This is a genomic window from Streptomyces sp. SudanB25_2051, assembly GCF_964272635.1.
GTDB lineage: Bacteria > Actinomycetota > Actinomycetes > Streptomycetales > Streptomycetaceae > Streptomyces.
The window spans coordinates 1923951-2846696 of sequence record NZ_OZ186787.1 but is presented as its reverse complement, the minus strand read 5'-3'; the positions used below and the strand labels follow the sequence as shown (position 1 = coordinate 2846696).

The window sequence follows — 922746 nt, the reverse complement described above, 5'->3', positions numbered from 1 at the left end:
CGGGGCGCCGCCCTCCGCCTCGGCCCAGGCGGGCGGGGCGCGCCCGTCGGCGTCGCCGACCTGGTCCGCCGCAACCTCGCCGCCCTCCGCACCGGCTATCCGCCCGGCCTGCCGCGCCGCATCTCCGGGTACGCCCTCGACGCCCTCCTGCCCGAGCGCGGCATGGACGTCGCCCGCGCGTTCTGCGGCAGCGAGGGCACCCTCGGCGTGGTGAGCGAAGCCGTCGTACGGCTGGTGGACGCGCCCGCCGCCCGCGCGCTCGCCGTCCTCGGGTACGCCGACGAGAGCGCCGCCGCCGAGGCCGCGCCCGGACTGCTCCCGCTCGGCCCGCTCACCGTCGAGGGCATGGCCGAGGACCTGGTGCGCGACCCGGCCGCCCGCGCCCGGCTGCCCCGCGGCGCGGCCTGGCTGTTCGTGGAGACCGGCGGGGCCACCCCCGCGGAGGCCGCCGCCCGCGCCCGCGCCGTGCTGCGCGCCGCCGACGCCCTGGACGGCGCCGTCGTCGCCGACCCGGCCGGGCGGCGCGCCCTGTGGCGGGTGCGGGAGGACGCCGCGGGGACCGCCACCCGCACGCCCGACGGCGCCGAGGCGTGGCCCGGCTGGGAGGACTGCGCGGTGCCGCCGGCGCGCCTCGGCCCCTACCTGCGGGACTTCCGCGCCCTGCTCGCCGCGCACGGGCTGCGCGGCACGCCGTACGGGCACTTCGGCGACGGCTGCGTCCACGTGCGGATCGACTTCCGGCTGGCCGAGCCCGACGGCGTACGGCGGTTCCGCCGCTTCTCGGAGGAGCTCGCCGACCTGGTCGTCGCGCACGGCGGCTCCCTGTCGGGCGAGCACGGCGACGGGCTGGCCCGCGCGGAGCTGCTGCCGCGCATGTACGGGGACGAACTGGTCGCGCTGTTCGGCGAGTTCAAGGACCTGTGGGATCCCGACGGCGGTCTCAACCCGGGCGTCCTGGCGCGCCCCGAGCCCCTCGACGCGCACCTCCGCTTCGACGTGCTGCCGCGCACCCCCGTCGACGTGGCGTTCGGATACCCCGACGACGGCGGTGACTTCGGGACGGCCGTGCGGCGCTGCGTCGGCGTCGCCAAGTGCCGCGTGGAGGGCCCGGGTGCGGGGCCGGGCGTGATGTGCCCGTCGTACCGGGCGACCGGCGAGGAGCGGCACTCCACGCGCGGCCGGGCCCGGCTCCTGCACGAGATGCTCGCCGGGGAGGTCGTCACCGGCGGCTGGCGCTCCGAGGAGGTGCGCGACGCCCTCGACCTGTGCCTGTCCTGCAAGGGCTGCCGCTCCGACTGCCCGGTCGGCGTCGACATGGCCACGTACAAGGCGGAGTTCCTGCACCACCACTACGCGGGCCGCCTCCGCCCGGCCGCCCACTACGCGATGGGGTCCCTGCCCGCCCTGCTGGACCTCGCCGCGCCCGCCGCGCCGCTGCTGAACGCCGCCGCGCGGGTCCGCCCGCTGGCCGCCCTCGCCAAGCGGGCCGCCGGGATCGCCCCGGAACGGGACCTGCCCGTACTGGCCCGGCGGACGTTCCGCGCGTGGGCGGCACGCCGTACGGCTCCGGGCGCGTCCCCCGGTACGGCTCCGGGGGCGTCCTCCGGTACGGCTCCGGGGGCGCCGGGCGGCACGGCCCGCGGGGAGGCGCCGCGCGCGTACCTCTGGCCCGACACGTTCACCGACCACTTCACGCCCTCCGTCGGCCGCGCCGCCGTCACCGTCCTGGAGGCGGCGGGCGTCCCGGTCGCGCTGCCGCCGGGGCGGGTGTGCTGCGGGCTCACCTATGTGTCGACGGGCCGCCTCGACCGCGCCCGTACGGTCATGCGCCGCACCCTCGACGCGCTCGGCCCCGTCCTGGAGGCGGGCGCCCCGCTGGTGGTGCTGGAGCCGAGCTGCGCGGCGGCGCTGCGCACGGACCTGCCCGAGCTGCTGCCCGGCGACCCGAGGGCGCGGGCCGTGGCCGGGGCGGTGCGGACGTTCGCCCAGGCCCTGGAGGAGCTGGCGCCCGACTGGCGGCCGCCCCGCCTGGACCGGCCGGTCGCCGGGCAGACCCACTGCCACCAGCACGCCGTCCTGGGCGACGCCGCCGAGCGCCGCCTGCGGGAGCGGGCCGGGCTCGTGGGGGAGCTGAGCGGCGGGTGCTGCGGCCTCGCCGGGAACTTCGGGTTCGAGCGCGGCCACTACGAGGTGTCGGCGGCGTGCGCGGAGGACCAGCTGCTGCCCGCCGTGCGGGCCGTGGCGCCCGGCACGCGGCTGCTGGCGGACGGCTTCTCCTGCCGCACCCAGCTCGCGCAGCTGGCGGGCCTCCGCGCCCGGCACCTGGCGGAGGTGCTGGCGGAGGCGTTGGCGGACCCGCGGCCGTGACCTCGGCCGGACCGCGGGCGGGACCTCGGCCGGGACCTCGGCCGGACCGTGGGTCGGGACCTCGGCCGGGGCCTCGGCCGGGACCTCGGCCGGGCCCGCCGGCCGAGGGCTGAGCGCGCCCCGGCTGCCATAGCCGTACCCCGCTTTCACTGCTTACCGTGGGAGGGGTCATCCTCGTAGCGGAACGACCCCTTCCAAGGGGTCGTCCCGCGCACCCGGCACGACGCACCCGCACGATTGAAGAGGTCCCGGTGAACCACGCCGACGCCCGTACCGCAGACGCTTCGGCGGTCGCCCTCCCCGAGACGGCGGCGGCCCATCCGTCAGGCGCGGCGGGCCCCGCGCGCAAGGGCGCCGCGGGGCCGGTCGCCCTCGTCGTCGGCGGGGCGCTGTCGGTGCAGTTCGGCGCCGCCCTCGCGGTCCTGCTGATCCCGCGCGCGGGCGTCCTCGGCGTGGTCACCCTGCGGCTGACGCTGGCCGCGCTGGTCCTGCTGATTGTGTGCCGCCCCCGGCTGCGCGGCTACAGCCGGTCCGACTGGGGCACCGTCGTCGCGTTCGGCGCCGCGATGGGCGGCATGAACCTGTGCATCTACCAGGCCATCGACCGCATCCCGCTCGGCGCCGCCGTCACCCTGGAGGTCCTGGGCCCGCTGGCCCTGTCGGTCATCGCGTCCCGGCGCCTGGTCAGCCTCGTGTGGGCGGGCCTGGCCCTGGCGGGCGTGGTGCTGCTGAGCGGCGGCGGGTTCGACCGGCTGGACCCGGTCGGCGCGGGCTTCGCGCTGGCGGCGGGCGCGATGTGGGCGACGTACATCGTCTTCAGCGCCCGCACCGGCCGGCGCTTCCCGCAGGCGGACGGACTGGCGCTGGCCATGGCGGTCGGCGCGGTGCTCAGCCTGCCGCTGGGGCTCGCGGAGGCCGGTACGCGGCTGGCCGTGCCGTCGACGCTGGCGCTGGGCCTCGCGGTGGCGCTGCTGTCGTCGGTGCTGCCGTACACCTTGGAGCTGATCGCCCTGCGGCGCCTGCCCGCGGCGACGTTCGCCGTCCTGATGAGCCTGGAGCCCGCGGTCGCCGCGCTGGCCGGGTTCCTGGTCCTGCGGCAGGCGCTGTCGGTGACGGACGCGGCGGCGATAGCGCTGGTCATAGCCGCCAGCGTCGGCGCGATCCGCTCCCGCACAGCCCCCGCCTGACCCCGAGCCGCCCCGTGCGGCGCCCCGGGCAGGCGGGGCGCTGGGGGTGGAGGGTCAGGCCAGGGCCTGGTTCAGGAGGTGGGACCAGTGGGCCACCACGCGGGCGCGACGAGGCGCGTCGTCCGTCAGGAGCGTCGCCAGCCCCAGCCCCCGCGCCATGTCCAGCAGCCCCTGCACCGTCTCGCGCACCCCCGGCACCGACTCGTCCGCGCCCAGCAGCTCCACCGCCATCCGGTGCGCCTCCCGGCCCACGCGGGCCTCCAGCTCCGTGACGCGCGGGCGCAGCTGCGGCTCGTCGGACGCGGCGACCCACAGGTGCAGGGCCGCCCGGAACAACGGGCCCGTGTACAGCGCGACCAGCGCCTCCACCACCTCGGCGCGGCTGCGCCCGCCCAGCTCCCGCAGCGCCTGCGACCGCTCCTCCGCCACGTACTCGACCGCCGCGAGGAACAGGTCCTCCCGCGTGCGGAAGTGGTGCTGCGCCGCCCCCCGCGACACGCCCGCCCGCTCGGCGACGACCGACACGGTGGAGCCCTGCCAGCCGCGTTCCGCCAGGCACGCCACGGCGGCTTCGAGCAGCCGCCGCCGCGTGGCGCGGCTGCGGTCCTGCTTCGGAGCCGGGGCGGCGGTGGTGGTCATATCGCCCATGCGGGGTCCCGTCGTTCCAGGAAGGCCGTCATTCCCTCGCGCGCCTCCGCCGAGGCGAAGAGCGACGCCGAGCGCTGGACGAGGTCCTCCGCGTCCCGCTCGAAGGTCTCCAGCACCCTAGCCGTCACCAGCCGCTTCGACGCCGCCAGCCCCTGCGGCGACCCCTTCCGCACCGCGTCGAGCAGCGGTACGAGCGCCTCGTCCACGTCCGGCGCGGCCGCCGTCACCAGCCCGATCCGCGCCGCCTCCGCCGCGCCGAACCGCTCGCCCGTCAGGTAGTACCGGGCCGCCGCCCGCTGGTCGAGGCGCGGCAGCAGCGTCAGCGACACCAGCGCGGGCGCCACCCCGATCCGCACCTCCGTCAGCGCGAAGTCGGAGGCGTCCGACGCCACCACGAGGTCGCACGCCGACACCAGCCCCACGCCGCCCGCCCGCACCCGCCCCGCGACCCGCGCGACGACCGGTTTCGGCAGCTCCACGATCCGCCGCAGCAGCGCCACGAACGCGTACGGGCTCGGCGGGGCCTTCAGGTCGGCGCCCGCGCTGAACGTGGCGCCGCTGTGGGTGAGCACCACCGCCCGTACCGCCGGGTCCTTCGCGCACCCCTCCAGCGCGTCCGCCAGCTCCGCGACCAGCTGCGCGGAGAGGGCGTTGCGGGTGTCCGGGGCGTTCAGGGTGAGCGTGGTGACGGCGCGGTCGTGGGCGGTGGTGATCAGGGCCATGGTGCTCGCCTCCGGTGGAGTGGTCAGTACGACTTGGGGAGTCCCAGGGACTGGTGCGAGACGTAGTTGAGGATCATTTCCCGGCTCACGGGTGCTATGCGGGCCACGCGCGAGGCGGTGATGAGCCTGCCGAGTCCGTACTCGCGCGTCAGGCCGTTCCCGCCGAGGGTGTGCACCGCCTGGTCCACCGCCCGTACGCACGCCTCGGCCGCCGCGTACTTCGCCATGTTCGCCGCCTCGCCCGCGCCCGCGTCGTCGCCCGCGTCGCACAGCACGGCCGCCTTCAGCGTCATCAGCCGGGCCAGTTCCAGCTCGATGTGCGACTGGGCCAGCGGATGGGCGATGGCCTGGTGGGCGCCGATGGGCGCCTGCCACACCTGCCGCTCCTTCGCGTACGCCACCGCCTTCGCGACCGCGTAGCGGCCCATGCCCAGCGCGAACGCCGCCGTCATCACCCGCTCCGGGTTGAGCCCGGCGAACAGCTGGAGCAGCCCCGCGTCCTCGTCGCCGACCAGCGCGTCGGCCGGCAGCCGCACGTCGTCCAGGACCAGTTCGAACTGCCGCTCGCGGGCCCGCAGTTCCATGTCGATGGGCGTGCGCTGGAAGCCGGGCGTGTCGCGCGGGACGACGAACAGGCACGGCTTGAGCGCTCCTGTCCGGGCGTCCTCCGTACGGCCGACGATCATGGTCTCCTCGGCCATGTCCACGCCCGACACGAAGACCTTGCGGCCCGACAGCACCCAGTCCCCGCCGGGCGCGCGGCGGGCCGTGGTGGTGATCCGGTGCGAGTTGGAGCCCGCGTCCGGCTCGGTGATCCCGAACGCCATGATGCGGCTGCCGTCGGCGAGCCCCGGCAGCCAGCGCCGCTTCTGCTCTCCGGTGCCGAACCGGGCGATGACCGTGCCGCAGATCGCCGGCGACACGATCATCAGCAGCAGCGGGCAGCCCGCGGCGCCCAGCTCCTCCAGGACGATGGACAGTTCGGCGATGCCGCCGCCCCCGCCGCCGTACTCCTCGGGCAGGTTCACGCCCAGGTAGCCGAGCTTGCCCGCCTCCCGCCACAGCACGTCGGGGTCGGCGTCGTGCCCGTCGGCGTGGCGGCGCCCGAGGGCGGCGACGGCGGTGCGCAGCGCCCGCTGCTCGTCGGTCTCGAAGGGGATCGCGGTGGCGGGGGAGGTGGTGCCGGTGACTGCGGTCATGCCTGTTCCTCCTGTGCGGATCGGACGGGCGGGGCGTGCTGCCCTGCAACGGCGGGGCTGTGGCTGCGGGGCCGGGGACTGCCGCGGCTACCGGTCAGCGGCGGGCCTGGCGACGGCGTCGGGGCCCGGTCCGGGCACGGTGTCGGGCCCGGCCACGGCGTCGGCCCCGGGCGCGGCATCGGCCTCAGCCTCGGTGTCGGCGCCGGCCCCGGGCGCGGCATCGGCCTCAACCTCGGTGTCGGCGCCGGCCCCGGGCGCGGTGTCGGTCTCGGCCACGGCATCGCCCTCGGCTCCGGTGTCGGCCTCGACCACGGCGAGGAGCGCGCCGACCTCGACCTGGCGGCCCGGCTCGGCGTGGAGGGCGGTGAGGACGCCGGAGGCGGGCGCGGTGACCTGGTGCTCCATCTTCATCGCCTCCAGCCACAGCAGCGGCCGCCCCGCCTCGACGCGGGCGCCCTCCGCGAGGCCCTCGGCGACCCGTACGACGGTGCCCGGCATGGGCGCGAGCAGCGAGCCGGGCGCGGTCCGCTCGGCCGGGTCGGTGAAGCGCGGGCGGCGCGTGAGCCGGTGGGCGCCGGTCGGCGTGTCCACGTGGACGGTGTCCGAGCCGGGGCGGACGGTGACGCGGTACGGGCGGACCACCCCGGCCACGTCGAGCCGCACCTCCCGCGCGTCCGCCGCCACGACCCGCACCCCGGGGTCGTCCGGCAGGTCGTAGCCGTCCCGGGTGCGGGCGTAGCGCACCTCGTGCTCGGCGCCCCCGGAGCCGTACTCCTCCCCGTAGACGCGCAGGCGCGGCTGCGACGGGACGTTCCGCCAGGCGCCGGGTCCCGGGCGGGCGGCCGCCTCGGCGAGCGCGGCGGCCACGGCGGCGTACCGGCCGCCGGGCGGCGGGGCCGTCAGGGCGTCCAGGTGGCGGTCGTAGAAGCCGGTGTCGGCGCGGCCGGGCTCGGCGAACTCCGGGTGCCGCAGCGAGCGGACCAGCAGGTCCCGGTTGGTGACCGGCCCGTGCACGCGGGCCCGCTCCAGGGCGCCGGCCAGCAGCCGCAGCGCCTGCGCGCGGGTGGGCGCGTGGGCGACGGCCTTGGCGAGCAGCGCGTCGTAGTGGACGCCCACCGCGTCCCCGGCCGCGTAGCCGGTGTCCAGGCGCACCCTGGGCACGTCCAGGGCGTGGAGCGTGCCGGTCTGCGGGGCGAAGCCGCGCGCCGGGTCCTCCGCGTACAGCCGGGCCTCCACGGCGTGGCCGCGCGGTGCGGGCGGCTCGGCCGGCAGGGGCGCGCCCTCCGCGACGCGCAGCTGCAGGGCCACCAGGTCGACGCCGTGGACGGCCTCGGTGACGGGGTGTTCGACCTGGAGCCGGGTGTTCATCTCCAGGAAGTGCGCGGCGCCGTCGGGGCCGATCAGGAACTCGACGGTGCCCGCGCCCCGGTAGCCGATGGCGCGGGCGGCGCGCACGGCCGTCGCGTGCAGCTCCTCGGCCAGGGCCCGGGGCAGGCCGGGCGCGGGTGCCTCCTCGATCACCTTCTGGTGGCGTCGCTGGAGGGAGCAGTCGCGGGTGCCGAGCGCCCACACCGTGCCGTGCGCGTCGGCGAGGACCTGCACCTCCACGTGGCGCCCGCGCTCCAGGTACGGCTCGGCGAACACCTCGTCGTCGCCGAAGGCCGACAGCGCCTCGGCCCGCGCGGCGGCCAGCTCCGCCTTGAGCGCCCCCATCTCCCGTACGACGCGCATGCCCCGCCCGCCGCCGCCGGCGGCCGCCTTGACCAGCACGGGCAGGTCGGCCTCGGTGAGCGCGTCCGGGTCGAGCGGTTCGACGCCCATCAGCCGCTTGGCGCGGGTCTTGGACGCCATGGCCTCGATGGCGTCCGGCGGCGGCCCCACCCAGGTCAGCCCGGCCGCCTCCACCGCGCGGGCGAAGGCGGCGTTCTCGGAGAGGAAGCCGTAGCCGGGGTGCACGGCGTCGGCGCCCGCCGCGAGGGCGGCGGCCACGACGAGGTCGCCGCGCAGATACGTGTCGGCGGGCGCCGCGCCCGGCAGCCGCACCGCCGCGTCGGCCTGCCGTACGTGCAGTGCGCCGGCGTCCGGGTCGGAGTGCACGGCGACGGTGCGGATGCCCAGGTCGCGGCAGGTGCGGAAGATACGGCAGGCGATCTCGCCCCGGTTGGCGACGAGCAGGTTCTCGATCACGGGAGCCTCACATCGGGAAGACGGGCGGGAGCCACGGGGACCACGGCGGCCACGGGCGCCTCACATCCGGAAGACGCCGAAGCCGCCGCGCGCGCCCTCGACCGGCGCGGTGTGGATCGCGGACAGGCACAGGCCGAGGACGGTGCGGGTGTCGCGCGGGTCGATGACCCCGTCGTCGTACAGCCGCCCGGACAGGAACATCGGCAGCGACTCGGCTTCGATCTGCTGCTCGACCATGGCGCGCAGCGCGGCGTCGCCCTCCTCGTCGTACGGCCGGCCCTTGGCCCGCGCGGACGCGCGGGCGACGATCGACAGGACACCGGCGAGCTGCTGCGGGCCCATCACGGCGGACTTGGCGCTGGGCCAGGCGAAGAGGAACCGCGGGTCGTACGCCCGGCCGCACATGCCGTAGTGCCCGGCGCCGTACGAGGCGCCCATGAGCACCGACAGGTGCGGGACGCGGCTGTTGGAGACCGCGTTGATCATCATGGCGCCGTGCTTGACGATGCCGCCCTGCTCGTAGGCGCGGCCGACCATGTAGCCGGTCGTGTTGTGCAGGAACAGCAGGGGGATGTCGCGCTGGTTGGCGAGCTGGATGAACTGGGCGGCCTTCTGCGACTCGGCGCTGAACAGCACGCCCCGCGCGTTGGCGAGGACCCCGACCGGGTAGCCGTGCAGCCGCGCCCAGCCGGTGACCAGGCTCGGCCCGTACAGCGGCTTGAACTCGTCGAAGTCGGAGCCGTCCACGATGCGGGCGATCACCTCGCGCGGGTCGAACGGGGTGCGCAGGTCGCCCGGCACGATGCCGAGCAGCTCCTCCGCGTCGTACTTCGGCGGCTCGGCGGGGCCCGGGTCGGGGTGGGCCTTGCGGTGGTGGAGGCGGGCGACGATCCGGCGGGCCTGGCGGATCGCGTCGGCCTCGTCCAGGGCGTAGTGGTCGGCGAGTCCGGAGGTGCAGGCGTGCATCTCGGCGCCGCCCAGCGACTCGTCGTCGCTCTCCTCGCCGGTCGCCATCCGCACGAGCGGCGGCCCGCCGAGGAACACCTTCGACCGCTCCTTGATCATCACCGTGTGGTCGGACATGCCGGGGATGTACGCGCCTCCGGCGGTGGAGTTGCCGAACACGACGGCCACCGTGGGGATCCCGGCGGCGGAGAGCCGGGTGAGGTCGCGGAAGAGGGCGCCGCCGGGGATGAAGATCTCCTTCTGCGACGGCAGGTCGGCGCCGCCCGACTCGACCAGCGAGACGACGGGGAGCCGGTTGGTGTACGCGATCTCGTTGGCGCGCAGGGCCTTCTTCAGCGTCCACGGGTTGGACGCGCCGCCGCGCACGGTCGGGTCGTTGGCGGTGATCAGGCACTCGACGCCCTCGACGGTGCCGATCCCGGTGACGAGGGACGCGCCGACGGCGTACTCGGAGCCCCAGGCGGCGAGCGGGGAGAGCTCCAGGAACGGCGTGTCGTCGTCCAGGAGCAGTTCGATCCGCTCGCGGGCGAGGAGCTTGCCGCGCGCCCGGTGCCGGCCGACGTACTTGTCGCCGCCGCCCGCGAGGGCCTTGGCGTGCTCGGCGTGCAGCGCGTCGAGCTTGTCGAGCATGGCGGCGCGGTTCGCCCCGTAGCCGGGGGACGCCGTGTCGAGCGCGGACGCGAGGACGGTCACAGCGGGACCTCCTGGATGGCGTGGGCGGTCACGGCGGGGCCCCGCGTCGGGCGGGCGGCCTGGGCGGGGCCTCCGGTCGGGCGGACGGTCACAGCAGGGCCTCCGGGATGTCGAGGTGGCGGGCGCGCAGCCATTCGCCGAGCGCCTTCGCCTGCGGGTCGAACCGGGCCCGCGCGGCGGCGCCCTCGCCGAGGAGGCCGGCCACGGTGAAGTTCAGGGCGCGCAGGTTCGGCAGGACGTGCCGGGTGACCGGCAGGGCCCGGGTCTCGGGCAGCAGGTCCCGCAGCCGGTCGGCGGTCAGGGTGTGGGCGAGCCACCGCCAGGCGGCGTCCGACTCGGCCCAGACGCCGATGTTGGCGTCGCCGCCCTTGTCGCCGCTGCGGGCCCCGGCGACGAGCCCGAGCGGGGCGCGCCGGGCGGGCCCGGGCGGCAGGGGCTCGGGCAGGGGCGGCTCGGGGACGTCCCGGAGGGGCGCCGTCGCGGGCGCCGCGGGTACGGGGACGCGCCGCCCGTCGGGCAGTACAGCGGTGTGGGTGACGGCGCCCGGCTCGACGTACACGGCCTGGAACACCCCGTAGGGCTCGCCCTTGCCGGGCGGGGCGGTGACGTGGAAGCCGGGGTAGCTGGCGAGGGCCAGTTCGACGGCGGCGCCGGTCACGGCCCGGCCCACCGCGTGCGGGTCGGGGTCGCGCACGACGAGCCGCAGCAGGGCGCTGGCGGTCTCCTCGGTGTCGGCGTCGGCCCGCCCGGTGCGGGCCAGCTCCCACCGCACCCGCGCCGGACGGACCCCGGCCCGCCCGAACGCGTCCTCGACCTGCTCCCGCACGAGCCGCGCCTTGGCGTCGGTGTCGAGGCCGGTCAGGACGAACACGACCTCGTTGCGCCAGCCGCCGAGCCGGGTGACGCCGGCCTTGAGGGCGGGCGGCGGTGCCTCGCCGCGCACGCCGCTGATCCGCACCCGGTCGGGGCCCTCCTGGTCGAGCCGTACGGTGTCGAGGCGGGCGGTCGCGTCGGGCCCGGCGTACCGGGCGCCCTGCGTCTCGTACAGGAGTTGGGCGGTGACGGTGGAGACGTCGACGGCGCCGCCGGTGCCGGGGTGCTTGGTGATGACGGCCGAGCCGTCGGGGTGCAGCTCGGCGAGCGGGAAGCCGGGGTGCCGTAGGTCGTACCGCCGGAAGAACGGATGGTTGCCGCCCGTGGCCTGCGTGCCGCACTCCAGTACGTGCCCGGCGACGACGGCCCCGGCGAGCGCGTCGTACGCGTCGGGGGCCCAGCCGAAGTGCGCGGCGGCGGGCCCGGTGACGAGGGCGGCGTCGGTGACCCGCCCGGTGACGACGAGGTCGGCGCCCGCGTCGAGGCAGGCGGCGATCCCCGCGCCGCCGAGATAGGCGTTGGCGGTCAAGGCGCCGTCGGGGAGCGGCAGTTGGTCGCCCTCCACGTGGGCGATCCGCACGGGTACGCCGAGCCGTCCGGCCAGCTCGCGCAGGTGCGCGGCCAGCCCGGCGGGGTTGAGCCCCCCGGCGTTGGTGACGATCCGCACGCCCCGCTCGTGGGCGAGGCCGAGGGTGTCCTCCATCTGCCGCGGGAACGTCCTGGCGTACCCGAGGGAGGGGTCCTTCAGCCGGTCCCGGCCGAGGATGAGCATGGTCAGCTCGGCCAGGTAGTCGCCGGTGAGCACGTCGAGGGGCCCGCCGGTGAGCATCTCCCGCACGGCGGAGAACCGGTCGCCGTAGAACCCGGAGCAGTTCCCGACCCGCAGCACGCCGCCGCTCACGCTCCCGCCTCCCTCGGCGGGCGTCCGGCGCCGGGCGGCCCGGCGAAGGCCTGGGCGATGTCCAGCCACCGGTCGGCGTCGGGCCCGTGGGCGCGCAGGGCCAGGTCGGCCCGGTGGGCGCGCCGGGTGACGAGGAGGCAGAAGTCGAGCGCGGGCCCGGTGACGTACTGGGCGGCGTCCTCGGGGCCGTAGGTCCAGACGGTGCCGTCCGGCGCGTCGAGCACGACGCGGAACGGCCCGTCCGGCGGGGTGAGCCCGCGCACGGCGTACGCGTAGTCGCGCGCCCGCCAGCCGATCCGCGCCACGTGCCGCAGCCGCGCCGTCGGCTCCCGTACGACCCCGAGGGCGTCGGCGACGTCCTGCCCGTGCGCCCAGGTTTCCATGAGCCGAGCGGTGGCGAGCGAGGCCCCGCTCATCGGCGGCCCGTACCACGGCACGCGGGCCCCGTCGGGCAGCCCGCGCAGGGCCTCCCGCAGCAGCCGCCGCCCCGCCCGCCACCGCTCCAGCAGCACGGCGGGCTCCTCCCGGGCCCCGGATTCGGCGGCCCGGTCGACGAAGTCGTAGGCCCCGCGCGCCACTTGGGCCACATGCGCGGCGAAGTCGTCCGGCGCGGCGACGGCCATCAGCGCGACCTCGTCGGTCCAGGCCAGATGGGCGACCTGGTGGGCGACGGTCCACCCGGCGGCCGGCGTGGGCCGCCCCCAGTCCCCGTTCCCGGCCGCGGCGACGACCCGGTCCAACTCCTCGCTCTCGTCCCGCAGATCATCGAGCACGGGATGGTCCACAGCACACTCCCTCGCTAGCCGCTCGGCGACGCGCGGCGAGCATCCCACCGCCCCACAAAACAAGCAAGCGTGCTTGCTTGTTCTTTTCCCTCACGAGGCGACTCCCCACCGGAGCGCCCTACGGCCCCCGATCCCGCAACGCGCGGACCGGCTTTCCCGTTATGGAAAGGATCAGTCCTTGACCCGGCCGTGAGCGGGTCGGGAGCATCGACCGTGACGGGTTCGTCACCGCGAGGGGGACTCATGGGCGCACCGCTGCTGAAGTTGTCCGGAAACCCGGACTGCAAGAACGGAACCTGCCCGACGCTGTGGCGGACCCCTGATGGCAGGGACTATGTCGTACAGGGCTACGTGATCACCGACGTCGAGCGGCTGGCGCAACTGGACCTGCCCGCGGGTGAGTCGGCCGTCATCGTGCCCGCCGCCGTGCTGGAGGGGTTCTTCCGTGCTCGGCAGTGAGGAGTTCGGGCGGCTCTTCGAGACCTTCGAACGGACGGCGTTCCGGCTGGAGACCCTGGCCGTCTACGACGTGGAGGAGGAGCGGGAGGAGATCGGCCGATTCCTCGCGGGGGAGGACATGGGACCGGAGTGGGACGACAACCCCTGGGTGCGTTCCATCACGGAGCGGGGAAAGCACCTGTCCCGCGTCCACGTCCTGTGCTCGCCGCTCACCGACTACCTGCGGTACGAACTGTCCGCCTACCCGGGCAACATCAGGGCCGGTGAGGTCATCGGCATCGTGGACCTCGGCGAACAGCCGGTGACGGGGCTGCCCGGTCACGACTTCTGGCTGTTCGACGACCGGGACGTGTACCGCATGCACTACACCCAGGAGGGGCGGTTCACCGGAGCGGAGCTGCTCCCCCCGGACAGGCTCGCGGAGTACCGGGGCTACCGCGACCTGGCGCTGCGCCACGCCGTACCGTTCGCCGCCTACTGGGAGCGGCACCGCTGACCGCTGATTCCATCGGCAAGGCCCTGCGGGCGCTGCGCACGGCATCGGGGCTGACCGGTGAGACGGTCGCCCGCAGATCGTCCATGTCCGCTGCCAAGCTGTCGAAAATCGAGAACGGGCGGACCATGCCCACGGTGCGGGACGTGGAGCTCATTCTTTCCGCGTTGAACGTTTCCGAAGCGGCGAAAGAGCAGTTCCTCGCCACAGTCCGCGCGGAGGTGACAGAGGCCACCGCATGGCGCCTCCTGCGCCGTATGGGCCCCTGGAAGCATCAGCAGGCGATCCGGGCCATCGAGAAGACCACTGTCACGCTCCGACTCTTTCAAGGGCAGCTCATTCCCGGTCTGCTCCAGACTCCGGAATACGCGACGGCTGTCTTCTCGCTGCCGCCCGCGCTGCCGGCCGAGACGAGGGCACGGACCGTCGCGGCGCGGCTGGAGCGTCAGGCCGTGCTCTACGAGGGGATCCGGGCGTTTCACTTCGTGGTCTGTGAGCACGTCCTGCGCTGGCTGATCTGCGAACCGGCCGTCATGGCCGTCCAACTGGACCGCCTGGTGTCCCTGTCCCGGCTTCCGGGCGTGACCATCGGCGTCGTACCGCTGTCGGGCCGGATGCCGGATTTCCCGATGACGTGCTTCAGTCTCCACGACGACCGCCTCGTGATGATCGAGACATTCCATTCGGAAGTCACGACGAGGGACCCCAAGGATGTCCGGCTTTACCTCGACACATTCGAGCGGTTCTCCGAAGCGGCTCTGTACGGCGATGAAATGCGCGTGCTTGTCGAGGAAATCCGCGATGGATTCTTGCCCTGACGGGAAAGATCCTGTACCCCTCGCGGCGGCGCCGCAACGATAAGCCCTGGCCGCATTCGCGGCCGCGTTCCCGCTCCGGCCGTCAATTCCCTGGCAGGACCACGTCCGGAGCGGGGCAGGGGGCCGCCCGGAAGAGGGCGGCGCGGCCCCTCCGCGCTCAAACGCGGATCGGCACCCGGACGGACCGCGTGCCAAGGGCATACCCGGAGGTCACCATGCGCCACGCCATGAGTGAGGTCAAGACCGCTCCAGGCGAGGACGACGGACAGGGCGGCAATCCGTCTGGCGGATGTGGAGACGGCGACGGCTGCGGTCGTCGGTAGGCCGCATCCGCCAACGAGGGCGGGCGGCGGCGATACGCGCCGGCCGCCCGCCCGGCAGGGAGATCTCTTCATGCATCATCACGGCTACCTGTGGCTCGGTACCGGCCTCGACCGGGTCCACGACGGCGTGCGCCGGGCCGACCACCCGGACTTCGCCGTCAGTCCCCTGCCTCCGCTGGAACTGGCGCAGTGGCTGCTCAAAGGCGCCCGATTCGTACGGGGAACCTGGCACGAGCCACGGGAGGCAGCCGCCTGGTTCGGGGAACAAGTACGCCCCCATGCCGCTGCGTTCGAACACGGCCATGACCGTGGCGTACTGGAGGAGCGCGTGCATTCCGCCGCCGAGGCGGTGGCGGGTGGTGAGGATGTGGCGGGCGGATGGTGGCTCGTCGGCCGGCGGTACCTGGGCGTCTACCTCATCTCCTGCACGCCACACCGCTTCCGACCCGCGTACCCGTGCCCCGCGCCCCCGCAGCCTCCAGGACTCGTGCCGCAGGCGGCCGCAGGAGCTCCGGTGGAGACGTGACCCGGCCCGGAGGGGCGAGGGGCGAACGGCACTCCAGTCTCCGCGGTGCGCGGGGTGGCAGAAGCCCGCCTCCAGGACCGACCGGCCCGGCGGAAGCCGCCATCCGGTCGGGGGGTCCCATGGCAACGAAGGCGAGGGTCCCGCCCGCAGTGCAGGCAGGGCCCAGGAGGTCCCCAGGCGTCCGGGCCGGGCAGCAGCCTGTGCGGGGCGCTGGACCGGGCGGGACCGCCCCGTGACGCGGACCCCGCGACGCGGGCCGCTCCCGACGCGGACCGCCCCGCCTCCCGGCGCGCGGGGCCGGGAAGCGGGGCGGTGCGGTGGGACGGGCGCGGGCCAGGGCCCGCGCGGCTCAGCGAGGCCTCAGCACTTCCGCGAGGCCTCAGGACGCGATGTCCTCGTACCCCGCGATCTCGCGCGGGTCGCGCGGGCCGGGGCCGACGTAGCGGGCCGACGGGCGGACCAGGCGGCCCGTGCGCTTCTGCTCCAGGATGTGCGCCGACCAGCCGGCCGTGCGGGCGCAGGTGAACATCGACGTGAACATGTGCGCCGGGACCTCAGCGAAGTCCAGGACGATCGCCGCCCAGAACTCCACGTTCGTCGCCAGCACCCGGTCCGGGCGCCGGTTGTGCAGCTCCTCCAGCGCGGCCTTCTCCAGCGCCTCCGCCACCTCGAAGCGCGGCGCCGCAAGCTCGCGGGCCGTACGCCGCAGCACGCGGGCGCGCGGGTCCTCCGCCCGGTACACGCGGTGGCCGAAGCCCATCAGCCGCTCGCCCTTGTCCAGCGCGCGCTTCACGTACGCCACGGCGTCGCCGGTCCGCTCGATCTCCTCGATCATGCCGAGCACCCGCGACGGCGCCCCGCCGTGCAGCGGGCCCGACATCGCGCCGACCGCGCCCGACAGCGCCGCCGCCACGTCCGCGCCGGTCGACGCGATGACCCGCGCGGTGAACGTGGAGGCGTTCATGCCGTGCTCGGCGGCCGAGGTCCAGTACGCGTCGACGGCCTTCACATGCTTGGGGTCCGGCTCGCCGCGCCAGCGGATCATGAACCGCTCGACCACCGACTGCGCCTTGTCGATCTCGCTCTGCGGCACCATCGGCAGGCCCTGCCCGCGCGCGCTCTGCGCCACGTACGACAGCGCCATCACCGCCGCCCGCGCCAGGTCGTCCCGCGCCTGCTGCTCGTCGATGTCCAGCAGCGGCTTCAGGCCCCACACGGGCGCCAGCATCGCCAGCGCCGACTGCACGTCCACGCGGATGTCACCGGAGTGGACCGGGATCGGGAACGGCTCCGCCGGCGGCAGGCCGGGGTTGAACGCCCCGTCGACCAGCAGGCCCCACACGTTCCCGAAGGACACATGGCCCACCAGGTCCTCGATGTCGACGCCCCGGTAGCGGAGGGCGCCGCCCTCCTTGTCCGGTTCGGCGATCTCCGTCTCGAACGCGACGACTCCTTCGAGCCCGGGTACGAAGTCGGACATCTGGCGGCTCCTCGTTGTGAACGTATACGGCGTGTGTGTCGTAGATCAGAGCGTCTGGACGAAGCGGCCCGGAAACGGACCGGCCTGCGGAGATCCGGTTCCGCGATGAACCGGATCTGGAGAGAACGAACAGTGGCCCGACCCAAGAGTCTGTCGGGTTCCCCCGATGCGGGGAAGCGTGACATCAGGCACACTCCGCCGTTGCGGTCCGACGTGGTTAAGGCGGCCGTCCGCCGGGCAGACTGATGCGGCCCACCAGGCGGACCGGTGCGGCAGGGACGCCCTGAGGCAGGATGGACGCCGTGACCGACGCCCTCGATCCAGCCCTGGACCCCGCCCTCGATCCGGCGCCCATGCGCGAGCAGTACCACACCTCCGAGCTTGCCGAGGAGGACCTCGCCGCGCATCCCCTGGAGCAGTTCGCGCACTGGTTCAAGGAAGCGGCGTCCTGCGGCGACATCCACGAACCGAACGCCATGGTCGTGGCCACGGCCACCCCGGAAGGCCGCCCCTCCGCCCGCACGGTGCTGCTCAAGCACGTCGACGCGCGCGGCTTCGTCTTCTTCACCAACTACGACTCCCGCAAGGGCGCCGAGCTGGCCGCGAACCCCTTCGCCTCGCTCCTCTTCCCCTGGCACCCCATCGCCCGCCAGGTCATCGTCACCGGCCGCGTCACCCGCGTCGGCCGCGACGAGACCGCCGCGTACTTCCGCACCCGCCCGCACGGCTCCCAGCTCGGCGCCTGGGCCAGCGCCCAGTCCTCCGTCATCGCCTCCCGCGCCGAACTGCTCGCCCGGTACGAGGAGCTCGCCGCCCGCTACCCGCAGGGCGCCCAGGTGCCCGTGCCGCCGCACTGGGGCGGCTTCCTCGTCGTCCCCGACACGGTGGAGTTCTGGCAGGGCCACGAGAACCGCCTCCACGACCGCCTCCGGTACGTCCGCGAGGGCGCGGGAGACGGCGAGGCGGCCTGGCGCGTGGAGCGGCTCGCCCCGTAGCGCCCCGTGCCCGCATCCGCACCCGGGTGCGGGCACGCAGAAGCCCGCGGGCTCTGCTGCTCTCCTGCTGGCAAGAGAGGTCGGCCGGATGTGCCGACGAGCCCGCGGGCCGGTGACTGCTTGGGTGTACGGCAGGAGGCCTGCCGTCATGTGACGACAGGCCTCAGCCCGCAGTCACCTCACGCATCCGAAAAGAAACCACTTCCGGATCACCTCCTTTCTCGTGTGACCCACACACTAGGAACGCCCCGCGCCACGCACAATCGAATTTTCCGAACCCCGTGTGTCCTGGGTCACGTTCCAGTTGAATGGCCGGGCGCGCTGAGGGTGCAGGCGCGTATACGGCTCATGTCTCGCAGGGGGTGCCGGGATGAGTGCGTCCAGGAGCGGAACGGCGCGGGCGGACGGGGACCTGCTCAGCGCGCTGCTGGACGGGATGGACGCCGCGCTGTGCGCGTTCGACGCGGACGGTGTGGTCACCCACTGGAACCGCGAGGCCGAACGGATCCTCGGCTGGCCCGCCGCCGAGGCCGTCGGCCGCCGCGGCCTCGCCGGATGGGCCGCCCGCCCCGCCGACGCCGCCGTCATCGAGGCCCGTCTGATGGCCGCCATGGACGGACCCGGGCGCGGCCTCCACGAGTTCGCGCTGCTCCGCAAGGACGGCGGCCGGGTCCTCGTACGCACCCAGGCGTCCGGGGTGCGGGGCACCGACGGCCGCCCCGCCGGCGTGTACTGCGCCTTCGGCGAGGTCCACGCGCAGCTGGACTTCGAGCGGTCCGTCGCCCTCAGCGAGGCCCTGTTCGCCGACGCCCCGTGCGCGCTCGTCGTCGTGGACGCCGACCTGCGGCCCGCCGTCGTCAACACCGGTGCCGCCCGGGCCCTCGGCGCCTCCCGTACGGCCCTGCTGGGCCGCCCCTTCGGTGACTTCCTGCTCCAGGGCGCCGACCAGCTGGAGGCCGCCCTGGAACACGTACTCGCGGAGGGCGACCCCGGCGCCCCGGCCGACCTGTGGACGACCGTCCGCACGCCCGAGGGCGAACGGCGGCGCTGCTGGCGCAGCGGCTTCCTGCGCCTCGCCTCCCCGCTGTCGCGGGAGCCCGCGCCGCTGGGCGTGGCGTGGCTGTTCGAGGACGTCACCGAGGTCCGGCTCGCGGAGCAGGAGGCCGACCGGCTGCGCTTCCGCGCCAGCCAGCTGCACCGCGCGGGCGCCGCCGCAGCCGAGTGCGAGGACCCGATGGAGGCGGCGACCGTGTACCTGGACTTCGCGCTGGCCGGGTTCGCGGACGACGCGCTGCTGGACGTCGTACGGGGCGACGGCACCCGGCTCGTCCGGGTGGCCGCCACACCCGCCGGGGCGCCCGGACCGGTGGCCCCCGTCGCGGGCGGCGGCCTCCCCGTCCCGTACGCCCCCGGCCACCCGGCACTGCGCGCGCTGGAGCGGGCGGGCGCGGTACGCGCCAGCACCTGGACCTCTGGTCCCGCGCGGGCGTGGGCGGCGGAACGCCTCTGGCCCGCGGGCGCGGCGCACGCCCTGTGCGCGGTGCTCCGGAGCCGGGGCCGCACGCTGGGCGTGGTCACCTTCCTGCGCTCCGCCAGCCGGCCCCCGTTCGAGCGCCCGGACGTGGCCTACGCGGAGAGCGTCGCGGTGAGGGTGGCGGCGTCCCTGGACCTGCGGGGCGACTGACGCCCGCACACCGCTGTCCGCCCCGCCCCCGGCCGGTGCGCGGGGGCAGCGCGCCGGGCGGTGCGCGGGGGCCGCGCGTCCGGGCGGGGTGCGCCGGGGCGGAGGCTCAGCGGCGGTAGAAGATGCGGTCCGCGTACTCGTCCATGACGCGGGTGTTCCACTCGTGGCCGCCGTCGACGTTGCCGGAGCGCAGCAGCGGGGGCTCGACGCCGCGGCGGACCAGTTCCCCGGCCGCCGACGCCATGACGGCCTGCATGAGGGCGCTGGTCACGACGGTGGAGGCGGGGGCGAACGGCGCGGCGATGCCCTCGTGGGTCAGCTCGGCGTCGCCGACGGGGATCTTGGAGTCGAGGACGATGTCGCAGTGGTCCTTCAGGAAGGTGCCCGAGGCGTTCCGGGGGCGGGTCTCCTTCGTGTAGGCGACCGAGGTGACGCCGATGACCTTCAGGCCCAGCGCGCGGGCGTTGACGGCCATCTCGACGGGCAGGGCGTTGCGCCCGGACAGGGAGACGATCACAAGGAGGTCGCCGGCGCGGGCGGGGGAGGAGTCCAGGACGGCGGCGGCCAGGCCCTCGACGCGCTCCAGGGCGGAGCCGAGGGTGGCGGGCGGCTCGACGCCGACGGCGCCCGGCACGGGCAGCAGGTTCATGACGGCCAGGCCGCCGGCGCGGTAGACGACGTCCTGGGCGGGCAGCGACGAGTGGCCGGCGCCGAAGGCGAAGAGGCGGCCGCCCGAGGCGATCGTGTCGGCGACGGCGGCACCGGCCGCGGCGATCCGCTCGGCCTCCTCGTCCCGGACGCGCTGGAGCAGTCCGATCGCGGCGTCGAAGAACTGATCGGCCAGCGTGCTGTCGCCCATCGGCGGCCTTCCTCTCGTCGTGTCGCGGATCACGGTGCGGTCTGGACCATTCCCGTGTCAATACGGCGTCCGCCCCCCGCCAGGTCGGCCGCGGCACGGTAGCCGACGGGATGCGCAACAATTGAGTCGGGGCCGCGCACACTGGAAGTCACGCATCGAGGGGCACGTATGTCCGGACTGATCGACACCACGGAGATGTATCTCCGCACCATCCTCGAGCTTGAAGAGGAAGGTGTGGTGCCCATGCGCGCCCGCATCGCGGAACGGCTCGACCAGAGCGGTCCCACGGTCAGCCAGACGGTGGCCCGGATGGAGCGCGACGGCCTGGTGACCGTCGCCGGGGACCGGCACCTGGAGCTGACGGAGGAGGGCCGCCGGCTCGCCACCCGCGTGATGCGCAAGCACCGCCTCGCGGAGTGCCTCCTCGTGGACGTGATCGGCCTGGAGTGGGAGCAGGTCCACGCCGAGGCGTGCCGGTGGGAGCACGTGATGAGCGAGGCCGTGGAGCGGCGCGTCCTGGAGCTGCTGCGGCACCCGACGGAGTCGCCGTACGGGAACCCGATCCCGGGCCTGGAGGAGCTGGGCGAGCAGGCCGAGGCGGACCCGTTCCTCGACGAGAACATGGTGGCGCTGTCCGAGCTGGACGCGGGCGCCGAGGGCAAGACCGTGGTGGTGCGGCGGATCGGCGAGCCCATCCAGACGGACGCGCAGCTGATGTACACGCTGCGGCGGGCCGGCGTGCAGCCCGGTTCCGTGGTGAGCGTGACCGAGTCGCCCGGCGGGGTGCTGGTCGGCAGCAGCGGCGAGGCCGCCGAGCTGGACGCCGACGTGGCGTCACACGTCTTCGTCGCCAAGCGCTGAGGCCCCGTCCCGGCGCCGCCCGCCCGTCTCGCCCGCGCCGACGCGGGCCCGGCGGGCGGTGGTGTTCCGTTCGCGGCGCGGCGGCCGTACCGTACGGGGTGCTTTCGCGCGGAACGGCAGCGGGGCGGCTTCGCGCGTGCCACTCTGGGCTTCAGGCCGGGACCTGTCCTGGGAGGGGAGCCGCGCGATGCGTCGCCGTCACCGTCATCCTCGTCGTCCGGCGTCCGCGTCGCCGGAACACACGTCCGCACACGGGGAAGGTCCCGGTGCCTTACGGCACCGGGACCCGTCCTCCCCTGTGCTGACCCGGAGCCCCGAGCTCTCAGGGTCAATCCCGTCGGACCCTTTTCCCCGAGTGGTCCGCCTCCCGTTGAAGATCTCCCCTCGGTCGTGCCCGTCAATCCTTGAGCGGGGTCACTCGAACGAGCGGTGTTGTGGCGCATATCCCCGTGTTCGAATGTGAGTTCGATACTCTGGTGGGGTTGTCCAGCGTGACAGAAGGGGGTGCCAGGGCACATGGTGCGACGAATCGACCTGACCGGAGCCGACGGCGTACGCCTTGCCGCCTGGGAGTTCGCCGAGCCGCCGAAGGCGCTGGGCGACGACGGCACCGAGCCCGGCGGGGGCGTCCTGCTGCTGCACGGCCTGATGGGCCGGGCCGCGCACTGGGCGGAGACGGCCAAGTGGCTGTCGCAGCGGTACCGGGCGGTCGCGCTGGACCAGCGGGGCCACGGCCAGAGCGGCAAGCCGGCGGCGGGGCCATACACGCGTGAGGCGTATGTGGCGGACGCCGTGGCCGCGATCGAGCAGCTGGGCCTCGGGCCGGTGACGCTGATCGGCCACTCCATGGGCGCCCTGACGGGCTGGCAGCTCGCGGCGGAGCGCCCCGACCTGGTGAACGCGCTGGTGATCTGCGACATGCGGGCCTCCGCGCTGGGCGCCTCCTCACAGCGGGAGTGGGAGGAGTGGTTCCGCAACTGGCCGCTGCCGTTCGCGACGCTGGCCGACGCGCGGAAGTGGTTCGGCGAGGACGACCCCTGGGTGGAGCGGCCGAACCCGGCGCGGGGCGCGTTCTTCGCGGAGGTGATGGCGCAGGCCCCGGACGGCTGGCGGCCCGTGTTCTCGCCGCACCAGATGCTGGCGGCGCGGTCCACCTGGGTCCACGACGCGCACTGGGACACGCTGGCGCAGGTGCGGTGCCCCACGCTGGTGGTGCGCGGCCTGGACGGCGAGCTGGGGCGAGCCGAGGCGCACGAGATGGTGCGGGTGCTGCCGCAGGGGCGGTACGCCGAGGTGCCGGACGCGGGCCACTACGTCCACTACGACCAGCCCGAGGGCTGGAGGTCCGTCGTGTGGCCTTTCCTCACCGACACGATGCCCTGACCAGGGCCTGACGGGGCCTCCGGCTCGGCGCTCCCGTGGGGCGGCGCCTCACTCGGGGACGGTGCGGAAGCGGCGCCGGTACTCGGTCGGCGTCGTGTCGAGCCTGCGCCGGAAGGCCCGTACGAGCGTGTCGACGGTGCCGAAACCGGTGGCGGCCGCGACGCGTTCCAACGTGGCGTCGGTGGACTCCAGCTGGTGGCGCGCCTGTTCCACGCGCACCGACTCGATGTAGGCGTGCGGGGTCGTGCCCAGCTCGTTCTTGAAGACGCGGGTGAGCTGCCGGTCGCTGACGTGGGCGTGCTCGGCGAGCCGGGCGACCGTGAGCGGCTCGGCGAGATGGCGCAGGACGTAGTGGCGGAGGTCCTCCACCCGCCGGGTCGTGGAGACCTGCTCCAGGGGGACGCTGAACTGGCTCTGGCCGCCCGGCCGCTTCAGATACATCACCAGCTGCCGGGCGATCCGCAGCGCGGTGGCCTCGCCGAGGTCGTCGGCGATGAGCGCCAGTGACAGGTCCAGGCAGGCGCTGATGCCGGCGCCGGTCCACACGTTCCCGTCGCGGACGAAGATGGGGTCGGCGTCGACGTCGACCTCCGGGTGGTCGGCGGCGAGCCGCTGCGCCGTGGACCAGTGGGTGGTGGCCCGCCTGCCGTCCAGCAGCCCCGCCGCTGCGAGGACATGGGCGCCGACGCAGACGGACGCCACCCGTCGGGCGCGCGGCGCCAGTTCGGCCACCCGCTTCACCAGCGCCGGATCGACCAGCGGGTGCACGCGGCGGTCCTCGCCGACCTCCACGGCGCCCGGCACCACGAGCGTGTCGATGCTCCGCTCCCGGAGCTGCTCGAAGGTGACGTCGGGCAGGACGCGGACCCCGGCGGCCGTGACGACCGGCTCCATCGCCTCCGCGGCGAGGACGACCTCGTAGCCCGCGGCCTCCTCCGTCTCGCGCCGCGCCAGATGGAACACCTCCGGCGGCCCCGTGACATCGAGCAGGTCGACCTCCTCGAACAGGACGATGACGATCAGCCGTCCGGTGGTGTCCACACGTCCCCCCTGGCCGCGCCGTCCACGGCGGCGGCGATGTCGGTTTCTGCATGTTAGACGACATTGCCGACGCACCGGGCCGGGCCATAGCGTCATAGGCGCAGGTCACCGCATCGACGCGACCGCTTCCCGACCCCGACACCCTCAGGCGGTACCCCATGCCCAGAACCACGCTGCGCCAGCTGTCCGGCCTCTCCGACGCACCCGCCAAGCTCGCCGACTCGACGCTGGTCCTGATCGACTACCAGAACACCTACACCACCGGCGTGATGGAGCTGGAGGGCTGGCGGCCGGCCCTCGACGCCGCGGCGGCGCTGCTGGAGCGCGCCCGCCGCGAGGGCGCCCGGATCATCCACGTGGTCAACGACGGCGGCGAGGGCACGCCGTACGACATCCGGGCCGAGATCGGGCGCATCCATCCCGACGTGGCGCCGGCCGACGGCGAACCGGTCGTCGTGAAGAAGGTCCCCGACGGTTTCCGCGACACCGAACTGGGGCGGCTCGTCGACGAGGCGGGCAGGGACGAGCTGGTCATCGCCGGGTTCATGACGCACATGTGCGTGGCGTTCACCGCGCAGGGCGCGTTCCTGCGCGGCCACCGGGTCACGGTCGTGGCCGACGCGTGCACGACGCGGTCGCTGCCGGTCGGTGGTGCGGAGGTGGGGGCGCGGGAGGTGCACCTGGGTGCGCTGGGGACCGTCGCGGATCTGTACGGGGTCGTCGTCATGTCGCAGGCGGAGCTCGCCTGAATGAGCCGGGGGGCCCGGTGGCGCCCGTGACCGCCCCGGACCCCCCTCCCCCCAGGGGCCCCCGCCCCCTGCACCCCCCTGCGCCCGCTCCCCGACGAGGCCCGCGTGCTGACGGGCCCCCGTGCCTTGTGGGTCACCCATGTGCGGCGCCTGCCGCGGCTGCTGCCGCTGTGGGCATGCGTTCCGCCCCGTTGTGGGCAGTCGTTCCGCTGGGGCGATGGGGGTCCCCCCTGCTCGAGCGAAGCCGAGAGCTTGGGGGAGGGTGGGCACAACGGGGTGCCCCGCCCGGGAGGGTGCCCCCTTGTACGGTGCGCGCGGGAACGGGCACCCGCCAGGTTCCGCTGTGCCCACCCGTTCCGCCCCAAGCGGAACGACTGCCCACAGCGGCGGCCCGCAGGGCACACGGCCTCGTAAGGCAGCCGGGCCAAGGGACCGCCCCTGGGAAAGTGCGGGATCAGCCGAAGCCCAGGGGGCCGCCCTCCGCATGGGTGCGGGTTCAGCCGAGGCCCAGGGACCGCCCCCTGGATGGGCGCGGGTTCAGCCGGGGCGCAGGGGGTGGCCCCCTGGAGGGTGCGGGTTCTGTCGGGGGTTCAAGCGGCGGGCGTTACGCCTTGCTCACCGCTGTCAGGATTTCCGGGAGGCGCTGGTGCGTGCGGGTCGCGGCCACCCGCAGGCCCGCGAAGACCAGCAGCGCACCCCACACCACACCGGCCGGCAGCAGCGCCCACGGCGACGCCGACGCCACCCGCACCCACACCGCCGCCCCGATCAGCGGCGCGCACAGCACCACCGCCAGCAGCATCCCGCCCATCATCGAGCCCCACGCCAGCCCGCCCTGCCCGGGCGCCGCGTTCTTGTACGCGCTGTCCTGCGGGATCGAGTACGGCAGGTACGCCGACGCCCACGCGCCGACGCCCAGCATCGCGCCGAGCAGCCCGTACGACAGGCCCAGGCCCTCCGGCAGCGCCCCCCAGTCGCCGAGCACCGCGACGGTCACGAACACCACCAGCGTCGCGTACGGCAGGGTCACCAGCAGCAGCGCCAGCGCCCGCGCCCGCAGCTCCAGATACGCGTCCCGCCTCGACGAGATGGTCATGGCGACGATCCAGAACGCCGAGGTGTCCTGCCCGAACTGGTTGTACATCAGCGAACCCAGCATCGCCGCGGCGAAGCACGCCCAGTACACCGAGCCCGTCCCCTGCACGGCGTTGAACACCGGCACGATCAGCCCCAGCGCCAGCGCCGTCACCCAACCCGACTTGGCCTTCGGGTCCCGCCACGCGTACCGCAGCGCCCGCTGCACGACCGCGCCCGTACGGCCCTCCGGCAGCAGCCGCGCCCAGCCCGCACCCGCACCGGGACGCTTCCGGTCCGCGTCCCGCGCGGCCGCCGCGACCGTCGATCCGTCGGGCGCCGTCATCAGCTTCGTCAGGCTCCGCTGCCACCAGTACAGCAGCGCCGCCAGCGCCCCCGCCGACAACAGGAGCTGCGCCACCGCCGTCCCGTACTCGCCCCGGCTCGCCGCGTCCACCGCGCCGACCGCCGACGCGGGCGGCACCCACCGCACCAGGTCCGCGACCGGCTCCAGCCGGGAGAGGCCGCCCGCCTGGCCGAGCCGCTGCGCGCCGAAGTTCACCACCTGGATGCCGATCGCCACGACCAGCCCGCTCAGCAGCGCCAGGTCCCGGCCCTTGCGGGACGTCAGCAGCCGGATGTTCGCCGCCGCCACCGCCCGCGCGAGCGCCAGGCACACCAGTAGCACCAGCGGCACCGCCACCACGGCGACGGCCACCGCGAACGCCCCGTGCGCCACGGAGATCCCCGCGCCCACCGCCAGACACAGCGTGAACAGCGGGCCGATGCCCACCAGCGACGCCACCAGCAGCGCCCGCACCAGCGGCCCCGGCCGCAGCGGGAGCATCACCAGCCGCGACGGGTCCAGCGTCTCGTCACCGCTCGGGAAGAACAGCGGCATCACCGCCCAGCCCAGCGCCGTCACGGCGGTCAGCAGCACCGCCAGCGTCGCCGCCTGCGCGTGCCCCCGCAGCAGCACAAGGCCGAGCAGCTGCCCCGCCGCGAACAGCAGCGCGAACACCATGGAGACGACGAACATCGCCGTGCGGCCCGACGACTGCCGCAGCCCGTTGCGCAGCAGCGACAGTTTGATCCGGACGAACGTGGAGGTCAGCGTCCCGGCGGGCGCGCCGGCCGGGTGCGCCGCCCTCATCCCCGTACCGAAGGCACCCGACTCGTACGTCACCGGGCACCGCCCAGCCAGTCCAGGGACTCGCCCGTGTCCCGGCCCGACGCGCCGACCAGCTCCAGGAACGCCTGCTGGAGCGTGGGCGCCTCGCCCCGGACCTGTGCCAGCGGGCCGTGCGCGCGGATGCGGCCCGCGGCCATCACCGCGACCCAGTCGCACAGCGACTCCACCAGCTCCATGACGTGGCTGGAGAAGACGACCGTCGCGCCGGAGGCCGTGTACCGCTCCAGGACGCCCCGGATGGTCTGCGCCGACACCGGGTCCACGCCCTCGAACGGCTCGTCCAGGAACAGCACCTCGGGGTTGTGCAGCAGCGCCGCCGCCAGCCCGATCTTCTTGCGCATGCCGGTCGAGTAGTCGATGACCAGCTTGTGCTGCGAGCCGGCCAGGTCCAGCACGTCCAGCAGCTGCGTCGCCCGCTTGTCGACCTCGGCGCCCGGCAGCCCCCGCAGCCGGCCCGTGTACGCGAGGAGTTCACGCCCCGACAGCCGCTCGAACAGCCGCAGCCCCTCCGGCAGCACACCGATGCGGGCCTTCACGGAGGCGGGGTCCTGCCACACGTCGTGCCCGGCCACCTCGACGCGCCCCTCGTCGGGGCGGAGCAGCCCGGTCACCATCGACAGCGTCGTCGTCTTGCCGGCGCCGTTCGGTCCGACGAGGCCGATGAACCGGCCCGCGGGCAGGACCAGGTCCACCCCGCCGACCGCGATCTGGTCGCCGAAGCGCTTCCACAGCCCTTCCACCCGCACGGCGGGCGGCGTCGGCGTCCCGTCCGGGCCGCCCGCCGCGTCGTCTCTCCGGCTCTGCTCCGGCATGGTCACTGCCGCCTCCCGCTGCCCCGTCGGTCATCTGTACGAGTGCAGCCTATAAATCCGCAGGCAGGGGGCGCGTGGGGCGATTCCGGCAGTGTGCGGCGGCCCGGCGTTGCCGGGGTCCGCCACGAGGGGCGCCTCAGCGGGCGCGCGCCGCCGCCGCGTCCCGGCCGCACGCGTACGCCAGCGGACTGATCAGCTCCTCCGCGTCCGGCAGCCACCGGTTGGCGTGCGTCGGGCGGCGCACCCACTGCACCGCGCCCTGCCCGGCCACGCGCGTCGGCGGCGCCACCACGTACCCGCCCTCGCCCTTCGCGACCAGGTCGAGACCGGCCGGCGACCAGCCGAGCCCGCGGATCAGGCCCTCCGCCTTCGCGGCCGCGCCCGGCAGGGCGAAGAACACCATCCGCCGGTCGGGTCCGCAGGCCACCGGGCCGAGCGCCACGTCCATCCGCTCCATCCGGGCCAGCGCCAGGAACCCGGCCGACTCCGGCACGTCGAACGCGTCGAACGTCCGGCCCGTCGGCAGCAGGATCGACGCGCCGGGGTGCGCACCCCACAGGCGCCGCACCGCGGCCGGACTCCCCGTGGCCTGCGCCGCCCAGTCCGGGCGGAAGGGGTGCGCGCCCGGCGCGGCGCACGCTTCGTCGCCGCAGGAGCAGCGCTCCAGGCCGCCGTCCGTCTCCAACCACGTGCCGGGGAACACCTCCCAGTGGCGTTCCTCCGCGTACCGCACGGCGTTGTCCAGCAGCGGTTCCCCGCGCTGCTGGGGGATGTGTGCGGCCTCCGTGACTCCCTTGGTCTCTTCCACGGACAGCACAACTGTCCACCCCACGGGTGGTTACGGGGCGCAGAAGTGAACCGGGTGGTGCATCGGACGGGCACGCGGGGCGCATGGGTGCATGTGCGGGGGCGCGCGGGGGCGGCGGGAGCGGCGGGCGGGTAGGCAGGGTCGGGGACGTGGCCTCAAGGGCGTCGAATCCGGTCACAGCCGGTCATCGACGGTCATTGCGGTCCACCTACGGCAAAGCCTGAGGAAAGTGGCGATTGCCGTTGATCTGGTATGACAGCGTCGCGTTCCGCATTCTCCGGACATCAGCCGGGCAGTGATCGGGCGACTGATCGCCACCGGCACCTCAGGGGGTAGTCATGGCAGCGAGGCCGCTCGTCGCCCGTCAGCCGAACGAACGGCTGCAGGCACTCATTCAGGAGGCAGGGTGCTCCAACGCCGGGCTCGCCCGCCGCGTCAACATGGTCGGCTCGGAGCGCGGGCTCGACCTGCGGTACGACAAGACGTCGGTGGCGCGCTGGCTGCGCGGACAGCAGCCGCGCGGCCGGGCGCCGGGCATCATCGCGGAGGCGCTCGGCCGGAAGCTGGGCCGCACGGTCACGATCGACGAGATCGGGATGGCCGGCGGCAGGAACCTGGCCGGCGGCGTGGGCCTGCAGTTCTCGCCGACCGTGGCGGGCGCCGTCGAGCAGGTCTGCGAGCTGTTGCGCAGCGACGTGGGGCGGCGGGACTTCCTGTCGGGCTCCGCCGTCGCGGCGTCCGCGCTGGTCGAGCCCAGCCGTGACTGGCTGATCACCGGGCCCGACCCGCAGGTGGCCCGCACGGCGGGCGCCCGCGTCGGGCTGGCGGACGTACGCGCCGTACGGGCCATGACGGAGGCGCTGGTCGAGCTGGACCACAAGTTCGGCAGCGGCCATGTGCGGCCCGTGGTGGTCCACTACCTCAACAGCGTCGTGTCGGGGATGCTCGCCGGGTCGTACCGGGACACGGTGGGGCGCCAGTTGTTCGGCGCCGTCGCGCGGCTGACGGAGCTGGCGGGGTACATGGCGGTCGACACGGGCCAACCGGGCCTGGCGCAGCGGTACTACATCCAGGCGCTGCGGCTCGCGCAGGCGGCCGGCGACCGCGCGTACGGGGGTTATGTGCTGGCCGCGTCGATGAGCCATCTCGCCGCGCAGCTCGGAAACCCGCGGGAGATCGCCCAGTTGGCGCGCGCCGCGCAGGAGGGGGCGCGCGGGCACGTCACACCGCGCGCGGAGGCGATGTTCCTGGCGGCGGAGGCGCGGGGCCACGCGCTGCTGGGCGACGCGCGGACCTGCGAGGAGGTCGCGGGGCGGGCCGTCGCGGCGCTGGACCGGGCCGACCCGGAGTCGGGCGACGACCCGGCGTGGATCGCGCACTTCGACCACGCCTACCTCGCGGACGAACTGGCCCACTGCCACCGGGACCTGGGCCGTGCGGACGCGGCGGCGCGGGCGGCGGCGGAGGCGCTGGAGGGCCACCCGGCGACCCGGGCGCGGCGGCGCGCGATCGGGCTCGCCCTGCTGGCGGCGGCGCAGGTGCAGCAGCGGGAGGTCGAGCAGGCCTGCCACACGGGGGCCCGCGCGGCCGAACTCCTTTCCACCGTGCGGTCGTCGCGCGGCGCGGAGTACCTGGAGGACCTCCAGGCGCGGCTCGAGCCGTACCGGGACGAGCCGGCGGTACGGGAGTTCGCGGCCCGGCTCGAGCCGCAGGCGGCGTAACGATCACACCCGTGTGCGAGGGCGGCGGGGCAACCGGTAGCGTGAGCCGACGCTTCCGTAGGTTCACATGTAGGAGTCCCGGTGACGCAGAGCGGACACGGCCAGGAGGGCCAGTCGTGGGGCCAGGCCCCTGGCCAACCCTGGGGGCCGCCGCCCCCGCGGCCCGCGCCGGACGAGGACCCCGCCACGCAGTACCTGCGGCCGGTTCCCCCCGCGTCGGCGCCGCTGCCCCCCGAGCGGGGGCCGGTGCCTCCGGAGAGCCCGGCGGAGTCGACCGCGTTCCTGGGCACCGGTTTCGGCGCCCAGCCCGGCCAGGGTCAGCCCCAGCCGCCTCAAGCGGCCCCGCAGCCTCCGCAGTACCAGCAGCCCCAGCCCCACCAGGCCCCGCAGCCGCCGCACTTCCCGCAGCCGCAGGCCCCCCAGCCGCCCCACCAGGCGCAGTACGGCTACCCGCCCCAGCAGCCCCAGGGGTATGGCTACCCGCCCCCGCAGGCGCAGCAGCCCGGCTACGGCTATCCGCCCCAGCAGCCCGGCTACGGCTATCCGCCCCCGCAGGCGCAGCAGCCCGGATACGGCTACCCGCCCCCGCCCCAGCAGCCGTACGGCCAGCAGCCACCGCACCAGCAGCCCGGCGGGCCGCAGGGCCACCCGCAGCAGGGCCACGCCCAGCAGCCCGGTGGGCAGCGGCAGCCGGACCCCGACTCGGAGGCCACGCAGTTCATCGCGCCCGTGCCGGGCAACAGCGGGCCCCCGGCCGAGTTCGACAGCCTGTTCCGCGACGACCGGTCCGGCGCCACGCAGCAGATGCCCCGCATCGACGCGCACGCCCCGCAGCCGCCGTACGGCCAGGCCCACCAGCCCCGCCCGCCCCACGGGCACCAGCCGCCCCACGGGCACCAGCCGCCGTACGGGGGCCCGCAGCACGGCGGTTACGACGACTACGACGAGCCGCCGCGCCGGTCCTCGAAGCTGCCGCTCGTCGCGGCCGTGGTGGTCGGGTGCGCCGTCGTCGGGCTGGGCGCGGGCGCCCTGCTGAGCGGCGGCGACGACAAGGCCGACGACAAGGCCGACGTTGCCGCCGTCTCGTCCCCGGTGCCCGCCTCCTCGGCCCCCGCGTCCTCCGAGCCCGCCCCGGACCCGGCGAAGGCGCAGGCGGAGGAGTTGGACAAGCTGCTCGCGGACAGCAACGACAGCCGCGACGCGGTGATCCGCTCCGTCGAGAACATCAAGAAGTGCCAGCAGCTGGACAAGGCCGCAGCCGACCTGAAGGCGGCCGCGGGCCAGCGGCGGGAGCTGGTGAACCGGCTCGGCGCCATCCGGATCGACAAGCTGCCGGACCACACGAGCCTGTCGGCGTCGCTGACCAAGGCGTGGCAGGCGTCCGCCACCGCGGACGACCACTACGCGGCCTGGGCGCTGCAGGTGAAGAAGCCCAAGAACTGCAAGGACGGCAAGGCCCGCAACACCGGCAGCACCGCGCAGGCCGCCGTGGCCAGCGGCGAGGCGACCACCGCCAAGAAGGAGGCCGCACGTCTCTGGAACGGCATCGCCGAGACGTACGGCCTGACCAAGCGGCAGCCGACCCAGCTGTAGGCGGGGCTCAGTGACGGTCCGGGTCCGGGGCGCCCGCCCGCACGGCGGGCGCCGCGGACCGCTACGACGAGTGGGCGTCCAGCAGGGTCTGGCCGACGTCCACGAAACCGGTCCGCTGGGCGACCAGGCGGCCCTTGCGCACCACCTGGAAGGTCACCTCGTGGTTGACGAGCCGGGGGAAGCCCGGCGTGCCGAGCATGTCCTCGTACCGCCAGCGCAGCGTCGGTGTGAGGCCGCCGGTGTCCACCCGCAGACCGCGGTCGAGGGTGAGCGCGATCTTGCCGGGGGTCACCTCCTCGTCGCCGATCTCCTCCACCACCCGCTTGAGGACCGTGTACGCGATCCAGGTGGTCTGCACCCCGGCGTCGGCGGGGTCGATCCGGTTGTCGCCGAAGGCGTGCTCGCGGATCACCCGCCGCATCGGCTCCCAGCGGGTGTCGCCGGGCTCCGGGTACCAGCCGGTGATGTAGGCGCCCTCGAACGGGCCGGACGCGCCGCCGGTGCGGTCCACCAGCAACTGGTCCACGCTGCCGAGGACGGACGAGATGCGGATGTCACGGCCGTCCGACGAGAGCCGGCGGAACGAGTCGAAGAAGTGCGCGGTCCGCTCGCCGAGCGCGGCGGTGACGCAGCCGCGCTCCTCGCCGGCCCGCGAACGGGAGCGGGTGGCGACCGCCGTGTACTCGCCGGCGTCCTCGGCCGCCGGGATGTCGTAAGCCTCGCGCTGCTTGGCCTGCGCCAGCCCGGAGTTGAGGAGCCGGTGGAGGTTGTCGCCGGCGATCGTGTCGGGGCGGACCAGGGAGACCCGCTCGCAGGTGGCGGCGAGCTGCATGCCGTTGCCCGCGAGAAGGGCGACCTGGCCGCCGTTGACGGGATAGGAGAGGTAGCTGGTGAACTCCTCGTCGGACAGGCCGTAGCCGCCGATGTAGGGGATGTTCGCCGCTTCCAGGGACGCCATGAAGGCGCGGCCGTGCTGGCTGTACGAGCCGACGACGGCGGCCACGCCCTCCTTGACGGCCTTGCGGGCGCAGTTCGCGGCGCCCGTCGCGCTGTTGCCCTCGTTGCACGTGATCACGCGCAGTTCGTGCCCGGCCAGGCCGCCCTGGCTGTTGGCCCAGCGTGCGTACGCCTCGGCCATGGCGGGCATTCCGGGCATGTTGGTCGCTTTGGTGTCTTGGGGTGCCCAGGTCATCACTGTGATGGGCTCCCTGGAGCCCCCCGTGGCTCCAGGGAGAGCACCACAGCCGGCGAGGAGGGACGCCGCGACGAGAGCCGTCGCGGCCCTGGACGTGAGAGTGGTGGCAAAGCGTCGCCTGCCGTTACCGGTCATGGTTCCGCACACTTCCCGCTCATGGGTAACGCGGGAGTGAGGGTGGTTCAACGGTCGGTGACGTGGAGGTGAATTGCGGGGGCCGTCGGGCGCGTACGGTGGAAGACGTACGATCCCCGCGCCCCGGCGTCCCGTCCGGTGCGCGCGTCCCATAGCTCGTCCGGGCCGGGTCCGCTAGGACCGAGCCCACAAGGTGAACGCAGATGAACTCTTCCCGTCGCGGCCGTCGCTCCTCCACCATGGGCGGCATGCCCCTCACTGACATGCCGTGGTGGCGCTGGCGCGCCAATGTGCGCTCCGCGCTCCACATGCTCTCCGATCCGCGCTTCCACCAGGAGTGCTGGCTGGCGGGCGCCGACGGGTACGGGGACGTCACGGACGCGGTCTACCGGCTCGTCGAGGACACCTGGCTCGACAACTGGTCGGCGGAGAAGTACGTCGGCGCGATGTTCCGCGACTCCGGCGAGGCCCAGCTCGTGGACCTGGCCGTGCTGCGGGTCCTGCGGATCATGCACCAGGTCGGCCCGGACGCGCCCGTCTCCGCGTACCTGGACCACCCGGGCTGGCCCGAGGCCGTGCAGGCGGCGCGCGACGCCCATGTGCGGCTCTCCGTCAACGACGGCGAGGACCCGGACGTACCGCCCAGGCCGCTGCACGAGCTGCGCACGCTGACCGGCGCGGCCTAGAGCCCGGCGGGCGCCCCGCGACGGGGCGTCCCGGCGCGCGGGCGACCGGGGGCGGAGGGGTCCGGGTGGCGGACGCGGTCGCCGGCCGTCGTGCCCGGTATGGCATCCTGCCAGGATGACCGACCAGTATGTCCTCACCCTTTCCTGCCCCGACAAGCAGGGCATCGTGCACGCCGTGTCGAGCTACCTGTTCATCACGGGATGCAACATCGAGGACAGCCAGCAGTTCGGAGACCGCGGCACGGGCCTGTTCTTCATGCGGGTGCACTTCTCCGCCGAGGCCCCCGTGACGGTCGAGAAGCTGCGGGCCAGCTTCGCCGCGGTCGGCGACTCCTTCGGCATGGACTGGCAGATCCACCGCGCCGACGAGCGGATGCGCGTCGTGCTGATGGTGTCGAAGTTCGGCCACTGCCTGAACGACCTGCTGTTCCGCACGCGGATCGGCGCGCTGCCGGTGGACATCGTGGCCGTGGTGTCCAACCACACGGACTTCGCCGAGCTCGTGGCGTCGTACGACATTCCCTTCCACCACATCCCGGTCACCAAGGACACCAAGGCGGAGGCCGAGGCGCGGCTCCTGGAGCTGGTGCGCGGCGAGAACGTCGAGCTGGTGGTGCTCGCCCGGTACATGCAGGTGCTCTCCGACGACCTGTGCAAGGCGCTCAGCGGGCGGATCATCAACATCCACCACTCGTTCCTGCCGAGCTTCAAGGGCGCCAAGCCCTACCACCAGGCGCACGCGCGCGGTGTGAAGCTGATCGGCGCGACCGCGCACTATGTGACGGCCGACCTCGACGAGGGCCCGATCATCGAGCAGGAGGTCGAGCGCGTCGGCCACGAGGTCACCCCGGAGCAGCTGGTGGCCGTGGGCCGCGACGTGGAGTGCCAGGCGCTGGCGCGCGCGGTGAAGTGGCACGCGGAGCGCCGGATCCTGCTGAACGGCAGCCGCACGGTCGTCTTCGCCTGACGGACGGTCCCCGCGCGCGTGTCACAGGCGGCCCGGCCGTCCCGTCCCAGGGGATGACATCGGATCGTCCTGTCGGGAGAACGCCGTGAACCTCGCTCTGTGGATCGTCGCCGGACTGCTCGCCCTCGTCTACGTGACCGGTGGCGTCGGCAAGCTCGTCGTGCCGAAGGAGAAGCTGGTCGCCATGGGGCCCAGCGCGGAGTGGGCCGAGGACTTCAGCGCCGGCGCCATCAAGGCCATCGCCGCCCTCCAAGTGCTGGGTGGTATCGGCCTGGTCCTGCCCGCCCTGCTCGGCATCGCGCCGGTGCTGGTGCCGCTGGCCGCAGTCGGCCTGGTGCTGATGATGACGGGCGCGGCGATCGTCCGGCTGCGGCGGCACGAGAACAAGCTGGTGCTGGTGGACCTGGCGTATCTCGCCCTGGCCGCGTTCGTGGCGTGGGGGCGCTTCGGTCCGGAGGCGTTCACCGCCTGACACCGCGGCGGGACGCGCGGCCGGGCTCGTACGGCGGCGGGGCGCGGTGGGGCTCGTACGGCGGCGGCGGGGCGGGCGGCCGGGCTCCGGTCTACATCCGGCTCAGGGACGCCGCGGTCTGCAGCACCTCGCGGATGGCCTGCCGGTCGCCGTCCTGGCCCGCCGCGACCTCCTCGGGCGTGAGGTGCCCGGCCACCAGCTGGCAGAACTCCGGTCCCTCCAGCACCACCAGGGCCACCTGGCGGCTCCGGGCACGCCAACGCCGCCGGGGAGTCCAGCGGCACGTACCACCGGCCGCCGCCCGCGCCCTCCACCTCCAGCCGCAGCGAACGCCCCGGCGCGCCCGCCTCGACCAGCGCGTGCGCCGGGCCCGCGAGTCCGGCGCGGCGCCGGTCGGCCAGCGCGGCCGGCAGCAGCCGCACCGCCAGGTCGATCATGCCGTGCAGATGCGCCCCGGAAGGCGGCTCGTACGGATAGGCCACGGCCGCCGCGATGTCGTCGGCGTGCACCCAGCACTCGAAGGCCCGCTCGATCAGCGCGTCGCGCAGCGGCAGCGAGAACGGCCCGTACGGCACCGACAGGTCCGTCGCCCCGTGCCCGGCGAACGACACGGTCCGCACCAGCGTGTGCGCCTGGTCCCGCCACGGGTCGCGCATGCACCCCACGCCGCCGTCCTCCGCCAACGCCCGCCAGAACGCCTCCGTGCGCTCCACGGGACCGGCCGCCGTCCGCACCCGCTCGTAGCGCGCCGCCGGATCGCCGAGGCCGACGGCGGCCGCCACCAGGCCGTCCACCGCGAGGAGATGGCTGATCACCCCGGCGACGGTGGTGGGCCGGCCGGTCTGTGCGCCGTCCGCGTACCAGCGCAGCGTCACCGGCGTGTTCCACTCCGCGGGGCCGATGTCCTGGAGCAGGGCGTCCAGCCGCGCGGTCTCCGCGTCGTACGGGCTCACCCAGTCCGGCACGGGGATGCGCGCCGGACGGCGGCCCAGGCAGTTCTCCAGGACCCGCGAGCGCAGCAGCGGGTCGAGGTCGAGATCCCGCTCGTGGTGCAGCAGTCCCACCGCGTCCCGCAGCCGCAGCGCCTCCTCCGCGCACGGCGCGCACTCCGTCAGGTGCGCCTCGACGGCCGCGGTCTCCTCGGCCGAGCACGCCGACAGCGCCCACGCGCCGAGCAGCGACCGCAGCAGCGGATGGGGCAGCGGCTCCGCCTCGCGGGCCGCCGCGTCGGGCTCCCGCAGGGCGCCGTGCGCGCGGCCGCCGCCCGACTCGCCGCCGGTGGGCGCGGTCACAGCGGTGACCCTCCGCACCCCGGCGGCGATCCGTCCGCCGCCCGGGTCTGGTGCGCGGTGGCCAGCAGCTGGAGGCCCAGCCGCAGCCGGCGCCGCGCCTCGTCCTCCGTCACGCCCAGGTGCGCGGCGGTCTGCCGGTAGTCCCGCCGCTGGAAGTACGCCGACTCCAGGGCCGTGCGCAAGGGCGCCGGCATCGCCGTCACGATGTAGTCCGCGCGGGCCGCGACGGCCGCCCGCCGCACCCGCTGCTCCAGCTCCTCCGCCGAGCCCCCGCCGCCCTCCGCCAGCGCCCGCGCGCCGCTCTGCCGCAGCCGGTACACCGACTGGTGGCGCGCCAGCCGCGCGATCCACGCCCGCAGCGAGCCCTCCTCGCGCGGGTCGTACGCGTCCGGGTTCTCCCAGACGTATCCGAACACCTCGCGGGTGACCTGGTCGGCGGCCCGCTGGTCCTCCAGCACGCGGTGGGCGGTGTTGTGGACGAGCGAGGCGAAGCGGTCGTACAGCTCGCCGAGCGCGGCCGCCTCTCCCCGCGCCAGCCGCTGCTGCATCTTGCGGTCCCAGCGAAGCGGTGTGTCCATGGGCATTCTTCGAATGTAGTGCGAGTGCCACGCGACGCACCGGCCTTTGGGCAAGTGCTGGCATCTCGGCCGGGGCGATGGTAAGGAAGCCGCCAACCTCGGCCCCGGGTGTTTCAGACGTGGTGGATGGGGCAGCTGCGACGGGAAGAACATCCTCCGGATGGTCCGTTTCCCGGCGAGGAGAGGTCGCGGCGCGTGATGCTGAGCGTGGAGCGAGCCGAGCGGGGCGCCTGGACCGTGCTCAGCGTCTCCGGTGAGCTGGACCTCGTGTCGTCGCCGGTGGTGCGGCGGCTGGTGCACGACGCCGTCGCGGACGGCCGCCACGATGTCGTACTGGACCTGTCAGGGGTGCGGTTCTGCGACTCCAGCGGCGTCGGCGTGCTCATCGCCGCGCGCCGCCTGCTGTACTCCTGCCGCGGCCGGCTGCGGCTGATCCTCCCGGCGCGCGGCGCGGTCGAGGGCTCCCACGTGAACCGGGTGCTGGCGGCGCTGGGCGTGCGACGGCTGTTCGAGGTGTACCCGGACGTGGAGTCGGCGGCGGGCCCCGGCGGGGCGGCGCCGGCGGGTGCGGACCGGGTGCCGGGGCCGGGTGCGGACGGCGCGCGGGATGCGGGCGGGACGCCGGTGGCGGATGCGCCGCGAGGTCCTATCGGCGCGGGACGGGTGGTCGCTCCCCGTACCGCCGCCGACGCACGTCACGTTCGGTGAGCGGATCGAGGTGTACGGAGGGCGGGACCGCGGGTAGACCACGCGGGGGCCGCTCACGTCGTCCGGCGTGCGGGGCGGTCTCCATGGTCGCGACCGAGTGCTGGTGAGGCGGCTGTTGCGGTTGCGCGCTCGCGTTCGACTGGGCGGAAAGTGCGTCGCACAGTATGCACCAGCCGTACTCCTTCGCGCTGGAATATGCCCGAAGCGCTTGTTCCGGTGACTGTACGTCAACCATGCTGAGCGCCCAAGGTTCGCTGTGGCGCGAGGCGATGTGTCCGCCGGTTCGGATGGTGTGAGCGGTGCAGGTGCTTCAGGTTGAGTTGGAGATCGGGCCCGACCCCGCGGAGGTGGGGCGGGCCCGCAGGTGGGCGCGGTCACGACTGGCCTGCCCGGGGATAGCGGTGGACGAGTCGCTCGCCGACACGCTCGTGCTGCTGATCTCCGAGCTCGTCACCAACGCCGTGGTGCACACCGGTTGTCCGGCCGTGCTGTCCCTGCTGTTCGGCCCGGGGGGCGCGGGCGCCGGGATCGTCCGGGTGGAGGTGGCGGACCGCAGCGACTGCCCGCCCCAGCAGCGCAGGGCCGACGGGGCCGACACCCACGGCCGGGGGCTGGAGTTGGTGGACGGGCTCGCCGACCGGTGGGGCTGGCAGCCGGAGGGCCGCGGCAAGCGCATCTGGTGCGAGGTCGACCGCGCGGCTCCGGCGGTCGCCCCGGCGGCGGTCCGCGAGCCGCAGCCGTACCGGGCGCCGCGTGCCGTGACGAACACGGCGTAACGGGCTTTTGTGTGCATACCAGTTGACGGAGCGGCGGTCGTCTGCCCACTCTGGGATCAGTGACCCGTGGCGAGGGGACGCCGAGGGCGTGCCGTCACGCCCTCGGCGAGTGCGGGTCGCCGGTCCGGCGCCGTAGCCGGTGCCCGGGTGCCAAGTGCCGCGCACCGGCGCCCGGTCGCCAGGCCGCCGACGCCGGGCGGGGTGGCGGCCGCCGTGCCGCGCTCGGGGCGGACACCGCGGACCGCCACCCGCAAGGCCGTCAGAGCCGCCCCGCCCGAGCGCCGTTCGGCGGACAGGAGGAGGATCGCCACGAGAGGGGAGATCCTCATGGACGCAGAAACGTGGCAGCGCCTCTACGGTCCGCCCCAGCCGGCCCGCCGCCGGCCCCCGCGGCCCCGCCCCGCCCCACCTCGGTCCGCCTCACCCCGGTCCGCGCAGCCGCCGCCGGTGCCCGGCAGTACGGGCTGGTATGCCCGCGGTGCCCTCGTCGCGACGTTCGCCATGGGCGCCGAGATCGTGGTGCTGATCCTGCTGCACCAGATGTCGCTGTCCACCGGGGAGTCGTGGGCCCTCCCCGTCAACTACGGCTTCGGGCTGGTCGTCCTCGTCCTGCTGAGCCCGCTCCTGCTCCTGCTCTGCGCCGGCCTCGCCCTCGGGGCCGCCGTGCCGCTCGTCGAGCTCGCCGAGTGGACCGCGAGGCGGCTGCGCCACCGGGACGCCTGGTGGTGGCTGCCGCTCGTCGCGGCCGTTCCGTGCGGCGTGCTCGTCATGGCGGTCGCCCTGCCGTTCGGCGCGTGGCGCGGGGGGCTGTGGTGGTGGGCGGGACTGACGGTGTTCGTGACCGTGCCCGCGCTCACCGCCCGGTGGGCGCTGCGCCCCGAGCCGCGCCATCCGGTGTACGCCCTGGGTCTGACGACCCTGGGCGGGGTCGGGGCGGTCGTCCTGACGATCGCCGGCGGGTACGCCGCCTTCGCCACGGGCCTGGTGGACACCTACAGGCCGCCGGAGCTGACGCGGGAGACCGTCGTCGGCACCTGGTCCGACGGGGAGGGCGGCACGCTGCGGATCGCCGCGGACGGCACGGCGACCGCGAGCGGTGTCCACCGCTACGAGGAGGACCGGCCCGGCCGGTGCGCCGGGGCGGGGACCTGGAGGGTGTCCGGCGGCGACACCCTGAAGCTGCGCATCCCCGACTGCGGCGACCTGGAATGGGAGGCCCTCGGCACGCCCGAGCAGCCGAGGCTGTACTACTTCATCGGCGACCCGGACGCGTGGAACCTGTACGAACTGCGCCGCGCCGACGACTGAGCCCCGGCCACCGGGGCGTTCAGCCGTCGGTGGGCGGGTGGCATACCGCGCGGGCGCCGAGTGCGACGGCGCCCTGGCCCCGTTCCCGTACGACCAGGGGGTCGACGGCCAGCTCCGCGAGGTCGGCGCCCAGTTCGAGGGCGATGCGCTGGACCCGCAGGACGGCCTCCACCAGGGCGTCCACGTCGAGCGGCGGGCCGCCCCGTACGCCGTTCAGCAGGCGCCGCACCCGCAGCCCGTCCAGTGCGGTCCGCGCCTCGTCCTCCCCGAACGGCGGGACGCGCACCGCCGAGTCCGGGTCGGCCTCCGCGAGGATGCCGCCCGTCCCGACCGTCACGGTCGGCCCCAGCAGGGGGTCGTGGGCCATCCGGACGGCCATCTCGACGCCGCGCTCCACCATCTGGCAGACCAGCACGCCGTCCAGCTCGACGCGTTCGTACCGGGCGATCTCCGCGAGGTCCCGGTAGGTGTCGCGGACCTGGCTGGCGGAGGTCAGGCCCACCCGGACCAGGCCCAGTTCGGCGCGGTGCGCCAGGTGCGGGGCGGACGCCTTCAGCACGACCGGGTAGCCGACCTGCGCGGCCGCGCGGACGGCCGCCGCCGCGCTGGTCACCAGCTGCTCGCGCGGCACGCGGATGCCGTACGCCCGCAGCAGCTGCTTCGCCGCGTGCTCGCTCAGCCGGTGCCCGGGCCGCAGCAGGCTCCCCGCCTTGCGGGCCGAGGGCGACGGCGTCTCGGGCAGGTCCGCGTAGGGGGAGCGGTAGGCGGCGCGGCGCCGGTGGTGGGCGGTGTACGCGGTGAGCGCCGACAGGCAGTTGGCGGTGGCGCGGAAGGCCACGACGCGGGGCGAGCCGAGGAGCGTCTCGCGGTAGGCCGGCTCGGTGCCGGACGTGGAGCCCCAGACGACGCACACGGGCTTGCCGGACGCCTCCGCCGCATCGACGAGGGCGCGGGCGAGGCGGTCGGTGTGCGGCGGGTCCGCGGCCGGCACGGGGCAGACGAGGACCCCGACGGCCGGGTCGGCGAGCACGTCGGCGGGTGTCCCTCCGGGGCCGCGGGTCTCGGCGGGGAGCCCGGCGGCGCGGGCGAGCGCGGTGAAGGGGGCGGCCGCGCCGCCGCGGCCGTCGTCCCACACGGCGACGCCTTCCGCGCGGGGCGGCCGGGCGCGGGCGAGGAGCGTCGCCGTGTCGCGCAGCTCGTCCGGCGAACCGACCGTGACGACGCCGTACTGGCGGAGGGCCGCCTCCAGGACGGGGGTGACGGGCGCGGCGAGGGCGACCACGGGCACGCCGTGGCGGGCGGCCCGGTCGGCGGCCCGCAGCAGGGCGGGCGCGTCCCGGACGGGGCCCAGGTGCAGGGCGATGGCGCCGACGTCCGGCCGCGCGGCGCAGTACGCGACGAGGTCGGCGGCCGTCAGGTCGGCGGCGGCGCCGGTGAGCGCCCAGTGCGAGACGCGGACGCCCTCCTCCTGGAGGGCGAGCAGATGCCGCGCCTGCGGGCCCGTCTCGGCGACCACGGCGATGCCGGGTCCGTCGAGGTCGTCCCGCATCGGGGTGAACTGGTCGGCGCCGGTCGGCCCGAGGACCCGTGTCGTGCCGCCGCGCAGCCGGTCCGCCGAGAGGGACGCGCCGAGGACCACGGCCAAGGGGACCTTGGCGTCGCCCAGTTGCCGTACGACGGGTAACGCGTCGCCGCCGAGCACGACGGCCAGCTCCGCGTCCCCGGGCAGTTCCGCGATGGACGGCACGGCCGTGACCCCGTCCCCGGACGGGCCCCGCACGGCGTACACCCGCGCCCCGATCCCGGCGGCCCACCGGATGACGGCGTCCCGCCCGTCACCGGACCCGAACAGCGCGACGGCGCGCGGCCGGAACAGCGCCCCCAGCTCCGGCACCGGGCCCTCCGGCACCGGTCCGGGCACCGCCGCATCCGGCGCTCCGGCGAAGCCGCCCCGAGCAGACCCAAGAACCACTTCGCCGCCTCCCGCCCGTCGCACAGCCGACCCCGAATGACGCCCGGTCAGGTTACTCACGAGTTGGCATGGGGGGAACGGGCGTGACGGGCGATTGTCGGCGCACGTACAACCATGGGGCGTAACTGCTGGTCGTCATGGGTGCGTTGTCCCTGAAGAGAGAGGCTCCCCGTCCCATGAAGCAGTCTGCCGCCACGCGTGCGCTCGCGCGTGGCCTCTGTGTCGCCGTCGTCGCCTCCGTGGTGGGCGCGGCGCCCGCGTTCGCCGAGGAGCCGCAGAGCGACCAGCTGTGGATCAGCGCGCCGTACGAGGCGACGCTGCCCGTCGGCGCCGGCGGCGCGGCCGGGCCGGAGCGGCTGGTCGAGGTCGGCCTGTCGCACGACAACGGCAACTTCGCCGTCACCGACGGGCGGATCACCGTCGACGTGTCCGGTCTCGCCGGCGTCGCCGAGGTCACGTGGCCCGACAACTGTGCGCCCACCGGTACGACGGCCGTGTGCACGGTGCCGTCGGTGGCCCTCTCGGGGGACACGGGGGAGCGCGTGCGCCTCCAGGTCCGCGCCGCGGCGGGCGCCGCCGCCGGGGCGACCGGCCGGATCGCGTACACCGCCCGTGCCGCCACGAACCAGCCCGGCGTCGGGGAACTGGTCGCGCACGAGGCGGAGACGCCGGTCACGCTCGGCTCGGGGCCCGACCTCGTGGTGCGCGGCACCGTGCCGTCCGGCGAGATCCGGCCGGGCGACAGCGTGTCCGTGCCGTTCAGCGTCGTCAACGAGGGCGGCGAGGCGGCGCGCGGGGTGCGCGTCACTATGTACGTGACGCGCGGCCTGGACGTCGGCGCCGTCGACCCCCACTGCACCACGACGCCGCTCGACGGGACCGACGGGTACGTCCCGCTCAGCCGCGTCGACTGCGCCTTCGACGACGTGATCCAACCGGGCGGCACGTTCCGCCTGCCGGCCGTGCTGACGGCGAAGGCCGCCCCGTACGCGTTCCACGAGCGGCTGGACGTGACCGTCGAGCCCGGCGGCGGCGCGCAGGACCTGTCGCCGTACGACAACGGCCTGTACGGCGCCGTCCGCGTCGCCAACACGAGCGACTTCGCCGTGCGGGGCGCCGACGTTTCGGCCGCCGCCGGCGAGAGCGTCACCGTCGGCCTGACCTTCCAGAACAAGGGGCCGGGCTGGGTCGCGAACCTCCGGTCCGGCGACCCGGTCGGCTCCGTCGACTTCGTCGTCCCGCGGGGCGCGACCGTCACCCGCGCGCCCGGGAACTGCTTCGGCCTCACCCTCGACGGCGACTGGTACGAGGGCCCGGCGGGCGCGCCCCGCTACCGGTGCGAACTGCCCATGTGGGTGGGCGAGAAGCAGACGGTGACGTTCCCCTTCACCCTGCGCGTCGACACCGTCGTCCCGGACGCCACCGGCACGCTGACCCTGCGCGGCGGCTGGGGCGAGGCCCGTCCGACCGACCCGGAGCCGAAGAACGACACCGCGAAGCTCGTTCTCAACGCGGCAGGCTGACCGGGGGCATCGCCCCCGGCGCCAGGAAGTCCGGGGGGCTGTCGGGGCCCGGCGCCGTACCGGTCGGGCCGTCCGGCCCGCCGGCCGGCCCGGCCCCTGCGGCCGGGGCCCCGGCCGCCGGCCGCCGGGGCGTACCGGCCCGGCCCCTGCGGGACTTGCGGGGCCCACGGGGTGCGGCGGGCAGCTCGGGGCCGTGGTCGCCGTGGACGCCGTACGGGGCCGGGGGCTGCGGGGTGGCCGCTATCGCGCGGGCCACGCGGCGGGCCTCCGCCGCCAGTTCCCGCAGCAGGCCGCTCGGCGGCTGGTGGAAGCCGACGAAGTACAGGCCCGGCGCCGCCGACAGCGTGCGCGCGCCGCGCACCCTCGGGCGGCCGCGCCCGTCCAGCACGCCCAGGTGCCCCACCAGGCCCTCCAGGCCGCCCCGGTAGCCGGTCGCCGCTATCACCGCGTCGGGGCGCACCACCGAGCCGTCGGCCAGCGTGACCTCCCCGTCGCGCCCGAAGCCCGTCACCGCGGCCACCGGCTCCACCCTGCCGCGCCGGACCGCGTCGACGAGCCCCGTGTCGTGCACCGGCACGGCGCCGTCCCGCCGCAGCCGCCGGTACGGGCCGGTGCCCGCGCGCGGCAGCCCGTACGCCGTCAGGTCCGGGACCGTCACCCGCTCCACCGCCCGCAGCAGCCGGTCCGCGGGCCACACCGGCAGGCGCCGCACCAGCACCCCGGTCGCCTGCGCGGGCCAGCCGGCGACCGAGCGGCGCACCACGTGCGGAGCGGTCCGCACCGCGAGCCGCACCCGCGCCGCGCCGCCCTCCGCCAGGTCCACGGCGATCTCCGCCCCGCTGTTGCCGGCGCCCACCACCAGCACGTCCTTGCCCGCGTAGGGCGCGGCCGAACGGTACGCGGCGGCGTGCCGCAGCTCGCCCGGCCACCCGTCGCGCCCCGGCCAGTCCGGCAGCACGGGCACGTGCGCGGCGCCCGTCGCCACGACGACGGCCCGCGTGGACAGGCGCCGCCCGCCCGTCGCGTGCAGCACCCACCCGTCGCCGTCGCGCTCCACCCGGTCGACCTCGACGCCCGTGACGACCTCCAGGCCGTTCACCTCGGCGTACTTCTCCAGGTACCGCACGAGGTCGTCGCGCGACACCCAGCGGCCGAACGACCGGGGCATCGGCAGCCCCGGCAGCGCCGACATGCGGCGCGTCGTGTGCAGCCGCAGCCGGTCGTAGTGGCGCCGCCAGGTCGCGGCGACGGCGGGCGCCTTCTCCAGGACGACGGCCCGCACCCCCCGCCCGCGCAGCGCCGCCGCGACGGCGAGCCCGCCGGGGCCGCCTCCGATCACGTAGACGGGCGGGCCCAGCACGGGGGCGGGAGAGGGGGCGTTCGCACAAGCCATGGACGCCGAGCGTAATCGCCGCCCGCGTTGTTGGGTCCCGGTCAAGCCGGGAAACGGTTGCGAAAGGGTCACGAAGGGGGCGTGACGGCCGCCTCCACCTCCGCGAAGGTGCGCGCCTCCACCAGTCCGGTGTCCTCCAGGACCTCCATGTGGTCGAGGACGGTGTCGTTGGCCACGCGGGCGTGGCGGCGGATGAGGTCGTTCTGCGTGGCGGCCCTGACCTCGCCGATGGTGGCGAAGATCTTGCCGTGCGACGAGCGCAGGATGTTGGCGAAGATCCGGTCGAACTCCGCGCCCCGCGTGGCCTCCAGCTGCCGTACGAAGCCCTGCTGCTCCTCCGTGGCCTCGTTCGGGATGTCCACGCCCAGGATGCGGGCGTCCTCCCTGACGAGCTGGTCGAGCTTGCTGTGCCCGTCGAGCAGGTGGAGCCCGGCCCGCTTCACCGCCTCGCTCTGGCCGTGCGTCTGCGCGAGCCGCCCGGCGGGGATCTCCCACAGCCCGGCCTGCCGCACCTTCACCAGGAACGTCCGGTCGATCTCGGTCACCGGCTGCGGCCCGCCCGCGGCCCCGGCCGCGCCCCCGTAGCCGCCGTCCGCCGCGACGACGGTCGCCGCCTGCCCGGCCCGCGCCTCCTCGCCGCCGCCCCGCACCAGCAGGAACAGCGCGAGCAGCGCGGCACAGGACGCGGCGACGGCGGCGAACGCGGCACGGGGGACGCGGCGCAGCGGGGTGGGCAGGGCGCGACGGTTCGGATGCATGGTCCCTCCTCGATCAGCTTGCGGAGGGATACGTACGGGGCGGCCCCGCGTGCTCACACCGATCCGGCCAATCCGGCGTCCGGTGCGGCCGGTTCGGGACGGGCGTGCGCTCAGGGCCAGAGCAGGCCGCGGGTCCACGGGGCGGTGGGCGACGGGCGGCGGTAGCGGAGGCGGACGTGGCGGCGCCGCGCGTCGCCCTGGAAGAACTCCGCCTCTTGCGGGACCAGTCGGTAGACCGTCCAGGTCGGGGCGTGGGCGGCCGGGTCGGACGCGGCCCGCTCCCAGGCGGCCTCGCTCGCCTCCGCCAGGTCGCGCGTCGACGCGAGCGGTTCGCTCTGGCGGCCGGTGAGGGCCGCCGCGAGGGCGCCGGTGGTACGGGCGTGGAGGTCCTCGTACGCCTCCTCGGCCGTGCCCGTCTCGACGGGGCCGCGCAGGCGGATCTGGCGGGCCCGCAGCGGCCAGTAGAAGTGCAGCGCCGCGTAGGGGCGGGCGGCCAGCTGGCGGCCCTTGGCGCTGGTGGCGTGCGAGGCGAACCGCCAGCCGCGCTCGTCGGCGCCGTGCAGCATCACCGTCCGCACGTCGGGGAGGCCGTCCGCGCCGGCCGTCGCCAGCTGCGCCGCGTGCGGCTCGGCCTGCCCGGCCGCGGCGGCGTCGAGGAACCAGGCGCGGAACAGCTCCAGCGGGTCGTCCGGGGCGTCCGCCGGGTCGAAGGCGGGCAGTTCGGTGTCCCACACCCGCAGCGCGCGCAGCGCCGCGTCGAAGGCGCCGGCCGTGGAGGCGGGCGGGGTGGCGGGGGCTTCGGTCGCGTCGGGCGCGGAGTGGGGGCGCGGGGCGTGCGTCATGCCGACATCATCCGCCGCGCGGCGGGGTGTGCGGGGCCCGGGCACGGGGTGCCGGCGGCGGTCGTCGCGGGACGGCCGCCGGCGGCGTGACAGGACGTGCCGTGCCCGGGGCGCCGGGAGCGGGCGGACGGGCGCGCCGGAGCGCGGGGGAGGGGGGCCGTACGGGCCGCCCCGTACGCGCCGCGGCCAGGGCCCGTACGGGAGGTCCCGTACGCACCGCCGCAGCGGGTGCCGCTACTTCGCCGGCTTCTTGCCCGTGATGCCGAGGTGGACCAGCAGCGCGAGGCTCGGCCGCAGCTCGGCCTGCTTGACGCCCCACGTCTGGAAGCCCTTCTGGTGGGACGCCACCGACGACAGCATCGTCACCAGCGCGCCGGCCATCGCCGCCGGGTTCACGTCCTTGTCGACCCGGCCCTTGGCCTGGAGTTCCTTCACCGCTTCCGTGAGGGAGCCGGTGACCGAACCCAGCACCTTCATACGGATCTTGTAGAACCGCTTGTCGCCTTCGGCGGCGCCCAGATCGACCACGCGCAGGATCGCGTCATGGCGCCGCCAGAAGTCGAGGAAGCCCTCCACGAGCTCCTCCGACGCCTGCTTCGCCGCCTTGCCGACCCAGGACCGGCCCGACACCAATTCGGTCAATCCTGCGCCATCCTTGGCCATTTCCTCGGCGATCTCGAGGACAGCGCCCTCCACGTCGGGGAAATACTGATAGAAGGTCGCAGGTGAAGTGCCCGCCTTCCGGGCCACGTCGATGACTTTGACGTCCCGGTACGGCGAGGAGCTGAGCATCTCGCTGAGGCAGTCGAGCAGCTTCTGCCGCGTCGCCTGGCCGCGCCGACCGGCCACGCGGCCGTCGACGGTGCGTACTTGTCCTGTCATGCCGTCAGCTTACCGAGGGGTGTTCGGCGCGCGATTCGGCCGACTGCAAATGGGTGCGAGGCCGTGTGCGCGCTGTTCCGGACGGGTTTTGCGCGGCGTACGGAAGAGGTTCCGCAAACGGATGCGCGGGTGACTGTCCGTGTTCCCGTGGGGGCCCTCGGCGGCCCTTTGCGTCCTTCCATCCTCCGCTATCTCGGTATTTTTCCGTTCAAGAAGATTATCAACAGGCTGTGGAAAACATCGGTGGACAACTCCGCCCCGAGAACTTCCCGGCAGCCGGAAACCGTGCCGCGACCGATACCGCCGATCAGTTCGGCGGAAGCCTCCGCCGTGCCGATAACCACCGGGCCGCCGGAAAACCCCTCGCGGGGAACGCGCACCCGCGAACGCCCGCCGTCGGAGCCTCTTCCGGCGGGTCGCCTCCGGCTGGATCGCCTCCGGCTGGATCGCCTCCGGCTGGATCGCCTCCGGCTGGATCGCCTCCGGCGGGACTCCCTCCGGCGGGACCCGCGCCGGGCGGCACCCCCTCCGGGGCACCCGGACGAACCGGCCGGGGCTGCGGCCCGCCCGCACCCGCATTAGCGTGGCCGTGACGGGCGACCACGCCCGGTGCACGCCCGTGCACACCCGTGCCCCGCCCGTGCGCAGCGAAGGGACCACGCCCATGGCCGCGACCACGGCACGCACCCCCGCAGGCGCCCCGGACGAGCGGCCCGAGGGCACGCCGTGCTGGGCAGACGTGCTGCTCCCCGACCTGGAGGCCGGCAAGCGCTTCTACGGCGAGCTGTTCGGCTGGACCTTCACCGACAGCGGCGAGACGTACGGCCCGTACGCCACCGCCCTCAGCGACGGACTGCGCGTCGCCGGGCTCGCCCCCAAACGCGACGGGCGCATGCCCACCGCCTGGGGCGTCTACCTCGCCACCGCCGACGCCGTCGGGCTGGCCGCCCGCGTCCGGGAGGCCGGCGGGCAGATCATCACCGAGCCCATGCGGGTCGGCGCCGCCGGCATCACCGCGCTCGCCGCCGACCCCGGCGGGGCCGTCTTCGGCATCTGGCAGGCCCAGGGGCGCGCCGGCTTCGAGAAGGAGGGCCTGCCCGGCTCGTACTGCTGGACCGAGGTGTACACGCGGGCCCGCGACAAGGACGCCGTCGACGCCTTCTACGCCACCGTCTTCCGCTACCGCACCCGCGACCTCGACGACCCGTCCGCCGACTTCCGCGTCTGGTCGCCCGCCGGGGAGGGCGAGCCCACCGACGCCGACGCCATCGGCGGGCGCAGCGTGATCGGCGGGGCCTTCCCCGCCGAGATGCCCGCCCACTTCCTCGTGTACTTCGCGGTCGCCGACTGCGACGAGACGGTCGCCACCGCCGTGCGCCTCGGCGGGCGCGTCACCGAGGACCCGTTCGACACCCCGTACGGCCGGATCGCGCTGCTCGCCGACAACCAGGGCGCCGCCTTCGCCGTACTCGCCGAGGCGAAGGCCGCCTGACCGGCGACCGGCCGCATGGCCGGAAAACGCCCGTTCCCGTCCACATCGTGACGTGCCCGTCCCTCACACGGGTGTCCCCTTACGGGTGAGACACCCCGATCCGCCCCCGGGTTCGCAACCACCGCCCCGGACAGGAAGAATCAGGGTGCACAGGGTCGTACCCCCATGGCCCTGACGGGGAGGTGGCAGGCAAGTGGAGCAGCTGACGCAGCACGACCCGAGACGGATCGGCCCGTTCGAGGTGCTGGGACGGCTCGGCGCCGGCGGCATGGGCCTGGTGTATCTCGCGCGGTCGGCGTCCGGCCGCCGCGTGGCGATCAAGACCGTACGGACCGAGCTCGCCGAGGACCAGCTGTTCCGTGTCCGCTTCACGCGGGAGGTCGAGGCCGCGCGGGCCGTGTCCGGTTTCTACACGGCCGCCGTCGTGGACGCCGACCCGCGCGCCGCCGTGCCGTGGCTCGCCACCGCCTACGTGCCGGCGCCCTCGCTCGAGGAGATAGTGAACGAGTGCGGGCCGCTGCCCGCGCCCGCCGTGCGCTGGCTCGCCGCCGGCGTCGCCGAGGCCCTGCAGTCCATCCACGGCGCGGGCCTCGTCCACCGCGACCTGAAGCCGTCCAACGTCCTCGTCGTGGAGGACGGCCCCCGCGTCATCGACTTCGGCATCGCGTCCGGCGTCTCCAACACCCGGCTGACGATGACCAACGTCGCCGTCGGAACGCCCGCCTACATGTCGCCCGAGCAGGCGCGGGACTCGCGCAGCGTCACCGGGGCGAGCGATGTGTTCTCGCTCGGCTCCACGCTGGTGTTCGCCGCCACCGGGCACGCGCCCTTCCACGGCGCCAACCCGGTCGAGACCGTCTTCATGCTGCTCCGCGAGGGCCCCGACCTGGAGGGCCTGCCCGACGAGCTGCGCCCGCTGATCGAGTCCTGCATGCAGATGGACCCGACGCGCCGCCCCACCCCCGCCGACCTGCAGGCGCAGCTCGCCCCGCACCTGTTCGCGGGCGGCGACGACAGCGGCACGGCGTCCGCGTGGCTGCCGGCCAGCGCCACCGCCATGATCGAGCGGCGCCGCGGCGGCCGCCCCTCCGCCCCGCCGGCCCCCGCCGCCCCGCCCGGACCGCCGCCCGCCCCGCCCGGCGCCCACGGCTCGCCCGGCGCGCCCGCCCCCGGCGCCCCGGCGCCCGGCCAGGACTGGGACCCGGCCTGGCGCGGCAACGACCCCCGTACGGGACACGGCCCCGGCCACCCGCCCGCGCAGCCGCCCGCCCCCGGACCGCACGACGGCGCGCCCGTCCGCCTGCCCGGCGCCAAGGTGCCCATCGGCCCCGGTCCGCGCCGCCCCGACGGCCGCTCCGCCGCCGCACCCGACCCGGCCGGCCCCGCCACCGGCTGGGTGCGCCCGCCGGCCGGGCTGACCGGCCCCGACGCCCCGCCGCCCACCGGCCGCCCGCTGCCCGGAACCGGCGCCCAGGGCGGCCCGTCCCAGCCCGCGGCCGACGGCGGCCCGACCGTCGCCGCGCCGCCGCCCGCGCCCGGCCACTGGCGGCCGTGGCGGTTCCGCATGTCCAACGACGTGTGGGGCACGCCTGTCGTCGAGGGCGACCTCCTCTACGTCACGTCGTTCGAGGTCCACGCGCTCGACGTGGGCACCGGCCGACGCCAGTTCAAGACCCGCGACGTCGCCTGGTCCATGGCGGTCGCCGCCGGGCGCATCCACGCCTCCGACGGGCCCACCCTGTACGCGCTCGACGCCCTGGACGCGGGCGAGCTGTGGCGGCTCCAGACGGACGCGTGGGTGTACTCCCTCAAGACCGACCGGGGCACCGTCGTCACCGGCACGCGCGGCGGCGGCGTCCAGGCGTGGGAGGCGTCCAACGGGGCCAAGCTGTGGGAGCTGACCGGCGCCCAGACCGACTTCGAGACCCCCGAGGCCGGTCCGGCCGTGCACGGCGACACGGTGTACGTGTGGCAGGACGCCCGGCTGCGCGCGCTCGACGCCCGCAGCGGCACCGAGCGGTGGTCGTACCCCATCGGGGACGCCGCGTCCTGCGGGGGCGTCCCCGTGCGCGTCACGCCCGCGGAGGACGGCTATGTGTACGTCGCCGCCGGGACGCGGGTGCTGTCCGTCGACATCATGTCCGGGCACGTCCGCTGGCACTTCGAGGCGCCGGCCGTGTTCCTGTCGCCGCCCGCCTTCGCGCCGGGGCCCTCGGTGACCGGCGGCGGGGTGTACCTCGCGGACTACCTCGGCACGGTGTACGCCCTCGACGCGACGACCGGCAAGGACCGCTGGCGCATCGCCACCGAGTCCCGGCAGTCCATCGAGCCGGTCCTCGTCGTCAACGGCGACGTCCACGTCGGCAGCGGCAGCGCCCTGTACACGCTCGACGCGGTGACCGGCACGCCGAAGTGGCGGTTCGCGGCGGGCGGCGAGATCGTCGGCGCGCCCGTCGTGGCGGAGGGCCGGCTGCACTTCGGCTCCGCCGACCACGTCCTGTACACGCTGGACGCGGCGGGCGGGCAGCTGCGCTGGAAGCTCACGACGGGCGGCGAGATCACCGGCTCGCCCGTGGCCCGCGCGGGCGTCGTGTACGCGTGCAGCAAGGACCGGTGCGTGTACGCCCTGGACGCGGCGAAGGGCACCGCGACGGGGCCCCGGCCCACCGCGTGAGCGGGTCCCGCGCCTGCGGGCCCGCCGGGCCCTAGTACCGGCGGTCGTCCGGGTGGTCGCCCCGCCCCGGCGGCCGCTCGTACGGGCGGGTCTCCTGGTCGCGCGGGTCCCGGTACCGGCCCTGGTCCTCGTATCCGCCCTGGTCCTGGTACCCGCGCTGGTCGTGCGGGTCGTGCGGGTCGTGCGGGTCGGCGTATCCGCGGCCGTCATGGGGATCGGCGTATCCGCGCTGGTCGTGCGGGTCCGCGTATCCGCGCCCGTCATGGGGATCGGCGTATCCGCGCTGGTCGTGGGGGTCCTGGTAGCCGCCGCCCCGGTGGGGGGTGTCCTCCGGGTAGCCCGGGTACGCCGGGTCGTCCGGCCCGGGGATCGCGTCGGGCGCCGGCTGCCCGCGCCGCCGCCGTCCCCGCAGCCGCCCCTCCCCGGCGGCGTCCCCGGCGCCCGCACCGGCCCCGGCGTACGCCGCGCCCCCGTGGTGGTCCCTGCCGTCCCGGTCGCGGCCCAGCATCCGGCCGCGCAGCCGCCCCGCCATCACCGCGGCGGCCAGCAGCAACAGCAGCCCGCCGCCGAGCGCGAGACCGGCGCCCGAGCCGACACCCCGCTCGTCGCCGCTCACCGTGAGGCTTCCGGCCGCCCGGCCCTGCTGCACCATCCACAGGACGGTGAACCCCAGGACCACCAGCCCCGCCAGCGCCACCGCGAGCCGGGACCGCAGCATCAGCCCCACCAGCGTGAGCAGCGCCGCGAAGGCCATCGGCAGGAACAGCGACGTCCACAGATCGGCCCTGCCGGAGGTGATCCCGCCGAACAGGTCGCCGATCTCGTAGTGCCGCCCCAGGCGCCCGTCGTACCAGGCGCGGAAGACGCTCCAGACGGCCGCGACCGCTCCCACGACGGCCAGGACGGCGCCGATGACATTGCGGATCATCCTCGGCCTCCCTCGGCTCCGGGTGCCGGACCGCCCGTTCCGGGTCCGGTCCGGCGGTCCGAGTACCCGGCTGCGGCCGGGGAAATCACCCGCGGCGCGAACACCGGGCGCCGGGCGCTGCTAGGGTGACGTGCGCTCGTCAGAACGAGCCTTCTATTCTTCCACTTTCAACGGGGGTTGAAACGTGAAAATGCGTCACGTTCGCGCGGTCGCCGTCTTCGGCGTGGTCCTGGTCGCCCTGACGGGCGCGCGCGGCTCCGGCGGCGGCAGCTGCGGCGGTTCCTCCAGCTCCGGGAGCAGCTCCAGCTCCAGCGGCGGTTCCGGCAGCCACAGCGACACGGACGGCAGCGGCTCCAGCAGCAGCGGCGGCGGCGTGTCCGTGCCGGGTGGTTCGAGCTCCAACTCGGCGATGCGGGACATCAAGATCGCCGAGTGCAAGATGGACGCGTCCGGCAAGAACCTCGTCGCCCGCCTGACCGTCACCAACGACGGTTCGGTCGACTACTCGTACGACGCGACCGTCCACTTCAAGGGCGCGGCCGGCTCGGGCACGCCGACCGCGATCGCCCTCCTCGACGACCTGGTCGTCCCGGCGAACGGCACGAAGACCGCCGAGGCCACCGCCCCGTACTCGGGCACGCAGAACGGCTCCGAGTACAGCCAGTGCGTCGTCACCAAGGCCAGCCGCAACCTGAGCTGACCCCGACACCACCGCAACGCCGTGTGGGGCCGGCCCGTGACGGGCCGGCCCCACACGGCGTTGGGGACCGCGCACATGCAGCGGCCGCGGTGGCTCCCCCTCCGCGCCACCGCGGCCGCACCCCGTGCGGGTTGGCTTACTTCGCCGGCGGCGCCGGGACGTGGTTGTCCATGGTGACGATCCCGTCCAGCGGCGGAGCCGGGACGTGGTTGTCCATGGTGGTGACGACGTCCTCGGCGGTCACGCCGTCCTTGGGCGGGGCCGGGACGTGGTTGTCCATGGTCACGAAGCCGTCCCGGGGAGGGGCGGGGACGTGGTTGTCCATCGTGGTGATGATCTCTTCGGGCTTCTTGTCACTCATGCGCGTCTCTCCCCTTGACGTATGACTGGGCAACGCCCGTTCGGCGACTCCCCCGATGGCCGTCGAACGGGCGTCCAAGGACGGCCCACCCTAACGGTGGCCGCCTCCGGCCCGTGTGCCCCCCGACGCGACGGACCGTGTACGAAGAACCATGCCGGACACGCATAAACGAATGCTGAACGCCCGTGCCCCGGCCGCTCAGGCGGCGGCCGACGGGGCCAGCAGGGCGCGGACGTCGTCCGCCTCCGGCGCACCCACCCGCTCGTACAGGGCGAGCGCCTCCCGCAGGCAGGCGCGGGCCCGGTCGGTCTGCCCGAGCACCCGCAGCGCCTTCCCGAGCAGCACCAGGATGTTGCCCCGCATCTGGTCCCCGCCGATGCAGCCGAGCGCCAGCGCCTGTTCCGCGTGCTGGGCGGCGCGCGCGGGCTGCCGGGACCTGAACCGCGCCTCGGCGATGCGGAAGTGCGTCGCGCCCTCCCAGAGCCGCTGCCGGTTCCTGGTGAAGATCCGCAGCGCTTCGGCGAACTCCTCCAGGGCCTCCGTGTGGCGCTCCGCGTGGCTGAGGGCCACGCCCAGCGCGTAACGGCCGTTGGCCAGGCGCATCGTGAGGCCGAGCCGGTCGTAGATCTCGATGCCCTGGCGGGCCAGGTCGATGGCGCTGGACGAGCGCCCGGTGAGCAGGTGCACGCGGGACAGGTTGCACAGGGCGGTCGCCACGCTGGGCAGGTTGCCGACCTCCCGGGAGCCGTCCGTGGCCCGTACGAGGTGCTCCTCGGCGTCCTCGTACCGGCCCTGCATGATGGCGATGATCCCCCGGTCGTTGTCCGCCCAGTACACCGGTGCCGGGTCGCCCGCCGCCACCGCCAGGTCGCGGGCCACGCGGGCCTCGCGGTCGGCCTCGTCGTAGCGGCCCGCCACCAGGTGGACGTTGCTGAGCGTCGTACGGGCCCGGCCCTCCGCGCGGGCGTCCCCGGCCGCCCGCGCGGCCTCGCAGGCGGCGACGGCGGCCGACTCGTACTGCTTGGAGTTCGCGCCGGACTCGGTCAGGTCCTTCGCCGCCCACAGCAGGTCCACCGCGCGGCGCAGGTGGCTGCCGGGCGTGGCGCACGCGGTGGCCTGGCGGACGCACGCCAGCACGCAGTTGGCCTCCCGGTACAGCCAGTCCTGTGCCTCGTGCCGGTCCGTGAAGGCCAGGCCCTCGTACGTGGTGGGTTCCAGGTGGTCGACGAGGCGGTCGCCGGGGCGTTCGATGGCGTACACGCGGGCCACCGTCGCCAGGTAGAAGTCCAGGAGGCGGGAGCGGGCGGCCTCGCGTTCGGCGGGGGGCTGCTCGTCGCGTTCGGCGCACACGCGGGCGTACAGCCGGACCAGGTCGTGGAAGCGGTAGCGGCCGGGCGCGGCCGACTCCAGCAGCGACGTGTCGACGAGGCTCTCCAGCAGGTCCTCGGTCTCCTCCGGCGGCAGGTCCAGCACCGCCGCGGCCGCCGCCACGGAGATGTCGGGCCCGTCCGCGAGGCCCAGCAGCCGGAACGCGCGGGCCTGCGCGGGCTCCAGCTGTCCGTAGCCGAGCTCGAACGTGGCCTTCACCGCCAGGTCGCCGGCCCGCAGCTCGTCCAGGCGGCGCCGTTCGTCGGCGAGCTTCGCCGCGAGCACGGACACCGTCCAGGTGCGCCGGGCGGCCAGCCGGGACGCGGCGATCCGGATGGCCAGCGGCAGGAACCCGCACGCGGCGACCACGTCGAGGGCCGCCTCCCGCTCCGCCCGCACCCGCTCGGCGCCCACGATGCGGGTGAACAGCTGGAGCGCCTCGTCCGGGGACATCACGTCCAGGTCCACCAGGTGCGCGCCCGCCAGGTCGAGCATCCGGACGCGGCTGGTGACGAGCGCCGCGCAGCCTTCCGTCCCGGGCAGCAGCGGACGCACCTGCGCGGCGTCGCGGGCGTTGTCCAGCAGGACGAGGACGCGGCGCCCCGCGAGCGTGGAGCGGTACAGCGCGGCCCGCTCCTCCAGGGTCTCCGGGACCTGGTCGTCCGGCGTCCCCAGGGCGCGCAGGAACGAGCCGAGGACGGTCTCCGGCTCGGCGGCCCGCGAGCCGGCGCCCATCAGGTCCACGTACAGCTGCCCGTCCGGGAAGCGGGGCCGCGCCTGGTGCGCCACGTGGACGGCGAGGGTGGTCTTGCCGACGCCGCCGATGCCGGCGAGCGCCGACACGGCCATGACGGAGCCCTCGGCGGTGGCGAGCAGATCGCCCAGTTCCCGCACGAACGCCGCCCGGCCGGTGAAGTCCGGCACCGAGGCGGGCAGTTGGGCGGGGCGTGCGACGGCGGCCTTGGCGGGTGCGGGCTGTTCGACGGGCTGGGCCAGTTCGCTGTCGGCCTGCAGGATGCGCTGCTGGAGCCGGGCCAGTTCGGGGCGCGGGTCGACGCCCAGTTCGTCGGCGAGGAGGCGGCGCGTGTCGGCGTACACGGCGAGCGCCTCGGCCTGGCGGCCGCTGCGGTACAGGGCGAGCATCAGCAGCTCCCGCAGCCGCTCGCGCAGCGGGTGCGCGGCGGTCAGCGCGGTCAGCTCGGACACGGCCTCCGCGTGCCGGCCGCACTCCAGGTCCAGGTCGAGGCGGGTCTCGACGAGCTGGAGCCGCCACTCCTCCAGGCGGGCGCGCTGCGTCTCGGCGTACGGGCCCGGCACGGAGGCGAGGGGTTCGCCGTCCCACAGGCCGAGCGCCTTGTTGATCAGGGCGACCGCCTGGGCGCGGTCGCCGCCGGCGCGGGCCTTCTCGGCCTCGGCCGCCAGCTCCTGCGCCACGTTCAGGTCGAGGGCGTCCGGGGCGCCCCGGATCGCGTACCCGCCGGACTCGCTGACCAGCACGTCGGGCGGGAGGACCTTGCGGAGGCGGGAGGCGTACGTGCGGAGCGCGGCGAGCGCCTGCGAGGGGGGCTCCTCGCCCCAGATGGCGTCGATCAGCTCGGCGGCGGTGGCCGTGCGGCCCTCGCGCAGCAGCAGCGCGGCGAGGAGGGCGCGCTGCTGGGGGGAGCCGGAGGGGAGCGGTTCGCCGTCGCGCCAGGCCCGTACGGGGCCGAGCACCGCGAAGCGCAGATCGGCGCGGGTCCCGGAGGTGTCGGCGCCGTGCGCTCCGCGCCGGTCCGCGTCGTCCGCGGGGACGGTGCCGAGCCGGCCGGCGCGGTCCTCCGCCCCGCTCTCCTGCTCCGGCGCGGCGCGGGGCACGTCGGCGCCGGCGGCGGGGCGCGGCTCATCGGAGGCCAGGCCGTCGTCCGGTGCCTGACCGCCCGGTGCCTGCGCCTGCCGTGGAACACGCTGCTCCGGCACTCGCGGCCCGTTGCCACGGCCCATAGCTCCCCCTGCCCGTACCGCTGGTATCGCCGCCCACAGTCTGCCTTGTGAACGGCGGGCGCGTCAGCATCGGGCGACGCTCCGCACAAGGTCGTGACACATCCCGACGACACCGACACATGTGACGTGTCGTCATATCGCGGCTTGTGCGCTTGGATCGGGGAATGCCGATCACACGTGACCTCGTCGTACGGGGCGAGGACTGGTACGGGCGCGAACTGGGCGCGGGCGACGTGTTCGAGGAGTGCGTCTTCTACGACACGGACTGGACGGAGGGCGTCAGCGAGGGGGCGTCCTTCGACCGCTGCGCGTTCTCCGGGGTGCGGTTCAACGCGTCCCGGCACGCGGGGTCGGCGTTCACCAACTGCTCGTTCCGCCGGTGCGTCTTCTTCGACGCGCGGTTCGAGGGGTGCAAGGCGGTCGGCAGCCGCTTCCAGGAGTCGGAGTTCCGCCTGTTCGCGGTGGACGGCGGCGACTGGTCGTACGCCGCGCTGGGCGGCGCCGACCTGCGCCGGGCCGAGCTGACCGGGGTGCGGCTGCGCGAGGCCGATCTGGCGGGCGCCCGGCTGGACGACGCCGAGGTCACGCGGTGCGACCTGTCCGGCGCGCGGCTGCGGGGCGCCGTCCTGCGCGGCGCCGACCTGCGGGGCAGCGACCTGTCGGCGCTCGACCCGAGGGCGGTGGAGGCGGCGGGCGCCCGCATCGACCTCCAGCAGGCCGCGGTCCTCGCGACGGCCCTCGGCTACCGGGTGACCTGACCCGGACGCCGCGCCGCACGCCCGCGCCCCCCGTGCCCCCGCGCCACCCCTGGAGTGGGCGGCCTCAGCCGAGCCCGCCCGTCGCGCGGATGTTCTGGCCGGTGACCCAGCCGCCGTCCGGGCCCACCAGGAAGGCCACCACCGCCGCGATGTCGGACGGTTCGCCGAGGCGGCCCAGGGGGGTCAGGCCGACGGCCATCTCCAGGGCCTCCGGCGGGTTCGTGCCGCGCAGCAGGGCGGTGTCCGTCGCGCCGGGCGACACGGTGTTCACGGTGATCCCGCGCGGGCCCAGCTCCACCGCCGCGGCGGCCGTCAGCTGCTCCAGGGCGCCCTTGCTCATCATGTACGGCACGATGCCGCGCCCCGGCCGGGTCGTGTTGAGGGTCGACACGTTGACGATCCGGCCGCCCTCGGGCATGAACCGGGCCGCGTACCGGACCGTCAGGAACGCCGCCCGCGCGTTGACCGTCATCGCCCGGTCGAACAGCTCCTCGCCCGTCTCGTCCAGCGGCGTCGGGGTGAAGCCGACGGCCGCGTTGTTGACCAGCACGGAGACCTCCCCGGCGGCCGACTCCTCCGACGCGGTGCGCATCAGCTCCTCGGCCGCGCCCGGTTCCGCCAGGTCCAGCCGTACGGCGCGGGCGCTGCCTCCGGCCGCCTTCACCTCCCGTACGGCGTCGTCGGCGGCCTCCCGCTCGTGCGCGTAGTTGAAGAAGACCTCCGCCCCGTCCCGCGCGAGCCGTTCCACGATGCCCCGGCCGATCCCCCGCGAACCTCCGGTGACGACGGCGGTCCTGCCCCGTAAGACGTCCATGGCCCCTCCTTGTGCTTCCCGCCCCTGCGGCGTCCGACAGCCTCAGAATCTAGGGGCCGCCCGCCGGGCGCGGGGCGGTTTCCCGCAAGCGCCCGTACGGGCCGACGGAAACCGGACATGCGGGCCGGAAGGGGCCGCCGTATGGTCGAAAACACGCCGTATGTCCTCCATCCGAGGGAGGCGACATGGCCTCAGCACCGACCAGGCCGACCAGGCCCGCCGCCCGGGGTGTCCGGACCACGCCCGCCCCGCCGGCCGGCGGGGACCCGCTGTTCACCGCCGTGGACGCGCCGGCGTTCACCGCCCGGCACCTCGCCCGGCTCGCGAGCGGCACGCTCGCCGCCGTACGCGTCCCCCGGTTCCTCGGGCCCGCCGGCTGCCGGGCCGTCACCGAGGCGCTGGACCGGCTGCCGACGGCACCGTACGACCCCGGCCGGGTGCCGACGCCCGTGCTGCGTTTCGGGCCCGCGCTCAACGACCACCGGCTGCCCTCGGGCGGCCTGGACGCCGAGCGCTACTGGGCCGAGGCGGACGCCGCCCGCACCGCCTGGGAGCGCGCCGCGATCAGCCCCGACCCGGTGGCGCACGCCCTGGACCGGCTCGGTGAGGCGTGGGGTGCGCCGGTGGAGCCCGCGACGATCGGCGGCCGCGCGGCCTTCGGCGGCACCGCGCGGGAGATCAACGCCGGGCTGCTGATGCACTACGACGACATCAACCGCGAGTTCCCCTGCGGCCTGTTCGACCAGGACGTCATCGCGCAGCTGGCGTTCAACCTGTACGTGAGCGTCGCGTCCGGCGGCGGGGCGACCACCGTGTGGCGCCACCGCTGGGACCCGGCCGACGAGGAGCACCGCGACGCGTACGGCTACCGGCCGCGTGCCGTCGAGGGCGGCCAGTGCGTGGAGCTGCCGCCGCACCTCGGCGACGGGCTGCTGTTCTGCCCGGCCCACTTCCACGCGGTGGCGGCCAACGAGGGCGCCGGGCGGCGCATCGCCTTCGCGTTCTTCCTCGGCCTCACGAGCGGCGGCCGGCTCGTCGTATGGTCCTGACATGGATGACCTCAGGTACGAGGACGTGAAGGCCGCGACCGGGCGGGTCGAGGGCCGGGTCAGGCCCCTCGCGGTCGCGCCGGGCGACTTTGGCGGAACCTGGTTCGCGCTGGAGTTCCTCCAGCACACGGGATCGTTCAAGGCGCGCGGCGCCATCAACTTCATCCGCTCCCACCAGGAGGCCGGCACCCTGCCCGAGGCGGGCGTCACCATCGCGTCGGGCGGCAACGCCGGACTCGCCTGCGCCTGGGCGGCCCGCGCGCAGGGCGTGCGGGCGACGGTGTTCCTGCCGGAGACCGCGCCGCCCGTGAAGGTGGCCCGGCTGCGGGGGTACGGCGCCGACGTGCGGCTGTCCGGCCGGGAGTACGCCGACGCGCTGGACGCCTGCCGCGCGTACGCCGCCGAGAGCGGGGCGCTCGCCTCCCACGCGTACGACCATCCGCTGATCGCGGCGGGCGCGGGCACCCTCATGGAGGAGCTGCACCAGCGGCTGCCCGGCCTGGACACGGTCGTGGTGTCCGTGGGCGGCGGCGGGCTGTTCGCCGGGGTCGCCGCGTCGGCGCACGAGCACGGCGTGCGGGTGGTGGCCGTCGAGCCGGAGGAGTGCCGGGCGCTGAACGCGGCGCTGGAGGCGGGCGAGGTCGTGGACGTGCCGGTCAGGTCGGTCGCCGCCGACGCGCTGGGCGCCCGGCGGGTGACGCCGCTGGCGCTGGACGCGGCGCTGCGCTACGACGTGCGCTCGGTGCTCGTGCCGGACGAGGAGATCGTGCGCGCCCGGCAGGACCTGTGGGACGGGCACCGGATCGCCGTGGAGCACGCGGCGTCCACGGCGCTGGCGGGGCTGCGCGCGTACGGGCCCGCGGAGGGGGAGCGGGTCGCGGTCGTGCTGTGCGGGGCGAACACGGACCCGGGGGACCTGACGCGCCCCGCGTGAGGCGGCCCGCGCGGCGTCGGCGTGGGACGGCCGGCGCGTCGGAAAACGGCACGGGAAATTTTTGAAACGGGCAAAACAGACATGGCTGCGGTTCCCGCATACCGAACACCTGCCGCTGCGGCTAAGAGATACATGATTCAAAACTGAACAGACCATGAAATCCTTGCTGCGGGTCCGTTTCATCCCGCAGAACTGAAGGCGGAGATCGCGGAGTTCCATCCTCCGGATGTGGAAACCGCAGCACCTAACGTCCTGGGCATGACTCAGGTGGAAGCACGGCCCCAGGCCGGAGACACGGTAAGGAACGTCGACGCGACGGGCGAGAACGGCGGCGTACGCACCAAGGGCCTCGGCGGGAACTCCGTCGGGCTGATGGGTGGTGCCGTCATCGGCATCTCGACCGTCGCCCCCGTCTACTGCCTGACCTCGACACTCGGCGCCACGGTCGGCGAGGTCGGCCTCCAGATGCCCGCGATCTTCCTCGCGGGCTTCCTCCCGATGCTGCTGGTGGCCTTCGCGTACCGCGAGCTGAACAAGGCCGTCCCCGACTGCGGCACCTCCTTCACCTGGTCGGTGAAGGCGTTCGGCCCCAAGGTCGGCTGGATGTGCGGCTGGGGCCTCCTCGTCGCCACCGTGGTCGTCCTGTCCAACCTGGCCGGTGTCGCCACGTCCTTCTTCTGGCTGACCGCGGGCGAGATCACCGGTGATCCCTCGATCGCCGCGCTCGACGGCAACAAGGCCGTCCACATCCTCACGACCCTCGCCTTCGTGGCCGTCGCGACCTTCATCAGCTACCGCGGCATCACCGCCACCAAGTCGCTCCAGTACGCCCTGGTCGGCCTCCAGCTCGTCGTGATCGTGCTGTTCGCCGGGATGGCCGTCACCAAGGCCGGCGACATCGCCGGGTCCCTGTCCTTCTCCTGGACGTGGATGAACCCCTTCGCGGTCGACTCCTTCGCCGCGTTCACCGCGGGCCTCTCCCTGTCGATCTTCATCTACTGGGGCTGGGACACCTGCCTGTCGGTGAACGAGGAGAGCGTCGGCAGCGCCCGCACCCCCGGCCGCGCCGCCATGCTGGCCATGGTCGTGATCGTCTCCTCGTACCTGATGGTCGCCGTCGCCGTGCAGATGTACGCGGGCGTCGGCGAGAAGGGCCTCGGCCTGGGCAACCCGGAGACCTCCGACAACGTCTTCGCCGCCCTGGCCTCCCCGGTCATGGGCTCCGGCCTCGGCATCCTGCTCTTCGTCGCCGTCCTGGCGTCCGCCGCCGCCAGCCTCCAGACGACGTTCATCCCGGTCGCCCGCACAGCGCTCGCGATGTCCACGTACGAGGCGTTCCCGCCGGCCTTCGCCAAGGTGCACCCGGTCCACAAGACCCCCGGCCGCGCGACCGTCGTCGCCGGTGTCGCCACCGGCGTGTTCTACTCGGTGATGACCCTCGTCAGCGAGAACGTCCTGGTCGACACGATCTACGCGCTCGGCCTGATGATCTGCTTCTACTACGCGATCACCGCCTTCGCCTGTGTCTGGTTCTTCCGCCGCGAGCTCACCGGCTCCGTCCGCGACCTGCTGGTCAAGGGCGTCCTGCCGGGCCTCGGCGGGCTGATGCTGACGGCCGTCTTCGCCCAGACCCTCACGGACATGTGGGACCCGGCGTACGGCAGCGGCTCGTCCGTCTTCGGCGTCGGCTCGGTCTTCGTGATCGGCGTGGGCCTGCTGCTGCTCGGCGCGGTCCTCATGCTGGTCATGCAGCGCCGCAGCCCGGCCTTCTTCCGCGGCGAGATCCTCACGAAGGAGACCCCCGCGCTGGTCGTCGAGGACTGACCCCGGCGCATCCCGCCCACCCCCCACCTGAGCCACCCGCGGCCGGAGCCCCACCAGGGCTCCGGCCGCGCGCGTCTCCGGGCCCCTCAGCCGTCACAGCCCCATGACCATGGACCAGCCGGCCAGTTCCCGCCCGGACCCACGCGTACATCGGCCGGTCCTCGCGGCCCAGTACACCCGGCAGCCGCGCGCCCGCGTACAGGGCGAGCCCGAGGTCGGGAAGCCGGGCGGGGACGGGCAGATGCCCGTCGCCGTGGACGGGCACGCACCGGTCGGGGCCCTGCCTCCACACCCGTCGGGTGAGAAGTCCTCGCGCGGTACGCGCTGCCAGACGGCGCCCCAGGTGTCGTCAGGCAGGCCGCGCCGCTGCCTCAGCTCGCCGGGGCGGACACGGCGTGTGCGGCTCCCGCACACCGGCGGCCCGAGGGTGCCGCTGGGCCGGCTGTCCGGCGACATCCGGCGCGTGATGCCGCCAGGATGAACCGGGTGACGACCACAGACCTATGGCACCACTACGGCCGTGTCCGTGCCGAGCAGGACCACGCCGTCCCCGACACCTTCCACTGGTCCTGGAGCCAGGACGGCGGGCCGGGCCCGGAAGTCCTCGGCGACCTCACCGGCAAGACCCTGGCCGACCTCGGCGCCGGAGCCGCCCGCCACGCCGCGCACCTGGCCGCGCACCACACCCCGGCCCGGATCGACGCCGTGGACGCCTCCCCGGCACAGCACGACATGGCGACCGCGCTCTACGCCTCGCTCGCCCCGCGCCTGCACCTCGTCCACCAGGACGCGGTCGCCCACCTCCGCGCGCACGCCGGTGCCTACGATGTGCTTTACAGCGTCTTCGGGGCGGTGGACTTCACCGACCCACACGAGCTGCTGCCGGCCGCCGCTGACGCGCTCCGCCCCGGCGGACGCCTGGTCTTCTCCACCCTCGCCCACCACCTGTCCGGCGAGCCCGCTCAGCCCGACGTCACCGCCGCCGAGGTGCCGGCGAGGACCCCGGGTGGCGAGAGCACCACCATGCGCCGGTGGGTGCTCCAGGAGCACGTCTGGACCAAGGTCCTGGACCAAGCCGGGTTCACCGCGATCCGCGTCGAGGAGCTGCCCGCCGGGGAAGGCCCAAGAGCCGCCGCCACCTTCCTCGTCACGGCCGAGCACCCCGCGACCTGAGTCCCGCGCCGTACTCGCCCAGGTGCCGGAACACCAGGGTCACGGGGCCGATGACCTGGGCCCGGCGGCGATCCGGGCCCTGACCGCCGAGCCGCCCAGGACCACGGCGCCCTCCTCGGCGGGCGCGGCCGCAGTTACCAGGCCGAGGTGACCACCGCTGCGTGACCGGCGCGAGCACGCGTCCGCCATGGCTGCGGGGCCCCGCCCCGGGGACGTACCGGCTCCCGCACAGGGGGCCCCGGCCGTGCGGCGTCGCCGGGGCCCGTCGGGTGGCGTCTCGGGGGCCATGGGGTGTCCGGGCCCCCGCCCGCACGCGCTTCCCGTGCGGGGTGGGCGGCGTGGGTGCAGGGTGGAGGAATGTACGACCTCTACGCCATCGCCGAGGAACACCTGGTCGCCGCCCACCGCTCCGAGCACGGGCGCAGCGCCAACCTGCTGCTGAGGGAGCGGCCGCTGCGGCAGACCGTCATCGCGCTCACCGCCGGCACGAAGCTGGACGAGCACAACGCCCCGCCCGCCGCCTCCCTGCAGGTGCTGCGCGGGGTCGTCAAGCTCAAGACGGCGTCGGACGACATCGAGCTCACGATGGGCGACCTCTTCCTCATCCCACCGGAACGGCACAGCCTCACGGCGGTGACGGACACGGCGTTCCTGCTGACGGCCGTCAACGACTAACCGTTCGACACGGGAAGGCGCGGCCGGAAGCATGCGGGCATGACACGCACCGACATGCCCGCCGCGCCCGACGAGCGCGCGCACCTCGTCACCTTCCTCGACTACGTCCGCGACACCGCGATCGCCAAGTGCGACGGCCTGGGCGCCGACGGCGCCCGCAGCGCGCCGCTGCCGCACTCCCCGCTGATGACCGCCGCCGGACTGATCAGCCATCTGCGGTGGGTCGAGCACTACTGGCTGGAGGCGGTGTTCCTCGGCGAGGAGGACCGCACGCCGTGGACCCGCGAGGACCCCGACCGGGAGATGCGGATCGCCCTCGACATCCCGCTGCCCCGGCTGATCGCCGAGTACCGCGAGCAGAGCGACCGCCTCCGCGACGTGATCGCCGGACACGACCTCGACGCCACGGCCCGGCGCCCGGTCCGCGACGGCGTCCACGTCTCGCTGCGCTGGATCCTCCTGCACCTCATCGAGGAGACGGCCCGCCACAACGGCCACCTCGACGCCATCCGGGAACTCACCGACGGCACCACCGGCACCTGACGGGCGCCCCGCCCCGCCGTACGACCATGCCGCCGCCTCGCGGCTCGCCCCACCCGGCGGAGGACCCCGCTCCGGCAGGGGCCGGCCGTACGGGGCCCGGCTGTGACGGTCCGGGCGCCGGGCGCGCCCCGCGGGACGCACCCGGCGGCCGTAACTACGACGCGGGGGTGACCCGCAGGAAGCCCGCCACGCACAGGCGCTTGACCAGGCGGGTCTGGAGCGGGCTCAGGCGCGGGGCGATCTCGCCGTACTTCACCGGGCCCGCCTCCAGCAGCGACCACAGCTCGTCCACCCCGTCCACGCGCGGGTCAGCCGCCACGCTCGGGCCGTGCGGGTCGTCCCGCGAGTAGATCCGCCGGCACGGGACCGTGTCGCGCAGCGGCGACGGCGCCGCCTCCGAGCGGGTGAGGGGGTTGCGCCAGTACTCCGTCATCCCCTCCAGCACGGCCGGCGGCAGCTGGACCGTGGCCGGCGGGTGGGTCGCCTTGAAGCCCGGCACCGTCAGCGTCACGCTGTCGCGGATCGCCGCGCCCGGCGCGAGCGCCACCACCGCGTCGTCGGTCAGGTCCGCCGGGTCGGCCAGCGCGGTCGCCGCCAGGTACGGGCCCGCCGCGTCGAGGTCCTCGATCCTGCGGGTGCCGTGCGTCAGCACCTCCAGCAGCGTCGGCTGGAACGACGTGTTCAGCAGCGCGTCGAAGGTCTGCTCGCGGATGCCCAGGTCCGCACCGGTGCCCCGGGTGTTCCAGTACACGCTGCCCGGGTTGTTCTTCGCGATGGCGTGGTACCACTGGTCGATCATCAGGGCGAACGTCTCCGCAGTGCCGTGCCACTTGTCGTTGTAGTCGCGCCACAGCGCGCGCCGGTCCGCCTCGTCCAGCTCGCCGCCGACCGTCTTCTGCAGGAGGAGCGCCGCGGCCGACGCCTGCGTCAGCGCCACCGCGACACCCGACGAGAACAGCGGGTCCACGAAGAACGCCGCGTCGCCCACCAGCAGATGCCGCTCGTCGTAGTCGGCGAACTCCTCGCTCACCCGCGAGTAGTTGGTCGCCGTCAGCATCTCCGGCGCGACCGGCACCGCGTCCCGGACCAGCTCCTTCAGATACGGCACCTGCCGCACCGTCTCCAGGAACGTCTTCTGGTCGGTGAAGTCCCGCCCCGGCTCCTTCAGCACGGCCGGGTTGGTGACGATGCCGACCGAGTGGGTCAGCACCCGCTTCCCGCCGATGACCTTCGGGACGGGGATGAACCAGCACCAGCCGTCGCGGAACGCGAAGCAGCCGATGGGGGAGAGGTTGTCGGCGCTGAAGACGTTCCAGTCCTCGGCGAGGTTCTGCGTCAGCTCGCAGCCGGTGAAGTGCTGCCAGATGGCGATGTTCTTGAAGTTCGACAGCCAGCCCCGCTTGTTGCGGGCCGCCGACACGCTGCTCTGCCGGCCCGACGCGTCCACGAAGTACCCGGCGCGCACCGACCGGCCGTCGCCGAGGCGCACCACCCCGCCCTGCCCGTCCGGCTCGTACGCGGTGACGGCGACGCCCTGGAAGACCTCCGCGCCCACGTCGGCGGCGTGGTCGAGCAGGATGTGGTCGAACTCGGCGCGGTCGACGTGCATCGTCCACCGGTGCACCCCGTCCTTCTCGAACGGCGCCTGGTCGAAGAGGGCCACGCTCGGCTGCCCGGGGTCCCAGGCGTACACCCCGCCGAACTTCTTCACCCAGCACGGGCTGGACAGCACCTTCGCCAGCGCCCCGCTCTCCTGGAGCGCGGGCACGACCGGGTGCGCGAAGGACTCGCCGATGTGCTCGCGCGGGAAGACCTCCCGGTCGAAGAGGGCGATCCGCAGGTCGGTGCGCTGGGCCAGCAGGGCGCCGAGGGTGGACCCGGCCGGGCCGCCACCCATGATCACGACGTCGTAGTACTCCCGCACGTTCTGAACCTCTCGTCCGCTGGTACGTGGGTACGTGGAAGTGCCGCTGTTCTGGTCGGGGGTGAGGGGGGAGCGCGTCCCGACGGTACGTCCGGGCCCTCCCGCGGTCCACGTCCCACCTGAACACCCGTCGCCCGGGCGGCACCCGGGCCCGCGCGCCGGCCGCTGGGACGGACGCGCGGACACCGCCGGGAAACCGCTCGTATCCTCGGGGAATGACCTCCACGGGAACCGGAAGCCGCCCCACCGACAACGCCATGCGCCGCGCCCTGAAGCGGGCCGGGGACGGGGTCGCGCTGGATGTGACCGAGGCCGCCGTCCTGCTCCGGGCGCGCGGCGCGGACCTCGACCGACTCGCCTCGTACGCCGCCCGGGTGCGGGACGCCGGGCTCGCCGCCGCCGGACGGCCGGGGGTCATCACGTACTCGAAGAGCGTCTTCGTCCCGCTGACCCGGCTGTGCCGCGACACCTGCCACTACTGCACGTTCGCGACCGTCCCGGGCAAGCTGCGCCGCGCCGGGCACGGGATGTTCCTGTCCGTGGACGAGGTCCTCGACATCGCCCGCAAGGGCGCCGCGCTGGGCTGCAAGGAAGCCCTCATCACCCTCGGCGACAAGCCGGAGGACCGCTGGCCCGAGGCGCGCGAGTGGCTCGACGCGCACGGCTACGACGACACGCTCGCCTATGTGCGGGCCGTGTCCGTCCGCATCCTGGAGGAGACGGGGCTGCTGCCCCACCTCAACCCGGGCGTCGTGTCGTGGACGGACTTCCAGCGGCTCAAGCCCGTCGCCCCGTCCATGGGCATGATGCTGGAGACCACCGCCGAGCGCCTCTGGTCCCGTCCGGGCGGCCCCCACTACGGCTCGCCCGACAAGGAACCGGCGGTGCGGCTGCGGGTGCTGGAGGACGCCGGCCGCTCGTCGGTGCCCTTCACCAGCGGACTGCTCATCGGCATCGGCGAGACGTACGAGGAGCGCGCCGAGTCGCTGTTCGCGCTGCGCCGCGTCTCCCGCGCCTACCACGGCATCCAGGAACTGATCATCCAGAACTTCCGCGCCAAGCCGGACACGGCGATGCGCGCCGCGCCCGACGCGGAGCTCGACGACCTGGTCGCGACGGTCGCCGTGGCACGCCTCGTCCTCGGCCCGTCCGCCTGCCTCCAGGCCCCGCCGAACCTGGTGGACGACGCCCACGCGCGGCTCATCGGCGCGGGCATCGACGACTGGGGCGGGGTCTCCCCGGTCACCATCGACCACGTCAACCCGGAGCGCCCCTGGCCGCAGATCGAGGAGCTGGCCGAGCGCTCCGCGGAGGCCGGGTTCGAACTGCGGGAACGGCTGTGCGTCTACCCGGAGTTCGTCAGGCGCGGCGAGCCGTGGCTCGACCCGCGGCTGCTGCCGCACGTCACCGCGCTCGCCGACCCGGAGACGGGCCTCGCCCGCCCGGACGCCGTGCCGCGCGGGCTGCCGTGGCAGGAGCCCGACGAGGCGTTCACCGCGAGCGGCCGCACCGATCTGCACCGCACCGTCGACACGGACGGCCGCACGGGGGACCGGCGCGGCGACTTCGACGCGGTGTACGGCGACTGGGACGCCCTGCGGGAGGCCGCGGCGCCCGGACTGGCGCCGCAGCGCGTCGACGGGGACGTACGGGAGGCGCTGCGGGTCGCGGCGGACGACCCGACGCGGCTGACCGACGCGCAGGCGCTGGCGCTGCTGCACGCGGACGGGCCCGCGCTGGACGCCCTGTGCGGGATCGCCGACGACGTGCGCAGGGCGGCCGTGGGCGACGACGTCACGTACATCGTCACGCGGAACATCAACTTCACCAACGTCTGCTACACGGGCTGCCGGTTCTGCGCCTTCGCCCAGCGGCGGACCGACGCCGACGCGTACACGCTCTCCCTGGAGCAGGTCGCGGACCGGGCCGCGCAGGCGTGGGACGTGGGCGCGGTCGAGGTGTGCATGCAGGGCGGCATCCACCCGGACCTGCCCGGCACGGCGTACTTCGACATCGCGCGGGCCGTGAAGGAGCGCGTGCCGGGCATCCACGTCCACGCCTTCTCCCCGATGGAGATCGTCAACGGCGCCTCCCGCACCGGCCTGTCCGTCCGCGACTGGCTGACCGCGGCGAAGGAGGCCGGGCTCGACTCGATCCCGGGCACGGCGGCGGAGATCCTCGACGACGAGGTGCGCTGGGTGCTGACCAAGGGCAAGCTGCCCGCCGCCACCTGGATCGACGTGGTCCGCACCGCCCACGAGCTGGGCATCCGCTCCTCGTCCACGATGATGTACGGGCACGTCGACCAGCCACGGCACTGGCTCGGGCACCTGCGCACCCTGGCCCGGCTCCAGCAGGAGACCGGCGGGTTCACCGAGTTCGTGACGCTGCCGTTCGTCCACACCAACGCGCCGGTGTACCTGGCGGGCATCGCCCGGCCGGGCCCGACCGTCCGCGACAACCGGGCGGTCACGGCGATGGCGCGGCTGCTGCTCCACCCGCACATCACCAACATCCAGACCAGCTGGGTGAAGCTCGGCGCCGAGGGCGCGGCGCGGATGCTGCGCTCGGGCGCCAACGACCTGGGCGGCACGCTCATGGAGGAGACCATCTCCCGCATGGCCGGCTCGGCGTGGGGCTCGTACAAGTCGGTGCGGGACCTGGTGGCCATCGCGGAGGCGGCCGGCCGCCCGGCGCGGCCCAGGACCACGCTGTACGGCGAGGTGCCCGAGGAGCGGCGGGCGGCGGCCGAGGCGTCGGACGGGCACCTGCCGCGGCTGCTGCCCGTCCTGACGGACTGACCTCCGGCGCGCACCGGGGCGCCCCGGCCGTGCGTACGGGCACGGGGCGGCGGCCGTGGCGCACGGGGCCGGGCGGTGGCCGCCGGGTAGGGAGGGGAGGGGCGGCCGGGGTTCGTCAGGGGCCCCGGCCGCCCCCGTTCAGGCGGCGCTCTCCGCCGACTTCAGCAGATGCGTCAGGTTCTGCCGAGCCCGGTTGACGCGGGAGCGGACCGTGCCGATGGGGCAGCCCGCGATGGACGCGGCCTCCTCGTACGACAGGCCCTTCACCTGCGTGAGGATGAACGACTCGCGGCGCGGGGTGTCGAGCGACTCCAGCAGGTCGAGCAGGGCCACGCCCTCGTCGAAGCCGGGCAGCCCGGTCTGCTGGGTGCGCTCGGCGGCCGCCTGCCAGTCGGCCGTGTCGGCCAGGCGCGGGCGGGCGGCGTTCGACCGGTAGCGGTCCACGACCACCCGGCGGGCGATCGACAGCAGCCAGGTCCGGGCGTGGCAGCGCGCCGCGAACCGGGGGAGGCTGCGCAGCGCCCGCAGATAGGTCTCCTGCGTGAGGTCGTCCGCGCTGTGGGCGTCACCGCAGGCGCGGGTGATGAACCGCCACACGTGCGGATGGGTCGCGGCGATGAAGTCCTCCGTCGCCGCCGTGTCGCCCCGGGCGGCGGCCAGGGCCCAGTCGGTGATCTGGTCGTCGTCGGTGACGGCGGCACGGTCGCGTACACCACTGAGGTGGGTGGGCATGGGAAAGTCCTTCGTTGCTGGCCGTGGCCGGGCGCACGCGTCCGGCCACGCGTGCCCGCCGCGCGGCTCGGCGGCCGGCGCGGTGGCGCACGTGGGAGGGGGTGTCAGACGCTGGCGGTCCGCGTGCCGCCCCGCCGCGTCCGCGGCCGGGTCAGCAGGGGACCGGGCACCCCCGTGGCGGGCCGCGCCGGGAGACGGCGTGCCGCAGCAGCAGATCCCGCAGCGGGCGCGGAAGTACGGCGACGGGCGCGCCGCGCGGGACGGAGACGGGCCGCGGGTGGGCCAGCCCCGCGAGGGCGAGCCGCAGCGGTTCGAAGAGGGCGCCGTGCAGGGAGCGGGCGATGGTGAAGGAGGCGGCCTCGCCGCGCCACATCCACAGTCCGCACACGACGGCGGCCAGGACATGGGCGGAGAACATGGTCCAGGAGCCGTGGGTGAGGAGCTGCACCACATAGGCGAGCGTCGACTCGGGTCCTGGCGGCGCCGGCGGCGCGGCGGTGGTGTGCGCCTGCCATACGGCCTGGGCGACGGGATCGGTGGCCCCGCCCATGCACACGCTCTGCGGGAGGGCGGCGGCCTGCTGCTGGTGCTGGCCGTGGTGTCCGCCGCCGCCGGGGACGGGCGCGAACGAGAAGATCGTGTGCAGGGCCAGCTGGACGCCGACGGTGCTCGCCGTGATCGCGAGGGCGCCGCGCTCGGCGCGCCCCAGCCACCAGGCGGCGGCCGTGGTGGCGGCCATGGCCCCGGCGAGGAAGCCGGCGGGTAACGGGTAGTCGGCGGCGAGGGTGTGGCCCACCGCCGCGGTCAGCACGCACACGGCGGCGAAGACGACGGCGCGCACCAGCCGCAGAGCGGGCCCGGGGCCCGCGGGTGTCACCAACGCACGTCACCCCGCCTCGGAGTCGTGGGGTCCGGTCTTCCGCGTGCTGTCGAGCGTAGGGGTCGCGGCGGCGGACTGTCCTTCGGTTGCCCGCACCCGGCGGCGCTGCCGGGGCGGTTCTGCGTCAAGGGATACGCACGGCACGCCGGTTCAGTTCACCGGCAGGCGGGCGCACTGGCGGCAGGTGCGGGCGGAGGAGGCCACCACGGCGTGCGAGGCCGCCGCGAGCGCCCCCGCGGCCACGGCGAGCGGCCAGTTGGTCACGACGACGGAGAGGGTGACCAGGACGAGCGCCGCGACGGCCATGGCGATGCTCGCCGCCGTGCCCGTCCAGGCGACCGCGAGGGGCAGCCGGTGCGGGGTGGGAAGCCAGCGGGCGAGCCGCCCGGTCGCGGCCAGCGTGGCGGCGGCGAGGACCGAGGCGACGGCGGCCACGGCGACCAGATGGACCGTCAGCAGCGAGGTGGTGCGCGGCAGCTGCCAGGTGGCGCTGTCGTGGCTGGCCGTCCAGATGAGCAGCCAGCACGCGACGGCGAGCGGCACGGTGAGCGCCGCGGCGCGCGCGGTGTGCCGGGCCTGGGCGATGGTCAGCTCCCGCTGGAACGTCGGCGCGAGATGGTCCGGCGAGCCGAACTCCCGTACCGCCAGCTCGGCGGCCCGCTCGTAGGGCACGCCGGCGCGCAGGTGGGCCGAGACCGTGTCGTCCAGGCCGTCCCGTATCTCCGCGACGAGGCGGGACTTGGCGCGGTTCGGGCCCTGGAGGGACTCCTCGAGGGCGGCCACGTACGCGTCGATGGGGTCCTGGGGCGCGGCGGGACGCCGCTTGCCGGACGCCGTGGCGCCGATGCTCGTCTCCATGCCCGCCCCGGTGCTCATGTGGCCAGTCCCGTCGAGGGGTTCGCCGGGTTGAGGACCGAGCCGATCGCCGTGGTGAACTCCCGCCAGGCGGTCCGCTCATGGGCCAGGCTACGCCTGCCGGCCTCGGTCAGCTCATAGCAGCGGCGCCGTCGTTCGCCGACCGAGTCCCAGCTGCTCTTGAGCAGGCCGAGGCGCTCCAGGCGCTGGAGCGCCGGGTAGATCGTGCCCGTGCGCAGCTCCAGCGCGCCGCCGCTGCGCTGCTGGACGGCCGCGATGATCGCGTACCCGTGCAGCGGGCCCGGTTCCAGCACGGCCAGGAGGAGTCCGTCCAAGTGGCCGCGCACCGCGTCTGTCCTCATGACCAGCGATTCTACCCAAGCGTGATGTAGGCGTGCTATCTATTGGTAGCCAACTTATCGAGGGTCTCTCGGTCCCGCTTGGAGGCACTGTCGTGACCAAGCTCCTCCTGTCCGTGCACGTGCTCGCCGCCATCCTCGCGGTCGGGTCGATCGCAGTGGCGGCCTCGCTCTTCCCGCGCTTCGCCAAGCAGGCGGTGGCGGAGGGCCCGCAGGGGGAAGGGGGTGACGAGAAGGGGAAGGCCGTCGGCATCGCCGCGTTCCCACCGCATCTGCCGGGTCTACGCCGTCGCCGGGCTGGTCGTGCCGGTGTTCGGCCTGGCCACGGGCGCGCAGATGGGCGTCCTGGGCGACGCCTGGCTGATCACCTCCATGATCCTCACCGCCCTCACCGCGTTCCTGCTCGCCATGGCGATCATCCCCGGCCAGGAGCGGATGCTCACCATGGCCCGGCAGGGCGGCGCCGCCGTCCAGGGGCTGAACGCCGCCGCCGCCCGGCTCGGCATGCTGACCGGGATCTTCAATCTGCTGTGGGCGATCGTCGTCGTGCTGATGATCGTCCGCCCCGGCTCCACGACGGGCGCGTGATCCGATGAATCTGAAGGTGCTGCGGGTCGCCGCGGCGGTCGAGGCCGTCTCCGTGCTGATCCTCTTCGTCAACCTCTTCACCATCCACGCCAAGCCGATCACGTCCCTCGGCGGGCCGACGCACGGCACGGCGTACCTGGTCACCATCGTGGCGACCTTCTCGCTGACGGTCGCGGGCGCGGCCGGCGCGGCGCGGGCGCTGGCGTTCGTCCCCGGCATCGGCGGGATGCTCGTCCTCAACTGGCTGCGGCGCCACCCGGAGGCGGTCAAGGCGCCCGCCAAGGACCCGGTGGGGTGAGCGCCGTGGCCGACCGCACCCGCGCCATGGCCCCGCCGTCCGGCCCCGCCATCGAGGCGACGGGCCTGGTGAAGACGTTCGGCGGCAACCGCGCCGTCGACGGTGTCGACCTGACCGTCCAGCCGGGGACCGTGTACGGCGTCCTCGGCCCGAACGGGGCGGGGAAGACGACGACCGTGAAGATGCTCGCGACCCTCTTGCGGCCCGACGGCGGCCGGGCCCGGATCTTCGGGCACGACGTCGTACGGGAGGCCGACACGGTCCGCGGCCTGGTGAGCCTCACCGGGCAGTACGCCTCGCTGGACGAGGACCTGACCGGCCACGAGAACCTGGTGCTGCTCGGCCGGCTGACCGGCCTCGCGAAGCGGGCGGCGCGCGAGCGGGCGGACCGGATGCTGGAGGCGTTCGCCCTGGTCGACGCCGCGGGCCGGCAGGTGAAGAACTACTCGGGCGGCATGCGGCGCAGGCTCGACATCGCCGCGTCGATCCTCAACACGCCCGCCCTGCTGTTCCTGGACGAGCCGACGACCGGACTCGACCCGCGCTCGCGCAACCAGGTGTGGGAGATCGTCCGCGCCATCGTGGACCTGGGCACCACCGTCCTGCTGACCACGCAGTACCTCGACGAGGCCGACCAGCTGGCCTCCCGGATCGCCGTCATCGACAAGGGCCGGGTCATCGCCGAGGGCACCAAGGGCGAGCTGAAGGCGTCCGTCGGCGCGGGCTCCGTCCATCTGCGGCTGCGCGACCCGGCGCAGCGGGCCGAGGCCGAGCGGATCCTCGCCCTCCACCTGGCCGCCGAGGTCCAGCTGGACCCCGACCCGGTGGCGCTGACCGCCCGCGTCGACAACGCCGACGGGGACCGGGGCGCCGCCGAGCGGGCCTCGCAGGCGCTGGGCGAACTGGCCCGGCGGGGCATCACGGTCGACACGTTCTCGCTGGGGCAGCCCAGCCTGGACGAGGTGTTCCTCGCCCTGACCGACCGGAGGGCGGACGCCGACGGCGCGAACGCCGGTGTGAAGGAAGGGGCCGCGGCATGAGCGCCACCACGTCCGGCGCGGCAGCCCCGCGCGGCGACGAGCTCGCACCCGTGTCGGCCCGCACCCTCGCCGAGCTGCTGTCCGCCGGGGAGCGGCCGCCGAGGCCCGGCCCGTGGGCCGCGTCCATGGCGTTCGGCTGGCGGGCCATGCTGAAGATCAAGCACGTGCCGGAGCAGCTGTTCGACGTGACCGTGCTGCCGGTGATGCTGGTGCTGATGTTCACCCACCTCTTCGGCGGCGCCCTGGCCGGCTCCCCGCGCGAGTACATCCAGTACCTGCTGCCCGGCGTGATGGTGATGTCGGTGGTGATGACCACCATGTACACGGGCATCGCCCTCAACAACGACATCGACAAGGGCGTCTTCGACCGCTTCCGCACCCTGCCGGTCTGGCGGCCCGCCACGGTCGTCGGCTATCTGCTGGGCGACGTCCTGCGGTACTCGATCGCCTCCACGGTGATGCTCACCGCCGGTCTGCTCATCGGCTTCCGGCCGGGCGGCGGCGCCACCGGGGTCGTCGCCGGGGTGCTGCTCCTCATCGTCTTCGCCTTCTCCTTCTCGTGGATCGGCACGATGTTCGGCCTGCTCGTGCGGGACGAGAAGACGGTGATGGGCGCCTCGATGACGGTCATCTTCCCGCTGAACTTCCTCAGCGACATCTTCGTCGACCCCGCCACCATGCCCGGCTGGCTGCGGACCCTGGTCGACCACAACCCCGTCACCCATGTCGCGTCGGCGGTCCGGGGCCTCATGGACGGGCGCTGGCCCGGCACCGAGGTGGCGTGGACCCTCGGCTGGTCGGCCGCGCTGGTGGCCGTGTTCGGCTCCCTGACCGTGCGCCTCTACAACCGCAGGTGACCCCGCGCGGACCGGCGTCCGTGGCCGGTTCGCGCACCCCCCGTTCCCCCCTCAACTCCCTTTGCGAAAAGGGGATTTACGCCCTCCGGGGGGCCGCCGCGCACGCTGCGTGAACTCCTTGCTCTGGCCGGTTGCCGGTTGCTAACGTGCCGACGTAGCACCATCGATCATGGCGGGGGAACGCGGGGGATTCGATGAGTAGCGCAGATGTCGACGGCATTCGTCCTTTATCGCCCACTCTGAGCGCGGCGGTCCGGACCGACCTCCCGGTGGACGAGCTCCTCCCGGCGGACTCGCCGCGCACCGACGGCCTGGACCAGGAGTACGTCGGCGCGCTCGTCGCCCTTGACGGGGAGCTGCCGCCGATCGTCGTCCACCGGGCCAGCATGCGCGTCGTGGACGGCATGCACCGGCTCGCCGCGGCCCGCTCCCGGGGCGACCGCTCCATCAGCGCCTTCCTCCTCGACGTGCCCGAGCACAGCCTCTTCGCGGTCGCCGTCAGCCTCAACATCGCGCACGGCAAACCGCTCACCCACACCGACCGGCTCGCCGCCGCCGGGCGCATCCTGCGCGAGAACCCGGCGCTCTCCGACCGGTACGTCGCCTCCGTCACCGCGCTGTCGCCGCGCACCGTGTCCCGGGTGCGCCGTTCAACCGCCGAGGTTGCGCAGTCGAACACCCGTATAGGGCTGGACGGCAAGCGGCGCCCCGCCGACCTGGCGGGTGTCGCCGGGGGCCGCCAGCGGGCCGGCGAGCTGATGCTGGAGCGGCCGGAGGCGAGCCTGCGCGAGATCGCCCGCGCCGCCGGGATCTCCCTGGGCACCGCGCACGACGTGAAGAAGCGCCTGCTGCTCGGCCGCGACCCGGTGCCGGAGGGCCGCGGCGGGACCCGCGCGGCCGACCGGGCCGGGCACACCGCCGAGGCCCGTGTCCCGGGACCGCGCCGGCCCCGCCGCGACCCGGCCTCGCCGCGCGAGTCCGGCGAACTGCTGGAACGGCTGCGCAAGGACCCCGCGCTGCGGCTCTCCCAGTCCGGGCGGTTCCTGCTGCGCTGCCTCGCCGTGCACGACGTGGACGGCTCCGTCTGGGCGCGGCTCGCCACGACCGTCCCGCCGCACTGCGCCGAAGGGGTCAGCAAACTGGCCCGCGAGTGCGCCGACATGTGGCTGCGCTTCGCCGAGCAGGTCGACCGGGAGGCCCGCGGCGGCCGCACCGGGCAGCGCTCCCACACCAGCGCCTGACCCCCGCCGCCGCCTCGCGGGACGCCGTACGCCCTCGGCCGCCGCGCACCGGGCGCCCTACCCCTTGTGGCCGCCGCGCCACCGGAAGGCCGCCGCACCCCTTGTGACCGCCGCGCACCGGGCGCCGTACCCCTCATGGCCGCCGCGCACCTGGCGTCGCGCCCCTCATGGCCGCCGCGCACCTGGCGGGGCCCCGTACCCGTACGGAAGGCGCCGTGCCGTCCGTCGGGCCGGGCCGCGCGGGGGCCCCTCCGGCGGCCGCGGGCGGACGTCGAACACCCCTGCGGGCAGAGGCCGTTGTGAGAGGATCTCGGCAACGAGAGGCCGGTCGGCGAGCGGCAGACGAGACGAGACGAGCGCCGTCCGCAGCACGAGCGCCCGACCGCGGCACCGGCGCCCCGGCAAGGCCGCTGTCCGCAGCACGACCGCCCCGCCCGCACCAGCACGCCCGCATCTCTTCTCCCACCGTCGAACCGCCAGGACCCGCCCGGACCCGCCGGGTCACGGACCGCCGGGCATCGGCTCCGCACGCGCGCCACCGCGGCCCGGCCGGCCCGGCCCTCCTCCCGGTGCGATGGACGACTCGCAGAAGGTGGCAACCATGACCGTCGCAGAGACCGCCGGGCCGCCGAAGTACCCCTTCGGACCCGTCGTACGACTCGACCTGCACCCCCGGTACGCCGAGCTGTGCCGCAACGAACCGGTGTCCCGCGTGACCATGCCGTACGGCGGCGAGGCCTGGCTCCTCACCGGCTACCACGAGATCAAGGAGTTCCTCGCCGACCCCCGGTTCAGCTCCCACGCCGCGACCGCGCCCGACACGGCCCGCGTCACGCCGCTGCCGCTGCGCCCCGGCAACCTGCTGAGCATGGACCCGCCGGACCACGGCCGCATCCGCAAGGTCGTCGCCCACGCCTTCCGGCCGCGCATCGTCTCGCAGCTCGCCGACCGCATGCGCGACCTCGTCGACTCCGAGCTGGACGCCATGGAGGAGGCCGGACCGCCAGGAGACCTGGTGCAGCGGCTCGCGATCCCGCTGCCGGTCCGGATGATCGTGGAGCTGTTCGGCGTCCCGTACGAGCAGCGCGCCGAGTTCCGCCGCTACTCCGACGTCTTCGTCGCCACCTCCGCGCACACCAAGGAGGAGATCGACGAGGCCCGCGACGGTCTCGAGGAGTTCCTCCGCAGGCTCATCGCCACCCGCCGCTCCAGCCTCTCCGACGACCTCATATCCGTGCTGATCGAGGCGCTCGACGCGGGCGAGCTGTCGGAGATCGAGGCCGTGCGCACCGGGATCGGGGTCCTCATGGCGGGCCACGAGACCTCGCTCAGCATGATCTCCAACGTCTCCTTCCTGCTCCTCGCCCAGCGCGAGCTGTACGGGCAGCTGTGCGCCGACCCGAAGCTGCTGGACCCGGCCATCGAGGAGATGCTGCGCTACATCCCGCTCCGGTCGGTGGGCAGCTTCCCGCGCCGCGCGACCGAGGACGTCGTCATCGGCGGAGTCACCATCCGCGCCGGCGACACGGTGATCTTCCAGCGGGCCCAGGGCGACCGCGACGAGCGGGTCTTCGACGACCCCGACACCATCCGCTTCGACCGGGAGCGCAACCCGCACCTCGGGTTCGGCCACGGCATGCACTACTGCCTGGGCGCCAGCCTCGCCCGCGCCGAGCTCAAGGTGGCCCTGGAGGGGCTGATGGCCCGCTTCCCGTCCCTGCGACTGGCGGGCACCCCGCAGGACGTCCCGTGGAAGCCGGGCCTCATCGCGCGCGCCCCGGAGTCGCTTCTCGTCACCTGGTGAACCGCCCCGGCGCCCGACGACCGGGGCCGCGCGTACCGATGTGAGGGAGACCATGGCACCCAGCCACACCACCACCTGCGCCATCGCCGGAGCGGGGCCCGCGGGACTGATGCTCGGCATGCTGCTGGCCCGGGCGGGCGTCGACACCGTGGTCCTGGAGAAGCACGACGACTTCCTGCGTGACTTCCGGGGCGACACCGTGCACGCCTCCACCCACCAGCTCATCGACGAACTGGGCCTCGGCGACACCTTCCGCGGCCTCGCCCACCAGCGGATCGAGCGCCTCCAGGTCGTCACCGACGACGGGCCGCACACCCTCGCGGACTTCACCCGCCTGCCGGGGAGGTTCCCGTACATCACCTTCCTCCCGCAGTGGGACTTCCTCACCTTCCTGCAGGACGAGGCCGAACGCTTCCCGAACTTCAGGCTCGTGAAGAACGCCGAGGTCACCGGGGTCACCACCGCCGGGGCTCGGGTGACGGGGCTGCGCTACAAGGACGCCGACGGCGTCGAGCACACGCTCGCCGCCGACCTGACGATCGGCGCCGACGGCCGCCGCTCCGCCGTCCGCGACGCGGCGGGCATGCGGCCGCGGGTCTTCGGCTCGAAGATGGACATCCTGTGGTTCCGGCTCAGCAAGGAGGACGGCGACCCGGGCGGCATGGTCGGGCGGCTCTCCGACGGCCAGCTGTTCGTCCGCATCGAGCGGGTCGGGCACTGGCAGGCCGCCATCGCCGTCCGCAAGGGCGGGTACGAGGAGCTGCGCGCCCGCGACCTGGACCGCTTCAGGGACCAACTCGCCGCGCTCACCCCGTTCCTGGCCGGCCGGCTGGCGGACGACCTGCGCACCTGGGACGACGTGAAGGTCCTGGACGTGCAGATCGACCGGCTCACCCGCTGGTGGCGGCCCGGCCTGCTGTGCATCGGGGACGCCGCCCACACCATGTCCCCGATCATGGGCGTCGGCATCAACCTCGCCCTCCAGGACGCCGTCGCCGCCGCCAACATCCTCGCCGGGCCGCTGCGCGACGGCACCCTCGCCGACGAGCACCTGGCGCGGGTGCAGAAGCGGCGGATGCCGCCCACCGCCGCCACCCAGCGCATCCAGCGGTTCCTGCAGACCCGGTTCCTGGAGCCGTGGGTGCGCGGCGAGGGCAAGTCCACCACGCCCGTCGTGCTGCGGCTGCTGAAGCGCTTCCCGCCGCTCCAGGGCGGCCCGGCCCGCGCCATGGCCATCGGCCTGCGCCCCGAGCACCCCGGCCCGCTGCTGCGCTGAACCACCGGCCGCCGCCCGGCCCTTCGCCGTACCGGGCCGTGCCGTTCGCGTACCGGGCCCGGCCGTTCGCCGTGCCGCCGCCCGGCTGCCGGACGGGCCGCCGCCCGGTCGCGGGCCGTACCGCCGCCCGCCCCTCGCTTCCTGACGAAACGGAGAGACGCCACCCATGCGCGTACTGATGACGATCACGCCGGGCACCGGCCACACCTATCCGATGGTGCCGCTGTCCTGGGCGCTGCAGACGGCCGGCCACGAGGTCCTCGTCGCGTCCTGCGGGCCGGGTCTCGCCCTCGGCGAGGCGGGCGCCCGCACCGTGGACGTGGCGCCCGGACTGTCGCTGGACCGGATGGTCGGCGAACTGATGCGCAACCACCCGGAGGTCGCCGCGAAGCTCCTCCAGGAGGCGTCGGGCGTGCCGTACCTGGAGGTCGTCGGCGGGGCCGTCGCGGCCGCGCTGCGGCTCCAGCCCGAGCTGGTCGACGCGGTGATCCGCACCGCCGAGGAGTGGCGGCCCGACCTGGTCGTCCACTCGCCGCTGTTCACCCCCGGCATGGTCGCGGCGGCCAAGCTGGGCGTGCCCGCCGTGCAGCACGGCTTCGGCTTCGTGAACCCGTCCGCCGAGATGATGGGCGAGCTGCACAAGGACCTGTTCGACGCGCACGGCGTCGCCCTGCCGGAGGCGCGCGCGACCATCGACATCACCCCGCCGAGCGTCGTGGCGCCCGAGCCGGGCATGTGGTCGGCGCGCTTCGCCCCGTACAACGGCAGCGGCCCCCTGCCGAAGCCGCTGTTCGACCTCCTCAACTCCGCACCCGGCCGGCCCCGCGTCGCCGTCACCCTCGGCAGCGGCCCCGTGCCGGGCGAGGCGGCGCTCGTCCTGGAGCGGATCGCGCAGTCCGCGCCGAAGACGGACGCCGAGTTCGTCGTCGTCCTGCCGCGCATCGACCTGGAGCCGTTCGGCCCGCTGCCCGACAACGTCCACACCTTCGACTGGGTGCCCTACAGCGCACTGCTCGCGACCTGTTCGGCCGTCGTCCACCACGGCGGACCCGGCACGGCGCTGGGCGCGATGGCGCACGGGCTGCCGCAGATCATGCCGGCCCTCAAGGGCCTGGGCCGGCCGGTCGTCGCCAAGGCGATCGCCGACCGGGGCCTCGGGCGGGTCGCCGAGCCCGGCGAGATCGGCCCGGAGCTGCTGGAGTCCGTCCTCGCCGACACCTCGATCCGCGAGGCCGCGGCGGAGGTGCGGGAGGAGATGCGGGCCATGCCGGCCCCGTACGACCTGGTCCCGCGCCTGGAGGAGCTGGCCGCACGCTGACCCGCGGCGGCGGCGTCGGGCGGGAACGGGCCGCGGGCGGGGGCGGGGGCGGGGCGGGGCGTCGGGAGAGGGCGGGGCGTCGTGGAGGTGCGGGAACTGCGGACCGCCGGGGCCTATCTGTTCGTGCCCCGGACGCTGCACGACGCGCGCGGGTACGCCGCCTCCCCGTACCGGGAGGCGGCGTTCCGCGCGGCGACGGGCGGGCCGCTGTTCCCCGTGCGGCAGGCCGACCACCGCCGCTCGCTGCGCGGCACGGTCCGCGGGGTGCGCTTCACGCGCGTGCCGCCGGGCGCCGCGGCGTACGTGCACTGCTCGCTGGGCCGGGCGCTGTACATGGTGGTCGACGTGCGGGTGGGCTCGCCGACGTTCGGCGCGTGGGAGTCGCTCGTGCTCGACGCCGCCTACCCGAGCGGGGTGTACGTGCCCGCCGGGGTGGGCCACGCGTGCGTGGCCCTGGAGGACACCGTCCTCACGTCCCTGCTGTCCGCCGAGTGCGCGGCGGGCGACGAGGGGACGGTGTCGGTGCTCGACCCGGATCTGGGACTGCCGGTGCCCGAGGGCGCCGGCCTGGTCGTCCCGGACCGGGACCGGGGCGCCATGACGCTGGCCGAGGCGCGGCGGCGGGGCCTGCTGCCCGGCTACGAGGACGCGCTGGCGGTGGAGCGGTCGCTGCGCGAGGCCGCCGCCCGCGCCGCGTCCGGTCCGGCGCCGGACGACACACGAGGGTGAGAGGGAGACAGGGACATGGACCGGAAGACACAGGGCGACACGGGGACCGGGACGCGGGAGGGCGGACCCGCCGCCGCGGGGGCGTGGCGGATCGAGGTGGACCGGCTCGTCTGCGCGGGCACCGGTCTGTGCCTCGGCACCGCCCACGGCCGGATGCGGCTGGACGGCGGCCGGGCGCGCCCGGTGGACGAGGTGATCGACCCGGACGACGCGGTGCTGGACGCCGCGGAGACCTGCCCGATGGAGGCGATCACGGTACGCGAGACGGGCACGGGGGAGGTGCTGGCGCCACTGCGGTGAGCGGGCGCGTCCGCGCCGCCGGGTCCCTGCGCGGCTCGTGCTCCTTCGCGCCGTGCGGGTCGTCGCCGTGGGCGCGGGCGTGCGCGATGCCGTCGAGGGCGAGGGCCAGTTCCCGGCGCAGGCCCGCCTGCTGGGCCAGGCGGCGGGCCTTCTCGTGGTGGCCCTCGCCGCGCTCGTACTCGCCGCGGTCGCGGTGGACGGTGCCGATGACGTTGTGGACGGCCGCCGCCAGCGCGGGGCGCCGTATCCGGCGCAGCAGCTGCAGCGCGGCGTGCCCGGCGCGCAGGGCCTCGCGGTGGCGGCCCTGGCGGCGGTAGACGTCGGCGTACTGGACGAGGACGGGCGCCTGGCCGTCCGGGGTCGTGGTGCGGCGGGCCAGCGCGGACGCCTCGGCGAGCCGGTCGAGCGCCGCGTCGAGCCGGCCGGCTCCGGCGTACGCGGTGGCCTCGCCCAGCAGGCCGGTCAACTCCCCGTACGCGTCGCCGTTCTGCCGGCTGTGCAGGACGACGAGGCGGCTGGTCTGGAGCGCCTCGGCGTGCCGGCCGAGGGCGGCCTGCGCCTCCCCGAGCGAGGCCAGCACGGCGCACTCCTCGTCGTGCGCGTCGGCCCGGCTCAGCAGGACCAGCGCGCGGTGCAGGGCGGCGATGGCGTGCTCGTACTGGCCGAGCGCGTTGTGGAACATCCCGATGCGGCCCAGGCAGAACGCCGTACGGCTCCGGTCCCCGGCCCGCTCGGCCAGCGCCAGCGCCTCCCGCGCGCACTCCAGGCCCTCCCGCACCCGGCCGAGGTGCCCGTAGGGGGAGGCCATGCCGGTGAGGGCGGCGGCCTCCAGCGCGGGGTCGCCGACGCGGCGCGCGGCGGCCACGGCCTTGCGCAGGACGCCGAGTTCGTCCTCCATGTGGCCGCGCGCGTGCAGATACGGGGCGAGGGCCAGGGGCAGGCGGGCGGCGTGGTGGTCGTACCCGGCGTCCTCGGCGTGGGCCAGCGCGGCGAGCAGACCGGTCCGCTCGGCGTCGAACCAGGCGAGCGCGTCGGCCGCGTCCCGCAGCGGCGGCGCGGCGGCGGGGGCGGCGTCGGGGGCCGCGCCCGCGGGGTGCGCGGCGTCCGGGCGGTGGGCGTCCGGGCGGTGGGCGTCCGGGCGGTGCGCCCCGGGGCCGGGGGCCTGCGGACGGGGGCGTTCCCCGCGGGGGCGGAGCAGGCCGGCGGCCCGGTCGGCGGCGTCCAGGTAGTAGCCGAGGAGCCGGTGCCGCGCGTCGCGGGTCGGCTGCGGCTGCTGTTCGGCGGCCTCCCGCGCCAGGGCCCGGACGAGGCTGTGGAAGGTGTACCGGCCCGGGGTGTGCTGCACCAGGAGCCGCGCGTCGAGCAGGCCCTCCAGCAGCGTCTCGGCCGCGTGCGGGGTGAGCCCGGCGAGCGCGGCGGCCCCGTACCCGTCGAAGTCCGCGCCCGGGTGGGCGCCCAGCAGCCGGAACAGCTCCTGGTGGCGCGGCGGCACCGTCGCGTACGACAGGTGCAGCGAGGTGCGGACGCTCCGGTGCTCGACGGTCAGCTCGTCGAGGCGCCGCCGCTCGTCGCGCAGCCGGCCGGCGAGGTAGGCGAGGCTCCAGTGGGGGCGGTTGGTCAGCCGGGAGGCGGTGATCCGCAGGGCGAGCGGTAACCGGCCGCACAGGGCGACCAGTTCGGCGGCGGCCTCCTGCTCGGCCGCGACCCGCCGGTGGCCGATGACCTGCCCGAGCAGGGCCAGCCCCTCGGCGGTGGACGGCAGTGGCAGCGGGAGCGGCACGGCCCCGTCGAGCCCGGCGAGGCGCGGGCGGCTCGTGACGAGGACCAGGCAGCCCGGTCCGGCGGGGATGAGGGGGCGCACCTGCTCGGAGGCGATGACGTTGTCGAAGAGGAGCAGCAGCCGGCGGTCGGCGGTCATGCCGCGCCAGAGGCTCGCCCGGTCGGCCGGGTCCTCGGGCAGCGCGTCGGCGGGGACGCCCAGGGCGCGCAGCAGCGTGCCCAGCGCGTCATGCGGCTCGACGGGTTCGCAGTGCGGGCTGAAGCCGTGCAGGTCGAGGAAGATCTGCCCGTCCGGGTAGCGGTCGGCGACGCGGTGCGCCGCGTGCACGGCGAGGGCGGTCTTGCCGCTGCCGGCCATGCCGTCGACCGTGATGATGCGTACGGCCTGGCGGCCGGTGCGGGGACCGTCCTGGCCGCCGTCGCCCCGGGCGTCCGGGCCGGGTCCGGTGCCGTGGACCTCCGGGGGCGGGCCGGGCGGCGGCGGGACGTGCGCGAGCAGCTGGTCGAGCTCGGCCTCGCGCCCCGTGAAGTCGGGCAGGTCGTGCGGGAGGGACCGGGGCGGGGGCGCGGCGGCGGGCGGCCCCGCCGGCCGGTCCGGGCGGGCGGCGGGCGGGGTGTCGAGCGCCGGTTCGCTGCGGAGGATCTGCTGGTAGCGGTAGTTGACCGCGCTGCTCGGGTCGATGCCCAGCTGCTCGGCGAGGAGGTTGCGCAGGTCGTGGTAGACGCGCAGCGCGTCCGCCTGCCGGCCCACCCGGTAGAGGGCGACCATCAGCAGGGCGCTGAGCGACTCGCGCAGCGGGTGCTCGGCGACGAGCGGCATCAGTTCGCTGACGGCGTCGTGGGCGCGGCCCTGCTCCAGGCGCAGCTCCAGGAGCCGTTCGCGCGCCCCCAGGTAGCGGTCCTCCAGGGCGGCCGCGGCCGAGGTGAGGGCGGGACTGCGGCTGTCGGGCAGGACACGTCCCCGGTACAGGGCGAGGGCGCTCTCCAGAGCGGCCACCTCGCCGTCGACGGTGGCGCGGCGGCGCGCCTCGTCCAGGGCCTTCTCGAAGCGGATCAGGTCGAGTTGGTCCTCGTCGACGACGATCCGGTATCCCGGCCCGTCCGTGACGATCATTTCCTGTCCGTGCGGAATGCGTGAACGCAGATCGGCGACGATCTTACGAATCTGGTGTTCCGCGGTGGCGGGCGGTACGCGTTCCCACACGGCTTCCACGAGATGGGAAATCGGGACCAGCCGATTGGCCTCCAGCAGAAGGGCGCCGAGGACCGCCCGGGCACGTGGTCCGCCCAGGTGGAGCTGCTGATCTCCGACCGAAACAACCAACGTGCCCAGAATACTGAACCGGACAGCGCTCCCCCGTGAGGCCATCATGGAAACTCACTCTATGGGATGAACCCGGCGTTCGCCTCGGTCATTTTGGCCAGTTGTTTGATCGATTCCGGTCAGAGTCGAACGAGTTGATGATTGAACAGTTCTCGCTTGACATCTTGACCAGTGGCCAAGAATACTCGCCGACGGTTGGTGACTTGTACGCGTTGACGGTCGACGGCCCATCCCGCGAAGGCGCGGGGACACCGTCGTAGACGCCCCCGACGGCCCGCCGGAAAGCCGGTCCGCGGACCACCGCCACCGCTGCCCCCACCGGAACACACCCACCACAGCACCCACCCGGCCGCCCGGCGCCCCGCCGCGTCCGGGCGCGCCCCGCCACGCCCGCGCGCCCGAGGGCGGCCCGCCCGGCAGAGCCGCGACCCCCTGTCCACCCGCCCGTACGGCACTCCCGTGCCAGCCGGGCCGGCACCCACGCCGCCCTCCGGACCGTGCCCACATCCCGCCCGCCCACCCGGGCCCTCCGGACCGTCCACGCCCCCGCCCGCCGGGCACCCGCGCGCCCGCCCGGCCGGCGGGCCCCGCACCAGCGCCGCACCCGTACCAGCGCCCGCACCCGGCCGGCCCCGTACCCGCGGTGAACCGCGCCCCCCACCGCCCCCGTACCGGGGGCAGAACCGCCCACAGGAAGGAAGCCCCACGCCATGCCGAGTCCCGAACCGCTGCCGCTCTACGGCAAGGAGTACAAGACCGACCCGTACCCGCTGTACCGGAAGCTCCGCGAGGAGGGCCCCGTCCACCGCGTCAACTTCCCCAGCGGCGTCAACGCGTGGCTGGTCACCGGGTACGAGGCGGCGCAGAGCGCCCTCACCGACGACCGCCTCGGCAAGAACCACGACCTCGGCAACAGCGCCTGGCGCGAGCGCGCCGCGATCATGCCGGAGCCGCAGCACTCCCAGCTGCAGGTGCACCTGCTCCACCAGGACCCGCCGAAGCACACCGTGATGCGCAAGCTGGTCACCGAGGCGTTCACCCCGCGCAACGTCGAGCGGAAGCGGGCCCGCTTCGAGCAGCTCGCCACCGAACTCCTCGACGCCGCGCTCGGCCCGGCCGCCGACGACCCCTCCGGCACGCCCGGCGGCGGCGTCGTGGACGTCGTGGCCGCCTTCGCGGCCCACTTCCCCTTCCGCGTCCTCGCCGACGTCATCGGCCTGCCCGACGAGATCGCCGTCCGTTTCGACCGCGACTGGGGCAAGGTCGTCCAGCCCGTCGGACCCACCGACCCCCAGCGTCCCGTCTACGAGGGCCGCCTGCGCGGCCTGCAGAGCTACATCGCCGAGGTCGTCGAGCACAAGCGCGCCCACCCCGAGGACGACCTGCTCACCAAGCTCGTACGGGCCTGCGAGGCCGGCGAGATCACCAAGGAGGAGCAGGACTCCATCGTCTTCCAGCTCCTCGTCGCCGGACAGGAGCCGGTCACCAACCAGATCACCACCGCCCTCGTGGCCCTGCTGCGCCACCCCGCCGAGCTGCGCCGCCTCCAGGAGGCCGTCACCGGCGAGATGAGCGCCGCCGACCAGGCGCTCCTGGCCCGCGCGGTGGAGGAACTCCTGCGCTACGACAGCGCCTTCGAGCTCACCACCTGGCGGTTCTTCGCCGAGGACTCCGACCTCTTCGGCACCACCGTCCCCGCCGGCGACTCGGTGATCGTGTCGCTGTGCGCCGCCAACCGCGACCCCGAGCGGTTCCCCGACGCCGACACCCTCGACCTGGACCGGACCCCGAACCCCCACATGGCGTTCGGCCACGGCATCCACTTCTGCCCCGGTGCCGCGCTCGCCCGCGTCGAACTGCAGATCGCCCTGCGGGCGCTGCTCACCCGGCTCCCGCAGATCCGCCTCGCCGTCCCGGACGAGGACCTGGTGTGGGTGGGCGCCGTCCTCGCCCGCGGCGTCAACGAACTGCCCGTCGCCTACGGCCCGCCCGGGGCCGCTCCCGGCGGCGGCTGCCCCGTACGGCACTGAGCGGCGGACCCCCGCATGCCGCACCGGCCAAGCCCGGCGCCCGCCGCCGGGCCGCCCCCCGGACCACTGCTCCCAGCCCCACGACACACGGAAGCGAGCCGATTACCCATGTCCGAGTCCGCCACCACCACCGCCCTGACGCCCGAGGTCGCGCGCATCAGCGAGGAGATCGTGCGGCTCCTCATCCCGCACCGCCGCACGGTGGAGCCCGACACCCACCTCGACACCCCCGACCACTTCCCCGAACAGCTCCGGCAGATAGCCGACTTCGTCGCGCGCGGCGAGCAGGTCATCTTCAGCCTGCCCGGCTTCCCCTGCAAGTCGCCCAACCCCGACAAGGTCTTCGGGCACCTGCCCGACCAGGGCGAGCGGCTCGCGCTGCGCTTCCTCGACTCGCTGTGCGCCGACATCGAGAAGGTCCACGCCCCCGGCGCGCGCGTCCTGATCTGCTCCGACGGCCACATCTTCGGCGACGTCATCCGCGTCCCCGACGAGCACATCGACGCGTACAACGACGCGCTGCTGGACATGATCCACGCCGAGGGCCTCGCCGACCACCTCGACACCTTCGACCTGCGCGACTGCTACGGCCCCGACCTCACGTACGACGAGAAGCGCAAGCTCGCCGCCGAGACCCTCGGCCCGACCCTGGAGGAGCTGCGCGCCGAGGTCCGGGAGGACGAGGCGTCGCTGCGGATGTACCGCGGCATCACCCGGTTCCTCGTCGAGGACACCGCCGACTGGGAGGGCTCCCGCTCCGCGCTGCAGCGCGACTGCCGCCGCCGCGCGTACGAGGTCATCCTCCGCAGCCGCGCGTGGAGCGAGCTGATCGCCCAGAGCTATCCGCGCAACGTCCGCCTCTCCATCCACCCGCAGAACCGCGGCTCCGTGAAGTTCGGCATCCGCCTGCTGGGCGCCGCCGACGCCTGGACCACGCCGTGGCACGCCGTCCTGCTCCACAAGGCCGACGGCACGTGGGAGTTGATGCATCGTCGCGATGCCGAGAAGCTGGGCCGCGAAGTCCACCAGGACGGCCGCCCCAGCCACTTCGAGGCGGTCGGCGACGGCAGCGGCACCGGCGCCGACCCGCGGCCCGGCGCCCGCTCCGCCCAGGCGGCCTGACGCACGACCGGTCCCCTCCGGGGACCCCACCGCACCACGGCACCTCCGCACCACCGCACCACGGCACCACCGCGGTCCGGCCGGCGTGACGAGCCCCGTCACCCGGCCGGACCGCGCGTCCGAGACGTCGTACGGAAGAAGGAGTACCGCCCATGTCCGTGGCCGCCTCGGTGGTCCAGCCCCTCCCCAGTCACGCCCTGATGCTGCTGCTCCTCCAAGTGGGCGTCCTGCTGCTGTGCGCGCTGCTCCTCGGCCGCCTGGCCGAACGGCTGGGCATGCCCGCGGTCGTCGGGGAGCTCACGGCCGGCGTGCTCCTGGGCCCGTCCCTGCTCTTCCACGTCGCGCCCGGCGTCGGGAACTGGCTGTTCCCGCAGAGCACCGAGCACATGCATCTGCTGGACGCCGTCGGGCAGTTCGGCGTGATCCTGCTCGTCGGCTTCAGCGGCATCCACCTCGACCTGAAACTCGTCCGCAGGCAGGGCGCGCGCGCCGCGGGCGTCGGCGCGGCGGGCCTGCTCGTCCCGCTCGTCCTCGGCGCCTGGCTCGGCTTCGTCCTGCCCGAGCAGCTGCGCGCCCCGGACGCGGACCCCACGGTCTTCGCCCTGTTCGTCGGCGTCGTCATGTGCGTCAGCGCGATCCCCGTCATCGCCCGCACGCTCATCGACATGAAGCTGATCCACCGGGACGTCGGCCAGATGATCCTGGTCGCCGTCACCATCGACGACGCGGTCGGCTGGGTGCTGCTGTCGCTGATCGCGGCCATGGCCACCACCGGCCTCTACGCCGGGGAGGTCCTCACCACGCTCGGCGAGGTCGGCGTGCTGATGCTCCTCACGGTGACGGTGGGCCGCTGGCTGATCGGCGCCGCGATGCGCGCCTCGGCCCGCGCCGACGTGCCGGGGCTGCCCGTCGTCACCGCCGTCGTCCTGATGATGCTGTCCGCCGCCGGCACCCACGCCCTCGGCCTGGAGGCGGCGCTCGGCGCGTTCTTCTGCGGCATCCTCATCGGCGGCACAAAGGAGTTCGACACGGCGACGCTCGCCCCGCTCAACACCACCATCATGGCCGTCCTCGCGCCGCTGTTCTTCGCGACCGCGGGACTGCGCATGGACCTCACCTCGCTCGTCGACCCGGAGATCGCCCTGTGGGGCCTGGCCGTCTTCGCGGTCGCCGTCGTCGGCAAGTTCCTCGGCGCGTTCCTGGGCGGGCTCACCACCCGCATGAACCGGTGGGAGTCCCTCGCCCTGGGCGCGGGGATCAACGCGCGCGGCGTCATCGAGGTGATCATCGCCCTGATCGGCGTACGGCTGGGCCTGCTCACCGTGGAGATGTACTCGATCGTCGTCCTCGTCGCCGTCCTCACCTCCCTGATGGCGCCGCCGGTGCTGCGCTACGCCATGAACCGGGTGGAGCAGACGGCCGAGGAGGAGCTGCGCGGCAACCGCTTCCTGACGCAGACACAGGCGCAGGCGCAGGCGCCGACGCGGACGACCCCGGCCCCCAGCACCACCGCCGACCCCTGACCGACCCGCCCGCACACCCCGGCCCGGCCGGCCCCCGAACACCCGGAACGGAGGACACATGCCCGCCACACCCCCGTCCCGCACGGCGACGCGCATCGCGCTCGACGCCGGCGGCCTGCCGCTCTCCGGCCTGCTCGCCGAGCCGGCCGGGGAGCCTCGGGGAACGGTGCTCGCGCTGCACGGCGGGGGGATGACCGCGGGCTACTTCGACGGCCGGGCCCACCCGGGCGTGTCCCTGCTCGACCTGGGGGCACGCCTGGGCTTCACCATCCTGGCCGTCGACCGGCCCGGCTACGGCGCGTCCGCGCCCTACCTGCCGGACGGCGCCGACCGCGCGGAGCAGGCCGATCTCGTACGGGCGGCGTTCGCCGACTTCGCCGCCCGGTACGAGACCGGGCCCGGCGTGCTGCTGCTCGGCCACGCCTTCGGGGCGCAGGTCGCGCTCGCGGCGGCCGCGCGGGGCTTCCACGACCGGCTGGCGGGCCTGGACCTGTCCGGGTGCGGGCACCGGTACGTGTGCGCGCAGAGGGAGGCGCCGTCGCTGTGGGGGCCGCCGAGCCTGTACCCGCCGGGGACGTTCGCGGCCGGGGTGGACCTGATGTGCGAGCCGCCCGCGGTGGAGGCCGCGCAGGCGGTGCGCTGGCCACGCGACTTCCCGGGCGTCGCGGCCCGCACGGCGGTGCCGGTACGGCTCACGTTCGCCGAACACGACGGGCGCTGGCGGCACGACGCGGAGGCCCTGGCGGAACTGACCGCCCACTTCACGGCGGCGCCGCGGGTGCAGGTGGCGCGGCAGCCGGCGGCGGGGCACTACATGAGCCTCGGGTGGGCGGCGGGCGCGTACCACCGCCAGGCCCTGACCTTCTTCGAGGAAACCCTGCCCCCCTGACCCCCGCACCCTCTGCTGCGGCTGCGCCCCGCGAGCCACCTCGCCCTGCGGGCCGCGCCCTCTGCTGTGGCTCCGCCCCGCGTGGGGCAGTTTCGCTCTGCGGGGCCGTGTCCACACCGCTGTGGGCATGCGTTCCGCCTGGGGCGGAACGGGTGGGCACAGCGGAACCCTGGCGGGTGCCCCTTCCAGCGCCTGCCGCACCAGTGGGCACCCTCCCGGGCGGGGCACCCCGTTGTGCCCACCCGTTCCGCCCTGCGGAACGTCTGCCCACAACGGCGGCGGGCCCGGACGTTGGGTGCATGTGTCGCGGGGAACGGCGGGGCGGGCCCGCGGGTTGGGGGCGTGTGTCGGGGAGGGGGCTCGGGCGGGGCCCGCAAGAGGGGCTAGCGGTAGGACCATTCCGAGTGGCGTACCACCAGCGCTTCGACCTCCAGCGGCGCACTCTCCCGGAAGTGCAGCGTGAACGGCACCCGCTGCCCCAACCGCACCGGCGCCCGCAGCTCCACCATCACATCCGTCCCGTACGGCGTCATCTCCAGCTCCCCCCGCGCCGGCACCGGCACCGAGGAGATCATCTGCATCCGCGCAGCCGACCGCCCCGCGTCCGCGTCCTGCGACAGCATCGCGGAGTCCACCGCCGGTGACGTCACCGACAGCAGCCGGTCGTCGGCGTTGCCGGAGTTGCGCACCGTGAACACCACCGCCGTCGACTCCCGCCCCGGGAACGGCTGGAGGAGCCGCGCGTGGGTGACGGAGAGCCGCGCCGGGCTGCCCGCCGCGCCCGCCGCCGTCCAGGCGGTGAGCCCGCCGAGGGCGAGGGCGCTCGCCAGGACCGCGGACAGCGCCGGAAGGAACGGCTCGACCCGGTCCCGCAGTGCCCTCACGCCGCCGCCTCCGAGACGCGCCGCGCCGGCCGCGAGGGCCGCGCGGGACGGGCGGACCGCCTCGGCTGCCAGCCGCGCAGGCGCAGGCTGTTGGTGACGACGATGACGGAGCTGACCGACATGGCGGCCGACGCGACCATCGGGTTGAGCCAGCCGGTCGCCGCCAGCGGAATGGTCACCACGTTGTACCCGAACGCCCACACCAGGTTCATCCGGATCGTGCCGAGCGTGCGGCGGGCCAGCAGGACGGCGTCCGCGACGGTCTCGATGTCCTCCCGGACCAGCGTCACGTCGGCGGCGCCGATCGCCGCGTCCGTACCGCTGCCCATCGCGACTCCCAGGTCCGCCCCGGCCAGGGCGACCGTGTCGTTGACGCCGTCGCCGATGACGGCGACGCGGCGGCCGTCCGCCCTCAGCCCGGCGACGAGCGCCGCCTTGCCCTCGGGGGTGCACCGCGCGTGGACGTCCGCCTCCGGGATGCCCAGCTCGGCGGCGACCGCCCGCGCCGTGGCGTCCCGGTCCCCGGTCGCCAGCACGGGCCGCAGGCCCAGGCGCCGCATCCGCTCCACCGCCCGGTAGGCGCCGGGCCGCAGCGTGTCGCCCAGCGCGATCACCGCCCGGGCGGCGCCGTCCACCTTCACCAGGACCGGCGTGTGCGCGGCCTCCTCGGCGGCGGTGAGCGCCCCGGCCAGCGACTCGGGCAGGGCCTCGTCGCCCGGCGCGCACACCTCGACGCGGCGCCCCTCGACCAGGCCGGCCACGCCGACGCCGGTCGTGGACGCGAAGTCCGCCACGGGCGGCAGCGCGTCCTCGCCGAGCGTGCGGTGCGCGTACGCCACGACGGCCCGGCCCAGCGGATGGTCGGAGCCCCGCTCCACGGCGGCCGCGAGCCGCAGTACCTCGCGCCGTTCGTCGTCGCGGTGCGCCCCGCCCAGCGGGGTCACGCCGGTCACCTTCAGCTTGCCGGTCGTGAGCGTGCCGGTCTTGTCGAGGACGACCGTGTCGACGTTGCGCAGGGTCTCCAGGGCGCGCGGCCCGTTGACGAGGATGCCCAGCTGCGCGCCGCGCCCGGTGGCGGCGAGCAGCGCCGTCGGCGTGGCGAGGCCCAGCGCGCACGGGCAGGCGACGACCAGCACGGACACGGCGACGGTCACGGCGATCTGCGCGTCGGCCCCGGCGCCCAGCCAGAAGCCGAGCACGGTCACCGCGAGCGCCAGCACGACCGGGACGAACACGCCGGCGACCTGGTCGGCGACGCGCTGCGCCTTCGCCTTCCCGGCGAGCGCGTTGGTGACGAGCTTGGTGATGCGCGCCAGCTGCGTGTCCTCGCCGACGGCGGTGGCCCGTACGAGGAGCAGCCCGCCGGCGTTGACGGCGGCGCCGACCGCGGGGGAGCCGGGGCCCACCTCCACGGGGTCGCTCTCGCCGGTCACCAGCGACAGGTCGAGCGCCGAGCTGCCCTCGACGACGACGCCGTCGGTGGCGACCTTCTCGCCGGGGCGTACGACGAAGACCTGCCCGACGGTCAGCTGCTCGATCGGGATGCGCCGCTCGCGGCCGGACTTCTCGCAGCGTACGGCGACGTCCTTCGCGGCCAGTTCGGCGAGGGACCGCAGCGCGGCGCCTGTGCCGCGCTTGGCGCGGGCCTCCAGATAGCGCCCGGTCAGCACGAACATCGGCACGGCGACGGCCGCTTCCAGGTAGACGTGCGCCACGTCCGCCGACGGGGAGGGCAGCAGACTGAACGGCATCGTCATGTCGGGCATGCCCGCGCCGCCGAGGAACAGCGCGTACGTCGACCAGGCGAACGCCGCGATCGTGCCCAGCGACACCAGCGTGTCCATGGTGGACGCGGCGTGCCGCAGACCCCGCGCCGCCTTCACGTGGCACGGCCAGGTGCTCCAGAAGACGACCGGAGCGGTCATCGCGAAGCACAGCCACTGCCAGTTGCTGAACTGGAGGGCGGGGATCATCGACAGGGCGAGGACGGGCACGGAGAGCGCGACGGTGATCCACATGCGCTGCCGCTGGGCGGCCAGGTCGGCCGCGGCCTCCTGTTCGCGGCGCTCCTGCCGGGCGGCCTCGGGCTCGTCCTCCTCGGCCTTCGGCGGGGCGGGCGGCTCGGCGGTGAAGCCGGACCGCTCGACGGCGGCGATCAGGTCGGGGACGGTGTACGTCGGCGGGTGGGTGACGCGGGCGGTGTGCGTGGCGAGGTTGACGGACGCCACCACGCCCTCCAGCTTCGCGAGGCCCTTCTCGACGCGGGCGACACACGCCCCGCACGTCATGCCGCCGATCAGCAGGTCGGTGGTGATCGTGGCGGAGGCCACGGGTCCGGGCGCGGTCATCGGTCCATTCCCTCCATGTCCATGCCTCCCATGTCGCCCATGCCGCCCATGCCGCCCTCGTCGCCGCCCGAGGTGTCGGCGGGGGCGCTGTCGCCGGGACGCAGGCCGGGCGCGACCGGCCCGGCGGTGGTCCCGACGACGTACGACACGGCGAACAGGGCGACGAGCAGCACCAGGAACCCGCCCAGGCCCAGCAGTGGCCCGCGCGGGGAGGCGGTCGGGCGGTCGGGGGCGGCCTGTCCGGGCCGGGCATCCTTCATGGGGTTCCGCTCCTGAGACAAGCGCCCGCCAGCCACGCATCCCGCTACGGGGGATGGCCCGGATACACGGCTGACGGGCCGACAAGGGAAGGGCGACTCGGGGGAATCGGCGATTTCCCCGGGCCCGTTCCCTCATGCTGGCATGGAAATCCGGGGAATCCACCCGGCACGGCGCGGAAGCCGTACGTGAGTATTCTCCCGTTCCGCTCCGGGAACCCGTGCGTGCCGCGGGCCGACTACCTGGAGAAAGTCTCCGCCGTTTTTCCGGCCAACCCCGGCCCTGCGGCGGCTGTTTCCGGCCGCCGTGTCCGATAAGACCTGCCGGATAAGACCCGTCCGGTAAGCGGCCCGGTATGCGGGGACACCGGTACGCCGATGTGCCCGTACGGCAATGCTGCCCGGCACATGGCTGTTCGGCACATGCCTGCCCGGCACGAGTGTGCCGGGCACACGCCTGCCCGGCGGCCCCCCGCCGCGGGAGCCCCTGCCCGGGGACCCGCGCGGGCGCCTCGCCGACCGGGCCGGGGAAACCGTCACGCACCAGCTGTGACCACGGAAAGAAGCCGCCGGCGACGGCGGAGAGAAAGGACCGAGCAATGCGGCACGACCAACCGGATTCCGCAGTGGGCCGGGAGAAGCCGGACAGGCCGGAGAACGCGTTGACGGGCGGGCGCAGTCCGTGGGTCCTCGTCGCCATCGCCGGCGCGCTGGCGTTCACGGCGATGCTGGATATGAACGTCGTGAATATCGCACTGGCGACCATATCCACCGACCTGGACGTCTCCCCGTCCATGGCGCAGTGGGCGGTGCTCGGCTATCAGCTGGCCGTGGTGTCGCTGCTGCTGCCGGCGGGCCGCTGGCTGGACGGCGGCAGGGGCGGGCCGGCCGGGGACGGGGGCCGCGGCGTGGGACTGAGGCCGGCGCTGCTGCTGGCGGTGTCCGGTTTCTCGCTGTGCGGGCTGCTCGCGGCGCTCGCCCCGTGGATGGCGTGGCTGGCCGTCGCGCGGGTCGCCCAGGGCGTCTTCGGCGCGCTGCTGTTCGTGCTGATGCCGGTCCTGGTGATGCGGGCCGTGCCGCCGTCGATGCGGGGCCGCGCGATGAGCGTGCCCGCGACGCTCGGCCCGCTGGGCGCGGTGACCGGTCCGGCCGTCGGCGGGGTCCTGCTGGACGCGTTCGGATGGCGCGCGGTCCTGCTGGTCAAGCTGCCGGTGTGCCTGATCGCGCTGGTCGTCGTGGCGCGCGTACTGCCCCGGCGCGGCGGGCTCACGGCGCCCGGCCGGCAGCCGCTCGCCGACGCGGCGCTGGTCGGCGGTGCCGTCGCCGCGCTGCTGCTGGGGCTGACCCTCGCGCCGGAGGTTCCGGCGTGGCTGCTGCTCGGTCTCGCCGCGGTGCCGCCGCTCGTCTGGTGGTCGCGCCGCCCCGCCGCGCGGCCCGTCCTGGACGTGGTCCGCGCGTCGGGCGTGGGCGGGGTGTACGGGGCGGTGTTCGCGCTCGCCGCCGGGTTCGCCGCGATGCACTACGTGGTGGCGTTGCGGCTGCAGAGCGACAGCGGCCTGTCCGCGACGGCGACCGGCCTGACCGTACTGGCGTTCCCCCTGGCCATGGGCCTGATGGGGCCGCTGGGCGGGCGGCTCGCCGACCGGGTGGGGGCCCGCCCCACGGCGCTGGCCGGGGCGTGCGTCACCGCGCTGGGCCTGACGCTGCTGGCGTTGAGCGGCGACCACTGGACGCAGGCGGACATCGCCTGGCGGCTGGCGCTGGCGGGTGCGGGGATGGGCCTGTACGGCGGGCCGACGCAGACCCTGGTGATGACGGCCGCCCCGCCCCGCGCGGTGGGGGTCGCCGGGTCGCTGGTGCAGTTGTCCCGGAGCCTCGGCTTCGCGATGGGCCCCGCGCTGGCGGGCGCGGCGTGGGGCCTCGCGGGCCGCGCGCAGGGCACGGACGGCGCCCGGTACGGCCTGTACATCGCGGCGGGCGCGGCCTGGCTGTGCGTCCTGCTCCTGGCGGCCCGGCGTACCCGCCGCCCCGGCCCGCCCGCGGACACCCGCCCCCCGGGCCCGGCAGCCCGGAAACCGGAGACGGAGCCAGCGGCACGCTGACCCCCTGAAGGACCACCGTGCCCGGCCGTCGGGCCGGGTGATGAGGGGTGCCCCCCCAGAACCGCGAGCGGAGCCGAAGGGGCGCGCGGGTGTCGAGAGGGCGTGGGGGTCCCCCCGCTCGGGCCAAGCCGAGAGCTCGGGGGAGCGCGCAGGCCCTGAGGAACGAAGGGGGCGCCCCCGGACGGAGTCTGGGGGCGGCTGAGCGCGGACGTCCTCTCGGCACCCGCTCAATGCGCCCCGGAGGCGGGGACGAGCCTCAGGAAAGGGGTGCGTAGCGCCCCGGTGAGAGGATCCCGTCCGGGTCGAGGGCGCCCTTCAGGAGGGATATCGCCTCCCACGGCGCCGTGTCCCACTCCGTCAGCGTCTCCATGGTCTCGACGCCGACCCGGTAGAAGCGGAAGCCGTCCTCGTACAGCCGCCGGTGCAGTTCCGTGTTGCAGGCGCGGGCGGACTGCTCCTGCTCGGGGTCGTCGCGGTCGAAGTAGAGGTTGACGACCGACTCCAGGTAGTCGGGGCCGGTGGGGTTGACCGCGATGGCGGGGACGAGGCCGTGGTCCGCGCAGGTCTTCTCGATGACGGCCACGAGGTCGGCGACGGTGCGGCCGTCGACGGCGGCGACCGGCATGCAGGCCAGGTAGCCGACGGACGTTCCGTCGAGCACGTCCGGGTCGGCGGGGACCTCCTTGCCGGGCACCGACTGGTACAGGCCGTGCAGGAACGCCGTGGTGGGGCGCCCGGAGTGGACGTCCCACATGGCGGTGACCATCGGGTCGGCCCCGGGCTGGGCGGCGTCCTCGCCGGTGACGACCCGCACGGCGGCGCCGGCCGCGGCGAGGGTGCGTTCGGCGTCGGCGACGGCCAGGGCGACCTGCTCGGCGGTGCCGTCGACGGCGACGGCGCCCGTCCACGTCGGCACGCGGTCGCTCGCGGTCATGGCGAGGATGCGCTTGTCGTTGAAGATGTGGGTGATCGACCGGATCGTGCCGCGCAGGAAGAGCGTCCGCACGGCGTCGACCACGCCGGGCAGCGCCGTCTCGGACAGGGTGAACATCAAAAGGCGCAGCTGCTCCTGGCGGGGCAGCAGGTCCACGGCGGCGGCGGTCACGATGCCCAGGCCGGACTGGACGAACAGCCCGTCGAGCTGCGGGCCGATGCCGTACGGGTAGTGGTGCAGCTGCCGGGTGCTCTCCCCGGCCCACAGTCCGGTGCGCAGCCGCTGCCCGGTGCCGAGCACGACCTCCAGGCCGCGCACCTCCTCGGCGCGGTGGCGGCGGAAGCCCGTACCGCGTTCCAGGAGGTTGCCCAGCACGGAGGAGTGCGGGGAGGAGCCGGTCACGTTGAGGACCAGGTCCGGGTGGTGGGCGGCCAGGTGGTCGGCGAGCTGGAGCTGGGTGACGCCCGGTTCGACGATCGCGTACCGGCCGGCCGTGTCGACCTCCCGGATGCGGTTCATCGCGGACAGGTCGAGCAGCGCGCAGCCGTCCCGTACGGGCAGGCGGGAGCCGAGCCCCCAGTTGCGGCCCGTGCTGTACGGGTGGAGCGGCACCTTCTCCTCGCGCGCGATCCGCACGATGTCGGCCACCTGGGCGGCGTCGTGCGGCCGCAGGACGGCGACCACGCGGCGCGACGGGAACGCCGAGGTGTTGTGCGCGGCCTCCGCGAGGGCGGTCTCGTCGTACGCGACGGCGTCGGATCCGATGGCGTCCCGCCATCGCGTGACCGCTGACTCGTCGGCTGCGCTGCTGTTCTGGCCCATGCGACCCTCACCAATCTGCTGGTACGTGGATGGCGCCGCGCGCCGCCGCCCGCACCGCCCGGGTGGGCGGCGCGGGCGGCGGCGGCACGGCCTTGCCGGTGTACGGGTGGTGCCGGTGGTACAGGTGGTGCGCGCGACACCCGGAGCGCGAAGCCCCCGGGTGAGGCGCCCCGAAGCGCGAGGCCCCCCGGGCGCCCCGGGAGCGGCGTCCCGGAGCGCGAGGCCCCCAGGCGCCCCGGGTGAGGCGCCCCGAAGCGCGAGGCCCCGGGGTGCGGGCCCGTCAGGCCGCGTGGGTGCCCAGGTCGAGCATCCCGGCGTGCAGCAGCCGCTTCAGCAGCCGCTGCTGGCCGTCGTGGAGGTCCTGGACCAGCTCGCGCCAGAGCACCGGGCCGCCGCGCAGCCGCTCCCACAGGTCGGCGGCGCCCTCCCGCTCGTCCAGCCCGCGGACCTGGGCGCCCTCGGGGTCGTCGGTGAAGTGGAACCGGTGCGCGGCGAGCGTCCGGTCGAGCGGCGACTCCACCAGGCCGCCGTTGGCCACCGGGTCCGCCCAGTACGCGGCGATGGCCTTCTGCTCCTCCTCCGGCATGAGGTCCGGGTCCGGCGGGATGGCCGCCTTGAAGCCGGGGATGTCGAGGGCGGGGCCCTTCAGGACGGCGACGTTCTGCTTGAGGGCGACCTTCGTGTCGGCGTCCAGCGCCAGGTCGTTGGCCTCGGCGTACGCGGCCATGAACGGGCCGTCCACGTCCAGCCCCGCCAGGCCCTCGCCGCGGGTCAGCACCTGGAGCAGGTCCGGCGTGAACGCCGTGTTGAGCAGCGCGTGGAACGTCGACTCGTGGTCGGGACCGGCCGGCCCCTCGGTGCCGCGGCTGTTCCAGTAGACGCTGTCCGGGTTGTCCTTGCCGATGGCGTAGTACCACTGGTCGATGGAGAGCGCGAACGACGCGGCCATGCCGTGCCACTCGGTGTCGTAGTCCCGCCACATGCCCCGCACCTCGTCCTCGCCGAGGCCCTCACGGCGCGTCTCGCGGATCAGCGCGGCGGCGGCCCGGGCCTGGTTGGTGGCGAAGGCGACACCGGAGGAGAACAGCGGGTCGACGAAGTACGACGCGTCGCCGAGCAGGATCCAGCGCCCGTCGTAGTCCGCGAACTTGTCGTTGATCATCGAGTAGTTGGTCGCGGTCAGCATCTTGTCGCCGACCGGGGTGACGTCCTGGATCAGCTCCTTCAGCTTCGGCACCTGCTTGACCGTGCGGAGGAACACCTCCGGGTCGGTGAAGTCGGAGCCGGGCTGCTTGAGGATGGCCGGATCGGTGACGATGCCGATCGAGTGGGTCGTCACCCGCTTTCCGTCGATGATCTTCGGTACGGGGATGTACCAGCACCAGCCGTCGCGGAAGGCGAAGCAGCCGATCGGCGACATGTCGTGCTCGCGGAAGATGTTCCAGTCGCCTTCGAGCGACTGCGTCGTACGGCCGCCGAGGTAGTGCTGCCAGATGGCGATGTTGCGGTACCCGGACAGCCAGTCGCGGCGCTTCTTGGTGACGATGCTGTTGCGGCGGCCCGAGGCGTCGACGAAGAACCCGGCGCGGACGGTCCTGCCGTCCTTGAGGGTGACCTCCTGCCCCTGGCCGTCCGGCAGCAGCGTGCAGTCCGACACGGCCGTGCCCTCGAAGACCTCGGCGCCCAGCTCGGCGGCGTGGTCCAGCAGGATCTTGTCGAACTCGGACCGGTTGACGTGGATCGCCCAGCGGTACGCGCCGTCGCGCACCGTGTTGGAGTGGTCGAAGTACGCCACGTGCGGGTCCTGCCCGCGCCATTGGAAGATGCCGCCGAACTTCTTCACCCAGCAGTCGCTCGCCAGGACCTTGTCCAGCGCGCCCGTCTCCTCCAGGACGGGTATCAGCGGATGGGCGAAGGACTCCCCTATGTGCTCGCGGGGGAAGTCCTCCTTCTCGAAGACGGCGACGCTGAGGCCGCCCTGCTTCATCAGCAGCGCGGCGAGCGACGACCCTCCCGGGCCGCCACCCATGATCACCACGTCGTAGTACGGTCGCATCAAGTCTCGCCTCTCGGAAGTCCGGTTCTGATTCGGATGGTGCGAGTGGTGCTGATGGTGCGGGTCGTACGGGTGGTGCGGGCCGCACCGGTCGTGCCGGCCGGGCCGGCCGTACCGGTGGAGCCGGTCGTGGGGATGGTGCTCGCGGGTCCGGCGGACCCGGGCCTCACAGGACGTGCACGCGCCGCAGATGGCGCGGCGAGCCCTGCGTGAACGCGGTACGGCCGTGCAGCAGCGCGTGGTTGTCGGTGATGACGTAGTCGCCGTCCTCCCACGCGTGCTCGTACATCACGTCCGCCGCGTACAGGCGCTCCCGGATCTCGGCGAAGAACTCCTCCTGGCCGGTGCCCTCCGGCAGCCCCTCCACCTCCAGGAACAGCGGGCTCAGGAACTCCTCGGGCGCCAGCGGCTCGGCGTACCGGATGACCGGCGCCCCGGTGTGCGGGTGCGGCTGCACCAGCGGGGCGGTGATGTGCCCGCCGTAGTGCGCCGTCTTCTCCTTGCGGTACGTGACGCTCAGCGCCTCCCACTCGGCGCGCTTGGCGGCGGGCAGCGCGTCCAGCACCATCGTCGTGTCGCAGAACGTCGTACGTCCGCCGGTGCCGCGCGCGGGCGCCTTCACGCACTGGAACACCTGGTGCGTGGGCGTCCGCTCGGCGAACGCCCCGTCCCAGTGGTACGGCACCGGGCCCGGCGTGAACACGTAGTCCTTGGGGTCGGCGTGCACCTCCAGGTCGAGGACCTCGCCGAAGTTCCAGGACAGCAGGTCGCCCCAGCGCCGGGCGTACTCGACCAGCTGCTCCTTGTGCTCCCAGGGGCGGAACCCGCGCAGCACGACGATCCGGTGCTCGCCGACCAGCGCGCGCACGGCGTCGATGTCGAGGTCGCCGAGGTCGGCGCCCTCCTGCCGCGCCTCGACGACGGCGCCGAACGGCTTGACGGCGGTCAGGGTGTAGTCGGGGGACGGGGACAGGGTCATGACGCGACCTCCTCGATCAGGGGCTTGGCGGATGCCGTGACGTTCGGGGCGATGTAGTGGCTGACGCGGCCGCCGCGCATGACGAGCGTCGCGCCGAGCTGCTCGGCCTCGTGGCGCTTGACCAGGCGGATGCCGTCGCCGTCGTCCAGCGCCACACCGTGCCAGGGGGTCAGCCAGTTGTCCTTCGTCCGCATCATGTGGATGCCGATCTTCGGGGAATGGCTGACCTGCGGGTGGATGGAGAGCCGCAGCGCCTCGGGGAAGAAGTCCTCGACCAGCTGGCTCCACGCGTCACTGCGCTGGATCACCTGGTACGCCAGGGACTTGGTCTCCTCCCGGACGCTGTTGCGGCTGCGGCCGGTGCTCAGGGCCATCCGGTCCTCGAACAGGAACCGGTGGATGCCGCCGAAGATGTTCCGCGCGGCCGGCTCCGCGAGGGCCCGCGCCCGCACCTCCTCGACGGGGACGGCGTACTGGCTGGTGAGCATCGCCCGCTGCTCGTCGAAGGGGAAGCCGGGGAACGCGTCCTCCAGGCCGTAGGTGTTGATCGCGTCCGCGCCGATCGCCGCCAGTAACGACTCCAGTTCGACGCCGTACGCGTGGACGGTCTCGTCGGGCACGCCGACGAGGTCGCTGAAGACATGGCCGTCGGAGCAGATGGTGATCCGCGCGCCGGGCTCGTAGTAGTGGCGGGTGTAGTCGCACAGCTCCTGGAGGAACTCCAGCGACACCCGCTCCGCCATGTCGGGCAGCGTGCCCAGCACCTTCTGCGGGTTGGGCGACTTGGCCGGGAAGGCCGGGATGACGAAGTGGACGGGAACGCCCTGCTCGATGAAGCGCTCCACCTTCGGCCGGTGCAGCGCGAAGCACTCCTCGCACGTCCCGGCGGCGCAGTCGCCGTCCGCGGGTCCGTGGGCGAGGCGCCGGAACGAGAAGACCAGGCGGAGAATGTCGTCCGCGGGTGAACCGGACATCGTTCCCTCCTCGAGGGATAAGTGGGATGCGGTCATCGGATCGCGTGGAAGCTGATGCGCGCGGCGCGCGCGGCGGACTCCAGCGCGTCGAGGCGGGCCACCTCGACGTCCGGCGCCTGGGCGGGCCCGGGCCGGCCGTACCCGAAGCTCACCCAGGCCGCGGGCATACCGGCGGCGCGGGCGGCGGCGAGATCGTGCCGGCTGTCGCCGACCATCAGACCGGCGGTGCCGCCGGCGAGCCTCAGCGCGTGGTGCAGCGGTTCGGGCGAGGGCTTGCGCCCGGCGGGGCCGTCCCCCGTGACGACCGCGTCGAACCAGCCGTCGAGGCGCAGCGCCTTCAGCAGCTCGCCGGTCACGCCGCCCGCCTTGTTGGTGCACAGGGCGGTGCGGACGCCGGCCGCCCGCAGCCGCTCCAGCAGTTCGACGGCGCCGGGGTACGGCCGGGAGTCCTCGGCCGGCGACGCGGCGTACCCGCTCAGGTACGCCTCCTGGGCGCGGGCCGCGACGGCGGGGCCGACGGCGCGCCCGGACTTCCGTACGGACGCCTCGATCAGCGCCGTACCGCCCTCGCCCACCCGGTCCCTGACCTCGGCGCGGGACAGGACCGGAAGGCCGTGGTCGCGCAGCGCCGAGTTCACCGCGCGGACGATGTCGTCCAGGGTGTCGACCAGGGTTCCATCGAGATCGAAAAGGACTGTGTCCACGGTCCGGAAGCCGGTTTCCGTGGTTTCCGTGCGCGTAGTGATGACGGCCTCAATTCATCGGTACGAGTGCGGAGCCGGCGGAATTCCCCCCCACCGCCCCGGCGGTTTTCGGCCATGCCGAAGCAACACCTGGGCGGCGCCCTTGTCAAAGGGGCGCGCCGGGCGTGGCGGAAGTGCTTGCCGGGGACGGCGAAAGGGGCGCCGAAGCGCCCCGAGTGCATGGCTGGCAGCCCGCTTGACCTGGGCAGATGTGCTGAAGAAATATCAACGGGAGAGGTTCATCATCGTTTTACGCGTTGTTTACGCGAAAAGCTTGGAGATCTCCCGTGAGGTGCTGCCCGAACTGGGCATGAAACGCCAACCTGAGGCCCATCTTCTTGGTGGTCTTGGGCTTTTGTCAAGGGTCGTCCCCGGCGGTCCCCGAGCGGGAACGGATTGGTATCGACCTGGTAGCCCCGACCTTCAGGCTCATTGCTGCTGTCGTCATACGCCTGCAGAGGATGCCCTATGCCATGTGCCTCAATTCCTGCCTATAGCACGAGTGCGCAGGTGACCCGTCGGCGGATCACCAGGAACCTGGTGACGCTCGCAGAGCTGTACAACGAACTGACCCACTCCCTGAGCGCGGCGCGGACCTCGCGGGCGGTGGTGGAGCGGGTCCGTGAGCGCGGCACGCCCGGCATCCCGCTGAACAGCCGGGCCGTCGAGGTCAGGGACCGCATCCGGGGCGTACTGGCGAGCTGGGCGGCCGTGGTCCGCGAGGGCCGGGGCGTCGCGGCGCCCACCCGCAACGCGGTCGCGCTGCTGGCGTTCCTCAGCCACCACTCCGGCTGGCTGGCCGGGCACGAGGCGGCGGAGGACCTGGTCGCCGAGACCGACGAACTCGTCAAGTCCGCGTGGGGCGTGCTGTCCGGGCACACCGACCGCAGCATGCCGGTCGGCCCGTGCGTACGCCCCGGCTGCCCCGGCACCCTGGTGGCCCACCTCGGCTCGGGCACCTCCGGTACGCCCGCCTCCGGCGCGGCGCCGTCCGGACGGGCGGCGATCACCTGCACGGTGGAGCGCGGCCACACCTGGTCGCCGGAGCTGTGGCACACCCTCCACGAGACCCCGCCCCGCGCCGGCCGGGCCACGGCGGGCCTGACCGCCCGTGACATCTCCGTCGGCTGGCGCATCGCGTCGGGGACGGTGTACTGGCTGGCCAACACCCACGGGTGGCGGCGGCGCAAGGCGGGACGCCAGGTGTACTACGACCGCGACGACGTCCTGGCGACCATGCGCACCCGGACGGCCCCCGCACCAGCCACCCCCTGACCCCCACCCCGCAGGCCCCCGAAGCACCCCGGACCCGTGACGGCCAGGCGCGCCGCCCCCGTTGCGGGCAGTCGTTCCGCCCGCTGGGCGGACCAGCTGCCCGCGGCGGGGCAGATGCGCGCGCGGCCCGCAGGGCGGCACGGTCCCGCATGGGGCTGTGCCCGCCGGGCTGAGCGGGCTCATGGGGTCGCCGCCCTGGTCAGGGGGGACGGGGCATGGTGGTCGAAGGCGATCAGGGGGTCACCCGTCAAGGGGTGCTCCAGCACCGCCGCCCGCACCCCGAACACCTCCGCCAGCAACTCCGGCGTCAGCACATCCCGCGGCGTCCCCGACGCCACCACCCGCCCCCGGTGCAGCACGTGCAGCCGGTCGCACACGGACGCCGCCGCGTTCAGATCGTGCAGCGACACCAGCGTCGTCCGCCGCTGCTCCCGCAGCAGCGCCAGCAGTTCGACCTGGTGCAGCACGTCCAGGTGGTTGGTCGGCTCGTCCAGCACCAGCACCTCGGGGTCCTGCGCCAGCGCCCGCGCCAGCAGCACCCGCTGCCGCTCACCCCCCGACAGCGCCGAGAACGGCCGGTTCCGCGCGTCGCCCATCCCGACCCGCTCCAGCGCCCCAGCCACCACCGCCCGGTCGGTGGCGTCCTCACCGGAGAACGGCCCCTTGTATGGCGTGCGGCCCATCATGACGATGTCGCCGACCGTCAGCTCGAAGTCGCTGGTGCGCTCCTGCGGCAGCGCCGCCACCTGCCGTGCCGCCTGCGCGGGCGTCAGGTCCCACACGTCCCGCCCGTCGACCAGGACCCGCCCGGCCGCCGGCCGCAGATGCCGGTACACGGTGCGCAGCACGCTCGACTTGCCGCTGCCGTTCGGCCCGACGAGCCCCGCGATCTCCCCGGCGGCCGCGATCAGGTGGACCCCGGACACCACGGTCCGGCCCGCGTACGCGACGCTCAGCCCCTCGACGGCGATGTTCACGCGTTCCTCCCGAGCCGCCGGTCCAGCAGGTACAGCAGCGCGGGCGCCCCGATCAGCGAGGTGACCACCCCGACGGGCAGCTCCTGCGAGTCCAGCGCCGTACGGCACACGAGGTCCACCACGACCAGCAGCACCGCGCCGAACAGCGCCGACACGGGCAGCAGCCTCCGGTGGTCCGCGCCGACGAGCATCCGGCACGCGTGCGGCACCATCAGCCCGACGAACGCGATCGCCCCGGACACGGCGACCAGCACCCCGGTCAGCACGCTCGTCACGACGAACAGCTCCCGCCGCAGCCGCGCCGGGCTCACCCCGAGCCCCGCCGCGGTCTCGTCGCCCATCATCATCGTGTTCAGCGGCCTGGCCCGCGCCATCAGCAGCAGCAGCGTCACCGGCACCGCCACCGCCGGCACGGCGAGCGACTCCCAACTGGCCCCGCCCAGGCTGCCCATCAGCCAGAACAGCACGCCCTGCGTCTGCTGCTCGTCCCCGGCCTGGAGCACCAGATAGCTGGTGAACCCGGTCAGGAACTGCCCGATGCCCACACCGGCCAGCACCAGCCGCAGCGGCGAGAACCCTCCGCCGCGCCGGGCGATCAGCCACACCAGCGCGAACGTCGCCAGCGCCCCGGCGAACGCCGCGCCCGACGTGTCGAGCCCCAGCGCCCCGCCCGCCCCGAGGCCCAGCACCAGCGCGCCGACCGCGCCGAGCGACGCCCCGGAGGAGATGCCGAGCAGATACGGATCGGCCAGCGGGTTGCGTACGAGCGCCTGCACCGCCGTACCGACGAGGCCGAGCCCCGCCCCGACGACGGCGGCCAGCAGCGCCCGCGGGACCCGCAGCTGCCACACGATCAGGTCCGACGTGCCGGGCCGCGGCGGCTCGCCGGACAGCCGCCGCAGCACCACCGTCCACACCTCGCGCGGAGCCACGTCCGTCGACCCCCACGCCACGGCGAAGGTGAGTGCGGCGAGCAGCGCCGCGCCCAGGACGGCGGAGAGGACCCCGGCCCGCACGTGCCTGACCCCGGGCGCCCTGCCAGGCGAGTGGTCCGGGCCCGTGCGGGCGGGGGTGGTCTGCTTCTCGGCTTCCGCTATCGGCATCTAGCGCCCGGCCTTCACCTTGCTCGGGTACAGCGCCGCGGCGATCTTCTCGACGGTGTCGGCGTTGCGCACCCCGGCGATCGTCGTCGCCTCGGAGCCGATCCGCAGGAACCGGCCCTCCTTGACGGCCTTGAGGCCGCGCGTCGCCGCGTTGCCCTCCAGCCAGGCGCGGGCCTCGTCGAACGCCTTCTCCGTCGCGGCGGCGTCACCGCGGTCCCGCACGGCGAGCTGGATCCAGTCCGGGTCGGCGGCGACCACGTCCTCCCAGCCGACCTGCCGGAAGGTGTCGTCGCAGTCGGCGAAGACGTTCCGCGCGCCGGCCAGGGTGATCACCGCGTGGGCGATCTGCCGGTTGCAGACCGCGATGGGCTGCTTGGTGCCGGCGTCGTAGTCGAAGAGGAAGTACGTGGGCCGCTCCTTCTCCGGCGTCGTGCCGACGGCCTTCCGGACGGCGTCGGTCTTCCGGTTCATCCCGGTGACGAGTTCCGCCGCCTTGTCGCCCGTACCCGTGACGGCGCCGAGCGTCCGGATGTCGTCCGCCACGGCGGTGAGGTCGGTCAGCGGCTTCTTCGCCGTGCCCGAGCAGGCGGTGGACTTCAGATACATGTGGGTGATGCCCGCCGCCTCGAACTCCTCGGGGGTCGGCTTGTCGCCCATGCCGTGCCCGCCCCGGTTCGCGGACGCGAACGTGTCGATGTACAGATCGGCGCCCGACCCGAGGAGCTTCTCCTTGGGGATGACCGTCTTGCTCAGCACGGGGACCTTCAGCGCCCGCTCGCCCAGCTCCCCGGGGAGGGTGCCCTTGCCGGGCGGGAAGCCGGTGCCGACGACCTTGTCACCCGCGCCGAGCCGCAGCAGCAGCTCCAGGGCGGAGGCGTTGCTGGTGACGATCGCGCGGGGCGGCGCCGTGACCGTCGTACGGCCGCCCTCGCAGTCCGTCACCTCCACGGGGAAACCGGCGCCGCCCGCACCCCCCTGGGGCGCCTTGGAGGACCAGGCGGAGTCGGCACCGCCCGCTCCGCAGCCGACGGCGGCGGCCGCCAGCACCGCCACGACACCGCACCACACGCGAGGTTGCCTCACCACTGCTGACCCTTCCTGCCGTTCCGGACCGCCGCGAGCGGCCCGGGAGCCGAAGAACGACCCCGGACAAGTAGTCGGCGCGGCTTCCCCCCGAGTTCCCGGACGGTTCGCCCGGAAGAGGAAACCGTCCCCGCAAGGCCCCTGCGGCGGGGGGCCGTTCGATTACAGTGCTGCGCCGGAGCCACGTCGTGGGGGAGGGGCCTTACGGTGAGTACCACAGCGGCAGCCGTCTGGGGCCGGGCCGAACAGCAGGACTACCGCGCCCGCGTACGCGGCTGCCTCCTCGGCGGGGCCATCGGCGACGCCCTGGGGGCCGGCGTGGCCCGCCTGCCCGTCGAGGCGATCCGCGAGACGCACGGCGCCGACGGGCTCACCGACCTGGCCCCCGCCCACGGCCGGCGCGGGGCCGTCACCTACGCCACCCAGCTCGCCATGTTCACCGTGGACGGGCTGATCCGCGCCCAGGTGCGCCGCGACACCGGCGCCTGGCACCCGCCGACCGATCTGCACCGGGCGTATCTGCGCTGGGCGGCCACCCAGCGGGACTGGGGCCCCGACGAGCGGCGCAAGGACAACGGCTGGCTGGCCGCCCAGGAGTGGCTGTACACCCGCCGCGACCCGGCCCGCGCCTGCCTGACGGGCCTGGCCGACGAGGTGCTGGGCACCCCCGCCGAGCCGAAGAACCCGGCCGTACGGGACGCCGGCGCGCTGGTGCGGTCCGCGCCGTTCGGGCTGCTGGTCGGCTGGGAGCCGCACCTGGTGTGCCAGCTCGCCGTGGAGTGCGCCACGCAGACGCACGGCCACCCCGTCGCGTACCTGGCGGCGGGGGCGTACGCGGTGGTGGTGCACGCGGTGGCGCGCGGCCAGGACATCGAGTCGGCGGTACGGGCCGCGGCGGCCCAGCTCGCCTCGCGGCCCGGCCACGAGCCCGTCACGGCCGCCCTGGAACGCGCCGCGGCCGCCGTACGGGAGGGCGCGCCGTCGCCGGACCGCATCGCGTCGCTGGGCGACACGGACGGGGAGTCGGCGGAGGACGCCCTGGCCATCGCCGTGTACTGCGCGCTGGTCGGCGAGGACGTACGGCACGGGCTGCGGCTCGCGGTGAACCACGACGGGCCGTCGGAGGTCACGGGCGCGCTCACCGGGGCGCTGCTCGGCGCGCTGCACGGGGAGACCGCCCTGCCTCCGGCGTGGCTGGCCGAACTGGAGGGCCGGGGCACGCTGCTGGAGCTGGCCGACGACTTCGCGCTGGAGATGACGCAGGGCCCGGCGCTGCACGGCCCCGCGACGGCGGCGCCGGGCTGGCTCGCCCGCTACCCGCGAGGATGAACGGTACGGAACCCGGCGGGCGGGCGCGGAAGGGCGTGCGGTGCCGCGGCGGGCGGGCCGGGGGTCCGTGAGCGGGGAGGCGGGACCCGAGGCTCGCTCATGGGCCACCCTGCCGGGTACTCGCGGGTATGTCGACGGGCCCGCAGGGAAAGGGCCGGAAAAGGAACAGGGAGGAGCCCCCTCGGCCGGGACGGCGGACCAGTCGAGAGGGCTCACGCGTGGTGCGGGAAACGCGGGGGCGGGGCTCAGAGGGAGCCGGCGCCCACCTCGCGGACGAAAGCATTCCACGCGCCCGGCACGAAGGTGATGGACGGGCCCGCCGGTACCTTGGAGTCGCGGACCGCGATCGACGCGACGACGGGGGACTTGACCTCGACACAGGCGCCGTTCCCGCCCGAGTACGAGGACTTCGTCCAGGTGTCCGTGGCGCCCTGAATAATGGCCATGATGTAGCTCCGGTTCTGGCTGGTGATGCTGGTTGGCGATCACGCCAACCCGTCAGGCTGGCGTGATCGACGCTACCGGCCCAACCTATGCGCCCCGCATGGCCGTTCACTCGTCCGAATGGCTTCTGGCGGCATGGCCTTCCGCTCGCCTCCGGCCCCGGTGTACCGTGCGGGCCTCCCCGATGGCGTATCGGTCAGATCCGGCCGAACCCCGGCAAGGAGGGCGGCTCGCTCTCCGCGTGGTCCTTGGCGATCCGCGCGATGAACTGCCGGCTCTGCTCCACCCCCAGCGCCTGGGCGCGCAGATGCTCGTACATCACCGTGTACCGCTGCACGTCGTTCGGCTTCTCCAGGTACAGGTCGCTGGTGACGCCCTCGATGTAGACGACCGACGAGTCCGCCGCGTCGGGGAACTCCAGGATCGCGTAGTGCCCGCTGATCCCCGGGTGGGCGCCCATCTCGAACGGCAGCACCTGCACCGTGACGTGCGGCAGATGCGACTGCTCGATCAGCGCCTCCAGCTGGGCCGCCATCAGCTCACGGCTGCCGACGACCCGGCGCAGCGCCCCTTCGTCGATCACGGCCCAGAGCCGCAGCGGCTTCTCGGCGTCGTGGATGCGGTCCTGGCGGCGCGTGCGGACGTTGACCCGCTTCTCGATCTCCGCCGCGGACACCTCGGGGAGCGCGCCGGTGATGACGGCCTCGGCGTACTGCCTGGTCTGGAGCAGTCCGGGCACGATCTGCGGCTCGTACACGCGCAGCGAGGCGGCGTCCGTCTCCAGACCGATGTAGACGCTGTACGGGATGTCGCCGAAGGCGTGCCACCAGCCCTGCTGGCGCGAGTCCTTGGCCATCTGCATCAGCGACTCGACGACCCGCTGGTCGGCCACCTCGTACACCCCGCACAGGTCGCGGACGTCGCGCTGGCTGATGGAACGGCGGCCGTTCTCCAGGCGGCTGATCTTCGACTGCGAGACCAGCAGGCGCTCCGCCACCTCCTCCGCGGTCATGCCCTTCTGTTCGCGCAGCCGGCGGAGCTCCATGCCCAGTCTGCGTCGCCTGACGGTGGGGTTGACATTGGACGCCACGGGAACTGCACCTCCGGCTGCCTGGCCTGCTGGCGTTGCTCTGCGTATCTGATGTTCAGCAGACTGCCACCAAAGGGCGTGCCGCGCTGGAGAATTGCCACACGGGTGAGGGAACGGGTACGGAACGGTCGGGCCGGGGCCGGACGCCGTTCAATGCTTCCCGGGAACGCCGACGCGCGGGACGGCCGGGCCGGCCGCCCCGCGCGCCCGGTGCGCCACCCGCCCGGCCGCGTGGGGGCCGGGCGGGCGCGCGGTGGTGCGTGGTGCGCGTGGTGCTGGTGTGCGTGGCGCACGTGGTGGTGCGTGGTGCTGGCGCACGTGGTGGTGCGTGGTGCTGGTGTGCTTCGTGCGCGTGGTGCCGGTGCACGGCGTACCCGTGCGCGTGGAGCTGGTGCGCGTGGTGCCGGTGCGCGTGGTGCCGGGGCCGTGCGTGAGGTGCTGTGGGTGGTGCGTGCCGGGCGCTCTCGCGTGTGCGCTGCCGCGCGGTGCGGCGACGCGTCGTGTGGTGACGCGCCGTGCGGGTGTGCGCGGTGCGGCGTGCCGCGTGGTCGCTCAGCGGGCGGCTGCGCGGGCCATGGAGCCGGGCCCGGGCCGCGAGGGGGTGCGCAGCGGGACCGCGGCGGCCTGGCGGCCGGCGCCTCCCGGTGCGGCGGTACGGCGGGGCTGCGCGCCCACACCGTTCTGGACGTCCATCACGGCGTGCGCCACGAGGCCGCCCATGGGGTCGTGCCGGATCAGATCCCGGAGCCGGGAGCGCGAGGAGCGCCCCTCGTTCCCGGGGTACAGGTGCTTGCCGAGACCCACCGCGTGCGCGAGCGCGGCCAGTGCGGCGGTCCGCGGGTCCGGCGGCACACCGGTGCGGATCGCGCTGTCCAGCCGGGCCCTGATCTCCCGGCTGATGGCCGTGTCCGTCGCCTGGTAGCGGGTGGTCGGCAGTACCCCGCACATCTGGCTCTCGACGGCATGGACCATGCCGCATCGCTCCAGATGCGAGAGGTACGTCTGACGCAGCCCCAGCCGGGGCCCGCCTATCCAGTGGACGGCCCGTACCGGGCTGCCGCGCCTGCGCAGCAGTTCCAGTGCGGAGTCCAGCGTCGGATCTCCTGTCGGCCGTGGCATCACCACGGCGATACGATCCCCGTCAGGGGCTATCCGCCCTGCCAGAGCCAGCTCCACTAGCTGTGCTCCGGCGAGGCCGAGGTCGAGCGACTGCGGCTGCGCTGTGGTACCCGTGGCCGGGTCCAGAGCGAGCAGCAGAAGCTCCTCCGGAAGTGTTCTGCGGCTCCTGCCCATCCATGCCTCCCCGCGTGGATGAATGACAGGGTGACCCCTCTCACATTCATCTGTCGAGAGCGCCTGGGCGCTTCGTACGGGAACCGGTAGGTATGTCGTTCTCGTCTTGCACCCGGGCCAAGGGCTCACACAGGGACACTGGTACATGGTTCGGACAACGCGTTGGTTGAGGAGGCACGGTGGCGGGCGAGTCCCCCGACAAGTCGGAGCAGCGTAGGTCTCCGGGGGAGACGGCTGCGGGCGGCCGAGATCCGCGGCTCGCCGCCTTCGGCGACGCGGCGCCGGCTGGGGTGGACCAGCCGACTGCGGTCTTCAAGGCACCGAAGCCTCCCACGGACACGGCGGAGCCGGAGCCGGCGAAGCCGTCGCTCGTCGCCCAGCGCCAGGAGGTCGTGACGACCGGACCGGCGAAGAAGCGGGACGAACAGGACGACTCGGACCAGTCGAAGAAGTCGGACAAGACGGCCCCGGCGACCGGAGCGGCGCGCTCCGAAGGGGACGAAACGGACGCCTCGCCCGAGGGTGACGACGCCGACGCCGCGCGCGCCGAGACGGACGCGAAGCGGAAGACGGACGCGAAGCCGGAGACGGACGCGAAGCCAAAGGAGGCGCGCGCCGTCGAGGCTGACGAGGACGCCGACGAGGCTGGCGCGGTGGCCGGGGACGCCTCGGACGCCGCCGACGGGGCTGCCGAGGCCCCGAACGAGCCCAAGGCCCCCTCGCCCTCCTCCGCCCCCACCGTCTCGTCCGGCGAGCCGGAGCCCGAGCCCGAGAAGCCGCAGGCTGGATCGACTCCCGAGCCGAAGCCGAAGGCGGACGGCGCCCCCGCAACGACCGCCGACGCCGACCCCGACGCGGGGTCCGGGCTGTCGCGGCCCGTGGACCAGCCGACCGCCGTGTTCAAGGCGTTCGGGAAGCGGACCGACGCCGCCCCCGCCGTCGACCAGCCCACCACCGCGCTCAAGCTGCCCGTGGACGCCGCGGCCCCCAAGCCCGCCGACGGCGAGCCGACCGGGGCCAAGCCGTCCGAGGCCCAGCCGACCGGGGCCAAGCCCGCCGACGGCAAGCCGTCCGAGGCCAAGCCGGCGCCGAAGTGGGCGGCGGGCGCGGACCGCGACGGCGAGCGCCCGGGCAGGTTCGTACCGCTCCGCTCGGACGCGCCCGGCACCGGCGCGCCCGCGGGTTCCACCGGGGCGGCCACGGCGAACGCGGCCCCCGCCACGGCAGCCACCCCCGAGCCCCGCAAGGGCGCCGGGTCCGGCACCGCCACCGACTCCCGTCCCGCGTCCGCGCCTGCCCAGGCCACCGGCAAGGCGGCGACGGCCACCGCGGGCACGGCCACGGGCACGCGCTCGTCCACGGGGGCGGGCACAGGCGTGGGTACCGCGCCGGCCGGGGACGCGGAGACCACCGCGGCCGTCGCCCCGCCGTCCCTCACCGAGGCCGAGCGGACCAAGCAGCAGCCCCTGCCGCCGCGCCCGCCGCTGGACATGCTGGCGGAGCTGACGAACACCCCTCCGCCGCCGGAGACCCCGCTGCGCACCCTGGTCCGCCGGGTCAAGATCTGGACCCCGCTGGTGGTCCTGCTCCTGATCATCTTTGCGACCGTGCAGTTGCTCCGCCCGCTGCCCGACCCGGCGCTGACGCTGTCCGCCGAACCGACGTACACCTTCGAGGGCGGTGAGCTGAAGATGCCGTGGCCCACCGAGGGCCAGGGCGCCGTCGAGGTCGAGGGCGTCGGCGTGATCGGCACGTACGGCCCGCAGCAGCCCGCGCCGACCGCGAGCGTCGCCAAGGCGATGACCGCGTACGTGATACTCCGCGACCACCCGATCAAGGACAAGGACGCGGGCGAGAAGCTGACCATCGACCAGAAGACGGAGGACCAGGCGAGCAACCCGGACTGGTCCACCGCCCCGGTCAAGGAGGGCCAGCAGTACACGCAGGGCGAGCTGCTCCAGCTGCTGATGGTCCGCTCGGCGAACAACGTCGCGCACTTCCTGGCGCGTTGGGACGCGGGCTCGGAGGAGGCGTTCATCAAGAAGATGAACGCCGCCGCCAAGGACCTCGGCATGACCGACACGACGTACACGGACGCCAGCGGCTTCGACAAGGGCACCGTCTCCACGCCGAAGGACCAGCTGAAGCTGGCGAAGGCGGCGATGAAGTTCGACGCGTTCCGCGAGATCGTCGACATGCCGAACGTCGAACTCCCCCAGATCGGCCGCCGACTCGAGAACGGCAACACCATCCTCCTCAAGGACGGCGTCTCCGGAATCAAGACCGGCACCTCCACCCCGGCCGGCGGCAACCTCCTGTGGTCCGCCAACACCGTGGTCGACGGCGAGGTCCGCCGCGTCATCGGCGTCGTCATGAACGTCAAGTCCGGTACGACGCTCTCCGAGAAGACCAAGCTGGCCGTCGAGACGTACAGCTACGGCCTCATCAAGGCCGCGCAGGACGGTGTGGTCTCCGCGGTCGCGGTGAAGAAGGGCGACGTCGTCGGGTACGTGGACGACGGCCTCGGCGGCCGCACCCCGGTCGTCGCCACCGAGGACCTGAAGCCGGTCGGCTGGGCCGGGCTGAACGTCGAGCTGACGCTCGACCCGGGCAAGGACGGCAAGGGCGGCCTGCCGCGCACGGCCCCCGCGGGCACGGTCGTCGGCGAACTGGCGGTCGGCACCGGCGAGGGCCGGGTCAGCGTGCCGGTCGCGGTCCAGCACCAGCTGGAGGAGCCCGGCTTCGGCGCGAAGCTGACGCGCCTCGGCTGAGGCACACGCCCGAGTACGACACCACACGGCGCCAGGGCGTCCCGGACACCGGGGCGCCCTCGCGCGTACCGGACAGGGGGCCGCCCAGTGACCAGCACACCACCCCACCACACCCCGGCCAGCCCCACCCCCGCCCCCGTCCCGGCGGGCCGCCCAGCCCCCGCCGCCCCCTCCACCCCCACCCGTCCCCTCGGGGTCATCGCCCTGGCCACGGGGCTCGCCGCCCTGCTGCACATCGCGTGGTTCCTGTTCGTGGCGAACAGCGGTGGCGACCTGGCGGCGCAGGACGCGTGGGCGGACTTCGCGGCACGGCACCCCGGTTCGGCGTACAACCTCGCCTGGTACGGCGGGATGCACACGATGTCGTACAGCGTCCTCTCCCCGTACGTCATGGCCCTGCTGGGCGTGCGCACGACGATGATGGTCGCCGGCACGGTGTCCGCCGCGCTGACCGCGCTGCTGCTGGTGCGGACGCGGGCGGTCCGCAACCCCTTGGCCTGCTCGCTGGCCGCCGTGTTCGGCCTGATCTGCAACGCCGTGTCGGGGCGGGTCACGTTCGGCCTCGGCCTGATGTTCGCGCTGGCCGCGGTCGCGGTCGTCTTCTGCGGCCCGTGGCCGTGGCCGCGCGAGGTCCGGGCGGGGCGGCTGGTGCGGGGCGCGTCGGCGGCGCTGTCGGCGGGTACGGCGACGGCGGCGAGCCCGGTCGCGGGACTGTTCCTGGGGGTGGTCGCGGCGGCGTTGTTCCTGCGGGGGCGGCGGGCGGCGGCGTACGCCCTGGGCGTGCCCCCGGCGCTGGTGGTCGCCGCGTCGGCTCTGCTGTTCCCGTTCTCCGGTACGCAGCCGAACGCCCTCGGGACGGTCCTCCTGCCCCTGCTGTTCGGTGTGCTGTGCCTGCTGGCCTCCCCTCGATCGTGGCGGACGGTACGGGCCGCGGCCGCCGTGTACGCGGCCGGCGCGGTACTGACATGGCTGGTGGACTCCCAGGTCGGCTCGAACGTGACGCGGCTGCCGATGCTGTACGCCGGCGTGGTGCTGCTCGCGGCCCTGCCGTACGCGGGCTCACGGCGGGCGCGGTACGGGCTGCTGGCCGCGCTGGTCGTCTTCCACGGATGGGTGGGCTTCAAGAGCGTGGACGACGTACGGCTGACGACCCCGCACCCCTCGTGGGCCGCCGACTCCGCACGGCCGCTCCTCGCCGAACTGGAGCGGCGCGGCGCCGCCGGACGGGCCCGTGTGGAGGTCGTACCGGCGCGCAGCCACCGCGAGGCGAGCGCCCTCGCCCCGTACGTCTCCCTGGCCCGCGGCTGGAACCGCCAGGCCGACCTGGAACGCAACCCGCTCTTCTACGACGGCTCCCTGAACGCCGCGAACTACCGCTCCTGGCTGGACCGCTGGGCCGTCCAGTACGTCGTCCTGCCGACCGGCACCCCCGACACGGGCGCCCGCGAGGAAACCGCCCTGATCGAGGCCGGCCTCCCGTACCTGGAACCCGTCTGGTCCGACACCCACTGGCGACTCTTCGCCGTCCGCGACGCGAAACCCCTGGCCGGCCCGGCCGCGACCGTGGAACGCGCCGCCCCCGACCGGATCACCCTGCGCGTGGACAAACCGGGCACAGTCCTCGTCAAAGTCCCCCATTCCCCGTGGCTGTCCCTCGTGGACCAGCACGGCGACCGCCTGCGCCCGCCCCAGGAGGGCACGTCCACCAACGCCCCGTGCCTCCGCAAGGCGGCCCGCACGGCGGACGGCGACGAATGGACCGAACTCCACGCCCCCACCCCCGGCACCTACCACCTGGCCTCCCCCTACACCCCCTTCCCCCGAGGCACCCCCTGCGCCCACCCGCGCCCATGACCCCGGCACGCCGCCGTCGGGCGGCCCGCCTCCACGACGCTCGCCCCGCAGCGCTCCTTACCGCGGTGGGGTGGCCGCCGCGCCGTGAGGAACATCCCCGGGTACAGCCCGGCTCAGCAGCACCACGGATGTAGAGACGCACATCGTCCAGGACACGCAGCGCGAGGCGATCAGTCACCTGGACGGCCTGTTCAAGAGGCGGCCCGCCCGTCCCGGACCGCCGCCGCTGATGCCGACCGCACACGTCAAGGGCCGCACCTGAACGTTCAGATGCGGCCCTTGACCTGGTGCCCCGGCAGGATTCGAACCTGCGACACCCGCTTCAGACGAGAGGCTGGGTGACCTCGTGCCTGACCTGCGGCTTCGCTGGCTGCGGAGGTAAGCGGCTACTCGACCACGGGGCACCGGTGTTGACCGCAGCTGACCGCTGCATCTGGCACGGTTGTGGCACAGGCTTCGCTCGTCAGCCGGTGGTCGTGCCGGTCGTGCCGTGGCGGGGATCGGCCGACCGGATGCAGTCACCGAGGGCAGCAAAGGGCACTGGCGGGCCCGCCGCCGCGCGAACCGTGCCAAGGCTGGCGCTGTCCGTGTCCAGGGCGGCGACAACTTGGTGGGGGAGTACGTAGAACTCCCACTGGGTCGTGTCGAGCGGGTTGTAGTAAGCGTGTTCACGGGCAGTCTGGACGGCGAAAACGTAGACGTCCGCGTTGTACGACTTCGCCTCTGAGTAACCACTGCCTGGTGACCATGTGCGAGCGCGGAGCCCACTGAAGCGGAGCGGGGACGGTGCTCGTTGATCCCAGGCTTGCAGGTATGCGCCGGCCTTGACTTCGATGCGCAGTCCGTCGTCGGTCTCGACATCGTGGCTTGCCCATTCCACACGAGGCTTGTGGGAGCCGACCGCCTGGTGGACCAGAAACTCCGCGAACAGTCCGCGTGTGTTGTTCACACGGAGGTCCGGCATGGCGAACCGCCAGAAGTCGACCACGGTCGCGTCCGGGACGCCGACGATTAACTCGTCGCCGAGCAGCGGGGACATGGTGCGCGGAGTCAAAGGCAGATGAGCAGACCGCTTCATGCATCGCAGTCTGCCAGGTCGGCGCAGCGTGGGTTCCTGTACATCAACTGTCGACAGACCTTGCCGAGCGTTGGTTGGGTGGCCGCAAGGGGTGGAGTCGAGCCCATGCTCTCAGCTTGGGCATCACGGGCTCTCTGCATCGCGACATCGCTCTGACCAGGCAGGATAGCCGTTTACCCTGTCATGCCTACCGCCCGGGCAGCACCCCTGCTGACCGCTGCTAGCCCCTCCATCTGGTGTGCTTCTGGTGCGCAGTCGTGCGGAACCCGTGAGATAGGACGAATTCGAAACGCTGCATCAATACTTGCTAACTCCTGACCAAATGCTGCAGCAGCAGCCAAGCTAGACCTCATGGTGGCACCACAAGAGGACCTGAGCCCGTACCTCGGGCCGACAGCAACTCCACGGATGTTCAACCGACCGTGGCACCGATACGCCTGGGCCATCCTGCCGCTGGTCAGCGTGTCGGTCTTCGCCTGCGTTCCCTTCATCATCGCCTCGTATCGAGGCGTTCTGAGGTGGCCGATCACGGCGCTCTACACCGCCTTGAGCGCGACGGTTTTCGGCTTCGCCGTCGTGCAACCTGACGTGAACGGATGGTTCGCAGTAGCTGTTTGGGCTTTCATGATCACGACTGTCGTGCACGTCTTGTTGCTTGACCGCGGGAAGCCGCGTGGCAAATTGATCACCTAAGGTCGACAGAGCCGAGGGACCCGGTGCAGGAGTCGCAGCACTGCTCCGTGAGGCGACACGCCGACGAGGCATGCATCACAGCAGGGTCTTCCTGAAGGACGGAACAGGCTCAACGTCGCCAAGCTCGTGGAGCCTCCGCGCACCGACAACCGTGAGTTGAGGCCCTGGAGCCTGGACGAGACGCTCGACTTACTGGCCGCTTCGCGCCAGGACCCGCTGTACGCGGCCTTCGTGCTCACCATCGCCATGGGCTTGCACCGGGGCGAGATCGCCGGCCTTCGTTGGTCGGACCTCGACCTCGACGGGCGTGTCCTCTACGTCCGGAAGCAGCCGCAGCGGCGCCGGGGCGTGCTGTACGACGACGCCCCCAAGAGCCGTCGCCGCGCGCCGTCCCGCTGCCCGCTCTCTGCATCGCGCCGTTGCGCTGGCACCGGATGCGGCAGGCGGCGGCTCGGGCGAAGGCGGGGAGTCCTGGCAGGAGTCGGGTCACGTCTTCACCACCCGTACCGGCCGTCCGGTCGAGCCGAGGGACGTCTACCGCTCCTTCACCCGCGTCGCCGAATCCGCCGGCCTTCGCGTGATCCGGCTGCACGACGCCCGGCACGGCACGGCGACGCTCCTCACGGCGGCCGGGGTCGCGCCCCGCGTCGTGATGAGGATTCTGGGCCACTCCCAGATCAGCATCACCATGGACGTGTACACGCACGTCGTGCAGGACACGCAGCGGGAGGCCATGAGCCATATGGACCGGCTGCTCAGGAAGCGTCGTCCCGGTCGTCAGTGACCGACGCCGTTGATGTCGGAAGTGGATGTCAAAGGCCCCGGACCATGATCGGTCCGGGGCCTTTGTGCTGGTGCCCCCGGCAGGATTCGAACCTGCGACACCCGCTTTAGGAGAGCGGTGCTCTATCCCCTGAGCTACGGAGGCGAGGCGTGTGGACGCCCGGGTCAGGGGCTGTCCGGCGGCGGGGCGGGACCTGGGGCCCGAGGTTGCGCCAGACGGCCGACTGACCGGTGACAGCGTAGCGGATGGGGATTGCCGGGGTGTGCCTATGGCCCCCATTGCGTGCGCGGGTGCGGTCCAGCGGTGTGGGCGTTCGGCCGTGTCCGGGGGAGGGGCTTCGGTGGGCCGGGTCAGAGGCGGGTCACCGCGCGGGTGATGGCCGCCACCAGGGCGAAGACCGCCAGTGCGGCGACGACGAAGGCCACGTCGGCCATCGCTGCTCCCAGAGGTTGGGCGGGAAACCGGACTCTACGAGGAAAGCCGCTCGCCGCCGCCCCGCCGCAGCCTTTGACGGGCTCCATACGCGGTCCCTCCCGCCCTTGACGCGACATTGACGCACGCGCTGCCCGCTCCGCCGTCCGCGGCGCCTCGGCTCCCGGCACGTCGACGCCGGGCGCCTCGAATCACGGGCGCCTCGAAGCCAGGGCGCCTCGAAGCCAGGGCGCCTCGGATCACCGCGCCTTGATCCCGTGCCCGGATGCCGTTGCCTGACCCTGATCCTCGACCTGCCCCTGCCTCTGCGCCTGCGCCTCCGCCCTGCGCCTGCGCCCCCGCCCTGCCCCTGCCCCTGCCCCCGCCCCCCCCGCCCTGCCCCTGCCCCTCGCCCAGCCCCGCCTCCCCGTCCCGTATCCGCCCTCGCCCCCAGCGCCTCCACCCCTCCCAGCCCCCTGTCCCCGTCGGGTCCGGTACCGTCCCCGCGTGTCGTACGTCGAGAGTTCGTCGCGGGTCGAGGGCCTGCTGACCGCGCCCGGTGCGCCGTTCGCTGTGGTGCGGGGGGACGACGGGCGGCTGGAGTACGCCTCCGGCCCTCGGACGCTGCGCGAGTTCGTGGAGGCGACCTGGGCGTACGGCGACGCGCCGTTCCTCGTCGGTGAGGACGGCGTGGCGTACACCTACCGGCGGTTCCTCGCGGCCGCCTGCGGGCTCGCGCGGCGCCTGGCCGACGAGTACGGGCTGCGTCCCGGCGACCGGGCCGTCATCGCGGGGCGGAACCATCCCGAGTGGCAGGTGGCCTTCTGGGCGGCGCAGCTCGCCGGGCTGGTCGCCGTGCCGCTGAACGCCTGGTGGACGGCCGACGAGTGCGCGTACGCCCTGGACGACTGCGCGCCGGGCGTGCTGTTCGTGGACGACGAGCGGGCCGCGCTGCTGGGCGGCTGGGCGGCGCGCAACGGCGTGCCCTGCCTCGACTTCCGCGCCACGGCGAGCGGTGACGCCGCGCCGCCCGCCGTGGACGTACGGCCCGACGACGACGCGACGATCCTGTACACCTCCGGCACCACCGGCCGGCCCAAGGGCGCCGTCGCCACCCATCGCGCGCAGGTCGCCGCCGCGATCAATCCGCGCTACCAGGCCGCGGCGGCCGCGCTGGAGCGGGGTGCCGTGCCGGGTACGGGACGGCCGCCGGTCTCGCTGACGACGTTCCCGTTCTTCCACGCCGCCGCCTTCACCTCCGTGTACGCCGTCATGGCCGCCGGCGGCACGCTCGTGCTGATGCGCAAGTGGGACGCGGCGAAGGCCCTCGACCTCATCGACCTGCAGCGCGTCACCCACTACGCGGGCGTCCCGACCACCGCCCTGCAGCTCCTCGACGCGGCCGGCGGGCGGCGGCTGGCCACCCTCACCAACCTGAACACCGGCGGCGCCCCCGCACCGCCCGCGCTGGTGCGCCGGCTCACGGAGGCGTACGGCGACCGGATCGAGCCGCGCAACGGCTACGGGCTCACCGAGACCTGCGGCGGCGTCCTCGCGCACTACGGCGAGGCGTACCGCCGCAGGCCCGACAGCGTGGGCCGCCCCACACCGGTCACCGAGACGCGGGTCGCCGGGCCCGACGGGCGGCCGCTGCCCGACGGCGAGACCGGCGAGCTGCTGCTGCGCGGCCAGAGCCTCGTGCGCGGTTACTGGCGCGACCCGGAGGCGACGGCGGCGGCGTTCACGGCGGACGGCTGGTTCCGGACCGGCGACCTGGCCGTGGTGCGCGAGGACGGGCGGGTGAGCGTCGTGGACCGGCTCAAGGACGTCGTCATCCGGGGCGGCGAGAACGTGTACTGCGTGGAGGTCGAAGCGGCCCTGTACGGGCATCCCGCCGTCGCCGAGGCCGCCGTGCTGGGCGTCCCCCACCCCGTACTGGGGGAGGAGGTCGCGGCGGTCGTACGGCTCCGCGGCGGGCCGGGCGCGGCCTCGGCCGACGAGCTGCGGGCGCACGCGGCGCGGGGGCTCGCCGCGTACAAGGTGCCCGCGCACATCGTCGTACGGGACGAGCCGCTGCCGCGCAACGCGGGCGGGAAGGTGCTGAAGGACGAGTTGCGGCGGGTCTACGCGCGCGTGGCGGGGAGCGGCGGCCGGCAGGCCTGATCGCCGCGGCGGCCGGGCGGAGGCCGCCTGGACCGAGCGCCTGGCCGGTACGCACCTCAGCCGCGTGTCACCCGCACCCGGTAGGCCCCGTTCCGCTCGCGGGACAGGACCGTGACGCTGACCCCGGCCGCCCCGTCGTGAAACGTTTCTCCAGGGCCGTACGGCGCGTCCGACAGCTCGGCGTGCACATTGGGGCGGCGGGTGCAGCCGCCGCTGTCGCGGTCGCCGTCCTCGACGGTCACCGGGCCCTGGCCCGTGTCCACGTCCGCCCGCACCTGGTAGATCAGCACGCCCGGATCGCACACCGCCTCGTCGTTGCCCTCGCGGGTGCGGACCTCCATCGCGTAGCCGGCCAGCTCGCCCAGTGGTACGACCGCCAGCTTCACGCCGCGCCCCGGCCGGGCGAGCGGCGTCAGCGTGTACTCGCGGGTGCCGCGTTTCGAGGCGCAGCGGACCTGGTCGGCGTCGAGCCAGCCGAGCTTCCACTTGTGCCAGCCCAGCAGGTCGTTGTTGGCACCCCAGTCCTCGGACATGATGTCCCAGTGGCCGACGGCGGCTCCGCCCTCGGCGGTGTACAGGTCGGGCAGGCCGAAGACATGGCCGTTCTCGTGCGGCAGCACCCGGTAGCCGGTCTCGTGGAACGAGCCCGAGCCGTCGTCCTGGCGGCTGTACACGAACGAGGTGTTGGACAGCGTCACGCCGTCCGCGCTGGGCGCCTCGCCGTTGCCGGAGAACGTGACGGACAGGACCGTGTCCAGCGCCGAGGGACCCGCGTTCGGTGTGACCAGTACGTTGACCAGGTCGTACGCGCTGAAGTCGACGCGCTCGTCGGCGGCCTCCACGATGTGTTCGACCAGCTTGCGGTAGCCCGGTTCGTAGGGCGCGCCGCGGTCGATGCCGTAGGCGGGGAACGGCTGGGGCATCCGCAGCCAGTCGGATACGGGCGCGTAGGGGATGTAGCGCAGCCGCCCGTACGAGCTGACGCGGAACCAGTCGGCGGTCTGCGGGAAGAACTCCGCGAACCGGCGCATCGCGGGGCCCTCGCCCTCGGCGTCCGGGAAGTCGATCATCAGGTTGAGGGCGCGGACCACGCCGGTGGAGCGGGCGTAGCCGGGCGGGGTGGGGATGCCCTCGGACATCTGCACGCCCTCCTCCGGCCGTATGCGGCAGGCGGCCAAGCTCCCCGAGTCCGCCGACTCGGCGAGCGCCCGTGCGGCCGGGTCGGATGCCGCCGGGCCCGCCGTCGAGGGGACGGGGCCCTGCAGTGTGGCGCTCGCCGTGGCGAGCGCGGCCACGGCCAGCGCCGTGACGGTTCCGATCGCGGCCGTCCTGCGTATTCGCCGTCGTCGGCTGGTCGGCTGCTGCATGGCAAACAGCCTGTTCCGGCCGGTGCGGGGGCGCTCGCCGGGTGGCCCGATCGTGGGACACCGGACGTGCAGTGACGCAGGTCACATTCGATCGGGAACAAGCGGGGAGGGGTTCCCCGTTTGGAGGAGTGTCGTCACGAAACGGGGAGCGTCTCCCCGGATGTGGACGGCTTCCCTTCAGCATTCGGTACGAACGAGGAGTCCCGCTGTGACCGCCAAGACCACCCCCGCGGAGGGCGCCGTTCCGGCGGCGCGCGCTGCCGTCCCGGGCGCGTCCGCGGACTTCCGTGACACCGATGCGTCCGCCGCCCGCGCCGTCTCGCGGACGCACCCGGTCTCCGGCGCATGCGCGGTCTCCGCCGCATGCGGTTCCGGTGCCCGCCGGACGGGCCGGCCCCGCGCGGACGCCCTGCGCAACCGGGAGCGGATCGTCGCCGCCGCGCGCGAGATGCTCGTCGAGTCCGGCGCGGACGTCCCGCTGGACGAGATCGCCCGCCGCGCCGGTGTCGGCAACGCCACCGTGTACCGGCACTTCCCGGACCGTACGACCCTCGTCCACGAGGTCGTGGTCTTCGTGATGGGCCGCGTGGCCGACAGCGCCGAGCGCGCCGCCGAGGAGGAGCGGGACCCGTTCGCCGCGGTGCGGCGCTTCACCCACGAGGCGGCCGACGAGCGGATAGGCGCCCTCTGCCCCATCCTGGCCGGCGTGTTCCACCCCGACGAGCCCTGTGTCGCCGCCGCGCGCGAGCGGCTGGAGAACGCCGTGCGGTCGCTGTTCGACCGGGCCCAGTCGGCGGGGCGGATGCGTCCCGACGTCGCCGTGGCCGATCTGCTGGTCGCGCTGTCCCAGCTGACCCGGCCCCTGCCGGGCACCGCCTGTCCCGCCAACGACCAGTTCGTCCACCGCCATCTCCAGCTGCTGCTCGACGGCCTGGAGGCCCCTGCCCGGTCGGAGCTGCCCGGGACCCCCGCGACCCTGGAGGGTCTTCGGCACCCCGCACCCCTGGAGGCCGCCCGGCAGTGAGCCGCCCCTGACCGGCACCACCCGGCGCCTCTGACGCCGCTCCATGACGGGGCGGGCCGGCCGTCGCCCGACGCGCGGCGCTCGGACACCCGAGCGCCCCGCCCTGCCCCTGCCCCGCCCTCCTCCTCCCTGTTTCCTCGCGCCTTCCCCACGCACACGCACGTCCCTCACGACCCATTAGGTGGCCACACCCATGTCCCAAACCCCCGAAACGGCGGCCGCGGCGCTGCCCGATCCGCGTCGCTGGAGAGCTCTCGTCTTCATCGCGCTCGCGCAGCTGATGGTGGTGCTCGACGCGACCATCGTGAACATCGCACTGCCCTCCGCCCAGCAGGACCTGGGCATATCCGACGCCAACCGCCAGTGGGTCATCACCGCGTACGCCCTCGCCTTCGGCGGACTGCTGCTGTTCGGCGGCCGGATAGCCGACCTGTGGGGCCGCAAGCGGACGTTCGTCGTCGGCCTGCTCGGCTTCGCCGCCGCATCCGTCCTGGGCGGAGCGGCGACCGGCGAGGCGATGCTGCTCGGCTCCCGCGCCCTGCAGGGCGTCTTCGGCGCGCTCCTCGCGCCCGCCGCGCTGTCGCTGCTCGCCGTGATGTTCACCGAGGGCCGCGAGCGGGCGAAGGCGTTCGGCATCTACGGCGCCATCGCCGGCGGTGGCGGCGCGGTCGGCCTGATCCTGGGCGGCTTCCTCACCGAGTACCTGGACTGGCGCTGGACCTTCTACGTCAACGTCCCCTTCGCCGTGGTCGCCGCCGCGGGCGCGTACTTCGTGATCCGGGAGCCCGCCGGCAGCCGCAACCGCTCGCCGCTGGACGTCCCCGGCGTCATCCTCTCCACGCTGGGCCTGGTCGCCCTCGTGTACGGCTTCACGCGCGCGGAGACGAGCGGCTGGACCGACGAGTGGACGCTCGGCGTGTTCGCCGCCTCCGCGCTGCTGCTGGGCTCGTTCGTCGCCGTCGAGCGGGTCGTGCGGCACCCGCTGCTGCCGCTGCGCGTCCTGGCCGACCGCAACCGCGCGGGCGTGTACCTCTCGCTCGGCCTGGCGGTCATCGCCATGTTCGGCCTGTTCCTCTTCCTCACCTACTACCTGCAGGTGGTGAAGGGCTTCTCGCCGCTGAAGACGGGCTTCGCGTTCCTGCCCATGGTCATCGGCATGATCACCGGTTCCACGCAGATCGGCGCGCGGCTGATGACCCGCGTCCCGCCGCGCCTGCTGATGGGTCCCGGCTTCCTGACCGCCGCCGTCGGCATGCTGCTGCTGACCCGGCTGGAGATCGACTCCTCGTACGCCGGTCTGATCCTGCCCGCGGAGCTGCTGCTCGGCCTGGGCATGGGCACGGCCTTCATGCCGGCGATGTCCCTGGCGACGCACGGCGTGCAGGCGCGTGACTCGGGAGTGGCCTCCGCGATGGTGAACACTTCGCAGCAGGTCGGCGGCGCCGTCGGCACGGCCCTGCTGAACACGATCGCCGCCTCCGCGACGACCGCGTACATCACCTCGCACGCCGCGTCGGCGGCCACCCCCGAGGCGCTGCGGCTGGTGCAGCTGCAGGCCATGGTGGAGGGCTACACATCGGCCATCTGGTGGGCGGTCGGCATCCTCGCCGTCGCCGCCTCGATCGCGGTGGCGCTCGTCAACACCGGCCGCCCGAAGGCCGCGCCGCGTGGTGCCGCCGAGGACGGCACGCCGGGCGACGAGGTCAAGGTGCCCGTCCTGGCGCACTGAGCCGCACCGCCACACGCGGTCCGACGCGTCCGGCACGGGTGCCGGCCGGCCCCTGAGACGGGCCCGGCTGGCATCCGTACCGGACGCGCGTCGGTCTACGCGGCCGGACCGCCCGGCTGAGGCCGGCGCGAGCGGCTACGCCGGGCCGCCGCCATCGGGTCAGCGGTCATCGGATCAGCGGCCTTCGAGGCAGCGGTCACCGGGGCAGCTGCCTTCGGGTCAGCGGTCACCGGGGCAGCGGCCTTCGGGGCAGCTGCCTTCGTGGGTCGCCACTCCTGCCCTGGTTCCGCGCCTCAGCGGAGCCAGGGCAGGTCGGCGTTCGGGTCCGAGGGCTCCAGCGCGTCGGCGACCACGCGCATGATCTCGCCGAGCTGGTCGACCTGCTCGGCCGTGAGCCGGTCGAACATGGCCTGCCGCACGGCCTCGACGTGGCCCGGCGCGCTGCGGCGGAGCACCTCGAAGCCCTCGTCCGTCAGATAGGCGTTCTGGCCCCGCTTGTCGGAGGGGCAGTCCTCGCGGCGCACCCAGCCGTTCTTCTCCAGGCGCGCGATGGCGTGCGAGAGCCGGGAGCGGGTGATCTTCGCGCCCTTCGCCAGTTCCGTCATCCGCATCCGGCGGCGGGGCGCCTGGGAGAGCTGGACGAGCAGTCCGTAGTAGATGTGCGGCATCCCCGCGTCGCGCTGGAGCTGCCGGTCGAGGTGGTCCTCCAGGAGCATGGTGGCGTGGACGTACGACCGCCAGACGCGCTGCTCGCGGTCGGTGAGCCAGCGCGGCTCGGGCGCGGGGCCCGATCCCGGTGCGCCATCGCCGTCGATGGATGCGGTGTTCATGCATCCACTCTACTTCTTCTTGAATCTTCAACTAACTCCCGCTACGGTGGGCCCCATGCAAGCTTGAAAGTTCAAGCTTGAGGTACCCGTGATGCGAAGAGGACCCGCCATGACCGACACCGTCACCGCCGGGCGGATGCCCGCCCTGTACCTCTCCCATGGCGCCCCGCCGCTCGCCGACGACCCCGTCTGGCCCGGCCAGCTCGCCGCGTGGGCCGCCGACCTGCCCCGGCCGAAGGCGGTCCTGATGGTGTCCGCCCACTGGGAGGAGGCCCCGCTCGCGCTCGGCGCCACCGAGGCGGTGCCGCTGGTGTACGACTTCTGGGGCTTCCCCGAGCACTACTACCGCGTCCGCTACCCGGCGCCCGGCGCCCCGGCGCTCGCCGAGGCGGTCCGCAAGCTGCTGCGCGCCCCCGGCATGCCCGTGCAGGACATCCCCGACCGGGGCCTGGACCACGGGGCGTACGTGCCGCTGGTGGAGATGTTTCCGGAGGCCGACATCCCGGTCCTCCAGGTCTCCCTGCCGACCCTCGACCCGACCCGGCTCATGGAACTCGGGCGCAGGCTGGCGCCGCTGCGCGACGAGGGCGTACTGATCGTCGGCAGCGGCTTCTTCACCCACAACCTGGCCGCGCTGCGGCAGGGCGGCATCCCGGCGTGGTCCGCCGAGTTCGACGAGTGGGGCCGCCGCGCCCTCGCCGAGCGGGATGTGGACGGCCTGCTGGACTTCCTGCACAAGGCGCCGGCGGGACGGCTCGCCCATCCGCGTACGGAGCACTTCGCGCCGCTGTTCGTGACGCTCGGCGCGGCGGACGCGGCGGGCGAACTGGACACGGGCCGGAGTGTGATCGACGGCTTCTGGATGGGCCTGGCGAAACGCTCCGTGCAGTTCGGCTGAGCGGAAACCGCCCCGCAGCGGGACCGGGCGCCCCGCAGCAGGACCGGGCGCCGAACCGCCCCGCAGCGGAAGGGGCATCGCGCCGCGGCGGGCCGGTACGCCGCTTTCTCGGGGCGTGGTGTTCAGCCGTCCTCGCGGTCGATCAGCTCGACGGCCCGCAGCGCGGCGGTCAGGGCCACCGGGTCGCCCACGTCGAGAGCGGTGTCGGCGAACTTGATGACGTGGTCGTCGCCGTGCGCGGCGGCCCGCTCGAACACCTCCTCGGCCGTCGGGGTGCCCGCCTCCTGCCCGGCCGTGTACGGCGCGGGGCCCGGCGGCGTGTACGCGGCCGTGACCGCCCCGCTCGCCGCCCAGGCCGCGCCGACGCTGGGCGCCCACAGCGCGCGGGGGAGCGCGGGCAGGGTGCGCAGCACGGCGTTGGGCGCGGTCGCCGCGTGGACCAGCATGACCGGCTCGCCGTGCGCGTGGGTGGCGTACCGGTGGGTGGCGGCGGTCACGAGCTCGGCCAGGCGGTCGCGCGCCGTCTCCGGCTCCATGCCGTCGGCGCCCCACCGGGGCAGGGCGGACAGCTGCGCCAGCCGGTGCCGGATGCCCGCCGACTGGTCGGGAACCGCCGGTACGGCGTCCAGGGCGGCCGCCGCGGTCGGCGCCGCGCCCAGGTCGGTGAGCGGCGGCAGCGGCTGGTGGCGGGCCGCCCAGTAGCCGAGGGCGTGTGCCAGCTCGGTCACCCGCGGCGCGGTCTCCTCGGAGGTCAGCAGCGTCCGTACGGCGTGGCCGACGCGGATCACCGGGTGGGTGGCGCCGCCCGCGATGCCGGGCAGCAGCCGGGGCCACCACTCGGCGAGCACGTCCCGCCAGGGCCGCTCGGCGGTCTCCCGCTCGAAGTGGTCCGCCCAGTCCGCGATGCGGGCCGGGTCGCCGAGCGCCTCACGCCAGTTCTCGGGCGTCACGCGCGCGTAGGGGGCGGGCATGTCCTCCAGCTTGTCCCGGTACGCGTCGATCCACCGGTGGACGCGCGGTGCGTGACCGTGCCGTACGAGGGCCTCGACCGCCATCGGCGCGTGGTTGCTGAGCCACCCCTGCCGTTCGGGTCCCGCGGCGTGCAGCCGCTCGAGCGCCTCGTCGAGCACCCCGGTCGTGTCAGCTGTGTGGTCGAAGTCGTCCATACCGGGGACCCTAGGGATGCCGGCGTGCGGCCGTAACGGCCTGAAGACCCAGCGCGGCCACCGCCCCGGACCTACGCCTCCGGCCGCCTCCCGGCCTACTCCTCAGGCCCCTGGCCTCCCGGCCGCTGTGCGGGCCCTCGAACGGTGATTCCCGGCCATCGGGCGGGGCTTCGGGAGCCGCGCCGGAACATTCCGGGGGGTCGCCCCGTTGTTCGGGGCAACCGCGCAAGCGCTGGAGCGGTCCTTCCCACCGTGGACGCCCGGACGTCCACGGGGGACAACGGGGCGACCACGAGGGGCGGGGCCGGTCGGGATGGGTACACCGTGACGCGTGTGACGGCCGTCTCACGCCACGGCGGCACGCGGAGCCGCGCGGACCGCCGAACCGGCCGCCGGCACCGTCCCTACCTGCGCTTCTGCCGTGTCGATCAGCGGACACCCTGCCTCGCGGGCCGCACAGGGTACTGCATGATCCGCGAAATTGATGGGCGGCATGGGAATTCTGTCCGGATTCCAGTCGTTGTTTCCGTCGGATGCAGGGCACCCGGAAGGGTGTCGCGACCTACTCAGTAAGGGAGCTCGCATGGCAACCCGTGCCGTCGCCCGTCCGGAGTCCGCCACCACCGGGACCGATCGGGCCAACAGCGTTCGCGCCGTGGGCGGGGAGATCGCCGACCGCGACCTGGTCGGCATGTACCTCGACGAGATCGCGCGCACGCCGCTGCTCGACGCCGCCAAGGAGGTCGAGCTGTCCCAGATCATCGAAGCCGGTGTCTACGCCCAGCAGATCCTGGACGGCGAGGTGGAGACCGACGCCGGTGGCGCGACCCGCGAGGAGCTGGAGCGCCTGGTCGCCGAGGGCGAGCGTGCGAAGGACGTCTTCATCCGCTCCAACCTGCGTCTGGTGGTCGCCGTGGCCCGGCGCTACCCGCGCAGCGGGCTGCCCCTGCTGGACCTGATCCAGGAGGGCAACGCCGGCCTGGTGCGCGCCGTGGAGAAGTTCGACTACACCAAGGGCTTCAAGTTCTCGACGTACGCGACGTGGTGGATCCGCCAGGCCATCACGCGGTCCATCGCGGACCAGTCGCGCACGATCCGGCTCCCCGTCCACCTGGTGGAGGAGCTGGGCCGCATCCGCCGTGTCCAGCGCGAGTTTAACCGCGAGCACGGCCGCGACCCGGAGCCCGCCGAGATCGCCGCGGAGCTGGGATCCACCCCCGAGCGCGTGACCGACGTGCTCGACTGGGCCCGCGACCCGGTGTCGCTGAACATGTCCGTGGACGACGCCGGTGAGACCCAGTTCGGCGACCTGCTGGAGGACACGTCGGCGGTGTCGCCCGAGCAGTCGGTGCTCACCCTGCTGCGCAGCGAGGAGCTCGACGACCTGATCGGCCGCCTCGACCACCGCACCGCCTCCATCATCCGGATGCGCTACGGCATCGAGGACGGCCGCGAGCGGACGCTCACGGAGGTCGGCAAGGAGCACGGCCTGACCCGCGAGCGCATCCGCCAGATCGAGAAGCACGCGCTGCTGGAGCTGAAGCGGATGGCCCGCGACACGGGCTTCGACGCGGCGGCGTAAGCCGGAAAGCCCCCGCCCTGCTTCCACAGAGGTGCGCGAGCCCACGGGCCGCGCCCCACAGACCCACCGTCCCGCCCGATTCCCCCCAGGGGCGGGACGGTGGCCACAGACCCGCAGCCCCCCGCCTCCCCCCCCCCGGCGAGGGGCTGCGGCCTGTCCGCGTCCGGGCCTCTTTCACCCCGGAACGCCGCTGCCTCCCTCCTTCCGTGATCTCCGGCCCGTCGGCGCAGCGGCACACCGCATGCCCGTTCATGCCCGCTTTTCTGCCCGAGTCTGTTTACTTCCTCCGATCCCGTCCGTACGGTGGTGTGGGAACCACAGGTTCGGTCATGAACGGATGTAAACGGACATGTACGCCCCGGAGCGCCAGCAGGCGATCCTCCGCCTCGCCCGTGAGGGCGGCCGCGTCGACGTGCTCTCCCTCGCCGACGAGTTCCAGGTCACCGCCGAGACCATCCGGCGCGACCTGAAGGCCCTCGACCGGGCCGGCCTCGTCCGCCGCGTCCACGGCGGCGCGATCCCCGCCGGCCGCCTCGACTTCGAACCGGACCTCGCGGAGCGCGAGTCGACCTCCGCCGACGAGAAGGACCGCATCGCGCGGGCCGCCCTCGCCGAACTGCCCGAGGACGGCAGCGTCATCCTCGACGCGGGCTCCACGGTCGGACGGATCGCCGCCGCCCTGCCGCCGGACCGCTCCCTCACCGTCGTCACCCACGCCCTCACCACCGCCGCGCGACTCGCCGACCATCCCGGCATCGCCCTCCACCTCGTCGGCGGCCGCGTCAGGCACCGCACCCGCGCCGCCGTGGACGCATGGGCACTGCGCTCATACGAAGAGGTCCGCGCGGACGTCGTGTTCATAGGGGCCAACGGCTTCTCCCTCGCCCACGGTCTCACCACTCCCGACCTCGCCGAAGCAGCCGTGAAGCGGGCCGTCGTCGCCGCCGGGCGCCGAGTGGTCCTCGTCGCGGACTCCGCCAAGCACGGCCAGGACCACTTCGCCCGCTTCGGCGACCTGACCGACGTCGACCTGCTCATCACCGACACGGGGCTCGACCCCCGGCACGCGGCCGCCATCGAGGCGGCGGGAACGGAAGTCGTACGCGCATGATCCTCACCGTCACCCCCAACCCCTCCCTGGACCGGACCTACGACATACCGGCCCTGGAGCGCGGCGAGGTGCTGCGGGCGACCGGCGAGCGCACCGACCCCGGCGGCAAGGGGGTCAATGTGTCGCGGGCCCTCACCGCGGCCGGCCACGCCACCCGCGCCGTCGTGCCCCTCGGGGGAGCCCCCGGCGCGCTCGTCGCCGAGCTGCTCGCGGCGCAGGGCATCGACGTCGTCCCCGTGCGGATCGGCGGGCACACCCGCTCCAATGTCGCCGTCGCCGAGCCCGACGGCACCCTCACCAAGATCAATTCTCCGGGTCCCAAGCTCACCCCCGGCGAGTCCGAGGCGCTCCTCGCGGCCGTCGGCGAGCACGCCACGGGAGCCGACTGGGTCGCCTGCTGCGGCAGCCTCCCCCGGGGCGTGGCGGACACCTGGTACGCCGACCTCGTCACCCGCGCCCACGGGCACGGCTCCCGCACGGCGCTCGACACGTCCGGCTCGTCGCTGCTGGTCGGCCTGCGCGGGCGGCCCGACGTGGTGAAGCCGAACGCGCGGGAGCTCGCCGAGGCGGTCGGCCGGCCCCTGTCGACCGTGGGCGACGCCGTGAAAGCCGCCGAGGAGCTGCGGGCCGCCGGCGCCGGCGCCGTGCTCGCCAGTCTCGGCGCGGACGGGCAGCTCCTCGTGTCGCCCGGCGGCGTCTGGTACGGCTACGCCCCGGTCGCCGCCGTCCGCAGCGACGTCGGCGCGGGCGACGCCTCCCTCGCCGGGTTCCTCGCCGCCGGGGGAGAGGGACCGGCCGCCCTGGCCGCCGCCGTCGCGCACGGCGCGGCCGCCGTGCGGCTGCCCGGCAGCCAGATGCCGGCCCCCGCCGATCTGGACCCGTCGGCGGTCACCGTCACCACCGACGTCCCCCTCGACCGCCCCCTCGCCCGCGCCACCACCGACTGACGAGCCCGAGCCCCGAGGAAGCCGCGATGAGCGACATGATCACAGCGGACCTGGTCGACCTGGACCTGGCCGCGCGGACCAAGCAGGCAGCGGCACGCTCGCTCGCCGAACGCATGGTGGCCCTCGGGCGCGTCACCGACCTGGACGGCTTCCTCGCCGACGTCGAGGCCCGCGAGGCCCAGATGCCGACCGGCCTCGACGGGGGCATCGGCATCCCGCACTGCCGCAGCGCCCATGTCGTGGAGCCGACCCTGGCGTTCGGCCGCGCGGCCCACGGCATCGACTTCGGGGCGGCGGACGGGCCCGCGGACCTGGTGTTCCTGATCGCCGCCCCCGCCGGCGCGGACGACGCGCACCTGGCCATCCTGTCGTCCCTGGCGCGCAGCCTGACCGACCCGGAGTTCACCGCCGCGCTCCGGGCGACGAACTCGGCGACGGCCGCCGCCGCGATGCTCCGAGGCGAAAAGCCGCCGCAGGCCGAACCCGAGGTGCCCGGGACGGGCGGCGAGTCGGCCGGAGGCCCGGCTTCCGAGGTGACCGCCGCGCCCGGCGGCGGAGCGCCGGCCGAGCCGTTCCGGATCGTCGCGGTGACCTCCTGCCCCACGGGCATCGCCCACACCTACATGGCCGCCCAGACGCTGGAACAGGCCGGGCGGGACGCCGGGGTGGAGATCAGCGTGGAGACCCAGGGCTCGGCCGGGTTCACCCGTCTCGACCCGGCCGTCGTCGCCGCCGCCGACGGCGTGATCCTCGCCCATGACGTCCCCGTGCGGGACCGCGAGCGGTTCGCGGGCAAGCCGACCGTCGACGTCGGGGTGAAGGCCGGTGTGAACCGCGCCGCCGACCTGATCGCCGAGGTCCGGGCGAAGGCCGCGCGCGGCGAGGCGACCGCCCCCGAGGACCAGGACGCCACCGCGCCGGCCCCGAACACCGCCACCGCGCCGGCCCCGGGCACCGCCCCCGCGCCGGCCCCGGGCACCGCCGCCCCGGTGGACCGGGGCGGCGAGCCCGGCGAGGGCTACGGGGCGCGGCTCCGGGCGTGGCTGATGTCCGGGGTCGGCTACATGGTCCCGTTCGTCGCCGCGGGCGGACTGCTCATGGCGCTGGGCTTCGCCGTCGGAGGCTGGGACATCGACAAGGCCCCGTCCGTGGCGGAGCACTTCGCGTGGGGGCAGGCCGACAGCTGGGCGGCGCTGATGTTCCAGACCGGCGGCCTGGCGTTCCAGTTCCTGGTCCCGGTCCTCGCGGGCTACATCGCGTACGGGATGGCGGACCGCCCCGGACTCGTGCCCGGTTTCGTGGGCGGCGCGGTGGCGCTCACCATCGACGCGGGCTTCCTCGGCGGACTGGCGGCCGGTCTGCTGGCGGGCGCGGTGGTGCGGGGCGTCCAGCGGCTCAGGGTGCCGTCCGCGCTGCGCGGGATCATGCCCGTCGTGGTCATCCCGCTCGTCGCGTCGGCGGTGGTCGGCTTCCTGATGTTCCTGGTGGTGGGCAAGCCGATCGCCGCCCTGCAGGGGGCGCTGACCGACTGGCTGGCCGGCCTCACGGGCGCGAACGCCGTCCTGCTGGGCGCGCTGCTGGGCCTGATGATGTGCTTCGACCTGGGTGGGCCGGTCAACAAGGTGGCGTACGCGTTCGCCGTGGGCGGGCTCACCACGCCGACCGACGGCTCCCTGAAGGTCATGGCCGCCGTGATGGCCGCGGGCATGGTGCCGCCCCTCGCCATGGCGCTGGCCACGACCGTGCGGGCCCGCCTGTTCACCAGGGCCGAGCGGGAGAACGGCAAGGCGGCGTGGGTGCTGGGCGCGTCGTTCATATCGGAGGGCGCGATACCGTTCGCGGCGGCCGATCCGCTGCGGGTCATCCCGTCCGTCATGGCGGGTGGAGCCGTCACGGGAGCGCTGTCGATGGCCTTCGAGGCGACCTTGCGGGCCCCGCACGGCGGCGTGTTCGTCGTCCCGCTGATCGGCAACCCGTTCCCGTACCTCGCGGCGGTCCTCGTCGGCACGGTGCTGAGCGCCGCCCTGGTGATCGCCCTCAAGAGCCACCGCGGGCGCCCCGCGGCGGGCGGGGATCCGTCGCCCTCCGCCACGGACCACAAGGTGGCGGTCACCGCCTGACGGGCGCGGGCGACGCGGGGCGAGGCCCGTACGTGCCGCGCCATCCAGGGCGCCCGGCCCCCGACCCCACCAGCCCCGGCCGCCAGTCCCGCGGACGCACCGCCGGGGGCCCTCAGCCCCGCGCCGGCCGCCGTCCAGTATCAACTGGGTCAGCCGCCGTCCAGGGCCAACCGGGCCAGCCGCCGTCCCAGGCCGAACCGCGTCGTCAGCCGTCCTCCAAGGCCAACCGCGCCAGCCGCCCTCCAGGGCCGGCGCCGGCCGCCGGCTCCCGGGACGCACCGCCCGGGACGGTCAGCCCCCGGGCTGCCTGCGCCGACCCAGACCGTGCCGTCCCGGGCGGCGGGCCCCGCTCAGGCGTCTGCCGCCTGCGCGGAGCCGGCCCGCCGACGGGTGTCGTCGCCGGCTCAGCGGGCGCGGGTCGCGCGGACCTCCATCGCCGCCCGTGCCGTGCGCTCGTCCTCGTAGACCTCGCACATGTGCCGGCCGTCCGGCGTCGCCGTGTGCTCGACCTCCCACACGCTCATCTCCGTCCCGTCCAGCAGCAGGAACGCGTGCTCGTACAGCGAGAAACCGGCGTCCCGGCCTCCCGCCACCCCGCACTGCCGCCCGAACACCTGCTGGATGTGGTGCGCGAACGCCCCGCGCAGCCGGGCGGCGACAGCCTCACCGGGCCGGTCGGCGTTCTCCGCGCGGCGCAGCACCCGGCGGGCGTGGTCCGCGGAGTTCTCCGGGACGTAGCGGCGCGGCGCCGGTGTGAAGGGCCGCACCAGCAGGGAGCTCAGCAGCTCCAGGTCCGCGTCCAGGTCGTCGTCCAGCGGATCGGCCCGCCCCACGGCGCAGGGCTGGCCGAACGCCGCCGACAGGCGTGCCGCCGCGAGCCGCACCTCGGCCTCGTCCGCGTACAGCTCGTGGTGGTCCCGGCCGTCCGCGCCCGTGTGGTGCACCAGCTCCCACAGCGTCAGCGAGTCGCCGTCCGCGAGCAGATACGTGTGCCGGTACGTCGCCCGGTGCAGGGCGGCGCTGTGGTGCGAGGAGTGCAGGGCGCTCGCGTGGGCCAGCGCGGAACGCAGCCGCTCGACCAGGGCATCGGGCAGGTCGAAGGAGTTGAGCGCCCGCCCCAGGAGCCGCTCGACATGCAGCTCCGTGGTCTCGTACGGATCGTTCCGATCGATCGGATCGTTCAAGAGGGTCTCCAGGCCGTCGCCGCGTGTTACTCGATGCTTGCTCAAGGTAGTGCCTCGGTGCGACAACGCGACCGGCTTCCGGGAAACGAAGGGCGCGCGAGGCGAGTTCCCGCGCGCCCCCCACCGGAGCCGTCAACGACCCGGCACACGCCCGATGTTCGAGCTGCCTGCGCCGTCCCGGCTCGGTCGCTCAGGTCCCGCGCAGACCGGGCAACGTGCCGTACAGGCCCCGGTATGACGGGAAGTCGCCACCTGGGCCGGACAGGGACTCCGCGGCCAGGACGGCCCGTACGATGGAACGCGCCACGACCTCCCCGGCCGCCGCCAGCACGGGGTTGAGCGCCAGCGGTTCGCGCCCCCGCGCGAGCGGGCGTGCGCCGGTCGCCAGGGCGAAGACCGTGTCCCCGTCGTTCAGCAGGTGCGCGGGCCGTATGGCGCGCGCGATGCCGTCGTGCGCCGCCCCCGCGACCTTCCGCGCCTCGGCCCTGGTCAGCTTCGCGTCCGTACCCACCACGACGAGTGTGGTGTTCATCAGCGGCGTACGGCTCCGCTCACGCGCCTGGGCCAGCCGCAGCGAGGCCGCCGCGTGCACGTCGGGCGCCGGGTGCGCCGGCCGTCCCGGTGCGCCGTCCGCCGCGAAGACCGGATCGCCGTACGCCCCGTAGAGGACACCCGTCGACGGGTCGAACGGCGAACCCACCGCGTTCACCACCACCAGTGCGGCCACCGTCACCCCGGAGCCCGCCAGCACCGTCCCGGCCGTGCCGACCCCGCCGCGCAGCCCACCCGCGACCGCGCCCGTGCCGGCGCCCACGTTCCCGCACTCCACCGGGGCGTACGGCTCCGTCGCCGCGGCCGCCTCCACCGCTGCCCGCCCGGTCGCCGCGTCGGGCCTGGCCCGCCAGTCGCCGCCCCGCCCCAGGTCGAAGACGCACGCGGCGGGCACCACCGGCACCACCTGGCCGGGCGCCGGCCCCACGCGGACGCCGCGGTCCCGTTCCTCCAGCCACGCCATCACGCCACCGGCCGCCTCCAGCCCGTACGCGCTGCCGCCCGTGAGGACGACGGCGTCGATCCGGTCGACCAGATTGCTCGGGTCCAGCGCGTCCGTCTCCCGCGTCCCCGGCCCGCCGCCGCGCACGTCCACGGCCGCGACGGCGCCGCCCTCCGGCGCGAGCACCACCGTCGTCCCGCTCAGTGCCCGCTCGCCGTGCAGCCGCGCGTGCCCCACCCGCAGCCCCGCCACATCCGTCAGCCCGCCCACCGACGCCCAGGAGTCCATCCCCCCTGCCTAGCACGGCCGCCCCCGCCCCGGCACCCCCTGGTCCAGCCCTCCCGGCCCGGGCACGCCCTGGCGGCGGCCCGCCCCTACCAGTGGTTGCGTTCGTCGGCCGCTGCCCCCGTGCGGCCGCCCCCGTGGGCCGTCAGGGCCACCCCCGTCGCCACCGCGGCCGCCGCCACCAGGCCCGCGGCGGGAACCGCCCAGTCACCGGCGAAGGTGCAGAGCAGCACCCCCAGCGCGGCCGCCGGCAGCACCACCTGCTGGGCGATGCCCACCTTGAAGTAGCGGGCGTGCAGCACCCACACCAGCAGCAGGTACAGCGCCGAGGGCATGGTCACGGCGGCGGCAGCGGCCGTGGCGGAGATGTGCGCCTTGCCCACCGCGTGCTCCACGGCGACCTCCAGGCCCGCGCCGATCGCCGCCGCCGAGGAGAAGATCAGATAGTGCCCGTATCCCCAGATGAAGCCCTCCTTGCTGGAGCGCAGCCGGGAGTGGGCCGGGACGACGAAATACACCCACCACGCGGCGAACACCAGCAGGAGTCCGCCCGCCGCGATCGGCATCAGCTCGTCCAGCGCGTCGTTCTCCTCGACGCCCGACTTCACCGCCACCGTCGCCGCCGCGATCGTCTCGCCCAGGACGATGATGGTGAACAGCCCGTACCGCTCCGCGATGTGGTGCGGGTGCCAGCTGGTCGGAAGCCGCCGCTCCGCCCACACGGGCACCGCCAGCTCCAGGAGTGCCATCACGAGGAACACCCACGGTCTGACCCCCTCGGGCGCGAACAGCAGCGCGCTCCAGCCGGCCTGGCAGGCGAGCACCCCGCCCGCGTACCGCATCGACGTCGCCCGCTCCGGGCCCGACGCGTGCCGGGCGGCGCGCAGCCACTGCACGACGAGCGCGAGCCGCATCACCACATAGCCGAGCCACACCAGCAGGAAGTCATGGCCCTCGAACGCCTCCGACACCCCGGCGGCGAGCACCAGGACCCCGGCGATCTGCACCAGCGTCACGACGCGGTACAAGGCGTCGTCGTTGTCGTAGGCCGAGGCGAACCAGGTGAAGTTCATCCACGCCCACCAGATCGCGAAGAAGACCATCGCGTAGTCGAGGACGCCCTGGTCCGCGTGCCCTTCGGCGACGGCGTGCACCAGACCGATGCCCGCCTGGGCGACCGCCACGACGAAGCAGAGGTCGAAGAAGAGCTCAAGGGGTGTCGCGGCGCGGTGCTGCTGGTGGCGGTCGCGCGACACCAGCGGGCGCAGAGGCCGCGCGTGGGGTGCCGGGTCGTGTGTCATCGCCCCAGCACAGCAGAGGCGGGGCGGCGCCGGCGGCTGTGACCCGCCACGCCGTGACCCGTGTCGGCGGCGGGCCGGGGGCGGACGGCGCCGGCGGCGGTGCGGCGTACGCTGAACGTATGAGTACCGCCCCCGCCCCCGGCCCGCGCGCTTCGGAGAACCGGCCCGAGTCCGAGAAGAAGAAGCCCGTGCTGGACTTCGACGATCCGCTGGACCAGCAGTCCGCGGACGATACGGACCGCGGGTGGGGCGAGCGGGCTCCCGGTGGGGACGGCGCGGCCGACGACCTGGCCCGCTTCCTCGACGAGAAGCCGCCCCACCACATCTGAGCCGTCGACGCGGGCCGTGTCGGCGCGGTCCGCGTCTGGGCGGGCCGCCCTACGGGGTGCGGACGCCCGTCCCGGCGGCGGACTCGTCGCCGCGCTGGCGGACGAGCGCGTCGCGGATGTCCTTCAGCACGTCCAGCTCGGTGATCTCCACATCGTCCTGGCCGCCGTGCAGCTCCTTCTCGCGGGCCGCCTTGCGGGCCAGGTACTTGGCCATCGGCAGCACCATCAGGAAGTACACGACCGCGGCCGTGATCAGGAAGCTCAGCGTGGCGCTGAGCACCGAGCCCCACAGGATGGCCACACCGCTGGTGACCTCGCCGTTCTGCACGACACAGGGGCCCTTGAGGCAGGACTGATAGACGTCCAGGTTCTTCGTGCCGAAGGCGCCGACGAGCGGGCTGATGACGCCCTTCACGATCGAGTTGACGATGTTGGTGAAGGCGGCACCGATGACGACGGCCACCGCCAGATCCACCACGTTCCCCCGCATGAGGAACGCCTTGAAGCCTTCCAGCAGGCTCGTCTTGTTCTCCTGGCTCACCTGGGTGCCTTTCGTCGCGTGTGCAGTGGGCGCAGTCATTACGCCGTGCGCGGCACGGGACCGTCCAATCGGTACACACGGACCGGTGACGGCACTGTCCGTACGTGCGAGTCAGCACAGGACCACCGCCAGCCGCGAGGTGGCGGCCGCGGCGACGAGGCCCGCGGCGGCCGTACGCGGCACGGCCAGCACCAGCAGCGCACCGCCACTCTGCCCCGCGTCGCCCCACGCGTCCAGAGGATCCGGAGGATTGCCCTCCCCTCCCATCGCCGGTACGGATCCGTCCCCTTCCCCGGCCGGTACGGACCCCACGCCGTCGGTCGAGGCGTCCCAGGGGCGCGCGGAGCCCTCGGCTGCTCCCGAAGCCCCGCCCGGTCGCTGACCCGCGCCGGGTACGGCCCTCACCCTGGCCCCCGTCGCCACCACCCGCGCGGCGGGCCCGCCGTCATCCGCCGCCGTCCCGGCCGGGGCGAACGGGACGGCGATCACGTCCACCCGGTCACCGGGCCGCAGCAGCCGTACGGTCGCCCCGTCCGCGATGCGCACCGGCACGGCGACCACGTCGGGCGACGCCCGCCGTCCCGGACGGGGAGCGCCCACCGGGGTCGCGGCCGAGCCGGGCGGAGCCGCCCGCACGGCGACCGGATCCACCACCCGCCGCGCCTCCGGGCCCGCGCCGGACCCCGCCTCGCGCAGACCGGAGGCGGCCAGCGCCGCGGCCGTCATCGCCAGCCCGGCCGCGGCGGCGCGCCGCCGGTTCCACGCCGTACGCCGTAACCGGAACCGCCCGTCCCGTACCCGTAACGGCGCGAACTGCGGCACCGCGCTTGTCTCCGGCACGTACGACGCCGGAGGTCCGGACGCGGAACGGCCCGGCGGGGCCGACGGCAAGGGCGCCCGCGACGGACCGGACGAAGGCGAAGCGGAAGGGGAAGGAGAGAGGGAGGAGGGCATCTGGGCATGCGCACGGGACGCCATGGCTCACCGCCTGTCGTGAGGACCGTCGCCGGCCGGGTGCCGACGCACCTCACCATCGCGCTTTTCCGCCCACTCCGCCCGGCCCTGTGGACAGCGCTGCGCCCTGTGGAAAACCCCGTCACACGGGGGAGTGAGCAGCCCCGCTCACGGCAGGTCCTGCTCCGCCCACACCACCTTCCCGCCGGGTGTCCGGCAGGATCCCCAGCGGCGGCACAGCGTGTTGATCAGTTGCAGGCCGCGCCCGCCCTCCGCGCTGAGCTCGGCGTGCTGGATCTGCGGCAGGTCGGGCCCGTTGTCCGACACCTCCACGCACAGCCTGCTGTGGCGCAGGAGCCGCAGACTGCCCGGCCCGCCCCCGTACCGCAGGGCGTTGCCGACGAGCTCGCTGACGACCAGCTCCATGATGTCGGTCAGGTCGGCGAGCTCCCACTCCTCGAGCTGGGTCCGCACCAGCCTGCGCGCGGTCCTCGCGGCGGTGCCGTCGGCGGGCAGCGCCCACTCGCGCATCATCCCGTCCGCCAGGGCCTGCGGCTCCGCCGCGAGCATGATCGCGTCGTCGAACCGCCGCCCTTCCCCGTCGGCCGTCCGCGTCCAGATCGCGTCGAACGCGTCGGAGAACGGCGGCTGCGGACCCGAGGCGGCGACGCGCAGGGTGTCCAGCCACACGCCGGCATCGGTGGTGCGGTTCTTGATCAGGCCGTCCGTGCACATCATGATCCGGCTGCCGGGCGGCGCCTCCACGGTCACCGGGTCGTACGGGATGACCCCGGCGCCCAGGGGAGCGCCCACGGCCACGTCCACGAATTCGGCGTTCCCCGCCGGGTCGATCAGCAGCGGCGGCAGATGCCCGGCGCTGGCCACGCGGTACGTCCCGAGGGCCGGGTCGTACAGGACGCACAGGCAGGTGGCGACCTGGTCCTCCTCCAGGTCGCGGGCCGCGAGGTCCAGGCGGGCCAGCACCCGTTCGGGTGAGACGTCCAGGTTCAGCAGGGTCCGGGCGACCGAGCGCAGCCGGCCCATGGTGGCGGCGGCCTCCAGGCCGTGCGCCATCACGTCGCCGACCACCAGGGCGGTCCGGCCGCCCGGGAGGGGCACGATGTCGAACCAGTCGCCTCCCACTCCGCTGGGGTCGACGGCGGGGCGGTAGCTCGACGCGACCTCCAGCCCCAGGGTGGGCGGGGCGGCCTTCGGCAGCAGCGCGCGCTGCAGCGTGACGACCGTCTCGCGCTCCCGGCCGTAGAGCCGGGCGTTGTCGAGCAGCACGGCGGCCTTCGACGCCAGCTGGCCCGCCAGCGCCATGTCGGCGGGCGTGAAGGCGGGGCGGCCGGCGCAGCGGATGAAGTCGGCGATGCCGATCAGCACGCCGCGCGAGATGAGCGGCACGACCATGTAGCTGTGGACGCCCGCCTCCTTCAGGAGCCGGGCCGCGTGCGGGGTCGGGGCGATGCTCTCGTACTGGTCCGGGGCGATGTGCCGCACCAGGTGGGCGCGGCCGGTCACCAGGCACCGGTGGGGCAGCTTCGGTGCCGGATGGAGGGTGGACAGCTCACCGACCGGGTCGGGTTCGAGATGGGCGAGCCGGTCGATCGCGGACACCGCCATCGCGCGGGCGAGCGGGACCTTGGACCCGGTCGGCCGGCTCGCCCCGCCGCCGCGCAGCACCGATTCCAGCAGGTCGACGGCGGCCCCGTCGGCGAGGGTGGGCACCATGAAGTCGGCCAGTTCCTGGGCGGTGCGCTGGAGGTCGAGGGTGGTCCCGATCCGGGAGTCCGCCTCGTTCAGCCATGCCAGGCGGCGCGCGTCGGCCAGCGTCGTGACCGTGTGCACGGCACGCCGGAACGTTTCACCGAGCCGCTCGAGCCCTGACATGCCGGCCACGCGGGTCCGAGCGAGGGGGGCCATGCAGTGCACCTCCGTTGTGGGTCAGCTCCGCGGTGACACTCCGATTCTGCTCTCGTGCGCGTCTCACAGCCTTCCGGCCGTGCCGTGCGGGGAGCGGGCCCGCCCGCCGGGAGCGCTCGCGCGGCCGGCCCGGCAGGCGTTCGGGAGATCCACCGGCAGGTCGCGGACGCTACCCGCCCACAGCGGAAGCCCGCTACCGGTTGTGCGGTCCTTGCCGTGCGCCGCCACCGTCCGGACCCCGCGGCGGGCACGGCTCACGGACGTGTGCGGGAGCGCCGGCGCACCGGCGCAGACCCCCGGCCACGCCCCGGCGGATCGGCGCAGGCCCCCGACCACGTGTCGGCCGGACCGGCGCATACGCGCAGGCAGAGGGACCCCGCATCGGCAGACCGGCGTATACGCACAGGCCCGGCGGACTCCGCACCGGCGGACCGGCGCCACAGGTAGGGACACCCGGCAGCGGATCGGCGCCACAGGTAGGGACACCCGGCAGCGGATCGGCGCCACCGGTAGGGCCGCCCGGCGGCGGATCGCGTTACGGCAGTTCGATGCCCAGGTCCCACCCGTCGTGGGCGTGGGTGCACAGGCACGACCTGCTGTCGGTCGCGGGCAGTGCGGCGACCGCGTCGAAGAGCACGGCACGCAGCCGCTCGACGTTCTCGCCGAACACCTTCAGCACCTCCGTGTGGGACACGCCCTCGCCCGTCTCGGCGCCCGCGTCCAGGTCCGTGACCAGGGCCATCGACGTGTAGCAGAGGCCCAGCTCACGGGCGAGGACCGCCTCGGGGTGGCCGGTCATGCCGACGACGGACCAGCCCATCGCGGCGTGCCAGCGGGACTCCGCGCGCGTGGAGAAGCGCGGGCCCTCGACGACGACCATGGTGCCGCCGTCCACGGCGTCCCAGCCCCGGGCGCGGGCGGCCTTCAGCGCGACCTGCCGCCCGTCGGGGCAGTACGGGTCGGCGAAGGTGGTGTGGACGACGTTGGGCACCGTGCCGTCCGGCAGCGGCTCCCCGTCGAAGAACGTCTGCACCCGCGCCTTCGTGCGGTCCACCAGCTGGTCCGGTACGAGCAGGGTGCCGGGGCCGTATTCGGCGCGCAGCCCGCCCACGGCGCACGGGCCCAGGACCTGGCGGACGCCGACCGAGCGCAGCGCCCACAGGTTGGCCCGGTAGTTGATCCGGTGCGGCGGCAGCCGGTGGCCGCGCCCGTGCCGGGGCAGGAAGGCGACCCGGCGCCCGGCCACCTCCCCGACGAACAGGGAGTCGCTGGGGCTGCCGTACGGGGTGGTGACCTCGACCTCGGTCACGTCCTCCAGGAACGAGTAGAAACCCGAACCGCCGATCACGCCGATCTCTGCATGCGTCGCCATGCGGCACACCCTAGACGCGTCTCAGAAACCCCCAGAAGCCCCCCTGGCCCCGCACGCCCTCGGCCGAGTGCCCCGGGCACGCCGAAGGCCCCGGGCACGCCGAAGGCCCCGCCGTGGGAACGGCGGGGCCCTGGAAGGCGTGCTACGGGGTGGCTCAGGCGGCGGAGCCGGTGGCGCTGCCGCCGCCCGTGCTCGACGCCGCCGGCTTCGCGTCCGATGACGAGGAAGACGAAGAGGACGAGGAGGACGACGCGGCGGACTTCGACGACGCGGGGGAGCTGCTGGAAGAGGCTCCGCGGCTGTCGTTGCGGTAGAAGCCGGAGCCCTTGAAGACGATACCGACCGCCGAGAACACCTTCTTCAGGCGTCCCTTGCAGCTCGGGCACTCGGTCAGGGCGTCATCGGTGAACTTCTGCACCGCCTCGAGGCCCTCGCCGCACTCGGTGCACTGGTACTGGTACGTCGGCACTTGTCTTCCTCCTGGCACTCTCACTCGATGAGTGCTAACGACGAACAATAGTGACGCATTCCGTCGCGTCAGTCCACCGCCACCGGCACGCGGTGACCGATGCCACGCGCGACGGCGCGGCTCCCGGCCGCCTCGGCGGGCGCCGACAGACGGGACCGCAGGGCCACGAGAGTGACCAGCGCCAGGGCCGTGCCGCCCAGCGGCACCAGGAACCCGGCAGCCGAGCCGAAGGCGTCCGCGAGGCGCCCGGCGACCGTGACGGCGGCGGCCTGGCCCAGCGCGACGGCGCCGGTGAGCCAGGTGAACGCCTCCGTGCGGGCGGAGGCCGGCACCAGCGACTCGACCAGCGTGTAGCCGGTGATCAGCGCGGGCGCGATGCACAGGCCGACCAGCAGGCCGAGCGCGCCGAGCAGCAGCACCGACTGGGCGGTCCACAGCAGCGAGGCGGCCGCGGTGAGGGCCGCGTACCCGACGAGCAGACGGCGGCGGGGCCCGGACTTCCAGGCGATCGCGCCGACGGCGACGCCGGCCAGCATGTTGCCCGCGGCGAAGAGGCCGTACAGCAGGCCGTTCACGCCGGGGTTGCCGATCTCCTCGGTGAACGCGGTCAGCGAGACCTGCATGCCGCCGAAGACGGAGCCGATCCCGAGGAACGCCACCACCAGGACGCGTACGCCGGGCACGGACAGCGCCGACGTGCGGGGCCGCGCGCCGGCGCCGGAGTGCAGCCCGTGGGCGGGCTGGGTGCGCTTCTGCGCGGCGAACAGCAGACCGCCGAACAGGGTCAGGGACGCCTCGGCGATCAGACCGGCGGCCGGGTGCACGCCGGTGCACAGCGCCGTGGCGAGGACGGGGCCCACGACGAAGGTGAACTCGTCCGTCACGGACTCGAACGCCGCCGCCGTCGACATGAGCGGCGAACCGTCGAGGCGCGCCGCCCAGCGGGCCCGCACCATGGGGCCGACCTGAGGGACGGACGCGCCGCTCGGCACGGCCGCGGCGAACAGCGCCCACAGCGGGGCGCCGGCCAGCGCGAGGGCCGTCAGCAGCGAGACGGAGGCGGCGTGCACGAGGACGCCCGGAACGAGGACGGCACGCTGTCCGAAGCGGTCGGCGAGCTTGCCGCTCTGCGGGGCGAACAGCGCCATGGAGACGCCGGTGACCGCCGCGACGGCGCCGGCGCTGCCGTACGAGCCCGTGGTGTGCTGAACCAGCAGGACGATGCCGATGGTGAGCATCGCGAACGGCTGCCGCGCCGCGAATCCGGGCAGCAGGAACGTCCACGCGCCGGGAGTGCGCAGCAGCTGCCCGTATCCGGGACGCTTCACAGCGTCGGAGGTGACCGTGGATGCCACGGCCCGTGCCTTTCTGCCGCCTGGTAGCGCTCACCGGTGTGCCGGGAGCCGCCGAGGGCTGTCCTCTTGCGCGGAAGCGCGGTAGATACCGGAGCCCCGCGGAAGGGGGCTCGGCCGCCATACGGTCGCGCCAGCCCTGCATCAGGCAGAGTTGGTTCGATCAGTGTGCCTTCATGGTACAGGGAGCGCACCGTGTGGTCCCTGTGAAATGTGCTACGCGCCACTTCGGCGCCTGTGAAACCACGCCCGTACGGCACCGGGGCCGGCCCTGGGCCCGCGCACCGCAGCAGCCGCGCCCCCGGACCGGCCGTGCCGCACCGGTCCGGACCACCCCGGTCCGGACCGCGCACCCGACCGGCCCCGCATCGGACCGCCGTCCCGCGCCCGACCAGCCCGCCCCGCCCCTCCGCACCGCCGTCAGGCGGCTCAGCCGCCCGTGCCCAGCCAGCCCGCGAGCTTGCCGCCCTTGCCGACGGCCCGCAGGCGCCGCTCCGCCGCGTCCCGCACGGGGTCCGTCGCGACGACCAGCAGTTCGTCGCCGCGCCGCAGCACCGTCGTGGGCGACGGCACGAAGCTCTTGCCGTCCCGTACGACGAGGGTGACCGCCGCGCCGGACGGCAGCCGCAGTTCGGCGACCTCCACGCCGTGCATCAGCGAACCGTCCGGGATCGACAGCGACAGCAGATGGCCGCGCAGCCGCTCCAGGGGCGCGGACTCGACGCCCAGGTCGGTCGCCCCGGCCCCGTCGCCCAGCCGCAGCGCCTTCGCCAGCCACGGCAGCGTCGGCCCCTGCACCAGGGTGTAGACGACGACCAGCACGAAGACGATGTTGAACACCTTCCTGCTGCCCTCGATGCCCGAGACCATCGGGATCGTGGCGAGGATGATCGGCACCGCGCCGCGCAGCCCCGCCCACGACATCAGCGCCTGCTCCTGCCACGGCACGCGGAACGGCGTCAGGCTCAGCAGCACGGAGACGGGACGCGCCACAGCGGTCAGGACGAGACCGATCGCCACCGCGGGCCAGAAGTCCCGCAGCAGTTCGTGCGGCGTCACCAGCAGGCCCAGCAGGACGAACATGCCGATCTGGGCGATCCAGCCGAGCCCCTCGGCGAAGCCCCGGTTCGCGGGCTGGTGCGGCAGCCTGGCGTTGCCGAGCACCATGGAGGCCAGGTACACCGCGAGGAAGCCGCTGCCGTGCGCGAGGGCGCCCGCCGCGTACGCGGTGACCGCGATGGCCATGACGGCGATCGGGTACAGGCCGGACGCCGGCAGGGCGACCCGCTTCAGCCCGTACGCGCCGCAGAAGCCGACCGCCAGGCCGATGGCCGCGCCGATGGCCAGCTCCAGCGCGATGGTGGCGACCAGGACGTACCAGCTGTCCACGGGACCGGTCGTCGAGAACGCCACGACCAGGATCACCACGGGCGCGTCGTTGAACCCCGACTCGGCCTCCAGCGTGCCGGTCACCCGCGACGGCAGCGGCACCTTCCGCAGTACGGAGAAGACCGCGGCGGCGTCCGTGGAGGAGACGACGGCGCCGATCAGCAGCGCCTGCCGCCACTCCAGGCCGATCAGGTAGTGCGCGGCGGCGGCCGTGATGCCCACGCTCACCGCGACGCCCGCGGTCGCGAGGACGGACGCGGCGGGCAGCGCGGGCCTGATCTCCTTCCACTTCGTGCCCAGACCGCCCTCGGCGAGGATCACGACGAGCGCGCCGTATCCGATGACCTGGGTGAGTTCGGCGTTGTCGAAGGTGATGTTGCCGATGCCGTCCTGGCCCATGGCGACACCGATACCGAGGTACAGCAGCAAGCTGGGAAGGCCGCTGCGCGAGGACAGGCGCACCGCGACGACGGCGACGAGCAGCACGAGCGAGCCGATGAGCAGCAGTTCGTTGAGCTGGTGGACAGTCAGGGGCCGAACCTTCCCGGGAGATACGTGGGCAGACCTCTTCAGTTGTTCCGGGCCTCTGCCGCGCGGCGCTCCCGCGCCCCGCTCGCCCGACCCGCTGTGCGGCGCTTGCGCGCCCGGGTCGTACAACCCGCTGTGCGGGACTCGCGCCCCGCGTCCCGACCGCCGCGCGGCGCGTCCGCGCACCGCTGCGGCGCCGCGCGCACCGGTCGTGCGCCCCGCTCGGCGCGGGGTGGGCCCCGGCGGGGCCCGCTCCTGCGGTCCGGCTCCGCGCGCGCGGACGGGCGTTCCCGCCGGCCCGCGACGCCCCGCACGCGTCCCGCGACGCCCCGCACGGCATTCCGCGATGCCCGAAAGAGCGTCCCGCGGTGTCCCGCGATGCCCCAAAGGGCCTCCCGCGGCGCCCCGCAGGGCGACCGGGCGGTGCCCCTCAGGCGCCGATCGCGCGCCGGAGGCAGGGATATGCCGGGTATGTCCGGCAGAGTGTGCCGGGCGCGACAGCCGGTACTTCGTTACCTTACCTAATCTTTAACGTTTCCCTTACGCGGGAGCCGCCGCCCGTGGAGCGTCCCCTTACTGACACCGCGTCCGGGCCGCCCGACCGCTGCGCCTATGGTTGCTCCCAGCACTCCTGGACCAAGCCTGCGCCTCGAAGGACAGCGATGCCCGCCAACACCACCGACTCTTCCCCCAAGAAGAAGGGGCGACGTGCCCGCTTGCTCGTGATCGCCCTGGTGCTGGCGCTCGTCGCGGGCGTCGGGTACGGCGCCTACTGGAGCGTCAGCACCGTGCGGGCGCCCTTCCCGCAGACGACCGGCACGCTCCAGCTCGCCGGCCTGTCCGGACCGGTCGACGTCAAGCGCGACGGCTACGGCGTCCCGCAGATCTACGCCTCGACGGACGCGGACCTGTTCCGCGCCCAGGGCTACGTCCAGGCGCAGGACCGCTTCTGGGAGATGGACGTCCGCCGCCACATGACCGCCGGCCGCCTCTCCGAGATGCTCGGCAAGGACATGGTCGACACGGACGCGTTCCTCCGCACCCTCGGCTGGCACCGGGTGGCGCAGGAGGAGTACGACAAGGTCCTCTCGGACGAGACCAAGAAGAACCTCCAGGCGTACGCGGACGGCGTCAACGCCTACCTCAAGGACAAGGCGCCGCGCGACGTCTCCGTCGAGTACGCGGCGCTGGCGTTCTCCCACGACTACACGATCGAGCCGTGGACGCCGGTCGACTCGATCGCCTGGCTGAAGGCGATGGCCTGGGACCTGCGCGGCAACATGCAGGACGAGATCGACCGCTCGCTGATGACGAGCCGGCTCGACGCGGGGCAGATCAAGGACCTGTACCCGGCGTACCCGTACAAGGAGCACCGCCCCATCGTCGAGGGCTTCAAGGCCTCCGGCGGCGACGGCGAGAACGGCGACGGCGGGAACGGCGACGGCACGGGCGGGGACGCCGGCCTCGGCGACGGCCTCCAGGACGGCTCCCAGGGCGCCGGTACGGGCTCGGGAGGCGGCACGGGCACCGGAACCGGCCAGGGCGCCCTGAACGGCGTCCAGGCGCAGATGGCGGCCCTCTCCGAGGCGCTGGACTCCGTCCCCGCCCTCCTGGGCCCCAACGGCGACGGCATCGGCTCCAACTCCTGGGTGGTCTCCGGCGAGCACACGACGACCGGCAAGCCGCTGCTCGCCAACGACCCGCACCTCGCCCCGCAGCTGCCGTCCGTCTGGTACCAGATGGGCCTGCACTGCCGTGCCGTCTCCGACAAGTGCCGCTACGACGTCTCGGGCTACACCTTCGCCGGGATGCCGGGCGTCATAATCGGCCACAACCAGGACATCGCCTGGGGCTTCACCAACCTCGGCGCCGACGTCACCGACCTGTACCTGCAGAAGGTCACCGACCGCGGCTACCTGCGCGGCACCAAGGAGGTGCCGTTCGAGACCCGCGACGAGGTCATCAAGATCGCCGGCGGCGGAAGCCGCACCATCACCGTCCGCACCACGAACAACGGCCCGCTGATCTCCGACCGCAGCAATGAGCTGGAGAAGGTCGGCCAGAAGGCGCCCGTCACCAACTCCGCGCCGGACCGCGGCGACGGCTACGCGGTCTCGCTGCGCTGGACCGCCCTCATGCCGGGCAAGTCGATGGACGCGGTGTTCAAGCTGAACCGCGCCCGCGACTTCAAGGAGTTCCGCGCCGCCGCCCGCGACTTCGAGGTGCCCTCGCAGAACCTCGTGTACGCCGACGCCAAGGGCGCCAAGGGCCACATCGGCTACCAGGCCCCCGGCCGGATCCCCGTCCGCGCCAAGGGCCACGACGGCACCCTGCCCGCGCCCGGCTGGGACCCGAAGTACGACTGGAAGGACGAGTTCGTCCCCTTCGACGAGCTGCCCTACGAGGAGGACCCGGAGCGCGGCTACATCGTCACCGCGAACCAGGCGGTGGTCGACGCCTCGTACCCGCACCACCTCACCGCCGACTGGGGCTACGGCTCCCGCAGCCAGCGCATCAACGACCTGATCGAGTCGAAGATCAAGGACGGCGGCAAGATCTCGACCGACGACATGCGCACCATGCAGATGGACAACAGCAGCGAGATCGCCAAGCTGCTGACGCCGCTCCTGCTGAGGGTCGACGTGTCCGACCCGTACGTCCGCGAGGCGCAGAAGCTGCTGGAGGGCTGGGACTACACGCAGGAGGCCGACTCCGCCGCCGCCGCGTACTTCAACGCGGTCTGGCGCAACGTCCTGAAGCTCGCGTTCGGCGACAAGCTCCCCAAGGAGCTGCGGGTCAAGGGCGAGTGCCTCAACGTCCCGAACGTCGACCCGAACGTCCCGGACGACCAGCGCGGCCGGCTCGTGCGCGAGTGCGGCCAGCGTGACGCGGACAAGGCGCAGCCCGACGGCGGCGACCGCTGGTACGAGGTGGTCCGCCCGCTCCTGAACGACGAGGACAACCGCTGGTGGCACACGCCGGCGAACCGTCTGGACGACGCGACGCAGACCCGCGACCAGCTGCTGGCCCGCGCCATGAAGGACGCCCGCTGGGAGCTGACCGCGCAGCTCGGCAAGGACGTCTCCACGTGGAGCTGGGGCCGTCTGCACCAGCTCAACCTGCGCAACCAGACGCTCGGCACGGGCGGCCCGGACGTGGTGAAGTTCCTCCTCAACCGGGGCCCGTGGAACCTGTCGGGCGGCGAGGCCGCGGTCAACGCCACCGGCTGGAACGCGGCGGGCGGCTACGGCGTCGTCTGGGTGCCGTCGATGCGGATGGTCGTCAACGTCGGCGACTGGGACAAGTCCCGGTGGATCAACCTGACCGGCGCCTCCGGCCACGCCTACCACCCGCACTACACGGACCAGACCGACCTGTGGGCCAAGGGCGAACTGCTGTACTGGCCGTTCAGCGACAAGGCGGTCGACGCGGCGAAGGCCGACCACCTGGTCCTGAAGCCCTGATCAGACCGGACGGGGCGCGGCGAAGCGCCGCACGCCGTCCGGGGTCACCACCGCGTGCACGGGGTGGTCGTGCGGTTCCTCCGGGACCCGGGCGACCACCTCGTGCGCGTAGAGGAGCACCACGAGAGCCGGGTCGGCCCCCGCGCGCGCGAGGCGGGCCAGTACGCGGTCGTACGAGCCGCCGCCCCGGCCGAGCCGCATGCCCCGCCCGTCCACCGCGAGGCCCGGCAGCAGGACCGCGTCCGCCTCCGTGACGGCTTCCGGGCCGAGGCGGGGCCCCGCGGGCTCCAGCAGGCCCAGACGCGCCTTCGCGAGGCCCTCCACGCCCGCGTAGAGCGCCCAGTCGAGGTCGTTGTCGGCCATCAGGACCGGCAGCAGCACCCGTACGCCCCGCGTGTGCAGCGCGTCGATCAGCGCGCGCGTGCCGGGCTCGCGCCCCACGGAGACGTACGCGGCGACCGTGCGCGCCCCGGCCAGCTCGGGCAGCTCCAGCGCGGCGGCGGCGAGGGCGTCCGCGGCCCGCTGGACGTCCTCGGTGGTCAGCAGGGTCCTGGCGGCCAGCAGTTGGGTCCGCAGCCCCGCCTTGTCCGGCACCCGCCGCCCGCCCTCCGGATCCCGCTCCACGCGCGCGTGCGCCGGGCTTCCGCCCTCCCCCCGCACACGCGCGCGGGTCCCGCCTTCCGCGTCCCGCTCCCCGCGGGTGTGCTCCGGTTCCTCCGCCACGACACTCGCCCACCTCTCGTACTCGCCTATATGCGGAGGAAGTTAACCGAAGGCTCATCTTCCTCCCATACCGACCGGATATGGTGCTGGCCATGACTCAGTCGCACCCCGGGATCAGCAAGGCTGTCATCCCCGCCGCGGGACTCGGCACCCGGTTCCTGCCTGCCACGAAGGCCACTCCCAAGGAGATGCTGCCCGTCGTCGACAAACCCGCCATCCAGTACGTGGTGGAGGAGGCGGTGGGTGCCGGGCTGCACGACGTGCTGATGATCACCGGGCGGAACAAGCGGCCCCTGGAGGACCACTTCGACCGGAACTACGAGCTGGAGGAGGCCCTCGACCGGAAGGGCGACCACGAGCGGCTGGACCGGATCAGGGCCTCCAACGACCTGGCGACCATGCACTACGTGCGCCAGGGCGACCCGCGGGGCCTGGGCCACGCCGTCCTGTGCGCCGCCCCGCACGTCGGCGACCAGCCGTTCGCGGTGCTGCTGGGCGACGACCTGATCGACCCGCGCGACCCGCTGCTGTCGCGGATGGTGGAGGTCCAGGAGACCCAGGGCGGCAGCGTCGTCGCGCTCATGGAGGTCGACCCGGCGCAGATCCACCTGTACGGCTGCGCCGCCGTGGAGCCCACCGTCGAGCCCGACGTCGTCCGGGTCACCGACCTCGTCGAGAAGCCCGACCGCGCCGACGCGCCCAGCAACTACGCCATCATCGGCCGGTACGTCCTCAACCCGGCGATCTTCGGGATACTGCGCGAGACCGAGCCGGGCCGGGGCGGCGAGATCCAGCTGACCGACGCCCTCCACAAGCTCGCCGTCGACGAGTCCGTCGGCGGTCCCGTCCACGGCGTCGTCTTCAAGGGCCGCCGCTACGACACCGGCGACCGCGGCGACTATCTGCGGGCGATTGTCAGACTCGCGTGCGAACGTGAAGATCTGGGACCGGAGTTCCGATTCTGGCTCCGCCGTTACGTCACCGAGGAGATGCAGGCGCCGTGAGTTCAGTGAGCCCGGAGGACCGGGAGAACACCGTCTGGACGGTGGACGAGCACCTCGAGGACATCCTCGCGGCCGTCCACCCGCTGGACCCCATCGAGCTTCAGCTGCCCGACGCCCAGGGCTGCGTCCTGGTCGAGGACGTCACGGTGCCCGTCGCCCTGCCGCCCTTCGACAACAGCTCCATGGACGGCTACGCGGTCCGCGTCGCCGACGTCGCCGGGGCGAGCCAGGAGTTCCCCGCCGTGCTCACCGTCATCGGGGACGTCGCGGCCGGCAGCGACGGCCTGCCCGAGGTCGGCCCTGGGCAGGCGGCCCGGATCATGACCGGCGCGCCCCTGCCGCCCGGCGCCGAGGCGGTCGTCCCCGTCGAGTGGACCGACGGCGGCACGGGCGGCGGCGCCGCCACGGCGATGCTCCCGGCCGGCGCGGCGCCCGAGGGCGCGGGCGGCGAGGTCCGCGTCCACCGCCCCGCCGAGGCCCGCGCCCATGTCCGCGCGCGCGGCAGCGACGTGCCCGCGGGCGCGCTCGCCCTCGCGGCGGGCACCGTGCTCGGCCCGCCGCAGATCGGCCTGCTCGCCGCCATCGGCCGCGGCACGGTCAAGGTCAGGCCCCGCCCGCGCGTGGTCGTCCTGTCCACGGGCAGCGAGCTCGTCCAGCCGGGCGCCGAGCTGGGACCCGGCCAGATCTACGACTCCAACAGCTTCGCCCTGGCCGCCGCCGCCCGCGACGCCGGGGCCATCGCCTACCGGGTCGGCGCCGTCACGGACGACGCGGACACGCTGCGCGCCACCATCGAGGACCAGCTGGTCCGCGCCGACCTGCTGGTCACCACAGGCGGCGTCAGCGTCGGCGCGTACGACGTGGTCAAGGAGGCCCTGTCGGGCGCGTCCGACGCCGACCAGCCCGGCGGCGGCGTGGAGTTCCGCAGGCTCGCCATGCAGCCCGGCAAGCCCCAGGGCTTCGGCTCCGTGGGCCCCGAGCACATCCCGCTGCTCGCCCTGCCGGGCAACCCGGTCTCCTCGTACGTCTCCTTCGAGCTGTTCGTCCGCCCCGCGATCCGCGCCCTCATGGGCCTGCCGGACCTCCACCGCCCGCGCGCGCGTGCCGCCCTGTCCGCCGACGCGCCGCTGTCGTCGCCCGCCGGGAAGCGGCAGTTCCTGCGCGGGACGTACGACGCCCAGGCGGGTACCGTCACTCCTGTGGGTGGTGCCGGGTCGCACCTGGTCGCCGCCCTCGCCCGGGCCGACGCGCTCATCGTCGTACCGGAGGACACCACGCGCGTGGAGCCCGGCGACGCGCTGGAGGTGGTGCTCATCGGCTGAACCGGCGGGCCCTGCGGGGCGGACGTGGCGGTACGGTGTCTGCCGCCGTGCCGGACAAGACGACCGGCGCCAGGACGCGAGGCGGAGAGAGTTGAGTACGCAAGGCAGCCTGACCCACATCGACGAGGCGGGGGCGGCCCGCATGGTGGACGTCTCCGCGAAGGACGTCACCACCCGCACGGCGCGCGCCAGCGGCCGGGTCCTCGTGTCGCCGCGCGTCGTGGAGCTGCTGCGCGGCGAAGGCGTGCCCAAGGGCGACGCGCTGGCCACGGCCCGTATCGCCGGGATCATGGGCGCCAAGCGCACCCCGGACCTGATCCCGCTGTGCCATCCGCTCGCCGTGTCCGGCGTGAAGGTCGACCTGGCGGTCGCCGACGACGCCGTGGAGATCACCGCCACCGTGAAGACCACGGACCGCACCGGCGTCGAGATGGAGGCCCTCACGGCGGTGTCCGTGGCCGCGCTGACCGTCGTCGACATGGTGAAGGCCGTCGACAAGGCCGCCGTCATCACCGATGTGCGGGTGGAGGAGAAGACGGGCGGCAAGTCCGGGGACTGGAGCCGGCCGTGACGTACCGCGCCCTCGTCGTCACCGCGTCCAACCGCGCCGCCGCCGGCGTGTACGAGGACAAGGGCGGCCCCATCCTCGCCGAGGGCCTCGCCGCGCTGGGCTTCGCGGTCGACGGCCCGCGGGTCGTCCCCGACGGCGACCCCGTCGAGGCGGCGCTGCGGGACGGGGTGCGCGCCGGGTACGACGTGATCCTCACGACCGGCGGCACCGGCATCTCGCCCACCGACGCCACCCCCGAGGCCACCCGCCGGGTCCTCGACCACGAGGTGCCCGGCATCCCGGAGGCCATCCGCGCCCACGGCCGGGGCAAGGTCCCCACGGCGGCCCTCTCGCGGGGCCTCGCGGGTGTCGCGGGCCGCACCCTGATCGTGAACCTGCCCGGTTCCACCGGCGGCGTACGCGACGGCCTCGCCGTCCTGGAGCCGCTCCTCGTCCACGCCGTGGACCAGCTGCGCGGCGGCGACCACCCGAGACCGGCGTCATGAACCCCGCCTGGCCCGTCGTCCTCGCGGACGGCGACGTGGTGCTCCGCCCGATAAAGGCCCGCGACCACCGGGCGTGGCGGGAGGTGAACGGACGCAACCGCGACTGGCTGCGCCCCTGGGAGGCGACCGTCCCGCCGCCCGCGCCCGGCGCGCCCCCGCTGCAGCGGCCCACGTACCGGCAGATGGTCCGCCACCTGCGCGCCGAGGCGAACGCGGGGCGGATGCTGCCGTTCGTCATCGAGTACCAGGGCCGGCTCGTCGGCCAGCTCACCGTCGCCGGGATCACCTGGGGCTCGATGTGCTCGGGGCACGTCGGCTACTGGGTGGACCAGGAGGTGGCCGGCCGGGGCGTCATGCCGACGGCGGTCGCCCTCGCCGTCGACCACTGCTTCCGGGCGGTCGGGCTGCACCGGATCGAGGTGTGCATTCGCCCGGAGAACGGCCCCAGCCGCCGCGTCGTGGAGAAATTGGGATTCCGGGAGGAGGGGCTGCGTCCGCGCTACCTGCATATCGACGGCGCCTGGCGCGACCACCTCGTCTTCGCGCTGACGGCGGAGGAGGTCCCGGACGGGCTGCTGCGGCGCTGGCACAGGTCGCGGCGGGAACGCCAGCCAAAATAATTCATGTGTTCGAATTAAGCGCTTTCGCGGACGGAAACGATCTGACCAATCACAAAAAATGTCAGTGATATCAGCCAGATCGTGCGACACACCGGCCCAATTGGCCGATGCCCTCAGGCGAACCCCTCTACCGTGTGGGATGTGAGCAGCAGCGGCCTCATCTACGCAGTCATCGTCGGAGCCTGGGCCGCCTATCTGGTGCCGATGTGGCTCCGCAGGCAGGACGAGCTGAACGAAGCCCGCCCGACCGAACGCTTCAGCACCGCCATCCGGCTCCTGTCGGGAAGGGCGGGGATGGAACGCCGGTACGCCAAGGAGCTGCGCGCCCGCGGCGCCGAAGAGGACTGGCGGGTGCCCGACGTGGACCCGGACGCCGAGACCGAGCAGATCGACTCGGTCGACGTCCGGGCCTTCGCCGCGCCCCCGGCCCACACGGAAGCCCGCCTGGAGCTCCCCGACGCCCGCCCCGCGCCCCCGGAGGCGCCCGGCACCCCGGGAGGCCGGCACCCCGCGGTCTCCCGCGCGGCCGCCGAGCGCGCCCGCCGCACCCGCGTCCTGGCGCGCCGCCGCCGTACGACGGTCCTGCTGTTCCTCGCGTTCACGGTCGGCGCGATCGTCGCCGCGGTCGGCGGCCTCGCCTTCCTGTGGGCACCGGGCGTCCCGGCGGTCCTGCTCAGCGCGTACATCGTGTACCTGCGCCGCCAGGAGCGGCGCCGCTTCGTGTACGTGATGGACAGGCGCCGCGCGGAGGCCGCGGCGCAGCGCCTCCGCGAGAACCGCCCCCGCCGCGGGCGCCCGCAGGCCCCCCTCCACGACGAGGAGCCCGCCGCCCACCCGGAGCCGTCGGCCCCGCCCGTCTCCCCGGCGGAGGCGGACCGCCGCGCGCTGGTCGAGCAGACCGACCACGCCGAGTGGGTCGACCAGCAGCGCGACCGGGGACCCGCCCGCGGCGACAGCTGGGACCCCGTACCGGTACCGCTGCCGACCTACGTCACCGCCCCCGTCGCCCCGCGCGCCACGGGCGGCGTCGACGTCACCGACCCGGAGACCTGGAGCGCCGCCCGCTCCTCCCCGGCGGAGCCCACCCCGCCCCCGCCGACCCGCAAGAACCCCAACCCCTCGCCCCACGCCCCGCGCCGCCCCCGCGACCACGGGCGGACCCCGCTGTTCGACCAGTACGCCGACGACGACCGCCCCCGCGCGGCCAACGAATGACGACGTGACCCACCTCTCGCCCGCCCTCCGGGGATCGGATTTCCGAGCAGGGCGATCGGGATGCTAATGTTTCACACGTCGCAAGGGCCTGTGGCGCAGACTGGTAGCGCACCTCGTTCGCATCGAGGGGGTCAGGGGTTCAAATCCCCTCAGGTCCACGCACATCAAAGCCCCCGCCGGGTTCTCCGGGTGGGGGCTTTGTCTTGTCCGCGCGCCGGGGACGCGGCAGCGCTCGCGGCGGTGTGCGCGGTGCCGTGGTGCGGGGCTTTGCTGTGCCGGCTAGTCGATCGCCGCTTCGCGGTGTGGTTCCGGCGTGGGGGCGGCGGCGGGTGAGGCGGACGGGCCGTGGCATTGCCGGACGGCGGCCTCGCCCTGGTCGAGGAGGTCCTCGTACACCCCCACCTTGTACCTGATCAGGTCCAGGGACTCGGTGAGCCTGCCGATCCGGGCGGTGACCCGCTCCTCGTGCTCCCGCATCAGCGCCAGCCGCTCCCGGGCGGTGCCGGCGCCTTCCCTGACCAGTTCGGTGTACCGGCGAAGCGCCGTCAGGGGCATGCCGGAGGCGCGCAGGACGATGCAGACGGTCAGCCAGTCCACGTCCTCCTGGCGGTAGACGCGGCGCCCACCAGGCCCGCGCCGCACGCCGTTGGGGAAGAGGCCCTCCTGCTCGTAGAAGCGCAGCGCGTGGACGCTCAGACCGGTGCGTTCGGCGACCTGACCGATGCTCAGGTTCTCGGGGACCTCGACCATGCGGCTCAGCGTAACGGGGGTTGATCTAGAGAGGGCTCTAGTTCCTAGGGTGCCTCGTGCGGCCGACGCCCCTGTCGCCCCGCGTGATGGCCAGTAAGGGAGCCCCACCATGCGCTACCGCACCCTCGGCAGGACCGGCATCGAGGTCAGCGTCCACTGCCTCGGCACCATGATGTTCCAGAAGGCGTTCAACTCCGACCACGACGACTGCGCCCGCATCGTCCACACCGCCCTCGACGGGGGCGTCAACTTCATCGACACCGCCGACATGTACGGGCAGGGCGAGTCCGAGGAGATCGTGGGGAAGGCGCTGCGCGGCCGCCGTGACGACGTCGTACTGGCCACCAAGGTCCACTTCCCGATGGGGGAGGGGCCCAACCGCGGCGGCAACTCCCGGCGCTGGATCCTCAAGGCGGTCGAGGACAGCCTCCGCCGCCTCGACACCGACTGGATCGACCTGTACCAGATCCACTTCCCCGACCACACCACCGACATCGAGGAGACCCTCTCCGTCCTCGACGACCTTGTGCGCCAGGGGAAGATCCGCGCCTTCGGCTGCTCGAACTACCAGCCCGACGAGATCGTCGAGGCGCACCACGTCTCCGAGCGCCGCGGCCTGGGACGCTTCCGCACCGACCAGCCGCCCTACTCGATCCTGGCCCGCGGCATCGAGACCGCGCTCCTTCCCGTCTGCGAGCGCTACGGCATGGGCGTCCTGGTCTGGAGCCCCCTCGGCTTCGGGTTCCTCACCGGCAAGCACCGCAAGGGCCGGCCCGCCGACCTGTCGGGCGGCCGGGCCGCTTTCCGGCCGGGGAACTTCGACCCGGCGAGCGCCGCGAACGCCGCCAAGTACGACGCCGTGGAACAGCTCCTCGAACTCGCCGAAGGCATCGGCTGCACGCTCCCCCAGCTGGCCGTGGCGTTCACCGTGGCCCACCCGGCCGTCACCTCGGCCATCATCGGACCGCGGACCCAGCGGCAGCTGGAAGACCTGCTCGAAGGCGCCGCGCTCACCCTGGACGACGCGACCCTCGACCGGATCGACGAGATCGTGCCGCCCGGGACGAACCTGTACGACCCCGTCGCGTTCATCCCGCCGCGCTCGCTCACCGAGACCGCCCTGCGGCGCCGCCCCCTCGCCGAACGCGCCGCGGCCTGACCCCGGCGCTCGGCGGTGCCCCGCCACCGACTGGCGCGGTTCGGCGGCCCCGGGGAAAGCGGGAGCCCCGCCGACTGGGGGTCGGCGGGGCTCCCGCGGGGTGGTGGGTCAGTGGAGCTGGGTGTACGTGTTCCAGCCCGTGCCCATGTTGGTGCGGGTCGTGAAGGGGTTCGCCGTGCCCGTGTGGGTGGTGATGTAGCGGTAGAGCGTGCCGCCCGACGTGACCGCCAGGAGGTCCGCGCGGCCGTCGCCGGTGATGTCACCGGGGGCGACCAGCCTGGAGTACGTCTGCCAGCCCGTGCCGACCTTCACCCGTGCCTTGAACGGGGCGCCGGCGTTGCCCGTGCCCGCGTACAGGTACAGCGTGCCGCCCGACGTGCGGGCCAGCAGGTCCGCGCGGCCGTCGCCGGTGATGTCGCCCGCGCCGACCAGGGAGTTGTACACGCCCCACCCGGAGCCGACGCTCGTCCGGCCGGGGAAGCCGTAGCCCTGGCCGTCACCGCGGTACAGGTACAGCGTGCCGCCCGAGGTGCGGGCCAGCAGGTCGCCCTTGCCGTCGCCCGTCAGGTCGCCCGCGCCGGTCAGGACGTTGAACGCGCCCCACCCGCGGCCCAGCGGGTACGGGCCGTCGGAGAACCGGTCGTAGTTGTACAGGTAGCCCTCGTAGACCTCCAGGAGGTCGGCGTGGCCGTCGTTGTCCAGGGAGCTGGGGAAGTGCACGCGGGCGCCCGCCCAGCCGCCGACGTCGCTCCACTGGTCCCGCGCGGTGAGCGTGCCGTTGTTGCGGGAGTAGTACGCCCACAGCGTGCCGTTGCGGTCGAGGCCGAGGATCTCGGACTTGCCGGTCTGCGGGTTGCCGCCGAAGTTGATGAGGTGGTCGGCGGTGTTCCAGCTGCCGTCGGACCACAGGACGCGGGTGGTGGGGCGGCCCGTGGCGGCGTCCGTCTCGTAGTAGTACATCGCGCCGCCCGTGGTGCGGGCGAGCAGTTCGGGACGGCCGTCGTCGGCGGGGTTGGTGGAGCTGTCGTCGGAGATGGACAGCTGGTTGTAGATGTGCCAGCCGGTTCCGACCTTGACGCGCGCCTTCAGCGGCGCGGCGGCGTTGCCCGAGCCCGCGTAGAAGAACAGGTCGCCATTGGGGGTGCGGGCGTACAGGTCGCCCTTGCCGTCGCCGTTCGCGTCGTTCGCGCCGACCAGCTGGTCGTAGATGTGCCAGCCCGTGCCGACCTTGGTGCGGGCCTGGAGCGGGGCGCTCGGGACGCCCGTGCCGCGGTACAGGTACAGGTCGCCGGAGTGCGTCCGCGCCAGCACGTCGACCTTGCCGTCGCCGGTCACGTCGCCGATCGACAGGACCTTGTTGTAGATGTGCCAGCCGGTGCCGGACCAGTACGGGCTGGACGTGCCGGTGGCGCCCGCGTACGTCTCGCGGAACGACAGGGTGCCGTACTGGGAGAGTGTCAGGACGTCGGCCGTGCCGTTGGCGGTGAGGTCGCCGACCGGGATGACGTCCTTGAACTTCTCCTCCGTGTCGCCGTAGAGGCCGAACTCGGTGTCGTTCGACGGGTCCTCGTAGCGCTTGAGGTAGTACGTGCCGCCGAGCGTGCGGTACAGCAGGTCGCTCGTGCCGTCGCCGGTGAAGTCGTGGCGGCTCGGCACGCCCGCCGTCGTGTTCTGCGTGGTGTCCGTCGACAGGCGGTTGCGCTTCCTCGGCAGCTGGCCCTGCGGCCGCTCCTCGGCCGGGGCGACTCGCTCGGTGAGCGAGCGGTCCGGTGTCGGGGCCGGGGTGTCCGCTGCCGTCGCCGTGCCGGCCGTGCCCGTGAGCAGCAGGCCGGAGGCGAGGGCGAGAGCGGTGCACGAAGCGAGTCTGCGGGCGCGCGCGTGGGCGCGGCCCGTGCGGTGGAATGCCATGCGGGACCCCCCCTGGGGTGAGTGATGAGAGGCCGCGGGCACAGCGCCGGCGCCCGGTCGGGCGCTGTCGGGCGCGTGTCGGCGGCGGATGGAGCATACAACCGCCTTCAGCGGGCCCGTAGAGATTTGTTGATACGTCGTCGGTCGCTCCCCGCCAGCCGGTAGGGTTTGGACTTGAACGTGTTCAATGTCCGTGGCGGACAGGTGGGGGAGGGGCCGTGCGCATGCGTGGACGTGCCGGTGCGGCGGGGGTGTATGTCGGTCTCGTGGCGCTCGCCTCCGTCGCGTACGGGGCCGCCGGGGCGCCCGACGGGTGGGGAGCCCCGCTGACGCTCGCCGCCTTCCCCGGCGCCGTGCTGGTCGCCTTCCTCGGCTACTACCTGCTGCCCGCGCTCCTGGGGACGGGGGAGGCGGACACGGCGGACGGGAGCACCGGCGCCCTCGACTTCCTGCCGCAGTACGCGGGCGGCGCGGTCGTGAACGTGCTGCTCGTGTGGGCGGCCGTCGCCTTCGTACGGCACTTCGCGCGCGAGGCGCGGCGCAGCCGGGAGCGGGCCGGCCGCTAGGGGCCTGTCTTTCGGATCGGCCCGACTCCGTGGCGCGGTGTCTTTGCCCGCGGCCCCGGGAAGATCCGAAAGGCAAGTCCTAGTCGACCGGGAGGCCCTTCGGCTCCTTCACGCGCTTCATGATGATCTGGGAGTTGACCTCCTTGACCCCCGTCAGGGCCGTCAGCTTCTCGATCCACAGCCGCTCGTACGCCCGCAGGTCCGCCACCGCGATCCGCAGCAGGCAACCGGGGCTGCCGAACAGGCGGTACGCCTCGATGACGTCCGGGATGTCCTGGAGCGCCGCCTCGAACGCCTCCACCACGTCGCGGTCCCGCTCCACCTCGATCGAGACCAGCACCTCGAAGCCCCGGTCCACCGCCTCCGGGTCGATCACCGCGCGGTAGCCCTGGATCACCCCGTCCTGCTCCAGCTGCCGCACCCGGCGCATACAGGGGGAGGGGGTCAGGCCGACGCGGGCGGCCAGCTCCTGGTTGCTGAGCCGGCCGTCCGCCTGGAGCTCACGCAAGATAGCCCGGTCGATCGCGTCCATGGCGCAATTATCCACCAACGGATCGGCGCTTTCGCGGGCAACTTCGCGATCTTCTTGCGTGGGGATTCTTTTATCATTGCTCATTCGAACGTATGGCGGGGTGAGGTCGAGGAGAGGGCGGACAGCGTGGGACGGGTCGTCGTCATCAGCACCGGCGGGACGATAGCGAGCCGCTGGCAGGGCTCCGGGTTCGCCGCGGAGGCGCACGGGCGGGAGGTCATGGCGACCGCCGCCGTGCCGGAGGGCGTCACCGTCGAGGTCGTGGACCTCTTCAGCGTCAACAGCCCCCGGCTCACCACCGCCCACCAGCTGACCCTGCTGCGCACCGTGCACGAGGTGCTGGCCGACCCCGGCGTCGACGGGATCGTCGTCACCCACGGCACCGACACGCTGGAGGAGTCCGCGTTCCTCGTGGACCTCCACCACGACGACCCGCGCCCCGTCGTGTTCACCGGCGCCCAGCTGCCCCTCGACGCCGAGGACGGCGACGGGCCCCGCAACCTCCACGACGCGCTGCTCACCGCCGCCCGCTGCCGCGACCTCGGCGTGCTGATCGCCTTCGACGGCAAGGTCCACGCCGCGCGCGGCACGGTGAAGACCCACACCCTGGACGCCGACGCCTTCGCCGACCCGTCCGGCGACCGGCTCGGCACCATCGGGTTCGGCAAGGTCACCGTGTCGCGCCGCCCCGAGCGGCCGGCCGCCCTTCCCCTGCCCGCCGCGCCGGACGGGGCGCCGCCGCGCGTCGACATGGTCATGCACCACACCGACGGCGACCCGCTGCTGCTGAACGCCGCCGTGAACGCGGGCGCCCGGGGCGTCGTCCTGGTGGCCACCGGCGCCGGCAACGCCACCCCCGAGACCGTCGCCGCCGTCGCCGAGGCCACCGCGCGCGGCGTACTCGTCGCGCTCACCACCCGCGTCCCCGCCGGGCCCGTGGCGCAGATCTACACGCACGGCGGCGCCGTGGACCTCGTCGCCGCGGGCGCCGTCCCGACGGGGACGCTGCGCGCCGGGCAGGCCCGTATCGCCGTACTCGCCGCGCTCCTCGCCGCCCCCGGCCCGGCCGACGCCGCCGAACGCGTACGGCTGCTGCGGCACGCCCTCGGGGACGCCGTACCCGCGCCTGACCTGGCGAAGGTGTAACCGGCGGTACCCGTCAGGGCCAAGGCGCCTTTATCGCAAGGGTGTTGGCAGAACCCCTCTGGAAGTCTTGTTCCGTGCAGGGCCGTTGTGCCAAGGTGAGGCCCCTCGCAGCCCATCAGGCCGTCGCCCGCACCGCGTGGCAGGCCCCGTAAAACGGGGCCCCCGCGCAGGTGTTCACCAATTGGTGTCCTCTCCTCTCCCCTGTCCTGGAGGAAAAGACGCCCATGCGCCCCACTCCACACGGGCCGGTCCCCGCGGGCTCCGACGCCCAGCTGCTCGCGGCGCTCCGCGCCGGGGCGACCCCGCCCGGCGCCGACCCGCTGCCCGTCGCCGCGCTGATGCACCGGCACTGGCGGCCCGTCCACGACTACGTGTCCCTTTTCGCACCGCCCTCCGCCTTCGGCCAGAGCGCCGCGCTCGTCACCGCCGCCGCGTTCGCCGAGGCGCTCGACGCGCTGCGTGACGCGCGTATACCGGCCGGCGGGAGGGACACCGCGCCTTCGGGAGGCGGGGCGGGAGGCGGCGCGGAGCCGGGCGGGGGCGGCGGGGGAGCCGGGGCCGGATACGACGGGGCGCTGCGGGTCGTCTTCCTGACGGCGGCCGGGCGGGTGCTGCGCCGCTGGGCCGGGGACGAGCGGGTCGCCGCGCTGCTCCCCGGTGTGCGGCGGCCCGCCGAACCCGCCGACGACCGGCGGCTGACCGCCCTGGCGTTCCGGTCCCTGCCCGCCTTCGCGCAGGTGCTGCTCTGGCACCGGGAGGTCGAGGCCGAGGGCCTGTCCATCCCCGCCGCGCTGCTCGGCACCGACCCGCGCGCCGTCGCCGAACGCCTGGGCGAGGCGCGGGAACTGCTGCGCGCCCGCTGCGTGAGCGCCCACCACGAACTGGCCCCGGACGACGAGTGCCGGCACTACGGGCGGCTCCTCGACATCTCGCTGCGCCGTACGGGCCCGCTCATCCCGGACATCCAGCGCCACCTCGCCGGGTGCGCGCACTGCCGCCACGCCGCCGACCAGCTGCGCCGGTTCGACGCGCGGCTTCCGCTGCTGCTGGCGGAGGCGGTGCTCGGCGAGGGCGCCGGCCGGTACGTGGACTCGCGCCCCGCGCGGCGCCGGCAGCGGGGCGGTGCGGACGGCGGGCGCGGGCGCGGGTGGCGCGGGGGAGGCGGCGGGCGCAGGGCGGTGCGCCGGTCGCGCGCGATGGGCGGGCGGCTCGCCGCATGGGCGCGCCGGGCCGGGGTGCGGTGGCCGGGCGCGGTGCGGGAGGGGATGCGGCGGGTGGGCGGGGCGCGGGCCGGTGGCGGCCGGGCCTGGGTGGGCCGGGGGCGGTGGCCCGCCGGTGCCGTGGCCGCCGCCGGGCTGGCGGCCGTGGTGGTGACCGCCGCGCTGGCGGCGGCGCTGTGGCCGGCCGGTGGTCTGGAGCCGTCCGGGCGGCGCGCGCCGGGGCCCGGGATCTCCGTACCAGGTGATGCGGGGGCCTCCCGGCTGCCGGGGCCCGGGGCTTCCGTGCCGGCGGGGCCCGGCGCGCCGGCGGATGGCGGAACTTCCGTACCCGGTGCGCCGCAGCCGGGCGGTTCCGGTGCCACGCCGCCCGCGGGTGCCGGGCCGGCGGGTGCCGGGGCCCTGCCCCCGGCCGAGGGCGCCCTGCGGACACGGCTGCGTCCCGCCGCGGCGGCCTGGCTGTGCCTGGACGTGCGGGGCGGCGCACCCCGGCCCGGCGCCGAGGTCACGCTCGCGCCCTGTTCGCGCGCGCTCACCCAGGTCTGGTCGTACGACCCGGACGGCGCCCTGCGCAACGCGGCGGCACCGCGGTTGTGCCCCGACGCTGGCCGCCTCGACGGGACGGTCGCCCTCGTCGCCTGCGCGGCGGACGGCGCGGCCGTACGGTACGACCTCACCGTCCGGGGCCTGATCGCCCCGCGCCACGGCGCCACGGCGCTGGCCCTCGCCCCGCTCGGCCGGGCGGCCGGAACACCCGTCGTCGTACGGCTCCGCGACGGCGGGCCCCTGGAGCGGTGGCTCACCGATACCCCGGCCCGGTAAAGGCGCTCAAACACGCGCCGGGTAAACATCGGTGAAAGAGTTGATCAATCGCGCGCAATTCGACGGCGATACCGGCGAGTAGCATGTGATCTAGATCACATAAAATGCCACTCGCATATCCACGAGTCCCATGGGTAAGGTCTTGGCCGAAGCTTCACCCTGGTTCATACAGGGGAAATACGGCACCTTCCTTTGCTGCTGGACAACAATCACTTTTAGGGGAGTATTGTGTCCTTGGCTCCGCGGGGGGAGAAGACGTTCGCGTCCTCTCTGGAAGGCAGACTCGACCGCAGATCGAGAGCGGTCATCCAGGCATGCATCGACGAGCTGACCGCCCTGCTCCAGGGCGACGCCGACGGTGCCGGAGAGCTGGTGCGCGCATCCGACGAGGCGGTGAGCGGCGGGGCCTTCCCCCTCACCGACCTCCAGCAGGCGTACTTCGTCGGCGAGCAGGGCGTCGGCCGGCAGGCCGCCCCCGCCCTCTACATCCACGAATACGCCTTTCCGTCCGGCGCTGTCCCGGATTACGGCAGACTCGATGACGCGCTCCGCAGAATCCGGCGCGCCAGATCCGCCATGAGACTCCGGATCACACCCGACGGAATGCAGTCCGTGGACCCCGTCCCGGAATCGGCGGAGGAATTCGGGAAAGCCGAAATCCTGGAGCTGCGGGACCTCTCCGGATTACCCGGGGAGAAAGCTGGTGAAGAACTCTCCCGGCTTCGCGAATCCCTCACCGACGACATTCCCCCGCATGACGCGGGACGCCCCTTCCTGTTACGCCTCGTCCTCCTCCCGGACGGCACGGCCCGCCTTCAGACGGCCCTCCGGCTGACCGCCTTCGACGGCGTCACCATCCAGCTCTTCTTCGCCGAACTGGCCCGCTGCTACGCCGACCCGGCCCACCGCCCCGAGCCCGAGACGCTCACCTTCCGCGACTACGTCCTGAAGCAGCGCGACCGCGCCGCAGCCGCCGCCCGCGAGGCCGCCCTCCGCGCCTGGGAGGACCGGCTCGACACCCTGCCGCCCGCCGCCGACCTGCCCCGCGCCCCCGGCGCCGCCGAGCACCGCGAAGGCACCGGCGGGCCCCTGCGACGCACCGCGCACCGCCTGGGCCCCGACGCGTGGAAGCGGTTCCGCCACCACGCCGCCGAGGCCGGGCTCTCCGCGGGCGCCGCACTCGCCGGCCTGTACGTCGAGACCCTGCTGCGCTGGTCCGGCGGACGCCCCGGCACCGTCACCGTCCTCGCCTCCGAGCGCGCCGCGGGACCCGCCGGCGCCGACCGGGTGTGGGGCAGCGGCGCCACCACCGTGCTCGTCGGCTTCGAGGCGGGCGACGGCACGTTCGTCGAGCGCTGCAGGGCGTTCCAGGACCGGCTGTACACCGCCATGGAGGCGGGCGAGGTCTCCGGCGTCGAGGTCGGCCGCATGCTCAACCAGCGGCGCGGCACCACCGGCAACCCCGTCCCGTACGTCTTCAGCAGCGGACTCGGCCTGGTCGACGGCATCGAGGACGGCTTCCGCCTCAAGCTGCCCGGCGCGACGCTCGTCCACAGCGCGATCAGCACCCCCGAGGTGCTCCTCGACCACCAGGTCTACGAGCAGTCGGGCGACCTGGTCTGCAACTTCGACCACGACGCGTCCGCGTTCCCGCCCGGCCTCGTGGACGACCTCGCCGCCTACCACCACGAGCGCCTCCAGCGGCTGGCCGCCGACCCCGCCGAGTGGACGCGCGGCGGCCCCGACCCGCTCCCCGAGGACCAGGTGCGCGACCGCAGGCGGGCCAACGACACCGCCGAGGCCGGACTCGAGGGCGAACTGCACGAGGCCGCCATGGAGCGGTTGCGCCGCGCCCCGGACGCCACCGCCGTCATCGACGCCGAGCGCTCCCTCAGCCACGCCGAACTGGACCGGCTCTCCGGTGCGCTGGCCGCGCGGCTGCGCGCCGCGGGGATCGGCGCCGACCCGGCGCGGACCGACCTCGTCGCCGTGCGCGTACCCAAGTCGTGGCAGCAGACCGTCGCCGTCCTCGGCGTCCTGCGGGCCGGCGCCGCCTACCTGCCGACCGCGCCCGGCTGGCCGGCGTCCCGCGTCGCGCAGGTCCTGCGGCAGAGCGGCGCGGCCGCCGTCGTCGCCCCCGCGGGCACGGGCCCCGACGGCCTCGCCGAACTCCGCGACCTCCCGGACCTGCCCGTCGTCCCCGTACCCGGCGCCGACGATCCGCGGGCCGCGAAGGACGCGCCGGAGGCGGCGCCCGACGGGCTCGGCGGCGACCGCGGCCGCACCGCGTACGTCATCTACACCTCCGGCTCCACCGGCACCCCCAAGGGCGTCGTCATCTCCCACGGGGCCGCCGCCAACACCCTGCGGGACCTCGACCGGCGGTTCGCCCTCGGGCCCGCCGACCGGGTCCTGGCCGTGTCGTCGCTCGCCTTCGACCTGTCGGTCTTCGACATCTTCGGCACCCTCGGCGCGGGCGGCACCGTCGTCGTCCCGCCCGACAGCGGGGTACCCGACCCCGAGACCTGGGGCGAGCTGTGCCGCCGCCACGGCGTCACCGTCTGGAACTCGGTGCCCGCGCTGCTCCAGGTCACCCTGGAGTACTTCGGGGACCGGGCCGCTGAAACGTTCCGCTCGCTGCGGCTCATCATGCTCAGCGGCGACTGGATCCCGCTGCCGCTGCTCGACCGGATCGCCCGCGTCTGCCCGGACGCCCGCGTCATCGCCATGGGCGGCGCCACCGAGGCGTCCATCTGGTCCAACCACTTCTGGGCCGACGAGCAGCCCGAGGGCTGGTCCAGCGTCCCGTACGGCTATCCGCTCGCCAACCAGACGATGCACGTCCTCGACGAGCGGCTCGCCGACGCGCCCGTGTGGGTCCCCGGCGACCTGTACATCGGCGGCGCCGGGGTGGCCGACGGCTACCACCGCGCGCCCGCCCTCACCGAGGCGTCGTTCCTCACCCACCCCGTCACCGGCGAGCGGCTCTACCGCACCGGCGACCGGGCCCGCTACCGGCCCGGCGGCATCCTGGAGTTCCTCGGCCGCGAGGACGCCCAGGTCAAGGTCGGCGGACACCGCATCGAACTGGGCGAGATCGAGGCCCGGCTCGCCGCCCGCCCCGAGGTGGAGCACGCCGTCGCGCTCGTCGCGGGCAGCCGCGAGGAGCCGTACCTGGCGGCCTTCGTCACCCCGGCCGCCGGCGCGGGCGCCGACGCCGACGCCGGCCCGGCCTCCGGCGGGACGCCCGCCCCCGCCACCGGCCCCGACCCGGAGGCCCTGCGGGCCCACCTGGCCGCGGAGCTCCCCCCGTACATGGTCCCGCCGGTCCTCCAGGTCGTGGACGCCGTGCCGCTCAGCTCCAACGGCAAGGTCGACCGCAAGGCGCTGCTCGCCCGGCTCGCCGGGGCCGCGGTGCCGGACGCCCCCGGCCGCACCGCAGCGGGCGTCGCCCCCCGCACCCCCGAGGAGGCGACCCTGCTCGGACTGTGGCGGGAGCTCCTCGGGCCCGAAGTGCGGGGCGTCACCGACGACTTCTTCGCCCTGGGCGGCAACTCCCTGCTCGCCGTGCGGCTGTTCCACCGCATCAAGGCCGCGTTCGGCCGCACCCTGCCGCTCGCCGCCCTGATGCGCGGCAGGACCGTCGCCGAACAGGCCGCGCAGCTCGGCCGCGACGACGACGAGCGCCAGTCCGCATCGCCGCTCGTCCGCATCAGGGACGGCGCCCCCGGCATCACGGGCGCAGCCCGGCACCTGGTGCTCGTCCACCCCGTCGGCGGCGACGTCCTCTGCTACGACCGGCTGGTCCGCGAACTGGCCGCGCACCCCGCGGCCGCCCGCGCCGCCGTGTACGGGCTGCGCGCCACGGGCCTCCTCGCGGGGGAGCGGCCCGCACCCGACATGGACGCCCTCGTCGCGGCGTACGCCGACGCCGTGCTGGAGGCCGTACCCGCCGGTGAACTGCACCTCGCCGGCTGGTCCATGGGCGGCACGGTCAGCGTCGACCTGGCCGCCCGGCTGGAGGAGCGGGGCCGGACGGTCGCCTCCGTGACGGCGCTCGACTCCTTCACCGGCGACCCCGGCGCCCCGGCGCCCACCTTCCGGCAGCGGCTCGCCGGCTTCTTCGCCGACCTGGCGCAGGGCGCCGACGTCACCGGCCGCATCCCCGGCGACGTGCCCGCGGCGGCACCCGGCGACCCGGCGGACCTCGCCGCCGCGCTGCGCGCCGTCCAGGACGCCCTGCTGGGGGCCGGACTGCTCGCCGGGCCGCTCCACGACGACGACCTGGTCCGCCTGTTCACCGTGTACGCCGCGCACTCCACCCTCCTGGAGGCGCACGAACCGGCTCCGGCCCACCCCCGGCTGCGGCTGCTGCGCGCCCGGGGCACCGACCGGGGGGCCTTCCCCGCGCTCGTCCCGCTGGAGGAGCGCCTCACGGGGGCGGCGCCGCCGCAGTGGCTGGACGGCGACCACTACTCCGTCATGGCGCCCGAGGCCGCGCCCGGCCTCGCCGCCCTCATCGCGGGCCGCCTCCCCGGCCGCCCGGTGGACGAGTCGTACCTCGACTCGACCCTCTGGTGCTGAACGGCGCCCCGGCCACCCGGCCGACGGCGCGGCGCCACCCCGGCCGCGCCCGGAGCCGGCCCGGCCGGGCGCCCCCACCCAGGACAGACCGACGACGTTCCGACCTGCTCAGCCGACGAGACGAAAGAGGCCACGCACATGACGAGCACCGCGGGCAAGAACGAGATCTGGAACTCCGGCACGTTCGACTCGATGCGCCGCAAACTCATCCCCTCCTTCGACCTGATCTACTCGACCGGCGTGTACGCGGTCGTCGAGACCGTTCCGAGCCGGGCCCGCGTCCTCGACCTGGGCGCCGGCACGGGCCTGCTCGGCGGCGCCATCCTGGAGCGGCTCCCCGAGGCCGAGCTGGTCCTCGTGGACCACTCCGACGCGATGCTGGCCAAGGCCCGCGAGCGGTTCGCCGGCAACCCGCGGGTGACCATCGAGGTCGCCGACATGAAGGACCCGCTGCCGCAGGGCCCCTTCGACGCGGTCGTCTCCGGCCTCGCCATCCACCACCTCACGCACGCCGAGAAGGAGGACCTCTTCCGGCGCATCCACGAGGTGCTCACCCCCGACGGCGTCTTCGTCAACGTCGAGCAGCTCGCCGGGCCCAACGCCCGCATCGAGGCGATGTACGACGCGCAGCACGAGGCGCACGTCCAGCGCTCCGAGTGCCCGCCCGACGAGTGGGCCGCCGGCCGCGAGCGGATGAAGCTCGACATCTGCGCCACGACCGAGATGCAGCTGGAGTGGCTGCGCAAGGTCGGCTTCAGCCAGGTCGACATCCTCGCGAAGGACTGGCGCTACGGCACCTACGCCGCCTGGAAGGCCGCATGAGCGGCGTCCTGACCCGGGCGGTCGCCGACGTGGCCGCCCGCCACCCCGGCAAGACCGCCATCCGCGACGTGGACGGCACCGACGTCGCCTACGGCGACCTCGTCGCGCGGGTGGAGCGGCTGGCGGCGGGGCTCCACGCGCGGGGCGTGCGGGAGGGCGACACCGTCGCGTTCGCCCTGCCGAACAGCGCCCGCTACATCGCCCTGATCCTCGCCCTGGCGTCCCTCGGCGCCCGGTACGTGCCGCTCATGGGCGACTTCACGCCCGAGGAGACCGCCCGCGCCCTCGACCAGGCCCGGCCCGTGCTGCTCGTCGCGGCCCGCCCGCACCACGCCGCCGGGGCCGTGCCGGAGGTCGCGCCCGAGGCGCTGGAGGCCCCGGCGCCGCCCGCGCCGGTGCCCCCGGAGCCGTACGCGGGGCTGTTCCGGCAGCTGTGGACGTCCGGGTCGACGGGCTTCCCGAAGATGATGGTGTGGCGGCAGGACCGGTTCGTCACCGAGCGGCGCCGCTGGCTCGCCGACACCGGCATGACCGACGCCGACACGTACTACTGCCGCCACCCGCTCGACGTCGCGCACGCCACCGACCTGCACGTGTTCGCGGCGCTGCTCAGCGGGGCGCGGCTCGTGCTGGCCGACCCGGCGGCGCCCGCCGAGGCCCATCTGGAGCGGCTGCGCGCCGAACGGGCGACCGTGATGAGCGCCCTGCCCGGCCACTACGCGGACCTCGTCGAGGCCGCCGTGCGCGCCGGGGACGGCGGCGGACTGCCGGACCTGCGCAGGCCGCTGTGCGGCGGCGCCTATCTGCCGCCGGCCGTCGTCCGCGACGCCGCCGAGGTGTTGGGCGTCCGCATCCGGCAGATCTACGGCTCCACCGAGTTCGGCATCGCGCTCGGCAACATGGCCGACGAGGTGCAGACGAGCGGCGCCATGGTCCCCGTCGAAGGGGTGGGCGCCCGCGTCGCGCCGCTGTCGGACCGCGCGCCCGGCACGGGCGAGCTGGTGCTGCGCTCCGACTGCACCAGCGAGGGCTACCTCTTCGCGGACGAGGCGAACGCGCGGACCTTCCGGGACGGCGAGTTCTGGACCGGCGACGTGGCCGAGCGGCTGCCCGGCGGCGCGTTCCGGATCATCGGGCGGGTCACCGAGGTCCTCGCCACCCCGGCCGGGCCGCTCCTCGCGCCCGTCCTGGACGCCGAGATCGCCGACGCCTGCCCGGGCACGGCCGCCGTGGCGCTGCCCCTCGACCCGGGCGGCTTCACCGGCCGGGTCGCCGTGGCCGTGTGCCCCGCGCCCGACGCGGCGGCGCAGGACGTGGTCAAGCAGGTCGAGGCGCTCCTCGCGGGCCACGGCCTGGACGGGGCGGCGCACCTCGTGGACGCCATTCCGCGCACCCCCGTCGGCAAGGTGGACAAGCCGCGCCTGCGGACCCGCCTCGGCCTGGCCGGGAAGCGGTGAGAACCGGTGGACAGGACGGTGAGACAGCAGTGCTGACGTACGAACGGCGCGGCTCGGGCCCCGCGGTCGTCCTCGTGCCCGGACTGGGCGCCACCCGCGACTTCTTCGCCCCGGTGGCGGCCGACCTCGGCCGCGACCACACGGTCGTCGCGGTGGACCTGCCCGGCCACGGCGCGACCGCCCTCGGGGACGGCGCCGAACCGACCCTCCGCGACGCGGCGGCCGGGCTGCGCGCGGTCGTGGAGAGCCTGGGCCTGACCGACATCGCCCTCGTCGGCTGGTCGCTGGGCGCCACGGTCGCCTGGACGTACCTGGAGGAGTACGGGACCGGCGGGGTGCGCGCGCTGGTCTCCTGCGAGCAGACGCCGTGGTTGCTGGCCGACGGCGGCTGGGAGTACGCGGCGTTCGGCAGCCTCGACGCGGCCGCCGCGAAGGACCTGCTGGAACAGGTGCGGCAGGACCCCGCCGGCTTCGCCGAGAACCTGGTGCGCGGCTCCTTCGCGACCGGCTCCGAGCCCGACCCGGAGCTCGCCGCCGCCCTGGTGCGCAAGGCCCGCCGCACGGCGCCGGCCGCGCTCACGGGACTGCTCGCCGACGTCCTGCGGCAGGACTGGCGGGAGCGGGTCGGCTCGCTGGGCGTCCCCACCCTGCTCGTCCACGGCGCCCGCAGCGGCGTCTACCCGCCGGAGGTGGGGACCTGGCTCGCCAAGGCGGTCCCCGGCTCCCGGCTGGAAGTCTTCGAGGACTCCGGGCACCTCCCCTTCCTGGAGGAGCCGGACCGCTTCTGCGCGGCCGTCCGCGGCTTCCTGGCGCCCGCCGGGCCGGACACGGCCCCCGCCGGCCCCGGCACGGCAGCCGCCCCGAACGGCTCGACGCCCGCCCCGCACGACACGAACGGAAGGTGACGACCTCCATGTCCACATCCACCGAGCAGTTGGCGCAGCGGCTGTGCTGGATCTACCCGGACCGGGGCACCGTGCGCCAGCGCGCCGCCGAGGCCGACGCCATCTGGACCACGTACACGAAGATCGCCGCCGACTGCGGGCTGCGGATGTCCATCCACAAGTCCGAGGCGCTCGCCGCCGAGATGCTGGACGAGGGCGAGCCGCGGGTCTTCCTGGACGGCGAGCGGATCACCCCCGAGGACACCATCCTCGTCACGTCCCTGTGGTCGCTGCCGCACCAGGTGAACGAGGTGTGCAACCAGCTGTTCGCGTACTCGATCGTCGAGCAGGCCGGCTTCTACCTCCCGATCCACCCGCGCATGTCGTACATCACCACCGACAAGCTCGCCACGATGCTGTACCTGAAGGACAGCCCCGTGCGGCGCGTGCCGACCGTCCGGATCGGCACCGGGCGCGACGCGATCAGCCGCCACTACGAGCCGGCGCTCGCCAACCTGGAGTACCCGCTGCTGGTGAAGCCGGCCTACTGGGGCATGGGCATCGGCGTGTGCCTGGTGCGCAACGAGCACGAACTGCGCGGCGTCATCGGCCTCGCGGGCGGCGCCGACACGGCCCTGGTCGTCCAGCCGTACCTGGGCGAGGGCGTCGAGGACTGGCGCGTGTACGTCATCGACGGCGCCCCGCACACGGTCCTGCGGCGCATCCCGCAGGGCGCGTCCCTGACGGCGAACCTCGTCAACGGCGGCCGCCTGGAGTACCCGCCGGTGCCCGACGAGCTGAAGGGCGCCATCGACTACATCGCACGGCAGCTCGACATGCCGTACTTCGCGGCCGACTTCCTGTGGGACGGCAAGCAGTTCTGGCTCTCCGAGGTGGAGCCGGACGGGGCCTGCGGCTACGCGCCGACGGAGGAGGTCGCGGCCATCCAGAGGCCCGTCATCGAGGGCCGCTTCCGGGCGTACATCGCGGCGCACGCCCGGTGGATGGCCGAGCGGAAGGGGGGCGACGCCGCATGACCGCCACGACCGGAACCGAGACGGCGGGCACCGGGGCGGCCGGCACCGGGGCCGCGGCGGGATCCTCGGGCACCATCCCCGCCCAGCCCGGCGGCGGCGCGGTCGAGACGATCGGCCACCTGCCCTGGGAGGACGTCCTCGCGCAGGCCCGCGCCCTGGAGGACCGCGGCGGCGCGCCCGTGCCGCCCGGCGCGTCCCGCCTCACCGACCTGCCCGTGACCGGCCCGGACGAGATCCTGGCCGTCACCAGGACGGCCGCCGCGGGCCCCGGAGCCGTCCTGATGTCCAGCGGCGGCACCACCGGCCGCCCCAAGCTCACCTATGTGCCCTACCACCAGGCGGTGGACCGGCTCCTGGAGCAGTGGCGCCCGCTGTCACCCGACAGTGTGATGCTGAACCTCTTCAACCCGGGCCGCATGTGGGCCTCCCACTACTACATGCAGACCTTCGCGGAGCGCTGCCGCTGCACGGTCATCCCGTCCGGACCGTTCGCGCCGGACGACGTGGCGAACTGGGTGCCGATGCTGAAGGAGGTCGGCGTGGACACCCTGTGCGGCACCCCCACCGCACTCGCCGACTTCGCGGAGGGCCTGCTCGCCGCCGGGGAGACCCTGCCGGTCACCACGGTCATCTGGATGGCCGAGCCGTGGACGGAGGCCAAGCACCGCGTCGTGGTGAAGGCCCTCCCCGAGGCGGGCTTCTGGGCCAACTACGGCTCCGTCGAGACGTACATCATCGGCACCAACACCCCCGCCTGCGACCTCCAGACCGTGCATCTGATGCCCGACCAGGTGCTGGAACTGGAGGAGAAGGGCGCGCTGCTGACCCGGCGCGGCACCGGCTGGACCATGCCCGCCGTCCGCTACCGGCTCGGCGACCGGCTCGCCCGCGCCGAGTGCCGCTGCGGCCGCCCCGACGCGCTGCGGGTGGTCGGCAGGGCCGACGACTCGGTCAGCCTGCGCAGCGCCCTGTTCAGCGTCGGCGACGTGATGCGGCACGCGCGGACGTTCCCCGGCGTGGACGAGGCGCAGCTGGTCCTCACCCGCTCCACCGACGATCTGAAGGCCGCGACCGCGCTGACCCTGGAGTACACCGGGGACGCCGAACCCGACGCCGTACGGGACCACCTCACCGCCGAGTTCTACCACCTGGCCGCCGTGCACCACCGGTTCCCGGGCGCGATCACGGCCCGGCGGGTGGGCAGACTGAGCCGGGTGGAGCGCACCAACAAGGTGCCGCCGGCCGTGTGGAGGGATTGAGTGACCCCGGTGCAGCAGGAGACCGACCGCCGGAGCGGATGGCGGGCAAGCCCGTGGACGAGCCTGATCGTGCTCGCCCTCGGCTTCTTCCTGACGATGCTCGACGTGTCCATCGTCAACATCGCCATCCCCGACATCCGCGACGACTTAGGCGCGTCGCTGTCGGACGTCCTCTGGGCGGTCAACGCCTACGTCCTGGTGGTGGCGGTGCTGCTGATCACCGCCGGACGGCTCGGCGATCTGTACGGCCCGCGCCGGCTGTTCCTCGCCGGCGTGGTCGTCTTCACGGTGTTCAGCCTGGCCTGCGGCCTGGCGCGCGACCCCGGGGAGCTGATCGCCGCGCGGGCCTTCCAGGGCCTGGGCGCCGCGCTCCTGCTGCCCCAGACCATGGCGATGATCGTCAGCCTGTTCCCCGCGGAGCGGCGCGGTCTCGCCCTGGGCGTCTGGGGGGCCGTCGGCGGTGTCGCCGCCGTCGTCGGCCCCTCCCTGGGCGGACTGCTGGTCACCGCCCTGGGCTGGGAGTGGATCTTCCTCGTGAACGTCCCGGTCGGTGTCGCGGCGGTCGTGCTGACCCTGCTGGCCGTGCCCGACCTGCGGTTCGACCGGCGGCACCGGCTCGACTGGGGCGGGATCGCCCTCGCCTCGGCGGGCCTGTTCTGCCTGACGTTCCCGCTCATGGAGGGCGAGCGGTTCGACTGGGCGTGGTGGATCCTGGCGCTGCTCGGCGCGGCCGTACTGACCGGCGCCGCCTTCTACGCGCAGCAGCGCCGCCGCCAGGACGCCGAACCGCTGGTGCCGTTCGCGCTGTTCCGGGACGGCGACTACCGGGCGATGATCGTGGTCGCCGCGTCCGTGGCGTTCGGGATCATCGGGCTGATGCTGCTGCTCACCCTGTTCTTCCAGTCCGCGCTGGGCTTCAGCGCCCTGAGCGCGGGTCTGGCGCTCGCCCCGCCCGCGGTGATCTCGACGGTGCTCGCGCCCTTCGCGGGCCGCCTCACCGACCGGTTCGACGCGAAGGCGATCCTGCTGGCCGGGCTGCTCCTGACCGCCGCGGGCATGGTCTGGACCGCGGCGATCATGGAGGTCGGCGCCGCGTGGGCGGCGTTCCTGCCGCCGATGATCGTCATCGGCCTCGGCAACGGCCTGCTGATCGCGCCCATGGCGGCCGTCGCCATGCGCGGGATGCCGCCGCAGCTGGCGGGCGCCGCGTCCGGGGTGCTGAACACCGTGCGGCAGCTGGGGCCCGTCACCGCCGTGACCCTGGTCGGCCTGCTGGTCCAGCGGCGGGTGCCGGGCGGTGAGGCCGCGTCGGCCGCCGAGTACGCCGACACCCTCCAGCTGGGCATGGCCCTGCCGATCGCCGCCATCGTCGTCGGCGCCGTCGCCTGCGGGCCGGGGGCGCTGCGCGCCCTGGTGGCCGGCCCGCGCCGGGAGGCGCCGTGACGCCGTAGCCCGCGGCCGGGGCGGGGCGCGGTCATCCCGGCCGCGCCCCGCCCCGGTCCGGGGCCGTCGCTCCAGGCCCGGGGCCCGGTCCGGCCCCCGGTGCCCGGCCGGGTGCGGCCTGACGCCCGCCGCCGGGGCCGTCAGGGCCCGCCGTCCGCCGTCCGCTGTTCCGATCGAGCCGTGTTTCAGGAGGCACCGCCCCATGAGCAAGGAAACGTTCCCCGCGGACTACTCCGGGCAGCGGGCGAGCACGCTGCCGTACGGGCGCTACCGCCCCGCCCCCGAGGTCGACCTGCCCGACAGGGCCTGGCCCACGCGCCGCATCACCAAGGCGCCGCGCTGGCTCTCGACCGACCTGCGCGACGGCAACCAGGCCCTGCCCACCCCCATGGACCTCGACCGCAAGACCCGGCTGTTCCGGCTCCTGGTCGAGCTGGGCTACAAGGAGATCGAGGTCGGCTTCCCCGCCGCCAGCGAAACGGAGTTCGCCTTCGTCCGCAGCCTGATCGAGAACGACGAGATACCCGACGACGTCCTCATCCAGGTCATCGTCCCCGCGCGGGAAGCGCTCATCAGACGCACCTTCGACGCGCTGGCCGGCGCCCCGCGGGCCATCGCCCACCTGTACAACTCCACCTCGCCCGCGCAGCGGCGCGTCGTCTTCGGCATGGAGCGGGCCGAGGTGGAGAAGCTCGCCGTGGACCACGCGCGGCTGTGCCGCGACCTCGCCGAGGCCCATCCGGGCACGATCGGCTTCCAGTACAGCCCCGAGTCGTTCTCGCAGACCGAACTCGACTTCGCGCTCCAGATCTGCGAGTCCGTCATGGACGTCTGGGAGCCCGGGGAGAACCGCGAGATCATCCTCAACCTCCCCTCCACCGTGGAGTGCTCGACGCCGAACGTCTTCGCCGACCAGGTCGAGTGGATGAGCCGGAACCTGTCCCGCCGGGAGCACGTGTGCCTCTCCCTGCACCCGCACAACGACCGGGGCACCGGCGTCGCCTCCGCCGAACTGGGCCTCCTCGCGGGCGCCGACCGCGTCGAGGGCTGCCTCTTCGGCAACGGCGAGCGCACCGGCAACGTCTGCCTGACGATCCTCGCGCTGAACCTGATGAGCCAGGGCGTCGACCCGCAGATCGACTTCTCCGACATCGACGCCGTCCGGCACGTCGTGGAGACCTGCACCGGCATGCGCGTGCCCGAGCGCTACCCGTACGCGGGCGACCTCGTCCACACCTCGTTCTCCGGCTCCCACCAGGACGCCATCAACAAGGGCCTGCGCGCCCTGGAGCGGGACGCCGCCGAGAAGGGCGTGCCGCGCGACGCGTACCCGTGGGACGTGCCCTACCTGCCGATCGACCCGAAGGACATCGGCCGCTCGTACCAGGCGATCATCCGCGTCAACAGCCAGTCGGGGAAGGGCGGTGTGGACTACCTGCTGTCCACCGGGTACGGGCTGAAGCTGCCGAGGGGCCTGCAGACGGAGGTGGCCGCGCTGGTGCAGCGGATCACCGACGGGGAGGGCCGGGAGGTCGCCCCGGACGAGCTGTGGAGCCTGTTCCGGGCGGAGTACCTGCCCGAGCGCCCGCGCCTGGCCCTGCTGGGCCACCGGATCGCGCCGGGGGAGCGGGGGCAGACCACGCTGAAGGCGGAGATCGCCGTGGACGGCGAGTCGCGGGCGCTGAGCGGAGCCGGCCCCGACCTGCTGGCCGCGTTCGCCGACGCGCTCGCCGAGACGGGCGTGGAGCCGGTCGTGCTGGAGCACGGCGAGCAGGAAGCCACCCTCGACGGCACGTCCGGCACGATGGCGTACGTCAGGTGCCGCGTCGGCCGCGACGCCTTCTGGGGCTGCGGCTTCGGGCCCGACGCGCCGACGGCGTCGCTGCGGGCCCTGTGCGCGGCGCTCCACCGCCACGACCGCGCGCGGTGACACGCGACGGGGGAGCGGCACGGGCGCCGCGCGCGGGGCGGGCCGACGGGCCGGGCGGCCGCGCCGCCGGCGCGGGGCGTCCGGTGGTGCGTGCGCTGACGCTGGACGGGATGTTCGCCGCGGCGGCCCGCCGCCACCCGGACGCGGTCGCCGTACGGGAGGGCAGGCGCGTCCTGACGTACGGGAGGGCCGAGGAGCGGGCCGCGCGCCTCGCCTCGGCGCTGGTGCGGTACGGGCTGCAGCTGGGCGACCCGGTCGTCGTGCACTGCGCCGACCACCGGCAGGCGGTCGTGGCGCAGCTGGCCGTGCTGAAGGCCGGCGGGGTGTGCGTGCCCGTACCGCCGGACGTACGCGGCCCGGCGGCGCTGCGGGTGTCGGCGCTGACGGGGGCGCGGGCGGTGCTGTGCGGGGGCTTCGCGCTGCCGCTGTGGCGCCACCACGAGCTGGTCGTCGACCTCGACGACGCCGAGGTGTGGCGGCGGGTGTGCGCGCTGGAGCCGGAGCCGTCGCTGCCGCACTCGGCGCCCGTGGACGCTGCCTACCTGCTGGTCCCGGCCGCCGAGGCGAACGGTTACCTGACGGACCACCGGGCGTGGCAGTACCACCTGTCGACCCGCGTCCGGGCCGCCGGGACCGCCGGGCAGGCGCTCACCGCCACCCGCGGGCCGGGCACGCCGGCGGCCCTGTCGGCGCTGTGGTGGGCGGTCGCGGGCGGCGGCACGTACGTCCCGTGGCGCCCCGGCCTGCCCGTGCCGGCGGCCGGGCCCGCGGGGGCGGCGGGCGGCCGGGTGGGGGTGTTCTCGCCCGAGGAGTACGCCCGCGTCCTGAAGGCCGTACGGGGCGGGAACGGCCCGCGGGCCCTGGAGGCGGCGCGGAGCGCGGTGGGCGCGCGGGACGTGCGGGGCTCCGGGGCCGTGCCGGGCGGGCTGCCGCTCGCGGCGACGGTGGTGCTGGGCGGGGCGTGCCCGCCGGAGCTGGTCGCGCACCACTTCGACGTCCTGCCCGGGGTGCGGCTGCGTGCCGAGTTCGCCCCGGCGGGCGGTGCGCTGCCGTGGACGGCGCGGGACCTGTCGCCGCTGGCCGACGGGGACGCGTCCGGCGTCGGGGTCGGCCGGGCGCTGCCGCACGTGCGGGTGTGGGCCGTGGACGGGGACGGTGCGCCGCTGCCGCCCGGATGGGTGGGCGAGCTGGTGGCGTCGGGCCCGGCGGTGCCGTACGAGAGCCTGCGGGCCGGCCTGCTGCCTCCCGGCGACGGGGGCGCGGAGCCGATGCGCTCGTCGTGGCTGGGCCTGCGCCGCGCCGACGGCAGGGTGGAGGTCACGGGGCGCGGCGGCGCCCACCGGGCCGGTGCGGCACCGGCGCGGCAGGCGGTGGGCGCGGGCTGAGACGCGGACCGGGTCGGCTCAGGGCGCCGGGCCGGGGCGGCTCAGAGCCCGGACCGGGGTGATGGACGTGCGGACCGGGGCGCGGCCCGTGGACCGCGCCCCGGCCGCCCGCGTGTCCGCTCAGGACGCCTGGGCCGTGCTGTACAGCGCCTGGGCGTCGTTGCCGAAGTACGGGCCGAACATGCGGTTCGGCAGGAACGTGTAGCCGAAGCTGTTCACCGACACCTGGAGCCCCGTCCCCGACGCCTCGCTGAAGCCCGTGAACCACGGGCCGCCGCTGGAGCCGCCGGTCATGTTGCAGCCCAGGCTGTGGTCCTGCGAGAAGAGGAAGTCCTTGGAGGAGTTCCCGGCGCAGTAGATCAGCTTGGACCCGTCGTACGGGGAGGCCGCCGGGAACCCGAAGGCGTACATCGCCTTGTTGTACCCGCCGTTGAACTGCACGCCCTGCGCGCCGGTGACGGCCGTCAGCCTCTGGCCGTTCAGCGGGGCGAGGACGGCGGCGCCCACGTCGTGGTTGATGTCCTCGCTCGCCTCCCACTGCGGCGTGGTGAGCGTCCTGGTCGCGGTCCACTGGCCGTACGGCGCCTGCCCGTCGGCGTACGCCGGGACGAAGACCCAGTTGGTGTGCCAGCTGCCCTGGTACTTCACGCAGTGCCCGGCCGTGAGGACGGTGGACTGGTTCTGGCTGGTCACGGCGTTGGCGGAGCAGGACGCCGTGCGCCCGTCGAAGGTGAAGAAGACGCGCCCGGAGGTCTTCACGACCGCGCCGCCGCCGGTCCAGGCGCCGCCCGCCTGCGGAAACGCGAGCGTGCCGAGGGGACCGGAGGCGGGCGTGGGGGCGACCGTCCTCGTCGGCCCGTCCGGTTTCGGCGCCTTCAGCTTGCCGAGCTGCGCGGGGGTGAGGCGCAGGTCGAGCGGGGTGGCGGCGCGCATCCGCTCCGGCGTCCAGAACCGGGCCGCGCCCCGCTGCTCGGCGGCGGGCACCGAACGCGCGGCGACGGCGTCCCCGGCCGCGGGGGCCGGGCCGGGAGCGGGGGCGGCGGTGGCCGGGGCGGCGGCCAGGGCGCCGGTCACGAGGGCTGCCGTGGTGAGCAGAGCGGCCGCGGGCGAGCGATGACGCTTCACACGTGTCTCCTTCTGCCGCGCCCGGACGACCGTCGACGGCCGCCCGGGCAGGGGGCGGTGGGGGGATCGCGGTACGGGTTCGAGCTGCGTGCCTCGCCTGATGAGACGAGGAGCAGAGTGCCACGCCCACCACGGATTGTCAGGAGCGCGTCACCACTTGTTCACTGGCCGGTCAGCGGTTTGGCGAAACACCGGCTGTCCTCGTGGTGCCGGTACAGGCCGAACTTGGCGCACGGCTCGTATCCGCTCGACAGGTACAGCGCGATGGCCTCCGGCTGCTTGGTGCCGGTCTCCAGGACCATGCGGCGCCGCCCGGCCGCGCGGGCGTCCTCCTCCAGGCGGGCCAGGATGCGGCGGGCCAGGCCCAGGCCGCGCGCCTCGCGCACGACGAACATCCGCTTCAGCTCGGCGTCGCCGTCCTCGTAGCCCTCGCCGTTGGCGTCCATGGCGCGCCAGCCGCCCGTCGCGACGGGGCGGTCGAGCGCGTCGTACGCCATCAGGTACAGGCCGCGCGGCGGCTGGAACATGGCCGGATCGAGCGGGGTCTCGTCCCCCTCGCCGTCGTACCGCTCGGCGTACTCGAGCTGGACCTCGTCGTTGAGCTTGACGGCGTCGGGGTGGTCGAACGGCATCGGGCGTATATTCATGCGGGGCATCGTACTTCTATGCAGGAGGCGGGTGTGGGTCTGTCGTATTGTGCCGGGATGCTCACTGTCACCACCGCCAATGTCAACGGACTCCGCGCCGCCGCGAAGAAGGGCTTCGTGGAGTGGCTGGCCGGGACGGCCGCCGATGTGCTGTGCCTCCAGGAGGTGCGGGCCGAGGAGTCCCAGCTGCCCGAGGCGGTACGGGCGCCCGAGGGCTGGTACGCATACCACGCCCCGGCCGCCGCGAAGGGCCGCGCGGGTGTGTCCCTGTACACGCGGCGGGAGCCGGACGCGGTGCGGGTCGGCTTCGGGGTGGACGAGTTCGCCGCGTCGGGCCGCTACCTGGAGGCCGACCTTCCCGGCGTGACGGTGGCGAGCCTGTACCTGCCGTCCGGGGAGGTCGGCACGGAGCGGCAGGACGAGAAGATCCGCTTCATGGACGCGTTCCTGCCGTACCTGAAGGGGCTGAAGGAGCGCGCGGCCGCCGACGGGCGGGAGGTGCTGGTGTGCGGCGACTGGAACATCGCGCACCGCGAGGCGGACCTGAAGAACTGGCGGGCCAACCGCAACAGCTCGGGCTTCCTGCCGGAGGAGCGGGAGTGGTTCGGCCGGGTCGTCGACGAGGCGGGGTACGTGGACGTGGTCCGCGCCCTGCACCCGGACCAGGCGGGCCCGTACTCCTGGTGGTCGTACCGGGGCCGGGCGTTCGACAACGACTCGGGCTGGCGCATCGACTACCACATGGCCACGCCGGGCCTGGCGTCCCGCGCGCTGAAGGCGTGGGTGGAGCGCGCCGAGTCCCACCCGGCCCGCTGGTCGGACCACGCCCCGGTGACGGCGGTGTACGGCACCTGAGCCCCGGCGGCCCGCGGGTGGCTCAGCCGAGCCAGTGCTGCCAGCGGGGCGCGGGCGGCGCGCAGCGCCCGGAGGCGACCAGGTCCTGGTAGGCCTGCTCGTCCAGGTCCTCCCAGGTCACGTCCTCCCCGTCGACGGGCAAGGGCTCCCCGGAGCCGTCGGTGAACGCGACGACGGTGACCTCGCAGCCGGGCGGGCGCACGGTCTGCCCGGCATGCCACGCGAAGGCGACGAGGGCGGCGACGCACCACCAGGCGAGCGGTATCCGGGGACGTTGGCTGAGTTCCACCGCCGCATCGTAGGCCCCGCCTCACGACCGCCCCCGGACCGCCCGCTCGGCCGTCCGGCAGCGGGGACAGGGGCGGAAAGGTCCCCCCGCTCCCACGCCCCGCCCCGTAAGACGGCCAACGCGGCGCAGTCGGCACACCCGCCGACAGGCGCCGGCCACCGCTGGGGCAGCGGGAGGTCCGCCATCACCTCCGAGTGGCTCCACGTCTCGTCGTTCATCTCGCTCCTCGGTCGTCGGACCCCGTGCCTTTACGTTCGGTCGGCCACCGGCCGCGCAGTAGGGGCATCGATAGGGGCAAGTGGTGTCCTGCCGGCTCAACTCCCCGTCCGGGCAGGGGGACGGGGGCATGATGGGCTCATGGCCATCGGGGAGTTGATCAGGGACCTGCGGAAGGCCCGCGGCTGGTCCCAAGGGCGGCTGGCTTCGGAGATCAACGCGGAGTTCGGTACGAACCTCGACCGGGAGTATGTGAGCCGCTGGGAACGTTGCAAGGTGTCACCCGGGCCCTACTACCTCCGTTGTCTGTCGGCCGTCCTCGACGTGCCGCTAGCCGTGCTTGAGGGTGAAGTGAAGCGCCGTACGTTCATCAACGATGTCGCCGCAGCCGCCATAGCCCCCTTCGTGGCGTCCGACCTGCTCAGCGCGGGGTTCGCCGCGCGGCTCGGCAAGGGGCCGTCCCCTGACGACTGGGAGGCGAAGCTCGCCACGTACGGGACCGAGTACATGAGCCTCGGCGCCGCCGACATCCAGCGTCGGGTGGCGGGTGAGCTGGTGGTGGTGCAGCAGCAGGCGGACAGCCCCCGGCTGTGGTCGGTCGCCGCGCGGCTCATGACCCTGTACGCCAAGACGTTCCCCGGCTCCGACGGCACCAGGGCGGTCAACTGGTACCGCATGGCCGCCCGTGCCGCCGACGAGTCCGGGGACGCCGACGCACGGGTGTGGGTCCGGGGCCGGGCCGCCATCGCGCTCGGGTACGAGGGCGCTGCCCTCGGCGTCGCGGACATGCTGGCCGACCAGGCCATGGCCATCAGCGACCGGCCGTCGCTCGGCCTGCTGAACGCCGTCTTCGGCAAGGCGCACGCCGCCGCCCTCCGGGGCGACGCGGACACGGCGCGGCGGCTCATGGACGAGGGCCGCCGCGTGTTCGACAAGGCGGGTTCGTACGAGCGGACCAGCGACTACGCGGTGCCGTGGTGGCGGCTGAACGTCTTCGTCTCCCTGCTCGCCGCCCGCCTCGGCGACGAAGCCACGGCGGTGGCGGCCCAGGACGCCGCCCGCCGCGAACTGCCCGCCGAACTGCCCCGCTTCGCCACGCACCTGGACCTCCACCGCGGCCTCATGCTCGCCCGATCCGGGGACGTGTCCGGGGGAGTGGCCCAGGCCCGCGCCGCCCTCGACGCCCTGCCCCCGGACAAGCACTCCCTCACCCTGCGCCTGCTGATGGCCGAGGTGGAGCGGGCTTGAGGGCGTCGAGCTGCGCCCGGCCGGTCCGCGGAACGCGTTCCGGTGGCAGTCGCCGGTGGGGCGGCGAAGTCACCGCAGCCGTGCCCCGGTCGGGAGCCCGCGCCCTCTGACTTCTGCAGGGACGTCCGCCATCTGGAGTATCGTACTGATGGCGGAGCGTTACTGCTCCGGCACACGTAGGTGATCTCGCTCGCGGGGCATCACTGTTCCCGCGCGGCCGGCACTAGAGGAGCGCAATCTCCCGTGGTAGACGTTCATCCCCGCTGCGCTTTCGTGCGGGATGTGGCCCTGCCCCCGCGCCGGGGCGGCGAGGGCTGCGCGGCGTCCGTCCGTGAGCGAGGGTGGTAACCGCATGGTAGGGAGCGAGCTCAACCCCTCCGATCACCCGAAGAAGGAGGTCCGCCGCGCCTTGGAGCGGTGGACGGGCGAGGGGTGGACATTACGCAAGGAGGCGCATTGGGGTCGGCTGTACTGCCCGTGTGAAGCGCGGTGCACCACCATCCCGATCTCCGGCTCGCCCCAGAATGAAGGGGCGCACGCGCGTCGAATAAACCGGATGGCATCCCGTTGCCCCCTGCCGCCGGACGCGGTGAATCGCAGCCTCGCCGGGCGGCCGCGCGACTAGCGGCTGGAACGTTTGTCCATATTTCACACGATTCTCTTGTTGACGAAAGTCAACGGGTCTGCGACTGTGGCGAAGGACTAGGGGGCCCAACCATGGACTACGACTTCACCTTTGTCGTCTCCGGCGTGGACGTGGATGACCAAGCAGCCGTCGCATCCTTGGAAGAGAGGTGCGACGCACTGTTGGCCCGAGCCGGCGGCGTGGACCTGCTCAGCATCACCGGCTCCGGCGCCTCGGCCTTCGAAGCGGCGCTGAACGCCGTGTCCTCCGCCCGCGCGGCCGTTCCGCAACTGAGGGTGTGCCGACTCGACCGTGACCTGGTCGGTGTCCACGAGATCGCCGAGCGGACCGGGCGCACGCGGCAGAACGTCAGTCAGTGGATCGCCGGCGCCCGCAAGGGGCAGGGTGACCCGTTTCCGGCCGCCGAGGGCACCGTGGGCAGATCGCAGGCCTGGCTGTGGAGCGAGGTCAACCAGTGGCTCGCTGCCCACGGTCTCGACGACGGCGCCGCGTACCCGACGCGTGCCGAGATGGCCGAGATCGACGTCGCCCTCGCCAACGCCGTCACGCTGCACTTCACGGTCGCTGACACACCGGGCTTCGACGCTGGGCGGGACAGGGTGGTGCAGGAGCTCGAAAGCAAGCACCTCTCACGGTTCATGAAGTACCTGGCCGGCCTCGATCTGACGACCGGCGAGCGAGGAGCCCATGTGCTGCTCGTCGCCGACGCGGGGGAGCCTGCGCACGGGGTGATGGAATGCGTGTCGAGCTTCGCCCATGACGTGATCCTCGTGACAGCGACGGACCAGTTCACGGCCACCGTTCTGTCCACGCGCGCTCCCCTGCGGCCGACCCCCGTCATCACCGTCCCTCAGGAGTCGACAGTCGGTGACTGGCTGCGCCTGGTGCAGGAGAACCCTCAAGCGGCGTTCGCCCCTGAGGGTTCGGAGGCGGTCGAGAAGGAAGTCCCCACCATTCGGCGCCGCCTCGCCATCGCCGCGTAGGCGCCGCAGCGAAAGCGGCTCTGAGGCCGTACGGGCTGATGTCGTGTCGGCGCGGGCGCGGGGCGGGCGTGCCGTGACGATGTGGCGCGCTTCAGGTGGCATGTTGGCCGGGTGATCGCTGGGGCTCTCGCTGTCGTGTTCGCGTTGCTCGCCGGAGGCGGTGCCGGTCCCGGAGGCGGTGCCGGTCCCGGCGGGGGTGATGTCGTCGTCACCGAGCAGGCCTCCCGGCGGGTCGTCGTGTACGACGGGGCCCGGCGGGTGTGGGGGCCGCCCGCCGAGCGGTGGGCGTTCTCGCCGCTCGGGGACCCCCGGTACGCCGATCTCGTGCCCGAGCGCAGCTGGGTGCACCCCGACGAGGCCAAGGTGCGGCGATGGCGGGGGCGCACCTATCTGCTGACCACCGCGTCGTACGGGTTCGCCGCCGTCGTCGCCTACCCGTCAGGTGACCGCTACTGGGCCGCCGCGCTCGCGCCCGGCACCCTCCGCGTCAACCCGCACAGCGCGGAACTGCTGCCCGACGGCTCCGTCGTGGTCGCCGGCAGCACCGGGGACCTCGTCCGGCGGTACGAGGCGCCGCCCGGCCGCCGGTACGCGGACTTCCGCCTCGACGACGCCCATGGCGTGCAGTGGGACGAGCGGCTGCGCGTCCTGTGGGCGCTCGGCCGGGACCGGCTCGTCGCCCTGCGGCCGTACGGGAGCGGGCTGCGCCAGGTGGACGCGGTGCCGCTGCCCAGCCGGGGCGGCCACGACCTCGGCCAGGTCGCCCGCGACCCCGACCGGCTCTGGGTCACCACCAACACGGCCGTCTACCAGTACGTCAAGAGCCGCCGCGCCTTCGTGCGGGACGCCCGTGTCAGCCGCCCCCTCGTGAAGGCCGTCGGCGACGACCCGCTCACCGGCCGGGTCCTGTCCACCGCCCCCGAACCGGGCCTCGCCGAGCCCTGGTGGACGACCACCGTCGACGTCCACCCCTCGGGCGCCCACCGGCTGCCGGGCGGCGGGATCTACAAGGCCCGCTGGTGGCGCCCCCTCCCGTACCCGCCGTACCCGTCCTGAGCGCCCCGGCGGCCGCTCCGGGGTCCGGGGAACTTTCCCGGTGCGCGGCGGTGTTCTCCGACACGTGACGTGCGCGGCGCGAGTGGCTGGGGGAACGAGGCGTGATCGCTGAGCAGTTGACGGGCGGACAGTGGTGGATCGTGGCGCTCGCCGTGTCCGCGCTGGTCCCTGTGGCGTTCTTCTTCTGCCTCAGGAGTACCAAGGGCGCGGTGCTCTCCCTGCTCGTACCCGCCATCGGGGCGTTCTCCGTCGTCGGCCTCAGCACCGGGCAGGGCGGCGGGGAGAGGGAGGCGCTCGTCATCCACAGCGTGTCGATGCTGGCCCTGGCCCTCACGGTGACCGCTCTCAGGCCGGAGGTCGTCCGGTACGCGGAGCTGACCCGGCGCGGCGAGGAGTACGAGGCCCCCAAGTGGAAGATCAACCTCTACGCGGTGCTCACCCTGGCGTTCGCGATCGGCCTGATGGTCCTGCTGCTGGCGTGAGGGCGTGCCGTACGGGTACGTGCCCGGCGTCCACCGCCCCGTACCCGTACCGCCGTGCGACCCTCAGCCGCCGCTCAGTTCGCGCAGCCTGCGGTCCAGCGCCAGCGACAGCTCCGCGTCCACCACGCTCTTGGCCAGCGGGCGCAGGCGCTTCGCGTCCTGGTCGCGGGCGTGCTCGTGCAGCAGGTCCGTGAACAGCTTCGCCAGCGCGTCCGCGTGGGTGCGCACGTCCCGCGCCGCGCCCAGCACCGCCGCCAGCGGCACGCCCTCCCGCACCAGCGCCGACGACACGTCCAGCAGCCGGCGGCTCACATGGACGATCAGCTCGCCGTCCATCGCGAGATAGCCCAGGTCCAGCGCGGCGGCGAAGTTCTCCGCGGTGACCTGGTCGCCGAAGTGGTCGGCCAGCTGCTCCGGCGTGAGCCGTACGGGCTCCTCCTCCGTCGGCTCGCCGAGCCCCAGCACCTCGCCCACGTCCCGGCCGCTCTCGAACGCGGCGGCCAGGTCCGCGATGCCGTTCAGCGTGTGGCCGCGCTCCAGCAGCGCGGCGATCGTCCGCAGCCGCGCCAGGTGGTGCGGGCCGTACCAGGCGATGCGGCCCTCGCGGCGCGGCGGCGGTATCAGCCCGCGCTCACGATAGAAGCGGAGCGTCCGGGGGGTGATGCCGGCCGCCTCGGCCAGCTCCTCCATGCGGTACTCACGGTCCTCACCCTCGTTCGCCACGCCCGCAAGCCTATGTCGTACCAGGGGTAACTTCCTCGTCCCGACCTCTACCGCTCAGTAGGGAGCTGTCCTACCCTCCCAACAGTGCCAGTGATTGCTGGCAGAGTCTTGGGAGGCGGCATGAGCGACCACGCGCGCGAACATGTACGAGTGGCGGTGATCGGTTCCGGTTTCGGCGGCCTCGGCGCCGCCGTCCGGCTCCGCCGCGAGGGGATCACCGACTTCGTCGTCCTGGAGCGGTCCGACTCGGTGGGCGGCACCTGGCGCGACAACAGCTACCCCGGTTGCGCCTGCGACGTCCCGTCGCACCTGTACTCGTTCTCCTTCGCGCCCAACCCCGACTGGCCCCGCACCTTCTCCGGGCAGCCCCACATCCGCGCGTATCTGGAGCGGGTCACCGACACCTTCGGGCTGCGCCCCCACCTCCGCCTCGGCCACGAGGTGCTGATGGCGCGCTGGGACGCGGACGCGCTGCGCTGGGAGATCGAGACCTCGCGCGGCACCCTCACCGCCGACATGGTCGTCTCCGCCACCGGCCCGCTCTCCGACCCCCGGATCCCGGACGTGCCCGGCCTCGACGGCTTCCGCGAGGCGGGCGGCACGGTCTTCCACTCGGCCCGCTGGGACCACGACCAGGACCTGACCGGCAAGCGCGTCGCGATGATCGGCACCGGTGCCTCCGCCATCCAGATCGTCCCCTCCATCCAGCCGAAGGTCGGCCGCCTCACCCTCTTCCAGCGCACCCCGCCGTGGGTGATGCCCCGCATCGACCGGGCGGTGACCGCGCCCGAGCGCTGGCTCCACCGGCAGCTGCCCTTCACCGGCAAGGCCCGCCGGGGCATCCTGTGGGGCATTCGCGAGCTCCAGGTCGGCGCGTTCACCAAGCGGCCCGAGGTGCTGTCCCTCGTCGAGGCGCTCGCCAAGGCGAACATGCACCGCGCCGTCAAGGACCCGGCCCTGCGCGCGAAGCTGACCCCCTCGTACCGGATCGGCTGCAAGCGCATCCTCCTGTCCAACGACTACTATCCGGCCGTCGCCCGCCCCAATGTGGACGTCGTCGCCGCCGGCCTGTCCGAGGTGCGCGGCCGGACCGTCGTCGGCGCGGACGGCACCGAGGCCGAGGTCGACGTGATCATCTTCGGGACCGGATTCCACGTCACCGACATGCCGATCGCGCAGCGCGTCGTCGGCGCCGAGGGCATCACGCTCGCCGAGGCGTGGAAGGACGGCATGGAGGCGCTGCGCGGCGCGACCGCCGCCGGGTTCCCCAACTTCATGACGGTCATCGGCCCCAACACCGGGCTCGGGAACTCCTCGATGATCCTCATGATCGAGTCGCAGCTGAACTACATGGCCGACTTCGTCCGCCAGCTGGACCTCCTCGGCGGCGGCCGCGCCCTCGCCCCGCGCCCCTCCGCCGTCGCCGCGTGGAACCGGCGGGTGCAGGCGCGGATGGAGCGCACCGTGTGGAAGTCCGGCGGCTGCGACAGCTGGTACCTCGACGCCAACGGCCGCAACACGACCCTGTGGCCGGGCACCACGTCCGAATTCCGGCGCGCGACGCGCGTGGTGGACCTCGGGGAGTACGAGGTGGTCCGCCCGCCCGGCGAGGCCGCGGGACCGGGCGCGGCGGGCACTGCGGCCGCGGCGTCCGGAACCGGCTCAGCGCCCCGCACCGGCTCCGGCAAGGCGCCGCGCGGCCGCGAGGGGGCGGCGGCGTGAAGACCACCCCGTACGCGGCGGCCACGCCCCGCACCCTGACCGCCGTCTCCACCGACGGCCAGTCCCTGCACGTCGAGGTGTACGGCCCCGAGGGCGCCCCCGCGGTCGTCCTGGCCCACGGGTGGACCTGCTCCACCGACTTCTGGGCCGCGCAGGTGCGGGACCTCGCCACCGACCACCGGGTCGTCGTCTACGACCAGCGCGGCCACGGCGCGACCCCGCCCGCCGCCGGACCGTCCGGCTACAGCACCCGCGCGCTGGCCGACGACCTGGAGGCGGTGCTCACCGCCACGCTCGCGCCCGGCGAGAAGGCCGTGCTGGCAGGGCACTCCATGGGCGGGATGACCCTGATGGCGGCCGCCTCCCGCCCCGCGCTGCGCGCCCACGCCGCGGCCGTCCTGCTGTGCAGCACCGGACCGTCCCGCCTGGTCCCCGAGGCGCTCGTCCTCCCGCTGCGCGCGGGCGCGCTGCGGACCCGGATCACCGGCGCGATCCTCGGTGCCCGCGCCCCGCTCGGGCCCGTCACGCCCGTGTCGAAGGCGATCCTCAAGTACGCCACGATGGGGCCCGGTTCGGCGCCGGACAGGGTCGCCGAGTGCGCCAGGATCGTGCACGCCTGCCCGCGCGCCGTGCGGGTCGCCTGGTCGCATGTGCTCGCCGGGCTCGACCTGGAGGCGGGCGTGCGGGAGCTGGACGTGCCGACCGTGGTGGTCGCGGGCACCGCCGACCGGCTCACCCCGCCCGTCCACGCCCGCGCCCTCGCCGACGCCCTGCCGCAGTGCGTGGGCCTCGACATCCTGCCGGGCATCGGGCACATGACGCCCGTGGAGGCACCCGAGGCCGTGACGGCACGGCTGCGGGAGCTGACCGCGACGTATCTGCGGGACGCGGAGACCTCTCGTACCGCCGCCGGGCCGGAGGCCGAGCGGGACCGGGCCGTGCCCGCCCCCCGCACCGAAACCCCGCGCGACACCGACACCACGCCTCAGGCCGACACCAAGTCTCAGGCCGGCACCAAGTCTCAGGCCGAGATCAAGTCTCAGGCCGGCACCAAGTCTCAGACCGAAACCAAGCCTCAGGCCGAGACCAAGCCTCAGAACGACACCCCACACAGCGACCTCCCCCGTACCGACGCGCCTCACCATGAGGACCAGACAAAAGAGGAATCCGTATGAGCAGGGTCAGCCTCGAAGGGCAAGTCGCCGTCGTCACGGGCGGCGCGCGCGGTGTCGGCGAGCTGCTGGCCCGCAAGCTGTCCGCGCGCGGCGCGAAGATCGCGCTCGTGGGCCTGGAGCCGGACGAGCTGAAGCGGGTCGCGGAGCGGCTGCACACCGACAGCGACTGGTGGCACGCGGACGTGACCGACCACGAGACGATGGCGCGGGTCGCGGCCGAGGTGAAGGAGCGTTTCGGCAAGGTCGACATCGTCGTCGCCAACGCCGGTGTCGCGACGGGCGGTCCGTTCGCCGACTCCGACCCGGTCGCGTGGCGCCGCGTCATCGAGGTCAACCTCATCGGCGGCGCCGTCACCGGGCGGGCGTTCATGCCCGTACTGCTGGAGAGCCGGGGGTACTTCCTCCAGATCGCCTCGCTCGCCGCGATCACGCCGGCGCCGATGATGACGGCGTACTGCGCGTCCAAGTCGGGCGTGGAGGCGTTCGCGCACAGCCTGCGCGCCGAGGTCGCGCACCGGGGCGTGAGGGTCGGCGTCGGCTACCTGTCGTGGACCGACACCGACATGGTGCGCGGGGCCGACCAGGACGAGGTGATGCGGGAGTTGCGGCAGCGGCTGCCGTGGCCGTCGAACCGCACGTACCCGCTGGGGCCGGCCGTCGACCGGCTGGTGCAGGGCATCGAGCGGCGCTCGGCCCATGTGTACGCCCAGTGGTGGCTGCGCGGGATGCAGTCCGTACGGGGGTATCTGCCGTCGCTCATCACGGCGGTGGGCCAGCGCGAGATGCGGCGCTTCGAACCCCGGCTGGCGGGTGTGTCCAGGGGGCTGGTGGGCGCCGGGGGCGCCGCCGACGAGCGGGCGCGTGCGGAGCGTGACTGATCGAAATGCGCGGTATGTCCGCTCATGCCAGGCTGGTCGGCGCGGGGCCGCTCAGGGCTCCGCGTTCCCCCCTCCCGTGTAGGAGTGACACCCGCTATGGGCATCTCTGACCAGTTCAAGGACAAGGCCGAGCAGCTTCAGCAGCAGGGCAAGGAGCGCGCTCAGGGCATGAAGGACGAGGCGCAGCAGCGCATGCAGCAGCGCAAGGGCAAGAAGCAGGGCGAGTCCGAGCGCGGCCGCGAGGACATGTCCATGCGCGACAGGCAGAGCGCGATGGACGAGGACTACGAGGTCTGACGTCCCGCCCCGGCCCCTTCCCCGGCGCCCCGCCCGGCCATCACGGCCGGCCGGGGCGTCCGGCTGCGGCGGTGCGCCGAACGCGCCGTGTGCACACAGGACATGGACCCGCCGCCCCAGGCGAGGGCTCCGCTCCCGGCCGGTGCGATGGGCCGCACGGCGCCGGGCGGGCCAACTCCCCGCCGGACGCGGGGTCGTACGCGCAGAGGCGCATGCTCCGGGCGTACTCTCGGTGTGTGGCTGCTCACTTGGGTAACCGGCTCAGGGACGTGCGGAAGCGGCGCGGGCTGACGCAGCTGGGGCTTGCGCGCGAGTCCGGGGTGTCCGTGTCGCTCATCCGGAAACTGGAGCAGGGCGAGCGGAGGGACGCGCGCCTGGAGACCGTACGGCGGCTCGCCGCGACGCTCCGGGTGCCCACCTCGTCCCTCGTGGTGGAGCCCGCCGAGGAGGGGGCCGGCGCCGCCGTACTCGACGCGTGGGCGCCCGTCAGGCAGGCTCTCGCCGACCCGGCCGGTGTCGCCGCCGAACCGGACGAACCGCCCACCGCGCAGGGCGTCGCCGCGGCACTCGGCGCCGCTCTGCCGCTGTTCTCCGGCGACCGGTTCGAGGAATTGCGCGCGGTCCTGCCCGCCCTGCTGCGTGACACCGACGTGCTGGCCCGGCTCGACCCGCAGGGGCACCCCCTGCGGGTACGGCTTCTGCAGCTCACGGGCTGGCTCCTGACGCAGACCCGCCAGTTCGACGCCGCCGAGTCGGCTCTCGGGGCCGCGCTCGACGGTTCGGCGGACCGGCTGCAAGGGGCCTCCACCGTGAGCACCATGTGCTGGCTGCTCCTGCGGCAGGGCCGTCTCGGCGAGGCGCGTGAGCTGGCCATCCGGTGGGCCGACGAGACGGAGCCGCGCCTGTCACGGGCGACGCCCGACGAGCTGAGCGCGTGGGGCTGGCTGCTGCTGCGCCTGTCGGCGGCCGCCGTACGGGACAACAGGTCCGACGAGGCCGAGGACGCCCTGCGCCTCGCCCACGCCGCCGCCGTCGCCATGGGGAGGGAGTTCGCCCCGGACGGCGACTTCCTCAGGGCGTTCGGCCCCGTCACCGTGACCCTGAAGCGGACGGAGAACGCCATGGTCATGGACCGCCCCGACGTGGTGCTGAGTCTGGCGGCCCGGATCCCGAAGGGCGGCATGCGCCCCACCTCCAACAACCGCAACCGCCACCTGCTGGACGTGGCCAACGCGTACACGGCCACCCGGCAGTACGGGCCCGCCGTCGAGACGCTGACCGCCATCCGCGCCGCCGCCCCGCAGTGGCTGCCGAACCAGCGCTACGCCCGCGACATCCTCGGCCGCATCGTCGCCCGGCGGCGGACGCTCACCGACACGATGCGCTCCCTCGCCGACACGGTCGGCCTGCCCGTGTGACACTGCGTGGCACTACGCGCGAGGCGGCGACAGAACTGCCATTGTGGCTGGTCAGCGCCGCCTCTAGCGTCGGTTCACATGATCGAGGAACCCACATGTGACAGCGCCCGGACGGTCGTTTCCGGGCTCTGGCCGCCCCCCGAGCCCGTCCCCGTCGCCGGGTGTGCCGAGTGCGCGGGGCTGGCCGGGTTACGGGGCGGGGCGCGGGCGCGGGGCGACATGTCCGCCGTCTCCGACTGCAACGTCCTGCTGCGGCGCCACCAGCAGGCCCACCGGTGACCGCGCCGGAGCCCCGCGACGAGCGCCCGCTGCTCACGCTGCGGGTGTCGCGGGACGGCGGGCGGACCTGGGGCGACCGCACGGTCGTCCACAGCCGTGACCGGCTCGCCCCCCTGCACACCTCCGTCTGGCCGCCCTGCGCCTGCCCCCGCTGCCGGGCGAGGGGTGACTGAACCGCACGTCCCCCGGGCTCACAGCCTCGGGGGCAGTGGCGGGCGGGAGAGGTCGGGGGTGGCGGAGTAGTCCGGGGGGCTCGACGGGGGGTGCTTCTTCAGCAGCTCCAGCGCCAGGTCCACCGCGTCCGCCAGCTGGCGGTGGCGGCCCTCCGCCCAGTCCAGCGGGGTGCGCTCGATCTCGATGTCCGGTTCCACGCCGTGGTTCTCCACGCCCCAGCCGTACGCCTCGAACCACGCCGCGTTCATCGGCACCGTGATCACCGTGCCGTCGCCCAGCCGGTGGCGGCCCGTCATGCCGACCACGCCGCCCCAGGTGCGCAGGCCCACCACCGGCCCGAGGCCCTGGAGTTTGAACACCGCCGTGATCATGTCGCCGTCCGACGAGGTCGCCTCGTCCGCCAGCGCCACCACCGGGCCGCGCGGCGAGTTCGACGCGTACGACACGGGCTGCGCGTTGCGCGTCAGGTCCCAGCCCAGGATGCGGCGCGTCAGCTTCTCCACGACCAGTTCGCTGATGTGCCCGCCCGCGTTGCCCCGCACGTCCACGATGAGCGCCGGCCGCGACACCTCCAGGCGCAGGTCCCGGTTGAACTGCGCCCACCCCGAGCCGCCCATGTCCGGGATGTGCAGGTAGCCGCACCGCCCGTCGCTCAACTCCCGTACGACCTCCCGCCGCTTGGCCACCCAGTCCTGGTAGCGCAGCGGGCGCTCGTCGATCAGCGGCACCACCGCGACCCGCCTCGGCCGCCCCGACTCGCCGTTCCCCGGCGCGAACGTCAGCTCCACCGTCGTCCCGCCGGCCGCCGCCAGCAGCGGGTACGGCCCCGTCACCGGGTCCACGGGCCGCCCGTCCACATGCGTCAGCACCGCCCCCTCCCGGATGCCCGTGCCCGCCAGCGGCGAACGCGCCTTGGAGTCCGACGAGTCACCCGGCAGGATCCGCTTGACGACCCACTTGCCGTCCCGGCACACCAGGTTGGCGCCCAGCAGGCCCATCGCCCGCTGGTAGTGCGGCGGGCCCTCGTTGCGCCGCGCGGGCGTCACGTACGCGTGGGACGTGCCCAGCTCGCCCAGCACCTCCCGCAGCAGGTCGGCGAACTCGTCCGGCGACGCGACCCGTTCGACCAGCGGCCGGTACTGGTCCAGCACCCCGTCCCAGTCGATGCCCGCCATGCCCGGCTCCCAGAAGTACGCGCGGGTGATCCGGCCCGCCTCGTCGTACGCCTGCCGCCACTCGGCGCCCGGGTCCACCTCGTGCTGGATGCGCCGCACGTCCACGTACACCGTCGTGTCCGCGTCGCCGATCTCGTTCGCCGGGACGGCCCGCAGATCGCCCTCGTCGACGACGACCAGCCGCGTCCCGTCGCCGCTCACCGCGAACCAGTCCAGGTGCGCCACCAGCTCGGACTTGCGGGCCTTCGTGAGGTTGAAGTGCTCCAGCGTCGGCCGCTCGGAGGGGTCGGACGGGTTCACGAACGTCTCGCCCAGCGCGCCCGAGATCGGCCACCGCAGCCACACCAGTCCGCCGCCGCTCACCGGGTGCAGCGACGAGTACTTCGACGCGGCGACCGGGAACGGCGTCACCCGGCTCTCCAGGCCCTCCACCTCGACCAGCACGGTCCCGTCGCCCGCCTGCTCGTCGTCGCCCAGGTCCAGGCCGCCCGCCGCCGGGCGCCCCTCGGGCGACAGCGCGAACGGCGACGGCGTGGTCGACGCCAGCGGTACGAGGTAGGGGCGGCAGCCCAGCGGGAACGACAGGTCCCCGGTGTGCACGTCGTACACCGGGTCGAAGCCGCGCCACGACAGGAACGCCAGATACCGGCCGTCCCGTGTGAAGACCGGGCTCTCGTCCTCGAACCGGCCGTCCGTCACGTCCACGACCATGCGGTCCTTGATGCGGGCCATCTTGATCTGCCGCAGCGACCGGCCGATGAACGGATGCGACCAGGTCAGCCACTGCCCGTCGGGCGAGAACGCCATGTCCCGCACGGGGCCGTTGTCGGAGCGGACCAGCTCCGTGACCAGGCCGTCGCCGGGCGCCGAGCCCCCCGCGGCGGGACCGGCCGGACCGGCGGGGTCCGTGCCGGGCGTAGGGGGTTCCGCCGGGGCCGGGTCGTCCGGGGGCGGGGCCTCCGCGCCGAGCGGCTCCGGGGTCACCGGCGGGTCCACGATGTCCGTCGCCCCGGTCCCGGCCGGCGCCTCTTCCGCCCCGGCCGCCCCGGGCCCACTCGCGCCCGCGCCCGCGTCGCCCGCGCCCGCATCGGCACCCGTGCCCGCGCCCGCGTCGCCCACGCCCGCATCGGCGTCCGCTCCCGCTTCCGGCAGCGTCAGCTTCCGCAGCCGGCCCTTCCTCGGCGGCTCGTCGGCCGGCTCGCCCGCCGCCTCCACCGCCTCCTCCGACGCGTCGAGCAGCAGCAGCCGCCCGTCGTGCGAGGCGATGGCCAGCCGGTTGCCGTCCGGGTCCGAGACCATCTCCAGTACGCGGCCCAGCCGGCCGGCGGCCAGGCGGCGCGGCGGGCGCTGGCCGCTGGCGCGGGGCAGGTACGCGATCTCCACCGCGTCCTCGCCCTCCGCGTCCGTCACGTACGCGACCCGGCCCCCGTCCAGCATCTCCGGCAGCCGCACCCGTACGCCCGGCGTGTCCGCGATCGACCGCGCCGGGCCGTCCCGGTGCGTCAGCCAGTACAGGCTGCCCCGTACGCACACCGCGCTCGCCCGCCCGGTCTCGTCCACGGCCACCGACTGGATGTGCTGCGCGGCCGGCACCTGGTAGGTGCGCCGTCCCGCGCGCGGCCCCCCGAGGCGCACCGCCAGCTTCCGGGGCCGGGCGTCCGGCGTCAGCGCGTCCACCATCCACAGGTCGCCCGCGCACTGGTAGACGACGCGGCGCCCGTCCGACGAGGCGTGCCGGGCGTAGAAGGCGTCGTGGTCGGTGTGGCGCCGCAGGTCGGAGCCGTCGGGCAGGCACGAGTAGAGGTTGCCGACGCCCTCGTGGTCCGACAGGAACGCGATCCTGCCGCCCACGAACATCGCGCAGTCCAGGTGCCCGCCCAGATCGGGCAGCAGCCGCTCGCCGTGGAGCCACAGCCGGCCGGTCGCCCCGCCCCGGTAGCGCTTCCACGCGGCGGGCTCGTGCGGCGGCTTGCCCGTCAGCAGCAGCGTGCGGTGCTCGCCGTCGACGTCCGCGACCTGGATGTCGGCGCACGGCCCCCACGGCAGGCGGCGCCCGGGGCTGCCGTCCACGGACACCTTGTACGCCCAGGAGAAGTGCGAGAACGGCTGCCCGTGCGAGGCGACCGCCAGGATGTTGCCGTCCGGGTCCCAGCCGCAGACCCGCGTGTCCAGCGACCCCCAGTACGACAGGCGGCGCGCCGGGCCGCCCTCGACGGGCAGGAGGTGGATCTCCGGGTCGAGGCTGCGCCAGCTCGTGTACGCGATGTGCCGGCCGTCCGGCGAGAAGCGCGGGTGGCCGACTCTGGTCCGGTCGACGGTGAGCCGCCAGGCGCGGCCGGGGGACTCGCCGTCGGCGACGAGCGGGGCGATCCAGAGATCGTCCTCCGCCGCGAAGCACAGCAGATCGTCGTGGACGTGGGGATACCGGAGGTACGCGCCGTCACTGCTCACGCTTTCATGCTTTCCGCGTGCGCCGGGCGCGGCAACTCGACCGGCCCACCGGTCAGATGTTCCCGCCGACCTGTCATCCCGCCCGCCTTCCCCCGGACCCGCACCCCACACCCCCTCGCTACCGTCCCCGAGGCCCGCCCCGCGCCTGGCCGCACGCCCGCCGACCGCACGCCGCCGGCCACCGCCCGCGCGGCCGCCCCGGCCCGGCCGCACGCCCCGGCCCGCACGCCCGCCCCCGGCCACGCCCCCCGCACCGACGCGTGACCCAGGACACGTACGAAACGGTTTCGTTTCGCTCAACCCCTCGCCTACCCTGAGCTGTACGAAACCGTTTCGTTCGGATGGACACGCCCATGGCCCGCAGCAGACTCACCCCGGAACGCGAGTCGGAGCTGTACGAGACCGTCATCGACCTCCTCGGCGAGGTCGGGTACGACGGGCTCACCATGGACGCCATCGCCGCGCGCACGCGCTCCAGCAAGGCCACCCTCTACCGCCAGTGGGGGAGCAAGCCCGAACTGGTCGCGCAGTCGCTGCGGCACCACAAGCCCGTCGATATCGCGGAGATCGACACCGGAACGCTCCGGGGCGACTTCCACGAGATCATCGGGCGCTCCGACGACTGCCGCATGGCCAAGGACTCCGCGATGATGCAGGGTCTCGCCCACGCGGTCAGCGAGCATCCGGAACTGCACCAGGCGCTGCGCGAGCTGCTGATCGAACCGGAGATGACCGGGCTCGACCAGGTGCTGCGCCGCGCCGTGGAGCGGGGCGAGGTCGCCGCCGACAACCCGGCGCTCGGCCTGGTCCCGCACATGATGATCGGCGCCTTCGTCGCCCGGCCCCTCATCGAGGACCGGCCGGTCGACCAGGCGTACCTCTCCGCCTATGTGGACGCCGTCGTGCTCCCCGCCCTCGGCGCGCCCTAGCCCCCCGCCCCGCGAGGGGCGGACCACCGGACCCCGGCCCGCCAGGGACGGGGGCCGTACGGGCCGGCCGGCCCCGGCGCTCCCCAGCCGGACCGCGCCGCCGCCCGCGACCAGCACCACCAGCACCACCAGCACCTGACACGTACCGCTCACGCTGTCGGGCCGACTCCCCATGTCCTGCCCCGTCCACTCACCTCGGGAGTACGCCCCAGTGGCCACGTTCCTCTACAGACTCGGCCGGTTCGCCTTCCGGCGCCGCCACCTCGTGACCCTCCTGTGGGTCGCGCTGCTGGCGGTCGCCGGGGCCGGTGCCGCGACCGCGCCCGCAGCCACCTCCAGCTCCTTCTCCATGCCCGGTACGGAGGCCCAGAAGGCCTTCGACCTGCTGGAGGAACGATTCCCCGGCGGCAGTGCCGACGGCGCCACCGCGCGGGTCGTCTTCAAGGCGCCCGACGGCCAGAAGATGACCGACCCGGCGAACAAGGCCCGCGTCGACAAGGCCGTCGCCGATCTGCGCGCCGGCTCGGACCAGATAGCCAACGTCACCGACCCGTACGCCGCGCAGGCCGTGTCGCGGGACGGCGCGACCGCGTACATCCATGTGTCGTACAAGGTCAACGGCATGGAGCTGACCGACGCGACGCGCGACGCGCTCACCGAGACCGGTGAGGAGGCGCGGGACGGCGGACTGACCGTCGAGATCGGCGGTGACGCCCTCCAGGCGATGCCCGAGACCGGCACCGGCGAGATCATCGGTGTGGTCGTCGCGGGGATCGTCCTCGTCATCACCTTCGGCTCGCTCGTCGCGGCCGGGCTGCCGCTGCTCACCGCGATCATCGGTGTCGGCATCGGCGTCTCGTCGATCACCGCCCTCGCCAACGTGCTGGACCTCGGCTCCACCACCGGCACCCTCGCCACGATGATCGGCCTCGCCGTCGGCATCGACTACGCCCTGTTCATCGTCTCCCGCTACCGCGCCGAGCTGGCCGAGGGCCGCGAGCCCGAGGACGCGGCCGGACGAGCCGTCGGCACGGCGGGCTCCGCCGTCGTCTTCGCCGGCCTGACCGTCGTCATCGCCCTGGTCGGCCTCGCCGTCGTCAACATCCCGATGCTGACGAAGATGGGCGTCGCCGCCGCCGGCACGGTCGCCATCGCCGTACTGATCGCGCTCACCTTCATCCCGGCGCTGCTCGGCTACGCGGGCAAGCGCATCCTCGGCCGCAAGGCCCGCAAGGCCCTCGCCGAGGGCGGGAACGCCGCCGGCGCGGTCGCCGAGGCCGCCGACGCGGCCAAGCCGAACGCGGGCACCCGCTGGGCCCGGTTCGTGCTGCGCCGCCCGGTCACCGTCCTGCTCATCGGCGTCGTCGGACTCGGCGCGCTCGCCGTGCCGGCCGCGTCGCTGGAGATGGGCCTCCCGGACGACGGCGCCCAGCCGACCTCCACCACCCAGCGCCGCGCGTACGACCTGCTGTCCGACGGGTTCGGGCCCGGTTTCAACGGTCCGCTGATGGTCGTCGTGGACGGCGACAAGGCCGCCGCCGCCAAGGCCGCGGACACGATCAAGGGCCTCGACGGCGTCGCCGCGGTCACCCCGCCCACGCCGAACAAGGCCGGCGACACGGCCATGATCACCGTCGTGCCGAAGGACCGCCCGTCCTCCACGGCCACCGAGGACCTCGTCCACGACATCCGCGAGAAGACCGGCGACGACATCCTCGTCACCGGCCAGACCGCGATGAACATCGACTTCTCGCAGAAGATGAACGACGCGCTGCTGCCCTATCTGGCGCTCGTCGTCGGCCTCGCGTTCCTGCTGCTGATGGTCGTCTTCCGGTCCGTGCTCGTGCCGCTCAAGGCCGCCCTCGGCTTCCTGCTGTCGGTGGTCGCCGCGCTCGGCGCCGTCGTCGCGGTCTTCCAGTGGGGCTGGCTCGGCTCGGTGTTCGGCGTGGAGCAGACCGGCCCGATCATGAGCATGATGCCGATCTTCATGGTGGGTGTCGTCTTCGGCCTGGCCATGGACTACGAGGTGTTCCTCGTGACGCGGATGCGCGAGGCGTACGTCCACGGCGAGCGGCCCGGCGAGGCGGTCGTCACCGGCTTCCGCCACGGGGCGCGGGTGGTCACCGCCGCGGCCGTCATCATGATCGCGGTGTTCGCCGGGTTCATCGGGGCCAGCGAGCAGATGGTCAAGATGATCGGCTTCGGTCTGGCCGCGGCCGTCCTGTTCGACGCGTTCGTCGTGCGCATGGCCATCGTCCCGGCCGTCCTGGCCCTCCTCGGCCACAAGGCCTGGTGGCTGCCGCGCTGGCTGGACCGGGTCCTGCCGAACGTGGACGTCGAGGGCGAGGGGCTGCGCAAGCGGCTCGGCGACGAGGGCGGGCGACCGGGCGAGCCGGAGCGCGAGCTCGTACGCGCCTGACGCCGTTCACCGGGGCGGGGCGTCCCCGGACGAGGTGCCGCACCGCGCGGCCACCCCGTCCGGGCGGCGCCCCGCCCCGCCGCGTGCGGCACGCGCGCGCCCGGGACCGGAACGGGGCACGGGCCGGTGCGGGACGCTCAGTACGGGTACGCGGGCCGGTGCGGAGGCCCAGTGGGGCACGCCGGGCCGGTGCGGGCCGTTCAGTAGGGCGCGGGGCCCGTGCGGGCAGGGTCAGTGAGGGACCGGCGTCGCGGCGTACGTGCGCCGCAGGAAGCCGCGCAGGGCCGACGTGTCGAACTGGACCAGCACGGCCGTGCCGTCCGGGGAATGGAACTCGACCACCGTCTGCACCCGCCCGCACGGCCACACGTCCACGTCACCGTCGTGGGCGGGCGCCCGCAGCCCCGTCTCCAGCAGCTCGCGCGGAAACGTCCAGCTGCCGCCCGGCAGCGCGAAGCGCACACAGCCGGGCTCCACGTCCGGCCCGTAGCGCAGCGCCACCGGCACCGGCCGGGAGAGCGGGCCGTCGGTCACCACGAGACCCCGCGCCCGCACCTCCACCGGACGGGGCTCGTCTTCCCCGGCAGGCCGGGCCTCCTCGGGGTGTACGTCGGCGGGGCACATCGCGGGCTCCTCACACTCGCCGTCACCTGAGGCTGACGTGTACCCCCGGATCGCCGGGCCATCCCTCCGCCCGGCAATCGCTTTCTGTGCCAGGCCCGCTCTTGCAAGGAGTTTGCAGGAGCGGTCATCATCGAACGGCCGGATACCGACGAGACGCGTCCCGAAACCGAAAGCGGTCCCACCCCATGCATGTGCCCGACGGATTCATCAACGCGCCCGTGTCCGCGGCCGCGGGTCTGGTCGCCGCGGGCGCCGTGGCGGCGGGGCTGCGCGGCGCGCGCCGGGAGCTGGGCGGGGAGCGGACGGCGCCGCTCGCGGGTCTGGTCGCCGCGTTCATCTTCGCCGTGCAGATGCTGAACTTCCCCGTCGCCGCTGGCACCAGCGGCCATCTGCTGGGCGGGGCGCTCGCCGCGATACTCGTCGGCCCCTGGACGGGCATGCTGTGCATCGCCGTCGTGCTGCTGATGCAGGGCGTGCTGTTCGCGGACGGCGGGCTCACCGCGCTCGGCGTCAACATCACCGTCATGGGCGCCGTCACCGTCCTCGTCGCCTACGGCCTGTTCCGCGCCCTCGTGAAGGTCCTGCCCCGCACCCGCCGCTCGGTGACCGCCGCCACGTTCCTCGCGGCGCTCGTCTCCGTGCCGGCGTCGGCCGCGGCGTTCACGCTGGTCTACGCGGTCGGCGGCACGACCGACGTGCCCGTCGGCAAGGTCCTCGCCGCGATGCTCGGCGTGCACACGCTGATCGGCGTCGGCGAGGCGGCCATCACCACGGCGACGGTCGGCGCGGTCCTCGCCGTACGCCCCGACCTCGTGTACGGCGCGCGCGGCCTCACCGCGCCGCTGAAGCTCCGGGTGGGCGGCGAGCTGGTCGACGCCGCGCCCGCCGCGCGCCCCGCCCCGGCCGGTGCGGCGCGCACCCGCACGGTGTGGGGCGCCGGGCTCGCCGCGTCCCTGCTCCTCGCCGGGTTCGTGTCGTTCTACGCCTCCGCCGACCCCGACGGCCTGGAGAAGGTCGCCGCCGACCACGGCATCGACAGCAAGGTCCAGGAGCACGCGGCGGCGGACTCCCCGCTCGCCGACTACGGAGTGAAGGACCTCGAGGACGCCCGCCTGTCCGGGGGGCTGGCGGGCACCATCGGCGTCGGCGCGACGCTCGCGCTCGGCACGGGCGTGTTCTGGGCGGCGCGCCGACGCCGTACGGCGCAGGCCCCGGCCTCCGAGGGCTCCGCGCGGCCCCCGGCGCACTCCTCCGCGCCCCCGAAGGACACCGCCTGACGTGGGCGCCGGACACGCGCACAAGCTCTACCGGCACGGGCACTCGCCCGTGCACGCGCTGCCCGCGCACACCAAGCTCCTCGCCGTCCTCGGCTTCGTCCTGGCCGTCGTGTCGACACCGCGCGAGGCGATGTGGGCGTTCGCCGCGTACGCGGCGCTGCTCGCGGCCGTCGCGTACACGGCCCGCGTCCCGGCCTCGTACCTGCTGAAGCGGCTGGTCATCGAGGTCCCGTTCGTCGCGTTCGCGTTCCTCATGCCGTTCGTGGTGCCCGGCGAGCCCGTCGTCCTCCTCGGCGTCACCGTCTCCGAGGCGGGGCTGTGGGACGCGTGGAACGTGCTGGCCAAGGGCACCCTCGGCGTCGCCGCGTCCGTGCTGCTCGCCGCGACGACCGAGCTGCGGGAGCTGCTGCTGGGCCTGCAGCGGCTGAGGCTGCCGCCGATGCTCGTCCAGATCGCCTCTTTCATGATCCGGTACGGGGACGTGATCACCGACGAGATGCGCCGGATGTCCGTCGCCCGCCGCTCGCGCGGCTTCGAGGCGCGGGGCGTGCGGCACTGGGGCGTCCTCGCCAAGTCGGCGGGCGCCCTGTTCATCCGCTCGTACGAGCGCGGCGAGCGCGTCCACCTGGCCATGGTGAGCCGCGGCTACACCGGGACGATGCCGGTGATCGACCAGGTGACGGCGACGCCCGCGCAGTGGGGGCGGGCCGCGGCCCTCCCGGTCTCCGCGCTCGCCGTGTGTCTGCTGGGATGGACGCTATGACACCACCGCCGCCCGCCTCCCCGCCGATGTCCTTCGTGCCCTCCCTGGAGGTGCGGGGCCTCGCCTACGCCTACCCGGACGGGCACCAGGCGCTGTTCGGCGTGGACCTGACCGTGGAGCGCGGCGAGCGGGTCGCGCTGCTCGGCCCGAACGGCGCGGGCAAGACCACCCTCGTCCTCCATCTGAACGGCATCCTCACCGCCGGCGCGGGCACCGTCACCGTGGCCGGCCTGCCGGTCGCGCCGGAGAACCTGGCGGAGATCCGCCGCCGCGTCGGCATCGTCTTCCAGGACCCCGACGACCAGCTGTTCATGCCGACCGTGCGGGAGGACGTGGCGTTCGGCCCGGCGGCGGCGGGGCTGCGCGGCGCCGAGCTGGACGCCGTCGTCACACGGGCCCTGGAGCGGGTCGGCATGGCGGCGTACGCGGACCGGCCGCCGCACCACCTGTCGTTCGGGCAGCGCAGGCGGGTCGCCGTCGCGACGGTCCTGGCGATGGAGCCGGAGATCCTCGTGCTGGACGAGCCGTCGTCCAACCTGGACCCGGCGTCCCGCCGCGAACTGGCCGACATCCTGCGCTCCCTGGACGTGACCGTGCTGATGGTCACGCACGACCTGCCGTACGCGCTGGAGCTGTGCCCGCGCTCGGTGATCCTCAGCGAGGGCGTCATCGCGGCGGACGCCCCGACCGGCGAACTGCTCGCGGACGAGGAGCTGATGCGCGAGCACCGCCTGGAGCTGCCGTTCGGCTTCGACCCGGCCGCGCGGCCGACCCGGAATCCGGGCATGCGCTGAGCCGTTGCACCATGGGTCTGGAACATACGGCCGGACCGTGCGGCCCTGGCCGCCGCACGGGCGGAACCGTGCGGCCGGGACCATGCGGCCGAGCGGCCCCGAACCCCGAGAGAGAGTGCGTGCAGAGGTGGACGTCCAGGGCACCGTGGACCCCGGTTTCGAGCCGGTGAGGGACGCGTTCACACGCAACTTCGAGCAGCGCGGGGAGCGGGGCGCGGCCGTCGCCGTGTACCGGGACGGCCGCAAGGTCGTGGACCTGTGGGCCGGTACGCGCGACGTGGACGGCGCGGCCCCGTGGGCGGTGGACACCGCGCAGGTGGTGCGCTCCGTGACGAAGGGCGTCGCGGCGGCGGTCCCGCTGCTGCTGCACCAGCGCGGCCAGCTGGACCTGGACGCCCCGGTCGGCACGTACTGGCCCGAGTTCAAGGCGGCGGGCAAGGAGCGGACGCTCGTACGGCACCTGCTGGCGCACCGCGCGGGCGTACCGGTGCTGGACACGCCGCTCACGCCGGGCGAGGCGCTGGACGCGGCGGGCGGCTTCGAGCGGGCCGCGGCGGCCCTCGCGGCGCAGGCGCCCGTGTGGGAGCCCGGCACCGCGCACGGCTACCACGCGCACACCTACAGCTGGCTGCTGGCCGCCCTGGTGCGGCGCGTCACCGGGCGGCCCATCGGGCGGTGGGTCGCCGAGGAGATCGCCCGGCCGCTCGGCCTCGACCTGTGGCTGGGCCTCCCGGACGAGGAGGCCCACCGCGTCGGGCGCGTCGGCCGCCTGGAGGAGCCGCCCCCGTCGGCGTCGGGCGGCCTGGTGCTGCGGCCCAAGCGCGCGGTGGCCGAGGCGTACCAGGACCCGCAGTCGCTGACGCGGAGGGCGTTCGCCGTGATCGACCCGGCGCCCGACGAGAACGCCCCCGAGTACCGGGCGGCGGGCCTGCCCGGCTCGGGCGGCATCGCGACGGCCCGCGCCCTGGCCCGGTTCTACGCGGCGCTGCTCGGCCCCGTGGACGGCCACCGGCTGTTCGCCCCGGCGACCCTGGCGATGGCCCGCACCGAGGAGTCGGCGGGCCCGGACCGCGTCCTGGTGGTGGCCACCCGCTTCGGCCTCGGCTACATGCTGCACGGCCCGGCGTCGCCGCTGCTCGGCCCCGGCTCCTTCGGCCACCCGGGGCGCGGCGGCTCCCTGGCGTTCGCGGACCCGGAGTCGGGCGTGGCGATGGCGTACGTCACGAACGGCATGCGCAAGGGCGTGACCGCGGACCCGAGGGCGCAGGCGCTGGTACGGGCGGTGGCGAAGGCGACGACGGGCTGAGGCGGCGGCGGCCGGGCGCGGGGCGGGCCGTCACGGCGCGGGGCGGGGGCCTGGGCGGGCCGTCACGGCGCGGGGCGGGTTCCGGTCGGGCCGTCACGGCGCGGGGCGGGGGCCTGGGCGGGCCGTCACGGCGGGCGGGTTCCGGTCGGGCCTGCCGGGGCCGGTCAGGCCGGCTTGCGGAACTGCTCGATCATCGCCGCGTACCCGTCACCGCCGCGCCCGTCCGCGAGGGCCCGCGCGGCGAGTGCGTTGAGGAACCGGGGCAGTTCGGCGCTGACGCCCAGGGACTCGCTCTCGTGGACCAGGTGGTCCATCGCGGCCGCGTGGGTGTCGAGGGTGGAGTCCAGCGCCGGGTACGCCCCCGCGTCGATCTGCTCCGCGTACCCGGCGAGCCAGTCGGTCACCGTCCCGGCGGCCCGCTTGGCGAACGGGGCGAACGCCGACGCGTCGACGCCCGCCGTGCCGAGCAGCGCGGCGCCCTGGAGGAAGCCGTTGAGGATGCTCCACATCAGGGCCAGGACGGCCGTGTCGTACAGCGACGACAGGCCCGGGTCCTCGCCGAGGTGCAGGGTCGACTCGCCGAGGGCGCGCAGCACGTCCTCGTACTCCTCGAAGGCCTCCCCGGGCCCGCTGTGGACGAGGATCGCGTCGGGAGTGCCGATGGCCGGCGGTACGGCGAGGATCGCGCCGTCGAGGTAGGCGGCGCCGTGCCGGGCGGCCCACGCGGCGGTGTCGCGGGCGTCCTGCGAGGTGCCGGAGGTGAGGTTCACCAGAACGCGGCCGTTCAGGGTGTCCGCGAGCGGGTCGAGGAGCGCCCGTACGGCGGTGTAGTCCGACACGCACAGGACGACGAGCGGCCCGGCGGTGAGGGCGTCGCGCGCGGACGGGGCGAGGGCCGCGCCCTCGGAGACGAGCGCGTCCGCCTTCGCCGCGGTCCGGTTCCACACGGTGGTCGGGTGGCCGGCGCGCAGGAAGGCCCCGGCCAGGGCCTGGCCCATCAGCCCGAGACCGATGACCGTCACGGGGGTGTGCTGCTTCACGATGCTGTCCCTTCCGGGGGATCGGGAGTCCGTGTCCGTGGAAGGATCGTGAACGTTCACATCGGTATGAGGGTCAAGGGGGAACGGGACATGCTGATCGGGGAGTTGAGCCGCAGGACCGGGGTGCGGACCCACCAGCTGCGCTACTACGAGGCGCAGGGGCTGCTGGAGCCGCGCAGGGGGCCGAGCGGGTACCGGGAGTACGGCGACGACGCGGTGCTGACCGTCCAGCAGATCCGCAACCTCCTGGAGGCGGGCCTGTCGACGGAGGAGATCCGCTTCCTGCTGCCCTGCGCCACCGGCGCGGGGCCCGAACTGGAGCCCTGCCCCAAGCTGCTGGCGACGCTGCGCGGCCGGCTGGAGGCGCTGGACCAGCACATCGACACCCTGACGCGCTCACGCCGCGCCCTGCAGACCTACGTCACGGCGACGGAACGCCGCGTGGCCCGCCGGTACCCGCCCTGCGACGTGACCCCGCCCACCCCGAAGCGCCCGGCCCCGGCACTGCTCGCCGCGGCGGGGTGAGCGACCCGCGGGCGCCGTGGGGCCGCCGGGCGCCCACCGCCCGGCGGCCCCGCACCACATGAACCGTGACGAATCCCAGCCCACCGCCAGGCGCTTCGATGCCCGACCCCACCTTCGAGGACCTGTTCCGTTCCGCCAGGCGCTCGGCCGTCCATCTGGAGATGCGCGACGGCTACATGCTGGACGAGGACTTCCGGCAGTGGCAGGCGGGGACGCGCTTCGACCCGGCCGAGCGGTGGCGGTCCTGGTTCGACCTGATGCGCGACACGACGGGCCGGGGCGTCGTGGTGCGCCGGGCCCGCATCGTGTCCGAGCCGGTCACGGAGTACATCCGGTACGAGTACGACGTCACGGCCGGGCACAACATCGCGGCGGGCGAGCAGGTCCGCTGGCTGCCGCGCCGGCGCGCCTCGGACCTGGCCCTGCCCGGCAACGACTTCTGGCTGTGCGACGGCGAGGCGGTCCTCTTCAACCACTTCGCCGGCAACGGCGACATGCTGGGCGAGGAGTACGTCACCGACCCGTCGGTGGCCGAGCTGTGCGCCACGGCGTTCGAGGCGGTGTGGGGCCGCGCCGTTCCGCACGCCGACTACGCCCCGAGGTAGACGCTCAACCCCGCATCGCCGAGGCGGCCCCCCGAACCACCACCCGGGCACTCGCCCTACCCGGTGCTGGGCTTCGGGCATCACCGCGGCGGATACCGCTCACGGCTCCAACGCCCGCCGGGCCTCGTGGATGACGGCCTGGGCCCGATGCCCGAAGACGGCGGACTCGCCCAGGGTGTTCCAGACGCGCGTGTACGTGGCGATCGTGTCGGCGTCGTCCAGCCACAGCTCGGCGTGCCAGTCCTCCACGATGACGAGGCGTTCGTCGTACATCCAGAAGCCGTTGCCCGGCGGGATCTTCAAGCCGGCCGAGAACGGGATGATGCCGAGCTTGACGGTGTCGAGTCCGATGACGCTCAGAAGCCGGTCGAGCTGGGCGGCGAGGACTGTGGGTGGGGCGACGCGGGCCCTGAGAGCCCCCTCCCACATGAGGATCTCGTACCGCCGAGTGGCGTCGTAGAGCCCTTGCTGTCTCTGGACGCGGGCCCGAACGGCCTCCTCGGTGTCGCGCGGTGACTGCATCAGCTCGGCGTAGCGCGTGAAGACGTGGCGGGCGTATTCGGGCGTCTGGAGCATGCCCGTGATCAGCGAGTTCTGCCAGATGCGCAGCCTCTTCGTACGGGCATGCTCGGCTGTGATGTTGTCCTGCACCGGCTTGTGGCCGGACGCCAACTGGCGCCGCCAGGAGCGCACCTGGGACTCCAGGCTCTTGAGCCGGGCCCGCAGCTCACCGGCCGCGCCCGGCTGGCCGGTGGCCTCCGCCCACGCCTGGAGGTCGGCGGCGGTGGCCGTCTGGCGCCCGTTCTCCAGCTTGTAGATCTTCGAATGAGCCCACCCGAGCCGCTGCGCGAGCTGGGGGCCGGTGAGCGGGCCCTGCGGCCCGGACATGCGCAACTCCCGTAGGCGTACCCCGAGATCCGCACGTGCCTTCTGGAAGTCTGTGCTCACCGGCCCACGGTACTTCGCAACCGACCTCAGGTCGCCAGTCCGGCGGCGAACTCGTCGTACTTCACGGCGTAGTGCCAGGCCGCGTCACGGACCTGGGCGTACCGGTTCACCGCAGCCGGCTCCGTGATCACCTCGGCGCCGAGCAGATTGTCGTCGTCATCGAACCTGAGCAGGGCGACGTAGCGCGAGTCGAACAGCCAGAAGTCCTCGGCGGGCAGCCGCAGTCGCTCGGCCTCCTCCCGCCACAGGTTGCGGATGTCCTCACCGAGGGCGCAGTTCCGCTTGGCGTTGTCGAGAAGGTAGAGCTGGCCGGTGGTGGGCGGGTTGTCCACCAGGCGCACCCGCTCGAAGCGCTTGCCCTGCGAGGTCTGGGCCCTGACCTTCTTGCTCCAGGCGTCGTGGTAGTCCCATTCCACCGGGTTCCCGGCGACGAACTGGGCGTACGTGTCGGCCGTCTCGTCGGAGGCGTAGCGTCGGCGAGTCTCCAGTCGCCAGGCAGTGTGCTCGAAGGTCTCGAACAGCTTGCCGAACTCGGCCAAGTCGATCATCCGCCGTGCGCGGTCGCCCTTCTTGGGACCGAAGTCGATCAGCAGGTCGCGTGGGACGACGATCGGCACCTCGTCTTCGCCCAGATGCCGGAGGCGGGCGATGTCCTCGGGGTCCGTCAGCCGAGGGCCATGAATGATGATCTCACCGGTGTCCAGGTCCTCGTGGATGGACGGACAGCCGTCGCCACCCGATCCCGTGCCGTTGAAGCGCAGTCGTCGCGCCATCGGTCGCCCTTTCTGTCAGGGGAGTTGACGCGACCAGCATGGCGGGGAGCGGCAGCTCACGGTGCTGCTTTCAGCACTCTCCGTCAGAACACCGGAGGCCACCCAGGGGTCGCGGGAGAACATTCGAGAACATGTGCTCGCGTGTTCCCGTCGGTCCTCCCTAGCGTCCCGTCCATGACGACGACAACCACCGCCCCCCGCCCCGTCCACCTCGGCTTACCGCTTCCCGAGCCGCAGGGCGTGCGCGGTTGCGGGGTGTGTGAGGCGCTCGTGGCGCAGCGCAGGGCCGCGCGGCTGCGGGGCGACCTGTCCGGGGTGACCGACTGCAACGTCGAACTGCGCAACCACCAGGGGCCCCGGCACGCCCCGCGGCACGGCGGCGGAGACGACAACGGCGGGCACGGGGCCGACAACACCGACATCGAGGACGGCGACGGCAACGGCGGCTCCGGCTCGCCCGGGCACTGCCACTGACCGATACCCCTACCGAAGCCGCATCCACCGGAGGCCCGGCATGCCCAGGGCCTCCCCGTCGCCACGGGGCGCCCATGACGCTGAACCTCCTGGTCGTCGACTGGGACTACTTCTTCCCCAGCCCCCTCGCCGGCGCCCCCGCCGGGGAGCACGACGCGCTGTACGCGTGGCCGGCGGCCGAGGACCCGGTTTTCGTGGAGGCCGTCTGGCTGCGGCGGCTGCGCCGGTTCCGCGAGGCGGGCGTGCCGCTGCCGCGCTGCCGGGGCTACGAGGCGTTCTGGTCACGGTTCACCATCGAGCGCGGCGCCACGGTGTTCTACGCCGACTCCAACGCCTGGGCCGCCCACCTGTTCCCGTCGGACGTCGGCGGCCGAGGCCCGTGGGCGTCCGTCCACCTCTACGACGCCCACCACGACTGCGGCTACCGCCTGGAGCACCGTACGTTCGACGCGTGGAAGGCCGCCGGGCGGATCGGCGCCGGCGACTGGATGCTCGCCCACCACTGGAACGGCTCCGCCCTCCACGTCCACTTCCCGCCGTGGCGCGAGTCCCTGGACCGCCCGGCCGAGTCCCCGCTGATCCCCGTCCCGATGAGCCTCGATGCGGGCCGCGGACCGGTGGACGTGCCGTTCCACGCGGTGTATGTCTGCCGGTCCGGCGCCTGGGTGCCGAGCTGGTGCGACGACCAGTTCACCGCGTTCCTCGCCGCCTGCCCGGCCACCCCCGTCGAGGTCCCGCACAACCGCTGGAACCACCCCCGCCCCGATGTCGCACGCATGGACGCCCTTGGGCGCGCGCGGCGATGGGTGGGGACGGGGGCGGAGCGGCTGTGACAGCGGGGGCACGTGGAAGACGGCGTGCCGCGAGGCGTCCGGGCCCCGCGCCCCCCGCCGCCGCGAGCCCGCGGCTCAGCGGCCGTCGGACTCCGCGAGGCGGTCCGCCAGGGCCTGCAGGGACGGGACGAACCAGGTCTGGGTGCTCCGGTTGCACTCGCGGACGAAGTCGCGCAGCGCCGCGCTCCCGGACGTGTGCGCCTCGATGTCGCCCACCACCGCGAGCCCCACCCGGTAGTTGGCGAACTTCTGCACGATGTCCCCGGCGACCCGCGTGCTCAGCCGGAAGAACGCCTCGTCGAACCGCGCCGCCGGGACGGCGACCCACCGCGCGCCCTGGTAGGCGGCGTTGCCGACGAGGTCCACCGCGTCCTGCTCGCAGGCGATCGGCTCGCCCTCCCGGTCGCACATCAGGACCGGTACGTCATGGATCTCCCGCAGCGTCGCCGTCATGCCGCGAGGATAGGCGCCCGCGCCGCCGCGCGGCCAAGGGGTTTCCGGGTGGGAGGGGCGTTGTCGGTGGCGGGTGCGAGGCTGGGGCCATGACCGAACTCGGCGCCGCCATCGCCTCGTACTGGGAAGCCGCCTCGCCGGCCTTCGACACCGAGCCGGACCACGGCCTGCGCGACCCGCGCACCCGCGACGCCTGGCGGGCCCGGCTGCGCCGGTGGATACCGTCCGGGCCGTGCGACGTGCTGGACGCGGGCTGCGGCACGGGCTCCCTGGCGCTGCTCCTCGCCGAGGACGGGCACCGCGTCACCGGCGTCGACCTGGCGCCCGGCATGGTGGCGCGGGCGGAGGAGAAGTTCGCCGCGGCCGGGGTGCCGGGCCGGTTCCTCGTGGGCGACGCGGCACGGCCGCCCGTGGGGGAGGAGCGGTTCGACGTCGTCCTCGTACGGCACGTCGTGTGGACCCTGCCCGACCCCGGCGCCGCCCTGCGCGCGTGGACGGGCCTGCTGCGGGAGGGCGGGCTGCTCGTCATGGTCGAGGGCCGGTGGGGCGAGGCGGGCGGGGACGTCACGCCGTACGTCCCCGGCGGCGAGGCCCTGCCCTGGGGCGGCGGCGTGTCCGCCCGCGCCCTCGCCGGGGCGGTCGCCCCGCTCGCCGGCGACGTCCGCGTCGAACGGCTCGACGGCGACCCCGCCCTGTGGGGCCGCGCCGTCTCCGACGAGCGGTACGCCGTCCTGGCATCGGCGCGGGCATGACAGGGCGATAGCATTCGCGCCCTGGCGGATCACCGGCCCCACCCGTACCGCCGTGCCCCCCATGCACGACACCCTCTGTTGTGGGCTGAAAGGTCAACCCTTCTGTGATCACTCGCTTCAGGGCGGGAGTGCCGGCCGCCGCGGCCGCGCTCGCCGTCACGGGCGGTCTGCTGACCGCCACCCCGGCCGCCGCGGCGGTATGCCCGGCCCCCAGTTGGTCGGTGGACTTCTACGCCAACACGACGCTGAGCGGCACACCGAAGGCGAGGTTCTGCGAGCCCGCGCTGAACCACAACTACGGCTACGGCGACCCCGCAGGCGTCACGCTGCCCAAGGACAACTTCTCCGCCCGCTGGACGCTCACCCGCGACTTCGGCTCCGGCGGCCCGTTCTACTTCAGCGCCGAGTCGCAGGACGGCATTCGTGTCTACCTGGACGGCGTCCGCAAGATCGACATGTGGCGGAACGTCTCCACCACCCAGCGGGCCGCGCTCAACCTCTCCATACCGGCCGGGCGCCACACGATCCGCGTGGACTTCGTCGCGTGGACGGGCGCGGCGAACGTCAAGTTCGCCTACCTGCCCCGCGCCACCTCCACCGTGGACAAGGTCCGGCCGCTCGCCCCGACGGGCACGTCCGCCACCTACGACCGGACCATCGGCAGGGCCACCCTCCGCTGGGCCGCCAACAAGGAGATGGACCTCGCGGGCTACCGCGTGTACGGCCGCCCGGCCACCTCCGCGACCTGGACGCGCGTCAGCGGCACCGGCCTCGTCACGACCGCCTCGTACGCGCACCTCCCGCCCGCCACGGGAGCGGCGTACGTGTACGAGATCCGCGCGGTGGACAAGGCGAGCAACGAGTCGGCGGGCAGCACCGACGTGGCCGTCACCACCGTCGACCGCACCCCGCCCCCGGCCCCGGCCGGCCTCACCGGCTCCGACGCACCGGGCGGCGTGACGCTCAACTGGCCGGCCACCACGGGCGCGGCCAAGTACACCGTGTACCGGCAGGCGAACCCGGACTACGGGGACGTCCAGCCCGTCGTCCAGGTCGCCACGGTCACGTCCACCACCCTGACGGACACGACCGCGCCCGAGCGCACCGGCTACACGTACTGGCTGACCGCCACCGACGCGGCGGGCAACACCTCACCCCAGTCCGCCCGGCTGCCCGTCACGCGCGGCGACCACCCGCCCGCCCCGCCGACCGGCCTGACCGCCACCCAGGTCTACCGGGGCGCCGAACTGCGCTGGACCGGCTCCGCGAGCGACGACGTGGCCGAGTACCGCGTCTACCGGGACGGGGAGCCGTTCACGGGCGTCTACCCGCGCGTCGTGGACTACGGCACCCGGCCGTACACGTACGCGTTCCAGGACCCGGGCGGTGGCCTCACCCACGGCACCACCTACGAGTACGTCGTCGTCACCGTGGACCGAGGGGGCAACGAGACCCGCTCGGCACCCCTCAGGTTCACCACCGCGGGCGACCGCGTGCCCCCGGCCGTCGTCGCCGGGCTGACCGCCACGCCCCGCGAGGACGGCGTGCTGCTGCAGTGGGAGCCGAACCAGGAGCCGGACCTCAGGCGGTACGACGTGTACAAGGCCGTCTGGCTGGGCGAGGGCCCCGTCGGCAGTGAGGACGGCGTGTGGTCCATACGCCAGATCGCGTGGCTGAGCGAGACGGACACGAGCTATCTGCACGAGTCGCCGGCCGACGGCGAGACGGTGCTGTACGCGGTCGTCGCCGTCGACGACTGGGGCAACAGCCGCGCGCCGCTCACCGACCAGGAGTTCGCCTGGACCACCGTCACGGAGCTCACCGCCCCGCCGGCCGAGCCCGAGCCCCCGGCCGAGCCCGAGCCTGCGGCCGAGCCCGAGCCTCCGGCCGGGACGGAGCCCCCGGCCGCGGGCTGAGCCCCGCAGGAGCCGGACCCCGACCGGGGCATGCCGCCGCCCGCGCCCGTACCCGCCGTACGGGCGCGGGCGGCCCGCACACCGCCTCGGCCGGCGGTGCCTCAGGCGGTGCGCTCGCGCACGTCCACCAGACGGCCGCCCGCGTGGGCGACGAGGGCCCGGGGTTCGAGCGGGAACACCGTGTGCGGGGTGCCGGCCGCCGCCCACACCACGGGGTGCTCCAGCAGGCCCCGGTCGGCGAGGACGGTCGTGCGGGTGCGGTGTCCGAACGGCGGTACGCCGCCGATGGCGTACCCGGTCGTGGCGCGGACCAGCTCCGGGTCGGCGCGCTCCACCACGGCGGCGCCCAGCTCGTCCCGTACGCGTGCCACGTCCACGCGCGACGCCCCGTCCATCAGGACCAGGACGGGCACCCCGTCGGCGGCGAACACCAGCGACTTGACGATCTCGGCGGGCGTGCAGCCGATCGCGGCGGCGGCCTGCGCGGCGGTCCGCACGGCGTCCGGATAGCGGCGGACCTCCACGTCGAGCCCGAGACCGCGCAGGGCCTCGGCGAAGCGGGGGTGGGCGGCGGTGGCGGTGGATTCAGTGCTGTCCATGCCGTCGCACGCTAGCGGCCCGTGTACGAGCCACGCGACCGCCTTTCACCCGCGCGACGGCGGCCCCGCGGCGCGCCGTCCCGCGCCCCGGCGCCGCCCCCGGCCCCCGGGCGCCGCCCGGCGCCTCCGCGCCCGCGGGCTCATCGTGCGTTCAGCACCGACGCCACCAACGGCCCCGCGGCGTCGCCGCCGTGGCCGCCCGCCTGGACGACCGCCGCGGCGGCCAGATCGTCGGCGAACGCCGTGAACCAGCTGTTCGCCTGCCCCTGGTCGTCCACCTCCGCCGAACCGGTCTTCGCGCCCTTGTCGCCGCCCACGCCCGCCATCGCGGCGGCGCCCGTGCCGCTGCCGCGCGCGGCAGCGCGCATCAGGTCCCGCAGATGCCGGGCGGTGGAGCCGTCCAGGGCGCGCGGCGCGCGGGCGATGTCCCGGTCGTCCAGCGAGGCGGGGACGATGACCGGCTGCCGGAACACGCCCGCCTTCGCGGTCGCCGTGACCGACGCGATGGTGAGGGCGTTCATCTGGACGGTGCCCTGCCCGATGTACTGGGCGGCGGCCACCCCGCCGGTCTCCGGGGGCACGGACCCGTCCCAGGTGGGGACGCCCGCCTTCCACTCCAGCCCGATGCCGAACACGTCCCGCGCCTCCCGGCCGAGCGCGGCGTCGTCGCCCACGTCGTCGATGAGCTTGATGAAGGCGGTGTTGCAGGAGCGCGCGAAGCTCTGCCGGAAGGTCTGGCCGTCGAGCGAGAAGCCGTCGAGGTTCTCGAACCGGGTGCCGTAGTACATGGCCTCGGCGGGGCACTCGGCGACCCGGTCCGGCGCGACGAGCCCCTTCTCCAGCAGGAGCGCCGCGGTGACGATCTTCATGGTGGAGCCGGGTGCCTGCTTGCCGAGGAACGCCGCGTTCCAGCCGTCCTCGCGGTTGTTGGCGACGGCCCGTATCTCACCCGTACTCGGCTTGATCGCGACCACGGAGGACTCGGGGTACCGCCGCACCGCCTTCTCGGCGGCGGCCTGCACTCCGGCGTCCAGGGTCGTCCGCACCTCGCCGGGCTCGCCCTTGCGCAGGGTGAGCAGCGTCCGGGGGGCCGCGTCGCCCTCGTCGGCGACGACCAGTTCGACGCCCGGCGCGCCGCCCGCCTCGGTGCCGTACCGCTGGCGCAGCTCGTCCAGGACGGGCCGCAGCGATGGGAACCGCTCCGCGGTGAGCTCCGTGCCGTTGCGGTCGACGGCCTTGATGGCGGGGGCGCCGGACGAGGTGACCTTCAGGCTCTGGCCCTCCTTCAGCTGCGGGTGGACCACCGCCGGCGACCAGTCGACGCGCGGCTGCCCGGTGGACAGGCCCCGCACCACGCTGAGGCGCGAGGTGTAGGTCCACGGCACGCGCGTGCCGTCGTACGAGACGACCGCGCTCACCGTGAACGGCACCGTCGTCCCGCTGGGCGTCCCCGCCGTGGCCTTCACGCCCGTGACGTGGGTCTCCGTCAGGTAGAGGCTCAGCGCGGACCGCGCCGTGGCCGGGTCGTTGGTGAACTGCGCGGCCTTCTCCGGCTCTCCGGCCGCCCATGCGGCGAGGAAGCCCTCCGCGGTGGCCCTGGTCTCCTCGGCCGTGACGGGGCCGCTCCGCCTAGGCGAGCCGTCGGCCGACGTGGCGGTGGTCGTGCCGCCGGTCAGCCCCTCGTACACGTTGTAGGCCCCGTACCCGACGCCTCCGGCGAAGAGGGCGAACACCCCGCCCACGATGGCCACTTTCGCTCCGCTGCGCATGCCGCGGTTCCCCTCCCGGCCGTACACGTCACCCTTGAACGTGTTCAAGAACCCCCTGTGGGGCCACCTTAACCGCATGGCGCAGCTCATCCGTGGTGCCGTTACCCGAACGGAATCAACCCAGAACGGTCACACCGCGGTATCCGGCCACTGCGCGCGGAGGGCGGAGAGGGGTGGCCCGAGGGCCCGTCAGTCCATGTACGGGACGCCCGAGATGTAGGCGAGGACCACGGCCCCGCAGATGACGACCAGGGCGATCAGCGCGCACCCCAGCGCTCCGGTCACGGCGGCGATCCCCGTCCACGCCAGGCGCGTCGCCCGCCCGGCCCGCCGGACCGCGTCCTCGTAGCCGCTGTCGTCGTACCAGTCACGATCAGCCATCGACTGCCCCCCCGCCGAACCCTGCAACCACCCGCCCGAAACACCGGCCTGCACCGCGGACGACCGGCTGACGCCGCGAGGGCCCGGTCGTCGGCGCGCCCGCCCGGCGTGCCCGCGCGGCTCCCGCGCACGGTCTGAGGCTGCCCGGCGACCCGCCCCGGCACACGGCCGGGAGCTGGTGGTCCGGCCTTGCCCGCGGCATGCGAGACGCCCCCGCCGGGACTACATTGGGCGGTGATGGCCCCTGCCACTGCCTGCGGGCCGAGCGCCGGGCGCCGCCGGCAGACGGGGCACGAGCCGCGCCCGTGTTCCGTCGCGATCGGACTCCGCAGTCATGACCTCGGAGTCGCGGACACAACGGCCGATCTCTACCACCAGGGCACGATGCCACTGATCGTTTTCACCGGGGCGACCCGCCGCACCACACGCGACCGCATGCCGCGCGGCGAGGCTGAGCACTACCGCGAGCGCGCGAGGGAACCGGGGTGTTGGCACGCGCCCCGAAGCCGGTTTCCTCTCCAGTTCGACAGGCCATCTCCACATGCTTGTTTCGTTGGGAAGTGCTCCTCTCGTCCGACGATATGGAGAACCGGCGCACGCAAGGCGCTGTGGGGTCAATGCGTCACATGGCGTACGGCGTTGTGGCGTCGCTTCCAGTACGCCACGGTGACCAGGCCGAGCAGCGGTCCCCAGAGCAGTAGCGGGATGTAGCAGATGTAGTACGCGAGGGCTTTCCAGCCGCCCGCTTCGCCGGGGTAGCCCGAGGGGGTCGGGTCTCCCCGGAGTGTGGTGCCGGCGAAGTCCGCGGCGAAGGCGGCCGTCCAGATGACCGTCAGGACCACCGTGCCGATCGCGGCGGGGACGACCGCGGCGAGCGGCGGGACCCTGCGTCCGCGCAGTACGGGGATCCAGCGCGGGAACACCTCGCCCCAGGCGGCGATCAGTCCGACGGCGGTGAACGCCGCCAGCTCGGACAGGACGGACAGGAAGATGACGTACACCTCGCCGGGCAGCCAGCCCGGGAGGTCACCCCTGCCCGTGTCGCCGCTGCCCTTCAGGGCGGGGAAGCACTCCGTGGCGATCCGCCAGAGACCGGAGGGCAGGACGGCGAGCGGTACGGTGAGTGCGGCGGTGCGCGCCCAGCGGGGGACCCCGGCCACCGGAGCATGGGCGGCCGTCCAGGCGGCACGCAGCCGACCGGCCGAGGTCGGTGCTCCGTGGGTCCGTAACTGCGGGGTCATTCGGCTGCCCTCCGGCATTCCGGTTCCGCGGGCCCGATCGCCCGGCATGCTTCGATGATCGCAAGCCTTCGAAGCCCGGCACATGGTCCGCCGGGAGTAACCGGCTCCGCCGCACGGGGGAGACGGGCGGAGTATGACTCCCTCACGGTTCGTCGGAGCATGTCGGACCGGTCACGCGACTCCAGTCGGCCGGGCCCGTACGGCAGGGCGATCTCGGTGAGGCCGTCAGGGCGATCCCGCTCCCGCTGACGGCCAGATGGCTCCCCACCGGTGTCGACGGTGCCTTCGGCGTCGGCACACAAGCCACATCCTCGAACATGCCGACGCACGCTGTCCCGGTTCGCCGAGCCGGTGTCTCCGGGGCTTCCGGGCGCAGGCGGGGCCGTCTCCGCGTCGTCCGAGGGGAGCCAGCGACGGCAACCGACGACCGACAACGACCGCCATGGCGAGCTGTGCGGTCGTCATGCCATGACGCCTCAGCCCAGCTAGACCCAGGTGTCGAGCCACATCCGGGCCCGCCACTGGTCCATCGGGATCGTCTCGCCCGTGTAGAGCGGCCAGAAGTAGATGAAGCCTCGAGTGACAACCAGTGCACCGCGCTGACCAGGCTCCTTTTCCTTGCTTCGGTCGAGCGAAGATGCCCTGGGCCGCCTGTGGGCCGTGTAACGCGGCCGGTAGCCGCGGAAGTTAAGGCGTTGCACACACGTCAGCGGAAGGCGGCGCTTCGAGTGGTGAGGTCTGGCGAATGGTGGCGAATAACAGATCTTGTCTTGGGGCGCGCCAACCTCCAGGTAGGTTCCAAGAGTCCACTGCCTTCTCTTCTAGAGCGCCTGCCCGTAAGGCGGCAGGACCCAACGCAGTTGGGAAGCCAAGAGAAGGGAGCTTGGGCCGAATGGGGCGATCGAAGAAGCGAAGGCCACGCCGTAGGGGCCAGCCACCGGATTGGCTGGACATCGTGGTGCGGTTTCTCGCTGCGGTCTCTGCCATTGCGGGATGCGTCCAGGCGTTCAAGTGACGCAGTAGTGGTGGGTCGGACGGATGGTCGGGCTTATGGATGAGCCCGGCCGGCGACTACTCGGCCGGGCCCACCTTGCCCCGCGCACGGGCCTGGTCTCGGGAGGCAACCCGAAACCAGGCCCAACGTGCGTTGGAGGGCGGCAGCTGTACCCGTTGAGTCGCGGGCTGCTGCTGGATGAGGTAACCGCAGTTCCCGTGGCGTATCAAGCCACCGAAGTGGGCTACCTGTGCATACGGGGCAAAACGGGTGGCGAATTTCCCTGGCAAACCCATGGCGCGAGGGGGTGGCGAAAACTATCGCTGCAGGTTGCGGACTTACAGGGGTGGCGAATCCTGGCGTTTGATTTTCGCCCTGAGGACAGGGTCAAGTGGGCCCGATGCCCCTCGTGGTGGTGTGCAGCCGGACGTGGGAGAGATAGAGGGAGTCGACAGCCATCCGGGTTCGTCCCTCGCTGCTTGGCATCAGGTGCGTGTACGTCCGGAGAGTGAAGCCTGGATCGGCGTGACCGAGGTACTGGCTGAGGGCTCGAATGTTCTCCCCGGCATCCAGTAGGACGGAGGCGTAGAAGTGCCTCAGTGCGTGCATGCCGTGCTCCGGCGCCGCCGCGTACCGCTCACCCTCGCCCGGCTTTGGGATGATGCCTGCGGCTGCCAGGGCGGGCTTCCACATGTGGTCGTTGAAGTGACTCACCCGGACGTGGTCGCCCGTCGACCCGGTGAAGACGAGCGACTTGGTGACCGCCGGACCGTCGGGGGTCCGCCAGGGCAGCGTGACCTTGACCGGCGGGTGTGTCTCGGAGTGAGCCTTGAGTACGGCCGCCACGCTGGGCGGCAGAGGCACGTCACGGACCTTGCCGCCCTTCGGGAGGGCGTACACGAACTTCCCCCGGATGCGCTTGAGCTGCTGGTTCACGGCCAGCCAGCCGCCGTCGACGTCCAGTTCGTCGGTCGAGAGCCCGAAGACCTCGCCTTGGCGCAGCCCGCAACCGCCGGCCACGTCCACCACCGCCCGCAGATGCTCGGGCAGGGCGGCGCGTACGGCGAAGACCTGTTCCACGGTCCACGGGATCACGCGCGTACGGTCCGGCTTCGGGGTCTGTACCGACTTGGCCTTGCAGGGGTTCTTGGTGATCAGACCGTCGTCCACGGCGGCGCTGAACGCGGCGGACACCGTGCCGAAGACGATCCTGCGGTGGGAGGCTGCGGGCACGGCCGCCTCCAGTTCCCCAAGCCACGTACGGATGTGTCCGGGCTGGAAGGAGACGAGCGGCCGGGTGCCGATGTACGGGTACGCGTGCAGCCTCAGCCGCCGCTCGGCCGCCTCGCGGCTGTTCACCTCCGTGGTGTGGGTTGCCACCCACTTCTCCGCGAACTGACGGAACGTGATCCGGGCCGCCCGCGGGTCCACGTACTGCCCGCGCGACATGTCGGCATCCGTCGCGGTCAGCCACTGCTCGGCCAAGCGCTTCTGCTTGTCGGGGAAGCTCTTGGACTTCTCGGTGCCGTCGGGACCGACGTAACGGGCGCGGTAGCGCATGCCGGTGCCATAGCGGTCGGTTTTCACGCGGCGGGGCTTGCCGTCGGGGCCGGGCTCGGTCTTGTACCAGCGGTCTTGGATGTGGCCGGCCATGTGGGCTGTGGTCCCTTCGAGGTACGGAAAGCCCCGTGCCGCCCTCGTTGGGGGGCGGCACGGGGCGTGGGACGTGGTTGGTTAGGCGGCTTGGTCGAGGTCGCTCTGCTGGGTGACCCAGGCGCGGACGGCGGCGGGGTCGTAGCGGACGTGGCGACCGGCGCGGAAGCCGGGCGGGCCGGTGCGCTGCTTGCGCCAGTGGTAGACGGTCTCCACCGGGACCTTGAACAGCGCGGCGATGTCGTCCGGAGTCAGGTACTGGTCCGGGAGTTCGGTGACGGACTGGGGGGCCTTGGCGTTTGCCATCGGGCTCCTTTCAGTTCCACCAGGGCTGGTCGGCTCTCTTCTGGGAAGTCCGCTACTTCCGCTACCTCCGCTACCGCCCTGGTCAGGGGCATGATCGTGGTAGCGGATGGGGGTAGCGGTAGCGGATGGGTGCCGCTACCGGCCCGCCGGGCGGGGGCGGGCGGGTAGCGGCTTTACGGCGTTGGGTAGCGGATGATCCGGGCCCGTCCGCTACCGGTTTTGGGGCTGTGACCTGCTAGGTAGCGGAGGTAGCGGATGTAGCGCTTCCTGCGGGGGGCGGGGGGCAGTAGCGGGTCCAGGCGTCGGCGAGGTCGGCGGCGTAGTAGCCCTTGAGGACCCCCGTGCCGGACTTGATGTTGCGGGCGGCGATGGGGGTGTTGTCGCCGGTCATGTACTCGCGGAGCATCTTGGCCAGCCCGCGGGCGTCCAGGGGCCTGCCGCCCATGTCGGCCCACGGTGCCTCGTCCAGGCTGTGGAGGCGGTCGAGGATGGCGACGGTGGGCAGGCGGTCGATGCCGGGGAAGACCTGGTCGCGCAGGTCGGTGAGCAGGCGGATGCCGATGCTGCCCTTGTCGTCCTGCTTGGCCGCGTTCACCAGCTCCACGCACGCGGCACGGGCCCGCTCGGGCCAGGCGCCGCCGGCCGCGTCGGCCACGGCGATGAGCGGTTCCCACACGTCGGCCGGGCGGTCGGTGACCTCCTCGGGCATAACGGGGAACACCCCGTCGACCTTCGGGCGGACGTGGTCGGCCCACGCGGCGAGCTGGCCGCGCAGGGCGTGGCCCTGGGCGGTGTGGACGCGGGCCCGGAACGGTTCGGCCTTTTCGTTGCGGGCGCGGCGGCGCATGCGGACGATGACGGACCGGGTCAGGATCGTGTCCGGCAGCGAGCCGAGACCCGCGACCGCGACAGCGCAGTACGAGGGGAACGCCACGACGCTCTGGTTGCCGCCGTCCCCGACGCACCGGTAGGTCACCCCGGAGCGGCGGTGCCCGGCGTTCAGGAAGCCGCGCAGTTCCTCGTTCTCCCCGGCCTTGGGGCCGAAGACGGTGTCGATCTCGTCGAACAGGATCGTGGGGCGCCCCTCCGCGCCGGACACGGCCCGGAACAGGGCGGCCGCCGACGCGTTCACCGCCACCATCGGCTGAGGAACCAGCGTCTCCACGATCTCCAGCGCCCGCGACTTGCCCGACCCCGGCTCCGGGGACAGGAACGCCAGGCGCGGCGTGGAGTCGAAGCAGTCCAGCAGGTGGGCGTGGGCGTCCCACAGGGCGACGGCGACGTAGGCGGCTTCAGTGGGGAAGACGTTGAAGCGCCGGTGGAACGCTTCCACCTCGTTCAGCAGGGCCGCCCCGTCGATGTGCTGCTGAGTCATGCGGCGGTCCTCTCGGGTTGGTGGTGGCGCAGGGGGCAGGCGGTGCGGTGGGCGGTGTGTTCCTCGATCAGGGCGGCCACGCGGCGGTGGCCGACGGCGGAGCGGTTGCGGCCGCACGCGCAGACCGACGTGGCGGTCGGCACGGCGCCGCGTCCGGGCGCGGTGATGTGGAGCATGCCGACGATGCGGCGGCCGTCGCCCGCGTGCGGGTCAGAACTGAAGAGGACGCCTTCGGCGGCGACCTTCGGCGCACCACCGCCGCCGTTGGCCGGGGCCAGTCCGGCGGGGAGCCGGTCACCGGCGACCGGGGTGGGGCTTTTCAGGCGGGGGCGGGGCTGGTGGGTGCTCATGCCGCCTCCCTCGGGCGGGCGGTACGGATCGACCAGTCGAGTGCGGAACGGATGGTGGCGCGGCACTCGGCCGGCGGCAGTCCCGCCGCCTCGCCCGCCTCCTGAAAAGCCTCCTCGGCCACGTGGCGGGGGAGGTCGCCCCACGCGACGAACCGCCCCACCGCCCGCGCGCCCCGCAGCAACGCGGCGTTCCTGCCACCCTCCAGCGACGCCGCAACGGCGGCGGTCTCCCGCTCCAGCGCCACCCGCGCGACCCGCGATACGTCCCGGTGCACCATCGGGCGGAACACGGTCGCGGTGGGCTTGCTCGGTGCTTGGAGCATGTCGTGGAGCCATGTGGGGAGTTCGAGGACGGGCCGGTCGTCCACGACCTCGTACGGGGCGCCGTGGACGGTGCTGCCGGGGGCGACGACGTAGCCGCCCCACGCGCGGGTGTCGACCAGCGGCGCGAGCGACCGGGCGGTGTTCCTCAGCCTCACCCGGGCGGGCGCGCGGAAGTACAGGTGCTCACCACCGCCCGCAGTCCGCACCCGGAACGTCGCCGGGACGGCGTGCCCGGCGCGCTCGCAGAGCGCCCCGAAGAACGCCGCGCCGCAAGGCGCGTCCGAACAGCCCTTGCCCTTGGGCGCGTCCAAGTCCACGACGACCAGCCCGGACGGGCCGGTGGCAACGCCGACGTTGAACGCCCCCGCCGACCAGGCGGCGCGGATGCGGCCGGGGTCGGTGGTGGCGCGCTGCTCCCACTTCATGTGGCCGCCCGCGCAGGCGCCGGTACGGGGGCACTGGGCCTCGTGGTGGAGGGCGGGCCGCTTGGCGCCGGGGCGGAGCGGGAAGACGTGCCAGCCCTTTCGAGCGACGTCCAGTGCGGCGTTCAGCAGGATCGCTCGACGGTTGTCGGCGTGTTGGGTCATGCTGGGTGAACCTCCAGATCTGTGAGTGGAACTGGATGCGAGGGCGGTCCCGGTCATTGGCGTGAGGGGACCGCCCTTACCCACGCGGGAAATCGGAGCGTGGGGTGTCAGTGGGGTTGCTTAAGGTCGGTCCATGACGACGACCCTTGAGCTTGTGCCGGGCATGATCACGACTCGCGATGCGATCGCGGCGGCCTTCGGCTGTGGGACCTTCCAGGGCATTGAGCCGGCCGCGGCGGCGAAGAAGGTGTTCGTGTACTCCGACCCGTCGGCCGGCGCGGAGTACGGCTACACCTTCGACGGGCGCGCAGAGGACGACGAGTACGGGCCGCTGTACCTGTACACCGGCTATGGGGCGACTGGTGACCAGGAGCTGAAGAGCCGGAACAAGTCGCTGCGCTACCACGTCGAGGACGGGCGGGAACTGCACCTGTTCGTCGCCCACGGCAAGGTTCCCGGCACTGGCACGATGCGCCAGCGCTACATCGGGCAGATGGTCGTTGACCCGGTCAACCCGGTCGAGGTCCGCCGGGGGTTGGGCAAGGACAACAAGATGCGCAACGTCCTGGTGTTCCGTCTGCGGCCGGTGGCCGGCTCGACGCCGGCCTGGACGGAAGAGGACCGGCTGCAGCCGGCGCCCGCCACCACGATCGAGGAGATCGAGGTCAAGCCGCGGATCCCGACGCAGAGCGGGGTGAAGGACAAGAACTCCGAGGAGCACGCCACCGCCGAAACGATCGCGAACATCCCTGGTGGTCAGCGCAAGGTGGTGCGCCGGGAGGGCCTGCTGATGGAGGCGTTCAAGAAGCACTTGAGCGCGGTTGGCCACCAGCACAAGACGTTCCAGATCACCCTTGCTGGAGAAGTCGGCGCCCTGACTCCGGACCTGTACGACGTCACTGACCATGCCCTGTACGAGGCGAAGGGCCAGACCACCCGGAACAACGTCCGCATGGCCATCGGCCAGCTTGCGGACTACCGTCGCCACATCCCCAACCCGGATGGGCTTCGTGTCGCGGTCCTCCTGCCCAGTGAGCCCAGCGCCGACGTCAAGGACCTCCTGGCCCAGCAGGGCATTCACCTGGTCTTCCAGACCGACAACGGATTCACGGGCTTCCCCCTGCCGCCGGCCCCGTAGATCTCGTCCCGGTCCCGCCAGGGCGGCCATCTCCGCCAGAAGATGGCCGCCCTGCCAACGCCGCTAAGGAAAGTCCCGACTAGAACGGCGGCTCGTCGCTGTATCCGCCGGGGGCCCACGGGTCGGGGCCGGTGCGGCGGCGCGGCAGGCGCGGGAGGGGCAGAAGGGTCCAGCGGCGGTTGTCGTTCCAGCAGGGGCAGGGCTCCCACTCGGTGCCCGCGTACTCCCCGGTGAACGGGTCACCGTAGTCGTGGTGGTAGCCGCCCTCGCCCCGGCAGTACGGGCAGTCGAGGCGAGGGGTGTCGGTGAGGATCAGCGCGGGGCGGGGCCAGGTCGTTTTGCGGATGCGCGGTCGCATGCTGCGGGTGCCTCCAAGCGCGGATGCGGAATGGCGTCTCGTGGGTGTTCAGGGAGGCGGGAGCACCCCCTCGTCGGGTGTTGGGGGAGGGGGTTTCGGGCCGGTGAGCTGGGGTGTCTCCCTGCCTCCCTGCAAGGTCGTTTGCGCAGGTCAAGGCCAGGGAGGCGGTGCAGGGAGGGGTTCAGGGAGTTCTCCCTGCCTCCCTGCCCGGTGCGGGGGCGCTTCCCTCTACTGGGCGGCGGAAGCGGAACCGTCGTCGGTCCGGTTGGCGAGGGCTCGGGCGATGCGGTCGCGGCTGACGACCATGCGGCCGTCGGACTTGTACGGCTCGGCGCCGGTGCCCTCCAGCACGCGCTTGAGGTCGCCGTTCGTCCACGCCCCGTATGCCTTGGGGTTGGTGGTGGCCAGCCGCTGGAGCACGTCCTGAGTGAGCACACGGGGGGCGGTGCCGATGACGGCGGCGATGTCCGCGAGCGGGTGGCTCGGCTCGTCGGTGTCGATGACGCGCAGGGTGGTGACCCCGTCGCGCAGGGCCCGCGCCCGTGCGGCCACCTCGGCCGCGGCTTCGGTGTCGATGTAGTGCGTCCGCACGGTGATGGACGCCTGCCCGGCGGGGATGTCGATGCCGTCGGAGGCGACGACGAGGGTGCCCTTGTCCAGGCCCTGGCGCAGCAGGTGCGGGGCGGCGCCGCCGTCGACGGCCTTGTCTCCTAGCGCCATGCGGGCCTGTGACTCGGTGCCGAGGGCGAGGGAGGCGCGGGTGTGGGCGCCTTCGCGGACGAGCTTGGGGAGGTTCTGGTCGGTGGGGTCCTGCGTGCCCTGCCACAGCAGCACGTTCACCGCCCGCCCCTGGTTGTGGATCTTCCGTGCCGCCATGAAGTACCGGGAGGTGGCCTTGGAGCCGCCGTAGGGGCGCTTCTCCTCGTCCACGGCCGGGCACATGAACGCGACCTGCGCCTCATCCACCAGGACGATGAGCGGCGGGAAGGCGGTGCCGGGCGGGGCGGTCAGGCGCCGCTCCATCTCCGTGACCCCGGACTCGACCATCTCGGTGGCCTGGATGACGTGGTCATCGGTGGGGCCCTGGATGAGGACGGTGGCGATGCCGTCGAACATCGCCCAGTCCCCGGCGCCCTTCAGGTCCGCGATCCGGAACTCCACGCTCGGGTCGAGGGCGAGCCACAGGGCGAGCGCGCGGACGGCGGCGGTCTTGCCCTGGTTGGACAGGCCGGTGACGAGCATGTGCCGCTGATACAGGCTCAAGGCGGCGGCATCCCCGCGCAGGTCCTGCCCCCACGGCGCCTTGCCCTTCTTGTAGTCCGCCCGAAGCTCGGCGTCCAGGACGAGCGGGGACGGCCCGATCGGCTCGTCCAGCGCGCCGGAATCCGCGATCCACAGCCGGACCGTGCGGGCCGCCTGCGGAATGGTGATGAACACCTCGTGCTCGTGCCGGGACAGGTTCTCCGCGAGCTTCCGGCGCCGCCCCTGCACCTCCTGCGTGGAGACACCCGAGGGGAGGGTGACGTCCACCTCGACCCCGCATCCGGCGATCTTGATGGGGCTGAGCATCGCGGCGCCGGCGTCGCCCATCTCCTTGATGGCCTTGCGCAGCGGCGCGATACCGAGATCTCGCAGGGCGGTGACGACGATGGACGGCGTGATCGGCGCCCCGGCGTCGCTGGTGCGCTGCTGGGCGGGAAGGGCCCACTGCGGCGCCGCCTGCTGGTGGCGGCCGACCGCCCACAGCCCGCACAGGACCAGCCACGGCGCCACGGCGACGGCCGGTCCCCACACCACCGAGACGATCACGATCATCAGCTCGATGAACTCCACCACCGCCATCAGCGGGGTGACCACGTCTCCCGGTTGCTTCGTCGCCACCGCGAGCGCGATACCGAGCAGGAGGAGTCCGCCGAGGGTGCCGCCGGTGGCGTAGGCGGCGTTCTTCACCAGACGCTCCGGGGAGGTCAGCAGGTCCATGCGCCGTTGGTGACGCGCCGCGCGGTACTGCCGGCCGCGCTCCTCCCACTCCGCGGCCGCCTCCAGGTTCCCGGCGGCTTCGGCGGCGCGGATCATCCGCTCGTACCGCGCCGCCGTACGGCCGTCCCACGCCCGGCGGGTCACGATCCGCGTTCCGCCGACCACGTACGAGCCGTGCCGGACCACGGCCCGCCCGACGGCCCGCGTCCGCTCATCCCGCGCCGCCCGCACCACCGCTCGCCCGCTGCGGCGCCACACCGGCACCGGACGCACCTCGGCGGCCTCCAACGGCACAGGGACGGCAAGCGGAGCATCCGGAGTGGGCGCCTCGGCGGTGTCGGGGGGCGGGTCCTTGAAGAGGTGTACGACGTTGTCCGTCATGCTTGAGGCTCCTGTCTGCCCGTGGTGTGGGCGGATGAGGGCCCGGAGCGGCCGATAGTCCTTGGCCGGGTGACGGCCGCTCCGGGGCGTGGTCAGTGGGCGTGGCGGGCGCGGGCGTAGTCGTCGATGGTGCAACCGGCGTTCTCGGCGGCGGTCAGCGCGCGGGCCGCCAGGGCGGCGGCCCGCTGGGCGGCGTCGGAGTCGATGCCGTGCTCCTCGGCCGTGCGGACCATGGCCCGTCCGGCGACGACGGCGGCGGTGGCGAGCTGTTCCTTGCTCGGCATGGGGCTGTCCCTTCCTGCGGCGGGCCGGGCTGTCCGGCTCCCCTCACCACCCCCGCGCGGGCGGGGGTGGATCGGGCAGGCGTCAGGGCGGCGGGCTCAGCGGCGCGGGTATCCGTGGCCGGTGGGCGGGTAGGTGTCGACGGCCTTGTCGCTCATCAGGCCCTCCATCACGACCGACTGGAAGTCGGCGTCCAGGCCGGTCGTCGGCTCGTGCTGGAACGCGTCGTCCGCCCGGTCCAGGAGCCGACGGGTGCGGGCGTCGTCGGCGGCGGGCGTCTCGCTACTGCTGCGGCGGAACAGACCCATGCGATCACTCCTCATCAGGGACTCAGGCGGCGTCGCGCTGGCCGTCGGGGTAGGCACAGGGGACGCACATGCCGAGCGTGGGCGGGATGCAGTACCCGGCATCACGTCGGCAGCTCGGGCACGTGCGCCGCGCGGCCATGGCGGCCTGGAGGGCGGCGATACGGCCCGGCGTCATGGGCCGGACCGGCTTGGCCAGGTCGATGCGGTAGAGGTAGGCGACCAGCGGCCCCCGTCGGCGGCGCGGCTGTTCGAGCTGGGCGGCCACCGGCTGGCCGCCGGGCCGCAGCCCGCGTGCCCTCAGCTGGCGGCGGGTGGCCAGCCCATCGGGGGCCAGGCGCCACCGGTAGACGGGCAGGGCGCCCATCACGCGACGCGCTTCCACGCGGCGCGCAGACGGGTCTCGGAGGCGGAGTGCCCGGCGGCGCGGAAGCGGGTGGCCATCTCCCGGTAGGACAGGGCCGGGGTTTCGCTGCGGCGGATCTCGTCCACCAGCCGGTCCAGCTCCGCATCGGTGAGCGCGGGTGCCGCGTCCAGCGCGGGCAGTGGGGTGGTGGGGCCCCAGACGGGCAGTTCCCAGGAGGGTGCGACGCCAGGTGTGACGCGGCCCGTCACGCAGGTCAGGGCCCGTGCGGTGTCCTCACCGCCTCGTACTGCTTCCAGGGTCGACCACGCCCGTGCGAGGGCTTGCGCGGTGCGGGCCTGGACGCGTGCGACGCGTGCCCCGGCCTGTGTGACGGCCGTCAGCCGCGTCTCCTCCGTGACCGCGTCCGCCCGCAGCCGGGCACGCGCCACGGCCGCCTCGTCGCGGGCGTCCTGCTGGATGCCCCGGATGGTCTTGAGCGCGTGCGCCGTCAGCGCGGTGCGCTCCCACAACCCGTGCACCAGCCACAAGGCTTTGGCCGCCAGGGGCAGCCAGGCGACTGCCAGCCACGCGCCGGCGTTGTCCTCGGCGGTCAGCGCGTGGGCGACGAGGACGGCGGTGGCGACCAGGCCGAAGCCCCACCCGACGGCGGTGACGGCGGGAGAGTGGTCGCCCTGCGCGGCCAGGCGGCGTTCGTAGGCGAGGGTGGCCAGCCAGCCGCCGTCGATCCCCAGACCGACGACCAGAGCGACCGGCCACGGCACCGCCGCCCCCAGCCACATCATGACGACCGCGAGGGTCAGCACCATGGACACTGCCGTCATCGCGACGGCCGGGCCAGTGGTCTTGGCGTTCATGCCGCACCGCCCGCCTGCACCACCGTGGCGCGGTTCGTCAGGTCCCGGCGGGCCGCCAGGACGCGGTGGCGGGCCCGGCGGATGCGCCGGGCGTCCAGCTCCGTGACCGGCCGGTCCAGGGTCATGATCTGCGCGTCCAGCAGGTCCACCTCCGCCAGGATCAGCGGAAGCTCCAGCTCGATTGCGGTCAGCTCCGCCGCCGACGGCTCACCGTCGAACGGCACGGCCGTAACAGCCGCGAGCCGCGTTTCGATGGACTTCATTGGGTCGTGCTCCCTTCCAACAGGAACGGCCCACAACGAGGCCCCGGAGCTGCAACTCCGGGGCCTCTTGCCGTTTCGGGGGTGTGTGCGGGTCAGCGGGCGTGCTTGGGGAACCAGCGGCCCGACTTCAGGTCGTTGTACTCGTCCAGGTACTCGTCGGTGGCCTTGCGCATACCCTCCGCCGGACCGTGCTGGCCAGCGGCCGCCAGGTCGCGCTGCGCCTTGTGGGAGGCCTTGATGTCGTCCTTGATGTCGGCGGCGACCTGCGCGTCGGACACCTCGGAGCGGCGAAAGAAGTGACGGGCGGCACCCATGAGGACTCCTTGTGGAATGCGGCGGGGCTCGGGACTGTCCCGGCTCCCCGCGGCCCCGGAGCGCGTCCGGGGCCACAGGCAACCGATCAGAGGCGGCGGTTCAGCGCTGGACGACGGGCTTGTCCAGGTCCCGGTGGTGCACGGTGACCGCGTGGCCATCGGCCCGGAGGCGGGCGGCCAGGGCACGGGCGAACGTCGGCGCGCGGTGGCGGCCCCCAGCGCATCCGTCGGCCACGACCACGGGCCCGGCACTCGGGCCGGACGCGAACGCGGCGACCGCGGCCGCCGTCGCCTCGACCAGCGCGGCGATGCCCGGCGTGGACATCACGGCCTCCCGGACCGGCGCGTCGTCGGCGGTCATGTATCGCAGCTCCGGGCTGACGTGCGGGTCCCGGAAGTGCTGACGCAGGTCCACGGTCAGGTGGGCCTTGGGCTCGGGGGCGTGCAGGTACCCGAACGAAACGATCTCAACAGTGGCGTTCACAGGGGCTCCTACGAATCGGGAACGGGCCTTCCGGCTCCCCTCAACCCCGCCCGTACGGCACCCCGTGAAGGAGCCCCGGACGGGCAGAGGAGGCAACCGGCCGCAGTCGAACGGCTGCGGTGAGATTGAGTACTGCGGTGTCCCCTTCAGGTCTGCGACTCCCGTGTCAGGTAGAGCCGCCATGCCTGGCGAAGGCGTATGGGGACATGACCTTTCGGTCTAAGCCCTCCCGAATGCCAAGGGTCGGGTGCGCCCTCGGTCCGCTCTGTCCCGGACCCCTGAGGAGCGTCCGCGCACGCCGATCAACCCCCTTTGAGGGCCTTCGGATGGGCGAACCTCCCTAGGGATATTTAGGCAGACTTCCCTAGGGAGGTCAAGCGTCGGAGGGCATGAAGAAAGGGCCCGCCGATGGCGGGCCCCTTCCGATGACTTCCGTTCCGGTTACCCGGTGATGTGGTACTCCATGACGTACACGCCGGCGTCCAGCAGCATCCTGTTCACCTCGACCGCTGTACCGTCCTCCGTGAGGGCCGTGCGGTAGATCTCCACGACCGGAGTCCCCTCGGCCAGACGCAGGCGGTCCGACTCGTCGGGGCTGGGCATGCGCGCGCGCAGCTCCTCAACGAAGCGCACCGGCTTGGCGCCCAGCTCGGCGAGCCGTGCGTAGACTCCGCCAGCTCCGGTGTCCTCCTGCGTGATCGCCGTCCCTCGTACCAGCGCGGCGGGCAGGTAGGAGACGGCAGACTGCACCGGCTCCCCTTCGACCACGTACAGCCGGTCTCGAACCACGACGCTCACGCCCTCTTCCAGGCTGAGAGCGCGCGCCACCTCGCCGGTGGCCTCGGTCTCGTAGACCCGCAGATCGGCCACGGTCATGGGGCGGGCGCCGATGTCCGCACTCCAAATGGAACGAGCGCTGCCCCACGCCTCATGGGCAAGTCGCTTGTTGGCCACCCGGCGAATCGGCTGGAACTCCCGGACGTACGTGCCGCTGCCTTTCCGGCGCACGGCCAACCCTTCGGTCACCAGCAAAGTCAGCGCCCGCCGGGCCGTCTCCTTGGCCACCCCGTATTGCTTGACCAGCGCGGGCTCGCCCGGAAGCCGAGCACCAGGGCGCAACTCACCTGAACGAATGCGCTCGCGCAGTTCGTCGGCGATCTCCCTTGCGGTCTCCGCCATCCAGTTCCTCACTTCCCTAGGGTGGTTCCACATGACAGCTTGGCACAGGCACGCCAGGTACCTCATGACGGGAGAGGCATGTGTGGCCATGGGATTCCTCACCGCCACGTCAGCGGAAGTGCGGCCGGGCCGTCTGTGGGCCGTCGAAGGGCCGCCAACGCTCACCGGCAACCACCGACAACCACCGGGAGGGCGCGGCCGGCGGCCGCGCCCTCCCGGTGCGTTCACGCTGCTAGACCCAGGTGTCGAGCCACATCCGGGCGCGCCACTGGTCCATCGGGATCGTCTCGCCCGTGTAGAGCGGCCAGAAGTAGATGAAGTTCCAGACGATCAGCAGGACCAGGACCCCCGCGGCGATCGCGCCGATCGTGCGGCGGCGCTCCGCGCGGGCGTAGGGGTCCAGGAGGCCGTACGGCGCAGGGACCGCCGCCTCCGGGCCCGCGCCCGGCACGTCGGAGCCCGCGGGGCCGGCACCCACCGGTCCGCTGCCCGAGCCCGTCAGGCCGGTCGCGCCCGCCGGTCCCGCGGCTGTCGCCGTGCGGGGCGCCGCCGGGCCCAGCATCGCGCCGATCATCATCGCGACCGCCAGGCACAGGAACGGCACGAACACCACCGCGTAGAACAGGAAGATCGTCCGCTCCTGGTACAGGAACCACGGCGCCCACCCGGCCGCGACCGCGCACAGGATGGCGCCCGCCCGCCAGTCGCGGCGGAACAGCCAGCGCCACAGCACGTACAGCAGCGCGAAGCACGCCGCCCACCACAGCAGCGGCGTGCCGATGGCCAGGACCTCGCTGGCGCACTTCTCCGCCGCGTCCGCCGGGCAGCCCTTCTCGCCCTGCGCGGGCGACTCGTAGAAGTACGAGACGGGGCGGCCCAGGACGATCCAGCTCCACGGGTTCGACTCGTAGGTGTGCCCCGACGTCAGGTTGACGTGGAAGGTGTACACCTCCGACTCGTAGTGCCACAGGCTCCGCCACCAGTCGGGGAACAGCCACGACCAGGAGCTGTCCCGGCCCTCGCCGGTCGCCGCCCAGTCGCGGAAGTAGCCCTTGTCGGAGGCGATCCAGCCCGACCACGACGCCACGTACGTCACCAGCGCCACCGGCACCGTCGAGACGAACGCGGGCAGCACGTCGCGCTTCAGCGCCGCCGCGTACGGGCGGTGCGCCCCCGCCACGCGCCGCGCGGCCACGTCCCACACGACCGTCAGCAGCCCGAACGCGGCCATGATGTACAGCCCGTTCCACTTGGTCGCCGCCGCCAGGCCCAGCATCACGCCCGCCGCAAGCCGCCACGGCCGCCAGCCGAGCCGCAGCGTCTCGGCGATCCGCGTGTCCGGCCGCAGCACCCCGTCCGCGTCCACCGGGAGCGCCGCCGCCAGCCGCCGCCGCGCCCAGTCCCGGTCGGCCAGCAGGCAGCCGAACGCGCCCAGCACGAAGAACATCAGCACCTGGTCGAGCAGCGCCGTACGGCTCATCACGAAGTGCAGCCCGTCCACCGCGAGCAGCCCGCCCGCCAGGCAGCCGAGGAACGTCGAGCGGAACAGCCGCCGCCCGATCCGGCACAGCATCAGCACCGACAGCGTCCCGCACACGGCCACCATGAAGCGCCAGCCGAACGGGTCGAAGCCGAACATCCACTCGCCGAGCCCGATGACCCACTTGCCGACCGGCGGGTGCACCACATAGCCCGGATCGACCGGGACCGGCACCGCTGCGGGGTCCCGCAGGATCGACGCGTCGACGTCCTTCGGCCACGCGCCCTCGTAGCCGTTGTGGATCAGCGCCCACGCGTCCTTGGCGTAGTACGTCTCGTCGAATATCACCGCGTGCGGCGACCCCAGGTTCCAGAACCGCAGCACCCCCGCGACCAGCGCCACCAGCAGCGGACCGCCCCACGCCGCGGCCCGCAGCAGACGCTGCGCGGTGCGCGGCGGCAGCCCGTGCCAGCGGCCCGAAGGACCGGCGTACGGAGGCACCAGCCGCTCCCGCAGCCCGGTCACCGGGCGCGGCGCGTACCCGAACCGGCGCAGGCGCCGCTCCCAGGACGGCGGGTTCCCCCCGGGGGGCGCGGCGGGCCCGCCGGGGCCGTCCTGTCCGTGCAGGGCCTGAGGCGCAGTACTGGTCACCGCGCCATCGTAGGGAACACCCCCGTACGACTCCCGCGCCCGGCCCGCCAGCGCGCCCCGCGCTGCTGCGAGACTGGCTGCGTGACTGGAACGCTCGTACTCGCAGGTACCCCCATCGGCGACGTCGCCGACGCCCCGCCCCGTCTCGCCGCCGAGCTGGCCGAGGCCGATGTCGTCGCCGCCGAGGACACCCGCCGGCTGCGGCGCCTCACCCAGGCGCTCGGCGTGCAGCCGCGCGGCCGGGTCGTGTCGTACTTCGAGGGCAACGAGACCGCGCGGACGCCCGAGCTGGTCGAGGCGCTGGCGGGCGGCGCGCGGGTGCTGCTCGTCACCGACGCGGGCATGCCGTCCGTCTCGGACCCCGGCTACCGGCTGGTCGCCGCCGCCGTCGAGCGGGACATCAAGGTCACCGCCGTGCCCGGCCCGTCCGCCGTGCTGACCGCGCTCGCCCTGTCCGGACTGCCCGTGGACCGGTTCTGCTTCGAGGGCTTCCTGCCCCGCAAGGCCGGGGAGCGGCTCGGCCGGCTGCGCGAGGTGGCCGCCGAGCGCCGCACCCTCGTCTACTTCGAGGCCCCGCACCGCCTGGACGACACGCTCGCCGCGATGGCCGAGGTGTTCGGCGCCGACCGGCGGGCCGCCGTGTGCCGGGAGCTGACCAAGACGTACGAGGAGGTCAGGCGCGGCGGCCTCGGGGAGCTGGCCGCGTGGGCCGCCGAGGGCGTGCGGGGCGAGATCACCGTCGTCGTGGAGGGCGCGCCCGAGGCCGGGCCCTCCGACCTCGGTCCGGCCGAGCTGGTCCGGCGCGTCCGGGTGCGGGAGGAGGCGGGGGAGCGGCGCAAGGAGGCCATCGCCGCCGTCGCCGCCGAGGTGGGACTGCCCAAGCGGGAGGTGTTCGACGCGGTCGTCGCCGCGAAGAACGCGGGGGAGTGACCGGGAGCGGGACCGGGCGGGCCGGGACTGAGGCCGGGAAATCGGGCAACACGGGCATAAGGCGATAGAGCTATGGTGAAAGGCACAGCCCTCACCCGTTGAGGCACGCCGTGGCGCGAAGGCTTCCCGCGTGGCGGCGGGAAGGAGCGGGCATGAGCGAGACCCCCACCCCCGGCATCCCGGTCGGCCACGAGGCGTACGCCTTCGCCTGCCTGGGCTGCGGCTACGGCTGGGAGCAGGCGTACGAGATCGAGCACCACACCGACGTCGCCGGCCATGACTTCGTCATCTACCGCGCCGACGGGCGGCGCGTCCCCTCTCCGCTCTCGAAGCCGACCTGCCCCAACTGCGGGCGCCATGTCGTCCGGATCATGGGCTCCGGCCGGATCTCGGTCGTCCTCGACCACGGTGAGGCCCGCCCCACCGGCGCGGGGCCGTCCAGGCCGGGCTACCGCAGGGCGGCGCCGGTGGCGGCCGCCGGACCGCTCGGCCAGGAGCTGGAGGTGACGTCCCCGCCGGCCGGCGCGGACACCGTGACGGGGCCGGAGGCGGAGCGCTCCGGGGCGACGCGCGTGGAGGAGCCGGCCGGGCCGGGCGGCGGGCGCGGCGCGGCGGCCGGTACGGACGAGGCGCGGCGCAGGCGCCGCTCGCATCTGCTGCACCCCTTCCACCGGCACTGAGGCGCACGGGGCCGCCCGCTGCGGCGTAACGCCCCGGCCCACTGGGGCGTAGGGGCCCCGCCGGGGCGGGAGGTCGCCGCCGGGGCGGACGGGCGCGGGGCCGGGGTCGTACGGGCGCGGGGCCGGGGTCGTACGGGGGAGATCGGGCGCCCGCCTTTCGTACGATCGGGGCATGAGTGCCAAGGACGCCCCGCCGCCGCTGCCCGAGCCCCTGCCCGTCGCGGTGGCCGATTCGCACACCCACCTCGACATGCAGGCCCCGACCGTCGAGGAGGCCCTGACCAAGGCGGGGCTCGTCGGTGTGGAGACCGTCGTCCAGGTGGGCTGCGACCTGAAGGGCTCCCGGTGGGCCGCGGAGACGGCCGCCCAGTACGACAACGTCCACGCCGCCGTCGCCCTCCACCCCAACGAGGCGCCCCGCATCGTGCTCGGTGATCCTGACGGGTGGTCGCGGCAGGGCGCGCGTGAGGCGGGCGGGGACGCCGCGCTGGACGACGCGCTCGCGGAGATCGACCGGCTCGCCGCGCTGGACCACGTCAAGGCCGTCGGCGAGACGGGCCTCGACTACTTCCGTACGGGGCCCGAGGGCAAGGAGGCGCAGGAGCGCTCGTTCCGCGCCCACATCGAGATCGCCAAGCGGCACGGCAAGGCGCTCGTCATCCACGACCGGGAGGCCCACGACGACGTGCTGCGCGTCCTGGCCGAGGAGGGCGCCCCCGAGCGGACCGTCTTCCACTGCTACTCGGGCGACGCCGACATGGCCCGGATCTGCGCCGAGCGCGGCTACTACATGTCGTTCGCGGGGAACGTCACCTTCAAGAACGCCCAGCCGCTGCGCGACGCCCTCGCGGTCGCCCCGCTGGAGCTGGTGCTGGTCGAGACCGACGCGCCGTTCCTGACGCCCGCGCCGTACCGGGGGCGGCCGAACGCCCCGTACCTCATCCCGGTCACCGTGCGCGCGATGGCCGCCGTACGGGGGATCGGCGAGGAGGCCATGGCGACGGCGATCGCGGAGAACACCGCACGGGCGTTCGCCTACTGAGGGCGGCGACGGGGGTCGCGACACGACGGCGTGTAGTCGAGTGATACGTTTATGTGACTGGTCTGGGCTAGGGTCCCGGCTTCGTGAAGACCTCTCGCAAGCGCCGCCGCCGTCCGACCCCCGCCGCGACCCGCCCCCGCGCCGCCTCGGGCGCCTCCTCGCGCGCTCGCGCGCCGATGCCGAGCGGGGCCGTACGGGTGTCCGCCGCGCCTCCCGAAACCGGCGTACCCCCTGAACCGGGCTCCCCGCCCGCCCCCGGCCCCTGGCCCGATCCCGGACCGCCGCCCGATCCCGGTGCGCCGCCGGATCCGGGTGTGCCGCCGGATCCGGGCCCGCCGCCCGATCCCGCCGGCCCGCTCCCCGCTCCACCCGCCGCCGAGGCCGTGAGTGCCCGGGAGGCCCCGGCCGCCCCCGGCAGGCCCACGGGCCGGCGCGGCACCCGGGCCAAGGCCAAGCGCGAGGCCGCCGACGAGGCCAAGCCCAGGGCCGCCGACAAGGCCACGGCCAAGGCCCCCGCCAAGCCCAAGGCCACGTCCCCCGGCGCCTCCAAGCCCCCCGCCAAGCCCAAGGCCACGCCCCCCGGCGCCCCCGAGGCCCAGCCCAAGGCCCCCGGCAAGCGCGAGCCCCGGGGCGCCGGCGTCCCGGCCGCCCCGGAGTCCTCGGCCGCAGCCCCCGCCCCCGCCCCCGTCCCCGCCCCCGCCGTCGCGCGCCGGCTGCTCCCGCAGGTGCTCGTGGTCGCCGGGCTCGTCGCGCTGCTGGTCAGCGGCGGGGTGCTCGTCACCGACCACAAGGCGGTCCGGCTCAGCGTGGACGGCGAGCGCCGGACGCTGCACACCTTCGCCGACGACGTGGGCGAGCTGCTCGCCGCCCAGGACATCGCCACCGGCCCGCACGACCGCGTCACCCCCGCGCCCGGCACGCCCCTGACGGGCGGGCAGGAGGTCGCCGTCCGCTGGGGCCGCCCCCTCCGCCTGGACGTCGACGGCGAGGCCCGCCGGGTGTGGACGACCGCCCGCACCGTGGACGAGGCGCTGCGCGCCCTCGGCGTCCGCGCGCGCGGCGCCCGGCTCTCCGTCTCCCGCTCCGCCCCCATCGGCCGCGACGGACTGGCCCTCGCCGTCCGCACCGAACGCGCCGTGACCTTCCGCGCCGACGGACGCGAGCGCACGGTCCGCACCCACGCCGCCACCGTCGCCGAGGCGCTGCGCCAGGCCCGCATCACCCTCCAGGGCCTGGACAGGATCTCCGTCCCGCCCGGCGCCTTCCCCCGCGACGGCCAGACCGTGACCGTCCAGCGGGTGCGGGACCGCCGCGAGACCCGGTGGGAGACCGTCCCGTACGCCGTGCGCCGCGTCCGGGACCCCCGGCTGTACCGGGGCGCGTACGTCGTCGACCGGCAGGGCCGCCCGGGCCTGCGGCGCCTCACGTACGAGATCCGCACCGTCGACGGCGTCCCGGAGCGCACCCGCAGGACCGGCACCGCCCTGGTCCGCGAGCCCGTGGCGCGCGTCGTGCGCGTCGGCACCCGCGAGCGCCCCGCGAAGCCCCGCCACAGCGCCACCGCCGCCCCGCAGCCGGGCTCCGGGAACCAGTCCGCCCGGCAGCAGGCCGCCGCCCCCGAGGCGGTCCCGGCACGGCAGTCCCCCTCCGTCGCGGGCACCGGGCACCTGAACTGGGCCGCGCTCGCCGCGTGCGAGTCCGGCGGCCGCCCCGACGCCGTCGACCCGACCGGCACGTACGGCGGGCTGTACCAGTTCGACGTGCGGACCTGGCGCTCCGTCGGCGGCAGCGGCCGCCCCCAGGACGCCTCCGCCGCCGAACAGACATACCGGGCGAAGAAGCTCTACGCGCAGCGGGGGGCGAGCCCGTGGCCGGTGTGCGGCCGTAGGCTGTATCGGTGAGCACCACTGAGCCCGACGCCCTCCTCGGCCCCGCCGACATCCGCGAACTGGCCGCCGCCCTGGGCGTACGCCCCACCAAGCAGCGCGGTCAGAACTTCGTCATCGACGCCAACACCGTCCGGCGCATCGTCCGCACCGCGGAGGTCCGCCCCGACGACGTCGTGGTGGAGGTCGGCCCCGGGCTCGGCTCCCTCACCCTGGCCCTGCTGGAGGCCGCCGACCGCGTCGTCGCCGTCGAGATCGACGACACGCTGGCCGCGGCGCTGCCGGCCACGATCACCGCGCGCATGCCCGAGCGGGCGACGCGCTTCTCGCTGGTCCACTCCGACGCGATGGACGTCCGGGAGCTGCCCGGACCGCCGCCCACCGCGCTCGTGGCGAACCTCCCGTACAACGTCGCCGTGCCCGTGCTCCTCCACATGCTCGACCGGTTCCCGACCATCGAGCGCACCCTCGTCATGGTCCAGGCGGAGGTCGCCGACCGGCTCGCCGCACGCCCCGGCAACAAGGTGTACGGCGTGCCGTCCGTGAAGGCCAACTGGTACGCGGAGGTCAAGCGCGCCGGGGCCATCGGGCGGAACGTCTTCTGGCCCGCGCCGAACGTCGACTCCGGCCTCGTCTCCCTGGTGCGCCGCGACCCGCCGCGGACGACCGCCTCCAAGCGCGAGGTGTTCGCCGTCGTGGACGCCGCGTTCGCGCAGCGCCGCAAGACCCTGCGCGCCGCGCTGGCCGGCTGGGCCGGTTCGCCCGCAGCCGCCGAGGCCGCGCTCGTCGCCGCCGGGGTGTCCCCGCAGGCGCGCGGCGAATCGCTGACCGTCGAAGAGTTCGCCCGTATCGCGGAGGCCCGAGCGTGAGCGTCACCGTACGAGTCCCGGCCAAGGTCAACGTCCAGCTCGCGGTCGGCCCCGCCCGCCCCGACGGCTTCCACGACCTGGCGAACGTCTTCCTCGCCGTGTCCCTGTACGACGAGGTGACCGCCACCCCCGCCGACACGCTGCGCATCACGTGCGAGGGACCCGACGCGGACCAGGTGCCCCTGGACCGTACGAACCTCGCCGCCCGCGCGGCGGAACTGCTGGCCGCCCGGCACGGCATCGCCCCCGACGTGCACCTGCACATCGCCAAGGACATCCCCGTCGCGGGCGGCATGGCGGGCGGCAGCGCCGACGGGGCGGGCGCCCTGCTGGCCTGCGACGCCCTGTGGGGCACGGGCGCGAGCCGCGCCGAACTCCTCGACATCTGCGCCGAGCTGGGCAGCGACGTGCCGTTCTCGCTGGTGGGCGGCGCCGCGCTGGGCACGGGCCGGGGCGAGCGCCTGACGGAACTGCCCGTCGGCGGCGCCTTCCACTGGGTCTTCGCCGTCGCCGACGGCGGCCTGTCCACCCCGGCCGTGTACCGGGAGTTCGACCGGCTCACGCCCGACGCGCCCGCGCCCGAGGCGTCCCCCGGACTGCTCGAAGCGCTGCGCACCGGCGACACCGCCGCCCTCGCCGGGGCCCTCGCCAACGACCTCCAGCCCGCCGCGCTGTCCCTGCGCCCGTCGCTCGCCGACACGCTCGCGGCGGGCACGGCGGCCGGGGCGCTCGCCGGGATCGTGTCCGGTTCGGGGCCCACGACGGCGTTCCTGGTCAAGGACGCGGAGGCGGCCGAGTCCGTCGCGGCCGCGCTCATCGCGTCCGGCACCTGCCGCACGGCCCGCACGGCCACGTCCCCCGCGCCGGGCGCGCGCGTCCGCACGGCCTGAGACCGCGCACGACCGGCCGCGCGCGCACCGCGACCGTGCCGGGCGGACGCAGCGGGCAGGTGCGCTGAGTACGCGCACTGAGTAGCCGTACTCTCCCGGCCGGGCCGCGCGGCGGCGACTCTGGCCGGCATGCCGACACACACCCGTCCGGGGCTCACCGCCCGGGAACTCGCCGCCAACACGCCCGCCGACAGGGACCGTTACATCGACCTGCTGCGGGTCGCGTCCCTGGCGGTGGTCGTCCTCGGGCACTGGATGATGGCCGCCGTCACCGCCGACGGCGCGGTCGGCAACCTCCTCGCCGTCGTCCCCGCGCTGCAGGCCGCCACCTGGGCGCTCCAGGTGATGCCGGTGTTCTTCTTCGTCGGCGGCTTCGCGCACGCCCTGTCGTACCGGTCGAACCCCGCGTACGCGGGCTTCGTGCGCGGCCGGGTGCGGCGGCTGCTGCGGCCTACCGCGCTCTTCGCCGCCGTGTGGGTCGTCCTCGCGCTGGCCGTCCAGCTCGCGGGCGGCGGCGACGGCCTGACGGGCACGGCGCTGCGGCTGGTGACGCAGCCGCTGTGGTTCATCGGTATCTACCTGGCGATGGTCGCGTTCACGCCGCCGCTGCTGCGGCTGCACCGGCGGTGGGGCTGGGGCGCGTTCGCCGCGCTGGCGGGCGGCGCGGCGGCGGTGGACGTGCTGCGCTTCGCGCTGGACGTGCCGTACGTGGAGTTCCTGAACTTCGCGTTCGTGTGGCTGGCCGTGCACCAGCTGGGCTTCCTCCGGGCGGACGGCCGCCTGGGCGCTCCCGTCCTCCTGGCGGGCGCGGGCCTGGCGGGGGCGGTCGCGCTGGTGGCGGCGGGCCCGTACCCGCTGTCCATGGTGGGGATGCCGGGCGAGAAGGTGTCGAACATGGCGCCGCCCACGCTGGCGCTGCTGTGCCACGGCGTGTGGCTGGTGGGCGCGGTGGAGCTGCTGCGCGGGCCGGGCACCCGGCTGGCGGCCCGCGCGCGGGTGTGGCGGGCGGTCGTCGCGGCGAACGGCGTCGCCATGACGGCGTTCCTGTGGCACCTGACGGCGATGCTCGGCGTGTACGGCGCGCTGCTGGCGCTGGACGTCCGCCTCCCGGCCCCGGCGTCACCGGCCTGGTGGGCGTGGCTGCCCGCGCGGGTGGCCCTCGCGGCGGCGGTGACCGCCCTGCTGGTCCTCGCCTTCCGGTGGGCCGAACGCCCCGTGGCCCGCCCCCGCCCCGGAGGCTCCGCGCCCCTGGCGGCGGCGGGCGTCACCCTGAGCCTCCTGGGCGTCCTGGGCCTGTCGATGACCGGCTACGGCGGGCTCCTGACCGGCCGCACGGCGACGCTGATCGCCGTCCCGGTCACGGCGCCCCAGGCCCTGGGCCTCGTCCTGGCCGGCTGGCTCCTGGTCGAGCTGCGCCGCTGACCGCGCCCGGCGCCGGACCGGGGGGCGGGCGGCCGTACCGGGCCGGTGACCGTGCCGGGACGTGCCCCGGGGCCGTGCCGGGACGGGCCCCGCGGCCCCGGGAAGATCCGAAAGACGGGCCCTAGGCCGGCGGGTGGCAGGTGTGGAGGGTGGCGGAGGTGTTCGCGAAGGCCTTCAGGGCCGTGCGCAGCGACGCGTGGTCCAGGGCCAGGCCGTCGTCCGGGACGATCTCGTACACGCCCGTCCCGTCGGCCCCCGGGCACTTCGCCGTCAGCCGGTAGTGGCCCTTCGGCGAGTCCGCCTCCCCGTTCGCCGGGAGCGCCCCGCCCTCCAGGGCCGCCTCGCCGTACGGGCCGTACGACGCCTTGAACGTGTACAGCGGCGTGCCCAGGCCGCTGCCCAGTACGCACCGCTCCACCGGTGCCGGGTCCGTCGCCGTCTCGGCGACCGTTCCCGCGCCCCACCGCCGCGCGGTCGCCGCGTCCACGACGCCCCGGCAGGTCCCGGCCGCCTTCGCCAGCGGCCGGCGCGCGTCCACGGCGGGCGCGGGCACGTCGCCCACCGCCTTGCGCGCCTGGTCGCCCGTGTCGCAGCCGTTGCGCCGGGCGTGCGCCGTCGCCGTGTCCGCCAGGGCGGAGACCAGCCGGGTCCGCGCCGCGCCGTCCTTGAAGCCGCGCCCGCCCGCCAGCCGCGCGTCCGCCACCGCGAGCAGCCCGTCACCGGACTGGTCGCCGCAGTCCAGCAGCAGCACCGCCCGGCCGCGCGCGGCGCCCGCCGCGTCGTCGGGGCCGTACGAGAAGGTGCCGGTCCAGCCGCCGCCCAGCGGGACGGCGTTCTCGCCCGGGTCGACGGGGGCGCCCGGGTCGAGCGGCTCCTTGGCGTCGCGCACCTGTATCTCGATCCGCGCGCCGTCGCCGCCCGCCCCGCCGGACGCCGACACGGAGCAGTACCAGCCGTCCTGCCGCAGCTCGCTCGACGCGGTCAGCGCGGCGTCCGGCAGCAGCGCCCGTACGCGGTCCGCCGCGAGGTCGCCCTCGCAGGCGCCGGCCAGCGCGGTGCCGTCGCCGCTCCACGCCTCGTACCCGCCGGACAGCCAGAACGCCCCGCCGGCCACGGCGACGACCGCCGCCGAAGCGACGGCCGCGAGCCGTGCCCTTCGGCGCCGGGGCACCCGGGTGGCCTGGTTCGTGCTGTCCTCGCTCATGTCGTACCTCTCGCAGTGGGACGTCGTACGGACACGGACACGCGGTACGACGTCCTCCGGTTTCTTCCGTTCTCCGGTTTTCGCGGCTCCGGTCCTCCGGGGCGTACGGCCGGCCGGGGCCTCAGCCCGCCGTGACGGCCAGGGTCGCCTTCGCCAGTTCGTACGCGGGCAGCATCGACTCGTGCTCGTCGGTGTCCATGCCGCCGAGCTCCAGGACGAGCGGGCCGCGCGGGGTCGCCACGGCCAGGGCGCGGGCCTTCTTCTGCTCGTCCAGGAGCGCGCTGGTGACGAGGTAGGTCACCTCGGTCCCCGCGAGCGTGCCGCCCCGGCCCAGCCGGACGTCACGATAGACGGCCGACGCGGGCGAGTCGTCGGCGGCGACGAAGGACTCCAGAGCGGCGCGCGGCGTCGTGCCCTTCGCGTCGTCGGTCCACACGTTGAGGAAGCCGAGGTGCCCGGCCGGCTTGGCGTCGATCTCACACACCAGGGTCAGGGGGCCCTGCTCCGCCAGCTCCCTCAGGTCCGGGTCGGTGATCGGCTTGATCCGCTTGGGCTCCCAGTCGGCGGCCGTGTCGAAGGTCACCGGCAGCGGGCAGGACGACCCGGCCGCGCCCACCGTCGCGCCCCGCGCCGCGGCGGCCGGGGAGGGGGAAGCGGGGGCGGAGGGCGCGGTCCGCTCGGCGGCCGGCCGCGCCGGCGTGCCGCCCTCCGCGCCGGCCGGCTCCGTGCCCGACGCGCATCCCGCCAGCAGCGCCGCGGCCGCCAGCGCCGCCGCCGTGCCCGCGAGCGCTCCGCTGCCCGTGCCCCGTGCCATCGATCCAGCCCCTCCCCTTGACGATCGCCGCACGCTACCGCACGGCCGGCCGGGCACCCCCCGGCGCCCACTACCCTGGAAGGTCGATCCGTCCCGCCACCCCGCAGGAGTGAAATGGCCGCGAACCTGGTCAATGTCGAGGCCGTCAGCAAGGTGTACGGCACCCGTGCCCTGCTCGACGGGGTGTCCCTCGGCGTGTCCGAAGGCGACCGGATCGGTGTCGTGGGACGGAACGGCGACGGCAAGACCACGCTGATCCGCGTCCTCGCCAGGCTGGAGGAGGCCGACAGCGGCCGCGTCACCCACAGCGGCGGACTGCGCCTGGGCGTGCTCACCCAGCACGACTCGCTCGACCCGGCCGCGACCGTGCGCCACGAGGTGATCGGCGACCTCGCGGACCACGAGTGGGCGGGCAGCGCCAAGATCCGCGATGTGCTCACCGGCCTGTTCGGCGGCCTCGACCTGCCCGGTTTCCCGCAAGGCCTGGACACGGTGATCGGCCCGCTGTCCGGCGGCGAGCGGCGGCGCATCGCGCTGGCCAAGCTGCTGATCGCCGAGCAGGACCTGATCGTCCTGGACGAGCCGACCAACCACCTGGACGTCGAGGGCATCGCCTGGCTGGCCCGGCACCTCCAGGCCCGCCGCTCGGCGCTCGTCTGCGTCACCCACGACCGCTGGTTCCTCGACCAGGTGTGCACCCGCATGTGGGACGTCCAGCGCGGCACGGTCCACGAGTACGAGGGCGGCTACTCCGACTACGTCTTCGCGCGCGCCGAGCGGGAGCGGATCGCCGCCACGGAGGAGACCAAGCGGCAGAACCTGGTCCGCAAGGAGCTGGCGTGGCTGCGGCGCGGCGCCCCGGCCCGCACCTCCAAGCCCCGCTACCGCATCGAGGCCGCCAACGAGCTGATCGCGGACGTCCCGCCGCCGCGCGACACGAGCGAGCTGATGCGGTTCGCGTCGGCCCGGCTCGGCAAGACCGTCTTCGACGTGGAGGACGTGACCGTCCAGGCCGGGCCGAAGGTGCTGCTGAAGCACCTGACGTGGCAGCTCGGGCCGGGCGACCGGGTCGGCCTCGTCGGCGTGAACGGCGCGGGCAAGACCTCGCTGCTGCGGGCGCTCGCGGAGGCCGCCGTGTCGCAGGGCGAGAAGCAGCCCGCGGCCGGGCGGATCGTCGTCGGCCGGACCGTGCGCCTCGCCTACCTGTCCCAGGACGTCGCGGAGCTGCCGCCGACGCTGCGCGTGCTGGAGGCCGTGCAGCAGATCAGGGACCGCGTCGACCTCGGCAAGGGCCGGGAGATGACGGCGGGGCAGCTGTGCGAGAAGTTCGGCTTCACCAAGGAGAAGCAGTGGACGCCCGTCGGGGACCTCTCCGGCGGTGAGCGGCGCCGCCTCCAGCTGCTGCGGCTGCTGATGGACGAGCCGAACGTCCTCTTCCTCGATGAGCCGACCAACGACCTGGACATCGAGACGCTGACGCAGCTGGAGGACCTCCTCGACGGCTGGCCCGGCTCGATGATCGTCATCTCCCACGACCGGTTCTTCCTGGAGCGCACCACGGACCGGACGTTCGCGCTGCTCGGCGACGCGACGCTGCGGATGCTGCCGCGCGGCATCGACGAGTACCTGGAGCGGCGCGAGCGGATGGTGGAGGCGGCGTCCGCGGCGTCGTCCGCCGGCTCGGCCGCCGCCCCGGCCGCGGCGGCGAAGGCGGCGAAGACCGCGTCCGCGGCGGACGCCCGCGCCGCGAAGAAGGAACTGCAGCGGATCGAGCGGCAGCTCGACAAGATCTCCAGCCGCGAATCCACCCTTCACGCGCAGATCGCGGAAAACGCCACGGATTTCGAGAAGGTGGCGAAACTGGACGCGGAGCTCCGGGAACTGGCCAATGAGCGCGAGGACTTGGAGACGCGCTGGCTGGAACTGGCCGAAGAGGCGTGACGGAAAGGGGCGCTCCAGCCCCTTCGACGCCGCGTAGAGAAGGCGTGGAGAGCCGGTAACGGGGCCATCACGGGCCGGTCCTCCCTTGGGAACAAGGGAAGGTCCGGCCCCTTCGCGCGCGCGGGGCGGGTGGTAGAAAGAAACCCCGCTCGACTCACGTACCAGTGCGACATCCCTGTCCGAATCGCTCCATTCCGACGACGAGCCTCGCGTCGGAATCGCGGGGGAGGCCGGTCGGTCAGCGGATCGCACGAAGGGGGAAGCGCTGATGACTCAGCCGCCCAGCCAGCAACCGCCGCAGGGAGGCTCCGGGTCTCCGCAGGACCCGAACGGGGTTCCCCAGCCGCCCTCGGCCCCGCCCGCCCAGCCGCCGGCGCCCCCGGCCGAGCCGCCCGCCGCGCCCGCGCAGCCGCCGGCCCCGTTCGCGAAGTCCGACGCGCCGCCGCCGGCCCAGCCGCCGCAGCCGCCCGCGCAGCCGCCGACGGCCCCCGCGCAGCCCGCGGCCGGGTACGGCTTCCCGCAGACGCCCGGCCAGGCCCCCGGCCAGCCGCCGGCGCCCGGCTACGGCTACCCGCAGGCCCCCGGCCAGCAGCCCGGCCAGCCCGGCCCGTACGCGCAGCAGCCCGGCCCGTACGGCCAGCCCGGCCCGTACGCGCAGCAGCCCGGCCCGTACGGCCAGCCCGGCCCCTACGCGCAGCAGCCGAACCCGTACGGGGGCTACCCCACCCAGCCCCAGTACCCCGGCGCCACCGGCCCGGGCACGCCCGGGGGCGACGCGTCGAAGAAGAAGACCCTCATGGTCGCCGCGGGCGCCATGGCGGCCATCCTCGTCGCAGGCGGCGTCACCTGGTGGGCGGTCAGCGGCGACGGCGGGCAGGAGAAGACGCCCGTCGCCCAGCCGTCCGGCTCCCCGGCCGAGCCGACCCCGTCCGAGTCGGTCGACAAGGGCGACGGCACCGGCGGCGGCCGCGAGGGCGACGACGACCTCAACGCGGGCCGCCAGCCCGGCGAGGCCAAGGTCGAGTGGCTCCTCAAGAACGACGTCGACCTCCCGCGCAACGGCGCCAACGTGTACGGCCCGTGGGTCGTCGGCGACACCGTCGTCAAGGCCATGTACCGGAGCATCGAGGGCTACTCCACCGCCGACGGCAAGAAGAAGTGGAGCGTCCCCTTCACCACGGACGTGTGCGAGGCGGCGAACGCGCCCACCGCGAACGGCGTCATCGTCATCGGCCTCAAGGACGGCACCGGCGACCGCGCCGACTGCCGCGTCCTGCAGCAGGTCGACCTGAAGACCGGCAAGGCGGGCTGGAAGACCGAGGTGCCCAAGGCCACCGGGTTCAGCTCGCTGTCCGACCCGACGCTCGCCATCGCGGGCAACACCGTCGCGGCCGCCGGCACGGGCAACTCCTACGGGTTCTCCCTCACCGACGGCAAGCAGATCTTCGGCAAGCCCTCCGACGGCTGCCAGCCCTACGCCTTCGCCGGCGAGGGCAACCGCCTGATCGCCGCCGCCAGTTGCCGGGTCTCCGACTACAAGAACCCGCAGCAGGAGGTCTGGGAGGTCGACCCGGCCACCGGCAAGCCCAAGTGGAAGTACCAGCTGGCGCGCGGCTGGGAGGTCGACAAGGTCTACTCGGTCAGCCCCCTCGTCGTGAACGCCGTCCACGAGGAGAAGAAGCAGCGCACCGTCCTCGCCCTCACCGACGCGGGCAGGATGCGCTCCCAGCTGTCGGGCGGCAGCGACAAGTTCCGCGCGAACTGCGGCGGTGGCGGCCTCATCGTCTTCGGCCAGCGCCTCCAGGGCTGCACCGGCGTCGCGGCCGACGCGAACACCTTCTACATGTCGACCGAGCCGACCAGCCTGACGCGCGGCACCAACCACGTCGTCGCGTTCGACCTGAACACCGGCAAGCCCAAGTGGCGCGCCACGGCCGGCGCGGAGAAGACGATGCTCCCGCTGCGCCTCGACGGCGGCAGGCTCCTCGTCTACATCGAGGGCTCCTGGGACCGCGGCGGCGCCGTCGCCGCCCTCGCCCCGACCGGCGGGCAGCCGACCGTGCTGCTCCAGCACCCGGCGTCCGTCGCCCGCATCGAGCGGGACTTCTGGCAGCCCCGGTACCTGTACGCCGACGGCCGGTTCCTCATCGCCAGCGGCCGGGTCAGCGCCCAGAACGACAAGGCCGAGCTGGAGACCAAGACCATGATCGCCTTCGGCAAGTAGCGCGCCGTCCGCGCCCCGGCCGGCCCCGCGCCGGCCGGGGCGCGCACCGCGTCCGGGCCGCCCGCCGCGAGCGGCCCGCACGGCCCGGCGCCGCGACGCCCCCGCACGGCCCGCGCGGGGGCGCCCCGCACGGCCGCATCCACGACTTCCCCCCTGAGTGACCGCAGAGGTACGCACCGATGACGCAACCGCCCCAGCCGCCCCAGCAGCCCCCGGGCCCGCCGCAGCAGCCCCCGCACGGGGGCTTCGGCGCCCCGCAGGACCCGCCCCCCGGCGGCTTCGGCGCGCCCCAGGACCCGCCCCCGGGCGGCTTCGGCGCGCCCACCCCGCCGCCGCAGGGCGGCGCCCCGGCGTACGGCTACCCGCAGGCCCCCCAGGGCCCGCCCGCCCCGCAGGGCCCGCCCGCCCCGCAGGGCCCGGTACCGCCGCCCGGCCAGCCGGCGACCCCGGCGTACGGCTACCCGGGCCAGCCGCCCGTGCAGCCGCCGCCCGGCATGCCCGGCCAGCCCGTGCCCGGCCAGCCGCCCGCGTACGGCTACCCGACCGCGCCCATGCACCAGGCGGCCCCGCAGCCCGGCATGCCCGGCGCCCCGGGCGGGCGCGGCAGGATGTCCGCCCAGATGAAGATCATCATCTCGGCGGCCGTCGCCGTGGCCCTCATCGTCGTCGGCGGCGTCGTCTACGCCACCACCAAGGACGACGCCCCGGCCGACACCACCGCCACCGGCGGCACCGGCGGCGGCGCGGGCGGCGGCGGTGGCGGCGGGGCCAAGGCCCCGGGCGGCTCCGGCAAGGAGAAGGCCCCCGCCAACACCCAGGCCAAGGTCGCCTTCTCCATCCCGGCGCCCGTCGTCGCCGACACGGTGACCGCCACCGGCTCGTGGCTGACCGACAAGACCTACGTCAAGTCCGGCGTCAACGAGATCAACGGCTACGAGGCGGCCAAGGGCACCAAGCTGTGGACCGTGCCGCTGCCCGGCGAGCTCTGCGCCGCCAGCCGGCACGTGAAGGACAACAAGACCGCCGTGGTGTTCCAGGCGTCCAAGCCGACACCGCAGAACAAGTACCCCGGCTGCTCCGAGGTCGGCGTGCTCGACCTGGACGCCGGCAAGATGCTGTGGACGAAGTCCATCGCGGGTGCCACCCGCGGCGACCGCAAGCTCAACTGGGAAGAGGTGACCATCGGCGCCGGCACCGTCGCCGCCGGCGGCACCTACGGCGGCGCGGCCTGGGACCTGGCCACCGGCAAGGAGCTGTGGCGGCCCCAGGAGAACGCCGAGAACTGCCGCGACATGGGCTACGGCGGCGGCGAGGGCCTGGTCGCGGCCCGCAAGTGCGGCGACCTCGACAACCCGACCGTGACCATCCAGAACCTCAACCCCGCCACCGGCGCGCCGCTCTCCTCGTTCACGATGCCGACCGGCGTCGAGTACGCGGCCATCGTCTCGACGAAGCCGCTGGTCGTGGCGGCCGACGTCGGCGACACCGCGGGCGACGGCTCGGGCATCTCCGACTTCTTCTCCATCGACGAGAAGACCGGCAAGCTGAAGGCGAAGATCGCCGCCGACGCCGACCGGTACGCGGCCGAGTGCAACTCCACCGACGTGGAGAAGTGCGAGAACCTCGTCGTGGGCAACAACCGCCTCTACCTGCCGACCGAGCAGCACGAAGGCTCCGGCGACAGCGCCACCCGGGTCAACGAGATCGTCGCCTTCGACCTGACCACCGGGCAGCTGACCGGCCAGAAGCTGGAGTCCGGCAAGCACCGCGAGATCGTCCCGGTCCGCATGGACGGCGGCAACCTGATCGCGTACAAGTCGCCCGCCTACGAGATCGGCGGTCAGGTCGTCAGCGTCGACGGCGCCTCCTTCCAGGAGACCGTCCTGCTGAAGACCCCGGTGGACCGGACGATCAACACCGCCGAGAGCAGCCTCGTCGGCCGCGAGGCGATCCTCTACCGCGACGGGCGGCTGTACCTGTCCGACTACTTCATCTCGAAGCCGTCGACGGTCATCAAGGACACCCGCTACCTCGCGCTGGTGTTCACCACCGAGTGACCCCGTGCGCCCCCCGCGGCCCGGCCCGTCCCCCCGGACGGACCGGGCCGCGGTCCTTTCCCGGACCGCCGTCCTCCACCGGCGCCGACGAGGCGTCCTCCGTCAGCCCGCCGCACCCCAAGTAGCCCTGACCGGCGAAGAATTCGACATTGTGGGGGGCTCCTGGCCGGTAGGGGGCGCACAACGTCGAACAAGCGTGTAGCTTGCCGGGTCATGGACGGCCGGGGGGCCGCACCAGGGGGTTGGGGGTTGGTACTCGAATGGGCGTGCGCCTGATGGTGGTCGACGACCACCGCCTGCTCGCCGAGGCGCTCGCCTCGGCCCTGAAGCTGCGCGGCCACCGCGTGCTGGCCGCCGCCGCGCCCGCCGCGGGCGCGGCCGAGCTGGTGGTGAGCCGCGCCCCCGAGGTGTGCCTCCTCGGTACGGCGACCCCCGCGGAGCCGGGCGCCTTCGACCCCGTCGTACGCATCAAGCAGGACCGCCCGCAGGTCGCGGTGGTGGTCCTCGGACCCGTGCCGAGCCCGCGCGGCATCGCGGCGGCCTTCGCGGCCGGCGCCTCCGGGTACGTACGGCACGACGAGCGCATCGAGGGCGTCGAGCGGGCCATCATGAAGGCCCGCGCCGGGGAGGCCGCCGTCGCCCCGCAGCTCCTCCAGGGCGCGTTCACCGAACTGCTCAACCCGGCGGCCACGCCCGACGACGAGGGCCGGCGGCTGCTGCGGATGCTGACGCCCCGCGAGGTGGAGGTGCTGGTGCGGGTCGCCGAGGGCGAGGACACCCGCCTCATCGCCGCCGGCATGGGCATCGCCCCCAGCACGGCCCGCACCCATGTGCAGCGCGTCCTGATGAAGCTCGGCGTCGGCTCCCGCCTGGAGGCCGCCGCCCTCGCCGCCCGCACCGGCCTCCTCGACCGCGCGACTGATTCCTGAGGCTCGTTCCTCCCCCGGGCCCGGCTTCGCTCGAACAGGGGGGATCCCCACCCGCGCGCCCCCTCAACTCCACGAGCGGCGCGGGGAGTCGTCCCTGAGAGACCCTCGGTCCGCCCCCCAAGCGGGCCGCCGGCGCCCCAACCCTCCCGAACCTCCGCTCATTGACGTCGATGTTTGGTTCTGGTTCCTTGTGTGTGGTTCTGTTTGATCCGGAGCTGGAGCGAGGAGAGCGCCCGCCGTGAAGAAGACGTCCACCCGGCTCGCCGACGGGCGTGAGCTGGTGTACTACGACTCCCGCGACGACGTGGTGCGCGACGCGGTCGACCGGCGCCCCCTCCAGCCGGTCGCCACCACCGTCGAGATCCGCGAGGACGCCCTCCTCGGCGACCGCGTCGCCGTCGCCTCCCACCGGCAGGGCCGCACCCACCTGCCCCCGCCCGACGCCTGCCCGCTGTGCCCCTCGCGCGAGGGCCGCGCCACCGAGATCCCCGACAGCGACTACGACGTGGTGGTCTTCGAGAACCGCTTCCCCTCGCTCGCCGGGGACGCCGGCCGCTGCGAGGTGGTCTGCTTCACCCCCGACCACGACGCCTCGTTCGCCGACCTCACCGAGGAGCGGGCCGCGCTCGTCCTGGAGGCGTGGACCGACCGCACCGCCGAACTGGCCGCGCTGCCCGGCGTGGAGCAGGTGTTCTGCTTCGAGAACCGGGGCGCCGAGATCGGCGTGACCCTCGGCCACCCGCACGGCCAGATCTACGCCTACCCGTTCACCACGCCCCGCACGGCGCTGATGCTGCGCTCCCAGGAGGAGTACGCGGCCCGCACCGGCGGCGGCAACCTCTTCGACGACCTCGTCCGGCGGGAGCGCGCCGACGGGGCGCGCGTGGTCCTGGACGCCCGCCACTGGACCGCCTTCGTCCCGTACGCCGCCCACTGGCCGTACGAGGTGCACCTCTACCCCCGCCGCCGCGTCCCCGACCTGCGGGCGCTGGACGACGCGGCCCGCGCGGAACTCCCGGGGGTGTACCTGGAACTGCTGCGGCGCTTCGACCGGATCTTCGGCGACGGCCGGCCGCCCACGCCGTACATCGCGGCCTGGCACCAGGCGCCGCTGAGCGACCCGCGGCGCGACGCGTTCGCCCTGCATCTCGAGCTTTTCACCATCCGCCGTACATCCGGCAAGCTGAAGTTCCTCGCGGGCTCCGAATCGGGCATGAGCGTGTTCGTCAACGACGTCCCGCCGGAGGCCGCGGCCCGGCGACTGCGAGAGGTAGCGAGCGCATCATGAAGTACCTGGTTACGGGCGGAGCGGGCTACATCGGCGGGGTCGTCGCCGCGCACCTGCTGGAGGCCGGCCACGAGGTGACGGTCCTGGACGACCTGTCGACCGGCTTCCGCGAGGGCGTCCCGGCCGGCGCCGCCTTCGTCGAGGGCCGCGTCCAGGACGCCGCACGCCACCTCGACCCCTCCTACGACGGGGTGCTGCACTTCGCGGCGTTCTCGCAGGTCGGGGAGTCCGTCGCGCGGCCGGAGAAGTACTGGGAGAACAACGTCGGCGGCACGATGGCGCTGCTCGCCGCGATGCGCTCGGCCGGGGTGCGCCGCCTCGTGTTCTCGTCCACCGCCGCCACGTACGGAGAGCCGGTCTCCACCCCCGTCACGGAGACCGACCCGACGGCCCCCACCAGCCCGTACGGCGCCACGAAGCTGGCCGTCGACCACATGATCGGCGGCGAGGCGGCCGCCCACGGCCTGGCCGCCGCTTCCCTGCGGTACTTCAACGTCGCGGGCGCGTACGGCGGGCGGGGCGAGCGCCACGACCCGGAGTCGCACCTCATCCCGCTCGTCCTCCAAGTCGCCCTGGGACGGCGGGAGTCGGTCTCCGTCTACGGGGACGACTACCCGACCCCGGACGGCACGTGCGTGCGCGACTACATCCACGTCGCCGACCTCGCCGAGGCGCACCTCCTCGCCCTGGACGCGGTCACCCCCGGCGAGCACCTGGTGTGCAACCTCGGCAACGGCAACGGCTTCTCCGTGCGCGAGGTGGTGGAGACGGTCCGCAAGGTCACCGGCCATCCGGTGCCCGAGGTCACCGCCGCGCGCCGCCCCGGCGACCCGGCCGTCCTCGTCGCGTCGGCGGCCTACGCGCGGGAGCGGCTCGGCTGGCGGCCCTCGCGCACGGACCTGGCCGACATCGTGCGTGACGCCTGGGAGTTCGCCCGGCGGCGCGAGGCGGAGGAAGGGACCGGGCGGTGACCGCGACGGAGGTGCCGACCGGGGCGGACGAGGCCGCCGCGCGGTTCCGGGAGCTGTACGGCAGGGCGCCGGGCGGCGTCTGGGCGGCGCCCGGCCGGGTGAACCTCATCGGCGAGTACACGGACGTCAACGACGGGTACGTGATGCCGCTGGCCCTGCCGCACACGGTGGTCGCCGCCGCGGCCCGCCGCGCGGACGGCCGGCTGGTGCTCCACTCGGCGCAGGCGCGCGAGGCGGGCGGGGGCCGTCAGGGGGTCGTCCGGCTCGACGTGGCCGCGCTGCGGCCCGGTGCCGTGCCGGGCTGGGCGGCGTACCCGGCGGGCGTCGTCTGGGCGCTGCGCGAGGCCGGCCACCCGGTCGGGGGCGGCGCCGACCTGCACCTGACCTCCACCGTGCCGGCGGGCGCCGGGCTCTCCTCCTCCGCCGCGCTGGAGGTCGCCACCGCCCTGGCCCTGAACGACCTGTACGGACTCGGGCTGACCGGGCCCGCGCTGGCCGTCCTCGCCCGGCGCGCCGAGAACGTGTTCGTCGGCGTGCCCTGCGGCGTCATGGACCAGATGGCGTCCGCCTGCTGCGCGGCGGGGAGCCTGCTGCACCTGGACACCCGCGACCTGACGTACCGCCGGGTCCCGTTCGACCCGTCCGCGCACGGACTGGCCCTGCTCGTCGTGGACACCGGCGTACGGCACGCGCTCGGGGACGGCGCGTACGCCGAGCGGCGCGCCGGGTGCGAGGCGGGCGCGCGGGCGCTCGGCGTGGAGAGCCTGCGCGAGATCCCGTACGAGGCGCTCCCGGAGGCGCTGGGGCGGCTGGCCGACCCGGTGGTGCGCGGCTACGTGCGCCATGTGGTGTCCGACAACCGGCGCGTCGGGCGGACGGCGGAGCTGCTCGACGCGGGGGACGTACGGGCGGTGGGCGCCGTCCTGACGGAGGGGCACGCCTCCCTCCGCGACGACCTGCGGGTGTCCTGCCCCGAGCTGGACCTCGTCGTGTCGGCGGCCCTCGCCGCCGGGGCGCTCGGGGCACGGATGACGGGCGGCGGCTTCGGCGGATCGGCGGTCGTCCTGACGGGGGCGGACACGGTGGACGCCGTCGCCTCCGCGGTGGCGGACGCGTTCGCCGATGCCGGGTACGGGGCGCCGCGGGTCTTCCCCGCCGTACCGTCGCCCGGCGCGCGCCGTTTGATCTGAACCGGGCGCGAACCGACGCCGACCGGACCGGAAACAGTCGATTTCCGCCCCGTAACGCCACAGTCGACACACGGGAAACACGCTGGTCGGTCAGTTCTGCAAATCTGCTTCCCCTCCGCACCCACGCCCGTACGCTGATGCACAGCATCGGTGGGGGCCGATGCCGATCAGGGGGCGAGAGCAGTCGGGTACGGCGCACGGGGCTCGGGTAGCACTCATGGCACGGCGGCGGCCGTGCGTCCGGATGAGGGCACCGGCTCCGGGCGCCGTGTCCGCGCCGGCCCGCTTCCTCGACGCATGGGGGTGTCCATGGTCCGCATCCGGGTCCTGGTGGTGGACGACCACCGCATCTTCGCCGAGTCGCTCGCCGCGGCGCTGGCGGCCGAGCCCGACGTGGACGTCACCGCGGCCGGCAGCGGTCCCGCCGCGCTGCGCTGCCTCGACCGGGCGGCCGCCGAGGGCCGCAGGTTCGACGTCCTGCTCGTCGACGCCGACCTGGGCGTCGCCGCGGGCCAGATCCCCGGGCAGGCCGTCGCCCGCGTCGTCCCCGAGGGCGGCGCCGCCGACGGGATCGTGGACGGCATCTCCCTGGTCGCCGGGGTGCGCGAGGCCCAGCCCGCCGTGCGGATCGTGGTGCTCGCCGAGAAGGACGACCCGCGCCGCGCCGCCCTCGCCCTCCAGGCCGGGGCCAACGGCTGGGTCGCCAAGGACTGCTCCCTCCAGCGGCTCCTCGGCGTCATCCGGGGCGTCCTGCGCGACGAGACCCACCTCGCGCCCGCGCTGCTCACGGGCGTGCTGCGGGAGCTGACGGCCGCCCGCAAGCACCGCACGGACAGCGAGCGCCTGGTGGCGTCCCTGACGCCGCGCGAGCGGGAGGTGCTGCGCTGCATGGTCGCGGGCCTCGGCCGCAAGGCGGTCGCCGAGCGCCTCTTCCTGTCGCCCCACACGGTCCGTACGCACATGCAGAACGTGCTGGGCAAGCTCGGCGTGCACTCCACGCTCGCGGCGGTCGCGCTGGCGCGCCGGGCCGGGGTCGGCCCCGCCGAGTCAGCCGGGGACGTTGTCGAACGGGGCGGTCAGCTGGCGTAGCAGTGCGGCCAGGTCGGCGCGCTGCGCGCGGGACAGCTGGGCCAGGATGGCCCGCTCCTGGTCGAGCAGCCCGGCGAGTGCCTGGTCGGCGCGGTCCCGCCCCTCGTCGGTGAGGCGCACCAGGACACCGCGCCGGTCGGTCGGGTCGGGCAGCCGCTCCACGAGGCCCTTCTTCGCGAGCCGGTCGATGCGGTTGGTCATCGTGCCGGACGTGACGAGCGTCTGCGTGAGGAGCTGGCCGGGGGAGAGCTGGTAGGGCGCGCCGGCGCGGCGCAGCGACGTGAGGACGTCGAACTCCCACGGCTCCAGCTGGTGCTCGGAGAAGGCGAGGCGGCGGGCCCGGTCCAGATGGCGGGCCAGCCGGGACACCCGGCTCAGCACCTCGAGCGGCTCCACGTCGAGGTCCGGGCGCTCGCGGCGCCATGCAGCGACCAGACGGTCGACCTCGTCCTCCATGGCGATCAGTGTAGGCGATCTGTCGATGTGAAGTCTCTTGATGTCAAGAAATTCGCTTCGTACGATTGAGGGGGCCCCGACCGGAGCAACGTTCCGCTGAGATCAATCGCACCAGCAAGGGGAATCGACCATGCGATCCGTACCGATCTGGGACCCGCAGCAGTATTTGCGCCACTCCGGCCACCGCGCACGGCCGTTCTACGATCTGCTGGCCAGGATCCCCGAGCTGCCCGCCGCGAAGGAGGGCCGGCCCGCCCGCATCGCCGACATCGGCTGCGGCCCCGGCAATGTCACCGCGCTGCTCGCGGACCGCTGGCCCGACGCCCACATCACCGGCTTCGACCTGTCGCGCGAGATGCTCGACCAGGCCGAGCGGGACCACGCGGGCCCCACACCGGGCGGCGGACGGCTCGAATTCCGCCGCGCCGACGCGGCCGCATGGGTCCCGGACGAGCCGTACGACCTGATCGTCTCCAACGCGGCGCTCCAGTGGGTGCCGGGGCACGCCGAATCGTTCGCCCGCTGGCTGGACGGGATCGTGCCGGGCGGCACGCTCGCCTTCCAGGTCCCGGCCAACTTCACCTCCCCCAGCCACGCCCTGCTCGCCGAGCTGTGCGAGTCCCCGCGCTGGCGCGACCGGCTCGGCGACCACGGCCGCCGGTACGTCCACATACTGGAGCCGACGCGGTACCTGGAACGGCTGGCCGACCTCGGCTGCGCGGCCGACGTGTGGGAGACCGTCTACGCCCAGCTCCTCCAGGGCGAGGACCCGATCCTCGACTGGACCAAGGGCACGGCGCTGCGGCCGGTGCTGACGGAGCTGGGGGAGGACGCGGAGGCGGTCGCGGAGTTCCTGTCCCAGTACCGCGACCTGCTCCGCAAGGCGTACCCGCCGGGCCCGCACGGCACGGTGTACCCGTACCGCCGCGTCTTCGCGGTCGCCCGCAAGGAGTACTGAGACCCCCTGGCCCTCCAGGGCCCCCCTGGCCCTCCAGGGCCGGGGCTCTGGGCCTCTACCGGGGCCCGCCCCCCTCCTGGGCCTCCCGGCCCAGACCCCCTGCGGCTCGGCCGGGCCCGCTGCGGGTCGGCGTCCCGCCTCGTTGTGGGCAGTCGTTCCGCCCCGGGGGTCCCCCCCTGGACGGAGTCCTTGGGGGAGGAACGCATGCCCACAACGGCAGCGGGCGTGGCCCCCAGGCACGGTGGTCGTGCGAGGGGCAGGGGGCTACAGGGGGCGCGGCCCCACAGGGGCGGGGGGCCTGGGGGTGGGCCCGCGGGGGGTCAGGATTTGCGGTGGCCTATGAGGCGGGGCTTCTGCTCCAGCCCATCCAGCCCGTGCCACGCGAGGTTCACCAGATGCGCCGCCACCTCCGCCTTCTTCGGCTTGCGCGCGTCCAGCCACCACTGCCCCGTCAGGGCGACCATCCCCACCAGCGCCTGCGCGTACAGCGGGGCCAGCTTGGGGTCGAAGCCCCGGGCCTTGAACTCCAGGCCCAGGATGTCCTCCACCTGCGTGGCGATGTCCGAGATCAGCGACGCGAACGTGCCCGTGGACTGCGCCACCGGCGAGTCCCGCACCAGGATGCGGAAACCGTCCGTGTACGTCTCGATGTAGTCCAGCAGCGCGAACGCCGCCTGCTCCAGCAGCTCACGCGGATGCCCCGCCGTGAGCGCGCCGGTCACCATGTCGAGGAGCTGGCGCATCTCGCGGTCCACGACCACCGCGTACAGCCCCTCCTTGCCGCCGAAGTGCTCGTACACGACCGGCTTGGACACCCCGGCCTTCGCCGCGATCTCCTCCACCGACGTGCCCTCGAAGCCGCGTTCGGCGAACAGCGTCCGGCCGATGTCGAGCAGCTGCTGGCGCCGTTCGGCGCCGGTCATCCGGACCCGGCGGCCGCGCCGGGGCTTGTCGCTGCTGGTACCACTGCCGTCGATCGCCACGCCGTCCATCATGCCGCGTTCGTGGAACGCGTCTGGCGGCGGGCTTCGATGCGGGCCTCGGTGGGCCAGCGCACGTCGTACGCCCAGCCCAGCTTCTCGAACCAGCGGATCAGCCGCGCGCTGGAGTCGATCTGCCCGCGCATCACGCCGTGCCGGGCGCTCGTCGGGTCCGCGTGGTGCAGGTTGTGCCAGGACTCGCCGCACGACAGGACCGCCAGCCACCACACGTTGCCCGAGCGGTCACGCGACTTGAAGGGGCGCTTGCCGACCGCGTGGCAGATCGAGTTGATCGACCAGGTCACGTGGTGCAGCAGCGCCACCCGGACCAGCGAGCCCCAGAAGAAGGCCGTGAAGGCGCCCCACCACGACATCGTCACCAGGCCGCCCACCAGCGGCGGGATCGCCAGGGACACGATCGTCCACAGCACGAACTGGCGCGAGATCCGCCGCAGGGCGGGGTCCTTGATCAGGTCCGGGGCGTACTTGTGCTGCGGGGTCTGCTCCTCGTCGAACATCCAGCCGATGTGCGCCCACCACAGGCCCTTCATCAGCGCGGGGACCGTCTCCCCGAACCGCCACGGCGAGTGCGGGTCGCCCTCCGCGTCGGAGAACTTGTGGTGCTTGCGGTGGTCGGCCACCCAGCGCACCAGCGGACCCTCCACCGCCAGCGACCCCATGATCGCCAGGGCGATCCGCAGCGGGCGTTTCGCCTTGAACGAGCCGTGGGTGAAGTACCGGTGGAAGCCGATGGTGATGCCGTGGCAGCCGATGAAGTACATCGCCGTGAGCAGCCCCAGATCGAGCCAGCTCACCCCCCAGCCCCAGGCCAGCGGCACGGCCGCGACCAGGGCGAGGAACGGCACGATGATGAAGAGGAGCAGGGTGATCTGCTCGATGGACCGCTTGCTGTCGCCGCCGAGCGTGGCGGAGGGCGGTTCCTGCGCTTGCGTGCTGTGGTCGAGCACTTCGGGGCTCATGGTCATGGGCGTCCTCCATGGGGGAGACGGATGGTTCTCGGATCTGACATGTGGCTCGGGTACCCCGGGCGCGCCGGATGCCGACACGTGCGACGGGTACCTCGCATGCCTCGGCCCGCTCGCGTACGTGGGAGCGGTGGGGTGGGGGGAACGGGGGACTTCCGGGGCGAACCGGGTGGGGAACGGAACGGGACGTACGCCGCCGAATGGCTACGGTGCCGTAACCTACGGAGTCGTAAGTATGGCAGCGCGCACGCCCGCGGCAAGAGGGCTGCGAGCGGCGTGGCCCGGACGGCGACCTATCCTGGGTTCCGTCGGACAGCGCGGTCCGCAGCGTCCCGCTGGGATCGCCTCGCGCCAACCGGCCGGTAGCGCGAAGGGGCATTCCCCGGGGACACCTCAGCAGTACCCCCTCCAGACGTGCTCATCACTGCAAGGAGCCGCACCTGTGAGCAGTGCCGACCAGACCCCTTCCGCAAGCGCCGAGCTGCGCGCCGACATCCGCCGACTGGGTGACCTGCTGGGCGAGACGCTCGTACGGCAGGAGGGGCCCGAGCTCCTCGAACTCGTCGAGAAGGTCCGCCGCCTCACCCGCGAGGACGGAGAGGCCGCCGCCGAGCTGCTCGGCGACACCGACCTGGAGACCGCCGCACGGCTGGTCCGCGCCTTCTCCACCTACTTCCACCTGGCGAACGTCACCGAGCAGGTCCACCGCGGCCGCGAGATGCGCGCCCGCCGCGCCGCCGAGGGCGGCCTGCTCGCCCGTACGGCGGACATGCTGAAGGACGGCGACCCGGACCACGTCCGCGAGACTGTGCGGAACCTCAACGTCCGTCCCGTCTTCACCGCCCACCCCACCGAGGCCGCGCGCCGCTCCGTGCTGAACAAGCTGCGCCGGATCGCCGCCCTCCTCGACGAGCCGGTCACCGACGCCGACCGCCGCCGCCACGATCTGCGGCTCGCCGAGAACATCGACCTCATCTGGCAGACCGACGAGCTGCGCGTCGTCCGCCCCGAGCCGGCCGACGAGGCCCGCAACGCCATCTACTACCTGGACGAGCTGCACGCGGGCGCGGTCGGCGACGTCCTGGAGGACCTGGCCGCCGAGCTGGAGCGGGTCGGCTACGAGTTGCCGCCCGGCACCCGCCCGCTGACCTTCGGCACCTGGATCGGCGGCGACCGCGACGGCAACCCCAATGTGACGCCCGCCGTCACCTGGGAGGTGCTGATCCTCCAGCACGAGCACGGCCTCACCGACGCCATCGAGATGATCGACGAGCTGCGCGGCCTGCTGTCGAACTCCATCCGGTACGCCGGCGCCACCCAGGAGCTGCTGGACTCCCTCCAGCGGGACCTGGACCGCCTGCCCGAGATCAGCCCCCGCTACAAGCGGCTCAACGCCGAGGAGCCGTACCGGCTCAAGGCCACCTGCGTCCGGCAGAAGCTCGTCAACACCCGCGAGCGCCTCGCCCAGGGCACCCCGCACCAGGAGGGCCGCGACTACCTGGGCACCGCCGAGCTGCTGCAGGACCTCACGCTCATCCAGACCTCGCTGCGCGAGCACCGGGGCGGCCTCCTCGCCGACGGCCACCTGGACCGCACGATCCGCACGCTCGCCGCGTTCGGCCTCCAGCTCGCCACGATGGACGTACGCGAGCACGCCGACGCCCACCACCACGCGCTCGGCCAGCTGTTCGACCGCCTGGGCGAGGAGTCGTGGCGGTACGCGGACATGCCCCGCGAGTACCGGCAGAAGCTGCTCGCCAAGGAGCTGCGCTCGCGCCGCCCGCTCGCCCCGACGCCGGCGCCGCTCGACGCGGCCGGGCAGAAGACCCTCGGCGTGTTCCACACGGTGAAGGCGGCGTTCGAACGGTTCGGTCCCGAGGTCATCGAGTCGTACATCATCTCGATGTGCCAGGGCGCCGACGACGTGTTCGCCGCCGCCGTCCTCGCCCGCGAGGCCGGGCTGATCGACCTGCACGGCGGCTGGGCGAAGATCGGCATCGTGCCGCTGCTGGAGACGACCGACGAGCTGCGCGCCGCCGACGTCATCCTCAACGACATGCTCGCCGACCCCTCCTACCGGCGGCTCGTCTCGCTCCGCGGCGACGTGCAGGAGGTCATGCTCGGCTACTCCGACTCCTCCAAGTTCGGCGGCATCACCACCTCCCAGTGGGAGATCCACCGCGCCCAGCGCAGGCTGCGCGACGTCGCCCACCGCTACGGCGTCCGGCTGCGGCTGTTCCACGGCCGGGGCGGCACCGTCGGCCGGGGCGGCGGCCCCTCGCACGACGCGATCCTCGCCCAGCCCTGGGGCACCCTGGAGGGCGAGATCAAGGTCACCGAGCAGGGCGAGGTCATCTCCGACAAGTACCTGATCCCGTCGCTGGCCAGGGAGAACCTGGAGCTGACCGTCGCCGCGACGCTCCAGGCGTCCGCCCTGCACACCGGGCCGCGCCAGCCGCAGGAGGCCCTGGCCCGCTGGGACGCGGCGATGGACACCGTCTCGGAGGCCGCCCACACGGCGTACCGGGCGCTCGTCGAGGACCCGGACCTCCCGGCGTACTTCTTCGCCTCCACCCCCGTCGACCAGCTCGCGGAGCTGCACCTGGGCTCCCGCCCGTCCCGCCGCCCCGACTCGGGCGCCGGGCTCGACGGGCTGCGGGCCATCCCGTGGGTGTTCGGCTGGACCCAGTCGCGGCAGATCGTGCCGGGCTGGTTCGGCGTCGGCTCCGGCCTGAAGGCGCTGCGCGACGCGGGCCTGGACGACGTCCTCGCGGAGATGTACGAGAAGTGGCACTTCTTCCGCAACTTCCTGTCGAACGTCGAGATGACCCTCGCCAAGACGGACCTGCGGATCGCCCGCCACTACGTCGACACGCTCGTCCCCGAGCCGCTGAAGCACGTCTTCGCCACCATCGAGGCCGAGCACGCCCTCACCGTGGAGCAGGTGCTGCGGGTCACCGGCGAGCGGGAGCTGCTGGACGCGCAGCCCGCGCTGAAGCAGACGTTCCAGATCCGCGACGCCTACCTGGACCCGATCTCCTACCTCCAGGTCGCCCTGCTGAAGCGGCAGCGCGACGCGGCGGACGCCGGCGAGCCCGCCGACCCGCTGCTCGCCCGCGCCCTGCTGCTGACCGTCAACGGTGTGGCGGCGGGTCTGCGCAACACCGGCTGACCCGCGGCCGGGCAGACGGGACGGGCCCCCGCCGGAGCGATCCGGCGGGGGCCCGTCCCTGTCACACGCGCCGTGCGCGGCTCACGCCGGCACGGCGCGGCTCACGTCCGCGGGGCGCGGGTCAGTGCTGCTGGGCCTTGCGGCGGCGCAGCACCAGGAAGGCGCCGCCACCGACGAGCAGGGCGGCAGCGGCGGCGAGGGCGCCCACGGGGGCGCTGCTGCCGGTCTCGGCGAGGTCACCGGTCGTGGCGCCCTCGGAGGCGGACGGCGCGGCGGACGGCGCGGTGCCGCCCGGCGTCGTCTCGGACGGCGCGGGCGTGCCCGGCGTCGCGGACGGGGTGCCCGACGGGTTCTCCGACGGGGTGCCCGAGGGGTTCTCGGACGGGGTGCCGGACGGGTTCTCCGACGGCGTGCCCGACGGGTTCTCGCTCGGGGTGCCGGACGGGGCCGGGGTCGTGTCGGGGCAGTCGGTCTTGAAGACCTTGTGCTTCGCCTTGCCGTTCTCGCCCTCCCAGTTCCAGAAGAGCTTGTACTGCCCGTCGGGCAGCGTCATGTCCTCGGTGCGGCCGTGGCCCTGGGCGTCAAGGGTGATCGTGCCCTCCTTGACGGTCGTGCCCTTGTCGGCGTCGTTCTTCGCCCACGCCTGGATCTCCCAGGTGACCTTCTGGGCGGCGTCGAACTTGAACGCGTCGAGGTAGAACTCGCAGACCTTGGGCTCGTTGTGCTTGAGCTCCTCGCCGGTCTTCGCATCGTGGATCTTGACGGTGCCGTTGTCGCCGTTGGCGGCGTGGGCGGCGGGAGCGAGCAGGAGGCCGCAGGCCGCGGCCGCCACCAGAGCGCCGGTGGTCGTGGAAAGGGTGCGCATGGGCAGTCCAACGTGAGAGGTGACTGAAGGCCGTGGGGGGCGGCTCAGCTTCCTGTGACCTCGCACACCAGTCAAGGGTGATGAGAGGGTGTCCGGGCGGGTATGTCCCGCTCGTTCCCCGCACCGGAGGCAAAGATTTCGCCAAATCTGGTTTGGTTGTACGGAAGTCCGTACGAGTTCCGCAACAACCCGGCGGAATCCGCCGCCGGACGCCCCGTCAGAGCGCCAGGAACGATGCCACCAGCAGCGCCCCGCCCGCCACCCCGGTCCCCCAGGCGATGCGGGTCCAGCGCAGCCCGCCGCCGATCACCAGGGCGGCCAGCAGCAGCGCGCCGCCCAGCGGCAGCCACGCGTGCAGCCCGCCGGCCCAGCCGGTGCGCACGGTCTCGGTGGTGTCGGGCTTCACGACGACCTCGTACCGGCCGTCCTTCTCGACGGCGACGGACCGGGCGATGGTCATGTCCGTACGGGGCGGGCCCGCGGCCCCCTCGGGCACGAACCGGCCGGTGCACACCTCGTCGCCGCACCCGGTGACCGTCATCGTGCCGTGCTCGCGGCCCTTGGAGAGCAGCACATGCTGCGCGGTACCCCAGGAGGCCCGTACGCCCGCGGCCACCAGCACCAGGGCGACCAGCGCCATGGCGGTGACCCGGGCGTAGGGGAGCAGGGAAGTCCGCTTCTTCGGGCTCATGGGGCGCGATCCTTGGCCATCGGACGGCGCCCGGTCAATCCCGGTGGCCGGTTCGTCAGGAGTTGTACGCGGACTGGGCCCGCTCAAGGCCCTCGGTGACGAGCGCCTCGACGGCGTCGGCCGCGCGGTCCACGAAGTAGGCCAGTTCCTTGCGTTCGGCGGAGGAGAAGTCCTTGAGGACGAAGTCCGCGACGGGCATCCGGCCGGGCGGGCGGCCGATGCCGAACCGCAGCCGGTGGTAGTCGGGGCCCATGGCCTTGGTCATCGACTTGAGGCCGTTGTGGCCGTTGTCGCCGCCGCCCAGCTTGAGGCGCAGCACGCCGTAGTCGATGTCCAACTCGTCGTGGACGGCGACGATGTGGGCGGTGGGCACCTTGTAGAAGTCCCGCAGCGCGGTGACGGGCCCGCCGGAGAGGTTCATGTACGACATGGGCTTGGCGAGCACGACGCGCCGTCCGGCCGGTCCGGGCGGCCCGATCCGCCCCTCCACGACCTGCGCCTGCGCCTTGCCGTGCCGTTTGAAGGAGCCGCCGATCCGCTCGGCGAGGAGGTCGACCACCATGAAGCCGACATTGTGCCGGTTCCCGGCGTAGTCGGGGCCCGGGTTGCCGAGACCCGCGATCAGCCAGGGTGCGCTGGCGTCCGTCGTCATCTGCGTCTTCCTCCTGGAAGCTCCGGAAAAGGGGTGTGGGGGGTGCTCGGCGCACCCCCCACGACGACAGTGGGCCGGCGCCCGCGGCTCCGGGGAGCCGCGGGCGCCGGCACCGGCGTCAGAGCGCGGCCGGGGCCGCGGTCGGTGCTCAGGCCTCGGCGGACTCTTCGCCCTCGGCGCCCTCGGCGGCCGGCTCCTCGGCCTGGGCGGCCAGGACCTGCAGGACGACGGCGTCCTCGTCGACGGCGAGGGTGACGCCGTTCGGGAGGGTGATGTCCTTGGCGAGGATGGAGGCGCCGGCCTCCAGGCCCTCGATGGAGACGGAGACGGTCTCCGGGATGTGGGTGGCCTCGGCCTCGACGGGCAGGGCGTTCAGCACGTGCTCGAGCAGGTTGCCGCCCGGGGCCAGGTCGCCCTCGGTGTGGACCGGGACCTCGACGGTGACCTTCTCGCCGCGCTTCACGAGGAGCAGGTCGACGTGCTCCAGGAAGCCCTTCAGCGGGTCGCGCTGCACGGCCTTCGGGATGGCCAGCTCGGTCTTGCCGTCCAGGTCCAGGGAGAGCAGGACGTTCGGCGTCTTGAGCGCCATCATCAGGTCGTGGCCCGGCAGGGTCAGGTGGACCGGGTCGGAGCCGTGGCCGTACAGGACGCCGGGAACCTTGTTCTCGCGGCGGATGCGGCGGGCGGCACCCTTGCCGAACTCGTTGCGGGTCTCGGCGGTGAGCTTCACCTCGGACATGGCGCACTCCTCGTATGCGTGGGGCGGATATCTGGTCGCGGTCACTCGGCCACGACTGGACTGGGCCTGCTACGAAGAGCGCGTCGATAACGGACCGCCGCGGTCGCGTGGACCACGGCCTCCCTCGCCGAGCAACTCCGACAGTCTACTCGGCACCCCCCGCGCCACCCAATCGATCACCGCCGCCCCCGCGCCGGGCACGCACGGGACGCTCCCCCGGACAGCGCCGGGCAGGGCACGCGGAAGGCCGCCTCCCGCGCGGGGAGGCGGCCTTCACCGGTCAGCGGGGCGGGGCGCCGGCTACTGCTGCTCCTCGAAGAGGCTGGTGACCGAGCCGTCCTCGAAGACCTCGTGCACGGCGCGGGCGATCGTCGGCGCGATGGACAGCACCGTGATCTTGTCGAGCTCCAGCTCGCCCGGCGTCGGCAGGGTGTTCGTCAGGACGAACTCGCTGACCTTGGAGTTCTTCAGACGGTCGGCGGCCGGCCCGGAGAGGATGCCGTGCGTCGCGGTGACGATGACGTCCTCGGCGCCGTGCGCGAACAGCGCCTCGGCGGCGGCGCAGATGGTGCCGCCCGTGTCGATCATGTCGTCGACCAGGACGCACACCCGGCCCTCGACCTCGCCGACGACCTCGTGGACGGTCACCTGGTTGGCGACGTCCTTGTCGCGGCGCTTGTGGACGATGGCCAGCGGGGCGTCCAGCCGGTCGCACCAGCGGTCGGCGACCCGTACGCGGCCGGCGTCCGGGGAGACGACCGTCAGCTTGGAGCGGTCGACCTTCGCGCCCACGTAGTCCGCGAGGACCGGCAGGGCGGTGAGGTGGTCGACCGGGCCGTCGAAGAAGCCCTGGATCTGGTCGGTGTGCAGGTCCACGGTGAGGATGCGGTCCGCGCCCGCGGTCTTCAGCAGGTCGGCGACCAGGCGCGCCGAGATCGGCTCGCGGCCCTTGTGCTTCTTGTCCTGGCGGGCGTAGCCGTAGGACGGGATGATCACGGTGATGCTCGCGGCGGAGGCCCGCTTCAGAGCGTCGATCATGATCAGCTGCTCCATGATCCACTTGTTGATCGGAGCCGTGTGGCTCTGGATCAGGAAGCAGTCCGCGCCGCGGGCCGACTCCTGGTACCGGACGTAGATCTCACCGTTGGCGAAGTCGAAGACCTTCGTCGGCACCAGGGCGACACCCAGCTGATGTGCGACCTCCTCGGCCAGCTCGGGGTGGGCGCGGCCGGAGAAGAGCATCAGCTTCTTCTCGCCGGTCGTCTTGATCCCGGTCACAGCACTGTCTCCTCAGACGTGTTCTCTGGCCGCGTGTCCCGTGGTGCCGCGAACCAGCCGAATTTGTGTGCACGTATCACGGTACGCCCAGTACGACGTACGTGTTTTCGGTCAGCCTTCGCCGCCGGTCCCCTCCGAGGCCGCCGAAGCGGCCTGGGCGGCGGCGCTGCCGGGCCGCTTCCGGGCGACCCAGCCCTCGATATTCCGCTGCTGACCACGGGCCACGGCCAGCGCGCCGGCCGGCACGTCCTTGGTGATCACGGAGCCGGCGGCCGTGTAGGCGCCGTCCCCGACCGTGACAGGAGCCACAAACATGTTGTCGGACCCGGTCTTGCAGTGGGACCCGATGGTCGTGTGGTGCTTCTTCTCGCCGTCGTAGTTCACGAAGACGCTCGCGGCGCCGATGTTCGTGTACTCGCCGATGGTGGCGTCGCCCACGTACGACAGGTGGGGGACCTTGGTGCCCTCGCCGATCGTGGCGTTCTTCGTCTCGACGTACGTGCCGATCTTGCTCTTGACGCCGAGCCGCGTGCCGGGGCGGAGGTAGGCGTACGGGCCCACGGAGGCGCCCTCGCCGACCTCGGCGCCGTCCGCGACGGTGTTGTCCACCCGGGCGCCCCGGCCGACCTTGGTGTCCTTCAGGCGGGTGTTCGGGCCGACCTCGGCGTCCTCCGCGACGTGGGTGGCGCCCAGCAGCTGCGTACCCGGGTGGACCACCGCGTCCCGCTCGAACGTCACGGTGACGTCGACCTGCACGGACGCCGGGTCGATCACCGTCACGCCGTCGGCCATGGCGCGCTCCAGCAGGCGCCGGTTGAGCAGCGCGCGGGCCTCGGAGAGCTGGACGCGGTTGTTGATGCCGAGGATCTCGCGGTGGTCGTCCGCGACGGACGCGCCGACGCGGTGCCCGGCCTCGCGCAGGATGCCCAGCACGTCGGTGAGGTACTCCTCGCCCTGGCTGTTGTCGGTGCGGACCTGGGCGAGGGCGTCCGCGAGGAGCCGCCCGTCGAACGCGAACACACCGGAGTTGATCTCGCGGACGGCCCGCTGCTCCTCGGTGGCGTCCTTGTGCTCCACGATCGCGGTGACGGCGCCCGTCTCCGGGTCGCGCACGATCCGGCCGTAGCCCGTCGCGTCCGGGACCTCGGCGGTCAGCACGGTCACGGCGTTGCCGTCGGCGGAGTGCGTCGCGGCGAGGGCGCCCAGCGTCCGCCCGGACAGCAGCGGGGTGTCGCCGCACACGACGACGACGGTGCCGTCGACGCCGCCCAGCTCCTCCAGCGCCATGCGCACGGCGTGGCCGGTGCCGTTCTGCTCGTACTGCACGGCGGTGCGGGTGCCGGCGTAGTGCTCCTGGAGGTGCGCGGCGACCTGCTCGCGGGCGTGGCCCACGACGACGCACAGGTGCTCGGGGTTCAGCTCGCGCGCGGCGGAGACGACGTGTCCGACGAGGGAGCGGCCGCAGATCTCGTGCAGGACCTTCGGGGTCTTGGACTTCATGCGGGTGCCCTCACCCGCGGCGAGGACGATGACTGCGGCCGGGGGGTTGGCGCTCACGGGTGGCCCTTCGGCTTCGGGTGGTGGACACCCGCAGGATACCGGGGGGTATCGGAGCGGAAACGAGCGCGGGTCCCGACCGAGGAGGGCGGGACCCGTACGAGAGGTGGGGTGGGCGGCTCCCCCATCAGGATTCGAACCTGAACATACGGGACCAAAACCCGCAGTGCTGCCTGATTACACCATGGGGGATCAGTCCGGCTGTTCCGTACGCGGGGACGGGTCGCCGGACCGGCACGCAACACTATGCCGTACGCGACGGCCTCCGTGCGACGGTGCCCGGTGCGGGGCGGGGGCCCGCCCGTAGGCTGGGATGCATGACCACAACGGGGGCACACCAGGACGCCGCGGGCATGACCGCCCGGGGATTCGGGTGGTGGGAGAGGCGGCGCGGAGCCGCGCTGGACATCGCACTGGGGGCCGTCTCGGCCCTGGAATGCGCCGCGGAGGGCGTCGGCTTCGCCGACACCGCGCACCTGCCGGCACCGGTGGGGGTGGTGTTCGGGCTGCTGGCCGGCTCGGTCCTCGTCGTACGGCGGCGCTGGCCGATCGCCGTCGTCCTCGTCGCCATCGCCGTCACCCCGGCCGAGATGGGCTATCTGCTGACCATCGTCGGCCTGTACACGCTCGCGGCGTCCGAGGTGCCGCGCCGGATCACCGCCGTGCTGGCCGGGATGTCGCTGGTCGGGGTGTTCCTGATCACGATGGTGCGGCTGCGGCAGGACATCGCGGAGGCCGAGCTCGATCCGGGCTCCTGGTACGTGCCGCTCCTGTCGGTCTTCATGTCGGTCGGGATGACCGCGCCGCCCGTGCTGCTCGGGCTCTATATAGGGGCGCGGCGCCGGCTGATGGAGAGCTTGCGCGAGCGCGCCGACTCCCTGGAGCAGGAGCTGTCGCTCCTCGCCGACCAGGCGGAGCAGCGCGCCCAGCTGGCCCGCACGGAGGAGCGGACCCGTATCGCGCGCGAGATGCACGACGTGGTCGCCCACCGGGTGAGCCTCATGGTGGTGCACGCGGCGGCGCTCCAGGCGGTCGCCCTGAAGGACCCGCAGAAGGCGGTGCGGAACGCCGCGCTGGTGGGGGAGATGGGGCGGCAGGCGCTGACGGAGCTGCGGGAGATGCTGGGCGTGCTGCGCGCGGACCCGGCGCCCGGCGCGTCCACCGCGTCCGGCGGGCCGGGGGCGTCCGGGGCGCGCGGGCCGGCGGGTGAGCCGCTCGCGGCGGTCGGCCGGGCGGCGGCAGCGGCGGCTTCGGCCGCGGGCGCGGACCGGTCGGCGGGCGCACCGGAGGACGGGCCGGGGCTGGCCGGGATCGAGGAGCTGGTCGAGCAGTCCCGCGCGGCGGGCACGGTCGTCGAACTGCGGGTCCAGGGGGAGGCGCGCCCGTACGCCCCGCAGGTGGAGCAGACCGCGTACCGGGTGGTGCAGGAGGCGCTGACGAACGTGCACAAGCACGCGGCCGGCGCGAAGGTCGTGGTCCGGCTGGCGCACCGGGAGGCGGAGGTGGCCATGCAGGTCGAGAACGGCCCCTCCGACGCGGCCGCGACCGACGCGGACCTGCCGAGCGGTGGCAACGGGCTGGTGGGGATGCGGGAGCGGGTGACCGGGCTGGGCGGGGTGTTCGTGTCGGGGCCGACGGAGGAGGGCGGGTTCCGCGTCAGCGCGGTCCTCCCCACCCCGAACTGACCCCCCTCTCGTACCGGGCCAACCCCGAGCCCCCGGTAACCCCTTGAGCCCGAGCTTCTGTACCGGGGTGCCCCGACGCCCCTGATGCGGGCCGCCTCCGCTGTGGGCAGCCGGTCCGCCCAGGGGGCGGAACGGGTGGGCACAGCGGACCTGGCGGGTGCCGCTTCCTGCGCCTGCCGCACCGGTGCGCACCCTCCCGGGCGGGGCACCCCGTCGTGCCCACCCTCCCCCAAGCTCTCGGCTTCGCTCGAGCAGGGGGTACCCCCATCGCCCCTGGGGGTACCCCCTGGACGAAGTCCTCGGGGGAGGAACGTCTGCCCACAACGGGATGGGGCTGGCCCGCAACTGGTCGTGCGTTGCCTCCGCCCCAACGGGGGCGCATCACGGGCTGGGCCCGCACCGGGTGAGAGGTACGCACAAGGGCCTGGACATCAGGAGTGGGCAACGCCCACGGGACCGGGCGTCAGGGTGGGCCGGGTCCGCGGGGTGGGCCCGCACCGGATGGGCCGGGGGTGCAGGGGCGGGGCCCTCAGGGGTTGGTGAGGCGCGTGGGGTGGGTGCCGGTGATCAGCGCCGTCAGCGCCGCATCGATGTCCGCCCCCACATACCAGTCCCCCGCATGATCGAGCCCGTACACCCGCCCCTCCACGTCGATCGCGAGCACCCCCCGCTCATCCCCCTCGACCCCCAGCGGCGCGAGCTCCGTCTCCAGCGCCCGCCCCAGGTCGGACAGGCTCCGCGCCAGGTGCAGTCCGCCCAGCGGGTCCATCAGCAGCGGGCTCGGCGCGATCTGGCGGCCCTGCCCGGGCGGCACGATCCGCAGCCCGCCGAACTCGGCCCACACCTCGACCGCCGCCGGGAACACGCTGTGCCGGTGCCCCGCCGGGGACACGTGCGCCCGCAGGGCGTCGGCCCACCGCTCGGCGCGCTGTATGTCCCAGCGGCCCGGCTGCCAGCCCGCCTCGCGCAGGGCGGCGTCCACGGCGACGGAGAAACGGGTGGTGTCGAGATCGGGCATGGCGGGTGCGGTCAGCCGTTCTGGTGGGACGAGGTCGGATCGACGGAACGTACACCGAAGTGCGCGAGGAGCGCCGCGCAGGACCGGCACGGCGCGGCGTAGCTGCCGTGCAGCGGGTCGCCGTCCTCACGGATCCTGCGCGCCGTGATCTTCGCGTTCTTCAGGGACCGCTTGGCCTCACCGGCCGTCAGCGGCTTGCGCCGGGCCCGCTTGGACCGGCTGTTCTCCGCGGCGGTCAGATGCCGCGACAGCAGGATCGCCTCCGGGCAGCGGCCGGTGAACCGTTCCCGCTGCCCGCTGGTGAGGGTGTCCAGGAAGTCCTGCACGAGGGGGTGCAGCACGGGCGGCTGGTTGCCCCGCGCCGCCGTGCACGTGAGGGTCTCGCCGCGTACCGACAGCGCCGCGCCGACCGTCGGCAGGATGCCGTCCCTGCGGTGGCGCAGCACGGGCGCGCGGTCCGGGGCGGTGGCGCTCCACGAGAGGCGCGGGTCCCCGCCGCCGGGCCCGGTTGTGGGGGCGGCGGGTGGTGTTCCTGGTTGCGCTGTGTGCATGGTGCGTACTGTTTCCCCTCTGTGCAATCCCCCCAGTTGCGTGGACAGACTGCCAAATGGGTGAGGAGATGGGAAACGAGGTCGCTGAATCGGCCCATCGGTGTGTCGCGGGATCGCTCTCGCGTCACCCGCACGTGACGCTTCGTGACCGCCGCGGAGGCCCGGTCCGCCCTCTGGACCCACCGCATAGGCTGTGCTGAACCAGCCAGCAGCAGCCAGGGGGCAACCGCCATGACGACAGGTCGGCTCGGGCATCAAGCCGCGCCGCCGAACGCGGCATACGCCGGGCAGGTCGTGCACTTCCCGGACCCCGTCCGGGCCGCCCGCCACCCCAGAGGGGTGCGGGTGGACGCCGACGGCTTCCCGGACTTCTCCCCGTACGCGCGCGCCGCCGCCGAGATCGCCGAACCCCCCGAGGGCTTCGGCGTCGACGAGCTGCGGCTGACCGACTACGTCTCCGCGAACGCCGCGCTCAAGGCCGACGGCCACCCCCTGTGGGAGACGCTGCCCGCCGTCGCGACCCCGCACGGCTGGACCTGGCACCACGTCCCGCGCACCCGCCGGATGGAGCTGGTCCCCGTCGAGGTGAAGGCCCTGCTGCGGCACCACGGCGGGCTCGCCACGGCGGCGGTCGACCAGGGCAAGCGCGGCACGCGTCCCCTCCAGGAGACCCGCCCCGCCCACTTCGGTCTGCCGCGCGGCGCCGTGTCGGTGACGGAGACCCAGCTGCAGGGCGTCGAGGAGGACCTCGGCTACCGGCTGCCCGGCGCGTACCGCTCCTTCCTCAAGGCGGCGGGCGGCTGCGCCCCGGTCGGCGTCGCCCTCGACGCGGAGCTGGGACTCCTGGTGGACCAGCCGTTCTTCACGGTCCGCGACGAGGCGGGCCTCAACGACCTCGTGTACGTCAACAAGTGCCTGCGCGACCATCTGACCAAGGACTACCTGGGCGTCGCGTTCGTCCAGGGCGGCCTGGTCGCGGTGAAGGTGCGCGGCGCCGGGGCCGGGTCGGTGTGGTTCTGCCCGTACGACGACGCGCGGGACGGCGACGGGTCGGCGATCGAGGAGCGCATGGAGCGGCTGCTGCTGCCGTGCGGCGAGGACTTCGACGAGTTCCTGCGGCGGCTGGCGGGCAGCCCGCCCGAGCTGGAGACGGTGGCGAACCTGATGGTGGACGGCGGCTTCGCGCGCGCCGTCCCCGTCACGGGTGAAGGGTGACGGGTGACGGTCCGATGGTGACGTTCGCGCAGGCGCAGGAGCGCGCCGAGGAGTGGATCAACGGCGATGTGCCGCCGTACCAGCACCGGGAGGTGCGGGTGCGGGAGTTCGAGCTGGGCTTCGTCGTCTGGGCGGAGGACCGCCCCGACGGCCCGTCGTCCGACGGGGGCGGCCAGCGGCTGGTCATCGCCCGCGACAGCGGCGAGGCGACGCTGTGGCCCGCGCTGCCGGTCGGCGAGGTGATCCGGCGGTACGAGGAGGAGTACGGCACCGCGGCCGGGGCCCAGGTCCCGCCGCCCCGCGAGCCGGAGCGCATCGACCTGAACCAGACGTCGTTCCTGCTGACCCCGCCCGAGTGGCTCCAGGACGCCGCCGACCGCATGGGCGTCCCGGACCGCCGGGGCGGCGACGCGGAGCAGGGGGCCGGTACGGACTCCGGCACCGGCACCGGCTCCGGCTCCGGTGCGGGCGTTGCGGGGGATGCGGGAGCGACGGCCGGGGGACCGGCACCGGGCGCGACCCCGCCGCCCTTCGCGCCGCCCGCGCAGGACGCGCCGGGCGGGACCCCGCTGCCTTTCTCGCCGCCGTCGGACGACGCGCCGGGCGCGACCCCGCCGCCCTTCGCGCCGCCCGCGCAGGACGCGCCGGGTGCGACCCCGCCGCCTTTCTCGCCGCCGTCGGACGATGCGCCGGGCGCGACACCGCCGCCGTTCGCGCCGCCGTCGGACGCGGGGGCGCACGCCGACAACCCGTCAACTCCCCGTACCCAGGAGGCAGGTCCGGCGCCCCGTGACGCCGCCCCGGCCGGCGGAGACGTACAGGACGCCGCCCCCGACGCGGCACCGGAGCACGAGCCGACCGCGCAGGACGGTGTGCCCGTCACACCCGCGTCCACGGCGCACGCCACCCCGCCGCCCTCGGCCTGGAACGACACGAGCGCCTCCGGCGACGCGGCCGACGACGTCTCCGTGCCGCTTCCGGCGACCGTGTTCGCGCCGCCGCTGTCGGGCGCGGACGACGACGACACTCCGCCGCCCGCGGTACCGGCCGACGCGCCCACCGCGCTGATCCAGGGCGGCAGTCAGCTGCCGCGCACCGCGATCGCGCCCGCCGTCGACCTGGACGCCGCCGGCATCGCGGACGCCGCGACGGCCAAGGCGCCCGCGCCGCCGCGCGCGCCGGGCGGCGGCACGCCCGCGGGCGGTACGCGCGGGGGCGGCCCGACGACCCCGCCGCCGCCCGGTGCGCCGGGCACGCCGGGCGCCCGCCCGCCCGCCGGTACGCCCACCCCGCCGCCCGCCTCGGGCCCCGGTGCGCCCGGCGCGCCCGCGGGCGGATATGTGCCGACGCAACTCGTCGCGCAGCTCGGTCCCGACGGGCCGAAGCCGCCCGGCGCGCCGACCCCGCCGCCGGGCGGGAGCGGCAGTGTGGACATGGCGCAGACGATGCTGGCGCATCCGGGTCCCGGCGGGCCCGGTGTGCCGCCGCCGCCCGGACCCCCCGGACCTCCCGGACCGCCTGGACCTCCCGGACCGCCCGCGCCGCCCGGTGCGACGCCGCCCGGCGGGAGCGGCAGCGTGGACATGGCGCAGACGATGCTGGCCCACCCGGGTCCGGGTGGTCCGCCCGCGCCGCCCGGACCGCCCGGTGCGCCGGGCGGAGCCGGGGTGCCCGCGCCGCCGCCCGCGCCCGGCGCGCCCGGAGGGACGCCGCCCGGCGGGGTCCACCACGCGGCGACGATGCTGGCCCACCCGGGTCCGGGCGGCCCGCCCGCGCCGCCCGGACCGCCGGGCGTGCCCGGAGCCGTACCGCCCCACGGGGCGACGCCGCCGCCCGGTGCGGTGCCGCCGCCGGGCGCGGTGCCCGGTGCGATGCCGCCGGGGGCCGTACCGCCGCCGGGCGCCGTACCGCCGCCCGGTGTGCCCGCGTACGGCTATCCGCAGCAGCCCGGCGGCCTGCCCACGGTCGGGCCCGGCTACCAGGTGGTGCTGCGCTACCGGGCGCCGGACGGCTCGGAGGCGCAGATCATCCGGCGTTCCGCGCCGGGCACCCCGCACCCCGAGTGGCAGATCCTGCACGAGCTGCGCGCCCTCAACGTGCCGCCGCAGCAGGTGCTGGAGCTGCACACGGAACTGGCGTCGTGCGAGCTGCCCGGCGGGTACTGCGCCCGGATGATCCGGGAGACCTGGCCGCAGGCGCGCATCACGTCGATCGCGCCGTACGGACGGGACCACGCGAGCCGCCAGCAGGGCATGCGGCAGCTGATCGCGCACCAGGGCGAACTGCACCAGGTGGCGGACGGCCCCGCGCGGCCCGCGCCGGTACGGGCTCCGCTGCCGCCGGTGCAGGCGGCGCCGCCGATCCCGCCGGAGGGCATCGCGCAGGAGCTGGCGGGTGCGTTCGGGCCGCACGGCATCTGCCGGTTCGACCAGCGGGCCGTGTCCCGGCAGGGCGTACCGGAACTGGTCGCGCGCACCCTCGTGTGGGCGGGCCTGCCGGGCGACTTCGGGCCGTTCTTCTGGGCGCAGCCCGCGCAGCCGGTCGTCCCGACGCTGGCCGAACTGGCCATGCAGCGCCAGGTGCAGCCGGCCCCGGACGCGGGCTCGTACCTGGTCCTGGGCTCCGACTTCGGCCGGGCGATCTGCGTCCAGTACGGCACCGCGCACATCGTCGCGGTCCCGGTGGAGGCGGGCCCCGGCGGCCAGTCGGTGGCCCCGCAGTTCGTGAACACGGGCCTGCCGGAGTTCACCCGCTGCCTGGCGCTGCTGGGCCGCATGTGGCGCCTGCGCTTCGGCCTGACGCCGGAGCAGGCGGGCCGCTGGACGGTCGACTTCCAGGCCCAGCTGGCCATGCTGGACCCGGCGGCCCTGGCGTCCCCGGAGAGCTGGTGGTCGGTCCTCCTCGAACAGATGTGGGACGGCCTGCTGTGACGGCCTGAAACGGGGCCCCGGCGCACTGATGGCGCCGGGGCCCCGTTCACTTCACTGGGGCGCTCACTTCACGGAGGCCGGCGGCTCCGCCGGCACCACGGGCTTGTTGGTGCACCCGAGAGCCTTCACCAGGAGCCGCGTGGAGTGCAGCAGGTGGGTGTAGTGGACGCGGGCGCTGGCCTCATTGGTCAGGGTGTCGTCCAACGTGCCCTCAAGTGGGGTGCCTTCGATCTGTCCAGGGTGGGCTCCTGGGACCTGGCACGCCACATACACCCGGTACGTTCCGGTTCCGATGTCACCGGCACCGCTGACGATGGGCGGCCTCAGCAAGGCGGTGAGGACGACATCGTCGTTCACCCGCACCAGGGAGCCATGCCCGTATCCCCCCGGCGCGCGAACCATGTCGAGCGTCTCGCCGTAGGCTCGGTACTCGACGGTGTAGTGGTCACCTTGTCCTGGGCCGCCCATGTCGCACATGGAGACCGACCCCGTATCGGTCCAGGGGTACGCCACGCCGGGCTTCCAGGCGCGCATGTCCTTGGAGATCCACTCTCGCGTCCCGTCGATGCCGCGGCTGAACCCGAAGCTCAACGTGCTCACCCGACGCTCCAGCCACGTCATCGCGGAGCCGCCCAGCGACTCCTCGCATCTGGACCGGGATTCAGCGATGGGGTCAGCCGGGACGGGTCTGGCGCACCCGCTCAGGCTCAGCGCTAGCAATGTCGCCACGACAATCCTGCGCATGGATGTCACTTCTTGTTGTCCGTGTCGGTGAAGTCCCTACCATTCCCATACTCTGTTTCCGCGGTCCTGCTGAGGCTGTTGACCTCCTGCTTGGTGAGTCCCTCCGATTCGGCCCAGGCCAACAGCGGAATCATGGCTCGATTTTCACCAGCGGTGCGCGCATCGTCCAGGCTCTCGATGGCTTTTGCGCTGTTGTCATACTGGTTCGCCTGCAGCCAGTCCATCATTTGCGTCTCCATTTGTGTCTCCACGGCGCCGCCTATGGTCTCGATGGCGACCGGGACGAGGATGGCGCCGATGCCCGTGCCGGTAACCAGAGCCGTGCCCACCCCCACCCCGGCCCCGACCACCGCAGAGGTGACGTAACTGCGCCACGCGGCCTGTTTCTGCAGTTCGAGGTTCTGCCTTTCGGCGTCATCGGCAAACTCCTTGCCGATCGCCTCGGATCGGGCTTCATCAAGAGCCCCGTGCATGTAGACGCTTTGCGTGCCGATGAGCGCCGCTTCGGTGGCGTCACCCGTTGAGGCCATCATGCTGGTGGCGTACAACTGCTGTGCGGCGGACATCGTCTCGTAGGCATCCGGGTCAGACGCCAGGGCGCGCAGGAAGGAACGGCTGGCGCCGCGGTCGAAGTCCTTGAGGTGGTAGCGGTCCTTCTCGTAGACCTCGTCACGTCCGCTCGGCTCTCCACTGCCGCCGAAGTTCGCCACCGAGTAGTTCAGGCTGTCGATGTGTCCGGCTGCCATGCGCGCCAGGCTCGGTCGGATGCCGTCTTGGGCGTCGATGGTGTCCGAGGACCCGTAGTACCCGACCAGGCGGTCCATCAAGGTGAGGCGGGACTCTCGTTCCTTTGCGTCCTGAGAGGTGCCGAGAGTCGGCGCCTGTGGGTTCGCCGCGTCGTGTGGATATCCGAGTGTCGCGGCTTCAAGCGCGTGGCCCAAGTATTCGTAGCCGGGTGTCTTTCCGTTGAAGTCGGTCGGCCAGACGCGGGGAAGTTCGCTTTCAGGCGACTTGTCCACCAGGTAGTCGAAATTGGAGATCAGGTGCAAGCCGTTCCTGCCGCCCGTCTCTCCATGGAAGAAGTCGAGCGACGCCTCGGGGTTTCGCGAGAGCGCCTGAAGGAACCCGTGCATCGGGTCGCCGGCAGTGAGCGGGGAGGCGTTCCTCGGGTAGTCGAGCTGCTGCTGCGGGGAAAGGTTCCACAGGTTCTTCGTGCCGCCGTGCCCGGGATTGGAACGCTCGAACTCGATGATCTTGGTGCCGTACGAGGTGAGGAAGCGCGTGTCCCAGGTGCCGTGGCGCATCAGGGCGCTGGTCACCTGGAAGCCATAGGGGCCGTAGGCCCCCAAACGGTCATCGCCCGCGGCGATGACGCCACTCTTCCATGAGGCCATCGCCGGTGAGGTGCCGTGGCTGGCGGTGGCGAGAGTGGTGCCGAGGAATTTCTGTGTGTCTGCCAGGAGGTCCGCGCGTGCGTTGCCTGGACGAGGTCCCCGATGCGGCCCGCCGGCGAGGTCACGCCAGAGTTCCAGAGAGCCTACGGACCCCAGGCGAGTCGCGAAGTTCTCCGCGAAGGCCGGATTGTCACGGTGCTGGCGGATCAGCGTGTTGAACCGCTTCAGCTCGGCGTCGGTCATCTCAGGACCCTTGGCGGCGAGCTGGAGAGCGGCCTTCAGGTCGGCGAGGCCCTGCACCCTGTCGGCATCCTTGAGGCTGCGGTAACCCGTCTCGTCGAAGTCATGAGTGCTTCGGGCATGGCGGTACAGTGCGCGGCTGGCGATCCGGTCGGCCTCCGATGCGGCCTCGAGAATGGCGGCGATCTCAGTCGCGGCCGCCTGGAGGCGCTCCGGCGGCACGGGCTCGACTGACGACGAGTTGTCGGCGTGCCGTGCCACCCCGTGTGCCCGGCCTTGAATGTCGAAATGGATTTTCTCCCCGCGCCAGCGGTCGACAGCTGCCTTGAGCGCTCGCTGCTGCCCGGCCAGCGCCGTGTGGGCGTCGCGGAGCACTGCGTGGATGCTGCGGGCCTCGGTGAGGATGTCGGTGAACTGGGCGGCGGTCTTCGTCGTGAACGCCTTGGTGACGGTGGCGTTGTCACCCTTCCAGTCCGCCGCCCGCGCCTTGGCGGCGAAGTCCGCTGCGTTCACGCCGCCGTCGTCGCCGTGAGCGAGTGCCGTGAGTTTGCGGACCGTCTGCTCCCAATGGCTGACCGCCGTGCCCAGTTTCCCCAGGCGCAGATCCTGAAGCTCCTGCAGATTGACCATCGTCCGACGCTGCTCCCTTACTTGATCGCGTCCCAGATGCGGGACACGGGCATGTCGGCCGCGACCTTCTGGTCGTCCTTGGCATGGACCGCCCGCGAGTAGTCCAGGTGGTTGGAGATGTGCGCGCACGCGTCCTTCAGCGTGGCCAGCTTGGTGGTCCACGCGTCGTGCACCGCGCTCATGGCGCCGCCCAGGTCGAGACCGTCTGCGGTCAGTTCGGACGCGGCCTCGGCGGTGGCCGCGCGGGCGTGGTCGCCGTCGCGGGAGACCCGGTCGCGGAGTTCCCGCGCCATGTCGCCGATGGCGCCGAGGACCTTGTCGTGGACGACGAGATCCGGGCTCACGGCCGGCCCCTGCGCGTCAGGCGGCAGTTGGTTGAGCCGCATGCGGGTGGTCGCGTCCTTCTTCGCCTGTTCCCACTCGTCCCATGCCATCGGCGCCCCCAGGTTGCTTCTCGGCGTGGTTGCTGTCCGTCACGTCCCTATCACGCCAACGTATCGCCGGGGTGTGGTCGGGCCCCAAGGGTGGCCGGATCACGGCGAGTTGCCGAGACGTGGGCCGGAAGGTCCCGCTCGGGCGCTGCTGGGCGATGGTGCGCGCGACAGTGACCGCGCCCCTCAGCGGTGGGGCCAGGCGTGGTCGCGTGCGGGTCGACCTGCTGGCTTGCTTCGAGCCTGCCGTTCAGCGAAGCGACTTCTCGACGGCCTCGACACACCTGCTGCAACCGAACTCGCCGTACCCGACCGGAGCTTACGGGCGGGCGCGCCGCGCGTGGGCGATCGCGCGCCACGGCACCAGGCCGCTCACGCCGCCTTCAGCGCGGCCACCTCTCGGGCGCGTTCCTCCAGGTGGCGGGCGGCGGGCAGCGTGCGGTACGGGGGCAGGGCCCGCAGAAGCGTCGCCAGGTGGGCGTCGCCCCGCGCGGACGTCAGGCCCAGGTACGCGTCCAGGAACGTGTGCCACGTCCCGCACGCCGCCTCCACGTGCCGCATCCGGAACTGCCGTTCCGCGATCACGCCCAGGCAGTGCAGGCGCCCCTCCCGCTCCTCCCCGGCGCGGGCCGCGTTGGAGCGGCGCAGGCTCCTGACCGAGCCCTCACCGTCGCCCAGGCACCACCTGACGTGCGCCTCGTGGAAGAAGTACGCCGCCTCGTCGTAGCCGCCGACCGCGTCCCGCCGGTTGTCCGCCTTGGCCAGCGCCGCCTCCGTCTCGCCCAGGCGGGCCAGCGCGCCGCGCCGGTCGCCCACCATCGCGGAGGCGTGCGCCTGCTGGCCGCGCAGGAACGCCACGAGCCGCGGCCCCGCCGAAGGCGCCGCGGCGGCGGCCCCGTCGGCCAGCTCCAGCGCCCTCGGCCCGTACCCGAGGTGCGACGCCTGGAGGCTCATGCCGCGCAGGGTCCGGCAGTACGTGACGTGGTCCTCCGCCTCGCCCGCCAGCCGCAGCGCCTTGAGGTAGTACCGCTGCCCGAGGCCCTGCCGCTCCTCGTACATGGCCATCCAGCCGGTCAGATAGACCAGGTCGGCCGCCGCGGCGCGCATGTCGCGCCGTACGCGCTCGGGGCCGGACGCCCGCAGGTACGGGCCGACCGTGTTGGCCAGGAACGCGGCGGCCATGGGCCGGGCGTGCCCGGCGCCGATCTCGTCCAGGATCTCCGCGACCTTGTCCGTCATACGCCGCACGGTCGCCACGTCGCCGCCCCCGATCCGCACGGCCCTCCCCGCCCGCACCGCCTCGGCCCGCCCCACCAGCTCCCAAAACCCCGGCACCAGCAAGGTCGCGCTGTACAACCCGGCCCCGAGCACACCCCGCCGTGACGGGTCCATGTCGGCCAGGCTCAGCTCCATCACCCCCGTCGCGACATCGGGTTCCGTGCCGGGCCACGCGCTCGCGCCCCAGCCCAGCTCGGCAGTCGTGACCGGGCGGCCCAGCAGTCGCCCCAGCGCCTCCGCCACGGCGGGGCGCGCCTCCACCTTCGGCACGCTTCCCTTCAGCCAGTGGGAGACGGCGGACTTGTCGTATCGCAGCCGCAGCCCGAGTTCCGTGCCCGCCGCGTTCACCTTGCGGGCGAGCTGTTCGTTGCCGATGCCGGCCTCGGCCATCAGCCGCGCCAGCGCCTCGTTGGGTGTGCGTGTCCGTACCGCCATCGCCGAACCCCCGAGCGTTCAACCCGTTCAACCGGACCTCCAGAGTGCCCGGTTCTCCTTGGGGCCGTACCCGCGTTGGATGAATGTCAGCCGCACGGGGTGATGGCCGAGGGCGCCGCCCCCCTGCCGGTTCCTCACGCCTATTCCACCGGGGACGTACATGACGAATACACAGGTCTCTCACGCGCCGGACGCGCCTCCACCGTCGAGCGCCTGCCAGATCGCCGACGACGTGGAGCTCGCGCTCCTGCTCGCCTCCGCACGACCCACCGGGGACCTGGCCGACGGGGTGCGGGAGCGGTTGCGGGGGTACATCCGGGGCCGCGCCCCGGGCGCCGAGGGGCGGGCGCGAGGGCTGGCCGACGGGCGGGAGCGGGACATCGCCGTGCGAGGGATCGCGCACGCGCGGGCCGTCGCCGAGGACCCCGTGCACGACCCCGCCGCGAACCTGCGCCTCCTCGCCATGGGCGTGCGCATGATCCTCCGGTACGGCTCCGAGGGCACCGGAGTCGTACGGTGAGCCCCGCGTCGCTCACGCCCGGCGCCCGGGTGGTCGACACGGCCCGCATGAAGGTCGCCACCGTCACCGGGCCGCCCGACCGGGGCGGCTGGTACCCGCTGAGCGGGGTCTACGTGGACGCCTCGTGGCGGGCCCGCGCGCTGACCCTCGTACCGCTGCCGCCGCTGCGCGACGAAAACCGGTTGGGGGCGTCGGGGTGGGGCTGGTAGGCAGAGGGGGGCCGCTTCTTCGCGGGGTCCCTCACGGGGGTGGGGACCCGGCGGAGGAACGGTTCCCGCATATCCCCCTTTATTGCGCCGCGGAATTCCAGATTCCTTGAGCCTTTCTTGAGCTTTCCTCCCGGGTGCGCCGAGCTCATTCTTTTCGCTTTACGAGTGCCCTGCGCTGTCGTAGTGTTCTTCCCGGCCGCAGGGGAATGCGGCCGCCACACAATTGTGCACGGGGAAGAGTTCAAGTGAATAAAGCGCGAAGCGCCTTCGGCGGCGCTGTGCTCGCGGGTGTCATCGGCCTCACGTCGCTGGCCCCGGCCGTCGCCGCGACGCCGGTGAGCGGGAAGGCCGTGACCGGGCCCACCGCCACCGCCATGGCGGGCAAGGCCCCCATGGTCAGCAAGCCGGACCGCATCAAGCGGCTGGGCAAGCTGACCGTCAAGGGGCAGACCTCCCTCAACGCCTGGTACGCCGGCCTCGGCCAGTACCGGCAGGGGAAGAACCCGTACAAGTTCAACTGGTCGACCGACGGCTGCTCGAAGGCCCCGGAGAAGATTCCGGGCGGTTACGATTTCACGTTCCCATGCCACCGGCATGACTTCGGATACCGGAACTACAAGAGCCTCGTCGGCGTCTCGAAATTCCGCAGCCAGCACAAGAAGCGGATCGACGACGTGTTCCTCCAGGACATGAAGCAGGTCTGCAACGCCCGCTTCTGGGCCGACCCGCTGACCCCGGCCGGCCGGAAGAAGGCGAAGGCCGCCTGCCTCAAGACGGCGGACAAGTACTACGCCGCCGTGCGCGCCCTGGGCTGACGGGACGGCGCGGGGCGGGGCGGTCGCGGGCCGGCCTCCCCTCCCCGCTGCCCGGCCGTCCGCCAGGTGCGCGGCGCCCCGTGGTGACCGTCTTCCGGCGGGTGCCACGGGGCGTTCCTGTTGCCCGGACCGCGCCGGGGCCGGGGCGCCCCGGCCGTGGGCGGTCGGGGCGCCCCGACCGTGGGACGTGCGGGGGCGGAGTCGCGCGGCACGGGCGGCGCATGTGTCCCGGCGCGGGTGTCAGTGGTGCGGCGTAGGCTGAAAGAACCCGGCCCGTACCCCGCGTCGGGTCTTTCGCGTTGCCCACCTCCACATGACCCAGGGACGGAAAGCTCCATGAGCCTGCACGGTCTCCTCGATGCCGTCGTCAAGGACCCCGCCCTCGCGGAGGCCGTCAAGGCCGCCGCCGACGGGCACCGGGCCCATGTCGACCTGGTGGGCCCGCCCGCGGCGCGGCCCTTCGCGGTGGCGGCGCTGGCCAGGGACGCCGGGCGGCCCGTCCTCGCGGTGACCGCGACCGGCCGGGAGGCCGAGGACCTGGCCGCCGCGCTGCGCAGCCTCCTCGACCCCGACCGCGTCGTGGAGTACCCGGCCTGGGAGACCCTGCCGCACGAGCGGCTGTCCCCGCGCAGCGACACCGTCGGGCGGCGCCTCGCCGTGCTGCGGCGCCTCGCGCACCCCTCGCCCGACGACCCCGCGGCCGGCCCCGTCCAGGTGGTCGTCGCGCCGATCCGCTCCGTGCTCCAGCCGCAGGTCAAGGGCCTCGGCGACCTGGAGCCCGTCAGCCTCAGGTCCGGGCAGAGCGCCGACCTGGACGCCGTCGTGGAGGGCCTGGCGGCCGCCGCGTACCAGCGGGTGGAGCTGGTGGAGAAGCGCGGCGAGTTCGCGGTGCGCGGCGGGATCCTGGACGTCTTCCCGCCGACGGAGGAACACCCCGTACGCATCGAGTTCTGGGGCGACGACGTCGAGGAGATCCGCTACTTCAAGGTCGCCGACCAGCGGTCCCTGGAGGTCGCCGAGCACGGCCTGTGGGCGCCGCCCTGCCGTGAGCTGCTGCTGACCCCGCAGGTCAGGGAGCGGGCCGCCGCGCTCGCCGAGGCCCACCCCGAGCTGGGCGAACTGCTCGGCAAGATCGCGGAGGGCATCGCCGTCGAGGGCATGGAGTCCCTTGCCCCGGTCCTCGTCGACGACATGGAGCTGCTCCTCGACGTGCTGCCGCAGGGTTCGATGGCCGTCGTCTGCGACCCCGAGCGGGTGCGGACGCGCGCCTCCGACCTGGTGGCCACCTCGCAGGAGTTCCTCCAGGCGTCGTGGGCGGCCACGGCGGGCGGCGGGGAGGCCCCGATCGACGTGGGCGCCGCGTCCCTGTGGTCGATCGCGGACGTCCGGGACCGGGCCCGCGAGCTGGGCATCCCCTGGTGGTCGGTGTCGCCGTTCGCGCCCGACGCCGAGCTGGAGGCCGACACGATCCAGCTGGGCATGCACGCCCCGGAGGCGTACCGCGGCGACACGGCCCGCGCGCTGGCCGACACCAAGGGCTGGCTCGCCGACGGCTGGCGCACCGTGTACGTGACCGAGGCGCACGGTCCGGCCGCCCGTACGGTCGAGGTGCTCGGCGGCGAGGGCATCGCGGCCCGCCTCGACGGGGAGCTGAAGGACATCACCCCGTCCGTGGTGCACGTCGCGTGCGGCTCCGTCGAGCACGGCTTCGTCGACGCGGGCCTCAAGCTCGCGGTGCTGACGGAGACCGACCTGTCGGGGCAGAAGGCGGCCGGCAAGGACGGCCGCCGGATGCCGACGAGACGCCGCAAGACGATCGACCCGCTCACCCTGGAGCCGGGCGACTACATCGTCCACGAGCAGCACGGCGTCGGCCGGTACATCGAGATGGTCCAGCGGACCGTGCAGGGCGCCACCCGCGAGTACCTCCTCGTCGAGTACGCCCCCGCCAAGCGCGGCCAGCCCGGCGACCGGCTGTACATCCCGACCGACCAGCTGGAGCAGGTCACCAAGTACGTCGGCGGCGAGGCGCCCACCCTGCACCGGCTCGGCGGCGCCGACTGGACCAAGACGAAGGCGCGCGCGAAGAAGGCCGTCAAGGAGATCGCCGCCGACCTGATCAAGCTGTACTCGGCGCGGATGGCGGCGCCCGGCCACGCCTTCGGCCCCGACACCCCCTGGCAGCGGGAGCTGGAGGACGCCTTCCCGTACGCCGAGACGCCCGACCAGCTGTCCACCATCGCCGAGGTGAAGGAGGACATGGAGAAGTCGGTCCCCATGGACCGGCTGATCTGCGGCGACGTCGGCTACGGCAAGACGGAGATCGCCGTGCGGGCCGCGTTCAAGGCCGTGCAGGACGGCAAGCAGGTCGCCGTCCTCGTCCCGACGACGCTGCTCGTGCAGCAGCACTTCGGCACGTTCTCGGAGCGGTACGCGCAGTTCCCCGTCGTGGTGAAGGCCCTGTCCCGCTTCCAGTCCGACGCGGAGGCCAAGGCGACGCTGGAGGGGCTGCGGGAGGGCTCCGTCGACGTCGTCATCGGCACGCACCGGCTGTTCTCGTCCGAGACGAAGTTCAAGGACCTCGGCCTGGTCATCGTGGACGAGGAGCAGCGGTTCGGCGTCGAGCACAAGGAGCAGCTGAAGAAGCTCCGCGCCAACGTCGACGTGCTGACGATGTCCGCGACGCCCATCCCGCGCACCCTGGAGATGGCCGTCACCGGCATCCGCGAGATGTCCACCATCACCACCCCGCCCGAGGAGCGGCACCCGGTCCTCACCTTCGTCGGCCCGTACGAGGAGAAGCAGATCGGCGCCGCGATCCGCCGCGAACTCCTCCGCGAGGGCCAGGTCTTCTACATCCACAACCGGGTCGAGTCCATCGACCGGGCCGCCGCGCGGCTGCGCGAGATCGTCCCCGAGGCGCGGATCGCGACGGCCCACGGCCAGATGTCGGAACAGGCCCTGGAGCAGGTCGTCGTGGACTTCTGGGAGAAGAAGTTCGACGTCCTCGTCTCCACCACCATCGTCGAGTCCGGCATCGACATCTCCAACGCCAACACCCTGATCGTGGAGCGCGGCGACAACTTCGGCCTGTCGCAGCTGCACCAGCTGCGCGGCCGCGTCGGCCGGGGCCGCGAGCGCGGCTACGCGTACTTCCTCTACCCGCCGGAGAAGCCGCTCACGGAGACCGCGCACGAACGCCTCGCCACGATCGCCCAGCACACCGAGATGGGCGCCGGCATGTACGTCGCCATGAAGGACCTGGAGATCCGCGGCGCGGGCAACCTGCTGGGCGGCGAGCAGTCCGGCCACATCGCCGGTGTCGGCTTCGACCTGTACGTACGGATGGTGGGCGAGGCCGTCGCCGACTACCGGGCCTCCCTGGAGGGCGGCGTGGAGGAGGAGCCGCCGCTGGAGGTCAAGATCGAGCTGCCGGTCGACGCGCACGTCCCGCACGACTACGCGCCGGGCGAGCGGCTGCGCCTCCAGGCGTACCGGGCGATCGCCTCCGCCAACTCGGAGGAGGACATCAAGGCCGTACGCGAGGAGCTCACCGACCGGTACGGCAAGCTGCCCGAGCCGGTCGAGAACCTCCTCCTCGTGGCGGGCCTGCGGATGCTGGCGCGGGCCTGCGGGGTCGGTGAGATCGTCCTGCAGGGCAACAACATCCGCTTCGCGCCCGTGGAGCTGCGCGAGTCGCAGGAGCTGCGGCTGAAGCGGCTGTACCCGCGCACGGTCATCAAGGCCCCGGCCCGCCAGATCCTGGTGCCGCGCCCCACGACCGGCACGATCGGCGGCAAGCCGGTGGTGGGCCGCGAACTGCTGGCGTGGACGGGCGAGTTCCTGACGACGATCCTGGGGTCGTAGGGGTCGTAGGGGTCGTAGGGGCCGTAGGCGTTGTAGGGGCTTTCCCGGGGGCGTACGGGGAGCAGGGGCCCTACGGTGGCTGGTGCGCGGCCTCCTAGGATCGTCCCCATGCCGACCGCAGCCCGTGCCGCCGCCCGCCGTCCCCTCGTCTGCGCGGTCGTGGCCGCCGCGCTCGCCGTCTCCGGCTGCGACACGGCCGGGCAGGGCGGGGCCTCCGACACCGGCGGGCGCGGCGGCGGGGCGCCCGGCTCGGCGCTGGCCGCCGTCGACACGCTGACCGTCAAGGGCCGGGCGCCCAGGACCGGTTACGAGCGGGAGAAGTTCGGCCGCCCCTGGGCCGACACGGACGGCAACGGCTGCGGGACCCGCGAGGACATCCTCGTACGGGACGCGACCGAAGTGCGCCACAAGGACGGCGACCGCTGCAAGGTGGCGCGCGGCACCATCGCCGCCGACCCGTACACGGGGCGCAGGATCGAGTTCCGGCGCGGGGACGGCAAGGTGGACATAGACCATGTGGTGGCCCTGTCGGACGCCTGGCAGAAGGGCGCCCACCGGTGGGACGCGGAGAAGCGGCTGCGGTTCGCCAACGACCCGCTGAACCTGCTCGCCGTCGACTCGTCCGCCAACCGCCGCAAGGGCGACGGCGACACGGCGACCTGGCTGCCGCCCTCGAAGGCGTACCGCTGCCCGTACGTGGCGCGGCAGGTCGCGGTGAAGAAGAAGTACGGGGTGTGGGTCACCGCCGCCGAGCGGGACGCGATGCGCCGGGTGCTCGGCGGCTGCCCGGACGAGCCGCTGCCGGCGTCCTGACGCACCGGATGCCGGGGCCCTGAGCCCTTCTCGCCGCACCTGCCTCCGGTCGCGCGGACGCACCTGCCTCCGGCCGCGCGGCCCGGCACCCGGCCGTCGGCCACGCGGACCGCACCTGCCTCCGGCCGCGCGGACCGCACTGGTCACCGGCCCTGAAATCGCGTGGCGGCGCCGAGCGGCCGCGCCTAGCCTCGGCGGCATGGAGTTGAAGATCGTCAGTCTGGCCGAGCGGCCGGACCTGCTGGACGCGCTGTGGGCGATGCCCAGCCTGTGGCCCGAGTTCATGGGGCGGGACCTGGTGTCGAACCTCGGCTACGCGTGGATGGCGGCCGAGATCCCCGAGTACGTGTCCCTGGCGCTGGACGAGGACGGGCAGGTCGTGGCCCGGTCCTTCAGCGTGCCGTTCGCACTGGGCGCCGAGGGGCGCGACGGGGTCCTGCCGGAGCGCGGCTGGGACCAGGTGCTGGCGTGGGCGATGCTGGACCGGCGGGACGGCCGGAAGCCGGACACGGTGAGCGCCATCGAGATCTCCGTCGCGCGGGAGCACCTCGGCCGGGGCCTTTCGGGGCGGATGCTCGCCGCGATGCGCGACCGCGCCGGCGAGCGGGGCTTCACGGAGGTGGTGGCGCCGGTGCGGCCCAGCGGCAAGCACCTCGAACCGCGGACGCCGATGGCCGAGTACGCCTTCCGCACGCGGCCGGAGGACGGACTGCCGCAGGACCCGTGGCTGCGGGTCCACGTCCGCGCGGGCGGCGTGATCGACTCGGTCGCCCCGGCGTCCATGACGATCAGCGGCTCGGTGCAGCAGTGGCGCCGGTGGACCGGGCTGCCGTTCGACGGGGACGGGCCGGTGGAGGTGCCGTTCGCGCTGACGCCGGTGCGCTGCGACGCGTCGCACGGGTACGCCGTGTACATCGAGCCGAACGTATGGGTGCGCCACCGGGTGTGAACCCGGCGGCGCGTGTGCCGGAAACAGCCGTGTGCGGCGTGCGGAGGGCCGCACGCCGCACATCCCGCACGGGGCGGTCGGCTCAGAACTTCAGCTCCCACTGCTGGGCCTCGTGCTCGAAGCCCGGCGTCACCTCGACGATGAGGGTCTTGGCGTCGGCGGGGACGCTGAACGCGTAGGTGCCGGTGGCCTTCTGGCCGGGGGCGACCGTGCCGGTGGCGCCGTCCACGCCCTCGTCGAAGATCTGCTCGGCGGCCACGCCGTCCTTGCCCGCGCGGGCCTCCAGGAGGACCGTGTCGGCGTTGAACTTGGCCTTGCTGCCGTTCTCGACGGTCACGGTGACCTTGTAGCCCTTGTTGCCCTCCTCGTGGCCGACGGCGTACTCGCTCGGCTCGAAGGACTTCGCGGCGGAGACGGTGATCTTCAGGTCGTCGTCGTAGATGATCGTGTCGTCGGCGGCCAGGACCTCCGCCGGCGCCGTGCCCTCCGTGCCGCCCGCGTCACCCGCGGCCGCCGAGCCCTTGTCGCCGCCCGCCGGGGCCTTCGGAGCGGTCTTCGACAGCTCCTTGTTGATGTCGTCCACGGCCTTGTCGACGGCCATGGCCGTCATGACGCCGATCACGATGGAGAGGATCAGGCCGATCAGGCCGAGGACCGTGCCGGCGATGGCCACGCCCTTGTTGGTGGCGGCGCCGCGCTTGGCGCGGCCCATGCCGACCGCGCCCAGGATCAGGCCGAGCAGGGCGAGGATGCCGCCCAGCCAGAACAGCAGCGGAATGATCGCGAAGATCACGCCGAGGATGCCGAGCACGAGGCCGGCCGTGCCGAGCCCGTTGCGGGCCGGCTGCGCCGGCGCGGACGGAGCGGGGTGCGGCGCGCCGTACTGCGGCTGCGTGGGGTGGGACATGGGTGCCCTCCGGCAAGACATGAAGGTGTGGGCGGAGCTGCACACAGCCCCGTGAAGCGACGCCGTTAATCAGACCAGAGGTTGTGAACCGAGTCAACACCGATTCACTTCACCGTCTTCACTCACACTGTGAAACAGTGTCATGGGATGACCGCCCTAGGATGCGGACACATCGCGGACGGGAGGAGCGGCCGACGTGCCGGAGAACGCGAACGCAACAGAGGTGACCGCCGCCGAGATCGCCAGGCTGGCGGGGGTGGGCCGCGCCGCCGTCAGCAACTGGCGCCGCCGCCACGCCGACTTCCCCAGACCGGTCGGCGGCACCGAGACCAGCCCGTCCTTCTCCCTGGCCGAGGTGGAGGAGTGGCTCCGCGCCCAGGGCAAGCTCGCCGAAGTGCCCCTGCGCGAGAGGGTCTGGCAGCAGGTCGCCGGCCACCCCGAGGGGGCCGCCACCGCCCTCGTCCACACGGGCTGCGCCCTCCTCCTCGTCCATGAGCTCCCCGCCCTCTGGCCCGCGGGCGACCGGGTCTCCGACGACCGCCTCGCCGCGCTCCTGCCGTCCGTCCTCGACCGCGCCCTCACCGCCCGCCTGGGTCCCCGCCGCCCCGTCGCCACCCCCACCGCCGAGGCGCTCGCCGCGTCCGTGCCGCTGCTGCGCGCCGCCGTCGAACTCGCCGCCGGCACGGGCGGCGCCCCCGCCGCGTACGAGTTCCTGCTCGGCCGCCATCTCGACGCCAACCCGCGGCAGTTCACGCTCACCCCGCCCGGCCCCGCCGCCCTCATGGCCGCCCTCGCCGCCCCGCCCGGCCGCGCCGAGCGCCCCGTCGTCCTCGACCCCGCCTGCGGTACGGGAGCCCTGCTGCGCGCCGTCGAAGCGCCCGCCGCCCTGTACGCGCAGGAAGCCGACCCCGACCTGGCCGCCCTCAGCGCGCTGCGCCTCGCCCTGCACACCGGCGCCGAGGTCCACGCCCGCTCCGGGGACGCTCTGCGCGCCGACGCCCACCCGCGCCTGGCCGCCGACGCGGTCCTGTGCCACCCGCCGTTCAACGAGCGCAACTGGGGCCACGAGGAGCTGGCCTACGACCCGCGCTGGGAGTACGGCTTCCCCGCCCGCACCGAGTCCGAGCTGGCCTGGGTGCAGCACGCCCTCGCCCGCCTCCGCCCCGGCGGCACCGCCGTGCTGCTGATGCCGCCCGCCGCCGCGTCCCGCCGCTCCGGCCGCCGCATCCGCGCCGACCTGCTGCGCCGCGGCGCCCTCCGCGCGGTCGTCGCCCTCCCGGCCGGCGCCGCGCCCCCGTACGGCATCCCCCTCCACCTGTGGGTGCTGCGCAAGCCGGGCGCCACGTCCCCCTCGCCCGAACTGCTGCTGGTCGACGCCTCCGCGTGCGCCGCCGCAGGGCGCGAACGGCTCGACTGGCAGGCCGTCCACACCGCCGTACTGGACGCGTGGAAGCCGTTCGACCGGCACGGCACCGCTCCCGAACGCCCCGGCACCAGCCGCTCCGTGCCCGTCATCGACCTGCTGGACGACGACGTGGACCTGGCGCCCGCCCGCCATCTGCCGCCCCCCGCGGCCGGCGGCGGCGCCTCCGAGCTGGCCACCGTCGCCGACCGGCTCGCCGCGCAACTGCGCCGCACCGCCGAACTGACCCCGCCGCCCGGCCGGATCACCGCCCCGGAGCCGGCGCCCGGAGCCGCCACGGGCACGGCCGCGACCCGCACCCCGGGCGTCACGGTCGGCGAACTCGCCCGCAGCGGCGCCCTGCGCCTCCACGCGGGCGGCACCGGCACCGCGCCCACCCCCGGCCCGGGCACCGCGACGCCCGCCGCCCGCACCCGCGTCCTCACCGAACAGGACGTCCTCACCGGCCAGGAGCCCAGCGGCACCCTCCCCGAAGGCCCCGCGAGCGGCGAGGAGCCGGTGCTGCTGCGCACCGGCGACGTCGTCGTCCCCGTCCTCGGCGGCGGCCCCGTCGCGCGCGTGGTGGACGACTCCACCGCGGGCGCCGCCCTCGGGCGCAACCTGCACCTGCTGCGCCCCGACCCGGCCGCGCTCGACCCGTGGTTCCTCGCCGGGTTCCTGTGCGGCACGGCCAACCAGCGCCAGGCCAGCAGCTACGCCTCCACCGCCACCCGCCTCGACGTGCGCCGCCTGCAACTGCCGCGCCTGCCGCTCGCCGAGCAGCGCCGCTACGGCGAACGGTTCCGCTCGCTCGCCGAGTTCGAGCAGGCCCTGCGCCAGGTGGGCCGCCTCGGGGAGCGACTGGTGCGCGGGATGTACGACGGGCTGACCGACGGCACCCTGGAGGCGTGAGCAACGGCACGGCGGTTCCGTGCAACCCTGCGGCCCTTGTCGGTGTCGCTGTATACGCTCGTCTCCGCAACCGCATCCGACCACCGTTCGTCTCCCCCCACCCGGCCTCCTGGAGGAGCCATGTACGGCCCCGGCCCCGTGCCACCGCGGCGTGGTACGCCGACCCATGTCATATGGCTCCGTGTGCTCTTCGCCGTGCTGCCGCTGCTGAGCTGCGGCTTCCTCGCGGCCGCGGCGCCCCTGAGGCTGGCGGTCGTCACGCGCAGGGCGAGGGACTGGGTCCTGTTCTGCGTGTCGGTGGTCATCACGCTCACCTGCCTGATCCTCATGCCGGACGATGTGGAGACCCTGCAGGCGGACCTCGTGATGGGCTCCCTCCTGCTGCACGCCGCCCTGTACACCGGGTACTTCCTGTACGCGGACATCCGCCACTTCGAGCGGCGCGCGTCCGCCCCCGCCGCCCCGGCGCCCGCTGCGTCGCCGTACGGGACGACCTTCCCGGCGGGCGGCGCGGGCTACGGCTACCCGCCGCAGGCCCGGCAGACGTACCCGGGCGTGCCGCCGGTCGCGATGCCCCCCTACGCCCGGCCCCAGCCGCCCGTGGGAGGCCCGGTCCAGCCGCAGCCGGTCCAGCCGCAACCGGTCCCGCAGCCCGTCCGGCCCCCGCACCAGCAGCCCCAGCCGCAGCCGGTCCAGCCGCAGCCGCAGGGCCAGGCGCAGCCCGCGGCGCCCCGGATCGACCAGGTCCGCGCCGAGCTGGACGAGCTGAGCGACCTCCTCCGCAGGGAGGACGGCGGCCGGTGAACGGACGGGTCATCACCGGCCGGTACGAGCTGGCCACGCTGATCGGCCAGGGCGGCATGGGCCAGGTCTGGACGGCGTACGACCGGCGCCTCGACCGCCGCGTGGCCGTCAAGCTGCTGCGGCCCGACCACATGGCCGCCGCGACCGTCGCCGAGGACATGCGCCGCCGGTTCGTCCGCGAGTGCCGGGTCACCGCGCAGGTGTCCCACCCCGGCCTGGTCACCGTGCACGACGCGGGCAGCGACGGCGACGACCTGTACCTGGTCATGCAGTACGTGGAGGGCGCCGACCTCTCCGACCACCTCGCCGAGCACGAGCCGTACCCGTGGCAGTGGGCCGTCTCGGTCGCCGCGCAGATGTGCGCCGTGCTGGCCGCCGTCCACGCCGTGCCGATCGTCCACCGCGACCTGAAGCCGCGCAACGTGATGGTGAAGCCCGACGGCACGATCACCGTCCTCGACCTGGGCGTCGCGTCCGTCCTGGACACCGACACCACGCGCCTCACCCACACCGGCTCGCCCATCGGCAGCCCCGCCTACATGGCGCCCGAGCAGGCCATGGGCGGCGCCGTCGGCCCGTACACGGACCTGTACGCGCTCGGCATCGTCCTGCACGAACTCCTCAGCGGAAACGTGCCGTTCGCCGGCTCCACCGCCCTGGGCGTCCTCCACCGCCATCTGTACGAGCCGCCGCCGCCCATCCGCGGCCTGCGCCCCGACATCCCGGAGCCGCTGGAGGCCCTGGTGCTGAGGCTCCTCGCCAAGGACCCGCAGCACCGGCCGTCCGGCGCGCAGGAGGTGTACGAGGCGCTCGCCCCCCTGCTGCCGGCGCGCGCCGCCGGGCCGAGCGGCCCCATGGACCCCACCCGGCCGTTCACCCGGCCCCTCGCCCCGTGGCCCGAGCGCGCCACGGCGCCCGCCCCGGCGGTGCAGGTCCCGCCGCCGCCGACCGCCCCGCCGCCGGGCGCGGCGACCGGCGCGGCGTCCACCGGCACGCCCGCGCCCGCCGCCGGCCGGCCCGACGTGGCCGCCGCCGTCGACGAGGTGAAGCGGCTGCTGGGAGAGGGGCGGATCACCCAGGCCGTGGACATCCTCGGCGCGATCCTCCCGGCCGCCGCGGCCGAGCACGGCGAGCACTCGCACGTCGTGCGGGTCCTGCGCAAGCAGTACGCCACGACCCTGATGGACGACGGCCAGTACCGGCGGGCCCTGCCCGAGCTGCGCCGCCTCGCCGCCGACCGGGAGGCCGAGGCGGGCCCGGCCGACCCGCAGACCCTCCAGTACCGCCACGACGTGGCGCTGTGCCTGGAGCAGTCGGGGCAGGCGGCGGAGGCCCTCGCCGAGTACCGGGCGATCCTGCCGTACTACGAGAGCGCCCGGCGGCAGCCCGGCGCCGACCCGAGCCGGGCGTTCGGCATCCGGCACCGGATCGGGCACCTGCTGCTGACGACGGGCGACCACTCGGGCGCCCACCAGCAGCTGCAGAACCTGCTGTACGACACGGAGCGCGCGTACGGGCCGTACCACCCGCTCGCGAACGAACTGCGCCGCGCCCTCACCCACCAGCAGCAGGTCCGCACCTACTGACACGCGGGCCGGCGCCCCGGACCGGGCGCCGGCCCGCGTGCGGACCGCGGACCCCTACGGGGCGGCGAGGTACAGCGAGTCGGCCACCTGGCCCACGGGGCGCAGCCCCGGCACGGGCGCCCCGTCCGCCGGGGCGACCAGCACCGCGCCGTCGGCCGCCAGCTCCCGGGCCTCCTCGCGCGGGGCGTCCAGGATCAGCACGCCGTACCGCCGCTCCCGCACCTCGGGCGCGTCCAGGCCGCCCCGCACCAGCCGCGCGTCCTCGCGTCCGGCCCCGCCGAGCGCCAGGTTCTCCCGCGCCGCGTCCTCGTCCAGCGCGCCGGCCAGCGTCAGCCGCGCCTCCACGCCGTGCCGCCGCAGCATCAGCCGCAGCGCCGCCGCGAACAGCCCGTGGCGGGCGCCGACCTCCAGCACCTCCACCACACCGCCGGACGTCGCGAGCGCACCCCCGCGCACCCCGTCGGCCACCGCCCCGGCGGCCGAGGCGCCGTCGGCCGAGGCGCCGTCGGCCGAGGCGCCGGCCGTCGCGCCGGAGCCGCCGGCCCCGGCGCCCACACCGGCCGGCGCGCCGACGGCGGCCCCCGCCACCGCCCCCGCGGAAGGCGCCGCACCGGCCCGGGCGCCCACCAGCAGCGGCACCGACGCCAGGCGGCCGCACACGTCGGACACCGTCCCGCCGGTCCCGCCCGCGCCCAGCGCCTCCAGCGCCACCAGGTGCCGGTACGCCACCGTGACCTCCGCGCGGGCCCGCTCCCCGGCTTCGCCGGTCACCGTGGCGACCTCGGCGACCAGCCGGTCCACCTGGGTGGGGGTCGGCATCCGGTGGGCGCCGCGGCCGGCCTCGTCGAGCAGCAGCCCGAGCCCGTAGCTCTGCCGCCGCAGATCGGCCACCTCGTGGTGCAGGGCGTCCAGGTCCTTCTGGAACGCGTGCGTGATGCGCTCCATGCGCTGCTCGACCAGGGAGACGGCGGGCCGCAGCAGCCGCCTCGTCAGCGGGTTGCTCAGAAGAGAGGGCATGCGGGGCAAGCTACGCCGAGCCGGCCGGTCGGCGGGAGACGGCACGGTGGTGCACGGGTGAAGTCTTGGTGGCGTACGGGCGACGCGCACGCCGTGCGCGCGTCCACACCCCCGCCAGGACCACCGCGGCCGCCGCCCCGCAGGCCGCCCCGGACCGCAGCCCAGGCGTGCGGAAGGCGCAGCGCACCGACCGCCGGCCCGGCTCCAACGGCGCGGCCACCAGGCCCAGATGGTCACCGGCCGGCCGGCCCTCGCACCGCCACCCGGCGATCCGGGGCGCCGCCAGGACCGCCACCCCGCGGGCGCCCGGCGGGAGCTCGGCCCGCACCCCGTCGCCGTCCACCCGCACGTCCACCGCCGCCCCGGCCCGCAGCCGCGCCACGGCCTCGCTCAACCGCCCCCGGTCCAGGCAGCCGACGGACCCCTCGGGCACGGCGCCACGGCCCCGCCACCGCACGCGGGTGCCCGCCACGAGCTGGGTGCCCAGCGGGGCCATGGCGGCGCGCCGCCTGGGCAGCCCGCCGCGCAGCTCGGCGGGACGTCCGGTGGCGCCGAGGCGCGCCGTGCCGGTGAAGTCGGGCGCCCAGACGAAGACGTCGCTGCCGACCGGGCACACGCCGTCCGCGGGGAGGCCGTAGACCCGCGCCCCGAGCAGCAGCTCCTGGTTGCGGAACGCCGAAGGCCCGTACCGGAGTTCCCCCGCGCCGGGCCTGACCGTCACCAGGGGCAGATACTCGTCGGTCCGCGTCAGCACCCCGTCCCGCCAGCGGGCGCCGACCGCGAACAGGGCGTCGGTCACCGGGTTGTCGAGGCTCTGCAGGTTCCGGCCGTGGGACGTCCAGCCGCCGCCGAGCGCCGCCAGGGTCCGCGTCCACACCGCGGGCGTGTGGCTGCTGTAGTACGCGGCGCCCTGCCCGCCCACGAGCAGCGGGTCGTTGCCGGTGAGCTGCGGGCGCCCCGGATCGGTCCGGTAGCGCGGCCACCCGTCCGCGCCCCGCACCGCCGCCGCCCGCACCTCGTGCGCGGCGCCCCACGCCGGGTAGTCGTCCAGCCGCGCGGGCCGCTCACGGTCGGCGTACGCCGTGGTCACCGCGGCGGGCACGACCACGGTCCCGGCCAGCAGCACGCCGCCCGCACCGCGCGCCAACCGCCGCCCCCGCGCCGGGAGCCGGCGTCCCTCCGTCCGCCCGGGTGACGACCCGGCCGCGATCCGCCCGACCGCCGCCACCCGCGCCAAGGGCCCCCCGCTCCCGGTCCGCCCGACCGCCGCCACCCGCGCCAAGGGCCCCCCGCTCCCGGTCCGCCCCTCACGTGCCGTCCCGCTCGCCGCGCCCAGCAGCAGCACCGCGCCCGCCGCCACCACCACACCCGCCCCGAACACCCCGTACGCCACGCCCGACACCAGCCCGCTCCCCGCGGCGCCCGCAGCCACCAGCGCGAGCAGCCCCGCCCCGCCCAGCAGCGCCCGCCGGTCCGGCCAGCCGCCCGCCGCCACGCCCGTCCACGCGGCCATCACCACCACACCGGCCAGCACGAACGTCTGGCGGTACGGGCTGCCGTTCGGCGTGGCGAACACATGCCACACCAGGTGCGTCGGCTCCCACTGCGCCGACAGCAGCACCACCGAGGCCAGCCCGCCCCACACCAGCCGCCCCCGCGCGGGCGCCGCCCGGTGGAACGGCAGCGCGGCCGCCAGCAGCAGCGCCCCCGCGCCCAGGAACAGCGCGGGCGTGAAGAAGCTGTACGTCGCCGGGAGCACCCGCGCGGCCACGTCCGCCCACTCGGCCGGCTCGAACCGGCGCGTCCACCCCGGATAGGCGTGCCGCGACCCCAGGAACACCGGCACCAGCAGCGGCGCCGCGAGCCCCACCCCCAGCACCACCGTCCCGACCGCCCGCCCCCACACCCGCAGCGCCCCACGAGCCGCCCCGGCCCCGGATGCCGCCCCGGCCCCACGGGCCCCGCCGCCGCGGACTCCCGCCCCCTCCAGGAGCCGCGCGGCCAGCACCAGCGCCGCGCCCAGCGTCGCCATGTACGCGGTGTAGAAGTTCGCCGCCCAGCACAGGGCCACCACCACGGGCCCCAGCACCGGCCGCCGCCCCCGGCGCGCCCACTCCGCCACCAGGCACAGCAGCGGGAAGGCGATCAGCCCGTCCAGCCACATCGGGTTGTACGACGCCTCGACCACCGCCCAGCCGCACAGCCCGTACGCCGCGCCCAGCACGGCCGCGCCCCACCGGCCGCCCCGCCGCTGCCGCAGCAGCGCCACCGCCATGGCGGCCGCCGCCGCGCCCAGCTTCAGCACGGTCACCGCGTACACGGCCAGATCGATCCGCTCGCGCGGGAAGACCGCGACGAGCGGCGCGAACGGGCTCGTCAGATAGGTGCCCAGGTCGGGCAGCAGGCTGGTCCCGTACCCCGCCCGCCAGTTGAGCGGGCCGCCCCCGGCCCGGCCGTGCAGCAGGTCCCACAGGTGGGCGTGGAACGGCACGAACTGGTTGCCGAGGTCGTTGACGGCGCGTGTGCGCGGCCCGAAGGGGAAGGTCCGGGCCGCGGCGTCACCGGCGCACACCGCCACCACGGCGAGCAGCGCCGACAGCGCGGCGGGCGCGGCGGCGCCACCGGAACGCCGCGCCGGCGAAGGGGTACGGGACTCGGCCACGGCCCCGAATATGGCACCGGAAAACCACCCCTCCCCGCCCCCCGCGGGCGAATTCACCGAATGGCCGCCTGCCCGCCACAAAGCGGGTCCGCGTCCGACACGCACGGCCGTTTCCGTTTACCGCGTGCTGATCTCGATAGTGGTGCCCTGCTTTGACGAAGAGGAGATCATCGCCCGGTTCCACGAGCACGTCACCACGGAATTGGGCCGCCTCGCGGTCGACTTCGAACTCCTCTACGTGGACGACGGAAGCCGCGACCGCACCCTGGAGATCCTCCAGGAGCGGGCCGCCGCCGACCCGCGCGTCCGGTACGTCTCCTTCAGCCGCAACTTCGGCAAGGAGGCCGCCATGCTCGCCGGCCTGCGCCACGCCGCCGGGGACGCCGTGGTCCTCATGGACGCCGACCTCCAGCACCCGCCGCGCCTCGTCGGCCGCATGCTGGAGCTGCACGCCGACGGTTACGACCAGGTCGTCGCCCGCCGCACCCGCGACGGGGACCGCGTCACCCGCACCCTGCTCGCCCGCGCCTACTACCGGGTGATCAACCGGCTCGTCGACGTGGAGCTGGCCGACGGGGTCGGCGACTTCCGGCTGCTGTCCCGCCGCGCCGTCGACGCGGTACTGGAACTCACCGAGTACAACCGTTTCTCGAAAGGAATCTTCGCCTGGGTGGGATTCCCCACGACCACCTTCGAGTACCGCAACGAGACCCGTGAGCAGGGCCGCTCGAAATGGACGCTGCGCAAACTCCTCAACTACGGCCTCGACGGTCTGCTCTCCTTCAACGACAAACCGCTGCGGGCCGCCCTCCACCTCGGCCTCGTGCTGGTCGCCACCGCCTCGCTGTACGCGGCCTGGATCGTCGGCGACGCCCTCGTCAACGGAGTCGACACCCCCGGATACGTCACCCTCCTGGTCGCGGTCACCGCGCTCGCGGGTGTCCAGATGGTCATGCTCGGCCTGATCGGGGAGTATGTGGGCCGTATCTACTACGAGGTGAAGCGGCGCCCCCACTTCCTGGTGAAGGCGGCGAACACCGGTGCCGCACCCGGCACCCGACCGTCCCCCGGGGAGTTCAGCCGAAGATGACCGGCATCAGCGGCCAGATCGTCAGGTTCGCCCTGGTCGGGGTGGTGAACACCGGCACGTACTACGGCTGCTACCTGCTGCTGCTCGCCTGCGGCCTGCCGTACGTGGCCGCGCACGTCGTCGCGTTCCTGCTGTCGATGACCGGCTCGTTCTTCCTCAACAGCTTCTTCACCTACCGCACCCGCCCCACCTGGCGGAAGTTCCTGCTGTTCCCCCTCACCAACGCGGCCAACTTCGTGATCACCACCGCCGGGGTGTGGCTGCTGGTGGGGGTCGCCGGGCTGTCCAGCCGGTACGCGCCGCTGCTCGCCGCGGCGGCGGCCATCCCGATCACCTTCGCCGTCTCCCGGACGATCATGCTGCGGCCCGAGAACCCGAAGGACCGTGACTCGTTGGCAGAAGTGGCTCCGAAGTAGTGGCCCAGGGCCACAGCCACTGCATACCATCGATCACCGCAAGGTCGTTGACACTGACGTACGACCCACGCCGGGAGGCCCCTTTGCACCGCCGCCGTCGCACCGCGCTCTCCGTGTCCGCCGCCCTCGTCGTCGCGGCCCCCCTCCTCACCGCCTGCGGCAGCGACGCCCACCCGGGCGCGGCCGCCGTCGTCGGCGGGCAGCGGATCGAGACGGCCGCGCTCCAGGCGCAGGTCCGGGACGTCCGCGCGGCGCAGGAGGCGTCGCCGCAGGCCGAGCAGCTGATCCGGGCCACCGGCGACCTCAGCCGCGAGAAGCTCAACGGGATGATCTTCGACCGGGTGGTGGAGAAGGTCGCCGCCGACTCCGGGATCACGGCCAGCCGCAAGGAGGTCCAGCAGATGCGGCGCGACGCGGCCCGCCAGTACGGCGGCGACCGGCAGCTCGCCGCGATGCTCCTCCAGCAGCAGGGCACCGCCCCCGACGAGATCGACACGGTCGTCCGGCGCAACATCCTCATGAACAAGATCGCTGAGAAGCACGGGGTGACCAACACCCCCGAGGGCCAGAAGAAGCTCACCGAGCTGTTCGGCGCCGCGTCCAAGTCCCTCGGCATCGAGGTGAACCCCCGGTACGGCTCCTGGGACCACGGCAAGATCCAGCTCGGCCGCCACCAGGCGCCCTGGCTCCGCCAGGTCACCGAGGACCCGGCGGCCGCCCCGGCCGGGATGTGAGGGGCGGGCGGTAGGTTCGAGGGGTGAACGCTCAAGCCGCAGACACCCCCGGCACCGGCCGCATCGTCCTCCTCACCAGCAGCCACCGCGTCGCGCCCGGCGTCCTGTCGTGGCCGGCGTGGCAGACCCTGCACGCCGCCGACGCGGTCCTGTGCCCCGACCCCGGGCACCCGCAGCTGCCCTACCTCCGCGAGGCCGGCGTCACCGTCGAGACCGCCGCGCCCACGGCCCGGGAGCTGGTCGACGCGTGCGCCGGGGGCCGTACGGTCGTCGTCGTCGCGTCCGGCGAGGGCGACCAGGAGCTCACCGACGGCCTGGCCCGGCTCGCCGGGTCCGGCCGCGTCGCCATGCCGGACCTGGAGCTGCTGCCCGGCTCGTACGACCTGCCGGGCGCCCGCCTGCTCGACCTGGTCGAGGTGATGGACCGCATCCGCCGCGAGTGCCCCTGGTCGTCCCGCCAGACGCACCAGGGCCTCGCCAAGTACGCCATCGAGGAGGCGTACGAGCTGGTCGAGGCCATCGAGGACGGCGACCGGCAGGAGCTGCGCGAGGAGCTCGGCGACGTCCTCCTCCAGGTGGTCTTCCACGCCCGGATCGCCGAGGAGGCGGAGGACGAGCCGTTCTCGCTGGACGATGTGGCGGGCGGCCTCGTCGACAAGCTCATCCACCGCCACCCGCACGTCTTCGGCGACGCGACCGCCGAGACGCCCGAGCAGGTCAAGGAGCACTGGCTGCGCACCAAGGCCGTCGAGAAGCGCCGCACCTCGGTCACGGACGGCATCCCGCTCGGCCAGCCCGGCCTCGCCCTCGCGGCGAAGCTGGCGAGCCGCGTCCGCACCGCCGGCCTGGACGTGCCGCCGCCGTCCGGCGAGGGTGTCGGGTACGCCCTGCTGGAGATGGCCGCGAGGGCGGAGGCGGAGGGCGTGGACCCGGAGGCGGCCCTGCGGGCGGCGGCCCGCGCGTACCGCGACACGATCCGCGCCGCGGAGGGCCACGACGCTGGGTAACGTGGCGGTGGCCGTACGGGGCGGGTGAGCCGGGGGAGGACCGATGGGCGAGGGGGAGCTGCGCGAGGGCGACTTCGACGCGCTGCTGCGGGTGCTGAGATCCGACAGCTACCTGGGGCTGATGGAGCGCCTGAGCGCGCTGGACCCCGAAGGGGCGCTGGGCTTCGACCTGCTGGCCTCGCGGGTCCGGCTGGCCGTCTCCCGCGAGGCCGCGCGCGCCGGCGCGGAGCAGTGGCTGCGGCGGGCGGTCCCCCGCGACCCGCGGGTGCTGGACGTGATCCGGTCGTACGCGGGGGAGCCGGCGCCCGCGATGCCCGGTCGCGTGACGCCCGGACGGGAGGTGCAAGGCCGTGTGACGCCCGGCCGCGACGGGCCCGCCGTCCGGAACACGGTGGCGGACAGCGCGGCGGGCAACGTCGTGCAGGCGCACACCGTCGAGCAGGTCAACTTCTTCACGGCCCCGCCCGACCCGGCGCTCTGGCTGGACGCCGCGACGGTCGACCCGCACGCGCTGGGCGCCCCGCACGAGGTGCCGTACATCCGCCGCGACCGGGACGCGGACCTCGGCCCGGAGCGGCGGGACGGCTTCCTGCTGATCACCGGCGCCCCGCTGTCCGGCAAGACCACCACCGCCTGGGCCCACGTGCGGCGCCTCGCGCCCGGCACGCAGGTGTGCGTCCCGCCGCCCGGCACGGACCTGCGGACCCTGCCCGAGCGCATCGCCGCCCGGAAGTCCCCCTGCGTGCTGTGGCTGGACGACCTGGAGCGGTACCTGGAGGGCCTGGACGGCGCCCTGCTGTCGCGCCTCATCGCCATGGGCGTGCGGACCGTCGCCACGATGACGGACGCGGCGTACGACGAGCACCGCTTCGGCGCCCCCGCGACGGCCCGCGTACTGAGCCGGGCGCGGGTGGTGGAGCTGGAGCTGGAGTGGAGCCGCCTTGAGCTGATGCGGATGGATGCGAGTGGCGACCGGCGTTTGAGGGACGCGGTGGACTTCTGCCACGACAAGCGCGTCACCCCGTACCTGGCCGTCGGTCCAGAGCTGTGGGAAGAGTGGCGCAGGGCTGGACGCTCAACCGGGAACCAGCCCGGCCACCAGTTGGTCCGCGCTGCCTTGGACCTGGCGCGGTGCTGGCTCACCGAACCTCAGCCGCGTGATCTGGTCCGAGCCGTGTACGAGATGTACGCCCCCGAGCACGCCGAGGCGTTCGACGCGGCCCTCGCCTGGGCGGTGCGTCCCCGCCATGGCGTGGCCGGCCTGCTGGTCGAGACACCTGGCACGGGCGAGCTGGCCGGCTACGGCTACCTGGTCGCTGAGGCGATGGCCACCGAGGAGCTGCCCCCGGTCCCGTACGAGACATGGGATCTGGCCCTTGCCCAGGGTGAGCCGCGCGTCACCACACTGGCCACCAGGTATTTCCGACACCACGCCAAAGCAGGCGACTCCGAGGCCATGTACCGCCTGGCCCGCCTCACCGACGACGAGGAGTGGCTTCGCAAGGCCGCCGACGCGGGCCACACGGCCGCCGCCGCCGACCTTGGCGGCGCCCTGGCCGACCGGGGCGATACGCGGGAGGCGATCCGGTACCTGGAGAAGGCCGCCGAGGCGGGCGACGCACGCGCCATGACCCGGCTGGGCAGGCTCCTGCAGATCCAGGCGACGACGTGGCTGGCCAGGGCGGCCGCCGCGGACGACTCGGAGGCGTACCTGTACACGCAGGCGTTCACGGTGGCCAATCCGCAGGCCGGTTTCCTGCTGGCCCGCCTCCTGGAAGAGGAGGGCAGGGAGAAGGAGGCCGCGTTCTGGATGCGCTGGGCCGCCCACGCCGGGCATCCGGGTGCCGTGGAGGCGGTCGGCGGCGGGGCGGATACCGTCGAGGGGTGAACGCCGTGAACGACCCCGCCACGCCCCCCGAGCTCTTCACCTGGGAGTTCGCCACCGACCCGTACCCGGCGTACGCCTGGCTGCGGGAGCACGCGCCGGTGCACCGCACCCGGCTGCCCAGCGGGGTCGAGGCGTGGCTGGTCACCCGGTACGCCGACGCGAAGCAGGCGCTCGCGGACCAGCGGCTCAGCAAGAACCCCGCGCACCACGACGAGCCCGCCCACGCCAAGGGCAAGACGGGCATTCCGGGGGAGCGCAAGGCGGAGTTGATGACGCACCTGCTGAACATCGACCCGCCGGACCACACCCGGCTGCGGCGGCTGGTGTCGAAGGCGTTCACCCCCCGCCGGGTCGCGGAGTTCGCGCCGCGCGTGCAGGAGCTGACGGACCGTTTGATCGACGGTTTCGCTACAAAAGGCGAGGCCGACCTGATCCATGAATTCGCCTTTCCTCTCCCCATTTACGCGATTTGCGACATGCTCGGGGTGCCCGCCGAGGACCAGGACGACTTCCGGGACTGGGCGGGTCAGATGATCCGGCACGGCGGCGGCCCGCGCGGCGGTGTCGCCCGGGCCGTGAAGCGGATGCGGGCGTATCTGGTGGACCTGATCCACCGCAAGCGCGGGGACCTCGGCGACGACCTGATCTCCGGGCTGATCCGCGCCTCCGACCACGGCGAGCACCTCACCGAGAACGAGGCCGCCGCGATGGCGTTCATCCTGCTCTTCGCGGGCTTCGAGACGACCGTGAACCTCATCGGCAACGGCACGTACGCGCTTCTGCGCAACCCCGCCGAGCGGGCCCGGCTCCAGGCGTCGCTGGCCGCGGGCGAGACGGACCTGCTGGCCACCGGGGTGGAGGAACTCCTGCGCTACGACGGGCCGGTCGAGCTGGCGACCTGGCGTTTCGCGACCGAGCCGCTCAGCGTCGGAGGGCAGCGGATCGAGGCGGGCGACCCCGTCCTCGTCGTCCTCGCGGCGGCGGACCGGGACCCGGAGCGGTTCGACGACCCGGACACCCTGGACCTCGCCCGGCGCGACAACCAGCACCTCGGGTACGGGCACGGCATCCACTACTGCCTCGGCGCGCCCCTCGCGCGGCTGGAGGGGCAGACCGCGCTGGCCACCCTCCTGACCCGCCTGCCCGACCTGCGCCTCGCCGTCGAACCGGACGAACTGCGGTGGCGCGGCGGGCTCATCATGCGCGGGCTGCGCACCCTTCCGGTGGCCTTTACACCGGAAAAAGCTGACGCTACGTCAAGTCTGTGATGTTCGCGTAATCTCCGCTGCACCGACTTGTGACTGGCGTTCGAATGCCGCTACGTTCACCGTCACCTCAGCAGTCACGCGAAAGGTCCAACGCATGCGCTCCGGGAACGGACGACACCGTCGACCCCGTCAAGCTCCCGCCCTCGTCGTCGCCGCGGGGGTGACCGGATCAGCGATCGCCCTGCCGCTGCTCGGCGCGGGCACCGCGTCCGCCGCCGACGCCGCCACCTGGGACCGCGTCGCCGAATGCGAGACCGGTGGCATGTGGAGTGCCGACCTCGGCAACGGCTACTACGGCGGCCTCCAGCTGTCGCAGGAGACCTGGCAGGCGTACGGAGGCACGGCGTACGCGCCGCGCGCCGACCTCGCCAGCCGCTCCGAGCAGATAGCCGTCGCGGAGAAGGTCTACGCCGCCCAGGGCTCCGCCGCCTGGGAGACCTGCGCGCCCATCGCGAACCTCGGCGGCGCCGGCGAGGAATCCGCCCCGGCGGAGACCGCCCCCGACGCCACGCCCGACGCCACCGCGGACACCGGCACCGGCGGCGAAGCCGCCAAGCCGGCCCCGGACGAGCAGCCCACCACGCCGGACGACGCCCCGGCCGGCACCGAGGGCTCAACGGGCTCCGGCGCGGCGGGCCTGCCCGGCGAGCCCACCGCGCCCGCCACCCCGGACGCGACGGCCTCCCCGACCGCGCCCGCGGCCCCCTCCACCGACCCCACCGCCCCCGGCGACGCCTCCGCGGCCGAGGACGGCACGGGCACCCCCGCGACCGGCACCGGCAAGCACCGCGGCGAACCCGCCAAGGAGGAAGCCGGGGCCGTCCCGACGCTTCCGGGCGGAACCGACGAGACCACCGGAACGGGCAATCCGGCCGAGAGCCGCGAATCCGGCAGGCACGCCTCGCGCGGTGACGGAACGGCACGTACGGGCGACGGGCTCGCCCCGGACGGTACGTACACCGTCCAGCCCGGCGACAACCTCTGGACCATCGCGGACAGCCACGAGCTGCCCGGCGGCTGGACGGCGCTCTACGACGCGAACCGCGAGACCGTGGGTACCGACCCCGACCTCATCCTCCCTGGCCAGAGCCTCGACCTGGGCGCGAACGAGGGGTAGTTACGGGCAGGAATGTCCGTTTCTTCGAAGTGAGACAAGAGTCTCTTTGCCTCAACTCGCGCCCCTGCGCCGCCCGGTCCGTCCGTTTCCGCCCCTACCTGCGCAAACGCCCTTATGGGGCAGGCGCGTAGGGGCGGATTGACCGGGATGTCCGTCTTTGATCTCCGCATGGGTCTGTGCTTACCGTCGATACCGCTCGCCACCGCGGGCCCCGTCCGACCGGTAACGCCGAATCCTGCCGCCGGACGACGGGAACAGTCGACGCATCACGCGCCGTAGGCAGGAGCGGGGGACCCAAGGTAAGCGCCGGGCCCTGCCGTCGAGAGACGGCCGGACCGGCTAGGGGTGAAGCCGCGCGCCACCAGCGCGCGGCCGGGCACTCACCAGGCCCGAACCCGACAGCTCACCTCGCAGGCGTCGGTGAGGAGATTCGCCATGCTGAATTCCGGCAAGGGAAAGCACCGTCGCCCGTCCAAGGCCGTCCGTCTCGCCGCGTTCGCCGGCATCACCGGTGTGGCCGTCGCCGCCCCGCTGATGGGCGCCACGTCCGCCAGTGCCGCGACCGCCGCCGAGTGGGACCGCGTCGCGCAGTGCGAGTCCGGCGGCAACTGGTCCATCAACACCGGCAACGGCTACTACGGCGGCCTGCAGTTCTCGGCCTCCACCTGGGCCGCGTACGGCGGCACGCAGTACGCCCCCACCGCCGACAAGGCCAGCAAGTCCCAGCAGATAGCCATCGCCGAGAAGGTCCTCGCGGGCCAGGGCAAGGGCGCCTGGCCGTCCTGCGGCGTCGGCCTGTCCAGCACCCCGTACGGCGGCGCCCCCGAGCGCACCGCCGAGCAGCCCACCACGCGCAGCGAGCAGCGCACCGCGCCGAAGGCCGAGACGGCGCAGCCGAAGGCCGCCGCGCCGAAGGCCGAGTCGAAGACCGTCACCACCCCGACCGGCGAGAAGGTCGAGAAGGGCGACGGCGAGTACAAGGTCAAGGCCGGCGACACGCTCAGCACCATCGCCGCCGCGAAGGACGTCAAGGGCGGCTGGAAGAAGCTGTTCGACCTGAACAAGGACATCGTCGCCGACGCCGACCTCATCTACCCGGGCCAGCAGCTCCACCTGAGCTGACCCGCCCACCGGGCCGGCGCCCCTGAGCCGGCCCGCCCCCGGCCCGCCCCCCGGGGCCGCCCGCCCTCCGGGGCCGGGCCGCCCGCGCGGGCCGTCCCCCGAGCCGCCCCGGCCCGCCGCGCATCCCCCCGTGCGCGGCGGTCCGGGGCATCGGCCTTCCCGGTACCGCCGCCGAGGTCCTGCGGCCCGGCGCGGGCGGGCTCCCGAGGGGTCGCAGCGCCCCTCCCAAACAGGGGCAAACAACCCCATGGCGGATGAGTGGACGGGTGCTCAGTTCGGTTACCGTCCGGTAGAGATGATGGCCATTCATCCCGGTATGGGTCGCCTTGTACGGTTTTTCGTCCCAGCGGGCGGGCGGTAGCGGGCAGCGGCCCCCCAGCCGGTTAGGCTCTTGCCGCAAGGGTGAAGACCCTGCACTCCACGCGTCACATCCCAGAAGGAGATGCTCGTGCCGTCCATCGACGTCGTCGTAGCCCGGGAAATCCTGGACTCCCGAGGCAACCCCACGGTCGAGGTCGAGGTCGGCCTCGACGACGGCAGCACCGGCCGTGCTGCCGTCCCGTCCGGTGCCTCCACCGGAGCGTTCGAGGCCCTCGAGCTCCGCGACGGTGACAAGGACCGCTACCTCGGCAAGGGTGTCGAGAAGGCCGTGCTCGCCGTCATCGAGCAGATCGGCCCGGAGCTCGTCGGCTACGACGCCACCGAGCAGCGGCTGATCGACCAGGCGATGTTCGACCTGGACGCCACCCCGGACAAGTCCTCGCTCGGCGCCAACGCCATCCTCGGCGTCTCCCTCGCCGTCGCGCACGCCGCCTCCGAGGCGTCCGACCTGCCGCTGTTCCGCTACCTCGGCGGCCCGAACGCGCACCTGCTGCCGGTGCCGATGATGAACATCCTGAACGGCGGCTCGCACGCCGACTCCAACGTGGACATCCAGGAGTTCATGATCGCGCCGATCGGCGCCGAGTCCTTCTCCGAGGCCCTGCGCTGGGGCACCGAGGTCTACCACACCCTCAAGAAGGTGCTGAAGGAGAAGGGCCTGTCCACCGGCCTCGGCGACGAGGGCGGCTTCGCCCCGAACCTGGACTCCAACCGCGCCGCGCTCGACCTCATCCTGGAGGCGATCAAGCAGGCCGGCTACACCCCGGGCCGCGACATCGCGCTCGCCCTGGACGTCGCCGCGTCCGAGTTCTACAAGGACGGCGCCTACGAGTTCGAGGGCAAGTCCCGCACGGCCGCCGAGATGACCGAGTACTACGAGGAGCTCGTCGCCTCGTACCCGCTGGTCTCCATCGAGGACCCGCTGTTCGAGGACGACTGGGACGGCTGGAAGACCATCACCGAGAAGCTCGGCTCGAAGGTCCAGCTCGTCGGCGACGACCTCTTCGTCACCAACCCGGAGCGCCTCGCCCGCGGCATCGAGGAGGGCGCCGCGAACGCCCTGCTCGTCAAGGTCAACCAGATCGGCTCCCTCACGGAGACCCTGGACGCCGTCGAGCTCGCCCAGCGCAACGGCTTCAAGTGCATGATGTCCCACCGCTCCGGCGAGACCGAGGACGTCACCATCGCCGACCTGGCCGTCGCCACCAACTGCGGCCAGATCAAAACCGGCGCCCCGGCCCGCTCCGAGCGCGTCGCCAAGTACAACCAGCTGCTGCGCATCGAGGAGATCCTCGACGACGCCGCCGTCTACGCCGGCCGCAGCGCGTTCCCGCGCTTCCGCCCGGCGAACGACTGACGCGCGCACCGCTGACGCGCACCGCGCGCGGCTGACGCGCGGGCACGGCTGACGCGCCGGGGGCCGACGCCTCGTCGCCCCCGGTTGCGTACGTCCCCGGCCACGGTCCCGTACCGTGTCCGGGGACGTCGTACGTGAGGAGGGGCGAGCCGATGGGCCAGGACCGGGACCGGTTCTCGACCGCGACGAGGCTGCGGCTGCTGGGCGAGCAGACCGCCGCCCGCGTCTACCGCTCCCAGACCCGCCGCCAGGCGCGCCGCTCCCGGCTCACCGGCCGGGCCGCGTTCCTGGCCCTCGTCGTGTGCACGATGGTCGTCGCCCTCGCGTACCCGATGCGGCAGTACGTGTCCCAGCGCGGCGAGATCGCCGAGCAGGAGCGGCTCGCCGAGGAGGCCGCGGCCCGCGTCGAACGGCTCCGCGACGAGAAGGCCCGCCTCCAGGACGACGCCTACATCAAGCAGCTCGCCCGCCGGCACCTCCACTACGTGATGCCGGGCGAGACGGCGTACATCATGAACGACCCGGACGCGGAGCGGGAGCAGCGCACCGACGAGGGCGGCACCGGCCGGCCCTGGTACTCAGGCGTCTGGGACGGCGTGGACCGCGCCGACCAGCGCGCCCGGTAGCCGCACGCCCCCGTCCCGAACCACCCACCGACCCCCCCCAACCGCCCCGAGCGGGACCGAGCAGGATCAAGGCAGGCATGGAAACGCCCCCTCCGCAGACCGAACGCACCGAGCCGACCGAGGCCGATGTCGCGGCCTTCCAGGAACAGCTCGGCCGCCCGCCGCGCGGCCTGCGGGCCATCGCGCACCGCTGCCCGTGCGGTGAGCCCGACGTGGTGGAGACCGCGCCGCGGCTCCCCGACGGCACGCCCTTCCCGACGACGTACTACCTGACGTGCCCCCGCGCGAACTCCGCGATCGGCACGCTGGAGGCGAACGGCGTCATGAAGGAGATGACCGAGCGCCTGGCCGCCGACCCGGAGCTGGCCGCCGCCTACCGGGCCGCGCACGAGGACTACATCGCCCGCCGCGACGCGATCGAGGTGCTGACCGGGTTCCCGAGCGCGGGCGGCATGCCGGACCGCGTGAAGTGCCTGCACGTGCTGGTCGCCCATTCGCTGGTCGCCGGGCCGGGTGTGAACCCGCTGGGCGACGAGGCGCTGGCGATGCTGCCGGAGTGGTGGGCGAAGGGCCCGTGCGTGAGCGTGGAGCGCGGCGCGGACCACGCGGGGGAGGCGGGCGAGTGACCAGGGTCGCGGCCATCGACTGCGGTACGAACTCCATCCGCCTGCTCGTGGCGGACATCGACCCCGAGGCGGGGACCCTCGTGGACCTGGACCGGCGGATGACGATCGTCCGCCTGGGCCAGGGCGTGGACCGCACGGGGCGGCTCGCCCCGGAGGCGCTGGAGCGCACGTTCGCCGCGTGCCGCGAGTACGCCGCCGCCATCAAGGAGCTGGGCGCGGAGCGGGTCCGGTTCGTGGCGACGTCCGCGTCCCGCGACGCCGAGAACCGCGAGGACTTCGTGCGGGGGGTGATGGACATCCTGGGCGTGGAGCCGGAGGTCATCACCGGCGACCAGGAGGCCGAGTTCTCCTTCACGGGCGCGACGAAGGAGCTGCGGGGCAGCGACGAGTACCTGGTGGTGGACATCGGCGGCGGCTCGACGGAGTTCGTCGTCGGCACCGGTCACGTCGAGGCGGCCCGCTCGGTGGACATCGGCTGCGTACGGCTGACGGAGCGCCATGTGCGCCACGACCCGCCGACCGAGGACGAGGTGGCCGCGATCCGCGCCGACGTGCGCGCGGCGATCGCCCTGGCCGAGGAGACCGTCCCGGTCCGCGAGGCCCGCACGCTGGTCGGCCTGGCCGGCTCGGTCACCACGGTCGCGGCCCTGGCGCTGGGCCTCGGGGAGTACGACTCCGCGGCGATCCACCGCTCCCGCATCCCGTACGAGCGGGTGGCGGAGGTGTCGGCGCGGCTGCGCTCGCTGACCCACGACGAACGCGCCGCCTACCCGGTCATCCACCCGGGCCGCGTGGACGTCATCGTGGCGGGCGCGCTGGTCCTGGAGGAGATCATGACCCATGTGGCGGCGCAGGAGGTCGTGGTCAGCGAACACGACATCCTCGACGGCATCGCCTGGTCCCTGGCCTGACGGCCGGGTTCGTCGCGTAGCGGTGACGGGACCGCCCCCGCCCGGTCCTGTGGGACGGGCGGGGGCGGTCCCGATTGGCCTTGTCCGAGGATCAGGAGTCGTAGGTGATCTTCAGGTCGGTGCCGAATTCGCCGTCCTTGCCGGGCGCCGGCGCGGTGCCTCCGGTCGGCTGGTCCGCGGCGGCGCTGCGGCTGATGCCGTCGAACAGCGCGTAGTTGAAGCGGAACCCGAGGTTCGCGGTGCCGGTCTTGCCGCCGACCTTCACGCGGAAGGTGCAGTTCCCCCAGAGGGTGTAGTCCTTGTTGCGCCGGTTGTTCTTGACCGACGAGTGCCAGAAGTAGTCGACCGGCACATTGGCGTGGCTGTCGTGGTAGGGCAGCTGCATGTGGCCGGCCTTGCAGGTCATCCTGCCCGTGGCGATGGCCTGGACCTTCGGCGAGGTGCGGAACGACCACGCCATGGTGGCGGGCTTGCCGACGGTCCCGGCCATGTTCACCTGCCCGGTGAACGTGCCGTTGGAGTCGGTCTTCTTGTAGTACGGGGCGGACATCTTGAAGGTGTGCTTCGCCTGCTGCGTGCCCGCGTGCGCGGGGGCCGAGGCCAGCAGCATCGAGGCGGCCAGAGCGGCGGAGCCGAGCGCGGCGGCGCGCCTGGCGGCTATGAGAGACATCGGATGGGTCCTGCTTCCGTCCATCCGCGCGGACGTCGGCAACCAACCGCGGTCCGCGCGTGACTGGTGGATACGACCGGTCGCGTTCCGGGTGGGACGATCAGGTGTCGAAGGTGATGTCGAGGTCGGACGAGTAGCCCGGACCCCCGGTGCCCCCGCCGTCCCCCGGCAGCGGCTCCGGCCCGGACGGCCAGACGCGCACAGCCCTCCAGCGGAACCGGTCCTGCTCGGCCCGCTCCGCCGTGAAGGTGACGGCCTCCCCGGCGGTCAGCGCGCGGAACCCCTCGGCCTCGACGGCCGAGTAGTGCGCCCACACGTCGTCCGGGAGGCCGGGCGTCACCAGGACGCCCCAGCCCTCCTCGCTGTGCCACTCCCGCACGTGCCCGTCGTACACGTCGTCAGGCGTCACGTCGGACACACTTCCCCCTGGTTCGATGAACGTCGCCCGGCAGTGCCGTGCCGCTGGTCAGGCGGCACACGACCGGTGTCCGAAACCGTATCAGCCGTCCGCGCGCGACCCCCGGACCACTGCGGCGCTTCGGTCTGAGGGGCCCTCAGCCGCCGCCCGGCTCCAGGGCGTCCGCGTACAGCGCGAAGAGCCGCGGGGCGGGGGCGTCGCCGGCCGGCCGTCCGGTGCGGAGGCGGCGCAGGCACGCGGCGGTCAGGTCGCGGGCGCGGGTGCCGGGCCACGGCTGGGGCAGGAGCTCGGGCGGCAGGAGCGGGTCGGGGGTCATCGCCGCGGTGAAGTGCGCGGCGAGTTCCACGAAGGTGGTCAGGCGTTCCGCCTCCGGCATCTCCGGCCCCCGCGCGAGCCGCTCCAGGCACCTCTCGGCGAAGGCCGCCAGGCGGGTGTGCCGGGAGGCGACCTCCTCCAGGGGCCACAGGGCGGCCGCCAGGGCGCGCGGTTCGGTGCTGTCCCCGATCCGCAGGTCGGTGCTGCTCAGACAGGTGAGCGCGTCCAGGACGCCGAGCCGGCCGGCCTCGGCGCGGACGAGTCCGGTGACGGGGTTGGCGGTGACGTACAGGCCGCTCTGGACGGGCGCCGCCCCCAGGTGCAGCAGGCGCTCGCGCAGCGCGTCGCGGGCGGAGCGGCGGGTCTCGGGGATGGCGAAGGCGAACAGGTGCCAGGTGCCGTCCCACGGGGCGAGTCCCGCGTCCTGCCGGTAGGCGTGGCGTACGTACGCGGCGTCGGGCGCCAGGGACCCGGTGACGTCGGCGACGGCGCGGAGGGTGGCGCGGCGGCCCCGGCCCTCCTGGGTGAAGCGCCCCTCGTCGACGAGGCGTTTGACGCACAGCCTGACCTGCTGGCCCGTCATGCCGAGGAGTTCCGCGACGGTGTACAGCTCACCGGCGTCGACGGTGCCGTCCTCGCGGACCAGGGCGTGCACCAGGAGCCGCGTGGGGATCTCCGGCCTGCCGTCCGGCTCGTCCGCCGCGACCGGGTCGGAGGTGGGGGAGTTCACCGCGTACCCCCCTTCCCGGACGCGTCGGCCGAGGTGACCGCGCGGTGCATGGTGGTGACCGCGCCGAAGCCCATCAGGCCGCGCAGGTACGGGGTGCGCTCGGTGCGGACGGCGGTGAAGCCGTGCCGCTCGTACAGGGCCCTGGCGCTGGGGTTGACGTCGATGACGTCCAGCCGGACCCGGCGGCAGCCGTGGTCGGCCGCCACCGCGGCGATCTCCTCCAGCAGCAGTCCGCCGATGCCGCCGCCGCGGTGGGCCGCGTCCACGGCGATGCCGTCCATGACCAGCTCCCCGTCGGCGGGCGTCCGCTCGAACAGGGCCAGGACCGCCAGGCGCGGCAGGCCGCGCAGCGGCCCGTAGGCCGACAGCACGTCCCGGGCGCCGCCGCCCGTCAGCCCGCGGTCGCCGATGCGGTACCCGGCGACGCCGATGACACGGCCCCCCACGAGGGCGGTCACGCCCCGGTCGTGCCGCAGGTGGTCCGCGATGAACCGGCGCCCCGTCTCCGGTGGGTTCAGCGCGGGGGCGAGCTTGCGCCCGAAGGCCTCCCAGTACAGCGCCGCCACCCGCGCCTCCTCGCCCGGGGGCACGCCTCTACGCACCGCCGCCGGCTGACCGCGCTCCGCCGTCTCCATGCCGCTCCCTCCGTCGCCGCACCGCTAGTGCGATCGAGTGTAGTACGTTCATTCTCAATACGAGCGTTTCGAGTGCGAGCGTTTTCTGTGGGGGTGGGCATGTCCGTGGGACTCCAGACGTGCGGGGGGCGCGGGCGGCGCGTGTGGCGCCGGACGCTGAAGGTGCTGGCGGGCGCCCTGGCGGTGGCCGTCGGGCTGGCCGGGCTGGCGGTGTGGCAGAACACCTACGCGCTGCGCGAGGAGCGGGTGTCGCTGCGGCACGACGGAAAGCTGCTCCAGGGCGTGCTGGCGCTGCCCGAGACGGGGGAGGGGCCGTTCGGCCTGGTCGTCTTCGTCCACGGCGACGGGCCCGTCGACGCGACCCACGAGACGTTCTACCGGCCGGTCTGGGAGTCCTTCGCCCGCGCGGGATACGCCTCGCTGTCGTTCAGCAAGCCGGGGGTCGGCGGCTCCGAAGGCGACTGGCTGGAGCAGAGCATGGCGGACCGCGCGGAGGAGACGCTGGCCGCCGTCGCCTGGGCCCGCGGCCGCCCGGACATCGACGGGCGGCGCATCGGCCTGTGGGGCGCCAGCCAGGCCGGCTGGGTGCTGCCGAAGGTGGCCGCGCGCGACCCGCGCCTCCAGTTCGTCATCGCCGTCTCCCCGGCGGTCAACTGGCTGCGGCAGGGCCGGTACAACCTCCTCGCCGAACTGCGCCGGGACAACGCCGCCCCCGCGCGGCGGGAAGCGGCGCTGCGCCGCAGGCAGACCACACTGCGCCTGCTGGAGCGGGGCGCGTCCTTCGCCGAGTACCGCGCGGCGTTCGGCGACGCGGACGGGATGACGCCCGCGCGGTGGTCCTTCATCGCCAGGAACTTCACCTCCGACGCGACCGCCGACCTGCGGGCGATGCGCGGCACCCCCGTCCTGCTGGTCCTGGCCGGCCGGGACGACAACGTGGACGTCGCGGAGACCGAGGCCGTCTACCGCGAGACCCTCCCGGCCGCGTCCCTCCGGGTCCTCCGCTACCCCGGTGCCTCGCACACACTGGTCGACCGGGACACGGAGGACTCCCCGTGGCGCCTGACCCTCACCGCGGTCTTCGCGCCCCGGCGGCTGTACGCGGAGGGGTTCCTCGCCGACCAGGCCGCGTACACCGCCCACCCGCCCGAGCGCCCGGCGCCCGCGGCCCGCTAGCCGGTCCGCGCCCGGTCCGCGCCCGGGCCGCGCCCGGGCCGGGGCGCGGACGGGGCGCGCGGGGTCAGTGCCTGGTGCCGTGACCGCAGTCGGCCGGGCAGAGCGTGCCGTCCCCGGGGTGCCCGGCGGCGGCGCCCACCACGGCCGGCTCGCGGCGGCGGCCCGGCACCGCGGCACCGCGGGCGACCGCCGGCGCCATCGGGACCCGCGCGGCCCGGGCCGTGGGGAAGCCCGGCGCCACGCGTACGCCCGACCGCTCGGCGCGGCCCGCCGCGTCCGCGATGCCGGCGCGGACACGCGGCTTCAGCCAGCGGCCGAGAGGCTCCTCGACGAGCCGGTGGACCAGGTAGGCGGCCAGCATCATGGAGCCGATCAGCCCGCCCAGCAGCAGCGTCGGGTCGACCCGGTAGGTCTTCTCGACGTACGTGATGGTCTCCCAGCCGATGTACTGGTGCAGCAGGTACAGCGGATAGGTGAGCGATCCGGCGACGGGCAGCCACCGCCACGTGATCCAGCCGGTCCTGCCCGTCGCGACGAGCGCCATCGTCCCGAACGACACCGTCAGCACGGCCATCACCGGCCAGAAGGGGACCCACTGGTCCATGTTGTCGATGGACGCCCGCCACGTCAGGCGCGCGCTCGGGACCGCGGCCGCGAACGACACCAGGACGACGCCCCACAGGAGCACCGTGGGACGGAAGCGGTACATCAGGTAGAACGCCATGCCGGCGATGAAGTACCAGCAGTGCTCCGGCATGAGGAACTGGCCGAACGAGCCCCAGCCGAACCGGTGGAACGCCAGGGCGGCGGACCCCCACAGGCAGCAGAACAGCAGGACCCGCCGGTACGTCAGACCGCCCCACGCCACGATGGCGAACAGCAGGTAGAAGCGCAGCTCGGCGAAGAGCGTCCAGTACACCGGGTCCACCGGCTTCACCCCGAGGAACGCCTGCACCATCGTCATGTTGGCGACCACGTCGGCCCAGGCGAGCCGGACGTACCCGCCCGGCACGAGGACCAGGACGGCCGTGGTGGCCAGGACGCAGAACCAGTACGCGGGATACAGCCGCACGACGCGCGAGGTGAAGAAGTCCCCCAGTGAACGCCCCCAGCAGCTCATGCAGATGACGAACCCGCTGATGAGGAAGAACAGCTGCACGCCGAGCCAGCCGTAGGCCGCGAACGGGAAGACCCGGGGGAAGAGCGTCCGGCTCTCGACCGCCCATCCGTGCCCGAGGCCCACGTAGTGGTAGAGCACCACCATCAGGGCGGCGACGAGCCGCAGGCCGTCTAGTGCCGCCAGCCGTGGGCGGCGCCGCGGCGCGGACTGCCGGGCCGCAGGGGAAGGCTGTACCACGGAAGATCCTCATGCTCTCCGGGCCCCCGAAGCGGCCGCGTCAGACGTCGTGTGCGGGCCGGCGCGAGCATCGTCCGCCCGTTTCGGGGGGCGCGCCGGCACGGGGGCCGGAGGGTCGGTCATCCCTCCCCGGTACCGCCCGTGCCCCGTTTGACAGTCGGTAACCGCGAACGGTTGTGCGGCCGGCCCCGACGGGATGCGCCGACCGCGGCCGGCGCCCGGAGACGGGCCCGCCCTGCCCGCGGCGGGGCCGTCCGGGCCCTCGGCCGGGGGTGCCGACGCGGGGGGACAAGCGGGGCGGACGTGGTGGTTGTGGTGGAACCGGGCAGGGTGTGGAGGCTTCGGCGACAGCGCGTCGGAAAAAGGTCGTGAAGTTCTTCACAAGGAAAAACCGCCTGATGAGGGTCTGCGGCGGGGGTGTGACCCTTACCGATGGCTCCCACGTCTCGATCGCGCCCCGGCTTTCGTAACCGCAGAAGCGTTTCGGCCATGTGAAGCAAGGCGGCGGTCCGGGGTTACGGAAGGCTCTCCGGTCCAGTTCACGGGGGGTGAGGGGGGAGTGAACAACGTCCTTGGTTACACCCTGGTTCCCGCGGTGCGCCATGACCTCCGTCACGTGGGCCGCGCAGTGTAGCAGAGGTCTCCCCGAACTTGTGAAGGGGCGCACGAGCGACCCCCGTCCGAGGGGTGGATACTCGATGGCATGAGCACCACGGAGCGTCCCAGGATCCTCGTAGTAGGCGGTGGGTACGTAGGCCTGTACGCAGCTCGACGCATCCTGAAGAAGATGCGCTACGGCGAGGCGACCGTCACGGTCGTCGACCCGCGCTCGTACATGACGTACCAGCCGTTCCTCCCCGAAGCCGCCGCCGGCAGCATCTCGCCGCGGCACGTCGTCGTCCCGCTGCGACGCGTGCTGCCCAAGGCCGAGGTCCTCACCGGTCGGGTCACCACCATCGACCAGGACCGCAAGGTCGCCACCGTCGCGCCGCTGGTCGGCGAGGCGTACGAGCTGCCCTTCGACTACCTGGTGATCGCGCTCGGCGCGGTCTCCCGCACCTTCCCGATCCCCGGCCTCGCCGAGCAGGGCATCGGCATGAAGGGCATCGAGGAGGCCATCGGCCTGCGCAACCACGTGCTCGAGCAGCTGGACAAGGCCGACTCGACCACCGACGAGGAGGTCCGCCGCAAGGCGCTGACCTTCGTCTTCGTCGGCGGTGGCTTCGCCGGCGCCGAGACGATCGGCGAGGTCGAGGACATGGCCCGCGACGCCGCCAAGTACTACAAGAACGTGTCCCGCGAGGACATGCGCTTCATCCTGGTCGACGCCGCCGACAAGATCCTCCCCGAGGTCGGTCCGAAGCTCGGCAAGTACGGCAAGGAGCACCTCGAGGGCCGTGGTGTCGAGGTGTACCTGAGCACCTCCATGGACTCCTGCGTCGACGGCCACGTGGTGCTGAAGAACGGCCTGGAGGTCGACTCCAACACCATCGTGTGGACCGCCGGTGTGAAGCCGAACCCGGCGCTGGCCCGCTTCGGCCTGCCGCTCGGCCCCCGCGGCCACGTCGACTGCCAGCCGACCCTCCAGGTCACCGGCACCGACTACATCTGGGCCGCCGGCGACAACGCCCAGGTCCCCGACCTCGTGGGCCGCAAGGCCGGCAACGAGAACGCCTGGTGCCCGCCGAACGCCCAGCACGCGCTGCGCCAGGCCAAGGTCCTCGGCGACAACGTCCTCTCCGGCATGCGGGGCTTCCCGCAGAAGGAGTACAGCCACGCCAACAAGGGCGCGGTCGCGGGCCTCGGCCTGCACAAGGGCGTCGCGATGATCGTCATGGGCAAGATGAAGATCAAGCTCAAGGGCCGTCTCGCCTGGTACATGCACCGCGGCTACCACGGCATGGCCATGCCGACCTGGAACCGCAAGATCCGCGTCTTCGCGGACTGGACGCTCGCGATGTTCCTCAAGCGCGAGGTCGTCTCGCTCGGCGCGATCGAGTCGCCGCGCGAGGAGTTCTACGAGGCCGCCAAGCCCGCTCCGGCGCCCGCCGCCGCCAAGCCGGAGAAGGCCAAGGCCTCCTGACACCGGCCGGGTCCGCCCGGCCCCGGCGGCCGGTCCGGCCGGCCGTCCCAGCGCAGTCCCGACGAGGGGCCGCCCGCCATCCGTGGTGCGGGCGGCCCCTCGCCGCGTCCCGGGCCGTACGGCCGGCGCGGCGGGGTGAGCGGGCGCGCCGGGGCGCCCGGCACGGGCGCGGATGACGGAAAACGCGCCTGCCGAACCGTACGGGGCGTGATCCGGGGGCTGCTTTCCGCAGCGGTCGGTGTTCACATGGTGCACGGCATTTCTGGGATCGACGTCACGGAGGTGTTGCACCATGTCCGACGCCGCTTCCCGGCTGGCCTCGCTCGCCGAGGACCTGCTGGGTGCCCCGCTCCCGGTGCGGATCCGCGCCTGGGACGGCAGCGAGGCCGGCCCGCCGGGGCCCGTCCTGGTCATCCGCCACCGCAGGGCCCTGCGCCGCATGGCGTGGCGGCCCGGCGAGCTGGGCCTCGCCCGCGGCTGGGTCGCCGGCGACCTGGACGTGGAGGGCGACCTGTACGAGGCGCTCACCCGGCTCGCCGGCCACCTGTGGGAACGCGCCCCGGGGGAGGGCGACCGGCACGGCCGGGAGGCACACGACGGCGACCCGCACGACGGACGCGGGCACGACGGGCGCCCGCGCGCACGGCGCCCGCACCACCCCGCCCGCGCCCGCGCCGCCCGGGTGGCCCGCGCCCTGCGCGCCGCCGGCGACCCCCGTCTGCGCGCCGCCGCCCGCGAGCTGCTGCTCCTCGCCGGTCCCTGGCCGCCGCCCGCCCCGCCGGCCGAGGAGGTCCGGCGCCGCAGCGGCCCCCTCCACACCAAGACCCGCGATCGCGCGGCGATCAGCCACCACTACGACGTCGGCAACGACTTCTACGCGCTGGTCCTCGGCCCGTCCATGGTCTACTCGTGCGCCTACTGGACCGAGGACGGCACCCTGGAGGACGCCCAGCGGGACAAACTGGAGCTGATCTGCCGCAAGCTGGCCCTCCGGCCGGGCGACCGGCTCCTGGACGTGGGCTGCGGCTGGGGCTCCCTCGCGCTGCACGCCGCCCGCCACCACGGCGCCACCGTCGTCGGCATCACCCTCAGCGCCGAACAGGCCGCGTACGCCCGCAAGCGGGTCGCCGACGAGGGCCTCACCGACCGGGTGGAGATCCGCGTCCAGGACTACCGGGACGTGCGCGACGGCCCGTACGACGCCATCGCCTCCGTCGGCATGGCCGAGCACGTCGGCGCGGTCCGCTACCGCAGTTACGCCCGTCTCCTGTACGGCCTGCTCAAGCCGGGCGGACGGCTGCTCAACCACCAGATCGCCCGCCGCCCCGAGCCCCGCGAGGAGGAGTACCGCATCAACCCGTTCATCGACGCGTACGTCTTCCCCGACGGGGAGCTCGCCCCGCTCGGCCGCACCACCGCCACCCTGGAGGAGGCCGGGTTCGAGGTGCGCGACGTGGAGGCCATCCGCGAGCACTACGCCCTCACCCTGCGCCGCTGGGTGGCCAATCTGGAGGAGCACTGGGACGAGGCCGTACGGCTCGCCGGGCCGGGCCGGGCCCGCGTCTGGCGGCTCTACATGGCCGCGTCCGCCCTCGCCTTCGAACGCAACCGGATCGGCGTGAACCAGGTGCTCGCCGTGCGGACCCCCGCCGGCGGCGCGTCCGGGATGCCGCTGCGCAGCCGCATCTGGAGCGAGAACCACGGCAGTTGATACGTTCCCCCCTCTGATCACACCGGGGCGGGACCCTTCCGCGGCGCCGTACCGCGCGGGACGGGCCCCGCCCCGGCACGAGGGCAAGAGGGGGAGTTCCTTCCGTGCGCCGCCGCACCACCTGGCTGCTCGGCCTGCCGGCCGCCGCCGCGCTGACCGCCGGGGCCGCCGCCGTACCGGCCGCCGCCGAGCAGGAGGCCGTACCGGTCACCACGACCGCCACCTTCAACGACCCGGCCGGCGACACCGCCGCCCAGAGCCGCATCCGCGACCACATCCTGGACCTGATCGGCCGCGCCCCGGCCGGCTCCGTCATCAGTGTCGCGATGTACACCTTCACCGAGAACCCGGTCACCGACGCGCTCGCCGCCGCCCACGCGCGCGGAGTCCGCGTCCGCGTGATCGTCGACCACACCTCGGTCACCATGACCGGCGGCGAGTACGGGCGGCTCGCCGAGGCGCTCGGCACCGACCGCACCAAGTCCTCCTGGGTGTACGCCTGTCCCGCCGGGCGCGGCTGCATCGGTTCGCGCACGCTCGCGGGCGACGCCGACGGGGCCATCAACCACAACAAGTTCCTGCTGTTCTCGTCCACCGGCGGCGCCGGCAAGGTCGTCGTGCAGACCTCCGCGAACCTGACGAACACCCAGCGGACCGACCTGTTCAACAACGCCGTCACCGTCGTCGACAGCGGCCTGTACGACAACTACCTGGCCTACTTCGGGGATCTGCTCGCCCACGGCACGTCCACCGGCACCGACCACTACTACCGGACGCCGACCAGCGCCACCGGCCCGTACAAGACGTACTTCTTCCCCCGGAAGGAGTCGTTCCTGAAGGCCCCGGACGACGACGCGGCCACCGACACGGTGAAGCTGGTCCTCGACAACGTCGGCTGCGCGGGCGGGGCGACCAGCGTCCGCGTCGCCGCCAACCTGTTCACCCGCGACGAGGTCGCCGCCAAGCTCGTCGAACTCCACCGGGCGGGCTGCGAAGTGCACCTGGCGTACGACGGCGCCCCCGGCTCCATGGGCTCCGCCGTGCGCACCGCCCTGGCGGGCCGGCTCACCGCCCAGGCCGCCTGCTCCGAGCCCCGCGCCGACGGCACCCGGATCGGGCTGCACTCCAAGTACCTGCTGGTGGAGGGCGTGTACAACGGCCAGGCCGGCCGGAAGATCGTCTTCACCGGCAGCCACAACTACACCTACCCGGCCCTGCGCGCCAACGACGAGACGCTGCTGAAGATCGACGACCCGGCGCTGTACGACCGCTTCCGCGCCGACCACGAACGCCTGATGGCCTACTGCGCCGACACCTGACGGGCCCGCACGGGACGGCGCGGAGCACGCGGAAGGGCCGGGCCCCCGCCATGGGGCCCGGCCCTTCCCACCGGCCGCGTCCTCCGCGTCACCGCGTCCTCCGCGTCACCGCGTCCTCCGCGTCACCGCGTCCCCCGCGTCATCGCGCCGGCGTGCGGCCGGGCGGGTGCTACTCCGCCTTGATCGCGTTCAGCATGTTCAGCTTCGCCGCGCTGCGCGCCGGCCACATCGCGGCCAGCACGCCGACCAGTCCGGCCAGCAGCAGGAACAGCCCGATCCGGTCCCACGGCAGGACCAGCGAGTACCCGGGCAGGCTGCTCTTGACGGTCTCGCCGATCGCCCAGCCGAGGAACGCGCCGAGCACGATGCCGACGACCGCGCCGTACAGCGAGATCACCACGGCCTCCAGCCGGACCGTCCGCTTCACCCTGCGCCGGTCGAGGCCGATCGCGCGGAGCATGCCGATCTCCTGCTGCCGCTCGAACACCGACATGGCGAGCGTGTTGACCACCCCGAGCACGGCGATGATCAGGGCCATCGCGAGCAGGCCGTACATGATGTTCAGCAGCATGTTGATGGGTCCGCCGAACGAGTCGCGGATGTCCTTCTCGTCCATGAAGTCGATCGCCGGGTTCTTGCCCAGGGCGTCGATCAGCGCCTTCTCGTGGGCGCCGCTCGCCCCGCCGTCCACCGCGACGAAGATGGCCGGGATGAACCGCTCCGACTCGTGCGGGGCGACGGCCTTGTGGTCGATGAGGACCGGCGAGAGGAAGTCGGAGTCCTTGTAGATCGCCCCGACCGTCAGCGTGCCCTTCTTGTCGTCGTTGTACGTGACGGGGACCGTGCTGCCGACCGTCCAGCCGCGCGACTCGGCCGTCTCGGCCGCCACGGCGATCTGGCCGCGCCCCAGCGAGTCCAGCGAACCGGCGGTCGGCTCGACCTTCAGGAGCTTCTCGATGGCGCCGGGCGTCACGGCGGACACCGCGGTGTGCTTGCCGCCCAGCTCCAGGTCGGACGCCTGCTGCGGGGAGACGGCGGTGACGCCGGGGGCCTTCTCCAGCGCGGTCAGCACCGACGGGTCCAGGGGGCCGCCGCTGGCCATGCGGACCATGTAGTCCGCCTTGATCTGGTCGGTGGTCGCCTGGTCGAGGGACTTGCCGACGGTGACACCGAGCACGGAGAGGCCGGTGACCAGGGTGAGGCCGATGGCCAGCGCCGACGCGGTCGCGCCGGTGCGGCGCGGGTTGCGGACGGCGTTCTGCCCGGCGAGCTTGCCGGCGATCCCGAACACCCCGACCAGCAGCGGCCGTACGGCGGCGATCAGCGGCCGCGACAGCAGCGGGATCAGCATGATCATGCCGATCAGGGTGAGGAACGCGCCGCCCGAGATGAGCAGGCGCCCCAGGTCGCCGGCCTTGACGGCGCCGCCCACGATCAGGGCGCTGCCGATCAGGGCCAGGGCCCCGCCGATGCTGTTGCGGACCACCAGCGACTTCTGCGTCGGCGCGGCGTGCACGCTGTTCATCGCGGCGACCGGCGGGATCTTCGCGGCGCGGCGGCCGGGCAGCCACGCGGCGAGCATGGTGATGACGAGGCCGACACCCAGCGCGGACAGCACCGGCGTGAGGCCGAGGACGAGCGGGCCGTCCGGGATCTTCAGCCCGAACGAGGCCATGCCGGAGCGCAGGCCCACGGCGAGCCCGATGCCCAGCAGGTAGCCGGCGACCGCGGCGACCAGGCCGACGATGGCGGCCTCCGCCAGCACCGAGCGGGTGATCTGCTTGCGGGAGGCGCCGACGGCCCGCATCAGCGCGACCTCCTTGGTGCGCTGCGCCACGAGCATCGTGAAGGTGTTGGCGATCAGGAAGACGCCGACGAACAGGGCGATGGCGGCCGCGCCGAGGAAGACCTGCGAGAAGGCGCTCATGCCCTCCTCGATCTCCTTGGCCTGCTCCGCGGAGAGGGCGGCTCCGGTCTGCGCCTCGGCGTGCTCGGGCAGCAGCGGCTCGATCGCCGCGAGGAGCTTCGCGTCGTCCGCGCCGGGCGCGGCGGTGACGGTGACGTCCTGGACGAAGCCGGGCTTGAGGAAGAGGCGCTGCGCGGTCTGCGTGTCGAACAGGACGAGGCTGCCGCCCGCGCTGACCGCGCCGTCGTCGGTGGTGAAGACGCCCTGGAGGCGGTACTCGGCGACGGGCCCGTTGGTGGCGACGCGGACGGTGTCGCCCACCTCGTAGCGGCCCTTCGCGGCGGTCTCCCGGTCCAGCGCGATCTGCCCGGCGGCGACGGGGCCGCCGCCCTTCACGAAGTCGTACCGGGAGTCCTCGCCGTCCTTGCCGGGGGCGAAGTTGGCGCCCTTGTTGGACCAGCCGACGCCGATCAGCTTGCCGTCGGGGTCGGGCACCCCGGCGAAGCCCTCGACACGGCCGACGGCGGAGGCGACGCCCGGCACGGCGGCGATCTTGTCGAGGGTGGCGCGGGAGATCCCCGGCTCCCGCTGCGCCTGGTCCCGGTCGGGATAGGAGGTGATGGCGACGGCGACGTCGTCGTAGCTCTTGGCGGCCTGCTTGGTGAAGGCCCGGTTGAGGGTGTCGGTGAAGACGAGGGTGCCGGAGACGAAGGCCACGCCGAGCATGACGGCGAGGACGGTCATCAGCAGCCTGGCCTTGTGCGCGAGCACATTGCGCAGGGCGGTACGGAACATGGGTGAGTCCTGGGGTGGAGGTGTCCGGTGGCGGAAGGGGCCGGGGCGGGAGAGGGCCGGGCGGGGGCGCGGGGTGGTCCGGCGCGCCCCCCGCGTCAGCTGGTGCGGCCCTTGGTGTCGAACTCCTTCATGCGGTCCAGCACCCGGTCGGCGGACGGGGCGAGCATCTCGTCCACGATCCGGCCGTCCGCCAGGAAGATCACCCGGTCGGCGTAGGACGCGGCGACCGGGTCGTGGGTGACCATCACGACCGTCTGGCCGAGCTCGCGCACCGAGTTGCGCAGGAAGCCCAGCACCTCGGCGCCGGAGCGCGAGTCGAGGTTGCCGGTCGGCTCGTCACCGAAGATGATCTCGGGCCGGGAGGCGAGGGCGCGGGCCACGGCGACGCGCTGCTGCTGGCCGCCGGAGAGCTGCGCCGGCCGGTGCCCGAGCCGCGCGGACAGGCCCACCATGTCGATGACCCTCTCCAGCCACTGCTTGTCCGGCTTGCGCCCCGCGATGTCCATGGGGAGCGTGATGTTCTCCAGGGCCGTGAGCGTCGGCAGCAGGTTGAACGCCTGGAAGATGAAGCCGATCTTGTCCCGGCGCAGCTGGGTGAGCTGCTTGTCCTTCAGGGCGCCGAGCTCCGTGTCGCCGATGCGGACCGAGCCGTGCGAGAAGGTGTCGAGGCCGGCCACGCAGTGCATCAGCGTCGACTTGCCCGAGCCCGACGGCCCCATGATCGCGGTGAACTCGCCCTGCGGGAACTCCACGGTGACCCGGTCGAGGGCGACCACGCGGGTCTCGCCCTGTCCGTAGACCTTGGAGAGATCCGTGGCGCGGGCGGCCACCGCGGTGGCGCGGCGTGCGGTCGTCGAGGTGGGGATCACGGGGAGGACTCCTGTCACACATGGGTTTGGCGAACCGTTCCATCGTCGGCGCCGCCACCCCCGCCGGACGTCCGTCCGCGTGCCCGTTCCGGTGGCCCTCTGGAGTCTGACGGCGCCGCCCGGCGCTCCTCCTGAGGTATGACGGCACCCCTGAGAGCCCCCTCGGGAAGGCGTACGGGGAAGGGGTATCGGCCGCGATGGCGTGGACTCGCCGTGGACGGACGGCGACTTTCCGTCATTCCCCCGGAACGGCATGTGCGGCCGCGAACCCCGCGCCGCTGCTGCGCAACGCCCTCGTCGTATGCTGACGATCCCTCAGGCGCCAATAAAATAAGACAACATCGGGCCACTCTGCCGCTGTCCGGGGAAAGCGCCCGGATAGGCTCATGTGCTGACGCGGAGAGAGACGGAAAGCTGCGCGTCATGCCCGGATGGTGGAACGCAGACACGGCGAGCTTAAACCTCGCTGGCCTACGGCCGTGCGGGTTCGAGTCCCGCTCCGGGCACAGAACTGAATAGCTCTTTTGACCTGCGCAAATGGGGGGTGCGCCAGCCCTCGGTGCCGCCTTGTGGGAACACGGCGGGAACACCGGGGGCCAGACTCCGTTCGCCATGACCGCTGTATACGCGCGGAAGCACAAGGCAGGCCGGGGCGCGAGCTGCCAGGTGAGGCGCCCCCCGGACGTGCCGGCGAAGGCGAGCGGCAGACCTCCATGAGCTTGGATCTGTGCCCGGACCGCGGGACTTCGACCCCTACAGACGACGGCGCCCTTCTGAGAGAGCGCGAGGCGCTGTCCGGCGGCGTGGATCACCGCCATCCAGCCGGCGCTCCCGAGTCCTGCTCTGTCGTGGCGCGTCCGGCGCTGCGGACACGTCCGTCCACGCGACGCGGGCCCGGGCGCCGGTGAGGCCGCGGGCCAGACCGCGCCGGCACGGGGAGAGGACGAGCCGGCCGCCGACGGGGGGCCGGCGCCACCAGGTCGCGGGGAGGTCCCGGGCGCCGGCGGCGGCGGTGATCCGGTCGCGCGACACGGAGGTTGCCTGATCGAGACCCAGGAGCGGAAAGATCCTCCCCGAGCACTAGGGTGTTTCCTTTGCTTCCCCATTACTCTGGTGTCAAGGCCGCGCACGGCGGCCATGGAGGAGTGAGATGAGGAGCAGCAACCCGGTCTTCTCGCGACGGGGGTTCAGCCGCGACAACGGCTACGCGGGCTTCAACGCGCAGCAGCAGGCCGGGGGCCCCGCCGCTGGAACCAACCCGTACGCGACGAACCCGTACGCGACCAACCCCTACGCGCAGCCGGACGTCCAGCAGGGCGCCGCCGGCCTGCAGGCCCCGGCCCGCCCGGGCGCCATGACCATCGACGACGTGGTGTCCCGCACGGCCATCACGCTCGGCACGGTGTTCGTCACCGCGGCCCTCGCCTGGTTCCTGCTGCCGGTCGACCCCGCGAACCTCGGCAAGTCCTACGGCATCGCGGTCGGCGCGGCCCTGGTGGCCTTCGTCCTCGCGATGGTGCAGTCCTTCAAGCGCAAGGCGTCGCCCGCGCTGATCCTGGCCTACGCCGCCTTCGAGGGCGTGTTCCTGGGCGTCATCTCCAGCGCCGTCACGACGTACGTCACGGCGGGCGCGGTCCCGCAGGCGGTGCTCGGCACGATGTCGGTCTTCGCCGGTGTGCTCATCGCGTACAAGATGCGCTGGATCCGCGTCACGCGCCGCTTCTACGGCTTCGTGATGGCGGCCGCGATCGGCTTCGTCCTGCTGATGGCGGTGAACCTGCTGTTCGCCGTGATCGGCGGCGGTGACGGCCTCGGCTTCCGCAGCGGCGGCCTCGGCATCCTGTTCGGTGTCATCGGCATCATCCTCGGCGCCTGCTTCCTGGCGCTGGACTTCAAGCAGGTCGAGGACGGCATCACCTACGGCGCTCCCCGCGAGGAGTCGTGGATGGCGGCCTTCGGCCTCACCATGACCCTGGTGTGGATCTACATGGAGTTCCTGCGCCTCGTGCAGATCTTCGCCGGCGACGACTGATCGCCCCGCCGTCCGGCCCCGTGAGCGGCCGGCCGTGAGATCGGCTGAAAGGGCCCGCCCGGTTCGTCCGGGCGGGCCCTTCGGCGTGCGTACGAGCCGCGGCGCGGCGTACGGCGCGGCCACAGCGGCCTGCGGGCGGCACGCCGCAGGTCGTACGCGTGGCGACAGTGCCGTACCGGCGCATAGGGTCGCGGCGTGCACGATACGAGGGAACTGGACGAGGCAGTGAACCGGCTGGCCGACCGGCTGCGGGCGGCCCCGCAGAGCAGGCTCAGGCAGGGCGCGGCAGCAGAAGGCCTGGCGCTGGCCAGGGAGTTGGCGAAGCGCGCGCAGCGGCTTGAGGGAGTGGACCCGGCCGAGGCACGGGTCATGCCGGACGCGGGGGTCTTCGCGGTGGGCGACCAGCTGGCCGTGGCGGGCGCCGATCTGGCCGAGGCGCTGCGGGCGGCCGCGCGCGGGGAAGGGGCGCCGGCGGACCCGGAGGTGGACCCGGACGCCGAGCTGGCCGGGGCGCTGGCGGAGGTCCGGGCCGCGGCCGAGCGCGCGGGGCTGTAGCAGTCCGCGGGCGCCCGGCCGGCAGGCGCCTGGCCGGGTGAGGCCCGGCGGGCTCAGAGGGAGGCGATCACGCGGTCGGCGAGGATGTAGACGTTCTCCCCGTCGCCGCAGGCGAACGTCAGGGCGTACGCGCCGGAGATGCCCGAGCCGCCCAGCAGGAACGGCGTCGCGCCCTCCCGCAGGGCCTGCGCGAGGCGTTCGGCGGTCTCCCGGTGCCCCGGCGTCATGCAGAGCGTCGTGCCGTCCTCGAAGACGTACACGTCGAGCGTGCCGAGCGGTCCCGGCCGTACGTCGGTCAGCGGGGTACGGGCGTCCGCCAGCTCCTCCAGGCGCGCCACGGTCCGCTCGTGGTCGGTGACGACCGGCGTCCGGACGGGCACGAAGTCCGGGTGCGAGGGGTGGCGGCGGCGGGCCGCGGCCAGCTCGGGCGAGTCCTCCGCGTACTCGGGGCAGTCGCCCGCCCCGGCCCGCTCGGGCAGATCGCCCAGCGGCAGGCCCGACAGGCCCGGCAGACCGGGCACGTCCGGCAGGCCGGGGAAGTCGGGGAGCTCCGCGTCGGCGAAGTCGGCGGCCAGGTCGGCCGCGTCGTACTCGGCGTCCAGGTCCAGCGACTCCATGCCCGCGAAGTCCGCCTGGCGCGGTACGAAGTAGGGGCCGTCGTCGCCGGTGCCGGCGCCCAGCGGGCCGGGCATCCCGCCCAGCAGCGAGGCGGGGGAGTCGGCGGCGTCGCGGGCCTCCTGCGCGGCCCAGAACGCGCGGGCCTCCGCGAGCTCGCGCTCCCGCTCCTCGGCGAGGGCCTCGGCGACGGCCGTGCGTATCTCGTCCGCCATCGTCGGCTCCGTGGAGCGGGCGTGCGGGACGGTCGGGGCCTGCCCGGCGGCGGCGTGCGCGGCGGCCAGGTCGGTGCGCAGGGCGTCGATCTGGCGGCGCAGGCCGTGGACCGCGTACAGGGCAGCGGCGCCCACGGCCGTGGCGGTGGCCGTGGTCAGCAGCAGGGCGATGGGCATGGCGCTCACTGACGTACTCCCGGTTTCAATCGATCCCCCGCACTTCCTACATCAGCTTGTGCCAGCCGTGGGCCCGGTGTCAGTGCATTACGTCACGAAATGGACAGGTTTCTTGGGCCGGTGTTCCGCGCTCCCACGCCGGTGACCTGCGTAAACGGATCTCCCCCAGGAGATAGGTCACATCCTGGGGGAGATTCGGTCACGGCTGGGACGCGGAGCGGTTCGGCGGGCCTGTGCCGGGAGAGGCGGCGTCCCGTCATACGAGGCCGCGGCCTCACGGGAGCCGCCTCGGGCGGGCCGGCGCGACAGGCGGGCCGGCCCGCCGGGCGGCCGGCGGGACAGGGGGAGAGCCGTGGGGCGGGCGAGGGGCCGTGTCAGGAGAGCGGGCGCGTCAGGAGAGGCGCTCGATCACCATGGCCATGCCCTGGCCGCCGCCGACGCACATGGTCTCCAGACCGAACTGCTTGTCGTGGAACTGGAGGCTGTTGATCAGGGTGCCGGTGATGCGGGCGCCCGTCATGCCGAAGGGGTGGCCGACGGCGATGGCGCCGCCGTTGACGTTGAGCTTGTCGAGCGGGATGCCCAGGTCCTTGTAGGACGGGATCACCTGGGCGGCGAACGCCTCGTTGATCTCGAACAGGTCGATGTCGTCGACGGTCAGGCCGGCGTGCGCGAGCGCCCGCTTGCTGGCCTCGACCGGGCCGTACCCCATGATCTCGGGGGAGAGGCCGGAGACGCCGGTGGAGACGACGCGGGCGAGCGGGGTGAGGCCCAGCTCCCGCGCCTTGGTGTCGGACATGATCACCAGGGCGGCGGCGCCGTCGTTGAGCGGGCAGCAGTTGCCGGCGGTGACCCGGCCGTCGGGGCGGAAGACCGGCTTGAGGCCCTGGACGCCCTCCATGGTGACGCCCGCGCGGGGGCCGTCGTCCTTGCTGACGACGGTGCCGTCGGGGAGGGTCACCGGGGTGATCTCGCGCTCCCAGAAGCCGTTCTTGATGGCCTGCTCGGCGAGGTTCTGCGACCGTACGCCGAACTCGTCCATCTCCTGGCGGCTGACGCCCTTGTGGAGGGCGAGGTTCTCGGCGGTCTGGCCCATCGCGATGTAGGCGTCCGGGACGAGGCCGTCCTCGCGCGGGTCGCGCCACTCGGAGGCGCCGTTCTCGGCGGCGGCCGCGGTGCGGGCCTCCGCGTCGGCGAAGTACGGGTTGTGGGTGTCGGGCAGGGTGTCGGAGTTGCCCTTCACGAACCGCGAGACCATCTCGACGCCCGCCGAGATGAAGACGTCGCCCTCGCCGGCCTTGATGGCGTGCAGGGCCATGCGGGTCGTCTGCAGGGACGAGGCGCAGTAGCGGGTCAGGGTGCAGCCCGGCAGGTGGTCCATGCCCATGCGCACGGCGACGATCCGGCCCAGGTTGAAGCCCTGCTCGCCGCCGGGCAGGCCGCAGCCGAGCATGAGGTCGTCGATGTCGCGGGGGTCGAGCTCCGGCACCTTGGCGAGGGCGGCCTGGATGATCGTTGCGGTCAGGTCGTCCGGCCGCAGGTCCTTCAGCGAGCCTTTGAAGGCCCGGCCGATGGGCGTACGGGCGGCTGAGACGATCACGGCTTCGGGCATCACGGCTCCAGGTGGGCGTGGGTGTGCGACGACAAGGAAGTTACCCCTACGTAGGGCCGGGGTCACCGGGTGTGGAGTGTGACCCTAAGCACCCGCTCAGTCCCTCCTTCGCAGGGTACGCCTCGCGCGTCCCGCACGCCCCGCCCGTGCCGTGCCGCCTGTGCCTCCCGCACGCCCCGCCCGTGCCGTGCTGCCCGCGTGTCCCGCACGCCCCGCCCGTGCCGTCCGGTCAGGACGCCGGGTCCGGGGCGGCGGGCTCCGTCAGGCGACGGCGGCGGCGGTGCTTGAGCAGCGCCCACGGGGCACGGGCTCCGGTCACCTCCGTACCGGCCTCCTCCGCCGCCTCGGCCGCCGCCTCCGCCACCGGCAGCATCCCCTCCCGCCGGTCCGCGTCCAGCCGCTCGGGCTCGGGCCACACGCCCAGCACCGCGCACACGGTCGGCAGCACCGCCATCGCGGCCGTCGCGTACCCCTCGGCCGACGGGTGGTAGTTGTCCGCGCCGAACATCTCGCGCGGGTTCGCCGCGAACTCCGGCCCCAGCAGATCGCCCAGCGACACCGTCCGGGCGCCCCGCTCCACCGCCACGATCGTCTGCGCCGCCGCCAGCTGCCGCGACAGCCGCCGGGCCAGCCAGCGCAGCGGCTGGTACACCGGCTCGATCGTGCCCAGGTCAGGGCAGGTGCCCACCACCACCCCGGCGCCCGCGGCCCGCAGCCGCCCCACCGCCTCCGACAGGTACCGCACGGACTGAATGGGCGGCATCCGGTGCGTGACGTCATTGGCCCCGATCATGATCACGCACACGTCCGGCACCCGCCCCGGCTGCGCCAGCAGCAGCGCGACCTGCCGCTCCAGGTCGTCGGACCGGGCGCCGGGCAGGGCCACGTTCCGCAGCTCCACCGACCGCTCGGCCACCTGGGCGAGCCCCGACGCCAGCAGCGCGCCCGGCGTCTGCCCGGCACGCCGCACGCCCTGCCCCGCGGCCGTCGAGTCGCCCAGCATGGCCAGGCGCAGCGGCACCCCGTCGAAGCCGCGCCCGTACAGCCCGTCGGCCGTCGGGGGCAGCGGGGCGACGCCGCCGCCCACGGATCGCTTGGCCAGCTGTATCTCGGCGAAGAGCACGCCCACGGCGGCGACCCCGAGCAGGCCGATGCCCCCGCCGCCGTACGCCGCACCGGTCGCGATCCGCCGTGCCACTCTCGCCCTCGACATGGGGGCAGCCACCTCCTCCGTACAGTCTGTGAGCTAACTGCCCCGGAACCCTGCCCGCCTACGCATCCACTCGGCTTACGCTGGCTGGACCATTACGGAGACCCCGGAGACTTACGGTGCAAATCCACGACTCGATGATCAGCCTCGTCGGCAACACCCCGCTGGTGCGGCTCAACAGTGTGACCGAGGGCATCTCGGCCACGGTCCTGGCCAAGGTCGAGTACTTCAACCCGGGCGGTTCGGTGAAGGACCGCATCGCCCTGCGCATGATCGAGGCCGCAGAGAAGAGCGGCGAGCTGAAGCCCGGCGGCACCATCGTGGAGCCGACGTCCGGCAACACCGGCGTCGGCCTGGCGATCGTGGCCCAGCAGAAGGGCTACAAGTGCATCTTCGTCTGCCCGGACAAGGTGTCCATGGACAAGATCAACGTCCTGCGGGCGTACGGCGCCGAGGTCGTGGTCTGCCCGACGGCGGTCGACCCGGAGCACCCGGACTCGTACTACAACGTCTCCGACCGCCTCGTCCGTGAGACGCCCGGCGCCTGGAAGCCGGACCAGTACTCGAACCCGAACAACCCGCGCTCGCACTACGAGACGACCGGCCCCGAGCTGTGGGAGCAGACGGAGGGGCGGATCACCCACTTCGTCGCCGGCGTCGGCACGGGCGGCACCATCTCCGGCACCGGCCGCTACCTCAAGGAGGTCAGCGACGGCAAGGTCAAGGTCATCGGCGCCGACCCGGAGGGCTCGGTCTACTCGGGCGGTTCCGGCCGCCCGTACCTGGTGGAGGGCGTCGGCGAGGACTTCTGGCCGTCCGCGTACGACCAGAAGGTGACGGACGAGATCGTCGCCGTCTCCGACAAGGACTCCTTCCAGATGACCCGCCGCCTCGCCAAGGAGGAGGGCCTCCTCGTCGGCGGCTCCTGCGGCATGGCCGTCGTCGCGGCGCTGCGCGTCGCGGAGGGCCTCGGCCCGGACGACGTGGTCGTCGTCCTGCTCCCGGACAGCGGCCGCGGCTACCTCTCGAAGATCTTCAACGACGAGTGGATGGCGGACTACGGCTTCCTGGAGGACGCCGGCCCGTCGGCGCGCGTCGGGGACGTCCTGCGCCACAAGGAGGGCGACATCCCCAAGCTGGTGCACATGCACCCGGAGGAGACCGTCGGCCAGGCGATCGAGGTGCTCCGCGAGTACGGCGTCTCCCAGATGCCGATCGTCAAGCCGGGCGCCGGGCACCCGGACGTGATGGCCGCCGAGATCGTCGGCTCGGTCGTCGAGCGGGAGCTGCTGGAGGCGCTGTTCGCGCAGCGCGCCTCCCTGAACGACCCGCTGGAGAAGCACATGAGCGCCCCGCTGCCGCAGGTCGGCTCCGGCGAGCCGGTCGAGGACCTGATGGCCGTGCTGGGCCGGGCGGACGCGGCGATCGTCCTGGTCGAGGGCAAGCCGACCGGCGTGGTCAGCCGCCAGGACCTGCTGGCGTTCCTGGCCCGCGACGGCAAGTAGCACGACCCGGGGGCCCGGCACCCGCTGCCGGTCCCTCGCCGTCGCGTACGGACCCTGCGGGCGGGCCCGGGTGCCGCGAGGGCCGGACCGGCCGGTGAGGTGCGCTCGGTTCGCCGGGTTCGCGTAAACGGTACGGGGACGACACGCGCGGGCAGCACGCGCTTAACACGGGTGCGGCACCGTAGGGGTCGTCGGCGTCGGGGACCTCCGGAGCGGCTCCCGGACCTCCCGCTGACGCCGCGGACGCGGTGACCGGCCCTGACCCGGGCCCGTGTCCCTCGCGGGGACCGCCGTCGTCCCGCCCCCCGTGCTCCGGGGGTGCGGCGGTCCCCGCGCAAAGGCGCCGTACGCGAGGAGGGGGCCGGTCCGTGCGGACCGGCCCCCTCCGGTGTCGTCGCGCCGCCGCTCAGCGGGCGGCCCGCGCCGCGCGGACCTCGTCGGCGTCGGGGAGCAGGTCCGTGATGAGCGTCCAGATCGACCTGGCGTCCGTACGCACCAGGCGGAACGGGCTCGCCGGGGTGAGCTGGTCGGCCGGGAGCGGCTCCTCGGGCAGCTCGCGCAGCCAGTACCCGAGCGGCCCGCAGTCCCACACGGCGAAGCCGCGGCCCTCGACACCGCCCTGGCCGCCCTGCTCGGCCTGCCAGGCGGCGGTCATCCGCCAGCTGCACCGCAGCTCCGACATCATCTCCGCGAGGAGCGACAGGGTGGGCTCGGCGAGCGCGCCGCCCGCGGCCAGGGCCTGCCGCACGGCGGCCTGCTCCTCCTCGGCGCCGCGCCCCGGTCCCGCCACGGCCTCCAGGGCGGCGAAGCCCGCGTCGACGACGGCGACGGTCGTCTCGACGGCCGTGAGCGCCGTCTGCCGGGCGGCGGGGGACTGCCGGAGGTTCACCATCGAGGCGAGCTTCCAGATCAGCGTCTTCGGCTCGACGAGGGAGTACTCCTGCTCGGCCTCGCCCGGCCACGCCTCGTGCGCGACGACGTGCTCGTCCCCGATGAGCATGCCGTGCTGGAGCTTGCCCTGGCGGCCGCCCGACTCCAGGGAGATGATCACGCCGGGGGCGAGGAAGGTCTGCACGAGCGGCAGCAGCGCCTGCTGGAGCCGCCCGTCGGGGGTGACCAGGCCGCTGTCCTCGACCTCCTTGCGGGCGGCGGCGAACTCCTCGTCCACCGGCCGGCCGGCGGCCAGTTCGGAGAGCACGATCAGGTGCTCGTCGGTCAGCCGGAAACGGGACCGGGAAACGTCAATGGAAGGCATACACCACTCACTCGGTAGGTCGGGCTCGGCGGACCGGCACCGGGACGCGCCGGTGCCGGCACGTCAGTACGTCGTCTCCGCCCAGAAGCTGAACATCCTCTTGAAGCCGGCCCGCACGGCTCCGCGCCGTGTGAGGACCGACCGGTCGACCCCGGCGAACAGGGCGGCCAGGGCGAGGTCGGCGGGCAGGACCCGCCCCTCGGCCCGCAGCGTCACCCGCCTGCCGCTCCCCATGCCCGTCTGGTGGGCCGTGACCGTGACGCCGGGGTCCTCGTCGTCGCGCAGCCGCTCCAGCCGGTAGGCCCGCTTGCCGAGGGCCGTGAGCCGGTAGTCGTCGCCGAGGTACCGCATGCGCAGGGCGCGGCCCCGGTGGGTGAGCGCCCAACGGTTGCGGTCCATGCTGACGAACCGGCCGTCGACCCGGCAGGTCGCGCGGTTCAGGGTGGGCTTGCTCACCAGGTCCGACAGCAGGCCGCGGGTCTCGAACCTGGCGGTGGGAAGGCCGGGACCGCTCACCTCCGTGACGACCACGTTCCGGGTGTGCGGCAGCGCGGGCCACACCACGCGGACTTCGCCGAACTCCGGCGAGGTGCCGGTGTAGCCGAACTGCCGCGGCTCACCCGGCGTCTTCTCCGACTTCCAGCGGGCGAGGGCGAACGGGGTGATGGTGGTGTGCATGGCTTCCCCGGTCAGTCGAAGGGGTTGAGGGCGCTGCCGATCTTCTTCAGGCCCTCACCGGTGTCCTCGAGGCGGTCGCCCACCCAGTCCCCGGCCTCCTTCAGACCTTCCCCGATGGCCTCCTTGTTGTCCCAGATGAGGCAGCCGCCGTAGACGAGGCCGGTGCCGACGGCCAGGCCGACGGTGACCGGGTTGGGCGCCACGGCCATGGCGGTGAGCGAGGCGTTGAAGGCCGTTCCGCTGAGGTCGGTGGCGAACTTGCTCGGTTCCGCCTTGATCATGTCCATGTTGTACGTGGACAGGTTGGCCACGCCGTACACGGTGGCCGCGGCACTGCCCACGACACCGGCGCCGCGCAGCCAGCCCGCGGCCTTGGCGGCGTTGGCGAGGCCGCCCTGCTGGGCGACGCGCGCCAGGTTGGCCTCGGCGGCGGTCGGGATGAAGAACTTGCCGTTCTTCATGTGCGCGCCCAGCGCCGCCGCCTCCTCCGAGCCGGTCAGCGCGGAGACCACGTTCGGCGGCAGCTTGCTCCAGAAGCTGCCCGACTGGGCGAGCATCATCCGCTCGTTGATGCGGCTCGTGATGAAGGTGCCGGGCGCCGTGATCGTCTTGCCGCTCTTGAGGAACTGGTACAGCTTGAAGCCGCCCTTGACGGACGTGCCGAGCGCCAGGGCGAAGGCGCCCGCGGTGACCGTGCCCTTCTGGATGCCGGCGAGCAGGTCGGCGAGCTGCTTGTTGCCGGTGATCTTCTCGATGCCGTCGCGCTGGATGCGGGCCAGCCAGTCCTCGAGCGTCTCGTTCTCGCGCATGGCGAACGAGGTGAGGTCCATGCGGTCCCGGCGCTGCTGGTCGTCGGCGGCCGCGACCGCGCCCGCGTTGCCGTTGAAGCCGCCCTTGGTCTCGTCGTTCTTGCCGCCGCCGGAGTCCTTGACGACCGCTTCCAGGTCCTTCTGGAGGTCCTTGTCGGCGTCGTCGACGGCCTTGACGCACGCCTTGATGTACTCGGCCCAGGACTGCTCGCTCTCCCGGACGTCCTTGGCGTACTGCGGGTCGTGGCGCAGCGCGTTGCGCTCGGCGGGCGAGGCGCGCTCCATGTCGAAGGCGACGTTGCCCTGTTCGGAGACCCGCATGCCCTCCTTGACGGCGTCGGCGCGGGCGTTCTCCAGCTTCTGCTTCAGCTCCGTGAACTGCTGGTGGGCGTTGCGCAGCAGGGTCGCCGTGGCCTTCGCCTGGGTCTGCGCGGCCTCGAACTCGTAGCGGGTGGCCTCGAAGTTGACGCGCGCCGCGTTCGCGCTGTCGCCCTCCCAGGAGTCGCCGAGCGTCAGGCTCTGGACGCTGTCCCGGTAGCGGTTCTCGACCTTCCGGAACTCGGAGGCCATCGAATCCCACTTGTCGGCGGCCGCGGAAAGCTTTCCGTAGTCGGTCGTCATGACCTCGTGGTACGTCAGCATGCTCGTTCCCCGTTCAGCGGATCTTGTCCAGGCCCGACGGCACCTTGCGGATCTCGGCGCCGCGGTCGACGTCGGTGCCGCCGAGCGTGGTGACCGTGCCGTCCAGGGCGCCCGCCTCGTGGCTCAGCCGGCCCAGGAGGGTCTTCACCTGGCCCTCCCAGGTGGTCTGCACCTTCTTCAGGGCCGTGCCGGTCGCCCAGCCGCCGAACGCGCTGACGGCGCTGTTGGTGGCCTCGGCCGCGTGCTTGCCCGCCGAGGTGGTCTTCTCGGTCAGTTCGGTGCGGATCGTCTTCGCCGCGGCGGTCTTCTGGGCCGGCGTCGACACGAGCTTCCCGCCGCCGCCACCGCCGCCCTGGTCGGCGGGCAGCTGGTTCAGACGCATGGATGTGTCGAGCCGCGCCGCCGCCTCGGCCCGCAGTTGGGCCCATTCCTCGTCGAACCCCATGGTGCGCCGACCCCCGATGCTGGTGAACGAATTTGCGCCGCATTGTATGTAACGAACCCTACGGCGCCGGAAGGGAGGACGCAGGGCCCCTCACTGCGGTTCCCCTGTCAACTGCGCGTCTGAGCAGGTCAGTTGTGGATTCGTGGTGATCCGGTGGAGAAGCTGGGGCGGATGTCGGGCGGGGTGGGGCGATGTCGGCATTCGGTCAGGTGCGCCCCGTTTTCCCGTGCTGTGGGCGGGCGCCGTGACCGCGCGGGCGGGGTGGTCCGCGGTGGGCGGTGCCGCCCTGGGTTTCGCGGCGGGGGCGGCCTTGCATATGGTCTATTCAGTCACTGCGGTGACTGAATAGACCCGAGGTGGAGGACAGGGGTACCGGCATGAGCGACACCCCCGGCGCGCGGCTGCAGGCCCTGTTCGAGGGGCACCGGCTGACGCCGACACAGCGGCGGATCGCCCACTGGATGGTGCGGCGCGCCGCGGACGTGCCGTTCCTGTCCAGCGTGGAGCTGGCCGAGCTGGCCGGGGTGAGCCAGCCGTCCGTCACCCGCTTCGCCGTCGCCCTCGGCTTCGACGGCTACCCGGCGCTGCGCAAGTACCTGCGGGAGGTCGCCCCCGCCGAGCCCGCCCGCGCCGCGCCGGGCGGGGCACCCGACGGGACGGCGGCGGCCAACGAGTACCAGCAGGCCGTCCACGCCGAGATCGAGAACCTCCGCCACCTCGCGGAGCTGCTCGCCGACTCCGCGCCCGCCGAGCGCGCCGGCCGGCTGCTCGCCGCCTCCCGGCCGCTGCCGGTCCTCGGCCTGCGCGCCGCCGCCGCGCAGGCGCGCGGCTTCGCGTACTTCGCCGCCAAGGTCCACCCGGACGTCCGGGTCCTCGACGAGGGCGGCTCCATGCTCACCGACCGGATCGACGCCGCCGTACGGGCCGGGGCGAGCGCCCTGCTCTGCTTCGCGCTGCCCCGCCATCCGCGCGAGGTGGTCGACGCCCTGGAGTACGCCAGGTCCGCCGGGCTGACCGTGGTGACCGTCGCCGACTCGGCGTTCGCCCCGGTCGCCCGGCACAGCGACCTGCTCCTCCCGGCCGCCGTGGGCACCGCCCTCGCCTTCGACACGGCGTGCGGGCCCATGCTGCTCGGCCGGGTGCTGCTGGAGGCGATGTGCGACGGGCTGCCGGACGCGCAGGCGCGGCTGGAGGAGTTCGACGCGCGGGCGGCGGCGCGCGGGCTGTTCGTGGAGTAGTACGGCCCCCGTTCTCTCAGGGAACTCTCACGGACCGCCTGTACCCTGCCCGGCGCACAGCCGCATCGCAGCCGAGGCAGAAGGAGGACGGGACGTGGCGCGCGGAGGGCAGTCGCTGGCGAGGGTGGCCGTGGCCGTACGGGCGGGGGCGGCGCCCCTCTTCTGGTCGGGGCTCGTCGGGGCGGCCGTCGGGACCGTGCCGCCCGGACTGACGGGCCGGCGGATCGGGCTGCTCGCGGGGGCCGCCCTGTTCCTGGTCGCGGCGGCCGCGGTGTTCCTCGCCCGGCGGGGGCGGTACGCGCAGCTGGCCGCCGGGGCCGTGCGGGCGGCCCGGCAGGACATCCTCCAGGACCGGGCGGTGACCGCGAGGGCGTGGCGCAGGGCGCGCCGCTGGTGGCTGCTGCCCGCGTTCCCGGTGGCCGTGGGCACGTCGTTCGCGGTGCCCGCCGCCGCGGGGCTGCTGATCGCGGGGCTCGGCGCCGGGCTGTGGCTCAAGGCCGTGTGGATCGGCCGCCGCGAGAGCGCCGAGGACCGGCTGCTGTGGGTCTGCGCCGACCGGCTCGCCGGGGGCGGCCCGGCCGGGCGCCACGTCACCGCGTACAAGTCGACGGGCATCGCCGCGGGCGACGCCGCACCCGGCGGGGCGCGGCGCCGCTGACGCGCGGCTCGGCCGAGGGGCGGGAGGTCAGACCTCCAGGTCGCCCTCGATCTTCTTGAGCTGGTGGCGGGCCATCGCCAGGTTCGCCCGGTTCTTGTCGAGCGCCAGGTACAGGAAGAGGCCGTTGGCGCCGCGGCCCTTCATGAGCCGGATCAGGTGGTACTGGGTGCCGAGCGTGATCAGGATGTCCTCGATCTCGTCGTTCAGGCCCAGCATCTCCATGGTGCGCACCTTCGCGCGGACCACGTCGGTGTTCCCGGCGGCGGCGACCGTGAGGTCCAGGTCGTTGCCGCCGCCGACCATGCCGAGGGCCATGCCGCTCGAATAGTCGACGAGCGCGGCGCCGATGGCACCGTCGATCGCGGTCATCGCTTCCTTGAGGGCTGTCTCCGCGTTGGCCATGAACGCGCACTTCCTTTCCTGGTGGCTTCCCGCTCGATACGGGTGTGTGCCTCGGGTGGTGACTTACGGGACTGGTGGGGCTGTCGGGGCTTGTGGGGTTCAGGGGGTGGGACGGCGCGTCCGCGGGTCTCGGCCTGCGGCGGGCGGGCGGTCTCAGGGGCCGAGGTCAGGCCGCTCCAGCGCGCCGTCCACGAGCTCCGCGATGCGCGCCCCCGAGCGGCGGCCCTCCAGATGGAGGCGGCCGACGTTGACGCGCGGCTCCGCCAGCAGCGTCAGCACGGCCGTGCCGCCCGCCGCGTACGTCGCCACATAGCCGTGCTCGCCGCGCACCAGCAGCTCCCGGAACGCGCCGCGCCCGGTCGCGTCGGTCAGCCGTACGGCCACGCCGAGGGCGGCCGCTGTCAGCGCGGCGACGCCGTCCGGCTCGACGTCCCCGGTGTCCTGCGCGAGGACCAGCCCGTCGACGCTGGCGGCGAGCGCCCCGGTGAGCTGCGGGACCCGCGCGCGGAGCCGGCGCAGCTCCCCGAGTACGTACGGTTCGGCCGTCATCAGTTGTCTCCTCTCGGCGCGCTGCCGCAGGGCGCGCCTCATGACGCGGGCCTCATGAGGGCAGGTGGGTGGAGCGGGTGGTCACAGGCGTGCCTCCAGGGCGTCACGGACTCGGCGGAGCAGGGCGATGTCGGGGTGGTCGGCCGCGGGGACGGCGCCGCTCGGCGAGAGGGGGAGGGGCAGCGGTACGGGCCCGGGGGCGCCGACCGGGGAGGCGGAAGCGGGGGCGGTGGCGGTCCGGGGGTCGGCGGCCGGCACCGGGGCGGGCGTCTCGACCAGCCCCGCGGCGGCCAGGCGCCGTATCTCCAGGACGGTGTGGAAGGCGGGGCGGCCCAGGACCCAGGCGAGCTGCGCCGGGGTGCGGGTCCCGTCGGCGCGGTCCAGCAGGGCGCGGCCGCGGGCGGTGACGGTCTGCCCGGGGGCGGCGGGGCGGGGGACGACGGGGGCGGCGTCGAGGGCGGGGTACGGCCAGACGCTGTCGAGCAGTTCGCGGCGCCGCAGCGTCTCGCGCTCCACGGCGGCCGCGGGGACGGGGCGGCCCCTGCCCGCGTGGCGGGGTTCGGCGCCGTACCGGAAGCGGGCCGGGCCGCGGCCGGGGGCGAGGGCGAAGAAGGCCGCGTCGAACAGGGCGCCCAGGCGGCATATCTCGCGCTCGCCGTCGCCTATCCGGGACGGGCGGCCGGCGCCGGTCCGGGCGGCTGAGCGGCGGTCGCTGCCGCCGGCCAGGAGGATGTCGAGGCCGGGGGCGACGGGGCTCTCGGCGTGCACGACCTGGCCGTCGACCAGGTAGAGCGTGCCGTGGTCGCGGACGAGGGCGCCGGTGGCCCGGTCGGCGGCGAGGCGCCGCAGCATGGGGGAGACGACGCCGTTCATCACAGCACCAGCCGTTCGGCCAGGTCGCGCAGGCGTAAGCGGGCGAGGGCCAGATTGCCGGTGGAGCGGTCGAGCCAGAGGTGCAGGAAGAGGCTGCTGTCGAAGTTCGTGGTGACGAAGCGCAGCACGTGGTAGCCGGTGCGGGTGGTGACGATGAGGTCCTCGATGGGGGCGCCCTCGTCGTCACCGGCCCAGGCGCCCGGCGCTCCGGCCCCCGGCGCTCCCGCGAGCGGCACAGCGCCCCCCGGTGATCCGCCGGGCCCGGCGCCCGGCGCGCCCGCGGGCCCCGCTCCCGGTGGTCCGGCCACCGGGGCGCCGGGCCCGCCGCGCCGCGCGTCCGGGGCGGGGGTGAACGACTCGTACTCGGCGGCCGCGCGGGCCAGTTCGGCCGCCTCGGCCGCGCTCGTCTCGTGGTCGCCGACCGGGGACTCGCCGGCCGTCCCCAGGGCGAGGCCGCTGGTCCAGTCGACGAGGGCGGCACCGCGCGCGCCCGGCAGGGTCATCGCTTGCAGCAGGCACTCGTCGATTCCGGGCACGCGGATTCCCCTCCCATGGCGCAGCCGTGGCGACCTCGGTAGCGGAGAGGTTACGCAACGTTCCGCCCCTGGGCGGGACTTCTGGCATTTTCCTTTGGAACGTGCCCCGGCCGCGATAGGCTCCGCCGCCATCCGCCCGGGGCCGCCCCCTACTGCGCCGCCCCGGCCGGCTCCTCCTCGGCCACCAGCGCGTCCCGCAGCTCCCCGCCCGACTCGGCGACGATCTCCGCGAGCGGCTGCGGCGCCCGTACGGCGGCGAAGCGGACCGTCCCGTCCGGCCGGACCGTGTACCCGTACACGGCGGGCCTGGGCAGGGAGTTGTACGCGAAGTGGTGCGCGAAGTAGTACGCGCCGGTGTCCAGCGCGGCGACGACGTCACCCGGCTCCAGGCGCGGCAGCGGCCGGGCCACGGCCAGCAGGTCGCCCGCGAAGCAGGCGGGCCCGGCCACGTCCTGGTCGACCGGCGGCCCCTGCTTGGGCAGCCCCTGCGCGTCGTACGCGGCGATCCGCAGCGGCCAGGAGGCGGGGGCGTACACGGTGCGGGTGGCGACCTGGACGCCGGCGTGCGTGACGGCGATGGGCCGTGAGCCGGAGGTCTTGGTGTACTCGACGCGCGCGAGGACCGTGCCGTGCCGGGCCAGCAGCGACCGGCCGAACTCGGTGACCAGTCCGTACCGCCCGTCGAACAGTCCCGGCACCTCCGCGGCGAGCAGCCGGGCGTACTCCTCGTACGTCGGGGTCTCCTCGTCGGAGGCGAAGTTCACGGGCAGCCCGCCGCCGATGTCGATCGTGTCGACCTGGCGCCGCCCGGCGGCCGCGTTGATCTCCTCGGCCAGCTCGTACACGGCCCGCACCCCGGCCGCCATGCGGTCGAGCGGCACGCCCTGGGAGCCGGAGTGGGTGTGCAGCCGGGTCAGCCAGGGGCGGTCCAGGAACGCCCGGACGATCCACTCGCGGGCGCCCGGATCGCGCAGCCCGACACCGAACTTGGAGGTGTCGGTGGCGGTGGACAGGGCGTCGATGGCGCCGCCGCCGACCTGGGCGTTGACGCGCAGGCCGAGCGGCGCGGCCGTGGGGGCCGCGGCGACGAGCGCGTCGAGGCGGGCCAGCTCCTGCGGGTTGTCGGCGTTGACGGCGATGCCCAGGGTGAGGGCCTCGCGCAGTTCGGCAGGGGTCTTGGCGGGGGAGTCGAGGACGGTCCGGTGCGGCGGGACCCCGGCGGCGCGGGCGAGGGCGAGCTCGCCGGGGCTCGCGACCTCGGCGCCGAGCCCCTCCTCGTGCAGCAGGCGCAGCACGGGGACGAGCGGGCACGCCTTCACAGCGAAGGCGTGCAGGACGGGGGCGTCGGTGACGGCGGCGAACGCGGCGCGCAGGGCTGCGGCCGAAGCGCGGACACCGGTGGCGTCGAGGAGGGCGACGACGGGCTGGGAGTCGGAGAGCAGCGCGTGCTCGACGGCTGCGCGGACGGCTTGATCACGTCGGTCGGAAGCCATGCCCTCCAGCCAAACACCCGGGGCGCGCCCGCGCAGCTGTTGACTACATCTATTCAGTCGAGCAGGATGTGAATATCTCACTCACAGAAGTGGCCGGCGCCGCAGTGGCCGCCGGGCCGGAGCATCCGAGGAGGCACCCCCATGTCAGGACCCCGACCCGTACGGGCCCCGCGCGGTACGGAACTGAGCGCCCTGGGATGGCAGCAGGAGGCCGCCCTGCGGATGCTCCAGAACAACCTCGACCCCGAGGTCGCCGAGCACCCCGACAAGCTGGTCGTCTACGGCGGCACCGGCAAGGCCGCCCGCGACTGGCGCTCCTTCGACGCCATGGTCCGCACGCTGCGCACGCTGAAGCAGGACGAGACGATGCTCGTCCAGTCCGGCCGCCCGGTCGGCGTGATGCAGACCCACGAGTGGGCGCCGCGCGTCCTGATCGCCAACTCCAACCTGGTCGGCGACTGGGCGAACTGGGAGGAGTTCCGCCGCCTGGAGGCCCTCGGCCTCACCATGTACGGGCAGATGACCGCCGGGTCGTGGATCTACATCGGCACGCAGGGCATCCTCCAGGGCACCTACGAGACGTTCGCCGCCGTCGCCGCGAAGAAGTTCGGCGGCACCCTCGCCGGGACGATCACCCTCACCGCCGGACTCGGCGGCATGGGCGGCGCCCAGCCCCTCGCCGTCACCATGAACGACGGCGTCGCCATCTGCGTCGACTGCGACCCGCGCGCCATCGAGCGCCGCATCGAGCACCGCTACCTGGACGTCAAGGCCGACTCCCTCGACCACGCCCTGCAGCTGGCCACCGAGGCCCGCGACGCGCGCCGCCCCCTGTCGATCGGCGTCCTCGGCAACGCCGCCGAGCTCGTCCCGCAGCTCCTCGCGATGGGCGCCCCCATCGACATCGTCACCGACCAGACCTCCGCCCACGACCCGCTCGCCTACCTGCCGGTCGGCGTCGCCTTCGAGGACATGGCCGACGCCGCCGCCAAGGACCCGGCCGGGTTCACACAGCGGGCCCGCGAGTCGATGGCCAGGCACGTCGAGGCGATGGTCGGCTTCATGGACGCCGGCGCCGAGGTCTTCGACTACGGCAACTCCATCCGCGGCGAGGCGCAGCTCGCCGGGTACGACCGGGCGTTCGCCTTCCCCGGCTTCGTCCCCGCCTACATCCGCCCGCTGTTCTGCGAGGGCAAGGGCCCCTTCCGCTGGGCCGCCCTGTCCGGCGAGGCCTCCGACATCGCCAAGACCGACAAGGCGATCCTGGAGCTGTTCCCGGAGAACGAGTCGCTGGCCCGCTGGATCAAGATGGCCGGGGAGCGCGTCCACTTCCAGGGCCTGCCCGCCCGCATCTGCTGGCTCGGCTACGGCGAGCGCGACCGCGCCGGCGAGCGCTTCAACGACATGGTCGCCTCCGGAGAGCTGGCCGCCCCGCTCGCCATCGGCCGCGACCACCTCGACTGCGGGTCCGTCGCCTCCCCGTACCGCGAGACCGAGGCCATGCTCGACGGCTCCGACGCCATCGCGGACTGGCCGCTGCTGAACGCCATGGTCAACGTCGCCTCCGGCGCCTCCTGGGTCTCCCTCCACCACGGCGGCGGCGTCGGCATGGGCCGCTCCATCCACGCCGGGCAGGTCACCGTCGCCGACGGCACCCCGCTGGCCGGCGAGAAGATCCGCCGCGTCCTCACCAACGACCCGGGCATGGGCGTCATCCGCCATGTGGACGCCGGATACGACCGCGCCGACGAGGTCGCCGCCGAGCGGGGCGTCCGCGTCCCGATGCGGGAGGACGCGTGACCCCGTCGTCCGAGCGACGGCAGCCGGTGGCCGGCCAGTCCTTCCACACCATGTGGAAGGAGCTGGCCGGCATCGGCCGCGACCCCGCCTCCGGCGGCTACCGGCGCTACGCCTGGACCGGCGCCGACGCCGACTGCCGCGCCTGGTTCCGCGAGCAGGCCGAGTCGCGCGGCCTCGCCTACGAGACCGACCGCAACGGCAACCAGTGGGCCTGGCTGGGCGACCCGCACGGCACGGACGCCGTCGTCACCGGCTCCCACCTGGACTCCGTGCCCGACGGCGGCGCCTTCGACGGCCCGCTCGGCGTCGTGTCCTCCTTCGCCGCCGTCGACGAACTCCTCCAGCGCGGCGCCTCCTTCACCCGGCCCCTCGCCGTCGTCAACTTCGGCGACGAGGAGGGCGCCCGCTTCGGCCTCGCCTGCGTCGGCTCCCGCCTCACCGCCGGGCAGCTGACCAAGGACGCCGCGCACGCCCTGCGCGACGGCGACGGCGTCAGCCTGGCGGACGCCATGGCGGCCGCCGGACACGACCCCGACGCCATCGGCCCCGACCCCGAGCGGCTCGCCCGCATCGGCGCGTTCGTGGAACTGCACGTCGAGCAGGGCCGCGCCCTCGACCTGACCGGCGACCCGGTCGGCATCGCCTCCGCGATCTGGCCGCACGGCCGCTGGCGGTACGACTTCCGGGGCGAGGCCAACCACGCCGGCACCACCCGGCTCACCGACCGCCGCGACCCGATGCTGTCGTACGCGCAGACCGTCCTGGCCGCCCGCCGCGAGGCGGAACTGGCGGGTGCCGTGGCCACGTTCGGCAAGGTCGCCGTCGAGCCCAACGGCGTCAACGCCATCCCGTCCCTGGTGCGCGGCTGGCTCGACTCGCGCGCCGCCGACCAGGCGACCCTCGACACCGTCACGGCAGCCGTGGAGGCCGCAGCGCGGGAGGCCGCCGAACGGCAGGGCGTCGACCTCGCCGTCGTACGCGAGTCGTTCACCCCCGTCGTCGAGTTCGCCCACGCCCTGCGCGACGAGCTCGCCGCGATCCTCGGCCGGGGCGGCGACCGGCCCGTGCCCGTCCTGGGCACCGGCGCCGGACACGACGCGGGCATCCTGTCCGCCTCCGTCCCGACCGCGATGCTGTTCGTCCGCAACCCCACGGGCGTCTCGCACTCCCCGGCCGAATTCGCCGCCGAGGACGACTGCGTGGCCGGCGTGCGCGCCCTCGCCGACGTACTGGAGGGCCTGGCATGCCGCTGACGACGTACTGGCTGGAGCACGCCTGGCTGGGCGGCGCGGTCGTCCCCGGTGTCGCCCTGGACATGGCGGACGGCCGGATCGCCGCCGTCCGCCCGGGTGTGACCGCCCCGCCGCCGGGCGCCACCGCCCTGCGCGGACTGACCCTCCCCGGCCTGGCCAACGCCCACAGCCACGCCTTCCACCGGGCCCTGCGCGGCCGCGTCCAGGCCGAGCGGGGCAGCTTCTGGACCTGGCGCGACACCATGTACCAGGTGGCGTCCCGGCTCACCCCCGACACCTACCGCGCCCTGGCGACCGCCGTGTACGCGGAGATGGCCCTCGCGGGCATCACCGCCGTCGGAGAGTTCCACTACCTGCACCACGCGCCCGGCGGCACCCCCTACGCCGACCCCAACGCCATGGGCGAGGCCCTGATTGCCGCCGCGTCCGACGCGGGCATCCGCATCACCCTCCTCGACACCGCCTACCTGTCGTCCGGCTTCGGCGAGCCGCCCAACGAGCACCAGCTCCGCTTCTCCGACGGCACCGCGGACGCCTGGGCCGAACGCGTCTCGGCGCTGAAGGACACCGCCGACGCCACCGTCCGGATCGGCGCGGCCATCCACTCCGTGCGCGCCGTCCCCGCCGACCAGCTGGCCGCCGTCGCCGACTGGGCCCGCGACCGGGGCGCGCCCCTGCACGTCCACCTCTCCGAGCAGCCCGCCGAGAACGAGGCGTGCCTCGCCGCCCACGGCCGCACCCCGGCCCGGCTGCTCGCCGACCACGGGGCCCTCGGGGAGCGGACCACCGCCGTGCACGCCACGCACCTCACCGACGAGGACATCGCGCTCCTCGGCACCACCCGCACCGGCACCTGCATGTGCCCCACCACCGAACGCGACCTCGCCGACGGCATCGGCCCGGCCGTCGCCCTCCAGCGGGCGGGCAGCCCCCTGTCGCTGGGCTCCGACAGCCACGCCGTGATCGACCTCCTGGAGGAGGCGCGCGCGATGGAGCTGGACGAGCGGCTGCGCACCCGCGTGCGCGGCAACTGGACCGCCGCGCGGCTGCTGGACGCCGCCACGGCCGACGGGCACGCCGCGCTCGGCCGCCCCGACGCGGGCATCCTGGAGGCGGGCGCGCTCGCGGACTTCACCACGATCGCGCTGGACACCGTCAGGACGGCCGGGCCGCCGCCGCGCCTGGCAGCCGAGACGGCCGTATTCGCCGCGTCGGCCGCGGATGTGCGCCACACGGTCGTCGGCGGCCGCCATGTCGTACGGGACGGGGCCCACGCCCTCGTACCCGATGTGCCGCGGGCGCTGCGGGACGCGATCGCCGCCCTGCTCGACTGACCCGGCCGAAGGAGAACTCCCGCACCATGAACAGCGGCAACGAGCCCACGAACAGCGCCCCCGCGACCGCGGGCCCCGACACGACGAACAACGCCGTCGCGCCGAGGGCCACCGCGGCCACGCTCATCACCCACATCGCCGGTCTGGTCACCAACGACCCCTCCCTCGGTGACGGATCCCCCCTGGGACTGATCCAGGACGCCGCGCTCGTCATCGAGGGCGACCGCGTCGTCTGGACCGGTGAATCCAGCAAAGCACCCGCCACTGACAACCGGGTCGACGCCGGCGGCCGGGCCGTCGTCCCCGGCTTCGTCGACTCCCACTCCCATCTGGTCTTCGCGGGGGACCGCACCGCCGAGTTCAACGCCCGCATGTCCGGCCGGGCCTACGAGGCGGGCGGCATCCGCACGACCGTCGCCGCGACCCGCGCCGCGACCGACGCGGAGCTGGAGGCGAACGTCATCCGCTACCTGCGGGAGGCGCTCCGCCAGGGCACGACCACCTTCGAGACGAAGTCCGGCTACGGCCTGACGGTCGAGGACGAGGCGCGGGCCCTGCGCATCGCCGCCCGCCACACCGACGAGGTGACCTACCTCGGCGCGCACATCGTGTCGCCCGACTACGCCGACGACCCGGCCGCTTACGTGGAGCTGGTCACCGGCGAGATGCTCGACGCCTGCGCCCCGCACGCCCGCTGGATCGACGTGTTCTGCGAGAAGGGGGCCTTCGACGGCGACCAGGCCCGCGCGATCCTCACGGCGGGCAAGGCGCGCGGACTGCACCCCCGCGTCCACGCCAACCAGCTGTCGTACGGCCCCGGCGTGCAACTCGCGGTGGAACTGGACGCCGCGAGCGCCGACCACTGCACCCACCTGACCGACGCGGACGTGGACGCCCTCGCCCACAGCGCCACCGTCGCGACGCTCCTGCCGGGCGCGGAGTTCTCCACCCGCGCGCAGTGGCCGGACGCGCGGCGCCTGCTGGACGCGGGCGCCACGGTGGCGCTGTCCACGGACTGCAACCCCGGCTCGTCGTTCACCTCGTCGATGCCGTTCTGCGTGGCCCTGGCGGTACGGGACATGGGCATGACGCCCGACGAGGCGGTGTGGTCCGCGACGGCCGGAGGCGCCGCCGCCCTGCGCCGCACCGACATCGGCCGCCTCAGCCCCGGTGCCCGCGCCGACCTGGCGTTCCTGGACGCCCCGTCCCACGTCCACCTCGCCTACCGGCCCGGCGTCCCCCTGGTCACCGAGGTCTGGCGCGCGGGCAGGCCCGTCGCCGTGTGACAGGCGCCCGAGGGGCACAGGGGGGCGGCGCGTGCCGCCCCCCTGTCGGCGTGCCGGCGGCGTACCGGGCCCCCGGCGGCGCACCGGCGCGCCGGTCACGGGCGTGCGCGCCCCCGTCCCGCCGGGGCGGGCCGGTCAGCTCCCGGCCGGAAGGGCCGCGCGGGCGACATGGACGCGCATCGCGCACGGCACGCGCCCGTCCGGGCCGGTGAGCGGCGCGATCCGGTCCCGGAACGCCTCACGGAGCGCGGCCGCCTCCGCCCCGGTCAGCGCCGCGAGGTCGTACAGCCCGGACACGGCGGCCCACACCTCCTCCGCCGTCCCGTCCAGCCGCAGCGGCACGGTCTCCCAGCCGACCGCCCCGAAACCGGCCCCCCGCAGCACCTCGCCCAGGCCCTCCCGGGTACGGGTGCGGGGGTCGCCCAGCCTCGGCACGCGCCGCCCGGCGGGTACGGCCTCCACGGCGTCCCGCAGCAGCGGCAGGAACCGCTGGTACGCGTCACCGCCGCCGGGGACCGCCCCGCCGCCCACCACGCAGGCCAGCACCCCGCCCGGCCGCAGGACGCGCGCCACCTCCGCGGCGACCAGGTCCACCTCGCCCATCAGCATGAGCGCCATGTGCGACACGCACGCGTCGAACGAGCCGTCCGCGAACGGCAGCCGCTGCGCCCGCGCCTGCGCCAGCGCCGCCCCGGCGGGAACCCCGGCCCTGCCCCGCGCCGCGGCCAGCGCCTCGGCCGACAGGTCCACCCCGGCCAGCAGCCGTCCGGCACCCCCGCCCGGCGCGGCCCCCGTGCCGTCGCCCCCACCACCCGGTCCCCGCCCGTGCCGGGCCGCGAGCCGCTCCAGCAGCAGCCCGTCCCCGCAGCCCAGGTCGAGGACCGCGCGGGCGTCGCGCACCAGGTCGCACAGCATCGCGTAGCTGGACCGCCCGTCGGGGCCGGCGCCCCGGGCCAGGGCCTCGCCGGTGACGCCGGGCCGCTCGGCGTGGAACCGCCTCAGGAACTCCTCTTGCCGCATCGTCGTCGTCATGGCCCCCAGCCAACCAGGGGCGGCGCCCCGGCCCGCGCGGATCGCGCCGTCGGACGCCCCGCCGGTACGCGCGACGCCCGAGGGCCCGCTCCCCGGCAGGGGGGCGGGCCCTCGGGCGTAAGGGCACGGCGGGTGCCGCGGCGGGCGTCACTCCTCCAGGGTCAGACCCTTGCGGAGCTTCGTCAGCGTGCGCGACAGCAGCCGCGACACGTGCATCTGCGAGATGTTCAGCTCCTCGCCGATCTGCGACTGCGTGAGCCCGGCGACGAACCGCAGAGAGAGGATCTTCCGGTCCCGCGCCGGCAGCGACGCGATGAGCGGCTTCAGGGACTCGATGTACTCGATGCCCTCCAGGCCGTGGTCCTCGTAGCCGATGCGGTCGGCGAGGGCGCCCTCGGTGTCGTCCTCCTCGGGCTGGGCGTCCAGGGAGCTGGCGGTGTAGGCGTTGCTCGCCGCCATGCCCTCGACGACCTCGTCGTTGCTGATGCCGAGCCGGTCGGCGAGCTCCGCGACGGTCGGGGAGCGGTCCAGCTCCTGCGCCAGCTCGTCGCCGGCCTTCGCCAGCTCCAGGCGCAGCTCCTGGAGGCGCCGGGGAACGCGCACCGACCAGGAGGTGTCGCGGAAGAACCGCTTGATCTCGCCGATGATCGTCGGCATCGCGAACGTCGGGAACTCGACCTCGCGGCTCAGTTCGAAGCGGTCGATCGCCTTGATCAGGCCGATGGTGCCGACCTGGATGATGTCCTCCATCGGCTCGCTGCGCGTGCGGAAGCGGGAGGCGGCGAACTTCACCAGGGCGAGATTGAGCTCGACCAGGGTGTTGCGGACGTACGCGTATTCGTGGGTGCCCTCTTCGAGGGTCTCGAGCCGGGCGAACAGCGTCTTGGAGAGCGCTCGCGCGTCGACCGCCCCCACCTCGTCGTACGGAGGGATCTCGGGGAGGTCGGAGAGGTCCGGGTGGAAGCCGGGGTGATCGATGTGGTGGGGGGATGTTGCCGACGCCGCGTCGTGGGTACGCGTTTCGTCGAGCCGGGGTGACATGGTGTCCTCCATCGTTCTCGGCATATGGCCGCCGATGCCCATACGTCGGATTGCGGTGTGCGGCGCCTCCAAAGCCGGCCGTGTCGGGGGTTGCCCTACTAGCCCTATCCGGTTCGCACGTGCCGGTGCAAGTGGCCGGTGCGATTGCCATTTTTCCTGTATATACCCTTTGTGGTGGCCTCCGACTACCCGCGGAGGCGGATTCGTCGTAGGGTTCTCCCGACCCAACGGCATCGGCGAAGAGGGGCGGAATGGGCCGCGAGACGGTCGGCAGCGCGAATCAGGGCCGGCTTCACGTCGGGGTCCGGACGGAAGGTTCGAGCGAGATCCTGACCCCGGTGGGTGAGCTCGATCACCACACCGCGGAGCTGCTGCGAGAACCCCTGGAGGCCGCGGTGGCCCAGGGCCGCACCCGGTTGGTGGTCGACTGCTCCCAGCTGGAGTTCTGCGACTCGACCGGGCTGAACGTGCTCCTCGGGGCGCGGCTGAAGGCGGAGGCGGCAGGCGGGGTGGTCCACCTCGCCGCGATGCGGCCCGCCGTGGCGCGTGTGTTCGAGATCACCGGGGCGGGTGTGGTCTTCGAGATCCACGACTCCCTGGAAGCGGCCCTCGGGCGGTAGCCCGGCGGACGGTGTGGCGGCGAGTCCTCGCCGCCGGCCCGGCGCGGGGCGATCCGGGGGGTGTCGCCCGGGGACGGGCGGGCAGAAGAAGCCAGAAGACCCCCACGGTGGGCTGCGAAAAAGGCCACACTCTTGGTAAGCGAAGTCGATGTCGACGTCGACGCAGAGACGACCTGGTGAATCGGTGAGGTGACGCGCTGATGGGTGCCACCCGGCAGCAACCGCCGAGCGGCCTCGGCCCAGAGCCGGACGGCCCCGGCACCCATTCCGCACAGCGTGTGGCGGCTTCCGGCCCGTCCGGCGAGCGGGCCGCCGGGAGCGGCGGCGCCCCCGCGGGCGAGCGTGAGGACGCGCCCGCCGGGGACCGCGGTGACGGGCGGAGCGACGAGCGGGGGCCCCACCGCGAGACGCGCCGGCTCACCCTGGACGGCGCGAGCGGTGTCGTCCCCCTCGCCCGCGACTTCACCCGCCAGGCGCTCTACGACTGGGGCTGGCTGCCCGCGGCCACGGCCGACCGCCGCGCCGCCGCCGAGGACGTCCTGCTGGTCGTCTCCGAGCTGGTCACCAACGCCTGCCTGCACGCCGACGGACCCGAGGAGCTGCGGGTCTCGCTGCACGCCAAGGTCCTGCGCCTGGAGGTCGAGGACCGGGGCGCCGGACAGCCCGCCCCCCGCACCCCGCACCGCGCGGGCCGGCCCGGCGGGCACGGCATGTTCATCGTGCAGCGGCTCTGCCTCGACTGGGGCGTCACGCGTTCCCCGGAAGCCGCGGGGAAGACCGTGTGGGCGGAGTTGGCCGCCCCCGCGTAAGCGAGTGACCGGAAACGGTACGTATACGAAAGCTTACGAAAGGACGTGTTCTGCAGAACGTCCGTGTGGCGTAGTGTGCCCTCGCGTGAAGGAATTGTGTGACCCGCCGTACCGACCTGGGCGGGCCGCACGGTTTTCCAAGCCTGGGGGGGCGTACGAATCTTGGGAGACACGGGAACCTATGGGGCTCGCACCACACGTCTGACCACCGTCCGCGACGCCGGTGCCGTCCGGCGCCGCACCACGGCGGGCCGCCGCGCCAAACCGCGCTGGTACCTGCCGGCCGTCCTCGGCACCGACACCGCCGTCGCCGCCGTGTCCGTCGCCCTGGTCCTCGACCGGGCCCAGCAGCCGCACGGCCTGCGCACCGCCGCCGTCGCCACGGCCGCCTGGATCACCGTACGGGCGCTGCGCCACCGCTACCGCACCGCCGAGCTCGGCGAGTCGCGCGGGGCCATGCCCGTCCTGCACGACTGGCTCATCCTCGTGGCCTCGCTCGCCGTCCTGGGCGTCGCCACCGGCCGCACCCCGCAGCCGTACGCGGCGCTCGCCGCGCTGCTGCCGTGCCTGGCGGCGGCCGTCGTCTGCCGGCGCAGCCTGCACCGCCACCTCACCGCCGCCCGCCGCGCCGCCGAGGCCGTCGACCGGGTCCTCGTCGTGGGCGAGCCCGGCGTCCTGGAGGCCGCCGTGCAGCGCCTGGCGTCGCGCACCGACCACCCGTACGCCGTCGTGGGCACCGTCGTCACCGCGGACGGCGCCCCGGCCGGCGACCCGGCGGGCGCCGAGTGGCTCGACCCGGGCCTGGACGGCCGCGCCGCCGGGCAGCGCCTGGTGGATGCCGCCCACCGCCACGACGCCGAACTGGTGCTCCTCGCCCCCGGCGCCCGCCTCACCGGCGACCGGCTGCGCGAGGCGTGCTGGGTGCTGCACGACGCCGGACTGGAGGTCGCCCTGACCCCCGGCCTGGTGGAGACGTCCGTGAAGCGGCTGACGGCCGCGTCCGTCGCCGGGCTCACCGTCCTGCGCGTCGACCCGCCGGTCGGCCACGGCCCGCAGGCCGCGCTGAAGACCGCCGTCGACCGCTGCGGCGCCGCCCTCGGACTGCTGCTGCTCGCGCCGCTGCTGCTCCTGCTCGCCGCGCTGATACGGCTCGACTCGCCGGGGCCCGCGCTCTACCGGCAGGTCCGGGTCGGCCGCGACCAGGAGACCTTCACGATGTGGAAGTTCCGCAGCATGGTCACCGACGCCGACCGGCGCAAGGACGACCTCGCCACGCGCAACGAGTGCGACGGCCTGATGTTCAAGATGCGCCGCGACCCGCGTGTCACCCGCGTGGGCCGCTTCCTGCGCCGCACGTCCCTGGACGAGCTGCCGCAGCTGATCAACGTCCTACGGGGTGACATGTCCCTGGTAGGACCGCGCCCGCCGCTGCCCGAGGAGGTCGCCGCGTACGACGCGACGGCGCTGCGCAGGCTGCGGGTGAAGCCCGGCATGACGGGCCTGTGGCAGGTCAGCGGCCGCTCGGACCTCTCCTGGGACGAAACGGTCCAGCTTGATCTCCACTACGTCGACAACTGGTCGTTCAGCAGCGACCTCGACGTGATGAGCCGTACGCTCCGGGCCGTCGTCGACGGCCGCGGAGCGTACTGATGGCGCCCGGACCGGCGCGCTCAGCCCTCGCGGCCGGACCGCGCCCCCGCGCCGCCGTGCTCCAGCCACCACGCGTACGTCGCGGCGATGCCGTCCCGCAGCGGGATGCGGGGCCGCCAGCCGAGGCCGGTCAGCCGGGAGACGTCCAGCAGCTTGCGGGGCGTGCCGTCGGGCTTGGTGGTGTCCCAGGCGATGCGGCCGGTGAAGCCGGTCACCTCCGCGACGGTCCCGGCCAGTTCACGGATCGTCAGGTCCTCGCCGCAGCCCACGTTGACCGGCGCGTCCCCGTCGTACGAGGCGAGGAGCGTCGCGCAGGCGTCGGCGAGGTCGTCGACGTGGAGGAACTCGCGGCGCGGGCTGCCCGAGCCCCACAGCGTCACCTCGTCGCGGCCGGCCTCCCGCGCCTCGTGGAAGCGGCGCACCAGGGCGGGCAGGACGTGGGAGGTCTCCAGGTCGAAGTTGTCGCCGGGCCCGTACAGGTTGGTCGGCATCGCCGAGATGTACGCGGCGCCGAACTGCCGCCGGTAGGACTGGACCTGGCAGATGCCGGCGATCTTCGCCAGCGCGTACGGCTCGTTGGTGGGCTCAAGCGGGCCGGTGAGCAGCGCGTCCTCGCGGATGGGCTGCGGGGCGTGCTTGGGGTAGATGCACGACGAGCCCAGGAACAGCAGGCGCGGCACGCCGGCCGCGTGGGCGCCGGCGATGACGCTGAGCTGGATGCGCAGGTTGTCCTCCAGGAACGGCACCGGACGGGTGCTGTTCGCGAGGATGCCGCCGACCTTCGCGGCGGCCAGGACGACGGCGTCCGGGCGTACGTCCGCGAGGAACGCGCCGGTCGCGGCGGCGTCGCGCAGATCGAGCGCGGCACGGTCACGGGTGATCACCTCGTGGCCGTCGGCGGTCAGCCTGCGGACCATCGCGGAACCCACGAGGCCGCGGTGGCCCGCGACGAATATCCGGGCCCGCCGCGGCAGGTACGGCGACGGGGCCGGGGACGACGACGGGGCGGGGGGCGGCGGTGCCGCCTGCGAGTCGGTCATGGGCCGGATCATGCCAGGAGCGGCGGCGCGACCCGCGGCCGTCGCCCGGATTTCCGTATACGAGCACAAGGCGAGAGCGAAACGGGGACGGGGCCGGTGTGCGGCTCCTCCGGGAGGGGATGCCACGCATGAGCAAGACCGCGCTGATCACGGGGGTCACCGGGCAGGACGGGTCCTACCTGTCCGAACTGCTGCTGGAGAAGGGGTACACGGTCCACGGCCTGGTGCGCCGCTCGTCCAGCTTCAACACCGAGCGGATCGACCACATCTACCAGGGCCCGCAGGAGTCCGGCCGGTCCTTCGTGCTGCACCACGCCGATCTGTCCGACGGGGTGGCGCTGGTGAACCTGCTGCGCGAGATACAGCCCGACGAGGTCTACAACCTGGGCGCCCAGTCCCATGTCCGGGTCTCCTTCGACGCGCCGCTGTACACCGGGGACGTCACCGGGCTCGGCGCGCTGCGGCTGCTGGAGGCGGTGCGCGCGTCGGGCATCGACACCCGGGTCTACCAGGCGTCGTCGTCGGAGATGTTCGGCGCGACCCCGCCCCCGCAGAACGAGCGGACCCCCTTCCACCCGCGCAGCCCGTACGGCGTGGCCAAGGTGTACGGCTACTGGGCGACGGTCAACTACCGCGAGGCGTACGGGATGTACGCCGTCAACGGCATCCTGTTCAACCACGAGTCGCCGCGCCGGGGCGAGACCTTCGTGACCCGCAAGATCACCCGGGCGGTCGCCCGGATCAAGGCGGGCCTCCAGAGCGAGCTGTACCTCGGCAATCTGGACGCCGTCCGCGACTGGGGGTACGCCCCCGAGTACGTCGACGCGATGTGGCGGATGCTCCAGCAGGACGAGCCGACCGACTACGTCGTCGCGACGGGCGTCCCGGCGACCGTGCGGCAGTTCCTGGAGACGGCGTTCGGCCACGCGGGCCTCGACTGGCGGGAGTACGTCCGGCACGACGCCAAGTACGAGCGGCCCAGCGAGGTCGACGCGCTGATCGGCGACGCCGGCAAGGCGGAGGAGCTGCTGGGCTGGAAGCCGGAGGTCCGGGTGGACGAGCTGGCCCGGATCATGGTGGACGCCGACATCCGCCAGGTGCAGGACGAGCTGGCCGGGGTGACGGTGCGCGTGGACCGCTGAGCCGACGGGCCCCCTCGGGCGTCCGGGCGTCCGCGTCCGGGTGGGCCCGGCGGGGGCGGTCCGGCGCCTCGCGGTCCGGCGGGGCTCGCGGTCCGGCGGGGCGGTCCGGCCGGTGTGCGCGGCCCCGGATATGGCCGGGAACTGTCCGTAGTTTTTTGTGGAGTTGGCCAGAAATGGCCCAAGGGCCGCTACTCTACGGCTCATTCACACGTTTGGGCGACTCGCCCGCGCCCGCGGCCGCGCCGCACGAGCGCTCACGGCGTCGAGACGTCCGTCTTGGGGGGTACATGAAGAGATCCAGAGGGCTGCACGCCGCCCTCGCCCTGTCCCTCGCGGCCGGTCTGGGGGCGGTCACCGCCCCGCAGGCCACCGCGCTCACCGCACCCGTGGCCTTCACCGCCGACGACCTGCCCACCTGGCAGACCAACGGCATCGTCTGGGCCCTCGCCGAGGCGAACGGCGTGGTCTTCGCGGGCGGCACGTTCTCCGCCGTACGGCCTCCCGAAGGCGCGGCCGGCACCGAGCGGCAGGCGCTGAACTTCGTCGCGCTCGACGCGGCGACGGGCGCGCCCACCGACTGCCGGCTGTCCTTCACGGTCTCGTCCGGCACCGCGACCGTGCGCGCCCTGGCCGTGTCGCCCGACAAGCGCACCCTGTACGCGGGCGGCTACTTCGGCGCGGTCAACGGCATGCCGGTCTCCAGCGCCGCCGCCATCGACATCGCCACCTGCACCCCGAAGGACGCCTTCAACGCGGCCTTCCCCGCCACCGTCCGCGCGCTGGCCGTCACCGACGACACGGTGTACGCGGGCGGCGACTTCACGCAGGTCAACGGCGAGCCCCGGCAGCGGTACGCCGCCGTCGACGCGACGACGGGCGCCCTGCGGCCGTTCCGCGCCGACGTCGACGAGCCGGGCCGGGCCGTCGAGATCACCCCCGACGGGCGGCACGCCCTGCTGGGCGGCGACTTCTTCACCGTCAACGGCGCCTCCTCGCACGCCCTGGCCGTGGTCGACGCGAAAACCGGCGCCAACGTCAAGACGTACCCGGGCTTCATCATGAACAGCTCGGTCGTCAAGGACATCGACACCGACGCCACCGGCTTCTACACCGCCCACGAGGGCACCGGCGGCTTCGACGGCCGGATCGCCCTGGAGCTCGGCACCCTGGAGCAGCGCTGGCGGGACACCTGCCTGGGCGCCACGCAGGCCGTCGAGGCGCACAAGGGCGTCCTCTACAGCGCCTCGCACGCCCACGACTGCGGCCTGGTCGGGGAGTTCCCCGACGGGCGCCGCTACCACTTCCTGGCGCAGCCCACGACGTCGGTCGGCAAGCTCGGCTGGTTCCCCGACACCAACGACGGCCTCGGCGAGGGCATCGGCCCGCGCGTGATGACGATCGCCGCCAAGGACGGCGTCGAATACCTGTGGTCCGGCGGCGAGTTCACCACCGTCAACGGCGCCCCCGCCCAGGGCCTCACCCGCTTCGCCTCCACCGGCGACACCGGCCGGCCCACCACCCCGGTCGCGAGCGCGGCGAGCGTCAAGCCCGGTGAGATCCACGTCCGGTGGCGCACCAGCCTCGACCTGGACGACAGCCGCCTGACGTACAAGGTGTACCGGGACGGCGCGGCCGCCCCGGTCGCGACCGTCACCGCCGATTCGCTGCCCTGGCACCGCCCGCAGGCGTCGTTCACCGACACGGGCCTCACCCCCGGCACCACCCACACCTACCGGGTGACCGCCACGGACGCCGCGGGGAACGTCAGCGGCCTGTCCGCCACGGTCAGCGCCACCGCCGCGGTCTCCGCGCAGCCCTACGCCTCCCAGGTCATCGCGGACGGCGCCCAGCTGTACTGGCGGTATGACGACACGGTCACCCCGTACGTCGCGGACTCCTCCAACGGCGACACCAGCGGCCTCCAGTCCGGCACCCCGGTCCAGGGCCAGCCCGGCGTCGTCGCGGACGGCAGCAAGTCGTTCTCCTTCGACGGCGTGGACGCCAAGGTGCACAGCGACCGGCGGGTCACCGTCGGAGACGCGTACACCCTGGAGACGTGGTTCAAGACCACCACGACGCGCGGCGGCAAGCTCATCGGGTTCGGCAACAACACCACCCGCAACAGCGGCCGCTACGACAAGCACGTCTACATGAACAACTGGGGCCAGCTGTACTTCGGCGCCTACGACGGCACCGCCCGCTACCTCAGCACCCCCGGCACCTACAACGACGGCAAGTGGCACCACGTCGTCGCCACCCAGGGCCCCTCCGGGATGACCCTGTACGTCGACGGCCGGCGCATCGGCGGCAACGGCTACTCCGGGCACGAGCGGTACGCCGGCTACTGGCACATCGGAGGCGACGCCGTCGGCAACTGGCCGTCCCGCCCGTCCAGCAACTACTTCGCCGGGCAGCTCGACGAGACCGCGGTCTACCCGACCGCGCTCACCGCGACCCAGGTCGCCGGCCACTACGCCCGCGCCTCCCAGAAGGGCGACACGGTCACCACCGTGACGCCCGCCGCGGACGCCTACGTCAACGGCGCCTCCACCGGCACCAACTACGGCGCCGCGACCTCCCTGGCCGTGCGCGGCAGCGCCGCCTACGAGACGTACCTCCGCTTCACCCTGCCCGCCGCCCCCGCCGGGACGCGGCTGACCGGGGCGTCGCTGGAGGTCCGCACCGACTCGTCGTCCACCGCCGGGTCCACCGACCCGGTGCTCGTCAGGCCCGTCACCGGCGCCTGGGCGGAGGCGGACGTCACGTACGCGACGAAACCGGCCACCGGGACGGCCCTGCTCGGCACGCTCGTCCCGCCGGCCGCACCGAGCACCGGCGCGTCCGTCCAGCTCGACAAGGCCGCCGTGGCCGCCGCGCTGGGCGGCGACTACAGCCTGGCGCTGACCGGCGAGGGCACGGACGCCCTGTGGCTCTGGTCCCGCGAGGCCCCGGCATCGGGCGGCACGCCGAGGCTGATCCTCACCTTCTCGCCGGTGTAGAAGCACGGGGCGGGGGTGGCGCCGAGGGCGCCGCCCCCGCCCCCGCACCAATCCCTCAGGAGCCGTACCCATGCGCACGCATCCCCACCGTCCCGTCGCCGTCGCGCTCGCGCTGGTGGCGGCGCTCGCCCTGGCGGGCTGCTCGTCCGACGGCTCCGGCCGGCCGGGTGACTCCGGCCGTACGGGGGCGGCGGCGCCCGCCGCCTCCGGGCCGTCCCTTTCGGCGGCCGAACGGGTCGCGGGGGAGCAGGACGGCGCGAAGACCGCCGGGCCGGGCTCCGGGACGGCCGGTCCCGGTGCCGCGCCCGCGCCCGGCAGCACCCCCGCCGGTCCCGTGCGGCCCGACGCGGCGCTCACCCCGGCCACCGGCTCGTTCACGCCGCAGGAGAAGAAGTACCTCAGTGGCCGCGTCCCGCGGGCCGTCGATCCCGCCGCCGTACTCGACGTGGGCCGGGAGTCCTGCCAGCGGATCGCCCGCACCGCCAAGCACGACAAGGACGCCGCGGCCGCCGCCGTGGTCGCCGGGGACGTGCGCGACGCCGAGGACGCCGTCACCCATCTGTGCCCCGACCAGCGCCCGGTCCTCGACGCGGCCGAGGGCGGCTACCCGGACGGCACCCACGCCTCGCCGGCCCCCGGCCGCTACCGGACCGTGTCCGCGGGGCCCAGCTGCTCCTGGCAGGTCACCGACGCGAAGGGCGACCGCCTCACCGGAGGCCCCGCCCCCGGCGCCACGGGGCCGCACACCCTGACCGTCCCGGCCGGCGCGGCCCGCTTCGAGTCGAGCGGCTGCTACGCCTGGCTGCGGGCCTGACGGGCTGCCTGACAAGGGCCTGACGGCGGACTGACAGCGGGCCGGGGGCGGCCACCGCCGGGCTCGGGCCAGGCGTGGCTGCCGCCGACGCGGCTACCGCCGCCCGCGCGTCCGGCCCCGGGAAACCGCCCCGCCGTACACGGACAGCAGCTCGTCCACCACGGCGTCCATGGAGAACGCCGACCCGGCGAGCGCGTGCGCCGCGTCCGACGCCTTCCGCGCCGTCTCCGGCTCCAGCAGCTCCAGCACGGCGCCCGCGAGGCCCGACGCGTCCGCCACGACCCGGCCCGCGCCCGCCTCCCGGACCGCCGACGCCAGCCCGTTCGACTCGGTCACCACGGCCGGGGTGCCCACGGACAGCGACTCCAGGACCGACATCGGGAACGGCTCGTCCACCGACGGCAGGACGTACACATGCGCCCGGCGCAGCTCGTCCAGCACCTCCGCCGAGCCCAGGGCGCCCACGCACTCCACCCGCCCGCGCAGCCCCAGCCGGTCGATGAGCGCCCGCACGGCGGGCAGTTCGCCCTCGTCGGGGCCCGCGACCACGAAGTGCGCGTCCGGGTGGCGGCGCAGCACCCCGGGCGCGGCGGCCACGAAGTCGCACGGCCGCTTGCGGGCCTGGAGCCGCGCCGCGTACAGGATCCTCGGCGGCCCCTCGGGGGCGGGCCGCGCCTCCTGCCGGGGGACGCCGTTGACCAGCCGTACCGCGTTCGGCAGCGGAGCCCCGACGACCGCGTCGAGACCGCGCCGCTCGTGCCCGGTCAGGTGCAGTACGGCGTCGGCGCCGCGCAGCACCCGCCGTACGGCCACGGCGTCGAGGAGCTTCGCCAGCAGCCGGTCGCTGGGGTCCACCATGCCGTGCGTCTGGAGGACCAGCGGCACCCGCGCGCGCAGCGCGGCCAGCGCCACGGGCAGCGTCACCAGGTCCCGCGCCAGGTGGACGTGGACGACGTCCGCGCCCCGCACCAGCCGCCCCGCCCGGGCCAGCAGCGCCGGCGAGGCGATCCCGCTGAAGCCGAGCGGCAGCAGCCGCCGTGCCGGGTACAGCCGTGCGGGCACGCCCTCCACCTGCGTGGGCGGTACGGGCCCGAACCCGTCGGCCAGGGCCAGCAGGCGCGGGTCGTGGCCCCGCTCGCGCAGTCCGTGCGCCAGATTCAGGGCGACCCGTACGGGCCCCCCGAACGCGCCGGTGGGGGAGTGCAGGGTGACGGCGTGCAGGACACGCAGGGCGGGGGCGGTCACGTGGGCTCCTCGACGGGGCGGCGGGCGCCGTCCGCGGTGTGCAGGGTCAGCTCGGGCAGGTCCCGGTGGAGTACGGCCCCGGCGCCGACGACGGCGTGCCGGCCGACGCGGGTCCCGGCGAGGACGGTGGCGCGGGCCGCGATCCAGGCGCCGTCCTCGACGGTGATGGGCGCGTTGCGGTAGCGGAAGTCGGCGGCGCGGTGGTCGTGGCCGCCGGTGCACAGGAGCGCCTCCTGCGAGACACAGACGTGCGCCCCGAGGGTGACGGGCTCCAGGTTGAGCAGCCAGGCGCCCTCGCCGATCCAGGTGTGGTCGCCGATGGTCAGCTTCCACGGCCACAGGACGCGGACCCGGTGCCGTATGAGCACGTTCTCGCCGATCGTCGCGCCGAACGCGCGCAGCAGGGCGACCCGCAGCCGGGCCGGGCACCACCAGGCCGTGAAGACCAGGTTCATGACGGCGAACCACAGGGCCTGGGTCAGCTTGCCCCGGCCCTTGTCGTACCCGGCCAGCGTGAACGCGGACAGGTCGCGCATGCGTCGGACTCCCCCCTGTGACCGCCCGATGCGGAATGACCGTCAGATTAGCGGCTGGTGGCTCCCGGTCGCAGGGCATCGCGGGACCCGCTCGTTAGACTGCGCGGGACACGTCGACGGGGGGTACGGAGTGACGGCCGACACGACACCCCGCGCCACGCCCTCCGTCCCCGGACCCGGCCCGTCGTCGGGAGGCCCCACGCCCGGCGGCCCGACGCCGCCCGGCCCGACGCCGCCCGGCCCGACGCCGCCCGGTGGCGCGGTGCCGCCCGGCACGTCGTCCGGCGGCCGCACGCCCGGAGGCCCGGACGGTCCCGGGCCGGGGGCCGCGCCCCGCCCCGTACCGCTGCCGCCGCCGTTCCGGCCGCGCACCCTGCTGTCGCGGGCGCTGTCCGTGCCGCTGGTCCTCGGCCTCGCGTGCTTCCTGCCGCTGGCCGTGGTGTCCCAGTCGGGCGAGGGCCCGCGCGACGCGGCGTTCTGGCTGCAGGTCGTGCTCACCGTGTACTGCGGGGTGCGGCTGTCCGCGATGGTGCTGACCTCCCGCCGCAAACTGCTCCAGGCGACGTTCTGGATGTTCTGCTACATGGCGATGGGCGTCGCGCCGCTGGCGCAGGCGGTCCTCGGGCGCGTCCCCACCCCGGTCGTGGGCCCCCGCGAGGACCTGGTCCAGGCGGTCTCGCTGGTCCTGCTGGGCTGCTTCGCCTTCGACGTGGGCGCCCTCCTCGCCCGCTACCGCACGCCTCGCCACCGTGAACGGGACGCGGGCGGACGTGCCGCCGACCCCGACGGGCGGCCGGTGCTGATCCACCGCAGGCGACTGATGCTGCTGGTCTTCGCGGCGTTCGCGTGCGGCGGGCTGCTGATCGTCAAACTGGGCGGCCCCGCCGTCTTCTTCAGCAGCCGCCAGGAGATCATCGCCAGCATCGAGGACGCGGGCGTCTCCGGCGACGGCTCGCAGGCCGGGCAGGCGTTCCTGCGCGGCTTCGGCACGGTCCCGCCGCTGATCGCGCTCCTCGTCTACACCCGCTGGCTGATCACGTCCCGCCGGGCCCGCCGCACCTGGTCCGTCGTCACCGTCTTCGGCGCGCTCGCCGTCCTGAACGTCGTCGTCAACAACCCGGTCTCGAACCCGCGCTACTGGTTCCTGACCGTCCTGTTCGCGCTGCTGTTCACCGCGTTCCCGGTGAGCGCCGCCATGTACCGGGCGTCCCTGAGCCTCGGCGTGGTCGTCGCGCTGCTCGTCTTCCCGTTCGCCGACCGCTTCCGGTACGACGAGAACAACGCGCGGCAGATCGAGACGACCTCGTTCCTGGAGCCGCTGGCGCTGAAGGACTACGACCAGGTCGGCATGTTCGCCAACACCATCACGTACGTGGAGTCCGGGCAGGGCCACACCTACGGCTACCAGCTCGCCGGGTCCCTGCTGTTCGCCGTCCCGCGCTCGGTGTGGGCCGACAAGCCCGCCGACACGGGCGTGATGGTCGGCGAGTGGATGGGCGCCGTCAACACGAACCTGTCGTCCCCGGTGTGGGCGGAGCTGTGGATCGACTTCGGGCCGGTCGGCATGACGGCGGGCATGGCCGCCGTCGGGTACGCCGCCGCCCGCGTGGACCGGCGCGTGGCGCGGCGCGCGGTGCGGGGCTCGCCGACCGGCAGCCTCCTGCTGATCACGGCTCCGCTGGTCGCCGGGTACTCCTTCATCCTCGTACGCGGCCCGCTCCTCCAGGCCACCGGCAAGGTCGCCATCGCCGCGCTGTGCCTGGCGCTCATCGCCACCTACCGCACGGACCGGGGCGCCCGCCTGGGCTGACGGGCCCGCCCCTCACGCCTCCGCATGCGCGGTGGACCAGGGGAGCGGAGCGTGACCGGGCCGACCGCCACCACGGGGCACGCCACCGAGCCACACCGCCCGGCCACCCGTACCGCCCCTCACGTCCCCGCGACGGCGGCGGCCTCCGGGGCGCGGCCGGCGCGGCGCCGTACACGGGCCACCCGCGCCCACGCCGCCAGCGCCTTCGCCGCCGAGCCGCCCGCGAGCCCCCACGCCGCGCCCGTCGCGCCGCCCGCCCGGAACCCGGCGTACAGCAGCGCCACCGACAGCAGCGAGAAGACCACCTGCACCGGCAGCGTCTCGCGCGGGCTCAGCACCCGCAGCGTCAGCAGGGCGCTCACGCCCAGCCCCATCACGGTGTACTGGGCGGCCGTCGCGGGCAGCAGCGCCGCGACGGCCGGCCACGACTCGCCCAGCACGCGGCGGCCCCAGCCGTCCGGCAGCAGCCACCACGCCCCGCCCCACACCGCGCCGGTCGCGGCCAGCGCGCAGCCCAGCAGCAGCGTCACACGCACCACGGACCGCCCGCCGCCGAGCCGGTTCAGCAGCGGAGGCCCGAAGCCGTTCGCCGCGCCGAAGAACACGTTCAGCGGCCCGAACAGGGCGGAGGCGCCCCGCAGCGCGCCCACCGCGAGGGGGCTGCCCACGAGGCCCAGGCACAGCACGGCGACCTGGCTCGAGCCGTTGCCCACCGCGAACTCCACGACGAACCGCCGCCCCAGATGCCCCCGCCGCAGATACCGCCGCACCTCCGCCCGCGCGCCCGCCAGGGGCCGCCGCAGCAGCAGCCCCGCGAGCAGGAGCCCCGGCAGCGCCGCCAGCCCCCAGGCCAGGACGAGCCGCCCCGGCGACGCCCCGCCCGGCTGCGCGGCCAGTACGGCCACCGTCGACACCAGCCGCAGCGCGTCGGCGGCCAGCGCGTGGTGCGGGCGGCCCAGCAGGGAGAAGCAGTACCGTGCCGCGTCCTGGAGCAGCACCACCGGCAGGACCGCGCCGAGCGCCGCCAGCGCCCGCCCGCCCGGCAGCAGCGCCCCCGCGACCACCAGCACCGCCCCGGTGGCCGACGCCCCGACGGCGGTGAAGGCCAGCGCCGAGCGGCACGCCGACGCCACCGCCCCGGCGCCGCCCCGCACCAGCACCAGCGCCTGGCCGACGTACGCCATGAACAGGCCCAGCGCCACGGTGAACACCAGGTACACCATGGAGAACTCGGCGAACCCGGCCACCGTCGAGACCCGCGCGGCCAGCACCAGCACGAGGATGTTCGTCAGCCCGGCCGCGCCCTGGTCCAGCACGGAGGCGACGGCCGCGGTACGCCCCCGCAGCGCCCCGCCCGTACCCGTACCGCCGCCGGCCGCGCCCGCGTCCGTGCTCACGGCTGGTCGTCGGGCGGGGTGACGGTGCGCAGCGCCATCGTCGTGGACGGGTCGTCGTGGCGGCCCGTCCCCGGACCCGTGCCGGGACCGCCCGTCCGGCCGCCGTACCCGCCGTCGTCGCCGTGCCGGCCGTACCCGCCGTCCGGCGCGGGCCTCGGGACGGCCCCGCGCGGCTGCCCGTGCGCGCCCTTCACGCCCCGCGTGCCCTTCGCGGACTTCCCGGGCCTCGCGGCCTTCGCCGCCTTGGCGGCCTTGCGGCCCTCCCGGCCGCCCTTGCCGCGCTGCCCCCGGTGCATGACGGTGCCGAGCACCGTGCCGCCCGCGCCCGTTATCAGGTCCCGCAGCCGCGCCAGCTGCGAGCGGTGCACCCCGCGCGGGTCGCACACGACGAGGACCCCGTCCACCCGGTCCACCAGCGCCAGCGCGTCGGCGTACGCGAACACCGGCGGGGTCAGCACGATCACCGTCACGTTCGGGTCGTCGGCCTCCTCCACCAGCCGGGACGTCTCCGGCGACGTCAGGGCCCGCGCCACGTTGCGCACGCGGGCGCCCGGCACCAGGTCGAAGCTGCCCGACTCGCCGGCGTCCACGACGAGCCGCCGCCCGCTGGGCCAGCCGTCGCCGTCGCCGTCGTGGGTCCAGGCGGGGCGGCCGATCTCCCGTGCCCGCAGCTGGCCTTCCAGCGACGGCTGCCGCAGTTCGGCCTCGACGATCAGCACCCGCTTGCCGGTCTCCGCGAACGACGCCGCCAGATTGACCGCCACGGCCGCGGCGGTACGGCTGGAGCCGCGCGGCGCGGCCACCAGCAGCCGCCGCCGGTCGGCGAACCGCTGGTCGTAGGCGAGCCGGTAGGCGATGGACCGGTACTCCTCCGCCAGCGGCGACTCCTCCCGGTCCTCCGTCAGCAGCGGGTCCGTCTCGCGGGTGCGGGGCAGCGAGCCCAGCACGGGCGCGCGCAGCGCCCGCGCCACATCGCCCTCGGAGCGGGCCGCCGGGTCGAACACCAGCCGCACCCACGCCATCAGCAGGCCGAGCGCGATGCCGACGGCCCCGCCGAGGCCCAGCGACAGCGCCCAGCCGGGCCCGTCGGACGAGGTGGGCGGCGTCGCCGTCCTGATCACCTTGCCGGGCGTCACGTCGAGCGCCTTCAGCTTGCTGATGCGGTTGCTCAGCTCGGTGATCCGGTTGAGGAGGTTCGCCTTGACCGCGAAGTCCGCCTCCGCGTCGGCGCCCGTCCTCCCGTCCAGCTCCCGCGCCAGCTCGTCGTGCTGCCGGGCGATCGGCGCGAGCTGCGCCTGAAGCCCCTTGATCATCGTGTCGCGGGTCTGCTCGGTCTGCTCCCTGCGGTCCGCCAGGTAGGCCGCGACCAGCGCGTTCGCCCGGCGCGCCGACAGCTCCGGGTCGGCGGTCGTGTAACTGAACCGCAGCACCTGCGACTTGGGCGGGTTGGTGACCTGCAGGCCCGTGACGAGGTTCGCCGGGTCACCGGGGAAGTCCAGCGCGTCGGCGGCGCGTTCGGCGGTGCGGCGGCTGGTGGCGGCCTGCCGCTCGGTGTTCATGTCGAGGGTCTTCTCGACGGCGATGGACGGGTTGAACGGGTCCTCCGTCGGCACCCGCAGCACCACGTCGCTGGTCGCCACATACGTGTCGGAGGTGCTGTACCCGAGCCAGGCGCCGCCCAGCAGCCCGAGCAGCACGCCGCCCGCGATCAGGCGCGGGTACCGCAGCAGCTGCCGGAACTGGTCCCGCAGCAGGTCCGGTTCGTCGTCCACCAGGACCGGCGGCGCCCCCGCCCCCGGCCCGCCGTTCACCTGCGTCACCTCTCCGCTCCTTCCACCCCGGCACCCCGCGCCCCCGTACCGCCCCCGGCACCCCGCGCCCCCGTACCGCCCCCGGAAGCCGCGCCGCCGGCACCCCGCGCCCCCGGAGAGCCCCCGGGACCCGCGCCGCCGGGACCCGCGCCCCCGGGACCCGCCCCGCCGGGACCCGCGCCGCCCGAGGGGCCTCCGGTCCCCGCGCCCGCGCCCGCCAGCACCTCGTCCAGCAGGGCGTCGTACCGGGCGAGCCCGGCCTCCCGGCCCAGGTGCGCCGCCACATGGCGGGGGCCCGCCGCGCCCAGCGCGTCAGCCGCCGACGGATCGGCGGCCAGCTTCCGTACGGCCTCCAGCAGCGCGGCCGGGTCCTCCGGCGGCACCAGCACGCCCGCGCCCGACCGCCGCACCTCCTGCGCGGTGCCGCCGCCGTCGGCGACCGACGCCACGACCGGCCGCCCGGCCGCGAAGTACGAGGTCAGCTTGGATGGCACGCTCATGTCCAGCACCGACGCCCGCTGGGTCACCGCCAGCACGTCCGCCGCCGCCAGCACCTCGGGGAACTCCGCGTCGTCCACGGGCGGCAGGAACTCCACGTTCGGCACGCCCGCCGCGAGCCGGCCCAGCGCCTCCCTCTGGTTGCCGTCGCCCATCAGCACCACCCGCACGCCGGGATCGAGCCGGGCCGCGTCGACCAGCACCTCCAGGCCCTGCTTGAGGCCCATGTTCCCCGAGTGCAGCACCACCGTGTCGCCCGGCGCCCAGCCCAGGCGCCGCCGCGTCTCCTCACGCGGCCGCGAAGGCGCCGCCACATGCGACCAGTTGGGCACCACGCGGACCCGCCCGGGCGCCACGCCGAGGGCGGTCACCCCCGCGAGGAACGTCTCGTGGATCACCCCGACCAGCGTCGCCCTGCGCAGCACGTACGCCTCCACGCGCGCCGCCGCCGCTGCCGCCCGGTCACCGCCCTCGATGCCGCTCTGCGCGGCCGCCGCGCCCATCAGGTCCTGCACCACCGGCACGAAGGGCACCCGCCAGCGCGCCGCGAGCCGCGCGGCCACCACGCCCCCGGCGAGACTGGGCAGTTGGGCCACGACGGCGTCGGGCCGTCCCATCCGGGGCGGCGCGACCGACTGGTGGGCCAGCAGCGACCCCTCGAACAGCGCCCGCCGCACCGCCGTCTGACGGGCCGGCACGGTATGGCGCCTGCGGTGCACCGTCACCCCGCCGCGCACCTCCGTGCGCCGCCACGCCCCCTGGTACGCCGGGTCGACCGACCAGGACGGGTAGTGCGGCATCCCGGCCAGCACATGGGTCTCATGGCCTCGCGCCGCCCAGTGCTCGGCGATCTGCGTGGCGTACGGTCCTATCCCGGTGTGCTCCGGGGCGTAGTTGGTGGACACCAGCAGCAGGCGCCGCCGCCGTCCCCCGTGCCCCCGGCCGGTCCCGTCCGCGTCCCCCATGCACAGCCCCCCTCAGACGAACGATCGCTCGCCGCACCCTAATCGTTCGCCTGTCCCGCGCGAAGTGTGCGCGGTACTGTCAGCCGGGACGAGCCCAGACACGGGGGGCGGACCGTTCCAGAGGGGGGCAAGCGAGTCATGTCGGAGCGCAAACCATACCGGGTGGGGTACGCGCCGGGGGCCTACGACCTTTTCCACATAGGCCACTTGAACATCCTGCGGCACGCCAGGCAGCGGTGCGACTACCTCGTCGCGGGGGTCGTCTCGGACGAGATGGCGGAGCGTGCCAAGGGCCACCGCCCGGTCATCCCGCTCATCGAGCGCCTGGAGATCGTCCGCAACATCAAGTACGTGGACGCCGCGTTCGTCGAGACCGTCCCCGACAAGCTGGAGACCTGGAAGCAGGTCCGCTTCGACGTCCTGTTCAAGGGGGACGACTGGCGGGGGACCCCGCGCGGCGACAAGCTGGAGAAGGACTTCGCGACCGTCGGCGTCGACGTCGTCTACTTCCCGTACACCGTGCACACCTCCAGCACGCAGCTGCGCCGCGCCCTCGACGCCCTCAGCGGTCCGCCGGCCGCCGCTCCGCAGGGAGAGCAGCGGGGCGGCTGAGCTCCCGGAACCACTTCGCCAGGAACAGTGGCAGGTACAGCACGGCGGCGGCGCCCAGCAGCCCGTATCCCCACAGGAACAGCGGCCCGCCGCCCAGCAGCAGGAACACCAGGCAGAACACTCCGTGGTCCACGGGCAGCAGCGCCACCGCGCGCAGCGTGGAGGGGGCGGGCGCGGCGGCCCCCGGCGCCGCCTTCCGCTTCAGCTGCTCGGTGAGCAGCCCGCCGAAGAACGTCACGATCGAGGCGAGCAGGAACACCAGCGGCACCAGCAGCAGCACGTCCGACTTGGTGCCGAAGTGGCCGGGGTGCCGGTGGAAGGCGATCAGCACGGCCGAGTGCAGCGCCGTCGTCTTGGCGCAGTCGACCACATGATCCAGCCACTCGCCCGCCGGGCTGCCGCCGCCGCGCAGCCGCGCGAGCTGGCCGTCCGCCGAGTCGAAGGCGAAGCCGACGGCCAGCGCCAACCACACCAGCGCCCCCGCCCACCAGGAGGGCGCGGCGAGCGCCAGCACCGCGATCCCGCCGAAGCTGAACGCCGCGCTCACCAGCGTGACCTGGTTGGGCGTGAGCCCGGCGACGTACGACCCGGCCGCGAGGACCCGCCCCGCGGGCCGGTTCACGAACCGGGAGTACAGCGACACCCCCTTCGCCGACTTCTGCGCCCCGGCGAGCCGCCGCAGCGCCTCGCCCGCCGTCATCCGCGCCGCGGTCCCGCTCGCCGTCCCGGCCATCGCCACCCCCTGTGTCCCGTGCAGACCGCTCATGATGGCAGCCGCCCCGGCCTCGGACACCCCGTTCTCAACCGGCCCGGCCGCCTCCCGGTCCGTGTCCCTCAGCGAGCCGCCGCCCGGTCCGCGTCCCTCAGCGGGCCGCCGCCGGGGACTTCCGCGCCGACTCCGGTACGGGGGCGTCCTCGCGTATCGCCTTCCACAGCGCGCCCGCCTGCGGCTCGGCGGGCACCACCCGGTTGGGGTCGGCCTTGTCGTACGAGACCGGGAGCATGACCGTGTCCATCGCGACCGGGTCGATCCCGCGCATGCTGCGCCCGAAGTCCACCAGCGCGGGGAGCGAGGCCAGCTCCGAGTCGGTGGTCAGCGACTCGGTCAGGGACTCGGCTATCCGGAAGGTCTTCGCCGGGCTGCCCAGCAGGTCCTGCCGCTGCACCTCCCGCAGCAGCGCCATCAGGAACTGCTGCTGCAGGCCGATCCGCCCGAGGTCGCTGCCGTCGCGGTAGCCGTACCGGGTGCGCACGAACTTCAGCGAGTCCGTCCCGTTCAGCCGGTGTGTGCCGGGCTCCAGGGAGAAGCCGCCCTTCGTGTCCCGGATCGGCTCGCGGACCTCGACGGTCACCCCGCCCAGATCGTCGACCAGGTCCTTGAACCCGGCGAAGTCGATCTCCATGAAGTGGTCGATGCGGACCCCCGACATCTTCTCGACCGTCTTCACCACGCAGGGCGCGCCGCCCGTCCCGTACACGGAGTTGAACATCACGCGCGTCGCGGGCCCGGCCTCCCCGCCGCCGGGCCGCGCGCAGGCCGGGCGGTCCACGAGCGTGTCGCGCGGTATGGACACGGCGACGGCCTTCGTGCGGTTGTGCGACACGTGCACCACGAGCGCCGTGTCCGACCGGGCGCCGCCCACCGCGCCGCCGTCGAGCGCCGCGTTGTCCCCGGCGCGCGAGTCGGAGCCCAGGACCAGCAGGTTCGTCGCGCCGAGCGCGCCGGGCGCCTTGCGCGGCCGGTCGTCACCGAGCGCCTTGCCGATGTCGACGCCCTGGATGTTCCCCTCCAGGCTGCGGTACGCCCACCAGCCGGCGCCGGCGACCACGAGCAGCACCACCACACAGCCGCCCCCGACCCACCGCCACACCCGCCGCCGCCGACGCGGCGCGCCCCCGGTGCCCTCCGCGCCCGCCACACCTTCCGCGCCCGTGCCCATGCCCGTACCCGCCCCGTCAGCGCCGCCGGCGCCGTCCGTCCCGGTCGCGCCCACCCCGGCGACCGGCTCGCTCTCGCCCGCCATCTATGCCCCCCTTTGCCACTGATCGCTGAACTATAAGCGCGCCCCCGGACCCCGCGGGAGGGCTGTGGACAACGCCCTGTGGACAACCCCCGTGGCCACCCCCGGCGGGCGACCCCCGTGGCCCCCCCCCGGTGAGCGACCCCCGGCGGGCGGCCCCCGTGGCCCCCCCGGCGGGCAACCCCCCGGTGGGCCACGCGGACGGGCCAAAACGCCGAAGGGGCGCCGCACCGGTGACCCGGTGCGGCGCCCCTCACGGTCGCGCGACGGCTAGTGCACGCCGCCCATCAGCGGCTGGACCCGCTTGCGGAACATCAGGATCGCGACACCGCCCAGCACGGCGATGGCGCCCTGGCTCGCGAACCACCACTCCGTGTCGGTCGGCGCGCCGACCAGCTGCAGCAGCGAGATCACGGACGAACCGGCGGTCACGGCGAGGAACCAGACGCCCATCATCTGCGAGGCGTACTTGGCCGGGGCCAGCTTCGTCGTGAGGGACAGGCCGACGGGGGAGAGGGTCAGCTCACCCACGGTCTGGATCAGGTACACCGACGCGAGCCACAGCGGGGTGACCTTCACGCCGCCCGCCGACGCGGTCTGCGCCAGCATCATCACGAAGAAGGAGCTGCCGATCAGGAGCAGACCGGTGGCGAACTTGCTCAGCGTGCTGGGCTCCTTGCCCCGGCGGGACAGGGCCACCCACAGCCAGGCGAAGACCGGCGCGAGCGCCATCACGTAGAGCGGGTTCAGCGACTGGAACCAGCTCGACGGGAAGTCGAGCCCGAACAGCGTGTTCGCGGTGTTGTCCTTGGCGAACAGGGTCAGCGTGGAACCGGTCTGGTCGTAGATCGCCCAGAACGCGGCGGCGGCCACGAAGAACCAGGCGTACGCCGACATGCGGGACCGCTCGACGGGCTCCAGGTCGGTGTCGCGGCGCACCTTGACCAGGTAGTACGTCGGCAGGGCCAGGCCCAGGATGGTCAGCGGCCACAGCACCCAGTCGATGGTGAACTGGCCGCTCAGGCCGACCAGGCCGTAGGCGGCGGCGGCCACGGCCAGCCAGATCAGGCCGCGCTTGAGGACACCGGCGCGCTCGGCGGGCGTCAGCGGGGCCGGAACCTCGTTCGACTCGGGCGCCAGGCTGCGGAAGCCGAAGAAGTAGAAGAGCAGGCCGAGACCCATGCCCACACCGGCCATGGCGAAGCCGAGGTGCCAGTTGACCGTCTGGCCGACGAGGCCGATGGTCAGCGGGGCGGCGAAGGCACCGAGGTTGATGCCCATGTAGAAGATCGTGAAGCCGCCGTCACGGCGCGGGTCGTTCTTGTCCCGGTAGAGGTGGCCGACCATCGTGGAGATGTTGGCCTTCAGCAGGCCGGAGCCCGCCGCGATGAACGCCAGACCGAGGAAGAACGACGCCTCCATCGGCAGGGCCAGCAGGAAGTGGCCGATCATGATGATCGTGCCGGAGATGGCCACCGTCTTGCGGGCGCCCCACACGCGGTCGCCGAACCAGCCGCCCGGCAGGGCGAGCAGGTACACCATCGCGTTGTACACCGAGTAGATGGCGATGGCCGTGGCGTCCTCGAAACCGAGACCGCCGTCGGCCGCCTTGGCCGACAGGTACAGCACGAGCAGGGCGCGCATGCCGTAGTAGCTGTAGCGCTCCCACATCTCGGTCATGAAGAGGTAGGCCAAGCCGCGGGGGTGGCCGAGGAAGGTCTTCTCGTAGGCCGGGGTACCGGTCGAGTCCTTCGTCAGGCTGGACGCCATGGTCGATCCTTGTTCGTTCGGGACGCGTGTCGCCTCGTGGGCGACCCGCGCCCGCTCCGGGCGGCCGGCACCGGGACGGCGCGGGCCGTACCGGTGTCCACGCCCCGCCGCGCGCGACGAGTGTCGCGCCGCGGAGCCCGGCCCACAGGTCATTCCTTCGCCGAGCAGAAAAGAGACCTTTGGTGCGTCAACGAGTGAAGCCGCCAAAGGTCCCCGATTACCACTTCGAGCGTCTCGCCACCATACGCCACGACAGTGCGGCATATGGAAGGACTTGAGAGATGGATCACAGGGATCGCTGGAACCGCGGCCGCACTTTCAAAGGTCATTGTCAGGATCGCACCTCGGACCCCCAGGCCGTAACGATCTTGACCTGATCCCCCCACGACCCACACGTCCTGCGGACTACCATCACTGCATGACGCGTGTACTGCTCGCCGAGGACGACGCATCCATCTCGGAGCCCCTCGCCCGCGCCCTGCGGCGGGAGGGGTACGACGTCGAGGTGCGGGAGGACGGACCCAGCGCGCTCGACACGGGACTGCAGGGCGGCGTCGACCTCGTCGTCCTGGACCTGGGCCTGCCCGGCATGGACGGCCTGGAGGTCGCCCGGCGGCTGCGCTCGGAGGGGCACACGGTGCCGATCCTCGTCCTGACGGCCCGCGCCGACGAGGTCGACACGGTCGTCGGACTGGACGCCGGCGCCGACGACTACGTCACCAAGCCGTTCCGCCTCGCCGAGCTGCTCGCCCGCGTACGGGCCCTGCTGCGGCGCGGCTCCGCCGAGCCCGCCCCGCAGCCCGCGACGCACGGCGTCCGCATCGACGTCGAGTCGCACCGCGCCTGGATGGGCGACGAGGAGCTGCAGCTCACCGCGAAGGAGTTCGACCTGCTGCGCGTCCTGGTCCGCGACGCGGGCCGGGTCGTCACCCGCGACCAGCTGATGCGCGAGGTGTGGGACACCACCTGGTGGTCGTCGACCAAGACGCTCGACATGCACATCTCATGGCTGCGCAAGAAGCTCGGCGACGACGCGGCGAACCCGCGCTACATCGCCACCGTCCGGGGCGTCGGCTTCCGCTTCGAGAAGAGCTGAGGCGACCTCTCCGTGCGCCGCCGCCTGATCAGCTCCACGCTCGCCGTCGTCCTGGTCGTCATCGCCGTCTTCGGCGTCTCCCTGGTCATCGTGGAGACCCGGACGATCACCAGCAGCGCCCAGGAGAGCGTCGACTCGGAGGCGCTGCGGCTCGCCAGCATCGTGGACAGCCGGCTCATCAGCGGCGAGCGCGTCGACCCGGACATCCTGTCCGACCACAGCGGCGCCGAGCGGTACGCCCGCATCGAGATCCCCGGCAGCCCCCGCATCGAAGTCGGCGACCGCCCCGACGGCGGTGTCATCCGGGGCACGGCGGTGGGGGAGCACGGCGAGAAGGTCACCGTCGAGGAGTCCCGCTCGTCCATCACCCGCGAGGTCGGCCGCACGATGCTGATCATCGCCGCCGTCGCGCTGCTCGCCGTCGTGGCGGCCGTCCTCCTCGCCGTACGTCAGGCCAACCGGCTCGCGTCCCCGCTGACCGACCTCGCCGAGACCGCCGAGCGGCTGGGCTCCGGCGACCCGCGGCCCCGGCACCGCCGCTACGGGGTGCCCGAGCTGGACCGCGTCGCCGACGTGCTGGACGCCTCGGCGGAGCGCATCGGGCGGATGCTCACCGCCGAGCGGCGCCTCGCCGCCGACGCCTCCCACCAGCTGCGCACACCGCTGACCGCGCTGTCGATGCGGCTGGAGGAGATCGCTGTCACCGACGACCTGGACACCGCGCGCGAGGAGGCGACGATCGCGCTCGCCCAGGTGGAGCGGCTCACGGACGTGGTGCAGCGGCTGCTGACCAACTCCCGGGACCCCCGCACCGGCTCCGCCGTCGCCTTCGACCTGGACGAGGTCGTCAAGCAGCAGATCGAGGAGTGGCGCCCGGCCTACCGCAGCGCGGGCCGCGCGATCGTACGGTCGGGGAAGACCGGCCTGCGGGCGGTGGGCACACCCGGCGCGGTCGCCCAGGTGCTGGCCGCGCTGATCGAGAACTCGCTGATGCACGGCGGCGGCACCGTCGCGCTGCGCACCCGCGTCACCGGCAACCAGGTGGTCGTCGAGGTGACCGACGAGGGGCCGGGCGTCCCGGCGGACCTCGGCGCGCGGATCTTCGAGCGGACCATCAGCGGCCGCAACTCCACGGGCATCGGCCTGGCCGTGGCCCGCGACCTCGCGGAGGCGGACGGCGGCCGACTGGAGCTGGCGCAGCTGAAGCCGCCGGTGTTCGCGCTGTTCCTCAGCCGCGAGACCGTACGCAAGGACGAGGCCGTACGCCGGGACGAGACGCCGTCCCCCCGTCCCATCCGCTGACGGCCGGACTCCCGCCCGGTCCGGCCGGTGTCAGCGGCGGCCCGCCGGGGCGGCCGGGGTGGGGGAGTCCTGCGGGCGGCGCTGCACCAGAACCGTCGCGGACGCGGCCGGGGCGCCGTCGTCGCCCTCCGCGTCCGCCGATCCCTTCTCCCCGCCGGTCTCCGGGGTGTCCGGAAGCGTCCGGAAGACCCATGTGCGGTACGACCAGAACCGGAACAGGGTGCCGACGCCGATTCCGAAGAACTTGAAGAAGTTGTTCTGCAGCGGGCTGTCCCAGCCGAAGCCGTACGTCGCCGCGTACAGGATTCCGTTCTCGATCACCATTCCGGCCGCGCTGAACGCGAAGAACAGCGTCGCCTCACGCGTGCGGCCCGTCTTGTCCCGGTCCCGGTAGGTGAAATAGCGGAAACCGACGTAGTTGCAGGCGATGGCGATGACCGTGGCCAGCAGACTGGCGCGGACGACCTGCAGCTCCGTGGTCTGGCGCAGCAGGTTGAACGCGCCCATGTTCACCAGCACGCCGATTCCGCCGACGAGACCGAATTTCGCTATCTCCCGGACGAGCTGTTCCAGCCGCACCCGAAGGGCGCTCTGTTCCGTCATATTGATCGTTTCAGTCCCGTCCGCGGTCATGTGCGTCAACCCCGTCATGCTAACCATCACCCGGTCGGGACGCGCGGGTATGCGAGGCCCCGGAGACCCCCGCCGGGCGGCCACCGTCACGCCAAGCGACGGGCGGCGGATACGCTAGGAGGGTGACGTTCCCGGTAGTCGGCATGGTCGGCGGCGGTCAGCTCGCCCGCATGACCCACGAGGCGGGTATCCCCCTCGGCATCAGATTCAGGCTTCTCAGTGACACGCCGCAGGACTCCGCGGCCCAGGTCGTGAACGACGTCGTCATCGGCGACTACCGCGACCTGGACACGCTGCGTGACTTCGCACGCGGCTGCGACGTGATCACCTTCGACCACGAGCATGTGCCCACCGAGCACCTCAGGGCTCTGGAGGCGGACGGCATCCCCGTCCGCCCGGGCCCCGACGCGCTGGTGCACGCCCAGGACAAGGGGGTGATGCGCGCGAAGCTCGACGCGATCGGCGCCCCCTGTCCCCGCCACCGCATCGTGAAGGACCCGGCCGACGCGGCGGCGTTCGCCGCCGAGGGCGGGGGCTTCCCGATCATCCTCAAGACGGTGCGCGGCGGCTACGACGGCAAGGGCGTGTGGTTCGTCCGCTCCGAGGAGGACGCCCGCGACCCGTTCCTCGCCGGGGTGCCCGTCCTCGCGGAGGAGAAGGTCGACTTCGTACGGGAGCTCGCGGCGAACGTCGTCCGCTCCCCGCACGGCCAGGCCGTCGCCTACCCGGTCGTCGAGTCCCGCCAGGTCGACGGCGTGTGCGACACGGTCATCGCCCCCGCGCCCGGCCTGCCCGAGGAGCGCGCCCTGGAGGCCCAGCGCCTCGCCCTGCGCATCGCGGACGAGCTCGGCGTCGTCGGCCACCTCGCGGTCGAGCTCTTCGAGACCCGCGACGGCCGCATCCTCGTCAACGAGCTGGCGATGCGCCCGCACAACTCCGGCCACTGGACCCAGGACGGCGCCGTCACCTCGCAGTTCGCCAACCATCTGCGGGCCGTCCTCGACCTGCCGCTCGGCGACCCGCGGGCCCGCGCCCGCTGGACGGTCATGGCGAACGTCCTCGGCGGCGACTACCCGGACATGTACCAGGGGTATCTCCACTGCATGGCCCGCGACCCGCAGCTCAAGATCCACATGTACGGCAAGGACGTGAAGCCCGGCCGCAAGGTGGGCCACGTCAACACCTACGGCGACGACCTGGACGACGTGTTGGAGCGCGCCCGCCACGCCGCCGACTACCTGCGAGGAACGATCGTTGAGTAACGCACCCGCGCCTCTCGTCGGCATCGTCATGGGCTCCGACTCGGACTGGCCCGTGATGGAGGCCGCCGCCCAGGCCCTCGACGAGTTCGAGATCCCGTACGAGGTCGACGTCGTCTCCGCGCACCGCATGCCCCGCGAGATGGTCGCGTACGGCGAGCAGGCCGCCGACCGCGGCCTCAAGGCGATCATCGCCGGGGCCGGCGGCGCCGCGCACCTGCCCGGCATGCTCGCCTCCGTGACGCCGCTGCCGGTCATCGGCGTGCCCGTGCCGCTGAAGTACCTGGACGGCATGGACTCGCTGCTGTCCATCGTGCAGATGCCGGCCGGCGTGCCGGTCGCCACGGTCTCCGTGGCCGGCGCCCGCAACGCCGGGCTGCTCGCGGCCCGCATGCTCGCCGCGCACGACGCGGACCTGCTGGCCCGCATGAAGGAGTTCCAGCAGGACCTGAACGACCAGGCCACGGAGAAGGGCAAGCGTCTGCGGGCCAAGGTCGAGGGTTCGGCGTCCTTCGGTTTCGCGAAGTGACGGGGGCGGCGCCCGCGGCGGGCGGGGCACCGGTGAGCGGCGGCACCCCGGCGGCCGGTACGGCTCCGGCCGGCGGCGTGCGGGACCTGGACGCGGCGCGCGAGCTGCTCGCCGAGTTCCCCGTCGTCGACGGCCACAACGACCTGCCGTGGGCGCTGCGCGAGAAGGCCGGGTACGACCTGGACCGCCTCGACGTGGCCGCCGACCAGACCGGCCGCCTCCACACGGACCTGCCCCGGCTGCGCGCCGGGGGCGTGGGCGCCCAGTTCTGGTCGGTGTACGTCCGCAGCGACATGGCCGGCGACGACGCGGTCAGCGCGACCCTGGAGCAGATCGACTGCGTCGACCGGCTGCTGGAGCGCCACCCGGCGGAGCTCGCCGCGGCGCTGACCGCCGACGACATGGAGGCGGCGCGGGCCCGGGGCCGCATCGCGTCCCTCAAGGGGGCCGAGGGCGGCCACTCCATCAACAACAGCCTCGCCACCCTGCGCGCCCTGTACGCGCTGGGCGTGCGCTACATGACCCTCACCCACAACGACAACATCGCGTGGGCGGACTCGGCGACCGACGTGCCGCGGGTCGGCGGCCTGTCGGCGTTCGGCCGCGAGGTGGTCCGCGAGATGAACCGCCTGGGCATGCTGGTGGATCTGTCGCACGTGGCGGCGACGACGATGCGGGACGCGCTCGACACCAGCGAGGCGCCGGTGATCTTCTCGCACTCGTCGTCCCGCGCGGTCTGCGACCATCCGCGCAACATCCCCGACGACGTACTGGAGCGGCTGCCCGCCAACGGGGGCGTCGCGATGGCCACGTTCGTACCGAAGTTCATCCTGCCCGAGGCGGTGGAGTGGACGGCCCGCGCCGACGAGAACCTGCGGGCGCACGGCTTCCACCACCTCGACACCTCGCCCGAGGCGATGCGGCTGCACGCCGCGTTCGAGGAGGCGCACCCGCGGCCGGTCGCCACGGCCGCGACGGTCGCGGACCACCTCGACCACATGCGGGAGGCCGCCGGGATCGACCACATCGGCATCGGCGGGGACTTCGACGGCACGGCGTTCACGCCGGAGGGCCTGGACGACGTGTCGGGCTACCCGAACCTGATCGCGGAGCTGCTGGCCCGCGGCTGGTCCCGCACGGACCTGGCGAAGCTGACCTGGCACAACGCGGTCCGGGTCCTGCGGGACGCGGAGGCGGTGGCGCGGGACGTGGCTGCCCGCCGGGGGCCGTCCACGGCCACCCTCACCACCCTCGACGCCTAACCCCCCAGGGCCCTCCAGGGCACCAGGGGTCGACGCGCCGGAGAGGCGCCCCGCAGGGGGGCCGGGGGTCGACGCGCCGGGGAAGGCGCCCCGCAGGGGGCGTCAGGCTCGGGGGCGGCCCATCGCGCGGAACGTCCACCCCGCGGCACGCCACCGCTCCGCGTCCAGCGCGTTGCGCCCGTCCAGGATGATCCGCGCGTTGACGACCTCGCCCAGCTCCTCCGGGTCCACCTCGCGGAACTCGCGCCACTCCGTCAGGTGCAGCACCACGTCGGCGCCCCGCACGGCCTCCAGCACGCTCTCCGCGTACCCGAGCGTCGGGAACACGCGGCGCGCGTTGTCCATGCCCTTCGGGTCGTAGACGGTGACCTGGCCGCCCTGGAGGTGGATCTGCCCGGCGACGTTCAGCGCGGGCGAGTCCCGCACGTCGTCGGAGTCCGGCTTGAACGCCGCGCCCAGCACCGCGACCCGCTTGCCGAGGAACGTCCCGTCCCCGAGCGCCTCGCGCGCCATGCCGACCATCTGGCTGCGGCGCCGCATGTTGATGGAGTCGATCTCCCGCAGGAACGTCAGCGCCTGGTCGGCGCCCAGCTCCCCGGCGCGGGCCATGAAGGCGCGGATGTCCTTGGGCAGGCAGCCGCCGCCGAAGCCGATCCCGGCGCGCAGGAACTTGGCGCCGATCCGCTCGTCGTAGCCGATGGCCTCCGCGAGCCTGGCGACGTCGCCGCCGGCGGCCTCGCAGACCTCGGCCATCGCGTTGATGAAGGAGATCTTGGTGGCGAGGAAGGAGTTCGCGGCGGTCTTCACCAGCTCGGCGGTGGGGAAGTCGGTCACGACGAACGGCGAGCCCTCGCCGACGGGCACCTCGTACACCTCGCGCAGGACCTTCTCGGCGCGCTCGCTCTCCACGCCGACGACGATCCGGTCTGGGTGGAGGGTGTCCTGGACGGCGAAGCCCTCGCGCAGGAACTCCGGGTTCCACGCCAGCTCCACGTCCGCGCCGGCGGGGGCGCGTTCGGCGAGGAGCCGCGAGAGGCGCTCGGCGCTGCCGACGGGGACGGTGGACTTGCCGACGACCAGGCACGGCTTCTTCAGGTGCGGGGCGAGCGCCCCGAAGGCGGCGTCGACGTACGTCATGTCGCAGCCGTACTCGCCGTGCTTCTGCGGCGTGTTCACGCAGACGAAGTGGACGTCGCCGAAGTCGGCGACCTCCTCCCACGAGGTGGTGAAGCGCAGCCGCCCGGTCGAGCCCTCGATCCCGGCGACGTGCTTGTACAGCAGCTCCTCGAGCCCCGGCTCGTACATGGGGACGCGGCCCTGCGAGAGCATCTCGATCTTCTCGGGGACGATGTCGAGCCCGAGGACCTCGAAGCCGATCTCCGCCATGGCCGCTGCGTGGGTGGCGCCGAGGTATCCGGTGCCGATCACGGTGATCTTCAGGGCCATGTGCGCTGCTCCAGTGCTGTACGTGCCGGGAATGCGAACCGAGCATAGTCGTCAGGCGCGCGGGGCAGGCATCCGGCGGCGCGTCGGCTGTCAGCAAGCTCACGTGATCCTCACATATGCCGGAACGGCCGCCGCCCACTAAAATTCGGGTTACTTAACGGTAGTTAGCACCGCAGCCCAGGGGAGTGAGACAGACATGGCGGGAACGCCTGACTTCGACCTGTACCGCCCGTCCGAGGAGCACGACATGCTCCGGGACACCGTCCGCTCGCTCGCCGAGGCCAAGATCGCGCCGTACGCCGCCGCGGTCGACGAGGAGGCCCGCTTCCCGCAGGAGGCGCTGGACGCGCTCGTCTCCTCCGACCTGCACGCGGTGCACGTGCCCGAGACGTACGGCGGCGCGGGTGCGGACGCCCTCGCGACCGTGATCGTCATCGAGGAGGTGGCCCGCGTCTGCGCGTCGTCCTCCCTGATCCCGGCCGTGAACAAGCTGGGCTCGCTGCCGGTCGTCCTCTCCGGCTCCGAGGAGCTGAAGAGCAAGTACCTGGGCCCGCTCGCCAAGGGCGACGCGATGTTCTCGTACTGCCTGTCGGAGCCCGACGCGGGCTCGGACGCGGCCGGCATGAAGACGAAGGCCGTCCGCGACGGCGACCACTACGTCCTCAACGGCGTGAAGCGCTGGATCACCAACGCGGGCGTCTCCGAGTACTACACGGTCATGGCCGTCACCGACCCCGAGAAGCGCTCCAAGGGCATCAGCGCCTTCGTCGTGGAGAAGTCCGACGAGGGCGTCTCCTTCGGCGCCCCGGAGAAGAAGCTCGGCATCAAGGGCTCCCCGACCCGCGAGGTCTACCTCGACAACGTCCGCATCCCCGCCGACCGCATGATCGGCGCGGAGGGCACCGGCTTCGCGACGGCGATGAAGACCCTGGACCACACCCGCATCACCATCGCGGCCCAGGCCATCGGCATCGCGCAGGGCGCCCTCGACTACGCCAAGGGCTACGTCCAGGAGCGCAAGCAGTTCGGCAAGGCCATCGCCGAGTTCCAGGGCGTGCAGTTCATGCTCGCCGACATGGCGATGAAGCTGGAGGCGGCCCGCCAGCTCACCTACGCGGCAGCGGCCAAGTCCGAGCGCGTCGACGGCGACCTGACCTTCTTCGGCGCGGCGGCCAAGTGCTTCGCCTCCGACGTCGCGATGGAGATCACCACGGACGCGGTCCAGCTCCTCGGCGGCTACGGCTACACCCGCGACTACCCGGTCGAGCGCATGATGCGCGACGCCAAGATCACCCAGATCTACGAGGGCACGAACCAGGTCCAGCGCATCGTCATGGCCCGCAACCTCCCGTAACCCCTCTCGCGCACGGCCCCCGGCAGCCCCACGGCCGCCGGGGGCCGTCGCCGTTCCGTCCGAGACCCGGGGGCCGTCGGGACCGCGGGCAGCAGCAGGAGCACCAGGCCGCACAGGAGCACCAGGCCGCACGGGAGGACGAGCGCCCCCCCACGAGGCGGTAGCCGGTCGCGGTGATCCAGCGGTCCGGGGCGTCGAGGGACCCCGCCGCCTGGGCGCGCAGCTCGTGATGGGAAGGCCCCCGGCGCCTGGGCGCGGCGGGGGCCTTCCGTACCGGGAGCGGGGTCAGGCCGCCGTGCGGACCGGGGGGCGGCGGCTGGCGATGACCTTCTTCGCCAGGCTCCGCGGGCTCGTCAGGAAGCCGTAGCCCCACGACATGTGCATCGTCGCCAGGGCCACCGGGATCTGCAGGCGGGCCTTCAGCGGCAGGCCCTTGCCCGCCGGGATGGAGCCCAGGGTGATCGCCGCCAGGTAACCGCCCGGCACGACGAAGCCGAGCGGGGTGAGCGTCGCGCCCACCACGAGGCCCGCCGCGATGGCGCAGACGGCGGTCGGCGGGGCCAGGTAGCGCAGGTTGATGGAGCCCTGGTGGTAGCGGGCCACCACGTGGCGCCAGCGCCCGTAGTCCTTGTACTGCTTCGCCAGTGCCCGCACCGAGGGCCGGGGCCGGTACCGCACGCGCAGCTCGGGCGAGAACCAGATCAGCCCGCCCGCCTCGCGGATGCGGAAGTTCAGCTCCCAGTCCTGCGCCCGGATGAACTCCTCGTTGTACCCGCCCTGCTGCTCCAGCGCCTCGCGCCGGAACACGCCCAGGTACACCGTCTCCGCCGGACCGGCCTCGCCGCCGGTGTGGAAGGCGGCGTTGCCCACGCCGATCCGGGACGTCATCGCGGCGGCGACGGCGTGCTCCCAGGCGTTCTCGCCCTCGGCGTGCATGATCCCGCCGACGTTCTGCGCGCCGGTCTCCTCCAGCAGGCGCACCGCCGTCGCGATGTAGTTCGGCGACAGCATGCCGTGGCCGTCGACGCGCACCACGATCGGATGGCGCGACGCCTTGATCGCCGCGTTCAGCGCGGCTGGCGTGCGGCCCGTGGGGTTGGGCACGGTGTGGACGCGCGGGTCCTCGCGGACCAGCTCGGCGGCGATCTCGTCGGTGCGGTCCGTGGACGGGCCGAGCGCGATCACCACCTCCATCTCGCCGTCGTACTCCTGGTCGAGGATGTGACGGACCGCGTCGCGAAGATGCCGCTCCTCGTTGAGGACCGGCATGATCACGGAGACCGGGGGCAGGGGCATGGCTCCTCGGAGGTACGTAAGGACGTCCCGTGGCGCGACAGCCTCGGGGGCGCGGGGCGAACCCGGCGGGCGGACAGCAGTAACGCCCGCCACGTTACCGCGAACGGGGGACACCGATGCGACCCGCCCGGCCGGTGCGACGGGTCGCTGATCGTATGGGCCTACTGTGACGGTCCCCCCATTCGCCCGCGGAGGTGTCCCTCGTGCCCACGCCGCCCCGCCGACCCGCCCGCCAGGTCCCCCGGCCGCCGGCCCCCGGCGCGAGACGGCCGGCGGGCGGGGGAGGCCAGCCGTCCACCCCGGGGCCGCCCGCCCCGGTGGCCCGGCAGGCGGCACGGCGCACACCCCAGGCACGCACGCCCCAGGCGCGCACCCCGCAAGGTCGCACGCCGCAGGGGCGCACGCCCCAGGCGCGTACACCTCAGGGACGCACGCCCCAGACCGGGGCGTCGCGGCGGCAGCCGCCCGGCCGGCCGCCCCACCCGCCCCGGCGACCGCGCCGCCGCCGGGGCCGGTGGGCCGCGCGGATGGCGACCGCCCTGTCCGTGCTGGTCCTCGCCGCAGGCGGCATCGGCCACGCCGTCGTCACCAGCCTCGACACCGGCATCGGGCGCGTCGACGCCTTCAAGGACATGAAGAACCGCCCCACGCCCGGCCACGGCACCAACATCCTGCTCGTCGGCACCGACGGCCGGGACAAGGTCAGCCCGGCCGACAAGGCCCGCTACCGGCTCGGCGGCACGCCCTGCAACTGCACGGACACGATCATGCTGGTCCACATCTCCGAGGACCGTAAGCGCGCCAGCCTCGTCTCCCTGCCCCGCGACTCGTACGCCGAGCTGCCCGAGCACACCGACGCCACCACCGGCGAACGCCACGACGGCCACCCGGTGAAGCTGAACGCCGCCTACGCCGAGGGCGGGGCCAACCTCACCGTCCGCACCGTCGAGCGGATGACCGGTGTGAAGATCGACCACTACCTGGAGGTCGACTTCACCAGCTTCATGCGCACCGTCGACGCCGTCGGGGGCGTCCGGATCTGCACCGCCCGGCCCATGAAGGACTCGCACACCGGACTCGACCTGCCCGCCGGGACCCACACCCTCGACGGCGGCCGGGCCCTGCAGTACGTCCGCTCCCGCCACGTCGACGGGGCGTCCGACCTGGGCCGCATGGAGCGGCAGCAGCGGTTCGTCGCCGCGCTCATCGACCGGGCGGCGGGCAGCGGCGCGCTGCTCAACCCGGTGCGGTTCCGCCAGGTCCTGGACGCGATGGCCGGCTCCGTCCGCGCCGACCGGGGCTTCGGCACGGAGCAGATGCTGGCCCTGGCCAAGGCGATGCGCGGCTTCACCACCGCCTCGTCCGAGTTCACCTCCGTGCCGGTCGCCGCGACGGCGGTGCGGATCGAGGGCATCGGCTCCACGGTGAAGTGGGACGCGCCGCGGGCGCAGGAGCTGTTCGCCGCCCTGCGCGAGGACCGCCCCCTGGCCACCCGCCCCGCCAGGGCGGAGCCGAAGCGCGCGGTCGTGGACGTGCCGCCGGGGAAGATCCGGGTGCAGGTGTACAACGGCACGGCGGTGCGGGGCCTGGGCGCCCGGGTGGACGCCGCGCTCCGCGCGACGGGCTTCGACACGACCCGCGCCCCCGCCAACGCCGACCGGCGGGACACCGCGCACACCGTGGTCCGGTACGACCCGCGCTGGGACCGCTCGGCGAAGTCCCTAGCGGCCGCCCTGCCGGGCGCCCGCCTGCGGCCCGTCACGGGACAGGGGCCGCTGATGAAGGTGACGGCGGGCTTGGACTTCACGGCGGTACGGCCGGTGCGCGCCGAGGCCGGGCCCGAGGCGCACCCGTCGGGCAAGCCGGGGGCGAGGACCGGCGACCAGGTCGTCTGCCCCTGAGCCCGCCGGGCCCCGGACCGGGCCCCCGGAGCCGCCGGGGCCGTGCGGCCGCCGAGGTCCGGCCCCGGCGGCCCCGGCGCGCCTCAGTCGTCGATGCCCTCCGCCGCCCGGCGCTCGCGCAGCTCCTTGATGGCGCGGCGGCGGGCCAGCCGGTGGGTGCGGCGGATCTGGGCCTCCTGGTAGCGCCGCTTGTCGCGCTCCGTCTCCGGGATCACCGGCGGTACGGGACGGGGCTTGCCGTCCGCGTCGACGGCGGCGAACACCAGGTACGCCGAGCCGACCTGCGTGGCCGGGGTGGACTCGTTCCACCGCTCGGCCAGCACCCGCACACCGACCTCCATCGAGGACCGGCCGGTCCAGTTGACCTGCGCCTTCACATGGACGAGGTCACCGACGCGGACCGGCTCCAGGAACACCATCTCGTCCATGGACGCGGTCACCGCGGGTCCGCCGGAGTGGCGTCCGGCGACCGCGCCCGCCGCGTCGTCCACCAACTTCATGATCACGCCGCCGTGCACCGTGCCGAGCAGATTCGTGTCGTTGCCCGTCATGATGTGGCTGAGCGTGGTGCGGGACGCCGAGGTCGGCTTGCCCTCGGGGATGGCCTGGTCTGTCATGCCCTCCACCATATGCCCGGAGTCGGGAAGGTCCGCATTGCATCAGCTTCGCTACAGCGGAGCCCCGATTTCCCACCCGCCCTGTAAGGGCGCCGCGGGTGCCCGGCACACTGTTGCGCATGAATGACTGGCCTGAAGGATGGTCCGGCGGCCGTGACGGGCGTCACGGCCGCGGCAGCGCCGACGCCCAGCCCGAGGGCGCCCGCGTGATGCCCCACGTACGGCCCGGCTCCGTACCGCCGCAGCAGCGGCAGGGGTACGACGACGTGGCCGGCCACGCCGCCGCGCCGTATGACAGCGGCTACAACACGGGCCAGGTCTACGGCGTCCAGCGCGGGGGCCGCGGCGGGGGCCCGGGCGGTCCCGGAGGCGGCGGCCACGGCCCCGGCACGCCGCCCTCGCCGTCGTACAGCCCCGGCGCGCGCCCCGCGCCGGACTGGGGCCGCCGGATCAAGGTCGGCGCCATCACACTCGCCGTGGCTGTCGTGGCCACGACGATCGGCACGTACTTCTGGGCCGACGGCAAGATGCGCCGCGAGGTGGACCTCGCCAAGGTCATCGAGCGCCCGCAGGAGGGCGACTGCACCACGTACCTCATCGTCGGCTCGGACAGCCGCGAGGGCATGACCGCCGAGGACAAGAAGCGCCTGCACACCGGCTCCGCCGACGGCAAGCGCACCGACTCGATGATGATCCTCGCCGCGTGCAGCGGCGGGAACACGATGATCTCCCTGCCGCGCGACTCCGATGTGGAGATCCCCACGTTCGTCGGCTCCGAGTCCGGCAAGACGTTCAAGGGCACCGGCCGCCGCGTGAAGCTGAACGCCGCGTACGCCGAGGACGGCCCCGAGCTGCTCGTCCGCACCGTCGAGCACAACACGGGGCTGCGCATCGACCACTACGCGGAGATCGGCTTCGCCGGCTTCGCCAACATCGTGGACGCGCTCGGCGGCGTCGAGCTGACCATCGAGAAGGGCTTCAAGGACAAGAAGTCCGGCGCCGACTTCCAGGCCGGCAAGCAGACCCTCGACGGCGAGCAGGCCCTCGCCTTCGTCCGCACCCGGTACGCCTTCGCCGAGTCGGACCTGGCGCGGACGAAGAACCAGCAGAAGTTCCTCGCCGCGCTCGCCAACCAGGCGGCGACGCCGGGCACGGTCCTCAACCCGTTCAAGCTGTACCCGACGCTCGGCGCCGGCCTCGACACGCTCATCGTCGACAAGGACATGTCGCTGTTCGACCTCGCCGAGATGTTCTTCGCGATGAAGAGCGTCAACGGCGGCGACGGCAGGTCGATGAACATGCCCGTGTCGGGCAGCCGCGGCGGCAACCTCGTCTGGGACAAGGCGAAGGTCAGGGAGCTGGTGCGGCAGATCCAGAACGACGAGAAGGTCACCGTCACCGAGAAGTGACCTACGGCGGTACGCGAAAGGGCGGGGCCGGCCACCGCACGGGTGGCCGGCCCCGCCCTTTCCGCGTCCTACCAGCGGTACGGCTTGTACACGTCCATGCACTCGGCCTTCGCGCCGTTGGAGTTCTCGGCGTCCGGCGGCAGGTCGCCCGCTTTGGGCGAGTCCTGCTTCGGGAAGGTGTCGCCCTCGCGCCAGTCACCGCCGACCGTCAGCGTCAGCCCGTCCACGTCGGCGGCGGCCCGCACCGCGCCGGCCGGCAGGCCGATCGCCTTCGCCACGGACAGCGCGTCCGCCTTGCCCTGCGCGCCCGCCGACTCCGGGTAGGCGAGCAGCGTCTCCGCCTTCGGCGCCGTCGTCTGGGAGGCGGTGGCCCGCGTGAAGCCCTTGGCACGCAGCGCGTCCTTGATGCTGCCGGCGCGGCCCCTCACCGCGTACTGCCCGTCCACACCGGTGCCGTTGACGACCGTCACGGCGAGCGAGGCGGGCGCCGCGGCGGGCGGACCGGGGTCCTTCGGCGCGGCGGACGGCTTCTTCCCGCCGGCCGGGCCGCCGTTGGCGTCGAAGGGGATGTCCTCGCGGAGCATCTTCCAGATCTGCTGCGCCGACTTCTGGGCGGGCAGCAGATGGGCCCGGTTCTGGTGGTCCTCGACCGTCGGCAGCGTCGTCATGGTGATGCGGTTGACGGGGACGTCCTTCAACTCCATGGCCAGGTCGAAGAGGTCCTGCACGGTGCCCAGTTCGTCGGAGACCTGGAGCGCCTTCGTCCCGGCCTCCGCCAGGTCCATGATGCGGCCGGTGTCCGTGAAGGCGTTCTGCTGCTTCAGCTGGCGCAGCATCGCGTTCATGTACATGTGCTGGGCCTTGGCGCGGCCCTGGTCGTTGAAGAAGGCGTGCCGGGTGCGCAGCCAGGCCAGTGCCTGCTCGCCCTTGATGTACGTCTCGCCCTCGCGCAGCTTCAGCCCGGAGCCGCCCTTGACCTGGGCGGTGGGCCGGTCCCACACGTTGTGCTTGACGCACACGGGGACGCCGCCGACCGCGTCGGCCATCCGCACGACGCCCGCGAAGTCGACCATCATCCAGTGGTCGATGTAGACGCCGGTCAGCTTCTCCCAGGTGGTGAGGGTGCAGCCGGGCCCGCCGCGCTGGAGCGACTCGGTGATGATCCGGTTGGTCGGCGGGAACTCCTCGCCCGTGGCGGCGTCCTTGCAGGCGGGTATGTCGACTCGGGTGTCGCGCGGGATGCTGACCACGGCGGCGCTCTTGCGGTCGGCCGAGACGTGCAGCAGCATCTGCACATCGCCGCGCGGCTTGTCGCCGACGGTGTCCTTGGCGCCGCCGAGGGCCAGGTTCTCCTTGGAGTTACGGCCGTCCGCGCCGATCAGCAGGATGTTGAGCGGGGTGTTGCCGGACGCGTCGGGAGCGGCCTTCTCCACGCCGCTGTCGCCGCCGCTGCGGCCGCCGCTGCGGATGTTGCCGTTGAGGTGCTCGATGTAGAGGTAGCCGGCGGCGGCCGTGGCGAGTATCAGCAGCGACACCACCGAGGCAACCCAGCGCAGCACCCGCCGCTTGCCGCCGCGCGCGCGCCGGGGCGGCCCGCCCGCCCTGCGGCGGCCGCCTCCCGCGCCGCGCCGCCGGGGCGCGGACGGTCTGCCCGGCCCGCCGTCGTCCTCCTCGTCCGGTGCGTCGCCCTCCGCGCGGCGGGCGGCCCTGCGCCCGGTGCCGGACGCGGCGCCCGCGCCCCTTCCCGTACCGCCGTCCGTGCCGTCGTGCGCGCCGGCGGCGCCGTGGCCGCCGGAACGGGCGTCGGCCTGGCCCGCCGTGTCGAGGCTGTCGTCCCAGCCCGTGTCACGGGCGCTTCGGGCGTGCGGGACGCCGTCCCGCGTCCCCTCCCCACGCACGCTGCTGTGTCCCACCCATGTCTCCCCTGGTGAATCAGGTCCGCGTCACTTCGCGCACACCTGCTTGTCCGCTGCTACCGCACCCTCCGGCGCCTTCGCCGGACCGGTGAGGGGCACACCCGCACCCTTGTAGTCCTTGCCGAGGGTGAGGGTCATCGGCTCGCGCTCCCCCGCGTCCGCCGTCCCCTGCTTCAGCGCCGTCGCGGGCAGGCCCATCAGGTCCGCGAGCGCGCGGGCCTGGTCCGCCTGGTTCGGCGCGAACTCCAGCGTCGTCTTGGCGATCTCCGCCGGAGCGTTGGCCTTGTTCGTCGACTTCAGCACACCGGCCGAGTTCTGCAGCCAGTTGATGGTCGCCTGGGCGCCGCCGCGGATGCCGCTGCCGTTGTACACGTCGACGCGCACCTCGGACGGCTCGGCGCGGGGCCCCTTGAGCAGGGCCGCCTGCGCCGCCTTCTCGGCGTTCTTGGCGTCCTTCTCCTTCTGCTCGACCTCGCTGAGCGAGATGTCGTTCCGGATGATCGAGAAGAGCGGCTCGGCCTTCGCCTCGTTGAGGACGACCGTCGCCTTGATCCTCTCGTGGGGGTTGTCGAGGACCGGGACCGTGGCGAACGTGATGTTCTTCGGGTCGACCTTGGCGACCTCCATGCCCAGTTCCTGGAGCTTCTTGACGCTGCCTATGCCGTCGTCGACGGTGAGCGCCTTGGTGGCGGCGTCCGCGAGGTCCAGCAGCTTCGACGGGCTGGTCAGCGTCTCGCTCGACTTCATCTGGCGGAACATCGAGCCCATGAACTGCTGCTGCGTCTGGATGCGGCTCAGGTCGCTCTTGTTGCCGAACGCCTGGCGGGTGCGGACGAACGCCAGCGCCTGCTCGCCCTGGATGACGCTCTTGCCCTTGGGCAGGTCGAGGCCGGACTTCTTGTCCTTCACGGCCTGCTCGACGCACACCTCGACACCGCCGACCGCCGTCGACAGCGTCTTCACGGCGTTGAAGTCGACCATCATGAAGTGGTCGATGGGGACGCCGGTCATCTTGTGGACGGTGGCCATGGTGCAGCCGGGGTTGCGGTCCATCTGGCCGAGGCTGGTGTTGAAGCGCACCCCGCTCTGGGCGGGGATCGTCTTCTCCGTGCCGTCCTCCAGCCGGACCTTGCACTCGGGGATGTCGGTGATCAGGTCGCGGGGGATGGACAGGGCCGTGGCGTTCGTCCGGTCCTTCGACACGTGCAGCAGGATCGTGGTGTCGGCGTGGCCGGGGCTGTTCTTGTCGCCGTAGCCGGAGTTGCCGTCGCCGGTCCGCTTGTCGGTGCCGATGACCAGGATGTTGATGGCCTGGTCCTTCTTGAAGCCGCTGCCGCCGCCCGCGCCCGCGACGTCGATGGTGCTGAGGTTCCCGTCGAGCCGCTCGTACAGGTAGTAGGCGACACCGCCGGTGGCGAGCAGGGTGAAGGCCGTGACGCCGCCGGTCCACATCAGGACCTTCTTCGTACGGCTCTTCTTCTCCTTCGCCTTGCCCCTGCGCCGCCCGCCGGCGGCCGCTGCGGCGGCCCTGCGCCCGCCGCCCTGCGCGGGGGGCTCGGCGGTGCGGCGCCTGCGCTGCCCGGGCACCTCCGGGGCGCGGCGGCGCGTACCGGACGGCGCCTCCTCGTCGGCCGCGGCCGGGGCGGACTCGGCCGCCTTGCGCGCGGCGCGGCGGCCCTGCGCGGGCGGCCCGGCCGGGCGGGACGCGGTTGACGGTGGCTGCCCAGCGGAGTGGTCCAGTCGCAGTTCGTAGTTACCGGTCTGCGGGTTCAGTACCCACTGGTCGGCGGGGTCGATTTCCTCCGCCCCTCCACGGCTGTGCGCGTCCACGGTTGCCTGAATCCTCCGTCGGTGCCACGCGAGGCGCCCTCCCCCATCGGGCGCTCGGTCTTTCGATCCACGGGTGCGCGTCCTGCTCGGCCGCTCGCCCGGATCGCGTCACACTATCCGCCCAGTTCAACGCGGGTCGACGTCCGTGACAAATTCCACGGCACTTACAAGCGGGCATTCCGCCCAATCGTCATACTCCGCCGCCCTCATCACGACTTTCCTCACACCTCCCTCGTGGGTCCCGCCACGGTCCCGCCCCTTACGGGCACGCGCTCACGGCCGCGTTGGTTCCGGTGAAGGTGGGCACGGGCAGGGGGCTCGCGGCCCCCGACGGGCCCCCGCCGGGGCCGCGGTCCGGGCCGGCGCCGGGCGACGCGGTCGGCGCGGCCGGTGTCGAGGGCGTGGGCCCGTCACCCCGCTCGGGCGCCGGGATCACCGCCACCGGGGCGTCCGCCCGCAGCCGCTTGAACAGCCGCCCCGCGTCCGGCTGCACCAGTTCGTCCCGGTTCGGGTCGATGCGGTACGCCTTCCGAGGAACCGTCAGGAACTGCACCTTTTCGGTCGGTACGCTGCGCAGCCGCCGCGCCAGGTCGTACAGGTCCTTCAGGGAGTCGAGACCCGGGTCCGTGGTGAGCGACCTGGTGGCCGCGTCCAGCACCGGGTACAGCTTGGCCGGATTGAGCAGCACGCCGTTGCTCTGCATCTTCGTCACCAGCGCGCCGAGGAACTCCTGCTGCCGGTTCATCCGCTCGGTGTCGCTGCCGTCACCGAGCGACTTGCGGGCCCGTACGTACCCGAGGGCCTGCTCCCCGTCGAGCGTCTGCGGCCCGGCGGCGAGCCGCAGCCGGGCGTCCGGGTCGTCGATGGGCTCGCGCACGCACACCCGTACGCCGCCGACCGCGTTCACCATGTCCTTGAAGCCCCGGAAGTCGATCACCATGTGGTGGTCCACGCGGATGCCGGTCAGCTTCTCGACCGTACGGATCGTGCACGCCGTCCCGCCGACCTGGAAGGCCAGGTTGAACTGCGCGAAGCGGGGCGCCGACCGCTTGCCGCCGCGCGTGCGGCAGCCGGGGACGTCCACCATCAGGTCGCGCGGGATCGACACGGCCGTCACGCCGTGGCCGCGCGCCGACAGGTGCAGCAGGATCGTCGTGTCGGAGCGCTGCGTGCCCGGGTCCCGGCCGTACTCGGCGTTCTCCCCGGCCCGGGTGTCGGAGCCGATGAGCAGGATGTTCTCGCCGCCGCGCGGCACGGGCGCGGGGCGCTCGCTCTCGTACCGCCTCAGTTCGGCCAGCGCCGTCGTGTCGGTGGTGATGTTGCCGTCGAGCTTCCGGTACAGCCACCAGCCGGTCCCCGCCGCCGCGAGCACGACGACGGACGAGCCGAGCGCCGCCCGGCGCAGCCACGCCGGCCGGCGGGCGGCCGAGGTGCGCGGGTCCGGGGGAGTGCCGGCGGTGTCCGTCACGTCGTCAGTCCGTCCTTCGCAGGCGTCGGCGGCACCCGGGCCCCGCCGTCGCGGGTGCGGCGGCGAGGACCCGTGCGGGGGTGTGCGCCGGTGAGGCGTACGCCCGATGATGTACCGCCGGGGCCCCCGGGACCCGGCGGACTCGGCACGCCGTCCGCCGGACGGGTGGACCTCTCAGCCCTCGTCGGCCCGGTGCGTGACGCGCTCGCTCTCGATCCGCGCGGCCAGCGCATCCGGCGCGAGGCGCTCCGCGTGGCGGACCAGGACCACGGAACCGCCCGCCGCGAGCGGCGCGTACAGCCCGGCCGACACGCCCTCCCAGGAGTCCCAGGGCAGAGCGGACAGCAGCCGCGCACCGGGCCCGAGGCCGCGCCGCGCCGCGTCCTCGCGGGCCCGCTCGACCAGCCGCGCGCCCGTCAGCTCCGCACGGCGGCCGTCCGCCTCCCGTACGGCGAGGGCCGGGGCGTCCGGGTCGACGGGGACGTACGGGGCGAACCGGTCTCCCTGGCTCGGCACCTCGACCGCGTAGTCGTCGTACCCGGCGGGCGGTGCGGGGAAGCGGCGGCCCAGCGGGGCGAGCGACAGCGCGAGCCGGCCGCCCGTGCAGGCCAGCCCCTCCTGGAGCCGGTCCGGCCCGGCCACCACGTGGTCCGCGCCGGCCGGGTCGCCGTCCAGGTCGGCGACCACGCCCACCGACGCGCAGGCGATCAGCCAGACGGCGGTCTGCCAGTGCGCGGGCAGCAGCAGCGCCACCCGCTCGCCGGGCTCGGCGGAGAGCCCGTCCTGGAGCAGGTTCGCCGTCTTGGCCACCCAGTTGGCGAAGGTGGCCACGGAGAGTTCGACGCGCTCACCGGTGGCGTCGTCGTAGTACGTGACCAAGGGGCGTGCGGGGTCCGCGGCGAGCGCGGATCGCAGCAGGTCGGCAGGGGTGCGGTCGCTGGCGTTCACGCGGGAAAGCGTACGCGTGCGGGGTGGGCGCGGCGGGGCCGAGCGGGTGAACCGGTACTCCGGACGGGGCGATGGGGCGTCAGGAAAACCGAGAAGCGCAACTCCGGTGAAATGTCCAGTATCTGGCTATGCGTTCCATTCGAGTTCCCTTGATCGGCGTAGCGGTCGCGGTCGCCACCGCGTCCGGCTCCGTCCTCGCGCTGCCCCTGCCCCTGTCCGCGACGGCCGTCGCCGCGCCCGCGCCGGGCTCCGGTACGCCCGGCTCCGGTACGCCGGAACCCGGTGCTTCGGATGACGTGCCGGTCCCCGGCTCCACCCGTTCCCTGCCCCTCGTGCCGCTCGCCGGCCACGAGCGCAGCGCGGCTCCCGGCGCCCGCGCCGCCCAGGGCCTGCCGCGCCGGGACGTCGAACCGTTCTCGATGGTCGGCGTCGTCTGGGAGGAACCCCGCGCCGAACTGCACGGCACGGTCCAGGTGCGCACCCGGTCCGCCGCGACCGGCGCCTGGTCCCCCTGGCAGGACCTGGAGGTCCACCAGCACGACCACGCCGCCGACCCCGGTACGGCCGAGGCCGGTTCGGACGCGGTGCGCGGCGGGACCGCGCCGCTGTGGGTGGGCCCGTCGGACGGCGTCGAGGTGCGCGTACGGCCCGAGGCGCCCGACGAGCGCGGGGCGGCGCCGGCCCTGCCGCGCGGGCTGCGCGTCGAACTGGTCGACCCGGGCGACGTACCGGCCGCGAAGCCGGGACCGGGCGCGGCCGCGGGCAAGGCCTCCGGCACGGGTACGGCCTCCGGCACGGGTACGGCCTCCGGCACGGCGCGGGACGCGGGGGCGGGCGCCGAGCGGCCGGGCGCGGCGCCCGCGGACGACGCCCCGCACGACGACGGCGAGGCGGACGGGCCCGCCGACGACGGCACGGACACCCCCCAGCACCCGACGGCCGATGACCCGACGGCCGATGACCCGACGGCCGAGGACCCGACGGTCGAGGACCCGGCGGCCGAGACGCCCACCGACCCGACCGCGGCCGACCCCACGGCCCCCGACCCCGGCGCGGACCCGCCCGCCGGAACCGGCACGGACACGGACACGGACACCGGCACGGACACCGGCACCGACCCGGCGGCCGACACCGCCGACCCGGCCGACGACACCACCGGATCCGACACCGACGAGAGCCCCGCCGGACCCGCGGACGCGGGCCAGGGCGCCCCCGCCGCCGCGCTGACCGCGGAGGAGTCCGCCGCTTCGGCCGTCAACGCCGACCTGGCCTCCATCGGCGCCACCGAGATCCCGGCCCTCACCAAGGCCCAGACGGAAGAGGCCCTCGCCGACACGCTCGCCGACGCCGGCGCCGACTCGGCAGCCGGCTCCGAGGCGACCACGGCCGCCGCCAAGCCGTACATCGGCCCGCGCCCGCGCATCGTCACCCGCAAGGGCTGGGGCGCCGACGAGAAGCTGCGCGAGGCGAACTTCCTGTACACGAAGTCCGTCCAGGCGGCGTTCGTCCACCACAGCGCGACCGGCAACAACTACACGTGCGCCCAGGCGCCCTCCGTCCTGCGCGGCATCTACCGCTACCACGTGCAGAGCATGGGCTGGCGCGACCTCGGCTACAACTTCGCCATCGACAAGTGCGGGAACATCTACGAGGGCCGCGCGGGCGGTGTCGCCAAACCGGTCCAGGGCGCCCACACCCTCGGGTTCAACGCCAACACCACGGGCATCGCCGTGCTCGGCTCGTTCGCCTCCACCACCCCGCCCGCCAAGGCCGTCACCGCCGTGGCGAAGCTGACGGCGTGGAAGCTCGGCCTCCACGGCAAGAACCCGCGCGGCAAGAGCACCCTGACCTCCGGCGGCGGGAACCGGTACAAGAAGGGCACGAAGGTCCAGCTCAACACGATCTCCGGGCACCGCGACGGCTACTCGACCGCCTGCCCCGGAACGAAGTTGTACGGAAAGCTCGGAACCATCCGGTCGGCCGCGGCCGACTACCAGGGGAGGCCCTGACCGAAACGCCGTGTCGAACCGTCTGTCCAGGTCTGCCTAGGATCTGCCTACACTGCCTGGTCGTGCCGATCATATGAGCGGTCTCCGGCCGTGTTCAGAACGCCGGATCGGCCACCACCCCGACGACCGGCCCAGCAGGAAGCAGAGACGACAGGTGACAGAAGCGATCCTCCTGGTCGGCGGCAAGGGCACCAGGCTGCGACCGATGACGGTGAACACCCCGAAGCCGATGGTCCCCGCGGCGGGCGTGCCGTTCCTCACGCACCAGCTCGCCCGGGCCCGGGCGGCGGGCGTCGAGCACATCGTGCTGGCGACGTCGTACCTGGCGGAGGTGTTCGAGCCGTACTTCGGCGATGGATCGTCTCTCGGGCTCCACCTGGAGTACGTCACCGAGGTGGAGCCGCTGGGCACCGGCGGCGCGATACGCAACGTCGCCTCGCGGCTCACCTCGGGACCGGACGATCCGGTCCTCATCTTCAACGGGGACATCCTCACCGGCCTCGACATCCGCGCCCTGGTCGACACCCACGAGACCTCGGGCGCCGACGTCTCGCTGCATCTCACCCGCGTCGAGGACCCGCGCGCGTTCGGGCTCGTCCCCACCGACCCCACGGGGCGCGTCACGGCCTTCCTGGAGAAGCCGCAGACCCCCGAGGAGATCGTCACCGACCAGATCAACGCCGGCGCGTACGTCTTCCGCCGGTCCGTCATCGACACGATCCCGGCCGGCCGCCCCGTCTCCGTCGAACGCGAGACGTTCCCCGGCCTCCTCGCCGACGGCGCCCACCTCCAGGGCATGGTCGACTCCACGTACTGGCTCGACCTCGGCACCCCGCAGGCCTTCGTACGCGGCTCCGCCGACCTCGTGCTCGGCCGCGCCCCGTCCCCGGCCGTGCCCGGCCGCTGCGGCGACCGCCTCGTCGTGGACGGCGCGAGCGTCGCCCCGGACGCCAAGCTCAGCGGCGGTACGGTCATCGGCGCGGGCGCCACGGTCGGCGAGGGCGCCCGGATCGACGGCAGCGCCGTCATGGCGGGCGCGATCGTGGAGCCCGGAGCGGTGGTGACCGACTCGCTGGTCGGCGAGGGCGCCAGGATCGGCGCCAGGACCGTGCTGCACGGCGCGGTCATCGGCGACGGCGCGCACGTGGGCGCGGACAACGAACTGCGCGACGGCGTACGCGTCTGGTGCGGCGCGCACCTCCCGGACGCGTCGGTCCGCTTCTCCTCCGACCAGTAGCCCGCCCCCGCCGGCCCCGTCCGTGACGGGACCGGCCCACCCTTGGAGCGCCGCTCCCGGTGCCTCCGGGCCGGCCCGCCTGTGGGGCGCCGCACCCGGAGTCGTTGCAGCGCGGTGCCTCCGGGGCCGGGGCCGCCGCCCGAGGGACCGCCGCCCCCGGAGCCTCCGGGGCCACAGGGCCGCCGACCGGGCGCCGGCCGGGGCGACCCGCCCCGCCGGTCGCGGGGCTACCCTGTCCGGGACCCCCCGAACGTCCCGCACGCCCCTGGAGCCCCGTGGCCGGCCGCTACGCCCCACGCCCCCGGCGCACCCCCGCGCCCGGCGGCGGCCCCGGCGTACCCGCGCCGCCCCTCCGGGCGGTGGCCGCGACCGCGCCCGCGCCCGTCCGCAGCGGCGGCCCCGCAGCCCCGTCCCGGCGGCGCACCTGGGTCCCGCCGTGGCCGCTGGACCTGGGGCTCACCCTGAGCCCGCTGCGGCGCGGCCCCGGCGACCCCACGTTCCGCGCCACGCCGGACGGGGCGTTCTGGCGTACCTGCCGCACCCACGAGGGCCCCGGCACCCTGCGGATCACCGCGCGGGGCGGCGCCGTCGAGGCCGAGGCGTGGGGGAGCGGCGCCGACTGGCTCCTCGACCGTCTCCCGGTGCTGCTGGGCGAGGGGGACGACCCGGACGCGTTCACGCCGCGCCACCGGTTCCTCGCCGTGACCCGGCAGCGCCGCCCCGGCCTGCGCCTGGTGCGCACCGGACTGGTGCTGGAGTCGCTGATCCCGTCGATCCTGGAGCAGAAGGTCACGACGGACGAGGCGTACCGGGCGTGGCGGCTGCTCGTACGGCGGTACGGCGAACCGGCGCCGGGCGCCCCGGCCGAGCTGCGCCTCTCGGTGGTGCCCGAGCCCCGCACCTGGGCGCTCGTCCCGTCCTGGGAGTGGCACCGGGCGGGCGTCGACGCCAAGCGGTCCGCGACGGTGCTGCGCGCCGTGCGGGTCGCGCGCCGGCTGGAGGAGGCGGCGGGGATGGCGCCCGAGGACGCCCGGCGCAGGCTGGAGCTGGTCCCCGGCATCGGCCCGTGGACCTCCGCGGAGACGGTGCAGCGCAGCAACGGCGCGCCCGACGCGGTGACGACCGGCGACTACCACCTGCCGGGCATCGTCGGCCACGCCCTGGCCGGTGACCGGGACGCGGACGACGACCGGATGCTGGAGCTGCTGGAGCCGTACGCGGGCCAGCGCCACCGGGCCGCCCGCCTGATCCTGCTCAGCGGCCGCATCCCGCCCCGCCGCGCCCCGCGCATGACCCCCGGCGACATCGCCGCGCTCTGAGCCGGGCCCGGTTCCGGACGATCCCCCGCACCCGGCACCGGGCACCCGGCACCGGGCCCCGCGCCCGCCTCACCGCACGGTGAGGAAGTCCTCCGGGTCCCGCTCGCGCCGCGGCTTCGGCGGCCCGGCGGGGCGTCCGACGGCGACCGCGCCCATCGGGTCCCAGTCGGCCGGCAGTTCCAGCACCTCACGGACCACGTCCCGGCAGAACATCGTGGACGACACCCACGCGGAGCCGAGCCGCTCGCCCGCGAGCGCGACCAGGAAGTTCTGCACCGCGGCGCCCGCCGAGACGACGAACATCTCCCGCTCCGCGGTGTCCCGGCGCGCGTCCCCGTAGTGGTGGGCGCCGTCCGTGACGAGGCACGGCACCACGAGGTACGGGGCGTTCCGCAGGACGTCGCCGCGCCGGACGCGCCGGGCGACGGCCTCCTCGTCGTGGCCGTCCCGCCGCAGGTCCGCGATCCACGCCTCGCGCATGGCGTCCAGCAGCCGGGTCCGCGCCTCGGCGCTCTCCAGCAGCACGAACCGCCACGGCGTCGTGTGGTGCGGCGCCGGGGCCGTCACCGCCGCCGCCACCGCGCGCCGTACGGCACCGGGGTCCACGGGGGCGTCGGTGAACGCCCGCACGGTGCGGCGCAGCGTGACCGCCTCCCGGATGGCCTCGGACGTGCCGAGCCGGAACATGTCGCCGTCCGCGCCGCGCACCAGCGCCCGGGCGCCCGGACCGTCCTCGCCGCCGCCGGCCACCAGGTGCGGCAGGCCGCGCACCACGGCGACGGGCCGCCCGGCGGCCTTGCCCTTCACCAGGTCCCCGGCGGCGGCCAGCTCGTCGGCGCTGGCCACGATGGTCGCGACCAGCGGATTGCCGTACGCGTCGGTGCCGCCCCGCAGGTCGTCCAGGACGCGCACCCCGGCCGCGCCGATCGCGACATCCGTCAGTCCGCTCCGCCAGGGCCGGCCGAACGTGTCGGTGACGATCACGCCGACGTTCACGCCGAGCAGGTCGCGCAGACCGGCGCGGATGGAGCGGGCGGACGCGTCCGGGTCCTCGGGCAGGAGGAGCACCGTCCCGGCCGGGGTGTTGGACGCGTCGACCCCGGCGGCGGCCATCACCAGCCCGTTGCGGTTCTCCACGATCCGCAGCGTCCCGCGCCGGGCGACGACGCGGACGGTCTCCGCGTCGATGGCGGCCTGCCGGTCGTCGGCGGCGACGATCCGCCCCTCCGCCTTGGAGACGATCTTGGAGGTGACGATGACCACGTCGCCGTCGGCCAGGTCCGGCTCGGCGGTGGCGATGAGTGCGGCCAGGTCGTCGCCCTTGGCGACCTCCGGCATCCCGTCCGGCGCCCACACCTGGTAGGCGGGCGTCATCCCCGTACCTCCTCGGCGAGGGCCAGCGCCTCGCGGGCCATCGCCGCCGCCGCGTCGACGTCCGTCATCAGCAGCGGCACGGCCCGGCAGCGGATGCCCGCCGCCTCCACCTCGGCCACCGCGTCCGCGTCGACCGTGTCGACGAGCCAGCCGTCGAGCAGCCCGGAGCCGTAGTGCCGGGCGACCGCGGCGGCCGTGGCCTGGACGCCGACGGCGGCGAGGACCTTGTCGGCCATGCCGCGCACCGGCGCGTTCCCCACGATGGGGGAGAGGCCCACGACGGGCACCCCGGCCTCCGCGATGGCCTCGCGGATGCCCGGCACGGCGAGGATCGTGCCGATGCTCACCACCGGGTTGGACGGCGGGAACAGCACGACGTCCGCCTCGGCGATGGCCTCCAGCACCCCGGGCGCGGGCTTGGCCTGCTCGGCGCCGACCGGCACCACCGCCTGCGCGTCCACGGAGGCGCGCAGCTTCACCCAGTACTCCTGGAAGTGCACGGCCCGCCGCTCGCCGTCGATCTCGACCGCGACATGGGTCTCGACCCGGTCGTCGGACATCGGCAGCAGCCGCACGCCCGGCTGCCACCGGTCGCACAGTGCCTCCGTGACGGCGCTGAGCGGATACCCGGCGCCGATCATCTGCGTGCGGACGATGTGCGTGGCGAAGTCCCGGTCGCCGAGACCGAACCACTCCGGCCCCACGCCGTACGCCGCGAGCTCGCTCTTGACGGTGAAGGTCTCGTCGGCCCGGCCCCAGCCCTGCTCCTCGTCGATGCCACCGCCGAGGGTGTACATCACCGTGTCCAGGTCGGGGCAGACCTTCAGCCCGAAGAGATGGATGTCGTCACCTGTGTTGCCGATGACCGTGATGTCCGCGTCGGGCGCGGCCCGCTTGAGGCCGCGCAGGAAACGGGCACCACCGATGCCACCGGCCAGAACCACCATGCGCATGCGGGCAGTCTGTCAGGCGCGGACGGCACTCCGGGCGCTCGGGGCGAATCTGTGGACAACCTTCGCGGACCCGTGCATCGGCATGTCCGTGAGGCCGGGGAAGTACAGGTGCAGGCTGACGGCGGGTTCGAGCGAGTCGTTGACCAGTTCGTGGACCCGGCCCGGCGTGACGACCCGGCCCGACACGGCGCCCGACGCGTTCCGCGCGCCCCCGGTGAGCGTCCGCACGCCCTGTTCCGTACGCTCCGTCAGCTCGCCCTCCAGGACGGTGAAGTACCCGGTGGAGCCGCCGTGGTCGTGGGCGCCTGTGCCCTGGCCGGGCAGCCAGGACAGCAGCCACACCTCGTAGCCGGGCCCGGTGCGCAGCCGGTGGTACCAGCGGGTCGTGGCGTCGTACGAGACGAGCGGCGCCCACAGGGCGCGGTCGGCGGCGATGGACCGGGCGAGCCCGGCGAACTCCGCGACGGTGGTGGGGTGTTCCTTGGCGGGCTGGAGCAGGTGCTGGACGGCGAGGATGTCGCCGGCGATCTGCAGGTCGCTGTCGCTGTTCATGGGGTGCTGGATGTCCTCGGCGGAGCTGTTCGGCGGAAGGCTGTGCGGGGGGTGCGGGCGGGTGCCGCGGGGCGGGTACGGCAGACGGTACGGGCCCGGGAGGCGTGCGGGCCGCAAGGCCGGCCGGCGTCCGGGAACCGGGTGCGGCGGGAGCCCACTGCGGAGCGGCTGGAGCGCTACGGCGTCAACAGCTGCGCGAACAGCAACAGCGCGCGTGGACAGCGCGGCGGAACCCACGGGCAACGTGGGTCGCGTAGGGCGCTGTGGTCGCTGGCATGCCACCAACGGTGGACCGGCCGGATTCGTTCTGTCAACCCGGTGACCGGTTCGGCGGCGGTGATTCACCTCATCCGGTCAGGTCGACGGAAGAAAGGTTTGTGCTCGCCCGGTGCGGGAGACATGGCGCAGGAACCACCCGCGCAAACCCTGTCAGGGGCTTGTGATCGGACTGTGATCCGGGTCGCTTCCCCGGCCCGTTCGCAACAAGATCGCGGCCCCGGTCGTCCTCCCTGGTGGAGACGGTCGGCGACGGGAGCGCGGGACGGGCGGCAGGGTGTGTCTCATTTTTGCCGATTTGAACACTTTCTGCACCGCCTTGGTTCCGCAGAGTGAATACCGGGCCCAATAGCAGATCCCAGCTTGACTGCCCCGGAGCTACACACTTGTAATTTCACTCGTGTCGTTCGGCCGGAAATGGGAAACGGTGCGGCATCACGGGGACGTATAAGACAGACGAGGGGCGCAGATGACCGAGTTGTTCCAGGAACTGCTGGTCGAGGACGCGGACGAGGAACTCGGCTGGCAGGAGCGCGCGTTGTGCGCCCAGACCGATCCCGAGTCCTTCTTCCCCGAGAAGGGCGGTTCCACCCGCGAGGCCAAGAAGGTCTGCCTCGCCTGTGAAGTCCGTTCCGAATGCCTCGAATACGCGCTCGCGAATGACGAGAGATTCGGAATCTGGGGCGGCCTGTCCGAGCGCGAGCGCCGCCGCCTGAAGAAGGCCGCCGTCTGAGCGCTCCCCGCGGCCGCCCGCGCGCGGCCGGCGGGCACCGCCGCGGCGGCCGCCGCCCGAGCGCGCACACCAACCGTACGTACCCACCCAACGGTCCGCCGCCTGTGCTCTGTCCACAGGCGGCGGACCGCTGTCGTGCCAGCCATTAGTGTGGAGCCCCGTCAACGACGCTCCGACGCCCCGCGACGCGGGCGACCCCCTGGCCGGAGGGCCCGTACCTCGATGTCCGCCACCACAGCCGCGTTTTCCGCCGCATCCGAGCCGCAGCAGCCCGAGTTCCCGCGGCATGTCGTCACCGCCGTGCTCGTCTCCCACGACGGAGCCCGCTGGCTGCCGGACGCCCTCGCCGGACTCCTCGGCCAGGAACGCCCCCCGCAGTACGTCATCGCCGCCGACACCGGCAGCGCCGACGCGTCGGCGCAGCTCGTCGGCGACGCCATCGGCGACGAGCGGGTACTGCACCTCGCCCGCCGCACCGGCTTCGGCGCCGCCGTCGAGGAGGCCGTCCGCACCGCGCCCGTCCTCGGCCCCGACGACCTGCCCTATCTGAAGCGGCCCAGCGGCTGGGACCCCGTCGGCAGGACCTGGCGCGACGACGCCTACGACCTGCCCGACCTGCCGCACGGCGAGCCGGTCCAGTGGCTGTGGCTCCTCCACGACGACTGCGCGCCCGCCCCCGACGCCCTCGCCGAACTGCTGCGCGTCGCCGACTCCGACGAGTACGCCGCGATCATCGGCCCCAAGCTCCTCGGCTGGTACGACCGCAAGCAGCTCCTCGAAGTCGGCGTCACCATCGCCAACAGCGGACGCCGCTGGACCGGCCTCGACCGCCGCGAACAGGACCAGGGGCAGCACGACCAGATCCGCCCCGTCCTGTCCGTCTCCACCGCCGGCATGCTCGTCCGCCGCGACGTCTTCGAGGAGCTCGGCGGCTTCGACCGCCGCCTGCCCCTCATGCGCGACGACGTCGACCTGTGCTGGCGCGCCCACGCCGCCGGCCACCGCGTCCTCGTCGCCCCCGACGCCGTCCTGCGCCACGCCGAGGCCGCCTCCCGCGAACGCCGCACCGTCGACTGCGCCGGCCGCTCCGTCGCCAACCCGCACCGCGTCGACAAGGCCGGCGCCGTCTACACCCTCCTCGCCAACGCGCGCGGGGCCGCCCTCCCGTACGTCCTGCTCCGCCTCGTCGTCGGCACCCTCCTGCGGACCCTCGCCTACCTCGTCGGCAAGGCCCCCGTCCAGGCCGTCGACGAGGTCATGGGCCTGTGCTCGGTCCTGCTGCGGCCCGAACGCGTCCTCGCCGCCCGCCGCCGACGCTCCGCCCGCGCCGTCGACGCCGCAGAACTGCGCCCCCTGTTCCCGCCGCCCGGGGCCACCGTCCGCGCCACGGTCGAACAGGTCGCGTCCAACTTCGCCGGCACCGACGCCGACGCCGGCGGCTCCCGGCACGGCGCCGTCGAGTCGGGCCCCGGCGGCGACGACGCCGACTACCTGGAGATCGAGCAGTTCGCCCGGCTCAAGAAGATCGCCCGCAAGCCGGGCCCCGTCCTCTTCGCCCTGCTGCTCCTGGTCTCCGTGATCGCCTGCCGCGGCCTGTTCTTCGGCGGCGGCTCCCTCGCAGGCGGCGCCCTCCTGCCCGTCCCCGACGACGTCGGCGGCCTGTGGAGCCGGTACGCCGACGCCTGGCACCCGCTGGGCACCGGCGGCACCCAGAGCGCCCCGCCCTACCTCGCCCTCCTCGCCGGACTATCCGGCCTGTTCCTCGGCTCCACCGGCTTCGCGCTCACACTGCTGCTCGTCTGCTCCGTACCGCTCGCCGGCTTCACCGCCTACTTCGCCTCCCGCTCCCTCGTGGAATCCCGGCTGCTGCGCGCCTGGGCCGCCATCGCGTACGCCTTCCTGCCCGCCGCCACCGGCGCCCTCGCCACCGGCCGGCTCGGCACCGCCGTCCTCGCGATCCTGCTGCCGCTGATGGCCCGCGCCGCCGTCGCCGCCTACGGGCTGCGCGGCGGCGGATCCGGCGCGCCGCGCGGCACATGGCGCGCCACCTGGGCGTACACGCTGCTCCTCACCTTCACGATGGCGTTCACGCCCGTCGTCTGGCCGCTCGCCGTCGTCCTCGGCGCAGCCGTCCTCGTCCTGCGCCGCGACGACATCACCGCGTACGCGCTGCGCCTCCTCGCCGTCGCCGGCACCCCGCTGCTCGTCCTCGCCCCCTGGTCGCTGTCCCTGCTGACCGACCCGGCCGCCCTCCTCCGGGAGGCCGGCACCGCGATCCGCACCGGCCCGGCGTCCGCGCTCGACCTGCTCGGCACCAGCCCCGGCGGCCCCCGCACGGTCGGCGGCCTCGTCCTCATCGGCCTGGTCCTCGCGGCCCTCGCCGCCCTGCTGCGCGCCGAGCGCCAGTTCGCCGTCCGCTGCGCCTGGGCCGTCGCCCTCACCGGTTTCGTCCTCGCCGTCCTCACCAACGGCTCCGGCGACGACGCCACCGGCTGGGCCGGACCCGCCACGCTCGTCTACGGCCTCGCCCTGCTGGCCGCCGGCATGCTCGGCGCCGAAGGCGGCCGCACCCGCGTCGCCGCGCAGAGCTTCGGCTGGCGCCAGCCCGTCGCCGCGCTCATCGCGCTCGCCGCCGCCGTCGGCCCGCTGATCTCCGCCGCCAACTGGATGATCGGCGGCGCCGCGGGCCCCCTGGAGCGCCGCGACCCCACGCAGGTGCCCGCGTTCGTCGCCGAGGAGAGCATCACCCGCGACCAGCCCCGCACCCTCGTCCTCGACGGCACGTCACCCGCCAAGGTGTCCTACGCCCTCGTCCGCGGCTCCGGCGCCCGCCTCGGCGACGCCGAGCTGACCGCCACCGGCGGCGGCGACCCCCGCCTCGACAAGGTCGTCGCCCACCTCGTCGCCGGCTCCGGCGCCGACCAGACCGCCGAGCTCAGCGGGTTCGCCATCCGCTACGTCCTGGTACGCGACGGCGCCCCCCGCGAGATGGGCCGCGTCCTCGACGCGACGCCCGGCCTCAGCCGGCTCAGCCAGCGCGACGGCAGCGCCCTGTGGCGCGTCGACCGCCAGGTCGCGCGCGCCGTCATCGTCCCGCCCGCGGGCGCCGCGGGCACCGCCGACGCGGGCGCCGAACCGCTGCCCGTCGGCTCGGGCCCCGTCGAGGCGCACAGCGACATCCCGCCCGGCACGGAAGGCCGCGTCCTGCGCATCGCCGACCGCGCCGACGACGGCTGGCAGGCCACCCTCGACGGCAAGCGGCTGGAGAAGACCACCGTCGACGGCTGGGCGCAGGGCTTCAAGCTCCCCGCCCAGGGCGGCCGCCTCGACCTGACGTACGACGCGCCGCTCACCCACACGGCGTGGATCTGGGCCCAGTGCGCCCTCGCCGTCGTGCTGGTCGTCCTCGCCCTGCCGGGCCGCCGCCGCGACATCGACGACGACCTGCCCGACGAGGCCCTGGCCGCCATCCCGGCCCAGGACGCCACCGGCGACGGCCGCCGCGCCCGCAGGCTCCGCGCCGCGGCCGCCGACACCGACCCGGCCGCCGCGCCCGCCCCCGTACCGGACCCGGCGGCGGCGCACGACGCCGACCCGTACGCCATGCCCGCCCCGCCGCAGTCCCCGCCGCCCGCGCCGCGGGCCGCCGACGACTGGCCCGCGCCCGCCGCCGAGCAGCAGTACGGCGAGGCCCACCAGGAGCCGTACGCCCACCAGCAGTACGGCGACAACGGCTACGGCGGGCAGCAGTACGGCGACCCCTACGCCCAGCCCTACGACGGGGCCGCCTACCAGCAGGCCCCGTACGACCCGGCGGCGTACCCGGCGCAGCAGTACGCCGCCCCGCAGCAGTACCCGTACCAGCAGCAGCGCCCGTACGACCCGTACGACCCCGACAGCGAGCAGCGTCCCGACGGGAGCAGCCACCAGTGAACCGCAGCAGCCTCTCCCTCCTCGCCGCCGCGACCGCCCTGGCGGCCCTCACCGGCCTGGCCGCCGTGACGTCCCCCGACACGGCAGGCACCGCCGCGGTGGCCGGCGCCGCGCCCGCCAAGCTGCCCGTCGAACGCAGCAGCCTGCTGTGCCCGGCGCCCAGCACCTCGGAGGTCGCCGAGACGACGTACACGTCCTTCACACCCGCCACGACCGGCGAGGCGGGCAAGCCCGGCGCCGGCGGCCCCGCGGGCAAGGACGCGCTGCCCGACAAGGCGGAACTGAAGCCGTCCGCCGCCACCGAGGACACGGCGGCCCCGGCGAAGGACGACAAGAAGCCCGGCGACGAGGCGAAGGACGACCAGGCGAAGGACGACAAGGCCGAGGAAGGCACGGCGAAGGACGACAAGGCCGCGCCCGCCGCCAAGCCCGCCGCCGACAAGCCGGTCCTCACCGCCACCGCCCCCGGCACCCCCGTCGCCGCCGAGGCCAACGGCGCCGAGGCCCCCGCCCTGATCGGCGTGGCCTCCGGGAAGCTCGCCCCCGGCTGGACCACCCAGCAGACCACCGTCGTCCCCGCCGGCGGCGCCCGCGGCCTCCTCGGCGTGACGTGCACGGCCCCCGACACGGACTTCTGGTTCCCCGGCACCTCCACCGCCGAGAACCGCCGCGACTACGTCCACCTCACCAACCCCGACGACACCGCCGCCGTCGTCGACATCGAGCTCTTCGGCCCCGAGGGCGCCCTGAAGTCGCAGCTCACGGACGGCATCCCGGTCCCCGCCCGGTCCAGCGTGCCCGTCCTGCTGTCCACGCTCACCACCGACCCGGCCACCTCCGACGTCACCGTCCACGTCACCACCCGCAGCGGCCGCGTCGGCGCGGTCGTCCGCTCCGCCGTCGACCAGCTCGGCAGCGACTGGCTGCCCGCCTCCGCCGACCCGGCCCACTCGCTGGTCCTCCCCGGCATCCCCGCCGACGCCACGTCGGTGCAGCTCATGGCGTACGCGCCCGGCGAGGACGACGCCGAACTGAAGATCCAGCTCGCCGGCTCCACGGGCACCATCACCCCGGCCGTCCAGCAGACGATCCGCGTCAAGTCCGGGATGACCGCGTCCGCCGACCTCAAGGGCCTCACCAACGGCGAGGCGGGCGCCCTGCTGCTGACCCCCGCCCAGGCGAGCCGCGCCACCCCGGTCGTCGCCGCGCTGCGCGTGGTCCGCGGCACCGGCGAGAAGCAGGAGGTCGCGTTCATCCCGGCCACCGGCCCTGTGGGGGAGCGGGCGACCGTCGCCGACAACCGCGCCAAGGGGACCACCCTGTCGCTCACCGCCCCCGGCAAGACCGCCGAGGTACGCGTCACCGCCTCGGCCGGCACCGAGGGCGGCACGCCCGCCACGAAGACGTACACCGTCAAGGCGGGCACCACCATGGCGCTCACCCCGCCGGTGCCGGCCGGCGTCAAGGGCTCCTACGCCCTGACCGTCGAGACCCTCTCCGGCGGCCCCGTCCACGCGGCCCGCATGCTGGCCCTCCCGCAGGACGGCATCGCGATGTTCACCCTGCAGACCCTCACCGACGACCGCGCCACCGTGGCCGTCCCCGAAGCCCACCAGGACCTGGCCGTCCTGGACGAGGACTAGGCCCCGAGGACACCACCGCGACCGCGAACGCCCGTACGGACACCCCGTCCGCACGGGCGTTCCGCACATCCGCCGAGCCCCGGCCTCCACCGCACCCGCCGCCGGCCTGGGAGGACGCCCGCCGGACCGGGAGGACGCCCGCCGACCCGGGAGGACGCCCGCCGGACCGGCAGCCCCGCGGCGCTCCTCAGTCCTGCCCGTACCGCGGATCGACCGACTCCGGCGCGAGCCCCAGCAGCTCGGCGACCTGTTCCACCACGACCTCGTGGACCAGCAGGGCCCGCTCGTCACGGCTCTTCGCCCGCAGCTCCACGGGCCGCCGGTACACCACCACGCGCGCGTGCCCGTCCCGCGTCGCCGGCTCCGAACTGCCGAGCGGCACGGAGTCGTCCCGCGGCGCCGGCACCTCCAGCACCAGGAAGTCGACGTCGGCGAGCTGCGGCCACCGCCGCTCCAGCCGCTCCACGGAGTCCTGCACCAGATCCCGGAAGGTGTCCGCGCGCGACAGGGACAGGGGGACCTGGGGCGGTGCCACGGGACCGCGCATTCCCCGGCCGTGGCGATCACGGCGGCGCGGTCGCGGCTCGGACGGGCGAGGTGCTCCTGGACTGTCCATCACCTGACGCAGCGTAGCTCTCCCGCACCCGCCGCGTTCCCCCGTGCGCCCGCGTTCCGGCACGCCGTCAGATAAACATTCCGGCCACCCGGCGGCGCGATCCGGCGCGTTCATCCGATCAGACGCACAGCGGGATATGACCGGATTCGTGCACCGCCCCGCCCCTCCCGGCGCCCCGCGCACCCCTCCCGCAGCCCCCTCCGCACCCCTCCCGCGCAGGTCGCGAGGGCCCTCCGCGACGCCCCTGTGCCCGACGTCACACCGCGACACGGGCGAGTGACGGGGCGGAGAGTCGTCGCGGCCCGCTCAAGAGTGCGGTACCGTCCAACGTCGTGAGCCCTGTACGTCGCTGTTCGCGCACCGCGTGCGGCCGCCCTGCCGTCGCGACACTGACGTACGTCTATGCCGACTCGACCGCGGTCCTCGGCCCGCTCGCCACCTACGCGGAACCCCACTGCTACGACCTGTGCGCCGAGCACAGCGAGCGCCTCACCGCGCCCCGCGGCTGGGAGGTCGTCCGCCTCTCCGACGCCTCCGGCCCCGCCCGCCCCAGCGGCGACGACCTGGAGGCCCTCGCCAACGCCGTGCGCGAGGCGGCCCGCCCCCAGGAGCGCACGGCCCAGGCCGGCGGCAAGCCCGGCGCCCGCAGCGGCGACCCCGTCGAGGTCGGCCGCCGCGGCCACCTCCGCGTCCTGCGCTCCCCCGACTCCTGACGCCGCGCCCCGCCGGGTACGACGCCGCACCACCCGCACCCCTCACGGGCCCGCGCTGACCGGTCCGGCCCTCCCCGCGACGCTCCGTAGGTCCCTGCGTACGTCCCCGTCACCCCCTGCGGGTAGCTTGTGTACCCCACACAGGCTCGCAGGAGGTTGATCAGTGACTGCTGATCTGTCGCAGATCGTCAAGGCGTACGACGTCCGCGGAGTCGTGCCGGACCAGTGGGACGAGACGCTCGCCGAGCTGTTCGGCGCCGCCTTCGTCCAGGTGACCGGAGCCGACGCGATCGTCGTCGGCCATGACATGCGCCCGTCGTCCCCCGGCCTGTCCGGCGCCTTCGCGCGCGGCGCGGCCGCCCGGGGCGCCGACGTGACCCTCATCGGACTGTGCTCCACCGACCAGCTGTACTTCGCCTCCGGCCACCTCGGCCTGCCCGGCGCCATGTTCACGGCGTCGCACAACCCGGCGCAGTACAACGGCATCAAGATGTGCCGCGCCGGCGCCGCCCCCATCGGCCAGGACACCGGCCTCGCCGACATCCGCGCCCTCGTCGAGTCCTGGCGCGACTCCGGCGCCCCCGCCCCGGCCGCCACGCCCGGCGGGATCACCGAGCAGGACACCCTCGCCGCCTACGCCGAGTACCTGAAGTCCCTCGTCGACCTCACCTCCATCCGCCCCCTGAAGGTCGTCGTGGACGCGGGCAACGGCATGGGCGGCCACACGGTCCCCACCGTCTTCGACGGCCTGCCGCTGACGCTCGTCCCGATGTACTTCGAGCTGGACGGCACCTTCCCCAACCACGAGGCCAACCCGCTCGACCCGGCCAACATCGTCGACCTCCAGCAGCGCGTCCGCGCGGAGGGCGCCGACATCGGCCTCGCCTTCGACGGCGACGCCGACCGCTGCTTCGTCGTGGACGAGCGCGGCGAGCCCGTCTCCCCGTCCGCCATCACCGCCCTGGTCGCCGCCCGCGAGCTGGCCCGGCACCCGGGCGGAACGGTCATCCACAACCTGATCACGTCGCTGTCCGTGCCCGAGGTCGTCCGCGAGAACGGCGGCACGCCCGTCCGCACCCGCGTCGGCCACTCCTTCATCAAGGCCGAGATGGCCCGTACGGGCGCCGTCTTCGGCGGCGAGCACTCCGCGCACTACTACTTCCGCGACTTCTGGAACGCCGACACCGGCATGCTGGCCGCGCTCCACGTCCTCGCCGCGCTCGGCGGCCAGGAGGGCACGCTGTCCGCGCTCGTCGCCGAGTACGACCGCTACGCCGCGTCCGGCGAGATCAACTCCACGGTCGCCGACCAGGCCGCCAGCACCGCCGCCGTACGCGAGGCCTTCGCGTCCCGCGACGGCGTCACCAGCGACGAGATGGACGGCCTCACCATCAGCGGCGACGGCTGGTGGTTCAACCTGCGCCCCTCCAACACCGAGCCGCTGCTGCGCCTCAACGTCGAGGCGAAGGACGAGGCGACGATGGCGAAGGTCCGCGACGAGGTCCTCTCCCTCGTACGAGGCTGACGCCCGGAAGCCGTACGGGCCTGGTGACCGGGGCCGTACGAGGACCGGGAGCCGTACGAGCTGGAGGGCCGGGGCCGTGCGCGGACCCGGGCCGTACGAGCCCGACGGCCGGGGCGTACGAGCTGGATGGTCGGGCCGCCCGGGCCCGGCCGTTCGGCGCCGGGCGGCGGGCTGCGGGCCCTCCGCGTCAAGGCAGCCCAGGCAGCCCACGGGGCTTGACCGCCGGCCACTGCGCTCGGCGTAACCCGCGGGCTCCCAGCGCGCCCGGCCGGCGACCCCCGGCCCCGGGGTCCTGGCCCAGGGCCGGGGCCGAGGAACCCGACGTCCCCCGCCCCCCGGCGGTAGGCTGACGACGCCGGGAACCCCCAGCACACACCGCCACACACCGCACCCGCGAACCGCACCGGACCAGCCGTCCCACCGGACACACCCCGGCCACCGGCCCCGGCCCGAGGCCACACGCCGCAGGCCACGGCCAGCGGCCCGGCCCCAGGCCACGGCCACCGGACAGGCCCCGGCGCCGCGAACGCACCACCCGAAGGGAAACCGCCCATGCCGCTCGAAGCCGGCCTCCTCGACATCCTCGCCTGCCCCGCCTGCCGCGCCCCCCTCAGCGACCGCACGGCCGACGAGACGCCCGAGCTGGTCTGCACGAGCGACGACTGCGGCCTCGCCTACCCGGTACGGGACGGCATCCCGGTCCTCCTCGTCGACGAGGCCCGCCGCCCCGCCTGACCCGCCACCCCACCGCCCCGGCGACACCCCCGCACGGCGATCAGGAGGCCCACCCATGCTCGACGAGTCGTTGCTCGACGCCCCCGAGGCACTGGCCCAGGCAGACCGCCGCGGACTCCTGCGCGGCGCCGCCGAGTCCGGCGCCCGGGTACGCACCGCCGCCCGGCACGCCGCCGAGGCCGGCATCACCGACCTCCAGCCCGAAGGGCGGCCCCGCAGCGTCCTCGTAGCGGGGACCGGCACGGCCGCGACCGGCGCCGCCGACCTGATCGCCGCACTCGCCGGGGCCTCCGCGCCCGTCATCCGACTGCGCCCCACCGGCGTCGCCGCGGCCGGCGGCGCCCTGCGCTGGCCCCTCCCCGGCTGGGCCGGCTCCGTCGACCTGCTGCTCATCCCGACCAACGACGGCTCCGAACCGGGCCTCGCCACCCTCGCCGAGCAGGCGTACCGCCGGGGCGTCACCGTCGTCGCCGTCGCCCCGCGCCGCTCGCCCATCACCGAGGCCGTCGGCACCACCCACGGCCTCGTCGTGCCCATGGCGACCGCACCCCACGAGCTGTACGAGGAGCCGCAGGCCGCCGGCCCCGGCGCGCTGTGGGCGCTGTTCACCCCGCTGCTCGTCCTCCTCGACCGCGTCGGCCTGTTCACCGCCCCGTTCGACACGCTGGAGAAGGTCGCCGACCGCCTCGACCGGACCGCCGAACGCTGCGGCCCCGCCATCGCCACGTACAGCAACCCGGCGAAGACCCTCGCCGCCGAACTGTCCGACGCGCTCCCGCTCATCTGGACCGAGGGCAACGCCGCCGCTCCCGTGGGCCGCCGCTTCGCCGCCGTCCTCGCCGAGCTGGCCGGCCGCCCCGCCCTCGCCGCCGAACTGCCCGAGGCGCTCGACGCCCACGCCGGCCTCCTCGCCGGCGACTTCGCGGGCGGCGCCGACCCCGAGGACTTCTTCCGCGACCGCGTCGAGGACCCGCAGGCCCTGCACGCCCGCGTCGTGCTCCTCCGCGACCGGCCCGCCGACGCGGGCGGCCTCACCGCGGCCCCCGCCGCCCGCGAGCTCGCCCTCGGCCACGACACCCCGATCAGCGAGCTGGAGCCGGAGGAGGGCAACACCCTCGAAGCCCTCGCCGACCTCCTCGCGATCACCGACTTCGCCGCCTGCTACCTGGCCCTCGCTTCAGGCCGCCGCCTCTGAACCGTGGCCGGGCCCGACGCGGCCCGGCCACCACCGACGACCCCGCCCCCAGCCAACCCACCAGCCACGACCGTCCGCGGCCCCTCCCACCCACGCGACCCCGGCCCTCACCCCGGACCACCGCCCCCGGCCCTCACCCCCGAGCCCGAGCCACTCACCCACCCCGGCCGACCTCCACACCACCGGCCCTCCGGTCACCACCCCACCCGAGCGACACCCCAGCCCAGGCCACCCGCCCCACCCCAGCCCCACCGGCCCCAACCGCCGCGCACGTCACACCGCACCACCGACCGACGCGCCACGGCCCGCGGGCCCACCACCAGCGCACGGAAAGCAACCGCCCATGGACCGCCTCTCCACCACCGTCCGCCCCTACGCCTGGGGCTCCACGACGGCCATCCCGGAACTGCTCGGCACCGCCCCCACCGGCGAGCCCCAGGCCGAGATGTGGATGGGCGCCCACCCCGGCGCACCCTCCCGCGTCACCCGCCCCACCCCCGACGGCCCCCGCGAAGTGCCCCTCAACGAGGTCATCGCCGCCGACCCCGACCGGGAACTCGGGCCCGCCACCGTCGCCAGGTTCGGCCCCCGCCTGCCCTTCCTGCTCAAGGTCCTCGCCGCCGGCACGCCCCTCTCCCTCCAGGTCCACCCCGACCGGGAGCAGGCCGCCGCCGGCCACGCCGCCGAGGAACGCGCGGGCATCCCCCTCGACGCCCCGCACCGCAACTACAAGGACCCGCACCACAAGCCCGAACTGATCTGCGCCCTCACCCCCTTCGAAGGCTTCTGCGGCTTCCGCGCCCCCGCCGAGACCGCCGGCCTCCTCGCCGCGCTCGACGTCGACTCCCTCAAGCCGTACGTGGACCTCCTCCACGCCCACCCCGAGGACGCCGCCCTCCGCGAGGTCCTCACCGCCATCCTCACCGCCGACCCCGACGCCATCGCCGACACCGTCGCCGAGACGGCGGCCGCCTGCGCCCGCCTCGGCGGCAGCCACGCCCCGTACGCCACGCTCGCGCACCACTACCCCCGCGACCGCGGCGTGCTCGCCGCGCTCCTCCTCAACCACGTACGGCTCCAGCCCGGCGAGGCCATGTACCTCGGCGCGGGCGTCCCCCACTCCTACCTCCGCGGCCTCGGCGTCGAGATCATGGCCAACTCCGACAACGTCCTGCGCTGCGGCCTCACCCCCAAGCACATCGACGTCCCCGAACTCCTGCGCGTCGTCCGCTTCGAAGCCGGCGACCCCGGCATCCTGCGCCCCGAACCCTCCCCGTCCGGCGAGGAGGTCTACGACACCCCCGTCGACGAGTTCCGCCTCTCCCGGTACGTCCGCCCCGAAGGCGCCGCCCCCGCCGACCTCACCGCCCCCACCCCGCAGATCCTCCTGGCCACCGCGGGCACCCCGCGCGTCGGCGACCTCGCCCTCACCCCCGGCCACTCCGTCTTCGTCCCGGCCGGTGAGACCGTCGAACTGTCGGGCAGCGGCACCCTCTTCAGAGCCACAGTGGTGGCCTGACCCGCCTCCGCCACCGGCTCCTGCAACAATGGCCCGCCGAAGAACCGGCCGAACCCACGAATCCACCGGGACCACCGGGGCCAGCGGGACCAGCGAAGGGACAGGACACGCATGAGCGCGTCAGGCGGAACCAAGGCGATCGTGGCGGCACTCGCCGCCAATCTCGCGATCGCCGTGAGCAAATTCGTGGCGTTCGTCTTCAGCGGCTCCTCATCGATGCTCGCCGAATCGGTGCACTCCCTCGCCGACTCCGGCAACCAGGGACTCCTCCTCCTCGGCGGCAAGAAGGCCCAGCGCGAGGCCACCCCCCAGCACCCCTTCGGCTACGGCCGCGAGCGGTACATCTACGCCTTCCTCGTCTCGATCGTCCTCTTCTCCGTCGGCGGCATGTTCGCCCTGTACGAGGGCTACGAGAAGATCAAGCACCCCCACGAGATCGAGGCGTGGTACTGGCCCGTCGGCGTCCTCGTCTTCGCGATCATCGCCGAGACGTTCTCCTTCCGCACCGCCATCAAGGAGTCCAACGAGGTCCGCGGCAAGAGCTCCTGGAAGGAGTTCGTCCGCACCGCCAAGGCCCCCGAGCTCCCCGTCGTCCTCCTGGAGGACCTCGGCGCCCTCGTCGGCCTGATCCTCGCCCTCCTCGGCGTCAGCCTCGCCCTCGTCACCGGCAACGGCGTCTGGGACGGCATCGGCACCCTCTGCATCGGCGTCCTGCTGATCCTCATCGCCATCGTCCTCGCCGCCGAGACCAAGTCGCTCCTCCTCGGCGAGTCCGCCGGCCTCACCGAGGTCCGCAAGATCGAGGAAGCCCTCGTCGACGGCACCACCGTCACCGGCGTCATCCACATGCGCACCCTCCACCTCGGCCCCGAGGAACTCCTCGTCGCCGCCAAGATCGCCGTCCAGCACGACGAGACTGCCGCGCAGGTCGCCGCCGCCATCGACGCCGCCGAGGACCGCATCCGCGCCGCGGTACCCATCGCCCGGGTCATCTACCTGGAGCCGGACATCCTCCGCACCACCGTCTGACCCCTCTCACACCACCCCGCCGGCGCGCCCGGCACATGAAGGCCCCGGCCCCCGCGCCGGGGCCTTCCCCGTCCCGCCTCCCCGCCCCCGGCGACCGGAACCCGCCCGTCGGACTTGAAGCCCGCGCACCCGATCGGTGTAGATTCGAATACCGAGCCAGACGTCGCTGCTGATGGCGGTCGGGCGGTCCGACGGACCGGCCGAGGGAGAGAGGGCCTCCGACGACTGCACCGCGCGTGCCCGGGCATCCTTGTGTCCGCCGGCGCGGAGCCAGCCGTACCCACCTCGAACCCGACAACGAGGAGCAGCCCGACATGACCACTGTCGACAACCGACAGGACTTCAAGGTCGCCGACCTCTCCCTGGCCGAGTTCGGCCGCAAGGAGATCACCCTCGCCGAGCACGAGATGCCCGGCCTGATGGCGATCCGCAAGGAGTACGCCGACGCCCAGCCGCTGGCCGGCGCCCGCATCACCGGCTCCCTGCACATGACCGTGCAGACCGCCGTCCTCATCGAGACCCTGGTCGCCCTCGGCGCCCGCGTCCGCTGGGCCTCCTGCAACATCTTCTCCACCCAGGACCACGCGGCCGCCGCCATCGCCGTCGGCCCCGACGGCACCCCGGACGACCCCAAGGGCGTCCCCGTCTTCGCCTGGAAGGGCGAGACGCTGGAGGAGTACTGGTGGTGCACCGAGCAGGCCCTGACCTGGCCGGACAGCCCCACCGGCGGCCCGAACATGATCCTCGACGACGGTGGTGACGCCACCCTCCTCGTCCACAAGGGCGTCGAGTTCGAGAAGGCCGGCCAGGCCCCGGACCCGTCCACCGCGGACAGCGAGGAGTACGCCCACATCCTGCGGCTCCTCAACCGCACCCTCGCCGAGAACCCGCAGAAGTGGACCCGCCTCGCGTCCGAGATCCGCGGCGTCACCGAGGAGACCACCACGGGCGTCCACCGCCTGTACGAGATGCACCGCGACGGCACCCTCCTCTTCCCGGCGATCAACGTCAACGACGCCGTCACCAAGTCGAAGTTCGACAACAAGTACGGCTGCCGCCACTCCCTCGTCGACGGCATCAACCGCGCCACCGACGTCCTCATCGGCGGCAAGGTCGCCGTCGTCTGCGGCTACGGCGACGTCGGCAAGGGCTGCGCCGAGTCCCTCCGCGGCCAGGGCGCCCGCGTCATCGTCACCGAGATCGACCCCATCTGCGCCCTCCAGGCCGCGATGGACGGCTACCAGGTCACCACCCTCGACGAGGTCGTCGAGACCGCCGACATCTTCATCACCACCACCGGCAACCGCGACATCATCATGGCCGCGGACATGCAGCGGATGAAGCACCAGGCGATCGTCGGCAACATCGGCCACTTCGACAACGAGATTGACATGGCCGGCCTCGCCAAGATCCCCGGCATCGTCAAGGACGAGGTCAAGCCGCAGGTCCACACCTGGACCTTCCCCGACGGCAAGAAGATCATCGTCCTCTCCGAGGGCCGCCTGCTGAACCTGGGCAACGCCACGGGCCACCCGTCCTTCGTGATGTCCAACTCGTTCGCGGACCAGACCCTGGCCCAGATCGAGCTGTACACGAAGCCGGAGCAGTACCCGACCGACGTGTACGTCCTGCCCAAGCACCTCGACGAGAAGGTCGCCCGCCTCCACCTGGACGCGCTCGGCGTCAAGCTCACCACGCTCCGCCCGGAGCAGGCCGACTACATCGGCGTCAAGGTCGAAGGCCCCTACAAGCCGGACCACTACCGCTACTGACCGCCCACGCGACCGCCCCGCGGCCGCGCACCGGCACCCGGTACCCAGGCAGGCCCCCGCACCCCCGTGTCGGGGGCCTGCCCCGTACCCGGCCGGCCCGTCCACCGCTCAACCGCGGCGCCGAGACCCCGACCAGAACCCCGAGGACACATGCCCCGAGGACGCTATTCGCTCCACGATCCGCACGATCACACCCCCCTCGGCGAAGAACACTTCCACTGCGCGCCCGGCCCCTCCGGCTGGCGCTACGTCGCGCAGCGCACCACCCCCTCCGGCGACCACGCCGGCTCCGTCGACCTCGCCCTCGACGACCTCGGCCGCCCCATCCGCCTCGAACTCCACGCCGGCGGCTGGCAGGTGCGCGGCGCCGCCCTCGACGGCGTCACCTGGGTCCGCACCGACCCGACCGGCTCCCACGCCACGGAAGGCAATGTGCGCGCCCACGCCTTCAGCGGCAGCTCCCCGGCCTTCCTGGTGGCCCTCACCCGTCTCCTGCGCCTCACCCCCCACTCCGGCCCGACCCGGGTCCGACTCGTCACCTTCACGGACCCGGTCCTCGCCCCCCTCACCGTCGACCAGTCCTGGGCCCTGGTGAACAGTGAAACGCACACCACTGACAACGGCCCCCTGACCGTGGACGAATACCAGGTCAGCGACCTCGACACAGGCGAACGGCACACCGTCCACATCGCCGGCGACGTGGTCCTCGCGGCCCCCGGCGTCGAACTCGAAGACCTCCAGACCCCACCGTCCGTCTTCCCCTGACGCCCTCCGCGCCCAGCCCCTCAGGCCGGCGGCGCGAACCCGGTGGCAGCCCCCCTCGAAGCCCCCTCAGCCTCAGGCACACCAGCCCCGGAACCCCCAGCGCTCCCAGCGCTCCCGGCCGCACCGGCCACTCCACCCAGCCCAGCCCCCGCCACAGCCCCGGCACCCACCCGGACCCCGGAAACACCGGAAACCCCACCCCGACCGGCACCACCGGCCGCATCCACCCCACCGAAGCCACCAGCGGCCACCCCGGCCCCGGCACCACCGGCAGCCGTCACCCGACGCGCGTCCCGCATCTGCCGCTCATGCACCACACCCGCCAGGAACGCCGCCGCGGGCACCCCGGGCGGCGCCGGCGCCCCGGTACGGGCCACCAGCTCGTCCGCAAGCCGCTCCGCCAGCACCCGCCCCGCCTCCGGGTCCAGCTGCCGCATCCGCGTGAGGTAGTGCCGGATGCCCAGCCACAGGGAGTCCGGCACCGCCGACAGGTCCAGCTGCGCGAACCGCCCCACCAGCCACGGCGGTGGCGGAGGCACCGCGTCCGTACGCCCCGCGGGCACCCGCTCCCGCACCACCAGCGTCCCCGCGAACACGTCCCCGATCCGGCGCCCCCGCGCCGACACCAGCGAGGCGATACACGCGATCACCCCGAACGAGATCAGGATCTCCACCATCCCGAGCAGACCCCGCACCAGCGCGTGCCGGAACCTGATCGGTCCGCCGTCGTCCCGCACCACCCGCAGCCCGCACGCCAGCTTCCCCAGCGACCGCCCGTGCGTCAGCGTCTCCACCGCGATCGGCCCGCCGATCAGCACCAGCACGAAGGACGCCGCCTGCACCGCCATCACCGCCGCCTCGTCCAACGCGGCCGTCGCCACGGCGAGCCCGATGGATATCAGCAGGTACACGGTCCACACGACGACGAGATCGACTAGCAGCGCCAGCGCCCGGCTCGGCAACCGGGCCGGCCGCAGTCCCAGGACGACCGCGTCCCCCGTCACGATCTGACTCACGCCGTCCACCCTTCTCCGACCTTGCCCGACCGCTCCTCACGCCAGTCTGCCAAGCTGACCGACAGCGCGCCGCAGTAGTACGAACCGTACGCACCCCGTGCCCTGGAGCAGCAGCCGATCATGGACCTCGACGTCTACGTCACCGCCCACCGCGCCGAGTGGGACCGCCTGGACCACCTCCTGAGCCGCGGCCGCCGCCTGACCGGCGCCGAGGCGGACGAGCTCGTCGCGCTGTATCAGCGCACCGCCACCCACCTCTCCGTCATCCAGAGCACCGCCCCCGACCCGGCGCTCACCGCCCGCCTCACCCAGCTCGTCGCGCGGGCCCGCGCCGCCGTCACCGGCACCCGCCGCGCCTCCTGGCGCGACGCGGCCCGCTTCCTGACCGCCGGCTTCCCGGCCGCCGTGTACCGCTCACGCCACTGGTGGGTCCCGACAGCGGTCCTCTCCACGCTCGTCGCCGCGCTCATCGGCTGGTGGATCGGCGCGCACCCCGAGGTGCAGGCCGCGATCGCCGCCCCCGAGGAACTGCGCCAGATGACCCGCCCCGGCGGCGAGTACGAGTCGTACTACTCCAGCCACCCGGCAGCGTCCTTCGCCGCCCAGGTCTGGACGAACAACGCCCGAGCCGCCGCCCTGTGCCTGGCCCTCGGAGCGTTCCTGTGCTTCCCCGTGCTGTGGGTCCTGTTCATCAACATGCTGAACCTGGGCGTCGGCATCGGCCTGATGTCGTCCGCCGGCCGCCTCGACACCTTCCTCGGCCTGGTCCTCCCGCACGGCCTGCTGGAGCTGACGGCCGTCTTCGTCGCCGCCGGTACGGGCCTGCGGCTCGGCTGGACCCTGATCGACCCGGGCCCGTACTCCCGCCGCACCGCCCTGGCCCAGCAGGGCCGCGCCGCGATCGGCATGGCCATCGGCCTCGCCCTGGTGCTGTTCGTCGCCGGGGTCATCGAGGGCTTCGTGACGCCGTCGGGCCTCCCCACCTGGGCCCGCATCGCGATCGGCGTCGCAGCGGAGGCGGCCTTCCTTGTGTACGTGTACGTCCTCGGCGGCCGGGCGGCGCGCGCCGGCGAGTCCGGCGACGTGGAGGCGGCCGACCGCAGCGCGGCCCTGCCCACCGCCGCCTGATGTGCGTTCGGCCCCCCGGAGCTGCTACTGTCCTCTTCGCCCGCCAAACCTGTTGACACGGGGTAGGTGGGGAGGTAGATTTAAACGGTTGCGTGGAGCTGGACAAGCTCCGGCGCACTGGATAAACTCTCTCTCGCTCCGCAGAACCGGACAGGTTCTCGCTGGAGCCAAACGATTCCCACTCGGATCGCAAAGCCGATTTCAATCGGCGGAGATGAATCTGATAAAGTCGGAATCACGCCGAAAGGCAAAGGCCCTCCAACGGCCACCGGAAACGAAATCCGAACCGGAAACGGAACGGAAAAAGGATCTGGTAAGGTTGGAAACACCGAAGGGAAGCGCCCGGAGGAAAGCCCGCAGGGAACTGAGGGTGAGTACAAAGGAAGCGTCCGTTCCTTGAGAACTCAACAGCGTGCCAAAAGTCAACGCCAGATATGTTGATAACCCCGTCTTTCTGAGACGAGGTTCCTTTGAAAAACACAGCGAGGACGCTGAGAACCGGAAGGACTATTCCTCCTTCGGGTTCCGCTCAACGCGAGTGTTCACCGGGATAACCCGGAAGCATTCACGGAGAGTTTGATCCTGGCTCAGGACGAACGCTGGCGGCGTGCTTAACACATGCAAGTCGAACGATGAACCCACTTCGGTGGGGGATTAGTGGCGAACGGGTGAGTAACACGTGGGCAATCTGCCCTGCACTCTGGGACAAGCCCTGGAAACGGGGTCTAATACCGGATACGACCACTTCAGGCATCTGATGGTGGTGGAAAGCTCCGGCGGTGCAGGATGAGCCCGCGGCCTATCAGCTTGTTGGTGAGGTAACGGCTCACCAAGGCGACGACGGGTAGCCGGCCTGAGAGGGCGACCGGCCACACTGGGACTGAGACACGGCCCAGACTCCTACGGGAGGCAGCAGTGGGGAATATTGCACAATGGGCGAAAGCCTGATGCAGCGACGCCGCGTGAGGGATGACGGCCTTCGGGTTGTAAACCTCTTTCAGCAGGGAAGAAGCGAAAGTGACGGTACCTGCAGAAGAAGCGCCGGCTAACTACGTGCCAGCAGCCGCGGTAATACGTAGGGCGCAAGCGTTGTCCGGAATTATTGGGCGTAAAGAGCTCGTAGGCGGCTTGTCGCGTCGGATGTGAAAGCCCGGGGCTTAACCCCGGGTCTGCATTCGATACGGGCAGGCTAGAGTTCGGTAGGGGAGATCGGAATTCCTGGTGTAGCGGTGAAATGCGCAGATATCAGGAGGAACACCGGTGGCGAAGGCGGATCTCTGGGCCGATACTGACGCTGAGGAGCGAAAGCGTGGGGAGCGAACAGGATTAGATACCCTGGTAGTCCACGCCGTAAACGTTGGGAACTAGGTGTGGGCGACATTCCACGTCGTCCGTGCCGCAGCTAACGCATTAAGTTCCCCGCCTGGGGAGTACGGCCGCAAGGCTAAAACTCAAAGGAATTGACGGGGGCCCGCACAAGCGGCGGAGCATGTGGCTTAATTCGACGCAACGCGAAGAACCTTACCAAGGCTTGACATACACCGGAAACACCCAGAGATGGGTGCCCCCTTGTGGTCGGTGTACAGGTGGTGCATGGCTGTCGTCAGCTCGTGTCGTGAGATGTTGGGTTAAGTCCCGCAACGAGCGCAACCCTTGTCCCGTGTTGCCAGCAGGCCCTTGTGGTGCTGGGGACTCACGGGAGACCGCCGGGGTCAACTCGGAGGAAGGTGGGGACGACGTCAAGTCATCATGCCCCTTATGTCTTGGGCTGCACACGTGCTACAATGGCCGGTACAAAGAGCTGCGATACCGCGAGGTGGAGCGAATCTCAAAAAGCCGGTCTCAGTTCGGATTGGGGTCTGCAACTCGACCCCATGAAGTCGGAGTCGCTAGTAATCGCAGATCAGCATTGCTGCGGTGAATACGTTCCCGGGCCTTGTACACACCGCCCGTCACGTCACGAAAGTCGGTAACACCCGAAGCCGGTGGCCCAACCCCTTGTGGGAGGGAGCTGTCGAAGGTGGGACTGGCGATTGGGACGAAGTCGTAACAAGGTAGCCGTACCGGAAGGTGCGGCTGGATCACCTCCTTTCTAAGGAGCACTTCTTACCGGGCTTCGGCCTGGTCAGAGGCCAGTACATCAGCGAACGTCTGATGCTGGTTGCTCATGGGTGGAACGTTGACTACTCGGCCAGGTGACTGGGCCGGAGGCTGCTAGTACTGCTCGTAAGAGCGTGGAACGCATGATCTCCGGACAGGACCGGGCCGGGCACGCTGTTGGGTGTCTGAGGGTGCGAGCGTTGCTCGCCCTTCGAACGCCGGCCCCAGTGAACTCGCCGCGATAGCGGTGGGGTGATGGGTGGCTGGTCGTTGCTTGAGAACTGCACAGTGGACGCGAGCATCTGTGGCCAAGTTTTTAAGGGCGCACGGTGGATGCCTTGGCACCAGGAACCGATGAAGGACGTGGGAGGCCGCGATAGGCCCCGGGGAGCTGTCAACCGAGCTTTGATCCGGGGGTGTCCGAATGGGGAAACCCGGCAGTCGTCATGGGCTGTCACCCTTACCTGAACACATAGGGTAAGTGGAGGGAACGAGGGGAAGTGAAACATCTCAGTACCCTCAGGAAGAGAAAACAACCGTGATTCCGGGAGTAGTGGCGAGCGAAACCGGATGAGGCCAAACCGTATGCGTGTGATACCCGGCAGGGGTTGCGCATGCGGGGTTGTGGGATCTCTCTTTCACGGTCTGCCGGCCGTGAGACGAGTCAGAAACCGTTGATGTAGGCGAAGGACATGCGAAAGGTCCGGCGTAGAGGGTAAGACCCCCGTAGCTGAAACATTGACGGCTCGTTTGAGAGACACCCAAGTAGCACGGGGCCCGAGAAATCCCGTGTGAATCTGGCGGGACCACCCGCTAAGCCTAAATATTCCCTGGTGACCGATAGCGGATAGTACCGTGAGGGAATGGTGAAAAGTACCGCGGGAGCGGAGTGAAATAGTACCTGAAACCGTGTGCCTACAAGCCGTGGGAGCGTCGGACATCAGCTTGCTGGTGTCTCGTGACTGCGTGCCTTTTGAAGAATGAGCCTGCGAGTTTGCGGTGCGTTGCGAGGTTAACCCGTGTGGGGAAGCCGTAGCGAAAGCGAGTCCGAATAGGGCGATCCAGTAGCGCGCTCAAGACCCGAAGCGGAGTGATCTAGCCATGGGCAGGTTGAAGCGGAGGTAAGACTTCGTGGAGGACCGAACCCACCAGGGTTGAAAACCTGGGGGATGACCTGTGGTTAGGGGTGAAAGGCCAATCAAACTCCGTGATAGCTGGTTCTCCCCGAAATGCATTTAGGTGCAGCGTCGTGTGTTTCTTGCCGGAGGTAGAGCACTGGATAGGCGATGGGCCCTACCGGGTTACTGACCTTAGCCAAACTCCGAATGCCGGTAAGTGAGAGCGCGGCAGTGAGACTGTGGGGGATAAGCTCCATGGTCGAGAGGGAAACAGCCCAGAGCATCGACTAAGGCCCCTAAGCGTACGCTAAGTGGGAAAGGATGTGGAGTCGCAGAGACAACCAGGAGGTTGGCTTAGAAGCAGCCACCCTTGAAAGAGTGCGTAATAGCTCACTGGTCAAGTGATTCCGCGCCGACAATGTAGCGGGGCTCAAGCGTACCGCCGAAGTCGTGTCATTGCAGTACATACCCCCAACGGGGACTGTGATGGGTAGGGGAGCGTCGTGTGCCGGGTGAAGCAGCCGTGGAAGCGAGTTGTGGACGGTTCACGAGTGAGAATGCAGGCATGAGTAGCGATACACACGTGAGAAACGTGTGCGCCGATTGACTAAGGGTTCCTGGGTCAAGCTGATCTGCCCAGGGTAAGTCGGGACCTAAGGCGAGGCCGACAGGCGTAGTCGATGGACAACCGGTTGATATTCCGGTACCCGCTTTGAAGCGCCAGCGCTGAACCCAGCGATGCTAAGCCCGTGAAACCGTCGTGTGCGTCTTCGGACAAGCACGGAGTGGTGGAGCCGGTGGCCCAGACTGGTAGTAGGTGAGCGATGGGGTGACGCAGGAAGGTAGTCCAGCCCGGGCGGTGGTTGTCCCGGGGTAAGGGTGTAGGCCGTGTGGTAGGCAAATCCGTCACACGTTAAGGCTGAGACCTGATGCCGAGCCGATTGTGGTGAAGTGGATGATCCTATGCTGTCGAGAAAAGCCTCTAGCGAGTTTCATGGCGGCCCGTACCCTAAACCGACTCAGGTGGTCAGGTAGAGAATACCGAGGCGTTCGGGTGAACTATGGTTAAGGAACTCGGCAAAATGCCCCCGTAACTTCGGGAGAAGGGGGGCCACGCCTGGTGATGAGTCTTGCACTCGGAGCTGGGGGTGGCCGCAGAGACCAGCGAGAAGCGACTGTTTACTAAAAACACAGGTCCGTGCGAAGCCGTAAGGCGATGTATACGGACTGACGCCTGCCCGGTGCTGGAACGTTAAGGGGACCGGTTAGCTTGGATTCGTCCAGGCGAAGCTGAGAACTTAAGCGCCAGTAAACGGCGGTGGTAACTATAACCATCCTAAGGTAGCGAAATTCCTTGTCGGGTAAGTTCCGACCTGCACGAATGGCGTAACGACTTCTCGACTGTCTCAACCATAGGCCCGGTGAAATTGCACTACGAGTAAAGATGCTCGTTTCGCGCAGCAGGACGGAAAGACCCCGGGACCTTTACTACAGTTTGATATTGGTGTTCGGTTCGGCTTGTGTAGGATAGGTGGGAGACTGTGAAGCTTGGACGCCAGTTCAGGTGGAGTCGCCGTTGAAATACCACTCTGGTCGTGCTGGATGTCTAACCTGGGTCCGTGATCCGGATCAGGGACAGTGTCTGATGGGTAGTTTAACTGGGGCGGTTGCCTCCTAAAGGGTAACGGAGGCGCCCAAAGGTTCCCTCAGCCTGGTTGGCAATCAGGTGTTGAGTGTAAGTGCACAAGGGAGCTTGACTGTGAGACCGACGGGTCGAGCAGGGACGAAAGTCGGGACTAGTGATCCGGCGGTGGCTTGTGGAAGCGCCGTCGCTCAACGGATAAAAGGTACCCCGGGGATAACAGGCTGATCTTCCCCAAGAGTCCATATCGACGGGATGGTTTGGCACCTCGATGTCGGCTCGTCGCATCCTGGGGCTGGAGTCGGTCCCAAGGGTTGGGCTGTTCGCCCATTAAAGCGGTACGCGAGCTGGGTTTAGAACGTCGTGAGACAGTTCGGTCCCTATCCGCTGTGCGCGTAGGAATATTGAGAAGGGCTGTCCCTAGTACGAGAGGACCGGGACGGACGAACCTCTGGTGTGCCAGTTGTTCTGCCAAGGGCATGGCTGGTTGGCTACGTTCGGGAGGGATAACCGCTGAAAGCATCTAAGCGGGAAGCCTGCTTCGAGATGAGTATTCCCACCTCCTTGAGAGGGTAAGGCTCCCAGTAGACGACTGGGTTGATAGGCCGGATATGGAAGCCCAGTGATGGGTGGAGTTGACCGGTACTAATAGGCCGAGGGCTTGTCCTCAGTTGCTCGCGTCCACTGTGTTAGTTCTGAAGTAACGAACTCCCATTTGGCTGGTTGAGTTCATATCTTCATAGTGTTTCGGTGGTCATAGCGTTAGGGAAACGCCCGGTTACATTCCGAACCCGGAAGCTAAGCCTTTCAGCGCCGATGGTACTGCAGGGGGGACCCTGTGGGAGAGTAGGACGCCGCCGAACAATTTTTGACGGGGAGCCCCGTGCCTGATGGCACGGGGCTTTCCGCATTTCCAGGGTCGAATACGAGAAGGGGGGCCTCCTCCGAGAGGAGGCCCCCCTTTCCTTTCAGGGACCCAAGACGTCAGAGGCGGCCGGCGGCCTTCAGTGCCAGATAGGCGTCGGCGAGTGCCGGTGCGAGATCGTCCGGCTTGGCGTCCACCACCGTCACACCGTGACGCCGCAGCTGTTCCGCGGTGTTGCGCCGCTGGGCCTGCGCCTGGGCGCCGGCAGCAGCCTCGTACACCGCCTCTGCCGTCCCCCGGGACTTCGTCATCTCGTCCGCGTGCGGGTCCGCCACAGACGCCACCACCACCGTGTGCCGCTGCGTGAGCTGCGGCAGGACCGGCAGGAGGCCCTCCTCGATCGGGGCCGCGTCCAAGCTGGTCAGCAGCACCACGAGAGAACGGCGCGGCGCACCTGCCAAGGCGGCGGCGCTCAAGCCCCTGGCGTCCGTCTCGACCAGTTCCGGCTCCAGCGTCGCCATGGCGTCCACCATCGCGGGCAGGGTGTCGCCTGCCGCCCGGCCCTGCACACGGGCGCGGACCTGGCGGTCATACGCCAGAAGATCCACCCGGTCGCCGGCGCGTGAGGCGAGCGCGGTCAGCAGAAGAGCCGCGTCCATCGCGGCGTCCAGGCGCGGAACGTCCCCGACGCGGCCCGCCGACGTACGTCCCGTGTCCAGGACCAGCAGGATGTGCCTGTCCCGCTCCGGGCGCCAGGTGCGGACGGCGACGGTCGTCTGCCGTGCCGTGGCCCGCCAGTCGATCGAGCGTGTGTCGTCACCCGGCACGTACTCGCGGAGACTGTCGAACTCGGTGCCCTCACCGCGCGTCAGCACACTGGTGCGGCCATCCAGCTCCCGCAGCCGCGCCAGCTTCGACGGCAGGTGCTTCCGGCTCGTGAACGGCGGCAGCACCCGGACCCTCCAGGGGACCTGGTGGCTGCCCTGGCGGGCGGCCAGACGCAGCGGCCCGTACGAGCGGACGGTGACCCGGTCCGCGTGCCGGTCGCCGCGGCGTGCGGGCCGCAGCAGCGTCGTGAGCCTGCGCCGTTCACCCGCCGGCACCGTCACGCTGTGGCGAGACGCCTCCAGATCGGTGCCGGCCGGCCAGGAACTCGGCGGCCACGCGTCGCGGACATCCGCCCGCAGGCGGCGCCGCGAAGGGTTCTCCACCAGCAGCTCCACCTCCGCCACGTCACCCAGTCGAACGGATGTGTCACCACTTCGGGTGAACCGCAGCGTTCGCACTGGCGCCGCCAGGGCGTAGTCGCACAGAATTGCGAGAGACAGGGGGGCGTTGACGGCCAGCATCCCCGTCCAGCTGGGTGCGAGCAGCCCGACCGGGAGTGAGCCGATCGCCGCCAGGAGCGCGGTACGTCCGGTGAGGGCCATGGGTCACTGCCTCAGCGACGGCGCGGGGACGTGGGCGAGGATCGAGTTGATGACGGAGTCGGCCGTCACGCCTTCCATCTCCGCCTCGGGGCGCAGCTGGACGCGGTGGCGCAGGGTGGGCAGCGCGAGGGCCTTCACGTCGTCCGGGATGACGTAGTCCCGGCCTGTGAGCCAGGCCCAGGCGCGGGAGGTGGAGAGCAGAGCGGTGGCGCCTCGGGGGGAGACGCCGAGAGCGAGCGAGGGGGATTCACGCGTGGCACGGCAGATATCGACGACATAGCCGGCGATCTCGGGGGCGACCGAGGTGCGGGCGACCGCGCGGCGGGCCGCTTCCAGATCAGCGGCGTCGGCGACGGGGCGCACCCCGGCGGCCTTCAGGTCGCGCGGGTTGAAGCCCTCGGCGTGACGGGTCAGCACATTGATCTCGTCCTCGCGGGACGGCAGAGGCACCGTCAGCTTCAGGAGGAAGCGGTCCAGTTGGGCCTCGGGGAGAGGGTAGGTGCCCTCGTACTCGACGGGGTTCTGTGTGGCCGCCACGAGGAACGGTTCGGGCAGCGGGCGCGGTGTGCCGTCCACCGTGACCTGACGCTCCTCCATCGCCTCCAGAAGCGACGACTGGGTCTTCGGCGGGGTCCGGTTGATCTCGTCCGCGAGGAGGAGGTTGGTGAACACCGGGCCGGGCTGGAAGGAGAACTCGGCGGACCGCGTGTCGTAGACGAGGGAACCCGTCACGTCACTCGGCATCAGATCGGGGGTGAACTGGACGCGCTTGGTGTCGAGTTCCAGCGATGCGGCGAGTGCGCGCACCAGCAGCGTCTTGGCGACACCCGGGACGCCCTCGAGCAGGACGTGGCCCCGGCAGAGCAGGGCGACGACGAGCCCGGTGACAGCGGGGTCCTGCCCGACCACGGCCTTGGCGATCTCGGTGCGCAGGGCTTCCAGGGAGGCGCGGGCGCGGTCCGAGTTCTCAGCGGTCTCGGGGGTCGGGGCACTCATGAGGTGCGTACCTCTCTTTCGAGGGCGTCGAGTTGTTCAGCGAGGAGGACGAGTTCGGCGTCACCGGAGGGAGCCGGGCCGAACAGCAGGTTCCGCAGGTCGCCGCGGTCGCCGGTGAGCCGGGCGGACAGGGCGGGCAACAGGGCGTTGGGGGAGTGGGCCTCCCTCGTCGGGACGCCCACGAGAGGAGCGAGGCGGGTGCGGGCGGCCGAGCGGAGGACGGTCGAGGCGCGGTCGCGGGCATTGGCGCGGAAGTAGAGGCGGGCGCGGCCCTCGGTCGTCTCCGACGCGCGGATGGCGACCGGAAGGCGCTCGGTGACGAGCGGGCCCAGGCGGCGGGCTCGCCAGATCGCCGCCAGGACAGCCGCGATGGCGAGCTGCAGGCTGCCCCACAGCCAGCCCGAAGGGATCAGGTCGAGGAAGTCCGACTCGCCCTCCACCCGGTCCCCGTCATCGGAGCCGCCGGCGGCCGAAGGATCGGTGAGGGAAGGGAGGTACCAGACGAGATGGCTGCGGGAACCCAGGAGTTGCAGGGCGAGCGACGCGTTGCCCTCGTCCGCGAGGTGCTTGTTGAAGAGCAGGTCGGCGGCGCCCAGGAGGACCGTGTCGCCGCCGGAGGAGTTCTCGAGGCGGACCAGTGTCGGCTGGCCGTCGCGGAAGTAGCAGGACTGGGCGGAGGGCGAGCCGGTGGTGTCGTACCGTTCGCCGCCCAGGCTCACCCTGCCCGCGCGGCGGGCCTCCGGCAGGGAACAGGCGGGCTCCAGCGGGGTGACCGTGTCGGGCAGGTCGGCCGTCACGCCGGGGGCCAGGGTCTCCAGGGAAAACTCGTCGGGGGCGAGGAGAACGGTCCGGCCGCCGGAAGAGTCGACCGCCCCGCGCAGTGTCGTCTGCTGGTCGTCGGTGAGCAGATCGGGGGCGGTGACCAGCACGGTGGCGTCGGGGCCGGCTGCCTCGGTGACCTCGGCCAAGGTCGTGGCGACCCGGACGGACACGCCGCGTTCCTTCAGCAGTTCGGCGACGGCGCGGCTGCCGTTGGGGTCCGTGGAGCGCGGGTCGAGCCGGCCGTGGCCCCCGCCGCCCTGCAGCAGGGCCAGGAGGACGCCCGCGGTGATCAGCAGGGCCAGGGCGAGGAGGACGCCGCGTGCCCGCGCCCACACGTGCGCGGGGCTCCGGGAGAGGGACGTGCCGGTCGGGGTCACTGGGCTGCTCCCTGGGTGGTGCCGCTCCACTGGGGCTTGGCCCGCTCCACCGCGGCGTCCAGGTCCTTCAGACGCTGGTACGCGCGCTGGTCGGCGGTGCGGCCGCCGTATGTGACGTCGTCGAACTCGCGGGCCGCGGCGCGCAGCTCGTCGGCGTGGGCGGGCAGGGTCCGGCCGGCCTCGGCGGCCGCCTCGTCGGCCGTGCGGCCCGGTCGCGGGTCGAGCAGGGTGCGCTCCTCCAGGGAGCGGACGACGGCGCGCATGCGTTCCTGCACGGCCTGGTTCCAGCGGCCGGCGGCGGCGTGCCGTTCGGCGGCCGCCCGATGGTGGGCCGCCGTCCGCGGGCCCGCGTCGAACAGCGAGTCGGCGGAGGCGGGGGAGCGGCGCGGGGTGCCGAGCCGCCACCACAGTGCGGCGACGAGGCCCACCACCACGACGGCGATCACCGCGATGCCGAGCCAGCCGCCCGGCGCGGCACCGGACGCCGCGTCGAACAGGTCGCCGATCCACTCGAAGAAGGCGTTCATGGCGCGGATCAGGAAGTTCTCCTCGTCCTCGCCGTACATCGGCTTGGACAGCTCCCGCTCCGCCGCCTCACGGGCGGGTACGCGCGGCACGTCCAGCGGCGGCCCGTCGCCGTCCGCGGCGGCCGGCCTCAGCGCGGCCGCCGCTCCCCCCGTGACCGGCACCGCATCAGCTCCTAGGAGTCGTGTCGCCCGGCGACGGGGAGCCGTAGCCGGGGACGCCCGCCGCGCGGGCGAGCTCGAGGTCGAGGGCCTCACGGCGGATGCGCTGGTCCACGTAGAGCAGGACCGTCACACCGGCCGTGATCGGGTACATGATCGCCGATGCGATGACCGCACCGATACCCGTGATGATCAGGAACGTCCAGCTGGTCTGGTCGGGGGACCCGGACACCAGGCCGTTCATCCCGTCACCGTCCACGAGCAGGGCGATCAGGGAGAACGGAATCACGATGATCATGACGATCAGCGTGGTCAGCAGCGCCGTCAGGAGCAGGATGCCGAAGATCCGCCACCAGGCGCCCTGCACCAGCTTCGCGGAGCGCCGCAGCGATGCCCGCACGCCCTGGCGCTCCAGCATCACCACCGAGTACGAAAGGCTGAAGCGGACCGTCAGCCAGATGGCCACCAGCAGCGCCGACGCACCACCGAGGACCGCCAGCATGGCACCCGCGGTGGAGCCGATCAGCAGCCCCGGCCCGACACCGACGGCGAAGACGGCCGTGACGATCGCCGGCAGGAGCAGCGTCAGGGCCAGCAGCGGCACGAGCCGGGGCCGGGCGTCCCGCCACACCTCGCCGAACGCCACGGGGCGGCCCAGCACCGAGCGGCTCACCACGAACGTCAGCAGCGCCGTCGTCACGAACTGCGCCATCAGACCCAGCAGCGACGAGGGCACCATGCCGATCATGGTGGTCTGCATCGCCTCACCGGCCTGCTCCAGCACCTCCGACGGGCTCGCGTCCGGGTCCACGGCGGGCGGCTGCGGCAGCACGTACCGCTGCAGCAGCAACTGCACCAGCTGCACCACCGCCGAGACGACGAGCGTGATGCCCAGAACCGTCCGCCAGTGCGCGCGCAGTGTCGACACCGCGCCGTCCAGGATCTCCCCGACGCCCAGCGGCCGCAGCGGGATCACACCCGGCTTCGGGGCGGGCGGCTGCGCCCAGCCGCCGTACGGGCCGCGCCCGCCCCACCCCGGTGCGGGCGCGGGCGGCACGGGGCCGCCGGGGCGGGCCGCCGGCGGCGACCACTGGCCGGGCGGCGGCTGGTTCTCCGACCACTTCGGAGCCGGACCGCCCTGGTCACCGGCCGGGCGGGGCGAACCGGCGCCCTGGTCGTCGGACGGGGAAGGAGATCCGGGCGAAGCCCAGCCCGGAGAGTCGTTCACGGTCGTCCACCTCGTGGCTTGGTCGCGGCGCCCGCTCGTCGAGCCGGCTCGGTCACAACACCCCGCCACCCCGCGGAGCGGCAGGTCGGCAGCCATCGTGCCACGGGCCACCCGGCCACAGGCCAGGGCCCTGACGACTGCCGCGCCCACCGCGACACCTTCAATGTCACCGGCACAGCGGGCAGACTGGGCGAATGGCTGATCAGTTTGCAGGAACCGACCTCCGCGGACAGCCCCCCGCACCGCCCGTCATCCGCTGGGCGGAACCCCCCGAAGGACCCGTCGTCGTGCTCCTCGACCAGACCCGGCTCCCCGCCGAGGAAGTCGAACTGGTCTGCACCGACGTACCCGCCCTCGTCCAGGCCATCCAGACCCTCGCCGTCCGAGGAGCGCCCCTCCTCGGCATCACCGGCGCCTACGGAGTGGCGCTCGCCGCCGCCCGCGGCTACGACGTCGAGGACGCCGCCGCCCAGCTCGCCGGGGCCAGGCCCACCGCCGTCAACCTCGGATACGGGGTACGCCGCGCCCTCGCCGCCCACCGGGCCGCCACCGAACAGGGCGCCACCCCCGCCCAGGCCGCCGAGGCCGCGCTCGGGGAAGCCCGGCGGCTCCACAGGGAAGACGCCGAGGCCAGCACCGCCATGGCCGCCCGGGGCCTCGCCCTCCTCGACGAACTGCTGCCTGGCGGCAGCCACCGCGTCCTCACCCACTGCAACACCGGAGCCCTCGTCTCCGGAGGGGAGGGCACCGCGTTCGCCGTCGCCCTCGCCGCCCACCGCGAAGGACGGCTGCGGCGGCTGTGGGTGGACGAGACCAGGCCCCTCCTCCAGGGCGCCCGCCTCACCGCGTACGAGGCCGCCCGGCACGGCCTGGCCTACACCCTGCTCACCGACAACGCCGCCGGGTCGCTCTTCGCGGCCGGCGAGGTCGACGCCGTACTCGTCGGCGCCGACCGGATCGCCGCCGACGGCTCCGTCGCCAACAAGGTCGGCACCTACCCGCTCGCCGTCCTCGCCAAGTACCACCACGTGCCGTTCGTCGTCGTCGCCCCCGTCACCACCATCGACCCGGACACCCCCGACGGAACGGCCATCGACATCGAACAACGACCCGGCAGTGAGGTGACTCAGCTCACACCCCAGGTGCCCGGTGGGACAGCCGGGACCGCGCCCGGCGGCGCAACCCCGCACGCGCCCCTGGGAACGCAGGCCTACAACCCGGCGTTTGACATCACGCCGCCCGAATTGGTGACCGCGATCGTTACCGAGGCAGGAGTCGTGTCGCCGGTGACCGGAGGAGGAATCGCGGAGCTGTGTGCCAGGTCACGCCAGGTAACGATTAGCTAATGGGATGATGTCGATTATGAAGGGACGCGTCCTTGTCGTCGACGACGACACCGCACTGGCCGAGATGCTCGGGATCGTGCTGCGTGGTGAAGGGTTCGAGCCGTCGTTCGTAGCGGACGGCGACAAGGCACTCGCCGCATTCCGGGAGACCAAGCCCGATTTGGTCCTCCTCGACCTCATGCTGCCCGGACGGGACGGCATCGAAGTGTGCAGGCTCATCCGCGCCGAGTCCGGCGTGCCGATCGTCATGCTCACCGCGAAGAGCGACACCGTCGACGTCGTCGTCGGCCTCGAGTCGGGCGCCGACGACTACATCGTCAAACCGTTCAAGCCGAAGGAGCTCGTCGCCCGCATCCGGGCACGCCTCCGCAGGTCCGAGGAGCCCGCACCCGAGCAGCTCACCATCGGCGACCTCGTCATCGACGTCGCCGGCCACTCCGTGAAGCGCGACGGCCAGTCCATCGCCCTCACCCCCCTCGAGTTCGACCTCCTCGTCGCACTCGCCCGCAAACCCTGGCAGGTCTTCACCCGCGAAGTCCTCCTCGAACAGGTCTGGGGCTACCGCCACGCCGCCGACACACGGCTGGTGAACGTCCACGTCCAGCGACTCCGCTCCAAGGTCGAAAAGGACCCCGAGCGGCCCGAGATCGTCGTCACCGTCCGCGGCGTCGGCTACAAGGCGGGACCGAACTGACATGACCCGAGGCAGCGCTGCTCCGAAGCCCGGGAAGCCGGGAGTCCGTGCGGAGCGGGCTGCCGGAACCGGGCACGGCCCCACCCGCAGGGGCCGCCTCCTCCGCGGCGGACGCATCCTCCAGGACGGAGCACCGGGAGGCCCGGTGCTCCGCCTCCTGGCCCGCTGGATCCGCCGCCCCCTCCTGCCCGCCGTACGGATCTGGCGACGCAACATCCAGCTCCGCGTCGTCGTCGCCACCCTCCTAATGTCACTCGGCGTGGTCCTCCTGCTCGGATTCGTCGTCATGGGCCAGGTCCGCAACGGCCTCCTCGACGCCAAGGAACGCGCCGCGCAGAGCCAGGCCGCCGGAGGCTTCTCCGCCGCCCAGGACGAAGCCGCCGCCGCGACCGGCTCCGCCCCCGCCGACGGCGACACCCCCGGCACCACCTCCCGCTCCCTCCTCAACTGGCGCTCCGACCTCGTCGTCCAGCTCGCCAGCGGCGGCGCCGGAGCCTTCGACGTCGTCGCCCTCAGCTCCGACTCCGCCGGCACCGCCCCCAGCCGCGGCGCCCGCGCCTCCGGCGGCGTCAAGGTCGAGAGCATCCCCGTGGCCCTCCGCGAAGCCGTCGCCCAGGGCACCGGAACGTTCCAGACGTACACCCGCATCCACTACGCCGACGGCCAGCGCTCCGAAGCCGGACTCGTCATCGGCAAACGCCTCAACGACGTCGAGGGCAACACCTACGAGCTGTACTACCTCTTCCCCCTCACCCAGGAAGCGGCCTCGCTCGCCCTCGTCAAAACCACCATCACCACCGCGGGGCTCTTCGTCGTCGTCCTCCTCGGCGCCATCGCCTGGCTCGTCGTCCGCCAGGTCGTCACCCCCGTCCGCATGGCCGCCGGCGTCGCCGAACGCCTCTCCGCCGGACGCCTCCAGGAACGCATGAAGGTCACCGGCGAAGACGACATCGCCCGCCTCGGCGAAGCCTTCAACAAGATGGCCCAGAACCTCCAGCACAAGATCCAGCAGCTGGAAGACCTCTCCCGCATGCAGCGCCGCTTCGTCTCCGACGTCTCGCACGAGCTGCGCACCCCGCTCACCACGGTCCGCATGGCCGCCGACGTCATCTACGAGGCCCGCGGCGACTTCGACCCCGTCACCGCACGCTCCGCGGAACTCCTCGGCGACCAGCTCGACCGGTTCGAGTCCCTCCTCGCCGACCTCCTCGAGATCAGCCGCTTCGACGCCGGCGCCGCAGCCCTCGAAGCCGAACCCATAGACCTGCGCGACGTCGTCCACCGCGTCATCGACGGCGCCCGCCCCCTCGCCGAACACAAGGGCGGCCACATCCGCGTCGTCGGCGACGAACAGCCCGTCATCGCCGAAGCCGACGCCCGCCGCGTCGAACGCGTCCTGCGCAACCTCGTCGTCAACGCCGTCGAACACGGCGAAGGCCGCGACGTCGTCGTACGCCTCGCCTCCGCGGGCGGCGCCGTCGCCGTCGCCGTACGCGACTACGGCGTCGGCCTCAAGCCCGGCGAAGCCACCCGCGTCTTCAACCGCTTCTGGCGCGCCGACCCCGCCCGCGCCCGCACCACCGGCGGCACCGGCCTCGGCCTGTCCATCGCCCTCGAAGACGCCCGCCTCCACGGCGGCTGGCTCCAGGCATGGGGCGAACCCGGCGGCGGCTCGCAGTTCCGCCTCACCCTGCCCCGCACCGCCGACGAACCCCTCCGCGGCTCCCCCATACCGCTCGAACCGGAGGACTCCCGGCGCAACCGGCAGCACACCGCCACCGAACACCCCCACGCCACCACCCGCCACACCAGCACCGGCGTCCCCGGCCAGGCCCAGTCCGGCAGCAGCGGCACCACCGCCCGCACCCTCCCCGGACCACCCCGCTCCGCCGTACCACCCCGCCAGGGACGGGCCGCCACCGCCGACCCCACCGCCCTCCCCGGCAACGGCACCCGCGTCGTCCCCCGAGGACACACCGGCGAACCCGCCGGCGACAGCGACGACCCCCCACACGGCCGGCAGCAGAACCAGGACCAGACGAAGCGGAAGGACACCACCCGTGGGCGCTGACCGCCGCCGCCCCACCCACCGGCGAACCGCCCGCGGCACCGCCCTCCTCGGCTCCGCCGCCCTCCTCGCCGGCTGCGCCTCCATGCCCGACAGCGGCGACGTCAGCAGCGTCAAAGCGTCCCGGCAAGGCGACTCGCAGGTACGCGTCTACCCCGTCGCCCCCCGCGACAACGCCGAACCGGCGGAGATCGTCGAAGGCTTCCTCGAAGCGATGACCGGCGACGACCCGAACTTCGCCACCGCCCGCGAATACCTCACCAAGCAGGCCGCACGCACCTGGAAGCCCGAGGAACGCACCACCGTCCTCAGCGCCGCGCCCGTCCCCCAGCAGGGCGGCCCGGCACGCCAGGAACACGGCCTGCCCGGCGACCCGCAGACCCTCCGCTACCGGCTCTCCGGGCAGAAGGTCGCCATCGTCGACGACCGGCACGCCTACCAGCCGGTCGGCTCCGTCACGTACAGCGAGACCATCCAGCTGGTGCAGCAGCGCTCCGCCGACGGCAAGCAGAAGGAATGGCGGATCGACGCCCTCCCGCAGGGCCTCCTCCTCAGCGAATCCGACTTCCAGCGCAACTACCGCTCCGTCAACAAGTACTACTTCGCGTCCGGCAAGCCCTGGGTCGTCGCCGACCCCGTGTACATCCGCAAGCGCCAGGACCCCGTGACCCTCATGGACTCCCTGACGCAGACGGTGAAAGCCCTCCTCGAAGGGCCGACGAACTGGCTCAAGCCCGCCGTCTACACCCGCTTCCCCGCCGGGACGGAACTGAAGAAGAACACCACCACCCTCACCATCGACGACCGCAACACCCTCAAGATCCCCCTCAACGACAAGGCCGACAACGTCGAGCGGGAGCAGTGCCGCAAGATGGCCGCGCAGGTCCTCTTCACCGTCAGCGACCTCGGCTCCACACGCGTGGAGCAGGTGGAACTCCAGCGCGCCGACGGCCGGTCCCTGTGCGTCCTCGGCGAGGACCAGCGCTCCGACTTCATGGCCGACCCCACCCCCGGCCTCCGCGAGATTCCGTACTACGTCGACGCCACCGGCAAACTCGCGCAGCTCCTCCCCGGCGCCAAGGAGGCCGTCGAGGCCCGCCACGTCTACGGCCCCTTCGGCGACGGCGCCGCGAAGGTCGAGACCGTCGCCGTCTCCCGCGACGAGAAGCACGCCGCAGCCGTCTCCCAGAACGGCCGCACCCTGCGCGTCGCGTCCATCCAGACCGACACCGACCTGCCCGAACCCCTCGTCACCAGCCGGGGAGCCGTACCGGCGAACCGCCTCTCCGCCCCCAGCTGGGACGGCCGCAACGACCTGTGGGTCGCCGACCGCAACCCCGCCGACCCGAAGCTCCTGCTCCTGCCGGGCGGAAGCGGCAAACCCCTCACCGTCACCACGCCGTGGCTCGACGAGGGCGTACGCGTCGAGGAACTGCGGGTCTCCGAGGACGGCGTGCGCATCGCCCTGCGCCTCAGCCGCAACGGCAAGACCACCCTCCACATCGGCCGCGTCGAACGCGCGACGGACGGAGACCGGCAGAAGGTTTCCGTCGTCGACCTGCAGTCCATCGCACCCCGCATGGAATCCGTGACGTCCGTGTCCTGGGCCGGCCCCAGTCGCCTCGTCGTCCTCGGCAAGCAGGCCGGCGGCGTCCAGCAGGTCCGGTACATCCAGACCGACGGCTCCGCGTCCGCCGCGCTGATCCCTGGCCTCAACCAGGTCAAGGCCGTGGCCGCCGCCAACGACGAACGCGCACCCCTGGTGGCCGCCGCCGACGACGGCATCGTCCGCCTCCAGGCGGGCGTCAACTGGCAGCCGATGGTCGAGAAGGGCACGTCGCCGGTCTACCCCGGCTGACGGCCGGCTGTATGGCCACAGGGCGGCCAGGCTTCTGGCGGTCCAGGCGTGGTGGCCTGACCTGGTGCTGTGACGAGCCGGGGCGTCCTGGTAGGGGTGCCTGCCGGGGGAGCGGCGGGGTGGCCGGGCGGTGGTCCCGCCGCGTGAACGTCACGCCGGGGTGATGCGGTCGCCGGGCGGGTTGTCGGGCGCCGCGGTTTTCCACAGCCCGTTGTCCACAGGGGTGGCAGCCCCGGCCGGGACACGGGAACGTAGAGCCATGCGGGGATGGTGGCAGGAGATCACCGGGCTCGTACTACCGGTGGCCTGCGCCGGCTGCGGCCGTCCTCGTACGGTCCTGTGCGACGGCTGTACCCGGTCGCTCCACGGCCGGCCGGCGGTACGTGTACGACCGGAACCGGAGCCTGCCGGGCTCCCCGCCGTATGGGCGGCAGCACCGTACGCCGACGCCGTACGGGCGGTCCTGCTCGCCCACAAGGAACGGGGCGCGCTCGCCCTGGCGACCCCCTTGGGCGTCGCGCTGGCGGGCGCGGCACGCGCTGCCGCGGGCGGGTGCGTTGTGCGGGGGGCGGTGGCCGCGGGTGGAGGCGATGTGGCTTGGGCTGCCGAGGGCCGCGGAGCCCTGGGCGGTGGTGCTGGGGGCAGCGGTGCTGTGCGGGGTGTCTGCGCGTGTTGCGGTGACGCGTACGGCGTCGGCGCCGTGCGGGGTGGCTCCGAGGGGCGGGGCGTGGGGGCGGTGGTGGAGGCGGAGGGTGGGGGAGGGGTGGGGGTGGGGGCCCTCCCCCTGGTCCTGGTTCCGGTGCCTTCGGCGCGGCGGGCGGTGCGGGCGCGTGGGCATGACGCGGTACGGCGTGTGGCGGTCGCTGCGGGGCGGGAGCTGAGGCGTGGCGGTACGGCGGCCAGGGTCGCGCCGGTGCTGCGGCAGCGGCGGAAGGTGGCCGACCAGGCGGGGCTGGACGCCCGTCAGCGGCACGAGAACCTGGCCGGAGCCCTGGAGGTCGTACCGGGCGGGATGCGGCTGCTGGAGGGCGCCTGCGTCGTTCTGGTGGACGACCTCATGACGACGGGCGCCTCGCTCACCGAAGCGGCCCGCGCCCTCTACGAGGCGGGCGCGGCGCGTGTGGCCGCCGCGGGAGCCGCGCCGCCCGGCGTCGAATGGCCGTCCGGGCCTGCGGAGGCCGGCTCAGCGGGGGTCGGGCAGGTGTGGACCGGATCTGCGGAAGCCGGGCATGCGCGGACCGGAACGGGGGCCGGCCCTGCGGGTGTGTGCGGCCCTGTGGAAAGTCCAGGGGCGGTCGGAGTCGTCGGCGGCGGATGCCGGATCGCCGACGGTGGGGAAGGCCGGGCGTTCGGGGGGAATGGCGGGGAATCACGCCGGGTACACGGGACCTTTGGCGCGGCGTACACGCCATTCGGCCCCGGGCGTGGCGAATTGCCGCGGGGCGACCATGGGGCCGTGCTGATCGGAGCCGCTGTGGTGGCTGCTTCTCCAAAAGCGTTCGGAATAAACCGGAACTGACAAGGAATCTCGATCGTTGCAGGTGGTAAGCGGATGAGAACACCTGATCGGAGGTTTGTGCTGGTAGCGGGTGCCGGTAGCCGTCCGGGCGAGCTATGTTCGGTTGTACAGGAATGGCGAATGCCGCCCTTCACCGAATGAGCAGCCATGCGTCCGTACGGAATCCGGAGCCGGTCAGCACATCGATGTTGTGGGGTGGGGATCTTGTCGACTGGGGAGGAGGAGGTCTAAGTCGCCAAGTCCGAGACTCCGGTGCTCACCGGGGTCTGGTGCAAAAGGGAGATGCTCGCCAGCAGCTGAGCTGGTTGGAGCGATCCGGGAACGGAGTTCTGCGTGGACATCGTCGTCAAGGGCCGCAAGACCGAGGTGCCCGAGCGGTTCCGCAAGCACGTGGCCGAGAAGCTGAAGCTGGAGAAGATCCAGAAGCTCGACGGCAAGGTGATCAGCCTCGACGTCGAGGTGTCCAAGGAGCACAACCCGCGGCAGGCCGACAGGTCCGACCGCGTGGAGATCACCCTCCACTCCCGAGGCCCGGTGATCCGGGCGGAAGCGGCCGCCGCCGACCCGTACGCAGCGCTCGACCTCGCGACGGCCAAGCTTGAGGCGCGGCTGCGCAAGCAGCACGACAAGCGGCACACCCGCCGCGGCAGCGGCCGTATGACGGCCGCGGAGGTGGCCGACGCGGTGCCCGGGGTTGCGCGGCTCAACGGCACCGGGGTCGCCGTGCTGGAGGAGTCGGAGGAGACCGTTCCGACCACGCGGATCGGCTCGCTGGAGGTGCAGGGCGAGGGCCCGCTCGTGGTGCGGGAGAAGACGCACAGGGCCGCGCCCATGTCGCTCGACCAGGCGCTGTACGAGATGGAGCTGGTCGGGCACGACTTCTATCTGTTCGTCGACGCGGAGACCAAGCAGCCCAGCGTCGTGTACCGGCGCCACGCCTACGACTACGGCGTCATCCACCTGGAGAACGACCCCCTGGCGGGGAGCGAGGGACGCGGCGCGGGCGGCGCGCTCGGCGGCTGACGGCTCCCTGACGGTGTCGGTGCCCCCGGAAGCGCCCCGTGCGCCCCCGGGGGCACCCCCGTGCCACCGAAGGATCACCGCGTGGGCGCCGGGGCATGAAATCATGGCGACGCGTACCAACCGGTCCATGCCGGGCCGTCGTTGGTATGTCGACCGTGAACTTCAGGGCCCCGGCCTGCAGGGGGAGGAACGATGGCGGACAGCTTCGGCCCGGTGCATCATCCGGGCGGCTCCGGCGCCCCGGACTGCGGGGCCGCCTCGCGACGGGACTCCGGAGGGGGCGACGTGCCCGCGAAGGAACCGATCCGGGTCCTCGTCGTGGACGATCACGCCCTCTTCCGCCGAGGACTGGAGATCGTCCTCGCGCAGGAGGAGGACATCCAGGTCGTCGGTGAGGCGGGCGACGGGGCGGAAGCGGTCGACAAGGCCGCCGACCTGCTGCCCGACATCGTGCTGATGGATGTGCGGATGCCCAGGCGGGGCGGTATCGAGGCGTGCACGTCCATCAAGGAGGTCGCCCCCAGCGCGAAGATCATCATGTTGACGATCAGCGACGAGGAGGCGGACCTCTACGACGCGATCAAGGCGGGGGCGACCGGCTACCTGCTCAAGGAGATCTCCACCGACGAGGTCGCCACGGCCATCCGCGCCGTCGCGGACGGCCAGTCGCAGATCAGCCCCTCCATGGCGTCGAAGCTGCTCACCGAGTTCAAGTCGATGATCCAGCGCACCGACGACCGCCGGCTCGTCCCGGCGCCCCGGCTCACCGACCGGGAGCTGGAGGTGCTGAAGCTGGTGGCGACGGGGATGAACAACCGGGACATCGCCAAGGAGCTGTTCATCTCCGAGAACACCGTGAAGAACCACGTCCGCAACATCCTGGAGAAGCTCCAGCTCCACTCCCGGATGGAGGCCGTGGTGTACGCGATGCGGGAGAAGATCCTCGAGATCCGGTAGGCCGGGCGCCCCGGACCCCGGCCTCACAGGGCCAGGGGGGCCGCGGGACGACAGCGCCGCAACAGCGTTGACGCGTGCGGTCGGTTGCCCGGGGTCCGGGGCTCCGCCCGCCCCGGACCTCAGGCCCTTCGCCGTCAGCCCAGTGCCGCCGTGAGGGCCGGGGTGAGGTCGGGGCGGTCCGTCCGCTCGATGCGTACGGTGTCGCAGCCGACCCATTCCGCCGCCTCCCGCAGCGCCTGCGCCATCGGGCCTATCGCCTTGGGGCCCGCCAGGGACAACTGCCGGGCGACCAGCGTGGTGCCCTCGCGGGCCGGGTCGACGCGGCCCAGCAGCCTGCCGCCCGCGAGGAGGGGCATCGCGAAGTAGCCGTGGACGCGCTTCTGCTTCGGCACATACGCCTCCAGGCGGTGGGTGAAGCCGAAGATCCGCTCGGTGCGGGCGCGTTCCCAGATCAGCGAGTCGAACGGGGACAGCAGCGTCGTGCGGTGCCGTCCGCGCGGTTCGCTGGCGAGGGCCGCCGGGTCCGCCCACGCCGGCTTGTCCCAGCCCTCTACCCGCACCGGTACGAGCCCCGAGTCGGCGACGACCGAGTCGAACTCCTCGCCCCTGATGCGGTGGTAGTCGGCGATGTCCGCGCGCGTGCCCACCCCGAGGGCCTGCCCGGCCAGCCGTACCAGGCGGCGCAGGCACTCGCGGTCGTCGAGCTCGTCGTGGAGGAGGTCGGCGGGGACGGCGCGCTCCGCGAGGTCGTACACGCGCTTCCAGCCGCGGCGCTCCACGCAGACGACCTCGCCGTACATCAGGGCCCGTTCGACGGCGACCTTGGAGGCGGACCAGTCCCACCACTCGCCGCCGTTCTTCGCGCCGCCCAGCTCGGTGGCCGTGAGGGGGCCCTCGGTGCGCAGCTGCCTGATCACCGTGTCGTACGCGCCGTCCGGCAGGTCGTGGTGCCACTGGGGGCGGCGGCGGTAGGCGCGGCGGCGGAACGCGAAGTGCGGCCACTCCTCGATGGGCAGGATGCACGCGGCGTGCGACCAGTACTCGAAGGCGTGCCGGCCGGTCCAGTACGCCGCTTCGACGGTCTGGCGGCCGACGGCGCCGAGGCGGGCGTACGGGATGAGCTCGTGGGAGCGGGCGAGGACGGAGATGGTGTCCAGCTGGACGGCGCCGAGGTGCCGCAGGACGCCGCGCACACCGGCGCGCCGGTCGGGGGCGCCGAGGAAGCCCTGCGCGCGCAGGGCTATGCGGCGGGCCTCGTCGGCGGAGAGCTCATGCGTGGGCGGGGGCGGCGTCGTGGTCATGCTTCGCACGATAGAGGCCGTCACTGACAGGGGGCGGGGGTTTTCCACAGGCGGGGTTCAGGCGTGTGGGGAGGGCAGGTAGGGGGTGGGGGAGGGGAGGCCCAGGTCGGAGGGGAGGAGGGAGGCGAGCCAGCAGTCGCGGCGGCTGTCGGGGCGGGCGAACGCGGCGCGGAGGGTGCCCTCCAGGGTGAAGCCGGCCTTCTCGGCGACGAGGCGGGAGGCGGTGTTGCCGACCTCGGCGCGCCATTCCAGGCGGGCGCAGCCGAGGGTGGTGAACGCCCAGTGGGCGAGGGTGCGGGTGGCTTCGGTGGCGTAGCCGTTGCCGCGGTGTTCGCGGACCGTGTAGAAGCCGACCTCCCAGGTGCCGGCGCGGGGGTGGTGGAGGCTTGCGGACGCCAGCAGGGGGCCGTCCGCCCGGCCTCGGGGGCGTACGGCGAAGGTGTACTCGGTGTCGTCGCGCCAGGCGTCGGGGACGTACCGGCAGACGAAGTCTCGCGCCTCGGCGGCGCCGTACGGGTCGGGGAGGGGTATCCAGCGTCTGATCTGCGGGTCCTGGACGGCGGCGCGGACCTCTTCGGCGTCGTCGGGGGTGAAGGGGCGCAGCAGCAGGCGCTCGGAGGTGAGCGTGACGGGTTCCATGCCGGGATTGTGGTGGGGGCGGGGCGGGGGCGGTGAACTGGTGGGGCGGGGTGCGGCACCTTCGGCGCGTTCCGCGCGTTCTCCTTGAGGGCGGCGGTGGCCCGGCGATCGTTCACGGAAGGGTGCGGACCTCCCGGCGTGGCGGGGTCCTCGCTTACGATGACCGTTGCGGTGGGGACCACCTGCCGTGCCCGTGCCAGTGTCCATGACAAGACCCAGTGCCAGGCCCGACCGGCAAGGAGACCAGCCTCAGTGTCCGTCTTCAACAAGCTCATGCGTGCAGGCGAAGGCAAGATCCTGCGCAAACTGCACCGCATCGCGGACCAGGTCAACTCCATCGAAGAGGACTTCGTCAACCTCTCCGACGCCGAGTTGCGGGCCCTCACCGACGAGTACAAGCAGCGGTACCAGGACGGTGAGAGCCTCGACGACCTGCTCCCGGAGGCCTTCGCGACCGTTCGTGAGGCGGCCAAGCGCGTGCTCGGCCAGCGTCACTACGACGTGCAGCTGATGGGTGGTGCCGCGCTGCACCTCGGCTATGTGGCGGAGATGAAGACCGGTGAGGGCAAGACCCTCGTCGGTACGCTCCCGGCGTATCTGAACGCGCTGTCCGGCAAGGGCGTGCACCTGATCACGGTGAACGACTACCTGGCGGAGCGCGACTCGGAGCTGATGGGCCGGGTGCACCAGTTCCTGGGTCTGTCGGTGGGCTGCATCCTGGCGAACATGTCGCCGGCGCAGCGCCGCATGCAGTACAACTGCGACATCACGTACGGCACGAACAACGAGTTCGGTTTCGACTACCTGCGCGACAACATGGCGTGGTCGAAGGACGAGCTGGTGCAGCGCGGCCACAACTTCGCGTGTGTCGACGAGGTCGACTCGATCCTCGTCGACGAGGCGCGTACGCCGCTGATCATCTCGGGTCCGGCGGACCAGGCGACGAAGTGGTACGGCGACTTCGCGAAGCTGGTGCAGCGGCTGAAGCGCGGTGAGCCGGGCAATCCGCTGAAGGGCATCGAGGAGACCGGCGACTACGAGGTCGACGAGAAGAAGCGGACCGTCGGCATCCACGAGTCGGGTGTCGCGAAGGTCGAGGACTGGCTGGGCATCGACAACCTCTACGAGTCGGTGAACACGCCGCTCGTCGGTTATCTGAACAACGCCATCAAGGCGAAGGAACTGTTCAAGAAGGACAAGGACTACGTCGTCATCGACGGCGAGGTCATGATCGTCGACGAGCACACGGGCCGTATCCTCGCGGGCCGCCGGTACAACGAGGGCATGCACCAGGCGATCGAGGCGAAGGAAGGCGTCCCGATCAAGGACGAGAACCAGACGCTCGCCACGATCACCCTGCAGAACTTCTTCCGCCTGTACGACAAGCTGTCCGGTATGACCGGTACGGCGATGACCGAGGCCGCCGAGTTCCACCAGATCTACAAGCTGGGCGTCGTGCCGATCCCGACGAACCGGCCGATGATCCGCAAGGACCAGTCGGACCTGATCTACCGCACCGAGGTCGCGAAGTTCGCCGCGGTCGTGGACGACATCGCGGAGAAGCACAAGAAGGGCCAGCCGATCCTCGTCGGTACGACGTCGGTCGAGAAGTCCGAGTACCTGTCGCAGCAGCTGTCCAAGCGCGGCATCCCGCACGAGGTGCTGAACGCGAAGAACCACGAGCGTGAGGCGTCGATCGTCGCGCAGGCCGGCCGCAAGGGCGCGGTCACGGTCGCGACGAACATGGCCGGCCGCGGTACGGACATCAAGCTCGGCGGCAACCCCGACGACCTCGCCGAGGCGGAGCTGCGCCAGCGCGGCCTCGACCCGGTCGAGACCCCGGACGAGTGGGTCGCCGCCCTGCCGGAGGCCCTGGAGAAGGCCGAGCTGGCGGTGAAGGCCGAGTCCGAGGAGGTCAAGAAGCTCGGCGGCCTGTACGTGCTCGGCACGGAGCGGCACGAGTCGCGGCGTATCGACAACCAGCTGCGCGGCCGTTCCGGCCGTCAGGGCGACCCGGGCGAGTCCCGCTTCTACCTGTCGCTGGGCGACGACCTGATGCGGCTGTTCAAGGCGCAGATGGTCGAGCGCGTCATGGCGATGGCGAACGTGCCGGACGACGTGCCGATCGAGAACAAGATGGTCACGCGCGCCATCGCGTCCGCCCAGTCGCAGGTCGAGCAGCAGAACTTCGAGACGCGCAAGAACGTCCTGAAGTACGACGAGGTCCTCAACCGGCAGCGTGAGGTCATCTACGGCGAGCGCCGCCGCGTCCTGGAGGGCGAGGACCTGCACGAGCAGATCCGCCACTTCATGGACGACACGATCGACGCCTACATCCAGGCGGAGACCGTGGAGGGCTTCGCCGAGGAGTGGGACCTGGAGCGGCTGTGGGGCGCTTTCAAGCAGCTCTACCCGTGCAAGGTCACCATCGAGGAGCTGGAGGAGGCCGCGGGGGACCGCGCCGGCATCACGGCGGAGTTCATCGCGGAGTCCATCAAGGACGACATCCACGAGCAGTACGAGGCGCGGGAGAAGCAGCTCGGCTCCGAGATCATGCGTGAGCTGGAGCGGCGCGTCGTGCTGTCCGTCCTGGACCGCAAGTGGCGCGAGCACCTCTACGAGATGGACTACCTCCAGGAGGGCATCGGCCTGCGGGCCATGGCGCAGAAGGACCCGCTGGTCGAGTACCAGCGCGAGGGCTTCGACATGTTCAACGCCATGATGGAGGGCATCAAGGAGGAGTCCGTCGGCTACCTGTTCAACCTGGAGGTCCAGGTCGAGCAGCAGGTCGAGGAGGTCCCGGTGGAGGCGGCGCAGGAGCGGCCGTCGCTGGAGAAGGAGCAGGCCGTGCCCGCGGGCGCCGGCCGCCCCGAGATCCGCGCCAAGGGCCTGGACGCCCCGCAGCGGCCGAACCGGCTGCACTTCTCCGCGCCGACCGTCGACGGCGAGGGCGGCATCGTCGAGGGCGACTTCGACAACGGCGGCGCCCGCTCCGAGACCGACGGCATGACGCGCGCCGAGCGCCGCAAGGCCCAGAAGGGCGGCCGTCGCCGCAAGAAGTGACCGGCGGCCTCCGCAGGCGGTGAAGGCGGGACCGGATGCGCCCAGCGGCGTGCCGGTCCCGCCTTTCGTGTGCGCGAGCCCTTCAGGCAGCGCCTCGCGGCGTCGCCAGGCCGGCGGGCGGCCGCCGGAGGGCGCCCGCCGGGAGGTGCCTTCTCGCGGCTCCGGCGGCCCCTGGGCGGCGCCTGGGGGCCTTTCAGCCCCACGCGAGGTGGATGGGGCCCCGGGCCGGGGTTGAGGCGGTGGGACGGGCGCCCTGGCCCCCTGTGTACCAGGGAGCCCGCCCGACCGCCGTGCACGCCGGCCCCGCCGCCTACGCCGGGCCGAGGTCCACGGCCGCGCAGCGCCACCTGAGGTCCTGGCCGCGCTCCAGGCGGAACGCCATCGCCCGGACCCTCGCGCCCGTCGCCACCGTGGCGTACGCCTCGACGACGCCCGGCCGCAACGGGCTGCCGCCGCAGCGGCGCAGCACGGGACGTGCTTCCCGGCTGCCCGTGGGGCGCAGGGGGTTGGCCGGGGCCAGGCGGATGAGCTGCTCGTACGCCTCGCCGACGGTGTGGCCCAGCATCCAGTGCACGGGCCGCTCGCCGGTCAGCACGGCCAGCAGCCGTTCGGCGAACGCCACATGCGGCGGCAGGGCGCGCGGGTGGGCGTCCGGAGCGGAACCGGCCGGCGGGCGCGGTCGTACGGCTCCGGGGCGGCCGTCGCCGGGGCGGGTGCCGCCCGGCCGCGCGGTGCCGCCCGGCCGCCGCAGGTCCCGCCGCCCGCCGGGCCGGCCCGCCGCGCGCGGCCCGCGCCCGGCCCCAGCGGCCCCCGCGACCGCCGGGGCCGTGCCGGGGACGGCCGGTGTGGCCCCGGCGGGGCGTACGGCGGCCGCCTCCGCGGTGGCCGTGCCCGAGGGGCCCCCGGCGGCAGCGCTCACCGGGACGGAACGCTCGGCGGCGCCCGCACCGGCGGTGACCGCACTGGCGGCGCCCGCACCGGCGCCGACCGGGCCCGCGGTGACCCGGTTCGCAGCGTCCGGCCCCGCGGCGGTGACTGCGCCCGAGGGGGTGACCGGGCCCGCGGTGGTCCGGCCCGCGGTGGTCCGGCTCGTGGCGGGCGGGTGGAGGCGGTGCGCGGCGGACGCGGCGTTGCGGGCGGCGGTGGCGCCCAGGCCCTCCGGGGCCTTCCAGCGGGTGCGGGCCGTGGAGTGCGCGTCGGCCGGCCCGCGGGCCGACGGTACGCGGGCGGGCCGCGCTTCGGGGGTGGAGGTCGGGGTGGGCGGCATCGGCGTGGTCCCTTCCGTCAGCCCGGATTACCGGGGGGTAACTTCGCGCTGCCACTTGTACGGGTGCGCCACCCGCCCCGCAACGGCCTGTCAAGCCGGTGCCGCGACGCCCCCGAATCACCCGTCCGGGTGAGGCAGGCCATGGGGTGCCTGGGCTCACAGGGGGTCAGCGCAACGCCGGGTGGACGCCGCGGAGGCCCGATACCAGCCCCCGAAGGGGTACGGCCGCACGTATCCTGAGGACGTCTGTCGACTACGAAAGCGGCCTGTCATGCGCGTGTACGTTCCCCTGACCCTTCCCGGTCTCGCACAGGCGCACAGGACGGGCACCCTCGGCACCGGCGCCTCGCTCACCGCGTACGCCGTCACGCCGGGGCTGCGCGAGTGGTACGTCTCCGACGACATCGAGGAGCTGGAGTACGCCGCGCTCAGCCGCGCCGCCGCCGCCTCCCTGCGCCTGCTCGCCGCCGACCCGGACGCCGCGCGCCGCCGTGTCGTCGTCGCCGTGGACGTCCCGGACGGCGCCGCGACGGCCGACCCCGACCGGGGCCTCGACCCCGCGTCGGTCGGCGAGGTCCGGGTCGCCGGGCCCGTGCCGCTGGCCAAGGCCGCGGCCGTCCACGCCGACTCCGCCGACGCCGAGGCCGATGTGACGGCCGCCGCCGACGCGCTGGGCGCCGCCGATCTGGGCGACGACGACGCGCAGTTCACCGTGGACGGCGCCGAGGACCACGAGCTGCTCTGGTACGGCGTGCAGGAGATCCCCAACCTGGTCGACTGACCGCCCGGTCCGGTTGTCGGACCCGGCCGGTACGGTTTCGGGCATGGGGAAGCACCGCGCGCACCTGGTCTGGGACTGGAACGGCACTCTGCTCGACGACATCGGCACCGTCATCGAGGCGACGAACGCCGCCTTCCGGGAGATAGGCCTGCCGCCGATCACGCTGGAGCGGTACCGCGAGCTGTACTGCGTGCCGATCCCCCTCTTCTACGAGCGGCTGCTCGGCCGGCTGCCCAGCGAGGAGGAGTGGGCCGTCATGGACGGCGCGTTCCACCGGCACTACTGGGCGCGCGCCGACGCGTGCGGGCTGACCGACGGGGCCGCCGAGCTGCTGGCGGCGGCGCGCGAGTACGGGCGGACGCAGTCGCTGCTGTCGCTGGCGCCGCACGAGCACCTGGTGCCGCTGGTGCGCCGGCACGGCATCCACGACTGGTTCGTCCGCGTCGACGGGCGCACGGGCCACTCCACGTCCGGCAAGGCCGAGCACATGGTGCGGCACCTGCGGGCCCTCGACGGCATACCCGCCGAGCGGATCGTCGTCATCGGGGACGCCGCGGACGACGCGGTCGCCGCCGCGCACGTCGGCGCGCGGGCGGTGCTGTACACGGGCGGCTCGCACAGCCGGGCCAGCCTGGAGACGGCCGGTGTCCCCGTGGTGGACACGCTGGCGGAGGCGGTCGCCGTCGCCGAGGACCTCGTCGCCTGAGCGATCGGCCTCCCGCGGGGCCCGGCGGTGGGGCGTACAGCCGTGCGGACCGGCATCCGAAAGCGGGGCTCGGCGGTCCGGTGTGGTGCGGTTCGTGGCGGACTGGGCGGATTGCCCGCTCGCGCGCGCGTGTGTCGCTGTCCACACTGTCAAACTTCCGGGCCGGGTTTTGTACACATACGGCTCATGACGGCCGAGGGGTGAGGAGCGATAGCCTGGACCCGTGATCAGCGCTATACGCCGTGGGGGCAGCGGAGCCCCCGGCCGGCGCCCGGTGTGTCCATGGACCCGGGCGGCAGCTGATCCTTTCTGCCCGGTTCCCACGCCACCCAAGGCTTCCCTGCCGAGATTGGCCGAGAATGATCCGGGCTTCTCTCATTCAGGCATAACGTCCACGACGAGCGGATACCCCGCGTTGAAGCGTGAACGTATCGCCACACCCTTCCCCTACGTCACGCAACGGCGCGCGACAGGAGCCAGAGGACATGCAGACCAAGCTGGACGAAGCCAAGGCCGAGCTGCTCGAACGGGCCGCCCGGGTAGCTGAGAACGAGACCGGGGACAGGCCCGACCCGGGCACCGTGCTCGAGTACCTCCAGCGTTACTACCTGCACACCGCTCCCGAGGACCTCACGGACCGCGACCCCGTCGACGTGTACGGCGCCGCGCTCTCCCACTACCGGCTGGCCGAAAACCGCCCCCAGGGCACGGCGAACGTCCGCGTGCACACGCCGACCGTCGAGGAGAACGGCTGGACGTGCAGCCACTCCGTGGTCGAGGTCGTCACCGACGACATGCCGTTCCTCGTGGACTCCGTCACCAACGAGCTGTCCCGGCAGAACCGCGGCATCCACCTCGTCGTGCACCCGCAGGTCGTCGTCCGCCGCGACGTGACCGGCAAGCTCATCGAGGTCGTCACCTCCGGCCCCGGCTCCGAGATCGGCGGCCACGCCAAGCCGCAGGACGCCCTCGTCGAGTCCTGGATCCACGTCGAGATCGACCGCGAGACCGACCGCGCCGACCTCAAGCAGATCACCGCCGACCTGCTGCGCGTCCTGTCCGACGTCCGCGAGGCCGTCGAGGACTGGGAGAAGATGCGCGACGCCGCGCTGCGCCTCGCCGAGGGCCTCGCCGACGAGCCGACCGCCGCCGACCTGCGGCCCAGCGAGGTCGAGGAGGCCCGCGAGCTGCTGCGCTGGCTGGCCGACGACCACTTCACGTTCCTCGGCTACCGCGAGTACAACCTCGTCGACGGCGACGCCCTCGCCGCCGTCCCCGGCACCGGCCTCGGCATCCTGCGCTCCGACCCGCACCACAGCGGCGACGACGCCCACGGCCACCCCGTCTCGCCGTCGTTCAACCGGCTCCCGGCCGACGCCCGCGCCAAGGCCCGCGAGCACAAGCTGCTCATCCTCACCAAGGCCAACAGCCGCGCCACCGTCCACCGCCCGTCGTACCTGGACTACATCGGCGTCAAGAAGTTCGACGCGCAGGGCAACGTCGTCGGCGAGCGCCGCTTCCTCGGCCTGTTCTCGTCCGCCGCGTACACCGAGTCCGTGCGGCGCGTCCCCGTCATCCGCCGCAAGGTCGCCGAGGTCCTCGACGCGGCCGGCTTCTCGCCCGCCAGCCACGACGGCCGCGACCTGCTGCAGATCCTGGAGACGTACCCCCGCGACGAGCTGTTCCAGACGCCCGTCGACCAGCTGCTGTCCATCGTCACCAGCGTCCTGTACCTGCAGGAGCGCCGCCGCCTGCGCCTCTACCTGCGCCAGGACGAGTACGGCCGCTACTACTCGGCGCTCGTGTACCTGCCGCGCGACCGGTTCAACACCACCGTCCGCGAGCGGCTCACCGACATCCTGAAGGAGGAGCTCGGCGGCACCAGCGTCGACTTCACCGCCTGGAACACCGAGTCGGTCCTCTCCCGCCTCCACTTCGTCGTCCGCGTCCCGCAGGGCACCACCCTGACCCCGCTCACCGACGCCGACGCCGACCGCATCGAGAACCGGCTCGCCGAGGCCGCCAGGTCCTGGGCCGACGGCTTCAGCGAGGCGCTCAACGCCGAGACCGGCGAGGAGCGCGCCGCCGAGCTGCTGCGCCGCTACGGCAACGCCTTCACCGAGGGCTACAAGGCCGACCACTCGCCGCGCTCCGCCGTCGCCGACGTCCTGCAGATGGAGCAGCTCACCGAGGGCGGCCAGGACTTCGCGCTGTCCCTGTACGAGCCGGTCGGCGCCGCGCCCGGCGAGCGCCGCTTCAAGATCTACAAGACGGGCGCGCAGGTCTCCCTCTCCGCCGTGCTGCCGGTCCTCAACCGGCTCGGCGTCGAGGTCGTCGACGAGCGCCCGTACGAGCTGCGCTGCGCCGACCGGACCCACGCCTGGATCTACGACTTCGGCCTGCGGATGCCCGCGCCCGCCGGGAACGGCGGCGACTACCTGGGCGACGACGCCCGCGAGCGGTTCCAGGAGGCGTTCGCCGCGACCTGGACCGGGCAGGCCGAGAACGACGGCTTCAACGCGCTGGTGCTGCGCGCCGGGCTGTCGTGGCGGCAGGCGATGGTGCTGCGCGCGTACGCCAAGTACCTGCGGCAGGCCGGCTCGACGTTCAGCCAGGACTACATGGAGGACACCCTCCGCGACAACGTCCACACGACGCGGCTGCTCGTCTCGCTGTTCGAGGCGCGGATGTCGCCGGAGCGGCAGCGGGCCGGCACGGAGCTGACGGACGGCATCCTGGAGGAGCTCGACGGCGCCCTCGACCAGGTCGCCTCCCTCGACGAGGACCGCATCCTGCGCTCCTTCCTCACCGTCATCAAGGCCACCCTGCGGACCAACTTCTTCCAGAAGGACGCCGACGGCCGGCCGCACCCGTACGTGTCGATGAAGTTCGACCCGCAGGCCATCCCCGACCTGCCGGCGCCGCGGCCCGCGTTCGAGATCTGGGTGTACTCGCCGCGCGTCGAGGGCGTCCACCTGCGCTTCGGGAAGGTCGCGCGCGGCGGTCTGCGCTGGTCCGACCGGCGCGAGGACTTCCGCACCGAGATCCTCGGCCTGGTCAAGGCCCAGATGGTGAAGAACACCGTCATCGTCCCGGTCGGCGCGAAGGGCGGCTTCGTCGCCAAGCAGCTGCCCGACCCGTCCGTGGACCGCGACGCGTGGCTGGCCGAGGGCATCGCCTCGTACCGCACGTTCATCTCCGCGCTGCTGGACATCACCGACAACCTGGTCGCCGGCGAGGTCGTGCCGCCCGCCGACGTGGTCCGCCACGACGAGGACGACACCTACCTGGTCGTCGCCGCCGACAAGGGCACGGCGACGTTCTCCGACATCGCCAACGAGGTCGCCGTCGGCTACGGCTTCTGGCTCGGTGACGCCTTCGCGTCCGGCGGCTCCGCCGGGTACGACCACAAGGGCATGGGCATCACCGCGCGCGGCGCCTGGGAGTCGGTGAAGCGGCACTTCCGCGAGCTCGGCCACGACACGCAGACGCAGGACTTCACCGTCGTCGGCGTCGGCGACATGTCCGGCGACGTGTTCGGCAACGGCATGCTGCTGTCCGAGCACATCCGCCTGGTCGCCGCCTTCGACCACCGGCACATCTTCATCGACCCGAACCCGGACGCGGCCGTCTCCTACGCGGAGCGGCGCCGCCTCTTCGAGCTGCCCCGCAGCTCCTGGGCCGACTACAACCCGGAGCTGCTCTCGCCCGGCGGCGGCGTCCACTCGCGGCAGGCCAAGTCCATCCCGGTCAACGCGCACATGCGGGCGGCGCTCGGCATCGACGAGGGCGTCACCAAGCTCACCCCGGCCGAGCTGATGAAGGCCATCCTCAAGGCCCCGGTCGACCTGCTGTGGAACGGCGGCATCGGCACGTACGTCAAGGCGTCCACCGAGTCGCACGCCGACGTCGGCGACAAGGCCAACGACGCGATCCGCGTCAACGGCGAGGACCTGCGCGTCAAGGTCGTCGGCGAGGGCGGCAACCTCGGCCTCACCCAGCTCGGCCGCATCGAGTTCGCCCGCGTCGGCGGCCCCGAGGGCACCGGCGGCAAGGTCAACACCGACGCCATCGACAACAGCGCCGGCGTCGACACCTCCGACCACGAGGTCAACATCAAGATCCTGCTGAACGGTCTCGTCGCGGAGGGCGACATGACCGTCAAGCAGCGCAACAAGATCCTCGCGGAGATGACCGACGAGGTGGGCCGCCTGGTCCTGCGCAACAACTACGCGCAGAACGTGGCGCTCGCCCTCGCCGTCCACCAGTCGCACTCCCTGCTCCACGCCCACCAGCGGTTCCTGCGGCGGCTGGAAAAGGACGGGCACCTCGACCGGGAGCTGGAGTTCCTCCCCGGCGACCGGCAGATCCGCGAGCTGCTGAGCGCCGGCACGGGCCTCAGCCAGCCCGAGCTGGCCGTCCTCATGGCGTACACCAAGATCACGGTGGCGGAGGAGCTGATCGCCACCGACCTGCCGGACGACCCGTACCTGCGGAGCCTGCTCCACACGTACTTCCCGACGACCCTGCGCGAGCAGTTCCCCGAGCAGATCGACGGGCACGCGCTGCGTCGCGAGATCATCACCACCATCCTGGTGAACGACACGGTCAACAGCGGCGGCTCGACGTTCCTGCACCGGCTCCGCGAGGAGACCGGCGCGTCGATCGCGGAGATCGTCCGCGCGCAGACCGCCGCCCGCGCCATCTTCGGCCTGGGCGCCGTGTGGGACGCCGTCGAGGCGCTCGACAACAAGGTCCCGGCCGAGGTGCAGACCCGCATCCGGCTCCACTCGCGCCGCCTCGTCGAGCGCGGCACGCGCTGGCTGCTCAACAACCGGCCGCAGCCGCTGCAGCTCGCCGAGACGATCGACTTCTTCGGCGCCCGCGTCGAGCAGGTGTGGGCCGAGCTGCCGAAGATGCTGCGCGGCGCCGACCTGGAGTGGTACGAGGGCCTGGTCACGGAGCTGACCGCCGAGGGCGTGCCGGACGAGCTGGCGGCGCGGGTCGCCGGGTTCTCCTCGGCCTTCCCGACGCTGGACATCGTCGCCATCGCGGACCGCACCGGCAAGGAGCCGCTGGCCGTCGCCGAGGTGTACTACGACCTCGCGGACCGGCTGCGGATCACGCAGCTGATGGACCGGATCATCGAGCTGCCGCGGGCCGACCGCTGGCAGTCGATGGCCCGCGCCGCGATCCGCGAGGACCTGTACGCCGCGCACGCCGCGCTCACTTCCGACGTGCTGTCCGCCGGGAACGGCACGTCCACGCCGGAGGAGCGGTTCCAGGCGTGGGAGGACAAGAACGCCTCGCTGCTGGCGCGTGCCCGGACGACGCTGGAGGAGATCCAGGGTTCCGACGCGTTCGACCTGGCGAACCTGTCGGTGGCGATGCGGACGATGCGGACGCTGCTGCGCACCCACAGCTGAGCCTGAGCGCACGCTCCCAGGGGGCGCCCACCCGCGCGGTGGGCGCCCCCTGGCGCGTCCGTACGCGGGGCCTCGCCCACAAGGCGGCCCTTCACCCGTACGGGGGCTCTCGCGGGGGCGTGGCTTTCGCCCGTACGGGGAAGGGGGCGGCGCTCCGGATGCCGGTACGGCCCTGCTGCCGTGCGGGCTTCCGCGGGTGGGCCCTGCCGCTGCCGGTACGCCCCCGCTGCCGTGCGGCGATTTCGCCGGTGCGCCTACCGATGCCGGGCGGTGCTTCCGCCGGTGCGCCCTACCGCTGCCGGGCCGCGCTGGCCGCGGTGCTCGACGGGACGCGCAGGACGTCCGGCGCGGACTCCTCCCACAGCAGCCGGCACGACAGCAGCGCCGCCCCGACGAGCAGCCCGTTGCGGGCCAGCATCAGCAGGACGCCGACCGGAGTGACGGCCAGCACCTCGCCGTACAGCAGCGGATAGGCGAACGAGGTGAGCGCGGCGGCGGGCAGCAGGAGCAGCGCGACGGGCCGCTGCGTGGTGTTGCGCGACGCCAGGCACACCGCGGCCAGCCCCAGCAGCCACACGAGGTACTGGGGGCTGATCACCCGGCTCGTCACCGTGACCAGCAGGACGGCGGCCAGCGCCGCGTCCAGGGGCGTGGCGTCCGACCAGTGCAGCGACCGCACCCGCCACATCACCAGCCACAGCAGCGCCACCCCGGTACACACGAGCGATCCGGCGGCGACGACCTCCACGGGCGGACCGGTGAACTCGAACGACCCGTACCGGAACTCCACCCGCCCCCGCCATCCCGCCAGGTGCGCCAGCGACAGCAGGGTCCCGCCGACCGACTCGACCTGCACGCCCCGCCCGCCCTGGTGCCGCAGGAAGTCCAGGGTGTGCGGGAACGCCACGGCCAGCCCCACCGCCCCGGCCACCGCGGCGGCCGCCGACGAGGACCAGGCGCGCCGTGTGCCCGGTCCCGGCGTCGTGCCGGTCAGGGTGAGCAGCGGCCAGCCCTTCGCGAGCGCCCCAAGGCCCGCCAGTACGCCGCCGAGCCGGTCCCGCCCGGCGCGCAGGGCCAGCAGGGCGGCCACGGCCAGCGCCGTCACCGGCAGGTCGTAGCGGGCGAGCGGGGTGTGCAGCAGCAGGGGCAGGCCGGCGGTCCAGTACCAGGCGCCGTCCCCGCCGGCCCGCGCGAGGGCCAGGGTGACGACCAGGTCGGAGAGCAGGGCGAGCGCGACGAACGCCTGGAAGTACGTCAGGCCCGGCACCGCGCCCGGGGCGAGGAGCACCAGGGCGGCGCCGGGCGGGTACTGCCAGGTCGTCTCGTCGGCGGGCAGGTCGCCGTCGGCGAGCCGCTCGTACCAGTGGCGGTAGAGGACGTGGACCTCCTTGCCGACCTCGCCGATGCCGAGCGTGTCGTGGGTCAGCAGCCACAGCAGCGCGGCGCGGCTGACCGCCCAGACGGCGAGGAGGGGCAGCAGGTCGGGCCGGCTCCGCTGGCGGAAGCGGAGCCGGTTCCGGCTGAAGTCCGGCGGGGTGCCGGGACGGTGCGTGGTCATCCCCGCGAACACTAGTGAGGGTTTGGGTGGGTTCGCCCGTTGTCCGGGGCGTCGGGGTGACGGGAGGTGAGCGGCGACCGGTCGCCGGCCGGCGGGCGGGCGCCTAGCGGCCCGGCGGGCGGGCGACTCGCGGCTCAGCCGACGGACGCCCAGCGGCTCGCGGGCGGGCGCCCCGCGGGGCTCGGCGGGCGGGTGTCCCGCGGCTCAGCGGGTGGCGCGTTCGTACGCCGTGACCACCTCGTCGGAGGGGCCGTCCATGAGGACGCGGCCGGACTCCAGCCAGATCGCCCGGTCGCAGGTCTCCCGGATCGTGGAGTTGCTGTGGCTGACGAGGAACACGGTGCCCGCCTCGGCCCGCAGTTCGTTGATCCGCTGCTGGCTGCGCTGCCGGAACGCCGCGTCGCCGGTGGCCAGCGCCTCGTCGATGAGCAGCACGTCGTGGGAGCGGGCGGCGGCGATGGAGAACCGCAGCCGCGCGCCCATCCCGGAGGAGTAGGTGCGCATCGGCAGGGAGACGAAGTCGCCCTTGTCGTTGATCCCGGAGAAGTCGACGATCTGCTGGTACCGCTCCTCGACCTCCCGGCGGGTCATGCCCATCGCGAGCCCGCCGAGGACGATGTTCCGCTCGCCGGTCAGATCGCCCATCAGCGCGGCGTTGACCCCGAGGAGGCTGGGCTGGCCCTGCGTGTAGACATGGCCCTCGCTGGGCGGCAGCAGCCCGGCGATGGCCTTCAGCAGCGTGGACTTGCCGGAGCCGTTGCTGCCGATGAGCCCGATGGCCTCGCCCTTGTACGCGGCGAAGCTGACGCCCTTGACGGCGTGCACGGTACGGGTCGCCGGGGCGGCCTTCCCCCGCGCGAGGACCCTGCCGAGGAGCGAGGTCCCGGCGGGGCGGGCGGCACCCGCCCCCTGGACGGTGTAGGTCACATGGACGCCGTCGACGACGACGGTCGGAACGCGCTCAGCCACGGCCGTACGTCTCCTCTGCCTGCCAGAACCAGATGAACCCGCCGGCGAAGGCGGCCAGCGCCCAGCACGCCGCCGCCGCCCACACGTGCGGCGGCAGCTGCGCGGCGGTGAAGCTGTCGATCAGGGCGAAGCGGACCAGGTCGATGTAGAGCGCCGCCGGGTTGTACTGGAGGGCCAGCTCCACCAGGCGCGGCAGGTCACGGCCCGCCAGCACGTGCTGGATGCTCCACATCACGCCCGACGCGTACATCCAGGTCCGCAGGACGAACGGCACGATCTGCGCCACGTCCGGCGTCCGCGCCGCGAGCCGCGCCAGGGCCAGGCCCGCACCCGCGTTGAAGAGCGTCTGCAGGACCAGCGCCGGGACGGCGAGCAGCCAGGACGCGCCCGGCCGCGCGCCGAAGCCGATCAGGATCGCGAGCAGCGCCGCGAGCGAGAACGCCAGCTGCTGGAGCTGCTGGAGGGCCAGCGCGAGGGGGAGGCTCGCGCGCGGGAAGTGCAGCGCGCGCACCAGGCCGAGGTTGCCGCTGACGGCGCGGGTCCCGGCGGTGACCGTGTTGGCGGTGAACGTCCAGATGAAGACGCCCGTCACCAGGAACGCCGCGAAGTCCGGGACGTGGTTCCGGGTGTCCATCAGGACGCCGAAGATGAAGTAGTACACGGCCGCGTTGAGCAGCGGCGTCGCCACCTGCCACAGCTGCCCGAGCCTCGCCTGGCTGTACTGGGCGGTGAGGCGGGCCGTCGCGAAGGCGGTGATGAAGTGGCGCCGCGACCACAGCTGCCGCACGTACCGGGGGAGCGGCGGGCGGGCGCCGCTGACGGTCAGCCCGTGCCGCAGGGCGAGCGCGCGCAGGTCCTCGGCGGGCACCTCGTAGGTGGGGGCCGCCACGGAGGCCGGCCCAGAGGCCGGCTCCGGGTCGGCGGCGGGCCGCCGGGGCGCGGCCGGTGGCGGCGCCATGGTGCTCACGGGACTCACCGGGGCGCTCCCCTTTCGTCGGGACGTATCCGTATCGTCGCTACGTCGAGGTTAGGGCGCCTGTACGTCGGAACGCAACCGTCCCGTCGTGACGCGGGCGGCGCGCTATGATCCCGGGCATGACGCCACCCCCGACCGGAACCCCCCGCCGCGCCCCGGCCGGAGCCGCCGTGCTCCGCGAGGACGTGACCGAAGCGATCCGCGCGGCCGTCTTCGAGGAGCTGGCCGCGGTCGGGTTCGCGCGCATGTCCATCGAGGGCATCGCGCGGCGGGCTGGCGTCGGCAAGACGGCCGTCTACCGGCGCTGGAAGTCCAAGCTGTCGCTGGTGCTCGACCTGCTGACCGCGTTCGCCGTCAAGGGCCTGCCCGCCCCGGAGACCGGCTCGCTGTACGGCGATGTGCGCGCCCTGCTGGAGGTCGCCGCGCACGCGCTGCGCCACCCGGTGGCGTCGCAGGTCATCCCGGACCTGCTCGTGGAGGCGGCACGGCACCCGGAGATCACCGAGGCGGTACGGGCGACGCTGCTCGACAGCCAGCGCGGCGTGGTCGCGCAGGTGGTGCGGGACGCGGTGGCGCGCGGCGAGCTCCCGGAGGGCGCCGACGCGGACCGGGCGCTGGAGCTGATCGTGGGCCCGCTGTACTGGCGGCTCGTGGTCGTGCGGGACCCGCGCCTGCCGGAGGGGTACCTCGACGGCCTGGCGCACGCCGCGGTGGCGGCCCTGCGGGCCTGAGCGGCGCGTACCCGAGCGGCGCGCACCCGAGCGGCGCGCACCCGAGCGGCGCGCAGGGGCGCCGCGGGGCGTCCGGGAGCGCGTACGGCTCGCGCGGAGCTCAGGGGGCGCGGACCGCCGTGTCCGCGAGCGCCTCCACGACCGCCCGGTGGCCCACGGCGGCCAGCACCGGGTTCCGGACGCGGTAGTAGTGCTCCGCCATGAGCCCGAAGCACAGCGCCCAGCCGCGCCCCCGCGCCCAGGTCGCGTCGTCCACGTCGGCGGCGGCGCGGAACACCTCACGCGTGTCGGCGGTGAGGACCGTCCAGGCCGCCATCAGGTCGCACGCCGGGTCGCCCACACCGAGCCCGCCGAAGTCGATCACCGCCGTGAGGACGCCGTCCCGGCCCAGCAGATTGCCCGGCAGCAGATCGCCGTGGAGCCAGACGGGCCGGCCCTCCCACTGCGGCAGCCGCAGCACGGCCTCCCACGCCCCGGCGGCGGCGTCCCCGTCGACGGTGCCGTCCGCGCCCAGGTCCCGGATCGCGGCGCGCACCTCGGCGTCGCGGCCGCGGACGGGGCCGCCCCGGAACGACGGCGGGCCGCCCGTCGCGTCGGCCCCGCGCAGTGCCCGTACGAACCCGCCCAGCGCCTTCGCGGCGCCCTCCAGGTCGGTGAGCGGCTCGTCGTACGCGTCGGCGCCGTCCAGCCAGCGCAGCACCGACCAGGGCAGCGGGAACTCCTCGCCCGGCTCGCCCCGGCCGACCGGCACCGGCACGGCCAGCGGCAGGCACGGCGCCAGACGCGGCAGCCAGCGCTGCTCCTTGGCGACCTGCCGGGCGGCGCCGGGGACGCGCGGCAGCCGCACCACGAGATCGTCGCCGAGGCGGAACATGGCGTTGTCGGTCCCGGCGGAGGGCACCAGGGTGACGGGCAGGTCGGCCCAGCGCGGGAACCGCGCGGCGACCAGGCGGCCCACCAGGCCGGCGTCGATGTCCAGTTCGTCGTCGTGCATCTTGGGTCCGGGCACGGTGGGGGAGCCTAGCCAGCCGTACGCCGCCGCTCCACGGCTTTTCCGCGGCCGGCCGGGCCCCGCCTCCCGTACGCGAAGGGCTACTTCACCGCGCCGGCCATCACCCCCGACACGAACTGCCGCTGGAAGGCGAAGAACACCGCCAGCGGCACCACCATCGACACGAACGCGCCCGGCGCCAGCACGTCGATGTTGTTGCCGAACTGGCGGACCTGCTGCTGGAGCGCGACCGTGATCGGCGGGGCGTCGGAGTCGGCGAAGATCAGCGCGACCAGCATGTCGTTCCACACCCACAGGAACTGGAAGATGCCGAGCGACGCGATCGCCGGGCCGCCCAGCGGCAGCACCACGCGCGTGAAGAGCCGGATCTCGCCCGCCCCGTCGAGGCGGGCCGCCTCCAGCAGCTCGCGCGGGATCTCCGCGAAGAAGTTGCGCAGCAGGAAGATGGCGAACGGCAGCCCGAACGCCGTGTGGAACAGGACCACGCCCAGCGTCGTCTCGAAGACGCCGATCTCCCCGAACAGCTTCGACACGGGTACGAGCGCCACCTGCACCGGCACCACCAGCAGTGCCACGACGGCCAGGAACCACCAGTCCCGGCCCGGGAACTCCATCCACGCGAAGGCGTATCCGGCGAGCGAGCCGATCACCACGACCAGCAGCGTCGCCGGGACGGTGATCAGGACCGTGGACAGCAGCGAGTCGGTGATCGTGTCGTTGCGCAGGATCGCCGCGTAGTTGTCGACCGTCAGCTGCGCGGGCGCGGTGAAGACCGTCCACCAGCCGCTGCCGCTGATGTCGGACGGCGACCGCAGCGACGACAGCAGCAGCCCCACCGTGGGCATCAGCCAGAACAGCGCCACCACGACGAGGAACAGCTGCGTGGCGCCCCCGGCGAGCCGCGACACCGCGCGCCCCGCCCAGGAAGCGCGCGGGGCCGGGGAAGGGGAGTCCGGCGTGGCCGGTCCGGTCCGAGACGTCATCGCCGCGACTCCCTCCGTATGCGCCGGATGTTGAAGAACATCACCGGGATCACCAGCAACAGCAGCAGCACCGAGATGGCGCTGCCCACGCCCAGATGGGCGTCCGTGCCGAACGAGGACCGGTACAGCTGCAGCGCCAGGACGTTCGCGTCGTCCTGCACCGAGCCCGGCGCGATGATGAACACCAGGTCGAAGATCTTCAGCACGTTGATCATCAGCGTGACCAGCACCACCGCGAGGACCGGCGCGAGCAGCGGCACCGTCACCCGGCGGAACACCTGCCACTCGTTGGCGCCGTCCACCCGCGCCGCCTCCAGCAGCTCCCTCGGCAGCCCGGCGAGCCCCGCCGCGATGAGGACCATCGCGAAGCCCGCCCACATCCAGATGTAGCTGCCGATCACGGCGGGCGTGACCAGCGCGGGGCCCAGCCAGTCCACGCCGTTGTACGGCTCGCGGAAGTTCGACTCCGGCAGCCGCAGCAGCGCCCCGTCCGCCGACGCGGGCAGGGTGAACGACCCGTCCGCCGCGGCCGTCGCCGTCGCGACGACCCGCCCGTCCTTCACCGCCTCGATCCGCAGGCCCTTCAGGCCCAGCTCCTTCGCGTCGACGGTGTTGGGCGTGCCGCCGCCGCCCTTGGTGAAGTCCAGCCACGCCGTGCCGGTCACCGCGCCGGGCTCCGGGCGGGGAAGCGCGGCGGGACGGGCGTCGCCGGGCATCTTGGCGGGCGCCACGCCGACGAGCGGCAGCAGCGCCGGGCTGCCCGCCCGTACCGGCTGCTTCGTCTCGTACGCGCCCTCGCCGGCGGGTTTCAGCGGGTGCACCGGCAGCGGGCGGGCCTTGGGGTACCCGGACGACTCGGCGAACGTGTCGTGGACGCCCACCCACACGGCGTTCGCCACGCCCCGGTCGGGGTCCTGCTCGTACACCAGCCGGAAGATGATCCCGGCGGCCAGCATGGAGATCGCCATCGGCATGAAGACGACCAGCTTGAACGCCGTGCCCCAGCGGACCCGTTCGGTCAGCACGGCGAAGACCAGTCCGAGGGCGGTGGCCAGGGCCGGGGCGACGACCACCCAGACCGCGTTGTTCCGGACGGCGGTCAGGATGGTGTCGTCGGTGAAGATCTCGACGTAGTTGTCCAGCCCGGCGAAGCCCGTGCCGGCCCGGTCGAAGAAGGACCGCTGGACGGAGTACCCGATCGGGTACACGACGAGCGCGCCGAGCAGCACCAGCGCGGGCAGCAGGAACACCCCGGCGACCAGCCCGCGGGTGCCCGTCACGCCCTTGCGGAGGCGCTGCGGGTCCTTCGCGGGCCGTCGCCGCTGCCGCGGCCGCTGCTCGGGTTCCCGGGGCCCTCGCGGCCCCTGGGGCGGGGGAGCGGCTGCCACGGCGTCAGCCCCCGTTCTGGTACGCCTTGGCCGCGTCCGCCTCCAGGCGCGCCTGCGTCCCAGCGATGTCCTTCGGGTTCTTCAGGAAGTCCTGGAGCGCTTTCCACTCGCCCTTGCCGGGCGTGCCGCCGAACGACTGCGGCATCTGGTCCGACATGTCGAAGCGGAAGTCGTCACCGGCGGCGATCAGCGCCTTCGCGATGCCGCGCTGCACGTCGTTCGGGTACGCCGACGGGTCCAGCGACTTGTTGGGCGAGAGGAACCCGCCCTCCGCCGCCCAGATCGCCGCCGCGTCCGGCGACGCGAGGAACGTCAGCAGCGCCTGCGCGGCGGGCTTGTCGGTCATCGCCACCGCGACGTCCCCGCCGGTCACCACGGGCGGCTCGCCGCCGTCCACGGCCGGGAACGGGAACACCTTCGCGTCCTCGCCGACCTTCGCCTCGGTCTGGGCGATGTTGATCGAGACGAAGTCGCCCTCGAAGACCATCGCCGCCTTCGGCTGGTCGCCGCCGGTGAACGTCTGCGTCACCGACGTCGGGAACTCCGTCTGCAGCGCCCCGGACGCGCCGCCCGCGATCAGCTGCGGCTTGCCGAACAGCTCCGCGAGGGTCGTCAGGGCCCGCTTCACCGACGGGTCGGTCCACTTGATCTCGTGCTTCGCCAGCTGGTCGTACTTCTCCGGCCCGGCCTGCGACAGATAGACGTTCTCGAACCAGTCCGTCAGGGTCCAGCCGTCGGCGCCGCCGATGGACACGGGCGTGACACCGGACGCGGAGATCGTCTCGGCGGTCGACATCAACTCTTTCCACGTCTTCGGCTCGGACGCGCCCGCGTTCTCGAAGACGGCGGCGTTGTACCAGATCAGCGACTTGTTGGCGGTCTTGAAGTACACGCCGTACTGCGTGCCGTTGACCGAGCCGAGGTCCTGCCAGCCCTTGGAGTAGTTCTTCGCCAGCTGCGCCTTCGTCCCGGCGCCGGCCGGTTTCGCCCACTTCCGTTCGACGGCCTGCTGGAGCGCGCCCACCTGCTGGAGCATCGCCACGTCGGGCGGCGACCCGCCGGCGATCTTCGTGCCGATGTAGTTGAGCATCGCGTCCTGCGTCGGCACGTACGAGACGCGCGCGCCGGTCCGCTTCTCGAACTCCTTCAGGACCTTGGTGAACGCCTCCTGCTCGGGCCCCGTCCACACGGCGACCACCTGCAGTCGCTGCCCGTCCAGCTTCGGCAGCTCGACGGTCGGCGCGGTGCCCTTGCCGGTCGTGTCCCCGCCGGATCCGCTCTCGCCGCCGCCGCCGTCACCGCAGGCGGCGAGGGTGAGCGCCAGGGCACCGATGGCCGCGAAGGCCACGACGGTCCGGCGTTTGCGTGGAGTTGTGCGCATCACTGCCCCGTTTCTCCCGTGTGCGTCGTCCCTGTCGTCTGTCCCTTTCGCTCTGGTCTACGCCGCGCACCGGAGGGCCGCAATACCGCCTTCCGCCCCTACTCCCCGATCGTGATGGGCTCGTGACGTCCCGTCAGAGCCGGGCCCGTCCATGCTCGTCGGCGCGGCCTCACCGGACGGGCCCCGCCGGGCCGGAGGCGGGCACCAGCGGCGGTACGGGCTGCGCGCCCACCGAGCGGGCCGCCCGGTCCAGGGCGCTGGCCAGCAGCGCCAGGTCCGTCGGCCCGTTGCCCAGCTCCCGTACGGGACGCCGCGCCGGCGGGTCGCCCATGCGCTCCCACTCCAGCGGTACGACGGTGGGGCGCAGCGTCCCGGTGCGCGGGATGCGCCCGGTCACGCGGCCCGCCTGGAACGGTGTGACCCGCCCGTCCGCGTGCCGCAGCAGCCCCCTGCCGGGCGCCGGGTCGTCGGGGCCGGGCGACACGGGCGGCGCGTCCAGCACCACTCGCAGCCGCGCCCGCCGGTCCGGCTCCGTGCCCGCGGTGCGGTCCGGGTGCGCCGTCGCGGCGACCAGGTGGACGCCGAGCCGCTGCCCGTCCCGGGCGACGGCCTCCAGGGCGCGTACGACCGAACCGGCCGCCGGGCGGCCCGGGCTGCCGAGCGCGGGCGCGATCAGCGCGTCCAGGTCGTCGACCAGCACGACGAGGCGGGGCGGCGCCGGTACGGGCGCCTCGCCGCCGCCCAGGCCGCCGCCCGCCGCGGGGCGCGGCCACGGCGTCCTGCCGGGCGCGGGGTCCGGTTCCCCGCCGCGCTGCCCGCCCACGGAGTCCCGCGCGGAACGCTGCTCGGGTACGACCCGGTCGCCGCCGGCCCGGCCGCCGGGGCCGTCGCCGCCCGCGCGGCCGGCGAACCCCCCGCCGCCGGTCCGGCCGGCGAACCCGTCGCCGGTGCCCTCGCGCGGGCCCTCCGTGAAGCCGTCGTGCCCCAGCAGTTCCGCGCGCCGCTTCAGCTCGGCGCCCAGCGCCTGGGCGAACGCCCGCATCCGCACGGGGTCGGACGCGACGAGGTGGTCCACCACGTGCGGCAGGTCCGTGCACGGGCGAAGTCCCTCACCCCGCTCGCCGCCCGCGCCGTCCACCAGCAGCAGCGCCAGCCGGTCCGGCCGCGACGCGGCGGCCAGCGACGCCGCGACGGAGCGCAGCAGCTCCGTACGGCCGCTGCCCGCCGGGCCCTCCACCAGCAGGTGCGGTCCGTCCGGGCCGGTCAGGTCCACGCCGAGCGGGCCGTGCGGGCCCGCGCCCAGCACCGCCGTTCCGTCCGGGGCGGACGCCCAGCGGGCCATCAGCGAGGCGGGGGTGGCCCGCGCCAGCTCCAGTTCGTCCAGCAGCCGCGACGACCGGGGCAGCGCCACGGCGGCGGCCCGGCCCGGCGGTTCGGGCCCGTCCGCGCGCAGCGGCGCCAGCGAGCGGGCGAACCGCTCCGCCCACGCGCCCGACACCGCGTCGACCGCCGCCACCGTGCCGTGGCCCGCCGGATGGCCGCCCGCCGTGCGCATCACCCGCAGCGCCGTGGCCACGTCGCCCGTCAGCAGGCCCACCGCGCCGCACTCCCGGAACGCCACAGCCGCGGCGCACGCCGCCTCGTACGCCGCGGCGGCCGGGAACACCGCCGTCGCGGGCGGCGTCTCCGCCAGGCACACCACGTGCACCCCGGCCGCCGCGCCCGCGCCCGCCAGCCGCGCGACCATCTCGCGCAGCGCCGCCGTGCCCGGGTCGCCGTCGACGACCACCACGGTGTACGGCCCGCTCGCCGCGCCCGCCTCGTGCGCCCGCCGGAACCGCTCCGCCGCCTCGACGACGGCCCGGCTGTCCGCCTCCGCCCAGCCGGGGCCCAGCGGTCCGTCGTCCAGCCGCCGGGTCAGCTCCGCCACGCGCGCGGCGGCCTGGTCCCGGTCGTACGCCAGCAGCAGCCGGCAGTCCTGCCCGTGGGCGGGCCTCACGTGCGGCAGCCAGCCGAGCCACGCCCAGTCGCCGCGGCGCTCCTCCAGGGGGCGCGCCCGGTCGGCGCTGATCAGCACGATCTCCAGGTCGGCGGGGGCGTGCAGGGCGGCCAGCTGCGCGACGACCGAGCGGGCCAGGCCCAGCAGCCGGGGGCGCGGCCCCGCGAGGCCGAGCGAACCGGCCTCGCGCAGCCCGACCGTGACGGGAACGGCGGCCAGGTCGGCCCGGTCCGTCGTGCCGAGCCGCACCGCCAGCGCCTCCGGGTGGCCCGGTGTCCGCTCCCACAGCCGCGCCCCGGGCCCGAGGGCGGTCAGCAGCACGGCGGCCGGGTCTGGCCACGCCTCGGCACCGGCCCCGCGCGGGGCGTCCGCCGGTACGGCGCCGCTGCGGGCGCCGCCGCCGTCCCGGTCCTGCTGGTCGCCGCGCGCGCCGGTGAGCCGCCGGGCCCAGGCGCCTATGCCGCGCCGCCGGGCGGGCTGCTCCGGGACGCGGGTGCCGCGCGCGGGTGTGCCCCCGGCGCCGCTCTGGTCGCGCGCCATGCCGTCGTAGGCGCCGGGTCCGGCGGTGCCGTGCGGCGGGACGCCCTGCGGGCCGCCGCGGGGGACGTGGCCGTCCGGGGCGGCGCCGTGGGGCGCGGCGCGGTCGTACGCGGCGGCGGCGCCGTACCGGGGGTCGGCGGGGGCCGGGGCGCTGCCGGACGGGCCGCCTTCGCGCGCGTAGGAGTGCCGGGGATCGGCACCGGCGCCCGGGCGGCTGCCCGGTGAGGCGTCCTGCCGTGAGCCGGGGTGCGGGGAGGCGCCGGGGCCGCCCGTGCCGTCCTGGAGGCCCGGGCCGTCGTGCGCGCCGCTGTGGCGCATGCCCTGAACCGTGCCCGTCCCCGCGCGTGTGGAGCCGCCCCCGGCGCCGCCCCGCGCGCCCGCCGCCCGCTCGTGCCCGCCCGCGTCGGCGAAGCCCGTACCGGTGCCGCCGCCACCTGCGGGGCCCGCAGCGTCCGTCCCAGGACAGCCGAATGCGGGCGCGGCGGTCGCCGCCGCCTCCGGGAGCAGCCGCGTCACGCGTACGTGCCCCTCGCCGTCCGGCGCCGTCGGCAGCGGCGCGGCGGGCTCGGCGCCCAGCGACAGCCGCAGCGCCGACTCGCCGATCCGCAGCAGCGCCCCCGCGGGCAGGCGTACGGGCCGGGAGCCGACCGGGCGGCCGTCCAGCGTCGTCCCGTTGGTGGAGCCCAGGTCCGCGACGGTCACGTGCCCGTCGGCAGCGACCGTGACCTCGCAGTGGAGGCGCGACACGTCGGGGTCGTCCAGCGGTACGTCGGCGTCGGCGGACCGGCCGACCCGGATGTCGCCGGGGTGCAGCAGATGCACGCCGCCCGCGTCGGGCCCGGCCACCACGTGCAGGCGCGCCACCGCGCCGTCCGGGGCGCCGGTGTCCTGCGCGGGGGCCTGGAGCGCCAGCACGGCCCCGTCCACGAGGGGCGGCTCGCCCAGGGCGCAGCGCTGGAGGTCGAGCCGTTCACGCCCCGCGTACAGCACGACGGGGCCCGTGCCCGCCGCGCCGTCCGGGCCCGCGACGGCGGCGGCGATCCCCGACGCCACGGCGGCCAGGGCGGTGCCCGCGGGGGCGGTGACGAGCACGTCGCAGGCGCGCCGTGCGGTCTGCCCGCCGGGCGGCGCCGCGAGGACGGTCAGCCGGATCTGCATCGCCGTCAGCGGTCCCTTCTGCGCGACGCGCCCGACGGCGGAGGGCAGCACCCGGCGTCCCCCCGCCCGTGCGCGGACACGTCGTCCGGTACAGGTCGGCACGGCCCGCCGCGGGGCTCCCGGCCCCGCGTTGCGCCGTGCAGGTGCATCCTCCCACCTGCCGCCGACAGGATGTCCGCCCACCGGCAAAAAACGATCTTGAAATTCGCCGCCCGCCAGGGGAAACGCCGGATTGCGCCCGCACTGGGCCCATCTGCGACGCCGGGCAACCGGCGGCCCGGACGGCACGTCTTCCCTTGCGTCACCCCCGGAGCGGCACGTTCGAAGGAAATTCGAAGCGGCCGGAACGGCACTAGAGTGGGTCGGACGCGAAAGCCGGCCCGGCACCTCCACGGGGCCCGGGCGGGCCGGAGCGGAGCAGCTTCGGACCACGATCGCAGGGAGCGCATGACCGTGCGGCCAGTCGGCAGCAAGTACCTGCTCGAGCAGCCGCTCGGACGCGGCGCCACGGGCACCGTCTGGCGTGCCCGCCAGAGGGAGACGGCGGGCGCCGAGGCGGCCGTCCCGGGCCAGCCCGGGGAGACCGTCGCGATCAAGGTTCTCAAGGAGGAGCTCGCCAACGACGCGGACGTGGTGATGCGCTTCCTGCGGGAGCGCTCCGTCCTCCTCCGCCTCACCCACCCCAACATCGTCCGCACCCGCGACCTGGTGGTCGAGGGCGATCTGCTCGCCCTCGTCATGGACCTCGTCGACGGCCCGGACCTCCACCGCTACCTGCGCGAGAACGGGCCGCTCACCCCGGTCGCCGCCGCGCTGCTGACCGCGCAGATCGCGGACGCGCTCGCCGCCAGCCACGCCGACGGCGTCGTGCACCGCGACCTCAAGCCGGCGAACGTCCTGCTCGCCGAGCGGGACGGGCGGATGCACCCGATGCTCACCGACTTCGGCATCGCCCGCCTCGCCGACTCGCCGGGCCTGACCCGCACCCACGAGTTCGTCGGCACGCCCGCCTATGTGGCGCCCGAGTCCGCCGAGGGCCGGCCGCAGACGTCCGCCGTGGACATCTACGGCGCGGGCATCCTGCTGTACGAGCTGGTCACCGGCCGCCCGCCGTTCGCCGGCGGCACGGCCCTGGAGGTGCTGCACCGCCACCTCAGCGAGGAGCCGCGCCGCCCCTCGACCGTGCCCGCCCCGCTGTGGACGGTCATCGAGCGGTGCCTCAGCAAGGACCCGGACCGCCGCCCCAGCGCCGAGAACCTGGCGCGCGGGCTGCGCGTGGTCGCCGCGGGCATCGGCGTCCACGCGAGCGTCACGGAGATCGAGGCGGCCGAGGGCGTGGGCGCCCTGCTGGCCCCCGACCCGTCGCCCGCGCCCGTCCCCGGCACCCCGGCCCCCGACGCGCCGGGCGCCTCCGACGCCACGCAGGTCCTGCCCAGCACCGGCCAGGGCGCCCCGCAGTACGACCCGGCGGCCGCGACCAGCGTCCTCCCGCAGACCGGCCCGCCCGCCGGCGCGGGCCAGCAGGGCGGCGCCGGGCAGCAGGGCGGCGCCGCCGACCCGACCGCCGTCATGCCTCCCGTACCGCGGCCGGAGGAGCCGCACCCGTGGCAGACGCAGCTGCGCGCCGCGCGGGACCGCAACGAGCAGACGCAGATCCAGTACATCGACCCCAGCGAGGACCCGCTGCGCCGCCGCCCCCAGCGCCGCCCGCAGCAGCCGCCCCCGCCGCAGCAGCAGCCGCCCCAGTACCGGCCGCAGCACCAGAGCTACGGCCAGCAGCCCCCGCCGCAGCAGTACGCCCCGCAGCCGCAGGCCCAGCACCCGCCGCAGCCGCGCCCGCAGTACGCCCCGGCGCCGCAGCCGCCCCGGCAGCAGTACGCGCCCCAGCCGCAGGCGCCCCAGCCCCAGCAGCCGCAGCCGCCCGCGCCCCGCGCGCCCCGGCAGCGCAGCGCCAACCCGATGCGCATCCCGGGCCTGGGCTGCCTCAAGGGCTGCCTGTTCACGATCGTGCTGTTCGTCGTGGCCGGCTGGCTCATCTGGGAGCTGACCCCGCTCCAGGACTGGATCGCCCAGGGCAAGAGCTACTGGGAGGCCATCGGCGACGCGTTCACGGCCGTCAGCGACTGGATCTCCGAGCTGACCAGCAGCACGGAGACACCCCCGACGACGCCCGCCCAGCAGTAGGCCCTTCGCAGGCGGCCCCCGCCACCCCGGAGCAGCGGCACGGGGATGGCGGGACCGCGGGGCGGCGGGCGGCACGACGGCAGCGGGCGCGGCACAGCAGGACCTCACTCCCGGGTCCCGGCAACAGCAGTACCCCTCCTGGGCGACCTGGCACAGCAGTGCCGCGCCCCGTCGACCGGCCACCGCAGCGCCCTGGGCGTGCGGTCGGCTGCGTGCGGCAGCGGCCCGGCAGAGGCGGCCGACCCGTCGGCTGAGCGCGGGCGGCACAACGCCGGACACGGACACGGCGGCCACCCTGTCGCTTTGTCGACTTCGGAGGGGTGATTTCCGCTCCCGCGTGAGTGGCGGTGCCCGCACCCGCGTAACTTGGTCGGGAACGCCAGCCGCTGAGGGAGCAGTCTTGGCACGGAAAATCGGCAGCCGGTACACGGCTCACCAGATCCTGGGGCGGGGCAGCGCCGGCACGGTGTGGCTCGGGGAGGGCCCGGAGGGCCCCGTCGCCATCAAGCTGCTGCGCGAGGACCTCGCGTCGGACCAGGAACTCGTAGGCCGCTTCGTCCAGGAGCGCACCGCCCTGCTCGGGCTCGAACACCCGCGGGTGGTGGCCGTGCGCGACCTGGTCGTGGACGGCAACGACCTGGCCCTCGTGATGGACCTGGTCCGGGGCACCGACCTGCGCAGCCGTCTCGACCGCGAGCGCCGCCTCGCCCCCGCCGCGGCCGTCGCCATCGTCGCGGACGTGGCCGAGGGACTCGCGGCCGCGCACGCCGCCGGGGTCGTCCACCGGGACGTCAAGCCGGAGAACATCCTCCTCGACATGGAGGGCCCCCTCGGTCCTGGCGGCGCCCACCCCGCGCTCCTCACCGACTTCGGCGTGGCCAAGCTCATCGACACCCCGCGCCGCACCCGCACCAACCGCATCATCGGCACACCCGACTACCTGGCGCCCGAGATCGTGGAGGGCCTGCCCCCGCGCGCCGCCGTCGACATCTACGCCCTCGCGACGGTCCTGTACGAGCTGCTGGCGGGCTTCACGCCGTTCGGCGGCGGGCATCCGGGCGCGGTGCTGCGCCGCCACGTCACCGAGACGGTCGTCCCGCTGCCGGGCATCCCCGACGAGCTGTGGCAGCTGATCGTCCAGTGCCTGGCCAAGGCGCCCGCGTCCCGCCTGCGCGCCTCGGAGCTGGCCGCCCGGCTCCACGAGCTGGCGCCGCTCGTCGCGCACATGCCGCCCCTGGAGGTGGACGAGCCGGGCGCGGAACCGTCGTCGGAGCCGTACGAGGACGACCCGTACCCCACCCTCCCGGACAGTCCGCGCCGCGCCGCCGTCCCGCTGGTGCCGGGGTCGTCGGCCGACTCCAGCCGGGACACCCACACGTCGATGCGCGTCCCCGGGCCCGACGAGCTGTCCGGCGGCCCCCTCGGCACGGCCCGCGCCCCGCGCGCCCCCGGCCAGCGCCGCCCCGGTTCGGCCCGCAACAGGTCCTCCGCCGTCCGCAGGCGCCGCCTCGCGCTGTCCTTCGCGGGCGCGGCCCTGGTCGCGGCGGTGGGCGTCGGCGGATGGTTCGCGGCCGGCGGCGACGAGGCGGAAGCCCCGCCGCAGGACTCCCGCCAGTCGGCCCCGGAGTCGGCCCCGGAGTCGGTCCCGGAGTCAGTCCCGGAGACGGCCCCGTAGCGAGCCCGGCCCGCCCCCGGACGCCCGCCCGCCGCACACGGCCCGGGGCGGCGGGCCCGGTCCGGCCCGCCGGGCGCCGCATGCGAGCCCGCTCCACGCGCGCGTGCGGCCACGCCTCCACGCGCGCGTGGAAGGGCCCTCACCCGCCCGCGCGCGCGGGCCCCGCACCCCGGGAACGGTCCCGCGCCGGCCCGCGCCGGCGGGGGAACGGTCCCGCGCCGGCCCGCGCCGGCGGTCGGCCGGCCCCTCGGGGGAGGGGACTGTCCGAGCCAGCCGTTACGCTGGACCCGTGGCAGTCGTCGACGTATCCGAAGAGCTGAAGTCCCTCACCTCGACCATGGGGTCCATCGAGGCGGTCCTCGACCTCGACAAGATGAGGGCAGACATCGCCGTGCTCGAGGAGCAGGCGGCCGCGCCGTCCCTGTGGGACGACCCCGAGGCGGCACAGAAGATCACCAGCCGGCTTTCGCACCTCCAGGCCGAGGTCCGCAAGGCGGAGACCCTGCGCGGCCGGATCGACGACCTCGCGGTGCTGTTCGAGCTCGCCGAGGCCGAGGACGACCCGGACACGCTGGCGGAGGCGGAGGCGGAGCTCGCCGCCGTCCGCAAGGCGCTGGACGAGATGGAGGTCCGCACCCTCCTGTCCGGCGAGTACGACGAGCGCGAGGCCCTCGTGACGATCCGCGCCGAGGCGGGCGGTGTCGACGCCTCCGACTTCGCGGAGCGCCTCCAGCGGATGTACCTGCGCTGGGCCGAGCGGCACGACTACAAGACCGAGATCTACGAGACGTCGTACGCCGAAGAGGCCGGCATCAAGTCGACCACGTTCGTCGTCCACGCGCCGTACGCCTACGGCACGCTCTCCGTCGAGCAGGGCACGCACCGCCTGGTCCGCATCTCCCCGTTCGACAACCAGGGCCGCCGCCAGACGTCGTTCGCCGGTGTCGAGGTCCTGCCCGTCGTGGAGCAGACCGACCACATCGAGATCCCGGAGAACGAGCTCCGCATCGACGTGTACCGGTCCTCCGGCCCCGGTGGCCAGTCCGTCAACACGACGGACTCCGCGGTCCGCATCACGCACATCCCGACCGGCGTGGTCGTGTCCTGCCAGAACGAGAAGTCGCAGATCCAGAACAAGGCGTCCGCGATGCGCGTCCTCCAGGCCCGGCTGCTGGAGCGCCAGCGCCAGGAGGAGCGCGCCAAGATGGACGCGCTGAAGGGCGACGGCGGCAGCTCCTGGGGCAACCAGATGCGCTCGTACGTCCTGCACCCGTACCAGATGGTGAAGGACCTCCGCACCGAGTACGAGGTCGGCAACCCGCAGGCGGTCCTGGACGGCGAGATCGACGCCTTCCTGGAGGCGGGCATCCGCTGGCGCAAGCAGCAGGAGCAGGAGAAGTAGACCGCTCCGTTCCGCACGACCGGCGCCGCACTCCCTCGGGGAGTGCGGCGCCGCCGCGTTGCCGCCGCGAGGCGGTGGCGGCGGGAACGCCCCCTGTCCCAAGGCGCCGCGCCCCGCGCGATTTCCGGCCGGACACCGAACAGCGGTGGCTTTGTCGACAAGGTAATCGCCTTTCCCACCAGCGGATTTCGCGTTTACGTCACAGATGCATGCCCGCATAGCGGGCAAAGGCGGACCTCTCAACCGTAGTGCGGCGTAACGTCCTTGACGGCCCTTTGAAAAGCCGAAAGTCTGGGGCGCGGCATGCGCGAATCTGGGGCGCGTGTGAACGGGGGCTCGTCCAGTGACGTCTCAAGGCCCTCCTGTCCTGGCCCCGGTGCGCTGCTCCACTGACGAGAACAGCTACTGGGGGTAGCAGCTTTATGACCAAGAAGATGCGGGTCAGGGTCGCGCGGATAGCCGCTGGTGCGGTGATCGCCGCGGGCGCCTCCCTGACCGCGGCTGGGGCCGCTCAGGCGGCGGGCATCGAGCTCGGCTTCTCCACCGAGGAATGCCCCCCGATCAACCCCGCCTGCGGTGACAGCAGCGGCGGTACCTCCTCCAGCGGTGGCACGTCCACCACGGGTGGCGACGCGTCCACCAGCGGTGGCGACGCGTCCACGACGGGCGGCGACTCGTCCACCAGCGGTGGCGCGTCCATCAGCGGCGGCGTGTCCATCGGTGGCGGTGCGTCCACGACCGGTGGCGACGCCTCCACCAGCGGCGGCGGTGCGTCCACCACCGGCGGCGACGCCTCCACCAGCGGCGGCGGTGCCTCCACGACCGGTGGCGACGCGTCCACCAGCGGTGGCGGTGCGTCCTCCACCGGCGGCGACGCCTCCACGAGCGGCGGCGCGTCCACGACCGGTGGCGGCTCGACCTCCACGGGCGGTGCGTCCACGACCGGTGGCGGCTCCTCCTCCAGCGGTGGCGCGTCCACCACGGGCGGCGGCTCGTCCTCCACCGGCGGCGCCTCCACGAGCGGCGGTGCGTCCACGACCGGTGGCGGCTCCTCCTCCACGGGCGGTGCGTCCACGACCGGTGGCGACTCCTCCTCCAGCGGTGGCGCGTCCACCACGGGCGGCGGTTCCTCCTCCAACGGCGGCACCAACACCACCGGCACCACCGGCACCAACGGCGGTGGCGACGACGCCGCGTCCACCGGCGGTTCCAGCTCGACCGGCGGCAACGTCGGCACCTGCGAGGTGACCGTCGACGGTGCCGAGTGCGCCGACAACAACCCGGGCACCAACAACGTCGGCTCGCAGCCGGTCCAGCAGGGCGAGGCCAAGGAGGAGCTGGCGGAGACCGGCGCCGCCGAGACCTCGTTCCTCCTCATCGGCGCGGCCACGATGATCGCCGGCGGCATCGGCTTCCGCATGCTGCCGCGCCTGGTCGGCGGCCGTACCGTCGCCTAAGAGCGCCCGTGCCCGGACCACCGGGCACACGGAAGGGCCCGGACACCGTGACCCACGGTGTCCGGGCCCTTTCACACGAAGTCGCACGGGAGAAGCGGTACGGGACGGCCGCACCCGAAGCCGTACGGGAAGAGCCGCAGAAGCCGCAGAAGCCGTACGGGAAGAGCCGTACCCGAAGCCGTACGTGCGGACCTGCCCTCGGAGCCGTACGTGCGGGCCTGCCCACCGAGCCGTACACGCGGAGCCGCCCATCAAGCCGTACCGAAGGGCCGTACGAGAAGCCCCGCACCGGACCCAGGAGCCAACCCCAGCCACGCCGGCGACCGGCCCGCAGCCGACGGCCCCCCGGGGGGGCTACGCGGGCTGGTGGGCCGCGACCAGCGCGGCCGCCGTCGCCACGAGCAGCAGGAACAGCGTCAGCAGCGCGAACGGGCTCAGATTGCCCCAGGGGCTCTGCTGCATACGCGCGCGGTTGGCACGGCACACCGGGCAGCGGCCCTGGCTCACGGGCGCGGCGCAGTTGGCGCACACCAATCGGTCATAGGTCATGCGCTCTCCTCCTCCCGCGCGGCGGAGCCGCCGGACCGCGGACTGTCCACCGGGTTCTCTCCGCACAACGCTGCGGGAAACGCGTCCGTTCCCCTTCCACTGTGCCAGGTCCGACGATTTTAGGCGCGCCCCACCGGATTCCCCCCGGTCACAGCCCTCTACCACAGCCCCTGAGATCGGGCAATCCGGGCAAGTCCGGACGGTGCCTGCACGGGGCATCCCGGTTCGCGTATGGTCACGCTCACCTACTCCTCCCGGCCGACCGTGGGTGCACCCGTGATCCGATTCGACAACGTCTCCAAGTCCTACCCGAAGCAGAACCAGCCCGCGCTCAGGGACGTCTCCCTGGAGATCGAGAAGGGCGAGTTCGTCTTCCTGGTGGGGTCATCCGGCTCCGGGAAGTCCACCTTCCTGCGGCTGCTGCTGCGCGAGGAGCGCGCCAGCACGGGAACGGTGCACGTCCTCGGCAAGGACCTCGCCCGGCTGTCCAACTGGAAGGTGCCGCACATGCGCCGCCAGCTGGGCACGGTGTTCCAGGACTTCCGGCTGCTGCCGAACAAGACGGTCGCGCAGAACGTGGCCTTCGCGCAGGAGGTCATCGGCAAGTCGCGCGGCGAGATCCGCAAGTCCGTCCCCCAGGTCCTGGGCCTGGTCGGCCTCGCCGGCAAGGAGGACCGGATGCCGGGCGAGCTGTCCGGCGGTGAGCAGCAGCGCGTGGCCATCGCCCGCGCGTTCGTCAACCGGCCGATGCTGCTGATCGCGGACGAGCCGACCGGCAACCTCGACCCGCAGACGTCGGTGGGCATCATGAAGCTCCTCGACAAGATCAACCGCACGGGGACCACCGTCGTCATGGCGACGCACGACCAGAACATCGTCGACCAGATGCGCAAGCGCGTCATCGAACTGGAGAAGGGCCGGCTCGTCCGCGACCAGGCCCGCGGCGTCTACGGCTACCAGCACTGACCGTCCGCGGACGGCGGCGGTAGCAGCAGGCTTCAGTCACGGCAAGGAAAGGCTCTACGCACGCGATGCGCGCCCAGTTCGTACTCTCGGAGATCGGTGTCGGCCTCCGTCGCAATCTCACGATGACCTTCGCCGTCATCGTCTCGGTGGCCCTGTCACTCGCCCTGTTCGGCGGCGCGGTCCTGATGGGCCAGCAGGTCAACGCGATGAAGGACTTCTGGTACGACAAGGTCAACGTCACCATCTACCTCTGCAACAAGAACGACGCGGAGACGGCGGAGACCTGCTCCAAGGGCGCCGTGACCGCCCAGCAGAAGGAGCAGATCGAGGCGGACCTCAAGAAGCTCGACATCGTGCAGACCGTGCACCACGAGACGGCGGAGGAGGCGTACAAGCACTACCGGGAGCAGTACGGCGACACCGCCATCGCCAGCGTCATCACCCCGGACCAGATGCAGGAGTCGTTCCGGGTGAAGCTGAAGGACCCGGAGAAGTACGAGGTGGTCGCCACGGCCTTCTCGGGCCGCTCCGGCGTCCACTCGGTGCAGGACCAGCGCGGCATCCTGGAGAACCTGTTCAACATGATGCGCGGCATGAACGTCGCGGCGCTCGTCGTCATGGGGCTGATGCTGCTGATCGCGCTGATGCTGATCGTCAACACGGTGCGCGTGTCGGCGTTCAGCCGCCGCCGCGAGACCGGGATCATGCGGCTCGTCGGCGCGTCCAGCTTCTACATCCAGATGCCGTTCATCATGGAGGCCGCGTTCGCCGGACTGCTGGGCGGACTGGTCGCGTGCGGACTGCTGCTGATCGGGCGGTACTTCCTGATCGACGAGGGCCTCTCGCTGGCGGAGCAGATGCCGTTGGTGCAGTTCATCGGCTGGGACGCGGTGTTCTCCGTACTGCCGCTGGTCCTGGTCATCGGCCTGCTGATGCCGTCGCTGGCCGCCGCCGTCGCGCTGCGCAAGTATCTGAAGGTGTGACAAGCGCCCCTGGCGCCGTGCGGGCAACGCCCGTACGGCGCCTTCTGCTTGTCCTAGAGTGGGCGGCATGTCGCTGCCGGGTCCAGAGTCCTCGCTCCGGCCCCGCCACACCGGGCGCGGGGCCGTACTGACCGTGCTGTTCGCGACCGTCCTCGCGGCGGCCGCCGCCACCAACTCCCTTCCGCACGACGGCGGGGACGACACGTCGCGGGCCGCCAGGGGCGCGCCGTCGGCCGTGCCCGCCCGTTCCGACGACGCCGCCGCGGGGGACGAGGCGGTCCGCGACGAGGTGGCACGGGCCGCGGCCGAGGCCGCCGCGGACGGCAAGTCGGTCGCGCAGGCCGCCGAGGAGGTCGTCAGCCGCAGCGGTGACCGGTGGGGCGCCGTCTACGACAAGAGCGAGTACGAGGACCTCCAGCGCGCCCTCGACGGCTCGTACACGGGCGTCGGGCTCGGCGCGCGCCGCACCGCCGACGGGCACGTCGAGGTGGCGCGGGTGCAGCCGGGCGGCCCCGCCGACCGGGCGGGACTGCGCACCGGCGACCGGATCGCCGCGATCGACGGCCGCCCCGTGCGGGGGCGTACCGCCGCCGAGGTGGTCGCCCTGCTGCGCGGCGACGGTACGGGCGGGGCGGCGGCGCGCGCGGCGGCCGGCTCCACCGTCGCCCTCGGGGTGCGGCGGGGCACGCGTGCGTGGACGGTCACCCTGCGGCGTGCCCGGCTCGCCACCGAGGCGGTGACCGTGCGGCGGGTCGGCGACGCGGTGCTGATCCGGGTGAGCGCCTTCACGCGCGGCAGCGGCGAGCGGGTGCGTGAGGCCGTGGACCGGGCGCCCGAGGGGGCGGGGGTGCTGCTGGACCTGCGGGGCAACGGCGGCGGCCTGGTCACCGAGGCGGTCGACGCGGCGTCCGCGTTCCTCGACGGCGGGCTGGTCGCCACCTACGACGTGCACGGCGAGGAGAAGGCGCTGTACGCCGAGCCCGGCGGCGACACCGGCAGGCCGGTCGTCGCCCTGATCGACGGCGGCACGATGAGCGCGGCCGAGCTGCTGACCGGGGCGCTGAAGGACCGGGGGCGCGCCGTGACGGTGGGGACGCGGACCTTCGGGAAGGGCTCGGTGCAGATGCCCAGCAGCCTCCCCGACGGTTCGGTGGCCGAGCTGACCGTGGGGCACTACCGGACCCCGGCGGGCGCGCGGGTCGACGGGCGGGGCATCGCCCCGGACGTGCCGGCGCCGACGGGGGCGGAGGAGCGGGCCCGTACGGTATTGAGTGGCCTCGGGGCGGGCACGTAGTGCGAAAATGGCCGCACTATGGCTAAGGAAAAAGGGCGCAAGCTGATCGCGCAGAACAAGAAGGCGCGGCACGACTACCACATCATGGACACCTACGAGTGCGGTCTCGTCCTGACCGGCACCGAGGTGAAGTCGCTGCGCCAGGGGCGGGCCTCGCTGGTGGACGGCTTCGTGCAGATCGACGGGCACGAGGCGTGGCTGCACAACGTCCACGTACCGGAGTACAGCCAGGGCACGTGGACCAACCACTCGGCCCGGCGCAAGCGGAAGCTGCTCCTGCACCGCGCGGAGATCGACAAGCTGGAGTCGAAGTCGGGGGAGACGGGTCACACGATCGTGCCGCTCTCGCTGTACTTCAAGGACGGCCGTGCCAAGGTCGAGATCGCCCTCGCGAGGGGCAAGAAGGAGTACGACAAGCGGCAGACGCTGCGCGAGAAGCAGGACCGCCGCGAGGCCGAGCGGACGATGTCGGCGATCCGCCGCAGGCAGCGCGCCTGACCGCCCACCGCGGGCACGGGTCACCATGAAGTGGCCCAGCTCACACCTCGGCGGAAATACGCTGGCACGGTCCGGCGTTGATCCCGTACGATGGCACCTGCCCCTCACGGCAGGGGCGGCGCCCCTCAGGGGGCTTGAAAAATCAACATGGGGATGATCGGTTTCGACAGCGGTTGTCGAAGCAGGGGAAGCGTGTCGAGGAAGCGGCCATGATCTCGTAAACCACAGGCCGAAAAAAATAATCGCCAACACCAAGCGCGATTCCTTCGCCCTCGCTGCCTGAGTAGCGACTCGCGAAGTGTCAGCCCGGGGCTGTTCCCGACCCGGATCCTGGCATCAGCTAGGGAACTAAACCTCTAGGCCCGGTCACGGGGCGTAGAGGGAAATCACACAGTGACTGAGCCCGTCGGAGACTTGTCCGCGTGATCTCCGGGGCCGAGAAAAGCGAAGCGGACTGCACACGGAGAAGCCCTGGTTCTGCACCGTTGGACGCGGGTTCGATTCCCGCCATCTCCACTTTCCCATGTGAGCGAAGGCCCGGCTGCCCCAAGGCAGCCGGGCCTTCGTCGTGCCCGGGCACGGGCGCGGTGACGCCTGTCCGCCCCGCCGCCGGAGCGTGGCGGGGACGGTCAGGAGGGCTGGACCTCGTCGAAGAGGGCGAGCGCTTCGGCGGGGTCGGCGCTCACCAGGCGCTCCAGCCCGTCCGCGGTGATCCGCCCCCACCTGCCGGCCCGTTCCCACATCCGCTCCTCGAAGGCGCGGACGGCCTCGTCCGGGTCGCCGGGGCAGGTGGCGACCGCCTCGGCGAGCTCGGCGCCTTCGAGCATCGCGAGGTTCGCGCCCGCCCCCAGCGGCGGCATCAGATGGGCGGCGTCGCCCAGGAGCGTCACTCCGGGGACGTGCGCCCAGGTGTGCGGCACGGGCAGGACGTGAAGGGGGCGGCGGACGAAACGGGCGCTTCGGCGAAGGAGGTCCAGGACGGGGGCGGCCCAGCCCTCGAACAGGGCCGGCAGGCGCGCCCGTACGGCCTCGTCGCCGGCCCGGTCCAGGTCCGCGTGCCGGTCGAGCGGCGCGCGGAACTGGGCGTACACCTTGACGTGGCCGCCGCTGCAGCGCTGGGCGACGAGCGCGCGGTTCACGCCGTACACGGCCACGGAGCCGTCGCCGACCAGCCGGGCGAGGTCGGGGTGGCGGGTGTCGACGTCGTCGAGTGAGCTCTCGACCAGGGTGACCCCGGTGTAGTGCGGCGTCACCGGGGAGACCGCGGGGCGGACCCGCGACCAGGCGCCGTCCGCGCCGACCACGAGGTCGAACGTCTCCCGGCGCCCGTCCGCGAGGCGGACCAGTACGCCGTCCCGCCCTCCCGGCACCACCCGTGTCACGGCCCGTCCCCACTGGACGTCGAGTCCGTCGAGCAGCAGGTCGCGGAGCTGCCCGCGGTCGATCTCGGGGTTGGCCCGGTCGTCCGGGCCGGGCCGCCAGTCGCGCAGGACGGTCCCGTCCGGGTCCAGGATGCGCATCGCCTGCCCCTCGGGCCGGGACAGCGCCCGGAAGCCGGCCAGCACCCCCGCCTTGTCCAGGGCGAGCTGCCCCAGCCCTTCGTGCAGGTCCAGCGTGCCGCCCGATGGACGCGCGTCGGGCGCCGGGTCGCGTTCGAGCACGGTGACGGGGTGGCCGTGGCGGTGCAGCACACGGGCGAAGGTGAGGCCGGCGGGGCCGCTTCCGACCACGGCGATACGGTGTCTCATGTCGATACACTGTATTTCGCCCTTACGATGTATCGCAAGGGACGAGAGAAACGGTGTGACCATGACAGTCTGGGACCGGCCGGAGCCGCCTCCCCACCCCGTGCCGCTCGACCGTGAGCGGATTGTCGCCGCCGCCGTCGCGCTGGCCGACGAGGGCGGGCTGGAGGCCGTGTCGGTACGCAAGGTCGCCGCCCGGCTGAACGCCGGCCCGATGCGGCTTTACGGCTACATCGCCACCAAGCAGGAGCTGTTCGACCTCATGGTGGACGAGGTCCAGGCCGAGATCCTTCCCGCGGAGCGGCCCGCCGACTGGCGGGAGGCGCTGCGCGTCCTCGCCCACCGCACCAGGCAGGCCGCGCTGCGCCACGAGTGGCTGGCCGACCTGCTCGGCGCCCGGCCGGGTCTCGGCCCCAACGGGCTCGCCGTGACCGAGGCCACGCTCGCGGCGCTGGACGGTCTCACCGACGTCGACACCGTCCTGCGCGCCGTGGAGACCGTCGGCGCCTACGTCACGGGGGCGATCAGACGCGAGATCGCCCACCTGCGGGCCGAGCGGGACACGGGCCTGTCGGAGCGCGACTGGCAGCGTGCCTCCGGCCCGCACGTCACGAGGATGCTGGCCACCGGACGCTTTCCGGCACTGGCCAGAGCCGTGCACGACGGCACGGACGTGGACGCCGAGACCTCCTTCGCGACCGGCCTGGAGTGGGTCCTCGACGCGGTGGCGGCCAGGCTCGCCCCGCAGCCGTGACGTCCGCCGCCGTGACGGCGTGACGCCGTGGGCCCGTCGCCGTGACGTCCGCCGCCGTGACGGCGTGACGCCGTGGGGGCGTGGCGCCCCTGCTGCGCCGTCAGTGGGCCGGCGGGGCCGGGTTGGTGCCCGTCAGAAGGGTCAGGAGGTGGTCCATCTCGGCGCGCCACTGGCGGTGGACGTTCATCCGGGTGGGCTGGGCCTGGCCCGGCAGCTGGAAGCGGAAGGAGCTCCACACCGTGTTGCGGCGTATGTCGCCGATCGCGCCCGCCACCTGCGCGGGGGCCAGCGCGTACGCGATCTCCTTCGGGCGGTTGGTCATCCGGTCCGCCTTGTGGATGACGACCGCCTGCTCGGTCACGGTGATGAAGTAGTACGTCAGGAACAGCTGGCCGATCAGGCCCAGCATGCTCATCAGCCACACGCTCGGGCCCGCCACGGCCTGGATCATGACGAGCGGCCGGTCGGCCGGGTTGGCCTCGGCGAGGGCGGCGGCGACCTGCTGCTGGATGGTCGCCTTCTTGATGGCCATGGGGGCTCCACTGGGGAAGGGGGACGGTGTGCGGCGCCCGCGCCCGGGGACGGGGCGCCGCAGCGTATCGGGTGCTCCCCGTCCTCCTACGGCGGGGGTCAGCCCAGGGCGCGGTGGTAGCGCAGCCCCGGGCGGCCCGTCAGGACCAGTTCGCCCACGCGCGCGAAGCCGTTGCGCTCCAGCACCGCGCGGGACGCCAGGTTGTCCACCGTCGTGACCGCGCTCAACTCGCGCAGCCCGTACGCCTCCGACGCCAGGCGGCACACCTCCGCGACCGCCGCCGTCGCCACGCCCCGCCCGGCCGCCCGCTCCGCGATCCGGTAGCCCAGCTCCGGCGGTTCCGCCTCCACGCACACCAGGTTGACCCGGCCGATCAGCGTGCCCGCCTCGTCCAGGACGACGTGGAAGTGGCGCAGCCCCGCCTCCTGCTCCTCCAGCAGGCTCCGGTGCCGCTCCGCGAACTCCGCGAAGTAGGCGTCGCCCCGGTCGGGTATCGACCGGGCGAAGTAGGCCCGGTTCTCCCGCTCGAACTCCAGTAGCGCGGGCGCGTGGTCGGCCCGCAGTCGCTCCACCCTCACCATGGCCCGGAGCCTACGGCAGGGCCCGCCGCACCCGTACCCCGGCCGCCGCCAGGGCCAGCGCCGCGGCGCCCGCCGCCACCGGCAGGACGTACGCCGTGTCCGCGCCCGCCCGCTCCACCAGCCACCCGCCCGCCGCGGCGCCCGCCGAGATCCCGCCCAGCAGCGCCGTCACCGCCAGCGTCATGCCCTCGTTCAGCTGCGCCGCCGGCGTCAGCCGCTGCACCAGCGACATGCCCGTCACCATCGTCGGCGCCGTCGCCATCCCCGCCAGCAGCAGCGCCCCCGCCAGGGCGAGCAGCGAACCCGTCGCGGACGCCGCCAGCAGCGGCAGCGACATCAGGGCGGTCATCGCCGCCAGGCACACCAGCAGCCGCCGCCGCACGTCCCGCGCCGGCCGCGCCGCCCCGTACACCAGGCCCGCCAGGAACGAGCCGAACGCCTGCAGCGCCATCACCGGTCCCGCCTCCGGCCCGTCCACATACGCCAGCGTCACGATCTCCATCGACCCGAAGATCGCCCCCGTCGCCAGGAACACCGCCAGCAGCGCGGGCATCCCCGGCGTACGGAGCGGCGACCGCGACCGCTGCCCCGCCGTGCGCGGGGCGACCGGCGGCTCCGTCGAGCGCTGCGCCGTGAACAGCACCATCCCCACCAGCAGCAGCACGGCCCCGACGAGCGTGCCCGCCTCCGGGAACAGCGCGGCGCACAGGAACGCCGCCAGCACCGGGCCGGTCATGAAGCACAGCTCGTCCACGGCCTGCTCGAAGGCGTTCGCCGTGTGCACCGCGCGCGGATCGGCCCGGTACAGATGGGCCCAGCGGGCGCGGGACATGCCGCCGATGTTCGGGGTCGTCGCGGTGGCGGCGTACGCGGCGAACAGCGTCCAGTCCGGCGCGCCGTGGCGGACGCACAGCACCAGCGCCAGCGAACCCAGGACGGCGAGGACCGTGGCCGGTACGGCGACCCGCGCCTGCCCGTACCGGTCGATCAGCCGCGCGGTGAACGGCGCCACGACCGCCGTCGCGGCCAGCCCCGTCGCGGTGACGGCGCCGGCCAGGGCGTACGAACCGCGCGAGCCGGCGATCATGATGACCGCGCTGACGGTGAACATGCCCATCGGGACGCGGGCGATGAGGTTCCCCGCGGTGAACGCCCGCGTGCCGGGCGCGGCGAAGAGGCGGAGGTAGGCGTTGCCGGGGCGGCGGCCGGTCCCGGACGCGGGCCCGCCACCCGACTCCGGGGCTGCTGGGCCCGCCTCCGGGGCGGCGGCGCCCGGCTCGGGTGCGAGGGGGCCCGGCTCGGGGGTCTCGGGGGCCGGCTCGGGCCCGGTGGCGGCCGCGAGCGGCTCCGCGGGCACGGGCGCGGGCGCCGCTCCGGGCTCCGCGCGGGCGCCGGGGGCGGCAGCGGGCATGACGGACTCCGGTTTCGTCGGGTGCGGGGGCATGCCACCACCCTCACCGCCCGCCCCCGCCCCGGTCCAACACCTGTTCGGAGCGCATTCACGCGCCCCTGTTGTAAATTCCGGGCGTGGTCCCCGACATCGAACCCCGGCTCCTGCGCGCCTTCGCCGCCGTCGCCGACGAGCTCCACTTCACCCGCGCCGCCGCCCGCCTCTACGTCGCCCAGCAGGCCCTCAGCCGCGACATCCGGCGCCTGGAGCGGCAGCTCGGCACCGAACTGTTCGTCCGCACCACCCGGCAGGTCGCCCTCACCGCCGACGGCGAGCGGCTCCGCCCGTACGCGCAGGCCGTCCTCGCCGCGTACGACGATCTGGCCACCGCCTTCGCCGGCGCCGGGCCCCGCCCGCTCCTCGTCGACCTGAACACACCCGACATGAGCGGCGGCCGCGTCCTCGACCTGGCCCGCGCGCTCGCGCCCGACTGCGAGCTGATGGCCCGCTTCGAGAGCGGGCTGACCGGCGCCGCCGCCGAGATCCTCGCAGGGCGCCTCGACGCGTCGTTCGGCCGGGTCGCCGGACTGGACCCGGCGGTCCGCGACCGCCTCGCCTGGCAGCCCGTGCGGTACGAGCCGATGGCCGTCATCCTCCCCGACGACCACCCGCTGGCCGACCGGGACGAGGTGGAGCTCGCCGCGCTCGCCGGGCAGGCCCTGTACGCCGGGGCGGGCAACCCGCGCACCCGCGAGTGGACCGACCTGGCCGCGCTGCTCTTCGCCGAGCACGGCATCCGGGTCGCGCCGCCCGCGCCGCTCGCGGTGGGCGTCGAGGAGTTCCGCCGCGTCATGGCCAAGGGGCGTACGCCGGTGCTCGCCGTGGTCGACTTCCCGCCCATGCCGGACACGGTCCTGAGGCCGCTCGTCGGACCCGTACCCCTGTCACCGGTGGCGCTGGTGTGGCGCAAGGGGCTGAAGCATCCGGGCCTGGACGCGCTGCGCACCGCCGCCGCGCGGCTCGCCGCCGAGGAGGGGTGGCTGTCCGTACCGGACGGGGCCTGGCTGCCGGAACTGGACGCGGCACTCATGCGGACCGCCTGACCCCGCCCGCCCGGGTCCGCCCGCCCGGGTCCGGGCGTCCGCGGCCCACCGATCGGCCCTGACGGCTGCACCGCCGCTCCCGGCGCGCCCGCGGCCCCCCGTCCGGCGACCCCGCCCGCCCGGGTCCGCCCGCCAGGGTCCGGGCGTCCGCGGCCCGCCGCCCCCGCCGGGTGCTCACACCGCCCCCCGCCGCCGGGTGAGAGCAAGGTTTCCGGCCGGTCACCTCAGATGACCGGACCGAAACGCGCCCTCCCTAGCGTCGGCGGTGACCGGTTCACGCACCGGGGACCAGCGACCAGGGATCGACACGGCGGAGGTGGCGCGCGATGGGCGGCGGACGGTGGATCGAGGAGTGGGACCCCGAGGACGAGGCGTTCTGGAAGGCGAAAGGGGAGCGGATCGCCAACCGGAACCTCCTCTTCTCCGTGATCTCCGAGCACATCGGCTTCTCCATCTGGACGCTGTGGTCCGTGATGGTCCTCTTCATGGGCCCGGAGTACGGCGTCGACCCCGCCGGGAAGTTCTTCCTGATCGCCGTCGCCACGCTCGTCGGCGCCGCCATCCGCGTGCCGTACACCTTCGCCGTGGCCCGGTTCGGCGGCCGCAACTGGACGGTGTTCAGCGCCCTGCTGCTCCTGCTGCCGACCGGCGCGGCGTACGCGGTGATGGAGCCCGGCACGTCGTACACGACGTTCGTCCTCGTCGCCGCGCTCACCGGCGTCGGAGGCGGCAACTTCGCCTCCTCCATGACCAACATCAACGCCTTCTTCCCGCTGCACCGCAAGGGCTGGGCGCTCGGCCTCAACGCGGGCGGCGGCAACATCGGCGTACCCGTCGTACAGCTCGCCGGCCTCGCGGTCATCGGCACCGCCGGCGCCGCGCACCCCCGGATCGTGCTGGGCGTCTACATCCCGCTGATCGTGGCCGCCGCCGTGTGCGCCGCCCTGTTCATGGACAACCTGGCGCCCGTCAGGAACGACACGGGCGCCGTCAGGGAGGCCGTGCGGGACGGGCACACCTGGATCATGGCGTTCCTGTACATCGGCACGTTCGGGTCGTTCATCGGCTACAGCTTCGCCTTCGGGCTGGTCCTGCAGACCCAGTTCGGCCGGACCCCGCTCCAGGCCGCCTCGCTGACCTTCATCGGCCCGCTCCTCGGCTCGCTGATCCGGCCCGTCGGCGGCTCGCTCGCCGACCGGTACGGCGGCGCCCGGATCACCCTCGGCACGTTCGCCGCGATGGCCGCCGCGACCGGTGTCGTCGTCTACGCCTCCGTCACCGAGTCCCTGGCGGTGTTCCTCGTCGGATTCACCTCCCTCTTCGTCCTCAGCGGCCTCGGCAACGGCTCGGCGTTCAAGATGATCCCGGCCATCTTCAAGGCGAAGGCGTACGCCTCCGGGCTCGGTGGCGAGGAGGCCGACGCGTACGGCCGCCGCCTGTCCGGCGCCGCCATGGGGCTGATCGGGGCGATCGGCGCGGTCGGCGGGCTCGGCATCAACCTGGCGTTCCGCCAGTCCTTCCAGAACGCCGGCTCCGGTACGTACGCCTTCGTCGCCTTCCTCGTCTTCTACGCGGCGTGCATCGCCGTGACCTGGGCGGTATACCTTCGGCGTCCGGCCGCGACCGGTACGGCGACCGCTCCCGACGCCCCGGCGCAGCGGCAGCTCAGCTACTCCGAGGTGTGAGCGCGCATGCTCCGTAACGGCGGGGAAACGTCCGCGAACCCGGACCGTCACGCGCCCTTGCCACCCTCGGACGTCATGCACGAGCAGCAGCAGGAGAACGGCCCCCTCGCGGGCTTCACGGTCGGCGTCACCGCGGCCCGCCGCGCGGACGAACTGGGTGCGCTGCTGCAGCGCCGGGGGGCGGCGGTGCTGCACGCCCCGGCGCTGCGGATCGTGCCGCTCGCCGACGACGCGGAACTCCTCGACGCCACCAGACGGCTCGTCGGCTCCGCCCCGGACATCGTCGTCGCCACGACCGCGATCGGCTTCCGCGGCTGGCTGGAGGCCGCCGACGGCTGGGGGTACGGGGAGGCGCTGATCGCCTGCCTGCGGCGGGTGCGGGTGCTCGCCCGGGGCCCGAAGGTGAAGGGCGCGGTACGGGCGGCCGGGCTCACCGAGGAGTGGTCGCCCGCCTCCGACTCCATGGCCGAGGTGCTCGACCGGCTCCTGGAGCAGGGAGTGGACGGGCTGCGCATCGCCCTCCAGCTGCACGGGGAGCCGCTGCCCGGCTTCGTCGAGGCGCTGCGGGACGCGGGCGCCGATGTGGTCGTCGTCCCCGTCTACCGGTGGATGCCGCCCGAGGACCCGGCCGCGCTGGACCGGCTGCTGGACGCGACGGTCGCCCGCACCCTGGACGCGGTGACGTTCACCAGCGCGCCGGCCGCCGCGTCGCTGCTCGCCCGCGCCGAGCACCGGGGGCTGCGCGCCGAACTGCTGGACGCGCTGCGCCACGACGTGCTGCCCGCCTGCGTGGGCCCGGTCACCGCCGTGCCGCTGCAGAGCCACGGGGTGGCCACCGTCCAGCCGGAGCGGTTCCGGCTGGGCCCGCTCGTCCAGACCCTGTGCCGGGAACTGCCCGCGCGGGCCCGGACCCTGCCGGTGGCGGGGCGGCGCATCGAGATCCGGGGCCACGCGGTGCTGGTGGACGGCGAGCTGCGGCCCGTGCCGCCGGCCGGGATGTCGCTGCTCCACACCCTGGCGCGGCGCCCCGGCTGGGTGGTGTCCCGCGCCGACCTGCTGCGCGCCCTGCCCGGAGCGGGCCGCGACGAGCACGCCGTGGAGACCGCGATGGCCCGCCTCCGCACGGCCCTGGGCGCCCCGAAACTGATCCAGACGGTGGTCAAGCGCGGCTACCGCCTCGCCCTGGACCCGACCGCGGAACCGCCGGGGGAGCCCTCGGGCGAGGGGTAGGGGGTACGGGGGCTTCGGATGGCCTGCCGGTGGGGTTCCGGCGAGCGGCCTGCCGGGGCACGCTGGGGCGGAGGCGGCCCCAGGGGGTGACCGGGCATGGAGGACGGGCGGCGGTTCGACGCCGGGCGGCGGTGCCTGGCGCTGCTGGCCGCGGAGCCGGACCGCCCGGAGGCGCTCGCGCGCTGGCTGGTCGACTGCGGCCTCGTCCCGGAGGGGACACCGCTGGACGCGGTGGACGCCGGGTGGGTGGAACGTTTCGCGTCGCTGCGGGACGACGTCGACGCGCTCGTACGGGCGGAACTGGCGACGCGGCCTGCGACGGGCCCGACGGCGGCGGCGGGTCCGACGGCGGCGGGTCCGACGGCGGCGGGTCCGACGGCGGCGGCGGTCCCGCCGGCGGCCACCGGCACCCCCGGCCCCCCGGCGGACGCGGCACCGGCGGAGCAACCGCACCCCGCCCCGCACCCCGCCCCCGCGCTCGCCCGGGTCAACGCCCTCGCGGCCGCCGCGGCGCCCCCCGCGCCCAGGGCCGTGCCGGGGCCCGGCGGGCGGCTCGTACGCGCCCTGGACGCGCCACCGGCCTGCGCCGCGCTCCTCGCCGCGCTCGCGCGCGACGCCGTCGACCTGCTGACCGACCCGGCCGCGCGGGCGCGGCTGCGCGCGTGCGAGGGCGACCACTGCCGCCGCGTGTACCTCGACACCTCCCGCGGCGCGCGCCGCCGTTGGTGCTCCAGCGCCACCTGCGGGAACCGCGACCGCGTGGCCCGCCACCGGGCCCGTACCGGACGCTCCCGCGACGGCTGACGGAAAAAGTTCCCGGCCGCGTTGAGACGTCCGCCTCCCGCCTCCGTAGTGAAGGGGGCAAGGAGTCGGACAGGGTCTCGACCAGGGAGGTTCGGGTGCGCAAGGATGCCGCCGTGGCCGATGACCGTCGGGGGACGCGTCGGGCCCGGCACCGCGCGGAGTCGTCGCACGTCAACCATCCCGCTCCGGACGAGGAGTTGATGCGGTCCCTCTACCGTGAGCACGCCGGACCGCTGCTCGCCTACGTACTGCGCCTCGTCGCCGGCGACCGCCAGCGTGCCGAGGACGTCGTACAGGAGACGCTCATCCGTGCCTGGAAGAACGCCGGTCAGCTCAATCGGGCCACCGGTTCTGTCCGACCCTGGCTGGTGACGGTCGCCCGGCGCATCGTCATCGACGGCCACCGCAGCCGGCAGGCCCGGCCGCAGGAGGTCGATCCGTCGCCGCTGGAGGTCATGCCCGCGGAGGACGAGATCGACAAGGCGCTGTGGCTGATGACGTTGTCGGATGCTCTCGACGATTTGACCCCGGCCCACCGGGAAGTCCTCATCGAGACGTACTTCAAGGGGCGTACGGTCAACGAGGCCGCCAAGACCCTGGGGATACCGAGCGGGACCGTGCGGTCCCGGGTGTTCTACGCGCTGCGTTCCATGAAACTGGCTCTGGAGGAGAGGGGGGTATCGGCATGACGACGCGACGAGACGGCGGCGGCTTCGGCGGCGGCTCCGGCCTCGGTCCCGGCTTCGGCGGGGGCTTCGGCGCCGGGGGCGGCGGCTTCGGCTCCGGCTCCGGCTCGGGCCCCGGTCCCGGCTTCGGCCACGACGCGGGCGAGGAGTTCGCCGAGGGTTCCGTGCACGACGCCGTCGGCGCGTACGTGCTGGGAGTGCTCGACGACGCCGACGCCACCGCCTTCGAGACCCACCTCGCCGGCTGCGCGGTGTGCGCGGCGCGCATGGACGAACTGGCGGGCATGGAACCGATGCTGGCGATGCTCGCGGAGACCCCCGGCCCGGCCGGCCGCCCGGTCGCCGCGGCGCCGCCCCCGCCGCCCCCCGCCCCGGCCACGGCGCAGGGCCCGCCCCTGCTGAACCGCCTGGTCGACGAGGTCTCCGTCCACCGCGCCCGCCGCCACCGCCGCGCCCGCTACCTGGTCGCGGCCGTCGCCGTGCTGGTCATCGGCGGCCCGGCGCTGGCCGTGAGCGCGCTGTCCGCGGACGCGCCGACGACGAGCCGGGTCACGGCGGAGGACGTCTTCACGGGCCTGAAGGAGAAGGCGACGGCGACGGACGCGGGGACGGGGGTCAGCGCGACGGTCGCCATGGAGCCGAAGGCCTGGGGGACGGACACGATGCTGGAGCTCAAGAACGTGACGGGCCCCCTCAAGTGCCGCCTGGTCGCGGTGTCGAAGACGGGCGAGGAGGAGGTCGTCACGTCCTGGTCGGTCCCGAAGTGGGGCTACGGCATCGAGGACAGCCCGAACGAGACGGCCCGCAAGCCCCTGTACGTCCACGGCGGCACGGCCATGCCCCGCTCGGACATCGCCCACTTCGACGTCCGCACCTTCGACGGCCGCCAACTGGTCCGCGTCGACGCGTAGCGGGGCGCGCGGCGGAGGGGCGACCGCGGGCCGCCCCCCGGAAGGTCCGGGCGGCCCCCGGACGGTCCGGGCCGCCCCTCGGAATGCCCGTGCCGCCCCCCCGGACGCTCCGGAGGCTCCGGGCGGCCTGTCAGACGGTCCGGGCCGCCCTCAGAACGCCCGGGCGAAGACGCGGGCGCCGTTGTGGAACGTGACGGTCACGCCCTTCTGGCTGCTCGGGTTCTGCCGGGTGGACCACCGCTCGATCGCGGCGATCTCGGGGCACTCGGCATGGGCGAGTGCGGCGGCGAACCACGCCTCGGGGTCGTCGCCGGCCTGCGGGGCGGCGCCGGCCGGGACGGGGGCCCCGGTGACCGGTTCGTCGGTGAACGTGTCGTGCTTGGCGCCCTCGGGGAGCTGCCCCACGAACTGCCACCGCGTCTGCGTGGACCCGACCGTGATGACGACACCGCACGGGTGCGTGGTGTCGCCCGCCTCCGCGAGGGTCTGGACACGGCTCGCGGTCGGGTCGTTCTTCACGATGTCGACGACGAAGTCGGCAAAGCGCGCGGGACGCATACGTGTTCATTCCTCTCATCTCGGGCCGCCCAGTCTATGAGCCGCCCGGGGGAGGGGAGTTGCCCTCGGCCGGAGGGCGGCGCCCTGTCGCGGGCCGTCCCGGGGCGCGGGGCGGGGGTCAGGCGCCGGTGTAGTGGGCGGCGTACTCCTCGGTGGGCGGGACGACGGTGATGACGTCGATCAGCACGCCGTCCGGGGCGGCGACGATGAAGTGGCGCTGCCCGAACTCCTCCGTGCGCGGCGGCAGTACCTCCGGCAGGCCGGCCCCGGCCACGAGCCGCCGGTGCTCGGCGTCGACGTCGTCCACCTCGAAGTTCAGCAGCAGGCCCCCCTGGAGCGCGGTCCGGTGGCCTTCGGGGACGGTCGGGTGGGCGTGGTCGAGGAGGGCCAGCTCGTACTGCGGGGCGTCGGGGCGGCGCAGGCTGACGTACCAGTCGGCCTCGAAGGTCACCTCGAACCCGAGGTGGCGCGTGTAGAAGTCGCGTGCGGCCGCCACGTCCCGGCTGGCGAGCACCGGATAGAAGCCGCCGAGCGGGCTCGGGGGCGTGGTCGTGGGCGCGTTCGTCATGGCAGGGGTCCTCCGTCTCCGGTTTCACATACCCGGGGTATGTGAATTGTGGCGTTAGCATACCCTCGGTATGTGAAATGGGAAGGGCGGTGTGCTCGATGGCGGTGAGCCGGGCGGAGCAGCGGGCGGCCACGCGGCGGGCGCTGCTGGCCGAGGGCCGACGGCGGTTCGCCGCGGACGGGTACCACCACGTGGTGCTGGCCGAGGTGGCGCGGGCGGCCGGGGTCACCAAGGGGGCCGCGTACCACCACTTCGACAGCAAGGCCGGGCTCTTCCGGGCCGTCGTCGGCGAGGTGCAGCGGGAGCTCGGCGAGCGGGTCGCGGCCGCGGCGGGACGCCACGAGGACCCCTGGGAGCAGCTCAGGGCCGGCTGCCGGGCCTTCCTCGCCGCCGGAACCGACCCGGCGGTGCGCCGGATCCTGCTGGTCGACGCGCCGACCGTGCTCGGCTGGGACGAGTGGCGGACCATGGACGAGGAGTCCTCCGCCCGGCACCTCGCGGAGGCCCTCACGGCGCTCACCGCGGCCGGGATCATCGCCGACCAGCCGGTGGAGCCGCTGGCCCGGCTGCTGTCGGGCGCGATGAACGAGGCCGCGCTCTGGATCGCGCGGGGCGGCGACCCGCGGGCCGCCGGGCAGGCGCTCGACCGGCTCCTGGCGGGCCTGCGCGCCCAGGCCCCGTCCTCCGGACCGGCCCGACCGGATCAGCCCGCTCCGCGGGGCCGGCCGGACTGACACGGACCCGGAACGTGGCGTACCCTCGACGGCTGCCCAGTGCACGTCAGAAGGGGGCCCCGGTGGCCGCGCAGGAAGCCGATCGTGTGGTCGACACGATCCGGGACCGTGAGGTCGCGGTCGAGCAGGACCACCTGGACCAGGTGTACCGCCGTCTCGAGGAGAAGATCCACGAGGCGGAGTTCCTCATGCAGGACGCCGCCCGGCGCGGCCAGGTCGGCACGCCCGGCGCGCTCGCCGAGCGGGACGCCCAGGTCTTCCGCGCCGGCGTCCACCTGAACCGGCTCAACAGCGAGTTCGAGGACTTCCTGTTCGGCCGCATCGACCTGCTGTACGGCAAGGACGGCAAGAAGGGCCCCGACGGCGCGTACACCTCCGTCGAGCCCGCCGACGACGCCGTGCGGCCCGACAACACCGCCGAGATCGGCGAGACGCTCCACATCGGCCGCATCGGCGTGCTCGACGCCGACTACAGCCCCCTCGTCATCGACTGGCGCGCCCCCGCCGCCGCCCCGTTCTACCGCGCGACCCCCGTCGATCCGGGCCGGGTCGTGCGGCGCCGCGTCATCCGCTCCAAGGGCCGCCGCGTCCTGGGCGTCGAGGACGACCTGATGCGCCCCGAACTGACCGCCACCCTCGACGGCGCCGAGCTGCCCGTCATCGGCGACGGCGCCCTCATGGCCGCGCTCGGCCGGGCCCGCGGCCACACGATGCGCGACATCGTCTCGTCCATCCAGGCCGAGCAGGACATGGTCATCCGCGCGCCCGCCGCGTCCGTCACCTACGTGGAGGGCGGCCCCGGCACCGGCAAGACCGCCGTCGCCCTGCACCGCGCCGCCTACCTGCTGTACCAGGACCGGCGCCGGTACGCCGGGGGCATCCTCATCGTCTCGCCGACCCCGCTGCTCGTCGCCTACACCGAGGGTGTCCTGCCCTCGCTGGGCGAGGAGGGCCAGGTCGCCATCCGCGCGGTCGGCAGCCTGGTCGACGGCGTGGAGGCCACCGCGTACGACGACCCGGCGGTCGCCCGCGTCAAGGGCTCCTCCCGCATGCTGAAGGTCCTGCGCAAGGCCGCCCGCGGCGCCCTGGAGCGCGGCGACGCGCCCGACCGGCTGCGGGTCGTCGCCTTCGGCCGCCGCGTCGAGCTGGAGGCCGAGGAGCTGCGGCGCATCCGCCACGCCGCGCTCGGCGGCACCGCGCCCGTCAACCTCCTCCGCCCCCGCGCCCGCCGCCTGGTCCTGGACGCCCTGTACGCCAAGACCGGCGCCGGCGCCCGGCAGAGCGACCCGGAACTCGCCGCCGAACTGCGCTCGTCCTTCGACGAGGACGTCACCTCCGAGGACTCCTTCACCGCGTTCCTCGACGCCTGGTGGCCCGAGCTCACCCCGCGCGCGGTGCTCGCCGCGATGGCCGACGAGAAGCGCCTGGGCCGCTGGTCGCGCCGCGTCCTCAACCCCGGCGAGGTCCGCCGCCTCGCCCGCTCGCTGCGCCGCGACGCGTACTCCGTGCACGACGTGGCCCTCCTCGACGAGCTCCAGAGCCTCCTGGGCGCCCCCGCCCGGCCGCGCCGCAGACGTGAGCTGGACCCGCTGGACCAGCTCACCGGCCTGGAGGAGCTGATGCCCGTACGGGAGGAGTCGCAGCGCGAGCGCGCCGAGCGCCTGGAGCGGGAGCGGACCGAGTACGCGCACGTCATCGTGGACGAGGCGCAGGACCTCACGCCCATGCAGTGGCGGATGGTCGGCCGCCGGGGCCGGCACGCCACGTGGACGGTCGTCGGGGACCCGGCGCAGTCGTCCTGGTCGGTGCCGGACGAGGCGGCCGAAGCGCGCGACGAGGCGCTGGGCACCCGGCCGCGCCGCCGCTTCACCCTCACGGTGAACTACCGCAACCCGGCCGAGATCGCCGAGCTGGCCGCGAAGGTCCTGGCCCTGGCCATGCCGGGCGCCGAGTCCCCGCGCGCGGTGCGCTCCACGGGCGTCGAGCCCCGCTTCACCGCCGTCGGCGACGAGGACCTGGCGGAGGTCGTACGGGACGAGGCGCGGCGCCTCCTGGACCGGGTGGACGGCACCGTGGGCGTGGTCGTCGCCATGAACCGCCGCGAGGAGGCGGCCCGCTGGCTCGCGGACCTGGGCGACCGCGTGGTGGCGCTGGGCAGCCTGGAGGCCAAGGGCCTGGAGTACGACGCGACGGTGGTCGTCTCGCCGGCCGAGATCGCCGACGAGTCCCCGGCCGGCCTGCGGGTGCTGTACGTGGCGCTGACCCGCGCCACCCAGCAGCTCACGGTCGTCGCCGGGCGGCGCGACGAGCCCGACGAGGCGGGGGTCCCCGATCTGCTGCGCGACTGAACCGCGCCGGGTTTGTTAGCCTGGAGGAGACACCGGCTCGATCCAAGCCCCCGGGCCCAACCTTCGTCGCTACGAGCGACCACTTGCCGCGAGGCGAGCATGGCGGGTCGGTGTCACTGAACGCACAGGCGGGTCCGCGTCATCCGATGATGACGCGGACCCGCTTCTTTTTGCCGCCGTTCTCTCGTATGGTGGAAAACAGTTTCCGAAATCTTCGAAAACAAAACGACCGTATTACGCCCTACCGGCAGGTAGGTGCGACCATCGGAAGGCCCCGCACGGCCGCCGCCGTGCCGGGGCGGCAGTGACACCAGGGAAAGCAGAGGAACTCGGCCATGGCAACGGCGCCCAGCGTCTCGTACTCGATGACGGTCCGGCTGGAGGTGCCCGCGAGCGGAACCGCGGTCTCCCAGCTCACCACGGCCGTGGAGTCCTCCGGGGGCTCCGTCACCGGCCTCGACGTGACCGCGTCCGGCCACGAGAAGCTGCGGATCGACGTGACCATCGCGGCCACCTCGACCGCCCACGCCGACGAGATCGTCGGCAAGCTGCGCGGCATCGAGGGCGTCGTCCTCGGCAAGGTCTCCGACCGTACGTTCCTGATGCACCTCGGCGGCAAGATCGAGATGGCGTCCAAGCACCCCATCCGCAACCGCGACGACCTCTCCATGATCTACACCCCGGGCGTCGCCCGGGTCTGCATGGCGATCGCCGAGAACCCCGAGGACGCCCGCCGCCTCACCATCAAGCGCAACTCCGTCGCCGTCGTCACCGACGGCTCCGCCGTGCTCGGCCTCGGCAACATCGGCCCCAAGGCGGCCCTGCCCGTCATGGAGGGCAAGGCGGCCCTCTTCAAGCGCTTCGCGGGCATCGACGCCTGGCCGATCTGCCTGGACACCCAGGACACCGACGCCATCGTGGAGATCGTCAAGGCCATCGCGCCCGGCTTCGCCGGCATCAACCTGGAGGACATCTCCGCCCCCCGCTGCTTCGAGATCGAGGCGCGGCTCCGCGAGGCCCTGGACATCCCCGTCTTCCACGACGACCAGCACGGCACCGCCATCGTCGTCCTCGCCGCCCTCACCAACGCCCTGCGCGTCGTCGGCAAGGCCATCGGCGACGTCCGCGTCGTCATGTCCGGCGCCGGCGCGGCCGGCACGGCCATCCTGAAGCTGCTCATCGCGGCGGGCGTCAAGCACGCCGTCGTCGCCGACATCCACGGCGTCGTCCACGCCGGCCGCGCGGACCTCGTGGACGCCGCGCCGGAGTCCCCGCTGCGCTGGATCGCCGACAACACCAACCCCGAGGGCGTCACCGGCACCCTCAAGGACGCCGTCGCGGGCGCGGACGTCTTCATCGGCGTCTCCGCCCCGAACCTCCTGGACGGCGACGACGTGGCCGCCATGGCCGACGACGCCATCGTGTTCGCGCTCGCGAACCCGGACCCCGAGGTCGACCCGGCCGTGGCCCGCCAGACCGCCGCCGTCGTCGCCACCGGGCGGTCCGACTTCCCGAACCAGATCAACAACGTCCTCGTCTTTCCCGGCGTGTTCCGCGGCCTGCTGGACGCCCAGTCCCGTACGGTCAACACGGACATGATGCTCGCGGCGGCGACCGCTCTGGCGGACGTCGTCACCGACGAGGAACTGAACGCCAACTACATCATCCCGTCGGTCTTCAACGACAAGGTCGCGGGCGCCGTGGCCGGTGCCGTACGCAACGCCGCGAAGGCCGCGGCGGCGGACGCCAAGCCGCTCTGAGGCCCCTCGCGAGGTGTGACGGCACGCACGGTCACGCGGCGCCCGGCGCGTCGCGGACCGTGCGCCTCCGCGTCCGCCCGTAGGGTTGCGGTCCGACTCCGGGGCGTCTTCGCGCGGACCGGTGCGCGGTCGGCCGGGGGTCACCAGGACGGGGCTGTGGCGCTTTTCGTGTGACTCCGGAGGGTGCCGGATTGGCTTTCCCGCCGCTGGTGGGGGCAGGATGCGTATTCGGGCGCGAGGGTCTGACAGCAGACCCGGGTCCGAGCACTGTCCTAGGGCCCTGGCAGCATCGGCTTCGATCTCACGCCTCACAGGCAAGAAGAACACGGGAGTAAGAACATGAACCGCAGTGAGCTGGTGGCCGCCCTGGCCGACCGCGCCGAGGTGACCCGCAAGGACGCCGACGCCGTGCTGGCCGCGCTCGCCGAGACCATCGGTGAGGTCGTCGCCAAGGGCGACGAGAAGGTCACCATCCCCGGCTTCCTGACCTTCGAGCGCACCCACCGTGCCGCTCGCACCGCTCGTAACCCGCAGACCGGCGAGCCGATCAACATCCCGGCCGGTTACAGCGTGAAGGTCTCCGCGGGCTCGAAGCTCAAGGAAGCCGCCAAGGGCAAGTAAGCCCCCACAGGCGCCGTGAAGAGGGCGGTCACCCCCAGAGGGTGGCCGCCCTTCTTCCGGCCCGCGTACGGCCCGCTCCAGGGCCCCGCGAGGCACACGTACGACGACGGCCCCCCGCTCACCGCGGGGGGCCGTCGTCGTTACGAACGCAAGGTGACGCTCCGTCAGAAGCCGCTCACCGTACGGGGCGTGGTCGTGCCTGCCCGGGGGCGACCCCCGGACCCCCGGCAGGGGGTCGCGGGAGCCACGGGCCTCAGACCGCTTTGGCGCCCGGGAGTTCGACCTTCGCGCCCAGCTCCACCAGCTTCTGCATGCAGTGTTTGCCCGGGGGCGACCCCCGGACCCCCGGCAGGGGGTCGCGGGAGGCGGGTCTCAGACCGCCTTGGCGCCCGGGAGTTCCACCTTCGCGCCCAGCTCCACCAGCTTCTGCATGCTGTGCTTGCCCGGGGGGCGACCCCCGGACCCCCGGCAGGGGGCCGCGGGAGCCACGGGCCTCAGACCGCCTTGGCGCCCGGGAGTTCCACCTTCGCGCCCAGCTCCACCAGCTTCTGCATGAAGTTCTCGTAGCCGCGGTTGATCAGGTCGATGCCGTGGACGCGGGACGTGCCCTGCGCCGCCAGGGCGGCGATCAGGTACGAGAAGCCGCCGCGCAGGTCCGGGATGACCAGGTCGGCGCCCTGGAGCTTCGTCGGGCCGGACACGACCGCGGAGTGCAGGAAGTTCCGCTGGCCGAAGCGGCAGTCGGAACCGCCCAGGCACTCGCGGTAGAGCTGGATGTGCGCGCCCATCTGGTTGAGCGCCGAGGTGAAGCCGAGCCGCGACTCGTACACCGTCTCGTGGACGATCGACAGGCCCGCGGCCTGCGTCAGGGCCACCACCAGGGGCTGCTGCCAGTCCGTCTGGAAGCCGGGGTGCACGTCCGTCTCCAGGGCGATCGCGTTCAGCGCGCCGCCCGGGTGCCAGAAGCGGATGCCCTCGTCGTCGATCTCGAAGGCGCCACCCACCTTCCGGTAGGTGTTGAGGAAGGTCATCATCGAGCGCTGCTGCGCGCCGCGCACATAGATGTTGCCCTCGGTCGCCAGCGCCGCCGACGCCCACGAGGCCGCCTCCAGGCGGTCGGGGAGCGCCCGGTGGGCGTAGCCGCCGAGCTTGTCGACACCGGTGATCCGGATGGTCCGGTCGGTGTCCATGGCGATGATCGCGCCCATCTTCTGCAGGACGCAGATGAGGTCCTCGATCTCGGGCTCGACCGCCGCGTTGGAGAGTTCCGTCACACCCTCCGCCAGCACGGCCGTCAGCAGCACCTGCTCGGTCGCGCCGACCGACGGGTAGGGCAGGCGTATCTTCGTGCCGCGCAGCCGCCGCGGGGCCTCCAGGTACTGGCCGTCGGCGCGCTTCTCGATCTTCGCGCCGAACTGCCGCAGCACCTCGAAGTGGAAGTCGATCGGCCGTCCGCCGATGTCGCAGCCGCCCAGGCCGGGGATGAAGGCGTGCCCGAGCCGGTGCAGCAGCGGGCCGCAGAAGAGGATCGGGATGCGCGACGAACCCGCGTGGGCGTCGATGTCGGCGACGTTCGCGGACTCGACGTGCGTCGGGTCCATGACCAGCTCGCCCGGCTCGTCGCCGGGGCGGACGGTCACGCCGTGGAGCTGGAGCAGCCCGCGGACCACGCGCACGTCGCGGATGTCCGGCACGTTGCGCAGCCGGCTGGGCTCACTGCCGAGGAGTGCGGCGACCATCGCCTTGGGCACGAGGTTCTTCGCGCCGCGGACGCGGATCTCGCCCTCCAGCGGGGTGCCGCCGTGGACAAGCAGTACATCGTCTGTGCCGGTCATGTATCTCGCGTTCCGGATGGAGTCGGGCAGGGGCCAGGGAAAAGCGTAAGGGGCATCCACCCGTGCCCCGTAAGGCGGCGGAGTGGCGGAACGTGTAAGGAATTCGGCACAACACCCTCCGTCCCCCACGCCTCGCGGAGGGTCACCGTCCGTTTGCGTGTGCGGGCGCGTACGGGGTGTGCCGGGCACGCCGGCCGCGGCGGGTGTGCGCCGGGGTTCGGCCGACCGCCGCGCACGCCCCCCGTACCGGGCGAAGATGCGGGATCATGTGTCCATGACGGAGGTGTCCTCGCTCGCGGGCCGGCTGCTCGTCGCCACCCCCGCACTGGTCGACCCGAACTTCGACCGCGCGGTGGTGCTGCTGCTCGACCACGACGACGAGGGTTCACTCGGCGTGGTCCTCAACCGCCCGACCCCGGTCGACGTCGGCGACGTCCTGGAGTCCTGGGCGCCGCTCGCCGGGGAGCCGGGCGTCGTCTTCCAGGGCGGCCCCGTGTCCCTCGACGCGGCGCTCGGCCTGGCCGTGATCCCCGGCGACGAGGGGCCGCTCGGCTGGCGCCGGGTGCACGGGGCGATCGGCCTCGTCGACCTGGAGACCCCGCCCGAGCTGCTCGGCCCCGCCCTCGGCAGCCTGCGGATCTTCGCCGGGTACGCGGGCTGGGGCCCCGGCCAGCTGGAAGACGAGCTGGGCGACGGCGCCTGGTTCGTGGTCGAGTCCGAGCCCGGCGACGTGTCGTCCCCGCACCCCGAGAACCTGTGGCGCGCCGTGCTGCGGCGGCAGCGCAGCGAACTGGCCATGATCGCGACGTACCCGGACGACCCGAGCCTGAACTGAAGCCGGGCGGGGGTGAGTACCCTTGGCTGTTATGAGCACTCTCGAGCCCGAGCGCGGGGCAGGTACGGGGACCCTCGTAGAGCCGACGCCGCAGGTGTCGCACGGCGACGGCGACCACGAGCGCTACGCCCACTACGTCCAGAAGGACAAGATCATGGCGAGCGCCCTCGACGGCACTCCCGTGGTCGCCCTCTGCGGCAAGGTCTGGGTCCCCGGCCGCGACCCCAAGAAGTACCCGGTCTGCCCCATGTGCAAGGAGATCTACGAGTCCATGGGCGCGGGCGGCGACAAGGACAAGGGCGGCAAGGACAAGAAGTAGGGCCCGTACGCCCGACGCCCCCGCCGTCCGAGAGCACCAGAGCCCCCGGAGAGCCCCCGGAACGCCTGCCGGCGCGCCGTGTGTCCACCCGTGCCGAGCGCACCTGGCACGCGGGCCGCGCGCCCGCGGCACCGGGGGCTCCGCCGTCCCCGCGTACGTCCCGGCGCACCCCCGCGCGCATTCGTCCCCGCGAGGTGCCCGTACAGGTCCGCGCCGCCGTACCCGCACCCGTCCGGGGCCGCGCGCCCCCGTACTCCTCGGACGCCCGATCGAGGGACGGCCCCCCGAACGTGTGACTCCGCCGCGTCCCGCGCGGCCCACGTGCGGCGGCGCGCCCGCACCGGCGGGTGTGCGCAAAGCGGACCATCCGCCCGGTCATGGGAGGTCACGGGAGGTCGCGGGCGGAACCGTCCTTCGCGGACCCTCGCGGCGGCCGCCTTGGAAGATGTGCCACAGTTTCCACGACCGGACTGTGAGCACGTACGGTACGGCAACACAGGCGGGACAGCCGGGACAGCCGGGACACCGGGAAGGGGCAGCTGGGTTGACCACGCACGCACCGAGGACGGCGCACTCCGTCACGCTGCCGGCCTCGCTCGACGAGGCCGTGGCGGCACTCACCGCCATGCCCGCCGCCGTGCCCGTCGCCGGCGGTACGGACCTGATGGCCGCGGTCAACAAGGGCCTCCTCCGCCCCGCCGGACTCGTCGGCCTCGGCCGCATCAACGAACTGCGCGGCTGGCAGTACCAGGACGGCCACGCACTCCTCGGCGCGGGCCTCACCCACGCCCGCATGGGACGCCCCGACTTCGCCGCCCTCATCCCCGCGCTGGCCGCCGCCGCCCGCGCCGCCGGACCGCCGCAGATCCGCAACGCGGGCACCCTCGGCGGCAACATCGTTACCGCCGCGCCCACCGGCGACTCGCTGCCCGTCCTCGCCGCCCTGGAGGCCGACCTCGTGGTCGCCGGGCCCGCCGGGAACCGCGAGATCCCCGTCTCGCACCTGCTGGCCGGGCGCGCGATGCTCGAACCGGGCGAACTCGTCGCGTACGTACGGGTTCCGCTGCTGCACGCCCCGCAGGTGTTCCTCAAGGCGACCGGGCGCACCGGCCCCGGACGCGCCCTCGCCTCCGTCGCCGTCGTCCTGGACCCGGCGCGGCGCGCGGTGCGCTGCGCGGTCGGGGCGATCGCGCCCATGCCGCTGCGCCCGCTGGAGGCCGAGCACTGGATCGCCTCGCTCGTCGACTGGGACGGCGAGCGGGGGCTGGCGCCGGAGGCCCTGACGGCGTTCGGCGAGTACGTCGCGGCGGCCTGCATCCCGGACCAGCCGCCGGCCGCCGAGGGCGAGGAGCCGCCCCCGCTGCCGCCCGCCGTACTGCAACTGCGCCGCACGGTGTCCGTGCTGGCCCGACGAGCACTGGGGAGGGCGCTGTCGTGAGCGACGAGACCGGCAACGAGGAGCGCGCGCGGGACGGCGGCGGCTGGCAGCCGACGCCGCAGGGGGAGTACGACGGGGACGCCACGGCGTTCGTCCACCTCCCGCCCGACGCGGGCCTGGACGGCATTCCGCTGGAGGCGCCGGGCCACGGCTATGTGCCGCCGCACATCGCGGACCCGCACGCCACCGCGCAGTGGAACTTCCACTCCGCCATGGACGCCGAGCACCCGCCCGCCCCCGGCCCCGCCGACCTGACCGGCCAGTGGACGATCCCGGTCGCGCAGGGCGAGCTGCCCGAGGAGTCCGGCGAGTACCGGATGGGCGGGGAGCGGTACGGCACGGCGCAGGGGTACGCGTCGGGGTACGGGGCCGACGACCAGGCGTACGGCGGGGCCGGGGAGCAGGCGTACGACGGGGGCGGTGAACAGGCGTACGACGGGGGCGGTGAACAGTACGGCACGCCCGAGCAGTACGGCACGTCCGGGGAGTACGGCACGTCCGGCGAGTACGCCTCCGGGCAGTACGGCACGCCCGCGCACGGCACGCCGGTCCAGGTGACGCCCGCGTACGGGACGCCGGTCCACGAGGTCCTGGCCGACGGCACGCCCGCGCACGGCACGCCCGTGCGGGAGGAGCCGGCGGCGTACGGCCAGGGGCAGGCGCCCGCCACCGGCCACGAGTCCCCGCAGGCGTCCGCGCACCCGCACGAGGCGCCCGCGCCCGCGCACCCCGGCGTGCCCTCCTGGGCGAACGGCGGCAACGCGCCCGCGACGCTCCCGGGCGGTGCCCCGGCACCCTGGGCGCTCACCCCGCAGGAGACGCCGGAGGCCCCGGCGGGCGGCGGGCGGCAGGCCCCGGAGGCGGCCGAAGTCCCGGGCGGCGACGCCCACATGAGGGCCCAGGCCCCGGCCGCCGAAGCCACCGCGGCGGAGGAGCACCCGGTTGCCGAGGCCCCGGGCGCCCCGGTCGGCCCCGAGGAGGCCCCCGACGCCGAGGCCCCGGAGGCGGCGGCGCCCACCGGCAGGCACCCCGCGGACGCACCCGAGGCGGACGCGCCCGCCACCGAGCAGCACCCGGCACAGGCGCCCCCCGCCGAGCCCACCGCACCCGCGGCGGACACCCCGGCGTCCGAGGCCCCGGCGTCCGAGGCCCCGGCCTCCGAGGCCCCGGCGGCGGACGCCCCGGCGGCTGAGGCTGCCGCAGCCCCCGCGCCCCCGGCGGAGGCGCCGACGACCGAGGCACCCGCGACCGAGGCACCCGCCGCCGAGGCGCCCGCGACCGAGGCACCCGCCGCGCCCAGCGACGAACACCCGCACATGTCCTACGTGCTGCGGGTCAACGGCGCCGACCGCCCCGTCACCGACGCCTGGATCGGCGAGTCGCTGCTGTACGTGCTGCGCGAGCGCCTCGGCCTGGCGGGCGCCAAGGACGGCTGCTCCCAGGGCGAGTGCGGCGCCTGCAACGTCCAGGTCGACGGCCGTCTCGTGGCGTCGTGCCTGGTGCCCGCCGCGACCGCGGCCGGCAGCGAGGTCCGTACGGTCGAGGGCCTGGCCGTCGACGGCGAACCGTCCGACGTGCAGCGCGCCCTCACCCGCTGCGGCGCCGTCCAGTGCGGCTTCTGCATCCCCGGCATGGCGATGACGGTCCACGACCTGCTGGAGGGCAACCACGCCCCGAGCGAGGTCCAGGCCCGCCAGGCGCTGTCCGGCAACCTGTGCCGCTGCACCGGCTACCAGGGCGCCCTCAGAGCCGTACGGGAAGTCGTCGCCGAGCGCGCCGCCGGCAAGTCCGCGCAGGCCGCCGGCAACGCCGCCCCGGACGACGCCCACCAGAACCCCGACGCCCGCATCCCGCACCAGGTCCCCCACCCGCACGACGGAGGCACGGCGTGAGCAACGACGCGGCCACCGCCATCCCGGCGGTCGAACTCCCCCGGCAGGAACAGGCGCAGGAGCAGGAGCGGCCCGTCCGCGGGCTCGGCGCGTCCCTGCCGTCGGCCGACGCCCGCGCCAAGGCGGAGGGCACGTTCCCGTACGCCGCCGACCTGTGGGCCGAGGGCCTGCTGTGGGCGGCGGTGCTCCGCTCCCCGCACGCGCACGCGCGCATCCGGTCCATCGACACCTCGGCGGCGGCGGCGATGCCCGGCGTACGGGCGGTGGTGACCCACGCCGACGTGCCGGGCGACACGTCGTACGGCCGCAGCGTGGCGGACCGCCCCGTCTTCGCGGCGGACGTGGTCCGCCACCATGGCGAGGCCATCGCCGCCGTGGCCGCCGACCACCCGGACGCGGCCAGGCTCGCCGCGGCGGCGATCATCGTGGACTACGAGGTGCTGGAGCCGGTCACCGACCCGGAGCAGGCGTTCTCCGCGCCGCCGCTCCACCCGGACGGCAATCTCATCCGCCACATCCCGCTGCGCTTCGGCGACCCGGAGGCCACCGGCGAGGTGATCGTCGAGGGGCTGTACCGGATCGGCCGCCAGGACCCGGCGCCCATCGGCGCCGAGGCGGGCCTCGCGGTGCCGCGCCCCGACGGCGGGGTGGAGATCTACACGGCGTCGACCGACCCGCACACCGACCGCGACCTGGCCGCCGCGTGCTTCGGCCTGCCGCCGGAGCAGGTGAAGATCGTCGTGACGGGTGTGCCGGGCGCGATGGGCGACCGGGAGGACCCGGGCTTCCAGATCCCGCTGGGCCTGCTGGCGCTGCGCACCGGCGCGCCGGTGAAACTGGCCGCCACCCGCGAGGAGTCGTTCCTCGGGCACGGCCACCGCCACCCGACGCTGCTGCGCTACCGCCACCACGCGGACGCCGAGGGCCGCCTGGTGAAGGTGGAGGCGCAGATCCTCCTCGACGGCGGCGCGTACGCGGACGCCTCGTCCGAGTCGCTCGCGGCCGCGGTCTCCTTCGCCTGCGGCCCGTACGTCGTGCCGCACGCGTTCGTGGAGGGCTGGGTCGTACGCACGAACAACCCGCCCGCCGGGCATGTGCGCGGCGAGGGCGCGATGCAGGTGTGCGCCGCGTACGAGGGCCAGATGGACAAGCTGGCGGCGAAGCTGGGCCTGGACCCGGCGGAGCTGCGGATGCGCAACGTCCTGGCGACGGGCGATCTGCTGCCGACCGGCCAGACCGTGACCTGCCCGGCGCCGGTCGCCGAACTGCTGGAGGCCGTACGGGACTTCCCGCTGCCGCCGCTGCCGTCGGACGCCGCGCAGGAGGACTGGCTGCTGCCGAGCGGCCCCGAGGGCGCGGGCGAGCCGAGCGCGGTGCGCCGGGGCGTCGGGTACGCGCTGGGCATGGTGCACATGCTGGGCGCCGAGGGCACGGACGAGGTGTCGACGGCGACGGTGAAGGTCCAGGACGGGGTGGCGACGGTGCTGTGCGCCGCCGTGGAGACCGGCCAGGGCTTCTCGACGCTGGCGCGGCAGATCGTCCAGGAGGTCCTGGGCGTCGAGGAGGTGCAGGTCGCGCCGGTCGACACGGACCAGCCGCCCGCCGGCCCCGCGGCGCACGGCCGCCACACGTGGGTGTCGGGCGGCGCGGTGGAGCGCGCGGCGAAGATGGTGCGCACACAGCTGCTGCAGCCGCTGGCGCACAAGTTCGGCATGTCGACGGAGCTGCTCCAGATCCAGGACGGCAAGATCACCTCGTACGACGGCGTCCTGTCCACGACGGTGGCGGAGGAGCTGTACGGCAAGGAGCTGTGGGCGACCGCGCAGTGCCGCCCGCACCCGACGGAGCCGCTGGACGAGGCGGGGCAGGGCGACGCGTTCGTGGGCCTGGCGTTCTGCGCGATCCGCGCGGTCGTCGACGTGGACGTGGAGCTGGGCTCCGTACGGGTCGTGGAACTGGCCGTCGCGCAGGACGTGGGCCGCGTCCTGAACCCGGCGCAGCTGGCGACCCGCATCGAGGCGGGCGTCACCCAGGGCCTGGGCGCGGCGCTCACCGAGAACCTCCGCACCCCGCGCGGCCTGGTCCGCCACCCGGACCTGACGGGCTACGCCCTGCCGACGGCCCTGGACACCCCGGACATCCGCATCGTGAAGCTGGTCGAGGAACGGGACGTGGTGGCCCCCTTCGGCGCGAAGGCCGCGAGCGCGGTCCCGGTGGTCACGTCCCCGGCGGCCATCGCCTCGGCGGTCCGCGCCGCGACGGGCCGCCCGGTCAACCGCCTCCCGATCCGCCCCCAGTCGGCGGTGGTGAACTGAACGGACGGCAGGGCCCGGCCGAAGAGGCCGGGCCCGTACGCGTCCTGTCACCGGGGCGTGGCCGGCCCCGGCGGCCGCTCCGTTCTCAGAAGCGTTCGATCTCCTGCCCGGCCGGGATCTCGTAGCAGCCGGAGACGAGCATCAGGCTCAGCTTGGGCGGGTCGTTCTTCGCATCTTGGGTGATCTTGACGCTCGACTTCCGCTCGTCGTTGTCGGCCGTGAGGGTGAGGTTCTTGTCCCGACTGCGATCAGGGCCGTATTGAACGATCGTCCATCCGCGTTTCGGCAGCTCCTGCTTGAGCTGCTTCATCGCCTCGTCGAGCTGATCCGGTGAGGCAGGATAGAAGTTCCACGGGTGGAAGACCCGGAAGTACTTCTTTCGATCCTTGCCTGCGCAGTCCATGACTCCCGCTCGACTGTCGGACGCTTCCCCCTTGACGGCGATCAGGCCGCGGATGTCGCTGGACATCTTCTCCAGGTCATCGGCGGCGGCGCTGGATGTGCTGGTGCCGGCAGAGGGGATGTTGTTCGGTTCTTCATTCATGCCGCATCCGGTGAGGGTGATCAGAAGGATGAAGACGGGGAGCGTCCATGCGCCCAGTCTGGTATTCACGCTGAGAAGCCTCGCTTAGTCGGCCAGCACAATACGGTTGCTCCAGTGGCTTTGCGCCCGAGGGTTCACCGGCTATTCCAATTGCACCTTGTTGTATCGCCCGACCACAACGTAGGCCTGATTCATCAGACTCTCGGAACCTTCGTCCCAGTACCCGCTGTGGCCCTCGGTGTCCGTGGTCATCTGGTTCGCGCCGAACCACTCGTCGCTGGGCACCACCCAGTAGTTGCCCCACTCGTGGCCGCCGTGTCCCCAGCGGCCGATGTCGGGGACGATGTCCCCGTCCGCCTCCTGATTCCAGACATGCCCCTTCGGCACGTCCAGGTCCTCGGCGTTGGCGACGGTCACACCGGGGCTGCCGACGGTGATCACATCGTCCGCGTTGAGCGTGCCGTGGTCGGCGGCGGAACCGACGAGGGTCGTGCCGTAGGAGTGGCCGATCACGGTCCGGTGGGTCCCCGAGCCCCCGCTGTGCGACGCCTCCAAACCATCGAGGAACCGGTTGAAGGCGGGCGCGCCGTCGTCCGCGTAGTGCCGGAACGGCGCGTCCTTGTAGATGCTCTGCGGGGCGTCGTACCCGAGCCAGGTGATCGTGGACACGCTCTTGCCGTCGGCCTCGTTGTTGGCGACACGCCATGTGCTGACCATCCGGTCGATGTTGCCGTCGATGTTGCTCAGGTTCGATGTCGTTCCGGGCACGTAGACCGCCTGGTGGTCGGCCGTGTCCGGGTTCCCGTTGGCGATGATCGCCCGGCCGTTGCCCTCCGCGCTGAACCCGAGGAGGTACGCCTCCGGCAGGCCTCTCCGGCCCGTCTGGTCGAAGCGTTTCCGGATGGCGTCCATGCCCTTGAGGGACTGGTTGAGGTGCTCGTACCGCTCCCCGTACTTCCTGTGCCACTCCATCCACTCGTCGGTGCGGACCTTGACGGGGAAGCGGCCCGCGGTGATCCATGTCCACTCGTTGGCGGGCGGTTTCGGGATCGAGGCCAGTTCCAGCCGGTACTGGGCGTGCTTCTGGTCGAGGACGACGCGGTTGGCCTCGTCGCGGACGGTGGAGGGAAGCCCGTCGAGCGCGCCGACCTGCGCCGCGTTCAGCGACAGGTGGGCTGTCCGCTCCTCCGGGGTGAGCCCGTTCCACCAGGCCGCGTTGTCCTTGGGGCTGCCGTCCTTCGGGGGCTGGGGGAGGGAGTCGAGGTAGCCCTTGCCCGCGTCGCGGACTCCGCTCGTGTCGGACTGGGTGTCCGTCCAGTCGTGGTCGGAGACGGTCAGGTCGTCGTCGGCCTTCAGCGCGCGGAGCTTCGGCGCCCACTTGGTGTCGGCGTCGGTGGCTTCCCTGACGGCGTCGGCGATCCGGTTGGCGAACTCCAGGGCTTTGCCGTAGTGCGGGTTGGGGTGGGCGTTGACCGCCTGGCGGTAGAGCGCGTCCGCCGTCGGGGAGGCCGGGCCGCCGCTGCCGGTGACCGTGCCGCCCTCGGGGACCTTGCCGTCGACGGGCGTGCCGCCGGCGGGGAAGGCGACCGAGCCGTCCGGGTTCACGGTGCACCCGGCTGCCTGCGCGTCGGCGATAGCCGCTTCCAGCTTGCGTTTGGCGGCGGCCATGTCGTGCGCGAAGCCGCCCAGCGCGGTGCTGACCAGGCCGCATTCGGTCTGCACGTAGTGGAAGTTCTCCGCCAGTTCCTTCAGCTCGCCCAGCGCGGCGGTGGCCGCCTCGCCTTCGAGCTGGGCGCGGATGCCGGAGGAGATCCGGATGTCGATCGCGTCCTTGGCCTTGGCGGCCATGTCGGCGGTGGCGCGGTAGCCGTCGGCCGCGTCCTCGTAGGCGGCGGGCTTGAACTTCCTCAGCGTCGCGAGATCCATGGCCGCCGGTCACCGGCCCTTCGCCTGGCCGCCGACGGCCTCGGTGTCCTGGTACTGGGCCCTGACCTTCGCGAACTCGTCCTCGATCGCCTGGTCGGTCATCGCCAGATCACGCCCGGCCCGCTCCAGCAGCCCGCCCACCGTGCCGCAACGCCCGCTCAGCTTGCCGACGTAGCTCTTCCAGGAGTCGTACAACTCCTTCTGCGCCGCCGCCGACTGGCACCCGGACGTGTCCCCCACACCCGACTGCCCTTCCTCCAGCTTCCGCAGGCCCTGGCCGATGTCCGCCTTCAGGCCGTTGACACCCGCACCCGCCTGCGACCACGCCTTCATCCGGGTCCTCACCACCCCGGACGAACCACCGCCCCCACCACCGGACGGATCGGATCCCGGTAACTGGTTGAGCTGCATCCGGGTTAACTGGCGTTCGGCAGCTTCGGTCTTGAGCTGCTCCCACTCGTCCCACGACATCGGTGCCCCTCCACGGCGGGTCAGTCCTACGCCACAGCAGTGCTCCCGCGCCACACTAACGGCGTATCGGGGGCCGGGCTCTGAGTACTTGTACCTATTCACGAAAGGCTCACGGGCGTGCCGCCGGGCTTTCGTCGAGGCGCTGATCAACGGGTGCGTCGTCGTATCCGTCCCGTCGGACTTCTGGTGCTGGGCGTGCCGGCTGCGTCGTCGTGTGACGCCGAGCCTGAGCCCGCGCCGACCGCTGCCCGGGAGGGGCTCTGTGCCGTCGGGACTGGACGACGCCTGGCCTGCCGGACAGGAGCGGCGTCCCGCCGGAGAGGTACGCGCATGACACGGGTCGATGGTGTCCGCGCTGAGACGACGGACATCATCGCCGCATTCCATGTGGCCTGCAGGCTGCCGGGCGATTTGGAAGGCCCTTCGCGGAAGGCGCGGCTGCGGTTCACGTTGGGGAACACCGTGAACATGGGGCGCGAGGACCCCGAGGCGCAGAAGCGGCACGTCGCCTTCCTGTACGTCATGGCCCAGCGGGCCGTCGACGCGCTGGCGTGTGAGAACAAGCCCCTCCAGGGTGACCCCGTGGTGAAGCCCGCCAAGGGGTGAGCGGGGCGACGACGCGCCCCCGGGCGGGGCCTTCCTCCCTCCTGCGTTGGGAGGAAGGCCCCGCCTCGGTTCAGTCGGTGTGGCAGGCGCACGTGCAGGTGATGGAGAAGAACGGGTGCTCGTCGGGGCCGGGGGAGTCGGACGCGTACACCTCCATGGGGGTGCAGGGCTCGTGTTCGCCCGACTCGCACTCCTGCGTGCGGCCGGACTGTCTGGCGTCGACGGCGATCTGCTCCTTGGTGCGTCCGGGCCTCACCGCTCGCCGTCCAGGAGGTCGAACACGTCCGGGGCCGGCGGGAACAGCGGGGCGCACCGCGCGCAGGCGTAGACGTTGAATCCGGGGCCGGTGGCCTGGTGGACCTCGGACACCACCACCGGCTCGTCGGTGATCCGCTCGCACCTGGCGCACATCCGCACCGGCTTCCGCGCCTGCCCGCTCACCGTGCCGCTCCCGCCGTGTGCAGTACGCGGGTGTCGAGGTCGATACCGAAGTCCGCCGCGAGGAGGAGGGTGAGCCTTCGCCGGGCCTGGTTCTCGCGGCGCTCGTGCGCCAGGAGGTAGGGGCGGACGAGGGGCGAGGCGTGGCCGTCGAGCGGTTCGGCCGACCCGTACGGGGAGCGGAGCCGCGGCAGGCCCGTGCGGGGGGTTTCGCGTTGAGTGGGGGTGCCGGTGATGCCGGGGGTAGTGGCGGGCCGGCCCATGCCCGCCCGCCTCCGGCCGGAACCGGGGGCGAGTAAGCCCAGCAGCAGGCGCACAAGGGTGGGGATAATGCTCACTGTCACGCTCCTAGAGCAGCGTTGGCCATGCCCCCGGGCCGTTTGCGGCGGCCGCGGGGGTCGTACACACGGTCAGCATACGCGTATACGCGTATACGCGGTCGCGCATTGTCGAGGGTACGCGCATTCTCGCGGTATGGATCTTGACCGGAGCAAGCCCGTGTGGCCCCAGATCGCGGACGAGCTGCGCCGCCGGATTGACGTCGGTACGTACGCGGCGGGCGCACGATTCCCCGCCGTGGTCGATCTCGCGACAGAGCTGGACGTCGCGCCGTCCACGGTGCAGAAGGCCGTCGCCGCTCTGCGGGCGGAGGGCAGGCTCTACACCGTCCTGGGGCAGGGGTCGTTCGTGGCCGAGTCGGACGGGGACGGGCCCGACGCCTGACCGTTGGGGTGGGGTGTGGCCGGGCGATGAGTTTGCCGGGGGCTTCCGGTCTATCCATCGACACGGAAGGGAGCACCCCATGCAGCAGAAGATCAAGCCGTTCCTCTGGTTCGACACCGAGGCCGAGGAGGCCGCCGCGCACTACACGGCGATCTTTCCCGACTCGCGGATCGTGGAGGTCGTGCCGTATCCGGAAGGGACGCCCCGGCCCGCGGGGATGGTCATGACCGTGGAGTTCGAGCTGGCCGGGCAGCGGTACGTCGCGCTGAACGGCGGGCCCGAGTTCCGGTTCAACGAGGCCGTCTCGCTGGGCGTGCAGTGCGAGGACCAGGAGGAGGTCGACTACTACTGGTCCCGGCTCTCCGAGGGCGGCGAGGAGGGGCCCTGCGGGTGGCTCAAGGACAAGTACGGGCTGTCCTGGCAGGTCAATCCCAGCGAGCTCGACACCATGCTCAAGGACCCCGACCCCGAGAAGACCCGGCGCGTCACCGAGGCCATGATGGGCATGAAGAAGCTCGACATCCAGGCCCTGCGCGACGCCTACCAGGGGTGACGCGGGCGTCGGGGGCCGTCGCGGGCCGCGGGTCGTACGACTCACGGACGAGTCCCCGCCCGACTCGCGACAGGCCCCAAACGGCCCTACGCCACTTACGCTGGACGCATGAGCGCCCCTGATCCGACCGGCACCGCCGACCCGACCGCCGCCGCCCCCTCCGTACCGTCCCCGACCTCGCGGAAGCAGGGCGGCGGCAGTGTGCTCGACCGGGAGCACCGGGCGCTGAGCATCGGCATCGTCTCGGTCGTGCTGCTGATCGCGTTCGAGGCGACCGCCGTCGGCACGGCGATGCCCGTCGCGGCGCGCGAACTGGACGGGGTGCCGCTGTACGCGTTCGCGTTCTCGGCGTACTTCACCACCAGCCTCTTCGGCATGGTCCTCGCCGGGCAGTGGGCCGACCGCAGCGGGCCGCTCGGCGCGCTCGCCTCCGGCATCGCCGCCTTCGGCGCGGGCCTGGTCGTCTCGGGGACGGCCGGCGCGATGTGGCCGTTCATCCTCGGGCGGGCCGTGCAGGGCCTGGGCGGCGGGCTGGTGATCGTCGCGCTGTACGTGGTCGTCAGCCGGGCGTACGAGGAGCGGCTGCGGCCGGCGATCATGGCGGCGTTCTCCGCGAGCTGGGTCATCCCGTCGATCGTCGGCCCCCTGGGCGCCGGGACGGTCACCGAGCGGCTCGGCTGGCGGTGGGTGTTCCTCGGCATCCCCGCGCTGGTGCTGCTCCCGCTGGTCCTCGCCCTGCCCGCGATACGCCGCCTCGCCGCCGGGCCCGCCGACCCGGAGGCGCCCGTGCCCGGGTTCGACCGGCGGCGGCTGCGGCTGGCGCTGGGCATCTCCGTGGGCGCCGGGCTGCTCCAGTACGCCGGCCAGGACCTGCGCTGGCTGTCCGTGCTGCCCGCCCTGGCCGGTGCCGCGCTGCTCGTACCGGCCGTGCGGGGGCTGCTGCCGCGCGGTACGTACCTGGCGGCCCGCGGGCTGCCGTCCGTGGTGCTGCTGCGCGGGGTCGCCGCGGGCGCGTTCATCTCCGCGGAGTCGTTCGTGCCGCTGATGCTGGTCACCCAGCGGGGCCTGACGCCCACCATGGCCGGGCTGTCCATCGCCGTGGGCGGCGCGACCTGGGCGCTCGGGTCGTACGTCCAGTCGCGGTCCCGGGTGGAGCCGTACCGGGAGCGGCTGATGGTGCTGGGCATGGTGCTGGTGGCGGGGGCCATCGCGGCCGTGCCGGCGGTGCTCCTCCCGGCGGTGCCGGTCTGGATCGTCGCGCTGGCCTGGGGCTTCGGGTGCTTCGGCATGGGCATGGTCATCTCCTCGACGAGCGTGCTGCTGCTGAAGCTGTCCGCGCCGGAGGAGGCCGGTACGAACTCGGCCGCGCTCCAGATCTCCGACGGCCTCGCCAACGTCATGCTCCTCGCGGCGGGCGGCGCGGCCTTCGCGGCCCTGGGCGGCGGCGCGGTCGGCGCCCACGCCCTGCCCGGCGCGGAGTCGGCCGCCTCGCACCCGGCGGCGTTCGCCGTGGTGTTCCTCCCCATGGCCGCGGTGGCCCTGGCGGGGGCGTGGGTGGCGGCCCGGGTCCGCCCCGCACCGACACCCTGACCGACGGGCCCTGGCGGCGCCCGCGGCGGCGCCCTGAGCCGCGGCGTTCGACGTGGACGAGGCCGAGCGGTTCGTGTTGGACGTGTGCCAGGGCGCGCTGGACGTGCCGAAGATCGCCGCGCAGCTGCCGAGGTTCGCCGCGCGGTGAGCCGGTCCCATCGGTCGCCGTGTGACACCGCTCGCACTCGCCGAGGTCACGGCGTCGTACGCGCCGGGGGCGGGGCGGGCGGCCGGTAGGGTGGCCCGGTTGTCGTACGTCGACCGTGCGCACCGCCCATGCGTCCGAGAGCACCGAATCGGAGACCGTGACTACTACCGCCTCCCATCACCTCTCTCCCGCCTTCCCCGGCCGCGCCCCGTGGGGTACGGCCAGCAAGCTCCGCGCCTGGCAGCAGGCGGCGATGGACAAGTACATCCAGGAGCAGCCCCGGGACTTCCTCGCCGTCGCCACGCCCGGCGCCGGTAAGACGACCTTCGCGCTGACCCTGGCCTCGTGGCTGCTGCACCACCACGTCGTGCAGCAGGTCACCGTGGTCGCCCCGACCGAGCACCTGAAGAAGCAGTGGGCGGCCGCCGCCGCGCGGATAGGGATCAAGCTGGACCCGGAGTACAGCGCGGGCCCGCTCAGCAAGGAGTACGACGGTGTCGCCGTCACGTACGCCGGTGTCGGCGTGCGCCCGATGCTCCACCGCAACCGCGTCGAGCAGCGCAAGACCCTCGTGATCCTCGACGAGATCCACCACGCCGGCGACTCCAAGTCGTGGGGCGAGGCGTGCCTGGAGGCGTTCGAGCCCGCGACGCGGCGCCTCGCGCTGACCGGTACGCCGTTCCGCTCCGACACCAACCCGATCCCCTTCGTCACGTACGAGGAGGGCAACGACGGCATCCGGCGGTCCGCCGCCGACTACACGTACGGCTACGGCAACGCCCTCGCCGACGGCGTCGTCCGGCCCGTGATCTTCCTCAGCTACAGCGGCAACATGCGCTGGCGCACCAAGGCGGGCGACGAGGTCGCCGCCCGGCTCGGCGAGCCGATGACGAAGGACGCCATCTCGCAGGCCTGGCGCACCGCCCTCGACCCGCGCGGCGACTGGATGCCGAACGTGCTGCGCGCCGCCGACCAGCGGCTCACCGAGGTCCGCAAGGCCATCCCCGACGCCGGGGCGCTGGTCATCGCCTCCGACCAGGAGTCGGCGCGCGCGTACGCCAAGCTCATCCGGGAGATCACCGGGCACGGCGCGACGCTCGTCCTGTCCGACGACGCGGGCGCGTCGAAGCGGATCGACGAGTTCAGCGCAGGCGACGACCGGTGGATGGTCGCCGTCCGCATGGTGTCCGAGGGCGTCGACGTCCCGCGCCTCGCGGTCGGCGTGTACGCGACGACGATCTCCACGCCGCTGTTCTTCGCGCAGGCCGTGGGGCGTTTCGTGCGGTCCCGCAGGCGCGGTGAGACGGCGTCCGTGTTCCTGCCGACCATCCCCATGCTCATGGGCTTCGCCAACGAGATGGAGGTCGAACGCGACCACGTCCTCGACCGGCCGAAGAAGGAGGGCGAGGAGGACCCGTACGCCGAGTCCGAGAAGGAACTCGACGAGGCGAACAAGCAGCAGGACGAGGACACCGGCGAACAGGACATGCTGCCCTTCGAGGCGCTGGAGTCCGACGCCGTCTTCGACCGGGTGATGTACAACGGCGCCGAGTTCGGCATGCAGGCGCACCCCGGCAGCCAGGAGGAGCAGGACTACCTCGGCATCCCGGGGCTGCTGGAGCCCGACCAGGTGCAGCTGCTGCTGCAGAAGCGGCAGGCCCGGCAGATCGCGCACAGCCGCCAGAAGCCCGCCGAGGAGGCCGACCTGCTGGAGCTGCCCGCCGAGCGGCGGCCGGTCGTCTCGCACAAGGAGCTGATGGAGCTGCGCAAGCAGCTCAACACGATGGTCGGCGCGTACGTCCACCAGAGCGGCAAGCCCCACGGCGTGATCCACACCGAGCTGCGCCGGGTGTGCGGCGGCCCGCCCAGCGCCGAGGCGACGGCCGGGCAGATCCGGGAGCGGATCAAGAAGGTCCAGGAGTGGGCCACGCGGATGCGGTGAGACGCGCTGAACAGGGCCCCGGGACCGGCCTGGGCCCTGGCCGCGAGGAGCGCCCCCGGCGCCGCGCCTGAGCGTGCGGTGCGGGGGCGCCGCCGTTTGGGGGGCTGGGGCGCGGTACGGGGGGCGCCGCCGTTTCGGGGGATGGGGCACGCCGCCGATCCGGGGGACAGGCCGCCGTTTCGGGGGCCGGGGCGCCGCGTCCCGGGCGGCGGGGAGGGGGCGCCGGTGCGGCGGGTTGCCGTACCGCTCCGGGGTTTCGGGCCCGGCTTGGGGGCGGCACGGTGAGGACGGGTGCAATCCGGGATCAACTCCCCATCCGCGCCCGGATTCTGGACGAGGTCTTCCGCTGAGCGGATCGGCTCGTTACTGTCCGGGCACATGCAAACGCCCCGTGGCAGCGCCGCCGCGGAGCGCAGCCGGTGTGCCATGGCCTGCCGGCGGCCTCTCGGTGCGACGCTCAAGGGACGGGCGTCGCCTCCGCGTTGAGAGTGTCCGCCGTCACTCACTCCGAAGGAGGGGGCGTCGTGACCGCGGAAACCTCCCAGACGCTCGACCGGGGACTGCGCGTCCTCAAACTGCTCGCCGACACCGACCACGGGCTGACCGTCACCGAGCTGTCCCACCGGCTCGGCGTCAACCGCACGGTCGTCTACCGCCTGCTCGCCACGCTGGAACAGCACGCGCTCGTACGGCGCGACCTCGGCGGCCGGGCCCGTGTCGGGCTCGGCGTGCTGCGGCTCAGCCGGCAGGTCCACCCCCTCGTACGGGAGGCCGCGCTGCCGGCGCTGCGCTCGCTGGCCGAGGACATCGGGGCGACGGCGCACCTGACGCTGGTGGACGGCGCGGAGGCGCTGGCCGTGGCGGTGGTGGAGCCGACGTGGACGGACTACCACGTGGCGTACCGGGCCGGTTTCCGCCACCCGCTGGACCGGGGTGCGGCGGGGCGGGCGATCCTGTCGGCGCGGCAGGCCGGAGGCGCCCCGGAACCCGGGTACACCCTGACGCACGGGGAGCTGGAGGCGGGCGCGAGCGGGGCGGCGGCGCCACTGGTGGGGGTCACGGGCATCGAGGGCAGCGTGGGCGTCGTGATGCTGACGGACGCGGTCCCGGAGCGGGTGGGGCGGCGGGTGATGGACGCCGCCCGCGAGGTCTCCGAGGCCCTGCGCTGAAGCCGCGGGCCCGGCCCGCCGCCATGGACGCCCGGCCGGGGCCGCCCGTGCCCGGGCCCGCCTGTGCCCTGGGCCTCCCGTGTCCTGGGCCTCCCGTGTCCTGGGCCTTCCCGTGCCCTGGGTCTCCCGTGCCGTGGGCCGCCCGTGTCCGGGGGGCGCCGGGCCGGGGCGGATAGATTGGGGGCGTGTTGTCTCGGATCTCGCGGGCCCGCGCCCTCCTCCTGTGCGCCCTCCCCGTCCTCGCCCTCATCGCCGCCGCCGCGTTCGCCCCGCTGCCGTACACGATCGCGCTGCCGGGCAGCACGGCGGACGTGCTCGGCGTGGACAAGGGCCGGCAGGTCATCACCGTCACCGGCGCGCCCGTCCGCAAGACGACCGGGCAGCTGCGGATGACCACCATCGTCGCCACCGCGCCGGGCGCCGACATCGACCTGGGCGATGTGGCCCGCGCCTGGTTCCGCAGCGACCAGGCCGTACTGCCGCACGACTCCGTCTACCCGGCCGGCAAGTCCGACCGCGAGATCGAGAAGCGCAACCTCGGCCAGATGCGCATGTCGCAGGAGAGCGCCGTCGCCGCGGCCCTCGGGCACCTCGGCAAGCGCGACGGGGACATCCGCGTCACCCTGCACCTCGCGGACATCGGCGGCCCCAGCGCCGGGCTGCTGTTCTCCCTCGGGATCGTCGACAAGCTGGTCGGCGACGGCGAGGGCGGCGACCTCACCGGCGGCAAGGTCGTCGCCGGTACGGGGACGATCACCCCGGACGGCACGGTCGGCGCGGTCGGCGGGGTGGCCCTGAAGACGCAGGCCGCCGCGCGGGACGGCGCGACCGTCTTCCTCGTGCCGAAGGCCGAGTGCGACGACGCCCTCGCGACCCGCCCCGCCGGGATGCGCCTCATCCCCGTGACGACCCTGAAGGACGCCGTCGCCTCCCTCAAGGCCCTCGGCGACGGGGGCCGCGTCCCGTCCTGCTGACCCTCCGAGGGCCGTCGCCGCGCGCGTCCCTCCCCGCTGACCTCCGAGGGCCGCCCGCCCCCTCGCACCGGGCGCGGGCGTCCGAGGTCCCAGGGGCCCCGCCTCCTCAGCGCCGCAGGTCGCCGTCGGTCGCCGCCTGCTCCACCAGGGGGATGACCCGCAGCGGCACCGGGTTCTCCATCACGATCGCCGTCGACGCGCGCACGATCCCCTCGAAGGCCACCACCCGGTCGATGACCCGCTGAAGGTCCGCGTTCGACCGGGCCACCAGGCGGCACAGCATGTCCCCGTGCCCCGTCGTCGTGTGCAGCTCCAGCACCTCGGGCACGCCCCGCAGATGCTCCCGCACGTCCGCGCCCTGCCCCTGCTTGATCTCCAGCGTCGCGAACGCCGTCACCGGATAGCCCAGGGCCGCGGGGTCCACCTCCGGGCCGAACCCGCGGATCACCCCGTTCGACTGCAGCCGGTCCAGCCGCGCCTGGACCGTGCCGCGCGCCACGCCCAGCCGCCGTGACGCCTCCAGCACACCGATCCTCGGCTCGCGGGCCAGCAGGCCGATGAGCCGGCCGTCCAGATGATCGATCGCCACGACCGCCTCCCAATGGTCATCCTGTACAGAACGCCCGACCATCCTGGGCCCTCGCTGTACACATTGACCAGAGGAAACGCAAAGTATTGCGCAGCTTGTGGAACGGAGAGAACCTGCCGCCATGACTGAGACCCTGCATGACACCCCCGGCACCGCTCGGCAGGCCGACCCCTTCCCGGTGAAGGGCATGGACGCGGTCGTCTTCGCCGTCGGCAACGCCAAGCAGGCCGCGCACTACTACTCCACGGCCTTCGGCATGAAGCTCGTCGCCTACTCCGGCCCGGAGAACGGCAGCCGCGAGACGGCCAGCTACGTCCTGACCAACGGCGCCGCCCGCTTCGTGCTGACCTCCGTCATCAAGCCGTCCACCGACTGGGGCCGCTTCCTCGCGGACCACGTCGCGCAGCACGGCGACGGCGTCATCGACCTCGCCATCGAGGTCCCCGACGCCCGCAAGGCGTACGCGTACGCGGTGGAGCACGGCGCCACCGGCATCGAGGAGCCCTACGAGGTCAAGGACGAGCACGGCACCGTCGTCCTCGCCGCCATCGCCACGTACGGCAAGACCCGCCACACGCTGGTCGACCGCTCCGGCTACACCGGCCCGTACCTGCCCGGCTACGTCGAGGCCTCCCCGATCGTGGAGCCCCCGGCCAAGCGCACCTTCCAGGCCATCGACCACTGCGTCGGCAACGTCGAGCTCGGCAAGATGAACGAGTGGGTGGCCTTCTACAACAAGGTCATGGGCTTCACCAACATGAAGGAGTTCGTGGGCGACGACATCGCCACCGAGTACTCCGCGCTCATGTCGAAGGTCGTCGCGGACGGCACCCTCAAGGTGAAGTTCCCGATCAACGAGCCGGCGATCGCGAAGAAGAAGTCGCAGATCGACGAGTACCTGGAGTTCTACGGCGGCGCCGGCGTCCAGCACATCGCGCTCGCCACGAACGACATCGTCGCCACCGTACGCACCATGCGCGCCGCCGGCGTCCAGTTCCTCGACACCCCGGACTCGTACTACGACACGCTCGGCGAGTGGGTCGGCGACACGCGCGTCCCGATCGAGACGCTGCGCGAGCTGAAGATCCTCGCCGACCGCGACGAGGACGGCTACCTGCTGCAGATCTTCACCAAGCCCGTCCAGGACCGTCCGACGGTCTTCTTCGAGCTGATCGAGCGCCACGGCTCGATGGGCTTCGGCAAGGGCAACTTCAAGGCCCTGTTCGAGGCGATCGAGCGCGAGCAGGCCAAGCGCGGCAACCTGTAGTCCCGCCGCGTCCCCCGTGCGTGTGGCCCCGCGGACCTGACCCGCGGGGCCACCGGCCTTCCCGCCGGAGCCGTCCTCACCGCCCCGGCGGCGCCTGCGGGGGCTCGCCCAGCTCCGCCAGCGCCCGCCGCGCCGCCGGGGCGTGCAGCGGCGAGAAGTACGGGTTGATCCGCAGCGCCTCCTCCAGCGCCCTGCGGGCCGCGCCGTCCCGGCCGAGCGCCCGCTCCACCTCGCCCCGGTGGTACGCGAACAACGCGCTGCGCACCCCCCGCCCGGTCGCCGCCCGCGCGTACGGCAGCGCCTGCTCCGGCTCGCCCGCCCGCAGCAGCGCCCAGCCCAGCGCGTCCGCCACCTCCGCCGACCGGTGCCCGCCCCGCCACCGGGCCCGCAGCACCTCCACCGCCCGCTCCGGATCGCCGTGCTCCGCCTCGTACCGGCCCCGTACGAGCGCCGTGTCCACCCCGTACGACTCCGCCGCGTCCGCCAGCTCCACCGCCCGCGCGTACCGCTCCCGCGCCGCCGCGTCCCGGCCCAGCGCCGCGTACAGGTCCCCGGCCTCCAGGGCGTACTCCGGCAGCGGCCGTGCCTCCAGCGCCGCCCCGTACATCCGCAGCGCCTCATCCGTGCGCCCCAGCGCGGCCAGCGCCCGCGCGCGGCCCGCCAGCGACGGCGCGTCCCCCGGCGCCACCCGCAGCGCCGCCTCGTACCGGGCGAGCGCCTCGCGCGCGTACCCCCGCTCCCACTCCAGATCGCCGAGCCGCCGCAGCGCCGCCGCCCGCTCGGCGGACGTCCCGGACAGCGCCACCGCGTCGTGCGCGCGGGCCGCCGCGTCCTCCCGCCAGCCCCGGTCCCGGTACAGCTCCACCGCCCGCGCCTGCGCCGCCCCGCTCGTCGGGCGCAGCTTCCGCAGCCGCTCCAGCGCCTTGCCGGCCGCCGTGTCGTCACCGAGCCCCCGATGGGCGTCCACCAGCAGCGCCTGCGCCCGCCAGCCGCTCCCCGCCTTCCGCGCCCAGCGAAGCGCCGTCCCGAAGTCGCCGCGCGCCAGGGCCAGTTCGCCGAGTCCCAGCACGGCCGGGGTGCCACCGCCCCCGGCCGGCCGGGCCTCCAGGACGCCGCCGCCCCCGGCCGGCCGGTCCGGCAGGGCGCGCGCCCCGGCCGGGACGTGAGACAACGCGCCGCCCCCGGCCGGGCGGGCCTCCAGCGAGCGCCGCAGCGCCCGCTCCGCCTTCGGGTACGCCGCCGGGTCACCCGTCCGCACCCCGTGCTCCGTGTACGCCGCGCCCAGCACCGCCCACGACACCGCGTCCCCCGGATGGCGGCGCAGCCACGCCTCCCGGTCACCGATCAGCGCCGCCAGGTCCGGCGGCGACGCCCCCGCGCCCGCCCCCATCCCCGCCGCCGCGCGCGCCGCGGGGCCCGCGAGACCGGCCGGCACCCCCGGCGCGCCGGCCGCCCCCGCACCGCCGGCCCCCGCGCCCGCCCCGCCCGCGCCCACCGGGCCGTCGGCCGCGAGCAGCGCCAGCGCGCCCGCCAGCACCGCGCCCGCCCCGGCCAGCAGCACCACCTGAGAGACCCGTTCCGTCTTCATGCCGCTCACTGTGCGCGCGGCCGCCCGGCCCGTACGGGCGCCCACGTCGGCGTACCCGCCCGGTTCACACCGATGGCCCCGGGTGCCACGCTGGGATCATGGACGAGCTGCTGCGCCGGCTGCGCGCCGGCCTCCCCGCCGAGGCCCTGATCACCGACCCGGACGTCACACCGACCTACGCCCGCGACATGGCGGGCTTCTGCCCCGCCGGGCAGCCGGCCGTCGTGGTGCTGCCCCGCACGGTCGAGGAGGTGCAGCACGTCATGCGCACGGCCACGGCGCTGCGCGTCCCCGTGGTCCCGCAGGGCGCCCGCACCGGCCTGTCCGGCGCCGCCAACGCCACCGACGGGTGCGTCGTGCTCTCCCTCGTCAGGATGGACCGCATCCTGGAGGTCAACCCGGTCGACCGGACCGCCGTCGTCGAACCGGGCGTCGTCAACGCCGTGCTGTCCCGCGCCGTCGCCGCGCACGGCCTGTACTACCCGCCCGACCCGTCCAGCTGGGAGACGTGCACGATCGGCGGCAACATCGGCACCGCCTCCGGCGGGCTGTGCTGCGTCAAGTACGGGGTGACCGCCGAATACGTCCTCGGCCTCGACGTCGTCCTCGCCGACGGGCGGCTGCTGACCACCGGCCGCCGCACCGCCAAGGGCGTCGCCGGGTACGACCTCACCCGCCTCTTCGTCGGCTCCGAGGGCACGCTCGGCATCGTCGTCCGCGCCGTGCTCGCGCTGCGGCCCAAGCCGCCCGTCCAGCTCGCCCTGGCCGCCGAGTTCGCCTCCACCGCCGACGCCTGTGCCGCCGTCTGCGCCATCATGGAGCGGGGCCACACACCCTCGCTGCTGGAGCTCATGGACGGCACCACCATCCAGGCGGTCAACCGCCTCGGCCACATGGGCCTGCCCACCACCACGGCGGCCTTGCTCCTCGCCGCCTTCGACACCCCCGACCCGGCCGCCGACCTGGCCGCCGTGGGCGAGCTGTGCACCGCCGCCGGCGCCACGCAGGTCGTCCCCGCCGACGACCCGGCCGAGTCCGAACTGCTGCTCCAGGCACGCCGGATGTCGCTGCCCGCCCTGGAGACCCTCGCCCCCGCCACGATGATCGACGACGTGTGCGTGCCGCGCTCCCGGCTCGCCGACATGCTCGACGGCACGGCCGCCATCGCACGGACGCACGGGCTGACCATCGGGGTCTGCGCCCACGCGGGCGACGGCAACACCCACCCGGTCGTGTGCTTCGACCACACCGATCCGGACGAGTCCCGGCGCGCCCGCGCATCCTTCGACGCGATCATGGCCCTCGGTCTGGAGCTGGGCGGCACCATCACCGGCGAGCACGGCGTCGGCGTGCTCAAGAGGGAATGGCTCGCCCGCGAACTCGGCCCCGTGGGGCTCGAATTGCAGCGCGGCATCAAGAAGACCTTCGACCCGCTGAACCTCCTCAACCCCGGCAAGCTGTTCTGACCCGCCCCCGGCACACCGTCCCGGCACACCGCCCCGGTTGCCCGCGTCCCTCCGGCCGCCCGCGTCTCCCCGGGCGGTCGCGTCCCCCCTGGGCGGTCGCGTGCGCCGGGCGTACGCCGGTACGTTCCGCCACACCGCCTCCGGGCCGCCCGCGCACCGCGTCCCGTGCCTCTCCTCATGCCTCCGCCGACAGCAGTGCCGCCAGCCCGTCGTCGATGCCGAGCCGCTCGGCCTCCGTGCCCGGAGCCACCACCCGCAGCGTCTGCTCCAGCCACGCCGACACCTGCGACGCCGGCGCCTCCAGCAGCGCGTCGCCGTCCGGCGACGACAGCCCCATCAGCACCACGCTCCGCCCGTTCGCCTTCGACGGCCAGATCCGCACGTCCCCGTAGCCGCACGGGCGGAACACCCCCTCCACCAGCAGCTCCCGCGCGAACGTCCAGTACACCGGGTTCTCGGAGCCGATGTGGAAGACGATGTGGACGGCGTACGGGTCGCTCGTCCGGTACGTCAGCCGCGCGGGCACCGGCACGCTCTGCTCCGCGGACAGCACCAGCTTCATCTCCAGCTCCCGCTCCACCGTGGTCGTCTCCATGGGTCTTCCTCCCTCTCGCCGGGGTCGGCACGGGCCCACCGCGGGCCCCGCTCGGAAGGAGAGAGCGGGTTCCCGCGTCGTCATTACGCGACTTTCACCAACGAATTTCTGTTACTTTCCGTGACGCTGCCGTGACCGGATCGGGGGCGTTGTCCGCGGAGCGGCCCGGCGGCGTCCGGCCGTCTGATAGATGTGGTGCCTTGAATTGAGGCCCTCGAGGAGATACGGGACCACGGTGATGAGCGCCCCAACCCCGGCAACCGGCGACGGCAGCCCCGAAGCCGGGTACTACCCAGACCCCTCCATTCCTGGCTACATCCGGTACTGGAACGGTGCCGCCTGGGTGCCCGGTACGAGCCGTCCCGCGCCCGCCGAGGGCGAGGCCATGCCGGTGCCGCCGGCCTCCGCCGCGCCCGCGCGGCTCCCCGCCCAGGCGGGACCGCCGGCGGCCCCGGTCCCGGTCGTGGAGGAGACCGGACCGGTCTTCCTGGACGAGGAGCCCGGCATCGCCTCCGAGTCCGGGCCGGCCGCCGAACCGGAACCGGCCGCGGAACGCGGCGCCGCGCCCGAGCCGGCGTCCGCGTGGCAGGCGGACATGTCCCGGCAGCGGGGCCAGGGCGGCGCACCCGGCGTCGCGTGGGGCGCGGCCGGCCGCCCGGATCCGCGCGTCCCGGCCGCCGCTGCCGACCCGACGGGCGGCGCGCTGCCCGGCGTACGGCGGGTGGAGCCCGAACCGGGGACCCGCACCGGCCCCGACGGCCCGCCGGCCCATGGGCCAGGCGCACAGGGATCGGACGCCCATGTGCCCGGCGCACAGGGGCCGGACGCACACGTGGGCAGCGCCCATGTGCCCGGCACACATGGGCCCGGAGCGCATGGGCGCGACGCACATGGTGCCGCCGCACAGCCTCAGGGCCCGCAGACGCTCGGCCCCGGCGCCCAGCCCCAGGCCCCGCAGGCACAGGGGCCGCAGCCCCACGCCGTACCCCATTCGCCCGTGCCGTCCCAGGCGGCCGCGCCCCAGCCGGTCGCGGCGCACCAGGCCCCCGCCCCGCACCAGGTCCCCGCGCAGGCGGTCCCGGACGCGCCCGTCACCAGCGGCCCCGGCGGCGGCGCGGCCTCCTGGGCGCAGCAGGTCCACCAGCTCGCCCAGCCCGCACCCGCCGCCGCCCCGGCCGGCGCCGCGCTCGGGGCGGACGCCGCGCAGCCGGTGGTGCCGTGGAAGCCGCCGGTCAGCGACCCGTTCCTGCGCGCCGCCCAGGAGCGGGCCGCCGCGCGCCCGGCCGGCCTCGGCAGGCGGTTCGCCGCCCGGCTGATCGACACCCTCGTGCTCGGCGCGCTCGCGGGCGCGGCCGCCGCCCCGTTCGTACGGGACGCCGTGGACCACATCATCGGCAAGATCGACGAGGCAAAACGGTCCGGCGAGACGGTCACCGTCTGGTTCGTGGACGGCACCACCTCCGTCCAGTTCGGCATCGCCCTCGGCATCCTCCTGGTCCTCGGTGTGCTGTACGAGGCGCTGCCGACCGCCAAGTGGGGCCGCACGCTGGGCAAGCAGCTGTGCGGCACGGAGGTGCGGGGCATCGAGTCGCACGAGCCTCCCGGCTTCGGCGCGGCGCTGCGCCGCTGGCTCGTGTACGGGGTGCTGGGCCTGGCCGCCGTCGGCGTGCTCAATGTGCTCTGGTGCCTGTTCGACCGGCCGTGGCGGCAGTGCTGGCACGACAAGGCGGCGGGGACGTTCGTAGCCGCCCGCTGACGCCGCTTCGGAACGCCGCGCCGCCGGGGTCCCCCGAACGGCACATGAGGGGATGCGGGCGCGGGCGGGGCGGGATGCACTGCCCCCATGAGCAACGAACCGCCCACGCCGGGCCCGCCCCCCGACGACGACCCGTTCCGCAAGCGCCCGCAGGAACCGCCGAGGTACCCGGAGGGCGGCGGCACGCCCCCGCCGCCCCCACCCCCCGGTGGCGAGGGCCCCTACCCGGGCGGCCCGCCCGGCGGCGGCCCGTACGGCACAGGCGGCCCCTACGGCGGCGAACCGCCCGGCGGCCAGGGCCCGTACGGGACCGGCGGCCCCTACGGCGGCCAACCCCCCGGCGCGGGCGGGCCGTACGGCGGCGGACCGTACGACTACGGCGGCACCGACCCGCTCAGCGGCATGCCGCCCCTCGCCGACACCGGCAAGCGGGTCCTGGCGCGCATCGTCGACTGGCTCGTCATCGCCATCCCGCTGGGGCTCATCGGCATCCCCTTCGGCGTCTACGACCGCGTGGGCGACGAGTCCGGCGACATCGCCGACGTGTGGGCGTCCGGGAACGACGGCGGCCAATGGGTGTTCCAGCTCATCTCGATCGTGGTCTACGTCGCCTACGACACCCTCATGACGGCCAAGCGCAACGGCCAGACGCTCGGCAAGCGGCTGATGCGGCTGCGGGTCGCCATGCTCAACGACGGCAGCGTCCCGCCCGTGAACGCCGCCCTGATGCGCGCCATGGTGCTGTGGCTGCCGGCGCTCATCTGCTGCGCGTGCCTGTGGCCGCTGCTGATCCTCGTCCTGATCCTGGTCGACAAGCCGTACAAACAGGGCCTCCACGACAAGGCGGCGAAGACGGTCGTCGTCTCGACCGCGGACTGAACCTCCCACGGCTCCCGCTCTCCGGAGCCCGGCCGCGCGCGAGCGGGGGCGCTCCGGCCGGCGCGCCGCGCACGGGGCGCCGGATGACGGGCCGTGCCCGGCCTCCCCGGTCACCGTCCGGGGGTGCCCCGGCACCCCTCAGGGCCTGCGCGCTCCCCCTTGCCCGCTGCTCCGCCCGGGCAGGGGGGACTCCCACGCCGTGTCGGCACCCGCGTGCGCCCTGGACTCCACGTGCGGTCCGGGGGCGTGCCCGGCGTGGCCCCGGTCCGCCGGGCCGGCGCCCCGGCCCGCCGCGGCGCGCGGGGGCGCGGCCACCGCCACGCCGAGCAGCAGGGAGAGCGTGGCCGACAGGGCGATCGCCGCGTCGCTGGTCGCGCCCGTCAGCAGAAGGAGGATGACGGTCGAACAGACGACGGTGGCCGAACCCAGGGCGAGCCGTGCGGCGGTCGGACGCGGCATGAGGGTGTTCCGTCCTCGTCGGGGAGTCGTGCGGGGGCCGGGATGGAGCCGGGGTGGAGCCGTGCGGGAGCCGGAGCGGAGTCGTGCGAGGCCCGGGCGGGGCCGGGCGGGGGAGTCGGGGCGGCGGCGTCGGCGGTGCGGCGCCGCGCGCCCGCGACGACCCGCGACGCGGCCGGCGACGACCCTACGACGACGGATGCCCGTGCGGAACCGGGGGTAAGCGCCGCCTCACGTGCCGTGCGGTGCGTCAAGGGCGCACGGGGTCACACCGGGCCGCTTGCCGACTTTTTGCCGTCCGCTATACGGATTGACGTGTCCACATAGGGCACTTGGCCTGTGCAAGTCAAGACTGTCTTTTCTCGCGTAAGTCCGGTCGAATGTCGTCACTTGTGGCGCGACACCGCACGCGGATAATCACGTGACCCCCCATCCGCGTCGGCGGTTCGCAGGGGAGGAAACTTACAAGTGACCAGCAGACGACGGGCGTTCCGCGCGTCCGCGGTGTTCGTGGCCCTGGCCGCGACCGCCGCCACCGCCGGGGCCCTCACCACGGCCCAGGCCGACAACCGCCCGGAGACGGGCATCGAGCGCCACGACCCGGCGCCGGGCGCCGACCACCACGGTCACGCCCACGACAAGGCGGCAGGGGTCGACCACGACCTCGAGGGCCCCTTCTCCGAGAAGCAGGCCGAGCAGCGCGAGGCGGCGCTGGAGCAGGTCCTCTCGGGCGAGTCCAAGGTGGAGCGCCGCGGCGCTTCCCAGGTCGTCAAGCTCGACGACAAGAAGTACGTCGAGCTCGGCCGTGAGAAGACCGACAAGATCTTCACCATCCTCGTCGAGTTCGGCGACAAGGTCGACAACACGACGCTCGTCGACCGCAAGGACGACGACACGGACGAGCTGAAGCCGAAGTTCGGCGGCACGCCCGGCCCGCTGCACAACCAGATCGCCAAGCCGGACCGGACGAAGGACAACTCGACCGCCTGGCAGGCCGACTACGACCGCCAGCACTTCCAGGACCTGTACTTCGGTACCGGCAAGGACGCGCAGGGCAACCAGAAGCACTCGCTCAAGACCTACTACGAGCGCACCTCGTCCGGCCGCTACTCGGTCGACGGCACGGTGTCGGACTGGGTCAAGGTCGAGTACAACGAGGCCCGCTACGGCTCCAACTACTGCGGCCAGACCAACTGCGCCAACGTCTGGGACGCCGTCCGCGACGGTGTGACCGCCTGGTCGAACGACCAGAAGGCCAAGGGCAGGACCGACGCCGAGATCAAGGCGATGCTGGCCGAGTACGACCAGTGGGACCGCTACGACTTCGACGGCGACGGCAACTTCAACGAGGCCGACGGCTACATCGACCACTTCCAGATCGTCCACGCGGGCGAGGACGAGTCGGCGGGCGGCGGCGCCCAGGGCACCGACGCGCTGTGGGCGCACCGCTGGTACGCGTACGGCACCGACGCCGGCAAGACCGGCCCGGCGGGCAACAAGGCCGGCGGTACGCAGATCGGCAACACCGGCATCTGGGTCGGCGACTACACGATGCAGCCGGAGAACGGCGGCCTCGGCGTCTTCGCCCACGAGTACGGCCACGACCTCGGCCTGCCGGACCTGTACGACACCTCCGGCCGCGCCGGCGCCGAGAACTCCACGGGCTTCTGGTCCCTGATGTCCTCCGGCTCCTGGCTGGGCACCGGCAAGGACACCATCGGCGACATGCCGGGCGACATGACCGCCTGGGACAAGCTGCAGCTGGGCTGGCTGAACTACGAGAAGGCCAAGGCCGCCACGAAGTCCCGGCACAAGCTGGGTGTCGCGGAGTACAACACCAAGAACCCGCAGGCGCTGATCGTCGAGCTGCCGAAGAAGAAGGTCACCACCCCGATCGTCAAGCCGGTCCAGGGCGCCACCCAGTGGTGGAGCAACATGGGTGACGACCTGAAGAACACCCTCACCCGCTCCGTCGACCTGACGGGCAAGGCCAAGGCCGAGCTGTCGCTCGACGGCTGGTGGGACATCGAGGCCGAGTACGACTACCTGTACGCCGAGGTCTCCACGGACGGCGGCGCGCAGTGGACCGCCCTCGACGGCACCGCCGACGGCGCCCCGATCACCAAGGACGCCAGCGGCGCGACCGCGCTGACCGGCACGTCCGAGGCGTTCAAGAAGCTCGTGTACTCGCTCGACGCGTACGCCGGCAAGAAGATCGACATCCGCTTCCGCTACCAGACGGACGGCGGCGTGGCGCAGAAGGGCTTCGCGGCGGACAACATCGTCGTGACCGCCGACGGCGCCCCGGTCTTCTCCGACGACGCCGAGGCCGAGGCCGCGGGCTGGACGTCGAAGGGCTTCTCCCGCATCGGCGAGGCGATCACCGACGAGTACCCGCAGTACTACATCGCGGAGAACCGCCAGTACGTCTCGTACGACGCGACGCTGAAGGTCGGCCCGTACAACTTCGGGTTCGGCGGCGACAAGGCGAGCTGGGTGGAGCACTACCCGTACCAGACCGGTCTGCTGATCTGGAAGTGGGACACCTCCCAGAAGGACAACAACACGGCCGTCCACCCCGGTGAGGGCCTCGTCCTCCCCATCGACGCCCACGCCAAGCCGCTGACCTGGGCCGACGGCACGCTGATGCGCAACCGCATCCAGTCCTACGACGCCCCGTTCAGCCGCTTCCGCACCGACCGCGTCACCCTGCACAAGGCCGACGTCGCCCAGGGCTTCGGCGGCCTGGCCGGCAACCCGGTCTTCGACGACCGCAAGGGCGTCTACTGGTTCGAGAGCAACCCGCGGGCCGGCGTCAAGGTGAACGACACCAACACCCGGATCGCGATCACCGAGCAGCCGCGCAACGGCCGCACGATCACCGTCCAGGTGGGCCCGTCCACCAAGTGACCCCGGTGCCGGGTCCCCGGACCCGGCACCAGGCCCCCTGACCGGGACCTGACCGGGATCCGATCCGGACCCGGTCGGGCCCCGGTCCGGCTCTGATCCGGCCCCGGTCCGGCTCTGATCCGGCCCTGAGCCGGCTCTGATCCGGAAAGCTGCTGGTCATGCCATGATCGGCCGTCGCCCCCTGGCGGGCGGCGGCCGATCGTGTTTAGGTGCGGGTGACCGAGTCCGGGGAGGAGCCCCTCCGGACAAGCCTTCGACGGGGGAGCGTTTCGGCATGCCCGGTGGTGGTTTCTGCAAGTTGCCCGGCGGCAGCATGGTCGTCGCGCTGAGCCTGCCCAATCCGGCGGGCGAGGGCGAGGTCCGCGTCCTGGTCCACGCGCTGAACCGGCCGCGCGCCCTGACCCGGCTGCGCAATCTGGGCCTGCGGGCCTATCTGCGGGGCAACACCCATCCGCCGACGCCGGACGAGATCACGGCCGTGCTGCACCATCCGGACGGGCTGCTGTGGCGGACCTCCCCGAGCCGCGAGCCGGAGCTGTGGCGCCCGATACGGGCCCTCCTCAGCCCCGGCACCCCCTGAGGCCCCGGTCTCGCCGCGGGACGCCCCGGCACTGGCGCCGCCCGGCGCCCGCGCCGCCCGGCGCCCGCGCCGCACACGCGCCCGCGCCCCGGCGCCGACCGCCCGGGTGACGTACCGCCCCGGCGACGTACCGCCCGGGTGACAGGCGGCCGTCTCAGACGACGGGCTCGCCGGTCAGCGTCACACCGGCCGCGCGCAGCTCCTCCAGCGCCTTGCCGGTGGTCTCCGCGCTGACGCCCGCCGTCAGGTTCAGCAGCACCCGTGTGCGGAAGCCCTGCGCGACCGCGTCGAGGGCCGTGGCCCGCACGCAGTGGTCGGTGGCGATGCCCACGATGTCCACCTCGGTCACCTCGTGGGCGCGCAGCCAGTCCGCGAGGGGCACGTCGTTCTCGTCGGTGCCCTCGAAGCCGCTGTACGCCGCCGCGTAGGCGCCCTTGTCGAACACGGCCTCGACCGCCCCGGAGGCGACGGCGGGCGCGAAGTTCGGGTGGAAGCCGACGCCCTCGGTGCCGGCCACGCAGTGCGCAGGCCAGGAGCGGACGAAGTCGGGGTGCTCGGCGAAGTGGTCGCCCGGGTCGACGTGGTGGTCGCGGGTCGCGACGACGTGCCGGTAGCCGACCCCGGCCGTGTCCCCGACCAGGTCCGTGATGGCGGCGGCGACGTCCGCGCCGCCCGCCACCGCGAGGCTGCCGCCCTCGCAGAAGTCGTTCTGGACGTCGACGACGATCAGTGCGCGGTGCATGGCGTGGGTCCTTACGGTGGGGGAGCGGTCGGGGGTCGGGGACGGCGGCGGGGGGCGCTTCCCGAGCCTAGGGACTTCCCCCTTCCAACGGGAGGGGGAAGCGCCGGGCCACGGGGCTACGCGGTCATGTACTCCGTCGGCAGGACCGGTTCGCCGCGCGAGAGCTGCACCGCCGACAGGGGCAGCCCGGCGCGGGCGGCGATGTGCCGCTGCCGCACGGTGTCCAGCGGCTCGCGGGCGACGACCTCCCCGGCCTTCACCAGCTGCCGCAGCATCTGCCGCCCGGCCAGCTCCTCGGGCACGGGCCCGGTGCCGACCACCTCGGCCTCGGCGACGCCGTCGGCGTCCAGCCGCCGCGCCGCCCACTTGCGGCCGCCGACGGACGCCTTGCCGCCCAGCGACTTCTTCGCGACGGGCCGCAGCGGCGCCTCGGGGTCGGCGGAGTCAGCGCGCGCGACCAGCTTGTAGACCATCGAGCAGGTCGGGTGGCCGCTGCCGGTGACCAGCTGCGTGCCGACGCCGTACGCGTCCACGGGCGCGGCGGCCAGCGAGGCGATGGCGTACTCGTCCAGGTCGGACGTGACCACGATCCGCGTGTCGCGGGCGCCCAGCTCGTCCAGCTGCTGCCGCACCCGGTGCGCCATCAGCAGCAGGTCGCCGGAGTCGATCCGTACGGCTCCCAGGCCCGGCCCCGCGACCTCCACGGCGGTCCGCACGGCCTCGGTCACGTCGTAGGTGTCCACCAGCAGCGTCGTGCCCCGGCCCAGCGACTCCACCTGCACCCGGAACGCGTCCCGCTCCGTGTCGTGCAGCAGCGTGAAGGCGTGCGCGGACGTGCCGACGGTGGGGATGCCGTACCGGAAGCCCGCGGCCAGGTCGGACGTGGAGTCGAAACCGCCGACGTAGGCGGCGCGCGACGCGGCGACGGCGGCCAGCTCGTGGGTGCGCCGGGCGCCCATCTCGATCAGCCGGCGCCCGCCGGCCGCGGCCGACATCCGGGACGCGGCGGCGGCGATGGCCGAGTCGTGGTTGAGGATCGAGAGGATCACCGTCTCCAGCAGGACGCACTCGGCGAAGGAGCCCTCGACCCGCAGGATCGGCGAGCCGGGGAAGTACACCTCGCCCTCGGGGTAGCCCCAGATGTCCCCGCCGAAGCGGTACTCCGCCAGCCAGGCGAGCGTCGGTTCATCCACGATGCCCCGCTCGCGCAGGAAGCCCAGTACGGCGTCGTCGAAGCGGAAGTTCTCCACGGCGTCCAGGACGCGGCCCGTGCCGGCCACGACCCCGTACCGGCGGCCCTCGGGGAGGCGCCGGGTGAAGACCTCGAAGACCGAGCGGCGCTCGGCGGTGCCGCCGCGCAGGGCGGCCTGCAGCATGGTCAGCTCGTACTGGTCGGTGAAGAGCGCGGTGGACGGCACAGCCACCGGAAGCCCTAGGTCCGCAGCGTTCATGCCAGGATCGTACCCCGAATACTCGTCAGAGTGACGATTTCTCGTTCGAGGGCATTTCGAAGGCGTGCGGCGGGCGTCGAAGAGGCCCCCGTAGCGGAGTGTGGTGGTCCGTTTGTGCGGCGGGGCAGGGGCAGTGGCAGCATTGGGGGAGTGAGTGCCGCTCCCGTAGAGATCGAACGCACGGCCCCGGCGGAAGAGGGCCAGGCCGTCGCCGAGCCCGACGTGCCCTGGGTGACGATCGTGCACAACGACCCCGTCAACCTCATGAGCTATGTGACGTACGTGTTCCAGGCGTACTTCGGCTACTCCAAGGACAAGGCGCACAAGCTGATGCTCGACGTGCACCACAAGGGCCGGGCCGTGGTCTCCAGCGGCACCCGTGAGGAGATGGAGCGCGACGTGCAGGCCATGCACGGCTACGGGCTGTGGGCGACGCTCTCCCAGGACCGCGGCTGATGAGCGGGCACTTCGAGGCGCTGCCCGACGGCGGCGCGGCCGTCTGGCTGGACGACGTGGAGATCTCCATCCTGCGCTCCCTGGCCGTGCAGATGCTGGAGCTGATCGGCCCCGGCGACGAACCGGGACCCGACGACGACCCGCTGGCCGCGCTGTTCCAGGACGGGCCCAGCGAGAAGCCGTCCGACCCGGCGCTGGCCCGGCTCTTCCCCGACGCGTACGGGGACGGCGACGAGGAGCTGCGGGCCGCGTCCGCGGAGTTCCGCCGCTTCACCGAGAACGACCTGCGCACCCGCAAGCGGGAGGACGCCCTCGCCGTCGTGCGCAGCCTCGACGCGCTGACGGCGGCCGGCGACGGCTCCGGCGGCGGGCGGCTGGAACTGACGGCCGAGGAGTGCCGCCGCTGGCTGGGCGCGCTCAACGACCTCCGCCTCACCATCGGCACCCGCCTGGAGGTCGCCGACGACGACGAGAACGAGGAGCTGTACCGGCTGCCGGACTCGGACCCGCGCAAGCCGATGGTGATGGCGTACCTGTGGCTGGGCGCCCTCCAGGAGACGCTGGTCGAAGCCCTGATGCCGTAACGGGCCGCCTGGCCCGCTTCCCCCGCACACGAACCGCCCCCGGACCGTCCCGCCGTGTGCGCGCCGCACCCGTACGGAGCCGGAGGGCGCCTGCCGCGGGCCTGCGCGCTCGGCGCAGCGCCCGCACGTGCCGAGCCGCGCGCCTCACGGGGCTGGTGCGCGCGCCGTGCCTGACGGTCCGGTTGGCGCGCCGCTCCTGACCGTCCGGTTGGCGCGCCGCGCTCACCGCGGGTCAGGCTCACCGCGCGGGTCAGGCTCACCGCGCGGGTCCGCGCGCCGATCTCACGGTCCGGTTCCGCATACCGGACTCACCTCGCCGCCGTGCCGTTTCAGCGGGGCCGGGCACCGCCCCGATCATGGTCACCGGCCGTAATGGGTGCAGGTAGGGGCCGTGTCCTACCGTCCTCTTCCGCCCCCGACGCCTGTCCGCTGATCGAACGCGGCATTCCACATAACGATCCCGTCACCGCTCCTGCGCTTCTCTTCCCCCTGGCCGGTTTTCACCGTCAGTCTGTGACGCGGGTCACCTAACGATCGGTGAATCGCGTGGTAAAACTTCGCAACTCCACCGGCAGTCAACGATGCGGCCCGGTGGCAAGTGGATCTTTCCAGCCACGTACGCACGACATGTGTGGCCCACGTCGTCCGAGTCCGCGGCCGACAGGGCGACACGTCGCCGGATCGGACAACGGCGTTCGCTCAACCCGCACCCCTCTGCTGCTGTGCCATGCCGCCCAGCAGGTCCCCTGCGCCATTGAGGTAGTCAGATGTCTCTGGACTCCATCACCACATCGATCGACGAAGGTGTCAGCAACTTCGTCGAACCCATCGCCACATGGCTGGGTGAGGTCGTCTTCTTCTCCGTCCCCGTCGCCGGCACCGAGCTCCCGCTCATCGTCGCCTGGCTCGTGGTCGCCGGCCTCGTCTTCACCGGCTGGTTCGGGTTCGTCCAGCTGCGCAAGTTCCGCCTCGCCATCGATGTGGTCCGTGGCAAGTACGACGACCACGGCGCGGCCGGAGAGGTCAACCACTTCCAGGCCCTGACCGCCGCCGTCTCCGGCACGGTCGGCCTCGGCAACATCGCCGGTGTGGCCGTCGCGGTCTCCATCGGCGGCCCCGGCGCCACCTTCTGGATGATCATCTGCGGCCTCCTCGGCATGGCCACCAAGTTCGTCGAGGTCACCCTCGGTGTGAAGTACCGCGAGGAGCACCCGGACGGCACCGTCTCCGGCGGCCCGATGCACTACCTGCCCAAGGGCTTCGCCGAGCGCTTCGGCGCGGGCGGCAAGAAGTTCGGCAAGGTCCTGGCCGTGCTGGCCTCCGCGATGGTCCTCTTCTTCGGCCTCTTCGGCGGCAACCTGTTCCAGGTCAACCAGTCGTACGCCCAGCTCGTCTCCGTCACCGGCGGCGAGGACGGCATGATGGGCTCCTCGGCCGGCGCCCTGTTCTTCGGCATCCTGGTCGCCGCGCTCGTCGGCATCGTCCTGCTCGGCGGCATCCGCTCCATAGCCAACGTCACCAGCAAGCTGGTCCCGGCCATGGCGGGCATCTACATCCTCGGCTGCCTCATCGTCATCCTGGTCAACATCACCCACGTGCCGACCGCGATCTCCCAGATCATCGAGGGCGCGTTCAACCCGCAGGGTGTGGCCGGCGGTGTCCTCGGCGCCCTGATCATCGGCTTCAAGCGCGCCGCGTTCTCCAACGAGGCCGGTCTCGGCTCCGCCCCGATCGCCCACTCCGCGGTGAAGACCAAGCACCCCGCCAGCGAGGGCCTGGTCGCCCTGCTGGAGCCGTTCATCGACACGGTCGTCATCTGCACCATGACCGCGCTGACCATCGTCATCGCCAACCCGAAGAGCTGGGGCGAGGCCCGCGCGGGCGAGTCCATCGGCGGTGTCACGATCACCTCCGACGCCTTCGCGACGGTGCTGCCCTGGTTCCCGTACATCCTCACCATCGCGGTGATGCTGTTCGCCATCTCCACCGTGCTCACCTGGGGCTACTACGGCCTCAAGGCGTGGACGTACCTCTTCGGCCGCAGCCGCACCAGCGAGATCACCTACAAGGTCGTCTACACGGTCTTCGCCGTCGCCGGTTCGCTGCTGACGCTGCAGACGCTGATCGACATGGCCGACGCGGTCCTCTTCATGCTGGCCGTCATCAACATCATCGGCCTGTACCTGCTCGCCCCGGTCGTCAAGAAGGAGCTGAACTCCTTCCTGGAGCACGTCAAGGCCCGCAAGGCCGGCGCCGAGCCGGAGGAGCGGGACGAGGAGCCGGTCAAGTCCCTGTGACCCCTTCCGCGGCCGGGTGACCCCCACACCCGCCCCACCCCGCGCGCCCCCCGCACCGGATTCCCGGTGCGGGGGGCGCGTTCATGTGCGGGTCCCGCCCCGTTCCCTCCGCGTCCGGTCCGCCGCCATCCGCGTGGCCCCCGCCACGTTCGCTCAGCGGACGCTCAATTCCGTATAACGATCTGTTAATAATGAGTCGCCCTTTTTGGTCAATTAGTGGCTGATTCGATGCGCTATGGGCGTGGCGTGGGCCACAGGGCGGCACACGGCGTACGCGGGCGTCCGTGATACATCTGCACGACCGCCGGGAGCGCCACCCATGCTCCCGGGGGCGCCACGGCCGGCCGACCGCCGGCGGCACTCCAGCCATGTCCGGGGGGATATCAGCGTGGAGAAAGGCGCACTCGAAACCATGACCTCACTGAAGGTCGAGAACGACCACAGCGGCGAAGGGGCCGCCGGCGAGGGCTACCAGCGGGGCCTGGGCGCCCGGCAGATCCAGATGATCGCCATCGGCGGAGCCATCGGCACCGGCCTCTTCCTCGGCGCGGGCAAGGCCATCTCCAAGGCCGGCCCGAGCCTCATCCTGGCGTACGCGATCGCCGGTCTCGTCATCTTCTTCATCATGCGGGCCCTGGGCGAACTGCTCATGTACCGCCCGGTGTCCGGCTCCTTCTCGGAGTACGCCCGCGAGTTCATCGGCCCGTTCGCCGGCTTCGTCACCGGATGGACGTACTGGCTGTTCTGGGTGGTCACCGGCATCACCGAGGTCACCGCGGCCGCCACGTACATGACGTACTGGTGGAACATCCCGCAGTGGATCTCCGCCCTCGTCTTCACCGTCGTCCTCTACGGGGCCAATCTGATCTCCGTGAAGCTCTTCGGCGAGCTGGAGTTCTGGTTCTCCATGATCAAGGTCACCGCCATCATCGGCATGATCCTGATCTGCGCGGGCATCCTCACCCTCGGCTTCTCCGACGCCGGGGACACCGCGTCCGTCACCCACCTGTGGTCCGAGGGCGGCTTCTTCCCGAAGGGCATCGGCGGCACGGTGGTGACCCTGCAGATCGTCATGTTCGCCTTCATGGCCGTCGAGCTGGTCGGCATCACCGCCGGCGAGTCCAAGGACCCCGAGGTCACCCTGCCGAAGGCGATCAACACCGTGCCGTGGCGCATCGCCGTCTTCTACGTCGGCGCGCTCATCATGATCCTCTCGGTCGTGCCGTGGACCCACTTCAAGCCGGGCGTCTCGCCGTTCGTCGCCGCGTTCGAGCAGATGGGCCTGGGCATCGGCGCCGCCATCGTCAACTTCGTGGTGCTCACCGCCGCCCTGTCGTCCTGCAACTCCGGCATGTACTCCACCGGCCGCATGCTGCGCGACCTCGCCCTCAACGGGCAGGGCCCGCGCCTGTTCACCCGGCTGACCAAGTCCGGCACGCCGCTGCTCGGCACCACCTTCTCCGCCGCGCTGATGCTCGTCGGCGTGTGGATCAACTACCAGTGGCCCGGAGACGCCTTCGAGAAGGTCGTCTCCTTCGCGACCATCTCCGGCATGTGGGCGTGGATCATGATCCTGATCTCGCAGATCCGCTACCGCGCCAAGGCCGACCGCGGCGAGCTGCCGCAGTCCTCCTTCAAGGCCCCCGGCGCCCCCTTCACCAGCTGGTTCGCGCTGCTGTTCATCTTCGGCGTCATCGTCCTGATGGGCATCGACGCCGAGGCGCGGGTCTCCCTGTACTGCGCCCCGATCTGGGCGCTCATCCTGGGCGTCTCGTACCTCGTGCTCCGCTCGCGCGACCCGGAGAACGCCGCGTTCAAGCGCTGATCAGCGGCCTGTGTCCGGCATGTGGGCCCGTCCGTACCATCCCTCGGTACGGACGGGCCCCTCTGCTTATCCTGATGCCCATGCTGACCATCACACGGGCCCTGTACGACCAGATCGTCGCGCACGCCCGCGCCGACCACCCCGACGAGGCGTGCGGCGTGGTCGCGGGGCCGGCCGGCTCCGGACGCCCCGAGCGCTTCATCCCCATGCTCAACGCCGCCCGCTCGCCCACCTTCTACGAGTTCGACTCCGGCGACCTGCTGAAGCTGTACCGGGAGATGGACGACCGCGACGAGGAACCGGTCGTCATCTACCACTCCCACACGGCCACCGAGGCGTACCCGTCCCGCACCGACGTCTCCTACGCCAACGAGCCCCAGGCGCACTACGTCCTGGTCTCCACGGCCGACACCGACGGCACCGGACCCTTCCAGTTCCGCTCGTTCCGCATCGTGGACGGCGAGATCACCGAGGAGGAAGTCCAGGTCGTCGACGCGTACTGAGCCACGCGCCGACCCCCGCCGGACACCCCGGTACAGCACTGACCTGCGCCTCGCCGTACGGGGCCCGCATAGTGAGCGGGTCCCGTCCGGCATGTGGGATCACACTCCGATCGGGCGACCGGGAATCGATACGATGACCGCATGGTTTCCCACGACGTGAGCGAACAGACGCCGGGCACCCTCCTGCTCGTGGCGCGGCTGCACGTCGACCTGTGCCGCCTCGCCAGCGCCATGTGTCCGCCCGGCGCCGCCGCCTGAGCCGCGGCCCCCGCGCACGACCCCGTACCTCCGTACGCACCGCGCCCCCGCGAGCGCCCGGTCCACGGCGCCCGGCGGCCCTCCCGTCTGTCTCCAGCCTTCCGCAGCGTTCAGCCCCCAGCCTTCACAGGAGTCCACACCATGGCCATCGAGGTCCGCATCCCGACCATCCTCCGCACCTACACCGACGGCGCCAAGGCCGTCGAGGGCAGCGGTGAGACCCTCGCCGAGCTGTTCGCCGACCTCGAGACCCGCCACGCGGGCATCCAGGACCGCATCGTGGACGGCGGCGAGCTCCGCCGCTTCGTCAACGTGTACCTGAACGACGAGGACGTCCGCTTCCTCGACGGCATCTCCACCAAGCTGTCCGACGGCGACAACGTCACGATCCTCCCGGCGGTCGCCGGCGGCATGTACTGATGCGTTACGACAGCCCCCTCGCCGCGGTCGGGAACACCCCGCTCGTCCGGCTGCCGCGCCTGTCCCCCTCGGACGACGTGCGCATCTGGGCGAAGCTGGAGGACCGCAACCCGACCGGCTCCGTCAAGGACCGCCCCGCCCTCTACATGATCGAGCAGGCGGAGAAGGACGGCGTCCTCACGCCGGGCTGCACCATCCTGGAACCCACCAGCGGCAACACCGGCATCTCCCTGGCGATGGCCGCCCGCCTCAAGGGCTACCGCATCGTCTGCGTGATGCCGGAGAACACCTCCCAGGAGCGCCGCGACCTGCTCGCCATGTGGGGCGCCGAGATCATCTCGTCCCCCGCGGCGGGCGGCTCCAACACCGCCGTGCGCGTCGCCAAGGAGCTCGCCGGGCAGAACCCGGACTGGGTGATGCTCTACCAGTACGGCAACCCGGGCAACGCCGCCGCGCACTACGAGACGACCGGCCCGGAGATCCTCGCCGACCTCCCGTCGATCACCCACTTCGTCGCCGGACTCGGCACGACCGGCACCCTCATGGGCGTCGGCCGCTACCTGCGCGAGCACAAGCCGGACGTCAAGATCGTCGCCGCGGAGCCGCGCTACGACGACCTCGTGTACGGGCTGCGCAACCTCGACGAGGGCTTCGTGCCCGAGCTGTACGACGCCTCCGTCCTGACCACCCGCTTCTCCGTCGGCTCCGCCGACGCGGTCACCCGCACCCGCGACCTGCTCCAGCAGGAGGGCATCTTCGCGGGCGTCTCGACCGGCGCGGCGCTCCACGCGGCGATCGGCGTGGGCCGGAAGGCGGTCAAGGCGGGCGAGTCCGCCGACATCGTCTTCATCGTCGCGGACGGCGGCTGGAAGTACCTCTCCACCGGTGTCTACACGGCCCCCACCACCGAGGCGGCCATCGAAACCCTCCACGGCCAGCTCTGGGCGTAGCCCGGACACCGCCGTTCCGGCACCGGGCCCCGCGCGGCACACCCGCCGGGGCCCGGCTCCCGTCTGCGGGGCCGCCTGACCCGGCCCTACCCCCCGGAGCCCGGGCCGCGATCCGCCGCCCGCCCGGCGCCCGGCCGCCTCCGCCTCGACCCGCCGCTCCTCGGCCCGTTCCTCCCCCTCGACCGCCGGCCTCAGCCCCGTTCCTCCGCCTCGGCCTCCTCCGCCTCGGCCTCGTCCGGGGCCCCGTCGGCCGCCCACGGCCAGGCGGCCGCGCGGCCGGCCTCGACGAGCCCGACCATCCCGAACGCCGCGTCCGCCAGCCCGCCGAAGGTGTGCCGGTTCGGACCCGGCGGCGCGTGCGCGGGCCGGTACCCCGCCAGGTTCCAGGTGTAGACCGGCACGCCCGCCGGGACCGCTTCGAGCGGGTCCTCCGGCCCGTACGGCGCGCTCTGCTCGTCCGTGACGATCAGCACCCGGTCGTGCTCCCGGTAGTGCCTGCGCACCGCCTTCGCCGTGTACGTGCCCCCCATCGAGCCGAACCGCTCCAGCACGCCCAGCACCGGCTCGCCCCGCTCGTACGGCACCGCGCGGCTGCCCCAGCCGAACTCCACCAGGTCCGCCCGCTCGGCCCGCAGCGCCAGCGCGGCACCGAACACGCCCGCCGCGTCCGCCCGCGTCAGCTTCGACCGCTCCGAGACGGTGTCCCAGAACATCGAGTCCGACCGGTCCACCAGGATCAGCGTCCGCCCCGGCAGGGCGGGCACCCGCGCCAGCGAATGGCCCAGGCCCCGCTCCAGCGCGTCCGCCCAGCGCGGTGACGGCGCGGCGCGGTGGGCGGCCAGCCAGCGGAACGGGAACTGCCGTGAAGCCGCCACCTCCGCGGGGTCCGCCAGCCGCGCCGCCACCCGCGCGGCGACCTCGTCGGAGACGCCCGCCTCGTCGAAGTTCCGCAGGTTCCGCAGCAGCGCCATCAGCCCCATCGACGGGATCACGGCCTCCCACACGGCCGCGTCCAGCGGCCCGTGCAGCCAGCCCGCCAGCGCCTCCCACGTCATGCCCGCGGCGGCCAGCCGCTCCGCCCCGCCGGGCCCGGTCACCACCGCCCGCCGCTCCTCCACGGGCAGCGCCGTCAGCGCCCGGTGCGCGGTCAGCACCGGGTCGGAGGCCGGCGGGACAGCCCGCGCCGGATGGTGCCGGCGGTCCAGGGCGTACCGGAACAGCGCGCCCTGCCAGGGCCTGGCCGGATCGGGCGAGGCGTGCACCAGGTTCAGCACGTCACCGAACCGGAAGCCGTGCGAAGCGGTGTCGTACTTGAGCAGCGACCGCGACGTGTACAGCCGCCGCACCGCGTCGGCGACGCCCCGCTTCACGGGCTGCGGCACCGTGCGCCCGTACGCCGAGATCCAGTGGGCGAGCAGTTCGCCGGGCTCGTCGGCGCGCCGCAGCACCGAGTCGATCACGGACCGGTTGGACGGCCCCCCGACCGCCCCGGCGTCGAGTCGCGCCCGCACATACGCGGCCGCGCCCACCAGCGACGCCGTACGCGTCCGGCCCTCGGTGCGCAGCCACCGCAGCAGCCCGGCCGTCCACTCGGGGTCCTCGACGGCGAGCCGCCGCACGAGCCGGACATACCGCTCGTCGCGGTCCGCGCCGCTCTCGTAAAAGGTCTGCTGGGACGTGAAGTCGCCGACGGCGAGCAGGAACAGCTCCTCGCGGGGCTCCCGGACGAACGCCGGGCCGCCCGCGTGGGTGCGCAAGCCCTGGACCGGGGAGAACCCGCGGACCGGGGACCACGACCGCGGCATGGCGCGGGCGGTCGCCGCGACGTGCGGGGCGACGAGCATCTCGGACCACATCTTGGACACGCGCGGAGTGTGACGAGGCAGCGAATCCCCCCGGATTCAACGGAGTGTGCGAAGGACGGTCGGACCGCACGGTCGACGGGACAACGGCGGCCGTGCCCGACGAGATCCGAAGTGGCGGCGGCCCACTCGGGTGTCAGAAGAAGTAGCCGCAGCCGAGCGCACCGTCAGGCACGGTCGCGCCGCCAACCTACAAGCACGCCGCCCGCGCCCACCACCGGATATTCAGTCCTGGCCCGACGTCAGATGCCGCACCTGGTCCCAGACCAGCGGGTCGACGGACCCCACGCGCCGCCGGAACTCCCACAGCGCCACGTCCCGCAGCTCACCGGTCTCCAGGAAGCTCGCCCGCCCCCGCGCGTCCCCCACGGAGCCGGGCGGCAGCGCGATCACCCCGGCCCGCTCCTCCCGGTACTTGCTGGTGATCTTCGCGACGAGCGCCGAGTCGCCCCGTACCGCGAGGACCAGGCACGGCCGGTCCTTCGCGCCGGGACCGTCCTCGAACGGCACCTCCGCCCACCAGATGTCACCCGGCTCCGGCCGCCGCTCCGGCGCCGTCCGCGGCCCGCCGGGCCGCCGCACCGGCGGCCGGCCGGGAGGCCGCGTCCGCCCGCCGGGCCCGCGCCGCCCCGCCCCGCGCCCGGCGGGACCGCTCCCGCCGCCGGGCCCGCGCCGGCCGCGCCCCCACCCGTCGGCGAGCGCGGCGACGAGCGCGACCACCACGACGGCGACGAGCGCCGGCCACCAGGACGTGTCCATACCCCGGACGTTACCGGCCCCCGCCCCGCCCCGCCCGCCACGCTCCCCCGTCCATCCGAACCGGTGACAGCACGGGTGAGTTCCCCCACAACGGGCCGCTGCGAAGGCGCGCCCCGCCGCCCCGCGCCGTACGCTCGTCGCACCGCACGACCTCCCCCCGTCAGCGCTTCCCCGCTCCCGTCCACGGAGGTTCACGCTCCATGAAGCTCACCGTCGTCGGCTGTTCCGGGTCGTTCCCGTCCGCGGACTCGGCCTGCTCGAGCTACCTCGTAGAGGCCGACGGCTTCCGGCTGCTCCTCGACATGGGCAACGGCGCCCTCGGCGAGCTGCAGCGCCACACCGGTCTGTACGACCTCGACGCGATCTTCCTGTCGCACCTCCACGCCGACCACTGCATCGACATGTGCGCGTACTTCGTGGCCCGGTACTACCGGCACGGCGGCAGCTGCGACGCGATCCCCGTGTACGCGCCGGACGGCGCCGAGCAGCGGCTGTCCACGGCCTACGCGGACGTGCCGTCGCCCACGGCGATGAGCGAGGTGTTCGACTTCCGCACCCTGAAGCCCGGCTCCTTCGACCTGGGCCCGCTGAGGGTGCGCGTCGAGCGGGTGTGCCACCCGGTGGAGGCGTTCGGCATCCGGGTCGAACACGCCGGCAAGGCCGTCACGTACTCCGGCGACACGGGCGTGTGCGACGCGCTCGACGAGCTGGCGGCCGACACCGACCTGTTCCTGTGCGAGGCGTCCTTCACCCACGGCAAGGAGGACATCCCCGAGCTGCACCTCAACGGCCGCGAGGCGGGCCTCCACGCCACCCGGGCGCGCGCGAAGCGCCTGGTCCTCACCCACATCCCGCCGTGGACGGACGCCGAGCGGAACCTCGCCGACGCACGCGAGGTGTACGACGGCCCGTCCGAGCTGGCCCGTCCCGGCGCGGTGTACGAACTGTAGCCGCGGGGCGGACGCGAGGACGTACGACAACGGGAAGGCCCCGGAACCCGATCGGGTCCCGGGGCCTTCCCCGTCGGCGCGCGGCGCGGCTACTTCGCCTCCGCCTTCTGGAGCTCCGCCAGCTCCTCGTCCGACTCGCGGCCCGGAGTCGGCAGGTTGAACTTGATGATCGCGAAGCGGAACACCACGTAGTAGACCGCCGCGAAGCACAGGCCCACCAGGGCGAGGCCCCACGGGTTGGTGGCGATGCCCAGGTTCAGGATGAAGTCGACCAGACCCGCGGAGAAGCCGAAGCCGTCCTTCATACCGAGCGCCCAGGTCAGCGCCATCGACACACCGGTCAGCAGCGCGTGCACCGCGTACAGCACCGGCGCGATGAACATGAACGTGAACTCGATCGGCTCGGTGACACCGGTGACGAACGACGTCAGCGCGAGCGAGAACATCATGCCGCCGACGACCTTGCGGCGCTCCGGGCGCGCGCAGTGGACGATGGCGAGGCACGCCGCGGGCAGCGCGAACATCATGATCGGGAAGAAGCCGGTCATGAACTGCCCGGCCGTCGGGTCACCCGCGAGGAAGCGCGCGATGTCGCCGCTCTTGCCGTTGTACTCGCCCGCCTGGAGCCACGGGAAGGAGTTCAGCAGGTGGTGCATGCCGACCGGGATCAGCGCGCGGTTGGCGACACCGAAGATGCCCGCGCCCACGGCACCGGAGTTGACCAGGCTCTCGCCGAACCAGTGCAGACCCGCGCCGAGCCACGGCCAGATCAGCCCGAAGAGGATGCCGGTGACCAGGCCCGCGAACGCGGAGAGGATCGGCACCAGGCGCCGGCCGCCGAAGAAGCCCGCCCAGTCCGGCAGCTTCGTGCGGTAGAAGCGCTGGTAGAGCAGCGCCACGATGAGGCCCATGACCACGCCGCCGAGCACCTTGGCGTCGACCGCCTGCTCCACCATGACGATCTTGCCGTCGACTATGGCTTCCTTCTTGGGCAGGTTGCTGTCCGTGAAGGTGGCCAGCACGCTCTTGAAGACCAGGTAGCCCGTCACCGCGGCGAGCGCGGTCGACCCGTCCGACTTCTTCGCGAAGCCGATCGCGATGCCCACCGCGAAGAGCAGCGCCATGTTGTCGAGGAGCGCGCCGCCACCCGCGGCCATATAGCCCGCGATCTTGGTGATGAACGTCGGGAACGACTCCCTGCCGAGCATGTCCGGCTGGCCGAACCGCACCAGGAGCGCGGCGGCGGGCAGCACGGCGACCGGCAGCATCAGGCTGCGGCCGATGCGCTGCATGACAGCCATCGCGCCCGCGCCCTTCTTCTTCTCCGCCGCGGGGGCGGTGCTGGCCGTACTCATCTACTTCCTCCAGTGGGCAAGGCGCCGCCCAGGGAAGGAAAAAAGGGGGACGGCGGCGTCTTAGGGGATGGCCGCGGCACAGGAGAGACCGCCGCGTGGTCTACACCAGCACTGGTGTAGACCTGTTGTAGCACGGTCGGGGATAGATAAGGAACCTGCTAATACATAACGCCTGGCTCACGAACCACGACCGCCCCGGCAGACCCCCGCACCCCCCGCTCCCACCCCGCCCCGCGGACCCCTGCCGGCCGTCGGGAAGGCGCCCCGGCCGGCGCGCGGGCCGGCGCCCGCGCGCTACGGCTTCGTCGTCTGCCGCGCCATCTCCTCCTCCGCCTCCCGAGGCTCCCGCCCCGGCGTCGGCAGGTTGAACAGCGTGATCGCGAAACGGAACACCACGTAGTACACGACGGCGAAGCCCAGCCCGATCGGGATGACCAGCCACGGCCTCGTCCCCAGATGCCAGTTCACGACGTAGTCGATCAACCCCGCGGAGAACCCGAAGCCCGCGTGCACCCCCAACGCCCAGGTGATCACCATCGACGCGCCCGTGAGCAGCGCGTGCACCCCGTACAGCAGCGGCGCCGCGAACATGAACGAGAACTCCAGCGGCTCCGTCACCCCCGTCACGAACGACGTCAGCGCCACCGACACCATCAGCCCGCCCACCTCGGCCCGCCGCTCCGGACGCGCCGTGTGCGCGATCGCCAGCGCCGCCGCCGGCAGCCCGAACATCATGATCGGGAAGAACCCCGACATGAACTGCCCCGCCGTCGGATCCTCCGCGAAGAACCGCGTCAGATCCCCCCGCACCACCGTCCCGTCCGGCTTGGTGAACTCACCCGCCTGGAACCAGAAGAACGTGTTCAGGAACTGGTGCATCCCCACCGGGATCAGCAGCCGGTTCGCCACCCCGAAGATCCCCGCACCCCACGCCCCGAGCCCGATCAGCTGCCGCGCGAACCACCCCAGCGCGTCCCCGACCGGCTCCCACAGCAGCCCGAACACCACGCCCAGCACCACGCACAGGAACGCCATCTGGATCGGCACCAGCCGCCGCCCGTTGAAGAACCCCAGCCAGTCCACCAGCTTCGTCCGGTGGAACCGCTGCCACACCACCGCCGTCAGCAGCCCGATCAGAATGCCGCCCAGCACCCCCGGATTCTGCGGCACCCCCTCCGGCACGTCCGCCGTGACCGTCCCCTCACGCGGAAACGCCTTCAGCACGTTGAAGTAGACGAGGAACCCCACCACCGCGGCCAGCGCCGTCGAACCGTCCGCCTTCTTCGCGAACCCGATCGCCACCCCGACGCAGAACAGCAGCGGCAACCCGAACGCCCCGTCCAGGATCGCCGTACCGCCCCGCATCAGGACGTCCGACACCTTCCCCCAGAAGTCCCCGCCCAGCGTCGACTTGAACAGGCCGCCGAGACTCACCAGCAGACCCGCCGCGGGCAGCACCGCCACCGGCAGCTGCAGACTCCGCCCCACCTTCTGCAGGCCCTGGAAAAGGCCGCTCCACCGCGACCTGCGGGGCGCGGCCGCGGCCGTCGCGCCCGCCGTACGGTCGTCGCTCATCCGCGTCCTCCCAGAGACAGGACTGGTGTAGACCAGTTGCGATAGGCTCGGCCGGAGACCCGGCCGCAACGCAGGGTGCCGGTGATCGTCATGGTCGCGGACGGGGCGGCGGCTCGCCTGCGTAGATGGGCCAACCGTGAGTTACCGTGACGAACGCGGACCTACGGGGCGCCGAGAGGCGCACCCCGTGAACACCAGGGAGAAACACATGGCCAGCAAGGCTGAGAAGATCGTCGCCGGGCTCGGTGGGATCGACAACATCGAAGAGATCGAGGGCTGCATCACCCGCCTGCGCACCGAGGTGAGCGACCCCGGCCTGGTCGACGAGGCCGCCCTGAAGGCCGCCGGCGCCCACGGCGTCGTCAAGATGGGCACCGCCATCCAGGTCGTCATCGGCACCGACGCCGACCCCATCGCCGCCGAGATCGAAGACATGATGTGACCGGCCACTAGCCGCACGACAAGGCCCGCCCGACCCTGCCCCCCGGCACGGAAGGCGGGCCGCGTCACACCCACCGCGGTCAAGGAGTACCCGCACCGCACCACACCGCCGCGCACCCGCCCCCAAGACCGACCGCCGCCCCGCCCCGCCCCGCCCGGCACGACAGGCACCCCGAAGACCGACCCCCACCCCGCCCGCCCGGCACGCCCGGCGCCCCGCACCGCCTACGCTCTCCCCATGACCCGTATCGACGGCCGCACGCCCGAACAGCTCCGCCCGGTCACCATCCAGCGCGGCTGGAGCAAGCACGCCGAGGGCTCCGTCCTCATCTCCTGCGGCGACACCAGAGTCTTCTGCACCGCCTCCGTCACCGAGGGCGTCCCCCGCTGGCGCAAGGGCAGCGGCGAAGGCTGGGTCACCGCCGAGTACTCCATGCTGCCCCGCTCCACCAACACCCGCGGCGACCGCGAATCCGTCCGCGGCAAGATCGGCGGCCGCACCCACGAGATCTCCCGCCTCATCGGCCGCTCCCTGCGCGCCGTCATCGACTACAAGGCACTCGGCGAGAACACCATCGTCCTCGACTGCGACGTCCTCCAGGCCGACGGCGGCACCCGCACCACCGCCATCACCGGCGCGTACGTCGCCCTCGCCGACGCCGTCGCCTGGGCCCAGCGCCAGAAACTCGTCAAGGCCGGCCGCAAGCCCCTCACCGGCACCGTCGCCGCCGTCTCCGTCGGCATCGTCGACGGCACCCCCCTCCTCGACCTCTGCTACGAGGAGGACGTACGCGCCGAGACCGACATGAACGTCGTCTGCACCGGCGACGGCCGCTTCGTCGAGGTCCAGGGCACCGCCGAAGCCGAACCCTTCGACCGCAAGGAGCTCAACGCGCTCCTCGACCTCGCCACCGGCGGCTGCGCCGACCTCGCCGCACTCCAGCGCGAAGCCCTCGAAACGACGCTCTGACCACCCCGGCAACCGCGCCGCCACCCGGCGGCGTCTCACCCGACACGGGCGTGCGGAAGGTACCGTACGCCCGTAACCAGCCAGGGGAGGACCCGCACATGCGCCGTCACCGCCGTACCCGCACCACCGCCCTCGTCACCGGCACCGCGCTCGCCGCCGCCCTGACCCTCACCGGCTGCGGCGCCATCGACACGGCGGTCGGCTGCGTCAAGACCGCCGAGGCCATCGCCACCAGCGTCGACCGCCTCACCCAGGCCGCCTCCAACGCCGGCGACCCCACCCAGATCGAGGAATCCCTCAACGCCATCGACAAGGAACTCGCCGGCCTCAAGGACACCACCGGCAACGCCGACCTGTCCAAGGCCGTCGACGACCTGTCGAAGGGCGTCCAGGAAGTCCGCACCAGCGTCAAGAACGGCGACGCGACCCCCGACCTCACGCCCGTCACCGACGCGGCCGCCGAAGTCGGCAAGGTCTGCACCCCGTAACCGGCCCCACCCCCCGCGAGCGGCCCGCCCCCCCCCGCCCCCCGGCGGGCCGCCCCGCGCCAGGCCCCGACCCCGCCCACGCCCGCGAAGGACCGGCGCCCATGAAGGGCCCGGCGCCCCGCCCGCGAGGCCACCGCGCCTCCCCGCCACGCCCGTGAGGGGCCCCGCGCCCCGCACGCGCCCACGCCCGCGAAGGGCCCGCGCGCCGCGCGCGAAGGGCACGCGCCCACGCCCGCGAAGGGCCCGCGACCCGCGCCGCGATACTGGACGCCATGACCCGCCTGATCCTCGCCACCCGCAACGCCGGGAAGATCACCGAACTCCGCGCCATCCTCGCCGACGCCGGACTCACCCACGAACTCGTCGGCGCCGACGCCTACCCCGACGTCCCCGACGTCAAGGAGACCGGCGTCACCTTCGCGCAGAACGCCCTCCTCAAGGCCCACGCCCTCGCCCGCGCCACCGGCCACCCCGCCATCGCCGACGACTCCGGCCTCTGCGTGGACGTCCTCGGCGGCGCCCCCGGCATCTTCTCCGCCCGCTGGGCCGGCCGCCACGGCGACGACAAGGCCAACCTCGACCTGCTCCTCGCCCAGCTCTCCGACATCGACGCGCCCCACCGCACCGCCCACTTCGCGTGCGCCGCCGCCCTCGCCCTGCCCGACGGCACCGAACGCGTCGTGGAGGGCCGCCTCGACGGCACCCTCCGCCACACCCCCGCCGGCACCGGCGGCTTCGGCTACGACCCGATCCTCCAGCCCGACGGCGACACCCGCACCTGCGCCGAGCTGACCCCCGAGGAGAAGAACGCCATCAGCCACCGCGGCAAGGCCTTCCGCGCCCTGGTCCTGGTCCTCAGGGACCTCCTGCCCTGACCCCACGAAAAAGCCCCGCACCTTGGATTGCAAGGCGCGGGGCCGCTTTCTCCTGTGAGCCCGGTGGGATTCGAACCCACGACGCACCGGATCTAAACCGGCGTCCTCTAGCCGCTGGGATACGGGCCCGCTCGATGGCCTACTTTAGCGGGCCGGTCGGGGGCCGGAAGGGTGGGATCGGCGGGAGAATGTGCCGGTCTGGCTGTGGCACGACGGGCACAAGTACCGGAGGTTCTCACGGCGGTTGTCCAGCCGGTCGCCGTTGACGTGGTCGATCTCCAGGACCAGTCGCCGCCCCTGCCAGACGTCCCCCGTGCCGCACGCGTCGCACACCCGCGCGGCCCCCGCCTCGTCCAGGGCGCGCCGGAGCATGCGGGTCGGCGTGCGCGCCGAGCCGGGTTCCCGCCGCCGCAGGATCTCGGCGGCCGGTTTGCGGTTCGCCGCGACCGTTCCCCGGCCGTGACCCCGCCCGGTGAAGTGGGCGGTGGAGATGCCGTACGCGTCCAGGGCCCGCCTCACACGGGCGCGTCCGCCGCCGGTGTCCGGGAGCCCGAGGGTGCGGAGCAGGGCCGCCATGGTGGTCACCCCCGCGGCCGCGGCGGCGAGCGGCTCACGTGCGGGGAGGCCTCCGCCGTGCCCGCGGCCGCGGGTGAAGTGCGAGGTGTCGATGCCGAACGCGTCGAGCCTCTTCCTGATGTGGCTGTAGGGGCAGTCGTACGGCGGACAGCCCAGGTACTCCAGCAGCTCGCGGATGCTGTGCGACCGGGCGGCGGCCTCGGCGAGGCGCTCCCTGGAGTAGTACCGCCGCTCCCGGGGCCGGAGGGGCTCGTCCTCGAAGTGGGATGTGTCGATGCCGTAGTGGGCCAGCCTGGCGCGCAGATACCTCCGCGGCCTGCCGGCGAGGGGCGTCCCCAGGCGGCGCATCAGGTCCACGAGGCTGGAGGACGAGGCGGCCGTCCGGGCCAGCAGGTCCCGTGTGTACCGGGGCGTGCTCATCCCGCCGTCCTCCGCCGGCGGCCGCGGTACGTGTCGGTGACGGCGTGGCAGTTGGGGCACAGCAACCGCAGGTTGTCCGGGCGGTTGTCCCACCAGTCCCCGTTGACGTGGTCGACTTCGAGCCGCAGGGGCCGCCCGTTCCACTCCGGCCCCGTGCCGCACATCGCGCAGCGCTCGGGCACTCCCATTGCGAGCAGCGCCCGCCGGAGGCGCCTGCCGGGCACCCGGCCGCCGTCCGGCGACCTGAGAGCCAGGACCGGCCCCCGCGAGGCCCGCTGCCCGGGCCGCCGGACCGCGCTGAAATGCGAGGTGTCGATGCCGAGCGCCGCGATGCGGCGGCTGATGTGGGCGTGGTTGCCGCCCACCGGACTGAGGCCGAGGCACCGCAGGACCTCTCCGACGCTGGAGGAGCCGGCGACGGCCCGCCTCAGGGCCTCCTCCGTGTGCCGGGCCCAGCCGGTGCGGAAGTGCGAGGTGTCCACGCCCGCCTCGGCCATCCTCCGCCGCAGGTAGCGACGGCTGCCCGGTGTCGGCGTCCCACCGCACCAGCGCACCGCCGCGTCCCAGTCGTCCGTCCCCCGGGCCGCCTCGGCAAGCAGCTCCGGGGTGTACCTGGCCCTCATGCGTGTCCCTCCCCGTCCGGCCGTCTGTTCGTGGCCTCGTACGGGGTAACGAACCGCTTATCGGACGGTCACGTCCGATAAGCGGAACGGCCCGTACCGCCGGGGTGGGGGCGGTGCGGGCCGTTCGGGTGGGGCGGGGGAGCGGGGTCAGATGCCCAGGTCCTTGATGATCTTGGCTACGTGGCCGGTGGCCTTGACGTTGTACAGGGCGCGCTCGACCTTGCCGTCCTCGTCGACGACGACCGTCGAGCGGATGACGCCCGTCACGGTCTTGCCGTAGAGCTTCTTCTCGCCGTACGCGCCGTACGCCTCCAGGACTTTCTTCTCCGGGTCGCCGACCAGGGTGACCTTGAGGTCCTCCTTGTCGCGGAACTTCGCCAGCTTCTCCGGCTTGTCCGGCGACACGCCGATGACGTCGTAACCGGCGTCCGCGAGGAGCTCCAGGTTGTCGGTGAAGTCGCAGGCCTGCTTGGTGCAGCCGGGGGTGAGGGCCGCCGGGTAGAAGTAGACGATGACCTTGCGGCCCTTGTGGTCCGCGAGCGAGATCTCGTTGCCGTCGGCGTCGGGCAGGGTGAAGGCGGGGGCGGTGTCGCCGGGCTGCAGTCGCTCGCTCATGGCTGTGGCTCTCCTCGGGGCGGGTGCGGGCGGGTACCCGACCGAGCCTAATGGGGGTCTGGGACAGCCCCGGGCCGGTCGAGCTGACAAACTGTCCATGACGAAGCGAACCGGAGATCCACGACCACCAACGGAGGCAGCTCGGTGTCGGACGCCAGGACCCCCGCGCAGATCGAGGCGGACATCGTCCGCCGGCGCGAGCAGCTCGCCGTCACGCTCGACGAGATCGGCGTACGGATGCACCCGAAGACGATCATCGGCGACGCGAAGGCGAAGGTGGCGTCGACCGTCGACGAGACGGCCGGCCGGGCGTTCGTCGCGGTGAACCGGATGGTGACCGATGTCCGGACCCGGTTCGTGGACGAGCAGGGCGCGCCGCGTCTGGAGCGGGTGGTGCCGGTGGCGCTGCTCGCGGTGGGGGTGATCGGTCTGCTGGCCGCGTCGTCGTCGCGCAGGCGGAAGCACTGAGGTTCCGGGCCCCTCGGGCGGGGTGCGGGGTCCGGGGCAGGTAAGTTCGTGGGGTGAGCGAGAACACCCACGACAAGTTGCCCATCCGGATGCTGCACGACCGGGTGCTGGTCCGGTCCGACGTTCCCGAGGGCGAGCGGCGCTCGGGAGGCGGCATCCTCATTCCCGCGACGGCGGCGGTGGGCCGGAGGCTGGCCTGGGCCGAGGTGGTCGCGGTCGGTCAGAACGTCCGTACCGTGGAGCCCGGTGACCGGGTGCTGTACGACCCGGAGGACCGTGCCGAGGTGGAGGTGCGGGGCGTGGCGTATGTGCTGATGCGCGAGCGCGATCTGCACGCGGTGGCCGCGGACCGTTTCGAGGGCTCCGAGGATTCGACGGGGCTGTATCTCTGACCTCCTCGGCGGCGGGTGCCCTGCGGCGGTTGCTACCGTGGAGGGCACCCGACGAGACGCGCCGTACCGGGGCAAGGCAAAGACGACGCACACCGTGAGTTTCCTGTCGGAGGGTGTGTCGTCATGGCCTGGGTTCTGCTGATCGTCGCCGGTCTGCTGGAGGTCGGCTGGTCGGTCGGGATGAAGTACACGGACGGGTTCACGCGGCTGTGGCCGAGTGTGGCGACCTGTCTGGGGATCGTGGCGAGCATGGTGCTGCTGGCGCAGGCGGCGAGGACGCTGCCGATCGGCACGGCGTACGGGGTGTGGGTCGGTATCGGCGCGGCCGGCGCGGCGGTGGTGGGGATGGTGGTGCTGGGTGAGCCGGTGACCGCCGCCCGGATCTTCTTCGTGTGTCTGCTGCTGGTGGCGGTGGTGGGGCTCAAGGCCACGTCGGGCCATTGAGCCCCCGTCTGCGGTGGGGCCCCGCGGGTCGGTGGCGGCGTGGGCCCGGTGCCTCGCGGTCATGGGCGGCGTGGGCCGGGCGCCTCGCGGGTCATTCGATGATCTGGATGCCGTCGCCGGTCGTGCTCTCGGCGCCCGCCTCCTCGGTGAGGTCCTCCGGTTCGCGTCCTTCCCGGATCTCGGCGCCTTTGGGGATCCGCAGGTCGAAGTCGCGGGCGGGGGTGCCGTCCAGGGCGGTGCCGGTGTAGTGGGCCCATACTTCGGCGGGGGCGCCGCCGCCGTTGATGCGGGCCATGCCGAGCGCGCCGTACAGGGGTTTTTGCGCGCCCGTCTTGGGGTCCTGGCCCATGAGGGCGACGACGGTGGCCAGGTCGGGGGTGTATCCGGCGAACCAGGCGGCCTTGTCGTCCTCGGCGGTGCCGGTCTTGCCGGCGGCGGGGCGGCCGACGGCGCGGGCGGCGGTGCCGGTGCCGCCTTCGACGACGCCGCGCAGGACGGCGGTGGTGGTGTCGGCGGCTTCGCGGCTGACGGCCTGCCGGGTGCCCGATCCTGCGGCGGGCAGGGGCAGTGCGCGGTCGCCTGCCGGGTCGATGCGTTCGACCTTCTCGACGAGGGAGTAGAGGCCGCGCCTGCCGTGGTTGGCGAGGGTGGCGTAGGCCTCGGCCATGTCGAGGACGCTGGCGGTGGCGGGGCCGAGCGCGATGGACGGTGAGGGGGTGAGGTCGGGGGTGTCGGCGGGCAGGCCCAGCGCGATGGCGGTGCGGCGGACCTTCTTGGGGCCGACGTCGACGGCGAGCTGGGCGTAGACGGCGTTCACGGAGCGGTCGGTGGCGGTGTGGAGGGGGATGCCGCCGTAGGAGACGTCGTCCTCGTTGGCGGGGGCGTAGGCCTTGCCGGTCCAGCCTTGCACGGGGCGTTTGTTGGTGCCGTCGTAGACGGTGTTGGGGGTGATGGCCTCGCCGTTCTGCGTGGTGGCGCCGTGGGCGACGGCGGAGGCGAGGACGAACGGTTTGAAGGTGGAGCCGACCTGGTAGTCGCGGCGGGTGGCGTTGTTGACGTACTGGCGGGTGTAGTCGACGCCGCCGTAGAGGGCGACGACCTTGCCGGTGGCGGGTTCGATGGAGGCGCCGCCGACGCGGACGTACCGGTCGGCGGGGTTGTTCGCGGGGTCGAGGCGGTCGAGGACCTGCTGTCGTACGGCCTCGGTGAAGGCGTCCATGCGGTCTTTGCGCAGGGTGGTGGTGATGCGGTAGCCGCCGGCGGCGATGGCCTTCTCGGAGAGGATGCCGTGGCGGGCGAGGAAGGAGTTGACGGCCTGGACGGCGTAGCCGCGCTGGCCGGAGAGTCCGGCGCTGGGGCGGGCGGGCAGGACGTCGGGGAAGCGGAGTGCGGCGCGCTGGGCGCGGGGGAGCCAGCCCTCCTGGACCATGGCGTCGAGGACGTAGTTCCAGCGGGCCTGGGCGCGGGCGCGGTTGGCGGGGCGGGCGCCGACGTCGTAGGCGCTGGGGGCGTTGAGGAGGGAGGCGAGGTAGGCGCTCTCGGCGGTGTCGAGTTCGTCGACGTCCTTGCCGTAGTAGGCCTGGGCGGCGGCCTGGGCACCGTAGGCGTTGCGGCCGTAGTAGCTGGTGTTGAGGTAGCCCTGGAGGATGTGCTCCTTGGAGGTGGCGCGGTCCAGTTTGATGGCGATGAAGAACTCCTTCACCTTGCGGGTGACGGTGCGTTCCTGGCCGAGGTAGTAGTTCTTGACGTACTGCTGGGTGATGGTGGAGCCGCCCTGGGTGCCCTTGCCGGTGAGGGTGTTCCAGGAGGCGCGGAGCATGGCGCCGGGGTCGACTCCCGGTTCGGTGTAGAAGTCGCGGTCCTCGGCGGCGAGTACGGCCTGGCGGAGGGCGCGGGGCATGCGGGAGAGGGGGACGCTCTCGCGGTTGACGCGGCCGCCCTGGGCGAGGGGGCTGCCGTCGGCGTAGAGGTAGACGTTGGCCTGTGCGGTCGCGGTGGCGTTGGCGGGCGGGATCTCGATCAGGTGGTAGCCGGCGAGGAAGCCGCCGCCGAGGAGGACGACGAGGAGGAGCAGGCCGCCGAGGACCATGCGCCAGGTGGGGAGGGCGCGGCGCCATCCGGTGCGCCGGCGCCGGGGCTTCCCGGCGTTCTCGGGGGTGGTGCGGGTGTCGGTGGGGGCGGGCGGGGTGTCGGTGGCGCCCTGGTCGTGGACGGTGGGGTCACGGGGCTGCCAGCCCCGGTCCGGCTCGGCGGGGGGCTGCGGCGGGGCGTCGCTCACTGGTTCTCCGGCACGGTCGCGGTCATGGTCGTGATCACTGTCCGAATTGTGATGTTTTATCACTCTGCTTCATAGTGCACCGCGCCGGTCGCCGATCCGCGTATCCCGGCTCGGACCACCCGTTTCCCCGCACCCGTGTGGGTCCGCGCGCTTCCGGCCGCGCTTTGGGCGGTGCCTTCGGCGGGGAAACCGGCCGCGCCCTCGTCGCGGCCTTCGGCGGGAAAACCGGTCGCGTGTCCGGCGCGCGGCTCGCTAGGCTGCCCGGCTTTGACGGAACGCCGGGCGCGCGCCTGGCGGGTGACGGAGGAGGTGGTGTCATGCGGCTCTACTGGGCCGTGCTGACCGGTGGTTTCCGCCGCCATGCCACCTACCGGGTGGCCACCGCGGCGGGTGTCTTCACCAACACCGTCTTCGGCTTCATCCTGGCGTTCACCTATATGGCCCTGTGGGACGAGCGTCCGCGTCTCGGCGGCTACGACCTGGCGGAGGCGCTCGCGTTCGTCTGGCTCGGGCAGGCCCTGCTCGCCGCGACCTCGCTGATGGGCGGCGGGTTCGAGGACGAGCTGATCGAGCGCGTCAAGACCGGTGACATCGCCGTGGACCTCTACCGGCCGGCCGACCTCCAGATGTGGTGGTTCTCCGCGAACCTGGGGCGCGCCGCGTTCCAGCTGCTCGGCCGCGGGGTCGTCCCGATGGCGGTGGGCGCGCTCGCCTTCGACATCGCGCTGCCCGGCAACCCGCTGACCTGGCCGGCGTTCCTGCTGTCGGTGCTGCTCGGCGTCGTCGTGAGCTTCGGCGTCTGGTACCTGGTCGCGCTGTCGGTGTTCTGGGTGCTCGACGGGGCCGGGGTGGTGCAGGCGGCGTGGCTGTCGGGGATGTTCTTCTCCGGGATGCTGCTGCCGCTGACCGTCTTCCCCGGCGCGCTCGGCGAGGTCGCGCGGATGCTGCCGTGGGCGTCGATGCTCCAGGTGCCGGCCGACGTGTTCCTGGAGAAGCGGACCGGCTGGGGGCTGCTGGAGGCGTACGGATTCCAGGCGGGCTGGGCGGTGGTGCTGCTGGCCGCGGGCCGCGCCCTCCAGGCCGCCGCGACCCGGCGGGTGGTGGTGCAGGGTGGCTAGCCCACCGGCCGTGGAACGGGACGGCGGCGCGCGCGGGGCGGCCGGCGCGGGGGCGTACGCGGGCGTGCCGGAGGCCGGGCGCGCCGCGCGGGCCGTGGCGGGGCTGCGCGCGTACGGCCTGATCGCCGCCATGTGGATCCGCTCCACGATGACGTACCGCTTCTCGTTCGCGGTCACGCTGCTGTCCAACCTGGCGGTGAACTTCTTCGACTTCGTCGTGATCCTGATGATGTTCGGCCATGTGCGGGGCCTGGGCGGATTCGCCTTCGGCGAGGTGGCGTTCCTGTACGGGACGACGAGCACCGCGTTCGGGCTCGCCGACTTGGTGATGGGCCAGGTGGGGAAGGTGGGGCGGCGGGTGCGGGACGGCACGTTCGACACGTTCCTGGTGCGCCCGGTGCCGGTCTTCGCGCAGGTGGCGGCCGACCGGTTCGCGCTGCGGCGCCTGGGGCGGCTGTTGCAGGGGCTGCTGGTGCTGGTGTGGTCCCTGGTGGTGCTGGAGGGTGTGGACTGGACGGTGCTGAAGGCGGCGATGGTGCCGCTGATGGTGCTGACGGGCGCGCTGATCTTCGGGTCGCTGATGACGGCCGGGGCGGCGTTCCAGTTCTGGGCGCAGGACGGTGCCGAGGTCGCCAACTCGTTCACCTACGGCGGCAACACCCTCCTCCAGTACCCGCCGTCCATCTTCGCCGGCGAGCTGGTGCGGGGTGTGGTGTACGTCGTGCCGCTGGCGTTCGTCAACTGGGTGCCCGCGCTGTACGTGCTGGGCCGCGAGGCGCCGGCCGGGCTGCCGCCGTGGGCGGCCTTCGCCTCCCCGCTGGTGGCCGCGGTGTGCGTGGCGCTGGCGGGGCTCCTGTGGCGCGTGGGCATCCGTTCGTACCGGAGCACGGGGAGCTGACACATGACGACGACCGAACCGGGGCCCGCGGAGCCGGGGCCCGCCGAGCCGGACCGTGCCGCGCCGGGGCCCGCGGAGCCGGGGTCTGCCGGGTCGGACCGTGCCGCGCCGGGGCCCGCCGGGCCGCCGGGTGGAGACCGGGACTTCATCGCACTCGACGGCGTCGAGAAGGTCTTCGACGTGCGCCGCCGCGTCGGGCCGCTGCGCCGCGAGAAGCGGCAGGTGCGGGCCGTCGACGGGCTGACCTTCCGCGTGGCGCGCGGCGAGGTGGTCGGCTACATCGGCCCGAACGGCGCCGGCAAGTCCACCACCATCAAGATGCTCACCGGCATCCTCACGCCCAGCGGCGGCCGGCTGCGGGTGGCGGGCATCGACCCGGCGCGGGAGCGGACCCGGCTGGCCCGCCGCATCGGCGTGGTGTTCGGGCAGCGGACGACGCTCTGGTGGGACCTGCCGCTGCGGGACTCCTACCGGCTGGTGCACCGCATGTACCGGGTGCCCGACGCGCGGTTCCGGGAGAACCTGGACCGGTGCGTCGAACTCCTCGGCCTCGCCGACCTGCTGGACGTGCCCGTACGGCAGCTGTCGCTGGGGCAGCGGATGCGCGGCGACATCGCGGCGGCGCTGCTCCACGACCCGGACGTGCTGTACCTGGACGAGCCGACGATCGGCCTCGACATCGTGTCGAAGGCGAGGGTCCGGGAGTTCCTGCGCGACCTCAACGCCGAGCGGGGCACGACGGTGCTGCTCACCACCCACGACCTCACCGACATCGAGCAGCTGTGCGGCCGTGTGATGGTCATCGACCACGGGCGGCTGATGTACGACGGGACGCTGGCCGGGCTGCACGAGGCGGGCGCGGGGGAGCGGACGCTCGTGGTCGACCTGGAGCGGGAACTGCCGCCCATCGAGGTGGCCGGCACCCGCGTCGTACGGGTGGAGGGGCCCCGGCAGTGGCTGGCGTTCCCCGCGTCGGCGTCGGCGGCGCCGCTGGTCGCGCAGGTCGCGGGGGCGTACCCGCTGGTCGACCTGTCGGTGCGCGAGCCGGACATCGAGGCGGTCATCGCGAGGATGTACCAGGACCGGCGCCCCGCCTAAGCCGGCCTCCCGGAGGCCCCTTGTCCGCCCCGAGCGCGCCCAAGGGTCTCGCTGCCCGTCGGGCCCGTCCACGCACCGGCCCGCTCCGGCTGATGGGCGGTGTCGGCGTGCGGAAGCCCCGAAAAGGTGAGAAGCCGCCCAAATCCCTGGAAAGGTAGCCTCGCCGGGAACTCGCGGCCCGTTTCGGGAGTACCTGGAGTGGGACAGGGTGGCGGCGCGAGCCCCGAAGCCGACACAGGGCGGAGCGAATGAGCACAACGGGCAGGGAGGCGGCGCGCACGGCGGGCGCCGGCGGCTTCGCGTACACGGCGGAGGACGAGGAGAAGCGCCGGGGGGTGCGCCGGATGAAGGCCACGGCGACGGCGCTGCTGCTGTTCGTCGCCGTGGTGTACGCGCTGGCGACGTGGGCGGGGGCGGCCGGGATCACCGGCTGGCCCGGCTATGTGGCGGCGGCCGCGGAGGCCGGCATGGTGGGCGCGCTGGCCGACTGGTTCGCGGTGACGGCGCTGTTCCGCCGCCCGATGGGCCTGCCCATCCCGCACACGGCGATCATCCCGACGAAGAAGGACCAGCTGGGCGAGTCGCTCGGCACGTTCGTCGGGGAGAACTTCCTGTCGGCCGGTGTCGTACGGACCCGGCTGCACGCCCTGGACGTGGCGGGCCGGCTCGGGGCGTGGCTGTCGGAGCCCGCGCACGCCGACCGGGTGACGGCGGAGCTGTCCACGGCGCTGCGCGGCGCGCTGACCGTGCTGCGGGACGCCGATGTGCAGGCGGTCGTCGGCGAGGCGATCACCCGGCGGGCGGAGGCGGCGGAGATCGCGCCGGGCATCGGCAAGACCCTGGAGCGGATCGTCGCGGACGGGGCGCACCGCCGGGCGGTGGACCTGGTGTGCGCCCGCGCCCACGACTGGCTGGTGACGCACGGGGACTCGGTGATGGACGCCGTGCAGGGCGGGGCGCCGGGGTGGACGCCGCGGTTCGTGGACCGGAAGGTCGGCGAGCGGGTCTACAAGGAGCTGCTGCGGTTCGTCACGGAGATGCGGGACATGCCGGCGCACCCGGCGCGCGGGGCGATCGACCGGTTCCTGGCGGACTTCGCGGCGGACCTCCAGGCGGACACGGACACGCGGGCGCGGGTGGAGCGGCTGAAGTCGGACCTGGTGGCGCGGCCCGAGGTGCAGGACATCATCGCCTCGGCGTGGGGTTCCGTACGGGCGATGATCATGTCCGCGGCGGAGGACGAGCAGAGCGAACTGCGGCAGCGGGCGCGGGCCTCGCTGCTGTCGCTGGGGGCGCGGCTGACGACGGACGCGCAGCTCCAGCGGAAGGTCGAGGGGTGGCTGGAGGACGCGGCGGCGTATGTGGTGACGACCTACCGCACGGAGATCACGTCGTTGATCACCGACACGGTGGCGGGCTGGGACGCGGACCAGACGTCCCGCAAGATCGAGGCGCACATCGGCCGGGACCTGCAGTTCATCCGGATCAACGGCACGGTGGTGGGCGCGCTGGCGGGCCTGCTGATCTACACGGTGTCCCACTCCCTGGGCGGATGACCGGCCCCTGCCGGCCGGCCATCCGCCCAGTACTACGGGGAGGTGCCCCTCAGTACGGACGCGGCGTCCCGTCCGTTCAACGGACCTGTGCGTGTGCAGGGGGCTGGGCGCTCGACGGGCCCCGTCCGTGTGGAGGGGGCCGTGCGCTGGGCGTACGGGCCCGTCCGCCTGTGGGGGCGGGCCGTGCGCTCGACGGGCCGTCAGGAGCGGCGCGTGACGGCCCAGGAGGCGAGGGCCATGCCGCCGGCGGCGGAGAACACCGCGGGCCAGGCGCCGACCTTCTTCGCCAGCGGGTGGGACCCGGCGAACGCGGCGACGTAGGCGGCGCTCAGCCCGGCCGCGGCGAGGTTGCCGCTGCTGCGCCGCCACTCGCGCGCCGCGACGGCCCCGGCGGCGGCCAGCGCGACCCCGCCGAGCGGCCGCTTCTTGGTCCACCGGGCGACCCCGTAACCCCCGACAAGCCCACTCGCGGCCACGACCGCCACCGGAACCCTGCCCATGTGAAAACCCTCCTGCCACATCAACAACACCCCGAGGCTAACCCGCCGGACCGCACGCGGGGCGCGCGGGCGGCGCGGGGCGCGGCGGATGCGGCCGGGGCCGTCGCACCCGGGGTGCGGAGCGTGGCGCGGGGCCCGGCTCACGACTCGCAGCCGACGCCGTCCCCGTCGCGGTCGAGGTGGCGGCCGTAGCCGGGGTCGCCCAGGCGGACGGGCGCGGCGCCGGCCGCCCTGGCCGCGGAGCAGTTGGCGTAGTACGCGCTGCCGCCGCCGTCCCCGCCTCCGGAGGAGACGCTGCCGCCGTCACCGGAGTCGTCGCCGCTGTCGGCGGCCCGGGTGACCGTGGCGGTGGCCGTCACGGTGGCCGTCGCCGTGGTGGTGACGGTGACCGTCGGCGCGGGCGCGGCGGAGGCGGAGGGCGTGGCGGTGACGGTGGCCGTGGCGGTCACCGTGGCGGCGGGGGCCGGCTTGGTCCTCGCCGCAGGTTCGCCGTCGCCGCCGTCGCCCATCGCGCCGCAGCCGCCGCCGATCAGCAGCAGGAGCAGCCCGCCGCCCCACACGCGCTTCATCCGGTGCAGCGGCCGCTGCGTGCCGGGCGCCTGGGGCTGCGGCTGGTACGGGGGCTGGGGCTGGTACGGGTTGCTCATGGGCACATGTCTCCCTCGCGCGCACGGACTGGGATGCGTGGGGGGACGGTCGGCCAGCCGACGGTGGTTCAGGATGAAACTACTGCACGCGAAGAGTGAAGAAAAGGTGAAGCCCGATTCCGGTCACTACAGCTGGGCCTTGCCGTGGCAGTCGGCGTACGGGAGGTCCGAGCCGCACCAGCAGGGGGAGGTGCGGGGCGGCGGCCAGGGGAGGGCGCGGCCCCGGGCGGCGAGCGTCGTGGCGTACTGGGGGAGCAGCGCCGCGTTGGACGGCGACGCGCCCTCGGACGCGGCGAACGCCTCGTACGACGGGACCGTGCCCCGCACGATGCCCAGGTTCCGGGTGCCCGCGGCGGCCAGTTCGCGCAGGGACGCCTCCAGGTCCGTCAGGTGCGCCTCGTGCGTCGGGTACTCCGCCTCCAGCTCCGGGTAGGCCTCCAGCAGCTCGGCCAGCTCCTCGCGCGGCCACAGCAGCACCGCCACCGGGAACGGCCGCGACAGGGCCGTGCGGTACGCGCCCAGTTCGCTGCGCAGCCGGGCGATCTCCGCCCGCAGCTCCGCCGGGTCCGACGAGCCCAGCGCCCAGGTCCGCTTCGGGTCGTGCAGTTCGTCCAGCGGGACCGCCCCCATGTGCAGCCGGTCCGCCAGCACGTCCCAGTCGTCGTGCTCGCGCGCCAGCAGGCGCCGCACCCGGTGCCGGGAGGCGAGCAGCGACTGCGCCGCGTACGGCACCTCCTGCTCGTGCGGCAGCGGCACCAGCGCCCGCGCCGCCGCCGTGAACGTCTCCTCCGACGCCTCCAGCTCGTCGTGCGCCTCCAGCGCCTCGCCGGCGATCTCCCAGGCCGCCGCGTCCGTCGGCGTCGTCGCCCGCAGGCCGTCGATGATGGCGCGGGCCTCCGCCTCGTGTCCGTACTCCCACAGGTTCGCCGCCTTCAGCGCCCGCACCAGGTGCGGGTTCTCCGGCTCCGGGGGCGTGGACAGCAGCGTGTCGTACAGCGCCGTCGCGCGGGCGCGGTCCCCGGCCAGCTCCAGGTGCGCGGCCGCCCGCAGGAGCAGCGGCTCGCGGTCCCCGGGGTACTGTTCCGCGGTGCGCAGCAGGCGCTCGGCTTCGTTGGTGTGGTCGGCAGGCGTGTCGAGGCGCATGGTCACCACCGTACTGCCGTACGACCCGCCTCCGGCGGGGTTGGGGGCGGACATCCCGCGCACGCGGGGGCACTCGGGCGCCCATCGGGTGAACTCCTGTACGGTGGCGGGGAGAAGAGTCACCGGGGACGTACGGAGGGGGAGGTTCGGGTGTACGGGACGTTTCTGCGCCTGCTGCTGCCGCTGCTCCTCGCCGTCGTGCTCCTCGCGGACGGCCCGTCGCTCTCCGCCGTGGCGCTCGCCGCCGCCGCGCTCGTCGCCTGCGCCGTCCTGAGTGCCCGCGCCGTCCCGGCCGTGCCGCCCACGCGGGTGCGCACCGCCCTGCGCGACCGGGATCTGCGCACCGCCTTCCTGCCGCAACGCGACCCCGACGCGTCGGGCCGCCGCCGCCCCAGGGCGCCCGGCCCGCGCCCCTCGGCGGCGGTCGCGGTCCTCTGACGGCTCCGGGTCGTCCGACGGCCCCGGCTGCGACGGCTCCCGGTCGTCCGACAGTCCCGGTCGTCCGACGGTCCCGGTCCTTCGACGGCTCCGGGGCCTGTGACGGTCCCGGTCCTCTGACGGCTCCGGGTCGTCCGACGATGGGCTGATCAGGCTCGCGGGGTGAGGTCTCTCCCCGCGCCCGCACCCCCCGCATCGCCGCCACGCCGTGTGTTCCTCGCTCCGGCCCTGCCGTCGCACCGCCGACGGCACGACGACTCAGGGGTCTTCCTTGTCCGCATGCGTGGCCTTCTTCACGTGGCTCTCCGGGATCGTCCCGGCTCCCGCCGCGATCGTCCTGCTCACCGTCCTCGTCCGTACCGCGCTCCTGCCGCTCGCCGTCGCCGCCGCACGCGGCCAGCGGGCCCGCGCCCGGCTCGCCCCGCAGGTCGCCGCGTTGCGGAAGAAGTACGCCAGGGACCCGGACCGCCTCCAGCGGGCCGTGCTCGAACTGCACGCCCGCGAGCAGGTGTCCCCGCTCGCCGGGTGCCTGCCCGGCCTGCTCCAGGTCCCGGTCTTCTTCCTGCTGTACCACCTGTTCACCCGCGACGAGCTGTCCGGTCACGCCCTGCTGGGCGCCCTGCTGGGCGGCCGGTGGGCCGACGCCCTCGCGCAGGGCGGCCCGCTGGGGCCGGCCGGGCTCGTGTACGCGGCGCTGTTCGCGCTCGTCGCCGCCGTCGCCACGTACACCTACCGCAGCACCCGGGCCCAGATGGGCGCCCTGGGGACCGAGCCGGCGGCGCCCGGCCTGGGCGCGCTGTTCCGGGTGATGCCGTTCATGTCGTTCGCGACGCTCGTGACCGTCGCCGTCGTGCCGCTGGCGGCCGCGCTGTACGTGGTGACCAGCACCACGTGGAGCGCCGCCGAGCGCGCCGTACTGCACCGGCCCGAGCGCGGACGGGACGAGGCGGGCACGACCGGGCGGCGGTCCAGTACGTGAACACGGGCTTGCCGGGTGACCTCCGCTCTTGGAGGATCGACCAATCCGACGATGGCCGCACCCCATCGGCCGGGGCTCACCTCGACCACCAGGGAGAGAGACCATGAAGCTGTTGCGCGTCGGACCGGCGGGCGCCGAGCGGCCCGCCCTGCTCGACCAGCACGGCACCCTCCGCGACCTTTCCGCCCTCGTCACGGACGTCGACGCGGCCCTGCTCTCCGACGGGGCCGCGCTGGACCGCCTGCGGGCGGCGGCCGGTGCGGGCGTCCTTCCGCCGCTGGACGGCGCGGGCCTGCGGATAGGCCCGCCCGTCGCCAGGATCGGCAAGGTCGTGTGCATCGGGCTGAACTACCACGACCACGCGCGGGAGGCCGGAGCCGAACCGCCCGCCGAGCCCGTCGTCTTCCTGAAGGCCCCCGACACCGTCGTCGGGCCGGACGACACGGTCCTCGTGCCGCGCGGCAGCCGCAAGACGGACTGGGAGGTCGAACTGGCCGTCGTCATCGGCCGCACCGCCCGCTACCTGGAGTCGGCGGAGGACGCCCTCGCGCATGTCGCCGGGTACGCGGTGGCGCACGACGTGTCGGAGCGGGAGTTCCAGATCGAGCGCGGCGGCACCTGGGACAAGGGCAAGAACTGCGAGACGTTCAACCCCCTCGGCCCCTGGCTCGTCACCGCCGACGAGGTGCCCGACCCGCAGGACCTGCGGCTGCGCCTGTGGGTGAACGGGGAGCTGCGGCAGGACGGCAGCACGGCCGACCAAATCTTCCCGGTCGGGGAGGTCGTCCGCTACCTCAGCCACTTCATGACGCTCCATCCCGGTGACGTCGTCAACACCGGCACGCCCGCCGGCGTCGCCATGGGCCACCCGGACCCGAAGCCCTACCTGCGCGCCGGAGACGTGGTGGAACTGGAGATCGACGGCCTGGGACGCCAGCGGCAGGAGCTGAAGGACGCATAGGCCGGGAGGGCGCACAGGGCGGGCAGGACGCGCGGGCGTAGGGCGCGATGAGGGGGGAGGAGGGCGGCGGCAGGCGGTACGCCGAACGCCGCCCGCCGCCGCCCGGCCGCTCACCGCCGGGCCGCCCCGCCCCTTACGCCAGGTCCACCGCCACGCCCTCGCGGGCCGAGCGGCGGGCCGCCTCCAGGACGTCCAGGGCCGCCGCGGCCTGCTCGGCGGTGACCGGCGGGGGCGTGCCGTCGCGCAGGGCGGCCGCCACCGCCGCGTAGTACGCCGGGTAGTCACCCGGCAGGGACGGCACCGGCCGCCCGCCGCCCGTCACCGGCGACTCGCCCGCCCCGATCCGCCCCCACAGCTCCTCGGGCTCCACGCCCCACGGCTCCCCGGGGACCGGCCGCTCGCCCGCGCGCAGCGCCGCCTCCTGCGGGTCGAGGCCGTACGTGACGAAACCGGCCCGCTCGCCCAGCACCCGGAAGCGCGGGCCCAGCTGGGGCGCCGTCGCGCTGACGTACAGGTGGGAGCGGACCCCGCCCGCGTGGGTGACCGCGATGAACGTGTCGTCGTCCGCCTCGGCGCCCGGCCGCCGTACGTCCGCCTCCGCGTACACCCGCACCGCCGGGCCGAACAGCACCAGCGCCTGGTCCACCAGGTGGCTGCCCAGGTCGTACAGGAGCCCGCCGATCTCCTCCGGGGCGCCCGACTCGCGCCAGCCGCCCTTCGGCAGCGGCCGCCACCGCTCGAAGCGGGACTCGAACCGCCGTACGCCGCCCAGCTCCCCGCTCTCCAGCAGGGCGCGCAGCGTCAGGAAGTCGCTGTCCCAGCGGCGGTTCTGGAACACCGAGAACAGCAGGCCCTTCTCCGCGGCCAGCGCGCCCAGCGTCCGCGCCTCGGCCGCCGTCCCCGCCACCGGCTTGTCCACCACGACCGGGAGGCCCGCCTCCAGGGCGGCCGTCGCGAGCGGGACGTGCGTCTTGTTGGGGGACGCCACGACGACCAGGTCCAGCTCGCCGGCCCGCGCCCACAGCTCGTCCGGCGACGCGGCGAACCGCACCCCCGGGAACTCGGCGCGGGCCTGCGCGCGCCGCCCCTCGTCCGATGTGACGACCGTGTCGAGCAGCAGGCCGTCGGTCGCGGCGATCAGCGGGGCGTGGAAGACGGAACCGGCCAGGCCGTAGCCGATGAGACCGACGCGCAGCGGGGGCGGGGTGGTCGGAGGAGTGCTCATGCACGCCACTTAAGCAACGCTGTTGCGTTACCGCAAGCCGGGCCGGGAAAATGCCGTACGTGAACCTCTCCGGCCTCCGCAGCCACAACACCGCCCGCGTCCTCGGCCTCCTGCGCGCGGCGGGCGAGGACGGGGTCAGCCGCCTGGAGCTCGCCGAGCGGACCGGCCTCACCCCGCAGGCCGTCAGCAAGATCAGCGCCCGGCTGCGCGCGGAGGGCCTCGCCGCCGACGCCGGGCGCGGGCCGTCCACGGGCGGCAAGCCCCGCACGCTGCTGCGCCTCGTCCCGGACGCCGCGCACGCGGTCGGCCTCCACCTGGACCGGGACCGGCTGACGGCCGTCCTGGTGGACCTGGCGGGCGTGACCGTCGCGGCCCGCACCGCGGCGCTGGACCTGGGCGCCGGCCCCGGCGACGTGCTGGCGGCCGCGGCGGCGGAGGTGGCCGCGCTGCGCGGGGCCGGGGACGCGGGGCTGGGCGCGCCGCGCGAGGACGGGACGGGGGCGTCCGGGGACGGGCCCTCCGGGGCGGAGGCGTCAGGGGCCGGAGCGCTCATGGGGGTGGGCGTGGCCATGCCGGGGCCGCTGGACCACGTGGCCGGGGTGCCACACCGGGTGACCGGCTTCCCCGCGTGGGACGGCTTCCCGCTGCGGGACGCGCTGCGGGACGCCCTCGGGCGGGCCCTGCCCGGCGGGGCGGACGGTCCGCCCGTGGTGCTCGACAAGGACACGAACGCGGCGGCGCTGGCCCTCGCGCTGCGGGAGCCGGGCGCGGGTTCCTTCGCGTACGTCCACGTCGGTACGGGGCTCGGCGCCGGTCTCGTCCTCGGCGGCGCGCTGTACCGGGGCGCGCGGACCGGCGCGGGCGAGTTCGGGCACCAGACGGTGCAGCTCGACGGGCCGCCCTGCGGATGCGGCGGGCGCGGCTGCCTGGAGGCCCTGTGCCTGGCCGCCGTCGCGCGCGGCGACCTCGACGGCGCGGCCCGCGTCCTGGGCGTGGGCGCCGCGAACCTGGCGGGGCTGCTGGACATCGACCGGCTCCTGCTGGGCGGCCGGGTGGTGGCGTCGGCGCCGGAGCGGTTCGTACGGGGCGTGGGCGCCGCGCTGGCCGGGCGCGCCCGGCGGACCGGTGAGCCCCCGGTGCCCGCCGCGCCCGCGCCGGGCGGCCCCCACCTGGTGGCGGAGGGCGCGGCGCAACTGGTGCTGGCCCCCGTGTTCGGCGTCTGAACGGCCCGGCCGGGCGGCGCGCTCCGGGGCCGTACGTGCCGGGCGGGGGCGGTGCCTGGTCCGTTCGGGCGGAACGCGCCGTACGGGCGGGGCGGCGCGCCGCGCGGGTGGAAGGCCCTCCGGAGACGACCGCCCGGCGAGCAGCGGAGGCAGTCCCATGCGCGTGCGTACCGCTCTGGCCGCCCCCGCGGCACTGGCCGTCCTCGCCTCCCCGTACCCGCCGCTGCTCACCGCCCACGCGGCGCCGGGGCCCACGGCCGTCGCCCCCACCTGCGGCGACCCGGCAGCGGCGGTCTTCCCGATCCGCACCCGCATCGCCGGCGGCCCCGCCGAGTACCGGGCCGGCGCCGCGCCCCGCACCTGGTACGTGGAGCTGACCAACACGACGCGGCGGACCTGCCGCACCATCCACCCCGTCATCGTCCTCGCCGACCGGTCGGGCGCGCTGGCCCCGGAAGCGGTGCGCCTCGCGTTCGCCACCGCGCCGGGAGCCGCCGTGCGCCCCGTGCGGATGGAGCCCACCGACCACCGGGAGCTGGTGGGCGTCCTGGACGACGCCGGCGACCGGGCCTTCACCGGGTTCACCGTCCCGGCGAACGGCACGGTCCGCGTCCCGGTCAGCCTCGCGTTCACGGCGGCCGCCCGCCCCGACCGGGTGACGGCGACGGCCGCGGTGGTGCAGCGCCGGGGCGACGACGGCGACTGGGTCGGCACGTCGGCCCCGTACGCGTTCACGGTGACCGCCCCCGCCGGACCCGAGGAGACCGCCCGCCCGGACCCGCCGCGCCACGAACCGTCACCCGGTCCTGTCCGGTCCGCCGCGCCCCCGGACGCCACCGTGTCCGGCCCCGCCCGCACCCCCGGGCCCGCCGCTCCCGCGACCATCCCGGCGCCGGCCTCCGACGCGCCGGAGGAACTGGCCGGCACGGGCCGCCGCCGCGCCCCGCACCTCGTCCCCCTCGCGGCCGCGGCCGCCGCCTGCCTGGCCGTCGGCGCCGCCGCCGTCACCCTGACCCGCCGCCGCCCATGACCCGCGGGCCCCGCGGCCCGTGACCCGGGGTCCCGCGGCCCGCAGCCGCCGACCCGGCGGCCCGCGCCCCGAGCACCTCGCCGTCTGGTGTTCATCTGCGTCTGGCAGCATCCCCGCCGTGGATCATCCGAGTTATCCGGCACCCGGCGCGCCCGTGCGGGACGGAGTGCCCGAGCACGGGCGGGTGCCGAAGTACTACGCGGTCAAGGCGCACGTCGCGCGGCTCGTCGAGGAACTGGGGGAGGGCGGCGCGCTGCCGGCCGAGCGGGACCTCGCCGTGCGGTACGAGGTGTCGCGGGAGACCGTGCGGCAGGCGCTGCGGGAACTGCTGCTGGAGGGGCGGCTGCGGCGGCAGGGGCGCGGGACGGTCGTCGCCGGTCCCAAGCTGGAGCAGCCGCTCGCCCTGGCCAGCTACACCGAGGGCGTACGGCGGCAGGGGCGCAGGCCCGGGCGGCGGCTGGTGACGCTGGAGCGGTTCGCCGCGCCCGCGCCGCTCGCCGCGGACCTGGGGCTCGCCGAGGGGGACGCCGTCTGGCACATGGAGCGCGTCCTGCTCGCCGACGACGAGCGGGTCGGCCTGGAGAGCACGTACGTGGCGGTCGCCCGGGCGCCCCGGCTGCGGGACGAGTTCGACCCGGACTCGTCGTTCTACGCGTACCTGCGGGACCGCCTCGGGACGGTCTTCGGGGACGCGGACGAGCGGATCGAGACCGTCCTCGCCACCCCGCGCGAGGCGCTGCTCATCGGCACCCCGCCCGCGCTGCCCATGCTGCTGCTGCACCGGCTGTCCCGCGACACCGGGGGCCGCCCCCTGGAGCGCGTCCGCAGCCTCTACCGGGGCGACCGGTTCAGCTTCACCACCCGCCTGGGATGAGGCCGGGGGCCGCGCGGCCCGCCTCCCGCACGCCTGAATCCGGGAGCCCCGGAGGCCCGGAATCCGGGGGCCCTGAGGCGTCCGGAGTCCCCCGAAAGCCGGAAACGCCACGCCATATGACCCACCCTCAAGTCACGGAAAGGTAACGGGTCTAGGCCAAGTTTGGCGGCTCGTTCACCGGTCCGACGCCCCGCCGACCCGGCGAGGTCACCCGTCGGCACGACCGTTTCGGGCGTGACAGCGAAGGCAACCAAGAAGGTCGTCGTCGTCGGCGCGGGCGTGCTGGGCACCATGCACGCCTGGCACGCCGTCGAGCGGGGCCACGACGTCGTCCACATCGAGCGCGAGAGCGAGGCGCGCGGCGCCTCCCTCCGCAACTTCGGCCAGATCTGGGTGAGCGGCCGCGCGGCCGGCGAGGAGCTGGACACCGCCCTGCGCGCCCGTGAGCTGTGGGAGCGCGTCGGCGCCCGCGTGCCGGGCCTCGGGTTCCGCCCGAACGGCTCCCTCACCCCCGTACGCACCGACCTGGAACTCGCCACCGCCGAGGCCGCCGCCGCCCGGCCCGACGCCGCCGCCCGGGGCTTCAAGCTGCTCGGCGCGGAAGAGGCGCGCGCGATCAACCCGGCGCTGCGCGGCGACTTCACCGCCGCCCTGTGGTGCGAGCGGGACGCCGCCGTCGAACCCCGCACCGCCCAACTCGCGCTGCGGCAGGCGCTGCTGGCCACCGGCCGGTACACCTTCCTGCCCGGCAGGGAAGTGCGCGAGGTGGTGGGCGGACACGCCGTCCGCGACGACCACGGCGACACCCACGGCGGCGACGCCGTCGTCCTGTGCACCGGCGCCTGGCTCGGCGGGCTCGTCCGCGAGGTCGCGGGCGACATCCCCGTACGCCGCGTGCGCCTCCAGATGATGCAGACCGCGCCGCTCGGCGAGCCGCTCACCACCTCCGTCGCCGACGCCGACAGCTTCCGCTACTACCCCGCCTACGACTCCGCCGCCCTCGACGCCGGCCAGCCGCAGGAACCCGTCGCCGCCGCCCACCGCATGCAGCTGCTGATGGTGCAGCGCCTCGACGGCGGGCTGACCGTCGGCGACACCCACGAGTACGAGCACCCCTTCGCGTTCGACACCGCCGAGGAGCCGTACGAGCATCTGGCGCGCGTCGTTCAGGGCCTCCTCGGCCGGCCCCTGCCGCCGGTCCGCCGCCGCTGGGCGGGGGTGTACGCGCAGTGCGTCGACACCACCCGCGTCGTCCACCGCCAGCAGGTCCGCGACGGCGTCTGGCTGGTCACCGGGCCCGGCGGGCGCGGCATGACCTGCGCGCCCGCCATCGCGGAGACCACCGCCGACGAACTGAACTGGTGAGGAACCCGATGCCGCAGCTGAACCTCGTCGTCCTGGACATGGCCGGCACCACCGTCGCCGACGGCGGCCTGGTCGAGGACGCCTTCACCGCCGCCGCGCGCCGCCTCGGCGAGGACCCGGCGCCGATGCTCGACCACGTCCGCGCCACCATGGGCGAGTCCAAGATCTCCGTCTTCCGGCACCTCTTCGGCGGCGACGAGGACCGGGCCCGCCGCGCGAACACCGCCTTCGAGGAGGCGTACGCCGAACGGGTCGCCGCCGGGGCCGTCACCCCCGTGCCGGGCGCCGCCGACGCCGTCCGCGCCCTGCGCGAGGCCGGCCGCACCGTCGTCCTCACCACCGGCTTCGCCCGCGTCACCCAGGACGCCCTGCTCGACGCGCTCGGCTGGCGGGACCTCGCCGACCTCGCGCTCTGCCCCGCCGACGCGGGCGGCCGCGGGCGCCCCCACCCCGACCTCGTCCTCACCGCGCTGCTGCGCACCGGTGCCACCGACGACGTCCGCCGGGTCGCGGTCGCCGGTGACACCGCGTACGACATGCTCAGCGGCGTCCGCGCGGGCGCCGGGGTCGTCGCGGGCGTCCTCACCGGCGCCCACGACCGCGACCGGCTCACCGGCGGCGGCGCCACGCACGTCCTGGAGTCCGTCGCCCACCTGCCCGCGCTCCTGGCGGACGTCGAGCGGCGGGCGGCGGGGGAGCACCGGTGAGCGGCATCCGCTTCGACCGGGTCTCCGTCGCGTACGGCGGCACGACCGTCCTGGACTCGCTCGACCTGACCGTCGAGCCGGGCGAGGTGATGGCGCTGCTCGGCCCGTCGGGCTCCGGCAAGACCACCGCGCTGCGCGCCCTCGCCGGGTTCGTCAGGCCCGCCTCCGGGCGGGTCCTCATCGGCGGGCGCGACGTCACGGAGCTGCCGCCCCACCAGCGCGGCATCGGCATGGTCGTGCAGAGCTACGCGCTGTTCCCGCACATGAGGGTCGAGGACAACGTCGCCTTCGGACTGAAGGCGCGGAAGGCGCCCCGCCGCGAGATCGCGGGCCGGGTCGCCGGCGCCCTCGACATGACCGGCATGAGCGCGTACGCCCGCCGCTACCCGCGCGAGCTGTCCGGCGGCCAGCAGCAGCGCGTCGCCATCGCCCGCGCGCTCGCCATCCGCCCCGGCGTGCTGCTGCTCGACGAGCCGCTGTCCGCGCTGGACGCCCGCCTGCGCTCCGGGATGCTCGCCGAACTGGCCCGGTTGCACCGCGAGCTGCCCGACGTGTCGATGCTGTACGTCACCCACGACCAGGTGGAGGCGCTCACCCTGGCCGACCGGGTCGCCGTCATGGACCGGGCCCGCCTGCGGGACTGCGGCACGCCGCGCGAGCTGTACCGGCGCCCCCGTACGGAGTTCACGGCGTCGTTCGTCGGCGACGCGAACCTGCTGCCGGTCACCGTGACCGCCGACGGCACGGGCGTGACGTTCGCGGGCCGGGAGCTGGCGGTGCCGGTGGAGGGCGCCGCGCCGGGCGCCGCCGCGACGCTGTGCGTACGCCCCCACCTGGTCGGCCTCGGGGACGGCCCCAACGCGCTGACGGGCCGCGTCACGGAGGTCCAGTGGCGCGGCGCCACCCACCGTGTGCACCTCGAACTGCCGGACGGCCTGCGGCTGAAGGCCGACGTACGGGAGCTGCGCGACGCGCCGGGCGCGGGCGCGGAGGTCACCGTGCACTTCGCGCCGGAGGACGCGGCGCTCATCCCGGCGGATGTGGCCCCGGAGGCGGTGGCGCAGTCCTCGGCGGAACCCGCCGCCGCGCGCCCGGCGGAGCCGCAGGCCGCACCCGCGCCCGAGGCCGGGCGGCCCCGGAAGCAGTCCGGCGCCGCATCCGTGGCGGAGCCCTCGGCCGAGGTGAGCGCCCATGCCCGCTGACGCCACCGCCACCGCCGCCCTCCCGGAGCCGGCCGCGCTCCCGCGGGCCTTTGCGCGGCTGCCGCGCGCCGTCTGGGCCGTCCCGCCCCTCGCCGTGCTCGGCGTGCTGTTCCTGTACCCGCTGGCCCTCGTCGTACGGGAGTCCCTCGCCCCCGGCGCGTACGCCTCCGTCCTCGCCTCCGAGGCGTTCCGCGACGCGCTCGCCACGACGGTGCTGCTGGCGCTCGGCGCGACCGCCGGATGCCTCGTCCTCGGGTTCGTCCTCGCGCTGATCCTCGCGTTCGTGCCGTTCCCCGGCTCGCGCGCGGTCGCCCGGTTCGTGGACGTGTTCCTCTCCTTCCCCTCCTTCCTCGTCACCCTCGCCCTGCTCTTCCTGTACGGGACGGTGGGCATCGCCAACGGCCTGTGGACCGACGCGACGGGCGACCCGACGGGCCCGTTCCGGTTCCTGACCACCCCGTGGGGCGTCCTCCTCGCGGAGATCACGTACTTCACGCCGTTCGTGATGCGCCCCCTGCTGGCGGCGTTCGCGCAGCTGGACACCGCGCAGCTGGAGGCCGCGTCCTCGCTGGGCGCGCGGCCCGCGCGGATCGTGCGGCGGGTGATCCTGCCGGAGGCGCTGCCCGCGCTCGCGGCCGGCGGCGGACTGGTCCTGGTGCTGTCGCTCAACGAGTTCGGGATCGTCCTGTTCACCGGCGCCAAGGGCGTCACGACCCTGCCGACCCTGATCTACGGCAAGGCGATCCTGGAGTCCGACTACACCGCCGCCTGCGTCGTCGCCGTCGTCAACGTCGCCCTGTCCGTGGGCCTCTACTCCCTGTACCGGGTGGTGAGCCGCCGTGCTGGTGCACACCGCTAGGGGCCGCTGGGCCGCGTGGGCCCTGTTCGCCGTCCTCTTCCTGCCGCTGTTCGCGCTGCCGCTGCTGGTGGTCGCCGCCGCGTCGTTCGCGACGAACTGGTCCGGCGCCCTGCCGTCGGGCCCGACCACCGCGCACTACGCCTCCGCCGTGCGCGGCGAGTCCCTGCGGGCGCTCACCACCAGCCTGGCCACCGCCGCCGCGGCGAGCGTCCTCGCGCTGGTCCTCGGCACCTGGGCGGCGCTCGCCTCCGCGCACCTGCGCCCCCGCGTACGCCGGGTGGTGGACGCGCTGTTCATGCTGCCCGTCGCCGTGCCCTCGGTCGTCGTGGGCCTGGCCGTGCTGGTCGCGTTCTCCCGGCCTCCGCTGTTCCTCAACGGCACGCCGTGGATCGTGCTGGTCGCCCACACCGTGCTCGTCACGGCGTTCGCCCACCAGTCCGTGTCGGCCGCGCTGACCCGTGTGGACCCCGCGTACGAGGAGGCGGCGTCGTCGCTCGGCGCGAGCCCCGCGCACGTGCTGTGGCGGGTCCGGCTGCCGCTGCTGCTGCCGTCGCTGAACGCCGCGGCCGGGCTGTGCTTCGCCCTGTCCATGGGCGAGCTGAGCGCCACGATGATGCTCTATCCGCCGGACTGGCTGCCGCTGCCCGTGCTGGTCTTCACGGCCACCGACCGCGGCTCCCTCTTCACCGGCTCGGCCCTCGCCGTGGTCCTCATGGCGGCCACGCTGCTGGTCCTCGCCGCCCTCTCCCGCCTGCGCACCCGCGCCACCTACCGCTGACCCCGCGCCACCGCCCCTCCCCGCCCCTCCCGGCACACCACCGCCCCCGCGCCCCGGCCGCGCACCGCACGCCCCCCGGGGACCCGCACCCGGCCGTGGCCCGGCCGCGCACCGCACCACCGATCACCAGGAGAGACCGTCATGCCCGCACCCACCGTCCGGAAGGCCGCAGCGGCCGCCGCCACCGCCACCGCCCTCCTCGCCGCGCTCACCGGCTGCTCCGCCTCCGCCGCGTCCGACGAGAACGTCGTCACCGTCTACAGCGCCGACGGCCTCAAGGGCGAGAAGGGCGACGGCTGGTACGACCGGGTCTTCGCGGACTTCACGAAGAAGACCGGCATCAAGGTCGAGTACGTCGAGGGCGGCTCGGGCGAGATGGTGCAGCGCGCCCTGCGCGAGCGCGGCAACACCCAGGCCGACGTCCTGGTCACGCTCCCGCCGTTCATCCAGCAGGCCGACGCCAAGGGCCTCCTCCAGCCGTACACGCCGAAGGGCGCCGCCCACGTCCACGCGGCGGGCAAGTCCCGCACCGGCACCTGGACCGCCGTCGTGAACAACTACTTCGGGTTCGTCCACAACAAGAAGGAGCTGAAGACCCCGCCCACCACCTGGGAGGAGCTGCTCGACCCAAAGTACAAGGACCGCCTGCAGTACTCGACGCCCGGCGTCGCGGGCGACGGGACCGCCGTCGTCATCAAGGCGATGCACGACTTCGGCGGCCAGGCGCCGGCGATGGAGTACCTGCGGAAGCTCCAGGCGAACAACGTCGGCCCGTCGTCGTCCACGTCGAAGCTCGCCCCGAAGGTCGACAAGGGCGAACTGCTCGTCGCCAACGGGGACGTGCAGATGAACTTCGCCCAGTCCCGCTCCATGCCGAACCTGGGCATCTGGTTCCCGGCCCGCGAGGGCGGCAGGCCCACCACGTTCGCCCTCCCGTACGCCGCGGGGCTCGTCGAGGACGCCCCGCACCCGGAGAACGCCAGGAAGCTGCTCGACCACCTCCTCAGCGAGGAGGCGCAGCGGCAGGCCAGCTCCGTCGGCGGTGGCTTCCCGGCCCGTACGGACGTCAAGCCCACCGACGCCAACGCCATCGCGCTCGACCGGCTGATGCGGGACGTGGAGGTCTTCGAACCGGAGTGGGCCGACATCGAGAAGAACCTCACCTCGTACATCGAGGCGTGGAAGACGGCCACCGGAAGCTGAGAGTCCGTCAGTTCTTCACCGTACGGCCCCTGGCGCCCGTCGCGGGCGGGCGCCACGATGACCCGCGCACCCCGCGCCCCTCACGCCGACGCGCCGCGAGCACCACCCGCACCACCCGCACCACCCGCACACGGCACCACCCCTCCCCACCCCGCCCCATCGGCGGCGCAAGCCGTCCACCCACCCACTGACCCGTCCACCCACCCACCCACCCCGCCCGTCCGGACACCACGGAGGTCCCGCCATGCCGACTGCCGGCATACCCCGCCGTACCGTGCTCGCCGCCACCGCGACCACCGCGGCGCTCGCCGCCGCCGGAACCGCCGCCGCCACCGGCACCGCCCACGCGGCCGCCGCGGCCGTGCCCGCGCTGCCGCCCGGCACCAGCCAGGACAAGGTGCTGGTCGTCGGCATGGACGGTCTGCGCCACGACCGCATCGACGCGGCGAACGCCCCGCACCTGAAGGCGATGCGCGCGGCCGGCACGTTCGGTACGTCGCTGCTGTACGCCAACCCCATGGCCGCCACCTCGTCCGGGCCCGGCTGGTCGACCATCACGACCGGCGTGTGGCCCGACAAGCACGGGGTGCGCGACAACACCTTCACGGGCCGGGACTACGCCCGCTACCCGGGCTTCCTGGCGCGCCTGCACCAGGTGCGCCCCGAGCTCTCGCTGTTCGCCGCCGTCGACTGGAAGCCGCTCGACACGTACGGCACGGTCACCGCGGGCGCCGACGCGAAGCTGGTCCTGGACGGCGACCGCGACGGGTACGCCGGCCACGACGAGACCATCACGGCCACGTCCGTCGCCGTCCTGCGCGACCAGAACCCGGACGTGCTGTTCGTGTACCTGGGCAACACCGATGTCGTGGCCCACTCGTACGGAACCGGCCAGCGCTACCTGGACGCGCTCGCCGTGCAGGACGCGCAGCTGGGCCGGATGCTCGCCGCGATCGAGGCGAGGCCGACCCGCGCGTCGGAGCGGTGGACGGTCATCGTGTGCACCGACCACGGCCATGTGGACGCGGGCGGCCACGGCGGCAGCTCCATCGCGGAGCGTTCCACGTTCGTCCTGGCCACGGGCCCGGGCATCGCCGCGGGGGCGCGCCCGCACGACACGCGGCTGGTCGACGTGGCGGCGACGGTCTTCCACCAGCTGGGCGTCGTCCCGGACCCGGCGTGGGGCCTGGACGGCAAGCCGATCCAGGAGCGGTCGACGGACCCGTTCGACTCCCTGTACGGCACGCTGTCCGGCCGTGTGGACGAGACGGGCATCGCCGCGGGCGTCCTCGGCTTCACCCACACACCGCCGAGCGGCTGGTCGGTCGTCGACAACGCGATGGGCACGGGCGGTGTCACCGAGTGGCGCGGCTGGTCGTTCTCCACGGACGACTTCTGGTCCCGCACCCAGCGCGACCAGTGGCGCGAGCTGAACGTCCGCGCCCGCGGGGTGTTCGCCGTCGCGGACTCCGACGAGTGGGACGACAAGACGAACTCGGGCCGCTTCGAGTCGACGCTGGTGACGCCCGCGTACGCGGTGGCCGGGGCGTCCCGCGTGACGCTCGACTTCACCACCCACTACCGCCAGGAGACCGGCCAGACCGCCCAGGTCCTCGCCTCCTTCAACGGCGGCACCCCGACGGTCGTCCGCTCCTACACCTCCGACGTGGTCGCCCAGCCGCAGTCCCTGACGGTGAACGTCCCGCCGGGCGCGACGACGGTCCACTTCCGCTTCCACTACACCGGCTCCAACAACTGGTACTGGGTGGTGGACGGGGTCAAGATCCGGACAACGTGATTACCCTGGGGGCGTCGCCACAGCGCTGTCGCGGCGCCCCCAGCACGCAAGCGGTATCTGTACGGCAGGAGTCCCGCCCCATGGCAGAGCGCAAGCCGATCGAATCCTGGCTGACCGACATGGACGGCGTCCTCATCCACGAGGGCGTGCCGATCCCCGGCGCCGACGCTTTCATCCGGAAGCTGCGGGACCACGAGCGGCCGTTCCTCGTCCTGACCAACAACTCCATCTACACGGCCCGCGACCTGCACGCCCGGCTGTACCGGATGGGGCTGGACGTGCCGGTCGAGAACATCTGGACGTCCGCGCTGGCCACGGCGCAGTTCCTCGACGACCAGCGGCCCGGCGGGACGGCGTACGTCATCGGTGAGGCGGGTCTGACGACGGCGCTGCACGACATCGGGTACGTCCTCACCGACCACGACCCGGACTACGTGGTCCTCGGCGAGACCCGCACCTACAGCTTCGAGGCGCTGACCAAGGCGATCCGGCTCATCAACGGCGGCGCACGGTTCATCTGCACCAACCCCGACGAGACCGGCCCGTCCGCCGAGGGCCCGCTGCCCGCGACCGGGTCCGTCGCCGCGCTGATCACCAAGGCGACCGGCCGCGAGCCGTACTTCGCGGGCAAGCCGAACCCGCTGATGATGCGCACCGGGCTCAACGCCATCGGCGCCCACTCCGAGACCAGCGCCATGATCGGCGACCGGATGGACACCGACGTCCTGGCCGGTCTGGAGGCGGGCATGGAGACCTTCCTCGTGCTCACCGGGCTCACCACCCCGGCGGACGTCGACCGCTACCCCTTCCGGCCGTCGTCGGTGGTGGACTCCATCGCCGATCTGGTCGACCGGGTCTGACCGGACGGGAGACGAGGTCACGGCCCCCTTACCGCCGGTAGGGGGGCCTTTCGGGTGGCCGCTGCGGATGCGGTGGGCGGCGATCCGGGTGAATCTTCCTACGAGGAGGTTCACGATGCGTCCAGGTGTGGTTGCTCTCCGTGCCGCGACGGCGGCCGCCGCCCTCGTCCTCGCCCCGGCCGCCGCCCCCGCCCTGGCGGGCGACCCCGGTGGCGGGCCTTCCGGTGATCCGGTGCGAGGGCGGGTCACGGCGACGGCCACGCCGGGGACCGCCGCGCCGGGCGGTGAGGTGGACGTCCGCGTCGAGGGCTGCGCCGGGCCCGGCGGGACGGTCCGCTCCCCGGTGTTCGTCGCCGACGTGGAGCTGTCCGGCCGTACCGGAGGGGTGCACGGCACCTTGCGCGGCGACACGACCGTGCGCTCCGGCACGGCGCCGGGCTCGTACCCGCTGACCGTCGTCTGCGGCGACCGCACCCACCGCGACGCGGGCCGCCTCCGCGTCGACCCGGCACCGCCGCCCGGCCCCCACGCCCCCGACCGCGCGGGCGGAGGGGGCGCCGCTGTGCACGCCACCGGCCCGCGTGCGGTTACGGGTACGGGGACGGCCGCGGGCGCCGACGTGCCGCGCGCCGCCGGTACGGGTACGGGTGCGAGGAGTACGCATACGGGTGCGGGTACGCATGCCGGCGCGGGTACGGGCGCCGCTGCCGCCGCGCCGCGTGTCGCCGGGCCGGTGGCCAACGCCCCCAGTGTCGCCGGGCCCCTCGCCGAAGCGCCCGGCACCGCAGGACAGGGTCCTGGCACCCGCCACGCCGTCATCGGGCTGGTCCTCGCGGCGGTCGCCGCCGTCGCCGTCGCGGTGCGCACCACGCGCCGCCGCCGCGGCCCGGACGCCGACTGACACGGTGGCGCCACCACGCCCCGCGGCGCCACCACGCCCCGCGGCCCCGAACGCCCCCGAGCACACGAAGAAGCCCCCCGCTTGCGCGAGGGGCTTCCTCCGTCTGTGCGCCGCCAGGGACTCGAACCCCGGACCCGCTGATTAAGAGTCAGCTGCTCTAACCAACTGAGCTAGCGGCGCCTGCTGACCTGCATAACTCTACCCGACGCGGAGGGGTGCTCCCGACCACCCGGGCGTCCGGCAGTCGGGTCGCCCGAGAATTTCCCGGCCCACCGGGCCTGTCGGATGGTCGTTTTTTCCCTTTTGACGGTCAAAATGCCGTATGCACGGAGAGATCTCGTCGAGTGTCGAGGGGAAGAACCGTATGGCCGTTCCTGTCTTCGAGGAGTACGAGCCCGCCGCCGACTGCCCCTGCCCCGGCTGCGCCCGGCGACGGCGGGAGCTCGTGCTGCGCCGTGCCGTACGGGAGGGCGGGCACCCCGCCGCGCACGGCGCGCGGCGCGCACTCGTCCTGTTCACCGCGGCCGGCGTCGTCCTGGGCGGCGGCGCACCCGCCGCGTCCGGCACCGCGCACCCGGCGGGCCCGCCGCACCCCGCGGGGCCGGCCGGGCGCGACACGGACGACGACCCGTCCGGCGACCACCCCCAGGGCGGGACGGCAGGACTGCACGGCCGCCCCCTCGCCGGCCCCGCGGGCGGCTCCCTCGCGCAGGCGCCGCTGCCGAAGGTCACCCGGGCGGAGATCATCGAGCGCGCCGAGCGGTGGGTCGCGGCCAAGGTCCCGTACTCGATGGAGAAGTACTGGTCGGACGGCTACCGCCAGGACTGCTCCGGCTATGTCTCCATGGCGTGGAAGCTGCCCGCCAACGAGTGGACCGGCAGCCTCCACCGCTACGCGGAGAAGATCGCCTGGGCGGACCTCCAGCCGGGCGACATCCTGCTCTTCCACAACCCGGCGAACCCCACCAAGGGCTCCCACGTCACGATCTTCGGCGGCTGGACGGACGACCGGCGCACCCACTACCTGGCGTACGAGCAGACGAAGCCGCACACCCGCAAGCAGGCGACCCCGCTGGCGTACTGGAACAACTCCGACCGGTACGTCGGCTACCGCTACCTCGGCGTCGTCGCCGACGGCACCGCGGGCGGCACGCCCACGGGCGGCTCCCAGCCGGCGACGGCCTTCCCCGGCGCCCGCCACTTCGGCCCCGGCGCGGTGAACGCCCATGTGACCCGGCTCGGCCGGATGCTCGTGCAGCGCGGCGGCGCGCGGTTCTACGAGGACGGGCCCGGCCCCGTGTGGACGGCGGCGGACCGCAGGGCGACGGCGGCGTTCCAGCGGGCGCAGGGCTGGCGTGGCACGGAGGCGGACGGGCTGCCGGGGCCGCACACCTGGCGCCTCCTCACCACCGGCACGGGTCGCGACATCCCGCCGGCCGCGGGCCAGTCGCCGCCCCCGTACCCGGGCCGCGCCCACTTCCGGCCCGGCCAGTCGAACCAGCACGTCGAGACGCTGGGCCGCCAACTGGTGCGGCGCGGCTACGGCAAGCACTACCGCACCGGCCCGAACCGCCGCTGGAGCGAGGCGGACCGGCGCAACGTCCAGGACTTCCAGCGCGCCCAGGGGTGGCGCGGCGGCGCGGCCGACGGCTACCCGGGCCCGGAGACATGGAGGCGGCTCTTCCGATGACCGAGCACCACACCCGCAGGACGCCCCAGCCCCCGGTGGACGTCCCGAACCTGCTGCAGCCGACCCCCTCGGTGGTGGTGGAGGGCCCCCGCACGGACCCGGCCCTCACCCGGCCGGCCCCCGCCACCCGGGCCCGCACGGCCCCGGCCCCCGCGGACGCGGCCCCGAAGGCCCCGGCGCCCGAGGACCCCGCCCCGGCGGCGGACCGGACCCCCCGCCCGGCCGACACGACTCCGGTCCACGTCAGACGGGTGCAGGCGGGCCCGAGCGCGCCGGTCCACGTCAGGCCGGTCACACCGGCGGGCGGACCGTCCGCCCCGACGGCCCCGGAGCCCCCGGTCGCCGCACCGCCCCGCACCGACACGCCCAGGGAGGCCCCGGCCCCGGCACCCACCGGTCCGGCCACGCCCATGGACGCCCTGTCCGCCCCGACCGCCCCGCCCATGCCGGCCGCCGACGCCCCGACCGCCCCGCCCATGCCGGCCGGTGACGGCCCGACCGGGGATGCGCCGCTCCCGGACCGCGGACCGGAACACTCGCGCCCGACGGCCACGCCCGCCCCCGTGGACCCGGTGCGCGACGAGCCGCCGTCGGCCGACCCGGTACGCGACGACGCCCCAGCCCCGGTACGTGAGGACGCCCCCCACCCGGTACGCGACGACGCCCACGACCCGGTGCCGGAGCCCCCGGCCGCCGACCGGACGCTCTGCGCCGAGGCCCTGTCTGCCGAGGCGCTGCGCCTGGGCGAGCCGGGTCCGTCCGCCGCTGAAGGTGCTCCCGTCAGCGAGTCCTCCGGCGGCCCCGCCCCCGATGCGGCCCGCCCCGGCGCCGTCGAGGCTCCGGAGGAACAGCCCCGCGCGACCGGCAGGCACCGCGCCCCCGAACCGGGACGGGACGCGGAACCGTCGCTCCTCCCCGACCCCGCCGACCAAAAGCCGGAGGCCCGGTCGGCGGAAGCCCCGGATGCGGGCGCCCCGGAGGCCGAAGTCCCGGACGTCGAGGCCCCGGAGGCGGAGGTCCAGGCGGAGACCCACGCGCCCGACGCCCCGCAGAGCGCCGCCCCGTCGAGCGTCGGACCGCAGCCGGGAGGCCCGGCGGCGCCCATGAGCCAAGCGCCCATGGCCCCGGTGCCCGGGACGGCGCCCGCCGCTGTCGTGCCGACGTCCACCGAGCAGCCCGCGTCGGCGTACGCGCCGCGCGCCGACGGACCCGCCGTCGTCCCGGTGTCCGCCCCGGAGGAGACGGCCCCCCTCCGGGCGGTCGTACCGCAGGCCGTCGCCGCTCCCGCCCCGGACGCCATCGGCGTGCCCGCCCCGACGGCGGTTCCCGGAGCGGTCCCCTCGCTGGTGGAGGCCCCCGGCCCCGAGCCGTACGGCGCCGCCCCCGCGAGCGGGCAGGAACCGCACGACCCCGCCCCCGAGGGCGGGCCGGAACCGTACAACCCGAGCCGTCCCGGCGGCGTGGCCGCGCTCCGGTCCGCCGGGGCGGCCGGCCACCGTAAGCAGCCCCGTACCGGCGACGCCCCCGCCCCGCAGCCCCGCTCCGGGCGGGCGCGGCCCCAGGGGCGTACCGACGCGCGGGCCGGGAGCGCCCCGGACGCGTCGGCCGCCGGGACGCGGGCGAAGGGCGGCCGGCGCGGGCGGCACGCGGGGGCGCGGCGGGGCACGGTCCCCGACGCGGCGCCGGTCGAGCGGGAGGGCGTGGCGCTGCCCGGCTGGGTAGGCCTGGCCGCCGGGGCGGTCGCGCTCGCCGCGTGCGGGTTCGCCGCCTGGTGGGCGGGTGCCCTGCCGGAGGGTCTCGGCCGGGTGCTGGGCCTGCCGTTCCGCCCGTACCGGGGGCTGCCGGTCGGCACGTCCGCGCTGCTCACCTGCGGGCTGCTGCTGGCGATGTTCGCGTTCGGCGGGCTGGTGCGCGGCCGGGTCGGGTACGCCTCGGTGCTCACCCTGTTCGGCGACTACCGCGGCACCGTGCGCCGGACCGGGCTGCTGTGGGTGAGCCCGCTGCTGCTGCGCCGCCGTCTCGACGTACGGCTCCGGCACTGGCGCAGCGAGCCGCTGCCCGCGGTCGACGCGAACGGCACGGCGCTGCGGGTCGTCGTGCTGGTGGTGTGGCGGGTCCGCGATACGGTCCGGGCGGCGCTCGCCGTGGCGGATCACGAGCGGTACCTGCGCGAACAGGTGGAGGCCGCCCTCGCGCGCGTCCTGTCCCGGCTGCCCGCCGACGTGTTCCACGGCGGCGAGCCGACGCTGCGGGACGCCGACGCGGTGGGGGAGGCGATGACGCGGATGGTCGCCGCCGAGTGCGCGCCGGTCGGTATCGAGGTGTTCTCGGCGCAGCCGACGCGGATCGAGTACGCCCCGGAGATCGCGGCCGCGATGCGCCGGCGCCGGATCGCGGCGATCGACGCCCAGCACCGGGACGCGGTGCTCGGCTCGGTCGTGGACGCCGTGGACGACATGATGCGCCGGCTCACCGAGCGGGGCCTGGTCGAGCTGGACGACTACGAGCGCAAGGACCTGGTGCGGGATCTGACCGTGGCGTTCTACACGGGCCATGCCCTTCCGGCCGCCGCCGAGCGGGGTGCCTGAGCCGGCCCCGGCAGGCCCGGCCCCGGCAGGTACCAGCCGGCAGGCGGGGCCCGGCAGGCACAGAGGACGAACAGAAAGGCCCCTCGCTCTCGCGAGGGGCCTTTCCTGTCTGTGCGCCGCCAGGGACTCGAACCCCGGACCCGCTGATTAAGAGTCAGCTGCTCTAACCAACTGAGCTAGCGGCGCCCGCTGACAGAAGTAATACTACCTGGTCCTCGGGGGTGCTCCGCACCACCACCAGTCGCTCCCGCCCCACGGCCCGCACCACCGGCCTGGGCGCCCCCTCACAGCCCGCCCCGCCGGCCCGGACCTCACCCGGCGCCCCGGCCCCGCCCCACTGCCTCACACGCCCCCTGGGCGACCCCCGCCCACGGCCTCACCCGGCCGCGGGGCAACCCCGCACCGGGACGCGAAGCCGCGGCGCCCCGCACCCGCCGGGACGGAGGCCCGCAGTGCTCAGAGCGCCAGCGACAGCACGACCGGCGCGGCCTTGCGGTTCAGGGTGTCGGCCGCGGAGCGCAGCCGGTGGGCGTGCTCGATGGGGAGGGACAGGGCGAGGCAGCCCACCGACGATCCGGCCGTCAGCGGGACCGCCGCGCAGACCGTGCCCACCGCGTACTCCTGGAGGTCCAGGACGGGGACGGTCGGCGGCTGGCTGTCCAGCTTGGAGAACAGCACCCGCTCGCTGGTGATCGTCCGCGACGTCAGGCGGGCGATCTTGTGGCGGGAGAGGTGGTCGCGCCGCTCGTTCTGGTCGAGCTGGGTCAGCAGGCACTTGCCGACCGCGCTGGCGTGGGCGGCCGAGCGGAAGTCGACCCACTCGTTGACCTTCGGCGCGTGCGGGCCGTCCGCCATCTGCGTGATCTTGACCTCGCCGTCGATGTACCGGCTGATGTACACCGCGGCGCCGACGGAGTCTCGCAGCTCGGTGAGGGTCTCCTGGAGCTTGGCCTCCAGCGCCTCGCGCCGGGTGACGCCGGAGCCGAGCAGCACCAGCGAGTCGCCCACGATGTACGCGCCGTCGGCGACCTGCTCCACGTACCCCTCGCGCCGCAGCATGCGCAGCAGCGGCGTCAGATGCGCGGCGGGCAGGCCCGTCTCGCGGGCTATCTGCGCGTCGGTGACCCCGCCGCCGTGCCGGGACACCGTCTCGAGGACGCGCAGGGCGTACTGCACCGAGTGGAACGGCGCGGTCGGCTCGGGCTTCAGCGCCACGGTTTCCCCCTACCAGGTTGTGACCGCAAGCTACCTTCCGTACCACGATAACCGCCAAGGGCCTTTTACGGGCCACCCGTTGGCAAGAAGAGGCCCCTTCCCCGCCGTGCACACCGCGGCGTTTTCCGGCGGCATGTGCCGACGGCACGGCGGGGCAGGGGAAGGCGAGGTCAGAGCACCGCGCCCAGGAATTCGCGGGTGCGTTCGTGCTCCGGCGCGGAGAAGATCTTCTCCGGTGAACCGGATTCGATCACGCGTCCCGCGTCGAACATGAGAACCTCGTCCGAGATGTCCCTGGCGAAATTCATCTCATGCGTGACGCACACCATCGTGATGTCGGTGCTCCGCGCGATGTCCGTCAGCAGATCCAGCACCCCGGCCACCAGTTCCGGGTCGAGCGCGGACGTCACCTCGTCGAGCAGGAGCACCTTCGGGCGCATCGCCAGCGCCCGCGCGATGGCCACCCGCTGCTGCTGACCGCCCGACAGCTGCGAGGGCCGCGCGTCCTCCTTGTCGGCGAGGCCGACCAGTTCGAGCAGCCCGCGCGCCCGTTCGGCGGCCTCGTCGCGGCTCAGGCCGAGGACGCGCACGGGCGCCTCGGTGATGTTGCGCAGGACGGACATGTTGGGGAACAGGTTGAACTGCTGGAACACCATGCCGATGTCCTTGCGCACCTCGCGGCGCCGCTTCTCGTCGGCGGGGAACAGCCGCCGGCCGCCCACCTCGATCGTGCCGCTGTCGGGCCGCTCCAGCGTCATCAGCATCCGCAGGATCGTCGTCTTGCCGGACCCGGACGGGCCGATCAGGGTGACGTGCCGTCCCGCGTCGACCGTGAACGACAGGTCGTCCAGGACGGTGTTCCCGCCGAAGCGCTTCGACACGTCGGTGAAGCGGATCAGTTCGCTGGAGGCGCCGGCGGCCGGGGCCGCGGCCGCCGACGCGTGCGGGGCGGTGGTCGGATCAGTGGACAAGGCGGTGCTCCAGGGTGCGGACGAGCAGGGAAGCGGGGTAGGCGATCAGGACGAAGGCGACACCGACGACGGTGAGCGGTTCGGTGTACTGGAAGGTCGCCGCGCTCTCCAGCCGCGCCCGCTGGAGCATCTCCAGCACGCTGATCGCGGCGAGCAGCGGGGTGTCCTTCAGCATGGCGACGACGTAGTTGCCGAGCGCGGGCGCGACGCGGCGCACCGCCTGCGGCAGGATCACCGCCGACCAGGTGCGGTGCGCGGGCAGGCTGAGCGCCTTCGCCGCCTCCCACTGCCCGGCGGGCACGGCGTCGATGCCCGCCTTGTACACCTGCGCCGTGTACGTCGAGTAGTGCAGCCCGATGGCGAGGGTGCCGGTGGTGAGCGCGGAGAACTGCACGCCCCACTCGGGCAGCACGAAGTACAGGAAGAACAGCTGCACCAGCAGCGGTGTCGTACGGACGAACTCGGTGACGGCGTTCACCGGCCAGCGCACCAGCCTGCTCCGGGCGCGCAGCCCGGCCGCCCACACCAGGCCCAGCGTGAACGAGATCAGCGAGCCGAGGACGAGGATCCGCAGGGTGACCAGCAGCCCGTCGGCGAAGTCCGGCAGGAAGTCCGCGACGGCGGACCAGTCCCAGGTCACTTGGCCACCACCCCCGCATTGGCCTTCGCCCGGCGCTCCAGCGCCTTCATGGAGCGGGTCACCGCGAGGGCGAGGACGAAGTAGACGACGAGCACCGCCGTGTAGATCTGCGCGCTGTCCTGGGTGGCGAGCCGCACCAGGTACGCGGCGAACGACACGTCCCCCACGCCGAGCAGCGACACCAGGGCCGTGCCCTTCAGCAGCTCCACCAGCAGGTTGCAGAACGACGGCAGCATCTCCGGCACGGCCTGCGGCAGCAGCACCAGACGCATCCGCTGCCACGGCGTCAGGCTCAGCGCCACGGCCGCCTCCCGCTGCGCCGCGGGTACGGCGCCGAGGCCGCCGCGCACCACTTCGGCGCCGTACGCCCCGTACGACAGGCCGAGGGCGAGCACCGCCGCCCACATCGGCACCAACTGCCAGCCCAGCAGCGGCGGTACGACAAAGAACAGCCAGAACATCAGCACCAGCGCGGAGACGCCCCGGAAGACCTCCGTGTACGCGGTGGCCGCGAACCGCACCGGACGGGAGCGGTGGGTGCGGGCCATGCCGACGCCGAAGGCGACGACCGCGCCGAGCAGCGCGCTGCAGACGAGGAGTTGGACGGTGACCCAGATGCCGGGCAGGACCCAGTTCTGCCAGAGTCCCATGGTCATCGGCACAGCTCCTCGGCGGTCAGCGTGGTCATCTCCGCGCGGGTGAAGCCGAACGGGCGCATGACGCGGAACAGTTCGCCGCTCCGCCTCATCCGGTGGAGCTCGGCGTTGAAGGCGTCCCGCAGCTCGCGGTCGGTGCGGCGGAACGCGAAGCCGCCGCCGTCGACCCGCCGCCTGCCGTCCACGACGGCGGCGAACGGGGCGGTGGCCTCGGTCCTGGCGCTGCCGCGCACCACCAGGCGGCTGGTGAGGGCGGTGGCCGCGAAGGCGTCGACCCGGCCGGACTCGACCGCGTTCAGCCCGGCGACCTGGTCCTGGAGAATGACGAGCTCCTTCTCGGGGTACCCGGCGGCCACGGCGTACTCGGCCTGCGCGTATCCGGCGCCGGACGCGAGGCGGGCCCGCCGGCGCACCGCGTCCTCGTACGAGCGCAGCCCCAGCGGGTTGCCCTTCCGCACGACGAAGGAGTCCAGCATCTGGTACTCGGGATCGGAGAAGAGCACCTGCCGGCAGCGTTCCGCCTTGATGTACATGCCGGCGGACACGACGTCGAACTGCTGGGAGTTGAGGCCGGGGATGAGGGACCCGAAGTCGGTCGCCACGGGCTGGACGCGCTCGATGCCGAGCCGCCGGAAGACGACCTTGGCGATCTCGGGCGCCTCGCCGGTGAAGGCCCCCTGCTCGTCGACGTACCCGTAGGGCACCTCGCCGGCGATGCCGAGCCGCACGGTGCCCTGCGACCTGAGGCGGGCGAGGGCGTCCCCGGTCGGGACGCGGGAGCACCCGGCCGCGCCGAGGGCGCCCGACACGCCGAACGCCGCCGCGCCGAGCAGCAGCGCGCGGCGTCTCACCGATCCTGATTCCCTGTCCCTGTTGTCTGTGCGACGAGCTGTACGAGCCATGGGCGCGCCGCTACCCGGACCCGCGCGGGGTATGCCGGATCGGCGCCACCGAATACAGGAGGCTGTGCCATGACCACCGTCGGACTGCTCCGCCCGGAGGGTCACCCGGAGGACGACTACCGCCGTATCGAGACGCTGCTGGGCAGCGACATCCGCGTCGACTCGGTCCCGTACGAGGGTCCCGGCGCCGACCCGGAGCGGCTGGCCGCCGGTGCCGAGCGGCTGCGCCTGGCGGCGGCCGACGCGGTGGTGTGGGCGACGGCGAGCGAGTCGTTCGGGCCGGGCTGGGAGGAGGCGCGGGCGCACGCGAGGGCGCTGGCGCTGGCGGCGGGCATCCCCGCGTCGAGCACGGCGATCGGATTCGTCCACGCGGTGCGCGCGGTGGGCGCGACCCGCGTCGCGGTGGCCGGCGGCTACCCGGAGGACGTGGCGGGCGCGGTGGTCCGCTTCCTCCGCGCGGCGGGGGTCGAGGTGGTGGGCGAGGCCCGGGCGCACGGCGGCGGGCTGCCGCTGCCCGAGCTGGTGCGGGCGGCCGACGACCCGCGCGCGCAGGCGGTACTGGTCCCGGACACGTCCGTGCCGACGGTCGCGGAGGTCCCCGAGGCGGAGGCGGCGGCCGGGAAGCCGGTGCTGACCGGGACGCTCGTCACCGTGTGGGAGGGCCTGCGGCTCGCGGAGCGGCACGGGGCGTGGGCCGACGAGCTGGGCGCGCTGTTCGTGCGGCGCGGCCCGAGGGACGTGTGGGAGCCGGGCCGGCGGGGGAGCGGCCGGGAATAACCGGATGGTGCCTCCTGTTAGGGGTGGCGTAGAGACGTCATCCGCAGGAGGGCCCACCGGTGAGCGACCAGACACAGGACACGGCGACGGACGCCACGGCGGCGGTACGGCGCGACGACGCGTCGGCGCCGGTACGGCCCGCGCCACACGACCCGGTCCGGGGCGCGGCGCGGGGCACGGCGCCCGTACCGCTCTCCGTCCTCGACCTGGTGACCGTCGGCCAGGGCTCCACGGCGTCGCGCGCCCTCGCCACCAGCGTGGAGATCGCCCGGCTGGCCGAGGCGCGCGGCTACCACCGCCACTGGGTGGCCGAGCACCACTCGATGCCGGGCGTCGCCTCCTCGTCCCCCGCGGTGATCCTCGCCCATCTGGCCGCCCACACCAGCCGCATCCGGCTGGGCTCGGGCGGTGTCATGCTGCCCAACCACGCGCCGCTCGTCGTCGCCGAGCAGTTCGGCACCCTGGAGGCGCTCGCGCCCGGCCGGGTGGACCTGGGCCTGGGCCGCGCGCCCGGCACGGACGGCGCCACCGCCGCCGCGCTGCGCCGCGCGGACCGGCTCGACGAGGGCGCCGACGAGTTCCCGCAGCAGCTCGCGGAGCTGATCCGGTTCCTGGACGACGACTTCCCGGACGGCCACCCGTACGCGCGTATCCACGCCGTGCCCGGGCCGGTGCAGGGGCCCGCGGGGCGGCCGCCGGTGTGGCTGCTGGGGTCGTCCGGGTTCAGCGCGCGGCTCGCCGGGACGCTCGGCCTGCCGTTCGCGTTCGCCCACCACTTCTCGGCGCGCAACACCATCCCGGCGCTGGACCTGTACCGCTCGTCGTTCCGCCCCTCGGCCGTGCTGGACGAGCCGTACGCGCTGATCGGCGTCTCCGCGATCGCCGCCGACGACCCGCGCGAGGCCCGCCGGCAGGCGCTGAGCGGCGCCCTGTCGATGGTGCGGCTGCGCACCGGCCGCCCCGGACTGGTCCCCACGCCGGAGGAGGCGGAGGCGTACCCGTACAGCCCGGTCGAGCGGGACTTCGTGGACGGCTGGCTGGCGAACGTGGTGCACGGCACGCCCGACGAGGTGCGGACCGGTTTGGACGACCTCCAGAAGCGCACGGGCGCCGACGAACTGATGATCACGGCGAGCGTCCACGGCGGCGAGGCCCGGCTGCGCTCGTACGAGCTGATCGCGGACGCGTACGGCATGGACGGCGCGGATCCTTCGGGCGGTCCCGCCGCGGAGGGCGGCGCCGCGGCCTCCTGAGGGGCGCACCGGCCTCCCGGGGCGCGGACCGGACCGCTCGTCACCGGTGGTGGCGGGCGGTTCTTCCTGCGGGTGCCGGTCCGTGGCGGGCGGGCGGGGGCCGTGCCGACCGGGTCCCGATTTGGTCCAGACCATTGACGGGGTGCGGGTGCGGCGGCTATCAATACGTCAACTCCCTTGCCCCACCGCCCTTTCGGCGCGGCCCGGGAGACCGCTGAAACCACCGCCCCTGCCCGGAAAGGCCCACCCTCCCCGGCCAGGGGCGGTCCCCAGGAGTGTCCCGTCGCGCGGCCCGCCGTCAGGACGCGTGCCTCGACGGGCCTCAGGACGCGGGCCTCAGGAGGTCGGGCACCCGCGTGGGCGGCACCGGACGGGAGTACCACCAGCCCTGTCCCGTGTCGCAGCCGATGCGCCGCAGCCGCTCCGCCTGCCCCGCCGTCTCCACGCACTCCGCCGTCACCGTCAGCCCCAGCCGGTGCGCCAGGGACACCATCGCCTCGACGATCACCTCGTCGGCCGGGTTCGGATGGGCCTCGTCCTGGAAGCCGCGGACGAACGACCCGTCGAGCTTCAGCACCGACACGGGCAGCCGGCTCAGGTAGGCGAGGTTCGAGTAGCCGGTGCCGAAGTCGTCGATCGCGATCCGCACGCCCATCCCGCTCAGCGCCTGCAGCGCCCGCAGCGGCCGGCCCGCCGAGCCCATCACCGCCGACTCGGTCAGCTCCAGCTGCAGCAGCCCCGGTTCGAGCCCCGTCTCGTCGAGGATCTCCGCCACGTCCGCGACCAGGTCGGAATCCCACACCTGCCGCACGGCGACGTTGACGCTCACGAACAGCGGCCGGGCCTCCGGGTGCTCGGTCTGCCAGCGGCGGGCCTGGCGGCACGCGGTGCGCAGCACCCACCGGCCCAGCTGCACGATCGACCCGTCTTCTTCAGCAATTCCGATGAACCGATTCGGCGCGAGCGTGCCGAACCGGGGGTGGTTCCACCGGACCAGCGCCTCCACCCCGCGCACCGCCCCGTCCGCCATGCCGACCAGCGGCTGGTACTCCAGCGTGAACTCGCCCCGCTCCAGGGCGGGCCGCAGCGTGGAGCTGAGCGCCTGCCGGGTCATGCGGTGCGCGTTGCGCTCCGGGTCGAACAGCGTCCAGCGGGCCTTGCCGTCGGCCTTCGCCCAGTACTGCGTCGTCTCGGCGGCCTGCATCAGCCCGTTGACCGTGGTGCCCGCCGCGAGCCGCTCCACCACCCCGATCGACGCCGACACCGACAGCCGCTGCCCCGCCAGGTCGAACGGCCGCTGCACGGCGGCCAGTACGGCCCCGGCGAGCGCGGCGAGCTGCTCCGTGCCGGTGGAGTCCTCGACCAGGATGGCGAACTCGTCGCCGCCGAGCCGTGCCACCAGGTGGCCGCCCCCGCGCGCGTAGGCGTCGCTCTCGGCGCACTCGGTGAGCCGGGTGGCGACGGCGGCCAGCAGCCGGTCCCCGATCCGGTGGCCCAGTGTGTCGTTGACGGCCTTGAAGCCGTCCAGGTCCAGGTAGCACAGGCCGATCCGGCCCGTGCCGCCCTCGCCGTACGCGTCGTAGGAGCCGTACGGGCCGGGGGAGCCGGCAGCGTCGTGCGCGCCGTCCCCGCCGTGCGCGTCGCGGGCGTCCTGCGAAGCGTTCTCCAGGGCGGTGGTGAGGCGCTCGAAGAAGAGGGTGCGGTTGGGCAGCCGGGTCACCGGGTCGTGCATCTGGAGGTGCCGCAGCCGGGCCTGCAGCTCACGGCGGTCGCTGATGTCGGCGACGGACAGCAGCACATGGCGGCTGCGGGGCACGGGCGCGACGGTGACCTCCGCCCACAGCGACCGCCCGTCGGGGTGCTTGAGGCGGCGGGTGCAGCGGAAGCGGGAGCGGTGGCCGCGCAGCACCTCCCGGTACGCGTGCCACACGCGGCTGTCGGCGCCCAGGTCGACCAGCTCGGCGGCGGTCCGGCCGGCCAGGGCCGCCGGGTCGGCGCCGACCAGGGCGGCGAGCCCGTCGTTCGCGCTGACCACCAGGCCGTCGCCGTCGACCACCGCCATGGGCAGCTGCGCCGCGTTGAACGCCGCGTGGACGTCCCGCAGCAGCCCGGCCGGCTCCGGGGCGCCGGTGCCCTCGGCCGGGTGAGGGGAGGCGGTGTCCTCGGCCGCCTCCGGGTCGGCGGTGGGCTCGGCCGCCTCCGGGCCGGCGGTGCCCTCGGCCGGTCGGGCGGCGGGCCCGTGGGCGGGGGGCCCCTCGCGGTGCGCCGGACCGCCGCCGGCGCCGCCGGACGCCGTGCCCGCCTCACGCACCGTGGTCGTCCGGAGTGCGGTGCCGGTCTGTGCGACTGCTGTGTGTCCCGGTCCTTCTGGAGTTCCGCTCACCGCTCGCTCCCGCAGGGCAGTTGTGACGTACAGATGTGGTCGGGCGAGGTCAGCCGGGGGAACGCGCGCCGATCCCCGAGGCTGCCGTGGGGCCGTTTCAGCGACCCCCCGGCCTGTGGACAACGGCCGAACGGCCCAACGGACACGCCCGATCGTTTCTGCGCGGGTGTGGCGCCCCTCGGTCCGGGTCTGACCGGATGTGACTGTCGGTGAGGGGGTGGCCGTGCTCCGGCCGTGTTACGGCTCACCCGCCTGGGGCAGCGGAACAAGGCATACCGCCACAAAACGGAACAGGGTGGGGGACGTCCCGTATCTCGCACCCGGAGGTCGACGTGGAGGGTCAGCAGCCGCCGCAGCCACCCGCAGGAGCGGGCGGCCGCCGTCCGGGCCTGCGCGCCGCGGCGGCCGGTGTGTTCTCCCTCGCCGCCATCGCCGCCACCGGCCTGGCCTCCGGGCCCGCGGCGAGCGAGCCGACGGCCGGCCCGTGCGCCCTGCCGCGCACCGACGCCCACCACTCGCTGGGCTTGGACACCTGGAACGCCGCCTACCCGAAGCCGGAGCGGACGCTCGACGCGGTGATGCTGTTCCTCTCCTTCCCGGACGCCGAACCGGCGCACGCCACGGAAACGATCGCCGCCGACTACTTCCCCGACACGAGCGAGTTCTTCGAGCGGGCCTCGTACGGCCGGTTCACGCTCCGCGCCCACCCCCGGCACGGCTGGCTGCGGATGCCGAGCCCGTCCACCGCGTACGCCATACAGCGGGACTGGGCGCCCGACCGGAGGGCCGCCTATCTGCGCGACGCGCTCGCCGCGGCCGACCCGGTCGTCGACTTCTCCCGGTACGACATCGTCTACCTGGTCGCGGACCCGGACGCGCCCGGCGTCGACTCGGACGCGACGAAGGTCGTCAACCTGCGGACACCGCTGCGCGCGGACGGCACCGGCATCCACCGGGTGGTCACCCTCTTCGAGCGGCATCCACCGGACCGGAACGTCCTGGCCCACGAGACGGGCCATGTCTTCGACCTGCCGGACCTGTACAACCGGCCCGTGGACGGCAAGGGCGACTGGGACACCCATGTGGGCGACTGGGACGTCATGGGCAGCCAGTTCGCGCTGGCACCGGAGCCGTTCGGCTGGCACAAGTGGAAACTGGGCTGGATCGGCGCGCACCAGGTGCGCTGCGTGCGGGAGCCGCAGCTGGTGACGCTCCAGCCGCTGGCCGCCGAGAGCGGCGGGCCGCCCGCGCCCGGTCCGCGCCTGGCGGTGGTCCGCACGGGACGGGACAGCGTCCTGGCGTTCGAGGCGCGCGGCGCGGCCGGCAACGACCGGGGCACGTGCTCGGAGGGCGTGCTGGTCTACCGGGTGCGGGGCGGCACCGAGTCGGGCGCGGGGCCCGTGGAGGTGCTGGACGCCCACCCGCTGACGGAGGCGTGCCCGGACCGGTCCGTGTACCCGCCGCTCGCGGACGCCCCGGTGGCGGAGGGCGAGGCGTTCACCGTGCCGGAGGAGGGCGTCCGCGTGGAGGTCCTGCACCGGACGGTCGCGGGCGGCTGGACGGTACGGATCACCCCGTAGCGCCGCCCGCCCCGGATCTGCGGGCACACGAAGAAGCCCCCCGCTCGCGCGAGGGGCTTCTTCCGTCTGTGCGCCGCCAGGGACTCGAACCCCGGACCCGCTGATTAAGAGTCAGCTGCTCTAACCAACTGAGCTAGCGGCGCCTGCTGACGTCGTAGACATTAGCACCCTGGTCGGGGTCAGGAGAAATCGATACCCGCACGTCACGGGTGGATGTGGCGCGCGCCACCCGCACGCAGGCCCACAGCATCACCTCGGGGCCCGGCAGCCAGGGCGTGCGCGTGTCGGGCGCCACGACCCAGCGGGGCCCGTCCGACGCGGTGGACGCCAGCGGCGGGATGGTCACCGCGTCCCCGACGCCGTGGCACAGCAGGGGCGGGACGGCGTCGCCCCACTCCTCCCACCGGAGCAGCGCGGGCAGCCGCCGGCTGGTGCCGGGCGCGGTGAACAGCAGCATCCGCCCCAGGTGCGCGGCGACGGGCCCGGAGCCGGGGCCCTCCTCCCAGAGCCGGTCGAGCAGGCGGCGGCCGAAGACCGCCGGGACGTTCACCACGTCGAAGGCGGCGCCGCAGGGCAGGACGGCCGGCGCGGTGGGGCGGGCCTCCCAGAGGGCGAGCGTCGAGGCCGGGTACTGCGACGCGGACACGAGCCACTCGGCGCCGTCGGCGGTGACCTGCGCGGTGTGGTGAGGTGCCTGGTCGCGCAGGCGCCGGAAGAGGTCGGGACGACGCTCGTCCACGTCGGCGTGGGCGGGGCTCAGCGGGGTCTCTTCTCGCAGCCAGGTACTCATGCACTCAGGTCTACCGTGTGTGACGGAGTGATCTCGCTGAGTTCTCGGAAACGGGGACAGGCGGGGGGCCGGAGGGGTATCTTTCGCCCTCGGCATATGCCGCCCGAGTGCCCGCGGGGCACGGCACCCGGTCGCGCGGCCCGGATTTCCGGGGGCCGCTCAGTCCCCGTCGCCGCCGCGGGCGCCGCCGTCGCGCAGCAGGTCGCGGCCGAACTCGACCATCTTCACCGCGTAGTCCTCGGTCCACTCCGCCCGCTCGGCGATGTCGGCGGTGGTCAGCCGGTCGAACCGGCGCGGGTCCGCGAGCTGCGCGGCGGCGATCGCCTGGTACTCCAGCGCCCGGTCGGCGGCGGCGCGGAAGGCGAGCGTCAGCTCGGTCGACCGGGCGAGCAGCTCACGCGGGTCCTCGATGGACTCCAGGTCGAAGAAGTGCTCCGGATCGGCGGCGGCCTCCGCAGGCTCGAAGAGCAGGGGCGCCGGCCTGAGCCGCCGCTGCTGCCCGGTCCGCTCGGTTTCCGCCATGGAGGACTCCCATCCCGCTCGCCGTACCGCCGCCCCCCTCGGTGAGACGGCCACCGACCATTGTCCCGCCTCCCGCAAGACCACGTGAGGGCCAAGCCCGGCTACCCGGGGTAAGGCCCGGCTCGCCACCCCGGGAAGTGCCGCAGGCGCAGGCGCAGGGCGTGGGCGCGCGTGTTGCCGGTCCCGCGCCGGGCAGGCACCCGCGGCGCCGTGCCCGTCGTCACGGTCGCCAGGCGACGCGGTGTTCGGCCAGGTGGGAGAGGACCGCGTGGTTGGCCTCCCAGCCGTCCGGGAACTTGACCGTCACGCCCAGCTGGACCGGCTCCGTCGAGGGGTGTTCGTCCAGGAGGTCCGTGACGCCCTCGCGGCAGACCACCACGCACGCGTGCCGGTGGCGGGACGCCAGGACGCACAGGCGGCCCGTCTCCAGGTGGAACGCCGTCGCGTCCGGGCGGCCCGACAGCGGGTGGAGCACCACCGTGACGTCGTACTCGCGGCCCTGCAGCCGGTTCGCCGTGTCCACCGTCACCCCGGTCACGCCCAGGTCCGCGAGCGCCGCGCGGATCGCCGCCGCCTGGTCGCGGTGGGCCGTGCCGACCGCGACCCGGTCCGCCGTGACCGGCACCGGCCGCTCGGCGCGCTCGCTGACCGCCGCCGCGCCCCGGTCCAGCAGCCTGCGCACCACCAGCGCGCACGCGTGCACCGCCTCCGGATCCGTACGCGGGGTGTGCCGGGGCGGCAGCTCCAGCAGGCCCCACCCGGACTCGGCCGCCTCGTCCAGCACCCGGTCCGCCGCCGAGCCGTCCGACGCCGTGCCGAACGCGAGGCGCCGGTCGCCGTGGCCGGTGCCCGCGCGGAACGGCGTGTACGGGTAGAACGCGTCCGACACCAGCGGGGCCGCCGACGCGGGCAGCCGCCACGACACGGGCAGCCGGTGCTGCGGCAGGTCCGGGTTGTGCGCCAGCAGCGTCGACACCGCGCTCGCCGACGGGTCGTACGACAGCCCCGCCCACTGGTCGGCGCCCACCACCGAGAACGGGTCCAGCTGCCCGGGGTCGCCCACGAACAGGGCCCGCTCGAACAGCCCGGCCACCGCCAGCAGCGCGTCCGACCGCATCTGGTACGCCTCGTCCACGATGGCGTGCCGCCACGGCTCGACGCCCTTCACGTGCGCCCACTTCGCCGCGGTGGAGATCACCACCGGCAGGCCCGCCAGGTCCGCCGCCTTCGTGGACTTCACCACCTGGTCGAGACCGTCCAGCGCCTTGTCGTACGCGTCCGCGTCGCTGGCGTGCAGCCGCCCCACCGGCAGCTCCGGCTCCTTCTCGGCGAGCCGCAGCACCAGATCGTCCACCTGCGCGTTCGTCTGCGCGACCACCATCAGCGGGCGGCCGGCGGCGGCCAGCTCCAGCGCGGCCCGCACCACCAGCGTCGACTTGCCCGCGCCGGGCGGCGAGTCCACGACGACGCCCCGCGCCTGCCCGTGGAGGGTGTCCTCCAGGATCGCGCGGGTCGCCTCCGCCGCGGCGGCCGACGGGTCGAACACCTGGCTCACCTGACTCCTCACAGCACGTCCTCCGGGGTCACCGGATCGGGCGCCTCCGCCGCGTCCTGGCGGGGCGGGCCGCCGTGCGTCCACGGCGTCTCCTCCGGGTCGGGCAGCTTCGGCCCCACCCGCTGATCGTGTTCGAACAGCGTCCACACGATCCGGTCGCCCTTCTCCGGTACGGAACCGGGCGCGGGCTCCCGCGACCGGCCCATCCGGTCCAGCACCCGCAGCACCACCGTCCGGCCGCCGCCCTCCCGGGGCGCCCCGTCCTCGGCGTACCCGGCGAACTCCGCCGCCTGCGGGCGGCCGTCCAGCGAGCGGTACGCCTTCACGCCCGGCCCCAGGTGCGGCGCGTCGTCGGTCCGCACGCTCACCAGCGGGCGCGGCGAGGGGCGCTTCGACTCCGTCCACGTCATCGTCACGTCCACCACCTCCCCGGCGAACGCCTCGCCCGCCAGCCGCCGCCCCGCCATCACCAGCGGGTCGTCCAGCGCCTCCTGCGCCTCCAGCTGCGCCTGCGCGCTCTCCCGCGCGGCCAGTTTCCGCGCCGCCGTCACCGCGTCGTCCCGGCGTGGCTGCGGCGGCTCACCCGCGCGCACCCGGTCCCGGTGCCCGGTGAACGACCAGCGGTCCCGCGTCCACCGGTCGGCCACGCGCCGCCCCGGCGGCAGCTCCCGCACCAGGTCCAGCGCCCGCCACACCGCGTCCCACGTGGGCCGCAGCTGCGCCAGCAGCAGCTCCCTGATGTGCCGCTCCGCCCGGTACAGGCCGCCCAGCCGCTCGTCGGCCGCCTCGCCGTCCTCCGCCGCGGCCAGCGCCTGCCGGGCCCGGTCGTACGCCTCGATCGCGGGCGCCAGCAGCCGGTTGTCGAACGCCGGGTCGGTCGCCGGGCCCGCCGGTGGGCACAGCAGCTGCCCGTCCCGGTCCCGGCCCAGCTCCGCGCGCAGGGCCGCCGCCGCGCCCGACTCGCCGTCCGGCGGGTCGATCCACGCGAGCAGCGCGCCCAGGTGCTGGTCCTCCAGCGACGACTGGCCGGTCGCCCAGTGCCGGTTCAGCAGGTCCGTCGCCGCGAGCAGCAGCGACGAGCCGGGCACCCGCGCCCGCTCCCCGTAGTGCGTCAGCCAACGGCCCAGCAGCGGGACGCGGGGCGGCGCGGGGAACGGCGTCTCCGGGTCCTGCTCGGCCGTGCGCCGGAACCGCATGGACCGGCCCAGCAGCCGTACGTACTCCACGCCCGCCCGGCTCGGCACGACCAGCTGCGGCGCGTCGAGGCACAGCTCCACCTCGACCTTCACCTTCTTGCCGGTCTCCGGATCGGTCTGCGACTGTTCGGCGGGCTCCACCGCGTCCGCGTACGCGTCGACGTACGGCAGCACCGCCTCCGCCAGGTCGGCGAGGAACGTGAAGCGAAGGTCCCGGTCGCGGGGTTGCGGTACGGCCAGGAGGCGCGGCGCGTCCCGGTCCGTGCCGACCAGGGCGCCCAGCGGCGCGCCGGCCTCGCCGGACGTGGTCAGCGGCACGAACACCAGCGGCGTGTCCGACACGTGCCGGTGGCGGACGGTGGCCAGCGGACGGGCCCGCCCGGTCTCGACGGCCTCAAGCCGCGCCAGGGTCGAGATCAGCGACATCAGGCCGCCCCCGCCCCGGTCCGCGCGTCCGCCGCGGGGCCCTGCGCGGGCACCCCGTGCGGGCCGTCGGCACCCGCCGCCTGCGCCGCCTCGGCGACCGCCTCCGCGCGCAGGGCCGCCGCGCGCCGCAGCGCCGCGACCGCCGGGTCGTCCGGGTCGCCCGCCTCGCCGCGCGCCGCCGCCAGGACCTCCCCGACCGTCGTCAGACCCCCCAGCTCACCCCGCACGGAACGGCCCAGCGCCTCCACGGCGCCCGCGTCGCGCGCCCGGTCCCGGCAGTGGAACGCCAGCTCGCACGCCGCGAGGCACTCCGGCGCGTACGCGTGCGGCACCGCCTCCACGGCCGCCGTCAGCTGCTCCGCCGAACACGCCGCCACATCGAACGTCACGCCCTTCGGGACCGCCGCCGCGATGTCCTCCAGGCGCGTCAGCCGCGCCAGCTGCCGCCGGGTCACCGCCAGCTGCTTGCGCACGTCGACCAGCGAGCCGGTCGGCTGGTTCGAGAAGTCCTTCGGGCAGACCAGCAGCACCGTGTGGCCCACCTCCGCGCCGTCCGTGACCGCCGCGACCCGCTCCAGCGCCAGCACGTACACCGCCGCCTGCCGGGCCGCCGCGCCGACCTTCGCCGCGTCCGCCGAGCCGTCGATCATCGGGAACGACTTGATCTCCACGACCGTCCACCCGCCGTCCGGCCGCACCACCACCGCGTCCGGCTCCAGGTACGCCGGCGAGCCGGCCACCTCCAGCGCCAGCATCGGATGGTCCAGCAGCGCCCAGCGGCCCGCCGCCGTGGCCTCCCGCAGCGCCAGCGCCGTGCGGGCCGCGCGCCCCTCGGGCCCGGCCGCCGCCAGATCCGGCGTGTCGACCTCGTCCGGGGCGTCAGCTCCGAGGAGCCGCAGCAGCTCGGCGCCGCCGTCGGCCTTGACCTTCGCCTCGAAGGCGTTGCCCCGCATGAAGGCGAACTGCGACTGCCCGTACCCGGAAGGGGAGCCCAGCGCCGAGGCGAGGGCCGCCTTGTCGACGCCGGCGCCGTCCAGCAGCGCGCGGCGGCGGCAGCCCGGATTCGCGGCGAGGGCCGCCAGCGCGCGGGCGTCCAGCGGGTGCGGGGCCGCCGCGGGGCCGCGCAGCTCGGCGAGCCGCCGCCGCAGCGCGGACTGGCGCGGGACCTCCGGCCCGTGCGGGGCGGCCGGCGGGACGTGCGGGGTCTGCGGGGATCGCGGAGCCGGACGCGGTCCGCTGCCCAGGGAATCGCTCACCGCGGAAGTCTCGCATCCGCCACTGACAACCGGGGCGGGTTCGGGCCGCCCGCCCGCCTCCGGGCCGCCGCGCGCGCGTGCGGGATGATGGACGGGTACGTCGCTGCACCCGCCGTCGTGTGCACCCCTCGCGCAAGAACCACCAGGAGTACGCCCCATGGCACCGCGCATCCTGCTCGCCCGGCACGGCCAGACCGAATGGTCGCTGCTCGGCAGGCACACCGGCCGGACGGACATCCCCCTCCTCCCGGAGGGCCGGCAGGGCGCCAAGCTCCTGGGCGAACGGCTGCACCGGGGCCGCTGGGCGGGCCTGGAGGGGTACGAGATCCGCACCAGCCCGCTCGTACGCGCGCGTGAGACCTGCGACCTGGCCGGTTTCGGCGGCCGCGCCGAGGAGTGGGACACGCTGATGGAGTGGGACTACGGCGCCTACGAGGGCCTCACCCCCGCCGAGATCCAGGCGGCCCGGCCGGGCTGGCTGATCTGGCGCGACGGCGTCCCGGAGGGCGAGACCCTGGCGCAGGTGTCGGCCCGCGCCGACGAGGTCGTCGAGTGGGCCCGCTCCGCCGACCGCGACGTGGCGGTCTTCGCGCACGGCCACATCCTGCGGACCATCGCCGCGCGCTGGCTCGGCGAGGACATCGCGTTCGGCGCCCGCGTCCGCCTCGACCCGACGAGCCTGTCGGTGCTGGGCTGGGCGTACGGCATGCCGGCCCTGGAGCGCTGGAACGACACCGGCCACATGGAGCCGTAGGCCCGCGCGTAGGGCGGCCCGGCCCCGCGGTCAGTACGCGGGCCCGTCCGGGCTCGCGAAGCGGAACGGCACCGCCAGCCGGGCCGCGACCTCCCGCCCCACCCGCTCGGCGACGACCGCCGACGGGTGGCGCGGCGCGTGGGGCTCGCCGTCCAGCCACCGCCGGGCCCGGTCCGCGTACACGGTGGTCAGCCGCCGCTCGCCGGCCGGCTCCTCGGTGACCGCCACCAGGTCCACGAACCAGTCGTGCACGGTGTCCCCGTCCCACAGGGCCGCCACCGCCGCCACCCGGCCGGGCGCCCCGGCGGCGAGCTCGCTCAGCGTCCGCGCGTCCAGCGGCGGGTCCGGCCGGTACGCGATGCGGTCGCCGTGGTGGACGTACCGGTCGTGCACCACGAGCTGCGCCTCGCGCAGCCCCAGGCCCAGCGGGCGGCCGGCCTCCCAGACGGCCCGTACGGCGAGCAGCCGCGCGTCGCGCAGGACGTGCCCGTCGGCCGCCACGCGCGCGTGGTCGGGCAGCAGCGCCCACCAGGCGCCGGGAGTCGTCTCGGTCATCCGCCCACCGTACGGGCGGCCACGTGGCCCCGGGGAAGATCCGAAAGATGGCCCTAGGCGCCGCCCTGGTGCGGAACGAGGGGGCGGCGCCGGGTGAGGAAGGCGGCGACCTCGGGCCTGGCGCGATGGGGGTGCAGGACGCGGGCGGTCTGCGCGAGCATCGCCTCGATGCGGGTGGACCGCACGTCGCCCAGCAGGTCCAGCACCTGCCCGCCGACCGCGGCCGCCTCGTCCGGGGCGCCGAACCGGGCCAGGTCGGCGGCCAGCTGGGCGCGGTACAGGGCGAGGTTCCGCGCGAAGCCGGGGTCGTTCAGCGCGGCCGCCCGGCGGGCGTGGCGCACCGCGCGGTCCGGCTCGCCCAGCAGCGACCAGCACTGCGCCTCCAGGAACTCCAGCTCGGGCTCCCCGAAGAACGTCATCCACTCGGGGTCGGCGTCCGACGCGCCCCGCCCGAACAGCGTGTGCGCCCGCCCCAGCGCCTCCTCGCAGGACGCCCGGTCGGCGAGCCCTGCCCAGCCGCCCGCCTCGCGCAGCGCCAGCAGCGACAGCAGGCGCGCGGACGACAGGTGCCTGGCCGCGCGCTGCCCGGCCTGCGCGGCCCGTACGGCCTCGCGGAACCGGCCCGCGTCCCTGGCGAGGAACGACGTGTTGGAGAACGCGTGCGCCTCAAGGCCCGGATCGCCCCCCACACGGGCGGTGGCGAGCGCCTCCGCGTAGTGGGAGCGGGCGTCCTCCATGCGGCCCGAGTCGTGCGCCAGCCACCCCACGGACAGGGCCAGTTCGCCGGCGCCCGTGTGGAGCCGGTCCGCCGCGGACTGCCGGGCCGGCGTGCCCGAGTCGAGCAGCGCGTACGCCGACCGCAGCGGCGCCGCGGCCCTGGCGTACAGCCCGTCGGCGCCGTGCCGGTCGTCGAGCAGCCGGATGCGCCGTACGGCCTCCTCGACGGCGGCGACCTCCGGCTCGCCGAAGCGGCCGCCCGCTCGGGGGGCCGGGATCGCCGCCAGCGTGTCCGCGCCGCCCTGCCCGGCGGCCCGGGCTGCGGGTACGGCGGCGAGGCCGAGGGAGGCGGCCGCCACGGTGGCGGTGCCGCCCGTCATGAATGCGCGACGCAGCACGTCGCTCTCCTCATCGTTCCGGAAAGGGGTGGGGGGTGCCGGAGCACCGGCCGCCGCACGCGCGGCCCGGCCCCGTACGCGCTCCCGCGCCACGAACCCCAGGTCGGCCAGCGACCGGCCGGGGAACATGTGCAGGAACACCCGTTCATACGCGTAGTTGGGGCAGCGGATCTCACCCGATTCCACGCGGCCGATGTAACGGGCGTCACACGCCACCTGCTCGCCGATCTCCCGGGCTGCCCGGCGTACCGCGGCGGCGAACTCCCCGGGGGAGCGCTGCCCCCGCAGGCGGCGGAAGGCGAGATTCGGAACTGCCCGTGACGAGGCCATGGCGAGCCCTCTCCTACGTGCTGCCGACGTTCCGGCGGAGCAAGAACGTACCTGCTGTGGCAGTGGCCATACCCATGGTTTAGCTACAAAACGGATATCTCACCCACGATCCGCCATGAAGTGCCATCCTTTGCGGCGGGAAATCGCCGTAGCCGTTGACGCCCCCCGCCGTTGAACCCCCCGGAGAGACGGAACGTGTCTCCACTCGGGGCTCGGGCGAGGAGGGGTTCCCCTTGTTGGAGGTCGGCATGGAGGCCAGCGCACGCGAAGGCGGCGAACCGCAGACCAGCCTGCGGCACGCGCCCACACGGGACGAGAGCGCGCCACCGCCGGGCCCGCAGGACGGCGGCGAGGCCCGCGAGCACCCGGTGGACGACATGGACGACATGGACGAGGCGGACGGGACGGGAGAGGCGGGGGAGGTCTGCGATCTGGTCACCGTCCCCGCCCGGCAGGGCCTGGAGGCGGTCGACATCCTGCGCCGCGGCGCCCCGTCGGTCGGTCCCGTCCTGCACGACGACGCCGGTGGCACGCTCGGTTTCGTCGTCCCGCCGGGCACGGCGGCCGACTGGGACGTGCCGGGCAGCGCCTGCACGCGGACGGACGGGCGCGGCCTGCGGCTCCCCGCGGCCCCGGACGGGGAGCGCGGCCCGGCGCCCGCACCGCCCGTGCCCGGCAGCGGCTGGCTCCTCCCGCCCGCCGACACGGACCCGGTCACGGACCCGGCGCTGCTGCGCGAGGCCCTGGACGAGGCCGCCCGCCTCCTCAGAGCCGCCGACAACTGCCGCTGACGCCGCCACGGGGCGCCGCGCGGTGCCGGCCGTCTCGGGGTGCGGCGCTGCGGGGTGCCGGCCGTCGTGGTGTGCGGCCGCCGTCCTGGCCGCGGCCGGGTTCCGCCGCGGGGCGGCCGATAATGGGCGGGTGGCGAGGAACAGGCAGCGGGGCGGACGGGCGGCGGCGGAGACGGTGAGCGAGCCCGTCGACGGCGGCCTCGCCGAGCTCGTACCCGACCGGGAGCGCCCCCGCGCGTGGACGCTGCTCATCGACGGCGCCCCGCAGTCGCACGTGGATCTGGACGACCCGGCCCACTTGGACTTCGCGTACCAGCGGCGCCTCGGCCACGTCATCGACCTCGCCGCGCCGCCCGGGAGGCCGCTGCAGGTCGTGCACCTCGGCGGCGGCGCGTTCACCCTCGCCCGGTACACCGCCGCGACCCGGCCCCGCTCCACCCAGCAGGTGGTGGAGATCGACACCCCGCTGGTCGGGCTCATACGGCGGGTCCTGCCGCTCGACCCGTCGGCGCGGATACGGGTACGGGGCGCCGACGCCCGCGCCGGTCTCGCCAAGCTGCCCGACGACTGGGCGGACCTGGTCGTCGCGGACGTCTTCAGCGGCGCCCGCACCCCCGCGCATCTGACCAGCACCGAGTTCCTCACCGAGGTGCGCCGCGTGCTGAGGCCGGACGGCCAGTACGCCGCGAACCTCGCCGACGGGCCGCCGCTGGCCCATCTGCGCGGCCAGATCGCGACCGCCGCCGCCGTCTTCCCCGAGCTGGCGCTCGCCGCCGACCCGGTGGTGCTGCGCGGCCGCCGCTTCGGCAACGCCGTCCTGGTCGCCTCCGCCGCGCCACTGCCGGTCGCGGAGTTCACCCGCCGCGTGGCGAGCGACCCGCACCCGGGGCGCGTCGAGCACGGCAGGGCCCTCGCGGACTTCACCGGCGGCGCGGCGCCCGTGACGGACGCGTCGGCGAAGGCGTCCCCGGAACCCCCGCCGTCCGTCTTCCGCGACTAGGCCCCGCCCCCGTCCGGCGGGCCCCGGCACCCGCCGCCCGGAGCGGGGGAGGCTGCGCCTAGGCTTTCGGCCATGCTGCTGGTACACGACGGGACGGCCGAGGCCGACGCTCCCGTGCTGCGCACGGGGGGAGTGCCCCTCGTCCCGGAGGGCTTCGTCTGGCCGGACTGCCGCGCATGCGGCGGTCCCATGATGTTCTTCGCCCATCTGCCCCTCGACCGCGGTGTGATCGCGGTCTTCCTCTGCCAGAACAAGCCCGGCCTGTGCGAGGAATGGGACGCCACGGCCGGCGCCAACCGCGCCTTCGTCTTCAGCGGCCCGCTGGCGGCGGCCACCGTCCCCGCCGGGGGCGAGACGCTGCTCGGCGCGGTGACCGCCCTGCGCCCCCACCCGGAGGACTCCCCGACCGAGGAGCCGGTGCTGGGCTGGCAGGGCGAGGCACCGCACTGGCTGCAAGGCGACGAGACCCCCGCGTGCCCGTCCTGCGCCGCCCGTATGGCCTTCACGGCCGAGTTCGAGGAGGGCGCCGACTTCGCCACGTCGGCCAACTTCGGCGGAGGCGGCCTCGGCTACGTCTTCCACTGCCGCCCCTGCGACGAGGCCGCCTTCCTCTGGCAGCGCTGAACGCCGCCCGGGCCTTGGGCGAAGCCCGGCCGGGCCGCCCGCGCCCGGCGGACCGGACGTCCGCGCCGCCGTGCCGGAGGACCGGGAGGCGGGGCGGTCCGGCGCGCAGCCGGGCGGGGTGTCAGCCCCGTGGCGGGTTGCTCTGCAGCTTGCGGCGTTCGCGGCGGTCGGGGTGGCGGATGATCACGCCCGCCATGCCGCCGGACCCGATGAGCTTGACCAGTGGTGTGCCCGGGAGCCGGTCCGGGGTGGTCTTGTCCTTCAGGCCGCCCACGCCGGGGTCCATGCCGCTGGTGTCCGCCGCCCAGCCGTCGGGGATGACGACCGTGACGCCGGACGTCTCCCCGTACGCCTCCACGGTGACCTCCGCGAGACGGCATTCGACGCGGCTGAAGTCCACCTTCACGCCTCCCACGCCGCCGTGGGCGATCACCCGTCCCGGGACCTCCCAGCGCCCCGGCCCCACGGACGCGCCGGACATGCCGCCCTTGAGCACCAGCGGGGGCCGGTCCGCCGGGGTGGCCGGCCGCGGCAGGTCCGCGGTCAGCTCGGCGAGCTCGGCGTACGTCTTCGAGGTCAGTGCCTGCTCCAGGCGGGCGTCCAGTTCGTCGAAGTCGATGCGCCCCTCGGCCGCCGCGTCGCGCAGCCGCTCCACCACCGCCTCCCGGTCGTCGTCGGAGGCGCGCAGCCTCTCCGCGGGGACGGGGTGCGCGGAGGGCTCCGGAGGCTCGGCAGTCATGGGCCCAGGATAGGCGGGCGGTGGGATGGGGGCGCGTTCTTTCAACAGGGGCCGGGGACAAGGAGGATGGAGCGGACCCGACGTCATGTCAGGTGCGGCGTTCGTCGATCTCCACGCGGGGTGGCGAGTCGTGCCAGACGCAGAACACCGAGATCTCCCGGTCGTCGCGGGTGAACGTCACCCGCAGCCAGCCCTCCGCCTTCCACACCTGCATCTGCCAGCCCGGCGCCGGGGTCGCCGAGACCAGTTCGGCGGACCGCTCACCCAGGGAGAACGCCGTCCGGCCGCCGTCCACCACATAGCTCCTGACCTTCCCGGAGGACGCCGGGGCGGTAGGGGACGGCGTACGGGACGGGTCCGGCGCCCTCGTCGCGGACGGGGCCGGGGGCGCGGGGCGCGGGGCGGAAGGGGACGCGGACGGGGGCGTGGAGGGGGACGCGTTCCCGGAGGGGGAGGACGGCGCCGGGGGGCGGGGGCGGGAGGTGGACGCCGCCTGCGGGGGCGGGCCCGCCGACGTCAGCGGCAGGGCGCTCGGCCGGTCGTACACCGTGCCCGACATCACCGTGTGCACGCCCCACCACGACAGGGTGACCGACCCGCCCGTGGCGAGCGACCACGCCAGGGCGTGAACCAGTCCTCTTCGCATCCGGGCCATAGTGCACCACCCGCCCACCGCGTCGACAACGGTCCCTCGCGTTCCGCCGGATGGCGTACGGTGCGGCCCATGGCAAGTGTGCTCGTGGTCGAGGACGACCAGTTCGTGCGCTCCGCCCTCATCCGGCACCTGACGGAGGCCGCCCACGCGGTGCGGAGCGTCGGCACGGCCCTGGAGGCGCTGCGCGAGGTCGCCCATCACCGGTTCGACGTGGTCATCCTGGACCTCGGGCTGCCCGACCTCGACGGGGCGGAGGCGCTGAAGATGCTGCGCGGCATCACCGACGTGCCCGTCATCATCGCGACCGCGCGGGACGACGAGGCGGAGATCGTACGGCTCCTCAACGACGGCGCCGACGACTACCTCACCAAGCCGTTCTCCGTGGAGCACCTGTCGGCGCGGATCGCGGCCGTACTGCGCCGGGCGCGCGGCACCGGCGAAGCCCCGGCCGGCGCGGTCCTGCGCGTCGGCGGCCTCACCGTCGACCCGCTGCGCCGCCGCGCCGAACTGGACGGGCGGCGGCTCGACCTGACGCGCCGCGAGTTCGACCTGCTGGCGTTCCTCGCCGCGCGGCCCGGCGTCGTCGTACCGCGCCGGGAACTGCTCGCCGAGGTGTGGCAGCAGGCGTACGGCGACGACCAGACCATCGACGTCCATCTGTCGTGGCTGCGCCGCAAGCTGGGCGAGACCGCGGCGAGGCCCCGCTATCTGCACACGCTGCGCGGCGTCGGCGTGAAACTGGAGCCGCCGAGGTGAGATGGGCCCTCGTCAAGGTCGCGCTGGCCGTCACGACGATGGTCGTCCTCGCGTTCGCCGTGCCGCTGGGCCTGGTCATCAAGGAGCTGGCCCGCGACCGCGCCTTCGGCAACGCCGAGCGGCAGGCCGCCGCGATCGGCCCCACCCTGTCCATCACCACCGAGCGCGCCGCGCTGGAACGGGCGGTCGCCTCCACGCAGGCCGGGGCGGCCGGGCGGATGGCCGTGCACATCCCCGCGCCGCCCGAACCGCCCGGCGGCGCCGCCCTGGAGATCGGCACCGGCCGGGCCGCCGGCGCCGACCTGGAGACGGTGCGGCGGGTGCCGCGCGCCTCCGTCGCGGAGGTCGCCGGGGGCTCCGTACTGCTCCAGCCGACCGCGCTCGGCACCGGGCAGATCGCCGTCGTGGAGGTGTTCGTCCCGGAGGGCGAGCTGACCCGCGGGCTCGGCACGGCCTGGCTGGTCCTCGCCGGGGTCGGCGCCGCCCTGGTCGTCGGGTCCGTCGCCGTCGCCGACCGGCTCGGCGTGCGCATGGTGCTGCCCGCCCAGCGCCTGGCGCGCGCCGCCCACGACCTGGGCGAGGGCAGGCTCGGCGCCCGCGTACCGGAGGAGGGCCCCGCCGAACTGCGCTCGGCCGCCGTCGCGTTCAACTCCATGGCCGACCAGGTCGTGCGGCTCCTCGCCAACGAGCGGGAGCTCGCCGCCGACCTGTCGCACCGGCTGCGCACCCCGCTGACCGTGCTGCGCCTCAACGCCGCCTCGCTGGGCGAGGGCCCGGCGGCCGAGCAGACCCGGGCGGCCGTGGAGCAGCTGGAGCGGGAGGTCGACACGATCATCCGTACGGCGCGTGAGGCCAAGCCGCAGACGACGGCGGCCGGGCCGGGCGCGGGCTGCGACGTCTCGGAGGTCGTACGGGAGCGGATGGCGTTCTGGTCCGCGCTCGCGGAGGACGAGGGCCGTACGGTACGGCTCGCCGGAGTGGAGCGGCCCGTACGGGTCCCCGTCGCGCGGCCCGAACTGGCGGCCGCGCTCGACGCGTTGCTCGGCAACGTCTTCCGCCACACCCCGGAGGGCGCCGCGTTCGCGGTGGACGTGCACGACGCCGGCGACGCGGTGATCGTGCTGGTGTCCGACGCCGGTCCGGGGATCGCCGACCCGGAGGCGGCGCTCGTACGCGGCAACAGCGGGGCGCGCGACGGGTCGACGGGGCTCGGCCTGGACATCGTGCGCCGGGTGGCCGAGTCGACCGGCGGCGATGTGCGGATCGGCCGGTCGGTGCTGGGCGGCGCGGAGGTCCGCGTGTGGCTGGGCCTCGGTGTACGGGGCCCTGGCCCGGCCGCCCGGCGGCAGCGGACGCGCCGCACCCGCCGGGCGCGCCGTCGCGGCGCCCCCGCCTGACCGCGCCCGCCACGGAGGTCCGAGACCCCATGCCCCTGCGCTCACACGGCCGCACGCCTGCGCCCCCGGCGCCCGCGGCTCTGCGCCTCCGGTCCCGCGGCCGTCGGCCCGGCGCCCGCGCGGCGGCGTGCCTACGGCTCCACGCGGGTCAGTTCCTCCAGGGCGCCGCCGCCCGTCTCGTCGCCGCGCGTGACGTACAGCTTGCCCTCGCCGGCCGGGGTGATGACCATGCGGCCGCGCACCGGGCAGGAGGACGTGGACGGCTCCAGCGGGCTCAGCACCAGGCGGTCGTTGTGGGCGCCGGCGAGGACGGACACCCATGTGCAGTCCTTGTGGCGGCCCGCACCGGTCGCCGTGGCCACCTGCTTGCCCACGTCGCCCTGCTCGATGGTGATCCTCAGCCGGTCGTCGGCGCGCGCGGCGCCCAGCTGCCAGGTGCCGAGGTACTTGGGGTGCACGGCGGTGCGCTGGGTCGTGGACGGTTCGAGGACCGCCTTCGCGCCGTCCATCCGCCAGTCCAGCTTGCCGTCCGTCCGGGCGGCGAGCGTCAGCGGCGGCGGGGGCGCGCAGTCCTCCGTGCCCTTCGGGACGGCCCGCGTCCTGGTGCCCGCGCCGAGGGTGATCTTCTCGTCGTCCACCGTGCGCAGCGGGCTCTCGCCCTCGCAGAGGGCCCGCGGGCGGGTCAGCCGGACCTTGGCGACGGGCATGTTCCTCTCGCCCTGCCGGATCTCGAACCGGCCGTGCACGCGTTCGCCCGACGCCGTGCGGATCACGCCCTCCCAGGACCCGAGGTACTGGTCGGGGACGGCCCCTTCGATCTTCCTGATCTCGGGCGTCTCCGCCTTGTCGTCCTTGTCGACCAGGATGCCGATGATGATCAGGATGACCGGTACGAGGAGGATGCCGCCGAGGACCGAGCAGGTCACGATGAGCGCGGTCCGGCCGCCGCCGCGGGCCGGGGCGGGCGGTGGCAGGGGCGCGTACGTCTGCGGGTGCGGGGCGTTGTGGACCGGGCGGGGCCCGTAGGGGGAGTGCTGCACCGGCCCGTAGGGGCCGGGCGGCGGCGTGTGTGGGGTGCTCAGGGCCGTCGGCCCGTACGGGGAGGGCCCGTGGGTCGCGGCGAGGGCCGGCGACGCGTCCGGCACGGCGGTGTGCGGGGCCCGCGGACCCGGCACGTGCGGGGCGTGCGCCTGCGGGGTGTGCGGCTGCGGGGCCCGGCGGTCCGCCTGGGGCGCCTCGGTGTCCAGGAGCCGCGCCGCCCGCTGGCCCAGCTGGGCCAGGAGCGCGCCCGGCAGCCAGGCACCCGCCGGTTCCGCGTCGCGCGTCGCGTCGACCAGCTCGGCCACCGTGGGCCGCCCGGCCGGGTCCTTGATGAGGCAGGCGCGGACGAGTCCGGCGACCTTCGACGGCACGCCCTCCAGGTCCGGTTCCTCCTGCGCGATCCGGTAGAGCACGGTGTGGACGCCGCTGTCGGCGCCGCCGAAGGGGGTGCGTCCCGTCGCCGCGTACGCGAGGACGGCGCCCAGGCAGAACACGTCCGACGCGGCCGTGACGCTCTCGCCGCGCACCTGCTCGGGCGACATGAAGCCGGGTGAGCCGACCATCACCCCGGTGCGGGTCCGCACGTCGGCGGCGGCGCTCCGGCCGTCCAGGGCGCGGGCGATGCCGAAGTCGATGACGCGCGGCCCGTCCACCGTGACCAGGATGTTCGACGGCTTCAGGTCCCGGTGGACCAGCCCCACCGCGTGGATCGACGCCAGCGCCTGCGACAGGCCGCTCGCCAGGGCCCGTACGGAGGTGTCCGGCAGGGGCCCGTGGTCGCGGTCGACCACCTCGGTCAGCGACGGGCCCGGTACGTACCCGGTCGCCACCCACGGCACGTCCGCGTCCGTGTCGGCGTCGAGCACCGGGGCGGTCCACTGGCCGCCGACGCGCCGCGCGGCGGCCACCTCCTGGGCGAAGCGCCGCCTGAACTCGTCGTCGCGTGCCAGCTCCCGGAGGACCAGCTTCACGGCGACCGTACGACCGCCCTCGCTGCGCGCGAGGTACACGCGGCCCATGCCTCCGGCTCCGAGGCGGCCGAGGAGACGGTAGGGGCCTATCCACGCGGGGTCTTCAGCGGTGATCGGATGCACCGTCGGATCTTACGCACAGCCGCGCACCCGCCCGGCCGGGGATCACGGCGCCGGTCCGAGCCCCGATCTTTAATCCACGCCGATGCCTTCCTTAAGCGGAGCCTAAGATCCCGGACGGCCGCCCCGAACGCGCCGATTGTCCGTTCCGGCCTCGCTAGCGTCTGCCGCGCACCACCCCCCACACCCCCCACTCCGGACATCCCACACCCCCCACCCGGCAAGACGAGGCAGGCACAGCGATGGGCACAGTGACGCACCGGCGCAGGAGCAGCGGCAGGGCGAAGGCGATCGGCGCGCTGGTCGCGGCGGCGCTGGCGGGAGGCGCGGCGTTCGCCTTCACCGGCACGGCGCAGGCCGGCGCGGTGAGCGCCGCCTACACCAGGACCAGCGCCTGGAGCGGCGGTTACACCGGCCAGTACGTCATCACCAACACCACCGGGCAGGCGCGCTCCGGGTGGACGCTGGAGTTCGACCTGCCGGCCGGGACGCGGCTGAGCTCCCTGTGGAACGGCGAGCACACGGTCGACGGGCGACACGTCACCGTGAAGCCGGCGGGCTGGAACCGGGACCTGGCGCCCGGCGCGTCCGTCACGGTCGGCTTCGTCACCGCCGCCGACCAGGGCGCCGCGCCCGGCGACCCGGCGGGCTGCCTCGTCGACCGGGTGAGCTGCTCCGCCGGGCAGGGCCCCACGCCGCAGCCCTCCGGCCGCCCCACGGACCGGCCCACCCCCGCCCCGACCCCGACGCCTACCGCCACCCCGACGAGCCCCGCGACCCCCGCGCCCACGAGCCCCGCGCCCACCGGCTCCCCGGCGGGCGGCGCCCGGTTCGCCCCGTACGTCGACACCTCCCTCCACCCGGCCTACGACCTGCTGGACACCGTCGAGAAGACCGGCGTCAAGGAGTTCAACCTCGCGTTCATCACCTCCGGCGGCGGCTGCGTCCCGCGCTGGGGCGGTGTCACCGACCTGGCGGACGACAAGGTCGCCGCGCAGATCGGCGCCCTGCGGGCCAAGGGCGGTGACGTCCGGGTCTCCTTCGGCGGCGCCGCCGGCAGCGAGCTGGCGCTCAACTGCGCCGACGCGGCCTCCCTAACCGCCGCGTACGGCAAGGTCGTCGACCAGTACAAGCTGACGAAGGTGGACTTCGACGTGGAGGGCGCCGCCCTGCCCGACGCGGCCGCCAACACCCGCCGCGCCCAGGCCATCGCCCGGCTCCAGAAGACGCGTCCGGGGCTCGACGTGTCGTTCACGCTGCCGGTCATGCCCGAGGGCCTCACCCAGCCGGGCGTGGACCTGCTCGCCGACGCGCGGAAGAACGGCGTGCGGATCGGCGCCGTCAACATCATGGCCATGGACTACGGCCCCGCCTACAGCGGCGACATGGGCCGGTACGCCATCGAGGCGGCCACCGCGACGCAGGCGCAGATCAAGGGCGTGCTCGGGCTGTCCGACGCGGCGGCGTGGAAGACGGTCGCCGTCACCCCGATGATCGGCGTCAACGACGTCACCACCGAGGTCTTCAGGGTCGACGACGCCGCGCAGCTGGTGGACTTCGCCCGCTCGAAGGGCATCGGCTGGCTGTCGATGTGGTCCTCGACCCGCGACAAGCAGTGCGCGGCCGGCGCCGTGAACCACGCCGACCCGACCTGCTCCTCGATCCTCCAGCAGCCCCTGGCCTTCACCAAGGCGTTCGCCGCCTACCGGTAGCCCGCCCGTCGCGGGCCCCGCGAACCGCCGCCCCCCACACCGCGCGCCCCGGCCGTCCACCCCACCCCGGCCGGGGCGCGCGCCCGCCGTCAGCCCGCGACCGGGCCCGCCTCCACGGCCGGCCCCGCGTCCGGGGAGGTCCCGGGCGCCGGCCGCCCGTCCGGGCCGGGGCCGCCGTCCGGGCCCGGCAGCGTCCCCGTACGGGCCAGCCGCGCGTACCAGTGGGCGCTGGCCTTGGGGGTGCGCGCCTGCGTCGCGTAGTCGACGTGCACGGCACCGAACCGCTTCCCGTACCCGTACGCCCACTCGAAGTTGTCCATCAGCGACCACAGGAAGTACCCGCGCACGTCCGCGCCGTCCTCCACCGCCCGGTGCACCGCCTCCAGATGGCCGTGCAGATAGGCGATGCGCTCCGGGTCGTGGACCGTGCCGTCCGGGCCGACGACGTCCTCGTACGCGGCGCCGTTCTCGGTGACGTACAGCGGCAGCTCCGGGTACTTCCGGGCCAGCCGCGTCAGCAGGTCGTACAGGCCCGACGCGTCCACGGACCAGCCCATCGCGGTCCGCTCGCCCGGCGGCTGGTGGAACACGACCTCGTCCGCGCCCGGCCACGGCGAGAACGCGCCGCCGCCGTGCCCGCCGTCCGCCATGCCCGGCTCGGCGCCGCCGGCCGCCGACACCACCGTCGGCGTGTAGTAGTTGACGCCCAGGAAGTCCAGCGGCTGGTGGGCCGTCGCCGTGTCGCCGGGCCGGGCGAACGCCCAGTCGGTGAGCCGCGCGGTGTCCGCGGGCAGGTCCTCCGGGTAGGCGCCGTCGAGCATCGGGCCGAGCCAGATCCCGTTGCCGACCGTGTCGATCCGCCGCGCCGCCTCCACGTCCTTCGGGCCGCGCGTCAGCGGCCGCACCTCGTGGAGGTTGAGGGACACGCCGACCTCGGCGCGCGGCGGGAGGGCCGCCCGCAGCGCCTGTACGGCCAGCCCGTGGGCGAGGTTCAGATGGTGGGCGGCGCGCAGCGCGGCGACCGGGTCCGTGCGCCCCGGCGCGTGCACCCCGGAGCCGTAGCCGAGGAAGGCGCTGCACCAGGGCTCGTTGAGCGTGGTCCACCGCTCGACCCGGTCGCCCAGCGCGTCGGCGACGAGCGCCGCGTACTCGCCGAACCGCTCGGCCGTGGCGCGTTCCGGCCAGCCGCCGGCGTCCTCCAGCTCCTGCGGCAGGTCCCAGTGGTAGAGGGTCAGCGCGGGCCGGATGCCCGCCGCGAGCAGCTCGTCGACGAGCGCCCGGTAGAAGTCCAGGCCCTTCTGCACGGCAGGGCCGCGCCCGGTCGGCTGCACCCGTGACCAGGAGACGGAGAAGCGGTACGCGGTGAGGCCCAGCTCGCGCATCAGCCGGACGTCGTCGCGGAACCGGTGGTAGTGGTCGACGGCCACGTCCCCGGTGTGCCCGCCGAACACCTTGCCCGGCGTGTGGGAGAAGGTGTCCCAGATGGACGGCGTACGGCCGTCCTCGGCGGCCGCGCCCTCGATCTGGTACGCGGCGGTGGCGGCCCCCCAGAGGAAACCGGGCGGGAACGTGCGGGTCGCGGTGAGCGGCCGTGCTTCGGACGCAGTCATAGGAGAGCGCTCCCAACGCGGAGAGGAACGGGCTACGGGAAGAGGAACGGTGAGCGGGGCGGGGCGTCAGCTCTTGACGGCGCCCGAGGTGATGCCGCCCACGATGTGCTTGCCCAGGACGGCGAAGACGGCCAGCAGCGGCAGCGTGGAGATCAGCGCGCCGGTCAGGACGATGGCCTGGTTGACCGTGTGGTTGCCGGAGCCGAGCCCGGCGAGGGCGACCTGGAGGGTCGGGTTGCCGTCCGGGGTGAGCGCGATGAACGGCCAGAAGAAGTCGTTCCACGCCTGGACGAAGACCAGCATGCCCAGCACGGCCATCGCGGGCCGGGCGACGGGGAAGACCACGTGCCAGATGATCCGCAGGCTGTGGGCGCCGTCCACGCGGGCCGCCTCGATCAGTTCGACGGGCAGCGCCTCCAGCAGGTACTGCCGCATGAAGAACACCCCGAACGCGGCGACCAGCGACGGCAGCACCACCGACTGGAGCTGGTCGACCCAGCCCAGGTCGGTGATGATCTGGTAGAGCGGGATGACGCTGAGCTGCGGCGGGATCGTCATGGTCGCCACGACCAGCGCCAGCAGCACGTTGCGGCCGCGGAACGGGAGCTTGGCGAAGGCGAACCCGGCGAGCGTGGAGAAGACGACGGTGGACGCCGCCACGAGCCCCGCCACGACCGTGGTGTTGATCAGCGCCTCGCCCATGTCGACCTGGTTCCAGGCGAAGGTGAGGTTGTCCAGCAGCCGGGGCCCGGGCAGCAGCGGCGCGGGGGCCTCGACGACCCGTTCGCCCGAGTGGGAGGCGGCGACGAGGTTCCAGTACAGCGGGAAGAGGGAGACCAGGGCGGCGAGCCCGAGCAGGACGTAGGTGAGGGGCCCGGCGTGGTGCTGGCGCCCGGCGGCTTGCTTGAGCTTCATGGGTCAGACCTCCGACTTTCCGCGACCGACACGGCCGGCGAGCAGCCGGAGGCCCCCGATGAGCAGCAGGAGCAGCAGCATCACCCAGGCGATCGCCGACGCCTGGCCGAGCGCGCCGGTCACCCAGCCCTTCTCGTACATGAGCAGGCTGAGCGTCTGGAACTGGTTGCCGCTGCCGCCGCTGACGCCCAGGCTGCCGCCGAACAGCATCGGCTCACCGAACAGCTGGGTCGCGCCGATGGTCGAGACGACGATGGTGAAGAGGATGGTGGGGCGGATGGAGGGGATGGTGACGCTGATGAACTGCCGCCAGCGCGAAGCCCCGTCGAGCGCGGCCGCCTCGTACAGGTCCTGCGGGACGGCCTGCATCGCGGCGAGGTAGATCAGCGCGTTGTAGCCGGTCCACCGCCATGTCACGATCACGGAGATGGCGATCTGCGCGGGCCACTTCGACGACTCCCAGTCGACCGGCTCGAAGCCGACCCAGCCGAGCACCGTGTTGATCAGCCCGTAGTCGCTGTTGAACAGCTGGGCGAAGACGAGCGTCGCCGCGGCGATGGAGGTGGCGTACGGGGCGAGGACGGCGACCCGGAAGAAACCGCGGCCGCGCAGCTTGTAGTTGAGCAGATGCGCCAGGCCCAGCGCCATGAGGAGCTGCGGCACGGTGGAGATGACGCCGATGGTGAAGGTGTTGGCCAGCGCGTTCCAGAAGAAGTCGCTGTCCCACAGGGCGGTGTAGTTGTCGAAGCCGCGCCACTCGGCCTCGCCGCCCAGCTCGACCCGGTGCAGCGACAGCCAGCCGGTGTAGATCAGCGGGAACAGCCCGAAGGCGGCGAAGCAGAGGAAGAACGGCGCCACGAACGCGTACGGCGTCGCCTTCAGGTCCCACCGGTAGAGCCGGCTGCGCCACCCGGTACGCGCCGGTGCGGGGGGAGGCTTGGGGGGTGCGGAGGGGGTGACCACGAGGGCGTCGTCCTTCCAGGGTGAATGCGGCGTGGGCTGCTGCGGGGCTCGGGGAGGTTCCGGTTGCGGGCGGGCGTCCCGCACGGCGAGGGGCCTCTGGCCGGGCGGGGCCAGGACCGCGGGGGAGGGCGGGCGCGACCGGACGCCCGCCCGCGGCGAACCGGCACGGCGCACCGCCCGCGGGGCCCTCGGGGCGCGCCGCCCCGGTGAGGGAGCACCGGGGCGGGCGCCGCCCCGGCTACTGGGCGATCTTGTCGTCGACCAGCTTCTTCACCGTCGCCCAGGCGGCGTCGGGCTTGGTGCCCCGCTGCTCCACATCGAGGATCCCGTTGTCCGTCAGGAACGTCTTGACCTGCCCGTCCCACCGGCTGACCGGCGCGGGCGTGATCCCCGCGGCCGCCGAGGAGTAGATCTTCCCGACCGGCGTGTCCCCGAAGTACGGGATCTTCGCGTTCTGCACGGCCGGTGAGGCCAGCGTGTCCTTGGTGGACGGGATGTTGCCGTTCACGCCGAAGACCTTGGCGTGCTGCTCGGGCGCCGTCAGCCACGCGGCGAGCTTCGCGGCCTCCTCGGCGTGCTTGCCGGCCTTCGGCACGGCGAGGAAGGAGCCGCCCCAGTTGCCGGCGACGGGCGGCGCGGCGATGTCCCACTTGCCCTGGTTGGCGGGGCCCGCCTGGTCCTTGATGATGCCGGTCATCCAGGACGGGCAGGCGACGGTGGCGAACCGGGAGTTCTTGAACCCGGCGTTCCAGGTGCCCTTCTCGTCGAACTGGCGCAGCTTCGCGGTCATCCCGCCCTGCGCGGCCTCCACGGCGAGGTTCCACGCGGTCTTGACGCCGGGGCTGTTCTCCCAGTCGAGTTCGCCCTTGTCGTTGGCGTACTGCTGGGGCTGGCTGGACAGGACGGCGTTGAACAGGCCGCTCGCGGAGTCGTGGAAGGAGGTCCCGGCGGGCGCGTTGCGCTGGTACGTCCTGCCGGTGGCGACGAACTTGGCCCAGTCGCCCGCCCACAGCCTGGCGACCTGCTCGCGGTCGGTGGGCAGTTTGGCCTTGGCGAAGAGGTCCTTGTTGTAGCAGATGGCCATGGGGCCGATGTCGGTGCCGAGGCCGATGACCTTGCCGTCGGCGGTGGTGGCCTGCTTGACCTTCCAGTCGAGGAAGGCGCTCAGGTCGGCGCCGCCGGTCTTGGACAGGTCCACCCACTTGTCGCCCAGGGTGGGGCCGGTCGCCTCGGCGATGTAGCCGACCTCGACGGCCTGGATGTCGGCGAGGCCGCTGTTGCGGGAGAGGCGCAGCTTCAGGGTGTCCCAGTACTTCTGCCCGTCGGCGACGTTCGACTCGACGATCTTGATGTGCGGGTTCAGCTTCTCGTACTCGGCGTAGAGCTTGGCGCCGTTGTCGTTGTCGTAGCCGAACGAACCGAAGGTGCCGATCCGCAGGGTGATCTTCCCGCCGTCCGCGGCGGAGTCGTCGCCTCCGCCGTCGCCGCACCCGGCGATCAGGGCCGCGCAGGCCGTGAGGGCGGTCGCCGCGAGCGCGCGGCGGCGGCGTCTGCGGGGCAGGTCGGGGGTGCTGCTGGAAGTGCGCATTCTCCACTCTCCTCGTCCAGGGTGGTGGTGCTGGTCGTGCGCCGGGTCGCGGGCGGTCGGTGCCGGGTGGGCCGGCCGGGTGCCGGGCGGGGTGCCGGTCGGATGCGGGCGGCGTGCGGCGGCTCGGGCGCCGTGGGGCGTCGGCAAGGCGCCGGTGGGGCGCCTGCCGGGTGCCGGTCGGGCGCCGTTCGGGCAGGGGCGGGGGCGTCCGGGCGCGTGGCGGCCAGGGTCGCCACGGGCTTCATGGGAGCGCTCCCACCCGTATGTCCGGAAGGTTGCTGCCTGGCGGGTGCGGGTGTCAAGAGATGAACGCCGATTGCGCGGTACCGAGTTGGCATCGTCCGCAGTGCGGTGCGCGCCTTCGGTTCCTCAAGGCGGCCGAGGCGGGAGGCCGCTGGAGCGGGGCGCCACGATCCGCTAGGTTGGGAGCGCTCCCACTACCCAGGGTCAGGTCCTGGGCCTCCCGCTGAGGCCGGGGAGCGGTGCAGGCTCTGGGGGTGCAGGCTCTAGGTTGGGCCGCATCGGACTGGACGGGAGACGTGACGCCATGGCGGTGAACGGACGGCAGGGCGGCAGGCCCACTCTGGAGGAGGTCGCGGCCCGGGCGGGTGTCGGCCGGGGCACGGTGTCCCGCGTGATCAACGGCTCGCCGCGGGTCAGCGACCGCGCGAAGGCCGCCGTCTCCCGCGCCATCGCCGAACTGGGCTACGTGCCCAACCGCGCCGCCCGCGCGCTGGCCGGCGCCCGTACGGACGCGGTGGCGCTGGTGATACCGGAGACGGAGGCGCGGCTGTTCGCGGAGCCGTACTTCCTCGACATCATCCGCGGGGTGAGTGCCGAACTGGCGGACGCGGACAAGCAGTTGCTGCTGACGCTGATCCGGTCGAGCCAGGAGCGGCAGCGCTTCGAGCAGTATCTGGCGGCGCAGCGCGTCGACGGTGTGCTGCTGGTGTCCGTGCACGCCGACGATCCGCTCCCCGACATCGTGCGGGGCCTGGACATCCCGGCCGTGCTCAACGGCCGCCGCTCCGAGGAGGAGCCGGTGGCGTACGTGGACTCCGACAACGTGGGCGCCGGCTGCTCTGCGGTGGCGCACCTGGCGGAGCGCGGCCGCCGCCGGATCGCCACGATCACCGGCCCGCTCGACATGTACGTGGCGCGCTGCCGCCTCGACGGCTACCGCAGGGGCCTGGCGGCGGCGGGGCTGCCGGGCGACGAACGGCTGGTCGCCGCCGCCGACTTCACCGAGGAGGGCGGCCGGCGGGCGATGCGCGGGCTGCTGGAGCGGTGCCCGGACCTGGACGCGGTGTTCGCCGCGTCGGACGTCATGGCGGCGGGCGCGCGGGTGGCGCTGCGCGAGGCGGGTCGGCGCGTCCCGGACGACGTGGCGCTGGTCGGCGTGGACGACTCGGCGGTGGCCCGCCACATGGACCCGCCGCTGACGAGCGTGCGCCAGCCGATCGAGGAGATGGGCCGCGTGATGGCCCGCGTACTGCTCCAGGAGATCGCCGGCGGGGACGCGGAACCGCGCCGCCTGGTGCTGCCGACGGAACTGGTCGTACGCCAGTCCGCCTGACCCCCGGCGCGGGCGGCCCCCCGACCAGGACCGCCGGAGGCCTGCCGGCCGCCCGTCGGCCGCCTCTCGGACGCCCGTGGGAGGCGGCCCCCCCCGTGGCGCCGCCGGGCGGGTTCCCGTACGGGCTCCGAGTGGGCCCCGGTGCGGAAAACCGCAGGGTGGCGCTGCGCGACCCCGCCGTCACCCGGGTGGTTTGCCTCGTGTTCCGGCCGCTCTTCGGTGCCTAGCGTTCCCCTCGTCGTGAAACGGCGGCCGCCCCGGCGGTCGCCGCGCCAACGGGAGGGGAACAGAAGGTGCGTAGGAAACCGGCCACGGTACGGATCGCGCGATGGAGCGCCACACATCCCTGGTCCGCCATCGGGCTCTGGGTGGTCTTCGTCGCGCTGTGCCTCCTGCTGGGCGGAGCCGCCGGCACCGACCGGATCAGCGACGAGGAGTCGGGGGTCGGCGAGTCGGGCCGGGCCGGGCGCATCACCGCCTCGGGGCACTTCACCGAGAAGCCCGAGGAGAACGTCCTGATCAGCGCCGCGAACGGCGGGAAGCTCGACCTCGCCACCGCGCGGAAGGCGGCCGCCGAGCTGACCGGGAGGATGCGAGCCCTGCCCGAGGTGGAGAGCGTCGGCACCGCACTCCCCGCCCCGGACGGCACGGCCCTGCTGCTGCCCGTGACCATGACGGGCGACACCGAGACCGCCGACACGCGGGTCCAGCCGCTGCTCGACGCGAGCGCGGCGACCGAGCGGGCCCACGAGGGGCTGAGGATCGACCAGGTCGGCACCGGATCCACCGCCAAGGGGCTCGGCGACACCCTGGGCGAGGACTTCGAGAAGGCCGAGCTGATCAGCCTCCCGCTGACCCTGCTGATCCTGCTCGTCGTCTTCGGCGCGGTCATCGCCGCCGGAGTGCCGGTCCTGCTCGCCGTGTCCTGTGTCGGCGCCGCGATCGGGCTGTCCACGCTGGCCTCGCACGTCCTGCCCGAGACCAGCGCGGTGAGCAACGTCATCCTGCTGATGGGCATGGCCGTCGGCGTCGATTACTCGCTCTTCTACCTCAAGCGGGAGCGGGAGGAGCGCCACAAGGGCGCCTCCCACCTGGACGCCATCGAGATCGCCGCCGAGACCTCGGGGCACACCGTCGTCGTCTCCGGCACGACCGTCATCGTCTCCATGGCGGGCCTCTACCTCGCCCAGGAGGCCACGTTCGCGTCCCTGGCCACCGGGTCGATCATCGTGGTGGCCGTCGCCGTCCTCGCCTCGCTGACCGTGCTCCCCGCGCTCCTCGCCAAGCTCGGACGCTGGGTGGACCGGCCGAAGGTGCCCCTCCTGTGGCGGCTCACGATGCGCTCCGGCGAGTCCCGGCTCTGGCCCCTGATGCTGCGCCCCGCCCTCGTACGGCCCGTGCTCACCCTCGTGATGTCCGTCGGCGCGCTGCTCGCCCTCGCCCTGCCGGCCCTCGACATGAAGCTGAAGCAGCCGGGCTCCGACGACCTGTCCCGCGACATCCCGGTCGTCCAGGCCATGGACCGGCTGACGTCCGCCTTCCCCAGCGAGGGCACCACGCACCACGTGGCCGTGCGCGCCCCCGCCCAACGGGCCGGGGAGGTCGAGTCCGCGCTCAGGGCCCTGCTGGGCCGCACCGAGGGGCAGCGGCTGTTCGCCCACGACCGGACGCCCGAGATCCGCGTGTCGGCCGACCGGCGCGTGCACACCGTCGCCGTCGGCACGCCGTACTCGCCGAAGAGCGACGGCGCGCGGGACTCCCTCGAACTGCTGCGGGAGTGGCTGCCCGAGGCGCTCGCGCCCGTCCGGGGCGCCGAGGGCGCGGTCGGCGGCAAGGTCGCCCAGGGGATCGACTTCACCGGCCACCTGGAGGACCGGATGCCGTGGGTGGTCGGCTTCGTCCTGTTGCTGACGTTCGCCACCATGGCCGTCATCTTCCGCTCGCTCGCCGTGGCGCTCTCCGCGATCCTCCTCAACCTGCTGTCGGCCGCCGCCTCGTTCGGTGTCCTCGTCGCGGTCTTCCAGCACACCTGGGCGGAGGACCTGCTGGACTTCCACAGCTCGGGCGCGGTCGTGTCCTGGCTGCCGCTCTTCCTCTTCGTGGTGCTGTTCGGCCTGTCGATGGACTACCACGTGTTCGTCGTCAGCCGGATCCGCGAGGCCGCGCTCGACGGGGCGCGCGTCCGCGAGGCCGTCCGGGACGGCATCACCCGGTCCGCCGGCGTCGTGACCAGCGCGGCGATCGTCATGGTGGCCGTGTTCGCGGTCTTCGGCACGCTCAGCATGGTGGAGTTCAAGCAGCTGGGCGTCGGACTGGCGGCGGCGATCCTGATGGACGCCGTGGTGATCCGGATCTTCGTCCTGCCGGCCCTGATGACGGCCCTCGGCCGGTGGAACTGGTGGCCCGGTGGCCTCGACGCCGCCCGCCGGGGCCGACACGCGGCCGGACCCTCGACCACCCGGCCGCCGCAGCCCGACCCGTCCCTCGCCGGCTCCTCCAGTCAGGTGTGACCGGTGTCCGGCATGGGAGAGCAGCCTGCCGCGCCGCTCACGGCGCGAGCAGTGCCGCGACCGCCGTGCGGGCGTGGCGGGCCGGGGCCGGGTCGCCGGTGATGCCCGCCGTCACGATGGCCCCCTCGGCGAGCAGGAAGACCGGTTCCGCCACCGGCACCCCGGTCGCGGCGACCCACTCGGCGACCTGGTCGTGGAACGCCCGCTTGTGCGCGCGCACCTCGGCCAGCACCGCCTCCGACGAGGAGCCCAGCTCCCCGTGGGCGTTGATCCAGGCGCAGCCCCGGAAGCCGGGCGTCCGGAACCACTCGGCGAGCCAGTCGAAGACGGCCAGCACGCGCTCCCGGGGGTCCGGGACCCGCTCCACCGCGGCCGTCAGTTCGCCCCTCCACCGCTGGTCGCGCCGTCGCAGCACCGCCACGACCAGGTCCTCCTTCGCCGGGAAGAACCGGTAGATCCGCTTCAGCGGCAGGCCCGACGCCGCGCGCACCTGGTCCATCCCGACGGCCTGGATGCCCCGCTCGTAGAAGAACCGCTCCGCCGCGTCGAGCAGCGCCTCGAGGTCCAGGCGGTTCTGCTCCTCGGTGATCGGGGCCGGCATCCGGGGCTCCTTGACGTAGAGAACGGGCGTTCCCTACCTTAGTCCGCACCAGTGGAGAACGCCCGTTCTCCATACGAGGAGGTCACCGTGCCGGAAGATCGCCCGCCCTGCCCGCCGTTCGACCGCGAGTCGGCGCTGCGGAAGGTCCAGGCCGCCGAGGACGCCTGGAACACCCGCGACCCCCGGCGCGTGGCGCTCGCCTACACCCCGGACTCGGTGTGGCGGAACAGGGATGTGTTCCTCCGGGGCCGCGAGGAGATCGTCGCGTTCCTGACCCGCAAGTGGGAGCGCGAGCGGGACTACGCGCTGCGCAAGAGCCTCTGGGCGTTCGACGGCGACCGGATCGCCGTCCGCTTCCAGTACGAGTGGCGCGACGCCGGGGACCAGTGGTGGCGCAGCTACGGCAACGAGCTGTGGGAGTTCGACGAGCACGGCCTCATGCGGCGCCGCGAGGCCAGCATCAACGACACCCCCATCGCGGAGGCCGACCGGCGCATCCGCGGCCCCCGGAGCGCCGCCGAGCGAGGCGCCGGCATCCCGCTCCGCTAGGGCCTGTCCCCCGGATCGCCCCGGAGCCCCGGAGCCCCGGAGCCCCGGAGCCCCGGAGCCCCGGAGCCCCGGAGCCCCGGAGCCCCGGCGCCCGGAGCCCGGCGCCCCCGGCCGTACCGGCGGCCGGGGGCGGGGCGGTGCCTACGCGGGGCGGGCGTACGGGCGCGTCATGATCTCCATGTTGTGGCCGTCCGGGTCGTCGAAGTAGGCGCCCCGGCCGCCGAAGAGGCGGTTGATCCGTCCGGGCTCGGTGTGGTGCGGGTCGGCGTAGTACGTGACGCCGGCCGCCTCCAGCCGGTCGATCATCGTGTCGAACTCCTCGTCCGGCACGAGGAACGCGTAGTGCTGCGGCGTGACGGGGCCTTCCGCGGCGTAGAAGTCCAGCGTCACGCCGTTGCCGGTGTCGACGGGGATGAACGGCCCGAACGGCGCCCCGACCTCCAGGCCGAGGATTCCCGCGAGGAACGCGGCGGAGGCCCGCTTGTCGGAGGCGTGGACGACGGTGTGGTTGAGATCGGCGGTCATGGTGACCTCTCCTGAGGGGTGAGGGAATGCGGGGACGGCTCGGTGCGCGCTCGACGCGCGCGGCACCCCCCGGCGGGCCCCTGGCCCGCCCCGTCCTCACGAAGAGGCCGGGGACTTCTCTCGCTCAGGCCTCGACGAGGCCGACCCGGCAGTCACGCTCCGACCGTAACCACTCCCGCCACCCGCGCACCACGCGTTTCCGGCCGTTCCCCCGCGGACCCTGGCCCCACTACTAAACTTTGACTAGTTTGCCGGTATGGGAGAGCAGACGATTCCGGTCCTGCCGTGCCGGACCCTTCAGCCCGTACTGGACTTCTACACCGCTCTCGGATTCGAGGTGACGTTCCACCAGTCGAGCCCCAACCCGTACGCGGTCGTCCGGCGGGGCGGCCTGCAGCTGCACTTCTTCGGGATGCGGCGGTACGAGCCGGCCGAGTCGTACAGCACCTGCGTCGTGCGCACCGAGGACGTCGACGCGCTGTACGAGGACTTCCGCGCCCGCCTGAAGGCCGCCTACGGGCGGGTGCCCTCGCGGGGGCTGCCGCGGCTCGGCGCGCTGCGGACCGCCTCGCACGGCGTCCGGCAGTTCCTGATGACCGACCCGGGCGGCAACTGCCTGCGCGTCGCCCAGGAGCTCGGCGCGGACCAGCACCACAGGCCCGCGCCGGAGGGTGCCGTGGCGCGCGCCCTGCACCACGCCGCGCTGTTCGCCGACTCGCGGGAGGACCCGGCCGCCGCCGCCCGGGTCGTCGACCGGGCCCTGGAGGCGGAGGGCGAGGAGGCGACCCCGGTGCAGCTCCTGCGCCTGCTGGTCCTGCGGGCCGACGCCGCCCGCCGTCTCGGCGACGAACCGGCCGCGCTCGGCGCCCTGGCCCGCGCCCGTGCCGTCGTCCTGGACGCCGCCGGCGAGGAGGAGGCCCGAGACGACCTGCGCAGACTCGCCGAACTCGCCGAGGGCTGAACGCGCCCGGCACCGGCGACCGCGCCCGCCGTCCGCGCCGCCGCCGGGCAGGGCGCCGCGCACGCTGGGGCCCCCGCCCCCGGGTCTGGACCGCACCGGGGGCGGGGGCTCGTTCAGGGGCGGGGCGTCAGAGCGCCGGGTGGGCGTTCTTCAGCAGCTCCTGGAACTGGGCCGAGAACCAGTGGCCCGAGACGGGGGCGTCCGGGAGGGCGCCCGACATGTTGTAGTTGTTCCGCGGGTTGCCCGTGTACGTCGGGTCGCACATCCGGTCGAAGCCCTTGCCCTCGTCGTTCGGGATGGCCTTGCTCGACCCGTCGGACTCGCCCGGGGGCTTCATCCACACGTACGCGTCGATACCCGGCTCCGGGTTGGCCCGCGGCCGCTCGCCGAGTCCGGCACCGGCCTGGTTGCACCAGTTGCCGAGGTGGATGCGCCGGTCGTAGCGGCCGCCGTCGACGTAGGTGTCGACGCTCGTCGTCGCGCCGGGCCCGGTCGGCCTGGCCGTGCCGCCCCAGCCGTTGCGGGAGGTGTCGATCAGCATGCCCAGCTTCGGGTCGAAGCCGATCCGCACCAGCTCGTTGCGCATGGCCTGCGCGTACGACAACTCGTCGGTGTACCGGTTCCAGTCGACCCACTTGGAGGTGCGCACCGACTGGCCGTTCACCGTGTCGTTGATGGTGAAGTGGTCCTCCTTCAGGGCGCTGTAGTTGGCCGTGTTGACGATGAAGCCGTGGACGTTGGCGACCGTGGAGCCCTCGGCCGTCGCCGCCTGCTTGAAGATCTGGGCGGACGCGCCGAAGTTGTCGTCCCAGCCGAGCCAGCCGTGGTGCCCGGCGTCCACGTAGTTGTAGACGTTCTTGACCGCGCCGAGCTTGGCCAGCGCGTACCCGACGCCCTTGACGTAGTTGCCGTTGGCCTTCATGACGTCGCAGTTGGGCGTGGCCGTCGGGCGAGGGGTGACGTTGGTGACCAGGTTCGGGAGGCTGTCGATCTCGACGGTCGTGACGATCCGCAGGCCCGCGTACTTGGGGTCGGCGAGGATCTGCGCGATCGGGTCGATGTACTCCTTCTTGTAGCGGTCGATCTCCGTCGGGCCCAGCTCGCCGTTGGAGGCCAGCGCGGCGCAGTCGCGGCCCGGCAGGTTGTAGATCACGAGCTGGATCGCCAGCTCGCCGCTGCCCTTCTGGCGCAGGGCCTCGTCCAGGTGGTCGCGCAGGCCCATGCCGCCGTTGACGCCGTTGATGGCGGCGATCCGGTCGAGCCAGACGCCCGTGGGCTGGTTGGAGACCTTGGTCCCGCCCGGTTCGGCGGCCGCCTTCGCGGACCACTCGGGGTTCACGTACACCTTGGCGCCCGCGTACGGGTTGTCGACGCGGTCGCCGACCGGCGGCGGGTCGGTGGGCGGCGGGTCCGTCGGCCCGGTCGAGCCGTTGCAGACCACGCCGTTCAGCTTGAACGTGGCCGGGACGGCGTTCGTCCCGCTGTACGAGCCGTTGAAGCCGAACGACGTGGACGCGCCGGTGGCGAGCGCCCCGTTCCACGACACGTTCTTCGCGGTGACGGCCGCGCCCGACTGGGTGATCCCGGCGTTCCAGTGCTGCGTCACCTTCTGGTCGCCGGCGAAGGACCACTCCAGCGTCCAGTTGCTCACCGGGTCGCCGGTGTTGGTGACGGTGACGTTCGCGCCGAAGCCGTTGCTCCACTGGCTGGTCACCGCGTAGTCGACCTTGCAGCCCGGCGCCGCGGCCCCGGCGGGGGACGACAGGGCGGTCGCGGTGGCGCCGGCGGTGGCGATCAGCGTGCAGGCGGCGAGTACCGCGGTGCGGCGCCGCCGTGGCGGGGGGCGGAGTGTGGTGGTGCGGGTGGCGGGGGCGGTGCTCATGCGGCTCATGGGGGTGGGGTTTCCTCTCTGGGGATGGGAACCACGCGGCGTCCCGGTCCTGACGCCGCGGCGTTCCGGTGCACTGGCGCTGTGGTGCTCGGTGCTGTGGTGTCCCGGCGTCGCCGCGGCGCGGGCGGCTCGCCCGGCTGCCGTCGGTCGCGGGGATCGGGGGCCGGGCACGGGGATGCCGTCGCAGCCGCCGATCAGCGCGGTACCGGGTGCTTTCCGGGGCCGGGCCTGGTCGGGACCCGGCACCCTGGAAGGTCAAGGCGCGTGCATGACAACGCCGTACGGGAATGGAAGCGCTCCCACTGGTGCCGCCGACCGTAGCGCCGCCCTCCCGTCAGGCAACAGAGGGAGGGCAGGATTTTTCTTTCGAACTTCTTCGACTCTTCAAGCACCTTGACCCCGCATCGCCCCCTCCCCATAGTGGGAGCGCTCCCACTGGTTCAAGGCTTGTCACCCCCACCTCCCGCCCCACTGAGCCGCTAGGAGAGACACCCGCATGTCGCCAGGACCACGTACGCGTCACCGGGGCCGGCTGACCACCGCCCTGGCCGCGGTCCTCGCCCTCCCCCTGGGCCTGACCGCGGCCAATTCGTCCCCCGCCGAAGCGCGCGCCGCAGCCGTGCAGTGCGGCGTCGACTACAAGACCAACGACTGGGGCTCCGGCTACACCGCCGAGCTGACCCTCACCAACCGGGGCACCGAGCCCATCGACGGCTGGACCCTGCGCTACGACCAGACCGGCAACCAGCAGCTGACCAACGGCTGGAACGGCACCTGGTCGCAGTCCGGCAAGACTGTCACCGTCACCAACGCGGGCTGGAACCGCACCGTCGCCGCCGGCCAGGCCGTCACCACCGGCGCCCAGTTCACCTACAGCGGCGCCAACGCCGCTCCCACCGTCTTCACCGTCAACGGCACCGTCTGCGGGGCCGCCCACCAGCCGCCCATCGCCGTGCTGACCAGCCCGGCGCCGGGCGCCACCTACACCGCGGGCGACCCGGTCCCGCTGGCCGCCACCGCGGCGGCCGCCGACGGCGCCACCATCGCCAAGGTGGAGTTCTACGACGACACGACCCTGCTCGGCACGGACACCACCTCGCCCTACACCTTCACCGCCCAGGGCCTCGCCGCCGGCACCCACTCCCTCTACGCGAAGGCGTACGACAGCCGGGGCGCCGCCGCCGAGTCCGCACCCGTCGGCATCACCGTCGCCGCCGGGCCGGCCCTCGTCGCCACCCCGGCGCAACTCCCCGTGCGCCAGGGCCAGTCGGCGACCTTCGACGTGAAGCTGTCCACCCAGCCGGCCGCGAACGTCACGGCCACGGTCGCCCGCACCTCCGGGACCACCGGCCTCACCGCGAGCCCCACCACGCTCACCTTCACCCCGGCCAACTGGAACACCGCCCAGAAGGTGACCGTCACCGCCGCCGCGACCGGCACCGGCTCGGCCGTCTTCGCCGTGACCGCCCCCGGCCACGCCAAGGCCGAGGTCACCGCGACGCAGCTCGACGGCGACTCCACGTACGACGCCCGGTTCCTGGCCATGCACGCCAAGATCACCGACCCGGCGAACGGCTACTTCTCACCCGAGGGCATCCCGTACCACTCGGTCGAGACGCTCATCGTCGAGGCGCCCGACCACGGCCACGAGACGACGTCCGAGGCGTACAGCTACCTCATCTGGCTCCAGGCCATGTACGGCAAGGTCACCGGCGACTGGACCAAGTTCAACGGCGCGTGGGACACCATGGAGAAGTACATGATCCCCACCCGCGCCGACCAGCCGACCAACGACAAGTACAACCCGTCCAAGCCCGCCACCTACGCCCCCGAGCACGACCTGCCGACGCAGTACCCGGCCCGCCTCGACTCCGGTGTCCCCACGGGCTCCGACCCGATCGCCGGTGAGCTGAAGGCCGCGTACGGCACGGACGACGTGTACGGCATGCACTGGCTCCAGGACGTGGACAACGTGTACGGCTTCGGCAACGAGCCCGGCAAGTGCTCCGCGGGGCCGGCCGCCACGGGCCCGTCGTACATCAACACCTTCCAGCGCGGCCCGCAGGAGTCCGTCTGGGAGACCGTCACCCACCCGACCTGCGACAACTTCACCTACGGCGGACGCAACGGCTACCTCGACCTGTTCACCGGGGACGCCTCCTACGCCAAGCAGTGGAAGTTCACCAACGCCCCCGACGCCGACGCCCGCGCCGTCCAGGCCGCCTACTGGGCCGACATCTGGGCCAAGGCGCAGGGCAAGGGCTCCGCGGTCTCCGGCGTCGTCGCCAAGGCCGCCAAGATGGGCGACTACCTGCGGTACTCGTTCTTCGACAAGTACTTCAAGAAGTCCGGCAACTGCGTCGGACCCACCACCTGCCCCGCCGGCACCGGCAAGGACAGCGCCCACTACCTGATGTCCTGGTACTACGCCTGGGGCGGCGCCACCGACACCTCCGCCGGCTGGGCCTGGCGCATCGGCTCCAGCCACGCCCACAGCGGCTACCAGAACCCGCTCGCCGCGTACGCGCTCAGCGAGTACGCCCCGCTCAAGCCCAAGTCGGCGACGGGCGCCCAGGACTGGGCCACCAGCCTGGACCGGCAGGTCGAGTTCTACCGCTGGCTCCAGTCCGCCGAGGGCGCCATCGCGGGCGGCGCCACCAACAGCTGGCAGGGCCGCTACGCCACCCCGCCGGCCGGCACGCCCACCTTCTACGGCCTGTACTACGACGAGAAGCCGGTCTACCACGACCCGCCGTCCAACCAGTGGTTCGGCTTCCAGGCGTGGTCGATGGAACGGGTCGCCGAGTACTACCACCAGAGCGGTGACGCCCTGGCCAAGAGCGTCCTCGACAAGTGGGTCGACTGGGCCCTGTCGGAGACGACCGTCAACCCGGACGGCACCTTCCGCTTCCCGTCCACCCTCCAGTGGACCGGCAAGCCCGACACGTGGAACCCGGCATCGCCCGGCGCCAACACGGGCCTGCGCGTCACCGTCGCCGACTACACCAACGACGTCGGCGTGGCCGCCGCCTACGCCAAGACCCTGACGTACTACGCCGCCAAGTCCGGCGACGCGGACGCCAAGCGGGTCGCCAAGGCCCTCCTCGACGGCATGTGGCAGCACCACCAGGACCCGCTGGGCATCGCCGTCCCGGAGACCCGCGCCGACTACAACCGGTTCGACGACCCGGTGCACGTGCCGAGCGGCTGGACCGGCACCATGCCGAACGGCGACCGGATCGACTCCGCGTCCACCTTCGCCTCGATCCGCTCCTTCTACCAGGACGACCCGGCCTGGTCGAAGGTCGAGGCCTACCTGAAGGGCGGCGCCGCGCCGGTCTTCACGTACCACCGGTTCTGGGCGCAGGCGGACATCGCCCTCGCCATGGGTTCGTACGCGGAGCTTCTCGAATAGCCCCGCGCTGACTCCGCGTACGTCACCAGCCGGGTGGGCCGCGCCCGCGGCCCACCCGGCTTCCGTCTGCGCGCCCCCGGTACGCCCCGGGCGCATCCCCCGCGCGCCCCGCACGCCGCGTACGCCGCGTACGCCCCCCGCGCGTCCCCGAGAGGAGCACCGTGCGCACCAAGTGGAACCTGCTCACCGGGCTGGCCCTGGCGGCCGCCCTCCTCACCACCGCCCCGCCCCCCGCCGCAGAGGCCAAGCCCCCGCCGGCCCCCGCCCCCGCGCCGCTCGCCGCCGACACCTACACCTGGAAGAACGTCCGCGTCGACGGCGGCGGCTTCGTCCCCGGCATCGTCTTCAACCGCTCCGAGAAGGACCTCGCCTACGCCCGCACCGACATCGGCGGCGCCTACCGCTGGCAGCAGTCCACCAAGACCTGGACGCCGCTGCTCGACCACATCGGCTGGGACCGCTGGGGCCACACCGGGGTCGTCAGCATCGCCACCGACTCCGTCGACCCGGACCGCGTGTACGCCGCCGTCGGCACGTACACCAACAGCTGGGACCCCGGCAACGGCGCCGTCCTGCGCTCCACCGACCGGGGCGCCACCTGGCGCACCGCCGACCTGCCGTTCAAGCTCGGCGGCAACATGCCCGGACGCGGCATGGGGGAGCGCCTGGCGATCGACCCGCACCGCAACAGCGTCCTCTACCTCGGCGCGCCCAGCGGCCACGGCCTGTGGCGCTCCACCGACTCCGGCGCCACCTGGTCGAAGGTCACCGCCTTCCCCAACCCCGGGAACTACGCCCAGGACCCGTCCGACACCAGCGGCTACGCCTCCGACAACCAGGGCGTCGTCTGGGTCACCTTCGACGAGTCCACCGGCACGCCCGGCAGCGCCACGAAGACCATCTACGCGGGCGTCGCCGACAAGGAGAACGCCGTCTACCGCTCCACCGACGCGGGCGCCACCTGGAGCAGACTGCCCGGCCAGCCGACCGGACTCCTCGCCCACAAGGGCGTCCTCGACGCGGTGAACGGCCGGCTGTACCTGGCCTACAGCGACACCGGCGGCCCGTACGACGGCACGGACGGCGCGGTCTGGCGGTACGACACGAGGACCGGCGCCTGGCGGGACATCACGCCCGACGCCGACCCGTACTACGGCTTCAGCGGTCTGAGCGTCGACCGGCAGCGGCCCGGCACGGTCATGGTGACCGGCTACAGCTCCTGGTGGCCCGACACGCAGATCTTCCGGACCACCGACGGCGGGGCGACCTGGACCCGGGCGTGGGAGTTCACCTCGTACCCGAGCCGCACCAACCGCTACACCATGGACGTGTCCTCCTCGCCCTGGCTGAGCTGGGGCGCCCAGCCCTCGCCGCCCGAGGAGGCCCCGAAGCTCGGCTGGATGACGGAGGCCCTGGAGATCGACCCGTTCGACTCCGACCGGATGATGTACGGCACCGGGGCGACCGTCTACGGCACCGAGGACCTCACCCGGTGGGACACCGGCGGCAAAATCACCATCAGGCCGATGGTGCGGGGCCTGGAGGAGACCGCCGTCAACGACCTGGTCTCCCCGCCGTCCGGCGCCCCGCTGATCAGCGCGCTCGGCGACATCGGCGGCTTCCGCCACACGGACCTCACCAAGGTCCCGTCGATGATGTTCACCTCCCCGAACTTCACCAGCTCCACCAGCCTCGACTACGCCGAGGCCAGGCCCGACACGGTCGTCCGCGTCGGGAACCTCGACTCCGGGCCGAGGATCGCGTTCTCCACGGACAACGGCGCCAACTGGTTCGCCGGGCAGGAGCCGCCGGGCGTCTCGGGCGGCGGCACGGTCGCCGCGGCGGCCGACGGCAGCCGGTTCGTGTGGAGCCCGGACGGGGCCGGGGCGCACACGACGAGCGGCTTCGGCGCCGCGTGGACCGCGTCGCGCGGCATCCCCGCGGGCGCCGTCGTGGAGTCCGACCGGGTCGACCCCAAGCGCTTCTACGGCTTCAAGTCCGGGACGTTCTACGTCAGTACGGACGGCGGCGCGACCTTCACCGCGGCGGCGACCGGCCTGCCCGCCTCCGGACCCGTCCGCTTCAAGGCCGTACCGGGCCGGGCCGGCGACATCTGGCTCGCGGGCGGCCAGAGCGGCGCGTACGGGCTGTGGCGCTCCACCGACGCGGGCGCCACGTTCACGAAGATCCGGGGCGTGGAGGAGGCCGACACGATCGGCTTCGGCAAGGCCGCGCCCGGCGCGACGTACGACACGCTCTACACGAGCGCGAAGATCGGCGGCGTACGCGGCATCTTCCGCTCCACGGACGCGGGCGCGAGCTGGACGCGGATCAACGACGACGCCCACCAGTGGGGCTGGACCGGCGCGGCCATCACCGGCGACCCGCGGATCTACGGCCGGGTGTACGTCGCCACGAACGGCCGGGGCATCGTCTACGGCGACACGGCAGGCACCCCCACGGACCCGCCGGGCCCCACGGACCCGGCGGCGTGCGAGGCCGCCTACAAGGTCACCCACCAGTGGCAGGGCGGCTTCCAGGCAGACGTGACCGTCACGAACACCGGCTCGGCGGCCTGGGACGGCTGGCGCGCCGGATGGACCTTCCCCGACGGGCAGCGCGTCACCCAGGGCTGGAACGCCGAGTTCGCCCAGGCCGGCGCGGACGTGGCCGTCACCAACACGGGCTGGAACGGAAGGGTCGCGCCGGGCGGGACGGTCGCGTTCGGGTTCACCGGCACGTGGTCGGAGGCGAACAGGCCCCCGACCACGATCAGTGTGAACGGCCGCCCCTGCCGGGCGGCGGCTACGGGGTCGTGACCGAGGGCCGGGGTGCCGTGCGCATCCCGGCCCCGATGTGGAAGCCCGGGTGCGGGGGCTGGTTGTAGCCGGTGTTCTGCCAGGCCAACCCCGTCCGGTACATCGGGTCGTGCAGCAGGGTCGTGATCCTCGTGTCCGTCGGGTGCGGGGTCGAGTGGATCCGCAGCGCCCGGTTGTCGGACGTGCGCCACACGATCTCCTCGCGCCAGTCGCCGAGGAGGTCGCCGGAGAGGGCCGGGGTGGCCTTGGAGCCGTTGTTGGCGGCGACCCCGGTGCCGGTCAGCAGCCGCGTGTCGCCGTCCGGCCCGTACTTGTCGACGCGGGTGCCGTCGAGCAGTTCCCGGCTCGGGTCGCCGTCCCACCAGGCGAGGAAGTTCACCGCCGAGGGGCGGCGGCCCTTCACCGCGCCGCCCTCGTCGCGGATGCTCCCGCCGGACGTGGACCACACCTCGGCGCCGTCGTTGCCGGACCAGATGTCCCCGGCGACGCCGCGCCCGTTGTCGCAGCAGGCGGCGAGCTTCCAGCGGATCGCGCCGTTGGCCGGGTTGATGTACAGCTCGGCGGGCTGGCTCGGCGACTCCGACACCTTGAAGTACTCCAGTCCGGGCGTGGCCGGGTCGTGGTCGCCGAGGTGCTGGGCGTCGCCGTGACCGGTGCGGGTGGTCCACAGGCCGCCGCCGTCGTCGTCGACGGCCATGGAGCCGTACACGATCTCGTCGCGCCCGTCGCCGTCCACGTCGCCGACGGACAGGCTGTGCGAGCCCTGCCCGTCGAAGCCGCGGCCCGCGTTGGTGGAGGAGTTCGTGTCGAACGTCCAGCGGCGGGTGAACCGCCCGTCGCGCCAGTCCCAGGCGGCGATGACGCTGCGCGTGTAGTAGCCGCGCGCCAGGATCAGCGAGGGCCGGGCCCCGTCGAGGTAGGCGGTGCCCGCGAGGAACCGGTCGACGCGGTTGCCGTAGGAGTCGCCCCAGGAGGAGACGGTGCCGCGGCCGGGCACGTAGTCGGTGGTGCCGAGCGCGGCGCCGGTCCGCCCGTCGAACATGGTCAGGTACTCGGGTCCGGCCAGCACGTAGCCGCTCGCGTTGCGGTGGTCGGCGGTGGCGCTGCCGATGACCCGGCCGGTGCCGTCGCGGGTGCCGTCGGCGGTCTTCATGGCGACCTCGGCGCGGCCGTCGCCGTCGTAGTCGTACACCTGGAACTGCGTGTAGTGCGCCCCGGAGCGGATGTTGCGCCCGAGGTCGATCCGCCACAGCCGCGTGCCCTCCAGGGTGATCCCGTCGACGACGGTGTTCCCCGTGTAGCCCGCCTGGGAGTTGTCCTTGGCGTTGGTGGGCTGCCACTTGAGGACGAAGTCGAGGTCGCCGTCGCCGTCGAGGTCGCCGACGGAGGCGTCGTTGGCCTCGTACGTGTAGGCGACGCCGTCCGGGGTGGTGCCCCCGGCGGGCGGGCTGAGCGGCACGTCCTTGTACCCGGCCCGGAACTGGACGGCGTGCGGCGAGTCGCCCTGCTCGACGCCTCCGACGACGGCCCGGACGGTGTAGTCGGCGTGGCTGGGGGCGCCGGCGTGGAAGTAGTTGGTGGAGCCCGTGATGGGCGCGGCGTTCACCTTCGTACCGGCCCGGTAGAGGTTGAAGGCCACGTTGTCGGGGTCGGTGCCGAGCCAGCGCCAGCTGACGAGGTTGCCGGTCCCGGTGTGGACGCTGACGAGCCCCCGGTCGAGCCGCTCGACCTGGCGGGCGGCGAGCGCGGTGGCGGCGGCGTCCGAGGCGGCGGCGTCCGAGGCGTCGGCGGGGAGCCCGGCGAACACGAACGCGGCGGCCCCGGCGAACGCGACGGCACCGAGCCCGCGGCGCGTCTTCCTGTGCTGCACGGTGATTCCTCCTGGGGGGAGAGGACGATGGCACCCCCAAGTCGCCACCACCCCGGGAAGGGTTGCCGGGCCACGCGCGGCGGCACCCGGCCGGTGCGGCCCGCGCCGGTGCCTAGGACAGCGCGGCGAAGTCGTCCACGAGGCCGAGGAGCGTGCGGGCCAGCCGCCGGGCGTGCTCCGCGGGCGGTACGGCACCGGGGCGTGCGGCCAGCAGCACGCGCGCCTCGCGGGCGTCCACCTCGGCCCAGAACCGGGCGGGGTCCCGCGGGGGCCGGGTGCGGGCGGCGTCCTCCACGGCGGGGACCAGTACGGCGAACATGCCCCGGAGCGCGAGGAGCAGCACCGCGACCTCGTCCTCGCCGGGCGCGTCCCCCAGGCGGAGCACCCGCTGCGCGGCGGCGCGCATGCCGTCCGTGTCCGGGACCGGCGCCCCGCTCACCGCCCGCCCTCCCGCTCCCCGCACAGCGGACACGAACAGGGCGGGAACTCCGTCGACCAGGCCGGGCCCTCGGCGGGCTCGATCTCCCGCCGCTCCCGCACGGTGGTGACCCTGCCGTCCGCCTGGACGCGGTACACCCGCAGGGTCATGCCCCCGCTCTCCTTCTCGGGCACGTCGGCTCCTCCACACATCGACCACGCCCCGGCACCGTGCCGGTGGCGCCGGGGTCTCGCTTCTCTGGGCAGTTACGTGGACCGGACGCCCACGCTGAAGGCGTGCAGGCGCTCGACGTCGTCCACGGCGACCGACTCGGCGTCGGTCACGACTCCTTCGGCCCGCCGGGCTTCCAGCAGGGCGGTGACACAGGGCCACGCGGACTCCGCGGTGCCGTCGCCGTCGGAGGGGAACTCGGCCACGATCGTCCAGTCCCTGGCCTGGGCGTAGCGGCGGAGGCCGTCCAGCGCCGTGCCGTAGAGGACGACGCGGACCCGTGAGACGCGGCTCGGTGCGATGGGATGTATGCCGTTCGCTGCGTCAGCGAGGCACGCCTTCCTGATGCGCTGCTGGCGGGTTCGGGTCATGGGTCCACGATCCCGCCGACGCGTCGCGGAATGAAGAAGCGGCCCGTACGACCCTGACGTTTCGTCAACTGGGGAGTCGTACGGGCCGTATGGCGGTACGGGTTTCAACCGGACGGGGTCGTACGGCGCGTACGACTACAGGGCCGTGCGGGCGTTGGCGGGGGCGAAGCCGCTCGGGCCGGTACCGGGGATGCCGCCGCCGAGCAGTTTGGAGACGCGGCGCAGGCGGGCCGTCGAGCCCTTGCCGACCTTCTGGACGATGATCGACGGCAGTGCCTGGTGGCGGGCCCAGTGGGGCGCCTTGGCGAGGGCCTGCTCCAGGGTGTCGAGCGAGGCGTCCCACAGCTTGGCGTCGGCCTGCGCCATGGCCTTGTCCATCGCGTACCGGTGCCGCGCCGCCTCCGCGAGGGCGCCCTCGTGCTCGGGGGCGATGTCCTTGATGAGGTTCAGCGCCTTGCCCGTCTGGCCGAGCGCCACATTGATCCCGACGGCCTGCGTCGCGGCGGTCACCGGGCCGAACACCGTGCCGTGGGCGCGGGCCTCCGCCCCCATGCGCGCCCCGGTCGCGTGCGACTGGGACAGGTAGTCCTTCACCCGTTCCCTGTCGCCCATGCGGGAGGCGACCACGGCGGCGAAGTTGATGTGGGACCCGTACGCCACCAACTGCCCGGTCGTCGCCCGGGAGAACCGCGGCTCGATGTCCGTCGCCGCGCGCTCCGCCAGGGTCAGCGCCTCCGGCAGCCGCGCGTCGCGGAGGTACACCCAGGAGCGGCCCGACATGACGAGCGCCCGGCGCAGGTCGTCCCCGGCCCGCTCGGCCGCCGTCTGGGCGTGGCCGATCGCCGCGTACGCGAGGTCACGCGCGCCCAGCAGGTTGGCGACGTAACCGGCGAGCCGGTAGCCGTCGGCCAGGAGGCCCCAGGCGGCGGCCTCTTCACCGGCGGGCTGTTCGCGGAGCAGGGCCGCGGCTTCGGCCAGCAGGGGCGCCGCGAGCGCGCCGGCCTCGACGTACCGGCCCTGCCAGTACAGGTCCCAGGAACGACGGCAATTTTCGGAGACCTCGTCGACGCCGGGCGCGGTCCCGCCGTCGGGGAGCACCCCGGCGGCGATGTCGTGCACGGCCCTCGACAGGGCCCGCATCATCGCGCGGTCGTCCTGCTCCATGGCGCGGCGCGGCGCGGACTGGCCGAGGACGACGGACGTGTCGACGCCGAGGGCGTTCGCGATGAGCAGCAGCGTCTGCAGCGTGAGGCGCTTGTCCTGTTCGGCGTGCTGAATGGTGGGGACGGACAGGCCGGTCATCTCGGCGAGGTCGGACTGGCGGATGTCTCTACCGCGAAGGATCTTGATCCGTTCGCCAGTGGTGTAGTCACTCCAGCGGGGCATACTGCACTCCGTTCCTAGCGTCCACGGGAACGGTACCCACGCGCGGTGGCCTTCCGCGCCCGTGGAGTAGGGGAGTTGACGCGGCTGGAGGCGCCGGGGCCGTTCCGGCGTGGGGCCGACGTGCGGGCCTGGCCGCCCGCATCGACGCCATCGCCCGTGCTCACGGTGCCGAACCGGTGGACGGCTGAGGGGAGGGGGCTGCTCGGCCGTTCGGGTGAGGGGTGCGGGTCCCGTGAGTGGGGGACCCAGGGGGCTGCTCCCGTGTCATGTGACGTACGCCATAGTGCCGCTCGGGCCGGGCTCGTCGTCGGTGACGGGGGCGGGGAATGGCGAAAGGCCCGGTCCGCCTGCGCGGACCGGGCCTTTCCGGTGGGGTGAGTGACGGGACTCGAACCCGCGGCATCCTGGACCACAACCAGGTGCTCTACCAGCTGAGCTACACCCACCATGTCCGGTCGTTTTCCTGACCGGCCGAGAAAAAGTGTACAGGGTTCTGGAGGGTGCTCGCGCACACGTTTCCCCGGGGCCGGTCCGGCGCCGTTCCCGAGCAGGTCGGGCGCCGGACCAGGGGGCCGCTCTCCGGTGCCGCGGCCCGGCCGCGGGCCGGCCGCGGGCGGGGCTCCGGAGAGCGGCCCGGTGGCTACGGGCGCGGCTCGGGCGGCAGGACGTGGCGGGCCGCGATGGTCTTCGCGGTCTCCGAGTCCGGACCGGGCTGCGGCACGAAGATCGCCTCCCGGTAGTACCGCAGCTCCGCGATGGACTCGCGGATGTCGGAGAGCGCCCGGTGGTTGCCGTTCTTCTCCGGACTGTTGAAGTACGCCCTCGGGTACCAGCGCCGCGCCAGCTCCTTCACGGAGGAGACGTCCACGATCCGGTAGTGGAGGAACGTCTCCAGCGTGGGCATGTCACGGGCGAGGAAGCCGCGGTCGGTGCCGACCGAGTTGCCGCACAGCGGGGCCTTGCCGGGCTCCTTGACGTGCTCGCGGATGTACGCCATGACCTGCGCCTCCGCGTCCGCGAGGGTGGTGCCGCCCGCGAGCTCGTCGAGGAGTCCGGAGGCGGTGTGCATCTCCCGCACCACGTCCGGCATCGTCTCCAGCGCCGCCTCCGGCGGGCGGATGACGATGTCCACGCCCTGTCCGAGCACGTTCAGTTCCGAGTCGGTGACCAGCGCGGCCACCTCGATGAGTGCGTCGGACGTCAGCGAGAGCCCGGTCATCTCGCAGTCGATCCACACCATGCGATCGTTCATGCGTCCACCTTAAAGGGGCCGCCGGTGAGGGGGACGTGTCGTGCTCCCCTCACCGGCGGCCCCTTCGAGGACTGCCGTGTCCCGCGGTTACGGCGCGCTGCGCTGGCCCGGCAGCGACGCCCGGCCGGACGTCAGCGCGTCCAGGTGCGGCTTGCCCGGCTCGCCGCCGCCCATGCCGGCCGCGGCGCCCGCCGTGGGCCGGCGCAGACCGGGCCCGTGCCCGCCGGGGCCCGCGTGGCCGCCGCCCGAGCCCTGCGGCGGCACGACCGCGTCGCTCATCGCCGACGCCCCGTCGCCCTGCGGGCGGCGCGCCCGGTACGCGGCCCGGTACGCCGCCGGGGACGAGCCCAGCTGCCGCCGGAAGTGGCCGCGCAGTGCCACCGGCGAACGGAAGCCGCAGCGGCCCGCGACCTCGTCCACCGAGTAGTCGGACGTCTCCAGCAGCCGCTGCGCCTGGAGCACCCGCTGGGTGATCAGCCACTGCAGCGGCGCGCTGCCGGTCAGCGAGCGGAACCTCCGGTCGAAGGTCCGCCGGCTCATGTACGCCCTGGCCGCCAGCGTCTCCACGTCGAACTGCTCGTGGAGGTGCTCCAGCGCCCACGCGACGACCTCGGCGAGCGGGTCGGCGCCGATCTCCTCGGGGAGGGACCGGTCCAGATACCGCTCCTGGCCGCCGCTGCGGCGCGGTGGCACGACGAGCCGCCGGGCGAGCGCGCCGGCCGCCTCCGTGCCGTGGTCGGTCCGCACGATGTGCAGACACAGGTCGATGCCGGCCGCCGTCCCCGCGGACGTCAGCACGTCGCCGTCGTCCACGAACAGCTCCCGCGGGTCCACATGGACCGACGGGTAGCGCTTCGCGAGCGTCGGCGCGTACATCCAGTGCGTGGTGGCGGGCCGCCCGTCCAGTAAGCCGGCGGCGGCCAGCACGAAGGCACCGGTGCACAGGCCGACGATCCGGGCGCCCTCCTCGTGTGCGCGGCGCAGCGCGTCGAGCGCCTCGGCGGGCGGCGGCGAAGTGATCGACCGCCATGCCGGTACGACGACGGTGCCCGCTCTGCTGATCGCCTCCAGGCCGTACGGTGCGGAGAGTTCGAGTCCCCCGGTCGTGCGCAGTGGCCCGTCCTCGCCCGCGCAGACCAGCAGCCTGTATCGCGGGACTCCGGCGTCCTGGCGGTCAACCCCGAACACCGACAGTGGGATGGAACTCTCGAAGATGGGGCCGCCGCTGAACAGCATGACGGCGACGACCTCGCGACGGCGGCGTCCGGACAGTTTGCGTCCGGTCTCCGGTGCGGCGGAGTCCTGGCTCATGACGCTAAGCCCCCCTCGGTGTTCGCGTCTCCTAGGTCCTGTCGCTCCTGCACGTTTCCCCTCGGTTTTGCACGAGACCCCGTTCTCCGATACTCATGATCGAATCTACTGCGTCCCGCAGTGCCGGAGTGACAAGTTCCGGAACCGGCACTATGTCGACAAGGCAACTTGGCGCGAAGCATTCGATCACGAAGCGTTTCACTCCCGGGGCCCCGCAGGGAAGTGGGTCTCGCACTCATGGCCCATCCGCGTAGGGTGCGCGAGGCGTCTGCGGCCCTTATCTCCCAGGTGGCAAGGGGCTTTGCAGGCCATTTCGGTGCGGGGTGGTGGGGTCCGGGAAGTTGGCTGAAAACATACGGGTGCGCGTGTGCGAACCCGTCCCCGCGCCCGGGGCTTCTCCGCGGCGCCCCACGCCCCGGCCCCGGGGTCCGGCCGCCCGGGCCCGTCCCGTCGCGCCCCGCCGGCTCCGCCGGGTCCCCCGCCCCCCGCTCCCGGAGGCCGCGCCCCCGCTCCCAGGCGCCCGCCGGGCGGGCGCGCCCCCGGCGCCTGCCCGCCCGCGGGTGCCGCGCTGGTCCTCCGCTGCCCGGATGTGCCGCTTCTACACCCGTGAAGCCGCCCCCGGCCGGAGGGGCGGAGCGCGCCCGGACGCGCGGCGGACGGATACGGGTGCGGGCGCGTCCGCGCGCCGGGGCCCGCCGCGCGCCACCGGGTCCGGCCTCCAGGGGCGCGGGCGGAGGGTGAGGGGCGCCTCGCGCGGCAGCGGCGGCGGCTCGCGGCAGCGGACCGGGGGCCGGGGCGCCGGTCACTCACGGGGACCGAGGGGTTACCCTGAGGCGCTTGTAGGGGCCAAGCGGCGTTGCGCCGGGGCCCCGCCTCGTGCATGCTCCCTGGAACGCCCCTGGGCACGAGAGGAGTGGCGCCGTACCCTTGGGGGTATGGGGTTGGGAAGATGATTCCCGGACACAGCTCCGCTTCCAGCAGTCCCTTGAACCCTCCCCACAAGGACTTTCTTCGCCGAGACACCCATGGCCGGTCACGAACTCCCTGAACCAGCCGACCGCAGGCAGGTCGCCGATTCGACGGTCGACCCCCTCGCGGCGGCAGACACGCGTCATGCCTGTGACCCCGCGTTCCAGCACGGCGTCGTCGTCGGCTTCGACGGCTCGACCTCCAGTGAGCGGGCGCTCGCCTACGCCATCGGCATGGCGCGCAGGTCCGGCTCCGGGCTGATCATCGTGCATGTCGCCAACCGCCTCCCCACCACCGTCTGGGCCGGCTGCGAGCCGCCCGTCTTCGTGGACGTCCCCGACCACCGCACCGAGGTCCTGGGCCTGGAGCTGGCCTGCGCCGACCACCTGTCCGACGTGCCCTGGGTCCTGGTCGAGCGCGGCGGCGACATCTGCCACGAGCTGGAGGAGGTCGGCCGCGAGTACTCCGCGGACGCCATCGTCGTCGGCTCCACCCACGGCCTCGTCGGCCGCATCTTCGGCTCCGTCGCCGGCCGGCTCGTACGGCGCGCCCGTCGGCCGGTCATCGTCATTCCATAGCCGACCGTAAATAGTTTACGAATGAATTAGGCCACCCGGCCGCCGCTCGCCGTGTCCGGCGTCCACCGGCCCGAGGCCGCTGCGCGCCGTGCCGCCCGGGAGCGCCCGGGACCCCGGGCTCACACTCCGGGCCTACGGTGACCCTCCGTCAACCCGCCCTGGTCGTACGGCGGATCAGCCCGCGGACCGACGGCCTCGATACCAGGGGGTGACGCCCCCGGGCCCGCGCCCCGCCTAGCGTCCTGGCCATGAAGTCACCCCGTACGCTCCGCACGGCCGCCGCAGCGGCCCTCGTCATCGCCCTCACCGCCACCGCCGCCCCGGCCGTCGCCCAGAGCCAGAGCCAGAGCCACAGCCAGGCCCAGGCCCAGGCGCAGGCACGGCCGCAGGCCGTCCAGACCGCCGTCCAGGAGGCCCCGGCCGCCGCCGGGCTCGTGCTGCCCCGGCCCACCGGGGCCCACCCCACCGGGCGGGAGACCCTCCACCTCGTGGACCGCTCCCGTGCCGACCTGTGGATGCCCGAGCGGCGCCGGGAGCTGATGGTCGACATGTACTACCCGGCCCGCCCGTCGGCCGGCACGCCCGCCCCGTACGCCGACCCGCGCGAGGCGAAGCTGCTGGTGGAGGGCATACCGGGCAGCCCCGCCGGCGCCGTCGCCAAGCTGGCCGCGACCCGCACCCACAGCGTCGCCGGGGCCCGCCCGCAGCGCGGCAAACACCCGCTCGTCGTGCTGTCGCCCGGCTTCGGCGCGCCCCGCTACACGCTGACCACCCTCGCCGAGGACCTCGCCAGCCGGGGCTACGTCGTCGCCCTCGTGGACCACGCCTACGAGTCGCGCGGCACGGTGTTCCCCGGCGACCGGCTGCTCACGTGCGTGGCCTGCGAGAAGGCCGAGACGCTGGAGGACATGCGCAAGGCCACCGTGCAGCGCGGCCAGGACATCGCGTTCCTGCTGGACCGGCTGACGGGGCCGCGCCCCGCCTGGCGGTACGCCTCCCTCATCGACCGGAAGCGGATCGGCGCCGCCGGGCACTCCCTGGGCGGCGCGGCCGCGGCGTCCGCCATGGCGCGCGACCCGCGGGTGCGGGCCGGGATCAACATGGACGGCACCTTCGGGGACCCCGTACCGGCCGACGGGCTGGACGGGCGGCCGTTCATGATGCTCGGCACCCACACGGACACGCACCTGCCGGACGGCCAGGACCCGACGTGGGGCGAGGCGTGGCGGAACCTCGACGGCTGGAAGCGCTGGCTCAGCGTCGAGGGCACCGACCACATGACCTTCTGCGACGCGCCGCTCCTCTTCGACCAGCTGGGCATCCCGTACGACACGCCGACCCCGCCCACCATCCGCGCGGAACGGGCGGTCGAACTGGTCCGGGTCTACACGGCGGCCTTCTTCGACCTGCACCTGCGCGGTCTGCCGCAGCCGCTCCTCGAAGGCCCCGCGGCGGCCAACCCGGAGGTCCACTTCAACGCCCCGGCCGACTGAGCCGTCCGCGGCGGCCCCTGGGGGCGGAGCACGCCGTTCCTCGCGTACGGAAACGCCCTGGCAGGGCGGTGCGCCCCGGTCGGCCCGCAGGTCGGCCGGGGTGGCCGGGGCGGCCGAAAGGCGGTGGGCCGCCAGGGCGGGCACTTGTCGGGCACCCGTGCCGCTGACAGTCTTCCGGCGCGCGCCCTGCGGCGGCCGGGGCACGGGCCAGACCCCCGGTCGGCCCCCCACCCGTTGGCTCTGCCCGATGGACCAACCGATCAGGAGTGCCCGCCATGCCGCGTACGACATCCCGTGTGCCCCGCGCGCTGCCCGCCGCCACGGCGACGGCCGCCCTCGCCCTCGCCACGGCCCTCGCCGGGCCCGCCCCGGCCGCCGCCGCCCCGGCCCCCGGCGCCCGCGCCGCCGCGTCCGGCTTCTGGGCGTGCACCGTCCCGTCCGGCCACACCTACTCCGCCACCCGCAGCACCCTGAGCTGCTCCACCGGCGGCGGCTTCCGCACCGAGTACTACGTCCAGCCGCCGGCCGACAACCTCTGGGCCTGCACCACCATGCCCGGCTTCACCTACAGCGCCACGCAGAGCACCCTCGACTGCTCCACCAGCGGCGGCTTCCGGACCAAGTACCTCCTGCGCACACCCGTGACCGGCCTGTGGGCGTGCACCGTCCCGTCCGGCTTCACGTACACGAGCACGCAGAGCACCCTCGACTGCTCCACCAGCGGCGGGTTCACCACCAAGTACCTGCTGCGCGCCCTGTAGGACACGAGCGGGGGCCGGCCGCTCGCGGTGAGCGGCCGTCCCCCACCCGCGTTGGCTCCGCCCGATGGACGAACCGATCAGGAGTGCCCGCCATGCCGCGTACGACATCCCGTGTGCCCCGCGCACCGCTCGCCGCCCTCGCCGCGGCCGCCGTCGCCGGGGCCCTCGCCACGGCGACCGCCCCGGCCGCCGCCGCCCCGGCGCCCGAAGCCCGCACCGCCGCCCAGGCCCCCGTCGCCGCCCCGGCCGCCGAAACCGGGACCACCGGGGCCACCTCAGGCTTCTGGGCCTGCACCGTCCCGTCCGGCTACACCTACACCGCCTCCCGCGCCTCCTACACCTGCTCGGGAGGGGCCAGTTACCGGACGACCGAGTTCTACGTGGAGCCGCCCGCCGAGGGCCTGTGGGCCTGCAGGACCGTGTCCGGCTACACCCACACCGCGGTCATGAGCAGCCACACCTGCTCCGGCGGCGGCAGCTACACGACCAGCCAGTTCCTGCTGTACAAGCCCGTGACCGGCATGTGGGCCTGCTCCGTGCCGTCCGGGTTCACGTACACGGCCACCCAGCAGAGCCACACCTGCTCCGGCGGCGCGAGCTACACCACGACCCAGTTCCTGCTGCGCGCCCTGTAGACGCCGGGGGCCCCGGACCCGGACGCGCTGCGGCGTCCGGGCCCGGGGCCCCTTGGGCGGGTGCCGCCTACTCGACCGTGACGGACTTGGCGAGGTTGCGCGGCTTGTCGATGTCGCGGCCCATGGCGAGCGCCGTGTGGTACGCGAACAGCTGCAGCGGGATGCCCATGAGGATCGGGTCCAGCTCGTCCTCGTTCTTCGGCACGACGATGGTGTGGTCGGCCTTCTCCTGCGGCTGGTGCGCGACGGCGAGGATGCGGCCGCTGCGGGCCTTGATCTCCTCCAGCGCGGCGCGGTTCTTCTCCAGCAGGTCGTCGTCCGGGACGATCGCGACGGTCGGCAGCGCAGGCTCGATCAGGGCGAGCGGGCCGTGCTTCAGCTCGGAGGCCGGGTACGCCTCGGCGTGGATGTACGAGATCTCCTTGAGCTTCAGGGAGGCCTCCAGGGCCACCGGGTAGCCGCGCACCCGGCCGATGAACATCATGGACTGGGCGCCCGCGTACTCGGCGGCCAGCTCCTTGATCTCGTCCTCCAGCTTGAGGATCTCGCTGATCTGCTCGGGCAGGCGGCGCAGGCCCTCGATGATCCGCTTGCCGTCCGTGACGGACAGGTCCCGGATGCGGCCCAGGTGCAGGGCGAGCAGCGCGAACGCGACGACCGTGTTGGTGAAGCACTTGGTGGAGACCACGCACACCTCGGGGCCGGCGTGGACGTACACGCCGCCGTCGGCCTCGCGGGCGATGGCGGAGCCGACGACGTTGACGACGCCGAGGACGCGGGCGCCCTTGCGCTTCAGCTCCTGCACGGCGGCGAGCACGTCGTACGTCTCACCCGACTGGGAGACGGCGATGTACAGGGTGTCGGGGTCCACGACCGGGTTGCGGTAGCGGAACTCGGAGGCCGGCTCGGCGTCCGCGGGGATGCGGGCCATGCCCTCGATGAGGCTCGCGCCGATCATGCCGGCGTGGTACGAGGTGCCGCAGCCGAGGATCTTGATGCGGCGGATCGTCCGGGCCTCGCGGGCGTCCAGGTTCAGACCGCCCAGGTGGACGGTGGAGAACCGGTCGTCGATGCGGCCGCGCAGCACGCGGTCCACCGCGTCGGGCTGCTCGGAGATCTCCTTGTGCATGTACGTGTCGTGGCCGCCCATGTCGTACGAGGCGGCCTCCCACTCCACGGTCTCCGGGGTCGCGGTGGTGGTCGCGCCGGAGGTGGTGTACGTGCGGAAGTCGTCGGCCTTCAGGGTGGCCATCTCGCCGTCGTTCAGGGTGACGACCTGGCGGGTGTGGGCGATCAGGGCGGCGATGTCGGAGGCGACGAGCATCTCCTTCTCGCCGATGCCGAGGATCACCGGGGAGCCGTTGCGGGCGACGACGATGCGGTCGTTGAAGTCCGCGTGCATGACGGCGATGCCGTAGGTGCCCTCGACGACCTTCAGCGCCTCGCGGACCTTCTCCTCCAGGGTGGTGGCCTGGGAGCGGGCGATCAGGTGGGTGATGACCTCGGTGTCGGTCTCGGAGGCGAAGACGACGCCGTCCGCCTCCAGCTTGGCGCGCAGCTCGGCGGCGTTGTCGACGATGCCGTTGTGGACGACGGCGACCTTGTTCTCCGGGTCCAGGTGCGGGTGCGAGTTGACGTCGCTCGGCGCGCCGTGGGTGGCCCAGCGGGTGTGCGCGATGCCGGTGGTGCCGTTGAAGCGCTTGGGGAGCTTGGCCTCCAGGTCGCGGACCCGGCCCTTGGCCTTGACCATCTTCAGGCCGGACGACTTCGGGCTGGTGATGACCATGCCCGCGGAGTCGTAACCCCGGTACTCCAGCCGTGCCAGACCTTCGAGCAGCAGCGGAGCGACATCACGCTTACCGATATAACCGACAATTCCGCACATAGAGTTGGTAACCCCTCCTGGTTTCGGGTGTGTGCCCGGTGGTCCGGTGGTGGACCGGGCGGGCCGGTGGACCGGTGGGCCGGTCCGGCCGGTCAGCCGTAGACGATGCGGCGCAGCTGGCGGAGCGAGAGCTCCGGCGGCGCCACCGCGCGGTGCGGCAGCTCCGCCGCGATGCGCTCGAAGATCTCCGAGTTCACCGCGCCGGCCGCCTGGAGCTCCCGGTGGCGGCGGCGGACGAACTCCTCCGTCGTCTCGTCGAAGTACGCCAGCACGTCGAGCACCACCCGGGCGGCCTCACCGCGCTGGAGCGCGGTGCTGCGCACCAGGTGGTCGATGAGGTCGTCATGCGACGGGCGGCGATCGAGCACCCGTAGATACTGAGGGTTCGGAGGGCCACTTCGCAAGAAATCTGCCCGCAATCGGGCAGGAAACCGCGTGATCGGCAGTGTGAAGCCGCTTGGTCTAGACCGCGCCGCCCTGGAATGGGCGATTCCGGGGGAGCTTACCGGGACGCCGCCGGGAGGGGAACGGGGACGCCGGGGTGCCGTGGCAGCGGCGAAGCCGGGGTCCGCGGGAGGACCGTCTCCCGCGGACCCCGGCTGCCGGCCGGGGAGCCCGCCGGGCCGCCCGGTGCCCCCGGAGGGGCGGGGCGGCCCGGCGGGCGGGGCACCGCTACGGGCGGTGCTTGGCGAGCGGGTTGGCGAGCGTGCCGATGAGCTGGAGGGCCGCCGACGGGTCCGCCAGGTCCACCATCTGCTTGTTGTTCCGCAGCTGGAGCCGGTTCAGGCAGGACAGCGTGAACTCGTCCGCGAAGATGTCGTACCGGGCGAACTTCTCCGCCAGCTCCGGACGGGACTGCTGGTACGCCGTGACGCACTCGGCGACCGTCGCCCAGAACGTCTCCTCGTCCAGCACGCCCTCGGCGTCCAGCGTGGCGCCCAGGAAGCGGAAGAAGCAGTCGAAGACGTCCGTGAAGACCGACAGCAGCTTCTGGTCCTCGGGCACCTCGACCCGGATGCGCTCCACGGCCGGCGGCAGCACCGCGTCCGGGTCCATGACGACGATCTCCTCGGCGATGTCCTTGAAGATCGCCCGCTGGACCGTGCCGTCCTCGATGACCAGGATCACGTTCTCGCCGTGCGGCATCCACGCCAGGTCGTAGGCGTAGAAGGTGTGCAGGACCGGCAGCAGGTAGGCGTCCAGATAGCGGCGCAGCCACCGGTCGGGGGCCAGCCCCGACTCGGCGATCAGCGCGCCCGCGAACGAGGCGCCCTCGTGGTCCGTGTGGAGCAGCGACGCCATCGTGGCCAGCCGCTGGCCCGGCTCCAGGGACGGCACCGGGCTCTCCCGCCACAGCGCGGCGAGCATCTTGCGGTACGGCGAGTACCGGTCGGTGGCCGCCTCGTACTCCAGGTGCCGGTAGCCGACCGCGGCGCGCTCCCGGATGATCGAGAACCGGGCGGCGCGCAGTACGCCGTCCTGGTCGATCAGTTTCGCCAGCCAGTCGTTGATGGCGGGCGTGGCCTCCATGTACGCGGCGGACAGGCCCCGCATGAAGCCCATGTTCAGCACGGACAGGGCCGTCTTGACGTAGTGCTTGGCCGGGTCGGAGGTGTTGAAGAAGGTGCGGATCGACTGCTGCGCGAGGTACTCGTCGTCGCCCTCGCCGAGGTAGACCAGCCGCTGCCGGGCGATCTCGGCGGCGAAGGTCACCGTCAGCTTGTTCCACCACTGCCACGGGTGGACCGGCACCAGCAGGTAGTCCGCCGGGTCCAGGCCCCGCTCGGTGAGCGTCCGGGCGAAGCCGTCGACGGTCGCGTCGCCCAGCTCGGCGCGGATGAAGCTGTCGTACTCGATGTCCGCGCCGGCCGTGAAGGCGGTGCGGTCCCGGTGCGCGGCCAGCCAGACGAGCCGCAGCGGGCTCGCCGCCTCCGGCGCGTAGGCGTGGTACTCGTCGCCGCCGAAGCCGAGGCGGCCGTTGTTGGCGACGAAGCAGGGGTGGCCCTCGGTCATGCCGGTCTCGACGGCCTGGAAGCCGGCCTTCGCCAGTTCGGCGGCGGTGACCGGCGGCTTGGCGGACTTGTACGCCGTGCCGGCCAGCGTCGAGGAGATCTCCTCCAGGTACACGGGGAGGATCTCGTCGCTCAGGCCGAGCGCCCCGCGCAGCTCGATGACGAACTCCAGCGCGTCGACCGGCAGCTCGGCGCCGTCGCGGTGGCGGCTGATGGAGTCGGCGTACACCTGCCAGTGGTCCAGGGCGAACCGGCCGGCGGTGAAGCGGTACTCGGTGGCGCCGTCGTCGCTGAGGACCCGGTACCGGCCCTCGCCGAGCGGCTGCGGGTCGAGCAGCCGCTCGTGGGAGAACTCGGCCAGCGCCTTGCGGACGAGGAGGCGGTTGGCGTGCGCCCAGCGCTCGGGGGTGAGGTGGGCGACGGCGTCGGCGGTGCGGTACGCGGCGGTGCTCATCGGGCGGCTCCCACGGCCGCCTCGAACGCCTCGCGGGTGCAGACGCTCAGCAGGGCCTCTTTCTCGGGCTTGGCGATCTTGTCGACGGGGACGAAGCCGACGGCCTCGTTCAGGGCGTGGACGGCGGTGTTGCGCACGTCGGGCTCGACGACGACCCGCTTGACGGCAGGGTCGCGGAACAGCTCGGCCATCACGGCGGTGATCACCGCGCGGGTGAAGCCGTGGATGGGCGTGTCGGTCGGGGCGACCAGGAAGTGCATGCCCACGTCGCCGGGCTCGGGGTCGTACAGGCCGACCAGCTCGACCTTCGCGGGGTCGTAGCGCTCCATGAGGAACGCCGGCTCGCCGTCGTGGAGGCCGAGGAAGGCGTCGTGGTGCGGGTGGGCGGCGATGGCCATGTAGTCCCGCTCGACGTCCTCCAGGCGGTGGTCCTGCATCAGCCAGTAGGCCGCCTTGGGGTGGGTGACCCAGCGGTGCACCAGCTCGGCGTCCGCGAGCGGGTCGAGCGGGCGGAACGTGAGGGTGCCTATGCCGGAGGTGCCGGTGGTGCCGGTGGTGCTCATACGGTGAACTCCTGGAACGCGATGGACTTCTCGACGGGGTAGTACTCGGTCCCCAGCAGCTCGCGGATGATGTAGGAGTTGCGGTACGCCCCCATGCCCAGGTCCGGCGAGGTGACGGAGTGGGCGTGGACGCCGCCGTTCTGCAGGAAGACCCCGCGCCCGGTGACGTCGACGGAGTAGTTGCGGGCGATGTCGAACCTGCCGTGCCCGTCCCACTTGAGCCGGTCGCGCACCGGCTCCAGGAAGTCGGGGACGCGGTACTTGTAGCCGGTGGCCAGGACGAGGCCCTCGGTGCGGATCTCGTAGTCCTTGCCCTGCTCCTCCTGGCGCAGGCCCAGCGTGTACGTGCCGGCCGCCTCGTCGTACGAGGCGGTGTTCAGGGAGGAGTTGGTGAGCAGGCGGGTGGGGACGGGGCCGCCGGTCTCGACGTTCTTCTGGTACAGCAGGTCGAAGATGGCGTCGATGAGGTCGCCGTTGATGCCCTTGAAGAGGCCCTTCTGCTGGGACTCCAGCCGGTAGCGGGTCTCCTCGGGCAGGGCGTGGAAGTAGTCGACGTACTCGGGGGACGTCATCTCCAGCGTGAGCTTGGTGTACTCCAGCGGGAAGAAGCGCGGGGAGCGGGTCACCCAGTTCAGCTGGTAGCCGTGGACGTCGATCTCGGAGAGCAGGTCGTGGTAGATCTCCGCCGCGCTCTGGCCGCTGCCGACGAGCGTGATGGACTTCTTCGCCTTGAGGGCGTCGCGGCTCTGCATGTACCGGGAGTTGTGCAGCAGGTCGCCGCCCAGGCCCTCGCACGCCTCGGGGATGTACGGCGGGGTGCCGGTGCCCAGGACGAGGTGGCGGGCGCGGAAGGTGTCGCCGGCGTCGGTGTGGACCGCGTACAGCTCGCTCGCCTCGTCGTACTCGACGCGGGTGACCGTGGTGCCGAAGCGGACGTTGCCCAGCTTGGCGGCGGCCCAGCGGCAGTAGTCGTTGTACTCGGCGCGCAGCGGGTAGAAGTTCTCCCGGATGTAGAACGAGTACAGCCGGCCCTTCTCCTTCAGGTAGTTGAGGAAGGAGTACGGCGACGTCGGGTCGGCGAGGGTGACGAGGTCCGACATGAACGGCGTCTGGAGGTGGGCGCCGTCGAGGAACATCCCCGAGTGCCACTCGAAGTCCGGCTTCGACTCCAGGAACAGCCCGTCGAGCTCCTCGATGGGCTCGGTGAGGCAGGCGAGCCCCAGGTTGAACGGACCCAGTCCGATCCCGATGAGGTCAAGAGGCGTGGACAAGGTTCTCTCCCAGGTACTGCTCGGCGTGGCCGGCTATCAGATCGAGGACGGCGGCGATGTCGTGCGCGGTCGTCTCGGGGTTGAGCAAGGTGAACTTGAGGTACTGGCGGCCGTCGACCTTCGTACCGGCGACGACGGCCTCGCCCGACGCGAACAGCGCCTTGCGGGCGTGGAGGTTGGCGCGGTCGACCTCCTCGGGGGAGGCGCCGGCGCCGGGGACGTAGCGGAAGACCAGGGTGGACAGCGAGGGGCGGACCACCACGTCGTAGCGCGGGTCGGCGGCCAGCAGGCCGTAGCCCTCGGCGGCCAGGTCGCACACCTCGTCGAACAGCTGCCCGACACCGTCGGCGCCCATGACGCGCAGGGTGAGCCACAGCTTGAGCGCGTCGAAGCGGCGCGTCGTCTGGAGCGACTTGTCGACCTGGTTGGGGATGCGCTCGGCGACCGTGCGGCGCGGGTTGAGGTAGTCCGCGTGGTACGTGGCGTGGCGCAGCGTCGCGGCGTCGCGGACGAGCACGGCCGAGGAGCTGACCGGCTGGAAGAACGACTTGTGGTAGTCGACGGTGACGGAGTCGGCGCGCTCGATGCCGTCCAGGAGGTGGCGGCGGGTGGGGGAGGCGAGCAGCCCGCAGCCGTAGGCCGCGTCGACGTGCATCCAGGCGCCGTACTCGGCGGCGAGGGCGGCGATCTCGGGCAGCGGGTCGATGGAGCCGAAGTCGGTGGTGCCGGCGGTGGCGACGATCGCCATCGGCACGAGGCCCTCGGCGGCGCAACGGGCCAGCTCGGCGGCGAGGACGACGCTCTGCATGCGCTTGTCGCCGTCGCAGGGGATGGAGACGACGGCCGACCGGCCGAGGCCGAGGAGCTGCGCGGACTTCTGGACGCTGAAGTGGCTGCACTCGGAGGTAAAGATGCGCAGCTTCGTCAGGTCGTCCGTCTTGGCCTCCTCGCGGGCCAGCAGCAGCGCCTGGAGGTTGGACTGGGTGCCGCCGCTGGTGAACACGCCGTCGGCGGACGGGCCGAGGCCGATGCGCTCGGCGGTCCAGTCGATCAGGCGGCGCTCGATGAGCGTGCCGCCCGCGCTCTGGTCCCAGGTGTCCATCGAGGAGTTGACCGCCGACAGGACGGCCTCGCCGAGCACGGCGGGGATGACGACCGGGCAGTTGAGGTGGCCCAGGTAGCGCGGGTGGTGGAAGTAGACGGCGTCGCGGAGGTAGAGCTCCTCCAGCTCGTCCAGCGCGGCGGACGTGTCGCCGAGGGGCCGGTCGAGGTCGACGGCGGAGACGGCCGGCGCCAGGTCGTCGGGGGTGGCGCCGGTGAACGGGCGCTTCGTGGTGGCGAGTTTGCGCGCCACCCGCTCGACTCCTTCGGTGACGGAACGTCGGTACTGCTCCGCCGTCGCGTCGTTGAGCAGGTGCGAGCGCATGCGACATCCTCCCGGATGCGGGGACTTGGGCGTCCCTCGGGAACGAAAGTGAGGGGCGAGGGACGTTGTACCTCGTTAGGTTAGCCTAACCTAACTTGATGTTGCAACGTCGCTCGCCCCTCACCGGAACGTGCGTCAACCGCGCGTGCGCGTACGGCGGTCGGCCGGGCGCCTACGCCTCGGCGTCGGCCTCGGGGGCCTCGCGCAGGGCGTCCTCGCTGACGCCCTTGCGCCAGTATCCGACGAACGTGACCCGCCGGCGATCGAACCGGCGCTCGTTCACGAAGTGCCGGCGCAGCGCCTTCACCGAACCGGACTCGCCCGCCAGCCACACATACGGCGCGGCGCCCGACACCTCGGCCGCGCGGACGGCCTCGACGGCCGGGGGAGCGCCCTCCTCCCGTACGAGCCAGGTCACCGTCGCGTCGGCGTCGGTGCGCAGCTCCAGCCGGTCCCCGGCGTGCGGGACCTCCAGCCACACCTGCGCCCTCGTGCCGGCGGGCAGCCACTCCAGGATCGCCGAGGCGGCGGGCAGCGCCGTCTCGTCGCCCCACATCAGCACCTCGTCGGCGTCCTCGGGCAGCTGGAAGCGCACGCCGGTGTTGTCCGCCACCGCCGGGCCCAGCACGGCCACGCGGTCGCCCTCGGACGCGGCCAGCGCCCAGCGGCACGCGGGGCCGCCGTCCTCGTGGACGGCGAAGTCGATGTCGACCTCCGTCGTGCCGTCGGCGCCGCGGCGCTGCTCGCGCACGGTGTACGAGCGCATGACCGCCCGCACGTCGTCCGGCATGGCCCGCCACGCGCCCAGCGCCCCGTACAGGTCGCCGTCCACGACGGGCGGCAGGACCGGCTCGGGCTGGCCCGGGTGCGGCAGGAACAGCGACAGGCTCTGGTCCCGGCCGCCGGAGGCGAAGCCCGAAAGGTCCTCGTCGCCGGCGCCGGTGAAGGTCACGCGGATCAGCGACGGGCCGAGCCGCCGCGTCGCCACGACCTGGAGGGGGAAGAAGTTGAACGGCAGTGCGGCGGTCTCGGCGGTCGTCATGGGGTCAGGCCACCTTCTTCGCGTTCTCGATCGCCTTGGCGAGGTCCTCCAGCAGCGGGGCGCACTTCTCGTACGAGTAGATGGGCTCCGTGACGCGCGGGATGACCTGGCCGGCCTTGACGGCGGGCAGCTGCGCCCAGGTCGGCTTGGAGGCGAGGTCCTTGGGCTGGATGGCCGAGGTGCGGTTGTCCATCATGATGATGTCGGCCTTGTACTTGTCGACGTTCTCCCAGCTGAGGCCCTCGAACCAGCCGCCCTGGTCGAGCTTGCCGGGCACGACGAGGTTCACGCCGAGCTCCTTGAAGTACAGCGTGTCGGTCGGGCGGACCGGCGTGGAGACGTAGAACAGGTCGGCGCTGGCGGAGCCGATGAGGACCTTGATCTCCGGCTTGGCCTTGGCGGCGGCGCGCAGCCGGGCGGCGGCGGCCTCGAAGCGGGCCTTGCTGTCGGTGACCTTCTTGGACTTCACGTCGCCGCCGAGGCTCTCGGCCAGCTCGACGTGACGCTGGATCACCTTCGGCATGGACTGGTCGGCGGCCCACAGGGCGACGCTCGGGGCCAGCTTGAGGATCTTGTCCTTGGACTCGTCCGGCACGTACCAGAGGGCGTCCTTCTCCCACATGTCCGTGATGAGGACCTCGGGCTGGAGCTTGATGTACTCCTCGAGGTTGAACTCGCCCCAGACGTTGCCGATGATCTTGACCTTGTCGATGTCGAGGTCGCCGGCCTGGACGTCGGGCTTGCCGTCGGCGGTCTTCGTCGGGCCGAAGACGCCCTTCACCTCGACGCCGAAGTCGTGCAGGGCGGCCGCCATGCCGGTGAAGGCCACGATGTTCTTCGGGGTGGACTTCGCCTCCGCGACGACACCGCGGTCGTCGGTGAACTTCCACGGGCCGGCCTTCGCCGCGCCGCCCTCGCCGCCGGACTTCTCCGCGGCCTTGTCCTTGCTCCCGCACGCGGCGAGCGCGGCGCCCAGGCCCAGGGCGCCTCCGGTGGCGAGGAGTCCGCGTCGGGTCAGGTGGGTGGCTCGGGCGTTGCTGGGCATGGCGGAGTCGCTTTCGTACGGCCGAATTCCGGCCACTGGGCTGGTGTTCGAAGGTAGGTTAGCCTAACCTCAGCCGCTGTCCAGAGGGTGGATCGGCTTCCCGATGTCGATCTCGTCACGTTTGGAGCCGCCCGCGTACGGACCGGCCGCGCGCACGCCGGAACCCCCGACCGGTGGGGGCCCGGCCGGGGGTTCGGCGTGCGCGAGTGGAGCCGAAGGGGCGCGCGGGTGTCGAGAGGTCGAACGCGCGGAGGCCCTGAGGAACGATGGGGGTACCCCCGGACGGAGTCTGGGGGAGGCTGAGCACGATCGGCCTCTCGACACCCGCATGAGCGCACCGGAGGCGGAGCGAGCCGAATTAAGAGGTGAACCCCAGTTCGCGGGCGATCAGCATGCGCTGGACCTCGCTGGTGCCCTCGCCGATCTCCAGGATCTTGGAGTCGCGCCACATGCGGGCGACCGGGTACTCGTTCATGAAGCCGTAGCCGCCGTGGATCTGGGTGGCCTCGCGGGCGTTGTCGACGGCGACCGTGGAGGAGTACAGCTTCGCGAGCGCCGCCTCCTTCTTGAACGGCTCGCCGTGCACGAGCCGCGACGCCGCGTCCCGCCAGCCGATGCGGGCCATGTGCGCCCGCATCTCCATGTCGGCCAGCTTGAACTGGATGGCCTGGTTGTCGCCGATGGGCCGGCCGAAGGCGTGACGTTCCTTCGCGTACTTCACCGACTCGTCGACACAGCCCTGCGCCAGGCCCGTCGCGAGCGCCGCGATGGCGATGCGGCCCTCGTCGAGGATGCGCAGGAACTGCGCGTACCCGCGGCCCTCCTCGCCCAGCAGGTTGGCCGCCGGCACCCGCACGTCGGAGAAGGACAGCTCACGGGTGTCCGAGGCGTTCCAGCCGACCTTCGAGTAGGGCGCGGCGACCGTGAAGCCGGGCGTGCCCGAGGGGACGATGATGGAGGAGATCTCCGGGCGCCCGTCGGGCTTGCGGCCCGTCACCGCGGTCACCGTGACCAGGCCCGTGATATCCGTGCCGGAGTTGGTGATGAAGCACTTGGTGCCGTTGATCACCCACTCGTCGCCGTCCCGCACGGCCGTCGTGCGCGTGCCGCCCGCGTCGGAGCCGCAGTCCGGCTCGGTCAGGCCGAACGCGCCGAGCATCTCGCCGGAGCACAGCTTCGGCAGCCACTCGCGCTTCTGCTCCTCCGTGCCGAACCGGTAGACCGGCATGGCGCCCAGCGAGACGCCCGCCTCCAGGGTGATGGCCACCGACGAGTCGACGCGGGCCAGCTCCTCCAGGGCGATGCCGAGCGCCAGGTAGTCGCCGCCCATGCCGCCGTACTCCTCGGGGAACGGCAGCCCGAACAGGCCCATGCGGCCCATCTCCCGCACGATCTCGTACGGGAACTCGTGGCGCTCGTAGAAGTCGCCGATCTTCGGCGCGACCACGTCGTGGGCGAACTCCTCGACGGTGCGGCGCAGTTCCTCGTGCTCGGCAGAGAGCCGGTGGTCCAGGGACATGGGGGTCACTCCTTGTGGGAGAGGGCGCGGACGGTACGTGACGGGCTGGGTCGGCCCAGCTCCTCGGCCAGCCACACGCTGGTGGCGGTGAGCCGGCCCAGGTCGACCCCGGTCTCGATGCCGAGGCCGTGGAGCATCCACACGAGGTCTTCGGTGGCGAGGTTCCCGGTCGCGGACTTGGCGTAGGGGCAGCCGCCGAGCCCGCCCGCGGAGGCGTCGACGGTGGTCACGCCGTGCTGGAGCGCGGCGAGCGTGTTGGAGAGGGCCTGCCCGTACGTGTCGTGGAAGTGCACGGCCAGCCGGGACGCGGGCAGCCCCGCCTCGCCCAGCGCGGTCAGCAGCGCCCGTACGTGGCCGGGGGTGGCCACGCCGATCGTGTCGCCGAGGCTCAGCTCGTCGCAGCCCAGGTCGGCCAGGCGGCGCGTCACCCGCACGACCTGCTCGACGGGGACGGGGCCCTCCCACGGGTCGCCGAAGCACATCGACAGATAGCCGCGCACGGCCAGCCCCTCCGCCTTCGCGCGGGAGACGACCGGCTCGAACATGGCGAGCGCCTCGTCCACCGTGCGGTTCAGATTGGCCTTGGCGAACGACTCGGTCGCGCTGGCGAACACGGCGACCTCGCGGGCGCCGAGCGCCAGCGCCCGGTCGAGTCCGCGCTCGTTGGGCACGAGCACCGGAAGCCGCACGTCCAGATCGGAGACGAGCGGGAACAGCTTCTCGGCGTCGGCGAGCTGCGGCACCCACTTGGGGTGGACGAAGCTCGTCGCCTCGACCGTGTCGAGTCCGGCGCCCGCGAGGCGGCGGATGAACTCGGCCTTCACCTCGGTCGGTACGACGCCCTGCTCGTTCTGCAGGCCGTCGCGCGGCCCGACCTCGTGGATCCGCACGCGCGCGGGCAGGCCGGGCGCGGGGACGGTCATCGGCAGTCCACCGGTCACTTCGCTTCCTCCTCCGAGGCGTGCGGTTCGACGACGGCCAGCACCTGGTCCATGGCGACCGTCGTGCCGGGCGTGACGTCCAGCTCGACCACCGTGCCGTCGTGCGGGGCGGAGATGACGTGCTCCATCTTCATCGCCTCGACCACGAGCAGCCCCTGCCCGGCCGTCACCTCGTCGCCCACGGCGACCTTGACCACCGTGACGGTGCCGGGCATCGGCGCGGTCAGCGAGTCCGCCCCGGAGTGCGCCGAACCGGTGAGGGAGGCGGCGACCGGGTCGTGGTCCAGGACGTTCCAGCTGTCGCCGTCCCGGCCGAGCCAGGTGCCGGCGCGGTGGAAGGTGTGGGTGACGCCGTCCAGGGTGACCGTCACCCGGTCGGCGGTGACCGTGCGGCCGGTGGCCCGCGCCACGTGCGCGACGGGTTCGTGCCCCGCGACGCGCAGGTGGTGGGTGACCGGCAGCCGCTCGCCGCCGATCCGCCAGCCGCTCGGCACGGAGAACGGGTCGGTCCAGCCGCGCGCGTCGGGCCGCGCGGCGAGGGCGTCCTCCCGTACGGCGGCGGCCGCCTCGTACACCTCGTCCGGGACGCCGTCGGGGACCAGCCCCTCGGCCTCCCGCTCCACCAGGCCCGTGTCCATGTCGCCGGACACGACGTCCGGGTGGGCGAGCAGGCGGCGCAGGAACCCGGCGTTCGTCGGCACGCCGAGGGTGACCGTGTCGGCGAGCGCGGCGCGCAGCCTGCGCAGGGCGGTCGCCCGGTCCGGGCCGTGCACGATGACCTTCGACAGCATCGGGTCGTACAGGCTGGACACCTCGGTGCCCACGCTCAGCCCCGAGTCCGTGCGGACGCCGGCACCCTGCGGCTCGCGCAGCGCGAGGACCGTGCCGCCGGAGGGGAGGAAGCCGCGCGCCGGGTCCTCGGCGCACAGGCGGGCCTCCACGGCGTGCCCGGTCAGGGTGATGTCGTCCTGCCGGAACGGCAGCTCCTCGCCGGCCGCGACCCGCAGCTGCCACTCCACCAGGTCCAGGCCCGTGACCAGTTCGGTCACCGGGTGCTCCACCTGGAGGCGGGTGTTCATCTCCATGAAGTAGTACTGCGACGGGTCGCCGCCCGGCACGATGAACTCGACCGTGCCCGCGCCCCGGTAGCCGCAGGAGAGGGCCGCCTGGACGGCCGCCTCGCCCATCGCCGCGCGCGTCTTCTCGTCCAGCAGGACGGACGGCGCCTCCTCGATGATCTTCTGGTGGCGGCGCTGGAGGGAGCACTCGCGCTCCCCGAGGTGCACCACATGGCCGTGGCCGTCCGCCAGGACCTGGATCTCGATGTGCCGGGGCCGGTCGATCCACCGCTCCACCAGCAGCGTGTCGTCGCCGAACGACGCCCGCGCCTCCCGGCGGGCCGCCGCGATCTCGTCGGCCAGGGCCGCCTCGTCCCGCACCAGGCGCATGCCCTTGCCGCCGCCGCCCGCGGAGGGCTTCAGCAGCACCGGCATGCCGATCCCGCGCGCGGCCTCGGCCAGTTCGGCGTCGGTCAGGCCGCTGCCCGACGAGCCCGGCACGACCGGGACCCCGGCCGCCCGTACGGTCTCCTTGGCGCGGATCTTGTCGCCCATCAGGGAGATCGCGTCGGCGGGCGGCCCGATGAAGACGAGCCCCGCGTCGGCGCAGGCCCGCGCGAACGCGGCGTTCTCCGCGAGGAACCCGTAACCGGGGTGGACGGCCTGCGCGCCCGTGCGGGCGGCGGCCTCCAGCAGCCGGTCGGCGCGCAGATAGCTCTCGCCCGCCGCCGGGGGGCCGATCCGCACGGCCGTGTCGGCCTCCCGCACATGGCGGGCGCCGGCGTCGGCGTCGCTGAACACGGCGACCGAGCGCACGCCCAGGGCGCGCAGCGTCCGGATGACGCGGACGGCGATCTCGCCCCGGTTGGCGACGAGGACAGTGTCGAACATCGTCATGGTCGTCAGGTCCCTCACATCCGGAAGACGCCGAAGGCGGGCGCCCCCGGCTCCCGCTGGGGGAGCGGGGCGTTGGCGCAGGCCGTCAGGGCCAGGCCCACCACCTGGCGGGTGTCGAGCGGGTCGATGACCCCGTCGTCCCACAGCCGGGCCGTCGCGTAGTAGGCGCTGCCCTGCCGCTCGTACTGGGCGCGGACGGGCGCCTTGAACGCCTCCTCGGCCTCCGCGGGCCACTCCTCGCCGCGCGCCTCCATCTGGTCGCGCTTGACGGTGGCCAGCACGGACGCGGCCTGCTCGCCGCCCATGACGGAGATCTTGGCGTTGGGCCACATCCACAGGAAGCGGGGGCTGTAGGCCCGGCCGCACATCGAGTAGTTGCCCGCGCCGTACGAGCCGCCGACGACGACCGTCAGCTTCGGCACGCGCGTGCAGGCGACGGCGGTGACCATCTTCGCGCCGTGCTTGGCGATGCCGCCCGCCTCGTAGTCCTTGCCGACCATGAAGCCGGAGATGTTCTGCAGGAACAGCAGGGGGATGCCGCGCTGGTCGCACAGCTCGATGAAGTGGGCGCCCTTCTGGGCGGACTCGGCGAACAGGATGCCGTTGTTGGCGACGATCCCGACCGGGTGCCCGTGGACGCGGGCGAAGCCCGTCACCAGCGTCTGCCCGTACTCGGACTTGAACTCCGCGAAGCGGGAGCCGTCCGTGATCCGCGCGATCACCTCGCGGACGTCGTACGGGGTGCGCGAGTCGACCGGCACCGCCCCGTACAGGCCCGCGGGGTCGACCTTGGGCTCCTCGACCGGCTCGACCGTCCACGGCAGCGCCCCGCGCGCGGGGAGCGTCGCCACGATGTTCCGCACGATCCGCAGGGCGTGCGCGTCGTCCTCCGCGAGGTGGTCGGTCACCCCGGACGTGCGGGAGTGGACCTCGCCGCCGCCCAGCTCCTCGGCGGTGACGACCTCGCCGGTGGCGGCCTTCACCAGCGGCGGGCCGCCCAGGAAGATCGTGCCCTGGTTCCGCACGATCACGGCCTCGTCGCTCATGGCCGGGACGTACGCGCCGCCGGCCGTGCACGAGCCGAGGACGGCCGCGATCTGCGGGATGCCCGCGCCCGACATGCGGGCCTGGTTGTAGAAGATCCGGCCGAAGTGGTCCCGGTCCGGGAACACCTCGTCCTGCATCGGCAGGAACGCGCCGCCCGAGTCCACCAGGTACACGCAGGGCAGCCGGTTCTCCAGGGCCACCTCCTGCGCGCGCAGGTGCTTCTTGACCGTCATCGGGTAGTACGTGCCGCCCTTGACCGTCGCGTCGTTGGCGACGACGACCACCTCGCGGCCGCTGACCCGGCCGATGCCGGCGATCACCCCGGCGGCGGGCGCCTGGTCGTCGTACATGCCGTTCGCCGCGAGCGGGGCCAGCTCCAGGAAGGGCGAGCCCGGGTCCAGAAGCGTGTCGACGCGGTCGCGCGGCAGCAGTTTGCCGCGCGCCGTGTGGCGGGCGCGCGCCTTCTCGCCGCCGCCGAGCCGTGCGGCGGCGAGCCGCGCCCGGAGATCGTCTGCGAGCTCCCGGTGCGCCGCCTCGTTGGCCTGCCAGGCCGCCGACGCGGGATCTGCCGCGCTCGTCAGCACAGGTGCCTGCTGCATCGTGTCGAGCCCCCTTGCCCGTACAACAGCGTTAATGAGCGTTAACGTGTGGGCTTCAGGTTAACGAGCGCTAACCGCGTTGTCTAGAATCGATCCATGACGACCAGGACCGACGCCCCGACCCGCCGCGAGCAGATCCTGCGGGAGGCCGCCCGCCTCTTCGCCGAGCGCGGCTTCCACGGCGTGGGCGTCGACGAGATAGGCGCGGCGGTCGGCATCAGCGGCCCCGGCCTGTACCGGCACTTCGCGGGCAAGGACGCCATGCTCGCGGAGCTGCTCGTCGGGATCAGCGAGCGCCTCCTCGACGGGGGCCGCCGCCGCGTCGCCGAGTCCGACGGCGACCCGGAGGCGCTGCTGTCCGCGCTGATCGACGGCCACATCGACTTCGCGCTCAACGACCAGTCCCTCATCACCCTGCACGACCGGGAGCTGGACCGCCTGCGGGACGCCGACCGCAAGCGGGTCCGCCAGCTCCAGCGGCAGTACGTCGAGCTGTGGGTCGACGCGGTACGGGAGACCTACCCCGCCCTGGACGAGGCGGACGCGCGGGCCGCCGTCCACGCGGTGTTCGGCCTGCTGAACTCCACCCCGCACCTGGCCGGGGCCCTCACGGGCCGCCCCACCACGGCGGCCCTCCTCCACCGCCTCGCCCGCGGCGCCTTCGCGGCGGCCCCGGACGCGCCGGACGCCGGCTGACCCGTACGGCGGACACCCGAAGGGCCGACCGGCGGCGTCACCGCCCCGGCCGGCCCTCCCGTCACACGCGTCTCAGCAGGCGTACGTCGTCCCGTCCGCCGCGAGGTTCCAGTTGCACGGGCTGAGGGAGCCGGTGGACGTGTTGTCGTCCGGGCTGCCCGGGGTCTTCAGCCGCAGGTCGGGGTTGCGGGCACGGCCGTCGTTGGGCAGCACGTGCCGCCCGTAGCCCCGGTAGATGTGGTGCCAGCCGCTGCTGTCGCGGTGGTTGCGGCCGCTGCCGGTGTGCACGTACGCCTTGGCGCCCGCGGGCAGGCTGTACGAGGGCAGCGCGCGGCCGTAGGTGTTGCTGGCGATGTCGGGGACGTACCCGCCGGTGTTCACCGTCCGCGTGGTGACGTTCCTGATGATGAAGTACTCGCCGTTCAGGTTGAGCTGGGTGCCGCTCCTGACGTCCGCGCCGGCCGTGTTGGGCCGCACATGGGTGATCATCAGCGCGCCGGTGGTGGAGGCCGCCTGGGCCGGGGTGTACAGCGCGGCGAAGGACAGGGCCGCCGTCGACAGGGCGACGGCGCGTATCGCACGGTTCAAGAAGGTGCCTTTCTGCGGCGGCGCCGGGCACGGCGGCCCGGCCGATCGGGGACTTCGCGTCCCGGGCGGTGGGGGTGGCGGGCGCCAGTCTGCCCGCACGCCCGGGGGTTACCGGCCGGTTTCGCCCGACTGGGGCCGAAGGTCCCCCGCCCGCCGCCCGCCCACGCGGTGGAACGCCTCGGCCACGGCCGGTGGCGGGCGGCACAATGGGGGGATGCCGATACCCAGCCGCGCCGCCCTCGTCGAGCACCTCGTCCGCACGCGCATCGCGGGAGACGTCGCCACCCCGCGCGACAACAACCTGGCCCACTACCGCAAGCTCGCGAACGGCGACCGCCACTACTGGCTGGGACTGGAGCTGGGCGACCGCTGGGCCGACGAGCAGGACGTCCTCGCCGTGATGGCCGAGCGGTGCGGGGTGAACGACGACCCGGCGCACCGGGTGGGCCAGGACACCATCGACCCGGAGCTGACCGTCGACGCCCTGGACCGGATGGCCGCCCGCCTCCGCAAGGCCGCCGCGGGCCGCGAGCGGGTCCTCTTCGCGACCGGCCACCCCGGCGCGCTCCTCGACGTGCACGGCCGGACCGCCGCCGCGCTGCGCGCCGCCGGCTGCGACATCGTCCGCATCCCGGGCGGGCTCGTCGCCGACGAGGGGTACGTCGTCCAGTTCGCCGACGTGGCCGTCTTCGAGCGGGGCGCCTCGCTGTGGCACACCCACTCGCCGGAGCCGATGAACGCGGTCCTCGACGGGCTGCGCGTCCTCGACCAGCCCCTTCCCGACCTGGTCGTCGCGGACCACGGCTGGGCGGGCCGCGCGGCGCAGCGCGGCATCGACGCGGTCGGCTACGCGGACTGCAACGACCCCGCGCTGTTCATCGGGGAGGCCGAGGGCACCCTCCAGGTGGCCGTGCCGCTCGACGACCACGTCCTGGACCCGCGCTTCTACGAGCCCCTCATCGCCTATCTGCTGAACGCCGCCGGACTGCTGTGACCCGGCGCCCGCGTCTCACCTGGGGACGCGGATCACGCCCTCCTGGATGACGGTGATCGCCAGGCGCCCGTCGCGGGTCCAGATCCGCGCCTGGCCCAGGCCCCGGCCGCCCGACGAGGTCGGGGACTCCTGGTCGTACAGCAGCCACTCGTCGGCGCGGAACGGCCGGTGGAACCACATCGCGTGGTCCAGGGACGCGCCGACCACGTCCCCGACCGCCCAGCCGCCCCGCCCGTGGGCGAGCAGCACCGAGTCGAGGAGCGTCATGTCGGAGACGTACGCGGCGAGGGCCGTGTGCAGCAGCGGGTCGCCCCAGACGGCGTCCGGGCCGGGGGCGTCCGCCAGCTTGCCGTTGGCGCGGAACCAGACCTGCGAGCGCGGCGCGCGGGGCAGGCCGGGCGTGGCGTACGGCGGCTCCCCGACGTACCGCAGGTCGACCGCCGCGCGCGCCTCCAGGAGCCGTTCGGCGATCTCCGGGCCGGTGAACCGGTCGGCGTACCGGGGGAGCGTCTCGCGCGCGGTCGGCAGGGTCTCCGGGTCCGGCGCGTCCGGCATGTCCGCCTGGTGGTCGAGCCCGTCCTCGTACGTCTGGAACGACGCCGACAGATGGAAGATCGGCCGGCCGTGCTGGACGGCGACGACGCGGCGGGTGGTGAAGGAGCGGCCGTCGCGGATGCGGTCGACGGTGTAGACGATCGGCGCGGCCGGGTCGCCCATGCGCAGGAAGTACGCGTGCAGGGAGTGCGGCGGCCGGCCGGCGGGCACGGTGCGGCCGGCCGCGACCAGCGCCTGGGCCGCGACCTGCCCGCCGAACACACGGGGCACGATCGCGCTGCGCGACCGGCCCCGGAAGACGTCCTCCTCGATCCGCTCCAGGTCGAGCAGGTCGAGGAGGGCGACGAGTGCTTCGCTCACCTGTCGTTACAGGCCCATCGACTTGGCGATGATCGACTTCATGATCTCGCTGGTGCCGCCGTAGATGCGGTTGACGCGGTTGTCCGCGTACAGGCGGGCGATGGGGTACTCGTTCATGTAGCCGTAGCCGCCGTGCAGCTGGAGGCAGCGGTCGATGACGCGGTGCGCGACCTCGGTGCAGAACAGCTTGGCGGACGCGGCCTCGGCGGGGGTCAGCTCACCGGCGTCGAGGGCCTCCAGGGCGCGGTCGGCGACGGCCTCGGCGGCGTCCACCTCGGCCTGGCAGGCGGCCAGCTCGAACTTGGTGTTCTGGAAGTGGGCGACCGGCTTGCCGAAGACGGTGCGCTCCTGGACGTAGTTCTGGGCGAACCGGATGGCCGCCTTGGCCTGCGCGTACGCGCCGAAGGCGATGCCCCAGCGCTCGGAGGCGAGGTTGTGGCCGAGGTAGTAGAAGCCCTTGCCCTCCTCGCCGAGCAGGTCCTCGACGGGGACCTTGACGTCGACGAAGGCCAGCTCGGCGGTGTCGGAGGTGCGCAGGCCCAGCTTGTCCAGCTTGCGGCCGATGGAGTAGCCCTCGGACTTGGTGTCCACGGCGAACAGGGAGATGCCGAAGCGGCGGTCCTCCTCGCTCGGCGCGGAGGTGCGGGCGCAGACGATGACGCGGTCGGCGTGGACGCCGCCCGTGATGAAGGTCTTGGCGCCGTTGAGGACGTAGTGCGTGCCGTCCTCGGAGAGCTTCGCGGTGGTCTTCATGCCGGCGACGTCGGAGCCGGTGCCCGGCTCGGTCATCGCGAGCGCCCACATCTCCTCGCCGGAGACGAACTTCGGCAGGTAGCGCTTCTTCTGCTCCTCGGTGGCCAGCATCTTGATGTACGGCAGCGCGAGGAGGACGTGCACGCCGGAGCCGCCGAAGGTGACGCCCGCGCGGGCGGTCTCCTCGTACAGCACGGCCTCGAACTTGTGGGTGTCCAGACCCGCGCCGCCGAACTCCTCGGGGACGTTGATGCCGAAGATGCCCAGCTCGCCGAGCTTGTAGTAGAAGTCGCGCGGCGCCTGGCCCGCGGCGAACCACTCGTCGTAGACCGGGACGACCTCGGCCTCGATGAAGGCGCGGATGGTGTCCCGGAACGCCTCGTGGTCCTCGTTGAATACGGTACGGCGCACGAGCCGCCTCCTTCGGTTCCTGTCCTGGTCCGGCCGGTGCTCCGACGCTCCGGCATCTGCCTAAGCGCTTGCTCAGCCTGTGTCAGTCGAAGTTACTCATCGGTCACCCGGTCTGTCCAGACTCCGCGTCTGTGATCCAGAGCCCCTCGATGGAGTCGTACACGTACGCGGGCCTCCCCCGGGTCCCGCTCGTGCGGAAGGGCTTCCCGCCGTCGGTGATCCGCGCCGTCCCCGAACGGCCCCCGGCGCTCCACTCCAGCTCCAGGTACCAGCGGCAGTCGCACCCCGCCGTCCGGGCGGAGACGAGCAGCTCCTCGGGGTCGGAGGCGGTCACCTTGTACGGGAAGGAGACGGCCGGGATGGTCCGGACCTCGGCGCCGGAGGCGTCGACGCCGTCGACGGGCCTCGCGAGCGGGCGCGGCCGGTCGAGGTCCACGGCGAAGTGGCGCGGTGTGACGGCGCCCCCGCAGCCGCTGTCCATCCGGTACGCGTTCCAGGGCAGCGGCGCGGCCCGTTCGACCACGCGCACGTGCAGGGCGTGGAGGACGACGGCGTCGGAGGGCGACCGGCCCTGGAGGGTGATCCGCACCAGCGCCTCCCCGCCGTGCACGGCACCGTGCGTCCGGGCCCACGCCCCGGAGTCGGCCGCGGCCGGCGGCGGGGCGACCGCGCGAGGGGCCCGGTCCACGACGTAGGTGTGCCCGCAGCCGCCCTGCCAGAGCTGGGAGCCGACGGTCCAGGTGAAGGGGAGGGGGGCCGCGGTCCGTCCCGGAGGGGTGGCGGCGGGAGCGGGGGCGGAAGCCGTACGGGCGCGGTGGCCGAGCAGGGCGGCGGCGACGGCGAGCACGACGAGGGCGACGGCGGCGGCGACGAGAAGGGGAGCGGGGGCGGAGGCGGCACGGCGGGGGCGGGCGCGGGGCGCCTTGGGGGTGGCCGGTTCGGGGGCGGCCGGTTCGGGGGCGGGGTCGGGGCCCGGTTCAAAGGCGGCCGGTTCCGGGGCGGCCGGCTCCGGTTCGGGAGCGGGTCCCGGTTCGGGCGCGGGCTGGGGGCCCGGTTCCGGGGCGGCCGGTTCGGGAGCGGACTGGGGGCCCGGTTCCGGCGCGCCCGGTTCCGGCGCGGAGGGCCCGGGCGTGGGCGAGGGCGCGGGGGAGGCCGTTCGGCGGCGGGTGCGGTCCGCCTCCGTCCAGGCCGCCTCCAGGAGCCGCCGTTCCTCCTCGTCCGCCCCGCACAGCAGGGCGAGGCGGTCGACCACGGCGAACTCCTCCGGGACGGTCGCGCCGGAGCAGTAGCGGTGGAGGGTGGACGCGCTGACGCTCAGCCGCCGGCCCAGCGCCTCGTAACTCCGACCGTCCCGCGCCTTCAGCGCGCGCACGAGCCCCGCGAACTCCTCGACGGCTGCGTCCTTCGGCATTCCATCCCCCTCGACCCCACGTCCCACCCTTCACGTTCTTGCACGTCAGCGGGGGTGGAATGGTTCCGGGACGGGTGGTGGGCGCATGATCGTTGCAGGCGGCGGCCGCCTGCCCCACGCTGGTTGAGCACTGACCGAGCGAACGACCCGACGGGGGATCCACCACCATGAACAAGCTCCGCACCGCACTCGCCACCGCCGCCGCCGCGGCCCTGGGCCTCGCGGCCCTCGCCACGGCCCCGGCGCAGGCCGCTGCCGAGCCCGCCTTCCTCGCCGCCTCCCAGATGCCGCCGTCGTCGACCCCGTGGACCGCCACCAAGGTCTTCCCCGGCGTCCCGGAGAACGGCGGCGCCCTCTGCGCCCCGTACAAGATCCCGGCGCAGAACAGCCGCTACCGCGAGTTCACCACCGAGCTCGACACCAACGGCCTCCAAATCACCACCGTCGCCCGCACCGAGGCCGACGCCGTGAAGCTGGTCGACACCCTCCGCAAGTCCCTCGCCGGCTGCGGCCCGCTGCTGGAGCGGCAGAACCCGGGCCTGCGGGCCGTCAGCGCCTCCCACGGCAAGCTCGCCGTCGAGGAGGGCGCCTGGGTCTACAGCCTGGACACCGCCGACCCGCAGATCGGCATCTCCGACATCCACCTGTTCTCCGTCGGCCGCGACGGCCGCACCGTCACCTTCGTCCGCTGGGGCCAGATGGGCGACTTCAAGGACGCCCCGCTGACCGCCTTCCGCACCACGACGAAGACCGCCGTCAACAAGCTCCACTGACCCCGGGGACTCCCCGAGGGCCGACCCGGCCCTGGCGCCGCGCGGGGCCGGGGCGCTGTCACCAGCCGGTGAGGTCCACCACGGAGGAGCAGTGAGGGTCCGCACCTCGTGGCGTCCTGCGCTCTTCCTCGGTGATCAGCGAGGGCAGGGCCGCGAGGAGGGCCGTGACGGCGCCTGACGGCCGGACGTCCGCTGCGATCACCCACGGGGTGACCCGACCGTCCACGTAGAGCCTGAGCCGGTCCCGTTCCAGGAAGAGGAAGCCGCGCAGTCGCGGGTCCGGCCGCTCCTCGGTGAAGGGGCGGGTCAGCGTGCGCAGGATCGTGAGCGCGTTGTCCTCGCCCGTGGGTGGCGCCGCTTCCACGGCGGCGGGGTCCACCTGGACCAGCGGCACGCCCATCACGCTGCCGACGCGTACGCCCGGGTGGACGTGCGGGCCCGTGTGCAGGGTGCGGAGGATGCCGATGATGTCGTACGCGGTGAGGGTGTCGCCGTTCACGCGGAGGGGAACCTCGTACGCCGTCAACCGGTCCGGAGCGTAGGCATCCGCCTCGCCCGTGACCACGCGGACCGCTTCGGCGGGCGCGGGGACGGGCAGGACCCCGCGGATGTGCGAAGCGCCGACGAGGGGCGCCTGGACGTGGTGGAGCAGCAGGCCGGTGATGTCGGCCTGCTGCTCCGCGATCTCTTCATCCACGCTTACGGCGCAGCGTCGCATCGCAGGCCATGCCCGCCGCCAGGGTGGCCGCGACCGCCGCCCATGCCGCGGGGCTGTCCGCCGGGTGGAGGGGAACGGCCCACCAGGTGTGCGTCGGCTCGCCGTGCATGCCGATACCTCTTCCGGCCACGCGCGCCAGGATCAGAACGGCGAGGGTGCTCAGGGTGGCGGCCGCGGCGTTCGCCAGGCGGTGCACGATGAGCGCCACACCGCACAGGAGCGCCGCATTCCGGGCTTCCTGCCCGCCGGTGACGAGCAGGCAGGCGGCCAGGGCGGCGAGGAGGAGTACGTGGTCGGTACGGCGCGGGTGCCGGACCGCGGTGGCTTCGGCGGCGTGCAGGTGCCGGTCCCACACGTACATCAGCGCCCCGGTGAGCAGGACGGGGCTGAAGTAGCGGGCGGGTGCGCTGCTCATGCCTCCGGTGAGCGTCGGCACAGGGACGAGGAGGTCTCCGGTCCCTGCGGCGGCGGCCGCGGCCGCCAGGCCGACCGCTGCCACCCACCAGCGGCGCACCGCCAGGAGGTGGAGCCTCACAGCAGTTCCTCGGACCAGCAGTAGCGTTCGCCCCGCACGGCCTGGGTGAACCACGCGGCCTGCTGGGCCAGGGGCCTGCGTCGCAGGTCGTGCAGTTCCCGCCGCTCATCGGGGGTGAGGGCGGCCAGCACCGGCCGCTCCTCGCCGGTTGCGACCAGCGTCGCCCAGTACACGGGCAGCGTCCCAGGCATGACGCATGCCTTCTTGCCGCCCTGGGCTGCCACGCCCGCGATGAGCGGCTGGGTCAGGACCCCTGGCCCAGACCGGGTGGCACCGCCGGGGTGGGATTGAGGAGGAGACCAACGAATCAATGGCCACACCCCCGGCGGGACAGGGGCATGCTCGGAGATGACGTGCAACTCGCGGGGAGGAACCAGGCCCGCCCGCTTCACGCGGGCGAGCGGCTCAAGGGTGTCGCGGCGCAGCGTGTCCGCGTACGGCCGGTACTCCGGCGGGACGCAGACCCGGGGTGCTTCGCCCACACATACGAGAGCGGTGCCGCGTGCCTGGGAGTGCCCCGCATACCCCCATCCGTCCACCGCCCACATGCCGCCCGCCAAAGCCCCGGCGACGACGACCACACCGGCGGTGATGCCCACCAGGCGCCGCCGCCCGGCCATGAGCCACGCTGCCGGGACCAGGGAGGCGGTGACGGCCCACGGCACGAGGTACACCGTGGGAATCTGCGTCACGGTCGGGTCTGAAAGCGTCGTGACGAACCCGTTGACATGCCGCCACCAGGGGGCCTCGAAAGACTGCGGGAAGGCCAGCCATGCCCAGCAGCCGATCCCGAGCAGCGGTGCGGCCACGCTCCTGGGCAGTGCCATGCCCGCGCACCAGCCGATGGCCAGCCACGCGGCCGGCAGCAGCACCAGGTGAGCGACGGCGAGCCAACCTGACCCTCCCGGCCACACCCCGACCTTCACACGGGCGAGGACGAGTACGGCGGCGGTCAGCACCGTGTGGACCAGCCAGAGGGGTGCGGTGGCGCGCGCCATGCGCTGCCACAGCGGACGGGAGCTCGTGGCGGCCATGTACCCCGTGCGGCGGTGGCGCCCCGCAGCCCAGGCGGCCCCCGCCGCCATCGCCGGCGCGGTCATCACCACGCCGACAGAGGCCAGCTCTCCGGACTCCACCCCGTAGCGAGAAGCCCACAGCCTGCCGAAGGAGTCGAGGTAGAGCCAGGCGTAGTAGGCGGCAGGAGGGATCAGCCACAGCACCATGGAGGCGCGCAGTTCGGCCCACTTCAGCATGGAGCGCCTCCGACGAGGGAGATGTAGGCGCTGGTCAGGTGGCGGCCGGGGGCGCAGCCCGGTTCGGCGTGTGCGGTGAACTCGCCCACGGATCCGGAGAAGCGGATTCGTCCCTCGGCTAGGACGACGACGTGGTCGAAGGTGGAGTCGAGATCGGCGACGTCGTGGGTGGACAGGATGACGTGTACCGATCCGCGGAGGTCGTTCAGGATGCTCAGGAAGGATTCGCGCTGCTGAGGGTCCAGTCCGACCGTGGGTTCGTCCAGCAGGAGCACTTCGGCGCGGTGCACGAGAGCCTGGGCGATGGCGACGCGCTGCTGCTGTCCGCCCGAGAGCCGGCTGATCTTGTGGCGGGCGCGGTCTGCGAGCCCTACCCGCTCCAGAGCCTGTGGGGCGGCGCGCCAAGCGGCCTTCTCACTCATGCCCTTCAGCCAGCCCGCGTAGGCGACGTGCTCGTGGCAGGTCATGCCCGGCAGGAAGTCCGGCTTCTGCGGCAGCCAGGCCACAGCCTGCCGGTAGGGGCCGCGCTGCCGCCGTACGGCGGGGTCGAGATCCCGGTAGACGACCCGGCCGCTGCTGGGGCGGGTGGCGGAGGCACCCAGCGAGAGCAGGGTGCTCTTGCCGGCTCCGTTGGGGCCCAGGAGAACCGTGTTCCCCGGCGGCACGCGCAGGGTGAGCCCGTCGAGTACGGGGCGCGAGCCGCGCTGGTAGCCGAACGTGCAGGCGTTGTAGTGGAGGGGCATGCGGGGCCTTGGGTGAAGAAGGCCCCGCCCTCTCCGTTCGGGCGAACGGAGAAGGAGGGCCCGGCTGGAAGATGAGACGGCCGCAGGGGCACCTGGTGGTGTGGCCGTTGCCGTCGCACCGGCGGCGGGACTCGAAGCCAGGGGCGACGACCGGATTCCTGTCGGACGCTACGCAAGACGGGTACGGGTGATCAAGGAGTGATTTCCGTCGTCTGCAGAGAATCTGGCCGGAATCGTCCCTGGACGGAAGGTGCGGGCGGTGGTGCGGCGGGCGCGCCGGACTGCCCGCGGCGGCGGGCCGGTTGGGCTTAGGCGGCTGTCCGACGGCCCCTTCTCCCTCCGCCGCTCCGCCCTCACCCCTGGAGCCCCTCTTGCGCCTGCGGACAGGTCGGTCGTCTTCCTCACCGCCGAGCGCCTTGAGGAGGACGGTCACGGAAGCCGCCCCCGACCTCACCACCGGGGCCGGATACTCGGTCAGCGTCGACGCGTACGTGAACGACGGCGCCACTGCGGGCTGCTGACGGCGCCCTGCTCGAGGGTGAGGAGCGCCTTACCGCACCCGAGGCCGAGTGCGCCCGGCTGGTCGCGCTGGGGGCGGCACATGTGCCGCGGGGGAGCGGCCGTCGGTGCTTCGCGATGCCTTGGATCGCACCGGCACCGGGCAGGCCCGTGCGGCTCACGCACCCCGAAGTCGATCCGGACGCGCGCCGCATGGAGCAGGCCACTAGCACTGCTTCAGGCCGGTGGCGGGGATCGGATCCGTACTCACCATCCTCGCCGGGACATTGCCCCAAGGCTCGTCCTTCGTCTTGAACGCCACCCAGTACCAGATCTCGTCGCCCCGGCCCTTCCCCCAGCACACGAAATGGGTCTCGGGGCCGAGCGGCCTGGCGGGGTGCGACGCGCGGTCGCGCTGGGTGTACGTCGTGATCCCCGCCGTACCCGTGCAGTAGAGGTCGTGACCCGAGCGGATCTCGCACTCGGGGGACCGGGCGGATGCGCCCGCGCCCGGTGCGGTCGGCCCGGCCTCGCCCGGGTTGTGCGCGGACGGCGCGCCGGCCCGCCCGGCCGTCTGTGGTACTCCGTCGCCGGCCTCTTTACCCTTTCCGCCGATCAGACCGGACGTGACGGTGTTGACGACGCCGAACGCCCCTCCGATGGCGGTCGTCAGCACAGCGGTGACGAGGGCGACCTTGCCGGCCTCACTCAGCCCGCCGAACCACTCCCGTGCCCTGCGCGTGCGCGATCGCCGCGGGGGTGAAGGCTCCGGGCCCGGGGCGGGGTCGGGGCTGGGGGCGGGGTCACTGCTCGGAGGGGGCGGTAACGAGGACAACGAAGCCTCCGCGGCTGTCCGTTGACTGCTGGAACCCAAGACAGTAGGGGGTTCGGACGACCGGTGCCACGTCGGGTGGCGAGGCCCCGCCATGCCGTTGACGGACCGCGGTTCACGCGGTCACGGCAGGTCGCCGTCGCGGAGGGACGTGATGAACGAGGACCAGGGCCCGGCGGCGAAGAGGAGCGCGGGGCCCTGGGGGGTCTTGGAGTCCCGGACGGGTATGCCGGAGGGGTGGTTGTCCAGGACTTCCACGCAACTGCCGCCCTCGTTGCCGCTGTACGACGACTTGCGCCAGCCGGTCAGGGAGGAGGCATCCGGGATCGTGTGGTCATTCACGCTCTGCGTAGTCCTTTGCCGTCGCCCTCAACAGGGCCAGTGACTCCTTGAGCGGCATGGCGTCGCTCAACGCGAGATCGTATGCGCCTTCGAGTCGTTCGACCACGCTCGGGGAGTCGTGCACCTTGCCGATCTGGATGCCCTCGGAGTACGCCACCGGAGGCTGGTCCTCGAACGTGAGCAGGGTGAGCATCCCTTGCATGAGCGTGTGGACCCCGAGTCTGAACGGCAGCACATGGACGCGCACGCGTCCCGACTCGACCAGGCGGATCATGTGGGTGATCTGCTCCGCCATGATCTCTGAGCTGCCGACGGCCCTGTGTAGTACCGACTCGTCCAGCAGCACCCACACGACGGGAGTCACTGGATCGGCCAGCCTCCCTGCCCGCTTGAGGCGTGTGACGACGAGCCTGTCACATTCCTCTTCACTCCTGGGAGGGAACGACGTGCTCAAGGTCGCTCGCGCGTACGCCTCTGTTTGGAGGATGCCTGGGAAGAACGACAGGGCGAACTCACGGATCACTGTCGCCTGCTGTTCGAGGTGGAGGGCCGCCTCGAAGTAGTCGGCGACCGCCACGTCGTCCTGTGGCAGGAAGCTGCTGAGGACGTTTCCCGTGTTCAGGGCCCTGTCCAGGCGGCGGGCGTCCTCTCGGGACGGGACGCGGCGGCCCGCTTCGATGTGGGCGATGTGCGAACGGGTCATGACCGCGGTCTCGGCCAGCTGCTGCTGGGTGAGGCCCGCCGCTTCCCGTTGGGCCTTCAACCACTCCCCATAGATGTTGCTCATCGTCAACTCCCTTGTGACAGATGATCTGTCACATCGAAACCCCTGGTCAGCGTAGCCCGGCCGGCTCCAGGCTGTGAGTGAATCGCTACAGAGCGCAGGCGCCCCAGGGTGTCCCGCTCGCTTCCGCCCGGGCCCGTACGCACAGGACCCCCGCGACCGCACGAACGGCCCGGGGGCGTGGCCCTCAACTGACCAGGAGTTGACGACGTGTCGCACTGTATCGCCCGCCTCCTCGACCCGCTGCTGCGGCTGCTGTGGCCCCCGCCGCCCGCCCGTCACCGCGCGGCACCGTCCCCGGCCGCTCGGCCGGTCCGTACACCGGCGCCGCTGCCGCCCCGGCCCACCCGCGCCCCGGAGCCGTACTACGCGGGGGAGGACAGCGCGCTCGTCCGCCCGTACCTGCTCGCCCACGAGCGGCGGGCCGAGGAGCGCCGGAGGCGGGCGCGGCGGCGGACGCTCTGGTTCGCCGTGCACGGCATCGACCTGGGTCCCCGCGTCATCCACGGAATCGAGATCACGGCATGAGCGACCACACGACCGCCCGCCTGCTGCCCTGGACCGGCTCCGGGGGCAAGCCCTGCTACCTCATCGGCGACGGCCTGGGCCACATCTCCAAGGTCGCCGACCGGATCGAGAGCGTCCAGCTCGGTATGGCCGCCGAACTGCTCGATCACGTCGCGGAGTTGCTGAGCGACCGCAGGGCGACCTCCGACCAGCTGCGGTACGCCGTCGCGCGGATGGCGGAGTCGCTGCGGGACGTGCACCGCATCGCGGAGAGCAGGGGGGCGCGCTTGCGGGCGGAAAGCCGCGCCGACGGGGGCGCGTCCGCGTAGGGCCTCACGCGTCGTCCCCGACGCGGCTCAGGGCGAACCACAGTTCCATGCGGGTCTGCGCGTCCTCCAGGTCCGCGTCCAGCAGGGCGGCGCAGCGGGCGACGCGCTGGCGGACCGTGTTGCGGTGGACGCCCAGCGCCGCCGCCGTGCGGTCCCAGCCGCCGTGCAGGGACAGCCACACCCGCAGGGTCTCCACCAGCGCCGGGCTGTCCAGGAGCGGGCCCAGCAGGGCGCGGGCGTGCGCGTCCGCCTCGGCCGGGTCCACCAGGGCGTCCAGGCCACCGGGCCGGTGCCTGGCCAGGCCCGTGTGCGCGGCCTCCGCGCGGCGCAGCGCCCGGGCGGCCTGCGCGTCGGCGGCCGCCAGCGCGTCCGGGCCCGCCGGGGCGCTCACCCCCAGGGTCCACCCCGGCTGCGGCGCCGCGTCCCGCCCGGCCGGCAGCAGCGCCCGTACCGTCCCGTCGGAGGCGTCCACCAGCGGGGTGCCCAGCGCGGGCGGCGGGCCCAGCGGGTCGCCGCCGCGCGCGTGGACCACCGTCCAGGGCGCCTCGCCCAGCAGCGGCGCCACCTCCTCGGGGCGGGCGCCCAGCAGGAGCCGTACCAGCGCGGCCGACCGGGCGGCCTCGTCGGCGCCCTGGTGGGGCGCGGTCAGCAGGGACAGCAGCACCATGGCCGTCTCGGCGATCCGCTGGTCGGCCTCCTCGTGCCGCGCCAGCGCCAGCCCGAGCGTCAGGCCCTCCCGGCCGGTGCCGAGGCTGTACGCGACGAGCCGCACCCCGCCGGCCCCGCCCGCGCTGTCCGCCGCCGACGACGGGCGCCGCTGAGCCCGCGCCACCACCGCGACCAGCCGGTCCAGCGCCGCCGCCTCCTCCGGGGTGAGCCCGCGCCCGGCCGCCGCGAACTCGGTGCCGTCCGGCGCGTACAGCGCGGCCCGCCCGCCCAGCCGCCCCGCCAGCACCTTCAGCACCGCCGGTACGGGACCGGGCCGGGCGGCGGCGGTGGCCAGCGCCCGCTGCGCGTCCGTCACCCGGCGCAGCTCGTGCAGCCGCGCGTCGGCCATCAGTCGCCACACCGCCCGCGCGACCGCCGCGAACGTCGTGCCCGGCTCCACCTCCACCAGCGGCAGCCCGTACCGCGCGCACGCCTCGGCCAGCGCGCCCGGCACCGTGTCGTACACCGGAGTCACCCCGAAGCCCAGCGCGGCCGCGCCCGCCTCCGCCGCCCGCGCCACGAACCGCGCCGGGTCCGCCCCGGCGTCCGCGAGCTGCACGCCCGCCGTGAGCAGCAGCTCCCCGCCGAGCAGATACGGGTACGGGTCGGCCATCTCGGAGGTGTGCACCCAGTGCAGCTCGGCCCCCGGATCGCCCGCCACCAGCCGCAGCCCCAGCTCGGGACGGGCCAGCAGCGCGGCCAGCCGCACGGGCGGCCCGAACGGCACCAACGGCTCCACCATGGACGCTTCCTCCACTCCGCGACCCCCGAATGGAAGAAACGTACACTTCTACGGCGCGGTCGGCGCCCGTACCGTCGTCCTCATGGACGCCGTGTGTGTGACGTACGGCGCGAGCGCAGGAAAGAAGGCACCCCACATGAGCAGCACCAGCGGCACGCCCCGCGGCCCCATCGACTCCTCCCGCGTCCCGCGCTACGCCGGCCCGGCGACGTTCGCCCGCCTGCCGCGCCTCGACGAGGTCGGCACGGCCGACGTCGCGGTGGTCGGCGTCCCGTTCGACTCCGGCGTCTCCTACCGGCCCGGCGCCCGCTTCGGCGGCAACGCCATCCGCGAGGCGTCCCGCCTGCTGCGCCCGTACAACCCGGCGCAGGACGCCTCCCCGTTCGCCCTCGCGCAGGTCGCGGACGGCGGCGACATCGCCGTCAACCCGTTCAACATCAACGAGGCCGTCGAGACCATCGAGGCCGCCGCCGACGACCTGCTCGGCACCGGCGCCCGCCTGATGACCCTGGGCGGCGACCACACGATCGCCCTGCCGCTGCTCCGCTCGGTCGCCAAGAAGCACGGCCCGGTCGCGCTGCTCCACTTCGACGCGCACCTCGACACGTGGGACACGTACTTCGGCGCCGAGTACACCCACGGCACGCCGTTCCGCCGCGCCGTCGAGGAGGGCATCCTCGACACCGAGGCGCTGTCCCACGTCGGCACGCGCGGCCCGCTGTACGGCAAGCAGGACCTGACGGACGACGAGAAGATGGGCTTCGGCATCGTCACCTCGGCCGACGTGTACCGCCGGGGCGCCGACGAGGTGGCCGACCAGCTGCGCCAGCGCATCGGTGACCGCCCGCTGTACATCTCCATCGACATCGACTGCCTCGACCCGGCCCACGCCCCCGGCACCGGCACGCCCGAGGCGGGCGGCATGACCTCCCGCGAGCTGCTGGAAATCCTGCGCGGCCTCGCCTCCTGCAACCTCGTCTCCGCCGACGTGGTGGAGGTCGCCCCGGCGTACGACCACGCCGAGATCACCTCGGTCGCCGCGTCCCACACGGCGTACGAGCTGACGACGATCATGTCCCGCCAGATCGCCGCGGCCCGCTCGACCGACGCCTGACACCCGGCCGGCCGCACCGACGGCGCGTGCGCCCCGGCCCGGCCGGCCGCACCGACGGCGGAGGCGCGTCAGCCTCCCGGCGGCGCCGGACACCCGTACGGGGTCCGGCGCCGCCGTACCGCTCCCCGGCCCCCCGGAGGCACCCGCATGACCCACGACCACGACCTCGTCCCGCGCCCCACCGCCGCGCAGACGCACGCCGCGCTCAATCCGCCGCCCGGCCGCACCGGCGGGGACCTCGTCGTGGAGACGCTGCGCGGGCTCGGCGCGACGACCGTCTTCGGGCTGCCCGGGCAGCACGCGCTCGGCATGTTCGACGCGCTCGGCCGCTCCGACCTGACCTATGTGGGCCTGCGCGTCGAGAACAACGCGGGCTTCGCCGCCGACGCGTACGGACGGATCACCGGCGAGGCCGCGCCGCTGCTGCTGTCCGCCGGGCCCGGCGCGCTGACCGCGCTGCCCGCCCTCCAGGAGGCCGCCGCCGCGTCGGCGCCGGTCGTCGCCATCGGCGCGCAGGTCCCGGCGCGGGGCATGGGCGGCGGACGCCACGGCTACCTGCACGAACTGCGCGACCAGCAGGCGTCGTTCCGCGATGTCGTGAAGTCCGTGCACCAGGCCCGTACGGCCTCGCAGATCCCCTCGGCCATCGCCGCCGCCTGGGAGTCGGCGCTGACCGCCCCGCACGGGCCCGTGTGGGTGGAGATCCCGGCCGACGTGCTGGGCGCGCCGACGGACGTGCCGGTCGTGACGGCGCCCGACGCGACCCCGCACGAACTGGTGCCGCGCCCGGAGCTGACCGCGCTCGCCGCGCACTGGCTGTCGCACGCCGAACGCCCGGTGATCGTCGCGGGCGGCGGAGTCGTGCGGTCGGACGCCTCCGGGAAGCTGCGGGCGCTCGCGGAGCGGCTGTCGGCGCCGGTCGTGACGACGTTCGGCGGCAAGGGCGCCTTCCCGTGGGAGCACCCCCTGTCGCTCCAGTCGTGGCTGGAGGACCGGCACACCACGGACTTCCTCGAGGACGCGGACGTCCTGCTGGTCGTCGGCTCCGGCCTCGGCGAACTGTCGTCGAACTACCACACGTTCCGGCCGCGCGGCCGCGTCGTGCAGATCGAGGCGGACCTCGGGAAGCTGGAGTCCAACCACCCGGCGCTCGGCATCCACGCGGACGCCCGCCTCGCCCTGTCGGCGCTGCTGGAGACGGTGGAGGAGCGCCGTGACCCGGCCGCGCCCGAGCGGGTACGGCAGGTGCTGGCGGCGGTCCGGGAGCGGATCGACGCGCAGGGCCTCGACCTGGAGCGGCGGGTGCTCGCGTCCGTGCGCCGCGCGCTGCCCGACACGGCGCCGTCCTTCTGGGACATGACGATCCTGGCGTACTGGGCGTGGTCGGCGTTCGACGCGCGCCGCCCCGGCACGATGCACTCGGCGCAGGGCGCGGGCGGCCTCGGCTACGCCTACCCGGCCGCGCTCGGCGCCGCGGCGGCCGACCCGGAGGGCCCCGTGCTCGCGGTCTCCGGCGACGGCGGCGCCCTGTACTCGATCGCGGAGCTGGCGACGGCCCGCCAGCACGACCTGCCGGTGACCTGGCTGATCGTGGACGACGGCGGCTACGGCATCCTGCGCGAATACATGACGCAGACGTACGGCAGGGCCACGGGCACGGAGCTGGCGCGCCCCGATTTCGTGGCCCTGGCCGAGTCGTTCGGCGTCCCGGCGAAGCGGACGACGCCCGAGGACCTGGAGGGCGACCTGCGCGCAGCGCTCGGGTCGCCCGGCCCGTCCGTGGTGGTGCTCCCGGCGGTCCTCCGCATGTTCGCGCCGACGCACACGGAGGACTGACTGCCCGTCAGGTCAGGAGCGTCGGGTCCGGCCTACCAGATGGCCTCGACCCACTCCGGGTGGTCGATGAACGGGTTCCGGTTGTGCTGGTAGGTCTGGTAGATCAGCTCGTTGCGGTTGCGCTCGAACGCGTCCGGCGGGTCCTGCTCGTTCCACTGCTTCAGCACGGAGAGGCGGCCGTGGAAGGGGACGGTGCCGTTGGTGACGGCGTCGTTGGGCTCCAGGTCCGGCCAGCCGTCGGTGCCCTCGTAGCGGACGGCCATGTACAGGATCATGCGCGCCACGTCGCCCTTGTCGGCGGCGCGGGGCTCGAAGCTGTTGGAGTCGGTGTAGCTGCCGGGGGCGCCGCTGACCGCGCTGCCGCCCATGTCGAAGTCCTTGTTGCCGCGGATGCTGTTGACCTTCACATCGGCGGGGCGCAGGTGGTGGAGGTCGGTGCCCGGGCCGGCGGACGTGCCGAAGTCGCCGTGGGACTGGGCCCACACGTGCTCGCGGTTCCAGTCGCCGACGTCGCCGCCGCTGAGGGCCTTGGAGCGGGAGGTGCCGCTGTAGAGGAGGCGGACGTTGGCGCTGTTGGCCGGGTCCTCGTCGGTCTCCTTCAGGGCCGTCCAGACCGCCGAGTACGAGATCTTCGTCTGGTTGCGGATGATCGAGTGCAGGGCGCTCTTGAGGCTGGTGCCGGTCTTGCCGATGGCGGGCGCGTAGTACGTGTCGTCGTACGCGGACACGGTGGCCGTGGCGGTGGTGGCCGAGGCCGTCGCCTCGGGGGCCGGGGCCGCGGCGGCGCCCGGGACGGCCACGCCGACGAGCACGGCGGCGGTGGCCAGGACGGGAAGCCTCCAGCGGCGTGCGGAGGCGGCCGGTGTTGACGGCATGGGGGAGTCCTTTCCCGAGGTGGGGACACGGGGGAACGTTTCGGCGGTCTACGCGAGTTGACCGGTGGGCAAGGGGAGAGTGCCATGCCTGCGGCGACACGCGTGTGAACGGGACGGGTCGGTCCTGTGTCATTGTCATGGACGTGCCGATATGGCCGAAAGGGGGCCCTGGGAACTGGCGCGGCGTCAGGCGCGGTGCGCTGGTGTCCGCCGCTGCCCGGGGCCGTCGCGCCCGTCTCCGCCCCGGCCCCTGCGCCCCGGCCGCGGCGGCGGCACCGCCCGGCTCCGGTGCGGGGAAACCGCTTGATGCGCCCGACCCCCGCTGCCGAGGATGAGGCCATGCCGACCTTCACCGCCCCCGACGGGACGAAACTCGCCTGCCACCTCATGGGTGACGGAGCGCCACTGATCTGTCTGCCGGGCGGCCCCATGCGCGCGTCCGCGTACCTCGGAGACCTCGGCGGACTGTCCGCGCGGCGAAGGCTGGTCCTGCTCGACCCGCGCGGCACCGGCGCGTCCGGCACACCGGCGGACCCGGCCACGTACCGGTGCGACCGGTAGGTGGCCGACGTGGAGGCCCTGCGTGCGCACCTGGGGCTGGAGGCGCTGGACCTCCTCGCCCACTCGGCTGCCGGAGACCTCGCCCTCCTCTACGCGGCCCGCCACCCCCACCGGGTGCGCTCACTGACGCTGGTCACCGCGCGGGGACGCGCCCTCGGCGTCGACTTCACGCCCGAGCACCGCCGGGAGGCGGCGGCGCTGCGCGCGGACGAGCCGTGGTACGGGGCGGCGTACGGCTCGTACGAGGCGATCTGGTCCGGCACGGCGACGGACGCCGACTTCGACGCGGCCGCCCCCTTCTTCTACGGGCGCTGGGACGAGGCGGCGCGGGCGCACGACGCGGCGGCGGTCGAGCAGACGAACGAACCGGCGGCGGAGGCGTACGCGGCGCCGGGCGCCTTCGACCCGCGGGCGACCCGCACGGCCATCGGGGCACTGACCGCCCCGGCCCTGCTCCTCGCCGGAGAACTGGACGGAGGCCCCCGGCCCCGGGTGGCGCGAGACATCGCCCGGTTGATCCCCCGCGCCACGGTCGCGGTCCAGCCGGGCGCGGGCCACTACCCCTGGCTGGACGACCCGGCCGCGTTCACCCGCACGGTCACGGCGTTCCTGGACGGCGTGGACGGAGCCCGCTGACCCGGCCACCCGGCGGGACGACCGGGGCGCGGCCGGGCGCGGCGGCCGGGGCGCGGGTCCGGGCGGGGCCGTTGGCTCGGCGGCAACGGGGCTCGGGAGGCGGCGGGGACCCGGCGACAACGGGGCCGGGCAGGCGGCGGGGGCCCGGCGGCAACGGGGCTCGGGAGGCGGCGGGGACCCGGCGACAACGGGGCTCGGGCCGCCTAGGCTGTGGGCCGTCCGAGTGGCCGTGCGGGAGCGGGGGAGGCACCGGTGCAGGCGGAGTGGACGGGGGCGGTGCGCCCCGGGACGCGGATCGGTCCGTACACCGTGCTCACCGAGCTGGCCAGCGGCGGCATGGGCCGGGTGTACCTGGCCCGTTCGCCCGGCGGCCGTACCGTCGCCGTCAAGACCCTGCTCTCCGCGGGCGACGGCGTCACCGTCCCCGAGGCCGACCGGCGCCGCTTCGCCCGGGAGGTGGCCCTGGCCCGCCGGGTGCGCGGGGTGTACACCGCCAGTGTCGTCGACGCCGACGCCGAGGCTCCGGTCCCGTGGATGGCCACCGAGTACGTACCGGCGCCCTCCTTGCGCGAACTGGTCGCCGCGCACGGTCCGTTGCCGTCCGACGGGCTGCACTGGGTGGCGGCCGGCATGATCGAGGCGCTGGTGAGCATCCACGCCGCCGGGCTCGTCCACCGCGACGTCAAGCCGTCCAACGTTCTGCTGCCCGAGGACGGGCCCCGGCTGATCGACTTCGGGATCTCCCAGGCCGCCGACGTCACCCGCACCAAGGCGGCCCTCGGCACCATCGCCTTCGCCGCGCCCGAACAGGCCCGCGGCGAGCCGACGACCACCGCGTCCGACGTGTTCTCGCTGGGCGCCACGCTCTTCCACCTGGCCACGGGGCGCAGCCCGTACCGCGACATGGGCCAGGGCACCGCGATGGAGCAGCTCGTCCGCGCGGCCGAGGGCGACCTCGACCTGGCCGGCCTGCCCGCCGCACTCGACGCGCTGATCCTGCCGTGCCTCGCCCCGGACCCCGCCGACCGGCCGACCCCGCAAGAGCTGCTGGCCCGGGTCGGCGCCGTACTGGCCGCCCGCCCGCAGGCGCGGGGCGCCACCGACTGGCTGCCGCCCGCCTGGTCCACCGCGATCGAACGGCACCGGCGGCGTCGTACGGAGGAGGCCGACGCGGCCGTGCGGCGTGTCGACCCCGAGGCGGTCACCGAGCGCCCCCCGCCCGCCGCCGCGCGCACCCGCCACCTGCCCGGGGCGACCGGTTCCGGCCCGTCAGGGCCCGCGCCGTCCACGCCAGGCCGGTCCGGGGCGGGCGGGGCGGACCGCCGCCGGTCGCGGGCGCCGCGGCGGATCAGCGCGGTCGTCGCGGCGCTCGTCGGCGGAGTCGTCGCCCTGGTCGCGCTCGAATCCGGCGTCCTGTCCTTCCTCCGGGACGGGGAGGAATCCCCGAACCCCGTGCGGCAGGACCTGCGGCTGGCCCTGGTGGAGCAGAGCAAACCGGGCGCGTGCACCGACGAGCTGCCGCCGCCCACCTTCCACTCGGCGGAACTGGGCGGCTGCTACCGGATCTCCACTCGGTCCGAGGACCGGATGAGCGTCCGGCAGCTGCGGCAGGTGCGCGCCGAGCAGGACAAGTCGGGCGCCTGGGTGATCACGATGACGTTCGACGAGGGCGACGGCAAGCGGTTCGCGGCGCTCACCGGGCGGGCGGCGCCCCGCGCGGTGCCCCGGAACCAGATCGCCATCGTCCTCGGCGACCGGCTCATCAGCGCCCCCGCCATCAACTCGGCCATCACCGGCGGAGAGGCGCAGATCGCCGGCACCTACACCGAGGCCGAGGCGAAGGCCCTCGCCCGGGAACTCGGCGCCCGCTCCTAGCCTCCCGCTGTGGCGGAGTTCTGCCCGGGCACGTGGGCAGCGGCGTGGGAACGCCGCCGGACACCGAGGACGGAGCCGTCCGCCCGCCGCCCTCGACGCGGCGGCCCCCGCCGGGCCGTGCGAGCGGAGGCCTGGCGTGCGGGCGGAGGGCGGAACAACGCCCTGGCCCGAGAGCGTCCACCGTCCCTACGATCCGGGCATGACGAATACGGCGTGGCGCGTCGCTCTCGGCGCGGTGGCTTCCAGCGCGTTCTTCTGGGCGGTCGCCGGGGCCGTCGACCTGGGGCTGGAGCGGACCCGCAAGGGCTACGCCCTCCCTGACGGCGGGGAGTGGTACACGCTTGCCCTGTTCGCCGGATTCGTCGTCGCCTACTTCAGCGTGGCGTCCCTCACCGGTACGACCGCCGCCCCGTACGCGGCGCTGGTCCCGGCGGCGGGCGCCTGCTTCGGTGCCGGCTCGTGCCTGCTCATGGGCCAGCAGGCGCGGCACTGGGCCGCGGCGGCCGTCATGGCGCTGATCGGATCGGCCCTGCCCCTCGTCGTTCACCTGCGCAATCGCGTACGGAGCGCCCGGCTCGGCGGGGACACCGTGGCCTGACCGGCGCTCGGCGGGGATGCGGCGCCCCGCGTGTCGGCCGGCCGCGATGATGTGCGCCTCCACGGCCTCCGACAAGCGCGGCGAAGCTCTCCGCCGAATCCCCCGTCCACGACGTCGACTCGACCATCACGCAGGCCGGGACGCCGCACCCCACCGCCGCGGGGTCCACCTCCGCCATCGTGCGCCGGATGGCGCACGCCGGGGCGGTGGGCGCCCCGCCGTCAGTCGGCGGCGGTGCTCCGTTCCGCCGCGCTGTCGTAGGCGGCGCGGGCCTCGGCGATGGCGGAGCGGTGCCGCTCCGCCCAGCCCACCAGTCCGGTCAGCGACGCGTGCAGCTCCCGCGCCATGGGGGTGAGGCTGTACTCCACCTTGGGCGGCACCGTCGGGTACACGGTGCGCACCAGCAGTCCGTCCCGCTCCAGCCTGCGCAGGTTGAGGGTGAGCATGCGCCGGCTGATGCCCTGGATGGCGCGTTCCAGTTCGGTGAAGCGGACCGGGCCGTGGGCGGCGGCGATCAGGATGCCGATGCTCCACTTCCCCGCGACGCGGTCGAGCACCTCGGTGACCGGGCAGGCCTCCTCCTTCAGCGCTTCGGTAACACGGGTGTGACTGCGTGACACGAAAGTGCCTCCTTCCGGTGACCGGTGAGGTTATCGATGATGACTGCTGTTACACATCGTGAACCAAGGGGGAAGACATGCCCGTCCGCGCTCTCGTCGTCGATCCTTCCGCACCCGCGGCCGTGCGCCTCGCCGAGGTCCCCGAGCCCGTGCCCGGTCCGGGCCAGGTCCTGGTGGACGTCTCGCACGCCTCGCTGAACTACGGCGACCTCAACGACGCCCGCTCCGGGCGGGTGCCGGTGGGCGCGGTGCTCGGCTCGGACGCCGCGGGCGTGGTCGTCCGGGCCGCCGCCGACGGAACCGGCCCGGCGGTGGGCACCGAGGTGGTGGCCCTGACCACGGGGGCGTTCGCGGAGCGCGTCGCGATCGACGTGGACGCGCTCGCCGAGGTCCCCGAGGGCCTGGACCTGGCGCGGGCGGCTGCGCTGCCGGTCGCCGGAGTGGCGGCGCTGCGCTCCCTGCGGGCCGCCGGGCTCGCGCCGGGCAAGCGGGTGCTGGTCACTGGCGCCTCCGGTGGCGTCGGCCGGTACGCCGTCCAGCTGGCGGCGCGGGCCGGTGCCCATGTGATCGCCTCCGTGGGCTCGGCGGCCCGCGGGCAGGGCCTCGCCGAGCTCGGCGCCGACGAGGTGCTGACCGGCCTCGACGGGCTGCGGGCACCGGTCGACGTGGTCGTCGACAGCGTCGGCGGCCCCCAGCTCGTCGAGGCGTGGAACCTGCTCGCCCCCGGAGGCAGCGTGCAGAGCGTCGGCTGGACGTCCGGGGAGCCGGCGGTCTTCCCGCCGTACGCGACCGTCGGCCCGGCCAAGTCGCTCAGCTCCTTCGTCATCGAGGGGGCGGCCGGGGCGGACCTGGCGGTTCTCACCGGGATGGCCGCCGAGGGGGCCCTCACCGTCGAGATCGGCTGGCAGGGGACCTGGGACCGCTTCGACGAGGCAGCCGAGGCGCTGCGCGGCCGCCGCGTCCCGGGGAAGGCGGTCCTGGCGGTGACGTCCGCCGCACCGCGCTGACCCGCCGCCCGCCCGCCCGCCTCCCAGGCCGCCCAGCCCGGCACCGCACCGCCCCGCCCGGCCTCCGGAAGCCGCCCCGCCCGCCTCCGTAGACCCGCCGCCCCGCCCGGCCGGACACCGCCCCCGCCCGGCCTCCGGAAGCCGCACCGCCCAGCCCGGCATCGACCGGCGCCCCCGCCCGCCTCCGGAGGCCCGCCGCCCCGCGCAGGATCCACCCCGCGGGTCCTAGGCCGAAAGGATGGTCCTGGCCCCCTCTCCGCCCCGCCGGGATGAAAATCGCACCCCGTCCTGTTGGTGCCTTGCGGTAGATCAGCGGAATCGGGCGAAACGGGAGGCTGGGACGTGGTGTCGGCGGCGGGGGAGAAACAGGAGCGGGCGACGGAGCCGGGGTGGGCCAAGCGGCTCTGGGGATACGCCTGGCGGCACCGGAAGGACGTCGTCCTCGCCCTTGGCTCGTCGCTGGGCGGCATGGCGGTCATGGCGCTCGTCCCCCTCATCACCAAGATCGTCATCGATGACGTGATCGGCGCGGGCACCGGATCCCTCGGCCTGTGGATCGGCGTCCTGATCGCCGCCGCCCTCGCCGTGTACGCCCTCACCTACGTCCGCCGCTACTACGGCGGACGCCTCGCGCTCGACGTCCAGCACGACCTGCGCACCGAGATGTACGGGACGATCACCCGCCTCGACGGCAGGCGCCAGGACGAGCTGTCCACCGGCCAGGTCATCGGCCGCGCCACCAGCGACCTGCAACTCATCCAGGGCCTTCTCTTCATGCTCCCGATGACCATCGGGAACTTCCTCCTCTTCTTCATCAGCCTCGGCATCATGGCCTGGCTGTCGCTGCCCCTCACCCTCGTCGTCCTCGCCGTCGCCCCCGCGCTGTGGTTCATCGCCAAGCGCAGCCGCGTCAAGCTGCACCCCGCCACCTGGTACGCCCAGGCCCAGGCCGGGCACGTCGCCGGGGTCGTGGACGGCGCCGTCACCGGCGTACGCGTCGTGAAGGGCTTCGGCCAGGAGGACCAGGAGACCGACAAGCTCCGCACGGCCAGCCGCGAACTGTTCGCCGCCCGGCTGCGCACCATCCGCCTGAACTCCCGCTACACCCCCGCCCTCCAGGCCGTGCCCGCGCTCGGCCAGGTCGCCATGCTCGCGCTGGGCGGCTGGCTCGCCACACGCGGCGAGATCACGCTCGGCACGTTCGTCGCGTTCTCCACGTACCTCGCCCAGCTCGTCGGCCCGGTCCGGATGCTCGCCATGGTCCTCACCGTCGGCCAGCAGGCCCGCGCCGGCGTCGAACGCGTCCTGGAGCTGATCGACACCGAGCCGTCCCTGGCCGACGGCACCGTGGAGCTGCCCGCCGACGCGCCCGCCGGCGTCGAGTTCGACGACGTGTCCTTCGCGTACGGCGACGGCGACGACGCCCGGTCCGTGCTCGACGGCTTCTCGCTCACCATCCGCCCCGGCGAGACCGTCGCCGTCGTCGGCGCGTCCGGCAGCGGCAAGTCGACCGTCTCGCTGCTCCTGCCCCGCTTCTACGACGTGACCGGCGGCGCCGTCCGCGTCGGCGGCCACGACGTGCGCGACCTCACCCTCCAGTCGCTGCGGGCCGCCATCGGCCTCGTACCGGAGGACAGCTTCCTCTTCTCCGACACGGTCCGCGCCAACATCGCCTACGGCCGCCCCGACGCCACCGACGAGGAGATCAGGGCCGCGGCGCGCGCCGCACGCGCCGACGGGTTCATCACCGACCTGCCCGACGGGTACGACACGACCGTCGGCGAACACGGCCTGACCCTCTCCGGCGGGCAGCGCCAGCGCATCGCCCTCGCCCGCGCCATCCTCGCCGACCCGAGGCTGCTCCTCCTCGACGACGCCACGTCCGCCGTCGACGCCCGCGTCGAGCACGAGATCCACGAGGCGCTGCGCGCCGTCATGGCCGGGCGGACCACCCTCCTCATCGCCCACCGCCGCTCCACCCTCAACCTCGCCGACCGCATCGCCGTACTCGACGGCGGCCGCCTCTCCGACATCGGCACCCACGAGGAGCTCCAGGAGCGCTCCGCCCTGTACCGGCGGCTGCTCACCGACCCCGACGAGCTGGGCGGCGTCTCGCCCGGCCACCTCCTCCAGGCCGCCCCCGACGAGGACGAGGACCGCACCGTACGGGACGAGCTGGACGCCGAGTTCGACGCCGAGCGCGGCATCACGCCCGCCCTGTGGGACCGCGACACCGCCGAGCCCGGACCCGCCAGGACCCCCGGCGCCACACCCGAGCTGCTCGCCCAGGTGGAGGCGCTGCCCCCGGCGACCGACACGCCCGACGTGGACGAGGCCCGCGCGGTACGGCCCGAGGAGTCGTACGGGCTGCGCCGCCTCCTGCGCGGCTTCGGGCTGCCGCTGCTGTTCGCCCTGCTGCTCGTCGCCGTGGACGCGGGCATGGGCCTGCTCCTGCCCGTCCTGATCCGGCACGGCATCGACGAGGGCGTCACGCAGCTGGCGCTCGGCGCGGTGTGGGCGGCGTCCGGACTGGCGCTGCTCACCGTCGCCGTGCAGTGGGCGGCGCAGGTCGGCGAGACCCGGATGACCGGGCGGACCGGCGAGCGGGTGCTGTACGCGCTCCGCCTGAAGATCTTCGCGCAGCTCCAGCGGCTCGGCCTCGACTACTACGAGCGCGAGCTGACCGGCCGGATCATGACCCGGATGACCACCGACGTGGACGCCCTGTCCACGTTCCTCCAGACCGGCCTGGTCACCGCGTTCGTCTCCGTCGTGACCTTCTTCGGGATCATGGTCGCGCTCGTCGTGATCGACGTGCAGCTCGCGCTGGTCGTCTTCGCGACCCTGCCCGTACTGGTCATCGGGACGTTCTTCTTCCGGCGCGCCAGCGTCAAGGCGTACGAGCTGGCCCGCGAGCGGATCAGCGTCGTCAACGCCGACCTCCAGGAGACCGTGTCCGGGCTGCGGATCGTGCAGGCGTTCCGCCGCGAGCGGTCCGGCACCGCCCGCTTCACCCGCCGCAGCCTGGAGTACCGCGAGGCGCGGGTGCGCGGCCAGTGGCTGATCTCCGTGTACTTCCCGTTCGTGCAGCTGCTGTCGTCGCTGGCCGCCGCCGCGGTGCTGGTCGTCGGCGCGGGCCGGATCGACGCGGGCACGCTCACGCCGGGCGCCCTCGTCGCGTACCTGCTCTACATCGACCTGTTCTTCGCGCCCGTGCAGCAGCTGTCGCAGGTCTTCGACGGCTACCAGCAGGCGACGGTGTCGCTGCGCCGCATGCAGGAGCTGCTGCGCGAGCCGGCCTCCACCCCGCCCGCCGCCGACCCGCGCCCGGTGCCGTCCCTGAAGGGCGAGATCGCCTTCGAGGACGTGTCGTTCCGGTACGGCGACGAGGAGGAGGCGTTGAGCGGCGTCTCCCTGCGGATCCCGGCCGGGCAGACCGTCGCGTTCGTCGGGGAGACCGGCGCGGGCAAGTCGACGCTGGTCAAGCTGGTCGCGCGGTTCTACGACCCGACGTCGGGCCGGGTCACCGTCGACGGCACCGACCTGCGGGAGCTGGACCTCACCGCGTACCGGCACCGCCTCGGCGTCGTCCCGCAGGAGGCGTACCTGTTCCCCGGCACCGTGCGGGACGCCATCGCCTACGGGCGGCCCGACGCGACCGACGCCGACGTGGAGGCCGCCGCCCGCGCGGTCGGCGCCCACGACATGATCGCCACGCTGGAGGGCGGCTACCTCCACGAGGTCGCCGAGCGCGGGCGCAACCTGTCGGCCGGCCAGCGGCAGCTGATCGCCCTGGCCCGCGCCGAACTGGTCGACCCGGACGTCCTGCTCCTCGACGAGGCGACGGCGGCCCTGGACCTGGCGACGGAGGCCCAGGTCAACGCCGCCACCCAGCGCCTGGCGGGCCGCCGCACCACCCTGGTCGTCGCCCACCGCCTCACCACGGCCGCCCGCGCCGACCGCGTGGTCGTCATGGACCACGGCCGCGCCGTCGAGGACGGCACCCACGAGGAACTCCTCGCTCGCGAAGGCCGCTACGCCACCCTGTGGCGCACCTTCGCCGGCGAACCGGAACACGTGGGCTGAGCCGGGGCCCCGACACCGCCGGGGCCCGCCCGGCTCCGGTGGCAGCCGCTGTGCGGGAGCAGCGCGCCCCACCCGAGCCGGGCGCACGGGCCCCCGCCGGAGAGGTGAGTAGGGCATCTGCGTAGTCGTGCTCATGTCCGGGCGCCCCCGCCCTGGTGGGGTGGGGGCATGAGCTTGAACGACACCCCGTCCCCCGCGCGTCCCGCCGAGCCCGCACACCCGGTCCGTCCTGTCTCCGCCCGGGCGCTGCGGGGCATCTCCCTGGCCTGCGCTCTCGGGTTGCCGCCGGTGTGGCTGGCGGCCTGGCTGGTGCCGCTGGCCGGAGAGGTGGGCAGCCGGTGCGTGACGTACGGGGGTGACTGCGGCACGAAGTGGCCCGAAGGGACCCCGCAGTTCTGCTTCGCCGCCGTCGCCGTGGCCTGCTGCGTGGCCCTGTTCACACCCGACCGGGGCCGCCGCACCGCCCTCGTGCGGCGGGCCGCCCTGTACGCGCAGCTCGCGTTCTCCGCCGCCGCCGTCCTGTGGGTGCTCACCTGGGCCACCGCCTGACCGGAGGGCAACCGTCCGGGCCGTTCTCGCGTCGTACGCGTGTACGGGGACGAGGCGAGGGGGCCGACAGGTGTTCAGGTGGAGTGCGGGCGCGTGGCGCGGGCGGGTCGCCGGGGGCGTGGCCGCCGTCGTGGCCGCCGGGGTGCTGGGCGTCGCCGGGCCCGGTGTGGCCGACGCGGAGGCCGCCCGGCTCGCGGGCTGCCCCGGCCGGCTGGCCAAGACCGTCAAGTTCGCCACGGGGGAGCTGCGGGTCTACAAGAACCGCCAGTACGCCTGCGCCGTCACCGTCGCCAAGCCGGGGCCCCGCCGCCCCATGTCCGTCACCCTCCAGCCGCGCGGCGGGCGGGCCCTCGCCGACAGCGGCAGGTTCACCCGGCAGGCCGGGCCGGTCACCGTCCACGCCCTCAACCGCTGCGTCCGCGCCACCGGCGCCGTCTCCGGCCGCGGCGGCTCCACCGGCTGGATCCTCTGCTGACCGCCGCGCCCTGAGCGCCTCCACCCGTCACCCCGTCAGCCCCCGGGCCGGAAGCACCCGACGCCCCGCCATCCCCCAGGACCGATGGGCCGCCGCCCCCAGGACCGATGGGCCACCCGGCGCCCCGCCCCCCCAGGACCGGTGTCACCCGACGCTCCGTCACCCCGCCCGCCACCACGGGCGACCGGCGTCCCGGCGCCCCCACCCGGCCGGGGGCTGGTCAGGCACCCGCGCGCACCGCTAGGTTCACCGCGACCGCAACGAACCCAGTGGAAGGCAGCGCATGCGCACGACGCTCAGATGGCTGCTGTCGCTCGTGGTGCTCATAGGCACCTTGGGCACGGCCGGCACGGCCACCGCCGCCGGACAGGACAGCGCAGGACCGGACATCAAGGACCGCGTCCTCGCGATCCCCGGCATGTCCCTGATCGAGGAGAAGCCCTACCCCGGCTACCGCTTCTTCGTCCTCGGCTACACCCAGCCGGTGGACCACCGCCGCCCCGCCAAGGGCACCTTCGAGCAGCGCCTCACCCTGCTGCACAAGGACACCACCCGCCCCACGGTGTTCTTCACCAGCGGCTACGGCCTGAACACCAACCCGCGCCGCTCCGAGCCCACCCGGATCGTCGACGGCAACCAGGTCTCCCTGGAGTACCGCTACTTCACCCCGTCCCGCCCCCAGCCCGCCGACTGGTCGAAGCTGGACATCTGGCAGGCCGCGTCCGACCAGCACCGCCTGTTCACCGCGCTGAAGAAGATCTACGACCGCAAGTGGGTCGCCACCGGCGGCTCCAAGGGCGGCATGACCGCCACGTACTACGAGCGGTTCTACCCGCGCGACATGGACGCCGTCGTCGCGTACGTCGCGCCCAACGACGTCGTCAACCGCGAGGACTCCGCCTACGACCGGTTCTTCGAGAACGTCGGCAGCCAGGAGTGCCGCGCCCGGCTGAACGCCCTCCAGCGCGAGGCCCTCGTCCGCCGCGAGCCGCTCCAGAGGAAGTACCAGGAGTGGGCCGCCGCCGAGGGCGCCACCTTCCACACGGTCGGCAGCATCGACAAGGCGTACGAGGCGGTCGTCCTCGACTTCGTCTGGGCCTTCTGGCAGTACTGGGGCGAGCAGGACTGCGCGACCATCCCGGACGCCGCCACCGCCACGGACGACGCCGTGTACGAGACCATCGACACGTACTCCGGCTGGTCCTTCTACACCGACCAGGGCCTGGAGCCGTACACGCCGTACTACTACCAGGCGGCCACCGAGCTCGGCTCGCCCAGCCTGCGCCTGCCGCACCTCGACGGCCTCAGCCGCTACGGCTACCAGCCCGCGCACTCCTTCGTGCCGGACGACATCCCCGTGCGGTTCAAGCCGTGGGCGATGCGCGACGTCGACACGTGGGTCCGCCACAACGCGCAGCGCATGCTGTTCGTCAACGGTGAGCGCGACCCGTGGAGCGCCGAGCCGTTCCGCGTCGACCGCGGCGCGAAGGACAGCTACGTCTTCACCGCGCCCGGCGCCAACCACGGCGCGAACATCGCCGGTCTGAAGGAGCGGGAGCGGGACCTCGCCACGGCGAAGCTCCTGCAGTGGGCGGGCGTCGCCCCGGCCGCCGTCCAGGCCGACCCGGACCGCGCCCAGCCGCTCGCCCGCTACGACGCGCGCCTCGACAAGCGCGACGTCCAGCGCGGCCCGCGGTTCCTTCCGTAACACCCGCCGTACGTGAACGGGGTGCGGGCCCGGCAGCGGATGCCGGGCCCGCACCCCGCGCGCGTTCCACGGACCCTCGGCCGCCGGGCCGGCCCGTGCGCGGGGTCGGCCCTCCGCGTCGGGCCCGTCAGTACGACAGGCCGTATCCGATCGGGTAGAGCTCCCGCGACGGGTCGTCGGCGCGCTGCACCGGCACCGGAAGGCGCCCCTCCGGCCGGGCCCGGCCGGCGATGACCCGCGCGGCCGCCCGCATCTCCACGTCCGTCCACGCGTATGTGGCGAGCGTGGCCCGCTGGCCGGTGAGCCGGGCGACGTCGTACGGATTGCGGATGGCGACCGTGATCACCGGGACGCCCGTGGCGACGAGCCGCGCGACGAGCGTGCGTTGCGCGCTGGTCGCCGACACGTTGTACGTGCCCACGACCACCGCGTCCTTGCCGGCCGCCGCCGCGACGGCCTGCTCGATGCGGGCCGCCGTGGGGGCGGTGCCCGTGGACAGGGCCGTCGCGGTGAAGCCCAGCTCGCCCAGCGCGGCGGCGAGCGTCGCGGTCGGCGGGCCGGTCGTGCCGGACGGCGAGGCCGGGTCGGCGCCGACGACCAGCAGCTCCCGGTGGGTGAGCCGGTTCAGCGGCAGCAGCCCGCCCTCGTTGAGCAGCAGCGTCGTCGTGGCCTGCGCGATCCGGTCGGCCGCGTCGAGGTGGGCCTGCTTGCCGACGACCCGGTCCACCTCGTCGCGCGTGGTGTACGGGTCGCGCAGCAGCCCCAGCTTCGCCTTGAGCCGCAGAATGCGCAGAATCGATTCGTCGAGCCGTTCCTCGGACAGCTCCCCGCCGCGTACGGCGTCCAGCACGGCGTTCCAGGCCAGGTCCAGGTCCGGCGGGTTGAGGAGCTGGTCGCAGCCCGCCTTGAGGGCCAGCACGGGCACCCGGTCGTCGCCGTACTTGGTGCGCACGCCCTCCATGCCGAGCGAGTCGGTCACCACCACCCCGTCGTAGCCGAGGCGCTCGCGCAGGATGCCCGTCAGGATGGGCCGCGACAGGGTCGCCGGGTCCTCCGCGGGGTCGAGGGACGGCACGACGATGTGCGCGGTCATCACCGAGTCGATCCCGGCGGCGACCGCGGACCGGAACGGCGGCGCGTCGAGCGTCTCCCACTGCTCGCGCGTGTGGTGGATGTACGGCAGCTTGGTGTGGCTGTCGTCGGTCGTGTCGCCGTGGCCGGGGAAGTGCTTGGCGGTCGCGGCGACCCCCGCGCCCTGGTACCCCTTCACCTGCGCGGCGACCATCCGCGCCACGGCCTGCGGGTCGGCGCCGAAGGACCGTACGCCGATGACGGGGTTGGCCGGGTTGACGTTGACGTCCGCGACCGGGGCGTAGTTCTGGCGGATGCCGAGCGCCGCCAGTTCGGCGCCCGCGATGTGCGCGGCGCGGCGGGCCACGTCACGGGCGCCGGACGCGCCGAGCGCCATCGCGCCGGGCAGCAGCGTGGCGGGCTCGCCGACGCGGGCGACGATGCCGTGCTCCTGGTCGGTGGAGATCAGGACCGGCACGGGGACGCGCTGGGCGAGCGCGGCCCGCTGGATGCCGTTGGACAGGTCGGCGATCTGGTGCGGGTCGCGGGTGTTGTGCGCCCACGCGAAGTAGATGATGCCGCCGACGTGGTACTTGGCGACCAGCTCGGCGGCGGTGCGGACGCCGATCTCGCGGAGGTTGGCGTCGATGTCGGCCTGGTCGGGGTGGGTGGCGGAGTGCCCGTACACCCGCATGACGAAGAGCTGGCCGACCTTCTCCTCCAGGCTCATGCGCGCGACGATCCGGGCGAGCGCCCGCTTGTCGGCGTCGGCTTCCCGCGCGGCGGGGTCCTGGGATGCGGTGGGGAGCGGGTCCTGGGCGGTCCGCGGGACGGTGAACCCGGTGGTGGCGGCCGCGGCGGTGGCGGTGGCGGCGGCGAGGACGGTGCGTCGGGAGGTGGCGCGGTGGTGCACTGGTGCTCCTTCCGGCCGTGCGGGACGTGGGATGAAGGAAACTTCCAAGGAGTCACACGTAGGCGAAAGTAACTGCCAGGTCAAGCGCGCGCGCACAGCTCCCCGCCACACCACCCGACCGCCGGTCCCGCCCCCTGCCCGCGCGGGGCGCCGGGGACGGAGCTCGCCGCCGCCGGTGACGGGCCGTCGGGCGTGGCCCGGCCGGGGATCGTCAGGCGGTGGACCCGTCAGGGCCGCCGGCCGGTGCGGTGGCCGGCTCGGGCTCCTCCGGCAGCTGGTGGTCGGCCCAGACGTACGTCTCCGGCAGCAGCTGCGCGACGGGCACCGCCCGCAGCGCGTCCCCGTGCCCCACGATGACCCGCAGCGCGGGGAAGTAGTCGAGGAGGGCCTGCCGGCAGCGCCCGCAGGGCGGCACGACGCCCCGCTCCCGGTCGCCCACGGCGACGATCGTGTCCAGCTCGTACGCCCCCTGGGCGGCCGCCGCCCCGATGACGACGAGCTCCGCGCACGGCCCGCCGGTGAAGTGGTAGGCGTTCACGGCCGTGACGATCCGCCCGTCCCGGGCGCGGGCGGCGGCCGCCATGGTGTGGTTGTCGCCCCGGCAGCGGGTCCGGGCGACACGTGCCGCGGCCTCCACGAGTTCATGGTCGACGTGTTCCGTGCGCGTGGTCATCTTCTCCGCCTCGTTCGGAAGGGTGCCCGGTGACGTTGCCCGCCCGGCGGGCGGGACGGCAACCCGATATCACCGGGGCCGCGGGGGCCGCGGCCGGACGCCCCCCCTAGGGTGGGGGCATGGACTCGCAGGCGTACCTCCGGCACCTGTTCTCCCTGGAGAACCACACCGCCCTCGTCACCGGCGGCAGCTCCGGCATCGGCCGCGCCATCGCCGGCGCGCTCGCCCGCGCCGGCGCGAACGTCGTGGTCGTCGCCCGCCGCGAGGCGGAACTCGCCGGGACCGTCAGCGAACTGGAGGCCGACGGCTGCCGCGCCGCCTGGATCAGCGCGGACCTCGCCACCCGTGACGGCGTCCGGGACGCCGCCGACCGTGCCGCCGCCGTGTACGGGGAGCCCGACATCCTCGTCAACTGCGCGGGGATCAACCTGCGTCCGCCCATGAACGAGCTGGACGAGGAGGTGTGGGACCGCACCATGGCGGTGAACCTGGAGGCCCCGTTCCTGCTCGGCCAGCGCTTCGGGCCCGGCATGGCCGAGCGCGGGTACGGCCGGATCATCCACGTCACGTCGCAGCAGGCGCACCGCGCGTTCGTCCAGAGCGGCGCGTACGGGGTGTCGAAGGGCGGCCTGGAGTCGCTGGCCCGGTCCCAGGCCGAGGCGTGGTCCCCGTACGGCGTCACCTGCAACACCCTCGTGCCCGGCTTCGTCCTCACGCCGCTCAACGAGCGCCTGCAGTCGCAGCCCGGCACGATCGCCGCCCTCGCCGACCGGACCCTCGTCGGGCGCAACGGCGTGCCCGGGGACTTCGAGGGCGCGGCGGTGTTCCTGGCGAGCCGCGCGTCGGCGTACGTGACCGGCCAGTCGGTGTTCGTCGACGGCGGCTTCCACGCCCACTGAACCGCCCGCGACACCACCCACCGAACCGCCCGCACCGCCACCGGACCGCCCGCACCGCGCCCACCGGACCGCCCGCCGGTCGCCCCGGCCGCCACCCGGACCCCGGCGCACGGTGCAGGGCCCCGGCGCGCGGCGGTTCCCGCACACGGCGGGCGCCGGTGCCTCACCCGGCGGCGAGCAGCCCCTCGACATGGGCGCGTCCGGCGGCGAGCAGGCCGGGCAGCTCGGGGACGCCGGGGTACCAGCGCTTCTCGTACTCCCAGCAGAACCAGCCGTCCGGGCCGACGGGGGCCACGCACGCGCGCAGGGGGACGGCGCCCGAGCCGAGCGGCACCGGCGTCGTGTCGTCGCGGCCCGCGCAGTCCTTGACCTGGACGTACCCGAGGTACGGCTCCAGCAGCCCATACGTACGGGCGGGGTCCTCGCCGGCGCGCCAGGCGTGCTGGACGTCCCAGACGGCGCCGACGTGCGGATGGCCCACGGCGGCGACGACCCGCGCGACGTCCGCGCCCGACGGGTGGGAGTCGTGGTTCTCCAGCAGGACCCGCACCCCGGCTTCGGCGGCGACCTCCGCGGCGGCGCCCAGGCGGCGGGCGGCGGTCGCGTCGGCGGCGTCCCGCGACTGCTCGCCGCCGCCGGGGAAGACCCGCACGAACGGGGCCTCCAAGTCGGCGGCGAGGTGGATCAGCCGGTGCAGCTCCTCGTACACGGCGTCGTCGTCGGCCTCGGCGGCCACCCGGGCGTACCCGGCGACGCTCAGCACCCGCACCCCGGCGGCGGCGAACTGCCGCAGCACGTCCCGCCGCTCGTGCGCGACGAGCCCGGCGTGCACGGGCTCCTCGGGGTGGGCCCGCAGCTCCACCCCCCGACACCCGGCATCCGCGGCGATCCGCACCACGTCCGCGACGTCCATTCCGGGCACCCCAAGTGTGGAAAACGCGAAGTTCATCCCCCGAACGTACCCCGCCCACCCCGCCCGAACCCGGCACCTCCTCCCGCCGTCGCGGCACCACGCCGCACCGCTGCACATCCACATGGTCGAAGATCGCCGCGTATCTGCGGGGCATCGGCGACGACATCGCCCCCGTCCCGCGTGACGTGGTGCTCGCCGACCACGTTCTCCGCGTGGTGGACGAACTCGAGCAGGCGGACGTTCCGCCGCCCGTGCCGCGGTCGTTCGGGCTGACCGCCGCGTAGCGCGGGCGTGACCGCGCCCCGCCCTGGACTGCCGGGCGGGGCGCGAGGGGCGGGCGGCGGCTACAGGACGACCGGGCGGCCGCCGAGGGAGACGGAGAGGCGGCCGTCGGAGGTGTACGTCCAGGTCAGGGCGCCCGTGTAGGAGGAGCAGCGGGAGCCGTTCGTACCGGACCAGAACTGGTTCGTGCCGTCCACGTCACCGACGACCTTGTCGGTGGAGCCGCTGCCGCCGCGGCAGGACGTGTTGCCGCGGAACACCGACGTACCGGCCTCCCAGGTGTAGTTGCGCTGCGCGTTGTCGACGCTGAGGTTGTTCGACACCGTCATGGAGCCGGGGTTCCGGTTGTACGTGAAGCCGTGCTTGCCGTTGTCGTACGCGATGCTGCGCCGCACGACGTGGTTGACGCCGATGTCCTCGCCGCCCAGCTTGTAGCCGTTGCGGTCGCCGGCGGTGTTCTGGGTGCCGTCGGAGAGGGTGCCGTTCTCGTACGCGAGGGAGTCCTCGATGGTGACCGCGCCGATGGGGCCCGTGTCCGTCTTGGTGTACAGGTCCCAGCCGTCGTCGATGTTGTTGTGGGCGACGGCGTACCGGAAGACGTTGCCGGGGCCGACGGTCAGCTTCGCGGCGAAGCCGTCGGCGTCCTCGCCGTCGGAGTCGGCGTTGTCGTGCGACTCGGCGCTGAGGATCAGGTTGTTCGACGGCCACTGGTCGCGGGGCGTGGTGGACGCCATCCGGGACAGCTGGAGGCCGGTGTCGCGGTTGAAGCGGGTGACCGTGCGCTCGATGACGTTGTTGCTGCCGCCGACGAAGATGCCGTTGTCACCGGCGCGTTCGACGGTCAGGCCGTGGATGTGCCAGTACGAGGCGTTGAGCGCGAGGCCCCGGTTGGACGGGTCCTCGGCCATGGCGGAGAAGTTCAGCACCGGGGTCTCGCCCGGGTACGCGGCGAGCCGGGTGCGGGCGCTCGCGGTGCCGTTCTTGCCCGCCGGGATGGTGACGGTCTGGGAGTAGCGGTAGGTGCCGCCGCGCACGTAGATCGTCCCGCCGGGTGTGACGCGGCTGATGGCCGAGGCGAGCGTGGTGGGCGCCGTGAGGGTGCCGGCCGCGCCGTCGGTGCCGTTCGGGGCGACGTACAGGGCGCTGCCGGTGGGCGGCGGGGTCGTCGTACCGCCCGTGTCCACCTCCAGGTGGTCGATGTTGGCGAGGCCGTCCGCCGTGGTGGGGGCGAGGCGGACGGTGTTGGAGCCCGCGTTGAGCGGGACGGTCAGCGTCACGGACGCCCAGGTGGCCCAGGCGCCGGTGGGGGCGAAGGACTGCTGGCCGGCGGAGGCGCCGTTGACGGTGAGGGCGGCGGGGCGGGGCGAGGTGGTGCCGTTGGCGTACCGGACGGTGAGCGTCGCGGTCCCGGCCTGCGGGGCGTCGACCGGGAACTGCAGGGCGGCGCCGATGGCGTTGCGGCCGTTGCAGAAGCCGGTGCCGGAGTATCCGGCGTGGTTGGTGTCGACGGTGCCGTCGCAGGTGGCGGGCGCGCGCTCGGCCTCGTACCGGGTGGTCGCGGCGGACGCGGTGGCGGGCAGCACCGCGACGGTGCCGGCGGCCAGGGCGGCACACGCCAGCGCGGACAGCGCGGGTTTCATCCTCATGGGGGGTCCTCGTCCTTCTGCGGGTTCGCGGAAGCTCCCGGTGCCCGGCCGCGGGGCCCGAGGGCCGGGGGAAGGGCGGCACGGCAGCGGAGAGCGCGGGGCACGAGCTGGTGTGCTGGGGGTGCTGTAGAAAGCGCTTGCCAAGCTAGAAGCGCGTCACGGCGGCGTCAATCGGCTGACGCGGGGGGAAAGTTTCGAACAACTGGCGGCGAGCCCGGGGGTGTTGGTGGACGCGCGTGCCGGGGCCCGGCGGGGGAGGCCCCGTTGTCAGTGGCGGGGGGTACGGTGCCATGCGTTCGGCCGGACGGAGATCGTGAGGGACTCGCGGCCATGGGGGGTGGGAGAGGAAGGTCCCCGGCAGCCGGCTCGGGACTGGAAGTGGGTTCCGTGGCCCCACCCCCCACTCTCCGGCTTGGGCGCGCGTTCACGGCCGTCCGGGGCGGCACCCCGCAGCCTGAGCCGTCCCGGCGCGCCCCCTGCCCGCGCGCGGCGCGAGGCGCACGCGTGGTCCCGGCCGCCGGCTTCCGTGGCCGGGTTCCGGCCGACACCCCGCCCGCAGGCGGCGGTACGCCCCGGCAGGGCGCGCCGGCCGGGAGGACTCCCACCGCCGACTCCGGCCCCGCCCCGGAAATCCAGTGGAGGAGCCCGCGCCCCACCCCCTACCGTGCTGCCGACCAGGTCGTCTGAGCGAGGACATGCCGTTGTACACCCTGTGAGACCCCCCGAGAGCTGATGTGTCGCGCCCGCGCGTACGCGCGCCGCGCTCCTTTTCGCTGCGGATTTCTCACTGAAACCGGTGTTTCCTGTGCTCAATAGCTGGGTGGTCATGCCCACCTGCCTGCCGACCGTCCTCCGCCGTTGCCCGTCGTGCGCCTCCGGGCGCTTCCGGCCGAACGGCAAGTTCCGCGTCAACGCCAACCACAAGCTCCTCGACGCCTGGCTCCTCGTGCTCTGCGCCGGGTGCGGGGACACGGCGAAGCTCACCGTCCTGGAGCGGATGAACGTCCGCTCCGTACGGCCCGGGCTGCTGGACCGCATGCACGACAACGACCTGGACCTGGCAGCGGAGTTGCTCCAGGACCCGGCCCTGCGGCGCCGCAACCGTGTCGCCCTCGACTGGACGGGCGCCTGGCGCCTGGACACCGGGGGACGGGACCACCTGGACCGCGAGGTGGTCGATGTCGCGGTCCGCTTCGCGGCGCGCATACCCGTCCGTCCGGTACGGCTGATCGCCGAAGGGTGCGGCCTTCCGCGCGCGGAGGCCGAGCGGCTGGTGGCGGAGGGGAGGCTCGTCTCGGCGGTCCGCCTGACCGGGAAGACGTCCGGCGACTTCTCCTTCACGCTCAAGCGCTGAGTCCCCGGACCGGCACCAGGGGCCTGCCCGGCACGACCCGCCGGGCAGGCCCGCGCGACGGACTCCCACGCGCCACCGCGACCGGCACGCGACCGGAGGACCGGCGTGCGCGGCGCCTGCCCCACGCCGCCTCCCACGAGCCGCTCAGGCCGGGGCGCGGCTGCCGGCAGGCTCCGTGCCCGGGCCGCCGCCCCTACCCCTCCACGCGGATCCCGGGCAGCGGCACCGCCACCGGCCGGGAGCCGGATGCCAGGGACCGGGCGCCCGCCACCCCCACGAGTGACGCCGCGACGGCCTGCCGTACCGGTACCAGCGGCGCCGCCCCGTGCTCCAGCGTCGCCCGGAACGCGCGCAGTACCCGTACCGTCCCCTCCGCGCCGCGCGGCACCGTCTCGCCGCCGTCCAGGGTGAGCGGCTCCGGTACGCGCTCCTCGTCCCGCGCCCGCCCGTCCGGCGACGCCCACGCCTCCGTACGGACGCGCACCGACCAGGCGCGTTCGCCGGGCGCGCGGACCGACTCGGCCAGTGCGCGGGCGCCCCGCACGGAGAACCAGCTCCAGTGGCTGTCCGGTTCGCCCTGGAGGAAGCCGTGCCGGGTGACGGCGAGCGCGCCGCTCGACAGGCGGACCACCAGGACGACGGCGACGCGCGGGTCCGCCTCGTCCACGGGGAACGCCGTCACCTCCACCGGCCAGGCGCCGGTGAGCGCCAGGACGGGCGACAGGGTGTGGGTGCAGTACGCGGTCGGGGCGATCCGCCCGCGCCAGTGCGACGGGTCCCGTACGAGCGCGGTGACCGCGTCCGGGGACATGCCGTGCAGGTAGTCGGCCTCCACGAGGCTGATCCGGCCCAGTTCGCCGGCGTCGGCGGCCTCGCGCAGGAGCCGGACGTGCGGGTGCGCCACGTAGTTCTCGGCGAACGAGTACGTCGCAGACGACGCGTCCGCCGCGGCGACGAGCCGCGCCCCCTCGTCGGCGTCCACGCAGGCGGCCGTCTCGGACAGGACGTGCACCCCGCGCTCCAGGAACGCGACCGCCATGGGCGCGTGCCCGTCGAAGTCGCCCGCCAGGACGACCCCGTCGAGCCGCTGGTCCAGCAGCTCGCGCCACCCCTCCACCAGCGCGGCGCCCGGCAGCCCGCCCCGCGCGGCCGCGCGCCGCTCCGGATCCCGGTCGCACGCCGCGACCACGTCCAGCCCCAGCCGGCGGCACCACACCGCCAGGTGAAGCCCCTGCCGCAGCCCGACCACCCCTAAACGCATGCGCCCATCGTCGGCACCGCGCGGCCCACCGGCAACCGGTTTCACCCCGGCAACACCGGATCCGGCCACGGCCGCGCCCGCGCGCTACCGTCGTCGGCATGGTCGACGACGATGCCCTCACCCCCGTCCGCGACGCCTACGACGCCGCCGCCTACGTGTACGCCGAGCAGTTCGGGGACGCGCTGCGGGACAGGCCCCTGGACCGCGCGGCGCTCAGCGCCTTCGCCGAGCTCGCCCGTGGCGTCGCGGGCGGCCGGGTCGCGGACCTGGGCTGCGGACCCGGCTACGTCACCGCGTATCTGCGCGAGCTCGGCGTGGAGGCGTTCGGCGTCGACGCCTCACCCGCGATGATCGAGCTGGCCCGGCGGGCCTACCCGGACCTGCGGTTCGACGTGGGCTCGATGGCGGCGCTGGACATCGGTGACGGCGCGCTCGGCGGCGTCCTGTCGCGCTGGTCCGTCATCCACACCCCGCCACGGGAACTCCCCTCCCTACTGGCCGAGTTCGGCCGCGTACTGGCGCCGGGCGGACATCTGCTCATCGGCTTCTCCGCGAGCGAGGGGCCGTCCCACCCGTCACAGGTCTTCGACCACGCGGTCGCCCCGGCCTACCGGTGGTGGCCCGACCACCTCGCCGCGATGCTCCGCGAGGCCGGGATGGCGGAGACGGCCCGCCTGGTCCGCGAGCCGCAGCCCGCGGACCGGCGCCAGTTCCGGGAGGTCCACCTGCTCGCCCGCAAGGGGTAGGCCCCGTCCTCCGCATCGGGCCGCGCCGCCGGCCCACCCCGGTGGGCCCGGCACCGGGCGGGCGTTGACCGGCCGGGCGGGTGCCGGCGGCACCGCCCTTGTCGGTGCCCGGTGTTAGCGTCGCCGCCATGGCGAACCGTTCCTATCTCTACTCCGCGGACTCGATGCCCGACGAGGCGGAGATCCCCCGGCGGATCCGTTGCATATCCGAGCACAACTGGGACATCCCGCTGGCGCACAAGCTCCTGGCGGGGCGCGGTACGACGATCGTCCCGTCCATGATCTGGAACCCCGCGATCGGCATCGCCGCGGACTACGCGGGCGGGGCGGCCCTGCTCCGCGAGCTGCTGAGCGCGGTCGGCAAGGGCCTGGAGGACGACGCCGAGTTCGCCGCATGCGTGGCCAGGACCACGGCCCACCTGGAGAAGCAGCGGGCGGAGTACTTCGTCCTGGAGACCGGCGAGATCATCTCGATGACGGACGACGATCCGGAAGCGAGCGTCCGGCGTCTGGCGTCCGAGGACATCCCCGACGCCGTCGCCCGGGCCGAGGAGGCGATCGCCGGCCGGAACGACGACTGGCTGGCCGCCGTCCGGGCCGACTGGCAGCGGCACTTCGCGTCGTTCTACGCCGACGCGCTCTACTTCTCCTTCCCCGGCTGACCGACACGCGGCGCGATGCCGCGCGGTCGCAGGCTGCCGAAGCCCGCCCGGGACCATCCCTCCCCGCCGGGGCCCTCAGCCCCCGTACCGCTCCAGCAGCGCCTCCACGTACGCCTCCAGGCGCCCGGCCAGGACGGTCGGGGTCAGGTCGGCGCGGCCCAGTTCGCGCCAGCCCGCGGCGACCTTCTCGGCGTCGGGCGCGTATCCCAGGGCGTCGAGCAGCCGCCAGTACAGGTGGTCGGCCGGACGCCCGGCCAGGGTGCCGCCCGCCGCCTCGTACAGGTCGGCGAACGCCATGCCCTTCGGCACGCCGTGCAGCAGCGCCAGCATGGTCGAGCAGTGGGCGACGTCCAGGTCGACGGGCCCCCAGGAGGTCTCCACCCAGTCCACGACCCCGCTGATCCACAGCCCGGACCCGCCGCCGACCGCGGGCCGGCCCCCGGCCTCGCCCCCGTGGCCGCCGTCGGCGAAGAGGACGTTGCACGGGTGGAAGTCGCGGTGCAGGAAGCACCCGTCGTACGCGGGCGGGTCCCGCCGGATGACGTCCACGGCGCGGGCCCACAGCTCCGGCCGCCGCGTCCCGGCGGGCGGCGTCACCCGTTCCGGCGAGGTCCACGCCTGGTACGGGCGCGGCCGCTCCGCCTCCGCCACGGCGACCCGGTGCACCTCCAGCAACTGCCGCGCCAGCAGCCCCGCGCGGCGCCCCGCCCCCTCGTCGTCCAGCCGTACGGTGCCGGGGAGCAGCGACATCAGCAGCGACGGGTACGGGCAGTGCGCGGCGGTCGGGTCCACGGCGACCAGCTCGGCGGCGGGCACGTCGGTGCGGCGCAGCAGCCGCAGTACACCGGCCTCCCGGCACAGCAGCCCCTCGGCGTGCCGCACGAAGAAGGGCTTCACGAACGACCGCAGCACCAACTGCCGCCGCCCGCCGGGCCCCTCCACGTCCAGCCGCCGCATCTCGGAGGTCCACCCGCCCCGCAGCGGTACGGCCCCCACGACCCGCTCCCCGTCGCCGAGGTGCCTCTCCACCCAGGTACGGGCCGCCTCGGGCAGCCCCCGTATGCCGTCCATGCGCACAGGCTATTGCGCGGTGCCGACGCCCGACCCGCGGCCTCCACGTCGGCCCACGCCCCCGTGAGCCGTGCGCGCAGTGATCCGCACCATGGTCCGCGCGCTCCTGTCACAGCCGCCCGCCGGCCGGTGTCTGATGGGTGAGCCCGGGCGGCGTGCCGGCCCGGGGCGTACGACGAGGAAGGACCCGGAGATGAGCGCCGACCACGCCACCAATCCCGCGACGGAGGCGTTCGTCGCCCACCGCAATCTGCTCTTCACCGTCGCCTACGAGATGCTCGGCTCGGCCGCCGACGCGGAGGACGTGCTCCAGGAGACCTGGCTGCGCTGGGTCAAGGTCGACCTGGACCAGGTGGCCGACCGCCGGGCGTACCTGGTCCGGATCACGACCCGCCAGTCGCTGAACCGGCTGCGCGCCCTGAGCCGCCGCAAGGAGTCGTACGTCGGCTCGTGGCTGCCGGAGCCGCTGCTCACCGCGCCGGACGTGGCCGAGGACGTCGAACTGGCCGAGAGCGTGTCGATGGCGATGATGCTCGTACTGGAGACCCTGTCGCCGACCGAGCGCGCCGTCTTCGTCCTGCGCGAGGTGTTCGACGTCGGGTACGACGAGATCGCCGCCGCCGTGGACAAGAGCCCCGCGGCCGTACGCCAGATCGCGCACCGCGCCCGCCGCCATGTCGAGGCGCGCCGCCCCCGCGAGGTGGTCTCCCAGAAGGAGACGAGGGAGGCCCTGGAGCAGCTGCGGCGCGCGTTCGAGACCGGTGACGTCCAGGGCCTGCTGAACGTACTGGCGCCCGACGTGGTCCTCGTCGGCGACGGCGGCGGCGTCAAGCGGACCGCGCTGCGCCCGATCACCGGCGCCGACACGGTGGCGCGTTTCGTCACGGGCCGCACCAGCAGGTTCAAGGGGACGATCACCGCCGCCCCCACGCTGGTCAACGGCAGCCCGGCGCTCCTGCTGCACGTGGACGGCGAGATGGACGGCGTGCTGGCGGTCCGGGTCGATGGCGCCCGCATCACCGGCCTGTACTACGTCCGCAACCCCGAGAAGCTCACCCACATCACCGAGGAGACCCCGCTCGCCCTGCGGTGACGCGGCCGGGGGCCGGGAGGCGGCACACCCGCCGCGCCCCGGCCCCCGCGCGCACCCCGCCCCCGCGCGCACCCCGCCCCCGCGCGCGCCCCGGCCCCCGCGTGCGGCGCCTCCGCCGCGCCCCGGCCCCGCGCGCGTCCCGGCTCCCTCGCGCGGCCCGGTCGTGGCCGGCGCCCCGGAGCGGCACCGCCGCCGGCGCCCCAGGTGTACGGTCGCGCCATGTCCAAGACCGAGATAGACCAGCTGGCCGCCGAGTTCTTCGGGGCCTTCGACAACCGGGGCGGCAAGACGCCCGACGTGGGCCGCATCCGCAGGCTGGTCGTCCCGGGCGGGGTGATCGTCGCCACGGGCCCGCAGTTCACGGTGTACACGGTGGACGAGTTCATCGAGCCCCGGGAGCGCTGGCTGACGGACGGCCGGCTGGTGGAGTTCTCCGAGTGGGAGACCACCGAGCGCACGGAGATCGCGGGCGACATCGCTTCGCGGATCGGCGAGTACCGCAAGTCCGGGATCCTCGACGGCGAGCCGTTCGAGGGCGGCGGCACGAAGACGTTCCAGTTCGTCCGCACACCGGAGGGCTGGCGCATCGCGGCGTTCTCCTGGTACGACCACCCCTGACCCGGCTGCGTGGCACCCGCAGCGGGCGGTGCCGGGCGGTCTCCGGGGCATCGCGGACACCGCTCCGGGCGAGGACGGGCCACCGGCGCGAATTCCGGAGGCGGGCCCCGGCGCCGTCCGCGTACAGTCCTGCGCATGACCGTGCTGTCAGGCGCCGCCGTCTCCCTCCGCCCCGCCGTCCGCGAGGACATCCCCGCCCTGGCCGCCATCCGGGCCACACCGGAGGTGCGCGCGCGGTGGAGGGGCGGAGAGGACCTGGCGGCGGACATCGCGGAGGACCTCCAGGACCCCGGCACCCGGTGCCTGGCCGTCGAGTACGGGGAGCGGGTCATCGGCATGATCCAGTGGTACGCCGAGGAGGAGCCGGACTACCGGCACGCCGGCATCGACCTCTTCCTCGACCCGTCCGTGCACGGCAAGGGCCTGGGCACGGACGCCGTACGGACGCTGGCCCGCCACCTCGTCGACGAGCACGGCTACCACCGGCTGGTCATCGACCCGGCGGCCGACAACACGGCGGCGATCCGCTGCTACACCAAGGTCGGCTTCAAGCCGGTCGGCGTCATGAGGCAGTACGAGCGCGGCGCCGACGGCACCTGGCACGACGGCCTTCTGATGGACCTCCTGGCCGACGAGCTGGTGCGCTGACCACTCCCCGCACCCGGTCGCACCCGCCGGGAACGGCGGGCGCCCCGCTGCCGCCGGACCCCATGAAGCGCAACCGACTTGCCTGCCGGGCAGGTTGATAGGTTCGGCCGTGCCTGGGCCATCGCGACTGAGGGAGTGGAACGTGACCGGTGCGGCCAGCCTGCGTCAGACGCTGCGGGACATCGAGGTCTTCGCCGGCGAGCTTCCCGGATTCGACCCGACGGCCGCGCCGGACACGCCGGTCGAGCTGTTCACCGAGTGGTTCCTCGCCGCCTTGGACGCCGGGGTACGGGAACCGCATGCCATGACGCTGGCCACGGCGGACGCCGACGGTGATCCGACCGCCCGCGTGCTCATCCTCAAGGACGTCAGCGCGGAGGGCTGGCAGTTCGCCTCGGACGCGAACAGCCGCAAGGGCCGCGATCTCGCCGCCCGCCCCTACGCGGCCCTCGCCTTCTACTGGGCGCCGCTCGCCCGCCAGGTCCTGGTGCGCGGACCGGTGGTGCGGGAGACCCCCGAACGGTGCGCCGCGGACTTCCTCGCCCGCGGCGAGGGCGCGCGGGCGGAAGCCCTGCTCGGACGCCAGTCGCAGCCGCTCGCGGACCTGGCCGAGCGGGACGCGCAGGTGGAGGCGTCGCTCGCGCGGATCAGGAGCGAGCCGGACCTGGTGGCGCCGGGCTGGACGCTGTACTCGGTGCGCCCCGAGTCGGTGGAGTTCTGGCAGGGCGACAAGCAGCGCCGACACACCCGGCTCGTCTACCGGTCCGCACCCGACGGGTGGACCAGGCAGCTGCTGTGGCCCTGACCCGGCGCCGGTCCACGAGCACCCGCCATCACCCGGCGAGGCGGGGCAGACGAGCCGCCCCGACCCCTCTCCCCGACGAACGAGGACCACACATGACCGTGTTGTACCGGACGCTCCCCTTCGTGGCGATGTTCGCGACCCTGGCGGTGGCCGACAGGTACCTGGCCGGACCACTGTGGGCGGAGCTGCTGCTGACCGCCGTGGCCGCGGGGGCGACGGCGTACGCCGCGGGCAGGCTCACCTCCGGCCGGCGCGGCACCCCGGCCTGACGGCACCGGCCCGTACCGGCACGTCGCCGGCCCGCGGCCGATATTCACTGGCGGACGGGGGCGTCCCGTACCACGATGCGCCCATGGATTCAGGCGAGCGCGACGACGAAGCCGCGGTCACACGGTGGACACCCGCCACCGTCTACCCCGACATGTGGGTCGACCCGGACGACGACCCCCGCGAGACCGACACGGAGACGGCGGACGAGCGCGGCGCGCTCCTGGAGAGCCTGCGCTACTTCCGCCTCACCATCGAGTTGAAGTGCGCCGGCCTGGACGCGGAGCAGATGGCCCGGCGCTCCGTGCCGCCGTCCACGATGTCCCTGCTCGGGCTGGTGCGGCACATGGCCGAGGACGAACGGCACTTCCGCCGGATGGCCGGCGAGGACTCGCCCCGGATCTACCGCACCGCCGAGGACCGGGACGGCGACTGGAACGGCGCGGTCGCCGACCCGGCCGTCGTGGAGGACGCCTGGCGGCGGTGGCGGGCCGAGAGCGAGCTGACCGACCGGTTCATCGCCCGCCACGCCGACCTCGGCACGCGCACCGGGGAGGCGCCGCTGCGCGAGATCCTGGTGGCGCAGATCGCCGAGTACGCACGGCACTGCGGCCACGCCGACCTTCTGCGCGAGCGGATCGACGGCCGGGTGGGCCAGTAGCCCCCGAGCCGGTGCCGGGCCTGGACCTCCGGTCCCGTGATCGCCTGACAGCGAGAGGCCCTTGGCCGGGGTGCTCCCCGGCGCGCGCGGCCACCAGCACGTGGCGGTGGCGCGGCCGCTCACTCCGTCGCGGCGGCGAGGAAGTCGGCCCAGGCGGCGGGGGAGAGGGTGAGGGGCGTGAGGGTGGTGTCCTTGGAGTCGCGGACGTGGACGGCGCTGAGGGCGTGGGCCACCTCGACGCAGTTGTCACCGGCGCCACCGCTGTAGCTGCTCTTGAACCAGTGCAACTGGGTGCTCATCGCTACCTCTTTGAGGGGTCCGAAGGTGATGCGGTGGCGAGGAAGTCGGCCCAGGCGGTGGGGGAGAGGGTGAGGGGGGTGAGGGTGGCGTCCTTGGAGTCGCGGACGTGGACGGCGCTGAGGGCGTGGGCCACCTCGACGCAGTTGTCACCCGCCGTACCGCTGTAGCTGCTCTTGAACCAGTGCAACTGGGTGCTCATCGCTACCTCTTTGAGGGGTCCGAAGGTGATGCGGTGGCGAGGAAGTCGGCCCAGGCGGTGGGGGAGAGGGTGAGGGGGGTGAGGGTGGCGTCCTTGGAGTCACGGACGTGGACGGTTCCGGCGGCGTGCGCCACCTCGACGCAGTTGCCGCCCGTCGCGTCGCTGTAGCTGCTCTTGAACCAGTTCAGGGGTGGGGTGCTGCTCATGGCGCTCCTCGCATGTCCTCCAGCAAGGCCATCGAAGCTTCGGAATCGAGGGCCTGCCCTCGCATCCTGCCATAGCGCTGAAGCAGCGTCCCTACCTGATTCGGCTCCGCGAACAGGTAACTGCAGTCGTGCGCCTCGGTGTAGCCGAGCCACTCACGGCTCGGTGTTTCCGCCAGGTACAGGGGGCCGTTGAGGCCGCCGTGTTCCACACGCCGGATGGGCATGATGAGCAATTCGACGTTCCGAAGCCGGGCGCAGTCCAGCAGGTGATCGATGAGTGACCGGGTGGTCTCTGCGCCGCCGAGCTCCCGTTCGAGGACGTGCTGTTCGATGATGAAGCTGAACTCGGTGTTGCCGCGTTCTGTGAGGAGCCGCTGCCGAGTGAGCCGCGCCTTGACTTGCGTCTCAAGCTGCGAGTCGGTCAACGGTGGCACATGGCTGCTGTGCACCTCACGCATGTACGGCTCGGGCTGGAGGAGGCCTGGTACAACGCGGCATTCGTACGCGAACAACGTCAGCGCCTCCTCCTCGATCGCCACCCACTGCTGGAACCGCCTGGCGATTCCTGACCGGCGCCGGAGGTGCTGAGCTGCTGCTTTGAGGACGTTCTCGGCCACCCCGCCGAGAACCTGGCCCACTCGCTCCGGGAGGTCGGGCGGCGGAAACCGCTTCCCCTGTTCCAACTTGGCGATGTAGGCGGGCGAGTAGCGGAGTTGAGGAGCCAGTTGCTCCTGCGTCAGTCGTGAGGACTTGCGCAACGCCTGGAGGACCGCGCCGAACATCTTCAGGTCCTCCGGGATTTCCGTTTCCCCCACGCCCGCGCTGGTGCGCTCCTCGCTGACGCCCTGTGCCATCGCCGCTCCGTCTCCGGTGGTCCATGCCCTGACTCTTCGAAATCTTCACCGTGCGTGACGCACCCAGTCCAGTCGGTGAACTGGTACAGATCCTTTTGTCCCAGCGGCGTCCCTGGTCTGCGGCCTGTCGCGGGCTCCACGCTGGGCGGTATGCGATCCGCTCGCGGCCAAGAGGCCCTCACCGAACGTGTTTTCGTCCAGCGCTTCTCCGCCACCCGGCAGGGCGCGCGTCTCGCGCGGTTGCTGGCGGGGCACCAGCTGCACGTGTGGGACATCCCGTACGGGAGCCCGCACGGGCAGGCCGTGGAGCTGGTCGTCGCGGAACTGGCCGCCAACGCCGTACTGCACGGACGTGTGCCGGGGCGGAACTTCGAGCTGCGGCTCGTACGGGACCCGGTCGCGCGGACCGTACGGGTGGAGGTCTCCGACACGCACCCCGCGCGTCCGGAGCGGGCCGGCGCTCCGGTGGACGCCGAGGGCGGCAGGGGGCTGGTGCTCGTGGAGTCGGTGACGTCCCGCTGGGGCGTGGCCGACCGGGACGGGCCCGGCAAGACCGTGTGGGCCGAGATCAACTGCCCGTGACGCCCGGGGCGTACCCGGCCGGGGCGGGCGCTGCGCTAGCGTCCGGGCGCATGACGACTGCCTCACTCGACGCGCTGCGGGCCGAGCTGCGTGCCCTCGCCGAACCGCGGGTGCGCGCCCAGCAGGAGCGGGTGCTGAGCCCGGCGGACGACGACGAGCTGCTCGGTGTCCGGGTGCCGGTGATGCGCGGGCTCGCCCGCGCGTACCGGGGGCTGGCGCTCGACGAGGTGGACGCGCTGCTGCGCAGCCGGGTGCACGAGGAGCGGTTCACGGGGCTGCTGGTCCTCGCCGAGCAGGTGCGCGCCGCCCGGGGCGGGGACCGCGCGGCCCTCGTGGAGTTCTACCTGGCGCGTACGGGCCACGTCGACAACTGGGACCTGGTGGACGGTTCGGCGCCGGTGGTGCTCGGGCCGTGGCTGCTGGAGGAGCCGGCGTCGGCGCACCTGCTGGACCGCCTCGCGGGCTCGGCTTCCGTGTGGGACCGGCGGATCGCCGTGGTGGCGACGCTGGCGCTGATCCGCGCCGGGCGGTACGAGCCGACGTTCGCCCTGGTGCTCGCGCTGCGCCGGGACGCGGAGCCCATGGTGCACAAGGCGCTGGGCTGGATGCTGCGGGAGATCAGCCGCCACGACGAGGGCGCGGTGGTCGCGTTCCTGGACCGGTACGCCGCCGAGCTGCCGCGTCTCACCGTGCGCCACGCGACGGAGCGGCTGGCGCCGCCGGAGCGGGCGCGGTTCGTACGCCGCCGGTAGGCCGCGCGGAACCCCGCGTCGGATTCCTGCCAGCTTCGGGCGTCGGTGAGGGCCAAGATCGACGGCATGAAGCGACTTGAGGGAAACGTGGCCCTGATCACGGGCGGCAGCCGGGGCATCGGTGCCGCGGTGGCGTTACGACTGGCCGAAGAGGGCGCCGACGTCGTCCTCACCTACGAGAACAGCGCGGAACGCGCCGACCGGGTGGTGGAGCAGGTCAAGGGCGCGGGCCGCCGGGCGCTGGCCGTCCGGGCCGACAGCGCCGACCCCGAGGCGCTCGTCGCCGCCGTGGACGAGGCCGCCGCGGTGTTCGGCAGGCTCGACATCCTGGTCAACAACGCCGCGGTCTTCCTGGTGGGGCCGCTCGAGGACCTGGGGGCGGCGGAGATCGAGCGAACCTTGGCGGTGAACGTGCGGGCGCCGTTCGTGGCGTCCCAGGCGGCGGTACGTCACATGGCCCGGGGCGGGCGCGTCATCAGCATCGGCAGCAATGTCGCCGAACGCGCGGTCTTCCCGGGGCTCGCGCTGTACTCGATGAGCAAGACGGCCCTGACCGGGATGACGAAGGGCCTGGCCCGGGAGCTGGGCCCGCGCGGAGTGACCGTCAACCTGGTGCTTCCCGGCCCCACCGACACGGAGACCAACCCCGCAGACGGGCCGAACGCCGAGGTGATCGCCGGGTTCACGGCTGTGGGCCGCTACGCGGAGGCCGCCGAGATCGCGGCCACGGTCGCGCACTTGGCCAGTGCGGACGGCTCGTACATCACCGGCGCCTCGATCCACGTCGACGGGGGCTTCACCGCCTGACGCGCGGCCGTCAGCGCTTCCGGGCGCCGGTGCCGTTTTCGGACGTCGCGGCCGGGCGCCGCCCGCATGGACGTCGTACGGGGTGCTGTGCGGTGTTCATGGGGGGACCGTAGGGCGCAGACGGTTCGGTGGACGCCGAACCGTCGGCGCGCCCGGTGCGGCCACAAGCCCCCGCAAGCCGCCCGCCGGGCAACCCTCAAGCCGCCCGCCGGGCAACCCTCAAGCCCCGCGAGCCGCCCCAGGGGCGCGTCCTACCCCCTGGGCGGCGCCGTGGAGGCGCGGAGCATCAGTTCGCCGGGGATCGTCGCCACGCCGCCCGGCGGAGACGTGTCCGCGCCCATCGCGAGGCGGCCCGCCTGTACGCCGGCCTCGTGCAGCGGCAGCCGTACCGTCGTCAGGGCCGGCACCGCGTCCACCGAGAACGGCAGGTCGTCGAAGCCGGCCACCGACACGTCGTCCGGGATGCGCAGCCCGGCCTCCCGCAGCGCGGCGCACGCGCCCAGCGCCACCGTGTCGTTGGCGGCGACGACGGCCGTCAGGGACGGTTCGCGCGCCAGGAGCTCGCGGGTCGCCTCGTACCCGGAGGCACGGGTGTAGTGGCCGTACACGGTGAGCCGGTCCGTGTCGGGCCCCGCGAGTCCGGCGGCGGCCAGCGCGTCGCGGTGGCCGTCCAGGCGGTCGCGGGTGGTGGTCCGGTCGGCGGGCCCGGCGACATACCCGATCCGGCGGTGGCCGAGCGCCAGCAGGTGCTCGGTCAGGCTCCGCGCGCCGCCCCGGTTGTCGAAGGCGAGCGTCGCCGCCACGGTGTCGCCCGGCATCGGCGGGCGCCCGCACAGGACGACGCGGGTCCCGGCGTCGGCCAGGCGCGTCAGCTTCGCGGTGAGCGCCGCGATGTGGTCCGGGTCCTCCAGCGCGCCGCCCGTGACGACGACGGCGGCGGCGCGCTGGCGCTGCAGGAGCGTGAGGTACGTCAGCTCGCGCTCGGGGGAGCCGCCCGTGTTGCAGACGACGGCCAGCTTCTCGCCGCCCGCGCGCCCGGTCCCCGCGTCGCCGATGGCGCTCTGCGCGGCGCCCGCCATGATCCCGAAGAACGGGTCGGCGATGTCGTTGACGAGGATGCCCACCAGGTCGGAGGTGGCGGCGGCCAGCGCGCTGGCGGGCCCGTTCAGCACGTAGTCCAGCTCGTCCACCGCGCGCAGCACCCGCTCGCGGGTGGACGCGGCGACCGGGTAGTTGCCGTTGAGGACGCGCGAGACGGTCGCCGGTGAGACGCGCGCGCGTGCCGCCACGTCGGCCAGGGTGACTGTCATCGCGTGCCCTCCGAGGAGAAGTCGGGGAAGTGCGGCCGCGGCTCTTGTACGGGCCGCTGGCGGCAGGCTAGCGTCATGCCCGATAGAAAGCGCTTGCTACGACGAACGACTGATTCGGGACATGGAGGGACCTTCGTGACACGCAGGACAGTGCGGATCGCCATGAACGGCGTCACGGGCCGGATGGGCTACCGGCAGCACCTGGTGCGTTCCATCCTCGCCATCCGCGAGCAGGGCGGCCTCGACCTGGGCGGCGGCGAGGTCCTGTGGCCGGAGCCGGTCCTCGTCGGCCGCCGCGAGCACGCCCTGCGCGAGCTGGCGGAGCGCCACGGGCTGACCGAGTGGTCCACGGACCTCGACGCCGTGCTCGCCGACGACCGCACCGACATCTACTTCGACGCGCAGGTCACCTCCGCGCGCCAGGCCGCCCTCACCAAGGCCATCGCGGCGGGCAGGCACGTCTACACCGAGAAGCCCACCGCCGGCGACCTCGCCGGCGCCCTCGCACTGGCCCGCCACGCGCGGGAGGCGGGCGTCAAGCACGGCGTCGTCCAGGACAAGATCTTCCTGCCGGGCCTGCTGAAGCTGAAGCGGCTCATCGACGGCGGTTTCTTCGGCGAGATCCTGTCGGTCCGCGGCGAGTTCGGCTACTGGGTCTTCGAGGGGGACTGGCAGGACGCCCAGCGGCCCAGCTGGAACTACCGCGCCGAGGACGGCGGCGGCATCGTCGTGGACATGTTCCCGCACTGGGAGTACGTGCTCCACGAGCTGTTCGGCCGGGTGACCTCGGTGTCGGCGCACGTCACCACCCACATCCCGCAGCGCTGGGACGAGCACGGCAAGCCGTACACGGCCACCGCCGACGACGCCGCGTACGGGATCTTCGAGCTGGAGGGCGGCGCCGTCGCCCAGATCAACTCCTCCTGGGCGGTCCGCGTCCACCGCGACGAGCTGGTCGAGTTCCAGGTCGACGGTACGCACGGCTCCGCCGTCGCCGGGCTGCGCGGCTGCCGCGTCCAGCACCGCTCCATGACCCCGAAGCCCGTCTGGAACCCCGACCTGCCGGTCACCCACTCCTTCCGCGACCAGTGGCAGGAGGTCCCGGACAACACCGAGTTCGACAACGGCTTCAAGGCGCAGTGGGAGCTGTTCCTGCGCCATGTGTACCTGGACGAGCCCTACCACTGGGACCTCCTCGCGGGCGCCCGCGGCGTGCAGCTCGCCGAGCTGGGCCTGAAGTCGTCCGCCGAGGGCCGCCGTTTCGAGGTCCCGGAGCTGTCCCTGTGACCGCCCCCGCCGCCCCCGCCGCCACGCGGACGGCCCCGGCGCCGACGCGAGCCGCCGCCCCGGCCACCGTGCACCTCCCGAACCCGGACGGCACCACGCGCGCGTACCGCCCCCCCACCGAGCCGCGCGCCTTCACCGCGGGCGCCCCGCTCGTCTCCCGTACGGTTTTCTCCGCCGCGCACGTCGTCGCCGACCCGTACGCCGACACCGACCCCGACTCCCCGGCCGCCGTCGACTGGGACACGACCCTCGCCTTCCGCCGCCACCTGTGGGCCCACGGCCTGGGCGTCGCGGAGGCCATGGACACCGCCCAGCGGGGCATGGGTCTGGACTGGGCGGGCGCCGCCGAGCTGATCCGCCGCTCCGCCGCCGAGGCGAAGGCGGTCGGCGGCCGCATCGCCTGCGGCGTCGGCACCGACCAGCTCACCGGACCGGCCGGCCTGGACGCCGTGCGCGCCGCGTACGAGGAGCAGCTCGGCCTCGTCGAGGAGACCGGCTCGCAGGCCATCGTCATGGCCTCCCGCGCCCTGGCCGCCGCCGCCCGCACCCCGGACGACTACCTGGAGCTGTACGCCCACCTGCTGCGGCAGGCGAGCGAACCGGTCATCCTCCACTGGCTCGGCCCCATGTTCGACCCGGCGCTGGAGGGCTACTGGGGCTCCGCCGACCTCGACGCGGCGACGGACACCTTCCTGGACGCCATCGCCGCACACCCCGACAAGGTCGACGGCGTCAAGATCTCCCTGCTGGACGCCGGGCGCGAGGTGGAGCTGCGCCGCCGCCTCCCGGAGGGCGTCCGCTGCTACACGGGCGACGACTTCCACTACCCGGAGCTGATCGCGGGCGACGAACGCGGCTTCAGCCACGCCCTGCTGGGCATCTTCGACCCGCTGGGCCCGCTCGCCGCCGAGGCGGTCCGCGTCCTCGACACGGGCGACACCGACGGCTTCCGCGCCCTCCTCGACCCGACCGTGGAGCTGTCCCGGCACCTGTTCCGGGCGCCGACCCGCTTCTACAAGACGGGCGTGGTGTTCCTGGCCTGGCTCGCCGGCCACCAGGACCACTTCGCGATGGTCGGCGGCCTGCAGTCGGCCCGCTCCCTGCCGCACCTGGCGCGCGCCTACGAACTGGCCGACGGGCTCGGCCTGTTCCCCGACCCGCAGCTCGCGGCCGCCCGTATGACGTCCCTCCTCGCCGTCTACGGGGTGAACCGGTGACCGGCCTCGAAACCCTCGACCTGACCCGCTTCAGCATCAACCAGATGACCGTCAGGCAGCTGTCCCTCCCCGAGCTGACCGAGGCGTGCGCCCGCCTCGGCGTCCCCGGCGTCGGCCTGTGGCGCGAACCGGTCCGGGAGTACGGGGTGGAGGCCGCCGCCAAGCTCGTCCGCGACGCCGGGCTGGCCGTCACCACCCTGTGCCGGGGCGGGTTCTTCACCACGGCGGACGGCCTGGACGACAACCGCGCCGCCGTGGACGAGGCGGCGGCCCTCGGCACGGACACCCTCGTCCTGGTCTCCGGCGGCCTGCCGCCCGGCGGCAAGGACCTCGGGGAAGCCCGCGAGCGGATCGCCGACGCCCTCGCGGAACTCGCCCCGTACGCGGCGGAACGCGGCGTGCGCCTGGCGATCGAACCGCTGCACCCGATGTACGCGTCCGACCGGTGCGCGGTCTCCACACTCGACCAGGCGCTGGCCCTCGCGGAACGCTTCCCGGCCTCGCAGGTCGGGGTCGTCGTGGACACGTACCACGTGTGGTGGGACGACCGGGCCCCGGCGGCGGTCGCCCGCGCCGGCGCGCAGGGCCGCATCCACTCCTTCCAGCTCGCCGACTGGACGACCCCGCTGCCCGAGGGCGTCCTCAACGGGCGCGGGCAGATCGGGGACGGCTGCATCGACATGCGGGCGTGGCGCGAGCGCGTGGACGCGGCCGGGTACACGGGCCCCGTCGAGGTCGAGCTCTTCAACGACACGCTGTGGACGAGGGACGGCGTGGAGCTGCTGGAGGAGACGGCCCGCCGGTACGCCGAGCACACCCTCTGACCCCGCCGCGGCCAAGTGCCGTAGCGGTGCGGGGGCTTCCGGAAAAATCACCGCCCGCGACCGTGCAACCCTTCCGGCGTGACGAGTGTCGTTACTGGCGTCGGGATCTCCGGGAGGGGATCTGGGGGGATCGGGAGTCCCGGCACGGAGGGGAAGTCCGGGGCCCGGCCGCACGGCCGGGCCCCGGCCGCACGGCCGGGCCCCGGCCGGTACCATCCCGCGCCGACAGCGGCCGCGCGCCTGTGGACAGGGTTGTCCACAGGGCGGGCGGGATGTCGGAGGCGCTCGGTAGCGTCGGGGCATGTCGCAGATGGCGGTGGTCGAGGGCGTCCTCGAGCGGATCACGTACAGCAACGAGGAGAACGGATACACGGTCGCGCGGGTCGACACCGGGCGCGGCGGGGGCGAACTGCTCACGGTCGTCGGCTCGTTGCTCGGTGCGCAGCCCGGCGAGTCGCTGCGGATGGAGGGCCGCTGGGGCTCCCACCCGCAGTACGGGCGGCAGTTCACCGTGGAGAACTACACGACGGTGCTGCCCGCGACGGTCCAGGGCATCCGCCGCTATCTGGGCTCCGGGCTGATCAAGGGCATCGGCCCGCGCATCGCCGACCGGATCGTGGAGCACTTCGGCACGGACACCCTCGACGTCATCGAGCGGGAGCCCGGGCGGCTGGTGGAGGTGCCCGGCCTCGGCCCGAAGCGGACCCGGATGATCGGCGCCGCGTGGGAGGAGCAGAAGGCCATCAAGGAGGTCATGGTCTTCCTCCAGGGCGTCGGCGTGTCCACCTCCATCGCCGTGCGGATCTACAAGAGCTACGGCGACGCGTCGATCTCCGTCGTGCGCAACCAGCCCTACCGGCTCGCCGCCGACGTGTGGGGCATCGGGTTCCTCACCGCCGACCGCATCGCGCAGGCCGTGGGCATCCCGCACGACAGTCCCGACCGGGTCAAGGCCGGGCTGCGCCACGCGCTGTCCCAGTCGACCGACCAGGGGCACTGCTTCCTGCCCGAGGAGCGGCTGATCGCGGACGCCGTGAAGCTGCTCCAGGTCGACACGGGCCTGGTCATCGACTGCCTCGCCGAGCTGGCGGCCGACGAGGAGGAGGGCGGCGTCGTCCGCGAGCGGGTGCCCGGCCCGGACGGCGAGCCGGTCACGGGCGTGTTCCTGCTGCCGTTCCACCGCGCGGAGGTCTCCCTGGCGGCCCAGCTGCGGCGGCTCATGCGGGCGGAGGAGGACCGGATGGCGGCCTTCCGGGACGTCGCCTGGGACAAGGCCCTGGCGTGGCTCGCGGAGCGTACGGGGGCGGAGCTGGCGCCCGAGCAGGAGGCCGCCGTGCGCCTCGCCCTCACCCGGAAGGTCGCCGTGCTGACCGGCGGTCCCGGCTGCGGCAAGTCGTTCACGGTCCGGTCGGTGGTGGAGCTGGCCCGCGCCAAGCGGGCGAAGGTGCTGCTGGCCGCGCCGACCGGCAGGGCCGCCAAGCGGCTCGCGGAGCTGACCGGCGCCGAGGCGTCGACCGTGCACCGGCTGCTGGAGCTGAAGCCCGGCGGGGACGCGGCGTACGACCGGGACCGGCCGCTGGACGCGGACCTCGTGGTGGTGGACGAGGCGTCGATGCTGGACGTGCTGCTGGCGAACAAGCTGGTCAAGGCGGTCGCGCCGGGCGCCCATCTGCTGCTGGTGGGCGATGTGGACCAGCTGCCGAGCGTCGGCGCCGGCCAGGTGCTGGGCGATCTGCTGGCCCCGGACAGCCCCGTCCCGTCCGTCCGGCTCACCCGGATCTTCCGGCAGGCGCAGAAGTCCGGCGTGGTCACCAACGCCCACCGGATCAACGCGGGGGAGTATCCGCTCACCAGCGGCCTGCCGGACTTCTTCCTGTTCGTCGCGGAGGACACGGAGGAGGCCGGGCGGCTCACGGTGGACGTGGCCGCGCGCCGCGTCCCGGCGAAGTTCGGCCTCGACCCGCGCCGCGACGTGCAGGTGCTGGCGCCCATGCACCGGGGCCCGGCGGGCGCGGGCACGCTCAACGGGCTCCTCCAGCAGGCCGTCACCCCGGCCCGCCCCGGACTGCCGGAGAAGCGGTTCGGCGGCCGGGTCTTCCGCGTCGGCGACAAGGTCACCCAGATCCGCAACAACTACGAGAAGGGCAGGAACGGCGTCTTCAACGGCACGGTCGGCGTGGTCACCGCCCTCGACCTCGACGACCAGCGGATGACGGTGCTGACCGACGAGGACGAGGAGGTGCCCTACGACTTCGACGAGCTGGACGAGCTGGCGCACGCGTACGCGGTGACCATCCACCGCTCACAGGGCAGCGAGTACCCGGCCGTGGTGATCCCCGTCACCACGAGCGCCTGGACCATGCTCCAGCGGAACCTGCTCTACACGGCCGTCACCCGCGCCCGGAGGCTCGTCGTCCTCGTCGGCTCCCGCAAGGCCATCGGCCAGGCCGTCCGGACCGTATCCGCCGGTCGGCGCTTTACCGCACTCGATCACAGGCTGACAGAAGGACGACCCGTGGGAAACATCACCTAGGACTTTCGGAACCGGGGCGAAGGGGGCAGGATGAGCAGGTTGACGGCACTCAGTGCCGCCAATAGGCCCAATGGTCGACCCCGAGTGCACTCCGCTGAGCCAAGTGGGGGATGGTAGAGACAGTCAGGGCACCTCGAAGAAGAGGCACAACGTCGGTGAGGGATGACGTGAGCGACAACTCTGTAGTACTGCGGTACGCGGACGGTGAGTACACCTACCCGGTGGTCGAGAGCACCGTGGGCGACAAGGGCTTCGACATCGGGAAGCTCCGCGCGCAGACGGGTCTGGTGACCCTGGACAGCGGGTACGGCAACACCGCCGCGTACAAATCCGCGATCACCTACCTGGACGGCGAGCAGGGCATCCTGCGCTACCGCGGTTACCCGATCGAGCAGCTCGCCGAGCGCTCCACCTTCCTCGAGGTGGCGTACCTGCTGATCAACGGCGAGCTTCCGAAGGCCGACGAGCTGGAGGCCTTCACCACCGAGATCACGCAGCACACCCTGCTGCACGAGGACGTCAAGCGGTTCTTCGACGGCTTCCCGCGCGACGCCCACCCGATGGCCATGCTGTCGTCCGTGGTCAGCGCGCTGTCGACGTTCTACCAGGACAGCCACAACCCGTTCGACGAGAAGCAGCGCCACCTCTCCACGATCCGGCTGCTGGCGAAGCTGCCGACGATCGCGGCGTACGCGTACAAGAAGTCGATCGGCCACCCGTTCGTCTACCCGCGCAACGACCTGTCGTACGTCGAGAACTTCCTGCGCATGACGTTCTCCGTGCCGGCGCAGGAGTACGAGCTCGACCCGATCGTCGTCTCGGCGCTCGACAAGCTGCTGATCCTCCACGCGGACCACGAGCAGAACTGCTCCACCTCCACGGTCCGCCTGGTCGGCTCGTCCCAGGCGAACATGTTCGCGTCCATCTCCGCGGGCATCTCCGCCCTGTGGGGCCCCCTGCACGGCGGCGCCAACCAGTCGGTGCTGGAGATGCTGGAGGGCATCCAGGCCAACGGCGGCGACGTCGACTCCTTCATCCGCAAGGTGAAGAACAAGGAGGACGGCGTCCGCCTGATGGGCTTCGGCCACCGCGTCTACAAGAGCTTCGACCCGCGGGCGAAGATCATCAAGGCGGCGGCGCACGATGTCCTCTCGGCGCTCGGCAAGAGCGACGAGCTGCTGGACATCGCCCTGAAGCTGGAGGAGCACGCGCTCGCCGACGAGTACTTCGTCTCGCGCAACCTCTACCCGAACGTGGACTTCTACACGGGCCTGATCTACCGCGCCATGGGCTTCCCGACCGAGATGTTCACGGTCCTGTTCGCCCTCGGCCGCCTGCCGGGCTGGATCGCCCAGTGGCACGAGATGATCAAGGAGCCGGGCTCCCGCATCGGCCGTCCGCGCCAGATCTACACGGGCGAGGTCCTGCGCGACTTCGTCCCGGTCGAGGGCCGCTGACGCCTCACGTCCACGGGCCCGCCGGCTTCGCGGCCGGCCGGGCCCGCCGGCCCCCGCCCCCACCGGCCCCGCGCCCGCCGGGCCCGCGGGCCTTCGCGGCCCGCCGGGTCCCCGGGCGTCCGGTCCCCGGACAGCGAGAAGCGCCCCGCCTGCCGATCCCCCCACGGGTCGACGAGCGGGGCGCTTCCCATATCCCGGTGCGGATTCCCCCCACGGGATCCGGTCCGGGCGTCTGCCGGTGTGACCGGCAGAGGTCTCGCGTATGCGATCTGCCGGGGTACGTACGAACGGGAGGGCCGCTCAAAGCTCCCCGGTGCACGTGCCCCGGCCAACGCTTGCCTGGGACGTCCCCCAAGACATCCCATGAACGTCCCCCAAGACGTTCTTGGCATCGCCCATTTAGACTCGCGAGCCGTCCAAATGGTTACCCCCAAATATCTGTGATCTAGGTCTCTTTGTGAAGGTCTGGTGAGTCACGTGAAGGTGAATTCACGTGAACGTCCGTTCCGGTCCCGCAAGCAGAGCGGGCCGCACCGCGTCTTTTGTCGCGATACGGCCCGTACGGGCGGCCCGGCGGGGGCCGGAGCGCTGATGCCCGGCGCTCAGGCGGCGGTGCCGACCAGCTCGTAGCCGGCCTCGTCCACGGCGGCGCGGACGGCCTCCTCGTCCAGCGGCGCGCCGGAGGTGACGGTCACCTTGCCGGTGGCGGCCACGGCCTGGACCGAGGTGACGCCCGGAAGCGCGGAGATCTCCTGCGTCACGGCGCCTTCGCAGTGCCCGCAGGTCATGCCCTTGACCTCGTACACGGTGGTGACGTCGGTGTTCGTCTCGGCGGTCATGGTGCTGCTCCTCTGAGAACGGTAAGGGCCCTGAGCCCCGGCACGGCCTCCACTGTATACCCCTACGGGGTATGGATTCCACTGTGGCCGCGGTGCCGCGCCCACTCGGGCGCCAGGATCGCCATGCGGATGGAGTCGATCCACTCGCCCTCGTGGAGGAGAGCCTGCCGCTCGACGCCCTCGCGCACGAAGCCGACGCGCTCGTAGACCCGCACGGCGCGCGGGTTGAACGCGTACACGCCCAGGTGGACGCGGTGCAGGCCGAGCCGCTCGAAGGCGTACGCGAGCAGGAGGCGTATCGCCTCGGTGCCCAGGCCCCGGTCGCGGCCCTCCGGCCCGATCAGCACCCGGAAGCCGCAGCTGCGGTTCGGCTCGTCCCACTCGTTCAGGACGAGTTCCCCGACGAGCGCGCCGGACGCCCGGTCGACCAGGCCGAGGTCCAGGCGGTCCGTCCGGGCGCCGCGCGTCCCGTACCACTCCCGCAGCCGGTCGAGGGTGAACGGCGGCTGCCCGGCGCTGCCGGTGAGCCGCAGCACCTCGGGATCGTCCAGGATCGCCGCCATGGTCTCGGCGTCGCCCTCGCGGAAGGGCCTCAGGATGACCTTGTCGCCGGTGAGGACGGGCTTGTGGGAGAAGTCGCTCATCCCCCGATGCAACCCACCGCCCACCGGCCTCGGCAACGCCTTTTCCCGCCGCCCGCCGCCCGCCGCCCGCTGGCGGAGACCGCCTGTCGCGGAGTCGCCGGGCGCGGAGCCGCCGGGCGCGCGGGTGCGGGCGCGCGGGTGCGGGCGCCCGGCCGTCGGGGGCCCGGCGCCCGCACCCGGCGCGGCCCGGCCGTCAGCCGCCCCGGCGGTTGCCGGGGCGGTTGGCGACCCAGGTGCGGATCGTGTCCGCGTACCAGTACGGCTTGCCCGCCTCCACATGGTCGGGCGGCGGCATCAGCCCGTGCTTGCGGTACGAGCGCACGGTGTCCGGCTGCACCCGGATGTGCGCCGCGATCTCCTTGTACGACCAGAGCCTGCGGTCCGTCATCTCCGATGGCACCTCCCTGCGCACGCCGCGGCGCGGCCCCGGGGGAGGGCCGTCGGGGGGCCGCGGCGCGGACTGGTGATCACCCACCCTGTGCCCCACCTGCGACGCAGAGTGACCGTATCGGGGCATGCTGTTGAACCCCCGTGACCGTACATCCGCTGTTTGGTGACATATGTGACGGCCGTGGAACGCCTGTGACACGTTGGGAGCGCACACCGCCACCTGTCTACGGCCGCCCCCCGACACGGGACACAGTGTCGGGCGCGCGACGGCGGCGGCACGTGGTGGGATCGGCCCGACGCCGTCATCTGCGAAGGAGTACGCCTGCCATGACGAAGACCGTCCACCACTGGATCGGCGGCAAGCCCGTCGAGGGCACGTCGGACCGCTGGGGCCCCGTCACCGACCCGGCGACCGGCGCCGTCACCACCCGCGTCGCGCTCGCCTCCGCCGGCGAGGTGGACGCCGCCGTCGCCGCCGCCCGCGACGCCTACGCGACCTGGGGCACCTCGTCGCTGGCGCAGCGCACGTCCGTGCTGTTCCGCTTCCGCGCGCTCCTCGACGCGCACCGCGACGAGATCGCCGCGCTCGTCACCGCCGAGCACGGCAAGGTCCACTCCGACGCGCTCGGCGAGGTCGCCCGCGGCCTGGAGATCGTGGAGCTGGCCTGCGGGATCACCACACAGCTCAAGGGCGAGCTGTCCACGCAGGTGTCGAACCGGGTCGACGTCGCCTCGATCCGGCAGCCGGTCGGCGTGGTCGCGGGGATCACCCCGTTCAACTTCCCCGCCATGGTGCCGATGTGGATGTTCCCGCTCGCCATCGCCTGCGGCAACACCTTCGTCCTCAAGCCCAGCGAGAAGGACCCCTCCCCGTCGATCCGGCTGGCCGAGCTCCTCGCCGAGGCGGGCCTGCCCGACGGGGTGTTCAACGTCGTCCAGGGCGACCGGGACGCCGTCGAGGCGCTGCTCGCCCACCCCGGCGTGGACGCCGTGTCGTTCGTCGGGTCCACCCCCGTCGCCCGGCACGTCCACACGACCGCGACCGCCCGCGGCAAGCGCGTCCAGGCGCTCGGCGGCGCCAAGAACCACATGCTGGTCCTGCCCGACGCCGACCTGGACGCGGCGGCCGACGCGGCGGTCTCCGCGGCGTACGGCTCCGCGGGCGAGCGCTGCATGGCGGTCTCCGCCGTCGTCGCGGTCGGCGCGAGCGGTGACGCGCTCGTCGAGAAGATCCGCGAACGCGCCGAGAAGATCAAGGTCGGCCCCGGCACCGACCCGTCGTCCGAGATGGGCCCGCTCATCACCGCCGAGCACCGCGACCGGGTGGCCTCCTACGTCACCGGCGCCGCCGCCGACGGCTGCGAGGTCGTCCTCGACGGCACCGGCCTCACCGTGGACGGCTACGAGAACGGCCACTGGATGGGTCTGTCTCTGCTCGACAAGGTGCCCACCACCGCCCGCGCCTACCGGGACGAGATCTTCGGGCCGGTCCTGTGCGTGCTGCGCGCGGAGACGTACGAGGAGGGCGTCGCCCTCGTCAACGCCTCGCCGTACGGCAACGGCAGCGCGATCTTCACCCGCGACGGCGGCGCCGCCCGCCGCTTCCAGATGGAGGTCGAGGCGGGCATGGTCGGCGTGAACGTCCCGATCCCCGTGCCCGTCGGCTACCACTCCTTCGGCGGCTGGAAGGACTCCCTCTTCGGCGACCACCACATCTACGGCACCGACGGCATCCGCTTCTACACGCGCGGCAAGGTCGTCACCACCCGCTGGCCCGACCCGTCCGAGACCCCCGCCGGCATCGACCTCGGCTTCCCCCGCAACCACTGAACCGGCCGCCCGCCCGCCGCGCCCGTTTGTCCGCCGGCGTCCGGTTGCGCCCCGCCCGTCTACCGCGCCTGCGGTACGCGCCCGGCGGCGCCTACGCCGGAAGGAGGCGCACCGGCTCCGACCGGGGGCAGCGGGGCGGCCCGGCCGGGCCGTTTAGGGTCGAGTCATGCGGACCCGACTTTCCCGGCGGTGGGCTGCGCTCGCCGTGGCAGGAGTGCTGCTCGGCGGCGCCGGCACGTTCACCGCCGTCGCCTCCGACGGCGAGGCCGCCGTGCACCGCGAGGACACCGTGCTCGCCATGCCGGGCGCGAAGATCGACACGTCGTTCTTCACGTCCGGCGGCACGGGCCGCCGCCCCGCCGTGCTGCTCGGGCACGGCTTCGGCGGCAGCAAGGACGACGTACGCGCCCAGGCGGAACGGCTCGCCCGCGACGGGTACGCCGTCATGACGTGGACCGCCCGCGGGTTCGGCCGCTCCGGCGGGCAGATCGGCCTCAACGACCCGCGCCACGAGGTCAAGGACGTCCAGCGGCTGATCGACTGGCTGGCCGGGCGGCCCGAGGTCCGGCTCGACAAGGCCGGCGACCCGCGCGTCGGCGTGACCGGCGCCTCGTACGGCGGGGCGGCCGCGCTGCTGGCCGCCGGACACGACCCGCGCGTCGACGCCATCGCCCCGCAGATCACGTACTGGAACCTCGCCGACGCGCTGTTCCCCGACGGGGTGTTCAAGAAGCTGTGGGCCGGGATCTTCTTCACCACCGGCTCGGGCGGCCCCGCCGCCCCCCAGCAGCCCGCCGCGCCCCGGGAACCCGGCGCCCCGCAGGACCCCGGACCCGCCGAGGGCCCCGCCGCCGGGGAGCCCGGACCCGCCGAGGGCCCCGCCGCCGGGGAGCGCGGTGCCGCCGCCGCTTCGCCGGCCGCCGCGGTCACCACCGCCTGCGGCCGCTTCCAGCCCGAACTGTGCGCCATGTACGAGCGGATCGCCGTCACGGGCCGGCCCGACGCGGCCGCCCGCGCCCTGCTGGAGGCCCGCAGCCCGTCCGCCGTCGCCCACCGGATCAAGGTGCCGACCCTCATCACCCAGGGCCAGTCCGACTCGCTGTTCCCGCTCGGCCACGCCGACACCATGGCCCAGGCGATCGCCCGCAACGGCGCGCCCGTCGCCGTCGACTGGATCGCGGGCGGCCACGACGGCGGCACCTCCGAGGCCGACCGGGTCCAGGCACGCGTCGGCGCCTGGTTCGACAAGTACCTCAAGGGCGACGAGAGCGCCGACACGGGCCCCGCCTTCCGGGTCAGCCGCACCGGAGGCGTCGACTCCACCGACGGCCGGGCCACCCTGCGCGGCGCCACCGCCGACCGCTACCCCGGTCTGCGCGACGGGGTGCGCGTCCTGCCGCTCGCCGGACCCCCGCAGACCTTCCGCAACCCCGCCGGGGCCACCCCGCCGGGCATCTCCACCGTCCCCGGCGTCGGCGGCGGCCTCTCCCAGCTGTCCTCCCTCGGCATGGGCCTCTCCCTCGACTTCCCCGGCCAGCACGCCCGCTTCGAGACCCGCCCGCTGGACGCGCCGCTGCGGATCACCGGCACGCCCACCGTCCGCGTCACCGTCGCCTCCGACAGCGGCAGCGCCGTGCTGTTCGGCAAGGTCTACGACGTCGGGCCGGACGGCCGCAGCCAGATCCTCCCCGCCCAGCTCGTCGCACCCGTACGGATCGACGGCGCCGGGGACGGCAGGACCGTCGAACTGACGCTGCCCGCCATCGACCACGAGGTGGAGGCCGGGCACCGGCTGCGCGTCGTCCTCGCCGCCACCGACCTCGGCTACGCCTCCCCGGCCGCCCCCGCGGCGTACACCGCGGCCCTCGCCGGGGACGGGCTGTCCGTACCGACCGCGCCCGCCGTGCGCACCCAGGCCGCCGGGCTGCCCTGGTGGGTGTGGGGCCTGCCCGCGGGCGGCGCCCTCGTCGCGGCGGCGCTGCTGCTGACCGCCCGCCGCAGGACCGCCGCCCCCGCCCCCGACCCGGACCTCGCCGACGTACCGCTCGTCATCAGCGGCCTGACCAAGCGGTACGCCCGCTCCTCCGACGCGTACGCCGTGCGCGATCTGTCGTTCCGCGTCGAGAAGGGCCAGGTCCTCGGACTGCTCGGGCCCAACGGCGCCGGCAAGACCACCACGCTGCGGATGCTGATGGGCCTGATCACCCCGGACGGCGGGGAGATCCGGGTGTTCGGCCACGCCGTACGGCCCGGCGCGCCCGTCCTGTCCCGCGTCGGCGCGTTCGTGGAGGGCGCCGGGTTCCTGCCGCACCTGTCCGGGCGGGAGAACCTGGAGCTGTACTGGCGCGCCACCGGCCGCCCCGCCGAGGACGCCCACATCGACGAGGCGCTGGAGATCGCCGGGCTCGGCGCGGCCCTGGCCCGCGCCGTGCGGACGTACTCGCAGGGCATGCGGCAGCGGCTCGCCATCGCCCAGGCCATGCTGGGCCTGCCGGACCTGCTGATCCTCGACGAGCCGACCAACGGCCTCGACCCGCCGCAGATCCGCGAGATGCGGGACGTGATGATCCGCTACGCGGCCGGCGGCCGGACCGTCATCGTCTCCAGCCACCTCCTCGCGGAGGTCGAGCAGTCCTGCACCCACCTGGTGGTCATGGACCGGGGCCGCCTCGTGCAGGCCGGGCCCGTCGCCGAGATCACCGGCAACGGCGACACCCTGCTCGTCACCACCGAGGGGGACGTGCCGGAGGCGCTCGCCGAGAAGGCCGCCGCGCTGCCCGGCGTGGCGTCCGCGACCCGCGTGGACTCGGGACTGCTGGTACGGCTCGACGGCACCGGCACACCCGCCGGGCTCGTCGCCGGACTGGTGCGCCTCGACGTGCCCGTGACCGGTGTGGGCCCGCACCGGCGCCTGGAGGACGCGTTCCTCACCCTGATCGGAGGAGGAGGCTCCGCATGACCGCGCTGCTCGACTCGGCGCCCGGCTACCGCGCCGGGCACACCCTGCCCCTGCGCGTCGAGGCGGTGCGGCAGCTCAAGCGGCGCCGTACGGCCGTGATGGGCGCGATCCTCGCCGTCCTGCCGTTCGTCCTGATCGCCGCCTTCGCCATCGGCGGCGACCGGGACGACGGGCCGGACAACCGGATCACGCTGATGGACACGGCCACCGCCTCCGCCGGGAACTTCGCCGCGACCTGCCTGTTCGTCTCCGCCGGCTTCCTGCTGGTCATCCCCGTCGCGCTGTTCTGCGGGGACACCGTCGCCTCCGAGGCGGGCTGGTCGTCGCTGCGCTACCTGCTCGCCGCGCCCGTGCCCCGCGCCCGGCTGCTGTGGTCGAAGCTCGTGGTGGCGCTCGGCTTCAGCGCCGCCGCGATGGTGCTGTTGCCGCTCGTCGCGCTGGCCGCCGGGACCGTCGCGTACGGCTGGGGCCCGCTGCGGCTGCCGACCGGCGGGGCGCTCGGCGCCGCCGACAGCCTGGGGCGGCTCGGCATCGCCGTGGCGTTCGTCTTCGTGTCCCAACTGGTCACCGCCGGGCTGGCCTTCTGGCTGTCCACCCGTACGGACGCCCCGCTGGGCGCGGTCGGCGGCGCGGTCGGCCTGACCATCGTCGGCAACGTCCTGGACGCGGTCACCGCGCTCGGCGACTGGCGCGCGTTCCTGCCCGCGCACTGGCAGTACGCCTGGGTGGACGCGCTCCAGCCGCAGCTGGAGTGGGCCGGCATGGTCAAGGGCACGGCCGTCTCGGTGGCGTACGCGCTGGTCCTCTTCGCCCTGGCCTTCCGCGGCTTCGCCCGCAAGGACATCGTCTCGTAGGGCCCACACCCCGCGGTCCCGGCCCCTGAGGCCCGCCCGCCCGCACCCCGCGCCGCGCGTCCCCGCGCGCCCGCGGCCCGTACGCCCACGCCCCGCGGCCCGGGCCCCCGCGGCCCGCACCCCCGCACCCCGTGGCCCGTACGCCCACGCCCTGCCGGCCCGGCCCCCCGCGGCCCGCGCCTCCGCACCCCGTGGCCGTACCGGCCGGGCCTCGCAGCCCCGCACCCCGTGTCCGTCCGTGCCCGGCCGGGCGCTACTGCCGCAGCCAGCCGCGGCGGGCGGCCTCCGCGCCGGCGCGGAAGCGGCTCGTCGTGCCCAGGGCCGCCAGCAGCTCCCCGACGCGTCTGCTGTAGGTGCGCGCCGATATGCCCAGCCGGGCCGCGGCCGTCTCGTCGGTCAGCCCGGCCAGCAGCGCGTCCAGCACCGGGCGCAGCCGAGGCGGCAGCGCGGCGCCCTGCTGCCGGGCCTCCCCGATGTCCTCGCCCGCCTCCCACCACGCGTGGTGGGCCCGCACCAGCGCCTGTACGACGACCGGGTCCCGGATCAGCAGCAGCCCGTTGTGCAGCAGCTCCATGTCGAGCGGGACCGCCGCGACCGCCCGGTCCACCACGATCAGCTTGAACGGGATCGTGTCCGTCAGCCGCGCCCGCCCCGGCAGCCGCGCCACCCCACCCGGATCGACGGCCGTCAGCCGGGCCAGCGCGTGGCGCGGCAGGACCTGCCGGACCGTGCGCACCCGCTCGGCGGCCGTCCGTACGCACGCCCCCGCGAGCTCCGCGAACGGCTCCGGCACCGGCCGCCGCAGCCCCACCGCCGGATCGTCGAAGGTCAGCACCTCGCGCCGGGCCGACTCCGTCAGCGCGGCGAGCGCGGCGCACACATGCCGGGCACCCGTCACCGGCTGGCCCGGCGGGCGCGGCACCGCCGGAGGCGCCGCCCGGGCCGGGGCGCCCTCGCGGCTCTCCCGCGCCGCCACCAGACCCACGACCGATCCCTGGACATCCGCCACGGCCGACCACCCCCGTCATCCCCGGCATCCCCACGGAACGCACGTACGCAACTCCATGTACTCATGTGACTGCGTACGGTGACAAGGGGGATCCGGGGGATGGCGAGTCCAAGCCAAGTGCTCCGCGGCGCACCGGGGTCGGTCACGCTGGTCGGTTCACCCCCGCGCACCACCCCGGCGACGGCGCGCCCGCCGTCCGGGTGAGGGCCGCACCGGATCGCAGTAGCCCGGATGGCGCCAGGCGCGGCGGCGTGTCCGGATGGGGGCAGGAGCGCGGCGGCAGGACGCGCCGCGCCGACGAGGACCCGACCGCAGGACGACACGACTCCAAGACCCCACTCACCACGAACGGATGACGACAACGCCATGCGCAAGCACCTCTGGGCCGCGACGGCCCTCACCTGCCTCTCCCTGTCCGGCATAGCCGCGGCCCCGGCGCTCGCCGCCGAGGCTCCCCCCACCGACTACGCGTTCCTCCGCGCCGCCCACCAGGGCAACCTGACCGAGATCGCCGCGGGCAAGGACGCCCAGAAGAACGCCACCACCGAGTGCGTGAAGCACGTCGGCGGCGTCCTCGTGCGCGACCACACCAAGCTCGACGCCGCGACGCGCGCCCTGGCCGACAAGCTCGGCGTCGACCTCCCCATGGCGCCCTCCCCCGAGCAGCAGCGCACCCTCGCCGCCGTGATGGCCAAGGCCGGCACCAGCGCGTACGACACGGCCTGGCTCAAGGCCCAGGACGCCGCGCACACCAAGACCCTCGGCATGATCGACCACCAGATCGCCAAGGGGAAGGACGCCGAGGTCACGGCCGCGGCCAAGGCGGCCCGCCCGTCGTCGCCCACCATCTGTCCATGGTCCGCGGCGGCACCTGCCACGAGCACACCGCGCCCGCCCCGCACGCCGTCCACGCCGGCAACGGCGGTCAGGTCGCCCTCGCCGACGAGGGCGTTCCCGCGTTCGTCGCCGTACCCGCCATGGCCATCGGCGGGGTGCTCGTCGCGGGCGGCGCCTTCTGGGCGGCCGGGCGGATCCGCCGCAACGACGTCCGCTGACGCATGGCCGGCCCCCACCGGCTGACCTCCGAGCCCGGCCCGAGCCGCCTGCCGGCCTGGGCCGGTCTCGCGGGTGCCGCCTCGCTCGCCCTGGCGCTGTTCCTCCCGGGGGCCGCGCCGCCCGCCCCGCCCGACCAGGGCGCCGTGCCCGCGGGCAGCGCCCCGGCGGGACCCGCCGCCGCGGCGGCGCACTCCCCGCCGGTCACCCTGACCGTGCCCGGCCATGTGCGGCGCCTGCCCATCGACCCGGTCGCCCAGGCCGGGGACGGCGCGCTGGATCTGCCGAAGTCGCCGTCGCGGCTGGGCTGGTGGGCGTTCGGCGCGCGTCCGGGAGCGTCGGCGGGCACGCTGCTGCTGGCCGGGCACCTGGACTCGGCGGAGGAGGGACCGGGCCCGTTCGAGGCGCTGCACTCCCTGCCGATGGGCGCCCTGGCGCAGGTGGCGGCCGCGGACGGCACCCGGCACACGTACCGGATCGTGGCGCGGCGCACCTACCGGGCCGGCGCGCTGCCCGGCGACCTGTTCTCGGCGGAGGGCCGGCCGAGGCTGGTCCTGGTGACCTGCGCGGGCGCGTTCGACGAGAAGCGGCGGGCGTACGCGGAGAACCTGGTCCTGTACGGCGTACCGGCGTGAGCCCCGCCGGGCCCGCCTGCTGACGGGCCGCCGGGGCCGGCGGCGCAGGTCCGCGGCGGCCGAGGGCGTGAGCCCCGCCGGACGCGGCGGCGTACGGCCGGCCGGGCCCGGTGGCGTACCCGCGCCGGACGGGACGGACGTACGGCGAAAGGGGACGGGCCCGGGGAGGAGCGATCCTCCCCGGGCCCGTCGGCGCGTCAGGCGGCCGGGATCAGCCGAAGGCGCGCCCGAAGTCGCCACCCGCGGCCGGGATGCCGTTGGCACCCGGCTTGTAGGTGGTCACCGCGGCGGTCGCGCCGAGGCGGCCGCCGGTGGCGTTGCCCCACGGCATGGCGTACGCGGCGCCGTACGGGGCGGTGTTGGGCACACCGATGTACAGGTGCGTCGCGGTGGCGCCCAGGTACGAGCCGATCGCGTGGCCCGCGGTGGGCGTACCGGGCAGGCCGGGGGCGTTGCCCGCCTCGATCCAGGTGTCGTGCGCGCCGACCGAGCCGAGCGGGTAGAACGTCTGGACCGCGCCCGCGCCGGCGACCGAACCGACGACCTCACCGGGGATGCCGACCGCGAGGACCAGCGTCGAGGTGGAGCCCACGGCGCGCGGCGAGGTGTTGGCCAGGACGACCTTGGAGCCGAACTTGTCGCCTTCCTCGGCGGCACCGGTGACGTCGGTGATTTCCTGCTGGATGTTGGCGGCCTGGGTGACCGTGCCGGACGCGGTCACGCGGAGCGTCTGCACGGCGCCCGCGTCGGCCTTGTTGGCCGTGCCGACCGTCAGGTCCTCGCCGGGCGAGCCGATCGCGATGATCGAGTCCGTCGCGGTGGCCGCGCCGGACGGGCGGTACGCGACGGCGGCGACGGACGCGCCGAACTGGTCGCCCGGCTCGGCACCGCCGCTGACCACGTCGGCGTCCTGGTCGAAGCCGAGGACCGGCGTCAGGACCTTGTCGGCGTTGATGGCGTGGGTGAGGATCTGCACGCCGCCCGCGTTCTTCTCGGTGCCGATGGCCTCGCCCGGCGAACCGATGACCAGGTGGTTCGCGGAACCGGCGACGGACGAACCGAACCGGTCACCGGCCTCCGGGTCGCCCGCGTAGTTCGGCTTGTCCTGGTTGGCGACGACGTTGACGGAGCCGCGCACGTAGATGGCGCTGCCCGCGTCCGCGGCCGTGCCGAGGTCCTCGCCCGGAACGCCGATCAGCAGGTACGGCTCGCCCGCGGCGGTGTGGCCGGCGGCGACGGAGTGGCCGAAGCGGTCGCCCGCCTCGGACGCCGAGCCCTTGATGACGCCGATGTCGCCGAGGCCCTGGACGTAGTCGACGGCGGCCTGGCCGGTGCCGATGCCGCCCTTGGCGCCGTACAGGATCTGGACGGAGCCCGCGTCGGCGTGGGTGGTGGTGCCGACGGTGATGTCCTCGGCGGGGACGCCCACCACGAGGTCGGTGCAGCCGTCCTCGTTGTGGTCGAAGGTGGCGAGGGTCTCGCCGTACCAGTCGCTCGCCTCGGCGCCGCCGGGCACGTACGCCTGGTCCTGGTTCAGCTCGACGGTGCCCTTGCCGCCGCCGTAGACGACGCGTACGACACCGGCGTTGGCGTCCGTGCCGACCGTGGCCCGCGGGTCGCCGATGGCGATGTCCTCGGCGCCGTCGCAGTTGAAGTCGGTGAAGCGCGGCGCGGCGACCTTGGCGTCGATCCAGGCGCGCAGGTCGTCGACGCGGGTGTCGAGGGCCGCGGTGCTGGTGACGGCCGCGTCGATGCCGAAGCAGCCCGCCTGCGCGGAGCGGCTGTTGACGGCGACCAGCTGCGCCTGGCCGTTGACGACGCGCAGCGCGGGTCCGCCGGTGTCGCCCTTGCAGACGGCCACGCCGTCCTTGCCGGTCAGGTTGACGTCGCTCGCGGTCACCGCGTCGACGGTGAAGGTGCCGCTGTGCAGCTTGAGCGGCGCCCACTCGGTCTTCGTACGGCCGTAGCCGGCGACCTTCAGCTCCTCGCCGACGGCGGCCGGGGTGGCGCTGACCGCGACGGGCGTGATCGTGGTGACGGGGCGGTTCAGACGGACGAGCGCCGCGTCGCGGGACGGGTGCGCGACGACCTCGACGACGTTGCGCACCACGCCGGCGGTGGTGGTGAGGTCCGTACGGCCGATGGTCGCCGTCGTCTTCAGCTTGGGGGAGCCGGCGGGGACGGCGAGGCTCACGGCCGGGTCGTCGGCGAAGCAGCTGGCCGCGGTGAGGATCCACTCGCGGTCCACGAGGGCGCCGGAGCAGGCGCGCTCGCCGTTGCCGATGTCGAGCCGCGCGGTGAACGCGAGCGAGCCCTCCGCCTCGGCGGTGCCGGTCACGGCGGTGGCCGGAACGCACAGGGGTGCCGCGATCAGGGCCGCTGTCAGCGCGGCCAGCCCGGCGGAACGGGCGAGGTGTGCACGGTGCATGAACGTTTCCTTGTATGGGGGGGAGTCGAGCCTCCGGCGAGCCGGGCAGGGCGCGCCGGGGCCCATGGGGGGCTTACCGGCTGGTGATGATCTCCAGCAGCATGTGGTCGCGGCCCTGCGGGTCCGCGCTCTCGCCGACCGGCGTCCAGCTGTTCTTCGCGACCTCGAACGACTTCTCGGTGTTGTCGACCGACATGGTCACGTCGGTGTTGTAGTCGTTGCCCTTGATGCCGTACACGGCCGGGATCTCCAGGCTGAGGTAGCCCTGGTTGCCCGTGACGCGGAAGCAGATCTTGTCCTTGCTGCGCGCCCACACCTCGAGGAGGGACGGGTCGCCGCAGGTGGCGAGGACGATGTGGCCGTCGCCGCGCTTCAGCTTGATGCCCTGCTCGGCGAGGATCTTGTCGGCCTGCGGGTAGTTGAAGTCCTCCACCGCGTAACCGGGCGCCTCGTCGGCGACCGGCGCGACGGACGGGGCGGTGCCGGCACCGGTGGCGCCGGCGGTGGTGACGGCCAGCGCGGCGGCACCGGCGACGGCACCCGCGACGAGCAGGCGAGAGATGAACTTCATCAGGAGTCTCGTTTTCCTCTTTGGTCAGTTGAGTTCAATGAGATGAGAGAGGCGCGCGGAAACCGCGCGCGGATGTGCCGTGGTCAGGCACGGGGGCGGCCCGAAGGGCGGGGGCGCCGCATCCGGGGGCGCTGCGGAATGGCACTGATGGTTCGTCAACTCCCCCCGCGGCGAAGGCCGCACTCCGGTTCCCCAGTTCGGATCGGCTTGATCATAGTTACCGTCGCCCGTGACTGGCACAAGAGTTCGGAGTTGGGCCGGGACCCGCGCCCGGATGAGCCCGCGGCGCCGCTTTTGGCAGCGACGACGGGGTGCGGGGCGAGCGGGGGCGTCGTGGGGCGGGGCCGGTTTGTGGGGGGTGGGCCGGGCTGGCGGGGCGGTGCGGGGGCGTGGGTGGGTGACGTGTGCGACGTAGGAGGTCTGGGCGATGTACGCGGTGTGTGCGATGCGCGGGGCGTGTGCGGCGTACGCGGTGTGTGGGAGGTGCGGGGCGTGGGCGCCTCCGGAGACATCTGGAGTACGTACGCGAGTACGCCCGGAGCGCCTCCGGCATGCCCCGTGAGCGCCCCGAGTGCCCCGGCCTGACGCGTCCCGGAGGCGGAGCGGCCGCGAACACGTCAGGATCGCCCGTAGGGGACCGCGAACCGAGCCGACACGAGGAGGGCACCCATGGCGGGTGGCACCGGGCAGCACACCGACACCGACAGCGACACGGTCGACGTGGTCGTGGTCGGCATGGGCGTGGGCGGCGAACATGTCGCGGGCCGCCTGGCCGAGGCCGGGCTCGACGTCCTCGGCGTGGAGGCGGAGCTGGTCGGCGGCGAGTGCCCGTACTGGGCCTGCGTACCCAGCAAGATCATGATCCGGGCCGGCAACCTCCTCGCGGAGGCCCGACGCGTCCCCGGCATGGCCGGCCGCACGGAGGTGACCCCCGACTTCGGGACTGTCGCCGCCCGCATCCGCGACGAGGCCACCGACGACTGGGACGACAAGGCCGCCGTCGACCGCTTCACCGGCAAGGGCGGCCGGTTCCTGCGCGGCCGCGCACGCCTCACCGGCCCCCGGCGCGTCGAGGTCGACGGGCGGGCCTTCACCGCGCGGCGGGGCGTCGTCCTCGCCTCCGGCAGCCGCCCGCAGATCCCGCCCGTGCCGGGCCTCGCCGACGTGCCGTACTGGACGAACCGCGACGCCGTCTCGGCGAAGGAGGCCCCGCCCTCGCTGCTCGTCCTCGGCGGCGGGCCCATCGGCGCCGAACTGGCGCAGGCGTACGCCAGGTTCGGCACCGCCGTCACCGTCGTGGAGGCGGCCGAGCGGCTGCTGCCCTCGGAGGAGCCCGAGGCGGCCGCGCTCGTCGCGGAGGTGTTCCGGCGGGAGGGCATCGACGTACGGGCGGGTGCGCGGGCCGTGGGCGTACGGCACGAGGCGGGGACGTTCCGCGTCACCCTGGACGGCGGCGAGGAACTGACCGCCCGGCACCTGCTCGTCGCGACGGGCCGGCGCGCCGCCCTCGCGGGTCTGGGCGTCGAGCACATCGGCCTCGACCCGGACGCCAAGGCGCTTCACGTGGACGGCCGGATGCGCGCGGCGGACGGGGCCTGGGCGGTCGGTGACGTCACGGGACATGGGGCGTTCACCCATGTGGCGATGTACCAGGGGGAGCTGGCCGCCCGCGACATCCTGGGCGAGCCGGGCCCGGACGCCGACTACCGGGCGCTGCCCCGCGTCACGTTCACCGACCCCGAGGTCGGCGCGGTCGGCCTCACCGAGCACGCCGCCCGCGAGCAGGGCATCCGGACGCGCACGGGGCTGGCCCAGGTGCCCTCGTCGACGCGCGGCTGGATCCACAAGGCGGGCAACGACGGGCTGATCAAACTGGTCGCCGACGCCGACCGGGACGTCCTCGTCGGAGCCACGTCCGCCGGGCCGATGGGCGGTGAGGTGCTGTACGGCCTGGCGGTCGCCGTCCACGCGGAGGTCCCGCTGGCCCGGCTGCGGCACATGATGTTCGCGTACCCGACCTTCCACCGGACGGTGGAGCAGGCACTCCAGGACCTGGGCTGACCCGTAGGGCCCCGCACCATGGGCCGGGCGCCCATGTGGCACGGCCCCATGGCGGCCGAGATCATAGGCCTCGGGCCCAGGTGGGGCCCGTCCCCATGGGGGCCGTCCCCATGGGGGCCGCACCCATGGGGCCGCCACCCATGGGCCCCCGCCCCATGGGTCACCCGGCCCGGGCACCCCGCGCCCCGCAGGGGCAGGCAACACCGAAGCGGCCGCCGCTCCCCGTGAGGTGCGGCGGCCGCCGGTTCAGCCGGGAGGGCCGTCGGTCACTCGACGATCTTCAGCAGCTTGTTGGCCGTGCCCGTGCTCGGGTTGGTGATCTTGTCGGGCGTGGCGCCGTCGGTCAGGGCCTTGGCGACCTGGTCGGGGGTGGCGTCCTTGTGGCCGGCGAGGTAGACCGCGGCGGCGCCGACGACGTGCGGGGTCGCCATCGACGTACCGGATATGGTCTTGGTGCCCTCGTCGCCGTCGTTCCAGGTCGAGGTGATGTCGGAGCCGGGGGCGTAGATGTCCACGACCTCGCCGAAGTTCGAGAACTCCGACTGGCCGTCCTCCTTGGTGGAGGAGGCGACCGTGATGGCCTCCTTCACCCGGGCGGGGGAGACCTGGCCCGCGTCGCTGGACTCGTTGCCCGCCGCGACACCGAAGGTGATGCCGGCCGCGATGGCCTTGCGGACGGCCTCGTCGATGGCCTCGTCGGCGCCGCCGCCGAGGCTCATGTTGGCGACGGACGGACCCTGGTGGTTCTTGGTGACCCAGTCGATGCCCGCGACGACCTGCTCGGTGGTGCCCGAGCCGTTGTCGTCGAGCACCCGCACGGCGACGATCTTGGCCTTCTTGGCGACGCCGTGCGCGGCGCCCGCGATGGTGCCGGCGACGTGCGTGCCGTGGCCGTTGCCGTCGTCGGCGGACTCGTCGTTGTCCACGGCGTCGAAGCCGTGCGTGGCGCGGCCCTCGAAGTCCTTGTGGGTGACGCGCACACCGGTGTCGATGACGTAGGCCGTCACACCCTCGCCCGCGCTGTCCGGGTAGGTGTACTTCTGGTCGCCCGCCGTGTCGGCCTGGTCGGTCCGGTCCAGGCCCCAGGACGGCGGGTTGTCCTGGGTGGCGCTGATCTTGAACTTCTTGTTCTGCACGACCTTGGCGACGGCCGGGTCGGCGGCCAGGCGCTTGGCCTCCGTCTCGGACAGACCGCTGGCGGAGAAGCCGTTGAAGGCCGAGGTGTAGTTGCGCTGCAGCTTGCCGCCGTACTCCTGGGCGAGGTCCTTCTTGTCGGCCTTCTCGTCCAGGATGACGATGTAGCTTCCGGCGACCGCCGTCTCGGCGTTGGCGCCGTAGATCTTGCCCTCGGCGGGAGCGGCGGCTCCCGCGAAGGACGTGCCGAACAGCGTGACGCCCGCTGCGGCGGCGACGGCGGTGATGGCGGCGGTGAGCTTGGTCCGGCTCGCGCGCTTGTGAGTTGCCATGAAGAGGGGACTCCTCGTCAGCTTCTGTGGGGGGTTGGCCCCGTGGACGGAAGAACTCCCGGGGCTGGCTCGAAACCCTGACCGATTGACGCGCGCAGATCAAGGGTTCGGTGCAGCTGTGACTTACACAACGGACTTGCGAAAGTGGATTCCGGCCATGCGGCGAGGCCTTATCCGGCCGGTCCGCGTTACCGGAATCGAAGCGCTTCGCCGCAGTTCAGAGGGGTGTGACGCGTCCCGTCGGCCTGCGCTTCACCCACTCCGCGCCAGGGCCCGCCGGAACGAGATGGCCTGAAAGAAACCAAGACTCAGAAGCGAATGCAAAGGAGATGTGCAAACACTCCACACCAACACCCCATGCAGGGGCCATGGATATGTGCATGCGTACACCTGCCCCACACAAATCCCCTCAAGCACCCGTCGTCCGCCCACATGACACCGGGACGGCGAACCCGGCGGTGGCAGCGACATCCCCACAGCGCCGCCACGCCTCCGCCGTCCCGCCCCGACGCCCCGTCACCTCGCCTGCCAACCACTGCTTGTTGGCCCGCCCCGCAGGACGGACGCCCCCACGACGGCGCGATCGGGGCGGGGCGGGCGCAAGTCACCAAAGCGCGGCAGCGGTGAAGACGCGGCCGACGGGCGGGGCTCACTCGTATCGCAGCCGCAGCGACTCCCGCTCGGCCTCCTCGATCTGCTCGACGGTCAGGCCGGGCAGGTCCAGCTGGGCCAGCGTGACCTCGGCGCTGGTGGGCTGGGCGTCGGCGGGCAGCCACTGCTCGGGCTGCCAGGCGTTGGCGCGCATCAGCGACTTCGGGCAGTGCGGGTAGACCTCCTCGGCCTGGACCACGAGGGCGGTGACCGGCGGTTTGCCCACGGGCGTGAGCCGGGCGAGCAGCTCCGGGCGGGCGGATACGCACGCGCGGCCGTTGACGCGCAGGGTGGTCGGGCGGCCCGGAATGAGGAACAGCAGGCCGACCCGACCGGTCCGCAGCACGTTGTGCAGGGTGTCGAGGCGCTTGTTGCCCGTCGCGTCGGGAATCACGAGCGTCCGCTCGTCCAGCACCGAGACGAACCCGGCCGGTCCGCCGCGCGGCGTCACGTCCGCCCGGCCCTCGGCGTCCGCGCTGCCGATGAACACCAGCGAGGAGCAGCCGATCAGGGCCCGCGTCTCGTCGGTCAGGCGGTCGGTCTCCTTGCGGAGCGCGTGCGGGCTGGGCTGCGGGTAGTGCTCGCGCAGTTGGTCCGCGCTGGTGAGGGCGTCCGCCCGGAGGGAGGCGAAGAGAGAGCCGTCGTTCCCCGTATCGATGATCATGTGCATGACCCTAGAAGAGGGGCCGGGCCCCGTGGGCAAACCGGCGTGTGATCTCGCCCGCGCCCGACCGCCCCGACCGCCGGCGGCCCTTGAGATCCCCGGCGTCCCGCGGCGGGAAGCACGGCACCGCTGCCCAGACCGTCGTCCGGAGCGGACCACGGCGACCGTGGACGTCGCGGCAGGGCTTGACCCGTAGCAGGGAGAGCCCCTTTCGGTATCCCGTTACCAGCCCCGACGCGGCGGTCTCGGCGAGGACTGCCGACGTGCGCGGCAGCAGGGCATCGAGCGTGTCCGGCGCCGCCGCCCCGTTGCCGTCGGTCCTGGCTGTGAGCAGAACCGGGCCCGGCTCGTTGTCGGTGGCGTGTGTTTCACTCTCTGGCCATGGGCGAACAGGAACTGCTCGAAGCCGTCGCCGCCGTGGCCCGGCCGGGCGGCCGGGAACTGGTGTGCGGCCGTCCCGGGCACCAGGCCGGGCACGTGTGCCTCACGGTCCCCGGCACCGTCGACCTGTCCGTCCTCCTGAAGGAGTTCAACCGCCGGCACGGGCAGCTGCGCAACCTGGCCATGGGCGGTTACATCGACCCGACGGTGACCGAGCGGACCGGCCTGCCGCTCCTTGCCCCCTTCGCCGGGGAGCTGGTCGAGATGCGCGCATGGGCGTCCGGCAGTCGGTGGATCGGCTGCGGTGCGGTCCGTGCCGGGGACGGCGAACAGCTGGTGGTGCTGGTGGCGGAGCGGGCCGCACCATCGCCGGACGCGCCCCCGGAGGGGGATCCCTGGGCGGACTCGGTCATCCGTGTCCCAGCACAGGAGGCGCGGGACGCCGCGCGGCCCGGGACGCGGACCGCGGCCGAAGCGGGGAGGGAACTGCCCGAAGACCCCTGCACCTGGGCTCAGCGGGTGATCGAGCTGACCGGGTGGAAGCCGCTCGGCATCTCCGCCGACTGGCCGGCGATCGAGGAAGAGCTCGGGGTGCCGCTGCCGGCGGACTACAAGAAGCTCTACGAGGCGTTCGGCGGGGGCGTCTTCAGCGAGTCCGTCTACTTTCTGGGGCGCGACGAGGGCATCTCCTTCGACCTCCTGACACAGTGGCGGGTCGCCGTGTCGGTCGACCGGGACAGCGGGCTGGGAAGCGTCTCCGCCCTCGATCCCTACGGGGTGTACGCGCCGGGCGGCAAGGGGCTGGTCGCATGGGGCTCCACCGAGTGGGCCGACGAGTACTGCTGGCTGATCGACGCCAGGCGGCCGGGCGAGTACCCCGTCCTCGCGCGGTCCCATGACGGCGGCCCGTGGCACTGGTACGACATGTCCACCTCCGAGTTCCTCTACCGCGTCCTCGCCGATGCGGCGTTCCAGCCTTTCGGGATCGCCCAGTACGACCTCGGCGCGACGTTCGAACCCGGCTCCGGCGCCCCCGCCGACGACCGGCAACCCTGACGGGAGGCCCGCCGCCTCACGTGTAGGACGCGCGACAGTGCCGCCGCTCCTCACCTCCCGCCCGGCTGGCGTAGGGGGCCGGGAACAACGTGGCGGTGCCCCCGCGACGTACGCCCGCGCTGACGGGTCCGGCCATACGTCCCGCTGCCACGGAGGATTGGCCAGGGCCAAGGCCGCCGGGACGGGCTGGACTCGGACGTTCGCCAGGCATCGGCTGTTCACTGTCGCGGGTGGAGGGTGGCGGCAGCCCGCGGAACAGTGCCCTGGCCTTTCCTCACAGCAGCATGCTGGTGGCCGCATGGCCGTACGGCGGCCGGGAGAGCGGTCACCCCTTCAGGGGATCCTGGGTCTGAGCTGTGGCTTCGTCGGCCGACGCAGCGGGCGGCTACTCGACCGCAGGGCGCCGGCGTCGACCGCGTCAGCCAACCCCTGCCAGTCGACGATCTTCGCCATCCCCACCCGCGCACCGCCCAGCATCCGCCATGCTGTCTTCTCTGATCAGAGAACGTCCGGGGGGACCATGCGCATCCGTACTGCTGCTGTACCCGTAGTCCTGCTCGTCGCTGCCTCCGCCACCGCCTGCGGTGGCAGCGGTGAACCCAAGGTGACCGTCACTGTCACGCAGACCGTCACCGCCACACCTGGCCCGCGAGCCGCATCCGCCGAACCCGACGGCGTTCTGAAGATGGGGGCCAAGAAGGACGTTGTCGACGCGGAGAACGACATCCGCATCACCGTTCAGGCACTCGCCTACCAACAGCCGTACAAGGGCCCCCAGCCCCAGCCCCCAGAGGACTTCCAGGGCGGCGATACCTGGGCGACGGCGGACATCAAGGTCTGCAACATCAAGGGCTCCAACGTCTCCGTCAGCCAGTTCCCCTGGTCACTCGCCTACAGCGATGGCACCAGTATCGACATCACGGGATCCACAGGCGGCGACATGCCGAAGCCCGAGTTCCCGATGGACAAGACTCTTAAGCCAGGACGGTGCGCGCGCGGCTTGATCGCCTTCCCGGTGCCCGGTGACAAGCACCCTGAGCATCTCGTGTACGAGCCCGAGGGGTCCGAGCCGACCGAATGGGCCATCCCCAAGGGATAGGGGGAGGTGGCGCTCGTAACCGGCAACCGGCGTCGCCGCACAGAGAGGCGCTCACCACCCCGAGCAGGCGGCGCCGATCCTCGACGGGATACGGCACCGGCCGTGCGGCGGCATGCGGCTGCACGCCATCCTCGCCACGCAGTACCGCTGCGGTCTGTTGCGACCCGACGCCATGCGGGTGGAGGACGTCACGCTGCCCGAGCCCGGTGCCGAGGACCAGGGGTGCGAACTGCTGAACCACACGGCGGCCCCTGAGGACAAGCAGTGGACGGACTCGGGGGAGACCAGGAGCGGCGCGATCTGACCCCGCGACGCGAAGACTTCGACACGTATGCGACACGGCCACCCGCGAAAACCCGGTGACAGCCGGACGGCCCCGGACCCGCCCTTGATCATCGAGAGGGCGTCCGGGGCTTCGTCGCGTCGCTTGAGAAGCGGTCCTGACCAGCGAAAAGCCCTCCCCAAGGGGAGGGCGGAGACTGGCGCCCCCGGCAGGACTCGAACCTGCGGCCAAGTGCTTAGAAGGCACTGAATGAGATTACCGGTGTACGGCCTCTGACCTCGGGCTCTTCGGTTGACGCCTGTGGACCTGCGGCGCCTTCGACACGCATTCGACAGAGGGATGGACGGCGCATGCCGGCTGGAGCCGCCCACCCCGGGTGTCCGCCTGAGCATGCTCGCTCCGGGCCGTCTCTTCTGGATCTTGTCGGATGGGTCCGCGATATCCGGTGCCGTGCCTCGCAAGACGGAGGACGCCCGTCTGTCAGGCGCACTGGGGTACCCCGACAACGCTGCGAGGTCCGGTGCCAGGCGGCGCGAACCTGGCAGGATCCCGAGATGGCCCAGTCAACTGGTCGGCATATGTGAGCAAAGTGATCCCCGCACACGAGCATGTGAGAGAACTCAGTCCCGGGCCGTGGTCAGAGGAGTTTGTAACGCGCACAGGTCGGCCCGTATCCCGCCTGCCGGGATAGCTCGTCGGTGAGGGGACGCCCGCACTCCTGGCATGTTGAGGAGGGCCCCTCACTGATCGGCTGGCACGACCGGGACGGTGACAGGCTGCGGTCCTTCGGCCGGCCGTGGTCGAGGGTGGAAGAGACCAGGGTGGAGATAGCGACGGTCGCGAAGGTCGTGGCGATCGGCCCGAGGTACGGGCGAGCCGCCGCAGCGGCTTTCACGGCCTGTGCGCGGACGCGGGCGGCGGTGGTTTGCAGGCGGGATTCCCGCTCCTGCTGGCCACCGTCAGACGCGTCGGCAGGGGTGGTCTGGGGTATCCATCGCCGGTGCGGGGATTTGTCATCCATGGTGTGACCCTTCATGTCCTGAGGATTGGTCAGACACATTGTGAGGCTCCCCACACGGAACGTGCTGGACTTTTGGAATCCGGGCGATACCAGAGCTGGGCCTCAACAAGACCTAAAGAGACGGCCCAGGAGCCTGCCGCTCGTACCTAGGCGCAACCACCGTGCGGGCCGTCACGGTCACCACTGTCGGCATGCTGGTGACAAGTTGGTACATCCGACGTCGAAGGTGAGTGTGGCACCGGAAACTATGCTTTTCGCGACTCGGCAGACCGGTAAGGACGATTGATCGGAATCTCGTAGACGATCTCGCAGTGGGCGGCGGGCACCACGATGTCCGCCGTCTCCACGGGCCGTCCCTGGTCGCTGTAGTACGTCCGGCGGATGTGGGTGACGAGCGCGGACTTCTGGATGCCCAGAAGTGACGCCTCCTCGGCGGTCGCCTGCCTCGGCTCCGGTTGCTCCACGGCGTGGCTGACGGTGATGCCGATCGCGGCCATGCGGTTCACGACACCGGCCCCGGCGTGCGGCCCGCCCTCGGGGAGGACGACGAGCGTGCCGCCGGTGAGGTCGTACGGCTCCCAACTGGTCGACAGCTGCATGGGCCTGCCGTCGGCCAGGAACTCGTACGCCGTGCGGACGCACAGGTCTCCCTCGGCGATGCCGAGCCGTACCGCGATGTCCGCGGGCGCCGGCACCTTGGCGTCAGTCCGGCTCTCCCAGTCCCCTCGCTTGCCCAGGGCCTTCATGTCCGCCCGGAACGGCGACCCGTCGGGACGCTCGCGCGCGGCCGACCGCACCATGCGCACGCGCTGCCGGGGCTCGGCGACGTACGTGCCCGAACCGGCGCGGCCCTCCAGCACTCCCTGGGAGATCAACAGCTCCTGAGCGCGCCGGACCACGTTCTCACCGACCCCGCACTCCTGACCGATCTGGGCGCGGGACGGCAGGCGGTCCCCCGGCTCCCATACGTGCTCCGCGATCCGCCGCCGAAGCTCGTCAGCGACGCGGAGATAGGGCGGCTGCTCAGGCATATGGAAAATCTAGTCCACTAGCTCTAATCTGGTTAACTAGCTTCACTGAAAGTGATCGCCGGTGACGGAGGCTGCCCTGTGCCCGCTTCGGGAGTTAGCGCGGCGGCCATCGCCGCCCGGCTGTCCGCCCTCGGGCTTCCCACCCGCGTGGAGGAGCACGACCGGCACACGACGGTCGAAGCGGAAGTGCCGGGATCGCCATCCGCCGACTTATGGCGGGAGGTCCTCGAAGTGGTGGCCGAGGCCGACCGGTTCGGACTCCTCGTCACCAGCCTGAACGACCGCACCCTCTGGGCGGTCGTACGCAAAGCGGTCCCCACGACGGGCGATGTCGGGGGACCGGGCCATCAGCGATAGGAGCTGAGCAGCGTGTTCAACCGTATCCGCCGTGCCGCCTCGCTCGCCAGAGCGCGGTACTTCCCCAAGGGCAGGCACCGCCGCCCCTTAACGCCCCACCGACCGCCGACGGCAACCGTGCCCCCGGAGTCCGCCACCAAGTCGACAACTCCTCCGCGCCGGGACGGCGGCCAGGGTCACCAGCACCCACTCGCCGGTGAGGAAGTCGCGCTCGTACGCCCGTACCTGCTGGCCTGGGAGGAGCGCGTACGGACCCGTTCAATGATCGTCGCTCCCCACCTGCCGGCTGACGCCTGCTCGACCCTTCTGGGGGCCCACGGATGAAGCCTCGCCGACAGCCTTACACCACCACCGTTGCCATCCCCTACCGATCCACCGCATGCCGGATCGGCACACACCGCACGTGCGCGGATGCTTCCCCGCTGTTGCCGTCGGTCGACATCCCCGTGGTGTACGAGACGTGCGGCTGCCTGTGCCACTCAACGCCCGACCGGTTCGCGTGCGCGGGAGTGGAACAGTGATCGACCGCACCTCCAGGAGAGCGCCGGCCGCCAGCATCGAGGTGTCCGCGGCCACGGTGCGGCGCGGTGACGTCATAGAACTCGGGGGACTGTTCTGCCGAGTGCAGGACCTCTTCCAACTGCCCCACGGCGCCAAGCAGCTGATCTTCGAGTCCGGCGAGCTGCTGACGATGCACGCGCGTACCCGGCTCGTCGCCGTCCGGATGGTGGGAAGGCGGTGACCGGGCCCGTGGCCTCGCGCCATCACGAGATTGCCGACGACCTCCGGAACCAGATCACGACCGGCCACATCAAGCCCGGTGAACGCCTACCGTCCGAGGCTGCCCTGGCGAGCGGATACAGGGTGAGCACGGTGACCCTGCGCCGCGCTCTCGCGGTCCTCCAGGGCGAAGGACTCGTCGAGAAGATCCACGGCAAGGGCAACTTCGTCCGTCGTCCACTTCGCAAGATCATGTACGTCGGGGGATGGGGGACGCTGGACCCGTGGACGGCCGCTGAAGCGGCCCTGCACGTCACCGTGCGCTGCGCCACGGTCCGGGCGCATGGAGACATGACGGCCCTGCTGAAGGTGCCGGCGGGAAGCCCCCTGGCAGAGTTCGTCTGCGTCAGCCACGAGGGGGACGCACCGCATGGACTGGCACGCATTTACATCCCGCAGGACCTGGCACCGGCCGGTGTACTCGACGACGAACCACTGCGCCGCGAGGCGGTCACGAGATTCGCCGTCCTCAGCCTGCCGCCGGCTGCTGTCCGGGAGACGGTTTGTGCTCGCCCACCGACACCGGTCGAAGTATCGACCCTCCGGACCAATTCCACCGCGCCGGTCCTCGCGATCACACGTGTGGCCACCGACTCCACCGGGCGGGTCGTCGAAGCCGCGTTCCTGGTGTTCCCGGGAGACCGCGTCGATGCCGTCTTCACCACCCACGCCATGACCGATGAGAGGCAGACGCGAGCATGACCACAGCGAACGAACTACGACTCCTCCCGTGGTCCGGCCCGGACGGCAAGCCCTGCTACCTGAGCACTGACGACAGGGACAGCTACATGTCCCGCCTGGCCGACAACATCGAAGCGGTCCAGCTGGGCACGGCAGCCGACCTGCTGAACGAGGCCGAGGAAACCCTCGGCGCCGGAGAGGCAGGCGCGGAAGCCCTGCGCCACCTGGCACAAGAACTGACCGCAACCCTGCGAGACGTACTCCGCGTCGCAACCAGCCGAGGACATCGCCTGGCTGTGAGCGAGCCGCACCACCTCTGACGGTCGGCGCACGGCGACGGCTGCAAGCCGACTTCTGTTCTACCTCAATGGGGAGAGGCGCCCAAGCCATGGCTTGGGCGCCTCTCTTCATGTCTCCTTACGGAGGAGCAGTGCCGCGACGCCGACCACAGGGCGCCGGGGGTAACCGTGACTGACCGCTTCACCCGGCCCGGTCGTGGCAAGAACCTCAGCCAACGACAGCCAGCCACGATGGCGGGCGCGCCGACCGATCAGGCGCGCGTGTGCCTCGCTGCACCCCCACCGGCCTCAGCCACGCTGCCGCGTTGTTGCCGGCCAGCCCCTCCGCGACGCGCGGAGGGGCACACGGCTCCGGAGGCCGCTTCATTCCTAGGCGTCCGTCCTGGTCAGAGCCATACGAAAGCGAGTATGACAAGTCCTCGTCCACGAATGGGCCACAGACTCGAAGACTGGCCTCTGGTGACTGACTGCACGATGAACCTTGCTTCTACTGCTACCTAGGCCTCATCACTTCATTGCCCTTCGTCTGGCAACCAGAGATCGGGTCCGAGACGGCGGAGGCGTTCTCGACGATCCTCATAACCGGGCATAGCTCGTTCGACCAGCCGCCAGAAATCCTTGCTGTGGTTACCTCGCTGTAGGTGGGCCAGTTCATGTACGAGCACGTAGTCGATCAGCGTGGGTGGCAGCTGCATGGTGGCCCAGTGAATGTTGACCCGGCCATCACGCGAGCAAGACCCCCACCGATAGCCCAGTGGCTGCACTCGCAGGCCGCTCATTTTTGCGCCCATTCGGGACGCCCAAGGTTCGATACGGCGGCCCAGCCAGGTCTCGCCTACACGGCGATACCAGCGAACCAACTCTCGGGCACCGTCGCCCTGCCCCAACTCCAGCCGACCACGGATCAGCCGTACCTCTTTTCCCGGTTCGACGATCCGCAGCCGATAGGACCGACCGAGGTAGGGGAAACCCTCCCCATCCACGTACTCCCTGGCAGGCCTACTCTCGCCGAGCTCTCGGCGCTCGGCGAGCTTGCCGTACAGCCAGGAGCGCTTGGCCTCGACCATTTTGATCAGTTCGCTGCGCGAGATCTGTGGCGGGGCGACCGCTGTAACCGAGGCGTCCCGCTCAACGGTGAGGCGCACGGTTGTACGACGGTCGCTGACCGACACGGCGATCTCAAGATCGCCGACACGCAACACTCTTGGGAAAGTGTTCACGGTCACCAGCATGCCAGGCTCAGTGCCGAGGGATACGCTGCCGGTTGTGCTTGATCACATCCAGGAGCTTGCCGGCGAGCTGGTCAAGCTGTTGATAGTCCCCTAGCTCATGCTGGTACAACAGGTTGAAGATGCCGAGCCGGAAATCCTCTTGGTCTACTCGTTTCATCCAGAAGTCGCGGCGGTGGATGGTCTGCGTCGCCGCCTGGTGGACCTGACGTGCGGCGCTGACGTAACGCCGATCCTGCGCCTCTTCAGCCGAGGTGGCCAGCTCGCTCAAAATTAGGCCGTACAGCCTAGATTCAACTTCACTGAGGCCATGAGGGTTCTCCTGCGGCTTCTCTGTGATCTCGGTAAGTAGGTTGCGCAGGGCCAGCGCCTGCTGATCCCAGTCGTCCTTGAGTTCGATGAGTATCTGCTCTAGACGCTCGCTCAGCAGCTGGTAGCGTGCTGGGTCCTCACCGCGGTGCACAATAATGTGGTGCCGAATGGCGTGCTCCATCTCATTGGCCTTCGCCCGAGAGCCGCCGGTCATTGCTTCGACCCGCTCCGCAAAATTCGACGCTGTCAACGCGATGGGTGGGAGCTGCTGTTCTATGCCTAGCGAGGTGATGTGCTCATCAATCAGTTCCCGGATCTTCGCTCCATAGGCTCCGGGGTCGAAATGGCCGTCATCGACCCGGTAGCGCCGCGTTGCGGTGACTTTGATGACCATGAACCGCTTCAAATCTGGCAGATACGGCTTTGCTGCAGGATCAGGCAGCACAGTGTTGACTGTCTTGGCGAACCGGGTCAGTTCAGCGTTGAACCGGTCCCGCATTTCGGGATCGACCAATTCCTGAACGCAGCGCTCAATGTCCTCAGGGTCTCGGAATATAATCCGCAGCCGCTGGCATTGAGGGTTTAGTTTATTAATTTCGGTGCGAACGTCTCGCAAGGCCTCTGCCACGTCGGCACTATCGTCGGCCTCGAAATCTTCGGAGGCAAAGATTCGCAGGGCTTCGACCAAGTTCTGCGCCACGCCACGGTAGTCGACGACCCAGCCGCACTCTTTGCGGTCGGCGGTGCGGTTGACCCTGGCCACCGCTTGGAGCAGATCGTGTTCGGCGAGCTTCCGGTCAAGGTACATGACCTGTTCAATTGGCGCATCAAACCCTGTGAGAAGCATCGACTTCACGATAATGAAGCCGATGTCGTTCTCTCCAAAAGGTCGGACGAAGCCCTCAATTCGAGCTTTCTGCTTGTTTTCGTCCGTCCACTCGGCGTACCGGTGCTCGTCTTCAGCATCTCCCTTGGAGATTACCGGGACAAAGTCCATCCGCTTGAGCAAGTCTAGGTGAGCGTGCGCCCTCACCAACCGCGCCTGAGTGGGGCGCAGCTCTTCGGCCGACCTGCGAAGCACAGCCCCAGAAAGTTTCCCCGCCGCGGCTACGAGCTCGTCGCGGGCGGCGATTAGCGCCTCGCGGTAGCGCAGGGTGGCGTCCCGATCGCGCGCTACTACCTGCGCCTTGAAGCCCTCGGCCAACACCTTGTCCACGTAGTGCCGCAGCATGTGCTTCGCTTTGACGTCGATGAGCCGCTGTGCGGCAGAGACCTGCCCCTTGGTTGCCCAACGCCGCTGGAGCTGCTCGCGTTCTTCGTCGGTGAGGTCCTCGAACTCATCCTCGAAGATGTCGTCCAGGTCCTGGCCGTCCTGAACCGCGCCCTTGACCTTGATCCCCTCGTACAAGATTGGGACGATTACTCCGTCGTCCTCAGCCTCCCTAAGCCGGTACTTGTCGATGAACGGGCCGAACAGATCGACGCTGGTCTTCCGTAGGCCTTTCCTAGTCATGATCGGCGTGCCGGTGAAGCCGATTCTGGCCGCGTTGGGCAGCGCCTCACGCAGATTGGCGCCTAGGGAGGCAGTGTGTGAACGATGTGCCTCGTCGATCAGGACTACGATCGACTCATCGGCATTGACCTCACCTAGGGCGGTCCGCGCCGTCAGTGCCGCGCCATTGGCAGCACCGTCCTGGTTCTTCTGGATCATTACGAACACCAGGCCCGGCCCGTGCCGGCCAAGAATGGTCCTGGCGCGGGCTGCCGACTTTGCGGTGTGCACCTTCTCGCCGCTGAGATGCATGGTCGCGCTTAGCTGGTCCTGCAGCTGAGTACGGTCGGTCACCACGACGACCTTGGCGTTGGCCAGGTCGTCGCACGAGCGCAGCCTGCGTACAAGGAACGTCATGGTAAGGCTTTTGCCTGAACCCTGGGTGTGCCAGATAATTCCGCCTCGCCGATCTGCGACTCCGTCCTGCCTGCGGGTCTTGCCCGTCCGCAGGCGGTGAATGGTCTTCTCCACGGCCCGGAACTGCTGGTAGCGCGGCGCAACCTTGACAGTTCTTCCCTCATCGGTGGCCATGAACGTGACGTAGTCATGCACAATTACTAGCAGTGCGGCTGGTTCAAACACGCCGGCGACGAGGATTTCCTGTCGACTGAGCTGCTCGGCCGTCTTGCCCAGCCGCATGCCGAGCATGTCCAGAGTCAAGGGATAAGGATCGCGCCACGGTACGTAATGTTCGTAGTCTGCGGTGAATGTCCCAAGCCTGGCGTCTTCGCCGCTGGTCACGGCCGTGAGTTGCACGGTATGGAAGAGCTTTTGGTTCCCTGTACGGCGCTCGCTCTCTACCTGCTCGGCGTACTTGCGGAGCTGTCCAACCGCCTTAGCCAGGGTGCTGGTCCTAGGCTCTTTGCACTCAACTACCACCAGCGGGATGCCGTTCACGAACAGCACCACGTCTGGAACGATTTGCTCGTGTCCGCCGAGGATTTCTACGCGGAACTGGTTGACCACAGTGAACTCGTTGTTCGCCGGGTTCTTCCAGTCGACGAAGTGCACCACTTGAGTCTTGCCGCCGTCCCAGTCGGGCAGCCCCTCCACCGGGACCCCTTCGATCAGCAGCTTGGTGGCCTCCTGGTTGGCCTCTAGCAGGCTATGCGTAGAAATTCGGGACAGTGCATTGATCACCGAGCTGATCCGGGCATCATCCAGCCACTGTGCACCGTGCTGGTCCCGATTGATCCGACTGAGCGCGGTTCGTAGCTTGTTCTCAAGCAGCACTTCGTGGAAGCTGTTCCGCCCTGACCTTGCGGGGTGCCGCGGGAGCACCGCCTCGACGGGAGCGCCCTCCAAATGGTCCCAACCCATCCCCTTGAGCTGTTCGACCAGAGGACGTTCAACCAACGTGTACTCCAGCTCACTCACTGCGCTCCCACCCCGATCTTCCCCGACCATCACTACCAGGCCCCCCAGGCAGGCAGTCTTAAGTGTTCATTTAGGTGCAGTTCCGGCTCACTCGGCTCAGATAGAGCCTATAGGCGTGTCACTACGGATTCCGCATCCGAAACCCTCACGCGGCCTGCTAGTAGATCCTCCGTGAGTCCCTGTTTGAGCTGAAGCAACTTTTTTAGCTCCGCGTCCAGGCCGTCCGAAAGATTTTCGCACTCCTCCAGGGCATTTACGATTTTTTGCTGCTGTGCCATATCAGTTGGCAACTCAATGCATGTTCGCCGAAGGTTGGTTGGGTTGATGTTCACTTGGTGAACTCCTGGTGTCGCCAATCTGCGGATCCGCTGCTGAATGGCAGGATGATTTAGCCAGCGTACTAGGTATTCAGGAAGGATCCTTTTTCTGTTCACGTTGAGGCGGACTAGGTAAGACGCGAAAGTAGCTTCAGGCAACTCATTCCGCCAGATAGACGTCCGCCCTACTTGGTCGAAACTGTTGGTCCGATTGAATAGGACATCTCGATCACGAAGGTGTAGATGTCTTGGGACTGGTTCGTTCGCGTATTTTACTTCGTGTAGTTTGATGCGTCCGCTTGCTAGATTGTTCATTCGCAGGGTAGGTACCCCTCCTTCTTCGATACTAAGCGAAGTCGAAATGCCATATTCGGCAGAAGGTACCACTTCGGCTAGTGGAATGAGCTCCCAATCTGTGCTAGGGAGTGAGGCATTTGGTTGTACTGGAATCAAGCTCGCGGCAAGGGATGTAGAAAGTGTCCTGCTCTTATCAGTAGCCTTCTTGGCTTGATGGATCCGGAAATCAAGGGCATCGAGGATCTCTATGATTCGCTCCTGCTCCTCGCGGAGCGGGAGGTTAACCTTGATTCGTCCGAAATCTCTGTACCGAACTGCTCCGCGCCTGTCGACGGAGGCCTGCTCGTGTACGCCGTATGCCGATACCAGCTCGGGTGACTTCAGCACGCGGAAAAGATATTGGGGAAGAACTTCCTCTGTGCACGAGAAAACAGTGTAGATGGGGCTCACGCACGCCACATCGAAACTCGCCTGAAGGCCGATTGATCCCTCGGCTAGATGATTGGTCGCATAAGCGAACCAGTTGGCGTGTACTACCTTGTAGTCTGAGATGTCTTCGCTGTAGATTTTACGGCCTTTAAAGTACTCATCCGAGGGAACCAGGCCGTGATACTTGGTCGAGGAGAGAACTGGAATCTGGCGGAGGGCGCCGACCCTGTTATTTCGTTCGACTGTGATTTCTCGCAGCGAGAACTGCCGCCAGCCTCCAGGTAGATTATTCATACCCAAGCTCCTTCAGACGGGACGCAATCTGCTTCGCGGCTGCTTCACGCTGGGCTTCTAGCTGACGCAATGTGACGGCGTACTTGTCGGCCCAGGTGTGGAATGCGGATTCCAAGAGGCGGCGGGCAGCGGCGATGCGGGAGTCGAGGCGGGTTGTAAGTTGGGTCCGAAGGACTGCGAGCACCAGGTCGCGACTCTGCTTGCTGTCCAGGCTCAGGGCTGCCATGCGTAGCCGGGGCATGAAGTCGCCTTCCAACCCACTGACCTTTTTGCGAGCGGCTGTAACGTCAGACTTGAGCTTCTTAAGCTCGTCGGCCGACATCTGAGCTTCCGATGCTTCGGCGTCTTCCTCTTCGTCTTCGCTCGGTTTGGTCGTGACCGCTTTGTATTCGGCGTTCAGTTCGGCGTATCGCGCCTCGGCCTTCTCTAGCTCGGCCACATAGTCGGGGATGAGTGCCGGGACGACACGGTGGTTGCGCGCTTTACGCTTCTCGGCAGCGATCTTCTGCTTGTCCCAGTATTCGGCTTCTTCTTCATCTAGCATGAATGCCGACTCGACTGTGGTGATCCAGCCCTCGACCACGCCCTCGAATCCGCGTGTGGCGAGGGTCTTAATGTCGTACTGCGTCTCGTCCCACCATGCCGCGACCACGCCGGCCAGCTCGAATTGGTCCAACATGCCTAGTGGGCGCAGCTCGTTCACAAACGATGCCAACAGGTCGGCCCGGATTTCCATCACTGTTCGAGAGGCGGGCAACTCGACTAGGCGCTTACTGTGCCGCTCCCACCAGTAGGCAAACGCGTCGCGTAGTCGCGTCTCGGCGGGCTCGGCGAAAGCAGGAAGACGTTTCGCCGTTTGCTGCCAACCTTCTGAGAGGAAGGCGTAGTAATTAGCGTCCTGCTCCGCGAACAGGGTAGCGGGGTCGATACCGAATGCCTGGAAAAGGCTGGCTTTAGCGTCCACCTCGGCTTTGGGAACGCCCCCATGGAGGTGGGCGCGGACGTCCTGGGGTTCGGGAGGCGGAGTGTTGTCGACGTAGCGCCGAATATTGAGATTGAAGTCGTTTTCCCGCAACTCGGCAACGTCCACGACGCGGGAGAAATCAGCGATGTCGCGGTAATCCCGGTAGGCAGAGATAATCTTTTCAGCGTGCTGTGGGCTGAGGTAGTTCTGCGCGCGGCCGGCGGTAAACTCGCGGTCGGCGTTGATAAACAGCACCTTGCCGCGTCGCTCCTTGGGCCGAGGCTCCGTGCCTCGCAAGATGAGGATACAGGCGGGGATGCCAGTTCCGTAGAAGAGATTCGGCGCTAGGCCGATTACCGCTTCCAGCCGGTCGTCCTTGATAATGCCTTCGCGGATTTCCTTTTCTTTGCCGCCACGGAACAGCACGCCGTGAGGCATGACGGTAGCGCCAACCCCGTCGGGTGTGAGTACGGCGAGCACGTGCTGAGCGAACATTAGGTCCGCCTTTTTACCGGTCTCTGGAGCGAGTCCGTATGTGAATCGCTCAATATGCTCCATGCCAGCGAGGGAGTAGTTCTGCGAGAACGGCGGATTGGTCAAAACCCGGTGGAAGCGCATCAACTCGCCATTTTCCTTGTGTAGCGGATTGGCGAGGGTGTCGTCGTTCTCCAAGCTTGCGTTGAGTACGCCATGCAGGATCATGTTCATCTTCGAGACGGCCCAGGTGCCGCCGTTGTACTCCTGGCCGGCCAGAGTCAGGTCACGGTGATCAAGCCCGCGCTCCTCGATGTACTCCTTAGCGTGAATTAGCATGCCGCCCGAGCCTGAGCAAGGGTCATAGACACGCATCCCAGGTTCTGGCTTGACAAGGCGGACCATCATACGGACAACGCCACGTGGTGTGTAAAATTCACCGCCCTTCTTGCCCGCAGAGTCTGCGAACTCGCCAATGAGGTACTCGTATGCTGCACCCAACAGGTCGGGGAACTCGAAGTCGTCGTTGCGGAGTCGATAGCGGTCGAAGTGGTCGATGAGCTGCTGGAGACGTTTGTCGGGGATTGTCGACTGCCCGACCTTCCGCGTGAAGTCGATATGCTCGAGGACACCTTCAAGCGCGGCAGAGTTGGCCAGCTCTAGTTCGTGTAGCGCCTTGTTGAGTAGGCTACCTGTACCCTTTTGACGGGAGTTGTCCTTAATGTACTGCCAGCGAGCCTTCTCGGGAACGTAGAAGCTCTCGCCGCGGTAGAAGTTAGAGGCATTCGCCATCTGCTCGGCCTCTTGACGGGACTTCCCCTCTCCTGTCCACCTCTTGATCAGCTGCTCGCGGACCACATCGAACTGGTCGGAGGCGCGCTTCAGGAAGAGCATCCCGAAGATGTACTCCTTGAACTCTGAGGCGTCCATCTTGCCGCGGAGGATGTCCGCAGCCCCGAAGAGATGCCGTTCTAGCTGCGGCAACGTAAGCTTCGCCACTCTGGTGGCCTCTCCCTTGGGTGATCTTTTGCTGACCGTGAACAGTGTCGCAGGTCGGGCGCACGGTGTGCAGGAGTAATGGGTATCTGACGTGGTGACTGCGATCCCCCCGTGGTGCTGGCAGCCGGTGGTTTTGCACCCCTTTGTTGACGCTTGTCCATGCTGTTGGACCCGGCCACTGTGGTGTAAGTCGACGGGCTCAGGTCGAGGCAACCTTCAGCGTGCCTACGTGAAAAGGGCGGCGTAGCGGGTTTGGCCGGTGGCCTGCCCGGTCTGGGGTCGAGCATGATCAGGGGGCCGTACGCTGGTTGGCAACTCGGGCAGGCTTTGGACCTGCCCGCAATGTGCACGAGTGGCCCCCTGGTCTTGCTCGACGCGGGACCCGGACCGGGGAGGTGGCTAAAGCCGTGGAGCCGACCGCCCCAGCCACGACGTACCCCTTCTCTGGCATCAGGTGGCTGATCGCTGTGCGCGCGGCACGGGCGCCGGCCGGGCTGGAGCGGGGCGGAGACAGGAGCGCAGGCCTGGCCGGGGGCCGGGCCGCGCGCGGTGAGCGGAGCGAGCCGCCTTGATGAAGTAGAGAAAGTCTTATCCCGCGGTGATGAGCCGCTTCCCGTCGTGGCTTCGTACGTGGGGGCCGTTGCCGTCCAGGGCGTCCAGGAGCCTGATGGCGTAAACCTCGGCCATGCGCTCGCTGACCTCCTCAGGGGTGAGCCAGTCGACGGCCGTCGACTCGCTCGACGTGCGCTCGGTGCCGCCGGAGGGCTTGCAGCGGAAGACCAGGGCCACGATGCCTCGCGTCGTGTTCTTGTAGACGCCGGTCAACTCGTCCACCTCGACGTAGATGCCCGTCTCCTCCAAGACCTCGCGGGCTACGCCGGCCTCGGGGGTCTCGTCGAGTTCGAGCACTCCGCCCGGGAGCTCCCAGGTGCCGTTGTCGGCGCGGCGAATTGCCAGGAGCCGCCCGTCCTCACGCACGACCACCCCGGCTACGGACACCGAGTGCAACGGTGCGGGCGTGGCTCCCTGTGATTCACTCATGTACAGGAGCATAGGAGGCTGAGAAGGACGATGGGAACCGCAGTAGGAGGTGAGAGGGCCGTACCTCGGTACGTGCAGATCGCCGACGAGATCGTGCAGCAGATCCGGGCCGGGGTCCTCAAGCCCGGCGACATGGTGCCGAGTGAGTCCGAGCTGGTCGACCGCTACGGGGTCTCGGGCGGCACGATCCGCAAGGCAATGGCCGAGGTGCGCGCGAGCGGGCTGGTGGAGACCCGGCACGGCAAGGGCTCGATCGTGAAGGACCGGCCGCCGGTGCGGCACCGCTCCTCCGACCGCTTCCGCCGCTCGCACCGGCGGGGCGGCAAGGCCGCCTACCTCGCCGAATCGGCGCAGTCCGGCGCCACCGCCAAGGTCAGTGTCCTGTTCATCGGGCCCATGGAGGCGCCCGAAGACGCCGCCCGACGCCTGGGTGTCGATGTCGGCGCGCAGGTGCTCGCCCGGCGTCGCCTCTACTTCCGCAACGGCACTCCGGTGGAGACGGCCACCTCCTACCTCCCGTGGGATGTGGTGAAAGAGATCCCGGAGCTGTTCGCCGAGAACCCTGGCGGCGGTGGCATCTACGCCCGGCTCGAAGACCACGGGCATGAGTTCGCCGAGTTCGTCGAGACGCTTCAGGCGCGGCCGGCCTCCAAGGCGGAGGCGTCCGAGCTGGCGCTCAGCCCCGGTTCCGCGGTGGTCCATCTGGTCCGTGAGGCTCGTACGACCGAAGGGCGTGTGGTCGAGGTCTGCGACACGCTCATGGCGGCTGACCAGTTCGTTTTCGAGTACCGCATTCCTGCCGCCGACTGACACCACATCAACTCATCACAACCCGCCGAGACTTCCGGGTCGCGGCGGGTTGACTCATGTACAGGAGTACTGCACTCTTCTTCATGTCACTCATGTACACGAGTGGCGGAGATCCGCACCTGTAGAGGAGTGCTCTGTCATGCGTCAGATCCCCGTCGACACCTCCAGCGCCGTCGTGATGGTGGCCAAGGCCCCGCAGCCCAAGGTGAAGGACCGCCGGACCGGCGAGATCGCCTTGGACGCCGAGACCGGCGCGAAGCTGATGACCGTGGACGTGATGTTCGCGGCGAACAACGAGGTGGAGATTCTTTCCCTCACCGTCCCCGAGACCGGCGTCTCCGAGGAGCTGGCCATAGGAACCCCGGTCGCGCTCACGGGGCTCGTCGCGCGGCCGTGGGAGAACGAGTTCAACGGCCAGAAGCGGCACGGGATCGCCTTCCGCGCGGTCGCGGTGACCTCCCTGGCCGCCGCGGGCGCGGCCTCGAAGGCGGCCTGAGCCGTGACGTGGCCGACGGTGTTACTGCTGGTGGTCGTCGCTACCGCGGGTCTCCTGCGGTGGCGGCGCCCCGCCTGGTACTGGCTGACCTTCGGGGTCACCCTCGCCGTCCTGCGGGTCCTCTTCCACTACGCCTCGGTCATGGACGCCTGCGGCCTGACGGTTCCGCCGCCACGCTGGCGCCTGGCCCTCGCACGGATGACGAACCGGATGGCGCCGGACTCCCGCCCGCCGCGCATCCTGCGGCTGCGTCCCACCCGCACAGGGCTGGTCCTCCGGCTCAAGCTCCGTCCGGGGCAGGATGCCTTCGACGTCGCCGCCGCCTCGGACCGGCTGCGCCACTCGTTCGGCATGTACGGCGTGACCTCCCGCGAGCTGCGCTCCGGCGTGGTCGAAGTGCGGATGACCGGCTACGACGTGCTCAAGCGGGTGCAGATGCCCGCCCGGCTCGACACCAGCCCGATGTGCGTCCCGGTCGCCCTCCGGGCGGACGGCTCTGTCCACTACCGCGACTACCGAGCCGTTCCGCACGGCCTGACCCTGGGGGCGACCGAGTCCGGCAAGTCCGTCTACCAGCGCAACCTCGTCGCCGGCCTCGCCCCGCAACATGTCGCCCTGGTCGGCATCGACTGCAAGCAAGGCGTGGAGCTGTTCCCGCTGGCACGCCGGTTCTCCGCGCTCGCCGACAACCCGGACACCGCCCTGGAGCTGCTGGAAGCGCTCGTCACGCACATGCAGGAGGTGTACCAGCTCATCCGTGCTGAGCAGCGGATCAGTGTCGCGGTGCCGGATGCGGAGATCGCCGCCGACATCTGGGACCTGCCCGAAGACCGCCGCCCGGTGCCGGTGGTGGTCCTGGTCGACGAGGTCGCCGAACTCGCCCTGTACGCCTCCAAGGAGGAAGAGAAGCGCCGGGACCGCATCATCACGGCCCTGGTCCGCCTCGCCCAGCTCGGCCGTGCCGCCGGCATCTACCTGGAGATCTGCGGGCAGCGCTTCGGCTCCGAACTCGGCAAGGGCATCACCATGCTCCGCGCCCAGCTCACCGGCCGCACCGCCCACCGCGTCAACGACGAGACCAGCGCGAACATGGCCTTCGGCGACATCGCCCCGGACGCTGTCCTGGCCGCCATCCAGATCCCCGCTGAGACCCGCGGGCTCGCCATCTCCGGGGACTCCTCCGGCGGCTGGCACCGCATCCGCGCCCCGCACACCTCTCTGCGTCAGGCCGTGAACCTCTGCAACAAGTACGCCGACCGCACTCCCGACGTGCCCGCCCTCGCGCCATTCCGGCCCGCGGTCGCCGCGCTGCCGTCGGCACGGGTACCGCTGTCCAAGACGGCACCCGCCACCGCCTGACCCACGCCCACCGCCCCGGTCGGCGCGACCGTTTCGCGCCAGGTCCCTACCCCTCCCATGCCGGAAACCGGAGGTGAACCCGTGGACGCCCGTGAGGACTTCCAGCGCACGGTTCAGCTACTCAGCGCCCTGGCCCTGTACGCCCACACCTTCGGCGCCGACCCTGACTTCGTCGACGCCGTCGGCCCCGCCCTGGCCGTCTCCCTGCCCGAGCCGCCGCCCGACGCCTTCCCGTCCCGCTGCGACCCCCACGACGGCCCCCAGCACCCCGGCGGGCAGCCGTGACGACCCGCTTCCGCGTGGACGCCGTGCTCGTCCAGGCCGTCATCGCCGGAGCGTTGTCCTTCGCCCACCTGCACGACCTCGCCGCCGCTGCCGGACAGGACGGCTGGAAGGCCTGGGCGTACCCCGTCTCGGTGGACCTGCTCCTGGTCGCCGCCTGGCGCCGGCTGCGTACCGACGGGCCGTCCCGGTTGGCCTGGTGCTGGTTCCTCATCGCCCTGGTCGCCTCCCTCGGCGCCAATGTCGCCACCGCCGGGCTCCTCGACCTGGGGAACGTCCCGGCCTGGCTGCGCATCCTCGTCGCGGCCTGGCCCGCCCTGGCCTTCATGGGCGGCACCCTCCTCGCCCACGCAACCGCGGACCGACCCTCGGCTCCGCCGACACCATCCACCCCGGACCCGGCGCCCGCGCCCGTAGGGGACTTCGACCCGGCCACCGACCAACCCGCCACCGCCGAGCCGGACCCGGCAACCGAGTCCGCCGCGGCCCTCTGCCCCGAGGAACTGCCCCTCCTGCCCGCCACCGCGCCGCCCCCGGCTGCCTCGGCGGTGCCGGTGCCGGCCGCGCTGGTCGACCACGCGCGCAAGGTCGCCGCCGACCACGAGGAAAGGACCGGCGCCCCCATCGACGTCGAGACCCTGCGCGCCCGCCTCGGCGTCCCGCCCCAGCTGGCCGACGCCATCGCCGCCCGACTCGCCTGACACGAAAGGAGACCGACCGACATGCCCGCCCGTGACTTCTTCCACTCGCTGATGCGGATCGGCCCCGTGCAGATCGGCACCCACCGCGACCGCAACGGCCAGACCAAGCACGCCGCCGTGTGCGGCTCCGACGGCTGCGGATGGTCCGCCGACTACTCCAGCCGGTCCGCCGCCCAGCTCGCCGCCCGCACCCACCGCTGCAAGGTCCGCTAGGAGGCCCCGTGGACGTTCCGCTCTGGTTCGCCCTGCTGTGCGTCGGAGTCCTCGGCGTCAAGCTCGTCCGCCCGCCCTGGTGGCTCGTCGCCGTGCTCATGCTGGGCGGCTACCTCCTCGCCGACAGCCTCCTCGCCCCGGTCATCGACACCGCCGTGAAGTAACCCCCGCGAAAGGAGATCCGCTCATGCTCCGGCCCAAGCTCCCGACCATGCCCCACCCCACCGGCACGGCCCCGACCGCGGTCATCCAGCCGACCACCATCACCCCCGGCGTCCAGTCCCCGTCCGCCCCTGCTGCCCTGGACCCGTCCTCGCCCCGACCGGCGGCTCAGCTCACCCCCGGCACCGTGCTCGCCCTGGTCGGCGGCGGCACCGCCGTCGTCCTGGTCGTCGGCGCCGTCCTGGTCTCCATGCTCCTGGCCGTCGCCGTCACCGCCGCCTCGGTCGCTGTTTGCGCCGTCGTCCTGCGCTCGCTGATCTCGCAGCACCGACGTTGACCGGCCCCCGGGCGGCCTCGATACCGCCAAGCATCCGCCGCCCGGGCGCCGTCCCTGTCCGATCTCGCAACCGGAAGGAACATCCAGCATGGACCACCGCGCCTCATCCGCGACACCGAGTGCGCCCGCGCCACAGGCACTGCTTGACCCGATCACCCTCGGAGACGTGCTCCGGGTAGCCTCCGCCTCCGACTACGCCCGCTGGGAGGACCAGGTCCGCCGCACCGGCGGATGCTCCGACCCGATCCACCTCACCGGCTGGGTCCTCCACAAGGACAAGACCAGCGGCGAGACCCTGCACCACTACTCCACCGCGGACGAGCCGGGCGGACGCCTCCGCCTCGCCTGCGGGAACCGCCGAGCGTCCCGCTGCCCGTCCTGCGCCTGGACCTACGCGGGCGACACCTACCACCTGATCCGCGCCGGTCTGGCCGGAGACGACCGCCGCGACATCCCCGCCACCGTCCGGGACCACCCGCGCGTCTTCGCGACCCTCACGGCCCCGTCGTTCGGCCCGGTCCACAACCGACCGGACCACGGCGCCTGCCGCTGCGGCGTCCTGCACGTGCCCGGCGCCCCGGAGCTGGGCACCGCCCTCGACCCGGAGACGTACGACTACGCGGGCGCCGTCCTGTGCAACAACCACGCCGGGCAGCTCTGGCAGCGCTTCACCACACGGCTCCGCCGCGAACTCGCCGCCCGTGCCGGCCTGACCCGCCGGGAACTCGCCGCACACCTCCGGGTCTCGTACGGCAAGGTCGCCGAGTTCCAGAAGCGCGGGGCCCTGCACTTCCACGCCGTCGTACGCCTCGACGGACCGGCGGGGCCCGCTACGCCACCGCCCGCCTGGGCCACGGTCGGCCTCCTCACGGACGCGCTACGCGCAGCCGCCGCGCATGCGTACACGTCGGTCTCCGTTCCGGCCGCCGGCGACCAGCCGCAGCGGACCTTCCGCTGGGGGCGCCAACTCGACGTCCGGCCGGTCAAGGCCTTCGGCGACGGCTCCGACATCACGGAACAGGCCGTCGCCTCGTACGTCGCCAAGTACGCCACCAAGGCCGCCGAGAACACCGGCACCTTGGATCGCCGCATCGGGGAACTCGCCGAGCTCGACCGGCACCGGGTCCCCGACCACACCCGGCGCCTGATCACGGCGTGCCGCGACCTGGACCGCCTCTACCCGGACCGGCGTCTCTGGGCCTGGGCGCACATGCTCGGATTCCGCGGCCACTTCTCGTCCAAGTCGCGCGCCTACTCCACCACCCTCGGCGCCCTCCGCCAGGCACGCGCCGAACACCGCGCCGCACAGGAAGCCTCCGCCCTCGGTCTCGACGACCGCGAGCCGGACACCGTCCTGGTCCTGGCCGACTGGCAGTACGCCGGCCACGGCCACACACCGGGTGAAGCCGCCCTCGCCGCCACCATCGCCCGCGGCCTCCGGACCAACCGCGAGACCGCCCGCGAGGCCCTCCTGGACGAGGGGAGCAGGGCATGACGACGGCTGTCCGCTCACGCGGAATGCTCACCCTCGCGGAGGTCTGCGAGGAACTGGCCATCTCGCGCTCGACCTTCTACGACTGGCGGGCCAAGCGCCGTGCGCCGCGCTGCATCAAGCTCCCGAACGGGGACCTCCGGATCCGGCGGAGCGACCTCGAACACTGGCTCGACGATCGTGAGGACGTCGTCTGATGGAGACGACGTACGACGTCAAGGTCTACAAGATCCTCCCGTACAAGGGCGCCCGGAAGACCACGTACACCGTGCGCTGGGTGGTCGCGGGTAAGCGCTGGCGTGAGCCCTTCGACACGGCCGCCCTCGCCGAAGGCTTCCGCTCCGAGCTCATCCGGGCCACAGGCAAGGGTGAGGCGTTCGTCATCGCCACCGGCCTTCCGGTGTCCCACCGCTCCAAGTCGGCTGCCATGAGCTGGTACAGCTTCGCCGTCGAATACGTGGACGCCCGCTGGCACCAGCTCGGCGGCAACAGCCGCAAGAGCGTCGCCAAGACCCTGACCGCGACGACCGTCGCCCTGCTGCGGGCCAAACCCGTGCAGTTCACGCCCGCGGCCGTGCGCACCGCCCTGCGGGAGTGGGCGTTCAACACCAGCCGGCGCCCGGACGCGCCGCAGGACGTGGTGGCCGTCCTCAGGTGGGTCGAGCGGAACTCCCTGCCCGTCTCGGCCTGGGAGGAGCCGGAGAGGGTGGACCAGGTCCTGCGTGCCATCGATACCCGCCTTGACGGCACGCAGGCGGCGGCCTGGTCCAGGAAGCGCAACCGCCGGGTACTCAACGTCGTCATGAAGTACGCCGTTCGGCGGGGCGTCCTGCGGGCCAACCCCCTTCCCAAGGGCAAGGAGTCGACGACCGCCACGAGGACCACGAACACTGTGGACAAGCGGTCCCTGCTCAACCCCGAGCAGGCGGCGGCGATCCTCGACTGGATACGGAACCGGCCGCGCGGTGGCAGGCGGCTGCACGCTTTCTTCGCCGCGCTGTACTACTGCGGTCTGCGACCCGAGGAAGCCGTGGCGATGCGGGTGGAGGACGTCACGCTGCCTGACCCCGGCGCCGGGGACCAGTGGTGCGAACTGCTGATCCACACGGCGACCCCGGAGGTTGGCAAGCAGTGGACGGACTCGGGGGAGACCCATGAGCGGCGCGACCTGAAGGGCCGTGCGGAGGGGGAGACGCGCACTGTGCCGGGGCATCCGGCCCTCACCCGCATTCTGCGGCAGCACATCAGGGACGAGCGGCTGCAGCCGGGGGATCTGCTGTTCCAGGGTGAGTCGGGCGGCATCCTCGCCGGGTCGGTCATCCGCCGGGCATGGCGCGGCGCGCGCGAGGCCGTGCTGCCGCCCCACGTCTTCGCCTCGCCGACCGGGCGACGCGTGTACGACAACCGGCACACGCGCCTGACCAAGTGGCTCAACGACGGCGTCCCGCCAGCCCAGGTGGCGGAGTGGGCCGGGAACAGTGTGGCCGTGCTCCTCGCGACGTACGCCCGGTGCGTCGACGGGCAGCTTCCGGACCTGAAGCGGCGCCTCGAAGCCGCGGGCGACCTGCCGGAGGCGCCCCGCGCCGGCTGACCCCGCGACGCGAAAACTTCGACACGTATTCGACACGGCCACCCGCGAAAACCCGGTGACAGCCGGACGGCACCGGACCCGCCCTTGATCATCGAGAGGGCGTCCGGGGCTTCGTCGCGTCGCTTGAGAAGCGGTCCTGACCAGCGAAAAGCCCTCCCCTAGGGGAGGGCGGAGACTGGCGCCCCCGGCAGGACTCGAACCTGCGGCCAAGTGCTTAGAAGGCACCTGCTCTATCCACTGAGCTACGGGGGCCGGTGGTGGTGGCCTGGTGGCCGCTGGAGCCCCGGAGGGTGGTCCGTGACCTTGCCGGGGTCAAGGATAGGGCTCCGGTCACCTTGGCCCGGTCGCTTCACCTGCGTGGCACGATGTGGAGGTTCGGTGAAGCGAACCCGATAATCGCAGGCAGGTGCGATTCCCGCAGCGCTTTTCGCGCCTCGCGGCTCGGGTGTTGTGCACTCGTTATGCCTGCGTCCCACTCATCCCCTCTGTCCCCGTGCGCGACCGGCGCGCAGAGAGGGCCATACGCTTCAAAATGATGCTGAAATTGGGCATTCTTCACATGTGGTGACCTTGGACGTACGGCCTCAGCTTCTCGACGCACTCTCCGCCCTGCGCGACCGAGTCGCCGCCGTGCGTCTCCCGCTGCCCATTCCGGGTGCCCCCCGGGCCCGGCAGACGCGGGCCGAGCTGCTGGCCCAGCTCGACGACTACCTGGTCCCCCGGCTCCGCGACCCCGCAGCGCCGCTCCTCGCCGTCGTCGGCGGATCGACCGGCGCCGGCAAGTCCACCCTCGTCAACTCCCTTGTCGGACGCCCCGTCAGCGAGGCCGGCGTCCTGCGGCCCACCACCCGCGTCCCCGTCCTCGTCTGCCACCCCGACGACGAGCCCTGGTTCTCCGGCACCCGCGTCCTGCCCCGCTTCACCCGCCTGTGGGGAGCCCCCGGCGAGGACGGCGACGAGGAACCCGAAGGCCGCGCCCTGCGCCTGGAGACCGCCGAGACCCTGCCCCGCGGCCTCGCCCTGCTCGACGCGCCCGACATCGACTCCCTCGTCACCGGCAGCCGCGAACTGGCCGCCGAGCTGATCTGCGCCGCCGACATCTGGGTGATGGTCACCACCGCCTCCCGCTACGCCGACGCCGTCCCCTGGCACCTGCTGCGCACCGCGAAGGAGTACGACGCCACGCTCGCCATCGTCCTGGACCGCGTCCCGCACCAGGTGATCGGCGAGGTGTCCCGCCAGTACGAGGCGCTCCTCGTGCGCGCCGGCCTCGGAGCCGTACCGCGCTTCACCGTCCCGGAGCTGCCCGAGTCGGCGGACGGCGGCAGCGGGCTGCTGCCCGACACCGCCGTCGCCCCCCTCCGCGCCTGGCTCGCCCACCGGGCCCTGGACCCCGCCGCCCGGCAGCAGACCGCCGGGCGCACCGCCAACGGCGTCATCGACTCGCTGCGCGTCCGCATGCCGGAGCTCGCCGGCGCCGTCGCCGCCCAGTGCGCCGCCGCCCTGCGGCTGACGGGCGCCGTCGAGACGGCGTACGCGGCCGAGGGCGAGCGGGTACGGAACGAACTGCGGCGCGGCGCCGTACTGTCCGGCGACGCCCGCGCCCGCTGGCGCGCCCACCCCCACGACTGCACCCCCGACGAACTGCTCGACGCCATCGCCGAGTCCTTCGCCGCCCTCCTCCACTGCGCGGTCGCCGCCGCCGACGAGCGGCTGCGGGACGCGTGGCGCGGCGAACCCGCCGCCGCCGTGCTCGACCCCGCCCCGCCCGGCCGCGACCGTGAGGCGTGCGAGCGGGTGGGCATGGCGGTACGCCGCTGGCGCCGCGTCCTGGAGGAGCTCGCCGAGGACGAGGTGCGGCGCGCCGAGCGCACCCCCCTACCCGACGCCGACACCGTCGCGGCGCTGCTGGCCGCCGCCCTCCTGGGCGGGCGCCGCGCGCGGGGGGCGGGGGAGCAGCTCGCGGAGCTGATCGGCGCGCAGGGCACCCTGCGCCTCCGCGACAAGGGCGCCGAACTGATCGACACGTACATCGACCGCGTCCTGACGGACGAACGCGACCGGCGCCTGGCCCCGGTCGACGCGCTGGGCGTCACCCCGGAGCCGCAGGCCGAGCTCATCGCCGCGCTGTCCGTACTGCAGAAGGAGAGGTGACGGCGGGTGAGCGCCGTGGAGCAGAAGTGGGACGACGGGCTGATCGCCCGCCGCGTCGCCGCCGCGCGCGGCATGGCCCGCGCGGCCGGCGAGGGCGCCCCTGCCGGGGCACGCGGCGGTGCCGGGGCGAACGGCGTTCCCTGGCCGACCGCCGCCGGCGGGCCGCACGGCGGAAGGCAACGGGACGGGCAGGCGGACCCGTTGCCGACCGCCGCCGAAAGGCCGCACGGCGGAGGGCAACGGGACGGGCAGGCGGACCCGGTCCTGCTCGGCGCGGGCGCCGGGGTGCGCGAGGGCGCCGGCGGGCCCGGCACGGCCGGTACGGGAACGGGCGCCGCCGGAACGGGAACGGCGGCCCTCGGAGCGGGCGGCCCCGGCCGGAACGGCACCGGCGGGAACGGGCCCGGGGGCGGCGGCACCGGAGGGCGCGGCCCCGGCGGGGACCGGCCGGGTGGGAACGGACCAGACGGCGGCGGTCCCGGCGGGCCCGGGCCGGGCCGTGGCGGGCCGGGCGGAGACGGGTCCGGCGGGGACGGGGGCTCGTCGCCGTCCCGGGACGAGGCCGCCGGGAGCGGCCACGCCGCCGCGCTCAAGGTCCGCCTCGACGCGCTGCGGGACCTCCTCGGGCTCTCCGCGACCCGCCTCGACCCGCCCGTCGTCGCCGAGGCGAGCCGGGTGCTGGACGAGGCCGCCGCCCGGCAGCGGCTCTCCTCCCGCCACACCGTCATCGCCATCGCGGGCGCCACCGGCAGCGGCAAGTCCACCCTGATCAACGCACTCGCCGGGGTGCCCGTCTCCGAGACCGGCCTCAGACGCCCCACCACCGCCGCGCCCATCGCCTGCACCTGGTCCGAGGGCGCCGCCGGGCTCCTCGACCGGCTCGGCATCCCCGGCCGGCTGCGCCGCAGGCCCCTCGCGGGCGGCGACGGCGACGAGGCGCTGCACGGGCTCGTCCTCGTCGACCTGCCCGACCACGACTCGGCGCTCACCGCCCACCGCGACCAGGTCGACCGCGTCCTCGGCCTCGTGGACGCCGTCATCTGGGTCGTCGACCCGGAGAAGTACGCCGACGCCGCCCTCCACGAGCGGTACCTGCGGCCGATGGCCGGCCACGCCGAGGTCACCTTCGTCGTCCTCAACCAGGTCGACCGCCTCCCCGGCGACGCCGCCCACCAGGTGCTCGACGACCTGCGCCGCCTCCTCGACGAGGACGGCGTGGCCCTCGGCGAGCACGGCGAACCGGGCGCCACCGTCCTCGCCCTCTCCGCCCTGACCGGCGAGGGCGTCCCCGAACTGCGGGAAGTCCTCGGCGCGTTCGTACGGAGCCACCAGGCCGCCACCCGCCGCCTGTCCGCCGACGTCGACGCGGCCGCGCGGCGGCTGCGCCCCGTGTACGTGGGGGAGGGGCGGCCGGGACTCGGAGAGCGGTCCCGCGAGGACTTCACCGCCCGGCTCGCCGTCGCCGTCGGCGCCGCCGCGGCGGGCGAGGCCGCCGAGCGCGAGTGGCGGCGCAACGCCGGACGCGCCTGCGGCACCCCGTGGCTGCGGCTGTGGCGCTGGTACGAGGGGCTGCGCACCCCCGGCGGCGGGAGCGGCGAACCGGCGGACACGGTGCCGCCGGAGGAGGAGCCGACCGCCCGGCAGCGCGTCGAGCACGCCGTGCGGGTCGTCGCCGAGGAGGCCTCGCGGGGCCTGCCCGCACCGTGGGCGCAGGCCGTACGGGAAGCGGCCGTGCGCGGCGCGCGGGGCCTGCCGGAGGCGCTGGACGAACTGGCCGCGGGCGCGCGCGAACCGGGCGGCCGCGACGCGAAGGGCGCCCGGCAGGCGAAGGGCGGCCGCGAGGCGAGGGCGGGCAGGAGGGCGCTGCGGCCCGCCTGGTGGCCCGTCGCGGTAGTGGTGCAGGCGTCCATGACGCTGCTCCAGGTGTTCGGCGCGCTGTGGCTCGTGGGCCAGATCGTGGGCGTGCTGGAACCGGGGCTGCTGCCGCCGGTGCTGGTGATGCTCGCCGGGATCGTGGGCGGGCCCCTCGTGGAGTGGGCGTGCATCGCGGCGGCCCGGGGCCCGGCGCGGCGGTACGGGCAGGAGACGGAGCGGCGGCTGCGCGAGGCGGCGGCGGCCTGCGGACGCGCCATGGTCCTGGACCCCATCGCGACGGAGCTGATGCGCTACCGGGAGGTCAGGGAGCAGTACGCGACGGTGTCGGGCGGCAGGCTGACGACGAGCTGAGCCGGTCGACGGTGAGCCGAGCCGGTCGGTGACGAGCCTCCCGGAGGCGGCGGGCCGTGCGGGCCGCCGCCTCCGCCTCCGTACGGGTGACGGGGATATCCACAGACGCCGTGGCCGTCCACAGGGCCGAGCGGGGCGGGCCGGACGCGGCCACCATGGAGGGACGGACGACGCGGGGGAGCGTCGCGCACGGGGAGGAGCATGCTCATGAACGACACCCTGGTCACGGTCGTGGGGAACGTGGCGACCAGCGTGGAGTACCGGGAGACGCCGACGGGCGGGGTGGCGAGGTTCCGCTTCGCCGCCACGGCCCGCCGCTGGGACCGGGAGCGGTCGGTGTGGACCGACGGGCCCACGAGCTTCTACACGGTCAGCGCCTGGCGCCAGCTCGCGGCGAATCTGGCCGCCTCGGTGGCGGTGGGGGAACCGCTGGTGGTGCACGGGCGGCTGAGGGTCCGTGAGGAGGCGCCCGGCGACGGGCAGGGCGGGCAGCGCAGGACCTTCGTCGACATCGACGCGCTCGCCGTGGGACACGACCTGGCGCGTGGCACGTCGGCGTTCCGGCGAGGTGGCAAACGGGGACCTGAACAAGCCATGACGGAAGGGCCGGACGGGGTGCCGATGCGCGCCCCGGAGCTGGTGGGCACCTGAGATGGCCTCAGAACGGCGCCTATACCGTGCCGAAAGGGGCGGTGGTAGCGCAGAGTTGAGCGCCCTTTGGCCGAAAGTCACGAGGTTCATGCCTGGTTCACGGTAACGATTCCGAATCGGAATGGTTGAGCGGGGGCATCAGGGGGGACTCGCCGTGGCCGCCTCTCTAGGATTCCGGTACTCACGGGGCAGTTGATTCATCAGGCGAGTCCCATCCCCCACGTGCCCCACGGCGTGTTCCGCGCCGTGGGCATGGCGCCGGAGGACTCGCCCAGAGGGGAAATCTGTGTTTGCTGCGCTTTCTGTCCAGCGGCGGGAGCGGCTCGGCCGCCGGGTCGCCGCCGCGGTCCTGACGTCCGGTCTGGTCGTGGGAGGCTCCATAGCCGGGACGGCCGTCGCCGTCGCCGACGAGACCCCCCAGCACCAGGGCGGCGCCTCCGCCACCCTCAATGGGCTGACCACCTATGACGGTGCCGTCCTCAAGGCCAACGGCAAGGAGAAGCCGCTGCCCGCCGGCCTCTTCGAGATGGCCGTCGACGGGGGCGGCACGCTCAAGACGTACTGCATCGACATCCACAACCCGACCCAGCAGAAGGCCAAGTACCTCGAGACGCCCTGGGAGCAGACCTCGCTCGGCAGCAACGAGCAGGCCGGCAAGATCCTGTGGGTCCTGAAGAACTCCTACCCGCAGGTCGACAACCTCGCGGCCCTCGCCGACAAGGCGCAGAGCGGCCCGCTGACCGAGAAGACCGCCGCCGCCGGCACGCAGGTCGCCATCTGGCGCTTCTCCGACGGCGTCGATGTCGAGGCCAAGGACCCGGCCGCCGAGAAGCTCGCCGACTGGCTGGAGGCGAACGCCAAGAAGCTCGAAGAGCCCAAGGCGTCGCTGAGCCTGGAGCCGAACGCCGTCTCCGGCAAGGCCGGCGGCAAGCTCGGCCCGATCACCGTCCGCACCAACGCCGGGACGGCCACCGTGACGGCCCCGGACGTCTCCGGTGTGAAGGTCACCGACAAGGACGGCAAGCCGGTCACCGAGGCCAAGGACGGCACCGAGCTGTACGTCGACGTGCCGGCCGGCACGGCCGACGGCACCGCGAAGTTCAACGTCCAGGCGAGCACATCCGTCTCCGTGGGCCGCGCCTTCGCCAGCCTCTCCAAGAGCCAGACGCAGATCCTGGCCGGCTCCAGCGAGTCGACCGTCTCCGCGACCGGCACGGCCACCTGGGCCAAGAAGGGCGCCATCCCGGCCCTGACCGCCGAGAAGAACTGCGCCAAGGGCGGCGTCGACGTCACCGCGAAGAACGAGGGCGACGAGGCGTTCACCTTCGAGCTGGCCGACCAGAAGGTCGAGATCGGCGCGGGCGAGTCCAAGACCGTCACCATCCCGGTCGCCGAGGACCAGCCGTACGAGTTCACCATCGACCTGCCCGGTGGCGAGAAGAAGACGTTCAAGGGCGTCCTCGACTGCAAGACCAGCAGCGAGACCACCACCACCCCGCCGACCACGGGTGACGACAAGCCGAGCTCCGAGCCGACCCCGCAGTCCGGCGGCACCACCGACGGTGCGACCGGCGGTGACGACACCACCGGCGACCTCGCCGAGACCGGTGCGTCCAACGCCACGCCGATGATCGCCGGCATCGCCGTCGCGCTCCTCCTGCTGGGCGGCGGCGCGGTGTTCCTCGTCCGCAAGAAGAAGGGTGCCGCCGCCGGTCAGTGACCCGCGACGACCCGCACGGACGGCCCCGGACGCACACCGCGCCCGGGGCCGTCCCCTTTTTGCGGAGCCGGGCCGTGCGGGCCGCCGTCGCGGCCGGGGGCCGCCCTCGAGGGGCCCGCGGCCCGGCGGAACGGCCGCCTCGCGCGTCTCCGGCCGGGGCCCGCGCGGCTACTCGTTTTCGTCTGGGGGTGGCGGTCAGGCAAGATGGGGTGTATCTGCCCTCATGCGGCGGAGCCGCGAATCGACCCCTACTGATTGCCGGACGGTTTCTCTTGGCTGAGTACATCTACACGATGCGCAAGGCGCGCAAGGCGCACGGCGACAAGGTCATCCTCGATGACGTGACGCTGAGCTTCCTGCCCGGCGCGAAGATCGGTGTGGTCGGCCCGAACGGCGCCGGTAAGTCCACCGTTCTCAAGATCATGGCGGGCCTGGAGCAGCCCTCCAACGGCGACGCGTTCCTGTCGCCCGGCTACTCCGTCGGCATCCTCCTCCAGGAGCCCCCGCTCAACGAGGACAAGACCGTCCTGGAGAACGTCCAGGAGGGCGTCGCCGAGATCAAGGGCAAGCTCGACCGGTTCAACGCGATCGCCGAGGAGATGGCGACCAACTACACCGACGAGCTGATGGAGGAGATGGGCAAGCTCCAGGAGGAGCTCGACCACGCCAACGCCTGGGACCTCGACGCCCAGCTCGAGCAGGCCATGGACGCCCTCGGCTGCCCGCCCGGCGACTGGCCGGTCACCAAGCTCTCCGGTGGCGAGAAGCGCCGCGTCGCGCTCTGCAAGCTGCTGCTCGAGGCCCCCGACCTGCTCCTCCTCGACGAGCCCACCAACCACCTGGACGCCGAGTCCGTCCAGTGGCTGGAGCAGCACCTCGCCAAGTACGCCGGCACCGTCGTCGCGATCACCCACGACCGGTACTTCCTCGACAACGTCGCCCAGTGGATCCTGGAGCTCGACCGCGGCCGCGCCTACCCGTACGAGGGCAACTACTCCACGTACCTGGAGACCAAGCAGGCCCGTCTGAAGGTCGAGGGCCAGAAGGACGCCAAGCGCGCCAAGCGGCTCAAGGAAGAGCTGGAGTGGGTCCGCTCCAACGCCAAGGGCCGCCAGGCCAAGTCGAAGGCGCGCCTCGCCCGCTATGAGGAGATGGCCGCCGAGGCCGAGAAGGCCAGGAAGCTGGACTTCGAGGAGATCCAGATCCCGCCGGGCCCGCGCCTGGGCAACGTCGTCGTCGAGGTCGAGAACCTCAGCAAGGCGTTCGGCGAGAAGGTCCTCATCGACGACCTCAGCTTCACCCTGCCCCGCAACGGCATCGTCGGCGTCATCGGCCCGAACGGCGCCGGCAAGACCACGCTGTTCAAGATGATCCAGGGCCTGGAGGAGCCGGACTCCGGCACCATCCGCGTCGGCGACACCGTCAAGATCAGCTACGTCGACCAGAGCCGCGAGAACATCGACCCCAAGAAGACGCTGTGGGCCGTCGTCTCCGACGAGCTGGACTACATCAACGTCGGCCAGGTCGAGATGCCGTCCCGCGCCTACGTCTCCGCGTTCGGCTTCAAGGGCCCGGACCAGCAGAAGCCCGCCGGCGTCCTGTCCGGCGGTGAGCGCAACCGCCTCAACCTGGCGCTCACCCTGAAGCAGGGCGGCAACCTGCTGCTCCTCGACGAGCCGACCAACGACCTCGACGTCGAGACGCTGTCCTCCCTGGAGAACGCCCTCCTGGAGTTCCCCGGCTGCGCCGTGGTCGTCTCCCACGACCGCTGGTTCCTCGACCGGGTCGCCACGCACATCCTGGCGTACGAGGGCGACTCCAAGTGGTTCTGGTTCGAGGGCAACTTCGAGTCGTACGAGAAGAACAAGATCGAGCGTCTCGGCCCGGACGCGGCCCGGCCGCACCGCGCCACGTACAAGAAGCTCACCCGAGGCTGAGGCGGCGCTCCACGTGGCTCGGCACATCTACAGCTGCCCCCTCCGCTGGTCGGACATGGACGCCTTCGGGCACGTCAACAACGTGGTCTTCCTCCGCTACCTGGAGGAGGCCCGGATCGACTTCATGTTCCGGCTGGCGCCCGGGGACGGCTCGCCGTCGTTCTCCGGCGGGTCCGTCGTGGCCCGCCACGAGATCGACTACCTGCGTCCGCTGGTCCACCGCCACGAGCCGGTGACCATCGAGTCCTGGGTCACCAAGATCGGCGCGGCGTCCCTGACGATCGCGTACGAGATCAAGGACCCCGACCAGGTGTACGTACGCGCCTCCACCGTGGTCGTCCCCTACGACCTGGAGGCGCAGCGCCCGCGCCGCATCACCGCCGAGGAGCGGGAGTTCCTCCAGGAGTACGTGGACGACGGGATGCGCTCGGAGGGTGCCGCCGCATGACGGCGCCCCTGCATTTCGCCGAGCCCGGGGAGGCGGCGGGCATCGCCGCCTTCCTGGCCCGGCTCGTCCACTACGACCGGGCCGCCGCCGTCCGCCTCCAGGCGGGCGGCGGGGCCCTGGCCGTCTTCGGCCGTCCCCCGTCGTTCGAGGTGATAGCCGTCCGCACGGCCGCCCTCCACGACGACACGCGCCTCGACACCACCGTCTCCGCGGGCGAGCTGCTCGACGGGATCGAGGAGGAGGCGTGCAAGGCGATCGTGCCGGCGCCCGTCACCGGCCCGCCGTGGAGCGGGGTCCTCCCGCCGCGCGGCGGCTGGCGCGAGGTGCCCGGACTGCCCGACGCCGCGGCACTGCGCGGCGCCGTCGCGCGGGCCGTCGCCGAGTTCCGCACGCGGGACGAGGAGCTGCCGCCGCAGCACCGCACCCGCGCCGAACGCGACCGGATCGGCCGCGAGATCTGGTCCCGCACCCTCGCCGGTACGGGGCTGCCGCTGCGCGCCGCGCACGCCGCCCAGTCGCTCGGCTTCCTGCCGCCCGCCGGCGCCCTCCCGTACGAGGTGCCCGTGGCGCTGCTCGCCGCCGGGCCGTGGCTGCGGCTGCGCACCCCGTACGGCTCCGTGGCCGTCCGCACGGCGAAGGGCCTCGGGGAGCTGGGCGTCACGCCCCTCCGCCACCCCTGAGGCCCCTGTTCCCGCACGCCCGCCGTCCGGCGCGGTGCCGCGCCCGTACCCCGCCCGTACCCCGCGCGGTGCCGCCTGTGCCGCGTGCGGCGGGTGGGCTGTCCGGTCAGCCCGCGGTGTTGACCATGGACGCCGCCGCGTACGTCAGGTAGTTCCACAGCTGCCGCTCGTGCTCCTCGGACAGCCCGAGCTCGTCCACGGCGACCCGCATGTGCTTCAGCCACGCGTCGTGCGCCGCCCGGTCCACCACGAACGGGGCGTGCCGCATCCGCAGCCGCGGGTGGCCGCGGCGGTCGCTGTAGGTGCGGGGGCCGCCCCAGTACTGCATCAGGAACAGCGCGAGCCGCTCCTCGGCCGGTCCCAGGTCCTCCTCCGGGTACATCGGCCGCAGCAGCGGGTCCTCGGCGACGCCCTGGTAGAAGCGGTGGACGAGCCGCCGGAACGTCTGCTCGCCGCCCACCTGGTCGTAGAACGTCTGCTCCTGGAGAGTGCCGCGCGGAATCTCATTCACCCGTCCATCGTCTCAGACGCGCCGACGGAAGACCGGGGCCCTAGGACCTCCGCCCCGGCGGATGAAACGGTCATAGTGGACATATGGGTGCAGCTGCGGGGCGAGACCCCTTCGCGGAGGCCGCCGCGGAGGCGCGGCGCCGGCTGGTGGCCGCGCTCGACGCCGAAGGCGCCCTGCCCGACCCGGCCTGGCGGGCGGCGTTCGCCGAGGTCCCCCGCCACCTGTTCGTCCCCTCCTACTACGTCGGCGCCTTCGGCGGCTACGAGCGGCTGTCGCGCGACGACCCCGACCCCGTGCGCCGACTGAGCTGGCTGGACGGCGCCTACGAGGACCGGCCGCTGGGCACCCTCCTCCGGGGCGACGACCTGGTGTCGTCCGCCAGCCAGCCGTCCCTCATGGCCGACATGCTCCACGCCCTCGACGTGCGCGACGGCGACACCGTCCTGGAGATCGGCGCAGGCTCCGGATACAACGCGGCGCTCCTCTGCCACCGGGTCGGCGACAGCCGGGTCACCACCGTCGACCTCGACACGGACATCACCGACGCCGCCCGCGCCCACCTCCACGAGGCGGGCCACCACCCGGCCGTCGTCACCGGCGACGGCGCCCTCGGCTGCCCCGGCCGCGCGCCCTTCGACCGGATCATCGCCACCTGCGCCATGCCGTCCGTGCCCGCCGCCTGGCTCGACCAGTGCGCGCCGGACGCGATCGTGGTCACACCGCTGTCCACGGGCGTCCTGCAGCTGCGCGTCCCGGACGCCCGGCACGCGGAGGGCCGCTTCCTGCACACGTCCGCGTACTTCGTCCCGGTGCGCGGCACCACCCCCGCCGCACCCGAACCGCGTACGGGCGGGCTGCCCCGGAGGGCCCTGGACAGCGACCTGTTCCGCTTCCTGCTCACCCTGGCGTCGGGCAGCCTCGACCCGTACGAGGCGTACGCCCTGTGGCAGCGCGAGGGCCGCCCCGGCCGCGAACGGTACGGGGTGACCGTCGCCGACGGCCGCCAGTGGGCCTGGCTCGACGACCCCGAGGGCCCGTACAGCTGGACCCTCGGGGGACCGTCGGACGGCCCGATCGGCGCCTAGGGCTATCCCCGTACGACGGTGATCGTCGTCCAGGCGCCCACGTGGACCCGGTCGCCGTCCTGGAGCGGCACGGGCACGTAGGGCCGGATCGGCTCCTCGCCGCCGTTCAGGGTCGTGCCGTTGGTGGAGCTCTGGTCCATCACGGCCCAGGAGCCGTCCGGCTGCCGCACGAACATGGCGTGCTGGTGCGACACCCCCGGGTCCTCCGGCGGGACGGACAGGTCGATGTCCGGGGACTCGCCCGTGGACTGACGCCGCCGGCCGACCGTCACCTGCTGCCCGGTCAGCTCCACCCGGCGCTCGGGCGCGTAGGCGGGCAGGTTGAGGCTCGCCGCCTCGGGGCCGCTGCGCCGCATCATGGCCATGAAGTAGTCCCGGTCGGGACGCACCACGACCGCCCACCCGGTGGACGCGGAGGGCACCTGCGCCTGCGGGGGCCGCGGGGCCTGCGGGTGGCCGTGGCCGTCGCCCGGGCCCGGAGGCCGGGGCTGCGCCTGCGGCTGCGCGTGGGGCGGCTGGGACTGCGGCCCGGCCGGGGCCTGCGGCGGACCGCCGTGGCCCTGCGCCTGGCCCTGCGGTGCCTGGGGCTGCGGGGGCTGGGGCGCTTGCGGTGCCTGGGGCTGCGGGGGCTGGGGCGCTTGCGGTGCCTGGGGCGGCTGCGGCGGCTGGGCGTGCGGGGGCTGCGGGGCCTGGGGCGGCTGCGGCGGCTGGGCGTGCGGGGGCTGCGGGGCCTGGGGCGGCTGGGGTCCCTGCGGTGCCTGGGCGTGCGGGGGCTGCGGTGCCCGGGGCGCCGGAGGCGGGGCCTGGGTGTGCGGGGGACGGCCCTGTGCCGGGACCTGCGGGGGCTGCGCCTGGGACGGCGGGGGCAGCACCCAGTCGTCGCCGCCGGGCGCGCCGGGCTGCCGGAACGCCTGCGGGGGAGCCTGACCCGGACCCGCCTGCGGAGGCGCGGCCTGACGGGGCGGGCCCTGCGGCGCCGACTGCGCGGAGGGGGCCTGCCCGGACGGGGCCTGCTGGGGCGCGCCGACGCCGGGGTGCGGGTGGTTGCCGGACGGGCCCTGGGCGGGTGCGCCGCCGGGACCGGCCGGGAACGCCGGGGCGCCGGGCGCACCGGGTGCGCCGGGGCCGTTCGGGCCGCCGGGAGCGCCGTCCGGGCCGCCGCCGGGGTGGCCGCTCGGCCCGCCGGGGTGGCCGCCGAAGGAGGGGGCACCCGGGCCCGACGCGGGGTTGGGGCGGGGACCGCCGAAGGGCGAGGCGCCACGGCCGGGAGGCGGCGGCGGGAAACCGCGCTCGCCTGACGGACCGGACTGCGGACCTCCGTGCGGGCCGGGCTGCTGCGGGCCCTGCGCACCCTGCGGGCCGGGCTGCGGGGCTCCGTGCGGGCCGGGCTGCTGCGGGCCCGGCTCGGGCTGCAGCGGTTCCGCCGGGCGGTTCACCTGCGACGGGCGGGAGCCCTGGTACTCGTACGGCTCCGGCGGGCGCGGCGCGGAGGTGAAACCGGGCGGCAGGTTCAGCCCGCCGCCCGACCCGGACGGGGGCGGCGGCGGGGCGATCGGCGTGTACGACGTGGCCGTCTTGGTGAGGAAGTTCCAGCGGCACTCCTCGCAGTACGGCGCCATCGCCTCGCGCGGCGTCCGGCACTGCGGGCAGAGCTCGGCCTGCCGGGTGGCGTCCGGGTCGCCGCCGGCCGGGCCCTGGTGGCCGAAGCCGGGTGCGGGCGGGGGCGGCGGGGGAGGCGGCGGCACGGCACCCGCGGGTGCGCCCGCCCCGGCCATGCGGTGGCCGCAGACCTCGCACCAGTCGTCGGCGCCCGACTGGTGTCCGTTCGGGCAGGTCGGCATCTCGGCCCTTCCCCTCTCCACGTCGGCCGCCGCTGCGACCGTCGTCACGGCTTCTTCAAGTGCGTCCGGTTCACCCGAACCGTCTTCGTGGACCGGGTCTGGAGCGTCATCACGTCGGCGTCCGCGACCTTGGCCTTCAGTCGCACAGTACCCGCCACCGCGTCGGCGGCGTCCACCACCTTCGAAAGGAGTTTCGCAGTCTCCGCGTTCCCCGAGGCGGCAGCCGGCCGCACCGCGGGCCCCGGTCCCGCCGTCGCGCCGTGCAGGTCACCGGACTTGCGGGCCCGCCCTTCCGGACGGCCGGGGGCGGATCCGCCTGGCCCGTGTACGTGCGCGAACGACGGATCCCGCGGATGCTTCAGGAAGGCGACCTCCGCTCCGGCCGGGGCAGGGCGAACGGCACCACCGCCACCGTCACGTTGTCGTGGCCGCCGCCGTCGAGGGCGTGGCCGACGAGGACGCGGGCGCAGTGCAGGGGGCGCTGGGCCGCGTCGGCGGGCAGCACCCGGGCCATGTCGTCGGCCGCCTCCGCGTAGTTCCACAGGCCGTCCGTGCAGACCACCACCACACCGGGGCGGTCCGGTCTGAACACGGCCGTGTGCGGCTCCAGTTCGTACGCGTCCGCGCCGAGCCAGCCGGTGATGGCGTGGGCCCGCTCGTCCGCGTACGCCTGCGCCTCGTTCATCAGCCCGGCGGCGACCATCTGCGCGGCCCACGAGTCGTCCTCGGTGAGCCGGGCCGCCGGGGCGGAGCGGTCGTCGGGGACCCAGTACGCGCGGCTGTCGCCGACCCAGCCGACGACGAGGAGGCCGTTCGCGGTGACGGCGCCGACGATGGTGCAGGCGGGGGCGTTGCGGTGGCGGTGCGCCTCGTGCCCGAAGCCGCCGCCCTCGCCGGGCGGCTCGTCCGCGAGGGCGTTGACCGCGTCGGACGCGGCGACGATGGCGTCGTGCATCGCCTGCCGCGGGTCGGTGCCGAGGGGCAGGGCCGCCCGCAGCGAGGCGTCGGCGGCGCGGGCGGCGGCGGCCGAGGCGTCGTCGGGGCGGGACGCGGAGGACACGCCGTCGCAGACGATGGCGACGGCGGCCGGGGAACCGTCCGGGAGCGGTACGTCCGACACGGCGAACGCGTCCTCGTTGCGGTGGTGGCGCAGGCCGCGGTCGCTGACGGCCGCGACGGTACGCCCGACCTCCCGCTCCAAGTGGTCCCGCTCGCGGGGCTGCTTGTGCCCGCAGTTCTCGCAGTACCCGTCCGGCGAGACCCGGCCGGCCCGGCAGGCCACGCAGACCCCTTCGTCCTGGCCCTCGGCTAGGCCCTCGGCTCCGCCCGCGGCCGGGCTGTCGTTCCGGCCTTCGCCGGGAGCGGCGGGAGCGCCGGGAGCGGCGGGGGCGGCGGCCCGCGGGTCGGGCGCGGCCAGCTCGAAGTCCCCGGGCGGGTCGTCGTACCGGACGGGCTGCTCGGCCGCCGGGCCGGCCGGGACGTCCACGAGGGCCGGGCCGTCCACCAGGGTCGGGGTGGGCGCGGAGGGTTCCTGCGGCCCGGCGGGCTCCTGCGGCCCGGCGGCGGCCTGCTCCGCTCCGGGGCTGTGCGGCGCCGTATCGGGGTTCTGCGGCGCCGTGCCGGTCGCGCCGTACGCAGGCGCAGGCGCAGGCGCGGGCGCGGGTGCGGTGGGCGGCATGGGGCCGGCCGGGCCGGTGGGCGCGGGCGGTGGCGGTGGCGGTGGCGGTGGCACCGGGGCGGAGGCCGGGTACGCGGGGGCGGCCGGCGGCGGCGGGGGAGCGGCGGCCGGCGGCTCCGCCGGGGCGGCGGGGGCCGGGGGGCCCGCGGGCGGCGCGGGGACCGCGGGGGGCGGCGGCGGGTTGGTCAGGGCGACCGTCGGGTGGTCCACGGGCGGCGGCGGCACGGCCGACAGGTCGTACCCGCAGACCCCGCAGTACCGGTCACCCGGTTCCGGCGGCTCCGAGCAGCCCGGGCAGGCTGACAGTTGATGCGTCTTCGACATCGATCACACCCACGTCCGGGGGCGGAACCGGTTGGCCCGTTCCACCAGTTCGATCCTTTCCTCGCCGCGCTGGGCGAGCCGGGCGAGCACCCGGTACGAGCGTTCCAGGCCGAACCGCAGCCCCCGCTCGTGCAGTTCGCTGCCGAGCAGCGAGTGGTCGGGGGAGAGGCCGCCCGGCCGCCCCGACAGGCACCAGTCCAGGGCCAAGCCCAGGACCTCCGCCGACAGCCGTTCGCGCCGCACCGCGTCGAGCCCGAGGGCGTCGAGCGCCGCCACCTCGCGGGCCGCGGCGTACAGGTCGTCCCGCAGCGGTTCGGCGGGGTCCCGCCGGCGCAGCCGCGCCCGCACCGCCGCGACGCGCGCCGCGGTGTAGTGGATGGACGACTCCGGCACGGACTCCAGCGTACGCACCGCCGCACCCCGGTCGCCCGCCGCCAGGTGCACGCGGGCCAGCCCGAACGCCGCGCCGACATGGCTCGGGTCCGTCGTCCACACCAGCCGGTAGTACTCGGCGGCGTTGTCCGACTGGCCCAGCACCTCCGCGCAGACCGCCAGCGCCAGCTTCGCCGCCGGCTCGCCGGGGAACGCGTCGTACACCGCGTCGAACGCCACCGCGGCCGCCCCGTGGTCACCGGTCGCCAGGGACACCACGCCCCGGTACCAGACCACCCGCCAGTCGTCCGGACGCGCCCGCTCGAGCCCCTCCAGCACCCGTACGGCGCCGGCCGCGTCGCCCCGTTCCAGCAGGGCGCGCAGCTCCCGCAGGCGCAGCTCGGGCGACTCGGCGGGCGCGGCGCGCAGGGCGGCGGCCACCTCCCCGGGGCCGGACGCCACGAGCCCGGCCAGGAAGGCGGCGTTCGGGTCGTCGGGGTCGACGAGCGGAACCGGCAGCGCGAGCGCGGCCCCGCGCGCGTCCAGCCCGGCGAGCAGGGGCCTTGTACCGGCCCCGGCCGTCTCGCGCCGCGCCCCGCCGCGCCGTACCGGGCGCAGCCCCAGACGGGACACCTCCCCGCCCGGCTCGGCGAACAGGACGGTGTCCGCGACGCGCTGCTCCGGGCCGAACAGCGTCGACAGGGCCGGTCTCGGCGCGCCCGTCCGGAGGGCGACGACCTCCCGCAGGACGCCCGTCAGCTGCTCGGCCATCTCCTGCGCCGAGGCGAACCGCCGCGCCGGGTCCGGGTCCGTCGCGCGCAGCAGCAACCGGTAGAACGACTCGTACCGCCGGAACACCTCGATGTGCCCGGGATCCGGCAGCGAGTCGGCGAACACGTTCGTGTAGCCCTGGAAGTCGAACGTCAGCACCGCCAGCGTCCGCGCCACCGTGTACAGGTCCGACGCGACGGACGGGCCCGTCTGCGCGACCTCGGGCGCCTGGTAGCCGACCGTGCCGTAGACGGCCGACTCGCGGTCGTCCATCCGCCGCACCGCGCCCATGTCGATCAGCTTCAGCTGGTCCTCGCTCTGGATGGCGTTGTCGACCTTGAGATCGCAGTACAGCAGGTTCCGGCTGTGCAGATGGCCCAGCGCCTCCAGCGCCTCGATGCCGTACGCGCACGCCTGCCCGACCGGCAGCGGGTCGCGCCGCCCGTCGGGCCCGCGCCGCGCGTTCGCGATGTCCTTCAGCGACTTGCCGCCGACGTACTCCATGACGATGTAGCCGTCCAGCGAGCCCGTCCGCCGGTCCAGGTGCTCCACGAAGTTGTAGATGCGGACGATGTTGGCGTGCTCGATCTCGGCGAGGAACCGCCGCTCCGAGATCGCCGCCGCCATCGCGTCCTGGTCGCCCGTGTCCAGCAGGCCCTTGAGGACGACCCACCGGTCCGACACGGCACGGTCCACGGCCAGGTAGATCCAGCCGAGCCCGCCATGCGCGAGGCAGCCCGCCACCTCGTACTGGCCGTGCACCACGTCGCCCGCCCGCAGCTTCGGCACGAACGAGTACGGGTGCCCGCACCGCGTGCAGAACCCCTCCGGGCGCCCCGGCCGGTCACCGCGCGCCCGCCCCACGGGCGCCCCGCAGTCGGACCGGGAGCAGAACCTGCGCCGCTCCGGCACCTCCGGGAGCTCCATGACCGCCGAACGCGGATCGGGCCTCGGCACCGCCGGGACCGTCACCAGCCCCGCGCCCAGCCGCCCCCGCGCCGAACGCCCGCTGGACGGCCCGGAGCTGCGCACCGACACCGACCGCGCGGTCGCCGGGCCGGACAACTCCTGCGTCAGCCGCCCGGACACCGACCGGCGGGACGCCGCCGAACGCGAGGAACGCCCCGACGAGCCGCCGGACGGCCGCCCAGAGGCGCGGCCCGAAGACGCCGGCGGCATTCCCGCCCCGCCTCCCGGCGCCCCGGACCCGGGCCCGGCGCCGGTGCCGGACCGCACCGGCCCGGCCGCTCCCGGCTGCCCGCCGCCCGCGATGCCCGTCGGCGGGGACGACACGGCGCCGTCCGGCGCGACGACCGGCGCCATGCCGCACGTGCCGCAGTACAGCCCGCCGCCGCCCACGTCCTCGTAGGCGCCGTCGCAGTCGGGTCGCCGGCACCTGCTCATCCGTGCCCCCCGGCCGACAGGACCTCGCTCGCCGCCTGCTGGTAGCGCAGCACGGCCCGCTCGGCGGCGCGCAGATCGCACGGCGCGCTCCACAACATGCGCCGCGCCGCGTCGTACCGCTCGCTCAGCACCGGGTCGTCGGCCAGCCCGTGCCGCGCGGTCCGCGCCCGGCACGCGTCGAGCCGGCCCCGCAGCTCGGCGCGGACGGCGAGCGGCGCGGTCACCGCCGTCAGCGACTCCCGGGCCCGCAGCAGCTCCTCCTCGGCCTCCCGCTCCAGCGCCTCCAGCAGGGGGGACAGCCGGTGCCACTGGGCGTGCCTGCGGTACTCGGCGGCCGTCGCCAGCCGCTCGTGCAGCGCGGTCGGCGGGCCGCTCACCGCGGGGACCTCCGACGCGGCGATCTTCGACAGGACCTCGACGCGCGCGGTGCGGGCCTCGGCCAGGGTGCGGTCGGCCCGTGACAGCAGGTCCCGCAGCCGCAGCAGCCGCGACTCGGAGTCCTGCCGCACCTGGAGGACCGCCTCGATCTCCCGGCGCACGTCCTCCAGCGCCCGCGCCGCACGGTCGTACCGCTCGGTGTCCGGCCGCCCGCCGCCGGGCGCCGAGCTGCCCTCCGCGGGCCGCCAGAACGCCAGCGGGTCGCTGACGACCTGCGCCCGCAGCGCCGCCAGCTCCCGCGTGATCGCCTCCAGGTCGTCGCCCGCCGGATGCTCACCGGGCCGCACCCCGACGGAACGCGCCAGCGACCGCGTCCGGTTCAGCTCCGCCGCCAGCAGGTCTATCCGCGCGGGCAGCGCCGACCAGACGGCGTCCGCCGACACGACCACGTCCAGGGACCGCGCGTACAGCTCGTTGATCCGCGCGACCAGCCCGTCCAGCGTGAACCGCTCCGACGCGGGCCCCGGCGGTACGGGCGGCTCCGCCGGAGAGCCGTCCACCGGCGCGTCCGGCACGGCGACGCTCTCGCCGCACAGCCGCTCCGTCAGCTCCGCCAGCTCCTCACGCCCCGGCCAGCGGCGCCGGGCGCGCACCTCGCGGGCGGCGCGCAGCACATCCGTGTACACGTCGAAGTACGTCCACAGCAGCGCGATCGTCCGCTCCGTCTCGGCCCAGCGCTCCCTGGTCGTCCCGGTCAGCCCGGTGCCTTCGAGGAGTCTGCGGCCCGCGTGGTCCTGCAGCGCCAGCAGCGAGTCCTCGACCGCCTTGTGTTCCGCGCCGAGGCGTGCCAGCGCACGGTCCACCTCGTCCCGGTCCATCACCGGACCGGGGGGACGCGTGACGGCCATCGATCACCTCTCGCTCTCAGGGGGACGGATTCGTCCGGTACTTGGGTGCGGGCGGCCCGGATATGCCGGGCAGGTCCGCCTTGAGCCACCTCTCGTACGCGCGTGTCCACGGCCCGGCACGGTACGCCACCAGCACGTGGTTGACGCGCCGCACCAGATCGTCGCGGCCCGGCCCGGCGGCCACGCCGTAGTACTCGGTCGTGAAGGGGGCGCCCTTCAGCTCGACCGTTGGGTCCTGCGCCGCCTGGCCGGCGGCGAGGGCGCTGTCGGTGACGACCGCGTCGACCTCGCCCGCCTGGAGACGCACCAGGCAGTCCAGTTGGTTCGGCACCGTGTACCGGTCCGGGTCGCGCGGGGTGCCGTCGTGCTCGTCGCGGTACACGGCTCCGTACGACCGGCGCTCCAGCGCCTCGTACGCCGTGGAGCCCTCGGCGGAGCAGACCCGCTTCCCGGTCAGCGACGCGTCGTACCCGGTGATGGGGGAGTCCTTGGGGGCGAGGACCTGCTGGCCCGTCGCGAAGTAGGCGGTGGAGAACGCGACCTGCCTGGCGCGGGCGCAGTTGATCGTCATGGTCCGCACCACCAGGTCGACCTTGCCGCTCCGCAGCGCGGCGATGCGCTGGTTGGTGGGCACGGCGCGGAGGATCACCGCGTCGGGGCTGCCGAGGACGTCCGCGGCGATGGCCCGCGCGAGGTCGATGTCGAAGCCCTCCAAGGTGCCCGTGGCGGGGTTCCGGTAGCCCCAGCGGTAGCTGTTCTGGTCGACACCGACGACCAGCTTCCCGCGCGCCTTGATCGCGCGGATCGTCGGCCCGTCCGCGGCGGACGGCGGCAGCGACGCCTCCGGGTCCGCGCACTCCTGCGCGGCCTCCCCGGCCGCCCCGGTCCCCGCACCCGCCGGGAGGCCGCCGGCCGCCGCGCCCGGTTTCGTACCGGCGGAAGGCCCGCCCACGGGACCCGCCTCCGCTCCGTCGGGAGGCCCGCCCACGGCACCCGCCTCCGCTCCGGCGGGCAGCGCGCGCACGGGGTCCGTGTCCCGCTGCCCCGCCGGGCCGTCGGAGGGACCGTGCCCCAGCGGTACGACGAGGGCCGAGGCCGCCACCAGCAGACACGCGGCGGCCAGGGCCCGGGCCGTGCCGCCCCGGCCGCGCCGGACGCCGCGCTCGTCCATCGTCTCCCTCCCCTCACCGCTCATCGGTACTCCGCCAGCCTCCGGTTCACACCCGTCACCACGCCGACCGTGCCCAGCACCGCCAGGGCGGCCGCCCCGGCCGGGAGGCCCGTCAGAGCGTCGCGTGCCCGCCCGGCGGCCCGGGTGAACTCGTCCTGCTCGTGGTCGAGGGCCTTCCGCAGCGCCGCGTCGACCCGGTCGAACGCCGCGCCCGTCGACGCCTCGCCGCCGATGACCTGCCGCAGCGCGCCCTCGTAGTCACCCGCCTCGTCCGTGCGCCGCACCCCGGCGTGCCGCTCCCGCCACTCGCCCGCCCAGCCGGCGGCGTCCCGTACCGGGTCCTCACCCGCCGGGTCGTCGGCCAGCCGCCGCGCCTGGGCGAGCGCCCGGTCGAGACCGGCCATGGCCTCGCCGTACCCGGCCGCGTACTTGTCGCTCTTGCCGTCGTCCGTCAGTACAGCGCCACGTGCCACGAGGGTCAGGTTCTCGTTCGCGCGGGCCTTCAGGGAACCGATCCGCGCCTCGTTCAGCACCTTGAGCGAATTCTGACCCCGGGCGCGGGCGTCATCCAGCCCGGACCGCGCCATCGAGTGGGCTCCCGCCAGCCACAGCAGCACCGCCGCCGTGGCCGCCGTCGCGGCGAGCAGTCCCGGGTTGACGAGCCGGTTGGTGCGCCGGAAGTCCCGCCACTGCGCCCAGGCGAGCGCGGCCAGCGCCACCACCCCCACGGCGAGGGAGAGCGCGGGCCACGCGCGCGCGTCGGCCTCGTCCTCGGCGAGCCGCGCCGTCTCCGCCTCGTACAGCCGCTCGGCGGCGGGCAGGAGCTGGGCCGTCATCCGCTGGTTGGCGTACCGCAGGTAGGCGCCGCCGAGCGGCAGGCCCTGCCGGTTCGCCGCGCGGGCGCGCTCCACGAGGCCGGTGTACCGCGGCAGTTGCTCGTTCAGGACGGTGATCTCGGCGGTGGACGCGGCCGATCCGTCCGTGCTCGCCGCGGCCTCCACCAGGAGGCGGGCCGCCGTCGCGATGTCCCGCTCGTACCGCTCGCGCACGCCCGCGGGCTCCTGCGCGCCCGCCAGGAAACCGCTGGCCGCGGCCGTGTCGGCGTCGGCGAGGGACCGGTAGATGTGCGCGGCGTCGGCGCTGAGCGGCTGGCTGCGGCCCACCACGTCGTCGGCGGCGTCCGACCGGCCGGCGACCTCCAGCGAGGTGGCCGCGCCGAACAGCACGACCAGCAGCGCCAGTACGGCACCCAGGGCCCGCAGCCGCCCGGGCGGTGTGGCCGCGGCCGCCCGCAGCCGGGCCGACCCTTCCCGGAGGCCGGCCCCGCGCCGCAGACCGGGCTCCGGGTGCGGGGCGCCACCGGTCCGCGACGCGCTGCCCGGCGCCGCGCCGTGGGGCGTGAAGCCGTACGGGCCGGCGGGCGGTGCCGCGCCGTTCGCGTCCCGCGCGGTCCGCGGACGGGGGACGGACGGCCCCGGTGGGGTGAACGGCCCTGTCGGGGCGGAGGATTCCGGTGGGGCGGGCGGGGTGGCCGGGGGCGCGGGCGTGCCCGGGGGCGCCGGGACACTCCCCGGTGCGGGCCGCGCGTTCCGCGCGTCTGACACGTGACCTCCCCCTTGGTCTCCGGCACCGGCCCGCACGCCCCCGACGGGTCGGGGAGAGCGCGGTCCGGCCAGCAGTATGAACGCAGGGGAACGGCAAAGACACGATCTTGACTGGATCTTGTTCTTATCGTGCCCGACGTCCCCTTCGCACCGTCATCCGAGCCTTCCACCCCTGGAACACCGCCCCCACCGAACCGGTTTCACCCCCGCGCGAACCGCGCCCTGAGCGCCTCGCCGGCCGCCGCGGGCGCCCCCACGTCGTCCAGCCCCAGAAGCGCCGCGCCCAGCACCGGCGGCGCGGCCACCACGGTCGGCACCGCCGAGGGCGCCCGCTCCCGCAGCGACTCCTCGATCCGCCCGTTCAACTCCGGGTGCCCGGCCGCCAGGACGCTGCCGCCCAGTACGACCGGCACGGGCTTCCGCGCGTCCCGCAGCCCGAGCCGCTCCAGCGCGACGACGGCCATCGTGACCACCTCGTCGGCCAGCCGCGCCACCAGCGACCGCGCCACCGGGTCGCCGCCCGCGCCGACCGCGAACACCAGGGGCGCCAGCTCGTGCCGCCGGCCGCCCGGCACACGGCCCAGGTGCAGCGCCTCGATCAGCGCGTACATCGAACCGAGCCCGAAGTGCGCGGGCAGCGCGCGGGCCAGCTCCGTCGGCTCGCCCCGCCCGTCCTCGGCCCGCGCCGCGTACCAGAGCGCCTCGTCGGCCAGCCCCCCGCCGCCGCCCCAGTCGCCGGAGAGCCGCCCCAGCGCGGGGAACCGCGCCGTACGCCCGTCCGGCAGGAGCCCCACGCAGTTGATGCCGGCCCCGCAGACGACCGCCACGCCGCGCGGCTCGTCCACCCCGGCCCGCAGTACCGCGAACGTGTCGTTCCGCACCCGTACGGACACGCCCCAGCCGCGTGCCTCCAGGGCCCGCGCGAGGGCCTCCTCCTCCACCGGCAGATCGGCGTTGGCCAGACACGCCGACACGTGCACCGTGGCGCCGCGCGCCGCCCCGGCGTCCCGGCCCGCTCCCGCCCCGGCGTCCCGGCCCGCCCCCGTCTCCGCGTCCCGGTCCGCCCCCGTCCCCCGGATCTCGCCGGCCCCCCGCATGGCCCGCTCGACCGCGGCCTCCAGTACGCCGACGGCCGCGTCGGTGCCGACCGCCTGGGGCCGGAAGCCGCCGCCGCGTGCCGTGCCGAGGACCGTCCCGTCCGCACCGACGAGGGCGACGTCCGTCTTGCTGTTGCCCGCGTCGATGGCGAGCACGGCGCCCGCCGCCGCGTTCACGCCCACGCGAGGTGGTCCCGGTTGTGCGCGATGAGCCGGTCCGTGAGCGTGTCGGCGTACGCGTACTGGCCGATCAGCGGATGGGCGAGCAGCGCCCGGAACACCCGTTCGCGGCCGCCCCGCAGCGCCGCGTCCAGCGCCAGTTCCTCGTACGCCGTGACGTGCGCGATCAGACCGGCGAACAGCGGGTCCACGTTCCGCACCGGCAGCGGCCGGGCGCCGTCCGCGTCCACCTCGGCCTGCACCTCCACGACGGCGTCGTCGGGCAGGAACGGCAGCGTGCCGGCGTTCCGCACGTTCACGACCTGCGGGGCACCGCCCCGCCCCCGCGAGCCGCCCACGCCCGTACCGCGCCCGCCCAGCAGCGCGGCCGCCAGGTCGACGGCGGCCTCGGAGTAGTACGCGCCGCCCCGCTCGGCCAGCAGCGCGGGCTTCTCGTCCAGCGCCGGGTCGCCGTACATCTCCAGCAGCCGCCGCTCCATCTCCGCCACCTCGGCGGCCCGCGACGGCTTGCCGCGCGCCTCGTCCACGACCTCGTCGTGCGCGTAGAAGTACCGCAGGTAGTACGAGGGGACGACGCCGAGCCGGTCCAGCAGGCCGCGCGGCAGCCGCAGGTCGGCGGCGACGGCGTTCCCGTGCTCGGCGAGCAGCCGGGGCAGCACGTCCGTACCGTCGGGCCCGCCGAGCCGTACGCCCAGCTCCCACGTCAGGTGGTTCAGCCCCACGTGCTCCAGGTGCACGTCGGCGGGGGCGACGTCGAGCAGGGCGGCGAACTTCCGCTGGAGGCCGATGGCGACATTGCAGAGGCCGACGGCCTTGTGGCCGACCTGGAGGAGGGCGCGGGTGACGATGCCGACCGGGTTGGTGAAGTCGATGATCCAGGCGTGCGGGTTGGCACGGCGTACCCGTTCGGCGATGTCGAGGACGACCGGCACGGTCCGCAGCGCCTTCGCCAGGCCGCCCGCGCCGGTGGTCTCCTGCCCGACGCAGCCGCACTCCAGCGGCCAGGTCTCGTCCTGCTGCCGGGCGGCCTGCCCGCCGACGCGCAGTTGCAGCAGCACGGCGTCGGCGCCGTCAACCGCGGCGTCCAGATCACCTGTTGTGGTGACAGTCCCCGGATGACCCATTTTGGCGAAAATCCGCCGGGCCAGTCCGCCGACCAGCTCCAGCCGGTCGGCCGCCGGGTCCACGAGGACCAGTTCCCCGATCGGCAGCGTGTCGCGCAGCCGGGCGAACCCGTCGACCAGCTCCGGCGTGTACGTGGAGCCGCCCCCCACGACCACGAGCTTCAGACCACCCATCGTCCCCACTCCCCTTCGTCTGCCCTCGTCGGACGGCCGGTTCATCGCGCGGAGGTGTCGAACACGTCGTCGCGGGTCGCGGCGAGCGCCACCTCCAGGGCGCCGCGCAGCACGGGCCGCTCCCGTACGGAGCCGAGGACCAGGCGGGGCCGGGCGGCGGCGAGTTCGGCCAGCTCGGCGGCGACGCGCCCGCGCAGCGGCTCGCCCCCCGCCACGGCCACGTCACCGGAGAGCACGACCAGCGCGGGGTCCAGTACGGCGACGAGCGCGGCGAGCCCGGTCGCGAGCCGCGTGGCGTACGCGTCGAGCAGCCGCCCGTACGCCCCGCCCGCCGCTTCCGAGACGGTCCCGGCCTCCGCGGCGGCGTCCCGCAGCAGCCGTACCGCGGCCTCGGCGGACTCGCCCGACGGCACGTCGATCCCCCACTCCCGCGCGAGTCGGGGCACCGCGGCGGCACCGGCCAGCTCCTGGAAGCCGCCGCTGCCGGTGCGGGCGACGTTCCGTACGAGGGGCGCGCCGGGGACGGGCAGGAACCCGACCTCGCCGGCGCCGCCCGTGAACCCCCGGTGCAGCCGCCCGCCCAGTACGAGGGCGGCGCCGAGGCCCTCCTCGATCCACAGCAGCACGAAGTCCCGGTGCCCGGCGGCGGCACCGAGCCGCTGTTCGGCGACGGCGACCAGGTTGACGTCGTTCTCGTACTCGACCGGCATCGGCAGCGCGGCGGCCAGCTCCTCCAGCAGGGCGGGGCCGTGCCACCCGGGCAGGTGGGATGCGTACCGCAGGCGCCCGGTCGACGGGTCGAACGCGCCGGGCGTGCCGATGACGACCCGCTGCACATCGTCGCGGGTGAGCCCGGCGGCCTTCACGGCGCCGTCCAGCGCGTCGGTGACCTGCCGTACGGCACCGGGCCCGCCCCGGCGCGGGGTCGGCAGCGTGGACTCGCCGACGACGGCCCCGGTCACATCGGCGACGGCGGCCCGTACACGGCGCGGGTTCACGTCGAGCCCGGCGGCGTACGCGGCGCGCGGATTGACCTCGTACAGCTGGGCGTTGGGCCCCGGCCGCCCCCGGCTCGTGCCGGTGGCGACGACGAGCCCGGCGGCCTCCAGCCGCGCCAGCAGCTGCGAGGCGGTCGGCTTGGACAGCCCGGTCAACGCCCCGATCCGCGCCCGCGACAGCGGCCCGTGCTCCAGCAGCAGATCGAGCGCGGCCCGGTCGTTCATGGCCCGCAACACCCGAGGCGTCCCGGGAACCCCTCCGCTCACACCACCCGCCCCCTGGCAACTGTTAGGAAGCTTTACTGTCCCGCTGTTCGAACGTAGGTCGGCTCTGAAGGCCCGTCAAGACCGGAGTCGGCGGAGCCAGCCGTTCACCCTTCTTCGGAGGAAGTGTGTGAAATGTGAAGAATGATGGGGGGTCAGCATCCTGCGAAGAGGTGTGACGTGGCTAATAAACGCGTTGACCTCGCAATACGTGACTCCATAGCGTCGAACGGTGATCTAGATGGATCGCCCTCCGAGGGCGGTGCGTCATGCCGGGCGTAGTGAATCCTGTTGCGCCGCCGCAGTCCCCACTCTATGTTCGGGCGGTCATGGAAACCTGCCTGTTGTATTTGGGTTCTCGAGCTGCACCGTTTATGTCGCCGCCCTCGTTGCATCAGATGGCGGAGCTATTCGAGGATGCTGTCAGGGGTGCGGTCGAGTTCTTTACGGAGGTAGACGTCGAATTCTCCCGGTCTCCTCGTCTTCTCGTTGCCAACCTCAGGTCCGGTGAATCGTTCGTGCAGGTGGCGGTGGGTGACGACGTCGGATTTGGTGAGTATTTCCTTGTTCCGACTTCTATGCGGGCCATCTCCATGGGCGAGATGGGGAGCTGCGAGCTGGGTAGGCGTCTGTATTCTCATATGCTTGCCAATGGCGGCTTTTACCTGATGTTGGAGCATGAGGAAACAGGGGATGTTCTCGCATCCAATGTCCCGGGCTAGTGCATCCAGGTGTTGGCCCGTAAGTTTTCCTGTTGCTGAACGCGCTGTTCATTCGCTTGATCGAGCACTAATCGTCGTCCCTAGGGGGGGGATACGTCATGCAGTCCACGTCACCCGGCGTACCGGCCGGACCGCCGCGCGCGAGACCCCGGTTCGCCGTCGCCGCGACCGCCGCCCTGCTTCTGGCCGGCGCGGCGGTGCCCGCCGCGCACGCACAGGACGCCGCCGACCCGGTGCCGCTCGCGCCGACGGTCACCGCGCTCGGCCCTTATGAGGAGTGCAGCCCCAACCACTGCCTGCCGCACGGCGGTCCGGGCATGCCGGGGCGCTTCCGCTTCACACCCAACGCCGCCGACCAGGACGTCACCGGGTACCGCGTACGGACGCCTGAAGGTGTTCATCACGTCACTGCCGCGGAGGCCGAGGCCTTCGAGGTCACCCCTTCTGAGTCCGGCCTTTTCTTCCTCGTCGTGGAGGCCAAGGACTGGGGCTCCCGCTACGGCGAGAGCACCACCTTCGCCTTCAAGGTCGATCCCGTCTCCCAGCAGTCCCGCTGGCGCTTCGACGACGGGCTGGACGCCCCGGCGGCCACCGTGGCAGCGGACTCCGGCACGGCGAGCGAGCGCCACGACGCCGTCCTCCACACGGAAGGCACCGGCTGGTCGCCGCTCGCCCGCGCCGGGGCGCAGGACCGCGCGCTCCTGCTGGACACGCCCGAGGGCCAGCGCCCTCACGAGTACGCGGAGACGGCCCGTCCCGTAGTGGACACGTCCAAGCCGTTCACGGTGTCGGCATGGGCGTACCTGACCGGCGCCGGTGACGACCGGGTCGTACTCGCCGCGCCGGGGAGCCACGGCACCGCGTTGGACCTCCGCTACTCGGCCGCCGACCGCAGGTGGGCCTTCGGCAGGTCGGCACAGGACGCGCCCGGAGCGCCGAGCGTCCGCTCGCTGTCGGCCAACGAGGCGGTGCCGCGTGCCTGGACCCACCTGGCGGGCGTCTTCCACACGCAGCACGACACGGACCCGTCCAACGACACGGTCCAGCTCTATGTGAACGGCCGGCCCCAGGGCAGGCCCGTGGTGCTCGCCGAGCAGGCGCCCGCGTACGAGCCGTGGCGCGCCACGGGAGGCCTCCAGTTCGGGCGCGGATACGAGGGCGGGGACTACGACCACTACTTCCGGGGCCGCATCGACGAGGTCACCGCGTGGCAGTGGTCCCGCACACCGTTGGAGATCCGCCGCATGACGGAGGTGCGCGACCGGAACGGGGAGGCGATCTTCACCCCGGCCGCGCACTGGGACGCGGGGACCATCGAGGACGGCCGCGTCCGCCAGACCGGCCCGTATCCGGGCGGGGACCTGCGCCTGTCGCCCACCGGAGCCTCCCCGAACGCCGAGGAGGGCAGCCTCGTCCTGGACGGCGAGACCGGCCACGCCGCCACCGAGGGCCCGGTCGTCGACGAGACGGGCTCCTTCACGGTGTCGGCCCGCGTACGCGTGGACAGCGCCGCCATGGCGGCCAAGCCCGACGGGTACCGCGCCCTGGTGGCCGGCCAGCGCGCCGGTACGGAGTACTCCTGGGCGCTGTGGCTCAGAAAGCACGCGGAGGACGCCTACGTCTGGGAGTTCACCCGCACGTCTCTCGGCCCGGACGGGCAGTCGACGGAGACGGTCACTGCAGGCGGCTCGGAGCACGCGGTCCTCGACACCTGGGTCGAGCTGACCGGGGTCTACGACACGGTGGACACCACGGGCGCGGGACGGGTCAGCATGTTCGTGGACGGGATGGAACATTGGTCATGGCGTCCGACGAACCTGACGCACGCCCAGCAGGGCAGCGGTGCCCTCACCGTCGGCGGTGACGCGTCCGGCGGAGCCGCCACGGCCCACGCCCTGCCCGGCGCGGTGAAGACCCTGCGAGTGTGGACCGGCGCCATCACCGTTCCCTACATCCACCAGTACGTCATGCCGCAGTGACCCGCGCGGCACAGTAAAGGGGGTCCGATGGCCAAGATGCGGTGCCGGTGCGGGAACCAGATCCGGGACGACGACCCGGACCACAGCCTGGTGATGAACTCCCACGGGGCCTTCGAGGAGCTGGACTTCGACGGCACCGCCCTGTTCGGCAGGGGCGTCGACATGCTGCGCTGCGTGGAGTGCGGGCGCCTGTGGGTCTTCTGGGACGAGCACGGCAGCCCCACCGAGTACCGGCCTGTCCCGAGGGACTGACCCGAGCCCGGTGCGGCGGCCCACGTATTCGCACCGGCTCTTTCCATAGCCCTGACCCGGAGCGGCCTCCCAACCCACGGCCGCCGCCGGACCCGGTTGCATTCACCACAGGGCATCGTGAACGTCCGCCTGCATCCGGCCCGCCGCACTGCACGCGATCGGCGGGCCGGATGGTCCAGCACGCATCGGCGGGCCACACGTCCGGGCGAAATCCCGCCGCGACTCGACTCGGGATCTCCAACGGCCGAATGACGGAGCGGGGCAGCACCGCCAGCGCTGATTGCCGCGCCCTCGGTTCCCGCCCGCCCCCAAAGGGGGTGACCAGGTCCCCCTGGACCTGGGGCTACGGCATTCGCCAGGGCTCGGGCCACATAGTGGGTGCCACCCACGAGACACGCACATGTCCGCCCTTGATCCTGCCTTCAGATGAGTACACGTACTCAGAATGTGGCCACCACTGCGCCATAGGGTCATTCCGGAAGCCCTACTGGGGGCTGTAGGACTGACCTGCTGTGGAGGGGCGCCGATGTCGTGGGACGAGTGGGAGCAGCTCAAGACCGAAGCTGCCGAACGCCAGTTAACCCGGATGCAGCTCAACCAGTTACCGGGGTCCGATCCGTCCGGTGGTGGGGGCGGTGGTTCGTCCGGGGTGGTGAGGACCCGGATGAAGGCGTGGTCGCAGGCGGGTGCGGGTGTCAACGGCCTGAAGGCGGACATCGGCCAGGGCCTGCGGAAGCTGGAGGAAGGGCAGTCGGGTGTGGGGGACACGTCCGGGTGCCAGTCGGCGGCGGCGCAGAAGGAGTTGTACGACTCCTGGAAGAGCTACGTCGGCAAGCTGAGCGGGCGTTGCGGCACGGTGGGCGGGCTGCTGGAGCGGGCCGGGCGTGATCTGGCGATGACCGACCAGGCGATCGAGGACGAGTTCGCGAAGGTCAGGGCCCAGTACCAGGACACCGAGGCCGTCGGCGGCCAGGCGAAGGGCCGGTGACCGGCCCGTGGATCTCACGACGCTGAAGAAGTTCAAGCCCACCGCCTACGAGGACGCGGCCGACGGCTACCGCGCCACCGCCGACATGGCCGCCAGGGCCAAGGACGCGATCGACATCCGGATCTCCTCCGGCATCCGCGCCCAGCTCGAAGGCGAGGCGGCCACCGCCGCCCTGGGCGAGCTGAAGGAACTGGCGGAGAACTTCCACTACGTACAGACCGAATGCGGCCTGGTCAGCACCGCGCTGCGCGGCTTCGCGCACGACATGGCCGCCGCCAAACGCAAGCTGGAAGCGGCCATCGCCGACGCGCAGGCAGCCGGCTGCACCGTGAACCCGGACGGCTCGGTCGCCTTCCCCGCCGGCGGCACACCCGTCGACGGCAAGGTCCCCGAAGGCGGCACCGTCACCGGCACCGGCGGCCCCGCCTCCCCGACCGCCGACGCGCTCTACCGCCAGGCGGCCAACGCCCACCCCAACCCCCACTACGGCAAAGCCCTGGAGTTCGCCAACCGGATCGCCGACGCCGTCAAGGAAGCCACCGACGCGGACACCAAGTGGGCGCCGAAGCTCCGCGCGCTGAAGGCCGACGACGACCTGACCGTCTCCGACCACGACTGGACGGACACCCAGTCCGACACGAGCGGAGTGCGTCAGGCAGCCGATGCGTACCTGGACACCATCCCAGCTCCGCCGAAGGACGGGACGCCGGAGAAGAACGCCCAGTGGTGGAAGGACCTCACGCCGGAGCAACGCGCCGACTATCTCGCCGTCCACCCAGGGACCCTCGGGGCGATGAACGGTCTGCCCGCAGACGTTCGTGACGAGGCGAATCGCATGGTCCTGGCGGAAACGCGAGCGATGTACCAGCTGGAGCTCGCCGCCATCCCGAAGGAGCCGGCCATGTACGGCCCGGGCGCCGGCGGACGCGTTGATGTGATCACTCCCGAGTGGCAGGAGTGGCACAGGAAGTACGCGGACAAGAAGGCCAAGATGGAAGGTGTGCTGAAGGGCATGGATGCCATCCAGGCCCGCTTCGACCGGACTGGTCAGGAGGGGCTACCGGAGGCGTACCTGCTTGGCTTCGACCCCACCGGTCTGCGGGACGGAAAGGTCATCCTCGCCAACGGCAACCCGGACACAGCCGATCATGTCGGCATCTATGTTCCCGGCACCTTCTCCCACATCGCGTCCATCGGGGGTGACGACGAGACCCACGGCGACCTCGGCCGGGGAGACAGACTGTGGACCGAAAGCACTCGTCTCGCGCCGGGGCAGAAGGTCTCCACGATCACCTGGTTCGACTACAACGCTCCGGACCACATCCCGCAGGCGACCCGTCACCAATACGCGGACGAAGGCGGCCCCCGTTTGTACGACTTTCTGCAGGGCAACAAAGCGGCGCAGGAGGGTGTTGACGGCACGCGCGCCCATACCACTGTGATCGGCCACAGTTACGGCAGTACGGTCGTTGGTGTCGCGGCGCAGTCCGGAAGCTGGAAGGACCCGGCTGCGGTCAACGACCTTGTCTTCGCCGGCAGCCCTGGCGTTCAGGCTGACCACGCGGCGGACCTGGGCGTCGGAGCCGATCACGTATGGGCGATGGGTGCCCCGCTCGACGATTTCGTGGTTCGGCACGGTGGTCGCCTCGTGGGGCTGGGCGATAATTGGACCATTCCAACCGATGAATCTTTCGGCGGGAACATCATGGCGAGCGACGTGGGTGGGCACACGAAATTTTGGGACGCAGGCTCCACGAGTCTGTCGAATCAGGCTGCCGTCATCGTCGGGCAGCGCGACAAGGTGGAAATTGAATAAGCGACGTATCTCGGTATGCGTTTCCGTGCTGATGGCCTGCATGCTGGCTGCGGCGTGCACTGGTGGAAGTGAGGCAGAGGTGGAGGTCCGTGACAGCGCCGCGGTGAAAGCGGATGCCAAGAAGGTGTCCAGTCGGGTCCTCGACATGCTGGCCCTCAAGGGCAAGGTGACGGAGACCGGGGCGATGACGATGCGGTGCTCCGGGTTCGACGCCGATGAGAAGGTCTACCGCGCGCGGCATCCTTGGAGCGTCTACGACGTTCCCTTCGCTGACATGCGGACAGCCTTCGACCGCTTGCGCGACGAGCTCCCGAAGAATGGATGGAAGATCGTCAAGGATGGCCCGGATGCCTCCGTGGGAAAGAGCCCGCAGATCGTGGCCGAGTCCCGGAGCGCGGACTTCGCCGTGGACGTGCGGCTGCATGAGGCGAACAGGGCGCAGAACGCTCCGGCACTCCTCACGGTCACCGTGGAATCAGCGTGCTTCAAGGGCTCCGATGGCCGGTGACGCCGGCCTCCGCCCGCCTCTGGGGTGGACGCTGGCGGCGTAGTGGCATACGAAAGGCGCCCCGCACCAGCAGGTGCGGGGCGCCTTCGCGCGTATCCCGGCCGTCAGTTCTTCGAGAGGTTCGGGCCCGTCGACGGCTGGGGTATCGGGGTGGCCGCCATCGACTGGGGGGTCGTCGGGGAGGCGAAGGCGGACGGCGCGGCCATGCCGGCCGTCGGGTCCGCCGGCGCCGCGTCGTCCGACGCCACCGGGACGCCGCCCACGATGCGGACGCCCGCCGCGTCGAACGCGCGCTTGATCCGCCAGCGGATCTCCCGCTCCACGCCCAGCGCCTTGCCCGGCATCGTCTTCGCCGAGACCCGCAGCGTCATCGAGTCGATCATGACCTCGGTCAGGCCCAGCACCTCGATCGGGCCCCACAGCCGCTCGTTCCAGGGCTCCTCCGCGGCCATCTCCTCCGCCACGCCCTCGATCAGCTTCCGCAGCGCGTCCAGGTCCTCCGTCGGGCGGACCGTCACGTCGACACCGGCCGTCGCCCAGCCCTGGCTGAGGTTCCCGATCCGCTTGATCTCGCCGTTGCGGACGTACCAGATCTCGCCGTCCACGCCCCGCAGCTTCGTCACCCGCAGGCCCACCTCGATGACCTCGCCGGACGCCACGCCCGCGTCGATCGAGTCACCCACCCCGTACTGGTCCTCCAGGATCATGAAGACGCCCGACAGGAAGTCCGTCACCAGGTTCCGCGCGCCGAAGCCGATCGCCACACCGGCCACACCCGCCGACGCCAGCAGCGGCGCCAGGTTGATCTGGAAGGCGCCCAGGATCATCAGCGCGGCCGTACCCATGATCAGGAACGACGCCACCGACCGCAGGACCGACCCGATCGCCTCCGACCGCTGACGGCGCCGCTCGGCGTTGACCAGCAGCCCGCCCAGCGCCGTGCCCTGCACCGCCTGGGCGCTGCGGTTCATGCGGTCTATCAGCTTCGTCAGCGCCCGACGGATCAGGTAGCGCAGCGTGACGGCGATGGCGAGGATCAGCAGGATGCGCAGACCGGTGTTGACCCACGTGGCCCAGTTCTGCTCCACCCAGCCCGCCGCCTCACCTGCCTGGCGGGCCGCCTCGTCCAAGGACACAGGGGAGACGGACGCCCCGGACGACGACGGGGACGGACCTGAGTCGGTCGGGGGAACAGCGGGCGGGGCCGACCACAGCACGGCGGGGAACCTCCTGGCATCACGGGCGGGTCTCTTCCATTAAACGGGTGGAGCACACCGGTTCGTCGCCGTGTTCGAGGGAGAGGCTCGTCTCATCTGGGGATGAGCCCCCTGTGGTCGAAAACACCTCCAGCCCGTTACCCCCATGTGGTGGCGCTTCGACCTGGCATGAGGAGAGACTGAGAGCAGATCGTCCCGGCGCGAGCCACGCGCCGCCGGCGTACAAGGAGGCATCCGTGCCGCATGTCCTGGTCCTCAACGCGTCGTACGAGCCCCTCGGCGTCGTACCGCTCCGCCGCGCGCTCGTACTCGTCCTCGAGAACAAGGCCGTGTGCCTCGAGGAGTCCGGCGCCTTCATGCACAGCGCGACCCGAGCGATCGCAGCCCCCAGCGTCGTACGGCTGAAGCGGTTCGTACGGGTCCCCTACCGGGGGCCCGTTCCTCTGACCCGCAAGGCACTCTTCGCCCGCGACGGCGGGCGCTGCATGTACTGCGGTGGCGTCGCAACCAGCGTCGACCACGTCATTCCGCGCAGCCGCGGGGGCAAGCACGCCTGGGACAACGTGGTGGCGGCGTGCCGCCGCTGCAACCACATGAAAGCCGACCGGCATCTGCGCGAGCTGGGCTGGCGGCTGCACCAGCCACCCGCCCCGCCCACCGGTCTCGCCTGGCGCATCATCGGCACCGGGCACCGGGACCCGCGCTGGCTGCCCTACCTGCAGCCGTACGGCGCGGACGACGCCCTGGCCCGGATCGACGGCATCTCGGCCTGACGTCCGGGCCCTGCCGTACCCCCGCCCCTCTCAGGGGAGCCGGGCGCCGCACCCCGGGGGCGGCGGGCCGTGCGCGGACCGGGCCGCCGCCCCGCAGGAGGGCGGCGGCCCGGCCTCCGTACGCCGCTACTCCGTGACCGCGTACGCCTGCACGTCGAACAGCGAGTACCCGTACTCCGTCGCCCGCTCCTCGCCCTGTACGCGCAGGAAGCGGGTGTCCGGGGCGTCCATGCGGACCTCCTCGCGGCCGCCTGCGCTGTCGCGGACCGTCGCCGCCGTGCGCCACGAGCGGCCGTCGGGTGAGACCTGTATGCGGTACCGCTTCGCGTGCGCGTCCTGCCACTGGAGCACCACCTGCCCCACCCGCGCGGGCTCGGGCAGCTCGACCTGCCACCACGCGCCGTCCTCCGCAGGCGACGACCAGCGGGTCTCCGCGTCGCCGTCGACGGCCGCCGACGCGGGGAAGTCCGGGGTCTCGTCGCCGGACGAGGTGGCCGCCGCGCCGGGGGAGCGGGTCAGGTCCGCGCCGCCCGTCGCCGGATAGGCCCGGACCGTCAGCGTCCGCTCCTCGCCCGCGAAGGAGAGCGCCACCGGGTACGAGCCGGCCGGGGTGCCCTTCGGCACCGTGATCGTCACCGGTACCCGGGCGTCCACGCCGCGCGGCACCGTCGTCTCCTTCGGCACGCTCACCACGACGCCCTTCGGCGCCCGCACGGACAGCGCCCCGCGCACCGCCTCGGGCCGCCGTGTCGACAGGACCGCGTCCATCCGCTGCGGCCCTCCGCCGATCACCGCGTCCGTCTCGGCGCGCGGCAGCTCAAGACCGACGCGCGGCTCGTCCGCGAACCACGGCGCCAGCGACCGCACGGGCACGGGCTCGCCCGCCGCCCAGCTCACCCGCACGGCGTCCACGCGCAGCGCGCCCGCGACCCGCGCCTGCGTCCAGCCGCTCGGCGACAGGGGGCCGAGCCGCCGCCAGCCCTCGCCCGGCACGTGCACCTCGACCGCGCCGTCCGGGCCGCCGGGCTCCGCCAGCGCCGTGACGGCCGCCACCGGGCGCGCCCGGCCGAGGTCCACGGTGTACGAGGTGTCCGTGCGGTACGGCTCGCCCGCCTGCCGGCCGGCGCCCGTCCAGGCGCCCGCCTCGTCCACGGCCCGCTTCAGGAACGGGTCCAGCACCCCCGTGCCGACCTTCGCGGTGCCCGCCGCCAGGGCCCGGCGCAGCGGCTCCAGCTCCAGCTGGGCCCGCCAGGCCGCCGCGCCGTCGCCGCGCGACTGCGCCTGCAGCATGTCCACGGCGGCCTCGCCGGCGCGGCCGTACCGGGCCAGCTGCTCCAGCCAGGGCCGCACCTCGTCGTCGAGGCGGCCCTCCGCCGGGGCGGTCAGCGCGGCCGGGGCGCCCCGCATCACGGTGAACGCCGCCCGCAGTTCCCTCGCCGCCTTGTCACGGGCCGCCGCCGGCACGCCCGTCGCGGTGCGGGTCCGCCAGAACTCGGCCAGCAGGGGCCGCAGGTACGCGGACTCGCCGTGCGGGTCCAGCAGCGACGACGCGTCGTTCCCGGCGAGCGCGCCCAGCGCCTCGCGGGCCTTCGGGTCGCCGCCCGCCAGGTCGTCCAGCGCGGCCTGCCACGACTCCTGCGGGCGGTAGCCGCGCGGGTTCCAGGCGAAGTCGGCGGCCGTGAACACCGGCACGCGCGACGCGGACGCCTGCTCCATGCCGTTGGCCAGCAGCGCCGCCGAACCGGCCGCGACGGCGGGCTCCCGGCCGGTGTACGGGCCGAGGAAGATCCGGTCCTGGGCGTAGTCGTTGACCGGGTAGTTGTCCATGGTGACCAGCGGGTGCCGGAACACGTCCCGCGCCTCGGCCAGTTCGCCGCCGCTGATCGTGCGGGGCACCACGCCGACGCCCGTCCAGGCCACCTGCACCCGCGCGTCGAGCGCGTCGGCGAGCGCGGTCCGGTACTCGGTCGCGCCGTCCTGGTAGTACTCGGTCGGCATCAGCGACAGCGGCTCGGCGTCCGGGTGGCGGTCGGCGAGGTGCCGGGACAGCTCGCTCGCGACGCGCGCGTGGGCCCGCGCGGCGGCGCCGGGGCCCCGGCCGAAGACCTCCGCGTCGCGCGAGCAGTGCCACTCGTCGTACGCGGAGTCCTGGAACTGCAGCTGGAACGCCCGCACGCCCAGCGCGTACATGGCGTCGACCTTGCGCTTCAGCGCCTTCAGGTCGTCCTCGGAGGCCAGGCACATCGACTGGGCGGGCGCCACCGCCCACGCCAGCGTGACGTGGTTGCGGCGGGCCCGGTCGGCCAGCTCGCGGAACTCGGCGCGCTGGGCGTGCGGGTACGGCTCGCGCCACTGCGCCTGCCGGTACGGGTCGTCGCCGGGCGCGTACAGATAGCGGTTCTGCTTGGTGCGGCCCATGAAGTCCAGCTGGGCGAGGCGCTGCTCATGGCTCCAGGGGCGGCCGTAGAAGCCCTCCGCGAGGCCGCGCACGGCGGTCCCGGGCCAGTCGCGGACGACGACGCCGGGCACGGTCCGGGCGGAGGTGATCAGCTGACGGAGGGTCTGCGCGGCGTGGAACAGCCCGTCCGGGCCGACGCCGTCCACGGCGATCGTGTCGCGGCCCTGGTGGCGGCCGGCCGCGAGCCGGTAGCCGCCGGAGGGGAGGTCGCCGCGCTCGGGCACACGCAGGGCGCGCAGGGCGTCCTGCGCGCCGGTTCCGCCCCACCACACCACCGGTACGCGCCCGCCGTCCGTGGCACCCTCGCCGCCGCCGGCGCGCCGCACCCGGCGCACGCCCGCGTCCCGCAGCGCGCCCTCCAGGGCCGCCAGGGCGTACGGGTCGCTGTCCGGCTCCGCCACCAGGAGCACCTCGTCGCCGAGCCGCACGGCGGCGCCGCCCACGGTCCGCAGAGTCTGCGGGCGCGGCCACACGGAGGGCGTCCGGCCCTCCGCCGCCCGGGCGGTCACGGTCCGTACCGGTCCGTCCGCCGGCCGCGCGGCCGGGACGGGGGCGGTCGCGGCCCGGCCGGACGCCGCCGGGGTGTCACGGTCCGCCGCCGGGTCGCGGTCGGGCGCCGCCGCGGCGGGAGCGCCGGGGTCGCCGGGTGTGGCGAGCGCGCCCGGCGCGCCGCCGAGCAGACCGCCGATCACGGCGACCGCGACGGCGGTCGCGGTGCCCTTGCCGCCGCGACCGGCGCGCCCGGCGCGACCGAACTGCGCGAGCTGACCGAACTGCACGCGCGTCTCCCCTCGTCCTGCGTGGTTCTGTGGGTAGCTTTGCCGGTGGCCGTACTGCCGTACCGCTGTTCTGACGGATCGTCGGACAGGTCGTCGTACTGATGGGTTTCGAGCCCACCACCCCCTGACGAAGGTGTCAATGTGCGTGGCCGATGTGTCGTATTTGCACACCGAGCCGCCGGGATCCGGCCTCATCGGCCCCCGCCCGGCGCCCGCGTGGAGTGTGAGCAGCGCCACGTCGCGGGGATGCTCCCGGACGTGCTGGGTAGGGCTGCCCGCGACCCACTGTCGCCACGTACAGGAGGCCGCCATGGCCGCGTCCCCCCAGCTGCTCCTCTCCGCACTGTCCAAACGGGTACCGGGACAGGTGCCCGGTCCTCTCACCAGCGAACCGCCGCTCGCCGACGCCGCCCCCCTCACCAGCGAACCCCCGCTGACCGACGCCGCGCCCCTGACCAGCGAACCGACCGCGCGCGGCACGGCCGGCGGAGCGGAGCCACACCGCACGTACCCGTAACGCCCCGATGCGCCCAGGAGGCCGTATGACCCTCGCCCGGCTCGCCGCGCTGCACGGAGTCGCCACCGCGTACTCCCCGTCCCCGGGCGTCACGGTCCCGGTCCCCGACGCGACCGTGGTCACCGTCCTGGGCGCACTGGACGTCGACGCGACCACGCCGGACGCGCTCGACGCGTCGCTCGCCGCCGCCGAGGCGGAGCGGGCGGAGCGGCTGCTGCCCCCCACGGTCGTCGTGTGGCAGGGCGACGAGCCGGCGGGCCGCCCCCGCCCGCTCGCCGCCCTCCCCGCGGGCACCTCCCTGCGCATCGGCCTGGAGGACGGCGGCACGGCCCAGTCGCCCGTCCCGTGGGCGGACCTCCCCGCCGGCGTGCACGCCCTGGAGGCCCACGCCCCGGACGGGCGCACCGCCCGCGCCACCCTGGTCGTCGCGCCCGCGCGGGTGCCGCAGCCCGCCGGGCCCTGCCACGGCGTGCTGGTCCAGCTGTACTCGCTGCTGTCCGCCCGCTCCTGGGGCATGGGCGACCTCGGCGACCTGCGGGAGCTGGCCGGCTGGGCGGGCCGGGCGCTGGGCTGCGGCTTCGTGCAGGTCAACCCGCTGCACGCGGCCGTGCCCGGCACGCCCACCGACCCCTCCCCGTACCGGCCGTCCTCGCGCAGCTTCCCCGACCCGGTGCACCTGCGGATCGAGGACGTCCCCGAGTTCGCGTACGTCTCCGGGGCCGCCCGCGCCGAGCTCGACGCGCTCGCCGGGCGGGCCGGGGAGCTGCGCGACGGCGTGCTGCGCAAGGGCGAGCTGATCGACCGGGACGCCGTGTGGGTGCTCAAGCGCCGCGCCCTGGAGATCCTCGCGCAGGTCCCGCTCGGCCCCGGCCGCCGCGCCGCGTACGAGGCGTTCCGCGCCGAGCGGGGGCGGGCGCTGGAGGACCACGCCACCTGGTGCGCGCTCGCCGAGCGGTACGGCGCCGACCGCGCCCAGTGGCCCGAGGGCCTGCGCGACCCCCGGTCGGAGGCCACCGAGCGGGCCCGCGCCGAGCTGGCGGACCGGGTCGCCTTCCACCGCCTGGCCGCCTGGCTGACGGACGAGCAGCTGGCCGCCGCCGCGCGCGCCGCGCGTGAGGCCGGCATGGCCGTCGGGGTGGTCCACGACCTGGCGGTCGGCGTCCACCCGGACGGCGCCGACGCCTGGGCGCGGGCCGGGGCGTACGCGCGCGGCATGTCGGTGGGCGCCCCGCCGGACGCGTTCAACGCGCACGGCCAGGACTGGGGGCTGCCGCCGTGGCGGCCCGACGCGCTCGCCGCCTCCGGCTACGCCCCGTACCGGGAGCTGCTGCGCTCGCTGTTCCGGCACGCGGGCGCCCTGCGGATCGACCACGTCATGGGCCTGTTCCGGCTCTGGTGGGTGCCCGCCGGGCTGCCGCCGACCCATGGCACGTACGTCCGGTACGACGCCGACGCGATGCTGGCCGTGCTCGCCCTGGAGGCGCACCGGGCGGGCGCCGCCGTGATCGGCGAGGACCTCGGGACGGTGGAGCCCGGCGTACGGGACGTGCTGCGGCGCCGGGGCGTGTACGGCACGTCGGTGCTGTGGTTCGAGCGGGACTGGGAGGGCACGCGCCGGCCGCTGCCGCCCGAGGCGTGGCGCCCGGACTGCGTGGCGACGGCCACCACCCACGACCTGCCGCCGACGGCCGCCCGGCTGAGCGGCGAGCACGTGGAGCTGCGCCACCGGCTCGGACTGCTCGCCCGACCGCTGGAGGAGGAGCGGGCCGAGGACGCCGGGGACGTCGCCGAATGGCTGGCGTACCTGGGGGAGCTGGGGCTGCTGGAGCGGGGCGCCGCCCGCGACGAGGAGGCCGAGGTGCGCGCCGTGTACCGGTTCCTGCGCCGCACGCCCGCCCGGATGACCGGGGTGTGGCTGCCGGACGCGGTGGGCGACCGGCGCCCGCAGAACCTGCCCGGCACCTGGGACCAGTACCCGAACTGGCGGCTGCCGATGGCCGGCGCGGACGGCCGCCCGGTCACCCTGGAGGACCTCGCCGCCTCTCCCCGGCTGCGGTCCCTGATGGCCGCGCTCGGCCCGTCCGGTGCCCGTACGGCACCCCCGGGCGCGCGGCGCGATTAGGCGTTCGCTACGTTTGCTCCGTGGACAAGAAGAACGCCCTGCGCGCCGGCGCCGTCGCGACCGGTACGACGCTGATGATGCTGCTCATGTCGTCCCCCGCGCTCGCGCTCACCCGTGACGACGGCGACGACCCGGGTCCCGGCCTGAGCGTCGTGGAGACGCTCGGCCTCTTCGTGGTGGCCCCGATCGTGCTGTTCGCGGTCATCGCCGGCCTCGTCATGGTGCTGGACCGCTCCAAGAAGGCCTGACCCACCCCGCTCCTTCCCAGGGCGCCGCGCACCGGGTTCCACCCGCTGCGCGGCGCCCTGCTGTCTTCGTCCGCGCGGCCTCGCCGGGCGCGGCCCCGTCGGCCAGGGCCCTCGTGCGCGGCCTCGTACGAGCGGCCTCGTCCGCGTGGCCTCGTACGAGCGGTTCCGGCGTCCGTGCGGCTTCCCGCGCGGACGCTCCCGCCGGCCCCGTACGGGAGTCAGGCGCCCGTCGCGTTGAGCAGCCGCCGCAGCAGGCCGGCCAGCTGCTCCGCCTCCTCCTCGTCCAGCGCCGCCCACAGGGCCTCCCGCTGCACGGCGAGCCCCGCCCCCACGGCCTGGTCCACGACCTCCAGCCCCCGTTCGCTCAGCGTCACCCGCAGGGCCCGCCGGTCGTGCGGGTCCGGGCTGCGGCTGAGCAGCCCGGCCCGCTCCAGCTTGTCCAGCCTGCCGGTCATCCCGCCCGTCGTCAGCATCAGCGTCGCCGAGAGCTGGCGCGGTGACAGCGTGTACGGCTCGCCGGAGCGGCGCAGCGTCGCCAGCACGTCGAACTCGCCGCGCGAGATGCCGTAGGGCGCGTACGCCCGGTCCATCCGCTCGGCCATCAGGTGCGTCAGCCGGTAGACGCGGCCGAAGACGGCCATGGGGACCGTGTGCAGATCCGGGCGGACGACGGCCCACTGCGCGGTGATCGCGTCGACGGGGTCGGGGGCGTCGAGCGCGTCGGAGCCGGTCCGGGGCGCGGGCCCGGGGCCGTGGGACGGTGCGGGGTCGGGGCTCGGGTGCATGGCGGAAGTGTCCGCTCCCCGCCCGCTCGCTCGCAAGAAAGCGGCTCAGCGGTGAGCCTCTTGCCCGTAAGTAGCTTGCAGCTAAGTAGCTTAGCGGTAAGCTATCTGGTGTCGAGGTCATCCGAAGAGGGGCATCGCCATGCCGTCCCGCGCCGCCGTCATCGCCGTCACCGCGCTGGCCCCCGTCTCGTGGGGGACGACCTACGCGGTCACCACCGAGTTCCTGCCGCCCGACCGGCCGCTGTTCACGGGCCTGATGCGGGCCCTGCCCGCCGGGCTCGCCCTGCTCGCCGTCACCAGGACACTGCCGTCCGGAGCCTGGTGGTGGCGGTCGGCGGTGCTGGGCGCGCTGAACATCGGGGCGTTCTTCCCGCTGCTGTTCCTCGCGGCGTACCGGCTGCCGGGCGGTGTCGCGGCCGTCGTGGCGTCCCTGGGGCCGCTGTTCGTGATCGGCCTCGCCACGCTCCTGCTGGGGGAGCGGCCGACCGCGCGGGCGCTGCTCGCGGCCGTCGCCGCGGCGTTCGGCGTGAGCCTCGTCGTGCTGACGGCGGGTGCCGCCTTCGACCTGGTCGGCGTGGTGGCCGGGGTGCTGTCGTCCGCGTCGATGGCCGCGGGCACGGTGCTCACCAAGCGGTGGGGGCGCCCCGAGGGCGTCGGGCCGCTCGCCATGACCGGGTGGCAGCTGACCGCGGGCGGTCTCGTCATCGCGCCCGTCGCGTTCCTGCTGGAGGGCGCGCCGCCCGCGCTGGACGGCGACGCGCTGCTCGGCTACGCGTACCTGGCGCTGGCCAACACGGCCGTCGCGTACTGGCTGTGGTTCCGGGGCATCGAACGCCTCACCGCCACCTCCGTGACGCTGCTCGGGCCGCTGTCGCCCCTCACGGCGGCCGTGGTCGGCTGGGCGGCGCTCGGCCAGGCCCTCGGACCCGTCCAGCTGGCGGGCATGGCCATCGCGTTCGCCGCGACCGTGCTGGGCCAGCTCGCGCCCCGGCCCCGCGCCCCGCAGACGGCCGGGGGACCGCCGCCCGCCGTGGCGGAGCCCCGCGCGGCGAGCCGCCCGTAGCGCACCCGCCCGAACCGGCCCCGTGGCACGCCCCCGACACCGGGGGCAGCCCGTACGGGACCCGGAAGACACCAGGGGGTGGGACGCCCGACGGCGCCCCACCCCCTGGACCGGTCCGGACCGGCCGGTCCCGCGACGGGCCGGTACCGGACCGGCCATCGCGGACCCGGTCAGTCCCGGATCAGTCCGCTCACCTGTCGGCGGCCTGCGCGTTCAGCGCCCGCTCGACGCCCGCGCGGGACTCCGAGATCAGGCGGCGCAGCGCCGCGTTCGGCTGGGCGCTCTCCAGCCAGGCGTCCGTCCGCTCCAGCGTCGCCCGCGACACCTGGAGCGACGGGTAGAGACCCACCGCGATCTGCTGGGCCATCTCGTGGGAGCGGGACTCCCACACGCCCTTGACCGCCGCGAAGAACTTCTCCGTGTACGGCTCCAGCAGCTCCCGCTGGTCCGTCTGCACGAAGCCCGCGATCACGGCCTCCTGCACGGCGTTGGGCAGCTTGTCGGACTCCACGACCGACGCCCACGCCTCCGCCTTGGCCTCGCCCGTCGGGCGCGCCGCCATCGCCGTGGCCGCGTGGCGCTCACCGGCGGCCGTCCTGTCCCGCTCGTGCTCGGCGGCGATCTCGTCGGCGCCGAACCGGCCCGTCGCCGCCAGCCGCTCCACGAACGCCCAGCGCAGCTCCGTGTCGACGACCAGGCCCTCGATCGTCTCCGAGCCGTCCAGCAGCGCCGCGAGCAGGTCCAGCTGCTCGTCCGTGCGGGCCGTCGCGGCGAACGCCCGCGCCCACGCCAGCTGGTGGTCGCTGCCCGGCTCGGCCGCCCGCAGGTGCTCCAGCGTGGCCTCCGTCCAGCGCGCCAGGCCCGTCTCGCGCCAGTCCGGCGCCGCGTACAGGTCGAGCGCCAGCTTCACCTGCCGGTGCAGGCTCTGCACCACGCCGATGTCCGACTCCTTGGCGATCCCCGTCAGCACCAGGTCCAGGTAGGCGCGGGTGGCCAGCTCGCCGTCGCGGGTCATGTCCCACGCCGACGCCCAGCACAGGGCGCGCGGCAGCGACTCGGTGAAGTCGCCCAGGTGCGCCACGACGTTGCGCAGCGACTCCTCGTCGAGGCGGACCTTCGCGTACGACAGGTCGTCGTCGTTCAGCAGGACGACGGCCGGGCGGCGCTTGCCGGCCAGCGCTTCGACGCCGGTCAGCTCGCCGTCCACGTCCAGCTCGACGCGCTCGGTGCGCACCAGCTTGCCGGCGTCGTCCAGGTCGTAGAAGCCGACCGCGATGCGGTGCGGCCGCAGGACCGGCTCGCCCTTCGCGCCCGCCGGGAGCGCCGGCGCCTCCTGCTTGACCGCGAACGAGGTGATGACGCCGTTCGAGTCGGTGTCCACCACCGGGCGCAGGATGTTGATGCCGGCCGTTTCCAGCCACTTCTTCGACCAGGTCCTCAGGTCGCGCCCGGAGGTCTCCTCCAGGGCGCCCAGCAGGTCGGCCAGCCGCGTGTTGCCGAACGCGTGGCGCTTGAAGTACGCCTGCACGCCCTGGAAGAAGGCGTCCATGCCGACGTACGCGACGAGCTGCTTCAGCACCGACGCGCCCTTGGCGTACGTGATGCCGTCGAAGTTGACGAGCACGTCGTCCAGGTCGCGGATCTCGGCCATGATCGGGTGCGTGGACGGCAGCTGGTCCTGCCGGTACGCCCAGGTCTTCATCTGGTTGGCGAACGTCGTCCACGAGTGCGGCCACTTCGAGCCGGGCGCGTACGCCTGGCAGGCGATCGACGTGTACGTGGCGAACGACTCGTTCAGCCACAGGTCGTCCCACCACTCCATGGTGACCAGGTCGCCGAACCACATGTGGGCCAGCTCGTGCAGGATGGTCTCGGCCCGCACCTCGTACGCCGCGTCCGTCACCTTCGAGCGGAAGACGTACTGGTCGCGGATGGTGACCGCGCCCGCGTTCTCCATCGCGCCCGCGTTGAACTCCGGCACGAACAGCTGGTCGTACTTGGCGAACGGGTAGGCGTAGTCGAACTTCTCCTGGAACCAGTCGAAGCCCTGCCGGGTCACCTCGAAGATCGCGTCGGCGTCGAGGAACTCCGCCAGCGACGGACGGCAGTACACGCCGAGCGGCACGACCTGCCCGCCCGGGCCCTCGTACGTCGAGTGCACCGCGTGGTAGGGGCCGGCGATCAGCGCCGTGATGTACGTCGAGATGCGCGGGGTCGGCTCGAAGACCCACACGTCGTCCTTGGGCTCCGGCGTCGGCGAGTTCGAGATCACCTTCCAGCCCGCGGGGGCCTTCACGGTGAACTGGAACGTGGCCTTCAGGTCCGGCTGCTCGAAGCTGGCGAAGACCCGCCGCGCGTCCGGCACCTCGAACTGCGTGTACAGGTACGCCTGGCCGTCCACCGGGTCGACGAACCGGTGCAGGCCCTCGCCGGTGTTGGTGTACGCGCAGTCCGCGACGACCCTCAGCTCGTTGGCGCCCTGCCTCAGGTGCTTCAGCGTGATCCGCGAGTCCCGGAACACCGACGCCACATCCAGGTGCTTGCCGTTCAGCACCACCTCGTGGACCGCGGGGGCCACCAGGTCGATGAACGTCTCCGCGCCCTCCTCGGCGCACTCGAACCGCACGGAGGTCGCGGACCGGTAGGTCCCGCCCTCCTGCGCGCCGCTGAGATCCAGGTCGATCTCGTACGCGTCCACGGTCAGCAGCGCCGCGCGCCGCCGCGCCTCTTCACGGGTCAGGTTTGTGCCAGGCACCCGGTCATCTCCTCCATGTACGACTTTGGGGGCCATCCTTCCACGGGCCGCCCGGGAGACCGAGTGCATAAAGCGGCCGTACGCGCGAGGGGGCGGCCCCGCCCGCCGGCGGGACCGCCCCCTCGAAGGCCGCGACCGCCCACCGGGCGGCGCCGGCGCGGATCAGCCGCGCAGCTCCTCGGCGACCAGCTCCGCGATCTGCACCGCGTTCAGCGCGGCGCCCTTGCGGAGGTTGTCGTTGGAGAGGAACAGGGCCAGGCCGTGCTCGACGGTCTCGTCGACGCGGATGCGGCCCACGTAGGAGGCGTCCTTGCCGGCGGCCTGGAGCGGCGTGGGGATCTCCGACAGCTCGACGCCCTCGGCGTCCTTCAGCAGCTCGTAGGCGCGCTCCACGCCGATCGGACGCTCGAAGCGGGCGTTGACCTGCAGGGAGTGGCCGGAGAAGACCGGGACGCGCACGCACGTGCCGGACACCTTCAGCTCCGGGATCTCCAGGATCTTGCGGGACTCGTGGCGGAGCTTCTGCTCCTCGTCCGTCTCGAAGGAGCCGTCGTCCACGATCGAGCCGGCGAGCGGCAGCACGTTGAACGCGATGGGCCGCTTGTAGACGCCCGGCTCCGGGTACTCCACGGCCTCGCCGTCGTGGGTGAGCTCGGTGGCGCGCCCGGCGACGGCCTTGACCTGGCCGTCCAGCTCGGCGACACCGGCGAGGCCGGAGCCGGAGACGGCCTGGTAGGTGGTGGCGACCAGCGCGATCAGGCCGGCCTCCTGGTGGAGCGGCTTGAGGACCGGCATGGCGGCCATGGTGGTGCAGTTCGGGTTGGCGATGATCCCCTTGGGGCGGTCCTTGACCGCGTGCGGGTTCACCTCGGAGACCACCAGCGGGACCTCGGGGTCGCGGCGCCAGGCGGAGGAGTTGTCGATCACGACGGCGCCCTGGCCCGCGACCTTCTCGGCGAGGGCCTTGGACGTGGCGCCGCCGGCGGAGAACAGCACGATGTCGAGGCCGGTGTAGTCGGCGGTCGCCGCGTCCTCCACGGTGATCTCGCGGCCCTGCCACTCCAGCGTGGAGCCCGCGGAGCGCGCGGAGGCGAACAGGCGGAGCTCGTCGACCGGGAAGTTCCGCTCGGCAAGGATTGTGCGCATGACCGTGCCGACCTGACCGGTGGCTCCGACGATTCCTACCTTCACGGGGACTCCTCCGTACGTACGAGCTGGGCGCGGGACCATGATGTGTCTCTCCCCGGGCGCCTTGTCCAATCCATTGTCCAGGGGGTGAGAAGCACCACGGCCGGCGTGGACGGCCGCGGGCGACGACGGGGCGGTCGCCGCGCCGGGGCAAAGGGACGGGGGCGGGCGTCCCGCCGGACGCCCGCCCCCCTCACTCCGTATCCCTCCAGATTACGGAGTGACCTTGCCGATCACGACGCTGCCGGTGCCCGCGGCGGTTCCGCGCGCGTTCAGCAGGTGGACCTCGCCGAAGAACTGGCGGCCCTCGGGGGCGGCGCCGTTCACCAGCACCTGGGCGCCGAAGGCGGCCGAGGCGCCGTTGGCCAGGCTGATCGACTTCGACTCGTCGACCTTGACCTCGCCGAGCGCGGACGAGAAGTACACGTCCTTGTAGTCGTAGGCGGTCTCACCCGACGGGATCGAGTAGCCGTCGACCACGATCGTGTACGTGCCCGGGGCGGGCTTCACCAGGGACACCGACTCCTCGGAGTCGCCGTCCGCGGACGAGCCGACCTGCACGCCGTCGCGCAGGACCGACAGGTCCAGGTCGGCGGCCTTGTCGGAGACGTTGCCGATGGCCACGTCGAAGCGCTCCACGCCCTCGCCGATCTCCACGGTGGTGCGCTGCACCGCGTGGTGGGCGATCATCGGGCGCGTCACCTTGGCGGAGCCCAGCGAGCCCGCCTTGAGCTTGCCCTCGAGCGCGGCGAAGCCGTTGGTGACGGTCCACTGGACCGGCGCGGCCTTGCCCGCGGTGACCTCGGGCAGGGTCTGGACGGCCGGGTCGAAGGTGGCGCCGAGCACGGCGACGTCCAGCTTGTACGGGTTGTCGAGCAGCGGCGACGTGCGGCGCGACTCGACCTCGATCTCCCAGACGCCCGGCTGCGGGTTCGGGTACGACCGCACGTCGGGGCGGCAGGTGTTCGCCGGGTTGGTGTAGTTGGCGTAGCAGTTGACCGTCGAGGTCGGGTCGGACGGCACGCCGTACGGGTGGATCGCGACGAAGCGGGTCTGGCTGCCCTGGGCGAGGCCGCCGAGGGCGATCTCCAGGGACTTGGCGCCGGCCGGGACGTTCACGAAGTACGACCGGTGGCTGTTGCGCTGGACGGTGCCCTCGGCGGAGAGGCCGAAGGACGGCTTGGCCAGCTGCTCGGCCGCGACGACCGTGGTCATGACCTGCTTGTCGATGCCCTTGGTCTTCGGGTCGGTGATCTCCAGGATCGCGCTGTGCACACCGGCGCTGCGCGGCTTGGCGGCGACCTTGACCGTGACGGGCTTGTTCAGCGGGAGGTACACCTCGTCGCTGCCGACGACGCGGAACGTGCTCTCGTGGTTCTTCTCGAACCACAGCTCGTGCCGGATCGGACGGTCGGCACCCGTGGTGCGGGTGACGGTGATCTCGTAGACCTTCTCCTCGCCGACCTTGACGCCGCCCTCGCGGTCGTACAGGCCGGTGCCGAAGCCGGGCTGGGCGAGGAACTGGTCGATCGCCGTGTCGACGGGCGCCTTGACGGTGTACTCGTGGGCGTGGGCGCCGCGGAGCACCTCCTTCCAGGCGTCGACGACGTTCAGCAGACCGGCACCCTGCTCGTGCGCCTGGGCGCTCGCGATGTGGTCGGCCTGGCTGATGACGGCGGTGCGGAGCTTCGCCGGGGTGAGGTCGATGCCCTGCTGCTTGGCGGCCGACAGCATCAGCGCCATGGCGCCGGTGGCCTGCGGGGCGGCCATGGAGGTGCCCTGCATCATCGAGTAGCCGGCCGGGAGCTGGTAGCCGGCCTCCGCGACCGGGCCGCCGGGCGACCAGGTCTGCGTGGTGTTGACCGCGGCGCCGGGCGCGCTGAGGGTCGGCGTGAAGCCGCCGTCCTCGCGCGGGCCGCGGGAGGAGAACGGCATCATCGCGTACGGCGTGGTGACCGTGGAGCCGTAGTTGGAGGCCCAGGTCTCACGGGAGACGGACGCGCCGACGCTGATGACCTTGTCCGCGAGGGACGGGTCGCCGATCGTGTTGACGCCGGGGCCGCTGTTGCCGGCCGAGACGACCAGCTGCACGCCGTACTCGTCGATCAGACGGGTGTAGAGGCGGGCGCGGGCGTTGTTGCCGTCGTTCAGCGCCGGGAGGCCGCCGATGGACATGTTGACGATGTCGACGCCGCGGTTGACGACGAGGTCGATCATGCCCTCGGTGAGCGCGATGTTGGTGCAGCCGCCGCTCCAGGTGCAGGCGCGCGAGGAGACCAGCTTGGCGCCGGGCGCCGCGCCGTTCATCTTGCCGCCGAAGAGGCTGTGCGCGGCGGTGATGCCGGCGACGTGGGTGCCGTGGGAGCCCTCGATGACGCCGATGTTGACGTAGTCGGCCTTGGCGCCGGCCGCGTTGTAGACGACGTCCTTGCGGATCTCCACGACGAACGGGATGCGCTCGGCCACGTCGGTGGCCGGGTTGTCCGTGCCGAACCAGCCGATCTGGAAGCCGTCCTTGTACGGCTTCATCGCCTCGTCGTCGGCGAAGTCGCCGTTGCCGTTGAGGTCGACGCGGACGGTGCCCGCGGCCTGGTCGTACAGGACGCCCCAGACGTCGGTGGTGTCGCCGTCGCGGTTGAGGTCGCCGTTCATGTCGCCGCCCTTGGTGGCGGCCTCGGCGAAGGTGCGGAACCTGTAGGAGCCCTGGGGGGCCTTCCATTCGCGGCCCGCGGCGGTGAACGCGGGACCGGCGACGGCCGTGTCCATGCGGCGCCACGTCTCGTCGCCGTCGCTCACCGGGTCGGTGGCGGTGACCCAGTCGACGATCTTGCGCTCGCCGGTGGTGGTCTTCTGCAGGGCCGGGTGGCTGACGTCGATGCCGGAGTCGAGGACGCCGATGGTGACGCCGCGGCCGTCCGCGGTCGGGTACTTCCGGACGAAGTCGACCGCGCCCGTCTCGTGCGACGGGTTGTACGGGTTGACCGCCGGGGTCTTCGGGCCGGGCGCCGGGTAGGTGCCGGCCGTGGCCGTGGCGGCGCCCTCGGCGCGGTCGGCGGCGGGCGTCGGGTCGTCCAGCACGATCTCGTGCTTGAGGTCGATCCCCTGGACGCTGGACAGCTTGGCGGCGGCGCCGATGGCGGCCTCGGCCTGCGCGGTCGGGACGGTGGCGCGGACGTAGCCGAGCTTGTCGTACGTCTTGCCGACCGTGCCGCCCTTGACCGCGTCGAGCTGGTCGGCGACCTGCTCGGTCGCGCCGGGGGCGGTGGCGACCATGAGCGTGATGTTCTTCTCGCCGCGGGCCTCGGCCTCGGCGAGCAGTTCGGCGTCGTCCGCGCCCAGCTTCGCCGCGGCGGACTTGGCGGGCTCGGGGGTGGCCGCCGGGGGTTCGGCGGGGGTGGCGAAGGCGGGCGCGGCGCCGGTCGCGACGAGCGCGGCGACCAGACCCGTGGCGGCCGCGATGCGGGCCGCGCGTCTCGCCCCGGGTATGGGGCGGGAAGGTTCGTGCGTCATTCAGCATCCCTGTCGATGAAAGGAGCGGTCCGGAATTCGGTACCGGATGACCGCTGAGCCTTGCGCACGCGACCGGGTTTTGTGGAGGGCTGCCGGAGGCGGATTGTCCTCGTGGCGGACATCCGCCATCGCGAGATGACCGCCATCGGGAACAAACCGCCCGAAAGTGGATTCCCGCTGATGCGGCGGGTGTTGAGAACCCGTCGGCGAGGGGCGGGGGCGGCGCCGGGCGCGCGCCGGAGCCGCCGCGGGCGTGAGCGCCGCGCGGGGCGGGGCCGTTGCCGCGGGAGGCGCCGAGGCGGACGCCGTGGAGGTGGGTGCCGCTCCAGGGCGGGCGGTTGCCGCGCGGGGTGCGCAGGCGGGTGCCGGGGGTCAGGCCTCGCGCGTACGGGCGTAGTGGCGCGACGCCTTCGCGCGGTTGCCGCAGACGGCCATCGAGCACCAGCGGCGGGTGCCGTTGCGCGAGGTGTCGAAGAAGTGCAGCACGCACGCCTCGTGGGCGCAGCGGCGGATGCGGTCGGGCGCGCGGCGCAGCAGGTCCAGGTAGTCGCGGGCGGCGGTCCAGGCGGGCCCCCAGGCGGGGTCGGTGAACTCGGGTTCCTCACCGGGGCCTTCGGGGGTGAGCACGGCCCGGATGCGGCCGTGGTCGAGCACCTCGTTCAGAAGGGCGGCGCCGCGCGGGTCGCCGGGGGAGTCCACGGTGGCGGCCAGCGCCTCGCGGGCCCGGAGGGTGTGGTCGAGCGTGGCGGCGTCGGCGCGGAAGCGGCCGGCCAGCCCGGCGCTCGCCAGCCAGACGGCCAGCCCGTCGGTGCCGGTGAGCAGGTCGTGGTCGGCGCCGTCCTGCACCCAGCGGGTGTTCAGCAGGTCGAGCGAGACGGGCTCGCCGACGAGCGGGCGCGGGTCGGACGCGGTCATCTGTGGTCCCTCCCGGAACACCACCGGCCATTACTAACCCCTCAAGGGTACGTGACCGGTTGACGCCATCGAGACTAACCACTAACGTCCTGATCAACGGTTAGTCGAACCATCGACGAGAGGACCCGCCATGACGGCGACCAGCACGCTCCGCACCGGACACGTCGCCCTGAACGTGACCGACATCGCCCGTTCCCTGGCCTTCTACGAGGGCCTTCTCGGCTTCGAGCTGCTCGCCGAGGGCAAGGAGGACGGCCGCCGCCACGCCCTCCTCGGCCGCGAGGGCCGGCTCGCCATCGCCCTCTGGGAGCAGGCCGAGGACGGCTACGCCCCCGCCCGCGCCGGCCTCCACCACCTGGCGTTCCAGGTGGACACGATGGACGAGGTCCGGGTGGCGGAGGCGGAGCTGGCCGCCCGCGGCATCGAGTTCGCGTACGACGGGGTCGTCGCCCACGGAGAGGGCGCGGCGTCCGGCGGGATCTTCTTCCACGACCCGGACGGCACCCGCCTGGAGATCTACGCCGCGACCGGCGCCGAGACCGCGCCCGCCCCGCACGCCACCGCCCCCACCTGCGGCTTCTTCTAGAAGCGGGCCCGTATGGAGAAGCCGGCTCGTGGACAGCGGCCGCGGGCACGGCCCGCAGAGGCGGCCTGTAGGGACCGGCCGCAGAGGCGGCCTGTAGGAACCGGCCGCAGAGGCGGCCCGTAGGGACCGGCCGCAGAGACGGCCCGTAGGGACCCGGCCCGGCAGACGGCCGGGCGCCCGGATCACCGAGACCCACCGGACGAGCGGAGCCACCGGCATGGACGACACCACCCGCGCCCCCTACCACCCGGGCTCGCTCGCCGTGCAGGAGCGCGTCGGCGTCCGCGCCGCCGCCGAGCACGTCGGGCGCTCCATCGGCCGGGGCATCCGCCCCGTCGCCGCCGCCTTCCTCGAGATCCAGCCGATGCTGGTGATCGGGGCGGCGGACGGCGACGGGCGGGTCTGGAGCTCGCTGCTCACCGGACCGCCCGGCTTCGTCCGGGCGACCGGCCCCACCACCGTCGCCGTACGCGGCGGCGTCCCCGCCCACGACCCCCTCGCCGCCGCGTTCCCCGAGGGCCGCCGCACCCCCGTCGGCACGATCGCCCTCGACCCGCGCACCCGCCGCCGCATGCGCCTCAACGGTACCGCGACCCCCACCCCGCAGGGCCTGTCCGTCCAGGCCCACGAGGTGTTCTCCAACTGCCCCAAGTACCTCCAGAAGCGCGAGCCGTACGAGACGGCCCACCCCGCGCCCCCCGGCCCCGTCCGCCGCGGCGTCCGCCTCGACGAGGCCCAGGCGGACGCCGTCCGCGCGGCCGACACGTTCTTCGTCGCCACAGTCGGCCCCGACGGCTCGCCCGACGCCAGCCACCGCGGTGGCAATCCCGGCTTCGTCCGGGTCCTCTCGCCCACCGAGCTGATCTGGCCCGACTACGCGGGCAACGCCATGTTCCTCACCCTCGGCAACCTGGTCGCCGACGCCCGCGCCGGACTGCTCTTCCCCGACTGGACCACGGGCGCCACGCTCCAGCTCACCGGGACCGCCCGCACCGAGTTCACCCCGGAGGGCCGCGCGGTCCGCTTCACCGTCACCGGCACCGCCGAGACCCCGCACGCCAGCCCCCTGCGCTGGTCGCCCCCCGAGTACTCCCCGGCCAACCCGTGACACATGGCCGGAACACGCTCAACCGGGCGATGACGGCCGGGCACCGGCTCAACCACCCCACGATCACCGGTGGTCCCCTCCGATGACCGCAGCAACGCAGTCGTCCAGGAGGGGACCCCTTATGTCAGTACGCACCGCGCGCGCCGGACTCGTCGCGGCCCTGGCCGTGGCGGCCGTCACCGCCACCACGCTCACCGCCCCGGCCACCGCCGCCCCCACCACCCCCGGCGCGTCCGCCGCCGCGGAGGACCGCGCCCGCCACGACGCCACCCGGCAGGTCATCGAACAGGTCGTGCGCTCCGGGGCGCCGGGCGTGCTCGCCCAGGCCCGCGACCGCCGCGGCGTGTGGAACGGCAGCGCGGGCGTCGCCGACCGCACCACCGGCCGCGAGCGCCTCCCGAACGACCGCTTCCGGATCGGCTCCATCACCAAGCCGTTCGTCGCCACCGTCATCCTCCAGCTCGAAGCCGAAGGCCGCCTCGACCTCGACGACAGCGTGGAGAAGTGGCTGCCCGGCGTCGTCCGCGGCAACGGCCACGACGGCCGCCGGATGACGGTCCGCCAGATCCTCAACCACACCAGCGGCGTCTACAACGTCACCGCCGACCCCGGCTTCCAGGAGAAGGTCTTCGGCCCCGGCTTCCTGCGGCACCGCTACGACACCTGGACCGACGAGCAGCTCGTGGCCGTCGCCATGGCACACGAGCCGGACTTCGCCCCCGGCACCTCCTGGGCGTACTCCAACACCAACTACGTACTCGCCGGAATGATCATCGAGAAGGTCACGGGACGCCCGTACGGGGAGGCCGTCGAGCGCCGGATCATCCGGCCGCTCGGGCTCGGCGCCACCAGCGTGCCCGGCACCGACCCGCGGATGCCCCGGCCCAGCGGCCGCGCGTACTCCACCCTCGGCGGCGACCCGGCCGACCCGGCCACCCGCGTCCACGACGTCACCGAGCTCAACCCGTCCATCGCCGGGGCGGCCGGCGAGATCATCTCCGACGCCGCCGACCTCCAGCGGTTCACCCGGGCCCTGATCACGGGCCGGCTGCTGCCGAAGGCGCAGATGAGGGAGCTGACGGCCACCGTCGCCGACCCGGACAGCCCGGCCGTGGGGTACGGCCTCGGCGTCATGAGGCAGAAGCTCAGCTGCGGCACGGAGGTGTGGGGCCACACGGGCGGCATCCACGGCTCGGGTTCCGTCGCCGTCTCGACCCGCTCCGGCGACCACACGCTGGCCGCCAACGTCAACGGCGACTGGGCGAGCGGCCTGGACGACATCCTGGAGGCCGAGTTCTGCGGCAGGAAGCCGGACGGCGCGGCCCCGGACCACGCCGGGCCCCTGGCCCCGTAGCCCGGGCCCTGGCCCCGTAGCCCGGGTCGCGGGGAGCCCGGGTCGCGGGGAGCCCGGCCCTCACCGCGGCAGGACCACCACATGGGCGGCCGGCGGGCGATCGCCGGCCGCCATCAGGGCCGTACGCACCACCACCGCCTGCTGCTCCGGCGCGTCGCGCAGCTTGCGGGGCGTGAGGTGGACGACCGTGATGCCCAGCCGCTCCAGGTGTGCGCGCTTGCGGGTGTAGCGGGCCCACACCTCCTCGTCGTCCTGGCGCGGTGCCCTGGTGTCCAGCTCCACCACCACCGCCTCGTCGGGCCAGTACGCGTCCACACCTCCCAGGTGCGGGCCGCCCGGCAGCCGCAGGTCCACGTTCCACAGCGGGTCGGGCAGGCCGTGCTCCCGCACCATCGCGTACAGCCGGCCCTCCGCCACGGCCCGGCCCTCCGCCAGCAGCGCGTCCACCGCGTCCACCACGTGCGGCCGCGACAGCAGCCGCGCCCGGCTCAGCTCCCGTACGACGGCGGGCGGTTCGCAGTGGCCCTCCCGTACCGCCTCCGCCAGCAGCCGCCGCACCGTCAGCGCGTCCACCGGCTGCGCCAGCGCGTCCGCCAGGGCCCGCTCCACCGGAGCCACCGGCAGCCCCGCCGCCTCACGCGCCGCGGGGAACTCCTGCGCCGCCCGCACGATCCGGACGAACCCGGCCGACCGCAGCCGCCGGGTGCGCGGCACCAGTACATCGATCCGGTCCAGCGCCGTCGTCGGGGCCGCCGAGGGCAGCCCGTACAGGGCGAGCGCGGCCGCCCCCGTGATCGCCGCCTCGCCGAACCCGGCCGCGTCCGTGTCGGCGGACCGCCGGCCCGTGTACAGCAGGGCGGCCCGCAGCCGCTCCTCGCCGGTCGGCGGGCCCGGGTGCAGCAGGTAGACACCGGGCAGCAGCTGCTGCCAGGGGCCGCCGGGCCGGCTCAGCGCGGCGGCCTCGGCGGCGGGGACACCGCGGACCCGCAGCTGCGCGGCGGTCAGGACGCCGGCGGGCGCGTCGGTGAGAGGGGAGCGGGGGTGCGGGGAGAGCGGGGTGTTGTTCATGTCCGGGGACGTGCCCATCAGGGCAGGCTTCCCTAACCGCTGTTACACGTCTGTCGACAATCAGGGACAAGTCCGCCCTAAAGTACGGGCGTTCGAATGCCGATGATGCCCGGCCCCGCAACGGCCCCCGCGGCCCCGCAACGGCCCCCGCGGCCCGGCGCACCCGCCGGGGAGGCACCCCGCGCACGCGCGGGGGCGGCCGCCCGGAAGCCGGACAGCCGCCCCTGTGAAGCACCGGATCAGGCCGACGCGTCGCACTCCTGGGCCCGCAGGGCGCGCGCCAGGTCGTCGCGCGCCTCCAGCACCAGGCGGCGCAGCGCGGGCGCCGCCCCCTCGTGCTCCGCCAGCCACGCGTCCGTGGCCTCCAGCGTCCCGGGCCGGTCCTGGAGCGACGGGAACAGGCCGCTCACCACGTCCATGCCGATCTGGATGGACCGCTCGGACCAGACCCGCTCGATCGCCGCGAAGTACTTCTCCGCGTACGGCGCGGTCAGCTCCCGCTGCGACGGCTGGGCGAACCCCGCGATCGTCGCCTCCACCAGCGCGTTCGACAGCTTGTCCGACTCGACGACCTCGGCCCACGCCTGCGCCTTGACGGCCTCGGAGGGCCGCGCGGCCAGGCACCGCACCTGGTGCCGCTTGCCCGACGCCGTGTCGTCCCGCGCCAGCTCGGCGCCGATCACCGACTCGTCGGCACGCCCGTGCGCGGCGAGCGGCTCCAGCAGCGCCCAGCGCAGCTCCTGGTCGACGTCGAGGCCCTCCACGCTCTCCGTGCCGGCCAGCAGGCCCTGAAGGAACGCGAAGTCCTCGTCCGACTCGGCGACCGCCGCGAAGAACCGCGCCCAGGTCAGCTGGTGCTCGCTGCCCGGCTCCGCGGCGCGCAGCTCCTTCAACGCGGCCCGCGCCACCAGCCGGCCGCCCGTGGCACGCCACTCGGGCGCCGCGTAGTGGACGAGCGAGGTCCGCACCCAGGCGTGCAGCATCTGCAGCACGCCGATGTCCGACTCGCGGCCCGCGAAGTCCAGCACGATCCGCACGAAGTCCCGCGCGGGCAGCAGCGCGTCACGCGTCATGTTCCACAGCGCCGACCAGCACAGGGCCCGCGCCAGCGGGTCGGTGATGTCCCCCAGGTGGGCGCGCAGCGTGGCGAGCGAGTCCGCGTCGAACCGCACCTTGCAGTACGTCAGGTCCTCGTCGTTGACCAGCACCAGCGCGGGGCGCTCGGCGCCCGCCAGCCCCTCCACGACCGTGCGGGCCCCGGTGATGTCGGTCTCGGCGCGCGCGTAGCGGACCAGCGCGCCGTCCTGCGGCCGGTACAGGCCGACGACCGCGCGGTGCGGCCGCGCCTCGGCGCCCTCCTGCTCCACGGCGAGCTCCGCGATCCGCTCGCCCGTCTCGTCGTAACGGACCACCGGGGTCAGCGCGTTGACCCCGGAGGTCTCCAGCCAGCACCGGGACCACGCCTTCATGTCGCGGCCGGACGTCTCCTCCAGCACGGCCAGCAGGTCGCCGAGGGTCGTGTTGCCGTACGCGTGGCGCTTGAAGTAGCGGCGCGCGCCCTCCAGGAACGCGTCCCGGCCCGCGTACGCCACGAGCTGCTTCAGCACCGAGGCGCCCTTGGCGTAGGTGATGCCGTCGAAGTTGAGCTTGGCGTCCTCCAGGTCGCGGATGTCCGCGGTGACGGGGTGCGTGGAGGGCAGCTGGTCGGCGCGGTACGCCCAGGCCTTGCGGTTGTTGGCGAAGGTCGTCCAGCCGTCGGTGAAGCGGGTCGCCTCGACCATCGAGAAGGTGCCCATGAAGTCCGCGAAGGACTCCTTCAGCCACAGGTCGTCCCACCACTTCATGGTGACGAGGTCCCCGAACCACATGTGCGCCATCTCGTGCAGCACGACGTTGGCGCGGCGCTCGTAGGCGGCGCGCGTCACCTTGCCCCGGTAGATGTACTCCTCGCGGAAGGTGACGAGGCCCGGGTTCTCCATCGCGCCGAGGTTGTACTCGGGGACGAACGCCTGGTCGTACTTGCCGAAGGGGTACGGGTAGTCGAAGACCTCGTGGAAGAAGTCCAGGCCCTGCTTGGTGACGAGGAAGACGTCGTCGGCGTCGAAGTGCCGCGCCAGGCCCTTGCGGCACATCGCGCCGAGCGGGATCTCCAGGTCGCCGCGCCGGTAGACGTCGGTGACGTGGTGGTACGGGCCGGCGACGACGCAGGTGATGTACGTGGAGATCGGCTGGGTCCGCGCGAACCGCCACACCCCGCCCTCGCGGGACTCCTCGGCGCCGTTGCTCCACACGGTCCAGCCCTCGGGGGCCGTCACCTCGAAGCGGTAGGGGGCCTTCAGGTCGGGCTGCTCGAAGTTGGCGAAGACCCGGCGGGCGTCGGCCGGTTCGTACTGGGTGTAGAGGTAGACCTCGCCGTCCTCCGGGTCGACGAAGCGGTGCATGCCCTCACCGGTGCGGCTGTAGGCGCACTGCGCGTCCACGACCAGCGTGTTCTCCTCGGCGAGGCCGTCCAGCGCGATCCGCGCCCCGTCGAAGACGGCGGACGGGTCCAGCTCCCGCCCGTTGAGGACGACGGACGTCACGGACGGCGCGACGAGGTCCGCGAAGGTGCTCGCACCGGGGGTCGCGCAGCGGAACCGGATCGTCGTCACCGAGCGGAACGTCCGCTGCTCCGCCTCGCTCTCGGCGACGGCCGACCGCAGGTCGAGCGCGACGTCGTAGCCCTCGACGGACAGCAGGGCCGCCCGCTCGCGGGCCTCGTCGCGGGACAGGTTCTCACCGGGCACGGGCACTCCTTCGTGGCTCGTTGGTACGCGGTGATCCTCCCACGCGGCAAGACGGGCCCATAAGCGGGAATGCCCTCGCCGCCCCCGGCGTTGTCGCCTCCAGCGCGACCGCACGCTTCCCCCTTCACCTGCACGTTTCAGGGATACGAGGAGACACATGTCCGAGACGAGGACCACCGCCGACTTCTGGTTCGACCCGCTGTGCCCGTGGGCGTGGATGACGTCCCGCTGGATGCTGGAGGTCCAGAAGGTCCGCCCGGTGGACGTGCGCTGGCACGTGATGAGCCTCGCCGTCCTCAACGAGGACAAGCTGGACCAGGTCCCGGAGGAGTACCGGGAGACGCTGAGGACCACCGCCTGGCACCCCGTCCGCGTGGCCATCGCCGCCGAGCAGCTCCACGGCCCCGACGTGCTGGGCCGCCTGTACACGGCGATGGGCACCCGCTTCCACAACCAGGGCCGGCCGCACACCCGCGAGGTGCTCGCCGAGGCGCTGGAGGAGGCCGGTCTGCCGGCGGAGCTGGTGGAGTACGCCGAGAAGGACACGTACGACGCGGAGCTGCGCGCCTCCCACAAGGAGGGCATCAACAAGGTCGGCCAGGAGGTCGGCACCCCGGTCATCGCCGTGCCGGGCCCCGACGGCACCGAGGTCGCCTTCTTCGGCCCGGTCGTCACCCCGGCGCCGAAGGGCGAGGCCGCGGCGCGCCTGTGGGACGGGACGCTGCTGGTCGCGTCGACGCCGGGCTTCTACGAGATCAAGCGCACCCGCACCCAGGGCCCCGTCTTCGACTGACGGCCCCCGCACACCGGAACGGCCCCCGCGAGTCCTGTCCTCGCGGGGGCCGTTCCCTTCTTCCGCCCGCCGCGTGAAGGGTGAGAAGACGATCACGGGCAGGGCGCTGGGGGGCGGGTCGCCGGTCCGCCGTCAGGGGGCCTGGGGGCGGGACCGGTCCGCCGTCAGGGGGCGATCAGCGGCACGCGGTCCTTGGCCTCGGCGTACCGCTTGGCCACGTCCTGCCAGTTCACGACCTGCCACATCGCCTCGATGAAGTCGACCTTCTGGTTCTTGTACTGGAGGTAGAAGGCGTGCTCCCAGGCGTCGAAGACCAGGATCGGCACCGAGCCCTGGCCGACGTTGCCCTGGTGGTCGTAGACCTGCTCCACGATGAGGCGGCCGCTGACCGGCTCGTACGCGAGGACGCCCCAGCCGGAGCCCTGCGTGGTGGCTGCGGCCTTCGACAGCTGCGCCTTGAACCGGGCGAACGAGCCGAACGACTCGGCGATGGCGTCCGCCAGCTCGCCCGTGCCGTCCTTCTCCAGCGGCTCGCCGCCGCCGTCGCCGGTCATGTTGTGCCAGTAGATGGAGTGGAGGATGTGGCCCGAGAGGTGGAAGGCCAGATTCTTCTGCAGGCCGTTCAGCGCGGCCCACTGCTCCTTGTCGCGGGCCTCCGCGAGCTGCTCCAGGGTGTCGTTCGCGCCTTTGACGTACGCGGCGTGGTGCTTGTCGTGGTGCAGCTCGATGATCTCCGGGCTGATCACGGGGGCCAGCGCCGCGTAGTCGTAGGGAAGTTCCGGAAGGGTGTACATCGCCATGGCCGAGCCTCCGACGCTTATTGCAACCTATGTGCAAGTGCAGGCTAGCAGCAGAAGCCCGGGAAGTTGATCAGCCTTTGGTCGTAGGGCGGAGGGTGGCCGGAAAAAGGGGGAGGCCCCGGCGCGCCGTCGCGCCGGGGCCTCCTCCGGGGAGTGCGGGGTGGTTCAGTCGTCGGCCTTCGCGGCGGCGGCCGCGGCCTTCTCCTCGTCGCCCTGCTCCTCCTCGTCCTTCTTCGCGGCCTCGGCCTTCTTCCCGTCCTCGGCCTTCTTCGCGGGCTCCGCCTTCTTCGCGGGCTCGGCCTTGTCCGCGGGCTCGGCCTTCGCCTCGTCCTCGTCCCGGGCGGACGTCTTCGCGGCGGGCTCCTCCGCCTTCTTCTCCGGGGCCTTCGCCTCCGCCTTCTTCTCGACGGCGACCTTCTTCTCGACGGCTGCCGGCTTCTCGTCGGTGACCTTCTTCTCGGCGGGCGCCTCGACCGGAGCCTCGGCGGCGGCCGGCGCGGGGGCGGCCGGGGCGGCGGCAGCGGTGGCGGCGGCCGCGGCGGGCTTCTTCTTGGAGTTCTCCTGGTGGATGACGCCGAGCACCGCGAGGACCACGACGAGGCCACCCGTGTAGTACAGCTGCTCACGCGTACCGGCGTCGCGGGCCATCAGGACGAACACCGCGGCGATGCCGGCGAGCGCGGCCCACGTGAGGTACGGGAAGGCCCACATCCGCACGACCAGCTTCTCCGGCGCCTCCTTCTCGGTGCGGCGGCGCAGGATCAGCTGCGAGATCGCGATGAAGAACCAGACGACCAGGATGATCGCGCCGATCATGTTGAGCAGCCACATGAACAGGTCCTGCGGACGCCAGTAGCTGAGCAGCACGCACAGGAAGCCGAACGCCGAGGAGGTCAGGACGGCGACGCGCGGCACGCCGCCGGAGATCTTGCCGAGCCCCTTCGGGCCCTGGCCGCGGGCGACGAGCGAGCAGGCCATGCGGGAGGCGCCGTAGATGTTGGCGTTCATCGCGGACAGCAGGGCGATCAGGACGACGACGTTCATGATCTCGCTGGCGGCCGGCAGGCCCAGGTGCTCCAGCGTGGCGACGTACGAGCCCTCGGCGAGCGACTTGCTGTTCCACGGGATCAGCGTGACGATCACCGCCATGGAGCCGATGTAGAAGACGGCGATGCGCCACATCGCCGTGCGGACGGCCTTGGCGACGCCCTCGACGGGGCGCTCGGACTCGGCGGCGGCGATGGTGACGGTCTCCAGACCGCCGTACGCGAAGACCGAGGCGAGCAGACCGACGATCAGGCCCTCGGTGCCGTTGGGCAGGAAGCCGCCGTGGCCCGTCAGGTTGTCCAGGCCGGGGGACTCGACGCCGGGCATCAGGCCCAGGATGGCGAGCAGGCCGATCACCAGGAACAGGGCGATGGCGCCGACCTTCAGCGCGGCGAACCAGAACTCGAACTCGCCGAAGTTCTTCACGGCGGCCAGGTTCGTCACACAGAAGACGAGCATGAACAGGGCGACCATCGACCACTCGGGCACGCCCGGCAGCCAGCCCGTGACGATCTTCGCCGCGCCGATCGCCTCCAGGCCGACGGCCACGCAGAGCAGGAACCAGAAGGCCCAGCCGGCGGTGAAGCCGGCCCACGGGCCGATGGCCCGCTCGGCGTGGACGGAGAAGGAGCCGGAGGCGGGGTTGGCCGCCGACATCTCGCCGAGCATGCGCATGACCAGCATGACGAGCAGGCCGGAGATGGCGTAGGCGATGACGATGGAGGGGCCGGCGGCCGCGATGGCGGAGCCCGACCCGACGAAGAGGCCGGCGCCGATCACGCCACCGAGGGCGATCATCGACAGATGGCGTTGCTTCAGCCCGTGGGAGAGCGGCGCGTCGTTCGACGGCGTCGAAGAGGCGTCAACGGCTGCCGGATCGGCGGGCGCGGGCGCGGAGGTCCGAGACATGGGTGTGCCCTGTTCCGTTTCTTCGGGGAAGGGGAAGGGTCGCCACAGTGTCGATGCGTGTACCTGTCACAGGGAACATGTTTCCGCTATACGGACACAGCGCTCACACAAAGTGAAGGTTTAGGCACAGCTTCCTCACAAGCGGAATGCGATCACCGGTTGTCCGGAAATGATCGTTCCGCATGGTTTCCGCGTCGCTCGCGCAGCACCGCCACGGCCACCACCAGCGCCGTCGCACCGGCCGACCAGAGCACCTGCGGCCGGGTCGCGTCCTCCCGCAGCATCAGCGCCACCACGGCCGTCATCGCAGCCAGCGCCGCCCATGTCAGCCAGGGGAACCCCCACATCCGCAGGGTCAGCAGCTCCGGGGCCTCCCGCTCGATCCGCCGCCGCAGCCGCAGCTGCGACACGGCGATCAGCCCCCAGACGAAGAGGAGCACCGCCCCGACGGAGTTGAGCATGTAGAGAAAAACGGAATCCGGCCAAAGAAGGTTGAGCAGGACCGACACAAAACCGAACGCGACCGACGCCAGGACCGCCCGGCGCGGCACCCCGCCCGCGGAGACCTTCAGCAGTCCGCGCGGCGCCTCCCCCCGCTCCGCGAGCGAGAACACCATGCGCGACGCCCCGTACAGATTGGCGTTCAGCGCCGACAGCAGCGCCACCAGCACCACCACGTCCATCAGCGTGCCCGCCGCCGGCACCCCGATCGCGTCCAGCACCGCGACGTACGGGCTGAGCCCCGGCCGCATCGCCGTCCACGGCAGCAGCGTCACCACGACCAGCATCGAACCGACGTAGAAGAAGAGGATGCGCCACACGGCCGTGCGCACCGCCCGCGCCACGTTGCGGGCCGGGTCGTCCGACTCGGCGGCGGCGATCGTCACCACCTCCAGCCCGCCGAACGCGAACACCACGGCCAGCACCCCGGACACCACGCCCGCCCAGCCGTTCGGCAGGAACCCGCCCTGCCCGGTGAGGTTGGCCAGGCCCACCGGCTCGCGCCCCGGCAGCCAGCCGGCGATCGCCGCCAGGCCCAGCAGCAGGAACAGCACGATCGCGCCGACCTTCAGCGACGCGAACCAGAACTCCGACTCCCCGAAGTTCTTCACCGCGGCGAGATTGGCGGCGGTGAACACCAGCATGAAGACCAGCACCCACCCCCACTGCGGCACGGCGGGCCACCAGGCGCTCGCGATCCGCGCAGCGCCCGCCGCCTCCACCGCCAGCACCACCACCAGCAGGAACCAGTACAGCCAGCCCACCGAGAAGCCGGCCCAGCGCCCCAGCGCCCGCTCCGCGTGCACCGAGAAGGCGCCCGACGCCGGCATGGCCGCCGACATCTCCCCGAGCATCCGCATGACCAGCGTCGCCAGCGCGCCCGCGATCAGATACGACAGCACGATCCCCGGCCCGGCGACCGCGATCCCCGCGCCCGAGCCCACGAACAGGCCCGCGCCGATCACCCCGCCGAGACCCAGCATCGTCAGGTGGCGCCGCTTGAGCACATGCGCCAGGGGCTCGGCAGGAACGGTGGTGGTGTCGCTCCGGGGGTCGGGCATGGCGCGGTGCACACTCTCTTCGTGCGTTTGGTGAGACCCCACAGTCTCTCCGGAGATCACGCCTCCACGCAAAAGGGACGGTTCATCCGGGCTCCCAAGTGACACGCGTCACGCGGATCAAGGGTTCGCCGACGGCCTTTGTGTGAAGTCCACCAACGCGGGGAGCGGGGCTTTGTCGTGCGCTGACGGTGATCGCCCCGTCGCCCCTGGGCTACGGTCGGGGCCTGCCCCTGGCCCCCCGTCCGCGAAGCACCGCGGAGTACCGGAGTTGACGATGAGCACTGCCGCCGCACCCGCCCGTACCGGAGCGGTCCTCGCCGACCTGCTCCCCTCCAGCCGCGCCCACGTCCGCGACATCGCGCTCGTCGCCGGCGGCGCCGCCCTGACCGGCCTCGCCGCCCAGCTCTCCGTCCCCGTGCCGGGCTCGCCCGTCCCGGTGTCCGGCCAGACGTTCGCCGCGCTCCTCGTCGGCACCGCGCTCGGCGCCCGCCGCGGCTTCCTCTCCCTCGGCCTGTACGCGGTGGCCGGCATGGCCGGCATGCCGTGGTTCGCGCAGGGCACCGCCGGGTACGGCATGCCGTCCTTCGGCTACATCCTCGGCATGCTGCTCGCCGCCACCGCCGTGGGCGCGCTCGCCCGGCGCGGCGCGGACCGGTCCGTCCTGCGCATGGCGGGCACGATGGCGGTCGGCTCGCTGATCATCTACGCGGTCGGTGTGCCGTACCTGGCCTTCGCGACCGGCATGTCGCTCTCCCAGGCGGTCGCCGCCGGCATGCTGCCGTTCCTCATCGGCGACGCGCTGAAGGCCGCGCTCGCCATGGGCCTGGTGCCCACCGCCTGGAAGCTGCTCGGCGACCGCGCCTGACCGCACGCCCCCGCAGAGGGGAAAGGGCCCCCGACGTCCCACGGGACGTCGGGGGCCCTTCCGTGTGGGCCGGCCCCTCGGGGCGCCCGGCCTCAGGACTTCGCGGCCGTCCGGTGCCGGTGGTCCACCACCACGCCGATGGCCACGACGATCGCCGCCACCAGCACCGACAGCAGCACGACCTGCCGGTTGGCGTCGTCGAACAGCATGTAGCCCAGCACGAACAGGATCATCCCGGCCGTCGCCCAGGTCAGATACGGGAACAGCCACATCTTCACGGTGACCTTCTCCGGCGCCTCGCGCATGAGGATGCCGCGCATCCGCAGCTGCGTGAAGCAGATCACCAGCCACACGAACAGCGCGACCGCGCCCGAGGAGTTCAGCAGGAAGGTGAAGACCGTGTCCTTGAAGGCGTAGTTGAAGTACACCGCCAGGAAGCCGAACGCCACCGACGCCCAGATCGCCATGACCGGCACGCCCTTGGCGTTGACCCGCGCGAACGACTTCGGCGCGTCACCGCGCTCGCCCAGCGAGAACGCCATGCGGGAGGCCGTGTACAGCCCGGAGTTCAGGCACGACAGCACGGCCGTCAGCACGATCACGTTCATGATCTGCCCGGCGTGCGGGATGCCGATGGAGTCGAGCGCCGCGACGTACGAGCCCTTCTCGACGATCGAGGAGTCGTTCCACGGCAGCAGCGTCAGCACCACGAAGATCGAGCCCAGGTAGAAGACGCCGATGCGCCAGATCACGCTGTTGGTCGCCTTGGTGACCGCGCGGCGCGGGTCCTCCGACTCACCGGCCGCGAGCGTGACGATCTCGCTGCCCATGAAGGAGAAGACGACCATCAGCACACCGGTCAGCACGGCGCCGACGCCCTTGGGGAAGAAGCCGCCCGTGTCCGTCAGGTGCGCGAGCCCCGCCCCGGGGTTGTCCGACCCCGGCAGCAGCCCGAAGACCGCCAGCAGGCCGATGACGACGAACGCGCCGATCGCGACGACCTTCACCCCGGCGAACCAGAACTCGAACTCGCCGTACGAGGAGACCGACGCCAGGTTCGTCGCGGTGAGCACCACCATCACGATCAGCGCCCACGCCCACTGCGGCACGGCCGGGACCCAGCCCTCCAGGATCACCGCGCCCGCCGTCGCCTCGACGGCCAGCACGACGACCCAGAAGAACCAGTACAGCCAGCCGATGGAGAAGCCGGCCCAGCGGCCGAGCGCCCGCTCGGCGTAGGAGGAGAACGAACCGGAGTCCGGGCTGGCCGCGGCCATCTCGCCCAGCATCCGCATCACGAACACGACCATCGCGCCCACCAGGGCGTACGACACGAGGATGGCGGGCCCGGCCGCGGCGATGCCGCCGGACGACCCGACGAACAGGCCGGCGCCGATCACGCCGCCGATGGCGATCATGGACAGGTGGCGGTTCTTGAGACCCGCCTTGAGACCGTGGGAGGACTGCGAAGTGCCGGGTTCGCCGGTCTGCTCGCCTTCCTTCGCCAGGTTCATCTGGGTGGTCATGGGCAGTTCCTTAGCTTTCTCGGGTGCTCGGGTCGCGAGCCCGTGCATTGAACACCGAGGGCGTCCCCGCCCGGAAGGTCCCGAGTCCGGATCGTTGTACGCGCCACGTCCGGTCCGTCCCCTCCTGCCGCACTCGCGCCGCGCGCCCGCCGCCCGGCCACCGTCCCGCCGCGCCGCTGGTGCGCCCGCCCCCCGGCCGGCCCACCCCACGGGCCTTGTGCCGCCCCGGCCGTGTCACACTCGGAGCCATGCGCGTGTACCTCGGCTCGGACCATGCCGGCTACGAACTCAAGAACCACCTCGTCGAGTGGCTGAAGGCCCACGGCCATGAGCCCGTCGACTGCGGACCCCACATCTACGACGCCCAGGACGACTACCCCCCGTTCTGCCTGCGCGCCGCGGAGAAGACGGCCGCCGACCCCGACGCCCTGGGCATCGTCATCGGCGGCTCGGGCAACGGCGAGCAGATCGCCGCGAACAAGGTGAAGGGCGTCCGTGCCGCCCTTGCCTGGAGCGAGCAGACCGCCGCGCTCGGCCGCGAGCACAACAACGCCAACGTCGTCGCCGTGGGCGCCCGCATGCACGCGCTGGAGGAGGCCACCAAGTTCGTCGAGATCTTCCTCTCGACGCCGTACTCCGGTGACGAGCGCCACACGCGCCGCATCGACATGCTCGCCGCGTACGAGACGACCGGCGAGCTCCCCCCGATCCCGGCCCACCACCCGCAGCAGGACTGACCCGTGCCCGAAGGGCATACGATCCACCGGCTGGCCGCCGACTACCGGGAACGGTTCGGCGGCCGCGCCGTGCGGGTGACCAGCCCGCAGGGCAAGTTCTCCGACGCCGCGGCCCTGCTCGACGGCACCGTCCTGGAGCGCACCGAGGCGCACGGCAAGCACCTGTTCCTCGGCTTCGGCGCGGGGGAGTGGGTCCATATCCACCTCGGCCTCTTCGGCAAGGTCACCTTCGGCGGCGCCCCCGTGCCGCCGCCCACCGACACGGTGCGGCTGCGCCTGGCCCACGACGGGGCGTACACCGACCTGCGCGGCCCCACCGCCTGCGCGCTGATCACCGACCCCGAGAAGCGGGCGATACACGACCGGCTCGGCCCCGACCCGCTGCGCGACGGCGACGACCCGGGGCGCGCCTGGCGCCGCGTCTCCCGCTCCCGCACGACGATCGCCGCGCTCCTGATGGACCAGAAGGTCATCGCCGGCGTCGGCAACGTCTACCGCGCCGAGGTCCTCTTCCGGCACGGCATCGACCCGTACCGCGCGGGCAAGGACCTCACCGAGCGCGAGTGGACCGCGATCTGGCAGGATCTGGCCGCGCTGATGCGCGAGGGCGTCCGCGCCAACCGCATCGACACCGTGCGCCCCGAGCACACCCCCGAGGCGATGGGCCGCCCGCCGCGGGTGGACGACCACGGGGGAGAGGTGTACGTGTACCGCAGGGCCGGACAGCCCTGCCACATCTGCGGCGGCGAGATCCGCACCGCCGGTCTCGCCGCCCGCAACCTCTTCTGGTGCCCCACCTGCCAGCGCCGCTGACCCGGGGCCCGCGCCCCGGGCCGGCGCCGCCGGCGCCCGCCGCCGGGGCACCGCGGTTCCCCGGCGGCGCTCAGAACCCGTGCGGCAGCCAGGGCGCGTGCTGCGAGCCGAACGCGACCGACGCCTCCGCCAGCGCGCCCTCCCGCAGCTCCCGCACCCGCCCGGCCAGCGCCAGCGACGCGAGCGTGAACCCGCCCAGGTACGCGGCACCCAGCTCCCGCACCGACAGCGCCAGCTCCGGCGCCTCGTCCGTCCGCACGCACCGGGCGCCCTTGCCGTCCCCGGTCAGCCGCCAACGCCCCGCGTTCCAGGGGCAGAAGTCGTCCGCGACCTCGAACACCACGTCCACCGGCGCCTGGTACGTCCGCGCCTCCAGCGCCGCGCCCACGTCCACCAGCCGTACGAACATCCCGTCGCGCACCGCGGTCGCGCACCGCCGCACGTCCGACACCAGATGCTGCCAGGCGTCGTCCACCGGGAGGTTGCCGGCCGTGACGGTCGTCGTCAGATCGATCTCGAACAGATAGCGCCACAGAGCGGCGTACGACACCGGGTCGAGCGCCCCCAAGTGCTCCAGTACCACCACACCGGCCGCACCGGCCTCGTCGAAGTCCGGCCGCACCCGGTACAGCGCGTACCCCGCGATCCGCCCGTCCCGCTCCGCCACCACGCACGTCAGCGGCGACGCGCCGCCCCGCCGCGACGGCGGGTCCAGCAGCGGCAGCGCCTCCCAGCCGGGCCGCCGCTCCGTCATGCCGGGCCGCAGCGGCACCGACCGCGCGTACACCGCCTCGCACTCCGCGGCCACGTCCTCCGGGCGCGCGAGCCTCAGCCGTACGCCGTCCGTCCCCTCCGGAACGGACAGCCGCACCCGTACCGTGTCGATCTCGGCGCGCATCCGCTGCGCCGCCAGGCCGTAGCCGAACCGCCCGTAGATGTCCGGCTCCGACGCCGTCAGCACGGCCAGCGGCTCTCCCCAGGCACGCACATCGTCCAGCTGGCGCCGCATCATCGAGGTGAGGACGCCCCGCCTGCGGTGGGTCGGCGCCACGCTCACCATCGTCACCCCGGCCGCCGGCACCACCGCCCCGCCCGGCACGGACAGCCGGAACGAGAACGCCCCCGCCGTGCCGACGCACACGTCCCGTCCCACACGCCCAGCGAACGCTCGCACTCGGTCAGCGCCCTCCACAGAGCGCGCTCCTCCGGAGACTCGGGCACACCCCCGAACGCGCGCTCCAACTGCTCGTACCACACGTCCCATTCGGCGGGGGCGAGGACCTTCGGCTCAGACGTCATATGCCATCCGTATCAGCCCGCGGCGCCGCCGTGCGACCCGATTTCGAACGCAATGTCACGGGGGTCCCCTGCACGCGGGCCGCGCGGGTGGATAGGGTCCAGGCCAATGGCCCGCAGCGCACCACGAACGGACACGTACGCGGCCCGGTACCGCAAGGCGGTGCAGCGGGCCCGCGTCGCGCTGCGCCGATCCGCCGTGGACTACTTCCGCGGCGACGGCGCCGACTGGATCGCGCTCGTCGGCCTCTTCCTCACCATCCCGGCGATCATGCTCGCCACGATCGCCACCCCCGTGTGGTGCGCCCCCGAGGCCCTCGTCCTCCCGATCGTCGCCGGCGGCCTCGTGCTGCGCCCCGCGAGCCTGCTGGGCCTGTACGCCGCTGCCGCCGCCGCCCTGATCATCGAGTCGGCCGCCCTCGGCCCGTACACGGAGGGCGCCGCCCGGGTCACCCCCGGAACGGTCCTCGTCGTCGCGGCGGGCGGACTGTTCGGCCTGCTCATCGCCCAGTTCCGGGCCCGCGTCGGCGTGCCCTGGCGGCGCGGCGGCACCATGCTCTTCGACCTGCGCGAACGCATCCGCGCCCAGAGCGCCCTGCCACCGCTGCCCAAGGGCTGGCACCGCGAGATGGCCCTGCGCCCGGCGGGCGGCCAGTCCTTCTCCGGCGACTTCGTCGTGGCCGCCCGCACCAACGGCGGCCGCACCCTCGAAGCCGTCCTCACCGACGTGTCCGGCAAGGGCATGGACGCCGGCTCCCGCGCGCTGCTGCTGTCCGGCGCGTTCGGCGGGCTGCTCGGCTCCCTGCCGCCGCACGGCTTCCTGCCCGCCGCCAACGGCTACCTGCTGCGCCAGGACTGGGAGGAGGGCTTCGCCACCTCCATCCACCTGGTCCTCGACCTGGAGTCGGGCGACTACGAACTGCTGTCCGCCGGCCACCTCCCGGCCCTCCAGCTCCACGCGGGCACCGGCCGCTGGGAGGAGAAGGCGGGCGACGGGCCGCTGCTGGGCGTCTACGACGGCGCCGAGTTCCACCCGGTCAAGGGCACCCTGCGCCCCGGCGACGTGCTGATGCTGTTCACCGACGGGCTGGTCGAGGCCGCCGACCGGGACATCGCCGAGGGCATCGACCGGCTCACCGGCGAGGCCGACCGGTATGTCACCGCCGGCTTCCGGGGCGCGGCCTGGCACCTCATCGAGGCATGCGCCAAGGACGTCAACGACGACCGCGCGCTGCTGCTGATCTCCCGCGACGCCTGACCCCGCGCGGCACGCCCGCGTACAGTCGCCCCATGCCGCACCTCTCCCTGCCGCAGGTCGAAGCCCTCGCCCACCGCGCCCACGCCGGGCAGACGGACAAGGCGGGCCGCCCCTACGCGGAGCACCTCCGGGCCGTCGCGGAGGGCGTCCGGGCACGGGGCGGCAGCTACGAGCAGATCGCCGCCGCCTGGCTGCACGACGCGGTCGAGGACGGCGCCCTGTCCGAGCGCCGGCTCGCGGAGCTGGAGCTGCCGCAGTCGGTGAAGGACATGGTGCTGGCCCTCACCAAGCGCCCCGGCGAGGACCTCGCGGACTACACGGCCCGCGTCCTCGCGGTGCCCGGCGCCCTCCTCGTCAAGGAGGCCGACCTCGCGCACAACGCGGACCCGGACCGGCTCGCCGTCCTGGACGAGCCGACCCGCACCCGGCTGACCGCCAAGTACGCGCGCGTACGGCGGCTCCTCGGCCTCACCTCCGGCTGACCGCCCCGGCGGCCACCGCCCGGCGCCCCGCAGCCCCGTCACCGGCCGGGTCCGGGCCGCCACCGGACACGGCACCGGCCGCCGCCCCCGAAGCACCGGACGTCGGCGCGCCGGCCGCCCCGTCCGTCCGCGGAGCCCCGGCCGACCCCCGGCGGAACGCCCACTCCAGGCGCGGCTCTGTCACCCACCGCAGCGCGCTCCGCACCGGCGGGGTGCACATCAGCGTCACCGCCGCGGCCGCCGCCAGCGTCAGTCCGACCCGCCCGGCGGGCGTGGCCAGCACGGGGTGCGCGTCGACCAGCTTCCAGTACTGCAGCGCCTTCACCGCGAACCCGTGCAGCAGATAGCCGCAGATGCTCCCCGCGCCCAGCACGGTGAACCAGGTCCGCCGCGACGGCACCCACGCCAGGAACGCCGCCGTCAGCACCAGCGCCACGGCGCCCAGCGCGGCCGTCGCCAGCGGCCCCGCCCACCAGGCGTACCCCAGCTCCTGGGCGCTGGTGTTCCGGTAGAACCAGCCCATCCGCACGTGCGGGGCCACCGCGTACGCCCCGGCGGCCGCGGCCACCGCGACCGGCACGGCCGCCAGCCGCACGGCCCGCCGCCGCACCATCCGGAAGTGCTCCTCCCGCAGCGACAGGCCGAGGACGAAGAACGGCAGGAACTGCAGGACCCGCTGGAGGTCGAGGTCCGCCGCGATGCGCGGGGTCAGCGAGGCCAGCGCCGCGACGGCCGCGGCGATCGGCAGCGGGTACCGCAGGGCGCGCCACAGCGGGGCGGACAGCCGCCACACGAACAGCGCGAGCAGGAACCAGGTCAGATAGAACGGGTCCGTCAGGGAGAACGCCTGCTGCGGCGCGTCCTCGGCCCACCGCCGGTACAGCGTGTACGCCACCTCGAACGCCAGGTAGGGCACGAGGACCCCGCCCACGAGCCGTCTCAGCTGGTCGGGGCGGCCGGCGAAGCTCCGCGAGAAGTAGCCGGAGATGATCACGAACGCCGGCATGTGGAAGGCGTACACGAGCATGTACAGCGCCCGCGTCGCCCGGCTCCCCTCCATGACCGGCTCCCACGCGTGACCCACCGCGACGAGCACGATCGCCAGGTATTTCGCGTTGTCGAAGAAGGGATCCCGCTGACTCTGCTTTTCCCGGGGTGGCTGGAACATTCGAGGCACCCTAGCCCGGCCCCGCGCCCTCGCGAAAACCCGGAAAAGCACATCACTCCATCGGATGTGATGCCCGGAATGCCACGACAAATCCCGCACAAAAGCCCCACATCGCTCACTGGTCCGCCCTTCATATCCGCAGCCGCAGCGGCCCCGCGCACCCCCGTTGAATTTCCTGTGACGGACATGCGGGCGCGCTGCGGAGATCACCCCGCATTCCGTTGCGGAATTCCCGCGGGACGCGGGGCCGGCCGGGCCGCCCGCCGCCCCGGGTCCCGCCGGGCGTCCACGATCCGTCAGACGGCGGCATGGAAGGGGCTGTTGGTGGCACGATGAACGTGTGCGGGGGTGTGCCGGGCCGTGTACCCCCGGGCCGACCAGTCGGGCCGACCGAGGGGATCAGTCATGGCCATTTCGCTGTCCGTGGTGCTGCTGCTGTTGATCGTCCTGGTGGTGATGATCCGGGGCGGCTCGATCAAGGCGGGCCCCGCCGTCGTCGCCGCCCTGTTCGGCTTCTTCCTGGCGTCCTCGGGCGTCGGGCCGACGATCAACAAGATCCTGACCGACATAGCGGCGTCCATCAGCAGGATCAGCTTCTAGCGCGCCGCCTGCCGGCGCCGCCGGAACACCGCGGCCGGCCGCCCGGGAACGCCGCCGCGAGGCACCCGGAAACCTGCCGCGAGGCGCGCCCGGAAACGCAGCCGGCCCCGCCGGGTGATCACTCACCCGGCGGGGCCGGCTCTCCGTACAGAGCGGGCGACGGGAATCGAACCCGCGTAGCTAGTTTGGAAGACTAGGGCTCTACCATTGAGCTACGCCCGCCTGCGGCACACCGCGCGTCGCCCCGGGGAGCGACGGCCGCGCCACGTAGAGCATCGTAGCGGGTTCCCGCACCAGGTCGCACACCCCTTCAAAGTGCCGACGCAGAGCCCGCGGCCATGTACCCTACGTGTCGCACCGACGGGGTGTGGCGCAGCTTGGTAGCGCGTCCGCTTTGGGAGCGGAAGGCCGTGGGTTCAAATCCCGCCACCCCGACCACGACAGCCGCCTCACGGGCGCCGCGAGGCCACCGGACCCGCGCCGCCCGCAACCAAGATCACGTTGTCGGGGCCGTACTCCTTGCGGTTACTATGCAAGCTACGTGCCCGTGTGTCTCTCTGACCGGGCCGATCGGCTGGGCCGCCGCAGTCAGCGCCCCGGCAGAATCCCAGAATCAGCCACCAAGGAGACCGAACCGTGAAGAGCGCCGTGGAGACCCTGAACCCGACTCGGGTTCGGCTCACTGTCGAGGTGCCCTTCGAGGAGCTCAAGGCCAGCCTCGACGCGGCGTACAAGAAGATCAACCAGCAGGTCACGGTCAAGGGCTTCCGCAAGGGCAAGATCCCGGCCCGGGTCATCGACCAGCGGTTCGGCCGTGGTGCGGTGCTGGAGGAGGCCGTCAACGACGCCCTTCCGAAGCTCTACACCGAGGCGGTCAACGAGGCCGAGGTCAACCCGCTGGGCCAGCCCGAGGTCGACATCACCGAGCTGAAGGACGGCGAGCTGCTGGCCTTCACCGCCGAGGTCGACATCCGCCCGACGATCGAGATCCCGGACTACTCCGGCATCGAGGTCACCGTCGACGCCGTCGAGGTCACCGACGAGGACGTCGAGAAGTCCGTGCAGCAGCTGCGCGAGCGCTTCGCGTCCACCTCCCCGGTCGAGCGCGCCGCCGCCGAGGGCGACGTCGTGACGATCGACCTGGAGGCCAAGGTCGACGGCGAGGTCCTCCCGGACGGCGTCGCCACCGGCGTGCAGTACACGATCGGCTCCGGTGAGCTGCTGGAGGGCATCGACGAGGCCGTGACCGGCCTGGAGGCCGGCGGCGAGGCCACCTTCACCTCCACGCTGAAGGGCGGCTCCGCCGAGGGCAAGGAGGCCGAGGTCACCGTCAAGGTCACCCAGGTCGCCGCCCGCGAGCTCCCCGAGCTGGACGACGAGTTCGCCCAGATGGCCAGCGAGTTCGACACCCTCGACGAGCTGAAGGCCGACAGCCGCAAGCGCCTCGAGAACATGAAGCAGTACGACCAGGCCACCCAGGCCCAGGAGCGCGTCCTCGACGAGCTGCTGAAGCTGGTCGAGGTCCCGATCCCCGAGAAGCTCCTCGAGGACGAGGTCAACACCCGCAAGCACAACCTGGAGCACCACCAGCTCGGCCAGATGGGCCTCACGCTGGAGAAGTACCTGGAGCTCCAGGGCAAGACGGTCGAGGAGTTCGACGCCGAGACCAAGGAGCAGGCGGTCAAGGGCATCAAGACCCAGTTCATCCTGGACGAGCTCGTCTCCAAGGAGAAGCTCAACGTCAACCAGGACGAGCTGACCGAGCACCTGATGCGCCGCGCCGCCTCCTCCGGCATGAGCCCCGACCAGTTCGCCCAGGCCGTCGTCCAGGGCAACCAGGTCCCGATGCTCGTCGGCGAGGTCGCCCGCGGCAAGGCCCTGGCCCTCGTGGTCGAGTCCGCCAAGGTCACCGACACCAACGGTGAGCCGGTCGTCATGGACGACGACGAGGACGAGACGGCCGAGACCGTCGAGGCCTCCGAGGGCGGCGACGACACCGAGGCGAAGGCCGAGGAGAAGTCCGAGGCCTGATCAGCCTCGCCCTGAGCTCCGCGGCGGGCTCCGGACGCCACGTGCGGCCGGGGCCCGCCGCCGTACTCAAGGAACCTTGCGCTCCCAGCGAACAGTTCGGGAACCGGGATGGCGCCCGCCCACCTGCGCGTTAGGGTCCATGAATACGAGGGCAGGGGAGTACCCGCCCCCAGTACGACAGACGCTGAGACGGCCGCAGCCGTCAGAGACGAGCAGGTGGATACGTGACGAATCTGATGCCTTACGCCGCGGGTGAGCCGTCCATCGGTGGTGGCCTCGGCGACCATGTGTACAACCGGCTGCTCGGCGAGCGCATCATCTTCCTCGGCCAGCAGGTCGACGACGACATCGCCAACAAGATCACCGCGCAGATGCTGCTCCTTGCCGCGGACCCGGACAAGGACATCTACCTGTACATCAACAGCCCCGGCGGCTCGGTGACGGCGGGCATGGCGATCTACGACACCATGCAGTACATCCCGAACGACGTGGTCACGATCGGCATGGGCATGGCCGCCTCCATGGGGCAGTTCCTGCTGACCGGCGGCACCGCGGGCAAGCGCTTCGCGCTGCCCAACACCGACATCCTGATGCACCAGGGCTCCGCCGGCATCGGCGGCACCGCCTCGGACATCAAGATCCAGGCCGAGTACCTCCTCCGCACCAAGCGGCGCATGGCCGAGATCACCGCGCGCCACTCGGGCCAGACCGTCGAGACGATCATCCGCGACGGCGACCGCGACCGCTGGTTCACCGCGGACGAGGCCAAGGAGTACGGCCTGATCGACGAGATCATCTCCGCCGCCTCGGGCGTTCCGGGCGGTGGCGGCACCGGCGCCTGAGCGCCCTCGCCCCGCCACACCGACAGCCCCCGCCCAGCAGCCCGCCGAACGCCACCAGGATGGTGAACACCCCATGAGCAACTTCTCCGCGAGCGGCCTCTACACCGGCCCGCAGGTGGACAACCGTTACGTCGTCCCCCGCTTCGTCGAGCGCACCTCCCAGGGCGTGCGCGAGTACGACCCGTACGCCAAGCTCTTCGAAGAGCGCGTGATCTTCCTCGGCGTCCAGATCGACGACGCCTCCGCCAACGACGTCATGGCGCAGCTGCTGTGCCTGGAGTCGATGGACCCCGACCGCGACATCTCGGTCTACATCAACAGCCCCGGCGGCTCCTTCACCGCCCTCACGGCGATCTACGACACGATGCAGTTCGTGAAGCCGGACATCCAGACCGTCTGCATGGGCCAGGCGGCCTCCGCGGCGGCCGTCCTCCTCGCCGCCGGCACCCCCGGCAAGCGCATGGCCCTGCCCAACGCCCGCGTGCTGATCCACCAGCCCTCCGGCGGCACCGGCCGCGAGCAGCTCTCCGACCTGGAGATCGCCGCCAACGAGATCCTCCGGATGCGCACGCAGCTGGAGGAGATGCTGGCCAAGCACTCCACGCAGCCGATCGAGAAGATCCGCGACGACATCGAGCGCGACAAGATCCTCACGGCCGAGGACGCCCTGGCGTACGGCCTGATCGACCAGATCGTCTCGACCCGCAAGAGCACGGCGGCCGCGGCGGCCTGACGCCCGACCTTCCCTTGGCACGGACCCTCCGGCGGCCCCCCGTCGGCGCGAACCGTGCCAAGGGGGGCCCGAACGGGGGGCCCGGCAAGGTACCGTCGGATATGAGGCACCAGGAGTCGGCTGCGAACAAGCCGCTCCCAGGCGAAGGGGAAGCACCTCGTGGCACGCATCGGTGATGGCGGCGACCTGCTCAAGTGCTCGTTCTGCGGAAAGAGCCAGAAGCAGGTGAAGAAGCTCATCGCAGGCCCCGGTGTGTACATCTGCGACGAGTGCATCGACCTCTGCAACGAGATCATCGAGGAGGAGCTCGCCGAGACGAGCGAGGTGCGGTGGGAGGAACTCCCCAAGCCCCGCGAGATCTACGAGTTCCTGGAGAGCTACGTCGTCGGCCAGGAGCCGGCGAAGAAGGCGCTCTCGGTCGCGGTGTACAACCACTACAAGCGCGTCCAGGCCGGCGAGAACGGCGGCGCGCAGGGCAGGGACGACGCGATCGAGCTCGCCAAGTCCAACATCCTCCTGCTGGGCCCCACGGGCTCCGGCAAGACGCTGCTCGCCCAGACGCTGGCGCGCATGCTCAACGTCCCGTTCGCCATCGCGGACGCCACCGCGCTCACCGAGGCCGGGTACGTCGGCGAGGACGTCGAGAACATCCTGCTCAAGCTCATCCAGGCGGCCGACTACGACGTCAAGAAGGCCGAGACGGGCATCATCTACATCGACGAGATCGACAAGGTGGCCCGCAAGAGCGAGAACCCGTCCATCACCCGCGACGTGTCGGGCGAGGGCGTCCAGCAGGCCCTGCTGAAGATCCTGGAGGGCACCACGGCCTCCGTCCCGCCGCAGGGCGGCCGCAAGCACCCGCACCAGGAGTTCATCCAGATCGACACGACGAACGTCCTGTTCATCGTGGGCGGCGCCTTCGCCGGACTGGAGAAGATCATCGAGTCGCGGGCCGGCGCCAAGGGCATCGGCTTCGGCGCGACGATCCGCTCCAAGCGGGAGATCGAGGCCAGCGACCAGTTCCAGGAGGTCATGCCGGAGGACCTGGTGAAGTTCGGGATGATCCCGGAGTTCATCGGCCGCCTCCCCGTCATCACCTCCGTGCACAACCTGGACCGCGAGGCCCTCCTCAAGATCCTGGTCGAGCCGCGCAACGCCCTGGTCAAGCAGTACCAGCGCCTCTTCGAACTCGACGGCGTGGAGCTGGACTTCGACCGCCCCGCCCTGGAGGCCATCGCCGACCAGGCCATCCTCCGCGGCACCGGCGCGCGCGGCCTGCGCGCCATCATGGAGGAGGTCCTGATGTCGGTGATGTACGAGGTCCCGTCCCGCAAGGACGTCGCCCGCGTCGTCATCACCGAGGACGTCGTCCACAACAACGTCAACCCGACCCTGGTGCCCCGCGTCGTCAAGGACCAGGGCCGCCACGAGAAGAGCGCGTAGCACCCCCGTACGGCGAAGGGCGCCCGACCGGTCCACCGAACCGGGCGGGCGCCCTTCGCCGTTGCGCTCCCGAGGTCAGGCCTTGACCCGGATCTCCTTGCGCAGGTCGGCCGTGATCTTCGCGGCCGCGTCCTTGCCGAGACCCCTCGTCGCCTCGCCGGCGGACACCACGGCGAAGGTGCTGTAGTCCGCCCAGGCGCAGAACCAACTCGTCTGCTCCTGCTTGGTCGTGAGGTTCTGGCCCTGGATGGACTGGCACTTCATCACACCGTTGAAGCCGTCGGGGGACATCTTCGTCGGGGACCCGAGCAGCTTGACCTTGCTGTCCTTGTCCTTCTCCGCCTCCGCGCGGATCCCGGCGAAGTACGAGTCGAGGGTCTTCTCCGGTTCGGCGATCTTGCCGTACACCCCGTTGAAGGACACCGACTTGGCCGTCATCAGCTCCGGCGACTTCGACGGGTCGGACAGGTCGATCTTCGTCGGGTCCACCGTGAAGTAGGTGCCCGTCACGGAAGTCGCGTTCTGCACACCCGCCTTCTCCAGGTCCTCCTTGAAGGAGCCGCTCTCGGAGCCGGCGCCGTCCTTGCTGGCGCGCTTGTACTCGCCGCCCAGCACGGTCTCCGGCGTCGCCAGCTTGTGCGGGCCGTCGTCCTCCACGCCGCCCAGGCCCCCGAACACGAACCACGCGCCCACGCCGAGCGCCACCACGCCCGCGGTCACGCCGATGATCAGGCCCGTCTTCTTCTTCGGGGCCTGCGGCGGCACCGGCGCACCCGGGTAGCCGGGGCCGGCGCCGTACGGGGGCTGCTGCGGCGGCTGGCCGTAGCCGGGCTGACCGGGCTGGCCGTAGCCGCCCGGCTGGCCGTACGGGGCGGGCGGCTGCTGCTGCGGGTACCCGTAGCCGGGCTGCGGCGGCGGGGCCTGCTGCGGGTAGCCGTACCCGGGCTGCTGTGGCGCCTGCGGGGGCTGGCCGTAGGGACCCGGCTGACCGTAGGGGCCCGGCTGGCCGTAGGGGCCGGGCTGCTGGGGCTGCCCGGGGTACGGGCCCGGCTGGTTGTAGCTCATTAAGGGGTTCCCCCATCCAGACGTTTATGCGTTGCTCACATCTTGGCCGAAGGGGCGACCCCCGAGGGCCACGGGGTGCGCACCGTCACGGAACATTCCCGTTTCAGTACGCGGCTGTGACACCCCTAAACTGGGCCCGTGACCGAGAACACTCAGCATCAGCCAGCATCCGTCCCCGAACTGCCGACCCAGTACGCGCCGGCCGAGGTAGAGGGGAAGCTGTACGAGAGCTGGGTAGAGCGCGGTTACTTCAAGGCCGACGCCACGAGCGACAAGCCCCCGTACACCATCGTCATCCCGCCGCCGAACGTCACCGGCAGCCTCCACCTGGGCCACGCCTTCCAGCACACCCTCATGGACGCCCTCACGCGCCGCAAGCGCATGCAGGGCTACGAGGCGCTGTGGCTGCCCGGCATGGACCACGCCGGCATCGCCACCCAGAACAAGGTCGAGCAGCAGCTCGCCGAGGAGGGCAAGTCCCGCCACGACCTCGGCCGCGACGAGTTCGTCCGCCGCGTCTGGCAGTGGAAGGAGGAGTACGGCGGCAGGATCCTCGGCCAGATGCGCCGGCTCGGCGACGGCGTCGACTGGGACCGCGAGCGCTTCACCATGGACGAGGGCCTCTCCCGCGCCGTCCAGACCATCTTCAAGCGCCTCTACGACGACGAGCTGATCTACCGAGCCGAGCGCATCATCAACTGGTGCCCCCGCTGCCTCACGGCCATCTCCGACATCGAGGTGGAGTACCAGGAGGACGACGGCGAGCTCGTCTCCATCCGCTACGGCGAGGGCGAGGACAGCCTCGTCGTCGCCACCACCCGCGCCGAGACGATGCTCGGCGACACCGCCGTCGCCGTCCACCCCGACGACGAGCGCTACAAGCACCTCGTCGGCAAGCGCATCAAGCTGCCGCTGACGGACCGTACGATCCCCGTCGTCGCGGACACCCACGTCGACCCCGAGTTCGGCACCGGCGCCGTCAAGGTGACGCCCGCCCACGACCCGAACGACTTCGCCATCGGCCAGCGCCACGGCCTGGAGTCGCTCACCGTCATGGACGAGCGCGGCATCATCACCGTCCACGGCCCCTTCCAGGGCCTGGACCGCTTCGAGGCGCGCTCCAGCGTCGTCGGCGCGCTGCGCGAGCAGGGCCGCATCGTCGCGGAGAAGCGCCCGTACGTCCACTCCGTCGGCCACTGCTCCCGGTGCAGCACCACCATCGAGCCCCGGCTGTCCCTCCAGTGGTGGGTCAAGGTCGGGCCGCTCGCCAAGGCCGCCGGCGACGCCGTGCGCGACGGCCGCGTCGCGATCCACCCCGAGGACATGTCGAAGCGCTACTTCGACTGGGTGGACAACATGCACGACTGGTGCATCTCGCGCCAGCTGTGGTGGGGCCACCGCATCCCCGTCTGGTACGGCCCGGACGGCGAGGTCGTCTGCGTCGGACCGGACGAGGAGCCGCCCACCGGCGAGGGCTGGACGCAGGACACCGACGTCCTCGACACGTGGTTCTCCTCCGGCCTGTGGCCGTTCTCCACGCTCGGCTGGCCCGACCGGACCCCGGACCTCGCGAAGTTCTACCCGACCGACGTCCTGCTGACCGGCCACGACATCATCTTCTTCTGGGTCGCCCGGATGATGATGTTCGGCCTGTACGCCATGGACGGCGAGGTCCCGTTCAAGACGATCGCCCTCACCGGCCTCGTCCGCGACGAGCGCGGCAAGAAGATGTCGAAGTCGTTCGGCAACGTCGTCGACCCGCTGGACTGGATGGACGCGTACGGCTCCGACGCCGTCCGCTTCACCCTCGCCAAGGGCGCCAACCCCGGTACGGACGTGCCGATCGGCGAGGACTGGGTCCAGGCGTCCCGGAACTTCACCAACAAGATCTGGAACGCCACGCGCTTCGCGCTGATGAACGGCGCGACCGTGGAGGGCCCCCTCCCGGACGCCGACCGGATGTCCGCCACGGACCGCTGGATCCTCTCCCGCCTCAACAAGACCGTCGCCCAGGTCGACGCGTACTACGAGGACTTCCAGTTCGCCAAGCTCAGCGAGGCGCTCTACCACTTCGCGTGGGACGAGGTCTTCGACTGGTACGTCGAGCTGTCCAAGACGACGTTCTTCGCGGGCGGCGAGCAGGCGAAGGTCTCCGCGCGCGTCCTCGGCGAGGTCCTCGACGTGATGCTGCGCCTGCTGCACCCCGTCGTCCCGTTCGTCACGGACACCCTGTGGACCACCCTCACCGGCGGCGAGTCCCTCGTCGTCGCCGAGTGGCCGGCCGACAGCGGCTTCCGCGACGACGCGGCCGAGCGGGAGATCGAGCTCGTCCAGGGCGTCGTCACCGAGGTCCGCCGGTTCCGCAAGGACCAGGGCCTCAAGGACGGCCAGAAGGTCCCCGCCCGCCTGGAGCTCGACGGCACCCCGCTCGTCGCGCACGAGGCGGCCATCCGCCAGCTGCTGCGCCTCCAGCCGGAGGGCGAGGGCTTCCACGCCACGGCGTCCCTCCCGGTCGCCGGCGCCACGGTCTCGCTCGACCTGTCGGGCACGATCGACGTCGAGGCGGAGCGCAAGCGCCTGACGAAGGACCTGGGCGCGGCCGAGAAGGAGAAGGCGCAGGCCGAGGGCAAGCTCGGGAACGAGGCGTTCCTCGCCAAGGCGCCCGACCAGGTCGTGGAGAAGATCCGCACCCGGCTCGCCAAGGCGGAAGCGGACATCGCCCGCATCCAGGCCCAGCTGGCGAGCCTCCCGCAGGCCTGACCGGCCACGGGCGCGGCGACCGCGGGGCGGGTCGCCCCGCACAGCCGGGCAGACACACGGGCAGGGGCCCCGGAACCGACCGACCGGTTCCGGGGCCCCTGCCCGTGTGTACGGAACGGTCCCGCGCCCCCGGCCCGCGGCCGCACCCGGTCGCCCCGCCGCCGTCCCTCGCCCGGCCCGCGGCCGCACCCGGTGGTCCCGTCGCCGTACGGCCGCGCGCCGTCCCGCCGCCGCGCGCGGGGCGGCGACCGGCGGTGCCGGCGGCCCTCCGTAGACTGGACGCGTGAGTGAGCAGCCCCCGTCCAGCGACCACCCGGACAGCGACGACTTCGCCGACTTCGACGGCATCGTCGGCGCTGAGACAGACCGAGACCCCGACCTGGCGGTGATCGAGGCCGGCAGCCGCACCCTGCGCGCCCAGGCCGGCCCGCCGCAGGGCGACCCCGTGCCGACGCGGCCCGCCGACCCGGAGGTCGACAAGGCGCTCCGCGAGGTCGAGCAGGAGCTCTCCACCCGCTGGGGCGAGACCAAGCTCGAGCCGTCCGTCCAGCGGATCGCCGCCCTCATGGACGTCCTGGGCGAGCCCCAGCGGTCGTACCCCTCCATCCACATCACGGGCACCAACGGCAAGACGTCGACCGCCCGCATGATCGAGTCGCTGCTCGGCGCGTTCGAGCTGCGCACCGGCCGCTACACCTCGCCGCACGTCCAGATGATCACCGAGCGGATCAGCCTGGACGGCGCGCCCATCGACGCGGAGCGGTTCGTCGAGACGTACCGCGACATCAAGCCGTACGTCGAGATGGTCGACAGCGGCCAGGAATTCCGGCTGTCCTTCTTCGAGGTCCTCACCGGCATGGCGTACGCCGCGTTCGCCGACGCCCCGGTCGACGTGGCCGTGGTCGAGGTCGGCATGGGCGGCACCTGGGACGCGACGAACGTCATCGACGGCTCGGTCGCCGTCGTCACCCCGATCTCCCTCGACCACACCGACCGGCTCGGCACCACGCCCGCCGAGATCGCCGGCGAGAAGGCCGGGGTCATCAAGCAGGGCGCCACCGTCATCCTCGCCCAGCAGCCGGTCGACGCGGCGCAGGTGCTGCTGAAGAAGGCCGTCGAGGCGGACGCCACCGTCGCCCGCGAGGGCATGGAGTTCGGCGTCGTCTCCCGCGAGGTCGCCGTCGGCGGCCAGCTCCTCACCCTGCGCGGCCTCGGCGGCGAGTACGAGGGCGTCTTCCTCCCCCTGTACGGGGCGCATCAGGCGCACAACGCCGCCGTGGCGCTCGCCGCCGTCGAGGCGTTCTTCGGGATCGGCGCCCAGCACGCCCGCCCCCTGGACATCGACACGGTCCGCCGCGCCTTCGCGTCCACCGCGTCGCCGGGCCGCCTGGAGGTCGTACGCCGCAGCCCCACCGTCGTCCTGGACGCCGCGCACAACCCGGCCGGCGCGCAGGCCGCCGCCGAGGGCATCCGCGAGGCGTTCGGCTTCTCCCGGCTGATCGGCGTGGTCGGCGCGAGCGGCGACAAGGACGTGCGGGGCCTGCTGGAGGCGTTCGAGCCGATCTTCGCGGAGATCGTCGTCACGGCGAACTCCACGCCCCGCTCCATGGACCCCGACGCGCTCGCGGCCATCGCCGTGGAGGTCTTCGGCGAGGAGCGGGTGGTGGTCGAGCCCCGTCTGGACGACGCCCTGGAGGCGGCCATCACGCTCGCCGAGGAAGAGGGCGAGTTCGCCGGCGCGGGCGTGCTGGTGACCGGTTCGGTGATCACGGTCGGGGAAGCCCGGCTGCTCCTGCGGAAGGGCTGACACCCATGCGTACGCTCTGCGCCTCGACGCTGATCGGCGAGTTCTTCGTGATCGGTTTCGCGGGGCTGGTCGCGATGAAGGACGACAGCCTCGCCATGGGCACGGTGTGGACCGTGTGCGGTATCGCGATGGCGCTGTCCGTGCTCCTGTGCGGCATGATCACCCGTCCGGGCGGCCTCCAGCTCGGCTGGGCCCTGCAGATCGCGCTCATCCTGAGCGGCTTCGTCGTGCCGATCATGTTCTTCCTCGGCGCGCTGTTCGCGGGCCTGTGGTGGGCGTCCATCCACTTCGGCCGCAAGATCGACGAGGCGAAGGCGAAGTGGGCGGCGCAGCAGGAGACCGAGGCCCCCGCCCAGTAGGCCCGGCTCCGGCCCGGTGGCGCCGGGCCGCAGCCCCGGCCCCGGCCCGGTGGCGCCGGGCCGGGGCCGTACGACGGTGGGAGGCGGGTGCCGCGGCGCCCGTCACACCGGGTAACCTCTGGCGGAACCGCACACCCCGGCCTTCAAGGAGCCGTACACCATGACCCAGCGCACCCTCGTCCTCCTCAAGCCGGACGCCGTCCGCCGCGGCTTGATCGGCGAGATCATCGGCCGCATCGAGCGCAAGGCCGGCTGGACCATCAGCGCGCTGGAGCTGCGCTCGCTCGACCGGGCGATCCTGGAGCAGCACTACGCCGAGCACATCGGCCGCCCCTTCTACGAGCCGCTCGTGGAGTTCATGTCCTCCGGCCCCGTCGTCGCGATGGTCGTCGAGGGCGAGCGGGTCATCGAGGGCGTGCGGCAGCTCGCCGGCCCGACGGACCCGATCGCCGCGGCGCCCGGCTCCATCCGGGGGGACTTCGGCACCATCGTCCGGGAGAACCTGATCCACGCCTCGGACTCCGAGGAGTCCGCCATCCGGGAGATGAAGATTTTCTTCCCCGGCCTTTCCTGACCTTCTGTCAGCCATACGCGCCGACGCCCTGGGGCGACCGAGTGGAATTTCGGTCGCCCCGCGGCATATGACGAGGCGGACCGGGAACGCATCGCACCGACACCTCGTCACCTATATAGAGGCGGACCACCGCGCCGTGTTCGCGGAAGCGGCACTACGATGGAATCCTCCGCTCCACACGATCCAGCGCGCCGTCCTGAGAAGCCGTCAACGCTCTATGGGAAGGCCCGACGCTCCTCATGGGAAACAAGGGGAACTCAATGTCGTTCATCGGCCGTGACATGGCTGTCGACCTCGGGACCGCCAACACGCTGGTGTACGTCAGGGGTCGCGGCATCGTCCTCAACGAACCGTCGGTCGTCGCCATCAACACCAATACCGGTGGCATCCTGGCGGTCGGCGCAGAGGCGAAGAAGATGATCGGCCGGACCCCCGGCAACATCGTCGCGGTGCGGCCGCTGAAGGACGGGGTGATCGCGGACTTCGAGATCACCGAGCGGATGCTCCGCTACTTCATCCTGAAAATCCACAAGCGCCGCTATCTCGCCCGCCCGCGCGTCGTCGTCTGCGTGCCCTCCGGCATCACCGGCGTCGAGCGCCGCGCGGTCATCGAGGCGTCCACCCAGGCCGGCGCCCGGCAGGTGCACATCATCGAGGAGCCCATGGCGGCCGCCATCGGTTCCGGCCTGCCGGTCCACGAGGCCACGGGCAACATGGTCGTCGACATCGGCGGCGGCACGACCGAGGTCGCCGTCATCTCCCTCGGCGGGATCGTCACCGCGCAGTCCATCCGGACCGCCGGCGACGAGCTGGACAACGCGATCATCCAGCACGTCAAGAAGGAGTACAGCCTCCTCCTCGGCGAGCGCACCGCCGAGCAGATCAAGATCACCATCGGTTCGGCGCACGACTTCGGCGAGGAGGAGCACACCGAGATCCGCGGCCGCGACCTCGTCTCCGGCCTGCCGAAGACCGTCGTCATCTCCGCCTCGGAGGTCCGCAAGGCCATCGAGGAGCCGGTCAACGCCATCGTGGACGCGGTGAAGACGACGCTCGACAAGTGCCCGCCGGAGCTGTCCGGCGACATCATGGACCGCGGCATCGTCCTCACCGGCGGCGGCGCCCTGCTGCGCGGCCTCGACGAGCGGCTGCGCCAGGAGACCGGCATGCCCATCCACATCGCGGAGGACCCGCTGGACTCGGTGGCGCTCGGCTCGGGCAAGTGCGTCGAGGAGTTCGAGGCGCTGCAGCAGGTCCTGGACGCCCAGCCCCGCAGGTAGCGCGTACACGGTCAGCCGTACGGGTGCTGTCGGGCCCGTACGGCTGATCGTTGGTATAACGGCACAAACATTCCTACGAGGAAGGCACGGCCGCCCCACGTGAGGGACACGAAAGAGAGCCGGCTGCTTCTGGCGCTTCTGGTCGCCGTCGCGTTCGCGCTGATCACGGTGGACATCCGCGGCGGTGAGGATTCACCGGTCGACGGAGCACGGCGGGCCGCCGCCACCGTCTTCGGCCCGGTCGAGAACAGCGTCGCGTCCGCTGTGGACCCGATCGGCAACGCCATCGGGGCCGTACGGGACTCCGGCGAGCGCCACAGCCGCATCGCGCAGCTGGAGAGGGAGAACGCCGAGCTGAAGGCGAAGCTCGGCAGCGACGACCGCAACCGCAACCGCCTCAGGGAGCTCGACAAGCTGCTCCGCACGGCCGGCGCGGGGCAGTACGGGATCAAGGCCGCCGAGGTCATCGCCATAGGGGCCGCGCAGGGCTTCTCCTGGACGGTCACCATCGACGCGGGCGCCCAGGACGGCATCCGCCGCGACATGACCGTCATCAACGGCGACGGGCTCGTCGGCCGGGTCACCACCGTCGGCCCCTCGACCGCCACCGTCCTCCTCGCCAACGACCCGGACTTCACGGTCGGCACGCGGATAGAGCGCACCAACGAACTGGGCTTCGCCACCGGCCAGGGCGCCCGCCCGCTGTCCGTGCAGCTCCTCAACGGCAAGGCGAAGGTGAAGCCCGGCGACCGGCTCGTCACCTTCGGCTCCCAGGCGGACCGCCCGTTCGTGCCGGGCGTCCCCGTCGGCGAGGTCATCCGCGTCGACCCGTCCAGCGGCGAGCTGACCCGCAGGCTGTTCGTCCGCCCGTACGCCGGGTTCAGCCGCCTCGACATCGTCGGCGTCGTCGTCCAGGCGCCCCGCACGGACCCGCGCGACACGGTCCTGCCCGCCAAGCCGAAGCCCGCCCCCACGGTCACCGTCACGGTCACCCCGTCCCCGGACGGCGAGCAGCCCCCGGGCGAGCAGCCGCAGGGCGAGCGGGACGAGCGGATGAACGCCCAGCCCGTGCCCGGCGTCACGCCCCGTCCCGACGAGGAGTAGTCCCATGCGCTTCAACCGGTTCCTCCTCTCCGGCACCCTGATCGTCGTCGCGCTCGTGGTCCAGGTGTCCGTGCTCGCCCGCCTCCACCTGCCCGGCGCCGTGCCCGACCTGGTGCTGCTGACCGTCGTCGGCCTGTCGATGGTGTACGGGCACGTCAGCGGCGCCCTCATCGGCTTCACCGCCGGGCTGCTGGCCGACCTCGCGCCGCCCGCCGACCACGCCGCCGGACGGTACGCGCTGGTGCTGTGCGTCATCGGCTACGTCGCGGGCCTCACCCGGCCCGAGACCGGCCAGCCCCGCTCCGCGACCGGCCCGATGGTGATGGTCGTCGCCGCCGCGATCGGCTCCACGCTGCTGTACGCGGGCGTGGGCGCCCTCGTCGGCGACACCGGCGCCCGCCATGTCGGCCTCGCCTCGCTGATCCTCACCGCCGTCGTCTACGACCTGCTGCTCGCGCCGTTCACGGTGCCGTGGATCATGGCGCTCGCGCGGCGCGCCGACGGCGACCCGATCGCCGAGTCCGCCGCGGCCACCGGCACGGTCACCGCGGGCCTGACCGCCGGCGGCACCGGGCTGCGCCTGGGCGACCGGCGCGGCGGCGGGCTGCGCGGCGGGCTGCGCGCCCGCGCGGCCCGCGGCAGAGCCGCCCGCGCCGCCCGCATCAAGGGGGTCAAGCGCCTGTGACGCCGGCCCGGACGCGACCCGAGCGGCACGCGACGACACGCCCGACAGCAGCGGCACGAGCCAACGACGACGTCCAGGGGAGGGAGTCGTGAGCAACATCCCGGAGACGGGCCGGACCCCACGGGTCCAGATCCGCCTCATCGTCATCCAGGTCCTCGTCTTCTCGCTTCTCCTCACCCTCCTCGGCCGGCTCTGGTACCTCCAGATCCGCAACGGCGAGGAGTACACGAACGAGGCGCGGAACAACCACGTCCAGCAGGTCGTCCAGCCCGCCGTGCGCGGCACCATCCTCGACGCCCGCGGGGTGCCGCTCGCCGACAACGAGACCCGCCTGGTCGTCTCGGCCTCCAGGACCGAGCTGATGCGGATGAAGGACCGCGGCAAGGGCGTGCTCACCCGCCTCGCCGGCGTCCTCGGGATGACGCCCAAGGAGGTCATGGACAAGGTCCGCCTCTGCGACTCCAAGACCCCGCAGCCCTGCTGGAACGGTTCGCCCTACCAGCCGATCCCCGTCACCGACGAGGCCACCACCCAGCAGGCCCTCCAGATCCGCGAGCGCGCCGAGGACTTCCCCGGCATCACCGCCGAGCCCACTGCCGTACGCCGCTACCCGGCCCCCGGCAAGGCCCGCACCGCGCAGGTCCTCGGCTATCTGTCGCCCGTCACCGACGAGGAGATCGAGAAGGCCAAGGACACCGACTCGCCGTTCCTCCGCTCCGACCAGGTCGGCCGCTCCGGCATCGAGCGCACCTACGACAAGTACCTGCGCGGCAAGGCCGGTGTCACCCGCTACGAGGTGGACAACCTCGGGCGCGTCCTCGGCGAGGCGGAGAACGACCCGGCCATCCCCGGCTCCACCCTCGTCACCTCCATCGACGCCCGCGTCCAGGCCGTCGCCGAGTACGAGCTGGCGCAGGCGATGAAGGCGGTCCGCCAGGAGACCGACAAGGTCACCGGGGAGAAGTACAAGGCCGACGCGGGAGCCGTCGTCGTCATGGAGTCCAAGACGGGCCGCGTCGTCGCGATGGCCTCCCAGCCCGACTACGACCCCAACGCCTGGGTCGGCGGCATCTCCGGCAAGGAGTACGCCCGGCTCACCAGCAAGAACTCCAACTACCCGCTGCTGAACCGGGCCATCCAGGGCCAGTCGCCCGCCGGCTCGGTCTTCAAGGTGGTCTCCGCGAGCGCCGCCGTCCGCGCCGGCTACCCCTTCAACGACCGGTACAACTGCTCCGCGTCGTACAGCCTCGGCGGCCGCAGCTTCGCCAACTTCGAGTCGAAGGGGCACGGCCCCATCACCCTCGGCGACGCCCTCAAGTACTCCTGCAACACCGTCTTCTACGCGCTGGGCCACAAGGAGTGGCAGCGCGACGGCGGGCTCAAGCCGAACAAGGACGCCCACGACTGGTTCTACCGCACCGCCCACGACTTCGGCTTCGGCTCCGAGACCGGCATCGACCTGCCCAACGAGGTCACCGGCCGTATCCCCGACCGCCAGTGGAAGCAGCGGTTCTGGGAGGCCAACAAGGACTCCTGGTGCAAGCAGGGCAAGAAGGGCGGCAGCTACGTCGAGCAGATCGCGTACGAGAACTGCCTGGAGGGCAACCAGCTGAAGGCGTTCGACAGCATCAACTTCGCCATCGGCCAGGGCGACGTCCTCATCACGCCCGTCCAGCTCGCCACCGCCTACGCCGCCATCAGCAACGGCGGCACCCTCTACCGGCCCACCATCGGCAAGGCCCTGATCAGCCCCGACGGCAAGAAGGTCCAGCAGATCACGCCCAAGCCGAGCGGCCGGCTCCCCGTCGACGCCCAGACCCTCAAGGACCTCGACAAGGGCCTGCGCTCCGTCGTCGAACCGGGCGGCACCGCGGCCTGGCGGTTCGGCGGCTGGCCGCAGGACAAGATCCCGATGCGCGCCAAGACCGGCACCGCCCAGGTGTACGGCAAGCAGACCACCTCGTGGTTCGCCACGTACACCGACGACTACACGATCGTCATGACGATCTCCCAGGGCGGCACCGGCTCCGGCGCCTCCGGCCCCGCCGTCCGCAACATCTACGACGCCATCTACGGCCTCGACGACGCGGGCAACCAGGACCTCAAGCGGGCCCTGCTGCCCAAGCCGCAGAAGGACCTGCCGAAGATCCAGCCGGACGGCTCCATCGAGGCGCCGCCGATCAAGCCGTACGACCCGAACTCGCAGAAGCCCAAGGACGGCACGGGACAGGGCGACGGACAGCAGGGCCTCGCCGGCCCGCCCCCGGTCTGGAGGGACTGAGAGACCACCATGCCCGGAAACAACGACTTCTCCGTCCCCCGCTACGGGCCCGAGCCGGGCGGGCTGTGGGCCAGGCTCACCGCCCGCGACTCGCTGGTGCGCCGCCTCGACTGGCCGCTGCTGTTCTCGGCGCTGGCCCTGTCCCTCGTCGGCGCGCTCCTGGTGTGGTCCGCCACCCGCAACCGCACCGAGCTGACCCAGGGCGACCCGTACTCGTTCCTCTTCAAGCACCTGCTGAACACCAGCATCGGCATCGTCCTGATGGTCGGCGTGATCTGGCTGGGCCACCGCACCCTGCGCGGCGCGGTGCCCTTCCTGTACGTGCTGTCCGTCGTGCTGGTGCTGCTGGTCCTCACACCGCTGGGCGCCACCATCAACGGCGCCCACGCGTGGATCGTCCTCGGCGGGGGCTTCTCCCTCCAGCCATCCGAGTTCGTGAAGGTCACGATCATCCTCGGCATGGCGATGCTGCTCGCCGCCCGCGTGGACGCCGGGGACCAGCTCCACCCCGACCACCGGACCGTCGCCAAGTCCCTGGTCCTCGCCGTCATCCCGATGGCGATCGTCATGCTGATGCCGGACCTCGGGTCCGTGATGGTGATGGTCGTGATCGTCCTCGGCGTGCTGCTCGCCTCCGGCGCGTCCAACCGCTGGGTCTTCGGCCTGATCGGCGCGGGGATCGGCGGCGCCGTCCTGGTGGCCGCGCTCGGCGTGCTCGACGAGTACCAGATCAACCGCTTCGCCGCGTTCGCCAACCCCGAACTCGACCCGGCCGGCGTCGGCTACAACACCAACCAGGCCCGTATCGCCGTCGGCTCCGGCGGGCTGTACGGCGCGGGCCTCTTCAACGGCCACCAGACGACCGGCCAGTTCGTCCCCGAGCAGCAGACCGACTTCATCTTCACCGTCGCCGGCGAGGAGCTCGGCTTCCTCGGAGCGGGCACGATCATCGCGCTCCTCGGCGTCGTCATGTGGCGCGCCTGCCGCATCGCCCGCGAGACGACCGAGCTGTACGGCACGGTCGTCGCGGCCGGGATCATCGCGTGGTTCGCGTTCCAGTCGTTCGAGAACATCGGCATGACCCTCGGCATCATGCCCGTCGCGGGCCTGCCGCTGCCGTTCGTCTCGTACGGGGGCTCGTCCATGTTCGCCGTGTGGATCGCCGTCGGCCTGCTCCAGTCCATCCGCTCCCAGCGGCCGATAACGGCATAGGCCCGGACGACGGCTCGTCGTCCGGGCACCGCCCTGGACTACATTCGGTGCATGGCGGACACGAAACGCGAAATCGAGCGCAAGTACGAAGCCACCACCGACACGACGGTGCCGGACCTGGCCCGCGTCCCCGGCGTGGCCCGCGTCCTCGACGCGGGCACCGCGGACCTCGACGCCGTCTACTACGACACCCCCGGACTGCGCCTCGCCGCGCACTCCGTCACCCTGCGCCGCCGCACCGGCGGCGCGGACGCGGGCTGGCACCTCAAACTGCCCGTCAGCCCCGGCGTGCGCGACGAGATCGCCGCGCCCCTCGGCGACGACGTGCCCGACGACCTCGCCGCGCTGGTCCGCGCCCGCACCCGCGGCGACACGCTCGCCCCCGTCGTGCGGCTGCGCTCCTCCCGGGACGTACGGCACCTCGTCGACGACGACGGCACCCTCCTCGCCGAGCTGAGCACCGACACCGTCCACGCCCAACGCCTCACCGACGGCGGCGCCACCGCGACGTGGACCGAGATCGAGGTGGAGCTCGCCGACGGCGGCGACCCCGCCCTGCTGGACGCCGTCGACAAGCGGCTCCGCAAGGCGGGCATCCGCCCCGCCGCCTCCCCGTCGAAGCTCGCCCGCGCCCTGGCGGAGACCGGCACCCCGCCGCCCGCACCGCGGCCCGCCGAACCCGACGGGACGGCAGGCGACCACGTCCTCGCCTATCTGCGCGCCCAGACCGACAAGCTGCTCGCCCACGACGCGGGACTGCGCCGCGGCGAACCGGACGCCCTCCACGACCTGCGCGTCACCGCCCGCCGCCTGCGCAGCGCCCTGCGCGGCCAGCGGAAGGTCCTCGACCGCGCCGCCACCGACCGGGTCGCCCGCGAACTGCGCTGGCTCGGCCGCGAGCTCGGTGCCGACCGCGACCGGGAAGTCCTCGACGCCCGGCTGCGCGCCGCCCTCGACACCGTCCCGCGCACCCTGCAGCTCGGCCCCGTCCGCGGCCGCCTGAAGCGCTGGTCGACGGCCCACAGCGCCGGAGCGCGCGGCCACCTCCTGGAGGTCCTCGACAGCGACCGCTACCTCGCCCTCCTCGACCGCCTCGACGCGCTCCTCACCGACCCGCCGCTGCGCCCCGCCGCCGCGAAGTCCCCTAAGAAGGTGCTGGCCAAGGCGGTGCGGAAGGACCACGCCCGGGTGGCCGCCCGGATCGAGCGGGCCCTCTCCCTCGACCCGGGCCCCGACCGGGACGCCGCCCTGCACGAGGCGCGCAAGGCCGCCAAGCGCGCCCGGTACGGCGCCGAACTGGCCGCCCCCGCGCTCGGCAGGCCCGCGCGGCGCCTCGCCGGGGAGATGAAGGCCCTGCAGCGGCTGCTCGGCGACCACCAGGACAGCGTCGTCGCCCGCCGGGCCCTGCGCGAGCTGGCCGTCCAGGCGAACGGCGCCGGCGAGTCGTCCTTCACCTGGGGCCTGCTCTACGCCCGCGAGGAGGCCGAGGCGGCCGCACGCGAACGCGAGCTCCCGGACGTCTGGGCGAGGGCGCGGGGCCGGGGCCTTCCGGGCTGAGCCTTCTCCGTGCCGGGGGCGACCGGCGAGCGGTTACGCTTGAGAGTCGCCCCCGTCAGCTCACGAAGGTTCCCCGAAATGCCTGAGTCGGTCTTCCCACAGCTCGAAGCTCTGCTCCCGCATGTGCAGAAGCCGATCCAGTACGTCGGCGGCGAGCTCAACTCCACGGTCAAGCCGTGGGAGAGCTGCGACGTCCGCTGGGCCCTGATGTACCCCGACGCGTACGAGGTCGGCCTGCCCAACCAGGGCGTCATGATCCTGTACGAGGTACTCAACGAGCGCGAGGGCGTCCTCGCGGAGCGCACGTACAGCGTGTGGCCGGACCTCGAGAAGCTGATGCGCGAGCACGACGTGCCGCAGTTCACGGTGGACAGCCACCGCCCGGTCAAGGCGTTCGACGTCTTCGGCCTCAGCTTCTCCACGGAGCTCGGCTACACCAACATGCTCGCCGCGCTCGACCTCGCGGGCATCCCGCTGGAGGCGCGCGACCGCGACCTGGACGACCCGATCGTCCTGGCCGGCGGGCACGCCGCGTTCAACCCCGAGCCGATCGCGGACTTCATCGACGCGGCCGTCATCGGCGACGGCGAGCAGGCCGTCCTGGAGATCACCGACATCATCCGCGCCTGGAAGGCCGAGGGCCGGCCGGGCGGCCGCGAGGAAGTCCTCTTCCGCATGGCGAGGACCGGCGGCGTGTACGTCCCGCGCTTCTACGACGTGGAGTACCTCCCGGACGGCCGCATCGGCCGTGTCGTGCCCAACCGCTCCGGCGTGCCGTGGCGGGTCTCCAAGCACACCGTCATGGACCTCGACGAGTGGCCCTACCCGAAGCAGCCGCTCGTCCCGCTCGCGGAGACCGTCCACGAGCGGATGTCCGTCGAGATCTTCCGCGGCTGCACCCGCGGCTGCCGCTTCTGCCAGGCCGGCATGATCACGCGCCCCGTGCGGGAGCGAAGCATCACCGGCATCGGTGAGATGGTCGACAAGGGCCTCAAGGCGACCGGCTTCGAGGAGGTCGGCCTGCTCTCGCTGTCCTCCGCGGACCACTCCGAGATCGGTGACATCGCCAAGGGCCTCGCGGACCGCTACGAGGACGACAAGATCGGCCTGTCGCTGCCGTCGACCCGCGTGGACGCGTTCAACGTGGACCTGGCCAACGAGCTGACCCGCAACGGCCGCCGGTCCGGTCTCACCTTCGCCCCCGAGGGCGGCTCCGAGCGCATGCGCAAGGTCATCAACAAGATGGTCTCGGAGGAGGACCTGATCCGCACGGTCGCCACCGCGTACGGCAACGGCTGGCGCCAGGTGAAGCTGTACTTCATGTGCGGCCTGCCCACCGAGACCGACGACGACGTGCTGCAGATCGCGGACATGGCGGCGAACGTCATCGCCAAGGGCCGCGAGGTGTCCAAGTCCAACGACATCCGCTGCACGGTCTCCATCGGCGGGTTCGTGCCCAAGCCGCACACCCCGTTCCAGTGGGCGCCGCAGCTCTCCGCCGAGGAGACCGACGCCCGCCTGGAGAAGCTCCGCGACAAGATCCGCGGCGACAAGAAGTACGGCCGCTCCATCGGCTTCCGCTACCACGACGGCAAGCCCGGCATCGTCGAGGGCCTCCTGTCGCGCGGCGACCGCCGCGTCGGCGCCGTCATCCGCGCCGTGTACGAGGACGGCGGCCGCTTCGACGGCTGGCGCGAGTACTTCTCGTACGACCGCTGGATGGAGTGCGCCGCGAAGACGCTGCCGCAGTACGGCGTGGACGTCGACTGGTACACCACGCGCGAGCGCACCTACGAGGAGGTCCTGCCCTGGGACCACCTGGACTCCGGCCTCGACAAGGACTGGCTGTGGGAGGACTGGCAGGACGCCCTCGACGAGACCGAGGTCGAGGACTGCCGCTGGACCCCGTGCTTCGACTGCGGCGTCTGCCCGCAGATGGACACCCACATCCAGATCGGCCCGACCGGCAAGAAGCTGCTCCCGCTGACCGTCGTGAAGTAGCCGCCCCGCACGCCGCCTGACGTGGCGTAACGTCCTGGCAACGGCCCGCCCCGGAGGGAAACCCCCGGAGCGGGCCGTCGCGTCATGGGGGGCATGGAACTGCGCAACCGCCCCCCGCGGCGTGAGCCCGAAGGCTGCCTGGTCGCGGCGATCCGGCTGCCCGTGCGGATCGCCGTGCTGGTCGTCGTCGTCCCGGTGCGGATGGTGTGGGACGCCCTCGCCCTGTGCGCCCGGACCCTGCACCGCACGGTCCTGCGCCCCCTCGGCCGGTATCTGCTCGTGATCCCGCTCACCTGGCTGTGGCGCTCGGTCCTCACCCCGCTCGGCCGGGGTGCCGCCTGGCTGTTCCGGCACCTCGTGGTGGTGCCCGTCGTATGGCTGGTCAGGTACCTGGTGGTGGCCCCGGCGGTCTGGGCGTGGCAGTACCTCGTCGTGGTGCCTGCGGTGTGGCTGTGGCGGTGGGTACTGGTGCCGGTGGGGCGGGGGCTCGTCTGGCTGGGCCGCTTCCTCGCCACGTACCTGCTCGTCGTCCCCGGCCGGTGGCTGTGGCGATGGCTGCTGGTGCCGGCGGGGCGGGGCATCGCCTGGCTCGTCCGGTACCTGGTCGTCGTCCCCGCGGTGTGGCTGTGGCAGTGGGTCGTCGTGCCGGTGGGGCGGGGCGTCGCCTGGCTCTTCTGGACGCTCGTCCTCGTACCGCTCGGCGCGCTGTGGCGGTGGGTGCTCGTACCGCTCGGACGCGCCCTCGCGTTCCTCGGCCGGGAACTGGCCGCCGCGCTCGCCGTCGCCTGGCGCGTGGCCGGGTACGTGTCCCGTGCCGTGGGGCGCGCGCTGAAGTGGGCGCTGTGGCAGACGGTGGGCCGACCGGCGCGCCGGCTCTACCGGTCGGTGTGCACACCCGTCGGCCACTTCCTGCGCGACGAGGTGTGGCGCCCCGTACGCGCGACCGTCCGCGCCGCCCTGTCCACGGCCCGCCGCACCCTGCGCCGCGCCCTGTCCTGAGCGGGACCCGCCGTACGGCCCGGGGGAGGGGAACCCGCTCCCGCGCCCGTTCCCGGGCGGGTCCGCGCGGCCGGGGGCCGCGGGCCCACGTCCCGCCTGTGGAAAACCGCTCCCGCATGGCGCGTACCCTGGGTACAGACGACTGCTCCCGGCGCGGCGCCCGCCTGACGAGGTCTCCCCGCACCAGCGGGGGTGATCCGGGCGGGACCCCCGGGGGCACCCACCGCATCCGGTGGGCGGCGCGCCACCGCGCCGCCCCGCACCGAGGAGAAGAACCACTGGGCAAGCGACAGCCCGAAGGCCCGCCGCCCGCACCGGCGGTGCAGCGCATCCGACTGCGCTACACCAAGCGCGGCCGCCTCCGGTTCACCAGCCACCGAGACTTCCAGCGCGCCTTCGAGCGCGCCCTGCGCCGCGCCGAGGTGCCCATGGCGTACTCGGCCGGTTTCACGCCCCACCCCAAGGTGTCGTACGCGAACGCCGCCCCGACCGGTACGGCCTCCGAGGCCGAGTACCTGGAGATCGCGCTCACCGAGCCGCGCGACCCCGCGAAGCTGCGGGAGCTGCTCGACGAGTCCCTGCCCGACGGCCTCGACATCGTGGACGCCGTCGAGGCCCGCGCCTCCGGCCTCGCCGACCGGCTCACCGCCTCCGTGTGGGAGCTGCGCCTCGACGGGGTCGACCCGGCCGACGCCGAGCGGGCCGCCGCGGCGTTCCTCGCGGCGCCCGTCGTGGAGGTGCAGCGCATGACCAAGAACGGTCTGCGCACCTTCGACGCCCGCGCCGCCGTGGCGGGGCTCGAAACCGCCGCAGCTCCGGCTGATAGGCCGCTGGACGGCCCCTGTGCGATACTGCGGCTGGTTGTTCGGCACGTGACACCTGCCGTCCGACCCGACGACGTCCTGTCCGGTCTCCGAGCTGTGGCCGACCTGGCGCCGCCGGTCCCCGCAGCGGTGACCAGGCTGGCGCAGGGGCTCTTCGACGAGGAGTCCGGCACGGTGACCGACCCGCTCGCGCCCGACCGCGAGGCAGTCACGGCCGCCCCTTCCGAGGCCGCCGGACCCGCCGCCGCGACGGCGCCGGAAGGTGCAGGTTCCGCGTAGGAGCGGTCGTCGAAGCGCGGCCCCGGCAATTCCGGGACCCCCTGGGCGGGCCGCGTACAGACACAGGAGACTTTCGCCAGGCCGTACGCACAAGGCGTACGGAACCGGCGAGCCAGACATACAGCTCCCGTGCGGCGCCCGCGCCCCGGACGGCGGCCATCGCGAATTCGGCGATGCCGCGGCCGGACCGGAAACAGGCGCGGCGCCCGGGAGCGTGACGGGAGAACCGCCCGCATGCTCGAGCCGAACGAAACCGGCACCGCCGGTACCAACGAGGACAACAACAGCCCCAGCGACACGCTGCCGCCGCGCCGCAGGCGCCGCGCCGCGTCGCGCCCCGCGGGCCCGCCGGTCGCGGCGGAGACCACCGCGGAGACCGCCGAGACCGTGGTGGCCACCGCCGCCCCGGCCGCCGATGCCGCGTCCGGCACGCCCACCGCCTCCGCCGGGGACACGACCGAGGGCGCCGCCCCGGCGCGCCCCCGCCGCCGCGCCACCCGCAAGGCGACGGCCCCCGCCGCCGAAGCTCCGCAGGCCGCCGAGGCTCCGCAGGCCGCCGAGGCCCCCGCCGCCGACGCTCCGGCCGAGGAGCCGGCCGCTCCGGCCCGTACGCGCCGCCGCGCCACCCGCAAGACCACCGCCCCCGCCGCCGTGGAGGCCCCGGAGGCCCCCGAGGCACAGGCCCCCGCCGCCGAGGCCCCGGCCGCCGAGGCTCCGGCGGAGGAGCCGGCCGCTCCGGCCCGTACGCGCCGCCGTGCCACGCGCAAGGCGACCGCGCCGGTCACCTCGCCCGAGGCGCAGGCCGCCGAGGCTCCCGCCCCGGTCGAGGCCGCCGCCCCGGCCGCCGAGGCTCCGGCGGAGGAGCCGGCCGCTCCGGCCCGTACGCGCCGCCGTGCCACGCGCAAGGCGACCGCGCCGGTCACCTCGCCCGAGGCGCAGGCCGCCGAGGCTCCCGCCCCGGTCGAGGCCGCCGCCCCGGCCGCCGAGGCCCCGGCGGAGGAGCCGGCCGAGGAGCCGGCCGCCCCGGCCCGTACGCGCCGCCGCGCCACCCGCAAGGCGACCGCGCCCGTCACCACCCCCGAGCCGCAGGCCGCCGAGGCCGAGGACGAGGAGGAGGCCGAGGCCGGCGAGAACCTGCCCGCCGCCACCGTCGCGCAGATCAGCGCCGACGAGACCGGCCAGGTCGCCGCCGCCGAGCAGGCCGCCACCCGCGGCCGCACGCGCCGCCGCGTGGCCGCCCCGCAGTTCACCGCCGAGCCGGTCCGCGCGCCCGAGCGCGGCCGCCGCCCGGCCCGCCCCGCCGTCCCGGTGTTCCAGGCCCCGGTCTTCGCCGAGCCGATGTTCCAGACCCCGGAGACCGCCGCCGCTGCCGCCGCCGCGCAGGCCGCCGAGGCCGTCACCGAGGCGGAGGAGGAGACGCCCGAGGCCGTCGAGCCCGCCGTCGAGCGCGCCGAGACCGGTGGCCGCCGTCGCCGCCGCCGTCGCGGCGAGTCCGCCGAGGCCCCGCGCCACGAGGCCCCGCGCCACGTCGAGCCCGCCCCGGTCGACGAGCCCGCCGCGCCCGCCGACGAGGCCGAGGAGGAGGCCGAGGAGGCCGCCGCCGAGGCCGAGGAGCACGACGAGTTCGACGAGCGCCCGTCGCGCCGCCGCCGCCGTGGCGGCCGCCGTCGCCGCCGCGGCGAGTCCGCCGACGCCGACGACCACGACGAGAGCGCCGAGGCCGCCGAGGCCGCCGACTCCGAGGCCGCCCCCGCCGACCTGGCCGGAGAGGGCGAGCACGGCGACGAGGAGGAGGAGGCCGAGGGCGACGACACCGACGACGAGGGCGAGGGCGACACCACCCCGTCCGCCGCCGGTACGAGCAGCTCGCGCCGCCGTCGCCGCCGTCGCCGCCGCAGCGGTGAGCCCGCCGAGGCGGAGGCGGTCGCCGAGGAGGACGGCGTCCGCACGGTCGTCAAGGTCCGCGAGCCGCGGTCCCCGCGGGACAAGGGCGCGGAGCCGTCCGACGAGGTGCAGTCCATCAAGGGCTCCACCCGCCTGGAGGCGAAGAAGCAGCGCCGCCGCGAAGGCCGCGAGCAGGGCCGCCGCCGCGTCCCGATCATCACCGAGGCCGAGTTCCTCGCCCGCCGCGAGGCCGTCGAGCGCGTCATGGTCGTCCGCCAGAACGGCGACCGCACGCAGATCGGCGTCCTCGAGGACAACGTGCTCGTCGAGCACTACGTCAACAAGGAGCAGGCCACCTCGTACGTCGGCAACGTCTACCTGGGCAAGGTCCAGAACGTGCTGCCGTCCATGGAGGCCGCGTTCGTCGACATCGGCAAGGGCCGCAACGCCGTCCTGTACGCCGGCGAGGTCAACTTCGAGGCGCTCGGCATGGCCAACGGGCCGCGCCGTATCGAGACCGCCCTCAAGTCCGGCCAGTCCGTCCTCGTCCAGGTGACCAAGGACCCCATCGGCCACAAGGGCGCCCGCCTCACCAGCCAGGTCTCGCTGCCCGGCCGGTACCTGGTCTACGTGCCCGAGGGCTCCATGACTGGCATCAGCCGCAAGCTGCCCGACACCGAGCGGGCCCGGCTGAAGACCATCCTCAAGAAGATCGTCCCCGAGGACGCCGGCGTCATCGTGCGCACCGCCGCCGAGGGCGCCAGCGAGGACGAGCTGCGCCGCGACGTCGAGCGGCTCCAGGCGCAGTGGGAGGAGATCCAGCAGAAGGCGAAGACGGGCAACGCCCCGACGCTGCTGTACGGCGAGCCGGACATGACCGTCCGCGTCGTCCGCGACATCTTCAACGAGGACTTCTCGAAGGTCATCGTCAGCGGCGACGAGGCGTGGGAGACCATCCACGGCTATGTCTCGCACGTCGCGCCCGACCTGGCGGACCGGCTGCAGCGCTGGACGTCGGAGGTCGACGTCTTCGCCACGTACCGGATCGACGAGCAGCTGATGAAGGCGCTCGACCGGAAGGTGTGGCTCCCCTCCGGCGGCTCGCTGGTGATCGACAAGACCGAAGCGATGGTCGTGATCGACGTCAACACCGGCAAGTTCACCGGCCAGGGCGGCAACCTGGAGGAGACCGTCACCAGGAACAACCTGGAGGCGGCCGAGGAGATCGTGCGGCAGCTGCGCCTGCGCGACCTGGGCGGCATCGTCGTCATCGACTTCATCGACATGGTGCTGGAGTCCAACCGGGACCTGGTGCTCCGGCGCCTGCTGGAGTGCCTGGGCCGGGACCGCACGAAGCACCAGGTCGCCGAGGTCACCTCGCTCGGCCTGGTCCAGATGACCCGCAAGCGCGTCGGCCAGGGCCTGCTGGAGTCCTTCTCCGAGACCTGCGTCCACTGCAACGGCCGCGGCGTGATCGTCCACATGGAGCAGCCCGGCACTGCGGGCGGCGGCGGCAAGAAGTCCCGCAAGCGCGGCCGCGGCGGCGCCGAGCAGGCCCCGGAGCACGCCGAGCACGTCCACGAGCACGAGCCGGCCGAGGCCCCCGAGGCGCCCGCCGCCCCGGAGGCCCCGCGCGCCGAGGCCCCCGTGCGGGAGGCCGAGCCGCAGCCGGTGGCGTTCGCCCCGGACGAGGAGCTGTACTCCAGCGCCGCCGAGGCCGAGGCCGCCGCGTCCCGTGGCCGTACGCGCCGCCGGGCCGGCCGCAGGGCGTCCGCCCCGGCCGGTGCGCCGCGCGCCGCCGAGGCCGCCCCGGCGGTCGTGGAGGCCCCGGTGACCCCGGTCGCCGAGCCCGCCACGGTCACCGAGCCGGAGGCCGCCGCCCCGGTCGCCGTACCGGAGCCGGTCGCCGTCACGCCGGAGACCGCCGCCGCGGAGACCGCCCCGGCCCCCGAGGCGCCCGCCGCCGAGGCACCGGCCCCCGAGGCACCGGCCGCCGAGGCCGCGCCCCAGGGCCGTACGCGCCGCCGCGCCACCCGCAAGGTGACCGCGCCGGCCGGTCCGCCGAAGGCTGCGGAGGCCGCCGAGGCCGCCGCCGTCGTCGTGGAGCCCGCCCCCGCGGCGGCCCCGGCCGCCGAGGAGCCGGCCCCGGCCGGCCGGACGGACGCCGAGGAGCCCGCCGAGGCGCCCGCGCCCGCGGCGGCACCGCCCCGGCCGCGCCGCCGGGTGGTCCGCAAGGTCACCGCTCCCGCCGGTTCGCCGTCGGGCGCCGAGGAGGCCGCGATCGTCGTCGTGGCCGCCACCCCGGCGCCGGAGCAGCCGGCCCCCGCACCGGAGACCGCCGCACCGGAGGCCACCGCACCGGAGGCCGCCGCGTCCGAGGCGGCCGAAGCCGCTGAGTCGGCTGAGGCGGCCGAGTCCGAGGCGGCCGGGAAGCCCGCGCGGAAGACCGCCAAGAAGGCGCCGGCCAAGAAGGCCGCCGCCAAGAAGACGGCGGCCAAGAAGACGGCCGCGAAGAAGACGACCGCCAAGAAGGCCACGGCCACCAAGACGGCGGCGTCGAAGACGGCCAAGACCGCCAAGACGGCGAAGGCGGCCAAGAAGACCGCCGCGGCCGAGCAGGCGTCCGGGCCTTCCGTGACGGCGGTCACGGAGAGCTGAACGACCGGCGAAGCATGGCCGAAATGATCTGTGTCCCGTCTCGCATTCACGCGGGGCGGGACACGGATTTTGTTTCAGAACCGATGCTTCGGGCCCTTAACGGCCCGGAAATCGACAGAGTCATTCCTGATAATGTGACGCCGGTCGATGCCGTCCACCGCTTCCACCGGAGCGCGCGGGCGGCAGGCGACTCGGTTCCGGGCCGGACCCGTCCCGGCCGTCATCGGTAGGGCGTCGGCATCGCGCCGGAGGGGTAGACGCGCGCTCTCGACGAGATGTACGCACACCCCGGACCTCTGCCACATAGAGCTCTTGCGGTGTTCAAGGAGGACGTCCATGTCGAGCGTCAACGAGCAGCCCATTCCCGCTGCCCGCCCGGTCATCGGTGAGGAAGAGATCGAGGCCGCCGTACGCGTGCTGCGCAGCGGCCGCGTCGTCCAGGGCCCCGAAGTCGCGGCGTTCGAGGAGAGCTTCGCCGAGCTGGTCGAGGGCCGCCACTGCGTCGCCGTCAACTCCGGTACCTCGGCGCTGCACCTCCTGCTGATGGCGCTGAACATCGGCCCCGGTGACGAGGTCATCGTGCCGTCGTTCTCCTTCGCCGCGTCCGCCAACGCGATCCGCCTGGTCGGCGCCGACGCGATCTTCGTCGACATCGACCCGGACACCTTCTGCGTGGACCCGGCCGCCGTCGAGGCCGCCGTCACCCCGCGCACGGTCGCGATCATGCCGGTGCACCTCTACGGCCACCCGGCCGCGATGGACCAGATCATGGCCATCGCCGACAAGCACAAGCTGGCCGTCGTCGAGGACGCCTGCCAGGCGCACGCCGCCGCCCTGAACGGCACCCCGGTCGGCGCGTTCGGCGCCGGCGGCACGTTCAGCTTCTACCCGACCAAGAACATGCACTCCCTCGAGGGCGGCATGATCACGGTCGCCGACGCGGAGATCGCCCGCACCCTGCGCCTGCTGCGCAACCAGGGCATGGAGCAGCGCTACGCCAACGAGATCGTCGGCGCCAACATGCGCATGACCGACGTCGCCGCCGCCGTGGGCCGCGTGCAGCTGGCCAAGCTGAACGGCTGGACCGAGCAGCGCATCGCCAACGCCGCGTACCTCTCCGAGCACATCACCGCGCCGAACGTGGTCACCCCGGTCGTCGCCGAGGGCGCGCGCCACATCTACCACCAGTACACGATCCGCGTCCGCGGCGACCGCGACGCCGCCATGGCGAAGCTCACCGAGGCCGGCATCGGCAACGCCGTGTACTACCCGACGCCGATCCACCGCCTGAAGCCGTACTGGGAGCCGGACCAGAAGGCCGGCCGCAACTGGGACCTGCCGGAGACGGAGAAGGCGGCCGCCGAGGTCGTCTCCCTGCCCGTGCACCCGCTGCTGACCCAGCACGACCTGGAGCGGATCGTCACCGCCGTGAACGCCCTGGGGGAGAACCTGTGACCGCCACCGGAACGCTCCGCGCCGGCCTCGTCGGCCTCGGCTCCATGGGGCGCCACCACGCCCGTGTCCTCGCCGGACTCGAAGGCGTCCAGCTCGTCGGCGTCGTCGACCCGATGGGCGACAAGAACGGCTGGGCGCAGGGCGCGCCCGTCCTGGCCACCGTCGAGGAGCTGCTCGCGCTCGGCGTGGACTACGCCGTCGTGGCCTGCCCGACCGCCCTCCACGAGGAGGTCGGTCTGAAGCTGGCCGAGGCCGGCGTGTGCGCGCTCATCGAGAAGCCCGTCGCCGACACCGTCGACGGCGCCCGCCGCCTGGTCGAGGCGTTCGAGTCGCGCGACCTCGTCGCCGGCGTCGGCCACATCGAGCGGTGCAACCCGGCGCTGCGCTCGCTGCGCGCCCGCTTGGAGGCCGGCGAGCTGGGCGACGTGTACCAGGTCGTCACCCGCCGCCAGGGCCCGTTCCCGCACCGCATCGCGGACGTCGGCGTCGTCAAGGACCTCGCCACCCACGACATCGACCTCACCGGCTGGGTCACCGGCCAGACGTACACGTCGATCGCCGCGCACACGGTGTCCAAGTCGGGCCGCCCGCACGAGGACATGGTGTCCGCCGTCGGCCAGCTCTCCGACGGGACGATGGTCAGCCACCTGGTCAACTGGCTCAGCCCGCTCAAGGAGCGCTTCACGTCCGTCACCGGTGAGCGCGGCTGCTTCATCGCCGACACCCTCACCGCCGACCTGACGTTCTACTCCAACGCCGCCGTCGCCACCGAGTGGGAGGCCCTGCGCGCCTTCCGCGGCGTCGCCGAGGGCGACATGGTGCGGTACGCGATCCCGAAGCGCGAGCCGCTGCTCGTCGAGCACGAGCTGTTCCGCGACGCGGTCCTCGGCAAGTCCGACGACATCTGCACGCTGCGGCAGGGTCTGCGGACCGTGGAGGTCGCCGCCGCGGTCCTCCAGTCCGCCGCGACCGGCGACACGATCCGTCTCAACGGCGCCGCAAAGGGGTAGGGGTAATCTCCCTTGACCAGACCTGATGTCACCGTCGTCGTGGCGGTCTACAACACCATGCCCTACCTGACCGAGTGCCTGAACTCGCTCGTCAAGCAGAGCATCGGCAAGGACCGCCTGGAGATCGTGGCCGTCGACGACGGCTCGACCGACGACAGCGGCCGGGAACTCGACCGCTTCGCGGAGCGGTACCCCGGCGTCGTGAAGGTCATCCACCAGGCCAACTCCGGCGGCCCGGCTGCCCCCAGCAACCGGGCCCTGGAGGTGGCCACCGGCCGGTACGTGTACTTCATCGGCTCCGACGACTACCTCGGCCGGGAGGCCCTGGAGCGCATGGTGAAGTGCGCCGACGAGCACGGCTCGGACGTCGTCGTCGGCAAGATGGTCGGTACCAACGGCCGCTACGTCCACCAGGCGCTCTACAAGAAGAGCGACCCGGACGTCAGCCTGTACGACTCGGCGCTGCCGTTCACGCTGGCCAACACCAAGCTGTTCCGGCGGGACTTCGTCGAGCAGCACAAGCTGCGCTTCCCCGAGGACATGCCGGTCGGCTCCGACCAGCCGTTCACGATCGAGGCGTGCGTCCGCGCCCGCAAGATCTCCGTGCTGGCCGACTACACGTACTACTACGCGGTGAAGCGCGGCGACGCGTCGAACATCACCTACCGCGCCGACCACCTGTCCCGGCTGCGCTGCACCGCCCAGATCATGGAGCACGCGGCGGGGCTCATCGAGGCCGGGCCGAAGCGTGACGCTGTCTTCAAGCGCCACTTCACCTGGGAGCTGGCCAAGCTCGTCCAGGACGACTTCCCGTCCCTGGACCGCACCACGCAGGTCGAGCTGTGCGCCGGCATAGCCGAGCTGGCCGACGCCTACTTCACCGACGCGGTGCGCGACTCGATGGACGTGCGGCGGCGGGTGCGGATCGCCCTCGCCCAGCGCGGCGCGGTCGACGCGCTGATCCGCGCCATCAGCGACGAGGCCGGGCACGGCGCCCCGCCGCTGCTGCTGGAGGACGGCCGCGCGTACGTCCGCTACCCCGGCTTCCGCGACCCCGCCCTCGGACTGCCCGACCGGCTGTACGAGGTGATCGGCGAGGCGGTGCCCGCCCAGCTCGCCGACGGCACCGGCCTCGTCGGCGCCGCCTGGGAGCAGGACGGCGAGGACATGGCCGTCTCCCTCACCGTGCGGGTCCCCGTCACCGGCGAGACCGGATCGGCGACCGTCCGCCTCGCGAGCCGCGCCATGCCCAAGAGCGCCGACAAGCCCGGCGGCCGCCGCGTCCCCGTGGGCACCGAACTCCCCCCGGCCGCGGGTGAGTCGAGCCAGGAGGCGGCCCCGGACGGCACCGGGACCCTGCTACTGGCCCGCATCCCGCTCCAGCCGGTCCGGGCCAAGCTCGGCGTCCGCGCCTACCTGGATGTGGCAGGCTCGACGTACGAGATCCCCGTCAAGACCCAGGGGGTGCCGCTGCCCCTGGCCCGGCGCTGGCGCGAGAAGGTCCCGTACCGCGTCTCGGCCACCGCCAACGCCAAGGGGCGGCTGGTCATCACCACGGCCCCGCTGTGGGGCCCTCCGCCCGGCGCCGGCCTGCGACTGCGCCGCGTCCTGTCCCGTGTGAAGAGGAAACTGACCCGATGAACATCTGTGTAGTCGCGCTCGGCAAGATCGGTCTGCCGCTCGCCGTGCAGTTCGCCGACAAGGGCCACAAGGTCATCGGCGCCGACGTCAACGAGAAGGTCGTCGAGCTGGTCAACGCCGGCACCGAGCCCTTCCCCGGCGAGCACGACCTCGACGTCAAGCTGAAGAAGGCCGTCGACGCCGGGCTGCTCACCGCCACCACGGACACCGCCGCCGCCGTCGCGCAGTCCGAGGCCGTCGTCGTGGTCGTCCCGCTGTTCGTGGACGCCGAGGGCACCCCGGACTTCGGCTGGATGGACTCCGCCACGCGGGCCATCGCCAAGGGCCTCAAGCCGGGCACCCTCGTCTCGTACGAGACGACCCTGCCCGTCGGCACCACCCGCACCCGCTGGGCGCCGATGCTCGAGGAGGGCTCCGGCCTGACCGCCGGCAAGGACTTCCACCTGGTCTTCTCGCCGGAGCGGGTCCTCACCGGCCGCGTCTTCGCCGACCTGCGCCGCTACCCCAAGCTCGTGGGCGGCATCGACGAGGCGTCCACCCGCCGCGGCGTCGAGTTCTACGAGCAGGTCCTCGACTTCGACGAGCGCGCCGACCTCTCCCAGCCGAACGGCGTCTGGGACCTCGGCACCGCCGAGGCGTCCGAGCTGGCCAAGCTCGCCGAGACCACGTACCGCGACGTCAACATCGGCCTGGCGAACCAGTTCGCCCGCTTCGCCGACAAGAACGGCATCGACGTCAAGAAGGTCATCGAGGCCTGCAACTCGCAGCCCTACAGCCACATCCACCAGCCCGGCATCGCCGTCGGCGGCCACTGCATCCCGATCTACCCGCGGATGTACCTGTGGAACGACCCGGAGGCGACCGTCGTCCGCTCCGCCCGCGAGGCGAACGCCGCGATGCCGGAGTACGCCGTGGACCTGCTGGCCGCCGCCTACGGCGACCTGAAGGACGTGGCCGTGCTCGTGCTGGGCGCCGCCTACCGCGGCGGCGTCAAGGAGACCGCCTTCTCCGGCGTCTTCCCGACCGTCGAGGCGCTCAAGGCGCGCGGAGCCGTCCCGTACGTCTCCGACCCGATGTACACCGACGAGGAACTCGCCGCCCACGGCCTCACCCCGCACAAGGGCGAGAAGGTCACCGCCGCGATCCTCCAGGCCGACCACGCCGAGTACCGTGAGCTGGCGGCCTCGGACCTGCCGGACGTGAAGGTGCTCGTCGACGGCCGCCGCACCACCGACCCGGCCCGCTGGGAGGGTGTCCGCCGCGTCGTCATCGGCGGCTGACCCGTACGCTCCGACAGCGCTCCGAGCCGCTGAGATCGAAGGCCCTGTCCCGCCCCTCCCGGCGGGGCAGGGCCGCACTGCTGGAGGTTCCACGATGACCTGGATGATCACCGGAGGCGCCGGATTCATCGGCTCGCACGTGGTGCGGGCGATGACCGCGGCGGGGCAGCCCGTCGTCGTCCTCGACGATCTGTCGACGGGACGCGCCGACCGGCTGCCCCCCGGCGTCCCACTGGAGAAGGGCACGGTCCTCGACCGGGACCTCGTCGACCGCGTCCTGCGCGAGCACGCCGTCACCGGGATCGTGCACATCGCCGGCAAGAAGCAGGTCGCCGAGTCGGTCGCCAGGCCGCTCCACTACTACCGGGAGAACGTGGAGGGCATCCGCGTCCTCCTCGACGCCGCGGCCGCCGCCGGGGTGGCCCGCTTCCTGTTCTCCTCGTCGGCCGCCGTGTACGGCACGCCGGACGTGGACCTCGTCACCGAGCGGACCCCGTGCGCGCCGATCAACCCGTACGGCGAGACGAAGCTGGCGGGGGAGTGGATGGCCGCCGCGGTCGGCCGGGCGCACGGCATGTCGACCGCCGCGCTGCGCTACTTCAACGTGGCCGGCGCCGCCGCGCCCGAGCTGGCCGACGACGGCGCGTACAACCTGGTCCCGATGGTCTTCGAGCGGCTCACCGCCGGCCGGGCGCCGCTGGTCTTCGGCGACGACTACCCGACCCCGGACGGCACCTGCGTGCGCGACTACATCCACGTCGAGGACGTCGCCGCCGCGCACGTCGCCGCGGCACGGCGGCTCGCGGACGACCCGGGCACGCAGCTGGTGCTCAACGTGGGGCGCGGCGAGGGCGTGTCCGTACGGGAGATGATCGCCGTCATCCAGGACGTCACCGGCCTCGCGGACCCGGCGCCCGGGACCGCGCCCCGGCGGCCCGGCGACCCGGCGCGCGCGGTCGCGTCGGTGGAGCTGATCCACCGGGAGCTGGGCTGGACGGCGCGCCGGGGCGTGCGCGAGATGGTCGAGTCCGCCTGGCGCGGCTGGACCCTGCGCCACCCGGCCTGACGCCCCGGCCCGGACCCGCGTCCGGCGGCGCCCGGCCCCCGGCGGGCCGGGCGCGGGCGGTTTCAGGCCGAAGTGGCGCGGGTCCAGGCCTCCAGGGCCAGGCCCGGCTCGGGCTTCTGGCGCGCCGTCCACAGCGCCCCGTCCGTCCCGATGGCCGCCATCACGACCCGCCCCGCCCCGTCCAGCGCCAGCGCGGGCGCTCCCAGGCAGGGGCCGCCGGTGAGCGTCCAGTCGGCGCCCGCCGCCTCGTCCTGCGTCGGGTACGCGGCCAGCGCCGGCCGGCCCGTCGCCTCGTCCCGGTGCGCCAGGACCGTGCAGTCGTGGCCGTCCACCACCGTGCGCAGCACCGCCACCGGACCGGTGCCCACCCCGTCGCCGAGCCGCGCGCCGCCCGGCAGCGACGGCCGCCAGGCCCGTACCGTACGGTCCTGCGCGTCGTGCCAGAAGTGCGTCAGACCCGCCTTCGGCTCCGTCACCACCGCCGACAGGGAGTCGGGCGCGGCCCGCAGCGGCACGTCGTCGGCGCGCTCGAAACGCGCCCCCGGCTTCTCCCGCTCCCACCGCAGCAGCCCCGCCTTCGCGGGCGCCAGCACCTCCACACGGCCGTCCCCGGCGAGCGCCGCCGACACCGTGCCGTGCACCCCGCTGCCCTTCAGGTCGGCCCAGGCGTTCCAGGCGCCCGTCTTGGCCTGGCTGCGGGCGCACACCCCGCCGCCCGCGTTGCGCACGAAGACGTTCAGGGAGCCGTCCGTGTCGACGACCGCCGTCGGCAGGCCTATCTGCTCCGCGAGCGCCGGATCGTTCGGGTACGGGGTGCCCAGCGGCCGCCAGTCCCGCACGGGCCGGCCCGTCTGGTACTGCAGCGCGTACACCACGTCGGTGCCCGTCCGCCCGTCCGCGAGCCGCTCACGGCGCAGCCCCACGAGATGGACGTACCCGTCCTCGCCCTGCGCGACGGCCAGGTACGGCAGCACGTTCGGCGCCGGGATCAGATCCGGCCCCGCCCAGTGGGGGCCGCCCGGCCGGGTCTCCGTCCAGCGCAGCACCCCGCCGTCGCCCGGCGCGTACGCGGTGAGCCGGCCGTCCTTGCCGCGGACCAGCCAGCCGGTCGTCGCCGGCACCGACGGGTCCAGGACCGGGACGGGCGTCTCCTCGGCAGGCGCGGGCGTGCCGGCCCGGCGTTTGGCTTTCCGCGTGAACAAGACCGCCATGGCTGACGTCGACCTTTCCCCTGTACCTGAACCGCGAGCGAGTGATCCTCTTCCGCAGGCGCGCGCGACCCTAGCATCTCGCATCCGGCCGCCCCCGGCCCCCGCGGAGGCCCGGTAACGGAGCACTCGGCCGCCGGGCATACGATGGCGGTGCCCCTCATCGACCTGACCCAGAAGAAGAGTGCGCAGTGAAAGTCATCAGCATCGTCGGCGCCCGTCCCCAACTGGTGAAGCTCGCGCCCATCGCGGCCGCGTTCGCAGAGACGGAGCACGAGCACTTCATTGTGCACACCGGTCAGCACTACGACGCCGACCTCTCCGACGTCTTCTTCCAGGGTCTCGGCATCCCCGACCCGGACGTCCACCTGGGTGTCGGCTCCGGCAGCCACGGTGTGCAGACCGGCTCGGTCCTCTCCGCGCTCGACCCGGTCCTGGAGCGCGAGAAGCCCGACTGGGTCCTCGTCTACGGCGACACGAACTCCACCATCGCCGGCGCCCTGTCCGCGGTGAAGATGCACCTGCCCGTCGCGCACCTGGAGGCGGGCCTGCGCTCCTTCAACCGGCGGATGCCGGAGGAGCACAACCGGGTCCTCACCGACCACTGCGCCGACGTGCTGCTCGCCCCGACCGAGGAGGCCATGCGCCACCTCGCCGACGAGGGCCTGAAGGACCGCGCCGTCCTCGCCGGCGACGTCATGGTCGACATCTGCCTGCGCATCCGCGACGCCGTCCTCGCCGGCGAGCACCCGGCCCCGGCGCTGCCCGAGGGCATCGACCCGTCGCAGCCGTTCCTGCTGGCCACCATCCACCGGCCGGACAACACCGACGACCCCGAGCGCCTCGCCGCCATCGTCGACTCGCTGGCCGCGCTGCCGCTGCCGGTCGCGCTGCTCGCCCACCCGCGCCTGGTCGCCCGCGCCAAGGAGCACGGCATCGACCTGGCGAAGGGCTCCGTCCACGTCGGCCGCCCCCTGCCGTACGCGGGCCTGGTCGCCGCCGTGCTGGCGTCCTCCGGTGTCGTCACCGACTCCGGCGGCCTGCAGAAGGAGGCGTTCCTGCTGGAGCGCATCACCACCACGATCCGCCCGGAGACGGAGTGGGTCGAGACCGTCGAGACCGGCTGGAACCTCCTCGTCCCCGACCCGCACACGCTGCCCGCCGACGAGTGGGCCGCCACGGTCACCCGCGCCGTGCCGACCGCCGACAAGGGCACCCCGTACGGCGACGGGCGCGCCGCGCACAACGTCGTCCGCATCCTCGAGGAATGGCAGAGCACCGTCCGCAACGACGGCTGACCCGCCCGCCGGCCCCACCCGTACCCCGTCCGCGACGGCCGGGGTGCGGGCCCCTCGGGCGACCCTTGGGGGCCATGGGCCGGTGATAAAGTGGCGCGTCGCCGCGCAATCTCGTAAGGAAGTCGACATGAAGCAGGCAGCATCCAGGGATGCAGCCGTGGTCACGCCGTGGTATCCGACACGGGAGTTGCCTTTCCGCGGTTCCTTCGTCCAGGCCATGGTCGCGGCCACCGCGCCCGGCTGCGACAGCTTCACCGTCTACCACTGCGACCCGTGGGTGGCCCCCATGGACGCGGCGGCGACGAAGGCGGTCGAGGACGCCAACGCCAGGGTGATGGCACGGGCCGCGCACCGCGTCCCCACCGCCGGCGGCGCCGAGCTGATCTCCTTCCCCGTCACCACCCCGCGCGGCCAGGACTACGGCGCCCAGTCCCGCAACCACGAGCGCCAGCTCCGCAACCTCCTGGGCGGCAAGCCCATCGACGCGGACGTCGTCCACGCCCACGTCGGGCTCCCCAGCGGCTGGGCCGCGCTGAAGAACGCCCGCCCGGGCGCGAAGGTCTTCGTCACCGAGCACGCCTCCTTCCTGGAGCGGGTCTTCCAGGACCCCGAGGCCGTCGAGCTGTACGACGAGCTGCTGCACGGCGTCACCGGCTTCCTCGTCGTCGGCGACAAGGTCACCGAGGTGCTGGAGCGCCAGTTCCCGCACCACGCCGACAAGATCCTGCGCATCCCCAATCCGATCTCCTTCGACGAGCCGCGCCCCGAGCCGGTCAAGGACCTGCGCAGCTGGCTGTACCTGGGCAGCGTCACCGAGCTCAAGGGCGTCAAGTGGCTCGTCGAGGCGTTCGCCCAGTGCCACGCCGAGGACCCCACGCTCACCCTGACCCTCGTCGGCGAGGGCCCGCTGCGCCGCCCGCTCACCGAGCGCGTCGCCGAACTGGGCCTGAGCGACGCCGTGAAGCTGCCCGGCTCCATCCCGCACGAGCAGGCGCTGGAGCTGATGCGCAGTCACGACCTGCTGGTCCACCCCAGCCGGTACGAGACGTTCGGCATGACCATCGTCGAGGGCATCGCCGCCGGCATGCCGGTCCTCGTCACCCGCTGCGGCGGCCCCGAGAAGACCCTCGCCGGCATCGAGGACGCCGCGGGCGAACTCATCGACGTGGAGGAGAACGCGGAGTCGATCAGCGAGGGCTACCGGCGCCTGCGCGCCCGGTTCCTCGCCGGCGGACTGGACCTCGAACGCGCCCAGGCGAAGCTTGCCGCCGACTACGGCTACGAGGCCGTGGCCCAGGCGCACTACCGACTCTGGTTCCCCGACTCCCCGTGATGGAGTGACATGCAGGTTCTGTTCCTGGCCCTTGGCGCCTCGCGCAAGCGGGCCGTGGTCGAAGAGTCCGCCGCGGTCGTCGCGGCCGGTGGCCGGGCGGTCGTCCTGGTCGGCCAGAAGCAGCCCTGGGCGTCCGAGACGTTCGCCCCCGGCGTGCGGCTGACGACGCTCGCCGAACTGGAGGCCAGGCACCTGCCGCAGCGGCTGGAGCGGGCGGTGCTCTACCAGGCCCCGCGCCGCGTCGCCGGAGCGGTCGGCCGCGGCCCCCTGAGCGCCAAGACGAAGAAGGCGCTCAAGGCGTACGAGAAGAGGGTCGCCGGCCGCGTCCACCGCCGTGTGTTCGCGCCCCTGCACCGCAAGGTGTGGCCCACCGCCGTCGCCCGTATGATCCTGCGCCGCTGCTTCGGCCCCCAGGGCGGCCCCGACCTCGTGATCGTCGCCGACGCCCTGTCCACGCGGACCGCCGCCGAGCTGATGGACGCCTGGGAGAGCGAGGGCCTCGGAACCCCGCGCCTCGCCTACAGCGTCGACTCCGTCGTACCGCCGATCGTCGCCCGGACGACCCCGCAGACCTCAGCCGCTCGCTGAACCAACCGAGGAAGACTGATGAAGAACCGTAGCGAACGGCGTCCCCGTGTGCTCTACCTGGCGTTCTACTTCCCCCCGTCGCGGGCGAGCGGCGTCTACCGCGCCCGGGCGACCGCCAACCACCTGGTGGAGAAGGGCTGGGACGTCACGGTCTGTGCCGCCCCGCTGGACTTCCTCTACAACGTGATCGGCTCCGTCGACGAGGAACTGTCGAAGACCGTCGACCCGCGCATCCGCGTGGAGCGCCCGTCCCTCAACCAGTACACCTGGCAGCAGGACCTGCGCGAGTACAGCTGGCTGCGCCGCAGCTTCCCGCTGATGGCCAAGCGCGTCTACATGTTCAGCCAGACGAAGCTGTTCCCCGAGCGGTACTCCTCCTGGGCGTGGGCGTCCGTCACGCGGGCGCTGAAGCTGCACGCCAAGGAGCGCTTCGACGTCGTCGTGGCGACCGGCAACCCGTTCGCCTCGTTCGGCGCGGCCTGGCTGTTCAACAAGCTGACCGGCGTCCCGTACGTGATGGACTACCGCGACTCCTGGACGCTGGACCTGTTCCACGACGAGCCCGCCTTCCCCGAGGGCCACATCGCCTGGTCGTGGGAGAAGCGGATGCTCGGCAAGGCGTCGGCCGCCGTCTTCGTCAACGAGGCCCTGCGCGCCTGGCACGCCGAGCGCTACCCGGAGGTCGCCGACCGGATGATGGTCGTCCCCAACGGGTGGGACGCCGACGTGCTGCCGAAGGCCGTCGAGAAGGCGGCCGGCACGGCCCCCGCCCTGGAGGCCGCCGCGTCGGAGGCCCCCGTCCTGGAGGTCGCGGCCGCCGGTACCGGCGAGGGCGCCGCGGCCGAGGCGGCCCCCGCCCCCGCCGCCTCGTCGGAGGCGGCGCCCGCCCCGGCCGCCGGCGAGCGGCGCGCACCGCTGAAGTTCACCTACCTGGGCACGCTCACCGCGAAGCAGCCGGTCGAGGAGATGGCCGAGGCGTTCAAGATCGCCCGCCGCCACCCGGACCTGGCCGACGCGGAGCTCCAGATCCACGGCCACCTGGGCTTCTTCAAGAACAGCCCCGGCACCCTGAAGGCCCGCCTCGGCCTCCAGGACGGCCCGAGCCCCGAGGGCGTCGAGGACACCGGCCTGCGCTACTGCGGGCCCGTCTCCAAGACCGAGGTGGGCAAGGTGTACGAGGAGGCCGATGTGCTGGTCTTCCTCGCGGGCGGCGGCAAGTACGTCACGTCCGGCAAGATCTTCGAGTACATGGCCTTCGGGCACCCGATCGTCTCCGTGCACCAGCCCGGCATCGCCGCGCAGGACGTCCTCGACGGCTACCCGCTGTGGTTCAACGCCAACAGCCTGGACGTCGAGGAGCTGGCCGCCTCGATGGTCGCGGCCGGCAAGGCGGCGCGTGATCTGACGCCGGAGCAGCGCGCGGCGGCGCGGCGCCACGCGGACACCTACACCCGTGAGGCGACGCTCATCCCGTTCGAGCGGCGGCTGCGGGAGATCGTCAGCGACAGCTGAGCCGCCCCGCCCGGGCCCGACGGCCGGACGCCGCCTGAGCTGCGTCGGCCGGACGCTGTCTGAGCCCCGTCGGCCTGGGCGGCGCGGCGGGCGACGGCCCGCCAGGGGAAACGGTCCTCCAACGGAAAGGGCCCTGACCGGATCTGCCGGTCAGGGCCCTTCCTCATGGGCTCACTCGCTGTCGTACGCGGTGCGGTCCAGGCTCGTCGTCACCCTCAGGTGCGGGTGGGACTTGGCCCACTTCCAGCCCGTCACCGTCGAGTTGATGTCACTGACGAACACCGTGTCGATCTTCTCCAGGGCCAGCTCCGGCAGCACCCGGCGCTTGGCGATCCGGGCGAAGAGCTGCGGCCTGACCTCGCGGTAGGTGCGGTTGAACACCTTCTTGTGGAAGGCGTTGGCGACCTTCGTGTGCGCCCGCTGCACCGTCGCGACCGCCAGCTCGGGGCCGATCGCCTCACGGTTCTTCGCGGCGATCCGGCGGGCCCGGCGCAGCACGGCGCGCGGCGCGCGGTACACGAGGAACCGCTCGGCGCGCGGGATGCGCAGCTTCTTCTCGGCGTCGGCGACGCTCACGACCGGCACGCTCGGGTCCAGCTCCAGCCGGTCCCACAGCGCCGGGGCCGTGGCGGTGACCAGGGTGACCTCGGCGCCCTTGGCGACCAGGTGGTTGGCGAAGTCCACGATGCGGCGCGGCTTCGCGGGCGTCAGCGCCAGGACGACGGCCCGGCCGACGGGCTCGCCGCCCGCCCGGCGCACCGGCGCCGCCTCGGCGGCCTCGGCGTCCGCGCCCGGCTCGCGCGCCGCGCCCTCGGCCGCCGCACCGGCGTCCTCGTCCCGCGCGGTGTCCGGCACGGGCGGCTGCGCCCCGCCGTACACCGCGACCAGCTGCTTGCCGACCGCCTCGCAGCCGACCCGGCCCTCCAGCACCTCGCGGGCCGCGGCCAGGTCCAGCTCGCCGGCACGGGCGCGCAGCTCGTGGTACGCGTCCACGATGACCCGCGGGTCGTCGCTGACGTCCATGAGCCCGCCCGCCAGCGTCTCGATGCCGGCCATCGTCTCGTCGGGTCCGCCGCTGCGGGTGGCCAGCACCGGGAGCCCGGACGCGATCGCCTCGACGACCGTCATCCCGAAGGTCTCCTTCTTGCTGGCGTGCACGAGCAGGTCGTACTCGTGCATCAGCGGGCCCACGGCCTCCGGTGCGACGGGCGGCAGCAGCCGGAACCGGTCGCCGAGACCCAGCTCGGCGGCGCGGGCACGCAGCTCCTCCTCGGCGGGACCGTGCCCGACCATCGTCAGCGTGGCGCGCGGCTCCTCGGCGGCGACCAGCGCGAACGCCTCCAGCAGCTCCTTGACGCCCTTCGGCTCGACGAGCCGGCCCAGGTACAGCCAGCGCAGCAGCTCCGTGGAGCGCTCGGGGCCGGGCGTGAAGCGGTCCAGGGCGATCGCGTTCGGGACGACGCCGACCTTCTCCGCGTACTGCGGGAAGCGGCGGACGACCTGCTCGCGCAGCGCGGCGCTCACGCACAGGAACGCGTCGGCGCGCTCCAGCACCTGCTCGTACAGGCGGGCGGCCGGCGCCTGCGAGAAGACCCGGTCGAGGAACGACGCGTGCTCGGTCACCACGACGCGGGCGTCCGGGCGGGCGAGCCGCGTGGCCAGCACACCGCCGTAGATGCCGGTGTGGGCGTGCACCACCGGCGCCTCGATCTGCCCGGTCGGCAGGGCGCTGCGCAACGCCTTGACCTGAGCCTCGACCCAGGGGGCGTAGTTCTTGCGGTGGATCAGCGGCACGGGGACGCGCACGACGGTCGCCTCGTCGGCGTCGATGACGTGGCCGAGGGCGCGGCGCTCCTGGAGGCGGTCGACGGTGACCCGGATGGCGTCGTTGAGCGGGGCGGAGGCGCGGCCCGACCAGTCCTCCGTGTGGAAGACGGTGACGCGCTCGTGGTGCCCGGCGACGGCGGCGGTCGCGGCCTGCACGAAGGAACCGGCGTACGGGTTGTTCGGCGACGGGTACCAGGGGGTGAGGACGGCGAGGTCGGCGGGCTCCACGACACGGCCCGCGCCGTGCGGCTCCAGCGCCAGGGTGATGCCCGGGCGGCGGCGCTTGGCGATCCACGCGACGGGCAGCGCCTGCGCGTCACCCGCGACGACCGTGTCCGCGGTGGCGAACGGGCCCGACTTGGCGGCGGCGAGCTTCTTGGCGGAACCCCAGGCCGTGCCGTCCTTGTCGGGGGCGACGCGGACCACGTCCACGCCGTCGAGCCGGCTCAGCTCGGCGACCGCCTCGCGCCACTCCGGAGCGTCCAGCACGACCAGGGAGACCCGGGACCCCGAGGAGGCGAGCTCCTTCACCTGCTCGCGTGTCGCCCGTACTCGGTATGTGCCAAGCGCGAGATAGAGCACGTGGCTGTTCATCTGGTTCCCTTCGCCCTTTCACCTGCACGCCGCGCACCCGTGCGGCGGAAGCGTCCCCACGGGGTTCGGTACGGACATACAGCGCGGCGGCACCACCCTACCGAAGGCGGTGCCCCCTCCCGGCACACGGCCGGGGCGCCGTTCAGCCCTCGCGCTCGACGAGCGCGCCGTCCTTCTCCTGGTACAGGGAGCCGGTCTGCGGGCACTCCCACACGCCCTCTTCGCCGGCCCGCTCGACGAGCCGGACACCGGCCTTGCCGACCCAGCCGATCTGCCGCGCGGGCACGCCCACGACCAGGGCGAAGTCCGGCACGTCGCGGGTGACGACGGCACCCGCGGCCACCATCGACCAGCGCCCGACGCGCACCGGCGCCACGCACACCGAGCGGGCGCCCAGCGAGGCGCCCTCGCCGACCTTGACGCCGACGGCCTCCCAGTCGCCACCGCGCTTCAGCTTGCCCTCGGGGTCGACGGAGCGCGGGTTGTGGTCGTTGGTGAGCACCACGGCCGGACCGACGAACACACCGTCGCCCAGCTCGGCCGGCTCGTAGACGAGGGCGTAGTTCTGGATCTTGACGTTGTCGCCGATCCGGACGCCCGTACCGACGTACGCGCCGCGCCCGATCACGCAGCCTTCCCCGAGCCGCGCGTTCTCGCGGATCTGCGCGAGCTCCCAGACGCTGCTCCCGGCCCCGATCTCGGCGGTCTCGTCGACCTGGGCGGTGGGCTGGACCCTGTAGTTCACTCTGCTGTCTCTTTCGGGGGACGGCGGAAGTCTTCGCGCCCGAGCATACGCGGCGGGGTACGGCGCTCCGGCGCGGGAACGTTTGCGGCGGACCCGGCCCGGGCGGGGTGACGCCCGACGCCCTCCCGGCATCTCGGCGCACGGGCTGGGCGCGGTCCGCGGCACGTCCCGTACCGCTATATCTAGGGAGCGGCCATGGACAGGGGCCGGCCGTGCACGTCGCCGGGGTTGTGCGCGGCCGCGGGAGAAGGGGGCTCGGGCGGTGCGGCCCGCCGCGCGCCGCGGACGAGGGCCGACTCGTGTGTTTCCGGCCGGCTGCGGCCCGGGGCTCGGTTTGACCGGGTCCGGGGTGGGGCCTAGTCTTGACCGTCGGCGTGTTTCCATGCGCGCCAGCTCCTGAGCACCTTCCCTCCCGGCCCAGGTCGGGGGAGGCCGTTCCGACCATCCGGTTCAGTCGCGGGCCCTGCCCGTGCGGGCGGCTGGCGTCAGGGGTTTCCGTTTCGAGCGAGGAGAGATCCGCGTGTACGCCATCGTGCGCAGCGGTGGTCGCCAGCACAAGGTTGCTGTCGGCGACATCGTTGAGGTTGACAAGATTTCCACTGCCAAGGTTGGCGACACGGTCGAGCTCTCGACCCTGCTCGTTGTCGACGGCGACTCCGTGACCAGCGACCCGTGGGTCCTGGCCGGCATCAAGGTCCAGGCCGAGGTTGTGGACCACCACAAGGGCGCCAAGATCGACATCCTGCGCTACAAGAACAAGACCGGCTACCGCCGTCGTCAGGGCCACCGCCAGCAGTACACGGCGATCAAGGTCACGGCGATCCCGACGGCCGCGAAGTAAGGGACTGAGGAGACATGGCACACAAGAAGGGCGCATCGTCCACCCGGAACGGTCGCGACTCCAACGCTCAGCGGCTCGGCGTGAAGCGCTTCGGCGGTCAGGTCGTCAACGCCGGTGAGATCCTGGTCCGCCAGCGTGGCACGCACTTCCACCCGGGCTCGGGCGTCGGCCGTGGCGGCGACGACACGCTGTTCGCGCTGCAGGCCGGTTCGGTGCAGTTCGGCACCTTCCGCGGCCGCAAGGTCGTGAACATCGTCCCGGTCGCCTGATCGGACGCTTCGCTAGGGCGGGCCTCTCCTCCCGCACGGTGCACACCGTGCGGGAAGAGGGTCCGCCCTTCGCGTGTTACAGCTGAGACACCTCGTACGAATTCCTTACTTTTCCGCACCGCTGGAGGCACCCCACCATGACCACCTTCGTGGACCGCGTCGAGCTGCACGTCGCCGCGGGTAACGGAGGCCACGGCTGTGCCTCCGTCCACCGGGAGAAGTTCAAGCCGCTCGGCGGCCCCGACGGCGGCAACGGAGGGCGCGGCGGCGATGTGATCCTCGTCGTCGACCAGTCCGTGACCACGCTGCTCGAGTACCACCACTCCCCGCACCGCAAGGCCACCAACGGCAAGCCCGGCGAGGGCGGCAACCGCTCCGGCAAGGACGGCCAGGACCTGGTCCTCCCCGTGCCCGACGGCACGGTCGTCCTCGACAGGAACGGCGAGGTCCTCGCCGACCTGGTCGGCCACGGCACCCGGTACGTGGCGGCGCAGGGCGGCCGCGGCGGCCTCGGCAACGCCGCGCTGGCCTCGGCCCGCCGCAAGGCGCCCGGCTTCGCGCTGCTCGGCGAGCCCGGAGACGTACAGGACATCGTCCTGGAGCTGAAGACCGTCGCCGACGTGGCGCTGGTCGGCTACCCCAGCGCCGGCAAGTCCTCGCTGATCTCCGTGCTGTCCGCCGCCAAGCCCAAGATCGCGGACTACCCGTTCACCACCCTCGTGCCGAACCTCGGCGTGGTCACCGCCGGCTCGACCGTCTACACGATCGCCGACGTGCCCGGCCTCATCCCCGGCGCCAGCCAGGGCAGGGGCCTCGGCCTGGAGTTCCTGCGCCACGTCGAGCGGTGCAGCGTCCTCGTGCACGTCCTGGACACGGCCACCCTGGAGTCGGAGCGCGACCCGCTGTCCGACCTGGACATCATCGAGGAGGAGCTGCGCCAGTACGGCGGGCTCGACGACCGGCCCCGCGTGGTCGTCCTCAACAAGATCGACATCCCGGACGGCAAGGACCTCGCCGACATGGTCCGCCCCGACCTGGAGGCCCGCGGCTACCGCGTCTTCGAGGTCTCGGCCGTCGCCCACCTGGGCCTGAAGGAGCTGTCCTTCGCGCTCGCGGAGATCGTCGCCAAGGCGCGCGCCGCGAAGCCGAAGGAGGAGGCGACCCGGATCGTCATCCGCCCGAAGGCCGTGGACGACGCGGGCTTCACGGTGACCCGCGAGGAGGACGGCCTGTACCGGGTGCGCGGCGAGAAGCCGGAGCGCTGGGTCCGCCAGACCGACTTCAACAACGACGAGGCCGTCGGCTACCTCGCCGACCGCCTCAACCGCCTCGGTGTCGAGGACGAGCTGATGAAGGCCGGTGCCCGCGCGGGCGACGGCGTCGCCATCGGCTCGGAGGACAACGCCGTCGTCTTCGACTGGGAGCCGACCATGATGGCCGGCGCCGAGATGCTCGGCCGCCGCGGCGAGGACCACCGACTGGAGGCCCCGCGCCCCGCCGCCCAGCGCCGCAAGGACCGCCAGGCGGAGCGGGACGAGGCCGAGCGCGAGTACGACGAGTTCAACCCCTTCTGAGGGGAGGGCCGCTGACGGTTCGTCAGGGGCCGTTGCCGCTCGCTGGTCGTCCGGCGGGGTTGCCTGAAGGCGGCCCCGCCGGACGCGTGTGCCCGCCCGGTGCGGGCCCCCGCCGTCGGTCGCGCGTCGCCCGGCCGCGGCGGCCCGCGCCGCGTGACGCCCTGCCCCCGGGCGGCGTCACCGCTCGGGCGCGTACCGCCCGCGCTCGGACGCGTACCGCCCGCGCCGGGGGCGGACGACGCTCGGACACGTACCGCCCGCGCCGGGGGCGGTCGACGCTCGCCGCGCGCAGCCCGGGCCCGGGCCGGAGAATGGGCCCTGGCCTGCACAACCTTTCCCCTACCGGCACCGTCTAGCATTCCGGGCGCCCGTGCGGTGCGCTCGCAGGCACACACATGGGGCATCGGTGAAGATCTCTTTCCTCATCCACACCGTCTACGGCATCGGCGGCACCATCCGCACCACGCTCAATCTCGCCGAGGAGCTCGCGGACCGGCACGAGGTCGAGATCGTCTCCGTCTTCCGCCACCGGGACATCCCGCTCTTCACCATCGACCCGCGCATCACGGTCGTCCCCCTGGTCGACACCCGCCCCAAGTCTCCGACCTGCGAGAAGGAGCACCCCGACCAGCTCACCCCGGCCGAGTTCTTCCCCCGCACCGAGGCGCGCTTCAAGGAGTACAGCAAGCTCACCGACGAGCGGGTCCGCGCCCACTACGCGCGCTCCGACGCCGACGTGGTGATCGGCACCCGCCCCGGACTGGTCGCGTACGCCGCGCGGTTCGCGCCCGAGGGCGCCGTGCTCATCGGCCAGGAGCACATGACGTACAACCACCACAAGCCCGCCCTGCGCGAGGAGTTGCGGCCCCACCTCGAAGCGCTCGACGCGTTCGTGACCGTCTCCGAGGGCGACGCGGCCGTGTGGCGCGAGCAGATGAAGCTCCCCGGCACATGGGTGCTGTGCATACCCAACAGCGTCCCCGAGCCCATGGTCGCCCCGTCCGACCAGTCCGGTACGACCGTCGTCGCCGCCGGCCGCCTCTCCCCGGAGAAGCGGTACGACGTGCTGATCCGGGCCTTCGCCAAGGTCGTCGCCGTACGCCCCGAGTGGACGCTGCGCATCTGCGGCTGGGGCACCGAGCGCGACAAGCTGCGCCGCCACATCGACACCCTCGGCCTCCACAACCACGTCTTCCTCATGGGCCCCCGCTCGCCGATCGAGCCCGAGTGGGTCAAGGGCGCCATCGCCGCGTCCACGTCACGCCACGAGTCGTTCGGCATGACGCTGGTCGAGTCGATGCGCTGCGGTGTCCCCATGGTCAGCACCGACTGCGACTACGGCCCCCGCGAGATCATCAAGGACGGTGAGGACGGGCTGCTCGTCCCGGTCGGGGACGTCGACGCCGTGGCCGCCGCGCTGCTCCGGCTGATCGAGGACGAGGGGCTGCGGCGCCGCATGGGCGAGGCGGCCCTGCGCAACGCCCGCCGCTTCGACCCGTCGGTCATCGCCGAGCGTTACGACGACCTCTTCATGGAGCTGGGCGCCGGGACGCGGAAGCGGCGGGCCGTGGCGGTCGGCGCCGCCGTACGGGACCAGAGCGCCGCCGTACGGGACCTCGGCGCCGCGCCGGGCAGCGGTGCGCCGACCGGGGGCGGTGCGCACAGCGCCGTACCGGACGTACAGGACGAGGCCCCGCGCGAGCATCCCGCCGACGACGACGGCCATGACGGCGACGCGGGCTTCGCGCCCGTCGCGGACTGCGTCGCCGAGGCCGACGGCTCCCTCACCGTCACCCTGCTCGACCCGACCGCCCCGACAGACCGGACCGCCCCGGCCGCCCCGACAGACCCGCCCGCCCGCCCCGACGCCCCGCGCCTCGTCGCCGTGCTGCAAGGCCGCGACCCGGTCGAGCGCACGTACACCTTCCGCGCCGACGGCACCCTGTCCATCCCCGCCGGCGAGGACCTGGCCGAGGGCAACTGGGTCTGCCACGTCGAGGACCCGGCCACCGGCGCCCGCGCCCCGCTCACCGCACGCGCCGTCGACCAGCGCGGCTCGCTGCGCCCCGCCGACCGGATGGGCCCCGGCGACGGGGTGCGCCACCTCGTCCCGTACCGGCGTCCCCCGGGCCATCTGCTGGAGCTGCGCTCCTGGGTGCGGGCCGTCCACGCCGAGGCGGGCGACATCGCGCTCACCGACGACTGCGCCACGCTCACCGGCCGGCTCCTCGGGCCCGTCACGGACCGGGCGGACCGGCCCGAGCTGGTCATGCGCCGGTACGACAGCCACGAGGAGGTCGCCGTCCCCGGTGCCTGGCTGTCCGGCGACCGCTTCCGGATCGACCTGCCGTGGGAGGAGCTCGCCGGACGGCGCCGCCGCGAGCAGGACACCTGGGCCCTGTGGCTGCGGTACGCCCCCGACCGGGCGCCCGTGAAGATCGCCCGCCTCCTCGACGACGTGGTCGCCAAGGCGGACGTCTTCGCGTACCGGCCCGTACGGCGCCACAAGCGGCGGCCCCTGCTGCTGGCGCGCCGCCTGGTGCGCAAGGTGCGGCGGCAGCCCCAGCTGATGGTCGAGCTCACGCTCCGTTACGACGGGCACAACGCCCTGTACGTCCGGGTCACCGACGCATGACGCCCCCGCGCCCCCGCTCGCGCCCCCGGCGAGGCCCCGCCGCCGGGCCCGCGCCGCACGGGCCCCCGCCGCCCGCGCCCCCGCGGGGTGCCGCCGTGCGCGCACACCGCGGGCGCGCCGGCGGCACAGGATCTCCCGAACCGCCGGATCATGTGCCGTCCGTCACGGCCACGGCCCCCTCGGGCCCCTCCAACAAGGCTGGCCACACGGTGAACTGCCGGTGTCCGGCAAGGTTCCGTCCCCTTCGTCCCGCCTTGCGAGACGGTAACGGAGGGTGCGACCATCAGCCCGTCCCCGAGCCATAGCAAGGTAGGTCGTCCCTGTGTCTGCGCCTCCGTCCGCGCCTCGTGAAGCCAAGACCCGCACCACCGCAGTCGTCCTCGCGGGGGGCACCGGCCAGCGTGTGGGGCTCGCGATCCCGAAGCAGCTGCTGAAGATCGCGGGCAAGGCGGTCATCGAGCACACGCTCACGATCTTCGAGCAGGCGGACTGCGTCGACGATGTGATCGTGCTGATGGCACCGGGTTTCGTGGGCGACGTCGAGAAGATCGTCGCCAAGGCCGGACTGACCAAGGTCACGCGGATCATCGAGGGCGGCGCCACCCGCAACGAGACCACCGAGCGGGCCATCCGCGCCCTCGGCGAGGGCCTCGCGGACGGCGAGGACCTGAACGTCCTCTTCCACGACGCCGTACGCCCCCTGCTGTCACAGCGCGTGATCAAGGACTGTGTGGCCGCGCTCGACCGCTACCAGGCCGTCGACGTCGCCATCCCCTCCGCCGACACGATCATCGTGACGCGCACCCACGGCGAGGACGGCGAGTTCATCACGGACGTCCCGGACCGCTCCCGGCTGCGCCGCGGCCAGACCCCGCAGGCGTTCAAGCTCTCCACGATCCGCAAGGCGTACGAGATCGCCGCGGGCGACCCGAACTTCCAGGCCACCGACGACTGCTCGGTCGTGCTGCGCTACCTGCCGGACGTGCCGATCCACGTCGTGCCCGGCGACGAGTACAACATGAAGGTGACGCAGCCCGTCGACGTCTTCATCGCCGACAAGCTGTTCCAGCTCGCCTCCACCGCCGCCCCCGCCCAGGCCGACGAGGACGCGTACCGCGAGCTCCTCTCCGGCCGGACGCTCGTCGTCTTCGGCGGCTCGTACGGCATCGGCGCCGACATCGCCGTCCTCGCCGAGCGGTACGGCGCCCGCGTCTACGCGCTCGGCCGCTCCACGACCGGCACCCACGTGGAGAACCCGCAGCACGTCGAGGACGCGCTCGCCAAGGCGTACACCGAGACGGGCCGCGTCGACTACGTGATCAACACGGCCGGCGTCCTGCGCATCGGCAAGCTCGCCGAAACCGACAACGCCACCATTCAGGAAGCCCTGAACGTCAATTACCTGGCGCCCGTGCAGATCGCGCGTGCCTCCTACAAGTATCTGGTGGAGACGAAGGGGCAGCTTCTCCTCTACACCTCCTCCAGCTACACGCGCGGCCGCGCCGAGTACAGCCTCTATTCGTCGACCAAGGCGGCCATGGTGAATCTCACGCAGGCCCTCGCCGACGAATGGGCGGCCGATGGAATCCGGGTGAATTGCGTCAATCCGGAGCGCACCGCGACGCCGATGCGGACCAAGGCGTTCGGCCAGGAGCCCGCCGGTACGCTGCTCTCCTCCGAGGCCGTGGCCCGCACGTCCCTGGACGTCCTCCTCTCCGAACTGACCGGCCACGTCATCGACGTACGCCAGCAGGACCCGACCCGCGCGGCGGGCGAGGCGTCCGGATTCGAGCAGGCCCTGGCGGCCGTGCTGGACCGCCAGGAAGATGTGTAATACTCGCAGGATGTGAATTCCCGGGCCCCTGCATCAGCGAGCGATTCGCGAATGCGGGGGCCCGTTCGGTGAAGCCCCGGCCGCACCGAATCCCCGGGATCAAACGCCTTGTGAAACAACCGGCATCCCCGTCTGGAGCAGGTTCTACGTGATTTCGACCGTCATTCGACTGGCCCGAGTGGGCAGCAGGTCGGAGCTGGCCGCGGCAGTCCTTCTGGGACTGGGATTTCCGTGCGTCATGCTCGCCGCGCTGATCCCCGACATCTGGCTGTTCGCGGGCGCCGGCGCCGTCACCTACGCCGCCGACTGGTACCTGCACCAGAAGAAGAGCTATCTGGTCAACCGCCTCAACAAGGTCCGCGCGGGGCTGCCGATCCGCTTCCTGCTGCGCCAGCTGCTGCTGATCCTGCTCCTCGCCCGCGAGGGCCTCGCGGACCAGCCGGTCTTCTACGCCACGGTCGCCTGCTTCCTCCTCTTCTACGGACTCCAGGCCCCGCACGGCGCGCTCGCCACCTTCATCCGGCTCCGCCGCACCCTGCCGGTCGTCACCCGCAACGTCGACCTGCACGGCGTCCGCATCCCCGACGCCCCGCCGCGCGCCCTGCTGCACCGCGCCGCGGAGAAGATGCTCCACCTCGACCTGCCCGCCGTCGCGGGCATCGTCGCCGCCGCCGTCACCGGCCGGGCCGTCCTCGCCTACGCGGGCGTCGCCACCACCCTCGGCCTGGGCCTGCTGTACATCCTGCTGCTCGTCCCGTACGCCCGCCGCAAGCGCCGCGTCCCGGGCGCCGGCGCCGTCCTCAAGGCCGTCGACACCTGGCTGCGCGAGTACCAGCCGACCGTCGCGCTGTACTTCTCCGGCTCCGACGACGCCGCGTACCAGGTCAACATGTGGCTGGACACCATGGAGCAGGTCGAGGGCCGCCCGATCGTCATCATGCGCGAGCGCAACCTCGTCCCGAAGCTGGGCGACACCGCCGTGCCCGTCCTGTGCATCCCGGGCGGCCAGCACATGATGGCCCGCGACTGGTCGACGCTCCGCGTCACGCTGTACCCGGCCAACGTCGGCAAGAACATCCACATGCTGCGCGTGCCCACCTGCAAGCACGTCTTCATCGGCCACGGCGACAGCGACAAGCTCGCCAGCGTCAACCCGTTCTCCAAGGTGTACGACGAGGTGTGGACCGCCGGCCAGGCCGGCCGCGACCGGTACGCCCTCGCCGACGTCGGCGTCCGCGACGAGGACATCGTGGAGGTCGGCCGCCCCCAGCTCGCCCCCATACAGCGCTGGACGGGCACGCCCAGGAACCCCATCCCGACCATCCTGTACGCCCCCACCTGGGAGGGCTGGGACGGCAACCCGGGCAACACCTCGCTCCTCCTCGCCGGCGAGAACATCGTCCGGCGGCTGCTCGACGCGCCGGACCCGGTCCGCGTCATCTACAAGCCGCACCCCTTCACGGGCCTGGTGAACAAGAAGGCCAAGGCCGTCGACGAGCGCATCCGCGCCATGGTCGCCGAGGCCGCCGCCCGCCGCGCCGCCGACCCGCGCTGGGTCCGCGAGGCCGCCGCCGCGCAGGCCGGCCAGGCCGCCGCCCGCGCCGAGCTGGCCCGTATCGAGGCCCGCCTCGCCGAGCTCTCCAGCCCCGGCCGCAAGGGCACCGACGAGGCCGAGACCTCCCGCGTCTCCCTCGCCGACCCGCACCGCCTCGCCGAGATCAAGCGGCTGCGCACCGAGTGGAACGACGCCTACTGGCGCTCCTTCGGCTGGTGGGAGCACCGCGTCGTCACCGGCGCGCGGCCCCATCTGTACGACTGCTTCAACGAGTCGGACGGCATGGTCTCCGACATCTCCAGCGTCGTCTCCGACTTCATCGCCAGCGGCAAGCCCTACGCGGTCACCGACTCCGCGGACATCGGCGCCGACGAGTTCCGCCGCCAGAACACCGCCGTGCGCGCCGCGGTCGTCCTGTCCAACAGCGCCGCCGAACTCGACGAGCTGCTCGCCGCCGTGGCCGACCCGGCCGCCGACCGCATGGCGGAGGAGCGCCGCGCCCTGAAGCGGTACCTGCTGGGCCCCGACGAGCCGACCTCCATGGAGCGGTTCAACGCCGCCGTACGCACCCTCACCGCCAAGGCCCAGGCCCGCAACGAGGGCGTCGCCCAGCGGCTCGCCGGCCAGTCCATCGGCGAGCTGGACCGCGAGGACGGCGCCGCGCCGCTGGGCGTCGGCGACGACAGCCCGGAGGCCCTCACGGAGGAGAACGGCGCCGCCGCCGAGCCCACGGCGGTCGGCTGACCTCACGCGGCGTGCCGGACGGCCCGTACCGCCCTCTGTCGGGGCGCGTACGGGCCGTCCCGCTTCACCGGCCCCGTCCGGGGCGCCGGGCAGCGCCCCGTAGGCGTCCAGGAAGCTGTCCACCGGGTGGAACAGGCGCGCACCGACCCTTTTGGGTGGCATAGATTCGCCCTGTGACACAGGCAAGGCAGTACGTGACGGAAGCCCGCAGGATCGTCGTCAAGGTCGGTTCGTCCTCCCTGACCACAGCGGCGGGCGGTCTCGACGCCGACCGCGTCGACGCGCTGGTCGACGTACTCGCCAAGGTCCGCGGCGCGGGGGAGCGGGAGATCGTCCTCGTGTCGTCCGGCGCCATCGCCGCCGGTCTCGCGCCGCTCGGCCTGGACAAGCGCCCCAAGGACCTCGCCCGCCAGCAGGCCGCCGCCAGCGTCGGCCAGGGCCTCCTCGTCGCCCGCTACACCGCCTCCTTCGCCCGCTACGGCGCCCGCGTCGGCCAGATCCTGCTGACCAGCGACGACATGAGCCGCCGCGCCCACTACCGCAACGCCTATCGGACGCTGGAACAGCTCCTCGCCATGGGCGCGATGCCGATCGTCAACGAGAACGACACGGTCGCCACGGACGAGATCCGCTTCGGCGACAACGACCGGCTCGCCGCGCTCGTCGCCCACCTGGTCCGCGCCGACCTGCTCGTGCTGCTCTCCGACGTGGACGGCCTCTACGACGGCGACCCAAGCCGCCCCGGCACCTCGCGCATCGCGGAGGTCCGCGGCCCCGAGGACCTGGCGGGCGTCGAGATCGGCTCCGCCGGGAAGGCCGGGGTCGGCACGGGCGGCATGGTCACCAAGGTCGAGGCGGCCCGCATCGCCGCGGCCGCCGGCATCCCCGTCGTCCTCACCTCCGCCAGCCGCGCCGCCGACGCCCTCGCGGGGCGGGACACCGGCACGTACTTCCACCGCACCGGGCGCCGCTCCGCCGGCCGGCTGCTGTGGCTCGCGCACGCCTCGGCCCCGCAGGGCGCCCTCACCCTGGACGAGGGCGCCGTACGGGCCGTGGTGCACGGACGGAAGTCGCTGCTGCCCGCCGGGATCGCCGCCGTCGAGGGCGACTTCGGCGCCGGGGACCCGGTCGAACTGCGCGACGGCGAGGGCCGCCCGGTCGCGCGCGGCCTGGTCAACTTCGACGCCAAGGAGATCCCGCAGCTGCTGGGCCGCTCCACCAAGGAACTGGCGAGGGAACTCGGCCCGGCGTACGAGCGGGAAGTCGTACACAGGGACGATCTGGTCGTCCTGCACCCCTGGAACGGCTGAAAGTCGGGTCAACCACCGGGCACCTTCGGCAAAACGCCCCCACGTCCCGCCCGGGACTGGTCAACTTTGTCCGGGGGGTAAGCGGGGTGACAGCACGACAACGCATCAACAGGAGGCCGCCGGTGAGACGAGCGCGCCCTGGGGCCGGGCCCCGCGGGACGACCGAACGTGCCTTGACCAGTGTCGAGGCCGGGGCCGATTTCGACGACGCCGCGCTCCGGCCGGTGACCGGCCGCGGCGCCACCGCGGGCACGGGCATGCGTCCGGGCCCGGGGCCGGCCGACCGCGTCCCGGACCGGCCGGTGTCCAAGCTGTGGCACATCACGCTCAGCGTGTCGGGCCGCGAAGCCCCGCTGGCGGACGTCCGGCGGGCGCTCGAACAGCTCGCCCACGACCATCCGTTCCTGCTGACCAGCAGATACGCCACCGACCACGCCGAGATCAGGTACTGGGAGGAGGCCCGCGACCTGCACGACGCGGCCGCCGTGGCCCTGCGCCTGTGGGGCGAGCACCGGCAGAGCGCCAAGCTGCCGCCGTGGGAGATCGTCGGCCTGGAGGTCATCGACCGGGAGACCTACCACCAGCGCATCGCGGAGGGGTACGGCCCGCCGCCCGCCGCACCGGTGGGCGTGCACCCGTACTGATTCGGCCACACTCGGGCCGGGGCGCGGGCCCCGGCCCGGTTCCGCCCTCCGACGCACCGGAGCGGCTCCGCGACCGCCGGGGCGCCGACCCCGTCCGGGTCCCGGCCGGGCGTCTCGCAGAGCGGGACGGAGCGGGACATTTGAGCGGCGCCCGCGGGGAGCGCATTACCCTGCGTGCATGACCTCGCAATCCGCCTCCCCGTCCATGCACCCGTACGACGACATGTCGCCGGTGGCGCGGGCCGCCTACCGGGCCCGTGCGGCCGCCGCCGATATCGCGCCACTGCCGCGCGCGGCGAAGGACGACGGACTGCTGGCCATGGCCGACGCCCTCGAAGTCCGCACGGCCGAGATCGTCCAGGCGAACGCCGAGGACGTGGCCAAGGCCCGGGAGGCCGGCACCAGCGAGTCCGTCGTGGACCGCCTGACCCTCACCCCCGAGCGGGTGCGGGCCATCGCCGCCGACGTCCGGCACGTCGCCGCGCTGCCCGACCCGGTCGGCGAGGTCGTCCGCGGCTCCACCCTGCCCAACGGCCTGGACCTGCGGCAGGTCCGCGTCCCGCTCGGCGTGGTCGGCATCATCTACGAGGCCCGGCCGAACGTCACCGTGGACGCCGCCGCGCTCTGCCTGAAGGCCGGCAACGCCGTCCTGCTGCGCGGCTCCTCCTCCGCGTACGCGTCCAACACGGCCCTGGTCCGCGTCCTGCGCGACGCCGTCGGCGGAGCGGGCCTGCCCGCCGACGCCGTGCAGCTCGTCCCGGGCGAGTCACGGGACTCGGTGCGCGAGCTGATGCGGGCACGCGGCCTGGTCGACGTGCTCATCCCGCGCGGCGGCGCCTCCCTGATCCGCACGGTCGTGGAGGAGTCCACCGTCCCCGTCATCGAGACCGGCACCGGCAACTGCCACGTCTACGTCGACGCCCAGGCCGACATCGACATGGCCGTCGACATCCTGGTCAACTCCAAGGCGCAGCGCGTCAGCGTGTGCAACGCCGCCGAGACCCTCCTCGTCCACCAGGACATCGCCGCCGCGTTCCTGCCGCGCGCCCTGGACGCGCTCGCCGAGGCGGGCGTCACCGTCCACGGCGACGAGCGGGTCCTCGCCCACGCGGAGGGCTCCAAGGCCACGGTCGTCCCGGCCACCCCGGAGGACTGGGAGACCGAGTACCTCTCGTACGACATCGCCGCCGCCGTCGTCGACTCGCTGGACGCGGCCGTCGCCCACATCCGGCTGTGGACGTCCGGCCACACCGAGGCGATCGTCACCACCTCGCAGGCCGCCGCCCGCCGCTTCACCCAGTTGGTCGACTCCACCACGGTCGCCGTGAACGCCTCCACCCGGTTCACCGACGGCGGCCAGTTCGGCTTCGGCGCCGAGATCGGCATCTCCACGCAGAAGCTCCACGCCCGCGGCCCCATGGGCCTTCCGGAGCTCACCTCGACCAAGTACATCGTCACCGGCGACGGCCACATCCGGTAGCCGCGCCGGCCCCGCCGCCCGCCCGGCCCCGCCGTCCGGCAGGGGGAGGTTGCGCACTCTCCCTGCCGAACGGCGCCGTCCGGGTCTACCCTGAGACACGTGCCGGACGACGTGGGGGGCAGGCCGTTCCCGGACGGCTGGGAGCCCGACGACGACCGCGGAGGCGCCGACGAGGAACTCGCCTCCGTGGTGTTCGACGAGGACTTCGTCCGGGCCGCCGAGATCCACGAGCCGTCCGCCGTCGAGCGGCTGCTGGCCGCGGCCCAGGCCCGCGCCGACGCCGAGGCCACCGGAGCCCGCGGCGGCCCCCGCCCCGACGACGACCCGTACGGCCCCGACCGGCACGGCTCCCGGGACGGCCGCGGCGACCCCGATGACGACGACTACGACCCGTACGACCACGATCCGTACGGGCCCTACGGCGGGGCCCTGCGCCCCTACCGCCCGCGCAACCGCTGGTACCGCCCCGTCGCCTGGCTCGTCGCCCTCCTGATGGGCCTCGGCATGGTCGCCCTCGCCTTCTCCGCCGTCTACCGCGGCTCGTCCGGCGACCGCGACGAGCAGATCCCCGCACCGGCGAGCAGCGACATCGGCCCGGACAACGCCCCGTCCGCCGCCGCCCTCACCCCTACGGCTCCGGCAACGCTCCCGTAGCCCTCCAGGGCCCCCGACCCCGCCGACCCGCGCCGTGGACGTCCCGTCGGCCCGCGCGCCACGCCTTGGACGGACAGGTCGGCCCCTGGGACGCCGCGATTCGGTGCGCTAGTGCGTGCAGCAGCCGGAGCCGGAGCCGGAGCCGGAGGGAGCGGAGCCTTTATGGCCGACGGGCACCCGGCACATGACTCCGCGCCACGCCGCACGGCCCGCCCGGCCACCCGGTGACCCCGCCACGCCGTTCGCTCCGGTCAACCACCTGGCACGTGCCCCAGCCGCGCCGCGCCCCCCGACCGTCCACCCAGCAGCCTCCCGGCCGCCCCGACGGCCCGCAGTCGGGCGCTGCCCGCCGCTTCAGCACCCTTCCGGCCCCGTGCCACGACGGGGCGCGTCACCCCGCCGTGAGGTGCCTGATCCACGATTCCCGGCAGCCTCCGCCACCCCCTGGTTCCACGGCGCCACACCCGTGTCACGCGCCGTCCCCGGGTGCCGCCGCAGCCGTCTGTACCCCGGCTCTCCGCCCGTGCGACTCGGCGTCCGCGGGGCGTTTACCGCACCCCCCGCCGACCCACCCTGAAGGTATGGCAGGGAGTGTCGACCCGCCCGAAGGGACGCCCGACGGCACCCCGGAGGGGCTTCCCGGCAGGGGCGAGGACGAGTACCGGCCCGTCGTCTTCGACGAGTCCTTCGTCCGTGCTGCCCGCCTCCAGGAACTGTCCGCCCGCGAACGCATGGGCGACGACACCCCCGCCGTCCGCGACCGCCCCGGCGCCGAACATGTCGACCCCGCCCTGGCCCTCGACCGCGACGCCGCGTACGAGTACGCCTACGACCTCGACCGCCGCCACCACTGGCGCCCCGCCCGGCGGCACGTCAACGGCCCGCGTCGACGCCGCCACACCGGTGCCCGTGTGGGCGCCCTCATCCTCGTGCTGCTCGTCGCCACGGTCTTCGCCGCCGCCATCCACCTCGGCTCCCGCTACCCCTACCAGCCGCCTCCCGACCCGCGCACCGAACCCCTGCGCGTCACCCTCGTCGCCCTGGCGCCCACCGGCCCCGTGCCGGGCGGCCGCCCCGGCGACCTCTACGCCCGCAGCCCCGCCGCCCAGTACCGCCCCGGAGCGGCCGGCATCGCCCTGCCGCCCGCCCGGCGCACCGCCCACTTCACGCAGGGCCAGGTCATGGCCGCCCTCACCATCGCCAAGGACTACCTCGTCCGCTCCTCCCTCGACCCCGAGACCCTCACGGGCGGAACCACCCGCCCGGTCCGGCTGCTCATCGACCCCGACCAGATCGCCCAGTTCGACGCGAGCGTCGACGCCCCGGCCGCCGACGGCCGGCACGCCACAGGCGGCTGGCTCGTCCGGTTCGACCCGGCCCACGCGACCCTCGCCGACCCCGCAGTCCGCGTCCGGGGCACCCTCAAGGTGACCGAGGAGACCCCCGACGCCCTGGAGGTCGCCTCCGTCCACACCTTCGCCTACGCCGTGCGCCCGCCGGGGCCGGGCACCGCCCCGGAACGCGCCTCGCTGTTCACCGTCCGCCGCGAGCTGCGCCTCCGCTTCGACCGCGACGACCTGCGCATGCACCGCGCCGAACTGGTCACCAGCCACCTCCAGGCGGGCCCCCTGGACTGCGCGACCGACCTCTCAGGAGCCCTGCGCCCCCTCCTGGCCGGCGAGCGGCCCAGGACGACCACCCCACCGGTCACCGACCCGTACGCACCGGCTCCCGCCGCGGGCACCCGCCTCTGCGGCACCCTGTCCCCGGCCGCCCAGCCCTCGCCTCGCTAGCCCGCGGGGCGGGCGGCAGCGGCCGGAGCCGAGGGCGGCCGGCCTCAGACCACAGGCACCACCCCGAGCCCCGGTTGCCCAGGCCCCCGGGCACGCGCGCCCCCGGGCCCAGGCACCGCACCGGCCACACCGCCCCGGCCCCGCGGGCAGTCGGCCGAGGCGGGTCCGAGCCGGTGCCGCAGCGGCTCGCTCAGGCCGTACCCGTGCCGTCGCTCTTGCCGTCCTCTCCCGCGGCCGGCCGGCCGCCGGAAGCGCCGGTGAACTTCTCGAAGAGCTTGCCGCCCAGGTCGCCGGCGCCACCGGCTATGTCGCCGACCAGCTTCATCAGCGGATCCTTGCTCCCGCGCACGGTGTCCGCGTAGTGGCTCGCCGACTCGCGGAAGGAGTCCGTGACCGACGCGTCCTTGTCCTCCGACCGCCGCGGGTAGTGGCCGTCCATGATCCGCTGGTAGTCGCGGCTCTCGGACCACTTCTTCAGCTCGGCCGCCCGCACCGTCGTGAACGGGTGGGACCGGGGCAGCACGTTCAGGATCTTCAGCACGGAGTCGCGGAGATCGCCGGACTCCTCGTACTCCTCCGCCTGCGCGAGGAACGCGTCCACGTTCATCTCGTGCAGGTGGTGCCCGCCCGCCAGCTTCATCAGGCCCCGCATCGACGCCTGGAGGTCCTGGCCGACGAGCAGCCCGGCCCGGTCCGCCGACAGCTCCGACTTGCGGAACCACTCCCGCAGCGCCGTGACGATCGCCATGACCGCCACATTGCCGAGCGGGATCCACGCCACCTTCAGCGCCAGGCCGGTGAGGAAGAGCAGCACCGTCCGGTACACGGAGTGGCCCGACAGGGCGTGGCCCACCTCGTGGCCGACGACGGCCCGCATCTCCTCCTCGTCCAGCAGCTCCACCAGGCCCGTGGTGACCACGATGATCGGCTCGTCGAGGCCGATGCACATCGCGTTGGGCTTGGGGTCCTGCGTGACGTACATCGACGGGACCTTCTCCAGGTCGAGGATGTAGCAGGCGTCCCGGAGCATGTCGTGGAGGTGGGCGAACTGGGCGTCGCTCACCCGCACGGAGTCCGACAGGTACAGCAGGCGCAGGCTGCGCTCCGGCAGCAGCCCGCTCAGCGCCTTGAACACGGTGTCGAAGCCGCTGAGCTTGCGCAGGGCGACGAGCGCGGAACGGTCCGCGGGATGCTCGTAGGCGCGGGAGGAGATACCGGGAAAGCGCCGGCGCGCACGGCTCGGCACATTCTCACGGCCGGTCTCTGTCATGGATGCCCCCATTTTCATACGAGATGTGACTCGTCCCCCTGACAGACCTCAGCCTAGGCGGTGCGCGAGAAGCCCGCCGGGGCTGTGGATAACGGCCTGTGGACAACGGCCCGTGCCAACACAACGCCTGAGTCGGCGTGAGGGTGCCCGGACCGCCCGCATACGATGTGCGCGAAGTCTCCGCTCCGACTCCGATGGATAGGTCCCGCAGAAGATGAGCAGCCTCCACACCGCCGCCGCCCACCTGGTCACGCTGGCCGAGGGCTCCGAGCACCACGGCAACCACGAAAGCCTCAACCCGTACCTCACCGGCGGTGGCGCCCTCCTCGCGCTGCTGCTCCTCCTCTGGGTCACCACCCGCTTCAACCGCGACCGCTGAGCCGGCGCCCGCCGGGACCAGGCCGAACCGCCGTGCCGTTAGGCTCTGCACGCATGGGAGAGCAGGAAGTGCCGAGAAGTCCCGGCAAGCGCCGCCTGGGCGTGATGGGTGGGACCTTCGACCCGATCCACCACGGACACCTGGTGGCCGCCAGTGAGGTGGCCGCCCTGTTCCACCTGGACGAGGTGGTGTTCGTACCGACCGGGCAGCCCTGGCAGAAGAGCCACAAGACGGTGTCCCCGGCCGAGGACCGCTACCTCATGACGGTCATCGCCACGGCGTCGAACCCCCAGTTCTCGGTCAGCCGCATCGACATCGACCGCGCGGGCCCGACGTACACCATCGACACCCTCCGGGATCTGCGCTCCCTCAACCCGGACACGGATCTGTTCTTCATCACCGGAGCCGACGCGCTGTCGCAGATCATGCCCGGCTGGCGCAACGCCGAGGAACTCTTCTCGCTCGCGCACTTCATCGGGGTCACCCGCCCCGGCCACGACCTGTCGGACGACGGCCTGCCCAAGGGCGGCGTCTCCCTCGTCGAGGTGCCCGCGCTCGCGATCTCCTCGTCGGACTGCCGCGAGCGGGTCGCGCACGGCGACCCCGTCTGGTACCTCGTACCGGACGGTGTGGTGCGCTACATCGACAAGCGTCAGTTGTACCGGGGCCAGTGAGCCGCGGAGAGGGGCACCGGTGACCGACCAGAACAGCCAGTACGACCCGTACTACCCGCCGCAGCCGCAGATCGTCGGCTACGACGAGTACGGGCAGCCGGTGTACCAGCAGAACCAGCAGCCTTCCCAGGCGCCGCAGGGCTCCGAGCAGCAGGGCTACGGCTACGGCTACGACCCGTACGCCCAGCCCCAGCCGTACCCCGAGCCCCAGCCGTATCCCCAGGACCAGCAGTACCAGGGCTACAGCGACCAGGCGCAGGCACAGCAGGGCCAGGGCTACGGCGGGTACGACCCGTACGGCGCCCAGCAGTGGCAGACCGCCCAGACCCCGCAGGCCCCGCAGACCCCGCAGGCCGCGCCCGCACCGCAGGACCCGCAGAGCCCTTACGGCGCCCAGGGCCCGGCCGCCCCCCACACCCCCGCCACCCCGCAGGCACCGCACGCCCCGCAGCCCGTACCGCCCGCCCGGTCCGGCCAGGTGGCCGCGCCCGCGGGCGTGCCCGAGCAGCGCCGCCCGGCGGCCGACGCGCAGGAGCCCGGCCCGCTCGCTGAGGGTCCGGCCGCCGAGGCGCCGCGCACCGGCCGGCGGGCCGCCCCCGGCGACCGGCGCAACCCCCGCGACAGCCGCGGCACGGGTGACCCCCGCGCCGCCCGTGAACAGCGGGACGCCGCTGACGGCGGGGAGTACCGGACCGAGCAGTTCGCCTTCGTCGACGAGTCCGACGAGGAGTCCGAGGACGTCATCGACTGGCTCAAGTTCACCGAGAGCCGCTCGGAGCGCCGCGAGGAGGCCAAGAGGCGCGGCCGGAACCGGATCATCGCCCTCTGCGTCGTCCTCGCGCTGGCCCTCGTCGGCGGGGTCGGCTACCTCTGGTACGCGGGCCTGCTGCCGGGCCTCTCCAAGGAGGACGCCCAGCAGACCGGCGCCACCGCGACCGGCCCGCAGAAGCGCGACGTGATCGTGCTGCACCTGCACAACACCAAGGACGAGGCCACCTCCACGGCCCTGCTGGTGGACAACGCCACCACCAAGCAGGGAACCACCGTCCTGCTGCCGAACGCGCTCGCCGTGACCAACGACGACGGAACCACCACGACCCTCGGCAAGTCCGTCGACGACGACGGCTCCTCCGGCACGCGCGAGGCCATCGGCTCCCTGCTCGGTACGAAGATCACCGGTACCTGGCGGCTCGACACGCCGTACCTGGAGAACCTGGTCGAGCTGGTCGGCGGCATCGACGTGACCACCGACGCCGAGGTGCCCGCCGCCAAGGAGGGCGAGGACCCGGTGGTACCCAAGGGCGAGAACCAGACACTGGACGGGCGCATGGCCGTCGCCTACGCCACCCACCGGGGGCCGGGCGAGTCCGAGACCGCCCAGCTCCAGCGGTTCGGGCAGGTCGTGCACGGCGTGCTCCGCAAGATGTCGGACGACCCCGAGAACGCCACCGTGACGGTCCAGTCCCTGGCGCAGATCCTCGACCCGTCGCTGCCCGAGAAGGACCTCGGCGCCTCGCTGGCCAAGCTCGCCGAGCACGCCAAGACGGGGGCGTACAAGACCGCGCTGCTGCCCGTGCAGGGCGACGGGCGGCTCACCGAGGAGGCCTCCCGCAGCGTGGTGAAGGACATCCTGGGCGGCTCCGTCAGCGCCCCCGAGCCGGGCTCCGTGGTCCGCGTCGGCGTGCGCAACGCCAGCGGCGACGACGACGCCACCGAGGCGGCCAGGATCGTCCTCGTCAACGGCGGCTACGCGGTGATCGACGGCGGCAGGGCCGACGGCACGGAGAGCACCTCCGAGGTCGTCTACGCCGACGCGGCGCAGAAGGCCAAGGCGGAGGAGGTCGCCAAGACCCTCGGGCTGCCCGCGCGTGCCGTGCGCAAGGGAGAGGCGTCCGCGAACGCCGAGGTGACCGTCGTCCTCGGCAAGGACTACAAGGCCGGATGACGGTTTGCCGGGCTGTCGGCGGCACGTGAGACCCTTGAGGTGTCCTTGACCGCCGACGAAAGCCTGCTTGTGACCGCCACCTCCCGATCCATCGAGCTCGTCAACGCCGCCGCCCAGGCGGCCGCCGACCGGCTCGCGCACGACATCATCGCGTACGACGTCAGTGACGTGCTGTCGATCACCGACGCCTTCCTGCTCGCCTCCGCGCCCAACGACCGCCAGGTCAAGTCCATCGTCGACGAGATCGAGGAGCGGCTGAACAAGGAGCTCGGCGCCAAGCCGGTCCGCCGCGAGGGCGACCGCGAGGCCCGCTGGGTCCTCCTCGACTACGTCGACATCGTCGTCCACGTCCAGCACAGCGAGGAGCGCGTCTTCTACGCCCTGGAGCGGCTCTGGAAGGACTGCCCCGAGCTGCCGCTGCCCGAGGACGCCATGAAGACCCGCGGCAAGGCGGCGGAGCACGCCGCGCTGACCGGCGCCGACTCCGACGGCCTGCCCGGCGACGAAGCGGACGGTGAGCTGCGCTGAGCGCCACCAAGGGCGGCAGGGGCCGCCGCATCGTCCTCTGGCGCCACGGCCAGACCGCGTGGAACCTGGAGCGCCGCTTCCAGGGCAGCACCGACATCGAGCTGACCGAGACGGGCGTCGCCCAGGCCCGCCGGGCCGCCCGGCTGCTCGCCGCCCTCAGGCCGGACGCGATCATCGCCTCCGACCTGAAGCGGGCCGCGGCCACGGCCGCCGAGCTCTCCGCGGTCACCGGGCACCAGGTCACCCACGACGCCGCGCTGCGGGAGACGTACGCGGGCGTCTGGCAGGGCCTGACCCACGAGGAGATCCTCGCCCGCCACGGCGAGGAGTACCGCGCGTGGAAGCGCGGCGAGCCCGTCCGGCGCGGCGGCGGGGAGCTGGAGACCGAGGTCGCCGACCGGGCGGCCCCGCTCGTCCTGGAGCACGTCGAGAAGCTGCCGGAGGACGGCACGCTCGTCGTCGTCAGCCACGGCGGCACGATCCGCACCACGATCGGCCGGCTCCTCGGCCTCGACCCGCACCACTGGGAGAGCCTCGGCGGTCTGTCCAACTGCTGCTGGTCCGTCCTGGGGGAGGGCGCGCGGGGCTGGCGCCTGCTGGAGCACAACGCCGGCACGCTCCCCGAGCCGGTCCTCGGCGACGACGACTGACCCGGATTTCACTTTCGGGCAGGTGACAGGCTAAAGTTCTTCTTGTTCGCAGCGCGGAGCGCGAAGAACACGAGGGGCTATAGCTCAGTTGGTAGAGCGCTTGCATGGCATGCAAGAGGTCAGGAGTTCAATTCTCCTTAGCTCCACAGTCAGGAATCCCGTCCCCGTCAGGGGGCGGGATTTCTTCGTACGGACCCCCGTCCTCCGCCCTTCCCCGGATCTGTCCCGGTCCGTCCCGGAGCCTCCCCGGACCGGTCGCCGAACGCCGCTGCCGCCCCGCCGGGGCCATGGCAGAATCGGACCGCCGGAGGGGGCTACGGACCGGACGGGAGGGAGTGCGCGATGGCCGCCAGCAGAATCGAGGAACCCGCCGCCCGGCTCGTCACCCCGCAGGCGCGCACCGGCATCCTCTGCCCCGCCTGCGGCTCCCCGGACGTCGCGCAGGTGCTCGGTGACAACGGCGGCGTGACCTACGTCTGCACGTCCTGCGGCCACAGCTGGAGCTGATCGATGGGTGCACACAGGCGGAAGTGCGACTGGTGCGGCAGTGGCACGCCGATCGTCCGCGACATGGAACCGGTCAACCCGAAGTACCAGTACTGGTGCGAGGAGTGCGCGCGGGCGCTGATCATAAAAGGCGACCCCATCGAGACCTACCGGGAACTCGAAGGGGAGCCGATCTACGGGCGCCTGCTCGACGAGCACTGCACCCTCAAGCGCTTCTACTCGTTCGCGACGGCCTGAGCCCGCTCCCCGGTCCGCCCGCCCGCGGGCTCCCGCTCCACGGACCGTCCCTCAGTGGGCTCCCGCTGCCCGGTCCGCCCGCCCGCAGTGTCCCGCTCCCCAAGCCCCGGCCCCGCGAGCGGCCCGCTCGGGGACCGCTGTTCCGCGAGCCGCAGCCCCTCAAGTCGCCCGCCGTCGGGCCGCGTCCGCGCCACCCACACGGCGAACACGCCCAACAGCGCCAAACCCAGCAGCGTGTAGAGGCCGGAGGCCAGCATCTGCCAGCCGTTCTGGTGCAGTTCGAGCCGTACCGGCGCCGGGGCGTGCGGCACCCACCACAGCGCGAACGAACCGAACACCAGCGCCGTGCCCGCCGTCCACGCGGGGTGGACGCGCGTGGCGAGCAGGACCAGCGCCGGCACGCACCACACCCAGTGGTGCGACCACGAGATCGGGCTCACCAGCAGCGCCGTCAGCGCGCACGCCAGCACCGCCACCGGCCGGTCGCCGCGCAGCGCCGCCAGGGCGGCCACGGACACCCCGGCGAAGCCCACCACGGCAGCCGCGACCAGCCACCACACCCCCGGGTCCATGGTGTGCAGCAGCCGCGCCAGCACTCCGCTGAGCGACTGGTTCGCGGTCTCCTCGGTGCGGCCGACCCGACCCGTCTCGAAGATCATCTCCGTCCAGAAGCGGCGCGAGTCGTACGGCAGGACCACGGCCGACGCGACCGTCACCACCAGGAACGCCGCCGTGGCCCGCGTGCCGCGGCGCAGCCACTCGTTCCGCCACGGCGCGAAGCCGTCCCCGCGCGCGCACAGGACGCCCACGACGAACAGCAGCACGACGAACAGGCCCGGTGTGAGTTTCACCGCAGTGGCGAAGCCGATTCCGATCCCGACCCAGCGGCTGTCCGCCCGCCGCGTGAGGTCCCACAGCACCGCGACCGCCATCAGCAGATTGATCTGCCCGTACCGGAAGGTCTGCCACACCGGCTCGCACCACACGAGCACGGCCGCCAGCCACAGTGCCGCCCCGGGCCGCGTCCAGAACGCCCCACCCCGCCGCAGCGCCTCCGGCCCGCGCGACACGACCAGCCGCAGCGACAGATGTGTCAGCGCGACCAGCAGCAGCAGATTCCCCAGCGTCGCGAGCGTCCGCATCTCGGGGACGCCGACCAGCGTCAGCGGGGTGAACAGCAGCGCGGCGAACGGCGGATACGTCATCGGCAGGTTCGCCGACGTGGCGCGCATCGCGTACAGGTCGCCGCCCGCCAGGGCGGTCTCCCCCTCGGCCCGGTACACCGACAGGTCGAGCATCGACACATGCGCGGCCCGTTGCGCCAGCCAGAAGGCGGCGAACGACAGCAGGCAGGTGCCCAGAGCTGCCAGCGGCAGGCTCCGGAGCCGGGTTCGGGCGGTCACGGTCGCGGTCACATGCGCCGACGCTACCCGCCCGGACGGCTCCCCGGACGGGGGTGTGGACAACCGATTTGGTGAATCACCGGGGGGACCGTGTAATGTTCTCTGTGTCGCCGCGAGGGAAGCCCGCAAGGGAAACCGAGCAGGGCGGCACACAGCAAGGGGCTATAGCTCAGTTGGTAGAGCGCTTGCATGGCATGCAAGAGGTCAGGAGTTCAATTCTCCTTAGCTCCACAGCCGGAAGAAGGCGGGCCATTCGATCGGATGGCCCGCCTTCCTCGTGTCCGGGCTCAACCCCGGCCGCTGCCCAGCGCCTTGCGGTTGGACGACGGCAGCGCCGGACGCTCCTTCGGTGCCCCCGCCTGCTCCAGGCGCAGCGCCAGCGCGGGACAGCGGCGTACGGCCCGCTGCGCGGCGCCCCGCAGATGCGTCGGCACGGACGCCTCGGCGAGCACCGGGAAGCCGTCCGCGCCCATGCGGATCAGCTCCGGCACGATGTCCGCGCACAGGCCGTGCCCCTGGCACAGCGTCCAGTCCACGGCCAGCCGCTCACCGCTCGGGATCGACTCCTCGGCGTTCTCGTAACCGGGCGCCGGCAGCGGCAGCACACCCGTCGTCGGGCGGCCGCACCCCCCGTCCAGCACATGCGCCGCGAGGTCGTCCGTGAAGGCCGACAGCGTCGACGAGAAGAAGCGGGCCGAGCCGTCCGGGTGCTTGCACGCGCCGCGGCCCTTCACGGCCTGCACGACCTCGCGCAGCGCCTCCAGAGCCGCCGGGCCTCCGCCGCCCAGCACGTCCGACAGGCCGCCCGCCGCCGCGGGCAGTCCCAGCCGGCACGGGCCGCACTGCCCGGCGGTCTCCGCGGCCAGCCAGTTCGCCACCCGCTGCGCCTCGCCGAGCGGGCAGGTCTCCGGGCCGATCGGGAGGATCGCCCCCGCGCCGAGGGAGCCGCCCACAGCGGCCATGGAAGCGCGTGAGACGACGGCGTTGTGGACGGCGGCCGAGTCGATCCAGTTGCCGTGGTAGCCGCCCGTCAGCACCCCCTGCGGCACCGGCGGCGCGCCTGCCAGCTGCAGCACGTACCGCAGCGGGACGCCCGTCGGCACCTCCACCACCATCGGCCTCGCCACGGCGCCGGACAGCGTCAGCAGCACCGTTCCCGGCTCGCCCTCCAGCCCCGCGTTGGCGTAGCGGGCGGAGCCGATCCGGGCGGCCACGGCGAGCTGCGCGAACGTCTCCGCGTTCGACAGCAGGGTCGGGGCACCGCCCACCCCCGTCTCCGACGCGCGCTCGCGGCGGCCCGGCGGCAGCGCGGGGCCGCCGCCGATGGCGCGGATCACCGACGACGCCTCGCCCGACACCATGCGCTCCGGTGTGCGGACCACCCGTGCCCGCAGCTGCTGTCCGCGCCGGTCCGACAGGCCGCGCTCGGCGAGCGCCGCGCGGATGGATATCTCCGTCGAGTTGCGGGTCACGGCCACGACCAGCGTGCGGGCGCCCAGCGCCTCCGCCGCCAGCAGGGCGCCGTCCAGGATGAGGTGCGGGGCGCGGTTCAGCAGGACCGTGTCCTTGCGGCAGGCGGGCTCGCCCTCGCTGCCGTTGACCACGACGACGGGCCGCACCCCGCGGCGTATCGCCGCCTCGGCGACGGCGCGCAGCTTCCGGGCGAAGGGGAAGCCCGCGCCGCCCCGGCCGCGCAGGGCTATCTCCTCGGCGAGCCTGGCCAGCCGCTCCCCGCCCATAGGTTCCAGCGGTCCGTGGACCTTCAGATGCATGCCGAGGTCCAGCCGCTCGGTCAGGTCGAAGCCCTGGGTGAGCTGGGGGAGGCCGACGACACGGACCTCGGGGACGTCGGGCAGAGGGGCGTTCACGGGCGGTCTCCTGCGGGTGCGGTCCACGGCTCGCCGGCGGGCGGACGGGCCGGGCCGGGCGTCGGTTCGGCGCCGGCGCCGTACGGGGCGTACGGGGCGGACGGCGGAGCGGGGTCGTAGGCGGGGGAGGGGGGCGGCGCGGTACCGGAAGGCGGCGACGGCGGCGCCGTGTCGTACGAGGTCGGCGGCTGGGTGTTCTCGTACGCGGACGGCGGTTCCGGGGCCCCCGGAGGCGGGGCGTAGGCGCTCGGTGCGGGCGAGGGGGCGGGAGGCGGCGGCGACGGGGTGGGCCAGTAGCCGGAGCGGACCGCCGTCTCGTCGGTGACGACCGGCAGCTCCTCCGTCATGGGCACCCGCTCGGCGAACGGCACCCGCCGGTCCGCGCCGGCCGCCGTACCGCCACCGCTGCCGGCCTCGCGGCCCAGCGACATGGCGCGGTACCCGGCGGACAGCCCGGTACCCGCGCCGGTCCGCCCGGGACGGTCCCCGGGAGGCGGCACCCGCGGGGAGGTCCCCGGTGCGCTGCGGCGCGGCGCCTCCCAGCGGGTCTCCTGGTCGTACGGGTGCGGGCGGGGCGCCTCGGCGGGGGCGTACGAGCCCGGCAGCGGCGCCGACGCGATGTTCCGGCGGCCGCGCCCGGGGCCCCTGCGGGGGCCGCCCAGCGAGGCGGCGCCCGCTCCGGCGACGGCGCCGTCCGCCATCGGCCCGAGCAGGTTCGCCACACGCTCGGCGAGGTCCCGCTGCAGCTGCGTCGGCAGCAGCCGTACGGACACGGCGGCGGCGACCGCCGCCAGCGACAGTCCGTACAGCACCACCACCCAGGAGGCGGCCGGGCGGCCCGCGTACAGGCCGTGGATGAGCGCCGCGCACCATGCCGGGTACGCGAGCATGTGCAGCGGGCGCCAGCGGGCGGCGATCGACCCGCGGCCCGCCAGGGTGCTGCGCAGCGCGCCGGTCGACGCGACGACGACCATCAGCAGGCCGGCGAGCGAACCGAAGCCGATGAGGCCGGCCGTGCCGGACACGCCGAGCCCGAACGGTATGAGGGCGCCGATGAGTTCGACGTGGCCCAGGGAGACCTTGACCGTGCCGTGCAACAGCAGGAAGCCGAGCGACGCGACGGCCGTCCCCCGGTGGACGGCCTGGGCGAGCAGCCGCTGGCGCGGCGTCAGCAGGAGGCGGTCCGTCGCGACCAGCGCCCAGGCGACGGACGCCGTCAGCGAGACCAGGGACAGAACACCGGTTCCGAAATCGAGGAACTCGCGGAAACCGTCGCTTCCGCCAATGGCCAGAAGGGGGAGGATCACCAGGGCGGCCACGTACAAGCCGCCCTGTACCGAACGGCTCAGGCCCGCCTTCTCGGCGGGGGAAGAACGGATCTTGCGATGAGGGGTCATGGGCGACTCCGAATGGTGCGGATGAGGTCCCGTTGGCGCATGCTATGGCCGCTCATACCGGTGAGTACGGCGTTTGAGCGTTTACTGAGACGACTGGCCGGCAACTGACCCGGGGGTTGCCCAGGAACGCGGCGATACGCCGAGTAACCGGGTACGCGCGCGTAGCGCGACGGTTACGCGACAGCCCGTGTCCGAAGGGCGGGACGCGCGATGCGCCCCACGGGGGCGCTGCTGTACCCTGACGCCATGCGTGCCGTACGCCTTCTGCTTAGCGAGCCGCGCTGATCAGTGCCGGCGGATGAGAAATCCGCTCGGAATCGGCGCGGCGTCCCCTCCTGTGCGAGGGGTTTTTTCATTTCGCCGTGCTGACGGAATCGGGGCGCGGTGGCGGCAGCGACGCAGAGACGATCGATGGAGCTTCAGAGGATCATGACGGAGACGAATTCGGCTGCCGAGACGGCGGCCCCGCATCGTTATACGGCGGCCATGGCGGCCGACATCGAGGCACGCTGGCAGGACTTCTGGGACGCCGAGGGCACGTACGCGGCGCCGAACCCGAGCGGCGACCTGGCGGGCGACCCGGAGCTGGCGGCCCGGCCCAAGAAGTTCATCATGGACATGTTCCCCTACCCGTCCGGTGCCGGACTGCACGTCGGCCACCCGCTGGGGTACATCGCCACCGACGTGTACGCCCGCTACCAGCGCATGACGGGCCACAACGTCCTGCACACGCTGGGCTTCGACGCCTTCGGCCTGCCCGCCGAGCAGTACGCCGTGCAGACCGGCACGCACCCGCGCGTGTCCACCGAGGCGAACATGGAGAACATGAAGTCCCAGCTGCGGCGGCTGGGCCTGGGCCACGACAAGCGCCGGTCGTTCGCCACGATCGACCCGGACTACTACAAGTGGACCCAGTGGATCTTCCTGCAGATCTTCAACGCCTGGTACGACGAGGACGCCGCGAAGGCCCGCCCGATCGCCGACCTGGTCGCCCAGTTCGAGAGCGGTGAGCGCGCCGTACCGGGCACCACGCGCGCGTGGAGCGAACTGAGCGCCGTCGAGCGGGCGGACGTGCTGAGCGGGTACCGCCTGGCGTACGCCTCCGACGCGCCGGTCAACTGGTGCCCCGGCCTGGGCACCGTCCTGGCCAACGAGGAGGTCACCGCCGACGGCCGTTCCGAGCGCGGCAACTACCCGGTCTTCAAGGCGAAGCTGCGCCAGTGGAACATGCGCATCACCGCCTACGCCGACCGCCTGCTGGAGGACCTGGACGCGCTGGACTGGCCCGAGGCCATCAAGCTGCAGCAGCGCAACTGGATCGGCCGCTCCGAGGGCGCCCGCGTCGACTTCCCCGTCGGCGACGACGCGATCACCGTCTTCACCACGCGCCCGGACACGCTGTTCGGCGCCACCTACATGGTCCTGGCCCCCGAGCACGACCTGGTCGACACGATCGTCCCGGACGCCTGGCCGGCCGGCACGCCCGCGCTGTGGACGGGCGGGCACGCCACCCCGGCGCTGGCCGTCGACGCCTACCGCAAGCAGGCCGCCTCCAAGTCCGACGTCGAGCGGCAGGCCGACGCCAAGGAGAAGACCGGCGTCTTCACCGGCGCCCACGCCGTCAACCCGGTCAGCGGCGAGCGCGTCCCCGTCTTCATCGCCGACTACGTGCTGATGGGCTACGGCACCGGCGCCATCATGGCCGTCCCGGCGCACGACAGCCGCGACTTCGCCTTCGCCCGCGCCTTCGACCTGCCGATGCGCTGCGTCGTCGAGCCGAGCGACGACCGCGGCACCGACCCGGCCACCTGGGACGACGCCTTCGACTCGTACGACGCCAGGATCATCGCGTCCAGCAACGACGACGTGTCCCTGGACGGCCTGGGCGTCGCGGAGGCCAAGGCGGAGATCACCCGCTGGCTGGAGTCCCGCGGCATCGGCGAGGGCACCGTCAACTTCCGCCTGCGCGACTGGCTGTTCAGCCGCCAGCGGTACTGGGGCGAGCCCTTCCCGATCGTCTACGACGAGGACGGCGTCGCCCACCCGCTGCCCGAGTCGATGCTGCCGCTGGAGCTGCCCGAGGTCGACGACTACGCGCCGCGCACCTTCGACCCGGACGACGCCGACACGCAGCCCGAGACGCCGCTGTCGCGCAACGAGGACTGGGTCAACGTCACCCTGGACCTGGGCGACGGCCCCAAGCGGTACCGCCGCGAGACCAACACCATGCCCAACTGGGCCGGTTCCTGCTGGTACGAGCTGCGCTACCTGGACCCGCACAACAGCGAGCGCCTGGTCGCCCCGGACATCGAGCAGTACTGGATGGGCCCGCGCGAGGGCATGCCGCACGGCGGCGTCGACCTGTACGTGGGCGGCGCCGAACACGCCGTGCTGCACCTGCTGTACGCCCGCTTCTGGTCGAAGGTCCTGTACGACCTGGGCCACGTCTCGTCCGCCGAGCCGTTCCACCGGCTGTTCAACCAGGGCATGATCCAGGCGTACGTGTACCGCGACGCGCGCGGCATCGCCGTCCCGGCCGCCGAGGTCGAGGAGCGCGACGGTGCCTTCTGGTACCAGGGCGAGAAGGTCAGCCGCGTCCTGGGCAAGATGGGCAAGTCCCTGAAGAACGCCGTCACCCCGGACGAGATCTGCGCCGAGTACGGCGCCGACACGCTGCGCCTGTACGAGATGGCGATGGGCCCCCTGGACGTGTCCCGCCCCTGGGACACCCGCGCGGTCGTCGGCCAGTACCGGCTGTTGCAGCGGCTGTGGCGCAACATCGTCGACGAGTCGACCGGCGAGGTCACCGTCGTCGACGCCGAGCCGGACGAGGACACGCTGCGCGCCCTGCACAAGGCCATCGACGGTGTCTCCCAGGACATGGCCGCGATGCGCTTCAACACGGCCATCGCCAAGATCACCGAGCTGAACAACCACCTGACCAAGTCCGGTGGCGCGGTGTCCCGGTCGGTCGCCGAGCGGCTGGTGCTGCTGGTCGCCCCGCTGGCCCCGCACATCGCCGAGGAGCTGTGGCACAAGCTGGGCCACACCGAGTCGGTCGTCCACCAGGACTTCCCGGTCGCCGACCCGGCGTACGTCGTGGACGAGACCGTGACGTGCGTCGTGCAGATCAAGGGCAAGGTCAAGGCCCGCCTGGAGGTCTCCCCGTCCATCACGGACGCGGAGCTGGAGGCGCTGGCCCTGGCCGACCCGGCGGTCGTCGCGGCCCTGGGCGGCGCCGGCATCCGCAAGGTCATCGCCCGCGCGCCGAAGCTGGTGAACATCGTCCCGGCCTGACCGGCCGGGGGGCGGCGGCCCATGACGCCGTCCCTGATTCGTCCCCTGGGGGCAGGTTGGGGGTTCCCCGGAACCCGCAACCTGCCCCCGGGCGTTTACCGTGGAGAGAACACACCACGACGAGGGGACTCCATGACAGCCGCGATCGTGATCCTGGCGCTGCTACTCGTCGCCTTCCTCACGCTCGGCGTGTACGTCGGCGTCAAAGCGGTCAAGGCAGCCAAGCGCGGCGTCGACCGCACCCTCACCCAGGCCCGGCGCACCGTCGAGGACACCACGCTCCGCGCCAAGAGCTACGGCCAGGGAGGCGTCGCCGGTGAGCTGGCTCAGCTGCGGCTGACCCTGCGCACCTCCATGCGGGCCACCCAGGAGGCCCTGGAGGCCGGCGCCCCGGAGGACGCCTCGCTGCAGGAGTCGCTGGAGCTGTTCCGGCGGCTCAGCGCCCACGGGCACGAGCTGGACGAGGAGCTCAAGCGCCTGGAGCGGGACCCCGACAAGGCCACGGTCGCCGGCCGGCTGGACGACCTGCGGGAGCGCACACGGCGGATCACGGACTCCGCCGACTCGCTGCGCTGGGCGGCCAGGGACCGGGCGCAGCGGTTCGCGCAGGACGACCTCGACGTGCTCAGCGCGCAGATCGACGTGGAGGCCGGGGCCCTGCGCCACTGGTCGGAGCCCGACAGCCCCGAGCCCGCCGACCGGGGCGCCCGCGAGGCGTCGGCGCCGCCCGCCTCGCCCGCGCAGGGACGCCCCGCCGCCGAGTCCGCGGCGTCGTCCCACGACCGTACGCAGGTGTCCTGGCCGGAGTCGTCCGCCGGGCAGGCGCCCACGCAGGTCTGGCCCACCGACGCCGAGGCCGGCGCGGACGCGGACGCCGCGCAGGACGCCCAGCGGCCCGCCGACGGCGCCCGCCCCGCCATCACCGCGCGGGACCCGCGGCTGGGCACGGCCTACCCGTGGCAGAAGACGGCGCGGCCGGAGACCACCAACTGACGGACTGAGCGCGACGCCAGGGGACTGGCGGCCCGGCCGGGGCGTGTGGAGCGCAGTCCGGCCGGGTGCGCGGGGAGCCGCCGACCGGGTGCGGGCGGGAGCCGCCGGCCTGGTGGGGCGGGAGTTGCCGGCCGCCGTGCCGGTGGGAGTCGACGGGCCGGTTCGGCGGGAGTCGCCAGGCCGGGGTGGAGGGAGCCGACGGCTGGGGTGCCGGGTTGTGGGCCAGGGTCGGCCAGGCGTCGTGCGGCTGCTGGTCTCCGGCGCGCCCGCACCGTCGTGGTGGCGCTGACCTGGGGTGAAGGGGCCCGGGCTGCCCTCGGGGGCCGCCTGCGGGTAACCTCCCGGTCATGTCCCGCCATGTCGCGATCGTCACTGATTCCACGGCCTATCTGCCGCCGCAGACGATGGAGCGGCACGGTATCAGCGCGGTACCGCTGACGGTGGTGCTGGGCGACCGGGCCCTGGAGGAGGGCACGGAGATCTCGGCCCGTTCCCTCGCCCAGGCCCTGCAGAAGCGCCGCTCCGTCACCACCTCGCGCCCCAGCCCCGAGATGTTCGCCGCGCGCTACCGGGAGATCGCGGAAGGCGGGGCCACCGGGATCGTCTCGCTGCATCTGTCGGCCGAGCTGTCCGGCACGTACGAGGCCGCGCTGCTGGCGGCCCGTGAGGCGCCCGTACCGGTGCGGGTCGTGGACACCGGCATGATCGCCATGGCGCTGGGCTTCTGCGCGGTCGCGGCGGCCGAGGCCGCGCAGGCCGGCTGCGGACTGGACGAAGTCGTGGCGACCGCCGAGAAGCGCGCCTCCGGCACCTCCGCGTACTTCTACGTCGACACGCTCGACTACCTCCGGCGGGGCGGGCGCATCGGGGCGGCCCGCGCCCTCCTCGGCTCGGCCCTCGCGGTGAAGCCCCTGCTGGAGCTGAGCGGTGGGCGCATCGAACCGAGGGAGAAGGTGCGCACCGCGTCCAAGGCCATCGCCAGGCTTGAGGAGATCGCCGTCGAGCGTGCGGGCCGGGCGCCTGTCGACATCGCCGTGCACCATCTCGCCGCCGCCGAACGGGCGGAGACACTCGCCGGGCACCTGCGCGACCGGGTCCCGGGATTGGCCGACCTGCACGTCAGCGAGGTCGGCGCGGTGATCGGCGCGCACACGGGGCCGGGGCTTCTCGGAGTGGTCGTCTCGCAGCGCTGACACCGGCCGTTTCACCCTTCCGGGTGACTGAGTTTTCCACAACTGCCCGGTCATCCACGGAAGTCGGCGGGGCTCACCGGAATCGCACGGATGTGTCTACCGTCGACTCCATGACGACACGAACACACTCCGTGACCGGTGCCGCGCTGGACTCGCCCCGCGAGCCGCGCGTCTCCGACGCATCCCGCGAGTTCCGCCCGGCCGGCACGCCACATGTACAGGACGCACCCGGCGCATCCGGCGGGCCCGACAGGGCCGACGCATCCCGTGCTTCCACCGCAGCGGGCGCGGCCTTCACCCCCGGCGCGCCACCTGCGTCGTCCCTGGCCTCCCACCCGCCCCTCGGGACGCGGCGGCCCGCCGCGACCAGTGGACCGGGCCGGGCGCGGGGCTCGGACAGCCGCTCCCGTGGCCGCGCGGCGGGAAGGGGCCGAGGCCGGCACCGCGCGGGCGACCGCGCGGCCCCGGGCGCGGTGCCACCCGCGTCCGTGCTCAGGAGCAGGGCGGACGCGCTTCTGGCGGGCACCGACCCGCCGCCGCACGTGCCTCTCGTGCCACCGGCGCCTCCGGAGGCTTGCGCGCCGGGGCGCGTGACCTCGCCGGCCGAGCCGGGCCTGCGGGCCCGTGAGCGGTGGAAGTCCGCCTTGCGCGACCGGTTACCCGTATGGGTGCAGGTGCGGTGCGGGCTCGAACGCCGGACACTCGGAGCGCTGGCGGTGGTCCTCGTCGTGGGCGCGGTGGTCGCCGGGCGCTACTTCTGGGCCGGCCGCCCCGAGACCGTGCACGCCCCGGAAGTGGTCGGGCGGGCCGCGACCACGGTGACCGCCCCCGCGGAACCGCCACAGCCGGCCGCCGTCCCGCAGGCCGCCGCCCCCGCTGCCGCAGCCCCGCCGGGGCCGCCGGGTGCACCATCGGCCGCGGGCACGGCGCCGTCCGTCGTCGTGGTCGACGTGAGCGGCAAGGTGCGGCGTCCGGGGGTGCTGCGACTCCCCATGGGCGCCAGAGTGGTGGACGCCCTCCAGGCGGCGGGCGGAGTCCCGCCCGGCACGGACACGTCCGGGCTCAACCGGGCCCGCGTCCTCGTGGACGGCGAACACGTCCTGGTCGGCGTCCCGGCCGCCGCCGCACCGCCCGGCGCCCTGCCCGTGGCGGCCCCGCAGGGGTCCGCCGGCAGCGGGCAGGCGGAGGGACCGGTCAGTCTGAACACCGCCACCGTCGAGCAGTTGGACACGCTGCCCGGTGTGGGACCGGTCCTTGCCCGCCACATCGTCGAGCACCGCACCCGGCACGGCGGTTTCCGATCGGTCGAGGAACTGCGGGAAGTGCGCGGCATCGGCGCCCGCCGCTTCGCCGACCTCCGTCCCCGCGTACGGCTGTGACGCCGCGTCACACAGTCCCGTCCGCTCCGGGCGCGGCGGCCGGCGACTCGACGACGAACAGACCGCGGGAGTCGCGGATGCGCGGCAGCGCGAGCGACAGGGCGCGGTCGACCGGGCACGGCGGGCTCCCCGATTCGCCAGCCGGAGCCGGCGGGATGCCGGCCGAGGCCGACGGGGTACCAGGCGAGTCCGAGGCGCCCCCGGTCCTGGTCGACGGGCTGCTGGTCGGAGCCGACGGGGCGTTGGACGGAGCCAGGGGGACGCCGGACGGAGCCAGGGGCACGCCAGGCGTGGCCGACGGGGCGCCAGCCATGGCCGACGGGTCGCCCGGCAGTCCGCCCGACGCCGCCCGCGGGCGGCGGGAAGGGCCGGCGGATCTGCGGCTGGTGGCCCCCGCGCTGGCGGCGTGGGCTGCGGCGGCGGTCGCCCTGGGCCTGCCGGGTTGGTGGACGCTGACCGGCACGGTCCTCTGCGCGATCGGGGCGGCCGCCCTCCTCGCGGCCGGACGCCGGCACCGCTCACGGCCCGGCCCCCGCGGACCGTGGCGGGGGAACGCCACCGCGTGCGCCGCCGTACTGCTCTGCACCGCCGCCGGCGCGACCTCGGCCGGACTCCACGGGGCGGACCTGCGGCGCGGGCCGGTGCCCGCGCTGGCGGGAGAGCACGCGACGGTCACCGCCGAGGTGATCGTCCGCTCCGACCCGCGGCGCGTCGTCCCGAAAGTGCGGGGCAACCGGTCCATGCCGGCGTCCGTCGTCCTGAACGCCGAGGTGGCACGGGTGACGGCCCCCGACGGGACAACCTCGCGGGTGCGCACGCCGGTGCTGGTGATGGCACGGCCGGGGAAGACCGGCCGGTACGGCGACGCCTGGCTGCGGCTCCTGCCGTCCACCCGACTGCAGCTGACCGGGCGGCTCTCACCGCCACGGGACCGCGGAGACCCGTTCGCCGCCGTGCTGTACGCCGACACGGGGCCGCCGCGGATCACCGGACCGCCGAGCCGCCTGCAGCGTACGGCCGGGCATCTGCGCGCCGGCCTGCGGGAGGCCACCGACGCACTACCCCCGGACGCAAGATCGTTGCTGCCCGGCCTCGTCGTCGGCGACACGTCCCGCATCCCGGAGGACCTGCAGAACGCCTTCGAGGCGACGGACCTGACGCATCTGCTGGCCGTCTCGGGCAGCAACCTCACCATCGTGCTGCTCCTGCTGATCGGTCCGGCGGGCAGGGCGTCCAGCGCGGAACGCGACGGGCTGGCACCCAAGCTCGGTGTCTCGCTGCGGACGACGGCGCTGCTGGGCGGAGGACTGACGCTGGCGTTCGTCGTGGTGTGCCGGCCGGAGCCGAGCGTGCTGCGGGCCGCCGCGTGCGGGCTGATCACCCTCCTGGCGATCGCGACCGGGCGCCGCCGGTCGCTGATCCCGGCACTGGCCGGGGCCGTGCTGCTGCTGGTGCTGTACGAACCGTGGCTGGCCCGCAGTTACGGCTTCCTGCTCTCCGTCCTGGCGACCGGCGCGCTCCTGACGATCGCCCCGCCCTGGAGCGCCGCACTCCGGGCGCGCCGGTGCCCGCCGAGGATGGCCGAGGCCCTGGCGGCCGCGGCGGCGGCGCAGGCGGTGTGCGCGCCGGTGGTGGCGGTGTTCGCGGCGCGGGTGAGCCTGGTGGCGATCCCGTGCAACCTCTTCGCCGAGCTGGCGGTGGCGCCCGCGACGGTACTGGGCTTCGCCGCGCTGGCGGCGGCGCCGTGGGCCATGCCCGTCGCGCGGGTGCTCGCGGAGTGCGCCGCGTGGCCCGCCGGATGGGTGGCTTCCGTCGCGAGGGCCGGGGCGTCGCTGCCCGGGGCCCAGGTGGAGTGGCCGGGCGGATGGTGGGGCGGGCTGGCGCTGGCCGCCGCGACCGGGGTGCTGCTGCTGGCCGTGTGGCGGCTTCCGTACCGACGGTGGCTGGCCGCCGTGTGCGCCGGGGCACTGCTGGTCGCCGTCGTACGGCCGGTGCCGCTGGTGCGGGTGGTCACCGGCTGGCCGCCGCCCGGGTGGGTGTTCGCCCTGTGCGATGTGGGCCAGGGCGACGCGACCGCGCTCGCCGCCGGGGACGGCACGGCCGTCGTGGTCGACGCGGGCCCCGACCCGGAGCCGGTGGACCGGTGCCTGCGGGACCTGGGCGTCCGCCGGGTGCCGCTGGTGCTGCTCACCCACTTCCACGCCGACCATGTCGCCGGGCTGCCGGGTGTGCTGCGCGGCCGGTCGGTGGGCGTGATCCAGACGACCGGGCTCCTCGATCCGCCGGGGCAGGCCGCGTTCGTGCACCGCACGGCCGCCGCCGCCCGTGTCCCGGTCGTCCACGCGGCGCCGGGGGAGCGGCGCCGTACCGGGCCGCTCGACTGGCAGGTGCTGTGGCCGGCGCCCGGTGCCGGCTTCGTCCCCGAGGGCGCCAACGACGCGAGCGTCTCCCTCCTGGTCCACACCCGGAGCGGGGTGACCCTGCTACTCCTCGGTGATCTCGAACCGCCGTCGCAGCGGGGGCTCTCCAGGGCGCACCCGGCGCTGCCGAGGGTGGACGTGATGAAGGTCGCCCATCACGGCTCGGCGCACCAGGACCCCGAGCTGCTCGGCAGGGCACGGCCACGGCTCGCGCTCGTGTCGGCGGGGCGTGACAACCCGTACGGCCATCCGTCACCCCGTACGCTCGACGCGCTGCGGGAGGCGGGCGCGGCGGTGCTGCGCACCGACCGGGACGGCGCCATCGCCGTGACCGGCTCCGGCGCGGATCTGCGGGCGGTCACCCGGGGCCCGCCGTAGGGGCGCCCGTCGTAGGGCGGGGCGGTGAGGGGCCCCGGCGTTCCGTGGCGGTTCAGACCAGCCAGGTCCCGTCGCGCATGAGGAGCCGGTCGGGCAGTTCCTCCACCTCGCGCCACGCCTTCACCGTCCGGGGCGTCACCCGCAGGTAGATCCACTGTTCGCGGTCACGCGGGTCCCATCCCAGCTTGGCGGCGAACGCGTCGGCCGACGCGCCCGGCAGGTCGCGGCCCTCGATCGCCTCGGCGACGCCGTCCACCAGCACCACATCGCGGGTGTGGCCGAGGCTCAGCCGGACGCGGCCGCGCGGGGTGAGATTGCGGGCGGTGGGAGTGGCCCGCCGCGTCGACATCAGGAGGGTGCCGTCGTCCCAGACGAACGACAGCGGTACGAGGAGGGGTTCGCCGGCGGCGGAGGCGGTCGCCACCCACACGTCCTCGTCGTTCTCCAGCCGTCGCAGGGCATCCCGCTTGCGCTGTTCCCGGTCGCGGACCGGCTCATCGATGATCATGGCCGCACGCTACGGGCCCGGCCGGCGCCGCGCCTCGGGCATCGGGAGGAGGACCGGAGGAGGAGAGGGGAAGTAGACCGACCTGGAGGTTCGCCGTTCGGGAGGGGGTTGAAGAATGGTGCCGTGAACGCAGTGAACGAAGAGAACCGCACCGGCGACGTCAGGCACGTGCTCGTCCTGCCCGACCGGGACGCGGCCGAGGAGGCGGCGGAGGCGCTGGCCGACCGCTACGAGCTGGACGAGGAGCCCCAGCTGGTGCGTGACGCCCTCGCGGGCGAGGACGACGCCGAGGACGCCCAGTGGCTCCTGGTGATCGAGGACCCGGACGCCCGCCTGTCCGCGGCCGAACTGGACGACTTCGCCGCCGAGTGGGACGGCTGGCGCGAGGAGCCCTGACCGCCCCGGCCGAGCGGGCCCCGAGGCCGACGGGCGGCGTGGTGCCGTGACCTCGCGGCGACGCGCCTGGCGCGAGGGCGGCCCCGCTCGGTCGTGCGCGGACCGGTCGGGCACGCCGTCACCGTGGTGGCCGCGCCCAGCGTCCCGGGCCGGGGCGGTGCCCGCCCGCCTCTGTGCCGCCGGTTCCAGTGCTGGGTGCCGCTGTCGGGGCCCGGGCCGGGGCGGGGGCACGAGTTACGGGTATGGGGCGGGCATGCGGCGCGGCCGGGTGTCGGTGGGGCGTGGGATGCTGGTGGCGATGGCTGCCAAGAACTCGACCGACGACCCGCTCGCCCCCGTCACGCTCGCCGTGGGCCAGGAGGACCTGCTCCTGGACCGCGCCGTCCAGCAGGTGGTGGCCGCGGCGCGGGCGGCGGACGCCGACACGGACGTACGCGACCTGACCGCCGACCAGCTCCAGCCGGGGAGCCTCGCGGAGCTGACGAGCCCGTCACTGTTCGCCGAGCGCAAGGTCCTGATCGTGCGCAACGCCCAGGACCTGTCGGCGGACACGATCAAGGACGTCAAGGCGTACATCGCCGCCCCCGTGGGGGAGATCAGCCTCGTCCTCCTGCACCCGGGCGGCGCCAAGGGCAAGGGCCTGCTCGACGCGGCCCGCAAGGCCAAGGCGCGTGAGGTGGCGTGTCCCAAGACCACCAAGCCCGCGGAGCGCCTGACGTTCGTGCGCCAGGAGTTCCGGGCGCTGGGCCGCTCCGCCACGCCGGAGGCGTGCCAGGCGCTCGTGGACGCGATCGGCAGCGACCTCCGGGAGCTCGCGAGCGCTGTTTCGCAGCTCACCGCGGACGTCGAGGGGACGATCGACGAGTCCGTCGTCGCCCGCTACTACACGGGCCGTGCCGAGGCGTCGAGCTTCAATGTCGCCGACCGCGCCGTCGAGGGCCGGGCCGCCGAGGCGCTGGAGGCACTGCGCTGGTCCCTCGCGACCGGGGTGGCCCCCGTGCTGATCACCAGCGCCCTGGCGCAGGGCGTACGGGCCATCGGCAAGCTGTCCGCCGCGCGCGGCGGCCGCCCCGCCGACCTGGCCCGCGAGCTGGGCATGCCGCCGTGGAAGATCGACCGGGTACGGCAGCAGATGCGGGGCTGGACGCCCGACGGGGTGGCCGCGGCGCTGCGCGCCGTCGCGGAGGCCGACGCGGGCGTCAAGGGCGGCGGCGACGACCCCGAGTACGCCTTGGAGAAGGCCGTGGTCACCATCGCCCGCGCCGCCCGCTCCCGCCGCTGAGGGCTCCGGCCGGGCGCCCACCGTGGGCAGTCCGTCCCTTGCGGTCCTCGCCGGCCGCCTGGGCAGCGCCGCGCAGGCCCGCCGCGCGGCTCACGCCCGCGCCCGCGCCGCCCCCGGCGCCCCACCGCCCTGTCCCGCCCGTAGCTGACAGGCCCCAGCAGCCCCCTGGCCAGGACCCGTCCCCGCCCTCAGCAGCCCCCGGCCAGGACCCGCTCCCAACAGCCCCCAACCGAGGCAGCAGCCCACCGCAACCGCGGCAGGCCGGCCCCCAGCACCCCAGCACCTGCGACAACCTCCGACAACCCCGACACCCCCGGGCATGCCGAAGGCCCCGGGCCGTCTGGGGAAAGACGGGGGCCGGGGCCTTCGGGACGTTCGCTGTGAGCCCGTACCCGCGTGGCGAACGCAGGCCGCGTACGGGCTCGGGGGTGCCGGGCGGGAGCGTGGTTGAGAGGGCCCGCTGGGTCCCTCCCGGCGATCAAGTCGTCCGGTCCCTCACCCCGAGGCGTCAAGCCGCAGGGGTCGGGCCGGTTCCGGGAACGGGGTTCCCGGGACTACAGGAGCTCAGCCCTGCAGGGCGGCCAGCTTGGACGCCAGCGCCGACTTCTTGTTGGCGGCGGCGTTCTTGTGGATGACGCCCTTGGAGACGGCCTTGTCCAGCTTGCGGGACGCCTCGCGAGTGGCCAGGGTGGCCTTCTCGACGTCGCCGGAGGCGGCGGCCTCACGGGCCTTGCGGATCGCGGTCTTGAGCGAGGACTTGACGGCCTTGTTGCGCAGGCGCGCCTTCTCGTTCGTCTTGTTCCGCTTGATCTGGGACTTGATGTTCGCCACGAATGAGCCTTTTCAGGTTCGTAAGGATTTCTCGATGTGTGCCACGCTGCTGAGAGGGCCACGAGACACAGCTGCCCAGGTTACCAGCAGCGCTTCGAGCGGCCCAAACCGAGCGCCCGTCCCCGTCCGTGGGACCATGGAACCTACGTACTCGATCCGACGTCGACCCGAGCAGAGACACCGGCGTACGCCCGGGCGTCTCGAGAATCAGGACCCTGCGTGCCCGCGACCCCTACCCACGTGCCCGAGCCGAGCCGTACCGACCCGGCACTGATCCGCAACTTCTGCATCATCGCGCACATCGACCACGGCAAGTCGACCCTTGCCGACCGGATGCTCCAGCTGACCGGCGTGGTCGAGCAGCGGCAGATGCGCGCTCAGTATCTCGACCGCATGGACATCGAGCGCGAGCGCGGCATCACCATCAAGTCCCAGGCCGTCCGGCTGCCCTGGGCGCCCACCGAGGGTGAGCAGCAGGGCAGGACTCACATCCTCAACATGATCGACACCCCCGGCCACGTGGACTTCACGTACGAGGTGTCGCGCTCCCTCGCCGCGTGCGAGGGCACGATCCTCCTCGTCGACGCGGCCCAGGGCATCGAGGCGCAGACCCTCGCCAACCTGTACCTGGCCATGGAGAACGACCTCACCATCGTGCCGGTCCTCAACAAGATCGACCTCCCGGCCGCCCAGCCGGAGAAGTTCGCCGAGGAGCTGGCGAACCTGGTCGGCTGCCAGCCCGAGGACGTCATGCGCGTCTCGGCGAAGACCGGCCTCGGCGTGGAGGCGCTCCTCGACCGCGTCGTCAAGGACGTCCCGGCGCCCGTCGGCGTCGCCGACGCCCCCGCCCGCGCGATGATCTTCGACTCGGTCTACGACTCGTACCGCGGTGTCGTCACCTATGTGCGTGTCGTGGACGGCCAGCTCAACAAGCGCGAGCGCATCCGCATGATGTCGACCGGCGCCACCCACGAGCTGCTGGAGATCGGCACCAACTCGCCCGAGATGCTCGCCGCCGACGGCCTCGGCGTCGGCGAGGTGGGTTACCTGATCACCGGTGTGAAGGACGTCCGCCAGTCCAAGGTCGGTGACACGATCACCAGCCAGGCCAAGGGCGCCCAGGAGGCGCTCGGCGGCTACAAGGACCCCAAGCCGATGGTGTTCTCCGGCCTCTACCCGCTGGACGGCTCGGACTACCCGGAGCTGCGCGACGCGCTCGACAAGCTCCAGCTCAACGACGCCGCCCTGGTGTACGAGCCGGAGACCTCCGCGGCCCTCGGCTTCGGTTTCCGCGTGGGCTTCCTCGGCCTGCTCCACCTGGACGTGATCCGCGAGCGGCTGGAGCGCGAGTTCGGCCTCGACCTGATCGCCACCGCGCCGAACGTGGTGTACCGGGTCGTGATGGAGGACGGCAGCGAGCACACCGTCACCAACCCGAGCGAGTTCCCCGAGGGCAAGATCAGCGAGGTGTACGAGCCGGTCGTGCGCGCCACGATCCTCGCGCCGTCCGAGTTCATCGGCTCGATCATGGAGCTGTGCCAGACCCGTCGCGGCACCCTCCTCGGCATGGACTACCTGTCCGAGGACCGCGTCGAGATCCGCTACACGCTGCCGCTCGCGGAGATCGTCTTCGACTTCTTCGACCAGTTGAAGTCCAAGACCCGCGGCTACGCGTCCCTCGACTACGAGCCCACCGGCGAGCAGAGCAGCTCCCTGGTCAAGGTGGACATCCTGCTCCACGGCGACAAGGTGGACGCCTTCTCCGCGATCACCCACCGGGACCAGGCGTACGCGTACGGCGTGCGGCTCGTCGCCAAGCTGAAGGAGCTCATCCCGAGGCAGGCCTTCGAGGTGCCCGTCCAGGCGGCGATCGGCTCCCGAGTGATCGCCCGCGAGACGATCCGCGCCATCCGCAAGGACGTCCTCGCCAAGTGCTACGGCGGTGACATCTCCCGTAAGCGGAAGCTGCTGGAGAAGCAGAAGGAAGGCAAGAAGCGGATGAAGATGGTCGGCTCCGTGGAGGTCCCGCAGGAGGCCTTCATCGCGGTGCTGTCCAGCGACGAGTCCGCGGGCAAGGGCAAGAAGTAGCCCGCGCCCACCGGCCCGTGACGCCCCGCGCCGACCGCCCGTGAGCGGCCCCGGCCCACCGCCCACAGGCGGCGGTGGGCCGCTGCGCGCGGCGGTGGTCCGGTTCCCGGAGGCGCCCGTTCGGATGACGGACGGGCGCCTCCGCCTTTTCACGGACGTCCCACAGTCGTTATGAACCGGGTATGAATCACGCGTCCACATCCCCTTACGCAGCGGACGGCTGCGCTCTACCCTGATCCCGCTCGGTGGTTACTCGCGAGTTAAACAACCAGCCGTTGACCCGCTTTTCCCGCAGCAGTGAAGTGCCCGCACGCCCCGCGTGCGGCATCTGCCAGGCCCGCCGGAGGACGCCGTGAGCGACACGAAGACCCAGATCGAGAACCGTCCGCCCTCCGTGGCGAGCCTCTTCCTCGAGCGGGTGGCGAAGACCCCGGACGCGGAGGCGTACCGCTATCCCGTGCCGTCCGCCACGGGGCAGGGGCCGGACGAGTGGCGGTCGCTCAGCTGGGCCCAGGCCGCCGAGCGCGTGTACGCGATCGCCGCCGGCCTGATCGAGCTGGGCGTACGGCCCGAGGAGCGCGTCGCCCTCGCCTCCACCACCCGCGTCGAGTGGATCCTGTGCGACCTGGGCGTCATGTGCGCCGGGGCGGCCACCACGACCGTGTACCCGCAGACCAACGCCGAGGAGTCCGCGTACATCCTCGCCGACTCCGAGAGCCGCGTCCTGATCGCGGAGGACGCCGCACAGCTCGCCAAGGCCCGTGAGCGCCGCGCCGACCTGCCGGAACTCCACCATGTCGTCGTCATCGACCCCGCGGCCGCCGAGCCCGCCGAGGGCGACCCGGAGGGCTGGGTCGTGTCCCTCGCCGCCCTGGAGGAGCGCGGCCGGGCCCACCTGGAGAAGCACCCCGAGGCGGTACGGGAGCGGGTCTCGGCCATCACCGCCGACCAGCTCGCCACGCTCATCTACACCTCCGGCACCACCGGCCGCCCCAAGGGCGTGCGCCTCCCGCACGACAACTGGTCCTACATGGCGAAGGCCATCGCCGCGACGGGCCTGATCCGCGAGGACGACGTGCAGTACCTGTGGCTGCCGCTCGCACACGTCTTCGGCAAGGTGCTGACCTCCGGCCAGATCGAGGCCGGCCACGTCACCGCCGTCGACGGCCGCATCGACAAGATCATCGAGAATCTGCCGGTCGTCCAGCCCACCTACATGGCGGCCGTCCCGCGCATCTTCGAGAAGGTCTACAACGGCGTCGCCGCCAAGGCTCGGGCCGGCGGCCCCGCCAAGTACAAGATCTTCCAGTGGGCGGCCGGCGTCGCCCGCGACTACGCCAAGGCCAGCCAGGACAGCTTCCGCCGCACCGGCCAGGCCAAGGCGCCGCTCGGCCTCACCGCGAAGCACAAGGTCGCCGACGCGCTCGTGTACTCCAAGCTCCGCGCCGCGTTCGGCGGGCGGCTGCGCGCCGCGATCTCCGGCTCCGTCGCGCTCGCCCCGGAGATCGGCTACTTCTTCTCCGGCGCGGGCATCCACATCCTGGAGGGGTACGGCCTGACGGAGTCGTCCGCCGCGTCGTTCGTCAACCCCGGCGAGGCGTACCGCACCGGCACGGTCGGCAAGCCGCTGCCCGGCTGCGAGGTGCGCATCGCCGACGACGGCGAGGTCCTGCTGCGCGGCCCCGGCATCATGGAGGGCTACCACAAGCTGCCCGAGAAGACCGCCGAGGTGCTGGAGCCGGACGGCTGGTTCCACACCGGTGACATCGGCGAGCTGTCCTCCGACGGCTATCTGAAGATCACCGACCGGAAGAAGGACCTCTTCAAGACGTCCGGCGGCAAGTACATCGCGCCGAGCGAGATCGAGGGCCACTTCAAGGCGCTGTGCCCGTTCGTCTCCAACATCGTCGTCCTCGGCGCCGACCGGAACTACTGCAGCGCCCTCATCGCCCTCGACGAGGCGGCGCTCCAGGGCTGGGCGCAGGAGCACGGCCTCGGCGGGCGCGCGTACGCCGAGCTGGTCGCCACCCAGCAGGTCAAGGACATGGTCCAGGGGTACGTGGACCGGCTCAACGAGGGCCTGCAGCGCTGGCAGACGATCAAGAAGTTCCGGCTGCTGCCGCGCGACCTCGACGTCGAGCACGGCGAGCTGACCCCGAGCCTCAAGCTGAAGCGGCCCGTGGTGGAGCGGGAGTACCGGCACCTCATCGACGAGATGTACGAGGGCGCCCGCGAGGCCTGACGCCCGCCGGGCCGCACGTCCGTCACCGCCGCCGCGCCGCGTACCGGCGGCGGTGACGGACAATGGACCCCATGCCTTCCGTACTGCCCGATGGTGAGCCCGTGCCCGAGGACGGGTCCCTGCCCCCGTCCGCCCTCGAAGGGCGCGCGGAGCGGCCGCTCGGGTTCTATCTGCACGTGCCGTACTGCGCGACCCGCTGCGGCTACTGCGACTTCAACACGTACACCGCCACCGAGCTGCGCGGCTCCGGCGGCGTCCTCGCCTCCCGCGACAACTACGCGGCGACCCTCGCCGACGAGGTGCGCCTCGCCCGCAAGGTCCTCGGCGACGACCCCCGGCCCGTGCGGACCGTCTTCGTCGGCGGCGGCACGCCCACGCTGCTCGCCGCGGGCGACCTGGTGCGGATGCTCGGCGCGATCCGCGACGAGTTCGGCCTCGCGGACGACGCCGAGATCACCACGGAGGCCAATCCGGAGTCCGTCGACCCGGCGTACCTGGCCGCGCTCCGCGAGGGCGGCTTCAACCGGATCTCCTTCGGCATGCAGAGCGCCCGGCAGCACGTCCTGAAGGTCCTCGACCGCACCCACACGCCCGGCCGCCCCGAGGCGTGCGTGGCCGAGGCCCGCGCCGCCGGCTTCGACCACGTCAACCTGGACCTGATCTACGGCACCCCCGGTGAGACCGACGACGACTGGCGGGCCTCCCTGGACGCCGCGATCGGCGCCGGGCCCGACCACGTCTCCGCGTACGCGCTGATCGTCGAGGAGGGCACGCAGCTCGCCCGCCGCATCCGGCGCGGCGAGGTGCCGATGACCGACGACGACGTGCACGCCGACCGGTACCTGATCGCGGACTCCGTGCTCGCGGAGGCCGGGTTCTCCTGGTACGAGGTGTCCAACTGGGCCACGTCGGAGGCGGGCCGCTGCCTCCACAACGAGCTGTACTGGCGCGGCGCCGACTGGTGGGGCGCGGGCCCCGGCGCCCACAGCCACGTCGGCGGCGTGCGGTGGTGGAACGTCAAGCACCCCGGCGCGTACGCCGCCGCCCTCGCCCAGGGCCGGTCACCGGGCGCGGGCCGGGAGCTGCTGAGCGAGGAGGACCGGCGCGTGGAGCGGGTCCTGCTGGAGCTGAGGCTGCGGGAGGGCGTCGCCCTGTCGCTGCTGCGCCCGGCGGGGCTGGCGGCGGCGGAGCGCGCGGTGCGGGACGGCCTCCTGGAGACGGGCCCCTACGCCGAGGGGCGTGCCGTCCTGACCCTGCGCGGCCGGCTGCTCGCGGACGCGGTGGTACGGGACCTGGTCGACTGACGTCCCCGGGGCGGGCGACGGGCCGGGCGCGGGCCGGGGACCGGGGTGCGGGCCCCCGCGCCCTCGGCCCCGCCCCGGCCCCGAGGCGCGCGGCGACGGGCCGGGCGCGAGCCCGGGCCGGGCCCCGCCCCGTGCCCCGCCCGCGTCACCCCGGGTGCGGTGCCGTCACCCAGTCGATCAGCTCCTCCACGCGGCCCAGCAGCTCCGGCTCCAGGTCCTTGTAGGAGCGGACCCGGCCCAGGATGTGCCGCCAGGCCGCGCCGGTGTTCTCCGGCCAGCCCAGCGCCCGGCACACGCCCGTCTTCCAGTCCTGGCCGCGCGGCACGTCGGGCCACGCCCGGATGCCCAGCGCCGCTGGCTTCACGGCCTGCCACACGTCCACGTACGGATGGCCCACCACCAGGACGTGCGGGTCGGTGACCGACGCGGCGATCCGGGCCTCCTTGGACCCCGGCACCAGGTGGTCCACCAGCACCCCGAGCCGGGCGTCCGGGCCGGGCCGGAAGTCCCGCACGATCGCCGGCAGGTCGTCCACGCCCTCCAGGTACTCCACGACGACGCCCTCGATCCGCAGGTCGTCGCCCCACACCCGCTCCACCAGCTCCGCGTCGTGCCGGCCCTCCACGTAGATCCGGCCCGCCCGCGCCACCCGCGCCCGCGCGCCCGGCACCGCGACCGAACCGGAGGCCGTACGGGCGGGGCGCGACGGAGCGGCGGCGGCCGGGCGCACCAGGGTCACCGGCCGGCCCTCCAGCAGGAAGCCGCGCGGGGCCAGCGGGAACACCCGGTGCTTGCCGAACCGGTCCTCCAGGGTCACCGTCCCGGCCTCGCACCGCACGACCGCCCCGCAGAACCCGGTCCCCGCCTCCTCGACCACCAGGTCGGGCTCGGCGGGCACCTCCGGCACGGCGGCCTGCTTCTTCCACGGAGGGGTCAGATCGGGGTCGTAAGCGCGCATTCGCCAGACGCTACGACACCGGCAACCGCCGGACCAGCACCCCCCGCGACACCCGCGGCCCGCCGGCCCGCGCCCCCGCCACGACGCCCGGGACCGCCGGCCCGCGCTCCGCTACGCCACCGCGAACCGGGCGGCTAGCTCATCGCGTTGGGCGCGCACGAAGGCCGCGTCCACCACCGCCCCGTGCCCCGGCACGTACGCCGCGTCCTCGCCGCCCAGTGCCAGCAGCCGGTCCAGCGCGGCGGGCCAGCGCTTGGGGAACGCGTCGGGTCCCGCCTGCGGCTCGCCGGACTCCTCCACCAGGTCCCCGCAGAACACCACCTCGGGCGGCGCGTCCCCGGCGGCCCCCGGCACCAGCAGCGCCAGGTCGTGGCCGGTGTGCCCCGGTCCGGCGTTGGCCAGCAGCACCTGCCGCCCGCCCAGGTCGAGCGTCCACTCCCCGCACACCAGGTGGTGCGGGTGCACCAGCACGTCCACGGCCTCGCCCGCCTCGTCGGGCGCGACGCCCTCCCGTACGGCGTCCTCCCGCAGCGCGTCCCGCTCGCGCACCAGCACCTCGTCCAGCCCCACGGCGCCGAACACCTGCGCGCCGGCGAACGCGGCGGCGCCCAGCACATGGTCGAAGTGCGGGTGGCTCAGTGCGATGTGCGTCACGCGCCGCCCGCCCAGCAGCCGCTGCGTCTGCGCCCTGATCGCGGCGCCCTCCCGCAGCGTGGAACCCGCGTCGAACAGCAGCGCGGCGTCCTCGCCGACGACCAGCCCGACCGTGGCGTCCCAGCCCGGAAGCCGCCTGCGGCCGACGCCGGCCGCCAGCCGCTCCCAACCGAACTCTTCCCAAGCGACGTCCATACCGCGACGCTATCGGCAATGCCCCCGGCGGGCGCGCGGTACGGTGATCGGCCCCCGCGCGCTGTCACGCCCGTCACGTCGCCCTTGCCAGGCATTGACCCCGGCGCCGTACACTGGCCGCGGGGATGATTGGCACTCGGACACGGCGAGTGCCAGCAGACGTCAGTGAACCGGAGCCAGCTGGAGGTGCGCGCCGTGCTCAGTGAACGCAGACTCGAGGTGCTGCGCGCGATCGTCCAGGACTACGTCGGTACGGAGGAGCCCGTCGGCTCCAAGGCGCTCACCGAGCGCCACAACCTGGGCGTGTCGCCGGCCACCGTGCGCAACGACATGGCGGTGCTGGAGGAGGAGGGGTTCATCGCCCAGCCCCACACCAGCGCCGGCCGCATCCCCACGGACAAGGGCTACCGCCTCTTCGTCGACAAGCTCGCCGGAGTCAAGCCGCTGTCGCCGCCGGAGCGCCGGGCCATCCAGAACTTCCTGGAGGGCGCGGTCGACCTGGACGACGTCGTGGGACGCACGGTCCGGCTGCTCGCCCAGCTCACCCGCCAGGTCGCGGTGGTGCAGTACCCCTCGCTGACCCGGTCGACGGTGCGCCACGTCGAGCTGCTGTCGCTGGCCCCGGCCCGGCTGATGCTCGTCCTGATCACGGACACCGGACGGGTGGAGCAGCGCATGGTCGACTGCCCCGCCCCGTTCGGCGAGACGTCCGTCGCCGACCTGCGTGCCCGGCTGAACAGCCAGGTCGTCGGCCGGCGGTTCACCGACGTGCCGCAGCTGGTGCAGGACCTCCCGGAGTCCTTCGAACCGGAGGACCGGGGCACGGTCTCCACGGTGCTCTCCACGCTGCTGGAGACGCTGGTGGAGGAGACCGAGGAGCGCCTGGTGATCGGCGGCACCGCCAATCTCACGCGCTTCGGACACGACTTCCCGCTCACCATCCGGCCCGTGCTGGAGGCACTGGAGGAGCAGGTCGTGCTCCTCAAGCTGCTCGGCGAGGCGACAGATCCGGCCATGACCGTACGTATCGGCCACGAGAACGCCCATGAGGGGCTCAACTCCACGTCCGTCGTCGCGGTCGGCTACGGTTCGGGCGACGAGGCGGTCGCCAAACTCGGCGTGGTCGGACCGACCCGCATGGACTACCCCGGAACGATGGGAGCGGTACGCGCAGTGGCACGTTACGTCGGACAGATCCTGGCGGAGTCGTAAGTGGCCACGGACTACTACGCCGTACTCGGCGTGCGCCGCGACGCGTCCCAGGACGAGATCAAGAAGGCATTCCGGCGGCTCGCCCGCGAGCTGCACCCGGATGTCAACCCCGATCCGAAGACGCAGGAGCGGTTCAAGGAGATCAACGCCGCCTACGAGGTGCTGTCGGACCCGCAGAAGAAGCAGGTCTACGACCTCGGTGGCGACCCGCTGTCCTCGTCCGGCGGCGCCGGCGCGGGCGCGGGCTTCGGCGCGGGCGGCTTCGGGAACTTCTCCGACATCATGGACGCCTTCTTCGGCACGGCGTCCCAGCGCGGTCCCCGGTCGCGCACCCGCCGCGGCCAGGACGCGATGATCCGCCTGGAGATCGAGCTCGACGAGGCCGCCTTCGGCACCACGAAGGAGATCCAGGTCGACACGGCCGTCGTGTGCACCACGTGCTCCGGCGAGGGCGCCGCGCCCGGCACGACCGCGCAGACCTGCGACATGTGCCGCGGCCGCGGTGAGGTGTCGCAGGTGACGCGGTCCTTCCTGGGCCAGGTCATGACGTCCCGCCCCTGCCCGCAGTGCCAGGGCTTCGGCACGGTCGTGCCCACCCCGTGCCCGGAGTGCGCGGGCGACGGCCGGGTGCGCTCCCGCCGCACGCTCACGGTCAAGATCCCGGCCGGCGTCGACAACGGCACGCGCATCCAGCTCGCGGGCGAGGGCGAGGTCGGTCCCGGCGGCGGCCCGGCCGGCGACCTGTACGTGGAGATCCACGAGCTGCCGCACCCGGTGTTCCAGCGGCGCGGCGACGACCTGCACTGCACGGTGACGATCCCGATGACGGCGGGCGCCCTCGGCACGAAGGTGCCGCTGGAGACGCTCGACGGCCTGGAGGAGGTCGACATCCGGCCGGGCACCCAGTCGGGCCAGTCGATCCCGCTGCACGGCCGGGGCGTGACGCACCTGCGCGGCGGCGGGCGCGGCGACCTCGTCGTCCACGTCGAGGTGCAGACGCCCCAGAAGCTCGACGCGGAGCAGGAGCGCCTGCTGCGGGAGCTGGCCAAGCTGCGCGGCGAGGAGCGGCCCATGGGCCAGTTCGCGCCGGGCCAGCAGGGTCTGTTCTCCCGCCTGAAGGACGCGTTCAACGGCCGCTAGCCCCGGCTCGTACGGGAGCGGCCGCACCCCCGCGGCCCGTGCGGGCTCCGGTCGCCGGTGCGGCCGGACGCCCGCCCGGCGCGGGGTTCGGCGGCGGCGCGGGGCGTGACACCATGCGTGCATGTCCTCCGCGCTGACCGATCTCTGCCGCTTCCCGATCGTGCAGGCGCCCATGGCCGGCGGCGCCTCCTGCCCGGGGCTGGCCGCCGCCGTGTCCGAGGCGGGCGGCCTGGGCTTCCTTGCCGCCGGGTACAAGACGGCGGACGGCATGTACCAGGAGGTCCAGCGGGTCCGGGCGCTCACGGCCCGCCCGTTCGGCGTGAACCTGTTCATGCCGCAGCCGGGCCAGGCGGACCCCGCCGCGGTCGACGTCTACCGCCAGCAGCTCGCCGGCGAGGCCGCCTGGTACGACACCCCGCTCGGCGACACCGACCGGGGCCGCGACGACGGCTACGACGCGAAGCTGGCGATCCTGCTGGACGATCCGGTGCCGGTCGTGTCGTTCACGTTCGGCTGCCCCGCGGCCGACACGGTGGCGGCCCTCGCGCGCGTGGGCACCCTTACGGTCGTCACGGTCACCAGCGCCGACGAGGCGCGGGCGGCCGAGCGCGCCGGGGCCGACGCCGTGTGCGTCCAGGGCGTGGAGGCGGGCGGCCACCAGGGCACCCACCGCGACGACCCGGAGACGGAGACGTCCGGTACGGGTCTGCTGGCGCTGATCACCCAGGTCCGCGAGGCCGTACGGCTGCCGATCCTCGCCGCGGGCGGGCTGATGCGCGGCGCCCAGATCGCCGCCGTCCTCGCGGCGGGGGCCGAGGCCGCGCAGCTCGGCACCGCGTTCCTGGTGTGCCCCGAGTCCGGCGCCGACCCGGTGCACAAACGGGCCCTGACGGACCCGCTGTTCACCCACACCGAGCTGACCCGCGCCTTCTCGGGCCGCCCCGCGCGGGGCCTGGTCAACCGGTTCATGCGGGAGCACGGTCCGTACGCCCCGGCCGCGTACCCCGAGGTGCACCATCTGACCAGCGGGCTGCGCAAGGCGGCCGCCGTCGCGAAGGACCCGCAGGGCATGGCCCTGTGGGCCGGGCAGGGCCACCGGCTGGCCCGCGAACTGCCCGCCGGGCGGCTCGTCGAAGTACTCCGTTCCGAACTCCGGTCCGCCCTTGAGGCGCCGGCCCTGAGAGGTGTGTCATGACCGCCCCCGTCTTCGTCGTCGAGCAGGTTCCCGCCGGGCCCGAGTACGTCCTCGACGGCCCGGAAGGCCGCCACGCGGTGTCCGTGCGGCGGCTCAACCCCGGCGAGGACGTGGTCCTCACCGACGGGCGGGGCCGCTGGACCGAGGGCGTCGTCAAGGCCGCCGAGGGCAAGGACCGGCTCGTCGTCATGGACCTGAACGGGATCCGGGAGGAGCCGGAGCCCGAGCCGCGCATCACCGTCGTCCAGGCTCTCCCCAAGGGCGACCGGGGCGAGCTCGCCGTCGAGACGATGACGGAGACCGGCGTCGACGCGATCGTGCCGTGGCAGGCCGCCCGCTGCATCACCCAGTGGCGCGGCGACCGGGGCGCGAAGTCCCTGGCGAAGTGGCGGGCCACCGCCCGCGAGGCCGGCAAGCAGTCCCGCCGGGTCCGCTTCCCCGAGGTCGCCGCGGCCATGACCACCAAGCAGGTCGCCGGGCTGCTGGCCGAGGCGGACTTCGCGGCCGTCCTGCACGAGGAGGGCGCCGAACCGCTCGCGACCGCGCCGCTCCCCGCGGCCGGCCGCGTCGTGCTGGTCGTCGGCCCCGAGGGCGGGGTGGCGCCCGACGAGCTCGCGGCGTTCGCGGAGGCCGGCGCCAGGCCGTACCGGCTCGGGCGCAGCGTCCTGCGCACCTCGACGGCCGGTACGGCGGCGACGGCGCTCCTCCTGGGCCGCACGGGCCGCTGGTCCTGACCCAGTCCTGACCCACCGCCCCGGCACGCCCCCGCCCCACCCGGCGGCGGCCCCGGCGGCGCGACCCGGCAGGGCCCCAGGTCCGGCGGTCCCGGCACCGCCCTCCCGGTCCGCCGCCGTTTCCGGGGCGGGTGTGCGGCGGACCCGAGCGGCGGCCCGCCGGGCGGCGATAGGGTACGGACGTATCTGCCGTCCGAGTCGAGAGAGGGCCGCCAGCATGGCCGGAGAGCCGCGCAGCGACTGCCTGTTCTGCAAGATCGTGTCGGGGGAGGTGCCCGCAACCGTCGTCCGCGAGACGGAGACCACGCTCGCGTTCCGCGACATCAACCCGCAGGCGCCGACGCACGTGCTGGTCATCCCCAAGGCGCACCACGCCGACGCCGCCGCGCTCGCCGCCGCCGCGCCGGAGGCCGCCGCCGACGTGCTGCGCGAGGCCGGCGAGGTCGCCGCGCAGGAGAAGGTGGCCGAGAGCGGCTACCGGATCGTCTTCAACACGGGCACCGGAGCCGGGCAGACCGTCTTCCACGCGCACGCCCACGTCCTCGGCGGCCGCGGCCTCGAGTGGCCGCCCGGATAGACCCCGTGTCCGTACGAGAGCTCGTCGTGCTGGGCACCGCAAGCCAGGTGCCCACACGCCACCGCAACCACAACGGCTACCTGCTCCGCTGGGACGGCGAGGGCATCCTCTTCGACCCGGGCGAGGGCACCCAGCGGCAGATGCTGCGCGCCGGGGTCGCCGCCCACGACATCGACCGCATCTGCGTCACCCACTTCCACGGCGACCACTCCCTGGGCCTCGCCGGGGTCATCCAGCGCATCAACCTCGACCAGGTCCCGCACCCCGTCACCGCCCACTACCCGGCGTCCGGGCAGCGGTTCTTCGAGCGGCTGCGGTACGCCACCGCCTACCGCGAGCGCGCCGACATCGTGGAGGCGCCCGTCGCCGCCGACGGGCCCGTCGCCGAGACCCCCGGCTACACCCTGGAGGCGCGCCGCCTCTCCCACCCGGTCGAGTCGTTCGGCTACCGGCTGACCGAGCCCGACGGGCGGCGCATGCTGCCCGAGCGGCTCGCGGCGCACGGCATCACGGGACCCGACGTGGGCGTCCTCCAGCGCGAGGGCACCCTGCGCGGGGTGCGCCTGGAGGACGTCAGCGAGACCAGGCCCGGCCAGCGCTTCGCGTTCGTCATGGACACCCGGCTCTGCGACGGCGTCCACGCCCTGGCGGAGGGCTGCGACCTGCTCGTCATCGAGTCCACGTTCCTCGACGAGGACACCTCCCTCGCCGTCGAGCACGGCCACCTGACCGCCGGGCAGGCCGCCGCCGTCGCCCGCGACGCGGGCGTCCGCCACCTCGTCCTCACCCACTTCTCGCAGCGCTACGGCGACCCGTCCGCCTTCGAACGGCAGGCCCGCGCCGCCGGGTTCGACGGGGAGCTGACGATCGCCCAGGACCTCATCCGCGTCCCCCTCCCCAAGCGCCCCTAGGAACCACCCCGCATGAACCTCCCCGAAGACCTCCCCAAGGCGGAGCTGCACCTCCACATCGAGGGCACCCTCGAACCGGAGCTGGCGTTCGCGCTCGCCGCCCGCAACGGCGTCGACCTGCCCTACGCCGACACCGACGAGCTGCGCCGCGCGTACCGCTTCGAGGACCTCCAGTCGTTCCTCGACCTGTACTACGCGCTGATGGCCGTCCTGCGCACCGCCGACGACTTCGCGGAGCTCGCCGACGCCTACCTCGCGCGGGCCGCCGCGCAGGGCGTCCGGCACGCCGAGATCTTCTTCGACCCGCAGGCCCACACCTCGCGCGGCGTCCCCTTCGGCACGGTCGTCGAGGGCCTCGCCCGGGCGCTGGAGAGCGCCGAGGAGCGGCACGGCGTCACCACCCGCCTCATCATGTGCTTCCTGCGCGACGAGTCCGCCGAGTCGGCGCTGGCCACTCTGGAGGAGGCGAAGCCGTACCTGCGCCACATCACGGGCGTCGGCCTGGACTCCGCCGAGGTCGGGCACCCGCCCGCCACGTTCCGCGAGGTGTACGAGGCGGCCGCCGCGCTGGGCCTGCGGCGCGTCGCCCACGCCGGCGAGGAGGGCCCGCCGTCGTACATCCGCGACTCCCTCGACCTGCTGGGCGTCGAGCGGATCGACCACGGGCTGCGCGCCCTGGAGGACCCGGAGCTGGTGGAGCGGCTCGTACGGGACCGGGTGCCGCTCACGCTGTGCCCGCTGTCCAACGTGCGGCTGCGCGCCGTGGACGTCCTGGAGGACCACCCGCTGAAGGCGATGATGGACGCCGGACTGCTGGTCACGGTGAACTCGGACGACCCGGCGTACTTCGGCGGGTACGTGGGCGACACGTTCCACGCCGTGCGGGAGGCGCTCGCCCTGACCGAGGACGACCTGCGGCTCCTCGCCAGGAACTCCTTCGAGGCGGCGTTCCTCGACCACGACGAGGCGCTGCGCGCGCGGTACCTGGCCGAGGTCGACGCGTACGCGTTCGACTGAGGCGGGCGCGCCCACCCGTACGGCGGAGCCCGGCGGGATCGCGGGACCGGTCGCGGCGGATCGGGCACACTGGCCGGATCAGCACCGCGCGACCGGGAGCACGCCGTGACCACACCCGACGCCTTCGGAGGCCAGCAGCACCAGCACACCGCGGGCGTGGACCCGCTGGGCGGGCTCCGCACCCCGGCGGACCCCGACTGCGACGTGTTCCTGACGGGCACCGTCTTCCTGGACATCGTGTTCACCGGCCTCGACAGCGCGCCCGCGCGCGGCACCGAGACATGGGCGCGCGGCATGGGCTCCAGCCCCGGCGGCGTCGCGAACATGGCGACCGCGCTGGCCCGGCTGGGCCTGCGCACCTCGCTCGCCGCCGCCTTCGGTGACGACCACTACGGCGAGTACTGCTGGGACGCCCTCGCGCAGGGCGAGGGGATCGACCTGTCCCGGTCGCGCACCGTGCCCGGCTGGCACTCGCCGGTCACGGTGTCCATGGCGTACGACGGCGAGCGCACGATGGTGTCGCACGGCCACGAGGCGCCGCCGCCGGAGGGCTCCGTGCCCGCCTGCCCGCCCCGCGCGCGTGCCGCCGTCGCCTCCCTCGCACCCGGCCGCCCGGAGGCGTGGGTGGAGCAGGCCGCCCGCCGCGGCACACGGATCTTCGCCGACGTGGGGTGGGACGACACGGGCCGCTGGGACCTGGCGGCGCTGCCCGACCTGGAGCACTGCGAGGCGTTCCTGCCGAACGCCGAGGAGGCCATGCGCTACACCCGCACCGACTGCCCCCGCGCCGCCGCCCGCGCGCTGGCCGGCAAGGTGCCCCTCGCCGTGGTGACGCTCGGCGCGGACGGGGCGTACGCCGTGGACGGTTCCACCGGCGAGACCGCCGAGGTCCCGGCCATCGAGGTCGCCGCGCTGGACCCGACGGGCGCCGGGGACGTGTTCGTGGCCGGGTTCCTCACCGGCACGCTCGCCGGCTGGCCGCTCGCCGACCGGCTGGCGTTCGCGGGGCTGACGGCCGCGCTGTCCGTGCAGGAGTTCGGCGGGTCGCTGTCCGCGCCCGGCTGGGTGGAGGTCGCCGCCTGGTGGCAGTACGTGCAGGGCTGCTCCGACCAGGACCCGGCGGGCCTGCGCCGGTACGCCTTCCTCGACGCGCTGCTGCCCGCGCCGACCCGGCCCTGGCCGTTGCGCCGGGCGGTCCCGACGATCGGCTTCGGCCGCTCCGCCTGACCGCCGGGGAAAAGCCTTCTGGGTTGTCAGCCGAACGCCGTACCCTGGACAGTCCAGAGGTTGTCGAGCGGCGAGAACCCTGCAACAGGAGGTATGCGCAGGCCACAGAGCCGGCCCATGACTCAGACACCGACAGACCAGGTACGAGCCCACTTCACCGTACCCGCCAAGCATCCGATGGTGACCGTGCTCGGCTCGGGCGACGCCCTGCTCCGCGTGATCGAGCGGGCTTTCCCCCGCGCCGACATCCATGTGCGGGGCAATGAGATCAGCGCGGTGGGCGAGGCCGCCGAGGTGGCCCTCATCCAGCGGCTGTTCGACGAGATGATGCTGGTGCTGCGCACGGGGCAGCCGATGACGGAGGACGCGGTGGAACGCTCGATCGCCATGCTCAAGGAGGAGACCGGGGCGGGCGCGGCGGCCGAAACGCCGTCCGAGGTCCTCACCCAGAACATCCTCTCCAGCCGCGGCCGCACCATCCGCCCCAAGACGCTCAACCAGAAGCGCTATGTCGACGCCATCGACAAGCACACGATCGTCTTCGGCATCGGCCCCGCCGGCACGGGCAAGACCTACCTCGCCATGGCGAAGGCGGTCCAGGCCCTGCAGTCCAAGCAGGTCAACCGGATCATCCTGACCCGGCCCGCCGTCGAGGCGGGCGAGCGGCTCGGCTTCCTGCCCGGCACGCTCTACGAGAAGATCGACCCCTATCTGCGGCCGCTGTACGACGCGCTCCACGACATGCTCGACCCCGACTCGATCCCGCGCCTCATGGCGGCCGGGACGATCGAGGTCGCGCCGCTGGCGTACATGCGCGGCCGGACGCTCAACGACGCGTTCATCATCCTCGACGAGGCGCAGAACACGAACCCCGAGCAGATGAAGATGTTCCTCACCCGCCTCGGCTTCGACTCGAAGATCGTCATCACCGGTGACGTGACCCAGGTCGACCTGCCGAACGGCACCAGGAGCGGTCTGCGCCAGGTGCAGGACATCCTCGACGGCGTCCCGGACGTCCACTTCTCCCGCCTCACGTCGCACGACGTCGTACGGCACAAGCTGGTCGGCCGTATTGTCGACGCGTACGAGAAGTACGACACCCTCAACGGGCGCTGACAATTCAGAGCGAGAGACCGAACAGCACATGTCGATCGACGTCAACAACGAGTCCGGCACCGAGGTCGACGAGCAGGCGATCCTCGACGTCGCCCGCTACGCGCTCGCACGGATGCGCATCCACCCCCTGTCCGAGCTCTCGGTGATCGTCGTGGACGCCGAGGCGATGGAGCAGCTGCACATCCAGTGGATGGACCTGCCGGGCCCGACGGATGTCATGTCCTTCCCGATGGACGAGCTGCGCCCGCCGTCGAAGGACGACGAGGAGCCCCCGCAGGGGCTCCTCGGCGACATCGTGCTCTGCCCCGAGGTCGCCGAGCGGCAGGGCCGCGAGGCGCCCACGCAGCACTCCATGGACGAGGAGCTCCAGCTGCTCACCGTCCACGGGGTGCTCCACCTCCTCGGCTACGACCACGAGGAGCCCGACGAGAAGGCCGAGATGTTCGGACTCCAGGCGGCGATCATCGACGGCTGGCGGGCGGAGAAGGGCCTCACCGGCCCGTCCCCGGCGCCGACCGTCTCATGACCGGCCAACTCGTCCTGGGGGCCGTCGCGCTGGTCGTGGTCGCGTGGCTCGCCGCGTGCGCCGAGGCCGGCATCGCCCGCGTCTCCAGCTTCCGGGCCGCCGAGGCGGTACGGGCGGGGCGGCGCGGCGCCGCCAGGCTGACCCAGGTGGCCTCCGACCCGACCCGGTATCTGAACGTCGCGCTGCTCGTCCGCGTCGCCTGCGAGACGGCGGCCGGCGCGCTCGTCACGTACGTGTGCCTGGAGGAGTTCGCGCGGACGTGGAGCGCGCTGGTCGTCGCGATCGGCGTGATGGTCCTCGTCTCGTACGTCGCCGTCGGCGTCTCGCCGCGCACCATCGGCCGCCAGCACCCGCTGAACACGGCGACGGCCGCCGCGTACGTGCTGCTGCCGCTCGCCCGGATCATGGGCCCGGTCCCGCAGCTGCTGATCCTCATCGGCAACGCCCTCACCCCCGGCAAGGGCTTCCGCAAGGGGCCCTTCGCCTCGGAGGCGGAGCTGCGGGCCATGGTCGACCTGGCGGAGCAGGAGTCGCTCATCGAGGACGAGGAGCGCCGCATGGTGCACTCGGTCTTCGAACTGGGCGACACCCTGGTCCGCGAGGTGATGGTGCCGCGCACCGACCTCGTGTCGATCGAGCGGTACAAGACCGTCCGCCAGGCCCTCACGCTCGCCCTGCGCTCCGGCTTCTCGCGCATCCCCGTGACCGGGGAGAACGAGGACGACGTGGTCGGCATCGTGTATCTGAAGGACCTCGTCCGCAAGACCCACATCAACCGCGAGTCGGAGTCCGACCTCGTCTCCACGGCGATGCGGGCGGCGACGTTCGTGCCGGACACGAAGAACGCCGGCGACCTGCTGCGCGAGATGCAGCAGCAGCGCAACCACTGCGCGGTCGTCATCGACGAGTACGGCGGCACGGCCGGCATCGTCACCATCGAGGACATCCTGGAGGAGATCGTCGGTGAGATCACCGACGAGTACGACCGGGAGCTGCCGCCCGTCGAGGAGCTCGGCGACGGCCGCTACCGGGTGACCGCCCGCCTCGACATCGGCGACCTGGGCGAGCTGTTCGGGCTCGACGCGTACGACGACGAGGACGTGGAGACGGTTGGCGGGCTCCTCGCCAAGGCCCTCGGCCGCGTCCCGATCGCCGGGGCGTCCGCCGTGGTGGAGCTGCCCGACGGGCGGGCGCTCAGGCTGACCGCGGAGTCCCCGGCGGGCCGCCGCAACAAGATCGTGACCGTGCTGGCGGAGCCCGTACCGCCGCAGTCGGAGGACGAGGCCGCGTGACCCCCGAGCAGCTGAGGGCGTTCTGCCTGGACTTCAACGCCGCGGTGGAGGACTTCCCCTTCGGCCCGGACACCTCCGTGTTCAAGGTCGCCGGGAAGATGTTCGCCCTCAGCGCGCTCGACGCACGGCCCCTGACCGTGAACCTCAAGTGCGATCCGGACGAGGCGGTCCGGCTGCGCGCCGGCCACCCGGACGCGATCGCCCCCGGCTACCACATGAACAAGCGCCACTGGAACACGGTGACCGTCTCCGCGCTCCCCGCGGCCCTGGTGCGGGAACTGATCGAGGACTCCTACGACCTGGTCGTCGCCGGCCTCCCCAAGGCCGAACGCCTCCGTTTGGACCGCCCGTAGCGCCCGGCCGCGGCCACCGCGCGTTTATTCGTTGATCGTCTGTCGGTGGCGGCGGCTATCCTCACTGCGGCCCGTGAGGGCGGGGAGGGGGGAACCAGCAGCTCCCCAGGATCAACCGACATTGGGGAGTTCAGACTCTTATGCGTACTCACACCCGTATGCGTCGCGGCGCCGTCGTCGCGATGACCGCGTCCGCCCTGTTCCTGACCGCCGCGTGCGGCGGCTCGTCCGAGAAGAAGGACGACCAGGCGAAG

768 protein-coding genes, 16 tRNA genes, 3 rRNA genes, 1 other RNA gene, 13 pseudogenes and 2 riboswitches (2 of these 803 running past the window's edge) are annotated in these 922746 nt (G+C 73.6%); of the genes and pseudogenes, 464 read left to right on the top strand and 337 right to left on the bottom strand.

Features of this window, described 5'->3' with window-relative positions:
- A protein-coding gene (locus ACSUPT_RS12535; protein WP_436944285.1) for an FAD-binding and (Fe-S)-binding domain-containing protein crosses the window boundary here: on the top strand, positions 1-2367 show its 3' portion. The gene continues 579 nt to the left of window position 1, outside the view; 2367 of the gene's 2946 nt are visible here — the last part of the coding sequence; its start codon lies beyond the left edge, outside the window; its stop codon occupies positions 2365-2367.
- A 251-nt stretch (positions 2368-2618) separates the two neighbouring features.
- Positions 2619-3554, top strand: a complete 936-nt coding sequence (locus ACSUPT_RS12530; protein ID WP_351964510.1) for an EamA family transporter — start codon at positions 2619-2621, stop codon at positions 3552-3554.
- Between the two features lie 54 nt (positions 3555-3608).
- Here ACSUPT_RS12530 and ACSUPT_RS12525 read toward each other — a convergent pair whose 3' ends face one another.
- The 7 genes from ACSUPT_RS12525 to ACSUPT_RS12495 form a co-directional block, all read right to left on the bottom strand.
- Positions 3609-4202, bottom strand: coding sequence for a TetR/AcrR family transcriptional regulator (locus tag ACSUPT_RS12525; RefSeq protein WP_351964509.1), 594 nt, complete (start codon positions 4200-4202; stop codon positions 3609-3611).
- Complete coding sequence (locus tag ACSUPT_RS12520; RefSeq protein WP_436944283.1) at positions 4190-4924, bottom strand: enoyl-CoA hydratase family protein; 735 nt, start codon at positions 4922-4924, stop codon at positions 4190-4192. Before ACSUPT_RS12520 ends, ACSUPT_RS12525 begins: the two co-directional genes overlap by 13 nt.
- Before the next feature lie 23 nt (positions 4925-4947).
- Positions 4948-6123 carry an acyl-CoA dehydrogenase family protein gene (locus tag ACSUPT_RS12515; RefSeq protein ID WP_436944282.1) on the bottom strand — a complete coding sequence of 392 codons (1176 nt, stop codon included), beginning with the start codon at positions 6121-6123 and terminating at the stop codon, positions 4948-4950.
- 87 nt (positions 6124-6210) lie between these two features.
- On the bottom strand, positions 6211-8310 hold the full coding sequence (locus ACSUPT_RS12510; RefSeq protein WP_436944280.1) for a biotin carboxylase N-terminal domain-containing protein: 2100 nt from the start codon (positions 8308-8310) through the stop codon (positions 6211-6213).
- 60 nt (positions 8311-8370) lie between these two features.
- Positions 8371-9969, bottom strand: a complete 1599-nt coding sequence (locus tag ACSUPT_RS12505) for an acyl-CoA carboxylase subunit beta (RefSeq protein ID WP_436944279.1) — start codon at positions 9967-9969, stop codon at positions 8371-8373.
- Between the two features lie 88 nt (positions 9970-10057).
- Positions 10058-11743 carry an acyclic terpene utilization AtuA family protein gene (locus ACSUPT_RS12500; protein ID WP_436944278.1) on the bottom strand — a complete coding sequence of 562 codons (1686 nt, stop codon included), beginning with the start codon at positions 11741-11743 and terminating at the stop codon, positions 10058-10060.
- Complete coding sequence (locus tag ACSUPT_RS12495) at positions 11740-12528, bottom strand: TIGR03084 family metal-binding protein (RefSeq protein ID WP_436944276.1); 789 nt, start codon at positions 12526-12528, stop codon at positions 11740-11742. Before ACSUPT_RS12495 ends, ACSUPT_RS12500 begins: the two co-directional genes overlap by 4 nt.
- A 243-nt stretch (positions 12529-12771) precedes the next feature.
- Between ACSUPT_RS12495 and ACSUPT_RS12490 the strand changes: the two genes are divergently transcribed.
- From ACSUPT_RS12490 to ACSUPT_RS12475, 4 genes are all read left to right on the top strand, one after another.
- Positions 12772-12987, top strand: coding sequence for a hypothetical protein (locus tag ACSUPT_RS12490; RefSeq protein ID WP_399218859.1), 216 nt, complete (start codon positions 12772-12774; stop codon positions 12985-12987).
- Positions 12974-13483, top strand: coding sequence for a DUF6879 family protein (locus ACSUPT_RS12485; protein WP_436944274.1), 510 nt, complete (start codon positions 12974-12976; stop codon positions 13481-13483). The genes ACSUPT_RS12490 and ACSUPT_RS12485 overlap by 14 nt, the downstream gene beginning before the upstream one ends.
- The gene (locus ACSUPT_RS12480) at positions 13465-14298 is read left to right on the top strand and encodes a helix-turn-helix domain-containing protein (protein WP_436946206.1); all 834 of its coding nucleotides are present in this window, start codon (positions 13465-13467) and stop codon (positions 14296-14298) included. Before ACSUPT_RS12485 ends, ACSUPT_RS12480 begins: the two co-directional genes overlap by 19 nt.
- Positions 14299-14691: 393 nt before the next feature.
- On the top strand, positions 14692-15147 hold the full coding sequence (locus ACSUPT_RS12475) for a hypothetical protein (RefSeq protein ID WP_436944272.1): 456 nt from the start codon (positions 14692-14694) through the stop codon (positions 15145-15147).
- Positions 15148-15526: 379 nt separating this feature from the next.
- On the opposite strand, the gene ACSUPT_RS12470 is transcribed toward ACSUPT_RS12475, so the two are convergent.
- Positions 15527-16627, bottom strand: a complete 1101-nt coding sequence (locus tag ACSUPT_RS12470; RefSeq protein WP_351964500.1) for a citrate synthase 2 — start codon at positions 16625-16627, stop codon at positions 15527-15529.
- A 353-nt stretch (positions 16628-16980) separates the two neighbouring features.
- On the opposite strand from ACSUPT_RS12470, the gene pdxH reads away from it, so the two are divergent.
- Together pdxH and ACSUPT_RS12460 are read left to right on the top strand one after the other, a co-directional pair.
- Positions 16981-17622, top strand: a complete 642-nt coding sequence (gene pdxH / locus ACSUPT_RS12465; protein WP_361662876.1) for a pyridoxamine 5'-phosphate oxidase — start codon at positions 16981-16983, stop codon at positions 17620-17622.
- Between the two features lie 370 nt (positions 17623-17992).
- The gene (locus ACSUPT_RS12460; protein ID WP_351964499.1) at positions 17993-19306 is read left to right on the top strand and encodes a PAS domain-containing protein; all 1314 of its coding nucleotides are present in this window, start codon (positions 17993-17995) and stop codon (positions 19304-19306) included.
- A gap of 106 nt (positions 19307-19412) precedes the next feature.
- On the opposite strand, the gene ACSUPT_RS12455 is transcribed toward ACSUPT_RS12460, so the two are convergent.
- Positions 19413-20165, bottom strand: a complete 753-nt coding sequence (locus ACSUPT_RS12455) for an SIS domain-containing protein (RefSeq protein ID WP_351964498.1) — start codon at positions 20163-20165, stop codon at positions 19413-19415.
- Between the two features lie 168 nt (positions 20166-20333).
- Here ACSUPT_RS12455 and ACSUPT_RS12450 point away from each other — a divergent pair, with 168 nt between their 5' ends.
- Together ACSUPT_RS12450 and ACSUPT_RS12445 are read left to right on the top strand one after the other, a co-directional pair.
- A complete protein-coding gene (locus tag ACSUPT_RS12450) occupies positions 20334-21026 on the top strand; it encodes a metal-dependent transcriptional regulator (RefSeq protein ID WP_351964497.1) in 693 nt (230 codons plus the stop codon).
- A gap of 516 nt (positions 21027-21542) precedes the next feature.
- Positions 21543-22409 (top strand): alpha/beta fold hydrolase, encoded by an 867-nt coding sequence (locus tag ACSUPT_RS12445; protein ID WP_361662817.1) that lies wholly within the window; start codon positions 21543-21545, stop codon positions 22407-22409.
- Between the two features lie 48 nt (positions 22410-22457).
- Here ACSUPT_RS12445 and ACSUPT_RS12440 read toward each other — a convergent pair whose 3' ends face one another.
- A complete protein-coding gene (locus ACSUPT_RS12440) occupies positions 22458-23450 on the bottom strand; it encodes a GlxA family transcriptional regulator (RefSeq protein ID WP_351964495.1) in 993 nt (330 codons plus the stop codon).
- A gap of 158 nt (positions 23451-23608) precedes the next feature.
- Between ACSUPT_RS12440 and ACSUPT_RS12435 the strand changes: the two genes are divergently transcribed.
- Positions 23609-24199 (top strand): isochorismatase family protein, encoded by a 591-nt coding sequence (locus ACSUPT_RS12435; protein ID WP_436944270.1) that lies wholly within the window; start codon positions 23609-23611, stop codon positions 24197-24199.
- A 604-nt stretch (positions 24200-24803) separates the two neighbouring features.
- Here ACSUPT_RS12435 and ACSUPT_RS12430 read toward each other — a convergent pair.
- The 3 genes from ACSUPT_RS12430 to ACSUPT_RS12420 all read right to left on the bottom strand — a co-directional run bounded on the left by ACSUPT_RS12430 (position 24804) and on the right by ACSUPT_RS12420 (position 28094).
- Entirely contained in the window at positions 24804-26426 is a 1623-nt protein-coding gene (locus ACSUPT_RS12430; protein ID WP_436944268.1) for a transporter, read from the bottom strand.
- Between the two features lie 29 nt (positions 26427-26455).
- Complete coding sequence (locus ACSUPT_RS12425; RefSeq protein WP_351964492.1) at positions 26456-27277, bottom strand: ABC transporter ATP-binding protein; 822 nt, start codon at positions 27275-27277, stop codon at positions 26456-26458.
- A 136-nt stretch (positions 27278-27413) separates the two neighbouring features.
- A complete protein-coding gene (locus ACSUPT_RS12420; protein WP_399218865.1) occupies positions 27414-28094 on the bottom strand; it encodes a bifunctional DNA primase/polymerase in 681 nt (226 codons plus the stop codon).
- 329 nt (positions 28095-28423) lie between these two features.
- Here ACSUPT_RS12420 and ACSUPT_RS12415 point away from each other — a divergent pair, with 329 nt between their 5' ends.
- Both ACSUPT_RS12415 and ACSUPT_RS12410 read left to right on the top strand, forming a co-directional pair.
- Positions 28424-29806: a transcriptional regulator gene (locus tag ACSUPT_RS12415; protein ID WP_436944267.1), complete on the top strand. Its 1383-nt coding sequence runs from the start codon at positions 28424-28426 to the stop codon at positions 29804-29806.
- An 81-nt stretch (positions 29807-29887) separates the two neighbouring features.
- The gene (locus ACSUPT_RS12410; RefSeq protein ID WP_436944266.1) at positions 29888-31399 is read left to right on the top strand and encodes a hypothetical protein; all 1512 of its coding nucleotides are present in this window, start codon (positions 29888-29890) and stop codon (positions 31397-31399) included.
- Between the two features lie 61 nt (positions 31400-31460).
- Here ACSUPT_RS12410 and ACSUPT_RS12405 read toward each other — a convergent pair whose 3' ends face one another.
- Positions 31461-32729 (bottom strand): ABC transporter substrate-binding protein, encoded by a 1269-nt coding sequence (locus ACSUPT_RS12405; protein ID WP_365725888.1) that lies wholly within the window; start codon positions 32727-32729, stop codon positions 31461-31463.
- Between the two features lie 203 nt (positions 32730-32932).
- Between ACSUPT_RS12405 and ACSUPT_RS12400 the strand changes: the two genes are divergently transcribed.
- From ACSUPT_RS12400 to ACSUPT_RS12390, 3 genes are all read left to right on the top strand, one after another.
- The gene (locus ACSUPT_RS12400) at positions 32933-33415 is read left to right on the top strand and encodes an SCO4402 family protein (protein ID WP_436944265.1); all 483 of its coding nucleotides are present in this window, start codon (positions 32933-32935) and stop codon (positions 33413-33415) included.
- A 115-nt stretch (positions 33416-33530) separates the two neighbouring features.
- Positions 33531-34382 (top strand): formyltetrahydrofolate deformylase, encoded by an 852-nt coding sequence (gene purU / locus ACSUPT_RS12395; RefSeq protein ID WP_351964486.1) that lies wholly within the window; start codon positions 33531-33533, stop codon positions 34380-34382.
- 85 nt (positions 34383-34467) lie between these two features.
- Positions 34468-34854 (top strand): DoxX family protein, encoded by a 387-nt coding sequence (locus tag ACSUPT_RS12390; RefSeq protein ID WP_361664501.1) that lies wholly within the window; start codon positions 34468-34470, stop codon positions 34852-34854.
- Between the two features lie 91 nt (positions 34855-34945).
- Here the strand turns inward: ACSUPT_RS12390 and ACSUPT_RS12385 are convergent.
- Positions 34946-36176, bottom strand: a pseudogene (locus ACSUPT_RS12385) (maleylpyruvate isomerase N-terminal domain-containing protein).
- Positions 36143-36730: an RNA polymerase sigma factor gene (locus ACSUPT_RS12380; RefSeq protein ID WP_351964484.1), complete on the bottom strand. Its 588-nt coding sequence runs from the start codon at positions 36728-36730 to the stop codon at positions 36143-36145. The pseudogene ACSUPT_RS12385 and the gene ACSUPT_RS12380 overlap by 34 nt, the downstream one beginning before the upstream one ends.
- 192 nt (positions 36731-36922) lie before the next feature.
- On the opposite strand from ACSUPT_RS12380, the pseudogene ACSUPT_RS12375 reads away from it, so the two are divergent.
- The 3 genes and pseudogenes from ACSUPT_RS12375 to ACSUPT_RS12365 form a co-directional block, all read left to right on the top strand.
- Positions 36923-37267 (top strand): annotated as a pseudogene (locus tag ACSUPT_RS12375) (STAS domain-containing protein); the annotation flags it as partial.
- Between the two features lie 464 nt (positions 37268-37731).
- Positions 37732-38208, top strand: a complete 477-nt coding sequence (locus tag ACSUPT_RS12370; protein WP_436944264.1) for an ATP-binding protein — start codon at positions 37732-37734, stop codon at positions 38206-38208.
- Between the two features lie 447 nt (positions 38209-38655).
- Complete coding sequence (locus tag ACSUPT_RS12365) at positions 38656-39516, top strand: hypothetical protein (RefSeq protein WP_436944263.1); 861 nt, start codon at positions 38656-38658, stop codon at positions 39514-39516.
- A gap of 19 nt (positions 39517-39535) precedes the next feature.
- On the opposite strand, the gene ACSUPT_RS12360 is transcribed toward ACSUPT_RS12365, so the two are convergent.
- Positions 39536-41437, bottom strand: coding sequence for an acetate--CoA ligase family protein (locus ACSUPT_RS12360; protein ID WP_436944262.1), 1902 nt, complete (start codon positions 41435-41437; stop codon positions 39536-39538).
- Between the two features lie 227 nt (positions 41438-41664).
- On the opposite strand from ACSUPT_RS12360, the gene ACSUPT_RS12355 reads away from it, so the two are divergent.
- On the top strand, positions 41665-43011 hold the full coding sequence (locus ACSUPT_RS12355) for a hypothetical protein (protein ID WP_436944261.1): 1347 nt from the start codon (positions 41665-41667) through the stop codon (positions 43009-43011).
- Positions 43012-43249: 238 nt separating this feature from the next.
- Here ACSUPT_RS12355 and ACSUPT_RS12350 read toward each other — a convergent pair.
- The 4 genes and pseudogenes from ACSUPT_RS12350 to ACSUPT_RS12335 form a co-directional block, all read right to left on the bottom strand.
- Positions 43250-44404: pseudogene (locus ACSUPT_RS12350) on the bottom strand (flavin-containing monooxygenase); the annotation flags it as partial.
- 68 nt (positions 44405-44472) lie between these two features.
- Positions 44473-45162, bottom strand: coding sequence for a DUF4142 domain-containing protein (locus ACSUPT_RS12345; RefSeq protein ID WP_436944260.1), 690 nt, complete (start codon positions 45160-45162; stop codon positions 44473-44475).
- Positions 45163-45272: 110 nt separating this feature from the next.
- Positions 45273-46004: a pyridoxine/pyridoxamine 5'-phosphate oxidase gene (locus ACSUPT_RS12340; RefSeq protein ID WP_436944259.1), complete on the bottom strand. Its 732-nt coding sequence runs from the start codon at positions 46002-46004 to the stop codon at positions 45273-45275.
- A gap of 234 nt (positions 46005-46238) precedes the next feature.
- On the bottom strand, positions 46239-46886 hold the full coding sequence (locus ACSUPT_RS12335) for a TetR family transcriptional regulator (protein ID WP_351964477.1): 648 nt from the start codon (positions 46884-46886) through the stop codon (positions 46239-46241).
- A 664-nt stretch (positions 46887-47550) separates the two neighbouring features.
- On the opposite strand from ACSUPT_RS12335, the gene ACSUPT_RS12330 reads away from it, so the two are divergent.
- Positions 47551-48378, top strand: coding sequence for a VOC family protein (locus tag ACSUPT_RS12330; RefSeq protein ID WP_351964476.1), 828 nt, complete (start codon positions 47551-47553; stop codon positions 48376-48378).
- A 193-nt stretch (positions 48379-48571) separates the two neighbouring features.
- The gene (locus ACSUPT_RS12325; protein WP_351964475.1) at positions 48572-51052 is read left to right on the top strand and encodes a serine/threonine-protein kinase; all 2481 of its coding nucleotides are present in this window, start codon (positions 48572-48574) and stop codon (positions 51050-51052) included.
- 31 nt (positions 51053-51083) lie between these two features.
- Here the strand turns inward: ACSUPT_RS12325 and ACSUPT_RS12320 are convergent, their stop codons facing one another.
- A complete protein-coding gene (locus ACSUPT_RS12320; protein ID WP_436944258.1) occupies positions 51084-51980 on the bottom strand; it encodes a hypothetical protein in 897 nt (298 codons plus the stop codon).
- 195 nt (positions 51981-52175) lie between these two features.
- The gene (locus ACSUPT_RS12315) at positions 52176-52400 is read right to left on the bottom strand and encodes a hypothetical protein (protein WP_361664479.1); all 225 of its coding nucleotides are present in this window, start codon (positions 52398-52400) and stop codon (positions 52176-52178) included.
- On the opposite strand from ACSUPT_RS12315, the gene ACSUPT_RS12310 reads away from it, so the two are divergent.
- On the top strand, positions 52390-52680 hold the full coding sequence (locus ACSUPT_RS12310; RefSeq protein ID WP_351964472.1) for a hypothetical protein: 291 nt from the start codon (positions 52390-52392) through the stop codon (positions 52678-52680). The genes ACSUPT_RS12315 and ACSUPT_RS12310 overlap by 11 nt on opposite strands.
- 136 nt (positions 52681-52816) lie before the next feature.
- On the opposite strand, the gene ACSUPT_RS12305 is transcribed toward ACSUPT_RS12310, so the two are convergent.
- Together ACSUPT_RS12305 and ACSUPT_RS12300 are read right to left on the bottom strand one after the other, a co-directional pair.
- Complete coding sequence (locus tag ACSUPT_RS12305; RefSeq protein ID WP_351964471.1) at positions 52817-53041, bottom strand: hypothetical protein; 225 nt, start codon at positions 53039-53041, stop codon at positions 52817-52819.
- Between the two features lie 198 nt (positions 53042-53239).
- Entirely contained in the window at positions 53240-56389 is a 3150-nt protein-coding gene (locus tag ACSUPT_RS12300) for a BTAD domain-containing putative transcriptional regulator (RefSeq protein ID WP_436944257.1), read from the bottom strand.
- 164 nt (positions 56390-56553) lie between these two features.
- On the opposite strand from ACSUPT_RS12300, the gene ACSUPT_RS12295 reads away from it, so the two are divergent.
- Positions 56554-57147 (top strand): pentapeptide repeat-containing protein, encoded by a 594-nt coding sequence (locus tag ACSUPT_RS12295; RefSeq protein ID WP_399218874.1) that lies wholly within the window; start codon positions 56554-56556, stop codon positions 57145-57147.
- Between the two features lie 64 nt (positions 57148-57211).
- Here the strand turns inward: ACSUPT_RS12295 and ACSUPT_RS12290 are convergent, their stop codons facing one another.
- Positions 57212-57961 (bottom strand): SDR family oxidoreductase, encoded by a 750-nt coding sequence (locus ACSUPT_RS12290; RefSeq protein ID WP_351964468.1) that lies wholly within the window; start codon positions 57959-57961, stop codon positions 57212-57214.
- Between the two features lie 185 nt (positions 57962-58146).
- Here ACSUPT_RS12290 and ACSUPT_RS12285 point away from each other — a divergent pair, with 185 nt between their 5' ends.
- The 6 genes from ACSUPT_RS12285 (at position 58147) to ACSUPT_RS12260 (ending at position 64159) form a co-directional block, all read left to right on the top strand.
- On the top strand, positions 58147-59010 hold the full coding sequence (locus tag ACSUPT_RS12285) for a proline hydroxylase (RefSeq protein WP_351964467.1): 864 nt from the start codon (positions 58147-58149) through the stop codon (positions 59008-59010).
- Between the two features lies 1 nt (position 59011).
- A complete protein-coding gene (locus tag ACSUPT_RS12280) occupies positions 59012-59944 on the top strand; it encodes a threonine/serine dehydratase (protein ID WP_351964466.1) in 933 nt (310 codons plus the stop codon).
- A 258-nt stretch (positions 59945-60202) separates the two neighbouring features.
- On the top strand, positions 60203-61768 hold the full coding sequence (locus ACSUPT_RS12275; protein WP_351964465.1) for an APC family permease: 1566 nt from the start codon (positions 60203-60205) through the stop codon (positions 61766-61768).
- Positions 61769-62245: 477 nt separating this feature from the next.
- Positions 62246-62941 carry a class I SAM-dependent methyltransferase gene (locus tag ACSUPT_RS12270; protein WP_399218877.1) on the top strand — a complete coding sequence of 232 codons (696 nt, stop codon included), beginning with the start codon at positions 62246-62248 and terminating at the stop codon, positions 62939-62941.
- A 357-nt stretch (positions 62942-63298) separates the two neighbouring features.
- Positions 63299-63616, top strand: a complete 318-nt coding sequence (locus tag ACSUPT_RS12265; protein ID WP_351964464.1) for a cupin — start codon at positions 63299-63301, stop codon at positions 63614-63616.
- 39 nt (positions 63617-63655) lie between these two features.
- Entirely contained in the window at positions 63656-64159 is a 504-nt protein-coding gene (locus tag ACSUPT_RS12260; RefSeq protein WP_351964463.1) for a DinB family protein, read from the top strand.
- Between the two features lie 154 nt (positions 64160-64313).
- On the opposite strand, the gene ACSUPT_RS12255 is transcribed toward ACSUPT_RS12260, so the two are convergent.
- Positions 64314-66083, bottom strand: coding sequence for an NAD(P)/FAD-dependent oxidoreductase (locus ACSUPT_RS12255; RefSeq protein WP_351964462.1), 1770 nt, complete (start codon positions 66081-66083; stop codon positions 64314-64316).
- Between the two features lie 215 nt (positions 66084-66298).
- Here ACSUPT_RS12255 and ACSUPT_RS12250 point away from each other — a divergent pair, with 215 nt between their 5' ends.
- Complete coding sequence (locus ACSUPT_RS12250) at positions 66299-68884, top strand: bifunctional FO biosynthesis protein CofGH (protein WP_399218878.1); 2586 nt, start codon at positions 66299-66301, stop codon at positions 68882-68884.
- A 138-nt stretch (positions 68885-69022) separates the two neighbouring features.
- Here the strand turns inward: ACSUPT_RS12250 and ACSUPT_RS12245 are convergent, their stop codons facing one another.
- From ACSUPT_RS12245 to ACSUPT_RS12230, 4 genes are all read right to left on the bottom strand, one after another.
- The gene (locus ACSUPT_RS12245; RefSeq protein WP_351964460.1) at positions 69023-69616 is read right to left on the bottom strand and encodes a sigma-70 family RNA polymerase sigma factor; all 594 of its coding nucleotides are present in this window, start codon (positions 69614-69616) and stop codon (positions 69023-69025) included.
- A 151-nt stretch (positions 69617-69767) separates the two neighbouring features.
- Positions 69768-70496 carry a hypothetical protein gene (locus tag ACSUPT_RS12240; RefSeq protein ID WP_399218880.1) on the bottom strand — a complete coding sequence of 243 codons (729 nt, stop codon included), beginning with the start codon at positions 70494-70496 and terminating at the stop codon, positions 69768-69770.
- 150 nt (positions 70497-70646) lie between these two features.
- Positions 70647-71372, bottom strand: a complete 726-nt coding sequence (locus tag ACSUPT_RS12235; RefSeq protein WP_436944256.1) for a permease prefix domain 1-containing protein — start codon at positions 71370-71372, stop codon at positions 70647-70649.
- Positions 71369-71713, bottom strand: coding sequence for a PadR family transcriptional regulator (locus ACSUPT_RS12230; RefSeq protein ID WP_351964457.1), 345 nt, complete (start codon positions 71711-71713; stop codon positions 71369-71371). Before ACSUPT_RS12230 ends, ACSUPT_RS12235 begins: the two co-directional genes overlap by 4 nt.
- Positions 71714-71805: 92 nt before the next feature.
- Between ACSUPT_RS12230 and ACSUPT_RS12225 the strand changes: the two are divergent.
- The 10 genes and pseudogenes from ACSUPT_RS12225 to ACSUPT_RS12180 all read left to right on the top strand — a co-directional run bounded on the left by ACSUPT_RS12225 (position 71806) and on the right by ACSUPT_RS12180 (position 81161).
- Positions 71806-72298: pseudogene (locus tag ACSUPT_RS12225) on the top strand (hypothetical protein).
- Between the two features lie 4 nt (positions 72299-72302).
- Positions 72303-72596, top strand: a complete 294-nt coding sequence (locus ACSUPT_RS12220) for a DUF3817 domain-containing protein (protein WP_351964455.1) — start codon at positions 72303-72305, stop codon at positions 72594-72596.
- A gap of 26 nt (positions 72597-72622) precedes the next feature.
- Positions 72623-73636, top strand: coding sequence for an ATP-binding cassette domain-containing protein (locus ACSUPT_RS12215; protein WP_436946205.1), 1014 nt, complete (start codon positions 72623-72625; stop codon positions 73634-73636).
- A complete protein-coding gene (locus ACSUPT_RS12210; RefSeq protein ID WP_351964453.1) occupies positions 73633-74493 on the top strand; it encodes an ABC transporter permease in 861 nt (286 codons plus the stop codon). Before ACSUPT_RS12215 ends, ACSUPT_RS12210 begins: the two co-directional genes overlap by 4 nt.
- 269 nt (positions 74494-74762) lie before the next feature.
- Positions 74763-75734 (top strand): ParB N-terminal domain-containing protein, encoded by a 972-nt coding sequence (locus ACSUPT_RS12205; RefSeq protein ID WP_436944255.1) that lies wholly within the window; start codon positions 74763-74765, stop codon positions 75732-75734.
- 601 nt (positions 75735-76335) lie between these two features.
- The gene (locus tag ACSUPT_RS12200) at positions 76336-77538 is read left to right on the top strand and encodes a cytochrome P450 (protein ID WP_361655450.1); all 1203 of its coding nucleotides are present in this window, start codon (positions 76336-76338) and stop codon (positions 77536-77538) included.
- Positions 77539-77590: 52 nt separating this feature from the next.
- Positions 77591-78814 carry an FAD-dependent oxidoreductase gene (locus tag ACSUPT_RS12195; protein WP_436944254.1) on the top strand — a complete coding sequence of 408 codons (1224 nt, stop codon included), beginning with the start codon at positions 77591-77593 and terminating at the stop codon, positions 78812-78814.
- Between the two features lie 166 nt (positions 78815-78980).
- Positions 78981-80132 carry a nucleotide disphospho-sugar-binding domain-containing protein gene (locus ACSUPT_RS12190; RefSeq protein ID WP_399218884.1) on the top strand — a complete coding sequence of 384 codons (1152 nt, stop codon included), beginning with the start codon at positions 78981-78983 and terminating at the stop codon, positions 80130-80132.
- Between the two features lie 81 nt (positions 80133-80213).
- Positions 80214-80861 carry a dTDP-4-dehydrorhamnose 3,5-epimerase family protein gene (locus tag ACSUPT_RS12185; protein ID WP_361655456.1) on the top strand — a complete coding sequence of 216 codons (648 nt, stop codon included), beginning with the start codon at positions 80214-80216 and terminating at the stop codon, positions 80859-80861.
- Positions 80862-80876: 15 nt separating this feature from the next.
- Positions 80877-81161 (top strand): ferredoxin, encoded by a 285-nt coding sequence (locus tag ACSUPT_RS12180; protein ID WP_351964447.1) that lies wholly within the window; start codon positions 80877-80879, stop codon positions 81159-81161.
- Here ACSUPT_RS12180 and ACSUPT_RS12175 read toward each other — a convergent pair.
- The gene (locus ACSUPT_RS12175; protein WP_436944253.1) at positions 81112-84054 is read right to left on the bottom strand and encodes an ATP-binding protein; all 2943 of its coding nucleotides are present in this window, start codon (positions 84052-84054) and stop codon (positions 81112-81114) included. The two genes, ACSUPT_RS12180 and ACSUPT_RS12175, sit on opposite strands and share 50 nt — an antisense overlap.
- Positions 84055-84974: 920 nt before the next feature.
- Between ACSUPT_RS12175 and ACSUPT_RS12170 the strand changes: the two genes are divergently transcribed.
- From ACSUPT_RS12170 to ACSUPT_RS12155, 4 genes are all read left to right on the top strand, one after another.
- Positions 84975-86294 carry a cytochrome P450 family protein gene (locus tag ACSUPT_RS12170; protein ID WP_436944252.1) on the top strand — a complete coding sequence of 440 codons (1320 nt, stop codon included), beginning with the start codon at positions 84975-84977 and terminating at the stop codon, positions 86292-86294.
- Between the two features lie 108 nt (positions 86295-86402).
- Positions 86403-87416: an isocyanide synthase family protein gene (locus ACSUPT_RS12165; RefSeq protein ID WP_351964444.1), complete on the top strand. Its 1014-nt coding sequence runs from the start codon at positions 86403-86405 to the stop codon at positions 87414-87416.
- Between the two features lie 152 nt (positions 87417-87568).
- Complete coding sequence (locus ACSUPT_RS12160) at positions 87569-88939, top strand: cation:proton antiporter (protein ID WP_365724694.1); 1371 nt, start codon at positions 87569-87571, stop codon at positions 88937-88939.
- Between the two features lie 58 nt (positions 88940-88997).
- Positions 88998-89828: an alpha/beta fold hydrolase gene (locus tag ACSUPT_RS12155; RefSeq protein WP_436944251.1), complete on the top strand. Its 831-nt coding sequence runs from the start codon at positions 88998-89000 to the stop codon at positions 89826-89828.
- A 383-nt stretch (positions 89829-90211) separates the two neighbouring features.
- On the opposite strand, the gene ACSUPT_RS12150 is transcribed toward ACSUPT_RS12155, so the two are convergent.
- Genes ACSUPT_RS12150 through ACSUPT_RS12140 form a run of 3 tightly spaced genes read right to left on the bottom strand, consistent with a single transcriptional unit; the run spans position 90212 to position 93320 of the window.
- Positions 90212-90712 carry a copper chaperone PCu(A)C gene (locus tag ACSUPT_RS12150; protein WP_436944250.1) on the bottom strand — a complete coding sequence of 167 codons (501 nt, stop codon included), beginning with the start codon at positions 90710-90712 and terminating at the stop codon, positions 90212-90214.
- Complete coding sequence (locus ACSUPT_RS12145) at positions 90709-93060, bottom strand: heavy metal translocating P-type ATPase (RefSeq protein WP_436944249.1); 2352 nt, start codon at positions 93058-93060, stop codon at positions 90709-90711. Before ACSUPT_RS12145 ends, ACSUPT_RS12150 begins: the two co-directional genes overlap by 4 nt.
- Positions 93057-93320, bottom strand: coding sequence for a hypothetical protein (locus ACSUPT_RS12140; protein ID WP_436944248.1), 264 nt, complete (start codon positions 93318-93320; stop codon positions 93057-93059). Before ACSUPT_RS12140 ends, ACSUPT_RS12145 begins: the two co-directional genes overlap by 4 nt.
- A gap of 596 nt (positions 93321-93916) precedes the next feature.
- Here ACSUPT_RS12140 and ACSUPT_RS12135 point away from each other — a divergent pair.
- On the top strand, positions 93917-95419 hold the full coding sequence (locus ACSUPT_RS12135; protein ID WP_436944247.1) for an MFS transporter: 1503 nt from the start codon (positions 93917-93919) through the stop codon (positions 95417-95419).
- 256 nt (positions 95420-95675) lie between these two features.
- Here the strand turns inward: ACSUPT_RS12135 and ACSUPT_RS12130 are convergent, their stop codons facing one another.
- From ACSUPT_RS12130 to ACSUPT_RS12110, 5 genes are all read right to left on the bottom strand, one after another.
- Positions 95676-97175, bottom strand: a complete 1500-nt coding sequence (locus tag ACSUPT_RS12130) for an FAD-binding oxidoreductase (protein WP_436944246.1) — start codon at positions 97173-97175, stop codon at positions 95676-95678.
- A gap of 280 nt (positions 97176-97455) precedes the next feature.
- Positions 97456-99231: a tryptophan 7-halogenase gene (locus tag ACSUPT_RS12125; RefSeq protein ID WP_399218891.1), complete on the bottom strand. Its 1776-nt coding sequence runs from the start codon at positions 99229-99231 to the stop codon at positions 97456-97458.
- A 166-nt stretch (positions 99232-99397) separates the two neighbouring features.
- On the bottom strand, positions 99398-100210 hold the full coding sequence (locus ACSUPT_RS12120) for a TauD/TfdA dioxygenase family protein (protein WP_361655485.1): 813 nt from the start codon (positions 100208-100210) through the stop codon (positions 99398-99400).
- Positions 100207-101184, bottom strand: coding sequence for an isocyanide synthase family protein (locus tag ACSUPT_RS12115; RefSeq protein ID WP_351964434.1), 978 nt, complete (start codon positions 101182-101184; stop codon positions 100207-100209). Before ACSUPT_RS12115 ends, ACSUPT_RS12120 begins: the two co-directional genes overlap by 4 nt.
- Positions 101185-101216: 32 nt before the next feature.
- On the bottom strand, positions 101217-101888 hold the full coding sequence (locus ACSUPT_RS12110; RefSeq protein ID WP_351964433.1) for an HAD family hydrolase: 672 nt from the start codon (positions 101886-101888) through the stop codon (positions 101217-101219).
- A gap of 579 nt (positions 101889-102467) precedes the next feature.
- Between ACSUPT_RS12110 and ACSUPT_RS12105 the strand changes: the two genes are divergently transcribed.
- Positions 102468-103202, top strand: coding sequence for a hypothetical protein (locus ACSUPT_RS12105; RefSeq protein ID WP_365727672.1), 735 nt, complete (start codon positions 102468-102470; stop codon positions 103200-103202).
- Between the two features lie 179 nt (positions 103203-103381).
- On the opposite strand, the gene ACSUPT_RS12100 is transcribed toward ACSUPT_RS12105, so the two are convergent.
- The 3 genes from ACSUPT_RS12100 to ACSUPT_RS12090 are packed head-to-tail and all read right to left on the bottom strand — an operon-like array spanning position 103382 to position 106365.
- Positions 103382-104179, bottom strand: a complete 798-nt coding sequence (locus ACSUPT_RS12100; protein ID WP_436944245.1) for an ABC transporter ATP-binding protein — start codon at positions 104177-104179, stop codon at positions 103382-103384.
- On the bottom strand, positions 104176-105282 hold the full coding sequence (locus ACSUPT_RS12095; RefSeq protein ID WP_436944244.1) for a FecCD family ABC transporter permease: 1107 nt from the start codon (positions 105280-105282) through the stop codon (positions 104176-104178). The genes ACSUPT_RS12100 and ACSUPT_RS12095 overlap by 4 nt, the downstream gene beginning before the upstream one ends.
- A complete protein-coding gene (locus ACSUPT_RS12090) occupies positions 105283-106365 on the bottom strand; it encodes an ABC transporter substrate-binding protein (RefSeq protein WP_436944243.1) in 1083 nt (360 codons plus the stop codon).
- Positions 106366-106572: 207 nt separating this feature from the next.
- On the opposite strand from ACSUPT_RS12090, the gene ACSUPT_RS12085 reads away from it, so the two are divergent.
- Positions 106573-107694, top strand: coding sequence for an ADP-ribosylglycohydrolase family protein (locus ACSUPT_RS12085; protein WP_436944242.1), 1122 nt, complete (start codon positions 106573-106575; stop codon positions 107692-107694).
- A gap of 245 nt (positions 107695-107939) precedes the next feature.
- Here the strand turns inward: ACSUPT_RS12085 and ACSUPT_RS12080 are convergent, their stop codons facing one another.
- The 3 genes from ACSUPT_RS12080 to ACSUPT_RS12070 form a co-directional block, all read right to left on the bottom strand.
- Positions 107940-108140, bottom strand: coding sequence for a DUF397 domain-containing protein (locus tag ACSUPT_RS12080; protein ID WP_351964427.1), 201 nt, complete (start codon positions 108138-108140; stop codon positions 107940-107942).
- Between the two features lie 194 nt (positions 108141-108334).
- Positions 108335-109228: a helix-turn-helix domain-containing protein gene (locus ACSUPT_RS12075; protein WP_351964426.1), complete on the bottom strand. Its 894-nt coding sequence runs from the start codon at positions 109226-109228 to the stop codon at positions 108335-108337.
- Between the two features lie 552 nt (positions 109229-109780).
- Entirely contained in the window at positions 109781-110521 is a 741-nt protein-coding gene (locus tag ACSUPT_RS12070; protein ID WP_351964425.1) for a GOLPH3/VPS74 family protein, read from the bottom strand.
- Between the two features lie 290 nt (positions 110522-110811).
- Between ACSUPT_RS12070 and ACSUPT_RS12065 the strand changes: the two genes are divergently transcribed.
- Entirely contained in the window at positions 110812-113292 is a 2481-nt protein-coding gene (locus tag ACSUPT_RS12065; RefSeq protein WP_436944241.1) for a serine hydrolase, read from the top strand.
- Between the two features lie 87 nt (positions 113293-113379).
- A complete protein-coding gene (locus ACSUPT_RS12060) occupies positions 113380-115146 on the top strand; it encodes an MFS transporter (protein WP_436944240.1) in 1767 nt (588 codons plus the stop codon).
- A gap of 285 nt (positions 115147-115431) precedes the next feature.
- Here ACSUPT_RS12060 and ACSUPT_RS12055 read toward each other — a convergent pair.
- Both ACSUPT_RS12055 and ACSUPT_RS12050 read right to left on the bottom strand, forming a co-directional pair.
- Positions 115432-115549, bottom strand: a tRNA-Ser gene (locus ACSUPT_RS12055).
- Positions 115550-115609: 60 nt separating this feature from the next.
- On the bottom strand, positions 115610-116224 hold the full coding sequence (locus tag ACSUPT_RS12050; protein WP_436944239.1) for a hypothetical protein: 615 nt from the start codon (positions 116222-116224) through the stop codon (positions 115610-115612).
- 408 nt (positions 116225-116632) lie between these two features.
- On the opposite strand from ACSUPT_RS12050, the gene ACSUPT_RS12045 reads away from it, so the two are divergent.
- The gene (locus ACSUPT_RS12045) at positions 116633-116917 is read left to right on the top strand and encodes a hypothetical protein (RefSeq protein WP_436944238.1); all 285 of its coding nucleotides are present in this window, start codon (positions 116633-116635) and stop codon (positions 116915-116917) included.
- 111 nt (positions 116918-117028) lie between these two features.
- Positions 117029-117701 (top strand): annotated as a pseudogene (locus ACSUPT_RS12040) (tyrosine-type recombinase/integrase); the annotation flags it as partial.
- Positions 117702-117769: 68 nt separating this feature from the next.
- Here ACSUPT_RS12040 and ACSUPT_RS12035 read toward each other — a convergent pair.
- Positions 117770-117845 (bottom strand) — tRNA-Arg (locus ACSUPT_RS12035).
- A gap of 206 nt (positions 117846-118051) precedes the next feature.
- Positions 118052-118222, bottom strand: coding sequence for a hypothetical protein (locus ACSUPT_RS12030; RefSeq protein WP_351964406.1), 171 nt, complete (start codon positions 118220-118222; stop codon positions 118052-118054).
- A gap of 397 nt (positions 118223-118619) precedes the next feature.
- On the opposite strand from ACSUPT_RS12030, the gene ACSUPT_RS12025 reads away from it, so the two are divergent.
- Positions 118620-120275 carry a class I adenylate-forming enzyme family protein gene (locus ACSUPT_RS12025; protein ID WP_436944237.1) on the top strand — a complete coding sequence of 552 codons (1656 nt, stop codon included), beginning with the start codon at positions 118620-118622 and terminating at the stop codon, positions 120273-120275.
- 56 nt (positions 120276-120331) lie between these two features.
- On the opposite strand, the gene ACSUPT_RS12020 is transcribed toward ACSUPT_RS12025, so the two are convergent.
- Positions 120332-121642, bottom strand: a complete 1311-nt coding sequence (locus ACSUPT_RS12020; RefSeq protein WP_365726505.1) for a M6 family metalloprotease domain-containing protein — start codon at positions 121640-121642, stop codon at positions 120332-120334.
- A 409-nt stretch (positions 121643-122051) separates the two neighbouring features.
- Between ACSUPT_RS12020 and ACSUPT_RS12015 the strand changes: the two genes are divergently transcribed.
- A complete protein-coding gene (locus ACSUPT_RS12015; RefSeq protein ID WP_351964570.1) occupies positions 122052-122666 on the top strand; it encodes a TetR/AcrR family transcriptional regulator in 615 nt (204 codons plus the stop codon).
- A gap of 193 nt (positions 122667-122859) precedes the next feature.
- The gene (locus tag ACSUPT_RS12010; RefSeq protein ID WP_365726503.1) at positions 122860-124395 is read left to right on the top strand and encodes an MFS transporter; all 1536 of its coding nucleotides are present in this window, start codon (positions 122860-122862) and stop codon (positions 124393-124395) included.
- A gap of 293 nt (positions 124396-124688) precedes the next feature.
- Here ACSUPT_RS12010 and ACSUPT_RS12005 read toward each other — a convergent pair whose 3' ends face one another.
- Positions 124689-125225 (bottom strand): MarR family winged helix-turn-helix transcriptional regulator, encoded by a 537-nt coding sequence (locus ACSUPT_RS12005; RefSeq protein ID WP_351964402.1) that lies wholly within the window; start codon positions 125223-125225, stop codon positions 124689-124691.
- A 109-nt stretch (positions 125226-125334) separates the two neighbouring features.
- Here ACSUPT_RS12005 and ACSUPT_RS12000 point away from each other — a divergent pair, with 109 nt between their 5' ends.
- On the top strand, positions 125335-126123 hold the full coding sequence (locus tag ACSUPT_RS12000; RefSeq protein WP_351964401.1) for a dioxygenase family protein: 789 nt from the start codon (positions 125335-125337) through the stop codon (positions 126121-126123).
- A gap of 122 nt (positions 126124-126245) precedes the next feature.
- Here the strand turns inward: ACSUPT_RS12000 and ACSUPT_RS11995 are convergent, their stop codons facing one another.
- Positions 126246-127289, bottom strand: a complete 1044-nt coding sequence (locus ACSUPT_RS11995) for a questin oxidase family protein (RefSeq protein WP_399218916.1) — start codon at positions 127287-127289, stop codon at positions 126246-126248.
- A 583-nt stretch (positions 127290-127872) separates the two neighbouring features.
- Here ACSUPT_RS11995 and ACSUPT_RS11990 point away from each other — a divergent pair.
- The 4 genes from ACSUPT_RS11990 (at position 127873) to ACSUPT_RS11975 (ending at position 133049) form a co-directional block, all read left to right on the top strand.
- Positions 127873-128871, top strand: a complete 999-nt coding sequence (locus ACSUPT_RS11990; protein ID WP_351964399.1) for a sigma-70 family RNA polymerase sigma factor — start codon at positions 127873-127875, stop codon at positions 128869-128871.
- Positions 128872-129220: 349 nt separating this feature from the next.
- Complete coding sequence (locus tag ACSUPT_RS11985; protein ID WP_361655558.1) at positions 129221-129982, top strand: DeoR/GlpR family DNA-binding transcription regulator; 762 nt, start codon at positions 129221-129223, stop codon at positions 129980-129982.
- Complete coding sequence (pfkB, locus tag ACSUPT_RS11980; RefSeq protein WP_436944236.1) at positions 129979-130929, top strand: 1-phosphofructokinase; 951 nt, start codon at positions 129979-129981, stop codon at positions 130927-130929. Before ACSUPT_RS11985 ends, pfkB begins: the two co-directional genes overlap by 4 nt.
- Positions 130930-130955: 26 nt before the next feature.
- A complete protein-coding gene (locus ACSUPT_RS11975) occupies positions 130956-133049 on the top strand; it encodes a PTS fructose transporter subunit IIABC (protein ID WP_436944235.1) in 2094 nt (697 codons plus the stop codon).
- Between the two features lie 404 nt (positions 133050-133453).
- On the opposite strand, the gene ACSUPT_RS11970 is transcribed toward ACSUPT_RS11975, so the two are convergent.
- The 3 genes from ACSUPT_RS11970 to ACSUPT_RS11960 form a co-directional block, all read right to left on the bottom strand.
- The gene (locus ACSUPT_RS11970) at positions 133454-134233 is read right to left on the bottom strand and encodes a DUF6227 family protein (protein WP_351964395.1); all 780 of its coding nucleotides are present in this window, start codon (positions 134231-134233) and stop codon (positions 133454-133456) included.
- 190 nt (positions 134234-134423) lie between these two features.
- Entirely contained in the window at positions 134424-135515 is a 1092-nt protein-coding gene (locus tag ACSUPT_RS11965; protein ID WP_361655567.1) for a P1 family peptidase, read from the bottom strand.
- Positions 135516-135601: 86 nt separating this feature from the next.
- Positions 135602-136813 (bottom strand): low temperature requirement protein A, encoded by a 1212-nt coding sequence (locus tag ACSUPT_RS11960; protein WP_436944234.1) that lies wholly within the window; start codon positions 136811-136813, stop codon positions 135602-135604.
- Between the two features lie 119 nt (positions 136814-136932).
- Here ACSUPT_RS11960 and ACSUPT_RS11955 point away from each other — a divergent pair, with 119 nt between their 5' ends.
- Positions 136933-137142, top strand: a complete 210-nt coding sequence (locus ACSUPT_RS11955) for a hypothetical protein (RefSeq protein WP_351964392.1) — start codon at positions 136933-136935, stop codon at positions 137140-137142.
- 49 nt (positions 137143-137191) lie between these two features.
- On the opposite strand, the gene mscL is transcribed toward ACSUPT_RS11955, so the two are convergent.
- The 7 genes from mscL to ACSUPT_RS11920 all read right to left on the bottom strand — a co-directional run bounded on the left by mscL (position 137192) and on the right by ACSUPT_RS11920 (position 145676).
- Positions 137192-137683 carry a large conductance mechanosensitive channel protein MscL gene (gene mscL / locus ACSUPT_RS11950; protein ID WP_351964391.1) on the bottom strand — a complete coding sequence of 164 codons (492 nt, stop codon included), beginning with the start codon at positions 137681-137683 and terminating at the stop codon, positions 137192-137194.
- 111 nt (positions 137684-137794) lie between these two features.
- Entirely contained in the window at positions 137795-138523 is a 729-nt protein-coding gene (locus tag ACSUPT_RS11945) for a hypothetical protein (RefSeq protein WP_436944233.1), read from the bottom strand.
- 282 nt (positions 138524-138805) lie between these two features.
- Positions 138806-140530 carry an ATP-binding SpoIIE family protein phosphatase gene (locus ACSUPT_RS11940; RefSeq protein WP_436944232.1) on the bottom strand — a complete coding sequence of 575 codons (1725 nt, stop codon included), beginning with the start codon at positions 140528-140530 and terminating at the stop codon, positions 138806-138808.
- Between the two features lie 568 nt (positions 140531-141098).
- A complete protein-coding gene (locus ACSUPT_RS11935; protein WP_351964388.1) occupies positions 141099-141935 on the bottom strand; it encodes an S-methyl-5'-thioadenosine phosphorylase in 837 nt (278 codons plus the stop codon).
- A gap of 154 nt (positions 141936-142089) precedes the next feature.
- Positions 142090-142404 carry an FmdB family zinc ribbon protein gene (locus ACSUPT_RS11930; RefSeq protein ID WP_351964387.1) on the bottom strand — a complete coding sequence of 105 codons (315 nt, stop codon included), beginning with the start codon at positions 142402-142404 and terminating at the stop codon, positions 142090-142092.
- Positions 142405-142472: 68 nt separating this feature from the next.
- A complete protein-coding gene (locus tag ACSUPT_RS11925; RefSeq protein ID WP_351964386.1) occupies positions 142473-143759 on the bottom strand; it encodes an MFS transporter in 1287 nt (428 codons plus the stop codon).
- A gap of 426 nt (positions 143760-144185) precedes the next feature.
- A complete protein-coding gene (locus ACSUPT_RS11920; RefSeq protein ID WP_351964569.1) occupies positions 144186-145676 on the bottom strand; it encodes a potassium/proton antiporter in 1491 nt (496 codons plus the stop codon).
- 659 nt (positions 145677-146335) lie between these two features.
- Here ACSUPT_RS11920 and ACSUPT_RS11915 point away from each other — a divergent pair.
- Complete coding sequence (locus tag ACSUPT_RS11915; RefSeq protein ID WP_436944231.1) at positions 146336-149137, top strand: penicillin acylase family protein; 2802 nt, start codon at positions 146336-146338, stop codon at positions 149135-149137.
- On the opposite strand, the gene ACSUPT_RS11910 is transcribed toward ACSUPT_RS11915, so the two are convergent.
- Positions 149138-149731 (bottom strand): 5-formyltetrahydrofolate cyclo-ligase, encoded by a 594-nt coding sequence (locus ACSUPT_RS11910; RefSeq protein ID WP_436946204.1) that lies wholly within the window; start codon positions 149729-149731, stop codon positions 149138-149140. It lies immediately after the preceding gene.
- 221 nt (positions 149732-149952) lie between these two features.
- Between ACSUPT_RS11910 and galU the strand changes: the two genes are divergently transcribed.
- From galU to ACSUPT_RS11875, 7 genes are all read left to right on the top strand, one after another.
- The gene (gene galU, locus ACSUPT_RS11905; protein ID WP_436944230.1) at positions 149953-150864 is read left to right on the top strand and encodes a UTP--glucose-1-phosphate uridylyltransferase GalU; all 912 of its coding nucleotides are present in this window, start codon (positions 149953-149955) and stop codon (positions 150862-150864) included.
- Positions 150861-152186 carry a molybdotransferase-like divisome protein Glp gene (gene glp, locus ACSUPT_RS11900; protein WP_436944229.1) on the top strand — a complete coding sequence of 442 codons (1326 nt, stop codon included), beginning with the start codon at positions 150861-150863 and terminating at the stop codon, positions 152184-152186. The genes galU and glp overlap by 4 nt, the downstream gene beginning before the upstream one ends.
- A gap of 91 nt (positions 152187-152277) precedes the next feature.
- Positions 152278-152757 (top strand): cyclic pyranopterin monophosphate synthase MoaC, encoded by a 480-nt coding sequence (gene moaC / locus ACSUPT_RS11895; RefSeq protein ID WP_351964382.1) that lies wholly within the window; start codon positions 152278-152280, stop codon positions 152755-152757.
- Complete coding sequence (locus ACSUPT_RS11890; RefSeq protein WP_361655595.1) at positions 152754-153242, top strand: MogA/MoaB family molybdenum cofactor biosynthesis protein; 489 nt, start codon at positions 152754-152756, stop codon at positions 153240-153242. The genes moaC and ACSUPT_RS11890 overlap by 4 nt, the downstream gene beginning before the upstream one ends.
- Positions 153239-153862: a GNAT family N-acetyltransferase gene (locus tag ACSUPT_RS11885; RefSeq protein WP_351964380.1), complete on the top strand. Its 624-nt coding sequence runs from the start codon at positions 153239-153241 to the stop codon at positions 153860-153862. The genes ACSUPT_RS11890 and ACSUPT_RS11885 overlap by 4 nt, the downstream gene beginning before the upstream one ends.
- Before the next feature lie 141 nt (positions 153863-154003).
- Positions 154004-155077 (top strand): divisome protein SepX/GlpR, encoded by a 1074-nt coding sequence (sepX, locus tag ACSUPT_RS11880; RefSeq protein ID WP_399218925.1) that lies wholly within the window; start codon positions 154004-154006, stop codon positions 155075-155077.
- Between the two features lie 84 nt (positions 155078-155161).
- Positions 155162-155235 (top strand) — tRNA-Ala (locus tag ACSUPT_RS11875).
- Between the two features lie 121 nt (positions 155236-155356).
- Here ACSUPT_RS11875 and ACSUPT_RS11870 read toward each other — a convergent pair.
- Positions 155357-155827 (bottom strand): MerR family transcriptional regulator, encoded by a 471-nt coding sequence (locus tag ACSUPT_RS11870; protein ID WP_351964378.1) that lies wholly within the window; start codon positions 155825-155827, stop codon positions 155357-155359.
- Between the two features lie 109 nt (positions 155828-155936).
- On the opposite strand from ACSUPT_RS11870, the gene ACSUPT_RS11865 reads away from it, so the two are divergent.
- Positions 155937-156986, top strand: coding sequence for an aldo/keto reductase (locus ACSUPT_RS11865; protein ID WP_399218927.1), 1050 nt, complete (start codon positions 155937-155939; stop codon positions 156984-156986).
- 108 nt (positions 156987-157094) lie between these two features.
- On the opposite strand, the gene ACSUPT_RS11860 is transcribed toward ACSUPT_RS11865, so the two are convergent.
- Complete coding sequence (locus ACSUPT_RS11860) at positions 157095-158894, bottom strand: FG-GAP repeat domain-containing protein (RefSeq protein WP_436944228.1); 1800 nt, start codon at positions 158892-158894, stop codon at positions 157095-157097.
- Between the two features lie 224 nt (positions 158895-159118).
- Here ACSUPT_RS11860 and ACSUPT_RS11855 point away from each other — a divergent pair, with 224 nt between their 5' ends.
- Entirely contained in the window at positions 159119-159460 is a 342-nt protein-coding gene (locus ACSUPT_RS11855; RefSeq protein WP_436944227.1) for a hypothetical protein, read from the top strand.
- 79 nt (positions 159461-159539) lie between these two features.
- Here ACSUPT_RS11855 and ACSUPT_RS11850 read toward each other — a convergent pair whose 3' ends face one another.
- Entirely contained in the window at positions 159540-159992 is a 453-nt protein-coding gene (locus ACSUPT_RS11850; RefSeq protein ID WP_351964374.1) for an Lrp/AsnC family transcriptional regulator, read from the bottom strand.
- Between the two features lie 126 nt (positions 159993-160118).
- Here ACSUPT_RS11850 and ACSUPT_RS11845 point away from each other — a divergent pair, with 126 nt between their 5' ends.
- The 11 genes from ACSUPT_RS11845 (at position 160119) to ACSUPT_RS11795 (ending at position 177978) form a co-directional block, all read left to right on the top strand.
- Entirely contained in the window at positions 160119-161138 is a 1020-nt protein-coding gene (locus ACSUPT_RS11845; RefSeq protein ID WP_436944226.1) for an asparaginase, read from the top strand.
- A 224-nt stretch (positions 161139-161362) separates the two neighbouring features.
- Positions 161363-163177, top strand: coding sequence for an RICIN domain-containing protein (locus ACSUPT_RS11840; protein WP_436944225.1), 1815 nt, complete (start codon positions 161363-161365; stop codon positions 163175-163177).
- Between the two features lie 234 nt (positions 163178-163411).
- Positions 163412-167761 (top strand): non-ribosomal peptide synthetase, encoded by a 4350-nt coding sequence (locus ACSUPT_RS11835; RefSeq protein WP_436944224.1) that lies wholly within the window; start codon positions 163412-163414, stop codon positions 167759-167761.
- Between the two features lie 138 nt (positions 167762-167899).
- On the top strand, positions 167900-168583 hold the full coding sequence (locus ACSUPT_RS11830) for a class I SAM-dependent methyltransferase (protein WP_351964370.1): 684 nt from the start codon (positions 167900-167902) through the stop codon (positions 168581-168583).
- Positions 168580-170040 carry a class I adenylate-forming enzyme family protein gene (locus tag ACSUPT_RS11825; RefSeq protein WP_404147446.1) on the top strand — a complete coding sequence of 487 codons (1461 nt, stop codon included), beginning with the start codon at positions 168580-168582 and terminating at the stop codon, positions 170038-170040. The genes ACSUPT_RS11830 and ACSUPT_RS11825 overlap by 4 nt, the downstream gene beginning before the upstream one ends.
- A 29-nt stretch (positions 170041-170069) precedes the next feature.
- Positions 170070-170945 carry an alpha/beta fold hydrolase gene (locus tag ACSUPT_RS11820; RefSeq protein WP_365725558.1) on the top strand — a complete coding sequence of 292 codons (876 nt, stop codon included), beginning with the start codon at positions 170070-170072 and terminating at the stop codon, positions 170943-170945.
- An 8-nt stretch (positions 170946-170953) separates the two neighbouring features.
- Positions 170954-171961, top strand: a complete 1008-nt coding sequence (locus tag ACSUPT_RS11815) for an ATP-grasp domain-containing protein (RefSeq protein WP_351964367.1) — start codon at positions 170954-170956, stop codon at positions 171959-171961.
- Positions 171958-173220, top strand: coding sequence for an AMP-binding protein (locus ACSUPT_RS11810; RefSeq protein WP_361655630.1), 1263 nt, complete (start codon positions 171958-171960; stop codon positions 173218-173220). Before ACSUPT_RS11815 ends, ACSUPT_RS11810 begins: the two co-directional genes overlap by 4 nt.
- Positions 173221-174663, top strand: coding sequence for a DHA2 family efflux MFS transporter permease subunit (locus ACSUPT_RS11805; RefSeq protein ID WP_436944223.1), 1443 nt, complete (start codon positions 173221-173223; stop codon positions 174661-174663).
- Positions 174664-174865: 202 nt separating this feature from the next.
- Complete coding sequence (gene leuA, locus ACSUPT_RS11800) at positions 174866-176593, top strand: 2-isopropylmalate synthase (protein WP_436944222.1); 1728 nt, start codon at positions 174866-174868, stop codon at positions 176591-176593.
- Between the two features lie 83 nt (positions 176594-176676).
- Entirely contained in the window at positions 176677-177978 is a 1302-nt protein-coding gene (locus ACSUPT_RS11795) for an AMP-binding protein (RefSeq protein ID WP_436944221.1), read from the top strand.
- Between the two features lie 120 nt (positions 177979-178098).
- Here ACSUPT_RS11795 and ACSUPT_RS11790 read toward each other — a convergent pair whose 3' ends face one another.
- Together ACSUPT_RS11790 and ACSUPT_RS11785 are read right to left on the bottom strand one after the other, a co-directional pair.
- Positions 178099-179103, bottom strand: coding sequence for a trypsin-like serine peptidase (locus ACSUPT_RS11790; RefSeq protein ID WP_436944220.1), 1005 nt, complete (start codon positions 179101-179103; stop codon positions 178099-178101).
- 161 nt (positions 179104-179264) lie between these two features.
- On the bottom strand, positions 179265-179750 hold the full coding sequence (locus tag ACSUPT_RS11785) for a GNAT family N-acetyltransferase (RefSeq protein WP_351964361.1): 486 nt from the start codon (positions 179748-179750) through the stop codon (positions 179265-179267).
- 57 nt (positions 179751-179807) lie between these two features.
- Between ACSUPT_RS11785 and ACSUPT_RS11780 the strand changes: the two genes are divergently transcribed.
- The gene (locus ACSUPT_RS11780; protein ID WP_361655640.1) at positions 179808-180605 is read left to right on the top strand and encodes an exodeoxyribonuclease III; all 798 of its coding nucleotides are present in this window, start codon (positions 179808-179810) and stop codon (positions 180603-180605) included.
- Positions 180606-180627: 22 nt separating this feature from the next.
- Here ACSUPT_RS11780 and ACSUPT_RS11775 read toward each other — a convergent pair whose 3' ends face one another.
- Complete coding sequence (locus ACSUPT_RS11775) at positions 180628-180894, bottom strand: hypothetical protein (protein ID WP_361655643.1); 267 nt, start codon at positions 180892-180894, stop codon at positions 180628-180630.
- Between the two features lie 357 nt (positions 180895-181251).
- Between ACSUPT_RS11775 and ACSUPT_RS11770 the strand changes: the two genes are divergently transcribed.
- From ACSUPT_RS11770 to ACSUPT_RS11755, 4 genes are all read left to right on the top strand, one after another.
- Positions 181252-182358 carry a helix-turn-helix domain-containing protein gene (locus tag ACSUPT_RS11770; RefSeq protein ID WP_436944219.1) on the top strand — a complete coding sequence of 369 codons (1107 nt, stop codon included), beginning with the start codon at positions 181252-181254 and terminating at the stop codon, positions 182356-182358.
- A gap of 717 nt (positions 182359-183075) precedes the next feature.
- The gene (locus tag ACSUPT_RS11765) at positions 183076-183987 is read left to right on the top strand and encodes a helix-turn-helix transcriptional regulator (protein WP_436944218.1); all 912 of its coding nucleotides are present in this window, start codon (positions 183076-183078) and stop codon (positions 183985-183987) included.
- Between the two features lie 111 nt (positions 183988-184098).
- Entirely contained in the window at positions 184099-185043 is a 945-nt protein-coding gene (locus ACSUPT_RS11760) for a DUF6528 family protein (protein WP_436944217.1), read from the top strand.
- A gap of 101 nt (positions 185044-185144) precedes the next feature.
- Positions 185145-185525 carry a hypothetical protein gene (locus ACSUPT_RS11755; RefSeq protein ID WP_351964355.1) on the top strand — a complete coding sequence of 127 codons (381 nt, stop codon included), beginning with the start codon at positions 185145-185147 and terminating at the stop codon, positions 185523-185525.
- 63 nt (positions 185526-185588) lie between these two features.
- Here ACSUPT_RS11755 and ACSUPT_RS11750 read toward each other — a convergent pair whose 3' ends face one another.
- Positions 185589-186215 (bottom strand): MerR family transcriptional regulator, encoded by a 627-nt coding sequence (locus ACSUPT_RS11750; RefSeq protein WP_351964567.1) that lies wholly within the window; start codon positions 186213-186215, stop codon positions 185589-185591.
- 153 nt (positions 186216-186368) lie between these two features.
- On the opposite strand from ACSUPT_RS11750, the gene ACSUPT_RS11745 reads away from it, so the two are divergent.
- The 7 genes and pseudogenes from ACSUPT_RS11745 (at position 186369) to ACSUPT_RS11715 (ending at position 192190) form a co-directional block, all read left to right on the top strand.
- The gene (locus ACSUPT_RS11745; RefSeq protein WP_404147477.1) at positions 186369-187970 is read left to right on the top strand and encodes a flavin-containing monooxygenase; all 1602 of its coding nucleotides are present in this window, start codon (positions 186369-186371) and stop codon (positions 187968-187970) included.
- Positions 187967-188890: pseudogene (locus tag ACSUPT_RS11740) on the top strand (alpha/beta fold hydrolase); the annotation flags it as partial. The gene ACSUPT_RS11745 and the pseudogene ACSUPT_RS11740, both read left to right, overlap by 4 nt.
- A gap of 251 nt (positions 188891-189141) precedes the next feature.
- A complete protein-coding gene (locus tag ACSUPT_RS11735; RefSeq protein ID WP_351964353.1) occupies positions 189142-190023 on the top strand; it encodes an SDR family oxidoreductase in 882 nt (293 codons plus the stop codon).
- 96 nt (positions 190024-190119) lie between these two features.
- Entirely contained in the window at positions 190120-190320 is a 201-nt protein-coding gene (locus tag ACSUPT_RS11730; RefSeq protein WP_361655655.1) for a hypothetical protein, read from the top strand.
- Between the two features lie 236 nt (positions 190321-190556).
- Positions 190557-191738, top strand: coding sequence for a helix-turn-helix transcriptional regulator (locus tag ACSUPT_RS11725; RefSeq protein ID WP_436944216.1), 1182 nt, complete (start codon positions 190557-190559; stop codon positions 191736-191738).
- Positions 191739-191816: 78 nt separating this feature from the next.
- On the top strand, positions 191817-192017 hold the full coding sequence (locus ACSUPT_RS11720) for a hypothetical protein (protein WP_399218944.1): 201 nt from the start codon (positions 191817-191819) through the stop codon (positions 192015-192017).
- Positions 192014-192190: a hypothetical protein gene (locus ACSUPT_RS11715; RefSeq protein ID WP_351964349.1), complete on the top strand. Its 177-nt coding sequence runs from the start codon at positions 192014-192016 to the stop codon at positions 192188-192190. The genes ACSUPT_RS11720 and ACSUPT_RS11715 overlap by 4 nt, the downstream gene beginning before the upstream one ends.
- Before the next feature lie 18 nt (positions 192191-192208).
- Here the strand turns inward: ACSUPT_RS11715 and ACSUPT_RS11710 are convergent, their stop codons facing one another.
- Positions 192209-195817 (bottom strand): S41 family peptidase, encoded by a 3609-nt coding sequence (locus ACSUPT_RS11710; RefSeq protein ID WP_436944215.1) that lies wholly within the window; start codon positions 195815-195817, stop codon positions 192209-192211.
- A gap of 353 nt (positions 195818-196170) precedes the next feature.
- Here ACSUPT_RS11710 and ACSUPT_RS11705 point away from each other — a divergent pair, with 353 nt between their 5' ends.
- Positions 196171-196746 carry a TetR/AcrR family transcriptional regulator gene (locus tag ACSUPT_RS11705; protein ID WP_351964347.1) on the top strand — a complete coding sequence of 192 codons (576 nt, stop codon included), beginning with the start codon at positions 196171-196173 and terminating at the stop codon, positions 196744-196746.
- Positions 196747-196957: 211 nt separating this feature from the next.
- A complete protein-coding gene (locus ACSUPT_RS11700; protein ID WP_436944214.1) occupies positions 196958-199165 on the top strand; it encodes an MMPL family transporter in 2208 nt (735 codons plus the stop codon).
- 231 nt (positions 199166-199396) lie between these two features.
- Here the strand turns inward: ACSUPT_RS11700 and ACSUPT_RS11695 are convergent, their stop codons facing one another.
- Entirely contained in the window at positions 199397-199789 is a 393-nt protein-coding gene (locus tag ACSUPT_RS11695) for an SsgA family sporulation/cell division regulator (protein ID WP_351964345.1), read from the bottom strand.
- 185 nt (positions 199790-199974) lie between these two features.
- Here ACSUPT_RS11695 and ACSUPT_RS11690 point away from each other — a divergent pair, with 185 nt between their 5' ends.
- The 4 genes from ACSUPT_RS11690 to ACSUPT_RS11675 all read left to right on the top strand — a co-directional run bounded on the left by ACSUPT_RS11690 (position 199975) and on the right by ACSUPT_RS11675 (position 203929).
- A complete protein-coding gene (locus ACSUPT_RS11690) occupies positions 199975-201066 on the top strand; it encodes an energy-coupling factor ABC transporter permease (protein WP_399218948.1) in 1092 nt (363 codons plus the stop codon).
- Position 201067: 1 nt separating this feature from the next.
- The gene (cbiQ, locus tag ACSUPT_RS11685) at positions 201068-201829 is read left to right on the top strand and encodes a cobalt ECF transporter T component CbiQ (RefSeq protein WP_436944213.1); all 762 of its coding nucleotides are present in this window, start codon (positions 201068-201070) and stop codon (positions 201827-201829) included.
- A complete protein-coding gene (locus ACSUPT_RS11680; RefSeq protein WP_436944212.1) occupies positions 201826-202623 on the top strand; it encodes an energy-coupling factor ABC transporter ATP-binding protein in 798 nt (265 codons plus the stop codon). Before cbiQ ends, ACSUPT_RS11680 begins: the two co-directional genes overlap by 4 nt.
- 127 nt (positions 202624-202750) lie before the next feature.
- The gene (locus tag ACSUPT_RS11675) at positions 202751-203929 is read left to right on the top strand and encodes a serine hydrolase domain-containing protein (RefSeq protein ID WP_365725014.1); all 1179 of its coding nucleotides are present in this window, start codon (positions 202751-202753) and stop codon (positions 203927-203929) included.
- Positions 203930-204093: 164 nt separating this feature from the next.
- On the opposite strand, the gene ACSUPT_RS11670 is transcribed toward ACSUPT_RS11675, so the two are convergent.
- The gene (locus ACSUPT_RS11670) at positions 204094-204969 is read right to left on the bottom strand and encodes an NAD(P)-dependent oxidoreductase (protein WP_436944211.1); all 876 of its coding nucleotides are present in this window, start codon (positions 204967-204969) and stop codon (positions 204094-204096) included.
- A gap of 90 nt (positions 204970-205059) precedes the next feature.
- Here ACSUPT_RS11670 and ACSUPT_RS11665 point away from each other — a divergent pair, with 90 nt between their 5' ends.
- Positions 205060-205494: a MerR family transcriptional regulator gene (locus tag ACSUPT_RS11665; RefSeq protein WP_436946203.1), complete on the top strand. Its 435-nt coding sequence runs from the start codon at positions 205060-205062 to the stop codon at positions 205492-205494.
- 98 nt (positions 205495-205592) lie between these two features.
- Positions 205593-206099 carry a DUF6879 family protein gene (locus tag ACSUPT_RS11660; protein ID WP_436944210.1) on the top strand — a complete coding sequence of 169 codons (507 nt, stop codon included), beginning with the start codon at positions 205593-205595 and terminating at the stop codon, positions 206097-206099.
- Between the two features lie 99 nt (positions 206100-206198).
- Here ACSUPT_RS11660 and ACSUPT_RS11655 read toward each other — a convergent pair whose 3' ends face one another.
- A complete protein-coding gene (locus ACSUPT_RS11655) occupies positions 206199-207047 on the bottom strand; it encodes a helix-turn-helix domain-containing protein (protein WP_351964339.1) in 849 nt (282 codons plus the stop codon).
- Between the two features lie 26 nt (positions 207048-207073).
- Positions 207074-207820 (bottom strand): DUF6879 family protein, encoded by a 747-nt coding sequence (locus ACSUPT_RS11650; RefSeq protein ID WP_351964338.1) that lies wholly within the window; start codon positions 207818-207820, stop codon positions 207074-207076.
- 174 nt (positions 207821-207994) lie between these two features.
- Between ACSUPT_RS11650 and ACSUPT_RS11645 the strand changes: the two genes are divergently transcribed.
- Together ACSUPT_RS11645 and ACSUPT_RS11640 are read left to right on the top strand one after the other, a co-directional pair.
- Entirely contained in the window at positions 207995-208294 is a 300-nt protein-coding gene (locus ACSUPT_RS11645; RefSeq protein WP_436944209.1) for a hypothetical protein, read from the top strand.
- 74 nt (positions 208295-208368) lie between these two features.
- The gene (locus ACSUPT_RS11640; protein WP_403500111.1) at positions 208369-209127 is read left to right on the top strand and encodes a hypothetical protein; all 759 of its coding nucleotides are present in this window, start codon (positions 208369-208371) and stop codon (positions 209125-209127) included.
- Between the two features lie 75 nt (positions 209128-209202).
- Here ACSUPT_RS11640 and ACSUPT_RS11635 read toward each other — a convergent pair whose 3' ends face one another.
- Positions 209203-209580, bottom strand: coding sequence for a DUF4180 domain-containing protein (locus ACSUPT_RS11635; RefSeq protein WP_436944208.1), 378 nt, complete (start codon positions 209578-209580; stop codon positions 209203-209205).
- Positions 209581-209669: 89 nt separating this feature from the next.
- Here ACSUPT_RS11635 and ACSUPT_RS11630 point away from each other — a divergent pair, with 89 nt between their 5' ends.
- Complete coding sequence (locus ACSUPT_RS11630; protein WP_399218954.1) at positions 209670-210332, top strand: class I SAM-dependent methyltransferase; 663 nt, start codon at positions 209670-209672, stop codon at positions 210330-210332.
- Between the two features lie 104 nt (positions 210333-210436).
- Positions 210437-212248, top strand: a complete 1812-nt coding sequence (locus ACSUPT_RS11625; protein ID WP_436944207.1) for a PA14 domain-containing protein — start codon at positions 210437-210439, stop codon at positions 212246-212248.
- Between the two features lie 101 nt (positions 212249-212349).
- Here the strand turns inward: ACSUPT_RS11625 and ACSUPT_RS11620 are convergent, their stop codons facing one another.
- The 3 genes from ACSUPT_RS11620 to ACSUPT_RS11610 all read right to left on the bottom strand — a co-directional run bounded on the left by ACSUPT_RS11620 (position 212350) and on the right by ACSUPT_RS11610 (position 214997).
- Positions 212350-212847 carry a YbaK/EbsC family protein gene (locus ACSUPT_RS11620; RefSeq protein WP_361655703.1) on the bottom strand — a complete coding sequence of 166 codons (498 nt, stop codon included), beginning with the start codon at positions 212845-212847 and terminating at the stop codon, positions 212350-212352.
- 140 nt (positions 212848-212987) lie between these two features.
- Positions 212988-214616 carry a penicillin-binding transpeptidase domain-containing protein gene (locus ACSUPT_RS11615; RefSeq protein WP_436946202.1) on the bottom strand — a complete coding sequence of 543 codons (1629 nt, stop codon included), beginning with the start codon at positions 214614-214616 and terminating at the stop codon, positions 212988-212990.
- Between the two features lie 189 nt (positions 214617-214805).
- Entirely contained in the window at positions 214806-214997 is a 192-nt protein-coding gene (locus ACSUPT_RS11610) for a hypothetical protein (protein ID WP_351968239.1), read from the bottom strand.
- A gap of 237 nt (positions 214998-215234) precedes the next feature.
- Here ACSUPT_RS11610 and ACSUPT_RS11605 point away from each other — a divergent pair.
- Positions 215235-215483, top strand: a pseudogene (locus tag ACSUPT_RS11605) (hypothetical protein); the annotation flags it as partial.
- A gap of 128 nt (positions 215484-215611) precedes the next feature.
- Here ACSUPT_RS11605 and ACSUPT_RS11600 read toward each other — a convergent pair.
- The 6 genes from ACSUPT_RS11600 to ACSUPT_RS11575 all read right to left on the bottom strand — a co-directional run bounded on the left by ACSUPT_RS11600 (position 215612) and on the right by ACSUPT_RS11575 (position 221827).
- Positions 215612-216157, bottom strand: a complete 546-nt coding sequence (locus tag ACSUPT_RS11600; protein WP_365728875.1) for a hypothetical protein — start codon at positions 216155-216157, stop codon at positions 215612-215614.
- A gap of 1462 nt (positions 216158-217619) precedes the next feature.
- Positions 217620-218885 (bottom strand): tyrosine-type recombinase/integrase, encoded by a 1266-nt coding sequence (locus ACSUPT_RS11595; RefSeq protein ID WP_436944206.1) that lies wholly within the window; start codon positions 218883-218885, stop codon positions 217620-217622.
- 81 nt (positions 218886-218966) lie between these two features.
- Positions 218967-219191 (bottom strand): helix-turn-helix domain-containing protein, encoded by a 225-nt coding sequence (locus tag ACSUPT_RS11590; protein WP_436944205.1) that lies wholly within the window; start codon positions 219189-219191, stop codon positions 218967-218969.
- A gap of 235 nt (positions 219192-219426) precedes the next feature.
- On the bottom strand, positions 219427-220566 hold the full coding sequence (locus ACSUPT_RS11585; RefSeq protein ID WP_436944204.1) for a DUF3631 domain-containing protein: 1140 nt from the start codon (positions 220564-220566) through the stop codon (positions 219427-219429).
- Positions 220563-220916: a hypothetical protein gene (locus ACSUPT_RS11580; protein WP_436944203.1), complete on the bottom strand. Its 354-nt coding sequence runs from the start codon at positions 220914-220916 to the stop codon at positions 220563-220565. Before ACSUPT_RS11580 ends, ACSUPT_RS11585 begins: the two co-directional genes overlap by 4 nt.
- On the bottom strand, positions 220913-221827 hold the full coding sequence (locus tag ACSUPT_RS11575) for a bifunctional DNA primase/polymerase (protein ID WP_436944202.1): 915 nt from the start codon (positions 221825-221827) through the stop codon (positions 220913-220915). Before ACSUPT_RS11575 ends, ACSUPT_RS11580 begins: the two co-directional genes overlap by 4 nt.
- Before the next feature lie 133 nt (positions 221828-221960).
- Between ACSUPT_RS11575 and ACSUPT_RS11570 the strand changes: the two genes are divergently transcribed.
- Positions 221961-222965, top strand: a complete 1005-nt coding sequence (locus tag ACSUPT_RS11570) for a hypothetical protein (protein WP_436944201.1) — start codon at positions 221961-221963, stop codon at positions 222963-222965.
- A gap of 79 nt (positions 222966-223044) precedes the next feature.
- Here ACSUPT_RS11570 and ACSUPT_RS11565 read toward each other — a convergent pair whose 3' ends face one another.
- From ACSUPT_RS11565 to ACSUPT_RS11515, 11 genes are all read right to left on the bottom strand, one after another.
- The gene (locus ACSUPT_RS11565) at positions 223045-223323 is read right to left on the bottom strand and encodes a hypothetical protein (protein WP_436944200.1); all 279 of its coding nucleotides are present in this window, start codon (positions 223321-223323) and stop codon (positions 223045-223047) included.
- A 228-nt stretch (positions 223324-223551) separates the two neighbouring features.
- The gene (locus ACSUPT_RS11560) at positions 223552-225684 is read right to left on the bottom strand and encodes an ATP-binding protein (protein ID WP_436944199.1); all 2133 of its coding nucleotides are present in this window, start codon (positions 225682-225684) and stop codon (positions 223552-223554) included.
- Between the two features lie 92 nt (positions 225685-225776).
- On the bottom strand, positions 225777-225968 hold the full coding sequence (locus ACSUPT_RS11555) for a hypothetical protein (protein ID WP_436944198.1): 192 nt from the start codon (positions 225966-225968) through the stop codon (positions 225777-225779).
- 96 nt (positions 225969-226064) lie between these two features.
- Positions 226065-226274: a hypothetical protein gene (locus ACSUPT_RS11550; RefSeq protein WP_436944197.1), complete on the bottom strand. Its 210-nt coding sequence runs from the start codon at positions 226272-226274 to the stop codon at positions 226065-226067.
- 22 nt (positions 226275-226296) lie between these two features.
- A complete protein-coding gene (locus tag ACSUPT_RS11545) occupies positions 226297-226638 on the bottom strand; it encodes an RRQRL motif-containing zinc-binding protein (RefSeq protein WP_436944196.1) in 342 nt (113 codons plus the stop codon).
- Positions 226638-227492, bottom strand: coding sequence for a protein spdB (locus ACSUPT_RS11540; protein WP_436944195.1), 855 nt, complete (start codon positions 227490-227492; stop codon positions 226638-226640). Before ACSUPT_RS11540 ends, ACSUPT_RS11545 begins: the two co-directional genes overlap by 1 nt.
- Positions 227489-227755 (bottom strand): DUF6284 family protein, encoded by a 267-nt coding sequence (locus ACSUPT_RS11535; protein ID WP_436944194.1) that lies wholly within the window; start codon positions 227753-227755, stop codon positions 227489-227491. Before ACSUPT_RS11535 ends, ACSUPT_RS11540 begins: the two co-directional genes overlap by 4 nt.
- Before the next feature lie 92 nt (positions 227756-227847).
- Complete coding sequence (locus ACSUPT_RS11530) at positions 227848-228069, bottom strand: hypothetical protein (protein ID WP_436944193.1); 222 nt, start codon at positions 228067-228069, stop codon at positions 227848-227850.
- Between the two features lie 100 nt (positions 228070-228169).
- Positions 228170-228553: a RapZ C-terminal domain-containing protein gene (locus tag ACSUPT_RS11525; RefSeq protein WP_436944192.1), complete on the bottom strand. Its 384-nt coding sequence runs from the start codon at positions 228551-228553 to the stop codon at positions 228170-228172.
- A 441-nt stretch (positions 228554-228994) separates the two neighbouring features.
- Positions 228995-229732 carry a GntR family transcriptional regulator gene (locus ACSUPT_RS11520; RefSeq protein WP_436944191.1) on the bottom strand — a complete coding sequence of 246 codons (738 nt, stop codon included), beginning with the start codon at positions 229730-229732 and terminating at the stop codon, positions 228995-228997.
- A 232-nt stretch (positions 229733-229964) separates the two neighbouring features.
- Positions 229965-231863 carry a dolichyl-phosphate-mannose--protein mannosyltransferase gene (locus ACSUPT_RS11515; protein WP_436944190.1) on the bottom strand — a complete coding sequence of 633 codons (1899 nt, stop codon included), beginning with the start codon at positions 231861-231863 and terminating at the stop codon, positions 229965-229967.
- 81 nt (positions 231864-231944) lie between these two features.
- On the opposite strand from ACSUPT_RS11515, the gene rsmI reads away from it, so the two are divergent.
- From rsmI to ACSUPT_RS11480, 7 genes are all read left to right on the top strand, one after another.
- On the top strand, positions 231945-232793 hold the full coding sequence (gene rsmI, locus ACSUPT_RS11510) for a 16S rRNA (cytidine(1402)-2'-O)-methyltransferase (protein ID WP_436944189.1): 849 nt from the start codon (positions 231945-231947) through the stop codon (positions 232791-232793).
- A 152-nt stretch (positions 232794-232945) separates the two neighbouring features.
- Complete coding sequence (locus ACSUPT_RS11505; RefSeq protein WP_436944188.1) at positions 232946-233473, top strand: hypothetical protein; 528 nt, start codon at positions 232946-232948, stop codon at positions 233471-233473.
- Between the two features lie 172 nt (positions 233474-233645).
- Positions 233646-234515, top strand: coding sequence for a TatD family hydrolase (locus ACSUPT_RS11500; protein WP_399218961.1), 870 nt, complete (start codon positions 233646-233648; stop codon positions 234513-234515).
- A 383-nt stretch (positions 234516-234898) separates the two neighbouring features.
- Positions 234899-236416 (top strand): ubiquitin-like domain-containing protein, encoded by a 1518-nt coding sequence (locus ACSUPT_RS11495; protein WP_436944187.1) that lies wholly within the window; start codon positions 234899-234901, stop codon positions 236414-236416.
- Positions 236413-237270, top strand: a complete 858-nt coding sequence (gene rsmA, locus ACSUPT_RS11490) for a 16S rRNA (adenine(1518)-N(6)/adenine(1519)-N(6))-dimethyltransferase RsmA (RefSeq protein ID WP_351968231.1) — start codon at positions 236413-236415, stop codon at positions 237268-237270. Before ACSUPT_RS11495 ends, rsmA begins: the two co-directional genes overlap by 4 nt.
- Complete coding sequence (locus tag ACSUPT_RS11485; RefSeq protein WP_351968230.1) at positions 237267-238160, top strand: 4-(cytidine 5'-diphospho)-2-C-methyl-D-erythritol kinase; 894 nt, start codon at positions 237267-237269, stop codon at positions 238158-238160. Before rsmA ends, ACSUPT_RS11485 begins: the two co-directional genes overlap by 4 nt.
- 129 nt (positions 238161-238289) lie before the next feature.
- Positions 238290-239582 (top strand): acyltransferase family protein, encoded by a 1293-nt coding sequence (locus tag ACSUPT_RS11480; protein WP_436944186.1) that lies wholly within the window; start codon positions 238290-238292, stop codon positions 239580-239582.
- A 121-nt stretch (positions 239583-239703) separates the two neighbouring features.
- Here ACSUPT_RS11480 and ACSUPT_RS11475 read toward each other — a convergent pair whose 3' ends face one another.
- Positions 239704-240786 (bottom strand): hypothetical protein, encoded by a 1083-nt coding sequence (locus ACSUPT_RS11475; RefSeq protein WP_436944185.1) that lies wholly within the window; start codon positions 240784-240786, stop codon positions 239704-239706.
- Positions 240787-240907: 121 nt separating this feature from the next.
- Entirely contained in the window at positions 240908-241600 is a 693-nt protein-coding gene (locus tag ACSUPT_RS11470; protein WP_436944184.1) for a lipoprotein, read from the bottom strand.
- Between the two features lie 114 nt (positions 241601-241714).
- On the opposite strand from ACSUPT_RS11470, the gene ACSUPT_RS11465 reads away from it, so the two are divergent.
- The 8 genes from ACSUPT_RS11465 to ACSUPT_RS11430 all read left to right on the top strand — a co-directional run bounded on the left by ACSUPT_RS11465 (position 241715) and on the right by ACSUPT_RS11430 (position 253289).
- On the top strand, positions 241715-243541 hold the full coding sequence (locus tag ACSUPT_RS11465; RefSeq protein WP_361655737.1) for an ABC-F family ATP-binding cassette domain-containing protein: 1827 nt from the start codon (positions 241715-241717) through the stop codon (positions 243539-243541).
- A gap of 268 nt (positions 243542-243809) precedes the next feature.
- Complete coding sequence (locus tag ACSUPT_RS11460) at positions 243810-245765, top strand: outer membrane protein assembly factor BamB family protein (protein ID WP_361655740.1); 1956 nt, start codon at positions 243810-243812, stop codon at positions 245763-245765.
- 179 nt (positions 245766-245944) lie between these two features.
- Positions 245945-247822 carry an outer membrane protein assembly factor BamB family protein gene (locus ACSUPT_RS11455; protein ID WP_436944183.1) on the top strand — a complete coding sequence of 626 codons (1878 nt, stop codon included), beginning with the start codon at positions 245945-245947 and terminating at the stop codon, positions 247820-247822.
- Between the two features lie 260 nt (positions 247823-248082).
- Entirely contained in the window at positions 248083-248751 is a 669-nt protein-coding gene (locus ACSUPT_RS11450) for a helix-turn-helix transcriptional regulator (RefSeq protein ID WP_351968223.1), read from the top strand.
- Positions 248752-248989: 238 nt separating this feature from the next.
- A complete protein-coding gene (galT, locus tag ACSUPT_RS11445; protein WP_436944182.1) occupies positions 248990-250039 on the top strand; it encodes a galactose-1-phosphate uridylyltransferase in 1050 nt (349 codons plus the stop codon).
- A complete protein-coding gene (galE, locus tag ACSUPT_RS11440) occupies positions 250036-251010 on the top strand; it encodes a UDP-glucose 4-epimerase GalE (protein WP_403501293.1) in 975 nt (324 codons plus the stop codon). The genes galT and galE (ACSUPT_RS11440) overlap by 4 nt, the downstream gene beginning before the upstream one ends.
- Positions 251007-252200 (top strand): galactokinase, encoded by a 1194-nt coding sequence (galK, locus tag ACSUPT_RS11435; RefSeq protein WP_436944181.1) that lies wholly within the window; start codon positions 251007-251009, stop codon positions 252198-252200. The genes galE (ACSUPT_RS11440) and galK overlap by 4 nt, the downstream gene beginning before the upstream one ends.
- Positions 252201-252509: 309 nt before the next feature.
- Positions 252510-253289, top strand: coding sequence for a LuxR C-terminal-related transcriptional regulator (locus ACSUPT_RS11430; protein WP_436946201.1), 780 nt, complete (start codon positions 252510-252512; stop codon positions 253287-253289).
- On the opposite strand, the gene ACSUPT_RS11425 is transcribed toward ACSUPT_RS11430, so the two are convergent.
- Positions 253248-253745, bottom strand: a complete 498-nt coding sequence (locus ACSUPT_RS11425) for a MarR family winged helix-turn-helix transcriptional regulator (RefSeq protein WP_351968219.1) — start codon at positions 253743-253745, stop codon at positions 253248-253250. The two genes, ACSUPT_RS11430 and ACSUPT_RS11425, sit on opposite strands and share 42 nt — an antisense overlap.
- A gap of 130 nt (positions 253746-253875) precedes the next feature.
- Between ACSUPT_RS11425 and ACSUPT_RS11420 the strand changes: the two genes are divergently transcribed.
- Positions 253876-254703, top strand: a complete 828-nt coding sequence (locus ACSUPT_RS11420; protein WP_351968218.1) for a trans-aconitate 2-methyltransferase — start codon at positions 253876-253878, stop codon at positions 254701-254703.
- 320 nt (positions 254704-255023) lie between these two features.
- Here ACSUPT_RS11420 and ACSUPT_RS11415 read toward each other — a convergent pair whose 3' ends face one another.
- The gene (locus tag ACSUPT_RS11415; protein ID WP_069818303.1) at positions 255024-255698 is read right to left on the bottom strand and encodes a TetR/AcrR family transcriptional regulator; all 675 of its coding nucleotides are present in this window, start codon (positions 255696-255698) and stop codon (positions 255024-255026) included.
- Entirely contained in the window at positions 255695-256669 is a 975-nt protein-coding gene (locus ACSUPT_RS11410) for an acyl-CoA desaturase (RefSeq protein WP_351968217.1), read from the bottom strand. The genes ACSUPT_RS11415 and ACSUPT_RS11410 overlap by 4 nt, the downstream gene beginning before the upstream one ends.
- Positions 256670-257111: 442 nt before the next feature.
- On the opposite strand from ACSUPT_RS11410, the gene ppc reads away from it, so the two are divergent.
- Positions 257112-259841 (top strand): phosphoenolpyruvate carboxylase, encoded by a 2730-nt coding sequence (ppc, locus tag ACSUPT_RS11405; RefSeq protein WP_351968216.1) that lies wholly within the window; start codon positions 257112-257114, stop codon positions 259839-259841.
- 121 nt (positions 259842-259962) lie between these two features.
- Here the strand turns inward: ppc and ACSUPT_RS11400 are convergent, their stop codons facing one another.
- From ACSUPT_RS11400 to ACSUPT_RS11370, 7 genes are all read right to left on the bottom strand, one after another.
- On the bottom strand, positions 259963-260706 hold the full coding sequence (locus ACSUPT_RS11400; RefSeq protein ID WP_351968215.1) for an LPXTG cell wall anchor domain-containing protein: 744 nt from the start codon (positions 260704-260706) through the stop codon (positions 259963-259965).
- A 217-nt stretch (positions 260707-260923) separates the two neighbouring features.
- Positions 260924-261397 (bottom strand): hypothetical protein, encoded by a 474-nt coding sequence (locus ACSUPT_RS11395; protein WP_361655762.1) that lies wholly within the window; start codon positions 261395-261397, stop codon positions 260924-260926.
- 55 nt (positions 261398-261452) lie between these two features.
- Complete coding sequence (gene pth / locus ACSUPT_RS11390) at positions 261453-262049, bottom strand: aminoacyl-tRNA hydrolase (RefSeq protein ID WP_361655765.1); 597 nt, start codon at positions 262047-262049, stop codon at positions 261453-261455.
- Positions 262050-262197: 148 nt separating this feature from the next.
- Positions 262198-262788 carry a 50S ribosomal protein L25/general stress protein Ctc gene (locus tag ACSUPT_RS11385; protein ID WP_361664505.1) on the bottom strand — a complete coding sequence of 197 codons (591 nt, stop codon included), beginning with the start codon at positions 262786-262788 and terminating at the stop codon, positions 262198-262200.
- A gap of 300 nt (positions 262789-263088) precedes the next feature.
- Positions 263089-264066 carry a ribose-phosphate diphosphokinase gene (locus tag ACSUPT_RS11380; RefSeq protein WP_023588263.1) on the bottom strand — a complete coding sequence of 326 codons (978 nt, stop codon included), beginning with the start codon at positions 264064-264066 and terminating at the stop codon, positions 263089-263091.
- A 111-nt stretch (positions 264067-264177) separates the two neighbouring features.
- The gene (gene glmU / locus ACSUPT_RS11375) at positions 264178-265623 is read right to left on the bottom strand and encodes a bifunctional UDP-N-acetylglucosamine diphosphorylase/glucosamine-1-phosphate N-acetyltransferase GlmU (RefSeq protein WP_351965277.1); all 1446 of its coding nucleotides are present in this window, start codon (positions 265621-265623) and stop codon (positions 264178-264180) included.
- A 119-nt stretch (positions 265624-265742) separates the two neighbouring features.
- Positions 265743-265815: transfer RNA gene (locus ACSUPT_RS11370), tRNA-Gln, on the bottom strand.
- A gap of 125 nt (positions 265816-265940) precedes the next feature.
- Between ACSUPT_RS11370 and ACSUPT_RS11365 the strand changes: the two genes are divergently transcribed.
- Positions 265941-267308: a sensor histidine kinase gene (locus ACSUPT_RS11365; RefSeq protein ID WP_436944180.1), complete on the top strand. Its 1368-nt coding sequence runs from the start codon at positions 265941-265943 to the stop codon at positions 267306-267308.
- A 529-nt stretch (positions 267309-267837) separates the two neighbouring features.
- Here ACSUPT_RS11365 and ACSUPT_RS11360 read toward each other — a convergent pair.
- Positions 267838-268326, bottom strand: coding sequence for an SUKH-3 domain-containing protein (locus tag ACSUPT_RS11360; RefSeq protein ID WP_404147575.1), 489 nt, complete (start codon positions 268324-268326; stop codon positions 267838-267840).
- Positions 268327-268337: 11 nt separating this feature from the next.
- The gene (locus ACSUPT_RS11355) at positions 268338-268877 is read right to left on the bottom strand and encodes a YwqJ-related putative deaminase (RefSeq protein ID WP_436944179.1); all 540 of its coding nucleotides are present in this window, start codon (positions 268875-268877) and stop codon (positions 268338-268340) included.
- A 231-nt stretch (positions 268878-269108) separates the two neighbouring features.
- Between ACSUPT_RS11355 and ACSUPT_RS11350 the strand changes: the two genes are divergently transcribed.
- Together ACSUPT_RS11350 and ACSUPT_RS11345 are read left to right on the top strand one after the other, a co-directional pair.
- On the top strand, positions 269109-270092 hold the full coding sequence (locus tag ACSUPT_RS11350; RefSeq protein ID WP_351965281.1) for an HNH endonuclease: 984 nt from the start codon (positions 269109-269111) through the stop codon (positions 270090-270092).
- A 14-nt stretch (positions 270093-270106) separates the two neighbouring features.
- Positions 270107-273022 carry an SUKH-4 family immunity protein gene (locus tag ACSUPT_RS11345; RefSeq protein WP_436944178.1) on the top strand — a complete coding sequence of 972 codons (2916 nt, stop codon included), beginning with the start codon at positions 270107-270109 and terminating at the stop codon, positions 273020-273022.
- A gap of 63 nt (positions 273023-273085) precedes the next feature.
- Here the strand turns inward: ACSUPT_RS11345 and ACSUPT_RS11340 are convergent, their stop codons facing one another.
- From ACSUPT_RS11340 to ACSUPT_RS11325, 4 genes are all read right to left on the bottom strand, one after another.
- Positions 273086-273622, bottom strand: coding sequence for a hypothetical protein (locus ACSUPT_RS11340; RefSeq protein WP_351965283.1), 537 nt, complete (start codon positions 273620-273622; stop codon positions 273086-273088).
- Between the two features lie 149 nt (positions 273623-273771).
- A complete protein-coding gene (locus ACSUPT_RS11335; protein WP_436944177.1) occupies positions 273772-276030 on the bottom strand; it encodes a hypothetical protein in 2259 nt (752 codons plus the stop codon).
- 17 nt (positions 276031-276047) lie between these two features.
- On the bottom strand, positions 276048-276464 hold the full coding sequence (locus tag ACSUPT_RS11330; protein WP_351965285.1) for a hypothetical protein: 417 nt from the start codon (positions 276462-276464) through the stop codon (positions 276048-276050).
- 369 nt (positions 276465-276833) lie between these two features.
- The gene (locus tag ACSUPT_RS11325; RefSeq protein ID WP_436944176.1) at positions 276834-278174 is read right to left on the bottom strand and encodes a hypothetical protein; all 1341 of its coding nucleotides are present in this window, start codon (positions 278172-278174) and stop codon (positions 276834-276836) included.
- 160 nt (positions 278175-278334) lie between these two features.
- Here ACSUPT_RS11325 and ACSUPT_RS11320 point away from each other — a divergent pair, with 160 nt between their 5' ends.
- The 6 genes from ACSUPT_RS11320 to ACSUPT_RS11295 all read left to right on the top strand — a co-directional run bounded on the left by ACSUPT_RS11320 (position 278335) and on the right by ACSUPT_RS11295 (position 285347).
- Complete coding sequence (locus tag ACSUPT_RS11320) at positions 278335-278694, top strand: DUF6415 family natural product biosynthesis protein (RefSeq protein WP_436944175.1); 360 nt, start codon at positions 278335-278337, stop codon at positions 278692-278694.
- The gene (locus tag ACSUPT_RS11315) at positions 278691-278903 is read left to right on the top strand and encodes a hypothetical protein (protein WP_436944174.1); all 213 of its coding nucleotides are present in this window, start codon (positions 278691-278693) and stop codon (positions 278901-278903) included. Before ACSUPT_RS11320 ends, ACSUPT_RS11315 begins: the two co-directional genes overlap by 4 nt.
- 245 nt (positions 278904-279148) lie before the next feature.
- Complete coding sequence (locus ACSUPT_RS11310; RefSeq protein WP_351965290.1) at positions 279149-279718, top strand: phospholipase; 570 nt, start codon at positions 279149-279151, stop codon at positions 279716-279718.
- 336 nt (positions 279719-280054) lie between these two features.
- On the top strand, positions 280055-283585 hold the full coding sequence (gene mfd / locus ACSUPT_RS11305) for a transcription-repair coupling factor (protein ID WP_361664026.1): 3531 nt from the start codon (positions 280055-280057) through the stop codon (positions 283583-283585).
- A gap of 108 nt (positions 283586-283693) precedes the next feature.
- Complete coding sequence (locus tag ACSUPT_RS11300) at positions 283694-284398, top strand: HNH endonuclease family protein (protein ID WP_436944173.1); 705 nt, start codon at positions 283694-283696, stop codon at positions 284396-284398.
- Between the two features lie 199 nt (positions 284399-284597).
- Positions 284598-285347, top strand: coding sequence for a GNAT family N-acetyltransferase (locus ACSUPT_RS11295; RefSeq protein ID WP_351965293.1), 750 nt, complete (start codon positions 284598-284600; stop codon positions 285345-285347).
- A gap of 82 nt (positions 285348-285429) precedes the next feature.
- Here the strand turns inward: ACSUPT_RS11295 and ACSUPT_RS11290 are convergent, their stop codons facing one another.
- Positions 285430-286254 carry a DUF4190 domain-containing protein gene (locus ACSUPT_RS11290; protein ID WP_361664035.1) on the bottom strand — a complete coding sequence of 275 codons (825 nt, stop codon included), beginning with the start codon at positions 286252-286254 and terminating at the stop codon, positions 285430-285432.
- Between the two features lie 196 nt (positions 286255-286450).
- Here ACSUPT_RS11290 and ACSUPT_RS11285 point away from each other — a divergent pair, with 196 nt between their 5' ends.
- From ACSUPT_RS11285 to ACSUPT_RS11275, 3 genes are all read left to right on the top strand, one after another.
- Positions 286451-288568 carry an N-6 DNA methylase gene (locus ACSUPT_RS11285; RefSeq protein WP_436944172.1) on the top strand — a complete coding sequence of 706 codons (2118 nt, stop codon included), beginning with the start codon at positions 286451-286453 and terminating at the stop codon, positions 288566-288568.
- A gap of 183 nt (positions 288569-288751) precedes the next feature.
- Complete coding sequence (locus tag ACSUPT_RS11280; protein ID WP_361664041.1) at positions 288752-289372, top strand: hypothetical protein; 621 nt, start codon at positions 288752-288754, stop codon at positions 289370-289372.
- Entirely contained in the window at positions 289369-290958 is a 1590-nt protein-coding gene (locus ACSUPT_RS11275) for a serine/threonine-protein kinase (protein WP_351965297.1), read from the top strand. Before ACSUPT_RS11280 ends, ACSUPT_RS11275 begins: the two co-directional genes overlap by 4 nt.
- A 54-nt stretch (positions 290959-291012) precedes the next feature.
- On the opposite strand, the gene ACSUPT_RS11270 is transcribed toward ACSUPT_RS11275, so the two are convergent.
- On the bottom strand, positions 291013-291975 hold the full coding sequence (locus tag ACSUPT_RS11270) for a class I SAM-dependent methyltransferase (RefSeq protein ID WP_436944171.1): 963 nt from the start codon (positions 291973-291975) through the stop codon (positions 291013-291015).
- A gap of 10 nt (positions 291976-291985) precedes the next feature.
- Positions 291986-294637: a YfhO family protein gene (locus tag ACSUPT_RS11265; protein WP_436944170.1), complete on the bottom strand. Its 2652-nt coding sequence runs from the start codon at positions 294635-294637 to the stop codon at positions 291986-291988.
- 124 nt (positions 294638-294761) lie between these two features.
- Here ACSUPT_RS11265 and ACSUPT_RS11260 point away from each other — a divergent pair, with 124 nt between their 5' ends.
- The 12 genes from ACSUPT_RS11260 to ACSUPT_RS11205 all read left to right on the top strand — a co-directional run bounded on the left by ACSUPT_RS11260 (position 294762) and on the right by ACSUPT_RS11205 (position 307180).
- The gene (locus tag ACSUPT_RS11260; protein WP_351965300.1) at positions 294762-295727 is read left to right on the top strand and encodes a glycosyltransferase family 2 protein; all 966 of its coding nucleotides are present in this window, start codon (positions 294762-294764) and stop codon (positions 295725-295727) included.
- A complete protein-coding gene (locus ACSUPT_RS11255; protein WP_351965301.1) occupies positions 295724-296143 on the top strand; it encodes a GtrA family protein in 420 nt (139 codons plus the stop codon). Before ACSUPT_RS11260 ends, ACSUPT_RS11255 begins: the two co-directional genes overlap by 4 nt.
- Before the next feature lie 83 nt (positions 296144-296226).
- Entirely contained in the window at positions 296227-296877 is a 651-nt protein-coding gene (locus ACSUPT_RS11250) for a SurA N-terminal domain-containing protein (RefSeq protein WP_351965302.1), read from the top strand.
- Positions 296878-296900: 23 nt separating this feature from the next.
- Positions 296901-297884, top strand: a complete 984-nt coding sequence (locus ACSUPT_RS11245; protein WP_436944169.1) for a nucleoside triphosphate pyrophosphohydrolase — start codon at positions 296901-296903, stop codon at positions 297882-297884.
- Between the two features lie 43 nt (positions 297885-297927).
- Complete coding sequence (locus tag ACSUPT_RS11240; RefSeq protein ID WP_436944168.1) at positions 297928-299772, top strand: tetratricopeptide repeat protein; 1845 nt, start codon at positions 297928-297930, stop codon at positions 299770-299772.
- A complete protein-coding gene (locus ACSUPT_RS11235; RefSeq protein WP_365728135.1) occupies positions 299769-301040 on the top strand; it encodes a cytochrome P450 family protein in 1272 nt (423 codons plus the stop codon). The genes ACSUPT_RS11240 and ACSUPT_RS11235 overlap by 4 nt, the downstream gene beginning before the upstream one ends.
- 94 nt (positions 301041-301134) lie before the next feature.
- Complete coding sequence (locus tag ACSUPT_RS11230) at positions 301135-302157, top strand: transglycosylase family protein (RefSeq protein ID WP_436944167.1); 1023 nt, start codon at positions 301135-301137, stop codon at positions 302155-302157.
- A gap of 261 nt (positions 302158-302418) precedes the next feature.
- Positions 302419-302589: riboswitch (cyclic di-AMP (ydaO/yuaA leader) on the top strand.
- Positions 302590-302592: 3 nt separating this feature from the next.
- Entirely contained in the window at positions 302593-303279 is a 687-nt protein-coding gene (locus tag ACSUPT_RS11225; RefSeq protein ID WP_436944166.1) for a transglycosylase family protein, read from the top strand.
- Positions 303280-303727: 448 nt separating this feature from the next.
- Positions 303728-305017 (top strand): phosphopyruvate hydratase, encoded by a 1290-nt coding sequence (gene eno, locus ACSUPT_RS11220; RefSeq protein WP_436944165.1) that lies wholly within the window; start codon positions 303728-303730, stop codon positions 305015-305017.
- Positions 305018-305169: 152 nt separating this feature from the next.
- Positions 305170-305643 (top strand): FtsB family cell division protein, encoded by a 474-nt coding sequence (locus ACSUPT_RS11215; protein WP_351965309.1) that lies wholly within the window; start codon positions 305170-305172, stop codon positions 305641-305643.
- A 77-nt stretch (positions 305644-305720) separates the two neighbouring features.
- Complete coding sequence (locus tag ACSUPT_RS11210) at positions 305721-306269, top strand: DUF501 domain-containing protein (protein WP_351965310.1); 549 nt, start codon at positions 305721-305723, stop codon at positions 306267-306269.
- Positions 306266-307180, top strand: a complete 915-nt coding sequence (locus ACSUPT_RS11205) for a Ppx/GppA phosphatase family protein (RefSeq protein WP_436944164.1) — start codon at positions 306266-306268, stop codon at positions 307178-307180. Before ACSUPT_RS11210 ends, ACSUPT_RS11205 begins: the two co-directional genes overlap by 4 nt.
- 91 nt (positions 307181-307271) lie before the next feature.
- Here ACSUPT_RS11205 and ACSUPT_RS11200 read toward each other — a convergent pair whose 3' ends face one another.
- The 4 genes from ACSUPT_RS11200 to ACSUPT_RS11185 all read right to left on the bottom strand — a co-directional run bounded on the left by ACSUPT_RS11200 (position 307272) and on the right by ACSUPT_RS11185 (position 309948).
- Positions 307272-307850 (bottom strand): hypothetical protein, encoded by a 579-nt coding sequence (locus tag ACSUPT_RS11200; protein WP_351965313.1) that lies wholly within the window; start codon positions 307848-307850, stop codon positions 307272-307274.
- Between the two features lie 100 nt (positions 307851-307950).
- Positions 307951-308259 (bottom strand): cold-shock protein, encoded by a 309-nt coding sequence (locus tag ACSUPT_RS11195; protein ID WP_361664069.1) that lies wholly within the window; start codon positions 308257-308259, stop codon positions 307951-307953.
- A gap of 145 nt (positions 308260-308404) precedes the next feature.
- A complete protein-coding gene (locus tag ACSUPT_RS11190) occupies positions 308405-309313 on the bottom strand; it encodes a PaaX family transcriptional regulator C-terminal domain-containing protein (RefSeq protein ID WP_436944163.1) in 909 nt (302 codons plus the stop codon).
- The gene (locus tag ACSUPT_RS11185) at positions 309310-309948 is read right to left on the bottom strand and encodes a GNAT family N-acetyltransferase (RefSeq protein ID WP_436944162.1); all 639 of its coding nucleotides are present in this window, start codon (positions 309946-309948) and stop codon (positions 309310-309312) included. The genes ACSUPT_RS11190 and ACSUPT_RS11185 overlap by 4 nt, the downstream gene beginning before the upstream one ends.
- Positions 309949-310047: 99 nt before the next feature.
- Between ACSUPT_RS11185 and ACSUPT_RS11180 the strand changes: the two genes are divergently transcribed.
- Complete coding sequence (locus ACSUPT_RS11180; RefSeq protein WP_436944161.1) at positions 310048-311124, top strand: alpha/beta hydrolase family protein; 1077 nt, start codon at positions 310048-310050, stop codon at positions 311122-311124.
- Between the two features lie 64 nt (positions 311125-311188).
- Here the strand turns inward: ACSUPT_RS11180 and ACSUPT_RS11175 are convergent, their stop codons facing one another.
- Positions 311189-312481, bottom strand: a complete 1293-nt coding sequence (locus ACSUPT_RS11175; protein ID WP_399218995.1) for an acyltransferase family protein — start codon at positions 312479-312481, stop codon at positions 311189-311191.
- Positions 312482-313184: 703 nt separating this feature from the next.
- Between ACSUPT_RS11175 and ACSUPT_RS11170 the strand changes: the two genes are divergently transcribed.
- The 3 genes from ACSUPT_RS11170 to ACSUPT_RS11160 all read left to right on the top strand — a co-directional run bounded on the left by ACSUPT_RS11170 (position 313185) and on the right by ACSUPT_RS11160 (position 317594).
- Positions 313185-314564: an NAD(P)/FAD-dependent oxidoreductase gene (locus tag ACSUPT_RS11170; protein WP_023588305.1), complete on the top strand. Its 1380-nt coding sequence runs from the start codon at positions 313185-313187 to the stop codon at positions 314562-314564.
- A gap of 292 nt (positions 314565-314856) precedes the next feature.
- On the top strand, positions 314857-316275 hold the full coding sequence (locus ACSUPT_RS11165) for a class I SAM-dependent methyltransferase (protein ID WP_436944160.1): 1419 nt from the start codon (positions 314857-314859) through the stop codon (positions 316273-316275).
- A 104-nt stretch (positions 316276-316379) separates the two neighbouring features.
- Positions 316380-317594, top strand: coding sequence for a phospholipase D-like domain-containing protein (locus ACSUPT_RS11160; RefSeq protein ID WP_351965320.1), 1215 nt, complete (start codon positions 316380-316382; stop codon positions 317592-317594).
- A gap of 169 nt (positions 317595-317763) precedes the next feature.
- Here the strand turns inward: ACSUPT_RS11160 and ACSUPT_RS11155 are convergent, their stop codons facing one another.
- On the bottom strand, positions 317764-320295 hold the full coding sequence (locus ACSUPT_RS11155; protein ID WP_436944159.1) for an ABC transporter permease: 2532 nt from the start codon (positions 320293-320295) through the stop codon (positions 317764-317766).
- 95 nt (positions 320296-320390) lie between these two features.
- Positions 320391-321161: an ABC transporter ATP-binding protein gene (locus ACSUPT_RS11150; RefSeq protein ID WP_351965387.1), complete on the bottom strand. Its 771-nt coding sequence runs from the start codon at positions 321159-321161 to the stop codon at positions 320391-320393.
- A gap of 428 nt (positions 321162-321589) precedes the next feature.
- Here ACSUPT_RS11150 and ACSUPT_RS11145 point away from each other — a divergent pair.
- The 3 genes from ACSUPT_RS11145 to ACSUPT_RS11135 all read left to right on the top strand — a co-directional run bounded on the left by ACSUPT_RS11145 (position 321590) and on the right by ACSUPT_RS11135 (position 323751).
- A tRNA-Leu gene (locus tag ACSUPT_RS11145) sits at positions 321590-321670 on the top strand.
- Between the two features lie 644 nt (positions 321671-322314).
- On the top strand, positions 322315-323196 hold the full coding sequence (locus ACSUPT_RS11140; protein WP_351965322.1) for a Bax inhibitor-1/YccA family protein: 882 nt from the start codon (positions 322315-322317) through the stop codon (positions 323194-323196).
- Between the two features lie 195 nt (positions 323197-323391).
- A complete protein-coding gene (locus tag ACSUPT_RS11135) occupies positions 323392-323751 on the top strand; it encodes a hypothetical protein (RefSeq protein WP_436944158.1) in 360 nt (119 codons plus the stop codon).
- 53 nt (positions 323752-323804) lie between these two features.
- On the opposite strand, the gene ACSUPT_RS11130 is transcribed toward ACSUPT_RS11135, so the two are convergent.
- The 3 genes from ACSUPT_RS11130 to ACSUPT_RS11120 all read right to left on the bottom strand — a co-directional run bounded on the left by ACSUPT_RS11130 (position 323805) and on the right by ACSUPT_RS11120 (position 327583).
- The gene (locus tag ACSUPT_RS11130) at positions 323805-324758 is read right to left on the bottom strand and encodes a hypothetical protein (protein ID WP_351965388.1); all 954 of its coding nucleotides are present in this window, start codon (positions 324756-324758) and stop codon (positions 323805-323807) included.
- Positions 324759-325149: 391 nt separating this feature from the next.
- Positions 325150-326370, bottom strand: a complete 1221-nt coding sequence (locus tag ACSUPT_RS11125) for an acetyl-CoA C-acetyltransferase (RefSeq protein ID WP_351965324.1) — start codon at positions 326368-326370, stop codon at positions 325150-325152.
- A 229-nt stretch (positions 326371-326599) separates the two neighbouring features.
- Positions 326600-327583 (bottom strand): SGNH/GDSL hydrolase family protein, encoded by a 984-nt coding sequence (locus ACSUPT_RS11120; RefSeq protein WP_436944157.1) that lies wholly within the window; start codon positions 327581-327583, stop codon positions 326600-326602.
- Between the two features lie 116 nt (positions 327584-327699).
- On the opposite strand from ACSUPT_RS11120, the gene ACSUPT_RS11115 reads away from it, so the two are divergent.
- Positions 327700-329085: a cystathionine beta-synthase gene (locus ACSUPT_RS11115; protein WP_351965326.1), complete on the top strand. Its 1386-nt coding sequence runs from the start codon at positions 327700-327702 to the stop codon at positions 329083-329085.
- 406 nt (positions 329086-329491) lie between these two features.
- On the opposite strand, the gene ACSUPT_RS11110 is transcribed toward ACSUPT_RS11115, so the two are convergent.
- The 4 genes from ACSUPT_RS11110 to ACSUPT_RS11095 all read right to left on the bottom strand — a co-directional run bounded on the left by ACSUPT_RS11110 (position 329492) and on the right by ACSUPT_RS11095 (position 332914).
- Positions 329492-330340, bottom strand: a complete 849-nt coding sequence (locus tag ACSUPT_RS11110; RefSeq protein WP_436944156.1) for a histidine kinase — start codon at positions 330338-330340, stop codon at positions 329492-329494.
- A gap of 63 nt (positions 330341-330403) precedes the next feature.
- Positions 330404-331018, bottom strand: a complete 615-nt coding sequence (locus tag ACSUPT_RS11105; RefSeq protein ID WP_365725056.1) for a hypothetical protein — start codon at positions 331016-331018, stop codon at positions 330404-330406.
- An 11-nt stretch (positions 331019-331029) separates the two neighbouring features.
- Positions 331030-332469, bottom strand: a complete 1440-nt coding sequence (locus ACSUPT_RS11100; protein ID WP_436944155.1) for a hypothetical protein — start codon at positions 332467-332469, stop codon at positions 331030-331032.
- Positions 332470-332482: 13 nt separating this feature from the next.
- Positions 332483-332914 (bottom strand): hypothetical protein, encoded by a 432-nt coding sequence (locus ACSUPT_RS11095; RefSeq protein ID WP_351965330.1) that lies wholly within the window; start codon positions 332912-332914, stop codon positions 332483-332485.
- Positions 332915-333291: 377 nt separating this feature from the next.
- Here ACSUPT_RS11095 and ACSUPT_RS11090 point away from each other — a divergent pair, with 377 nt between their 5' ends.
- Positions 333292-334152: a MurR/RpiR family transcriptional regulator gene (locus tag ACSUPT_RS11090; RefSeq protein WP_436944154.1), complete on the top strand. Its 861-nt coding sequence runs from the start codon at positions 333292-333294 to the stop codon at positions 334150-334152.
- Positions 334153-334246: 94 nt separating this feature from the next.
- On the top strand, positions 334247-334810 hold the full coding sequence (locus tag ACSUPT_RS11085) for a hypothetical protein (RefSeq protein WP_361659328.1): 564 nt from the start codon (positions 334247-334249) through the stop codon (positions 334808-334810).
- Between the two features lie 27 nt (positions 334811-334837).
- Here the strand turns inward: ACSUPT_RS11085 and ACSUPT_RS11080 are convergent, their stop codons facing one another.
- From ACSUPT_RS11080 to ACSUPT_RS11060, 5 genes are all read right to left on the bottom strand, one after another.
- Positions 334838-335212 (bottom strand): hypothetical protein, encoded by a 375-nt coding sequence (locus tag ACSUPT_RS11080; protein ID WP_351965333.1) that lies wholly within the window; start codon positions 335210-335212, stop codon positions 334838-334840.
- Positions 335213-335365: 153 nt separating this feature from the next.
- Positions 335366-335761 (bottom strand): roadblock/LC7 domain-containing protein, encoded by a 396-nt coding sequence (locus tag ACSUPT_RS11075; RefSeq protein ID WP_399219002.1) that lies wholly within the window; start codon positions 335759-335761, stop codon positions 335366-335368.
- Positions 335762-335842: 81 nt separating this feature from the next.
- Positions 335843-336634, bottom strand: a complete 792-nt coding sequence (locus tag ACSUPT_RS11070; protein WP_351965335.1) for a transcriptional regulator — start codon at positions 336632-336634, stop codon at positions 335843-335845.
- Positions 336634-337170 (bottom strand): hypothetical protein, encoded by a 537-nt coding sequence (locus ACSUPT_RS11065; RefSeq protein ID WP_361659323.1) that lies wholly within the window; start codon positions 337168-337170, stop codon positions 336634-336636. The genes ACSUPT_RS11070 and ACSUPT_RS11065 overlap by 1 nt, the downstream gene beginning before the upstream one ends.
- 149 nt (positions 337171-337319) lie before the next feature.
- Positions 337320-338663: a diaminopimelate decarboxylase gene (locus ACSUPT_RS11060; RefSeq protein ID WP_436944153.1), complete on the bottom strand. Its 1344-nt coding sequence runs from the start codon at positions 338661-338663 to the stop codon at positions 337320-337322.
- Between the two features lie 141 nt (positions 338664-338804).
- Between ACSUPT_RS11060 and hutU the strand changes: the two genes are divergently transcribed.
- From hutU to hutI, 4 genes are read left to right on the top strand one after another with little or no spacing between them, the layout of a single operon-like run.
- The gene (gene hutU / locus ACSUPT_RS11055; protein ID WP_351965337.1) at positions 338805-340463 is read left to right on the top strand and encodes a urocanate hydratase; all 1659 of its coding nucleotides are present in this window, start codon (positions 338805-338807) and stop codon (positions 340461-340463) included.
- Positions 340464-340513: 50 nt separating this feature from the next.
- Positions 340514-341716, top strand: a complete 1203-nt coding sequence (locus tag ACSUPT_RS11050) for an allantoate amidohydrolase (protein WP_351965390.1) — start codon at positions 340514-340516, stop codon at positions 341714-341716.
- Positions 341707-343050 carry a formimidoylglutamate deiminase gene (locus ACSUPT_RS11045; RefSeq protein ID WP_436944152.1) on the top strand — a complete coding sequence of 448 codons (1344 nt, stop codon included), beginning with the start codon at positions 341707-341709 and terminating at the stop codon, positions 343048-343050. The genes ACSUPT_RS11050 and ACSUPT_RS11045 overlap by 10 nt, the downstream gene beginning before the upstream one ends.
- A 26-nt stretch (positions 343051-343076) precedes the next feature.
- Complete coding sequence (gene hutI, locus ACSUPT_RS11040; RefSeq protein WP_436944151.1) at positions 343077-344336, top strand: imidazolonepropionase; 1260 nt, start codon at positions 343077-343079, stop codon at positions 344334-344336.
- Between the two features lie 135 nt (positions 344337-344471).
- Here the strand turns inward: hutI and ACSUPT_RS11035 are convergent, their stop codons facing one another.
- Entirely contained in the window at positions 344472-345368 is an 897-nt protein-coding gene (locus ACSUPT_RS11035; protein WP_436944150.1) for a class I SAM-dependent methyltransferase, read from the bottom strand.
- Between the two features lie 147 nt (positions 345369-345515).
- Positions 345516-346421: an RNA polymerase sigma factor SigF gene (locus ACSUPT_RS11030; protein ID WP_351965341.1), complete on the bottom strand. Its 906-nt coding sequence runs from the start codon at positions 346419-346421 to the stop codon at positions 345516-345518.
- 239 nt (positions 346422-346660) lie between these two features.
- On the opposite strand from ACSUPT_RS11030, the gene ACSUPT_RS11025 reads away from it, so the two are divergent.
- The 3 genes from ACSUPT_RS11025 (at position 346661) to ACSUPT_RS11015 (ending at position 349488) form a co-directional block, all read left to right on the top strand.
- The gene (locus ACSUPT_RS11025; protein ID WP_351965342.1) at positions 346661-347029 is read left to right on the top strand and encodes an STAS domain-containing protein; all 369 of its coding nucleotides are present in this window, start codon (positions 346661-346663) and stop codon (positions 347027-347029) included.
- 200 nt (positions 347030-347229) lie between these two features.
- Positions 347230-347838 (top strand): ATP-binding protein, encoded by a 609-nt coding sequence (locus ACSUPT_RS11020; protein ID WP_361659306.1) that lies wholly within the window; start codon positions 347230-347232, stop codon positions 347836-347838.
- 162 nt (positions 347839-348000) lie between these two features.
- Positions 348001-349488, top strand: coding sequence for a sugar transferase (locus tag ACSUPT_RS11015; protein WP_436944149.1), 1488 nt, complete (start codon positions 348001-348003; stop codon positions 349486-349488).
- Positions 349489-349508: 20 nt separating this feature from the next.
- On the opposite strand, the gene ACSUPT_RS11010 is transcribed toward ACSUPT_RS11015, so the two are convergent.
- On the bottom strand, positions 349509-350528 hold the full coding sequence (locus ACSUPT_RS11010; RefSeq protein WP_436944148.1) for a GDP-L-fucose synthase family protein: 1020 nt from the start codon (positions 350526-350528) through the stop codon (positions 349509-349511).
- A 128-nt stretch (positions 350529-350656) separates the two neighbouring features.
- Between ACSUPT_RS11010 and gmd the strand changes: the two genes are divergently transcribed.
- From gmd to ACSUPT_RS10995, 3 genes are all read left to right on the top strand, one after another.
- Entirely contained in the window at positions 350657-351670 is a 1014-nt protein-coding gene (gene gmd / locus ACSUPT_RS11005; RefSeq protein WP_351965346.1) for a GDP-mannose 4,6-dehydratase, read from the top strand.
- A gap of 287 nt (positions 351671-351957) precedes the next feature.
- A complete protein-coding gene (locus ACSUPT_RS11000; RefSeq protein ID WP_404147680.1) occupies positions 351958-354669 on the top strand; it encodes a CBM96 family carbohydrate-binding protein in 2712 nt (903 codons plus the stop codon).
- Between the two features lie 70 nt (positions 354670-354739).
- Positions 354740-355483, top strand: coding sequence for a hypothetical protein (locus ACSUPT_RS10995; RefSeq protein WP_436944147.1), 744 nt, complete (start codon positions 354740-354742; stop codon positions 355481-355483).
- 93 nt (positions 355484-355576) lie between these two features.
- On the opposite strand, the gene ACSUPT_RS10990 is transcribed toward ACSUPT_RS10995, so the two are convergent.
- Together ACSUPT_RS10990 and ACSUPT_RS10985 are read right to left on the bottom strand one after the other, a co-directional pair.
- Positions 355577-356713: a glycosyltransferase gene (locus tag ACSUPT_RS10990; protein WP_436946200.1), complete on the bottom strand. Its 1137-nt coding sequence runs from the start codon at positions 356711-356713 to the stop codon at positions 355577-355579.
- A gap of 11 nt (positions 356714-356724) precedes the next feature.
- On the bottom strand, positions 356725-357264 hold the full coding sequence (locus ACSUPT_RS10985) for a WcaF family extracellular polysaccharide biosynthesis acetyltransferase (protein WP_361659290.1): 540 nt from the start codon (positions 357262-357264) through the stop codon (positions 356725-356727).
- A gap of 262 nt (positions 357265-357526) precedes the next feature.
- Here ACSUPT_RS10985 and ACSUPT_RS10980 point away from each other — a divergent pair, with 262 nt between their 5' ends.
- Positions 357527-359074: a hypothetical protein gene (locus ACSUPT_RS10980; RefSeq protein ID WP_436946199.1), complete on the top strand. Its 1548-nt coding sequence runs from the start codon at positions 357527-357529 to the stop codon at positions 359072-359074.
- A 119-nt stretch (positions 359075-359193) separates the two neighbouring features.
- Here the strand turns inward: ACSUPT_RS10980 and ACSUPT_RS10975 are convergent, their stop codons facing one another.
- The 3 genes from ACSUPT_RS10975 to ACSUPT_RS10965 are packed head-to-tail and all read right to left on the bottom strand — an operon-like array spanning position 359194 to position 363745.
- Positions 359194-360420 carry a hypothetical protein gene (locus ACSUPT_RS10975; protein WP_436946198.1) on the bottom strand — a complete coding sequence of 409 codons (1227 nt, stop codon included), beginning with the start codon at positions 360418-360420 and terminating at the stop codon, positions 359194-359196.
- Between the two features lie 47 nt (positions 360421-360467).
- Positions 360468-362291: a lipopolysaccharide biosynthesis protein gene (locus ACSUPT_RS10970; protein WP_436944146.1), complete on the bottom strand. Its 1824-nt coding sequence runs from the start codon at positions 362289-362291 to the stop codon at positions 360468-360470.
- On the bottom strand, positions 362288-363745 hold the full coding sequence (locus ACSUPT_RS10965; protein ID WP_436944145.1) for a glycosyltransferase family 4 protein: 1458 nt from the start codon (positions 363743-363745) through the stop codon (positions 362288-362290). The genes ACSUPT_RS10970 and ACSUPT_RS10965 overlap by 4 nt, the downstream gene beginning before the upstream one ends.
- Positions 363746-363883: 138 nt before the next feature.
- Between ACSUPT_RS10965 and ACSUPT_RS10960 the strand changes: the two genes are divergently transcribed.
- Positions 363884-364357: an adenylyltransferase/cytidyltransferase family protein gene (locus ACSUPT_RS10960; RefSeq protein ID WP_351965352.1), complete on the top strand. Its 474-nt coding sequence runs from the start codon at positions 363884-363886 to the stop codon at positions 364355-364357.
- Here ACSUPT_RS10960 and ACSUPT_RS10955 read toward each other — a convergent pair.
- The 3 genes from ACSUPT_RS10955 to ACSUPT_RS10945 form a co-directional block, all read right to left on the bottom strand.
- Positions 364308-365090 (bottom strand): CDP-alcohol phosphatidyltransferase family protein, encoded by a 783-nt coding sequence (locus tag ACSUPT_RS10955; RefSeq protein WP_436946197.1) that lies wholly within the window; start codon positions 365088-365090, stop codon positions 364308-364310. The genes ACSUPT_RS10960 and ACSUPT_RS10955 overlap by 50 nt on opposite strands.
- Before the next feature lie 130 nt (positions 365091-365220).
- Entirely contained in the window at positions 365221-366297 is a 1077-nt protein-coding gene (locus tag ACSUPT_RS10950; protein WP_436946196.1) for an LCP family protein, read from the bottom strand.
- Positions 366298-366648: 351 nt separating this feature from the next.
- Entirely contained in the window at positions 366649-368148 is a 1500-nt protein-coding gene (locus tag ACSUPT_RS10945) for a peptide MFS transporter (protein ID WP_351965354.1), read from the bottom strand.
- A gap of 418 nt (positions 368149-368566) precedes the next feature.
- On the opposite strand from ACSUPT_RS10945, the gene ACSUPT_RS10940 reads away from it, so the two are divergent.
- Together ACSUPT_RS10940 and ACSUPT_RS10935 are read left to right on the top strand one after the other, a co-directional pair.
- Entirely contained in the window at positions 368567-369244 is a 678-nt protein-coding gene (locus ACSUPT_RS10940; protein ID WP_351965355.1) for a response regulator transcription factor, read from the top strand.
- A gap of 12 nt (positions 369245-369256) precedes the next feature.
- Positions 369257-370546: an ATP-binding protein gene (locus tag ACSUPT_RS10935; protein WP_351965356.1), complete on the top strand. Its 1290-nt coding sequence runs from the start codon at positions 369257-369259 to the stop codon at positions 370544-370546.
- A 30-nt stretch (positions 370547-370576) separates the two neighbouring features.
- Here the strand turns inward: ACSUPT_RS10935 and ACSUPT_RS10930 are convergent, their stop codons facing one another.
- Positions 370577-371149, bottom strand: coding sequence for a GtrA family protein (locus ACSUPT_RS10930; RefSeq protein WP_351965357.1), 573 nt, complete (start codon positions 371147-371149; stop codon positions 370577-370579).
- 152 nt (positions 371150-371301) lie between these two features.
- On the opposite strand from ACSUPT_RS10930, the gene ACSUPT_RS10925 reads away from it, so the two are divergent.
- Genes ACSUPT_RS10925 through ACSUPT_RS10915 form a run of 3 tightly spaced genes read left to right on the top strand, consistent with a single transcriptional unit; the run spans position 371302 to position 374229 of the window.
- Positions 371302-372441, top strand: coding sequence for a 5-(carboxyamino)imidazole ribonucleotide synthase (locus tag ACSUPT_RS10925; protein ID WP_351965358.1), 1140 nt, complete (start codon positions 371302-371304; stop codon positions 372439-372441).
- 28 nt (positions 372442-372469) lie between these two features.
- Positions 372470-372967 (top strand): 5-(carboxyamino)imidazole ribonucleotide mutase, encoded by a 498-nt coding sequence (gene purE, locus ACSUPT_RS10920; protein WP_399219041.1) that lies wholly within the window; start codon positions 372470-372472, stop codon positions 372965-372967.
- Between the two features lie 32 nt (positions 372968-372999).
- Complete coding sequence (locus ACSUPT_RS10915; protein ID WP_436944144.1) at positions 373000-374229, top strand: dipeptidase; 1230 nt, start codon at positions 373000-373002, stop codon at positions 374227-374229.
- Positions 374230-374331: 102 nt separating this feature from the next.
- Here ACSUPT_RS10915 and ACSUPT_RS10910 read toward each other — a convergent pair whose 3' ends face one another.
- Entirely contained in the window at positions 374332-375675 is a 1344-nt protein-coding gene (locus tag ACSUPT_RS10910; RefSeq protein WP_436944143.1) for a UDP-glucose dehydrogenase family protein, read from the bottom strand.
- A 196-nt stretch (positions 375676-375871) separates the two neighbouring features.
- Between ACSUPT_RS10910 and ACSUPT_RS10905 the strand changes: the two genes are divergently transcribed.
- Complete coding sequence (locus ACSUPT_RS10905) at positions 375872-377029, top strand: acyl-CoA dehydrogenase family protein (RefSeq protein ID WP_403499040.1); 1158 nt, start codon at positions 375872-375874, stop codon at positions 377027-377029.
- Positions 377030-377314: 285 nt separating this feature from the next.
- Here ACSUPT_RS10905 and ACSUPT_RS10900 read toward each other — a convergent pair whose 3' ends face one another.
- Positions 377315-378325 (bottom strand): glycosyltransferase family 2 protein, encoded by a 1011-nt coding sequence (locus tag ACSUPT_RS10900; protein ID WP_351965362.1) that lies wholly within the window; start codon positions 378323-378325, stop codon positions 377315-377317.
- 527 nt (positions 378326-378852) lie between these two features.
- Here ACSUPT_RS10900 and ACSUPT_RS10895 point away from each other — a divergent pair.
- Positions 378853-380226 carry an LCP family protein gene (locus ACSUPT_RS10895; RefSeq protein ID WP_351965363.1) on the top strand — a complete coding sequence of 458 codons (1374 nt, stop codon included), beginning with the start codon at positions 378853-378855 and terminating at the stop codon, positions 380224-380226.
- An 83-nt stretch (positions 380227-380309) separates the two neighbouring features.
- Here ACSUPT_RS10895 and ACSUPT_RS10890 read toward each other — a convergent pair whose 3' ends face one another.
- Entirely contained in the window at positions 380310-380843 is a 534-nt protein-coding gene (locus ACSUPT_RS10890) for an acyl-CoA thioesterase (protein WP_028964186.1), read from the bottom strand.
- Between the two features lie 119 nt (positions 380844-380962).
- Here ACSUPT_RS10890 and ACSUPT_RS10885 point away from each other — a divergent pair, with 119 nt between their 5' ends.
- On the top strand, positions 380963-382252 hold the full coding sequence (locus ACSUPT_RS10885) for an LCP family protein (RefSeq protein ID WP_351965364.1): 1290 nt from the start codon (positions 380963-380965) through the stop codon (positions 382250-382252).
- Positions 382253-382320: 68 nt separating this feature from the next.
- Here ACSUPT_RS10885 and ACSUPT_RS10880 read toward each other — a convergent pair whose 3' ends face one another.
- The 4 genes from ACSUPT_RS10880 to ACSUPT_RS10865 all read right to left on the bottom strand — a co-directional run bounded on the left by ACSUPT_RS10880 (position 382321) and on the right by ACSUPT_RS10865 (position 388414).
- Positions 382321-384165 carry an LCP family protein gene (locus ACSUPT_RS10880; protein ID WP_351965365.1) on the bottom strand — a complete coding sequence of 615 codons (1845 nt, stop codon included), beginning with the start codon at positions 384163-384165 and terminating at the stop codon, positions 382321-382323.
- A gap of 30 nt (positions 384166-384195) precedes the next feature.
- On the bottom strand, positions 384196-385998 hold the full coding sequence (locus ACSUPT_RS10875; RefSeq protein WP_351965366.1) for an LCP family protein: 1803 nt from the start codon (positions 385996-385998) through the stop codon (positions 384196-384198).
- Positions 385999-386257: 259 nt separating this feature from the next.
- Positions 386258-387466, bottom strand: a complete 1209-nt coding sequence (locus tag ACSUPT_RS10870) for an LCP family protein (protein ID WP_436944142.1) — start codon at positions 387464-387466, stop codon at positions 386258-386260.
- Between the two features lie 174 nt (positions 387467-387640).
- Positions 387641-388414 (bottom strand): TIGR03089 family protein, encoded by a 774-nt coding sequence (locus ACSUPT_RS10865; RefSeq protein ID WP_351965368.1) that lies wholly within the window; start codon positions 388412-388414, stop codon positions 387641-387643.
- A 128-nt stretch (positions 388415-388542) separates the two neighbouring features.
- Between ACSUPT_RS10865 and ACSUPT_RS10860 the strand changes: the two genes are divergently transcribed.
- The 3 genes from ACSUPT_RS10860 (at position 388543) to ACSUPT_RS10850 (ending at position 392979) form a co-directional block, all read left to right on the top strand.
- The gene (locus ACSUPT_RS10860) at positions 388543-390423 is read left to right on the top strand and encodes an N-acetylmuramoyl-L-alanine amidase (protein WP_436944141.1); all 1881 of its coding nucleotides are present in this window, start codon (positions 388543-388545) and stop codon (positions 390421-390423) included.
- Positions 390424-390577: 154 nt separating this feature from the next.
- Positions 390578-391660, top strand: a complete 1083-nt coding sequence (locus ACSUPT_RS10855; protein ID WP_351965370.1) for an NDP-sugar synthase — start codon at positions 390578-390580, stop codon at positions 391658-391660.
- A gap of 275 nt (positions 391661-391935) precedes the next feature.
- Positions 391936-392979 (top strand): DNA-3-methyladenine glycosylase family protein, encoded by a 1044-nt coding sequence (locus tag ACSUPT_RS10850; RefSeq protein WP_436944140.1) that lies wholly within the window; start codon positions 391936-391938, stop codon positions 392977-392979.
- A gap of 69 nt (positions 392980-393048) precedes the next feature.
- On the opposite strand, the gene ACSUPT_RS10845 is transcribed toward ACSUPT_RS10850, so the two are convergent.
- The 3 genes from ACSUPT_RS10845 to ACSUPT_RS10835 are packed head-to-tail and all read right to left on the bottom strand — an operon-like array spanning position 393049 to position 395858.
- Positions 393049-394353, bottom strand: coding sequence for a coenzyme F420-0:L-glutamate ligase (locus tag ACSUPT_RS10845; protein ID WP_351965372.1), 1305 nt, complete (start codon positions 394351-394353; stop codon positions 393049-393051).
- Positions 394350-395306 carry a 2-phospho-L-lactate transferase gene (gene cofD, locus ACSUPT_RS10840; protein ID WP_351965373.1) on the bottom strand — a complete coding sequence of 319 codons (957 nt, stop codon included), beginning with the start codon at positions 395304-395306 and terminating at the stop codon, positions 394350-394352. Before cofD ends, ACSUPT_RS10845 begins: the two co-directional genes overlap by 4 nt.
- Before the next feature lie 12 nt (positions 395307-395318).
- Entirely contained in the window at positions 395319-395858 is a 540-nt protein-coding gene (locus ACSUPT_RS10835) for a cysteine dioxygenase (protein WP_399219026.1), read from the bottom strand.
- A gap of 745 nt (positions 395859-396603) precedes the next feature.
- Here ACSUPT_RS10835 and ACSUPT_RS10830 point away from each other — a divergent pair.
- The 3 genes from ACSUPT_RS10830 to ACSUPT_RS10820 all read left to right on the top strand — a co-directional run bounded on the left by ACSUPT_RS10830 (position 396604) and on the right by ACSUPT_RS10820 (position 402443).
- Positions 396604-396867 (top strand): WhiB family transcriptional regulator, encoded by a 264-nt coding sequence (locus ACSUPT_RS10830; RefSeq protein WP_023588371.1) that lies wholly within the window; start codon positions 396604-396606, stop codon positions 396865-396867.
- 222 nt (positions 396868-397089) lie between these two features.
- A complete protein-coding gene (locus tag ACSUPT_RS10825; RefSeq protein WP_436944139.1) occupies positions 397090-400800 on the top strand; it encodes a glycosyltransferase in 3711 nt (1236 codons plus the stop codon).
- Positions 400797-402443 (top strand): DUF5719 family protein, encoded by a 1647-nt coding sequence (locus tag ACSUPT_RS10820; protein ID WP_436944138.1) that lies wholly within the window; start codon positions 400797-400799, stop codon positions 402441-402443. The genes ACSUPT_RS10825 and ACSUPT_RS10820 overlap by 4 nt, the downstream gene beginning before the upstream one ends.
- A 187-nt stretch (positions 402444-402630) precedes the next feature.
- On the opposite strand, the gene ACSUPT_RS10815 is transcribed toward ACSUPT_RS10820, so the two are convergent.
- Positions 402631-403059 carry a metallopeptidase family protein gene (locus ACSUPT_RS10815; protein ID WP_351965377.1) on the bottom strand — a complete coding sequence of 143 codons (429 nt, stop codon included), beginning with the start codon at positions 403057-403059 and terminating at the stop codon, positions 402631-402633.
- Positions 403060-403391: 332 nt separating this feature from the next.
- On the opposite strand from ACSUPT_RS10815, the gene ACSUPT_RS10810 reads away from it, so the two are divergent.
- From ACSUPT_RS10810 to ACSUPT_RS10775, 8 genes are all read left to right on the top strand, one after another.
- Positions 403392-403772: a DUF3499 domain-containing protein gene (locus ACSUPT_RS10810; RefSeq protein WP_351965378.1), complete on the top strand. Its 381-nt coding sequence runs from the start codon at positions 403392-403394 to the stop codon at positions 403770-403772.
- Positions 403773-403935: 163 nt separating this feature from the next.
- Positions 403936-405297: a phosphomannomutase/phosphoglucomutase gene (locus ACSUPT_RS10805; RefSeq protein WP_351965379.1), complete on the top strand. Its 1362-nt coding sequence runs from the start codon at positions 403936-403938 to the stop codon at positions 405295-405297.
- 552 nt (positions 405298-405849) lie between these two features.
- Positions 405850-406032 carry a Trm112 family protein gene (locus ACSUPT_RS10800; RefSeq protein WP_023588377.1) on the top strand — a complete coding sequence of 61 codons (183 nt, stop codon included), beginning with the start codon at positions 405850-405852 and terminating at the stop codon, positions 406030-406032.
- A 55-nt stretch (positions 406033-406087) separates the two neighbouring features.
- Complete coding sequence (locus ACSUPT_RS10795; RefSeq protein WP_436944137.1) at positions 406088-407227, top strand: SIS domain-containing protein; 1140 nt, start codon at positions 406088-406090, stop codon at positions 407225-407227.
- 343 nt (positions 407228-407570) lie between these two features.
- A complete protein-coding gene (gene manA, locus ACSUPT_RS10790; protein ID WP_436944136.1) occupies positions 407571-408746 on the top strand; it encodes a mannose-6-phosphate isomerase, class I in 1176 nt (391 codons plus the stop codon).
- 111 nt (positions 408747-408857) lie between these two features.
- Entirely contained in the window at positions 408858-409775 is a 918-nt protein-coding gene (locus ACSUPT_RS10785; RefSeq protein ID WP_351965382.1) for a cation diffusion facilitator family transporter, read from the top strand.
- Positions 409776-410089: 314 nt separating this feature from the next.
- Complete coding sequence (gene ahcY, locus ACSUPT_RS10780; protein WP_361659227.1) at positions 410090-411547, top strand: adenosylhomocysteinase; 1458 nt, start codon at positions 410090-410092, stop codon at positions 411545-411547.
- A 150-nt stretch (positions 411548-411697) separates the two neighbouring features.
- Entirely contained in the window at positions 411698-412312 is a 615-nt protein-coding gene (locus ACSUPT_RS10775; RefSeq protein ID WP_436944135.1) for a hypothetical protein, read from the top strand.
- Between the two features lie 20 nt (positions 412313-412332).
- Here ACSUPT_RS10775 and ACSUPT_RS10770 read toward each other — a convergent pair whose 3' ends face one another.
- On the bottom strand, positions 412333-413328 hold the full coding sequence (locus ACSUPT_RS10770; RefSeq protein ID WP_436944134.1) for an RDD family protein: 996 nt from the start codon (positions 413326-413328) through the stop codon (positions 412333-412335).
- Positions 413329-413448: 120 nt separating this feature from the next.
- On the opposite strand from ACSUPT_RS10770, the gene ACSUPT_RS10765 reads away from it, so the two are divergent.
- The 4 genes from ACSUPT_RS10765 (at position 413449) to rrf (ending at position 420179) form a co-directional block, all read left to right on the top strand.
- Positions 413449-414456 carry a stage II sporulation protein M gene (locus ACSUPT_RS10765; protein WP_351965386.1) on the top strand — a complete coding sequence of 336 codons (1008 nt, stop codon included), beginning with the start codon at positions 413449-413451 and terminating at the stop codon, positions 414454-414456.
- Between the two features lie 564 nt (positions 414457-415020).
- A 16S ribosomal RNA gene (locus ACSUPT_RS10760) occupies positions 415021-416548 on the top strand.
- A gap of 314 nt (positions 416549-416862) precedes the next feature.
- Positions 416863-419985: ribosomal RNA gene (locus ACSUPT_RS10755) — 23S ribosomal RNA — on the top strand.
- A gap of 77 nt (positions 419986-420062) precedes the next feature.
- A 5S ribosomal RNA gene (rrf, locus tag ACSUPT_RS10750) occupies positions 420063-420179 on the top strand.
- The 16S, 23S and 5S rRNA genes sit together here, the layout of an rRNA operon.
- A gap of 121 nt (positions 420180-420300) precedes the next feature.
- Here rrf and ACSUPT_RS10745 read toward each other — a convergent pair.
- Genes ACSUPT_RS10745 through ACSUPT_RS10725 form a run of 5 tightly spaced genes read right to left on the bottom strand, consistent with a single transcriptional unit; the run spans position 420301 to position 425720 of the window.
- Positions 420301-421611: a DUF58 domain-containing protein gene (locus ACSUPT_RS10745; protein WP_403503142.1), complete on the bottom strand. Its 1311-nt coding sequence runs from the start codon at positions 421609-421611 to the stop codon at positions 420301-420303.
- Between the two features lie 3 nt (positions 421612-421614).
- The gene (locus tag ACSUPT_RS10740) at positions 421615-422607 is read right to left on the bottom strand and encodes an AAA family ATPase (RefSeq protein WP_361662935.1); all 993 of its coding nucleotides are present in this window, start codon (positions 422605-422607) and stop codon (positions 421615-421617) included.
- Positions 422604-423806 carry a DUF4350 domain-containing protein gene (locus ACSUPT_RS10735; protein ID WP_436944133.1) on the bottom strand — a complete coding sequence of 401 codons (1203 nt, stop codon included), beginning with the start codon at positions 423804-423806 and terminating at the stop codon, positions 422604-422606. Before ACSUPT_RS10735 ends, ACSUPT_RS10740 begins: the two co-directional genes overlap by 4 nt.
- Positions 423803-424495, bottom strand: a complete 693-nt coding sequence (locus ACSUPT_RS10730) for a DUF4129 domain-containing protein (protein ID WP_351967661.1) — start codon at positions 424493-424495, stop codon at positions 423803-423805. The genes ACSUPT_RS10735 and ACSUPT_RS10730 overlap by 4 nt, the downstream gene beginning before the upstream one ends.
- A 4-nt stretch (positions 424496-424499) precedes the next feature.
- The gene (locus ACSUPT_RS10725; protein WP_403503133.1) at positions 424500-425720 is read right to left on the bottom strand and encodes a hypothetical protein; all 1221 of its coding nucleotides are present in this window, start codon (positions 425718-425720) and stop codon (positions 424500-424502) included.
- Between the two features lie 194 nt (positions 425721-425914).
- On the opposite strand from ACSUPT_RS10725, the gene mtnA reads away from it, so the two are divergent.
- The 7 genes from mtnA (at position 425915) to ACSUPT_RS10690 (ending at position 435185) form a co-directional block, all read left to right on the top strand.
- Entirely contained in the window at positions 425915-427066 is a 1152-nt protein-coding gene (gene mtnA / locus ACSUPT_RS10720; RefSeq protein ID WP_436944132.1) for an S-methyl-5-thioribose-1-phosphate isomerase, read from the top strand.
- Positions 427067-427070: 4 nt separating this feature from the next.
- The gene (gene mtrA, locus ACSUPT_RS10715) at positions 427071-427760 is read left to right on the top strand and encodes a two-component system response regulator MtrA (RefSeq protein WP_187703247.1); all 690 of its coding nucleotides are present in this window, start codon (positions 427071-427073) and stop codon (positions 427758-427760) included.
- Position 427761: 1 nt separating this feature from the next.
- Entirely contained in the window at positions 427762-429831 is a 2070-nt protein-coding gene (gene mtrB / locus ACSUPT_RS10710; protein WP_436944131.1) for an MtrAB system histidine kinase MtrB, read from the top strand.
- Entirely contained in the window at positions 429821-431686 is a 1866-nt protein-coding gene (locus ACSUPT_RS10705) for an LpqB family beta-propeller domain-containing protein (protein WP_436944130.1), read from the top strand. The genes mtrB and ACSUPT_RS10705 overlap by 11 nt, the downstream gene beginning before the upstream one ends.
- 913 nt (positions 431687-432599) lie before the next feature.
- Entirely contained in the window at positions 432600-433205 is a 606-nt protein-coding gene (locus ACSUPT_RS10700) for a ComF family protein (protein WP_436944129.1), read from the top strand.
- 333 nt (positions 433206-433538) lie between these two features.
- Positions 433539-434228, top strand: coding sequence for a ribosome hibernation-promoting factor, HPF/YfiA family (gene hpf, locus ACSUPT_RS10695; protein ID WP_351967655.1), 690 nt, complete (start codon positions 433539-433541; stop codon positions 434226-434228).
- Between the two features lie 192 nt (positions 434229-434420).
- Positions 434421-435185: a response regulator transcription factor gene (locus tag ACSUPT_RS10690; RefSeq protein WP_351967654.1), complete on the top strand. Its 765-nt coding sequence runs from the start codon at positions 434421-434423 to the stop codon at positions 435183-435185.
- Positions 435186-435319: 134 nt separating this feature from the next.
- On the opposite strand, the gene ACSUPT_RS10685 is transcribed toward ACSUPT_RS10690, so the two are convergent.
- Complete coding sequence (locus ACSUPT_RS10685) at positions 435320-436486, bottom strand: winged helix-turn-helix domain-containing protein (RefSeq protein WP_351967653.1); 1167 nt, start codon at positions 436484-436486, stop codon at positions 435320-435322.
- Positions 436487-436543: 57 nt separating this feature from the next.
- Positions 436544-437125, bottom strand: a complete 582-nt coding sequence (locus ACSUPT_RS10680; protein ID WP_436944128.1) for a GNAT family N-acetyltransferase — start codon at positions 437123-437125, stop codon at positions 436544-436546.
- Positions 437126-437377: 252 nt separating this feature from the next.
- On the opposite strand from ACSUPT_RS10680, the gene secA reads away from it, so the two are divergent.
- Entirely contained in the window at positions 437378-440188 is a 2811-nt protein-coding gene (gene secA, locus ACSUPT_RS10675; RefSeq protein WP_351967651.1) for a preprotein translocase subunit SecA, read from the top strand.
- A gap of 310 nt (positions 440189-440498) precedes the next feature.
- Here the strand turns inward: secA and ACSUPT_RS10670 are convergent, their stop codons facing one another.
- Entirely contained in the window at positions 440499-440939 is a 441-nt protein-coding gene (locus ACSUPT_RS10670) for an Rv3235 family protein (protein ID WP_436946195.1), read from the bottom strand.
- A 787-nt stretch (positions 440940-441726) separates the two neighbouring features.
- Between ACSUPT_RS10670 and ACSUPT_RS10665 the strand changes: the two genes are divergently transcribed.
- From ACSUPT_RS10665 to ACSUPT_RS10655, 3 genes are all read left to right on the top strand, one after another.
- The gene (locus ACSUPT_RS10665; RefSeq protein WP_351967650.1) at positions 441727-442236 is read left to right on the top strand and encodes a DUF6912 family protein; all 510 of its coding nucleotides are present in this window, start codon (positions 441727-441729) and stop codon (positions 442234-442236) included.
- Positions 442237-442279: 43 nt separating this feature from the next.
- Positions 442280-442942, top strand: a complete 663-nt coding sequence (locus tag ACSUPT_RS10660) for an HAD family hydrolase (protein WP_399219344.1) — start codon at positions 442280-442282, stop codon at positions 442940-442942.
- 485 nt (positions 442943-443427) lie between these two features.
- On the top strand, positions 443428-448368 hold the full coding sequence (locus ACSUPT_RS10655; RefSeq protein ID WP_351967648.1) for an NAD-glutamate dehydrogenase: 4941 nt from the start codon (positions 443428-443430) through the stop codon (positions 448366-448368).
- A 289-nt stretch (positions 448369-448657) separates the two neighbouring features.
- On the opposite strand, the gene ACSUPT_RS10650 is transcribed toward ACSUPT_RS10655, so the two are convergent.
- The 3 genes from ACSUPT_RS10650 to ACSUPT_RS10640 form a co-directional block, all read right to left on the bottom strand.
- Positions 448658-449926, bottom strand: a complete 1269-nt coding sequence (locus tag ACSUPT_RS10650) for a glycosyltransferase 87 family protein (protein WP_436944127.1) — start codon at positions 449924-449926, stop codon at positions 448658-448660.
- A gap of 204 nt (positions 449927-450130) precedes the next feature.
- Positions 450131-450895 carry an ABC transporter ATP-binding protein gene (locus ACSUPT_RS10645; protein ID WP_351967646.1) on the bottom strand — a complete coding sequence of 255 codons (765 nt, stop codon included), beginning with the start codon at positions 450893-450895 and terminating at the stop codon, positions 450131-450133.
- A complete protein-coding gene (locus ACSUPT_RS10640; RefSeq protein WP_436946194.1) occupies positions 450888-451853 on the bottom strand; it encodes an ABC transporter permease in 966 nt (321 codons plus the stop codon). Before ACSUPT_RS10640 ends, ACSUPT_RS10645 begins: the two co-directional genes overlap by 8 nt.
- A 125-nt stretch (positions 451854-451978) precedes the next feature.
- On the opposite strand from ACSUPT_RS10640, the gene ACSUPT_RS10635 reads away from it, so the two are divergent.
- Positions 451979-452602: a TetR/AcrR family transcriptional regulator gene (locus tag ACSUPT_RS10635; protein WP_351967645.1), complete on the top strand. Its 624-nt coding sequence runs from the start codon at positions 451979-451981 to the stop codon at positions 452600-452602.
- A 100-nt stretch (positions 452603-452702) separates the two neighbouring features.
- Here the strand turns inward: ACSUPT_RS10635 and ACSUPT_RS10630 are convergent, their stop codons facing one another.
- The 5 genes from ACSUPT_RS10630 to ACSUPT_RS10610 all read right to left on the bottom strand — a co-directional run bounded on the left by ACSUPT_RS10630 (position 452703) and on the right by ACSUPT_RS10610 (position 461063).
- Positions 452703-453611 carry an aminoglycoside phosphotransferase family protein gene (locus tag ACSUPT_RS10630; RefSeq protein WP_436944126.1) on the bottom strand — a complete coding sequence of 303 codons (909 nt, stop codon included), beginning with the start codon at positions 453609-453611 and terminating at the stop codon, positions 452703-452705.
- A gap of 83 nt (positions 453612-453694) precedes the next feature.
- A complete protein-coding gene (locus ACSUPT_RS10625) occupies positions 453695-454597 on the bottom strand; it encodes a carbohydrate ABC transporter permease (protein WP_365726804.1) in 903 nt (300 codons plus the stop codon).
- A complete protein-coding gene (locus tag ACSUPT_RS10620) occupies positions 454594-455877 on the bottom strand; it encodes a carbohydrate ABC transporter permease (RefSeq protein WP_436944125.1) in 1284 nt (427 codons plus the stop codon). The genes ACSUPT_RS10625 and ACSUPT_RS10620 overlap by 4 nt, the downstream gene beginning before the upstream one ends.
- A gap of 112 nt (positions 455878-455989) precedes the next feature.
- Complete coding sequence (locus ACSUPT_RS10615; protein ID WP_436944124.1) at positions 455990-457366, bottom strand: ABC transporter substrate-binding protein; 1377 nt, start codon at positions 457364-457366, stop codon at positions 455990-455992.
- A gap of 169 nt (positions 457367-457535) precedes the next feature.
- Positions 457536-461063 carry an FHA domain-containing protein gene (locus ACSUPT_RS10610; RefSeq protein ID WP_436946193.1) on the bottom strand — a complete coding sequence of 1176 codons (3528 nt, stop codon included), beginning with the start codon at positions 461061-461063 and terminating at the stop codon, positions 457536-457538.
- A 453-nt stretch (positions 461064-461516) separates the two neighbouring features.
- Here ACSUPT_RS10610 and ACSUPT_RS10605 point away from each other — a divergent pair, with 453 nt between their 5' ends.
- The 4 genes from ACSUPT_RS10605 to ACSUPT_RS10590 all read left to right on the top strand — a co-directional run bounded on the left by ACSUPT_RS10605 (position 461517) and on the right by ACSUPT_RS10590 (position 467781).
- Positions 461517-463247 (top strand): serine/threonine-protein kinase, encoded by a 1731-nt coding sequence (locus ACSUPT_RS10605; RefSeq protein WP_351967665.1) that lies wholly within the window; start codon positions 461517-461519, stop codon positions 463245-463247.
- Between the two features lie 400 nt (positions 463248-463647).
- Positions 463648-464922: a serine/threonine-protein kinase gene (locus ACSUPT_RS10600; protein ID WP_436944123.1), complete on the top strand. Its 1275-nt coding sequence runs from the start codon at positions 463648-463650 to the stop codon at positions 464920-464922.
- Positions 464923-465211: 289 nt separating this feature from the next.
- Positions 465212-466324, top strand: a complete 1113-nt coding sequence (gene prfB, locus ACSUPT_RS10595) for a peptide chain release factor 2 (RefSeq protein WP_351967639.1) — start codon at positions 465212-465214, stop codon at positions 466322-466324.
- 422 nt (positions 466325-466746) lie between these two features.
- The gene (locus ACSUPT_RS10590; RefSeq protein WP_436944122.1) at positions 466747-467781 is read left to right on the top strand and encodes an LPXTG cell wall anchor domain-containing protein; all 1035 of its coding nucleotides are present in this window, start codon (positions 466747-466749) and stop codon (positions 467779-467781) included.
- A gap of 354 nt (positions 467782-468135) precedes the next feature.
- Here the strand turns inward: ACSUPT_RS10590 and ACSUPT_RS10585 are convergent, their stop codons facing one another.
- The gene (locus tag ACSUPT_RS10585) at positions 468136-468330 is read right to left on the bottom strand and encodes a hypothetical protein (protein WP_351967637.1); all 195 of its coding nucleotides are present in this window, start codon (positions 468328-468330) and stop codon (positions 468136-468138) included.
- Between the two features lie 276 nt (positions 468331-468606).
- Here ACSUPT_RS10585 and ftsE point away from each other — a divergent pair, with 276 nt between their 5' ends.
- The 5 genes from ftsE (at position 468607) to ssrA (ending at position 472590) form a co-directional block, all read left to right on the top strand.
- Positions 468607-469296, top strand: a complete 690-nt coding sequence (gene ftsE / locus ACSUPT_RS10580) for a cell division ATP-binding protein FtsE (protein WP_028964199.1) — start codon at positions 468607-468609, stop codon at positions 469294-469296.
- A gap of 65 nt (positions 469297-469361) precedes the next feature.
- Positions 469362-470279, top strand: a complete 918-nt coding sequence (ftsX, locus tag ACSUPT_RS10575) for a permease-like cell division protein FtsX (protein WP_351967636.1) — start codon at positions 469362-469364, stop codon at positions 470277-470279.
- A 67-nt stretch (positions 470280-470346) separates the two neighbouring features.
- Positions 470347-471573: a S41 family peptidase gene (locus ACSUPT_RS10570; protein ID WP_436944121.1), complete on the top strand. Its 1227-nt coding sequence runs from the start codon at positions 470347-470349 to the stop codon at positions 471571-471573.
- An 18-nt stretch (positions 471574-471591) separates the two neighbouring features.
- Positions 471592-472071, top strand: coding sequence for an SsrA-binding protein SmpB (smpB, locus tag ACSUPT_RS10565; RefSeq protein ID WP_351967634.1), 480 nt, complete (start codon positions 471592-471594; stop codon positions 472069-472071).
- A 149-nt stretch (positions 472072-472220) separates the two neighbouring features.
- Positions 472221-472590, top strand: a transfer-messenger RNA (tmRNA) gene (gene ssrA / locus ACSUPT_RS10560).
- A 110-nt stretch (positions 472591-472700) separates the two neighbouring features.
- On the opposite strand, the gene ACSUPT_RS10555 is transcribed toward ssrA, so the two are convergent.
- Positions 472701-473819, bottom strand: coding sequence for an FAD-dependent oxidoreductase (locus ACSUPT_RS10555; protein ID WP_399219338.1), 1119 nt, complete (start codon positions 473817-473819; stop codon positions 472701-472703).
- Between the two features lie 61 nt (positions 473820-473880).
- Here ACSUPT_RS10555 and ACSUPT_RS10550 point away from each other — a divergent pair, with 61 nt between their 5' ends.
- Positions 473881-474570 carry a TetR/AcrR family transcriptional regulator gene (locus ACSUPT_RS10550; RefSeq protein WP_436944120.1) on the top strand — a complete coding sequence of 230 codons (690 nt, stop codon included), beginning with the start codon at positions 473881-473883 and terminating at the stop codon, positions 474568-474570.
- 100 nt (positions 474571-474670) lie between these two features.
- Here the strand turns inward: ACSUPT_RS10550 and ACSUPT_RS10545 are convergent, their stop codons facing one another.
- From ACSUPT_RS10545 to ACSUPT_RS10535, 3 genes are all read right to left on the bottom strand, one after another.
- Complete coding sequence (locus tag ACSUPT_RS10545) at positions 474671-475102, bottom strand: hypothetical protein (RefSeq protein WP_361655390.1); 432 nt, start codon at positions 475100-475102, stop codon at positions 474671-474673.
- 98 nt (positions 475103-475200) lie between these two features.
- Complete coding sequence (locus ACSUPT_RS10540) at positions 475201-475683, bottom strand: GNAT family N-acetyltransferase (protein WP_361655387.1); 483 nt, start codon at positions 475681-475683, stop codon at positions 475201-475203.
- A gap of 10 nt (positions 475684-475693) precedes the next feature.
- Positions 475694-477094, bottom strand: coding sequence for an MFS transporter (locus ACSUPT_RS10535; RefSeq protein WP_436944119.1), 1401 nt, complete (start codon positions 477092-477094; stop codon positions 475694-475696).
- Positions 477095-477210: 116 nt separating this feature from the next.
- Between ACSUPT_RS10535 and ACSUPT_RS10530 the strand changes: the two genes are divergently transcribed.
- The 6 genes from ACSUPT_RS10530 to ACSUPT_RS10505 all read left to right on the top strand — a co-directional run bounded on the left by ACSUPT_RS10530 (position 477211) and on the right by ACSUPT_RS10505 (position 483492).
- Complete coding sequence (locus ACSUPT_RS10530; protein ID WP_436944118.1) at positions 477211-478176, top strand: LysR family transcriptional regulator; 966 nt, start codon at positions 477211-477213, stop codon at positions 478174-478176.
- A 326-nt stretch (positions 478177-478502) separates the two neighbouring features.
- Positions 478503-479861 carry a nitrate/nitrite transporter gene (locus ACSUPT_RS10525; protein ID WP_351967627.1) on the top strand — a complete coding sequence of 453 codons (1359 nt, stop codon included), beginning with the start codon at positions 478503-478505 and terminating at the stop codon, positions 479859-479861.
- Between the two features lie 75 nt (positions 479862-479936).
- The gene (locus ACSUPT_RS10520) at positions 479937-481091 is read left to right on the top strand and encodes a uroporphyrinogen-III synthase (RefSeq protein WP_361655375.1); all 1155 of its coding nucleotides are present in this window, start codon (positions 479937-479939) and stop codon (positions 481089-481091) included.
- Between the two features lie 96 nt (positions 481092-481187).
- Complete coding sequence (locus ACSUPT_RS10515; RefSeq protein WP_436944117.1) at positions 481188-481895, top strand: CGNR zinc finger domain-containing protein; 708 nt, start codon at positions 481188-481190, stop codon at positions 481893-481895.
- 95 nt (positions 481896-481990) lie between these two features.
- Positions 481991-482584, top strand: coding sequence for a sigma-70 family RNA polymerase sigma factor (locus tag ACSUPT_RS10510; protein ID WP_351967624.1), 594 nt, complete (start codon positions 481991-481993; stop codon positions 482582-482584).
- Complete coding sequence (locus ACSUPT_RS10505) at positions 482581-483492, top strand: zf-HC2 domain-containing protein (protein ID WP_365727388.1); 912 nt, start codon at positions 482581-482583, stop codon at positions 483490-483492. Before ACSUPT_RS10510 ends, ACSUPT_RS10505 begins: the two co-directional genes overlap by 4 nt.
- Positions 483493-483642: 150 nt before the next feature.
- On the opposite strand, the gene ACSUPT_RS10500 is transcribed toward ACSUPT_RS10505, so the two are convergent.
- Both ACSUPT_RS10500 and ACSUPT_RS10495 read right to left on the bottom strand, forming a co-directional pair.
- Positions 483643-484050: a hypothetical protein gene (locus ACSUPT_RS10500; protein ID WP_436944116.1), complete on the bottom strand. Its 408-nt coding sequence runs from the start codon at positions 484048-484050 to the stop codon at positions 483643-483645.
- A gap of 118 nt (positions 484051-484168) precedes the next feature.
- Positions 484169-484618, bottom strand: coding sequence for a VOC family protein (locus ACSUPT_RS10495; protein WP_361655363.1), 450 nt, complete (start codon positions 484616-484618; stop codon positions 484169-484171).
- 77 nt (positions 484619-484695) lie between these two features.
- Between ACSUPT_RS10495 and ACSUPT_RS10490 the strand changes: the two genes are divergently transcribed.
- From ACSUPT_RS10490 to ACSUPT_RS10475, 4 genes are all read left to right on the top strand, one after another.
- Positions 484696-485352, top strand: coding sequence for a TetR/AcrR family transcriptional regulator (locus tag ACSUPT_RS10490; RefSeq protein WP_436944115.1), 657 nt, complete (start codon positions 484696-484698; stop codon positions 485350-485352).
- A 62-nt stretch (positions 485353-485414) separates the two neighbouring features.
- Positions 485415-487700 (top strand): HelD family protein, encoded by a 2286-nt coding sequence (locus ACSUPT_RS10485; protein ID WP_436944114.1) that lies wholly within the window; start codon positions 485415-485417, stop codon positions 487698-487700.
- A gap of 335 nt (positions 487701-488035) precedes the next feature.
- Positions 488036-489460: an NAD-dependent malic enzyme gene (locus ACSUPT_RS10480; protein ID WP_351967618.1), complete on the top strand. Its 1425-nt coding sequence runs from the start codon at positions 488036-488038 to the stop codon at positions 489458-489460.
- Between the two features lie 339 nt (positions 489461-489799).
- Entirely contained in the window at positions 489800-490081 is a 282-nt protein-coding gene (locus ACSUPT_RS10475; protein WP_023588435.1) for an HU family DNA-binding protein, read from the top strand.
- A gap of 494 nt (positions 490082-490575) precedes the next feature.
- Here ACSUPT_RS10475 and murA read toward each other — a convergent pair whose 3' ends face one another.
- The gene (gene murA / locus ACSUPT_RS10470) at positions 490576-491916 is read right to left on the bottom strand and encodes a UDP-N-acetylglucosamine 1-carboxyvinyltransferase (protein ID WP_351967617.1); all 1341 of its coding nucleotides are present in this window, start codon (positions 491914-491916) and stop codon (positions 490576-490578) included.
- Positions 491917-492190: 274 nt separating this feature from the next.
- Here murA and ACSUPT_RS10465 point away from each other — a divergent pair, with 274 nt between their 5' ends.
- The 5 genes from ACSUPT_RS10465 (at position 492191) to ACSUPT_RS10445 (ending at position 498715) form a co-directional block, all read left to right on the top strand.
- Positions 492191-492751, top strand: coding sequence for a YqgE/AlgH family protein (locus ACSUPT_RS10465; protein ID WP_436944113.1), 561 nt, complete (start codon positions 492191-492193; stop codon positions 492749-492751).
- 31 nt (positions 492752-492782) lie between these two features.
- Complete coding sequence (locus ACSUPT_RS10460; protein WP_023588437.1) at positions 492783-493070, top strand: DUF3039 domain-containing protein; 288 nt, start codon at positions 492783-492785, stop codon at positions 493068-493070.
- A 544-nt stretch (positions 493071-493614) separates the two neighbouring features.
- Positions 493615-494508: an FAD binding domain-containing protein gene (locus ACSUPT_RS10455; protein ID WP_351967615.1), complete on the top strand. Its 894-nt coding sequence runs from the start codon at positions 493615-493617 to the stop codon at positions 494506-494508.
- Positions 494505-496400, top strand: a complete 1896-nt coding sequence (locus tag ACSUPT_RS10450; RefSeq protein ID WP_436944112.1) for a 2Fe-2S iron-sulfur cluster-binding protein — start codon at positions 494505-494507, stop codon at positions 496398-496400. The genes ACSUPT_RS10455 and ACSUPT_RS10450 overlap by 4 nt, the downstream gene beginning before the upstream one ends.
- Positions 496397-498715, top strand: a complete 2319-nt coding sequence (locus tag ACSUPT_RS10445) for a xanthine dehydrogenase family protein molybdopterin-binding subunit (RefSeq protein WP_436944111.1) — start codon at positions 496397-496399, stop codon at positions 498713-498715. The genes ACSUPT_RS10450 and ACSUPT_RS10445 overlap by 4 nt, the downstream gene beginning before the upstream one ends.
- 85 nt (positions 498716-498800) lie before the next feature.
- Here ACSUPT_RS10445 and ACSUPT_RS10440 read toward each other — a convergent pair whose 3' ends face one another.
- The 3 genes from ACSUPT_RS10440 to ACSUPT_RS10430 all read right to left on the bottom strand — a co-directional run bounded on the left by ACSUPT_RS10440 (position 498801) and on the right by ACSUPT_RS10430 (position 501656).
- Positions 498801-499328 carry a hypothetical protein gene (locus ACSUPT_RS10440; protein ID WP_436944110.1) on the bottom strand — a complete coding sequence of 176 codons (528 nt, stop codon included), beginning with the start codon at positions 499326-499328 and terminating at the stop codon, positions 498801-498803.
- Between the two features lie 72 nt (positions 499329-499400).
- Positions 499401-501185 carry an alpha/beta hydrolase gene (locus ACSUPT_RS10435; protein WP_436944109.1) on the bottom strand — a complete coding sequence of 595 codons (1785 nt, stop codon included), beginning with the start codon at positions 501183-501185 and terminating at the stop codon, positions 499401-499403.
- A gap of 9 nt (positions 501186-501194) precedes the next feature.
- Positions 501195-501656: a hypothetical protein gene (locus ACSUPT_RS10430; protein WP_436944012.1), complete on the bottom strand. Its 462-nt coding sequence runs from the start codon at positions 501654-501656 to the stop codon at positions 501195-501197.
- A 330-nt stretch (positions 501657-501986) separates the two neighbouring features.
- Here ACSUPT_RS10430 and ACSUPT_RS10425 point away from each other — a divergent pair, with 330 nt between their 5' ends.
- Positions 501987-502262 carry a hypothetical protein gene (locus ACSUPT_RS10425; protein ID WP_436944108.1) on the top strand — a complete coding sequence of 92 codons (276 nt, stop codon included), beginning with the start codon at positions 501987-501989 and terminating at the stop codon, positions 502260-502262.
- A gap of 70 nt (positions 502263-502332) precedes the next feature.
- Here the strand turns inward: ACSUPT_RS10425 and ACSUPT_RS10420 are convergent, their stop codons facing one another.
- The 3 genes from ACSUPT_RS10420 to ACSUPT_RS10410 are packed head-to-tail and all read right to left on the bottom strand — an operon-like array spanning position 502333 to position 503038.
- Complete coding sequence (locus tag ACSUPT_RS10420) at positions 502333-502518, bottom strand: hypothetical protein (protein ID WP_404143225.1); 186 nt, start codon at positions 502516-502518, stop codon at positions 502333-502335.
- Positions 502515-502703 (bottom strand): hypothetical protein, encoded by a 189-nt coding sequence (locus ACSUPT_RS10415; protein ID WP_436944107.1) that lies wholly within the window; start codon positions 502701-502703, stop codon positions 502515-502517. Before ACSUPT_RS10415 ends, ACSUPT_RS10420 begins: the two co-directional genes overlap by 4 nt.
- The gene (locus ACSUPT_RS10410; protein WP_351965967.1) at positions 502700-503038 is read right to left on the bottom strand and encodes a hypothetical protein; all 339 of its coding nucleotides are present in this window, start codon (positions 503036-503038) and stop codon (positions 502700-502702) included. Before ACSUPT_RS10410 ends, ACSUPT_RS10415 begins: the two co-directional genes overlap by 4 nt.
- 136 nt (positions 503039-503174) lie before the next feature.
- Between ACSUPT_RS10410 and ACSUPT_RS10405 the strand changes: the two genes are divergently transcribed.
- The 7 genes and pseudogenes from ACSUPT_RS10405 to ACSUPT_RS10375 all read left to right on the top strand — a co-directional run bounded on the left by ACSUPT_RS10405 (position 503175) and on the right by ACSUPT_RS10375 (position 509799).
- Positions 503175-503423, top strand: a complete 249-nt coding sequence (locus ACSUPT_RS10405; protein WP_351965966.1) for a GntR family transcriptional regulator — start codon at positions 503175-503177, stop codon at positions 503421-503423.
- Positions 503424-503502: 79 nt separating this feature from the next.
- Complete coding sequence (locus tag ACSUPT_RS10400) at positions 503503-503976, top strand: VOC family protein (RefSeq protein WP_351965965.1); 474 nt, start codon at positions 503503-503505, stop codon at positions 503974-503976.
- 108 nt (positions 503977-504084) lie between these two features.
- Complete coding sequence (locus ACSUPT_RS10395) at positions 504085-505566, top strand: MFS transporter (protein WP_351965964.1); 1482 nt, start codon at positions 504085-504087, stop codon at positions 505564-505566.
- Positions 505567-505612: 46 nt separating this feature from the next.
- Positions 505613-505714: pseudogene (locus ACSUPT_RS10390) on the top strand (death-on-curing protein); the annotation flags it as partial.
- A gap of 157 nt (positions 505715-505871) precedes the next feature.
- The gene (locus tag ACSUPT_RS10385) at positions 505872-507656 is read left to right on the top strand and encodes a DEAD/DEAH box helicase (RefSeq protein WP_351965963.1); all 1785 of its coding nucleotides are present in this window, start codon (positions 505872-505874) and stop codon (positions 507654-507656) included.
- A gap of 524 nt (positions 507657-508180) precedes the next feature.
- The gene (locus tag ACSUPT_RS10380) at positions 508181-508825 is read left to right on the top strand and encodes an IclR family transcriptional regulator (RefSeq protein ID WP_351965962.1); all 645 of its coding nucleotides are present in this window, start codon (positions 508181-508183) and stop codon (positions 508823-508825) included.
- Between the two features lie 185 nt (positions 508826-509010).
- Positions 509011-509799 (top strand): S16 family serine protease, encoded by a 789-nt coding sequence (locus tag ACSUPT_RS10375; RefSeq protein WP_365726376.1) that lies wholly within the window; start codon positions 509011-509013, stop codon positions 509797-509799.
- Between the two features lie 106 nt (positions 509800-509905).
- Here ACSUPT_RS10375 and ACSUPT_RS10370 read toward each other — a convergent pair whose 3' ends face one another.
- A complete protein-coding gene (locus ACSUPT_RS10370; RefSeq protein WP_351965960.1) occupies positions 509906-510388 on the bottom strand; it encodes an Lrp/AsnC family transcriptional regulator in 483 nt (160 codons plus the stop codon).
- 121 nt (positions 510389-510509) lie between these two features.
- On the opposite strand from ACSUPT_RS10370, the gene hppD reads away from it, so the two are divergent.
- Entirely contained in the window at positions 510510-511655 is a 1146-nt protein-coding gene (hppD, locus tag ACSUPT_RS10365) for a 4-hydroxyphenylpyruvate dioxygenase (RefSeq protein ID WP_351965959.1), read from the top strand.
- A 76-nt stretch (positions 511656-511731) separates the two neighbouring features.
- Here the strand turns inward: hppD and ACSUPT_RS10360 are convergent, their stop codons facing one another.
- Positions 511732-513243, bottom strand: a complete 1512-nt coding sequence (locus tag ACSUPT_RS10360) for a tetratricopeptide repeat protein (RefSeq protein WP_436944106.1) — start codon at positions 513241-513243, stop codon at positions 511732-511734.
- Between the two features lie 98 nt (positions 513244-513341).
- On the opposite strand from ACSUPT_RS10360, the gene ACSUPT_RS10355 reads away from it, so the two are divergent.
- The gene (locus ACSUPT_RS10355; RefSeq protein ID WP_436944105.1) at positions 513342-514709 is read left to right on the top strand and encodes an FAD-binding oxidoreductase; all 1368 of its coding nucleotides are present in this window, start codon (positions 513342-513344) and stop codon (positions 514707-514709) included.
- 175 nt (positions 514710-514884) lie between these two features.
- Here ACSUPT_RS10355 and ACSUPT_RS10350 read toward each other — a convergent pair whose 3' ends face one another.
- Positions 514885-515304: an SsgA family sporulation/cell division regulator gene (locus ACSUPT_RS10350; protein ID WP_351965956.1), complete on the bottom strand. Its 420-nt coding sequence runs from the start codon at positions 515302-515304 to the stop codon at positions 514885-514887.
- Positions 515305-515542: 238 nt separating this feature from the next.
- Between ACSUPT_RS10350 and ACSUPT_RS10345 the strand changes: the two genes are divergently transcribed.
- Together ACSUPT_RS10345 and ACSUPT_RS10340 are read left to right on the top strand one after the other, a co-directional pair.
- Positions 515543-517060 (top strand): RDD family protein, encoded by a 1518-nt coding sequence (locus ACSUPT_RS10345; protein ID WP_436944104.1) that lies wholly within the window; start codon positions 515543-515545, stop codon positions 517058-517060.
- Positions 517061-517147: 87 nt separating this feature from the next.
- Entirely contained in the window at positions 517148-517939 is a 792-nt protein-coding gene (locus ACSUPT_RS10340; protein ID WP_351965954.1) for an RDD family protein, read from the top strand.
- Between the two features lie 138 nt (positions 517940-518077).
- On the opposite strand, the gene ACSUPT_RS10335 is transcribed toward ACSUPT_RS10340, so the two are convergent.
- On the bottom strand, positions 518078-518398 hold the full coding sequence (locus ACSUPT_RS10335; RefSeq protein ID WP_436944103.1) for a hypothetical protein: 321 nt from the start codon (positions 518396-518398) through the stop codon (positions 518078-518080).
- Between the two features lie 465 nt (positions 518399-518863).
- Between ACSUPT_RS10335 and ACSUPT_RS10330 the strand changes: the two genes are divergently transcribed.
- Entirely contained in the window at positions 518864-521305 is a 2442-nt protein-coding gene (locus tag ACSUPT_RS10330; RefSeq protein ID WP_436944102.1) for an immune inhibitor A domain-containing protein, read from the top strand.
- 274 nt (positions 521306-521579) lie between these two features.
- Positions 521580-521885, top strand: a complete 306-nt coding sequence (locus ACSUPT_RS10325; protein ID WP_351965951.1) for a hypothetical protein — start codon at positions 521580-521582, stop codon at positions 521883-521885.
- A gap of 154 nt (positions 521886-522039) precedes the next feature.
- On the opposite strand, the gene ACSUPT_RS10320 is transcribed toward ACSUPT_RS10325, so the two are convergent.
- Together ACSUPT_RS10320 and ACSUPT_RS10315 are read right to left on the bottom strand one after the other, a co-directional pair.
- Complete coding sequence (locus ACSUPT_RS10320; RefSeq protein WP_351965950.1) at positions 522040-522627, bottom strand: isochorismatase family protein; 588 nt, start codon at positions 522625-522627, stop codon at positions 522040-522042.
- Positions 522628-522743: 116 nt separating this feature from the next.
- Complete coding sequence (locus ACSUPT_RS10315) at positions 522744-524078, bottom strand: nicotinate phosphoribosyltransferase (RefSeq protein WP_351965949.1); 1335 nt, start codon at positions 524076-524078, stop codon at positions 522744-522746.
- Between the two features lie 150 nt (positions 524079-524228).
- Between ACSUPT_RS10315 and clpS the strand changes: the two genes are divergently transcribed.
- From clpS to ACSUPT_RS10275, 8 genes are all read left to right on the top strand, one after another.
- Positions 524229-524534, top strand: coding sequence for an ATP-dependent Clp protease adapter ClpS (gene clpS / locus ACSUPT_RS10310; RefSeq protein ID WP_351965948.1), 306 nt, complete (start codon positions 524229-524231; stop codon positions 524532-524534).
- Complete coding sequence (locus ACSUPT_RS10305; protein WP_351965947.1) at positions 524534-525118, top strand: DUF2017 domain-containing protein; 585 nt, start codon at positions 524534-524536, stop codon at positions 525116-525118. Before clpS ends, ACSUPT_RS10305 begins: the two co-directional genes overlap by 1 nt.
- A gap of 767 nt (positions 525119-525885) precedes the next feature.
- Entirely contained in the window at positions 525886-527415 is a 1530-nt protein-coding gene (locus tag ACSUPT_RS10300) for an alanine/glycine:cation symporter family protein (RefSeq protein ID WP_351965946.1), read from the top strand.
- Positions 527416-527827: 412 nt separating this feature from the next.
- Positions 527828-529240 carry an amino acid permease gene (locus ACSUPT_RS10295; RefSeq protein WP_436944101.1) on the top strand — a complete coding sequence of 471 codons (1413 nt, stop codon included), beginning with the start codon at positions 527828-527830 and terminating at the stop codon, positions 529238-529240.
- Between the two features lie 80 nt (positions 529241-529320).
- A complete protein-coding gene (locus tag ACSUPT_RS10290; protein WP_436944100.1) occupies positions 529321-529743 on the top strand; it encodes a Mov34/MPN/PAD-1 family protein in 423 nt (140 codons plus the stop codon).
- A gap of 141 nt (positions 529744-529884) precedes the next feature.
- A complete protein-coding gene (locus ACSUPT_RS10285) occupies positions 529885-530001 on the top strand; it encodes a putative leader peptide (RefSeq protein ID WP_351965943.1) in 117 nt (38 codons plus the stop codon).
- Positions 530002-530142: 141 nt separating this feature from the next.
- A complete protein-coding gene (locus ACSUPT_RS10280; RefSeq protein WP_351965942.1) occupies positions 530143-530421 on the top strand; it encodes a MoaD/ThiS family protein in 279 nt (92 codons plus the stop codon).
- Positions 530421-531371 carry a PLP-dependent cysteine synthase family protein gene (locus ACSUPT_RS10275; RefSeq protein WP_351965941.1) on the top strand — a complete coding sequence of 317 codons (951 nt, stop codon included), beginning with the start codon at positions 530421-530423 and terminating at the stop codon, positions 531369-531371. Before ACSUPT_RS10280 ends, ACSUPT_RS10275 begins: the two co-directional genes overlap by 1 nt.
- A 191-nt stretch (positions 531372-531562) precedes the next feature.
- Here ACSUPT_RS10275 and ACSUPT_RS10270 read toward each other — a convergent pair whose 3' ends face one another.
- Positions 531563-533215, bottom strand: coding sequence for a TROVE domain-containing protein (locus tag ACSUPT_RS10270; protein ID WP_436946192.1), 1653 nt, complete (start codon positions 533213-533215; stop codon positions 531563-531565).
- Positions 533216-533458: 243 nt separating this feature from the next.
- Positions 533459-533992, bottom strand: coding sequence for a type II toxin-antitoxin system PemK/MazF family toxin (locus ACSUPT_RS10265; protein WP_351965940.1), 534 nt, complete (start codon positions 533990-533992; stop codon positions 533459-533461).
- 200 nt (positions 533993-534192) lie between these two features.
- Here ACSUPT_RS10265 and ACSUPT_RS10260 point away from each other — a divergent pair, with 200 nt between their 5' ends.
- Entirely contained in the window at positions 534193-534942 is a 750-nt protein-coding gene (locus tag ACSUPT_RS10260; protein WP_351965939.1) for an MBL fold metallo-hydrolase, read from the top strand.
- 89 nt (positions 534943-535031) lie between these two features.
- On the opposite strand, the gene ACSUPT_RS10255 is transcribed toward ACSUPT_RS10260, so the two are convergent.
- Positions 535032-536297 (bottom strand): PTS transporter subunit EIIC, encoded by a 1266-nt coding sequence (locus ACSUPT_RS10255; RefSeq protein WP_361655286.1) that lies wholly within the window; start codon positions 536295-536297, stop codon positions 535032-535034.
- Between the two features lie 294 nt (positions 536298-536591).
- Complete coding sequence (locus tag ACSUPT_RS10250; protein ID WP_365729473.1) at positions 536592-537872, bottom strand: PTS transporter subunit EIIC; 1281 nt, start codon at positions 537870-537872, stop codon at positions 536592-536594.
- Between the two features lie 136 nt (positions 537873-538008).
- On the opposite strand from ACSUPT_RS10250, the gene ACSUPT_RS10245 reads away from it, so the two are divergent.
- From ACSUPT_RS10245 to rdgB, 4 genes are all read left to right on the top strand, one after another.
- Complete coding sequence (locus tag ACSUPT_RS10245; protein WP_361655280.1) at positions 538009-538314, top strand: PTS glucose/sucrose transporter subunit IIB; 306 nt, start codon at positions 538009-538011, stop codon at positions 538312-538314.
- Between the two features lie 237 nt (positions 538315-538551).
- Entirely contained in the window at positions 538552-539283 is a 732-nt protein-coding gene (rph, locus tag ACSUPT_RS10240) for a ribonuclease PH (RefSeq protein ID WP_315876261.1), read from the top strand.
- A gap of 98 nt (positions 539284-539381) precedes the next feature.
- Entirely contained in the window at positions 539382-539771 is a 390-nt protein-coding gene (locus ACSUPT_RS10235; RefSeq protein WP_351965936.1) for a hypothetical protein, read from the top strand.
- Between the two features lie 272 nt (positions 539772-540043).
- Positions 540044-540646 carry an RdgB/HAM1 family non-canonical purine NTP pyrophosphatase gene (gene rdgB / locus ACSUPT_RS10230; protein ID WP_436944099.1) on the top strand — a complete coding sequence of 201 codons (603 nt, stop codon included), beginning with the start codon at positions 540044-540046 and terminating at the stop codon, positions 540644-540646.
- A gap of 55 nt (positions 540647-540701) precedes the next feature.
- Here the strand turns inward: rdgB and ACSUPT_RS10225 are convergent.
- The 4 genes from ACSUPT_RS10225 to bcp form a co-directional block, all read right to left on the bottom strand.
- Positions 540702-540775 (bottom strand) — tRNA-Leu (locus ACSUPT_RS10225).
- 15 nt (positions 540776-540790) lie between these two features.
- Positions 540791-541642 carry an HNH endonuclease signature motif containing protein gene (locus ACSUPT_RS10220; protein ID WP_436944098.1) on the bottom strand — a complete coding sequence of 284 codons (852 nt, stop codon included), beginning with the start codon at positions 541640-541642 and terminating at the stop codon, positions 540791-540793.
- Complete coding sequence (locus ACSUPT_RS10215; RefSeq protein ID WP_436944097.1) at positions 541639-542265, bottom strand: HNH endonuclease signature motif containing protein; 627 nt, start codon at positions 542263-542265, stop codon at positions 541639-541641. Before ACSUPT_RS10215 ends, ACSUPT_RS10220 begins: the two co-directional genes overlap by 4 nt.
- Positions 542266-542412: 147 nt before the next feature.
- Positions 542413-542880, bottom strand: a complete 468-nt coding sequence (bcp, locus tag ACSUPT_RS10210; RefSeq protein ID WP_351965932.1) for a thioredoxin-dependent thiol peroxidase — start codon at positions 542878-542880, stop codon at positions 542413-542415.
- Between the two features lie 144 nt (positions 542881-543024).
- Between bcp and ACSUPT_RS10205 the strand changes: the two genes are divergently transcribed.
- The 3 genes from ACSUPT_RS10205 to ACSUPT_RS10195 all read left to right on the top strand — a co-directional run bounded on the left by ACSUPT_RS10205 (position 543025) and on the right by ACSUPT_RS10195 (position 544184).
- Complete coding sequence (locus ACSUPT_RS10205; RefSeq protein WP_436944096.1) at positions 543025-543348, top strand: DUF3618 domain-containing protein; 324 nt, start codon at positions 543025-543027, stop codon at positions 543346-543348.
- 53 nt (positions 543349-543401) lie between these two features.
- Positions 543402-543740: a GroES family chaperonin gene (locus ACSUPT_RS10200; RefSeq protein ID WP_010474424.1), complete on the top strand. Its 339-nt coding sequence runs from the start codon at positions 543402-543404 to the stop codon at positions 543738-543740.
- Between the two features lie 25 nt (positions 543741-543765).
- Positions 543766-543832: riboswitch (guanidine-III (ykkC-III) riboswitch) on the top strand.
- 31 nt (positions 543833-543863) lie between these two features.
- The gene (locus tag ACSUPT_RS10195) at positions 543864-544184 is read left to right on the top strand and encodes a DMT family transporter (protein WP_351965929.1); all 321 of its coding nucleotides are present in this window, start codon (positions 543864-543866) and stop codon (positions 544182-544184) included.
- Positions 544185-544275: 91 nt separating this feature from the next.
- Here the strand turns inward: ACSUPT_RS10195 and ACSUPT_RS10190 are convergent, their stop codons facing one another.
- On the bottom strand, positions 544276-546462 hold the full coding sequence (locus tag ACSUPT_RS10190) for a transglycosylase domain-containing protein (protein ID WP_436944095.1): 2187 nt from the start codon (positions 546460-546462) through the stop codon (positions 544276-544278).
- A 317-nt stretch (positions 546463-546779) separates the two neighbouring features.
- On the opposite strand from ACSUPT_RS10190, the gene ACSUPT_RS10185 reads away from it, so the two are divergent.
- The 4 genes from ACSUPT_RS10185 to ACSUPT_RS10170 all read left to right on the top strand — a co-directional run bounded on the left by ACSUPT_RS10185 (position 546780) and on the right by ACSUPT_RS10170 (position 551132).
- Positions 546780-547580: an ABC transporter permease gene (locus ACSUPT_RS10185; protein WP_351965927.1), complete on the top strand. Its 801-nt coding sequence runs from the start codon at positions 546780-546782 to the stop codon at positions 547578-547580.
- Positions 547573-548478, top strand: coding sequence for an ABC transporter permease (locus ACSUPT_RS10180; RefSeq protein ID WP_436944094.1), 906 nt, complete (start codon positions 547573-547575; stop codon positions 548476-548478). The genes ACSUPT_RS10185 and ACSUPT_RS10180 overlap by 8 nt, the downstream gene beginning before the upstream one ends.
- A gap of 3 nt (positions 548479-548481) precedes the next feature.
- Entirely contained in the window at positions 548482-549576 is a 1095-nt protein-coding gene (locus tag ACSUPT_RS10175) for an ABC transporter ATP-binding protein (protein ID WP_436944093.1), read from the top strand.
- Between the two features lie 248 nt (positions 549577-549824).
- Positions 549825-551132, top strand: coding sequence for a DUF445 domain-containing protein (locus tag ACSUPT_RS10170; protein WP_351965925.1), 1308 nt, complete (start codon positions 549825-549827; stop codon positions 551130-551132).
- 200 nt (positions 551133-551332) lie between these two features.
- Here the strand turns inward: ACSUPT_RS10170 and ACSUPT_RS10165 are convergent, their stop codons facing one another.
- From ACSUPT_RS10165 to ACSUPT_RS10155, 3 genes are all read right to left on the bottom strand, one after another.
- Entirely contained in the window at positions 551333-551632 is a 300-nt protein-coding gene (locus tag ACSUPT_RS10165) for a hypothetical protein (RefSeq protein WP_351965924.1), read from the bottom strand.
- A gap of 140 nt (positions 551633-551772) precedes the next feature.
- Positions 551773-552279: an excalibur calcium-binding domain-containing protein gene (locus tag ACSUPT_RS10160; protein WP_436944092.1), complete on the bottom strand. Its 507-nt coding sequence runs from the start codon at positions 552277-552279 to the stop codon at positions 551773-551775.
- Between the two features lie 126 nt (positions 552280-552405).
- A complete protein-coding gene (locus ACSUPT_RS10155; protein WP_351965922.1) occupies positions 552406-553422 on the bottom strand; it encodes an SEC-C metal-binding domain-containing protein in 1017 nt (338 codons plus the stop codon).
- 150 nt (positions 553423-553572) lie between these two features.
- On the opposite strand from ACSUPT_RS10155, the gene ACSUPT_RS10150 reads away from it, so the two are divergent.
- From ACSUPT_RS10150 to ACSUPT_RS10140, 3 genes are all read left to right on the top strand, one after another.
- Complete coding sequence (locus ACSUPT_RS10150; protein ID WP_351965921.1) at positions 553573-553860, top strand: DUF6412 domain-containing protein; 288 nt, start codon at positions 553573-553575, stop codon at positions 553858-553860.
- A gap of 283 nt (positions 553861-554143) precedes the next feature.
- Entirely contained in the window at positions 554144-554839 is a 696-nt protein-coding gene (locus ACSUPT_RS10145) for a YidC/Oxa1 family membrane protein insertase (RefSeq protein WP_436944091.1), read from the top strand.
- 103 nt (positions 554840-554942) lie between these two features.
- Entirely contained in the window at positions 554943-555800 is an 858-nt protein-coding gene (locus ACSUPT_RS10140) for a fumarylacetoacetate hydrolase family protein (RefSeq protein WP_351965919.1), read from the top strand.
- 133 nt (positions 555801-555933) lie between these two features.
- Here the strand turns inward: ACSUPT_RS10140 and ACSUPT_RS10135 are convergent, their stop codons facing one another.
- Positions 555934-557025 carry a Gfo/Idh/MocA family protein gene (locus ACSUPT_RS10135; protein WP_351965918.1) on the bottom strand — a complete coding sequence of 364 codons (1092 nt, stop codon included), beginning with the start codon at positions 557023-557025 and terminating at the stop codon, positions 555934-555936.
- Between the two features lie 50 nt (positions 557026-557075).
- On the opposite strand from ACSUPT_RS10135, the gene ACSUPT_RS10130 reads away from it, so the two are divergent.
- The 12 genes from ACSUPT_RS10130 (at position 557076) to ACSUPT_RS10075 (ending at position 569825) form a co-directional block, all read left to right on the top strand.
- Positions 557076-558248 (top strand): ROK family transcriptional regulator, encoded by a 1173-nt coding sequence (locus tag ACSUPT_RS10130; RefSeq protein WP_436944090.1) that lies wholly within the window; start codon positions 557076-557078, stop codon positions 558246-558248.
- A gap of 157 nt (positions 558249-558405) precedes the next feature.
- Complete coding sequence (locus ACSUPT_RS10125; RefSeq protein ID WP_436944089.1) at positions 558406-559278, top strand: hypothetical protein; 873 nt, start codon at positions 558406-558408, stop codon at positions 559276-559278.
- Positions 559279-559396: 118 nt separating this feature from the next.
- Positions 559397-560152, top strand: a complete 756-nt coding sequence (locus ACSUPT_RS10120) for a GntR family transcriptional regulator (RefSeq protein WP_351965915.1) — start codon at positions 559397-559399, stop codon at positions 560150-560152.
- 234 nt (positions 560153-560386) lie between these two features.
- On the top strand, positions 560387-561517 hold the full coding sequence (locus ACSUPT_RS10115) for a TIGR03364 family FAD-dependent oxidoreductase (RefSeq protein ID WP_361655241.1): 1131 nt from the start codon (positions 560387-560389) through the stop codon (positions 561515-561517).
- 8 nt (positions 561518-561525) lie between these two features.
- A complete protein-coding gene (locus tag ACSUPT_RS10110; protein ID WP_351965913.1) occupies positions 561526-562224 on the top strand; it encodes a phosphonatase-like hydrolase in 699 nt (232 codons plus the stop codon).
- Positions 562221-563426 (top strand): ABC transporter ATP-binding protein, encoded by a 1206-nt coding sequence (locus tag ACSUPT_RS10105; RefSeq protein ID WP_436944088.1) that lies wholly within the window; start codon positions 562221-562223, stop codon positions 563424-563426. The genes ACSUPT_RS10110 and ACSUPT_RS10105 overlap by 4 nt, the downstream gene beginning before the upstream one ends.
- Positions 563416-564285, top strand: a complete 870-nt coding sequence (locus ACSUPT_RS10100; RefSeq protein ID WP_436944087.1) for a 2-aminoethylphosphonate ABC transporter permease subunit — start codon at positions 563416-563418, stop codon at positions 564283-564285. Before ACSUPT_RS10105 ends, ACSUPT_RS10100 begins: the two co-directional genes overlap by 11 nt.
- Positions 564266-565063: an ABC transporter permease gene (locus tag ACSUPT_RS10095; protein ID WP_436944086.1), complete on the top strand. Its 798-nt coding sequence runs from the start codon at positions 564266-564268 to the stop codon at positions 565061-565063. Before ACSUPT_RS10100 ends, ACSUPT_RS10095 begins: the two co-directional genes overlap by 20 nt.
- Before the next feature lie 141 nt (positions 565064-565204).
- Complete coding sequence (locus ACSUPT_RS10090) at positions 565205-566266, top strand: 2-aminoethylphosphonate ABC transporter substrate-binding protein (RefSeq protein WP_436944085.1); 1062 nt, start codon at positions 565205-565207, stop codon at positions 566264-566266.
- Positions 566267-566510: 244 nt separating this feature from the next.
- Complete coding sequence (locus tag ACSUPT_RS10085) at positions 566511-568064, top strand: alkaline phosphatase family protein (RefSeq protein WP_436944084.1); 1554 nt, start codon at positions 566511-566513, stop codon at positions 568062-568064.
- Between the two features lie 80 nt (positions 568065-568144).
- The gene (locus ACSUPT_RS10080; protein WP_351965907.1) at positions 568145-568924 is read left to right on the top strand and encodes an HAD-IIA family hydrolase; all 780 of its coding nucleotides are present in this window, start codon (positions 568145-568147) and stop codon (positions 568922-568924) included.
- A 127-nt stretch (positions 568925-569051) separates the two neighbouring features.
- Positions 569052-569825, top strand: a complete 774-nt coding sequence (locus tag ACSUPT_RS10075; protein WP_436944083.1) for a hypothetical protein — start codon at positions 569052-569054, stop codon at positions 569823-569825.
- Positions 569826-569931: 106 nt separating this feature from the next.
- Here ACSUPT_RS10075 and ACSUPT_RS10070 read toward each other — a convergent pair.
- A tRNA-Lys gene (locus ACSUPT_RS10070) sits at positions 569932-570005 on the bottom strand.
- Between the two features lie 184 nt (positions 570006-570189).
- Here ACSUPT_RS10070 and ACSUPT_RS10065 point away from each other — a divergent pair.
- Both ACSUPT_RS10065 and ACSUPT_RS10060 read left to right on the top strand, forming a co-directional pair.
- Positions 570190-571515 carry a peptidoglycan-binding protein gene (locus ACSUPT_RS10065; RefSeq protein ID WP_436944082.1) on the top strand — a complete coding sequence of 442 codons (1326 nt, stop codon included), beginning with the start codon at positions 570190-570192 and terminating at the stop codon, positions 571513-571515.
- On the top strand, positions 571512-574103 hold the full coding sequence (locus ACSUPT_RS10060) for an SPFH domain-containing protein (RefSeq protein ID WP_436944081.1): 2592 nt from the start codon (positions 571512-571514) through the stop codon (positions 574101-574103). The genes ACSUPT_RS10065 and ACSUPT_RS10060 overlap by 4 nt, the downstream gene beginning before the upstream one ends.
- Positions 574104-574215: 112 nt before the next feature.
- Here ACSUPT_RS10060 and ACSUPT_RS10055 read toward each other — a convergent pair.
- The 6 genes from ACSUPT_RS10055 to ehuB all read right to left on the bottom strand — a co-directional run bounded on the left by ACSUPT_RS10055 (position 574216) and on the right by ehuB (position 578487).
- Positions 574216-574289, bottom strand: a tRNA-Lys gene (locus ACSUPT_RS10055).
- Positions 574290-574559: 270 nt separating this feature from the next.
- On the bottom strand, positions 574560-575318 hold the full coding sequence (locus tag ACSUPT_RS10050; RefSeq protein WP_351965903.1) for an IclR family transcriptional regulator: 759 nt from the start codon (positions 575316-575318) through the stop codon (positions 574560-574562).
- 170 nt (positions 575319-575488) lie between these two features.
- Entirely contained in the window at positions 575489-576289 is an 801-nt protein-coding gene (locus ACSUPT_RS10045; RefSeq protein WP_399219300.1) for an amino acid ABC transporter ATP-binding protein, read from the bottom strand.
- A complete protein-coding gene (gene ehuD, locus ACSUPT_RS10040; protein WP_436944080.1) occupies positions 576279-576929 on the bottom strand; it encodes an ectoine/hydroxyectoine ABC transporter permease subunit EhuD in 651 nt (216 codons plus the stop codon). The genes ACSUPT_RS10045 and ehuD overlap by 11 nt, the downstream gene beginning before the upstream one ends.
- Positions 576926-577585: an ectoine/hydroxyectoine ABC transporter permease subunit EhuC gene (gene ehuC / locus ACSUPT_RS10035; protein ID WP_351965901.1), complete on the bottom strand. Its 660-nt coding sequence runs from the start codon at positions 577583-577585 to the stop codon at positions 576926-576928. Before ehuC ends, ehuD begins: the two co-directional genes overlap by 4 nt.
- Positions 577582-578487, bottom strand: a complete 906-nt coding sequence (ehuB, locus tag ACSUPT_RS10030; protein ID WP_351965900.1) for an ectoine/hydroxyectoine ABC transporter substrate-binding protein EhuB — start codon at positions 578485-578487, stop codon at positions 577582-577584. Before ehuB ends, ehuC begins: the two co-directional genes overlap by 4 nt.
- 69 nt (positions 578488-578556) lie before the next feature.
- On the opposite strand from ehuB, the gene ACSUPT_RS10025 reads away from it, so the two are divergent.
- Both ACSUPT_RS10025 and ACSUPT_RS10020 read left to right on the top strand, forming a co-directional pair.
- Positions 578557-579264, top strand: a complete 708-nt coding sequence (locus ACSUPT_RS10025; RefSeq protein WP_403504964.1) for a decarboxylase — start codon at positions 578557-578559, stop codon at positions 579262-579264.
- Positions 579265-579323: 59 nt separating this feature from the next.
- Entirely contained in the window at positions 579324-580517 is a 1194-nt protein-coding gene (locus tag ACSUPT_RS10020) for an LLM class flavin-dependent oxidoreductase (RefSeq protein WP_436944079.1), read from the top strand.
- A 322-nt stretch (positions 580518-580839) separates the two neighbouring features.
- Here ACSUPT_RS10020 and ACSUPT_RS10015 read toward each other — a convergent pair whose 3' ends face one another.
- Entirely contained in the window at positions 580840-582579 is a 1740-nt protein-coding gene (locus ACSUPT_RS10015; protein ID WP_436946191.1) for a putative bifunctional diguanylate cyclase/phosphodiesterase, read from the bottom strand.
- Positions 582580-583232: 653 nt separating this feature from the next.
- On the opposite strand from ACSUPT_RS10015, the gene ACSUPT_RS10010 reads away from it, so the two are divergent.
- Positions 583233-584480, top strand: coding sequence for a M6 family metalloprotease domain-containing protein (locus tag ACSUPT_RS10010; protein ID WP_361655205.1), 1248 nt, complete (start codon positions 583233-583235; stop codon positions 584478-584480).
- A gap of 69 nt (positions 584481-584549) precedes the next feature.
- Here ACSUPT_RS10010 and ACSUPT_RS10005 read toward each other — a convergent pair.
- From ACSUPT_RS10005 to ACSUPT_RS09980, 6 genes are all read right to left on the bottom strand, one after another.
- A tRNA-Lys gene (locus tag ACSUPT_RS10005) sits at positions 584550-584623 on the bottom strand.
- Positions 584614-585270: a bifunctional DNA primase/polymerase gene (locus ACSUPT_RS10000; RefSeq protein WP_351965896.1), complete on the bottom strand. Its 657-nt coding sequence runs from the start codon at positions 585268-585270 to the stop codon at positions 584614-584616. The genes ACSUPT_RS10005 and ACSUPT_RS10000 overlap by 10 nt, the downstream gene beginning before the upstream one ends.
- 159 nt (positions 585271-585429) lie before the next feature.
- Positions 585430-585792 carry a hypothetical protein gene (locus ACSUPT_RS09995; protein WP_351965895.1) on the bottom strand — a complete coding sequence of 121 codons (363 nt, stop codon included), beginning with the start codon at positions 585790-585792 and terminating at the stop codon, positions 585430-585432.
- Positions 585793-586012: 220 nt separating this feature from the next.
- A complete protein-coding gene (locus ACSUPT_RS09990; RefSeq protein ID WP_399219296.1) occupies positions 586013-587347 on the bottom strand; it encodes an AAA domain-containing protein in 1335 nt (444 codons plus the stop codon).
- Between the two features lie 8 nt (positions 587348-587355).
- Positions 587356-588969, bottom strand: coding sequence for a hypothetical protein (locus ACSUPT_RS09985; protein WP_404143147.1), 1614 nt, complete (start codon positions 588967-588969; stop codon positions 587356-587358).
- The gene (locus ACSUPT_RS09980; protein ID WP_399219294.1) at positions 588969-590225 is read right to left on the bottom strand and encodes a hypothetical protein; all 1257 of its coding nucleotides are present in this window, start codon (positions 590223-590225) and stop codon (positions 588969-588971) included. The genes ACSUPT_RS09985 and ACSUPT_RS09980 overlap by 1 nt, the downstream gene beginning before the upstream one ends.
- A 157-nt stretch (positions 590226-590382) precedes the next feature.
- Between ACSUPT_RS09980 and ACSUPT_RS09975 the strand changes: the two genes are divergently transcribed.
- Entirely contained in the window at positions 590383-590979 is a 597-nt protein-coding gene (locus ACSUPT_RS09975; protein WP_351965892.1) for a histidine phosphatase family protein, read from the top strand.
- Between the two features lie 30 nt (positions 590980-591009).
- Here the strand turns inward: ACSUPT_RS09975 and ACSUPT_RS09970 are convergent, their stop codons facing one another.
- Together ACSUPT_RS09970 and ACSUPT_RS09965 are read right to left on the bottom strand one after the other, a co-directional pair.
- Positions 591010-591534, bottom strand: a complete 525-nt coding sequence (locus ACSUPT_RS09970) for a hypothetical protein (RefSeq protein WP_399219293.1) — start codon at positions 591532-591534, stop codon at positions 591010-591012.
- Between the two features lie 53 nt (positions 591535-591587).
- Positions 591588-592979 (bottom strand): tetratricopeptide repeat protein, encoded by a 1392-nt coding sequence (locus ACSUPT_RS09965; protein ID WP_436944078.1) that lies wholly within the window; start codon positions 592977-592979, stop codon positions 591588-591590.
- A 248-nt stretch (positions 592980-593227) separates the two neighbouring features.
- On the opposite strand from ACSUPT_RS09965, the gene ACSUPT_RS09960 reads away from it, so the two are divergent.
- The 3 genes from ACSUPT_RS09960 to ACSUPT_RS09950 all read left to right on the top strand — a co-directional run bounded on the left by ACSUPT_RS09960 (position 593228) and on the right by ACSUPT_RS09950 (position 595394).
- Positions 593228-593770 carry a hypothetical protein gene (locus ACSUPT_RS09960; RefSeq protein ID WP_436944077.1) on the top strand — a complete coding sequence of 181 codons (543 nt, stop codon included), beginning with the start codon at positions 593228-593230 and terminating at the stop codon, positions 593768-593770.
- A gap of 130 nt (positions 593771-593900) precedes the next feature.
- A complete protein-coding gene (locus tag ACSUPT_RS09955; protein WP_436944076.1) occupies positions 593901-594770 on the top strand; it encodes a spermidine synthase in 870 nt (289 codons plus the stop codon).
- Positions 594771-594842: 72 nt separating this feature from the next.
- The gene (locus ACSUPT_RS09950) at positions 594843-595394 is read left to right on the top strand and encodes a hypothetical protein (protein WP_436944075.1); all 552 of its coding nucleotides are present in this window, start codon (positions 594843-594845) and stop codon (positions 595392-595394) included.
- A gap of 121 nt (positions 595395-595515) precedes the next feature.
- Here ACSUPT_RS09950 and ACSUPT_RS09945 read toward each other — a convergent pair whose 3' ends face one another.
- On the bottom strand, positions 595516-596133 hold the full coding sequence (locus ACSUPT_RS09945) for a DUF1707 SHOCT-like domain-containing protein (protein ID WP_436944074.1): 618 nt from the start codon (positions 596131-596133) through the stop codon (positions 595516-595518).
- 88 nt (positions 596134-596221) lie between these two features.
- On the bottom strand, positions 596222-596788 hold the full coding sequence (locus ACSUPT_RS09940; protein WP_436944073.1) for a hypothetical protein: 567 nt from the start codon (positions 596786-596788) through the stop codon (positions 596222-596224).
- A gap of 69 nt (positions 596789-596857) precedes the next feature.
- Here ACSUPT_RS09940 and ACSUPT_RS09935 point away from each other — a divergent pair, with 69 nt between their 5' ends.
- Complete coding sequence (locus ACSUPT_RS09935; RefSeq protein ID WP_351965885.1) at positions 596858-597544, top strand: response regulator transcription factor; 687 nt, start codon at positions 596858-596860, stop codon at positions 597542-597544.
- Positions 597541-598941 carry a sensor histidine kinase gene (locus ACSUPT_RS09930; protein WP_404143135.1) on the top strand — a complete coding sequence of 467 codons (1401 nt, stop codon included), beginning with the start codon at positions 597541-597543 and terminating at the stop codon, positions 598939-598941. The genes ACSUPT_RS09935 and ACSUPT_RS09930 overlap by 4 nt, the downstream gene beginning before the upstream one ends.
- A gap of 131 nt (positions 598942-599072) precedes the next feature.
- Here the strand turns inward: ACSUPT_RS09930 and ACSUPT_RS09925 are convergent, their stop codons facing one another.
- Positions 599073-601076 carry a protein kinase domain-containing protein gene (locus tag ACSUPT_RS09925; protein WP_436944072.1) on the bottom strand — a complete coding sequence of 668 codons (2004 nt, stop codon included), beginning with the start codon at positions 601074-601076 and terminating at the stop codon, positions 599073-599075.
- A 239-nt stretch (positions 601077-601315) separates the two neighbouring features.
- Between ACSUPT_RS09925 and ACSUPT_RS09920 the strand changes: the two genes are divergently transcribed.
- A complete protein-coding gene (locus ACSUPT_RS09920; RefSeq protein WP_436944071.1) occupies positions 601316-602785 on the top strand; it encodes a glycoside hydrolase family 18 protein in 1470 nt (489 codons plus the stop codon).
- An 89-nt stretch (positions 602786-602874) separates the two neighbouring features.
- Here the strand turns inward: ACSUPT_RS09920 and ACSUPT_RS09915 are convergent, their stop codons facing one another.
- The 4 genes from ACSUPT_RS09915 to ACSUPT_RS09900 form a co-directional block, all read right to left on the bottom strand.
- Positions 602875-604395: a GH1 family beta-glucosidase gene (locus ACSUPT_RS09915; RefSeq protein WP_436944070.1), complete on the bottom strand. Its 1521-nt coding sequence runs from the start codon at positions 604393-604395 to the stop codon at positions 602875-602877.
- Between the two features lie 66 nt (positions 604396-604461).
- Positions 604462-605310 carry a carbohydrate ABC transporter permease gene (locus ACSUPT_RS09910; RefSeq protein ID WP_351965880.1) on the bottom strand — a complete coding sequence of 283 codons (849 nt, stop codon included), beginning with the start codon at positions 605308-605310 and terminating at the stop codon, positions 604462-604464.
- A gap of 3 nt (positions 605311-605313) precedes the next feature.
- Positions 605314-606273: a carbohydrate ABC transporter permease gene (locus ACSUPT_RS09905; protein WP_351965879.1), complete on the bottom strand. Its 960-nt coding sequence runs from the start codon at positions 606271-606273 to the stop codon at positions 605314-605316.
- 238 nt (positions 606274-606511) lie between these two features.
- Positions 606512-607861 (bottom strand): ABC transporter substrate-binding protein, encoded by a 1350-nt coding sequence (locus ACSUPT_RS09900; RefSeq protein WP_351965878.1) that lies wholly within the window; start codon positions 607859-607861, stop codon positions 606512-606514.
- A 547-nt stretch (positions 607862-608408) separates the two neighbouring features.
- Between ACSUPT_RS09900 and ACSUPT_RS09895 the strand changes: the two genes are divergently transcribed.
- Together ACSUPT_RS09895 and ACSUPT_RS09890 are read left to right on the top strand one after the other, a co-directional pair.
- Positions 608409-609437: a LacI family DNA-binding transcriptional regulator gene (locus ACSUPT_RS09895; RefSeq protein WP_351965877.1), complete on the top strand. Its 1029-nt coding sequence runs from the start codon at positions 608409-608411 to the stop codon at positions 609435-609437.
- A gap of 293 nt (positions 609438-609730) precedes the next feature.
- The gene (locus tag ACSUPT_RS09890; RefSeq protein WP_436944069.1) at positions 609731-611947 is read left to right on the top strand and encodes an MMPL family transporter; all 2217 of its coding nucleotides are present in this window, start codon (positions 609731-609733) and stop codon (positions 611945-611947) included.
- A gap of 37 nt (positions 611948-611984) precedes the next feature.
- Here the strand turns inward: ACSUPT_RS09890 and ACSUPT_RS09885 are convergent, their stop codons facing one another.
- On the bottom strand, positions 611985-612548 hold the full coding sequence (locus tag ACSUPT_RS09885) for a TetR/AcrR family transcriptional regulator (RefSeq protein ID WP_436944068.1): 564 nt from the start codon (positions 612546-612548) through the stop codon (positions 611985-611987).
- 87 nt (positions 612549-612635) lie between these two features.
- Here ACSUPT_RS09885 and ACSUPT_RS09880 point away from each other — a divergent pair, with 87 nt between their 5' ends.
- Positions 612636-613097, top strand: a complete 462-nt coding sequence (locus tag ACSUPT_RS09880; RefSeq protein ID WP_365727792.1) for a nuclear transport factor 2 family protein — start codon at positions 612636-612638, stop codon at positions 613095-613097.
- 141 nt (positions 613098-613238) lie between these two features.
- Here ACSUPT_RS09880 and ACSUPT_RS09875 read toward each other — a convergent pair whose 3' ends face one another.
- Complete coding sequence (locus tag ACSUPT_RS09875; RefSeq protein WP_351965873.1) at positions 613239-613622, bottom strand: VOC family protein; 384 nt, start codon at positions 613620-613622, stop codon at positions 613239-613241.
- Positions 613623-613878: 256 nt separating this feature from the next.
- On the opposite strand from ACSUPT_RS09875, the gene ACSUPT_RS09870 reads away from it, so the two are divergent.
- The gene (locus ACSUPT_RS09870; RefSeq protein WP_403501361.1) at positions 613879-614583 is read left to right on the top strand and encodes a bleomycin resistance protein; all 705 of its coding nucleotides are present in this window, start codon (positions 613879-613881) and stop codon (positions 614581-614583) included.
- A gap of 127 nt (positions 614584-614710) precedes the next feature.
- On the opposite strand, the gene ACSUPT_RS09865 is transcribed toward ACSUPT_RS09870, so the two are convergent.
- On the bottom strand, positions 614711-616465 hold the full coding sequence (locus ACSUPT_RS09865; protein ID WP_351965973.1) for a glycoside hydrolase family 6 protein: 1755 nt from the start codon (positions 616463-616465) through the stop codon (positions 614711-614713).
- Positions 616466-616970: 505 nt separating this feature from the next.
- On the opposite strand from ACSUPT_RS09865, the gene ACSUPT_RS09860 reads away from it, so the two are divergent.
- Positions 616971-619889: a glycoside hydrolase family 48 protein gene (locus ACSUPT_RS09860; RefSeq protein WP_365727095.1), complete on the top strand. Its 2919-nt coding sequence runs from the start codon at positions 616971-616973 to the stop codon at positions 619887-619889.
- 161 nt (positions 619890-620050) lie between these two features.
- Entirely contained in the window at positions 620051-622708 is a 2658-nt protein-coding gene (locus ACSUPT_RS09855; RefSeq protein WP_436944067.1) for a cellulose binding domain-containing protein, read from the top strand.
- Here ACSUPT_RS09855 and ACSUPT_RS09850 read toward each other — a convergent pair.
- The 8 genes from ACSUPT_RS09850 to ACSUPT_RS09815 form a co-directional block, all read right to left on the bottom strand.
- Complete coding sequence (locus ACSUPT_RS09850) at positions 622695-624578, bottom strand: rhamnogalacturonan lyase (protein WP_436944066.1); 1884 nt, start codon at positions 624576-624578, stop codon at positions 622695-622697. The two genes, ACSUPT_RS09855 and ACSUPT_RS09850, sit on opposite strands and share 14 nt — an antisense overlap.
- Positions 624579-624690: 112 nt before the next feature.
- Positions 624691-625017 carry a DUF6415 family natural product biosynthesis protein gene (locus ACSUPT_RS09845; protein ID WP_436944065.1) on the bottom strand — a complete coding sequence of 109 codons (327 nt, stop codon included), beginning with the start codon at positions 625015-625017 and terminating at the stop codon, positions 624691-624693.
- Positions 625014-625190 (bottom strand): hypothetical protein, encoded by a 177-nt coding sequence (locus ACSUPT_RS09840; RefSeq protein WP_436944064.1) that lies wholly within the window; start codon positions 625188-625190, stop codon positions 625014-625016. Before ACSUPT_RS09840 ends, ACSUPT_RS09845 begins: the two co-directional genes overlap by 4 nt.
- A 72-nt stretch (positions 625191-625262) precedes the next feature.
- Complete coding sequence (locus ACSUPT_RS09835) at positions 625263-625598, bottom strand: hypothetical protein (protein WP_399219275.1); 336 nt, start codon at positions 625596-625598, stop codon at positions 625263-625265.
- A 135-nt stretch (positions 625599-625733) separates the two neighbouring features.
- Positions 625734-626984: a helix-turn-helix domain-containing protein gene (locus ACSUPT_RS09830; RefSeq protein WP_436944063.1), complete on the bottom strand. Its 1251-nt coding sequence runs from the start codon at positions 626982-626984 to the stop codon at positions 625734-625736.
- Between the two features lie 370 nt (positions 626985-627354).
- Positions 627355-627430 (bottom strand) — tRNA-His (locus ACSUPT_RS09825).
- Between the two features lie 194 nt (positions 627431-627624).
- Positions 627625-628236 carry an oligoribonuclease gene (gene orn, locus ACSUPT_RS09820; protein WP_351967736.1) on the bottom strand — a complete coding sequence of 204 codons (612 nt, stop codon included), beginning with the start codon at positions 628234-628236 and terminating at the stop codon, positions 627625-627627.
- 87 nt (positions 628237-628323) lie between these two features.
- Positions 628324-629547 (bottom strand): helix-turn-helix domain-containing protein, encoded by a 1224-nt coding sequence (locus ACSUPT_RS09815; RefSeq protein WP_351967737.1) that lies wholly within the window; start codon positions 629545-629547, stop codon positions 628324-628326.
- Between the two features lie 1025 nt (positions 629548-630572).
- Here ACSUPT_RS09815 and ACSUPT_RS09810 point away from each other — a divergent pair.
- The 4 genes from ACSUPT_RS09810 (at position 630573) to ACSUPT_RS09795 (ending at position 633983) form a co-directional block, all read left to right on the top strand.
- Entirely contained in the window at positions 630573-631094 is a 522-nt protein-coding gene (locus tag ACSUPT_RS09810; protein WP_351967738.1) for a universal stress protein, read from the top strand.
- A gap of 248 nt (positions 631095-631342) precedes the next feature.
- Complete coding sequence (locus tag ACSUPT_RS09805; protein WP_436944062.1) at positions 631343-632587, top strand: alpha/beta hydrolase family protein; 1245 nt, start codon at positions 631343-631345, stop codon at positions 632585-632587.
- Positions 632588-632862: 275 nt separating this feature from the next.
- Positions 632863-633348 (top strand): hypothetical protein, encoded by a 486-nt coding sequence (locus tag ACSUPT_RS09800; protein WP_361655126.1) that lies wholly within the window; start codon positions 632863-632865, stop codon positions 633346-633348.
- Positions 633349-633440: 92 nt separating this feature from the next.
- Positions 633441-633983 (top strand): hypothetical protein, encoded by a 543-nt coding sequence (locus ACSUPT_RS09795; RefSeq protein WP_361655123.1) that lies wholly within the window; start codon positions 633441-633443, stop codon positions 633981-633983.
- Positions 633984-634050: 67 nt separating this feature from the next.
- Here the strand turns inward: ACSUPT_RS09795 and glmS are convergent, their stop codons facing one another.
- From glmS to ACSUPT_RS09735, 12 genes are all read right to left on the bottom strand, one after another.
- Positions 634051-635868: a glutamine--fructose-6-phosphate transaminase (isomerizing) gene (glmS, locus tag ACSUPT_RS09790; protein ID WP_361655120.1), complete on the bottom strand. Its 1818-nt coding sequence runs from the start codon at positions 635866-635868 to the stop codon at positions 634051-634053.
- A gap of 92 nt (positions 635869-635960) precedes the next feature.
- A complete protein-coding gene (locus ACSUPT_RS09785) occupies positions 635961-636236 on the bottom strand; it encodes a hypothetical protein (protein WP_010472110.1) in 276 nt (91 codons plus the stop codon).
- Between the two features lie 304 nt (positions 636237-636540).
- Complete coding sequence (locus tag ACSUPT_RS09780; RefSeq protein ID WP_365726187.1) at positions 636541-638334, bottom strand: IucA/IucC family protein; 1794 nt, start codon at positions 638332-638334, stop codon at positions 636541-636543.
- Entirely contained in the window at positions 638331-638897 is a 567-nt protein-coding gene (locus ACSUPT_RS09775) for a GNAT family N-acetyltransferase (RefSeq protein ID WP_361655114.1), read from the bottom strand. Before ACSUPT_RS09775 ends, ACSUPT_RS09780 begins: the two co-directional genes overlap by 4 nt.
- Entirely contained in the window at positions 638894-640168 is a 1275-nt protein-coding gene (locus ACSUPT_RS09770) for a lysine N(6)-hydroxylase/L-ornithine N(5)-oxygenase family protein (protein WP_351967745.1), read from the bottom strand. The genes ACSUPT_RS09775 and ACSUPT_RS09770 overlap by 4 nt, the downstream gene beginning before the upstream one ends.
- Positions 640152-641594 (bottom strand): pyridoxal phosphate-dependent decarboxylase family protein, encoded by a 1443-nt coding sequence (locus ACSUPT_RS09765; RefSeq protein ID WP_351967746.1) that lies wholly within the window; start codon positions 641592-641594, stop codon positions 640152-640154. The genes ACSUPT_RS09770 and ACSUPT_RS09765 overlap by 17 nt, the downstream gene beginning before the upstream one ends.
- 172 nt (positions 641595-641766) lie before the next feature.
- Positions 641767-642636, bottom strand: a complete 870-nt coding sequence (locus ACSUPT_RS09760; RefSeq protein ID WP_365726184.1) for a siderophore-interacting protein — start codon at positions 642634-642636, stop codon at positions 641767-641769.
- Between the two features lie 4 nt (positions 642637-642640).
- Complete coding sequence (locus tag ACSUPT_RS09755) at positions 642641-643681, bottom strand: ABC transporter substrate-binding protein (RefSeq protein WP_361655104.1); 1041 nt, start codon at positions 643679-643681, stop codon at positions 642641-642643.
- Between the two features lie 358 nt (positions 643682-644039).
- Positions 644040-645200 (bottom strand): acyl-CoA dehydrogenase family protein, encoded by a 1161-nt coding sequence (locus ACSUPT_RS09750; protein WP_351967749.1) that lies wholly within the window; start codon positions 645198-645200, stop codon positions 644040-644042.
- A 5-nt stretch (positions 645201-645205) separates the two neighbouring features.
- Positions 645206-646123, bottom strand: a complete 918-nt coding sequence (locus ACSUPT_RS09745) for a hydroxymethylglutaryl-CoA lyase (protein WP_351967765.1) — start codon at positions 646121-646123, stop codon at positions 645206-645208.
- A 14-nt stretch (positions 646124-646137) separates the two neighbouring features.
- Positions 646138-648096: a biotin carboxylase N-terminal domain-containing protein gene (locus ACSUPT_RS09740; protein ID WP_399219271.1), complete on the bottom strand. Its 1959-nt coding sequence runs from the start codon at positions 648094-648096 to the stop codon at positions 646138-646140.
- 14 nt (positions 648097-648110) lie between these two features.
- Positions 648111-649742 carry a carboxyl transferase domain-containing protein gene (locus tag ACSUPT_RS09735; protein WP_351967751.1) on the bottom strand — a complete coding sequence of 544 codons (1632 nt, stop codon included), beginning with the start codon at positions 649740-649742 and terminating at the stop codon, positions 648111-648113.
- 96 nt (positions 649743-649838) lie between these two features.
- Between ACSUPT_RS09735 and ACSUPT_RS09730 the strand changes: the two genes are divergently transcribed.
- Positions 649839-650438, top strand: a complete 600-nt coding sequence (locus ACSUPT_RS09730; protein ID WP_351967752.1) for an SACE_7040 family transcriptional regulator — start codon at positions 649839-649841, stop codon at positions 650436-650438.
- A gap of 72 nt (positions 650439-650510) precedes the next feature.
- Here ACSUPT_RS09730 and ACSUPT_RS09725 read toward each other — a convergent pair whose 3' ends face one another.
- Positions 650511-651026: a hypothetical protein gene (locus ACSUPT_RS09725; protein WP_351967753.1), complete on the bottom strand. Its 516-nt coding sequence runs from the start codon at positions 651024-651026 to the stop codon at positions 650511-650513.
- 214 nt (positions 651027-651240) lie between these two features.
- Here ACSUPT_RS09725 and ACSUPT_RS09720 point away from each other — a divergent pair, with 214 nt between their 5' ends.
- Positions 651241-652020, top strand: coding sequence for a phosphatase (locus tag ACSUPT_RS09720; protein WP_351967754.1), 780 nt, complete (start codon positions 651241-651243; stop codon positions 652018-652020).
- Between the two features lie 15 nt (positions 652021-652035).
- Here the strand turns inward: ACSUPT_RS09720 and ACSUPT_RS09715 are convergent, their stop codons facing one another.
- From ACSUPT_RS09715 to ACSUPT_RS09705, 3 genes are all read right to left on the bottom strand, one after another.
- A complete protein-coding gene (locus ACSUPT_RS09715) occupies positions 652036-652935 on the bottom strand; it encodes an acyl-CoA thioesterase (RefSeq protein WP_399219268.1) in 900 nt (299 codons plus the stop codon).
- A 6-nt stretch (positions 652936-652941) separates the two neighbouring features.
- Positions 652942-654099 carry an acyl-CoA dehydrogenase family protein gene (locus tag ACSUPT_RS09710; RefSeq protein WP_351967756.1) on the bottom strand — a complete coding sequence of 386 codons (1158 nt, stop codon included), beginning with the start codon at positions 654097-654099 and terminating at the stop codon, positions 652942-652944.
- A 103-nt stretch (positions 654100-654202) separates the two neighbouring features.
- A complete protein-coding gene (locus ACSUPT_RS09705; RefSeq protein ID WP_436944061.1) occupies positions 654203-655510 on the bottom strand; it encodes a helix-turn-helix domain-containing protein in 1308 nt (435 codons plus the stop codon).
- Positions 655511-655677: 167 nt separating this feature from the next.
- Here ACSUPT_RS09705 and ACSUPT_RS09700 point away from each other — a divergent pair, with 167 nt between their 5' ends.
- Positions 655678-656283, top strand: coding sequence for a hypothetical protein (locus tag ACSUPT_RS09700; RefSeq protein ID WP_351967758.1), 606 nt, complete (start codon positions 655678-655680; stop codon positions 656281-656283).
- A gap of 58 nt (positions 656284-656341) precedes the next feature.
- On the opposite strand, the gene ACSUPT_RS09695 is transcribed toward ACSUPT_RS09700, so the two are convergent.
- The 4 genes from ACSUPT_RS09695 to ACSUPT_RS09680 are packed head-to-tail and all read right to left on the bottom strand — an operon-like array spanning position 656342 to position 659532.
- Positions 656342-656980, bottom strand: a complete 639-nt coding sequence (locus tag ACSUPT_RS09695; RefSeq protein ID WP_361655081.1) for a hypothetical protein — start codon at positions 656978-656980, stop codon at positions 656342-656344.
- On the bottom strand, positions 656973-657536 hold the full coding sequence (locus ACSUPT_RS09690; RefSeq protein WP_361655078.1) for a hypothetical protein: 564 nt from the start codon (positions 657534-657536) through the stop codon (positions 656973-656975). The genes ACSUPT_RS09695 and ACSUPT_RS09690 overlap by 8 nt, the downstream gene beginning before the upstream one ends.
- Complete coding sequence (locus ACSUPT_RS09685; RefSeq protein ID WP_403501183.1) at positions 657533-658789, bottom strand: DUF7224 domain-containing protein; 1257 nt, start codon at positions 658787-658789, stop codon at positions 657533-657535. The genes ACSUPT_RS09690 and ACSUPT_RS09685 overlap by 4 nt, the downstream gene beginning before the upstream one ends.
- Positions 658783-659532: an ABC transporter ATP-binding protein gene (locus tag ACSUPT_RS09680; protein WP_436944060.1), complete on the bottom strand. Its 750-nt coding sequence runs from the start codon at positions 659530-659532 to the stop codon at positions 658783-658785. Before ACSUPT_RS09680 ends, ACSUPT_RS09685 begins: the two co-directional genes overlap by 7 nt.
- A gap of 507 nt (positions 659533-660039) precedes the next feature.
- On the opposite strand from ACSUPT_RS09680, the pseudogene ACSUPT_RS09675 reads away from it, so the two are divergent.
- A pseudogene (locus ACSUPT_RS09675) lies at positions 660040-660144 on the top strand (VOC family protein); the annotation flags it as partial.
- 112 nt (positions 660145-660256) lie between these two features.
- On the opposite strand, the gene ACSUPT_RS09670 reads toward ACSUPT_RS09675, so the two are convergent.
- From ACSUPT_RS09670 to ACSUPT_RS09660, 3 genes are all read right to left on the bottom strand, one after another.
- On the bottom strand, positions 660257-660706 hold the full coding sequence (locus ACSUPT_RS09670) for a hypothetical protein (RefSeq protein ID WP_403501189.1): 450 nt from the start codon (positions 660704-660706) through the stop codon (positions 660257-660259).
- Positions 660707-660985: 279 nt separating this feature from the next.
- The gene (locus tag ACSUPT_RS09665; protein WP_351967760.1) at positions 660986-661204 is read right to left on the bottom strand and encodes a DUF397 domain-containing protein; all 219 of its coding nucleotides are present in this window, start codon (positions 661202-661204) and stop codon (positions 660986-660988) included.
- A complete protein-coding gene (locus ACSUPT_RS09660) occupies positions 661197-661991 on the bottom strand; it encodes a helix-turn-helix domain-containing protein (RefSeq protein ID WP_365724816.1) in 795 nt (264 codons plus the stop codon). Before ACSUPT_RS09660 ends, ACSUPT_RS09665 begins: the two co-directional genes overlap by 8 nt.
- A gap of 207 nt (positions 661992-662198) precedes the next feature.
- Here ACSUPT_RS09660 and ACSUPT_RS09655 point away from each other — a divergent pair, with 207 nt between their 5' ends.
- Both ACSUPT_RS09655 and ACSUPT_RS09650 read left to right on the top strand, forming a co-directional pair.
- Positions 662199-662516 (top strand): hypothetical protein, encoded by a 318-nt coding sequence (locus tag ACSUPT_RS09655; RefSeq protein WP_351967762.1) that lies wholly within the window; start codon positions 662199-662201, stop codon positions 662514-662516.
- Positions 662513-662824: a hypothetical protein gene (locus tag ACSUPT_RS09650; RefSeq protein ID WP_403501194.1), complete on the top strand. Its 312-nt coding sequence runs from the start codon at positions 662513-662515 to the stop codon at positions 662822-662824. The genes ACSUPT_RS09655 and ACSUPT_RS09650 overlap by 4 nt, the downstream gene beginning before the upstream one ends.
- Before the next feature lie 4 nt (positions 662825-662828).
- Here the strand turns inward: ACSUPT_RS09650 and ACSUPT_RS09645 are convergent, their stop codons facing one another.
- Positions 662829-664274 (bottom strand): PucR family transcriptional regulator, encoded by a 1446-nt coding sequence (locus ACSUPT_RS09645; RefSeq protein WP_436944059.1) that lies wholly within the window; start codon positions 664272-664274, stop codon positions 662829-662831.
- Positions 664275-664410: 136 nt separating this feature from the next.
- Between ACSUPT_RS09645 and speB the strand changes: the two genes are divergently transcribed.
- Together speB and ACSUPT_RS09635 are read left to right on the top strand one after the other, a co-directional pair.
- The gene (gene speB, locus ACSUPT_RS09640; RefSeq protein ID WP_351967764.1) at positions 664411-665388 is read left to right on the top strand and encodes an agmatinase; all 978 of its coding nucleotides are present in this window, start codon (positions 664411-664413) and stop codon (positions 665386-665388) included.
- 147 nt (positions 665389-665535) lie between these two features.
- The gene (locus ACSUPT_RS09635; RefSeq protein ID WP_436944058.1) at positions 665536-667224 is read left to right on the top strand and encodes a thiamine pyrophosphate-binding protein; all 1689 of its coding nucleotides are present in this window, start codon (positions 665536-665538) and stop codon (positions 667222-667224) included.
- A gap of 32 nt (positions 667225-667256) precedes the next feature.
- Here the strand turns inward: ACSUPT_RS09635 and ACSUPT_RS09630 are convergent, their stop codons facing one another.
- Entirely contained in the window at positions 667257-668099 is an 843-nt protein-coding gene (locus ACSUPT_RS09630; RefSeq protein ID WP_399219261.1) for an endonuclease I family protein, read from the bottom strand.
- A 339-nt stretch (positions 668100-668438) separates the two neighbouring features.
- On the opposite strand from ACSUPT_RS09630, the pseudogene ACSUPT_RS09625 reads away from it, so the two are divergent.
- The 3 genes and pseudogenes from ACSUPT_RS09625 (at position 668439) to ACSUPT_RS09615 (ending at position 671769) form a co-directional block, all read left to right on the top strand.
- Positions 668439-669296, top strand: a pseudogene (locus ACSUPT_RS09625) (alpha/beta fold hydrolase).
- A 252-nt stretch (positions 669297-669548) separates the two neighbouring features.
- The gene (locus ACSUPT_RS09620; RefSeq protein ID WP_361655044.1) at positions 669549-671171 is read left to right on the top strand and encodes a serine/threonine-protein kinase; all 1623 of its coding nucleotides are present in this window, start codon (positions 669549-669551) and stop codon (positions 671169-671171) included.
- Between the two features lie 199 nt (positions 671172-671370).
- Positions 671371-671769, top strand: a complete 399-nt coding sequence (locus tag ACSUPT_RS09615) for a hypothetical protein (RefSeq protein ID WP_436944057.1) — start codon at positions 671371-671373, stop codon at positions 671767-671769.
- Between the two features lie 221 nt (positions 671770-671990).
- Here the strand turns inward: ACSUPT_RS09615 and ACSUPT_RS09610 are convergent, their stop codons facing one another.
- Positions 671991-672389 carry a winged helix-turn-helix transcriptional regulator gene (locus ACSUPT_RS09610; RefSeq protein WP_351967159.1) on the bottom strand — a complete coding sequence of 133 codons (399 nt, stop codon included), beginning with the start codon at positions 672387-672389 and terminating at the stop codon, positions 671991-671993.
- Positions 672390-672466: 77 nt separating this feature from the next.
- On the opposite strand from ACSUPT_RS09610, the gene ACSUPT_RS09605 reads away from it, so the two are divergent.
- From ACSUPT_RS09605 to ACSUPT_RS09585, 5 genes are all read left to right on the top strand, one after another.
- On the top strand, positions 672467-673396 hold the full coding sequence (locus tag ACSUPT_RS09605) for a zinc-binding dehydrogenase (protein WP_436944056.1): 930 nt from the start codon (positions 672467-672469) through the stop codon (positions 673394-673396).
- A 342-nt stretch (positions 673397-673738) separates the two neighbouring features.
- Entirely contained in the window at positions 673739-677482 is a 3744-nt protein-coding gene (locus tag ACSUPT_RS09600; RefSeq protein WP_436944055.1) for an ABC transporter ATP-binding protein, read from the top strand.
- A gap of 168 nt (positions 677483-677650) precedes the next feature.
- Entirely contained in the window at positions 677651-678031 is a 381-nt protein-coding gene (locus tag ACSUPT_RS09595) for a hypothetical protein (protein ID WP_404143068.1), read from the top strand.
- A 118-nt stretch (positions 678032-678149) separates the two neighbouring features.
- A complete protein-coding gene (locus ACSUPT_RS09590; RefSeq protein WP_351967222.1) occupies positions 678150-678506 on the top strand; it encodes a hypothetical protein in 357 nt (118 codons plus the stop codon).
- Between the two features lie 283 nt (positions 678507-678789).
- The gene (locus ACSUPT_RS09585; RefSeq protein ID WP_365728265.1) at positions 678790-680214 is read left to right on the top strand and encodes a S28 family serine protease; all 1425 of its coding nucleotides are present in this window, start codon (positions 678790-678792) and stop codon (positions 680212-680214) included.
- Between the two features lie 127 nt (positions 680215-680341).
- Here ACSUPT_RS09585 and ACSUPT_RS09580 read toward each other — a convergent pair whose 3' ends face one another.
- Both ACSUPT_RS09580 and ACSUPT_RS09575 read right to left on the bottom strand, forming a co-directional pair.
- Positions 680342-682198: a glycoside hydrolase family 3 protein gene (locus ACSUPT_RS09580; RefSeq protein ID WP_436944054.1), complete on the bottom strand. Its 1857-nt coding sequence runs from the start codon at positions 682196-682198 to the stop codon at positions 680342-680344.
- A 211-nt stretch (positions 682199-682409) separates the two neighbouring features.
- Entirely contained in the window at positions 682410-682871 is a 462-nt protein-coding gene (locus ACSUPT_RS09575; RefSeq protein ID WP_436944053.1) for a cytidine deaminase, read from the bottom strand.
- Positions 682872-682990: 119 nt separating this feature from the next.
- Between ACSUPT_RS09575 and ACSUPT_RS09570 the strand changes: the two genes are divergently transcribed.
- Positions 682991-683770 (top strand): SDR family NAD(P)-dependent oxidoreductase, encoded by a 780-nt coding sequence (locus ACSUPT_RS09570; RefSeq protein ID WP_351967166.1) that lies wholly within the window; start codon positions 682991-682993, stop codon positions 683768-683770.
- Between the two features lie 163 nt (positions 683771-683933).
- On the opposite strand, the gene ACSUPT_RS09565 is transcribed toward ACSUPT_RS09570, so the two are convergent.
- On the bottom strand, positions 683934-684719 hold the full coding sequence (locus ACSUPT_RS09565; RefSeq protein ID WP_361656332.1) for a sugar phosphate isomerase/epimerase family protein: 786 nt from the start codon (positions 684717-684719) through the stop codon (positions 683934-683936).
- Between ACSUPT_RS09565 and ACSUPT_RS09560 the strand changes: the two genes are divergently transcribed.
- Entirely contained in the window at positions 684698-684967 is a 270-nt protein-coding gene (locus tag ACSUPT_RS09560) for a hypothetical protein (protein WP_399219366.1), read from the top strand. The two genes, ACSUPT_RS09565 and ACSUPT_RS09560, sit on opposite strands and share 22 nt — an antisense overlap.
- A 60-nt stretch (positions 684968-685027) precedes the next feature.
- On the opposite strand, the gene ACSUPT_RS09555 is transcribed toward ACSUPT_RS09560, so the two are convergent.
- A complete protein-coding gene (locus ACSUPT_RS09555) occupies positions 685028-686611 on the bottom strand; it encodes a carbohydrate-binding protein (RefSeq protein WP_436944052.1) in 1584 nt (527 codons plus the stop codon).
- Between the two features lie 826 nt (positions 686612-687437).
- Between ACSUPT_RS09555 and ACSUPT_RS09550 the strand changes: the two genes are divergently transcribed.
- Positions 687438-687965, top strand: coding sequence for a DUF1062 domain-containing protein (locus ACSUPT_RS09550; protein ID WP_436946190.1), 528 nt, complete (start codon positions 687438-687440; stop codon positions 687963-687965).
- A 193-nt stretch (positions 687966-688158) separates the two neighbouring features.
- Here the strand turns inward: ACSUPT_RS09550 and ACSUPT_RS09545 are convergent, their stop codons facing one another.
- On the bottom strand, positions 688159-689226 hold the full coding sequence (locus tag ACSUPT_RS09545; RefSeq protein ID WP_351967170.1) for a Gfo/Idh/MocA family oxidoreductase: 1068 nt from the start codon (positions 689224-689226) through the stop codon (positions 688159-688161).
- 98 nt (positions 689227-689324) lie between these two features.
- On the opposite strand from ACSUPT_RS09545, the gene ACSUPT_RS09540 reads away from it, so the two are divergent.
- Together ACSUPT_RS09540 and ACSUPT_RS09535 are read left to right on the top strand one after the other, a co-directional pair.
- Complete coding sequence (locus ACSUPT_RS09540) at positions 689325-689972, top strand: class I SAM-dependent methyltransferase (RefSeq protein ID WP_436944051.1); 648 nt, start codon at positions 689325-689327, stop codon at positions 689970-689972.
- Between the two features lie 128 nt (positions 689973-690100).
- On the top strand, positions 690101-690634 hold the full coding sequence (locus ACSUPT_RS09535) for a DUF7822 domain-containing protein (protein ID WP_361656350.1): 534 nt from the start codon (positions 690101-690103) through the stop codon (positions 690632-690634).
- A gap of 75 nt (positions 690635-690709) precedes the next feature.
- Here ACSUPT_RS09535 and ACSUPT_RS09530 read toward each other — a convergent pair whose 3' ends face one another.
- Positions 690710-691705, bottom strand: coding sequence for a phosphotransferase family protein (locus tag ACSUPT_RS09530; protein ID WP_436944050.1), 996 nt, complete (start codon positions 691703-691705; stop codon positions 690710-690712).
- 193 nt (positions 691706-691898) lie between these two features.
- Here ACSUPT_RS09530 and ACSUPT_RS09525 point away from each other — a divergent pair, with 193 nt between their 5' ends.
- The 6 genes from ACSUPT_RS09525 to ACSUPT_RS09500 all read left to right on the top strand — a co-directional run bounded on the left by ACSUPT_RS09525 (position 691899) and on the right by ACSUPT_RS09500 (position 695797).
- A complete protein-coding gene (locus tag ACSUPT_RS09525) occupies positions 691899-692798 on the top strand; it encodes an RNA polymerase sigma-70 factor (RefSeq protein WP_351967174.1) in 900 nt (299 codons plus the stop codon).
- Positions 692799-693017: 219 nt separating this feature from the next.
- A complete protein-coding gene (locus ACSUPT_RS09520; protein ID WP_351967175.1) occupies positions 693018-693416 on the top strand; it encodes a DUF4440 domain-containing protein in 399 nt (132 codons plus the stop codon).
- 135 nt (positions 693417-693551) lie between these two features.
- Positions 693552-694064: a GNAT family N-acetyltransferase gene (locus ACSUPT_RS09515; RefSeq protein WP_351967176.1), complete on the top strand. Its 513-nt coding sequence runs from the start codon at positions 693552-693554 to the stop codon at positions 694062-694064.
- Between the two features lie 142 nt (positions 694065-694206).
- Positions 694207-694869 (top strand): pyridoxine/pyridoxamine 5'-phosphate oxidase, encoded by a 663-nt coding sequence (locus ACSUPT_RS09510; RefSeq protein ID WP_361656358.1) that lies wholly within the window; start codon positions 694207-694209, stop codon positions 694867-694869.
- Between the two features lie 92 nt (positions 694870-694961).
- On the top strand, positions 694962-695138 hold the full coding sequence (locus ACSUPT_RS09505) for a hypothetical protein (RefSeq protein ID WP_351967178.1): 177 nt from the start codon (positions 694962-694964) through the stop codon (positions 695136-695138).
- An 83-nt stretch (positions 695139-695221) separates the two neighbouring features.
- A complete protein-coding gene (locus ACSUPT_RS09500; protein WP_436944049.1) occupies positions 695222-695797 on the top strand; it encodes a DinB family protein in 576 nt (191 codons plus the stop codon).
- Positions 695798-695916: 119 nt separating this feature from the next.
- On the opposite strand, the gene ACSUPT_RS09495 is transcribed toward ACSUPT_RS09500, so the two are convergent.
- From ACSUPT_RS09495 to ACSUPT_RS09480, 4 genes are read right to left on the bottom strand one after another with little or no spacing between them, the layout of a single operon-like run.
- Positions 695917-696096, bottom strand: a complete 180-nt coding sequence (locus ACSUPT_RS09495) for a DUF397 domain-containing protein (RefSeq protein WP_436944048.1) — start codon at positions 696094-696096, stop codon at positions 695917-695919.
- 2 nt (positions 696097-696098) lie between these two features.
- A complete protein-coding gene (locus ACSUPT_RS09490; protein ID WP_436944047.1) occupies positions 696099-696296 on the bottom strand; it encodes a DUF397 domain-containing protein in 198 nt (65 codons plus the stop codon).
- A gap of 2 nt (positions 696297-696298) precedes the next feature.
- Positions 696299-696502 carry a DUF397 domain-containing protein gene (locus ACSUPT_RS09485; RefSeq protein ID WP_436944046.1) on the bottom strand — a complete coding sequence of 68 codons (204 nt, stop codon included), beginning with the start codon at positions 696500-696502 and terminating at the stop codon, positions 696299-696301.
- Positions 696499-697356, bottom strand: coding sequence for a helix-turn-helix domain-containing protein (locus tag ACSUPT_RS09480; protein ID WP_436944045.1), 858 nt, complete (start codon positions 697354-697356; stop codon positions 696499-696501). The genes ACSUPT_RS09485 and ACSUPT_RS09480 overlap by 4 nt, the downstream gene beginning before the upstream one ends.
- 150 nt (positions 697357-697506) lie before the next feature.
- Between ACSUPT_RS09480 and ACSUPT_RS09475 the strand changes: the two genes are divergently transcribed.
- From ACSUPT_RS09475 to ACSUPT_RS09465, 3 genes are all read left to right on the top strand, one after another.
- Complete coding sequence (locus ACSUPT_RS09475; protein ID WP_351967182.1) at positions 697507-697938, top strand: ATP-binding protein; 432 nt, start codon at positions 697507-697509, stop codon at positions 697936-697938.
- Between the two features lie 50 nt (positions 697939-697988).
- Positions 697989-698690, top strand: a complete 702-nt coding sequence (locus ACSUPT_RS09470; RefSeq protein ID WP_351967183.1) for a DNA alkylation repair protein — start codon at positions 697989-697991, stop codon at positions 698688-698690.
- A 66-nt stretch (positions 698691-698756) separates the two neighbouring features.
- A complete protein-coding gene (locus tag ACSUPT_RS09465) occupies positions 698757-699497 on the top strand; it encodes an SDR family NAD(P)-dependent oxidoreductase (protein ID WP_351967184.1) in 741 nt (246 codons plus the stop codon).
- Between the two features lie 251 nt (positions 699498-699748).
- On the opposite strand, the gene ACSUPT_RS09460 is transcribed toward ACSUPT_RS09465, so the two are convergent.
- On the bottom strand, positions 699749-700807 hold the full coding sequence (locus ACSUPT_RS09460) for a LacI family DNA-binding transcriptional regulator (protein WP_361656377.1): 1059 nt from the start codon (positions 700805-700807) through the stop codon (positions 699749-699751).
- Between the two features lie 135 nt (positions 700808-700942).
- On the opposite strand from ACSUPT_RS09460, the gene ACSUPT_RS09455 reads away from it, so the two are divergent.
- The 5 genes from ACSUPT_RS09455 to ACSUPT_RS09435 all read left to right on the top strand — a co-directional run bounded on the left by ACSUPT_RS09455 (position 700943) and on the right by ACSUPT_RS09435 (position 708125).
- The gene (locus ACSUPT_RS09455) at positions 700943-702094 is read left to right on the top strand and encodes a Gfo/Idh/MocA family protein (RefSeq protein ID WP_351967186.1); all 1152 of its coding nucleotides are present in this window, start codon (positions 700943-700945) and stop codon (positions 702092-702094) included.
- A gap of 68 nt (positions 702095-702162) precedes the next feature.
- The gene (locus ACSUPT_RS09450) at positions 702163-703311 is read left to right on the top strand and encodes a dihydrodipicolinate synthase family protein (RefSeq protein WP_436946189.1); all 1149 of its coding nucleotides are present in this window, start codon (positions 702163-702165) and stop codon (positions 703309-703311) included.
- 44 nt (positions 703312-703355) lie between these two features.
- Positions 703356-704135 carry a sugar phosphate isomerase/epimerase family protein gene (locus ACSUPT_RS09445; protein ID WP_351967224.1) on the top strand — a complete coding sequence of 260 codons (780 nt, stop codon included), beginning with the start codon at positions 703356-703358 and terminating at the stop codon, positions 704133-704135.
- A 301-nt stretch (positions 704136-704436) separates the two neighbouring features.
- The gene (recD2, locus tag ACSUPT_RS09440) at positions 704437-706668 is read left to right on the top strand and encodes an SF1B family DNA helicase RecD2 (RefSeq protein ID WP_365727146.1); all 2232 of its coding nucleotides are present in this window, start codon (positions 704437-704439) and stop codon (positions 706666-706668) included.
- Positions 706669-706835: 167 nt separating this feature from the next.
- Positions 706836-708125, top strand: a complete 1290-nt coding sequence (locus ACSUPT_RS09435) for a citrate synthase (protein ID WP_351967225.1) — start codon at positions 706836-706838, stop codon at positions 708123-708125.
- A gap of 602 nt (positions 708126-708727) precedes the next feature.
- On the opposite strand, the gene ACSUPT_RS09430 is transcribed toward ACSUPT_RS09435, so the two are convergent.
- The 3 genes from ACSUPT_RS09430 to ACSUPT_RS09420 form a co-directional block, all read right to left on the bottom strand.
- Positions 708728-708964 carry a heavy-metal-associated domain-containing protein gene (locus ACSUPT_RS09430; RefSeq protein WP_351967188.1) on the bottom strand — a complete coding sequence of 79 codons (237 nt, stop codon included), beginning with the start codon at positions 708962-708964 and terminating at the stop codon, positions 708728-708730.
- A gap of 62 nt (positions 708965-709026) precedes the next feature.
- Positions 709027-709608 carry a GNAT family N-acetyltransferase gene (locus tag ACSUPT_RS09425; protein ID WP_399219247.1) on the bottom strand — a complete coding sequence of 194 codons (582 nt, stop codon included), beginning with the start codon at positions 709606-709608 and terminating at the stop codon, positions 709027-709029.
- 193 nt (positions 709609-709801) lie between these two features.
- Positions 709802-709996 (bottom strand): helix-turn-helix transcriptional regulator, encoded by a 195-nt coding sequence (locus tag ACSUPT_RS09420; RefSeq protein WP_351967190.1) that lies wholly within the window; start codon positions 709994-709996, stop codon positions 709802-709804.
- Positions 709997-710325: 329 nt separating this feature from the next.
- On the opposite strand from ACSUPT_RS09420, the gene ACSUPT_RS09415 reads away from it, so the two are divergent.
- The 3 genes from ACSUPT_RS09415 (at position 710326) to ACSUPT_RS09405 (ending at position 715641) form a co-directional block, all read left to right on the top strand.
- The gene (locus ACSUPT_RS09415) at positions 710326-711828 is read left to right on the top strand and encodes a CoA-acylating methylmalonate-semialdehyde dehydrogenase (protein ID WP_361656390.1); all 1503 of its coding nucleotides are present in this window, start codon (positions 710326-710328) and stop codon (positions 711826-711828) included.
- Positions 711829-711994: 166 nt separating this feature from the next.
- Positions 711995-714787: an alpha/beta fold hydrolase gene (locus tag ACSUPT_RS09410; RefSeq protein WP_436944044.1), complete on the top strand. Its 2793-nt coding sequence runs from the start codon at positions 711995-711997 to the stop codon at positions 714785-714787.
- Complete coding sequence (locus ACSUPT_RS09405; protein ID WP_361656396.1) at positions 714784-715641, top strand: ABC transporter permease; 858 nt, start codon at positions 714784-714786, stop codon at positions 715639-715641. The genes ACSUPT_RS09410 and ACSUPT_RS09405 overlap by 4 nt, the downstream gene beginning before the upstream one ends.
- Before the next feature lie 253 nt (positions 715642-715894).
- Here ACSUPT_RS09405 and ACSUPT_RS09400 read toward each other — a convergent pair whose 3' ends face one another.
- The gene (locus tag ACSUPT_RS09400; protein WP_351967194.1) at positions 715895-716650 is read right to left on the bottom strand and encodes a DNA-binding response regulator; all 756 of its coding nucleotides are present in this window, start codon (positions 716648-716650) and stop codon (positions 715895-715897) included.
- 366 nt (positions 716651-717016) lie between these two features.
- Here ACSUPT_RS09400 and ACSUPT_RS09395 point away from each other — a divergent pair, with 366 nt between their 5' ends.
- Together ACSUPT_RS09395 and ACSUPT_RS09390 are read left to right on the top strand one after the other, a co-directional pair.
- Complete coding sequence (locus ACSUPT_RS09395) at positions 717017-717730, top strand: DUF4142 domain-containing protein (protein WP_436944043.1); 714 nt, start codon at positions 717017-717019, stop codon at positions 717728-717730.
- Positions 717709-718338 carry a class F sortase gene (locus ACSUPT_RS09390; protein ID WP_351967196.1) on the top strand — a complete coding sequence of 210 codons (630 nt, stop codon included), beginning with the start codon at positions 717709-717711 and terminating at the stop codon, positions 718336-718338. Before ACSUPT_RS09395 ends, ACSUPT_RS09390 begins: the two co-directional genes overlap by 22 nt.
- 211 nt (positions 718339-718549) lie before the next feature.
- On the opposite strand, the gene ACSUPT_RS09385 is transcribed toward ACSUPT_RS09390, so the two are convergent.
- Together ACSUPT_RS09385 and ACSUPT_RS09380 are read right to left on the bottom strand one after the other, a co-directional pair.
- Positions 718550-720766, bottom strand: a complete 2217-nt coding sequence (locus ACSUPT_RS09385) for a S1 family peptidase (RefSeq protein ID WP_361656401.1) — start codon at positions 720764-720766, stop codon at positions 718550-718552.
- A 73-nt stretch (positions 720767-720839) separates the two neighbouring features.
- Positions 720840-721337: a hypothetical protein gene (locus ACSUPT_RS09380; protein WP_361656404.1), complete on the bottom strand. Its 498-nt coding sequence runs from the start codon at positions 721335-721337 to the stop codon at positions 720840-720842.
- Between the two features lie 669 nt (positions 721338-722006).
- Between ACSUPT_RS09380 and ACSUPT_RS09375 the strand changes: the two genes are divergently transcribed.
- Positions 722007-723398, top strand: a complete 1392-nt coding sequence (locus tag ACSUPT_RS09375) for a dihydrolipoyl dehydrogenase family protein (protein ID WP_436944042.1) — start codon at positions 722007-722009, stop codon at positions 723396-723398.
- A gap of 266 nt (positions 723399-723664) precedes the next feature.
- Here the strand turns inward: ACSUPT_RS09375 and ACSUPT_RS09370 are convergent, their stop codons facing one another.
- Together ACSUPT_RS09370 and ACSUPT_RS09365 are read right to left on the bottom strand one after the other, a co-directional pair.
- A complete protein-coding gene (locus ACSUPT_RS09370) occupies positions 723665-724864 on the bottom strand; it encodes a S8 family peptidase (protein WP_351967200.1) in 1200 nt (399 codons plus the stop codon).
- A gap of 649 nt (positions 724865-725513) precedes the next feature.
- The gene (locus ACSUPT_RS09365; RefSeq protein WP_351967201.1) at positions 725514-726179 is read right to left on the bottom strand and encodes an MSMEG_1061 family FMN-dependent PPOX-type flavoprotein; all 666 of its coding nucleotides are present in this window, start codon (positions 726177-726179) and stop codon (positions 725514-725516) included.
- Between the two features lie 381 nt (positions 726180-726560).
- On the opposite strand from ACSUPT_RS09365, the gene ACSUPT_RS09360 reads away from it, so the two are divergent.
- The 3 genes from ACSUPT_RS09360 to ACSUPT_RS09350 all read left to right on the top strand — a co-directional run bounded on the left by ACSUPT_RS09360 (position 726561) and on the right by ACSUPT_RS09350 (position 729019).
- A complete protein-coding gene (locus ACSUPT_RS09360) occupies positions 726561-727616 on the top strand; it encodes an SMI1/KNR4 family protein (protein WP_436944041.1) in 1056 nt (351 codons plus the stop codon).
- Between the two features lie 520 nt (positions 727617-728136).
- Positions 728137-728715, top strand: a complete 579-nt coding sequence (locus ACSUPT_RS09355; protein ID WP_436944040.1) for a DUF4352 domain-containing protein — start codon at positions 728137-728139, stop codon at positions 728713-728715.
- Between the two features lie 112 nt (positions 728716-728827).
- A complete protein-coding gene (locus ACSUPT_RS09350) occupies positions 728828-729019 on the top strand; it encodes a hypothetical protein (RefSeq protein ID WP_399219241.1) in 192 nt (63 codons plus the stop codon).
- A gap of 176 nt (positions 729020-729195) precedes the next feature.
- On the opposite strand, the gene ACSUPT_RS09345 is transcribed toward ACSUPT_RS09350, so the two are convergent.
- The 3 genes from ACSUPT_RS09345 to ACSUPT_RS09335 form a co-directional block, all read right to left on the bottom strand.
- A tRNA-Ser gene (locus ACSUPT_RS09345) sits at positions 729196-729268 on the bottom strand.
- Between the two features lie 367 nt (positions 729269-729635).
- On the bottom strand, positions 729636-730019 hold the full coding sequence (locus ACSUPT_RS09340; RefSeq protein ID WP_436946188.1) for a DUF6011 domain-containing protein: 384 nt from the start codon (positions 730017-730019) through the stop codon (positions 729636-729638).
- 245 nt (positions 730020-730264) lie between these two features.
- Positions 730265-731050 (bottom strand): GntR family transcriptional regulator, encoded by a 786-nt coding sequence (locus ACSUPT_RS09335; RefSeq protein WP_436944039.1) that lies wholly within the window; start codon positions 731048-731050, stop codon positions 730265-730267.
- 78 nt (positions 731051-731128) lie between these two features.
- Between ACSUPT_RS09335 and ACSUPT_RS09330 the strand changes: the two genes are divergently transcribed.
- The 4 genes from ACSUPT_RS09330 (at position 731129) to ACSUPT_RS09315 (ending at position 733188) form a co-directional block, all read left to right on the top strand.
- The gene (locus ACSUPT_RS09330; RefSeq protein ID WP_436946187.1) at positions 731129-731407 is read left to right on the top strand and encodes a hypothetical protein; all 279 of its coding nucleotides are present in this window, start codon (positions 731129-731131) and stop codon (positions 731405-731407) included.
- 520 nt (positions 731408-731927) lie between these two features.
- A complete protein-coding gene (locus ACSUPT_RS09325; protein ID WP_436946186.1) occupies positions 731928-732149 on the top strand; it encodes a hypothetical protein in 222 nt (73 codons plus the stop codon).
- The gene (locus ACSUPT_RS09320; RefSeq protein ID WP_436944038.1) at positions 732146-732889 is read left to right on the top strand and encodes a GntR family transcriptional regulator; all 744 of its coding nucleotides are present in this window, start codon (positions 732146-732148) and stop codon (positions 732887-732889) included. The genes ACSUPT_RS09325 and ACSUPT_RS09320 overlap by 4 nt, the downstream gene beginning before the upstream one ends.
- A complete protein-coding gene (locus tag ACSUPT_RS09315) occupies positions 732886-733188 on the top strand; it encodes a hypothetical protein (protein WP_436944037.1) in 303 nt (100 codons plus the stop codon). The genes ACSUPT_RS09320 and ACSUPT_RS09315 overlap by 4 nt, the downstream gene beginning before the upstream one ends.
- Before the next feature lie 491 nt (positions 733189-733679).
- Here ACSUPT_RS09315 and ACSUPT_RS09310 read toward each other — a convergent pair whose 3' ends face one another.
- The 5 genes from ACSUPT_RS09310 to ACSUPT_RS09290 form a co-directional block, all read right to left on the bottom strand.
- Positions 733680-734399 carry a M48 family metallopeptidase gene (locus ACSUPT_RS09310; protein WP_436944036.1) on the bottom strand — a complete coding sequence of 240 codons (720 nt, stop codon included), beginning with the start codon at positions 734397-734399 and terminating at the stop codon, positions 733680-733682.
- 7 nt (positions 734400-734406) lie between these two features.
- Positions 734407-737637: a type I restriction endonuclease subunit R gene (locus ACSUPT_RS09305; protein ID WP_436944035.1), complete on the bottom strand. Its 3231-nt coding sequence runs from the start codon at positions 737635-737637 to the stop codon at positions 734407-734409.
- 107 nt (positions 737638-737744) lie between these two features.
- Positions 737745-738974, bottom strand: a complete 1230-nt coding sequence (locus ACSUPT_RS09300) for a restriction endonuclease subunit S (RefSeq protein WP_436944034.1) — start codon at positions 738972-738974, stop codon at positions 737745-737747.
- Positions 738967-741411: an N-6 DNA methylase gene (locus tag ACSUPT_RS09295; RefSeq protein ID WP_436944033.1), complete on the bottom strand. Its 2445-nt coding sequence runs from the start codon at positions 741409-741411 to the stop codon at positions 738967-738969. The genes ACSUPT_RS09300 and ACSUPT_RS09295 overlap by 8 nt, the downstream gene beginning before the upstream one ends.
- Positions 741412-741999: 588 nt before the next feature.
- Entirely contained in the window at positions 742000-742464 is a 465-nt protein-coding gene (locus tag ACSUPT_RS09290; protein ID WP_031130310.1) for an NUDIX hydrolase, read from the bottom strand.
- Between the two features lie 18 nt (positions 742465-742482).
- On the opposite strand from ACSUPT_RS09290, the gene ACSUPT_RS09285 reads away from it, so the two are divergent.
- The 11 genes from ACSUPT_RS09285 to ACSUPT_RS09235 all read left to right on the top strand — a co-directional run bounded on the left by ACSUPT_RS09285 (position 742483) and on the right by ACSUPT_RS09235 (position 749895).
- On the top strand, positions 742483-743262 hold the full coding sequence (locus ACSUPT_RS09285) for a GntR family transcriptional regulator (protein WP_031130309.1): 780 nt from the start codon (positions 742483-742485) through the stop codon (positions 743260-743262).
- A gap of 139 nt (positions 743263-743401) precedes the next feature.
- Positions 743402-743758, top strand: a complete 357-nt coding sequence (locus ACSUPT_RS09280; RefSeq protein WP_436944032.1) for an SCO3933 family regulatory protein — start codon at positions 743402-743404, stop codon at positions 743756-743758.
- A gap of 3 nt (positions 743759-743761) precedes the next feature.
- Positions 743762-745117: an FtsK/SpoIIIE domain-containing protein gene (locus ACSUPT_RS09275; RefSeq protein WP_436944031.1), complete on the top strand. Its 1356-nt coding sequence runs from the start codon at positions 743762-743764 to the stop codon at positions 745115-745117.
- Positions 745118-745198: 81 nt separating this feature from the next.
- A complete protein-coding gene (locus ACSUPT_RS09270) occupies positions 745199-745402 on the top strand; it encodes a hypothetical protein (RefSeq protein ID WP_436944030.1) in 204 nt (67 codons plus the stop codon).
- On the top strand, positions 745399-746100 hold the full coding sequence (locus tag ACSUPT_RS09265; RefSeq protein ID WP_436944029.1) for a DUF2637 domain-containing protein: 702 nt from the start codon (positions 745399-745401) through the stop codon (positions 746098-746100). The genes ACSUPT_RS09270 and ACSUPT_RS09265 overlap by 4 nt, the downstream gene beginning before the upstream one ends.
- 21 nt (positions 746101-746121) lie before the next feature.
- The gene (locus ACSUPT_RS09260) at positions 746122-746313 is read left to right on the top strand and encodes a mobile element transfer protein (protein ID WP_031130303.1); all 192 of its coding nucleotides are present in this window, start codon (positions 746122-746124) and stop codon (positions 746311-746313) included.
- Positions 746314-746321: 8 nt separating this feature from the next.
- Complete coding sequence (locus ACSUPT_RS09255) at positions 746322-746477, top strand: hypothetical protein (RefSeq protein WP_436944028.1); 156 nt, start codon at positions 746322-746324, stop codon at positions 746475-746477.
- A gap of 23 nt (positions 746478-746500) precedes the next feature.
- Entirely contained in the window at positions 746501-746812 is a 312-nt protein-coding gene (locus tag ACSUPT_RS09250) for a SpdD-like protein (RefSeq protein WP_436944027.1), read from the top strand.
- Positions 746813-746900: 88 nt separating this feature from the next.
- Positions 746901-748307, top strand: a complete 1407-nt coding sequence (gene repSA / locus ACSUPT_RS09245; protein WP_436944026.1) for a replication initiator protein RepSA — start codon at positions 746901-746903, stop codon at positions 748305-748307.
- Complete coding sequence (locus ACSUPT_RS09240) at positions 748304-748501, top strand: helix-turn-helix transcriptional regulator (RefSeq protein ID WP_436944025.1); 198 nt, start codon at positions 748304-748306, stop codon at positions 748499-748501. Before repSA ends, ACSUPT_RS09240 begins: the two co-directional genes overlap by 4 nt.
- Entirely contained in the window at positions 748501-749895 is a 1395-nt protein-coding gene (locus ACSUPT_RS09235; protein ID WP_436944024.1) for a tyrosine-type recombinase/integrase, read from the top strand. The genes ACSUPT_RS09240 and ACSUPT_RS09235 overlap by 1 nt, the downstream gene beginning before the upstream one ends.
- Before the next feature lie 176 nt (positions 749896-750071).
- On the opposite strand, the gene ACSUPT_RS09230 is transcribed toward ACSUPT_RS09235, so the two are convergent.
- Positions 750072-750147, bottom strand: a tRNA-Arg gene (locus ACSUPT_RS09230).
- Between the two features lie 318 nt (positions 750148-750465).
- Between ACSUPT_RS09230 and ACSUPT_RS09225 the strand changes: the two genes are divergently transcribed.
- The 7 genes from ACSUPT_RS09225 to ACSUPT_RS09195 all read left to right on the top strand — a co-directional run bounded on the left by ACSUPT_RS09225 (position 750466) and on the right by ACSUPT_RS09195 (position 759711).
- Positions 750466-752049 carry a dynamin family protein gene (locus tag ACSUPT_RS09225; protein ID WP_351967226.1) on the top strand — a complete coding sequence of 528 codons (1584 nt, stop codon included), beginning with the start codon at positions 750466-750468 and terminating at the stop codon, positions 752047-752049.
- Between the two features lie 6 nt (positions 752050-752055).
- Positions 752056-754275: a GTPase gene (locus ACSUPT_RS09220; protein ID WP_436944023.1), complete on the top strand. Its 2220-nt coding sequence runs from the start codon at positions 752056-752058 to the stop codon at positions 754273-754275.
- 207 nt (positions 754276-754482) lie between these two features.
- Positions 754483-754926: a single-stranded DNA-binding protein gene (locus ACSUPT_RS09215; RefSeq protein ID WP_351967205.1), complete on the top strand. Its 444-nt coding sequence runs from the start codon at positions 754483-754485 to the stop codon at positions 754924-754926.
- Between the two features lie 286 nt (positions 754927-755212).
- Positions 755213-756646 carry a thioester domain-containing protein gene (locus tag ACSUPT_RS09210; RefSeq protein WP_351967206.1) on the top strand — a complete coding sequence of 478 codons (1434 nt, stop codon included), beginning with the start codon at positions 755213-755215 and terminating at the stop codon, positions 756644-756646.
- A 272-nt stretch (positions 756647-756918) separates the two neighbouring features.
- The gene (ettA, locus tag ACSUPT_RS09205; protein WP_351967207.1) at positions 756919-758583 is read left to right on the top strand and encodes an energy-dependent translational throttle protein EttA; all 1665 of its coding nucleotides are present in this window, start codon (positions 756919-756921) and stop codon (positions 758581-758583) included.
- 13 nt (positions 758584-758596) lie between these two features.
- Entirely contained in the window at positions 758597-759031 is a 435-nt protein-coding gene (locus ACSUPT_RS09200) for an acyl-CoA thioesterase (RefSeq protein ID WP_351967208.1), read from the top strand.
- Positions 759028-759711 carry a hypothetical protein gene (locus ACSUPT_RS09195; RefSeq protein ID WP_351967209.1) on the top strand — a complete coding sequence of 228 codons (684 nt, stop codon included), beginning with the start codon at positions 759028-759030 and terminating at the stop codon, positions 759709-759711. Before ACSUPT_RS09200 ends, ACSUPT_RS09195 begins: the two co-directional genes overlap by 4 nt.
- Positions 759712-759817: 106 nt before the next feature.
- Here the strand turns inward: ACSUPT_RS09195 and ACSUPT_RS09190 are convergent, their stop codons facing one another.
- Entirely contained in the window at positions 759818-760222 is a 405-nt protein-coding gene (locus tag ACSUPT_RS09190; protein ID WP_351967210.1) for a globin, read from the bottom strand.
- An 83-nt stretch (positions 760223-760305) separates the two neighbouring features.
- Between ACSUPT_RS09190 and ACSUPT_RS09185 the strand changes: the two genes are divergently transcribed.
- The gene (locus tag ACSUPT_RS09185; RefSeq protein ID WP_436944022.1) at positions 760306-761307 is read left to right on the top strand and encodes a methyltransferase domain-containing protein; all 1002 of its coding nucleotides are present in this window, start codon (positions 760306-760308) and stop codon (positions 761305-761307) included.
- A gap of 2 nt (positions 761308-761309) precedes the next feature.
- Here the strand turns inward: ACSUPT_RS09185 and ACSUPT_RS09180 are convergent, their stop codons facing one another.
- The 10 genes and pseudogenes from ACSUPT_RS09180 to ACSUPT_RS09135 all read right to left on the bottom strand — a co-directional run bounded on the left by ACSUPT_RS09180 (position 761310) and on the right by ACSUPT_RS09135 (position 775556).
- Positions 761310-763196 (bottom strand): FHA domain-containing protein, encoded by a 1887-nt coding sequence (locus tag ACSUPT_RS09180; protein WP_436944021.1) that lies wholly within the window; start codon positions 763194-763196, stop codon positions 761310-761312.
- Positions 763193-763495, bottom strand: a pseudogene (locus ACSUPT_RS09175) (hypothetical protein); the annotation flags it as partial. The gene ACSUPT_RS09180 and the pseudogene ACSUPT_RS09175, both read right to left, overlap by 4 nt.
- Before the next feature lie 11 nt (positions 763496-763506).
- On the bottom strand, positions 763507-765150 hold the full coding sequence (locus tag ACSUPT_RS09170) for a PP2C family protein-serine/threonine phosphatase (protein ID WP_436944020.1): 1644 nt from the start codon (positions 765148-765150) through the stop codon (positions 763507-763509).
- Positions 765151-765153: 3 nt separating this feature from the next.
- Positions 765154-767697: a tetratricopeptide repeat protein gene (locus ACSUPT_RS09165; protein WP_436944019.1), complete on the bottom strand. Its 2544-nt coding sequence runs from the start codon at positions 767695-767697 to the stop codon at positions 765154-765156.
- Complete coding sequence (locus tag ACSUPT_RS09160; protein ID WP_351967214.1) at positions 767694-768983, bottom strand: hypothetical protein; 1290 nt, start codon at positions 768981-768983, stop codon at positions 767694-767696. The genes ACSUPT_RS09165 and ACSUPT_RS09160 overlap by 4 nt, the downstream gene beginning before the upstream one ends.
- A gap of 16 nt (positions 768984-768999) precedes the next feature.
- Positions 769000-770178 (bottom strand): glutamate ABC transporter substrate-binding protein, encoded by a 1179-nt coding sequence (locus ACSUPT_RS09155; protein WP_436944018.1) that lies wholly within the window; start codon positions 770176-770178, stop codon positions 769000-769002.
- Positions 770175-771758, bottom strand: a complete 1584-nt coding sequence (locus tag ACSUPT_RS09150) for a hypothetical protein (protein WP_436944017.1) — start codon at positions 771756-771758, stop codon at positions 770175-770177. Before ACSUPT_RS09150 ends, ACSUPT_RS09155 begins: the two co-directional genes overlap by 4 nt.
- Positions 771759-771958: 200 nt before the next feature.
- A complete protein-coding gene (locus ACSUPT_RS09145; RefSeq protein WP_436944016.1) occupies positions 771959-773038 on the bottom strand; it encodes an N-acetylglucosamine kinase in 1080 nt (359 codons plus the stop codon).
- Entirely contained in the window at positions 773029-774324 is a 1296-nt protein-coding gene (locus ACSUPT_RS09140) for a 6-phospho-beta-glucosidase (protein WP_436946185.1), read from the bottom strand. The genes ACSUPT_RS09145 and ACSUPT_RS09140 overlap by 10 nt, the downstream gene beginning before the upstream one ends.
- Before the next feature lie 50 nt (positions 774325-774374).
- Complete coding sequence (locus tag ACSUPT_RS09135) at positions 774375-775556, bottom strand: ROK family protein (RefSeq protein ID WP_436944015.1); 1182 nt, start codon at positions 775554-775556, stop codon at positions 774375-774377.
- Positions 775557-775924: 368 nt separating this feature from the next.
- On the opposite strand from ACSUPT_RS09135, the gene ACSUPT_RS09130 reads away from it, so the two are divergent.
- From ACSUPT_RS09130 to ACSUPT_RS09105, 6 genes are all read left to right on the top strand, one after another.
- Positions 775925-776317: a hypothetical protein gene (locus ACSUPT_RS09130; RefSeq protein WP_436944014.1), complete on the top strand. Its 393-nt coding sequence runs from the start codon at positions 775925-775927 to the stop codon at positions 776315-776317.
- Between the two features lie 98 nt (positions 776318-776415).
- Positions 776416-778296 (top strand): LamG domain-containing protein, encoded by a 1881-nt coding sequence (locus tag ACSUPT_RS09125; protein WP_436944013.1) that lies wholly within the window; start codon positions 776416-776418, stop codon positions 778294-778296.
- 27 nt (positions 778297-778323) lie between these two features.
- Positions 778324-778548, top strand: a complete 225-nt coding sequence (locus ACSUPT_RS09120; protein WP_404142989.1) for a hypothetical protein — start codon at positions 778324-778326, stop codon at positions 778546-778548.
- A 526-nt stretch (positions 778549-779074) separates the two neighbouring features.
- Positions 779075-779536, top strand: coding sequence for a hypothetical protein (locus ACSUPT_RS09115; RefSeq protein WP_436944012.1), 462 nt, complete (start codon positions 779075-779077; stop codon positions 779534-779536).
- 7 nt (positions 779537-779543) lie between these two features.
- On the top strand, positions 779544-781352 hold the full coding sequence (locus ACSUPT_RS09110; RefSeq protein ID WP_436944011.1) for an alpha/beta hydrolase: 1809 nt from the start codon (positions 779544-779546) through the stop codon (positions 781350-781352).
- A gap of 79 nt (positions 781353-781431) precedes the next feature.
- Positions 781432-781860: a hypothetical protein gene (locus ACSUPT_RS09105; protein WP_436944010.1), complete on the top strand. Its 429-nt coding sequence runs from the start codon at positions 781432-781434 to the stop codon at positions 781858-781860.
- A gap of 104 nt (positions 781861-781964) precedes the next feature.
- Here the strand turns inward: ACSUPT_RS09105 and ACSUPT_RS09100 are convergent, their stop codons facing one another.
- Positions 781965-783077 (bottom strand): mechanosensitive ion channel family protein, encoded by a 1113-nt coding sequence (locus ACSUPT_RS09100; RefSeq protein ID WP_403503223.1) that lies wholly within the window; start codon positions 783075-783077, stop codon positions 781965-781967.
- Between the two features lie 236 nt (positions 783078-783313).
- Here ACSUPT_RS09100 and ACSUPT_RS09095 point away from each other — a divergent pair, with 236 nt between their 5' ends.
- Entirely contained in the window at positions 783314-783850 is a 537-nt protein-coding gene (locus tag ACSUPT_RS09095) for an HNH endonuclease (protein WP_351968473.1), read from the top strand.
- A gap of 126 nt (positions 783851-783976) precedes the next feature.
- Here ACSUPT_RS09095 and ACSUPT_RS09090 read toward each other — a convergent pair whose 3' ends face one another.
- A complete protein-coding gene (locus tag ACSUPT_RS09090) occupies positions 783977-787087 on the bottom strand; it encodes a beta-N-acetylglucosaminidase domain-containing protein (RefSeq protein ID WP_436944009.1) in 3111 nt (1036 codons plus the stop codon).
- Between the two features lie 310 nt (positions 787088-787397).
- Between ACSUPT_RS09090 and ACSUPT_RS09085 the strand changes: the two genes are divergently transcribed.
- Genes ACSUPT_RS09085 through ACSUPT_RS09075 form a run of 3 tightly spaced genes read left to right on the top strand, consistent with a single transcriptional unit; the run spans position 787398 to position 789974 of the window.
- Complete coding sequence (locus tag ACSUPT_RS09085) at positions 787398-787604, top strand: hypothetical protein (protein ID WP_351968486.1); 207 nt, start codon at positions 787398-787400, stop codon at positions 787602-787604.
- Positions 787605-787629: 25 nt separating this feature from the next.
- Positions 787630-789726 carry a 4-alpha-glucanotransferase gene (malQ, locus tag ACSUPT_RS09080; RefSeq protein WP_365730196.1) on the top strand — a complete coding sequence of 699 codons (2097 nt, stop codon included), beginning with the start codon at positions 787630-787632 and terminating at the stop codon, positions 789724-789726.
- A gap of 20 nt (positions 789727-789746) precedes the next feature.
- Positions 789747-789974, top strand: a complete 228-nt coding sequence (locus ACSUPT_RS09075) for a hypothetical protein (RefSeq protein WP_023588684.1) — start codon at positions 789747-789749, stop codon at positions 789972-789974.
- 218 nt (positions 789975-790192) lie between these two features.
- Here the strand turns inward: ACSUPT_RS09075 and ACSUPT_RS09070 are convergent, their stop codons facing one another.
- The gene (locus ACSUPT_RS09070) at positions 790193-790759 is read right to left on the bottom strand and encodes a MarR family winged helix-turn-helix transcriptional regulator (protein WP_403503234.1); all 567 of its coding nucleotides are present in this window, start codon (positions 790757-790759) and stop codon (positions 790193-790195) included.
- Positions 790760-790898: 139 nt separating this feature from the next.
- On the opposite strand from ACSUPT_RS09070, the gene ACSUPT_RS09065 reads away from it, so the two are divergent.
- On the top strand, positions 790899-791822 hold the full coding sequence (locus ACSUPT_RS09065; protein WP_436944008.1) for an EamA family transporter: 924 nt from the start codon (positions 790899-790901) through the stop codon (positions 791820-791822).
- Positions 791823-792012: 190 nt separating this feature from the next.
- On the opposite strand, the gene pepN (ACSUPT_RS09060) is transcribed toward ACSUPT_RS09065, so the two are convergent.
- The 4 genes from pepN (ACSUPT_RS09060) to ACSUPT_RS09045 form a co-directional block, all read right to left on the bottom strand.
- Positions 792013-794577: an aminopeptidase N gene (gene pepN, locus ACSUPT_RS09060; RefSeq protein ID WP_436944007.1), complete on the bottom strand. Its 2565-nt coding sequence runs from the start codon at positions 794575-794577 to the stop codon at positions 792013-792015.
- A gap of 162 nt (positions 794578-794739) precedes the next feature.
- A complete protein-coding gene (locus ACSUPT_RS09055; RefSeq protein ID WP_399219224.1) occupies positions 794740-795768 on the bottom strand; it encodes an aspartate-semialdehyde dehydrogenase in 1029 nt (342 codons plus the stop codon).
- Positions 795769-795978: 210 nt separating this feature from the next.
- Entirely contained in the window at positions 795979-799275 is a 3297-nt protein-coding gene (locus ACSUPT_RS09050; protein WP_436944006.1) for a S8 family serine peptidase, read from the bottom strand.
- Between the two features lie 372 nt (positions 799276-799647).
- Positions 799648-800190, bottom strand: a complete 543-nt coding sequence (locus ACSUPT_RS09045; RefSeq protein ID WP_403506625.1) for a CGNR zinc finger domain-containing protein — start codon at positions 800188-800190, stop codon at positions 799648-799650.
- A gap of 130 nt (positions 800191-800320) precedes the next feature.
- Here ACSUPT_RS09045 and ACSUPT_RS09040 point away from each other — a divergent pair, with 130 nt between their 5' ends.
- The 3 genes from ACSUPT_RS09040 to ACSUPT_RS09030 all read left to right on the top strand — a co-directional run bounded on the left by ACSUPT_RS09040 (position 800321) and on the right by ACSUPT_RS09030 (position 803238).
- Positions 800321-800776 (top strand): VOC family protein, encoded by a 456-nt coding sequence (locus ACSUPT_RS09040; protein WP_351967770.1) that lies wholly within the window; start codon positions 800321-800323, stop codon positions 800774-800776.
- Between the two features lie 217 nt (positions 800777-800993).
- Positions 800994-801884, top strand: a complete 891-nt coding sequence (locus tag ACSUPT_RS09035; protein WP_436944005.1) for a pyridoxamine 5'-phosphate oxidase family protein — start codon at positions 800994-800996, stop codon at positions 801882-801884.
- Between the two features lie 121 nt (positions 801885-802005).
- A complete protein-coding gene (locus tag ACSUPT_RS09030) occupies positions 802006-803238 on the top strand; it encodes a serine hydrolase domain-containing protein (protein WP_404142959.1) in 1233 nt (410 codons plus the stop codon).
- A gap of 60 nt (positions 803239-803298) precedes the next feature.
- Here the strand turns inward: ACSUPT_RS09030 and ACSUPT_RS09025 are convergent, their stop codons facing one another.
- Both ACSUPT_RS09025 and pepN (ACSUPT_RS09020) read right to left on the bottom strand, forming a co-directional pair.
- Entirely contained in the window at positions 803299-804324 is a 1026-nt protein-coding gene (locus ACSUPT_RS09025; protein ID WP_436944004.1) for a hypothetical protein, read from the bottom strand.
- Between the two features lie 221 nt (positions 804325-804545).
- Positions 804546-807092 (bottom strand): aminopeptidase N, encoded by a 2547-nt coding sequence (pepN, locus tag ACSUPT_RS09020; protein ID WP_436944002.1) that lies wholly within the window; start codon positions 807090-807092, stop codon positions 804546-804548.
- A 157-nt stretch (positions 807093-807249) separates the two neighbouring features.
- Here pepN (ACSUPT_RS09020) and ACSUPT_RS09015 point away from each other — a divergent pair, with 157 nt between their 5' ends.
- Positions 807250-807885, top strand: a complete 636-nt coding sequence (locus tag ACSUPT_RS09015) for a DsbA family oxidoreductase (RefSeq protein ID WP_351967774.1) — start codon at positions 807250-807252, stop codon at positions 807883-807885.
- 164 nt (positions 807886-808049) lie between these two features.
- Here ACSUPT_RS09015 and ACSUPT_RS09010 read toward each other — a convergent pair whose 3' ends face one another.
- The 3 genes and pseudogenes from ACSUPT_RS09010 to ACSUPT_RS09000 all read right to left on the bottom strand — a co-directional run bounded on the left by ACSUPT_RS09010 (position 808050) and on the right by ACSUPT_RS09000 (position 812203).
- Positions 808050-808685 carry a superoxide dismutase gene (locus tag ACSUPT_RS09010; RefSeq protein ID WP_351967775.1) on the bottom strand — a complete coding sequence of 212 codons (636 nt, stop codon included), beginning with the start codon at positions 808683-808685 and terminating at the stop codon, positions 808050-808052.
- A gap of 558 nt (positions 808686-809243) precedes the next feature.
- Positions 809244-810641, bottom strand: a pseudogene (locus tag ACSUPT_RS09005) (amino acid permease); the annotation flags it as partial.
- A 152-nt stretch (positions 810642-810793) separates the two neighbouring features.
- Entirely contained in the window at positions 810794-812203 is a 1410-nt protein-coding gene (locus tag ACSUPT_RS09000; protein WP_361656545.1) for an amino acid permease, read from the bottom strand.
- Positions 812204-812477: 274 nt separating this feature from the next.
- Between ACSUPT_RS09000 and ACSUPT_RS08995 the strand changes: the two genes are divergently transcribed.
- Positions 812478-813068, top strand: coding sequence for a biotin transporter BioY (locus ACSUPT_RS08995; RefSeq protein WP_351967777.1), 591 nt, complete (start codon positions 812478-812480; stop codon positions 813066-813068).
- 92 nt (positions 813069-813160) lie between these two features.
- Here ACSUPT_RS08995 and ACSUPT_RS08990 read toward each other — a convergent pair whose 3' ends face one another.
- A complete protein-coding gene (locus ACSUPT_RS08990) occupies positions 813161-814594 on the bottom strand; it encodes an amino acid permease (RefSeq protein WP_361656548.1) in 1434 nt (477 codons plus the stop codon).
- 248 nt (positions 814595-814842) lie between these two features.
- On the opposite strand from ACSUPT_RS08990, the gene ACSUPT_RS08985 reads away from it, so the two are divergent.
- Positions 814843-815331, top strand: coding sequence for a ribose-5-phosphate isomerase (locus ACSUPT_RS08985; protein WP_351967779.1), 489 nt, complete (start codon positions 814843-814845; stop codon positions 815329-815331).
- 3 nt (positions 815332-815334) lie between these two features.
- Positions 815335-816144 carry an Fpg/Nei family DNA glycosylase gene (locus ACSUPT_RS08980; RefSeq protein WP_351967780.1) on the top strand — a complete coding sequence of 270 codons (810 nt, stop codon included), beginning with the start codon at positions 815335-815337 and terminating at the stop codon, positions 816142-816144.
- Between the two features lie 70 nt (positions 816145-816214).
- Here ACSUPT_RS08980 and ACSUPT_RS08975 read toward each other — a convergent pair.
- Positions 816215-817443: pseudogene (locus ACSUPT_RS08975) on the bottom strand (GNAT family N-acetyltransferase).
- 106 nt (positions 817444-817549) lie between these two features.
- On the opposite strand from ACSUPT_RS08975, the gene ACSUPT_RS08970 reads away from it, so the two are divergent.
- Positions 817550-818698, top strand: a complete 1149-nt coding sequence (locus ACSUPT_RS08970; RefSeq protein WP_351967782.1) for a PP2C family protein-serine/threonine phosphatase — start codon at positions 817550-817552, stop codon at positions 818696-818698.
- 32 nt (positions 818699-818730) lie between these two features.
- On the top strand, positions 818731-819180 hold the full coding sequence (locus tag ACSUPT_RS08965) for an HD domain-containing protein (protein ID WP_436943997.1): 450 nt from the start codon (positions 818731-818733) through the stop codon (positions 819178-819180).
- Here the strand turns inward: ACSUPT_RS08965 and ACSUPT_RS08960 are convergent.
- On the bottom strand, positions 819167-820348 hold the full coding sequence (locus ACSUPT_RS08960; RefSeq protein WP_436943995.1) for an acyltransferase family protein: 1182 nt from the start codon (positions 820346-820348) through the stop codon (positions 819167-819169). The genes ACSUPT_RS08965 and ACSUPT_RS08960 overlap by 14 nt on opposite strands.
- 405 nt (positions 820349-820753) lie before the next feature.
- Here ACSUPT_RS08960 and ACSUPT_RS08955 point away from each other — a divergent pair, with 405 nt between their 5' ends.
- Positions 820754-820948 carry a hypothetical protein gene (locus ACSUPT_RS08955; protein ID WP_351967785.1) on the top strand — a complete coding sequence of 65 codons (195 nt, stop codon included), beginning with the start codon at positions 820754-820756 and terminating at the stop codon, positions 820946-820948.
- A 151-nt stretch (positions 820949-821099) separates the two neighbouring features.
- On the opposite strand, the gene ACSUPT_RS08950 is transcribed toward ACSUPT_RS08955, so the two are convergent.
- Positions 821100-821170, bottom strand: a tRNA-Gly gene (locus ACSUPT_RS08950).
- Positions 821171-821309: 139 nt separating this feature from the next.
- Between ACSUPT_RS08950 and ACSUPT_RS08945 the strand changes: the two genes are divergently transcribed.
- The 5 genes from ACSUPT_RS08945 to clpX all read left to right on the top strand — a co-directional run bounded on the left by ACSUPT_RS08945 (position 821310) and on the right by clpX (position 825997).
- Positions 821310-821386, top strand: a tRNA-Pro gene (locus tag ACSUPT_RS08945).
- 198 nt (positions 821387-821584) lie between these two features.
- Positions 821585-822979, top strand: a complete 1395-nt coding sequence (gene tig, locus ACSUPT_RS08940) for a trigger factor (RefSeq protein WP_351967786.1) — start codon at positions 821585-821587, stop codon at positions 822977-822979.
- Positions 822980-823215: 236 nt separating this feature from the next.
- Positions 823216-823821, top strand: a complete 606-nt coding sequence (locus ACSUPT_RS08935; protein ID WP_023588709.1) for an ATP-dependent Clp protease proteolytic subunit — start codon at positions 823216-823218, stop codon at positions 823819-823821.
- A gap of 73 nt (positions 823822-823894) precedes the next feature.
- Entirely contained in the window at positions 823895-824554 is a 660-nt protein-coding gene (locus tag ACSUPT_RS08930) for an ATP-dependent Clp protease proteolytic subunit (RefSeq protein WP_351967787.1), read from the top strand.
- Positions 824555-824713: 159 nt separating this feature from the next.
- Positions 824714-825997 (top strand): ATP-dependent Clp protease ATP-binding subunit ClpX, encoded by a 1284-nt coding sequence (gene clpX / locus ACSUPT_RS08925; RefSeq protein WP_023588711.1) that lies wholly within the window; start codon positions 824714-824716, stop codon positions 825995-825997.
- 75 nt (positions 825998-826072) lie between these two features.
- Here clpX and ACSUPT_RS08920 read toward each other — a convergent pair whose 3' ends face one another.
- Positions 826073-827062, bottom strand: a complete 990-nt coding sequence (locus ACSUPT_RS08920) for a hypothetical protein (RefSeq protein ID WP_361656561.1) — start codon at positions 827060-827062, stop codon at positions 826073-826075.
- A 138-nt stretch (positions 827063-827200) separates the two neighbouring features.
- Between ACSUPT_RS08920 and ACSUPT_RS08915 the strand changes: the two genes are divergently transcribed.
- The 19 genes from ACSUPT_RS08915 (at position 827201) to galE (ACSUPT_RS08825) (ending at position 855778) form a co-directional block, all read left to right on the top strand.
- Positions 827201-829822: a valine--tRNA ligase gene (locus ACSUPT_RS08915; RefSeq protein ID WP_361656564.1), complete on the top strand. Its 2622-nt coding sequence runs from the start codon at positions 827201-827203 to the stop codon at positions 829820-829822.
- A gap of 283 nt (positions 829823-830105) precedes the next feature.
- The gene (gene folC, locus ACSUPT_RS08910; RefSeq protein ID WP_365729607.1) at positions 830106-831629 is read left to right on the top strand and encodes a bifunctional tetrahydrofolate synthase/dihydrofolate synthase; all 1524 of its coding nucleotides are present in this window, start codon (positions 830106-830108) and stop codon (positions 831627-831629) included.
- Positions 831630-831634: 5 nt separating this feature from the next.
- The gene (locus ACSUPT_RS08905; RefSeq protein WP_361656570.1) at positions 831635-831988 is read left to right on the top strand and encodes a DUF4233 domain-containing protein; all 354 of its coding nucleotides are present in this window, start codon (positions 831635-831637) and stop codon (positions 831986-831988) included.
- A 160-nt stretch (positions 831989-832148) separates the two neighbouring features.
- Positions 832149-832562, top strand: a complete 414-nt coding sequence (gene ndk / locus ACSUPT_RS08900) for a nucleoside-diphosphate kinase (RefSeq protein WP_351967792.1) — start codon at positions 832149-832151, stop codon at positions 832560-832562.
- A gap of 260 nt (positions 832563-832822) precedes the next feature.
- Positions 832823-833842, top strand: coding sequence for a rod shape-determining protein (locus ACSUPT_RS08895; protein ID WP_023588717.1), 1020 nt, complete (start codon positions 832823-832825; stop codon positions 833840-833842).
- Between the two features lie 99 nt (positions 833843-833941).
- Positions 833942-834946: a rod shape-determining protein MreC gene (gene mreC, locus ACSUPT_RS08890; RefSeq protein WP_436943989.1), complete on the top strand. Its 1005-nt coding sequence runs from the start codon at positions 833942-833944 to the stop codon at positions 834944-834946.
- A gap of 4 nt (positions 834947-834950) precedes the next feature.
- Entirely contained in the window at positions 834951-835631 is a 681-nt protein-coding gene (mreD, locus tag ACSUPT_RS08885) for a rod shape-determining protein MreD (RefSeq protein WP_436943987.1), read from the top strand.
- A gap of 88 nt (positions 835632-835719) precedes the next feature.
- Positions 835720-837912, top strand: a complete 2193-nt coding sequence (gene mrdA / locus ACSUPT_RS08880; protein WP_351967795.1) for a penicillin-binding protein 2 — start codon at positions 835720-835722, stop codon at positions 837910-837912.
- A gap of 9 nt (positions 837913-837921) precedes the next feature.
- Positions 837922-839124 carry a rod shape-determining protein RodA gene (gene rodA, locus ACSUPT_RS08875; RefSeq protein WP_365728298.1) on the top strand — a complete coding sequence of 401 codons (1203 nt, stop codon included), beginning with the start codon at positions 837922-837924 and terminating at the stop codon, positions 839122-839124.
- Between the two features lie 51 nt (positions 839125-839175).
- Positions 839176-840681, top strand: coding sequence for a CYTH and CHAD domain-containing protein (locus tag ACSUPT_RS08870; RefSeq protein WP_399219214.1), 1506 nt, complete (start codon positions 839176-839178; stop codon positions 840679-840681).
- A gap of 78 nt (positions 840682-840759) precedes the next feature.
- The gene (locus ACSUPT_RS08865) at positions 840760-842682 is read left to right on the top strand and encodes a TIGR03960 family B12-binding radical SAM protein (protein WP_351967798.1); all 1923 of its coding nucleotides are present in this window, start codon (positions 840760-840762) and stop codon (positions 842680-842682) included.
- A 93-nt stretch (positions 842683-842775) separates the two neighbouring features.
- The gene (locus ACSUPT_RS08860) at positions 842776-843681 is read left to right on the top strand and encodes a hypothetical protein (protein ID WP_436943986.1); all 906 of its coding nucleotides are present in this window, start codon (positions 842776-842778) and stop codon (positions 843679-843681) included.
- A gap of 320 nt (positions 843682-844001) precedes the next feature.
- A complete protein-coding gene (locus tag ACSUPT_RS08855) occupies positions 844002-844784 on the top strand; it encodes a TIGR03936 family radical SAM-associated protein (RefSeq protein ID WP_351967800.1) in 783 nt (260 codons plus the stop codon).
- A 234-nt stretch (positions 844785-845018) separates the two neighbouring features.
- Positions 845019-849326 carry an Rne/Rng family ribonuclease gene (locus ACSUPT_RS08850; RefSeq protein WP_436943984.1) on the top strand — a complete coding sequence of 1436 codons (4308 nt, stop codon included), beginning with the start codon at positions 845019-845021 and terminating at the stop codon, positions 849324-849326.
- A gap of 336 nt (positions 849327-849662) precedes the next feature.
- Positions 849663-850781, top strand: a complete 1119-nt coding sequence (locus ACSUPT_RS08845) for a DegT/DnrJ/EryC1/StrS family aminotransferase (protein WP_351967802.1) — start codon at positions 849663-849665, stop codon at positions 850779-850781.
- Positions 850778-851791, top strand: coding sequence for a Gfo/Idh/MocA family protein (locus tag ACSUPT_RS08840; protein ID WP_351967803.1), 1014 nt, complete (start codon positions 850778-850780; stop codon positions 851789-851791). The genes ACSUPT_RS08845 and ACSUPT_RS08840 overlap by 4 nt, the downstream gene beginning before the upstream one ends.
- Before the next feature lie 12 nt (positions 851792-851803).
- Positions 851804-853432 (top strand): glycosyltransferase family 2 protein, encoded by a 1629-nt coding sequence (locus ACSUPT_RS08835; RefSeq protein ID WP_361659201.1) that lies wholly within the window; start codon positions 851804-851806, stop codon positions 853430-853432.
- Positions 853429-854712 (top strand): nucleotide sugar dehydrogenase, encoded by a 1284-nt coding sequence (locus ACSUPT_RS08830; RefSeq protein WP_351967805.1) that lies wholly within the window; start codon positions 853429-853431, stop codon positions 854710-854712. The genes ACSUPT_RS08835 and ACSUPT_RS08830 overlap by 4 nt, the downstream gene beginning before the upstream one ends.
- Before the next feature lie 94 nt (positions 854713-854806).
- Positions 854807-855778: a UDP-glucose 4-epimerase GalE gene (gene galE / locus ACSUPT_RS08825; RefSeq protein ID WP_351967806.1), complete on the top strand. Its 972-nt coding sequence runs from the start codon at positions 854807-854809 to the stop codon at positions 855776-855778.
- A 62-nt stretch (positions 855779-855840) separates the two neighbouring features.
- Here the strand turns inward: galE (ACSUPT_RS08825) and ACSUPT_RS08820 are convergent, their stop codons facing one another.
- Positions 855841-856989: a hypothetical protein gene (locus tag ACSUPT_RS08820; protein ID WP_436943982.1), complete on the bottom strand. Its 1149-nt coding sequence runs from the start codon at positions 856987-856989 to the stop codon at positions 855841-855843.
- 188 nt (positions 856990-857177) lie between these two features.
- Between ACSUPT_RS08820 and wecB the strand changes: the two genes are divergently transcribed.
- The 4 genes from wecB (at position 857178) to ACSUPT_RS08800 (ending at position 861717) form a co-directional block, all read left to right on the top strand.
- The gene (gene wecB / locus ACSUPT_RS08815) at positions 857178-858284 is read left to right on the top strand and encodes a non-hydrolyzing UDP-N-acetylglucosamine 2-epimerase (RefSeq protein WP_436943981.1); all 1107 of its coding nucleotides are present in this window, start codon (positions 857178-857180) and stop codon (positions 858282-858284) included.
- A 127-nt stretch (positions 858285-858411) separates the two neighbouring features.
- Positions 858412-859617 (top strand): glycosyltransferase family 4 protein, encoded by a 1206-nt coding sequence (locus tag ACSUPT_RS08810; RefSeq protein WP_361659194.1) that lies wholly within the window; start codon positions 858412-858414, stop codon positions 859615-859617.
- Positions 859618-859626: 9 nt separating this feature from the next.
- Positions 859627-860205, top strand: coding sequence for a hypothetical protein (locus ACSUPT_RS08805; protein WP_351967810.1), 579 nt, complete (start codon positions 859627-859629; stop codon positions 860203-860205).
- Positions 860206-860223: 18 nt separating this feature from the next.
- Positions 860224-861717, top strand: coding sequence for a glycosyltransferase (locus tag ACSUPT_RS08800; protein WP_436943980.1), 1494 nt, complete (start codon positions 860224-860226; stop codon positions 861715-861717).
- A 171-nt stretch (positions 861718-861888) separates the two neighbouring features.
- Here the strand turns inward: ACSUPT_RS08800 and ACSUPT_RS08795 are convergent, their stop codons facing one another.
- The gene (locus ACSUPT_RS08795) at positions 861889-864138 is read right to left on the bottom strand and encodes a glycosyltransferase family 4 protein (RefSeq protein ID WP_436943979.1); all 2250 of its coding nucleotides are present in this window, start codon (positions 864136-864138) and stop codon (positions 861889-861891) included.
- Between the two features lie 142 nt (positions 864139-864280).
- A complete protein-coding gene (locus ACSUPT_RS08790; RefSeq protein WP_351967813.1) occupies positions 864281-864883 on the bottom strand; it encodes an acyltransferase in 603 nt (200 codons plus the stop codon).
- Positions 864884-865403: 520 nt separating this feature from the next.
- Here ACSUPT_RS08790 and rplU point away from each other — a divergent pair.
- The 11 genes from rplU to ACSUPT_RS08735 all read left to right on the top strand — a co-directional run bounded on the left by rplU (position 865404) and on the right by ACSUPT_RS08735 (position 880216).
- Positions 865404-865724, top strand: coding sequence for a 50S ribosomal protein L21 (gene rplU / locus ACSUPT_RS08785; RefSeq protein ID WP_031070416.1), 321 nt, complete (start codon positions 865404-865406; stop codon positions 865722-865724).
- A gap of 14 nt (positions 865725-865738) precedes the next feature.
- Positions 865739-865993, top strand: coding sequence for a 50S ribosomal protein L27 (gene rpmA, locus ACSUPT_RS08780; protein ID WP_030494090.1), 255 nt, complete (start codon positions 865739-865741; stop codon positions 865991-865993).
- Between the two features lie 137 nt (positions 865994-866130).
- On the top strand, positions 866131-867567 hold the full coding sequence (gene obgE, locus ACSUPT_RS08775; protein ID WP_361659182.1) for a GTPase ObgE: 1437 nt from the start codon (positions 866131-866133) through the stop codon (positions 867565-867567).
- A gap of 406 nt (positions 867568-867973) precedes the next feature.
- On the top strand, positions 867974-870202 hold the full coding sequence (locus ACSUPT_RS08770) for a glycosyltransferase family 4 protein (protein WP_436943976.1): 2229 nt from the start codon (positions 867974-867976) through the stop codon (positions 870200-870202).
- A gap of 322 nt (positions 870203-870524) precedes the next feature.
- On the top strand, positions 870525-872036 hold the full coding sequence (locus tag ACSUPT_RS08765; RefSeq protein ID WP_399219205.1) for an SDR family NAD(P)-dependent oxidoreductase: 1512 nt from the start codon (positions 870525-870527) through the stop codon (positions 872034-872036).
- Between the two features lie 148 nt (positions 872037-872184).
- Positions 872185-874335 (top strand): hypothetical protein, encoded by a 2151-nt coding sequence (locus tag ACSUPT_RS08760; RefSeq protein WP_351967469.1) that lies wholly within the window; start codon positions 872185-872187, stop codon positions 874333-874335.
- A 173-nt stretch (positions 874336-874508) separates the two neighbouring features.
- Positions 874509-875645, top strand: a complete 1137-nt coding sequence (gene proB / locus ACSUPT_RS08755) for a glutamate 5-kinase (protein WP_351967470.1) — start codon at positions 874509-874511, stop codon at positions 875643-875645.
- A gap of 122 nt (positions 875646-875767) precedes the next feature.
- Positions 875768-876289: a hypothetical protein gene (locus tag ACSUPT_RS08750; protein WP_351967471.1), complete on the top strand. Its 522-nt coding sequence runs from the start codon at positions 875768-875770 to the stop codon at positions 876287-876289.
- A gap of 178 nt (positions 876290-876467) precedes the next feature.
- On the top strand, positions 876468-877769 hold the full coding sequence (locus ACSUPT_RS08745) for a glutamate-5-semialdehyde dehydrogenase (protein ID WP_436943973.1): 1302 nt from the start codon (positions 876468-876470) through the stop codon (positions 877767-877769).
- Between the two features lie 99 nt (positions 877770-877868).
- Positions 877869-878423, top strand: a complete 555-nt coding sequence (locus ACSUPT_RS08740) for a hypothetical protein (RefSeq protein WP_351967473.1) — start codon at positions 877869-877871, stop codon at positions 878421-878423.
- 581 nt (positions 878424-879004) lie between these two features.
- Positions 879005-880216, top strand: a complete 1212-nt coding sequence (locus ACSUPT_RS08735; protein ID WP_436943972.1) for a hypothetical protein — start codon at positions 879005-879007, stop codon at positions 880214-880216.
- A 190-nt stretch (positions 880217-880406) separates the two neighbouring features.
- Here the strand turns inward: ACSUPT_RS08735 and ACSUPT_RS08730 are convergent, their stop codons facing one another.
- Positions 880407-881486 (bottom strand): M48 family metallopeptidase, encoded by a 1080-nt coding sequence (locus ACSUPT_RS08730; protein ID WP_351967475.1) that lies wholly within the window; start codon positions 881484-881486, stop codon positions 880407-880409.
- 214 nt (positions 881487-881700) lie between these two features.
- Between ACSUPT_RS08730 and ACSUPT_RS08725 the strand changes: the two genes are divergently transcribed.
- The 8 genes from ACSUPT_RS08725 to ACSUPT_RS08690 all read left to right on the top strand — a co-directional run bounded on the left by ACSUPT_RS08725 (position 881701) and on the right by ACSUPT_RS08690 (position 886406).
- The gene (locus ACSUPT_RS08725) at positions 881701-881865 is read left to right on the top strand and encodes a hypothetical protein (protein WP_351967476.1); all 165 of its coding nucleotides are present in this window, start codon (positions 881701-881703) and stop codon (positions 881863-881865) included.
- A gap of 53 nt (positions 881866-881918) precedes the next feature.
- A complete protein-coding gene (nadD, locus tag ACSUPT_RS08720; RefSeq protein ID WP_351967477.1) occupies positions 881919-882539 on the top strand; it encodes a nicotinate-nucleotide adenylyltransferase in 621 nt (206 codons plus the stop codon).
- A gap of 19 nt (positions 882540-882558) precedes the next feature.
- Positions 882559-884484, top strand: coding sequence for a LytR C-terminal domain-containing protein (locus tag ACSUPT_RS08715; RefSeq protein ID WP_436943970.1), 1926 nt, complete (start codon positions 882559-882561; stop codon positions 884482-884484).
- Positions 884485-884553: 69 nt separating this feature from the next.
- Positions 884554-885012 carry a ribosome silencing factor gene (gene rsfS / locus ACSUPT_RS08710; RefSeq protein ID WP_361659216.1) on the top strand — a complete coding sequence of 153 codons (459 nt, stop codon included), beginning with the start codon at positions 884554-884556 and terminating at the stop codon, positions 885010-885012.
- Complete coding sequence (locus ACSUPT_RS08705) at positions 885009-885662, top strand: histidine phosphatase family protein (RefSeq protein ID WP_351967534.1); 654 nt, start codon at positions 885009-885011, stop codon at positions 885660-885662. The genes rsfS and ACSUPT_RS08705 overlap by 4 nt, the downstream gene beginning before the upstream one ends.
- A 73-nt stretch (positions 885663-885735) precedes the next feature.
- Positions 885736-885808: transfer RNA gene (locus ACSUPT_RS08700), tRNA-Ala, on the top strand.
- A gap of 196 nt (positions 885809-886004) precedes the next feature.
- On the top strand, positions 886005-886169 hold the full coding sequence (locus ACSUPT_RS08695) for a hypothetical protein (protein WP_351967479.1): 165 nt from the start codon (positions 886005-886007) through the stop codon (positions 886167-886169).
- A gap of 3 nt (positions 886170-886172) precedes the next feature.
- Positions 886173-886406, top strand: a complete 234-nt coding sequence (locus ACSUPT_RS08690; RefSeq protein ID WP_031128245.1) for a hypothetical protein — start codon at positions 886173-886175, stop codon at positions 886404-886406.
- Here ACSUPT_RS08690 and ACSUPT_RS08685 read toward each other — a convergent pair.
- Positions 886385-887821, bottom strand: a complete 1437-nt coding sequence (locus ACSUPT_RS08685; RefSeq protein WP_436943968.1) for a glycosyltransferase 87 family protein — start codon at positions 887819-887821, stop codon at positions 886385-886387. The genes ACSUPT_RS08690 and ACSUPT_RS08685 overlap by 22 nt on opposite strands.
- A 146-nt stretch (positions 887822-887967) precedes the next feature.
- On the opposite strand from ACSUPT_RS08685, the gene ACSUPT_RS08680 reads away from it, so the two are divergent.
- Positions 887968-888040 (top strand) — tRNA-Ala (locus ACSUPT_RS08680).
- A 56-nt stretch (positions 888041-888096) separates the two neighbouring features.
- On the opposite strand, the gene ACSUPT_RS08675 is transcribed toward ACSUPT_RS08680, so the two are convergent.
- Together ACSUPT_RS08675 and ACSUPT_RS08670 are read right to left on the bottom strand one after the other, a co-directional pair.
- A complete protein-coding gene (locus ACSUPT_RS08675; protein ID WP_351967481.1) occupies positions 888097-889677 on the bottom strand; it encodes an NADH-ubiquinone oxidoreductase-F iron-sulfur binding region domain-containing protein in 1581 nt (526 codons plus the stop codon).
- Positions 889674-891074 (bottom strand): hypothetical protein, encoded by a 1401-nt coding sequence (locus ACSUPT_RS08670; RefSeq protein WP_436943967.1) that lies wholly within the window; start codon positions 891072-891074, stop codon positions 889674-889676. Before ACSUPT_RS08670 ends, ACSUPT_RS08675 begins: the two co-directional genes overlap by 4 nt.
- A 429-nt stretch (positions 891075-891503) precedes the next feature.
- Here ACSUPT_RS08670 and leuS point away from each other — a divergent pair, with 429 nt between their 5' ends.
- The 5 genes from leuS (at position 891504) to ACSUPT_RS08645 (ending at position 900734) form a co-directional block, all read left to right on the top strand.
- Positions 891504-894371 (top strand): leucine--tRNA ligase, encoded by a 2868-nt coding sequence (gene leuS, locus ACSUPT_RS08665; protein WP_351967483.1) that lies wholly within the window; start codon positions 891504-891506, stop codon positions 894369-894371.
- Positions 894372-894503: 132 nt separating this feature from the next.
- Entirely contained in the window at positions 894504-895364 is an 861-nt protein-coding gene (locus ACSUPT_RS08660) for a hypothetical protein (protein WP_436943966.1), read from the top strand.
- A gap of 347 nt (positions 895365-895711) precedes the next feature.
- Positions 895712-896557, top strand: coding sequence for a DegV family protein (locus ACSUPT_RS08655; RefSeq protein ID WP_361659140.1), 846 nt, complete (start codon positions 895712-895714; stop codon positions 896555-896557).
- A 644-nt stretch (positions 896558-897201) separates the two neighbouring features.
- Positions 897202-897936 carry a helix-hairpin-helix domain-containing protein gene (locus ACSUPT_RS08650; protein ID WP_399217137.1) on the top strand — a complete coding sequence of 245 codons (735 nt, stop codon included), beginning with the start codon at positions 897202-897204 and terminating at the stop codon, positions 897934-897936.
- Between the two features lie 311 nt (positions 897937-898247).
- A complete protein-coding gene (locus ACSUPT_RS08645; RefSeq protein ID WP_436943964.1) occupies positions 898248-900734 on the top strand; it encodes a ComEC/Rec2 family competence protein in 2487 nt (828 codons plus the stop codon).
- Positions 900735-900786: 52 nt separating this feature from the next.
- On the opposite strand, the gene ACSUPT_RS08640 is transcribed toward ACSUPT_RS08645, so the two are convergent.
- The gene (locus ACSUPT_RS08640) at positions 900787-901242 is read right to left on the bottom strand and encodes a pyridoxamine 5'-phosphate oxidase family protein (RefSeq protein ID WP_399217139.1); all 456 of its coding nucleotides are present in this window, start codon (positions 901240-901242) and stop codon (positions 900787-900789) included.
- Between the two features lie 168 nt (positions 901243-901410).
- On the opposite strand from ACSUPT_RS08640, the gene ACSUPT_RS08635 reads away from it, so the two are divergent.
- Positions 901411-901638, top strand: coding sequence for a hypothetical protein (locus ACSUPT_RS08635; protein ID WP_351967535.1), 228 nt, complete (start codon positions 901411-901413; stop codon positions 901636-901638).
- 298 nt (positions 901639-901936) lie between these two features.
- Positions 901937-902920, top strand: a complete 984-nt coding sequence (gene holA, locus ACSUPT_RS08630; protein WP_436943962.1) for a DNA polymerase III subunit delta — start codon at positions 901937-901939, stop codon at positions 902918-902920.
- Positions 902921-903484: 564 nt separating this feature from the next.
- Here the strand turns inward: holA and rpsT are convergent.
- Positions 903485-903751: a 30S ribosomal protein S20 gene (rpsT, locus tag ACSUPT_RS08625; protein WP_351967490.1), complete on the bottom strand. Its 267-nt coding sequence runs from the start codon at positions 903749-903751 to the stop codon at positions 903485-903487.
- A 219-nt stretch (positions 903752-903970) separates the two neighbouring features.
- On the opposite strand from rpsT, the gene lepA reads away from it, so the two are divergent.
- The 3 genes from lepA (at position 903971) to hemW (ending at position 909385) form a co-directional block, all read left to right on the top strand.
- The gene (lepA, locus tag ACSUPT_RS08620; RefSeq protein WP_351967491.1) at positions 903971-905839 is read left to right on the top strand and encodes a translation elongation factor 4; all 1869 of its coding nucleotides are present in this window, start codon (positions 903971-903973) and stop codon (positions 905837-905839) included.
- 352 nt (positions 905840-906191) lie between these two features.
- Positions 906192-908081 carry an AMP-dependent synthetase/ligase gene (locus ACSUPT_RS08615; RefSeq protein WP_436943960.1) on the top strand — a complete coding sequence of 630 codons (1890 nt, stop codon included), beginning with the start codon at positions 906192-906194 and terminating at the stop codon, positions 908079-908081.
- Between the two features lie 71 nt (positions 908082-908152).
- A complete protein-coding gene (gene hemW, locus ACSUPT_RS08610) occupies positions 908153-909385 on the top strand; it encodes a radical SAM family heme chaperone HemW (RefSeq protein ID WP_351967493.1) in 1233 nt (410 codons plus the stop codon).
- Between the two features lie 145 nt (positions 909386-909530).
- Here the strand turns inward: hemW and ACSUPT_RS08605 are convergent, their stop codons facing one another.
- Together ACSUPT_RS08605 and ACSUPT_RS08600 are read right to left on the bottom strand one after the other, a co-directional pair.
- Entirely contained in the window at positions 909531-910343 is an 813-nt protein-coding gene (locus tag ACSUPT_RS08605) for a DUF3097 domain-containing protein (RefSeq protein WP_361659128.1), read from the bottom strand.
- A gap of 111 nt (positions 910344-910454) precedes the next feature.
- The gene (locus ACSUPT_RS08600) at positions 910455-911192 is read right to left on the bottom strand and encodes an MBL fold metallo-hydrolase (RefSeq protein WP_361659125.1); all 738 of its coding nucleotides are present in this window, start codon (positions 911190-911192) and stop codon (positions 910455-910457) included.
- Positions 911193-911387: 195 nt separating this feature from the next.
- Between ACSUPT_RS08600 and hrcA the strand changes: the two genes are divergently transcribed.
- The 13 genes from hrcA to ACSUPT_RS08535 form a co-directional block, all read left to right on the top strand.
- The gene (gene hrcA / locus ACSUPT_RS08595) at positions 911388-912404 is read left to right on the top strand and encodes a heat-inducible transcriptional repressor HrcA (RefSeq protein ID WP_351967536.1); all 1017 of its coding nucleotides are present in this window, start codon (positions 911388-911390) and stop codon (positions 912402-912404) included.
- Positions 912405-913544, top strand: a complete 1140-nt coding sequence (gene dnaJ, locus ACSUPT_RS08590) for a molecular chaperone DnaJ (protein ID WP_351967496.1) — start codon at positions 912405-912407, stop codon at positions 913542-913544. It begins immediately after the preceding gene.
- Positions 913545-913665: 121 nt separating this feature from the next.
- Positions 913666-914739: a nitronate monooxygenase gene (locus ACSUPT_RS08585; protein WP_436943957.1), complete on the top strand. Its 1074-nt coding sequence runs from the start codon at positions 913666-913668 to the stop codon at positions 914737-914739.
- Positions 914736-915473, top strand: coding sequence for a 16S rRNA (uracil(1498)-N(3))-methyltransferase (locus tag ACSUPT_RS08580; protein WP_436943955.1), 738 nt, complete (start codon positions 914736-914738; stop codon positions 915471-915473). Before ACSUPT_RS08585 ends, ACSUPT_RS08580 begins: the two co-directional genes overlap by 4 nt.
- Before the next feature lie 217 nt (positions 915474-915690).
- A complete protein-coding gene (locus tag ACSUPT_RS08575; protein ID WP_351967499.1) occupies positions 915691-916050 on the top strand; it encodes a histidine triad nucleotide-binding protein in 360 nt (119 codons plus the stop codon).
- Between the two features lie 5 nt (positions 916051-916055).
- Positions 916056-916961 carry a ribonuclease Z gene (locus tag ACSUPT_RS08570; protein ID WP_404142883.1) on the top strand — a complete coding sequence of 302 codons (906 nt, stop codon included), beginning with the start codon at positions 916056-916058 and terminating at the stop codon, positions 916959-916961.
- Positions 916962-916973: 12 nt separating this feature from the next.
- On the top strand, positions 916974-917978 hold the full coding sequence (locus tag ACSUPT_RS08565) for an adenosine deaminase (protein ID WP_404142880.1): 1005 nt from the start codon (positions 916974-916976) through the stop codon (positions 917976-917978).
- Positions 917979-918083: 105 nt separating this feature from the next.
- A complete protein-coding gene (locus tag ACSUPT_RS08560; RefSeq protein ID WP_351967502.1) occupies positions 918084-919205 on the top strand; it encodes a carbohydrate kinase family protein in 1122 nt (373 codons plus the stop codon).
- 117 nt (positions 919206-919322) lie between these two features.
- Entirely contained in the window at positions 919323-920321 is a 999-nt protein-coding gene (locus tag ACSUPT_RS08555; RefSeq protein WP_351967503.1) for a PhoH family protein, read from the top strand.
- 28 nt (positions 920322-920349) lie between these two features.
- Positions 920350-920847 carry an rRNA maturation RNase YbeY gene (gene ybeY, locus ACSUPT_RS08550; protein WP_023588788.1) on the top strand — a complete coding sequence of 166 codons (498 nt, stop codon included), beginning with the start codon at positions 920350-920352 and terminating at the stop codon, positions 920845-920847.
- The gene (locus tag ACSUPT_RS08545) at positions 920844-922139 is read left to right on the top strand and encodes a hemolysin family protein (protein ID WP_351967504.1); all 1296 of its coding nucleotides are present in this window, start codon (positions 920844-920846) and stop codon (positions 922137-922139) included. The genes ybeY and ACSUPT_RS08545 overlap by 4 nt, the downstream gene beginning before the upstream one ends.
- Complete coding sequence (locus ACSUPT_RS08540) at positions 922136-922492, top strand: MmcQ/YjbR family DNA-binding protein (RefSeq protein ID WP_351967505.1); 357 nt, start codon at positions 922136-922138, stop codon at positions 922490-922492. Before ACSUPT_RS08545 ends, ACSUPT_RS08540 begins: the two co-directional genes overlap by 4 nt.
- A gap of 158 nt (positions 922493-922650) precedes the next feature.
- Positions 922651-922746 carry the beginning of a hypothetical protein gene (locus ACSUPT_RS08535; protein WP_351967506.1) on the top strand. The gene runs 615 nt beyond the window's last position, so only the first 96 of its 711 coding nucleotides appear in the window; its start codon is at positions 922651-922653; its stop codon lies off the right edge, out of view.

What these genes read in the sequence shown, in the direction of transcription:
- ACSUPT_RS12525 (WP_351964509.1), bottom strand. Translation starts at nt 4,202, where the DNA reads ATGGGCGATATGACCACCACCGCCGCCCCGGCTCCGAAGCAGGACCGC.
- ACSUPT_RS12520 (WP_436944283.1), bottom strand. Translation starts at nt 4,924, where the DNA reads ATGGCCCTGATCACCACCGCCCACGACCGCGCCGTCACCACGCTCACC.
- ACSUPT_RS12515 (WP_436944282.1), bottom strand. Translation starts at nt 6,123, where the DNA reads ATGACCGCAGTCACCGGCACCACCTCCCCCGCCACCGCGATCCCCTTC.
- ACSUPT_RS12490 (WP_399218859.1), top strand. Translation starts at nt 12,772, where the DNA reads ATGGGCGCACCGCTGCTGAAGTTGTCCGGAAACCCGGACTGCAAGAAC.
- ACSUPT_RS12475 (WP_436944272.1), top strand. Translation starts at nt 14,692, where the DNA reads ATGCATCATCACGGCTACCTGTGGCTCGGTACCGGCCTCGACCGGGTC.
- ACSUPT_RS12470 (WP_351964500.1), bottom strand. Translation starts at nt 16,627, where the DNA reads ATGTCCGACTTCGTACCCGGGCTCGAAGGAGTCGTCGCGTTCGAGACG.
- pdxH (WP_361662876.1), top strand. Translation starts at nt 16,981, where the DNA reads ATGCGCGAGCAGTACCACACCTCCGAGCTTGCCGAGGAGGACCTCGCC.
- ACSUPT_RS12460 (WP_351964499.1), top strand. Translation starts at nt 17,993, where the DNA reads ATGAGTGCGTCCAGGAGCGGAACGGCGCGGGCGGACGGGGACCTGCTC.
- ACSUPT_RS12455 (WP_351964498.1), bottom strand. Translation starts at nt 20,165, where the DNA reads ATGGGCGACAGCACGCTGGCCGATCAGTTCTTCGACGCCGCGATCGGA.
- ACSUPT_RS12450 (WP_351964497.1), top strand. Translation starts at nt 20,334, where the DNA reads ATGTCCGGACTGATCGACACCACGGAGATGTATCTCCGCACCATCCTC.
- ACSUPT_RS12445 (WP_361662817.1), top strand. Translation starts at nt 21,543, where the DNA reads ATGGTGCGACGAATCGACCTGACCGGAGCCGACGGCGTACGCCTTGCC.
- ACSUPT_RS12435 (WP_436944270.1), top strand. Translation starts at nt 23,609, where the DNA reads ATGCCCAGAACCACGCTGCGCCAGCTGTCCGGCCTCTCCGACGCACCC.
- ACSUPT_RS12430 (WP_436944268.1), bottom strand. Translation starts at nt 26,426, where the DNA reads ATGAGGGCGGCGCACCCGGCCGGCGCGCCCGCCGGGACGCTGACCTCC.
- ACSUPT_RS12425 (WP_351964492.1), bottom strand. Translation starts at nt 27,277, where the DNA reads ATGCCGGAGCAGAGCCGGAGAGACGACGCGGCGGGCGGCCCGGACGGG.
- ACSUPT_RS12415 (WP_436944267.1), top strand. Translation starts at nt 28,424, where the DNA reads ATGGCAGCGAGGCCGCTCGTCGCCCGTCAGCCGAACGAACGGCTGCAG.
- ACSUPT_RS12405 (WP_365725888.1), bottom strand. Translation starts at nt 32,729, where the DNA reads ATGACCGGTAACGGCAGGCGACGCTTTGCCACCACTCTCACGTCCAGG.
- ACSUPT_RS12400 (WP_436944265.1), top strand. Translation starts at nt 32,933, where the DNA reads ATGAACTCTTCCCGTCGCGGCCGTCGCTCCTCCACCATGGGCGGCATG.
- purU (WP_351964486.1), top strand. Translation starts at nt 33,531, where the DNA reads ATGACCGACCAGTATGTCCTCACCCTTTCCTGCCCCGACAAGCAGGGC.
- ACSUPT_RS12380 (WP_351964484.1), bottom strand. Translation starts at nt 36,730, where the DNA reads ATGCCCATGGACACACCGCTTCGCTGGGACCGCAAGATGCAGCAGCGG.
- ACSUPT_RS12355 (WP_436944261.1), top strand. Translation starts at nt 41,665, where the DNA reads ATGAAGCAGTCTGCCGCCACGCGTGCGCTCGCGCGTGGCCTCTGTGTC.
- ACSUPT_RS12345 (WP_436944260.1), bottom strand. Translation starts at nt 45,162, where the DNA reads ATGCATCCGAACCGTCGCGCCCTGCCCACCCCGCTGCGCCGCGTCCCC.
- ACSUPT_RS12340 (WP_436944259.1), bottom strand. Translation starts at nt 46,004, where the DNA reads ATGACGCACGCCCCGCGCCCCCACTCCGCGCCCGACGCGACCGAAGCC.
- ACSUPT_RS12335 (WP_351964477.1), bottom strand. Translation starts at nt 46,886, where the DNA reads ATGACAGGACAAGTACGCACCGTCGACGGCCGCGTGGCCGGTCGGCGC.
- ACSUPT_RS12330 (WP_351964476.1), top strand. Translation starts at nt 47,551, where the DNA reads ATGGCCGCGACCACGGCACGCACCCCCGCAGGCGCCCCGGACGAGCGG.
- ACSUPT_RS12320 (WP_436944258.1), bottom strand. Translation starts at nt 51,980, where the DNA reads ATGATCCGCAATGTCATCGGCGCCGTCCTGGCCGTCGTGGGAGCGGTC.
- ACSUPT_RS12310 (WP_351964472.1), top strand. Translation starts at nt 52,390, where the DNA reads ATGCGGGACATCAAGATCGCCGAGTGCAAGATGGACGCGTCCGGCAAG.
- ACSUPT_RS12315 (WP_361664479.1), bottom strand. Translation starts at nt 52,400, where the DNA reads ATGTCCCGCATCGCCGAGTTGGAGCTCGAACCACCCGGCACGGACACG.
- ACSUPT_RS12305 (WP_351964471.1), bottom strand. Translation starts at nt 53,041, where the DNA reads ATGAGTGACAAGAAGCCCGAAGAGATCATCACCACGATGGACAACCAC.
- ACSUPT_RS12300 (WP_436944257.1), bottom strand. Translation starts at nt 56,389, where the DNA reads ATGGGCCGTGGCAACGGGCCGCGAGTGCCGGAGCAGCGTGTTCCACGG.
- ACSUPT_RS12295 (WP_399218874.1), top strand. Translation starts at nt 56,554, where the DNA reads ATGCCGATCACACGTGACCTCGTCGTACGGGGCGAGGACTGGTACGGG.
- ACSUPT_RS12290 (WP_351964468.1), bottom strand. Translation starts at nt 57,961, where the DNA reads ATGGACGTCTTACGGGGCAGGACCGCCGTCGTCACCGGAGGTTCGCGG.
- ACSUPT_RS12285 (WP_351964467.1), top strand. Translation starts at nt 58,147, where the DNA reads ATGGCCTCAGCACCGACCAGGCCGACCAGGCCCGCCGCCCGGGGTGTC.
- ACSUPT_RS12280 (WP_351964466.1), top strand. Translation starts at nt 59,012, where the DNA reads ATGGATGACCTCAGGTACGAGGACGTGAAGGCCGCGACCGGGCGGGTC.
- ACSUPT_RS12275 (WP_351964465.1), top strand. Translation starts at nt 60,203, where the DNA reads ATGACTCAGGTGGAAGCACGGCCCCAGGCCGGAGACACGGTAAGGAAC.
- ACSUPT_RS12270 (WP_399218877.1), top strand. Translation starts at nt 62,246, where the DNA reads ATGAACCGGGTGACGACCACAGACCTATGGCACCACTACGGCCGTGTC.
- ACSUPT_RS12265 (WP_351964464.1), top strand. Translation starts at nt 63,299, where the DNA reads ATGTACGACCTCTACGCCATCGCCGAGGAACACCTGGTCGCCGCCCAC.
- ACSUPT_RS12260 (WP_351964463.1), top strand. Translation starts at nt 63,656, where the DNA reads ATGACACGCACCGACATGCCCGCCGCGCCCGACGAGCGCGCGCACCTC.
- ACSUPT_RS12250 (WP_399218878.1), top strand. Translation starts at nt 66,299, where the DNA reads ATGACCTCCACGGGAACCGGAAGCCGCCCCACCGACAACGCCATGCGC.
- ACSUPT_RS12245 (WP_351964460.1), bottom strand. Translation starts at nt 69,616, where the DNA reads ATGCCCACCCACCTCAGTGGTGTACGCGACCGTGCCGCCGTCACCGAC.
- ACSUPT_RS12235 (WP_436944256.1), bottom strand. Translation starts at nt 71,372, where the DNA reads ATGAGCACCGGGGCGGGCATGGAGACGAGCATCGGCGCCACGGCGTCC.
- ACSUPT_RS12230 (WP_351964457.1), bottom strand. Translation starts at nt 71,713, where the DNA reads ATGAGGACAGACGCGGTGCGCGGCCACTTGGACGGACTCCTCCTGGCC.
- ACSUPT_RS12220 (WP_351964455.1), top strand. Translation starts at nt 72,303, where the DNA reads ATGAATCTGAAGGTGCTGCGGGTCGCCGCGGCGGTCGAGGCCGTCTCC.
- ACSUPT_RS12215 (WP_436946205.1), top strand. Translation starts at nt 72,623, where the DNA reads ATGGCCCCGCCGTCCGGCCCCGCCATCGAGGCGACGGGCCTGGTGAAG.
- ACSUPT_RS12210 (WP_351964453.1), top strand. Translation starts at nt 73,633, where the DNA reads ATGAGCGCCACCACGTCCGGCGCGGCAGCCCCGCGCGGCGACGAGCTC.
- ACSUPT_RS12200 (WP_361655450.1), top strand. Translation starts at nt 76,336, where the DNA reads ATGACCGTCGCAGAGACCGCCGGGCCGCCGAAGTACCCCTTCGGACCC.
- ACSUPT_RS12195 (WP_436944254.1), top strand. Translation starts at nt 77,591, where the DNA reads ATGGCACCCAGCCACACCACCACCTGCGCCATCGCCGGAGCGGGGCCC.
- ACSUPT_RS12190 (WP_399218884.1), top strand. Translation starts at nt 78,981, where the DNA reads ATGCGCGTACTGATGACGATCACGCCGGGCACCGGCCACACCTATCCG.
- ACSUPT_RS12180 (WP_351964447.1), top strand. Translation starts at nt 80,877, where the DNA reads ATGGACCGGAAGACACAGGGCGACACGGGGACCGGGACGCGGGAGGGC.
- ACSUPT_RS12175 (WP_436944253.1), bottom strand. Translation starts at nt 84,054, where the DNA reads ATGATCGTCACGGACGGGCCGGGATACCGGATCGTCGTCGACGAGGAC.
- ACSUPT_RS12170 (WP_436944252.1), top strand. Translation starts at nt 84,975, where the DNA reads ATGCCGAGTCCCGAACCGCTGCCGCTCTACGGCAAGGAGTACAAGACC.
- ACSUPT_RS12165 (WP_351964444.1), top strand. Translation starts at nt 86,403, where the DNA reads ATGTCCGAGTCCGCCACCACCACCGCCCTGACGCCCGAGGTCGCGCGC.
- ACSUPT_RS12160 (WP_365724694.1), top strand. Translation starts at nt 87,569, where the DNA reads ATGTCCGTGGCCGCCTCGGTGGTCCAGCCCCTCCCCAGTCACGCCCTG.
- ACSUPT_RS12155 (WP_436944251.1), top strand. Translation starts at nt 88,998, where the DNA reads ATGCCCGCCACACCCCCGTCCCGCACGGCGACGCGCATCGCGCTCGAC.
- ACSUPT_RS12145 (WP_436944249.1), bottom strand. Translation starts at nt 93,060, where the DNA reads ATGACCGCGCCCGGACCCGTGGCCTCCGCCACGATCACCACCGACCTG.
- ACSUPT_RS12140 (WP_436944248.1), bottom strand. Translation starts at nt 93,320, where the DNA reads ATGAAGGATGCCCGGCCCGGACAGGCCGCCCCCGACCGCCCGACCGCC.
- ACSUPT_RS12135 (WP_436944247.1), top strand. Translation starts at nt 93,917, where the DNA reads ATGCGGCACGACCAACCGGATTCCGCAGTGGGCCGGGAGAAGCCGGAC.
- ACSUPT_RS12130 (WP_436944246.1), bottom strand. Translation starts at nt 97,175, where the DNA reads ATGGGCCAGAACAGCAGCGCAGCCGACGAGTCAGCGGTCACGCGATGG.
- ACSUPT_RS12125 (WP_399218891.1), bottom strand. Translation starts at nt 99,231, where the DNA reads ATGCGACCGTACTACGACGTGGTGATCATGGGTGGCGGCCCGGGAGGG.
- ACSUPT_RS12120 (WP_361655485.1), bottom strand. Translation starts at nt 100,210, where the DNA reads ATGACCCTGTCCCCGTCCCCCGACTACACCCTGACCGCCGTCAAGCCG.
- ACSUPT_RS12115 (WP_351964434.1), bottom strand. Translation starts at nt 101,184, where the DNA reads ATGTCCGGTTCACCCGCGGACGACATTCTCCGCCTGGTCTTCTCGTTC.
- ACSUPT_RS12095 (WP_436944244.1), bottom strand. Translation starts at nt 105,282, where the DNA reads ATGCCGATAGCGGAAGCCGAGAAGCAGACCACCCCCGCCCGCACGGGC.
- ACSUPT_RS12080 (WP_351964427.1), bottom strand. Translation starts at nt 108,140, where the DNA reads ATGGCCATTATTCAGGGCGCCACGGACACCTGGACGAAGTCCTCGTAC.
- ACSUPT_RS12070 (WP_351964425.1), bottom strand. Translation starts at nt 110,521, where the DNA reads ATGGGCAGGAGCCGCAGAACACTTCCGGAGGAGCTTCTGCTGCTCGCT.
- ACSUPT_RS12050 (WP_436944239.1), bottom strand. Translation starts at nt 116,224, where the DNA reads ATGAAGCGGTCTGCTCATCTGCCTTTGACTCCGCGCACCATGTCCCCG.
- ACSUPT_RS12045 (WP_436944238.1), top strand. Translation starts at nt 116,633, where the DNA reads ATGTTCAACCGACCGTGGCACCGATACGCCTGGGCCATCCTGCCGCTG.
- ACSUPT_RS12030 (WP_351964406.1), bottom strand. Translation starts at nt 118,222, where the DNA reads ATGGAGCCCGTCAAAGGCTGCGGCGGGGCGGCGGCGAGCGGCTTTCCT.
- ACSUPT_RS12020 (WP_365726505.1), bottom strand. Translation starts at nt 121,642, where the DNA reads ATGCAGCAGCCGACCAGCCGACGACGGCGAATACGCAGGACGGCCGCG.
- ACSUPT_RS12010 (WP_365726503.1), top strand. Translation starts at nt 122,860, where the DNA reads ATGTCCCAAACCCCCGAAACGGCGGCCGCGGCGCTGCCCGATCCGCGT.
- ACSUPT_RS12005 (WP_351964402.1), bottom strand. Translation starts at nt 125,225, where the DNA reads ATGAACACCGCATCCATCGACGGCGATGGCGCACCGGGATCGGGCCCC.
- ACSUPT_RS12000 (WP_351964401.1), top strand. Translation starts at nt 125,335, where the DNA reads ATGACCGACACCGTCACCGCCGGGCGGATGCCCGCCCTGTACCTCTCC.
- ACSUPT_RS11995 (WP_399218916.1), bottom strand. Translation starts at nt 127,289, where the DNA reads ATGGACGACTTCGACCACACAGCTGACACGACCGGGGTGCTCGACGAG.
- ACSUPT_RS11990 (WP_351964399.1), top strand. Translation starts at nt 127,873, where the DNA reads ATGGCAACCCGTGCCGTCGCCCGTCCGGAGTCCGCCACCACCGGGACC.
- ACSUPT_RS11985 (WP_361655558.1), top strand. Translation starts at nt 129,221, where the DNA reads ATGTACGCCCCGGAGCGCCAGCAGGCGATCCTCCGCCTCGCCCGTGAG.
- pfkB (WP_436944236.1), top strand. Translation starts at nt 129,979, where the DNA reads ATGATCCTCACCGTCACCCCCAACCCCTCCCTGGACCGGACCTACGAC.
- ACSUPT_RS11975 (WP_436944235.1), top strand. Translation starts at nt 130,956, where the DNA reads ATGAGCGACATGATCACAGCGGACCTGGTCGACCTGGACCTGGCCGCG.
- ACSUPT_RS11965 (WP_361655567.1), bottom strand. Translation starts at nt 135,515, where the DNA reads ATGGACTCCTGGGCGTCGGTGGGCGGGCTGACGGATGTGGCGGGGCTG.
- ACSUPT_RS11960 (WP_436944234.1), bottom strand. Translation starts at nt 136,813, where the DNA reads ATGACACACGACCCGGCACCCCACGCGCGGCCTCTGCGCCCGCTGGTG.
- ACSUPT_RS11955 (WP_351964392.1), top strand. Translation starts at nt 136,933, where the DNA reads ATGAGTACCGCCCCCGCCCCCGGCCCGCGCGCTTCGGAGAACCGGCCC.
- ACSUPT_RS11940 (WP_436944232.1), bottom strand. Translation starts at nt 140,530, where the DNA reads ATGTCAGGGCTCGAGCGGCTCGGTGAAACGTTCCGGCGTGCCGTGCAC.
- ACSUPT_RS11935 (WP_351964388.1), bottom strand. Translation starts at nt 141,935, where the DNA reads ATGGCGACGCATGCAGAGATCGGCGTGATCGGCGGTTCGGGTTTCTAC.
- ACSUPT_RS11915 (WP_436944231.1), top strand. Translation starts at nt 146,336, where the DNA reads ATGCCCGCCAACACCACCGACTCTTCCCCCAAGAAGAAGGGGCGACGT.
- galU (WP_436944230.1), top strand. Translation starts at nt 149,953, where the DNA reads ATGACTCAGTCGCACCCCGGGATCAGCAAGGCTGTCATCCCCGCCGCG.
- ACSUPT_RS11885 (WP_351964380.1), top strand. Translation starts at nt 153,239, where the DNA reads ATGAACCCCGCCTGGCCCGTCGTCCTCGCGGACGGCGACGTGGTGCTC.
- ACSUPT_RS11870 (WP_351964378.1), bottom strand. Translation starts at nt 155,827, where the DNA reads ATGGTCGAGGTCCCCGAGAACCTGAGCATCGGTCAGGTCGCCGAACGC.
- ACSUPT_RS11865 (WP_399218927.1), top strand. Translation starts at nt 155,937, where the DNA reads ATGCGCTACCGCACCCTCGGCAGGACCGGCATCGAGGTCAGCGTCCAC.
- ACSUPT_RS11860 (WP_436944228.1), bottom strand. Translation starts at nt 158,894, where the DNA reads ATGGCATTCCACCGCACGGGCCGCGCCCACGCGCGCGCCCGCAGACTC.
- ACSUPT_RS11855 (WP_436944227.1), top strand. Translation starts at nt 159,119, where the DNA reads ATGCGTGGACGTGCCGGTGCGGCGGGGGTGTATGTCGGTCTCGTGGCG.
- ACSUPT_RS11850 (WP_351964374.1), bottom strand. Translation starts at nt 159,992, where the DNA reads ATGGACGCGATCGACCGGGCTATCTTGCGTGAGCTCCAGGCGGACGGC.
- ACSUPT_RS11840 (WP_436944225.1), top strand. Translation starts at nt 161,363, where the DNA reads ATGCGCCCCACTCCACACGGGCCGGTCCCCGCGGGCTCCGACGCCCAG.
- ACSUPT_RS11830 (WP_351964370.1), top strand. Translation starts at nt 167,900, where the DNA reads ATGACGAGCACCGCGGGCAAGAACGAGATCTGGAACTCCGGCACGTTC.
- ACSUPT_RS11825 (WP_404147446.1), top strand. Translation starts at nt 168,580, where the DNA reads ATGAGCGGCGTCCTGACCCGGGCGGTCGCCGACGTGGCCGCCCGCCAC.
- ACSUPT_RS11815 (WP_351964367.1), top strand. Translation starts at nt 170,954, where the DNA reads ATGTCCACATCCACCGAGCAGTTGGCGCAGCGGCTGTGCTGGATCTAC.
- ACSUPT_RS11810 (WP_361655630.1), top strand. Translation starts at nt 171,958, where the DNA reads ATGACCGCCACGACCGGAACCGAGACGGCGGGCACCGGGGCGGCCGGC.
- leuA (WP_436944222.1), top strand. Translation starts at nt 174,866, where the DNA reads ATGAGCAAGGAAACGTTCCCCGCGGACTACTCCGGGCAGCGGGCGAGC.
- ACSUPT_RS11785 (WP_351964361.1), bottom strand. Translation starts at nt 179,750, where the DNA reads ATGAATATACGCCCGATGCCGTTCGACCACCCCGACGCCGTCAAGCTC.
- ACSUPT_RS11780 (WP_361655640.1), top strand. Translation starts at nt 179,808, where the DNA reads ATGCTCACTGTCACCACCGCCAATGTCAACGGACTCCGCGCCGCCGCG.
- ACSUPT_RS11770 (WP_436944219.1), top strand. Translation starts at nt 181,252, where the DNA reads ATGGCCATCGGGGAGTTGATCAGGGACCTGCGGAAGGCCCGCGGCTGG.
- ACSUPT_RS11765 (WP_436944218.1), top strand. Translation starts at nt 183,076, where the DNA reads ATGGACTACGACTTCACCTTTGTCGTCTCCGGCGTGGACGTGGATGAC.
- ACSUPT_RS11750 (WP_351964567.1), bottom strand. Translation starts at nt 186,215, where the DNA reads ATGGAGGAGCTGGCCGAGGCGGCCGGCATCACCCCCCGGACGCTCCGC.
- ACSUPT_RS11745 (WP_404147477.1), top strand. Translation starts at nt 186,369, where the DNA reads ATGAGCGACCACGCGCGCGAACATGTACGAGTGGCGGTGATCGGTTCC.
- ACSUPT_RS11735 (WP_351964353.1), top strand. Translation starts at nt 189,142, where the DNA reads ATGAGCAGGGTCAGCCTCGAAGGGCAAGTCGCCGTCGTCACGGGCGGC.
- ACSUPT_RS11730 (WP_361655655.1), top strand. Translation starts at nt 190,120, where the DNA reads ATGGGCATCTCTGACCAGTTCAAGGACAAGGCCGAGCAGCTTCAGCAG.
- ACSUPT_RS11720 (WP_399218944.1), top strand. Translation starts at nt 191,817, where the DNA reads ATGATCGAGGAACCCACATGTGACAGCGCCCGGACGGTCGTTTCCGGG.
- ACSUPT_RS11705 (WP_351964347.1), top strand. Translation starts at nt 196,171, where the DNA reads ATGGCCCGCAGCAGACTCACCCCGGAACGCGAGTCGGAGCTGTACGAG.
- ACSUPT_RS11695 (WP_351964345.1), bottom strand. Translation starts at nt 199,789, where the DNA reads ATGTGCCCCGCCGACGTACACCCCGAGGAGGCCCGGCCTGCCGGGGAA.
- ACSUPT_RS11690 (WP_399218948.1), top strand. Translation starts at nt 199,975, where the DNA reads ATGCATGTGCCCGACGGATTCATCAACGCGCCCGTGTCCGCGGCCGCG.
- ACSUPT_RS11680 (WP_436944212.1), top strand. Translation starts at nt 201,826, where the DNA reads ATGACACCACCGCCGCCCGCCTCCCCGCCGATGTCCTTCGTGCCCTCC.
- ACSUPT_RS11665 (WP_436946203.1), top strand. Translation starts at nt 205,060, where the DNA reads ATGCTGATCGGGGAGTTGAGCCGCAGGACCGGGGTGCGGACCCACCAG.
- ACSUPT_RS11660 (WP_436944210.1), top strand. Translation starts at nt 205,593, where the DNA reads ATGCCCGACCCCACCTTCGAGGACCTGTTCCGTTCCGCCAGGCGCTCG.
- ACSUPT_RS11650 (WP_351964338.1), bottom strand. Translation starts at nt 207,820, where the DNA reads ATGGCGCGACGACTGCGCTTCAACGGCACGGGATCGGGTGGCGACGGC.
- ACSUPT_RS11645 (WP_436944209.1), top strand. Translation starts at nt 207,995, where the DNA reads ATGACGACGACAACCACCGCCCCCCGCCCCGTCCACCTCGGCTTACCG.
- ACSUPT_RS11640 (WP_403500111.1), top strand. Translation starts at nt 208,369, where the DNA reads ATGACGCTGAACCTCCTGGTCGTCGACTGGGACTACTTCTTCCCCAGC.
- ACSUPT_RS11635 (WP_436944208.1), bottom strand. Translation starts at nt 209,580, where the DNA reads ATGACGGCGACGCTGCGGGAGATCCATGACGTACCGGTCCTGATGTGC.
- ACSUPT_RS11630 (WP_399218954.1), top strand. Translation starts at nt 209,670, where the DNA reads ATGACCGAACTCGGCGCCGCCATCGCCTCGTACTGGGAAGCCGCCTCG.
- ACSUPT_RS11620 (WP_361655703.1), bottom strand. Translation starts at nt 212,847, where the DNA reads ATGGACAGCACTGAATCCACCGCCACCGCCGCCCACCCCCGCTTCGCC.
- ACSUPT_RS11615 (WP_436946202.1), bottom strand. Translation starts at nt 214,616, where the DNA reads ATGCGCAGCGGAGCGAAAGTGGCCATCGTGGGCGGGGTGTTCGCCCTC.
- ACSUPT_RS11610 (WP_351968239.1), bottom strand. Translation starts at nt 214,997, where the DNA reads ATGGCTGATCGTGACTGGTACGACGACAGCGGCTACGAGGACGCGGTC.
- ACSUPT_RS11595 (WP_436944206.1), bottom strand. Translation starts at nt 218,885, where the DNA reads ATGGCCGGCCACATCCAAGACCGCTGGTACAAGACCGAGCCCGGCCCC.
- ACSUPT_RS11590 (WP_436944205.1), bottom strand. Translation starts at nt 219,191, where the DNA reads ATGGCAAACGCCAAGGCCCCCCAGTCCGTCACCGAACTCCCGGACCAG.
- ACSUPT_RS11585 (WP_436944204.1), bottom strand. Translation starts at nt 220,566, where the DNA reads ATGACTCAGCAGCACATCGACGGGGCGGCCCTGCTGAACGAGGTGGAA.
- ACSUPT_RS11580 (WP_436944203.1), bottom strand. Translation starts at nt 220,916, where the DNA reads ATGAGCACCCACCAGCCCCGCCCCCGCCTGAAAAGCCCCACCCCGGTC.
- ACSUPT_RS11575 (WP_436944202.1), bottom strand. Translation starts at nt 221,827, where the DNA reads ATGACCCAACACGCCGACAACCGTCGAGCGATCCTGCTGAACGCCGCA.
- ACSUPT_RS11570 (WP_436944201.1), top strand. Translation starts at nt 221,961, where the DNA reads ATGACGACGACCCTTGAGCTTGTGCCGGGCATGATCACGACTCGCGAT.
- ACSUPT_RS11565 (WP_436944200.1), bottom strand. Translation starts at nt 223,323, where the DNA reads ATGCGACCGCGCATCCGCAAAACGACCTGGCCCCGCCCCGCGCTGATC.
- ACSUPT_RS11560 (WP_436944199.1), bottom strand. Translation starts at nt 225,684, where the DNA reads ATGACGGACAACGTCGTACACCTCTTCAAGGACCCGCCCCCCGACACC.
- ACSUPT_RS11555 (WP_436944198.1), bottom strand. Translation starts at nt 225,968, where the DNA reads ATGCCGAGCAAGGAACAGCTCGCCACCGCCGCCGTCGTCGCCGGACGG.
- ACSUPT_RS11550 (WP_436944197.1), bottom strand. Translation starts at nt 226,274, where the DNA reads ATGGGTCTGTTCCGCCGCAGCAGTAGCGAGACGCCCGCCGCCGACGAC.
- ACSUPT_RS11545 (WP_436944196.1), bottom strand. Translation starts at nt 226,638, where the DNA reads ATGGGCGCCCTGCCCGTCTACCGGTGGCGCCTGGCCCCCGATGGGCTG.
- ACSUPT_RS11540 (WP_436944195.1), bottom strand. Translation starts at nt 227,492, where the DNA reads ATGAACGCCAAGACCACTGGCCCGGCCGTCGCGATGACGGCAGTGTCC.
- ACSUPT_RS11535 (WP_436944194.1), bottom strand. Translation starts at nt 227,755, where the DNA reads ATGAAGTCCATCGAAACGCGGCTCGCGGCTGTTACGGCCGTGCCGTTC.
- ACSUPT_RS11530 (WP_436944193.1), bottom strand. Translation starts at nt 228,069, where the DNA reads ATGGGTGCCGCCCGTCACTTCTTTCGCCGCTCCGAGGTGTCCGACGCG.
- ACSUPT_RS11520 (WP_436944191.1), bottom strand. Translation starts at nt 229,732, where the DNA reads ATGGCGGAGACCGCAAGGGAGATCGCCGACGAACTGCGCGAGCGCATT.
- ACSUPT_RS11505 (WP_436944188.1), top strand. Translation starts at nt 232,946, where the DNA reads ATGAGCGAGACCCCCACCCCCGGCATCCCGGTCGGCCACGAGGCGTAC.
- ACSUPT_RS11500 (WP_399218961.1), top strand. Translation starts at nt 233,646, where the DNA reads ATGAGTGCCAAGGACGCCCCGCCGCCGCTGCCCGAGCCCCTGCCCGTC.
- ACSUPT_RS11480 (WP_436944186.1), top strand. Translation starts at nt 238,290, where the DNA reads ATGCCGACACACACCCGTCCGGGGCTCACCGCCCGGGAACTCGCCGCC.
- ACSUPT_RS11475 (WP_436944185.1), bottom strand. Translation starts at nt 240,786, where the DNA reads ATGAGCGAGGACAGCACGAACCAGGCCACCCGGGTGCCCCGGCGCCGA.
- ACSUPT_RS11470 (WP_436944184.1), bottom strand. Translation starts at nt 241,600, where the DNA reads ATGGCACGGGGCACGGGCAGCGGAGCGCTCGCGGGCACGGCGGCGGCG.
- ACSUPT_RS11465 (WP_361655737.1), top strand. Translation starts at nt 241,715, where the DNA reads ATGGCCGCGAACCTGGTCAATGTCGAGGCCGTCAGCAAGGTGTACGGC.
- ACSUPT_RS11460 (WP_361655740.1), top strand. Translation starts at nt 243,810, where the DNA reads ATGACTCAGCCGCCCAGCCAGCAACCGCCGCAGGGAGGCTCCGGGTCT.
- ACSUPT_RS11455 (WP_436944183.1), top strand. Translation starts at nt 245,945, where the DNA reads ATGACGCAACCGCCCCAGCCGCCCCAGCAGCCCCCGGGCCCGCCGCAG.
- ACSUPT_RS11450 (WP_351968223.1), top strand. Translation starts at nt 248,083, where the DNA reads ATGGGCGTGCGCCTGATGGTGGTCGACGACCACCGCCTGCTCGCCGAG.
- galE (WP_403501293.1), top strand. Translation starts at nt 250,036, where the DNA reads ATGAAGTACCTGGTTACGGGCGGAGCGGGCTACATCGGCGGGGTCGTC.
- ACSUPT_RS11430 (WP_436946201.1), top strand. Translation starts at nt 252,510, where the DNA reads ATGGTCCGCATCCGGGTCCTGGTGGTGGACGACCACCGCATCTTCGCC.
- ACSUPT_RS11425 (WP_351968219.1), bottom strand. Translation starts at nt 253,745, where the DNA reads ATGGAGGACGAGGTCGACCGTCTGGTCGCTGCATGGCGCCGCGAGCGC.
- ACSUPT_RS11420 (WP_351968218.1), top strand. Translation starts at nt 253,876, where the DNA reads ATGCGATCCGTACCGATCTGGGACCCGCAGCAGTATTTGCGCCACTCC.
- ACSUPT_RS11415 (WP_069818303.1), bottom strand. Translation starts at nt 255,698, where the DNA reads ATGATGGACGGCGTGGCGATCGACGGCAGTGGTACCAGCAGCGACAAG.
- ACSUPT_RS11410 (WP_351968217.1), bottom strand. Translation starts at nt 256,669, where the DNA reads ATGACCATGAGCCCCGAAGTGCTCGACCACAGCACGCAAGCGCAGGAA.
- ACSUPT_RS11400 (WP_351968215.1), bottom strand. Translation starts at nt 260,706, where the DNA reads ATGCGCACCCTTTCCACGACCACCGGCGCTCTGGTGGCGGCCGCGGCC.
- ACSUPT_RS11395 (WP_361655762.1), bottom strand. Translation starts at nt 261,397, where the DNA reads ATGAGCCCGAAGAAGCGGACTTCCCTGCTCCCCTACGCCCGGGTCACC.
- pth (WP_361655765.1), bottom strand. Translation starts at nt 262,049, where the DNA reads ATGACGACGGACGCCAGCGCACCCTGGCTGATCGCGGGTCTCGGCAAC.
- ACSUPT_RS11385 (WP_361664505.1), bottom strand. Translation starts at nt 262,788, where the DNA reads ATGTCCGAGGTGAAGCTCACCGCCGAGACCCGCAACGAGTTCGGCAAG.
- ACSUPT_RS11365 (WP_436944180.1), top strand. Translation starts at nt 265,941, where the DNA reads ATGACCACAACGGGGGCACACCAGGACGCCGCGGGCATGACCGCCCGG.
- ACSUPT_RS11360 (WP_404147575.1), bottom strand. Translation starts at nt 268,326, where the DNA reads ATGCCCGATCTCGACACCACCCGTTTCTCCGTCGCCGTGGACGCCGCC.
- ACSUPT_RS11355 (WP_436944179.1), bottom strand. Translation starts at nt 268,877, where the DNA reads ATGCACACAGCGCAACCAGGAACACCACCCGCCGCCCCCACAACCGGG.
- ACSUPT_RS11350 (WP_351965281.1), top strand. Translation starts at nt 269,109, where the DNA reads ATGACGACAGGTCGGCTCGGGCATCAAGCCGCGCCGCCGAACGCGGCA.
- ACSUPT_RS11345 (WP_436944178.1), top strand. Translation starts at nt 270,107, where the DNA reads ATGGTGACGTTCGCGCAGGCGCAGGAGCGCGCCGAGGAGTGGATCAAC.
- ACSUPT_RS11335 (WP_436944177.1), bottom strand. Translation starts at nt 276,030, where the DNA reads ATGGTCAATCTGCAGGAGCTTCAGGATCTGCGCCTGGGGAAACTGGGC.
- ACSUPT_RS11330 (WP_351965285.1), bottom strand. Translation starts at nt 276,464, where the DNA reads ATGGCATGGGACGAGTGGGAACAGGCGAAGAAGGACGCGACCACCCGC.
- ACSUPT_RS11325 (WP_436944176.1), bottom strand. Translation starts at nt 278,174, where the DNA reads ATGGCGGTACGGACACGCACACCCAACGAGGCGCTGGCGCGGCTGATG.
- ACSUPT_RS11320 (WP_436944175.1), top strand. Translation starts at nt 278,335, where the DNA reads ATGACGAATACACAGGTCTCTCACGCGCCGGACGCGCCTCCACCGTCG.
- mfd (WP_361664026.1), top strand. Translation starts at nt 280,055, where the DNA reads ATGAGCCTGCACGGTCTCCTCGATGCCGTCGTCAAGGACCCCGCCCTC.
- ACSUPT_RS11300 (WP_436944173.1), top strand. Translation starts at nt 283,694, where the DNA reads ATGCCGACCGCAGCCCGTGCCGCCGCCCGCCGTCCCCTCGTCTGCGCG.
- ACSUPT_RS11295 (WP_351965293.1), top strand. Translation starts at nt 284,598, where the DNA reads ATGGAGTTGAAGATCGTCAGTCTGGCCGAGCGGCCGGACCTGCTGGAC.
- ACSUPT_RS11290 (WP_361664035.1), bottom strand. Translation starts at nt 286,254, where the DNA reads ATGTCCCACCCCACGCAGCCGCAGTACGGCGCGCCGCACCCCGCTCCG.
- ACSUPT_RS11270 (WP_436944171.1), bottom strand. Translation starts at nt 291,975, where the DNA reads ATGCCCTCTCTTCTGAGCAACCCGCTGACGAGGCGGCTGCTGCGGCCC.
- ACSUPT_RS11255 (WP_351965301.1), top strand. Translation starts at nt 295,724, where the DNA reads ATGACCGGCATCAGCGGCCAGATCGTCAGGTTCGCCCTGGTCGGGGTG.
- ACSUPT_RS11240 (WP_436944168.1), top strand. Translation starts at nt 297,928, where the DNA reads ATGGGCGAGGGGGAGCTGCGCGAGGGCGACTTCGACGCGCTGCTGCGG.
- ACSUPT_RS11230 (WP_436944167.1), top strand. Translation starts at nt 301,135, where the DNA reads ATGCGCTCCGGGAACGGACGACACCGTCGACCCCGTCAAGCTCCCGCC.
- ACSUPT_RS11225 (WP_436944166.1), top strand. Translation starts at nt 302,593, where the DNA reads ATGCTGAATTCCGGCAAGGGAAAGCACCGTCGCCCGTCCAAGGCCGTC.
- ACSUPT_RS11215 (WP_351965309.1), top strand. Translation starts at nt 305,170, where the DNA reads ATGGGCCAGGACCGGGACCGGTTCTCGACCGCGACGAGGCTGCGGCTG.
- ACSUPT_RS11210 (WP_351965310.1), top strand. Translation starts at nt 305,721, where the DNA reads ATGGAAACGCCCCCTCCGCAGACCGAACGCACCGAGCCGACCGAGGCC.
- ACSUPT_RS11200 (WP_351965313.1), bottom strand. Translation starts at nt 307,850, where the DNA reads ATGTCTCTCATAGCCGCCAGGCGCGCCGCCGCGCTCGGCTCCGCCGCT.
- ACSUPT_RS11185 (WP_436944162.1), bottom strand. Translation starts at nt 309,948, where the DNA reads ATGGAGACGGCGGAGCGCGGTCAGCCGGCGGCGGTGCGTAGAGGCGTG.
- ACSUPT_RS11180 (WP_436944161.1), top strand. Translation starts at nt 310,048, where the DNA reads ATGTCCGTGGGACTCCAGACGTGCGGGGGGCGCGGGCGGCGCGTGTGG.
- ACSUPT_RS11170 (WP_023588305.1), top strand. Translation starts at nt 313,185, where the DNA reads ATGAGCACCACGGAGCGTCCCAGGATCCTCGTAGTAGGCGGTGGGTAC.
- ACSUPT_RS11165 (WP_436944160.1), top strand. Translation starts at nt 314,857, where the DNA reads ATGTCCGACGCCGCTTCCCGGCTGGCCTCGCTCGCCGAGGACCTGCTG.
- ACSUPT_RS11155 (WP_436944159.1), bottom strand. Translation starts at nt 320,295, where the DNA reads ATGTTCCGTACCGCCCTGCGCAATGTGCTCGCGCACAAGGCCAGGCTG.
- ACSUPT_RS11140 (WP_351965322.1), top strand. Translation starts at nt 322,315, where the DNA reads ATGAGGAGCAGCAACCCGGTCTTCTCGCGACGGGGGTTCAGCCGCGAC.
- ACSUPT_RS11130 (WP_351965388.1), bottom strand. Translation starts at nt 324,758, where the DNA reads ATGCCCATCGCCCTGCTGCTGACCACGGCCACCGCCACGGCCGTGGGC.
- ACSUPT_RS11125 (WP_351965324.1), bottom strand. Translation starts at nt 326,370, where the DNA reads ATGCCCGAAGCCGTGATCGTCTCAGCCGCCCGTACGCCCATCGGCCGG.
- ACSUPT_RS11120 (WP_436944157.1), bottom strand. Translation starts at nt 327,583, where the DNA reads ATGTCGAGGGCGAGAGTGGCACGGCGGATCGCGACCGGTGCGGCGTAC.
- ACSUPT_RS11110 (WP_436944156.1), bottom strand. Translation starts at nt 330,340, where the DNA reads ATGCCTTCCATTGACGTTTCCCGGTCCCGTTTCCGGCTGACCGACGAG.
- ACSUPT_RS11105 (WP_365725056.1), bottom strand. Translation starts at nt 331,018, where the DNA reads ATGCACACCACCATCACCCCGTTCGCCCTCGCCCGCTGGAAGTCGGAG.
- ACSUPT_RS11100 (WP_436944155.1), bottom strand. Translation starts at nt 332,469, where the DNA reads ATGCTGACGTACCACGAGGTCATGACGACCGACTACGGAAAGCTTTCC.
- ACSUPT_RS11095 (WP_351965330.1), bottom strand. Translation starts at nt 332,914, where the DNA reads ATGGGGTTCGACGAGGAATGGGCCCAACTGCGGGCCGAGGCGGCGGCG.
- ACSUPT_RS11090 (WP_436944154.1), top strand. Translation starts at nt 333,292, where the DNA reads ATGAGCGACACCCCCGGCGCGCGGCTGCAGGCCCTGTTCGAGGGGCAC.
- ACSUPT_RS11080 (WP_351965333.1), bottom strand. Translation starts at nt 335,212, where the DNA reads ATGGCCAACGCGGAGACAGCCCTCAAGGAAGCGATGACCGCGATCGAC.
- ACSUPT_RS11075 (WP_399219002.1), bottom strand. Translation starts at nt 335,761, where the DNA reads ATGACGGCCGAACCGTACGTACTCGGGGAGCTGCGCCGGCTCCGCGCG.
- ACSUPT_RS11070 (WP_351965335.1), bottom strand. Translation starts at nt 336,634, where the DNA reads ATGAACGGCGTCGTCTCCCCCATGCTGCGGCGCCTCGCCGCCGACCGG.
- ACSUPT_RS11060 (WP_436944153.1), bottom strand. Translation starts at nt 338,663, where the DNA reads ATGGCTTCCGACCGACGTGATCAAGCCGTCCGCGCAGCCGTCGAGCAC.
- hutU (WP_351965337.1), top strand. Translation starts at nt 338,805, where the DNA reads ATGTCAGGACCCCGACCCGTACGGGCCCCGCGCGGTACGGAACTGAGC.
- ACSUPT_RS11050 (WP_351965390.1), top strand. Translation starts at nt 340,514, where the DNA reads ATGTGGAAGGAGCTGGCCGGCATCGGCCGCGACCCCGCCTCCGGCGGC.
- ACSUPT_RS11045 (WP_436944152.1), top strand. Translation starts at nt 341,707, where the DNA reads ATGCCGCTGACGACGTACTGGCTGGAGCACGCCTGGCTGGGCGGCGCG.
- hutI (WP_436944151.1), top strand. Translation starts at nt 343,077, where the DNA reads ATGAACAGCGGCAACGAGCCCACGAACAGCGCCCCCGCGACCGCGGGC.
- ACSUPT_RS11035 (WP_436944150.1), bottom strand. Translation starts at nt 345,368, where the DNA reads ATGACGACGACGATGCGGCAAGAGGAGTTCCTGAGGCGGTTCCACGCC.
- ACSUPT_RS11030 (WP_351965341.1), bottom strand. Translation starts at nt 346,421, where the DNA reads ATGGAGGACACCATGTCACCCCGGCTCGACGAAACGCGTACCCACGAC.
- ACSUPT_RS11025 (WP_351965342.1), top strand. Translation starts at nt 346,661, where the DNA reads ATGGGCCGCGAGACGGTCGGCAGCGCGAATCAGGGCCGGCTTCACGTC.
- ACSUPT_RS11020 (WP_361659306.1), top strand. Translation starts at nt 347,230, where the DNA reads ATGGGTGCCACCCGGCAGCAACCGCCGAGCGGCCTCGGCCCAGAGCCG.
- ACSUPT_RS11010 (WP_436944148.1), bottom strand. Translation starts at nt 350,528, where the DNA reads ATGACCGACTCGCAGGCGGCACCGCCGCCCCCCGCCCCGTCGTCGTCC.
- gmd (WP_351965346.1), top strand. Translation starts at nt 350,657, where the DNA reads ATGAGCAAGACCGCGCTGATCACGGGGGTCACCGGGCAGGACGGGTCC.
- ACSUPT_RS11000 (WP_404147680.1), top strand. Translation starts at nt 351,958, where the DNA reads ATGAAGAGATCCAGAGGGCTGCACGCCGCCCTCGCCCTGTCCCTCGCG.
- ACSUPT_RS10995 (WP_436944147.1), top strand. Translation starts at nt 354,740, where the DNA reads ATGCGCACGCATCCCCACCGTCCCGTCGCCGTCGCGCTCGCGCTGGTG.
- ACSUPT_RS10985 (WP_361659290.1), bottom strand. Translation starts at nt 357,264, where the DNA reads ATGCGCGACCTGTCCGCGTTCACGCTGGCCGGGTACGACAAGGGCCGG.
- ACSUPT_RS10965 (WP_436944145.1), bottom strand. Translation starts at nt 363,745, where the DNA reads ATGGGGGACGCGGACGGGACCGGCCGGGGGCACGGGGGACGGCGGCGG.
- ACSUPT_RS10960 (WP_351965352.1), top strand. Translation starts at nt 363,884, where the DNA reads ATGTCGGAGCGCAAACCATACCGGGTGGGGTACGCGCCGGGGGCCTAC.
- ACSUPT_RS10955 (WP_436946197.1), bottom strand. Translation starts at nt 365,090, where the DNA reads ATGGCCGGGACGGCGAGCGGGACCGCGGCGCGGATGACGGCGGGCGAG.
- ACSUPT_RS10950 (WP_436946196.1), bottom strand. Translation starts at nt 366,297, where the DNA reads ATGGGCACGGGCGCGGAAGGTGTGGCGGGCGCGGAGGGCACCGGGGGC.
- ACSUPT_RS10945 (WP_351965354.1), bottom strand. Translation starts at nt 368,148, where the DNA reads ATGGCGTCCAGCCTGACGAAGGACTCGACCGGTACCCCGGCCTACGAG.
- ACSUPT_RS10940 (WP_351965355.1), top strand. Translation starts at nt 368,567, where the DNA reads ATGACGCGTGTACTGCTCGCCGAGGACGACGCATCCATCTCGGAGCCC.
- ACSUPT_RS10930 (WP_351965357.1), bottom strand. Translation starts at nt 371,149, where the DNA reads ATGACGGAACAGAGCGCCCTTCGGGTGCGGCTGGAACAGCTCGTCCGG.
- purE (WP_399219041.1), top strand. Translation starts at nt 372,470, where the DNA reads ATGGGCTCCGACTCGGACTGGCCCGTGATGGAGGCCGCCGCCCAGGCC.
- ACSUPT_RS10910 (WP_436944143.1), bottom strand. Translation starts at nt 375,675, where the DNA reads ATGGCCCTGAAGATCACCGTGATCGGCACCGGATACCTCGGCGCCACC.
- ACSUPT_RS10905 (WP_403499040.1), top strand. Translation starts at nt 375,872, where the DNA reads ATGGCGGGAACGCCTGACTTCGACCTGTACCGCCCGTCCGAGGAGCAC.
- ACSUPT_RS10900 (WP_351965362.1), bottom strand. Translation starts at nt 378,325, where the DNA reads ATGCCCCTGCCCCCGGTCTCCGTGATCATGCCGGTCCTCAACGAGGAG.
- ACSUPT_RS10895 (WP_351965363.1), top strand. Translation starts at nt 378,853, where the DNA reads ATGGCGACCGCCCTGTCCGTGCTGGTCCTCGCCGCAGGCGGCATCGGC.
- ACSUPT_RS10890 (WP_028964186.1), bottom strand. Translation starts at nt 380,843, where the DNA reads ATGACAGACCAGGCCATCCCCGAGGGCAAGCCGACCTCGGCGTCCCGC.
- ACSUPT_RS10885 (WP_351965364.1), top strand. Translation starts at nt 380,963, where the DNA reads ATGAATGACTGGCCTGAAGGATGGTCCGGCGGCCGTGACGGGCGTCAC.
- ACSUPT_RS10860 (WP_436944141.1), top strand. Translation starts at nt 388,543, where the DNA reads ATGCGTTCCATTCGAGTTCCCTTGATCGGCGTAGCGGTCGCGGTCGCC.
- ACSUPT_RS10845 (WP_351965372.1), bottom strand. Translation starts at nt 394,353, where the DNA reads ATGACGCCCGCCTACCAGGTGTGGGCGCCGGACGGGATGCCGGAGGTC.
- cofD (WP_351965373.1), bottom strand. Translation starts at nt 395,306, where the DNA reads ATGCGCATGGTGGTTCTGGCCGGTGGCATCGGTGGTGCCCGTTTCCTG.
- ACSUPT_RS10835 (WP_399219026.1), bottom strand. Translation starts at nt 395,858, where the DNA reads ATGAACAGCGACAGCGACCTGCAGATCGCCGGCGACATCCTCGCCGTC.
- ACSUPT_RS10830 (WP_023588371.1), top strand. Translation starts at nt 396,604, where the DNA reads ATGACCGAGTTGTTCCAGGAACTGCTGGTCGAGGACGCGGACGAGGAA.
- ACSUPT_RS10825 (WP_436944139.1), top strand. Translation starts at nt 397,090, where the DNA reads ATGTCCGCCACCACAGCCGCGTTTTCCGCCGCATCCGAGCCGCAGCAG.
- ACSUPT_RS10815 (WP_351965377.1), bottom strand. Translation starts at nt 403,059, where the DNA reads ATGGACAGTCCAGGAGCACCTCGCCCGTCCGAGCCGCGACCGCGCCGC.
- ACSUPT_RS10800 (WP_023588377.1), top strand. Translation starts at nt 405,850, where the DNA reads ATGCCGCTCGAAGCCGGCCTCCTCGACATCCTCGCCTGCCCCGCCTGC.
- ACSUPT_RS10795 (WP_436944137.1), top strand. Translation starts at nt 406,088, where the DNA reads ATGCTCGACGAGTCGTTGCTCGACGCCCCCGAGGCACTGGCCCAGGCA.
- manA (WP_436944136.1), top strand. Translation starts at nt 407,571, where the DNA reads ATGGACCGCCTCTCCACCACCGTCCGCCCCTACGCCTGGGGCTCCACG.
- ACSUPT_RS10785 (WP_351965382.1), top strand. Translation starts at nt 408,858, where the DNA reads ATGAGCGCGTCAGGCGGAACCAAGGCGATCGTGGCGGCACTCGCCGCC.
- ahcY (WP_361659227.1), top strand. Translation starts at nt 410,090, where the DNA reads ATGACCACTGTCGACAACCGACAGGACTTCAAGGTCGCCGACCTCTCC.
- ACSUPT_RS10775 (WP_436944135.1), top strand. Translation starts at nt 411,698, where the DNA reads ATGCCCCGAGGACGCTATTCGCTCCACGATCCGCACGATCACACCCCC.
- ACSUPT_RS10765 (WP_351965386.1), top strand. Translation starts at nt 413,449, where the DNA reads ATGGACCTCGACGTCTACGTCACCGCCCACCGCGCCGAGTGGGACCGC.
- ACSUPT_RS10745 (WP_403503142.1), bottom strand. Translation starts at nt 421,611, where the DNA reads ATGGCCCTCACCGGACGTACCGCGCTCCTGGCGGCGATCGGCTCACTC.
- ACSUPT_RS10740 (WP_361662935.1), bottom strand. Translation starts at nt 422,607, where the DNA reads ATGAGTGCCCCGACCCCCGAGACCGCTGAGAACTCGGACCGCGCCCGC.
- mtnA (WP_436944132.1), top strand. Translation starts at nt 425,915, where the DNA reads ATGGCTGATCAGTTTGCAGGAACCGACCTCCGCGGACAGCCCCCCGCA.
- mtrA (WP_187703247.1), top strand. Translation starts at nt 427,071, where the DNA reads ATGATGTCGATTATGAAGGGACGCGTCCTTGTCGTCGACGACGACACC.
- mtrB (WP_436944131.1), top strand. Translation starts at nt 427,762, where the DNA reads ATGACCCGAGGCAGCGCTGCTCCGAAGCCCGGGAAGCCGGGAGTCCGT.
- ACSUPT_RS10690 (WP_351967654.1), top strand. Translation starts at nt 434,421, where the DNA reads ATGGCGGACAGCTTCGGCCCGGTGCATCATCCGGGCGGCTCCGGCGCC.
- ACSUPT_RS10685 (WP_351967653.1), bottom strand. Translation starts at nt 436,486, where the DNA reads ATGACCACGACGCCGCCCCCGCCCACGCATGAGCTCTCCGCCGACGAG.
- ACSUPT_RS10680 (WP_436944128.1), bottom strand. Translation starts at nt 437,125, where the DNA reads ATGGAACCCGTCACGCTCACCTCCGAGCGCCTGCTGCTGCGCCCCTTC.
- ACSUPT_RS10665 (WP_351967650.1), top strand. Translation starts at nt 441,727, where the DNA reads ATGCGCGTGTACGTTCCCCTGACCCTTCCCGGTCTCGCACAGGCGCAC.
- ACSUPT_RS10660 (WP_399219344.1), top strand. Translation starts at nt 442,280, where the DNA reads ATGGGGAAGCACCGCGCGCACCTGGTCTGGGACTGGAACGGCACTCTG.
- ACSUPT_RS10655 (WP_351967648.1), top strand. Translation starts at nt 443,428, where the DNA reads ATGCAGACCAAGCTGGACGAAGCCAAGGCCGAGCTGCTCGAACGGGCC.
- ACSUPT_RS10650 (WP_436944127.1), bottom strand. Translation starts at nt 449,926, where the DNA reads ATGACCACGCACCGTCCCGGCACCCCGCCGGACTTCAGCCGGAACCGG.
- ACSUPT_RS10640 (WP_436946194.1), bottom strand. Translation starts at nt 451,853, where the DNA reads ATGGCGCCGCCACCGGCCGCGCCCCGGCGGCCCGCCGCCGACCCGGAG.
- ACSUPT_RS10635 (WP_351967645.1), top strand. Translation starts at nt 451,979, where the DNA reads ATGATCCCGGGCATGACGCCACCCCCGACCGGAACCCCCCGCCGCGCC.
- ACSUPT_RS10625 (WP_365726804.1), bottom strand. Translation starts at nt 454,597, where the DNA reads ATGACGTCTCGGACCGGACCGGCCACGCCGGACTCCCCTTCCCCGGCC.
- ACSUPT_RS10615 (WP_436944124.1), bottom strand. Translation starts at nt 457,366, where the DNA reads ATGCGCACAACTCCACGCAAACGCCGGACCGTCGTGGCCTTCGCGGCC.
- ACSUPT_RS10610 (WP_436946193.1), bottom strand. Translation starts at nt 461,063, where the DNA reads ATGCAGATCCGGCTGACCGTCCTCGCGGCGCCGCCCGGCGGGCAGACC.
- ACSUPT_RS10590 (WP_436944122.1), top strand. Translation starts at nt 466,747, where the DNA reads ATGACCAAGAAGATGCGGGTCAGGGTCGCGCGGATAGCCGCTGGTGCG.
- ACSUPT_RS10585 (WP_351967637.1), bottom strand. Translation starts at nt 468,330, where the DNA reads ATGACCTATGACCGATTGGTGTGCGCCAACTGCGCCGCGCCCGTGAGC.
- ftsX (WP_351967636.1), top strand. Translation starts at nt 469,362, where the DNA reads ATGCGCGCCCAGTTCGTACTCTCGGAGATCGGTGTCGGCCTCCGTCGC.
- ACSUPT_RS10570 (WP_436944121.1), top strand. Translation starts at nt 470,347, where the DNA reads ATGTCGCTGCCGGGTCCAGAGTCCTCGCTCCGGCCCCGCCACACCGGG.
- smpB (WP_351967634.1), top strand. Translation starts at nt 471,592, where the DNA reads ATGGCTAAGGAAAAAGGGCGCAAGCTGATCGCGCAGAACAAGAAGGCG.
- ACSUPT_RS10555 (WP_399219338.1), bottom strand. Translation starts at nt 473,819, where the DNA reads ATGAGACACCGTATCGCCGTGGTCGGAAGCGGCCCCGCCGGCCTCACC.
- ACSUPT_RS10550 (WP_436944120.1), top strand. Translation starts at nt 473,881, where the DNA reads ATGACAGTCTGGGACCGGCCGGAGCCGCCTCCCCACCCCGTGCCGCTC.
- ACSUPT_RS10545 (WP_361655390.1), bottom strand. Translation starts at nt 475,102, where the DNA reads ATGGCCATCAAGAAGGCGACCATCCAGCAGCAGGTCGCCGCCGCCCTC.
- ACSUPT_RS10540 (WP_361655387.1), bottom strand. Translation starts at nt 475,683, where the DNA reads ATGGTGAGGGTGGAGCGACTGCGGGCCGACCACGCGCCCGCGCTACTG.
- ACSUPT_RS10535 (WP_436944119.1), bottom strand. Translation starts at nt 477,094, where the DNA reads ATGCCCGCTGCCGCCCCCGGCGCCCGCGCGGAGCCCGGAGCGGCGCCC.
- ACSUPT_RS10525 (WP_351967627.1), top strand. Translation starts at nt 478,503, where the DNA reads ATGGGCGGCGGACGGTGGATCGAGGAGTGGGACCCCGAGGACGAGGCG.
- ACSUPT_RS10520 (WP_361655375.1), top strand. Translation starts at nt 479,937, where the DNA reads ATGCACGAGCAGCAGCAGGAGAACGGCCCCCTCGCGGGCTTCACGGTC.
- ACSUPT_RS10515 (WP_436944117.1), top strand. Translation starts at nt 481,188, where the DNA reads ATGGAGGACGGGCGGCGGTTCGACGCCGGGCGGCGGTGCCTGGCGCTG.
- ACSUPT_RS10505 (WP_365727388.1), top strand. Translation starts at nt 482,581, where the DNA reads ATGACGACGCGACGAGACGGCGGCGGCTTCGGCGGCGGCTCCGGCCTC.
- ACSUPT_RS10500 (WP_436944116.1), bottom strand. Translation starts at nt 484,050, where the DNA reads ATGCGTCCCGCGCGCTTTGCCGACTTCGTCGTCGACATCGTGAAGAAC.
- ACSUPT_RS10495 (WP_361655363.1), bottom strand. Translation starts at nt 484,618, where the DNA reads ATGACGAACGCGCCCACGACCACGCCCCCGAGCCCGCTCGGCGGCTTC.
- ACSUPT_RS10490 (WP_436944115.1), top strand. Translation starts at nt 484,696, where the DNA reads ATGGGAAGGGCGGTGTGCTCGATGGCGGTGAGCCGGGCGGAGCAGCGG.
- ACSUPT_RS10480 (WP_351967618.1), top strand. Translation starts at nt 488,036, where the DNA reads ATGGCAACGGCGCCCAGCGTCTCGTACTCGATGACGGTCCGGCTGGAG.
- ACSUPT_RS10475 (WP_023588435.1), top strand. Translation starts at nt 489,800, where the DNA reads ATGAACCGCAGTGAGCTGGTGGCCGCCCTGGCCGACCGCGCCGAGGTG.
- murA (WP_351967617.1), bottom strand. Translation starts at nt 491,916, where the DNA reads ATGACCGGCACAGACGATGTACTGCTTGTCCACGGCGGCACCCCGCTG.
- ACSUPT_RS10465 (WP_436944113.1), top strand. Translation starts at nt 492,191, where the DNA reads ATGACGGAGGTGTCCTCGCTCGCGGGCCGGCTGCTCGTCGCCACCCCC.
- ACSUPT_RS10460 (WP_023588437.1), top strand. Translation starts at nt 492,783, where the DNA reads ATGAGCACTCTCGAGCCCGAGCGCGGGGCAGGTACGGGGACCCTCGTA.
- ACSUPT_RS10435 (WP_436944109.1), bottom strand. Translation starts at nt 501,185, where the DNA reads ATGGATCTCGCGACGCTGAGGAAGTTCAAGCCCGCCGCCTACGAGGAC.
- ACSUPT_RS10430 (WP_436944012.1), bottom strand. Translation starts at nt 501,656, where the DNA reads ATGTCGTGGGACGAGTGGGAGCAGCTCAAGACCGAAGCTGCCGAACGC.
- ACSUPT_RS10425 (WP_436944108.1), top strand. Translation starts at nt 501,987, where the DNA reads ATGACACGGGTCGATGGTGTCCGCGCTGAGACGACGGACATCATCGCC.
- ACSUPT_RS10405 (WP_351965966.1), top strand. Translation starts at nt 503,175, where the DNA reads ATGGATCTTGACCGGAGCAAGCCCGTGTGGCCCCAGATCGCGGACGAG.
- ACSUPT_RS10400 (WP_351965965.1), top strand. Translation starts at nt 503,503, where the DNA reads ATGCAGCAGAAGATCAAGCCGTTCCTCTGGTTCGACACCGAGGCCGAG.
- ACSUPT_RS10395 (WP_351965964.1), top strand. Translation starts at nt 504,085, where the DNA reads ATGAGCGCCCCTGATCCGACCGGCACCGCCGACCCGACCGCCGCCGCC.
- hppD (WP_351965959.1), top strand. Translation starts at nt 510,510, where the DNA reads ATGACTGAGACCCTGCATGACACCCCCGGCACCGCTCGGCAGGCCGAC.
- ACSUPT_RS10360 (WP_436944106.1), bottom strand. Translation starts at nt 513,243, where the DNA reads ATGAAGACGGAACGGGTCTCTCAGGTGGTGCTGCTGGCCGGGGCGGGC.
- ACSUPT_RS10355 (WP_436944105.1), top strand. Translation starts at nt 513,342, where the DNA reads ATGGACGAGCTGCTGCGCCGGCTGCGCGCCGGCCTCCCCGCCGAGGCC.
- ACSUPT_RS10350 (WP_351965956.1), bottom strand. Translation starts at nt 515,304, where the DNA reads ATGGAGACGACCACGGTGGAGCGGGAGCTGGAGATGAAGCTGGTGCTG.
- ACSUPT_RS10345 (WP_436944104.1), top strand. Translation starts at nt 515,543, where the DNA reads ATGAGCGCCCCAACCCCGGCAACCGGCGACGGCAGCCCCGAAGCCGGG.
- ACSUPT_RS10340 (WP_351965954.1), top strand. Translation starts at nt 517,148, where the DNA reads ATGAGCAACGAACCGCCCACGCCGGGCCCGCCCCCCGACGACGACCCG.
- ACSUPT_RS10335 (WP_436944103.1), bottom strand. Translation starts at nt 518,398, where the DNA reads ATGCCGCGTCCGACCGCCGCACGGCTCGCCCTGGGTTCGGCCACCGTC.
- ACSUPT_RS10325 (WP_351965951.1), top strand. Translation starts at nt 521,580, where the DNA reads ATGCCCGGTGGTGGTTTCTGCAAGTTGCCCGGCGGCAGCATGGTCGTC.
- ACSUPT_RS10320 (WP_351965950.1), bottom strand. Translation starts at nt 522,627, where the DNA reads ATGCACCGCGCACTGATCGTCGTCGACGTCCAGAACGACTTCTGCGAG.
- ACSUPT_RS10315 (WP_351965949.1), bottom strand. Translation starts at nt 524,078, where the DNA reads ATGAACGCTGCGGACCTAGGGCTTCCGGTGGCTGTGCCGTCCACCGCG.
- ACSUPT_RS10305 (WP_351965947.1), top strand. Translation starts at nt 524,534, where the DNA reads ATGAGCGGGCACTTCGAGGCGCTGCCCGACGGCGGCGCGGCCGTCTGG.
- ACSUPT_RS10300 (WP_351965946.1), top strand. Translation starts at nt 525,886, where the DNA reads ATGTCTCTGGACTCCATCACCACATCGATCGACGAAGGTGTCAGCAAC.
- ACSUPT_RS10295 (WP_436944101.1), top strand. Translation starts at nt 527,828, where the DNA reads ATGACCTCACTGAAGGTCGAGAACGACCACAGCGGCGAAGGGGCCGCC.
- ACSUPT_RS10290 (WP_436944100.1), top strand. Translation starts at nt 529,321, where the DNA reads ATGCTGACCATCACACGGGCCCTGTACGACCAGATCGTCGCGCACGCC.
- ACSUPT_RS10285 (WP_351965943.1), top strand. Translation starts at nt 529,885, where the DNA reads ATGGTTTCCCACGACGTGAGCGAACAGACGCCGGGCACCCTCCTGCTC.
- ACSUPT_RS10280 (WP_351965942.1), top strand. Translation starts at nt 530,143, where the DNA reads ATGGCCATCGAGGTCCGCATCCCGACCATCCTCCGCACCTACACCGAC.
- ACSUPT_RS10275 (WP_351965941.1), top strand. Translation starts at nt 530,421, where the DNA reads ATGCGTTACGACAGCCCCCTCGCCGCGGTCGGGAACACCCCGCTCGTC.
- ACSUPT_RS10270 (WP_436946192.1), bottom strand. Translation starts at nt 533,215, where the DNA reads ATGCTCGTCGCCCCGCACGTCGCGGCGACCGCCCGCGCCATGCCGCGG.
- ACSUPT_RS10265 (WP_351965940.1), bottom strand. Translation starts at nt 533,992, where the DNA reads ATGGACACGTCCTGGTGGCCGGCGCTCGTCGCCGTCGTGGTGGTCGCG.
- ACSUPT_RS10260 (WP_351965939.1), top strand. Translation starts at nt 534,193, where the DNA reads ATGAAGCTCACCGTCGTCGGCTGTTCCGGGTCGTTCCCGTCCGCGGAC.
- ACSUPT_RS10255 (WP_361655286.1), bottom strand. Translation starts at nt 536,297, where the DNA reads ATGAGTACGGCCAGCACCGCCCCCGCGGCGGAGAAGAAGAAGGGCGCG.
- ACSUPT_RS10250 (WP_365729473.1), bottom strand. Translation starts at nt 537,872, where the DNA reads ATGAGCGACGACCGTACGGCGGGCGCGACGGCCGCGGCCGCGCCCCGC.
- rph (WP_315876261.1), top strand. Translation starts at nt 538,552, where the DNA reads ATGACCCGTATCGACGGCCGCACGCCCGAACAGCTCCGCCCGGTCACC.
- ACSUPT_RS10235 (WP_351965936.1), top strand. Translation starts at nt 539,382, where the DNA reads ATGCGCCGTCACCGCCGTACCCGCACCACCGCCCTCGTCACCGGCACC.
- rdgB (WP_436944099.1), top strand. Translation starts at nt 540,044, where the DNA reads ATGACCCGCCTGATCCTCGCCACCCGCAACGCCGGGAAGATCACCGAA.
- ACSUPT_RS10220 (WP_436944098.1), bottom strand. Translation starts at nt 541,642, where the DNA reads ATGAGCACGCCCCGGTACACACGGGACCTGCTGGCCCGGACGGCCGCC.
- ACSUPT_RS10215 (WP_436944097.1), bottom strand. Translation starts at nt 542,265, where the DNA reads ATGAGGGCCAGGTACACCCCGGAGCTGCTTGCCGAGGCGGCCCGGGGG.
- bcp (WP_351965932.1), bottom strand. Translation starts at nt 542,880, where the DNA reads ATGAGCGAGCGACTGCAGCCCGGCGACACCGCCCCCGCCTTCACCCTG.
- ACSUPT_RS10195 (WP_351965929.1), top strand. Translation starts at nt 543,864, where the DNA reads ATGGCCTGGGTTCTGCTGATCGTCGCCGGTCTGCTGGAGGTCGGCTGG.
- ACSUPT_RS10185 (WP_351965927.1), top strand. Translation starts at nt 546,780, where the DNA reads ATGCGGCTCTACTGGGCCGTGCTGACCGGTGGTTTCCGCCGCCATGCC.
- ACSUPT_RS10175 (WP_436944093.1), top strand. Translation starts at nt 548,482, where the DNA reads ATGACGACGACCGAACCGGGGCCCGCGGAGCCGGGGCCCGCCGAGCCG.
- ACSUPT_RS10170 (WP_351965925.1), top strand. Translation starts at nt 549,825, where the DNA reads ATGAGCACAACGGGCAGGGAGGCGGCGCGCACGGCGGGCGCCGGCGGC.
- ACSUPT_RS10165 (WP_351965924.1), bottom strand. Translation starts at nt 551,632, where the DNA reads ATGGGCAGGGTTCCGGTGGCGGTCGTGGCCGCGAGTGGGCTTGTCGGG.
- ACSUPT_RS10160 (WP_436944092.1), bottom strand. Translation starts at nt 552,279, where the DNA reads ATGAGCAACCCGTACCAGCCCCAGCCCCCGTACCAGCCGCAGCCCCAG.
- ACSUPT_RS10155 (WP_351965922.1), bottom strand. Translation starts at nt 553,422, where the DNA reads ATGCGCCTCGACACGCCTGCCGACCACACCAACGAAGCCGAGCGCCTG.
- ACSUPT_RS10140 (WP_351965919.1), top strand. Translation starts at nt 554,943, where the DNA reads ATGAAGCTGTTGCGCGTCGGACCGGCGGGCGCCGAGCGGCCCGCCCTG.
- ACSUPT_RS10135 (WP_351965918.1), bottom strand. Translation starts at nt 557,025, where the DNA reads ATGAGCACTCCTCCGACCACCCCGCCCCCGCTGCGCGTCGGTCTCATC.
- ACSUPT_RS10130 (WP_436944090.1), top strand. Translation starts at nt 557,076, where the DNA reads ATGCCGTACGTGAACCTCTCCGGCCTCCGCAGCCACAACACCGCCCGC.
- ACSUPT_RS10125 (WP_436944089.1), top strand. Translation starts at nt 558,406, where the DNA reads ATGCGCGTGCGTACCGCTCTGGCCGCCCCCGCGGCACTGGCCGTCCTC.
- ACSUPT_RS10110 (WP_351965913.1), top strand. Translation starts at nt 561,526, where the DNA reads ATGCCGCAGCTGAACCTCGTCGTCCTGGACATGGCCGGCACCACCGTC.
- ACSUPT_RS10100 (WP_436944087.1), top strand. Translation starts at nt 563,416, where the DNA reads ATGCCCGCTGACGCCACCGCCACCGCCGCCCTCCCGGAGCCGGCCGCG.
- ACSUPT_RS10090 (WP_436944085.1), top strand. Translation starts at nt 565,205, where the DNA reads ATGCCCGCACCCACCGTCCGGAAGGCCGCAGCGGCCGCCGCCACCGCC.
- ACSUPT_RS10085 (WP_436944084.1), top strand. Translation starts at nt 566,511, where the DNA reads ATGCCGACTGCCGGCATACCCCGCCGTACCGTGCTCGCCGCCACCGCG.
- ACSUPT_RS10080 (WP_351965907.1), top strand. Translation starts at nt 568,145, where the DNA reads ATGGCAGAGCGCAAGCCGATCGAATCCTGGCTGACCGACATGGACGGC.
- ACSUPT_RS10065 (WP_436944082.1), top strand. Translation starts at nt 570,190, where the DNA reads ATGGCCGTTCCTGTCTTCGAGGAGTACGAGCCCGCCGCCGACTGCCCC.
- ACSUPT_RS10060 (WP_436944081.1), top strand. Translation starts at nt 571,512, where the DNA reads ATGACCGAGCACCACACCCGCAGGACGCCCCAGCCCCCGGTGGACGTC.
- ehuC (WP_351965901.1), bottom strand. Translation starts at nt 577,585, where the DNA reads ATGACCATGGGACTCTGGCAGAACTGGGTCCTGCCCGGCATCTGGGTC.
- ehuB (WP_351965900.1), bottom strand. Translation starts at nt 578,487, where the DNA reads ATGGCTCGTACAGCTCGTCGCACAGACAACAGGGACAGGGAATCAGGA.
- ACSUPT_RS10025 (WP_403504964.1), top strand. Translation starts at nt 578,557, where the DNA reads ATGACCACCGTCGGACTGCTCCGCCCGGAGGGTCACCCGGAGGACGAC.
- ACSUPT_RS10015 (WP_436946191.1), bottom strand. Translation starts at nt 582,579, where the DNA reads ATGGCGGTGGTCGACGGCGACGGCCTGGTGGTCAGCGCGAACGACGGG.
- ACSUPT_RS10000 (WP_351965896.1), bottom strand. Translation starts at nt 585,270, where the DNA reads ATGAGTACCTGGCTGCGAGAAGAGACCCCGCTGAGCCCCGCCCACGCC.
- ACSUPT_RS09995 (WP_351965895.1), bottom strand. Translation starts at nt 585,792, where the DNA reads ATGGCGGAAACCGAGCGGACCGGGCAGCAGCGGCGGCTCAGGCCGGCG.
- ACSUPT_RS09985 (WP_404143147.1), bottom strand. Translation starts at nt 588,969, where the DNA reads ATGTCGCTGATCTCGACCCTGGCGCGGCTTGAGGCCGTCGAGACCGGG.
- ACSUPT_RS09975 (WP_351965892.1), top strand. Translation starts at nt 590,383, where the DNA reads ATGGCACCGCGCATCCTGCTCGCCCGGCACGGCCAGACCGAATGGTCG.
- ACSUPT_RS09970 (WP_399219293.1), bottom strand. Translation starts at nt 591,534, where the DNA reads ATGACCGAGACGACTCCCGGCGCCTGGTGGGCGCTGCTGCCCGACCAC.
- ACSUPT_RS09965 (WP_436944078.1), bottom strand. Translation starts at nt 592,979, where the DNA reads ATGGCCTCGTCACGGGCAGTTCCGAATCTCGCCTTCCGCCGCCTGCGG.
- ACSUPT_RS09960 (WP_436944077.1), top strand. Translation starts at nt 593,228, where the DNA reads ATGGAGGCCAGCGCACGCGAAGGCGGCGAACCGCAGACCAGCCTGCGG.
- ACSUPT_RS09950 (WP_436944075.1), top strand. Translation starts at nt 594,843, where the DNA reads ATGCTGCTGGTACACGACGGGACGGCCGAGGCCGACGCTCCCGTGCTG.
- ACSUPT_RS09945 (WP_436944074.1), bottom strand. Translation starts at nt 596,133, where the DNA reads ATGACTGCCGAGCCTCCGGAGCCCTCCGCGCACCCCGTCCCCGCGGAG.
- ACSUPT_RS09940 (WP_436944073.1), bottom strand. Translation starts at nt 596,788, where the DNA reads ATGGCCCGGATGCGAAGAGGACTGGTTCACGCCCTGGCGTGGTCGCTC.
- ACSUPT_RS09935 (WP_351965885.1), top strand. Translation starts at nt 596,858, where the DNA reads ATGGCAAGTGTGCTCGTGGTCGAGGACGACCAGTTCGTGCGCTCCGCC.
- ACSUPT_RS09920 (WP_436944071.1), top strand. Translation starts at nt 601,316, where the DNA reads ATGGGCACAGTGACGCACCGGCGCAGGAGCAGCGGCAGGGCGAAGGCG.
- ACSUPT_RS09915 (WP_436944070.1), bottom strand. Translation starts at nt 604,395, where the DNA reads ATGACTGCGTCCGAAGCACGGCCGCTCACCGCGACCCGCACGTTCCCG.
- ACSUPT_RS09910 (WP_351965880.1), bottom strand. Translation starts at nt 605,310, where the DNA reads ATGAAGCTCAAGCAAGCCGCCGGGCGCCAGCACCACGCCGGGCCCCTC.
- ACSUPT_RS09900 (WP_351965878.1), bottom strand. Translation starts at nt 607,861, where the DNA reads ATGCGCACTTCCAGCAGCACCCCCGACCTGCCCCGCAGACGCCGCCGC.
- ACSUPT_RS09895 (WP_351965877.1), top strand. Translation starts at nt 608,409, where the DNA reads ATGGCGGTGAACGGACGGCAGGGCGGCAGGCCCACTCTGGAGGAGGTC.
- ACSUPT_RS09885 (WP_436944068.1), bottom strand. Translation starts at nt 612,548, where the DNA reads ATGCCGGCCCCGATCACCGAGGAGCAGAACCGCCTGGACCTCGAGGCG.
- ACSUPT_RS09875 (WP_351965873.1), bottom strand. Translation starts at nt 613,622, where the DNA reads ATGACCGCCGATCTCAACCACACCGTCGTCCACGCCTCCGACAAGCGG.
- ACSUPT_RS09870 (WP_403501361.1), top strand. Translation starts at nt 613,879, where the DNA reads ATGGGAGAGCAGACGATTCCGGTCCTGCCGTGCCGGACCCTTCAGCCC.
- ACSUPT_RS09865 (WP_351965973.1), bottom strand. Translation starts at nt 616,465, where the DNA reads ATGAGCACCGCCCCCGCCACCCGCACCACCACACTCCGCCCCCCGCCA.
- ACSUPT_RS09860 (WP_365727095.1), top strand. Translation starts at nt 616,971, where the DNA reads ATGTCGCCAGGACCACGTACGCGTCACCGGGGCCGGCTGACCACCGCC.
- ACSUPT_RS09835 (WP_399219275.1), bottom strand. Translation starts at nt 625,598, where the DNA reads ATGACCCGAACCCGCCAGCAGCGCATCAGGAAGGCGTGCCTCGCTGAC.
- ACSUPT_RS09830 (WP_436944063.1), bottom strand. Translation starts at nt 626,984, where the DNA reads ATGCCCCGCTGGAGTGACTACACCACTGGCGAACGGATCAAGATCCTT.
- orn (WP_351967736.1), bottom strand. Translation starts at nt 628,236, where the DNA reads ATGAACGATCGCATGGTGTGGATCGACTGCGAGATGACCGGGCTCTCG.
- ACSUPT_RS09815 (WP_351967737.1), bottom strand. Translation starts at nt 629,547, where the DNA reads ATGAGCCAGGACTCCGCCGCACCGGAGACCGGACGCAAACTGTCCGGA.
- ACSUPT_RS09810 (WP_351967738.1), top strand. Translation starts at nt 630,573, where the DNA reads ATGGCCGGTCACGAACTCCCTGAACCAGCCGACCGCAGGCAGGTCGCC.
- ACSUPT_RS09805 (WP_436944062.1), top strand. Translation starts at nt 631,343, where the DNA reads ATGAAGTCACCCCGTACGCTCCGCACGGCCGCCGCAGCGGCCCTCGTC.
- ACSUPT_RS09800 (WP_361655126.1), top strand. Translation starts at nt 632,863, where the DNA reads ATGCCGCGTACGACATCCCGTGTGCCCCGCGCGCTGCCCGCCGCCACG.
- ACSUPT_RS09795 (WP_361655123.1), top strand. Translation starts at nt 633,441, where the DNA reads ATGCCGCGTACGACATCCCGTGTGCCCCGCGCACCGCTCGCCGCCCTC.
- glmS (WP_361655120.1), bottom strand. Translation starts at nt 635,868, where the DNA reads ATGTGCGGAATTGTCGGTTATATCGGTAAGCGTGATGTCGCTCCGCTG.
- ACSUPT_RS09780 (WP_365726187.1), bottom strand. Translation starts at nt 638,334, where the DNA reads ATGAGCACCGCCGCGTACCGCACCGCCGACGCCGTCGCCCACCTCACC.
- ACSUPT_RS09775 (WP_361655114.1), bottom strand. Translation starts at nt 638,897, where the DNA reads ATGAGCACCACCGGCACCACCGGCACCTCCGGCATAGGCACCCTCACG.
- ACSUPT_RS09765 (WP_351967746.1), bottom strand. Translation starts at nt 641,594, where the DNA reads ATGCGCTCGCACCTGCTCAACGACGCGACGGCGGAGCAGTACCGACGT.
- ACSUPT_RS09760 (WP_365726184.1), bottom strand. Translation starts at nt 642,636, where the DNA reads ATGACGACCGCCGAGACCGCCGCACTGCCGTTCAACTTCTTCCCCCTC.
- ACSUPT_RS09755 (WP_361655104.1), bottom strand. Translation starts at nt 643,681, where the DNA reads ATGCCCAGCAACGCCCGAGCCACCCACCTGACCCGACGCGGACTCCTC.
- ACSUPT_RS09750 (WP_351967749.1), bottom strand. Translation starts at nt 645,200, where the DNA reads ATGTCCCTGGACCACCGGCTCTCTGCCGAGCACGAGGAACTGCGCCGC.
- ACSUPT_RS09745 (WP_351967765.1), bottom strand. Translation starts at nt 646,123, where the DNA reads ATGACCGTCCCCGCGCCCGGCCTGCCCGCGCGCGTGCGGATCCACGAG.
- ACSUPT_RS09740 (WP_399219271.1), bottom strand. Translation starts at nt 648,096, where the DNA reads ATGACGATGTTCGACACTGTCCTCGTCGCCAACCGGGGCGAGATCGCC.
- ACSUPT_RS09735 (WP_351967751.1), bottom strand. Translation starts at nt 649,742, where the DNA reads ATGCAGCAGGCACCTGTGCTGACGAGCGCGGCAGATCCCGCGTCGGCG.
- ACSUPT_RS09730 (WP_351967752.1), top strand. Translation starts at nt 649,839, where the DNA reads ATGACGACCAGGACCGACGCCCCGACCCGCCGCGAGCAGATCCTGCGG.
- ACSUPT_RS09720 (WP_351967754.1), top strand. Translation starts at nt 651,241, where the DNA reads ATGCCGATACCCAGCCGCGCCGCCCTCGTCGAGCACCTCGTCCGCACG.
- ACSUPT_RS09705 (WP_436944061.1), bottom strand. Translation starts at nt 655,510, where the DNA reads ATGCCGAAGGACGCAGCCGTCGAGGAGTTCGCGGGGCTCGTGCGCGCG.
- ACSUPT_RS09700 (WP_351967758.1), top strand. Translation starts at nt 655,678, where the DNA reads ATGAACAAGCTCCGCACCGCACTCGCCACCGCCGCCGCCGCGGCCCTG.
- ACSUPT_RS09685 (WP_403501183.1), bottom strand. Translation starts at nt 658,789, where the DNA reads ATGCTGAAGTGGGCCGAACTGCGCGCCTCCATGGTGCTGTGGCTGATC.
- ACSUPT_RS09680 (WP_436944060.1), bottom strand. Translation starts at nt 659,532, where the DNA reads ATGCCCCTCCACTACAACGCCTGCACGTTCGGCTACCAGCGCGGCTCG.
- ACSUPT_RS09660 (WP_365724816.1), bottom strand. Translation starts at nt 661,991, where the DNA reads ATGAGCAACATCTATGGGGAGTGGTTGAAGGCCCAACGGGAAGCGGCG.
- ACSUPT_RS09650 (WP_403501194.1), top strand. Translation starts at nt 662,513, where the DNA reads ATGAGCGACCACACGACCGCCCGCCTGCTGCCCTGGACCGGCTCCGGG.
- ACSUPT_RS09645 (WP_436944059.1), bottom strand. Translation starts at nt 664,274, where the DNA reads ATGGTGGAGCCGTTGGTGCCGTTCGGGCCGCCCGTGCGGCTGGCCGCG.
- speB (WP_351967764.1), top strand. Translation starts at nt 664,411, where the DNA reads ATGAGCAGCACCAGCGGCACGCCCCGCGGCCCCATCGACTCCTCCCGC.
- ACSUPT_RS09635 (WP_436944058.1), top strand. Translation starts at nt 665,536, where the DNA reads ATGACCCACGACCACGACCTCGTCCCGCGCCCCACCGCCGCGCAGACG.
- ACSUPT_RS09630 (WP_399219261.1), bottom strand. Translation starts at nt 668,099, where the DNA reads ATGCCGTCAACACCGGCCGCCTCCGCACGCCGCTGGAGGCTTCCCGTC.
- ACSUPT_RS09615 (WP_436944057.1), top strand. Translation starts at nt 671,371, where the DNA reads ATGACGAATACGGCGTGGCGCGTCGCTCTCGGCGCGGTGGCTTCCAGC.
- ACSUPT_RS09605 (WP_436944056.1), top strand. Translation starts at nt 672,467, where the DNA reads ATGCCCGTCCGCGCTCTCGTCGTCGATCCTTCCGCACCCGCGGCCGTG.
- ACSUPT_RS09595 (WP_404143068.1), top strand. Translation starts at nt 677,651, where the DNA reads ATGAGCTTGAACGACACCCCGTCCCCCGCGCGTCCCGCCGAGCCCGCA.
- ACSUPT_RS09585 (WP_365728265.1), top strand. Translation starts at nt 678,790, where the DNA reads ATGCGCACGACGCTCAGATGGCTGCTGTCGCTCGTGGTGCTCATAGGC.
- ACSUPT_RS09575 (WP_436944053.1), bottom strand. Translation starts at nt 682,871, where the DNA reads ATGACCACGCGCACGGAACACGTCGACCATGAACTCGTGGAGGCCGCG.
- ACSUPT_RS09570 (WP_351967166.1), top strand. Translation starts at nt 682,991, where the DNA reads ATGGACTCGCAGGCGTACCTCCGGCACCTGTTCTCCCTGGAGAACCAC.
- ACSUPT_RS09565 (WP_361656332.1), bottom strand. Translation starts at nt 684,719, where the DNA reads ATGAACTTCGCGTTTTCCACACTTGGGGTGCCCGGAATGGACGTCGCG.
- ACSUPT_RS09555 (WP_436944052.1), bottom strand. Translation starts at nt 686,611, where the DNA reads ATGAGGATGAAACCCGCGCTGTCCGCGCTGGCGTGTGCCGCCCTGGCC.
- ACSUPT_RS09550 (WP_436946190.1), top strand. Translation starts at nt 687,438, where the DNA reads ATGCCCACCTGCCTGCCGACCGTCCTCCGCCGTTGCCCGTCGTGCGCC.
- ACSUPT_RS09545 (WP_351967170.1), bottom strand. Translation starts at nt 689,226, where the DNA reads ATGCGTTTAGGGGTGGTCGGGCTGCGGCAGGGGCTTCACCTGGCGGTG.
- ACSUPT_RS09540 (WP_436944051.1), top strand. Translation starts at nt 689,325, where the DNA reads ATGGTCGACGACGATGCCCTCACCCCCGTCCGCGACGCCTACGACGCC.
- ACSUPT_RS09535 (WP_361656350.1), top strand. Translation starts at nt 690,101, where the DNA reads ATGGCGAACCGTTCCTATCTCTACTCCGCGGACTCGATGCCCGACGAG.
- ACSUPT_RS09530 (WP_436944050.1), bottom strand. Translation starts at nt 691,705, where the DNA reads ATGGACGGCATACGGGGGCTGCCCGAGGCGGCCCGTACCTGGGTGGAG.
- ACSUPT_RS09525 (WP_351967174.1), top strand. Translation starts at nt 691,899, where the DNA reads ATGAGCGCCGACCACGCCACCAATCCCGCGACGGAGGCGTTCGTCGCC.
- ACSUPT_RS09520 (WP_351967175.1), top strand. Translation starts at nt 693,018, where the DNA reads ATGTCCAAGACCGAGATAGACCAGCTGGCCGCCGAGTTCTTCGGGGCC.
- ACSUPT_RS09515 (WP_351967176.1), top strand. Translation starts at nt 693,552, where the DNA reads ATGACCGTGCTGTCAGGCGCCGCCGTCTCCCTCCGCCCCGCCGTCCGC.
- ACSUPT_RS09505 (WP_351967178.1), top strand. Translation starts at nt 694,962, where the DNA reads ATGACCGTGTTGTACCGGACGCTCCCCTTCGTGGCGATGTTCGCGACC.
- ACSUPT_RS09500 (WP_436944049.1), top strand. Translation starts at nt 695,222, where the DNA reads ATGGATTCAGGCGAGCGCGACGACGAAGCCGCGGTCACACGGTGGACA.
- ACSUPT_RS09495 (WP_436944048.1), bottom strand. Translation starts at nt 696,096, where the DNA reads ATGAGCACCCAGTTGCACTGGTTCAAGAGCAGCTACAGCGGTGGCGCC.
- ACSUPT_RS09490 (WP_436944047.1), bottom strand. Translation starts at nt 696,296, where the DNA reads ATGAGCACCCAGTTGCACTGGTTCAAGAGCAGCTACAGCGGTACGGCG.
- ACSUPT_RS09485 (WP_436944046.1), bottom strand. Translation starts at nt 696,502, where the DNA reads ATGAGCAGCACCCCACCCCTGAACTGGTTCAAGAGCAGCTACAGCGAC.
- ACSUPT_RS09480 (WP_436944045.1), bottom strand. Translation starts at nt 697,356, where the DNA reads ATGGCACAGGGCGTCAGCGAGGAGCGCACCAGCGCGGGCGTGGGGGAA.
- ACSUPT_RS09475 (WP_351967182.1), top strand. Translation starts at nt 697,507, where the DNA reads ATGCGATCCGCTCGCGGCCAAGAGGCCCTCACCGAACGTGTTTTCGTC.
- ACSUPT_RS09470 (WP_351967183.1), top strand. Translation starts at nt 697,989, where the DNA reads ATGACGACTGCCTCACTCGACGCGCTGCGGGCCGAGCTGCGTGCCCTC.
- ACSUPT_RS09465 (WP_351967184.1), top strand. Translation starts at nt 698,757, where the DNA reads ATGAAGCGACTTGAGGGAAACGTGGCCCTGATCACGGGCGGCAGCCGG.
- ACSUPT_RS09460 (WP_361656377.1), bottom strand. Translation starts at nt 700,807, where the DNA reads ATGACAGTCACCCTGGCCGACGTGGCGGCACGCGCGCGCGTCTCACCG.
- ACSUPT_RS09445 (WP_351967224.1), top strand. Translation starts at nt 703,356, where the DNA reads ATGACCGTCAGGCAGCTGTCCCTCCCCGAGCTGACCGAGGCGTGCGCC.
- recD2 (WP_365727146.1), top strand. Translation starts at nt 704,437, where the DNA reads ATGTCGCAGATGGCGGTGGTCGAGGGCGTCCTCGAGCGGATCACGTAC.
- ACSUPT_RS09430 (WP_351967188.1), bottom strand. Translation starts at nt 708,964, where the DNA reads ATGACCGCCGAGACGAACACCGACGTCACCACCGTGTACGAGGTCAAG.
- ACSUPT_RS09425 (WP_399219247.1), bottom strand. Translation starts at nt 709,608, where the DNA reads ATGAGCGACTTCTCCCACAAGCCCGTCCTCACCGGCGACAAGGTCATC.
- ACSUPT_RS09420 (WP_351967190.1), bottom strand. Translation starts at nt 709,996, where the DNA reads ATGACGGACCGCAGGCTCTGGTCGTACAAGGAGATCGCGGCGCACATC.
- ACSUPT_RS09415 (WP_361656390.1), top strand. Translation starts at nt 710,326, where the DNA reads ATGACGAAGACCGTCCACCACTGGATCGGCGGCAAGCCCGTCGAGGGC.
- ACSUPT_RS09410 (WP_436944044.1), top strand. Translation starts at nt 711,995, where the DNA reads ATGCGGACCCGACTTTCCCGGCGGTGGGCTGCGCTCGCCGTGGCAGGA.
- ACSUPT_RS09405 (WP_361656396.1), top strand. Translation starts at nt 714,784, where the DNA reads ATGACCGCGCTGCTCGACTCGGCGCCCGGCTACCGCGCCGGGCACACC.
- ACSUPT_RS09395 (WP_436944043.1), top strand. Translation starts at nt 717,017, where the DNA reads ATGCGCAAGCACCTCTGGGCCGCGACGGCCCTCACCTGCCTCTCCCTG.
- ACSUPT_RS09390 (WP_351967196.1), top strand. Translation starts at nt 717,709, where the DNA reads ATGGCCGGCCCCCACCGGCTGACCTCCGAGCCCGGCCCGAGCCGCCTG.
- ACSUPT_RS09385 (WP_361656401.1), bottom strand. Translation starts at nt 720,766, where the DNA reads ATGCACCGTGCACACCTCGCCCGTTCCGCCGGGCTGGCCGCGCTGACA.
- ACSUPT_RS09380 (WP_361656404.1), bottom strand. Translation starts at nt 721,337, where the DNA reads ATGAAGTTCATCTCTCGCCTGCTCGTCGCGGGTGCCGTCGCCGGTGCC.
- ACSUPT_RS09375 (WP_436944042.1), top strand. Translation starts at nt 722,007, where the DNA reads ATGGCGGGTGGCACCGGGCAGCACACCGACACCGACAGCGACACGGTC.
- ACSUPT_RS09370 (WP_351967200.1), bottom strand. Translation starts at nt 724,864, where the DNA reads ATGGCAACTCACAAGCGCGCGAGCCGGACCAAGCTCACCGCCGCCATC.
- ACSUPT_RS09365 (WP_351967201.1), bottom strand. Translation starts at nt 726,179, where the DNA reads ATGATCATCGATACGGGGAACGACGGCTCTCTCTTCGCCTCCCTCCGG.
- ACSUPT_RS09360 (WP_436944041.1), top strand. Translation starts at nt 726,561, where the DNA reads ATGGGCGAACAGGAACTGCTCGAAGCCGTCGCCGCCGTGGCCCGGCCG.
- ACSUPT_RS09355 (WP_436944040.1), top strand. Translation starts at nt 728,137, where the DNA reads ATGCGCATCCGTACTGCTGCTGTACCCGTAGTCCTGCTCGTCGCTGCC.
- ACSUPT_RS09350 (WP_399219241.1), top strand. Translation starts at nt 728,828, where the DNA reads ATGCGGCTGCACGCCATCCTCGCCACGCAGTACCGCTGCGGTCTGTTG.
- ACSUPT_RS09340 (WP_436946188.1), bottom strand. Translation starts at nt 730,019, where the DNA reads ATGGATGACAAATCCCCGCACCGGCGATGGATACCCCAGACCACCCCT.
- ACSUPT_RS09335 (WP_436944039.1), bottom strand. Translation starts at nt 731,050, where the DNA reads ATGCCTGAGCAGCCGCCCTATCTCCGCGTCGCTGACGAGCTTCGGCGG.
- ACSUPT_RS09315 (WP_436944037.1), top strand. Translation starts at nt 732,886, where the DNA reads ATGACCACAGCGAACGAACTACGACTCCTCCCGTGGTCCGGCCCGGAC.
- ACSUPT_RS09310 (WP_436944036.1), bottom strand. Translation starts at nt 734,399, where the DNA reads ATGCTGGTGACCGTGAACACTTTCCCAAGAGTGTTGCGTGTCGGCGAT.
- ACSUPT_RS09300 (WP_436944034.1), bottom strand. Translation starts at nt 738,974, where the DNA reads ATGAATAATCTACCTGGAGGCTGGCGGCAGTTCTCGCTGCGAGAAATC.
- ACSUPT_RS09290 (WP_031130310.1), bottom strand. Translation starts at nt 742,464, where the DNA reads ATGCTCCTGTACATGAGTGAATCACAGGGAGCCACGCCCGCACCGTTG.
- ACSUPT_RS09285 (WP_031130309.1), top strand. Translation starts at nt 742,483, where the DNA reads ATGGGAACCGCAGTAGGAGGTGAGAGGGCCGTACCTCGGTACGTGCAG.
- ACSUPT_RS09280 (WP_436944032.1), top strand. Translation starts at nt 743,402, where the DNA reads ATGCGTCAGATCCCCGTCGACACCTCCAGCGCCGTCGTGATGGTGGCC.
- ACSUPT_RS09260 (WP_031130303.1), top strand. Translation starts at nt 746,122, where the DNA reads ATGCCCGCCCGTGACTTCTTCCACTCGCTGATGCGGATCGGCCCCGTG.
- ACSUPT_RS09250 (WP_436944027.1), top strand. Translation starts at nt 746,501, where the DNA reads ATGCTCCGGCCCAAGCTCCCGACCATGCCCCACCCCACCGGCACGGCC.
- repSA (WP_436944026.1), top strand. Translation starts at nt 746,901, where the DNA reads ATGGACCACCGCGCCTCATCCGCGACACCGAGTGCGCCCGCGCCACAG.
- ACSUPT_RS09240 (WP_436944025.1), top strand. Translation starts at nt 748,304, where the DNA reads ATGACGACGGCTGTCCGCTCACGCGGAATGCTCACCCTCGCGGAGGTC.
- ACSUPT_RS09235 (WP_436944024.1), top strand. Translation starts at nt 748,501, where the DNA reads ATGGAGACGACGTACGACGTCAAGGTCTACAAGATCCTCCCGTACAAG.
- ACSUPT_RS09215 (WP_351967205.1), top strand. Translation starts at nt 754,483, where the DNA reads ATGAACGACACCCTGGTCACGGTCGTGGGGAACGTGGCGACCAGCGTG.
- ACSUPT_RS09195 (WP_351967209.1), top strand. Translation starts at nt 759,028, where the DNA reads ATGACGGCGCCCCTGCATTTCGCCGAGCCCGGGGAGGCGGCGGGCATC.
- ACSUPT_RS09185 (WP_436944022.1), top strand. Translation starts at nt 760,306, where the DNA reads ATGGGTGCAGCTGCGGGGCGAGACCCCTTCGCGGAGGCCGCCGCGGAG.
- ACSUPT_RS09170 (WP_436944020.1), bottom strand. Translation starts at nt 765,150, where the DNA reads ATGTCGAAGACGCATCAACTGTCAGCCTGCCCGGGCTGCTCGGAGCCG.
- ACSUPT_RS09165 (WP_436944019.1), bottom strand. Translation starts at nt 767,697, where the DNA reads ATGAGCAGGTGCCGGCGACCCGACTGCGACGGCGCCTACGAGGACGTG.
- ACSUPT_RS09160 (WP_351967214.1), bottom strand. Translation starts at nt 768,983, where the DNA reads ATGGCCGTCACGCGTCCCCCCGGTCCGGTGATGGACCGGGACGAGGTG.
- ACSUPT_RS09155 (WP_436944018.1), bottom strand. Translation starts at nt 770,178, where the DNA reads ATGAGCGGTGAGGGGAGGGAGACGATGGACGAGCGCGGCGTCCGGCGC.
- ACSUPT_RS09135 (WP_436944015.1), bottom strand. Translation starts at nt 775,556, where the DNA reads ATGAACGACCGGGCCGCGCTCGATCTGCTGCTGGAGCACGGGCCGCTG.
- ACSUPT_RS09130 (WP_436944014.1), top strand. Translation starts at nt 775,925, where the DNA reads ATGGAAACCTGCCTGTTGTATTTGGGTTCTCGAGCTGCACCGTTTATG.
- ACSUPT_RS09125 (WP_436944013.1), top strand. Translation starts at nt 776,416, where the DNA reads ATGCAGTCCACGTCACCCGGCGTACCGGCCGGACCGCCGCGCGCGAGA.
- ACSUPT_RS09120 (WP_404142989.1), top strand. Translation starts at nt 778,324, where the DNA reads ATGGCCAAGATGCGGTGCCGGTGCGGGAACCAGATCCGGGACGACGAC.
- ACSUPT_RS09115 (WP_436944012.1), top strand. Translation starts at nt 779,075, where the DNA reads ATGTCGTGGGACGAGTGGGAGCAGCTCAAGACCGAAGCTGCCGAACGC.
- ACSUPT_RS09085 (WP_351968486.1), top strand. Translation starts at nt 787,398, where the DNA reads ATGGCCGCGTCCCCCCAGCTGCTCCTCTCCGCACTGTCCAAACGGGTA.
- malQ (WP_365730196.1), top strand. Translation starts at nt 787,630, where the DNA reads ATGACCCTCGCCCGGCTCGCCGCGCTGCACGGAGTCGCCACCGCGTAC.
- ACSUPT_RS09070 (WP_403503234.1), bottom strand. Translation starts at nt 790,759, where the DNA reads ATGCACCCGAGCCCCGACCCCGCACCGTCCCACGGCCCCGGGCCCGCG.
- ACSUPT_RS09065 (WP_436944008.1), top strand. Translation starts at nt 790,899, where the DNA reads ATGCCGTCCCGCGCCGCCGTCATCGCCGTCACCGCGCTGGCCCCCGTC.
- ACSUPT_RS09050 (WP_436944006.1), bottom strand. Translation starts at nt 799,275, where the DNA reads ATGACGCACGAACCTTCCCGCCCCATACCCGGGGCGAGACGCGCGGCC.
- ACSUPT_RS09045 (WP_403506625.1), bottom strand. Translation starts at nt 800,190, where the DNA reads ATGACCGCGTCCGACCCGCGCCCGCTCGTCGGCGAGCCCGTCTCGCTC.
- ACSUPT_RS09040 (WP_351967770.1), top strand. Translation starts at nt 800,321, where the DNA reads ATGACGGCGACCAGCACGCTCCGCACCGGACACGTCGCCCTGAACGTG.
- ACSUPT_RS09035 (WP_436944005.1), top strand. Translation starts at nt 800,994, where the DNA reads ATGGACGACACCACCCGCGCCCCCTACCACCCGGGCTCGCTCGCCGTG.
- ACSUPT_RS09030 (WP_404142959.1), top strand. Translation starts at nt 802,006, where the DNA reads ATGTCAGTACGCACCGCGCGCGCCGGACTCGTCGCGGCCCTGGCCGTG.
- ACSUPT_RS09025 (WP_436944004.1), bottom strand. Translation starts at nt 804,324, where the DNA reads ATGGGCACGTCCCCGGACATGAACAACACCCCGCTCTCCCCGCACCCC.
- ACSUPT_RS09015 (WP_351967774.1), top strand. Translation starts at nt 807,250, where the DNA reads ATGTCCGAGACGAGGACCACCGCCGACTTCTGGTTCGACCCGCTGTGC.
- ACSUPT_RS09010 (WP_351967775.1), bottom strand. Translation starts at nt 808,685, where the DNA reads ATGGCGATGTACACCCTTCCGGAACTTCCCTACGACTACGCGGCGCTG.
- ACSUPT_RS09000 (WP_361656545.1), bottom strand. Translation starts at nt 812,203, where the DNA reads ATGCCCGACCCCCGGAGCGACACCACCACCGTTCCTGCCGAGCCCCTG.
- ACSUPT_RS08995 (WP_351967777.1), top strand. Translation starts at nt 812,478, where the DNA reads ATGAGCACTGCCGCCGCACCCGCCCGTACCGGAGCGGTCCTCGCCGAC.
- ACSUPT_RS08990 (WP_361656548.1), bottom strand. Translation starts at nt 814,594, where the DNA reads ATGACCACCCAGATGAACCTGGCGAAGGAAGGCGAGCAGACCGGCGAA.
- ACSUPT_RS08985 (WP_351967779.1), top strand. Translation starts at nt 814,843, where the DNA reads ATGCGCGTGTACCTCGGCTCGGACCATGCCGGCTACGAACTCAAGAAC.
- ACSUPT_RS08970 (WP_351967782.1), top strand. Translation starts at nt 817,550, where the DNA reads ATGGCCCGCAGCGCACCACGAACGGACACGTACGCGGCCCGGTACCGC.
- ACSUPT_RS08965 (WP_436943997.1), top strand. Translation starts at nt 818,731, where the DNA reads ATGCCGCACCTCTCCCTGCCGCAGGTCGAAGCCCTCGCCCACCGCGCC.
- ACSUPT_RS08960 (WP_436943995.1), bottom strand. Translation starts at nt 820,348, where the DNA reads ATGTTCCAGCCACCCCGGGAAAAGCAGAGTCAGCGGGATCCCTTCTTC.
- ACSUPT_RS08955 (WP_351967785.1), top strand. Translation starts at nt 820,754, where the DNA reads ATGGCCATTTCGCTGTCCGTGGTGCTGCTGCTGTTGATCGTCCTGGTG.
- ACSUPT_RS08935 (WP_023588709.1), top strand. Translation starts at nt 823,216, where the DNA reads ATGCCTTACGCCGCGGGTGAGCCGTCCATCGGTGGTGGCCTCGGCGAC.
- ACSUPT_RS08930 (WP_351967787.1), top strand. Translation starts at nt 823,895, where the DNA reads ATGAGCAACTTCTCCGCGAGCGGCCTCTACACCGGCCCGCAGGTGGAC.
- ACSUPT_RS08920 (WP_361656561.1), bottom strand. Translation starts at nt 827,062, where the DNA reads ATGAGCTACAACCAGCCGGGCCCGTACCCCGGGCAGCCCCAGCAGCCC.
- ACSUPT_RS08905 (WP_361656570.1), top strand. Translation starts at nt 831,635, where the DNA reads ATGCGTACGCTCTGCGCCTCGACGCTGATCGGCGAGTTCTTCGTGATC.
- ndk (WP_351967792.1), top strand. Translation starts at nt 832,149, where the DNA reads ATGACCCAGCGCACCCTCGTCCTCCTCAAGCCGGACGCCGTCCGCCGC.
- ACSUPT_RS08895 (WP_023588717.1), top strand. Translation starts at nt 832,823, where the DNA reads ATGTCGTTCATCGGCCGTGACATGGCTGTCGACCTCGGGACCGCCAAC.
- mreD (WP_436943987.1), top strand. Translation starts at nt 834,951, where the DNA reads ATGCGCTTCAACCGGTTCCTCCTCTCCGGCACCCTGATCGTCGTCGCG.
- rodA (WP_365728298.1), top strand. Translation starts at nt 837,922, where the DNA reads ATGCCCGGAAACAACGACTTCTCCGTCCCCCGCTACGGGCCCGAGCCG.
- ACSUPT_RS08870 (WP_399219214.1), top strand. Translation starts at nt 839,176, where the DNA reads ATGGCGGACACGAAACGCGAAATCGAGCGCAAGTACGAAGCCACCACC.
- ACSUPT_RS08865 (WP_351967798.1), top strand. Translation starts at nt 840,760, where the DNA reads ATGCCTGAGTCGGTCTTCCCACAGCTCGAAGCTCTGCTCCCGCATGTG.
- ACSUPT_RS08860 (WP_436943986.1), top strand. Translation starts at nt 842,776, where the DNA reads ATGGAACTGCGCAACCGCCCCCCGCGGCGTGAGCCCGAAGGCTGCCTG.
- ACSUPT_RS08850 (WP_436943984.1), top strand. Translation starts at nt 845,019, where the DNA reads ATGCTCGAGCCGAACGAAACCGGCACCGCCGGTACCAACGAGGACAAC.
- ACSUPT_RS08845 (WP_351967802.1), top strand. Translation starts at nt 849,663, where the DNA reads ATGTCGAGCGTCAACGAGCAGCCCATTCCCGCTGCCCGCCCGGTCATC.
- ACSUPT_RS08830 (WP_351967805.1), top strand. Translation starts at nt 853,429, where the DNA reads ATGAACATCTGTGTAGTCGCGCTCGGCAAGATCGGTCTGCCGCTCGCC.
- galE (WP_351967806.1), top strand. Translation starts at nt 854,807, where the DNA reads ATGACCTGGATGATCACCGGAGGCGCCGGATTCATCGGCTCGCACGTG.
- ACSUPT_RS08820 (WP_436943982.1), bottom strand. Translation starts at nt 856,989, where the DNA reads ATGGCGGTCTTGTTCACGCGGAAAGCCAAACGCCGGGCCGGCACGCCC.
- ACSUPT_RS08810 (WP_361659194.1), top strand. Translation starts at nt 858,412, where the DNA reads ATGAAGCAGGCAGCATCCAGGGATGCAGCCGTGGTCACGCCGTGGTAT.
- ACSUPT_RS08805 (WP_351967810.1), top strand. Translation starts at nt 859,627, where the DNA reads ATGCAGGTTCTGTTCCTGGCCCTTGGCGCCTCGCGCAAGCGGGCCGTG.
- ACSUPT_RS08800 (WP_436943980.1), top strand. Translation starts at nt 860,224, where the DNA reads ATGAAGAACCGTAGCGAACGGCGTCCCCGTGTGCTCTACCTGGCGTTC.
- ACSUPT_RS08795 (WP_436943979.1), bottom strand. Translation starts at nt 864,138, where the DNA reads ATGAACAGCCACGTGCTCTATCTCGCGCTTGGCACATACCGAGTACGG.
- rpmA (WP_030494090.1), top strand. Translation starts at nt 865,739, where the DNA reads ATGGCACACAAGAAGGGCGCATCGTCCACCCGGAACGGTCGCGACTCC.
- obgE (WP_361659182.1), top strand. Translation starts at nt 866,131, where the DNA reads ATGACCACCTTCGTGGACCGCGTCGAGCTGCACGTCGCCGCGGGTAAC.
- ACSUPT_RS08745 (WP_436943973.1), top strand. Translation starts at nt 876,468, where the DNA reads ATGACCTCGCAATCCGCCTCCCCGTCCATGCACCCGTACGACGACATG.
- ACSUPT_RS08735 (WP_436943972.1), top strand. Translation starts at nt 879,005, where the DNA reads ATGGCAGGGAGTGTCGACCCGCCCGAAGGGACGCCCGACGGCACCCCG.
- ACSUPT_RS08730 (WP_351967475.1), bottom strand. Translation starts at nt 881,486, where the DNA reads ATGACAGAGACCGGCCGTGAGAATGTGCCGAGCCGTGCGCGCCGGCGC.
- ACSUPT_RS08725 (WP_351967476.1), top strand. Translation starts at nt 881,701, where the DNA reads ATGAGCAGCCTCCACACCGCCGCCGCCCACCTGGTCACGCTGGCCGAG.
- nadD (WP_351967477.1), top strand. Translation starts at nt 881,919, where the DNA reads ATGGGAGAGCAGGAAGTGCCGAGAAGTCCCGGCAAGCGCCGCCTGGGC.
- ACSUPT_RS08695 (WP_351967479.1), top strand. Translation starts at nt 886,005, where the DNA reads ATGGCCGCCAGCAGAATCGAGGAACCCGCCGCCCGGCTCGTCACCCCG.
- ACSUPT_RS08690 (WP_031128245.1), top strand. Translation starts at nt 886,173, where the DNA reads ATGGGTGCACACAGGCGGAAGTGCGACTGGTGCGGCAGTGGCACGCCG.
- ACSUPT_RS08670 (WP_436943967.1), bottom strand. Translation starts at nt 891,074, where the DNA reads ATGACCCCTCATCGCAAGATCCGTTCTTCCCCCGCCGAGAAGGCGGGC.
- leuS (WP_351967483.1), top strand. Translation starts at nt 891,504, where the DNA reads ATGACGGAGACGAATTCGGCTGCCGAGACGGCGGCCCCGCATCGTTAT.
- ACSUPT_RS08660 (WP_436943966.1), top strand. Translation starts at nt 894,504, where the DNA reads ATGACAGCCGCGATCGTGATCCTGGCGCTGCTACTCGTCGCCTTCCTC.
- ACSUPT_RS08655 (WP_361659140.1), top strand. Translation starts at nt 895,712, where the DNA reads ATGTCCCGCCATGTCGCGATCGTCACTGATTCCACGGCCTATCTGCCG.
- ACSUPT_RS08645 (WP_436943964.1), top strand. Translation starts at nt 898,248, where the DNA reads ATGGCCGACGGGTCGCCCGGCAGTCCGCCCGACGCCGCCCGCGGGCGG.
- ACSUPT_RS08640 (WP_399217139.1), bottom strand. Translation starts at nt 901,242, where the DNA reads ATGATCATCGATGAGCCGGTCCGCGACCGGGAACAGCGCAAGCGGGAT.
- holA (WP_436943962.1), top strand. Translation starts at nt 901,937, where the DNA reads ATGGCTGCCAAGAACTCGACCGACGACCCGCTCGCCCCCGTCACGCTC.
- hemW (WP_351967493.1), top strand. Translation starts at nt 908,153, where the DNA reads ATGCCTTCCGTACTGCCCGATGGTGAGCCCGTGCCCGAGGACGGGTCC.
- ACSUPT_RS08605 (WP_361659128.1), bottom strand. Translation starts at nt 910,343, where the DNA reads ATGCGCGCTTACGACCCCGATCTGACCCCTCCGTGGAAGAAGCAGGCC.
- ACSUPT_RS08600 (WP_361659125.1), bottom strand. Translation starts at nt 911,192, where the DNA reads ATGGACGTCGCTTGGGAAGAGTTCGGTTGGGAGCGGCTGGCGGCCGGC.
- ACSUPT_RS08585 (WP_436943957.1), top strand. Translation starts at nt 913,666, where the DNA reads ATGTCCTCCGCGCTGACCGATCTCTGCCGCTTCCCGATCGTGCAGGCG.
- ACSUPT_RS08580 (WP_436943955.1), top strand. Translation starts at nt 914,736, where the DNA reads ATGACCGCCCCCGTCTTCGTCGTCGAGCAGGTTCCCGCCGGGCCCGAG.
- ACSUPT_RS08575 (WP_351967499.1), top strand. Translation starts at nt 915,691, where the DNA reads ATGGCCGGAGAGCCGCGCAGCGACTGCCTGTTCTGCAAGATCGTGTCG.
- ACSUPT_RS08565 (WP_404142880.1), top strand. Translation starts at nt 916,974, where the DNA reads ATGAACCTCCCCGAAGACCTCCCCAAGGCGGAGCTGCACCTCCACATC.
- ACSUPT_RS08555 (WP_351967503.1), top strand. Translation starts at nt 919,323, where the DNA reads ATGACTCAGACACCGACAGACCAGGTACGAGCCCACTTCACCGTACCC.
- ybeY (WP_023588788.1), top strand. Translation starts at nt 920,350, where the DNA reads ATGTCGATCGACGTCAACAACGAGTCCGGCACCGAGGTCGACGAGCAG.
- ACSUPT_RS08545 (WP_351967504.1), top strand. Translation starts at nt 920,844, where the DNA reads ATGACCGGCCAACTCGTCCTGGGGGCCGTCGCGCTGGTCGTGGTCGCG.